Annotated in this window: 916 protein-coding genes, 18 tRNA genes, 6 rRNA genes, 1 other RNA gene, 9 pseudogenes, 3 CRISPR repeat arrays and 1 riboswitch (1 of these 954 only partly in view); of the genes and pseudogenes, 434 read left to right on the top strand and 516 right to left on the bottom strand. The window is 26.8% G+C overall.

The window, feature by feature from the left end; genetic code table 11:
• Window positions 1-13: 13 nt before the first annotated feature.
• Complete coding sequence (locus ATH_RS09890) at window positions 14-157, bottom strand: hypothetical protein (protein WP_165595953.1); 144 nt, start codon at window positions 155-157, stop codon at window positions 14-16.
• A 112-nt stretch (window positions 158-269) separates the two neighbouring features.
• Window positions 270-1,040, bottom strand: coding sequence for a SprT-like domain-containing protein (locus tag ATH_RS06255; protein ID WP_066184601.1), 771 nt, complete (start codon window positions 1,038-1,040; stop codon window positions 270-272).
• 437 nt (window positions 1,041-1,477) lie between these two features.
• Here ATH_RS06255 and ATH_RS06250 point away from each other — a divergent pair, with 437 nt between their 5' ends.
• From ATH_RS06250 to ATH_RS09885, 4 genes are all read left to right on the top strand, one after another.
• On the top strand, window positions 1,478-2,728 hold the full coding sequence (locus tag ATH_RS06250) for a type II toxin-antitoxin system HipA family toxin (RefSeq protein WP_066184599.1): 1,251 nt from the start codon (window positions 1,478-1,480) through the stop codon (window positions 2,726-2,728).
• Window positions 2,728-3,090 (top strand): helix-turn-helix domain-containing protein, encoded by a 363-nt coding sequence (locus ATH_RS06245; RefSeq protein WP_066184597.1) that lies wholly within the window; start codon window positions 2,728-2,730, stop codon window positions 3,088-3,090. The genes ATH_RS06250 and ATH_RS06245 overlap by 1 nt, the downstream gene beginning before the upstream one ends.
• Window positions 3,091-3,377: 287 nt before the next feature.
• Window positions 3,378-3,596, top strand: a complete 219-nt coding sequence (locus ATH_RS06240) for a cold-shock protein (RefSeq protein WP_066184594.1) — start codon at window positions 3,378-3,380, stop codon at window positions 3,594-3,596.
• A 68-nt stretch (window positions 3,597-3,664) separates the two neighbouring features.
• Window positions 3,665-3,805, top strand: coding sequence for a hypothetical protein (locus tag ATH_RS09885; protein WP_165595846.1), 141 nt, complete (start codon window positions 3,665-3,667; stop codon window positions 3,803-3,805).
• Between the two features lie 45 nt (window positions 3,806-3,850).
• Here ATH_RS09885 and ATH_RS06235 read toward each other — a convergent pair whose 3' ends face one another.
• The 3 genes from ATH_RS06235 to ATH_RS10020 form a co-directional block, all read right to left on the bottom strand.
• Entirely contained in the window at window positions 3,851-4,933 is a 1,083-nt protein-coding gene (locus ATH_RS06235) for a tyrosine-type recombinase/integrase (RefSeq protein WP_066184593.1), read from the bottom strand.
• A 204-nt stretch (window positions 4,934-5,137) separates the two neighbouring features.
• Window positions 5,138-5,404, bottom strand: coding sequence for a hypothetical protein (locus ATH_RS06230; protein ID WP_066184591.1), 267 nt, complete (start codon window positions 5,402-5,404; stop codon window positions 5,138-5,140).
• 180 nt (window positions 5,405-5,584) lie between these two features.
• Window positions 5,585-5,710 (bottom strand): hypothetical protein, encoded by a 126-nt coding sequence (locus ATH_RS10020; RefSeq protein ID WP_257122328.1) that lies wholly within the window; start codon window positions 5,708-5,710, stop codon window positions 5,585-5,587.
• A gap of 403 nt (window positions 5,711-6,113) precedes the next feature.
• On the opposite strand from ATH_RS10020, the gene ATH_RS06220 reads away from it, so the two are divergent.
• From ATH_RS06220 to ATH_RS06210, 3 genes are all read left to right on the top strand, one after another.
• Window positions 6,114-7,199, top strand: a complete 1,086-nt coding sequence (locus ATH_RS06220) for a tyrosine-type recombinase/integrase (protein WP_066390235.1) — start codon at window positions 6,114-6,116, stop codon at window positions 7,197-7,199.
• A gap of 67 nt (window positions 7,200-7,266) precedes the next feature.
• On the top strand, window positions 7,267-7,500 hold the full coding sequence (locus tag ATH_RS06215) for a type II toxin-antitoxin system RelB/DinJ family antitoxin (RefSeq protein WP_066390237.1): 234 nt from the start codon (window positions 7,267-7,269) through the stop codon (window positions 7,498-7,500).
• Between the two features lie 3 nt (window positions 7,501-7,503).
• Window positions 7,504-7,776 carry a type II toxin-antitoxin system RelE/ParE family toxin gene (locus ATH_RS06210; protein ID WP_066390238.1) on the top strand — a complete coding sequence of 91 codons (273 nt, stop codon included), beginning with the start codon at window positions 7,504-7,506 and terminating at the stop codon, window positions 7,774-7,776.
• A gap of 48 nt (window positions 7,777-7,824) precedes the next feature.
• On the opposite strand, the gene ATH_RS06205 is transcribed toward ATH_RS06210, so the two are convergent.
• The 4 genes from ATH_RS06205 to ATH_RS06190 all read right to left on the bottom strand — a co-directional run bounded on the left by ATH_RS06205 (window position 7,825) and on the right by ATH_RS06190 (window position 10,659).
• Window positions 7,825-8,010: a hypothetical protein gene (locus ATH_RS06205; protein WP_066390240.1), complete on the bottom strand. Its 186-nt coding sequence runs from the start codon at window positions 8,008-8,010 to the stop codon at window positions 7,825-7,827.
• A gap of 644 nt (window positions 8,011-8,654) precedes the next feature.
• Entirely contained in the window at window positions 8,655-9,305 is a 651-nt protein-coding gene (locus ATH_RS06200; protein ID WP_066390243.1) for a hypothetical protein, read from the bottom strand.
• Between the two features lie 11 nt (window positions 9,306-9,316).
• Window positions 9,317-9,634 carry a hypothetical protein gene (locus ATH_RS06195; protein WP_066390244.1) on the bottom strand — a complete coding sequence of 106 codons (318 nt, stop codon included), beginning with the start codon at window positions 9,632-9,634 and terminating at the stop codon, window positions 9,317-9,319.
• A 212-nt stretch (window positions 9,635-9,846) separates the two neighbouring features.
• Window positions 9,847-10,659 (bottom strand): hypothetical protein, encoded by an 813-nt coding sequence (locus ATH_RS06190; RefSeq protein WP_066390250.1) that lies wholly within the window; start codon window positions 10,657-10,659, stop codon window positions 9,847-9,849.
• A gap of 121 nt (window positions 10,660-10,780) precedes the next feature.
• Between ATH_RS06190 and ATH_RS10055 the strand changes: the two are divergent.
• Window positions 10,781-10,909: pseudogene (locus ATH_RS10055) on the top strand (IS3 family transposase); the annotation flags it as partial.
• A 22-nt stretch (window positions 10,910-10,931) separates the two neighbouring features.
• On the opposite strand, the gene ATH_RS06185 reads toward ATH_RS10055, so the two are convergent.
• Together ATH_RS06185 and ATH_RS06180 are read right to left on the bottom strand one after the other, a co-directional pair.
• Window positions 10,932-12,083: an ATP-binding protein gene (locus ATH_RS06185; protein WP_066390251.1), complete on the bottom strand. Its 1,152-nt coding sequence runs from the start codon at window positions 12,081-12,083 to the stop codon at window positions 10,932-10,934.
• A 224-nt stretch (window positions 12,084-12,307) separates the two neighbouring features.
• Complete coding sequence (locus ATH_RS06180) at window positions 12,308-15,514, bottom strand: hypothetical protein (protein WP_066390252.1); 3,207 nt, start codon at window positions 15,512-15,514, stop codon at window positions 12,308-12,310.
• Between the two features lie 348 nt (window positions 15,515-15,862).
• Here ATH_RS06180 and ATH_RS06175 point away from each other — a divergent pair.
• Window positions 15,863-17,031 (top strand): IS3 family transposase gene (locus ATH_RS06175; RefSeq protein WP_119184288.1). Its coding sequence is split into 2 segments (ribosomal slippage): window positions 15,863-16,130 and window positions 16,130-17,031, totalling 1,170 coding nucleotides; the frame shifts between segments, so codons are not numbered across the junction.
• Window positions 17,032-17,365: 334 nt separating this feature from the next.
• Here ATH_RS06175 and ATH_RS06170 read toward each other — a convergent pair.
• Window positions 17,366-17,584, bottom strand: a complete 219-nt coding sequence (locus ATH_RS06170) for a helix-turn-helix domain-containing protein (protein ID WP_066187763.1) — start codon at window positions 17,582-17,584, stop codon at window positions 17,366-17,368.
• Window positions 17,585-17,724: 140 nt separating this feature from the next.
• Here ATH_RS06170 and ATH_RS06165 point away from each other — a divergent pair, with 140 nt between their 5' ends.
• From ATH_RS06165 to ATH_RS06140, 7 genes are all read left to right on the top strand, one after another.
• Window positions 17,725-18,006, top strand: coding sequence for a hypothetical protein (locus tag ATH_RS06165; RefSeq protein WP_066179093.1), 282 nt, complete (start codon window positions 17,725-17,727; stop codon window positions 18,004-18,006).
• 15 nt (window positions 18,007-18,021) lie between these two features.
• Window positions 18,022-18,300: a hypothetical protein gene (locus tag ATH_RS06160; RefSeq protein ID WP_066390257.1), complete on the top strand. Its 279-nt coding sequence runs from the start codon at window positions 18,022-18,024 to the stop codon at window positions 18,298-18,300.
• A gap of 2 nt (window positions 18,301-18,302) precedes the next feature.
• Entirely contained in the window at window positions 18,303-18,587 is a 285-nt protein-coding gene (locus tag ATH_RS06155) for a hypothetical protein (protein ID WP_066390259.1), read from the top strand.
• Window positions 18,588-18,589: 2 nt separating this feature from the next.
• On the top strand, window positions 18,590-18,862 hold the full coding sequence (locus ATH_RS06150) for a hypothetical protein (protein WP_066179084.1): 273 nt from the start codon (window positions 18,590-18,592) through the stop codon (window positions 18,860-18,862).
• A 420-nt stretch (window positions 18,863-19,282) separates the two neighbouring features.
• Complete coding sequence (locus ATH_RS10015) at window positions 19,283-19,411, top strand: hypothetical protein (RefSeq protein ID WP_257122329.1); 129 nt, start codon at window positions 19,283-19,285, stop codon at window positions 19,409-19,411.
• Between the two features lie 282 nt (window positions 19,412-19,693).
• Entirely contained in the window at window positions 19,694-20,257 is a 564-nt protein-coding gene (locus ATH_RS06145) for a helix-turn-helix domain-containing protein (RefSeq protein ID WP_066187748.1), read from the top strand.
• Window positions 20,258-21,025: a nucleotidyl transferase AbiEii/AbiGii toxin family protein gene (locus ATH_RS06140; protein ID WP_066390261.1), complete on the top strand. Its 768-nt coding sequence runs from the start codon at window positions 20,258-20,260 to the stop codon at window positions 21,023-21,025.
• A 21-nt stretch (window positions 21,026-21,046) separates the two neighbouring features.
• Here the strand turns inward: ATH_RS06140 and ATH_RS06135 are convergent, their stop codons facing one another.
• From ATH_RS06135 to ATH_RS06120, 4 genes are all read right to left on the bottom strand, one after another.
• Entirely contained in the window at window positions 21,047-21,232 is a 186-nt protein-coding gene (locus ATH_RS06135) for a hypothetical protein (RefSeq protein ID WP_066390263.1), read from the bottom strand.
• 102 nt (window positions 21,233-21,334) lie between these two features.
• Window positions 21,335-21,907 (bottom strand): mobile mystery protein B, encoded by a 573-nt coding sequence (locus tag ATH_RS06130; RefSeq protein WP_228140845.1) that lies wholly within the window; start codon window positions 21,905-21,907, stop codon window positions 21,335-21,337.
• Window positions 21,908-21,950: 43 nt separating this feature from the next.
• Window positions 21,951-22,331 (bottom strand): helix-turn-helix domain-containing protein, encoded by a 381-nt coding sequence (locus ATH_RS06125; RefSeq protein WP_066390267.1) that lies wholly within the window; start codon window positions 22,329-22,331, stop codon window positions 21,951-21,953.
• Window positions 22,332-23,488: 1,157 nt separating this feature from the next.
• Complete coding sequence (locus ATH_RS06120) at window positions 23,489-24,781, bottom strand: DNA polymerase Y family protein (RefSeq protein ID WP_066390273.1); 1,293 nt, start codon at window positions 24,779-24,781, stop codon at window positions 23,489-23,491.
• A gap of 95 nt (window positions 24,782-24,876) precedes the next feature.
• Between ATH_RS06120 and ATH_RS06115 the strand changes: the two genes are divergently transcribed.
• Complete coding sequence (locus tag ATH_RS06115) at window positions 24,877-25,545, top strand: LexA family transcriptional regulator (RefSeq protein WP_066390274.1); 669 nt, start codon at window positions 24,877-24,879, stop codon at window positions 25,543-25,545.
• Window positions 25,546-25,596: 51 nt separating this feature from the next.
• Here the strand turns inward: ATH_RS06115 and ATH_RS06110 are convergent, their stop codons facing one another.
• On the bottom strand, window positions 25,597-25,878 hold the full coding sequence (locus ATH_RS06110) for an HU family DNA-binding protein (protein WP_066390276.1): 282 nt from the start codon (window positions 25,876-25,878) through the stop codon (window positions 25,597-25,599).
• Window positions 25,879-26,204: 326 nt separating this feature from the next.
• On the opposite strand from ATH_RS06110, the gene ATH_RS06105 reads away from it, so the two are divergent.
• Together ATH_RS06105 and ATH_RS06100 are read left to right on the top strand one after the other, a co-directional pair.
• Window positions 26,205-26,858 carry a zeta toxin family protein gene (locus ATH_RS06105; protein ID WP_066390277.1) on the top strand — a complete coding sequence of 218 codons (654 nt, stop codon included), beginning with the start codon at window positions 26,205-26,207 and terminating at the stop codon, window positions 26,856-26,858.
• Window positions 26,855-27,073: a hypothetical protein gene (locus tag ATH_RS06100; RefSeq protein ID WP_066390278.1), complete on the top strand. Its 219-nt coding sequence runs from the start codon at window positions 26,855-26,857 to the stop codon at window positions 27,071-27,073. Before ATH_RS06105 ends, ATH_RS06100 begins: the two co-directional genes overlap by 4 nt.
• A gap of 126 nt (window positions 27,074-27,199) precedes the next feature.
• Here ATH_RS06100 and ATH_RS06095 read toward each other — a convergent pair whose 3' ends face one another.
• Window positions 27,200-27,625, bottom strand: coding sequence for a hypothetical protein (locus tag ATH_RS06095; protein ID WP_066390280.1), 426 nt, complete (start codon window positions 27,623-27,625; stop codon window positions 27,200-27,202).
• A gap of 86 nt (window positions 27,626-27,711) precedes the next feature.
• Between ATH_RS06095 and ATH_RS06090 the strand changes: the two genes are divergently transcribed.
• The 6 genes and pseudogenes from ATH_RS06090 to ATH_RS06070 form a co-directional block, all read left to right on the top strand.
• Entirely contained in the window at window positions 27,712-28,407 is a 696-nt protein-coding gene (locus tag ATH_RS06090; protein WP_066390282.1) for an endonuclease, read from the top strand.
• A gap of 290 nt (window positions 28,408-28,697) precedes the next feature.
• A complete protein-coding gene (locus ATH_RS09880) occupies window positions 28,698-28,844 on the top strand; it encodes a hypothetical protein (RefSeq protein ID WP_170167570.1) in 147 nt (48 codons plus the stop codon).
• A gap of 106 nt (window positions 28,845-28,950) precedes the next feature.
• Window positions 28,951-31,500, top strand: coding sequence for a caspase family protein (locus ATH_RS06085; protein ID WP_066390283.1), 2,550 nt, complete (start codon window positions 28,951-28,953; stop codon window positions 31,498-31,500).
• Window positions 31,490-32,470 carry an LPP20 family lipoprotein gene (locus tag ATH_RS06080; RefSeq protein WP_066390284.1) on the top strand — a complete coding sequence of 327 codons (981 nt, stop codon included), beginning with the start codon at window positions 31,490-31,492 and terminating at the stop codon, window positions 32,468-32,470. Before ATH_RS06085 ends, ATH_RS06080 begins: the two co-directional genes overlap by 11 nt.
• A gap of 164 nt (window positions 32,471-32,634) precedes the next feature.
• Window positions 32,635-32,784, top strand: coding sequence for an IS3 family transposase (locus ATH_RS06075; protein WP_165595954.1), 150 nt, complete (start codon window positions 32,635-32,637; stop codon window positions 32,782-32,784).
• A gap of 121 nt (window positions 32,785-32,905) precedes the next feature.
• Window positions 32,906-33,046 (top strand): annotated as a pseudogene (locus ATH_RS06070) (ATP-binding protein); the annotation flags it as partial.
• A 390-nt stretch (window positions 33,047-33,436) separates the two neighbouring features.
• On the opposite strand, the gene ATH_RS06065 reads toward ATH_RS06070, so the two are convergent.
• The 7 genes from ATH_RS06065 to ATH_RS06035 all read right to left on the bottom strand — a co-directional run bounded on the left by ATH_RS06065 (window position 33,437) and on the right by ATH_RS06035 (window position 37,623).
• The gene (locus ATH_RS06065; RefSeq protein ID WP_066387200.1) at window positions 33,437-33,688 is read right to left on the bottom strand and encodes a hypothetical protein; all 252 of its coding nucleotides are present in this window, start codon (window positions 33,686-33,688) and stop codon (window positions 33,437-33,439) included.
• Entirely contained in the window at window positions 33,678-34,088 is a 411-nt protein-coding gene (locus ATH_RS06060) for a hypothetical protein (RefSeq protein WP_066390285.1), read from the bottom strand. Before ATH_RS06060 ends, ATH_RS06065 begins: the two co-directional genes overlap by 11 nt.
• A gap of 9 nt (window positions 34,089-34,097) precedes the next feature.
• On the bottom strand, window positions 34,098-34,412 hold the full coding sequence (locus ATH_RS06055; RefSeq protein ID WP_066390287.1) for a hypothetical protein: 315 nt from the start codon (window positions 34,410-34,412) through the stop codon (window positions 34,098-34,100).
• Window positions 34,413-34,581: 169 nt separating this feature from the next.
• Window positions 34,582-35,340, bottom strand: a complete 759-nt coding sequence (locus ATH_RS06050; RefSeq protein ID WP_066387205.1) for a zinc ribbon domain-containing protein — start codon at window positions 35,338-35,340, stop codon at window positions 34,582-34,584.
• On the bottom strand, window positions 35,340-36,053 hold the full coding sequence (locus tag ATH_RS09955) for an SHOCT domain-containing protein (RefSeq protein ID WP_066390288.1): 714 nt from the start codon (window positions 36,051-36,053) through the stop codon (window positions 35,340-35,342). Before ATH_RS09955 ends, ATH_RS06050 begins: the two co-directional genes overlap by 1 nt.
• Window positions 36,054-36,095: 42 nt before the next feature.
• A complete protein-coding gene (locus ATH_RS06040; RefSeq protein ID WP_066387212.1) occupies window positions 36,096-36,650 on the bottom strand; it encodes a hypothetical protein in 555 nt (184 codons plus the stop codon).
• Window positions 36,643-37,623: a hypothetical protein gene (locus tag ATH_RS06035; RefSeq protein WP_066390289.1), complete on the bottom strand. Its 981-nt coding sequence runs from the start codon at window positions 37,621-37,623 to the stop codon at window positions 36,643-36,645. Before ATH_RS06035 ends, ATH_RS06040 begins: the two co-directional genes overlap by 8 nt.
• Before the next feature lie 492 nt (window positions 37,624-38,115).
• Between ATH_RS06035 and ATH_RS06025 the strand changes: the two genes are divergently transcribed.
• The gene (locus ATH_RS06025) at window positions 38,116-38,322 is read left to right on the top strand and encodes a hypothetical protein (protein ID WP_066390292.1); all 207 of its coding nucleotides are present in this window, start codon (window positions 38,116-38,118) and stop codon (window positions 38,320-38,322) included.
• 837 nt (window positions 38,323-39,159) lie between these two features.
• Window positions 39,160-40,086, top strand: coding sequence for a site-specific integrase (locus tag ATH_RS06020; protein ID WP_066390294.1), 927 nt, complete (start codon window positions 39,160-39,162; stop codon window positions 40,084-40,086).
• A gap of 104 nt (window positions 40,087-40,190) precedes the next feature.
• Here ATH_RS06020 and ATH_RS06015 read toward each other — a convergent pair whose 3' ends face one another.
• The gene (locus ATH_RS06015) at window positions 40,191-40,700 is read right to left on the bottom strand and encodes a hypothetical protein (protein WP_066390296.1); all 510 of its coding nucleotides are present in this window, start codon (window positions 40,698-40,700) and stop codon (window positions 40,191-40,193) included.
• A 275-nt stretch (window positions 40,701-40,975) separates the two neighbouring features.
• On the opposite strand from ATH_RS06015, the gene ATH_RS06010 reads away from it, so the two are divergent.
• The 6 genes from ATH_RS06010 to ATH_RS05985 all read left to right on the top strand — a co-directional run bounded on the left by ATH_RS06010 (window position 40,976) and on the right by ATH_RS05985 (window position 49,857).
• On the top strand, window positions 40,976-42,925 hold the full coding sequence (locus ATH_RS06010; RefSeq protein ID WP_066390297.1) for a type I restriction-modification system subunit M: 1,950 nt from the start codon (window positions 40,976-40,978) through the stop codon (window positions 42,923-42,925).
• Window positions 42,915-44,288 carry a restriction endonuclease subunit S gene (locus tag ATH_RS06005; RefSeq protein ID WP_066390298.1) on the top strand — a complete coding sequence of 458 codons (1,374 nt, stop codon included), beginning with the start codon at window positions 42,915-42,917 and terminating at the stop codon, window positions 44,286-44,288. The genes ATH_RS06010 and ATH_RS06005 overlap by 11 nt, the downstream gene beginning before the upstream one ends.
• A complete protein-coding gene (locus ATH_RS06000) occupies window positions 44,285-45,358 on the top strand; it encodes an Abi family protein (protein WP_066390299.1) in 1,074 nt (357 codons plus the stop codon). The genes ATH_RS06005 and ATH_RS06000 overlap by 4 nt, the downstream gene beginning before the upstream one ends.
• 226 nt (window positions 45,359-45,584) lie before the next feature.
• Complete coding sequence (locus ATH_RS05995) at window positions 45,585-48,722, top strand: type I restriction endonuclease subunit R (protein ID WP_066390300.1); 3,138 nt, start codon at window positions 45,585-45,587, stop codon at window positions 48,720-48,722.
• 109 nt (window positions 48,723-48,831) lie between these two features.
• Window positions 48,832-49,494 carry an AAA family ATPase gene (locus ATH_RS05990; RefSeq protein ID WP_066390302.1) on the top strand — a complete coding sequence of 221 codons (663 nt, stop codon included), beginning with the start codon at window positions 48,832-48,834 and terminating at the stop codon, window positions 49,492-49,494.
• A 69-nt stretch (window positions 49,495-49,563) separates the two neighbouring features.
• Window positions 49,564-49,857, top strand: coding sequence for a plasmid mobilization protein (locus ATH_RS05985; protein ID WP_066390304.1), 294 nt, complete (start codon window positions 49,564-49,566; stop codon window positions 49,855-49,857).
• A 291-nt stretch (window positions 49,858-50,148) separates the two neighbouring features.
• Here the strand turns inward: ATH_RS05985 and ATH_RS05980 are convergent, their stop codons facing one another.
• The 3 genes from ATH_RS05980 to ATH_RS05970 form a co-directional block, all read right to left on the bottom strand.
• Entirely contained in the window at window positions 50,149-50,397 is a 249-nt protein-coding gene (locus ATH_RS05980) for a hypothetical protein (RefSeq protein ID WP_066390305.1), read from the bottom strand.
• A 98-nt stretch (window positions 50,398-50,495) separates the two neighbouring features.
• Window positions 50,496-51,047, bottom strand: coding sequence for a hypothetical protein (locus tag ATH_RS05975; protein WP_066390307.1), 552 nt, complete (start codon window positions 51,045-51,047; stop codon window positions 50,496-50,498).
• A complete protein-coding gene (locus tag ATH_RS05970; protein ID WP_066390312.1) occupies window positions 51,044-51,457 on the bottom strand; it encodes a helix-turn-helix domain-containing protein in 414 nt (137 codons plus the stop codon). The genes ATH_RS05975 and ATH_RS05970 overlap by 4 nt, the downstream gene beginning before the upstream one ends.
• A gap of 213 nt (window positions 51,458-51,670) precedes the next feature.
• Between ATH_RS05970 and ATH_RS05965 the strand changes: the two genes are divergently transcribed.
• Complete coding sequence (locus ATH_RS05965; protein WP_066390313.1) at window positions 51,671-51,913, top strand: helix-turn-helix transcriptional regulator; 243 nt, start codon at window positions 51,671-51,673, stop codon at window positions 51,911-51,913.
• A gap of 17 nt (window positions 51,914-51,930) precedes the next feature.
• Entirely contained in the window at window positions 51,931-52,917 is a 987-nt protein-coding gene (locus ATH_RS05960) for a replication initiation protein (protein WP_066390314.1), read from the top strand.
• A 283-nt stretch (window positions 52,918-53,200) separates the two neighbouring features.
• Here ATH_RS05960 and ATH_RS05955 read toward each other — a convergent pair.
• From ATH_RS05955 to ribH, 5 genes are all read right to left on the bottom strand, one after another.
• Window positions 53,201-53,277: transfer RNA gene (locus ATH_RS05955), tRNA-Ile, on the bottom strand.
• A gap of 5 nt (window positions 53,278-53,282) precedes the next feature.
• Window positions 53,283-53,372: transfer RNA gene (locus tag ATH_RS05950), tRNA-Ser, on the bottom strand.
• 105 nt (window positions 53,373-53,477) lie between these two features.
• Window positions 53,478-54,176 (bottom strand): orotidine-5'-phosphate decarboxylase, encoded by a 699-nt coding sequence (gene pyrF / locus ATH_RS05945; protein ID WP_083190961.1) that lies wholly within the window; start codon window positions 54,174-54,176, stop codon window positions 53,478-53,480.
• A 1-nt stretch (window position 54,177) separates the two neighbouring features.
• A complete protein-coding gene (nusB, locus tag ATH_RS05940; protein WP_066184552.1) occupies window positions 54,178-54,573 on the bottom strand; it encodes a transcription antitermination factor NusB in 396 nt (131 codons plus the stop codon).
• A 1-nt stretch (window position 54,574) separates the two neighbouring features.
• Window positions 54,575-55,045, bottom strand: a complete 471-nt coding sequence (gene ribH / locus ATH_RS05935; RefSeq protein WP_066184550.1) for a 6,7-dimethyl-8-ribityllumazine synthase — start codon at window positions 55,043-55,045, stop codon at window positions 54,575-54,577.
• Between the two features lie 148 nt (window positions 55,046-55,193).
• Here ribH and cas9 point away from each other — a divergent pair, with 148 nt between their 5' ends.
• The 3 genes from cas9 (at window position 55,194) to cas2 (ATH_RS05920) (ending at window position 60,072) form a co-directional block, all read left to right on the top strand.
• Window positions 55,194-58,742 carry a type II CRISPR RNA-guided endonuclease Cas9 gene (gene cas9 / locus ATH_RS05930; protein WP_066390315.1) on the top strand — a complete coding sequence of 1,183 codons (3,549 nt, stop codon included), beginning with the start codon at window positions 55,194-55,196 and terminating at the stop codon, window positions 58,740-58,742.
• Window positions 58,743-58,846: 104 nt separating this feature from the next.
• Window positions 58,847-59,719, top strand: coding sequence for a type II CRISPR-associated endonuclease Cas1 (cas1, locus tag ATH_RS05925; protein WP_066184547.1), 873 nt, complete (start codon window positions 58,847-58,849; stop codon window positions 59,717-59,719).
• On the top strand, window positions 59,716-60,072 hold the full coding sequence (gene cas2, locus ATH_RS05920; RefSeq protein ID WP_066184546.1) for a CRISPR-associated endonuclease Cas2: 357 nt from the start codon (window positions 59,716-59,718) through the stop codon (window positions 60,070-60,072). The genes cas1 (ATH_RS05925) and cas2 (ATH_RS05920) overlap by 4 nt, the downstream gene beginning before the upstream one ends.
• Window positions 60,073-60,119: 47 nt before the next feature.
• A CRISPR array of direct repeats spans window positions 60,120-61,998; the repeat unit is 36 nt; unit sequence ATTATATCAAATGGGGATTTGAGAGTAGATTAAAAC.
• Between the two features lie 6 nt (window positions 61,999-62,004).
• Here cas2 (ATH_RS05920) and kdsA read toward each other — a convergent pair.
• Both kdsA and ATH_RS05910 read right to left on the bottom strand, forming a co-directional pair.
• Window positions 62,005-62,805, bottom strand: a complete 801-nt coding sequence (gene kdsA / locus ATH_RS05915) for a 3-deoxy-8-phosphooctulonate synthase (protein ID WP_066184544.1) — start codon at window positions 62,803-62,805, stop codon at window positions 62,005-62,007.
• 140 nt (window positions 62,806-62,945) lie between these two features.
• Window positions 62,946-63,824, bottom strand: coding sequence for a DMT family transporter (locus ATH_RS05910; protein WP_066186830.1), 879 nt, complete (start codon window positions 63,822-63,824; stop codon window positions 62,946-62,948).
• A 114-nt stretch (window positions 63,825-63,938) separates the two neighbouring features.
• Here ATH_RS05910 and murA point away from each other — a divergent pair, with 114 nt between their 5' ends.
• Together murA and ATH_RS05900 are read left to right on the top strand one after the other, a co-directional pair.
• Window positions 63,939-65,204, top strand: a complete 1,266-nt coding sequence (murA, locus tag ATH_RS05905; RefSeq protein ID WP_066184540.1) for a UDP-N-acetylglucosamine 1-carboxyvinyltransferase — start codon at window positions 63,939-63,941, stop codon at window positions 65,202-65,204.
• Between the two features lie 2 nt (window positions 65,205-65,206).
• The gene (locus tag ATH_RS05900) at window positions 65,207-65,779 is read left to right on the top strand and encodes an HNH endonuclease (protein WP_066186835.1); all 573 of its coding nucleotides are present in this window, start codon (window positions 65,207-65,209) and stop codon (window positions 65,777-65,779) included.
• Here ATH_RS05900 and ATH_RS05895 read toward each other — a convergent pair.
• From ATH_RS05895 to tlyA, 7 genes are read right to left on the bottom strand one after another with little or no spacing between them, the layout of a single operon-like run.
• Window positions 65,776-66,546, bottom strand: a complete 771-nt coding sequence (locus tag ATH_RS05895; protein WP_171017461.1) for a YihY/virulence factor BrkB family protein — start codon at window positions 66,544-66,546, stop codon at window positions 65,776-65,778. The genes ATH_RS05900 and ATH_RS05895 overlap by 4 nt on opposite strands.
• Window positions 66,547-66,548: 2 nt before the next feature.
• A complete protein-coding gene (locus ATH_RS05890; RefSeq protein ID WP_066184534.1) occupies window positions 66,549-67,937 on the bottom strand; it encodes an FAD-binding oxidoreductase in 1,389 nt (462 codons plus the stop codon).
• On the bottom strand, window positions 67,934-68,677 hold the full coding sequence (locus ATH_RS05885) for a plasminogen-binding N-terminal domain-containing protein (RefSeq protein WP_066186842.1): 744 nt from the start codon (window positions 68,675-68,677) through the stop codon (window positions 67,934-67,936). Before ATH_RS05885 ends, ATH_RS05890 begins: the two co-directional genes overlap by 4 nt.
• Window positions 68,664-69,176, bottom strand: coding sequence for a thioredoxin-dependent thiol peroxidase (bcp, locus tag ATH_RS05880; RefSeq protein WP_066184530.1), 513 nt, complete (start codon window positions 69,174-69,176; stop codon window positions 68,664-68,666). The genes ATH_RS05885 and bcp overlap by 14 nt, the downstream gene beginning before the upstream one ends.
• A gap of 11 nt (window positions 69,177-69,187) precedes the next feature.
• A complete protein-coding gene (gene cmoA, locus ATH_RS05875) occupies window positions 69,188-69,901 on the bottom strand; it encodes a carboxy-S-adenosyl-L-methionine synthase CmoA (RefSeq protein ID WP_066186845.1) in 714 nt (237 codons plus the stop codon).
• The gene (locus tag ATH_RS05870; protein ID WP_083202019.1) at window positions 69,894-70,775 is read right to left on the bottom strand and encodes a bifunctional riboflavin kinase/FAD synthetase; all 882 of its coding nucleotides are present in this window, start codon (window positions 70,773-70,775) and stop codon (window positions 69,894-69,896) included. Before ATH_RS05870 ends, cmoA begins: the two co-directional genes overlap by 8 nt.
• Complete coding sequence (tlyA, locus tag ATH_RS05865) at window positions 70,735-71,454, bottom strand: 23S rRNA (cytidine-2'-O)-methyltransferase TlyA (protein WP_066174404.1); 720 nt, start codon at window positions 71,452-71,454, stop codon at window positions 70,735-70,737. The genes ATH_RS05870 and tlyA overlap by 41 nt, the downstream gene beginning before the upstream one ends.
• A gap of 14 nt (window positions 71,455-71,468) precedes the next feature.
• Between tlyA and ATH_RS05860 the strand changes: the two genes are divergently transcribed.
• The 3 genes from ATH_RS05860 to ATH_RS05850 all read left to right on the top strand — a co-directional run bounded on the left by ATH_RS05860 (window position 71,469) and on the right by ATH_RS05850 (window position 73,875).
• Window positions 71,469-72,041, top strand: coding sequence for an IMPACT family protein (locus tag ATH_RS05860; protein WP_066174399.1), 573 nt, complete (start codon window positions 71,469-71,471; stop codon window positions 72,039-72,041).
• A gap of 73 nt (window positions 72,042-72,114) precedes the next feature.
• Window positions 72,115-73,374: a putative Na+/H+ antiporter gene (locus tag ATH_RS05855; RefSeq protein WP_066174394.1), complete on the top strand. Its 1,260-nt coding sequence runs from the start codon at window positions 72,115-72,117 to the stop codon at window positions 73,372-73,374.
• 9 nt (window positions 73,375-73,383) lie between these two features.
• Window positions 73,384-73,875 (top strand): hypothetical protein, encoded by a 492-nt coding sequence (locus ATH_RS05850; protein WP_066174390.1) that lies wholly within the window; start codon window positions 73,384-73,386, stop codon window positions 73,873-73,875.
• Window positions 73,876-73,877: 2 nt separating this feature from the next.
• Here ATH_RS05850 and ATH_RS05845 read toward each other — a convergent pair whose 3' ends face one another.
• Window positions 73,878-74,141, bottom strand: a complete 264-nt coding sequence (locus ATH_RS05845; RefSeq protein WP_066174389.1) for a hypothetical protein — start codon at window positions 74,139-74,141, stop codon at window positions 73,878-73,880.
• 86 nt (window positions 74,142-74,227) lie between these two features.
• Here ATH_RS05845 and thiI point away from each other — a divergent pair, with 86 nt between their 5' ends.
• Together thiI and ATH_RS05835 are read left to right on the top strand one after the other, a co-directional pair.
• Window positions 74,228-75,688: a tRNA uracil 4-sulfurtransferase ThiI gene (gene thiI, locus ATH_RS05840; protein WP_066390316.1), complete on the top strand. Its 1,461-nt coding sequence runs from the start codon at window positions 74,228-74,230 to the stop codon at window positions 75,686-75,688.
• A gap of 19 nt (window positions 75,689-75,707) precedes the next feature.
• A complete protein-coding gene (locus tag ATH_RS05835) occupies window positions 75,708-77,054 on the top strand; it encodes a hypothetical protein (RefSeq protein ID WP_066179371.1) in 1,347 nt (448 codons plus the stop codon).
• Between the two features lie 17 nt (window positions 77,055-77,071).
• On the opposite strand, the gene ATH_RS05830 is transcribed toward ATH_RS05835, so the two are convergent.
• Window positions 77,072-77,371, bottom strand: a complete 300-nt coding sequence (locus ATH_RS05830) for a DUF3817 domain-containing protein (protein ID WP_066174380.1) — start codon at window positions 77,369-77,371, stop codon at window positions 77,072-77,074.
• Window positions 77,372-77,581: 210 nt separating this feature from the next.
• Here ATH_RS05830 and csx20 point away from each other — a divergent pair, with 210 nt between their 5' ends.
• The 21 genes from csx20 to ATH_RS05735 all read left to right on the top strand — a co-directional run bounded on the left by csx20 (window position 77,582) and on the right by ATH_RS05735 (window position 98,720).
• Window positions 77,582-77,965 carry a CRISPR-associated protein Csx20 gene (csx20, locus tag ATH_RS05825; protein WP_066177156.1) on the top strand — a complete coding sequence of 128 codons (384 nt, stop codon included), beginning with the start codon at window positions 77,582-77,584 and terminating at the stop codon, window positions 77,963-77,965.
• A 23-nt stretch (window positions 77,966-77,988) separates the two neighbouring features.
• The gene (locus ATH_RS05820) at window positions 77,989-78,357 is read left to right on the top strand and encodes a hypothetical protein (RefSeq protein ID WP_066390317.1); all 369 of its coding nucleotides are present in this window, start codon (window positions 77,989-77,991) and stop codon (window positions 78,355-78,357) included.
• Window positions 78,332-79,114 carry a CRISPR system precrRNA processing endoribonuclease RAMP protein Cas6 gene (gene cas6, locus ATH_RS05815; protein WP_083202020.1) on the top strand — a complete coding sequence of 261 codons (783 nt, stop codon included), beginning with the start codon at window positions 78,332-78,334 and terminating at the stop codon, window positions 79,112-79,114. Before ATH_RS05820 ends, cas6 begins: the two co-directional genes overlap by 26 nt.
• Window positions 79,115-80,515 (top strand): Cas10/Cmr2 second palm domain-containing protein, encoded by a 1,401-nt coding sequence (locus ATH_RS05810; RefSeq protein ID WP_225351851.1) that lies wholly within the window; start codon window positions 79,115-79,117, stop codon window positions 80,513-80,515. It abuts the gene before it with no gap.
• Complete coding sequence (locus ATH_RS05805) at window positions 80,505-81,026, top strand: RAMP superfamily CRISPR-associated protein (protein ID WP_066177150.1); 522 nt, start codon at window positions 80,505-80,507, stop codon at window positions 81,024-81,026. The genes ATH_RS05810 and ATH_RS05805 overlap by 11 nt, the downstream gene beginning before the upstream one ends.
• On the top strand, window positions 81,023-82,414 hold the full coding sequence (locus ATH_RS05800; RefSeq protein WP_066177147.1) for a hypothetical protein: 1,392 nt from the start codon (window positions 81,023-81,025) through the stop codon (window positions 82,412-82,414). Before ATH_RS05805 ends, ATH_RS05800 begins: the two co-directional genes overlap by 4 nt.
• Window positions 82,404-83,693: an RAMP superfamily CRISPR-associated protein gene (locus tag ATH_RS05795; protein ID WP_066390320.1), complete on the top strand. Its 1,290-nt coding sequence runs from the start codon at window positions 82,404-82,406 to the stop codon at window positions 83,691-83,693. Before ATH_RS05800 ends, ATH_RS05795 begins: the two co-directional genes overlap by 11 nt.
• Window positions 83,690-84,112, top strand: a complete 423-nt coding sequence (locus tag ATH_RS05790) for a TIGR04423 family type III CRISPR-associated protein (protein WP_066177140.1) — start codon at window positions 83,690-83,692, stop codon at window positions 84,110-84,112. The genes ATH_RS05795 and ATH_RS05790 overlap by 4 nt, the downstream gene beginning before the upstream one ends.
• Window positions 84,109-86,496, top strand: a complete 2,388-nt coding sequence (locus ATH_RS05785) for a TIGR03986 family type III CRISPR-associated RAMP protein (RefSeq protein WP_066390322.1) — start codon at window positions 84,109-84,111, stop codon at window positions 86,494-86,496. Before ATH_RS05790 ends, ATH_RS05785 begins: the two co-directional genes overlap by 4 nt.
• 16 nt (window positions 86,497-86,512) lie before the next feature.
• Complete coding sequence (locus tag ATH_RS05780; RefSeq protein WP_066177135.1) at window positions 86,513-87,757, top strand: TM1812 family CRISPR-associated protein; 1,245 nt, start codon at window positions 86,513-86,515, stop codon at window positions 87,755-87,757.
• 59 nt (window positions 87,758-87,816) lie between these two features.
• Window positions 87,817-87,945 carry a hypothetical protein gene (locus ATH_RS10010; protein ID WP_257122330.1) on the top strand — a complete coding sequence of 43 codons (129 nt, stop codon included), beginning with the start codon at window positions 87,817-87,819 and terminating at the stop codon, window positions 87,943-87,945.
• Window positions 87,935-90,169, top strand: coding sequence for a CRISPR-associated endonuclease Cas1 (gene cas1, locus ATH_RS05775; RefSeq protein ID WP_066177132.1), 2,235 nt, complete (start codon window positions 87,935-87,937; stop codon window positions 90,167-90,169). The genes ATH_RS10010 and cas1 (ATH_RS05775) overlap by 11 nt, the downstream gene beginning before the upstream one ends.
• Before the next feature lie 32 nt (window positions 90,170-90,201).
• On the top strand, window positions 90,202-90,477 hold the full coding sequence (gene cas2, locus ATH_RS05770) for a CRISPR-associated endonuclease Cas2 (protein WP_066177130.1): 276 nt from the start codon (window positions 90,202-90,204) through the stop codon (window positions 90,475-90,477).
• 403 nt (window positions 90,478-90,880) lie between these two features.
• A CRISPR array of direct repeats spans window positions 90,881-91,222; the repeat unit is 37 nt; unit sequence ATTCAATAACAATGACCCGATTTAAGGGGATTAAGAC.
• A 102-nt stretch (window positions 91,223-91,324) separates the two neighbouring features.
• Window positions 91,325-93,280: a CRISPR direct-repeat array (repeat unit 37 nt; unit sequence ATTCAATAACAATGACCCGATTTAAGGGGATTAAGAC).
• A gap of 364 nt (window positions 93,281-93,644) precedes the next feature.
• Window positions 93,645-94,028: a hypothetical protein gene (locus ATH_RS05765; RefSeq protein WP_066177127.1), complete on the top strand. Its 384-nt coding sequence runs from the start codon at window positions 93,645-93,647 to the stop codon at window positions 94,026-94,028.
• A gap of 12 nt (window positions 94,029-94,040) precedes the next feature.
• The gene (locus ATH_RS09875) at window positions 94,041-94,208 is read left to right on the top strand and encodes a hypothetical protein (RefSeq protein ID WP_165595722.1); all 168 of its coding nucleotides are present in this window, start codon (window positions 94,041-94,043) and stop codon (window positions 94,206-94,208) included.
• A gap of 47 nt (window positions 94,209-94,255) precedes the next feature.
• The gene (locus ATH_RS05760; protein ID WP_066177124.1) at window positions 94,256-94,627 is read left to right on the top strand and encodes a hypothetical protein; all 372 of its coding nucleotides are present in this window, start codon (window positions 94,256-94,258) and stop codon (window positions 94,625-94,627) included.
• A gap of 76 nt (window positions 94,628-94,703) precedes the next feature.
• The gene (locus tag ATH_RS05755) at window positions 94,704-95,225 is read left to right on the top strand and encodes a porin family protein (RefSeq protein WP_066174358.1); all 522 of its coding nucleotides are present in this window, start codon (window positions 94,704-94,706) and stop codon (window positions 95,223-95,225) included.
• Window positions 95,226-95,350: 125 nt separating this feature from the next.
• Window positions 95,351-95,533 (top strand): hypothetical protein, encoded by a 183-nt coding sequence (locus ATH_RS05750; RefSeq protein ID WP_066179358.1) that lies wholly within the window; start codon window positions 95,351-95,353, stop codon window positions 95,531-95,533.
• A 49-nt stretch (window positions 95,534-95,582) separates the two neighbouring features.
• Entirely contained in the window at window positions 95,583-96,506 is a 924-nt protein-coding gene (locus ATH_RS05745; RefSeq protein WP_066390329.1) for a WYL domain-containing protein, read from the top strand.
• The gene (locus tag ATH_RS05740) at window positions 96,503-98,029 is read left to right on the top strand and encodes a B12-binding domain-containing radical SAM protein (RefSeq protein ID WP_225351808.1); all 1,527 of its coding nucleotides are present in this window, start codon (window positions 96,503-96,505) and stop codon (window positions 98,027-98,029) included. The genes ATH_RS05745 and ATH_RS05740 overlap by 4 nt, the downstream gene beginning before the upstream one ends.
• A complete protein-coding gene (locus ATH_RS05735; RefSeq protein WP_167543000.1) occupies window positions 98,022-98,720 on the top strand; it encodes a DUF481 domain-containing protein in 699 nt (232 codons plus the stop codon). The genes ATH_RS05740 and ATH_RS05735 overlap by 8 nt, the downstream gene beginning before the upstream one ends.
• 43 nt (window positions 98,721-98,763) lie before the next feature.
• Here the strand turns inward: ATH_RS05735 and ATH_RS05730 are convergent, their stop codons facing one another.
• The gene (locus ATH_RS05730) at window positions 98,764-99,423 is read right to left on the bottom strand and encodes a hypothetical protein (protein WP_066390331.1); all 660 of its coding nucleotides are present in this window, start codon (window positions 99,421-99,423) and stop codon (window positions 98,764-98,766) included.
• Window positions 99,424-99,714: 291 nt separating this feature from the next.
• On the opposite strand from ATH_RS05730, the gene ATH_RS05725 reads away from it, so the two are divergent.
• The 9 genes and pseudogenes from ATH_RS05725 to ATH_RS05690 all read left to right on the top strand — a co-directional run bounded on the left by ATH_RS05725 (window position 99,715) and on the right by ATH_RS05690 (window position 106,741).
• Window positions 99,715-100,944: a BaiN/RdsA family NAD(P)/FAD-dependent oxidoreductase gene (locus ATH_RS05725; protein WP_066184506.1), complete on the top strand. Its 1,230-nt coding sequence runs from the start codon at window positions 99,715-99,717 to the stop codon at window positions 100,942-100,944.
• Window positions 100,945-101,028: 84 nt separating this feature from the next.
• Complete coding sequence (locus ATH_RS05720) at window positions 101,029-101,454, top strand: hypothetical protein (RefSeq protein WP_066184504.1); 426 nt, start codon at window positions 101,029-101,031, stop codon at window positions 101,452-101,454.
• 1 nt (window position 101,455) lies between these two features.
• On the top strand, window positions 101,456-101,656 hold the full coding sequence (locus tag ATH_RS05715) for a hypothetical protein (RefSeq protein WP_066184502.1): 201 nt from the start codon (window positions 101,456-101,458) through the stop codon (window positions 101,654-101,656).
• Complete coding sequence (locus ATH_RS05710) at window positions 101,643-101,870, top strand: hypothetical protein (RefSeq protein ID WP_066184500.1); 228 nt, start codon at window positions 101,643-101,645, stop codon at window positions 101,868-101,870. Before ATH_RS05715 ends, ATH_RS05710 begins: the two co-directional genes overlap by 14 nt.
• Window positions 101,866-101,934: pseudogene (locus tag ATH_RS10080) on the top strand (prepilin-type N-terminal cleavage/methylation domain-containing protein); the annotation flags it as partial. The gene ATH_RS05710 and the pseudogene ATH_RS10080, both read left to right, overlap by 5 nt.
• Window positions 101,935-101,949: 15 nt before the next feature.
• Window positions 101,950-102,300, top strand: coding sequence for a hypothetical protein (locus tag ATH_RS05705; RefSeq protein WP_066184498.1), 351 nt, complete (start codon window positions 101,950-101,952; stop codon window positions 102,298-102,300).
• Window positions 102,297-104,144 carry a primosomal protein N' gene (locus ATH_RS05700; RefSeq protein WP_066184495.1) on the top strand — a complete coding sequence of 616 codons (1,848 nt, stop codon included), beginning with the start codon at window positions 102,297-102,299 and terminating at the stop codon, window positions 104,142-104,144. The genes ATH_RS05705 and ATH_RS05700 overlap by 4 nt, the downstream gene beginning before the upstream one ends.
• 36 nt (window positions 104,145-104,180) lie before the next feature.
• Window positions 104,181-104,873 carry a tetrahydrodipicolinate N-succinyltransferase N-terminal domain-containing protein gene (locus ATH_RS05695; RefSeq protein WP_066184492.1) on the top strand — a complete coding sequence of 231 codons (693 nt, stop codon included), beginning with the start codon at window positions 104,181-104,183 and terminating at the stop codon, window positions 104,871-104,873.
• A 101-nt stretch (window positions 104,874-104,974) separates the two neighbouring features.
• Window positions 104,975-106,741: an ABC-F family ATP-binding cassette domain-containing protein gene (locus tag ATH_RS05690; RefSeq protein WP_066390332.1), complete on the top strand. Its 1,767-nt coding sequence runs from the start codon at window positions 104,975-104,977 to the stop codon at window positions 106,739-106,741.
• A 16-nt stretch (window positions 106,742-106,757) separates the two neighbouring features.
• Here the strand turns inward: ATH_RS05690 and ATH_RS05685 are convergent, their stop codons facing one another.
• The 18 genes from ATH_RS05685 to ATH_RS05600 form a co-directional block, all read right to left on the bottom strand.
• Entirely contained in the window at window positions 106,758-107,834 is a 1,077-nt protein-coding gene (locus ATH_RS05685) for a hypothetical protein (RefSeq protein ID WP_066186894.1), read from the bottom strand.
• 8 nt (window positions 107,835-107,842) lie between these two features.
• The gene (locus tag ATH_RS05680) at window positions 107,843-108,880 is read right to left on the bottom strand and encodes a hypothetical protein (protein WP_066186896.1); all 1,038 of its coding nucleotides are present in this window, start codon (window positions 108,878-108,880) and stop codon (window positions 107,843-107,845) included.
• Between the two features lie 27 nt (window positions 108,881-108,907).
• Window positions 108,908-111,211, bottom strand: coding sequence for an RCC1 domain-containing protein (locus ATH_RS05675; RefSeq protein WP_066390334.1), 2,304 nt, complete (start codon window positions 111,209-111,211; stop codon window positions 108,908-108,910).
• Window positions 111,212-111,216: 5 nt separating this feature from the next.
• The gene (locus tag ATH_RS05670) at window positions 111,217-111,699 is read right to left on the bottom strand and encodes a hypothetical protein (protein WP_066184479.1); all 483 of its coding nucleotides are present in this window, start codon (window positions 111,697-111,699) and stop codon (window positions 111,217-111,219) included.
• Window positions 111,696-112,445 (bottom strand): hypothetical protein, encoded by a 750-nt coding sequence (locus ATH_RS05665; protein ID WP_066184476.1) that lies wholly within the window; start codon window positions 112,443-112,445, stop codon window positions 111,696-111,698. The genes ATH_RS05670 and ATH_RS05665 overlap by 4 nt, the downstream gene beginning before the upstream one ends.
• On the bottom strand, window positions 112,433-114,124 hold the full coding sequence (locus ATH_RS05660) for a GspE/PulE family protein (RefSeq protein ID WP_066390335.1): 1,692 nt from the start codon (window positions 114,122-114,124) through the stop codon (window positions 112,433-112,435). The genes ATH_RS05665 and ATH_RS05660 overlap by 13 nt, the downstream gene beginning before the upstream one ends.
• Before the next feature lie 11 nt (window positions 114,125-114,135).
• A complete protein-coding gene (locus ATH_RS05655; RefSeq protein ID WP_066184470.1) occupies window positions 114,136-115,152 on the bottom strand; it encodes a hypothetical protein in 1,017 nt (338 codons plus the stop codon).
• Window positions 115,153-115,157: 5 nt separating this feature from the next.
• Complete coding sequence (locus tag ATH_RS05650) at window positions 115,158-116,819, bottom strand: hypothetical protein (protein ID WP_066390336.1); 1,662 nt, start codon at window positions 116,817-116,819, stop codon at window positions 115,158-115,160.
• 8 nt (window positions 116,820-116,827) lie between these two features.
• Complete coding sequence (locus ATH_RS05645) at window positions 116,828-119,620, bottom strand: hypothetical protein (RefSeq protein WP_130234642.1); 2,793 nt, start codon at window positions 119,618-119,620, stop codon at window positions 116,828-116,830.
• Window positions 119,620-120,372 (bottom strand): hypothetical protein, encoded by a 753-nt coding sequence (locus ATH_RS05640; protein ID WP_066390338.1) that lies wholly within the window; start codon window positions 120,370-120,372, stop codon window positions 119,620-119,622. Before ATH_RS05640 ends, ATH_RS05645 begins: the two co-directional genes overlap by 1 nt.
• A 2-nt stretch (window positions 120,373-120,374) precedes the next feature.
• Window positions 120,375-121,115, bottom strand: coding sequence for a hypothetical protein (locus ATH_RS05635; protein ID WP_066390339.1), 741 nt, complete (start codon window positions 121,113-121,115; stop codon window positions 120,375-120,377).
• Window positions 121,112-121,834 (bottom strand): hypothetical protein, encoded by a 723-nt coding sequence (locus tag ATH_RS05630; RefSeq protein WP_066390341.1) that lies wholly within the window; start codon window positions 121,832-121,834, stop codon window positions 121,112-121,114. The genes ATH_RS05635 and ATH_RS05630 overlap by 4 nt, the downstream gene beginning before the upstream one ends.
• A 107-nt stretch (window positions 121,835-121,941) precedes the next feature.
• The gene (locus tag ATH_RS05625) at window positions 121,942-122,646 is read right to left on the bottom strand and encodes a hypothetical protein (RefSeq protein WP_066390342.1); all 705 of its coding nucleotides are present in this window, start codon (window positions 122,644-122,646) and stop codon (window positions 121,942-121,944) included.
• Between the two features lie 122 nt (window positions 122,647-122,768).
• Complete coding sequence (locus ATH_RS05620; RefSeq protein WP_066184453.1) at window positions 122,769-123,431, bottom strand: hypothetical protein; 663 nt, start codon at window positions 123,429-123,431, stop codon at window positions 122,769-122,771.
• A 14-nt stretch (window positions 123,432-123,445) separates the two neighbouring features.
• The gene (lptB, locus tag ATH_RS05615) at window positions 123,446-124,171 is read right to left on the bottom strand and encodes an LPS export ABC transporter ATP-binding protein (RefSeq protein WP_066184763.1); all 726 of its coding nucleotides are present in this window, start codon (window positions 124,169-124,171) and stop codon (window positions 123,446-123,448) included.
• Window positions 124,164-124,583: a tRNA (adenosine(37)-N6)-threonylcarbamoyltransferase complex ATPase subunit type 1 TsaE gene (gene tsaE / locus ATH_RS05610; protein WP_306457610.1), complete on the bottom strand. Its 420-nt coding sequence runs from the start codon at window positions 124,581-124,583 to the stop codon at window positions 124,164-124,166. The genes lptB and tsaE overlap by 8 nt, the downstream gene beginning before the upstream one ends.
• Window positions 124,580-125,566 carry an anthranilate phosphoribosyltransferase gene (gene trpD / locus ATH_RS05605; RefSeq protein ID WP_066184451.1) on the bottom strand — a complete coding sequence of 329 codons (987 nt, stop codon included), beginning with the start codon at window positions 125,564-125,566 and terminating at the stop codon, window positions 124,580-124,582. The genes tsaE and trpD overlap by 4 nt, the downstream gene beginning before the upstream one ends.
• A 1-nt stretch (window position 125,567) precedes the next feature.
• Window positions 125,568-125,816, bottom strand: coding sequence for a S4 domain-containing protein (locus tag ATH_RS05600; RefSeq protein WP_066184448.1), 249 nt, complete (start codon window positions 125,814-125,816; stop codon window positions 125,568-125,570).
• Window positions 125,817-125,916: 100 nt separating this feature from the next.
• Here ATH_RS05600 and ATH_RS05595 point away from each other — a divergent pair, with 100 nt between their 5' ends.
• The 5 genes from ATH_RS05595 to ATH_RS05575 all read left to right on the top strand — a co-directional run bounded on the left by ATH_RS05595 (window position 125,917) and on the right by ATH_RS05575 (window position 130,958).
• Complete coding sequence (locus ATH_RS05595) at window positions 125,917-127,152, top strand: argininosuccinate synthase (RefSeq protein WP_066184443.1); 1,236 nt, start codon at window positions 125,917-125,919, stop codon at window positions 127,150-127,152.
• A 111-nt stretch (window positions 127,153-127,263) separates the two neighbouring features.
• A complete protein-coding gene (locus tag ATH_RS05590; protein WP_066184440.1) occupies window positions 127,264-127,770 on the top strand; it encodes a gamma carbonic anhydrase family protein in 507 nt (168 codons plus the stop codon).
• 49 nt (window positions 127,771-127,819) lie between these two features.
• Window positions 127,820-127,903: transfer RNA gene (locus ATH_RS05585), tRNA-Leu, on the top strand.
• A 71-nt stretch (window positions 127,904-127,974) separates the two neighbouring features.
• Window positions 127,975-130,074 (top strand): helix-hairpin-helix domain-containing protein, encoded by a 2,100-nt coding sequence (locus tag ATH_RS05580; RefSeq protein WP_083190957.1) that lies wholly within the window; start codon window positions 127,975-127,977, stop codon window positions 130,072-130,074.
• Window positions 130,071-130,958 carry a DMT family transporter gene (locus tag ATH_RS05575; RefSeq protein ID WP_066184434.1) on the top strand — a complete coding sequence of 296 codons (888 nt, stop codon included), beginning with the start codon at window positions 130,071-130,073 and terminating at the stop codon, window positions 130,956-130,958. Before ATH_RS05580 ends, ATH_RS05575 begins: the two co-directional genes overlap by 4 nt.
• A 25-nt stretch (window positions 130,959-130,983) precedes the next feature.
• On the opposite strand, the gene xth is transcribed toward ATH_RS05575, so the two are convergent.
• Entirely contained in the window at window positions 130,984-131,772 is a 789-nt protein-coding gene (gene xth / locus ATH_RS05570; protein ID WP_066184429.1) for an exodeoxyribonuclease III, read from the bottom strand.
• A complete protein-coding gene (locus ATH_RS05565) occupies window positions 131,769-132,011 on the bottom strand; it encodes a hypothetical protein (RefSeq protein WP_066184426.1) in 243 nt (80 codons plus the stop codon). Before ATH_RS05565 ends, xth begins: the two co-directional genes overlap by 4 nt.
• 97 nt (window positions 132,012-132,108) lie before the next feature.
• On the opposite strand from ATH_RS05565, the gene ATH_RS05560 reads away from it, so the two are divergent.
• The gene (locus ATH_RS05560) at window positions 132,109-132,837 is read left to right on the top strand and encodes a sulfite exporter TauE/SafE family protein (RefSeq protein WP_066184423.1); all 729 of its coding nucleotides are present in this window, start codon (window positions 132,109-132,111) and stop codon (window positions 132,835-132,837) included.
• On the opposite strand, the gene ATH_RS05555 is transcribed toward ATH_RS05560, so the two are convergent.
• The 4 genes from ATH_RS05555 to ATH_RS05540 are packed head-to-tail and all read right to left on the bottom strand — an operon-like array spanning window position 132,834 to window position 137,250.
• On the bottom strand, window positions 132,834-133,745 hold the full coding sequence (locus tag ATH_RS05555; RefSeq protein WP_066390344.1) for an AEC family transporter: 912 nt from the start codon (window positions 133,743-133,745) through the stop codon (window positions 132,834-132,836). The genes ATH_RS05560 and ATH_RS05555 overlap by 4 nt on opposite strands.
• Before the next feature lie 10 nt (window positions 133,746-133,755).
• Window positions 133,756-134,988 (bottom strand): glucose-6-phosphate isomerase, encoded by a 1,233-nt coding sequence (locus ATH_RS05550; RefSeq protein ID WP_066390345.1) that lies wholly within the window; start codon window positions 134,986-134,988, stop codon window positions 133,756-133,758.
• Complete coding sequence (galU, locus tag ATH_RS05545; RefSeq protein WP_066390346.1) at window positions 134,988-135,845, bottom strand: UTP--glucose-1-phosphate uridylyltransferase GalU; 858 nt, start codon at window positions 135,843-135,845, stop codon at window positions 134,988-134,990. The genes ATH_RS05550 and galU overlap by 1 nt, the downstream gene beginning before the upstream one ends.
• A 13-nt stretch (window positions 135,846-135,858) precedes the next feature.
• Entirely contained in the window at window positions 135,859-137,250 is a 1,392-nt protein-coding gene (locus ATH_RS05540) for a phosphomannomutase/phosphoglucomutase (RefSeq protein ID WP_066390348.1), read from the bottom strand.
• A 433-nt stretch (window positions 137,251-137,683) separates the two neighbouring features.
• Here ATH_RS05540 and ATH_RS05535 point away from each other — a divergent pair.
• The 6 genes from ATH_RS05535 to ligA all read left to right on the top strand — a co-directional run bounded on the left by ATH_RS05535 (window position 137,684) and on the right by ligA (window position 145,037).
• Window positions 137,684-139,201: ribosomal RNA gene (locus ATH_RS05535) — 16S ribosomal RNA — on the top strand.
• A gap of 98 nt (window positions 139,202-139,299) precedes the next feature.
• A tRNA-Ile gene (locus ATH_RS05530) sits at window positions 139,300-139,376 on the top strand.
• Window positions 139,377-139,390: 14 nt separating this feature from the next.
• A tRNA-Ala gene (locus ATH_RS05525) sits at window positions 139,391-139,466 on the top strand.
• A gap of 270 nt (window positions 139,467-139,736) precedes the next feature.
• Window positions 139,737-142,650 (top strand): 23S ribosomal RNA (locus ATH_RS05520).
• 146 nt (window positions 142,651-142,796) lie between these two features.
• A 5S ribosomal RNA gene (gene rrf, locus ATH_RS05515) occupies window positions 142,797-142,913 on the top strand.
• 174 nt (window positions 142,914-143,087) lie between these two features.
• On the top strand, window positions 143,088-145,037 hold the full coding sequence (gene ligA, locus ATH_RS05510; RefSeq protein WP_066184348.1) for an NAD-dependent DNA ligase LigA: 1,950 nt from the start codon (window positions 143,088-143,090) through the stop codon (window positions 145,035-145,037).
• A gap of 141 nt (window positions 145,038-145,178) precedes the next feature.
• Here the strand turns inward: ligA and ATH_RS05505 are convergent.
• The 3 genes from ATH_RS05505 to ATH_RS05495 form a co-directional block, all read right to left on the bottom strand.
• Window positions 145,179-145,262, bottom strand: a tRNA-Leu gene (locus tag ATH_RS05505).
• Window positions 145,263-145,331: 69 nt separating this feature from the next.
• A complete protein-coding gene (locus ATH_RS05500) occupies window positions 145,332-145,607 on the bottom strand; it encodes an HU family DNA-binding protein (protein WP_066184339.1) in 276 nt (91 codons plus the stop codon).
• 185 nt (window positions 145,608-145,792) lie between these two features.
• Window positions 145,793-146,371: a class II aldolase and adducin N-terminal domain-containing protein gene (locus ATH_RS05495; RefSeq protein WP_066184337.1), complete on the bottom strand. Its 579-nt coding sequence runs from the start codon at window positions 146,369-146,371 to the stop codon at window positions 145,793-145,795.
• Window positions 146,372-146,432: 61 nt separating this feature from the next.
• On the opposite strand from ATH_RS05495, the gene rsmH reads away from it, so the two are divergent.
• Window positions 146,433-147,338, top strand: a complete 906-nt coding sequence (gene rsmH / locus ATH_RS05490; protein ID WP_066184335.1) for a 16S rRNA (cytosine(1402)-N(4))-methyltransferase RsmH — start codon at window positions 146,433-146,435, stop codon at window positions 147,336-147,338.
• On the top strand, window positions 147,331-147,582 hold the full coding sequence (locus tag ATH_RS05485; protein WP_066173713.1) for a hypothetical protein: 252 nt from the start codon (window positions 147,331-147,333) through the stop codon (window positions 147,580-147,582). The genes rsmH and ATH_RS05485 overlap by 8 nt, the downstream gene beginning before the upstream one ends.
• Before the next feature lie 15 nt (window positions 147,583-147,597).
• Here the strand turns inward: ATH_RS05485 and ATH_RS05480 are convergent, their stop codons facing one another.
• Window positions 147,598-148,887, bottom strand: coding sequence for a C40 family peptidase (locus tag ATH_RS05480; protein ID WP_066184332.1), 1,290 nt, complete (start codon window positions 148,885-148,887; stop codon window positions 147,598-147,600).
• Window positions 148,888-148,965: 78 nt separating this feature from the next.
• Here ATH_RS05480 and ATH_RS05475 point away from each other — a divergent pair, with 78 nt between their 5' ends.
• Window positions 148,966-149,355 (top strand): hypothetical protein, encoded by a 390-nt coding sequence (locus tag ATH_RS05475; RefSeq protein WP_066184329.1) that lies wholly within the window; start codon window positions 148,966-148,968, stop codon window positions 149,353-149,355.
• A 31-nt stretch (window positions 149,356-149,386) separates the two neighbouring features.
• On the opposite strand, the gene ATH_RS05470 is transcribed toward ATH_RS05475, so the two are convergent.
• The 4 genes from ATH_RS05470 to mltG all read right to left on the bottom strand — a co-directional run bounded on the left by ATH_RS05470 (window position 149,387) and on the right by mltG (window position 154,217).
• The gene (locus ATH_RS05470) at window positions 149,387-149,665 is read right to left on the bottom strand and encodes a c-type cytochrome (protein WP_066184327.1); all 279 of its coding nucleotides are present in this window, start codon (window positions 149,663-149,665) and stop codon (window positions 149,387-149,389) included.
• 76 nt (window positions 149,666-149,741) lie between these two features.
• Window positions 149,742-150,677, bottom strand: a complete 936-nt coding sequence (locus ATH_RS05465) for a malate dehydrogenase (protein ID WP_165595955.1) — start codon at window positions 150,675-150,677, stop codon at window positions 149,742-149,744.
• A gap of 103 nt (window positions 150,678-150,780) precedes the next feature.
• Window positions 150,781-152,973: an NADP-dependent isocitrate dehydrogenase gene (locus tag ATH_RS05460; RefSeq protein ID WP_066184322.1), complete on the bottom strand. Its 2,193-nt coding sequence runs from the start codon at window positions 152,971-152,973 to the stop codon at window positions 150,781-150,783.
• A gap of 119 nt (window positions 152,974-153,092) precedes the next feature.
• Complete coding sequence (mltG, locus tag ATH_RS05455) at window positions 153,093-154,217, bottom strand: endolytic transglycosylase MltG (RefSeq protein WP_066184405.1); 1,125 nt, start codon at window positions 154,215-154,217, stop codon at window positions 153,093-153,095.
• On the opposite strand from mltG, the gene ATH_RS05450 reads away from it, so the two are divergent.
• Entirely contained in the window at window positions 154,210-157,059 is a 2,850-nt protein-coding gene (locus ATH_RS05450) for a YhdP family protein (RefSeq protein ID WP_066184320.1), read from the top strand. The genes mltG and ATH_RS05450 overlap by 8 nt on opposite strands.
• A gap of 20 nt (window positions 157,060-157,079) precedes the next feature.
• On the opposite strand, the gene ATH_RS05445 is transcribed toward ATH_RS05450, so the two are convergent.
• Window positions 157,080-158,288 carry an ABC transporter permease gene (locus tag ATH_RS05445; protein WP_066184314.1) on the bottom strand — a complete coding sequence of 403 codons (1,209 nt, stop codon included), beginning with the start codon at window positions 158,286-158,288 and terminating at the stop codon, window positions 157,080-157,082.
• A 1-nt stretch (window position 158,289) separates the two neighbouring features.
• A complete protein-coding gene (gene secA, locus ATH_RS05440) occupies window positions 158,290-160,908 on the bottom strand; it encodes a preprotein translocase subunit SecA (protein ID WP_066184311.1) in 2,619 nt (872 codons plus the stop codon).
• Window positions 160,909-160,966: 58 nt separating this feature from the next.
• Between secA and lolA the strand changes: the two genes are divergently transcribed.
• The 3 genes from lolA (at window position 160,967) to ATH_RS05425 (ending at window position 162,549) form a co-directional block, all read left to right on the top strand.
• Window positions 160,967-161,497: a LolA-like outer membrane lipoprotein chaperone gene (lolA, locus tag ATH_RS05435; RefSeq protein WP_066186961.1), complete on the top strand. Its 531-nt coding sequence runs from the start codon at window positions 160,967-160,969 to the stop codon at window positions 161,495-161,497.
• A 13-nt stretch (window positions 161,498-161,510) separates the two neighbouring features.
• Window positions 161,511-161,832, top strand: an RNA gene (rnpB, locus tag ATH_RS05430) — RNase P RNA component class A.
• A 147-nt stretch (window positions 161,833-161,979) separates the two neighbouring features.
• The gene (locus ATH_RS05425) at window positions 161,980-162,549 is read left to right on the top strand and encodes a hypothetical protein (RefSeq protein WP_066390354.1); all 570 of its coding nucleotides are present in this window, start codon (window positions 161,980-161,982) and stop codon (window positions 162,547-162,549) included.
• Between the two features lie 230 nt (window positions 162,550-162,779).
• Here the strand turns inward: ATH_RS05425 and ATH_RS05420 are convergent, their stop codons facing one another.
• Genes ATH_RS05420 through ATH_RS05405 form a run of 4 tightly spaced genes read right to left on the bottom strand, consistent with a single transcriptional unit; the run spans window position 162,780 to window position 165,659 of the window.
• Window positions 162,780-163,352: a 2-oxoacid:acceptor oxidoreductase family protein gene (locus tag ATH_RS05420; RefSeq protein ID WP_066186964.1), complete on the bottom strand. Its 573-nt coding sequence runs from the start codon at window positions 163,350-163,352 to the stop codon at window positions 162,780-162,782.
• A gap of 9 nt (window positions 163,353-163,361) precedes the next feature.
• A complete protein-coding gene (locus tag ATH_RS05415) occupies window positions 163,362-164,195 on the bottom strand; it encodes a 2-oxoglutarate ferredoxin oxidoreductase subunit beta (protein ID WP_066184299.1) in 834 nt (277 codons plus the stop codon).
• A gap of 1 nt (window position 164,196) precedes the next feature.
• The gene (locus tag ATH_RS05410) at window positions 164,197-165,327 is read right to left on the bottom strand and encodes a 2-oxoglutarate synthase subunit alpha (protein WP_066390355.1); all 1,131 of its coding nucleotides are present in this window, start codon (window positions 165,325-165,327) and stop codon (window positions 164,197-164,199) included.
• A gap of 2 nt (window positions 165,328-165,329) precedes the next feature.
• A complete protein-coding gene (locus ATH_RS05405; RefSeq protein ID WP_066184293.1) occupies window positions 165,330-165,659 on the bottom strand; it encodes a 4Fe-4S dicluster domain-containing protein in 330 nt (109 codons plus the stop codon).
• Window positions 165,660-165,805: 146 nt separating this feature from the next.
• Between ATH_RS05405 and ATH_RS05400 the strand changes: the two genes are divergently transcribed.
• From ATH_RS05400 to ATH_RS05380, 5 genes are read left to right on the top strand one after another with little or no spacing between them, the layout of a single operon-like run.
• Entirely contained in the window at window positions 165,806-166,522 is a 717-nt protein-coding gene (locus ATH_RS05400) for a tRNA1(Val) (adenine(37)-N6)-methyltransferase (protein WP_066390356.1), read from the top strand.
• Window positions 166,515-166,898: a YkgJ family cysteine cluster protein gene (locus ATH_RS05395; RefSeq protein ID WP_066184286.1), complete on the top strand. Its 384-nt coding sequence runs from the start codon at window positions 166,515-166,517 to the stop codon at window positions 166,896-166,898. The genes ATH_RS05400 and ATH_RS05395 overlap by 8 nt, the downstream gene beginning before the upstream one ends.
• Window positions 166,874-168,238 carry a tetratricopeptide repeat protein gene (locus ATH_RS05390; protein WP_083202021.1) on the top strand — a complete coding sequence of 455 codons (1,365 nt, stop codon included), beginning with the start codon at window positions 166,874-166,876 and terminating at the stop codon, window positions 168,236-168,238. Before ATH_RS05395 ends, ATH_RS05390 begins: the two co-directional genes overlap by 25 nt.
• Window positions 168,225-169,016, top strand: coding sequence for an indole-3-glycerol phosphate synthase TrpC (trpC, locus tag ATH_RS05385; RefSeq protein ID WP_066184284.1), 792 nt, complete (start codon window positions 168,225-168,227; stop codon window positions 169,014-169,016). Before ATH_RS05390 ends, trpC begins: the two co-directional genes overlap by 14 nt.
• 60 nt (window positions 169,017-169,076) lie before the next feature.
• Window positions 169,077-170,168, top strand: a complete 1,092-nt coding sequence (locus ATH_RS05380; RefSeq protein WP_066184281.1) for a DUF475 domain-containing protein — start codon at window positions 169,077-169,079, stop codon at window positions 170,166-170,168.
• A 31-nt stretch (window positions 170,169-170,199) separates the two neighbouring features.
• Here ATH_RS05380 and radA read toward each other — a convergent pair whose 3' ends face one another.
• The 4 genes from radA to ATH_RS05360 form a co-directional block, all read right to left on the bottom strand.
• Entirely contained in the window at window positions 170,200-171,549 is a 1,350-nt protein-coding gene (radA, locus tag ATH_RS05375; RefSeq protein ID WP_066184279.1) for a DNA repair protein RadA, read from the bottom strand.
• Between the two features lie 81 nt (window positions 171,550-171,630).
• Window positions 171,631-172,425, bottom strand: coding sequence for a hypothetical protein (locus tag ATH_RS05370; protein WP_066390357.1), 795 nt, complete (start codon window positions 172,423-172,425; stop codon window positions 171,631-171,633).
• A 3-nt stretch (window positions 172,426-172,428) separates the two neighbouring features.
• Window positions 172,429-173,361: a signal recognition particle-docking protein FtsY gene (ftsY, locus tag ATH_RS05365; RefSeq protein WP_066184272.1), complete on the bottom strand. Its 933-nt coding sequence runs from the start codon at window positions 173,359-173,361 to the stop codon at window positions 172,429-172,431.
• 3 nt (window positions 173,362-173,364) lie between these two features.
• Window positions 173,365-173,922, bottom strand: coding sequence for a TlpA family protein disulfide reductase (locus tag ATH_RS05360; protein ID WP_066184270.1), 558 nt, complete (start codon window positions 173,920-173,922; stop codon window positions 173,365-173,367).
• A 59-nt stretch (window positions 173,923-173,981) separates the two neighbouring features.
• Between ATH_RS05360 and ATH_RS05355 the strand changes: the two genes are divergently transcribed.
• From ATH_RS05355 to ATH_RS05340, 4 genes are read left to right on the top strand one after another with little or no spacing between them, the layout of a single operon-like run.
• On the top strand, window positions 173,982-174,518 hold the full coding sequence (locus ATH_RS05355; RefSeq protein ID WP_066184266.1) for a 5-formyltetrahydrofolate cyclo-ligase: 537 nt from the start codon (window positions 173,982-173,984) through the stop codon (window positions 174,516-174,518).
• Window positions 174,519-174,527: 9 nt separating this feature from the next.
• Window positions 174,528-176,072, top strand: a complete 1,545-nt coding sequence (gene rny / locus ATH_RS05350; RefSeq protein WP_066184263.1) for a ribonuclease Y — start codon at window positions 174,528-174,530, stop codon at window positions 176,070-176,072.
• A gap of 19 nt (window positions 176,073-176,091) precedes the next feature.
• Window positions 176,092-176,685 (top strand): 16S rRNA (guanine(966)-N(2))-methyltransferase RsmD, encoded by a 594-nt coding sequence (gene rsmD / locus ATH_RS05345; protein WP_066184260.1) that lies wholly within the window; start codon window positions 176,092-176,094, stop codon window positions 176,683-176,685.
• Between the two features lie 2 nt (window positions 176,686-176,687).
• Entirely contained in the window at window positions 176,688-177,476 is a 789-nt protein-coding gene (locus ATH_RS05340) for an ABC transporter permease (protein WP_066184257.1), read from the top strand.
• Here ATH_RS05340 and ATH_RS05335 read toward each other — a convergent pair.
• Complete coding sequence (locus ATH_RS05335) at window positions 177,473-178,294, bottom strand: SDR family NAD(P)-dependent oxidoreductase (RefSeq protein ID WP_066390359.1); 822 nt, start codon at window positions 178,292-178,294, stop codon at window positions 177,473-177,475. The genes ATH_RS05340 and ATH_RS05335 overlap by 4 nt on opposite strands.
• Window positions 178,295-178,349: 55 nt before the next feature.
• Here ATH_RS05335 and ATH_RS05330 point away from each other — a divergent pair, with 55 nt between their 5' ends.
• Complete coding sequence (locus ATH_RS05330; protein ID WP_066184247.1) at window positions 178,350-179,126, top strand: TIGR02757 family protein; 777 nt, start codon at window positions 178,350-178,352, stop codon at window positions 179,124-179,126.
• Window positions 179,127-179,128: 2 nt separating this feature from the next.
• Here the strand turns inward: ATH_RS05330 and ATH_RS05325 are convergent, their stop codons facing one another.
• From ATH_RS05325 to pgp3, 6 genes are all read right to left on the bottom strand, one after another.
• Window positions 179,129-180,073, bottom strand: a complete 945-nt coding sequence (locus ATH_RS05325; RefSeq protein ID WP_066390361.1) for a hypothetical protein — start codon at window positions 180,071-180,073, stop codon at window positions 179,129-179,131.
• Window positions 180,070-180,354 carry an EscU/YscU/HrcU family type III secretion system export apparatus switch protein gene (locus tag ATH_RS05320; protein WP_066184241.1) on the bottom strand — a complete coding sequence of 95 codons (285 nt, stop codon included), beginning with the start codon at window positions 180,352-180,354 and terminating at the stop codon, window positions 180,070-180,072. The genes ATH_RS05325 and ATH_RS05320 overlap by 4 nt, the downstream gene beginning before the upstream one ends.
• Before the next feature lies 1 nt (window position 180,355).
• Window positions 180,356-181,315: a flagellar hook-length control protein FliK gene (fliK, locus tag ATH_RS05315; protein ID WP_066186991.1), complete on the bottom strand. Its 960-nt coding sequence runs from the start codon at window positions 181,313-181,315 to the stop codon at window positions 180,356-180,358.
• 167 nt (window positions 181,316-181,482) lie between these two features.
• On the bottom strand, window positions 181,483-182,046 hold the full coding sequence (locus ATH_RS05310) for an LOG family protein (RefSeq protein WP_066184236.1): 564 nt from the start codon (window positions 182,044-182,046) through the stop codon (window positions 181,483-181,485).
• A gap of 1 nt (window position 182,047) precedes the next feature.
• Complete coding sequence (locus tag ATH_RS05305) at window positions 182,048-182,821, bottom strand: MlaA family lipoprotein (RefSeq protein WP_066184234.1); 774 nt, start codon at window positions 182,819-182,821, stop codon at window positions 182,048-182,050.
• Between the two features lie 16 nt (window positions 182,822-182,837).
• The gene (pgp3, locus tag ATH_RS05300; RefSeq protein ID WP_066390363.1) at window positions 182,838-183,683 is read right to left on the bottom strand and encodes a peptidoglycan metallopeptidase Pgp3; all 846 of its coding nucleotides are present in this window, start codon (window positions 183,681-183,683) and stop codon (window positions 182,838-182,840) included.
• Window positions 183,684-183,783: 100 nt separating this feature from the next.
• On the opposite strand from pgp3, the gene ATH_RS05295 reads away from it, so the two are divergent.
• Window positions 183,784-184,494, top strand: coding sequence for a YebC/PmpR family DNA-binding transcriptional regulator (locus ATH_RS05295; RefSeq protein ID WP_066184227.1), 711 nt, complete (start codon window positions 183,784-183,786; stop codon window positions 184,492-184,494).
• 196 nt (window positions 184,495-184,690) lie between these two features.
• Window positions 184,691-187,267 (top strand): bifunctional aconitate hydratase 2/2-methylisocitrate dehydratase, encoded by a 2,577-nt coding sequence (locus ATH_RS05290; protein ID WP_066390365.1) that lies wholly within the window; start codon window positions 184,691-184,693, stop codon window positions 187,265-187,267.
• Between the two features lie 58 nt (window positions 187,268-187,325).
• Here ATH_RS05290 and ATH_RS05285 read toward each other — a convergent pair whose 3' ends face one another.
• The 3 genes from ATH_RS05285 to hemB are packed head-to-tail and all read right to left on the bottom strand — an operon-like array spanning window position 187,326 to window position 190,038.
• Window positions 187,326-187,982, bottom strand: coding sequence for a response regulator transcription factor (locus tag ATH_RS05285; protein ID WP_066184223.1), 657 nt, complete (start codon window positions 187,980-187,982; stop codon window positions 187,326-187,328).
• Window positions 187,979-189,052 (bottom strand): PAS domain-containing sensor histidine kinase, encoded by a 1,074-nt coding sequence (locus ATH_RS05280; protein ID WP_066390366.1) that lies wholly within the window; start codon window positions 189,050-189,052, stop codon window positions 187,979-187,981. The genes ATH_RS05285 and ATH_RS05280 overlap by 4 nt, the downstream gene beginning before the upstream one ends.
• Before the next feature lie 11 nt (window positions 189,053-189,063).
• Window positions 189,064-190,038 carry a porphobilinogen synthase gene (gene hemB / locus ATH_RS05275; RefSeq protein WP_066390367.1) on the bottom strand — a complete coding sequence of 325 codons (975 nt, stop codon included), beginning with the start codon at window positions 190,036-190,038 and terminating at the stop codon, window positions 189,064-189,066.
• A 59-nt stretch (window positions 190,039-190,097) separates the two neighbouring features.
• On the opposite strand from hemB, the gene ribA reads away from it, so the two are divergent.
• The 28 genes and pseudogenes from ribA (at window position 190,098) to ATH_RS05140 (ending at window position 215,255) form a co-directional block, all read left to right on the top strand.
• Entirely contained in the window at window positions 190,098-190,673 is a 576-nt protein-coding gene (gene ribA / locus ATH_RS05270; protein WP_066184205.1) for a GTP cyclohydrolase II, read from the top strand.
• Complete coding sequence (rsmG, locus tag ATH_RS05265) at window positions 190,670-191,251, top strand: 16S rRNA (guanine(527)-N(7))-methyltransferase RsmG (protein ID WP_066390368.1); 582 nt, start codon at window positions 190,670-190,672, stop codon at window positions 191,249-191,251. Before ribA ends, rsmG begins: the two co-directional genes overlap by 4 nt.
• A gap of 2 nt (window positions 191,252-191,253) precedes the next feature.
• Window positions 191,254-191,478 (top strand): PP0621 family protein, encoded by a 225-nt coding sequence (locus ATH_RS05260; protein WP_066184199.1) that lies wholly within the window; start codon window positions 191,254-191,256, stop codon window positions 191,476-191,478.
• 2 nt (window positions 191,479-191,480) lie between these two features.
• Window positions 191,481-191,861: a hypothetical protein gene (locus tag ATH_RS05255; RefSeq protein ID WP_066390369.1), complete on the top strand. Its 381-nt coding sequence runs from the start codon at window positions 191,481-191,483 to the stop codon at window positions 191,859-191,861.
• The gene (locus ATH_RS09870; protein ID WP_165595842.1) at window positions 191,858-192,016 is read left to right on the top strand and encodes a hypothetical protein; all 159 of its coding nucleotides are present in this window, start codon (window positions 191,858-191,860) and stop codon (window positions 192,014-192,016) included. The genes ATH_RS05255 and ATH_RS09870 overlap by 4 nt, the downstream gene beginning before the upstream one ends.
• A complete protein-coding gene (gene glyS, locus ATH_RS05250; protein ID WP_066390371.1) occupies window positions 192,009-194,024 on the top strand; it encodes a glycine--tRNA ligase subunit beta in 2,016 nt (671 codons plus the stop codon). The genes ATH_RS09870 and glyS overlap by 8 nt, the downstream gene beginning before the upstream one ends.
• A 59-nt stretch (window positions 194,025-194,083) precedes the next feature.
• Window positions 194,084-194,974: pseudogene (gene rfbA / locus ATH_RS05245) on the top strand (glucose-1-phosphate thymidylyltransferase RfbA).
• 1 nt (window position 194,975) lies between these two features.
• On the top strand, window positions 194,976-195,551 hold the full coding sequence (gene rfbC / locus ATH_RS05240) for a dTDP-4-dehydrorhamnose 3,5-epimerase (protein WP_066390372.1): 576 nt from the start codon (window positions 194,976-194,978) through the stop codon (window positions 195,549-195,551).
• Window positions 195,544-196,410 (top strand): dTDP-4-dehydrorhamnose reductase, encoded by an 867-nt coding sequence (gene rfbD / locus ATH_RS05235; protein ID WP_066390374.1) that lies wholly within the window; start codon window positions 195,544-195,546, stop codon window positions 196,408-196,410. The genes rfbC and rfbD overlap by 8 nt, the downstream gene beginning before the upstream one ends.
• Window positions 196,407-197,228, top strand: a complete 822-nt coding sequence (locus tag ATH_RS05230; RefSeq protein ID WP_066390378.1) for a KilA-N domain-containing protein — start codon at window positions 196,407-196,409, stop codon at window positions 197,226-197,228. Before rfbD ends, ATH_RS05230 begins: the two co-directional genes overlap by 4 nt.
• Before the next feature lies 1 nt (window position 197,229).
• Window positions 197,230-198,330: a dTDP-glucose 4,6-dehydratase gene (gene rfbB, locus ATH_RS05225; protein ID WP_066390379.1), complete on the top strand. Its 1,101-nt coding sequence runs from the start codon at window positions 197,230-197,232 to the stop codon at window positions 198,328-198,330.
• An 82-nt stretch (window positions 198,331-198,412) separates the two neighbouring features.
• Window positions 198,413-198,721, top strand: coding sequence for a MarR family EPS-associated transcriptional regulator (locus ATH_RS05220; RefSeq protein ID WP_066390380.1), 309 nt, complete (start codon window positions 198,413-198,415; stop codon window positions 198,719-198,721).
• Complete coding sequence (locus ATH_RS05215; RefSeq protein WP_083202022.1) at window positions 198,715-199,671, top strand: glycerophosphodiester phosphodiesterase family protein; 957 nt, start codon at window positions 198,715-198,717, stop codon at window positions 199,669-199,671. Before ATH_RS05220 ends, ATH_RS05215 begins: the two co-directional genes overlap by 7 nt.
• Window positions 199,672-199,681: 10 nt before the next feature.
• Window positions 199,682-201,049, top strand: a complete 1,368-nt coding sequence (ispD, locus tag ATH_RS05210; protein WP_066390382.1) for a 2-C-methyl-D-erythritol 4-phosphate cytidylyltransferase — start codon at window positions 199,682-199,684, stop codon at window positions 201,047-201,049.
• On the top strand, window positions 201,046-202,272 hold the full coding sequence (locus tag ATH_RS05205) for an oligosaccharide flippase family protein (protein ID WP_066390383.1): 1,227 nt from the start codon (window positions 201,046-201,048) through the stop codon (window positions 202,270-202,272). The genes ispD and ATH_RS05205 overlap by 4 nt, the downstream gene beginning before the upstream one ends.
• Window positions 202,269-203,408 (top strand): EpsG family protein, encoded by a 1,140-nt coding sequence (locus ATH_RS05200; protein WP_066390385.1) that lies wholly within the window; start codon window positions 202,269-202,271, stop codon window positions 203,406-203,408. The genes ATH_RS05205 and ATH_RS05200 overlap by 4 nt, the downstream gene beginning before the upstream one ends.
• Before the next feature lie 19 nt (window positions 203,409-203,427).
• Window positions 203,428-204,255 carry a LicD family protein gene (locus tag ATH_RS05195; RefSeq protein ID WP_066390390.1) on the top strand — a complete coding sequence of 276 codons (828 nt, stop codon included), beginning with the start codon at window positions 203,428-203,430 and terminating at the stop codon, window positions 204,253-204,255.
• Window positions 204,256-204,266: 11 nt separating this feature from the next.
• Entirely contained in the window at window positions 204,267-205,775 is a 1,509-nt protein-coding gene (locus ATH_RS05190; RefSeq protein WP_066390392.1) for a GMC oxidoreductase, read from the top strand.
• A complete protein-coding gene (locus ATH_RS05185) occupies window positions 205,772-206,809 on the top strand; it encodes an NAD-dependent epimerase/dehydratase family protein (protein ID WP_066390394.1) in 1,038 nt (345 codons plus the stop codon). Before ATH_RS05190 ends, ATH_RS05185 begins: the two co-directional genes overlap by 4 nt.
• Complete coding sequence (locus ATH_RS05180) at window positions 206,809-208,260, top strand: ATP-dependent nuclease (protein WP_066390395.1); 1,452 nt, start codon at window positions 206,809-206,811, stop codon at window positions 208,258-208,260. Before ATH_RS05185 ends, ATH_RS05180 begins: the two co-directional genes overlap by 1 nt.
• A 12-nt stretch (window positions 208,261-208,272) precedes the next feature.
• Complete coding sequence (locus ATH_RS05175) at window positions 208,273-209,088, top strand: glycosyltransferase (protein ID WP_066390396.1); 816 nt, start codon at window positions 208,273-208,275, stop codon at window positions 209,086-209,088.
• A gap of 63 nt (window positions 209,089-209,151) precedes the next feature.
• Entirely contained in the window at window positions 209,152-210,075 is a 924-nt protein-coding gene (locus tag ATH_RS05170; protein WP_066390397.1) for a sugar transferase, read from the top strand.
• 65 nt (window positions 210,076-210,140) lie between these two features.
• Window positions 210,141-210,383, top strand: a complete 243-nt coding sequence (locus tag ATH_RS05165) for a hypothetical protein (protein WP_066172770.1) — start codon at window positions 210,141-210,143, stop codon at window positions 210,381-210,383.
• Window positions 210,384-210,716: a type II toxin-antitoxin system PemK/MazF family toxin gene (locus ATH_RS05160; protein WP_066390398.1), complete on the top strand. Its 333-nt coding sequence runs from the start codon at window positions 210,384-210,386 to the stop codon at window positions 210,714-210,716. It abuts the gene before it with no gap.
• Between the two features lie 11 nt (window positions 210,717-210,727).
• Window positions 210,728-212,206, top strand: a complete 1,479-nt coding sequence (locus ATH_RS05155) for an RNA-binding domain-containing protein (protein WP_083196670.1) — start codon at window positions 210,728-210,730, stop codon at window positions 212,204-212,206.
• Window positions 212,203-213,228, top strand: a complete 1,026-nt coding sequence (galE, locus tag ATH_RS05150) for a UDP-glucose 4-epimerase GalE (RefSeq protein ID WP_066390399.1) — start codon at window positions 212,203-212,205, stop codon at window positions 213,226-213,228. The genes ATH_RS05155 and galE overlap by 4 nt, the downstream gene beginning before the upstream one ends.
• Before the next feature lie 12 nt (window positions 213,229-213,240).
• Window positions 213,241-214,197, top strand: a complete 957-nt coding sequence (locus ATH_RS05145; protein WP_066390400.1) for a Wzz/FepE/Etk N-terminal domain-containing protein — start codon at window positions 213,241-213,243, stop codon at window positions 214,195-214,197.
• A gap of 77 nt (window positions 214,198-214,274) precedes the next feature.
• Window positions 214,275-215,255 (top strand): diaminopimelate dehydrogenase, encoded by a 981-nt coding sequence (locus ATH_RS05140; RefSeq protein ID WP_066390402.1) that lies wholly within the window; start codon window positions 214,275-214,277, stop codon window positions 215,253-215,255.
• 44 nt (window positions 215,256-215,299) lie between these two features.
• Here ATH_RS05140 and ATH_RS05135 read toward each other — a convergent pair whose 3' ends face one another.
• The 3 genes from ATH_RS05135 to argF all read right to left on the bottom strand — a co-directional run bounded on the left by ATH_RS05135 (window position 215,300) and on the right by argF (window position 218,705).
• Window positions 215,300-216,328 carry a hypothetical protein gene (locus ATH_RS05135; RefSeq protein ID WP_066390404.1) on the bottom strand — a complete coding sequence of 343 codons (1,029 nt, stop codon included), beginning with the start codon at window positions 216,326-216,328 and terminating at the stop codon, window positions 215,300-215,302.
• Window positions 216,329-216,411: 83 nt separating this feature from the next.
• On the bottom strand, window positions 216,412-217,779 hold the full coding sequence (gene hemN / locus ATH_RS05130; RefSeq protein WP_066390406.1) for an oxygen-independent coproporphyrinogen III oxidase: 1,368 nt from the start codon (window positions 217,777-217,779) through the stop codon (window positions 216,412-216,414).
• The gene (gene argF / locus ATH_RS05125; RefSeq protein ID WP_066390408.1) at window positions 217,779-218,705 is read right to left on the bottom strand and encodes an ornithine carbamoyltransferase; all 927 of its coding nucleotides are present in this window, start codon (window positions 218,703-218,705) and stop codon (window positions 217,779-217,781) included. The genes hemN and argF overlap by 1 nt, the downstream gene beginning before the upstream one ends.
• A 182-nt stretch (window positions 218,706-218,887) precedes the next feature.
• On the opposite strand from argF, the gene ATH_RS05120 reads away from it, so the two are divergent.
• The 11 genes from ATH_RS05120 (at window position 218,888) to ATH_RS05070 (ending at window position 227,910) form a co-directional block, all read left to right on the top strand.
• Window positions 218,888-221,002 carry a ribonucleoside triphosphate reductase gene (locus tag ATH_RS05120; protein WP_066390410.1) on the top strand — a complete coding sequence of 705 codons (2,115 nt, stop codon included), beginning with the start codon at window positions 218,888-218,890 and terminating at the stop codon, window positions 221,000-221,002.
• Entirely contained in the window at window positions 220,980-221,144 is a 165-nt protein-coding gene (nrdD, locus tag ATH_RS10005; protein WP_119184154.1) for an anaerobic ribonucleoside-triphosphate reductase, read from the top strand. The genes ATH_RS05120 and nrdD overlap by 23 nt, the downstream gene beginning before the upstream one ends.
• Entirely contained in the window at window positions 221,122-221,802 is a 681-nt protein-coding gene (locus ATH_RS05110) for an anaerobic ribonucleoside-triphosphate reductase activating protein (RefSeq protein ID WP_066184083.1), read from the top strand. Before nrdD ends, ATH_RS05110 begins: the two co-directional genes overlap by 23 nt.
• A 71-nt stretch (window positions 221,803-221,873) precedes the next feature.
• Window positions 221,874-222,323, top strand: a complete 450-nt coding sequence (locus ATH_RS05105) for a phosphoribosyltransferase (RefSeq protein WP_083190949.1) — start codon at window positions 221,874-221,876, stop codon at window positions 222,321-222,323.
• A 13-nt stretch (window positions 222,324-222,336) separates the two neighbouring features.
• Window positions 222,337-222,729 (top strand): DUF423 domain-containing protein, encoded by a 393-nt coding sequence (locus ATH_RS05100; protein WP_066184081.1) that lies wholly within the window; start codon window positions 222,337-222,339, stop codon window positions 222,727-222,729.
• A 110-nt stretch (window positions 222,730-222,839) separates the two neighbouring features.
• Window positions 222,840-223,340: a YajQ family cyclic di-GMP-binding protein gene (locus tag ATH_RS05095; protein ID WP_066184079.1), complete on the top strand. Its 501-nt coding sequence runs from the start codon at window positions 222,840-222,842 to the stop codon at window positions 223,338-223,340.
• 9 nt (window positions 223,341-223,349) lie between these two features.
• Complete coding sequence (locus ATH_RS05090) at window positions 223,350-223,931, top strand: NUDIX hydrolase (RefSeq protein ID WP_066186100.1); 582 nt, start codon at window positions 223,350-223,352, stop codon at window positions 223,929-223,931.
• A complete protein-coding gene (locus tag ATH_RS05085) occupies window positions 223,932-224,345 on the top strand; it encodes a c-type cytochrome (RefSeq protein ID WP_066186103.1) in 414 nt (137 codons plus the stop codon).
• 64 nt (window positions 224,346-224,409) lie between these two features.
• Window positions 224,410-226,947, top strand: coding sequence for a methyl-accepting chemotaxis protein (locus ATH_RS05080; protein ID WP_066390412.1), 2,538 nt, complete (start codon window positions 224,410-224,412; stop codon window positions 226,945-226,947).
• Between the two features lie 64 nt (window positions 226,948-227,011).
• Complete coding sequence (locus ATH_RS05075) at window positions 227,012-227,695, top strand: response regulator transcription factor (protein ID WP_066184065.1); 684 nt, start codon at window positions 227,012-227,014, stop codon at window positions 227,693-227,695.
• Window positions 227,696-227,718: 23 nt separating this feature from the next.
• Window positions 227,719-227,910, top strand: a complete 192-nt coding sequence (locus ATH_RS05070; RefSeq protein WP_228140846.1) for a hypothetical protein — start codon at window positions 227,719-227,721, stop codon at window positions 227,908-227,910.
• An 11-nt stretch (window positions 227,911-227,921) separates the two neighbouring features.
• On the opposite strand, the gene lgt is transcribed toward ATH_RS05070, so the two are convergent.
• Together lgt and ATH_RS05060 are read right to left on the bottom strand one after the other, a co-directional pair.
• The gene (gene lgt, locus ATH_RS05065) at window positions 227,922-228,743 is read right to left on the bottom strand and encodes a prolipoprotein diacylglyceryl transferase (RefSeq protein ID WP_066184058.1); all 822 of its coding nucleotides are present in this window, start codon (window positions 228,741-228,743) and stop codon (window positions 227,922-227,924) included.
• Between the two features lie 9 nt (window positions 228,744-228,752).
• Window positions 228,753-230,033, bottom strand: coding sequence for a (Fe-S)-binding protein (locus ATH_RS05060; RefSeq protein ID WP_066186107.1), 1,281 nt, complete (start codon window positions 230,031-230,033; stop codon window positions 228,753-228,755).
• Window positions 230,034-230,153: 120 nt separating this feature from the next.
• Here ATH_RS05060 and ATH_RS05055 point away from each other — a divergent pair, with 120 nt between their 5' ends.
• On the top strand, window positions 230,154-231,395 hold the full coding sequence (locus ATH_RS05055) for a ComEC/Rec2 family competence protein (protein WP_066390413.1): 1,242 nt from the start codon (window positions 230,154-230,156) through the stop codon (window positions 231,393-231,395).
• A 34-nt stretch (window positions 231,396-231,429) separates the two neighbouring features.
• Here ATH_RS05055 and ATH_RS05050 read toward each other — a convergent pair whose 3' ends face one another.
• From ATH_RS05050 to ATH_RS05020, 7 genes are all read right to left on the bottom strand, one after another.
• Window positions 231,430-233,418 carry a BCCT family transporter gene (locus ATH_RS05050; RefSeq protein WP_066390414.1) on the bottom strand — a complete coding sequence of 663 codons (1,989 nt, stop codon included), beginning with the start codon at window positions 233,416-233,418 and terminating at the stop codon, window positions 231,430-231,432.
• A 66-nt stretch (window positions 233,419-233,484) separates the two neighbouring features.
• Window positions 233,485-234,447: a tetraacyldisaccharide 4'-kinase gene (locus ATH_RS05045; RefSeq protein WP_066186118.1), complete on the bottom strand. Its 963-nt coding sequence runs from the start codon at window positions 234,445-234,447 to the stop codon at window positions 233,485-233,487.
• A 3-nt stretch (window positions 234,448-234,450) separates the two neighbouring features.
• Window positions 234,451-235,587, bottom strand: coding sequence for a DegT/DnrJ/EryC1/StrS family aminotransferase (locus ATH_RS05040; RefSeq protein WP_066186120.1), 1,137 nt, complete (start codon window positions 235,585-235,587; stop codon window positions 234,451-234,453).
• A 9-nt stretch (window positions 235,588-235,596) separates the two neighbouring features.
• Window positions 235,597-236,349 carry an NAD+ synthase gene (locus tag ATH_RS05035; RefSeq protein ID WP_066186123.1) on the bottom strand — a complete coding sequence of 251 codons (753 nt, stop codon included), beginning with the start codon at window positions 236,347-236,349 and terminating at the stop codon, window positions 235,597-235,599.
• A gap of 20 nt (window positions 236,350-236,369) precedes the next feature.
• Window positions 236,370-236,591, bottom strand: coding sequence for a hypothetical protein (locus ATH_RS05030; RefSeq protein WP_167543001.1), 222 nt, complete (start codon window positions 236,589-236,591; stop codon window positions 236,370-236,372).
• A complete protein-coding gene (locus tag ATH_RS05025; protein ID WP_066390416.1) occupies window positions 236,591-236,824 on the bottom strand; it encodes a (2Fe-2S)-binding protein in 234 nt (77 codons plus the stop codon). Before ATH_RS05025 ends, ATH_RS05030 begins: the two co-directional genes overlap by 1 nt.
• Window positions 236,825-237,580, bottom strand: a complete 756-nt coding sequence (locus tag ATH_RS05020) for a TerB family tellurite resistance protein (RefSeq protein WP_066184034.1) — start codon at window positions 237,578-237,580, stop codon at window positions 236,825-236,827.
• 163 nt (window positions 237,581-237,743) lie between these two features.
• On the opposite strand from ATH_RS05020, the gene tatB reads away from it, so the two are divergent.
• Genes tatB through ATH_RS05000 form a run of 4 tightly spaced genes read left to right on the top strand, consistent with a single transcriptional unit; the run spans window position 237,744 to window position 240,654 of the window.
• Window positions 237,744-238,142 carry a Sec-independent protein translocase protein TatB gene (gene tatB / locus ATH_RS05015; protein ID WP_228260052.1) on the top strand — a complete coding sequence of 133 codons (399 nt, stop codon included), beginning with the start codon at window positions 237,744-237,746 and terminating at the stop codon, window positions 238,140-238,142.
• Window positions 238,142-238,870: a twin-arginine translocase subunit TatC gene (gene tatC / locus ATH_RS05010; protein WP_066390418.1), complete on the top strand. Its 729-nt coding sequence runs from the start codon at window positions 238,142-238,144 to the stop codon at window positions 238,868-238,870. The genes tatB and tatC overlap by 1 nt, the downstream gene beginning before the upstream one ends.
• 2 nt (window positions 238,871-238,872) lie before the next feature.
• Window positions 238,873-239,904, top strand: a complete 1,032-nt coding sequence (gene queA, locus ATH_RS05005; protein ID WP_066390425.1) for a tRNA preQ1(34) S-adenosylmethionine ribosyltransferase-isomerase QueA — start codon at window positions 238,873-238,875, stop codon at window positions 239,902-239,904.
• Between the two features lie 9 nt (window positions 239,905-239,913).
• Window positions 239,914-240,654 (top strand): exonuclease domain-containing protein, encoded by a 741-nt coding sequence (locus tag ATH_RS05000; RefSeq protein WP_066390426.1) that lies wholly within the window; start codon window positions 239,914-239,916, stop codon window positions 240,652-240,654.
• Window positions 240,655-240,657: 3 nt separating this feature from the next.
• On the opposite strand, the gene ATH_RS04995 is transcribed toward ATH_RS05000, so the two are convergent.
• Window positions 240,658-241,470 (bottom strand): shikimate dehydrogenase, encoded by an 813-nt coding sequence (locus ATH_RS04995; protein WP_066390427.1) that lies wholly within the window; start codon window positions 241,468-241,470, stop codon window positions 240,658-240,660.
• A gap of 1 nt (window position 241,471) precedes the next feature.
• Window positions 241,472-242,083 (bottom strand): class I SAM-dependent methyltransferase, encoded by a 612-nt coding sequence (locus ATH_RS04990; RefSeq protein ID WP_066390428.1) that lies wholly within the window; start codon window positions 242,081-242,083, stop codon window positions 241,472-241,474.
• A 60-nt stretch (window positions 242,084-242,143) separates the two neighbouring features.
• Here ATH_RS04990 and pgeF point away from each other — a divergent pair, with 60 nt between their 5' ends.
• The 5 genes from pgeF (at window position 242,144) to brnQ (ending at window position 246,754) form a co-directional block, all read left to right on the top strand.
• Window positions 242,144-242,812: a peptidoglycan editing factor PgeF gene (pgeF, locus tag ATH_RS04985; protein ID WP_066186155.1), complete on the top strand. Its 669-nt coding sequence runs from the start codon at window positions 242,144-242,146 to the stop codon at window positions 242,810-242,812.
• A gap of 79 nt (window positions 242,813-242,891) precedes the next feature.
• Window positions 242,892-244,148, top strand: coding sequence for a malic enzyme-like NAD(P)-binding protein (locus tag ATH_RS04980; protein ID WP_066390433.1), 1,257 nt, complete (start codon window positions 242,892-242,894; stop codon window positions 244,146-244,148).
• Window positions 244,149-244,155: 7 nt separating this feature from the next.
• Window positions 244,156-244,989 carry a formyltetrahydrofolate deformylase gene (gene purU, locus ATH_RS04975; protein ID WP_066184005.1) on the top strand — a complete coding sequence of 278 codons (834 nt, stop codon included), beginning with the start codon at window positions 244,156-244,158 and terminating at the stop codon, window positions 244,987-244,989.
• Window positions 244,989-245,462: a tRNA (cytidine(34)-2'-O)-methyltransferase gene (locus tag ATH_RS04970; protein ID WP_066390436.1), complete on the top strand. Its 474-nt coding sequence runs from the start codon at window positions 244,989-244,991 to the stop codon at window positions 245,460-245,462. Before purU ends, ATH_RS04970 begins: the two co-directional genes overlap by 1 nt.
• Window positions 245,459-246,754 carry a branched-chain amino acid transport system II carrier protein gene (brnQ, locus tag ATH_RS04965; protein WP_066186164.1) on the top strand — a complete coding sequence of 432 codons (1,296 nt, stop codon included), beginning with the start codon at window positions 245,459-245,461 and terminating at the stop codon, window positions 246,752-246,754. Before ATH_RS04970 ends, brnQ begins: the two co-directional genes overlap by 4 nt.
• Here the strand turns inward: brnQ and ATH_RS04960 are convergent.
• Together ATH_RS04960 and ATH_RS04955 are read right to left on the bottom strand one after the other, a co-directional pair.
• Window positions 246,747-246,971 carry a hypothetical protein gene (locus ATH_RS04960; protein ID WP_066390438.1) on the bottom strand — a complete coding sequence of 75 codons (225 nt, stop codon included), beginning with the start codon at window positions 246,969-246,971 and terminating at the stop codon, window positions 246,747-246,749. The genes brnQ and ATH_RS04960 overlap by 8 nt on opposite strands.
• A complete protein-coding gene (locus ATH_RS04955; RefSeq protein WP_066390440.1) occupies window positions 246,958-248,721 on the bottom strand; it encodes a Na/Pi cotransporter family protein in 1,764 nt (587 codons plus the stop codon). Before ATH_RS04955 ends, ATH_RS04960 begins: the two co-directional genes overlap by 14 nt.
• A gap of 161 nt (window positions 248,722-248,882) precedes the next feature.
• Here ATH_RS04955 and ATH_RS04950 point away from each other — a divergent pair, with 161 nt between their 5' ends.
• The 3 genes from ATH_RS04950 to ATH_RS04940 all read left to right on the top strand — a co-directional run bounded on the left by ATH_RS04950 (window position 248,883) and on the right by ATH_RS04940 (window position 250,702).
• Window positions 248,883-249,215, top strand: a complete 333-nt coding sequence (locus ATH_RS04950) for a hypothetical protein (protein ID WP_170167569.1) — start codon at window positions 248,883-248,885, stop codon at window positions 249,213-249,215.
• Entirely contained in the window at window positions 249,208-249,870 is a 663-nt protein-coding gene (locus tag ATH_RS04945; protein ID WP_066183988.1) for a response regulator transcription factor, read from the top strand. Before ATH_RS04950 ends, ATH_RS04945 begins: the two co-directional genes overlap by 8 nt.
• 190 nt (window positions 249,871-250,060) lie before the next feature.
• On the top strand, window positions 250,061-250,702 hold the full coding sequence (locus tag ATH_RS04940) for a sensor histidine kinase (protein ID WP_228140847.1): 642 nt from the start codon (window positions 250,061-250,063) through the stop codon (window positions 250,700-250,702).
• A gap of 18 nt (window positions 250,703-250,720) precedes the next feature.
• Here the strand turns inward: ATH_RS04940 and ATH_RS04935 are convergent, their stop codons facing one another.
• Window positions 250,721-252,691, bottom strand: coding sequence for a TonB-dependent receptor (locus ATH_RS04935; protein ID WP_066186173.1), 1,971 nt, complete (start codon window positions 252,689-252,691; stop codon window positions 250,721-250,723).
• A 118-nt stretch (window positions 252,692-252,809) separates the two neighbouring features.
• Between ATH_RS04935 and ATH_RS04930 the strand changes: the two genes are divergently transcribed.
• Complete coding sequence (locus ATH_RS04930) at window positions 252,810-253,739, top strand: SPFH domain-containing protein (protein WP_066183980.1); 930 nt, start codon at window positions 252,810-252,812, stop codon at window positions 253,737-253,739.
• Between the two features lie 3 nt (window positions 253,740-253,742).
• Window positions 253,743-254,156 carry an NfeD family protein gene (locus ATH_RS04925; RefSeq protein WP_066183977.1) on the top strand — a complete coding sequence of 138 codons (414 nt, stop codon included), beginning with the start codon at window positions 253,743-253,745 and terminating at the stop codon, window positions 254,154-254,156.
• A 28-nt stretch (window positions 254,157-254,184) separates the two neighbouring features.
• Here the strand turns inward: ATH_RS04925 and ATH_RS04920 are convergent, their stop codons facing one another.
• The gene (locus ATH_RS04920; protein WP_066390442.1) at window positions 254,185-255,342 is read right to left on the bottom strand and encodes a TsoY family (seleno)protein; all 1,158 of its coding nucleotides are present in this window, start codon (window positions 255,340-255,342) and stop codon (window positions 254,185-254,187) included.
• Between the two features lie 93 nt (window positions 255,343-255,435).
• On the opposite strand from ATH_RS04920, the gene ATH_RS04915 reads away from it, so the two are divergent.
• Window positions 255,436-255,807, top strand: coding sequence for a DCC1-like thiol-disulfide oxidoreductase family protein (locus ATH_RS04915; RefSeq protein WP_066390444.1), 372 nt, complete (start codon window positions 255,436-255,438; stop codon window positions 255,805-255,807).
• Here ATH_RS04915 and aat read toward each other — a convergent pair.
• Window positions 255,804-256,472, bottom strand: a complete 669-nt coding sequence (gene aat / locus ATH_RS04910; protein ID WP_066390447.1) for a leucyl/phenylalanyl-tRNA--protein transferase — start codon at window positions 256,470-256,472, stop codon at window positions 255,804-255,806. The two genes, ATH_RS04915 and aat, sit on opposite strands and share 4 nt — an antisense overlap.
• 55 nt (window positions 256,473-256,527) lie before the next feature.
• Here aat and ATH_RS04905 point away from each other — a divergent pair, with 55 nt between their 5' ends.
• The gene (locus ATH_RS04905) at window positions 256,528-257,223 is read left to right on the top strand and encodes a pseudouridine synthase (protein ID WP_083202023.1); all 696 of its coding nucleotides are present in this window, start codon (window positions 256,528-256,530) and stop codon (window positions 257,221-257,223) included.
• Here the strand turns inward: ATH_RS04905 and ATH_RS04900 are convergent.
• The gene (locus tag ATH_RS04900; protein WP_066183956.1) at window positions 257,203-257,832 is read right to left on the bottom strand and encodes an HAD family hydrolase; all 630 of its coding nucleotides are present in this window, start codon (window positions 257,830-257,832) and stop codon (window positions 257,203-257,205) included. The two genes, ATH_RS04905 and ATH_RS04900, sit on opposite strands and share 21 nt — an antisense overlap.
• Before the next feature lie 291 nt (window positions 257,833-258,123).
• On the opposite strand from ATH_RS04900, the gene ATH_RS04895 reads away from it, so the two are divergent.
• The 19 genes from ATH_RS04895 (at window position 258,124) to ATH_RS04810 (ending at window position 278,102) form a co-directional block, all read left to right on the top strand.
• Window positions 258,124-258,837 carry a sulfite exporter TauE/SafE family protein gene (locus ATH_RS04895; RefSeq protein ID WP_066390451.1) on the top strand — a complete coding sequence of 238 codons (714 nt, stop codon included), beginning with the start codon at window positions 258,124-258,126 and terminating at the stop codon, window positions 258,835-258,837.
• Between the two features lie 32 nt (window positions 258,838-258,869).
• Complete coding sequence (locus tag ATH_RS09865) at window positions 258,870-259,046, top strand: hypothetical protein (protein WP_165595958.1); 177 nt, start codon at window positions 258,870-258,872, stop codon at window positions 259,044-259,046.
• A gap of 12 nt (window positions 259,047-259,058) precedes the next feature.
• Window positions 259,059-260,879, top strand: a complete 1,821-nt coding sequence (locus ATH_RS04890) for a TonB-dependent receptor plug domain-containing protein (protein ID WP_066390453.1) — start codon at window positions 259,059-259,061, stop codon at window positions 260,877-260,879.
• Window position 260,880: 1 nt separating this feature from the next.
• Entirely contained in the window at window positions 260,881-261,729 is an 849-nt protein-coding gene (locus ATH_RS04885) for an ABC transporter substrate-binding protein (RefSeq protein ID WP_066390456.1), read from the top strand.
• Window positions 261,704-262,405: an ATP-binding cassette domain-containing protein gene (locus ATH_RS04880; RefSeq protein WP_066390459.1), complete on the top strand. Its 702-nt coding sequence runs from the start codon at window positions 261,704-261,706 to the stop codon at window positions 262,403-262,405. The genes ATH_RS04885 and ATH_RS04880 overlap by 26 nt, the downstream gene beginning before the upstream one ends.
• Window positions 262,402-263,355 carry a FecCD family ABC transporter permease gene (locus ATH_RS04875; protein WP_066183937.1) on the top strand — a complete coding sequence of 318 codons (954 nt, stop codon included), beginning with the start codon at window positions 262,402-262,404 and terminating at the stop codon, window positions 263,353-263,355. Before ATH_RS04880 ends, ATH_RS04875 begins: the two co-directional genes overlap by 4 nt.
• Before the next feature lie 63 nt (window positions 263,356-263,418).
• Entirely contained in the window at window positions 263,419-263,955 is a 537-nt protein-coding gene (hpf, locus tag ATH_RS04870) for a ribosome hibernation-promoting factor, HPF/YfiA family (RefSeq protein ID WP_066183934.1), read from the top strand.
• A 76-nt stretch (window positions 263,956-264,031) separates the two neighbouring features.
• A complete protein-coding gene (der, locus tag ATH_RS04865) occupies window positions 264,032-265,504 on the top strand; it encodes a ribosome biogenesis GTPase Der (RefSeq protein ID WP_066183931.1) in 1,473 nt (490 codons plus the stop codon).
• Window positions 265,505-266,146 (top strand): uroporphyrinogen-III synthase, encoded by a 642-nt coding sequence (locus ATH_RS04860; RefSeq protein ID WP_066183928.1) that lies wholly within the window; start codon window positions 265,505-265,507, stop codon window positions 266,144-266,146.
• Between the two features lie 226 nt (window positions 266,147-266,372).
• Window positions 266,373-267,641 (top strand): phosphoribosylamine--glycine ligase, encoded by a 1,269-nt coding sequence (purD, locus tag ATH_RS04855; RefSeq protein ID WP_066183925.1) that lies wholly within the window; start codon window positions 266,373-266,375, stop codon window positions 267,639-267,641.
• A gap of 4 nt (window positions 267,642-267,645) precedes the next feature.
• Window positions 267,646-268,089 carry an RDD family protein gene (locus ATH_RS04850; RefSeq protein WP_066183922.1) on the top strand — a complete coding sequence of 148 codons (444 nt, stop codon included), beginning with the start codon at window positions 267,646-267,648 and terminating at the stop codon, window positions 268,087-268,089.
• On the top strand, window positions 268,082-270,244 hold the full coding sequence (locus ATH_RS04845) for an LPS-assembly protein LptD (protein WP_066183920.1): 2,163 nt from the start codon (window positions 268,082-268,084) through the stop codon (window positions 270,242-270,244). The genes ATH_RS04850 and ATH_RS04845 overlap by 8 nt, the downstream gene beginning before the upstream one ends.
• On the top strand, window positions 270,225-270,884 hold the full coding sequence (locus ATH_RS04840) for a phosphoribosyltransferase family protein (protein WP_228140848.1): 660 nt from the start codon (window positions 270,225-270,227) through the stop codon (window positions 270,882-270,884). The genes ATH_RS04845 and ATH_RS04840 overlap by 20 nt, the downstream gene beginning before the upstream one ends.
• 2 nt (window positions 270,885-270,886) lie before the next feature.
• The gene (locus ATH_RS04835) at window positions 270,887-273,034 is read left to right on the top strand and encodes a polyribonucleotide nucleotidyltransferase (protein WP_066183914.1); all 2,148 of its coding nucleotides are present in this window, start codon (window positions 270,887-270,889) and stop codon (window positions 273,032-273,034) included.
• A 79-nt stretch (window positions 273,035-273,113) separates the two neighbouring features.
• A complete protein-coding gene (locus ATH_RS04830) occupies window positions 273,114-273,482 on the top strand; it encodes a response regulator (protein ID WP_066183911.1) in 369 nt (122 codons plus the stop codon).
• Window positions 273,483-273,491: 9 nt separating this feature from the next.
• On the top strand, window positions 273,492-275,483 hold the full coding sequence (locus tag ATH_RS04825; protein ID WP_066183909.1) for a chemotaxis protein CheA: 1,992 nt from the start codon (window positions 273,492-273,494) through the stop codon (window positions 275,481-275,483).
• A 6-nt stretch (window positions 275,484-275,489) separates the two neighbouring features.
• On the top strand, window positions 275,490-276,332 hold the full coding sequence (locus ATH_RS04820; protein WP_066183907.1) for a CheR family methyltransferase: 843 nt from the start codon (window positions 275,490-275,492) through the stop codon (window positions 276,330-276,332).
• Window positions 276,332-277,006: a chemotaxis protein CheD gene (locus ATH_RS04815; RefSeq protein WP_066183905.1), complete on the top strand. Its 675-nt coding sequence runs from the start codon at window positions 276,332-276,334 to the stop codon at window positions 277,004-277,006. Before ATH_RS04820 ends, ATH_RS04815 begins: the two co-directional genes overlap by 1 nt.
• Before the next feature lie 22 nt (window positions 277,007-277,028).
• On the top strand, window positions 277,029-278,102 hold the full coding sequence (locus tag ATH_RS04810) for a protein-glutamate methylesterase/protein-glutamine glutaminase (RefSeq protein WP_066183902.1): 1,074 nt from the start codon (window positions 277,029-277,031) through the stop codon (window positions 278,100-278,102).
• A 1-nt stretch (window position 278,103) separates the two neighbouring features.
• Here ATH_RS04810 and ATH_RS04805 read toward each other — a convergent pair whose 3' ends face one another.
• A complete protein-coding gene (locus ATH_RS04805; RefSeq protein ID WP_066183899.1) occupies window positions 278,104-278,679 on the bottom strand; it encodes a hypothetical protein in 576 nt (191 codons plus the stop codon).
• 131 nt (window positions 278,680-278,810) lie between these two features.
• On the opposite strand from ATH_RS04805, the gene ATH_RS04800 reads away from it, so the two are divergent.
• A complete protein-coding gene (locus tag ATH_RS04800) occupies window positions 278,811-279,863 on the top strand; it encodes a tyrosine-type recombinase/integrase (protein WP_066183896.1) in 1,053 nt (350 codons plus the stop codon).
• Here ATH_RS04800 and ATH_RS04795 read toward each other — a convergent pair.
• The 5 genes from ATH_RS04795 to hemW are packed head-to-tail and all read right to left on the bottom strand — an operon-like array spanning window position 279,860 to window position 284,606.
• The gene (locus tag ATH_RS04795) at window positions 279,860-280,144 is read right to left on the bottom strand and encodes a hypothetical protein (RefSeq protein WP_066183893.1); all 285 of its coding nucleotides are present in this window, start codon (window positions 280,142-280,144) and stop codon (window positions 279,860-279,862) included. The two genes, ATH_RS04800 and ATH_RS04795, sit on opposite strands and share 4 nt — an antisense overlap.
• On the bottom strand, window positions 280,144-280,614 hold the full coding sequence (locus tag ATH_RS04790; RefSeq protein WP_066183890.1) for a hypothetical protein: 471 nt from the start codon (window positions 280,612-280,614) through the stop codon (window positions 280,144-280,146). Before ATH_RS04790 ends, ATH_RS04795 begins: the two co-directional genes overlap by 1 nt.
• A 56-nt stretch (window positions 280,615-280,670) precedes the next feature.
• Window positions 280,671-282,641: a M3 family metallopeptidase gene (locus tag ATH_RS04785; RefSeq protein WP_066183888.1), complete on the bottom strand. Its 1,971-nt coding sequence runs from the start codon at window positions 282,639-282,641 to the stop codon at window positions 280,671-280,673.
• Window positions 282,638-283,504, bottom strand: a complete 867-nt coding sequence (prmC, locus tag ATH_RS04780; RefSeq protein WP_066183885.1) for a peptide chain release factor N(5)-glutamine methyltransferase — start codon at window positions 283,502-283,504, stop codon at window positions 282,638-282,640. Before prmC ends, ATH_RS04785 begins: the two co-directional genes overlap by 4 nt.
• Before the next feature lie 10 nt (window positions 283,505-283,514).
• The gene (gene hemW / locus ATH_RS04775) at window positions 283,515-284,606 is read right to left on the bottom strand and encodes a radical SAM family heme chaperone HemW (RefSeq protein WP_083190946.1); all 1,092 of its coding nucleotides are present in this window, start codon (window positions 284,604-284,606) and stop codon (window positions 283,515-283,517) included.
• 55 nt (window positions 284,607-284,661) lie between these two features.
• Between hemW and ATH_RS04770 the strand changes: the two genes are divergently transcribed.
• From ATH_RS04770 to folP, 5 genes are read left to right on the top strand one after another with little or no spacing between them, the layout of a single operon-like run.
• Entirely contained in the window at window positions 284,662-285,153 is a 492-nt protein-coding gene (locus ATH_RS04770) for an RNA pyrophosphohydrolase (protein WP_066183882.1), read from the top strand.
• A 15-nt stretch (window positions 285,154-285,168) separates the two neighbouring features.
• Window positions 285,169-286,380 (top strand): aspartate kinase, encoded by a 1,212-nt coding sequence (locus ATH_RS04765; RefSeq protein WP_066172911.1) that lies wholly within the window; start codon window positions 285,169-285,171, stop codon window positions 286,378-286,380.
• Between the two features lie 2 nt (window positions 286,381-286,382).
• Window positions 286,383-286,934 (top strand): HobA family DNA replication regulator, encoded by a 552-nt coding sequence (locus ATH_RS04760; protein WP_066172913.1) that lies wholly within the window; start codon window positions 286,383-286,385, stop codon window positions 286,932-286,934.
• 3 nt (window positions 286,935-286,937) lie between these two features.
• Window positions 286,938-287,561: a DNA polymerase III subunit delta' gene (locus ATH_RS04755; protein ID WP_083190945.1), complete on the top strand. Its 624-nt coding sequence runs from the start codon at window positions 286,938-286,940 to the stop codon at window positions 287,559-287,561.
• Window positions 287,558-288,697 carry a dihydropteroate synthase gene (folP, locus tag ATH_RS04750; RefSeq protein ID WP_066183880.1) on the top strand — a complete coding sequence of 380 codons (1,140 nt, stop codon included), beginning with the start codon at window positions 287,558-287,560 and terminating at the stop codon, window positions 288,695-288,697. The genes ATH_RS04755 and folP overlap by 4 nt, the downstream gene beginning before the upstream one ends.
• A gap of 10 nt (window positions 288,698-288,707) precedes the next feature.
• Here the strand turns inward: folP and ATH_RS04745 are convergent, their stop codons facing one another.
• Entirely contained in the window at window positions 288,708-289,538 is an 831-nt protein-coding gene (locus ATH_RS04745; protein ID WP_066183877.1) for a prephenate dehydrogenase, read from the bottom strand.
• Window positions 289,539-289,641: 103 nt separating this feature from the next.
• On the opposite strand from ATH_RS04745, the gene bamA reads away from it, so the two are divergent.
• The 6 genes from bamA (at window position 289,642) to ATH_RS04715 (ending at window position 297,511) form a co-directional block, all read left to right on the top strand.
• Window positions 289,642-291,897 (top strand): outer membrane protein assembly factor BamA, encoded by a 2,256-nt coding sequence (gene bamA / locus ATH_RS04740; RefSeq protein ID WP_207501251.1) that lies wholly within the window; start codon window positions 289,642-289,644, stop codon window positions 291,895-291,897.
• Between the two features lies 1 nt (window position 291,898).
• A complete protein-coding gene (locus ATH_RS04735; protein WP_066184386.1) occupies window positions 291,899-292,960 on the top strand; it encodes a dehypoxanthine futalosine cyclase in 1,062 nt (353 codons plus the stop codon).
• A gap of 61 nt (window positions 292,961-293,021) precedes the next feature.
• Window positions 293,022-294,260: a M16 family metallopeptidase gene (locus ATH_RS04730; protein ID WP_083190943.1), complete on the top strand. Its 1,239-nt coding sequence runs from the start codon at window positions 293,022-293,024 to the stop codon at window positions 294,258-294,260.
• Window positions 294,261-294,264: 4 nt separating this feature from the next.
• On the top strand, window positions 294,265-295,566 hold the full coding sequence (gltX, locus tag ATH_RS04725; RefSeq protein WP_066183869.1) for a glutamate--tRNA ligase: 1,302 nt from the start codon (window positions 294,265-294,267) through the stop codon (window positions 295,564-295,566).
• Window positions 295,563-295,832, top strand: a complete 270-nt coding sequence (locus ATH_RS04720; RefSeq protein ID WP_066183867.1) for a YggT family protein — start codon at window positions 295,563-295,565, stop codon at window positions 295,830-295,832. The genes gltX and ATH_RS04720 overlap by 4 nt, the downstream gene beginning before the upstream one ends.
• A gap of 5 nt (window positions 295,833-295,837) precedes the next feature.
• Window positions 295,838-297,511 (top strand): lytic transglycosylase domain-containing protein, encoded by a 1,674-nt coding sequence (locus ATH_RS04715; RefSeq protein WP_119184226.1) that lies wholly within the window; start codon window positions 295,838-295,840, stop codon window positions 297,509-297,511.
• Here ATH_RS04715 and ATH_RS04710 read toward each other — a convergent pair.
• Entirely contained in the window at window positions 297,480-297,956 is a 477-nt protein-coding gene (locus tag ATH_RS04710; protein ID WP_066183861.1) for a hypothetical protein, read from the bottom strand. The two genes, ATH_RS04715 and ATH_RS04710, sit on opposite strands and share 32 nt — an antisense overlap.
• A gap of 102 nt (window positions 297,957-298,058) precedes the next feature.
• Between ATH_RS04710 and mobB the strand changes: the two genes are divergently transcribed.
• Genes mobB through ATH_RS04685 form a run of 5 tightly spaced genes read left to right on the top strand, consistent with a single transcriptional unit; the run spans window position 298,059 to window position 302,580 of the window.
• Window positions 298,059-298,556 (top strand): molybdopterin-guanine dinucleotide biosynthesis protein B, encoded by a 498-nt coding sequence (mobB, locus tag ATH_RS04705; protein WP_066183858.1) that lies wholly within the window; start codon window positions 298,059-298,061, stop codon window positions 298,554-298,556.
• 5 nt (window positions 298,557-298,561) lie between these two features.
• Window positions 298,562-299,404: a class 1 fructose-bisphosphatase gene (locus tag ATH_RS04700; RefSeq protein ID WP_066183854.1), complete on the top strand. Its 843-nt coding sequence runs from the start codon at window positions 298,562-298,564 to the stop codon at window positions 299,402-299,404.
• Window positions 299,397-299,597, top strand: coding sequence for a hypothetical protein (locus ATH_RS04695; RefSeq protein WP_066183851.1), 201 nt, complete (start codon window positions 299,397-299,399; stop codon window positions 299,595-299,597). Before ATH_RS04700 ends, ATH_RS04695 begins: the two co-directional genes overlap by 8 nt.
• A gap of 14 nt (window positions 299,598-299,611) precedes the next feature.
• Window positions 299,612-301,579 carry a methionine--tRNA ligase gene (gene metG / locus ATH_RS04690; protein ID WP_066183848.1) on the top strand — a complete coding sequence of 656 codons (1,968 nt, stop codon included), beginning with the start codon at window positions 299,612-299,614 and terminating at the stop codon, window positions 301,577-301,579.
• Window positions 301,579-302,580 carry a peptidoglycan synthetase gene (locus ATH_RS04685; protein ID WP_066183842.1) on the top strand — a complete coding sequence of 334 codons (1,002 nt, stop codon included), beginning with the start codon at window positions 301,579-301,581 and terminating at the stop codon, window positions 302,578-302,580. Before metG ends, ATH_RS04685 begins: the two co-directional genes overlap by 1 nt.
• A 2-nt stretch (window positions 302,581-302,582) precedes the next feature.
• Here ATH_RS04685 and ATH_RS04680 read toward each other — a convergent pair whose 3' ends face one another.
• A complete protein-coding gene (locus ATH_RS04680) occupies window positions 302,583-303,239 on the bottom strand; it encodes a S24 family peptidase (RefSeq protein WP_066183839.1) in 657 nt (218 codons plus the stop codon).
• A gap of 167 nt (window positions 303,240-303,406) precedes the next feature.
• On the opposite strand from ATH_RS04680, the gene ATH_RS04675 reads away from it, so the two are divergent.
• The 3 genes from ATH_RS04675 to pckA all read left to right on the top strand — a co-directional run bounded on the left by ATH_RS04675 (window position 303,407) and on the right by pckA (window position 307,116).
• Window positions 303,407-303,652 carry a hypothetical protein gene (locus tag ATH_RS04675; RefSeq protein WP_170167568.1) on the top strand — a complete coding sequence of 82 codons (246 nt, stop codon included), beginning with the start codon at window positions 303,407-303,409 and terminating at the stop codon, window positions 303,650-303,652.
• Window positions 303,652-305,472 (top strand): biotin/lipoyl-containing protein, encoded by a 1,821-nt coding sequence (locus ATH_RS04670; RefSeq protein WP_066183829.1) that lies wholly within the window; start codon window positions 303,652-303,654, stop codon window positions 305,470-305,472. The genes ATH_RS04675 and ATH_RS04670 overlap by 1 nt, the downstream gene beginning before the upstream one ends.
• Window positions 305,473-305,538: 66 nt before the next feature.
• On the top strand, window positions 305,539-307,116 hold the full coding sequence (pckA, locus tag ATH_RS04665; protein ID WP_066183825.1) for a phosphoenolpyruvate carboxykinase (ATP): 1,578 nt from the start codon (window positions 305,539-305,541) through the stop codon (window positions 307,114-307,116).
• A gap of 44 nt (window positions 307,117-307,160) precedes the next feature.
• Here the strand turns inward: pckA and ATH_RS04660 are convergent, their stop codons facing one another.
• Window positions 307,161-308,192: a bifunctional 3,4-dihydroxy-2-butanone 4-phosphate synthase/GTP cyclohydrolase II gene (locus tag ATH_RS04660; RefSeq protein WP_066183822.1), complete on the bottom strand. Its 1,032-nt coding sequence runs from the start codon at window positions 308,190-308,192 to the stop codon at window positions 307,161-307,163.
• Window positions 308,193-308,300: 108 nt separating this feature from the next.
• Here ATH_RS04660 and ATH_RS04655 point away from each other — a divergent pair.
• Together ATH_RS04655 and ATH_RS04650 are read left to right on the top strand one after the other, a co-directional pair.
• Window positions 308,301-308,375: transfer RNA gene (locus tag ATH_RS04655), tRNA-Gln, on the top strand.
• A gap of 9 nt (window positions 308,376-308,384) precedes the next feature.
• Window positions 308,385-308,461 (top strand) — tRNA-Met (locus ATH_RS04650).
• A gap of 6 nt (window positions 308,462-308,467) precedes the next feature.
• Here ATH_RS04650 and ATH_RS04645 read toward each other — a convergent pair.
• The 5 genes from ATH_RS04645 to ATH_RS04625 all read right to left on the bottom strand — a co-directional run bounded on the left by ATH_RS04645 (window position 308,468) and on the right by ATH_RS04625 (window position 313,192).
• Window positions 308,468-309,421 carry an LPP20 family lipoprotein gene (locus tag ATH_RS04645; RefSeq protein WP_066183818.1) on the bottom strand — a complete coding sequence of 318 codons (954 nt, stop codon included), beginning with the start codon at window positions 309,419-309,421 and terminating at the stop codon, window positions 308,468-308,470.
• The gene (locus tag ATH_RS04640; RefSeq protein ID WP_083190942.1) at window positions 309,418-310,476 is read right to left on the bottom strand and encodes a CsgG/HfaB family protein; all 1,059 of its coding nucleotides are present in this window, start codon (window positions 310,474-310,476) and stop codon (window positions 309,418-309,420) included. Before ATH_RS04640 ends, ATH_RS04645 begins: the two co-directional genes overlap by 4 nt.
• Window positions 310,477-310,486: 10 nt before the next feature.
• Window positions 310,487-310,996, bottom strand: coding sequence for an LPP20 family lipoprotein (locus ATH_RS04635; protein WP_066183811.1), 510 nt, complete (start codon window positions 310,994-310,996; stop codon window positions 310,487-310,489).
• Window positions 310,997-311,138: 142 nt separating this feature from the next.
• Complete coding sequence (locus tag ATH_RS04630) at window positions 311,139-312,158, bottom strand: aldo/keto reductase (RefSeq protein ID WP_066183805.1); 1,020 nt, start codon at window positions 312,156-312,158, stop codon at window positions 311,139-311,141.
• Window positions 312,159-312,217: 59 nt separating this feature from the next.
• Window positions 312,218-313,192 carry an SLAC1 anion channel family protein gene (locus ATH_RS04625; protein ID WP_066183803.1) on the bottom strand — a complete coding sequence of 325 codons (975 nt, stop codon included), beginning with the start codon at window positions 313,190-313,192 and terminating at the stop codon, window positions 312,218-312,220.
• A gap of 51 nt (window positions 313,193-313,243) precedes the next feature.
• Here ATH_RS04625 and ATH_RS04620 point away from each other — a divergent pair, with 51 nt between their 5' ends.
• Window positions 313,244-313,450, top strand: a complete 207-nt coding sequence (locus ATH_RS04620) for a malate dehydrogenase (protein ID WP_066183800.1) — start codon at window positions 313,244-313,246, stop codon at window positions 313,448-313,450.
• Between the two features lie 65 nt (window positions 313,451-313,515).
• Here ATH_RS04620 and ATH_RS04615 read toward each other — a convergent pair whose 3' ends face one another.
• The 3 genes from ATH_RS04615 to recR are packed head-to-tail and all read right to left on the bottom strand — an operon-like array spanning window position 313,516 to window position 315,198.
• Window positions 313,516-314,439 carry a dUTP diphosphatase gene (locus ATH_RS04615; protein WP_066183796.1) on the bottom strand — a complete coding sequence of 308 codons (924 nt, stop codon included), beginning with the start codon at window positions 314,437-314,439 and terminating at the stop codon, window positions 313,516-313,518.
• Between the two features lie 2 nt (window positions 314,440-314,441).
• Window positions 314,442-314,624 (bottom strand): uracil-DNA glycosylase, encoded by a 183-nt coding sequence (locus tag ATH_RS04610; protein ID WP_066172964.1) that lies wholly within the window; start codon window positions 314,622-314,624, stop codon window positions 314,442-314,444.
• Between the two features lies 1 nt (window position 314,625).
• Window positions 314,626-315,198 (bottom strand): recombination mediator RecR, encoded by a 573-nt coding sequence (gene recR, locus ATH_RS04605; RefSeq protein WP_066183794.1) that lies wholly within the window; start codon window positions 315,196-315,198, stop codon window positions 314,626-314,628.
• Window positions 315,199-315,310: 112 nt separating this feature from the next.
• Between recR and dnaJ the strand changes: the two genes are divergently transcribed.
• Window positions 315,311-316,426 carry a molecular chaperone DnaJ gene (dnaJ, locus tag ATH_RS04600; protein WP_066186250.1) on the top strand — a complete coding sequence of 372 codons (1,116 nt, stop codon included), beginning with the start codon at window positions 315,311-315,313 and terminating at the stop codon, window positions 316,424-316,426.
• Window positions 316,427-316,451: 25 nt separating this feature from the next.
• A complete protein-coding gene (locus ATH_RS04595) occupies window positions 316,452-317,042 on the top strand; it encodes a hypothetical protein (protein WP_066183789.1) in 591 nt (196 codons plus the stop codon).
• Between the two features lie 3 nt (window positions 317,043-317,045).
• Here the strand turns inward: ATH_RS04595 and ATH_RS04590 are convergent, their stop codons facing one another.
• Entirely contained in the window at window positions 317,046-317,864 is an 819-nt protein-coding gene (locus ATH_RS04590) for a ferritin-like domain-containing protein (protein WP_066186253.1), read from the bottom strand.
• A gap of 51 nt (window positions 317,865-317,915) precedes the next feature.
• Between ATH_RS04590 and ATH_RS04585 the strand changes: the two genes are divergently transcribed.
• A complete protein-coding gene (locus ATH_RS04585; protein WP_066183783.1) occupies window positions 317,916-318,509 on the top strand; it encodes an MBL fold metallo-hydrolase in 594 nt (197 codons plus the stop codon).
• Window positions 318,506-319,411: a GGDEF domain-containing protein gene (locus ATH_RS04580; protein ID WP_066183781.1), complete on the top strand. Its 906-nt coding sequence runs from the start codon at window positions 318,506-318,508 to the stop codon at window positions 319,409-319,411. The genes ATH_RS04585 and ATH_RS04580 overlap by 4 nt, the downstream gene beginning before the upstream one ends.
• 2 nt (window positions 319,412-319,413) lie before the next feature.
• Here ATH_RS04580 and cmoB read toward each other — a convergent pair whose 3' ends face one another.
• The 6 genes from cmoB to rpe form a co-directional block, all read right to left on the bottom strand.
• Complete coding sequence (cmoB, locus tag ATH_RS04575) at window positions 319,414-320,328, bottom strand: tRNA 5-methoxyuridine(34)/uridine 5-oxyacetic acid(34) synthase CmoB (protein WP_066183777.1); 915 nt, start codon at window positions 320,326-320,328, stop codon at window positions 319,414-319,416.
• Window positions 320,328-321,614, bottom strand: a complete 1,287-nt coding sequence (locus ATH_RS04570; RefSeq protein ID WP_066183774.1) for a M20/M25/M40 family metallo-hydrolase — start codon at window positions 321,612-321,614, stop codon at window positions 320,328-320,330. The genes cmoB and ATH_RS04570 overlap by 1 nt, the downstream gene beginning before the upstream one ends.
• A 4-nt stretch (window positions 321,615-321,618) precedes the next feature.
• Window positions 321,619-324,363, bottom strand: a complete 2,745-nt coding sequence (gene ccsA, locus ATH_RS04565) for a cytochrome c biogenesis protein CcsA (RefSeq protein ID WP_228140849.1) — start codon at window positions 324,361-324,363, stop codon at window positions 321,619-321,621.
• A 195-nt stretch (window positions 324,364-324,558) separates the two neighbouring features.
• Complete coding sequence (locus ATH_RS04560; protein WP_066183767.1) at window positions 324,559-325,374, bottom strand: 3'-5' exonuclease; 816 nt, start codon at window positions 325,372-325,374, stop codon at window positions 324,559-324,561.
• Window positions 325,361-325,954 (bottom strand): phosphoribosylanthranilate isomerase, encoded by a 594-nt coding sequence (locus tag ATH_RS04555; RefSeq protein WP_066183764.1) that lies wholly within the window; start codon window positions 325,952-325,954, stop codon window positions 325,361-325,363. Before ATH_RS04555 ends, ATH_RS04560 begins: the two co-directional genes overlap by 14 nt.
• A 10-nt stretch (window positions 325,955-325,964) precedes the next feature.
• Window positions 325,965-326,606 (bottom strand): ribulose-phosphate 3-epimerase, encoded by a 642-nt coding sequence (gene rpe, locus ATH_RS04550; protein ID WP_066183761.1) that lies wholly within the window; start codon window positions 326,604-326,606, stop codon window positions 325,965-325,967.
• 118 nt (window positions 326,607-326,724) lie between these two features.
• Here rpe and ATH_RS04545 point away from each other — a divergent pair, with 118 nt between their 5' ends.
• Both ATH_RS04545 and ATH_RS04540 read left to right on the top strand, forming a co-directional pair.
• Window positions 326,725-327,582: a phospholipase A gene (locus ATH_RS04545; RefSeq protein WP_066183758.1), complete on the top strand. Its 858-nt coding sequence runs from the start codon at window positions 326,725-326,727 to the stop codon at window positions 327,580-327,582.
• 116 nt (window positions 327,583-327,698) lie between these two features.
• On the top strand, window positions 327,699-329,003 hold the full coding sequence (locus ATH_RS04540; RefSeq protein WP_083190941.1) for a hemolysin family protein: 1,305 nt from the start codon (window positions 327,699-327,701) through the stop codon (window positions 329,001-329,003).
• Here ATH_RS04540 and ATH_RS04535 read toward each other — a convergent pair.
• Genes ATH_RS04535 through ATH_RS04515 form a run of 5 tightly spaced genes read right to left on the bottom strand, consistent with a single transcriptional unit; the run spans window position 329,000 to window position 334,192 of the window.
• Window positions 329,000-331,201: an endonuclease MutS2 gene (locus tag ATH_RS04535; protein ID WP_066183755.1), complete on the bottom strand. Its 2,202-nt coding sequence runs from the start codon at window positions 331,199-331,201 to the stop codon at window positions 329,000-329,002. The genes ATH_RS04540 and ATH_RS04535 overlap by 4 nt on opposite strands.
• An 8-nt stretch (window positions 331,202-331,209) precedes the next feature.
• On the bottom strand, window positions 331,210-332,562 hold the full coding sequence (locus ATH_RS04530) for a cryptochrome/photolyase family protein (RefSeq protein ID WP_066183753.1): 1,353 nt from the start codon (window positions 332,560-332,562) through the stop codon (window positions 331,210-331,212).
• Entirely contained in the window at window positions 332,559-333,410 is an 852-nt protein-coding gene (locus tag ATH_RS04525) for a TIGR01777 family oxidoreductase (protein WP_066390461.1), read from the bottom strand. The genes ATH_RS04530 and ATH_RS04525 overlap by 4 nt, the downstream gene beginning before the upstream one ends.
• Before the next feature lie 2 nt (window positions 333,411-333,412).
• Window positions 333,413-333,649 (bottom strand): Pathogenicity locus, encoded by a 237-nt coding sequence (locus ATH_RS04520; RefSeq protein WP_066390462.1) that lies wholly within the window; start codon window positions 333,647-333,649, stop codon window positions 333,413-333,415.
• Window positions 333,650-333,652: 3 nt separating this feature from the next.
• Window positions 333,653-334,192: a GNAT family N-acetyltransferase gene (locus ATH_RS04515; protein WP_066183744.1), complete on the bottom strand. Its 540-nt coding sequence runs from the start codon at window positions 334,190-334,192 to the stop codon at window positions 333,653-333,655.
• 182 nt (window positions 334,193-334,374) lie between these two features.
• A riboswitch (FMN riboswitch) is annotated at window positions 334,375-334,515 on the top strand.
• Between the two features lie 74 nt (window positions 334,516-334,589).
• On the opposite strand from ATH_RS04515, the gene ribB reads away from it, so the two are divergent.
• Together ribB and ATH_RS04505 are read left to right on the top strand one after the other, a co-directional pair.
• Window positions 334,590-335,219: a 3,4-dihydroxy-2-butanone-4-phosphate synthase gene (ribB, locus tag ATH_RS04510; protein ID WP_066186281.1), complete on the top strand. Its 630-nt coding sequence runs from the start codon at window positions 334,590-334,592 to the stop codon at window positions 335,217-335,219.
• Window positions 335,219-336,007: an ABC transporter ATP-binding protein gene (locus ATH_RS04505; protein WP_066183736.1), complete on the top strand. Its 789-nt coding sequence runs from the start codon at window positions 335,219-335,221 to the stop codon at window positions 336,005-336,007. The genes ribB and ATH_RS04505 overlap by 1 nt, the downstream gene beginning before the upstream one ends.
• 14 nt (window positions 336,008-336,021) lie before the next feature.
• On the opposite strand, the gene mog is transcribed toward ATH_RS04505, so the two are convergent.
• From mog to aroB, 6 genes are read right to left on the bottom strand one after another with little or no spacing between them, the layout of a single operon-like run.
• The gene (gene mog / locus ATH_RS04500; protein ID WP_066183733.1) at window positions 336,022-336,549 is read right to left on the bottom strand and encodes a molybdopterin adenylyltransferase; all 528 of its coding nucleotides are present in this window, start codon (window positions 336,547-336,549) and stop codon (window positions 336,022-336,024) included.
• Window positions 336,546-337,061, bottom strand: coding sequence for a pimelyl-ACP methyl ester esterase BioV (gene bioV / locus ATH_RS04495; RefSeq protein ID WP_066183730.1), 516 nt, complete (start codon window positions 337,059-337,061; stop codon window positions 336,546-336,548). Before bioV ends, mog begins: the two co-directional genes overlap by 4 nt.
• Window positions 337,051-338,520, bottom strand: a complete 1,470-nt coding sequence (locus ATH_RS04490; RefSeq protein WP_066183727.1) for an AAA family ATPase — start codon at window positions 338,518-338,520, stop codon at window positions 337,051-337,053. The genes bioV and ATH_RS04490 overlap by 11 nt, the downstream gene beginning before the upstream one ends.
• Entirely contained in the window at window positions 338,501-339,769 is a 1,269-nt protein-coding gene (gene mtaB, locus ATH_RS04485; protein WP_066186283.1) for a tRNA (N(6)-L-threonylcarbamoyladenosine(37)-C(2))-methylthiotransferase MtaB, read from the bottom strand. The genes ATH_RS04490 and mtaB overlap by 20 nt, the downstream gene beginning before the upstream one ends.
• A gap of 1 nt (window position 339,770) precedes the next feature.
• The gene (locus ATH_RS04480; protein WP_083190940.1) at window positions 339,771-341,402 is read right to left on the bottom strand and encodes a mechanosensitive ion channel family protein; all 1,632 of its coding nucleotides are present in this window, start codon (window positions 341,400-341,402) and stop codon (window positions 339,771-339,773) included.
• Window positions 341,399-342,436, bottom strand: a complete 1,038-nt coding sequence (gene aroB, locus ATH_RS04475) for a 3-dehydroquinate synthase (protein ID WP_066390464.1) — start codon at window positions 342,434-342,436, stop codon at window positions 341,399-341,401. Before aroB ends, ATH_RS04480 begins: the two co-directional genes overlap by 4 nt.
• 109 nt (window positions 342,437-342,545) lie before the next feature.
• Here aroB and ATH_RS04470 point away from each other — a divergent pair, with 109 nt between their 5' ends.
• Window positions 342,546-343,034 (top strand): SixA phosphatase family protein, encoded by a 489-nt coding sequence (locus ATH_RS04470; protein ID WP_066183718.1) that lies wholly within the window; start codon window positions 342,546-342,548, stop codon window positions 343,032-343,034.
• A 132-nt stretch (window positions 343,035-343,166) separates the two neighbouring features.
• Here the strand turns inward: ATH_RS04470 and ATH_RS04465 are convergent, their stop codons facing one another.
• The 9 genes from ATH_RS04465 to ATH_RS04425 form a co-directional block, all read right to left on the bottom strand.
• Window positions 343,167-343,457 (bottom strand): type II toxin-antitoxin system RelE/ParE family toxin, encoded by a 291-nt coding sequence (locus tag ATH_RS04465; RefSeq protein WP_228140850.1) that lies wholly within the window; start codon window positions 343,455-343,457, stop codon window positions 343,167-343,169.
• A 14-nt stretch (window positions 343,458-343,471) separates the two neighbouring features.
• Window positions 343,472-343,726 (bottom strand): hypothetical protein, encoded by a 255-nt coding sequence (locus tag ATH_RS04460; protein ID WP_066183714.1) that lies wholly within the window; start codon window positions 343,724-343,726, stop codon window positions 343,472-343,474.
• Between the two features lie 162 nt (window positions 343,727-343,888).
• A complete protein-coding gene (locus ATH_RS04455) occupies window positions 343,889-344,875 on the bottom strand; it encodes a hypothetical protein (protein WP_066390470.1) in 987 nt (328 codons plus the stop codon).
• Window positions 344,862-345,845: a DUF6602 domain-containing protein gene (locus ATH_RS04450; protein ID WP_066390473.1), complete on the bottom strand. Its 984-nt coding sequence runs from the start codon at window positions 345,843-345,845 to the stop codon at window positions 344,862-344,864. Before ATH_RS04450 ends, ATH_RS04455 begins: the two co-directional genes overlap by 14 nt.
• The gene (locus ATH_RS04445; protein WP_066390476.1) at window positions 345,842-348,733 is read right to left on the bottom strand and encodes an Eco57I restriction-modification methylase domain-containing protein; all 2,892 of its coding nucleotides are present in this window, start codon (window positions 348,731-348,733) and stop codon (window positions 345,842-345,844) included. Before ATH_RS04445 ends, ATH_RS04450 begins: the two co-directional genes overlap by 4 nt.
• 27 nt (window positions 348,734-348,760) lie before the next feature.
• A complete protein-coding gene (locus tag ATH_RS04440; protein ID WP_066390484.1) occupies window positions 348,761-350,917 on the bottom strand; it encodes a DNA translocase FtsK in 2,157 nt (718 codons plus the stop codon).
• A gap of 49 nt (window positions 350,918-350,966) precedes the next feature.
• On the bottom strand, window positions 350,967-351,917 hold the full coding sequence (gene lpxD, locus ATH_RS04435; protein WP_066390485.1) for a UDP-3-O-(3-hydroxymyristoyl)glucosamine N-acyltransferase: 951 nt from the start codon (window positions 351,915-351,917) through the stop codon (window positions 350,967-350,969).
• A gap of 1 nt (window position 351,918) precedes the next feature.
• Window positions 351,919-352,416: an acetolactate synthase small subunit gene (gene ilvN / locus ATH_RS04430; protein ID WP_066173527.1), complete on the bottom strand. Its 498-nt coding sequence runs from the start codon at window positions 352,414-352,416 to the stop codon at window positions 351,919-351,921.
• The gene (locus ATH_RS04425; RefSeq protein WP_066183697.1) at window positions 352,416-354,113 is read right to left on the bottom strand and encodes an acetolactate synthase large subunit; all 1,698 of its coding nucleotides are present in this window, start codon (window positions 354,111-354,113) and stop codon (window positions 352,416-352,418) included. Before ATH_RS04425 ends, ilvN begins: the two co-directional genes overlap by 1 nt.
• Before the next feature lie 27 nt (window positions 354,114-354,140).
• Here ATH_RS04425 and ATH_RS04420 point away from each other — a divergent pair, with 27 nt between their 5' ends.
• Entirely contained in the window at window positions 354,141-355,064 is a 924-nt protein-coding gene (locus tag ATH_RS04420) for a hypothetical protein (RefSeq protein WP_083190939.1), read from the top strand.
• Here the strand turns inward: ATH_RS04420 and ATH_RS04415 are convergent.
• Both ATH_RS04415 and ATH_RS04410 read right to left on the bottom strand, forming a co-directional pair.
• On the bottom strand, window positions 355,061-355,981 hold the full coding sequence (locus ATH_RS04415) for a Ppx/GppA phosphatase family protein (protein ID WP_066390491.1): 921 nt from the start codon (window positions 355,979-355,981) through the stop codon (window positions 355,061-355,063). The two genes, ATH_RS04420 and ATH_RS04415, sit on opposite strands and share 4 nt — an antisense overlap.
• Window positions 355,981-356,538, bottom strand: coding sequence for a CDP-alcohol phosphatidyltransferase family protein (locus tag ATH_RS04410; RefSeq protein WP_066183691.1), 558 nt, complete (start codon window positions 356,536-356,538; stop codon window positions 355,981-355,983). Before ATH_RS04410 ends, ATH_RS04415 begins: the two co-directional genes overlap by 1 nt.
• A gap of 129 nt (window positions 356,539-356,667) precedes the next feature.
• Between ATH_RS04410 and ATH_RS04405 the strand changes: the two genes are divergently transcribed.
• Both ATH_RS04405 and ATH_RS04400 read left to right on the top strand, forming a co-directional pair.
• Window positions 356,668-357,156, top strand: a complete 489-nt coding sequence (locus ATH_RS04405; RefSeq protein WP_066183689.1) for a putative metalloprotease CJM1_0395 family protein — start codon at window positions 356,668-356,670, stop codon at window positions 357,154-357,156.
• Window positions 357,146-357,385: a hypothetical protein gene (locus ATH_RS04400; RefSeq protein WP_066390494.1), complete on the top strand. Its 240-nt coding sequence runs from the start codon at window positions 357,146-357,148 to the stop codon at window positions 357,383-357,385. Before ATH_RS04405 ends, ATH_RS04400 begins: the two co-directional genes overlap by 11 nt.
• Window positions 357,386-357,395: 10 nt before the next feature.
• Here the strand turns inward: ATH_RS04400 and ATH_RS04395 are convergent, their stop codons facing one another.
• From ATH_RS04395 to ATH_RS04370, 6 genes are all read right to left on the bottom strand, one after another.
• Complete coding sequence (locus tag ATH_RS04395; RefSeq protein ID WP_066183679.1) at window positions 357,396-357,890, bottom strand: DUF523 domain-containing protein; 495 nt, start codon at window positions 357,888-357,890, stop codon at window positions 357,396-357,398.
• A gap of 61 nt (window positions 357,891-357,951) precedes the next feature.
• On the bottom strand, window positions 357,952-359,625 hold the full coding sequence (locus ATH_RS04390) for a sensor histidine kinase (RefSeq protein ID WP_083202024.1): 1,674 nt from the start codon (window positions 359,623-359,625) through the stop codon (window positions 357,952-357,954).
• The gene (locus tag ATH_RS04385) at window positions 359,622-361,271 is read right to left on the bottom strand and encodes an ABC transporter substrate-binding protein (RefSeq protein WP_066183676.1); all 1,650 of its coding nucleotides are present in this window, start codon (window positions 361,269-361,271) and stop codon (window positions 359,622-359,624) included. The genes ATH_RS04390 and ATH_RS04385 overlap by 4 nt, the downstream gene beginning before the upstream one ends.
• Window positions 361,264-361,950, bottom strand: a complete 687-nt coding sequence (locus tag ATH_RS04380; protein ID WP_066183674.1) for a response regulator transcription factor — start codon at window positions 361,948-361,950, stop codon at window positions 361,264-361,266. Before ATH_RS04380 ends, ATH_RS04385 begins: the two co-directional genes overlap by 8 nt.
• Before the next feature lie 8 nt (window positions 361,951-361,958).
• On the bottom strand, window positions 361,959-362,507 hold the full coding sequence (locus ATH_RS04375; RefSeq protein WP_066183671.1) for a hypothetical protein: 549 nt from the start codon (window positions 362,505-362,507) through the stop codon (window positions 361,959-361,961).
• A gap of 1 nt (window position 362,508) precedes the next feature.
• Window positions 362,509-364,947 (bottom strand): molybdopterin-dependent oxidoreductase, encoded by a 2,439-nt coding sequence (locus tag ATH_RS04370; RefSeq protein ID WP_066183668.1) that lies wholly within the window; start codon window positions 364,945-364,947, stop codon window positions 362,509-362,511.
• Window positions 364,948-365,062: 115 nt separating this feature from the next.
• Here ATH_RS04370 and ATH_RS04365 point away from each other — a divergent pair, with 115 nt between their 5' ends.
• Window positions 365,063-366,262, top strand: coding sequence for an Opr family porin (locus ATH_RS04365; RefSeq protein ID WP_066186324.1), 1,200 nt, complete (start codon window positions 365,063-365,065; stop codon window positions 366,260-366,262).
• A gap of 23 nt (window positions 366,263-366,285) precedes the next feature.
• Here the strand turns inward: ATH_RS04365 and ATH_RS04360 are convergent, their stop codons facing one another.
• Window positions 366,286-367,059: a tRNA 2-thiocytidine biosynthesis TtcA family protein gene (locus tag ATH_RS04360; protein ID WP_066390496.1), complete on the bottom strand. Its 774-nt coding sequence runs from the start codon at window positions 367,057-367,059 to the stop codon at window positions 366,286-366,288.
• 111 nt (window positions 367,060-367,170) lie between these two features.
• Between ATH_RS04360 and ATH_RS04355 the strand changes: the two genes are divergently transcribed.
• Genes ATH_RS04355 through ATH_RS04345 form a run of 3 tightly spaced genes read left to right on the top strand, consistent with a single transcriptional unit; the run spans window position 367,171 to window position 369,498 of the window.
• Complete coding sequence (locus tag ATH_RS04355; protein ID WP_066183661.1) at window positions 367,171-367,365, top strand: hypothetical protein; 195 nt, start codon at window positions 367,171-367,173, stop codon at window positions 367,363-367,365.
• Window positions 367,366-367,369: 4 nt separating this feature from the next.
• Window positions 367,370-368,584, top strand: coding sequence for a molybdopterin molybdotransferase MoeA (locus ATH_RS04350; protein WP_066390499.1), 1,215 nt, complete (start codon window positions 367,370-367,372; stop codon window positions 368,582-368,584).
• Between the two features lie 26 nt (window positions 368,585-368,610).
• A complete protein-coding gene (locus tag ATH_RS04345) occupies window positions 368,611-369,498 on the top strand; it encodes a DMT family transporter (protein ID WP_235664936.1) in 888 nt (295 codons plus the stop codon).
• 12 nt (window positions 369,499-369,510) lie between these two features.
• Here ATH_RS04345 and ATH_RS04340 read toward each other — a convergent pair whose 3' ends face one another.
• The 18 genes from ATH_RS04340 to ATH_RS09855 form a co-directional block, all read right to left on the bottom strand.
• On the bottom strand, window positions 369,511-370,686 hold the full coding sequence (locus ATH_RS04340) for a M48 family metallopeptidase (protein WP_119184159.1): 1,176 nt from the start codon (window positions 370,684-370,686) through the stop codon (window positions 369,511-369,513).
• 56 nt (window positions 370,687-370,742) lie between these two features.
• Window positions 370,743-371,213 (bottom strand): phospholipase D-like domain-containing protein, encoded by a 471-nt coding sequence (locus ATH_RS04335; protein ID WP_066183650.1) that lies wholly within the window; start codon window positions 371,211-371,213, stop codon window positions 370,743-370,745.
• Window positions 371,214-371,579: a YbgC/FadM family acyl-CoA thioesterase gene (locus ATH_RS04330; protein ID WP_066184364.1), complete on the bottom strand. Its 366-nt coding sequence runs from the start codon at window positions 371,577-371,579 to the stop codon at window positions 371,214-371,216.
• Between the two features lie 2 nt (window positions 371,580-371,581).
• Complete coding sequence (locus tag ATH_RS04325; RefSeq protein ID WP_066186335.1) at window positions 371,582-372,787, bottom strand: tyrosine-type recombinase/integrase; 1,206 nt, start codon at window positions 372,785-372,787, stop codon at window positions 371,582-371,584.
• Window positions 372,787-373,137, bottom strand: a complete 351-nt coding sequence (locus tag ATH_RS04320; RefSeq protein ID WP_066186338.1) for a hypothetical protein — start codon at window positions 373,135-373,137, stop codon at window positions 372,787-372,789. The genes ATH_RS04325 and ATH_RS04320 overlap by 1 nt, the downstream gene beginning before the upstream one ends.
• On the bottom strand, window positions 373,128-374,327 hold the full coding sequence (locus ATH_RS04315) for an AAA family ATPase (RefSeq protein WP_066390501.1): 1,200 nt from the start codon (window positions 374,325-374,327) through the stop codon (window positions 373,128-373,130). The genes ATH_RS04320 and ATH_RS04315 overlap by 10 nt, the downstream gene beginning before the upstream one ends.
• Window positions 374,324-374,515, bottom strand: coding sequence for a helix-turn-helix domain-containing protein (locus tag ATH_RS10075; protein WP_371317586.1), 192 nt, complete (start codon window positions 374,513-374,515; stop codon window positions 374,324-374,326). Before ATH_RS10075 ends, ATH_RS04315 begins: the two co-directional genes overlap by 4 nt.
• Window positions 374,516-374,983: 468 nt before the next feature.
• Window positions 374,984-377,029, bottom strand: a complete 2,046-nt coding sequence (locus tag ATH_RS04305; RefSeq protein WP_066186344.1) for an AIPR family protein — start codon at window positions 377,027-377,029, stop codon at window positions 374,984-374,986.
• Window positions 377,030-377,031: 2 nt separating this feature from the next.
• Window positions 377,032-377,943 carry a PD-(D/E)XK motif protein gene (locus ATH_RS04300; RefSeq protein ID WP_165595959.1) on the bottom strand — a complete coding sequence of 304 codons (912 nt, stop codon included), beginning with the start codon at window positions 377,941-377,943 and terminating at the stop codon, window positions 377,032-377,034.
• A gap of 13 nt (window positions 377,944-377,956) precedes the next feature.
• Entirely contained in the window at window positions 377,957-380,656 is a 2,700-nt protein-coding gene (locus tag ATH_RS04295) for a Z1 domain-containing protein (RefSeq protein WP_066390503.1), read from the bottom strand.
• Window positions 380,646-382,064 (bottom strand): ATP-binding protein, encoded by a 1,419-nt coding sequence (locus tag ATH_RS04290; RefSeq protein ID WP_066186352.1) that lies wholly within the window; start codon window positions 382,062-382,064, stop codon window positions 380,646-380,648. The genes ATH_RS04295 and ATH_RS04290 overlap by 11 nt, the downstream gene beginning before the upstream one ends.
• Window positions 382,045-383,070, bottom strand: coding sequence for a DNA (cytosine-5-)-methyltransferase (gene dcm, locus ATH_RS04285; RefSeq protein WP_066186354.1), 1,026 nt, complete (start codon window positions 383,068-383,070; stop codon window positions 382,045-382,047). Before dcm ends, ATH_RS04290 begins: the two co-directional genes overlap by 20 nt.
• A gap of 85 nt (window positions 383,071-383,155) precedes the next feature.
• Complete coding sequence (locus tag ATH_RS04280) at window positions 383,156-383,383, bottom strand: hypothetical protein (RefSeq protein WP_066186356.1); 228 nt, start codon at window positions 383,381-383,383, stop codon at window positions 383,156-383,158.
• A 15-nt stretch (window positions 383,384-383,398) separates the two neighbouring features.
• A complete protein-coding gene (locus tag ATH_RS04275) occupies window positions 383,399-384,319 on the bottom strand; it encodes a nucleotidyl transferase AbiEii/AbiGii toxin family protein (protein ID WP_066186359.1) in 921 nt (306 codons plus the stop codon).
• A complete protein-coding gene (locus ATH_RS04270; RefSeq protein WP_066186362.1) occupies window positions 384,309-385,079 on the bottom strand; it encodes a type IV toxin-antitoxin system AbiEi family antitoxin domain-containing protein in 771 nt (256 codons plus the stop codon). The genes ATH_RS04275 and ATH_RS04270 overlap by 11 nt, the downstream gene beginning before the upstream one ends.
• Window positions 385,080-385,184: 105 nt before the next feature.
• A complete protein-coding gene (locus ATH_RS09860) occupies window positions 385,185-385,337 on the bottom strand; it encodes a hypothetical protein (protein ID WP_165595960.1) in 153 nt (50 codons plus the stop codon).
• Between the two features lie 80 nt (window positions 385,338-385,417).
• Window positions 385,418-385,699 carry a hypothetical protein gene (locus ATH_RS04265; RefSeq protein WP_066186368.1) on the bottom strand — a complete coding sequence of 94 codons (282 nt, stop codon included), beginning with the start codon at window positions 385,697-385,699 and terminating at the stop codon, window positions 385,418-385,420.
• Complete coding sequence (locus ATH_RS09855; protein ID WP_165595961.1) at window positions 385,699-385,869, bottom strand: hypothetical protein; 171 nt, start codon at window positions 385,867-385,869, stop codon at window positions 385,699-385,701. Before ATH_RS09855 ends, ATH_RS04265 begins: the two co-directional genes overlap by 1 nt.
• A 241-nt stretch (window positions 385,870-386,110) precedes the next feature.
• Here ATH_RS09855 and ATH_RS04255 point away from each other — a divergent pair, with 241 nt between their 5' ends.
• The gene (locus tag ATH_RS04255; protein WP_066390505.1) at window positions 386,111-386,359 is read left to right on the top strand and encodes a helix-turn-helix transcriptional regulator; all 249 of its coding nucleotides are present in this window, start codon (window positions 386,111-386,113) and stop codon (window positions 386,357-386,359) included.
• Window positions 386,360-386,558: 199 nt separating this feature from the next.
• Here ATH_RS04255 and ATH_RS04250 read toward each other — a convergent pair whose 3' ends face one another.
• From ATH_RS04250 to ATH_RS04240, 3 genes are all read right to left on the bottom strand, one after another.
• A complete protein-coding gene (locus ATH_RS04250) occupies window positions 386,559-387,167 on the bottom strand; it encodes a hypothetical protein (protein ID WP_066186377.1) in 609 nt (202 codons plus the stop codon).
• Between the two features lie 160 nt (window positions 387,168-387,327).
• Window positions 387,328-388,710, bottom strand: coding sequence for a hypothetical protein (locus tag ATH_RS04245; protein WP_066186380.1), 1,383 nt, complete (start codon window positions 388,708-388,710; stop codon window positions 387,328-387,330).
• 82 nt (window positions 388,711-388,792) lie between these two features.
• Window positions 388,793-392,626, bottom strand: coding sequence for a tetratricopeptide repeat protein (locus tag ATH_RS04240; protein ID WP_066390508.1), 3,834 nt, complete (start codon window positions 392,624-392,626; stop codon window positions 388,793-388,795).
• Window positions 392,627-393,459: 833 nt separating this feature from the next.
• On the opposite strand from ATH_RS04240, the gene ATH_RS04235 reads away from it, so the two are divergent.
• Window positions 393,460-393,756, top strand: coding sequence for a c-type cytochrome (locus tag ATH_RS04235; RefSeq protein WP_083190935.1), 297 nt, complete (start codon window positions 393,460-393,462; stop codon window positions 393,754-393,756).
• Between the two features lie 14 nt (window positions 393,757-393,770).
• Window positions 393,771-395,060, top strand: coding sequence for an NAD(P)/FAD-dependent oxidoreductase (locus ATH_RS04230; RefSeq protein WP_066390513.1), 1,290 nt, complete (start codon window positions 393,771-393,773; stop codon window positions 395,058-395,060).
• A gap of 25 nt (window positions 395,061-395,085) precedes the next feature.
• Here the strand turns inward: ATH_RS04230 and ATH_RS04225 are convergent, their stop codons facing one another.
• Window positions 395,086-395,769: a response regulator transcription factor gene (locus ATH_RS04225; protein ID WP_066183645.1), complete on the bottom strand. Its 684-nt coding sequence runs from the start codon at window positions 395,767-395,769 to the stop codon at window positions 395,086-395,088.
• A gap of 66 nt (window positions 395,770-395,835) precedes the next feature.
• Between ATH_RS04225 and ATH_RS04220 the strand changes: the two genes are divergently transcribed.
• Window positions 395,836-397,317 (top strand): cache domain-containing protein, encoded by a 1,482-nt coding sequence (locus tag ATH_RS04220; RefSeq protein ID WP_066183641.1) that lies wholly within the window; start codon window positions 395,836-395,838, stop codon window positions 397,315-397,317.
• Between the two features lie 31 nt (window positions 397,318-397,348).
• On the opposite strand, the gene ATH_RS04215 is transcribed toward ATH_RS04220, so the two are convergent.
• Genes ATH_RS04215 through ATH_RS04205 form a run of 3 tightly spaced genes read right to left on the bottom strand, consistent with a single transcriptional unit; the run spans window position 397,349 to window position 400,182 of the window.
• A complete protein-coding gene (locus tag ATH_RS04215; protein WP_066183638.1) occupies window positions 397,349-398,632 on the bottom strand; it encodes a TRAP transporter large permease in 1,284 nt (427 codons plus the stop codon).
• Window positions 398,632-399,177: a TRAP transporter small permease gene (locus ATH_RS04210; RefSeq protein WP_066183636.1), complete on the bottom strand. Its 546-nt coding sequence runs from the start codon at window positions 399,175-399,177 to the stop codon at window positions 398,632-398,634. Before ATH_RS04210 ends, ATH_RS04215 begins: the two co-directional genes overlap by 1 nt.
• Before the next feature lie 12 nt (window positions 399,178-399,189).
• Entirely contained in the window at window positions 399,190-400,182 is a 993-nt protein-coding gene (locus ATH_RS04205; RefSeq protein ID WP_066173588.1) for a DctP family TRAP transporter solute-binding subunit, read from the bottom strand.
• A gap of 109 nt (window positions 400,183-400,291) precedes the next feature.
• On the opposite strand from ATH_RS04205, the gene ATH_RS04200 reads away from it, so the two are divergent.
• Complete coding sequence (locus ATH_RS04200) at window positions 400,292-401,074, top strand: hypothetical protein (RefSeq protein ID WP_066183634.1); 783 nt, start codon at window positions 400,292-400,294, stop codon at window positions 401,072-401,074.
• 4 nt (window positions 401,075-401,078) lie between these two features.
• On the opposite strand, the gene ATH_RS04195 is transcribed toward ATH_RS04200, so the two are convergent.
• From ATH_RS04195 to ATH_RS04155, 9 genes are all read right to left on the bottom strand, one after another.
• Window positions 401,079-402,323: a molybdopterin molybdotransferase MoeA gene (locus ATH_RS04195; RefSeq protein WP_066183632.1), complete on the bottom strand. Its 1,245-nt coding sequence runs from the start codon at window positions 402,321-402,323 to the stop codon at window positions 401,079-401,081.
• Window positions 402,324-402,334: 11 nt separating this feature from the next.
• Window positions 402,335-403,306 (bottom strand): cysteine desulfurase, encoded by a 972-nt coding sequence (locus ATH_RS04190; RefSeq protein WP_066390515.1) that lies wholly within the window; start codon window positions 403,304-403,306, stop codon window positions 402,335-402,337.
• The gene (gene fdhD / locus ATH_RS04185; protein ID WP_083196678.1) at window positions 403,299-404,132 is read right to left on the bottom strand and encodes a formate dehydrogenase accessory sulfurtransferase FdhD; all 834 of its coding nucleotides are present in this window, start codon (window positions 404,130-404,132) and stop codon (window positions 403,299-403,301) included. The genes ATH_RS04190 and fdhD overlap by 8 nt, the downstream gene beginning before the upstream one ends.
• A complete protein-coding gene (locus ATH_RS04180; protein ID WP_066183627.1) occupies window positions 404,129-405,085 on the bottom strand; it encodes a cytochrome b/b6 domain-containing protein in 957 nt (318 codons plus the stop codon). The genes fdhD and ATH_RS04180 overlap by 4 nt, the downstream gene beginning before the upstream one ends.
• 9 nt (window positions 405,086-405,094) lie before the next feature.
• Window positions 405,095-405,688, bottom strand: coding sequence for a formate dehydrogenase FDH3 subunit beta (gene fdh3B / locus ATH_RS04175; protein WP_066183623.1), 594 nt, complete (start codon window positions 405,686-405,688; stop codon window positions 405,095-405,097).
• A 10-nt stretch (window positions 405,689-405,698) separates the two neighbouring features.
• Window positions 405,699-408,500 (bottom strand): molybdopterin-dependent oxidoreductase, encoded by a 2,802-nt coding sequence (locus tag ATH_RS04170; protein ID WP_083190933.1) that lies wholly within the window; start codon window positions 408,498-408,500, stop codon window positions 405,699-405,701.
• Window positions 408,501-408,528: 28 nt separating this feature from the next.
• Window positions 408,529-408,753 (bottom strand): formate dehydrogenase, encoded by a 225-nt coding sequence (locus ATH_RS04165; RefSeq protein WP_066173607.1) that lies wholly within the window; start codon window positions 408,751-408,753, stop codon window positions 408,529-408,531.
• Between the two features lie 79 nt (window positions 408,754-408,832).
• A complete protein-coding gene (locus ATH_RS04160) occupies window positions 408,833-409,429 on the bottom strand; it encodes a TorD/DmsD family molecular chaperone (RefSeq protein ID WP_066183617.1) in 597 nt (198 codons plus the stop codon).
• Window positions 409,416-411,095 carry a 4Fe-4S dicluster domain-containing protein gene (locus tag ATH_RS04155; protein WP_066183614.1) on the bottom strand — a complete coding sequence of 560 codons (1,680 nt, stop codon included), beginning with the start codon at window positions 411,093-411,095 and terminating at the stop codon, window positions 409,416-409,418. Before ATH_RS04155 ends, ATH_RS04160 begins: the two co-directional genes overlap by 14 nt.
• Before the next feature lie 152 nt (window positions 411,096-411,247).
• Between ATH_RS04155 and ATH_RS04150 the strand changes: the two genes are divergently transcribed.
• Genes ATH_RS04150 through ATH_RS04135 form a run of 4 tightly spaced genes read left to right on the top strand, consistent with a single transcriptional unit; the run spans window position 411,248 to window position 415,834 of the window.
• The gene (locus tag ATH_RS04150; RefSeq protein ID WP_066186403.1) at window positions 411,248-412,357 is read left to right on the top strand and encodes an ABC transporter substrate-binding protein; all 1,110 of its coding nucleotides are present in this window, start codon (window positions 411,248-411,250) and stop codon (window positions 412,355-412,357) included.
• The gene (locus tag ATH_RS04145; protein ID WP_066390517.1) at window positions 412,358-413,941 is read left to right on the top strand and encodes a sensor histidine kinase; all 1,584 of its coding nucleotides are present in this window, start codon (window positions 412,358-412,360) and stop codon (window positions 413,939-413,941) included.
• Window positions 413,926-414,582 carry a response regulator transcription factor gene (locus ATH_RS04140; RefSeq protein WP_066183607.1) on the top strand — a complete coding sequence of 219 codons (657 nt, stop codon included), beginning with the start codon at window positions 413,926-413,928 and terminating at the stop codon, window positions 414,580-414,582. Before ATH_RS04145 ends, ATH_RS04140 begins: the two co-directional genes overlap by 16 nt.
• Window positions 414,575-415,834 carry an NRAMP family divalent metal transporter gene (locus ATH_RS04135; RefSeq protein WP_066183605.1) on the top strand — a complete coding sequence of 420 codons (1,260 nt, stop codon included), beginning with the start codon at window positions 414,575-414,577 and terminating at the stop codon, window positions 415,832-415,834. The genes ATH_RS04140 and ATH_RS04135 overlap by 8 nt, the downstream gene beginning before the upstream one ends.
• 40 nt (window positions 415,835-415,874) lie before the next feature.
• Here ATH_RS04135 and ATH_RS04130 read toward each other — a convergent pair whose 3' ends face one another.
• From ATH_RS04130 to ATH_RS04120, 3 genes are read right to left on the bottom strand one after another with little or no spacing between them, the layout of a single operon-like run.
• Window positions 415,875-416,633, bottom strand: a complete 759-nt coding sequence (locus tag ATH_RS04130; RefSeq protein WP_066183602.1) for a DUF4198 domain-containing protein — start codon at window positions 416,631-416,633, stop codon at window positions 415,875-415,877.
• A gap of 16 nt (window positions 416,634-416,649) precedes the next feature.
• Window positions 416,650-418,395: a TonB-dependent receptor gene (locus ATH_RS04125; protein ID WP_083202025.1), complete on the bottom strand. Its 1,746-nt coding sequence runs from the start codon at window positions 418,393-418,395 to the stop codon at window positions 416,650-416,652.
• Between the two features lie 8 nt (window positions 418,396-418,403).
• Window positions 418,404-418,748, bottom strand: coding sequence for a hypothetical protein (locus ATH_RS04120; RefSeq protein ID WP_066390521.1), 345 nt, complete (start codon window positions 418,746-418,748; stop codon window positions 418,404-418,406).
• Window positions 418,749-418,946: 198 nt separating this feature from the next.
• On the opposite strand from ATH_RS04120, the gene ATH_RS04115 reads away from it, so the two are divergent.
• Window positions 418,947-419,210, top strand: a complete 264-nt coding sequence (locus ATH_RS04115; RefSeq protein WP_066186413.1) for a helix-turn-helix domain-containing protein — start codon at window positions 418,947-418,949, stop codon at window positions 419,208-419,210.
• A gap of 4 nt (window positions 419,211-419,214) precedes the next feature.
• On the opposite strand, the gene ATH_RS04110 is transcribed toward ATH_RS04115, so the two are convergent.
• From ATH_RS04110 to ATH_RS04100, 3 genes are read right to left on the bottom strand one after another with little or no spacing between them, the layout of a single operon-like run.
• Entirely contained in the window at window positions 419,215-419,493 is a 279-nt protein-coding gene (locus ATH_RS04110) for a heavy-metal-associated domain-containing protein (RefSeq protein ID WP_066186420.1), read from the bottom strand.
• A 2-nt stretch (window positions 419,494-419,495) separates the two neighbouring features.
• Window positions 419,496-419,822 carry a transporter gene (locus tag ATH_RS04105; protein ID WP_066186423.1) on the bottom strand — a complete coding sequence of 109 codons (327 nt, stop codon included), beginning with the start codon at window positions 419,820-419,822 and terminating at the stop codon, window positions 419,496-419,498.
• Window positions 419,819-420,913: a transglutaminase-like domain-containing protein gene (locus ATH_RS04100; protein ID WP_066186425.1), complete on the bottom strand. Its 1,095-nt coding sequence runs from the start codon at window positions 420,911-420,913 to the stop codon at window positions 419,819-419,821. The genes ATH_RS04105 and ATH_RS04100 overlap by 4 nt, the downstream gene beginning before the upstream one ends.
• Window positions 420,914-421,137: 224 nt before the next feature.
• Between ATH_RS04100 and selD the strand changes: the two genes are divergently transcribed.
• Window positions 421,138-422,172, top strand: coding sequence for a selenide, water dikinase SelD (gene selD, locus ATH_RS04095; protein ID WP_066390525.1), 1,035 nt, complete (start codon window positions 421,138-421,140; stop codon window positions 422,170-422,172).
• A gap of 59 nt (window positions 422,173-422,231) precedes the next feature.
• Here selD and ATH_RS04090 read toward each other — a convergent pair whose 3' ends face one another.
• Genes ATH_RS04090 through ATH_RS04080 form a run of 3 tightly spaced genes read right to left on the bottom strand, consistent with a single transcriptional unit; the run spans window position 422,232 to window position 423,888 of the window.
• Window positions 422,232-422,801: a TlpA family protein disulfide reductase gene (locus tag ATH_RS04090; protein ID WP_066183592.1), complete on the bottom strand. Its 570-nt coding sequence runs from the start codon at window positions 422,799-422,801 to the stop codon at window positions 422,232-422,234.
• Window positions 422,802-423,461, bottom strand: a complete 660-nt coding sequence (locus ATH_RS04085) for a DsbA family protein (protein ID WP_066390526.1) — start codon at window positions 423,459-423,461, stop codon at window positions 422,802-422,804.
• Window positions 423,451-423,888, bottom strand: coding sequence for a disulfide oxidoreductase (locus tag ATH_RS04080; protein ID WP_066183584.1), 438 nt, complete (start codon window positions 423,886-423,888; stop codon window positions 423,451-423,453). Before ATH_RS04080 ends, ATH_RS04085 begins: the two co-directional genes overlap by 11 nt.
• An 80-nt stretch (window positions 423,889-423,968) precedes the next feature.
• Here ATH_RS04080 and ATH_RS04075 point away from each other — a divergent pair, with 80 nt between their 5' ends.
• Window positions 423,969-426,500, top strand: coding sequence for a glycosyltransferase family 2 protein (locus ATH_RS04075; RefSeq protein WP_066390527.1), 2,532 nt, complete (start codon window positions 423,969-423,971; stop codon window positions 426,498-426,500).
• A 14-nt stretch (window positions 426,501-426,514) separates the two neighbouring features.
• On the opposite strand, the gene ATH_RS04070 is transcribed toward ATH_RS04075, so the two are convergent.
• From ATH_RS04070 to ATH_RS04055, 4 genes are all read right to left on the bottom strand, one after another.
• Window positions 426,515-428,140, bottom strand: a complete 1,626-nt coding sequence (locus ATH_RS04070; RefSeq protein WP_066183579.1) for a cation:proton antiporter domain-containing protein — start codon at window positions 428,138-428,140, stop codon at window positions 426,515-426,517.
• Window positions 428,141-428,179: 39 nt separating this feature from the next.
• On the bottom strand, window positions 428,180-429,085 hold the full coding sequence (locus tag ATH_RS04065; protein WP_066183576.1) for a class I SAM-dependent methyltransferase: 906 nt from the start codon (window positions 429,083-429,085) through the stop codon (window positions 428,180-428,182).
• 12 nt (window positions 429,086-429,097) lie between these two features.
• The gene (locus tag ATH_RS04060) at window positions 429,098-430,261 is read right to left on the bottom strand and encodes an acyltransferase family protein (protein WP_066183573.1); all 1,164 of its coding nucleotides are present in this window, start codon (window positions 430,259-430,261) and stop codon (window positions 429,098-429,100) included.
• A gap of 76 nt (window positions 430,262-430,337) precedes the next feature.
• The gene (locus ATH_RS04055) at window positions 430,338-431,504 is read right to left on the bottom strand and encodes a pyridoxal phosphate-dependent aminotransferase (RefSeq protein WP_066183570.1); all 1,167 of its coding nucleotides are present in this window, start codon (window positions 431,502-431,504) and stop codon (window positions 430,338-430,340) included.
• 78 nt (window positions 431,505-431,582) lie between these two features.
• Between ATH_RS04055 and ATH_RS04050 the strand changes: the two genes are divergently transcribed.
• Window positions 431,583-432,176 (top strand): M48 family metallopeptidase, encoded by a 594-nt coding sequence (locus ATH_RS04050; protein WP_066183567.1) that lies wholly within the window; start codon window positions 431,583-431,585, stop codon window positions 432,174-432,176.
• Here ATH_RS04050 and ATH_RS04045 read toward each other — a convergent pair.
• Window positions 432,160-432,579: a hypothetical protein gene (locus tag ATH_RS04045; protein WP_066183564.1), complete on the bottom strand. Its 420-nt coding sequence runs from the start codon at window positions 432,577-432,579 to the stop codon at window positions 432,160-432,162. The genes ATH_RS04050 and ATH_RS04045 overlap by 17 nt on opposite strands.
• Before the next feature lie 83 nt (window positions 432,580-432,662).
• On the opposite strand from ATH_RS04045, the gene ATH_RS04040 reads away from it, so the two are divergent.
• The 5 genes from ATH_RS04040 (at window position 432,663) to ATH_RS04020 (ending at window position 437,251) form a co-directional block, all read left to right on the top strand.
• Window positions 432,663-434,111, top strand: a complete 1,449-nt coding sequence (locus ATH_RS04040; protein ID WP_066183561.1) for an L-aspartate oxidase — start codon at window positions 432,663-432,665, stop codon at window positions 434,109-434,111.
• Window positions 434,112-434,173: 62 nt separating this feature from the next.
• Complete coding sequence (gene guaA, locus ATH_RS04035) at window positions 434,174-435,709, top strand: glutamine-hydrolyzing GMP synthase (RefSeq protein ID WP_066183560.1); 1,536 nt, start codon at window positions 434,174-434,176, stop codon at window positions 435,707-435,709.
• Window positions 435,710-435,832: 123 nt separating this feature from the next.
• Window positions 435,833-436,537: an abortive infection system antitoxin AbiGi family protein gene (locus tag ATH_RS04030; protein WP_066183559.1), complete on the top strand. Its 705-nt coding sequence runs from the start codon at window positions 435,833-435,835 to the stop codon at window positions 436,535-436,537.
• Between the two features lie 208 nt (window positions 436,538-436,745).
• A complete protein-coding gene (locus tag ATH_RS04025) occupies window positions 436,746-436,991 on the top strand; it encodes a type II toxin-antitoxin system Phd/YefM family antitoxin (RefSeq protein ID WP_066157209.1) in 246 nt (81 codons plus the stop codon).
• Window positions 436,985-437,251 (top strand): Txe/YoeB family addiction module toxin, encoded by a 267-nt coding sequence (locus ATH_RS04020; RefSeq protein WP_066157207.1) that lies wholly within the window; start codon window positions 436,985-436,987, stop codon window positions 437,249-437,251. Before ATH_RS04025 ends, ATH_RS04020 begins: the two co-directional genes overlap by 7 nt.
• 9 nt (window positions 437,252-437,260) lie before the next feature.
• Here the strand turns inward: ATH_RS04020 and ATH_RS04015 are convergent, their stop codons facing one another.
• Window positions 437,261-438,961: a protein adenylyltransferase SelO gene (locus ATH_RS04015; RefSeq protein ID WP_066390528.1), complete on the bottom strand. Its 1,701-nt coding sequence runs from the start codon at window positions 438,959-438,961 to the stop codon at window positions 437,261-437,263.
• Between the two features lie 164 nt (window positions 438,962-439,125).
• Between ATH_RS04015 and ATH_RS04010 the strand changes: the two genes are divergently transcribed.
• Window positions 439,126-440,427: a M99 family carboxypeptidase catalytic domain-containing protein gene (locus tag ATH_RS04010; RefSeq protein ID WP_066183554.1), complete on the top strand. Its 1,302-nt coding sequence runs from the start codon at window positions 439,126-439,128 to the stop codon at window positions 440,425-440,427.
• Window positions 440,428-440,436: 9 nt separating this feature from the next.
• Here the strand turns inward: ATH_RS04010 and ATH_RS04005 are convergent, their stop codons facing one another.
• Window positions 440,437-440,634, bottom strand: coding sequence for a YgaP family membrane protein (locus ATH_RS04005; protein WP_066183551.1), 198 nt, complete (start codon window positions 440,632-440,634; stop codon window positions 440,437-440,439).
• Between the two features lie 134 nt (window positions 440,635-440,768).
• Between ATH_RS04005 and ATH_RS04000 the strand changes: the two genes are divergently transcribed.
• From ATH_RS04000 to ATH_RS03970, 7 genes are read left to right on the top strand one after another with little or no spacing between them, the layout of a single operon-like run.
• Window positions 440,769-441,467 (top strand): alpha/beta fold hydrolase, encoded by a 699-nt coding sequence (locus tag ATH_RS04000; RefSeq protein ID WP_066183547.1) that lies wholly within the window; start codon window positions 440,769-440,771, stop codon window positions 441,465-441,467.
• Window positions 441,468-441,485: 18 nt separating this feature from the next.
• Complete coding sequence (locus ATH_RS03995; protein ID WP_066183545.1) at window positions 441,486-442,079, top strand: FAD-dependent oxidoreductase; 594 nt, start codon at window positions 441,486-441,488, stop codon at window positions 442,077-442,079.
• A gap of 50 nt (window positions 442,080-442,129) precedes the next feature.
• Window positions 442,130-443,896 carry an ABC transporter ATP-binding protein gene (locus tag ATH_RS03990; RefSeq protein ID WP_066183543.1) on the top strand — a complete coding sequence of 589 codons (1,767 nt, stop codon included), beginning with the start codon at window positions 442,130-442,132 and terminating at the stop codon, window positions 443,894-443,896.
• 52 nt (window positions 443,897-443,948) lie between these two features.
• Window positions 443,949-444,326: a DUF302 domain-containing protein gene (locus ATH_RS03985; RefSeq protein WP_066183541.1), complete on the top strand. Its 378-nt coding sequence runs from the start codon at window positions 443,949-443,951 to the stop codon at window positions 444,324-444,326.
• Complete coding sequence (locus ATH_RS03980; RefSeq protein ID WP_066183539.1) at window positions 444,327-444,797, top strand: DUF2721 domain-containing protein; 471 nt, start codon at window positions 444,327-444,329, stop codon at window positions 444,795-444,797. It begins immediately after the preceding gene.
• Between the two features lie 26 nt (window positions 444,798-444,823).
• A complete protein-coding gene (locus tag ATH_RS03975) occupies window positions 444,824-445,345 on the top strand; it encodes a ribonuclease H family protein (RefSeq protein ID WP_066183536.1) in 522 nt (173 codons plus the stop codon).
• Window positions 445,346-445,388: 43 nt separating this feature from the next.
• Entirely contained in the window at window positions 445,389-446,360 is a 972-nt protein-coding gene (locus ATH_RS03970; RefSeq protein WP_066183534.1) for an aldolase catalytic domain-containing protein, read from the top strand.
• Between the two features lie 31 nt (window positions 446,361-446,391).
• On the opposite strand, the gene ATH_RS03965 is transcribed toward ATH_RS03970, so the two are convergent.
• From ATH_RS03965 to ATH_RS03930, 7 genes are all read right to left on the bottom strand, one after another.
• Window positions 446,392-446,760, bottom strand: coding sequence for a hypothetical protein (locus tag ATH_RS03965; protein WP_066183531.1), 369 nt, complete (start codon window positions 446,758-446,760; stop codon window positions 446,392-446,394).
• 15 nt (window positions 446,761-446,775) lie between these two features.
• Complete coding sequence (locus ATH_RS03960) at window positions 446,776-447,180, bottom strand: OmpA family protein (protein WP_066183525.1); 405 nt, start codon at window positions 447,178-447,180, stop codon at window positions 446,776-446,778.
• 13 nt (window positions 447,181-447,193) lie between these two features.
• The gene (locus ATH_RS03955; protein ID WP_066183522.1) at window positions 447,194-447,706 is read right to left on the bottom strand and encodes an OmpA family protein; all 513 of its coding nucleotides are present in this window, start codon (window positions 447,704-447,706) and stop codon (window positions 447,194-447,196) included.
• A gap of 9 nt (window positions 447,707-447,715) precedes the next feature.
• On the bottom strand, window positions 447,716-449,446 hold the full coding sequence (locus ATH_RS03950; RefSeq protein WP_066183519.1) for a ShlB/FhaC/HecB family hemolysin secretion/activation protein: 1,731 nt from the start codon (window positions 449,444-449,446) through the stop codon (window positions 447,716-447,718).
• 11 nt (window positions 449,447-449,457) lie between these two features.
• A complete protein-coding gene (locus tag ATH_RS03945) occupies window positions 449,458-466,254 on the bottom strand; it encodes an MBG domain-containing protein (protein ID WP_066390537.1) in 16,797 nt (5,598 codons plus the stop codon).
• A 103-nt stretch (window positions 466,255-466,357) separates the two neighbouring features.
• Window positions 466,358-466,639 (bottom strand): winged helix-turn-helix domain-containing protein, encoded by a 282-nt coding sequence (locus ATH_RS03940; protein WP_066390540.1) that lies wholly within the window; start codon window positions 466,637-466,639, stop codon window positions 466,358-466,360.
• A gap of 181 nt (window positions 466,640-466,820) precedes the next feature.
• A complete protein-coding gene (locus tag ATH_RS03930) occupies window positions 466,821-467,084 on the bottom strand; it encodes a response regulator transcription factor (protein WP_066390543.1) in 264 nt (87 codons plus the stop codon).
• A 136-nt stretch (window positions 467,085-467,220) separates the two neighbouring features.
• On the opposite strand from ATH_RS03930, the gene ATH_RS03925 reads away from it, so the two are divergent.
• The 5 genes from ATH_RS03925 (at window position 467,221) to ATH_RS03905 (ending at window position 472,466) form a co-directional block, all read left to right on the top strand.
• Window positions 467,221-468,567 (top strand): sensor histidine kinase, encoded by a 1,347-nt coding sequence (locus ATH_RS03925; RefSeq protein WP_066390546.1) that lies wholly within the window; start codon window positions 467,221-467,223, stop codon window positions 468,565-468,567.
• Window positions 468,568-468,645: 78 nt separating this feature from the next.
• Window positions 468,646-470,598 (top strand): ribosomal protection-like ABC-F family protein, encoded by a 1,953-nt coding sequence (gene abc-f, locus ATH_RS03920; RefSeq protein WP_066183504.1) that lies wholly within the window; start codon window positions 468,646-468,648, stop codon window positions 470,596-470,598.
• A gap of 33 nt (window positions 470,599-470,631) precedes the next feature.
• Complete coding sequence (locus ATH_RS03915; protein WP_066183501.1) at window positions 470,632-471,075, top strand: GatB/YqeY domain-containing protein; 444 nt, start codon at window positions 470,632-470,634, stop codon at window positions 471,073-471,075.
• Between the two features lie 63 nt (window positions 471,076-471,138).
• Window positions 471,139-472,083 (top strand): M23 family metallopeptidase, encoded by a 945-nt coding sequence (locus tag ATH_RS03910; protein WP_066183498.1) that lies wholly within the window; start codon window positions 471,139-471,141, stop codon window positions 472,081-472,083.
• Complete coding sequence (locus tag ATH_RS03905) at window positions 471,996-472,466, top strand: bactofilin family protein (RefSeq protein WP_066183495.1); 471 nt, start codon at window positions 471,996-471,998, stop codon at window positions 472,464-472,466. Before ATH_RS03910 ends, ATH_RS03905 begins: the two co-directional genes overlap by 88 nt.
• Window positions 472,467-472,509: 43 nt before the next feature.
• On the opposite strand, the gene ATH_RS03900 is transcribed toward ATH_RS03905, so the two are convergent.
• Window positions 472,510-472,722 (bottom strand): tautomerase family protein, encoded by a 213-nt coding sequence (locus tag ATH_RS03900; protein ID WP_066183493.1) that lies wholly within the window; start codon window positions 472,720-472,722, stop codon window positions 472,510-472,512.
• 90 nt (window positions 472,723-472,812) lie between these two features.
• On the opposite strand from ATH_RS03900, the gene ATH_RS03895 reads away from it, so the two are divergent.
• The gene (locus tag ATH_RS03895; protein WP_066183491.1) at window positions 472,813-473,640 is read left to right on the top strand and encodes a LysR family transcriptional regulator; all 828 of its coding nucleotides are present in this window, start codon (window positions 472,813-472,815) and stop codon (window positions 473,638-473,640) included.
• 38 nt (window positions 473,641-473,678) lie between these two features.
• Here ATH_RS03895 and ATH_RS03890 read toward each other — a convergent pair whose 3' ends face one another.
• From ATH_RS03890 to apt, 4 genes are read right to left on the bottom strand one after another with little or no spacing between them, the layout of a single operon-like run.
• Entirely contained in the window at window positions 473,679-475,097 is a 1,419-nt protein-coding gene (locus ATH_RS03890; protein WP_066183489.1) for a leucyl aminopeptidase, read from the bottom strand.
• Complete coding sequence (locus ATH_RS03885) at window positions 475,087-475,788, bottom strand: DedA family protein (protein WP_066183486.1); 702 nt, start codon at window positions 475,786-475,788, stop codon at window positions 475,087-475,089. The genes ATH_RS03890 and ATH_RS03885 overlap by 11 nt, the downstream gene beginning before the upstream one ends.
• A gap of 1 nt (window position 475,789) precedes the next feature.
• The gene (gene trpB / locus ATH_RS03880; RefSeq protein WP_066183484.1) at window positions 475,790-477,007 is read right to left on the bottom strand and encodes a tryptophan synthase subunit beta; all 1,218 of its coding nucleotides are present in this window, start codon (window positions 477,005-477,007) and stop codon (window positions 475,790-475,792) included.
• A gap of 14 nt (window positions 477,008-477,021) precedes the next feature.
• Complete coding sequence (apt, locus tag ATH_RS03875; protein ID WP_066183479.1) at window positions 477,022-477,576, bottom strand: adenine phosphoribosyltransferase; 555 nt, start codon at window positions 477,574-477,576, stop codon at window positions 477,022-477,024.
• Window positions 477,577-477,662: 86 nt separating this feature from the next.
• Between apt and ATH_RS03870 the strand changes: the two genes are divergently transcribed.
• The 3 genes from ATH_RS03870 to ATH_RS03860 all read left to right on the top strand — a co-directional run bounded on the left by ATH_RS03870 (window position 477,663) and on the right by ATH_RS03860 (window position 481,271).
• Complete coding sequence (locus ATH_RS03870) at window positions 477,663-478,469, top strand: DNA ligase (RefSeq protein ID WP_066183477.1); 807 nt, start codon at window positions 477,663-477,665, stop codon at window positions 478,467-478,469.
• 160 nt (window positions 478,470-478,629) lie between these two features.
• On the top strand, window positions 478,630-479,781 hold the full coding sequence (locus ATH_RS03865) for a trans-sulfuration enzyme family protein (protein WP_066183473.1): 1,152 nt from the start codon (window positions 478,630-478,632) through the stop codon (window positions 479,779-479,781).
• The gene (locus tag ATH_RS03860) at window positions 479,778-481,271 is read left to right on the top strand and encodes an aminotransferase class I/II-fold pyridoxal phosphate-dependent enzyme (protein WP_066183471.1); all 1,494 of its coding nucleotides are present in this window, start codon (window positions 479,778-479,780) and stop codon (window positions 481,269-481,271) included. Before ATH_RS03865 ends, ATH_RS03860 begins: the two co-directional genes overlap by 4 nt.
• A 9-nt stretch (window positions 481,272-481,280) precedes the next feature.
• Here ATH_RS03860 and ATH_RS03855 read toward each other — a convergent pair whose 3' ends face one another.
• From ATH_RS03855 to ATH_RS03840, 4 genes are all read right to left on the bottom strand, one after another.
• Complete coding sequence (locus tag ATH_RS03855) at window positions 481,281-481,829, bottom strand: C39 family peptidase (RefSeq protein WP_066183469.1); 549 nt, start codon at window positions 481,827-481,829, stop codon at window positions 481,281-481,283.
• On the bottom strand, window positions 481,814-482,560 hold the full coding sequence (locus ATH_RS03850; protein ID WP_066183466.1) for a hypothetical protein: 747 nt from the start codon (window positions 482,558-482,560) through the stop codon (window positions 481,814-481,816). The genes ATH_RS03855 and ATH_RS03850 overlap by 16 nt, the downstream gene beginning before the upstream one ends.
• Before the next feature lie 126 nt (window positions 482,561-482,686).
• A complete protein-coding gene (locus ATH_RS03845; protein WP_066183464.1) occupies window positions 482,687-483,700 on the bottom strand; it encodes a hypothetical protein in 1,014 nt (337 codons plus the stop codon).
• Between the two features lie 104 nt (window positions 483,701-483,804).
• On the bottom strand, window positions 483,805-484,050 hold the full coding sequence (locus tag ATH_RS03840) for a helix-turn-helix domain-containing protein (RefSeq protein WP_066183462.1): 246 nt from the start codon (window positions 484,048-484,050) through the stop codon (window positions 483,805-483,807).
• A gap of 90 nt (window positions 484,051-484,140) precedes the next feature.
• On the opposite strand from ATH_RS03840, the gene ATH_RS03835 reads away from it, so the two are divergent.
• The 5 genes from ATH_RS03835 (at window position 484,141) to ATH_RS03815 (ending at window position 490,357) form a co-directional block, all read left to right on the top strand.
• A complete protein-coding gene (locus ATH_RS03835; protein ID WP_066183458.1) occupies window positions 484,141-484,533 on the top strand; it encodes a PAS domain-containing protein in 393 nt (130 codons plus the stop codon).
• 14 nt (window positions 484,534-484,547) lie between these two features.
• The gene (locus tag ATH_RS03830; RefSeq protein ID WP_228140851.1) at window positions 484,548-485,783 is read left to right on the top strand and encodes a methyl-accepting chemotaxis protein; all 1,236 of its coding nucleotides are present in this window, start codon (window positions 484,548-484,550) and stop codon (window positions 485,781-485,783) included.
• A gap of 230 nt (window positions 485,784-486,013) precedes the next feature.
• Window positions 486,014-488,827, top strand: coding sequence for an excinuclease ABC subunit UvrA (gene uvrA, locus ATH_RS03825; protein WP_083190931.1), 2,814 nt, complete (start codon window positions 486,014-486,016; stop codon window positions 488,825-488,827).
• An 11-nt stretch (window positions 488,828-488,838) separates the two neighbouring features.
• The gene (locus ATH_RS03820) at window positions 488,839-489,723 is read left to right on the top strand and encodes a DUF234 domain-containing protein (RefSeq protein ID WP_066183455.1); all 885 of its coding nucleotides are present in this window, start codon (window positions 488,839-488,841) and stop codon (window positions 489,721-489,723) included.
• Between the two features lie 79 nt (window positions 489,724-489,802).
• Window positions 489,803-490,357, top strand: a complete 555-nt coding sequence (locus ATH_RS03815; RefSeq protein WP_066178841.1) for a GNAT family N-acetyltransferase — start codon at window positions 489,803-489,805, stop codon at window positions 490,355-490,357.
• A 1-nt stretch (window position 490,358) separates the two neighbouring features.
• Here ATH_RS03815 and ATH_RS03810 read toward each other — a convergent pair whose 3' ends face one another.
• Window positions 490,359-491,855, bottom strand: a complete 1,497-nt coding sequence (locus tag ATH_RS03810) for a HoxN/HupN/NixA family nickel/cobalt transporter (RefSeq protein WP_066183452.1) — start codon at window positions 491,853-491,855, stop codon at window positions 490,359-490,361.
• Window positions 491,852-492,739: a metal ABC transporter solute-binding protein, Zn/Mn family gene (locus tag ATH_RS03805; RefSeq protein WP_066178847.1), complete on the bottom strand. Its 888-nt coding sequence runs from the start codon at window positions 492,737-492,739 to the stop codon at window positions 491,852-491,854. Before ATH_RS03805 ends, ATH_RS03810 begins: the two co-directional genes overlap by 4 nt.
• Window positions 492,740-492,822: 83 nt before the next feature.
• Between ATH_RS03805 and ATH_RS03800 the strand changes: the two genes are divergently transcribed.
• From ATH_RS03800 to ATH_RS03730, 16 genes are all read left to right on the top strand, one after another.
• Complete coding sequence (locus tag ATH_RS03800; protein WP_228260054.1) at window positions 492,823-493,233, top strand: Fur family transcriptional regulator; 411 nt, start codon at window positions 492,823-492,825, stop codon at window positions 493,231-493,233.
• On the top strand, window positions 493,226-494,473 hold the full coding sequence (nhaA, locus tag ATH_RS03795) for a Na+/H+ antiporter NhaA (RefSeq protein ID WP_083190930.1): 1,248 nt from the start codon (window positions 493,226-493,228) through the stop codon (window positions 494,471-494,473). Before ATH_RS03800 ends, nhaA begins: the two co-directional genes overlap by 8 nt.
• 2 nt (window positions 494,474-494,475) lie before the next feature.
• Window positions 494,476-494,787 (top strand): hypothetical protein, encoded by a 312-nt coding sequence (locus ATH_RS03790; protein ID WP_083190929.1) that lies wholly within the window; start codon window positions 494,476-494,478, stop codon window positions 494,785-494,787.
• Complete coding sequence (locus ATH_RS03785) at window positions 494,787-495,473, top strand: ferritin-like domain-containing protein (RefSeq protein ID WP_066178857.1); 687 nt, start codon at window positions 494,787-494,789, stop codon at window positions 495,471-495,473. The genes ATH_RS03790 and ATH_RS03785 overlap by 1 nt, the downstream gene beginning before the upstream one ends.
• A 3-nt stretch (window positions 495,474-495,476) precedes the next feature.
• The gene (locus ATH_RS03780; protein ID WP_066178860.1) at window positions 495,477-495,728 is read left to right on the top strand and encodes a hypothetical protein; all 252 of its coding nucleotides are present in this window, start codon (window positions 495,477-495,479) and stop codon (window positions 495,726-495,728) included.
• The gene (locus tag ATH_RS03775; protein ID WP_066178864.1) at window positions 495,725-496,075 is read left to right on the top strand and encodes a hypothetical protein; all 351 of its coding nucleotides are present in this window, start codon (window positions 495,725-495,727) and stop codon (window positions 496,073-496,075) included. Before ATH_RS03780 ends, ATH_RS03775 begins: the two co-directional genes overlap by 4 nt.
• On the top strand, window positions 496,068-496,394 hold the full coding sequence (locus tag ATH_RS03770; protein ID WP_066178867.1) for a hypothetical protein: 327 nt from the start codon (window positions 496,068-496,070) through the stop codon (window positions 496,392-496,394). Before ATH_RS03775 ends, ATH_RS03770 begins: the two co-directional genes overlap by 8 nt.
• 12 nt (window positions 496,395-496,406) lie before the next feature.
• Window positions 496,407-498,524 (top strand): heavy metal translocating P-type ATPase, encoded by a 2,118-nt coding sequence (locus tag ATH_RS03765; RefSeq protein ID WP_066183449.1) that lies wholly within the window; start codon window positions 496,407-496,409, stop codon window positions 498,522-498,524.
• A gap of 76 nt (window positions 498,525-498,600) precedes the next feature.
• Entirely contained in the window at window positions 498,601-498,723 is a 123-nt protein-coding gene (locus ATH_RS10000; RefSeq protein ID WP_257122324.1) for a hypothetical protein, read from the top strand.
• Entirely contained in the window at window positions 498,680-498,928 is a 249-nt protein-coding gene (locus ATH_RS03760; RefSeq protein WP_228140852.1) for a hypothetical protein, read from the top strand. Before ATH_RS10000 ends, ATH_RS03760 begins: the two co-directional genes overlap by 44 nt.
• Window positions 498,929-499,000: 72 nt before the next feature.
• On the top strand, window positions 499,001-499,708 hold the full coding sequence (gene pyrH / locus ATH_RS03755) for a UMP kinase (protein WP_066183440.1): 708 nt from the start codon (window positions 499,001-499,003) through the stop codon (window positions 499,706-499,708).
• Window positions 499,709-499,735: 27 nt separating this feature from the next.
• Entirely contained in the window at window positions 499,736-499,954 is a 219-nt protein-coding gene (locus ATH_RS03750) for a DNA-directed RNA polymerase subunit omega (protein WP_066183438.1), read from the top strand.
• A 16-nt stretch (window positions 499,955-499,970) separates the two neighbouring features.
• Entirely contained in the window at window positions 499,971-502,130 is a 2,160-nt protein-coding gene (locus tag ATH_RS03745) for a RelA/SpoT family protein (RefSeq protein WP_066183436.1), read from the top strand.
• 8 nt (window positions 502,131-502,138) lie between these two features.
• Window positions 502,139-503,347, top strand: a complete 1,209-nt coding sequence (gene tyrS, locus ATH_RS03740) for a tyrosine--tRNA ligase (protein WP_066183434.1) — start codon at window positions 502,139-502,141, stop codon at window positions 503,345-503,347.
• A gap of 9 nt (window positions 503,348-503,356) precedes the next feature.
• Window positions 503,357-504,436, top strand: coding sequence for a nitronate monooxygenase (locus ATH_RS03735; protein ID WP_066183431.1), 1,080 nt, complete (start codon window positions 503,357-503,359; stop codon window positions 504,434-504,436).
• Between the two features lie 110 nt (window positions 504,437-504,546).
• Window positions 504,547-506,247: an N-acetylmuramoyl-L-alanine amidase family protein gene (locus ATH_RS03730; RefSeq protein WP_167543002.1), complete on the top strand. Its 1,701-nt coding sequence runs from the start codon at window positions 504,547-504,549 to the stop codon at window positions 506,245-506,247.
• Here the strand turns inward: ATH_RS03730 and ATH_RS03725 are convergent.
• From ATH_RS03725 to ATH_RS03710, 4 genes are read right to left on the bottom strand one after another with little or no spacing between them, the layout of a single operon-like run.
• Window positions 506,210-506,656 carry an NUDIX domain-containing protein gene (locus ATH_RS03725; RefSeq protein ID WP_066183429.1) on the bottom strand — a complete coding sequence of 149 codons (447 nt, stop codon included), beginning with the start codon at window positions 506,654-506,656 and terminating at the stop codon, window positions 506,210-506,212. The two genes, ATH_RS03730 and ATH_RS03725, sit on opposite strands and share 38 nt — an antisense overlap.
• 8 nt (window positions 506,657-506,664) lie before the next feature.
• Window positions 506,665-507,729, bottom strand: coding sequence for an LptF/LptG family permease (locus tag ATH_RS03720; RefSeq protein ID WP_066183426.1), 1,065 nt, complete (start codon window positions 507,727-507,729; stop codon window positions 506,665-506,667).
• 2 nt (window positions 507,730-507,731) lie between these two features.
• Entirely contained in the window at window positions 507,732-508,289 is a 558-nt protein-coding gene (gene pth / locus ATH_RS03715) for an aminoacyl-tRNA hydrolase (RefSeq protein ID WP_066183424.1), read from the bottom strand.
• Window positions 508,290-508,297: 8 nt separating this feature from the next.
• Entirely contained in the window at window positions 508,298-508,834 is a 537-nt protein-coding gene (locus tag ATH_RS03710; RefSeq protein ID WP_066183422.1) for a 50S ribosomal protein L25/general stress protein Ctc, read from the bottom strand.
• 152 nt (window positions 508,835-508,986) lie between these two features.
• Here ATH_RS03710 and folD point away from each other — a divergent pair, with 152 nt between their 5' ends.
• The 6 genes from folD (at window position 508,987) to nth (ending at window position 513,535) form a co-directional block, all read left to right on the top strand.
• The gene (folD, locus tag ATH_RS03705) at window positions 508,987-509,847 is read left to right on the top strand and encodes a bifunctional methylenetetrahydrofolate dehydrogenase/methenyltetrahydrofolate cyclohydrolase FolD (RefSeq protein WP_066183420.1); all 861 of its coding nucleotides are present in this window, start codon (window positions 508,987-508,989) and stop codon (window positions 509,845-509,847) included.
• Window positions 509,848-510,636 carry a signal peptidase I gene (lepB, locus tag ATH_RS03700; protein ID WP_066183418.1) on the top strand — a complete coding sequence of 263 codons (789 nt, stop codon included), beginning with the start codon at window positions 509,848-509,850 and terminating at the stop codon, window positions 510,634-510,636. It abuts the gene before it with no gap.
• A gap of 1 nt (window position 510,637) precedes the next feature.
• Window positions 510,638-511,084 (top strand): ribose 5-phosphate isomerase B, encoded by a 447-nt coding sequence (rpiB, locus tag ATH_RS03695; protein ID WP_066183415.1) that lies wholly within the window; start codon window positions 510,638-510,640, stop codon window positions 511,082-511,084.
• A gap of 137 nt (window positions 511,085-511,221) precedes the next feature.
• Window positions 511,222-512,451 (top strand): HD domain-containing protein, encoded by a 1,230-nt coding sequence (locus tag ATH_RS03690; protein ID WP_066183412.1) that lies wholly within the window; start codon window positions 511,222-511,224, stop codon window positions 512,449-512,451.
• A gap of 29 nt (window positions 512,452-512,480) precedes the next feature.
• Window positions 512,481-512,891, top strand: coding sequence for a hypothetical protein (locus ATH_RS03685; RefSeq protein WP_066183403.1), 411 nt, complete (start codon window positions 512,481-512,483; stop codon window positions 512,889-512,891).
• Window positions 512,888-513,535 (top strand): endonuclease III, encoded by a 648-nt coding sequence (gene nth / locus ATH_RS03680; protein WP_066183400.1) that lies wholly within the window; start codon window positions 512,888-512,890, stop codon window positions 513,533-513,535. Before ATH_RS03685 ends, nth begins: the two co-directional genes overlap by 4 nt.
• A 5-nt stretch (window positions 513,536-513,540) precedes the next feature.
• Here nth and ATH_RS03675 read toward each other — a convergent pair whose 3' ends face one another.
• From ATH_RS03675 to greA, 6 genes are all read right to left on the bottom strand, one after another.
• Entirely contained in the window at window positions 513,541-515,643 is a 2,103-nt protein-coding gene (locus ATH_RS03675) for a response regulator (protein ID WP_066183398.1), read from the bottom strand.
• 12 nt (window positions 515,644-515,655) lie between these two features.
• Complete coding sequence (locus ATH_RS03670) at window positions 515,656-516,567, bottom strand: diguanylate cyclase domain-containing protein (protein ID WP_066183395.1); 912 nt, start codon at window positions 516,565-516,567, stop codon at window positions 515,656-515,658.
• A gap of 149 nt (window positions 516,568-516,716) precedes the next feature.
• Window positions 516,717-517,421, bottom strand: a complete 705-nt coding sequence (locus tag ATH_RS03665; RefSeq protein ID WP_066183394.1) for an HD-GYP domain-containing protein — start codon at window positions 517,419-517,421, stop codon at window positions 516,717-516,719.
• 23 nt (window positions 517,422-517,444) lie between these two features.
• The gene (uvrB, locus tag ATH_RS03660; RefSeq protein ID WP_066183388.1) at window positions 517,445-519,418 is read right to left on the bottom strand and encodes an excinuclease ABC subunit UvrB; all 1,974 of its coding nucleotides are present in this window, start codon (window positions 519,416-519,418) and stop codon (window positions 517,445-517,447) included.
• A 3-nt stretch (window positions 519,419-519,421) separates the two neighbouring features.
• Window positions 519,422-520,126, bottom strand: a complete 705-nt coding sequence (locus tag ATH_RS03655; RefSeq protein WP_066183385.1) for a UDP-2,3-diacylglucosamine diphosphatase — start codon at window positions 520,124-520,126, stop codon at window positions 519,422-519,424.
• A 1-nt stretch (window position 520,127) separates the two neighbouring features.
• Window positions 520,128-520,613 carry a transcription elongation factor GreA gene (greA, locus tag ATH_RS03650; protein ID WP_066183382.1) on the bottom strand — a complete coding sequence of 162 codons (486 nt, stop codon included), beginning with the start codon at window positions 520,611-520,613 and terminating at the stop codon, window positions 520,128-520,130.
• A gap of 61 nt (window positions 520,614-520,674) precedes the next feature.
• On the opposite strand from greA, the gene ATH_RS03645 reads away from it, so the two are divergent.
• Together ATH_RS03645 and ATH_RS03640 are read left to right on the top strand one after the other, a co-directional pair.
• Window positions 520,675-521,343, top strand: a complete 669-nt coding sequence (locus tag ATH_RS03645) for a tRNA threonylcarbamoyladenosine dehydratase (RefSeq protein ID WP_066183378.1) — start codon at window positions 520,675-520,677, stop codon at window positions 521,341-521,343.
• 40 nt (window positions 521,344-521,383) lie between these two features.
• Window positions 521,384-522,292 (top strand): chemotaxis protein CheV, encoded by a 909-nt coding sequence (locus ATH_RS03640; protein ID WP_066183376.1) that lies wholly within the window; start codon window positions 521,384-521,386, stop codon window positions 522,290-522,292.
• 54 nt (window positions 522,293-522,346) lie between these two features.
• On the opposite strand, the gene argH is transcribed toward ATH_RS03640, so the two are convergent.
• A complete protein-coding gene (gene argH, locus ATH_RS03635; RefSeq protein ID WP_066183373.1) occupies window positions 522,347-523,735 on the bottom strand; it encodes an argininosuccinate lyase in 1,389 nt (462 codons plus the stop codon).
• A gap of 62 nt (window positions 523,736-523,797) precedes the next feature.
• Between argH and ATH_RS03630 the strand changes: the two genes are divergently transcribed.
• Window positions 523,798-525,066 carry a GGDEF domain-containing protein gene (locus tag ATH_RS03630; RefSeq protein ID WP_170167567.1) on the top strand — a complete coding sequence of 423 codons (1,269 nt, stop codon included), beginning with the start codon at window positions 523,798-523,800 and terminating at the stop codon, window positions 525,064-525,066.
• A gap of 29 nt (window positions 525,067-525,095) precedes the next feature.
• On the opposite strand, the gene ATH_RS03625 is transcribed toward ATH_RS03630, so the two are convergent.
• The gene (locus tag ATH_RS03625; RefSeq protein ID WP_066183369.1) at window positions 525,096-525,716 is read right to left on the bottom strand and encodes a CBS domain-containing protein; all 621 of its coding nucleotides are present in this window, start codon (window positions 525,714-525,716) and stop codon (window positions 525,096-525,098) included.
• Between the two features lie 44 nt (window positions 525,717-525,760).
• Window positions 525,761-526,684: a NifU family protein gene (locus ATH_RS03620; protein WP_066183366.1), complete on the bottom strand. Its 924-nt coding sequence runs from the start codon at window positions 526,682-526,684 to the stop codon at window positions 525,761-525,763.
• A 227-nt stretch (window positions 526,685-526,911) separates the two neighbouring features.
• Between ATH_RS03620 and sufB the strand changes: the two genes are divergently transcribed.
• The 6 genes from sufB to ATH_RS03590 all read left to right on the top strand — a co-directional run bounded on the left by sufB (window position 526,912) and on the right by ATH_RS03590 (window position 532,196).
• A complete protein-coding gene (gene sufB, locus ATH_RS03615; RefSeq protein ID WP_066183363.1) occupies window positions 526,912-528,348 on the top strand; it encodes a Fe-S cluster assembly protein SufB in 1,437 nt (478 codons plus the stop codon).
• A gap of 102 nt (window positions 528,349-528,450) precedes the next feature.
• A complete protein-coding gene (gene sufC / locus ATH_RS03610; protein WP_066183360.1) occupies window positions 528,451-529,209 on the top strand; it encodes a Fe-S cluster assembly ATPase SufC in 759 nt (252 codons plus the stop codon).
• The gene (locus tag ATH_RS03605; RefSeq protein WP_066183357.1) at window positions 529,196-530,236 is read left to right on the top strand and encodes a SufD family Fe-S cluster assembly protein; all 1,041 of its coding nucleotides are present in this window, start codon (window positions 529,196-529,198) and stop codon (window positions 530,234-530,236) included. Before sufC ends, ATH_RS03605 begins: the two co-directional genes overlap by 14 nt.
• Window positions 530,237-531,424 (top strand): aminotransferase class V-fold PLP-dependent enzyme, encoded by a 1,188-nt coding sequence (locus ATH_RS03600; protein WP_066183354.1) that lies wholly within the window; start codon window positions 530,237-530,239, stop codon window positions 531,422-531,424.
• Between the two features lie 4 nt (window positions 531,425-531,428).
• A complete protein-coding gene (locus ATH_RS03595; protein WP_066183351.1) occupies window positions 531,429-531,836 on the top strand; it encodes a SufE family protein in 408 nt (135 codons plus the stop codon).
• 9 nt (window positions 531,837-531,845) lie between these two features.
• Entirely contained in the window at window positions 531,846-532,196 is a 351-nt protein-coding gene (locus ATH_RS03590; RefSeq protein ID WP_066183348.1) for a metal-sulfur cluster assembly factor, read from the top strand.
• A gap of 24 nt (window positions 532,197-532,220) precedes the next feature.
• Here the strand turns inward: ATH_RS03590 and ATH_RS03585 are convergent, their stop codons facing one another.
• From ATH_RS03585 to ATH_RS03575, 3 genes are read right to left on the bottom strand one after another with little or no spacing between them, the layout of a single operon-like run.
• Complete coding sequence (locus ATH_RS03585; RefSeq protein ID WP_066183346.1) at window positions 532,221-532,841, bottom strand: hypothetical protein; 621 nt, start codon at window positions 532,839-532,841, stop codon at window positions 532,221-532,223.
• Window positions 532,831-533,871 carry a CNNM domain-containing protein gene (locus tag ATH_RS03580; RefSeq protein WP_066183343.1) on the bottom strand — a complete coding sequence of 347 codons (1,041 nt, stop codon included), beginning with the start codon at window positions 533,869-533,871 and terminating at the stop codon, window positions 532,831-532,833. Before ATH_RS03580 ends, ATH_RS03585 begins: the two co-directional genes overlap by 11 nt.
• Window positions 533,868-535,004 (bottom strand): hypothetical protein, encoded by a 1,137-nt coding sequence (locus tag ATH_RS03575; RefSeq protein WP_066183340.1) that lies wholly within the window; start codon window positions 535,002-535,004, stop codon window positions 533,868-533,870. The genes ATH_RS03580 and ATH_RS03575 overlap by 4 nt, the downstream gene beginning before the upstream one ends.
• Before the next feature lie 89 nt (window positions 535,005-535,093).
• Here ATH_RS03575 and ATH_RS03570 point away from each other — a divergent pair, with 89 nt between their 5' ends.
• The 3 genes from ATH_RS03570 to ATH_RS03560 all read left to right on the top strand — a co-directional run bounded on the left by ATH_RS03570 (window position 535,094) and on the right by ATH_RS03560 (window position 537,596).
• A complete protein-coding gene (locus ATH_RS03570; RefSeq protein WP_066183299.1) occupies window positions 535,094-535,408 on the top strand; it encodes a DUF6172 family protein in 315 nt (104 codons plus the stop codon).
• A 76-nt stretch (window positions 535,409-535,484) separates the two neighbouring features.
• Entirely contained in the window at window positions 535,485-536,747 is a 1,263-nt protein-coding gene (locus ATH_RS03565) for a serine hydroxymethyltransferase (protein WP_066390547.1), read from the top strand.
• A gap of 18 nt (window positions 536,748-536,765) precedes the next feature.
• Window positions 536,766-537,596, top strand: a complete 831-nt coding sequence (locus ATH_RS03560) for a bifunctional transcriptional activator/DNA repair enzyme AdaA (protein WP_066184917.1) — start codon at window positions 536,766-536,768, stop codon at window positions 537,594-537,596.
• Between the two features lie 193 nt (window positions 537,597-537,789).
• Here the strand turns inward: ATH_RS03560 and ATH_RS03550 are convergent, their stop codons facing one another.
• Together ATH_RS03550 and ATH_RS03545 are read right to left on the bottom strand one after the other, a co-directional pair.
• On the bottom strand, window positions 537,790-538,608 hold the full coding sequence (locus ATH_RS03550; protein WP_066184916.1) for a tetratricopeptide repeat protein: 819 nt from the start codon (window positions 538,606-538,608) through the stop codon (window positions 537,790-537,792).
• Window positions 538,609-538,716: 108 nt separating this feature from the next.
• On the bottom strand, window positions 538,717-539,199 hold the full coding sequence (locus ATH_RS03545; protein ID WP_066184915.1) for a ribonuclease HI: 483 nt from the start codon (window positions 539,197-539,199) through the stop codon (window positions 538,717-538,719).
• A 208-nt stretch (window positions 539,200-539,407) separates the two neighbouring features.
• Between ATH_RS03545 and ATH_RS03540 the strand changes: the two genes are divergently transcribed.
• Window positions 539,408-540,580 (top strand): benzoate/H(+) symporter BenE family transporter, encoded by a 1,173-nt coding sequence (locus tag ATH_RS03540; protein ID WP_066390548.1) that lies wholly within the window; start codon window positions 539,408-539,410, stop codon window positions 540,578-540,580.
• An 81-nt stretch (window positions 540,581-540,661) separates the two neighbouring features.
• Here ATH_RS03540 and ATH_RS03535 read toward each other — a convergent pair whose 3' ends face one another.
• Window positions 540,662-541,027, bottom strand: a complete 366-nt coding sequence (locus ATH_RS03535) for an FMN-binding protein (RefSeq protein WP_066184913.1) — start codon at window positions 541,025-541,027, stop codon at window positions 540,662-540,664.
• A 90-nt stretch (window positions 541,028-541,117) separates the two neighbouring features.
• Here ATH_RS03535 and pdxR point away from each other — a divergent pair, with 90 nt between their 5' ends.
• On the top strand, window positions 541,118-542,485 hold the full coding sequence (pdxR, locus tag ATH_RS03530; protein WP_066390549.1) for a MocR-like pyridoxine biosynthesis transcription factor PdxR: 1,368 nt from the start codon (window positions 541,118-541,120) through the stop codon (window positions 542,483-542,485).
• A 35-nt stretch (window positions 542,486-542,520) separates the two neighbouring features.
• Here the strand turns inward: pdxR and ATH_RS03525 are convergent, their stop codons facing one another.
• Window positions 542,521-543,693 carry an acetylornithine transaminase gene (locus tag ATH_RS03525; protein ID WP_066184912.1) on the bottom strand — a complete coding sequence of 391 codons (1,173 nt, stop codon included), beginning with the start codon at window positions 543,691-543,693 and terminating at the stop codon, window positions 542,521-542,523.
• 11 nt (window positions 543,694-543,704) lie between these two features.
• Window positions 543,705-544,406, bottom strand: a complete 702-nt coding sequence (locus tag ATH_RS03520; protein ID WP_066184911.1) for an MOSC domain-containing protein — start codon at window positions 544,404-544,406, stop codon at window positions 543,705-543,707.
• A 140-nt stretch (window positions 544,407-544,546) separates the two neighbouring features.
• Between ATH_RS03520 and ATH_RS03515 the strand changes: the two genes are divergently transcribed.
• On the top strand, window positions 544,547-546,151 hold the full coding sequence (locus ATH_RS03515; protein WP_066184910.1) for a YcaO-like family protein: 1,605 nt from the start codon (window positions 544,547-544,549) through the stop codon (window positions 546,149-546,151).
• 31 nt (window positions 546,152-546,182) lie between these two features.
• Here ATH_RS03515 and lipA read toward each other — a convergent pair whose 3' ends face one another.
• Window positions 546,183-547,094, bottom strand: a complete 912-nt coding sequence (gene lipA / locus ATH_RS03510) for a lipoyl synthase (protein WP_066184909.1) — start codon at window positions 547,092-547,094, stop codon at window positions 546,183-546,185.
• Between the two features lie 2 nt (window positions 547,095-547,096).
• The gene (locus ATH_RS03505; RefSeq protein ID WP_066390552.1) at window positions 547,097-547,813 is read right to left on the bottom strand and encodes a lipoate--protein ligase family protein; all 717 of its coding nucleotides are present in this window, start codon (window positions 547,811-547,813) and stop codon (window positions 547,097-547,099) included.
• A gap of 104 nt (window positions 547,814-547,917) precedes the next feature.
• On the opposite strand from ATH_RS03505, the gene aceE reads away from it, so the two are divergent.
• The 3 genes from aceE to lpdA are packed head-to-tail and all read left to right on the top strand — an operon-like array spanning window position 547,918 to window position 553,696.
• Window positions 547,918-550,590: a pyruvate dehydrogenase (acetyl-transferring), homodimeric type gene (aceE, locus tag ATH_RS03500; protein ID WP_066184907.1), complete on the top strand. Its 2,673-nt coding sequence runs from the start codon at window positions 547,918-547,920 to the stop codon at window positions 550,588-550,590.
• Window positions 550,591-550,600: 10 nt separating this feature from the next.
• Window positions 550,601-552,256: a dihydrolipoyllysine-residue acetyltransferase gene (locus tag ATH_RS03495; protein WP_066390554.1), complete on the top strand. Its 1,656-nt coding sequence runs from the start codon at window positions 550,601-550,603 to the stop codon at window positions 552,254-552,256.
• A gap of 9 nt (window positions 552,257-552,265) precedes the next feature.
• Window positions 552,266-553,696: a dihydrolipoyl dehydrogenase gene (lpdA, locus tag ATH_RS03490; protein WP_066390556.1), complete on the top strand. Its 1,431-nt coding sequence runs from the start codon at window positions 552,266-552,268 to the stop codon at window positions 553,694-553,696.
• Between the two features lie 7 nt (window positions 553,697-553,703).
• On the opposite strand, the gene ATH_RS09950 is transcribed toward lpdA, so the two are convergent.
• Both ATH_RS09950 and ATH_RS09945 read right to left on the bottom strand, forming a co-directional pair.
• Window positions 553,704-553,892, bottom strand: coding sequence for a hypothetical protein (locus ATH_RS09950; RefSeq protein WP_208854819.1), 189 nt, complete (start codon window positions 553,890-553,892; stop codon window positions 553,704-553,706).
• 2 nt (window positions 553,893-553,894) lie between these two features.
• Window positions 553,895-554,077 (bottom strand): BRO-N domain-containing protein, encoded by a 183-nt coding sequence (locus ATH_RS09945; RefSeq protein ID WP_235630001.1) that lies wholly within the window; start codon window positions 554,075-554,077, stop codon window positions 553,895-553,897.
• 399 nt (window positions 554,078-554,476) lie between these two features.
• Here ATH_RS09945 and ATH_RS03480 point away from each other — a divergent pair, with 399 nt between their 5' ends.
• Window positions 554,477-555,931 carry a hypothetical protein gene (locus tag ATH_RS03480; RefSeq protein WP_131798758.1) on the top strand — a complete coding sequence of 485 codons (1,455 nt, stop codon included), beginning with the start codon at window positions 554,477-554,479 and terminating at the stop codon, window positions 555,929-555,931.
• Between the two features lie 13 nt (window positions 555,932-555,944).
• Here ATH_RS03480 and ATH_RS03475 read toward each other — a convergent pair whose 3' ends face one another.
• Together ATH_RS03475 and ATH_RS03470 are read right to left on the bottom strand one after the other, a co-directional pair.
• Entirely contained in the window at window positions 555,945-557,081 is a 1,137-nt protein-coding gene (locus tag ATH_RS03475) for a hypothetical protein (protein ID WP_066390559.1), read from the bottom strand.
• Window positions 557,082-557,090: 9 nt separating this feature from the next.
• Window positions 557,091-558,515 (bottom strand): MBOAT family O-acyltransferase, encoded by a 1,425-nt coding sequence (locus ATH_RS03470; RefSeq protein WP_066390561.1) that lies wholly within the window; start codon window positions 558,513-558,515, stop codon window positions 557,091-557,093.
• Between the two features lie 198 nt (window positions 558,516-558,713).
• On the opposite strand from ATH_RS03470, the gene ATH_RS03465 reads away from it, so the two are divergent.
• Window positions 558,714-559,166 (top strand): hypothetical protein, encoded by a 453-nt coding sequence (locus ATH_RS03465; RefSeq protein WP_066390562.1) that lies wholly within the window; start codon window positions 558,714-558,716, stop codon window positions 559,164-559,166.
• Window positions 559,167-559,178: 12 nt separating this feature from the next.
• On the opposite strand, the gene ATH_RS03460 is transcribed toward ATH_RS03465, so the two are convergent.
• From ATH_RS03460 to ATH_RS03440, 5 genes are all read right to left on the bottom strand, one after another.
• Entirely contained in the window at window positions 559,179-560,069 is an 891-nt protein-coding gene (locus ATH_RS03460; RefSeq protein WP_066184899.1) for a cation diffusion facilitator family transporter, read from the bottom strand.
• A gap of 13 nt (window positions 560,070-560,082) precedes the next feature.
• Window positions 560,083-562,164 (bottom strand): heavy metal translocating P-type ATPase, encoded by a 2,082-nt coding sequence (locus tag ATH_RS03455; RefSeq protein ID WP_066390563.1) that lies wholly within the window; start codon window positions 562,162-562,164, stop codon window positions 560,083-560,085.
• Window positions 562,165-562,166: 2 nt separating this feature from the next.
• Entirely contained in the window at window positions 562,167-562,511 is a 345-nt protein-coding gene (locus ATH_RS03450; RefSeq protein ID WP_066184897.1) for an ArsR/SmtB family transcription factor, read from the bottom strand.
• 104 nt (window positions 562,512-562,615) lie between these two features.
• Window positions 562,616-563,695 carry a glycoside hydrolase family 3 N-terminal domain-containing protein gene (locus ATH_RS03445; protein WP_066390566.1) on the bottom strand — a complete coding sequence of 360 codons (1,080 nt, stop codon included), beginning with the start codon at window positions 563,693-563,695 and terminating at the stop codon, window positions 562,616-562,618.
• Window positions 563,696-563,714: 19 nt separating this feature from the next.
• Window positions 563,715-563,981 carry a DnaJ domain-containing protein gene (locus ATH_RS03440; RefSeq protein WP_066184895.1) on the bottom strand — a complete coding sequence of 89 codons (267 nt, stop codon included), beginning with the start codon at window positions 563,979-563,981 and terminating at the stop codon, window positions 563,715-563,717.
• A gap of 95 nt (window positions 563,982-564,076) precedes the next feature.
• Here ATH_RS03440 and ATH_RS03435 point away from each other — a divergent pair, with 95 nt between their 5' ends.
• The 4 genes and pseudogenes from ATH_RS03435 to ATH_RS10070 all read left to right on the top strand — a co-directional run.
• Complete coding sequence (locus tag ATH_RS03435; protein WP_066184894.1) at window positions 564,077-564,562, top strand: J domain-containing protein; 486 nt, start codon at window positions 564,077-564,079, stop codon at window positions 564,560-564,562.
• Between the two features lies 1 nt (window position 564,563).
• Window positions 564,564-565,061, top strand: a complete 498-nt coding sequence (locus tag ATH_RS03430) for a type II toxin-antitoxin system antitoxin SocA domain-containing protein (RefSeq protein WP_083190981.1) — start codon at window positions 564,564-564,566, stop codon at window positions 565,059-565,061.
• Window positions 565,058-566,428, top strand: coding sequence for a DNA recombination protein RmuC (locus tag ATH_RS03425; RefSeq protein ID WP_066184893.1), 1,371 nt, complete (start codon window positions 565,058-565,060; stop codon window positions 566,426-566,428). The genes ATH_RS03430 and ATH_RS03425 overlap by 4 nt, the downstream gene beginning before the upstream one ends.
• 1,504 nt (window positions 566,429-567,932) lie before the next feature.
• A pseudogene (locus ATH_RS10070) lies at window positions 567,933-568,598 on the top strand (methyl-accepting chemotaxis protein); the annotation flags it as partial.
• Window positions 568,599-568,644: 46 nt separating this feature from the next.
• Here the strand turns inward: ATH_RS10070 and guaB are convergent.
• The 8 genes from guaB to rpmJ form a co-directional block, all read right to left on the bottom strand.
• A complete protein-coding gene (gene guaB, locus ATH_RS03415) occupies window positions 568,645-570,090 on the bottom strand; it encodes an IMP dehydrogenase (protein ID WP_066184891.1) in 1,446 nt (481 codons plus the stop codon).
• Between the two features lie 17 nt (window positions 570,091-570,107).
• Entirely contained in the window at window positions 570,108-571,481 is a 1,374-nt protein-coding gene (gene gatA / locus ATH_RS03410) for an Asp-tRNA(Asn)/Glu-tRNA(Gln) amidotransferase subunit GatA (RefSeq protein WP_257122323.1), read from the bottom strand.
• 130 nt (window positions 571,482-571,611) lie between these two features.
• The gene (gene rplQ, locus ATH_RS03405; RefSeq protein ID WP_066184889.1) at window positions 571,612-571,962 is read right to left on the bottom strand and encodes a 50S ribosomal protein L17; all 351 of its coding nucleotides are present in this window, start codon (window positions 571,960-571,962) and stop codon (window positions 571,612-571,614) included.
• Window positions 571,963-571,974: 12 nt separating this feature from the next.
• A complete protein-coding gene (locus ATH_RS03400) occupies window positions 571,975-572,973 on the bottom strand; it encodes a DNA-directed RNA polymerase subunit alpha (RefSeq protein ID WP_066184888.1) in 999 nt (332 codons plus the stop codon).
• Between the two features lie 18 nt (window positions 572,974-572,991).
• Window positions 572,992-573,618, bottom strand: a complete 627-nt coding sequence (gene rpsD, locus ATH_RS03395; RefSeq protein ID WP_066184887.1) for a 30S ribosomal protein S4 — start codon at window positions 573,616-573,618, stop codon at window positions 572,992-572,994.
• A gap of 10 nt (window positions 573,619-573,628) precedes the next feature.
• A complete protein-coding gene (gene rpsK / locus ATH_RS03390) occupies window positions 573,629-574,021 on the bottom strand; it encodes a 30S ribosomal protein S11 (RefSeq protein ID WP_066173407.1) in 393 nt (130 codons plus the stop codon).
• A gap of 9 nt (window positions 574,022-574,030) precedes the next feature.
• Window positions 574,031-574,399, bottom strand: a complete 369-nt coding sequence (gene rpsM, locus ATH_RS03385) for a 30S ribosomal protein S13 (RefSeq protein WP_066173404.1) — start codon at window positions 574,397-574,399, stop codon at window positions 574,031-574,033.
• Between the two features lie 5 nt (window positions 574,400-574,404).
• Window positions 574,405-574,518 (bottom strand): 50S ribosomal protein L36, encoded by a 114-nt coding sequence (rpmJ, locus tag ATH_RS03380; protein WP_004509205.1) that lies wholly within the window; start codon window positions 574,516-574,518, stop codon window positions 574,405-574,407.
• A gap of 212 nt (window positions 574,519-574,730) precedes the next feature.
• On the opposite strand from rpmJ, the gene ATH_RS03375 reads away from it, so the two are divergent.
• Window positions 574,731-575,090 (top strand): HIT family protein, encoded by a 360-nt coding sequence (locus ATH_RS03375; RefSeq protein WP_066184886.1) that lies wholly within the window; start codon window positions 574,731-574,733, stop codon window positions 575,088-575,090.
• Window positions 575,091-575,097: 7 nt separating this feature from the next.
• Here ATH_RS03375 and ATH_RS03370 read toward each other — a convergent pair whose 3' ends face one another.
• From ATH_RS03370 to ATH_RS03360, 3 genes are read right to left on the bottom strand one after another with little or no spacing between them, the layout of a single operon-like run.
• Window positions 575,098-576,027, bottom strand: a complete 930-nt coding sequence (locus ATH_RS03370) for a DHH family phosphoesterase (RefSeq protein ID WP_066184885.1) — start codon at window positions 576,025-576,027, stop codon at window positions 575,098-575,100.
• A 9-nt stretch (window positions 576,028-576,036) separates the two neighbouring features.
• Window positions 576,037-577,104: a 3-isopropylmalate dehydrogenase gene (gene leuB / locus ATH_RS03365; protein WP_066184884.1), complete on the bottom strand. Its 1,068-nt coding sequence runs from the start codon at window positions 577,102-577,104 to the stop codon at window positions 576,037-576,039.
• A complete protein-coding gene (locus ATH_RS03360; RefSeq protein ID WP_066184883.1) occupies window positions 577,104-577,601 on the bottom strand; it encodes a 3-isopropylmalate dehydratase small subunit in 498 nt (165 codons plus the stop codon). The genes leuB and ATH_RS03360 overlap by 1 nt, the downstream gene beginning before the upstream one ends.
• Window positions 577,602-577,762: 161 nt before the next feature.
• Here ATH_RS03360 and rpoD point away from each other — a divergent pair, with 161 nt between their 5' ends.
• Together rpoD and ATH_RS03350 are read left to right on the top strand one after the other, a co-directional pair.
• A complete protein-coding gene (gene rpoD / locus ATH_RS03355) occupies window positions 577,763-579,637 on the top strand; it encodes an RNA polymerase sigma factor RpoD (RefSeq protein WP_066184882.1) in 1,875 nt (624 codons plus the stop codon).
• Window positions 579,638-579,748: 111 nt separating this feature from the next.
• Window positions 579,749-581,125: a methyl-accepting chemotaxis protein gene (locus ATH_RS03350; protein ID WP_066184881.1), complete on the top strand. Its 1,377-nt coding sequence runs from the start codon at window positions 579,749-579,751 to the stop codon at window positions 581,123-581,125.
• 22 nt (window positions 581,126-581,147) lie between these two features.
• On the opposite strand, the gene ATH_RS03345 is transcribed toward ATH_RS03350, so the two are convergent.
• The 7 genes from ATH_RS03345 to ATH_RS03315 form a co-directional block, all read right to left on the bottom strand.
• Window positions 581,148-581,720 carry a hypothetical protein gene (locus tag ATH_RS03345; protein WP_228140853.1) on the bottom strand — a complete coding sequence of 191 codons (573 nt, stop codon included), beginning with the start codon at window positions 581,718-581,720 and terminating at the stop codon, window positions 581,148-581,150.
• Window positions 581,686-582,006: an AtpZ/AtpI family protein gene (locus ATH_RS03340; RefSeq protein WP_066184879.1), complete on the bottom strand. Its 321-nt coding sequence runs from the start codon at window positions 582,004-582,006 to the stop codon at window positions 581,686-581,688. The genes ATH_RS03345 and ATH_RS03340 overlap by 35 nt, the downstream gene beginning before the upstream one ends.
• 6 nt (window positions 582,007-582,012) lie before the next feature.
• Window positions 582,013-582,327, bottom strand: a complete 315-nt coding sequence (gene ppnP / locus ATH_RS03335) for a pyrimidine/purine nucleoside phosphorylase (protein WP_066184878.1) — start codon at window positions 582,325-582,327, stop codon at window positions 582,013-582,015.
• A gap of 8 nt (window positions 582,328-582,335) precedes the next feature.
• Window positions 582,336-583,619 carry a glutamate-1-semialdehyde 2,1-aminomutase gene (gene hemL, locus ATH_RS03330; RefSeq protein WP_066390569.1) on the bottom strand — a complete coding sequence of 428 codons (1,284 nt, stop codon included), beginning with the start codon at window positions 583,617-583,619 and terminating at the stop codon, window positions 582,336-582,338.
• Between the two features lie 71 nt (window positions 583,620-583,690).
• Window positions 583,691-584,029, bottom strand: a complete 339-nt coding sequence (locus ATH_RS03325; RefSeq protein WP_066184876.1) for a branched-chain amino acid transporter permease — start codon at window positions 584,027-584,029, stop codon at window positions 583,691-583,693.
• On the bottom strand, window positions 584,026-584,694 hold the full coding sequence (locus ATH_RS03320; protein WP_066184875.1) for an AzlC family ABC transporter permease: 669 nt from the start codon (window positions 584,692-584,694) through the stop codon (window positions 584,026-584,028). Before ATH_RS03320 ends, ATH_RS03325 begins: the two co-directional genes overlap by 4 nt.
• A gap of 15 nt (window positions 584,695-584,709) precedes the next feature.
• On the bottom strand, window positions 584,710-585,303 hold the full coding sequence (locus ATH_RS03315) for a cytochrome b/b6 domain-containing protein (protein ID WP_066184874.1): 594 nt from the start codon (window positions 585,301-585,303) through the stop codon (window positions 584,710-584,712).
• Between the two features lie 103 nt (window positions 585,304-585,406).
• On the opposite strand from ATH_RS03315, the gene ATH_RS03310 reads away from it, so the two are divergent.
• Window positions 585,407-586,156 carry an energy transducer TonB gene (locus tag ATH_RS03310; RefSeq protein ID WP_066184873.1) on the top strand — a complete coding sequence of 250 codons (750 nt, stop codon included), beginning with the start codon at window positions 585,407-585,409 and terminating at the stop codon, window positions 586,154-586,156.
• Between the two features lie 2 nt (window positions 586,157-586,158).
• Here ATH_RS03310 and ATH_RS03305 read toward each other — a convergent pair whose 3' ends face one another.
• On the bottom strand, window positions 586,159-587,274 hold the full coding sequence (locus ATH_RS03305; protein WP_066390573.1) for an FtsW/RodA/SpoVE family cell cycle protein: 1,116 nt from the start codon (window positions 587,272-587,274) through the stop codon (window positions 586,159-586,161).
• Between the two features lie 19 nt (window positions 587,275-587,293).
• Between ATH_RS03305 and ATH_RS03300 the strand changes: the two genes are divergently transcribed.
• The 14 genes from ATH_RS03300 (at window position 587,294) to ATH_RS09990 (ending at window position 603,734) form a co-directional block, all read left to right on the top strand.
• Window positions 587,294-588,277 (top strand): RluA family pseudouridine synthase, encoded by a 984-nt coding sequence (locus tag ATH_RS03300; protein ID WP_066390576.1) that lies wholly within the window; start codon window positions 587,294-587,296, stop codon window positions 588,275-588,277.
• Window positions 588,225-589,490: a fibronectin type III domain-containing protein gene (locus ATH_RS03295; RefSeq protein WP_228140854.1), complete on the top strand. Its 1,266-nt coding sequence runs from the start codon at window positions 588,225-588,227 to the stop codon at window positions 589,488-589,490. Before ATH_RS03300 ends, ATH_RS03295 begins: the two co-directional genes overlap by 53 nt.
• Window position 589,491: 1 nt before the next feature.
• The gene (trmB, locus tag ATH_RS03290; RefSeq protein WP_066184870.1) at window positions 589,492-590,682 is read left to right on the top strand and encodes a tRNA (guanosine(46)-N7)-methyltransferase TrmB; all 1,191 of its coding nucleotides are present in this window, start codon (window positions 589,492-589,494) and stop codon (window positions 590,680-590,682) included.
• Window positions 590,679-591,341, top strand: a complete 663-nt coding sequence (locus tag ATH_RS03285; RefSeq protein ID WP_066173330.1) for a cell division ATP-binding protein FtsE — start codon at window positions 590,679-590,681, stop codon at window positions 591,339-591,341. The genes trmB and ATH_RS03285 overlap by 4 nt, the downstream gene beginning before the upstream one ends.
• Entirely contained in the window at window positions 591,328-592,146 is an 819-nt protein-coding gene (locus ATH_RS03280) for an FtsX-like permease family protein (RefSeq protein WP_066184869.1), read from the top strand. Before ATH_RS03285 ends, ATH_RS03280 begins: the two co-directional genes overlap by 14 nt.
• Window positions 592,139-593,395, top strand: a complete 1,257-nt coding sequence (locus tag ATH_RS03275) for a murein hydrolase activator EnvC family protein (protein ID WP_066184868.1) — start codon at window positions 592,139-592,141, stop codon at window positions 593,393-593,395. Before ATH_RS03280 ends, ATH_RS03275 begins: the two co-directional genes overlap by 8 nt.
• 10 nt (window positions 593,396-593,405) lie before the next feature.
• Complete coding sequence (locus ATH_RS03270) at window positions 593,406-593,834, top strand: hypothetical protein (RefSeq protein WP_066184867.1); 429 nt, start codon at window positions 593,406-593,408, stop codon at window positions 593,832-593,834.
• Window positions 593,831-595,609 carry a penicillin-binding protein 2 gene (gene mrdA / locus ATH_RS03265; protein ID WP_066184866.1) on the top strand — a complete coding sequence of 593 codons (1,779 nt, stop codon included), beginning with the start codon at window positions 593,831-593,833 and terminating at the stop codon, window positions 595,607-595,609. Before ATH_RS03270 ends, mrdA begins: the two co-directional genes overlap by 4 nt.
• A 55-nt stretch (window positions 595,610-595,664) precedes the next feature.
• Window positions 595,665-596,393: a flagellar type III secretion system pore protein FliP gene (gene fliP, locus ATH_RS03260; RefSeq protein WP_066184865.1), complete on the top strand. Its 729-nt coding sequence runs from the start codon at window positions 595,665-595,667 to the stop codon at window positions 596,391-596,393.
• A 21-nt stretch (window positions 596,394-596,414) separates the two neighbouring features.
• Window positions 596,415-598,364, top strand: a complete 1,950-nt coding sequence (locus ATH_RS03255; RefSeq protein ID WP_066184864.1) for an HD domain-containing phosphohydrolase — start codon at window positions 596,415-596,417, stop codon at window positions 598,362-598,364.
• A 79-nt stretch (window positions 598,365-598,443) separates the two neighbouring features.
• Window positions 598,444-599,802, top strand: coding sequence for a TolC family protein (locus ATH_RS03250; RefSeq protein WP_066390578.1), 1,359 nt, complete (start codon window positions 598,444-598,446; stop codon window positions 599,800-599,802).
• Window positions 599,799-600,533 (top strand): efflux RND transporter periplasmic adaptor subunit, encoded by a 735-nt coding sequence (locus ATH_RS03245; RefSeq protein WP_066184862.1) that lies wholly within the window; start codon window positions 599,799-599,801, stop codon window positions 600,531-600,533. Before ATH_RS03250 ends, ATH_RS03245 begins: the two co-directional genes overlap by 4 nt.
• The gene (locus tag ATH_RS09995; RefSeq protein ID WP_268878096.1) at window positions 600,505-602,085 is read left to right on the top strand and encodes an efflux RND transporter permease subunit; all 1,581 of its coding nucleotides are present in this window, start codon (window positions 600,505-600,507) and stop codon (window positions 602,083-602,085) included. Before ATH_RS03245 ends, ATH_RS09995 begins: the two co-directional genes overlap by 29 nt.
• Window positions 602,082-603,734, top strand: coding sequence for an efflux RND transporter permease subunit (locus ATH_RS09990; RefSeq protein ID WP_066184860.1), 1,653 nt, complete (start codon window positions 602,082-602,084; stop codon window positions 603,732-603,734). The genes ATH_RS09995 and ATH_RS09990 overlap by 4 nt, the downstream gene beginning before the upstream one ends.
• Before the next feature lie 41 nt (window positions 603,735-603,775).
• Here the strand turns inward: ATH_RS09990 and ATH_RS03230 are convergent, their stop codons facing one another.
• The 3 genes from ATH_RS03230 to ATH_RS03220 all read right to left on the bottom strand — a co-directional run bounded on the left by ATH_RS03230 (window position 603,776) and on the right by ATH_RS03220 (window position 608,200).
• A complete protein-coding gene (locus tag ATH_RS03230; protein WP_066184859.1) occupies window positions 603,776-604,252 on the bottom strand; it encodes an ankyrin repeat domain-containing protein in 477 nt (158 codons plus the stop codon).
• Between the two features lies 1 nt (window position 604,253).
• Window positions 604,254-605,681, bottom strand: coding sequence for a catalase (locus tag ATH_RS03225; RefSeq protein WP_066184858.1), 1,428 nt, complete (start codon window positions 605,679-605,681; stop codon window positions 604,254-604,256).
• A gap of 110 nt (window positions 605,682-605,791) precedes the next feature.
• Window positions 605,792-608,200, bottom strand: a complete 2,409-nt coding sequence (locus tag ATH_RS03220; protein WP_066187613.1) for a methyl-accepting chemotaxis protein — start codon at window positions 608,198-608,200, stop codon at window positions 605,792-605,794.
• Window positions 608,201-608,350: 150 nt separating this feature from the next.
• Here ATH_RS03220 and uvrC point away from each other — a divergent pair, with 150 nt between their 5' ends.
• From uvrC to ATH_RS03200, 4 genes are all read left to right on the top strand, one after another.
• On the top strand, window positions 608,351-610,207 hold the full coding sequence (uvrC, locus tag ATH_RS03215) for an excinuclease ABC subunit UvrC (RefSeq protein WP_066184856.1): 1,857 nt from the start codon (window positions 608,351-608,353) through the stop codon (window positions 610,205-610,207).
• Window positions 610,185-611,210, top strand: coding sequence for an alanine racemase (locus ATH_RS03210; protein WP_066184855.1), 1,026 nt, complete (start codon window positions 610,185-610,187; stop codon window positions 611,208-611,210). Before uvrC ends, ATH_RS03210 begins: the two co-directional genes overlap by 23 nt.
• Window positions 611,211-611,292: 82 nt before the next feature.
• Complete coding sequence (locus ATH_RS03205) at window positions 611,293-613,542, top strand: methyl-accepting chemotaxis protein (RefSeq protein ID WP_066184854.1); 2,250 nt, start codon at window positions 611,293-611,295, stop codon at window positions 613,540-613,542.
• Window positions 613,543-613,555: 13 nt separating this feature from the next.
• A complete protein-coding gene (locus ATH_RS03200; RefSeq protein ID WP_066184853.1) occupies window positions 613,556-614,716 on the top strand; it encodes a MalY/PatB family protein in 1,161 nt (386 codons plus the stop codon).
• Here the strand turns inward: ATH_RS03200 and ATH_RS03195 are convergent.
• The 6 genes from ATH_RS03195 to ATH_RS03175 form a co-directional block, all read right to left on the bottom strand.
• Window positions 614,711-615,355: a CatA-like O-acetyltransferase gene (locus ATH_RS03195; RefSeq protein ID WP_066184852.1), complete on the bottom strand. Its 645-nt coding sequence runs from the start codon at window positions 615,353-615,355 to the stop codon at window positions 614,711-614,713. The genes ATH_RS03200 and ATH_RS03195 overlap by 6 nt on opposite strands.
• 122 nt (window positions 615,356-615,477) lie before the next feature.
• Window positions 615,478-615,600: a hypothetical protein gene (locus ATH_RS09985; protein WP_257122322.1), complete on the bottom strand. Its 123-nt coding sequence runs from the start codon at window positions 615,598-615,600 to the stop codon at window positions 615,478-615,480.
• Between the two features lie 23 nt (window positions 615,601-615,623).
• A complete protein-coding gene (locus ATH_RS03190; RefSeq protein ID WP_066184851.1) occupies window positions 615,624-615,929 on the bottom strand; it encodes a CcdB family protein in 306 nt (101 codons plus the stop codon).
• Entirely contained in the window at window positions 615,929-616,174 is a 246-nt protein-coding gene (locus ATH_RS03185) for a type II toxin-antitoxin system CcdA family antitoxin (protein WP_066184850.1), read from the bottom strand. Before ATH_RS03185 ends, ATH_RS03190 begins: the two co-directional genes overlap by 1 nt.
• A gap of 47 nt (window positions 616,175-616,221) precedes the next feature.
• Complete coding sequence (locus ATH_RS03180) at window positions 616,222-616,977, bottom strand: competence/damage-inducible protein A (protein WP_066184849.1); 756 nt, start codon at window positions 616,975-616,977, stop codon at window positions 616,222-616,224.
• Window positions 616,978-616,996: 19 nt separating this feature from the next.
• A complete protein-coding gene (locus tag ATH_RS03175) occupies window positions 616,997-617,566 on the bottom strand; it encodes an adenylate kinase (RefSeq protein WP_066184848.1) in 570 nt (189 codons plus the stop codon).
• Between the two features lie 115 nt (window positions 617,567-617,681).
• On the opposite strand from ATH_RS03175, the gene ATH_RS03170 reads away from it, so the two are divergent.
• Window positions 617,682-618,323, top strand: coding sequence for an adenylate kinase (locus ATH_RS03170; RefSeq protein WP_066184847.1), 642 nt, complete (start codon window positions 617,682-617,684; stop codon window positions 618,321-618,323).
• 29 nt (window positions 618,324-618,352) lie between these two features.
• Here the strand turns inward: ATH_RS03170 and ATH_RS03165 are convergent, their stop codons facing one another.
• From ATH_RS03165 to ATH_RS02965, 41 genes are all read right to left on the bottom strand, one after another.
• The gene (locus ATH_RS03165; RefSeq protein WP_083190979.1) at window positions 618,353-620,101 is read right to left on the bottom strand and encodes a YgiQ family radical SAM protein; all 1,749 of its coding nucleotides are present in this window, start codon (window positions 620,099-620,101) and stop codon (window positions 618,353-618,355) included.
• A gap of 112 nt (window positions 620,102-620,213) precedes the next feature.
• Entirely contained in the window at window positions 620,214-621,962 is a 1,749-nt protein-coding gene (aspS, locus tag ATH_RS03160; RefSeq protein ID WP_066184846.1) for an aspartate--tRNA ligase, read from the bottom strand.
• Window positions 621,963-622,007: 45 nt separating this feature from the next.
• Window positions 622,008-623,090 carry a hypothetical protein gene (locus ATH_RS03155; RefSeq protein WP_066184845.1) on the bottom strand — a complete coding sequence of 361 codons (1,083 nt, stop codon included), beginning with the start codon at window positions 623,088-623,090 and terminating at the stop codon, window positions 622,008-622,010.
• Window positions 623,087-623,755, bottom strand: a complete 669-nt coding sequence (locus ATH_RS03150; protein ID WP_066184844.1) for a uracil-DNA glycosylase — start codon at window positions 623,753-623,755, stop codon at window positions 623,087-623,089. The genes ATH_RS03155 and ATH_RS03150 overlap by 4 nt, the downstream gene beginning before the upstream one ends.
• Window positions 623,756-623,823: 68 nt before the next feature.
• Complete coding sequence (gene infA / locus ATH_RS03145; RefSeq protein ID WP_066173237.1) at window positions 623,824-624,042, bottom strand: translation initiation factor IF-1; 219 nt, start codon at window positions 624,040-624,042, stop codon at window positions 623,824-623,826.
• A 9-nt stretch (window positions 624,043-624,051) separates the two neighbouring features.
• Window positions 624,052-624,813: a type I methionyl aminopeptidase gene (gene map, locus ATH_RS03140; protein WP_066184843.1), complete on the bottom strand. Its 762-nt coding sequence runs from the start codon at window positions 624,811-624,813 to the stop codon at window positions 624,052-624,054.
• A 1-nt stretch (window position 624,814) separates the two neighbouring features.
• The gene (gene secY, locus ATH_RS03135; protein ID WP_066184842.1) at window positions 624,815-626,077 is read right to left on the bottom strand and encodes a preprotein translocase subunit SecY; all 1,263 of its coding nucleotides are present in this window, start codon (window positions 626,075-626,077) and stop codon (window positions 624,815-624,817) included.
• 2 nt (window positions 626,078-626,079) lie between these two features.
• Window positions 626,080-626,478, bottom strand: coding sequence for a 50S ribosomal protein L15 (gene rplO / locus ATH_RS03130; RefSeq protein ID WP_066184841.1), 399 nt, complete (start codon window positions 626,476-626,478; stop codon window positions 626,080-626,082).
• 3 nt (window positions 626,479-626,481) lie between these two features.
• On the bottom strand, window positions 626,482-626,922 hold the full coding sequence (gene rpsE, locus ATH_RS03125) for a 30S ribosomal protein S5 (protein ID WP_076605212.1): 441 nt from the start codon (window positions 626,920-626,922) through the stop codon (window positions 626,482-626,484).
• Window positions 626,923-626,931: 9 nt separating this feature from the next.
• Window positions 626,932-627,291: a 50S ribosomal protein L18 gene (gene rplR, locus ATH_RS03120; protein ID WP_066173221.1), complete on the bottom strand. Its 360-nt coding sequence runs from the start codon at window positions 627,289-627,291 to the stop codon at window positions 626,932-626,934.
• A gap of 9 nt (window positions 627,292-627,300) precedes the next feature.
• The gene (gene rplF, locus ATH_RS03115; RefSeq protein WP_066184840.1) at window positions 627,301-627,837 is read right to left on the bottom strand and encodes a 50S ribosomal protein L6; all 537 of its coding nucleotides are present in this window, start codon (window positions 627,835-627,837) and stop codon (window positions 627,301-627,303) included.
• A gap of 9 nt (window positions 627,838-627,846) precedes the next feature.
• A complete protein-coding gene (gene rpsH / locus ATH_RS03110) occupies window positions 627,847-628,245 on the bottom strand; it encodes a 30S ribosomal protein S8 (protein ID WP_066184839.1) in 399 nt (132 codons plus the stop codon).
• 12 nt (window positions 628,246-628,257) lie between these two features.
• Window positions 628,258-628,443 carry a type Z 30S ribosomal protein S14 gene (locus ATH_RS03105; RefSeq protein WP_024776091.1) on the bottom strand — a complete coding sequence of 62 codons (186 nt, stop codon included), beginning with the start codon at window positions 628,441-628,443 and terminating at the stop codon, window positions 628,258-628,260.
• On the bottom strand, window positions 628,443-628,991 hold the full coding sequence (rplE, locus tag ATH_RS03100; RefSeq protein ID WP_066184838.1) for a 50S ribosomal protein L5: 549 nt from the start codon (window positions 628,989-628,991) through the stop codon (window positions 628,443-628,445). The genes ATH_RS03105 and rplE overlap by 1 nt, the downstream gene beginning before the upstream one ends.
• Window positions 628,992-628,994: 3 nt before the next feature.
• Window positions 628,995-629,231: a 50S ribosomal protein L24 gene (gene rplX, locus ATH_RS03095; protein WP_066187585.1), complete on the bottom strand. Its 237-nt coding sequence runs from the start codon at window positions 629,229-629,231 to the stop codon at window positions 628,995-628,997.
• Window positions 629,231-629,599 carry a 50S ribosomal protein L14 gene (gene rplN, locus ATH_RS03090; protein ID WP_066184836.1) on the bottom strand — a complete coding sequence of 123 codons (369 nt, stop codon included), beginning with the start codon at window positions 629,597-629,599 and terminating at the stop codon, window positions 629,231-629,233. Before rplN ends, rplX begins: the two co-directional genes overlap by 1 nt.
• Window positions 629,599-629,850 carry a 30S ribosomal protein S17 gene (gene rpsQ, locus ATH_RS03085; protein WP_066184835.1) on the bottom strand — a complete coding sequence of 84 codons (252 nt, stop codon included), beginning with the start codon at window positions 629,848-629,850 and terminating at the stop codon, window positions 629,599-629,601. Before rpsQ ends, rplN begins: the two co-directional genes overlap by 1 nt.
• Window positions 629,851-629,860: 10 nt before the next feature.
• Window positions 629,861-630,052: a 50S ribosomal protein L29 gene (rpmC, locus tag ATH_RS03080; RefSeq protein WP_066173203.1), complete on the bottom strand. Its 192-nt coding sequence runs from the start codon at window positions 630,050-630,052 to the stop codon at window positions 629,861-629,863.
• Complete coding sequence (gene rplP, locus ATH_RS03075; protein WP_066173200.1) at window positions 630,039-630,464, bottom strand: 50S ribosomal protein L16; 426 nt, start codon at window positions 630,462-630,464, stop codon at window positions 630,039-630,041. The genes rpmC and rplP overlap by 14 nt, the downstream gene beginning before the upstream one ends.
• A gap of 2 nt (window positions 630,465-630,466) precedes the next feature.
• On the bottom strand, window positions 630,467-631,171 hold the full coding sequence (rpsC, locus tag ATH_RS03070; protein WP_066184834.1) for a 30S ribosomal protein S3: 705 nt from the start codon (window positions 631,169-631,171) through the stop codon (window positions 630,467-630,469).
• Window positions 631,171-631,503 carry a 50S ribosomal protein L22 gene (gene rplV, locus ATH_RS03065; RefSeq protein WP_066173195.1) on the bottom strand — a complete coding sequence of 111 codons (333 nt, stop codon included), beginning with the start codon at window positions 631,501-631,503 and terminating at the stop codon, window positions 631,171-631,173. Before rplV ends, rpsC begins: the two co-directional genes overlap by 1 nt.
• A 2-nt stretch (window positions 631,504-631,505) precedes the next feature.
• Window positions 631,506-631,781 carry a 30S ribosomal protein S19 gene (rpsS, locus tag ATH_RS03060; RefSeq protein WP_066173192.1) on the bottom strand — a complete coding sequence of 92 codons (276 nt, stop codon included), beginning with the start codon at window positions 631,779-631,781 and terminating at the stop codon, window positions 631,506-631,508.
• Between the two features lie 9 nt (window positions 631,782-631,790).
• Window positions 631,791-632,618 carry a 50S ribosomal protein L2 gene (rplB, locus tag ATH_RS03055; protein WP_066173190.1) on the bottom strand — a complete coding sequence of 276 codons (828 nt, stop codon included), beginning with the start codon at window positions 632,616-632,618 and terminating at the stop codon, window positions 631,791-631,793.
• A 9-nt stretch (window positions 632,619-632,627) separates the two neighbouring features.
• Window positions 632,628-632,909, bottom strand: coding sequence for a 50S ribosomal protein L23 (locus tag ATH_RS03050; RefSeq protein WP_066161694.1), 282 nt, complete (start codon window positions 632,907-632,909; stop codon window positions 632,628-632,630).
• A gap of 1 nt (window position 632,910) precedes the next feature.
• Window positions 632,911-633,522, bottom strand: coding sequence for a 50S ribosomal protein L4 (rplD, locus tag ATH_RS03045; protein ID WP_066173187.1), 612 nt, complete (start codon window positions 633,520-633,522; stop codon window positions 632,911-632,913).
• Entirely contained in the window at window positions 633,519-634,094 is a 576-nt protein-coding gene (gene rplC / locus ATH_RS03040) for a 50S ribosomal protein L3 (protein ID WP_066184833.1), read from the bottom strand. Before rplC ends, rplD begins: the two co-directional genes overlap by 4 nt.
• A 19-nt stretch (window positions 634,095-634,113) precedes the next feature.
• Window positions 634,114-634,428, bottom strand: coding sequence for a 30S ribosomal protein S10 (gene rpsJ, locus ATH_RS03035; protein ID WP_066173180.1), 315 nt, complete (start codon window positions 634,426-634,428; stop codon window positions 634,114-634,116).
• Between the two features lie 204 nt (window positions 634,429-634,632).
• Window positions 634,633-635,859: a hypothetical protein gene (locus ATH_RS03030; RefSeq protein WP_066184832.1), complete on the bottom strand. Its 1,227-nt coding sequence runs from the start codon at window positions 635,857-635,859 to the stop codon at window positions 634,633-634,635.
• A 6-nt stretch (window positions 635,860-635,865) separates the two neighbouring features.
• On the bottom strand, window positions 635,866-636,330 hold the full coding sequence (locus tag ATH_RS03025) for an N-acetyltransferase (protein ID WP_066184831.1): 465 nt from the start codon (window positions 636,328-636,330) through the stop codon (window positions 635,866-635,868).
• Window positions 636,320-636,922, bottom strand: coding sequence for a ribosome biogenesis GTP-binding protein YihA/YsxC (yihA, locus tag ATH_RS03020; protein ID WP_066184830.1), 603 nt, complete (start codon window positions 636,920-636,922; stop codon window positions 636,320-636,322). Before yihA ends, ATH_RS03025 begins: the two co-directional genes overlap by 11 nt.
• Window position 636,923: 1 nt before the next feature.
• Window positions 636,924-637,406, bottom strand: a complete 483-nt coding sequence (locus ATH_RS03015) for an LptA/OstA family protein (protein ID WP_066184829.1) — start codon at window positions 637,404-637,406, stop codon at window positions 636,924-636,926.
• The gene (gene lptC, locus ATH_RS03010) at window positions 637,403-637,942 is read right to left on the bottom strand and encodes an LPS export ABC transporter periplasmic protein LptC (protein WP_066184828.1); all 540 of its coding nucleotides are present in this window, start codon (window positions 637,940-637,942) and stop codon (window positions 637,403-637,405) included. The genes ATH_RS03015 and lptC overlap by 4 nt, the downstream gene beginning before the upstream one ends.
• Window positions 637,933-638,430: a KdsC family phosphatase gene (locus ATH_RS03005; RefSeq protein WP_066184827.1), complete on the bottom strand. Its 498-nt coding sequence runs from the start codon at window positions 638,428-638,430 to the stop codon at window positions 637,933-637,935. The genes lptC and ATH_RS03005 overlap by 10 nt, the downstream gene beginning before the upstream one ends.
• Window positions 638,427-638,999 (bottom strand): imidazoleglycerol-phosphate dehydratase HisB, encoded by a 573-nt coding sequence (gene hisB / locus ATH_RS03000; protein WP_066184826.1) that lies wholly within the window; start codon window positions 638,997-638,999, stop codon window positions 638,427-638,429. Before hisB ends, ATH_RS03005 begins: the two co-directional genes overlap by 4 nt.
• A gap of 10 nt (window positions 639,000-639,009) precedes the next feature.
• Entirely contained in the window at window positions 639,010-639,858 is an 849-nt protein-coding gene (locus ATH_RS02995; protein ID WP_066184825.1) for a septal ring lytic transglycosylase RlpA family protein, read from the bottom strand.
• A gap of 36 nt (window positions 639,859-639,894) precedes the next feature.
• Entirely contained in the window at window positions 639,895-640,680 is a 786-nt protein-coding gene (locus ATH_RS02990; RefSeq protein WP_322853012.1) for a TatD family hydrolase, read from the bottom strand.
• A 15-nt stretch (window positions 640,681-640,695) separates the two neighbouring features.
• Window positions 640,696-641,007: a hypothetical protein gene (locus ATH_RS02985; protein WP_066184823.1), complete on the bottom strand. Its 312-nt coding sequence runs from the start codon at window positions 641,005-641,007 to the stop codon at window positions 640,696-640,698.
• A gap of 54 nt (window positions 641,008-641,061) precedes the next feature.
• Window positions 641,062-642,390, bottom strand: coding sequence for an ATP-dependent protease ATPase subunit HslU (gene hslU, locus ATH_RS02980; protein ID WP_066184822.1), 1,329 nt, complete (start codon window positions 642,388-642,390; stop codon window positions 641,062-641,064).
• 6 nt (window positions 642,391-642,396) lie between these two features.
• Entirely contained in the window at window positions 642,397-642,933 is a 537-nt protein-coding gene (hslV, locus tag ATH_RS02975) for an ATP-dependent protease subunit HslV (RefSeq protein WP_066173152.1), read from the bottom strand.
• 2 nt (window positions 642,934-642,935) lie between these two features.
• Entirely contained in the window at window positions 642,936-643,382 is a 447-nt protein-coding gene (rplI, locus tag ATH_RS02970) for a 50S ribosomal protein L9 (RefSeq protein ID WP_066184821.1), read from the bottom strand.
• Window positions 643,383-643,446: 64 nt separating this feature from the next.
• Window positions 643,447-644,085 (bottom strand): recombinase family protein, encoded by a 639-nt coding sequence (locus tag ATH_RS02965; protein WP_066184820.1) that lies wholly within the window; start codon window positions 644,083-644,085, stop codon window positions 643,447-643,449.
• A gap of 164 nt (window positions 644,086-644,249) precedes the next feature.
• Here ATH_RS02965 and ATH_RS02960 point away from each other — a divergent pair, with 164 nt between their 5' ends.
• From ATH_RS02960 to ATH_RS02920, 8 genes are all read left to right on the top strand, one after another.
• The gene (locus tag ATH_RS02960) at window positions 644,250-644,804 is read left to right on the top strand and encodes a UbiX family flavin prenyltransferase (RefSeq protein WP_066184819.1); all 555 of its coding nucleotides are present in this window, start codon (window positions 644,250-644,252) and stop codon (window positions 644,802-644,804) included.
• A 2-nt stretch (window positions 644,805-644,806) separates the two neighbouring features.
• On the top strand, window positions 644,807-645,301 hold the full coding sequence (gene coaD / locus ATH_RS02955) for a pantetheine-phosphate adenylyltransferase (RefSeq protein ID WP_066184818.1): 495 nt from the start codon (window positions 644,807-644,809) through the stop codon (window positions 645,299-645,301).
• Window positions 645,302-646,079: 778 nt separating this feature from the next.
• A complete protein-coding gene (locus tag ATH_RS02945) occupies window positions 646,080-646,865 on the top strand; it encodes a hypothetical protein (protein WP_066184816.1) in 786 nt (261 codons plus the stop codon).
• Window position 646,866: 1 nt separating this feature from the next.
• The gene (gene tmk / locus ATH_RS02940; RefSeq protein ID WP_066184815.1) at window positions 646,867-647,556 is read left to right on the top strand and encodes a dTMP kinase; all 690 of its coding nucleotides are present in this window, start codon (window positions 646,867-646,869) and stop codon (window positions 647,554-647,556) included.
• Window positions 647,549-648,769: a histidine--tRNA ligase gene (gene hisS / locus ATH_RS02935; RefSeq protein WP_066184814.1), complete on the top strand. Its 1,221-nt coding sequence runs from the start codon at window positions 647,549-647,551 to the stop codon at window positions 648,767-648,769. The genes tmk and hisS overlap by 8 nt, the downstream gene beginning before the upstream one ends.
• A gap of 2 nt (window positions 648,770-648,771) precedes the next feature.
• Window positions 648,772-650,583, top strand: a complete 1,812-nt coding sequence (gene speA / locus ATH_RS02930) for a biosynthetic arginine decarboxylase (RefSeq protein WP_066184813.1) — start codon at window positions 648,772-648,774, stop codon at window positions 650,581-650,583.
• A complete protein-coding gene (gene cysE, locus ATH_RS02925; RefSeq protein ID WP_066184812.1) occupies window positions 650,573-651,310 on the top strand; it encodes a serine O-acetyltransferase in 738 nt (245 codons plus the stop codon). Before speA ends, cysE begins: the two co-directional genes overlap by 11 nt.
• A gap of 4 nt (window positions 651,311-651,314) precedes the next feature.
• Window positions 651,315-652,055, top strand: a complete 741-nt coding sequence (locus tag ATH_RS02920) for a sulfite exporter TauE/SafE family protein (RefSeq protein WP_066184811.1) — start codon at window positions 651,315-651,317, stop codon at window positions 652,053-652,055.
• Between the two features lie 14 nt (window positions 652,056-652,069).
• Here the strand turns inward: ATH_RS02920 and ATH_RS02915 are convergent, their stop codons facing one another.
• On the bottom strand, window positions 652,070-652,303 hold the full coding sequence (locus ATH_RS02915) for a hypothetical protein (RefSeq protein ID WP_066184810.1): 234 nt from the start codon (window positions 652,301-652,303) through the stop codon (window positions 652,070-652,072).
• A gap of 95 nt (window positions 652,304-652,398) precedes the next feature.
• Here ATH_RS02915 and ATH_RS02910 point away from each other — a divergent pair, with 95 nt between their 5' ends.
• Together ATH_RS02910 and argC are read left to right on the top strand one after the other, a co-directional pair.
• A complete protein-coding gene (locus tag ATH_RS02910; RefSeq protein WP_066184809.1) occupies window positions 652,399-652,893 on the top strand; it encodes a redoxin domain-containing protein in 495 nt (164 codons plus the stop codon).
• A gap of 40 nt (window positions 652,894-652,933) precedes the next feature.
• On the top strand, window positions 652,934-653,908 hold the full coding sequence (gene argC, locus ATH_RS02905) for an N-acetyl-gamma-glutamyl-phosphate reductase (RefSeq protein ID WP_371317585.1): 975 nt from the start codon (window positions 652,934-652,936) through the stop codon (window positions 653,906-653,908).
• A 19-nt stretch (window positions 653,909-653,927) separates the two neighbouring features.
• Here argC and ATH_RS02900 read toward each other — a convergent pair.
• The 4 genes and pseudogenes from ATH_RS02900 to polA form a co-directional block, all read right to left on the bottom strand.
• Window positions 653,928-654,974 (bottom strand): annotated as a pseudogene (locus ATH_RS02900) (linear amide C-N hydrolase).
• Between the two features lie 71 nt (window positions 654,975-655,045).
• Window positions 655,046-655,891: a ModD protein gene (gene modD, locus ATH_RS02895; protein WP_066184807.1), complete on the bottom strand. Its 846-nt coding sequence runs from the start codon at window positions 655,889-655,891 to the stop codon at window positions 655,046-655,048.
• Complete coding sequence (locus ATH_RS02890; protein ID WP_066184806.1) at window positions 655,892-656,398, bottom strand: hypothetical protein; 507 nt, start codon at window positions 656,396-656,398, stop codon at window positions 655,892-655,894.
• Window positions 656,399-656,461: 63 nt separating this feature from the next.
• Window positions 656,462-659,152: a DNA polymerase I gene (gene polA, locus ATH_RS02885; RefSeq protein ID WP_066184805.1), complete on the bottom strand. Its 2,691-nt coding sequence runs from the start codon at window positions 659,150-659,152 to the stop codon at window positions 656,462-656,464.
• A 69-nt stretch (window positions 659,153-659,221) separates the two neighbouring features.
• Here polA and kdsB point away from each other — a divergent pair, with 69 nt between their 5' ends.
• Window positions 659,222-659,944 (top strand): 3-deoxy-manno-octulosonate cytidylyltransferase, encoded by a 723-nt coding sequence (gene kdsB, locus ATH_RS02880; RefSeq protein WP_066184804.1) that lies wholly within the window; start codon window positions 659,222-659,224, stop codon window positions 659,942-659,944.
• On the opposite strand, the gene ATH_RS02875 is transcribed toward kdsB, so the two are convergent.
• Window positions 659,941-660,423, bottom strand: a complete 483-nt coding sequence (locus ATH_RS02875; protein ID WP_066184803.1) for a MarR family winged helix-turn-helix transcriptional regulator — start codon at window positions 660,421-660,423, stop codon at window positions 659,941-659,943. The two genes, kdsB and ATH_RS02875, sit on opposite strands and share 4 nt — an antisense overlap.
• Before the next feature lie 99 nt (window positions 660,424-660,522).
• On the opposite strand from ATH_RS02875, the gene ATH_RS02870 reads away from it, so the two are divergent.
• From ATH_RS02870 to ATH_RS02850, 5 genes are read left to right on the top strand one after another with little or no spacing between them, the layout of a single operon-like run.
• A complete protein-coding gene (locus tag ATH_RS02870) occupies window positions 660,523-661,758 on the top strand; it encodes a TolC family protein (protein WP_066184802.1) in 1,236 nt (411 codons plus the stop codon).
• Entirely contained in the window at window positions 661,755-662,792 is a 1,038-nt protein-coding gene (locus ATH_RS02865) for an efflux RND transporter periplasmic adaptor subunit (protein ID WP_066184801.1), read from the top strand. The genes ATH_RS02870 and ATH_RS02865 overlap by 4 nt, the downstream gene beginning before the upstream one ends.
• 2 nt (window positions 662,793-662,794) lie before the next feature.
• The gene (locus ATH_RS02860; RefSeq protein ID WP_066186782.1) at window positions 662,795-665,950 is read left to right on the top strand and encodes an efflux RND transporter permease subunit; all 3,156 of its coding nucleotides are present in this window, start codon (window positions 662,795-662,797) and stop codon (window positions 665,948-665,950) included.
• 23 nt (window positions 665,951-665,973) lie between these two features.
• The gene (gene pnuC / locus ATH_RS02855; RefSeq protein ID WP_066186780.1) at window positions 665,974-666,582 is read left to right on the top strand and encodes a nicotinamide riboside transporter PnuC; all 609 of its coding nucleotides are present in this window, start codon (window positions 665,974-665,976) and stop codon (window positions 666,580-666,582) included.
• Window positions 666,579-667,337 carry a choline kinase family protein gene (locus ATH_RS02850; RefSeq protein WP_066186777.1) on the top strand — a complete coding sequence of 253 codons (759 nt, stop codon included), beginning with the start codon at window positions 666,579-666,581 and terminating at the stop codon, window positions 667,335-667,337. The genes pnuC and ATH_RS02850 overlap by 4 nt, the downstream gene beginning before the upstream one ends.
• Here the strand turns inward: ATH_RS02850 and ATH_RS02845 are convergent.
• From ATH_RS02845 to ruvA, 5 genes are read right to left on the bottom strand one after another with little or no spacing between them, the layout of a single operon-like run.
• Window positions 667,332-667,820, bottom strand: coding sequence for an HIT family protein (locus ATH_RS02845; protein ID WP_066186821.1), 489 nt, complete (start codon window positions 667,818-667,820; stop codon window positions 667,332-667,334). The genes ATH_RS02850 and ATH_RS02845 overlap by 6 nt on opposite strands.
• Window positions 667,821-667,830: 10 nt before the next feature.
• A complete protein-coding gene (locus ATH_RS02840; protein ID WP_066186769.1) occupies window positions 667,831-669,246 on the bottom strand; it encodes a Mur ligase family protein in 1,416 nt (471 codons plus the stop codon).
• Entirely contained in the window at window positions 669,233-669,952 is a 720-nt protein-coding gene (locus ATH_RS02835; protein ID WP_066184796.1) for an alpha/beta fold hydrolase, read from the bottom strand. Before ATH_RS02835 ends, ATH_RS02840 begins: the two co-directional genes overlap by 14 nt.
• Window positions 669,953-670,993 carry a D-alanine--D-alanine ligase gene (locus ATH_RS02830; RefSeq protein WP_066186766.1) on the bottom strand — a complete coding sequence of 347 codons (1,041 nt, stop codon included), beginning with the start codon at window positions 670,991-670,993 and terminating at the stop codon, window positions 669,953-669,955.
• Window positions 670,994-671,016: 23 nt separating this feature from the next.
• Window positions 671,017-671,574 (bottom strand): Holliday junction branch migration protein RuvA, encoded by a 558-nt coding sequence (ruvA, locus tag ATH_RS02825; protein ID WP_066184794.1) that lies wholly within the window; start codon window positions 671,572-671,574, stop codon window positions 671,017-671,019.
• Window positions 671,575-671,702: 128 nt separating this feature from the next.
• Here ruvA and ATH_RS02820 point away from each other — a divergent pair, with 128 nt between their 5' ends.
• Entirely contained in the window at window positions 671,703-673,874 is a 2,172-nt protein-coding gene (locus ATH_RS02820; RefSeq protein WP_066186763.1) for a methyl-accepting chemotaxis protein, read from the top strand.
• Window positions 673,875-673,941: 67 nt separating this feature from the next.
• Here the strand turns inward: ATH_RS02820 and ATH_RS02815 are convergent, their stop codons facing one another.
• From ATH_RS02815 to ppnP (ATH_RS02800), 4 genes are all read right to left on the bottom strand, one after another.
• Complete coding sequence (locus tag ATH_RS02815) at window positions 673,942-674,304, bottom strand: hypothetical protein (protein WP_066186760.1); 363 nt, start codon at window positions 674,302-674,304, stop codon at window positions 673,942-673,944.
• Between the two features lie 50 nt (window positions 674,305-674,354).
• Window positions 674,355-675,416 (bottom strand): tRNA pseudouridine(13) synthase TruD, encoded by a 1,062-nt coding sequence (gene truD, locus ATH_RS02810; RefSeq protein WP_228140855.1) that lies wholly within the window; start codon window positions 675,414-675,416, stop codon window positions 674,355-674,357.
• 9 nt (window positions 675,417-675,425) lie between these two features.
• A complete protein-coding gene (locus ATH_RS02805) occupies window positions 675,426-676,268 on the bottom strand; it encodes a thiamine-phosphate kinase (protein ID WP_066186758.1) in 843 nt (280 codons plus the stop codon).
• Between the two features lie 96 nt (window positions 676,269-676,364).
• Window positions 676,365-676,679 carry a pyrimidine/purine nucleoside phosphorylase gene (gene ppnP, locus ATH_RS02800; RefSeq protein ID WP_066184790.1) on the bottom strand — a complete coding sequence of 105 codons (315 nt, stop codon included), beginning with the start codon at window positions 676,677-676,679 and terminating at the stop codon, window positions 676,365-676,367.
• A 113-nt stretch (window positions 676,680-676,792) separates the two neighbouring features.
• Here ppnP (ATH_RS02800) and ATH_RS02795 point away from each other — a divergent pair, with 113 nt between their 5' ends.
• Window positions 676,793-677,053, top strand: coding sequence for a hypothetical protein (locus tag ATH_RS02795; protein WP_066184789.1), 261 nt, complete (start codon window positions 676,793-676,795; stop codon window positions 677,051-677,053).
• A 4-nt stretch (window positions 677,054-677,057) separates the two neighbouring features.
• Window positions 677,058-677,672, top strand: coding sequence for a recombination protein RecO (recO, locus tag ATH_RS02790; protein ID WP_066186753.1), 615 nt, complete (start codon window positions 677,058-677,060; stop codon window positions 677,670-677,672).
• A gap of 5 nt (window positions 677,673-677,677) precedes the next feature.
• Here the strand turns inward: recO and ATH_RS02785 are convergent, their stop codons facing one another.
• The gene (locus ATH_RS02785) at window positions 677,678-678,499 is read right to left on the bottom strand and encodes an HDOD domain-containing protein (protein ID WP_066184787.1); all 822 of its coding nucleotides are present in this window, start codon (window positions 678,497-678,499) and stop codon (window positions 677,678-677,680) included.
• Window positions 678,500-678,525: 26 nt separating this feature from the next.
• The gene (ychF, locus tag ATH_RS02780) at window positions 678,526-679,629 is read right to left on the bottom strand and encodes a redox-regulated ATPase YchF (RefSeq protein ID WP_066184786.1); all 1,104 of its coding nucleotides are present in this window, start codon (window positions 679,627-679,629) and stop codon (window positions 678,526-678,528) included.
• Between the two features lie 147 nt (window positions 679,630-679,776).
• Here ychF and ATH_RS02775 point away from each other — a divergent pair, with 147 nt between their 5' ends.
• The gene (locus tag ATH_RS02775; protein WP_066184785.1) at window positions 679,777-681,876 is read left to right on the top strand and encodes a carbon starvation CstA family protein; all 2,100 of its coding nucleotides are present in this window, start codon (window positions 679,777-679,779) and stop codon (window positions 681,874-681,876) included.
• A gap of 1 nt (window position 681,877) precedes the next feature.
• Window positions 681,878-682,075: a KCU-star family selenoprotein gene (gene kcuS, locus ATH_RS02770; RefSeq protein ID WP_066184784.1), complete on the top strand. Its 198-nt coding sequence runs from the start codon at window positions 681,878-681,880 to the stop codon at window positions 682,073-682,075.
• Window positions 682,076-682,128: 53 nt separating this feature from the next.
• Here the strand turns inward: kcuS and ATH_RS02765 are convergent, their stop codons facing one another.
• The 8 genes from ATH_RS02765 to ispG all read right to left on the bottom strand — a co-directional run bounded on the left by ATH_RS02765 (window position 682,129) and on the right by ispG (window position 693,392).
• Complete coding sequence (locus ATH_RS02765) at window positions 682,129-683,322, bottom strand: MFS transporter (protein ID WP_066390580.1); 1,194 nt, start codon at window positions 683,320-683,322, stop codon at window positions 682,129-682,131.
• Window positions 683,323-683,436: 114 nt separating this feature from the next.
• Window positions 683,437-684,597: a PepSY-associated TM helix domain-containing protein gene (locus ATH_RS02760; RefSeq protein ID WP_066184782.1), complete on the bottom strand. Its 1,161-nt coding sequence runs from the start codon at window positions 684,595-684,597 to the stop codon at window positions 683,437-683,439.
• Window positions 684,598-684,724: 127 nt separating this feature from the next.
• Window positions 684,725-686,008: a class I SAM-dependent methyltransferase gene (locus tag ATH_RS02755; protein WP_066184781.1), complete on the bottom strand. Its 1,284-nt coding sequence runs from the start codon at window positions 686,006-686,008 to the stop codon at window positions 684,725-684,727.
• 25 nt (window positions 686,009-686,033) lie between these two features.
• Window positions 686,034-687,995 (bottom strand): TonB-dependent receptor domain-containing protein, encoded by a 1,962-nt coding sequence (locus tag ATH_RS02750; protein ID WP_066184780.1) that lies wholly within the window; start codon window positions 687,993-687,995, stop codon window positions 686,034-686,036.
• A gap of 229 nt (window positions 687,996-688,224) precedes the next feature.
• Window positions 688,225-690,258, bottom strand: a complete 2,034-nt coding sequence (locus ATH_RS02745) for a TonB-dependent receptor domain-containing protein (RefSeq protein WP_066390583.1) — start codon at window positions 690,256-690,258, stop codon at window positions 688,225-688,227.
• A gap of 156 nt (window positions 690,259-690,414) precedes the next feature.
• A complete protein-coding gene (locus ATH_RS02740) occupies window positions 690,415-690,819 on the bottom strand; it encodes a type II secretion system protein (protein ID WP_228140856.1) in 405 nt (134 codons plus the stop codon).
• 66 nt (window positions 690,820-690,885) lie between these two features.
• Window positions 690,886-692,331: a replicative DNA helicase gene (locus tag ATH_RS02735; protein WP_066184778.1), complete on the bottom strand. Its 1,446-nt coding sequence runs from the start codon at window positions 692,329-692,331 to the stop codon at window positions 690,886-690,888.
• Complete coding sequence (ispG, locus tag ATH_RS02730) at window positions 692,331-693,392, bottom strand: flavodoxin-dependent (E)-4-hydroxy-3-methylbut-2-enyl-diphosphate synthase (protein ID WP_066184777.1); 1,062 nt, start codon at window positions 693,390-693,392, stop codon at window positions 692,331-692,333. The genes ATH_RS02735 and ispG overlap by 1 nt, the downstream gene beginning before the upstream one ends.
• A 94-nt stretch (window positions 693,393-693,486) precedes the next feature.
• Between ispG and ATH_RS02725 the strand changes: the two genes are divergently transcribed.
• The 8 genes from ATH_RS02725 to ATH_RS02690 are packed head-to-tail and all read left to right on the top strand — an operon-like array spanning window position 693,487 to window position 702,252.
• Window positions 693,487-694,224 carry a CvpA family protein gene (locus ATH_RS02725; RefSeq protein ID WP_066186741.1) on the top strand — a complete coding sequence of 246 codons (738 nt, stop codon included), beginning with the start codon at window positions 693,487-693,489 and terminating at the stop codon, window positions 694,222-694,224.
• Between the two features lie 3 nt (window positions 694,225-694,227).
• The gene (gene lysS / locus ATH_RS02720; protein ID WP_066184775.1) at window positions 694,228-695,751 is read left to right on the top strand and encodes a lysine--tRNA ligase; all 1,524 of its coding nucleotides are present in this window, start codon (window positions 694,228-694,230) and stop codon (window positions 695,749-695,751) included.
• A 15-nt stretch (window positions 695,752-695,766) separates the two neighbouring features.
• A complete protein-coding gene (locus ATH_RS02715) occupies window positions 695,767-697,029 on the top strand; it encodes a serine hydroxymethyltransferase (RefSeq protein WP_066390585.1) in 1,263 nt (420 codons plus the stop codon).
• A gap of 32 nt (window positions 697,030-697,061) precedes the next feature.
• Window positions 697,062-698,036 carry an SPOR domain-containing protein gene (locus tag ATH_RS02710; RefSeq protein ID WP_066184924.1) on the top strand — a complete coding sequence of 325 codons (975 nt, stop codon included), beginning with the start codon at window positions 697,062-697,064 and terminating at the stop codon, window positions 698,034-698,036.
• Window positions 698,037-698,044: 8 nt separating this feature from the next.
• Window positions 698,045-699,457, top strand: coding sequence for an anthranilate synthase component I family protein (locus tag ATH_RS02705; protein WP_066184925.1), 1,413 nt, complete (start codon window positions 698,045-698,047; stop codon window positions 699,455-699,457).
• A 20-nt stretch (window positions 699,458-699,477) separates the two neighbouring features.
• The gene (locus ATH_RS02700) at window positions 699,478-700,260 is read left to right on the top strand and encodes a pyridoxine 5'-phosphate synthase (protein WP_066184926.1); all 783 of its coding nucleotides are present in this window, start codon (window positions 699,478-699,480) and stop codon (window positions 700,258-700,260) included.
• Window positions 700,253-701,185, top strand: a complete 933-nt coding sequence (pdxA, locus tag ATH_RS02695) for a 4-hydroxythreonine-4-phosphate dehydrogenase (RefSeq protein ID WP_066184927.1) — start codon at window positions 700,253-700,255, stop codon at window positions 701,183-701,185. Before ATH_RS02700 ends, pdxA begins: the two co-directional genes overlap by 8 nt.
• Window positions 701,182-702,252, top strand: a complete 1,071-nt coding sequence (locus tag ATH_RS02690) for an AAA family ATPase (RefSeq protein ID WP_066179897.1) — start codon at window positions 701,182-701,184, stop codon at window positions 702,250-702,252. Before pdxA ends, ATH_RS02690 begins: the two co-directional genes overlap by 4 nt.
• Window positions 702,253-702,257: 5 nt before the next feature.
• Here the strand turns inward: ATH_RS02690 and htpX are convergent, their stop codons facing one another.
• Window positions 702,258-703,103 (bottom strand): zinc metalloprotease HtpX, encoded by an 846-nt coding sequence (gene htpX / locus ATH_RS02685; RefSeq protein WP_066184928.1) that lies wholly within the window; start codon window positions 703,101-703,103, stop codon window positions 702,258-702,260.
• Between the two features lie 139 nt (window positions 703,104-703,242).
• Here htpX and ATH_RS02680 point away from each other — a divergent pair, with 139 nt between their 5' ends.
• Window positions 703,243-704,454 (top strand): sensor domain-containing diguanylate cyclase, encoded by a 1,212-nt coding sequence (locus tag ATH_RS02680; protein ID WP_066184929.1) that lies wholly within the window; start codon window positions 703,243-703,245, stop codon window positions 704,452-704,454.
• Window positions 704,455-704,536: 82 nt separating this feature from the next.
• Window positions 704,537-705,022 carry a SixA phosphatase family protein gene (locus ATH_RS02675; protein ID WP_066184930.1) on the top strand — a complete coding sequence of 162 codons (486 nt, stop codon included), beginning with the start codon at window positions 704,537-704,539 and terminating at the stop codon, window positions 705,020-705,022.
• A gap of 1 nt (window position 705,023) precedes the next feature.
• Here the strand turns inward: ATH_RS02675 and mnmE are convergent, their stop codons facing one another.
• From mnmE to ATH_RS02620, 11 genes are all read right to left on the bottom strand, one after another.
• Window positions 705,024-706,367, bottom strand: coding sequence for a tRNA uridine-5-carboxymethylaminomethyl(34) synthesis GTPase MnmE (gene mnmE, locus ATH_RS02670; RefSeq protein ID WP_066184931.1), 1,344 nt, complete (start codon window positions 706,365-706,367; stop codon window positions 705,024-705,026).
• A 3-nt stretch (window positions 706,368-706,370) separates the two neighbouring features.
• Window positions 706,371-707,237, bottom strand: a complete 867-nt coding sequence (locus ATH_RS02665; protein ID WP_066390589.1) for a Jag N-terminal domain-containing protein — start codon at window positions 707,235-707,237, stop codon at window positions 706,371-706,373.
• A 12-nt stretch (window positions 707,238-707,249) separates the two neighbouring features.
• Entirely contained in the window at window positions 707,250-708,845 is a 1,596-nt protein-coding gene (yidC, locus tag ATH_RS02660; protein ID WP_066390593.1) for a membrane protein insertase YidC, read from the bottom strand.
• On the bottom strand, window positions 708,838-709,173 hold the full coding sequence (yidD, locus tag ATH_RS02655; protein WP_066184934.1) for a membrane protein insertion efficiency factor YidD: 336 nt from the start codon (window positions 709,171-709,173) through the stop codon (window positions 708,838-708,840). Before yidD ends, yidC begins: the two co-directional genes overlap by 8 nt.
• Window positions 709,170-709,505 (bottom strand): ribonuclease P protein component, encoded by a 336-nt coding sequence (rnpA, locus tag ATH_RS02650; protein WP_083202027.1) that lies wholly within the window; start codon window positions 709,503-709,505, stop codon window positions 709,170-709,172. The genes yidD and rnpA overlap by 4 nt, the downstream gene beginning before the upstream one ends.
• The gene (gene rpmH, locus ATH_RS02645) at window positions 709,493-709,627 is read right to left on the bottom strand and encodes a 50S ribosomal protein L34 (protein WP_066171877.1); all 135 of its coding nucleotides are present in this window, start codon (window positions 709,625-709,627) and stop codon (window positions 709,493-709,495) included. Before rpmH ends, rnpA begins: the two co-directional genes overlap by 13 nt.
• An 81-nt stretch (window positions 709,628-709,708) precedes the next feature.
• Window positions 709,709-712,288 carry an ATP-dependent Clp protease ATP-binding subunit gene (locus ATH_RS02640; protein ID WP_066390596.1) on the bottom strand — a complete coding sequence of 860 codons (2,580 nt, stop codon included), beginning with the start codon at window positions 712,286-712,288 and terminating at the stop codon, window positions 709,709-709,711.
• Between the two features lie 116 nt (window positions 712,289-712,404).
• Window positions 712,405-712,662 (bottom strand): hypothetical protein, encoded by a 258-nt coding sequence (locus tag ATH_RS02635; RefSeq protein WP_066184937.1) that lies wholly within the window; start codon window positions 712,660-712,662, stop codon window positions 712,405-712,407.
• A gap of 224 nt (window positions 712,663-712,886) precedes the next feature.
• Entirely contained in the window at window positions 712,887-713,162 is a 276-nt protein-coding gene (locus tag ATH_RS02630) for a type II toxin-antitoxin system YafQ family toxin (protein WP_066390598.1), read from the bottom strand.
• Window positions 713,159-713,359 carry a hypothetical protein gene (locus ATH_RS02625; RefSeq protein ID WP_066390601.1) on the bottom strand — a complete coding sequence of 67 codons (201 nt, stop codon included), beginning with the start codon at window positions 713,357-713,359 and terminating at the stop codon, window positions 713,159-713,161. Before ATH_RS02625 ends, ATH_RS02630 begins: the two co-directional genes overlap by 4 nt.
• Window positions 713,360-713,477: 118 nt before the next feature.
• Window positions 713,478-714,689, bottom strand: coding sequence for a porin (locus ATH_RS02620; RefSeq protein ID WP_066390604.1), 1,212 nt, complete (start codon window positions 714,687-714,689; stop codon window positions 713,478-713,480).
• Window positions 714,690-714,955: 266 nt separating this feature from the next.
• Here ATH_RS02620 and ATH_RS02615 point away from each other — a divergent pair, with 266 nt between their 5' ends.
• On the top strand, window positions 714,956-716,407 hold the full coding sequence (locus tag ATH_RS02615) for an acetyl-CoA carboxylase biotin carboxylase subunit (protein ID WP_066177395.1): 1,452 nt from the start codon (window positions 714,956-714,958) through the stop codon (window positions 716,405-716,407).
• Between the two features lie 115 nt (window positions 716,408-716,522).
• On the top strand, window positions 716,523-717,446 hold the full coding sequence (locus ATH_RS02610) for an AEC family transporter (RefSeq protein WP_066390606.1): 924 nt from the start codon (window positions 716,523-716,525) through the stop codon (window positions 717,444-717,446).
• A 40-nt stretch (window positions 717,447-717,486) separates the two neighbouring features.
• Here the strand turns inward: ATH_RS02610 and ATH_RS02605 are convergent, their stop codons facing one another.
• From ATH_RS02605 to exbB, 3 genes are read right to left on the bottom strand one after another with little or no spacing between them, the layout of a single operon-like run.
• A complete protein-coding gene (locus tag ATH_RS02605) occupies window positions 717,487-718,152 on the bottom strand; it encodes an energy transducer TonB (protein WP_066390608.1) in 666 nt (221 codons plus the stop codon).
• A 3-nt stretch (window positions 718,153-718,155) separates the two neighbouring features.
• Complete coding sequence (gene exbD, locus ATH_RS02600; protein ID WP_066186695.1) at window positions 718,156-718,533, bottom strand: TonB system transport protein ExbD; 378 nt, start codon at window positions 718,531-718,533, stop codon at window positions 718,156-718,158.
• Window positions 718,514-718,945, bottom strand: coding sequence for a TonB-system energizer ExbB (gene exbB / locus ATH_RS02595; RefSeq protein WP_066177379.1), 432 nt, complete (start codon window positions 718,943-718,945; stop codon window positions 718,514-718,516). The genes exbD and exbB overlap by 20 nt, the downstream gene beginning before the upstream one ends.
• Before the next feature lie 150 nt (window positions 718,946-719,095).
• Here exbB and ATH_RS02590 point away from each other — a divergent pair, with 150 nt between their 5' ends.
• Genes ATH_RS02590 through ATH_RS02575 form a run of 4 tightly spaced genes read left to right on the top strand, consistent with a single transcriptional unit; the run spans window position 719,096 to window position 723,464 of the window.
• Window positions 719,096-720,307: a TolC family protein gene (locus ATH_RS02590; protein ID WP_066390610.1), complete on the top strand. Its 1,212-nt coding sequence runs from the start codon at window positions 719,096-719,098 to the stop codon at window positions 720,305-720,307.
• A 4-nt stretch (window positions 720,308-720,311) separates the two neighbouring features.
• Complete coding sequence (locus tag ATH_RS02585) at window positions 720,312-721,562, top strand: efflux RND transporter periplasmic adaptor subunit (protein ID WP_066390617.1); 1,251 nt, start codon at window positions 720,312-720,314, stop codon at window positions 721,560-721,562.
• Window positions 721,552-722,253 carry an ABC transporter ATP-binding protein gene (locus ATH_RS02580; protein WP_066177366.1) on the top strand — a complete coding sequence of 234 codons (702 nt, stop codon included), beginning with the start codon at window positions 721,552-721,554 and terminating at the stop codon, window positions 722,251-722,253. Before ATH_RS02585 ends, ATH_RS02580 begins: the two co-directional genes overlap by 11 nt.
• Complete coding sequence (locus ATH_RS02575; protein ID WP_066177363.1) at window positions 722,253-723,464, top strand: ABC transporter permease; 1,212 nt, start codon at window positions 722,253-722,255, stop codon at window positions 723,462-723,464. Before ATH_RS02580 ends, ATH_RS02575 begins: the two co-directional genes overlap by 1 nt.
• A gap of 1 nt (window position 723,465) precedes the next feature.
• On the opposite strand, the gene ATH_RS02570 is transcribed toward ATH_RS02575, so the two are convergent.
• From ATH_RS02570 to bamD, 4 genes are read right to left on the bottom strand one after another with little or no spacing between them, the layout of a single operon-like run.
• Window positions 723,466-724,053, bottom strand: coding sequence for a ribonuclease HII (locus ATH_RS02570; RefSeq protein WP_066390620.1), 588 nt, complete (start codon window positions 724,051-724,053; stop codon window positions 723,466-723,468).
• Window positions 724,054-724,055: 2 nt separating this feature from the next.
• Complete coding sequence (locus ATH_RS02565; protein ID WP_066184946.1) at window positions 724,056-724,613, bottom strand: rhomboid family intramembrane serine protease; 558 nt, start codon at window positions 724,611-724,613, stop codon at window positions 724,056-724,058.
• A gap of 1 nt (window position 724,614) precedes the next feature.
• A complete protein-coding gene (gene lon, locus ATH_RS02560; protein ID WP_066186689.1) occupies window positions 724,615-727,029 on the bottom strand; it encodes an endopeptidase La in 2,415 nt (804 codons plus the stop codon).
• 31 nt (window positions 727,030-727,060) lie between these two features.
• On the bottom strand, window positions 727,061-727,711 hold the full coding sequence (gene bamD, locus ATH_RS02555) for an outer membrane protein assembly factor BamD (RefSeq protein WP_066184948.1): 651 nt from the start codon (window positions 727,709-727,711) through the stop codon (window positions 727,061-727,063).
• 172 nt (window positions 727,712-727,883) lie between these two features.
• Between bamD and ATH_RS02550 the strand changes: the two genes are divergently transcribed.
• Genes ATH_RS02550 through ATH_RS02535 form a run of 4 tightly spaced genes read left to right on the top strand, consistent with a single transcriptional unit; the run spans window position 727,884 to window position 729,570 of the window.
• Complete coding sequence (locus tag ATH_RS02550; protein WP_066184949.1) at window positions 727,884-728,648, top strand: pyrroline-5-carboxylate reductase; 765 nt, start codon at window positions 727,884-727,886, stop codon at window positions 728,646-728,648.
• Window positions 728,635-728,919 (top strand): hypothetical protein, encoded by a 285-nt coding sequence (locus ATH_RS02545; RefSeq protein ID WP_130234641.1) that lies wholly within the window; start codon window positions 728,635-728,637, stop codon window positions 728,917-728,919. Before ATH_RS02550 ends, ATH_RS02545 begins: the two co-directional genes overlap by 14 nt.
• Window positions 728,909-729,250 carry a hypothetical protein gene (locus ATH_RS02540; protein WP_066186683.1) on the top strand — a complete coding sequence of 114 codons (342 nt, stop codon included), beginning with the start codon at window positions 728,909-728,911 and terminating at the stop codon, window positions 729,248-729,250. The genes ATH_RS02545 and ATH_RS02540 overlap by 11 nt, the downstream gene beginning before the upstream one ends.
• Window positions 729,232-729,570, top strand: a complete 339-nt coding sequence (locus ATH_RS02535; protein WP_066186681.1) for a hypothetical protein — start codon at window positions 729,232-729,234, stop codon at window positions 729,568-729,570. Before ATH_RS02540 ends, ATH_RS02535 begins: the two co-directional genes overlap by 19 nt.
• Here ATH_RS02535 and ATH_RS02530 read toward each other — a convergent pair.
• On the bottom strand, window positions 729,565-730,164 hold the full coding sequence (locus tag ATH_RS02530) for a non-canonical purine NTP pyrophosphatase (RefSeq protein ID WP_066390625.1): 600 nt from the start codon (window positions 730,162-730,164) through the stop codon (window positions 729,565-729,567). The genes ATH_RS02535 and ATH_RS02530 overlap by 6 nt on opposite strands.
• Window positions 730,165-730,245: 81 nt before the next feature.
• On the opposite strand from ATH_RS02530, the gene ATH_RS02525 reads away from it, so the two are divergent.
• Complete coding sequence (locus tag ATH_RS02525; RefSeq protein ID WP_066390626.1) at window positions 730,246-731,568, top strand: MFS transporter; 1,323 nt, start codon at window positions 730,246-730,248, stop codon at window positions 731,566-731,568.
• Between the two features lie 84 nt (window positions 731,569-731,652).
• Here ATH_RS02525 and ATH_RS02520 read toward each other — a convergent pair whose 3' ends face one another.
• Entirely contained in the window at window positions 731,653-734,268 is a 2,616-nt protein-coding gene (locus tag ATH_RS02520) for a valine--tRNA ligase (RefSeq protein WP_066184955.1), read from the bottom strand.
• A 125-nt stretch (window positions 734,269-734,393) separates the two neighbouring features.
• On the opposite strand from ATH_RS02520, the gene ATH_RS02515 reads away from it, so the two are divergent.
• Complete coding sequence (locus ATH_RS02515) at window positions 734,394-735,059, top strand: rhodanese-like domain-containing protein (RefSeq protein ID WP_066184956.1); 666 nt, start codon at window positions 734,394-734,396, stop codon at window positions 735,057-735,059.
• Between the two features lie 42 nt (window positions 735,060-735,101).
• Here ATH_RS02515 and ATH_RS02510 read toward each other — a convergent pair whose 3' ends face one another.
• Window positions 735,102-736,061, bottom strand: coding sequence for an HD domain-containing phosphohydrolase (locus ATH_RS02510; protein ID WP_066390629.1), 960 nt, complete (start codon window positions 736,059-736,061; stop codon window positions 735,102-735,104).
• An 87-nt stretch (window positions 736,062-736,148) separates the two neighbouring features.
• Here ATH_RS02510 and ATH_RS02505 point away from each other — a divergent pair, with 87 nt between their 5' ends.
• Together ATH_RS02505 and ATH_RS02500 are read left to right on the top strand one after the other, a co-directional pair.
• On the top strand, window positions 736,149-737,057 hold the full coding sequence (locus tag ATH_RS02505; protein ID WP_066390632.1) for an MBL fold metallo-hydrolase: 909 nt from the start codon (window positions 736,149-736,151) through the stop codon (window positions 737,055-737,057).
• Window positions 737,058-737,077: 20 nt separating this feature from the next.
• Window positions 737,078-738,304 carry a hypothetical protein gene (locus ATH_RS02500; protein WP_066390641.1) on the top strand — a complete coding sequence of 409 codons (1,227 nt, stop codon included), beginning with the start codon at window positions 737,078-737,080 and terminating at the stop codon, window positions 738,302-738,304.
• A gap of 31 nt (window positions 738,305-738,335) precedes the next feature.
• Here ATH_RS02500 and glnA read toward each other — a convergent pair whose 3' ends face one another.
• From glnA to ATH_RS02480, 4 genes are read right to left on the bottom strand one after another with little or no spacing between them, the layout of a single operon-like run.
• Window positions 738,336-739,763 (bottom strand): type I glutamate--ammonia ligase, encoded by a 1,428-nt coding sequence (glnA, locus tag ATH_RS02495; RefSeq protein ID WP_066184960.1) that lies wholly within the window; start codon window positions 739,761-739,763, stop codon window positions 738,336-738,338.
• Window positions 739,764-739,797: 34 nt separating this feature from the next.
• A complete protein-coding gene (gene hisJ, locus ATH_RS02490) occupies window positions 739,798-740,610 on the bottom strand; it encodes a histidinol-phosphatase HisJ (RefSeq protein WP_066390643.1) in 813 nt (270 codons plus the stop codon).
• Window positions 740,607-741,056 carry a molybdopterin synthase catalytic subunit gene (locus tag ATH_RS02485; protein ID WP_066184962.1) on the bottom strand — a complete coding sequence of 150 codons (450 nt, stop codon included), beginning with the start codon at window positions 741,054-741,056 and terminating at the stop codon, window positions 740,607-740,609. The genes hisJ and ATH_RS02485 overlap by 4 nt, the downstream gene beginning before the upstream one ends.
• A gap of 3 nt (window positions 741,057-741,059) precedes the next feature.
• Window positions 741,060-741,281: a MoaD/ThiS family protein gene (locus ATH_RS02480; RefSeq protein WP_066184963.1), complete on the bottom strand. Its 222-nt coding sequence runs from the start codon at window positions 741,279-741,281 to the stop codon at window positions 741,060-741,062.
• 70 nt (window positions 741,282-741,351) lie between these two features.
• Between ATH_RS02480 and ATH_RS02475 the strand changes: the two genes are divergently transcribed.
• A complete protein-coding gene (locus tag ATH_RS02475; protein ID WP_066390645.1) occupies window positions 741,352-742,026 on the top strand; it encodes an MqnA/MqnD/SBP family protein in 675 nt (224 codons plus the stop codon).
• Entirely contained in the window at window positions 742,026-742,793 is a 768-nt protein-coding gene (locus ATH_RS02470; protein ID WP_066390647.1) for an undecaprenyl-diphosphate phosphatase, read from the top strand. The genes ATH_RS02475 and ATH_RS02470 overlap by 1 nt, the downstream gene beginning before the upstream one ends.
• Before the next feature lie 12 nt (window positions 742,794-742,805).
• Here the strand turns inward: ATH_RS02470 and ATH_RS02465 are convergent, their stop codons facing one another.
• The 11 genes and pseudogenes from ATH_RS02465 to ATH_RS02420 form a co-directional block, all read right to left on the bottom strand.
• Window positions 742,806-743,528 (bottom strand): RloB family protein, encoded by a 723-nt coding sequence (locus ATH_RS02465; protein ID WP_066390651.1) that lies wholly within the window; start codon window positions 743,526-743,528, stop codon window positions 742,806-742,808.
• The gene (locus ATH_RS02460) at window positions 743,529-744,806 is read right to left on the bottom strand and encodes an AAA family ATPase (RefSeq protein ID WP_066390652.1); all 1,278 of its coding nucleotides are present in this window, start codon (window positions 744,804-744,806) and stop codon (window positions 743,529-743,531) included.
• A gap of 118 nt (window positions 744,807-744,924) precedes the next feature.
• Entirely contained in the window at window positions 744,925-745,845 is a 921-nt protein-coding gene (locus ATH_RS02455; RefSeq protein ID WP_066184968.1) for a hypothetical protein, read from the bottom strand.
• Window positions 745,842-746,180 carry a hypothetical protein gene (locus ATH_RS02450; RefSeq protein ID WP_066184969.1) on the bottom strand — a complete coding sequence of 113 codons (339 nt, stop codon included), beginning with the start codon at window positions 746,178-746,180 and terminating at the stop codon, window positions 745,842-745,844. Before ATH_RS02450 ends, ATH_RS02455 begins: the two co-directional genes overlap by 4 nt.
• A gap of 98 nt (window positions 746,181-746,278) precedes the next feature.
• Window positions 746,279-747,010: a hypothetical protein gene (locus tag ATH_RS02445; protein ID WP_066184970.1), complete on the bottom strand. Its 732-nt coding sequence runs from the start codon at window positions 747,008-747,010 to the stop codon at window positions 746,279-746,281.
• Window positions 747,007-747,378, bottom strand: coding sequence for a hypothetical protein (locus ATH_RS02440; protein ID WP_066184971.1), 372 nt, complete (start codon window positions 747,376-747,378; stop codon window positions 747,007-747,009). Before ATH_RS02440 ends, ATH_RS02445 begins: the two co-directional genes overlap by 4 nt.
• 44 nt (window positions 747,379-747,422) lie before the next feature.
• Window positions 747,423-747,731: a hypothetical protein gene (locus ATH_RS02435; RefSeq protein ID WP_066184972.1), complete on the bottom strand. Its 309-nt coding sequence runs from the start codon at window positions 747,729-747,731 to the stop codon at window positions 747,423-747,425.
• A gap of 44 nt (window positions 747,732-747,775) precedes the next feature.
• Window positions 747,776-749,110 carry a deoxyguanosinetriphosphate triphosphohydrolase gene (locus ATH_RS02430; RefSeq protein ID WP_066184973.1) on the bottom strand — a complete coding sequence of 445 codons (1,335 nt, stop codon included), beginning with the start codon at window positions 749,108-749,110 and terminating at the stop codon, window positions 747,776-747,778.
• 464 nt (window positions 749,111-749,574) lie between these two features.
• Window positions 749,575-749,727: a hypothetical protein gene (locus ATH_RS09845; protein WP_165595962.1), complete on the bottom strand. Its 153-nt coding sequence runs from the start codon at window positions 749,725-749,727 to the stop codon at window positions 749,575-749,577.
• Window positions 749,728-749,800: 73 nt separating this feature from the next.
• Window positions 749,801-750,442, bottom strand: a pseudogene (locus tag ATH_RS02425) (FkbM family methyltransferase); the annotation flags it as partial.
• 408 nt (window positions 750,443-750,850) lie between these two features.
• On the bottom strand, window positions 750,851-751,954 hold the full coding sequence (locus ATH_RS02420) for a Wzz/FepE/Etk N-terminal domain-containing protein (protein ID WP_066186666.1): 1,104 nt from the start codon (window positions 751,952-751,954) through the stop codon (window positions 750,851-750,853).
• 255 nt (window positions 751,955-752,209) lie between these two features.
• Between ATH_RS02420 and ATH_RS02415 the strand changes: the two genes are divergently transcribed.
• Window positions 752,210-752,671, top strand: coding sequence for a helix-turn-helix domain-containing protein (locus tag ATH_RS02415; protein ID WP_066390654.1), 462 nt, complete (start codon window positions 752,210-752,212; stop codon window positions 752,669-752,671).
• A gap of 88 nt (window positions 752,672-752,759) precedes the next feature.
• Here the strand turns inward: ATH_RS02415 and ATH_RS02410 are convergent, their stop codons facing one another.
• Entirely contained in the window at window positions 752,760-753,785 is a 1,026-nt protein-coding gene (locus tag ATH_RS02410) for a UDP-N-acetylglucosamine--N-acetylmuramyl-(pentapeptide) pyrophosphoryl-undecaprenol N-acetylglucosamine transferase (protein ID WP_066390656.1), read from the bottom strand.
• Window positions 753,782-755,023, bottom strand: a complete 1,242-nt coding sequence (locus ATH_RS02405) for an FtsW/RodA/SpoVE family cell cycle protein (protein ID WP_083190988.1) — start codon at window positions 755,021-755,023, stop codon at window positions 753,782-753,784. Before ATH_RS02405 ends, ATH_RS02410 begins: the two co-directional genes overlap by 4 nt.
• Window positions 755,024-755,051: 28 nt before the next feature.
• Between ATH_RS02405 and ATH_RS02400 the strand changes: the two genes are divergently transcribed.
• Together ATH_RS02400 and ATH_RS02395 are read left to right on the top strand one after the other, a co-directional pair.
• Window positions 755,052-756,917: a peptidoglycan D,D-transpeptidase FtsI family protein gene (locus tag ATH_RS02400; protein ID WP_083196687.1), complete on the top strand. Its 1,866-nt coding sequence runs from the start codon at window positions 755,052-755,054 to the stop codon at window positions 756,915-756,917.
• A gap of 12 nt (window positions 756,918-756,929) precedes the next feature.
• A complete protein-coding gene (locus tag ATH_RS02395; RefSeq protein WP_066184978.1) occupies window positions 756,930-757,442 on the top strand; it encodes a peptidylprolyl isomerase in 513 nt (170 codons plus the stop codon).
• Between the two features lie 30 nt (window positions 757,443-757,472).
• On the opposite strand, the gene ATH_RS02390 is transcribed toward ATH_RS02395, so the two are convergent.
• The 9 genes from ATH_RS02390 to ATH_RS02350 all read right to left on the bottom strand — a co-directional run bounded on the left by ATH_RS02390 (window position 757,473) and on the right by ATH_RS02350 (window position 766,502).
• Window positions 757,473-757,718 carry a ComEA family DNA-binding protein gene (locus tag ATH_RS02390; protein ID WP_130234640.1) on the bottom strand — a complete coding sequence of 82 codons (246 nt, stop codon included), beginning with the start codon at window positions 757,716-757,718 and terminating at the stop codon, window positions 757,473-757,475.
• A 217-nt stretch (window positions 757,719-757,935) separates the two neighbouring features.
• Window positions 757,936-758,052: ribosomal RNA gene (gene rrf / locus ATH_RS02385) — 5S ribosomal RNA — on the bottom strand.
• A gap of 146 nt (window positions 758,053-758,198) precedes the next feature.
• Window positions 758,199-761,112: ribosomal RNA gene (locus tag ATH_RS02380) — 23S ribosomal RNA — on the bottom strand.
• 270 nt (window positions 761,113-761,382) lie between these two features.
• A tRNA-Ala gene (locus ATH_RS02375) sits at window positions 761,383-761,458 on the bottom strand.
• Window positions 761,459-761,472: 14 nt separating this feature from the next.
• Window positions 761,473-761,549: transfer RNA gene (locus ATH_RS02370), tRNA-Ile, on the bottom strand.
• 98 nt (window positions 761,550-761,647) lie between these two features.
• Window positions 761,648-763,165: ribosomal RNA gene (locus tag ATH_RS02365) — 16S ribosomal RNA — on the bottom strand.
• Between the two features lie 384 nt (window positions 763,166-763,549).
• The gene (locus ATH_RS02360) at window positions 763,550-763,972 is read right to left on the bottom strand and encodes a c-type cytochrome (protein ID WP_066183218.1); all 423 of its coding nucleotides are present in this window, start codon (window positions 763,970-763,972) and stop codon (window positions 763,550-763,552) included.
• A gap of 12 nt (window positions 763,973-763,984) precedes the next feature.
• On the bottom strand, window positions 763,985-766,201 hold the full coding sequence (clpA, locus tag ATH_RS02355) for an ATP-dependent Clp protease ATP-binding subunit ClpA (protein ID WP_066183214.1): 2,217 nt from the start codon (window positions 766,199-766,201) through the stop codon (window positions 763,985-763,987).
• Window position 766,202: 1 nt separating this feature from the next.
• Complete coding sequence (locus ATH_RS02350) at window positions 766,203-766,502, bottom strand: ATP-dependent Clp protease adaptor ClpS (protein WP_066183212.1); 300 nt, start codon at window positions 766,500-766,502, stop codon at window positions 766,203-766,205.
• A 75-nt stretch (window positions 766,503-766,577) separates the two neighbouring features.
• On the opposite strand from ATH_RS02350, the gene bioD reads away from it, so the two are divergent.
• From bioD to ATH_RS02315, 7 genes are all read left to right on the top strand, one after another.
• Entirely contained in the window at window positions 766,578-767,210 is a 633-nt protein-coding gene (gene bioD / locus ATH_RS02345; RefSeq protein ID WP_066183207.1) for a dethiobiotin synthase, read from the top strand.
• Window positions 767,211-767,402: 192 nt separating this feature from the next.
• Complete coding sequence (locus tag ATH_RS02340) at window positions 767,403-768,536, top strand: HpcH/HpaI aldolase/citrate lyase family protein (RefSeq protein ID WP_066183204.1); 1,134 nt, start codon at window positions 767,403-767,405, stop codon at window positions 768,534-768,536.
• A 15-nt stretch (window positions 768,537-768,551) separates the two neighbouring features.
• Window positions 768,552-771,074, top strand: a complete 2,523-nt coding sequence (locus ATH_RS02335) for an aldolase/citrate lyase family protein (protein ID WP_066183201.1) — start codon at window positions 768,552-768,554, stop codon at window positions 771,072-771,074.
• Window positions 771,075-771,084: 10 nt separating this feature from the next.
• Complete coding sequence (locus tag ATH_RS02330) at window positions 771,085-772,155, top strand: MaoC family dehydratase (protein ID WP_165595839.1); 1,071 nt, start codon at window positions 771,085-771,087, stop codon at window positions 772,153-772,155.
• 30 nt (window positions 772,156-772,185) lie between these two features.
• Complete coding sequence (locus tag ATH_RS02325; RefSeq protein ID WP_066183198.1) at window positions 772,186-773,169, top strand: HpcH/HpaI aldolase/citrate lyase family protein; 984 nt, start codon at window positions 772,186-772,188, stop codon at window positions 773,167-773,169.
• A 161-nt stretch (window positions 773,170-773,330) separates the two neighbouring features.
• Complete coding sequence (locus ATH_RS02320; protein WP_066183196.1) at window positions 773,331-774,830, top strand: fumarate hydratase; 1,500 nt, start codon at window positions 773,331-773,333, stop codon at window positions 774,828-774,830.
• A 139-nt stretch (window positions 774,831-774,969) separates the two neighbouring features.
• The gene (locus tag ATH_RS02315; RefSeq protein ID WP_066183193.1) at window positions 774,970-775,806 is read left to right on the top strand and encodes a DUF5718 family protein; all 837 of its coding nucleotides are present in this window, start codon (window positions 774,970-774,972) and stop codon (window positions 775,804-775,806) included.
• Between the two features lie 18 nt (window positions 775,807-775,824).
• Here ATH_RS02315 and ATH_RS02310 read toward each other — a convergent pair whose 3' ends face one another.
• Entirely contained in the window at window positions 775,825-776,985 is a 1,161-nt protein-coding gene (locus tag ATH_RS02310; RefSeq protein ID WP_066183190.1) for an Opr family porin, read from the bottom strand.
• A 176-nt stretch (window positions 776,986-777,161) separates the two neighbouring features.
• Here ATH_RS02310 and ATH_RS02305 point away from each other — a divergent pair, with 176 nt between their 5' ends.
• Window positions 777,162-778,094, top strand: a complete 933-nt coding sequence (locus ATH_RS02305) for a ribose-phosphate pyrophosphokinase (RefSeq protein ID WP_066183187.1) — start codon at window positions 777,162-777,164, stop codon at window positions 778,092-778,094.
• A 38-nt stretch (window positions 778,095-778,132) separates the two neighbouring features.
• Here ATH_RS02305 and ATH_RS02300 read toward each other — a convergent pair whose 3' ends face one another.
• Both ATH_RS02300 and ATH_RS02295 read right to left on the bottom strand, forming a co-directional pair.
• Window positions 778,133-780,649 (bottom strand): heavy metal translocating P-type ATPase, encoded by a 2,517-nt coding sequence (locus ATH_RS02300; protein WP_066183184.1) that lies wholly within the window; start codon window positions 780,647-780,649, stop codon window positions 778,133-778,135.
• A gap of 9 nt (window positions 780,650-780,658) precedes the next feature.
• Window positions 780,659-780,925, bottom strand: coding sequence for a metal-sensing transcriptional repressor (locus tag ATH_RS02295; protein WP_066183181.1), 267 nt, complete (start codon window positions 780,923-780,925; stop codon window positions 780,659-780,661).
• 172 nt (window positions 780,926-781,097) lie between these two features.
• On the opposite strand from ATH_RS02295, the gene lepA reads away from it, so the two are divergent.
• Window positions 781,098-782,885 carry a translation elongation factor 4 gene (gene lepA, locus ATH_RS02290; RefSeq protein ID WP_066183178.1) on the top strand — a complete coding sequence of 596 codons (1,788 nt, stop codon included), beginning with the start codon at window positions 781,098-781,100 and terminating at the stop codon, window positions 782,883-782,885.
• Between the two features lie 17 nt (window positions 782,886-782,902).
• Here lepA and ATH_RS02285 read toward each other — a convergent pair whose 3' ends face one another.
• Entirely contained in the window at window positions 782,903-783,490 is a 588-nt protein-coding gene (locus tag ATH_RS02285; RefSeq protein WP_066183175.1) for a hypothetical protein, read from the bottom strand.
• Window positions 783,483-784,286 (bottom strand): hypothetical protein, encoded by an 804-nt coding sequence (locus ATH_RS02280; RefSeq protein WP_066183170.1) that lies wholly within the window; start codon window positions 784,284-784,286, stop codon window positions 783,483-783,485. Before ATH_RS02280 ends, ATH_RS02285 begins: the two co-directional genes overlap by 8 nt.
• Window positions 784,287-784,378: 92 nt before the next feature.
• On the opposite strand from ATH_RS02280, the gene ATH_RS02275 reads away from it, so the two are divergent.
• Window positions 784,379-784,966 carry a hypothetical protein gene (locus tag ATH_RS02275; RefSeq protein ID WP_066183167.1) on the top strand — a complete coding sequence of 196 codons (588 nt, stop codon included), beginning with the start codon at window positions 784,379-784,381 and terminating at the stop codon, window positions 784,964-784,966.
• 54 nt (window positions 784,967-785,020) lie between these two features.
• On the opposite strand, the gene ATH_RS02270 is transcribed toward ATH_RS02275, so the two are convergent.
• The gene (locus ATH_RS02270; protein WP_066183162.1) at window positions 785,021-785,791 is read right to left on the bottom strand and encodes a hypothetical protein; all 771 of its coding nucleotides are present in this window, start codon (window positions 785,789-785,791) and stop codon (window positions 785,021-785,023) included.
• Between the two features lie 105 nt (window positions 785,792-785,896).
• On the opposite strand from ATH_RS02270, the gene ATH_RS02265 reads away from it, so the two are divergent.
• Genes ATH_RS02265 through ATH_RS02255 form a run of 3 tightly spaced genes read left to right on the top strand, consistent with a single transcriptional unit; the run spans window position 785,897 to window position 788,492 of the window.
• Window positions 785,897-786,868 (top strand): fibrobacter succinogenes major paralogous domain-containing protein, encoded by a 972-nt coding sequence (locus ATH_RS02265; protein ID WP_066183158.1) that lies wholly within the window; start codon window positions 785,897-785,899, stop codon window positions 786,866-786,868.
• A gap of 49 nt (window positions 786,869-786,917) precedes the next feature.
• Window positions 786,918-787,886 carry a hypothetical protein gene (locus ATH_RS02260; RefSeq protein ID WP_066183156.1) on the top strand — a complete coding sequence of 323 codons (969 nt, stop codon included), beginning with the start codon at window positions 786,918-786,920 and terminating at the stop codon, window positions 787,884-787,886.
• A 33-nt stretch (window positions 787,887-787,919) separates the two neighbouring features.
• Entirely contained in the window at window positions 787,920-788,492 is a 573-nt protein-coding gene (locus tag ATH_RS02255; RefSeq protein ID WP_066183153.1) for a ComF family protein, read from the top strand.
• On the opposite strand, the gene ATH_RS02250 is transcribed toward ATH_RS02255, so the two are convergent.
• Together ATH_RS02250 and ATH_RS02245 are read right to left on the bottom strand one after the other, a co-directional pair.
• Entirely contained in the window at window positions 788,467-788,718 is a 252-nt protein-coding gene (locus ATH_RS02250) for a hypothetical protein (protein ID WP_066183150.1), read from the bottom strand. The two genes, ATH_RS02255 and ATH_RS02250, sit on opposite strands and share 26 nt — an antisense overlap.
• The gene (locus ATH_RS02245) at window positions 788,708-790,450 is read right to left on the bottom strand and encodes a Na/Pi cotransporter family protein (RefSeq protein ID WP_066183146.1); all 1,743 of its coding nucleotides are present in this window, start codon (window positions 790,448-790,450) and stop codon (window positions 788,708-788,710) included. The genes ATH_RS02250 and ATH_RS02245 overlap by 11 nt, the downstream gene beginning before the upstream one ends.
• Window positions 790,451-790,573: 123 nt before the next feature.
• Between ATH_RS02245 and hisH the strand changes: the two genes are divergently transcribed.
• Together hisH and hisA are read left to right on the top strand one after the other, a co-directional pair.
• The gene (gene hisH / locus ATH_RS02240; RefSeq protein WP_066183143.1) at window positions 790,574-791,176 is read left to right on the top strand and encodes an imidazole glycerol phosphate synthase subunit HisH; all 603 of its coding nucleotides are present in this window, start codon (window positions 790,574-790,576) and stop codon (window positions 791,174-791,176) included.
• Window positions 791,177-791,194: 18 nt separating this feature from the next.
• A complete protein-coding gene (gene hisA / locus ATH_RS02235) occupies window positions 791,195-791,902 on the top strand; it encodes a 1-(5-phosphoribosyl)-5-[(5-phosphoribosylamino)methylideneamino]imidazole-4-carboxamide isomerase (protein ID WP_066183140.1) in 708 nt (235 codons plus the stop codon).
• Window positions 791,903-791,925: 23 nt separating this feature from the next.
• Here hisA and ATH_RS02230 read toward each other — a convergent pair whose 3' ends face one another.
• The 17 genes and pseudogenes from ATH_RS02230 to ATH_RS02150 form a co-directional block, all read right to left on the bottom strand.
• Window positions 791,926-792,426: a tetratricopeptide repeat protein gene (locus ATH_RS02230; RefSeq protein WP_066183137.1), complete on the bottom strand. Its 501-nt coding sequence runs from the start codon at window positions 792,424-792,426 to the stop codon at window positions 791,926-791,928.
• A gap of 23 nt (window positions 792,427-792,449) precedes the next feature.
• On the bottom strand, window positions 792,450-792,836 hold the full coding sequence (locus ATH_RS02225) for a hypothetical protein (RefSeq protein WP_066183133.1): 387 nt from the start codon (window positions 792,834-792,836) through the stop codon (window positions 792,450-792,452).
• A gap of 2 nt (window positions 792,837-792,838) precedes the next feature.
• Entirely contained in the window at window positions 792,839-793,402 is a 564-nt protein-coding gene (locus ATH_RS02220) for a precorrin-2 dehydrogenase/sirohydrochlorin ferrochelatase family protein (protein ID WP_066183130.1), read from the bottom strand.
• A gap of 62 nt (window positions 793,403-793,464) precedes the next feature.
• Window positions 793,465-796,430 (bottom strand): annotated as a pseudogene (locus ATH_RS10065) (MutS-related protein).
• Complete coding sequence (locus tag ATH_RS02210) at window positions 796,427-796,849, bottom strand: heme-binding domain-containing protein (RefSeq protein WP_066176695.1); 423 nt, start codon at window positions 796,847-796,849, stop codon at window positions 796,427-796,429. The pseudogene ATH_RS10065 and the gene ATH_RS02210 overlap by 4 nt, the downstream one beginning before the upstream one ends.
• Window positions 796,850-797,170, bottom strand: coding sequence for a thioredoxin family protein (locus ATH_RS02205; protein ID WP_066176694.1), 321 nt, complete (start codon window positions 797,168-797,170; stop codon window positions 796,850-796,852).
• Between the two features lie 16 nt (window positions 797,171-797,186).
• A complete protein-coding gene (locus tag ATH_RS02200) occupies window positions 797,187-798,740 on the bottom strand; it encodes a 2-isopropylmalate synthase (protein WP_066169701.1) in 1,554 nt (517 codons plus the stop codon).
• Window positions 798,741-799,018: 278 nt separating this feature from the next.
• Window positions 799,019-801,037 carry an ATP-dependent zinc metalloprotease FtsH gene (gene ftsH, locus ATH_RS02195; protein WP_066389958.1) on the bottom strand — a complete coding sequence of 673 codons (2,019 nt, stop codon included), beginning with the start codon at window positions 801,035-801,037 and terminating at the stop codon, window positions 799,019-799,021.
• A gap of 4 nt (window positions 801,038-801,041) precedes the next feature.
• Window positions 801,042-801,863 (bottom strand): 50S ribosomal protein L11 methyltransferase, encoded by an 822-nt coding sequence (locus ATH_RS02190; RefSeq protein ID WP_066183114.1) that lies wholly within the window; start codon window positions 801,861-801,863, stop codon window positions 801,042-801,044.
• Between the two features lie 72 nt (window positions 801,864-801,935).
• Window positions 801,936-802,868 (bottom strand): tRNA dihydrouridine synthase, encoded by a 933-nt coding sequence (locus ATH_RS02185; RefSeq protein WP_066183111.1) that lies wholly within the window; start codon window positions 802,866-802,868, stop codon window positions 801,936-801,938.
• Complete coding sequence (locus ATH_RS02180; protein ID WP_066183109.1) at window positions 802,868-803,875, bottom strand: hypothetical protein; 1,008 nt, start codon at window positions 803,873-803,875, stop codon at window positions 802,868-802,870. The genes ATH_RS02185 and ATH_RS02180 overlap by 1 nt, the downstream gene beginning before the upstream one ends.
• A gap of 59 nt (window positions 803,876-803,934) precedes the next feature.
• The gene (locus ATH_RS02175) at window positions 803,935-804,390 is read right to left on the bottom strand and encodes a 23S rRNA (pseudouridine(1915)-N(3))-methyltransferase RlmH (RefSeq protein ID WP_066183104.1); all 456 of its coding nucleotides are present in this window, start codon (window positions 804,388-804,390) and stop codon (window positions 803,935-803,937) included.
• Window positions 804,387-804,992: a thiamine phosphate synthase gene (locus ATH_RS02170; RefSeq protein WP_066183102.1), complete on the bottom strand. Its 606-nt coding sequence runs from the start codon at window positions 804,990-804,992 to the stop codon at window positions 804,387-804,389. Before ATH_RS02170 ends, ATH_RS02175 begins: the two co-directional genes overlap by 4 nt.
• Window position 804,993: 1 nt before the next feature.
• Window positions 804,994-805,860, bottom strand: a complete 867-nt coding sequence (accD, locus tag ATH_RS02165; RefSeq protein ID WP_066183099.1) for an acetyl-CoA carboxylase, carboxyltransferase subunit beta — start codon at window positions 805,858-805,860, stop codon at window positions 804,994-804,996.
• Window positions 805,861-805,907: 47 nt separating this feature from the next.
• Entirely contained in the window at window positions 805,908-807,116 is a 1,209-nt protein-coding gene (gene metK / locus ATH_RS02160; protein WP_119184223.1) for a methionine adenosyltransferase, read from the bottom strand.
• A 187-nt stretch (window positions 807,117-807,303) separates the two neighbouring features.
• Window positions 807,304-809,106 (bottom strand): glutamine--fructose-6-phosphate transaminase (isomerizing), encoded by a 1,803-nt coding sequence (gene glmS / locus ATH_RS02155; RefSeq protein WP_066183091.1) that lies wholly within the window; start codon window positions 809,104-809,106, stop codon window positions 807,304-807,306.
• A gap of 71 nt (window positions 809,107-809,177) precedes the next feature.
• Window positions 809,178-809,951: an inositol monophosphatase family protein gene (locus ATH_RS02150; protein ID WP_066183088.1), complete on the bottom strand. Its 774-nt coding sequence runs from the start codon at window positions 809,949-809,951 to the stop codon at window positions 809,178-809,180.
• Between the two features lie 64 nt (window positions 809,952-810,015).
• Here ATH_RS02150 and ATH_RS02145 point away from each other — a divergent pair, with 64 nt between their 5' ends.
• Window positions 810,016-810,582, top strand: a complete 567-nt coding sequence (locus ATH_RS02145) for a YkgJ family cysteine cluster protein (RefSeq protein WP_066183085.1) — start codon at window positions 810,016-810,018, stop codon at window positions 810,580-810,582.
• A gap of 1 nt (window position 810,583) precedes the next feature.
• Here the strand turns inward: ATH_RS02145 and hemH are convergent, their stop codons facing one another.
• Window positions 810,584-811,519 carry a ferrochelatase gene (gene hemH, locus ATH_RS02140; protein WP_066183083.1) on the bottom strand — a complete coding sequence of 312 codons (936 nt, stop codon included), beginning with the start codon at window positions 811,517-811,519 and terminating at the stop codon, window positions 810,584-810,586.
• Window positions 811,509-812,102: an ATP-binding cassette domain-containing protein gene (locus ATH_RS02135; protein ID WP_066183080.1), complete on the bottom strand. Its 594-nt coding sequence runs from the start codon at window positions 812,100-812,102 to the stop codon at window positions 811,509-811,511. The genes hemH and ATH_RS02135 overlap by 11 nt, the downstream gene beginning before the upstream one ends.
• 168 nt (window positions 812,103-812,270) lie before the next feature.
• On the opposite strand from ATH_RS02135, the gene ATH_RS02130 reads away from it, so the two are divergent.
• Window positions 812,271-812,561: a c-type cytochrome gene (locus ATH_RS02130; RefSeq protein ID WP_066183078.1), complete on the top strand. Its 291-nt coding sequence runs from the start codon at window positions 812,271-812,273 to the stop codon at window positions 812,559-812,561.
• A 39-nt stretch (window positions 812,562-812,600) separates the two neighbouring features.
• Here the strand turns inward: ATH_RS02130 and ccoS are convergent, their stop codons facing one another.
• Together ccoS and ATH_RS02120 are read right to left on the bottom strand one after the other, a co-directional pair.
• A complete protein-coding gene (gene ccoS / locus ATH_RS02125) occupies window positions 812,601-812,825 on the bottom strand; it encodes a cbb3-type cytochrome oxidase assembly protein CcoS (protein ID WP_066183075.1) in 225 nt (74 codons plus the stop codon).
• Window positions 812,826-812,835: 10 nt separating this feature from the next.
• Window positions 812,836-815,262 (bottom strand): heavy metal translocating P-type ATPase, encoded by a 2,427-nt coding sequence (locus ATH_RS02120; protein WP_066389959.1) that lies wholly within the window; start codon window positions 815,260-815,262, stop codon window positions 812,836-812,838.
• A gap of 82 nt (window positions 815,263-815,344) precedes the next feature.
• On the opposite strand from ATH_RS02120, the gene ATH_RS02115 reads away from it, so the two are divergent.
• A complete protein-coding gene (locus ATH_RS02115; protein ID WP_066389963.1) occupies window positions 815,345-816,964 on the top strand; it encodes an EAL domain-containing response regulator in 1,620 nt (539 codons plus the stop codon).
• Between the two features lie 30 nt (window positions 816,965-816,994).
• On the opposite strand, the gene gmk is transcribed toward ATH_RS02115, so the two are convergent.
• From gmk to ileS, 11 genes are all read right to left on the bottom strand, one after another.
• The gene (gmk, locus tag ATH_RS02110) at window positions 816,995-817,615 is read right to left on the bottom strand and encodes a guanylate kinase (protein ID WP_066183066.1); all 621 of its coding nucleotides are present in this window, start codon (window positions 817,613-817,615) and stop codon (window positions 816,995-816,997) included.
• Between the two features lies 1 nt (window position 817,616).
• Window positions 817,617-818,456: a hypothetical protein gene (locus ATH_RS02105; RefSeq protein WP_066389964.1), complete on the bottom strand. Its 840-nt coding sequence runs from the start codon at window positions 818,454-818,456 to the stop codon at window positions 817,617-817,619.
• Window positions 818,453-819,136: an ABC transporter ATP-binding protein gene (locus ATH_RS02100; protein ID WP_083196651.1), complete on the bottom strand. Its 684-nt coding sequence runs from the start codon at window positions 819,134-819,136 to the stop codon at window positions 818,453-818,455. Before ATH_RS02100 ends, ATH_RS02105 begins: the two co-directional genes overlap by 4 nt.
• A 35-nt stretch (window positions 819,137-819,171) precedes the next feature.
• Window positions 819,172-820,218, bottom strand: a complete 1,047-nt coding sequence (gene tsf, locus ATH_RS02095) for a translation elongation factor Ts (protein WP_066389965.1) — start codon at window positions 820,216-820,218, stop codon at window positions 819,172-819,174.
• Complete coding sequence (rpsB, locus tag ATH_RS02090) at window positions 820,218-821,018, bottom strand: 30S ribosomal protein S2 (RefSeq protein ID WP_066183054.1); 801 nt, start codon at window positions 821,016-821,018, stop codon at window positions 820,218-820,220. Before rpsB ends, tsf begins: the two co-directional genes overlap by 1 nt.
• A 240-nt stretch (window positions 821,019-821,258) precedes the next feature.
• Complete coding sequence (locus ATH_RS02085; RefSeq protein WP_066389966.1) at window positions 821,259-822,497, bottom strand: methyl-accepting chemotaxis protein; 1,239 nt, start codon at window positions 822,495-822,497, stop codon at window positions 821,259-821,261.
• A gap of 13 nt (window positions 822,498-822,510) precedes the next feature.
• Window positions 822,511-822,885, bottom strand: a complete 375-nt coding sequence (locus tag ATH_RS02080; protein ID WP_066183048.1) for a PAS domain-containing protein — start codon at window positions 822,883-822,885, stop codon at window positions 822,511-822,513.
• Between the two features lie 216 nt (window positions 822,886-823,101).
• On the bottom strand, window positions 823,102-824,382 hold the full coding sequence (locus tag ATH_RS02075) for a UDP-N-acetylmuramoyl-L-alanyl-D-glutamate--2,6-diaminopimelate ligase (RefSeq protein ID WP_066183044.1): 1,281 nt from the start codon (window positions 824,380-824,382) through the stop codon (window positions 823,102-823,104).
• Window positions 824,360-824,956, bottom strand: a complete 597-nt coding sequence (locus tag ATH_RS02070) for a hypothetical protein (RefSeq protein ID WP_066183042.1) — start codon at window positions 824,954-824,956, stop codon at window positions 824,360-824,362. The genes ATH_RS02075 and ATH_RS02070 overlap by 23 nt, the downstream gene beginning before the upstream one ends.
• A 1-nt stretch (window position 824,957) precedes the next feature.
• Window positions 824,958-825,233 (bottom strand): NifU family protein, encoded by a 276-nt coding sequence (locus ATH_RS02065; protein WP_066183039.1) that lies wholly within the window; start codon window positions 825,231-825,233, stop codon window positions 824,958-824,960.
• Window positions 825,234-825,348: 115 nt separating this feature from the next.
• Window positions 825,349-828,078 carry an isoleucine--tRNA ligase gene (ileS, locus tag ATH_RS02060; RefSeq protein ID WP_066183035.1) on the bottom strand — a complete coding sequence of 910 codons (2,730 nt, stop codon included), beginning with the start codon at window positions 828,076-828,078 and terminating at the stop codon, window positions 825,349-825,351.
• 181 nt (window positions 828,079-828,259) lie between these two features.
• Here ileS and ATH_RS02055 point away from each other — a divergent pair, with 181 nt between their 5' ends.
• The 24 genes and pseudogenes from ATH_RS02055 to ATH_RS01940 all read left to right on the top strand — a co-directional run bounded on the left by ATH_RS02055 (window position 828,260) and on the right by ATH_RS01940 (window position 847,887).
• On the top strand, window positions 828,260-829,618 hold the full coding sequence (locus ATH_RS02055) for an FAD-dependent oxidoreductase (RefSeq protein WP_066389967.1): 1,359 nt from the start codon (window positions 828,260-828,262) through the stop codon (window positions 829,616-829,618).
• A gap of 102 nt (window positions 829,619-829,720) precedes the next feature.
• Complete coding sequence (locus tag ATH_RS02050) at window positions 829,721-830,227, top strand: CinA family protein (protein ID WP_066183030.1); 507 nt, start codon at window positions 829,721-829,723, stop codon at window positions 830,225-830,227.
• Between the two features lie 72 nt (window positions 830,228-830,299).
• Window positions 830,300-830,375, top strand: a tRNA-Lys gene (locus ATH_RS02045).
• 13 nt (window positions 830,376-830,388) lie between these two features.
• Window positions 830,389-830,463: transfer RNA gene (locus ATH_RS02040), tRNA-Glu, on the top strand.
• Window positions 830,464-830,481: 18 nt separating this feature from the next.
• Window positions 830,482-830,557: transfer RNA gene (locus tag ATH_RS02035), tRNA-Val, on the top strand.
• 12 nt (window positions 830,558-830,569) lie between these two features.
• Window positions 830,570-830,646 (top strand) — tRNA-Asp (locus ATH_RS02030).
• An 11-nt stretch (window positions 830,647-830,657) separates the two neighbouring features.
• Window positions 830,658-830,733 (top strand) — tRNA-Lys (locus tag ATH_RS02025).
• Between the two features lie 21 nt (window positions 830,734-830,754).
• Window positions 830,755-830,829 (top strand) — tRNA-Glu (locus ATH_RS02020).
• 30 nt (window positions 830,830-830,859) lie between these two features.
• Window positions 830,860-830,935 (top strand) — tRNA-Val (locus tag ATH_RS02015).
• Window positions 830,936-830,947: 12 nt separating this feature from the next.
• Window positions 830,948-831,024 (top strand) — tRNA-Asp (locus ATH_RS02010).
• Between the two features lie 69 nt (window positions 831,025-831,093).
• Complete coding sequence (locus ATH_RS02005) at window positions 831,094-832,677, top strand: sensor histidine kinase (protein ID WP_066183027.1); 1,584 nt, start codon at window positions 831,094-831,096, stop codon at window positions 832,675-832,677.
• Complete coding sequence (locus ATH_RS02000) at window positions 832,658-833,320, top strand: response regulator transcription factor (RefSeq protein WP_066183024.1); 663 nt, start codon at window positions 832,658-832,660, stop codon at window positions 833,318-833,320. The genes ATH_RS02005 and ATH_RS02000 overlap by 20 nt, the downstream gene beginning before the upstream one ends.
• A 92-nt stretch (window positions 833,321-833,412) precedes the next feature.
• Entirely contained in the window at window positions 833,413-834,996 is a 1,584-nt protein-coding gene (locus ATH_RS01995) for a sodium:solute symporter family transporter (RefSeq protein ID WP_066183022.1), read from the top strand.
• A 19-nt stretch (window positions 834,997-835,015) separates the two neighbouring features.
• Window positions 835,016-836,836, top strand: coding sequence for a DUF294 nucleotidyltransferase-like domain-containing protein (locus tag ATH_RS01990; RefSeq protein WP_066183019.1), 1,821 nt, complete (start codon window positions 835,016-835,018; stop codon window positions 836,834-836,836).
• A gap of 18 nt (window positions 836,837-836,854) precedes the next feature.
• Window positions 836,855-837,442: pseudogene (locus ATH_RS01985) on the top strand (3'-5' exonuclease); the annotation flags it as partial.
• A gap of 153 nt (window positions 837,443-837,595) precedes the next feature.
• A complete protein-coding gene (locus ATH_RS01980; RefSeq protein ID WP_066183013.1) occupies window positions 837,596-837,910 on the top strand; it encodes a DUF485 domain-containing protein in 315 nt (104 codons plus the stop codon).
• On the top strand, window positions 837,910-839,547 hold the full coding sequence (locus ATH_RS01975) for a cation acetate symporter (protein WP_066389968.1): 1,638 nt from the start codon (window positions 837,910-837,912) through the stop codon (window positions 839,545-839,547). Before ATH_RS01980 ends, ATH_RS01975 begins: the two co-directional genes overlap by 1 nt.
• Window positions 839,548-839,790: 243 nt before the next feature.
• Complete coding sequence (locus tag ATH_RS01970; RefSeq protein ID WP_066183008.1) at window positions 839,791-840,108, top strand: DUF485 domain-containing protein; 318 nt, start codon at window positions 839,791-839,793, stop codon at window positions 840,106-840,108.
• Complete coding sequence (locus ATH_RS01965) at window positions 840,108-841,775, top strand: cation acetate symporter (protein ID WP_066183006.1); 1,668 nt, start codon at window positions 840,108-840,110, stop codon at window positions 841,773-841,775. Before ATH_RS01970 ends, ATH_RS01965 begins: the two co-directional genes overlap by 1 nt.
• A gap of 48 nt (window positions 841,776-841,823) precedes the next feature.
• Complete coding sequence (locus tag ATH_RS01960) at window positions 841,824-843,659, top strand: putative nucleotidyltransferase substrate binding domain-containing protein (protein WP_167542990.1); 1,836 nt, start codon at window positions 841,824-841,826, stop codon at window positions 843,657-843,659.
• On the top strand, window positions 843,652-844,275 hold the full coding sequence (locus tag ATH_RS01955; protein WP_066183001.1) for a 3'-5' exonuclease: 624 nt from the start codon (window positions 843,652-843,654) through the stop codon (window positions 844,273-844,275). Before ATH_RS01960 ends, ATH_RS01955 begins: the two co-directional genes overlap by 8 nt.
• A 75-nt stretch (window positions 844,276-844,350) precedes the next feature.
• Window positions 844,351-845,544, top strand: coding sequence for an acetate/propionate family kinase (locus ATH_RS01950; RefSeq protein ID WP_066182998.1), 1,194 nt, complete (start codon window positions 844,351-844,353; stop codon window positions 845,542-845,544).
• Window positions 845,545-845,667: 123 nt separating this feature from the next.
• On the top strand, window positions 845,668-846,663 hold the full coding sequence (gene pta / locus ATH_RS01945; RefSeq protein ID WP_066182994.1) for a phosphate acetyltransferase: 996 nt from the start codon (window positions 845,668-845,670) through the stop codon (window positions 846,661-846,663).
• A gap of 15 nt (window positions 846,664-846,678) precedes the next feature.
• The gene (locus tag ATH_RS01940) at window positions 846,679-847,887 is read left to right on the top strand and encodes an acetate/propionate family kinase (protein ID WP_066182991.1); all 1,209 of its coding nucleotides are present in this window, start codon (window positions 846,679-846,681) and stop codon (window positions 847,885-847,887) included.
• A gap of 29 nt (window positions 847,888-847,916) precedes the next feature.
• Here ATH_RS01940 and sppA read toward each other — a convergent pair whose 3' ends face one another.
• Genes sppA through aroQ form a run of 3 tightly spaced genes read right to left on the bottom strand, consistent with a single transcriptional unit; the run spans window position 847,917 to window position 850,505 of the window.
• Entirely contained in the window at window positions 847,917-848,762 is an 846-nt protein-coding gene (gene sppA / locus ATH_RS01935; protein WP_083190925.1) for a signal peptide peptidase SppA, read from the bottom strand.
• A 22-nt stretch (window positions 848,763-848,784) separates the two neighbouring features.
• Window positions 848,785-850,023: an aminofutalosine deaminase family hydrolase gene (gene mqnF, locus ATH_RS01930; protein ID WP_066182985.1), complete on the bottom strand. Its 1,239-nt coding sequence runs from the start codon at window positions 850,021-850,023 to the stop codon at window positions 848,785-848,787.
• A 5-nt stretch (window positions 850,024-850,028) separates the two neighbouring features.
• Window positions 850,029-850,505 (bottom strand): type II 3-dehydroquinate dehydratase, encoded by a 477-nt coding sequence (gene aroQ, locus ATH_RS01925; protein WP_066182981.1) that lies wholly within the window; start codon window positions 850,503-850,505, stop codon window positions 850,029-850,031.
• Window positions 850,506-850,579: 74 nt separating this feature from the next.
• Between aroQ and ATH_RS01920 the strand changes: the two genes are divergently transcribed.
• The 4 genes from ATH_RS01920 (at window position 850,580) to mnmA (ATH_RS01905) (ending at window position 854,355) form a co-directional block, all read left to right on the top strand.
• Window positions 850,580-851,602, top strand: coding sequence for a M24 family metallopeptidase (locus ATH_RS01920; protein ID WP_066389970.1), 1,023 nt, complete (start codon window positions 850,580-850,582; stop codon window positions 851,600-851,602).
• Between the two features lie 85 nt (window positions 851,603-851,687).
• Window positions 851,688-852,170, top strand: coding sequence for a 2-amino-4-hydroxy-6-hydroxymethyldihydropteridine diphosphokinase (gene folK / locus ATH_RS01915; RefSeq protein WP_066182975.1), 483 nt, complete (start codon window positions 851,688-851,690; stop codon window positions 852,168-852,170).
• 32 nt (window positions 852,171-852,202) lie between these two features.
• Window positions 852,203-853,306 carry a tRNA 2-thiouridine(34) synthase MnmA gene (gene mnmA / locus ATH_RS01910; RefSeq protein WP_066182972.1) on the top strand — a complete coding sequence of 368 codons (1,104 nt, stop codon included), beginning with the start codon at window positions 852,203-852,205 and terminating at the stop codon, window positions 853,304-853,306.
• Between the two features lie 14 nt (window positions 853,307-853,320).
• Complete coding sequence (gene mnmA / locus ATH_RS01905; RefSeq protein WP_066182969.1) at window positions 853,321-854,355, top strand: tRNA 2-thiouridine(34) synthase MnmA; 1,035 nt, start codon at window positions 853,321-853,323, stop codon at window positions 854,353-854,355.
• A gap of 37 nt (window positions 854,356-854,392) precedes the next feature.
• Here the strand turns inward: mnmA (ATH_RS01905) and ATH_RS01900 are convergent, their stop codons facing one another.
• The 31 genes from ATH_RS01900 to ATH_RS01745 all read right to left on the bottom strand — a co-directional run bounded on the left by ATH_RS01900 (window position 854,393) and on the right by ATH_RS01745 (window position 886,251).
• Window positions 854,393-854,956: a flavin reductase family protein gene (locus ATH_RS01900; protein ID WP_066182966.1), complete on the bottom strand. Its 564-nt coding sequence runs from the start codon at window positions 854,954-854,956 to the stop codon at window positions 854,393-854,395.
• Window positions 854,957-855,001: 45 nt separating this feature from the next.
• The gene (locus ATH_RS01895; RefSeq protein WP_066182964.1) at window positions 855,002-856,186 is read right to left on the bottom strand and encodes an MFS transporter; all 1,185 of its coding nucleotides are present in this window, start codon (window positions 856,184-856,186) and stop codon (window positions 855,002-855,004) included.
• 49 nt (window positions 856,187-856,235) lie between these two features.
• Window positions 856,236-858,347, bottom strand: coding sequence for a flagellar biosynthesis protein FlhA (gene flhA / locus ATH_RS01890; protein ID WP_066182960.1), 2,112 nt, complete (start codon window positions 858,345-858,347; stop codon window positions 856,236-856,238).
• Between the two features lie 20 nt (window positions 858,348-858,367).
• Entirely contained in the window at window positions 858,368-859,513 is a 1,146-nt protein-coding gene (locus tag ATH_RS01885; protein ID WP_066182959.1) for a flagellar biosynthesis protein FlgL, read from the bottom strand.
• Window positions 859,510-860,814 (bottom strand): flagellar protein export ATPase FliI, encoded by a 1,305-nt coding sequence (gene fliI, locus ATH_RS01880; protein ID WP_371317587.1) that lies wholly within the window; start codon window positions 860,812-860,814, stop codon window positions 859,510-859,512. Before fliI ends, ATH_RS01885 begins: the two co-directional genes overlap by 4 nt.
• Window positions 860,814-862,811 carry a tetratricopeptide repeat protein gene (locus tag ATH_RS01875; protein WP_066182953.1) on the bottom strand — a complete coding sequence of 666 codons (1,998 nt, stop codon included), beginning with the start codon at window positions 862,809-862,811 and terminating at the stop codon, window positions 860,814-860,816. The genes fliI and ATH_RS01875 overlap by 1 nt, the downstream gene beginning before the upstream one ends.
• Before the next feature lie 3 nt (window positions 862,812-862,814).
• Window positions 862,815-863,861 carry a flagellar biosynthesis protein FlhB gene (gene flhB, locus ATH_RS01870; RefSeq protein WP_066182951.1) on the bottom strand — a complete coding sequence of 349 codons (1,047 nt, stop codon included), beginning with the start codon at window positions 863,859-863,861 and terminating at the stop codon, window positions 862,815-862,817.
• Window positions 863,862-863,871: 10 nt separating this feature from the next.
• Window positions 863,872-864,621 (bottom strand): flagellar biosynthetic protein FliR, encoded by a 750-nt coding sequence (locus ATH_RS01865; RefSeq protein ID WP_066182948.1) that lies wholly within the window; start codon window positions 864,619-864,621, stop codon window positions 863,872-863,874.
• The gene (locus ATH_RS01860; RefSeq protein ID WP_066185204.1) at window positions 864,621-866,495 is read right to left on the bottom strand and encodes a flagellar hook-length control protein FliK; all 1,875 of its coding nucleotides are present in this window, start codon (window positions 866,493-866,495) and stop codon (window positions 864,621-864,623) included. Before ATH_RS01860 ends, ATH_RS01865 begins: the two co-directional genes overlap by 1 nt.
• Window positions 866,496-866,500: 5 nt before the next feature.
• Window positions 866,501-866,971, bottom strand: a complete 471-nt coding sequence (gene flgC, locus ATH_RS01855; protein ID WP_066169857.1) for a flagellar basal body rod protein FlgC — start codon at window positions 866,969-866,971, stop codon at window positions 866,501-866,503.
• A 21-nt stretch (window positions 866,972-866,992) separates the two neighbouring features.
• Window positions 866,993-867,313 (bottom strand): flagellar hook-basal body complex protein FliE, encoded by a 321-nt coding sequence (gene fliE / locus ATH_RS01850; RefSeq protein WP_066182944.1) that lies wholly within the window; start codon window positions 867,311-867,313, stop codon window positions 866,993-866,995.
• Between the two features lie 10 nt (window positions 867,314-867,323).
• Complete coding sequence (locus tag ATH_RS01845; RefSeq protein ID WP_066182941.1) at window positions 867,324-867,728, bottom strand: hypothetical protein; 405 nt, start codon at window positions 867,726-867,728, stop codon at window positions 867,324-867,326.
• 10 nt (window positions 867,729-867,738) lie between these two features.
• Window positions 867,739-868,557, bottom strand: a complete 819-nt coding sequence (locus ATH_RS01840; protein WP_066182938.1) for an AAA family ATPase — start codon at window positions 868,555-868,557, stop codon at window positions 867,739-867,741.
• A 2-nt stretch (window positions 868,558-868,559) separates the two neighbouring features.
• Window positions 868,560-869,714 (bottom strand): flagellar biosynthesis protein FlhF, encoded by a 1,155-nt coding sequence (flhF, locus tag ATH_RS01835; protein WP_066182935.1) that lies wholly within the window; start codon window positions 869,712-869,714, stop codon window positions 868,560-868,562.
• Window positions 869,711-870,106 carry a hypothetical protein gene (locus ATH_RS01830; protein WP_066183285.1) on the bottom strand — a complete coding sequence of 132 codons (396 nt, stop codon included), beginning with the start codon at window positions 870,104-870,106 and terminating at the stop codon, window positions 869,711-869,713. The genes flhF and ATH_RS01830 overlap by 4 nt, the downstream gene beginning before the upstream one ends.
• Window positions 870,090-870,467: a hypothetical protein gene (locus ATH_RS01825; protein ID WP_066182933.1), complete on the bottom strand. Its 378-nt coding sequence runs from the start codon at window positions 870,465-870,467 to the stop codon at window positions 870,090-870,092. Before ATH_RS01825 ends, ATH_RS01830 begins: the two co-directional genes overlap by 17 nt.
• A gap of 8 nt (window positions 870,468-870,475) precedes the next feature.
• Window positions 870,476-870,790 (bottom strand): rod-binding protein, encoded by a 315-nt coding sequence (locus tag ATH_RS01820; RefSeq protein ID WP_066182931.1) that lies wholly within the window; start codon window positions 870,788-870,790, stop codon window positions 870,476-870,478.
• A 1-nt stretch (window position 870,791) separates the two neighbouring features.
• Window positions 870,792-871,652, bottom strand: a complete 861-nt coding sequence (locus tag ATH_RS01815; RefSeq protein WP_066389971.1) for a FliM/FliN family flagellar motor switch protein — start codon at window positions 871,650-871,652, stop codon at window positions 870,792-870,794.
• A 63-nt stretch (window positions 871,653-871,715) separates the two neighbouring features.
• Window positions 871,716-873,731, bottom strand: a complete 2,016-nt coding sequence (locus ATH_RS01810; protein WP_066389972.1) for a tetratricopeptide repeat protein — start codon at window positions 873,729-873,731, stop codon at window positions 871,716-871,718.
• A gap of 9 nt (window positions 873,732-873,740) precedes the next feature.
• On the bottom strand, window positions 873,741-874,067 hold the full coding sequence (locus tag ATH_RS01805; RefSeq protein WP_083190919.1) for a hypothetical protein: 327 nt from the start codon (window positions 874,065-874,067) through the stop codon (window positions 873,741-873,743).
• A gap of 56 nt (window positions 874,068-874,123) precedes the next feature.
• On the bottom strand, window positions 874,124-877,219 hold the full coding sequence (locus ATH_RS09840) for a flagellar hook-basal body complex protein (RefSeq protein ID WP_066389973.1): 3,096 nt from the start codon (window positions 877,217-877,219) through the stop codon (window positions 874,124-874,126).
• Window positions 877,220-877,309: 90 nt separating this feature from the next.
• Window positions 877,310-879,385 (bottom strand): flagellar hook-basal body complex protein, encoded by a 2,076-nt coding sequence (locus ATH_RS01790; RefSeq protein WP_066389975.1) that lies wholly within the window; start codon window positions 879,383-879,385, stop codon window positions 877,310-877,312.
• Window positions 879,386-879,400: 15 nt separating this feature from the next.
• Entirely contained in the window at window positions 879,401-880,078 is a 678-nt protein-coding gene (locus ATH_RS01785; RefSeq protein WP_066182914.1) for a flagellar hook capping FlgD N-terminal domain-containing protein, read from the bottom strand.
• A 9-nt stretch (window positions 880,079-880,087) separates the two neighbouring features.
• A complete protein-coding gene (locus ATH_RS01780) occupies window positions 880,088-880,375 on the bottom strand; it encodes a FliM/FliN family flagellar motor switch protein (protein WP_066182911.1) in 288 nt (95 codons plus the stop codon).
• A gap of 49 nt (window positions 880,376-880,424) precedes the next feature.
• Window positions 880,425-881,159: a FliH/SctL family protein gene (locus tag ATH_RS01775; RefSeq protein WP_066182908.1), complete on the bottom strand. Its 735-nt coding sequence runs from the start codon at window positions 881,157-881,159 to the stop codon at window positions 880,425-880,427.
• Window positions 881,159-882,169, bottom strand: coding sequence for a flagellar motor switch protein FliG (gene fliG, locus ATH_RS01770; RefSeq protein WP_066182904.1), 1,011 nt, complete (start codon window positions 882,167-882,169; stop codon window positions 881,159-881,161). Before fliG ends, ATH_RS01775 begins: the two co-directional genes overlap by 1 nt.
• 9 nt (window positions 882,170-882,178) lie before the next feature.
• The gene (fliF, locus tag ATH_RS01765; RefSeq protein WP_066182902.1) at window positions 882,179-883,897 is read right to left on the bottom strand and encodes a flagellar basal-body MS-ring/collar protein FliF; all 1,719 of its coding nucleotides are present in this window, start codon (window positions 883,895-883,897) and stop codon (window positions 882,179-882,181) included.
• A 12-nt stretch (window positions 883,898-883,909) separates the two neighbouring features.
• On the bottom strand, window positions 883,910-884,305 hold the full coding sequence (gene flgB / locus ATH_RS01760) for a flagellar basal body rod protein FlgB (RefSeq protein ID WP_066182899.1): 396 nt from the start codon (window positions 884,303-884,305) through the stop codon (window positions 883,910-883,912).
• Complete coding sequence (locus ATH_RS01755; protein ID WP_066182896.1) at window positions 884,305-885,021, bottom strand: flagellar hook-basal body protein; 717 nt, start codon at window positions 885,019-885,021, stop codon at window positions 884,305-884,307. Before ATH_RS01755 ends, flgB begins: the two co-directional genes overlap by 1 nt.
• 15 nt (window positions 885,022-885,036) lie before the next feature.
• Window positions 885,037-885,861 (bottom strand): hypothetical protein, encoded by an 825-nt coding sequence (locus tag ATH_RS01750; RefSeq protein ID WP_066182893.1) that lies wholly within the window; start codon window positions 885,859-885,861, stop codon window positions 885,037-885,039.
• An 18-nt stretch (window positions 885,862-885,879) separates the two neighbouring features.
• Complete coding sequence (locus ATH_RS01745; RefSeq protein ID WP_066182891.1) at window positions 885,880-886,251, bottom strand: response regulator; 372 nt, start codon at window positions 886,249-886,251, stop codon at window positions 885,880-885,882.
• Between the two features lie 151 nt (window positions 886,252-886,402).
• Between ATH_RS01745 and flgG the strand changes: the two genes are divergently transcribed.
• Genes flgG through ATH_RS01730 form a run of 3 tightly spaced genes read left to right on the top strand, consistent with a single transcriptional unit; the run spans window position 886,403 to window position 888,559 of the window.
• Window positions 886,403-887,191, top strand: a complete 789-nt coding sequence (flgG, locus tag ATH_RS01740; protein ID WP_066182886.1) for a flagellar basal-body rod protein FlgG — start codon at window positions 886,403-886,405, stop codon at window positions 887,189-887,191.
• A 15-nt stretch (window positions 887,192-887,206) separates the two neighbouring features.
• Window positions 887,207-887,578 carry a hypothetical protein gene (locus tag ATH_RS01735; protein ID WP_066182883.1) on the top strand — a complete coding sequence of 124 codons (372 nt, stop codon included), beginning with the start codon at window positions 887,207-887,209 and terminating at the stop codon, window positions 887,576-887,578.
• Complete coding sequence (locus ATH_RS01730; protein WP_066182880.1) at window positions 887,579-888,559, top strand: hypothetical protein; 981 nt, start codon at window positions 887,579-887,581, stop codon at window positions 888,557-888,559.
• Between the two features lie 13 nt (window positions 888,560-888,572).
• On the opposite strand, the gene rimM is transcribed toward ATH_RS01730, so the two are convergent.
• The 19 genes from rimM to rpsL form a co-directional block, all read right to left on the bottom strand.
• Window positions 888,573-889,103, bottom strand: a complete 531-nt coding sequence (rimM, locus tag ATH_RS01725) for a ribosome maturation factor RimM (protein ID WP_066182877.1) — start codon at window positions 889,101-889,103, stop codon at window positions 888,573-888,575.
• A 3-nt stretch (window positions 889,104-889,106) separates the two neighbouring features.
• Complete coding sequence (locus ATH_RS01720) at window positions 889,107-889,346, bottom strand: KH domain-containing protein (RefSeq protein ID WP_066182874.1); 240 nt, start codon at window positions 889,344-889,346, stop codon at window positions 889,107-889,109.
• A gap of 4 nt (window positions 889,347-889,350) precedes the next feature.
• Window positions 889,351-889,578 (bottom strand): 30S ribosomal protein S16, encoded by a 228-nt coding sequence (rpsP, locus tag ATH_RS01715; protein ID WP_066182870.1) that lies wholly within the window; start codon window positions 889,576-889,578, stop codon window positions 889,351-889,353.
• Between the two features lie 78 nt (window positions 889,579-889,656).
• The gene (gene ffh, locus ATH_RS01710) at window positions 889,657-891,009 is read right to left on the bottom strand and encodes a signal recognition particle protein (RefSeq protein WP_066182868.1); all 1,353 of its coding nucleotides are present in this window, start codon (window positions 891,007-891,009) and stop codon (window positions 889,657-889,659) included.
• A 146-nt stretch (window positions 891,010-891,155) separates the two neighbouring features.
• Window positions 891,156-891,908, bottom strand: a complete 753-nt coding sequence (locus tag ATH_RS01705) for a pseudouridine synthase family protein (RefSeq protein WP_066182865.1) — start codon at window positions 891,906-891,908, stop codon at window positions 891,156-891,158.
• Window positions 891,899-892,990 carry a lipid IV(A) 3-deoxy-D-manno-octulosonic acid transferase gene (gene waaA / locus ATH_RS01700; protein ID WP_235664935.1) on the bottom strand — a complete coding sequence of 364 codons (1,092 nt, stop codon included), beginning with the start codon at window positions 892,988-892,990 and terminating at the stop codon, window positions 891,899-891,901. Before waaA ends, ATH_RS01705 begins: the two co-directional genes overlap by 10 nt.
• A gap of 59 nt (window positions 892,991-893,049) precedes the next feature.
• The gene (locus ATH_RS01695; protein WP_066182860.1) at window positions 893,050-893,778 is read right to left on the bottom strand and encodes a zinc ribbon domain-containing protein; all 729 of its coding nucleotides are present in this window, start codon (window positions 893,776-893,778) and stop codon (window positions 893,050-893,052) included.
• On the bottom strand, window positions 893,771-894,523 hold the full coding sequence (locus ATH_RS01690; RefSeq protein ID WP_066182857.1) for a Nif3-like dinuclear metal center hexameric protein: 753 nt from the start codon (window positions 894,521-894,523) through the stop codon (window positions 893,771-893,773). The genes ATH_RS01695 and ATH_RS01690 overlap by 8 nt, the downstream gene beginning before the upstream one ends.
• Window positions 894,523-895,404: a glycine--tRNA ligase subunit alpha gene (gene glyQ / locus ATH_RS01685; protein ID WP_066182854.1), complete on the bottom strand. Its 882-nt coding sequence runs from the start codon at window positions 895,402-895,404 to the stop codon at window positions 894,523-894,525. Before glyQ ends, ATH_RS01690 begins: the two co-directional genes overlap by 1 nt.
• A gap of 1 nt (window position 895,405) precedes the next feature.
• The gene (locus ATH_RS01680; protein WP_066182849.1) at window positions 895,406-895,636 is read right to left on the bottom strand and encodes a glutaredoxin family protein; all 231 of its coding nucleotides are present in this window, start codon (window positions 895,634-895,636) and stop codon (window positions 895,406-895,408) included.
• Window positions 895,637-896,131, bottom strand: coding sequence for a 5-(carboxyamino)imidazole ribonucleotide mutase (gene purE, locus ATH_RS01675; protein ID WP_066169951.1), 495 nt, complete (start codon window positions 896,129-896,131; stop codon window positions 895,637-895,639).
• A 38-nt stretch (window positions 896,132-896,169) separates the two neighbouring features.
• A complete protein-coding gene (locus tag ATH_RS01670) occupies window positions 896,170-897,423 on the bottom strand; it encodes a glycosyltransferase family 9 protein (protein WP_066182846.1) in 1,254 nt (417 codons plus the stop codon).
• A gap of 2 nt (window positions 897,424-897,425) precedes the next feature.
• Complete coding sequence (locus ATH_RS01665) at window positions 897,426-898,715, bottom strand: peptidase U32 family protein (RefSeq protein WP_066182843.1); 1,290 nt, start codon at window positions 898,713-898,715, stop codon at window positions 897,426-897,428.
• Window positions 898,716-898,824: 109 nt separating this feature from the next.
• Window positions 898,825-901,740: a methyl-accepting chemotaxis protein gene (locus ATH_RS01660; RefSeq protein WP_066389978.1), complete on the bottom strand. Its 2,916-nt coding sequence runs from the start codon at window positions 901,738-901,740 to the stop codon at window positions 898,825-898,827.
• 63 nt (window positions 901,741-901,803) lie between these two features.
• Window positions 901,804-903,336: an AAA family ATPase gene (locus ATH_RS01655; RefSeq protein WP_066182839.1), complete on the bottom strand. Its 1,533-nt coding sequence runs from the start codon at window positions 903,334-903,336 to the stop codon at window positions 901,804-901,806.
• A complete protein-coding gene (locus ATH_RS01650) occupies window positions 903,333-904,202 on the bottom strand; it encodes an NAD(+)/NADH kinase (RefSeq protein ID WP_066185214.1) in 870 nt (289 codons plus the stop codon). Before ATH_RS01650 ends, ATH_RS01655 begins: the two co-directional genes overlap by 4 nt.
• Window positions 904,203-904,319: 117 nt before the next feature.
• Window positions 904,320-906,428 carry an elongation factor G gene (gene fusA, locus ATH_RS01645; protein WP_066182834.1) on the bottom strand — a complete coding sequence of 703 codons (2,109 nt, stop codon included), beginning with the start codon at window positions 906,426-906,428 and terminating at the stop codon, window positions 904,320-904,322.
• 11 nt (window positions 906,429-906,439) lie between these two features.
• A complete protein-coding gene (gene rpsG / locus ATH_RS01640) occupies window positions 906,440-906,907 on the bottom strand; it encodes a 30S ribosomal protein S7 (RefSeq protein ID WP_066182832.1) in 468 nt (155 codons plus the stop codon).
• A 15-nt stretch (window positions 906,908-906,922) separates the two neighbouring features.
• Complete coding sequence (gene rpsL / locus ATH_RS01635; protein WP_066182828.1) at window positions 906,923-907,306, bottom strand: 30S ribosomal protein S12; 384 nt, start codon at window positions 907,304-907,306, stop codon at window positions 906,923-906,925.
• 206 nt (window positions 907,307-907,512) lie between these two features.
• Between rpsL and ATH_RS01630 the strand changes: the two genes are divergently transcribed.
• Window positions 907,513-908,271: an alpha/beta fold hydrolase gene (locus ATH_RS01630; protein ID WP_066182825.1), complete on the top strand. Its 759-nt coding sequence runs from the start codon at window positions 907,513-907,515 to the stop codon at window positions 908,269-908,271.
• Window positions 908,272-908,306: 35 nt separating this feature from the next.
• Here ATH_RS01630 and ATH_RS01625 read toward each other — a convergent pair whose 3' ends face one another.
• The 9 genes from ATH_RS01625 to ATH_RS01585 form a co-directional block, all read right to left on the bottom strand.
• On the bottom strand, window positions 908,307-908,708 hold the full coding sequence (locus ATH_RS01625) for a hypothetical protein (RefSeq protein WP_066182824.1): 402 nt from the start codon (window positions 908,706-908,708) through the stop codon (window positions 908,307-908,309).
• A gap of 8 nt (window positions 908,709-908,716) precedes the next feature.
• Window positions 908,717-910,780 carry a TonB-dependent receptor plug domain-containing protein gene (locus ATH_RS01620; protein WP_066182822.1) on the bottom strand — a complete coding sequence of 688 codons (2,064 nt, stop codon included), beginning with the start codon at window positions 910,778-910,780 and terminating at the stop codon, window positions 908,717-908,719.
• 91 nt (window positions 910,781-910,871) lie between these two features.
• The gene (locus ATH_RS01615) at window positions 910,872-911,840 is read right to left on the bottom strand and encodes an ABC transporter substrate-binding protein (protein ID WP_066182820.1); all 969 of its coding nucleotides are present in this window, start codon (window positions 911,838-911,840) and stop codon (window positions 910,872-910,874) included.
• Between the two features lie 19 nt (window positions 911,841-911,859).
• Window positions 911,860-913,092: an NnrS family protein gene (locus tag ATH_RS01610; protein WP_066182815.1), complete on the bottom strand. Its 1,233-nt coding sequence runs from the start codon at window positions 913,090-913,092 to the stop codon at window positions 911,860-911,862.
• Window positions 913,089-913,829 (bottom strand): ABC transporter ATP-binding protein, encoded by a 741-nt coding sequence (locus ATH_RS01605; RefSeq protein ID WP_066182813.1) that lies wholly within the window; start codon window positions 913,827-913,829, stop codon window positions 913,089-913,091. Before ATH_RS01605 ends, ATH_RS01610 begins: the two co-directional genes overlap by 4 nt.
• Window positions 913,817-914,599: an ABC transporter permease gene (locus tag ATH_RS01600; protein ID WP_066182811.1), complete on the bottom strand. Its 783-nt coding sequence runs from the start codon at window positions 914,597-914,599 to the stop codon at window positions 913,817-913,819. Before ATH_RS01600 ends, ATH_RS01605 begins: the two co-directional genes overlap by 13 nt.
• Window positions 914,600-914,666: 67 nt before the next feature.
• Window positions 914,667-915,296, bottom strand: coding sequence for a hypothetical protein (locus tag ATH_RS01595; protein WP_066182808.1), 630 nt, complete (start codon window positions 915,294-915,296; stop codon window positions 914,667-914,669).
• Window positions 915,293-916,489, bottom strand: a complete 1,197-nt coding sequence (locus tag ATH_RS01590; protein ID WP_066182806.1) for a glycosyltransferase family 39 protein — start codon at window positions 916,487-916,489, stop codon at window positions 915,293-915,295. The genes ATH_RS01595 and ATH_RS01590 overlap by 4 nt, the downstream gene beginning before the upstream one ends.
• 1 nt (window position 916,490) lies before the next feature.
• Complete coding sequence (locus ATH_RS01585) at window positions 916,491-917,060, bottom strand: anthranilate synthase component II (protein WP_066182804.1); 570 nt, start codon at window positions 917,058-917,060, stop codon at window positions 916,491-916,493.
• Between the two features lie 209 nt (window positions 917,061-917,269).
• Here ATH_RS01585 and ATH_RS01580 point away from each other — a divergent pair, with 209 nt between their 5' ends.
• The 5 genes from ATH_RS01580 to ATH_RS01560 form a co-directional block, all read left to right on the top strand.
• Window positions 917,270-918,277, top strand: a complete 1,008-nt coding sequence (locus ATH_RS01580) for a Fe(3+) ABC transporter substrate-binding protein (protein ID WP_066182801.1) — start codon at window positions 917,270-917,272, stop codon at window positions 918,275-918,277.
• Window positions 918,268-919,830 carry an ABC transporter permease gene (locus ATH_RS01575; protein ID WP_066182798.1) on the top strand — a complete coding sequence of 521 codons (1,563 nt, stop codon included), beginning with the start codon at window positions 918,268-918,270 and terminating at the stop codon, window positions 919,828-919,830. Before ATH_RS01580 ends, ATH_RS01575 begins: the two co-directional genes overlap by 10 nt.
• Window positions 919,830-920,765, top strand: a complete 936-nt coding sequence (locus ATH_RS01570; protein ID WP_066182795.1) for an ABC transporter ATP-binding protein — start codon at window positions 919,830-919,832, stop codon at window positions 920,763-920,765. Before ATH_RS01575 ends, ATH_RS01570 begins: the two co-directional genes overlap by 1 nt.
• An 8-nt stretch (window positions 920,766-920,773) precedes the next feature.
• Complete coding sequence (locus tag ATH_RS01565; protein WP_066182792.1) at window positions 920,774-921,751, top strand: helix-turn-helix domain-containing protein; 978 nt, start codon at window positions 920,774-920,776, stop codon at window positions 921,749-921,751.
• Between the two features lie 104 nt (window positions 921,752-921,855).
• Window positions 921,856-922,746: the beginning of a TonB-dependent siderophore receptor gene (locus tag ATH_RS01560; protein ID WP_066182789.1), read on the top strand. It continues 1,173 nt past the right edge of the window; 891 of the gene's 2,064 nt are visible here — the first part of the coding sequence; its start codon is at window positions 921,856-921,858; the stop codon falls past the right edge of the window.

Below are 922,746 nucleotides of genomic sequence, written 5' to 3'. Positions count from 1 at the left end.
TCAATTTTCTCTTTTAATTTTTAACCATAAATTGGCTACAATTTAATCTTAAGAATTCACCAAATTCTTTCATTGTTCCAATTCCATTCTCTAACGCCAATTTTAGAATGTTTTGGAACTCTTCATAACTTTCAAACATATATTTCCCAAATTTCATTTTTACTCCTTTTATTTTAATAGTATTTATAATAGTTTAAAATACTATTAAATACTTTATAATGTTACAATTTAGAATATTAAAGGATACTTAATAAATATATTAAATACTTTTAAATACTAATATAAATAAAATCATTTCCACATATATTGCAAGTAATATCTAAATTTTTTTTACTCCAAACATTACAACCACATTCACAACAATATTTACTTTTATTTTTACTCTCTTCCAGGACAACTTCTTCAATATGTAAAGTATCTTTTACTATAGATCCAATAGTTGTATATAAAGATGTTAATATCTCTTCTTCATTGTTTGTATCAATCATCTCTTTTATATCTTCTTCATTAAGCTCTTCATCATTTATGATAAATGTTGATTTATTTGAATATCTATCAAAACATTTTAAAAATAAACCTTGTTTAAATATCTCAATACATACTTTTTCAAATATTCCGTTTTTTAGAGGATAATCATTCATCTTTTGACCAGTTTTTTTACCACCAGGTTTACCAGTTGAAGATGGAATTAATCCTAAGCTTTCCATTTTGTCAGCCCATTCTTTATTGTGATAACTTCTTTGTGAAGGAGTACTAAATTCATATTGCCAAAGATGTACCATCTCATGTACTATTGTTTGAAATATCTCTATAAAGTTAGAACTTGAGAAATAAGAAGGATTTAATGCTAGTTCATGGTTTTGTTTACCTTTACTACTAATCCATCTATTTGGACTAAAATATCCCATAACTCTTTTTTGTCTAGTTATAGTAATAATACAATTAGGAAGTTCATTTGAAAAAAGTTCTTTATTAAAAATATTAAATATCTCTTGGAAATATTCATAATATTCTAAAGTTGTAGATTTATTCTTTTTCATTCATTTCCTTTTATATCGTACTATATAAACGAAATCTTAGAGGAATTTAGAAATAAAAAAAAGAAGTATAAAAATTTTATATTGGGTGGTATAAAAAATTTATACTACTTAGCAGTTGAAAGCATTATATGAAGATAGATAGAAAAATACTTTTGCTACAAATACAGAGTAACAAATACAAAGTTTCATATAAAAGTAACAGTTACAATATTAAAGATAGAATTTAATTTTAAATATAAATATTTTATGAATGTCTGTTTTCGTTACAATTCACAAAACTATATTATAAAAAAGTTTTAAAATTATCTAAATAGTTGACTAGAAGTAGTTATTAATTATGATTATAATTTATTAGCAAAATATTTTAGACATATATATCTGTAATTAGACTAAATATTATGCTATAATTACAAACTAGTATGAATTAGGATTAAAAAATGCAGAAAATTTCAATATATATATTCGATAAACATATAGCAGATATGTATCAAGATGGAGATAGAGTATATCTCAAACAAATTGATGATTTATGTCATAAAGTAAGTCCTTTAATGCTAAGTTCTAATCAAAAAGAGATAGATACAACACATTTAGTACATCTTGAAAGAGTTGCTGGATTCATTAGTGATTCTTTACCAGGACATTTTGGTAATGAAATATTAAACAATTTCTTTTTACAAAATAAGAATATTTATCCAACAGTAAGTGATAAATTACTGTTTATTGGGAATAGGGGACTGGGAGCAATTACATACGAACCTGTAATGGAAAAATCAAATGGCTTTATAGAAACTTTAGAATTAAAAAGCATGTTTGAGAAAGCTAAGGAATTAAAAAAAGGAAGAGATTATCACTCTTTACAAGATGCTTTTTTGATAAGTGCACATTCATTTGTAGGTGGTGCAAGAAGTAAAGCAGTTGGAGCAATAAATCTTGATACAAAAGAGGTTTTTTTAGGAGATCGTACAAAACAATTAAGTGAAGGTTTTATGCACGCAATTATAAAGTATGATGATACATCAAATGATGATGAGAATAAATCAACATACTCAAAAGTAGAATATATTTATCATTTAATTGCTAAAAAAAGTGGTATAGATATGTCAGATTGTTATTTAGTTCAAACTGATGATAAACATCATTTTGTAACAAAAAGATTTGATATAGAACCAAATGGAAAAAGATATCATGTTCATTCATTTGCTGGATTACTTCACTTAGATTATAATATCCCAAGAACAGTAGGATATGAAGATTTACTTAGAACAGCAGTAAAATTAGGAGCGATAGGAAGTCTAAAACAGTTGTTTTTACAAATGCTTTTTAATTATATGTTTGTAAATCAAGATGACCATAGTAGAAACTTCTCTTTTATGTGTGATAGTGATTTTAAATATAAAGCTACACCAGCTTATGATTTAACATTTGCCAAAGGAGAAAAACAAACTGTAGAGCATCAATTATCTTTATATGGTAAAGCTTTATCAAAAATTAATATCGAAGATATTACTACATTAGCTACAGAATTTTCAATTGATTTAGAGTTTGTTGCAAGTTCTTTAGAAAAAATGAAAAACCTAAGAGATAATGAACTTCCACAACTACTTAAAGATTATGAAGTTGCATCTTTAAAACAAAAACAAATTTTAGAAAACACAAATAAAAGAACATTACAAGGAGTACTATAATGAGTAGTGATTTATTAAAAAAACTTCAAGATTTACAAACAAAGGTTAAGAAAAAACTTAAAAACAATCTTAATATAAATAGTGCTTTTGGAACTCTTACAGATGAAGAAATAGCAATGGTATTAGCTCTTAGAGCAAAGCAATTGAGACTTTCTCAAAATAAAAAACAGAGTGATTTTGCAAAAGAAGCAGAATTAAGTTCTGCTTCAACATATTCTAACTATGAACAAAAAGGAAGTATCTCAATGATAAATTTCATTAAAGTAATGAGAACATTTGGAAGACTTGAAGAGCTAGAAAAACTTTTACTTTTAACTACAAAAGAGAAGATTGAAAAAATAGAGAAGCAAAGAATTAAATGATATAAATAAACATTTATTTAATTTATAATATTGTGTCAAAGTATCAAAAACCTTTTTCAATCTTTAAGTTATTATATCAATTAATATAATAGTGAATTTGCAATTATTTATTTTTTCAGATATAGTGTATGTGTTAAAGATGATTTTGAGTTTAATCACATCTTTCGTTTGCTTTTATTGATATCTACAAAAATTAATACTAACTAACTTAAATAGTAACATATAACTCCACATTACACTTTATTCATAGCTTTAATTTAGAGCAAATAAATAAATAAGGATTGCACATGGCAAATCAAAATATTGGAATCGTAAAATGGTTCAATAATGAAAAAGGTTTTGGATTTATCCAATTAGAAAATGAAAGCAATGAGTTTTTTGTTCATCATAGTGAAATTAATTCATCAAGTTATGGAAGATCATCTTTAGATGAAAGACAAAGAGTATCTTTTGAAATTGGTAAAAATGAAAAAGGTCCTCAAGCAAAGAATGTTAGAGTAATCTAATAATAAAATGAGCATAGATTATAAATATTAAACTATGCTCTAAAATAAAATTATAAAGGAGAAGATTAATGTCAATAACAAATATTAGTATAAGAATTAAGAAATTAGTTTTATTAAGACTTATTAATGATGGTGAAAATATAATAGATGCAAGTTCAAAATCTGGATTATGTATCAAAGTTGCAAAAAAATATATAGAAAATAAATAACTTTACTCTTATTATATAAAACAGATAATATTAAAATATAAAAAATTACTTCAAAGTATCAAAAACCTTTTTTAATCCTTGAGCTGCTACTTTTTGTTGAACTTTTGCATATCTACGAGTAGGGCGAGTAGAACTATGTCCTAAAATAGCAGCAACTACTTCCATACTATTATCTGTTTCATTTAAAGATATTTCACCAATTAAATGTCTTAAATCATGTATTCTTATAGGTTTTGTAATTTCAGCAGCTTCCAATATTCTTTTCCAAGCCCATCTTAGATTTTTAACTTTATCTCCAGTAACTAAAGATTTAAAAACATAACCAGCTTTATCTTCTTTATTTGCTAAAATTTCATAAAGTTCATCTGTAATCTCATAACTCATATTTTTTTTAGCTTTATTTATTTCAAACCCTATGTAATAAACTCTTTTTTCTAAATCAATCATATCCCAAGTTAAACTAAGAACTTCATCTTTTCTTCTACCATGAAGTAAAAATGTAAATATCTCTTTGTATAATGGTTCTTTAAAATCTATAATAGCTCTAAATAACCTTTTTGATTCATCTATGTTTAATGGATAATCTCTTAAATTGTCATATTTTGGTTTATCAACTAATAAAACTGGATTATTAGTTATATATTTATTCTTCATTGCATATTTAAAAATTGCAGATAAGTCAGCTAATAAATTATCAACAGTTTTAGGAGCTTTTGATTTTAATAAAGTATTAACTAGATTTTGAATTTGAAAAGATTGAATATTATTAATAAATAAATTATCAAATATAGATTTGAAATGAGCATTATAATTACTTTTCTTTGCTAAAATTGTTCTACTAACTACTGATCTAGAATTTTCTAAATGTTCTATATATATTTTAAATAGTTCTTTAAAAGTTAAATCTTTTTTTATATAGTTGTTATTTATAATATCACTTTTTAACTCTTCTTTTTTCAAAAATGCAATTTTTGCATTTGTTTTGAATTGATCATTTTCATAACCAATAATTTTTCTATATTTTTTAGAATTTATCGTAAAGGTTGCAACAAATACTTTACCTTTAAAGTTATCTTGATAATATCCTATTCCAGGATAAATAGTTTTCGTAGTTTTTGGTATTGCCAAAGGTATCCTTTAAGGTGTCAAATATTCGTGTAAATATCTGTAAATATATAAAATGAATATTAATATAAAACCTTAAAACCCTTATAAGATGGTTTAATTAATCAGAATTGTAAATAAATGGATATATAAGACTTCAAAATTTCCTCTTGATGACGAAAGTTCGAATCTTTCTGGGGTCGCCAAAATATCATAATACCTAATAATTTAATCTTCAGAATGATATTCAAGCATATGTATGATTTTTTCATAAATATCTGCTGCTTCTTCATCTGTTATATCATCTTTATTTATAGCACTTAGTATAGTTTCAAGTTCAGATAAAAATACTAGCATCTCTTTTTTTGCTTCTACATCATCTTTTGTAGCTTTGTTGTTATTTATTAAATCATTTAATTCTTCTATAAAATCTTTTGATTCTGGAATCATAGTCTTTTCAATTAAATTTTTTAATTCTAGTTTTATATTAATCACTTTTTGCCTTTTTTTATAATTTTGTATTGTACATAAAAGCGCATAAATGTATCTGTTAAAATATTAATAGCTTATAATGATTTTAAATAGATATTTAAAATCTTGCACTATATAAAGTAATATTGGATAACTTTTAAAAGTAGTTTCTTTTCTTCTACCATTAAATTTATAATAAAATTCTCAAATTTTATTTCCATTAGAAGCAATTTTTATCCTAAGACCTCCACCATCATTTAAAGAATAGTTTTTTGCTTTAGGTTTTGCTTGTTTTGTTTGAATATCTTTAAGTACAATAATAACAGCCATATAGTAGTCCTTGTAAAGAAAATCTTGGGGGTATCTTTTTGTAAAAATAGGGTTTTTTATTTTACCCCTACATTATAGTTGTATTTATATGAATTATTATAGATAGTGCTAGATTAAAGTAATCTTTAGAAGTTCGATTTTATAGTGGTTTTTAGTCTTTTTTGGATTGTATTGAATTGAAAAGTGGTGGGTCGTGAAGGACTCGAACCTTCGACCACTCGGTTATGAGCCGATTTCAACATATTTCATAGTAAACCTTTAAAAAACAATTTAAACATAAATAAGCCTTGAAAAGCCTTAAAATAAGCATTTTTAAATAATTCATAAATTTTAATAAACATTAATAGACATTGTTATAAACTGTTAAAAATATTACAAGGGTATAAATAGGGTAGAAAAAAGAATGACTAAAACAAGATTAACTGGAATATATTTTAGGGAAATTATTACTAATGATAAAACTGATAAAGTTTATTATATCACATACAAAGATGAAAATAATAAAAAGATATGGATAAAGATTGGTAAATATAGTGAAGGTATTAGGGAAACATATTGTAATCAAAAAAGAAATGAGATTTTAACAAAACAAAGAAATGGAGAAGAGGCACCCGTAATAGCAGCTAGAAAAAAGAAACAAAAAATATTGATAGAAACTTTAGCTGATGCTTACTTTAAAGAGAAAAATATTAGTGGCTCTACTCTAAATCATTATAAGGTGCATATATTACCTTACTTTAAAACATTCGATATTGATTTGTTATCAAAAAAAGATATTGAAAATTTTAAACATTTTTTAGAACAAAAGATTACAATTAATACTAAAAAGCCTTTAGCTCCGAAAACAATCAATAACATATTAAATATTTTAAAAACAATTGGTAAATACTCTTTGAAAAATGATTTACTGAAAAATGATTTCACAAAATATATTACTACTTGTAATATAGATAATGCAAGAGAGAGATTTTTAACAAAAGATGAGATACAAATTTTATATAATGAAACAAAAGAAGATAATATCATTTATTTATTTTTTAAATTGGCTTTAAATACTGGAGCTAGACTTGCAACTATTTTGAATATACATAAAAAAGATATAGATTTTGCTCATAATCTTATTACTTTAAAGGATTTTAAAAACAATTCAACCTATAAGTCATTTTTAACAGATGATTTAAAGCATTTGCTAGAGCTTAGAACAGCAAATTTATCTTTAAATGATAAAATCTTTACAACTAATCCAGAAAAGAGATTAAGAGCAATTTTAGATGAACTTTTTAATGAAGGCATTGATAATAGTGATAGAAAAAACAAAGTTGTAATCCATACATTAAGACACACATTCGCAAGTCACTTAGCTATTAATGGAACACCAATATTTACTATTCAAAAACTAATGAACCATAAAGATATAAAAATGACTATGAGATATGCAAAACTAGCTCCTGATAGTGGAAGAGAAGCAGTTATTAATTTAGGATTATAATAAAAAAATTTATTATATATTGACTTTGTAGCACAAATAGGCTACAATAAACAAAAAGGATTTAAAAATGATGGATTCAACAGTTAGAGCTAGAGTTGATAGTGATTTAAAACAAGAAGCAGAAGCTATTTTTAAAAAGTTAGGACTTAGTACATCTCAAGCAATAGTGATGTTTTTAAATATGGTAAAACTTAATAATGGTATTCCATTTGAGGTAAAAATTCCAAATAAAGATACTCTAAAAGCTATGCAAGAAGCTAAAGAGTTTAAGGGTGAAGAAATCACTTTAAAAGATTTATAAAATATGTATAAACTATTTAGAACAAAACAGTTTATAAAAGATTATGGTAAAACAAAGCTGTCTGATAAACACTATGAAAAATATATAAAGTTTGTTAGTTTATTATTGGAAAATAAGAAACTACCATCAGAAGCTTTAGATCATGAACTTGTTGGAAATTATCTTGGCTTTAGAGAGTGTCATATTAGTGGTGATATGCTTTTAATTTATATAATAGAAGATGGTTATTTAAAATTAACAAGAATAGGTACACATAATCAATTATTTAATAGCTAGTAAAATATTATCTCAATAAAAAAAAGGTAAATATTTAACGGTCTAAAATTAAAAGAAATTATTTATAAATTTCTTTACTCTATAATCTTCTTTTTTCCAAATTAAAAATACAACAACAGTTCCAATAATTAATAGTCCAAAAAGAGTATTTTTTAATCCTTCTAAATATATAGCTAGTATAAAAATTAGAGTAATATTTATAAATGCTAAGATTCTTAAGAAATCAATTTTCATAGTTTATCCTTTGTGTTAATTCTTGATATAAAATTATATAGTAGATATTTCATTTTGGCAAGTTTTTAATTTTCTCTAAATTGTTATTTTAATTAACTGAATAAATTTCTTATTGGTGGGCTAGTTGCTGTAATTGCAGCCATAATTAGTTGGATAGTAAATGGAACTTTGATAATGAATAGTATCTTGCTACAAATATCTATAGGCTTATTTTTATTTGCTTTAGTTTATTGTATAATTTACTTACATATAAAAGTTCAAAAAACACTAAACAAATTGGAGGCTGAAAATGATTGAATATATCCTAAGTGCCATAATGCTAACAGGTGCTATTTTAGTTTTCTTATTAATAAGAAGCTACAGCAAAGAAGAGTTTACAAAAACTACAAAATAAAAACAACACCTGAATAGGGGTATGAATAACATTTCCCTATGGGTTTTTTTGTTTGTTATTCAAATACTCCTACTTTTTTAGAATCTCAAAAAATCAATATTATAAATGCTTACATTATTAATTTATAAAAATATTAATATTAAATAGTGTTTTAAACGCATTTAAATACTCTAAAACGAACGAAACTGGATAACTTAATGCTAAGGTATGGTTATTGTTTTAAGCTCGTTAATGAGCTTATTTTGATGATTTAGCATATTAAAGAAAAAATATTTGTTTCTTTTTTATTTTCAGCTTTTACTGATTCTTCTTTTGCTTTCTCTATATCTTCTTTTGTTTTTACATCAATAATTTCCCACGGACCTTTCTTTTTTAATTGAAGTCCATTGGAATAAATTATTTCAGTTACACCACCTTCAAGATTAGTTACTTTGTTTTCTCTTTTAAATTCTTCTGTCATTTCTCTAAAAGTATTTGTTAAATCTCTTTCTTCTGGACTGCTTATTCCCAAAGCTCTTTTAGATTCTATTTCATCATCTTCTTTAAATTCTTTAAGAGTAACTTTAATTTTATTATCTTTAATTATATTCTCTTCGGCTTCTAAATCAATAACAATCTTTTCATTTTTTCTTGTTAAAAATTGAAAGAATATTGAGTTATCTGAAATTCTATCTAGTCCAAAATTTTTAGCATTTTTCATAATAAAAAATAATCTCTTTGCATCTATCTCAATCTCTTTATTTAAATTAATTAAATTAGCTTTTATTTGCTCAACTTTTTTCTTTGTTTGAACATCGTAAACTTTTTCTAACAAAGTTTTAATTCCAAACGAATGAACATAATAATTTCCATTCTCGCTTATTGATATTTGATCAGATGAATCTTCTAATAAAAAAAGCATCTCTATAACATTTAAATGAATATATTTATTTTCTTCAAACTCTTTTTTAATTCTTTTAATCTTTTAATTGCTCTTCCCTGTTCTTCCCAAATATCTAATCCTAGAAATTTTAACTCATTGAGATTTACTTCATCTTTATAAACATCCCAATCAAACATTTCATTTCGTTTATAAATAACTTCTTTGTTTTCTTTTAAAAAAACATGTTCTTTGTTTTTTCTGATATGTTTTGGTTTTGCGTGTCGCTTATTGTAAAAATAAACAATTACTAAAAAAACAATCGAAATTGATAGTAAAATTAAATACAACAAATATTCTAAATTACTCATAAGTTCTTCTTTTAAAAAAATCAAATTTTCTACTACTAATAGTATTAAATATATATATAGTAAAAAATACTCTAAGTCTTTCCATCTGATGAAAAAAGACTATTAATATATTAAATATATATATAGGCGAAAATAGATACTGCTTATTCAAGCAAAAAGAGTAAAAAAGCCTTGTTTTGCTATATATATTATTAAATATATATATAGGCAAATTAATCTTCATCATCTTCACTATGTTCTTGAGTTGCTATTTTTTGAATATCAATACGAATTAAGTCTTCAAGATAATTAATTCTTGAAATTTCATCGTACTTAATATACCTATTAGATTCTTTAATTTGTACAGTATTAATTACAAAATAGTTGAACTTTTTAACATCATTTTCTTTCAAAAAAGTATCAATGTTTCTCTGTAAAAAAGCTACTTGTTTCATATTATTTTCATCAAAATTATGCTTAAATCTTTCTCTAAAAGCAACCCATTTTTCTTCTCCAATATACAAAGGAATACCAAATAAATTACTAGTAGTGTTAAAAGTACCAAGCATAGAAATTACTTTATATTGAAAATAATTTCCTTTAAATTCATATAAAATAGCAGTAGAATTTTGAATAGAAGTAGTCTTATTATTCTGATTGTTACAACTAAATAATCCAGTAACATACTCCAATAAAAAGATTAAATATGCTCTTCTTCTTTGCTTAAAAACATTCTTATCATTCTTGCCAGTTCTAATACCAAATATGTTTAAAATGCTTAAATAAATATCAATGCTAACATTAATAGAAGCAAAATATTTAGCAATACAATGTATTAAGAAATTGTAATCAGTTTGATACACAAAACCCTTGTCACTATATATAATTGGATATGGAATTTGATTGCCATTCTTGTCAATTTCATTAGCAAATGAGGTAGCTTCATCCATAAAAAAATTAAGAAACTTTTTTATGTGTTCTTCACTACTAAAAGCCCTAGTTATATCTAAAGCATATTTGTATCTTAGCTCTTCATTTAATGACATTATTCAACCTCTTTTGCATTATTTTCAATAGTTAAATTATTAATATTCTCTATACTATATTCTATAATGCCACTAAATATTAAGACAATATATTAGATTAATTAATTCCTAAAAAGATAAAATATTTGAATATATAGAAATGTTTTATAACTCAAAAAGAAGACATAGTTTTTTAGATTTTATAAATCCAAATGAATTTGAGAAAAGATACAATGATAGTGTTACTCAACCCAAGGTGTTAACTGAATAAAAAAGTGTCTACCATCTTGGGGTCATTCCATTTCGATAAGCTTCTCGTTCGCTGTTTTGGCTTCTTGTTCAGCCACACTTTTTATATATGCCCAATAACTGTTTATCAGATTTTTAGGTATATCATCGCTGATTGATTGATGGCATAATAAGCAGTTGTCTCCAATTTTGGGATACTCATTTTCACCTTGGGTTGAGGCAAAAGTTTCAGCCGCTTGTATGAATTGTTTCCATTCAGTAGAACCGACATTTTGAACTTTATCAGTTTTGAATTTTTCAACGCCTTCTTTTTGAGCAGTGTCTTCTTTTATTTTGCAATTAATGATAGCTGATATTACCTTGCCTAACTGTGTTTGAGTAAACCATAAATTTTGTGTTTCTAAATTCTTTTTTCGATCCACTAATTGCGTTTTTATGTTTTTTAATTCTTTGAGTGATTTATCTTTTTGAGCGAGGGCAACTTTTAAGTCATCATATTCTTTATCCAATTGAGTTTTTTTTGCTTTTTCCTCATCAGTATAAGGCAAGTGAGCTCTTAATTCTTCCAACTTTGAATTATGCGAAAGCTGAGTTAGAAAAGTTTTGATTTCAGATTCTCCCTGAAAAATATCATCATCTACATACGGATTTGCAATACTTTTTGTTTGAATATCACTGAGTAACTTTGCGTTTAACTTTTCTAAAGCGGAGTTTAATTCATTGAATAACTGTAAACCAGCAGGACGGAAATGAAAATTATTTCTTACGCTAAGGTGCTTTTTACCAATGTCTCCATCAAAAATGGCAAATTGATTAAATATACCATTTCCAATATCACCAGGATATCTTAGTGAAATGTCAGTTCTATCTGAAGAAAAATTAAATGTTGCAGTAGTTGGTTTGTGCCCTGATTTAATATTGATATTTGGAAGAATATCTTCTTTATCTTTCGAATAAAAAACATTTTTCAAAAGTCGAACATACCCAGACTTTCCTGCACCATTACCTCCATAAATTATAGTAAGGTTTGGTGTTAATTCAATGGTTTGATTTTCAGTAAGTGCATTAACTCCTTCAACATTTGTCAGAGATACAAAGGTTAAATTTTCTTTAAAATCATCAGAGGCATTAGGGTTGTAGGAAATGAAAAGTTCTGGTTTGTAGGTTTCTTCTTTAAGATCTAATTTTTCAAGCAAATAAGAATACGAAGTATCAATAATAGTATCTGTAATTTCATTGCCTGCTAAGACTTCAGAACACAGATATTTTGCCCAATATGGTTGAGAATTAGCAAACTCCTTAATTTCTGTTTCAAGCGTTTTTATCTCTTCTGTATTATTTTCAATATTTTAATTCCTTTTTGTATAACGACTGACTTCACCGACAGTTTTCTGTTCGGTGCTAGGTTTTGTTGTATCTTTCATCTATTTGCTTTTAATATAACTAAAATTGGAGCATTATCCTTATGTTCATCTGGAATAATAGGATTGTCATCCTTTTGAATAACAGCTCTTTCTAAATCATTTTCTCCAATTTCCCAAGCATCTTTTATTTTCAATGATGTTTTTAATATCCCTTTATCAAAAAAAGGATCAACTCTACCACTCCCATCCATTGAAGCAGGAAAGAGGCTATATTTTTTGAAGCTTTTAAATCCATAAATTAAGTTATTTAAATTTTCAGGAGTTTTTGGAGTCATTTGAAGAAATCTTGATGGGATTTGAAAAAATTTATCAGTTGTAGATACTTGTATTACTTTTTCATTTATACTTACAGCAACTTTGTACCAATATGGATGTTCTTTATTTATTCCTTTGATAATTGTAATACTTATAAGTTCTTCTTTATCAACAGTTCCAACTTTGTTTATCCATTCATCAAATATTTTTTTTGCATTATTAGCATTCTCAAATGCTAAAAATACGCCCATTCCATTTTGAGAATCAAATGTAAAACCAAACCCTTTCCATTTAGCTTTATCCCATAATGCCATATTGATAATAGTATGTGTTTTAATTTTATTATGACTAATTTTTTCTATATCTTCTTTTGTATATTTTTGATGATTTTCATCTTGTACTTTTTCATATACGAATGAAATAGGTTCTTTCCACTTCATAGTATATTGTTTTGGTTTATAGTAAGTAATCCAATCATCTAAAAATAGTTTTGGATTATCTCCTAAAATATTTAAAACACTATTTCTATGCCCAAAGATAAGAGCTAATCGTTCGTGAACTTCATCTTTTTCAAAAAGTTTTTTAAAATGATTTTCTGCATCATTTACTATAAAATTCTTCAATAAAATATCAACAGTAAATTCAATCATTTTATTCCAAACTAAACTATGTTCCTTTTCTTGTGTATTGAAATTTTTGATATAAAAGTTATATTCATAAGTGTCCTTATTATATATGAAATATATATCAGTGCTCTCTGTATTATCTAAAACATTAATTATGATTTTTTCTCTATGTGCATGAATATTTGATAAAGAAGTTCCAACAAAGCTTTCAAGATAAGCAAGTAAAGTTTCTGATACTAAAAGCATTTCAATATCTTTAGAAAAATTAATTTGAAATTGGCAACCTAACATATTAGAATATAAAGATAACTTATCTTCTGACATATAATTTGTATCATATAATATTTGTTCTACAAAAGGTTGATTTGCCACCATTTTATAATATTCATCAAGTTCTTTTTCTTTTTTAATATCTTCACGTTCTTGCATACATATTTCTATATATCCTTGTTTATACAAAGCTGTGTCTTGAGATAACCATAATTCTTGTCTTGCAAGCATATCGGGTAGATATTTCAATTCATCATTAGTAGTACTTTTAGTATGAATTAGTCTAACCGCAAATGTACCATCACATAAAGAATCGAATGCAATTTCATCTTTATTTTCATCTATTGTTAAAGTTCTTTGAAAAATTAAAAACATTTCATGCCAAGTTAAAAGATAAGGTATTCTTCCTATAAAAAGTTCATTTGTTAAAATTTCTTTTACTGCTCTATATGTTTTCTCTGAAATAGTACCTTTCTCATCAGATAGTTTAAATGAAAAATTACATGCCGTTATATAGCAATTATTAGAAGCCCAAATTAAACCTAAATTTTTATATGCAATAGCTAATCCAATTAATGCAAAATACATTTCATTTTGAGTTTCTTCTTTTGCTAATTTTTTTATTGACTTACCAAAATATATAATACTGTCTTTATAATTTTCTGATTGAAGTTTTTTTGTTGCTCTTCTTAAAAATATTTGTCCAGCTTCTAATTCTGAATTTCTTTCAGATGATATTGAAGCTAATACATCAATTAAATTATCAAATTCATCATTATCGAAAAATATTTCACTAAATATCTCTTCTATAATTTTACGTGTTGAATCAAAAGGATAGTCTAAATGACTTTTGCTTTGTTCAATAATTGTTGATAACTCATTGAAAATTTGAGATATATCCGTTTTTTGTTGTAATAATTTAAAAAATAGCAACTGTGTTTTAGCAAATAATGAGGATGTTGGTCTGTTAGAATCACTAACAATATTTTCTAATAATTTAGTTATTTTTTTTTCTTCAAGTTCTAAATTAATATTTAAATTTTCAAGTTCTTTTTTTTCTAACCTTTTCAAACTATATAATGATGTGAATAAAGTACAATAATCTTCAATTTCAGATAAATTTGATTCTTTTGAAATAAAAGATTTATAGTTATTAAAATTTTCTACAAACAAAGCATAGTCATCATACCAATTCATATAAGTCCATGCTTTCTGATAATATATTCTCATTAACTGTCTTTTATTTTTTAATTTATTACAAAATCGTAATGCTCTATCAAACTTACCTTCAATTTCATCTCTAGGTTTTTCTAACATCCTTGATAATATTGCACTTCTTATAGCATCTTCTGTTAATTGAAAATCATATTCAGAGTATCTATTTGGATTATTAATATTTTCTTCTAGTGCTTCAAGTTCCTCTAGTCTTCTCGTATCATTGCTACCTAATTTGGTTTCTTTATTTTTATAAATAGAAGATAAGTTTAAAGAGTCAACGACTAAATCAATTAAATTGTTGTTATATATTTTTTCTAAAATCCACTCACCATCAAGAATAACTACATCTATTTCAAATTCTTTAATAAATTCATCTTGTGCATCTTTTTTCTTTTTACTTGAGATTAATTGATTTGACATAAAGTAAACACGAGTATATCCTCGATTAGTTTCAACAATCTTTATCACATCACCCTTTGCTTTTCCTTTCCATTCTTCCTTAGCACTAATTGCAAAAGCCCAGTTTTCATCTTTATCCCAACCATTTTCAGGAGTAAACCACCTATTGGATATAGTTTCAGATACTGGATAAGTTTCTGAGTCTGTTTTACCATCTCCTCCACCGGTAGGACCAACTTGAGGAATTAAATTTGGTGAAATATATTTTTCGGCTAAACGTCTACATAGCGTTTCAAATTCGTCTTGTTTCTGATTAGTAGAAATTTTACTTAGTTCATAAGCTAATACTTCTCTTGGTAATGTGGTTTGAGTAATTATTTTTGAGTCTGAGAATAATTCAGGTCTTCTTTGTTTGTAAAACTCTGATGGTGTCATTAATTGCTCCTATTAGTTCATATTCTCATCTGCATACAACTCTTTATTGAACATACATTATATATAAAACACCCTAAAAATCAACAAATAACATGCACTAAAAGTGTCGTATATCAAAATCACCTTAAATAAGGCATTTTTATAGATATTACTATAAAAAACATTGGAAATAGAGATGCTTCTTAAATAAACTTTTAGTTTATGATATGCTTTTTATGTATGTTTATTGTCGATATTTAGATGATAATAGTAGTACATAATGTATGTATATTAAGGTGATTGATCTGGCTACACTAAATAGGACATAGAAAATAACTATGTTAAAATTAGTGAAATCGGAGAATAAAAATGAGAAAAAGTAATTACTCACAAGAGTTTAGAGAATCAACAATAAAGTTTTGTATTGATAATAGTGATAGATCAATTTCAAGTATAGCAAGAGATTTAGGACTAAATAAAGGAACTTTAGCTTTATGGGTAAATGAGTACAAAGCTAAAAATAATTTACTACCTGTAAATGATTTAAAAAATGAGACTCTAGAGCAAGAGAATAAAAGACTAAAAAAAGAACTTGCAATTTTAAAACAAGAAAAAGAGATATTAAAAAAGGCAGCAGCATACTTTGCAAAAGAAACTCTGTAAAGTATGCATGGATAAAAGAACACTCAAAGAGTTTTAATGTACAACTTATGTGTAAACTATTTAAAGTTAGTAGAAGTTGTTACTACAACTGGATTGACAAAGGTTGTATTGTAAATAAAATTGATAAAGAGCTAAATGAACTTGTAAAAAACATTTTTGAACAAGCAAGAGCAACTTATGGAACAAGAAGATTGAAAGAGGTTTTAAAACAAAGATATGGTCTTATAGTTTCAAGAAGGAAACTTCAAAGAACTCTGAAATATTTAAATCTAAAAGTAAAAATGAAACGAAGATTTAAAGTAATTACAACAACATCAAATCATACTCTACCAATTGCACCAAATCATCTAAATAGAGATTTTTATAGCTCACAAATAGATAAAGTTTATGTTGGAGACATTACATATATTCCAACAAATGAGGGATGGTTATATTTGGCTGTTGTAATCGATATTTACTCAAGAAAAGTTGTTGGATGGTCTATGAATTATAGTTTAAAAACTTCACTTGTTAATGATGCACTATTAATGGCATTAAAAAGAAGAAATCCTTCTAAAGGACTAATTTATCATACTGATAGAGGAAGTCAGTATGCCTCTTATGAACATAAAAATCTTTTAGAAAAATATGGGATAGTTCAAAGTATGAGTAGAAAAGGAGATTGCTGGGATAATGCAGTTGCAGAGAGTTTTTTTCATTCTCTAAAAACTGAATTAATTCATCATGAAAAGTTTTTAACACGCTCACAAGCAAATGAAAAAATATTTGAATATATAGAGATTTTTTACAATAGACAAAGATTACATTCATCAAATGGATATATGTCTCCAAGTGAATTTGAAGATAAAATGTTACGTTTTGAAATGGTTAGTTAAATTATAAATTTTTTGTCCTATAAAGTGTTGACAGATCAAACTATTCACCTGTACACATTTGTCAAGTCAAAAAAAATTTCAACACTTAAAAATGGGAGTTTCTTTATTTATACCTGTACACATTTGTCAAATTATCTAATGAATAATTATTATTATGCTAATGGTACTTAGCTTATAATAAAATGTTTGGTAATTCTAAAGATAAAGCTTTACTTAAAGATTCTTCTAATAAGGTTCATACTACTATGCCAAATGAAACTAACAATGTAAATAGCAACCCAAATAATCCCGCCCAACATCAAGCTAGTCAAAATAGTTCCCATAATAGTCCTCCTTATAAAACTTCCTTTGAATCTAATATCATCTTCTTAATTGCATCATACTTCTTTGCTTTTTCATAATGTTCTATAAATGGTCCTACCCATTTTGGAACTTGTATATCATGAAATCCCCAATTGTTTAGTGTAGAGTAAGGAACATGAGTTATCTCTGAAAACTCTTTTTGTGTAAGATTAATATCCTTTAATCTTTTACAAAACTCTTCTTTTGTCATAAATTATCCTATTTATTATCTAATATAGTTTTAATTGTATCATAAATTTATCTATTATAGGTTATATTTCTTGACATATTATCCTTAATAGAATATAATATATAAAATAATATCTATTTTAGATAATATAAGGAGACAAAATGGAAACAGAAATTGATTGTAAAAAAGAGAAAGAACTGTTTTTCTCATATATGTGGATTTTTGCTGTTGGTGCAATATTCCTACTATTTATATGGTGGTTATACTATGATAATAAATCTGATAAAAAAAAGATTGAAGACGCATTTAAAAATAATCAAGAATTAATATGCAAGAACAATATTGTTTCAAAAGAACTAGGTTATGAATTTGATAAAAAAAGAACTTATCAAATAACTAATGGTGTAAATATATTTACAATTTATCATTGTAGAATAAAATAAAAAAGGAAAATAGCTATGTGTAATTTTTATAAGAGTATGAATAAATATATTTCTCAACTAGGTGAACTTCTTTTTGTAATATCTATTTTAGTTTTATTAGGTTCACTTTTATTTGTTATGGTTTATGCACTTTTCTTTAATAATGAATATGAATATTTTGATTTTAATAATGGACTTTTATATATTGGATTTTGGGTAGTGTTATTAGCTATTGGAGTAAAAATAATTGATAAAAGCCCTAATAGCTTTTTAAAATCAGATAGTAAAGATGATATAACTAAGAAAGAAGAATAACCATGAATGAAAAAAGATTAAAAAAATATGAATATCTATCAAGTAAAATAAGAACACAATTTTTTATAATATTAGTTGTATTTTCATTACCATTTATAGTTTTATATTTTCATCTAAATGAAAGAGCTAATTTAATAGATGACTTTAATAACAATAAAGAGCTTATTTGTAATATAGGTTCTTTAAAAATTGATGTCTCAAAAGCTGATAACTGGAGTGTAGATAAAAATAGTTTTTTTAAAGGTTCAACTAATATTCCAGTTACAATATGTGAAATAAAGGATTAAAAATGTTACCAATAAATAGATTAGATAAATTTTTATTTATTTGTTTATATAATTTTGCAAATTCATTTAAATTATATATTTATATTTTAGCTATCTATATTGCAACAAATATATATTTTGGAATAAATGATGGACAAATAGATATAGCTTTTGTATTGTGGTTGATTATGTTAATACTTCTAGCAATTGACATAAATGATAAATTTAAACGAGAATTTAAAAGATATAAAAAATATCTAAGAATTAAAAGAATAAGATCATATAAAGGAAGATAAAATGGTTAATGAAACTCAAGGACTAATAGCATTAGGAACATTTACTACAATTGTAGCTTTAATTCCAATATTAATGAATATCTTTATGAAAGCTCCAAAGAAAAAGGATAAAAAATGAAAAGCTTAATATTAGATGGAGTATTTCTTTTTTCGCCAATGGTATTGGCCCTATTTGGAATAATATACCTGAGCATAAAAGAAAAAAATAAAAAATAAAAAAAAGAAACATGATAGATCTTTAAAAAATAATTTAAAATCATAAAGAGTATAAATATATTATTAAAATTATTAACTGTTGCCTGAGATACGATAGTATTAAATGCTGAAACAATTTGGTTCCTTGGAATATATGGTATAATCATATCAACATTGTTTAGATACATAAAAGAGAAAATAAAATAAAATCAAAAAGGAAAATCTATGACAACTTTCATTACAGGAGCAATTATTGCATTGCCTTTGGTAATTGGATTACTTGGAGTAGCATTGTTTTCAGCTAAAAAGCGAAACACAAATCAACATTTTAAAATAAAATCTACGAATAAATAAAAATCCTGCTAAACCATTAGCAAACTAATCAAATAATATATTGTTGTTGATTTAGTTTCCAGTTAATTCTGGAGGATTTTTTGTTGCCTACTGTTGCTCTTTTTACTATTTATGCTAAACACCAAAAAGAGTGTAAAAACTTTTCTTCAATTAAGTTTATTTAAAAAAATATATCTATTAAGTATAAATGATATAATAATATCAATTAGTATAATATATTTGCAATTTCATATATCAATTGATATAATAGTATCAATTAAAATAAATACTTAAGGTATGTATATGCTAAATAAAAATTTAGACAAATTGATTGCTTTATCAAAAGTAAAAATAAGAGCAGAAAGAATTGCTTTAGACTTAACTCAAGAAGAGTTTGCCGATTTTGTTGATATAAAATATGCAACTTATAAAACTTTTGAGCAAAGTGGAAAAATATCTTTTGAAAATTATCTGAAAATATTAATTAAACTAAATAAAGATGATCAATTTCTAAAGTTTTTAAATAGTTTTGAATTTGATGAGCAAAAACAAAGAACAAGTAAAAAAACAGATGAAAAATATTTACAAAATGATTTAATAAAACCAATTATTGAAGTATCTCAAAAACAGATTGTTTTAGATAAAAAGATTTTTGGAGAAGAGCTATTTTATAGTGTAGAAAATGGTCATATATATGACATACCAAATTTTATAAATATTGTTTTATCATCATGGAATGATAAGAGATTAATGCTTCTTATTAAATATTTTGGAGAAGATAGATTAAAGCCTTATATCATTAAACAAAAGGATATCAAACTTTTAAAATCATTTAATACTCATTTAAAATATATAAGGAAAATATAGATGCTAGAAAAAACAAAAGAAGTTTTAGAGATTATTTGTAATGATGATTTATTTAAAAACTTTGATATTAGATTTGTTGGTGGAACAGCTTTAAGTTATAGAATAAATCATAGATTATCTGAGGATTTAGATTTTGCAACTTTAAATTTATCTCCAAAAGAGATTAGTAATATGATTTTTAAATATGGTGGAACAATAATAGAACATGATAAAACAATGGAAGATTATGTTTCAAATGATGGTGCAGATATAAATTATAGCTATATGAAATTTTTGTTAAGTGGTGTAAAAGTTGAATTTTTTACACCTCCATTTAATTTATTTGAAGAAGAAATTTGGAAAAATGACAAATTTACATATTATGAAAATAGTGACTTAAAAGTTTCTTCTCTTGAAACTCTTATCTATATGAAAACAATGGCTTTTTGGAATAGAAAAAAGTATAGAGATTTATTTGATATTTATTATGTTTTAGAAAAAGAATTTATTACTCCTAAAAAATTCGTAAATGATTATTTAAAAAACCATATAACATCAAATACAGAGCATCTTTATAGAAATATACAATCAAAAGATCTATTTTATGAAAAAGATAATGATGAGGGAATAAATACTTTAGTTAAAAATCCAAAACCATATGATTGGTATAGAAATGAAATTGAAAAATTTATTCATAAAGTTTTATTGGATGAGATTTATGAAAAAGATGAAGAACTAAAATCTTGGATAGATTTTGAAGATGATATAAATGATTGTTGTATAAAATAGAAGTTTAAATATTTTAATTATTTAAAAGAAATCATCAACTATTTTTTTAATAATTGGATGATCTTGTTTCCAAATAACAAATATAGATGCCATTCCAGTAAAAAGAATAATTAGTGCATCAGTTTGAGCATTTTCATAATCAGCATGAAATATACCAACAGCTAAAAGATTTGTAAAAATCATAATAGTTAAATATCCAATTTTCATTTTTATATCCTTGTGTAATTTTTAAAGAATTATACAAGTGATATTTGATTTTGGCAAGTTTTTAAAATATTAAATAAAAAATAGCAAGATTATTTTATAAAATTAATATGTAATTTTATGCATCTCGATTAAACCAGTATAATCTCTATTATCAGCTTTTTTCAAAGCTTGAATATATTCACTTCTTTTTGGATTTTCACTTGCAAGTAAATCTTCTTGCCATTTTACAGGCATTAAACCTTTTTGTCTAAGATAGATATTTGTAAGCATCCTACTCCATCTGCCATTTCCATTTTGAAAAGGATGAATTTGAACTGCTCTATGATGCAATCTTGAAGCTATTTCATATACATCAAAAGATTTATTTTTATCCCAAAATAAAAAATCATCACTTAGTTTTTTTAATTCCATTGGAACAAGATATGCTTTTATTCCAATTGACAGTTCTATTTGTCTTGGCTTTCCTGCCCAATCCCAAACATTTCCAAACATCTCAGTATGAAGTTTTAAAAACCAAACGTATGTAAAAGGAGCTTCTTTTTTTGTTGGAATTGCAGACAAATACTTAATTGTTGCATCTGCAATATTTTCAGCTTCTTTTATATAAATCTCTTTTAATGTATAAGATTTATTTTTAGGAAGTTTGGAGTGGTAACTTAAATCCAGATGTATCATTAAGTGGTGTTGCATCATCTATAGGTTTTGTGCTATCAATCATTTATGCAACCCACAATCTATTTTTATATTGCCCTTGTAAAAACTCTTTTTCAAATTTATCAATTATTTTATTTAAAGAGTCAGTTTCAAGTCCTTGAACTTCTAAAGCTGATGTGCTTTGAACTAAAGAAGCCATAAATATAGCTTTTTCTTTTGCTCTTTGTTTTTCTAACTCTTTTAGTGGTACTACTTCATTTCCTGCAAAATCAAGACCTAGTAAGTTTGTAATTTTCTCTATAGTACTAAGTTTTACATCTTCACCTGCAAAAAATCTATTTACAGTTCTAACTCCTAAATGACTCAATCTTGCGAGATTTTCTATACTGATATTAATTTGTTTTTTTCTATGTTCAATTTTTTGTATTAATTCTAATCTAGTCATATCAAATCCTTTTGATTATTATGCCATAAATGGCATAATAATACTATAAAATATTGTTAGTTTAATCAGTTTTATACTTTGATTCTATTAAATCTCTGTAAACTAAACTGTAAAATCTTGTAAATTTGATTGTAAAATCAAAGCTTTTATATATTGTAAATTATTTCTTTAAAAGCTTTAAATAGTAATGCTTTGAGATAGTTTTATAAAAATAAGGAAACAGTGGCAAATAAATTTGCAACTATAAAATATAAACTAATAGCAACTGCATTTTACAAAATATCAACTATAATTTCATCATAATTTTCTTATTAAAAATTAACTTGTATTCACAAGCATTGAGTTGGAACAATGATCTAAAGCCAAGCTAGATATTTAAAGTTTACTAGAATCTTTTATAACTAGACTAATTAAAAACTATGAAGCATATTTTGTTATATGTAAAGTTCACAGTCTTTATAAAACTGTTTAGCTACTTATTTGTTTAAGTAGTAAGAGAGAAAAGCTCTTTTGAAGTGATATTAGCAGCTACATTGCAAATGCTAATCTTGATTTGATGTTTTTACAAGTAAAAATAAAAATAGATGGACTTAACACAAACCTATGATTTAGAGATAGGAAAACAAAAAAATAGAAATTATGGTATTAAATAAATTTTGATATAATTTTGTATTAATTAGAGATATTCAAAAAAGGATAATATATGGAAATTTTTATAATATTAGGGATTATTGCTTTTATAGGAATAACATATACCCTTGGACATAATGAATATTTAAAAAGTAAAAAAGATAAAAAGTCTCATTAGTTTTTTAACATATTCAAGCCTTTTTATATAGACCTGTACTTAAAAAAAACATAAACAAAAAATATACTCAAAACAAATTATGAATACCTTTTAAAAAAGGAGTAAGTAATATGAGAGGAAGTGTATATTACCAAAGTGCAGAATTAACAAAAACTTTTAAATCTTCCATAATATTTTTAAGATTTGACAAAAAGCTTAACCTGTACACATTTGTCAAATTGACAAAACTATTTTGGTGTACACATTTGTCAAATTTTATCTTTGTATTTAAGTGGTTATTGTCTTTTACTTATTGTAAATTTTATCAATGATTCATTAAATATCCCAATTGATGCTATGACAAACAAACTCACACCTGATTCTCCCTTGCATACCTAACTATATCAACACCATATTTGTCTCTTATCTTTATTAGCTTTTCATTTAGTGCTTTATATTTTAGATCTTTTTCATACTCTATTACTGAGAAGGTTTTTATATTATGGTTTGTTGCAAAGTTTGATGCACTAATTGCTAGATAGTGTATTTTATAGTTTTTTCTAGTATCTAGTTTTTGAAACATTTTTAGTGCTAAATCTATTAAAAACTTTTCATTAAATAGTCTATTCTCACTAATTGATTGATGGTTTTTAACTCCATACTCATATCTTATTTTAAAATAAAATGTTGTTGGATTTAATTTTAGTTTTGAAATTGTATAACTAAGATATCTAGCAAGTATCATTACTCTTCTATATATTTCATTTCTGTCTATAGTGGCTTTAAAGTTTCTACTAATTCCAATACCTCTTCTATCATTATATGGTATTACTTTGTCGTTATCAGTTCCACAAATTCTTTCATATAATTCAACTCCTGTTTTACCATATAAGTATAATAAATTTGGTCTAGCTCTTAATTCTCCTAATGTTTTAACTCTATAATCAGCTAACTTTTTACTAATTGCTCTTCCAATACCTGGAAAATCATTTACACTAATATGATTTGTATATTCATATACTTTTTCTTGCTCTAAAGCAATTACTCCAAATGGTTTTACACAATCAGTTAAGAGTTTTGCTATCCATTTACTTTTACTTCCTGCAATTGTAATTGGTAAATCAAATTTATCTTTTATATCATCTCTTAGATCTTTGATAAATTCTAATGTATCATTATTTTTAACCCAACCATTTAAATCTCCAAAGAACTCATCAATTGAGTATTGTTCAAGTACTGGTATTTTAAACTCTAAATAGGTTTTTAGCTTTTGAGAAAGTTGTTGATAAAACAGATGATCACTAGGAATTATAATTAAGTTTGGACACATGTGTATAGCTTCTCTTAAGGGTGTGCCTGTTTTTATGCCATAAGGTTTACATTCATAACTTTTTGCAATTACTATTCCATGAATTTCACCATTTTCATCTAAAAACTCATCTCTCCATGCTTTTAATATATTATTAGTGTCATAAGAGTTTTTAAACTCTAAAACACTATTAAAGGCTCCTGTATCACCTAATAAAACACTTTGCTTTTTCTCATTTGAAAATATTTTTTTATCACTACTTTTTGCAACAACAACATTCTTTCCTTTTAGAAAAGGGTATCTAGTTCTTTCTGCACTTACAAAGTAACAATCTAAATCTAAATGTATCTTCATATTTAATTCCATAATAATATTAATTAAAGAAATTATAATTATAATTGCACAGATGAATTAAAAAGTTAAATAATATTTAACTAAAAAGGTAAGATATGCATATTAATGAGATTATTGATAAATTAAAAGATATATTATCAAATGAATTAGATAATAAAAAAGTATTTGATAAAGATGTAGCAGCTTCTTTAAATATATCTAAAGAGTCATTATCTATTATGAAAAAGAAAAATTCTATTCCTTATGAACAAATTGCAAAGTTTTGTGCAAAAAGAAAAATTTCTATTAATTGGGTTTTATTTGATCAACTTCCAAAATCACTAGAAGAACAAACAGAAAAATATATAAGAGTAAAACACTTTATAAATATAAATGCAAGTGCTGGAGGAGGGGGATTTAATTATGATGAGAATTTTGAGTATCTAAATATTGATAAAAATATATTAAACTCTTTATATAAATCAAACTCTAGTAAAACTGAATCTATTATTGCTTTAAATGTAACTGGTGATTCAATGGAGCCAACACTAAATGATAAAGAGATAATTTTATTTGATAAAGATAATACAGATATCTCAAAAGGTGGAATATTTATAGTATCTACAAATATAGGATTGTTTGTAAAAAGAGTATCTTTAAAAATTGATGGTTCAATAGAGTTAATAAGTGATAACAAAAACTATAATAGTGAAATAATACAAAAAAGTGAACTTGATACTATTCAAATCTTAGGTAAAGTTGTTGGTAAAGTTGGGCTTGTTTAATAATTAAAACCACTTCATCTCTGAAGTGGCTAAATAGATTTAATTATCTAATTATTTAGAACTAGCAACTGCTTCTTTTAAAGCTTTTCCAACTTTAAATTTAGCAACAGTTGTAGCAGGTACATTTACAGTTTTTCCAGTTCCTGGAACTTGTGCAACTCTAGCAGCTCTTTGTCCTACTAAGAATGTTCCAAATCCAACAAATGCAACCGAATCTTTTTTAACTAAAGCTTCTGTAATAGTTTCCAATACAGCATCAACAGCAGCTTTTGAGTCTTTTTTTGTTAAACCACTTTTTTCTGCAACTGCATCAATAAATTCATTTTTATTCATTTAAAATCTCCATATTAAAATATAATTTTGCATTTTATCAGAAAAAGTATGATTTTTAAGTACTTGAAGTGCATAATTTATAAAAATCTTGGAAAATATATCTTAATTTAATAAAAAATGTAATGAATTTATAGAACTAAAAATACCATTTTAAAACTATTTAAACATAAGCAACTACTTATGATTTAGATAGCTTTAAAAAATATTTTCAAATAAATTCTAAAAATATAGATATTATCTTGCCAACCTTACTAGAATCTATAATTTTAAATTTTATAATAAAACATTATAATTAAATCAATCAATAAAAGGTAAAGATTTAAATTATGAATAAAACAGAAGATCAGGCTTTAAAATATTTAAAAGAAAACAAAAAAGATTTTTTAGAAAAATATTTATGTGGTTATGAAGTCCACGATATAAAAACTGCAATTTTTACAGCAGGTGCAAGCGGAGCAGGTAAAACAGAATATGCAATAAGTAGAAAAGAGAAAGAACCTTTTTTATTACACATGGATATTGATTATATTAGAGAGTTCTTCTCACCTATTGGATATAATGGCACAAATTCAAGTGATTATCAAAAACCAGCTTCAAAAGGTGTAAATTGGTTATTTGATAGAGCAACTAAAAAAGGTTATTCTTTTATATTAGATTCAAATTTTGCTGAAGCTACTATTGCTCAAAGTAATATTCAAAGACTTTTAGACAAAGGTTATGTAGTTGAAATAAACTATATTTTTAGAGATATTCAAAAAAGTTTTGAATTTGCTAAACAAAGAGAATCAATTACAAAAAGGAAAGTTCCTTTAGATGTTGTCAAAAGTAGTTTTAAAAATTCATTCGATACAACATTACTTATTAAATCTATTTTTCAAGATGCTATCATTTTAAATATTTTTGATAGAGAAAATGATATAATTCACGAAGATGTAGATGAAAAACAATTTTATATTTTATTGGCAGGAGAAATTTTATGAGTTTAGAAGATTATTTAAAACAAAATATTAAACCAGATATATTAAAAAAAGTATCTGAATTTAAGAATTCTTCAAATTATCAAGCTATTAAAACTTATACTGCATCTGATAAATATCTAGCTGCAAAAATATCTCTAAAGAATAGAGATAGAAGTGTTCATAAAACTACACTAGCAGACATTGAAAGACTTCAGAATAAAATCTTAGCAGTTTAATTTTTCATTGAATAGATTTTATAAAGTAGTCAGAATTAATTGGCTATTTTTTAGTAAAAAACCAACAAACAACATTATACAATTTTCAATTTTATAAGAAAAATCGCTCAAAAATATTTATAATTTTTATTCTATTAAAATTTTAATAGGTTTTATTCTTTCAATAATATTCATTCCATTTGTTAAAAATGTGCCATATGTATCAAATTTACTTCTATCTGGAAAAGTAATACTAACTTTTGGAAGATATATTGTTGTACTTGATTTTTCTTCTTTTAAATAGAAGTAGCTTTTACATGAACTATTACTATTTTTACATAAATCAAACTCTTGTTTATATGGAAATTTATCTATGTAAAAAACAATTTGTTTATTTAAACCATAAAAAAATGTAAGTTTTTTAATATAATCACTTTTATTTCCAAAATAGTATAACTCAGTATTTATTTTACTACTATTTACATTACTATTTTTAACTGATTGATTTTTATTTGTACAACCTAAGAGTATAATTGATACACAAATTATTAGAATTTGAATTACTTTTTTCATCAATATCCTTTTAGTTTAAAATTAATTTAGTACACTATACAAAATATTAAATAAATTAAACTATATTTCACAAGGTAAAATCAAATATGAATAAAATTATAATACTACTTATAACTATTTCAATTTCACTATTTGCTAATAATTTTAGTAAATCAAAAAAGATACTATTAAAACAGATATATCATGATAATAAAGTAAGCTTTTATTGCTCTAACCCTTATGAGATAACTAGAGTTAAAAATAAAGAAGTTACTTTAATTATTCAAAATGATAGATATTATACTCCCAGAAATGCTTTCACAAAAAAAGGTAATGAAAATGTTAGAGCAAAAAGAGTAGAGTGGGAGCATGTATTTCCTGCTGAAAACTTTGGAAGACATTTACCTTGTTGGAAAGAGGGTGGAAGAAAAGCTTGTAGCAAAGATAAACTATTTAATCAAATGGAAGCTGATATGCATAACTTAGTTCCTGCTATTGGTGAAGTAAATGCAGATAGAAGTAATTATAGATATGGTGCTGATTTACCAAAAAAAGGAATGTATGGTAACTGTGAGTTTGAAGTAAACTTTAAAGATAGAAGAGCATACCCAAGAAAAGAGATAAGAGGTGATATTGCTAGGATTTATCTTTATATGAGCGATAAATATAATATAAAACTTTCAAACCAAGAAAGAAAACTAATGGAAGCTTGGAATAAACAAGACCCAATAAGTGAATGGGAAATTGAAAAAAATAAAAGGGTCGCTAAAATTCAAGGTAACTTTAATCCATATATAAAATAAAAATAGATTAAGATTAAAATATTATAATAATTTTACTTGAGTTAGTTTATTTTCTATTCCCCCCTAATAATAGACAAAATAGCAACAGGTCTAACTCAGGTGCTTAAAAACCTTAAATACTATAATTCTCAAAATTTTGTCTAATTTAATCTTTTATTTAAAAAAATATTAATGAAATTTGAATCCACAATGTTAAAATTAATAAAATAAATAAAAAAGGGAGTGTTAGAAATTCCGTGTCAATCTAATAAAATAATATCAAGGATTGATAATAGAACAAGAGATAAACTTTGATTTTAATAGAAAATAATTTAGAGCAAAAAGACATTAAAAAAATAGAAAAACTATCTAAAAAACTAGATATTTTTGATAAACCTCTAACAAGGAAAAGAGTTAATAGCTTTGGGTTTTACTTTAAAATTACAAATATAAAATAATTTTAATAAAAGAGAAATAATGGAAAAGATAAAAATTGAATATTTCAAACAAATTTAAGAACAATTTGCTAAAATCTACGATTAAAAATGGACTAGGAGAAAGCTTTTGAAAAAAATATTACTAATAATATCTATTATATTTTTATTTATTGGATGTTCTACAACTGAGCCAAAGCCAGAAATAATTGAGCCAAAGCCAGAAATAATTGAGCCAAAGCCAGAAATAATTGAGCCAAAGCCAGAAATAAAAAATGAAGAAAAATTATCAAATTTTGATATTAAATGGAATGGCAATTCAGATTTCTATAAAACTTTAAATGGTCATTCAAATAGTGTTTATTCTGTTGTTATAAGTAGTGATAATAGATATATAGTTTCTGGAAGTCGGGATAATACAGTTAAACTTTGGGATGTAAATAGTGGGAAACTTTTAAAAACTTTTTATGGACATTCAGAAAGTGTTGAATCTGTTGCTATAAGTAGAGATAATAAGTATATAGTCTCTGGAAGTGGGGATTATACTATTAAACTTTGGGATGTAAATAGTGGGAAACTTTTAAAAACTTTTAGTGGACATTTAGGTAGGGTTAATTCAGTTGCTATAAGTAGTGATAGTAGATATATAGTCTCTACTGGAGGTTATGATAGTACTATTAAACTTTGGGAAATAAAAAGTGGAAAGCTTTTAAAAACATTTAGTGGACATTCAAACCGTATTGATTCAGTTGCTATAAGTAGAGATGATAAGTATATAGTCTCTGGAAGTGGGGATTATACTATTAAACTTTGGGATGTAAATAGTGGGAAACTTTTAAAAACTTTTAGTGGACATTTAGAAAGGGTTAATTCAGTTGTTATAAGTAGTGATAATAAGTATATAGTCTCTGGAAGTGGTGATAGTACTATTAAACTTTGGGATGTAAATAGTGGAAAACTTTTAAAAACATTTAGTGGATATTCATATAAAGTTAATTCTGTTGCAATAAGTAACGACAGTAGATATGTAGTTTCTGGAGATCGGAATAATACAGTTAAACTTTGGGATGTAAATAGTGGAAAACTTTTAAAAACTTTTAGAGGCTATAATTATTATAGCACTACATATTCTGTAGCAATAAGTAATGATAATAACTATATAGTCTCTGGAAGTGATGATGAAACAATAAAAATTTTTAATTTTAAAAAAATTTACAATAATAAATATAATTTTAAAGATATCTCAAATATAGTTCAAAAATCTTTAGATGATTATCTAACACTTCCTTTAGTTCCAACTCCAACTTTACCACCACAAGAAGATTTAGTAAAGAGTCAATTTGAAACAAAAAAAGAGTTTGAACAAAGAGTTGAAAACACAAGAGCAAAAAGAGAGAAAGAGATTGAACAGTTACAAGATAAATATAGAAAAGATGTTGAGCTTAGAAATAAAAAGTTAGAAGAAAGAAGAGCAAATGTTGAAAATATGCGATTAGAACTTATGCAAGAGTATATTAATACTCTTTTTGGGAAACCTCTTTTAAAATCACTCACTTATGATGCAGAAACACAAACTGCTCATGGTGAGGTTTATGGAGCAAGAAGTGATTTTAAACAAAATATTAGTTTTAAAATAGATCCAAATAGTGCTAAAAAACTTTTTGAAAATCCAAATATGTCAAACCACTCTATAATTTTTAGTTTTAATGCCTCTGGTGAACTATATGTAAAAGAAATCAATATCTTTGGTGGAGTATTTAGTACATATAGTGCTACTTTAACAGATAAATCATTTAAACCAGAAGTTGTTAAAGTTGCTCTTAGTGATAAAAAACTTGAAAGTATTCCTCAAAACCCAAACTTAATAGATAGATATGAAACAAAAATAATTGAGTTTAAAGGTGATAGAAAAGATGATTTAGCTTCAATGGTAGCAAAAATGAAACAAGCACCAATTGATAATAAAAAGTGGTTATTTGTTTTTGCAGTTGAGAATTATGATGAAACAGATAGTGTTTTATATGCGAAAAACTCTGCTGAGATATTTACACAAGCTATGCAAAAAAGATTGGGTATTAGCCAAAGAAATAGTTATGTATATATAGATAGCAAAGCAACAACAACAGCTTTAAATGATCATTTAGATAGATTTTTAAAAAATGTAAAACAAGGTGACAGTGTATACTTCTATTACTCAGGTCATGGTATTCCTGACCCAAAATCAGGAGAAGCATACTTGCTTCCAAAAGATAAAATAGTTGATTATGTTACAAAAGAGGATAACTTAAAAGCTAGAAATATATATTATAAATTATCAAATAGTAATGCCTCACAAGTTGTTGCATTTGTGGATTCTTGTTTTAGTGGTAAAACAGATAATATAGCAAACTATAAAGGTGTAGCTGCTGGACTTTTTAGAACAAAAAAAATAGATTTTAATCAAAATAAAATGACAGTTTTAACAGCTGGTACAAATAATCAGTTTAGTAATGCACACCCCCAAAAACCTCATAGGCTATTTAGTTACTATTTAGTTGAAACTATGGCAAAAGAAGATAAATTAGATTTAGATTTACTATATAGTAAAGTTTACACAAAAGTAAAAGATGTATCTTGGAATATGGGAGATGTTTATCAACAAGAACCAACAAAAGAGGGAAAAATAAATCTTGAGTTTTAAAAATATATTTATGGTTTTATTACTAGCTTCATTTGTAAATGCAAATGCAACTTGGTTTTATAAAATTCCTTCAAAAGATTATGAGATAATTGGTTATGGAGTAGGAAAAAGTTATGAAGAAGCAATAACTTTAGCAAAAGCTGATATTTCTAGCTATATTCAATCAGAGATTAAATCAGAACTAAAAATTGATACAAAAGAGTCAAATGATGACTTCTCTCATAGTGCAAAAAGTAGTATAAAAAGTGTAAGCAATACAGTTTTAGCTGGTGTTGAAGTAATCAAAACAGAACAGATAAAAGATAGATACTATGCTGCTGTTAAATATGATACAAGACCATTTGGAGTTAAGTTTATTGAAAAAATTGGTAATAAAAAACTATGTACAAATAAAATATCTTTTTTAAATAAAACACCATTTGGTGAAAACTTAAAAAAACTAGCTTCTTGTGATTTAGATTTAAAACTATATAAAAACAATAATATCTTTTTTATAGAGAATAATGGCATATCTATGGTATGGAGTGAAGATAATATTGATGCACTATTTGTAGAACAACAAAATGTAGATTTAAACTTAAAGCCGAGTAAAACAAACCTTAAACATAATGAAGCTTTTTATCTCTCTTTAAAATCAAATAAAATGGGTGGATATGTAAGCTTCTTTAATCTTTATAATGAAGGTGAAGTTGTTTTAATGGTAGATAATATTCCAAATAATTTTGGTAAAACTATTAAAATACCACAGTTTTTAGATGAAAATTTAGAGTTAGTTGCATCTACAAATGGTAAAGATGATACAAAGGATTTGTATATAGTAATTTGGCATAAAGATAAATTACAATTTCCAACATTTGATATTATAAGTGATAAAACAGTTGATAATAGCTCTAATGATAATTTCTCAAAATTAATAGATATATTAGATAAAAATGTTTGGAGTTCAGCTTTGGTTAGGGTTAAAAAATAAATGATAGAGAAATAATATTGTGTTAAATATAAGTACTAATGAGTAAAAAATAGACATATTATTCTTTTTAGATAAAATATTTAGAAAAATATGGAATAGTTCAAAGTATGTGTAAAAAAGGAGATTACTAGGAACTTGTGTTTGCACTCTCTTTGAGAATGCTGTTGCAGAAAGTTTTTTTTCATTCTCTAAAAACTGAATTAATTCATCATGAAAAATTTGTATCAAGAAAACAAGCAAATGAAAAAATATTTGAATATATAAAAATGTTTATAATCGACAAAGATTTATTGAAAATATCAAATGAATTTTAACTCTGTCTCAACTAGCCATCCACTTTGAAGGACGGCTTGATGATAGTTTAAATTTATGATATAATTTTAGGAATTATCTAATGCTGACACAGAATATTGAACACTACCTCCAGTTAAAGATTGGTATGGATATTTGCAAAATAATACTGTTGCAGATGCAATACTTGATAGAGTAGTACACTCATCTCATAGAATTGAAATTGAAGGTGATTCTTTAAGACCAAAATACTCAAATTTAAATCAAAAATTTGAAGAAAATTAATTCTACCGAACACAATATGTTATAATTACACCCTAGAAAATCTCATTGCAAAAGTGTCCGGTATAACTCCAGCATCACTGTCAGGTAGCTCCGATATATGCAATGGGTCGTACTTACAACCACAATAAAAAGTTATTTGATTATCTTTATAGATATTCCTTAATATCTTTCTAGATTCACCATAAATAGATGATACTATTAGTGCTAAAAATAAAAAAAATTTTTCATATTCCTTTCTCTTTAATGAATATATTTTAAACAAATATTTTAATAAATTTATAATTATTCGTTCATATTTAATAATTTATATAATTTTATATTTTTCAAAAAACATTACCTTTTTAGTAAATAAAACTCCAATCATCTCTTTTAAAGTAAAAATTTCTTCATTCATTTAAAATAATATAATTTTTCAACATAATAGTTATACATTTTTTTAGCACCATATGTTTTCAAATTGACTTTATCATCTAACATGTATTTACAGACTTTTTTATCATAAATATTATCAATTTTATTATATACCTTATCTTTACAACCTTTATATATTTTCCAATCTTCTTTTGAATATGTTTTAGCGAATAAAGGTATTGAAATCAATATTAATGTAATAATTACTTTTAAATGATTATTAAAAGCCATATATAGTCTGTCCTATTGAATTTTTTCCTATTACTTTTATATTTAAATTCATTGAAGGACATTTAGCTTTTAACATTAATCCGGAATCTATAAATCCAAAATATAAGTAATTATCATTAAAAATATCTAAAAATTTCCCTTCATTTTCATAACTTACACCAATAGATTTTATATTTTCTGTAGGGGGTATAAAACTTTTATAATTATAGTGAGATTGTCCATTTTGAGTTTTAAAAACTAAAATATTTTTATCATCACTAAATCTTATCATAAACTTTTTCATATTATCTGGAGGACTATATCTTTTTCCTTCATGAATAATAAATTCTGTGAAACAAGAAAAAACCATTGAGGCATTTAAATTTACAAATAAAAAAATTAGAATTGCTATATATTTCATAATTATTCTTTATCTAATTTCTGAACAACTACCCACATATGGGTTTCTCATAGTTTTATTTATAATTTCATTCATATCCCAAATATTTAATGTAAAATTACCACTTGGAGATTTAAAGAAAATTGCTGCATCTTTTTTATTTTCATTTATAAAAATATCTGAGTTATTATTAGTCTGTTGATAATTAAATGTACTGTTACCAATATACAAATTATTATTATCTATAGTAACTTGCTGTTTTTCATTACAAACATAAGTACCTTTATAAACACTTTTTGAAAAAGCAAATAAAGGTATAATTGATATAATTAATAGTCTTTTCAATTTTTATCCTTATTTCTTACCTAATTTTTCTAACCAATGGTTATAACTACTTTCTGCATCATATTTTATCTAACAAATGTTATAATGCCACTAAAAGTCAATACTAGCTATTTCTAAATATAAAAATAGCTAGTATTGTAAAAAATATATATTTTAGTTTTTTCATGTTTTATTTACATATATTTTTAGATAATTCAACTTCACCAATAATTTGATAACTTTTATCCAAATATTTCATATTAAGATTATAATTATGGTTCATTACTTCAATAAAAAGTTGTTCTTTACAAAGTTCTGTTTTTACAGTTTTCTCAAAATTATTTTTTACTTCTTTTGTCATATTATCTATATTTACATTGTCTATATAATATATAAACTCAACATTCATTCCATCTATATTTACACTTAAAAGAGTTGTATTTTCATCTAATTTTTTAGGAGTTGTAATTTTTAAATAACTTAACTCATCTGCAATAAATGTATCATTTCCTTTAATCTCATATCTTACAGAAATAAATACTAAAAATATAGATATTATCACAAACCAAATTCCCATATTCTTTGAAGATTTTATTTTTAAAGAATAGCCAACTACTATTTTATAAATTGCAAGAAAAACAAACATACTTGTTAGTGTAGTTTCTCCAAAGGATATACCTTTAGGAACTAGTGCAACTTTTACTGCTACAAATCCAAAATAGGCTAGAATAATAGCAATTATCCTAAAAACAATACTTTTTAACTTTGAATTTGTATTAATTTCTAACTCTTTGTCTTTAGACAACAAATCTTTTTCAATATTATTAGAAATATTTTCTTCTGATTTATGAATCTCTACTTCTTCACTCTTTTTTTCTATTTTATATCCACAAAAAGAACAAAACTTTGCATCATCATCTATCTGTTTATCACATTTTTCACAAATCATTATAATTTGCCTTCTAATATTTTTTCTTTAGCTTTTTGAAACTCTTCATCTGTTATTAAACCTTTTTCTTTAAGTTCAGCCCATTTTAGAAGTTCATCAGTTGTATTTAATGGTTCTTTTTTTATGGTTTGTATTTTTTCAGTTGTTTTCTCGATAAAAGATTTTTCACCTTTATAGTCAGTAAATAGCCCATAAGATGAAATCCATTGTGAATGTCTTTTCAAGATATTAAAAAATAAAATATTTGATATAAAATAAATCAAATAAGTTCCTAATGGAACAACTATTAATCCAGTTGCTAAAAATATAGGCGATTGTTGTTTATATCTATCATACTCTCTCAAATAGTACATATCATTAGTTTTTTGATATTTATCATAGTATTCTTTTGTAGATTCATAAAAGGTAGCTCGTTCTTTCAAAACAATGATACTTAATATTAATCCTAAAATCACTAAATAACCTAAAAAAACTTTTTTTGCAGTTTCTAAAGATTTTATACTTTTATCTTTTTTAATTATATAAATAAGTCCTAAACATATTATTATTGGAATAATTCCAAAAAATATTGTTGCAGCTAATCCAACAAAAAACCCAATTATCATAACTCTTTCAGTTCCATCTAGTGGAAGATTTGAGTTTATTATTATTTTACATTTTTTGCACTCAACTTCAATATCTAAATTTTCTGTTCCACATTCTTTACAAAACATTTATTCCCCTTTTTTATATTTAATTTTTACGAAATCCACTTTTTATGAGTCTATCAATAATTTTATTTTTCTTATATATTCTTTTTCAGTTCTATAATGCAAAATTAATAAAAATATTGCTATTAATAGTGGTATAAAAATAAAGTACAAAGAAATATCCACCTTTTCGATATATTTATACCAACTATTTATTAGTGTTAAAATAAAAAAAGCTCCTGATAAAGTCCATCTAAAATAAGTTAATTGATTTTGTCTTTCTATAAAATAATCATAAGTATTTTGATTTTTTTTAAATATTTTCACTTCATCTTTAAAATTAATATTTTTTAATTTAAATAACTTATATATACAAGGCTCAATAAAATCTACTATTTGCATTAAACTCATAATTACATGTCCTATTACATAAGATAAAATAAAAATAATTAAAGATATATATTCTAATTTGTCAATTAATCCAAAATATATACCACCCAAATAGAACTTATCTATTATAAAAAAATTCACTATTACAACAAATCCTGATATTGCATAAATCATTATATCTCTAGATATATGTTTAAATAAATCTAAAAGTTTTGCTATTGTATTATCCATTTAACTTCTCCACTAAAAACCCAAACCATATTTCATTATCAAAACTTATACTATCATCATCTAAATTTATGTTTTTTGATAACTCTTTTAATTCTTGCGAATAATTTTTATTTGTTACTTTTTGGATATTATAAATAGTTTCATATTTTATAGCATCATTATAAAATTTATCTATTGATATAAAAATAGATTCTATTACTTTATCTATATCATCTTTATAAAAATCTACTATTTGAAGTATTACTTTAGCTTTTATAAAATCTAAATCATCTATTTCTTCTATGTATTTAGGAATATTTGTAAAATCATCTTTTGATTTTTTTACAGCTATTAAAACTTGTAAGTCTAAAATATCACTAGGAACTTCTAAACTATTTTTAAATCTATCTAAAATATTTTGTAAAATATCTGGATATTTTTCAAATGACTCAAATGCTATTTTCAATAAACTCTCTACATAAGTATCTTTTCTTATTTTTATTTGTTCTTTTGCTATATCTAAATCTTTTATTAGCTCTTCTATCTCATCTTTATCAAAATTTTTATATATCAAAGTAAAAACTAAGTAAGCATAATAAAAAGATAAATTATCTATCTCATCTATTAAAACTTGTGCTTTGGTAAAATCTTTTTTTGCTATCTCTTTTGCTACTAGATATTTGATTTCATCATCTTTTGAATATTCCAAAGCTTTTTCATAATCTATTGGAATATATAATTTAGCAATTTTATATGCTAAAAAATGTTTTTGGTTTTCGGGAATTGTATCACTGTCATAATATTTAATTAAAAGTTCTAAATTGTTTGATTCTTCTAAGAAGTATATTAATTCTCTTAAATAATTATGTTTTATATGAGATTGTGTTTGAGTAAGATTTAGATATTCATCTCTTACTTCTAAAGCTTTTTTATGATTTTGATTAGATAAAGCTTCTTGAAACTCTAAATTTTTTTGATTTATTTTTTCTATCATTTTTATCTTCTTATTATGTTAATTAAAAACTTATAATTCAACTCTATCTTGCCAATAGTTAGGTTTTCTACTATTATGCATAACAGATATTATCATTATCTGATTATTTATAATTTTATAGATTATAGAAAATGGGAATTTATTTAAAATATATCTTATAATGCCACTAAAAGTCAAGACAAATATTTCTAAATATTAATTCCAACTAGCTTTGTAACATTAAGGCAAGTTTTTAACTAGCACAAAAAATGATTTTTATGTGCTAGTACTTACACTACTATAATTATAATAAATCCTTTTTTGTGTTAGTTATTTAAAAATTGTTTCTAAGGAAACAAACTAACATCAAAGGAGGTGTTTATGGTATATTTAACATATACATTTTTTTTCTTTTTATATATTGTTATTTTTAGCAATAAAGTTAGAAAAAAAATAAAAAAAGTTCTTATCAGTAGAGCCTTTAAAGAATATTTAATTTTCTTATGATCTATAATGATAGGAGCTTCTGCAGGAGTTATAACAATATTCCTTGTTGCTCTATCAGTAGTTTTTGCTACAGAATTAGGGCTAAATCCAAAGCTATCAGAAACAGATATTTTAACATCTAATGCTGAAACAATTTGGTTCCTTGGAATATATGGTATAATTATTGCAAGTATGTTCAAGTACATACAAGACTTATTAAGAAAGGAGAGATAATGTTGTTAAGTTCAGCTTTGGGATTATTCCTTCCCCCAATAATCTTGTTATGTCTTGCTTTAATTATAAATAAACTAAATAAAAAAAATAAAAAATCTTGCTAAATCTAGCAAACCAACCTAAAACAATAAAATATTGTTAAAAATTAGTTTCCAGATAGTCTATGCAAAACAATATTGATAATTCTATAAATCTTCATTCAGACAATCTAAAAAACATCATCAAAAAACAATAAAATTTCTATAAACTAATTAAAAATCTCTGTAAACTCAACTGTAAAATCTTGTAAATTTGATTGTAAAATCAAAGCTTTTATATATTGTAAATTATTTCTTTAAAAGCTTTAAATAGTAATGCTTTGAGATAGTTTTATAAAAATAAGGAAACAGTGGCAAATAAATTTGCAACTATAAAATATAAACTAATAGCAACTGCATTTTACAAAATATCAACTATAATTTCATCATAATTTTCTTATTAAAAATTAACTTGTATTCACAAGCATTGAGTTGGAACAATGATCTAAAGCCAAGCTAGATATTTAAAGTTTACTAGAATCTTTTATAACTAGACTATCTAAAAACTATGAAGCATATTTTGTTATATGTAAAGTTCACAGCCTTTATAAAACTGTTTAGCTACTTATTTGTTTAAGTAGTAAGAGAGAAAAGCTCTTTTGAAGTGATATTAGCAGCTATATTGCAAATGCTAATCTTGATTTGATGTTTTTACAAGTAAAAATAAAAATAGATGGACTTAACACAAACCTATGATTTAGAGATAGGAAAACAAACAAAAACAGAAATTATGAATACCTTTTAAAAAGGATAAATAAAAATGCGAGGAAGTGTATATTATCAAAGTGCAGAATTAACAAAAACAATCTTCTTTGAAGGTGCAAAAAAACATAATAGAATTGATCCTAACCATATTCACTATAACTGTGTTAGCTCGTTTAACACTATGAAAAGCTACAGAAATATCTGGAATAACCTCTTTAACTATTTATTAGAACACTTTAAACTAAAAAACTTTGAACTAATAAATGAAGATCATATAAAAGCATATGTTGAATATAAAATAGAATATTATCCCTCAAAACAATACTTAGAAAAAATAATATCTGCTTTAGGTAAACTAGAGTTTGCACTAAATCGTTACTCAAAACTAAAATATGAAACTAATCCTATAACTTATGATTTTAATATTAGACAATATCTTCTATGTAATGCAAAAGATTTAAACCTAGTTGCAAATAATTATAACAATAGAGTTTACTCAAACCCACAACTAATTATTGATAATCTACAAAACCCTAAACATAAACTTGCAGCTTCAATTCAACTAGAAGGTGGTGCTAGAGCTGAAGGTGTAACACTAATTAAAGAAGAACAACTAAGAGGTATGAAAATTGATGATATTACAAATAATAGTGTTGGTGTAATTGAAACAAAAGAGAAAGGTGGAAAAGTAGGGGATATATTAATATCTACTAAAACTTATAAAGAACTAGAAAACTACTTCATAGATAATCATACAAAAGTATTTAAAATCAAATACCAAGATTATGTAAATGATATAAAATCTACTTGCATAAAACTAAATCAAACTCATCATGGAACACATGGATTTAGATGGACATTTGCTCAAAATAGAGTAAGAGAGTATCAAAAACATAACTACAGCTATGAACAAGCATTACAAGGTGTTAGTTGGGAGATGAAACATTTTAGAGCTAGTATTACTGAACATTATTTGGGGTGAATTAAAATTAAGAATAATTTATCAAATTGACGTAGAATTTTTAACACTCCCTTTGATTATTTTTATAATAAGTACATATTAAATTAATTCATAATCAACTTATTTTAAAGTTCTCCATTTTTATCTATATTTTCAATAATAAGAAAAAAACTACCTTGGTTCATTAAGTTAGATACTTTTAATTCAATTTTGTATTTTTCTTTATAATAAATAACACAAGATTCTCCTACTTTTCCAAAAAAAGGAATAGAATTTTGAACACAAGTTGGTTGCCCATATTTTTGGCTTATTATTTGTAATAAAGGACTTGCTAAACTATATGGGTCTTCAAACTGATTTAATTCTTTACTGACTGCTGTTATTCGTTGAACTTTGTTTTCTTTATTAGTAAACAGCCATACTCTTACTAAATTTTCATAAGAAATATTTTTTTCATAATATTTTTCATCATTTTCAATTCTAGTTAATGTAAAACCTTCTTCATTAAAAGGCTCTTCAAGAGAAACACCAAAAAACTTTTCTGTTTCTTTTTTTACTGAATTAGATGTATTACTACTGCAAGCATTAAAAAACAATATTAAGGTTAAAATAAATAAAGTATTAAATATGTTCATTTGTATAGTTCCTCATTTTAATTTATAATAGTATCATAATTATATGAAATCTTAATTCTTTTATATTTAACTTTTCTCCATAGAACGAGTAATTTATTTTTACTTTCAATCTTCTATTTTTATGGCTTTAACTTTATCTCCTAAAAAATGATTTTTAGTTTATAGTACATTATTTGGGAGGGTAGAATAAAAAAATGAAATATTAGGCTGAATCAAAATTTAACCTTCAACTAGCTAAAATAAAAACTTACATAAATACACAATATAGGAACAATATGAGCATTTCAGCATTAATATGGAGTACAGCAGACCTTTTAAGAGGAGATTATAAACAATCAGATTATGGAAAGATTATTCTTCCGTTTACTCTTTTAAGAAGATTAGAATGTGTACTTGAACCCACAAGAGATGCTGTTTTAGAAGAGTATGAAGCTAGAAAAAGTCTAAATGTACCATTAGAGCAATTTTTAGTTAGAAAATCAAACAATAGCTTTTACAATATCTCAAAATATACTCTATCAAAGCTTATGGCAGATTCTAACAACATAAGAGAAAATCTTGAAAGCTATATTACAAGCTTTAGTGCAAATGCAAGAGAAGTTTTTGAAAAGTATGAGTTTGATAAGCAACTTGATAAATTAAATGAAAACAATCTTTTATATATGATTGTTGAGAAATTCTCTAGCTTTGATTTAAGCCCTGAAAAAGTATCAAATCATGAAATGGGGTTAATGTTTGAAGAGCTTATTAGAAAGTTTGCTGAAGCATCAAATGAGACAGCTGGAGAACACTTTACACCAAGAGATATTGTAAGACTTACTACATCTTTAGTTTTTGCTTTAGATGATGAAGTTCTAACAAAAAATGCAGTTGTAAGAAGCTTATACGATCCAACAGCAGGAACAGGAGGATTTTTAAGTAGTGGAAGTGAATATATCTATGAATTAAATCCAAATGCTACATTAGTTACTTTTGGGCAAGAGTTAAATCCTGAATCATACGCTATTTGTAAAGCTGATATGATGATTAAAGGTCAAGATGTTTCAAATATAAAACATGGAAACACTCTAAGTGATGATCAACTAGCAAATAAAAAGTTTGATTATATGCTTTCAAATCCTCCTTTTGGGGTAGAGTGGAAAAAAGTTCAAAAAATAGTTACAGATGAACATACTCAAAAAGGTTATGCAGGAAGATTTGGAGCAGGACTTCCAAGAGTTAGTGATGGTTCACTTCTATTTTTACTTCACCTTATTTCAAAAATGAATCCAAAAGAAGAAGGTGGAAGCAGAATTGGTATTATTCTAAATGGTTCACCTCTATTTACAGGTGGTGCTGGAAGTGGTGAGAGTGAAATTAGAAGATATATTTTAGAAAATGACTTACTAGAAGCTATTATTGCAATGCCAACAGATATGTTCTTTAATACTGGAATTTCTACATATATTTGGATTTTATCAAATCATAAAGAAGAACATAGAAAAAATAAAGTGCAACTAATCAATGCTTCTTCTATGGGTGAAGCTATGAGAAAATCCCTTGGAAGTAAAAGAAAACAGCTAAATGATATTCAAATTGACGAGATTGTAAGAACATATGGTGATTTTATAAGCTCAAAAGAGTCAAAGATATTTAATACAAGAGATTTTGGATATAGAAGAATCACAGTTGAAAGACCATTACAGTTAAGCTATTTTACAAAAGATGAAATTAAAATAGAAGCTCTAAAAAATGATAGTGCATTTGAGAAGATAGATGCAGAAACTCAAAAAGAGATTTTTGAAGCTTTAAAAACTATGGATGAAAAAATACCTAGTCAAAAACTATTTGAAAAAGAGATTTCAAAAAAAGTTACTTCAAAATTAACAGCATCAAATCTAAAACTTTTACAAAAACACCTAAGCGAACATGATGAAGAAGCAGAACTTGTTAAAGATTCAAAAGGTAAACTTGTAGCAAATCCTGATTTAAGAGATTATGAAAATGTACCATTAAATCAAGATATAAATGAATACTTCCAAAGAGAGGTAATCCCACATGTGCCACTAGCTTGGATTGATGAAACTAAAACAGATGCTAAAGATGGTTTAGTTGGAATTGTAGGATATGAAATACCATTTAATAGACACTTTTATGAGTATGTACCACCAAGAGAACTAGCTGTAATAGATGAAGAGTTAGAAACACTTACAAAAGAGATTTTGGAGATACTTCATGAAGTATAAGAAGTATCCTAGCTACAAAGATAGTGGGGTTGAATGGTTGGGCGAGATTCCAAGTGACTGGAATGAAAGTAGATTGAAATTTATAGGTTATACCTATGGTGGCTTATCAGGAAAAGCAGGAAAAGACTTTGGAGATGAAGAAAATTTAAAAAGTAAAAGATTCATACCATTTACAAATATAGCTAATAATACTTTTATAAAATCTGATAATTTAGGTTATGTAATTGTTGATGAAAAAGAAGAGCAAAATAGAGTAAAAGCTAATGATTTATTTTTTTTAATGAGTTCTGAAAATTATGATGATTTAGGTAAAGCTTCATTATTAGAAGAAGATTTAAAAGATACATATTTAAATAGTTTTTGTAAAGGTTTTAGGCTAACTAATAAATTAATTAATCCAAAATTCTTAAATTATTTACTTTCTGGAAATATTTATAGAAAATTACTAAGTATTCAAGGAAATGGATTTACTAGAATTAATCTTAGACTTGAAAAATTAAATGAATTAAAATTACTGCTACCAAATTTACGAGAACAACAACAAATAGCAAATTTTTTAGATAAAGCAACAGCTAAAATTGATACTTTGATAGAAAAACAAACAAAACAAATAGAACTACTAAAAGAGAAACGACAAGCAGTTATATCTCATGCAGTTACAAAAGGTATAAATCCAAATGTACCTATGAAAGATAGTGGAGTTGAGTGGTTGGGCGAGATTCCTGAGCATTGGGAAGTTAGTAAGTTAAGATTTCTATTTTCTTTTTCTACTGGGTTAAATATTACAAAAGCAAATTTGATTGATGAAGATGGAATCCCTTGTGTTAATTATGGTGAAATTCATTCTAAATATGGATTTCAAGTTAATGCAAATAAAGATAGTTTAAAATATGTAGATAAAGAATATTTAATAACTTCTAAAAGATCACTTTTAAGTGAAGGTGATTTTGTTTTTGCTGATACATCAGAAGATGTTAAAGGTTCTGGTAATTTTACGCATGTTGTTGGAGATAGTAAAATTTTTGCAGGATATCATACCGTAATAGCAAGATTAATCAACAATTATAATTCAAGATTTTTTGCTTATATATTTGATTCAAATATTTTTAGAACTCAGATTCAATTATCTATAAAAGGTGTTAAAGTATTTAGTATTACCCAAGCAATTTTGAAAAATTGTTTGATTTGGTTTCCAGTAATTGAAGAACAACAACAAATTGCAAATTATCTTGATGAAAAAACCTCAAAAATAGATGCTTTAATAGAAAAATCAAATAAATCAATAGAACTATTAAAAGAAAAAAGAACAGCTCTTATAAGTGCGGCTGTTACAGGTAAAATTGATGTTAGGGAATTTGAATGAGTAAATATACTCATAAAATTGGAAGTATAAAAAATTATATTCAACAAATTTATGTTGATGGATTAAAAAAAAGCAATTATTTTAGTAATATTGAAATAGAAGAGTTAGTTTCAAATATTGGACTTTTTAAATTTAAAGGGTATGTTAGAGCATTTAAAAACAATATGAATGATTACTATATTGATGATGTTTTGATAGTCTATTTTTTTGATAAATATTTAATACGAGTTGTTATGGATTTAACTTTGAGTATTGAAACAAAACTAAAAACTATATTAGTTGAACTTTGTTACAAGCAAATAAAAACATTACCAGCAAACCATCCACAAAAAAACAATCCATTTTTTTATTTAATCCAAGATAATTATAAACCTATAAAAATATTACAAAATAACGAAATTGAAAAATTCTCATTAAATAAAGGTGCTGTTAATAACTGGAAAAATATTGAATTTAATTCAAATTTATCTGAAACGTATCTTCATTATGGGCTTTACTATAAAAATAAATATGATTATACAGTCAATTATCAATCTTTTTTAAATAATCAAACCTTGATGAAAACCCATAGTGATATAAATTATCCACCTTTTCATTATCTAGTTGAAAGTTCAACTTTAGGAACAATAAATAAAATAATCAAGCATTTAAAAATAGAAAATTTTGATATTTTGCAAAAAGTTGCAGCTAAATTTAGAGTAACAAATACAAATATAGATTTTGAACCATATTTAGATCGTTTAGCTGAAATAAGAAATAGAGCAGCACATGGGGAAAGAGTTTTTAATAGAAGTTATAGAAGTATAAATAGAACTAGTCATTTCAATAAGATTAGTAAAGAAATCAATAATCATAAATTTATAGATGTATATTTATTTTTATATTTTATGTTAGATAGAATAGATAACTTTACTAGTATTGAAATGTTTAAAGAAAAAGAAATAAATAGATTGTTTGATAATTTTAAAGAAGATTATTTTGTTGCAAATGATTCTAAAATGTTAAATATAAAGATGGAAAATAGTGAATATGAAAATATAAAGAGATTTATTTTAAAAGGAATGTTATAAAAAAACCAAACGTAAAACGGCAGTGCAATACTTCCGAACAGAGGTTTGGCGTTTGTTAGGTTGTTATTATATCGATATAATTTGTAAATGCAACTTAAAGCTGTTTTTGATATAAACAAAAATAGTTTATAAAGCTAGGGGGATTACAAGCTCGAGCTAGGGGTATTAATTAAGTAAGCTAGGGGGATTAAATGATTAAAATACTATATTTAGAAGGGGAAATAAAATGAGCATACATGATAAACACAAAGAATCAAAGTTTGAAACTGAAATAGTAGAATATCTAACTTCTAAAGATTGGATAGAAGGTACGAGTAGTGGATATGATAAGAAATTAGCTTTATATACAGAAGATTTAATATCATATATAAAAAATACTCAAAGTGATGCTTATGAAAAGATGGCTAAAAGAGAAGGTGTAAAAACTGATGAAGTTTTAGCTAATTATGTAGCAAAAGAACTTGATAAAGAAGGAAGTTTATATTTTTTAAGAAGAGAGATAAAATATATAGGCTCAAAATTTAAACTTTGTCAGTTTAAACCTGAACTTGATAATCCTGATTTACAAAAAAGATATGATGCAAATATACTTAGAGTTGTAAGACAAGTCTATTACTCAAAAGAAGATAAAAGCTCTATAGATTTAGTTCTATTTTTAAATGGTATTCCACTTGCTACACTTGAACTTAAAACAGATTTCACTCAAAATGTTCATGATGCAATTAAGCAATATAAAACAGATAGACTCCCAAAAGGTGAACCCCTTTTAGAGTTTAAAAAAAGATGTTTAGTTCATTTTGCTGTTAGTTGTGATGAAGTTTATATGACTACAAAACTTGATGGAGTAAAAACTTTCTTTTTACCTTTTAATAAAGGAAAAGCCGATGGAAGTGCTGGAAATGAACATAATCCAAATGGATTTGCTACTTCATACCTTTGGGAAGAGATATTACAAAAAGAGACTTTATTAAATATTATTGCTAGATATATTCATCTTGAAGTAAAAGATAAAGAGGATTTTAAAGGTAGAATTTATAAAAGTGAAACTATGATTTTTCCAAGATATCATCAGTTAAATGTTGTTAGTAAACTTCTATATGATTGTAAAATAAATGGAGCTGGTAAAAATTATCTAATTCAACATAGTGCAGGAAGTGGAAAATCAAACTCAATTGCTTGGCTTTCTCATCAGCTATCATCTTTACATAATAGTATTGGTGAACCTGTTTTTAACTCTGTTATAGTAATTACTGATAGAACAGTTTTAGATAATCAATTACAAGAGACAATTTCAAGCTTTGAGCATAAAGATGGAGTAGTTGTAGGAATTAGTAGGGAAGGTTCAAATGAATCAAAATCTATTCAACTAACAAATGCCCTTGAAAGAGGTGCAAAAATAATTATTACAACTATACAAACTTTTCCATTTGTATTAGACGCAATTCAACAAACAACAACTTTAAAAGATAATAAATATGCAATTATCGCAGATGAAGCACATTCAAGTCAAAGTGGAAGCACAGCTAAAAAATTAAAAGAGGTTTTAAACTCTGAACAAATAGAGGAGGGTGTTGAGCTTAGTGCAGAAGATGTAATAACAGCATCTCTAGAGGCAAAAGGAAATAATAAAAACCTTAGTTTCTTTGCATTTACAGCCACTCCAAAACCAAAAACTCTTGAAATGTTTGGAGTATTACCAGATTGTACAAAAGCACCTTCAACAGATAATAAACCAAAAGCATTTCATTTATATACAATGAGACAAGCTATTGAAGAAGGGTTTATTTTAGATGTACTTAAAGGTTATACAACTTATAAAATGTACTATAAACTAGAACATGCAAATAAAAACAAAGATGAAGAAGTAGAGAGTAAAAAAGCTAAAATAAAAATATCTAAATGGATGAATATTCATCCTCATAATATTGCTCAAAAAACAGAGATTATAATAGAACATTTTAGACACAAAGTTGCTCATTTGCTAGATAATCAAGCAAAAGCTATGGTTGTAACTTCAAGTAGACAAAGTGCAATTAGATATAAAGATGCTTTTGATAAATATATAAAACAAAATAATTTAGAAAATATACAAGCTATGGTTGCTTTTTCAGGAACTGTAAAAGATGATTTTGAAGGTATTGAAAAAGAGTACACAGAATCTAATACAAATCCTAATTTAAAAGGTAGAGATATGCGAAAAGCATTTGATACAAATGAGTATCAAGTGATGATTGTAGCAAATAAATTTCAAACAGGGTTTGATCAACCAAAACTTTGTGCTATGTATGTAGATAAAAAACTAGGTGGTGTTGATTGCGTTCAAACACTATCAAGACTAAATAGAACTTATGCAGGAAAAGATCAAACATTTGTAATTGATTTTGTAAATGAAATTGAAGATATAAAAGCTGCATTTGAACCATATTATAAATCAACAAGTATTGATGATGTAACAGATCCAAATCATATATATACTTTGCAAGCTAAAATTGAATCAAATACTATTTTTACAAATAGTAATGTAGAAAACTATGCTCAAGCATTTTTTAACCCAAAAGGTACACAAGCTGCGATGAGTAGTGCTTTAAAACCTGCTGTTGATAAATTTAAAACAAAATACCTTGAAAGTGTAAAACAAATAGCTTATTTGCAAGAAGCACTGCAAATAGCTAAAGATAACAAAGATGAAAGAGGTATTCATAATTTAGAATTAGAGTTAAAAGATGAAAATGAGACAAAAGCAACTTTAGATTTATTTAAAAAAGATTTAGTGACTTTTACAAGATTATATGAGTTCTTATCTCAAATTGTTGATTATGATGATGTTGAATTAGAAAAATTATGGGCATTTGTAAAAGGGTTAATTCCAAATCTAAAAACACTTGAAATTAGTAAAAATGATATTGATATTTCACAAATAGAACTAACACACTATAAGCTACATAAACAAAAAGAAGTATCTATAAAGCTTGAAGGTGAAGAAGAACTAAAAAATGGTGGAGAGCAGGGAACAGCCGTTGCAAGAGATCCAGAAAAAGAGTTTTTATCAAAAGTTGTAGAGAAAATGAACTCATTATTTGAGGGTGATTTTACACAAGATGATGTTTTAGGTTATGCCAGAACAATATCAAATAAGATGAAAGAAAATGACAAGGTAGTTCAACAAGTTATTAATAACACAAAAGAACAAGCAATGCTTGGTGGTTTTGAAATAGCTTTAAATGATGCAGTTATTGAGAGTTTAGATGTTCATCAAAATATGGCAACTCAAGTTCTAAGTAAAGACAAAGTTAGAGAAGGATTAGCTGATATTGTTTATGGATTATTGATGAAAGGCTTAAGTACTAGTAGCGTAAGTAGATAACATATGTACGATTATTATAGTATAAATCTACTAATAAATAACTATTAATCTAATAGTAAATTAATATCATTTTATATATAATTTAATATTAAAATATTAAGGAATTAAAATGATAATTTCAGTTTGTAATGAAAAAGGTGGTAGTGGAAAAACTACAATTGCTTTAAACATTGCAGTAAAACTTGGACTCTTAAAAGAAGATACTTTACTGATTGATGCAGATCCTCAAAGAAGTATTGAAGTATTTACAAACATTAGAGCTAATGAAAATATTGATCTTATTTTTAATACTGTTTCTAAATTTGGAAGTAGTTTAGGTAAAGAAGTAAAAAGTTTACAAAATAAATACTCTTCTATTGTGATTGATACAGGAGGAAGAGATAGTGAAGAGATGAGACAAGCTTTAGCAATTAGTGATTTAGTAATTATTCCAACACTTCCAAGTGATTTAGATATTGCTGTTTTAAATAAAATGATAAATCTATTTAATCAAGCTAAAGCTTTTAATCCAAATGCTAAAGCACTTATTACTATTTCAAAAGCTAGTCCAAATCCATTTTTAAATAAAAAGATAGAAGATTTAAAACAATATATAAAAGATAAAAATCTTGAAGATATAAAACTTTGTGAAAGTGTAATTTATGAAAGAGAAGCATATAAAAACTCTTTTTCTAATGGTTTAGGTATTTTAGAATTCCTTGATGAAAAATCAAAAGCTTATCAAGATTTTAATAGTTTCTTTGATGAATTAGTTGAATATGTAAATAGTTAATTAGTATTTATTTACTAATAAATTAATATTAATATAATTGTATATTACAAATAGAATAAAGGTTGTAAAATGAAAGAATCAATATTTAAGAAAAATGAAAAAAAGTCTTTCGCTTTTGTAGAAGATAAAAATACTCAAAATAGTGTAAATGAGTTAGATGAATTTGTAAACTCTGGTAGAGGTCAAACTAAAAAAGTTTTAAACCCAAAAGGTAGACCAAAACTACAGAAAGATGAACTAAAACAAGAACAAATTGTAATATATCTTACAAAAGAGCAAAAAGATGAAATTACAAAAAAAGCAAAACTCTCATCTCTTAGTGTTTCAAAGTATGTAATGCTTAAAGTGTTTGGAATAAATTAAATGAAATTATAAACTCATAAAAATTAATAGTTGAGTGGTATTTTAATTATTTCAAGCATAAAAAATTAGACCGTTCAAAATTTTATATTTGTACTTTTTTGAGGTGTAGTTTTCTACATTTAAAGTTAAAACAATTAAAAAATGATTTAGCAAATAGAACTATTGATAAATTCAATGAACTCAAAAATGACCTAAATGTCTTTGATAATAATGATTTATTAAAATTGTGTGATGAAAATACAAAACTTACAGAAGCTTTTTTATTTATATTTTACATTAAAATTATAAAATTTAAACGTTATTTTTTGAGTCTTTGAAGTCTTTTACAACATACAAAATATAAATAACAGCAACAAACTCTAGAATGTTATTTTTTAATAAAGTATCTATATAATTAGGAATTTGAAAATCTCTTATACCATTCATAGTAGACTCATCTATTGATATTATAAATATACCAAATAAGCCAAACCAAAATATAACTGGTAAAAATGACTCAGTTAAAATATATACTACTTTTTGTGTAAATTCTTTTTTCATATGATGCATTTCCCTTATATAGTACCTAAAATGATATCTAAATTAAAATTTAAATACTCTTATTTATAGTTTGAATAGAGAAAATATTTAAGTTTTTATTATTTTTCAATACTTTCCATAATTTTATACTTTAATAATTCTTCTATCGCTAAAGCAGTATGAATATCAGTAGTTTTAAATTGAGTTTTAGGTTTTATAGCATCTTCTAAATATATGAAAAATTGATAACCATACATAGTTTTTTCTAGTAAAAAAGATCTAATTTCTGTAAATTTTAGTTCAATATTTTCACATTTTTTATCAAAATTAACTATTATTGATTTATCTTTGATTTCTAAATATCCTGAATTATTATTTTTTGCTTTTTTATATAAAAGATAATATATAAAAGATGAAATAATTGTAATAAAAATAGTTAGTATAGATCCTAAAAAAGTATAAAAATAAGCTATTAATAATAAAAATGAAATCAATAAGGCAGTATGATTTATTAAATTTTCTTTATTTATAAAATATATTTTTATTACAGGTATTTGTTCTTTAAAGTTTTTTAAAGGCTTATTAAAAGTATTATAGCTGTAATAATTATTGTTTTGAGTTCTAATCTGAGTTGAATTGGGTCCATTTTGAGTATATTTTTCTTTACTCATAAAATAGGTAACTTTGATATTAAATCTTTAAGTTTTTCTTTTAGCTGCTCTTTTTTATTTAATGCAATTGCTACACTTGATAAAGCTTGAAATAAAGGTAAGAACTCATCATCAATATTTATATTTATATTTTTATTTATAGAACTGCTATTAAATACATCTTTTTGATTATTTTGAGTTTTAATTTGAGTTGAATTTGCTCCATTTTGAGAAAAAGAAATATAACTATCTCCAAATATTTGATTATAAATACCAAGTTCACGGCATTTCTTTTTTATTGCATTTATTGAATTTCTTTGTTTCCATTTTGAAATTGTTGATTCACTTATATTTATTTTTTCGCTTAATTCTCTTATGGTTGAGACATTAAAATAGTTAAATAATTTTTCAAAAATATAATTAATTTCCATTAAAAACCTTTATCGATATTTAATAAGACATTTTAAGCATAGAATAAGATATAATAGCCTATTATTTTATCAATAGGACATTTTAGCCTAAGTTATGTACCTATTTGTTCTTTTAAATCACATTGTTAAAACAAAATAATCAATGATTAGTATATCAAATGTTACATAAACTTACATTTACTTGCATAAATTAATAAAAAAGGAGAAATAAAAATGAATATTGAAGAGATAAAACAACAAATTTTAAAAGAGCTTGACGAGCTTGAAACAAAAAATAAAACTTGGTTAAATACAAGAGAGTTAGAAAAATATTTAAATATTACAAAAGCTCAGTTAGAAGCGTGGAGAAGGGAGGGCTTTGGACCCTCTTATTTAATACTAGGTAAAAGAAGGATTTTGTATCCAAAATCTTCTATTGCTGATTTTATAGTTTCAAATGAAGTAAAAACTATGTAGAGATATAAGATTTTAAAATGGAAATAGTGTATATAAGCGAAAAAGAGAGTAAAGATTTGATATACAAATCAAACAATCTAATAAATAGTAAATATAATATTACTTTAATTCAATCTAGATTTTTAGCATTTTTAAGTAGTCTTATAAATGTTTATGATGATGACTTTTTTACTTATAGTATAAGAGTTCCAACTCTTCTAAACTTTTTAGAAATTGAGAGAACTAATTTAAAATGGTTAAGTGAGAGTTTAAAACAACTTCTTACAACAATAATTTGCTTAGAAAATAGTGAAAAAGTAGAAGAGTACACCACTTTTTTAAGTCATTTTAGACTTGATAAAGCAAATGATATTTTAGAGTTTAGTTTTCATAGCTCTTTAAAGCCACACTATTTACAACTTAAAAACAATTTTACAAAGCTCAAGCTAGAGCAATATAACAAATTTGAGAGTGTTTATACGCTTAAATTTTATGAGTGGATAGAGTACAATATTAGTCTTTACGATACTTATAAAAACTCAAAATTTAGGATTATTGAAATAAATTTAGATGAGTTATTAGAAAAGTTTACAAGTGTTTATAACTACAAGAAGAAAAAATTTGAGATACAAAAAAGTTATAAAATTTATAATCGTTTTAAAGAGAAAGTTTTAGAAGTGGCTAAAAACGAATTAAAAGAAAAATCTGATATCTACTTTGAATATGAAGAGATTAAAGTAAATAGAGCTGTTAAAAGCTTAGTAATCACTATAACTAAAAATAGCGAGAGAATAAAAAAAGATTTTACAGATTTAAAGAAAAAAAATCTTCAAAGTTCTACTAAGCATAGACAAATAGCTCAAGTGCAAATAAAAAGAATCCTTACTAGAACTAAAAATATAAAAGATCGTTTGAAATATGAACAAAAGCTTTATCAAAAATATCTACAAGGCACTTTAAATTTTGATAGTGATCTACAAGAGATAAACAAAGAGCTAGATAAGAAAATATTTGACTCAATTTAGCTTATAAAAAAGTTGCATTATCTTATAAAAAAGTTGCATTTGGAGTAAAAAAGCTTATAAAAAAGTTGCATTATCTTATAAAAAAGTTGCAGATAGAACTCTGTAGCCACCATAAAATGGCACTTTTTACCCTGCTAAATAAGTAAATACTATTATGTAAAATAAAGAAATACAGAAGAGCTAATAAATATATTGTAAACATAAAATATTATATGGGTAGAAATGGGGTATAAAGATATAAAAAAATGAAAGCTTAAATCAAGCAAGAAGCTCGATAAAATCGTGGTGGGTCGTGAAGGACTCGAACCTTCGACCACTCGGTTATGAGCCGAGTGCTCTAACCAGCTGAGCTAACGACCCACAAGTGGCGGACAGTGAGGGATTTGAACCCTCGGTACCGTTGCCAGTACGTCTCCTTAGCAGGGAGGTGGTTTCAGCCACTCACCCAACTGTCCGTTTACAATTAGTTAGTTACCAGTTAAATTGGACGGAAATTATAGTTTCTTAAGCCTTAAATAAGGCTTAAGAAAGCCTTGAGTTAAGCATTTATATTTAAAATTCTATAAATTATCTATAATTTTCTTAACAATATTTTGAGGAAAATCATTTTTATAAATAGGTCTTCCTACAACAATAAAATCAACCAAGTTTTCTTTTGAAAAATTTATATCAGCAACTCTTTTTTGATCGCCACTATCTTCTCCAAAAGGACGAATACCTGGACAAAGAGTTATAAACTCTTTTGAAGTATTGTTTTTAATGTCTAAACTTTCAAAAGCAGAGCAAACAACACCATCAAGACCAGCCTCAAAAGTTGTTTTAGCAAACTCTCTTGCTTTTAAATCAATATTTTCTCCATAGATTTTTTTAAAACTTTCATTATCGAATGAAGTAAGAGCAGTAACTGCTAAAACTAAAGGTCTATTTGGGATATCTTTGATTCTATTCATAACTGTTTGCATAGCTTCAAAACCAGCACTTGCATGAACATTAAACATATCAACTAAACCAAATTTAGAAATGTCTTCTGCAGCATCTGCCATTGTATTTGGAATATCATATAATTTTAAATCAAGAAAAATTTTAAAGTTTGGATTTATTGCTTTTATATCTTCTAAAAACTTTTTACCATCTCTTAAATAAGTTCTAAAACCAACTTTAATCCATACATCAAAATCTTTTATTTTTTCAACTAAAGCTAGATTTTCACTAGAACTTTCTAAATCCAAAGATACACAAAGTTTCATATTATTACTCATCTTAACTCTTTTTTATTTGGTCTAAAATCGCATTTATAAACTTTGGTGCACCATCACTTGCAAGTTTCTTTGCAAGTTCTATTGCTTCATTTATAACAATTGCTTTTGATAGATTCTCAAATAAAATTTCATTAATAGCAAGTCTTAAAATAGATTTTTCAACACTTCCTACATCTTCCAAAGTACCTTGAGTAAGATATTTTATAATCTCTTCATCAATTGTAGCTATATTTCTTATAGTTCCATTAAAAAGGTTTAATGCAAACTCTTTTTGTTTATTTCTAATCTTTTTTTCTTCTAAAATATCATCAACAAATTTTACAATCTCTTCATTACCTAAATCATATGCATATAGAAGACCAATTACTGACTCTCTTGCTTGTGTTCTTGTTGCCAAATTATTTTTCCATTTCGCTATATAAATCTAGCATTTCAATGATTGTAACCATTGCTTCAGCACCTTTGTTTCCAACTTTTGAACCAGCTCTTTCTATTGCTTGTTCTATTGTATCTGTTGTTAAAACACCATTTGAAACAGGTTTTCCATATTTTAAAGCAACTGTTGCAATACCTTTTGTAGCTTCTGCACTAATATAATCAAAATGAGGTGTCGCACCTCTTATAACTGCACCAACACAACAAATAGCATCGTATTTTCCACTTGCAAGTGCTTTTTCAAGAGCAAAAGGAATCTCAAATGCTCCTGGAACTAAGATTAAATCTAAATTTGAAGCAATACCACCGTGTCTTACAAAGGCATCTTTTGCACCTTCTACTAATCTATCAGTTATTATATGGTTAAATCTTCCATTTATTATTGCTACTTTTTCGTTTCCTCTTAGCCTTAAAGCTCCCTCTATTATTCTCATATTGTTCTCCAAATCTTATTTAAAATAAGGGTTATTATACAAAAAAAGGGCTTAATAGTTAGTTTGAGATTTATTTAGGATTAAAATTACAAATAAGTTTTAATATTGTAAACTTAAAGATATTTAAAATTTTACAAAGGCAAGGAACATGGAAAAAGTTTTAGGTTTGGATTTAGGAACAAATAGCATAGGTTTTGCATTAAACGAAATAGAAGAAAAGGATGGAATTGTAATTTTTAATGAACTATCTTCAAATAGTATAATTTTTAGTGAGTATATGAATGCTGAAGATAGAAGAAATTTTAGAAGTGGTAGAAGAAGAAACGAAAGAACGAGTAGAAGAAAAGAGAACACTAGAAAGCTGTTAGTAAGTTTTAATTTAGCTACAAAAGAAATAATAAAGAATCCTATAGAGTATTTTAATAATCTTACTAAACTTTGTAAAGAACCATATACTATAAGAGAAGAAGCCGTAAAAGGTAAAAAATTAACAAAAGAAGAATTTACTTTTTCTCTTTATACAATAGTTTCAAGAAGAGGATACACAAATCTTTTTGCTACACAAGATGATGATAAAGAAGCAAAAGAGAGCGAAAAGATAAATAGTGCAATACAAAACAATAAAAATATTTATAAAAATAGTAACTTTGTTTTACCATCAAAAGTTTTAACAGCAAAAAAAGAGAATTTAGAAAAAGATGGTTTTATAAATGTTGCTATAAGAAATAAAAAAGACAATTACAATAACTCATTAGATAGAAAACTTTGGCAAGAAGAGTTAGAAAAACTTTGTGATAGTCAAAAAAACAACAAAGAGTTATTTAAAGATTTAGAAACTTTTGAAAAGTTTAAAGATAAGCTTCTAAATGGTGTAAATGAAAATTCTTTAGGAGTATTTGAGCAAAGAGATTTAAAAAGTGTTGAGGATATGGTTGGTTATTGTAGTTTTTATAATTTATATCACGAGAATAAACAAAAAAGAGTTGTAAATGCACATATAAAAGCTATTGAATTTATTTTAAGACAAAGAATCGAAAACTCTATTTTAGGAAATTTGATAATAAATAAAGAAACAGGTGAATTTGTTTCTCTTTTAAAAGAAGATATTGAAACTACTATAAAATTTTGGCTAGAAACTCCAAATGTTCAAAAAATTACTACAAAAAATATATTTAAAAATGCAGGACTTAAAGATTTAGAGATAAAAACTTCAGATAAACAAGATGATACAGTTCAGGATATAACAACATATAAAGCTATTTTAGAAATAATTAGCTATGAAATGATTGTAAAAAATGAAGATTTTTATTCAAAATTACTTGAAGTTTTACACTACTATGTAAGTAAAGAACAAATTATAACAGAGATTATAAAAATAGATAAAGAAAAAATATTAACAAATGAACAAATAGAAAAAATTGCAAACATAAACAAGAATTCTAGTTCTTATATCTCTTTTTCATTAAAGTTTATAAATGAAATTTTAGAAAAGATGATAAAAGGTATTAGCTATCAAGATAGTCTCACAGAACTTGGATATTTTAAAAAATATACAAATATTAAAGCTTATGATTATCTTCCACCATTAAATCCAAATAATGAAGATATTAAATTTCTCAAAAATAAAATTCCAAATTTTAATCCTCAAGAGCTATTTTATCAACCACTTGTTAGTCCTAATGTAAAAAGAGTAATATCTATTTTAAGAAGATTAATAAATGAATTAATAAAAAGATATGGAAAAATAGATAAGATTGTTATTGAAACAGCAAGAGAGTTAAACTCAAAAAAAGATGAAGAAAAAATTAAAAAATCACAAGAACAGAGCAATAAAGATAAAAAAGAAGCAGAAAAATTACTTGAAAGTATGAATAAAGAGATTAGTTCAAAAAATATTTTAAGAGCAAGACTTTTAAAAGAACAAAAATCAAGATGTCTTTATAGTGGAGAAAATTTAACTTTAGAAGATGCCTTGGATGAAAATATTACAGAAATAGAGCATTTTATTCCAAGAAGTAAAATTTGGATAGATAGCTATAAAAATAAGATTTTAGTTCTAAAAAAATTTAATCAAAACAAATCAAATCAAAATCCAGTTTTATTCTTAAAATCTATTGGAGAGTGGGAAAATTTTCAAGGTCGTGTAAATGAATACATAATAAGCAAAGACAAAAAAAATTGGTTGATTGATGAATCGAATATTGAAAAAATTTATAATGATGAAAAATTAGAAGATAGATTTTTAAATGATACTAGAAGTGCTACTAAAATTGTTGCAAATTATCTTGAACACTATTTATTTCCAAAACAAAATGAACATGGAAAGGGTGAATCAAATGATAAAGTAATAAGAGTTACAGGAAAAGCAATAAGTGAACTAAAAAAACTTTGGGGAATACACGAAGCACAGCCTACAAATGAAGATGGTAAAAAAGATAGACAAACAAACTATCATCATACAATAGATGCTATTGTAATATCACTTTTAAACAACTCTTCAAAAAAAGCTTTAAATGATTTTTTCAAACAAAAAGAGAATCATTTTAAAACAAAAGCTATTTTAGAAAAATTAAAAACAAGATTCCCTATTTCAAAAGATGGTAAATCTTTATTTGAATTTGTAAAAGATAAAGTTGAAAAATATGAAAAAAATGAATTATATATTTGTCCTTTTATGAAAAAAAGAGAAAATATAAGAGGGTTCAAAGATGGAAATATTAAACTTATTTGGGATGAAGAATTAAATAACTTTGCTCAAATAGATAAAATAGATATAAATAAAAATTTATTACTAAATAATTTTGGAAAAGATTTAAAAGATGATGAAGTAAAAAAAATATTTGAAACTATAAAAAATAGACTAGAATTTCCAAAACAAAATAATATAAAAAAAGCTTTAGAAGATTATGAAAAAAGATTATTGGAAACAAGAGCTAGAATAAATGTAATAAAAGATGAGATAAAACAAGAGGAAAATAAGCTTCCGAGAGATAAAAAAGCTATTGATATGCAAGAGAGTTTAGCAATAAAAGAAAAAATAGAAACTCTTAAAATAAATCAAAAAGAACTTTTAAAAGAGATGGAAACGCCTTGTTATTTTTTAACAAAAGATGCCAAAAAACAAATAGTAAGAAGTCTAAAATTAAAAACAAACTCTGTAACAAAAGCTGATAGTATAATAATAACAGATAAAAAACAAAATAATAGAGTACAAAGGCTTGATAAAGAAGTTTATGAAAGTTTAAAAGAGAGTAAAACTCCATTTGTAGCAAAACTAAATGACAATACTCTAAGTGTAGATTTATACAACACAGAAAAAGGGCAAGTAATTGGACTAAACTATTTTTCATCTATTAAAAGCAATATATTGCCAAAAATAAATGAAAAAAAAGTATCACTTATAAAAAACTTTGAAGATAAAATTACTATTTCAAAAAATGATATTTTAGAGGTAAGTGATTTAAAAAATCGTACAAAAGAGTATTTTGTTTTTAATGGTGGTGGAGATGTTACTGCAACAAATCATACAGTAGTTTTAGAATTTATAAATTTAAAGTCTGTAACAAAAGTTAATAAAAAAGGAAAAGAAGAAAAAATTTCTACAAAAAAGGTTACAATAAATGAAACTACTATTGTAAAACTAGTAAAAATAAATTTCTTTGGGGAGATTTCTTATGAAGAGTTTAAGAAAAACTAAGCTAAAATTTCTCCATATCAAATGGGGATTTGATAGTCTGATTAAAACAAGGGACGATTTAGTCCCGCAAAAATTTTATAAACTCTTTTTTAGGAGTTTATAAAATGTCTTTTCAAAAACTCTATATAAAAAATAAAGCCTACTTAAGCTACACAAACAATTTAATCAAAATAAAAACAGAAGATAGTGAAAATACAGCTTGTCTAGATGATATAGATACCATTTTAGTAGAAAATTATCATACAACTATTACAACAGCCCTTTTAGCTCAGCTTTCAAAATCAGATATTAGTGTGATATTTTGTGATGAAAAATTTATGCCTAGTTCAATTTTATTAGGAATAAATAAAAATAGCCGAACAACAAAAATACAAAAAGCACAAGTTCTTTTAAGTAAACCAAAACTAAATCAAATTTGGCAAAAGATAGTTTACTCAAAAGTAGAAAACCAATCAAAAGTTTTAAAAATATTTAGTATAAAAGAGAATTATCTTGATAGTTTACTTCCAAGAGTAAAATCAAATGATAAAGAGCATATAGAAGCAGTAGCAGCTGCATACTATTTTAAAGAACTTTTTGATAGTGATTTTTCAAGAAATAGTTTATTAGATGGAAGAAATTCAGCTTTAAATTTTGGATATACAGTTTTTAGAAGTTCTATTTGCAGGTATTTAATAGCCTATGGATTAAATCCAGCTTTTGGAATACATCATAGTAGTGAACTAAATGCTTTTAATCTTGCAGATGATTTAATAGAACCATTTAGACCAATAATAGACCTTTTTGTAAAAAGAAAGATAAACAAAGATACAGAACTAACAAGTGCTATAAAAGTTGAACTTTTAAAACTTTTAGATGAGATAGTAATATATGATAATCAACGAGTTCAAATATCATATTGCATGAAACAAATAGTTGCAAACTATCAAAGTATATGTTTGGGTAAAGTTGAAGATTTAAAGCTTTTTAGATTATGAAAAAGCAAAAAAAAGAAGAGATAAGTAGGTATAGAAAAATGGTACTCTTTGCAATGTTTGATATGCCAACAGATACAAAAGGTGATATTAAAAAATATACAAAATTTAGAAAAAAACTTCTAGAGATGGGGTTTATAATGTTTCAATTCTCTATTTATGTGAGATTTTGTAACAGTTTAGAAACAGCACAAAAATATGAGAGAAAAATCAAAGAAATTGCACCAACAAAAGGTTCAATAAGAGTATTAAAAGTAACAGAAGCACAATATAAAAATATGATTATTATAGAAAATTATCGCAAAAAACCTGAAAAAAAAGTAGAAAAACAGACTCAAACAGTGCTTATTTTTTAGTGTAAAAACTTTATAAAACCCTGTATTACAGGGTTTTTGCCTACTCTATTATATCAAATGGGGATTTGAGAGTAGATTAAAACTCTGTTCAAGATGCACTAAGATTAAAGAGTATTATATCAAATGGGGATTTGAGAGTAGATTAAAACACTTTTGGTTTTATAATGCTTTTCACCTTTATTATATCAAATGGGGATTTGAGAGTAGATTAAAACTAGATGATGTGCGACAAGGTCAAGAGCTTAATTATATCAAATGGGGATTTGAGAGTAGATTAAAACATGAAGATGATGGAACAGAAAAAGAATACGATTATATCAAATGGGGATTTGAGAGTAGATTAAAACATACCTAGTTTATAACCCACCTAGAGACCAATTATATCAAATGGGGATTTGAGAGTAGATTAAAACATTATATAATTCAACTCCAATTCCCCATCTATTATATCAAATGGGGATTTGAGAGTAGATTAAAACAGAGTTTTTAGAATTAGTTAGTACAGAAGAATTATATCAAATGGGGATTTGAGAGTAGATTAAAACATGACTCATATATCCATTTTTTACAAAACTATTATATCAAATGGGGATTTGAGAGTAGATTAAAACAGAGCCTGTTCATAGTGGAGCAGATATTAAATTATATCAAATGGGGATTTGAGAGTAGATTAAAACCATTGTCGAGAGGGGAACAACCCAGACTAAATTATATCAAATGGGGATTTGAGAGTAGATTAAAACTTGGTTAAAAAAGGAATATTAGTAACTGTATTATATCAAATGGGGATTTGAGAGTAGATTAAAACCAGGAGCAGTTGAAATAATTACTTCAAGAAATTATATCAAATGGGGATTTGAGAGTAGATTAAAACTTGTTTATTTGTGAATTTCACGGCTAATTATTATATCAAATGGGGATTTGAGAGTAGATTAAAACTTACTATATAGGCGAACCAATAAGACCGAATTATATCAAATGGGGATTTGAGAGTAGATTAAAACTAGATGGAGAAATTATAAATCTTGAAAAATATTATATCAAATGGGGATTTGAGAGTAGATTAAAACTCATAGTTATATTGGAAACCCGACTCGCTATTATATCAAATGGGGATTTGAGAGTAGATTAAAACATAGACAATATCATCTTCGTACCTTGGATTATTATATCAAATGGGGATTTGAGAGTAGATTAAAACATTATAAAATTGAAGATGTAGAGCAAATAAATTATATCAAATGGGGATTTGAGAGTAGATTAAAACAGAAACTAATCCTGAAAAATCAATCCATTTATTATATCAAATGGGGATTTGAGAGTAGATTAAAACCTGTTTGTAGTTCTATTGTATCATCAATCTATTATATCAAATGGGGATTTGAGAGTAGATTAAAACAGAGTTTTATCTTGATAATTCACTTATAGTATTATATCAAATGGGGATTTGAGAGTAGATTAAAACTGGTTGCCATCTAACTATGGATATGCTGAAATTATATCAAATGGGGATTTGAGAGTAGATTAAAACTTTATTCTTTAGCTCATATATTTCAAGTCAATTATATCAAATGGGGATTTGAGAGTAGATTAAAACGTACGAGTGCAGTTATAACAGCTTATATACATTATATCAAATGGGGATTTGAGAGTAGATTAAAACACTAAATGCAATGTATACAAGTGTAAAAATATTATATCAAATGGGGATTTGAGAGTAGATTAAAACTAGGATATGAGTCAAATACTAGAATTATCAATTATATCAAATGGGGATTTGAGAGTAGATTAAAACGCTTCAATTTATTCAAATATTAAAAATTTATTATATCAAATGGGGATTTGAGAGTAGATTAAAACTAAGATGGATAAATTAACGGCAAAATCAATATTATATCAAATGGGGATTTGAGAGTAGATTGTAAAGAAGCTTTAGTTTCCTAAAGCCTCTTTAATAGCAAAAATTTCATTCATTGTTTTATAAAGTTGATCAATATGAAGCATATTTGGACCATCACTTTTTGCAACTTTTGGGTCAATATGCGTTTCAAAGAAAAATCCATCAACTCCAACACTAGCAGCCGCTCTTGCCATATATGGTACAAAAGAGCTATTTCCCCCAGTTGTTCCACCAGTGCTTGGAATTTGAACACTATGTGTTGCATCAAAAATCACAGGAGCATATTGTTTAAGAAGTAGTAAGTTTCTCATATCTACAACCAAAGCACCATATCCAAAAGTATTTCCTCTTTCACAAAGCCAAACACCAGCTTCTTTACTGCTTTCATAACTTACTTCATTTACTCCTCTTGTGTTTAATACTTTTTCAACAGGATGTTTCATAGCATCAGCTGCTAAAAATTGACCTTTTTTTATATTTATTTTTGCAGGAGTTTTAGCAGCAGCTACAAGTAAATCGGTTTGTCTACATAAAAAAGCAGGAATTTGTAAAATATCCATAATCTCTCCAGCAGGAGCTGCTTGATATGATTCGTGAATATCTGTAACTACTTTGTACCCAAACTCTTTTTTGATTTTTTCAAATATTTTTAAACCTTCATCAAGCCCTGGACCTCGAAATGAGCTTAGGCTTGTTCTATTTGCTTTGTCAAAACTAGCTTTAAAATAAAAATCAACTCTTTTATCTTCACTCAAAGGTCTTAACTTCTCTGCAATCTTTAAAACTGTATCCATATCTTCTAAAACACAAGGTCCTGTCATAACTGTTAGCATAATATATCTTCCTTTTATTTAATTGGTTCCAATTAAATAAAAGGAACCATATTGTGTGAAACTACTTTTTATTGAAATTTATAAAAAATCCTAAAAGTAGCAAAATCTAAATGGCTTTGAGAACAAAGCCTTGAACTAATCTATTTTTTACTTACCATTAATCCACTAAGAATAATCAAGATTATACCAAAAAGTACTATAAAAGATGGAAAAGCATCACCCATTAATAATCCTAAAAAGATTGAAAAGATTATATTACTATATGAAACTGTTCCTACAATTCCAGCTTTTGCACTAGCATATGCTTTTGTCATATAAATTTGTGCATAAGTTGAAAATAGTCCAAGTAAAATTATTATAATCCACTCATCTGGATTTGGCATAATAAATTTTCCTAACATAAAATCTAAATTAGGATTTGAGTAGAACTCACTAATTATCATAAAAATAAGTGGAAATATTGTACCAACTGCCATAAATGATAAAACTATTGCTCTTCCATCATAAAATTTTCTTAGCTCTCTTATTGAAGTATATGCAAGTGCTGCTCCAACTCCTGATAAAATACCTAAATAATCGGTTTTTTTAAGTGTGCTTCCATCAAATTCAGCAATAAACAAAATACCAATAAATCCTATAAATACTCCAATCCAGCCTTTAAATCCTATATGCTCTTTTAAAAAAAAGTAAGCCAATAAAGCAGTGAAAATTGTAGAAGTTTTTGAAAAAGTCATAGCTTCTCCCAAAGGAATATTTGCAATATTATAAAAAAAGAAAAGTAAAGCTGCAAAACCAACAGTTCCTCTAAAAATAAGTAGCCAAAACTTTCCACCAATCTGATTTAAAGGAGATTTGTAAATAGAAAAAAGTATGATAAAAACTCCAAAAACATTCCTAAAAAAAACTATTTCAATTGTGCTTAAATGGTCACTAAGCTCTTTTGCTGCAATTCCCATTAGTGCAAATAAAAAAGATGCAATAAGCATATATTGTACACCTTTTTTTACATTTTCTTCCAAAAATAAAATCCTTATTAATTAATATTTATAATCCAAAAGTATATCAAAATAGTAATTTAAAGTAAGTTTTAGATAAAATAGTTGTTATTTTAGTAAAAGTTAGTTAGGAAATTTATGGATTATTTAAAAATTATTGGAAACAAAGAATTAAGTGGTGAAATATCAATTTCAGGAGCAAAAAATGCAGCATTGCCTTTAATTGCTAGTACAATTTTGGCAAAAAATGAAACTATTATAAATAATCTTCCAAATGTTGCAGATATTAATACTTTTTTGAAACTTATAAAAATGTTAGGTGGAAGTTTTGAAAAAAATAGCTATTGTGTGAAAATAGATACAAGCACTATAAATAATACAAAAGCAACTTATGATATTGTAAAAACTATGAGAGCATCTATTTTAGTTTTAGGACCACTTCTTGCTAGATTTGGTCATTGTGAAGTTTCACTTCCAGGTGGTTGTGCTATTGGGCAAAGACCAGTTGATTTACATTTAAAAGCTATGGAAGCTTTAGGTGCAGAAATAGAAATTTGTCAAGGTTATATAAAAGCAAGTGCACCAAATGGATTAAAAGGTGCAAAAATTGTTTTTGATAAAGTAACTGTTGGTGGTACAGAAAATACAGTTATGGCAGCTGCTTTAGCAAGTGGAATAACTACAATAATAAATGCAGCAAAAGAGCCTGAAATAGTACAACTTTGCGAAGTAATTCAAAGTGCTGGTGTGAAGATTGAAGGAATAGGGAGCTCAAAAATAGTAATAGAGGGAACAGGAGGAAAGCTTTTAGATATAAAGGAGTTTTCTGTAATACCAGATAGAATAGAAGCTGGAACATATATGTGTGCAGCAGCTATTACAAATCAAAAATTGACTATTAAAAATATTATTCCAGCTCATATCGAAGCTGTTATTTCAAAACTTGAAGAGATGAATTTTGAGATTGAGATAAAAGAAGATGAATTAACAATTTTTCCAACATCAAAAATCTTACCAGTGAATATTATTACAACAGAATATCCAGGTTTTCCAACAGATATGCAAGCACAATTTATGGCACTTGCAACTCAAGCAGAAGGAACAAGTACAATTGATGAAAGACTATTTGAAAATAGATTTATGCATGTTAGTGAACTTTTAAGAATGGGAGCTGATATTCAATTAAATGGGAATATTGCTACAATAAATGGTAAAAGTGGAGGATTGAGTGGAACTGATGTTATGGCAACGGATTTAAGAGCATCATCAGCACTTGTATTAGCTGCACTTGTTACAAAAGGGGAAACAAATATACATAGAATTTATCATCTTGATAGAGGATATGAAGATTTAGAAGGAAAATTACAAAAAATAGGTGCTGATATATCTCGACATAAGGAGTAAATATGTTGAATTTTTTTAAAGAACTTTTTAGTAATAAAGATAAATTAGATGAAAAATCTTTAAAAAATTTAGGTGCATTTATTGGTCTTGTTGATGTTCATTTAAAAAGAGAGCATCCTTATATGAAGTTTGATTGTTCAGCATGTAAGGATATTGATAAAACAGAAGATATTAAACTTATGAAATCAATAATAATAGAAGAATCAATAAAGCAGTTTGTAAATTTTGAATATATAAAAACTACTCAAAAAGAGGTAAAAAAAGAGATATTATGGAGTGATTATGCAGTAAACTCTTTACCAAGCCAAAAAAAACCTATTGATTTTTTAAGAAGAAAAGAGATTATATTTCTAAGAGATAAACAGATTTGTAATAGATGTGGAAATAGTATTGAAAAACTAAATCAAGCTTACACAACATTTATAAAAGATATAGAGCTTGGTGGTGGGTATAATGTTGAAAACTTGGCATTACTTTGTGTAAATTGCAATCAAGTTATTTCAAATCAAGATAAGAAGTCATATAAAGATATTTTATTGCCTTTGAGGGATAAACTTTATAATCTTTTAGATTAATAAAAAGTATTTATTCTATGACACATTTTAATTCCATATAAATATATAATCCAAGATATATAAATCCAAAAAAATGTAAAAAGCAAGGTTGCTAAAGAGCCATAGATAGTTGTATAAGTTTTATTATAAATTACATAATATACAAATAGATTTTTCGTTATTGAAAGAGTTGCTAGAGTTATAAAAGATGAAATAGCAGATGCCTTTAAAGATATCTTTTTATTTACACTAAGTTTGAAAAGAGAGAAAAACATAAGCCAAGTAAATAAAAATAGAATAAGTTTTTTAAACTCATTTCCATCATTTAATGATATAAAAATATTAAAAAACATAAAAACAGTTGGAAAAACTATAAAAAAGATTGAGTATATAAAAAATGATTTATAAATAGCTCTTCTTTTTGTTTTATGTATTTTATTTACAATATAGTCATAATCTTTGAAAAACATTATATATACAAAAAGCATATATAAAATCCCAATAGTTCCAAGTTCTCCTGAATTTGAAATATATTTTTTTAGAGTTTCAACAATCTCAGCAGAGTGAGTTGGATTTAAAAAATTTAATAAAAAGTTTGTAAATGTATCAATATATGAGTTGAATTCAGGGATATTTGAAACTATAGCAATAGCAAGAGCAATGATAGGTAAAATAGAGAAGATAGTAAAAAAACTAAGACTAGCTGCAAAATATGTTGTGTCATCATTAAAAAATGAATTAACTCCTGCAATAATCTTTTTTATAAATGTTTTTTTACTATATATCAATATTAAAGACCCATTTTAAATGGATTTAAAATATTATTTGGGTCAAAGGCCTTTTTAATACTTCTAAATAGATTCATCTCAGCATCTGTAAAAGCAATATTCATAAAAGGAGCTTTTGATAATCCAATTCCGTGTTCTCCACTTAAAGTTCCTCCCATATCAACAACTAATTGAAAAATTTCTTCAATAGCTTTGTGTCCATCAGCCATCTCTTTTTCGTTTGTTTTATCTTTTACCATGACATTTACGTGAATATTTCCATCTCCAGCATGTCCAAAACAAGGAACTTGGAAACCATATTTATCTCCAATTTTATAAATTTCGTCTAGTGCTTCTGGCAACTTACTTCTTGGAACACTAATATCTTCATTTAGTTTTTTTGTTCCATAAACCATAGTTGCTGGACTTGCATTTCTTCTAGCAAACCATAGTTTTTTACCTTCTTCTTCATCTTTTGCAACAATAAAATCTATTGAACCATTCTGTTTAAATGACTCTTTTAAAATATTTAATTGATCTTCTATTTCAGCTTGGCTTGAAGCATCTACATCACCAATTAATATTCCACCAGCATTTTCAGGTAAGTTTACTTGAGGAAATTTTTGTTTTAAAGCTTTTATTACAAGAGCATCTAAAAACTCCATAGCCACAGGATTTGCACCACTTGCAAGTGATTTAAAAACTGCTGTCATTGCTGTATTTACATTTGGGAAAACACCCATATATGTTTTTTTGTATTTTGGTTTAGGAATTAATTTTAATGTAATTTCTGTAATTACAGCTAATGTACCTTCACTTGCTATTAAAATTCCAGCAACATTGTATCCAGCAACATCTTTTATTGTTTTTTTACCAGCAACAATAATATCTCCATTTGGTAAAACAGCTCTTAATGCAACAACATAATCTTTTGTAATACCATATTTAGCAGCTCTCATTCCACCAGCATTTTCACTTACATTTCCACCAAGAGTTGAATACTCTTCACTTGCTGGATCTGGAGGATAAAATAATCCAACTTCTTCTACTGCTTTTTGAAACTGCATATTTATAAGTCCAGGTTGAACAACTCCAACCATATTTTGCATATCAATTTCAAGTAGTTTATTCATATGTCTTTCTAAGCTTAATATTATTCCACCATTTGAAGGTAGTGCACCACCTGTAAATCCACTTCCAGCTCCTCTTGGAACTATTACAATTTTGTGTTCATTACAGTATTTTAAAATCTTGCTTATATCTTCTTCATTTCTTGGAAAAACAATAGCATCTGGCTCAAATCTACTTCTTGTAGCGTCATAACAAAAAGCTATTAGATGAGCTTTATCTGTTTTAATATTTTCATCTGTAACAATAGAAGCAATATAATCTAAATGTTTTTTTTCTATCATTTTTTTATTCCTAAAATTTTAATATAGTGTGAATCATAATCATCTTTTTTCTTAAACCAAGAAGAGAAGCTTATAAAACTATCTTTTATCTCTTCAACTCTTGTAAAAAAAGGTAATTTCTTTTCTAAATCATCTTTTTGTAAATAATCAAATTTATCTAAAATTGAAAAAGTTTTGCTATCTAAAATATAAAGATTATCCAAAACTACAATAAAAATAGTACCTAAATTTTGTTCAATTGTAAAATCTTGAATCTCTTTTTTTGTAGGATATAAAGAGTTCGTGAATTTAAGTTTTGCACCTAGAATATCAGGATGAATAAAGTTGAAATTAGGAAATTTTTTTGAAATATCATCAAAACTTTCAAAATTTGGAGCAATCAAAAGAGAGTTTTGATAAAGATAATTTAAAATTAATTTATCATTTATTTCAACTTTTCTCTTTGTTGTAGCAATTGCATCTTGCTTTAAATCATCAAAGGCAAAAAACTCTACAACACTTCCAAAATCATCAGAGCTGATAACTTTTACATTTGATACAATTGTGCTAAATTTATCATCATATGTATGAATTACTATACCTGTTTGACCAATTTTAAGGTTTGCAATATCAATTTTACTTCTATTTTTTTCAATATTTGTAATATCTACATTTATAGTTTCAAAATTACTATTTGCAAAAGTAAAAAATGGTACAAAAAAGCAAAATATTGCTAAAAATTTAAATCTATTTATAAACACTTTGCAACTCTTCTAGTTTATTTTTTACTTCATCTACATGCAAAATTTCTATTTGCTTTCCATCTTTTTTAACTTTTTTTCTTACACTTACTTTATCCCAGATATGAGCAATTTCACCTTTTGGGTTAATTATAAAAGTAGTTCTAACTATTCCCATAAATTCTTTTCCCATAAATTTCTTAAGTTGCCAAACACCATAATCTTGACACATTTTTTTATCTTCATCTGCTAGTAAAGATATAGATAAATCATATTTCTCTATAAATTTTCTATGTCTTTCGCTACTATCAGCACTTACTCCAATTATACTTGCTTTTAATGAATCAAATAGATATAAATTTGATGAAAAATCACAAGCTTGTGTTGTACAACCTGGTGTCATATCTTTTGGATAAAAGTATAAAACTATCCAATTTCCTTTTATGTCTCTTAAACATATTTCTGTGTCATCTTGATTAAAAGCACAAAAATCTGGTGCTACTTTTCCAATTTCTAACATAATTTAATCCTTTATTTAATAGCTATAAACAAAGCAAAGTTTACCCATTTGAAAACCATTTCACAATGAGAAAAACCAGCTTCTTTTATCATTTTTTCATTCTCTTTTTGAGTATATGGAATTAAAACATTTTCCAAAGCTTCTCTTTTTTGAGATATCTCAAACTCACTATAACCTTGGTTTTTTTTATAATTATAATACTCATCTATTAGTTGTTTATTTAGCAAATTTGATTCTGCTAAAATTTTTTCACAAAATATAAAAACTCCACCTTTTTCTAAACTATCAAAAATCTTTGATATAAGTTTTTCTCTTAAAAGTGGTCTTATAAACTGCAAAGTATAATTTGCAAAAATTACATTTGAGTTTGAAAAATCTACATTAAAAATATCATCACAAATAAAATTTATTTCAACTCCATATGCATTTGCTTTTTTTGAAGCAAAATCAAGCATAGCTTCAGAACTATCAACTCCAAAAAGATTTAGATTATTTATCTCTTTACTAGATTTTGCAAGTTCTATTAAAGTTGAAGCAGTTGAACAACCTAAATCCACAATCTTTGCATCATCTTTTAGAAAATTATTAGCCAAAGCAATACTTAGCCTTTGCATCTCTTTGTAATAAGGGATTGATCTTTCTAACATATCATCAAAAACACTTGCAACTTCTTCATCAAACTCAAATTGTTTTTTTATTTTTTTATTAAATACTTTATCAGTCATTCTTTATTTTATCCAACTTTTCATAAAAATATTTTTTTGCAAAGTTTACATCACAAATTATTTCATCTTTTAACTCTAAAAAAGAGTTAAATTTTTTATTATCTCTTATCTTTTCTATAAATTCTATTGCTACATTTTCAACAATTACTTCTATATCTTCATCCAAAATATGAGTTTCTATAGCAAAAACATTATCTGTACTATTTCTATGTCCTAAAAAACTCACAGATGGATAAGTTTTATTATCAAAACTTGTTTTTGTGATATAAACTCCACTTTTAGGAAGTAAAAAATCAATTACTTCAAGATTTATAGTTGCTACGAACTCTTTTTTACCTAAACCCTGACCTTTTATATGCTTTCCATATATTTTATAATTTTTTCCAAGAAATTTGTTTGCCAATTTTATATTGCCACTTAATAAAAACTCTCGAATATATCTTGAATGAATAGCAGAATCATCTAAACAAACTTCATCAATAATAACAACATTGCCTTTAAAATGATTTTTTAAATCATTAGTGTTGCAAGATCTATCTTTACCAAAAGCAAAATCAAAACCTACAACAATTTTTTCTAAATTAGGAAATTCAAACTTAAGAAGATTTATAAACTCAACTCCATCTAAGCCTTTTATTTTATCTAAATCATAAAAAAATATTGGATATTTTGAATACTCTTGTCTATAAAATTTTGGAGTTAAAGATGCATGACCTGTTTCAATACAAATTATTGCTCCATTTTCATCTAAATTTGAAAAAAGTTTTTGATGAGCTAAATGCATTCCATCAAAACCACCAATAGCTATTGATTTTATACTATTTTTATCAATTTTATTTTCTACAAAAGTAGAAAAACTCTTCACTGTTTCCATCTTTTCCTTCAAGTTTGCTAATACTGTTTTTCTCTAATATCCAATTTAGTTCTAAAGTTTTTGCCAAAAATCTATCTCTTGCAAGTTTTTTGGCTTTTTCATCTTTTACAACACCTTTTTTATCTCTTTTAACACCTGTTCCAACTTCAAATTGTGGTTTAAAAAGAATTATTATTTTTTGAAATTTTAGGCTATTTATAGCATCAATTATATTTAAAATTGATATAAAAGAGACATCACAAGTCACAATATCAAAATATATTTCACTTTTAAAATCTCTAATGTCACAATTTTCAAAAAATTCTATTTTTTCACTTTTTTTCACTCTTTCGTGAAGTTGATTACTTCCAACATCTACACAAAAAACCTTTTTTATATTATTTTCTAATAAAATTTGTGTAAATCCACCTGTGCTACTTCCTATATCTAAAGCTACTTTATCTTTTAAATCAAATTTATCATCTTTTAAATCTTCTAAAAAATATTTTAGTTTATAAGCAGCTCTACTTACATAAAAATCTTCTTCTAAAAGTTCAATTTTCATACTTTCATCAACTAGAAATGAAGCTTTTGATACAATTTTGTCATCAATTTTTACTTTATTTGACTTTATTAGTTCAAGTGCTTTATTTCTACTTTGAATATTAAAATGTTTTGTAAGGTATAAATCTAATCTCATAAGGAGAATTATAATTGAAATTTGTTCAAAAAGAGTTTACAGCAACACTAGATGAAAAAAAATCAAAATTTTTAGCTTTTTTAGTACCATATAAAGATTTTGACAAAACAATGCAAAGATTAAAAGCTGAACACCCAAAAGCTGTTCATCATGTATATGCTTATAGATTTTTAAATGAATTTGATCAAATTGTAGAAAATTGTAGTGATGATGGAGAACCAAGAGGAACAAGTGGAAGACCATCTTTGGCTGTTTTAGCTGGAGCAAATATTATAAATAGTGCAGCTATTATTGTAAGATATTTTGGTGGAATAAAACTAGGAACTGGTGGACTTGTAAGAGCTTATAGCAATAGTGTAAATGAAGTTATAAAAGTATCAGAGTTTGAGCTTTATAAAAAATTAATAAATAAAATATTAGAGTGTGAGTATAGTTTTTTATCACAACTTGAATATATATTAAAAGAAGCAAAGATAAATATCGTTTCTCAAGAGTTTCTTATGAGTGTAAAAGTAAAAATAGAGCTTACAAAAGAAGAGTTTGATATATTAAAAGAAAAACTGCCAATAGAGGTAAAGATTTTATAAAATAATTAATTGGTTAAAAAACTATTAATAAATTTTAAATAAAATCGGACAAATTTAAGAGTTAGGAAAGAGAATGCAACCAACAACACTGCAAATTATTGCTGCTATAATATTTGCATTAGCAATAATACATATATTTTCAGTTAAATATTTTGAACATTTAGCACATAGAAGTGAAAGGCATTCAGGACTATTTCATCTTTTAGGAGAGATTGAAGTGGTTTTTGGAATTTGGGCCATGATTTTAGTTATTTTTATGTTTGCTTTTATGGGAAAAACAAAAACTATGGATTATGTAAATAGTAGAAACTATGTAGAAACAATGTTTGTTTTTGTAATTATGGTAATTGCAGCAACAAGACCAATTTTACATTCAGTTGTTTGGCTTGTAAAAAAACTTTCAAATATGTTACCAAGAAAAGGAGCAACTGGGTTTTACTTTGTTGTTATGTGTGTTGTTCCACTTTTGGGTTCACTAATCACAGAACCAGCTGCAATGACTCTTGCTGCACTTATTTTAAGTGATAAACTTTTTTCACAAGGAATATCAAATAAACTAAAATATTTAACATTAGGTGCTTTATTTATAAATATATCTGTTGGTGGAACTTTGACAAATTTTGCTGCTCCTCCAATTTTGATGGTTGCTGGTACTTGGGATTGGAGTAGTACTTTTATGCTTACAACTTTTGGATGGAAAGCTATGATTGCAATAGTTATAAATACAAGTTTAATAATAATTGTATTTTATAAAGAGTTATCAAATATAAATATAAGAACAACCGTTAGTGAAAAAGAGAAAATACCAAAAGCAATTGTAATTACACACTTTGTATTTCTTTTTTTAGTAATCTATTTTGGACATTATCCAGCGTTTTTCTTAAGTATATTTCTTCTATTTTTAGGAGTTACTTATGCTTACCAAGAGTATCAAGATAGATTAATGTTAAGAGAAGGGCTTTTAGTTGCATTTTTCCTTGGAGGACTTGTAATTTTAGGTGGACAACAAGAGTGGTGGCTAAAAGATATAATTTCAAATATGAGTAATGCAGAAGCATTTGTTGGAGCTATTACTTTAGGAGCATTTACAGATAATGCAGCTATTACTTATCTTGCTTCAATCGTAGAAGGCTTAAGTGATGATTTCAAATATTATATAGTTGCAGGAGCAGTTGCAGGTGGTGGACTTACAGTTATTGCAAATGCACCAAATCCAGCAGGTGCAGCTATTTTAAAAAGTCATTTTCAAGATGGTTCAATAGATCCAAGATATCTATTTTTAGGTGCACTTATTCCAACAATAATTGCAGCTATTTGTTTTATTATTTTATAAGGAATTTTAATGGTTACCAATTTTGCGAAATTTGCAAGAACTAATAAAAGTTTAGTAGTTTTCTCAAACTCTTTTGATCATATTGAGCTTTTTAAAAGATTTTATAAAGATAGAGTAAAACCAAATGAGTTTGGTTTTATTAAAATAAATGGAAATAAAATTTGTCTTTTACACGAAGATTTGAAGTGTGATTTAATACAAGGAAAAACAAATGAGTTAAAAAGAGAGGCTTTGCTTGATAGTTTTATGCAAGAGTCAAAATATATTATAACTTCATCAAAATTTATAATTTTTCCTAAAAAATTTACATATAAAAGAGTTGCACAAAGATTGTTTAGAGATTATATAATACAAGGTGCTGGTGAAGTGATTTTTGAAAAAACACAAAATGGGGTAGAAGTTAGTTGTTTTGGAGAATCTATATATTTAAATGTAAAATCAAGAGCAATTGATTCCCTAATTATTAAAGATGAATTAGAATCATTATTTGATGAAGATTAGGATTAAAACTCCTCATCTTCATCATCACTATCAAAGCAGTAAATACACTCTTCATCAAAGAATGAATACTCTTCATAAGTAAAAAACCTTTCACAGCTATCACATCTAAAACAATCATGCTCTTTTGAAAGTTTTTGTTCTAGCACCTCACTATCAAGTTTATGTTTTAATGCATAATCATCAAAGATTTGGTAAACATTTTTGTTTTTTTCATCTTTTAACTCTTTTGCAAGTTCTTGCAGTGAATCAATACTATCTATATCCATTTTTAACCTTAAATTTTTAATGTAAAACCCATATTATCTCAAAAAATGTTATAATCGAAACTTAAAAAAAATAGTGGATAAGAAATATGGATGAAAAGAGTATAAAAACACAAAAATTTATAATAAAATTTTTTACAGAGATTATGATAAAAGGGGATAGAGCAAAAAAACAGATGATAAATCAGCTTTTTGTAAATCTTACAAAAATATCAGATGATATATCAAAACAGATAGTTTTAAAAAAGTTTTTTGACAAAATAGAGCTAGTTTGCCCTTTAGAATTTGTAGATATTTTAAGAGAAAAACTACTTTGCACTTCAGGAATAGAACAAGTTTTAGAAGCAATACAGATAGATAATATGCATACTTTAGATTATATAAAAGTTGAAGTAAATAAATATATGGGGCATTTAATAAAAGATAAAACATTTGTTGTAAGAGCAAAAAGAGTTGGAACTCAAGATTTTAAATCAACAAATATTGAACAAACTGTTGGTGGGTATATCTTAGCAAATAATCCAAGTAATGGAGTTGATTTAAGAAATGCAGATATTACAATTAATCTGGAACTTGAACATAGTAAATTAAATATTATTACAAAAAAATATTATGGAATGGGTGGTTTTCCTTTGGGAACACAAGGAGAAATACTATCTTTAATGTCTGGTGGATTTGATTCAACAGTGGCTTCATACTTATCAATGAAAAGAGGATTAAAAACACACTTTATATTTTTTAATTTAGGTGGAACTGCTCACGAAATTGGAGTTAAACAAGTTGCTTGGTATTTATGGAATAAATTCTCTAGTTCACATAAATTAAATTTTATTACAATTTCATTTGAAAATGTTGTAGAACAGATATTTAAAGATGTAAGTCCTTCGTACATGGGAGTTATGTTAAAAAGATTGATGATACAAGCAGCACAAAAAGTTGCAAGTGAATTAAAAATAGATGCAATAATTACAGGTGAAAGTGTAGCACAGGTTTCAAGTCAAACTTTAAGAAACTTAAGATTAATAGATGATGCTAGTGAAACTTTGATTTTAAGACCATTAGCTTTTATGAGTAAACCAGAGATTATGGATATAGCAACAAAAATTGGAACAAAAAAGTTTGCAGAAGCTATGCCTGAATATTGTGGAGTTATCTCTCAAAATCCAGTAACAGCTGGAAGTTTTGATAGAGTAGAAAAAGAAGCAAGAGCATTTGATTATTCTGTTTTAGATGAAGCTGTTAAAAATATGAAATTAAAAAGTATTGATGAAGTTTTAGATGATGTTTGTGAAGTTGGAACTTTGGAAGTTGTAAATAATCTTTTAAAAAATGATATTGTAATTGATATAAGACAAAGTGATGATATTATAAAACTTGATTGTGAAGTTTTAAAAATACCATTTTATAGTTTAAAAAAGGAGTTTAAAAAATTAGATAAAGAAAAAACTTATCTTTTATATTGTGATAAAGGGGTGCTTAGCCAGTTACATGGACAATACTTAAAAGATGAAGCAGGATATACAAATATAAAAGTGTATAGACCAAATTAAATTAAAAAAAAGGCGAAAAATGAATAAAAAAATAATCATATCATTGATTGTTGTTGTAGCTATTTTAGCTGCAAGTTGTTTTGCACTTAAAAAAAGTGTAAATAGTAAAATAGAGGCAAAAATAGAAGAGATAAGAAGTAGTGGTTTTAATATAAGCTACAATGAAAGATTTTCTATTTTTAGTGTTAAAGCTGATGGTAAATTAGAAATTACTAACTCTAAAGAAGCTTTAAATTATATTGTTTCTCTTCAAGAATATGAAGAACAAAGAGAAGATTTACAAAGAGTTGTTGAGTCAATTGATGAATATACATTAATGGATATTTTTGAAGGTATGGTTTATGACTATGATTTTAGTGTTAATTTAATAAGTTCTGGAGTTGATTTAAATTTATATTTAACAAAGCTTTCAAGCTCTTTAATGGAAGAGATAGAAAATGCAAGAGATCAACAAAAAGTACAAATTCTTGTAGATATGCTAGAAAATAGAGATATTCATTTTAATATTGATGAAAAATTAAATTATAAATTTAAAGATATTGATCTTTCAAATGAAGATTTTCAAATTGTTCTAAAAGGTTTATATGGTACAAAAAATAGTACAAATATTGATTTATATGAGTTTAATGTACCAGAAGAAGGATTGAATTTAAAACTTGAGAAGATAAAAGTTTATTATGAAGAAAATAGCAAAAAAGAGATGATATCTAAATTTAGCGTAGAAAAAATAAACTTTTTTGCAGAGAGATTTGATTTTGAATTAAATAAGTTAAATCTTGACTCTTATTCAAAAACTTTAGAAAACCTTTTAGCTAGTAAAACTAATATCTCATTTGATAAATTTAGTTTAAATAGAGTAAATTATTATGCAGAAGAAGAGCTAAAAACAGAGCTAAATAATATTAATTTAAATATTGATTTAAATCAATTTCCATTTCAAGAGTATAAAGATTTTCTAAATGCTTATGCAACTATGAATATTGATATGTATAATTTCTTTGAAAAAGGACAAATACTTTTACAAGCTATTTCAGAAGCAAAAAGTAATATAAATATAAAAGCTAGTTCAAAAGATTTTATCTTAGAAAATTTAAATATATTTAAAGAACTAGGAATAGATGGTGATATTTTAGTTAGTCCAAATCTAGCAGAGATGAATTTTTCAACTCCTAATAATCTTTTTGATAAATTATATTTTGAGATTAAAGTAGATAAAGAGTCTGTACAAAATGCTATAAATAATGGTAATTTTAATAGAAATGATGAAATAAGAATAATTGAAACAGAAGATAAAAAATATAATCTATTTAAAATAGAGTTAAAAGAAAAAGGTGTTTTTGTAAACGATAGTTTTCAATTAAGATAGAGAAAAAAGAGGAGTATTTAGATACTCTCTTTTTTTTTCATAATCTCTTTTTCTATTAAAATAAATAGAAATGGAATTAAAGAGTAGATAAATAACTTCAAAGAGAAAATAAAATTCCATTTATACTTCTTCATAGCTCCATATAAAGCAATACAAAAAATTATAAAAAATATTCCGTGAATCATTCCAAATATTTTTGTAGTCATTGGTTCATCAAAATAATATTTCATAGGCATTGCAAAAAAAACAAGTACCAAATAAGATATTCCTTCAACAATAGATATAGTTCTAAATTGAGAAAATTTCGTTCTAAACATATATAAGCCTTAAATTTTTTTAGAAAATTATAGTGAAGTAAACTATATACTAACTTATGATTACAAATAAGACTCAAAATATAGGGATAATATTAAGAATAAAATAGATATCATTATTGCCAAAAATAACAAAAAAATATTTTTTTAAAACGACATCTTTTGTCAAATTATTATTATAATATTGCTTAAAATTATAGGGGAAATAACAATATGAAAAATATGTTTTTATTTTTTTCGCATCAGCTTACAGAAGAGCAAAAAAAAGATGCAGAAAAACATTTTGATATAGATAATTTTATCAATCTTCCACAAAACTTACAAGAAATTTTTAGTAATGTTCCAAATGATTTAGAAAACTTAGATAACTATATAAAACCAATTAAAGAGTTTTTAAAAGAAAATGCGAAAAAAGATGATTTGGTTTTAATTCAAGGTGATTTTGGAGTTACATATATTTTGGTAAATTTTGCAAAAAGTTTATATCTAAATCCAGTGTATTCAACTACAAGTAGAGTTGTCCAAGAGTTTGAAGAAGGAGGGAAACTTATAAAAAAATCAATATTTAAACATCAAATGTTTAGAAAATATGAGTAGAAAATTAAAAAATAAGGAAAAAAATGTTTGATTATATATTTAAATTAATTACGGATGCTACAGTTTGGTTTACTTTTTTTACTATGTTATTAATGATTTTTAATACATATCGATTGAAAAAAAGAATGAATAAAATAGAAATCTATTTTAATGATATAAAATTGCCAATCCCAATATTAAGAAAAGAGTGCACAAGAAGTGAAGTTCAAGGTGTTCTAGGAGTTTTTAGAAAAGATATGAGCAAACAATATCACATTGAATTTATGGGAACAATAGAGTATTTAAATAGACTTACAAGTGTTCAAAATAATAAGTCAAATAAATTAGTGATTGAAATAAGAGAAAAAGAGTTGGAACAGTTTAAAGATGAACTATACAAAACTAACAATTAAAATAAATAGTAGTGATAAACCACCATATTTTGTGGGTTCACAACTTCGTGGTGCTTTTGGCTATGCACTTAAAAATATAAATAGTGAACTATTTAATATATTTTTCGAGCAAAAAAACACTACTCACAAATATAGATTTGATATTCGTTTGGGACTTAATGTTTATGAGTTTTCATTTTATCTTTTTGAAGATGATGAGAACTATATTTTTGATTGTATTACTGCTTTTCATGAGATGTTTACAAATGTAGGATTAGGTAGAAACAATCAAAAATTCTATGATTTTGATATCTTTTTAAATAAAAAAGAGATTTGTAGAAATGGTAAATTAAACAAAATTGTAGCAAAGCAAAAAGAGTTTAAAACTTCAAAATACAAAAAAGAGATTATATTAAGATTTGATACTCCACTTAGAATTAAAAAAGATAATAAATTTGTAAGTGATGAAAATATTGAATTGGATTCTATTTTAAACTCTATTTATCAAAGAAGTTTAGCTTTACAAAATAAAGAGTTTAAAAGATTATCTTTCAAGCCAAAATATAAAATAAAATCAAAAGATATTTTTTTTAATGATTTAAAAAGGTTTAGCAATATTCAAAATAGTTCAATGCAATTTGGAGGAATAATGGGAGAGATGTGGATTTCTGATTTAGATGAGAGAAGTTATGAACTTTTAAAATTAGGTGAACTTATAGGAGTTGGGAAACAGACTGTTTTTGGTTTAGGAAAAATAACTATACAAGGAGTAAAATAGATGAGTGAATATTTATATGGAGCGTCGGTTCAAGGTATTCAAGAGTTTATATTTAAGACAAATAAACTAAAAGAGATAATAGGTGCGAGTAAGATTGTAAAAAACTTTGAAAAGATTATAGAAGAATTTGATGGATTAAAAGATAAACCAACTTTAATATTAAATGCAGCAGGAAATATTAGATTAAAAATTAAAAATAAAGAAGATTTAGAAAAAATAGTAAAATATCTTCCACAAAAAATCATGCTAGATGCATATGGAATTACAGTTTCTCAAGCAGTTGTAAAAATTGAAAATGACTATAAAAAGTCTTCAAGCAAGTTAGAAAAAAGATTAAAAATTCAAAGAAACAAAGCTTCAATACCTCTTGATTTAAATTTAAGTATCTTAAAGCTAAATCCAAAAACAGCCTTGCCACTTGTAAATAAAGAGTTTGATCAGGCATCATTTTTAAAAGATGAAGCTTTTGAAAAGTATAAGAAATCTAAAGAAGCAAAACAAGAAAACAATATCTATGATATAGAAAAACTGGCAAATAAAGATAATAAAGTAGCAATTATTCATATAGATGGAAATGGTTTAGGGAATATTGTAAAAGAGTTAAATGAAAAGGAAATGGTTGAATTTTCAGAAAAATTAGATAATGCTACAAAAGAAGCTTATAATGTAGCAAAAGAGTGTGTAGTAAAAAATGAAAAAGATGTTTTAAAAATAAGAAAAGTAATCCTAGATGGAGATGATTTAGCTGTTATTTGTGATGCTTCATCTGCACTTGATTTTACTATAAAGTTTTTAGAAGAGTTCGAAAATAAAACAAAAAAAATATATAAAGATTATGATTTAACAGCTTGTGCTGGAATTACTTTTTGTAACTCAAAATACCCATTTCACTATGCTATAAAATTAGCAGAAGATTTATGTTCATATGCTAAAAAAGATTCAAAAGCTGTTAATTCAAAACTTCCACCATCTTCACTTATGTTTCATAATATCCAAAGTTCAAATGTAGATAGCTTTTCAAAGTTTATTGAAGATGAGCTAAATATTGGAGATATTAGAATGGATTTTGGAGCATACTATTTACAAGGTATAGAGAATAAACCAAATATTAAAATACTACAAGAGATAGTAAAAGAGTTAAAAAAAGAGAACTCTCCAAAAGGAAAATTAAGAGATTGGCTAAGTACACTTAGTTTTGACAAAAAATTGGCAGAATCTGAACTAAAAAGAGTTGTAAAAATGGCAGAAGATAAAAAATGGAGGAGTGAAAATCTATCAAAATTATATAGTGGTTTAAGTTTAGAAAAGTTAATAGTACAAAAAGATGGAGTAGATAAATCTCCAATATATGATATTTTGCAAATAGAAAAAATATTAAAAGGAAATAAAGATGATATATAAGATTACATTTTTAGATTTTTGGCATTTAAGTAGTGGTCTTAGTGCTGGTGCAAAGTTTGATAGTATGGTTGTAAAAGACAAAAATAATCTTCCTTTTGTTCCTGCAAAAACTATGAAAGGACTTTTAAGAGAAATTGCTGAAGAATTAAGTAATCAAGCTTTTGTAAATATCTGTTTTGGAAATGAAGGGGTGAATTCTGGAGTTTGTTATTTTGGAAATGCAACACTTGAAAGTAAAACAAATGAAGAGATAGTAAAAAACAATCTTCAAAATGAGCTATATAAAGAGATAGCCTCTACTAAAATAGGAAAAAATGGTATAGCAGAAGATGGTAGTTTAAGAGAGATAGAGGTTGTAATACCTATTTCTTTATATGGAAAAATAGAAAATATCCCAAGTGAATTTGAAGAAGATATGAAAAATTCTCTAAAGCAGATAAAAAAAGTAGGGTTAAATAGAAATAGAGGATTAGGAAGATGTAAAATTGAAATTTTAGGAGATGTAAAATGAGAGAACAAAACTTTAAACTCACTTTTTTAACAGATATAGTCTTAAATAAAAGTTCAAATAGTGAAGGTAAAATAGATAGTTTAGATTATATAACAGGCTCTTCAATTTTGGGAATTTTGGCAAAAAACTATGATAGTTTTGAAAATCCAATAGATGTTTTTCATAGCAAAAAAGTCAGATTCATGGAAGCTATTCCACTATTTGATAATCAAATTACGTACAAAGTTCCTTTTTGTTTTTTTGCTCCAAAACTAGACTTTGAAAAAAAAGAGATAAAAAACAACCATTTTATAGATTATGAAAAACAAGATGTACTAGACAAGCAATATAAACAGCTAAGAACAGGATATATTACAAAAGAATTAGACTATTTCCACATAGATTATAACTATTCGCAAAAATCAGCATATGATAGTAAAAATAGAAAATCACAAGACACTACTATGTTTGGACACAGAGCTATAAAAGAGGGTGCAGTTTGGAAATTTTCTATAAAATTTGAAGATGATGTTACAAAAGATATTGAAGATAAAATCATAAACTTTATCTTAGGTGAAAAATATCTAGGTAAATCAAAAACAGCACAATATGGAAAAGTTTTAATAGAAAAGATAGATAGAAAAGATGAAAACATAGAAGATTTAAACATAAAAGAGATTACATATTTATATCTTAACTCATCAATGGCACTTTTAAATAAAAATAATATGCCAACATTTAATCCTACTATAGAAAATTTAGGACTAAGCTCTGGAGAGATAGATTGGGAAAAAACTCAAATAAGAACTTCAAGAGTAAACTACTTTAATAAAAAAAGAGAAAGCTTTGATTACACAAGACTAATTTTAGAAAAAGGAAGTGTAATAGCTATAAAAAGCTTTTCAAAAGATGATATAAAAACTATAAAAAATGGAGTTGGATTATATCTAAATGAAGGATATGGGGATATTTTAATAAATCCAAAATTTGTCTTAAATGAAAATGAATTTAGTTTAGTAAAAAAAGATTTTATATATGAAAACATTAAAAAATATGAAGATAAAGAAGATGAAACTTTACTAAGTTTTCTAAAAGAGAGACAAATAGAAAAAAAATCAAACTTAAGTGTTGGAGAAAAAGTTCAAAATTTTATAGATGAAAATTTGAAAAAGTTTGAAAAAATTTCAAACTCTCAATGGGGACAAATAAGAATGATAGTTCAGTTTCATCAAAATAGTAATAGCTATAAAGATAAGATTAAAGAGTTTATTACAAAGGGAACTTCAAAAAAACAGTGGGAGAGTGTAGAAAAGCTATTTTTTGAAACTTTAGATAAAGAGAGTATTGAGTTTATAAAAATATTATCAATGTTAATGCCAAAATCAAAAGGAACAAAAGATGAAAAATAGATTTATAGCACATATAGTAATAGAAGCAAAAACAGCTTTAAAAATCGGTTCAAATGGAAATAGCTATACTTTAGATAGTCCTATACAAAAAGATTGGAATGGCTTACCTATGATTTTAGGAACTTCTTTGGCTGGAGTTTTAAGAAAAGAGTTTGATGAAGTTTTGGCAAATAAGTTTTTTGGAACAGGAGATTTGGGTTCAAAAATAATTATTTCAAATGCACTACTTTTGAATGAAAAGCTTGAAGTAAATGAAACTTTACTTTTAGAATCACAAAAATCAGAGTTTTTACAAAATTTTATTGTTTTACCAATTCGTGAACATAATGCTATGAATGATAAAGGTGTTACAAAGAAAAATCATAAATTTGATGAAGAGGTAGTTTATAAAGGTAGTAGATTTAAATTTTCTATTGAGATGATAAAAGAAGATGATAAAGACGAAGAGAATTTTAAAAATATTTTAAAAGAGCTATATAAAAATAGTTTTAGAATAGGTTCTGGAAGTACAAAAGGTTTTGGACAAATAGAGATTAAATCCATTTTTTGGGATGAATTTGAAATAAATAGTGACAAGTATATCAACTTTTCAAGTAGTTTAAATGAAAAATTAGAAAAAGAGCTAAAGATAGAAGAGTATGAAGATAAGAACTATACAAAATATCAACTAAGCTTAATTCCTGATGATTTCTTTATGTTTGGAAGTGGATTTGGAGATGATGAAGCTGATATGACTCCTGTTTTTGAAAAAGTTGTTGATTATAAAAACGAAAAACTTAGCGAAAATAGAGTTTTAATCCCAGCTAGTAGTGTAAAAGGTGCAATTTCACATAGAACAACATATCACTATAATTTATCAAACGATTTTTTTATAGAAAATGAAGATGAGACTAAAAAACCAGTAGAAATAGTAGAAGCTATTTTTGGAGCAAAAAAAGATAAAGAAATAGATGGCTTCAAAGGAAATATACTTATTTCAGATATTTATTTAAATCAAACTAAGGAAAGAGACAATAAAGTTTTTGAGCATGTAAGTATTGATAGATTTACAGGTGGTGCAATAGATAGTGCACTGTTTCAAGAAAAAACAGTAGCTAGTAAAGAAGAGTTTATTTTAGAAATTTTACTAAACAATAAAGTAGAAGACAAAATAAGCATAGAAGCTTTTGAAAAAGCTTTAAAAGATATTACAACAGGTATGTTAAGTCTAGGTGGAGCCACTACAAAAGGGCATGGTGTTTTTAGTGGGAAAGTCTTAAAAAATGGAGTAGAAATATGAAAACATTAGAAGAGTTACAAAAGTTTTATGAAGAACTAAAAGATGAGTTTGTAGGATATATTCAAATGTCAGATAAAAAACTAGATGATATTTTTTCTACAAAACAAACTTTACCATCTTGGGATAGTTTGCATAGTGGTAAAAACTTTATATTAGAAGCTTGTTTATTCGATGGAGATAGAAGTATAATGATTAGGCAAATAGATGGAAGCTTTGTAGTAATAGATGAAAAAATCTCAAGTTATGAAAATATCACTTATGAGAGTTTTGTAGCAAAATCAAATGAAGAAAAGATTAATCTAAAAGCAAATATAGCACAAATATGGGAAGAAGAGGAAGATGAACTTTGTGAAGGTTTGAAAGTATTAAAACCAACAATTCAGCTCTTCTCTGGATTTGAAAAAGGAGAAAACAAATGATAACAGCACCATATAACTTTGTACCATTAAACAAAGAAGTTTATACTCCATATTGGGCAGATCTTGTAAGCCATGATGCACCATTTAAAGATGGTGAAAGCGGAGAGATAGATATAACTATTACTGCAAAAAGTCCTATATTTATAAAAGATAGTAAAGATGAAGAGCAGTTTTGTAATCACAATGGACAATACTATATTCCTAGTTCATCTATAAAAGGAATGGTAAGAAATGTTTTAGAGATTATGAGTTTTTCTAAACTAAGAGAAGAAGTATTTGATGATAATACATATGCTGTAAGGGATTTATCAAAATCTAATAATTTTTATATGACAGAGATGAGTCAGCAAAACAATACAACATATTGTGGTTGGTTAAAAAAAGTAGATAGTGGATATATCATAGAAGATTGTGGAGTTCCTGGAAGAATTCATCATAATCAAATAGATTATGCTTTAAAAGTTGAATTTTCAAAATATTTTTCAAAATCAGATAATATATTCAAAGCTAATGATGGAAATCAAAAAACAGCTAAGTATAAGTATAAATTAGTTGGAGATAAATTCCATGAGATAACTCTATCGGAAAAATATTTTTCTGAAACAAATAAAAAATACGATAAAAGGGAGTTTTATAAATATGATAAAAATGGTAAAAATAAAGCCACTTTAGTTTTAACAGGACAACCAACACCAAGAGAAAATACAGGAAAAATGGGTGATGGAAAAGGCTTTGAATTTCTGTTTTTTGCACCTAAAGGAGAGCTTGAAGTTTCAAAAAAACTTATGGAAAAATTCAAATTTGCTTATTTTGATAAAAGAAAAACAGAACCAAAAGAGTCTCCAGATTGGACATACTGGAAAGAAAAATTAGAAAATGGAGAAAAAGTACCAGTATTTTTTCAAATAAATGAACAAAAAAGAGTTGAACACTTTGGTTTATCATATTTATATAAACTCTTTTATAATTTTAGTGTAAAAGATGGTATAGAAAATATCCATTATGAAGATAATTTAGATTTGACTCAAGCTATCTTTGGTTATATAAATAAAAGAAAAAATCTTGCTTTAAAAGGTAGAGTTATTTTTAGTCATTTTAAAGCAGTTGAAAACATAAAAGAGCTTAATAATAGAACTGAAGTTTTAGGGACTCCAAGAGCTTCATACTATCCAAACTATATAAGACAAAATAGAGATGACAAATATTCAACTTATATGGATGGAGATTTTAAAATATCAGGAAGAAAAAGATATCCAATTCATAAAAATGGAGTTAAATCAACAAAAGATACTGGAAATGAAAATATAGGAACTAATTTTAAACCCCTTGATAGAGGAGTTGTTTTTAAGGGTAAATTAAAATATCATAATATTAAAAAATTAGAGTTAGGAGCTATTTTATCGGCATTAACTTTTCATAATTCAAAAGATTGTTATCACAATATCGGTATGGCAAAATCTTTAGGATATGGGAAAATATCTTTGGACTTAGATAATTTTGAAAACATAGATGAATATTTAAGAGAGTTTGAATTAAATATCTCAAGTCAAATAGAAAATTGGTCTGAAAAAGATGAGATAAAAGAACTTTTAACAATGGCAAGTGAACAGGATAATAAAGGAAATTCAAAATTAGAGCATATGGAACTTGAAAATTTTGCAAAAGTTAAAAATGCTATAGAAAGTTTGAAGCAATATAGTAAGCTAGATGGTATTAAAATAAAAACTTTAGAAACAAAACTAAAAAGTGAAGATAAAGAGCTTGTAAACAAAATTTTTGAAGAAGATAGATTAAAAATAGAGCAAATAAAAGAGACTGAGAAACAAAAAGCACAACTTGAAAAAGATTGGAATATTGTAATATCTTCAACAAATATTGATACACTAAAAAAATTTATAGAGAAATATCCAAACGAACTAGAAAAAATAGGCAAGATAGATCAAGCAATATCTAAACTAGAAGATAAAGAGAAGCAAGAAAAAGAAGAAAAAAGGCAAAAAGAAGCCAATGAAAAATGGCTTTCTATAAAAAAACTTGAAAGTAAGTTTATGCAAAAAGCCTTAGAAGACTTTATCTCAAATTATCCATATTTTAAAGATATTGCAATAGTACAAAAAGAGCTTGAAAACTTTTCAAAATCTTCAAAATCATCAAGTTCAAATATAAGCTTAGATGATTTGAAAAAAGCAAAAGATGGAAAAAGAGTAAAGACTATTTTAGAGAAACTTAAAAACATAGATGATAATCAAAAAAATGAGATTGTAGAGATTGTTAAAGAACTTTATTCAACTTTAGGGAAAGAGCAAAAAAACTTCTTCAAAGATGCACAAATAGGAAGATTTTTAGGTAAAGAATTAGAAGAAAAATTAAAAAATAGTATATAGAGACTAAAGGGTAAAAATGGGATTAAAAATTGTTAAAAAATTAAATTCACAAAATAAGATAGAAAAAACAAAAGCTGTTATTACTATTTTAGGATTAATTGGTGGAGATGACCGACATGAAAAAGCAAATTACTATTATGAGGATAGAAAAGAACTAATAAAAGAGGATTTTAGTACTTTCCCTCTTCTTATAAAAGAGTATTCAAAAAACTTTGATATAGTTCCCATTTTTACAAAAGAGGCAAAAGAAGAAAATATTAAAGTTTTAAAAAAAGAGGCTTTGTCTTTTAATAATTTTAAAGAATCTTGCTTTATAGAAGATGATAAGAATTTTGAAGATGTTTTTAAAATCATTAATGAATCTATAAGCTTTTATGATGAGGTAATAGTAGATGTTTCACACGGTTTTAGACACTTACCTATTTTGATGATTGTAGATTTAATAATCCAAAATTTCCAAGATACCTCTAAAATATCTAAAATACTTTTTGCAAAAGAGATAAAAAAGTTTAAAGAGTATGAGATAATAGATTTGAAAAAATATCTAGACCTAGCAAATATCTCTTTTGTACTTACAACATTTGAAAAAAACTACACCGTTGCAAGTCATATAAAATCAAAAGATTATGAAAAGCTTTTAAAAGAGTTAAATGACTTTTCAAATGATTTAATGGCATTAAATGTTGGAAATCTTTTTAAAACTTCAAAAAAACTAATAGATGAGTTGGACAAAATAGAAGATATTTCAATTAAAACTCAATCTAAAAAACTAAAAAAAGTTATAGAAAGGCTTATGAAATTTGATGAAAATAAAATGTATGAGTTCTATTATAATTTATCAAAAGATCTATTTGAAAAAAACTATATTCTTCTAAGTCTATCTCTTTTATATGAAAGTACAGTTTTATATATTATTTATGATATTCAAACAAAAAATAGAGATATTTATAAAAAACTAGAAGAGGATTTTAAAAAAACAAAAAAAGATAGTTATATATATCATTTGGGAAATTTATTAAAGAATTTATATAAAAACTATGAAGATAATAAACAAGTTAATAGATATATAATAAATCAAAATGAATATAAATTACTTCAGAATACACATAAAAATTTAAATATAAAAACATTGCTACAAGAAATAAACAATAAAAGAAATGATCTAGCACATGCAAACTCTGTCAAATCTTTTCAAGATATAAATAAAGAAGTAAAAAATCTTATATTTAAATATGAAACTCAAGTTATAAATAAAAGATAAAACGACATATATTGTCAAGAATTTCATATATAATCCTCAAAAATAAAAAGGAATTATCTATGAAAACAACTTTAACAATAAAAACAAATGAAATAAAAACAAGAATTGTTTGGGGTTTTAAACCAACAACTAGAATCAAACCTAGTAAAAAAGTATATAGTAGGAAAAAAAAGGATTATGTTTATTAAACATTTAGAAGAGATATTTACAAAAGAGAATTTAAAATCTTCATATTTACAAATTTCTTCAACTACAAAGGGAATAGATGAAGTTTCATATGAAGAATTTAATAAAGAACTTACAAAAAATCTTCAAAATATTATAGAACTTATTTTTAATAATAAATACTCTCCAGAACCACTCAAAAAAATAGAAATTGAAAAAGAAAACAGCTCTAAAAAAAGACCAATAGCATTGAGTAGTTTGAAAGATAAGATTATTCAAAAAACTTTATACATATCTTTAAACGACTATTTTGATAATACATTTAGTGATAAATCATATGCTTATAGAAAAGGAAAATCTACATTAAAAGCTGTAAATAGAGTTGTGAATTTGATTCAAGAAAAAAATCATTGGATTTTAAAAACAGATATAAAAGATTTTTTTGAAAATATAAATCATGAAAAACTATTAAAAATATTAGAAAGACAAATTGAAGATAAAAGAATTATTAGATTGATTGCACTTTTTATACAAACAGGATCATTTAAAAAACATGATTTTATAGAGCATAATTTAGGAGTTCATCAAGGAGATATTTTATCCCCATTATTATCAAATATATATTTAGATCTTATGGATAGATTTTTAGAGAAACAAAATATAGCTTTTGTAAGGTTTGCAGATGATTTTGTAATACTTACAGAAGATGAAAAAAAAGCTATAGAGTATCAAGAACAGCTTGAATTGTTTTTAAAAAGTATTGATTTGTCTTTGAATTTAGATAAAACATATATCTCTCATATAAAAGATGGATTTAGTTTTTTAGGAGTGGAGTTTGTAGGTAAAAATAGATTTGTAGATAATGAACGACTTCAAAAAACTATCTCAAATATAATACAGATGTCAAAAAGAAGAACAACTTTAAAAGAGTTTATAGAAGAGTTAAATATTTATCTATATACTTTAAAAAACTACTATTTGAAAATTATAATACCAAATTCTACTCAACATCAACTATTAAAAGATGCAGTTATAGAATCAACTTCACATAAAGTATATATAAATAAAGAAAATAAGATTATTATTACTAAAAAACAATTTAGGATCTTTTTAGAACATCTTAAATTAGATCTATTATTTGATGATGTAGAGATAAAAGACAAAATAGATTTAATAATAGCAAAAGCCTTTGAACAATATCTAGCAAATAAATCATATAAAGAGACAAAAACTTTAGTAGATAAAAAAAAGAATACTTATGCAAAAAAATTTGCAAATGATTCTACTATACATATAGCTCAACAAGGCTTGTTCCTAGGTATCTCAAAAAACAAGTTTGTTGTAAAAGAGTATGGAAAAATTCAAAATAGTTTTGCCATTGACAAAGTAAATAGGATTATTTTAGAAGGAGAAGGAATACTTTTATCTACTAACATTATAAAAAGATGTACACAAAATAAAATCACAATAGATTTTATAAATCGTGATTCAATCTCTTATGCCTCTTTAATTACTAATAAAACAGCTGTTGCTCAAAATATAAATAAACAATCAAAAATTTTAAATACAGATTTTCAAATAGAATTAGCAAAACAGTTTATTTTTGGAAAAGCAAAAAATCAATTAAATTATATAAAATACTTAAATAAATATCATAAAATATTGACTGATAATATCATTAAAATTGAAAGAATAGTAAATTTAAAAATAAAACATTCAAAAACAGTTCAAGAGCTTATGGGATATGAAGGATCAATATCGGCTATATATTGGCAAAGTTTAAGAGCAATTATTCAAATACCTTTTGAAAAAAGAGTTACTTATGGAGCAAAAGATATTGTAAATAGCTCTTTAAATTATGCATATGCAATACTATATGGTAAAGTTCAGCACTATTTAGTTCATGCAGGACTTAGTCTAAATATCTCTTTTCTTCACTCAATAGATGTAAATAAACCAACTCTTACATTTGATATGATAGAAGAGTTTAGAACTTTTATTGTAGATAGAACAATAATCTCCATGTTAAACAAAGATATAGAAATAAAGCTAGATAAAGATGGACTTCTTACAAAAGCTTCCAGACAATTAATATCTAAAAATATAAAAGAGAAATTAGGAAGTTATACTATGTGGAAAAAAGAGTCTATAAAAGTAGAAAATATCATTCAAATACAATGTTATAGCCTAGCTAAAACAATAGATGATAATAAAATTCCATATAAACCATTTATAGGAAAATTTTAAAATCTATTTTAATTTTAATAAGAAAGAAAAAAATGAAATATTTAATAACTTATGATATAGAAAATAATAAACGAAGAAAAAAAGTTTCAGATGAATTAGAAGCCTTTGGATATAGAGTAAATTATTCAGTTTTTGAGTGTGAATTAAATAAAACAAAATTTAATAAATTAGTTAAAACTTTAGAAGAAATAATAGACAAAAAATCAGATAGTTTACGACTATATCATCTTTGTGAGAGTTGTATTCCAAAATCTTTTGAGCTTTGTAATAGGGAGGAAATTTTTGAAAAAAAAGAGTATTTTATATAAAAAATAGTTTGCGAACTTTTTTTGACTGATTTAAGGGCTTTTAAGCTAAACTTCAAGATAAAAAGTTCGCAAACCTATGTTTTATAAAAGTTAATATATAGGTTTGCGAGCTTTTAGTTTTGTTTAAGATTTAAAATGCCATTTTATGGTACTTCTGAAACTTAAATAAAGCTAAAAAATAGAAAATCTCTATTTTTGAGTTTTTTATCTTTTGGTTTGCGAACTTTTTTTATAAGAAAAAGTCCATAAAATCGAGTTTTTTAACAATTTATTGTCAAAACACTAGAGTTGCTTTTTTAAAAATGGTATATATTTGCGAACTTTTTTGATACATTATGAGTATATAGTAATTTTAAGTAAAGATTAAATACTATTTTAGCTGTGAAAAATGGATTTAATGGCTATTCAATAACAATGACCCGATTTAAGGGGATTAAGACTTTAAATAAACAGATTTTAACATTAACAGGGATATAGGAAATTCAATAACAATGACCCGATTTAAGGGGATTAAGACATCTATGCTATTATAACTAGCAAAGTTGCTTCTATCAATTCAATAACAATGACCCGATTTAAGGGGATTAAGACAATATTCTGTTCCCAAAAAAGCCCCAACTATTACAGGTAATTCAATAACAATGACCCGATTTAAGGGGATTAAGACGTTGGATTTTATTTAAAATATTAGGGTTGCACAAAGTACAAATTCAATAACAATGACCCGATTTAAGGGGATTAAGACTTGAATCTTCATGATTCAACTCTTTGAGTTTAATGCCTGGCACTAAAATCACCCACTTTCATTAAGACTTGAATCTTCATGATTCAACTCTTTGAGACATAGGATTCAATAACAATGACCCGATTTAAGGGGATTAAGACCTACATATAGGCTAAAAAACTTTTCGTTTGTATGTCATTCAATAACAATGACCCGATTTAAGGGGATTAAGACTTTTTCCATGAATAAAATGGAAAACCATAACTGCTTTCATTCAATAACAATGACCCGATTTAAGGGGATTAAGACTCTCTTTTTAGAGACCCTAAATTTTCTAAACCAATTCAATAACAATGACCCGATTTAAGGGGATTAAGACTTTGAACACAGCCTGCAAACCGTTTGCTAGGTTTGCTCCATTCAATAACAATGACCCGATTTAAGGGGATTAAGACAAAAGGAACAACCACAGAACAGTGGTTTCCTTTTAAATTCAATAACAATGACCCGATTTAAGGGGATTAAGACATGTCCCTTCGCTCTCAGGAGCTAATTTCCAATCAAATTCAATAACAATGACCCGATTTAAGGGGATTAAGACATTTCCCTCCACAATCTCAGAAGATATAGGGAAGCCAGAAAATTCAATAACAATGACCCGATTTAAGGGGATTAAGACACATCTGTTCCATAAAAGAAGTTTGCTTCTTTTACGATTCAATAACAATGACCCGATTTAAGGGGATTAAGACAAGATATAAATCCTCTTTTATTTCTTTTAGTTCTATTCAATAACAATGACCCGATTTAAGGGGATTAAGACTTCATCCAGCAGTTTTAAAAGAAGATATAAATCTTATTCAATAACAATGACCCGATTTAAGGGGATTAAGACAAGAGAATAAATCCTCATCTTTAACACTTTTTGAATTCAATAACAATGACCCGATTTAAGGGGATTAAGACAACTATGAAAAAGATAATGCGTAAGCTATTTGCTTATTCAATAACAATGACCCGATTTAAGGGGATTAAGACTACTTTTATAGAATTTATCCTATGTTTTTGTGGATTCAATAACAATGACCCGATTTAAGGGGATTAAGACGAAGAATCCTTTTTGATATGCAAGTTGTTGCATACATTCAATAACAATGACCCGATTTAAGGGGATTAAGACTTTGTATCAGGGGCAATGCAATCTGTTCTTCCCAATTCTATTCAATAACAATGACCCGATTTAAGGGGATTAAGACATGCTTAAATTAATTTTAGCTATTTGCTCTAATACATTCAATAACAATGACCCGATTTAAGGGGATTAAGACGTTCTGAACTTTGCCTCAAAAGTTTTTCTATCAAACTTATTCAATAACAATGACCCGATTTAAGGGGATTAAGACTTTGCTCGTAAGCATCCTCGTTAATTATATTTGAGAAAAAATTCAATAACAATGACCCGATTTAAGGGGATTAAGACTCAAATTTTTCTTCAAGCCTTATTGTCTCTTCTCTAGATTCAATAACAATGACCCGATTTAAGGGGATTAAGACAATGTATCAAAAAAATTTTTTGATGTCGAAGATGCGTTAATAAATTCAATAACAATGACCCGATTTAAGGGGATTAAGACTTCGTAGATTTCTACGACATACTGAGTATCATTTAGAAGATTCAATAACAATGACCCGATTTAAGGGGATTAAGACGATAATAACCAAATTATATCTAACATTTCACAAACTGATTCAATAACAATGACCCGATTTAAGGGGATTAAGACTTTAACTTTGGCTTGAAGCCAAATATCTCTTCCAACCACATTCAATAACAATGACCCGATTTAAGGGGATTAAGACTTGAAGCCAAATGTCGTTACCAACTATCATAAAGTTATTCAATAACAATGACCCGATTTAAGGGGATTAAGACCATCCTCGTTGTTAGCATATGAGCCAAAGTTTATATATTCAATAACAATGACCCGATTTAAGGGGATTAAGACCTATTTCAAAAAGCTTATTATAGATTGTGTCTATAAATTCAATAACAATGACCCGATTTAAGGGGATTAAGACGCTTTTCGCGAAATAATCTGCAACCTTTAAGACTATTCAATAACAATGACCCGATTATTTTTGCCTTTGGCAAATTCAGTCATCACTAAAAATTACGAAAAGCTAAAGCTTATTCTATTTTTAGGACTCAGAAGAGGGGATTTATAGAAATGGAATTTTTATCAATACTTGCTTTGCAATATTTCCTTCTAAGCTATTCTATCAATAAAGCAGGTGGTGAAATTAAAATAAAGATTTGACTAAAGTCTAATTTCGAAACTAAGAATTAATTTTTTTCTTGAGGTAAAATTATATAAAATAAATTTAACGACAGTTTCTGTCAAAAAGATATATTAGAATTCTTCCAAATTAAAAGGGAGAAAAAATGAAAAAATCAATTATCTTATCACTCGTTTTAATAGGAAGTTCAAATCTATTATTTGCAAGTAATAAAGTATATAGTACTAATTTAGAGTATCACTATAATTATGGTAATAAAAAATGTTTAAAAACAGATTTCTCAGCAAAAAGAGAGATTATGAATATGCTTAATGAGGGTGAAGCATATAAAGAAGATGAATTCTTTACAGATGCAGGAGATATTATAGAAATAACAACAAGCAAAAATTCATATTTTTCAATGATGACTTCTTATGGTGCTTGTAGATTATTTGAAGATATTGTTATAAAAAAAATGGATGCAAAAAAGCTTGATGCAAAAACATATAAAGATCTTAAAGATCCAGCACTTAAAGATAAAAAGAAATAAAAAGGTAAAAAGATGGAAATACTTATAATAGGTAGTTTTATATGCTTTGCTATATTTGTTGTTTACAGAATAATATCAAATATAATTTCTGGAAACAGTGATGATTCTGATGATGATTATTGGATATGGTATATGATGGAAGAAGAAAGAAGAAGACAAGAAGATGATAACTCTTTTTAAATAATAGGGATTTAAATTAATAAAATAAAACACACAAAAGGAAAAATATGAAAAAAATTATCTCAACACTACTACTTACAACAACACTATCTACAACTTTGTTTGCAGATTGTGAAGTTTTAAATTTTGGAGAACCAAACCAAAATCCTATAAAATTACTTGGAACAAATGAAGTACCAAAAGTTGTGAACTACAATGCTTATAGTGCTTCAAAGCCTATTGCATACTATGATTCAAAAAACAAAATGCAGATAAAATCATTTACAGATGCATATGGTGAATTTTTTAGATATGTAAGAGATAGTGCTATAGAAGATTGTAAAGAGGGTGGTTATAAAGAGATTGCAAATGTAGATATTAAGTTTCAAATAGATGAAAGATATTACTATTTTGCAGCAACATTAAATTATATTAAATAAATATAAAACGACAAATTTTGTCAAGAAAATAAAATATAATTCTTTACAAAAAAATTAAACACAAAAAGGAAAAAATATGAAAATAATTACAAAAGTAGCTTTAGCATCTATGCTTTTTGCAGGTTCTTTAAGTGCAAATTCAGTTGCACACTTTGGTATTACAGCAGTGAATTCAGATGTAAAATTGGAAAATGGAGATAAATTTACAGAGTATGGATTTACTTTTGGTGCTACAAAATATTTTGATTCAAATATTTTACTTGGAGTTGATGCTTCAGTTACATTTGGTAGTATGGATTTCACTTCAGGTGGAGAGACTAAATCTATATTAATGACAGGATTATCAGCAGAAGCAAGAGCTGGTTATTCTTTTTTTGATAGAAAACTTGATCTTTATGCTGCTATTGGTTACGGTGGACAAGGATTTGACAATGGTGAATCAAATGCTGCTGGTTTAGGTTATGGTGCTGGGATTCAATATAACTTTGCTGAGCATTGGGCAGTAGCAGCTGATTATAGAAAATATGATATGGATTTCGAAGGTTTAGTTGATTATGATTTAAACAGAGTTGGATTTTCACTTAAATATAGATATTAAAATTAGTCAAACAAAAGTTTGACTAATTAAAAAAATAATAATAACTGACAAATAAAAAGATAAAACGACAAATTTGTCAAACTTTTTGTATTTGGTTTTATATTTATATAGTTGTTCGTTTAGAGATGAAGCTTTTATCAAAGTTTTTTTATGATTTTGTAAGAAAACACTATTTCAAAATAGTTTATATTCAAACAATTCCTCTTGCATTTATTATATCTTCATACAAAACAGAAGAGTTTGAACCAATTTTCTCTATGACAATTTCAATATTGATTGAGTTACTTTTTAAATGGCTATTTACATAATTTAGTCTCAAATAGGTATAATACAAACTTTTAAAAAAGAGGTAAAAACTTGCAAACAAAAAAATCAATACTTCAACTACAACTTTTAAAAGAGCTTTTAGAGGGAAAAAAGATCTCTCTTAAAGTTTTCTCTTCAAAATATGATTTAAGTATTAGAACAGCTCAAAGATATATTGAAGATATAATTGAAATTTTTGAAGAAAATCTTATAAAAGATAGTGAATATTATAGTTTTATTTCAAATTCAATATTAGAGACAAATATTTTAAATTTCAATAAAAAAGAGCTAGAAAATTTTGTAGATTTATACTCTTTACTTGATTTTGATTTTTCAAGAAATTTAGATGAAAAAGATAAAACTATACTTCAAAAGATGGAGAAAAAGTATTCTCAAGTTTATATGATAAAGCAAAATCCATTTGAACAATTTACACAAAAAAAAGATTTGTTGTTTGATATTAAAGATGCAATAAAAAATAGAAGATATACAAAAATAGAGTACACAAGTGATAAAAAATATATTTATGAACAAGCAAAGATTTTAAAAATAGTATTTGCTGAAGGAAATTTCTATTTAGCTATTTTGACAAATGAAGATATAAATAATGGTTTTAAATTTTTAAGATTAAGCTTTTTGGATAAAATTATTTTATATCCAAATAGTTTTAAAAAAGATTATGAAGCAGAAGATTTTTTAAAGAATTTTCAAACACTATTTTCAAACTATAAAAAAGAGCCATTTGAGGTAGTTTTAAAAGTAGATAATAAAATTAAAAGATTTTTTATAAATAAGAAGTTTCTATCTTCACAAAAAATAGTAGAAAATAAAGAAGATTTGATTTTGAGTTTTAAAGTTACAAATAGTATGGAAATATTACCTCTTGTTAAAAAATGGTTACCAAATATAAAAATAATATCTCCAAAAAATTTAAAAGATCAGTTGGAAAATGAATTAAGAGAGTATTTAAATTGAATATAGAAAAGAAAATAATATTAACAACACTAAACTCAAGATTTTCGCACTCAAGTCTATCTTTACGATATCTATTTGCAAACTTAAAAGAGCTAAAAGATGAAGCAAAGATATTGGAGTTTGTAATAAATAGTCAAAATCAAACTTTGGTTGAAGAGATTTTGGCATATAAACCAAAAATTGTATTAATCTCAACATATATTTGGAATGCAAATGATGTAGCAGAACTCGTAAAATATATAAAACTAATAAGCCCACAAACAATAGTTGCTTTGGGTGGTCCAGAAATTAGCCATTTACCACATAGAGTTGATTTTGAAAAAGCAGATTATTTTATGTTTGGAGAGGGTGAAGTAAGTGTTTATAACTTATGTAAAAATATTTTAGGTGGAATTAGACCAAAGGATAAAATAATAAGTGCAAAACCTGTTGAGTTTGACAAAATTGCTTTGCCTTATGATTATTATACAGATTTTGATATACAAAATAGACATATTTATATAGAAAGTAGCCGAGGATGTCCATTTACTTGTGAGTTTTGTCTTTCTAGTATTGATTCATCAATGAGATATTTGCCTATTGATGTTTTTTTAAATGAGATTGATAAGCTTTGGAATAGGGGAGCAAGAAATTATAAGTTTATAGATAGAACTTTTAATCTTAAAATATCTTTTGCAAAAGCTATTTTGGACTATTTTTTGGCAAAAGATGAGGACTATTTTTTACACTTTGAAGTAATTCCTGATAATTTTCCTCTTGAGTTAAGGGAGAGATTAAAACAGTTTAAAGCTGGGAGTTTACAGCTTGAAGTAGGAATACAAACTCTAAACTTAGATGTTGCAAAAAATATAAATAGAAATCTTAGAATTGAAAAAATAAAAGATAATCTAAAATTCCTAAGCCAAGAGACAAAAGCTCATATGCATATAGATTTGATTGTAGGACTTCCTAGTGAAACTATTGAGAGTTTTAGAGAAAATCTTGATTTATTGTACACTTTAAGTTCTGGAGAAATACAAATTGGAATATTAAAAAAACTTTCTGGAACGACCTTAAATAGGCATGATGAACTGCATGGAATGGTATATAATCCAAATCCGCCTTATGATATTTTAAAAAATAATTTGATAAATTTTGATTTAATGCAAGATATGAAACGCTTTGCAAGATTTTGGGATATAGTTTACAATAGTGGGAATTTTATAAAAACATCTAAACTATTATTCAAAGATGGCAAGGTTTTTGATGGTTTTTTTGCTTTTTCAAAATGGATTTACAAAAGAAGTGAAAGTACATTTAAAATCTCGCTTGATAGAGTTGCAGAGTATCTATTTGAATACTTAAGCCGTGATTATGAAGAGGAAATTTTGGTAAATACAATATTAGAAGATGTTATGGCAGTTGATGGAAGAAAAGTACCGCCATTTTTGAAGAAATTTAAAAAATATGAAAAAGAGTTTATACAAGTTGAATTAAAAAGAGCAAATAAAAGACAAGTTTTGAGGCTTGATGCCAGTGAGTAATTATAAAAAGTTGTTATTTATAACAATTTTTATCAACTCCTTATATGCAGAAAATCTTACAACAAAACTAGAACTCTCTTTCATAGAAACAAGTGGTAACACAAATACAAGCTCTCTTTCAGGAAAAATTGAGACAAATAAAAAGATAAACAAAGCTGAAATAAAAGCAAAAGCTTCTATCTTAAGAAGCAAAGATAATAATGAAAAATCAGCAAATAAATATGATGCCGAATTAAAATATGATCTTATGCTAGGTGAAAAATTTTATATATATTTAGGAACAAATTTTGTAAAAGATGAGTTTTCTGATTATGATTCAAGATTAAATATTGGTCCAGGAGTTGGATATAAGTTTATAAATACAGATAGACATCTTTTAGATATTCAAAGTGGTTTTGACTACTCTATTGATAAATTTAAAGATAAAGAACAAGAGGAGTATTTTGCTTCAAGAAGTGAATTAAACTATAAATATAAGATAAAAGATGATATTGAGTTTAAACAGATGATTAGCTATTTAAAATCATTAAAAGTAAAAGAGAGATACTTTATCACAAGTGAAACAGAGATAAATATTGAGATTATTGATAAGTTATCTTTGGGACTATCTTATAAAATAGATTATGTAAATCAAACAGAAAAAGAGAAAACAGATAAGAAGTTTTTAACATCTATAAAATACGAATTTTGATTTTATAAAGTAAAAGAGAAAAATCTCTTTTACTTAAAACTAATTAGTTTTTCCAATCTAAACCTTTGTCTATATTTAAGTTAAGAGTTAAGAAATGAACAGTTTTATCAAAAGCTTTACCATTTGATTCGCCTTTTGTATCATCCTCATATTTTGCTTGGATTAAATATCCACCTTTCCAAGGAGTGTTTATTGTAAATTCACCTTTATCATCTGTCATAAATTTTTTTGTCCAAGATGATGGAGAGATTACATTTATCTCCTTTTTTGCCAATGCTTTACCATCTAAAACTAGTTTAAAAATATTTTTATTAGCATCAACAGCTACAATATCAAATTTTGTAATAGCTTTTTTGCTTGAAATACCAGCTTTTGAATAAATTACTCTTTTTGTAGTAATATTTGTAGCTTTACTTAATCTTGGTTCTCCTTCTTGAACTACAACAATATCACTGTTTTTTGTTAAAGAATATGTTATGTTATTGTCATTTCTTTTTGTACTTTTTACAAACTCTTTAGGATAAGCAATACCTTCTTGAATTCTTTCAAAGTCTTTACCACTCTCTTTTTCATTTTCTGCATAATGACCAAAATATAATTTTGCTTCTTTTTTATTTTGATCTAGCTCTAGCCAGATTTCATGAGCATTTGCACCTAAAACTACTGCTGATGATAGCATCATGCTATAAACAAATTTTTTCATATAAACTCCTTTAAAATTAGAGATGAATATTACTATCATAATCTTAATATTATATTAATGATAATTACTATTAAAATTAATTATTAATGAGTTTCTATAAGTAAATGAAGATGGTAAATTTAAGTTTTTAGTTTTTATTAGTTGAATTGATAAATTAATATTAATAGATATTTCTTAAATAAAACATTTTAGATTACTTAGTTAAAATACTTTTATGAGTTACAGAAATATAATTTTTGCACTTTTAGTGCTTTATATCTTAGCAGATATCTTCAATACATATTTTATAAAATGATATATGATTTAATAGTAGTTGGTGCAGGACCATCTGGAATAATGGCAAGTATAAGTGCTGCAAATGATGGAAAAAGAGTTCTACTTTTAGAAAAAATGCCACAAATTGCACTAAAACTAAAAGCAACAGGTGGAGGAAAATGTAATCTTACAAATACTCTTGAAAAAGATGAATTTTGTGAGAAGTTTGGAAAAAGTGGAAGATTTATAAAAGATGCTTTAGATACATTTTCAAGAGATGATTTGCTTGGTTTTTTTGCTTCAATTGGAGTAGAAACTATTGCAAGAGATGGATTTAGGATATTCCCTATAAATCACAGTTCAACTCTTATTTTAGAAGCACTAAATAGTGAGTTGGTTAGAGTAAAAGTTGAAGTAAAAACTTCAATAAAAATAAAAAGTATAAAAAAAGAAGAAGAAATTTTTTTTATAAATACAGATATTGAAATAATTAAATCAAAAAATATTATTCTTGCATGTGGAGGAAAAGGTTATCCAACTTTAGGTGCAACAGGAGATGGATATATTTTTGCAGAATCTTTAGGACATAGTGTTACAAAAACACATCCAGCTATGATGCCACTTTTTACAAAAGAGAAAAACTTTGCATCTTGCAAAGCTGATACAATTGCAAAAGCTATTTTAAAAGTTGATATAAAAAAGTATAAGAATCTTAAACTAATAGGAGATTTAATTTTCACAAAAGATGGATTAAGAGGACCTGTGATTTTAGATTTTGCAAGAGAAATTACTCCTATTTTAGAAAAATATGATGAAGTTCCTTTGTTGATTAGTTTTTTAAAAGGAAGAAATGAAGATGAAATTTATAAAACTTTAAAAGATGAAATAGCTAAAAATCCTGAAGATAATATTTTACAAAATTTAGAAAAACTTTTGGCAAATTCAGTTGCAAATGAGATTTTAAATATTTGTGAAATTAAAAATAGTTTAAGATTTAAACAAATTGATGGAATCAAAAGAGAAAAACTTGTGAAAACTTTAGCTTGGACACCATTTACAATTATTGGGCACGATGGTTTTAGACAAGCTATGATTACAAGAGGTGGAATAAGTTTAAAAGAGATTGATTCAAAAACAATGCAAAGTAAAGTTTTAAATGGATTATATTTTTGTGGAGAAATTGTAGATATAGATGGACCTTGTGGTGGATACAATCTTCAATGGTCTTTTTCAAGTGGATATTTAGCAGGAAAGTTAAGAGTTTAAAATTATTATATTAAAATATAGATTTTCAAATAAAGAGAAATTATAATATAATACAGATTGATTAAAAAAATAGGAATGTAAATTATGTTATTAATGAAACTAGAAGCAAGAGAAAAATTCGCCTTTTTACAACTGGCTCACTATTTAGCTAGAGCTGATAATAATTTTGGAAAAGATGAAGAAGATATTATCTTAGATTATTGCTTAGAAATGGGAGTTGAAAATATTGACTCTTTTGATGTATCAAAATGTGATTTAGAAGCTATTTTAAGAAATTTCAAGAGTATAAGAAGTAGAAAAATTGTTATTTTAGAGCTAATGATACTTGTTCATATAGATAAAGTATTTAATATAAATGAACAAGTTTTAATAGAAAAAATAGCACAATATTTTGAAATTTCTGAAAAAGATATGCAAGATTTCTCTGCTTGGGGAAAATCTGTTGCAGTATTAAATGAAGTTGCAAAAGTTTATATAAATGATAATTATAGCCAAGAGATGATTTCATAAAATGAAAATAGTAGAAACAATAAGCAAACAAGTTGATAAACTTCTTTTGGATTATAAAAATCTAAAAGCTGAAAAATTTGCTTTGGAAGAAAAAATAAAAGAGCTAGTAAATGAAAATGATAAACTAGAAAGAAACAACCAAGATATGATTTTAAAAATAGATACTCTTTTGAAAAAGGAGAAGTTAAATGAGCAATCATAAAGAGATAACAGTTCATATAAATAATATGGCATATACTTTTACTTTAGATGAAGAGATGCAAGAAGAGTTTAAAAACAATTTTGATTTAACAAAAAACAATGATACAAAAGTACTTATAAAAGCTTATATCACAGCATTACAACATAATAAAGAGTTAAAAAGAAGATTAGAAGAAGAACTTTTAGAGATATCAAATAAACTTATAGGATATTAAAATAAAAGCTTTTTCTCTATTAGAAGTTTTAATTGTAATAATAATCCTAGCAGTAGTTTTTGCATTTTTCTCTCCAAAGATGATTCAATTTATAAATTTTGGAGAAAAAAGTCAATTAAAAGTTGATTTTGCACTTATAAATTCTGCTTTATCACAAAATAGAGCAAAAAATAATTTATTACAAAATAGTATAGATTTAAACCAACTTGATAGTGCAAGAGTAAATATAAAAAATGAAAAACTCTTTTCAAATATTTTAAAAAAAGATATAAAATCTACAACAACAGTAGAAAAACAAAGTGGTTCTTGGGCAAAGATTGGAAACAAAGATTATATTTTCTTTACAAAAACACAAGAGTATAAGTTTTCATTAAATGATGGTTTTTTTGAATGTATTAGTCAAAAAGAGATATGTGAGAATTTAGATTGAAATATTATGAACTTGCTATTTTAAAATCCCCTTTAAAAAACTTAACATATCAAAGTGAACTAGAACTTGAAATTGGAAATATTGTTGAAGTAGCTTTAGCAAAAATAAAAAATAGTGTTGAAGCAGTTGTTGTAAAAGAGGTAGATAAACCAGATTTTAAATGTAGTGATATATTAGTAAATACAAATAGAAACTTTGATTCATTTATGATGGAAATAGCTCTATTTATAAGTAAATATTATGTTTGTTCATTTGGGCAAAGTATATCTTTGTTTCAATCTTTTAATAAAGAATTTGAGCATAAAAATTCTAAAATAGAGTTCAAAAAAGAGATAAAACTATCAGACTATCAAGAGAAGGCAAAAACTTTTTTAGATAGTAAAAAACAGGCACTTTTATTTGCAAGAACAGGTGCTGGAAAAACAGAAATATATATTAAAACTATAAAAGAGATTTTAAAACAGAATAAAGAGGCTGTATTATTGATGCCTGAAATCTCTTTAACTCCACAAATGCAAAAAAGACTTGAAGAAGTTTTTGGAAATAGTGTTGCAATATGGCACTCAAAAGTTACACCAAAAAAAAGAGCAGATATTTTAGAAAAGTTACAAAAAGGAGAGATAAAGTTAATTGCAGGTGCAAGATCTGCTCTTTTTTTACCTTTTAATAATTTGGGATTAATTGTTGTAGATGAAGAGCATGATGACTCTTATAAAAGTGATAGTACTCCTAGATATAGTGCAAAAGATTTAGCTATATTTATAGCAAAAAAGTTTGATATTAGACTGATTTTAGGAAGTGCAACACCATCTATAAATAGCTTTGATAAAATTCCATATTTTATTTTGGACAAAACTTTTTATGAAACAAAAAAAGATTATATATATGAAAATTCTAGTTTAAAAATCTCTTCTAGTTCACTTGAAAAAATATCAAAAAATCTTGAAAATAAAAATCAAGTTATAGTTTTTTTGCCTACAAGAGCAAACTTTAAGCACCAGATTTGTTCAGATTGTGGAAAAAGTGTTGAGTGCCCATTTTGTAGTGTTTCTATGAGTTTACATAGAAATGATTTGGCTTTAAAGTGCCATTATTGTGGATTTGCTCAGAAAATACCTGAAACTTGTCCATCTTGTAATAGTGGAATTATAAAAAATCATAGAGTTGGAACTGCTGAGATTGAAGAACTTTTAAAAGAGTGTTTTCCAAATAATATTATAAAAAGATTTGATAAAGATAGTATAAAAACAGAAAGTGCTTTGAAAAAAACACTTGAAGAGTTTAATAAAAATAAAATTGATATCTTAGTTGGAACACAAATGCTTTCAAAAGGTCATGATTATCATAATGTTAAACTAGCAGTTGTTTTAGGAATTGATAGTTTATTAAATATGAATTCATATAAAGCAAGAGAAAATGCCTTAAGTCTTCTTATTCAAATCTCTGGAAGAAGTGGAAGAAATGGTTTTGGTGAAGTTGTAATTGAGACAAAAAATGAAGAGTTTTTTAAGTATTATTTAGAAAAAAGCAACTATTTAGAGTTTTTAAAAGATGAACTTGAATTTAGAAAAGAGCTTTATCCACCTTTTGTGAAACTTGCAAGAGTTATTTTTGCTCATAAAAATGGTATTAAAGTTCAAGAAGAGTTAAGAGGATATATTGAAATATTTAAAACAATCAAAGAGCTTGAAATTGTAGGGTTTGGAGAATGTGGAGTTTTTAGAATTGCAAATAAGTATAGATATGAGATAGTTTTAAGATCAAAAAATACAAAAGCACTCTTAAATGCACTTCATACCATAAATAGCCCAAATGCTACTATTGATATGGACACTATTTATTAAAAATTATGTACAATCTTGAAATTAAAAGGAGATAAAATGATTAAGACAAAAGAGGACTTTGATAATCTTGTAGAGAGCATAAAAAATGAAAAATGGTATAGAAAACCTTTGGCTTTTGGAATTGCAAGAATAACTAGAGGAGTTTTAAATCCTAATCTTACTTTAGATGCTACTTTTCCTTATATAAACTGGGATGAAAATGAGAAAAGTGCATCTGTTTTTTTAGCAGCATTAAAGCAAAATGGACAAAATGTTGATTGTTTTCAAAGTGAAGGAATTTATACTATAACAGATGGTTTTCTAGGGTTTTGTATAGAAGCATATAAGCCATTTTATGATGAAAAAGAGAAGCATAAAAATCTTCAAGTAGTTTCAACTTTATCATCTTTACCAATAAATAGTGGTCTTGAAGCAGATGATTTTAGAGTTGTATTTATCTTTGAAGATGAAAAACCAAAGAGTGTTGAGAGTGCATATTTAAAACTATATGCAAAATATAGTAAAAAAATTAAAAATTTAAATCTTGAAAATATAGATGAATTACTTACAAATTGTGCTTGGATAGATGGAACTCCAATGGAACTAGATCTTTTAAGAGAAAATGAAATTATGTTAAAAATTGCAAATAAATTTCCACAAATTGAGTATGTAGGGAAATATTCAAAAGTTTTAAGACATATAATTCCAAATAAAGATGAGAGTATTTGTGAAAAAGAGTTGTTAAAGTAGCTTTTTGCTACTTTGATACTTGATTTTGAATAATTTATGAAAATATAACTCTTAATATAATATACTTTTGCCCTAAAATTCTAAAAAACTAAAGAGAAACAATGATAGAACTAATAAATATTCAGAAAACCTACCCAACACAAACCCTATATCAAGATTTAAATCTAAGATTAAATAAAGGTGATAAAGTAGGGCTTGTAGGAAGAAATGGTACTGGAAAATCAACACTTTTTAAACTTATTTTAGGTGAAGAACAAGCTGATAGTGGAGAGATATCAACACCAAAAAATTATAAAATAGGTGCACTAAAACAATATTTTGATTTTACAGAGAAAACACTTTTAGATGAAACAGCTTTAGCTTTGAGTGAAGATGATAAATATAATATTTATAAAGCAGAAAAGATACTATTTGGACTTGGATTTAGTGAAGAAGATTTACAAAAAGAGCCAAAGAGTTTTTCAGGTGGTTACCAAATAAGAATAAATCTTGCAAAACTTCTTTTAACAGAACCAAATATGCTACTTCTTGATGAACCTACAAACTATCTTGATATTCTTTCAATTAGATGGCTTAGAGAGTTTTTAAAATCTTTTGATGGAGAAGTTATACTTATTACTCACGATAGAGATTTTATGAATAGTGTTTGTACTCATACAATGGGAATTGTAAGAAAAAATGCATTTATAATTGCTGGAAGTACAGAAAAGTTTTTTGAACAATTAGCTTCAAATGAAGAGCATTATGAAAAACAAAAGATTGCTCAAGAGAAAAAGATAAAAGATCTTGAAGAGTTTATTGCAAAAAATAAAGCAAGGGCTGCAACTGCAAATTTAGCACAATCAAAAGTAAAAATATTAGAAAAAATGGAAATTATGGATGATTTGGTTTTTGAAAAAGATTTAAAATTTGATTTCAACTATAAAGATACAAGTGCAAAATATCTGCTTGAAGTAAAAGATGTAAGTTTTGGATATGAAAAAGATAATTTACTGTTTAAAGATATTACTTTTGCTCTTAGTCGTGGAGAAACTCTTGGAATTATAGGAAAAAATGGTAAAGGAAAATCAACACTTTTAAATGTGATTGCTGAAGAGTTAAAAACTCTTAGTGGAGATGTGAATTTTCATCCAAGTACAGTTTTTGGGCATTTTGGGCAAACAAATATAAATCATTTAAATCAAAACAATACAATTATTGAAGAGATACAAAGTGTAAATAACAAAATTCCAGAATCTGTTATAAGAAATATATGTGGAATTATGATGTTTAGTGGAGATAATGCAAAGAAAAAAATCTCACTACTTTCAGGTGGAGAAAAATCAAGAGTAATGCTTGGAAAAATTATGGCAAAAGATGTAAACCTTCTTTTCCTTGATGAACCTACAAATCACCTTGATATTGAATCAATAGAAGCACTTACAAATGCTATAAAAGAGTTTTCAGGTTCAAGTATTATAGTAACTCACAGTGAAGAACTTTTAAGAGCTGTTTGTGATAGATTAATTGTATTTACAAATGATGGAGCAGATTATTTTAATGGAACTTATGATGAGTTTTTAGAGAAAATAGGTTGGGGTGATGATATTGATGATAAGAAACCTACAAAAACAGATAATAAAACTAAAGAGAATAAAGATAAACCAAAAATAAATAAAAAAGAGAGTAAAAGATTAAGAGCTGAATTAGTAGCTAAAAAGAGTCAAGATTTAAAACCTTTAAAAGCAAAAATTGAAGAGCTTGAAAAAGAAGCTTCATCTTTATTTGGAGTTGATAAAACTAAAGTTGAAAACTCTATTTTGGAACTTATGCAAAAAATTGAAAATATAAATCAAGAGTTTGAAGAGAAAATGAGTGAACTTTCTTAACTTTTGGAGCTATAAATTAGTTTAAATTTAAACTAAAATTATAGCTCATTCCTTCATTCTCTTTCGATTCAATAAAAAGTTCTTGATTAAATATATTTAATAGGTTTATTGTATCAATTATAAGTTTATTTTCACTATTTAAAACAACAATATCATCTATATTTCCTACTTCAAAACCATTATTAGAAATAACTACTTCTAATAAATCTTTTCTTAAATTGAAAGATATTTGAATCTGTTTTTGGATTTTACCTTTTTTAATATCTTTTTTTATAGTATCTAAACAAGATTGTTCTATAAGATTAAAAATTATATTCTCAATAATAGAAGATTCTAGATTAATATCTTTTTTTGTATCAAAATTTAAATCATAATCAAGAGATATTTTATATCTATTGTCAAGATAATAGTAAGTATCAGCTCTTTTATTTAATACTTCTAAAAGTTTTTCAATATTTTTAAAAATATGATTAGAATTTGAAGAATTCTCTTCTATATAACTTAAAATCTCTTCTTCAAATTTTATTAATTGTTCATATAAAAGTGCATAAGAGTTTATAGTTTCAAATATTAAAGAGCTATTTATAAGCTCTTCAGGAGTATATTTATCTAAATTTTTATTTAAGCTTGAAGTATCAAAAATATTTAAATAGAACTCAAGATTATTTAATTTATTTTTTAAATCAATTGTTTCTTGTATAGAACTTATAATCTCATCAATTTTCTTATTTGGTATTTTTATATCACTAAGATGAGAAGATAAATCATTTATTAATATTTTATCATCTATAAAAAACTCATTTAATTTTAAACTATCAAAAAGATTTAGATTTGATAAAATAGATTTAAATTCATCAAAACAAAGCATATTTGATTCAACAAATATTTTTCTTAAATCAGAAATATCTGTTTGAATTTTTTGATTATATTGATTAAATAAATCTCTATTTAATCTAGATTTTCCACCAGCTTCATTTGAAAAAATATTATCAATATTGAATAAATAGGTAAAATCACTTTTTAATTTCATAATCTTATCTAAAGAATTTACTATTTTATTATCTACTAGCTCTTTAAAATTAATATTTTCCAAATTTATTCCTATTTACACTTTGTTGGAACAAGATTATTATTCAAATTTTGTATCCAATTGTTTTGATTTTTAACCTTTATTTCTCTTTTACTATCTTTATAATAAATAGTATCAAGATTTACCCAAGGCTTTTTTTCAAATGATACTTTTACAATATCACCTTGTTCTAAGATTTTAAGAACTCTAGATTTTAAATTTGAGTTAGATCTTACATTTAATCTATTTTTATTTACTTTATAACATTTTAGACTCTCTTTTTTAGCTATGTTTTGAGATTTCTTCTCTATTATTTCTTTTATTGGAGTTTTTTCTTCATTCTTTTTTACTTTTTCTAACTCTTTATCTTTTGCTACTGATACTACTTTTTTAATCTCTTTTTCACCTGTAATCTGAAAATATCTAGGATGATTTTTATCTATCTTTTCAAGATTACTTAAAGTTATTCCATAATTACTTAAATAAACTGTATAACCGACGCTTTTATCTAAATCTTTAAATAATTCAACACTTTTTGTTCTAGTGTTTATATTTACTATTTTATGACCTAGGATTTTATCTCCTAAAATATATCTTCCTTCAATATTTCCACTAAGTTCTGTTGTCTGTTTTGCTCTTAATGACTCATCATCTAAAAGTAAAACAACATAAGATGTATCATTGAAGTTGTACATACCTTTGATTTTTAGGTCTTTTAGTTTTTTTGTTCTTGTAAAATCAGTTGTAATTCTAGCAAGTTCATTTTGATGATTGAAAAGATTTTTTTCTTGTTCTTCTTTAGTTATGAATATACCTTGAGCATTTGTATTTTTTTGTTTATTTAAACCATCTTTTTCATTTTGCTCTTTTGTTTTATTTAATTGCTCTTCTAAATACTCTTTTTCTAAACCAGTAACTGCCATATAAAAATCTTTTGATTGCTTATCAAGCATATCAAGTTTATCTATCTCTTCTTGTTTATTTTGAGTATTTTCATCTTTTGTAGTCTCATTTGCGAAAATATTTACTACAAAAAGTAGTAAAAAAGCTAATAATTTAAATCTTTTCATCTCTATTTTTTTCCTCTTCCTATTGATTTATTTAAATTCGTATTCATAGTTAAAACCTCCAATATATGTTGGGTATTTCATAAAAAAGGCATCTTTGTGCTCTTTACCACCATCTGCACCTTTTACATTATCTACCCATTCTCCTGATGATATAGCTGTAAGATAATCACTTGCTCCTTCAAGAACTAAAAAATCTTTATTTAAATCATATAAATTTGTATTAAAAACTGGGATCATATAAGTATTTCCCCAGCTAGTGCTTCCACTTGAATTTCTATAATAAGCTTGAATTCCCCAACAATACATCTGATGATTTACATCTATTCCACAAATACCATTTTCCTCTTGAATTACCTTTACTTGTGTCCATTTTATTTTTTTTATAGATTCATTAAAGTGTTTATCATTTTTGTGAGTATTATTAAAAAATATATCACCTTTTAGTTCATTGTGTTCATTTACCCAAACAACACCCGAACTAAATCTTGAAGGATTATTTAAATCATCTATTGTTCTTGCTATATCTGCTGAAATAATTCTATTATCTTTTTTTGGATCATATTTTCTAATAGAATTTGTGTCATTATAAGACTTTATTTTCTCTTTTATTGATTCTAATTCTATTTTATCATTTGTATTATTGCCTTGTTTGATTTTATAAAAATCACCATTTACATCTTGAGCTATAAAGGCATCAACTCCACCTCTTAATGATACAAATTTTGGGATATTACTCATATTTGAATTTCCACTTACAACCTTTTGAGCAGAACAAAAATTATAAGATTTACCATTAAAATTTCTAGTACAACTATTACCATTTACACCTTCAGCACCCCAAATGAAAATATCGCCATTTTTATCTATTGCACCAATTCTCCTAAAACCAATAGTCAAAATATATGTAATATCATCTATATTTGAAAGATTATCAATAGATGAATAATTACTAAATGACTTGTAGAAGGAATCATTTCCTGCAAATCCACTTGAAGGTGTTCCCCATCTATAAACTTTTCCATCTTCGCTTAAAAAATGCCATATTTGATTATTTGCAAAAACTTTTTTTAATCTTTTGCTTTCAGTACTTCCATCAAAACGATTACTTCTATAAAGTAACTCTCCTTGTCTATTAACTCCATCTAAGTCACTATACCAAGAACTACTACTTCCTCCTGTTGTTCCATTACAATAAAGTTCACCTTTTGTGCTAATTCCACAAGCACCATGATAAACAGAAATAAAAAAATCAATAAATTTTGGTCTTTTTGGTGAATTAAAATAGTTTTGTACATAATATTTATTATTTTCATTTGAACTTACATCATTTATATTTGTATATAATTTTGCTCTTAAAGGCATAATAGCATTTATTACAGGTTCAGAATTGGTTTTTACTTTTCCTGTAAAACTTTTATTACCTTCTATTCCTGTAATTCCTTTACCATTGTTTCCCCAAGCATATATATCTCCATTTACTAACATTCCACCAGCTCTTCTATAAAACTGAATTACAGTTTTTCCTACATTTACTTCATCTGGATTCACTCTTACAAAGTTATTTGGACCAATAGCTATTGACTCTTTTACAGTTCTACACTCAGTTTTATTTACATCTCCATAAACACAATCGAAAACAGATACTCCAAGAGTCATAAATTCAGAAGGAATATTTAAATCTTTTACCTCTTTTGTTACTTGTAAATTATCATCTTGGAAGCTAATTCCAGAAGCAAAAGTTATTCCAAAAAGAGGACTATATGAATATTTTGATTTTCCATCACTTCCAAAATATTCAAGAGATACATTATTTAAAAGATTATCATTTGTTTTTTTGTTCTCTTCATCTTCTTTATTTAATTTAACTCTAAATTTACTAGATTCTCTATTTTGATTATATTTAACTATTTTAGAAGAGTTGTTTTGAATAAAATTTTCAATATTATTTAACTCTATAATTACATTATTTTTTGTATCTAATGGAGCTAAAGTATTATTTCTATTTTTATTTGAATAATAGTGAAGAATCATACTATTTAAAATAGTCTCATTTCTTGGTTTGAAACTTACTATTTGTCCATTTTCAAAATCTAAATTCATTTTTATTCCAAAAGGGTTTATAAAATCAAATCCATCCACTAAATAATCTTTCAAATCTTCAATTCTTGTGGCTTTTTTTGCTTCTACTACAAGATATTTTCTATAAGCAATAGCTAGTTGTTCTTCTTTTTGAATAAGTTTTTCTATTTTCTTCTCATTTAGTGATTCAATACTACTATTTGCAAACAAATTTAAAGATATTATTAAAATAAAAATAGATACTTTTTTCAAAATTATTACCTCGCTTTTTGAATATAATCAACAAAATAAAGAGTATCAAAACCCTTTTTTCTTTGGACTTTACCTAAATATCCAAGTATTCTTTCTCCAGCTTGTATTCCCTCTTTTGAACTAGCATCCAAATTAACTATTAGCATAAATCTATCTACACAAATCATTTTACTATCTACAAGACTTAATCTATAATCAGCCAAAGAGTAGTTTTTAAATACAGATTTTAGTTTTTTATCTAACTCTTCTTTATTTAAAAATCTTGCTTTTAGTTGAGATTTTTTATTATCAATATCTTTTATATTATCTTTTATTTGCTCTGTTTGTAGCTTTTTTATATCTAATTCTTTTAATAATTCATTTTTTTCTTGCATAGTTTGATAATATTCAAAACCAGAGTATAGGAAAAAAATAGATGAATATATAGCCAAAACAATAATCGAAATCTTTGTAATATTTTTTACTTTTTTTCTGCTAAAACTAATCATTTTATATCTTCTTTATTTGAAATACATGAAATTAAATCATCATACTCTTTTTGAACATTAATCAAAGTTTTATCTTGTCTAGTTATAAATCTATTTTCAAATTCTAACTCTTGTTTTATAGGTTCCAAACTAGGATGTGTCAGATAATCTTCTTTTAAATCATTGAGTCCAAAAAACATACCGTAAAAAATTGCAAAAGCTAATATAAAAAGAATAGATATCTTTGAGTAAAAACTATTTGTTGTATCAAGCTCATTTAAATTTTCTACTAAATCTTTTGAATCTCCTAGTTTAAAACATATTATCTCTTTAATATCATTTTTTATATTTTCTTGAAGTAAAACTTCAATAGCAGCTCTAAATTTTGAATCAATAATATAGTTTATTTTATTTATCTTTCCACCACTACTAAGCATTGTTATATGATTTGTCATAAGAATTGACTTTATAATATCATCTGTTATAAAGTTTAAATTTAATTTTACACTATATATTGTTTTATGATTAAAAAGTAATACAAACTCTTCATCTGCAATATATATTAAAAATTCATTTCCATCTAAATACTCTTTTGATAATAAATTTAAAGAGTAGAAATCATATACACTGTTTTTTGAAACATATACTTCATTTTTTTTGAAAGAGTTATAAGTAAATAATCTTTTTGAATTCTCAAGATCATTATCTAAATAAAAATGTTCACTCTCTTCTTGTGAAGAAAAATCAGTTATTGCTAGTCGTACCATACTTCTTCTCCTCTTACAATAGCTTGTGCATCTTCATATGTTATGAAACCAGCATAATATTGAGACATAGTTGCTTTTTCAACAGTCATATATTCAGCAGGATTTTCAAAATCTCCACCAGAACCAATTTTAAATCTTACAACTTCTGCAATTGGAACCCTACCTTTAAATCCACTATTTGCACAATGCTCACAACCAACTTTTTTATTTCCACCTTTTCCATCTGGAACACAACAACTAGTACATAGCTTTCTAACTAATCTTTGAGATACTATTCCTCTTAAGTTATCTACAACATCTCCTTCATTTATTCCAAGTGAACTTGTCATCCTTGAAACTGTTGCAGGAGCAGAGTTTGTATGCATTGTAGAAAATACAAGTTGTCCTAAGTTTGAAGCATTTACAAGTTGTGAAGCTGTTTGTGGTTCTCTTGTTTCCCCAATTAATATAATATTTGAATCTTGTCTTAAAATATCAACAACAGCTTCAGGATAACCATATTTAAACTCTTCACTAGCTGTTGAGAATTCAGATAAATCAATTTGGAAGAAAGATTCATCAACATATTCAACAGGATCTTCAATAGTTACAACATATTGTTGTTGTTTTGCAAGTTTTTGAAGTAGGGCATACATTAAGTGAGTTTTACCACTTCCAACTTGACCTGTTATTAATATCATTCCATTTGCATATTTTGTAAGATTGTTTAGAATATCTATTGTCTCTTTTGGATAGTTTAATCCACCTAAATCATGAGAAACAACACCTTTACCACCAATCATCCTCATAACCAAAGAGAAATTTTGTTTTGAGTTTATTAAACCAATTCTAAATTTAATAGGTTTCTTTGCATACTCATAACTAATAACACCATTAATAGATTCAAAATCTGAATCCTCTTGATCAGCCATTGTAACAAGTCTTCTTTTTAAAGTTTTAGCAATAGGAATTGGCATAGAACCCATATCTACTTTTATACCATCAATTCTAAACCATAAAAAAGCACTTCTTGATGTTTTTTGAATGTGAATATCACTAGCACCAAGTAAAATAGCTTGACCCATTAGCTTTTCAAAATATTTATCAATCTCTTCATCACTTTCTGTATCAGCTTTTTGACTAAATATAATCTCTCTATCTTCTCCAAAAATTGCAGATAAAACACCTTCACCTAAAACTATGATTTTTGTAAAGTAAAATTTACTTAAAACTTCAAAATCTAAATTTACAACATCTCTTATTCCAATAACTTTATTTTTATTTTTTATATCTTCAAGAGTTATCATATACATAGATGAACACAGTTCTTGTTTCTTATCATCTAAAAAACCAGTTGTATCAATATAGTGTTTTTGCAACTCTTTATAGCTATCAAAATATTCATAACCCATATTCTTTACAAAGTTTGCATATTTCTCTTCATTTACAATTAAATCAGAAAATCCACCTTTTAAATTGTATTTATCTTTAATCATATTTTCAATTATTGATTGAAGATTAGCTTGGTTATTTTCATCATTATTTAAAATATTTTCAACTTTTTCTTTGTTTTTTTTAATAAAATCTTCTAGATTAAACTCTTTTAATTTTTTAAATTTCTTAAAATCAAATATATTTTTTAAAGAGCTAAACTTTGTTTTTTTTATTTTATATTTTCTTAATGAGAATTTTTTTAACATTTTTCCTCTCTTTATTGATATAGTGTTTTAAATGTAAATGTACTAATAACTAAATTTATAATATCAGAACCAATTACAACAGTTACAAGCATAGCTAATAGCCAAAATAAAAATTTCCATTGTAAAACAACATAATCTATGTTTTTCTCAAACATAGTATCGCAAGTTAAATATAGTGCTTTTGTAAGCTCTGGGAAATTTGATTTACTAAGTTCAGCTAGTTTTATTTCAGCAGTTATTAATGGTGGAAAATTGTATTTTTCAAACATTACATATAGTTTTTTGTTTTTTTCAATCATAATACTTAGGCTTTTGAAAAAAGGTCTTAGACCTAATTTAAAATACTCATTTGCTAAAATAGCAGATGTTTTATGAAAAGATATTCCAGCACTTAACATACCATTTAATATTCTAAACATATATCTTCCATCACTATAAGCTTGAGTTTTGAATATTTTATAAATCCAAGAAGGTTTATACTTTTCACTATACATATAAAAAACAAAAATAAAAATAGTGATAAATATAGAAATTGCAAGACCACTATATGCAAATGGATATGTAAAATAACTTGGAATTCCTAAAAACTGCTCTACATCAGGGTTTAGTTTTTTAAGATAAATTATATCTTTATCCAAATACTCCATATATAAAATCAAACTATAAAAAGAACCAATAATTATTGATAGAGGTATAAATATAGGATTTATCATTCTTGCAATTAAATTTGGATTACCTTTTGTAAAAGATAAAACAAGTTTTAAACCTTCAACTGTACTTGTACTATTTGCAATAATACTATATTGAAAAGTATTTAAGAATTTGTGTTTAAAAAGTACTTCTTCAAGCCTTTGTTTTCCACTTTCAAGATCTTTTATTGCTGCAAGAAGTCTTTTTTTAAATCTAGTCTTTTTTGTGATTTGATCGCTATATAAAACTAAAGCTCTTCTTGTATTTGAACCAGTTTCAAGTTTTGTTACAAGATAATCTAGTAAAAACATCTCATATGGATCTTTAAATAGTGTCATTTTTCTTAAAATCCTTTAATTTCTCTTAGAGTTACAACATAAACAATTTCTCTTCTTATATAAGATTTAGAATCGCTACCACCAACTGCAAAACCATCTATTGGTATAATTCCTTGATACTCTTTTGCATCATCATGAACAATAATAGATCCAACAATTGAAGTCTCTCCAAGTCTAATCTCTTTTGATACATTATAACCTTGGTCATTATATTTTGGAAGTTGAATTGTACTTCCATCTATTGTTTTTTCATCAAGAGCAAGAAGTTTTTTTATACTTGGATTAATATTTAGAAATATCTTATCTCTTGATATTTTTGCAAGAGCTGTTATGCTTGTACCTTCTTTAATTGTATTAACTGTAACATCAGAAGTTCTTACTTTTGTATCTGTGTCTATTGTTACTTCAATCTTCTCTACATAATCAGTATTTTCTGTAATTGCTTGAACTGTTGGAAGATTATTTTTAAGAATTAACATATTTTTACTATAATTTAAAACTCTTCCTATATTATTGTTTGATTGAGCTAATACTTGAAGATTTCTAGTAATACTATTAATAGCTATATCACTTGTCATTTCAGGAACAATATTTCCTATATTTGCACCTGTTCCTCTACCTCCATCTATACTTGCAAAATTTGCACCTAGAATTCCAAATTTTCTATCTTTATTTAAAATTAGTTCTATTCTTTCAAACTCAATTATTGCTTCTTTTGCAAAACTTGCTTCATAAGCTTTTGCAAGAGTTCTTACAGCACTTTCAATATTTTTTGTAGATTTTAAAAATACTAAACCACTTGCTTTATCTATATGATAAGTTGATATTTTGTCATTTGATATTATGTTTTTTAGCATTTTATCAAGCTCTTCATATAAAACTATTTGTTGTTTATTCTCAATTTTACTTTCGCCTGTATTTTCTTGATTTGATGTTTTACTAGATGAACTCATATCAAGAAGTGGAATATTAAGCTCAATTACAACATCTTTATATCTACTTATATTTATAGACTCTTTTTCATAATCAATATCTACATAAACATTTTTTGCACTTGCAAGTTGATTTAGAGCATCTTTTAAGATATTAGATTTAATAGTAATAATACTATTTTGAAAATCATTTCTATTTTCAATATATGATCCAATATTTACTTGATAAGAAGTTGTTTTTGTGATTAATTTAAGTAACTCTTCAACACTTAATTGACCATCTAAATTAAATTTCTTATTATTTATAGATAATTTTTTACTTTCACTTGTACTTAAAATTGATACTAAATTTAAAGATGAACTCTTTTCTAAAACCAATGTTTTATCTAAAACAGCATTTAAATAGTTGTTTAAATCATTAAAGTTTTTAATCTTTAATCTACTTTTAGGAATTAAAATATCGCTAGATTTTAAAAAATATATTTTTCCATCAATATTTTCTAGCTCTTTTAAAACATCGCTTAGAGATTTATCTTCTAAAATAGATACATATTTTTGTTTTACAGTTTTTGTATCAATCAATGATTCAGAATAAGAGTCTTTAATTTGATTAAAATCATCTTTATTTAATGCCTCTTTTTGCTTTTCTAACATTTCATTATGATAACTCTTTGGAGTACATCCTTGAAATAATAAAAAAGATAGACCAATTGATATTAGGATATTTTTTTTCATTTTCTTCCTTATTTAAATTTAAATGGATAGTCGAAACTATTTATATATGTTGGATATTGTAAAAACAAGCTTCCATCTTTATTGAATTTATCAAAAGCCATCTGCTTTTCAAAATCTTCTTTTGGAGTTACAAACAATCTATTAACAGATGAAATTTTATTTATATCATAAAGTCCTGTATTTATTATTGGTAAACTTCTTCCTGTATTTCCCCAACAATACATTTGATCCAATCCTTTTACACCTGTAATTGTACATAAAAATGGTTCAGATGAATCTTTTTCATAATTAAACTCAATCGAAGCTATACCAAAACCTTGATTTTTGGCATCACTATTTAATACAGCTCCAAAGCCTAATTTTAGATTTCCATTCTCATCAAATTGAGTTTTTATATCAATAATATGCTCTTTTAAATTCATAGTATGACTACTATCATAAGAGATTTGTTCAGAATTTGAACTATTATTAAAATCTTGTGATAAAACTTTATTATCATTTATATATATATTAAAATCACTATTATTCCAAATTCCAAGTTCATATATTTTGATTTTTATGTTTGTTCTACTGTTTTTTGCATCTACAAAAGAGTAGTTCTTGCTTATGCTTTGAGAACCATCTAAAATAGAGATATTTAGATTTGGATTATTATGATTTTTTCCAAAAATCCCTAAAAATGGAGAAACAATATTTTGAGAATTTAATCTTCCATTATGAAAATCACCTTTCCAAGAGTTTAAAACTCTATTTTCAAAATTCTCTTTTTTATTTTTGAATACATTTGGACTAAAATAACTAAGATTTTTAAACCAAGCATAATATTTATTACCAACTGCAATAGAAGGCTCATTTAAGCTATTTAAAGAGTCTTCAAAAATAGTTTTATCAACTCCTGTACAAGAACTAGCATCTTTATTTTTACAAGAAAGTGCAACTGAATTGCTCTCTTTAGATACTAAAACACCTTCATTGTTCACATAAGCTATTTTCCAACTGTTTCCTGCTTTATAAACTGTTGCTGAAGTCATTTTTTCATCAGTTTTTGTTGGAATTAAAATCAAGTTATTCTCTTCATTTAAGTAGTAAAATCTTCCTTTATTATCTCTTACTACAAAAGTTTCTGATTGTGGTAAAAGATAGTTTTCAGATAGTTTTATTGAGCTTGAAATAATTGTTGGTTTTGTAAAGTTACCTTTAAAAGTTTCTCCCCAAATATAAAAATTGTCACTTTCATCAATAGCAGCAAAAATATTTTTATCTCTTGTTGCAGCTATTGATACAAATTTAACTTTTGCTAGATTATCAATATTTATTTTTGCCTTTTTACTATAAAAGTTGAAATCATCACTATTAATTCCTAAAACTCCATTTGTATTTGTACCAATAGTAAATAAATCACCTTTATCACTTAAAAGTAAAATTGCATCTTCAATCATTGCAATATCTTTTAGAAATATTGCATCTTTATTTTGATTTAAATCATTTTTATTTAAATCAAATTCAATATTCTTTCTAAGTATAGATTCTGCTGTTGTTTCATTTTCTATTAAAAATTCACTTCTATTTATATCTCCATTGCAATATAAGTTCCCAGCAGATTTTACTATCTTTTTATCTTTATCATTTGTATCTTGTTTTGGTTTTGATATATTTCCACAAATTTCATCTTCAAGTTCATCTTCATTTAAAGTAAAATTTGTTTCAAATATAGGAGAAATTCCACAAACCATCTTGCTATTCATAGCCATTTTTTCGAACTTTACTCTATATGGAGAGTTGTACCACTTTTTATCTTTTACTTTTATATCGCCTAAGTTTTCTAAATCTGATTTAAGCATTATTGGAATATTTACATAATCAGGATTTATATTTTTATCCAATTGTCCATGATTTTCAATTCCAGCTTTTTTAAAACTATTATCTCCCCAGCAAAATATATCACCATTTGCCAACATACATCCACCATCTTTTCTTATAAGTAAATCTTTTGATTCAGGAATATAGTTTAAAATTCTCTCTTCAAGACACATATCACTATTTTTTTTATCATTTCTTCTACTTACATTACTCCAACCATCATTATCAACACCAAAAAAGAACTCTCCCCATAAACCATCTTTTGTATATATCTTATCTCCAATTTCAGCTTTTAGATAATCTCTTTGTTTTGCATCTTCAAGATATAAAGGATATTTTTGATAAACAGTAATAGTTTTATTTAAGTTGTTGCAATATTTATATATTAAATCATTGTTTACTAATTGCCAAAAATAACCATTGCTTTTACATTCAGAACTTTTTTGAATTCTTTCACCTTTTAAATATAAATCCATAATTCTTTTTTGGAGATTATTATATTTTATAAAAGTTCCTTTGCTCATATCATCTTCGTTATTAGTTAAAGGTGCTTGAGTATTTACTCTATAATTTGGATCTATATAGAAATTATAAGCAAACTTATTTTTATCATTGTATTTAGAATCTTCATTTATCATTGAATTTATCACAAATCTTCCATTTTTTAAATACTCAATTTGTAGATTTTTATTTGTTATAGGATTTTTGAAAATTTCAAAACTATTTCCCAAAAGCTTTTTAAACTCTTCATCTTCATAATTTATTTTAGAATCACTTGTAATTGGTGGTTTTAGATTTTCTAAAATATATCTATTTATAGTTAAAGCCAATCTCTCTTCTTTTGTGATTAAAATTTTAACATCATTTATAATTGACTCTTTTGAACTATTAGAAAATAAAATAGAGATAAAACTTAGTGAAATAAAAATATATTTAAACATCATTCAACTCCATAAATACCATTATCAAGTTTTATATATTTCTTACTATCAGAAAAAATAATAGTGCCAATATTTAATTTATTAAACTCCATTTCAATATAAATTGGGTCATTCTGTTTTAAAGGTGGATTGTTTATTTTTTTACTAATATATATATTTCCTTTTTCCAAATCTTTTATATTGTATATCAAGTAAGCATCACTTGCTGTATATTTTCTAATTGTTTTTATATTATCACTTGGATTTATACAATATTTATTTGTCTTACAATCAGCATACTTTTCTACTTTTACTATCTCATTTCCAGAACTTAATATTTTAAATATATTTTGAGCTTCTTTAGTTTTTAAAACTATTTGAACATATTTTAGTTTTCCATTTTCTTCATAAACAGAAGTTCTATCTCTATATAAATCTCTTTTATAATATAGTTTTAAATACTCATTTGAAAATTTATTTTCATCAAAAGAGCTATTTAATCTAGCATTTGTATCATAAAAAGACAAGCTTTTGCCAAAGATATTTTTTCTTGAAAAATTACTGCCTAAATAGTAAGAATCACTATTTTCTATATCTTCTTTGATTAAATCTTCCATAGTAGGAAGCTTGTATTCATTTAAAATATATTTTTCATAGTTTTTTGCAATCTCTTCTTCTCTTTCTATAATATTTGAAAGAGCTAAAATAGTTTTATTATCTATTGCAAATAGATTTAAATTTAGTATAAATATAATAAAAACTAAATATCTCAAAACTACTCCTCATTTGTTAGATTAACAAATTTTTTATCTTTAGCACCTTCATCGCCAACTTTTACAAATTTTATTCCATCTTTATCAAAAAAATGAGTTCCATTTGAAAAAAAGTTTAAAATTGGCTCATCTTCATCAATTTTATCTACAATAATTGGACCTTTTTCATATGAATTTAGGTTAAATGCTAGTAAAAATTCACTTGGTTTTTTTTCTGAACTAGAATCTTCAAATAAATTCCCATATTTTTTAATATCAACATAAATACTATTCTCGAAAGTACAAATATCAATTTTTGATGAAAAACTACTTGGACAAACTTTTATTTCATCGGTTTTTTTATAAATCATAAGAGTATAAAGTAGTTTTGCTAGAGAATTTTCTATATTAAAATATATCTTATCATCATTAAAATAGCTTCTTTGTCTAAAAGTATTGCTTTTATATAGTTCATTTAAAAAACTATCATCTTTAAAATCTTTATTTAAATTAGAATTAAAATATAACTCTTTATTATTTAAACCAGATATATTTATATCTGCTGGAATTAATCCACTACTATTTATATAATTTGCATCTACAATTTTAAAGTTTTGTAAGATATTATTTTCAAAAGCATTTATAAATCGTTCTTCAGCTTCTACGATTTTCTTAACTTCTTTACCTTTTCTTTGAATATCATCAAAACTATTGCTATATAGAAGAGTTGTTAAAAACATAAAAATAGTAATATTTTTTATCATAAATTCTCCTCTAATACTTTATAAACTCTTGCTTCATAACCACTTGAATAAGAGTTTAAACTATCTTTTAATAATAAAATAAAATTATCTTTTAGTGTTTGTTTCTCACTATCTTTAGTTTTTTCATAATTTGGTATAAAATCTATTACTTTATTATCTTTAAAATCTTTTATAGTTGCTTTTATTTCATTATTGTTTATATCTTTTGAACTATCCATAATATCTTTCATAATTAAAGAGTATAAAAAAGTTCTTGCATTTTGTAGAGCTTTTTTATAATCTTTTTGTATATCATAATTGCTGGTTGCTTCTTTACCAAGAGTTATTTTATAATTTTCTCCATCTGAAACAAACTCCTCTTTTGATATTTTTGCTTTAAGAGCAAATATTTTTAATCTCTCTTCTTTACTTATATCAATATTTACATCTTTATCTATAAAGCTATTGTTTGATAGGTTTTTATCATTATCTCTATTTAAAAGCATAGATTTCTCATAGTTTCCATTTGGTAAGAAAGTTATAATATCTTCTCTTTTGATATCGTTTATATCTTCAATATTATATGTTTTTATATATTCTTCTTTTGCTTTACTTACTATTTCATAGTTTTCTTGAATATGTCTTACCTGTCTTGAAGTGTTTAGTGCATGGTATAAGCTAGATATAGTAAAAATCGTGGCTATTATAAAGGCTGATTTTATAAAGATATTACTAAACAAAGCTACTCCCTATATTGTGGTAAAAGCAAAGCAAAATTTTAGATATAAAACTTTGCTTTAATTTTAATATTTAAAGGGGAAAACCCTTTAAATATTTTTAAATAAACTTAATTAAGTTTTTCTTTTACAGATTCAGCTGAAGAAAAATCACCAAAATATATTATGAATTTTCCATCTTTATTTTTGTCTGCATCTGTTGCTGTTTTACCAGGTATTTTGTTAGCAAATGCCTCACCAATTGCTTTTTTATCATCAGCAGTTAATGCAACAGCTCCAGCAGTATCACTAGTAGCTCCTCTATCAATAAATGCAATCGCTTTTAAATCATTTGCTAGTTGATTCTCTAAAAAACCAGCATTATCTTTTAAAGAACCTTTACTTAAATCAACAAATATACCAGGTGTTTTATCTTTAACTTTTACAAGTGAAAGTTCCATAGCACCTTTTGAATCTATTAAATTAGCTTCTGTAATAACTCCACCACCAAAAGATATAGCATTATAAACATTAGGTTGTTTATTATTTGGGTCAGCAAGTTGTCCATTTATTTGGTCTGCAAAATAAGCCATTTTTGCTAAATCTTGAAGATTTAAAGCATAATCTACACCTTGAGTTGCAGTTGCATCAATAGCAGATAGAATAACTCCATCTCTTGCTGCAAATTGTAATCCACTTTTTATATTGTTAATCTCAGTAATAACACTTGTTTTTTGAGCAACACCTGTAATTTTATCTCCAGTTCCACCAAATGTTTGGAACATATAAATCATAGCTCCAACAACAATAATAATCATAGCTATCAATTGTGGCATAATAAACCCCTCATAATTTTAAATTATAGTTTTTAAACTATTTGGTGGAATTATAAAGAATTTATTCTTATATTTTAATTAAATTAAATAATAAAAAAATTATTTTAAAAGAAAAAATCAAATTATTTATATACTATACAAGCGATTTTTCCATCACTTTTCGATCCACCTAAAACTAAGTTAAAATTTTGGTTTATAGAAGAGTAATCTGCAAAGAAATCCCCAAAAAGCTCATTTTGGCATATCTCTTTATATCTATTTTCAGTAAAAGCAGATTTATTTAAAAGTGTTTTATCTAAACTAAAATCTACAATAATTTTATAACCAGTTCCTGAAGAAGCTGTTATATCTAAACCTTGTCTGCTTTTATCTCCTGAAACAATAGGAAGAAGCTGATATCTTATATCTCTTTGATTTGGTAAAATAAGTATTGTTGTAGTGTATTTATCTATTTCAGTTTTATTTTCTTCTTGAAAAGCTTTTAAGATATTTGCTTTTATATCTTTTTCAACACTTCCATAAGAAGCACCATTACTTGAAACAATATTTGCATTATTTCCAACTGCACTTATATTTGCTGGTAAATTGTCATTTGCATAAAGTGTTGCAAAATTCATTGTTGTAAAGTCATTATACAAAGGAGTATAATTATCATTTATTATTTTAAAACTTTTTTCTGCTAACTCTAATTTTGTTAAAAATGTACTATCGTCTGCATCATATTTTGTAAGAAAAATAATAATTGCTGCTGCAATAGCTATAAGTGATGATAAAATATATGCCATGTTTTCTCCTAATATTAACTAAATCTAAAATCTTCGCCTAAATAGTGCTCTTTTACTCTTTGATCATTTTTTATCTCTTCAGAAGTTCCACTTGCAAGTAAAGCACCACTTTTCATAACATAAGCTCTATCACAAATTTGTAGAGTTTCTCTTACATTATGGTCTGTTATTAAAACTCCAATATTAAAAGAAGTTAGCTCTTTTACTAAATCTTGAATATCTTTTACAGCTATTGGATCAACTCCTGCAAATGGTTCATCTAGTAAAAGAAATTTTGGATTTGAAACCAAAGCTCTTGCTATTTCAGTTCTTCTTCTTTCTCCACCTGATAAAGATACACCTTTTCTTTGTCTAATTGGTTCAATATTTAGTAGTTGTAAAAGTTCTTCTACTCTTTTTTCTTGAGTCTCTTTATCTTTATAAGCAATTTCAGCTGCCAATAAAAGATTGTCTTCAACACTTAACTCTTTAAAAATTGATGACTCTTGAGGTAAATAACCAATTCCTTTTAATGCTCTTTTATGAAGAGGAAGAGCTGTTATATCTTCATTGTCGAAAAAAACATTTCCACTACTTGGTTTTACAAGACCACAAACTGTATAAAAAGTTGTTGTTTTTCCAGCACCATTTGGTCCTAAAAGACCAACTATTTCACCTGTATTTACTTCAAGACTTATTCCGTGTAGTATTTGTGTTTTTTTAATATTTTTTTTGATATTTTCTATTCTTAGATTATTCATAAACTTTATACAACCTTTTATTATCTTTTTTTTCAATCTCTATTTTTAAAAATGAAAATCCATAATCACTTAAAATATTTTCTAAACTTTCATCTGCCCACTCTATAAAATGTAAACCATCTTTTTCAAACTCTTCAAGCATTCCTAAGGCTATAAAATCTTGTAAAGTTTTATTATATAAATCATAGTGAAAAATATTGTCTGAATAAACTACTTGAAGTGAAAAAGTAGGGGAGTTTACATAATCTTCTATATCTAAAGATTTTACAAAGTTTCTTACAAGAGTTGTTTTTCCACTTGCTAAATCACCTTTTAAAAGAATAATTTTATCTTGATTTTCTAGAATAGATTTTAAGTAATCTATTAAATCTAATATTTCATCTTCTTTTAGTAAAAACTCTTTTATTTTCAAGAGTTTAGCCTTTTTGAAAATGATATTATCTCTTCTAGTTTTTTCTTTGATTTTCCACTAGAAATTGCATCTCTTGCTATTTCTATACCTTCTTTTATATCTCTTGCTTTTTCATCAACAAAAAGAGCAGCAGCAGCATTTAGTAAAACAATATCAAGTTTAGCCCCAAATTCTTTTCCTTCTAAAATATTTTTTGTAATTAGAGCATTCTCTTTTGGACCTTCTCCTACAATATCATCTTTTGAAGCTAATTTTAAACCATAGTTTTCAGGGTTTATCTCAAATTCATTTAGCTTACCATTATTTAAAGTACTTGCATATGTAATATCAGATATTGAAATCTCATCCATACCATCTTTTGAAGCTACAACCATAGCTCTTTTGCAATCAAGCATATCAAGAGCACTTGCTATTTTATTGATAAACTCTTTACTATATACACCTAAAACTATCTTTTCAACTCCAGCTGGACTACAAAGTGGACCAATTATATTCATAATTGTTCTATGATCAATAGTTTTTCTAACAGGAGTTATATATTTCATAGCTGGATGATGATTAGCTGCAAACATAAAAGCAAAACCAGTATCTTTTAACATTTTTGCACTATTTTCTAAACTAATATTTAAATTTATACCCAAAGCTTCTAGCATATCAGCACTTCCACTTTTACTTGTAACACTTCTATTTCCATGTTTTGCTACATAGCACCCAGCTGAAGCTAAAAGAATTGAAACTGTTGTTGATATATTAAAACTATAACTTTTATCTCCACCAGTTCCAACAATATCAATAGATTTTTTTCTTAACTCTTCATCTATTGGAAGTGGAATTAGATAATCTCTCATAGAACTTGCAGCTCCTGCAAATTCAGAAGCAGTTTCTCCTCTATTGTATAACTCTAAAAAATACTCTCTTATATCTTCAGATTGTAATTTATTTTGGAAAATCTCATCAAATTTTGCTTTTGTTTCTAAAAACATACTAATTTATCCTTTGTACATATTCATCTATTTTTGATTTTGGTGTTGATTTTGTTGTTGGGATTTGTAAAATCTTGAATTTTTCACTATTTTCAAGATATTTTATCTCTATAATATCTCCAACTTTTACCTCTTTAGCTTTTTTAACTGCAATATTATTTAAAAAAACAACTTTATGCTCCAACATATCTTCAGCTATTGCTCTTCTTTTTGTGATATTTACACTATTTAAAAATTTATCTATTCTCATAGGCAAGATTATAACAAAATAAAATTAAATTTGTTTAAATGGTTTTATAGTAAAACTTTGGTATTATCCGCACCAATATTTACCAAAATTAGGAAAGATTATGAGCAAAAAAGATATAAAAAAAGTAGTACTTGCATATAGTGGTGGACTTGATACATCTATTATTTTAAAATGGCTTCAAGATGAATATAGTGCTGAAGTTATTACATTTACAGCTGATTTAGGACAAGGTGAAGAGGTTGAACCAGCTAGAAAAAAAGCAATAGCTTGTGGAATAAAACCTGAAAATGTATATATTTTAGATTTAAAAGAAGAGTTTGTAAAAGATTATGTTTTCCCAATGTTTAGAGCAAATGCTATTTATGAGGGAGAGTATCTTTTAGGAACATCAATAGCTAGACCATTAATTGCAAAAAAACTTGTTGAAATTGCAAATGAGAAAGGTGCACAAGCTGTATCTCATGGAGCAACAGGAAAAGGAAATGACCAAGTAAGATTTGAGCTTGGAGCTTTGGCTTTAAATCCAGATTTAAAAGTTATTGCACCTTGGAGAGAGTGGGAATTAAACTCAAGAGAGAGCTTACTTGAATATGCTAGAAAAAATGGAATAGAAATTTCTCAAAAACATGTTGATGAAAATGGAAATCCAAAAATAAGCCCATATTCAATGGATGCCAATCTTTTACATATCTCTTATGAAGGTTTACATTTAGAAAATCCTGCAAATGAACCTGAAGAATCAATGTGGCTTTGGACAACAAGTCCTGAAAATGCTCCAAATAAGGCTGAATATATTGAAATAGAGTATAAAAATGGAGATCCAATTGCACTAAATGGTGAAAAATTATCTCCAGCAAATTTACTTTTAGCTTTAAATGAACTTGGAAATAAACATGGTATTGGAAGAGTAGATATTGTTGAAAATAGATATGTTGGTATGAAGGCAAGAGGTTGTTATGAAACTCCAGGTGGAACAATTATGCTAAAAGCTCACAGAGCTATTGAATCATTGACTTTAGATAGAGAAGCTGCACATTTAAAAGATGAATTAATGCCAAAATATGCAAAACTTATCTATCAAGGATATTGGTTCAGTCCAGAAAGAGAGATGTTACAAGCATCTATTGATGCAACACAAAAGAATGTAGAAGGTAAAGTAAAATTAAAACTTTACAAAGGAAATATAATGGTTGTAGGAAGAGAATCTAGCAAATCACTATATGATGATGCTTATTCTACATTTGAAAAAGATGAAGTATATAATCAAAAAGATGCAGAAGGGTTTATTAGACTAAATGCATTAAGACTTGTTATTGCAGGTAAAAAACAGAAATAATACTACATAAAAATGTATATTCTAGGAATTTTCCTAGAATTGCAACTTATTTGCTACTTACTTTTATTAAAATCATCTCTTAAAATTTGTTAATAACAAAAAGGAGAAGATATGATACTAAATTATAAAGAGTTTTATCCAGAAATTCATACAAAAGCTTGGATTGCACCAAGTGCTGATGTAATAGGAAGAGTTAAACTTGCAGAAGATGTTTCTGTATGGTTTGGTTGTGTTATTAGAGCAGATGTAAATGAAGTTATAATAGGTAAAAATTCAAATATTCAAGATTTATCATGTATTCACACAGATAAAGATTCTAAAACAATTATTGGAGAAAATGTTACAGTAGGGCATAAAGTTATACTTCATGGTTGTAAAATAGAAGATAATTGCTTAATAGGAATGGGAGCCACTATTTTAGATAATGCAGTTATAGGAGAAGGAAGTATTGTTGGAGCAAATTCACTTGTAACTTATGGAAAAGTTTTTCCACCTAAAAGTTTAATTATGGGAAGTCCTGCTAAAGTTGTAAGAGAATTAAGTGATGATGAAGTAAAAGGTCTTAAAGAACATGCTTTGCACTATGTTGAATATAAAAATGATTATAAATATATATAAATAAGCTTTAAGAAAAAATAGATATAATCACAATCTTAATTTTCTTAAAGCAGATGTGGTGGAACGGTAGACACGCTATCTTGAGGTGGTAGTGGCAACAGCTGTGAGGGTTCAAATCCCTCCATCTGCACCATATTTAAACTAACATAAGCTCTTTATTCACAATTATCATCTACAATTTCAAAAAACTAAGAAGAAGATATAATGAACTTAATTAAAATATTAGAAGAAAAAACAAAACTAGAAAAAACTATTATAGAAAATATAATAAAACTACTTGAAGATGGATGTACTATCCCTTTTATTGCAAGATATAGAAAAGATTATACAAATAGTGCAACAGATGAACAGCTTAGAAAATTTGAAGATATTTATGAGTATTCAAAAAAACTTTTAAATAGAAAAGAAGAGATAAAAGATATTTTAAAAGAAAGAGGTTTTTTAGATGAGAAAACTTTAAAAGATATAGAATTATCTGAAACTTTGACAAATTTAGAAGATATATATTCAGTATTTAAAGAGAAAAAATCTTCAAGAACTTTAAAAGCTATTGAAAATGGACTTGAACCAATGGCAAATATTATACAAAGTATGAAATATACAAAAGATGAGTGTTTTAATAAAGCAAAACAGTTTTTAAATAAAGATGTACTAACAGAAGATGATGTTATAAATGGTGCAAAAGATATAATTGCACAAAGATATGCTGATGATGTAAAGTCAAAAGAGATAATAAGAAATTCTATAAACAATTGGGCAAGTTTAGAAATAAGTGCTGGAAAAGAGTTCAAAAAAGATGGACTTTATAGCTCTTTTGAAAATACAAATGAAAAATTAAGATATATAAAATCTCATAGAATTTTAGCTATTTTAAGAGCTGTAAATGAAAATGAATTAAAGATAAAAATAGAAATAGATGAAAAGAATATTTTAGAAAATATAAAAAAATACAAAATACCAAGCTTTGCACAAAATTCAAGTGAGTTTGTCTTTGATGCATATAAAGATGGATTAAAAAGGCTATTACTTCCTTCTTTGAAAAAAGAGGCAATATCTGATTTGAAACAAAGAGCAGAGAGTGAAGCTATTGAACTTTTTGGTAAGAATTTAAAAGAGCTTTTACAAACAGCACCTTTGGTTAATCAAGTTATTTTAGGAGTTGATCCTGGATATAAAACAGGTTGTAAACTGGCTGTAATTGATGAAAATGGACTATATTTGGATAGTGGAATTATATATCCTACAAAACCAAGAGAGGATTTTATAAACTCAAAAAAAATTATTTTGGAAGTTATAAATAAATATAAAATTACAGCAATTGCAATAGGAAATGGAACAGCTTCAAGAGAAGCAGCAATATTTATTGATAATTTAATAAAAGAAGAAAAACTAGATATATCTTATGCAATAGTTAGTGAAATAGGAGCTAGTGTATATTCAGCTTCAAAAATAGCTTCGCAAGAGTATCCAAATATTGATGTTACAATAAGAGGTGCAATTTCTATTGCTCAAAGACTTCGTGACCCAATGGCTGCACTTGTAAAAATCGATCCTAAATCATTAGGAATTGGGCAGTATCAACATGATGTAAATCAAAAAGAGTTAGCAAAAAAATTAGAGAATACTACAATAGATTTAGTAAATAAAGTTGGTGTGGATTTAAACTCAGCTTCATATAAACTTCTATCTTTTGTATCAGGAATTAGTGAAAAACTTGCACAAAATATAGTTGAATATAGAGAAAAGATTAAGAACTTTAAAACAAAATCACAACTTCTTAAAGTAAAAGGACTTGGAACAAAATCTTATGAACAAAGCGTGGGTTTTTTAAGAATAAAAGATGGAGATACTATTTTAGATAATACAGCAATTCATCCAGAAGATTATGAAATAAGCTTAAAACTTCAAAAAGATTACAAAATTGAAGAAATTAAAGATTTTGAAGAAGTGGCAAATGATTTAAATACAACAAGTATAAAAGTAAAAGATATAGTAAATGAACTTTTAAAACCTGGATATGATGTAAGATTGGAGTTTAATCAAATAAAGTTTGCAAATGATATTTTAGATATAAATGATTTAAAAGAGGGATTTATCTTGAGTGGAATTGTAAGAAATATTACAGATTTTGGTGCATTTGTAGATATTGGATTAAAAAATGATGCTCTTTTACATATTTCACAAATTTCACAAAAAAGGTTATCTCATCCAAGTGAGGTTTTAAGTATAAATCAAAATTTAGAAAACTTAAAAGTATTGAGTATAGATTTGGAAAAACAAAGAGTAGGGCTTAGTTTAAAATGATTATTTCACAAACAAAACTAGGAGTCATATATATAGCTTTATGTATTTTTCTTTGGTCTTTACTTGGGATTTTTGTAAAATTAGCTCAATCAAATTTGGATCATTATCAATATATGTTTTATTCATCTTTATTCTCTTTTTTATCTTTATTATTTGTAGCACTTGTAAATAAAAATTTAAAAGAGATTTTAAGCTACACAAAAAAGATTTTTTTTGTTTTATTTGCTTTAGGTTTTTTAGATTTTATGTTTTACCTTCTTTTATATTTTGGTTACCATAGTGCAAATTCTATTGAAGTTTTGGTTATTCAATATACTTGGCCAATATTTATAGTTGTTTTATCTTTGTTTATTTTAAAAGAGAAGTTTACAAAAAGAAAGCTTTTCGCTGTAACTTTCGGTTTTATAGGAGTTTTTTTAGTTATAAGTAAAGGAGATATTTCAAATCTGAATTTTGAAAATATTGATGTATTGCTTGTAGTTTTGTTATCTGCTTTTTGTTTTGCTCTTTTTTCAGTTTTAAGTAAAAAAGTAAGAATTGATGCTGTAAATGCAGTTATGATTTATTTTCTTAGTGCAACAATATATTCATTTTTTACAATGCAAACTTTCTCAAGTTTTGTAATCCCGGAATCAAAAGATTGGATTGCTATTTTAGTAAATGGAGTTTTTATAAATGGAATTTCATATCTATTTTGGATAAAAGGACTTCAGATTTTTGATGCTTCAAAAGTGGCACCATTTACATTTTTAATACCAATTTTATCAGCATTTTTTTTAGTAATAGTTTTTGATGAAGCAATATTAATGATATATTTTGTAGGACTTTTATTTGTAGTATTAGCAGGATTAATAAATAGTTTTAAAACACTAAAAGAAGTATAAATAAATTTTACTTCTTTTATAAATTTTAGAACTCCATTGTTAAGGCAACAGGGCAGTGATCACTTCCAAAAATATCATCCATAATATAAGCATCTTTTACAAAAGTTTCTAAATCTTTACTTACAAAAAAGTAATCAATTCTCCAGCCAACATTATTTTCTCTTGCATTTGCTCTATAACTCCACCAAGAGTATTTATCTTTTAAATCACCATTTATAAGTCTAAAAGTATCTAAAAAACCTTCATCTATAAATTTACTTATCCAATCTCTTTCCATTTGTAAAAATCCACTTGTGTTTTCATTTGCTTTTGGTCTTGCTAAATCTATTGGCTCGTGAGCTGTATTTACATCACCACAAACAATTATAGAAAAACCATCATTTCTAAGCTCTTTGCAATATTCTAAAAATCTATCATAAAATTCCATTTTATAATTTAATCTATCTTCATTGCTTTGTCCATTTGGAAAATATATATTAAAATATGCAATCTTTTTATCTTTTATATTAAAATGAATTTCGTTTATTCTTCCTTCGTCTAAAATATCTATTTTTTGACAAGTTGATTCAAAAAATGGTTCAATATCACTAAAAAGTGCAGTTCCACTTCTGCCTTTTATAGCAGATTGACTAGCTAATTTGAAGTTAAACTCTTTTGTAAATATTGATTTTGGAATTTGATCTATTTGTGATTTTGTCTCTTGTACTCCTAAAATATCAATATTATCATCATCTATCCATTTTAGAGCATCTTTTTTATCAACAGCTCTTATTCCATTTACATTCCATGATATAAATTTATAAGTTTTTTTCATTTTTTATTATCCTTTTTTTCATCTATTAAACTATTTGGTTTTTTTGGTTCTTCTGGATTCTTTGGTTTTGCTATTCCAATATTATTTAGGTTTTTATTTCCAAAAGAGTTTGAACCTTCTATAAAACTATTATTTTTCTTTCCATGCATATCAATTTTTCCACTATTTTGACCAGTGTAATTGTAGTTTGCTAGTAAAAAATTTGATAAAAATATAGTAAGTATTAAAAATATTCTCATTTGTTTTTCCTTTTAATTAAAGGATATATTTTATCTTGATTTGTATAATAAAGCTATTATTGGGTATTTTTCTATAATTTTTTAATTAGGATTAGTTTTGGAAGAGTTATTTTTAGGTTTTCTTACTTTTTTTACATCTGTTGTTGCTGCTATTGTTGGAATTGGTGGTGGAATGATGCTTATAGCCATTTTACCTTCATTTTTACCAACAAATGCACTAATACCTGTGCATGGACTTACTCAAGTTTCAAGTAATTTAAGTCGTGCTTTTTTTGGAAGAAAAGATATAGAATATAGTGTTGTTCCAAAGTTCTTAATAGGTTCTTTTGTTGGAATATCATTTTTTGCTGGAATTTTAACTCTAATCTCTTTAGAATATGTTCCTTTATTTATTGGTATTTATATTTTGCTTTCATTATGGAGTCAAAAATTTAATGAAAAGATAAAAAGATATGAAAACTATTATATTGCTGGATTTTTCCAAACAGGACTTTCTATGGTTGTGGGAGCAACAGGACCACTTACAATGACACTTTTATTAAAAGATTTTAAAGATAAAGATAAAGTTGTTGCAACAGGTGCTTTACTTATGAGTTTAACTCATTTCCTTAAAGTTTTAGTTTTTATATATTTTGGCTTTGTCTTTTTTGATTATATTTGGATAATTATCTCTATGATTTGTGGAGCAGTTTTAGGAAGTTATGTGGGAACAAAAGCTAGAAATTTAATTGATGGAAAAAGATTTTCAATAATTTTAAAAATATTATTAACAATTTTAGCAGTAAAACTAATAATAGAAGTTGTTTTAAAATCTTCTATTATTTAGTTAAAGTAGTTTAAAAAAACTATTAAAAAAAGTGCAGATATTATTGTTTGCACTGTAATAATAGTTGTCATTAAAGATAAATCTCCTCCAAGTTGCCTTGCAAGTATAAATGCACTTGGTGCTGTTGGCATAATTGCAAATAGAACTAAAATAGATATCATTATTTCATCTAAATGAAAAGCTTTTGCTAGAAAAAACATAAATAAAGGTAAAACTATAAATTTTGCAAACATAGTTATAGTCAAATCTTTTTTTGCACTTGTTATATCTTTTAAAACTAATGTATAACCTATTGATAAAAGACCTAAAGGAAGAGCTGCACTACTTAAAATTTTTAATAAGTTTTCTATACTAATAGGAAGAGAAACGCCTACAAAGTTTATTCCTGCTCCAATAATACAAGATATTATCAAAGGATTTTTGAAAATAGATTTTACTAAATACACAAAATCAATTTTATTGTTTTGTGAATATAAAGCAAAAGTAGAAATAGATAAAACATTTAAAAAAGGTATTGCAAAAGTTATTATAATTGCTGCCAAAACTAAACCATCTTTTCCAAATATAGAGCCACTTAAAGCTAAAAACACATAAGTATTAAATCTTATTCCACCTTGAACTATTGAAGTAAAAGAGCTATTTGATGTAGAACTTATTTTATTAAAAATCATAAGAGATATCATTGTTAATAAAATAGCAAGAAGTGAAACAAAAATTAAAGTTATACTATTTGCTTCAAATTTAGCTTTTGAAAGAGTAATTATTAATAAAGATGGCATTAAAATATAGTATGTAAGCTTATCAGCCATTGGCCAAAAATCATTTGAAGGGAAACTTATTTTTTTAAATAAGTAACCAATCATTATTAGAGAGAAAATTGGTATTAAACTTGTAAATATATGTTCCATAAATTATTCTTTATTTTTTTGATTTTAATAACTCTTTTAAAATAATTTTACCACCTTCAACTCCTGGTTGATTATAAGTGTCAATTCTTAAGAATTGTCCAACAACAGATGTTAAAAGTTCATAATAAAATAGAAGTTTACCTATTTCATATTCGCTTATTTCTTCAATTTCAATAATATCAATAGGAATATCTTTTTGATACTCTTTAACTGAAGCAATAGTTGCATCTGCTTGAAGATTTATAAGCTCTTTGAAATCAATATTATTTATATAATCAAGTTCTTCCAAAGCTTCTAAAGATATTGATGATATTTTCGTATCATCTTTAAAATCTTTAATTTTTATAAATGTTACACTTTTATCTCTTTTACCTTCTACAATTAGTTGTAAAAAAGAGTGTTGGTCAACAGGACCAAGAAGTCCAATTGGAGTTAAACCTTGGTTTGCATTATTTATATCAATTTTACCAAGGCTTTCTCCCCAAAGTTGCACATACCATTTATTAAAGCCTTCAAGAAGTTGAGAATATGAGAAAACAGCATTTATATTATAAATATCTTTATACTCATAATATGTTCTTGCTTTTTTTAAAATTGTGTCATATAAAGAGTTTTGTTCAAAAAATGAAGTAGATATATATCTTGCACCTCTTAAAAGTTCATCAATATCAAAACCAGCTAAATATAAAGGAACTAAACCAACATTTGATAAAACAGAAAATCTTCCACCTACATTTTTTGGTATTTCAAATGTAATAAGATTGTTTGTTTTTGCAAAGCTATTTAATTTACTATCATATTCTGTAATTACTAAAAGATTATCTTTATTCATATCCACAATAGAACTAAGATACTTAAAAATAGAAATAGTCTCAATTGTAGTTCCAGATTTAGAGATTATTATAAAAAGAGTATCTTCTAAATCTAGTTGTGAAATTGTTCCATTTAAATTTACAGGATCTGTACTTTCAAAAAATAGAATCTCTTTTTTTAAAGTTTGATTATTTTGCTTATGGTATTTTAGAAAATTATAAATAGCATATGTTCCTAAAGTACTTCCACCAATTCCAATAATAGCAATCTTATTTTGTTTAAAATTTAAAGAATCAAGTTTTGATTTCAACTCTTGAGTTTCACAAAAAGCTAAAGAGTAATATCCAATGCTATCTCTTTCTTGTTTTATTGCATTAAAAATATCTTCATCTTTTAAAGATACCTTTGGATAATAAAGAGTGTTTTGCATTATTTCTTCGCCTTCTCTTTTTTCTCATCTTTTATAGATTTATCATAAAAATAGTTTGTAGCTTTTACAAAACCATCAATACTTCCACAATCAAATCTTTGACCTTTAAATTTAAATGCTAAAACCATTCCTTTTTTTGCTTGAGTAAGTAGAGCATCTGTAATTTGAATCTCTCCACCTTTGCCTGGTTTTGTCTCTCTTAAGATATCAAAGATATCAGGAGTTAAAATATATCTTCCAATAATTGCTAAATTAGATGGTGCATCTTGTGGTTCTGGTTTTTCAACCATGTCTTTTACCATAAAAATTCCAGGTTCAATCTCATTTCCAGCAATTACTCCATATTTATTTGTATCTTCTTTTGGGATTTCTTCTATTGCAACTATTGAACAAGTATATTTTTTATAAAGTTCAACCATTTGAGATAAAACACCATTATCAGGTGCATCACATAAATCATCTGCAAGTAAAACAGCAAAAGGTTGATTTCCTATAAGATTTTCACCAGATAAAATAGCATGACCTAATCCTTTCATCTCAATTTGTCTTGTGTAAGAGAAAGTGCATTTTGTAATAACATTTCTAATTTCATTTAAATAGTGCTCTTTACTTGTACCTTTTATTTGATGTTCAAGTTCATAAGATATATCAAAGTGATCTTCAATTGCTCTTTTACCACGACCAGTTACTATTGCCATATTTTCAATTCCAGCTGATAAAGCTTCTTCAACCCCATATTGAATTAAAGGTTTAGTTAAAATTGGTAACATCTCTTTTGGTGTTGCTTTTGTTGCTGGTAAAAATCTTGTACCATAACCAGCAGCTGGGAATAGGCATTTCTTTATTGGGTTTTTCATATTGTTTTTCCTTTTACTTGTTTTTTATCTCATTAAATAGTTTAATTAATGCATCTTCATATATCTTTGCATTCTCTTTTGTATCTGCTTCAAATCTTGTTACTAGTTTTGGAGTTGTATTACTAGCTCTTACTAAGCCCCAACCTTTTTCAAAAATAACTCTTACTCCATCAATTGTTATAATTTCTCTTATTTTTGGAAAAGTAGAATCTGTATTTTGTAAAGCAAGTTTTAAATCCTCAATAATTTTAAACTTTGTATCTTCTGTTACTGTAATATTAATTTCAGGTGTTGAATATACTTTTGGTAAGTCTTCATACTCTTTATCAAAATCAAAATCTTTATCAATTAATTCAAGAGTTCTAAATGTAGCGTATATAGCATCATCATAACCAAAGTACCTATCATTAAAAAATAGATGACCAGATACTTCAGCTGCAAAATCTGCATTTGTCTCTTTTATTTTTACTTTTAAATTTGAGTGACCAGTTTTATACATAATAGCTTTACCATAAGAGTTTATTGTGTCATACATAACTTGTGAACATTTTACTTCACCAATTATTGTAGGATTTTGCATAAATTTAGAGAAAAATATTGCAAGAATATCACCTTTGAAATTATATTTCTTAGAAAGTAATGCTATTCTGTCTGCATCGCCATCATAAGCAAAACCAAAATCAAACTCATTTGAATCTAGCTCTTTTTTTATATCTTCTAAATTTTTTTCATCACTTGGATCAGGATGGTGATTTGGGAAGTTTCCATCAGGAGTTTCAAATAATATTTTATGTTTAATATTTAATTTTGTTAATATATCACTTAATACAACTCCTGCAACACCATTTCCACAATCAAAAACAAACTTTTTGTTTTCTAGTTTTAGATGTTTAAAATGTTCTACTATATAGTCAATATATCTTTTTTTTGCATCTATTTTAATTGAATTGAAATTATCTTCTATTAAAGATTGATCATTTAAAATATCTCTACCTAAAGCATAAATATCTTCACCAAAAAAAGGTTCCTTATTTAAAGTAATTTTAAATCCATTATACTCAGGCGGATTATGTGAACCTGTGATCATAATAGAACCATCAGCTTGAAATATTTCATTTTTATCATTATACGAATTAGAAAAGTTTGTAAAATAGTTTGTTGGAGTTGGTACAAGACCCATATCCAAAACTTTTATTCCAGCTTTGTTTATTCCAGAGCTTAACCAATCTTTTAAAATAGGTGAATGAAGTCTTGCATCATAACCAACAGATATATATTTTGCATTTGGAATTCTTACTAGTAGTTTTTTTGCTAAATGAAATCCAATCTTTTTAACTATATCCTCATTTAATTCTTTATTAAATACTCCTCTAATATCATACTCTCTAAATATAGATAAACTCATAACTATTATCACTCCTAAAACATATGTAAATTTGAATTAATATTCTATCAAATAAATACTTTATAAGTATTACATTTAGAGAGTCCTTGATTTAAGGGCAATTAGGGGTAATATTTATGGGTAGAGGGACGAATTTTCAAATTTAAGCTTCAATTAAGCGTTAAGCTCTTGACAAAGGAGAATTTTCCTATTATAATTCCCGTCCAATTTGACCAGAGCGGTTAAATAAGTTCTTTAAAATCTGATAGGTTTTTTTTAGAGAGTAATCTTTATAAACCGAATATATAATTGTTAAAAAAATAAAAATTTGTACAAGTTAGTATTTATAGAGATATAAATATGATAGAAACTTGTCTATAAACTTTTGAGTGATAATTTTGTAATTAAGTAATTAAAAACAAAAAAGTCAGATTCAGACATCAATAAATAAAAATTTATGGAGAGTTTGATCCTGGCTCAGAGTGAACGCTGGCGGCGTGCTTAACACATGCAAGTCGAACGAGAACGGGCTATAGCTTGCTATAGTTGTCAGCTAAGTGGCGCACGGGTGAGTAATGTATAGGTAATATGCCTTTTACTAAGGGATAACAGTTGGAAACGACTGCTAATACCTTATATTCCTAATATGCAGAAGTATATTAGGGAAAGATTTATCGGTAAGAGATTGGCCTGTATTGTATCAGTTAGTTGGTGGGGTAATGGCCTACCAAGACTATGACGCATAACTGGTTTGAGAGGATGATCAGTCACACTGGAACTGAGACACGGTCCAGACTCCTACGGGAGGCAGCAGTGGGGAATATTGCACAATGGACGGAAGTCTGATGCAGCAACGCCGCGTGGAGGATGACACATTTCGGTGCGTAAACTCCTTTTATATAAGAAGATAATGACGGTATTATATGAATAAGCACCGGCTAACTCCGTGCCAGCAGCCGCGGTAATACGGGGGGTGCAAGCGTTACTCGGAATCACTGGGCGTAAAGAGCATGTAGGCGGATTGATAAGTTTGAAGTGAAATCCTATAGCTTAACTATAGAACTGCTTTGAAAACTGTTAATCTAGAATGTGGGAGAGGTAGATGGAATTTCTGGTGTAGGGGTAAAATCCGTAGAGATCAGAAGGAATACCGATTGCGAAGGCGATCTACTGGAACACTATTGACGCTGAGATGCGAAAGCGTGGGGAGCAAACAGGATTAGATACCCTGGTAGTCCACGCCCTAAACGATGTACACTAGTTGTTGTGAGACTTGATCTTGCAGTAATGCAGTTAACACATTAAGTGTACCGCCTGGGGAGTACGGTCGCAAGATTAAAACTCAAAGGAATAGACGGGGACCCGCACAAGCGGTGGAGCATGTGGTTTAATTCGACGATACGCGAAGAACCTTACCTGGACTTGACATAGTAAGAACTTTCAAGAGATTGATTGGTGTCTGCTTGCAGAAACTTATATACAGGTGCTGCACGGCTGTCGTCAGCTCGTGTCGTGAGATGTTGGGTTAAGTCCCGCAACGAGCGCAACCCTCGTGTTTAGTTGCTAACAGTTTGGCTGAGAACTCTAAACAGACTGCCTACGCAAGTAGGAGGAAGGTGAGGACGACGTCAAGTCATCATGGCCCTTACGTCCAGGGCTACACACGTGCTACAATGGGATATACAGTGAGCTGCGATACAGTGATGTGGAGCAAATCTTATAAAATATCTCCCAGTTCGGATTGTAGTCTGCAACTCGACTACATGAAGTTGGAATCGCTAGTAATCGTAGATCAGCTATGCTACGGTGAATACGTTCCCGGGTCTTGTACTCACCGCCCGTCACACCATGGGAGTCGAACTCATTCGAAGCGGGGATGCTAAAGTAGCTACCTTCCACAGTGGATTTGGCGACTGGGGTGAAGTCGTAACAAGGTAACCGTAGGAGAACCTGCGGTTGGATCACCTCCTTTCAAAGAAAAACTATTAATATTTGCTTATTAATAGATAAACAATTAACAATATATGTTCGGTTTATAAAGGTTATTTAGAGAAACACATGTAGGTGAAGGGGCCTATAGCTCAGCTGGCTAGAGCGCTCGACTGATAATCGTGAGGTCTCAGGTTCAAGTCCTGATAGGCCCACCATTAAATAATCTTTTGGGGAATTAGCTCAGCTGGGAGAGCGCCTGCTTTGCACGCAGGAGGTCAGCGGTTCGATCCCGCTATTCTCCACCATATATGTGAAAAAGAGATTAGATATAAGTTTTTAAGAGAGATTAAGAATTTATATCTGGTTTCATAACTAGAGTGATATTTAAAAATATAATGTTAAAGTCTTTAAAATTTTTTCGTAAATTTAAATAGAGATATTTGAGTTTAAAAATAAATTTCATATCAATAATGATATAACACAACTAGATTATTAGATGTATGTTTAATAAGATAGTAGCCAAAGAATATTATCAAATTATAAATATATATTAAGTATATATATTTATAGGCAAAAAATAAGCTATTAAGGGCTAATGGTGGATGCCTTGACTGTAAGAGGCGATGAAAGACGTATTAGGCTGCGATAAGCCTCGGGGAGCTGCCAAAGAGCTTTGATCCGGGGATTTCTGAATGGGGCAACCCAATATATAGAGATATATATTACCCTGCGGGGAGCGAACCTGGTGAAGTGAAACATCTCAGTAGCCAGAGGAAGAGAAATCAATTGAGATTCCCATAGTAGCGGCGAGCGAACTGGGATTAGGACAAACCCTATACTTGTATAGGGGGTTGTAGGACTATAATGTGTAATTAAAGAGAATAGAAGAATTAGTTGGAAAGCTAAAGCATAGAAGGTGATACTCCTGTAATTAAAATTCTCAATAATACTAATAGTATCCTGAGTAGGTCGGAACACGTGATATTTTGACTGAAGCTGGGGGGACCACCCTCCAATCCTAAATACTACTTACAGATCGATAGTGAACAAGTACCGTGAGGGAAAGGTGAAAAGTACTGCAGCGAGCAGAGTGAAATAGAACCTGAAACCATTAGCTTACAATCATTCAGAGCCCTATGATTTATCAGGGTGATGGACTGCCTTTTGCATAATGAGCCTGCGAGTTGTGGTGTCTGGCAAGGTTAAGCCGAGTGCGAAGCCGTAGCGAAAGCGAGTCTTAATAGGGCGACATAGTCAGATGCTGCAGACCCGAAACGAAGTGATCTATCCATGAGCAGGTTGAAGCTGGTGTAAGAGCCAGTGGAGGACCGAACCCGCTGACGTTGAAAAGTCTTGGGATGACTTGTGGATAGGGGTGAAAGGCCAATCAAACTTCGTGATAGCTGGTTCTCTCCGAAATATATTTAGGTATAGCCTTGTGTAGTAGCATATAGGGGTAGAGCACTGAATGGGCTAGGGCTGCTTACCGCGGTACCAAACCCTATCAAACTATGAATACTATATGTGTAATCACAGGAGTCAGGCGGTGGGTGATAAAATCCATTGTCGAGAGGGGAACAACCCAGACTAACAGCTAAGGTCCCTAAGTTACATCTAAGTGGAAAACGATGTGGAGTTACTGTGACAACCAGGAGGTTGGCTTAGAAGCAGCCATCCTTTAAAGAAAGCGTAACAGCTCACTGGTCTAGTGATTCTGCGCGGAAAATATAACGGGGCTAAGATGTACACCGAAGCTTTAGATTCAATTTTTAATTGAGTGGTAGGAGAGCGTTCTATTCAGCGTTGAAGGTATACCGGTAAGGAGTGCTGGAGCGGATAGAAGTGAGCATGCAGGCATGAGTAGCGATAATTAAGGTGAGAATCCTTAACGCCGAAAACCCAAGGTTTCCTACGCGATGCTCGTCATCGTAGGGTTAGTCGGGTCCTAAGTCGAGTCTGAAAAGAGTAGACGATGGCAAATTGGTTAATATTCCAATACCAACATATAAGCGCGATGTGGGGACGCATAGAGTTAATCGAGCACACTGATGGAATAGTGGGTCGAAGGAAGTAGGTTGTTAAGTAGGAAAATCCGCTTAACATTAGACCGAGATCTTACAGGCTCTTGACACTCTTCGGAGGAGATGGAGAATCGATGATACTGTCGTGCCAAGAAAAGCCACTAAGTATATTATATGTTGCCCGTACCGTAAACCGACACAGGTGGGTGGGATGAGTATTCTAAGGCGCGTGGAAGAACCCTCTTTAAGGAACTCTGCAAAATAGCACCGTATCTTCGGTATAAGGTGTGCCTACTATGGTATAGAAACTTGCTTTCGAAAGCCAAAGAGGTTGCAACAAAGAGTCCCTCCCGACTGTTTACCAAAAACACAGCACTTTGCTAACACGTAAGTGGATGTATAAGGTGTGACGCCTGCCCGGTGCTCGAAGGTTAATTGATGATGTCAGCGTAAGCGAAGCATTTGATCGAAGCCCGAGTAAACGGCGGCCGTAACTATAACGGTCCTAAGGTAGCGAAATTCCTTGTCAGTTAAATACTGACCTGCATGAATGGCGTAACGAGATGGGAGCTGTCTCAAAGAGGGATCCAGTGAAATTGTAGTGGAGGTGAAAATTCCTCCTACCCGCGGAAAGACGGAAAGACCCCGTGCACCTTTACTACAGCTTGACACTGTAGCTTGGATATTCATGTGCAGGATAGGTGGGAGGCTATGATGACTAGACGCAAGTAGAGTCGGAGCCATCCTTGAGATACCACCCTTGAATATTCGAGTTACTAACTGCGATGAGTTATCCTCATTCAGGACAATGTCTGGTGGGTAGTTTGACTGGGGCGGTCGCCTCCTAAATAGTAACGGAGGCTTACAAAGGTTAGTTCAAAGCGGATGGAAATCGCTTGTTGAGTATAATGGCATAAACTAGCTTGACTGTGAGACCTACAAGTCGAACAGAGACGAAAGTCGGTCATAGTGATCCGGTGGTTCTGTGTGGAAGGGCCATCGCTCAAAGGATAAAAGGTACGCCGGGGATAACAGGCTGATCTCCCCCAAGAGCTCACATCGACGGGGAGGTTTGGCACCTCGATGTCGGCTCATCGCATCCTGGGGCTGTAGTCGGTCCCAAGGGTATGGCTGTTCGCCATTTAAAGCGGTACGCGAGCTGGGTTCAGAACGTCGTGAGACAGTTCGGTCCCTATCTTCCGTGGGCGTAGGAAAGTTGAAGAGATTTGTCCCTAGTACGAGAGGACCGGGATGAACCAACCACTGGTGTACCAATTGTTCTGCCAAGAGCATCGTTGGGTAGCCACGTTGGGATGTGATAAGAGCTGAAAGCATCTAAGCTCGAAGCCAACTCTAAGATGAACTTTCCCTGAAGTTCCCAGCAAGACTAGCTGGTTGATAGGCTGGATGTGTAATGGGTGTAAGCCCTTTAGCTGACCAGTACTAATAGAACGTTTGGCTTTTTTTATGAATTCTTTGGTTTTACTATCTTATTAAGTGTATACTTAGTAGTTTGTTTTAGACAATATTATATGAAGAAGACTTTAGCATTAGATTTAACTCAATCTGATTTGAGTATTAAGAGTTTGATATAAGCTTTTACTACTCAAATTTGTTGGTGGTTAAAGAGAAGTGGAAATACCCAGACCCCATTCCGAACCTGGTAGTCAAGCACTTCATCGCCGATAATACTGCAGGGTCCCCCTGTGGAAACGTAGGTCACTGCCAACTCTTGAGTATTTATTTTATATTTTACAAAAGCTTAGCTTTCTTTATATGTCTTTTTATAAAGCAAGCTAAGCTTTTTTTATACCCATACCCCAACAACTTCCCCTAATCTCTTTTATTTAATTAACTACCAAAGAATGATATAATCTAGAAAATAAAATGTAAAAGAAATGATTTATGACAAAGAACGAATATGATATAAATATAAATAAATTAATTTTATGGGCTAAGGCTTATTATGTAGATGATGAGCCAATAGCTAGTGATGATGAGTATGATAAACTTTCAAGAAAATGTTTAAAATTTGAAGAAACTAACCCTAGCTTAGTACATCCAAATTCTCCAAATAACAGAATTGGTGGACATGTATTAGATAACTTTAAAAAAGCTTCACATTTAAGTCGTATGTGGAGTCAAGAAGATATATTTAATAATAGAGAACTTGAAGATTGGATAACAAGAGCTTCAAAGGTTGAAAGAGAGTTTAGTTTTTTTATTCAACCAAAGTTTGATGGAGCTAGTTTAAATCTTATTTATGAAAATGGATTATTACAACAAGCTATTACAAGAGGTGATGGTAGTGTAGGAGAAGATGTTACACATAATGTTTTAACAATACACTCTATACCTTTAGAGATTTCTGAAAAATCGCTTATTGAAATAAGAGGCGAAATTGTAATAAAAAAAGATGATTTTATTAAGATAAATGAAGATAGACTAAAAAATGAAGAACAAACATTTGCTAATCCAAGAAATGCAGCTGCAGGTAGTTTAAGACAACTTGATTCGAAAATTACAGCAAAAAGAAAACTCTTTTTTAATGTTTGGGGAGTTGGAAAAAATAATTTGGAATTTAAAAAAACTAGTGATATGATGGAATATATATTTTCATTAGGTTTTGAAAGATCACCTATGCAAATAAGAGTTAAAAATATCAATGAAATAATTGAAACATATAAAGAGATGTTAGCAAAAAGAGATGACTTCTCTATGCTTCTTGATGGAATGATTATAAAAATAGATGATATAAATATTCAAAATATTTTAGGATATACACAAAAATTTCCAAGATGGTCATGTGCATATAAATTTCCAGCTATTGAAAAAACTACAAAATTAAAAGATATTATACTTCAAGTAGGTAGAACAGGAGTCGTTACTCCTGTTGCTAAAGTAGAAGCTGTTGAAATTGATGGAGCTATTGTTGAAAGAGCTACATTACATAATTTTGATGAAATAAAAAGATTAGATTTAAAAATAAATGATGAGATAATTATTATAAGAAGTGGAGATGTAATTCCAAAAATTACAAAAGTTTTAATTGAGAGAAGAGATGGAACACAAATTGATATTATAAAACCAGTTAATTGTCCAAATTGTCAAAGAGAACTTTTAGTTGAAGATATTATGATTAAATGTCAAAACCTTGATTGTTCTTCAAGAGTTGTAAATTCTATTATATATTTTGCAAGTAAAAATTGTATGAATATTGATGGTTTAGGTGAGAAAATAGTTGAACTTTTAGTTCGTGAAAAAAAGATTTATGATATTTTGGATATATATTCTTTAAGGTATGAAGATTTAGAAAATCTTGAAGGATTTAAAGAAAAAAAGATAAATAATTTATTAAGGGCAATTGATAATTCAAAAAATAGTGAATTATATAGAGTAATAACAGCTTTAGGGATAGAGCATATTGGAGAAGTTGCATCAAAAGCAATTTGTAATAAGTTTGCTTTAAATTTAGTAGAAGCTAAATATGAAGAGTTAATAAGCATTGATGGAATAGGTGAGCAAATGGCAAACTCTTTTTTAGAGTTTATGAGAGTAAATAAGGATATAGTTTTAAAGTTATTTGAAATTTTAGAACCCAAATTTATTATAAAAGAAGAAGCTAAGAATAATCCTTTTAAATCAAAGACAGTTGTAATAACTGGAACTATGAGTAAAAGTAGGGATGAAATGAAAAGTTTTTTTGAGGACTTAGGAGCTAAAGTATCTTCAAGTGTGTCTAAAAAAACTGATTTCTTGATTTATGGAGAAGATTCTGGAAGTAAATATGATAAAGCAATAGAGTTAGGAATAAGAACTTTAGATGAAGAAGAAGTAAATAGATTATTAGATTAATTTTAATAGAGAGTTATATATTAATCTTATAAGATAATAAAGATTTGAGTAGAGAATAAGAAATATAATTTTAATTTAGTGAAATATTGAGCCAAATTATAAGTAATAAAAGATTAATTGATTATATAATTAATTAAGTAATGGTAGCCCTGGCCGGAATCGAACCGGCACTCCAGTGGAATACGATTTTGAATCGCACGCGTCTACCAATTCCGCCACAGAGCCATTATAGTTTAGGGAATAAAAAAAGAGCCCATCGTAAGATAAGGCTCTTTAGTACTAAAATAAGTTAAATTATTTTGCTACTGCTTCTTTTAAAGCTTTACCAACTTTAAATTTAGCAACAGTAGTTGCAGGTACATTAACAGTTTTGTCTGTTCCTGGAACTTTTGCAACTCTAGCCGCTCTAGGAGCAGTAGAGAATGTTCCAAACCCTATAAAGCTTACAGAATCTCTTTTTACTAGTGCCTCTGTAATTGTTTCTAAAACTGCATCAACTGCACCTTTAGCATCTTTTTTAGATAAACCTGCTTTTGCAGCAACTGCGTCAATAAATTCAGCTTTGTTCATGGATAACTCCTCATATAAAATAAATTGAGAAAACTTTATTATAGTTAAACTTTAAGTTTCCTAAATTCTATACGTTTTCATAATAATTTATCTTAAAATCTTCAAAAAATGAGTTAAATGAGTAAATAAGTAGAATTTTTAAGCTAATATTTATATATCTAGTAGAATTTTTTAAAGAGTTTTAATTATAAAAATGTACTTTTTATACTAAGTAATCTGCATGAATTTTCTAAAATAGCAATTTTTTTTACAAGTTCATGAATGTTTCTATCATAAATATAAGTGCCTACACCTTTTATTACCATTAAATTATGGTCAGTATATTTTATTTCTCTTGTAATTTCTAGCGCTGATCTTTTTTTCCAAGTTTTTAAATCTCCTGGATTATATATTGAGATTTCTCCAAATATTGTTTTTCCTAAGTAATCTTCAAAAACTATATTATCATGAACTAAAGTATAAGCAGTTGTATATATTGGCATGGCAAAAGCTATATATTTTGCTTCATGAATATTTGTATATATCGTTGAATGTGTTATTGCATCATAACTTGCAATATTCCATCTATAATCTTGTTTATTCATATTTAAAGTACAAAAAGATTTTTCATCAAGATTATCAAATACGGCATCTTTTGAATTTATTATAAAATGTTCTTGATCTAATTTTGCAGATATTGCACCTTGGTATATTCCAAAAAAGTTTTTTGTAAACATTGATAAAGATAGTTCAGATAGAAGTTTTACTGTATCTTGATTTAACATATAATTTATGCCTTAAATTGTTTTTTGGTATTATATTGCAATTTAAATTAAAAGGCTTATATTGCAAGAAATACCACATATTCCAGTTTTATACAATGAAGTTTTAGAATCATTTAAAAATGTAGAAAATGGATATATAATTGATTGTACAACAGGTTATGCAGGACATAGTAGTGGATTACTAAAACAAAATGACAAAGTAAATTTAATTTGTAATGATCAAGATCTTGAAGCTTTGGATTTTAGTAAAAATAGATTAAAAGAGTTTGAACAAAGAGTTACTTTCTCTTTTGGTAACTTTGAAAATATTATTGATAAATATAAAGAATTACCAATAAAAGGGATTTTAGCCGATATTGGGGTATCTTCCTTACAATTAGATAAGCAAAGTAGGGGTTTTTCATTTAATTCAGAAACACTAGATATGAGAATGAATCAAACTCAAAGTTTAGATGCTGCACAAGTTATCAATACATATTCAGAATATGATTTAGAAAAGATTTTGAAAGATTATGGAGAGATAAGAGAGTATAAAAAAGTTGCTTCATTAATTGTAAAAAATAGACCTTTTTATAGTTCAAAAGAGTTAGCAGAATTTTTTTATAATAAACTTCCTAAAGGAAAGATTCATCCAGCTACACTGATTTTTCAAGCAATAAGAATAGAAGTAAATAATGAAATAGGTGTTTTAGAATCACTTTTTAAGTCTATTGAAAATAGTAAGATAGAAGATTGTTTAATTGCAATAATCTCATTTCACTCTTTAGAAGATAGAGTTGTAAAAAACTATTTTAAGAAGTGGAGTCAAAAATGTATTTGTCCACAAAATGTATTTAGATGTGAATGTGGAAATAATCACTCCTTAGGAAAAATACTTACAAAGAAACCATTAATTGCTACAAATGAAGAGATAAGACAAAATCCAAGAAGCAGAAGTGCAAAATTAAGGTTATTTAAATTTGATTAAATTAAATAGTAAAAACTCATTATTTATAGCTTATATTATATTTTTTACAGCTATTTTTATCTTTTTACCAAGAATATATGTAAAAAATAATATCTACTATGTGAGTAAAGATATTAATAGATTATATTCGCAATATATCTCTTTAAATGAAGAGAACATTTTTTTAGCTAAACAGCTAGAAGAGATAAAATTTAAGAATCAAGTTCTTGATTCAATGATAGTAAATCCACTTTTTGAAGATTAAAAGTGGATTTATTTACTAAAATATAGAGATTCCTGATACTTTATTTAGAATAGAATTCTCTTCATCGTATTCTTCAAGTTCTTTTCCTATATCTAAAGTGGATATTATAGTTTTTCCTACAATTTTTCTTTTTTCATTATTATTTTTATCTTTTAGTTTTATACTCCAAAGATTATGAGCAATTATTGGTTCTCCTTCATATTGTCCTAAATAAAGAACTATATGACCAGGAAGATAAATTAAACTTGAAAAAGGTTTTGCATATTTTTTAATATATTTCTTTTTATCTTCAAGTGATTTATCGCTTATATCATGATAAGTTCCAATAGAAGTTTGTGCTTTTGAGTTTCTAGGTAATGATTTTGCAAAAATTGAGAAATAATCTTGAGTAAAACTTGAACAATCTCTATGAAAAAAAGCTCCACCCCAACCATAAGGCTCATTTAAAAATTCTTTTAATATTTTTGCTCTATTCTCTAAATTGTTTTTTAAAGGGAAATTAGTAATATTTTCTTTTTCGATATTTACAAAATCTATTTTTGCATTTTGATTTTTATCTTTTCTTGCAATAATAAATTTATCATCTTTTTTAGGAAAGATTGTACTTGATTTTATATGTTCTACAAAGAATGGATTGTAAATTGCAAATTTCTCTTTTATTGCAATATAATAGTTGTTATTTCTAAAATCTTTTATAAATTCATCATCTACAAAAGCTATATAATCAACTTGAATCCATCCATAAACATAACTTGATTCAATGTAAGCCCAAGCTTTATCTTTTGAGTAATGAGATATAAAGATTGGAGTATTTATTTTCAAAAGAGAATTTTGATTGTAATCAAAAGGAAAACCTTCACCCGGAATTTCAGGGTTCTTAAATAGAGGTGAAATAGTTGGAAATACTCTTAAGTTTGCATTTTTTATTGTGATTGCTTTTTTATTAACTGTATTAAAGCTTTCAAAATCAGAATAAAAATACATATATTCTATCCAATCAGGTGTAAAACTATTTAAGTTTTCTAAATATCTTGTGACATCTTTTACAGAGAATCCCCACATAGCATCTTCTTTTGAAATAGATAATTTATTTTGATTCCATACTTTAAAATAATTATCTAAAAACTCTTTTGAAGATTTTTCTTGATCAAAACTACTATCATCCGCTTTCTTTGAAAGAGATAGAAGCTCGATATCTTCAAACTCAAATACTGTTTTTATAGCTTTATTTTCGCTAAAAATAAAATATAAAATGAATATTGAGAATAAAGATATAAGTATGATTTTAACTCTTTTTTTAGACATGAAAACCTCTTTTTTATTACTATTCTACCATTTATAAAATTATTTCAATATAATAGAGCTTTTAAAAGAGGTACTATCTTGTATAAATTATCTATTACTAAAGAGCTTTTTGAAAATATTTTTTTAAAAAAAGAAAAAAATATAGAAAAACCAGCAACAAAATATTGGAAAAAAGAGTTGTTCTTTCCAAAAATAATCGATGATAATATTTTCTATGATTTGAGAAAAATTGAAAAGATTATTTTAACTAATGGATTAGAAAAATCTGGACCACAAATGGTTTTAGAGTGTTTAAACCTAGAATATAAAAAAGATAAAAATATTTTTGTTTTTCATTTGGGTAAAATTTTAGAACAAAAAAATATTGAAGATATAAATGATGAAAAAGATTTAATTATAAAACAGTTATTAGATGAGAAAGAGGAGTTAAAAAAAGTTCTACTTGAATTAAAAATGATGAAGAAGTAGTTAGAATATATATCTAGCTACTTCTTTGAAATTATTTTACGATTAAATCAGCTAATTCTTTCATAGTAGCTTCACTCATACCTTTTACTTGACCTGTCATCATAGCTTTCATTGGTCCACCATAAGTTCCATCTTGATAACCTTTTAAAGAAGCAATAAAATCCTCTTTGCTCATATCTTTAATGATTTTTGATTTACCTAAAGCAACTTTTTCTCCATTTGCTCCATGGCACACAACACATGATGCATAAGGATTTGCAAAAGCAAAAGATGCTGCTAAAATTGTACATGATAAAACTATTTTTTTCATATTTTTCCCTTTAATTGAAATTAAATAATTATAGATTAAAACAAGTTAAATATACTTGATATTAATCAAATAAGATTTATTTAATGAGTAAATCAATACTTTTTATACTTTCTGAAATGGATATAGCAGATTTTTTAAGAGCTATAAGTTCGTTTTCTGATATGTTTTCTTCTATTATCTTTTCAACACCATATTTACCCACAATTATAGATGTTCCTAATATTGCATCTTCTAAATAGTACTGATTTGATAGTTTTACACTACAAATAAACTTCTCTTTTGTATCATTTAATATTGCATTACAAATTCTTGAACAAGCAGTTGCAGGAGCAAAATAAGCAGAACCAGTTTTTAAAAGTTCTACAATATTAGCCCCACCATTTTTTGTATTTTCAATAATCTTTTCTAGTTGGGCTTTGTTCAAGAAATCATTTGCTTTTTTACCATTGATTCTTATACTTGAAACAAGTGGAACCATAAAGTTTGAGTGTGCTCCAATAACTTTAGCCTCAATATTATTTACTTTAAAATCTAAAGCTTTTTTTATATAATATTTAAATCTTGCACTATCTAGTTCTCCAGCCATTCCTAAAACTTGATTATTTTTTAGATTTGAGTATTTTAGTGTTGTATAAACCATTGCATCAAGTGGATTTGATACTATAATATATATTGCATTTTGATTATATTTTATAATATCATTTAGAATATTTTTTAAAATATTTGCATTTTTTATAATTAAATCTTCTCTTGACATAGATGGAGTTCGTGCTATTCCAGCTGTTATAATTATTATATTACAATCTTTGAACACATCGTTTTCTAAAATAGCTTTTGTAACTGTTTTTGAATTGTTTGAAATACTAGCTTGTGTGATGTCTAAACTAAGTGCTTTTATGAAATCTTCTCTTATATCTTTTAATAAAATTTCATCACAACTGTTATTTAAAGCTAAATTATAAGCTAATATAGAACCAACATTACCAACTCCGATTATTCCAACTCTTTTCAAAATAAATCCTTTTAAATAGTTTAGAATTATATCATTTTAGCTCTTATATGAGATATTGTATTAGTAGAAATAAATAGAGAAGTAAAAACTTCTCTATTTAAAATTAAGCAAGAATTTTATTTAGTGTTGTAGATGGTCTCATAACTTTTGAAGTTAATTCATCATCAAATAAGTAGTATCCACCAGTGTTTGCTACTTTACCTTGACATTCTGTAAGCTCTTTTAGAATTTGAGTTTCATTTTCATTTAGAGCTTTAGAAATTGGAATAAATTCAGCTTTTAAAGATGTATCTTCATCCTGTTTTGCTAATTCATCTGCCCAGTACATTGCTAAATAGAAGTGACTTCCTCTATTATCAATACTTCCTATTTTTCTAGCTGGAGATTTATCATTAATTAAGAATGTTCCAGTTGCTGCATCTAGAGTTTTTGCTAAAATAGCAGCTTTTTTATTGTTTTGAGTATTAGCTAAGTGATCAAATGAAGCAGCCAGTGCCATAAACTCACCTAAAGAATCCCATCTTAAATAGTTCTCTTCTTGAAGTTGTTGTACGTGTTTAGGTGCACTTCCTCCAGCACCAGTTTCAAATAATCCACCACCTTGCATCAATGGAACAATAGAAAGCATTTTTGCAGATGTTCCAAGCTCTAAAATTGGGAATAAATCAGTATTGTAATCTCTAAATACATTTCCTGTAACAGAAATTGTATCAAGACCTTTTCTCATTCTATCAAGTGAGTATTGCATTGCATCATCAGGAGATTTAATAGAGATTTCAAGACCTGATAAATCATAATCTTTTAAGTATTTTTCAACTTTAGAAATCATTTGTGCATCATGACCTCTATTTTTATCCAACCAAAATACTGCTGGAGTATTTGATAATTTTGCTCTATTAACAGCAAGTTTTACCCAGTCTTTAATTGGTTCATCTTTTGTTTGGCACATTCTAAAAATATCACCATTATCAACATCAAAGCTAAATATAGTTTCTCCAGCTTTGTTTGTTACAACAATTTTTCCATCAGCACTTGCTTGGAAAGTTTTATCGTGGCTTCCATACTCTTCAGCTTTTTTAGCCATTAAACCAACATTTGGAACAGAACCCATAGTTTTTGGATCTAGAGCACCATGTTTTTTACAATCTTCAATTGCAATTTGGTAAGTTGTAGCATAACATCTATCTGGAATCATTGCTAAAGTATCTTCTTCTTTATCCTCTTTATTCCACATTTTACCACCACCTTTTATCATGGCAGGCATAGAAGCATCAATAATAACATCAGATGGAACATGTAAGTTTGTAATACCTTTTGCAGAGTTTACCATAGCAAGTCTTGGTTGAGTTGAGTAAACAGCATCAATATCAGCTAAAATTTCAGCTCTTTTTGCATCATCTACTTGATCTAGTTTTGAATATAAATCACCTAAACCATTGTTGAAATTTACACCAATTTTTGTAAATGTATCATTGTGTTTTGCAAGTAAGTCTTTGAAATATACTTTAACAGCAAATCCAAACATAATTGGATCTGATACTTTCATCATTGTCGCTTTTAAGTGCAAAGATAGCAGTACATCTCTTTTTTTAGCTTCATCAATTGATTTTTGATAAAACTCTTGAAGAGATTTTGAAGACATTTTAGTAGCATCTACTACTTCACCATTTTCTAAAGGTAAAGAAGCTTTTAATACAGTCTCTTTACCATCTTTTCCTATGAAAGATATTTTGAAATTATCTTCTTTATTTAAAGTTGTAGAAAGTTCTGTTCCGAAGAAGTCATTTTCATCCATATAAACAACATCTGTTTTAGAATCTTTTTTCCATTCACCCATTTTATGAGGATTGTTTTTTGCATAGTTTTTAACAGCACCAGGTGCTCTTCTATCTGAATTTCCCTCTCTTAATACAGGATTAACTGCACTTCCTAAAATTTTTGAATATCTAGCACTTATTTCTTCACTTTCATCATAATTTGGTACATTATAACCTTTAGATTGTAATTCAGAAATTGCAGCTTTTAACTGAGGGATTGAAGCAGAAATATTAGGTAATTTTATAATATTTGCATTTGGATCTTGAGTCATTGCTCCAAGTTCAGCTAAAGCATCACCGATTTTTTGATCAGCTTTTAGATTTTCTGGGAAAGTAGATATTATTCTTCCCGCTAAAGATATATCTTTTTGTACCATTTCAATTCCAGAGCTTTTTGTGAAAGCTTTGATTATTGGTAGAAAAGAGTAAGTTGCTAAAGCAGGTGCTTCATCAACTTTTGTGTAAATGATTTGTGCCATTTTGTCTTCCTATAAATTTAAATTTGATATGGGAAGATTCTATCTATACTTTGATTTAAAGCTATTGAAAGTAGGGTTTTTAGTATAAATGGAATATTTGATTGTTTCAAATATTCACATTAATTTATATTATTAAACAAATCTTTTATTGAAGGTACGGTTTGTTTACTAATATCATTTTTCATTATATTTTTTGCTTCATCATCAATTTTACTAGGATTATCATTTATTTTAGAGTAATTTTTTATAACTCCAATATTTGAGTTAATATTTCCTTTATGTTCAATATAAGAAGATGAAAATTTATGAAGACCATTATTGTTATCTCTTACAAAATATAAATAATCACTTTTTACAGGAAAAATTGCTGCTTTTATTGCATTTAAGCTAACTGCACAAACAGGATTTTTAGGAATTCCTCTATTTTTATAAGTATTATATGAACTATTGTCTTCTTTTATTCTCATAGCTGTTATTTTTGTATTTGAATATGCTCCATAATTTAAAGTTCCATCCATTTGTAAGGGCATTTTTTTCTTCAATCTATTATAAATAACACTTGAAACAATAGGCATTTCATCTATGGTTGCTGCTTCTTTTTGAATAATTGAAGCTAAAGTTACATATTTATACCATTGCTCTTTATCATAAAAACCAAATATTTTATTTGAGTACTCTTCATATTTTTTATTAGTATGAGAAAAAAGATAAAATAAAAGATGCTCTTCGCTCATACCTATTGGTAAAGAGTATGTTTCTGCTAATATATTTCCATCTAATTTATAAGCATATTTATCATAAATATTATTTAATTTATTTTCATCTAAAGAGAATTCAAGAGCGAGTTTTTTTAGGAAGAAATGAGCTGTTTCTCCAGGAATTAAAGTTATAGATTTTAAAGCTGCTTTTGATTTTAAAAGTTTTAATAAAAAATCCATTTTTGTAAGTTTGTTTACTTTTATATCAATCCAACCACTTTGAACAAAACCAAAATTATCTAAAATTAGCTCATCTATCTTATTTACTTCGTAATAGTTTTTGTTTAAGTGTGTTACAATAGATTTTGTACTACCTTTAGGGATAAATAATACCTTTGAAGTAACAACAGGCATTGTAAGGTAATAAAGTAAAAAAATTGACGCAATAAGGACTAAATTAATAGTGTTAATAAATATTAAAAGAGCATCCTTCTTATTTATAGTTTTTCCATTTTTATTAATGTTTATACTTTTGTTTATGGGTATCAAAATAGACTCTTTCTCTTTATTTGGTATTAAAATTTCACAATTCTATATTAAACTAGATAAAAAGTTGATTTTGAGAGTTGACAATATTGAATATAAATATATACAAAGTGAAGTAGAAGATTCTGTTGAAGCATCAAAAAATGACTTAACAATACTTCCAAAAGTTTTAAGACTATTTGAAGAAATTGATATAAAAAACCTATCTATAAATGAAAATAATTTTAAAATATTTATAAAAGATGGAAAAATTGAATTAGAAAATAAATTTGTATCAATAGATGCAAAGTTAAGTGGAAACTATAATCAAATATTTTTAGATATAGAAGAGCTATATTTAAAAGATTTTAAAATAAAAGCTTCTGGACGAGCAAAGTTAGATTATTTTAATTCAGAGATAAATTATATTGGAAAAATATATTATGAGAATTTAATATTATCATCAAATATTGGTTTTAAAAACAACTTAATGAAATTTTTTATAAGTAGTGAAACATTTGACAATTTACACTTTTTAAAAAAGAGTCTAAACCTCCCTGAAATAGCTGAAACTTGGATATATGACAATATAAAAGGTGAGATGAGATTAGAAGGATTTTATGGAGAATTTGATCTTAATAATTATACTTTGGATTTAAGTTCACTAGAAGGTCATGCAAGTATTAAAAATGCAGAGATTGAGTTTCAAAAAGATATTGAAAAAATTAAATCAAGAGAGTTAAAAATAAAATTTGAAGATAACTCTTTAAAAATAGATTTAGAAGATGCATTCTTTAAAAATAAAGAGTTAAAAAATAGTTTTGTAAAAATTAATCAAATTTCAGATAGTGAAAGAGGAGAAGTTTTAATAAATATTGAGACTAAAAGTGCTTTAGACAAAGATATAATTAAAATTTTATCTTCATATGGAGTTGATATTCCACTTGAACAAACTAAAGGAAAAACAGAAGCTAAAGTTTTTTTAACAATTCCATATAGTAGTGATAAAGCAATGCAAACAAAAGGAGAGTTTATTATAGAACCTTCTTCAATAGCAATTGGTAATTTTGTATTTGATTCTAAAAAAGCAGAACTTTTTTTAAACAATAGTGAATTAAATATAAAAAATGCGAATTTTATTTTTCAAGATATGATTGAAGCAAATGGAGATATGAAATTTGATTTATCAACTTTAAAAGTAAATGGAAATGTAGATATAAAAAGAGTTTATTTAAAAAGTGGAAATGATTCAATAATAGATCTAAAAAATCAAAAAAGTAAGATAAATATGGATTTTCAAAATAGTACTTCTATCTCTTTAGATGATTTAAATATAGATATAAGTTATGATACAAAATTAAATATCTATATAAAAGATTTAAAGAAAATCTATCCACATTCAAATCTTTTACAGGCTAATTCTATAAAAGATGGAGAAATTTATCTAATTATTTATGATGAAAATAATATTACTCTATATGCAACAGTTAGTGGGCTTGAACTTCCTATAAAAAGAGATGGGAAAATAGTAAATTCACTAGATATATATGGAGATATTAAAAATAATATTGTGAATATATCAACTTTAGACGATAGTTTAAAATTAAAAGTAGATGATACAATAAATATATTTTTAGATAAATATGAAGTTACTATTGTAAATAGTGAAGAAAAAAAAGAGACAGAACTTCCTAAAAATCTTAGAGTTGAACTTAATAACTCTATTTTAGATCTTTTTGGAACAAAGATTAGATTAAAGGAAGCAGATGTAAATTTTGATGAAGAATCAAATATATACTTTAATGCAAATGCTAGAATTCCTAAAAAAGTACCAGTTGTAATAAAAAAAGATAATAAAGAGATTAGATATCTTGATTTAACTGGAAGTTATATAAATAATAAAGTAAAAATAGAGACAAAAAATGGCGATTTGAAGGCTAAAATTGATGGAAATAATTATACTTTATTTACAAAAGATTATGAGATTTATTATACTCTTCCAAAAGATGATAATAAAGCAAAAAAAGCATCAAGTAAGTGGGATATTAAATTAAATTTAAGTGGTGAAAATACAACTGTTGTATTAAATAATGAACATAAATTAAGAGCTTCAAAATATAATGCAAATATCACTGAAAATAGAAAGTTTATATATATAGAAGATGATGAAACAAAATTTACATATAGTGAAAATGATAAAAAATATTTTGACATTTATTTATCAAAAGCTAGTAGCAAATTTGTAAATAATTTATCAAATAAAGAGGCAATTGATGGTGGTTATTTAGATTTCTATGCAAATGGAACAATGAAAAATCTAAAAGGGCAACTATTTATAAAAGATACAAAAGTAAAAGAGTTATCAACAATAAACAATATATTATTTTTCATACAAACTTCTCCTGCTCTTATTAATCCTCTTTTTGCTATTCCAGCTGCTTTAAATATAGATGATATTGGTCATTATGAGATTGAAAAAGGAAGTATTAAACTTTTATATAGTGATAATATGAATGTTCTGTACTTAAATGATATAAACTTAATTGGAAATGGAATGGATCTTGAAGGAAATGCTTATGTAAATTTGAATAACAATAATATATATGCTGATTTAAATCTAATTTTTATGAAAACATATACAAATGTTGTAAATGTATTGCCAATTGTAAACTATATTTTATTAGGTGAAGATAGAAGAGTTGATAGTAGAATAAAAGTAAGTGGAGATATAAAAGATCCAAAAATAGAATCAAATCTTTTAGGAGATAGTTTAAGTGCTCCTGTGAATATATTAAAAAGAACTATAACAGCACCTATTGATATCTTTAATAACTTTATAAAAAATAGTAGTGAAGAGAATTAAAAAATTAAGAAAGAGTAATTTTACTCATTTCTTAATACATCAATAACATCAATATTTGTAGCTTTTTTTGCTGGATAATATGAAGATAAAAATACTATTATAATAGCTCCAACAATAATTGAAATAAAATCACTCATAGCTAAATCCAAAGGTAGTTTTGCACTTCCATAAACATCAGCTGGAAGAGAAACTATATCAAAAGTATTAAGTAAGAAATAACCAATAAATCCCAAAATAATACCTAAAATAATACCACCAAAACCAATAGAAATTCCAACTCTTAAGAAAATAGATTTAATCTCTTTAGAACTAGCACCCATTGATAAAAGTAATGCTATCTCTTTTCTTCTGCTCATAACAGTCATTAATAAAGAAGATATAATATTTAGTGAAGCTACAAGTATAATTAGCATTAAAACTATAAAAAGTGCTGTTTTTTCCATTTTCATTGCTGCAAAGAAATTACCATTTTGTTGCCACCAACCAACAACTCCCGCATCACTAAAATGTCCTAAAAAATTCTTTATTTTTTCTATATCTTTAAAAGCATCATTTGAATAAATATGAATACCATCATAAATATTTTTATCTTTGTTTAATAGTGTTTGTAAAGCTTCAATTGATGTGTACATATAAGCTTTATCATAAGCACTTAATCCTGAACTAAAAGAGCTAATATATTCAAATCTTTTCATTTTTGGCATCATTGAAAAACCAGCTGCGTTTAATTCTGTAAAATACATAGTGACTTTACTATCTTCAAATAGATATAACTTATCTTTTATTCCAATACCTGTGATTAAATCATATTTATTGGGATTCAAATCTTTTAATGCATCTTTATAAATAGGATTAATCTCCTTTTCTAAATTTGCATCAACTCCAAAAACAACTCCACCGCTTATATTATCACTACTTTGAACGATAGCTTGTGTTGAAATAAATGGTGAAAACTTTAAATCTTTAAACTCTTTTTGTAAAGATATTAATAGATTTTTATCAACAGCATTTGAGGTTTTACCATAAATTGTAAGTGGATAATTCATTGTAAAAAGTTTTTTTTCAAACTCTTTTGATGTTCCATTCATAATTGCCATTGATAAAATAAGTACCATAACACCAATAGCAACACCAAAAAATGCCAAAATAGCACTTATTGATATAAATGGATTTTTTTTATCAAATTTAAGATATTTTCTTACAATAAAGTTTATAAGTTTTTTATTCAAATTAGTTTCCTACTACTAATCCTCTTTTAGGACCACTTTTCCCACAACATTGTTTGTATTTTAAACCACTTCCACAAGGACAAGGTTCATTTCTAGCAATCTTTTTATCACTTGTTCTAACTGCTTCTTGTGCTAGATTTGTAGTTTGATTACTATTTGCTTTTTCCATAGAAGCTTTCATTCTTTCAATTGCTTCTTTCTCTTTTTGTGCATCTTCTTTGCTTTGTAATTGAATAGTAAATAAAATCTTAATTATTTCAATTTTTATGTTTGAAACTAAATCAACAAACATATTATAAGACTCTTTTTTATACTCAACAAGTGGATCTTTTTGGTTGTATCCTCTAAGTCCAATTCCAGTTTTTAAAGTATCCATTGCATATAAATGCTCTCTATATGCTTTATCTAAAATTTGAAGATATAAGATTCTTTCTATTTCACTTCTTTGCTTTTCATCTGCAATACTCATTTTTTCATTATATACTTTATTCAAAATTTCAAGCATATTTGATTTTAAAGATATATAATCTTCGCTTTCTATATTTTCTTTACTTAAAATGATATGAAGGTCTTCTTTTAAATTTGCAAGTAAAAAATCATAATCAAAATCTTCTGAAGATATATTTTCAAATATATTTGCTTCTTGAAGAATATAGTTTACATAATCTTCTCTATTTTCAGTGATTTTACTTGTAATATCATAATCTTCTCTTAAAAGTTCATTTCTGAATTTGTATATTACTTTTCTTTGTTCATTTGCAACATCATCATATTCTAAAAGGTGTTTTCTACTTTCAAAATGCATAGATTCAACTTTCTTTTGTGCATTTTCAACAGCTCTTGTAACCATTCTTGATTCTATAAATTCACCTTCTTTAATACCAAGTCTTTCCATAATAGAACGAATTTTATCACTTCCAAAAATTCTTAGAAGATTATCTTCTAAAGATAGATAGAATTGAGATTCTCCAACATCTCCTTGTCTTCCACTTCTTCCTCTTAACTGATTGTCAATTCTTCTACTTTCATGTCTTTCAGTTCCAATAATAGCTAAACCACCAAGAGCTAAAATTTCTTCTGTAAGTTTAATATCAACTCCACGTCCTGCCATATTTGTTGCAATTGTAACTGCACCTTTTTGTCCAGCATCAGCAATAATTTTTCCCTCTTTTTCGTGTTGTTTTGCATTTAAAACTGTATGAGGGATCTTTTTATTAGCTAAAATAGTATGTAGCTTTTCACTTTTTTCGATACTTGCAGTTCCCACAAGAACAGGTTGTCCTTTTTCATGATAATATTTTATCTTTTCACAAACTGCTTCAAATTTCTCTCTTTCAGTTTTGTAGATTAAATCGCTTTTATCAATTCTTTTAATTGGAACATTTGTAGGAATAGAAACAACATCAAGATTATAAATTTGTGCAAATTCAGTCGCTTCTGTTTGTGCTGTTCCTGTCATTCCTGAAAGTTTTTTATACATTCTAAAATAATTTTGATAAGTTGTATCTGCTAAAGTTTGGCTCTCATCTTGAATAGCAACTTTCTCTTTAGCTTCAAGAGCTTGATGAAGACCTTCACTAAATCTTCTACCTTCACTTAATCTTCCTGTAAATTCATCAACAATTATAATTTGATCATCTTTTACAACATAATCAACATCTTTTACAAAAATATAGTTTGCTTTTAATGCTTGATCAAGTGAGTGAGAAAGCATAGCATTTTCAATAGAGTATAAATTTCCAACACCAAAAAGCTCTTCTGCTCTTATGTGACCAGCTTCAGTTAAACTAACAGCTCTGTTTTTCTCATCTACTATAAAATCACCTGTTGTAATGGCTTTTTCAGCTGGACTTTTAGCTTCTGTTAGAGTTCCTCTCTCAAGTTTTAAAGCAATCTCATTTGCTTTTACATAGTTTTGGTTTTTATTATTTGTTGGACCACTAATAATTAAAGGAGTTCTAGCTTCATCAATTAAAATTGAGTCAACTTCATCAACAATTACAAAATTATGACCTCTTTGCACTTTTTCATTTAAGTCATAAACCATATTGTCTCTTAAAAAATCAAATCCAAAAGAGCTGTTTGTACCATAAGTTATATCGAAAGAGTATTGTAATCTTCTCTCTTCATCATCTTTTATACTATCAACAATCGCACCAACTTTGAAACCTAAAAATTCAAATAGTGGTTTTAATTCCATAGCATCTCTTTGTGCTAGATAATCATTTACAGTTACAACATGAACTCCAAGACCTGAAAGTGCATTTAAACAAACTGCAATTGCTCCAACAAGAGTTTTTCCTTCTCCTGTTTTCATCTCTGCAATATCACCATGATTTAAAACCATAGCACCTATTAGCTGTACATCATATGGTCTCATATTTAAGCTTCTATAACTAGCTTCTCTAATAATGGCAAAAGCATTTTCTAAAATATCATCCAAAGATTTTTCATCGTTTTGAACAAGAGATTTTAACTTTTCCCACTCTTTTTTTAACTCATCATCACTTAGCTTTTTAAAAGACTCTTCTAAGTTAGAGATATTTAGAGCTCTTTTTTTATAGTTTTTTACAACTCTATCATTTCTTGTACCAAAAACTTTTGAAAAAACATTTAGCATATAATTTAGTTCCTTTTTGTTATAATAAAGCTAGATTATATATAAAAAAAGGTTAAAAATGTTTTATAGAACTTTAATAATTATGCTATTTATCATAAACTTTTCACAAGCTTCTGTAAATGAGTTAAAAAACTTGAAAACTTTACAGGCAAATTTCATACAAACAATAGATTCTTCAAATGGAACAAAGATTGAATATAGAGGTTATTTATATATAAAAAATAGTGGTAAAATTTTATGGAGCTACAAAGAACCAATATTAAAAAATGTTTTTGTAGATGGAAAAATAGTAATAATTGATGAACCAGAACTCGAACAAGCTATCTATACAAACTTAGAAAATCAAGTTGATATTTTAAAATTATTAAATGATGCAAAACATATAAAAGATAATTTATATAAAACTACTATTGAAAATATAGAGTATGATATTATTTTAAATAATAAAAAAATAGATAAAATATCGTATAAAGATGAATTAGAAAATAATATTGAAATAAGATTAGAAAATACGATTTATGATGAAGATATAAATGATAATATCTTTATTTTTATTCTTCCAAGTAATTATGATTTAATAAGGAAATAGATATAATAAAAACTTAGGTAGATAGATAATAGCTTGATTTCAAGAGGAAAGTCCGTGCTACAGTGAAGCAAAGTTCCATCTAACGGATGGCTAGAGTAATCTAAGGGATAGTGCAACAGAGAGAAGACAGCCAATTTATTGGTGATGGTGAAAGGGTAGGGTAAGAGCCTACCAGTTTTTAGAGCAATCTATTAAGCTATGTAAACCCAACTTGTAGCAAGAAGACCTGGTATTAAGCTTCACACTTATTGGTCTTCGCATGAATATTAAAGTGATTTAATATCTAGATAAATTATTATCAAATACAGAACACGGCTTATAATCTACCTAATTTTTTAGCTTCCTTTCAAACCATTTGCTGTAATTCATTTAATTTTTCCATAATTATTTACCTTTTATTCATATGAACAATATGGTAAATATTGACAAAATATCAATAAATGCTATACTTCTTGTCAAATTTAATACAAAGGGAAAGAAGAATGAATCTTTTAAAATTATTAGGGGCTACTGTACTATTTGTGTTTTTATTAACTGGATGTACAGCAAAGTATGGAACAATAATTGATTATAAAGAAGAATCAAAAGTTGCATTTATTTCTATGGATCAAGATTCTACAGTGCTATGGTTAGTTAATGGAGGAGTAGTTTTGAAAAATAATTATAAATACTCTTTTGGTGCAGCAGCTACTACAACAATAAACAATGGATACACTCATTTTAGTATTCTTGTGCCTGATGAATTAATAAAACATTATAAAGAAAGAAAAGTAATGACAATAGAAGATGCTTATGAAGCTTGTGAGTCGGGAGAAAATAGTTTCAAATGGGCTATTACTTTAAACACGAAAAGAAAAGGATGTAATTCAATAATATTTCAAAGAGAAGAAGTAACTTTCTATGGAAATGTGAGTCATTCCTTTACAGAATATTATATTGAACTTCACAATGAAGACAGAAAAGATAATATCACTTTTAATGCAAAAGAAGTTTTAGAATCGGACCTTTTAAGAGGACTAAATAAAGATTATTTTGTTCCAAACAAAAGATAAATAAGAGGGAAATTCCTCTTATTTTGCTTCTCTTAAATACCAAATCATTTTTTTTGTTTCTTTATCTCTAAATGATTGGATAGAAATCTTTGCATTATATCTTTTTTGGTTTTTTACATCAAGAAGATCTGTTTCTATATAAATAATATTATTTTTATTTGAATTTCTACAATAGTCTTATAAAACTATATATTGTGAGATATTTTTTAGTAAATAAGCAGATTTAAAATCTACTTATTATTTTCTTTTGCTTCTTTAGCATACTTATAACCTAAATCATAAGCTTTATTATTCATATCGTGAAGTTTTGCAGGAATTTTTGAAAGCATTGCTTCTCTTAAAACCTCTTTTGGAATAGTTTCTCCTGTAAAGTAGTTTGCAATTGCAAGTGCCAGAATTGATTGAGTAATAACATTTCCAACTTCTTCTTTTGCAATTGTAATAATAGGAATTTCAACTATATTCCATCTTTTTTTATCTTCATCACTTGCTCTTACAAGATTTGGTTCTACAACTATTGTTGCTCCATCTTTTACACCTTTTTTAAATAAATCAAAAGATATTTGAGCAACAGATAGCATAAAATCTATCTCTCCATCATTTGCATAAGGATAAATAATCTCTTCATCTTGTAAAGTAATATCAACAACAGTTGGACCACCTCTTACTTGAGATGTATAAGTTGCTGTTTTAAGACCAAAACCACCATTGTTTATTTTTGCAATAGCAAAAATTTCACCAGCTAGAAGTACACCTTGTCCACCAACTCCTGTAAATCTCATTAAAGTTCTATTTGATGACATAATTACTCCTTATAACTCAACCATAGTTTTATTTTTGTGAGCATCTTTTACTTTATCATAAGCTTCACAGTATTCAATCATATTTTCATCTTGTTTTAAAACACCAGTTGCAAACTTTCCAACTTTATCATTTTCTTCAAGCATTTCAAATTTTGTTTTTGCAATAGAAATTGAGTCAATCCACTCTAAATTTGCAGTTGCACTTGCCATTTTATTTTTTCTACCTAAGTTTACATGGCAGTTTGAAAACACTTCAACATATGAGAAACCTTTGTGTTCAAGAGCTTTAACTAAAGATCTTTCAAGTTTTTTTGGCTCAATCATTGTTTCTCTTGCCACAAAACTAGCTCCTGCTGCTTCAACTAATTTACAAGAATCAAAACTAGGATCTATATTTCCTCTTTCCATCGTTGCTGTCCACATTCCTTTTGGAGTTGTTGGGCTTGTTTGAGAGTTTGTAAGACCATAAATAAAGTTATTTATTAAAATATATGTTAAGTCTATATTTCTTCTAGCTGCATGAATTGTATGATTTCCACCAATTGCAAGACCATCACCATCACCACCAACAACAATTACTTTTTTATCTGGATTTGCCATTTTTATTCCAGTTGCATAAGCTAAAGTTCTTCCATGAGTTGTATGAACAGTATTACAGTTTATATATGAAGAGAATCTTCCAGAACAACCAATTCCAGAAACAACACAAACATCATCCATATTCCAACCAAGTTTATCAATAGCTCTTACTAAAGACTTTAATATAACTCCATCACCACATCCCCAACACCAAAGTGTTGGCATTTTATCTGTTCTTAAATAATTATCATAGTTAAAAGCCATATTACATTCCTTTTACTTTTTCTATAATTTCAAGTGGAGAGATTGGTCTTCCATTTGCTTTTAAAAGCGTTGTAAACTCTTTTTTCCCACTTACTCTTTCTATTTCACCTAAATATTGACCCATATTTAATTCTGCAACTAAAATTTTGTCAAATTTATTTACAAGTTCATTTAATCTTTTTGCAGGGCTTGGCCAAAGAGTTTTTGGTCTAAACATACCAATTTTAACTCCTTCTTTTCTCAATCTTCTAATAGCCTCTTTTGCTCCTAAAGATACTGAACCATAAGCAATAATCATAATTTCGGCATCATCTAGCATAAACTCTTCATTTGATTCTAATTCATTTGTATGAGCTTCTACTTTTTTGAATAGTCTTTTCATTAAATTATCACAAACAACAGCATCTTCCGTTGGATGACCTGTTGGTCCATGGTGAAGACCAGTAAAGTGATATCTATATCCTTCAAACATAGGATTTAAAACAGCAGCTTCATCATCTTTTACACCATAAGGAAGATAATCTTTTTTATCTCCATCAAATCTTTTTCTAGTTATTTGAATCTTTTTCACTTCATCTAAACTAGGGATTGATACTTTTCCAGCCATATGACCAATAGTTTCATCTAGTAGTACAAAAATAGGTTGCATAAATCTATCTGCTAAATTAAAAGCACGAACAACTTCAGTGTAACACTCTTCTAAATTTCCAGGCATTAAAGTAATAGATTTTACATCTCCGTGAGTTGGATTCTTTGCTTGTAAAATATCACCTTGAGAAACTCTTGTAGGAAGACCAGTTGATGGACCACCTCTCATAACATTTATAATAACTAAAGGAACTTCAGCAATATAACCAAGTCCAATATTTTCAGCTTTTAATGATATTCCAGGACCTGAAGTTGCTGTCAAAGCTCTTTTCCCACTCATAGCAGCACCTAAAGCAGAACAAACTCCTGCAATTTCATCTTCCATTTGCATACAAGCACCACCAATAGCAGGTAGCTTTGATGATAATACATGCATGATTTCACTAGATGGAGTTATAGGATAACCTCCAAAAAATTGACAATTTGAGTCAATTGCAGCTAATGCTGCTAATTCATTTCCAGTTGATATTAGTTCTCTTGACATATTTAAACCTTTTTATCTTCATCTAATAGTTTATAAGAATTTTTTATAATTTTTTCTTGTCTTTCTTTTGATTCAGGCGTTAATTTAGAAAATTTATACTCTTTTTTATCAGCAACAAAAATAGCAAAATCAGGACATGAAAGTTCACAATCATTACAACCAATACAAGCTTCTGGGTGTACAACTGTTGCCATTGCACCAAGTGTTGAATGTATCTCTTGTCTCATAGATAAAACACCAGCTGGACAAACAGCAACACATCTATCACAAGCTTTACATCTACTTTCATCAACCCATACAGGGGTATTTAAAGGAGCTTCTATACTTGACATATTTTTCCTTAATTTAAATATAATTAAAATTTATGAAATTTATAATTTACTAAGTGAATAGTATCTAAACTAAGCTTATTTTATTAAAAGTAAAACTATAAATAGTTTAGATATAATTTACTTAATTAATTCAAAGGATTGTTTTTTTGGTACTTTATCAGCCTATTGATGGATATTGTTATAATAGTGATACTCATTTCTTATATGACTTTATTTGTAAAAACTTAGAAAAATTTAAAAATGTAAAAGGTGAACTTCTTGATATTGGAAGTGGAAGTGGAATTCTTGGATTGTTAGTGGCAAAAAAGTTTGAAAAATTGGAACTAAACCAAGCTGAGATTCAAAAAAGCTTTCAGTTTTTTTCACAAAAAAACTCAGAAATAAATAAAATATCATCAAATATGTTTTTTGGCTCATTTTTAGAAGTAGATTTTAGAAAAGAGTTTGATATTTGTGTATCAAATCCACCTTTTTATCATTCAAATGTAATAAAAAGTGAAAATGAGAGTTTAAAAATAGCTAGATATAACTCATCAATGCCACTTTTTGATTTTATAAAAAAGAGTTCAGAAATTTTAACAAAAGATGGTAAACTATTTTTTTGTTATGATGCCAAACAACTAGATATGATAATTCTATATCTAAAAGAGTTTAAATTAAATATTGAAGCAATACAATTTGTTCATCCTAAAAAAACAAGTGATGCTAGTTTGATTATGATTTATGCAAGAAAGAATTCGAAATCTCTTTTAAAAGTTATGTCTCCATTGGTAGTTTTTTCAAAGAATTCAAAATTTAAAAAAGAGATAAAAAATATATATAAAGATATAAATACTTATAGTATAAAGGCAAAATTTGAGTGATTTAATAAAAAAAGATGGATACTCTTTCTCTTTTAATCCAAAAGCATGTGAATCTTGTGGAGGTAAGTGCTGTACAGGGGAAAGTGGTTATATTTGGATAAATATTTCTGAAATTGAAGCTTTAGCAAAACATTTAAAAATGACTTTAGATGATTTTAGACAGAAATATCTTTTTAAAGAATCATATAAATATAGTTTAAAAGAGGTAAAATATCAAGATGGAAACTTTGCTTGTTGTTTTTTTGACAATATAAAAAAACAGTGTAGTATTTATGAATATAGACCACATCAATGTAGAACATTTCCATTTTGGTCATATTTTAAAGATAATTTTAAAGAGGTAGAAAAAGAGTGTATTGGTATAAAAAAACTTTAATTTTTCCTTTTATATTACTTCTTTTTACATCATGTTCAATTGATTTTTTTAATCAAGAAGTTATAAGTGAACAAAAAAGTAAAGATATAAAGAGTGCTCAAAAAAATAGATTTAAAGAGATAGAGCATAAAGATATTTTTTTAGAAGAAGTGTTTGCTTATAATGCTTATATGCTTCAAACAGAAGGAAGATTTATTGAAGCAAATGAGATTTTATTTAAACTATATCTTGCTACAAATAAGTACAAATATCTTCTTGAAAATTTTGGAAATCTTATAGTACTAGAGAGATACAAAGAGATTATTTTTAAAACTGAAAAATATTTTGTCTATGATATTAAAGAAGAGGAAGAGTTTTTAAGATATTATAGTTTTTCACTATTAAAAGAGAATAATATTGATGAATCATTAAAAATTGCTTTGAAACTTACAAAAAAATATAAAAATATAAAAAATTTTGAACTTTTAGGAAATATATATTTAGTAAAACAAGAGTATCAAAATGCATATAACTCTTATTTAAAAGCATTGACTTTTAATAGTTACAGTGTTGCATCAATACATGCTCTATCTGGTTTAGATTTTTTTAATTTTGATAAAAAAGAAGAAGCTATTTTTAGAGTAGAAGATAGTTTAAAAAATACAAACTATAACTATAACTTAGTTCTTCAACTATATACATTTTTAAATATTTTAAAAGATGATAAAAAAACAGAAGATTTTTTAAAAGATACTTATGAGTTTTATAGTAAAAATGGATTTATAATAGAGAGAGATGCTTTAATAAATCTAATTTTTAATAGATTTAAAAATCAAGATAATACAATACTATTTTTTGAAAGAAATAAGATTGAAGATGAAGTTTTAGTTGAACTTTATACTACAAAAGGCGATAAAGAAAAAGCATTGTCTTTGGCAAATAAAATTTATTCAAAAAATAAAAGTATTATAGTTTTATCTCAAAAAGCAACACTTACTTATGAACTTGCTTTAGAGAAAAAAGAGTTAAATCAAACAAAAATTAATAGTGTTATTGATATGCTTGAAGATATATTAAAAGCTAATAACAAAGCATACTATTTGAACTATTTAGCATATCTTTTAATTGATCACGATATTGATTATGAAAGAGGAATAGAACTTGTAAGAGAGGCTTTACTTCAAGAACCAAGTAATTTAGTATATATTGATACTTTGGCTTGGGGAGAGTATAAAGTTAAAAATTGTAAAGAAGCATATAGTTTTATGAAATATATTGTTGATCAAATAGGCTTTGAAAACGAAGAGATAAAATTACATTTTGATAAGATTAAGGAGTGTTTAGAAAATGATATTAGATGAAATAAATAAAATAACAATGGAAGATGTAAAGAAAAGAGAAGAAAAAATATCTTTGGAAGATTTAGAGAATGTGATAGAAGAAGGTAGCTTTTATACAAAAGATGTGAAAAGCTTTTTAAAAAGTACAAAAGATGAAGCTATAAGAATAATAGCTGAAGTAAAAAAAGCAAGTCCAAGTAAGGGAGTTATAAAAGAGGATTTTGATCCTATTTTTATAGCTAAAGAGTACAACAAATATGGTGCAAATGCTATATCTGTATTGACAGAACCACACTATTTTAAAGGTGATTTAAACTATTTGAAAAATATTAGAAATGTTACAGATATTCCACTTCTTAGAAAAGACTTTATATTGACTAAATATCAAATTGCTGAAGCATTAGTTTATGGTGCAGATTTTATTTTACTTATAGCAAAATCTCTTTCTCAAGAGTTATTAAATGAACTTTATAAATATGCAATAGGATTAAATCTTGAAGTTCTTGTTGAAATTCATGATGAAGAAGATTTGCAAAAAGCACTAAATAGTGGAGCTAATATCATAGGAATAAATCATAGAGATTTAAAAACATTTAAAATGGATATGGAACTTTGTGAGAAATTAATTCCAAAAATACCAAAAGATAAAATTATAGTTGCTGAATCAGGTGTTAGCGATATAAATATAATTAAAAAACTTCATAAAATTGGTGCAGACGCATTTTTAATTGGAGAACATTTTATGAGAGTTCCTTCAATAAAAGATGAGATTATTAGTTTTAAAAATTCATTAAATTAGGGCTCTATAACAACTTTTTATTTTTTTTTGGTACAATTGCGAAAAAATTAAGGAAAAAATTTGAGTCAAAGATCAATTTTATCATATTTTTATGGTTTTTTTGTAGTATTATTTATTGCATGTATTTTACTTTTTGCTTATGGTGGTTTTTTTGCACTTTATCAAGGTTTGATTTTATCTGTTTTAGAATTGAGTTTATCATTTGATAATGCTGTTATAAATGCAACTATTCTTGCAACAATGGCACTTGTTTGGAGAAGAAGATTTTTACTTTGGGGAATGCTTATTGCTGTTTTTGGAGTAAGATTTGTTTTCCCTATTTTAATAGTATATTTCTCTACTTCTATGGGATTTATTGATTCTTTTAATTTAGCAATTAACAATCCTGATAAATATGAAAAAATTATTGAAAGTTCTCATCATATAATTATGTCATTTGGTGGAATGTTCCTTCTTATGCTATTTCTAAAATTCATTTTCGATGAACAAAAAGATACTCACTGGGTAAAATATATAGAAGATTTTGCTACAAAGCTATCTAAAGTAGGAGATATTAAAGCTTTATTTGTAATGTTTTTAATGCTTGCTATTACATATATTGCTCCAAATGAAGTTGTAATGGGCGATGAAATGGTTAAAATTAATAAATTAGAGATTTTAGTTCCTATGATTATTGGTGTTATTGCTTTTTATTTGTTAGAACTTTTAAAAGGAGCTATTGAACTAAGTAAGCCTAATGAAATGGAGCAAGAAAAATCTTCAAATAGTTTAGGGAAAGCAACAGTTGCAACAGGTGGAATTATTTCATTTTTATATCTTGAAGTAATTGATATGAGTTTCTCTTTAGATGGTGTTTTAGGAGCTTTTGCTATTACTCAAAATATTGTTATTATTATGATTGGACTTGGAATTGGTGCAATGGCTGTAAGAAGTCTTACAATTTATATGGTTGAAAAAGAGATGGTTTCAAAATATATTTACCTTGAGCATGGTGCTATGTGGTCTATTGGGCTTTTATCTTTATCTATGCTTGTACAAATTTTTTACCATCTTCCACCAATGCTTATAACAACTTTTGCTATTGTTCCTATTGCATTAGCTTTTGTTCACTCAATTTATAAAAATAGAGCATTTATTTTAGATAAAGAGTAATGAAGAGTTTTACTCTTCTTACTTTAATAAATTAGAATAGTTCAATTACTTTTGATACTTCATCAACTGCAAAAGTTTTAATATCTAGTTTTAAATTTGTTTTTTGAGCTATGATAGCTTTTTTTATACCTTGAGCTTGAGCCTCTTTTAATCTTAAATCAATAGAATAAACATCTTTTATTTCACCAGTTAAACTAACTTCGCCTATGAAAACAGATTCTTTAGAAATAGGGCGATTTCTAAATGAACTAATAATAGCTGCTATTACAGCTAAATCAGCACTACTTTCTTTTATTTTAATTCCACCACTAATATTTATAAAAACATCATAGTGATTAAAAGGAAGGTCTAGTTTTTTTTCTAAAAGAGCTAGAAGCATAGTTAATCTATTTGTATCAAAGCCTGTTGCACTTCTTTTTGGATTAGGTAAAGTTGACTCAGATACCAAAGCTTGGACTTCTAAGATTATTGCTCGACTACCTTCCATGGAAACAGTTAAACTAGAACCACTTTGAGATTTTGTTTTATCAAAAAACTTTGATGCTATATCTTTTGCACTAATTAATCCCTCTTGAGTCATTTCAAAAATACCTATTTCACTTGTGCTTCCAAAACGATTTTTAAAACCTCTTAGCATTCTAATTTCTCTACTTGCTTCTCCTTCAAAATATAAAACAGTATCAACCATATGCTCTAAAACTCTAGGACCTGCAATACTTCCGTCTTTTGTGATATGACCAATAATAAACATAGCAATATTTGACTCTTTTGCTTTTCTCATAAGCTCAAAAGTTATCTCTCTTACTTGAGATACACTTCCAGGAGCTGAGTTTAAATGGCTTGAATATATTGTTTGAATGGAGTCAATTACACAAACTTCATACTCATCTCTTAAAAGTTCATCTAAAATATCTTCAAGTTTTATCTCACTTAATAAAAATAGTTCATCATGATTTGCATCAAGTCTATTTGCTCTTAGTTTTATCTGTCCAGCACTCTCTTCTCCTGATACATAAAGAACTTTTTTACCTGATTTTGCAATACTTCCAGCTACTTTTAGAAGTAGAGTAGATTTTCCAACTCCTGGGCTTCCTCCAATTAAAGTAAGACTTCCAGGAACAACTCCACCACCTAAAACTAAATCAAATTCATCATTAAAAGATGAAAATCTTACTACATCATCATGTTCAATTTGAGTAATAGGTCTTGCTTTTGAAGTTGAGTTTGAGGCTATAACACTTTGCTTTAATACTTCTTGTTGCTCATTACTAAGTTCTATAAAACTATCCCAAGAGTCACAAGATGGGCATTTTCCAAGCCATTTACTAGATTGTTCACCACAATGTTGGCACTCAAAAAGAGTGTTTTTCTTTTTTGCCATAATTAGCCTTTTTATAAAAATATATGGATTTTATCAAAAGAGTTTTAAAAGAGATAGAAATATAACAATTTGTAATATTTCTTAAAAGTTTATTTTCATTCTATAATATCTAGGAAATATTTCTTCTATACTTTTATCAATTTCTAAAGGAAAAATTGCTTCAATTTGGTCTTTAATCATTCCATAATTATAAATACTCCCATCAACAAATATTAACTCTTCATACCCGCCATTTTTTAAGATAGTAACTCTAATATTTACATCTTTTCCTTTTTCTAGACTACTTGCAGGAATATTATTTTTAATATTTTGATATACTTTTTTCCTAAAATTAGCAAAAAATTCACTTGCTTTTTTTGTATTTAAGCTATTTTCATCCTTTTTATAATTAGAAGAAACTTTCTTTTTCTCTTCATTCTCTTCAACAATAATATTTAACTCTTCTTGCTCTTTTTCTTTAAATTTATTTTGGATTTCTACAAAATCATTATTTTCTTCATCTAAATTTTCTTCATTTAAGATAAGCTCTTCTTTATTTTGATTTGTATTTTGAGCTTCATCTTTTATAGATAAGAAATCCTCTCTAGAATAATTAAGATGAGTACTAGAAGAGTCGTTTTCTAACTCATTTTTTGATCTTAAAATAAATTTTTCTAATCTATCATCTTTTTCTAAATTACTAAAGAAATACTCTTTTAATTCTGAATAAAGATTGCTTAAAAATCTATTCTCTTTCGTAACTGCTGATGTAGTTTGTGGTTCACTTGTTTCATCATTTGAGAAAACAAAAAAATAAATAGCAAAAGATATAGCTAAAATCCCAAATATAAGCAAAAAATCTTCTAAAAATCCCTTTCTTCTTTTTCTCCTAATCATAAGCTACTCCTTAGTATTCTTTATATAAATCTCATCAAGTAAAGCATCAACAAAGTTATCAGGAGAAAACTCTATTAAATCATTCTCTTTTTCTCCCACTCCAATATAAAATATTGGAAGTTCAAGTTGGTTTGATATTGAAAATAAAGCACCACCTTTTGCTGTACCATCTAGTTTTGTAACAATTATCCCATCTATTTCTATAAGCTCATTAAAAGCTTTTGCTTGTGCAATTGCACTGTTTCCTTGAGTTCCATCTAAAACCATAAGTTTTAAAAATGCTTTATCATTTAATGCTTTTTGACAAATTTTTACTATTTTTTTCAACTCATTATTTAGATTTGTTTGAGTTTGTAATCTTCCTGCTGTATCAATAATAACATTATCAACACCTCTAGCAATAGCAGAACTAATAGTATCAAAAGCAACAGCACTTGAGTCATGACCTTGTTTTGTTTTAATAATAGGAATATTTAACTTTTCTGCCCAAGTGCTTAGTTGTTCTATTGCAGCTGCTCTAAAAGTATCACCAGCACCTAAAATCACACTTTGACCATCTTTTTTTAACATATTTGCCAATTTTGCAATAGTAGTAGTTTTCCCAGCTCCATTAACACCTATAATCAGTCTTACAAATGGTTTTTCAAATTTATCAAAATCAACTTTTGGAGCATGTTCAAAAAGCATTACAAGTCTATGTCTTAACTCTTTTCTTGTAATCATATTTGGTAAACCATTCATAGCTTTTTCTATAATTTCATACTCAACATCAGCTTCTATTAGAAGTTCTTCTATATCATCAAAACTTATTTTCTCTTTTTTTTGAGGAACAACGGTTTTAATCGATGAAAAAGTTTTATCAAAGGCTTTTGATAAAAAACTTTGACTCTCTATATTTTCCTCTTTATTCTTATCTTTTTTTAAAAATCCAAACATATATTATCTCTCTAAAAGTTTTTTTATATCAATATCTAGCATTTCAGCTGGTGCTAATCCAGTTATTTTCTTAAAAGTATTTCCCTCTTTATCAAGTATATATAGAGTTGGAATAGCTTTAATTCCACCTAAAGCTTTTGCAAAATCAAAAGTTCTACTAGAATTTGTAATAGTATAATTTATATCAAAACTTTGTGCAAAATTTAAAATCTCTTCATCAGTTTTGTAATCTTCTAAAAGTAAACCAACAACTATAATATCATTTTTGTATGTTTCTTGTAGTTTTACAAGGCTTGGAATTTCAGCTTTACAAGGAGGACACCAAGTTGCAAAGAAATTTAATAGAACTATTTTATTATCACTGTTTTCAAGAAGAATTTTATCATCTTCAATAGAGATATTTATTTGAGCTTTATCAATTGTATTCATAGTAAATTTATTATTTTTAACAAATTTAGGAGTTTCATCTATTGTTTTATTGTCATTTTTCTCTTTTTTTTCACAAGCTGTAAAGAATAATGATATAAAAATTAATAAAATAGATAAAGCTTTAAACTTCATTTTAATTCCTTTAGGTAAAATTGTTATTTAGGTAGTTATTCTATCTAAGAGAGGCTTAAATGATAACAAATCAAAAAAGCAGTTTTAGAAAATTATGTTTAAAAAGGCTTAAAGAAGTTTCACTTCAATCAAAGTATATAAAAAATAAGATAGTTATTGATAATTTAAACAAAGTTATAAAAGAGAAAAAAGCTAATAATATTTTGCTCTATATACCACTTAAACTAGAGGTTGATGTCCAACCATTAATAAACAGTTTAAGAAAAGCTAAAAAAAATGTTTATGTGCCTTTTATACAAGGAGATAGTTTTAAAGCTGTAAAATATAGGTTACCTTTAAAACAAAAAAAATTTGGAATAAAAGAGCCAGAAAATTCTTTTTTAAAGACAAAAAAAATAGATTTAGCAATAGTTCCAATCATTGGAATTGATAAATTAGGAAAAAGAATTGGCTTTGGAAAAGGTATGTATGACAGATTCTTTTATAGATTAAATTATAAACCAACAACTATTTTTGTTCAATTAATTCTTTGTAAAAGTGAAGAGATTTTAAGTGATGATTACGATATTGAAGCAGATTATATAATTACAGGTTAGGAAATAAAAATGGAGAGTATATTAATAGCAGTTGTGGCTGCAACATTTAGCTCAGCTCTTACTATTTTTGTAGTTAGGAAAATAAATAAAGCAAAATTTGAAGTATTTATTGAACAAGCAAAAGCAAAAGCAAAAATAATAGAGCATGAAGCAGAAGTTGCATTAAAAGATGCACAAATAAGAGCAAAAATAGAGTGTGATAGAGAGTTCAGAAATGCAAAAAAAGATTATGAACAGATGTTTTTAAAGATTGAAAGAAAAGAGCAAGAGTTAAATGAACATCTTGAATGTGAGCTAAGACAAATAAAAAGGGAAAAAGAGCAAATAGAAGATAATAATAGGAAGATAAAAGGTCTAAAAGAGGGAATTGAAGAGCAAAAAAGATCTTATGAACAGAAAAAACTAGAAGCTATAAAAATCTTAGAAAATGGTTCAGGTCTTACAAAAGAAGAGGCAAAAGAGTTATTACTTAAAAAAGTAGAAGAGGATTCAAGAGCTACAATTTCATCTATGTTTAGAAGAAAATATAAAATAGCAGAACAAAATTCAAAACAAGAAGTAAATAATATTTTATCTCAAGCAGTTACAAGATATGCAGGTGAATTCGCAGCTGAGCGACTTATAAATAATATTCCTTTAAATGATGAAGAGACAAAAGGTAAAATTATTGGTAAAGAAGGAAGAAATATTAAAACTCTTGAGATGCTTTTAGGAGTTGATATTATTATTGATGATACACCAAATACTATTACAATTTCATCTTTTAATCTTTATAGAAGAGCAATAGCAACAAAAACTATTCAAGAGCTTTTAGAAGATGGAAGAATACAACCAGCAAGAATTGAAGAGATTTATAAAAAAGTTCAAGCAGAATTTGATAAAAATATTCAAAAAGAGGGTGAAGATGTTGTTATGGAACTTGGAATAAAATCTATGCATCCAGAACTTATAAAACTTGTTGGAAGATTAAGATATAGAGCATCTTATGGGCAAAATGCTTTAGCACATACTTTAGAAGTTTCTCATTTAGCTGGATTAATTGCTGCTCAAATGGGTGGAGATGCAATACTTGCACGTCGTGCTGGAATTATGCATGATATTGGGAAAGCTTTAACTCATGAAGCACCAGGTAGTCATGTTGATTTGGGTGCTGATATTTGTAAAAGATATGGAGAGTGTGAAACTGTTATAAATGCAATTTATGCACATCACGGACATGAAGAGCCAATAAATGTTGAAAGTGCAGCTGTTTGTGCAGCTGATGCTTTAAGTGCAGCAAGACCAGGAGCTAGAAGAGAAGTTTTAGAGAGTTTTTTAAAAAGAGTAGAAGAGATTGAAAATATAACTACAAGTAAAGTTGGAGTTACAAATGCTTATGCAATAAATGCTGGACGAGAAGTAAGAGTTATTGTAAATGCAGAGCTTGTAAATGATGATGAAGCAGTTTTATTAGCAACAGAAATAGCCAAAGAGATTGAAGAAAAAGTACAATATCCTGGTGAAATTAAAATAAATGTAATAAGAGAGCTAAGAGCAGAAAGTTATGCTAGATAAGCTAAAAAAAAGGTAAAAAATGAAAGAGCAAAAACCAAGTACAAAAATCATAGCAGGAGCATACAAAGGTAAAGTTTTAGAACTTCCTAGTTTAGAAGTTACTAGAAGTTCTAAATCTGTTTTAAAAGAGTCTGTATTTAATGTTTTACAATTTGATATTATAGATAAGATTTTTATAGAATCTTTTGCAGGAAGTGGTTCTATTGGACTTGAAGCAATAAGTAGAGGAGCAAAGAGATCATATTTTATAGAACTTGATAAAAAATCTTATTCAATTTTAGTAAGAAATTGTAAAAATATTGATATTGAAAAATGTCAAACAATTCAAGGAAATGCTTTTGTTCAAACTCCACTTATTTTAGATTTTATGAAAAATTCAAAAGATGAGATAATATTATATGTTGATCCACCTTTTGATTATAGAGATGGAATGGAAGATATTTATGAAAAATCTTTTAGAATGATTTCAGATATTAAAGCTGATAATATATTTAAAATAATAGTTGAACATGTATCAAAGCTTGAAATTCCAGAAAAATTAGGTAAGTTTACTTTAGAAAAAACTAGAAAATTTGGTAAAAGTTCGCTTTCATATTATAGTTGCAATGAATAAAAATGTTTAAATTTTCTTTGTTAATACTTATATTAATTTCATTATTAATGTTTGTATTACCAATTTTTTATACTATCTCACCATATGAATTAAATCCAAGTAAAATCTTACTTTCTCCTTCAATTGAGCATATATTCGGAACAGATATTTTAGGAAGAGATGTTTTTGCAAGGATTTTACAAGGTGGACAAACTTCACTGATTATTGGATTTTTGGCAGCTAGTTTCTCTTCTTTTTTAGGATTGATTATTGGAATTACGGCTGGATATTTTAAAGGAAATGTTGATAGAACTATTACTGTTATAATAGATTTATTTTTGACTTTTCCTACATTTTTCTTACTACTTGCTTTGGTTTCCTACATTGAAGCAAATTTACTTGTTTTAATAGTTGTTATATCTATTACAAGCTGGATGGGAATGTCAAGAATGATAAGAAGTGAAAGTTTTGCTTTATCAAATAAGGCATTTATAAAAATTCTAAAAATATCGAATGTTAGTAAAAAAAAGATAATCTTAAAATATTTTGCTCCACTATTAGCACCTATTTTTTTAATTTCTTTCTCTTTTGGAGTTGCAGGTGCTATATTAGCAGAATCAGGATTGTCATTTTTAGGGCTAGGAATTAATCCACCAAATATGAGTTGGGGGAGTTTGTTAAGTGATGGAAGAAGTGTTATTGATATAGCTTGGTGGTTAAGCTTCTTCCCTGGACTTATGATATTTATAATCACTTTTTGTTTAATCCAAATAAGTGATTATTTACAGAATTTAGCTAATAAAAAAGATTAAATCTTAAAAAGAAGCTTATCAAGCCAAGATGTACTTAAAACTCTTTTTGCAAAAGCTAAGATATAAGTAGCTTTTGTTATATAATATCTTGGTTTTGGTTTTTTACTTTTTAATATTTTTAAAACAATATTTGCAACACTGCTTGGAGGAAGAGTAAAAGATCCTTTATCATCACTACTTTCAAGTCTTTTTTTGATTTCACTATTATAAGTATTTTTCCAAAAACTATTTTCTATATCTATGTTTTTTATAAAATTATTTAAAGAGTTTTTTCTAAACTTTGAAGTTACAGGTCCTGTATTAATTGTACTTATAAATATATTACTATTTAATGTTTCAAGTCTTAAAGTATCACAAAGACCTTCAATAGCATATTTACTTATATTATAAGCTCCTCTAAATCTTAAAGATATTATTCCTAAAACAGAGCTATGTTGAATTATCTTTCCATAACCTTGAGTTCTAAATATTTTCATAGCTTGATTTGTAAGCTCTAAAAGACCATGAAGATTTGTATCTAGTTGCTCTTTTAAAACTTCAACACTTAAATCTTCAATGGCTCCTGGTTGTCCAAAACCAGCATTATTAAAAACTGCATCGAGTTTTAAATCATTTTTTAAAATTGTATTTAATGCATAAGATATATCTTGTTTATTTCTAACATCAATTTGAAATGTTTCAAAACCTAAATTCTTAAGCATTTTTACATCTTTTTCATCTCTTGCACTTGCATAAACTTTTATTCCATTATTTTTTAATATTTTTGCTGTTTCAAGTCCAATTCCACTTGAGCAACCTGTAATTAATATATTTATCATCATTAGCCTAATTTGTTTTTTGGTATTATATCTAAAAGTAAATTTTAGGTTAAAAATGCAGAAAAAAGATATAGAATTAAAAGAGCTTTTAGATATTGAAGTAAACTCTAGAAATAGTGAATTTGAACTAAGTTATGATAAACCAGATCCACTTTTAGTAGCTAAAAGACAAAAAGATGATTATGCTATTTTACTTTGTGCTTTGTTTGCTTATGGAAATGCAAAATTAATAGTTAAATTTTTAGATAGTTTAGATTTTTCACTATTAGATAAAAGTGAAGAGGAGATAGAAAATAGACTTAATAAACACTATTATAGATTTCAAAATAGTAAAGATATTGTAGAAGTCTTTAAAGCATTTAGAAAATTAAAACTGGAGAATAGTTTAGAAAATCTATTTTTAGAAGCTTATAAAAAAGAAAAAAATGTTTTAGAAGGAGTAGATTTTTTAATAGAAAAAATCAAAGAAAAGGCAAATTATAGTTCCCAAGGTTTTGATTTTCTAGTAGGAAATGCTTTAAAAAGAGATAAACAAGGGAAAATTAAACTCACTAATGCTCCATATAAAAGATGGAATATGTTTTTAAGATGGATGGTTAGAAAAGATAGTTTAGATTTAGGATTTTGGCAAAATATATCAAAAAGTGATTTGATTTTACCACTTGATACTCATACTTTTAAGGTTTCTCAGAAGCTTGGACTTTTACAAAATAAAACATATAATTTAAAATCAGCACTTGAAATAACAGAAAAATTAAAAGAGTTTGATAAAAATGACCCTATAAAATATGATTTTGCAATTTATAGGTTGGGGCAAGAGAAGATTATATAAAATCAATTCCTAGCTTCAACAACTCTTTTAAATAATTCATCTTTTGAAAATATTTTAGATAGTTTTGCACTACTTATTCCATCTGTTAAAGTAATTTGAAAATATCCTTTTTCTATCTCTTTTGCAAATTTTATTACTCTTTTTACACTATTTCCAAAACCATCAATAGTATATATTTTTCTTCCAATAAAAAGTTCACTAATTGTTGGTTCTTTATATACTCCAACAAGATTCTTGTTGTTATATAAATATTTCCAAACTTTTATCTCTTGTTCGTAAGTTAAAAAATAGTTTGTATAGTTTGAGAAAATTCTATCACCTTTTATATAGAATTTTGTTTCAGGAAAAAAATCAGGTATGCAGTTGCATAAAAACATATCTTGTTGTTTTTCATTTATTTTTGCAATACAAAAATATTTAAATTTTTTAATCTTATCAAGATATAGTAAATCCTCGCTACTTTGGTTTTGTAAAATTGCAAAGATATTAAATAAATCTTTAAAATCATCACTATTTGAAGCTAAAACTTCTAAAGTAAAGAGTGCAAGATTAAATCTATCAAGGCTATTTCTAGGTATTTTATAGCTTTTTAAAATATCTTTTTTCAAATCAATAATTAGTAATTTATTTTTTATTTTATTCAATAAATATATCTTTTCATTTGTTTTCTTATCAACAATAAAAATATTATTTGTATCAATTTGTAAGCTAGAATAAGAAGCACTTATCTGTTTTTTGAAATCTTTTATAATAACTTCTTCTATTTTATAAGTAAAATCATTATTCTTTAGAAATTCTATAATTTCAAATTCAATATTAAAATCAAGAAATGAACTATTCGAATATATCTTTTTATAACTATCATATTCTAAATTTAAATTCAAAAGATAGTTTTTATGCCTATAAAGTTCTTTTTGATCTTCAATAATAATCTTTTTTAAAATCATTTTTCTCTACCTTTTTTCTCATTTGATAAGTCATAAATAAATGCAAAAACTTCAGCAACAGCTTTGTACATAGAACTTGGAATCTCTTTATCTATATCTATTTGACTTAAAAGTTCTACTAAATCTTCATCTTTTTTTATTGGAATTTGATTTTCATTTGCTATTTTTATAATATTTTTTGCAGCTTCACCTTTTGCTTTTGCTATAACTTTTGGAGCAATATCTACTCCTTTTTCATATTCAAGAGCAACAGCTTTTTTTATTTTACTATTTTCTTGCAAATTAAACCCTAATATTAATCTTATTTGATAAAGTAAATTCAGATTCAATATTTTCAAAGTTTTTAAAAATATTATCACTTTTTATTTTCAAATCTAATATTTTAATATTTATTGGAACTAAATCAATATTCTTAAAAGCTTCTTTTAGTTTGCTTATATTTTTTCTTATTAGACTCTTTGAATCTTTATTTTCAGCATAAATTGTAATATCAAGTCTATTTTTTTCATATAAAAACAACATTAATTCTAATTTCCCAAACTCTTTTAAATTTAAGTTTATTTGGCAAAAAAACTTATTTTCTTCTTTTTGTTTCATCTGTATAAAACCATCTTCTAGTAAATCCCATAAAAAAGGAATTACAATAAAATTTGAGTTCAAAGCAATAGAAGCTATTTGGCTTAGTTCAATTTGTGATAAAAGATTATTTATGACTTTTAAGTTTTCATTTGAATTTGCATCATTTTTATTTATAAAAAACTCTTGAATTTTTAGTAGATTTGCTTTTAAATCAAAATCTAAATTAAATTTTGAACTATTTAGTAGCTTATTTTCTAAAAATATTCCACTATTGCTTATCATATCTTTTATATTTAAGTTATTTATATCTTTTAAAGTTTTTAAAAAAGGTTCAAATGATATTTTTAGATTAGAAAGATTTTTATTTTCATCAAGCATTTTTAAAAGTTGAGATAAATTTGAAGCTAAAGTTCCTAAATTTTTAAAAATATCACTATTTTTAAATAAGTTTTCTAAATTTATATTTGATTTAGAACCATCTTTTATGGAGTTTATAAGCTCTTTTAATAGCTTTGATATATCTTTTAAAGATGAAAAATTTTCACTATCCAAATCAATCATATTTGAGATATTATTAATATTTGTTTGAGATAATAACTCTTTTAATTGTGAACTGTTATTGGCTAAAAATATATTTAATGTTGAATTATTTGATACTAACATAGTGAGATTATAACATATATGTAGATAAAAAAAGGAAGCTCATTGTGGCTTCCTTTTATTTTTATAGGAGGAGAAAAAGTTAAAATTAATTAACTTACAAATCAAATTATAATAGCTCTTAATTAATACTATTTTAATAAAAAATTAACAAATAGTAAATCTATATATTATTTCTCCCATTTAGGTTTTGGGGCTTTATAAGTTTTTATTTTTTCAATGATTTCATCTATATCATCACTTACAATTAACATATCAATAAATCTCTTATCCATAAAACCATTTGCTGCACATGAATAAAAAAACTCTATTAATTTGTTGTAATATCCATCAATATTTATAAAAGCACAAGGTTTTGAATGATACCCAATTTGAGCAGAAGCTATTACATCAATAATCTCTTCTAAAGTACCATAAGCACCAGGAAGAGCAATAAAAGCATCACTTAACTCTTCCATTTTTGCTTTTCTTTCTTTCATACTATCTACTTTGTAAATTTTTGTAATATCTGTATTTTCAAGCTCTTTATTTACTAAATCATAAGTTATAACACCTGTTACACTATTGTTTAGTTTTAAAGATTCATTTGAAATTATTCCCATCAATCCTTGCTTTGAACCACCATAAACTATTTTTATATTGTTTAAGGCTAATTTCTGAGCCAATTCAATAGTTTTTGTTTTATAAATCTCATTATTTCCAAAACTTGATCCACAATATATTGCTACATTCATTTTATTCCCCCGTTTCAAATGTTTTTCTAAGTTCTTCATCTCTTTTTTGATTATAATAATATTTTAGAACTTCGTACAAATCTACTCTTCTTTCACTTAATTTATCCAAAGAATCAGGATCAAAAGATACTAGGTTTACACTATAAGTTGTTGCTATTGCATAACCGTGATCTATTTTTTGAGGTATTTTATATGGAATTGTATTGTGTCCTGTGTATTGAGTTGGTGATAATACTACATCAAAAATTGAACCAAAAGCATCTCTTAAATTTGATGGACCAAAAAATGGTAAAACAATATGAACTCCTTCTCCAACACCCCAATATGCAAGTGTACTTCCAAAGTTTTCTCTATAAATATCCATTCCAACTGTATGAGTAGCTTGATCCATAAAACCACCAAAGCCCCAAATAGTATTAATTAAAAATCTTCCTAACTCTTTACTTGCATTTTTAAATTTTAATTGAAGTAAATTATTTACAAATCTTACTGGAAAAAGTAAATTTGTAAAAAAATTATCAATTCCAACTCTCGCTGGTGCTGGCATAACATAAGCATAACCTTTAGCAATTGGTTTTGTAACATATGAATAAAAACCATAGTTAAATTGGGTCATTGCTCTATTATATCCACTTAAAGGATCATATTTTCTACTCTCATATAAAATCTCTTCTTGAGTTAAGTTATTGTTGTTATTCAAACTTTCTTGTATTTTTTCATCATTTGCTAGTAAAATTAAACTAGAAATGCAAAATATAAATAAAAATCTTTTCAAAAATTACCCTTTTGATTTATTCTTTTAAAGAGTTTAAAATATCCATTGCTTGAAGAGGATCTACAAGAATATTGTTTATTCTAAAAACAAAGTGTAAATGAGGACCTGTAACTCTTCCTGTGCTACCACTTAAAGCGATTACTTGACCTTTTTTAACATATTCCATCTCTTTTACTTTAAAAGAACTAAGATGAAAATATCCACTAAATATACCATGACCATGATCTATTATTAAAGTATTCCCACCATAAAATCTATCTTTTGTAACTCTAACTATTCCACTATTACTTGCAATAATTTCTGTTCCATTAGGAGCTCTAAAATCTGTTCCACTATGATAAGATTTCAAAGAACCGTTAAAAATCCTACTATTACCAAAATCACTTGTAATTTTTGAATTTAAAGGCAAAATAAAATTATCTTTAAAAAGTAAGTTTGGATGTTTTTTTGTATAAACTTCTTTTGCTTCTTTAAACTCTTTTTCAACTCTTATTTTATCTTCAGGACTTAAATCAATTTTTGAAGGATTTACTTTTAAAACTTCGCTTTTGTAGTTTCCATCTATAATATCCAATCTTTTTGTTTTAAAAATCTTTTTTCCATCTTTTATATAAGAAATGATAACTTTTTCTTTTTTTGGTTTTTCATAATATGAAGTAGGCAATAAAACATAGTAAGAGTTTTTCTTAAATGGATTAATATAAAAATCATAATGATTCTTTCCAAAACTCAATCTAGGTTTTTCAATATTTTCTAATTCAAGTGTAGCAAGAACTAAATTTGCATTTTTTACCTCTTTGTGACTGAGTTTAAATGCAAAGATATTTGTAATTAATAATGTTATAAATATAATTTTTTTCATTAGTAATGGTAACTTAAATTTTATTAAAAACTCTTTTTTATAGTTTTATTACAAACTTGCTATAATACTGCCCAAAATTAAATAGTTTATGGAGTTATCTATGGGTAGAGCCTTTGAATATAGAAAAGCAGCAAAAATGAAAAGATGGGGAAATATGAGTAGAATATTTCCAAAACTTGCTCGTGCTATTGAAGTTGCAGCAAAAAGTGGAGTTCCAGATCCTGAGATGAACTCAGCACTTAGAACAGCTATTTTAAATGCAAAAGCAGAAAATATGCCAAAAACAAATATTGATGCAGCAATTAAAAGAGCAACAGGAAAAGATGCAGCAAATTTTACAGAAGTAAATTTTGAAGGAAAAGGTCCACATGGTGTTTTAGTTTTTGTTGAAACAGCAACAGATAATAATACAAGAACAGTTGCAAATATTAAAATGTATTTTAATAAAACACAAGGGCAAGTAGTACCTACTGGTTCTTTAGAATTTTTCTTTGATAGAAAAGCAATTTTTGAATTTAATAAACCAAGTAAATATGAGCTTGATGAATTAGAGCTAGAGCTAATTGATGCAGGACTTGAAGAACTTGAAGAAGAAGAAGGTCTTTGTTTAGCTTATGCAAACTATACAGATTTTGGAAATATGAATAATAAATTTGAAGAGTTAGGAATTGAACTTACAAAGGCAGAATTAAAAAGAATTCCAAATAATCCACAAGAGTTTACAGAAGAGCAACAAGAAGATATAGGAAAACTAATTGAAAAGCTTGAAGATGATGATGATGTTCAAGCTGTATATACAAATATTGCTTAATATGTACAGTTATTGTACATATTGAAAATATATAAAATTATTGAAAATAATAAAGGTCGAAATAACAATAAGTATAAATAGTGTAACTTTTATTTACAAAAAATAAAAATCTATTAGAATATACAATAATTGTACAAGTATATTTATAACTTTGTGCTATAATTTAGCCAAATTCTTAAAAATGATAGGAGATAATATGAGTTTATTACAAGATTATAAAGCACATGAAAAGCAAAGAGAAAGTGAAGGTGGATTACCAGGACTTGCTCTTACAGCTGCTCAAACTGCTGAATTAGTTGAGCTTTTAAAAGCTAGTAAAGTAGAAGATGCAGAGTATGCATTAAATCTATTTAAAAATAAAATTAACCCAGGTGTTGATGATGCTGCTTATGTTAAAGCTGCTTTTTTAAATGATATTGTTCAAGGTAAAGTTTCATGTTCAGTGATTTCAAAAGTTGAAGCTATTGAAATTTTAGGAACAATGATGGGTGGATTTAACGTACCACCATTAGTTGAAGCTCTTAAAATAGCTGAAATAGCTGATGCTGCAGCAAAAGAATTAAAAAATACAATCTTAGTATATAACTCATTTAATGATGTAAAAACTTTAATGGATGCAGGAAATGCAAAAGCTAAAGAAGTTATTGAGTCTTGGGCAAAAGCTGAATGGTTTACAAATAAACCAGAATTAGAAAAAGAGATTACTTTAACTGTATATAAAATTCCAGGTGAGACAAATACAGATGATTTATCTCCTGCAACTGTTGCATTTACAAGAGCAGATATTCCATTACACGCAACTGCAATGTTACAATCAAGAATGGAAAAACCACTTGATAAGATGATTGAATTAAAAGCAAAAGGACATCCTTTAGCATATGTTGGAGATGTTGTAGGAACTGGTTCATCAAGAAAATCAGGTATTAACTCTGTTCAATGGCATATGGGAAGAGATATTCCAGGTGTTCCAAATAAAAGAACAGGTGGAGTTGTAATTGGTTCAATTATTGCACCAATTTTCTTTAACACAGCAGAGGATTCAGGTTGTTTACCTATTGAAGCAAATGTTGATAGTATTGAAACTGGTGATGTAATTACATTAAAACCATATGCAGGTGAAATTGTAAAAGATGGAAAAGTTGTTTCTACATTTAAATTAAATCCAAATACTTTAACAGATGAGATGAGAGCAGGTGGAAGAATCCCTTTAATTATTGGAAAAGGATTAACTGCAAAAGCTAGAGAAGCATTAAAACTTGGTGCATCTGATATGTTTATTGCTCCTGAACAACCAGCTGATAATGGAAAAGGATTTACTCAAGCACAAAAAATGGTAGGAAGAGCTTGTGGTGTTGAAGGTATCAAACCAGGAATGTATGTTGAGCCAATTGCTACAACAGTTGGAAGCCAAGATACAACAGGACCAATGACAAGAGATGAGATTAAAGAACTTGCAGCATTAAGTTTTGGTGCTGATATGGTTATGCAATCATTTTGTCACACAGCTGCTTATCCAAAACCAGCAGATATAAAACTAAGACATACTTTACCAGATTTTATAAATTCAAGAGGTGGAGTTACTCTTAAGCCAGGTGATGGTGTTATTCACTCATGGTTAAATAGACTTTGTTTACCTGATACTGTAGGAACTGGTGGAGATTCACATACAAGATTCCCAATTGGTATCTCATTCCCAGCTGGATCAGGACTTATTGCATTTGCTGGTGTTACAGGAATGATGCCTTTAACTATGCCTGAATCAGTTTTAGTTAAATTTACTGGAACAATGCAAACAGGAATTACACTAAGAGATTTAGTAAATGCTATTCCTTATTATGCAATTAAACAAGGACTTTTAACTGTTCCTAAGAAAAATAAGAAAAATATTTTTGCTGGAACAATTATTGAAATTCAAGGTTTACCAGATTTAAAAGTTGAACAAGCATTTGAATTATCTGATGCAAGTGCTGAAAGAAGTGCTGCAGCTTGTTCTGTTCAATTAAACAAAGAGCCAATTATTGAATATTTATCTTCAAATATTGCTTTAATCGAAAAAATGATTGAAGAGGGATATGAAGATGCAAAAACTCTTCAAAGAAGAGCTGATAAAATGAAAGAGTGGATTAAAAACCCTCAATTATTAGAGCCAGATGCAGATGCTGAATATTTAGCAACTATTGAAATTAATCTTGATGAGATTAAAGAACCAATTTTAGCTTGTCCAAACGATCCAGATGATGTTGCTACTTTAGGTGAAATTTTAGCTGATGATTCAAGACCAAAAAATATTGATGAAGTATTTGTTGGATCTTGTATGACAAATATTGGATTATTTAGAGCTTTAGGTGAAGTACTTAAAGGTGAGGGTGTTGCTAAAGCAAAATTATGGGTTGCTCCTCCAACAAAAATGGATGAAGCACAATTAACAGAAGAGGGATACTATGCAGCATTTGCAGCAGCAGGTGCAAGAATTGAGATTCCAGGATGCTCATTATGTATGGGTAACCAAGCACAAGTTGCAGAAGGTTCAACTGTATTCTCAACTTCGACAAGAAACTTTGATAATAGACTTGGTAAAAATTCAAAAGTTTATTTAGGTTCAGCAGAAGTTGCAGCGGTTGCAGCACTTTTAGGAAGAATTCCAACAGTTAAAGAGTATTTAGATATTGTTGCTCAAAAAATTAATGCAAGTAACAAAGATAATGTTTATAAATACTTAAACTTCCACCAAGTAAGTGGTGAACATTTAACTACACTTTTAACTTCAAGATAATATCTTGAAGTTTTTTACAAAGAGTTATTACTCTTTGTAAAACTATTTTTTAGATATATTATGAAATCATATAACCACTAGAAGATACATTTTCTATTAAATCTTTTGATGTTTTTACTCTTAATCTTTTTATAAAAGTTCTAACTCTTTCATCACTTATATTTTTTTCATCCCATAGTTTTTCTTTTATTAATTCAAGTTTTACAAGAGAATTTATGTTTTTTACTAAAAGATTTATAAAATCTTTTTCTCTTTTTGTTAGTTTCACTAAAATATCATCTTTATATAGATTTAAAGTAGAGTTTGAGAATATGAAACCATCTTTTAGTTCTATATTTTTATCTTTATTTATTTTTATTGATAACTCTTTTAAATAAGATACAAATTCATCTGGATCAAATGGTTTTATAAAATATTTATTTATTCCTATATCTATTGCTTTTAGAAGTTTTTCTTGCTGACTATATGCACTTAAAATTATTATTGAAGTTTTATCATTTTCTTCTTTTATTTTTTTACACATCTCTAAACCATCTAAAATAGGCATTGTAATATCACTTATTACAATATCTGGTTTAAAGCTATTATACTTTTCTAGACCAGTTTTTCCATCATTTGCAATTATGACTCTAAAAAAATAGTCTTTTATTGAAGTTCTTATTAGTTTTGCTAAATCACCTTCATCTTCTACAATTAAAACTCTTAGATTTTTCATTTTTTTATAGGGAATTTTATAATAAATTTAAGACCATCTTTTGTATTTTCATACATAATATCTCCTTCAAAACTATTTTCTACTATAATTTTAGATATAAAAAGTCCAAGTCCTGTACCGCTACTTTGATGTTTTGTTGTAAAATAAGGTTCAAAAATTTTATCAAAGTTTTCTTTTTCTAATCCTTTTGCATTGTCACTATATTCTAAAAATATAGAATCATCTTTTTTATAAGATTCTATAAAAATCTCTTTTTTTTCAATCTTTTTTTGAATAAAAGCATCTTTAGAGTTATTTATAAAGTTTAATAAAATTTGAGTAAGTTCATTTTTTACTCCAAATATTTCTAGCTCTTTTTTTAAATTAAATTTTATAGATATATTCTCATTTTCTATAAATCTTGATAAAATTTTCAGAGCCTCTTTTATGCTTAAGTTTAGTAAAAATATCTCTTTTTGTTTTTGAGGAGAAAAAAAGTTCGTAAAATCTTCAATAGTATTTGACATAGCATGAATTAAGCTTTTACTATTTTGATATAGATTTTCAAACTCTTTTTCATCTTTTTTAAGAAAAGCTTTTTTGATATTAAAAAGAGTTAAATTTAGTTCTGTTAATGGTTGTCTCCATTGATGAGCAATATTTGCAAGCATTTGACCAAGACTTGCCATCCTTGATTGTAAAAATATAATTTTTTGGTTTTTTTCAAGCTCTTTTTGAAGCATTACTTCATTTGTAATATCATATCTTATAGCAATAAACTCAGAAATTTCATCAAATTCATCTAAAATAGGAATAATTGTTGTATTTAAATAGATTGTTTTTCCACTTTTAGATAGATTTTTTACAGTTGCTTTATGAACTTTTTTATTTAAAATAGTTTCCCAAAGAGTTTTAAAACTCTCTTTTGGAGTATCTGGATGTCTTATAATATTGTGATTTTTGCCTATAAGTTCATCTTTTTCATACTCAAAAAGCTTTACAAACTCATCATTTACAAAAGTGATAATTCCATTTATATCTGTTTTTGAAACAATATTTGAGTTTTCTATAGCTTTTTGGTAGTTATTCATTTTTAATTAAATTAATTTCTATTTAAAATCTCACAAACTTCTTTAGCATGATAAGAGATAATAATATTTGCACCAGCTCTTTTAAATGCAATCATAGTTTCCATAACAACTCTTTTATAATCAATTAAACCAGCAATTCCAGCATGTTTTACCATAGCATATTCTCCACTTACATTATAAACACAAAGCGGAAGTTTTGTTTCATTTCTTATATCTCTTACAATATCTAAAAATGCTAAAGCTGGTTTTACCATAAGTATATCTGCACCTTCTTTTTCATCTTCAATAGATTCATTTATAGCTTCAAGTCTATTTGCAACATCCATTTGATAAGTTCTTCTATCTCCAAAACTTGGAGTTGATTCTGCTACATCTCTAAAAGGACCATAATATCCACTAGCAAACTTAGTTGAATATGCCATAATTGGTAAATCTTGAAAACCGTTTTTATCTAAAGTTTTTCTAAGAGTTGTAATAATTCCATCCATCATTCCAGATGGTGCAATCATATCAGCTCCTGCTTTTGCATGAACTAGTGCTTGAAGAGCTGATATTTCAAGAGTTTTATCATTGTGAACACTTTGTGTTTTTGGATCAAGAATTCCACAATGTCCGTGATCTGTATATTCACAAAAACATAAATCAGTAACTATAAAGATATTTGGAAATTTTTGTTTTATTGCTTTAATTGTTCTTGCAATAATACTTTCATCATCTAAACATTCGCTCCCAACAGAATCTTTTAATTCTGGAATTGCAAAAAGAATAATAGAGTTTAATCCTATTTCTTGAAGGTATTCACACTCTTTTAAAATCTCATCAATACTCATTTGAAAAACACCTGGCATAGATGAAACTTCTATTTTAATACCTTTTCCCTCTTTTACAAAAAGTGGATATATAAAATCATTTTTACTTAATGTTGTTTCTTGTACTAAATTTCTTAATGTATCATTTAATCTTAATCTTCTAAATCGCTTAAACATAATATTTACCTCTTTTTGATATAATCTTGCGATTTTAACAGTTTAAGGTTTAAAAACAAATGAGTATAGAAGAATCAAATATAGCAAACTTACCCACAAAATATGGAGAGTTTAGAATAAAAGCGTATAAAGATGGAAATCAAGAGCATTTAGCAATTATGAGCCAAGATTTCAAAGAGATAGAAGCTCCTTATGTAAGAATTCACTCAGAGTGCCTTACAGGAGATACTTTAGGAAGTTTAAAATGTGATTGTAGAAATCAGCTTGAGCTATCTTTACAGTTTATTGCAAAAAATGGTGGCTTAGTTATTTACCACAGACAAGAAGGAAGAAATATAGGTTTGCTAAATAAAGTAAATGCTTATGCTTTACAAGATTTAGGTAGAAATACTATTGAAGCAAATATTGAACTAGGATTTGCAGAAGATGAGAGAGATTATAGAGTTGTTAAATATATTTTTGAGAATCTTGAGTTAAAAAAACTTAAACTTATTACAAATAATCCAGCAAAATTAAAATATGTAGAATCTTTAGGAATAGAAATAGTTGAGAGAATTCCAGCTATTATAAAAGCAAATAAATATAATGAACTATATTTATCTACAAAAAAAGAGAAAATGGGGCATCTAATTTGAGTTTAAAAAACTTATTAGGAAAAAATGATTTAAAACTTGAAGATAGTTTTTATAAAGATATTCAAGTATTTATAGAATTGCTCCAAAAATGGGGTAAAGTTCATAATCTTAGTGGAAGATTGGATAAAGAGAGTATAGAAGAAAATATTATGGATTCTTTATTTCCACTTAATTTTATAGATGCTTTTGAAAGTTTTGCAGATGTTGGAACAGGAGCTGGTTATCCTGGGCTTATAATTGCCATTGCAAAAAGAGATATAAAAGCATATTTAATAGAACCAAGAGCAAAAAGGGTTTCTTTTTTGAATTTTGTGAAAGCTAGTTTAGGACTTAATAATCTTATAATTTTACAAAATAGAGTAGAAAATGTAAAAGATATAAAAGTTGAATTAATTACAAGTAGAGCTGTAACAAACACAAAACTTTTAATAGATTTAACAAAAAATATAAAACAAGATAGTAGTTCATATCTTTTTTATAAAGGAAGCTTACTTGAAAATGAGCTAGAAGATGCAAAAATAAATAACTATAAAGTAGTTTCAAGAAGTGATAGAAACTATTTGTACATAAAAGGATAAAAATGATTTTAAAAATAATATTTGTAGTTGTGGTACTTTTCTTAATATATTTAATATTTTTCAAAAAAACAAGAGATAAAAATAGTTCAAATAAAAATGACAGAATGATTAGTGATGAGATGCTTGAATGTCCAAGCTGTGGAACTTTTATCTCTCAAAAAGAAGCTATTTTAAGTAATGGAAGATTTTTCTGCTCTAAAGAGTGTTTAAATAATAAAAAGGCTTAAAAATGAAAATAATAGGAGATAGTTTAATACCTTTTGAAGAGTTTTATATAGTTAATAATATTGAAGATATTTCTAAAACAAGAGCAAATTCACAAATATTTTTTAATTTTGATGAGAAGTTATTAAAATACTCTTTTGAACAAAGTTTAAACTTCTTTGTAGAGGTAAAATCAGTAAAAGAGGCTATATATTCAAATAGCTTAAATGCAAGATATATTGTTTGTGATAAGATTTTAGCTAGAAAACTGCAAAAAATAGCAGATAATTATATCTTTGATAGTAAAATTTTAGCTCTTATTTCAAGCAATGAAGAGTTTGAAGATATTGCAGAAGCTGAGATAGATGGTGTGATTTATGAAAAAACTATTAAGGAGAGAATATGAAAGAGATTTTAGATTTTGTAATATTAGCTCTTTTTATATTTATGCTTGCAATGTTTGTGATAAATTTTAATAGACAACAGATAAAAAAGCATACAGATAGACTAGAAGAGAATGAGAAAAAAGAAAACCAAAATAAGGAAGAAAAAGATGCTTAAACCACTTTTAATAGAGATTGGAGTTGAAGAGTTACCAGCTATTCCATTTTTACAAGAGTTAAAAAATATTGAAAAAAAATGGAGTGATATTTTAGAAAAAAATAGATTGCTTTGTGGTTTTGAACTATTTTATACTCCAAGAAGATTGGTTTTATGGCATAGAGAATTTCAAGTAAAGCAAGAAGATAGTGAGATTGAGAATATTGGAGCTCCAAAGGCTATTGCTTTTAAAGATGGAAAGTTTACACCAGCTGCAAATGGATTTGCAAAAAAATGTGGTGTAGAAGTAGAAGATTTAGAGTTCAAAGATTTTGGAAAAGGCGAAGTTTTATATTATAAAAATAGAGTTGAAGGAGTTTTTTCTAAAGAACTTTTAAATGATATGGTAAATGAGTTTATAGCTTCACTAAATTTTGGAAAATCTATGAGATGGGGAAGTAGAACGGATAGCTTTATAAGACCTATTAGATTTTTTTCTATGATGCTTGATAATGAGCTTATAGATGGAGAACTTTTTGGAGTAAAATCAGAAAATATCTCTTTTGGACATAGAATGGAGAGTTATGAGCCGTTTTCTTTTTCAAATTGTGGAGATTATTTTTGTAAACTTGATAAATATGGTGTTGTTTTATATCAAGATGAGAGAAGAAAAAAGATTTTAGAACAAATCAAAAATATTGAAGCTAAACATAGTATTCAAGTGGAGTTGGATTTAGCTTTATTAGATGAAGTTGTAGCGATTACAGAGTATCCAACGGCACTTTTAGGAAAATTTGATGAAGAGTTTTTGGAGCTTCCAAGTGAAGTAATAGTAACTTCTATGAAAGAAAACCAAAGATATTTTGCAGTTTATAAAGATAATAAGCTTTTAAACAATTTTGTAGTTGTTTCAAATGCTTTGACAGATGATTTTGGATATATAATAGCTGGAAATGAAAAAGTTTTAAGACCAAGATTGGCTGATGCAATGTTTTTTTATAAAAATGATATAAAAAATGGTTTAAAAAATGATGGATTAAAAAATCTTTTATTCGTTGAAGGTTTAGGAACAGTTTATGATAAATGCCAAAGAGAAGCAAAAATAGCATCATATTTAGCAGATAAGTTAAATATAGATGAAAAAGAGCTTTTAGAAAAAGCAGTTATGCTTTCAAAAGCTGACTTGATGAGTGAAATGGTTTATGAGTTTACAGAACTTCAAGGACTTATGGGATATTACTACTCAAAAATAGAGAAATATGATTATAAAATATCTTTGGCTTTAAAAGAGCAATATTTGCCAAGTGGTGAAAATAGTGAACTTCCAAGTACAATTTTCTCAAGTATTGTTGCAATGTCAAATAAAATAGATAATCTTATGGCACTTTTTTCTGCTGGAAAAATTCCAACAGGTTCAAAAGATCCTTTTGCTCTAAGAAGAGCAGCACTTGGAATTGTGAAAATTGCAATAGAACATAAGCTAAATATAGATTACAAAGAGATTTTTGAAGATTTAGGAAACTTATATAAAAACTTAGATTTAAAAGTCTTAAATGATTTTATAGAAGAGAGATTTTATAAAATTTTTGATGTAAATCCAAGTGTACTAAAAGCAGTTTTAGCTAGTGATGAATCAAATATATATAAAATGTATCAAAAAGTAACAGCACTAAACCCAATAGTTGAAAGTGATAGTTTCAAAGAGTATAGTGCAACATTTAAAAGAGTTGCAAATATTGTAAAAGATGTAGAACTTTGTAACACTTTAGAAATAGATGAAAAACTTTTTTTACAAGATGAAGAGAGAGAGTTATATAATTCATTTATAAAAATAAATGATAAAGAGTTTAAATCTTTTGAAGAAGAGATAGATGAACTATTTGCCTTGAAACCAAAACTAGATGAGTTTTTTGAGAAAGTTTTTGTAAATCATGAAGATGAAAAAATAAAACAAAATAGAAAGAATCTTATTGCAAAAGTATATTTAGGATTTAGGAATATTGCTGATATTAGGGAAATAACGATATAAGTTTAAGTTATTATCTAATATAATTCAGGTTTTGATTAATACATGGGGGAAAAGGTAAAATGAAAGGCATAATATTAGCAGGAGGAAGCGGAACAAGGCTTTATCCAATCACAAAAGGTGTAAGTAAATAATTAGTTCCAATATATGATAAACCTATGATATATTATCCACTTTCCGTTTTAATGCTAGCAGGAATTAAAGAAGTTCTTATTATAACAACACCACAAGATCAACAAAGTTTTATAAATCTTTTAGGAGATGGAAGTGAACTTGGAATGAGATTTGAATATGTTGTTCAAGCAAATCCAGATGGATTAGCACAAGCATTTATTCTAGGAGAAGAGTTTTTAGATGGAGATGATGCTTGTTTGGTTTTAGGTGATAATATATTTTATGGTCATGGATTAACAAAGCTTTTATCTCAAAGTATAAAAAATATTAAAGATGAAAACAAAGCAACAGTATTTGGATATTATGTAAAAGATCCTGAAAGATATGGGGTTGCAGAGTTTAATGAAAATGGTGATGTAATATCTATTGAAGAGAAACCAAAAAATCCTAAATCAAATTATGCTGTTGTAGGATTGTATTTTTATCCAAATGATGTAGTTAAAAAAGCTAAAAATGTAAAACCAAGTGATCGTGGTGAACTTGAAATCACTACTTTAAATCAAGATTATCTAAATGAAAATAGATTAAAAGTAGAACTAATGGGAAGAGGATATGCTTGGCTTGATACAGGAACTCATGAAAGTTTACTTGAAGCATCATCATTTATTCAAACAATTGAAAATAGACAATCTTTAAAAGTAGCTTGTCTTGAAGAGATAGCATATGAAATGGGATATATAACAAAAGAAAAACTTCTTGAACTAGCTGAACCTTTAAAGAAAAATCAATATGGTCAATATTTAATATCAAGAGCAAATCAAGCAAAAAAGATGAAATAATATGCAGTTTACAAGAACAGATATTCCAGATGTAGTAATTATTGAACCAAAAGTTCATGGAGATTCTAGAGGGTATTTTGTAGAAACATTTGTGAGTAATAAACTTGAAGAGTTTTTAGGATATAAAATAAATTTTTGCCAAGATAATGAAAGTAAATCTTCTAAAGGAGTTTTAAGAGGATTACACTATCAACTTCCACCTCATGCACAAACAAAACTTGTAAGAGTAATTCATGGAAAAGTTCTAGATGTTGCAGTTGATATTAGAAAAGGTTCTCCAACATTTGGGAAATATGTTGCAGTTCTTTTAAGTGCAGAGAATAAAAAACAACTTCTAGTTCCAAGAGGCTTTGCACATGGATTTGTAGTTCTTGAAGATAACACAATATTTGCATATAAAGTAGATAGTTATTATAGTCCTGAATGTGATAGAGGGATAGCTTTTGATGATGAAGCTTTAAATATAGATTGGATATTAAAAAAAGAAGAGTTAAATTTATCTGTAAAAGATACAAAACAAGCAAAACTAAATGAAACAAATGATTTGTTTGAATATGGAATAAATTATTATGCTTAATATCTTAGTAACTGGTTCAAATGGACAAGTAGGAAGTGAAATAAAAGAGCTTTCTACAAATTACTCTTATAATTTCTATTTTACATCAAGAGATGATTTTGATATTACAAATAAAGAAAATATAAGAAATTTTTGTAATGAAAATAATATAAATGTGATTATTAATTGTGCAGCATATACAGCAGTGGATAAAGCTGAGAGTGATATAGATAATGCAGATTTAGTAAATAGAAAAGCAGTTAAAAAGCTATCAATTGTATCTAAAGAGTTAAATATAAAACTAATTCATATAAGTACAGATTATGTATTTGATGGGAAAAACCATAAACCATATATTGAAGAGTTTCAAACAAATCCACAAGGAGTTTATGGTAAAACAAAACTTGATGGTGATCTTGAACTCTTAAATATAAATCCATTAAATTCTATTATTATAAGAACTTCATGGGTTTATTCATACTATGGAAATAATTTTGTAAAAACAATGTTAAGACTAGGACATGATAAAAAAGAGTTAGGTGTAATATTTGATCAAGTAGGAACTCCAACTTATGCAAAAGATTTAGCACTTACAATTTTAAATATTATTCCTAAAATAGAAAATTCTAAAGTAGAAATTTATAACTATTCAAATGAAGGAGTTTTATCTTGGTATGACTTTGCAAAAGAGATTATGAGAATGGCAAAATTAGATTGTAAAATAAATCCAATAGAAACATTTGAGTATCCAACTCCTGCAAAAAGACCACATTTCTCACTTTTAAATAAAAGTAAGATAAAATCAAGATTTAATATAGAAATACCATATTGGAAAGATGGATTGGACGATTGTTTAGTAAGATTAGGTGAAAGAAGATGAATAACAAACTCATTGTTCAAGAAACTTTAATCTCTATTCGTCAACACGAAAAAGAGGATTTTATATCTCTTACAGATATTGCAAAAGCAAAAAATGTAGATGAACCTAAAGATGTTGTGAAAAATTGGTTAAGAAATAAAAATACTATAGAGTTTTTAGGGCTTTGGGAACAAATAAATAATCCAGATTTTAAAGGGGTCGAATTCGACGGGTTTAAAAATTCTGCAGGTCTTAATAGTTTTACAATGTCACCTGTGAAATGGATTGAAACAACAAATGCAATAGGAATTATAAGTAAATCAGGAAGATATGGTGGAACTTTTGCTCATAAAGATATAGCGTTTGAGTTTGCTAGTTGGATTAGTGCTGAATTTAAACTATTTTTAATCAAAGAGTTTCAAAGACTCAAAAATGAAGAGATAGAAAATAAATCATTAGAATGGAACTTGAGCAGAAGCCTTTCTAAAATAAATTATAAAATCCACACAGATGCTATAAAAGAGCATCTTGTACCAAATATACTTTCAAAACCAAAAGATGGATTTGTATATGCAACTGAAGCTGATGTATTAAATATTGCACTATTTGGACAAACAGCAAAAGAGTGGCGAGAAAATAATCCAAAGCAAGATGGAAATATAAGAGATTATGCAAGTGTAGAACAGCTTATCGTGCTTTCAAATATGGAAAGTGTAAATGCAGAACTTATAAAGCAAGGTATCCAACAAGCTGATAGATTGCTAGTGCTAAATAGTATGGCAATATCTCAGATGAAATCTTTAATAAATAATCCAACTATAAAAAAATTAGGAAAATAAAATGTTCAACAATAATAATAAAACAATACTTGTAACAGGAACAGCAGGATTTATAGGTTCAAACTTTGTGCCATATTTTTTAGATAAATATCCAAACTATAATCTTGTAAACCTAGACCTTTTAACATATGCAGGAGATTTAGAAAATCTAAAAGAGTGTGAAACAAATCCTCGCTATAAATTTATAAAAGGTGATATCTGTAATAGAGAATTAGTTGAATTTATATTTAATGAATATGATATAAAAGGTGTTATTCACTTTGCAGCTGAATCTCATGTAGATAATAGTATTAAAAATCCAGGAGTGTTTGTGCAAACAAATGTAAATGGAACATTTACTTTGATTGATGTTGCTTATAAATATTGGATGGAGAAACCATTTACTTATAAAAAAGAATATAAAGATTGTAGATTTCATCATATAAGTACAGATGAAGTATATGGAACACTTAGTCTTGATCCAAATGATCTGTTTACTGAAAAAACACCATATGCTCCAAACTCTCCATACTCAGCTTCTAAAGCTTCAAGTGATATGATAATAAGGGCATATAATGAAACATATGGATTAAATACAGTTATTACAAACTGCTCAAATAACTATGGTCCAAAACAACATGATGAAAAATTAATTCCTACAATTATTAGAAATGCTCTTTTAGGAAATCCAATTCCAATTTATGGGGATGGAAAAAATATAAGAGATTGGTTGTATGTACTTGACCATTGTAAAGGTATAGATCTGGTTTTCCATAATGGAAAAACTGGAGATACATATAATATTGGTGGAAGAAATGAGAGAACAAATCTTCAAATAGTAAATAGAATTTGTGAGATATTGGATAAAGAAGTACCACTTGGAACAGGGACTTCAGTCCCTGCAAATCAAAAAGCTGAGGATAAATCCTCAGTTCCAAATATAAAAAGCTATAAAGAATTAATCACATTCGTAGAAGACCGAGCAGGGCATGATAGAAGATATGCAATAGATGCTACAAAACTAGAACAAGAGTTAGGTTGGAAAGCAGATGAAAACTTTGATAGTGGGATAGTTAAAACTATTGAGTGGTATTTGAATAAGTATAATATTAAGAAAAATTAAAAAATTAAGATTAAATTTTAAGAGTGTTCAAAGATTAAACACTGTATATTTCAAACTCAATTTTTAAAGGGGAATTAAGATTTTGAATCAAGAAGAGATAGAACTAAAGATTCTAAGAAGTGTAGATAAAGTCACAAGCCAAAGAACAATAGCAGATGAGATAGGCTATAGCTTGGGAAAAATGAATTATGTACTTAAAAACTTAATTGATAAAGGTCTTATAAAAACTCAAAGATTTGTAAACTCAGAAAATAAAATCCAATATAAATATCTACTTACGCCAAAAGGTATCAAAGAGAAAATAGAGATTACAGAGAAGTTTATTGCTATAAAAAAAGCTGAGTATGATGAGCTAGTAAGTGAGATGGAAGAGGATAAGCTAAAGTGCTAAAAAATATAAAGTTTAAGATATTAAATCGAAATATAGCTTTACTGTTTTTTATAGCTATTTTTATCGTAATAATGGCTTTATTTTGGAAAAGTGATTTAAATACTATTGATTTTAAAAATCAAGAAGAAATTGAGGATTTTTTTACCTATAAAAATGATAATTTTTTTGTAATCAGTGGGCATAGGGGGGGTGAGATGAAAAATTATCCAGAAAATAGTATCTACACCATAAAAAAAGTACTTGAAAAAAATCCAGCTATATTTGAAGTGGATGCACACCTTACAAAAGACAATATTCCAGTAATGATTCACGATGCTACACTAGATAGAACAACAACATGTATTGGAAAAATAAAAGATTTCACTTTAAACGAGATAAAAAAATGTAAATTAAAAGACAAAAAAGGAAATATTACTAACTATAATATAGATACTTTAGAAGATATGATTGTTTGGGCAAAAGGTAAAACAATTATTAACTTAGATGTAAAAGATGTATCAGCAAAACAAAAAATAGACTTAGTAAATAAACACAATGCTTTTACAAGTACTATTTTTACAGTACATAATGCAAAACAAGCTTTAGAGTTTTATAACTTAGATAAAAGAACTATATTTAGTGCTTGGATATTAGACGAAAAATCTTTTCTTGAGTATAAATCTTCAGGTATCCCTTGGAAAAATATTGCAATAGCTTATGTTGGCTATAAAATAACAGATGAAAATAAAAAATTAAAAGATTTATTACATAATGAAGATGTAATGACCATGATAGCAGCAGCTCCAATTTACGACAAGATAAAAGATAAAAAAGATAGATATACTTCATATCAAAATATCATAAAAGAAGGGTTTGATATTCTTGAAACAGACTATCCAATAGATGTTGCAAAAGCACTAAAAAGCTTAGAACAAACAAACACTACTAAACAACAATACATAAATAGATAAAAGGAAATAAATGAAAAATATAGCAATAATTTTGGCATCTGGGACAGGTTCAAGATTTGGTTCAAAACAACCAAAACAGTTTGTAAGATTGGCTGGAAAACCTGTAGTTCAATACACTATAGAAGCTTTTGAAAATTCAAAAACTATAGATGAGATTATTGTTGTTACAAAAGAAGATTATATAGATTATGTTTATGAAATTTTAAATGCAAAATTATTTAAAAAAGTTTCAAAAGTTATTGCTGGAGGAGCTGAAAGATATGATTCAACTCTTAGTGCAATAAATAGTATAAAAGAAGATGAAGTAAATATGATAATACATGATGCTGTAAGACCTTTTGTAAATGAAAGAATTATAAATGATTGTATAGAAGCTTTAAAAACATATAAAGCAGTAGATGTAGTTGTTGATGCAACTGACACTATAGTAAGAGTTAAAGATAATATTATAAAAGATATCCCTGATAGAAGATATTTAAAAAGAGGACAAACACCACAATGCTTTAAAAAATCAGTATTAAAAAAAGCTTACGAACTTTTTATGAAAGATGAAAATAAAATAGCTAGTGATGATTGTGGAATTGTACTTAAATATCTTCCAGATGAAGCGATATTTACAGTAAAAGGTGAAGAATCTAACTTTAAAATTACGCATCAACAAGATATATATTTAGCTGATAATCTAATAAAAGATGGGCTTATAGGTAGGATGTCGCATAATTATAATGAAATAAAAAAGGTATTAAAAGATAAAGTAATTGTGGTTTTTGGCGGAAGTAGTGGAATAGGAGAAGATATAGTAAAAGAATCTTTAAAGTGTGAAGCTTTTGTAGATGGATATAGTAGAAGATTAAATGGCATTGATATAAGACAAATAGATGATATAAAAAAAGCACTAAAACAAACTTTTGATAAATATGGAAAAATAGATTATATTATAAATACTACTGGACTTTTAAACAAAAAACCACTTATGACCATGAGTGAAGATGAGATTTATGATAGTTATATGATAAATTATGTCGGAGTTTTAAATGTATCAAGAGCTAGTTTTGAATATCTAAAAGATTCACAAGGAATGCTTGTGAATTTTACATCGAGTTCATATACAAGAGGAAGACCAAACTATAGTCTATATTCATCAACAAAAGCAGCTATTGTAAACTTTACACAAGCCTTATCAGAAGAATGGATAAGTCATAAAATAAAAGTAAATGTGATAAATCCAGAAAGAACAGCAACACCAATGCGAGTCGAGAATTTTGGATTTGAACCAGCAGATACTCTTCTTTCTTCAAAAGAAGTTGCAATATTTACACTATCTGCTATGAGTTTTAATCATACTGGACAAGTTTATAGCATAAAGAATGATATATGAATCTTAGGAAGAATATTTTAAATCTATTTGTATCAAATAGTGTAAGCTATTTGATACCACTCTTACAATTCCCATATCTTACTAGAGTTTTAGGAATTGAAGAGTTTGGGTTGTTTGTATTTTCATATAGTATTATGCTTTTTTTAATGATTATTACAAATTATGGATTTGAACTATATCTTCCAAAAGAGATTATTGAAAAAAATAGCAGTAAAAAAGAGATAAATGAAATATTTACTCAAACTGTTTTGATAAGAGTTGGATTATTTATTTTGTCTTTATTTATTCTTTTTATAGTTTATTTTTATACTGATTATTATAAAGACAGAGAAAATATACTTTTTATACTTACCATTGCTGTATTTTTCAATAGTTTTACAATTCTTTGGGTATACCAAGTAAAAGAGATGATATATCTGTTTAGTAGAATTACTGTTATTATAAGGTTTGTATCACTTGCTTTTGTATTTTTATTTGTAAATACTAAAAACGATTTAGATATATTAATCTTTATCTTGGCTATTACAAATGCTGTTATACTTTTTATTACATATTATATAGCAAAAAATAAATTTGAACTATCTTTTGGAAAAATTTATGTGAGTAAATCAATAGAATTATTAAAAAATTCTTTTGAATATTTTATTTCAAGGCTTGGAGTTTCTGTTTATGCTACTTTAGGTGGCTTTGTAATAGGTGCATTTTCAGGTTCTTTAAAGCAAGTTGCTTACTATGGAGTAGCACATCAGCTTTATACAGCTGGACTTTTTGCTATGAGTTCTATTAGCACTCCTCTTTTACCATATATGACAAGGACAAAAAACTATAAACTATTTTTTAAAATAGTTTTAATAGCACTTTTTCTTACTATTTGTGGCTCTTTTGTAGGATACTATTTTGGAGAAGAGATTTTAGTATTGATATATGGTTCTGAAATGATAGATGCAAAAAGTGTATTGAATATATTTATGATTACTATTATTTTGAGTGTGATTGGAGTGATGTTTGGTTATCCTGCTTTGGTACCTCTTGGAAAATCAAGAGTAGCAAACTTAAGTGTGATATATGCTGGTATTGCACAGTTAATCATGATATGTGTTTTATATGTATTTAAACTACCTTTTACAGCAGTTAGTATAGCTATTACCTATTTTTTTTGTGATTTAGTTATGAGTTCATATAGAGGGTATGTTTTTGCAAAAACTTATAGGAATGCAAAATGATAGGAACATATTTTATATATAACTCTATTTTGATTTTTAGTACACTATTTGTTTGGTTAAGTGAAAAAGCAAAAAATGGAAATAGTAGATTTATACTTTTGAGTATTGCATTTTTGATTATTTTTATACCTGCAGCGATAAGGTACAACATAGGTAGTGATTACTGGAGCTATACTGAACTTTTTTATGAATATAAAATAACTTCAGTTACACATTTGGAATTAGCTTACAAAACCTTACTTGATATAATTAATTTTTTTAATTTAGATAGCCATTCTTTTTTTGCAATTTCTAGTTTCTTAATTTATTTTATATTATTTTTATCTTATCCTAAAAAAGGTGCTTGGATTTTTCATTTTGCATATATGTCTATATTTTATTTGCAAAGTTTTAATTTAATAAGAAGCTCAATTGTATTAAGTCTATGTATGTTATTTTTTAAGCTTTATGTAGAAAAAAGACATATACTATTTCAGGTTATTTTATTAGTAGTTGCATTTTTATTTCATAAAACAACTATTTTAATATTGCTCCCCATGTTATTACTTTGGATTAGTTTTGATATATTATTTAATAAGAAATTTTTTATATTTATTATGATTACCTTTCTCTTATTATTATTCATATTTAAAAAAGATATTGTATTTATAATAATAAATAGTGGTATTGCTGAAACAATAGGATATAGGCACTATCTTACCTCAAAATTATTTATTGAAACAAGTGTTGAATGGATTGGTTTTAGTTTAAAAATTTTACTACTTGTTCCAGTGATATTATTTTATAAACATATTAATAATCAATACAAAAGAGTTGCACTTATTAGCTCTATTCTGTTGGTGTCATTTATTATTTTTACAACTTACATAGAATTATTTTCTAGAATACAAAGATTTTATTTTTTTGGATATTTTTATTCAATTTTATGTTTTTATTTTATAAAGAATAGCTTAATTAGAATACCCATGATAGTATATTCACTTATATTTTGTTTTTTGTTATTCCAAAATTATATTTTTACTAATCAATCTAATATATGTGGAGGAGCTAGAATTGCACCATATGTATCAATTTTCAATCAAGAAGATGATAAAAGTTGGTCAGGTATTCCTCATAATAAGTGTATAAACTGGTAATTTAAATTAAAGGAATAAGATGAATATTAAAGAGATAGATAATAAAGTTATTAAAAAAACTTTATTAGAAACGATGGAACAATTTCACAACTTTTGTGAGCAAAATAATCTGAAATATTTTATGGTCGGTGGAACTTTGCTTGGAGCCGTAAGACATAAAGGTTTTATCCCTTGGGATGATGATATTGATGTATCTATGCCAAAATGTGATTATGAAAAACTTCTTAAAATGTCTGATAAATTTAATTACCCTTTTCTTTTAAAACATTTTAAAATTGATGGTAAGCATATTTATCCAAATATTCAACTAATTAATAATAATATTATTATTGAAGAAGATTTTTATAAATCATTCCCTAATGGCTTGTGGATAGATGTTTTTCCACTTGATTATAGCTTTGAAAGTAATATAGCAAAAAAAATCCAATATGGAATTTTAAGATTTCTAAGAAATTTATTAATAATTAGAGTTGGTTCTTTTAAAAAGAAAAATAAAGGTGCTTTTACTTACAACTTTATTAAATTTAATCACTATTTATTTAGAATTATTCCAATATCATTTTTTAATAATATTAGATATCTTTTTGAAAAACTATTTAATACTATTTCTAAAAAAGAATATATTACAAATACATATGGAGCTTATGGAATTAGAGAAGTTTCACCTAAATATATATTTTCAGATAGAATCTTGTTGGAATTTGAAAATAGAAAATATTGGGCACCAAAAGAGTATGATTTATATTTAAAAAAAATATATGGAGACTATATGGTTTTACCAGATGAATCTAAACGAATAGGAAATCATATTCACAAAATAATTTCAATTAATGATGAAAGTTTATAAAGGAAATATAAATGATATTTAATTGTTTAAATAAAAATATAAAAACAAAAATTTGTATCATCGGAAGTGGTATGGGTGGTGGAACACTTGCCCAAAAACTAGCTGAACAAAACAAAGAGTTTATTCTCATAGAAGCTGGTGAATGGAGTGGTGATAGTGATAATGTATCTTATGAAAATATTGGTCTTGACTTTGGAGTGAGAAGTACTACAACTGTTCAAATAGGTGGTACAAGTAATCTTTGGCATGGAGTACTCGCTCCTCTTGATAAGATTGATTTTGAAAAAAGAGATTGGATACCTAAAAGTGGTTGGGCTATAAGTCTAGAAGAGTTGGACCAATACTATAAAAAAGCAAGTGAAGTTTTAAAAGTAGAAAAATATGATTTTTTTGAAAAAGATAGCTTAACTGAGGAGTTAAATACACAACTTGATAATCTTATTTATAACAGAGAGTATCTCAAAAATAAACTTTTTCAACAATCAGTTCCACATGTCAACTTCAAAGATGTAGTAAAAAAGATATGTGAACATAGTGAAAAACAACATCTTTACTACAATACTACAGCACTAGAGTTAATTAAAGAAAATGGAAAGGTCACTAAGTTAAAAGTAGGAAATAGTGATGGAAGTTTCTCTTATGTTGAAGCTGAACAATTTATAGTGTGTATTGGTGCACTTGAGACTCCTAGGCTACTTTTAAATTCTCAGATAAAAAACGAGAATATAGGTAAGTACCTTATGGATCATCCTATGGGAAATCTTTGCCAATTAGAGTTTTTAACTCCTTCTAAATACCCTATATATTCAGACACAAAATACAGCTCAAACATGAAGATAAAAACAGGACTAGAACTAACCGATGAAAAACAAAAAGAGCTAAAACTACCAAATCATAACTTTTATTTAAGACCTTCATTTGTAAAAGGCATCGATGATGAATCTGAAAAAGTGAAGCTTTCACTGCTAGCTTTTAAAGATGGTGGAGTAAGTGTAAAAGATGTATGGAAAGTGCTTACTAATTTAAATGTAATAAAACAGATAGTAGCTTATAAGTTTTCACTTGATGTGACTTATAAATATGCAGATCTGTTTTTTGTAACCGAACAGATACCTACAGAAAACAGCTATGTAGGACTGTCAGACAAAAAAGATAAATGGGGATATAGAAAGTCACTAGTTAATTGGCAAATATCTGATGAAGATATAAATAGTATGAAAGTATGGTTTGAATTACTTCTAACAGAGCTTTTTCCAAAAGAGTATTATAAATTTACACACACATTGGAAGATTTTAACTGGAAAGAGATATTTACAAGTGCCATCCACCATGTGGGAACTTGTAGAATGGGACATGATGAAAATGAAGGGGTAGTGAATAAAAATCTTAAAGTATTTGGGATAGATAATCTCTATGTATGTGATGGTTCTATCTTTACAACAGCTGGAAATGTGAATAATGGATTAACTATATCTGCTTTTGCTTGCAGATTGGCAGAGCATTTAGGAAGTGATAAATGAGAGTATCAGTCACAGGTGGAAGTGGATTTATAGGAAGTAAGTTTATAGAACTATTTGCTGATAAATTTGAGGGTATTAAATCGTTAAATAGTAAGAGTTGCCCATTGGACAATTATGAAAAGATTTTAGAAGTTACAAAAGATATAGATGTATTAGTACATACAGCATTTGACCATAGCTATAAAAACAATATATCAGGGATAAGAAATATTTTAAAAGCTTGCGAGCAAAATGGTGTCAAAAAACTGATACATATAAGTACAGTTTCTGTCTATGAACCAGATGCTAAAGGAGTACTTAATGAAAACTCGCCTTACTCAAAACTCAACGACCCATATTCAAAAGAAAAAAGAAAAATCGAGCAAGAGATAGAAAAGTATAAAAACAGAGCTTTTGATATAATCATTCTCCAACCAACGATTGTATATGGATTAGGAGGCAGCTGGACAAAATATGCTCTTCATGTATGTAAAGCTAAAGAAGTACGATTGCCTGATACTGGAGATAAAATCTGTAATGCTGTGCATGTAGATGATGTAGCAAATGCTATATATCAATCATGTGTAAGCGATGTGAAGTTTGATAAGTTTTTGATAAGTGGTAGTGAGCCGATTACTTGGAAAGAGTTTTATTCAAAACATTGTCAAGTATTAAAAGAACTAAAATTACCTTCAAGCTGTAATATACAAAATAGTCCAAATGAAAATGAATTTCATAAAAAAAAGATAGTTGATATAGTATTTCAATTATGGTTTAAAACACCTATTGGAAATGTGTTGGATATGCTAGTTGGAATACTTAAAAAACTTAGAGCTAAAAGTTATTCAAGTACTAACAATAAAAGCGATTTAAAAATATTTTTACAAAGTGAAGTGAATGAAAATATCCTTGAACCTTTGGCTATTACTAAAAAAGTACATAATTGTAATTTTTCAGTTGATAGTCAAAAGGCTAAAGAAAAGCTTAGTTACGAAGGTTTGGTTTCTTTTGATGTTGGTATGAAGAAGTTGAGAGATGAAATTTTAGGTTTATAATGAAAGAAATCAAGATAACTATTGAAAATCTAAAGAAGATAAAAAAATTAGAGTTCACACTTTCTCTTGAACAGGGTTTATATGCAATTATAGGAAATAATGGAAACGGCAAGTCTTCTTTAATAACATCCATAGCTAAACTTGTAAGACCTTCTATTCTTAAAGAAGAATTTGCAGGGAGTACAAATAATTTTTCTAATGCAAAGATTACTTACACAAATGCATATGGATTTGATGTAACATGGCAAAAAAATCCAAATTGGCATGCATTGGAAAATTATGACATGATGCCAAGATATAAAGGATTTTTTGAATCGTCTATTATTACAGGGACGAGATTTCATCATCTTCATAACAAACAGTTTGTTTTGAAAGCAAAAGATGTAGATAACTCAAAAGAAGCTTCTATTTTTATCAAAGAAAACTTAGATTATATTATCAATGGCACTGCAACTACTCATTTTGAAAATCTCTATTATGTAGATCTCGAAAAAGATAAAAGAGTTTATTACCTTAAGTTTGATGAAGATAATTATATAAATGAATTCAATTTAAGTACTGGTGAATATTTCTTGCTTTCTGTACTAAAAATCATTCAAACATTTTCAAATAGACGACAAAAAGATGAATTAAGAATACTCATAATTGATGAAATCGACATCGCCTTACATCCTATGGCACAAAGAAGATTTATAGAAAAACTGAAAGAATGGATGGTTGATTACAATCTTTTAGTTGTGTTTGCAACCCATTCTCTACAGATTATTAATAGTTTAGAGTCTAAAGATATTTACTATATTGAAAATAATGAGATTTTTAATCCTATTTATCCTTTATATTTAACATCAAAACTTTTTGAACATACATCATATGATAAAGTAATTTTAGTAGAAGATGATTTAGCTATAAGATTTATCAATAAAATGTTAGGTGATATAAAATATGAAAGGCTTCTTTTAAAACTAATTCCAATAGGTGGATGGGAGAAAGTACTTGAAATATATAGTCAAAATGAAAAGTTTAAGTATTTTGGTAAAGCTGATACATTAGTAATACTAGATGGGGATGTAATTAGTGAAGCTAATAAAAAACCATATAAAATAATACCTAAAACATTTTTGCCATTTAGAAATATTGAGAGATTTTGTGTAGAAAAGTTATTTGAGAAAAGAAGTAATTTTATTGATTTTTTAGAAGGTATTATTTATCCTACAAAAGTAATCAATTTGAATATTATAGAACTAACAGATATTGAATTTAAAATATCTGATGCAAATACAGATAAAATCAAAAAAATATTTAAAAAACTTGTTGACGAACTTGTAATATATTCTGAGAAATCAAATACGGACATCTTAAACGAATTAATAAATTATATATATGATGAAGTATCTTGTATAGAAAAATATAAAAAACTTTTACAAGAGTTAGAAGATTATTTAAATAAATAAGTTGGAGTAAAAATGAAATTTTCAGTATTAATGTCAATTTATCACAAAGAAAAAGTAGAATATTTTAATAGAGCTATGAAAAGTATTTGGGATGAGCAAACTATAAAACCAAATGAAATAGTTCTAGTTCAAGATGGAAAATTAACACAAGAACTTTATGAAGAAATAAGTAAATGGGAAGATAAGTTAAAAGATATTTTGGTGATTGTTCCTTTGGAACAAAATGTAGGTTTGGGAGACGCTTTAAATATTGGTATGCAACATTGCACTTATGAACTTATAGCTAGAATGGATACAGATGATATATCTTTACCTCATAGATTTGAAAAACAATTAGAAGTTTTTAAGAATCAAGATATTGATATTTGTGGTGCTTGGATAAGTGAATTTGATAAAGATGAAAAAGAGATTTTAGGACATAGAAAACTTCCTGAATTTCAAGAAGAAATAATAAAATATGCAAAATATAGATGCCCTATAAATCATCCAGCTGTTATGTACAAAAAATCACAAGTTTTAAGTGCAGGTGGATATAAAAAAATGTTTTGGTTTGAAGACTATTATCTTTGGGCTAGAATGATTTTAAATGGTACAAAATTTTATAATATTCAAGAAGTATTGGTGAATATGAGAGCAGGTTATGGTCAACTTGAAAGAAGAAGTGGATTAAAATATGCAAAAAATGAATTAAACTTTTTAAATACTCTTAAAAAAGAAGGTTTTTTAAATAATTTTGAATATATCAAAAATATATTTATTAAAATACCAATAAGACTATTGCCAAAAAGTATTATAAAAATAGTATATAAAACTTTAAGAAGAAAATAGAGTTTTAATAAATATTCGATAAAATCATAATTTATTATTAAGATAAAGATAGGGAAAAGCAAAATGATAGTTTTAGGTAGGAAATACAAATTTACAGAATTTGAGAAAGCTAGTTTAAATAAGAAGTTTAAACAACAGCTTATCTTAAGATATACAAACAAAGACCCAATGGAAGTACTAGAAGAGCTTAAAACTCTTATAAAATCAGATGTTAAGCTAATAGTTCTAAACACAAAAGCAAAAGTTCCAGATGAGCTTATATCTTTTCTTACAAGCTTACAGTTTGAAAAGAATATTAAGCTTATAACAATAGAGCAATTTATGGAGAAATATCTTCATAAGTGTTATATCCCAGAAGATCATACCGATTTAAACTATCTTCAAAATATAAAACCATTTAATATATTTGAATACTCTATCAAAAGAATTATGGATATTTTAGGAGTTTTACTTCTTTATCTTATCTCTTTTCCTGTTATGTTTTATTCAAGAAGAAGAATCAAACAAGAATCACCAGGTACAAGTATGTTTAAACAATTAAGAGTAGGTCTAAACAATAAAGAGTTTAAATGTATAAAATATAGAAGTATGCGATTAGATGCAGAAGCCTCTGGAGCTCAATTCGCGTGTGAAGATGATCCTAGAATATTTCCTTGGGGAGATATTATGAGAAAAACTAGAATAGATGAACTTCCTCAGATGTTAAATGTATTAAAAGGAGATATGCATTTAATAGGTCCAAGACCTGAAAGAAAAGTTTGGATAGATAAATTTGAGAAAGAGATTCCATATTACAATGAAAGACATTTAGTACGACCAGGGATTACAGGTTGGGCTCAAGTTATGTATCCATATGGAGCAGGTGTAGAAGATGCAAAACAGAAGCTTATGTATGATTTGTACTATATAAAACACTACAGCATTTGGTTGGATATAAAGATTATTTACAAAACTATTTTGGTGGTTTTAGGTAAAAAAGGTTTGTAGAATTTAATTCGATTCTTACTTTAGTATGATAAAATGTATGACTATAAATAATAAAGGAGATAAATATGTTAAGAAAAACAGTAACGATAAATGATAATTTGTATAATACTCTTATTTCATCTAAGCTTACAGAAAAATATAGCTCTTTTTCTGAATTAGTATCTACTTCTTTGGAACTACTTATAGAAAAGAGTAAGAAAGAACAATATAAAAAAGATATGATAGAAGCTTCAAAAGATAGATTATATATCCAAGATATGGAAGAGATTTCAAATGATTTTAAATATATTGATTTTGAAGAAAAATAGATGAAACAATATGATATTTATTTAGCAGATTTAAATCCTACCATAGGAAGAGAGCAAAAAGGTACAAGACCAGTTTTAATAATATCAAATGAATATGAAAATATTTTAGATATTTTAACTATTATTCCAATAACTTCATTGAAAAATGGAAGAAAAATATATCCAAATGAACTTTTTTTAGAACATGAATTAGAAAAACCATCAATTCTTTTATGCCAACAAATAAGAACTATTTCTAAAGAAAGATTGGTAAAAAAACTGACAACTATCTCTAGTTTAAAAACACAAGAAAAAATTTTACAAATACTTTGTAATAGATTTGAGAAGATATAAACTAATAAAAAATGGTGAAAGAAAAAATGACACAACAAGAGCTACAAAATAGACTTCAAGATATAGAGTGGGAAGATTTTGAAGTAAAACTTGCAATTGGTGGAGTACCAAAAAGTGCTTGGGAGAGTGTGAGTGCTTTTTCAAATACTGCTGGTGGTTGGCTTATATTTGGAATAGAAGAAAAAAATGGTATTTTTAATATATTTGGAGTTTCTAATCCTTCCAAAATTGAACATGAGTTTTTAAATAGTTTAAATGGAGAAAAGTTCAATATAAAAATAAGAGTAAATTCTTATAAATACAATTTTGATGATAAAATAGTTTTAGCTTTTTATATACCTATTTCAAAACAAAAACCAGTCTATTTTAATAGTTTATCAAATAGTTTTATAAGAAGTGGAAGTGCAGATAGAAGAGCTACAAAAGAAGAGATAGATACTATGTTTAGAGACCAAAGTTTTGGAACAAAAACTTCTGAAACTATAGAAAACTATTCTATTGAAAATCTATCATCAATTTCTCTAAACCAATATAAAGAGTATTTACAAATATCAAATCCAACTTCAAACTACAATAAACTAAATATGGAAGAGTTTTTACATAAAGTTTTAGTTCTAATCGATGGTAAACCAACATATGCGGGACTTCTTTTTTTTGGAACAAGAGATAGTATTCAAAGATATTTTGTAGATTTCAGAATAGATTTGTTTGAAATTCCAGGAAATAGTATATCTGATGCTAAAACTAGATACACATATAGACTTCCAGAGCAAGAAAATCTTTGGGATTATTATTTCATACTTTTTGAGAGAATAACTATGAGAATAGATAAACCTTTTAAACTCGATAATATGGGTTTTGCTAAAGAAAACTATCCTTATATTGATGCACTAAGAGAAGCTCTTGTAAATATGCTTATGCATGCTGATTATTTTTCACCTATAAAATCAAGAATAAGAGTTTTTAGCGATAAAATAGAGTTTTTTAACGCTGGAAGTTATCCAAAACCAATAGAGTATTTTCTTCATAGTGATACTTCAATGCCACGAAATCCAATTTTAGCAAAGCTTTTCCGTGTAGTAAAACTTGCTGAAAATGCTGGATATGGATTTGATAAAATGATAGATGGATGGAAAACATATACAGATATACCAATAGACTTTAAGACAGATATGGATACAAGCTTAACTACTTTTTATTTGGAAAAAAAAGAAGCCCAAGTAGAAGCCCAAGTAGAAGCCCAAGTAGAAGCCCAAGTATATTTGAATGATACAGAAAAAAAAGTTTTAGAATTTTTAAGTATTGAAAATCTCTCATCGGCACAATTGGTTCAAAAATTAGGCTTGAAAAGTTTATCAGGTAGCTTGAAAAATGCCATTAGACATCTTTTGGAGATTAAATTAATTGAATTAACTATTCCAGATAGACCAAAAAGCCCAAATCAGAAATATAAAACTAAACAAGATAATATAAAAAAGGAAACAAAATGATACTTATCACAGGTGGGGCAGGTTATATAGCAACTCATACTTTAGTAGAACTAAAAAAAGCAAACTTTGATTTTGTAGTTTATGACAATTTGTCAAACTCTTCAAAAGAGGCTCTAAAAAGAGTTAAAAAGATAACAGGAGCAAAAATTAAATTTGTAAAAGGTGATATACGAGATAAAAAAGCTTTGAGAAAAGTTTTTAAAACATATAGTATAGACTCTGTTATTCACTTTGCTGGACTTAAAGCTGTAGGAGAGAGTGTTGCAAAACCACTAAAATATTATGATAACAATGTTGTAGGAACTATTAAACTGCTTGAAGTGATGCGTGAATTTGATTGTAAAAAGATAGTATTTTCTTCTAGTGCAACAGTATATGGAAATCCAAAAAGCTGTCCAATAGATGAGAGCTTTGATGTTGGAGCTACTACAAATCCATATGGAACTAGTAAATATATGATTGAAAGAATATTAGAGGATTTATATATAAGTGATAATAGCTTTAAAATTGCTATTTTAAGATATTTTAATCCAGTAGGTGCACATGAAAGTGGACTTATAGGTGAAAATCCAAATGGAATACCAAATAATCTTATGCCATATATCTCTCAAGTTGCTGTTGGTAAATTAAAAGAGCTAAGTGTATTTGGAAGTGATTATGAAACAAAAGATGGTACGGGAGTAAGAGATTATATCCATGTAGTTGATTTGGCAAATGCTCATGTAAAAGCTATAGAGTATTTAAATAGTAGTAACTATAGCTTTGAAAACTCAAAAATCAATATAGGAACAGGCACTGGATATAGTGTACTTGATATGATAAAAGCTTTTGAAAGAGCAAGTGGTAAAAAAGTATCATATAAAATTGTAGATAGACGTGCAGGTGATATTGCAAGTTGTTATGCAAATCCAAAGAAAGCAAAAGAGATTTTAGACTGGGAAGCAAAATTTAATCTTGAAGATATGTGTAAATCTAGCTGGAATTGGCAAAATAAAAATCCAAATGGATATAAAAATAAATAAAAAAGGAAAAAAATGCAAGAAAATAATAGAAACATTATCCAAGAAGATGAAATAGATTTAAGAGAGTTGTTTCTAACTCTTTGGAAAAACAAGGTTTTTATAGTTGTATTTACAGCTATAGTTACAATTTTGGCTGGAATTTATGCATATACAAAAACACCAATATATGAAGCAAAAGCTTTGATAGAAATTGGAGAGTATAGATTAAATAATACAAGTAAAATTTCAGTAGATGATGCAGTTATATTAGAAAAGAAATTATCTACAATTTTTATTGATATGGAAGAAAATCAAAAAGATAGAATTTCAAAAATCACTTCTACAAAAAGCGTAAAAGGTGTAAAAGATTTTTTAGAAATAAAAAGTGAAGCTATTTCAAATGAAGAAGCAGTAAAAGAGATATTAAGAGTTTTAAGCTATGTACAAAATGAACATGAAAAAATATTAGATGATATAAAGAAACAAAAAGAGTTAGAGTTAAAGAATATTGATTTAAAGATTTCAGATATAAAATCAAAATCAGTTGCATTAATAGATAAGAAACTTGAAAATAATTTAAAACTATTAGAAGATTTACAAAAACAATTAAAATTAGTAGATGATAATTTAAAAAAAATTGATTCACTAGATCCATCTTTAGCTGCTTTAAAACTTATGGAAAAGAAAGATATATCATCATCTATAAATAATATAACTATTCAAAATTTTGAATTAGAAAATAGAAAAGATGAGTTATTGACAACTACTTTGTATAAACTAGATGAAAATAAAAAAATTGTAGAGCTTCTTCTTTTACCACACAACTATAAAAATACGAAAATAGTTGGAGATATTATATTAAATGATTTTCCTGTAAAACCAAAAAAATCATTAATTGTAGCAGTTGCATTTGTTACAGGATTTATACTATCAATCTTCTTAGTTTTCTTTAGAGAGTTTATTAGAGGATTTAAAGAACAAAATAATTAGTTAAGTTTTATAAAATAAAAAAAAATGTAGAATAATCACTTGAAAATTTGATTAAATTTAAAAAAGGAGTAAAACCTATGAGTAACAAAATTAAAGTTGCAATTTTAGGATATGGAAATTTAGGAAAAGGTGTAGAATTGTCTATTCTAAAAAATCCTGATATGAGCTTAGAAGCAGTATTCTCAAGAAGAGATCCAAAAAGTGTAAAAACAATAAATACTCCTGTATATAGTGTAGAAAATATATTAGATTTTAAAGACAAAATAGATGTTTTGATTCTTTGTGGTGGTTCAAAAGATGATTTACCTGTACAAACTCCAGAGTTTGCACAATATTTTAATACAGTTGATAGCTATGATAACCATGCACAAATACCTGAATATTTTGCAAGTGTAGATGCAGTTGCACAAAAAAGTAAAAAAATAGCTATGATTTCTGTTGGTTGGGATCCTGGAATGTTTTCAATAAATAGACTTTTTGGAGAAGCTCTTTTACCAGATGGAGAAACTTATACATTTTGGGGAAAAGGCTTAAGTCAAGGGCATTCTGATGCTATTAGAAGAGTTGAAGGAGTAAAAGCAGGAGTTCAATATACTCTTCCATCAACAAAAGCAATAGAAGAAGTAAGAAGTGGAGTAAGACCAAGTTTAAGTACAAAAGATAAACACACAAGAGAGTGTTTTATAGTTTTAAAAGATGGAGCTGATGCTTCAAAAATTGAAAATGAGATTAAAACTATGCCAAACTACTTTGAACCTTATGATACAAGTGTAAACTTTATAAGCCAAGAAGAGTTTGATAAAAATCACAACACAATGCCTCACGGTGGGTTTGTAATAAGAAGTGGAAATAGTAGTGAGAATATAAATCAAGTTATTGAATACTCTTTAAAACTTGATAGCAATCCAGAATTTACAGCAAGTGTAATTGTGGCTTATACAAGAGCTGTTTATAAAATGGCTTTAAAAGGTGAATTTGGAGCTAAATCTGTTTTAGATGTTGCACCAGCACTTTTATCTATAAAATCAAATGAAACACTAAGAAAAGAGCTTTTATAAGCTTTTAGAAGATGAGGCTTTTGCTTCATCTTTTTTTATTTTTTTTAAATACTTTTTAGATGATTTGCTGATTCTATCTCTTGTTTTAACTCTTCTAAAATAAACTCTTTCTCTTTTATTTTTACATCTAGTACAGAGATATCTGAGTTTTTTTCTGTTATTTTATTTTGTAAATTATCTATTTCATCTTCTTTTGTGAGAATTAGTGTAATTAAATCTTCAAATTCTCTATTTTTTAAAGAAATTTTATCAGCCAAAGAGTTGAATTTTGTTTTTTTAAGAGTTACTTTTTGGACTAATTCATCTAAAATATACTCTTTTTCTGCAATAGAGTTATTTATTCTAAATAGCTCTTTATTCCTAGCTTCTATTTTAAACTCCAATGATTTTAACTCTTGCTCTTTTACTCCTGTAATATCAATATTACTATCAAGAATTTTATAGATTTTTTGTGGAGCATACTCTAGTTTTAAAATATCAGCTACAAGTTTTAATCTCTCAACCATATCTTTTTTTTGCATTCGGGCATTTCTTCCAAGTTTAAAATCAAACATAGAAAAAATAGCATGAGCATGAGGATTTGAAACTTTTGTAAAAGATGATATATCTACTTTTAAAGAGAAGTTTTCAGCCTTTATCTCTTTCTTTTCATCAGCACTTATATACCAAGCTTCATCTCTTTTTATAATATTTTTATATGGTTTATAGTTTATTCCATCTTTTACAAAGTAGCCTTCATCTTTATGAATTGTAAGATTTATTAATTCATGTCCACCAAATCTTTGCTTTAAATCAAAAAATAGATCAACCAAGTCATTTTGTGTATGAGTTTCATCAATTGAAATAATAGCTTCTTGAAACATATTTGCTATTGCACTTTTTTGCATTCTTTGTTTGATTGTTTGTTGATATTTCTCTTTGGCAGATTCTAGGAATTTATCATAAACATAGTAACTTTTAAAGTAATTAAAACTACTATTTTCAAAAATAGCACTATTGTGACCATTTAATCTTTGTGTGTGTATATCTGTTTGTTCAGTTCTTCTTTCAACTGAAAAAGATGCTTTTCTCATATTTTTCTCCCCTTTAAGGTGCTAAATAGTACCTTTAAAGGGGTAATTTTATATATTTTTTTCTTAAGGAAAGTTTAAAATTATTAAATGGTTTTAGAGAATCTTCTTTTCTCTTCAGGTATATTGTTTAAATAAGCATCAAAAGGCATACAAATATTTCTTATGAGCATTGTTCCTGTTTGATAAACTTCAATTTTATCATCAAATATTTTTAGCAGTTCTGCATCTTCAAACTCTTTTAAAGCATTTAAAGCATCAGCAAAATAATCTTTGAAAACTATTTTAAATTCATCTTCTACTTTTTTAATATTTAAAGAGAAATTACTCATAAGTTCCATAATTACATATTGTCTTAAAATATCATCATCTGATAGTTTATAGCCTTTAAATACAGGAAGTTCTCCTTTATCTATTGCATTTTCCCACTCTTCAAGATTTTTAAAGTTTTGTGCATAATAATCAACTCCATTTCCAATAGAAGTAACACCAATTCCTATTAAATCAGCTCCACCTTTTGTGGTATATCCTTGGAAATTTCTATGAAGCTCACCTTTTTCAATAGCTTTAAAAAGTTCATCTTCTGGTTTTGCAAAGTGATCCATTCCTACCATTTTATAGCCATTTGTTGTAAAGAAATCTATTGTAGATTTAAGCATCTCTAGCTTTTCATGTGGAGTTGGGAAAGTTGATTCATCAAACTTTCTCATAGTTTTCATAAGCCAAGGAACATGAGCATAATTAAATACTGCAAATCTATCTGGACTTAAAGTAAGCATTTTTTCTAAAGTATCTTGAAAACTCTCTTTTGTTTGGTGTGGTAAACCATAAATTAAATCTGTATTTATAGATTTAATTCCAGCTTCTCTAGCTATTTTTATAACATTTTTTGTAAGCTCAAATGGTTGAACTCTATGAATTGTTTTTTGTACAGTTTCATTTAAGTCTTGAACTCCAAAGCTTACACGATTACAACCACCAGCTTTTAAAACATCCATATGCTCTTTTGTAAAAAACCTTGGATCAATTTCACAAGATATTTCAGCATCATTTGAAAAGTTTGGAAAAACTTCTTTTATTTTAGAAATTAAATCCTCAAGTTGAGAAGGAGAGAAAAAAGTTGGAGTTCCACCACCAAAGTGCATTTGACTCACAACTCTTGAAGTATCAATATGATTTTTTAAAATATCAAGTTCTCTTTTTATATAGTCAATATATCTTGTTTTTTTATCTTCTTTTGATGTAAAAATTGTATTACATCCACAAAAATAACAGGCACTTCTACAAAAAGGTAGATGAAAATATAGAGATAGATTTCTTTTTCTATCTTGTTTTTTGAAGTAGTTTTTTAAATCTTCTTTTGTAAAACTTTCACTAAACTCAGGAGCCGTTGGATATGAAGTATATCTTGGTCCTGGTTTAGAATATTTTACAAACTTGGCAAAATCTATCATTATTTATCTCTTCTTTGATCAAGCCAAACCATAATACCTTTTTGAGCATGAAGTCTATTTTCTGCTTCTTGGAAAACTCTACTTTGAGCTCCTTCAAGTACATCTTCACTAACTTCATAATCTCTATAAGCTGGTAAACAGTGTAAAAATATAGCTTTTTTTGAAGCTAGTTTCATAAGCTCTTCATTTACAATGAATCCTCTAAAATCTTTGATTCTCATATTTTTTTCAGCTTCTTGACCCATTGAAATCCAAGTATCTGTTGTAACAACTGTTGCATCTTTTACGGCTTCTTGAGGATCAAAACCAAGAGTTATTTTCGCACCAGATTTTTTAGCTTCTTCTAAAGCTAATTTTAAAACTTCTCTATCTACTTGATAGTTTTTTGGAGTTGCAATTCTTAGTTCAAAACCTAGTTTTGCCGCCATATTTAGCCAAGAGTGAGCCATATTGTTTCCATCTCCAATATATGCAACAACTAAATCTTTGTCTAAACCTTCTTCCATAATCGTAAGATAATCAGCCATTAGTTGTATTGGGTGAAGTTTATCTGTAAGTCCATTTATAACAGGAACTTTAGAATATCTAGCAAACTCTTCAAGTTTTTCTTGCTCAAATGTTCTAATCATAACCATATCAACCATTCTTGAAATTACTCTTGAAGTATCTTTCATAGGTTCACCACGACCAAGTTGAATATCATTTGATGATAAAAATAGTCCTACTCCACCTAATTCATAAATTCCAGCTTCAAATGAAACTCTTGTTCTTGTAGAACTTTTTTCAAAAATCATTCCTAGAATTTTTTTTGGCATATAATCTTTATGTTTACCGGCTTTTGCATCATCTTTTATTTTTTTAGCTAAAGCTAAAATATCTAAAATCTCTTCTTTTGAGAAGTCCATTAAACTTAAAAAGTGTTTCATTTGTTTTCCTCATAATTTATTAAAAGTGAATATTTTAGTTAATTAATCTTTATAAACAGTTAAAAAAAGATTAAAAATATTTTTTGGAATATCATAAAATGACACTTTTGTGACAAAATCTCTTACAACTTACTAAGAACTTCTTCTCTAAAATTTCAAGGATTAGATGAAGGGAAAAAGCTATGCAAAAAAAAATTATAAAAAGAGATGGAAGCAGAGTTGATTTTAAAGCTTTTAAAATAGAAGATGCTATAAAGAAAGCCTTTAAAAGTGTAGAAAACACATACGATAAAACTATATTTAACACTGTTTTATCAAAAGTTAAATTAGAAAATATAAATACAGTTGAAGATATTCAAGATTGTATTGAAAAAGAGCTTTTTGAAAGTAAATATTTTGAAGTTTTAAAAAGTTTTATGCTTTATAGACATCTTCATAAAATACAAAGAGAACAGATATTTGGACTAAATGAAGATACAACTTATATAAATTCAACACAAACTATACAAGAGTATATAAATGGCGAAGATTGGAGAATAAAAGCAAATTCAAATACAGGTTATTCTCATGCTGGACTTATAAATAATAGTGCAGGAAAAGTCATTGCAAATTATTGGTTGGATAAAGTCTATACAAAAGAGCAAGGATATGCACATAGAAGTGCAGATATTCATATTCATGATTTGGATTGTTTAAGTGCTTATTGTGCAGGTTGGAGTTTGAGAGTTTTACTTGATGAAGGATTTAATGAAGTAAGAGGAAGAGTAGAAAGTAAAGCACCAAATCATTTTAGAGAAGCTTTAGGACAGATGGCAAATTTCTTAGGAATTCTTCAAAGTGAATGGGCAGGAGCTCAAGCTTTTAGCTCGTTTGATACCTATTTAGCACCTTATGTTTTTAAAGATAAGCTTGAGTATAAAGATATAAAAAAAGCTATTAGAAGTTTTATTTATAATTTAAATGTTCCTGCACGTTGGGGACAAAGCCCTTTTACAAATATTACAATAGATTGGACAGTTCCAGAAGATTTAAAAGATCAAATTCCTACAAGAAACCAAAGACATCTATTTAAAGATTTAAAAGATGAAGAACTTTTAAAAGAGGCAAGAAATAGGGGAGTTTCAAGCTTTGAAGAGCTTACTTATAAAGATTTCCAAAAAGAGATGAATAATATAAATAGAGCTTATTATGAAGTTATGACAGAAGGAGATAAAACAGCTCAACCTTTTACTTTTCCAATTCCAACTGTAAATATAAGTGAAGATTTTGATTGGGATGGAGAAAATACAGATATATTATTTGAAAATACAGCAAAAATAGGTAGTTCATATTTCCAAAACTTTATAGGAAGTCAATATATAAAAGATGAAAAAGGAAATTTAATCAAAAATGAAAAAGCCTACAAAGTAGGCGATGTACGAAGTATGTGTTGTAGATTGCAATTAGATTTAAGAGAACTTTTAAAAAGAGGAGGTGGACTTTTTGGAAGTGCTGAAATGACTGGAAGTATAGGAGTTGTTACAATAAATATGGCAAGGCTTGGGTATTTATATAAAAATGATATCAAAGCATTGTTTTTAAGACTTGAGGAGCTTATGGATTTATCAAAAGATATTTTAGAAAGAAAAAGAGTATTTGTACAAGAGATGTATGATAGAGGTCTATATCCATATACAAAAAGGTATTTAAAAAATTTCAATAATCACTTCTCAACTATTGGAGTAAATGGAATAAATGAAATGCTAAAAAATCTATATGGAGAAAATATAGATATAAGTACAGATGAAGGGAATGAATTAAGTTTAGAAATACTTGATTTTATGAGAAAAAAAATGCTTGAATATCAAGAAATTACAGGAAATCTATATAATCTTGAAGCAACTCCAGCTGAAGGAACTACTTATAGATTCGCTAAAGAGGATAAAAAAAGATACAAAGATATTATTCAAGCTGGGTTTGATGAAAATATATATTATACAAATTCATCTCAACTTCCAGTTGATTTTACAGATGATCCTTTTGAAGCATTAAATTTACAAGATGAATTACAGTGTAAATACACAGGTGGAACAGTGATGCACCTATATATGAAAGAGAGAATTTCAAGTGCAGAAGCTTGTAAAAAACTACTAAAAAATGTAATCTCAAATTTTAGATTACCATATATTACAATCACACCACTTTTTTCAGTTTGTCCAAAGCATGGATACTTGAATGGAGAGCATGAATATTGCCCAAAATGTGATGATGAAATTATAAAAGAGGAGTTGAAAAATGCAAAAAAACAAAGTGCTTGAAAAAAATAGTGAAAAAAGAACAAAATGTATAGTTTATACTAGAGTTATGGGATATCACAGACCAGTTGAAAGTTTTAATATAGGAAAAAAAGGTGAACATAAACAAAGAGAGCAATTTATTGAATCAAAAAATTGTTTATGATTTTACAAAGTTTACTACAAAAGATTATACAGGTGAATTAGCTTGTATAATCTGGCATATATCTTGCAATTTAAGGTGTGTTTATTGCTACAACGATAATATAGTTTTTGCAAAAAAAGCAAAATATTCTCACAATGATATTTTAAAATTTTTAAAAACAAGAAAAAATCTTCTAAGTGGAGTTGTTTTAAGTGGTGGAGAAGCTTTAATTCACAATTTAAAACCATTATGTAAAGAGATAAAGAAACTAGAATTTAAAATAAAACTTGACACAAATGGAATAAATACAAAAAAAATAAAAGAGCTTATTGAAGAAAATTTAATAGATTTTATCTCTTTAGATTTTAAAGCTACAAAAGATAAATTTGAAATAATAACTCAAAAGAAATCATCTTTGTATGATGATTTTATAGAAACTCTTAAGTATTTAATTCAAATAAACTTTTTATTTGAATTAAGAACTACTTTCAATGGAACACTACTAAATGAAAATGATATAAATAAGATGATAAAAATAGCTTATAATTTAGGATATAAAAATAGCTTTTATATTCAAAACTTTTTACAAACAGATTCAAATATTGGAAATATAAATAAAAATATTGAGATAAATAGAGATAAAATAGTAAAGAATCTCTTAAAAATAGAATATAGATGATATAAAAGTAAAACCACAAAATAAGTAATAACTTGTTAATATGCTATTTCTAAAAATTTTAAGGAACTATTTTGAATAAACTTTATTACTCTTACGAAATGTGTAAAGAAGATACAAAAAAATTAACAAATATTATAAAAACTTTTGAAAGTGATGCACTTTTGGGTGTTGCAAGAGGTGGTTTGACTCTTACTCATCTTATATCTCAAGCTCTAAATCAAAGAGATGTTTTCACAATTAATTCAATATCTTATGAAAGAAAATCTCAAAAAAACAGTGTTGATATTTTTAATATTCCTGATTTGAGTGAATATAAAAGAGTTTTAATTTTAGATGATATTGTTGATAGTGGAAAAACTATGAAAGCTATTTTAGAACTTTTAAAAGAAAAATATCCAAATACAGAATTTAAATTGGCAACTTTGTTTTACAAGCCAACAGCTCTAATCAAACCTGATTTTTATATACATAAAACAGATGTTTGGATTGAGTTTTTTTGGGAAGTTGATATTCAAATATAATAAAGGATAGATAATGATTTATGATAAAAGAGCTAGAAATTTTCTAGCAATTTCTAGTTTAATGATGGCAAGTGCAATAATTTTAGGTGCTTTTGGTGCTCATGGATTAAAAAGAATAATAAGTCCAGAAATGCTAGTTGTTTTTCATACAGGAGTTGAATATCAGTTTTATAACACTTTTGGTCTATTTTTTGTAACTTTTTTATCAATGATAAGACCAAATAACAATAAACTAAAAGTTGTTCAATATCTTATTTTGATAGGAACTTTTATTTTTTCTTTTTCATTGTATTTTCTTACAATTTTAAATATGCCAGTTTTAGGAGCGATAACTCCTATTGGTGGAACTTTACAAATAATTGCATATTTTCTTTTGACATATACAATATTAAAAGATAATAAATAATCAAAGCTTCATTGTGAAGCTTTTTTTTGGTTTTCCTACTTTTAAAAAGTAGGAATATATAAAACTGTTTCTATTTAAAAAGGAACTATTTAAAAAGGAGAAAATAAAATATGGCAGTAAAAGAACATTCATTAGATATTTCAGCAAAACTAGATCTTCAAGAGATGAAAAATGCTGTAATTCAAGCTCAAAAAGAGATTGATAATAGGTATGATTTTAAAGGGATACCAAAAGATATTGATTTAAATATTGGTGCAAAAACTCTTACAATGATTAGTTCAAGTGATAATAAAGTTGATGCAATGCTAGATATAATGATTGCAAAAATGAATAAAAGAGGAATTAGTATAAATTCTCTTGAAGAGATAAGAAAAGAAGATAGCAGTGGTGGAAATAGAAAATATAGCTATAAAATCATTGATAGTATAGAAAAAGATGAAGCAAAAAGAATACAAACAGAGATTAAAAGTCTGAAAATTAAAGTAAGTGCTGTAAATCAAGGAGATAGTATAAGAGTTACAGGAAAAAATATTGATGATTTACAAACAGTTATGAAGCATTTAAGATCTTTAGATTTAAAAGCACCATTGGTTTTTGATAATTTTAAATAAGGAAAAACTTTGCAAAATATCATAAGTGATATAAAAACAGAAGAGTTAAAAGAGTCAAACTATATAAAACCTATAAAAGTAAAATTCACTCAAAATGGAATAAAAAAAACTTGGGAAGCTGTAAGAAGTCATGATAGTGTATCAATTCTTATTTATCATACTGAAAAGAATGCTTTTGTGCTTGTAAAACAGTTTAGAGTTCCTGTTTATTTAAATGATAAGAATGTAACTTTTACTTATGAGCTTTGTGCAGGACTTGTAGATAAAAATATAAGTTTAGAACAGATTGCATCTGAAGAGATTGACGAAGAGTGTGGATATAAAGTAGATGCAAATAAGCTTATAAAAATTACATCATTTTTCACAAATGTTGGGATAAGTGGAGCAAAACAGCATTTATATTTTGCAAAAGTTGATGAAAGTATGAAAATCCACAGTGGTGGTGGAATAAATGATGAGCAAATAGAGACATATTTTTTGGAAAAAAACAATATTGATAAGTTCATTTTTGATGAAAAGAAAGCAAAGACTCCAGGACTTATGTTTAGCCTTTATTGGTTTTTGAAAAAAGAGAAAGAGCTTAATATATAGATGAAATATCTCTTTATTTTTTTATTTTTTAATATATTTTTAATTGCAAATGAACAAGATAACTTACTATTTATTACAAAACCTGAATATGGAAAGATGTTATATGAAAATCCAAGAGGAATAGGGTGTAATACTTGTCATGGAGATAAAGCTGAAGGTAAAAAAATAGTTCAATTTAAGCATATTCTTAAAGAAGATAAATATCTTTGTACTTTATATACTCCAAGTATAAAAGATGTGAGTTATGAAGTTTTTAAAGATAAAGTAAATCAAAGAAAAAATAAGAAAAAAATTTTCAAAGATGATGAAATTTGTGAGAAACTCATTTATAATTCAAATATAATGCCTACATATCACCTAACAGAAGAAGAAATAGAATCAATATATTACTACATAAAAAGTATAAGGAAATGATTTTTATTGATAATTTAGAGATAACTTAATATAATATAGCATTTTATTTAGGGGATTACAAAGTATGAAAAAAACAACTATAAATTTACGATTTACACTTATAAATCTATTCTTCACATTATTAGCATTAGTTATTGGATATTTAATACTAAATAGCTATAAAAATAGTTTAGAAAATAATATTTATGAAGGTGTAGTAAAAGATTTAAGAAACTTAAATGATATAAGAGTAGGTTCAAAACTTGATGTTGGAATATCAAATGCTGTTTCAATAGTAAATGATTCAAATATACAAGATGCCTTACTTTACAAAGATAGAAAGCTTGCAATAAAAGCTTTGGAATCTTTAAGTCTTAATATGAGAGAAAATACACCTTTTAAGAATATAAAAATCCATCTTCACACTAGAGATAATAACTCTTTTTTAAGATCATGGAATATAGATAGTTTTGGTGATGATTTAAGCTCATTTAGAGCAAGTGTTGTTGAAGTAAATAAAAATAAAAAAGTTTTAAATGGTTTTGAAATTGGAAATGCTGGATTAGAGTTAAGAGCAGTTGTTCCTGTATTTAAAGGTTCAACTCATGTAGGTTCAATAGAATTTATGCAAGGATTAAACTCTATTGCAAAAGATTTTAAAGATGACAATAGAGCATATCTAGTTTTAATGGACTCAAAATTAGCAAGAGCAAGTTATGATAAAAATAATTTATTAAATGAATATATTATCTCTCAAAAATTTATAGATGAAGAGTTTTTAAAAGATGCAAAAAATATTAATTTTAAGAAACTTTTAAATGATAATTATTTAATTTCAAAAAACTATTTTTATACTTACAAAAATATAGTTGATTTTCAAGGTAAAGAACTTGGAATTACTTTACTTGCTGAACCTATAAAAGATGTAGAACAGGCTATAAATCAAGCATCAAAGATAGTATATGTAGCTTTAACTATACTTGTATTAGCTCTTATTGGAACTATGATTGTTTCATTAATTTCTATGAAAAGAAGTATTATAAAACCAATATTAAATCTTAAGAAGTCAATTGATTCTATTAAAGATAATTCAAAAAATGCAACAAGAATAGAAATAGATTCAGAAGATGAAATAGGGGAAGTTGTGAATAGTTTTAATAGCTATTTAGACTCAATTGAAGCAGGGATTAGAAAAGACCAAATTGTTATTGATGAGACTAAAGATATTATTGAAAAGGTTAATGCAGGACTATATAATGATAGTGTAAAAGGAAAAGCAAACTCTTCAAGAGTAAATTCACTTGTAAGTGAAATAAATACAATGATAGAAAAAACACAATCGAATCTAACTCAAGTAAGTGATGCTTTAGTTGCTTTATCTCATGCAAAGTTTGATTATAAAGTTCCAGAGATAAAAGATACAACAGGAATCATAGCTTCACTTTTGAGTGGAATTAGAGTTACACAATCAAGTATAAATGAAGTTATGTGTTTAATTGATAAATCAACTATTGAGCTTACTCAAAGCTCATCACAACTTGAAGATGCATCAAAAACTTTAAGTCAATCTTCAAATATTCAAGCAGCATCATTAGAAGAGACGGCTGCTGCAATTGAAGAGATTAGTGCAACAATAACAAGAAGCAGTCAAAATGCTTCAAATATGGCAAAACAAGCAACAAATGTTACAGAATCAACAAATCAAGGATTAGCTCTTGCAGAACAAACGGCTATTTCAATGGATGAGATTAATAAAGAGGTTTCAGAGATAAATGAAGCAATAAGCGTAATAGATAATATAGCATTTCAAACAAATATCTTAAGTTTAAATGCAGCAGTAGAAGCAGCAACAGCTGGAGAAGCTGGAAAAGGATTTGCAGTTGTAGCACAAGAAGTAAGAAATCTTGCAAATAGAAGTGCAGAAGCTGCAAATGAAATTAAGCTAATTGTAGAAAAAGCTACTTTGAAAGCAAGAGAAGGTAAAAATACTACAAATAGAATGATTGAAGGATTTAATGAACTTCATGAAAGTATTAATATTACAATAGGATTAATTGAAGATGTTTCAACGGCAAGTAAAGAGCAACAGCAAGCTATGGAGCAAATTACTTCTACTGTAAATAGTTTAGATCAAGCAACACAGAAGAATGCAAGTTTAGCTTCAAATATAAGTGAAATGGCAATTCAATCTTCTAAATTAGCTATAAATCTAAATGAAACAATAAATCAAACATCTTTTGATAAAAATGCATATAAAAGAATTTGTGATACAAGTATGATTATTGATATAAATAAATTAAAATCAGATCATATTGTATTTAAAAATAATAATTTTGCAGCTTGTAAAGAGGGACATATTTGCACAGTTACAAGTTCAAAAGATTGTAATTTAGGAAAATGGATACTTGCAAATAGCAATAGAAATTTTGCAAAGACTTCTGAGTGGGAAGAGTTAAACAAAGCCCATGATTTAGTACATAGTTTAGTTCAAGAAACTATTGTTTTATATTCGAACTCAAGACCTAATAGTGAAATATTTAAAGTAACTAATGAGATAGAAAAAAATACACAAATTGTATTTGAAATGTTGAATAAAGTAAGAGAGATTAATTGTAATAACTAAATCATTATAATTTTTAAAGGTTAATTTGTTATTATTATTTTCAAATTTACAAAAAAGAGTTATTATGAAAAAAGTATTAAGAAAAAATATAAATGCAAAAGCACTTTTTATAAGCGATGATAAGAGTATAGAGAGTGAATTTCAGAATGAATTTAAAGAATTAATTGTATTAAATAATAAATTATTTTCATCATTAAATGATATTGAGAATAGTGATATAATTATTTTAGATTTTGATTTGAAAAAAGACTTTATAAATGAAATAATGGAACTTATAGCTAAGAAACTAGCTTTTGTTCCAATTATTGCAATTGGTAGCAAACAAAGTGAAGAGTATTTAGAAAAAGCTATAAACCTAAAAGCATATACTTTTCTTGCAAAACCATATACTAAAAATCAATTAGGACTTTCTATTTTAATGTGTTTAAATCAAACACAAAGATCTGATAAATTTAAACTAAGCGAAGGTGTTTATTATGATAAATACAAAGATCAGTTTTTTGATAAAACAAATAGTATGATTGAGTTTACAAGACTTGAAAAAGGATTTTTAAAACTATTAATTGATAGATTAGATGAAATGACTGATTATGATATGATTCAAGAAGAGGTTTGGAAAGGTAAAAAAATGTCAATTTTTACTATGAGAAATATTGTAAATAAGATTAGAATAAAAACTTATTATGATATTATTAGAAACCATTCAGGAAGAGGTTATACAATAGACCTTAGTAACTATTCAAAATAAATATTTCAAAATAAGGGATCATAATGTTGGAAGAGTTTATTTTGAGTAAAAAAGAGCTTATTAAACTTTTTGAAGAAGGGACATTAAAAGATAAAGAAAAAATCTGGCTTTATGAAGATAAAGAGGTAAAAATTGTGGCTTTGCATAAAGTGGAGCCACGATTTCTACAAGATTTAACAAATGCTGAATATTTCAAAATAGTTTTTGTAAAGTAGTTTTTATTGGATTACTTTTTTATTCTTAGGTTTTTAAACTTTATAAAATAAATATATAAACATATAAATAATATAAAAGATGATTGTAATATTCCCATAGTTAGCCAATTTCCTACTAAAAATCCTAATTGAGAGTCAGGTTCTCTAAAGAACTCTGCAATAATTCTAGCAATTGCATATAAAATTCCGTATAGTAAAGCTAATTCTCCATCAAATCTCTTTTTATTTCTAAAATATAATAGTATTAAAAATACAAAAAGTCCTTCTAAAATAGCTTCATATAGTTGAGATGGATGTCTTAAAACTCCATCTACATAAATTCCCCAAGGAAGTTCTGTAACTCTTCCTACAAGTTCTTGATTTATAAAATTCCCAATTCTTCCAAAAATATATGCAGCACTAACTCCCAGAACTGCAATATCTGTTAAAAACCAAAAAGAGATATTTTTTCTTCTTGCAAAAAGAAAACTAGCTATTATAAATCCTAAAAATGCTCCATGATAACTCATTCCAGCAATTCCAACATAAACACCATTTATATAAGGATTAAAAATCTGCCAAGGGTTTGTTAAATAGTAGCTAGTATTTGGATCATAAAATAGTATATATCCAAATCTTGCACCTAAAATAACTCCAATTTCTGCCCACCAAATATATGAATCAAAAATATCTTGTTTTATATTGATTTTATCATATTGTATAAACCACTTTGCTATAAGAATAGCACTTAAAAGTGCTAAAGCATACATAATTCCATACCAATGAACAGAAATTTCACCTAATTTAAATGCAACGGGATCAAACTTTGAGTATATATTTTGCCAAAATTCCATATTTTCTTCTTAATCTTCCAAAGCTTCAGCTATTAATTCAATTGGATTTTTAAATACAACATCAACTTTTGCATTATATAAACTATCTGTAATTTGCATTCTACAAGCACTACATTCAGCACTTACAATTTGTGCTTTTGTATCTTTTATCATCGCTGCTTTTGGAGCACCTGCTGCTCTTGCAAAACTAAATTTTTCTGTTTGCATAGTAACTCCACCAAAACCACAGCATCTATTTGAATCACTCATCTCTTTTAAAACATAGTTTTGTTTTAAAAGTTCTCTTGGTTCTTTCCAAACACCTTGCATTTTCTTAGCATGACAAGGATCATGATAAGTTACCATTTGATCAAATTTTTTACCATTTTTTGATAAAATTTCTTTTAATTCTGTACTGTTTTCAAGCCATTTTGTAGCTAAAAATATCTTTTTTGATAGTTTTATAGCTCTCTCTTTCCATAGAGGTTGATCATGTAAAAAATGTTCCCAATCTTTGTTTATCATAGCACTACAAGTAGCTTCAGGGATAATAACTGCTTCAACATCATCTATCCAAGATTCAAAATACTCAATATTTTTTTTAGTTAGATAATCAACTGTATCAAAAGCTCCTGTAAAATATGCAGGTGCTCCACAGCATAGTTGTTTTTTTGGGATAAAGATATCATATTCTAGTTTTTTAAGTATTTTTACTAAACTATCTCCTGTATTTGTGTAAGTATAGTTACTCATACAACCAATAAAAATAGCAATCTTTCCTTTTTTCTCAACTTTACTGAATTTCATATTTTCAGGATATTTATTTAAAAAGCTAATACTATCTGCATATGGTAAAGCTCTATCTTTTTTTACTATTGGAAGAGTAAATCTAGGAGTTGCACTCTGTTTTTCAGCATCAATTTTAATTCCACATGTCTGAAACATATATCCAAGTTTTGACATAAAATCCATAATTTTTCTATGTCTTAATAAAAAGAAAAACAATCTTTTATACCAAGCTATTCCAAATTTTTTTGCAATATCACTTCTTACTTGTTCTATTATCATATCTGTTGGAAGTGAATTTGGACAAACTTCAACACAGTTTGTACATAAAAAACAGGATTCAAAAATCTCTTTAGCAGTTTTATCAAGTTCAAGTTCATCTCTTTTATATGCACCAAGAAGATCAATAAATCCTCTAGGACTTGTTGCTTCGTCTTGATTTATATTAAAAATAGTACAAACAGGTTTACATTTTCCACATTTTACACAATCATCAGAAATCTTTGTATAATCAAATTTATTCATCTAAAAAAGCCTTATAAAATATATAAATAAAGTGTTTAATATACAAGAAAAAAGGTTAAAATAAGTTAAATGAAATATGATAATAACAATATAGTAGTAAAATAAATATAGGTTAATTATATGTACAAAATCAAAGAGTATAAAAAAGAGTTTTTTTTAATATTGTTTTTGATTATATGTTTTATATTAAACACTATTTTTGAATACTATGCCTATAAAAACTTTAAAAATGAAAATATTTTTGAGACAGAAGCTAAAATTATTAATATCTATGAAAAAGATGATTATGATATTTTAAGATTAAAAAGTAAGTCATTTGATTTTTTTTCATCAATAAATAAAAATGAAGATTTAAATAAATTTGACTATATAAAAGTAGCAATAGATACAAGAAAAGTTGAATTTATTGATTATTTAAAAGGTTTTTATACAAAAATAATATATTTTGATAAAGTTTTTCATGATAAACAAGAAGACTCTTATATAAAAATAAAAATCATAGAGAATATAAAACAAAATCATACAAATAGTCAAATAGTGGAACTTTTTAATACACTTTTTCTAGCAATTCCAGCAAATAAAGAATTAAGAACTATTTTTGTAAATCTATCAATTAGTCATATTATTGCACTCTCTGGATTTCATCTTGTTGTTTTATCAATTGTTATATATTGGATTTTATATTTTCCTTATAGCTATTTTCATACAAAATATTTTCCATTTAGAAATAAAAAATTTGATATTTTAATAGTAACAATCTCTATTTTATTTTATTATCTTATTCTAACAGATATTGTCCCATCACTTTTAAGAGCTTTTGTACTATTTTGTTTGGGTGTTTTTTTACTTAGATCAAATATAAAAATAGTTTCATATATGACTCTATTATTTACTTTTTTAATAGTTATTGCATTTTTTCCTCGATATCTTTTTTCTATTGGATTTTGGTTCTCTACAAGTGCAGTTTTTTATATCTATCTTTTTGTTCAATATTTTAAAAATCTTAAAAAATGGCAAATTTTAATATTTTTTAATACTTGGATGTTTTTGATTTTCAATCCAATAGTTCACTACTTTTTCTATCAAACTGCTCTTGAACAGTTCTATTCAATCTTTTTAACAATAGCTTTTACAGTTTTTTATCCATTTGAAATAGTGGCTCATATTTTTAATTTTGCAGAATACTTTGATTGGATTTTAATCTATATTTTTAATTTTAGATTTGAAGTTTATGATACAGTTACACCTTTATGGTTTTTTGTGTTATATATAATAGCTTCTTTTGCTTCCATATATAGTAAAAAAGCTTTTTATATATTAAATATTATGATGTTAGGATTTAATTTTTATATTTACTTTTAAAATAGCCAAGAGTAAAACTCTTAACTATTTGTAATTAATCAACAGGAACAACAGGATTTAAACTAGAAGTATTATTTAAAAAGTGCCTATGTTTTTCAAACTGATCTATAATATCATTTACAATTACTTCAATATCATAACCGTAAATATCATAAGCTTTATTTCCATCTTGTAAAAAAACTTCAGCTCTAGCATACTTTTTCTGCTCTTTTTGAGGATTTATATTTTCAGGATAAGCATAAGGTGGAGTATCATAACTTCTTAATCTTACTTCATAAATAAAGTCAAAATCTCCTGAGTGTTCAACTCTTAAAGTTGAAATAGATTTTTTTTCATTATTTGTAACTTCAACTATCCAAGCATATTTTTCTAGCTCTTTTTTTACTATATTCATAGCTTCAATAATCTCTTTATCAATAAATTTTCTAGTTTCATCAGGTTTTGGAAACTCTATAATTCTATTTAATCTATTTTGCCAAGTACCACATATTTCTCCATGTCTTCCAGCATTCATATGATGTTGTAAGCTTTCACTTCTAATATATTCTAGATTTAAAGCTTTATAAATTCCCCAGCAAGATATTAACAAAATAATAGCAAATGGAAGACCAATAATAATAGATGCTGATTGTAAAGCTTCAAATCCTCCTGCAATAAGCATAGCAATAGCTACAATACCTTGAGAAGATGCCCAAAAAGCTCTTTGCCAAACTGGATTATTGGATTTTCCTCCACTTGCAATTGTATCAACAACTAAAGAACCACTATCAGAAGATGTAATAAAGAATATTGCAACTAAAATTACAACCAAAATTGAAGTTACACTTGAAAAAGGGAAAAACTCTAAGAATTTAAAAATAGCTATTGAAACATCATTTGAAATAGCTTGAGATAAAGCAGTATATCCTTCATTAATAATTAAATATAAAGCACTATTTCCAAAAACAGTCATCCATATAAATGTAAATCCAACAGGAACAAATAAAACTCCAATAATAAACTCTCTTATAGTTCTTCCTCTTGAAACTCTTGCTATGAACATTCCTACAAATGGCGCCCAAGATATCCACCAAGCCCAATAAAATAGTGTCCAAGAAGATAACCAAGATGATTTTCCTTCATAGGAATACATATTAAAAGTTTGCTTTACAATATTTGATAAATAAACTCCAATATTTTGTACAAAAGAGTCTAAAATATAAAAACTAGGTCCAACTATTATTACAAAAACAAGTAAGGCAAATGCCAAAAATAGGTTTAAAATGGATAGTCTTTTAATACCAGAATCAAGTCCTAAAACTACTGAAACCATAGCTATTGCACAAATAAGAACAATTAAAATAATTTGATTTACTAAACTAATATCTATATCAAAAACATAATTAAGACCAGAATTTATCTGTAAAACACCAAGTCCTAAAGATGTAGCAATACCAAATATTGTTCCTAAAACTGCAATAGTATCAACCGTATGACCTATCTTTCCATATATTTTATCTCCAATTAATGGATATAAAGCAGATCTAATAGATAAAGGTAATCCGTGTCTAAAAGAGAAATATGCTAAAACTAATCCAACAATAGCATAAATAGCCCATGCATTTAATCCCCAGTGGAAAAATACAATATTCATAGCATTTCTAGCAGATTCAACACTCTCTTTTGCTCCTATTGGAGGATTTGTATAGTGAATTACTGGTTCAGCTATTCCCCAGAAAACTATTCCTATTCCCATTCCTGTTGAAAATAACATTGCAAACCAAGAGAAATTTGAGAAAGATGGTTTTGACTGGTCTGGACCCAATTTAAACTTGCCAAATTTTGAAAGTGCAAGGAAAAAAGCAAAGAAGGTAAAAATTGCGATACTTAGCATATATAACCAAGCAAATTTTTGTGAGATGAAATTTTTAGTACTTATGAAAATTTCGTTTGCCAAAGATGGATTTATAAAAGTAAATATTACTAATATAGATATAAAAAGCACTGATGGCACAAAGACGGGTTTTAAAATGGTCGAATTCATTCTTATCCTTTAAATTTTTTAATCATATAAAATAACATAAAAATCTTAAATCAAGTTTATTAAGGATTATTCAAACTCTTTTATATAGCTATTAATTGTGTTAAAAGTTGATTCATTTGTAAATACTATATCAAGATGCATTAAGTAAAAAACACTTAAATCTAGCTCTTTATCAAATTCTTTTATCTTTACAAAATCTTTTAAAGTTGTAATAATTTTATAAGCTCTATTATCTTCTAAAATATTTATTAATTCATCTTTTGTAAAGTTATGATGATCAGCAAAAGAGATCATTTTTGTATCTTTTTCTAAAAATTCTAAGAGTCTTTTTGGCTTTGAAATTGCTGTTAAAAGAAGAGTTTTTGAATTAGATTCTAAGGAAGAGTTGTTTAAAGCATTTTTAATAGTTACAACTCTTTTAAAATCTATACCTTCTTTTAATATTAAATCAGCTTTATTGTAAAAATATTTAGGCTCTCTATATGCACCACTTGGAATACAAAAAGAGTTTTCTGGTTCATTTTTTGCTTTTAATAAAATATCAAATTTTTTAATACTATATTTAGAAAAAGCATCATCCAAAAATATAATCTTTGCTCCAAGCTCTTTTGCTTTATTTATTCCTAAAACTCTATCTTCACTCACTATTACACTTGCATTTTTTAAACTTTTAGCTAAGAGCATCGCTTCATCACCACTTGTTTTTACATCTACTAATATATTTCCATTTTGCGAAACTAAAAAAAATCCTTTTGATTCTCTTCCATAACCTCTTAAAATAATAAAAACATTTTTATAGTTTGAAGCTAGTTTTATAGTAATTGGAGTTTTTCCACTTCCACCAACAATTAAGTTTCCAACTGAGATAATAGCTAAAGAAAAATCAATTTTTTTCGCAAAAAGTCGTTTTGATAAAATTACAATAATATATAAAAATGATAGTGGAAGAAGTAAAAAAGAGATAAGTTTTTGAAAACTATTTGGATAAAAGAGATAGTTTTCAAACCATATAATAAGTTTTTGTTTCAAAAATTATATCCACTCTTTTGCAACATCGATAACTTGTTTACAAACATAATCAACCTCTTCATCTAAAAGTCCAGCATAAATAGGTAAAGATAATATTTGTTGATAATTGTTTAAAGCATTTGGAAATGCTGTAATCTTAATAGAATATTTATTTTTATAGTATGTTAAAAGATGAAGAGGAATATAGTTTAAAGCTGTTGAAACTCCTCTTTCTTTTAATGCTCTTGCAAAAGCATCTCTATTTCTATTTATTTTTATAATATATTGAGTATAAATATGTCCCTCTTTAAAAGGTAAAATAGTAATATGTTTTACATCTTTTAAATTTTCTTCATACATTTTTGCAATATTTTGTCTTCTTTTAATAAAACTATCTGTTTTTTTGAGTTGAGCAATTGCATAAGCAGCATCTAGTTCTGAAATATCAAACTTATGACCAATATCATCAACATCATAAACATAATCAAGGTTTCCAAAACTATCATAAGTTGTTGTAATAGCATGGTTTCTTAAAAGTCTTGCTCTTGAAGCTAATTCTTCATTGTTTGTAACTAAAACTCCTGAACGGCTTATTGCATATTTTGAAGGTGAAGGATTTGTAGAAAAAATTGTCATATCTGCACTTAGATTTCCTACTTTTTTGCCTTTATATGAAGAGCCTAAAGCAGCTCTACAATCCTCTATTATTAAGATATTGTGTTTTTTGGCAATTGTATAAAGTCTATCTAAATCAGGAGCTAAACCACCAATGAATGTAATAATAGCTGCTCTTAGTTTTTTTGATCTATTTGCTATTAAAATCTCTTCAAATTTATCAATATCAATATTCATATCTTCAGGATTTATATCCACAAAAATAGGCTCAGCATCAAAGTGTCTTACTGTTTCAGGAAGATTCACAAAAGAGTTTACAGACATTAAAATCTTATCTCCTCTTTTTAACTTCATAGAACTTAGAGCCAAATGTAAAGCAGCAGTAGAAGTTGCAGTTGCAATAGAGTATTTTGAACCTATATATTTAGAAATTCCATCTTCAAACTCCAATACTTTTGACAAGTCATTTTTTGCCTCAAGTACAGATTTTATTTGGTTTATCTCCTCATTATCTAAAGTTGCTTTATATATTGCAATGTTTCTCAATTTTCTCTCCTATATTTTTGCTATTTTTGCTAATTCTGTTTTAAATCTATTTTTTTCAACTCTTTTAGAGATTTCATCTATAAAAGCTTTATCAAATCCATTTTTAATAAGTTCTTCAAAACTTTGTTTTTCATCATACATAGCCTTTAACAAAGAGTCAATTTTGTCATAACTATGTCCTAAATCATCTTCATCACTTTGATTTTCATAAAAATCAGCACTTGGTTTTTTATTTAAAATCTTATCTGATACACCCAAAAATCTTGCAAAATCAAAAAGGTCACTTTTATAAATATTTCCAATAGGATTTATAGCATAAGCTGTATCACCAAAAATAGTACTATATCCTAAAAGAATCTCACTTCTATTTGATGTACCTACAACCAAAGAGTTTTTTTCAAAAGATTTATCATATAAAACACTCATTCTAAGTCTTGCACTAAAATTTCCAATTCTTAAAGTGTTGTTGTTCATGCTATTTAAATAGGCACTTAGTATAGGCTCAATAGATATGGTTTCATAATTTATATTAAATTTTTCACAAAGTTCAATAGAATCATCCACTGAAGATTTTGATGAAAATTGCGATGGCATTAAAATACAAGTTAAATTTTTATCAAAAGCTTCTTTACATAATACTGCTACAACAGCTGAATCAAGACCACCTGAAAGTCCTACAACAACACTATTCAAAGCTCTATTTTTCACTTCATTTTGTAGAAAATTTATTAAATTTTGCTTAATATTTTTATATTCTTTCATTTTTAAATCCTAATTTAAGATTATATATCATTTTTCTTTGCTTTCAGATAAATCTCATCTAAATAAGTAGAGTTTCCTTTTTTATGCTCGACTTTTTTATCAATAAGCCTGAAAACTATATCTTTTAACTCATCTTCATCAAAATAGTTTAAATAATTTGGATTTATATCTATTTTCTCATTTGAAGATATCTTAAGCAACTCTTTTATCTCTTCAATTAACTCTTTTTTTATATCAATCATCATTTCTCATTTTCAAATTTTTTTAAAATATCAACTAAATAAAGCTCCATTTTTTCAACTCCAACATCATCTTCTTTGCATCTACAAGATCCACAAGAACTTCCAGCATCTGTTAAATTCTCAATCTCTTCTAGTGTTTTTGCACCTTTTTCTTTAATTGCATGAACTATTTCACCAAGGCTTACTTGCTTACAATCACAAACTATAAAAGAGTGAGGAAAGTTTTTTGCCATCTATATTCCTCTATCTTTTTTAATTATTTCATAAGCTTCATTTATCTCTTGAAGTTTTTTTGTAGCTTCATCAATAATACTTTGTGTAGCACCTTGACCTGTAATAATATCTGGATGATTGTTTTTAACAAGCTCTCTATAATTCTTTTTAATTATTGAAAATTCATCATTTGGATTAGAATTTAAGATTTCATAAGACTTTTCAAGAGATAGTTTTTTCTCATTTTTAATATTTGAATAAAAACTTTCAAAAGAGTAGATTAATCTATTGTAATCACTTTTTGCTATTTTTAATGCATTTGCAATATCTTCTGTTATCTCTTGTTCTTCTTTTGAAAAATCACCATCAATAAAAGCAAGATTTAATAAATATTCCATATATTTTAATCTTAAATTATAATTCTTGGCAGTTAATCTATAAAGCCTATCACAAATCACAATAAGATTTGAAAAATTATCTTTTTCTTCATTATAAAGCTCTTTTAATCTTCCTCTTAAATCTTCACTATTTTGAAAATGGCTTGAGATATCTGATAAAGTATGTTTTATTAATTCTGCTTCAAGCTCTCCAACTTTACCATCTGCTTTTGCAACTTTTGATAATAGTGCAACCAAAAGACCAGCTTCATGATTTAATATATCACCTCTAAAAACTTCTTTTTTTGTTAAATTTATATTTTTAAACTCTTCTGTTTTATAGTTTTTCCCTATAAAAAAAAGAACAGCTATAACAATTATTAATACTAAAAATTCCATTATTTTATTTTACCTTTTAAAAAATTAGGTGATTTTATCAAATATATACTGAGAATAGAAAATTAAATAATTATAAAGTAAGGGATACTTGAAAATCATTACTTAATATAAGTTTTGATAAAATCTCAACCTTATATAGAATTTGGAGCAAAATATGTTTGGAATGGGAATAACAGAAATTTTATTAATAGCAATAGTTGCAGTAATAGCTCTTGGTCCTGAGAAACTACCAGATGCAATGGTAAAGATAGCAAGACTTTTTAATAGTGTAAAAAAAGGTTTAAATGATGCTAAAACTACGCTAGATAAAGAGTTGAATATTAGTGAATTAAAAGAAGAAGCAAACAAATTTAAAGCCCAAATTGAAGAAACAAAAGCTTCTTTAAATGTTGAATCAAATTTTGATTTAGGACTAGATGATATTTTAAAAGATGATTTAGAAGTTAAAAAAGATAGTCTAAAAGTAGAAGACTCTAAAAAAGAATTAGAAAATAGATTTGCAAAAGCAAATGAAAATAAAACTAAAAATGAGAAAAACTCACTAGATTCTAAGGAAATATAATGTTTGATGATTTAAAACCACATATTGCTGATTTAAGAAAAAGATTAACAATCTCAGCTTTAACTGTTGTTGCAATGTTTTTTATATGTTTTGCATTTTATGAGCCAATTTTAGAGTGGATGATGGCTCCTGTTAAACATGCTCTTCCTGTTGGTAAAACTATGATTGCCGTTGAAATTCAAGAAACATTTTTTACAGCTATGAAAGTTGCCTTTTTTGCAGGTTTTATACTATCTTTACCAGTGATTTTTTGGCAATTATGGCTTTTTTTAGCTCCTGGACTTTATGATCATGAAAAAAAACTTGTTGTTCCTTTTGTATTTTTTGCAACTTTAATGTTTTTAATGGGAGCTTCTTTTGCTTATTATATAGTTGTTCCTATTGGTTTTGATTTTTTGATTGCTTTTGGTAATAGTGTTGTTGATGTTACACCAAGTATTGGAAAGTATGTTGGATTTTTTACAAAACTAATGATAGGTTTTGGTATAGCTTTTGAGCTTCCTGTTATTACATTTTTCCTTGCAAAAATAGGATTAGTTGATGATGCTATGCTAAAAGGCTTTTTTAGATATGCAGTTGTTTTAATTTTTATTGTTGCTGCAATTTTAACTCCACCAGATGTTATAAGTCAAGTATTAATGGCTGTTCCATTGATTTTACTTTATGGTGTATCAATTTATATTGCAAAAGTATTTAATCCAGCTCAAAAAGAAGATGAAGAAGAGTAGAAGTGAGTGATAATTTAAAAACATCGAGTTATGACTTTTATCTTCCTACTTCTCAAATAGCCTCAAAAGCTGTAAATCCAGCTGATAGTGCAAAGCTTTTAGTTTATAATAGAGCTACAAATGAAATTACTCATGCGATTTTTAAAGATATTATGAATTTTTTACCAGAAGATTTAACTATATTTTTAAATGATACAAAAGTAATAAAAGCAAGAATTTTTGGAAAAAAACTAACAGGTGCTAATATAGAACTACTATTAAATAAAGCACTTTTTATGAATAGATTTTTAGTTTATATTAAAGGAAAAGTAAATCTTGGCACAAAACTTTTTTTTGATAAAAACCTTTGTGCAAATATCATTGAAATAAATGAAGATGGCTCAAGAGTTGTTGAGTTTTATAAAAAAGATTATGAAAAAATTAAATTAGATTTTTCTTCTTTAGTTGAAATTTTAAACGAAATAGGGCACATTCCACTTCCTCCATATATAAATAGAGCTGATACAAAAGAAGATGAAAAAGATTATCAAACTTTGTTTTCTAAAAAATATGGAGCAGTTGCAGCACCAACAGCATCGCTACATTTTACGCCTGAATTATTACAAAAAATAGAAGATAAATATGGATTAAATTATCTTACATTGCATGTTGGAGCTGGAACTTTTAAGCCAGTTGATGTTGAAGATATTTTATCTCATCCAATGCATAGTGAATATTTTGAAATAAGTAGCCAATGTAAAGATAAAATAGACAAAGCAAAAAATATTTTAGCAGTTGGAACAACGGTTACTAGAACTTTGGAATATTATGCAAGAAAAAATATGATTTGTGGAGAGTGTGATTTGTTTTTAAATCCAGCAAACAAACCAATAATTGTAAATCATCTTTTAACAAACTTCCATCTTCCAAAATCTACATTAATTATGCTTGTTGCATCTTTTATTGGTTTAGAAAAAACTTTAGAGCTTTATGAAATTGCTATAAAAAACAATTATAGATTTTACTCATATGGCGATGCTATGTTGATAATTTAAAGGATTTTTATGGTTTATTATATTTTATTTGATACAGAAACAACAGGGGCTTTGGAAGAAGATAGAGTTATACAATTTGGTGGAATGATTTTAGATCAAAAAGGCAAAATGGAAGTTTATGATGAACTTTGTAAAAGTGAAGTTCCAATTAAAATTGAAGCAATGGAAGTTCATAATATAACTCCTATGATGCTTGAAAATAAGCCAAGTGCAAAAGAAACAAATTTTTATAGAAGATTAGAAGAGTTAAATAATAGTTCAAACTTTTTAATTGCACATAATATAAATTTTGATTTAGAGATGATCAAAAAAGATGGTTTTGTAAATAATTTACAATTAATAGATACTTTAAGATGTGCTAGGCATTTATTTCCTGAATTAGCTTTTCATAGATTACAATATTTAAGATATGCACTTAATTTATATAAAAATGAGCAAGAGGAAGCACAAAAATTAAATATCACTATAAAAGCTCACGATGCAATAGGTGATGTACTTGTAATGAAACTTTTTTTAAGAGAGCTTGTAGCTAAAACAAGAGAGGTTTATCCAAACTATAATCCTATGAAAAAACTAGTAGAACTTAGTTCAACTCCTGTTTTTGTGCAAACTTTTAAATTTGGAAAATATAAAGGTGAAAAAATAGTAGATGTTGCACAAAAAGATGCAAACTATTTAAACTGGATGCTTAATAATATGGAAGATATGGATGAAGATTTAAAATATACTTTAACAAAAGTCCTATCTTAAACTTTAAGATAAGTACTTTTCTTTTAATCCCTTTCTCATAGTTTCAATTAAAATCTCATCTGCTTTTGTATTCGTAAATAGTTCAAAAGCTAAAACTCCTTGATAAAGAAGCATATCTTCACCATCTTTTGTAAGATTATCCAACTTTTCAGCCAAAGCCAAAAATGGAGTTATTTTTCCATAAATACAATCAAAAGTAAATGATGATTTTCTTAAAACTTTCTCTAAAATCTCTTTTGAAGCTGGAAGTAAATCATCTTTTAAACCAGCACTTGTTGAGTTTACAACTAAATCAAAAGTAGGAATATTTTCAAGTTCTTCAAACTCTTCCCAAGAGTAAGTTTTTATACCATTTTCTATAAAAAAATCTAATCTATTTTTTGATCTATTTAAAACAACTGTATCAATATTTTTCTCTTTTAATGCAAGACAAATTGCTTTTGAAGTTCCACCAGCTCCAAGAACTAAAACTTTTTTAATTTTGCCAAAACTCTCAATTGCTTTTATAAAACCAGGTGCATCTGTGTTGTAAGCAAATACTTTGTCATCTTTTAAAATATATGTATTTACAGCTTTAATCTCTTTTGCAATTCCAACAACTTCATCTGCTTGTAAAAATGCAGCTTCTTTATGTGGAACAGTAATATTTGCTCCTAAAAAACTATTTTTTATAAACTCATTTTTTAGCTCTTTTCCATCTTCTAAGTGAAATTTTTCATAGATTGCATCAAATTTTAAATATTTAAATCCAGCATTTTGCATTTGTGGTGATTTTGAGTGAACAACTGGATTTCCAAATATTACAAATTTTTTCATTTTAAGCCTTTACTGCATAGAAATTAAATAGTGGAAAATCTCCATAATCTCTTTTAAAAACAAAAACTCTCTCATATTTAAACTTTTTTAAACCTTGCTTTGAAGATATATTTTCAAGCTCTTCTTGTGAAAAACCAAAGTGAAAAACACCTTCATTGTTATATTTTTTATGAAAAGAGCCATCTTCTTTTTCTAAATCATTTATACAAAGAATTCCACCTTTTTTTAAAGCTTTGTAAGCTTTTTTAAAAAAAATATCCAAATCTTCTATATGATGAAGTGACATAGAAATTATAATTAAATCAAAACAATTTTCACTTAATTCATCATTTTGTATATCGTGTTTAAAAGCTTTAATATTTGTTAGATTTTGTTCTTTTGCTTTATTATTAAACTCTTCAACCATTCCAATTGAGCTATCAAGTCCTAAAACTTCATTTGAATCATTTTTTAAAGAAAATGATAAAAGACCAGTTCCACAACCATACTCTAAAATATTTCTTATTTTATTTAAATCAATATTTTTCTTAATATTTTCTATACAAGCTTCTGTTCTATCAAGAGTTGTTCTTTTTTTATCCCAATCTTTTGCTCTTTCATCAAATTTATTCAAAACATATCCTTAAACTATTTTTAGGCAAGATTATAACCAAAAGTGAATTAAGAGAGTAAAATGAGCATAAAATATTTTATTAGTGATAAAAATGATGGGAATCTAGCTTTTCATGTAGGTGATATTATAGAAAATGTAGAAAAAAATAGAGAAAATCTAGCAAAAAAGTACTCATATAAAAATGAAGATATGGTTTATATGAATCAAATACATAGCGATAATATTGTAATAGTTGATGAAAAAAGTGATAAATTAATTGATAATTGTGATGCAATTATTACAAACAGCAAAAATCTTCCACTTATGGTAATGGTTGCTGATTGTATTCCAATACTACTTTTTGATGAGAAAAAATCTGTGATTTCAGCTATTCATGCTGGAAGAAACTCCACTTTTCTAGAAATAACAAAAAAAACTGCTCAAATTTTTATAGATAAATTTAACTCAAATCCAAAAGATATAAGAGCAGTTTTAGGTGCTAGTATCCAAAAATGTTGTTATGAAGTAAGTCTTGAAATGGCAAAAATAGTTGAATCTTCTTTTGGAAAAGAGTTTGTAGAAGGTAGAAACATAGATTTACAAAATATAAATAGAAAACAACTAAATGATTTAGGGATTAAAAATATAGAAATTTCAGATATTTGTACAAAGTGTGGAACTAGTAATTATTTTTCATATAGAAAAAATAGTAGAACTGGAAGATTCGCAGCTATTATTACTCTTCATTAACTATTTAAGTCTTTCTTAGATAAAATACACGATATTTTATAAAAAATACTTATAATAAATGTCTTAGAAGGGAATAAATATGAGCTTTAAAGTTACAAAAGAGTTGGCATTGGATTATCATAAAAATCCAAAAGCAGGAAAAATAAGAGTAGAGACTTCAAAAAGCTTTAAAGATAAAAATGATTTAAGTTTGGCTTACACTCCAGGTGTTGCTTATCCTTGTGAAGAGATTAAAAACAATCCAAATGATGCTTTTTTATATACATCTAAAAGAAATCTTGTAGGAGTTATTTCAAATGGAACAGCTGTTTTAGGTCTTGGAAATATTGGAGCACTTGCATCAAAACCAGTTATGGAAGGGAAGGCAGTTTTATTTAAAGAGTTTGCAAAAGTTGATGCTTTTGATATTGAAGTAGATGAAAAAGATGTTGATAAATTTTGTAATATTGTAAAAGCAATTAGCCCAACTTTTGGTGGAATAAATCTTGAAGATATAAAAGCTCCAGAATGTTTTGCAATTGAAGAGAGATTAAAACAAGAACTTAATATTCCTGTTATGCATGATGATCAGCACGGAACAGCGATAATTACAGCAGCGGCAATTATAAATGCAAGTGAACTTTTAAATAAAAATATTGAAGATTTAAAAGTTGTAGTTATTGGAGCAGGAGCTGCTGCTATTGCTTGTTCTAAAATGTATAAAGAACAACTAGGAATTAAAAATTTAATAATGAGTGATTCAAAAGGTATTTTAAATAAAAATAGAGATGATTTAAATGCTTATAAAAGAGATTTTATAAGTGATTGTGAATCTTTAGAAGATGCATTTACAGATGCTGATATGGTTTTAGGACTTTCAAAACCAAATAGTTTTACTCTAAAACATATTGAACTAATGTGTGAAGAACCAATAATCTTTACTCTAGCAAATCCAACACCTGAAGTTTTTCCAGAAGATGTGAAAAAGATAAAACCAAATGCAATTATAGCAACAGGAAGATCAGATTACCCAAATCAAGTAAACAATGTTTTAGGTTTTCCTTATATTTTTAGAGGTGCTTTGGATGTTCAAGCTAGACAAATAACTGACTCTATGAAATTAGCTGCTGCAAAAGCTATTGCAAACTTAGCAAAAGAGCCAATAACAGAAGATATTAAAGCTCTATTTGGAGATTTACAATATGGAAAAAATTATATTATTCCTACACCTTTTGATAAAAGATTACAAGTAGAAGTTTCAAGTGCTGTTGCTTTTGAGGCATTTAATCAAGGAATGGCAAGAGTAAAAGAGTTTGATTTAGAAGCTTATAAAAAAGAGTTAGAGGAATTAAAATAGTAAACATATGGAACAGTATATATTAAAAATAGCTACAAATGATGCCAAAGGACTTATATATAATATCTCAAAAGTTCTTTTTGCAAATAATTTAAATATAGATACAAATGCTGAATATGTAGATCCAGATACAAAAAACTTTTTTATGAGAAGTTTAATATCTGGAAAAATATCTTCAAATATTTTAGAAAAAGAGTTAAAAGAGGTTTTACCTGAGGGCTCAATTATAAGCTTAAATAAAAAAGCAAAAAAAGATGTTGTGATTTTGGTTACAAAAGAGGCTCATGTTTTAGGTGATTTATTGATTAAATATATCTCAAATGAACTAAATGCAAATATAAAAGCAGTAATAGGAAATCATGAGGATTTAAGAGAATTAGTTGAAAAATTCAATATTCCATACTTTTTTATTAGTACAAAAGATATTTCAAAAGATGAACATGAAAGATTAATTTCAGAAAAAATTGATGAATTTAATCCAGAAATTATAGTTTTAGCAAAATATATGAGAATTTTATCTTCAAATTTTGTAAGCAGATATGAGGGAAAAGTTTTAAATATTCATCACTCATTTTTACCAGCATTTATAGGTGCTAATCCTTATAAACAAGCTCATGATAGAGGAGTTAAAATTATTGGTGCAACTGCACATTATGTTACAAATGATTTAGATGAAGGACCAATAGTTTATCAAGATGTTGTGAGAGTTGATCACTCTTATTCATGGGAAGATATGAGAAATGCTGGAAGAAATGTAGAAAAAGTAGTTCTTTCAAATGCATTTGAACTTCTTTTAGCAGATAGGGTTTTTGTATTCAAAAATAAAACGGTAATTCTATAATGTATAATATAGTTTTACTAGAACCAAGAATTGCTGGAAATGTTGGAACAATAGGAAGATTGGCTTTTGCTTTAAATGCTAAACTTCATTTAATAAAACCATATGGTTTTGGAGAGATTACAGAAAAAGAGGTAAGAAGAGCAGGGCTTGATTATTGGTATAGTCTTGAAGTTTTTGAATATGAAAATATAGAAGATTTTTGGAATAAGAATCCTTTTTCTTCAAGACATTTTTTTGCTACAACTAAAACAAAAAAAACTTATTTTGAACAAAAATATGAAAAGAATGACTATTTTTACTTTGGAAGAGAAGATGCAGGTCTTCCACAAAATATTTTAGAACTAAATCCATCTTCAAATATTACAATTCCTATGGCAAATTATGCAAGGAGTTTAAATCTTGCAAATAGTGTATCAATAGTTTGTTATGAGGCAATTAGACAAAATTATGAACAATTTAAGGTAGAAATATGATAGAAAATAGACCTAGAGTAATAAGAGATACATTAATTTTAGGATTTGCTATTTTTTCTATGTATTTTGGTGCTGGAAATGTAATCTTTCCACCTTATTTAGGATTAATTAGTTCAAGTGATTGGATAATATCATTTATAGCTTATTTTATAACTGATATAGGTTTTGCAACAATTGCTATGTTTGCAATACTTAAAGCTGGTGGAAATGTAGATAATCTTACTTCTAAATTGGGAATTGTAAACGGTAAAATCTTAATGTCAATTGTGATTTTATGTATTGGACCACTTATTGCACTTCCTAGAACTGGTGCAGTAACATATGAAATGCTTATTGTTCCATATTTTGGGGATAATATTTATAACTCAATTATAACTTCATCATTATATTTTTCTCTTATTCTATTATTTACATTGAAACCAAATAGTATGATAGAGATTTTAGGAAAAGTTTTATCTCCTTTGCTTTTTATATCTTTAATAGTTTTAATAATAAAAGGGATTTTCTTTCCTTTAGGAGATATTCAAGAAAATGATCTAAAAGATACAATATTCTTTGATGGATTAATTTTAGGATATCAAACTTTAGATCTTCTTGCAGCGATAGCTTTTGGTATTATTATTGTAAATTTATTGAAATCAAAAGGATATAAAGAGGGAAAAACAACTTTTAAAATAGTTGGATATGCTTCTTTAATAGCTGCTTTTGTGATTATGATTGTATATTTAGGACTTACATATCTTGGAGCAACTACTAGTAGTTTTTATACAGCAGATATAGAAAAAGTATCTCTTTTACATAATATAATATTTAAATTATTTGGAAAAGATGGTGCAATAGTTTTAGCTTTTGTTGTTTTTCTAGCTTGTTTCACAACAGGAGCTGCACTTGTAAGTGTTACTTCACAGTTCTTTTCTAAATTAAGTAAAGGTAAATTATCTTATAGAAAACTAGTGGTAATTACATCATTATTTGCAACAGTAATTACAAATTTTGGTCTTGAAAGCATTATAAACTTTGCTGTTCCAATACTTTTTACAGTTTATCCAGCAGCTATTATTTTAGTATTTTTAATATTTTTTGATAAATACTATAAAAGTCAAAATGTATATAAATATGCAAGTTTTTCAGCCGTTATTTACTCTATTATTGAATTTATATCAAATAATTATTATAAGATTGAATTCATATCAAATATGCCTTTATATAAAGAGGGATTGTCTTGGATTTTAATAGCAGTTATTTTTGGATTTATTGGTAATTTTGTGAAAGAAAAGAAAACTCTTATATAAGAGTTTTGCTTTTTCTAATAAGTTTATGAATAGCTTTTAGCTCTTTTTTAAGAGTCTCTTTTTTTCTTTTATTGGCTTTTCTTAGCTCTTGTTTTACTTTTACTCTTTTCTTTTTAAGCTCTTTAATAATCTTTAAAACTTTCTCTTCTTGAGAATCTTTTAGCTTATCTTTTTTAAGAAATTTTTTAATCTTATCTATAATTTTATTTAGTTTCATTTTTTACCTCACTTATTTTCTGAATTAAATCACTATTTAAAAACAGAATATTTGCAATTTCTACTAGTTTCTTTTGAATAGAATAACCAGTTGCACTATCATTCATATAAGATGTAGCCATAGTTGCTTTAATCTTATCTTCTCTAATTAAAGCATCAATCTCTTCACTACTTGCTAAATCATTTTGTGCTAATTCAGATTTTATAACTTCTAATTGAGTTAATTGATCAACTTCATCTTCTAAACCAGCTAGAATATTAATATTTATTAAAATCTCTGCAAGTTCTTTTCTTAAAATATTATATTCTTCTTTAATATAACTATTCTTACTTTTTAAATATAAGTTTAGATTTTTTTGAATATCTCTTGTATCTTTTAATATTTCAACAATCAAAGATGCTGCTCTTTTAAATTCACCAGCTTTTATATGTTGGAAATCAAACATATGTTCTTGTGCAAAAGATGAATATTCAATAATTGAACTATATAAAGATTTTAAATTTGTTTGATAAATTTCATCTAAATTAGTATCAATTATAGATAGCTCTTTTTTTAATTGTTGATTCAAATTATCTTGTGTTAATCCTGTTGTATGAAGGCTAAGAGCATGTAAAATTGCTTTTTGACAATTTTCATAAAGATTTATAACCTCTTTTCTAATAGCAACAATAGATGCATCAGGGTTTGTTAAAACAATAGGAGATAAATATTTTGGTTTTGATGCCAAAGCTGCTTTTTGAGGAATAACTCTTTCTAAAAATCTAGCAATACTTGGAATAAATGCAAAAAGTAAAACAATACCAAATGCACTATATAAAGTATGAAAAAGTGCCAGCTTCATACCATTATTTGTTTCACTAATTCCTAAATAAGGAGCAATAAAATCAACAAAATCTTTAAATTGATATATAAAAATAGTTATAAAGATAGCTGTTACAAAGTTAAAAATCACGTGTGAACCAGCTACTCGTTTTGCATCTTGAGTAGAAGTTAATGATGCAACAACAGCTGTTAAAACTGTTCCAACATTCGCTCCAATTGCTAAAGATAAAGCATTTATATAACTTATACTATCTGCATTTAAAGCTGTAATAATAATTGCAAGAGTTGCTGCACTTGATTGAATAACAACAGTTATAACTAATCCAATCAATATATATAATAAAATTCCAGGATATCCATCCATAGAGTAACTAGCAAGGTCAATTTGATCTTTTATAACATCAAAACCATCTTTCATATATGCAATTCCAAGAAATATAAAACCTAGACCTAAAAGAACATTTCCTGTACCTTTTAAAGAGTTCGTTTTAAGAAATCTTAAAATAACTCCAAAAACAATCATAGGAAAAGCATAAGCAGAAATTTTTACATCAATTCCTAAACTTGAAACTATCCAAGCTGTTGTTGTACTTCCTAAGTTTGCTCCAAAAATAACTCCAATACCTTGAATTAAAGTAATTAATCCAGCTCCAACAAATGATATTGTAAGTAGAGTTGTAATAGTTGAACTTTGTACAATAGAAGTTGATATAAAACCTGTAACTACAGATAAAAAATTATTTTTTGTGAACTTTTGTAGTAAATCTTCTAAAAGTCCACCAGATAGTTGTTTGAACCCATCTTGCATAAAAAACATTCCTATTATAAAGATGGCAATACCACTTAATATAACAGTAAAGTTTTCATCAGAAATTACTATATAGCCTAAAACTATTAGACCCAAAGCAATAGCAATATTTTTTGTCAATTCATTCCCCCGAATATTTTAATAAATAGGCAGAATTGTAGCTAAAAATTAATTAATAAGGAGTTTTTTGATAGTATAAATAAATTAATCTTACATAACAATATTTGGGAAAAACAATGAGCAGTTCTGATATTTATATACTTATATTTCTTATATTTTTAATGCTGTATATATTAAAAAAATTCAATGTATTTGCTATTTTATCTTATGGTGGAAAAATAGATAGTGATTTTAAAGAGTGTTATATAATTAAGTATCCAAAAAAAGCTGAATTACATAATAAAGGTTCAATATTTGAAATAGATGTTGATGAATTTTTTAGATTAAATCCAAAACTAAAAGGAAAAATCCCAGTTGAAAAAAGAGAAGGACTCCAATCAGCTGATGAATATGAGATAAGAAAAGAGATAAAAGAGAGAAAAATAATTCAAGAAAAATATAAAAAGCTATCAAGACAAAAACCAAAGAAAAAAAGAACTAACGAAAATGCCTAGAATTCTAATTTTAGAAGATGATTTACTTTTTGCAAATACTTTAGAAGATATATTAAAAGAGGAAAACTATAATATTGATTTAGCAAAAAATACAGAAGAAGCTCTTAATTTAAACTATGAAAACAGATATGATTTATATCTATTTGATATAAATCTTACAGGACAAAATGGAATAGATTTTTTAAAAACATTAAGAGATAGTGATGATTTAACTCCAACAATATTTATTAGTTCGTATAAAGATAAAGATACTATAAAAGATGCATATATAAATGGTTGTGATGATTATATAAAAAAGCCTGTTGAGTTAGATGAGCTACTTTTTAAAATAAAAGCTATTTTTAAAAGATTAAACAAAAAATTACAAATTATAAATTTAAAAAATAATATAAGTGTAGATCCATTGGAAAAAAGAGTATATAAAGATAATATTGATTTAAATATTCCTCAAAAAACTGTTGAACTCCTTCTCCTTTTCTTAGAATTTGAAGGTAAAATTGTGAGTAAAGAGCTTATTATTGAACGACTTTGGAACTCATCTTGTGAATATAGTGAAGGTTCTATAAGAGTTTATGTAAGTAAAATTAAGAAAGTTTTAGACTCAAAAGATTGTATAAAAAATATAAAAGCTGTTGGTTATAGATTTGAACTTTAAAAAAATATATTTTTTCTTATCTTTAGGTATTATTTTTCTTCTTATTCAAATTATAAGTTTTTTATTCTTTTATTTTTCACTATTTAATATAGATAATTTATGGATATACTTTTTTTTAATAGTTTTTGAGTTCGCTCTTTTTATATATTTATCAAAAAAGATTTTAAATCCTATTTTTAAAAGTGATGAAATGATAGAAAGCAGTATAAAAAATACTCTTCATGAGTTAAATATACCAGTTTCAACAATTAAATTAAATATAGATTTAATAAAAACAACAATAAAAGATGAAAAAACTTTAGCAAGAATTGAAAGAGTAAGACAAGCAAATGAGAACTTAATAAAACTATATAAAAATATGGAGTATCAACTTAAGAAAGAGCTTGAAAAAATAGAACTTGAAGAGTTTTATTTAGAAAATGTACTAAATGAATCTCTTTTAAAATTTGAAGAGCAAAAAGAACTTATAAAATTTGATATAAATATTATAAATATTAACTTATATGCTGATTATCATGGATTTATAATTGTCTTAGATAATCTTATTTCAAATGCAATAAAATATAACTCTAAAGATAATCCATATATAAAAATAGTACAAAAAGATACTATTTTTTCTATATATAATAGAGGAAAGTCAATAATTCCAGAAAACATCATGCTTGTTTTTGAAAGATATTTCCAAGAAAACTCTTTAAATAAAGGTTATGGAATAGGTCTTGCTATAATAAAAGAGTATTGTGATAAATATAAAATAGCAATTAATATTGAAGCCTTAGAAGATGGAACAAAAGTAAGTCTAAATCTAAAAAATATCATTAAACAAGCTTAAAAAAGCTTGTTTAAAATCTTAGAAACTATATTTTAGATTTATATAGCTATATCTTCCAGGGTCATTAAATAGAATCTGTTCTCCTCCAACAGTTACATATCTAATATCTTTATAAGTGTTTGTAGAGTTATAAACTTTATCAAATAGATTATCAACTCCTAAAGTTAATTCAAAGTTTTTAAATAGCTCTTGAGAATATTTTAAATTTACAAGTGCATATCCAGCAATTTCCTGCTCTTTAGCACTTGCATCAAATTTCTTCCATCTATCAACAGCTATTACTTCTGCTTTAAATTTTGCTTTTTTATACTCATAATTTAAAGCTAAGTTTGTTTTTAGAGGTGAAATTTCTGCTAAATCTTTATCTGTATAGTTGCCATCTTTTTTCCCTCTTAAATATGAAACTCCTAAATCAAGAGATAATTCATCTGTAAAGTAATAATAAGCACTTAAATCTACTCCATAAATTTTTGCATCTATATTTTCAAATCCATTTTGAGCATTGTAAATATAGTTTTTTAACTCTGAGTAGAAGATTTTTGGCTTAATATTAAAGCTTCCAATAGTTTTTTCAAATCCTAAATCTATCTCATAGTTTTTTGTTTGATCTAAGTTTGAATTTCCCATATAAAGTTCTCGTGCATCTGGAACTCTTGAAGATTTTCCAATACCTGCAAAAACTTTACTTTGCTCATCAAAATTATATGCTGTAAATAGATATCCATTTATTCCTGTATATTTTTTATCATTTGCATTTGGTTTTTGTGTTTCAATATTTGTGTAGTCATATCTTAAACCTGATTCAATCTCTAAGTTTCCAATAGATTTTTCAAATTTTGTAAAAATTGCTTTGTTTTTAGTATCGGTATCATACATTCTATTCATTGTAGCATTTGGAGTAATAACACCTGTAACTATATTTGTAGAGTGCATTTGCCCTCTCCAGTTTCTAACACTTGTATCAATACCAAGAGTAATTAAACTATCACTAAGTTCTAAAGAGTTTTTAACTGTTGCTCCCCAAACTGAAGTTTTTAAGTGGTTTGTCATATATGAAGTACCATTTCCATTTCTTAATTTTCCACTCATAGGATGATCTACTTTTGAGTAGTAATAGTCTAAATTTAACTCTTTAGAAAAACTTCCTAACTCTCTTATTGTATATCCCAAAGTGTAAATATCGCTATCATCATAATCAGCATCCATAGGACCAGCTGGATATAAAATACCATCACTTCTATTTGCATTATAAGATAGTTTTAAATCTTGATTATCTGAAATATTAAATTGTAGTTTCGAAAAAACAGTTTTTTTCTCAAATGCATCTATATCTGAATCTTTATATTGATTTGAAAGAGGAACACCTCTTTTTTTCTGTTGCTCTAAAAAGTTATCACCATTTCCATCTTTATAAGCTTTTCCTTTTTCATTTGAAGCTGAGATTAAAGCTTTTACAAACTCATTTCCACCTTCAATTGTAGCACTTGCTTTTTTATAATTGAAACTTCCAGTATTTAAATTTACTTCACCATGAAAGCCATCTTTTGGCTCTTTCATCTCTACTTTTACAAGCCCACTTAGAGTTCCAAAATTTTCAACATCATAAGGACCTTCAATAATCTTTACATTTTTAATATTATTTGTAGCAATATGAGAAGTTGGTGGATCCATTCTATTTGGACAAGCTCCATAGATTTTTGCACCATCAATTAAGATATTAATATTGTCTTTTTTTTGCCCTCTTAATATAATATCATTTGCGATACCATTTCTTCTTACAATTGAAATATTTGCTGAATTTTTCATCAAAGCTTCAGCTAAATCAGCACTTTTTAACTCTTCACTATTTATATCTTTTATAAGTTTTGAGTTTGATTTTTCTACTATATTTATTGTTTCTAAACTAGTAATTTCATTTGCACTTAAAAAAGCTGTTGTAACAAAAGATAAAGTAATTATCTTTTTTGCTAAATTTCTCTTTTTTTCCATAATATTTTCCCTTCCTAAAAAAATTTAGTAATTCTTACAAGAAAGTGTTAATTAACTATAAAATAGAAGTTTTAAAGTAATTAAACTATAATTACATATCTTAAAAAAAAGGGCAAATATGACAGAAACTATGATATTTATGATTGCAGTTGTGTTTTTCGCAATAGTGATTATTTCAAAAGGGGTAAAGGTTGTATCACAATCTGATTTATATGTTGTAGAAAGACTGGGTAAATTTCACAAGGTTTTAGATGGAGGTTTTCATATTATTATTCCAATAATTGATAAAGTAAGAGCTATTTTAACTTCAAGAGAACAACTTGTTGATATTGAAAGACAATCAGTTATTACAAAAGATAACGTAAATATTTCAATAGATGGAATAGTTTTTTGTAAAGTTGAAGAAGCAACAATGGCTACATATAATGTTATGAATTTTAGAGTTGCAATTGCAAATCTTGCAATGACAACTTTAAGATCTGAAATTGGTGCTATGGTTTTAGATGATACATTATCAAATAGAGAAACTTTAAATGCAAAACTTCAAACAGAAATCGGAAGTGCAGCTACAAACTGGGGAATTAAAGTAACTAGAGTTGAAATAGCTGATATTTCTGTTCCACCTTCAATAGAAAAAGCTATGAATATGCAAATGGAAGCTGAAAGAGAAAAAAGAGCTATTCAAACAAAAGCAGAAGCTCAAAAAGAGGCTCAAATTAGAGAAGCAGAAGCATTTAAACAAAGTGAAATATTAAAAGCAGAAGCAATAGAAAGAATGGCAGATGCTAAGAAATATGAACAAGAAAAAGTTGCAGCTGGTCAGCAAGAAGCTATGAATTTAATAAATGAAGCAATGATGAAAAATGAAAAAGCAGCTGAATTCTTACTTGCAAAAGATAGAGTTGCTGCATTTAAAGCTATGGCTGAAAGTTCGAGTACAGATAAAATGATATTACCTTATGATGTAACACAAATGATTGGAAGCACTTCGGTTTTAGGAGATGCTTTCTTTAAAGGTGTAAGTAATAATCAAACTAATAATGGATAAAGAATGGATTTTTATATTCTTTTTGCCATTGGGCTTACTTTAATCACAATTGAGATTTTTTTATTCTCATTTGTGGTTGTTTGGTTTGGATTAGGATTTTTACTTATCTCATTTTTAAACTATTTTTATCCAATTGATAGTGTAATTTGGCAACTATGTTTAGTAGCACTATTTTCACTAATATTTTTAGTTTTATTTAGAAAAAAACTATTAAAAAAGTTTTCTAAATCTCAAAAAGAGATAAGAGATGATTTTTTAAATGATAGTGGATATGCAGAAATTAAAAGTGGAAAGATATTTTTCAAAGGAACTTTCTGGGAATTTGATAAAAGTATAGATATAGAAAATTTTAAAGATGGTGAAAAGGTTTTTGTAGAATATACAAAAAATAATACTGCTTATATTAAAGTAAAATAGCTTGTAATTTACAAGCTATTTTATACTTTTAAGACTCGAATCTCTTTTTCAATTTAAAAAACGAAATAATAGCTTTAAACTGAGCTAAAACAAATGGAATCATAAGTACAAAATAGCTTGTACTATATTTTTCTACAATTTCATTATTTACAATACCAATATTTATAAAAAACATCCCAAAAATGAAAAAAGCAATAGCAGGGAAAATAAGTATAAAACTCAAAGCACTTTTTATATTTTCATTTATGAATTTTTCAAGAGTTCCAAGCTTTTTTACAAGAATAGATGAAAAAATCCCAAATATTATCTGTAAAGTAAGAATAATAGAACCCAATATAAAAATAGCAATACTATTTGTTTCTTTATCAAAATTATGTTCTAAGCCAAAAGTAATTCTTATAAAAGTAATACCAAGAAGAGTTAAAATTGGTATTATAAAAGATAGCGATAAAGCAGATTCAATATTCATACCTTTTTTTATATTCCTAAAACCAAAAGTAAATTTTAAAATAGTTAACACAGATGCTAATGTTGCAAAAAATAGTGAAGCAAAAACTCCAATACTACTTAAAGTGATATTTGTACTCATAGCTCCTAAAGATGCAAATCCAACAGCAGTCATTGAAAAAGCAAAAATAGTTATTATTTGAAGCAATTGATCTTTTTTTCCAAAATTAAACTCTCCTGTAAGAAGAATTCTTGCAAAATAATTAAAAAATATTTTAAGAGTATAAATACCATTTATAGCAAATCCAACAAATACCAATGGAAATATATATTGAACAATGCTCCAAAAACCAGGAATAAGAATAACTGCCAGAATAAATGTCAACAATATACTTGTAGTAAAAGTAAGAGGAATAACTATCAGTAATACTTGCTTGTTTGTAGCAAAAAGATTTTTATATGATTCTGTTTTTCTATAAATTAAAAACTCTTTACTATTTAAAAGAAGTAATTTATAGTGAATTACAGCAAAAGCTATTACAAAAACCAAAGAAAATGTAGTAATAAAAGTAATATAATCACTTTTTTTTAAAACTTCTAATATATCCCAAAATGTTATAATTGGACTATTTTCGTGAGGAGCTAAAAACATTAAATAGATAAAAAATGAAATACTTAGAACTCCTGAAGCTAAAGATTTCAAATAAAATGAAGGAGAAAAATTTTCTCTTAAGACCATAAACAACCCTTTTTAAAAAATTGAAAAATTGTATCAAATAAATAATTAATAAGTAGAAGTAATAATAAATTTAAAATCTGTTAAAATCTATTTATGAATAAAAAACTAATAGAAATATATTATGATAAAGATTGTCCATTTTGTAAGAGATATACTGAATTTTTAAAATTAAAAGATAATTATGAATTAAAAATGATAAATGCTAGAGAAAACAAGAGAGAGTTAAAGGAAATTTGTAGCAAATTAGATATAAATGATGGTTTCATTGTTGTTTTTGAAAATAGTTTTTTTCAAGGCACAAAAGCTTTGGAGTTTTTAAATAGAGCAGTTGATAAAAATACACTATTGGGAAAATTACATTTTTTATTTAAATATAATAATCTTTTTTCTAAAGCTTTATATAAAATTATTCTTCAGTTTAGAAAGCTGATTCTTATTTTATTTGGTAAAAATAGTAAAATTTAGCTTTCTTTTAGAAGCTTAAAATAATCTTCTCTACTTATCTCATAAGCTCCAAGTGAGGCTAAATGAGGATTATAAACTTGGCAATCTATAAGTTTAATTTCATTCTGTTTTGCCCACTCACAAAGATAAAAGAATGCAACTTTTGAAGCATCACTTTCAAATGAAAACATACTTTCTCCACAAAAAATATCATTTATAAGAATTCCATAAAGTCCACCAACAAGTTTTTTGTCTAAATAAACTTCAATAGAGTTTGCAAATTCTAAATTATGCATCAAAGTATAAGCTTGAATAAAATTATCATCAATCCATGTATCATCTTCATGTTTTCTTTTAATTTTTGAGCAATTTTTTATAACTTCAATAAAATTTGTATTTGATTTTATTTCAAAACCTCTATTTTTTATAGATTTTTTAAGACTTTTTGATACTTTCATCTCATCTGGTTTCAAAACCATTCTTTTTTGTGGGCAGAACCAATGAATATATCCTAATTCATCAATAAACCAAGGGAAAAGCCCATTTGAATAGGCATTTATCAATCTTTGTGGATGAAAATCTCCACCAATAGCGACCAAATCATCACTAATCATATCTTGGCTTGGGAAATCAAAATTATCATCATCCAAAAGCCAAATTTTATTTTCTTTATCTAATAGTTTCATTTTGGAATTTTAGTCAAAAATATGTTAATATCCAAATTTTAGAATAAGAGGTAAAATGAAAAGAGTAGATGCATATTTATCAAGTTTGGGATATTGTAGTAGAAGTGAAGCCAAAAGATTTTTAAAACAAAATGAAGTTTGTATAAATAAAAATAGGGTTTATAATACTTCAATAAAAGCAAAACATAGTGAAATAACTGTAAATGGTGAAAAGCTAGATGATGAAAAACTACTTATTTTATTAAATAAACCAGAAGATTATATCTGCTCACATAATGATGCAGGAAAGCTTATTTATTCGCTTCTTCCACAAAGATATCAAAATAGAAATCCAAAAATATCAACTATTGGAAGATTGGATATTGATACAACAGGAGCTATTTTATTTACAGATGATGGAGATTTAAATCATAGGCTAACAAGTCCAAAAAAAGATATTAAAAAAATTTATGAAGTAAGTTTAGAAAAACCATTAAAAGGTGATGAAAAAGAGCTTTTTGCAAGTGGAGAAATAGTTTTAAATAATGAAACAAAAGCTTTAAAACCAGCTATTTTAAAAGTAATTAATCCAAATTTAGTTCATCTTGAAATAGTTGAAGGAAAATATCATCAAGTTAAAAGGATGTTCGCATATACAGGCAATAAAGTTATAAAACTTCATCGCCTAGATTTTTCTGGATTTAAAGTAGAAGATTTAGAAATAGGGGAGTTTAAACTCTTAGATTTTGATTTAGTTAATAGAAGTTTTTAGAATTTCTCTTAACTCTTCAACACTATTTAAAACATTTTTATTTTTTTCATAATTTGAGAATCCCCAGTTTACTAAAATCCCATTTACACCAGCTCCTAAAGCTGCTGTTGTGTCTTTTATAGAATCTCCAATTACTTTTACATTCTCTTTTTTTGCTCCATATTTATCCAAAATTATATTTATCATTTCTGGATTTGGTTTTGGTTCTTTAACATCGTTATAACCCAAAATTGTAGAAAAGTATTTTTGGATATCAAGATAATCCAACATTTTTCTTGCATAATCAGAATGAGCATTTGTTGCAACACAAAACTTAAAGTCATTTTTAAAATCATCTAAAATATCTTTAATTCCATCATAAATATGAAGATCAATTAAGCAATTTTTTGCATAAAAGTCTTCAAATAAAGATGTAATATGTGGAGTAAATGTTTTGCTATTATAAAAAAATTCTGAACTATTTATATTTATATCATTTACATTTTCTAAAATATAACTTTTGTCCATAGTTTGTAAACCTATATTTTCTCTTACATGATTTACACAGTTTGCAATCGTTGAACCACTATTAATTAGGGTTCCATCCATATCAAATATAATCATTTTCATAAAATATCACCTCAGTTAAATTGGATTTGTATTATATAGTTTTAATATTAGTAAAAGATTTATTTCAAATAGGACAACTTTTATCTTATTTTAATATTTCTTCTACTATAATTCTTTTCATAGGATATTAGTATTTATCCTCCTACTAAATAATACAATTTTTAGTATCCTATACTTTTTTTGAAATGAATTGAATATATTATACAGGCTTTACAGTTTTTCCCTCTGTAAAGCCTTTTTTTATGCCAAAATCAATATAATCTTATCCTTTAACAAAATCTTAGGAAAAATATGGAAACTATAAGCTTACTTACTGTTATTGGAATTGCTTTTTTTGGATCTTTTGGTCACTGTATTGGAATGTGTGGAGGAATAGTTCTTGCGTATTCAAGTGCAAAAATAGGAGTAGAACAAAGTAAATCAAAACAAATTTTAGTTCATTTACTTTACTCATTTGGAAGAGTTTCATCTTATACATTTTTAGGATTTATCTTTGGATTTATCGGTTCTGTTGTGGCTTTTTCAAATAGCTCAAAAGGAATTTTATTTTTTATTACAGGTTTAATTATGATTTTAATTGGTTTTTCTTTAATGGGAAAAATAAAATTTCTTACAATAATTGAACAATCTTGTTCAAAAACACCTTTTTATCAAAAAATGTTTAGAAAGGTTTTAGGAAACAACTCTTTATTTAGCTTCTATTTTATAGGAGTTTTAAATGGTTTTTTACCTTGTGGATTTGTATATATGTTTGCAATAATGGCAGCTAGCACAGCAAGTGCTTTAAATGGAGCTCTTATTATGTTTATTTTTGGTATTTCTACAATTCCAGCACTATTTTTGGTTGGTTTTTTTGTAGGATTATTTAAACAATCAAGCTTAAAAGATATATTTATGAAAATTTCAGCAATTTTAGTAATAGTTTTTGGACTTTATACAGCATATAAAGGCTATATAGTTATAAAACATACACAAGATTCTATTCATAATAATATGAATCACTAAAAAATAAATTTAACAAAAGAAAGGAGGATAAAATGAAAAAATACTTTAGCTTTTTTGGTATATTAATGGCAACTTCATGTGCAAAAATAAATAGATTTTACTCAAAGATTGAAAACTATTTAGAAAAACTACCAGATATAAGACTTAGCTTGATAAAAGCAGAGCTAAAACCAATAAAAACATATTCAACAAATAATTTAAAAAAATAAAAAAGGTCAAAAATGAAGAACAAAATATCTATAAGCTTAGTTGCAAGCTTTTTAATAGCAACAAATCTTTACTCGCAAGAAACTACAAAGCTAAGTGAAATCACAGTTACAAGTGCTACAAAATCAGAGCAAAAATTAAAAGATGTTACAGCCAATGTTGATGTTATAACAGCTGAAGATATTGAGTCAAGAAAGTTTAAAACAGTTGCTGAAGCTTTGAACTCTTTAGCAGGAGTTTCTATTTCAAGTAATGGTGGAATTGGACAAACAAGTCCTGTGTATTTAAGAGGAATGAAAAGTGAAAATACTTTAGTTTTAATAGACGGAATTAGATATAACGACCCAAGTGGATTTGGTGCTAATTTTGAACATTTAATGATAAATGATATAGAAAGAATAGAAGTTATAAAAGGTGCTCAAAGTAGTATTTGGGGAGCAGAAGCTAGTGCTGGAGTTATAAATATTATCACAAAATCAGCTCAAAGTGGAACTCACGGAAATGCAAGTGTTGAGTATGGAAGATATGATACAACAATAGCAAAAGCAAATATTTCTCACAAAAATGAGAATTTTGATGCAAAATTAGGTATTACAAGAGTTGATACAAATGGATTTTCAGCAATGTCACCCAAAAGTAGCGAAGCTAAAAAGTATGAAAAAGATGGATATGAAAATACAACAGTAAATTTAAAATTAGGATATAACTTTAATGATAGTAATAGAGTCTCAACTTCATATGAAATAATAGATACAAAAGTTGATATTGATGGAGATTTTGGAGCTCCAACATATGCTAATGACCCAAATAATTTAGATATAGCCAAAACAAAAGCTCATTTAGCAAATATCACTTATGAAAACAGAAATGATATAGCTTTAACAAAAGTTTATACAAATTATTCTGATTTTAAAAGAGAATATACAAGTGGTCAAGCAAAATATAAAGGTACTATAAAAGAATATGGAGTAAATACGAGTATTGATTATATTAATTCTTCAAATATAACTTTGGGGGTAGATTATAAAGAATTTGAGAATAAAGCTAATATAGATAAAGATTATAATAGTAAAGCAATATTTATTTCAAATACAAATAAATTCTTTGATGACAAAACAATATTTAGTCAAGCTTTAAGATATGATAGATACAGTGACTTTGACAATAAAGCTACTGGAAAAATTGGAATTAAACAATATATAATAGATGATTTAAATATTAGTGCAAATTATGGAACAGGATATAACATACCTAGCACTTTTCAATTATATGATACTTCTTATGGTATGGGAAACCCAAATTTAGACCCTGAAAAAACAAAATCTTATGATATTGGAATAGAATATAAAGGTTTTTCTATAACTTACTTTAATACAAAAGTTAATAATTTAATAGATGCTCCAATTACTGTGTATGAAAACATTAAAGGAAATAGTATATTTAAAGGTACTGAAATTGCCTATAAAAATGAAGTTATAGAAGATACATTTTTAAATCTTTCATATACAAACTTAAGCGCAAAAGATAAGGATGGAAATAAACTTCTAAATAGACCAACAAATAAGTTTAATTTTGGAGTTGATTATTATGGTTTAAAAGATTTTCACTTTAATGTAAATGGCGAATATATAGGAGCTAGATATAGTTGGGGAAGCCCTAATAGTGTAAAAACTGGAAACTATACAATCTGGAATGCAGTAGTTGATTATGATATTAGTAAAAACTTCTCTACATATCTTAAACTTGATAATATTTTCAACAAAGATTATCAAATAGTTGATGGATATGCTACAAGTCAAAGAGCAGCATATTTAGGTATAAAGGCTAGTTTCTAAGATGAAAAAACTACTATATCTTCTACTTTTTTTTAATATCTCTTTTTTAAATATTTTAAGTGCAAATGAAAAAATTATTACTCTAAGTCCTGCTGTAAATGAGATAGTTTTTGCTTTGGGTATGGGTGATAATGTTGTTGCGAATACGCAGTTTTGTGATTATCCAGAAATATCTAAAAGTATTGAGAAAGTAGGGGGATATGGTAGTGTTAGTTTAGAAAAAGTTATAAAATTAAATCCAAGTGTAGTTGTAAATCAGAGTTATGATACAAAACTGAACCAAAATTTACAAAAGCTTGGGTTTAAAACTTTAATCTATAAAAGCGATAATATCGAAGATATAAAATATACAATCAAAAGTTTAGGAGATGAATTCTCAAGACAAATGGAAGCAGAAAAACTAAATAATGATATAGATAAAAGTTTAGAAAGTTTGAAAAATATTATAGAGAATCAAAAAATTCTAATTGTAATAAGCCCACAAAATACTCTATCAAGCCAAATATATGTAGCAGGAAATTTTGTATATTTTGAAGATATTATAAAAAAGAGTAAAAATATAAATGCTTATCAAAGTAGTTTAAAATCTCAACCTATTGTAAATAGTGAAAAAATCATCACTATGAATCCAGATATTATAATTTTATTGGCACCTTATTTGGAAAAAGAGAAAAATGCACAAGAAAAGATGCTAAAAATGTGGAAAAAGCTTCCTGTAAATGCTAGTAAAAATTCCAATATTTATATAATAGATAAAGAGTATTCAGGAATTCCAAGCCATAGAGTTAAAAACTTAATAGATGATTTTAAGGATATATTAGAAGATGTTAAAACTAAAAAATTATTCTAACTATATTTTAAAAGATATATCTTTTTCTTTAAAAGAAAATGAAAATCTATTGATTTTAGGTGAAAATGGAGCTGGAAAATCAACTTTAGCAAGAGTTTTATCAAATCTCTTAAAAGCTTCAAATCTTTTTTTGAATAATCAAAATATTAATCTTTTAAAATTAGAAGAAAAAGCAAAGATTATAAACTATATTCCAAGTCAATTTGAGATATTTGATGAATATATGACACTTTTTGAGTATCTAAAGCTATCTGTTATTGAAGAAAAAAGTGATGAAGATATTGAAAAAGTGATAAATTTTTTAAATATAGAAAAACTCAAAGATAGTTTTTGTATAAATTTAAGTTCTGGAGAGAAACAATTGTTACTTCTTGCAAGTGCTATTTTACACAATGCACAAATAACAATTTTCGATGAACTTACTGCAAATTTAGATTTAAATAAAGTAAAAGAAGTTTTTAATATTTTAAATTCAGATTTATTAAAACAAAAAATTATAATAACTCATAATCTTGATTTAGCATATGCTTTAAAAGATTTTAAAGTATTGTTTTTAGAAAAAGGTTCTTTAAAGTTTTTTGGTACACATCAAGATTTTTTTAATAAAAATAGTTTAAATGATTTTTATGGTGAAAGCTTAAAGCTTTTAGATTCTCATTTGGTACTTAATTTATGAAAATTTTATTATATATTTGTTCAATGTTTATTATATTTTTTGCTCCATTTTTAGGAGAAACTGTAATAGATTTTAAAACTATATTTGATTTTGAAAATAGTTTATCAACAATTTTTTGGGATTTAAGAGTTCCTAGAGTTTTTTTAGCTTTTTTTGTTGGTTCTATTTTGGCTATAAGTGGACTTATTTTTCAAATAATTTTCAAAAATGCTTTAATAACTCCATATACTTTGGGAATTGCAAGTGGTACAACACTTTTTTCTAGTTTATCAATAGTTTTTTTACCACTTTTGCCACTCTTTTTTGCATCTATTTTTGGCTCTTTACTTACAGTTTTAGTTCTGTTTGTAATTTCAAGAAATTTAAATTCTAAGAAACTAGTAAATTCTACAAACTCTATACTTCTAATAGGAATTGCCTTATCTTATTTTTATAGTTCTGCTTTAATGTTGGTATTTTTTCTTAGTAATTTACAAGAAAATTACTCAATAGTTAGATTTACATTAGGAACTCTTGATACAGTTGGTTTGATTCCTGCTTCTGTTTTAGGTATTACAGCAATATTTTTAATTTTATTTATATATAAATTTAAAAACAAAATAAATTTACTTTTAATCTCAAATGATACAGCATTTTTAAAAGGATTAAATGTAAATAAAACAATATTAACACTTCTTATATTTATTACAATTTGTGTTGGGATTTGTATTAGTTTTACAGGACCTATTGGCTTTGTAGGATTAGTAATTCCACATATTGTAAAACTTATTTATAAGAAAAGTGCAATAAATATAATCTTTCCAACACTATTTTTTGGTGGAGTTTTCTTGGTGTTTTGTGATCTTGTTGCAAGATTGATTCCAACAGCTTCATCTTTACCAATAGGTGTTGTAACTGCATTTATAGGAGCTCCATTTTTTGTATATTTGCTTATAAAGAAACAAAAATAGAGTTAATTTTAAATTTCAAAGTAAATTTATGGTAATATTTATAAATCATTTTAAGGAGTAGTTATGAATACAAGTATAGTTGGAAGACATATAAAACTTACAGATGCGATAAAAGATTATGTAAATAGTTCTATTGAAACATTTGAAAAATATAATTTAGATATTATTTCAGTTACTTCAACAATAACTGCAGATGAAAAACAAGGTAAAGCTTTTACTTTTGAATTTACTTTAAATATTGCAAATATTGATACTGTTGTTGTAAGACAAAAAGATAAAGACCTATATTCTGCTATTGATATAGCTGTTGATAGAGTTTCAAAAGTTTTAAGAAGACACAATGATAAAATTACAGCTCATAAAGCTACTAAATTTAGTGAAGCTAATGTTGAAGTAGAAGATTTGGTTGCAAAAGAGCTTGAAAAATTTGAAGATGAAATTATTCCTCAAAGACTAGTTTCTTATAAACCAATTGATATAGAAGAAGCTTTAGAAGAGTTAAAAAACTCAAGTGCCCAATTCAAAGTATTTTATGATAAAGATGATAATCTAAGAGTATTATACAAAGCAAATGTTGCTGGAAAATTTGGGCTTTATTAAAAGTTTTTAACTCGCACAAAGGTATTAGCTTTTTGCTAATACCTTTTTTTAATTTTTATTAGGATTTAAGATAAATATGCAAAATAATTTAAAAAAAGTTGCTTTAATAGGGCAACCAAATGTTGGAAAGTCATCACTTTTTAATAGACTTTCAAATAGAAGAATAGCTATTGTTTCTAATATTGCAGGAACAACTAGAGATATTAGAAAAAATGAAATTCAAATAATAGATAGAAGTGCTTTACTATTAGATACAGGTGGAATTGATGAAACAAATGATGAAATCTTTATAAATGTAAAAGCACAAGCAATAAGAACTGCAAAAGATGCAGATATTATTCTATTTTTAGTAGATGGAAAAAATATACCTGATGATAAAGATAAAGAACTTTTTTATGAGCTTTTAAGACTAGGAAAAGAGCTTGCTTTAGTTGTAAATAAAATTGATAATGATAAAGAACTAGAAAGACTTTGGGAGTTTTTTGAGTTTGGAATTGGAGATGAAAATCTTTTTGGTATATCAGTTTCTCATAATCGTGGGACAAAAAAACTTTATGAATGGATTTATGATAAATTACCTGAAAATGAAGAGACTGTAAAAGCTCAAGAAGAGCAAAAAAGAGTTGAAGCACTAAAAGAAGAGTTTGGAGAATTTTACGAAGAAGATGATGATGAAGATTTTTCTACAGATGATATTGAAAAAATTGAAGATGAAGATATAGTTTTAGATGATACTTCTATAAATGTTGCGATTATTGGAAGAGTAAATGTTGGAAAGTCATCAATTCTAAACTCTCTTGTAGGTGAAAAAAGATCAGTTGTTTCAAGTATTGCAGGTACTACTATAGATCCTGTTGATGAAACTTACTTTTATAAAGATAAGAAAATCACTTTTGTTGATACAGCTGGATTAAGAAGAAGAGGAAGCATTGAAGGAATTGAAAAATTTGCTTTAATGAGAACTAAAGAGATGCTTGAAAAAGCAAATATGGCTTTAGTTGTTCTAGATGCTTCAAGAGAACTTACAGATTTAGATGAAAAAATTGCTGGACTTGTAGATGAATATGGATTAGGTACTATTATTGTTCTTAATAAATGGGATGAAAATATGGATAGTTTCCAAAAAATAGAAGAAGAGATAAGAAGAAGATTTAGATTTTTAGCTTATGCTCCAATTATTGCAGTTTCAGCAAAAACAGGAAGAAGTATTGATAGATTAAAAGACAAAATTGTTGATATTTTTGAAAATTATACACAAAGAATTTCTACTTCAAAACTGAATAAAGTTATAGAAGAAGCAGTTATTAGACATGCACTTCCAAGTCCAAATGGAGCAAGATTAAGAATATATTACTCTACGCAATTCAGTACAAGACCACCTAGAATAGCAGTTGTTATGAATAAACCACAACTTCTTCACTATTCATATAAAAGATATTTAATTAACTTTTTAAGAGAGCAATTTAATTTTGAAGGAACACCAATTCATATTGTTTCTAGAGGGAAAAATAGCAATATAGATGATGAAGGATATTTGGAGCAAGAATAGATGGCAAAAATATATCTACTAAATAATCAAAAATATGAAGGTATTATAAATCTTGAAGTATTTAAAGTAAAAAGTACAAAATATTTAGTAGATTGTTCAAAATATGATGCACTTGTATTTACTTCTAAAAATGCAATTTATTCCTTAGAAGAAAATTCTATTAATTGGAAGAATACTCCTTCATATTTAATAGCTTCAAAAACAGCAAAAGTAGCAAAAGATTATGGTGCAAACATAGCTTTTGTTGGTGCAAATGGTCATGGAAATGAATTTGCAAAAGAGCTTATACCTCTTTTAAAAAATAAAAAAGTATTATATGTAAAAGCTTTAAAAACAGTATCAAATCTTGTTGAAATATTAAAAGAAAATGAGATAGACTTAGATGAAATAGTTTCATACCAAACTGTATGCAATAATTTTTTAGAAAAAGTAGAATTAGAAAAGAACTCTACAATAATTTTTACTTCTCCATCTAGTGTTGAGTGTTTTTTTAATAATTTCAAATGGGATAAAAGCTTTAAAGCTGTATTAATTGGAAAAACAACAGAGAAGTTTTTACCAAAAGAAGTTAATGATTATGTAATAAGTAAAACAACTGATGTTACAGAGTGTGTTAATATTGCTAAAAGAAGCTTCTCTTAAACTCAATTTCAATCTTTTTTAGATAAAATCCTGAACTCTGAGTGGTACGGGATTTTCATTACTGCGGGTCCGATAATTTTATTTTTATACATCTTTGTAGTTATACAGTGTGTAGCGATTCATTATGTTTTTGCTCCTAAAGTATACTCTTGTATATATATTTGGCTTTTAGGGCCACCTTATGATTAACGACTACTTGGGATTTATAATTTAAAAGGGATTTTATATGAATATTTTAATACTTGGAAGTGGTGGTAGAGAGTACTCTATTGGACTTGCACTAAAAAAAGAAAATGCACACAAACTATATTTTATGCCAGGAAATGGAGCTACTTCTGATTTAGGTGAAAATATTGATATAAAAGACTATCATAAATTAGCTAGTTTTGCTAAAGAAAATAAAATAGATTTAACAATAGTTGGTCCTGAATCTCCTTTGGTTGATGGAGTTGTTGATATATTTAAAAAAGAAAATCTAGTAATTTTTGGTCCAAGTAAGGCAGCTGCTCAGCTTGAAGGTTCAAAAGCATATATGAAAAATATTCTAAAAAAATATAATATTCCAACAGCAGGATTTATAGAAACAAGTAATAAAAATGAAGCTTATAAATTTATTGATAGTATGAATAATCTTCCAATAGTTGTAAAAGCTGATGGTCTTTGTGCTGGAAAAGGTGTAATAATAGCTCAAAGCAAAGAAGAAGCAAAACAAACTGTTGAAGATATGTTAAGTGGAGAAAGTTTTGGAGAAGCTGGGGCAAAAGTAGTTGTTGAAGAGTTTTTAGATGGATATGAGTTATCTGTTTTTGCTATTTGTGATGGAGAAAACTATAAAGTATTACCAGCAGCTCAAGATCATAAAAGAGTAGGGGATGGAGATACTGGACCAAATACAGGTGGAATGGGTGCTTATGCTCCAACACCTTTAGTTGATGAAACTATTTATAAAAAAATTGAAGAGAGAGTTATAAAACCAACTTTAAAAGGAATGCAAGAAGAGAAAGCTCCTTTTGAAGGAGTTCTATTTATCGGAGTTATGGTTGTAAAAGGTGAACCAATAGTTTTAGAATATAATGTAAGATTTGGTGATCCTGAATGTGAAATTTTAATGCCTTTAATTGATTCAAAAGTTTCAGAACTATTTTATTATGGAGCTACAAAACAACTTGATAAATTAGATATTAAAATAAAAAACAAATATGCAGTTGGTGTTGTTATGGCAAGTGAAAACTATCCATATAGTTCAAGTGCACCTACAATTATATCTTTATCAAATATTGTTGATGAAGAGCTATTAAATAACTCTCATATTAGTTTTGCTGGTGTTTCAAGAAAAGATAATAAACTTATGGCAAATGGTGGAAGAATTGCTGTTTGTGTTGGTTTAGGAAATAGTATTAAAGAAGCTAGAGATAGAGCATATCTATTATCATCAGAGATAAATTTTGATGGTAAAAAATTTAGAAATGATATTGCTTACCAAGCATTAAAGTAAATATATGCAAAAAACAGTTGATCCATCTAATTTACAATTAGCATCAATGAGAAGTAGAGCTTTTGCTTTTGTTATTGATGATATAATTATTACACTTTTGATTACTTTTATTTTTTGGGATAATATTATGGCTGTAAGTCATGATTCAGAGGCAATGATACTTTTAATGCAAACTACTTTTGTAATGCCTTTAATAGTATTAAAAGTATTTTATCATACATTTTTTATTTGGTTATATGGTCAAACTCTAGGTAAAAAAATAGCTAAAATTAGAATAATTGATGCTAATAATTGGGGAAGAGTTAATTTCTTATCATCATTTTTAAGAGCCGTTGGAAGAATATTTTCAGAAATGTTTTTTTATATTGGTTTTGCTATTGGTTTTTTTAATGAAGGAAGAAAAACTTTTCATGATTTTACAGGTAAAACGCTGGTTGTAAATGCGTAAACTTTCTTATTTTTTGTTATCTATTAGTCTATTATCTATTAATCTTTTAGCAAAAGAGAATAGTAGTGAAAAACTACAATTAGTAGCAAAAAATATAGAAGCAAAAGATAATGTAATTATTGCAAAAGATGATGTGATAGCTTATTCTCCATCTTATTATATAAGTGCAGATAAGTTAATTTTTGATAGAGAAAAAGAGAGTTTAGAACTCTTTGGTAATGTTTTAATAATAAAAGATAATAAACTTCAAACTCAAAGCAAATATGCTTTTTTAGATATGAAAAATGATTTAGGAACACAAGATCCTATTTTTTTGATTGATAGTAGTTCAAATATTTGGACAAATGCTAAAGAACTTACAAAAGAGCAAGAAAAACTTGAGCTTGTAGATTCAATAATATCTTCTTGTGATTGTTTTGATCCAGCTTGGAGTATTAGAGCAAGTAGTAGTAACTATGACACAAAAGATATGTGGGTAAATACTTTTAATACAAGATTGTATATAAAAGATATACCTATTTTTTATCTTCCATATTTTGGTTTTCCAACTGATACGACAAGAAGGACTGGTTTATTGTTTCCAACTATGGGTTATGGAAAAAGTGAAGGTTTTTTATATTCTCAATCTTTATTTATAGCACCTAAAGATAACTATGATTTTGAAATAACTCCTCAAGTAAGAACACAAAGAGGATATGGAGTTTATGGTAGCTTTAGATATGCAGCTACTCCTGATAGTATTCTAAATATAAAAAGTGGTTATTTTAAAGAAAAAAACTCTTATTTAAAAGATAGAGATTTATTAAATGATGATAAATACAACAATCAGCATTATGGAATAAGTTTAGATTACGAACAAAAAAATATTTTAACAACTAAAAATAGCTCTTATGAAGATGGTTTTTTTACATCTTTAAATTATTTAAATGATATTGAATATCTTGAATTAAGTAATCTTAATGGAAATGTTCAATCTGATAGAAATGTGGAATCAAAGCTAAATTATTATTTTAATACTCCAAATTATTTTACAGGAACATATCTTAAATATTATATAGATACTCAAGCAAAAAGCAATAAACAAACAATGCAGGAATTACCTCAAATTCAGCTTCATTCATATAATAAATCTATTTTATTTGAGAATCTTATCTACTCAGCAGATTTTAAATACCAAAATCTTACAAGAGAAGATGGTATTACAGCTGAAGTTTATAATTTTAATGTTCCTATATCTTATTCAAGAAATATTTTTAATGATCATATATTTTTAGGTGCTGAATCAAAAACAATGTTTACAAATTATATATATGATAATTATTCAAATGATAAAAGTTTTGATAATGGAACTTTGGTACAAAATTTAACCACTTTATTCATTGGTACAGATTTAATAAAACCTTATCAAAATATTATTCATACAGTAAATTTAAGCTTGAATCATGAAATTCCAAATAATTGGTATAAAGATGGTGATTTACATAATGTAACAGTTTTAGAAAAAGAAAATAAAAAAAAATATAATGACTTAAAACCATTCCCAACTCTTCAAAATAAGAAAAGAACAATAGCAAAATTAAATCAATCTTTTTATAATAAAGAGAACTCAAAACAGTTAATAAATCATCAAATTTCACAAAGTATATATTATGATGACGATGATACTGCAAAGCTTCAAGATTTAGAAAATTATTTGAGACTCTATTATAAAAACAGTACATTTTCTGGAAGAGTTGTTTATAATGTTGCAGATGAAAAAATTGTAGAAACAAGTTTAGATGCTAAATTAGATTTAGAAAATTTTTCTTTAAATACAGGTTATTATAACTCTATAAAAACTTATAATGAATTTTTTAGTAGAGATGATTTAGAGTCTTATAGAATTGAGGCAAAATATAAGCTAAATTCATCATATGCACTAAGATATTATGAAAATTATGATTTAGAAGAAAAAATTAGAAATAGACAAGGTTTTGGTTTTGAAATAGACGATAGTTGTTGGAGTTTAGATTTAAAATATGAAAAAGAGATTGTTCCATCTTCAAGTAGTAAATATTCTAATAGAAGACAAAATATAGTATATGCAACTCTTGTATTAAAACCAATTGGTGGAATTAAACAAAACTATAAGGTATATGATAGTGAGTCTAGATAATATTTATTTTAAAAATAGAGAAGTAGCTGCTTACAAGCTTTTAGATGTACTTCCTTTAGATAGTATGAAGCTTGAAAAATGGATTGTAGTTGCTTGTTCTTATGGTGGATATGAAATAGCTAAAATCGTTGCAGAAGCTTTAAACTCAGAATATGACTTACTATTTAATGAAAAAATCTATGCTCCAAACAATGAAGAGTGCGAAATAGCTGTTGTAACAGAACTAGAAGAGGTTTTAATACATGAAGAGCTTGTAAAATCTTTTGATATAGAGCTAGATTTAATATATTTAAAATCTAAAGATATTTTTGAAACAACAATAAAACCAAAAATTCATAAATTCAGAGCAGGGGAAAAACTAACATATTTAAAGGGTAAGAATGTTTTAATAGTAGATGAAGATATAAATGTTGGATTAGTTATGATGGCTTGTATAAAAACTATTATCAATCAAGGAGTAAAATCAATAAGTGTTGCAACTCCTTTATTATCAACAGCTAGTATTCAGGCAATCGATGCAATTACAGATGATTTATATTATGTTAAAAAGTTAGATCACTATATAGAAGCAGATTTTTATTATGATAGTTTAGAAAAATTAAGTTTTGAAGATATAGAAGAATTAAAAAAAGAAGGATAATTATGGCAATAATATGCGAAATAGATTTAAATAATCAAAAAGAGATTTTTGAGTTTGATAAGGTTGCTAAACAAGCAAATGGTTCTGTGTTAGCAAAAGTTGGAGATTGTGTAGTTTTAGCAGCTGTTGCTTGTGAATTTGATAATCCTGTAAGTGAAGATTTTACTCCTTTAACTGTACAATATATTGAAAAAACTTATGCATCTGCAAAGTTACCAGGTGGTTTTATAAAAAGAGAAGCTAAACCAAGTGATTTTGAAACTTTAACTTCAAGAGTTATTGATAGAAGCTTAAGACCTCTATTTCCAAAAGGTTTTGTATATCCAACAACAATAACTGTAATGGTTTTAAGTGCTGATAAAGATGTTGATTTACAAACTATTGCTTTAAATGCTGCAAATGCTGCACTATATACTTCAAATCTACCAATTAAGAAATCAGTTTGTGGAGTAAGAGTAGGAAAAATAGATGATAAATTAGTTTTAAATCCAAATCAAGAAGATTTAACTAATTCAACACTAGATTTATATATTGCTGGTTCTAAAGATGAACTTTTAATGATTGAGATGAAAAGCTCATCTTCATTAAAAGATAAAGAGCATTGTGCAAATGAGATGAATGAAGAAGATTTAGTAAAGGCAATCTCTTTTGCTCAAGAAGCTTTAAAAAAAGCAAATATTAAATATGAAGAAAATTTTGAAAAAGCATCTAAAGAGAGAGTAAATATTGAACTTATTGAATTTACAATAGATGAGAAAATAATATCTTATGTAAGAGATAATTTCTCAAATGATGTAAAAGATGCAATTAAAAAATTAGCAAAAAGTGAAAGAGCAACAGAACTAAAAGAATTAGCAAAAAAAATTAGTCAAAATGAATATTGTACTTCAAATGAAATTGAAAATTCTACAATATATGAAGCTGTAAATATTGTAAAAAGAGAGCTTGTAAGAGCTATGATTGTTGATGATAAAGTAAGAGCAGATGGTAGAGGTTTAAAAGATGTTAGACCAATTAGTATTGAGACAAATATTTTACCAAAAGCTCACTCATCTTGCTTGTTTACAAGAGGGGAAACTCAAGCTTTAGTTGTAGGAACAATTGCTGGTGCTAAAGATGGTCAGATGTATGAAGTTCTAACAGATAAAGCAACTTCAATGGAAAACTTTATGGTACATTATAACTTTCCAGGATTTAGTGTTGGTGAAGCAAAACCAATTTTTGGTGTAGGAAGAAGAGAGTTAGGTCATGGAAATTTAGCAAAAAAAGCTCTAGAGGCAACAATTAGTAAAAACTATAATGAAACAGTTAGATTAGTTTCTGAAATACTTGAATCAAATGGTTCTTCATCTATGGCAACAGTTTGTGGTGGTTCATTGGCTTTAAAAGCTGCAAAAATACCAATATCTGATCTTGTTGCAGGAGTTGCTATGGGAATGGTTGTTGAAGATGATAAATACTCTATATTAACTGATATTATGGGTCTAGAAGATCATGATGGTGATATGGATTTTAAAGTTGCTGGTACAAAAAATGGTATTACAGCTTTACAAATGGATATTAAACTTGGTGGAATAGAGTTATCTGTTTTAACAGAGGCATTAAATCAAGCAAAAGAGGGTAGATTACATATTTTAAATATTATGGAAGATGCAAGTAAAGATATAGTTTCTAGCAAAGCTTTACCTAAATGTGAAGAGTTTGAAATAGATTCTTCTAAAATGATGATAGTTATTGGTAAAGGTGGTTCAACTATTAAAGAAATTATTGAAAAGTATTCAGTAAATATTGATTTAGATAGAGATAATGGTATTGTTAAAGTAAGTGGAGAAGATGAAAATAAGATTTTTGATGCTTGTGAATTTATCAAAAATCTAGTTAATAATTCTAGCTCTTCAAAGCCACAAGTTAAAAATATAGATTTTGAAAAACTATACTCTATTGATGAAAAAGTAAGTGGAAAAGTTGAAAGAGTTGTTGATTTTGGTGCATTTATTTCATTGGAAAAGGGTGGAGAAGGACTTCTTCATATATCAAAAATTTCAAAAGATAGAATAGAAAAAGCAAGTGATGTATTAAGTGTAGGTCAAGAACTTGAAGTAAAAGTGCTAAAAGTACAAAAAGATCGAATAGAATTAGGTTTAAATTAGTATAGAAATAATATTATATTAATATTTCTTTTGGTACGATAGTAAAATTTTATAAAATGAAGACGATTAAGGGGTTTATATGGCCAAGCTTTTAATAGTGGATGATTCTACAATGTTAAGAGACATGCTAAACTATGCTCTAAATGAGGGTGGATATACACAAGTAGTAGAAGCAGTAGATGGAATTGATGGTTTAGCAAAAGCACAAAGTACAAATTTTGATTTAATTATAACAGATATTAATATGCCAAACATGGATGGTATAGCTTTAGTTGGAGAACTTAGAAAAATTCCTCAATATGCAAAAACTCCTATTTTAGTTTTAACAACAGAAAGAAGTGATGAGATGAAAGCAAAAGGTAAAGTAGCTGGTGCTACAGGATGGATTGTAAAGCCTTTTGTTCCTGACCAGCTATTAAAAGCTGTTAATATAGTACTAAGTAGATAAGGAGCTAGTATGTCATTTGATATTTCAAAATATAGAGAGATGTTTTTAGAAGAGGCTGTTGAACTTTTTGAATCAGCTGATAATGTTCTTTTAGAAGCTGAAAATAATGGTACTTTAACTGATGATGAGATGGGGCAACTGTTTAGGGATGTACATACATTAAAAGGTAGTGGAGCATCTGTTGAATTGGCATTTTTTGCTGAATTTACTCATGATGTTGAAAATCTTATGGATAAGCTAAGAAGTCATAAAATAGAGTATAAATCTGAAATGGCTGAAACTTTAATTGATGGTCTTGATGTAATGAAAGAGATTTTAGAGCTGGAAGTTGCTGAAGAGATGACTAGAGAAAAGTTTGTTGAAATGACAACTGATCTACTTGAAGAAATAAGAGCTTACTCAAATGAAGACTCATCAAAAAATATTTCTCAAAATGCAGAAAAAACTGATGAGAAGGTAATTACTACAAAAGTAGTTCAAAACAATATACCAAAAGATGAAAATATTGATTTTAAGAAAAAAGCTTTTGGTATATTTAAAGATGAAAAAAATGACTCTTCATATGAAGGTTTTGGTTTCTTTGATGATGATTTAAATGAGAAAAACAGTAGTAAAGCTGATTTTTTCGAAGATGCACCAAAAATAACTCCAGATTCTGTTATGAAAACAAATGATATAGAAGAAAATAAAAAAAATAATCAAGATAAAGTTACTGAAACTCCTAGAAAACAAAGAGATAGAAGTAAAGATGATAGTAAAAATGAAAATAAGAAAACTATATCAAACAATAATAATAGTATAAGAGTAAACTTAGATAAAATTGATCTTCTAATGACTAATGTAGGAGATTTAGTAATAACAAATGCTATGCTTACACAATTTTCTTCAACAATTGAAGAATCAAAAATAAGAGGACCTGTTTTAGAAAGATTAGAACTTCTAGAAAGACATATAAGAGATATGCAAGATAGTATTATGAGTATTAGAATGGTTCCGATGGATTCAATTTACTCTAAATTTCCGAAAGTAGTAAGAGATATTTCTAAAAAACTTAATAAAAAAGTTGAGTTTAAACACTTTGGAGACAATGTTGAAATAGATAAAGCTATGATTGAAGGTTTAACAGATCCTTTAATGCATATTATTAGAAACTCTTTAGATCATGGAATTGAAATGCCAGAAGATAGAATAAACTCAGGTAAAAATGATACTGGAGTTATTAGTATATCAGCAGAACAAGCAAATGGTCAAATGATTATTACTGTTAGTGATGATGGTAAAGGTATTGATAGTGAGAAAGTTGCTCAAAAAGCATTAGAAAAAGGACAAATTGACGAAAATCAATATAATAGCATGTCTCATAATGAAAAAGCTCTTTTAGTATTTGGAGCTGGTGTTTCAACAGCGGATGAAGTTACTGATATTTCTGGTAGAGGTGTTGGTATGGATGTTGTAAGAACAAATATTCATAAACTTGGTGGAGCTATTAAATTAGATACAGAAATTGGAAGAGGTACAGTTATAACAATTATGCTTCCTTTAACTCTTGCTATCCTTGATGGGCTTGATATAAGAGTAGGAGAATATAAATATATTTTACCACTTAGTTCTATTGTTGAGTCTCTTCAGCCATCTGCTGATATGATTAAAAAAATTGGAGATGGAACACAAGATCTTTTAATGCTAAGAGAAGAGTTTATCCCAGTTGTTAAGCTTCATAAATTATTTGGAATTAAGAAAAGCTTTGAGAATTTGGAAGATGGTATGTTAATTGTTGTAAGATCAGGAAACACAAAAGTTGCATTATCTATTGATGAATTCCTAAATCAGCATCAAGTAGTTGTTAAGCCTTTAGATAAAAACTTTAGAAGTGTACAAGGAATAGGGGCTGCAACAGTAAGAGGAGATGGAAGTATTGGATTAATTCTTGATGTTGTTGGAATTATTGATGCTCAAATCAAAATAGAAAGAAAAATGAATTCTTCAAAGAAGGCATCTTAAAAAAATATGAAGTATTCTACAGAGGATGTTCATAACAGAATTAAAAAGCTTCTTTATTCTCTAACAGGTATAACTTTAACAGAGAATAAAGATATTATGATATCAAATAGAATTGATAAGTTAAAAAGAAATTGCAATAACTATGGCGATATCATGGAGCTTTTAGACTCTATTGAAAAAGGTGTTTTTGTTACAGAATTCATAAATACTTTTACAACAAATAAGACTCACTTCTTTAGAGAGGATTTTCATTTTGAAGATTTAAGAGATAGAGTTTTACCTAATTTTTCTTCTTCAGTTTCTCCAATCTCTATTTGGTGTTCAGCTGCATCAACAGGAGAAGAACCTTATTCAATAGCAATGACTATCATAGAAACTAATAATAATTTAAATTCTCATCTAAAAGCAAATATTATTGCAACGGATATTGATACAGGTGTATTGCAATATGCAGCAGATGGAATATATAGATTTAGTAAAGCAGAGAAAGAGTTTCCAGATTGGATAAAACCTCAGAAATATTTTAGAAGAAGAGTTCAAAGCACTTTAACAGGAGAAGAAATTTTAATTAAAGCAAATGATGATTTAAAAAGAATGATAAGTTTTAGCCAAATGAACTTAAATGATAATTCATACCCATTTCCTAAAAATAATTTTGATGTAATTTTTTGTAGAAATGTTCTAATATATTTTTCTGTTGAAGATCAAAATAAGATATTAAAAAAACTGTTTAATCACCTAAAAATAGGAGGAACTCTATATTTAGGTCACTCTGAAAATCCTCAAGATTTGATACATTATGTACAAAGAGTAGGGCAAAATATATTTATAAAAGAGAAAGATTTATAATGATTATTGTTGGAAGAAAAGATGGACGAATAGAAAAAACTCCAGCTTCATCAGTTTCACAAAAAATAAAAGGATACAATACTCATACTGTTTTAGGTGGAGAGTTTGCAGTTGTATCTGATAGTGAAGATATAGCATTAAAAACACTTTTAGGTTCTTGTGTAGCTTTAATGTTTTATGATAGAGTTAATAAAATAAAAAGTATGAATCACTTCTTATTACCAACAACAAGCGATAATACAAATGATATGAAATATGGATTATATTCAGTTGAAGCCATGCTAAATGAGATGTTTAAAATGGGCTCTTTAAAATCAAATATTTTTGCAAAAATTTCTGGTGGTGCAGATATTATGAACTTAAATTTAAAAACATCAATTGGTGAAAGAAATGTTGAATTTGCAAAAGAGTTTTGTCAGAAAGAGGGTATTCGAATTATTTCTGAACATACAAGAGGAACAAATGGAAGATTGATTCTTCTTGCAAATAATTTTGAAACATTTATAAAATCTACACAAAAAAGTGAAACAGTTAGTAAAATTGCTTCTAATGAGAAATCTTTACAAATTGAGATTTCTAAAGCACCTGTTATTAAAGAGTACTCAGGAGCTATTGAGCTTTTTGGTAAAAATAAAGATAAACTTGATGAAAAAATGGAAATAGAACTTTTTTAAAATATTTTAGGATAAGAATTAAATGTATACAGTATTAATAATAGATGATTCTGCTTCAATGAGAAGGATATTAAAAGATATCATAAATTCAATTGATGATTTTGAAGTTGTTGATGTTGCAAATGATGCTTACGAAGCAAGAGAAAAAATAAAAGAGTATGAACCAGATTTGGTTACAATAGATATAAATATGCCAAAAATGGATGGAGTTACTTTTTTAAGAAATTTAATGAGACTTCACCCTATGCCAGCAGTTATTGTATCAGGTGAAAGTGTTAGAGGAAATGATATTTTTGATGATGGAGCAGTTGGTTTTATACCAAAACCAAGTACTGGAGAAAGTATAAAATCTTTTGAAGAAAGAATAAAAGACACTTTAATGAATCTTACTTTTTTGCTTAAAAGATATTCTATAAAAAAACCAAAAGCACTTAAAAAAGATTATAAACCTTCTATCTCTCCAAATTATAAGGTTCATCCTGATGAAGTAATTCCATTAAAACCTGCTGTTTTTGGTGGGCAAAGACTAATAGCAATTGGATCATCAACAGGTGGAGTTGAAAGTTTATTAAGAGTTTTTAAAAAGCTACCAAATGATTTACCTCCAATATTAATAACACAACATATACCTTATGGTTTTTCTAATTCATTTGCCCAAAGATTAAATGATCATTCAGATGTAAATGTTTGTGAAGCAACAGATGGTTTAACACTAGAATATGGTCATGCTTATTTAGCACCTGGGAATATGCATTTAACTATTGAAAAAGTTGGAAATAGTTTAAAAACAAAACTATTAGATTCTAAAAAAGTAAGCCAACATAAACCAAGTGTTGATGTTCTTTTTAGATCTGTGAATAATTGTGTTGGTGGCTCTGCAATGGCTGTTATGATGACTGGAATGGGTGATGATGGAACTATTGCTATGAAAGAATTATTTGATAATGGTGCTTATACAATTGCACAAAATGAAGCTAGTTGTGTTGTTTTTGGAATGCCTATGAAGGCAATTGCAGCTGGAGCAGTAAAAGAAATTGTACATTTAGATGAAATTGCTGATTATATAATAGCTTTTTCTAGAGGTAAGCTTAGATAAATTAGATAAAGAAAAAAAGATAAACATTTTCTAAAAATTTATCAATATCTTTTCTTAAAAAAGTAGGGCGAGAATATTTAAGTTTTAAATCTTCATCTTTAGATATAAAATCAATTATTTCTTTTATTTTTTTATAAGATATTCTTAAGTTATAATGAATGTAATCTATTGCTTTAAAATTATCAGTTTTATTTATTTTTCTATTTGTAGGAATTTTTTCAAAAAAATAGTTATATAACTCATTTGCATTATTTAGAGTTGTATCTATCGTATTATTATAGTTATTATGTAAATACAACTTTTTTGTATTTATATAATAGTTATAAGGACTAATATTAAATTTGTTTCTTTGATTAGTTTTTTCTTTAATTACATAATTTAAATTCATAAGTTTTTTTAAGTTTTTACAAATTATATTTATTGAAGATATTGAAATATCTTTTTGAAGTTGTTTTATAGTAAAAGCATTATTATTTGCTATGTAAACTAATATTCTAAACTCTGAATGAGTTAAAGATTTATCTTTTGAAGCAAATGCTAAAAGATTGAATGTAGTTTCTAATTTTAAATTTTCCATTATATTTCCTTTTTTCCTTAAACCATAACTTTAATAACTTATTCAAAACTTTAGTATTGAAAACTATAATTTTCAAACTAATATTAACATTATAATAGATATACTTCTTTCTATTAATTTAAAGGCTTTTTATGAGATATGATTTAGATTTTAAAAACAATTTTGAATCTACACTTCTTTTTTGGATTGAGAGATTCGTTAGATATAAACTTACTAGTTTATCAAATAGAAATGTATTAGATAAAGATAGATTAGCTTCTATTATTCAATTATTAGTAAAAGGTACAAAATCTATTGAAGAATTAGAAATAATTGTAAAAAATGCAAGGAATATAGGTTTAGCTGGAATTAATACATACTTTATCCCTCTTTTAAAGCTGTATAAATATACATTAAATCTAGGATTAGCATCTATGAAAGAGATAGATGAAGAGTTTCTTAGTGATTTTCTAGCTAGTCAAACTAGCTCTTTATCAGATGCAAGTAAAAAAAATCATAGAATTGCTTTACTTGCACTATTTTCATATATAGATAAACAAAATGAGAATGAAGATGGAACTTCTTATTTATTCAAAATTGAGTTGAAAAACTGGGGTGGACTAAGTGGAAATAGTGGTACAAAGCTACCCTCTTTTATGAATAAAGTTGAAGTAAGTAGATTCTTAGAGGCAATTGATAATTTTGAGTTTTCAGAAAACACAGGATATAGAAATAGACTTATTATTAAAATAATAATTTATACAGGAATAAGAGTTAGCGAAATGCTAAATCTAAAAATAAAAGAAATTTTCAATGAAAATGATGTTTATATGTTACAAATTAGAGGAAAAGGTAATAAGCCAAGAGTTGTTATGATAAAAAAAGAGATAATTGAGCATGATTTACAAAATTGGTTAACACAAAGAGTTTGCAATAGTGATATATTGGTTTGTAATCAAAAAGGAGATAGATTAACTCAGGCATATATAAGTCGAGTTGTTGAAAATATTCTAATAAGTGCTGGAATAAGAAAAGAGAAAAATGGTGCTCATATGTTAAGACATAGTTTTGCAACCCTACTTTATTCAAAACATAAAGATTTGATATTAGTTCAAGAAGCTTTAGGTCATGCAGATATAAATACTAGCCGTATTTATACCCACTTTGATAAAGATAGATTAAGAAAAACTACTGAAATATTCTAAAATAAAGAAGAAGTTTGATAAGAATCTATAAGATTATCTTTTATAGATTCTAAATAGATATTATCATCATAATCAAGATAAATAGAATAATCTCCAATATTAAAACTATTTTGTATCTCTCTTTTATTTAAAAAACTCTCTTCATCAATATTTGAAAAAAAATTTTCTAAATGATATTGTGCCAAGGATGGAGAATATTCATCTAATATCTGTTCTAAATGAATAAAATTATCTATATTAAATAGCGAAAATATACCATTTTTCTCTATTTGTTTAATCATTATTGCATAATTCCTAAAAGAGATGATAATCTTTCATCATTTGGATCTAGTTTATTGATGTTCTCTTTTTCTTTTTTCTCAGGTGCAAAAGCAAGTAAATCATTACTCTCTTTAATATCTTCATTTTTTATAGTTTCAATTTTACTTATATTATCATTTAAATTTTCTTCAACAATATTTACCTTATTATCTTCTACAATAATATTATCATCTTGAGCATTTTTATTTAATATATTTTCAATTTGACCCAACATAGAATATATTGTTGTTTTATCATCTTCTGTATTATTTTTAAGTTCATTAACATTTATTGTTAATGAACTATTTTCTTCTTCTAAAGAACTTATCTTTTTATTTTTAGATTCAAGAGTCTGTTTTAGTTCATTATTCTCTATTTGAAGCTCTTGATAAGCACCCATTAGTCTTGTTAATGCATCATTTAATTTTGAAATTGTTTCTGAATTTGTCATACTCTTAAATCCTTTATCACTTATATAATTTTACTGAATTTGTATTATTACAAAATTTAGCTAATAATTCCATCAATTTTTAACAATGATTCAACTTTTGCTTCTCTTTGTGCAAAATTATAGAATAATTTATCCATATCAATACTTCCACCTTTACTTAATATTTCATTTTTATATTTAATTCCAAGCTCTTTATTAAATATATTTCCAGACTCTATAAACATATGAAAAGCATCTGCACTTAGTACTTCTGCCCATTTATAAGAGTAATATCCAGCACTATATCCTCCTGCAAAAATATGAGAAAATCCATTTTGGAATTTATTATAAATAGGAGGGATCATTGCAGAAAAATCTTTTCTAATAGAATCTAATAGATTTTGTACTTCATTTTCATTTTTGTATAACTTTTGATGTAGTTTAAAATCAAACATAGCAAATTCTATTTGTCTTACAGTCGCCATTGATGATTGAAAATTTCTTGCTTTTATTAGTTTATCAATAGCTTCATCACTTAAAGTCTCTTTTGTTTTATAATGTTTTGCAAAAAGCTTTAAAACCTCTTTATCATATGAAAAGTATTCTAAAAATTGTGATGGAAATTCTACTACATCCCAAGCAACTCCAGAAATTCCACTTACATTTACCTCTTCTACTTTACTTAATAAATGGTGTAGTGCATGTCCCATTTCATGAAATAGAGTTACAACATCACTATGTCTAAGAAGTGATGGAATTTCATCTGAAGATGGTGGAAAATTACAAACTATATAAGCTGTTGGAAGGTTTATTTCACCTTTACTAGTTTTATAGTGTGAATGCCAGTTGTTCATCCAAGCACCACCTCTTTTATCTTTTCTAGATTCTAAATCTATAAAAATTCTAGCACTAATAACTCCATTTTCAATTAAATCATAAACCTGTACTTTATCATCCCAAGCTTTTGCATCTGTCTTTGTAAATTTAACTTCAAACATAGCTTCCATAAAATCAAAAAAACCTTTTAATACTGAATTTTGCTCAAAATATGGTCTGTAATACTCTTCATCAATATCATATTGAGCTTTTTTAAGCTTCTGACTATAATAACTCATATCACTTGATTTAAAATCTTTAATTCCATCTTTTAATGCAAGCTCTTTTAACTCTTCAAGCTCTTTTTTTGCATTAGGTTTAGCAAGGTTTCCAATTTTTTCTAAAAAGTTTACAACTTCTTGTTCTGTTTTTACCATTTTTGTAGCCAAAGAGAAAGAAGCATAATTTTCAAAACCTAAAATCTTAACTTTTTCATCTTTTAGTTTAAGTATTTGTTCAATAATTAGTCCGTTTTCTGGTGCTCTTGTAGTATAAGCTTTATAAAGTTCTTCTCTTTTTTCTCTTGATGTACCATAAGTCATATATGCTAAATAAGAAGGCATTTGTAATGTAAATCTATATTTCACTTTTCCATTTACTTCAAATTTTGCTAATTCTAAATCTGATTTGGGAATCTCTTTTACATCTTCAAGGTTTTCAACTATTAATTCAAAATCATTTGTAGCTTTTAAAAGGTTTTGAGAAAACTTATGAGAAAGTTCTGCTAAAGTCAAATCAATCTCTTCAAGTCTTTTCTTATTCTCTTTTTCAAGCTGACATCCTGATAATTCAAAGTCTCTTATTTCATTTTCAAGCACTTTATTTTGTATAATATTTAAATATGTATATTCCTTAGACTGTATATCTTTTAAAGCACTATAAATATTTTCATTTTGGCTTAGCTCACTTTCATATTTTGATATTAAAGGAAGGCACTCTTCATATACTTTTGAAGTTAGTTCAGAGTTTTTTACTGAATCAATATGAAATATAGGAGTAAGAAATATATTAATATTCTCCCCTATTTCTTGAAATGGTACAACAAAGTTTTTATATGTTTTATTCTCTATTTCTAAAAGTTCTTTAATCTCTTCTCTACTATTATTTAATATATCTTCCAATAAATCTCTTGATTTTTCTAAATTATCTAAATTAAACTCTTTAAACATCATTTATTCTCCTTTTTTTCTTTAAATTTTAGAGTAAACCCTCTATCAAACTTCTCATAATCTTTATAAAAACTATGAAATTCTACATTAAACTCTTTAAAATACTCTTCTAGACTAAGCTTTTGATCATAACCCATTTCACAAAGTAAATAAGGAATATCTCTTTTATTTGTCTCTTTTATAATATTTTTAATAAGTTCATCTCCTATAAGACCTCCAAAAAGTGCATTTTTGGGTTCAAACTCTACATTTTTAGGTAATTTATATGAATCTTTTATATATGGTGGATTTGAAACTACCATAAACACATCTTCTGTTTTAATATTTGTAAATAAATTACTGTTTATAAACTCTATTTTATTGCTTACAGAAAATTTATCTGCATTTTTTTGTGCAAGTTCCAAGGCTTTTGGATTAATATCAACAGCTACTATCTCAATATTTTCAATTAATAGTGCCAACATAGTAGATATTATTCCACTTCCTGTACCAATTTCTACTATCTTTAAAGTTTTTTCTTTATATTTTTCACTATTTTCTAGCTCTTTTTCAATAATTTCTTTTGCATTTTCTACTAATATCTCAGTTTCTGGTCTTGGAATTAGAACACCATCTTGAACAATAAAACTTTCACCATAAAAACTAGCTCTTTTTATAATATATTCTAAAGGATATCCACTAGCTCTTTTTTTTATCAATTCTTGAAGTTCTTTCTCTTTTGTATATGGCTTATCATAGTTAAGATGTAGCCAAATAACATTTTTTTCCAATAAATACATAATCAATATCTCAACTTCTTTAGCTGGAATATGTGTAACTTCTTTTAATTCTGATGTGTATTTTCTTACACAATCCTTTATTGTCATTTTTAACCTTTTAATCTAAAATATAGAGAGATATTTCATCTGCTAATAGAAAATTATTATTATAAACCCTATTATCTACTATACAAACTCTGTTTTCTTCTATTAGTTCATCTATTTTATTTAATTCTGTTTTTGTAAATAAACTCATATCAACACCAAACTTACACCTAAAACCCAATAAAACTTTTTCTGCTTTTATATCTTCATTTTCAAGATTTTCAAAGCTTTTATATAAAGGATTTTCAATATATTTTTCTATACTTTTATTTGTATATTCTCTTTTACCATCAATAAAAGCAACAGCACCAGCACCAAGACCCAAATACTCTTTATGGCTCCAATAACCATAATTATGTTTTGACTCAAACTCTTCTTTTAAAGAAAAATTTGCTATTTCATACTGTTTATAACCTAAATCATTTAAGTATTTAAAAAGTTCATAACTAAGATCTTCATCATCTATTTTTAAACTTTTTTTACTTTTTCTTAACTCTTTTTCATATAAAAAGAATTTTGTATCTTCTTCGATAATTAAACTATATGCACTTATGTGTTCAACTTCTAAACTTTTTATTGTATCAAAATCTTCTTTTAAACTCTTAAATGTATCATCTTGAACACCATAGATTATATCGCAATTAATACTATTAAAACCTATACATTTTGCATTTTGTATTGCCTTAATAGCATTAAGTCTATTGTGATTTCTTCCTAAAAATTTTAGTTTTTTATCATTAAAGCTTTGTACACCAAAGCTAACTCTATTTACTCCAAAATCAAACATTGTTTCTAGCCACTCTTTTGTTGCACTATTTGGATTTGCTTCTGTTGTAATTTCACAATCTTTTTCTAAATATGGTTTTAAAAGTTTAAAAATATTTTTATATAAATGTGCATCTATTGTTGAAGGTGTTCCTCCTCCTATAAATACTGTTTCTAATCTCATATTTTTATCTTTTAAATATCTATCAATACTGTCTTCTAAGCCTATTTCCAAGGCTTTCATATAATTTATCTTTTGGCTATTTTTATTTGTGTAAGAGTTAAATGCACAGTAAAAACATTTACTATCACAAAAAGGTATATGTATGTATAAAAGCAATTTTTAATCCTATATTATATAAAATATCGAGCTAATTATAAGGAAAAATATATTTATGACTAATAAAGAAGAGAATGAAACAGAGAAAAAAAATTTAAGACCAAATGTAGCAGCAATTATTTTGTCATCAAGATATCCAGAAAAATGTGAGATTTTTATAGCTTCAAGAGTAGATGTTTCAAATGCTTGGCAATTTCCTCAAGGTGGAATTGACGATGGTGAAAGTTCAAAAGAAGCTCTATTTAGAGAACTTGAAGAAGAAATAGGAACAAAAGATGTAGAAATAATTGCTGAATATCCAGATTGGGTATCTTATTTATTTCCTCCTGTTATTGCCAAAAAGATGTATCCATATGATGGGCAAAAACAAAAGTATTATTTAGTTAAATTAAAACAAGGAGCAAAAATAGATATAAATACTGATATTCCAGAGTTTAGTGAATATAAATTTGTATCTATAAAAGATATTTATGAACATATAACATTTTTTAAAAGAACTGTTTATAAGCAGGTGTTAAAGTATTTTAAACAAGAGGGATATATTTAAAAAGGAAAAGGATAAATGTTAAAGGTATTAAAATTTGGTGGTACAAGTGTTGGAACATTGGAAAGAATTTCAAATGTTGCTCAAATTATTAAAAAAATAAAAGATGAAGGTCATGATGTTATAGCTATTGTTTCAGCTATGAGTGGAGAGACTAATAAATTAATAGAATATGCAGAATATTATAGTAAAACTCCAGAACCAAGAGAAATTGATATGCTATTAAGTTCTGGTGAAAGAGTTACTTCAGCCCTACTTTCTATTGCATTAAATAGTTTAGGTTATAAAACAACTTCTATGACTGGTCGTGAAGCTGGAATCTTAACAACAGATTCTCACACTAAAGCAAAAATTGAAGATATTGATACAAGAAAAATGAAAAATGCCTTAAATGAAGGTAATATAATAATTGTTGCTGGTTTTCAAGGAGTTACAAAAGATGGTTCAAGAGTTACTACTTTAGGTAGAGGTGGAAGTGATTTATCTGCTGTGGCAATTGCAGGTGCAATAAAAGCAGATGTTTGTGAAATTTATACAGATGTTGATGGTATCTATACAACAGATCCAAGAATTGAGCCAAAAGCAAAAAAACTTGACAAAATATCTTATGATGAGATGTTAGAACTTGCAAGTTTAGGTGCAAAAGTTTTACAAAATAGATCAGTAGAAATGGCAAAAAAACTAAATGTAAATCTAGTATCAAGAAGTAGCTTCACTCCAGAAGTTGAAGGTACATTAATAACAAATGAAGAGGAAATAATGGAAAAACCAATTGTAAGTGGAATAGCTTTAGATAGAAATCAAGTTAGAGTAGGAATGTATGGTGTTATTGATAAACCAGGTGTTGCAAGTAAAATATTTACAGCTCTTGCTGATGCAAATATAAATGTTGATATGATAGTTCAAACAAGAGGACTTGATGGAACTACTGATTTAGATTTTACTGTTCCAACAAATGAATTAGAAATTTGTAAAAAAGTTATGGAACAATTTAAAGCTGAAGCTAAAAATATTGATTATAATGAAGCAATTTGTAAAGTTTCAATTGTTGGTGTTGGTATGAAATCAAATACAGGAGTTGCTTCAAAAGCATTTACAGCTTTAGCAAACGAAAATATTAATATTAGAATAATCTCTACAAGTGAAATAAAAATATCTATGATTATAGATGAGAAATATGCAGAATTAGCTGTAAGATCACTTCATGATGCTTATAATTTGGATAAATAAAAGTGCAAGAATTCTTAAATTGGACTGTTGATTTAATTAGACAAGATAAAGTTATATCTCCTTGGTTAGAGGAAAAAAAGTTTGAATGGACTCCTTTGGTTTCAAAGAATATAACTAATATTTTAGATAAAAACTACTCTGTTCTTATTGTTACAGATAACGATAGAGAGTGGTTTTTAAACTATGTTTTATCTAATATTAATTTAGCAAAATATAACAGACCTTATCTTCCTTTTTATGATTTTAGAGCATTTTTTAAAAACATAAATAGTGTAAGGTCTGAAGATGATATCCAAAATATAAAAGATATGTTAAAAATATCTTTTCCATCTGGTTATTGTTTTTGGTATATTGGTAAGTCTCAAGATCCAAAAGCAACTTTTGCAAAAATCACAAAAAGCTCATTTTTATGGATTTTTGATGAAGAAAGACAAGGTGCAATAAATTTAAAATCAAATGATGATGAGTTAGATATAAAGCTTTTACAAATGTTTAGGCTATATAATAAAACTTTAAGTGCTGCACTTTTTGCTCAAATAAATGTGGAGAATTAAGTTTTGCATCCTTTAAAAAGATCATCTATATTAGTTGTAAACAGTATTGATACAGCATTAGATGAAATTTTAAAATTCTATCCAAGTCACTATACAAGAGTTATAAAAAATAGTGAGAAAAGTGAATTCCAGATTTTAGATGCTCAAAATGCTCTAAAAGAGGCTTATATTGCTACAAATGAAACAAAATATATTTTTTTGTGTGGTTCAACTTTTAGAATAGAAGCACAAAACTCTTTATTAAAGGTTCTTGAAGAGCCACCTTTAAATATTGTTTTTATTCTATTAGTTGAGTCAAAAAGTTCAATTTTGCCTACAATACACTCAAGACTTCTATATAAAAATTTAAAAACAACTCATATAGAAAATAATTTAGATTTAAATATAAAACATTTAGATTTAAAGACTTTATATAACTTTATTAAAGAAAATCAAAGAATTTCAAAAGAAGATGCTATAAAACTTGTATCTAAAATACTTTTAAAAGCAAATGAAGATAAAGTATCTTTAGGAAAAAAAGAACTTGATAATTTTAATAAATCTATATCTCTTTTAGAATTAAATTCAAGACCAATAAATGTTCTAACTCATTTACTTCTATCTATTTTAGAAAAAGATCAAAAATGAATATCTATAAATTAAATTTAGAGAAAGTCGATGATTTTTTAAAAAATTTAGATTGTGATATTGGTGGAGTTAAAATTATGTCTAAAAAGACAAAAATACATACTCTTTTTATAAAAAACCTACATGTTGGTGCTGCAAATATTTTAAAGCAAGATGCATTATCTATTGGGGCTGATTTGGCAGTTCCAGAAGGAGTTGTAGTTGCAAAAGAGAAATATGTAGATGCTTTATTAATTGCTTCAAGTAAGCATCTTGAAATTTTAAGTAAAAAAGAGTTAGCACAGCCTTTTGGGCTAAAAGATTTAGCAAAGAATCTAAAAAAGTTTATACAAAAAGAGAATTATGAAACTAAAATAATGGGTATTTTAAACCTAAACAGTGACTCTTTTTTTGATAAGAGTAGAACAAAAGAGAGTGAAGTTTTAGATAAAATTTTATCTCAAATAGATGATGGTGCAAATATAATTGATATTGGTGCTGTTTCAAGTCGTCCTGGAAGTATTTACACAGGAGAAGATGAAGAGTTAAAAAGAGTTAAAAATACAGCTGATTTAATTTATAAACATAAACTTTATGAAAAAGTAGATTTTTCAATAGATTCTTATTCACCAAAAACAATAGATTATGTATTAAATTGTGGATTTAAAATTGTAAATGATATTACAGGCTTACAAAATGATGAAGTTTGTAAAATTATTGCAAAATATGATGCAAAAGCTGTTATTATGCATATGCAAAATGATCCAACAAATATGCAAAACAATCCAAAATATGATGATTTAATTATAGAAATTGATAGTTTTTTTGAAGAAAGAGTTAAAAAAGCAGAAAATTTTGGAATAAAAGATTTAATATTAGATGTAGGTATTGGTTTTGGAAAAAATTTAGAACATAATCTACTTTTACTCAAAAACCTAGAGCATTTTAAACATTTTGGCTATGAACTCTTAATTGGTGCTAGTAGAAAATCTATGATTAATATGATAAGCCCTAGTTCTATTGAAAATAGACTTAGCGGAACATTGGCAATTCATCTTGAATCACTTAGAAATGGTGCTTCTATTATAAGATGTCATGATGTTAAAGAGCATTTTCAAGCAATTAAAGTCTTTGAAGCAATAAATAGTATAAATTAACTTATACTATTTATAAAATTTCATGTAGAGTATTTGCCTTTTTCATCCACTCTTCAAGTTCATCATATCTTTCATCTTCAATCATTTTTTTTGCTCTACTCATCTGTTCTTCAAATGATTTTATAGATTCAAGCATATTTTCTCTATTTTGTTTAAAAATATCTCCCCACATTCTTGGACTTGATTTTGCAATTCTACTCATATCTTTAAATCCACCTGCTGCAAGAGCAATAATCTCTTTAGGATTTTGATAACTCATAACAGTATTTGCCAATGAAAACGAGATTAGATGAGGAAGATGCGATATATAACAAGCATTAATATCATGCTCTTTACTATCCATAACAACAATTCTCATACCTATTTCTTGGAAAATCTTAAATGCTCTATTTACATGTTTATTTTCATTATCTTCTAAATCACATAAAACTACTGTTTTACCTTCATATAAATTATCTATTGATGCTCTTGGTCCAGATTTTTCTGTTCCTGTCATTGGGTGAGCTGCTATAAAGTTTTTTCTAATTTTTTCTGGAATATTTTTAACAATATACTCTTTTGTTGAACCCATATCAATAATTGTTTTATCACTTTCTATATCTAAAAAGTCTGGAAACATCGATATAATAGCATCAACCGGAATAGAAAGTATTATAATATCACAAACTTTTTTTAAAGTTTGAAGATCAACTAATTCATCAACTAAAGCCAATTCTTCTATCTCTTTTTTATTTTTTCCACTATTTGTAAAACCATATACTTTACTTGCAATTCCATATCTTTTTACAGCTTTTGCGAAAGATCCACCCATTAGTCCTAAACCAACTATTCCAATATTCAAAATTATTCCTTAATCTTTTTAAAATGAGCGAAAGTATAGCCTATTTTAGATTTATGTAAACTATTTTTGGATATATTATTGCTTTATTTTTTAAAGGATTTTTTTGAAGAAATTTATTATTTTATTTATTTTTATAGCATCTTCACTTAATGCAACAGTGGTAAAAGCTATCGAGTATGTAGGTTCAAGCAGAATATCTGAACAAAGTCTTTCGGAGATGGTTGATATTAAAGTTGATGAAGTTTTAGATGAAAATAAATTAAATGATGCTTTAAAAAAGTTTTTTAGTTTTGATTACTTTGAAGATATTTATATAGAACATGAAAATGGAAATATTAAATTCATATTCAAAGAAAAACCATCTATTGCAAATGTTGATATTAAAGGTTATAAAACGAGAACTGAAGAGAAAGATGCAATAAAAAAGATTATTAAATTAAACAAAGGTTCAATGTATAGCCCAAAAAAAATTAAAGAAGCAAAAAAAATTCTTCTTGAAATTTTAGAACAAGAGGGATATATAAACTCTGTGGTAGAAGTTGATATTGAAAATTTAAATGATAACTCAATTAGTATTATTATAAATGTTAATAAGGGTGATGAAATAATCATAAAAGAACAAAACTTTTATGGTGCTAAAAATTTAAATGTAGAACATTTTAATACTGTTTTAGCAAATAGAGAACAACAATGGTTTTCTTGGTGGTTTGGAAGAAGTAATGGTGAATTAAAGATTGATCAATTAAAATATGATTCAAGAAGAGTAAATGACTTATATTTTGAAAAAGGCTTCCTTGATGCTGTTGTGAAAGAACCTTATATGAGTATAGATTTTGCGTCAAATCAAGCTAAAATGAGCCTTTTTATAAGTGAAGGTGAAGCATACACTGTAAATGACATAAGAATATTTGCTGATGCTTCAATTGTTGATATAGATAAACTTCATGCAAATTTGAAAATAGAAAAAGATGATATTTTTAATATTGCTAAACTAAGAAAAGATCAAGAGTATATAAAAACTCAAATTGCAAATAAAGGTTATGCTTATGCTGAAGTTATGTTTGATCTAAAAAAAGATGAACAAACTCATAAAGTTGATGTAATATTTAATGCAATTCCAGGAAAAAAAGTATATATAAATGATGTAAAAATTTCTGGAAACAGTAGAACTCTTGATAGAGTTATTAGAAGAAATGTTCTTTTAGCACCTGAAGATTTATATAGCCTTACAGATATTAATGATTCTAAAAATAGGTTAAGAAGAACTAGTTTTTTTGAAAATGTTATTTTAGAAGAAAAAAGAGTTAGTGAAGATAAGATGGACTTACTTGTAAAAGTACAAGAAGCACCAACAGGAAGCTTAATGCTTGGTGGTGGATATGGTTCATATGATAAATTTATGATTAATGGTTCAATTAGTGATTCAAATATTTTTGGAAGTGGTTTAAGACTTGCTTTAAGTGCTGATATATCAAAAAGATCAAATGTTTATGAATTAAGTCTTTCAAACCCAGCTATTAATGATAGTGATTATAATGGAAGTATTACAGCATTTAGAAGAGATTATGAGATTAGAAAAAGAATGTATGATGAAGAACTTAAAAGTAAAGGTTTCTCTTTGGGTATCGGAAAAGAGATTTTTAGGAATACTTATCTAGGTGCTACTTATAGCCTTGATTTTATTGAAGAATCATATAAATATAATCAAGGAGAAAAAGATAAGATTATAGCATCTGAAAGATTACCTTATGAAGATCAAGATTATACAAATAGTTCTATAACTCCTTATATAAACTTTGATAATACGAATGACTACTATTTTCCTACAAGTGGTTTTAGAGCAAACTTTTCTGTCGAATATGCTGGAGTTGGTGGAGATTCAAAATATATAAAACCAAGTGCAAATATTAGATATTTTTACTCTTTAGAAGATTTAACAGATCTTGATTGGGTATTTAGATTTAAAACTCAAGCAAGAGTTATTATTGATAATGGACAAATTAATCAAGGAGATTCATTATATCTTGGAGGTCCTAGAACTTTAAGAGGTTATAAATCTTATGCCTTTCCTAAAAATGAAGATGGAATTAGACAAAATCCTTATAAAAAGATGTGGTCAAATAGTGCAGAGATAAGTTTTCCCCTAGTTCCAAGTGCTAAAATGAGATGGGGAGCTTTTATTGATTATGCTATGATAGGTCAAAATAATTTTGATGATGTTACAAGAGCTGGTACAGGAATTTTACTTGAGTGGATCTCTCCTATGGGTCCACTTCAATTGATTTTTGCTAAACCACTTATGAAAGAAGATGGTGATGAAACATCTTCTTTTGAATTTTCAATTGGAGCAACTTTTTAATATGAAAATAGATTTTACAAAAAGATTAACAAATGAAGAAGCAGTTTACTTGATAAAAAATGCTCCTTTATTAGAACTTGCACAATTAGCAAGTGCTAAAAAACTTGAATTACACCCTGAAAAACTAACAACTTTTATAGTAGATAGAAATATAAACTATACAAATGTATGCTGGGTAGATTGTAAGTTTTGTGCTTTTTACAGGCATAAAAAAGATGATGATTCTTATGTTTTAAAATTTGATGAAATAGATAAAAAAATTGATGAACTTCTTGCTATTGGTGGGACTCAAATACTTTTTCAAGGTGGAGTTCATCCAAATTTAAAGATTGACTATTATGAAGATTTGGTAAGTCATATTAATACAAAATATCCACAAATCACTATTCATGGTTTCTCATCTATTGAGATTGATTTTATAGCAAGAGTATCAAGAATAACAAAAAAAGAGGTTTTACAAAGACTTCAAGCAAAAGGTTTAAGCTCTGTTCCAGGTGCTGGAGCTGAAATTTTAAGTGATAGAGTAAGAGATATAATTGCTCCAAAAAAACTAGACTCAAAAGAGTGGTTACAAGTTCATGAAGATGCACACTCTATAGGTATGAAAACAACTGCAACAATGATGTTTGGAACCGTTGAAACAGATGAAGAGATAGTAAAGCATTTTGAATACATTAGAGATTTACAAGATAAAACAGGTGGATTTAGAGCTTTTATTATGTGGAGTTTTCAAGGAGAAAATACAGAACTTATAAAAGAACATCCAGAGATAAAACCACAATCATCAAATAGATATTTAAGACTTCTAGCAGTTGCTAGACTTTACTTGGATAATTTCCAAAATCTACAAAGTTCTTGGGTGACTCAAGGCTCATATATTGGGCAAATGGCTCTAAAATTTGGTGCAAATGATTTAGGAAGTACAATGATGGAAGAGAATGTTGTAAAAGCTGCAGGTGCTGCAAATAGAATGAATCAAGACGAAATGATAAGATTAATAAAAGATATTGGAGAAATTCCAGCTAAAAGAGATACAGCTTATAATGTTTTAGAGAGATTTTAGTACAATGCGAAAATTATTTTATATATTCTTTTCATTTTTTTTTATTTTACAAGGAAGTTTAATGGCATCAACAAAAAAAGAGCTAGTAGTTAATGGTATAAAAATACCTGTTATTTTTGAAGAACAAAAATCTTTACCTATATTAAATATTCAATTTATATTTAAAAATAGTGGTTTTATAAAAGATGAAAACAAACAAGGATTGGCATATTTATCTTCAAAAATATTAAATGAAGGTTCAAGTAATTTAAAAGCTACAAAGTTTGCAGAAAAACTTGATGAAAATGCCATAACACTATATTCTTCAATAGGTTTTGAAACTCTTATTTTAGAACTATCTTCTTTAAATGAAAAAAGAGATATTGCTATAAATATGTTTCAAAAACTTATTAAATCTCCAAATTTCAGTGAAGATGCACTAAAAAAAGTAAAAACTTTGGCAATTGGGAATTTAAAAAGAAAAGAGAACGATTTTGATGATATGGCAAGTAAAGGATTAAATGCCCTACTTTATAAAAACACTCCTTTGGCAAATCCTGCAAGTGGAACTGTTGAATCTATATCTAATATAAATCTAAAAGATATAGAAAACTTTATAAAAAATGCTTTTACTTTAAATAATCTTACAATAGTTGCAGGTGGAGATATTAGTTTTGAAGAGTTAAAAGATATTTTAACTCCAATATTAACCTCTTTAAATATTGGTAAAATTGAAAAAGATAAAAGAATTGATTTTACTTCAAAAAAAGATTTAAAAATCATTAAAAAAGATACAGAACAAGCATATATTTATTTTGGAAGCTCTTTTAATGCTCAAAAAAGAGAAGAAGATAATTATAAAGCAAAAGTTGCTTCATTTATTCTTGGTGGAAGTGGTTTTGGAAGCAGATTAATGGAAGAGATAAGAGTAAAAAGAGGTTTAGCTTATAGTGCTTATGCATCTATAAATATTAATAAATCTTATTCAAGCTTCACAGGATATTTACAAACAAAAAATGAAAGTAGTGATGAAGCAAAAGAGTTAGTAATCTCTTTAGTAGAAGAGTTTGTAAAAAATGGTGTTACAAAAGAGGAGCTAGAAGCTGCTAAAAACTTCTTAAGTGGAAGTGAACCTTTAAGAACTGAAACTTTAGCCCAGCGATTAAATAGAGCTTTTATTTTAGATTTTAAAGGATTAGCTCAAGATTATCCAAAAAATGAGCTTGAGAAAATCCAAAATCTAAAACTTGAAGATTTAAATAACTATATAAAAACTCATACAGAGTTAAATAATTTAACATTTTTTATTGTAAGGAATTAATTATATGCTAAGATTTGCACCAAGCCCAACAGGAGATATGCACATAGGTAATCTAAGAGTTGCTATTTTTAACTATATTGTATCAAAACAGTTAAATGAAGGGCTTATTATTAGAATTGAAGATACTGATAAAGCAAGAAATATTGAAGGTAAAGATAAAGAAATTTTAGAAATTTTAGCTCTTTTTTCTATTGATTATAAAACTGTTTTTTATCAAAGTGAAAATATAAAACATCATCAGAAGATGGCACTACAATTAATGACTCAGAAAAAAGCTTTTGCTTGTTTTTGTAGTGATGATAAACTTGAAGAGTTAAAAGAAGAGAGTATAAAAAAAGCCATTCCTTTTAGATATGATAATTTTTGTGAAAACTTAAGTGATGAAACTGTTTTAAATACAAATGCTCCTTTTACAGTAAGACTTAAAAAGCCAGATCATAATATTAAATTCAAAGATTTATTAAAAGGTGAATTTGATTATGCACCATTTGATATAGATAGTTTTATTATTTTAAGACAAGATAAATCTCCAACATATAATTATGCTTGTAGTGTTGATGATATGCTAATGGATATTTCAATAGTAATTAGAGGAGAAGATCATATTTCAAATACTCCAAAACAGATTCATATTAGAGAATCTTTGGGATATACAAAAGAGATTAAGTATGTTCATCTTCCAATAATTTTAAATGCTCAAACAGGTAAGAAAATGAGTAAAAGAGATGATGCAAGTAGTGTAAAATGGTTAATTGAACAAGGTTTCCTACCAAGTGCTATTGCAAACTATTTAGTTCTAATGGGAAATAAAACTCCAAAAGAGATTTTTACACTTGAAGAAGCTATTTCATGGTTTGATATTGAAAGCATTTCAAAAAGTGGAGCTAAATTTGATATTGATAAACTAAGATTTATAAATAGAAAGCATATTGAAATTCTTGATGAAATGAGATTATCAAAAATATTAGGTTTTGCTGATGAAAGTATTGGAAAATTAGCAAAACTATATTTAGAAGAAGCAAGTACAATAAAAGATATAAAAGAAAAACTTGATAATATTTTTAGCATAAAAACAACTCTTGAAGGTTTTGAAAATGAATCAACTTTAATAAAAGAACTTTTACAAAAAGCACCTTATTTTGAAGAGTATGAAGATTTAAAGAATTATATAGTTGAACAAACTCAATTAAAAGGTAAAAATTTGTTTAAACCTTTAAGATATATATTAACAGGTGTTGAAAATGGACCAAATATTACTGATATTTATCCATTCATTAAAAATTACATAGGAGAAATCACAAGATGATAGATGCACTTATTAGCTCTTTTTTAACTGTTTTATTTAGTATTATATTTCTATACAAATGGGTTGTTATAATCTCAGCAATTTTAAGCTGGGTTAGACCTGACCCTTATAATCCAATAGTTCAAATGCTTTATAGATTAACAGAACCTGTTTATGCAAAAATCAGATCTATTATTCCAACAACTTTTGGAGGAATGGATTTAGCTCCACTTATATTGATTTTTGCATTAATATTTTTAGAAACATTTTTAAAGAGTTTATTCTAATAATTATGTTTAATAAAATAAAGCTCTTTATAGTTTTTACTCTATTTTCATCATCTTTTTATTTATATGCAAATATAAAAGATGTTGATTTTATGCAAAAAGAGTTTAAGGTAACACTTTCTTGGTTACAAGATAAGCCAAAATCTAGTGAAAGAGATTTCTTTATTGTTGAATTTTTGAATTATGATTCTACTACAAAAGAAGAAGCAGATATTGCTTATGAACTAAGAAGAGGTTCATATAATGCTAGTTTAGAAAGAGTTTATCTACAAAAATTTCCAAAAGAAATAAATAAAGAGGAAGAGTTTTGTAAAAATGCTTCATTTGATATTTTATTATCTCAAAATAGTGATTGTATAAATTTATCCCTAGATTCTATATCTAAACTTTTTAAACTATCAAGAAAAGAGCTTCATCTTCTTATTTCAAAGCTAGAAAATGGAGAATTAAGAGAAAATTTACAAATAATATCTTCTAGTAGTATTCATAATGAACTTTTAAAAAACCCAAAGAAATTTCTGGATTTTTTCTTTGATTTAAATAATGACTTAAAACTTAAATATTTTAATAAATCATATAAAAAAGAGTTTTTGGATAAATTAGTTTTAGAAAAAGATTTTGATAAATTTGTAAGAGCTATTGTTTTTAATAATAATTTTAAAACTATTCAAAAATCTTTTCATCACTTATCTCAAAATAATAATTTATCTGCTAGTTCTTCTTTTTTATTAGGAATAAATGAAATTAATTTAAATAATAAAAGATACGCAAATAATTTTTTTAATATCTCAAATAAAAAATCATTTTTAAGAAGTCAAAAAGACAATGCCCTATTTTGGTTATATCTTACAACAAATGATAAAACATATTTAGAAGAGTTAGGAAAAAGTTATGATACAAATTTGTACTCTTTATATGCTAAAGAGCTTTTAAATATAAACTATTCAAATATTATTTACTCTTTGGATAATCTAAAAAAAGATAAAAATAGAGATTATAGTATTTATGATAGTTTTGCTTGGCTAAATATAGCAAGAGATATTAGAACAGATTTTAATGAAGATAAATTCAATAAATATCAAGATATATTTAATAATCAACATACAAAAGCTCATTTAGCATATATTTTAGAAAGATTTAATAACTATAAAACACAATATTTTTTAACTCCTTATAGTGATATTATAAAAAAAGAGGGAATTTTTAAAGAAGTTTTAATATATTCAATAGCAAGACAAGAAAGTAGATTCATACCTTCTGCTATATCTATTTCAGGAGCTCAAGGTCTTATGCAAATAATGCCTTTTTTATCAAAAGATATAGCAAGAAAGTTAAAAGAGCCTTATAGTATTTATGAACAATTTATTCCAAAAGTAAATTTAAAATATGCAAGTTTTCATTTAGATTATTTAATAGAACAATTTAATGGAAACCCTTTATTTATAGCTTATGCTTATAATGGTGGAGCTGGATATACAAAAAGTCAATTAAAAAAAGGCTTATTTAAAGATAAAAATATGTTTGAACCATTTTTGAGTATGGAGTCAATATCTTATGAAGAGACAAGAGAGTATGGGAAAAGAGTCTTAGCAAATTTCTATATATATAATAATCATCTAAATAGTAAGAATAAAATCTCACTATCTACTATTTTTCAAAATTTAAAACAGCATCATTAGACTTTGGTCTTAAAACTATTTTTAAATCTTTAACTTTTTGTGGATTATCAAAAGTTACAATATAGTAATTTCCCCAAGAGTTCTTTAACATAATATCTTTGTATCTTTTACTGCTTTTATCTACACTTTCAATCTGTTTAGCAGATTTACCATTTAGTAAAAGTTCATATGAGTTTTTTCTAAAATCTTGCTCTTCAAGATTTGCAAAAAAAGTATATATTAAAAACTTTTCATCTTTGCTACTTATATCTGAATCAATCTTATTTAAGTATGTTGCCATAAGAATAACATCAACTTCATTTTTCTTTACAATATCTATTTTTTTTGTATTTCTAATAGCATTTATTTCTGTTTCTTCTTTGTCAAAATATCTAAAAGCATTATTTTTTGTGCCACAAGCTACAAAAAGAAATGGAATTAAAGTTATTAATATTGTTTTTTTCATAATCTTTTCCTAAATATTTAAAGCAAAAATTATACTAAAAATAGACTTTAGTATCTATTTTTATAAATAGAGTTTAACAATTCTTTGGATAGAATCCACCTTATGAATAGAAAAAGATTAATAGTGGCATTTTCTGGCCCGTCAAATAGTGGAAAAACTACAGTTATTGTAAAAATTGCAAGTATTTTACAAGATAGTGATTTTAAAGTATGTATCATAAAACATGATCCAAAAGATAAAGCTATGTTTGATAGAGAAGGAAAAGACTCTTTTAAATTCTCACAAACAGGTGCTGATGTTGCTGTTGTAAGTCCAAATAAAACAACAATATTTAAAAAAGGTACTTCAAGCATAAATGAGCTTATCTCTATTTTTGAAGATTTTGATTATCTTTTTGTTGAAGGATTAAAAACATTGGAACTTCCTAGAATATCTATATTTAGAAATAAACTTGATGAGAGTTATTTTGCTGTTTCAAATGCTCTGGCTATTGACGAAACTATTGATAAAAAATCAATTCCAAAAAGTTTGGATGTTCTAAATTTAAATAATCCAGAAGAGATAATAAACTGGATAGATAAAAATGCTAAAAAGGTATAAAGTTTATGCAAGAAATAATTAATGCAATAGAAGAATCAGCTATAAAGATAAAATATCTGATTGAATCAGGTGATACAGGTAAAAGTGAGAGTGAAAATAGCACAGGAGATACTCAATTAAAACTTGATATTCAAAGTGATCAAATAATTGAAGATATCTTTAAAAAAGTTCCAAGTATTAAAGCAATAGTAAGTGAAGAACAAGATGAAATTAAAAATATAAATACAAATGGTAAATATCTAATTGCTTATGACCCTTTAGATGGTTCATCTTTAGTTGATGTAAATTTATCAGTTGGTTCAATTTTTGGAATATATGAAAATGAATTTAATGCAAAAAATATAATAGCTTCTGTCTATGTTGTTTTTGGACCAAGAGTAGAAATGGTTGTAACAACAAATGATGTAAAAATGTATAGATTATTAGATGGAAAATTTAAATTTATTCAAAATATTAATTTAAATGAAAAAGGTAAGCTAAATGCACCTGGTTCAACACAAAATTGTTGGGCACCATTTCATAAACAATTAATAGATGATATTTTTACAGATGGATATAGATTAAGATATAGTGGTGGAATGGTTCCTGATTTACATCAAATTTTGTTAAAAGGTGGTGGGCTATTTTCATATCCAGAAACAAGTGATAGACCAAAAGGAAAACTAAGACAACTTTTTGAAGTTTTTCCTTTTGCTTTAACATATGAAAAAGCTGGTGGTATGGCGGTTGATGGGAGAAAAAGAGTTTTAGAAGTAGAGACTTCACATATTCATGATACAACTCCTTGTTTTTTTGGCTCAAAAATTGAAATAAATAGAGTTTTAGAAGTTTATAAAAAAAATGTCTGAAGATAAAAACTTAAATATTTGGGAAGAAAAACTAGAAAATATATTAGAAGAGTTAAAATCTTGTCAAATTAAAAATAGTTTATCTTCTTGTAAGCCTTGCAAAGAGTTCTTTGATTGTGAGCTTAGAAAAAAATATGTTATTGCTGTTTATGAATCTATGAACAAAGGTTCAGGCGGTGGATTTGAATTTTAGAAAAAAGGGAAAAGATGCAAAAATCTTGTAAAAATGTTTATATTACAACTCCAATATATTATGTAAATGATATAGCTCATATAGGTCATGCTTATACAACAATTATCGCTGATATGTTAGCAAGATACTCAAGACTTGTTGGACATAATACTTATTTATTAACAGGAACTGATGAACACGGACAAAAAATAGCTCAAAGTGCTGAAGCTAGAGGAAAAACTCCAAAAGAGTATGCAGATGAAATATCTGGTAAATTTAGAGCTTTATGGGATGATTTTGATATATCTTACGATCAATTCATAAGAACAACAGATGAAAATCATAAAGTTGGTGTTCAAAAAGCTTTTTCTAAAATGTTTGAAAAAGGTGATATTTACAAAGGTGAGTATGAAGGTTTTTATTGTGTTCCTTGCGAAACTTTTTATCCAGAATCTCAACTTGTGGATGAACAATTTTGTCCAGAGTGTGCAAGAGCTACGATATTAGTAAAAGAAGAGAGTTATTTTTTCAAATTATCAAAATATGAAGATAAACTTTTAAAATGGTATGAAGATAATCCTGATTGTATTTTACCAAGAGCGAAGAAAAATGAGATTGTAAATTTTGTAAAAAATGAACTAAAAGATCTTTCTATTTCAAGAACTTCTTTTGATTGGGGGGTTAAACTTCCTGAATCTATGAATGAACCAAGACATGTTATGTATGTTTGGCTCGATGCACTTTTAAATTATACAACTGCTTTAGGTTATGGAACAGATGAAAAAAATATGGATTTTTGGCCAGCTAATATTCATTTAGTTGGAAAAGATATTTTAAGATTCCATGCTATTTATTGGCCTGCTTTTTTAATGAGTCTTGATTTACCACTTCCAAAACATATTGCTGCTCATGGTTGGTGGACAAGAGATGGTGAAAAGATGAGTAAATCAAAAGGAAATGTTGTAAATCCTAAAGAAGTAGCAGATGCCTATGGATTAGATGCGTTTAGATATTTTCTTTTAAGAGAAGTACCTTTTGGTCAAGATGGGGATTTTTCACAAAAAGCCTTAATAAATAGAATTAACTCTGATTTAGGTAATGATTTAGGTAATTTACTAAATAGAATTATTGGAATGAGTGGAAAATATTTTAACTTTAATGTAAGTTCGAAAGATGTAGAAAAATTTCATAAAAAAGAGCTTGATGAAGTAAATACAATAATTGACTCTTTAGAATCATATATTTACAATATGCAAATAAATAAATACCTTGAAGAAATTTGGAAAACTCTTTCAATTGCAAATAAAGCAATTACAGATTATGAGCCTTGGAATTTAATGAAAGAGAACAAAGAAGATGAAGCCATGGCTCTTGTTGCTTTAATTACAAATATAATGTCAAAAGCTTCTTTACTTTTAGATTCTGTAATGCCTCATAAAATAAAGGATATTGCATCATCTTTAGGAATTGAGATATCAACTGAAAATTATAATAAACTAATTATTGAGAAAAAACTAATTGATGATATAAAAATCACAAAAGTAGATGCCCTATTCCCAAGAATTGAAGAAGTTTTACTTTCTCAACCAGAAGTTTCAGATGTTACAGTTTTACAAAAAGATGTTTCTAAATATGAATCTAAAGAAGAGTTAGAACCACTTGAATTAGATGGTTTAAATCTTATAACAATAGATAATTTTTTTGAAACAACAATAAAAATTGGAACAATAGTTGAAGCAAATGAAGTTCCAAAATCTAGTAAACTTCTAATTTTAAAAGTAGATTTAGGAGAAAATAGAACTAGACAAATTCTTGCTGGAATAAAAGAGTTTTACTCAGCTTCTGAATTAATAGGAACTCAAGCTTGTGTTGTTGCAAACTTAAAACCAGTAAAACTAATGGGCTATTTAAGTGAAGGAATGCTTCTTGCAGCAAAAGATGAAGATGGTTTATCTTTAATTAGACCTGAAAAGCCAAAGAAAATTGGCACAAAAATTAGCTAGTGAAAATCTCTTCAATAGTTGATATTATTGATGGAGAGTTATTAAGTACTCCATCAATTACATCTATAAATAGTATAAAAACTGAATCTGAAAAAGTAAAAACTGCTGATTTGTTTATTGCAAGAAATATAGATGATTTGAATATTGCCATAAAAAATGGTGCTTATGCTGTTATATTTGAAGAAGATTTCTCTGTAAGTGACACTGAAGTTGCATTTATAAAAGTAAGAAATATAGAAAAAGCTCTTCTTTCTATTTTTAGATTTAAATTAGCAAATAAAAATATTAAAGCATATTTATCTACTGATATTAGTTATGATCTACTAAAATCTCTATTTTCAAACAATCATAAAGATATTTTCATTCTTCCAAAAAACATAGAAAAAATATTTAGATTTATAGATAACATAGAAGACAATAGTATTATAATTTCAAATAACAAAGAGGTGCTAAATAGCATCTTTTCAAGTTATGAGATTTTTGATAAAGAAATAGATAAACACTCTATAAGGAATCTTACTATTCACTCTTTATTTGAATTGAGTTTTTCTTATAAAAATAGATTTTATAACCGTATTAAAATAGCTGCTTTATATATAAAAAGCTTAATTAATTGCTTAGAATTCTTCAAAGATTATGATATTGATTTAACAAAACTAAATAGATTTAAGAACTTAAAAGCAATATTTTTAGATAAAAACTTAAATATTGTAGATTTTGGTAAAAGTGATAAATTTTTAATAAGTCAAAATAATTTAGATTTAGTTGAATTTGAAATAAAATTTATAAAAGAGTATTACAAATATGCAAAAGCTATTTTTATTACAAACTCTTATTTAGATTATTTAAACAAAGATGAACAAATTATAATAAAAAATATAGAGGATTTAAAAAATATTTTAGATAATATTGAGTTTAACTCTATTTATCTTGTAGGATTTGATTACTTGACAGTTTTAGACTATTTTTCAAAGCCTAAAAACTTGCCAACTCTTTTTTAAAATTAATATACTTTTCCAAAAGAACTAATAACTTTTCCTAAAATACTAAGATCTTGTTTATCTAAAACTTGTATTGGATAATCCTTATTATCTGAAATAATATCTAGTTTTCCATCAACCCTTTTTTGAACTCTTTTTACAAAAAGTCCATGAAGAGTTGTAAAAGCATATATTCCATCTCTTGATAAATCATTTTTTGTTTTATCTATAAATATTATATTATTTGAATTTAATGTAGGTTCCATAGAATCACCTGTTACATTAATAGCATCTATATTTTTTAAATTATCTTTTCCACCTAAAATATTTAAAAAATAACTTGGTAACTCTAAACTTTCATAAAAATCTTCATCTTCATAAGCTCCACCACCAGCACTTACATTTATACTTGGATAATATTTAATCCAATATCTATCTGTACTATCAATCAGTGAATTTGGATTTTGATTATATAAAAGCCAATTTATTGAAATTTTCTTTTTTGCACAAAAATTTAAAATGTTTGAATAAGGTATTTTACCTCTATTTTTCATTGTTGCAAAATTTGCTTGTGTTATATCTAAAGCTTCTGCTAAATCTTTATCAAATATCCTTTTATCTTTAAAGTCAGAACTTAATACAACTTTTAATTTTGCCAAAATTTCATCAATAATTATCATTAGCAACTCCTTTATGAAATATTTTTATATTATATTACATTTTGTTATATTTTTCAAGATATTTTATATAATATATTGCAAATTATTCGTAACTAGTTATAAAGGTAAATTTCTATATTATTTCATTTAAATTTCAAAATTAATTTGGAGAGAGTATGCAAGCCGTATTGGAAAGCTTTTTTTTAATTATGGGAGTGATTTCTACAATATTATTCATTGTTGGATTTTTACTAAAAGCAAGAGGTGTTACATTTATTGAGTTTTTTCCAAAAAAAGAAAATGAAACTTCTCAAAATATAGTTTATAACAATGTTATATCTCAAGTTCCACTCAACTCTTTTGGAGTTGAACATAAAAAAGTAGCTGCAATTATAGCTGCAATTAAATATCACAATGAGAAGGTAAATGTTTAATGGCAAAGAAATATATAGATATTATGGATACTAGTTTCAGAGATGGATTTCAATCTGTTTTTGGAGGAAGAGTTTTGATGAACGACTTTTTTGCAGCTGTTGAAGCTGCAAAATATGCTGGAATAAATCACTTTGAATTTGGTGGAGGAGCTAGATTTCAAAGTTTATTTTTCTATTTAAATGAAAATGCATTTGATATGATGGACAAATTTAGACAAATAGTTGGTCCTGATGCAAATCTTCAAACTTTAGCAAGAGGAATAAACACTGTTATGCTTGATACTGGAAGTAGAGAGTTAATAGATCTTCATGCAAAACTTTTTGCAAAACATGGAACTACAACAATAAGAAACTTTGATGCTTTAAATGATGTTCAAAACCTTGAATATTCTGCTTCTTGTATAAAAAAATATGGTTTAAAGCATGAAGCTGTTGTAACTCTTATGGATTTACCTCCAAAATGTACAGGTGCACATGATGTTCCTTTTTATGAAAAAACACTAAGAAGTATTCTTGATAGTGGTTTACCATTTGATTCAATCTGTTTTAAAGATGCTAGTGGAACAAGTAGTCCAAATAAAATTTTCGAAACAATAAAAATGGCTAGAAAACTTTTAGGAGAAGATAGACATATAAGGCTTCATACTCATGAAACAGCTGGAGTTTCAGTAGCTTGTTATTTAGCTGCTTTAGAAGCTGGAGCTGATGGAATTGATTTAGCTGCAAGTCCTGTTAGTGGTGGAACATCTCAACCAGATATTTTAACTATGCTTCATGCAACAAAAGGTATGAATTATGATTTGGGTGGACTAGAAGTTGATAAAGTTTTAAAATATGAAGAAGTATTAGCTGATTGTTTAAAAGATTATTTCCTTCCACCAGAAGCTACACAAGTATCTCCACTTATTCCTTTTTCTCCAATGCCAGGTGGAGCACTTACAGCAAATACTCAAATGATGAGAGATAATGGAACTTTAGATAAATTCCCTGAAGTTATAAAAGCTATGCAAGAAGTAGTTGTTAAAGGTGGTTTTGGTACAAGTGTAACTCCTGTATCGCAATTTTATTGGCAACAAGCATACGCAAATGTAATGTTTGGTCCTTGGAAACAAATTGCTCCTGGATATGGAAGAATGGTTTTAGGATATTTTGGAAAGACTCCTGTTGAACCAGATGCAGAAATAGTTAAACTTGCAAGTGAAAAATTAAAGCTTGAACCAACAACACAAAATCCTCTTGATATTGCAGATGCTGATCCAAAGAAAAAAATTAGTGTTTGGAAACAAAGATTAGAGATTGAAGGATTAGAAACAAGTGAGGAAAATATTTTTATTGCTGCTGCTTGTGATGAAAAAGGTATAACATTTCTAAAAGGTGAAGCACCTTTGAATGTTAGAAAGAACTCTAAAGAAGAAGAAAAAATAAGTAAAGGAGGTAATATGTCAAATGGAAACTATACAGTTGTAGTAGATGGTCAAAGATTTAATGTATCTGTTTTTGATGGAAATGTTCAAAATATTCAAGTAGCTCCTACTACTGTTCAATCAACTTCTATCAAAAATGAAGTTCAAAAAACAGTATTAGAACCTACAAAGCCAAAACTTACAGGAAATGAAGCTACTGCACCAGTAAATGGAAATGTATGGAAAATTCTTGTAAAAGAAGGAGATAAAGTACAAAAAGATCAACAAATTATGATACTTGAAGCTATGAAGATGGAGATAGATGTTGTTGCACCTATTTCAGGAATTGTTAGTAAAATACTAACAGAAACGAATAAAGCTGTTGAAGATGGAGAAGTTTTAGCAATTATTGCTTAATTTAAAGAAATTTTATACTTTTTTGGATAAAATTTCTCATTAAAAAATAGAATAGGAATTTGAATTATGTCTACTATTAAAGACTCGTTAGGTTTAGAAAATATTGGTACTATTTATAGGAATTCAGATGTTGATTTTTTAATCGACTTCGCAGTTAAAAATGAAAAAGCCAGAGTATCTTCGACTGGTGCTCTTATGATTGATACAGGTATTTTTACAGGTAGGAGTCCCAAAGATAAATTTTTCGTTAATCAAGATCCATCAAATAAATATATATCTTGGGGAGATATAAATAAAAAAGTCTCAAAAGAGGTTTATAATGACCTTTTAGCTAACTCAAAAAAACAATTAAGCAACAAAGATATTTTTGTAACAGATGTTTTCTGTGGTTCTTCTTTAGATTCAAGAAGAGCAGTAAGAATTATTACTGAAGTTGCTTGGCAAGCTCACTTCGTACAAAATATGTTTATTTTACCTACTGCTGAAGAACTTGAAAATTTCAAACCAGAATTTACTATTTATAACTCTTGTAAAACAGTAAATATGTCTTATGCAAGTCATGGTTTACATTCAGAAGTTTATGTTATTTTTAATGTGGAAGAAAACCAAGCTATAATTGGTGGTACTTGGTATGCTGGTGAGATGAAAAAAGGTGTTTTCTCTATGATGAATTATTGGCTACCTCTTGAAGGAAAACTTCCTATGCATTGTTCTGCTAACATAGGAAAAGATGGTGACACAGCCCTATTTTTTGGTCTTTCTGGAACAGGTAAAACAACTCTATCAACTGATCCAAATAGAGCTTTAATTGGAGATGATGAACATGGTTGGGATGATAATGGGGTATTCAACTTTGAAGGTGGATGCTATGCAAAAGTAATCAACCTTGATAAAGATAGTGAACCTGAAATCTATAATGCTATTAAAAAAGGAGCTATTTTAGAAAATGTAGTTGCTGATGAAAATGGTGTAGTAGATTTTGCTGATAAATCAAAAACAGAAAATACAAGGGTATCTTATCCAATTGAGCATATTGAAAACCATACACCATCTATGAGAGGTGGTCATCCAAAAAATATCATATTCTTATGTGCTGATGCATTTGGTGTTTTACCTCCTATTGCAAAACTTGATAAACAACAAGCAATGTACTATTTTTTAAGCGGTTATACTGCAAAAGTTGCAGGAACAGAAAGAGGAATTACAGAGCCAGTAGCAACATTTTCTTCTTGTTTTGGAGAAGCATTTTTACCTTTAAATCCAACAGTTTATGCTGAACTTCTTGGTAAAAAAATAGATTTACATAATGTAAATGTTTATTTAGTAAACACTGGTTGGACTGGTGGTCCCTATGGTGTTGGTAAAAGAATGAGTATAAAAAACACTAGAGCTTGTATTAATGCTATATTAGATGGTTCAATAAATGATTCAGAATTCCAAAATATGACTATTTTTAATCTTCAAATTCCTAGAACTCTAAAAGGTGTAGATACACATGTTTTAACTCCTAGATATACTTGGAACAACCCACTTGAATATGATGAAGCAAAAAGAAAACTAGCTGAAATGTATATAGAAAACTTTAGAAAATATTTAACTCTTGAAAGTGAATATGATTTTACAGCAGCTGGTCCACAACTGTAAAAATAAGCTAATTATTTAGTTTATTTTATAATAAATAGATGGTTTTAACCATCTATTTGTATCTCTTCTAGTATTTCTAATCCAAATCCTTGTAATCCTACAAATGAATGTTTCCCTCCACTTGTCATAAGTTTTATTTTCTTGATACTTAATGTATTTAGTATTTGAGCACCTATTCCATAATTTTTATCCGTCTCACTATTTTTCTTATCATTATTTAAAAATATCAAAACTCCACCTTTTGATTGAAGAAAATTTATAGTTTTTAACATTGAATTTAACTTATTATCATTTAAAAATACTTTTATATCTGGTCTAATTGTATGAAATTTAATATGTGTTAATTCTGTTATTTCACCTAGAATAATAGCTGTATGAATATTGTCTAAATGATCTTTAAACTCTTTTTTTATAGCACTCTTTCCAAAAAAGTTAATATTTGAGCTTGATATCTCTTTTACTAAGGTTTCATTTGCTAATCTATATTCCACTAAATCTGATATATATATCTGTTTCAAATTATGTTTTTCTGCAAATATATCTAAATCATCTCTTCTTGCCATTGTTCCATCTTCTTTTAAAATTTCACAAATAACGGCTTCTCCTTTTAAACCAGCTAATTTACATAAATCAACACTTCCTTCTGTATGCCCTGTTCTAACTAAAACTCCTCCATTCTTTGCTATAAGAGGAAAAATATGCCCTGGTCTTACAAGTTCATCAGCTTTAGCTATTGGATTTGCTAAAATTTTAATAGTATCATCTCTTTCTATTGCACTAATTCCTGTTAAAGCATCTTTAGCATCAACAGATACTGTAAAAGCTGTCTCATACGATGATGTATTATCTTTTACCATTGGATTTAAATCTAATCTTTTTGCTGTTTCAAAAGGAACACTTACACAAACTAAACCTTTTGCATGTGTTACCATAAAATTTACTAAATCAGGTGTACTTAATGCTGCTGAATATACTAAATCACCTTCATTTTCTCTATCTTCATCATCAAGCATAATAACCATATTACCTTTTTTTATCTCTTCAATTGCTTCTTTTACTCTTTGTATTGCATTCATTATTAATCTCTTTTTTATAAAATTTTGAAAAATTATATCTAAATAAGTAAAAACTAATCTAAAAACTTGACAAAGTAAAACTTATTTGGTATAGTACGGGTCGATTTTTGGGGTATCGCCAAGTGGTAAGGCAATGGTTTTTGGTACCATCATTCGAAGGTTCGAATCCTTCTACCCCATCCACTTTATTATCGCGGAATAGAGCAGCTAGGTAGCTCGTCGGGCTCATAACCCGAAGGTCATAGGTTCAAATCCTATTTCCGCAACCAACGAACTTAAAATGGTAAAATATTAGCTTCTTCTTGTTCTTCTATTAAATCTTTTATAGAATTCAATCCTGCATCTTCATAATTTCTAGATGAAACACCTTTTAATTCAATAATATCTGATTTTATCTCATTTTTAGAGCTATCTAAAACTGTTACAGTTAATATATTTTCATAAATAAAGAAACCTTGTGGAGATTTTCTTGAAATTTCTGAACTCAAATTCAACTCATATGGAGCAGCACTATTGACTACCTTAAACCCTCTTTTCAATAAAGTATTTTTGTATATATTTTTATATTTTGAAGATTCACTATCTGTTGAAATATAAAAAGTTGCCATACTTTTTAGAATATTTAATTCATTTCTTAATAAATTTGTTTTTTGAATAAATTTACTATCATATCCTAAAGAATCAAGGATTTGTGCTTTATTTGAACTATTATAAAATTTATTTAATAGCTCTTGCTCTTTTAAATAAAGAGTCAAATTATCATATTGCTGTTTTTTTACAAATTCCAATTCACTATAAAGTGTATCAATATCACTTTTTAGAGTATGAATTAAATCATCTTTTTTTATACTTACTTGCACTATATTCTTACCTGAAAAATATATACTCTCATCTATTTTATAGTTTTTAAATCCTAACTCTGCTGTTTTACTACTTATTTCAGAATTTGTTGTACTTGTAGCATACTCTCTAAAATCTCTGTAAGATTTTTCAGTAATTGTAATATTTGATTGAACAGTTACAAGAAGTTTTGAAGATAAATTATCTAAAGCACTATTTGTAGCTTCAGTTAATGTTCTACCTTCTCCTACTCCATAAAGAGTTGTTAATGTATTTTGTGTTGGATTTAAATACCAATTTGGATAGCTCAGAGCTTGTGGCTCTGGCTTATTATTTGAACAAGATATTAGAAATAGTGCAATTATTAAAAAAATAATTGTTTTTTTCATCTATTTCTTCCTTTTTTATTACTTGTTTGTGATTGTTTATTTAATTTTTTATTATCAATAATAGCTTGATCAATTCTATTTAATGCTTCAATAATAGTTTTATTTGGTTTTAAAGTTTGTCTATCAGCGATACTATAAAGTTGTTTTGCAAATTCTAGTTCACCTTTTGCTTCCTTTACTACTCCTAAATTATATGCAGCTACATAGCATTTATCATTCGTAGAACTTAATAAATCACTTAAAATCTCTTCAGCTCTATCAATCTTTTTATGTTTTAAATATTCCAAAGCACCTTCAAGTTGTGATTTTTGATGCTTGTTATAGTTTATCTCTGGACTATCTAAAAGTTGTACATAAAATCTTGTAGTTGTAGGAGATATATTTGGTAGAAATTCACTAACAATATCATTTGCCATTTCATCATAAATAATATTCTTCTCTGGTTTTTTATCTCCAAGTAGATTTAAAGTTGTTCCCAAAAGATCATTAGCATCATTTGGACACTCTTTGAAATCTTTAGATTTAATATAGTTATTTGTATATATTAAATCACCTCTTTCAACATCTATCATTCTTAGGTTTGCAGTTAAAGAGTATTTTGAAACTGTACAATATATATAATAAGATTGCATTCTTGTACACTTTTGGTCAAGACATCTATTTCTAATTTCTGTTTCTGTTCTTTGTTCTTCTCCTGTATTTACTTTTCCTAAGATAAGAGCTTGTGCACCTAATAATTCCCCTACTTTTACGCTATCTTTATTGTTTGTAAGTCCTGAATATTGAAATTTTTGCTCTTTTAAGATCTCATCAATAGCAGTTCTATTTACTATTGTATAAAATTGTTTATCTTCAATATTTACACTATTTAAAGCTGCTTCTATTTTTCCACCTAAATGTACAGAATCTCGTTCAAAATCCATAACTGCAATTTTTTTCTTTGATGCGGCTCTATCAACTTTTGCAGGTTTTATGCTCTCAATTAATACTTTTTGACTACATCCTGCAAAAATAAATATAAAAGCTACTGGTATTAAAACTAATATATTTCTCACTTATATAACCTTAGTTAGCACTATTAAATGCTTTTTCTATCTCTGTATCAATATTAGATTTTGGAATAGATATTAATACATATAACTCTTTTCCTACTTTATCTTCCCATGAACTAGCTTGTGAAGTACCTTTTAATGTTAAAGCTGCAATCTGTTTTGTAACTTGTTCAGAAACTCTATTTACAGTCACTGTATCATCAATTTGTCTTTCAGCTGCTTCTTCTTGAACTTGACTAATAACATCTGATTTTAAATCTTCTGCCATATTCGCTCTAGCTTTTGATAAAGCTTGTTTTCTAGAAAATTCTCTTCCAAGTTTTGACATAGGAGCAGATGCAGATGCATATTTTTTATCACCTTTACTAATACTATCTAAATTTCCACAAACCCAAAGTGGAGCATCAACTCCTGAGATTTCACATTTTTCAGGTGCTAAATTTGCCTCTGGATCCTTTGTTCCACATCCAACAAATAAAACTGCTGCAGCAGCTACTGGTAATATTATTTTTGTAAGTTTCATAACTCTTCCTTTTATAAAATTTGACTTACATTATCTTTAAGTTTATATTAGACTCTTATTAAAAATTAAATATTTATAAAAATAATAAAATATAAAGCACTAGTAAAATAGTTAAGAAGCATTAACAATGCTTCTTATAAAATCAACCCATAGGGTACAAAATCTCTTTTTGAATATTTTCAATTTTTCTTAATAATTCATCATCTATTTTGAAATCAAATGCTTTAAAACTATCTTCTAATTGCTCAGCTTTTCTAGCTCCTATAATAGTTGATGCAACAAAATCAAAGTGTTTTGAGTAAGAAACAGCTAAAGTAATAGGAGAAATTCCATAATTTTTTGATAATTCAATATATTTTTTTGTAGCTTCTAAAGTTTTATTATTTACAAATCTATTTGCCATAGCCTGAACTCTTTTACTTTTATCTTTTAAGTATATTGCAAATCTAACTTCATCTGGTATAAATTCATTATTATATTTTCCCGAAATAACTCCTCCAGCCATAGGAGAATACGGAAGTAATGATATTTTTTCTTTTCTACATACATTTGCTAATTCATCATGAAATCTTGGATTTAATAGCGAAAAATTATTTTGAATAGATTCAAATCTTGATAATCCTTTATTATTTGAAGTTTCATTAGCTTTTGTAAGACCATAAGCACTATCATTTGAAGTTCCAATATATCTTACTTTACCCTCTTTTATAAGTTCATTAAAAGCTTTTAAACTCTCTTCAATAGGAACAATAGTATCAGGCCAGTGCATTTGATATAAATCTATATATTCAGTATTTAATCTTTTTAAACTTCCTTCAATTGCTCTTTTTATATGAAAACTATCAATTGCAGTTAATCCATGTCTTACAGGTGGAACAAACCAACCATTTGCAGCTCCAGCAATCTTCGTAGCCATAATTATGCTATCTCTTGCTTTTGTTTTCATCCATTTACCAACAATAGTTTCAGTTATTCCTACTGTCTCTTTTTTTGGACTAACTGGATATAGTTCTGCTGTATCATAGAAATTTATCCCTCTATCATATGCTTTATCTAATATTTTAAAAGCTTCTTTTTCATCTGTTGTTGAACCAAAAGTCATAGTTCCCATACAAATAGAACTAACTCTTAATCCACTTTTTCCTATATATCTGTATTCCATATTAAAATCCTAATTTAAAATTTTATAAGATTTATTATAACAAAAGAGTATAAAAGAAACTATTCCATAATACAAATCTCTTTTTTGGCTATATGTTTTAAAGTTGAAATTGCAACTAAAACTACAACAAAACTTGTAATAATTGATAAAAAATATGATAAATATTTATATATATCAATATTTGTTAATTCATACATCAACAATATACTTAAAGTAACAGCTGCCATAGGAAAAGTAAATGCCCACCAAGAGATAAAAAATCTTATTTTTAAAAAGTTTTTATACATAAAAGCTACTAAAATAGTAAAAAATATACCTAAGCTAAATAATATTTGAGCAAAAAAGTCTAAACTATTTGTAAGTTTTATATATGAAATAAAACCAATTGCAGGTGGAGCTATTAAAATAAACATTGTTGGTAAAAACTTTGCTGCAAAAGGTTGATGAAACATAATTCTATTTAGAATTATTGAAAATAAAACTATCCAAAAAAAGATTCCTATTGAAAAATAAAATATTAAAACTTGATTACTTAAAAAATCAATTCCTGAAATAGGAATAATAAGATTTCCAACTATTGGAATAAACCAAGCTGGATTTGAATGCACTATTTCCAAACTATTATTTATCCAAAACCTGATTGTATAAAAAGTAAAATATATATGAAAAATAGCTCCAAAATAGAATAATATTTTAGAAATATTGATATCATAATCTCTAAATGATGCTGATAAAATCAATATTGATATTGAAAAAGCAGCAAAAAAATTTATTCTTATTGGATGATTTAACTCTTTTTTGACCTCTTCTTTATAAAATATAATTTTAAGCAGATAACTTATAGCTATAAAGAAAAAAAGAATAGTAGTTATAAGTAAACTAATTTTTGGAATATAACTAGGAAAATTTGATATTAATCTAAGTTTTTGGAAAACTAAAGTTAATCCACCCATTCCCATAACTATTGCAAACATCATTATTGGAAAAAACTGTAATCTATTTGAAGGAATAGACTTTATACTCTCTTGTTGCATTTATAAATCCTATTTTTGATAATATTCTTTTATTTTAATTGGAGTTTAGTTTTGATAAAAAGTAAAAAAATGATAAATTTAAAAGATAATAATATTTCATATATTTTAAATAATGAAACAATTAAGCTATTAAATTTTAATCCAAACAGTATGATTTTAGAAGTTGCAATATTTAATAAAGATACTTTTATAAGAAATAGTAAAGTACCATTTGCACACTTACCAAAAAAGTTAAAAGCGAAACTAAATCCTAAATGACGATTATATCATTTAAGATTTAAAAATAATATAAAATTACATAAGAATATCTTATATAATATAGATTATATTTTTTTATATTTAATATTCAATTCTTTATATAAATTATCAAAATTTACACTTTCCATATTTTTTAGAAGTTCAAGCATAACAACATTGTCTTCATCTCCATTCCAGATTTTTATATAAGTTCCTTCTTTATAACCATTATCTTGTCTAAATTGATTTAAACAATTTTTTCCAATATATAGTTTTTGTAACCATGAAAAAGATAATCCAGATCTCTTACAAACTATAAAAAACTGCTCTAAAAATCTCTCTATTCCACTAAAACTTGGCATATTTTTTGTACTTATTGCAAGAGCTAAATAAGATAATTTTTCAACCTCTTTTATAAGAATTTTTACATCAATTTCTTGGTTTGCTTCATATATACAATGTGAACTTGCCAATGATACAGCCTTAGGAACATTTGTTTCTTGAAGAATATATGACATTAAAAAATGCCAAATATCAACTAATTCAACTTGAATATTATTATAATCAGGTTCAGCATTTATACTTTTCCAGTGTTTCCATGGAGTAGAATCAATCAACTCAGCTGCTTCCATATGAATACATCTAAGCCAATCTATCTCTTTATTAAATTTATTTACTCCTAACTCCCAATTATTTCCATTTGTTGAATCATTTAATTTTTTTTGCAATAAAAACATCTCTTCTAACTTTGAAGGAAAAGATGAAGCTTCTTCTAATAATGAAGCTAAAGGAATACAATCATCTATTAAACTGTTTAAAATACTATCAGAAGAAACTCCATTTTCATAAGTTTTTAAAGTATGTAGAATTAAAGTTACATAATATGGAACTTCATCTTTACTCTCCCATGTTAAGGCATCATCATTATTTATTTTTGTAAAATTCAAAAACTCCTCAATTGATGAAAAACCAATACTTTTTATAGCTATTTTAAACTCTCTAAATGACAAAATCAACTCCTACTTTCAAAATTCTTTTTTACAAACAGATTACAATCATCTTGACTACTATTTTTTACAACAATACTTGGAAGAACCTGAGATTTAAACCCATAAGCTTTACATCCATGTGGTTTATTTTGCTCCCAAGTTACAAAATAATGAATACATTTTTGACAAACAACTCTTTTTTGCAAATCAAACCTCTACTTTACTCTGTATTGCTTTTGAAAGTGATAATAAATCTACATTTTCAAGACTAACTCCTGTTGGAACACCTTGAGCTATTTTTGTAAATCTTATATCAAATCCTTTTAATTTATCTTCAATATAAAGAATAAAAGCATCATTTGCAATAGATGGTGTTATAGCAAAAAGTATATTTTTTACATCATTATTTTTAATAAATTCATGAAGTTTCAAAATAGCACTCTGTTCTAGTTCATCAATTACAAAATATTTTCCATCAAACTCTTTTGAGTCTTCAATCACAAAAATATCTTTTGCACTTTGAACAATACAAAGTTTTGTAGAATCTCTACTATCATCTAAACAATATTCACAAATCTCATTTTCACTAATACTTGAGCATTTTTTACACTTTTTTATAGTTCGTAAAGCATTCTCTATACTATGTGAAAGTTTAATACCACAATAATTATCATTCATAACAATATGATATGCAAGCCTTAATGCTGATTTTTTACCAATAGTTGGCAAAGATTCAAAAGCTTCTACTAGTTCATAAAATTTTTCTAATCCTCTGTTCATTTTGCGATTATATCAAATTTATAATAAATCTTAATAGATAAACTTCTCTTTATTCACTTTTAGGTAAAATATTTGCTTTAAAAAAATATACATATTTTATGGAGATTTAAAATTGATTGAAATTGATTATTATGAACTACTAGAAGTTGAGAAATCATCAGATAAAACAACTATAAAAAAAGCATATAGAAAACTAGCTATGCAATATCATCCTGATAAAAATCCAGACAATAAAGAAGCTGAAGAAAAATTTAAAGCTATTAATGAAGCTTACCAAGTTCTAAGTGATGATGAAAAAAGATCTATTTATGATAGATATGGGAAAGCTGGACTTGAAGGTCAAGGTTCAAGAGCTGGTGGATTTGGTGGATTTGATGATTTAGGTTCAATATTTGAAGAGATGTTTGGTTTTGGTGGAAGATCTCATAGTAAAAAAGAGAGAAAAACATATAACTACAATCTTGATACAGCAATTGAAGTAAAACTAGAGTTTAATGAAGCAATTTTTGGTTGTAATAAAGAGATAAAATATAAATATAAAACTGCTTGTAAACCTTGTAAAGGTACAGGTGCGAAAGATGGAAAACTAGAAAATTGTAAAACTTGTGCTGGAGTTGGTCAAGTTCACTCAAGACAAGGTTTTATGACATTTGCACAAACTTGTCCACATTGTGAAGGAAGTGGAAAAGCAGCTGCTAGTTCTTGTAATTCTTGTAGAGGTTTAGGTTTTGAAGAGATTCAAGATAGCTTTAAAGTTGATATTCCTGAAGGTGTAAATGATGGAATGAGAATTAGAGTTAGCAATAAAGGTAATATTTCACCAAACGGTGAAAGAGGAGATTTATATCTTCAAACAAAAGTTAAAGAAGATAGTCATTTTGTAAGACATGATGATGATATCTATTATGAAGCACCAATATTTTTCACTCAAGTGGCTCTTGGAGCTAAAATTAAAATTCCTAGCTTAAGAGGTGAATTAGAGCTTGAAATACCAAAAAATGTTCAAGATAAACAGCATTTTACTTTTAGAAGTGAAGGTGTAAAAAATGTTCAAGGTTATGGAAAAGGAGATTTAATTGTTCAAATAAAAATTGAATATCCAAAATCTTTAAATAGTGAACAAAAAGAACTTTTAGCAAAACTTCAAGAGAGTTTTGGAGTAGAAAGTACTCCTCATACAACTAAATTTGAAGGAATGTTTGATAAAATCAAAAATTGGTTTAATTAAATTTTAAAACAACAAGGAGCATAAAATGAAATTTGAATACGTTGGATTTAAAGCACAAATAAGTCATCAAGGGGTTTCTTTTAAAAAAGGAAAAGATGATAAATATATATATTTACCTTTTGTTTATGAGATATTAGAATCTATAAACCATAATTATGATTCAAATAAAAGTCATTCATCAAATATAAAAATAGATTCATCAAATATAGATAAACTTTATAATAAAGCATTAAATTACTATCCAAATTTAGCTGGTGATATAAATAAAAAACTTGAAGAGTTTAAAGTTAAGCTAGATGAAGAGATAGAAGAGATAAAAAACAATAAGTTTTTAAATGAATTAGATAAGAAAGCATATATCTCAAATTTAGATATTATGAGAAATTATAAAATAAAAAGAGCAAAAAATAAGATTTTTTACTATTATTGTATTTATGCTATTGCAAATAATATTAAAGATAAAAAGTTAAAAGAGTTAGATATTCCTTTTAATGAGAAGTTCTGGCATGTTTTAAAAACATTACAAGGTGTTTTAAGTAGAGAAAAAATAAACAGTGATATAAAAGCTATTTATAATGATAATAATTTAAGATTAAAGCTTACAACTTCTTTGTAAGCTTTAACTACAATCATCTTTTTTAGATAAAAACTTCAACTCATCACAAGAAAAACCAGCTTCTTTCCGCATTTCAAAATTTATATCCATTTTTCTTTTTGTACTTCCAGGGAAAACTCTTTCAATAGCTTCAAAATATGATTTTTCTGGTTCTAAAGACAATCTTTCACATTCATATTTAAACCAATTATCACCTTTTTTTACATGTTCAACTTCTTCTTCTAAAATTATTTCCAAAGCTTTAATGATTTTTTTATTAAAAATATCATTATTTGAATTGAGTTTTTGCATAATTTTTGGATTTTGATCAAGTCCATTTGCTTCAAGATATCTTGGCACACAAGCCATTCTGCTTAAAAAATCTGGAGTTTTTTCCATAGCTTCAAATAAATTTTTATGAACTTCAAACTCTCCATAAAATCCTCCTATCTCTTTTAAAAGTTCTTCAAGCATTAAAAAATGTCTTATCTCATCATCTGCAACTTCTAACCAATCTTTATAATAATTATGTGGAAGATTTTTAAATCTATATGCTGCATCTAAAGCTAAATCAATAGCACTATACTCAATATGTAAAATTGTATGAAGTAGGTATTTTTTTCCTAAATCTGTATTAAAATTCTTTATTTCTGGAAGTTCTGTTGGTTTTTTTACATTTAAAAAAGATATATAAGATGGAACTTTGAGCTCTTTTGCTTCATGATTTTCTTCAAATATTATTTTATTGCTATTAAAATTATTATAAAAAATTCTAAACTTCTCCATCTTATTAGTGGGGTTTGTACAGAATAATATAGCTTCTAAACTTTTAAAAAATAACATTTTAAACCTTTTTTTGATATAATGGACAAATTTTATCTATTAAGGATTAAAATGCAGGTTAAACATCATCCTATGGGAGACTATGGAACAAATTGTTATATAGTTACTATTGATAATAAAGATATAATTATAGATCCAGGTGTTGGAGCAAGTGCTTGGGTAAAACAAAATGTTACAAATCCTATTGCAATTTTAAATACTCATGGACATTTTGATCATATTTGGTCAAATCAAGAGCTAAAAGAGTTTTTTAATATCAAATTATATACTCCAAAAGATGATGAATTTATGCTTACTTTAAATCCTTATAACTTAGGACTTCCACCATCATATGCTGATATTTTAGTTAATCCTGATGAAGAGATTGAAATATCAAAAATTAAAATAAAATTTCACCATTTTCCAGGGCATACTCCAGGATGTAGTGTTATTGAAATAAATAAAACATTATTTAGTGGAGATTTTATTTTTAAAGGGACTATTGGAAGATATGATTTTCCTATGTCAAATGCTAAAGATATGAAAAATAGTATTAAAAAAATCTTATCTTGGAAAGATAATTTTGTAATTTATCCAGGACATGGAGATAAAACTAGCTTAATGAGTGAAATTCATACATTAGTAAAATGGGAACAGCACATATGACGAATGAAACAATAAAAAGTCTTTTATCTTTAAATTATACAATTTTAAATAGTAATAATAAAAATATATTTAATAGTTTTTTTGATTTTTTAAAAGAGAACTTTTTTATTGATGCAGTTAAAATCTTGGTTAAAAATAGTGGGAATTCAGATATAGTATTTGATAATTCAGATAAAAACACTCAGCTATTTTATACAAAAAAAGTAAGATCAAATGGTGAATTTGAGATAATCTTTGGTTTAATTTTTAAAGATCAATCGAAACTACAAGAGGTAAAATCAAAATATTCATTACAAATTGATTTGGTTTTAAATAATTTATCAAATATTTTATATATTAAATATCTAGAAAAAGAGTTATTAAATGCTACAATAATTGATAAATTAACTGGATGTTATACTAGAGCTTATTTAAATAATATTATAAAACCAATATTTTCTTTAGCTACTAGAGAAAATAAAAAAGTTGCTTTTCTTAAAATTGGTATTGACCATTTCAAAGCTGTTCTTGATGAATTTAATTATAATATTGGGGATAAAGTTATAAAAAAACTATCTTTAGTTATTAAAAATTGCATAAGAGAATCTGATTTTGTAATAAGAATGTCAAATGATGCATTTTTAGTAATTCTACAAAATATAAAAGATGAAGATAATGCAATTTTAGTTGCAAATAAAATAATAAATAAATTTAAAGATGAAAAAGTTGTTGTAAATGAAACAACTGGTCAAGTTTTAATGAAAACAATTTGTGCTGGAATCGCATATTTTCCAAAAGATGGAAAAGATATTAATACGATTATTAAAAAAGCTGATATAGCTGTTAGAGAAGCTAAGAACAATGGAAGAAGCAGAGCATTTGTTTTTAGTGAAGAAGAGACATCAAAAATTGAGCTCTTCTAATATTATAATACTTTTCTAGCCTTTATATAAACTCTTTTAGGAGCAGGATAACCTTCAACTGTTTTACTATTATCCTTTGAATCTAAGAAGTCTTCTAAACTCTCATCAAAACTCCATATCGTAGCTCTTTGTTCATCTTTTGTTGTAACAATAGTTTCTAAAACTTCAATATTCTCAAAACCTGCTCTTATAAGCCAATTTTTCAATGCAGGAATTGTAGGAATAAAATATATATTTGGTATTTTCGAGTATCTTTGATTTGGAGTTAAACAAATTTCATCAACTCCATCTATCATAAAGGTATCAATTATAATCTCTCCTTTACTATTTAATCCTCTATTCAAAGATTTTAAAGTTCCAATAGGATCTGCTCTATGGTATAAAACACCCAGCATAAATATAAGATCAAATTTATGATTATAAGCTTCTAAATGTTCAACTCCTAGCATCTCATAAACAATATCTGATTTAACAAAATGGTTTATAAATTCAAATTGATGTAATGTCAAAGGCGATGGATCAAAACCAACTAATCTTTTTGGTTTATCTTCAAGCATTCTAAACATATAATAACCATTATTACATCCAATATCTGCAACAACTTTATCTTTTAAATTAAAATGAGGTCTTAGTAGATTATATTTTAAATTACTTTGCCATTCACTATCAATTTCTAAATCAAATATCTTAAAAGGTCCTTTTCTCCAAGGAATAAGAGCCTTTGCAGTTTTTAATATGATTTCATACTCTTCATCATTTAAATCTTTTTTAGAACCTATACTAAACCAATCACCATAATCTATATTTAAATCTTTTTTTTCTATCTTTTCTACTTCTTTTAGTTGCATATACCAAGGTTCAACATTTTTCCAAGCTCTGCAATCATCTTTTTTCTTTTTTAGTTCTTCAATATTCACTAAACACTCTTTATTATATCTTTTACTATTTTATAAACATTTTTTATAGATTCTTTGTAAACTATTTCATTTTTTGAGTGAGGAAATTTAATAGTCGGTCCAATAGAAGCTATTTTAATATTTGGAAATTTTTCTTTAAAAACTGCACACTCCAAACCTGCATGAATAGCTCTTAGTGATGCATTTTTATTATATTTTTTATAAGATTCTAAAACAATATTTGTAAATTCATTTATATCTGGCTTCCAAGGAGAGTACTTACCATAAGTTGTAAATTCAAAACCATTATTTGATAAATCATTACAAGTTTCATTTTTTATCTTTTCTAAATCTTCTTTGCTCATAGCTCTTGCACTAAATTCAACTTTTATATTATCTATATTTGTATCAATTAGTGCCAAATTTATTGAAGTTTGAACAACCCCTAGCTCACTATTATATCTTCTTATTCCATTTTCAAAACTATTTAAAAAGTTCAATAAATTATCATCATAAATAGATAAATGTTCACTTTTTGTATCAATTTTATCTATTATCATATTTTCATGTGTTTTATTTGGTTTATTTTTAGAAGCAATTATAGCTCTTGCATTTGCAGGAATAGAGTTTATTCTCTCCCCTCCACTAATATCAAGTATTTTTCCATCACACTCTTTTATACTTTGTATTAAAAGTTTTATAGCATTTGGTATATCTTTATCAATATCAACACCACTATGCCCACCTTTTAAAGAGTTCAATCTTATTTCATATAAATCAAGATTATCAATATTTTGAACTATCCTTTTATCTTCAAAAATAGCTTTAATATCAACTCCACCTGCACAACCAATGCAAATTTCACCCTCTTCTTCACTATCAAGATTTAACATATATTTTGAGTTTATAGATAGATTTAAATTATTTGCACCAATTAATCCTATCTCTTCATCACTTGTAAAAAGAAATTCTCCATCATAAGATTCATACATTAAAGCAATCATATATGAACAACCTATTCCATTATCAGCACCCAAAGTTGAATCTTTTGCACTTAAACTATCTTCATCTTCAACAAGTTCTATTTTTTTATTCTCACTTAAACAAACAATATCATAGTGTGATTGGAAAACAATTTTAGAATTACTATTATCTTTTTTACATAAAATATTTTTTGCTTCATCTACAAAACAGTTATAATTTAACTGTTTTGATAATTTCTGCATATAAGCTATAAAATCTTCATGCCTATTTGAACATCTTGGGATATCAACTAATTCTTTAAAAATATCTAAAACTTTTGACATATATTTATAAACTCTCTTTTAAATCTCTATTTCTATATGCTAAAACAACAGTCATTATTGCAACAATAGTTGTAAAATATGCCCACATAGGAATTGGAACAGGATCTCCTGTTGCATATGAGTGCATTCCTGATAGATAGAAATTAACTCCTAAGTATGTCATTAAAATTGTACTAAATGCAAGCATTGAAGAAGCTGCTAAAGTAAATGGATTATTTAATGATTTAACAAATCTTAAATGAAGAACAATAGCATAAACTATAATTGAAACATAAGACCAAGTCTCTTTTGGATCCCAACCCCAATATCTTCCCCAAGATTCATTTGCCCAAACTCCTCCAAGAAAATTTCCAATTGTAATAAATGCTAATCCAATAATTAATGATATCTCATTTATTGCACTAATGTGTTTTATAATATCATCAACATGTGGTTTTCTTTTTCTAACAATAAACATAATCAGTGTTAAAAAACCTAAAATTGCACTAAGTCCAAAAAATCCATAAGAAGCTGTCAATATTGATACATGAATTGTAAGCCAATAAGATTTTAGAACAGGTACTAAATTTGTAATTTGTGGGTCAATTTCTGTTAAATGTGCTGTAAACATAAAAATTGCAGCCATGATAACAGCTGAACTAAGTGCTAAAAGAGATCTTCTAAAGAAAATTACTCCTGCAAAAATAGCTGACCAAGATATATATAACATTGATTCATAAGTATCACTCCAAGGAGCATGACCTGATACATACCATCTAAATCCCATTGCAAATGTTTGAATAGAGAATAAAATAGCTAAAATTACAAATAATGTTTTTGTAGTTTTTTCTGCTTTAAAGTTAGGATTAAAAATTAATACAAATGAAATTATTAGCATTATAAAACCTAATAATAAATAAACAAGAGTTAAATTAAAAAATAGATCTAGTTTATTAAATAATATTTCAGCATCTATTTTTGTTTTGCTAGGCATTACTTCATTTCCAGCTTTTTCTTGATAACTTTTTGCTAAATCTAAATACTTATTTGTCTCTTCCCAATTATAATCAACTACTGAATTTAAAAGTCCTCTTATTAAAGTGCTTATTGCAACTTGATTTTGACCTTGAAATATATCAATAGCTTCAAGTGGTGAGTACCATTTATAGTTATCATCAATTTTTTCACTATTATAAAATTTTGGGAAAATATTTAGTAAAGAACCATTAAATACACTATAAATAATATTTAATTTTTCATCTAACTTAATAATATCTTTTTCATAAGTTCCTCTTTCAATAGGTTTTGTAAGAAGTGCTTTTTCAGCTTCTTCAACTATTAAATATTTTCCTTTTTCATCAAAAACTTCAGAAAAAGAGATATATTTTTCACTCTCATCAATATTTAGAAGTTTTTTAAGTTTTGGAGTTTGTATTTTTAGGATTTTAACATCTTTCCATATATCAGGTCTTGTTAGCATTCCAAAAACAATCTGATTTGCATCCATTCCTAAAAAGTTACTTCTTCCACTTAGTTTTTGAACAATTTGCTTATTTAAAGTTGATAATGGTTGCATTCTTCCACCATTTCCTTGAACAACTAAATTACCAAATTTTTCTGATACTTGTTTTGATTCATCTTTATACTTGTTTAAATAATCAACTGCTAACTCTACTTTATTTACCTCTAATTCTGGTTGTAAATCATCATTTGCATATACATTTGTACAGGCAAATAGAGTTAAAACTAATGCAAAACTTGCAATATTTTTGCTAGAAACATATTTTATAAGTTTCATAAATCTTGATTTTTTATCAAAGAAATTTAATAAAAGTCCAAGTGTAAGTAAAAAATATCCTAAATATGTTGGCCATTTTCCAGGGTCATTATTTACAGAAAGTACAGTTCCTGTTTCATCAGGGAAATATGAACTTTGGAAAAATAAGAAATTTCCTTCACTTAAAGTTCTATTCATAAATATTCTATAATCATAAGCTTTATCATCTTTTATAACAGTTACTTCACTAGCATATGATGATGGAGCCATACTTCCTGGATATCTATCTAATTGAAATTCATTTAATCTAATAGCAAAAGGTAGTTCCATATATTTTGAACCATATATTAAAGTAACTTTATAATCTCCAATTATAAGCTCTTTTGGAACTCCTAATTGTCCTCTTAATCCAGCTAATCTTGTCTCTTCATTTTTTCCATCAAAATTTATATTTACAGTTAAAAGTCCCATACTACTTTGATCTTTTTTTGCAAACATAAAATCAAGATATGAAACTTCTAAAACTTTATCTTCAACTTTTATTTTATGATTAAAATTATTTAAGGATTTAAAAAGTGATGTAAAATCTTCTTGATACATCTCTTGAGCAATAATATTATTATCTTTTTCAACTGTTACTTGTAAATATGGTTCTAAAGATATCATTTCATTTGTTGTAACTCCTTCAGGAATTTGAACTATTCCTTCATAGCCAACATATCTTGTAATACCTGCTCCAATTAATATGACAACAAAAGATGAGTGAAAAAGAAACCTTGCAGTATTTTTCCACATTTTAAATTTATATATAACAGATATTAAATTAATAGTTGTAAGAACTAAAAGTGCTTCATACCAAAAGCTGTTATAAACCAAAAAGAGTGCAGATGTTGTACCAAAATCATTTTCTATAAATGTTGCAACACCAGCTGAAATTGCTAAAATCGACAATAGTATAACTGTCGTTTTCAAAGAGAATAATATTTTTTTCAAATACAAGTTAAATCCTTTTATAATTAATAGAAAAATTCTACATTTTTGCTATTAATGTTTAGTTAATGAATTGGCATTTTTTGATATATTATTTTATCACAAATGCCCTATTTTTCAATATTTTATATTCTTATTATTTTTCTAAGATAGTAAAATTCATGAATATTATCTTATTTTTTTACAAATTTGACACATTTACTTTAAAATATTATTTGATTTACTAAAACTTATCAAATCTTCAACTGTTTTTACAATATTTTTATCAATATTTAAAATAGATTTCTCAAATATTTTACTAGTTGTTAAAGCATCAAAATATGCTCTATGATGATTATTAACATCTATATTTAAAAGTTCTTTTAATGTACTTAATCCATATTTTTCTGATTTTATAGTTCTTTTTGCTAAATCAATAGTGCAAATTTTACGGTTTAAAAGTTTTCCTAGATTATATATTTCAAAAGAGTCTGATATAAAGTTATAATCAAATTTTATATCATGTGCCACAAAAACATCATCTGCTAAAAATAGTTTAAACTCTTGCAAAACTTTATCCAATCGTGGAGCATTTTTTAACATATCAACAGTTATATTTGTAACTTCTTGAACAAAAATAGGAATATCTTTTGCAAAAACCAAAGAGTTAAACTTATCTATAATTTCTCCATTTTTATACTTTACAGCACCTAATTCAATAATTTGATGCCCTTTTTTAGGAGTTCCTCCATTTGTTTCAATATCAACAATACAAAAAGTTTGCTCTTCTATTTTTGTATTTGTCGTTTTTAAATATACAAAATTATCAATAATATCAAGAGGAAAACCATTTATTAATAGAAGTTCAAACTCTAATTGAGAATCTTCAAAAGATTTATCTGTACACTTTTCTAATAATTTTAAAAACTCTTCATACTCTATGGGCTCTTTTTTTAATCTTCTTATAAGATCAATAAATGTTATTTTATTTGATTGAGAATTTGGTGATGGAACTAATCTTTTATAAGATTTCATAAGCTTCTTTCAAAAACTCTTCCATCTTTTCTTTATCTTTTTTGCCTTTCTCTTTTTCAACAGCACTACTTACATCAATAGCAAAAAACCCAAAACCATTTAGCTCTTTTAAATTATCTTTGCTTAATCCTCCAGCAAGAATAAATTTTGAGCAATCTATATTTTTAAAGAAATCTAAATCTATTCTTTTCCCAGCTCCACCAAAACTATCAACAAAAGCATCAACCAAATAGTAAATGTTTTCAAGTTTTTCTAAATCTTCTTTTTCCTTAACTCTTACAACTTTTATAGCTTTTATATTTAATTTTGAATAATCAACTATATTTTTATCATCAATTATTTGAGCTACTTGCATTTTTGATTCTAAAGATATTTTATTTATATTTTCAGTAGTTTCATTTACAAAAAGTCCAACAATTTGTACAAAAGGTGGTAATTTTTCAACTATAAGTAGAGCATTTTGTGGTTTTATATATCTAGGAGATTTTTCATAAAAAACAAAGCCCAAAGCACTTGCACCAGCATTTACTGCATTTATTGCATCTTCATAGTTTGTAATTCCACAAATTTTAACTCTCATTTTTGCTTCTTTATATTTTTAAGCTTTTAATCGCTTCTTCATAATTAGAACTTCCAAAAACATAAGAACCAGCAACAACAATATCAACTCCTGATTCTTTTAACTCTTTTATGTTTTTATTACTAACTCCACCATCAACTTCTATTAGACAAGATGGATTTCTTTTGATTATAAGTTCTTTTAATTTTTTTGCTTTTTCAATAACTATTGGTATGAATTTTTGTCCACCAAAACCAGGGTTCACTGACATTAATAAAACCATATCTAAATCTTCTAATAAATATTCAATATCCTCAACTCTCGTATGAGGATTCAAAACAATAGCTGGACTAATTCCTAAACTTCTAATCTTTTGAATTAATCTATGTGGATGTTTCTCACTTTCAATATGAAAAGACAAATATTTTGGTTTTAATGGAGCAAAAAGATCAACAAAAAAGTTGTTATTTTCAACCATTAAATGAATATCAAGTGGTTTTGTAGCAACTTTTGCAACAGCTTCAACAACAACAGGTCCAATAGTTAAATTTGGTACATAATGTCCATCCATAACATCAACATGAACTAAATCACATCCAGCATCACAAATAGCTTTTATATCTTTTTCTAAATTTCCAAAATCTGCTGACAATATAGATGGAGCAACTAACATTTCTTATCTTACCTTTGTTTTATAAAATTAGAAAAAAGTATATCACTTTATCGCTTTTATAATCTATAAACCAATTTTTATGTAATATTAAGCCAAAATTTTAATACAAAGATTGTTTATGAGAATATTTTTATACTTTTTATTTATTTCAATAAGTTTTGCAAATGATAATTTAGAAGAAAAACTTGAAAACTATTTTGAGAAAAATATAAATAAAATAGAAGAAAAAGATACAAATTATTCAATAAAACAATATTCAACAAAAAATTTTGGCTTATTACCTTTTAAATCAAATTATATTTTACCTGCTTCTTATTATTTTAATGATTTTGAAGGTGAGAGAAAAGATATTGAAACAATATTTCAATTTAGTTTACAAAAGAATCTAGCTAGTAATCTTTTTTCAGATAATGATACTTTAAATGTTGCATATACTCAAAAATCTTTTTGGCAAACAACAGCTGATTCTGCACCATTTAGAGAAACAGTTTATGAACCAGAACTTTTTTTAGATTTTTATAAAGATTATAAATATTTAAAACTACTTAGATTATCTTTATACCATATGTCAAATGGAAAAGATAAAGAAGAATCAAGATCATCAAATAGATTTTATATAGAAAGTACATTTCAATTTGATAATCTTTTTATAATTCCTAGAGTTTGGTATAGAATTCTTGAAAGAAATAATATTGATGATAATCCTGATTTTTACAAATATTATGGTTATGGAGATTTAAAATTAATCTATTTTTATAAAAAACATAGTTTTGAATTGCTTTTAAGAAATAACTTAAGATTTAATAGCCAAAATAAAGGATATGCTGAATTAAATTGGAATATTCCTTTTCCTAAATTTCTAAACAACGATAATACTTTTTTTCTATTTCAAGTAAGTCATGGATATGGTCATAGTTTTATTGATTATGATAGAGAAGTTACAAATATTGGTTTTGGGATTAGCATTACAAGATAATTACTTATATTTCAATTAAAAAAAGCATAAATTAAGTCAATATTGTTTATATTTCTTACTCAAAAAATAATTTAACTTAAAGGAAAAAATTGGATCCCGATATACAGTCCATTTTAATGCTTTTATTAGCAGTGTTTTTAGTTTTTTTAAATGGTTTCTTCGTTCTCTCAGAGTTTGCAATTGTTAAAGTTAGGCGAACAAAATTGGAAGAATTTGTTAAACAAGGAAAAGGTGGTGCTGTTTTAGCACTAAAAATGTCAAACTCTCTTGATACTTATTTAAGTGCAACTCAACTTGGTATTACATTTTCATCACTAGCCCTTGGTTGGATAGGTGAACCTACTTTGGCAAAACTAATAGAAGCAAACTTTTCATTTCTTGCAAATAATCCTGTATTACTTCATACAGTTAGTTTTATCATTGCATTTTCTATGATTACTTTTTTACATGTTGTTTTTGGAGAGATTGTTCCAAAATCTATTGCTATTGCAAAAGCTGAAGTTATGGTTTTATATATTGCAAGACCACTTTATATATTTTGGATAGTTTTTTATCCACTTATTAGATTTTTTGATATTGTTGCTGCTTTTGTTATAAGAGCTTTAGGTATAAAACCAGCAACAGAGCATGAACTATCTCACTCAGAAGAAGAGCTTAGAATCATTGTAAATGAAAGTTTCAGAGGTGGACATATTGATTCAGTTGAGAGTGAAATTATTAAAAATGCTGTTGATTTTTCTGAAACAGTTGCAAAAGAAATTATGACTCCTAGAAAAGATATGATTTGTTTAAACTCTGAAAAGAGTTATGAAGAAAACATAAGAAGAGTAACAAGCACTCAACACACAAGATATCCTTACTGCATAGGTGGTAAAGATAATATTGTAGGAATGGTTCATACAAGAGATATCTTAAATAGTGCTTTAACAAATAAAGAGATTAATATCTCTTCTTTAGTAAGACCGATTATTATGGTTCCTGAAAATACTTCTATTTCTATAATTCTAACAAGGATGAATAAAAGTAGAATTCACTTAGCTTTAGTTGTAGATGAATATGGTGGAACTTCTGGTTTAATTACTATGGATGATATTTTAGAAGAGATTATTGGTGAAACAACAGATGAGCATGATCCAAATGATAAATTAATTCAAGAAATAGATGAAAATATCTATGAATTCGATGGAATTGTAAATATTGAAAAAGTTGAAGAACTTTTAGAAATTCATTTTGATAAAAATGAAATATCTGTAACAATAGGTGGAAGAATTTTAAACCTAATAGGAAGACTTCCTACTGTTGGAGAGATAATAGAAGATAAAGATTGTAGCTATGAAATTTTAGAAGTACAAGATAATAGAATTAAAAAGATATTATGTACTAAAAAAGTGATTTCAGATGATATAAATACTGGAGATTAAAGTTTTATAACTTTAGCTCCAAAACCTCCACTACTAGGATGAGCATCTTCAAAACCTTTTACTCTTGGATGCTTTTTCAAAAACTCTTTTACTGCAAATGCTAATTTTCCTGTACCAATTCCGTGATAAACTAAAACCTCTTCAAATCCAGCCAAAAGTGCATCACTTAAAAACTTATCCAAGTTATCAATAGCTTCTTCTGCTCTTTGTCCATGTAAATCTAATTTTATATTTCCACTTTCTGGTTTAGCAATATTTACAATAGCTTTTTTTGTAGGAATCTTTGGTGGAGGATTTCCACTTCTACTTAAATCACTAATCATAACTTGAACTTTAATTCCCATATCATTTTCAATAAATGCTTTTGCACCTTTAATTGATACAATAGTTCCTTTTGTAGTTCTATATTTAACTCTATCCCCTACTTTAAACTCTATTTGCTCTTGAACTTTCTCAATTTCAATATCTTTTGCCATTTTATGAGATATATTTAGGTGCTGATGTGATTCTTTTATAAGTTTTGCTTTTATAGCTTTTTTTGCTTCATCTCTAGCATCTTTGTACTCTTTATGAAGTTTAGATTTCTCACTATAAATATGTTCATCTAAGCTCTCTTTTTGCTCTTTTAAATTGCTTGTCAATCTCTTATAATTTTCAATTTCATTATCAAGATTTGCTATTTTCTGCCTATATTCTCTTTCAAGTTCACTACTTCTTTCAATAAGTTCATTTAATCTATCTTTGTCTTCTCCATAAACCTCTTTTGCTCTTTTTACAACACCTAAAGGGATTTTATATCTTAGTGCTGTTTCAAAAGCATATGACTTACCAATAGTTCCTTGTAAAAACTCATAAGTTGGTCTTTGATTCTCTTCATCATAAAGTGCAGCAATAAGCTCAACATCTGGATTTGCTGCCATAAGAGCAGCTAATCTTTTATGGTGTGTTGTTATTATGATTTTAATATCATTTTTTATTAAATCTTCAATTATTACTTTAAATAAACTAGCTGCTTCATCAGAGTCTGTTCCTAGTTCAATCTCATCAACACCAATTATTGCATTTTTAACTTCAAATAATTTAGAAAATTCTAACATTCTTCCAGCAAAAGTAGATATATCATTTTTTACACTTTGTGGATCATCTAAAATAGCGTTTATTGATTTAAAATTACTTACAACTGTACTTTTATGTGTTTTATAAGGAAGTAAATATTTAGATAAAAAAATAGCACTTAAAATAGATTTTAGCATCATTGTTTTTCCACCAGCATTTACTCCTGTTAGCATAATTACTTTTTTAGAAAAATCTACACTAATTGGTTTTGCATTTACTAAAGCTGGATGAGAAAACTCTACAAGTTTATTTATTCCATCTTTTGTAGGTAAAATAAAGTTTTTGTCATCTATTTTTGAGAAAAATATTCTAGCTTGATAATGATCAAACTTATCAAACTCTTTATTTATAAACTTTAAAAATAGAAGATTTTTTTCAAAGATATGAGATATCTCTTTACAAATCTTAAATAAAATCTCTTCTTGTTTATTTTCTAAATCACTTCTTTTTTGTTTTAACTCACTAATACTATGAGGAACAACATAAAAGAACCCAGAGTTTGATCTATCAATTACACTTGCATTTAAAGCATGATTAAATCCACCTCGAACCAATAAACACTCTTCACTATTTATAAAATGAACTTGCATATCTACAAGATAAGTTCTTAGTTTTGGAGAGTTTACAAGCTTATATAAACTTTGTTTTATCTCTTCTTTGTTTCTATTTATTGCTTCTTTTATATTGTCTAAATCTTCATTTATTCCATTTTTTAATTTTGATTTATCATCAAAAAAATTACAAATATTTAATATCTCATTTGGAATAACAATTTTTTCCATCCATTCAAGAAGTTTTCCTTCAAAATTAAATCTTTTTAAATATAAAAAATAGTTAATAATTTTTACAAATTCATATATTTCATATATTTTTAATACACCTTGCTTTTGAAGATGAATAAGTTCTGAATCAAGGTTTTCAACACTCTTAGGAGCATTAAAATTATATTTTGAAAGCTCTTCTATAATCTTAAAGTGAATATTTATATCACCTTCCAAAATAATAGATTTTTCTCTAGCAAAAAGTTTTTTAAAATTTTCTATATAATCATTTAGATCAAGTTTAGTTATAAGTTTTTCCATAGCGAAGATTATATCTTAAAGGGCTTTAATTTTTTAAATTCAAAGATAGCCCTATTTCTTGAATAAGATATCCCAACAATTTGCCTTGGATAGTTCAAAAATATATTTTCTTGAATACCATTTTCTATATGTATTATTTTTGGTGATATATCTTTAAGTTCTTCTAAGACACTTTTTATAAAAACAGCATCTTTATCAAATTTTTTTGATTGTAAGTAAGGATTAAAAACTCTAAAATAAGGTACACTATCAACTCCTGTACTAGCAGCCCACTGCCACGAACCAATATTTGAACTTGCTTCATAATCCAAAAGTTTCAAAGCAAAATATTTTTCTCCTTTCTTCCAATCAATGAGTAAATTTTTTGTTAGATATGAAGAAACTATCATTCTTAATCTATTATGCATAAGTCCTGTTTGATTTAAATATTTCATACTAGCATCAATAATAGGAACTCCTGTTTCTCCTTTGCACCATTTTATAAAATCTTCTTCATTTTCATTCCAGTTTATTTCTATACCATTTAAATTTTCAAATTGTGATTTTGGAAAATAGTATAAAATATAGTTATAAAATTCTCTCCAAAACAGCTCTCTAATATAAAAAGCTATCTCTTCTTTTGGTGAATTTAATTTTTTGATTCTATTAAATAAAGTTCTAGGAGAAATAAGTCCAAATCTTAAATGAACAGATAAATTTGAACTAGCATCTAAATAAAAATAATCTCTATCTTTTTGATAATTTTGGATTTTTTTTGAAAAAATATCTATTAACTCATCTGCACTTCTATATAAAAAATTTGGTAATTTTTGTTTTATAAATCCTAAGTCTTCAAGAGTTGGAATAAAGTTATAATTAAAATCTATTTTTTTTAATTTTTTAGGAATTTCAAACTCTTTTATACTATTTGAATCATGTAAGAACTCTAAAGAGTTATAAAAAGCTGTAAAGAGTTTATATGGTGTTTTATTTGGTTTCAAAATATCTTTTGGATCAATTAAAAATGAATCAATAAATCTTTTTATAGGTAAGATATTTGAAATCTCATCATCTCTTTTTTTTGCGTAGTCATCAAAATCTATTGAAGTTAAAATTTCATCAAAACCATCTTTTTTTAGTTTTGTAAAAACATCTTTTGGTGTTTCATAAAATATTGCTAAATCAAGCCCTATTTTTTGTAAGTTCTTTTTTAATTCTAAAACACTTTGATATATAAAAGTAACTCTTTTATCATCTTTTTCTAGCTTATTTAGAATATTCTTATCAAATATAAATATTGCTAAAACTTCATCTTTTGCATTTGATAATATAGCATTATCATCTACTCTTAAATCTCTTCTAAACCATAGTATTTGTTTCATTTTACTAAATTTTTCAAAGTTTCATATATATTTTTATACTTGAATTCAAAACCTAAATCTATTAATCTTTTAGGAACTACATTTTGTCCATCGCTTAAAACTTTTGCACCTTCACTAAATATTATTTTTAATATAAATTCTGGAATTGGAAATATAGTAGGTCTATTTAAAACTTTTCCTAAAGTTTTTGTAAATTCATAGTTTGTAGTAATATTTGGAGCAAGTAAATTAAAAGTTCCATCAAACTTATTTTGTATTACAAATTTATAAGCACTTAGTAAATCTTCTATATGAATATATGGAAAATATTGTTTTCCACTTCCAATAACTCCACCTAATCCAAATTTAAAAGGAGTTATCATTTTTTTAAATGCTCCACCATCTTCTCCTAAAACAATTGCTAATCTAAAAATAGCTACTTTTGTAATATTATTTTTTGCCTTTTGTACCTCTTTTTCCCAATCTTGGCAAAGCTTTGATAAAAAATCATTTGAAAAAGAGCCATTTTCATCATATTTAGCTTTATTATCATAAATTCCAACAGCCGAAGTGGATATAAATAATTTTGGCTTATTTTCAACTCTTTTTATAGATTCTACCAAAGTTTTTGTTGTATTAATTCTACTTTTGTAAAGTATTTCTTTATACTTTTTACTCCATCTATTTATAATATTTGCACCACTTAGATTTATTATTACTTCACTTTTTTCTATAATTTCATCTAATTTTTCAATATCATTTAAAGTTTCTCTACTTAAAATATTTACTTTATAATTATGATTTTCAAAAAATTGAAGCAAACTTTGTCCAACAAAACCACTTCCACCTGATATTAAAATTGTTTTCATATTTATTTATTCTCTTTTGCAAACAAAATAGCATTAAAAACAGCTTTTTTTGCTTGTGGAGAGTTTTTCCAGCAAGAACTTCCTAAAATATCTGAAACAATTTCTGTAATCTCTTCTACACTACTATTTGAAAGCTTTTCTAAAGAGTCAATTCCTATTTCTTCAAATCTTTGGATTACAGTTTCGCCTACAAATTTTAGCTTTAAAAGCTCATCTTTTTCTTCTTTTGAAAATGCCATATATTATCCTTTGTTTTTATATTTTAAATCAGAAATTAACATTCCATAAATAAAACTATCTGTCCACTCACCTTTACTATAAAAATCTTTTATAAAATAAGCTTCTCTTCTCATTCCTATTTTTTCACAAAGTTTAGCTGATACTAAATTTCTTGCATCCATATTTGCTTGTATTCTATGAATATTTTTATTTATAAAAAGATATTCTACAACAGCTTTTAAAGCTTCCGTTGCATAAGCTTTATTGCCATACTTAGGATTAAAGCAATAACCTATTTCAACACAATCTTTCATCTGTGTATTCCAAATATTTATCTCACCAATTACTACATCATCTAAAATACAAGCTAAATTTATAGCAAAATCTTTTTCAAGACTTTGTTTTGATAATTTTTCTTTAAACTCTTCATTTTTATTTTTTTCATTCCATGAATTATGTAGTAAATATTTACATGTTTCTTCATCTTTATAAATATCAAAAAAATCATTTAAATCACTATCTTGAAGAGTTCTTATTTTTAGTCTTTCTGTTTTTATTTGCATTTTAATTCCATACTAAAATTTATTAAATTAATATTTTCTCTTTATGAACTGTATTTGTAAACAATTCAACTATTTGTTTTAATTATTTTTTATCATAATTTCTAATGTTTAAAAGATTTTAACAAGTATTTACTAAATAAAACACTATGTTCTAAGTATCTCTTAGTTACAATTCCACAAATTTATTTTCTCAGGGCAAGGTGAAATTCCTTACTGGTGGTAACTATTTTATAGAAGTCCACGAGCGCCTTATTTATAAGGGTCAAGCAGATTTGGTGTGAATCCAAAACCAACAGTTATAGTCTGGATGAAAGAGAAGATTAAACTTTATTATTTATTAAAAAATTAGGTTTATTGCCCTGATTCAATAAGTTTACTTTAAATAAAAGGAAAACTAATGAATCAACAAATGTCAAATTCACAAAAAAATATTAACAAAGCTATAAAAGCACTTCAAAATGGAACTGGAATTATCATAACTGATGATAAAAACAGAGAAAATGAAGCTGATATTATATTTCATGCAAATACAATTACAGATTCTCAAATGGCACTTCTTATAAGAGAATGTAGTGGAATTGTATGTTTATGTTTAACTCCACAAAAAGTAAAAGAGTTAAATCTTCCTATGATGGTAAAATCAAATAATTCAAGATTTCAAACACCTTTTACAATCTCAATTGAATCAAAAGAAGGTATAACAACGGGAGTTAGTGCAAAAGATAGAGTAAAAACTATAAAATCCGCATTAAAAAAAGATGGTATAAATCATATAATATCTCCAGGACATATTTTTCCTCTTTGTGCTAAGCAAGGAGGTGTTTTAGAAAGAAATGGTCATACAGAAGCTAGTATTGATATGATGAAGTTAGCAAACTTAGAACCAAATGCTGTTTTATGTGAAATTACAAATGAAGATGGAACAATGGCAAAAGGTGAACAAATAACTAATTTTGCCAAAAAACATTCAATGCCAATTATTAGTATAGAAGAGATTATAGAATATAGATTAAATAAAGGAGAGTAATGAATATAATAGATTTTGAAAATATAAATGTAGGATATGATGAAAGAGTTGTTTTAAAAAATATCAATTTAAAAATTGAAGCTGGTGAACATTGGGCTATTTTAGGAGCAAATGGGAGTGGAAAATCTACATTAATGAAACTAATTCAATCAGAAATTCATCCAAGACATACAAATGAATTTAAAAAAGAGATTTTAGGGAAAAGTCATTATTCAATATTTGAACTAAAAAAAGAGCTAGGAATCATCACAAATGATCTTCATAACTATTTTGCTAAAGAAGCTTCTTATATGAATGGATTTGAAGTTGTGTTAAGTGGACATTATAGCTCAGTTGGTATTTTTACTCATCAAGACTTCTCAAAAGAGCAAATAAAAAGAGTAAAAGAAGTTATGAATTTTTTAGAAATATCTGATTTAAAAGATTTAAAAGTTGCTCAAATGAGTACAGGTCAGCTAAGAAAATGTATAGTTGCAAGAGCTTTAATTCATAAACCTAAAGCATTTATTTTAGATGAACCAACTGTTGGTCTTGATATAAAAGCACAGATAAATTTTATAAAAATGTTAAAAAAAATAGCAAAGGACTCTTCAATAATTCTTGTAACTCATCATCTTGAAGAGATTTTTGAAGAGATAGAAAATATTGCTTTAGTTTACAATCAAACTATATATAAAAGTGGCAAAAAAAAGGATATTTTAACTAGTGAAAATCTATCAAAGATTTTTGATACAAAAATAAGTATAAAAGAGAAAAATGATAGATATTTTGTAGAAGAGATTTTATAATCTTTTCTACTATTTTATTTTTTTGGTCTAAAAGCTTTTATAACTTCTTCATCTGTTTCTAAATATGGACCTTCCATAATATCTATACAGTATGGAATTGCTGGGAAAACTGCATCCAAACACTCTTTTATTGATTTTGGTTTTCCTGGAAGATTTACTATTAATGAACTTCCTCTAAGACCTGCTGTTTGTCTTGATAAAATCGCAGTTGGAACATATTGTAAGCTTATACTTCTCATAAGCTCTCCAAAACCTGGCATCATTCTATCACAAACTGCTTCTGTGGCTTCTGGAGTTACATCTCTTAATGCTGGTCCTGTTCCACCTGTTGTTACAACTAAAGAGCATTTTTCATTATCAATTAAATCGATTAAAGTATTTTCAATAATTTTTCTATCATCACTAATACATCTATAAACTGGTTCCCAAGGAGTTTTTAGATAACTATTTAAAGTATCAATAATAGCTTTTCCTGATAAATCTTCATAAACTCCTGAACTTGCTCTATCGCTTGTTGTGATTATTCCAATTTTTGCAATCATAATATATGTCCTTTATCTTTAAAATAGTAAACAGTAGCAAAATCTTTAAAAAACTCTTTTGCTTCTAAACTATCAATAATTTTATCATTTTGCCCTAAAAAAACCTCTATTTTAAGACCTTTTCCTAATAACTCTTCTAAATCTTCTTTGCTCCATTTAAAGTTTATAAGCTCTTCTAGCTCTTCATAGTTTCCTTTTTTAAAAAACTTTTCTATATCTTTTGAAGAGTTAGCTTTGACATTTTTCAAAAAAGTTTTTATATATGATTCTTCATCTTTTTTGAAAAACATAACTTGCATTCTTTTAAACTTTTCATCTTTATTTTGAAAAAAAGCTGGAGAAAAGAGTTGTAATTTATCAACTCTTTTTTTACTATTTCTTACTTCTAAAAAAGCTTTTATAGCTCCATAAGAGAATCCACTTACTACAAATTCTCCTTTTTCTATATACTCTTCAAAAAGTTCACTCTCATTTATAAAGCAAAAACCACTAAAAAAACTCTTAGAAATCATTTAGAGTTATTACCTCATTTTTAAGCATAATCTCTTTTAATCTATTAAGTTCATCAATGTTTTGAGAAAGTGTTGCTCTTAAATCATTCTTTATAGAGTTTATAAGCTCATTTTCATCTGTTGCCATTTTATAATCTAAAACCATTTTTAAAGCTAAATCATAAGCTCTTTTTATATCAGATTCATTTACAAAAAACTTCTCTTTTTTTATAAGTTCAAGTCCAATAACACCAGCTAAATCAATCTTAATACTCATAACTAACTCACTAAAAGATGGATATACGGAATCTGTTTTATATATATTTTCATCCAAAAGTGCTATTTTTGTTTTTGAAATAAATGCTTTACAAGTTTGATAAGTAGCTAAAATATCTTTTTGTTCATTATCAAGTATTTTTATCTGTTTTTTACCAAATTCTAATTTATTTTTTGCCACTTCAATATCACTATAATCAAGTACTTGTCTATTGTTTTTTATCATATTTAAAAGTGCTTCATTTACCAAGGTTGAAAGTGCTGCTGAGTTAAATCCTGCTGTTTCATTTACAAGTTTATCAATATTTATTTCATTGTTTGTTTCTTTTAAATATAGCTCCAAAATTTTCTTTCTATCATCTATATTTGGTAAACTCAAATGAACTCTTCTATCAAATCTTCCAGCTCTTAAAAGTGCATCATCTAAAACTTCAATTTTATTTGTAGCAGCAATTACAATAACTCCACTATCTCCTTCAAATCCATCCATCTGAGTTAGAAGTTCATTTAATGTTGATTCTCTTTCATCATTTGATTTTCCACTTCTTGCTTTACCAACTGCATCAATTTCATCTATAAAAACAATAGATGGAGCATTTATCTTTGCACTATTAAAAAGTTCTCTTACTTTTTTTGCTCCCATTCCCACATAAATATGAACAAAACTAGCTCCACTTTGATAAAAAAATGGAACTTGTGCTTCTCCTGCAACTGCTCTTGCAATCAAAGTTTTTCCAACTCCTGGAGGACCAACTAGTAAAACACCTTTTGGAAGTTTTACACCAAACTTTTGGTATTTTTTTGGATTATTTAAAAAATCAACTATCTCTTCAAGCTCTTCTTTAATCTCTTTTATTCCTGCAACATCTTTAAAAGTAATATTTGATTTTACAGATTGAACACCTTGCTCAATAGCAACATTTTGTTCATAGTTCTTTTTGAGTTCTTTATCAAAATTCGAAGGCTCTTCTTTTGTTTTTCCTATTTTAAAATACTCTCTTATTTTCTCTTGTTTAGCTCTTAAGATAAAAGATAAAATAAGTAATATAATTAAAAATACAATTCCAATATAATATCCTGTCCCTTCAATATTTGAACTACTTTTATAAAGTGTATAAGTAAATAAAACTATCAATGCAATAGCTGATAGAAGCATTAGCTTAAAGTTCTTATCCATATTTTTATTATTTGAATTTTGCTTCATTTTTAACATCCTTTACTAAATAAGAATCAAGATTTACCCAATCTCCAAGTAAATCTTCACTTGATTCAATCTCAACTTGATTAAAAAACTGATCAAATCCAAGATATTTTCCATTTTTTTCTTGTTCTACTAAAACTTCAAGATTTACTTGATTGTTTTTCCTAAACTCATAGTTTTTTTGTTTTATTATCTCTACAAGTTCAATATATCTATCTTTTGCAATATCGCCTTTTACTATATCTTTCATAGAAGCACTTGGAGTTCCATCTCTTTTTGAGTATGTAAATGCATGAATATGTGTTAAAGGAAAATTATGAAGATTTTTCATAGCTTCTTCCCAAAGCTCTTTTGTTTCCCCTGGATGCCCAACTATAAAATCAGTTCCAAGGGCATATCCATTTTGGCTTAAAAATTCAAAAAGTTCTAAATCACTTAAAACTTTATTTCTTCTATTCATTATTTTTAACATATCTTTTGATGTATGTTGAAGTGCAATATGAAGATGTTTTGCCATAAAAGGTTCGTTTATAAGTTCTCTAAACTCATCATCAATTTGAATAGGTTCAATACTTCCCATTCTAATTCGTTTAACACCTTTTATAAGTGCCATTTTTTTAAGAAGTTTTGCTAAAGAAGTGTGCATTTTTTTACCATAACTTCCTACATTTGTTCCTGTTAAAATAAACTCAGAAAAACCATTTTGTGCCAAAGTTTCTACTTGATTTAAAATAACACTCTCTTCATAGCTTCTAGCATCTCCTCTTACATGAGGAATTATGCAATATGAACATCTAAAATCACAACCTTCTTGGATTTTTATAAATGCCCTACTTTTCCCTACAAACTCTTCTACAACAGTTTTATCAAGACTTTTAAGATCTCCAAGTTTAAAAAACTTCTCATCTATTTTTAGAAGTTCATTTATGTTCTCTTTTTCACTTGCTCCAAAAAGTCCATCAATCTTATCTTCACCAAATAGTTTCTCGCCTTTTGTTCTTGTTCCACAGCCTGTAAAAATCACTTTTGGACTATTTCCTAATTTTTTAAGTCCATTTATATAACTTCTTGCAGTTGTATCAGCACTATTTGTAACTGTACAAGAGTTAATTATCACTATATTTGCATCTTTTTCATTTTGTGTTACTTCAAAATCTTTTAAATTACTCATCATAACTTGAGTATCAAAGATATTTGTTCTACATCCAAAAGTTTTAAAAAATACTTTTGGTTTATTTGTACTAAAATTCATACTATCTTCTCATCATAATATCATCTATATCAGAGTTTGAAAACTCTTTTGCTCTTGATGAACCATAAGCATTTTTTGTTTCGTTTATATTTAGTTGTTGAGTTGGATAAGCTATACTAATATCTTCTTCTTTCATAAGTGCATCTAAAATCTCTGTACTAACTGTACTTCTTAAAACAAGTGCAGCAAAAGAGTTTGTAAGATACCATCCAGAAATCACAACTCCATATGGTTCAATAAATGTAAATACTCTTGGTTCAACTCCTGTTGCTCTTAATTGATATTTATTTCTCATTTTTGATAACTGTTTTCTTGTAATATCACTATAACCTTTTGAATAATGTTTTAAAATTTCTCTTATAATCTTTTGTGCTTTTTTATGATTTGAATCAAAAGTAATTGTAATATCAATTCCATCCCAAATAGTTTTTAATTCACTATGACTATAATTTGAGATTAATTCAGAAAATATATAGTTGTTTGGTACAAAAAATATTCTTCCTGCTCTTCTATTTTTATAGTAAGAAACCATAGTAATATCTTCTTTAATAGTTATTTTAAATAGTGAAATATCTAAAACATCTCCAACAGTTTCAACTTCTCCTTTTGTAACTCTTATTCTATCTCCAACTTGAATAAAACCAGAAGTTACAATAACCATCCATCCAAATAAAGACATAAACCAATCTTTTAAAGCAATAGCAATACCAGCTGATGCAAATCCAAGGATTGTAACAAGATAAGCAACATTATCAATATATGAAAAAAGTAAAACCATCAAAATCAAAAAAGCTAAAGAGAAATTTAAGATTTTATTTACCATATAGTAGTTTTCATTTTGAATATAATATTTCTTTAAAACCATTTTTACTAAGAAAGTAACTCCAAAGAAAATCATAATAATAAATGAGATATTTAACATTTTTTGAAATTGTGCTGTTATCTCATTTTTTGTTTCTAATATTACTTGTTCTGTTTTTTTCCTAAATACCTCTGATGTTGTACTTACGATATCTAAAACAATCTCAAAATCTCTTCTTTGTTTATCAAGATATAATATTTTCTCACTTATCTCTATTCTTTGTTCTAAAGCATTAATCTCGCTATAAATATCTAGCTCTTCTTTTAATATTTTCAACAACTCTTCAAGCTGTCTTTCCAAATCTAAAAACTGTTGTCTATTTTGCTCTAATTTTTTTATATTAGAAAATGCACCAATTATCTCAAATGGATTAGTAAGTGTTTCTATTTTATCAATTTCAGGTGGGTTTATTAATCCTCCAATAGGAGAACCTTTATATTCTCCTATTAGTTCCAACTCATTTTCTTTAACTCTTATCTTATTTAGTAGTTGATACTCTTGCTCATCAGATAGCTTTCTTTTATTTTTTAAACTCTGTTTCAAAACTTCAAGATCATTTGCTATTTTGCTGTATGAAAGATAGTTTAAATACCTTTTTATCAAGATATTTTCTTTGTATGTATTTTCTATTTGATTAACTTTATCTAGAAGTATATTTATCTCTGTTCGGTTTGAAAAATCCAAAGATTCATCAACTGTGTTTTCTTCTGCTTTTATAAAACTTATTGTTAGTAAAAATACAAAAGAGAGTTTTATAATCTTTTGTATCATCTAAACTCCCTTAAAATTACACAAACATCATCTTTATTTATCTCATCAGTTATTTTGCAATCTCCTATTCCAAGTGGTAAAATAAACTTTATTTTACTATTGCTTGATTTTTTATCTAAGAAAAAATGCTCATAGAAATCTTCTACATCTTCGATTTTATAACTTGTAGGAATATTATATTTTTCTAGTAAAGTTTTAACTCTTTTCTCTTCTTCTTTGCTCATAATTCCAAGTTTAACTGCAAGTGCATTTGCCATACAAATACCAATTCCTACTGCTTCTCCGTGAAGATATGTTTTATAGTTTGTAAGATTTTCTATAACATGTCCAAAAGTATGTCCATAGTTTAAAGCAGCTCTTAATCCTTGCTCTTTTTCATCTTGTGAAACTACCCAAGCTTTTGTTTCAACAGATTTTAAAATAGCTATATCTATATTTTTTTTATCATTTAAATCATTGTTTTCAAGCCAAGAAAAAAACTCTTTATTGAAACAAACAGCCATTTTAACTATCTCAGCAATTCCTGCTCCAAACTCTCTTTTTGGCAAAGTTTCTAAAAAACTAGAATCTATATAAACAGCTTTTGGTTGATGAAAAGTTCCTATTAGGTTTTTACCGTATTTGTTGTTTATTCCTGTTTTCCCACCAACACTTGCATCTACTTGAGAAAGCAAAGTTGTAGGAATTTGAATAAAATCTATTCCTCTTTGGTAAATAGATGCTGCAAAACCTGTCATATCGCCTACAACTCCGCCACCAAATGCTATTAAAAGTGATTTTCTATCTAATTTTGCTTCAAAGCAAGTTGTAAGAATATTTTGTAAAGAGTCAAAGTTTTTATACTCTTCTCCATCTTCCAAAATACAAATACTAAGCTCTTTTGCACTAATTTTTATCTTTAGATATTCTAAATGTAGATTTGCTATTGTTGAATTTGTTACAATCACAACTTTTCTATCAAAGCTTAATTGCTGAAGTTTTTCTATAAATATTTCATATGAGTTATCATTTTGTAGCTCTATTTTTACTCTCATTTTGTTTTTTCCATCGTTTAAATAAGTGTTGATAATAGCTAATTTTTACTAAAAAAAGGCTTTTTTGATAGTTTATAAGATAATATATGAGAAATTTTTAGGAGTAAAAATGAGAGAGATAATTTTAATAAGACATGCAAAATCTTCTTGGAAAGATATAAGTTTAGATGATTTTTCAAGACCTTTAAATAAAAGAGGAGAAAAAGATGCACCATTTATGGCAAAAAAATTAAAATCTCTTATACAAACTCCTGATTTGATAATCTCTTCTCCATCTCTTAGAACAAAACTAACTTTAAAAAGTTTTTTAGATGAGTTTAAATACAAAAAAGATGTAGTTTTTGAAAAAAACATATATGAAGCACCTTTAGAAAATCTTTTAGATGTACTTAAAAATATAGAAAATAAACATAATACAATATTTTTTATAGGTCATAATCCAGGATTTAATCTTTTGGCTGATTATTTACTTGGTGGTTTTACTGAAAATATTCCTACAAGTGGGATTTTAAAAATGAGTTTAGATATAAACTCTTGGAGTGAATTAAAAGAAGATTGTGCTAGTTTGGAGTTTTTTATATATCCAAAGATGTTTTAAATCTTAGCAAAAAAGGGTAAAAGGGGAAAGAAATATTACAATTTGTAATTAAATTTGATTTTTATATTTTAAGCTTTTTCAAATAGCTATTTTCTAGCTTCAAATCCTTTTGTGTCGTTTGCTAAAAACTTTTTAAGATGATTCATTTTCATTTTCTTTTTTTATATTTATTGGCAAGTTTTTATTAAAAATATGAAATACAAAAATCTCTTTTTTATCAAAATCTACTTCATAAACTATTGTATATCCTTTAAAAGTCAAATCTCTTATATTTTCATCATCAAAATAGTATGATTTTCTATATTTTAGAGGAAAATCTGATAATGCTTTAATAGTTTTTAAAAGTTCTTTTTTGAAATTTTGTGCAGCAGATAATTTATCTTTTGATATAAATTCATAAATAATATATAAAATTTTTTTCAAAATTATTTGAAAGTTTAATTTGCATATTTTTTATCTATTTCTTTTTCAAATAAATCAAATCTTTTCTCAAACTCATCTATTGAATAAAGCTTTTCTTTGCCATCTTTTATATCTTCTCTTATTTTTTGAAGTTGTTTTTTTCTATCATCAAAATATATATCTTCATAATCGCTACTATTTCGAACTAATATTTTATTTTGACTTTTTTGTACAAAGTTTAGAAACTCTTTCAAAAAACTATCTTGAATATCTATTGTTAAAGTTTTCATAAAAAATCCTTTTTAAATCAAGTTTTAGATTATATCATATTTGATTTTTATATTTTAAGCTTTTTCAAATAGCTCTTTTCTAGCTTCAAATCCTTTTGTGTCGTTTGCTAAAAATTTTTCAATATAATTCATTTTGATTTTGATGCTTCTATTAGTTTTAAGCTAATTTTTTTCATTTTCAGATAAAAAATTTAATGACGCGTAATACTCGGCATCATTATAAAAATTTAATTCCATATTTTTTAACTCTTTTAATACAACCTCATTATCTTTATATTTTTTAGTATAAAAATCTATTGTAAAAACTTTATCTTTCTTTTGAAGTTGTTCACGGTCATATATTTCTATTAATGAGTAATATTTAGTTTTGTCTTCTTCATTTTTTATTACAGATTTTAAAGCTCTTTTATATTGCTTCAAACAATACAAATATCTTCTATGTTTTCTCATATTTTGATAATAATATTTTAAACTATCTTTTTCAAAAATATAACTTATACTTGACAATAATTCTTTGTCAGTTTTATCTATGTAATCAAATTGTTTTAAAAGTGGAATTTCAAATACTTTTTTTATTTGTTTTTGATACTCTTTTATATCTTTTTCTATTTTGTTTAAAATTTTGTCCAAATATTTATTTAAAAAAATTTTATGATTTTCTATTATTTCTTGAACACTATATTTTTTTAATTCTGATTCTTTCATTGAATATTTTGCATAAGAGATATAATTTTCATCTTCATTTCTGATATCAAAAAGAATAGATGATTTTAATTTATTATTATCTCTTTTATCTCTACTTATAGGATGTCCTATTAGTTCATTTCTTATATCTCTATTTGGATTTTTATCTTCGTTTGTAGATTTTTGAAGTTTAAATATATATAGTAATTCATCTATTAAATCTTGTTGAGTATAAATAACTTGTAATAAAACTATTATTTGAGATATATAATTTTTTTCAGATTTAATTTTTTTAAATGGTTTAACTAAATCTAATGTGTCATGAAGATAGTTATTCAAATCTCCATAATAATTTGTTTTAACTTCATCAGTAAAATTTATTTTTTTTTGAAAAAACTCTTTTATAAAATAATAGTCATTCCAATAGGAGTTTATTTTTGATAGTTTAGATTTAATTATTTTCATATACTATTATTTTATTGTTTTTATTGTCTTGATTTAATGTTAGGCTTAATCCTAAATTTAATTCAGTATCAACAAAACCATTAAAATCAACTTTTTTAAAAGATTCATTTCCCCACATATCCTTTACGCAAGAAGAGTATGATTTAAATAATTCATTACAATTTTCTAATAAATACTTACCAAAATTTTCAATTGATAAAGTATTTGATAATCCTGAAAGTAAACCTAATATTTCACAATTATGCATACCATTAAATTCGATTCCTTTCCAAGAATATATGATATAGTATATTTCATCATAATTTATATCATTAACAATAAATTTTCTATCATCTTGTTTATCTATATTTACAGATATTTTATTATCAAAATTATCTTTTAAAAATCGTTGCATGAATTCATCTTTTGGAATAACATCTTTTATGAACCTTTTAGATATATTAAAAAAATAATAACCTTTATTTGAAATAGTAAAAACTCCTATAGATGGATTAAAGAAAAAATTATTATCATATTTTTCTAATCTTTCAAGCTCAGACTTATTTTTTAAATTACTATCAAAACTAAAAAGAGAAGTTCTACCTTTAAAACCTTCTAGTTTTTTACAATTATTAAACTTTTTTATAGTTGTTTTTAATTCATTTGCATTTAGTGTACTCTTTATTTCAAATACGTAATCAACTGCTTCTACTGGAACAAAACTCAAACTACTTCCAAATAATATTGATGGTAAAACTTCTGGATTATAAATTATTAAATCAGATTCGTTTGATTGTATACCTTTGAAATCTTGAATTATTCCTTTTGTAATTTTATATTTTTTTGGAATAATATTTTTAATTAACTCTTCTAGTAATATTTCATTTAATGAGCCTTTAATTCCTTGATGATTAACTGTTTTATTAGTTTTATAAGAATGCTTCAAAAAATCGATTTTTTGATTTATTATTTCATATATAAAATTACTCATAAATTGCCCTCTACAATTTTAATTTCATCAGGAGTTAAATCATAGAGTTTATAAACCATTTGGTCGATTGTTTTTTCATTTGTTGTGCAGATATTTTCTAGGTTTTCAAGCTCTTTTTTAAGTGCGATTTCTCTATCAAAGTTGTTATTTTTTATAGCTTCATCTAAAAGAGGTTTATAATCTTTTATTTTTTGTTTAGCTTCCAAAATCTCATCTACAAGTTTTATAAATGGTTTTTGTGATTCTTCATCTATTTTTGGGATTGGAAAAACTTCAACAAATATTTTTGATAATTGATAACCTTGTCCTACTTGTCTTATAGATTGTTTCATATAATGTAACAAAGATTTAGAATTAAGAATAGAAATAATATATTTTAAATTATTTCCTTCAATTAAAAAAGCTGTTTTGTCTAAATAATAACCATTTTTATCATACTCAAAAGCATTTGGATTACTTGCTATTTCTGGATATATGATTTTATCTTTTTCAAAGCTACTTAAATAAGCACAACTTCTTAGATTATAAGAAGTAATACCTTTATCACTTCTTTTTTCTAATTTGTCATAATATTGGTCTAAATGTTCTTTAATAGCTTGATAATTTTCTATATTAACTGGTGGATTATTATGTGAATTGATAAGCCATTTATTTGCGAAGATTACAGAATATTTTTTAATATCTTTTCCTCTTAAAAGTGGTTTAATAATTTCTAAACTTTTAGAGTCTTTTTTTATTAATTCATTTTTAATATTTTCATCTATAATAAATGCTTCATTAAATCCAGTTTTTATTCCATAATTTATCTTTATATCCCACTCTTTTAAAGGAATACCTATTTTTTCTATTTTTTGTTTTATTGCTAGTTCTTTTGGATTTGAGAAGCTAAAGCTAGTTTTTGTTAAATCACTTTGTTTCATATCATAGCTATTAATTAAATCTACATCTACAACTTTAAAAGTAGAATTATTATCTGATTTTGTTTTTTGAAATATTGTAATTGCACTATCAACTGTTGCATCTTCAAAGATTTTTACACCATTAAAATCTGCTATCTGGAAAATTGTAGTATTTTGTAAAATATACTCTCTTAAATTTTCTCCATATTTTGCACGAAAGAATTTATTACTACAAATAAAGCCTTTTAAACCATTTGGTTTTAACATATTTAAAGCTAATTCATAAAAATATACATATAAATCAGCTGTTCCATTTGCTACTTTGTAGATTTTACTCAAAGCTTCTTTTTGCTCTTTTATCGCTTCTTGTCTTACATAAGGTGGATTTCCAATCACTATATCAAAACTATTTTCACTAAATGGCATCTCTAAAAGTGAGTTTGCACAAACTATCTTGTCTGCTAGTTTGGTAAGTGGTCTACCTCTTTTTGCAGTTCGTAGCCACAAACTTAGCTTTGCAATTTCTACGGCATCTTCATTTATATCCACTCCATAAAGATTGTGTTCAAGGATTTCTTCCTCTACCATATATGAAGCAAACAAATCGCCCATCAAAGCCAAATCATTTTGTAGATTTTTGTGTTCAGATATTAAGTATTCCAAAGCTTGATTTAAAAATGCACCACTTCCACAAGCTGGGTCTAGGATTTTTAGATTTAGAAGCCAGTTTTTATACTCTTGCAGGTTTTCTTTTGTTTGTTGCTCTTGTTTTGTTAGTTTTTTTGGGTTAGATGGAGGTGTTATCTCAACAATTTTTAGCTCTTCTCTTTTCTCACTACACATTTTTCCTAAAGTGTTTTCTACAATATATCTTGTGATATATTCAGGAGTATAAAATACACCATCTTTTTTTCTTTTTGATTTTGTTTTATCAAAGTTTACATTGTCTATATTTGCTTGAAGCTCTTCAAGGTCTGTTAAACTCTGTTCAAAAATATGTCCCAAAATATTTACAGATATTTCACTTGCAAAATCGTAGTTAGATAGTATTTGAACATTTTCATCTAAAATAAAATCATCTATAATCAAACTATCAAGAAGTTCATCAACAGCAAAAAGTCCACCATTGTACTCTGGAATATCTAATCTTGCATCTCCTTTGTTTATAGCATCAAAATAGAATTTATAAATATCATACAAAGAGTAGTTTGTAAACTTCTGATTTATAAACTCCTCTCTTATCTCTTTTATAGTATTTGCACGAAGCAAAGTTCTATCTTCTGCAAATAGTATAAAAATAATTCGGTCGCATAGTTTTTGTGTGAGCCTTAGAAGTACAGATTTTTCTATACTTAAATTGTTTTTTACTAAATTATCAAAAAGAAGTATCCTAAAGTTTGAAAAATCTTTATATAACTCTTTTGAGATATTTTGTTCAAATTTATTTGATTTTTCTCTTATTTTTAATGCTTTTTCTTCTTTGATATTTTCATAAGCTAAAAGAAGATGAAGCTTACAAAACTCATCATAAGATAGATTAAACAGAGAAAAACTCTCATAAGCTGTACTTTTTTCTATATAAAATCTTAATTCATCAAAATTTGAGATTATCACATATTTTGCTTTTGAGTGTTGAGATAGGTAGTAAAATGCTTGTTGCTGAACTTTATCAAGATTTCTTGTATCTTGAGCTTTTAGCTCTATTACTCCAATTATTTCACTATTTAAATAAAAAACTCCATCAGCTTTTTTGCTATCTGTTTCGTTTTTCTTCTCTCTTTCAAGATTAAAAAAGCTTGGATTTGTAGTTTTTAGAGTATATCCAAGACAAGATTCAAAAATATCTTTCAAGAATCCATCTTGATACTCTTCTTCTTTGAAATCTTTTATAGCTTCTACTTTTGATTTGTAGTTTTGGTAAGATGCCCATCTAGTTGCAACTAACTTTTCATCATCATTAAAAGTTTTTAAAACACTATTTTGAAACAATTTTAAATCCCCTATTAAATATTATTTTTAGATTAAAATCTCCCTATTTCCTCTTCCATCAACTTGGCTTAAAACACCTGTTTGTTCTAGTTGTTCAATTAAACTTGCAGCTCTGTTGTATCCAATTTTTAATCTTCTTTGAAGATAAGAGATTGAAGTTTTTTTATCTGTAATTATCACTTCTTTTGCATCTTCATATAGTTCATCTAGTTCTATACTTTCATTGTTGCTACTACTAGCACCTTTAGATGAATTTGAATTAGAGCCTAAGTTTTTATCTTTTATAAAGTTCATATCATACTCTACTTCTCTTTGAGATTTTAAAAACTCTACAACTTTTTCTATCTCTGTTTCTGTACTCCAAGGAGCATGAATTCTTACAATTCCAGGAGTTCCTGGAGGTGTAAATAGCATATCTCCTCTTCCAAGTAAAGATTCAGCTCCCATAGAATCTAAAATAATTTTTGAATCTACTTTTTGCCCTACTTTATATGATAATCTACTAGGTAAATTTGCTTTAATTAATCCAGTAACTACATCAACAGATGGTCTTTGTGTTGCTACTATTAAGTGAATTCCACTTGCTCTTGCCATTTGAGCTAGTCTTGCAATAGAGTACTCAACATCTTTTCCACTTGTCATCATCAAATCAGCTAATTCATCTATTACTACAACAATATAAGGCATAGTTGGAAGCCCCTCTTTTTCTGCTTTTTCATTGAAGTTTTCAATATTTTTTGTCTTTGTTTTTGCCATCAAAGAGTATCTTCTTTCCATCTCTGCTACCATATTTGCCAAAGCATTTATAGCATCAACTGCTTTTGTAATAACAGGTGTTAAAAGATGTGGAATATCATTGTACATAGAAAACTCTAGCATTTTTGGGTCAATCATCACAAGTCTTAGATTATCTGGTGAATTTTTATATAACAAAGATAAAATCATAGAGTTTATTCCAACAGATTTTCCACTTCCAGTTGTTCCAGCTATTAATAGATGAGGAAGCTTTTTAAGATCTGTTACAAATGGTTTTCCTACAATATCTTTTCCTAAAATCATAGTAAGTGGAGATTTAGAGTTTTGGAAAATATCACTATCTAACATCTCTTTTAAATATATTGTTTGTGTATCTTCGTTTGGAACTTCAATTCCTACAACATCTTTTCCAGGAATTGGAGCTTGAATTCTTATTGTTTGTGCTTTTAAAGCCATTGCTAAATCATCTTGAAGACTTAAAATCTTTGAAACTTTTACATTTGGTGCTGGTTTAAACTCAAAAGTTGTAACAACAGGTCCTGTGTAAGTTCTTACTACATCTCCATCTATTTTAAACATTGAAAGTTTATCAAGTAAATCTGCAATCTTTTTATCAATAAATGCTTCATTTACTTTTGTTTTATTCTCTTTTGGAGCATCTTGAAAAAAGTTTGTTGGAGGTAATATAAAATCTTTTGGGTTTTCAGTTTTACCAAACTCTAATTCACTTAAAAGCTTTGCATTTTCTTCAAGTTCATCTACTATTACACTATTTGAATTTGCACTATTTTTTATCTCTTTTTCTTCATTTTCTATAATATCTGCATCTAAAATATCTTCAATACTTTTAACTCTATTTTCTTCTATCTTTTGTTCATTTTGTATATTTTGTTTAGAAGAAGTTTTTGGAACTGGTAGATTTTTTGAGCTTGTAGTTTGCTCTTTTTGTCTAGTTATATTCTGTTTTGTTGCAATATTTGTTTTCTCTTTAAATTTAATTTTAGGAATAATATTTTTAATCTTTATTAAATCTTTAAAAGTCATATCACTTGTTTCAAAAAGTATTAATATAGAGATAAATAATCCAACAGCAACTAAAAAATACAATCCTAAATGTCCAATAAATGGAGCAAAAGCATCTACAAATATATTTCCTAATTCTCCTCTTTCATAAGGATTTTCTATGATTAATGCTTGAAATATTAAAGCTGTAAATAGAAATATTAAAATAGCTAAAATATTTAAATATAGATCATTTTTATCTAAGTTCTTTTTGAAATTTACTAAATATAAAGGATATAGTAAAAATAGTAAATAAATATAAGATAAATATGAAAAATATTTAAATGAGAAATCTGCAAAAACTGCTCCAATATTTCCAATACTATGTTTTGAGCTTAAAAGTGTTGTAAACTCAAAATATAAAATAACTGATAATAATATTATTGAAATAAGCTTTTTAACTATGGGTTTTCCTTTATTTATATATTAGTTGTGAAATTCTTCCTTGAAGTCTTAACCACTCTTTATGTTCAAATAAAGGGAATCCAGCCCAAGACTTCTTAGGTGTTTTTATACTTTTTGAAACTCCACCACGAGCAGCTATTGTTGTAAAAGCTGCTACTTCAAGATGCCCAGCAGTAGCACTTTGTCCACCCATTGTAACATATGCTTGAAGTGTTGTAGAACCAGCAAGACCAACCTGTCCTACAAGAACTGAACCTCTTCCTATTTTACAATTATGTGCAATATGTACAAGATTATCAACTCTTACTCCATCTTCAATAATTGTTGATTTAAATACAGCTCTATCTATTGCACAATTTGAACCAATTTCAACATCATTTCCAATTACTACATTTCCATTTTGATATATTTTGATATATTTACCATCTTTTGTATGTGCAAAACCAAAACCATCACTTCCTATTACTGTTCCAGAATGAATGATACAATCACTTCCTATTTTACACTCTTTATAGATTGTAACATTTGGATATATTATTGTGTTATCTCCTATTGTTACATTATCTCCTACAAATGAATTTGCCATTATTGTACAGTTATTTCCAATTAAACTATTTTTTCCCAAATATACATTTGGCATAATTATTGTATTTTCTCCAACAATAGCATCTTTTCCATCAGTTTCAATAAGTTTTGTAGCAAAAAGTTTACTAGTTTTTGCCAAATTTAGATAAGGTTCATCACAAACTAAAGCAATAACTCCTTCTGGAACTTCATTTACAAAAGCTTTATTTATTAAAATAGCTCCAGCTTTTGTATCTTTTAATTTATCTATATATTTTTTATTTTCTAAAAAAGTAATCTCATTTTCATTTGCATCTTGTAAGCTATTTAAACCTACAATTTCAATATCACTATCACAAGTTATTTCTAAATATTTTGCAATATCTTTTAATTTCATTTTATCTCTCCATAGCAACAATCCCGCTTCTAACAACTTCAAGTGGATTAAATTTTTCCATAACTTTTATAAAATTCATAATTCTATCACTTGAATCTGTTGCAGAAACAATAATTGCTTCATTTGTAACATTTTGAATTGACCCATGATAAGCACGAGCAATCACATCTATATCTGATAAATCATTTTCAATAGAAAACTTCATCAAAACTGTATCTTTTTCTATCACATCTTTGTGTTCATTTACTTTTAAAACAGGAATTAATTTATTTAATTGTTTTACAATTTGATCAATTACTCTTTTATCTCCTGTTGTTACTATTGTCATTCTTGAATATTGACTTTCTGCCATTGGTGCAACTGTTAAAGAGTCAATATTATATCCTCTAGCTGAAAAAAGTCCTACAATTCTTGATAATACGTTATGTTCGTTTAATACAACAACAGAGATAACTTGTCTTATTGTTTCAGTGTTATAGTAGCTATTAAAGTTACTCATTATTTATCTCCTTTTAATAAAGTCATCTCATTTAATGAATGCCCATTTGGAACCATTGGTAATACCTCTTCATTTCTTGCTACAATTACTTCTATCATAGCTGGTTTTCTTTTTTCTACGGCATCTTTAAATGCAATATCAAACTCCTCTTTTGTGCTTACAGTGTATCCTAAACAGTGAAATGCTTCTGCTAAAGCCTTGAATTTAGGTTGATTTGTTAAATCTGTTTGGGCTAATCTATTTTCATAAAACATTGTTTGCCATTGTCTTACCATTCCTAAATAGTTATTATTTAGAATTATATTTATTACAGGCAATTCATACTCACTACAAGTCATAAGTTCTTGAATATTCATTAAAATAGAACCATCTCCTGTGAAGTTTACAACAACTCTATTTGTACCTTTAAAAGCTCTTGCAGCTCCAAGTGCAGCTGGAAGACCAAATCCCATAGTTCCTAATCCACCACTTGTTATAAATTGTCTTGGATGAGTAAATGGGAAAAATTGTGCTGTCCACATTTGGTGTTGTCCAACATCTGTTGAGATTATTGCATTATCTCCAAGAATTTTTCCAACTCTTTGAATTGGCCATTGAGGTTTGATTAAATCATCTGTATCAATATATCTTAAAGGCTCTTTTTCTCTATAATCTTTTAAAAGTTCAACCCAATTTGAAAAATCATTTATTTCAAACTCAGGAATACTCTCAATCATAGCTTTAACTGTAAGTTTTAAATCTCCAACTATTGGATAATCTGGAACTATTAGTTTTGCAATACTTGTTGGATCAATATCAATATGAATAACTTTTGCCTTACTAGCAAATTCATCTAATCTTCCAGTAACTCTATCATCAAATCTAGCTCCTAAAGATATTAGTAAATCTGTTTCGTGTGCAGCCATATTTGCAGCATATTCTCCGTGCATTCCTAACATTCCAAAGAAAAGTGGATTTGAATCTCCCATAACTCCTCTTGCCATAAGTGTTTCAACAGCAGGAATATTTAATTTTTTTGCAAATTCTCTAATATCTGATCCACAGTTTGATAAAATAGCTCCTCCACCAATATAAAGTAGTGGTTTTTTAGCACAGCTTATAGCTTCCATAGCTTTTTTTAACTGTCTTTTATTGTAGTTAATAGTTGGCTTATAAGTTGGCATATTTACCTCTTCTGGATAAATAAACTCAGCAATTTGGGCTGTAATATCTTTTGGTATATCAACATGAACAGGTCCTGGTCTTCCAGTATTTGCTAGATGAAAAGCCTCTTTTAAAATTTTTGGTAAATCTTCAATTTTATTTACCAAATAGTTGTGCTTTGTACAAGGTCTTGAAATTCCAACAGCATCTATTTCTTGAAATCCATCTGTTCCAATTATTGTTGTTGGAACTTGTCCTGAAATTATTACAAGTGGAATTGAATCCATATAAGCATCTGCAATTCCAGTTACAGCATTTGTAAACCCTGGACCTGAAGTTACTATTGCAACTCCCGTTTTCCCAGTACTTCTTGCATAGCCCTCAGCTGCAATAACACAAGCTTGTTCATGTCTATTTAAAATATGTTCAAAATAATTTTGTTTATAAATTTCATCGTAGACGTTCATAATAGCGCCTCCAGGATATCCGAATACAACTTCTACCCCTTCTTGATGTAATGATTCTATTACCATTTTTGCGCCAGTCATTTTCATAGCATACTCCATAATTTATAAAATTTAGTGTATATTTTACTCAAACTAGCATTAAACTATCCATATACAAAGCCTTTTATTAGAAGAAAAACAGCAAAAAGATATTTAATAATTTTTGTGATACAATACAAGAAATTTGCAAACTTTTGGGAGAATTTTATGGATATAAATGCAATAAATAGCACAAATAGTATTCAAAATCTTAATAATTTAAATAATAATCAAAACCAAGCATTACAAAAATCTCAACTAAAATATCAAGTAGAAGATTTTCAAAGTACTGAATCGACAGCTTTAACTGTAAGTAAAAGCTCAATAATAAGAAGTGAATTCTCTCAAGATTTACAATCTACAAATGAAACAATTGCAAAAACAAAAATTTCTGAAAATGCAATAAATAAGCTTCAAGAATATATAAACAATATAGATAATAAACTACAAAATAGTAACAATATGCAGAATAAAAATGATTTAAAACAAGAGATAAATCAAGAATTAAGAGATTTCAATCAACTTGCTTTTGATACAAAGTATAAAGGTGAGAATCTTATTGCAAATAGATTAAATGATGATCAAGATTCAATAAAACTTAGTGCAAATGGAAAATTATATTCACTTGACAAAGCAAATATTGCAAACTTTACAAATAATATTTTTGATGCTGTAAATAGCGGAGATTTAAACAATCCAGAACATTTACAAAAAGCTATAAAAACAGTAGAAAATACATCAAATCAGATGAATGAAATATCTCAAAATTTATCAGATTTTACAAAACTTCTTTTAAATGATGCAAAGACTAAAATAGCAGAGCAAAACTATAACAACTATATAGATTTTGGGAAAGAATCAAGTGATTTTTCTAAAGCAAATATAAATTTAAATGCTGGTTATCTAGCAGCTTCTCAAGCAAATGTAGTACAAGAACAAAGTGTAAGGCTTCTTTCTTAAGCCTTACTTCTTATTGCAAAATCTAGTGCAATACCTTCTCTAAGTCCATCATCTAGAACTATCGATTCTTTTTTATCTAAAAGTTCAAAAAACATTCTGTAAATATATGTTCCAACTTCTAAATACTCTATTCTTCCTTTTCCAGCAATTTTTATTAAAGACTCAAATGATGTTTCTCTTAATAAATTTAAACTATTCTCTAAATCTTGAATACTTAAAACTGTTCCATTTACCACATTTTTATCATAATTAAAATAGCTATATCCAAGTTTTATAGCAGCTATTGTTGTAGGAGTTCCTGCTGTTGCAATGAAAATAAAATCTTCTATTGAAAATTTAAGAGTATTTAAAAACTCTTTTATCTCTTTTTTATATAAATCTAACTCTTCAAATAATTTATTTTTATCTTTTAAAGAGTTTTGAGTAAGCGTTACTATTCCAAAATCAAAACTTTTACTAAAAAAATCATCATCTTTTGAAACAATAAGTTCAGTAGAACCACCACCAATATCTAAAAGAATAAAATTTTTAGAATCTATTTTTTCTCTTTTTAATGCATATTTTATTGCAAGTAAAGTAAGTCTTGACTCCTCATTTGAATCAATTATTTTAAACTCTGCTCCACTATTTTCTTTAATATATTCTAAAATTTCTTTAGAATTTGATGCTTTTCTTGCTGCTGCTGTTGTTATACAAACAGCATCTTTTGGATCAAAACTTAACTTCTCTGATGCAACTTTTAAAGCATCAACAACTCTTTTAGAAGCTTCAATACTAATCTTTCCACTATTTACTAAACCGTCAGCAAGTCCTACAACTTGATGATATTCATCAATAATTTTATAATTAATACAATCAAACTTTAAAACTCTAAATGAGTTTGAACCCAAATCTATTGTTATAACTTCTTTTTTCATTATAAATGCTTTATTTTAATTTTTGAATTTAATAAATATCCAACTAAAACCATAAAAAATAGTACAAAATACTCATTTATATATCCAGTTAAAAAAACAAGATAAACAATCCAAAGTAAAATTGCACCAAGTGGAGTTGGAATACCAGTAAAATATTTTTCAACTTCTCCCTCATTTGCATTTAGGTTAAATTGAATTAATCTTCTAAGTCCTGAAATCACATAATATACAAAAACAGCTGCAATAAAAGTCATACTAAAAAACTGCTCTTTTCCATCAAATATTGCAAAATATATAAACATAGCAGGAACAATAACAAAAGATAAAAAATCAGCATATGAATCAAGTTGTATTCCAAATTCTGTTGATAGATTAAATTTTCTAGCTATTTTTCCATCAAAAATATCAAAAGCTCCAGCAAGCCAAGCAAATAAAGCAGCTCCTAAAAACTCATCGTGTGTTAAAAAGTATATTGCAAATATCCCACAAGTAATATTGAAAAATGTAACAATATTTGCCAAATTAAAATGATTATACTTATTAAATAAAAAATTCATTCTTTGCCCTTAATATATATTTTAAAAAAACTTTGAAATATTACTATATTCTTGCTCAATTTATGATTTACTATTATTTATAAAACTTATGATAAAATATTTTTTAACTATTCCAAATAAGGAGTATTTTTGGAAATTCAAACTGATATTTTAAATACATCATCTATTTATGCAGAACTTGCACTAAAAAAAAGTCAATTAGCAAACATTGATAAACAAGATCTTTTTAAATCTACTTTTGAAAAAAATGATAGTGCTAATCCTATCTCAAAATATGATGAAAAAGATTATGAAAGAGTTTTAGATAAATTCAAAAGCAAAGACGCAGAAGTAAAAGCTCATGAACAAACTCATGCTAGTCTAGGAACTACAACTACTCCAATAAGTTATAACTATCAAGTAGGTCCAGATGGAAAATTATATGCAGTAGGTGGAAGTGTAAGATTTGATACTTCTATCCCTAAGGATAAAGAAGAAGCTAGTTTAAAAATAGATAAATTACAAAAAGCTTCAAGTTCTGTTGATGATTTAAGTAGAGCTGATATGGCAATTTCATCAGCTGCAAATTTAAATAAAATTTTACTAAATTCAATGCAAGGATTTGAAAATGAGAATTGATAATAACTTAAATGCAATGTTAAGTGCTAGTTTACAAATTCAAGAACAAGCTTCAAATATAGCTCAAGTTGCAAATGTAACAGCTCAACCAGAGTTTCAAGAAGCAGATAGTGACATTGTTTCAAGTATGATTGAACAAATTCCAGAAGTAATTGCTTATAGTGCAAATGCAAAAAGTATTGAAGTTCAAAAAGTTTTCATGCAAAGACTTCTTGATTTAAAAGCCTAGTTTTAGGCTTTTAATCATTTTCTTTTATATATTTATTTAAATCTTTTAACTCTAATTCATTAAAAACTTTTATTCCATTTTCTTCTAACAATCTAGCACTCAATCCTTTTGCTTTAATTAAAGTTTGAGAAAATGTTCCATCATAAACTTCATTGTTACCACATGATGGAGATTTTGATTTAAATAAAGCAACTTTTATATCATTTTTCAAACATATATCTAAAGAGTTTTTTGCTCCCATTAAAAAATTTATTGTAATATCTTCACTATTTTCATCAAGAACTTTTATTGGTTTTTCATGACTAATTATTTCAGCTTTAGCTCTTGGAATAGTTAATCCAGCAGATACTTCAGGACAGATAGAATATATCTCATTTTCACACATAATATCCATAAAAAGCTCTTTGTCTGAGAATCTAAATTTTGGATTTAAAGCTATATTTGAATTTTCACCATCATATCTTGTATTCTCGCCTAAAAGACAAGAGGATACTAAGATTTTCATATATAATATTCCTTAATATTTTAATTTTGCGAATTGTAGCAAGTTATATATTTAATTTTTATTAGTTTGTTTTAGCGATCTTAACAGTAAAAACAGCACCAATATCACTATTTTTTACATTTATAAAGCCATTCATATTTCTTTCAATAATATTTTTTGCCATATAAAGACCTATTCCTGTACCTTGTGTTTGATATCTTGTTGTAAAGTATGGATCAAAAATCTTATCAATATTATTTTTATCAATTCCTCCTGCATTATCTTTTATTTTAACAATTGCATATTTTTTACCATTTTTAATCTCTATCCTAATTTTTGGATTTTTTATATCTCTTTCTATAAGAATATCTTTTGCATTATTTATTAAATTTAATATGACTTGAGAAAATTCATTCTTATAAGCTAAAATATTATTATCTTCATTTATATCAAAGATTGTTTCAATATTATTATATTTTAGTGTTGATTCAACTATAAAATATGTATCTCTACAAGCTTTTTCTATTGAAAATAACTCTTTTTCTCCTTGTGGTTTAAAGAAGTTCCTGAAATCATCTATCGTTTGTGACATATATTGAGTTAATTTATTTGCTTCATCTATTTTATTTTCTAAATATTCTTTAGTAAATTTATCAAAATTATATGTTACTTTCATATTCATATGAATTGCTGAAATTTGTGAAAGAGGTTGTCTCCATTGATGAGCAATATTCCCTATCATTTCACCCATAGCAGCTAATTTACTTTGTTGTATTAGGATTTGTTCTTGCTTTAATCTATGTTTTATCTCTTTTTGTATTCTATTCTCAAGATTTCCAATAACATTATTGATTTTATTCTTAAGTTCATTTAATGATGTATCATTTGTATTTTGTGTTAATCTTGTACCTAAATTCCCACTCTCTATATTTTCTAAAACTTTTGTAGCATTTTTAATTAAAGCTTCATTTTGTTCAATATTTACTCTTATAAAAGAGATATTCTGATTTATCATTTTAGCCATTTGACTAAACTCATCTTTTCCTTCAATATTTATATCTAAAACTTCTGTTTTTTTATCATTTAAATAATAAAAGAAATTGGTAAGAGAACTTTTTACTTTATAAATTGATTGTAAAATATTATTAACTATGAATAATCCAATAAGAATAGAAAATGATAGAATTAAAACTATACTTATAATTACTTCCATTTTTACTTCATTAAACTTTGTTGAAGCATCTTGATAAACTCTTGACACATTATATAAAGCATCTTTTTGTAAAAACAATATCTCACTTACTAAAAAATCAAATTGTGTTTTACTAACAGTTGTTACATTTATATAAGCTCCTTCCTCAAAATCATCTTCTAAATATTTTTTTGTTTGAATTATATAATATTTGTATTTTTCAAATTTTTCATAAAGACTTTCATTACAAACCTCTTTATTATTGAAATTTTTATCTAATCTATTTAAAACAAAATTTAATTCATTTGTTATTTTAGCTCTTATCTCGTTATTTGGAGCAATAACCAAAGATTGATGAAGTTGCCTTAAGTTATACAAAGGAGTTATAATTTCATTTTGTAAAAATAGAACAACTTCTGATTTACTATGAACTACTTTCATCGTCTCTTTATTATCTTCACTAATTTCAATAGTTTTATATCCTAAAAGAAAAATTGAACTACATAACAAAATAAATAGTATTGCCAATTTTGTTCTAATTTTCATATTATTTATTATATTCATTTTATTCTCTTTGGTTTAATAGGTTTCTCTAGTTCTTTATCATATTTCTCATCATCTCTTATAGACCAATGATTTATACTAATTCCCATCTCCCATAATGGAATAACACCACCTCTATAAGGTTTAAAAATTAGCTCTTTATTCAAGGCAAAAACATTATTTAAAGATGGAACTCTTAAAGTATAAGCTTTCTCTCTTTCTCTATGTAAAATATTTTTAACAATATTTTTATACTCTTTTGTATGTGTCTTAGTAATAAAAAAATTATTAATATTATTTTGCATGAATTCATCTTTTGGGATAGTTGACCATGCACTTCCATATTTATATATAAAAAATACACTCCAAGGATTTTGTCCATACCAATCATCATCTCCCCAAACTAATAAATCCCAATCTTTTTTATTTTCATTTTTACTTGTTGTCAAAAGTTCTTGATAAATATCTTTTTCACTTCTTGTAATTGTATAATTAAACTCTACTCCATATTTACTTAATTGAAATTCTATTCCTTTTAATAAAAATAGAAACCTATCTTGAGTAAAAATATTTAATTTTAAACCATTCAATAAAGTCTTTAAATCTTCTTGTGGAATTTTTTCTTCTTCTATTTTAAAATCTTTTGCCACTTGTTCAACGATATCATAATTAATAGAAGCAGTAAATGGGGATATTCTACCTTCATTTTTATATACAAAATTTAGTAAATTCTCTTGATTTAAAGCTTGATTTAATGCAACTCTTACTCTATCTTCTTTAAGTTTTTTATTTCCATTTATTAAATTAAAAAATACAATAAAATTATCTGTTGATTTTGAAATAGTAAGTTTTGAATACTTTGATAAAATCACTTCAAACTTCTTATTAAAAGGTATTGGCATAAAATCTAATTTACCTTCATTTTTAGTAATATCTTCTATTGCTTTATTTACATCAAGCTGAGTATATACTGTGATTCTTTTTATTTTAGGATATCTTTTATCCCAATAGTATGGATTTGCTATAAGTTCTAACTTTTCTGTATGTTTATCCCCTATTGCAAATCCATCTTTCAAAATATAAGGTCCCATACTAAAAGCACCTGCTATTTTATTTGCTGTTCCTGTATATTTCCCAACTGGATTATATTTCTTTATATACTCTTTTTTATAAAAATATATTGCAGCCAAATCATTTAGAAATAATTCATATTTACTTTTTAAAACTATTTTTACTCTTTTACTATCTAGTTTAAAAATATCAAAATCCACTTTATCTATATTTGTATATAAATATGGATTATTTCTAAAAAATTTTAAATTATATATCACATCATCTACACTAAAGTCTGTTCCATCTTGAAACTTTAGATTATCTCTTAAAGTAAAGATATAGGTAAAATCATCTAATCTTTCATGTGATTCTGCAAGATCATAAATCCAGCCATCTTTATTGTCATAAGTTCTTAAAAGACCTGAATTTGTAGCTTTTGCAACATAAGAATATGGTAAAGATGGAAGGAATATTTTAATATGAGACTTAGGATGAAGTTTACTAGCTTTATTTTGATTACTAGTATCTTCTCTAAAATCTAATTTATCTTCAAAACTTTCATAAGAAAACAAAGAAATAGATATAATATATATTAAAAAAAAAGTTCTAAACAAAGCGATAACCTATTCCAGAAAGATTTAATATAATATCACTTGGAAGTTTTTTTCTTAAATTTCTTACTAATGAGCGTAAAGCACTATCTGTCATAACATCATCTTGCCAAACTTTATTCTGAAGTTCTGCATAAGTAGTTACTCTATTTTTATTTGAAATTAAAACCTCAAAAAATAGCATCTCTTTTTTATTCAAATATATAATATCATCTTTATATCTTAATTCTTTCATATCATAATCAAAGTTATAATTTTCATCAGTTTCTAATAATATTATATTATTTATATCAAGATTTACTAAACACTTCTCTAAAGAATCTAGTAATTCATCTAATTCTATTGGTTTTACAATATATTTTTCCATATGTAATTCAACAGCTTCTAAAAGATATTTTTTATCTGTAAAAGCTGTGATCATTATAATTGGAATATTTCTATTATTTTGTCTTACTTTTTTGACAAAATCAATACCATTTAGAATAGGCATATGTATATCACTAAGAATAATATCTGGTTTCTTTATTTCATAAAGTTTGAAAGCTTCTTCACCATTTGAAGCTTCTATAACCTCTTTTACATAATAACTCAAACTATCTGCTATATTTTTTCTTATCCCTTCTTCATCCTCTGCATAAAGTATTGTCAAGTTTTTTAACTTTTCAATATTTTCATTTTTCATAATTTTACCTATTTATTGTTTTTATAAAAACCATCTTTTGCATTTGCTTTCAAGAATCTTAGCATATATAATTCTTCATTATCATCAAGCTGTGCAAAACCTTTCATAGTTTGTAATATTGCTTCCCATTCTAACATAGTATGAGTTACAGCTCTATGTCCAGCATGGCAAGATGAGCACATATCATAATAAAATTCTTCATGCTCTTCCCAAGAATCTTTTACTTTTGAAGTCAAATAAGATTTTTCAATTTTTGCCTCTATTTTTATTGCTTGAAGTTCATCTGAATTTACAAAAAAATTATCTCTACTTGTTGTTGCCATTAATAAAAGTTTTGATTTATTTGAATAAAATTGATTCTTTGTAGCGAAACCATCAATCTCAACTAATGATATTTCATCATCTAAGTCTTTTATTATTTTCACAGGTGTTCCAATTAGGATTTCACCTTTTTTTCCATTAAATTCGACTTTTGCATTCTCTAAAAGATACATTTCATTTGAATAAGAAAAACTTGCCATAAAAAATAAACTTAATACTATTTTTATAATTCTCATTTTAAGCTCCTACTATTTTTGGTGGATTATAAGCTAAATTAGGTGTAAGAATTTTAACTTTTCTTATACTTACAAGAGTTGAATTAACAGAAGTTGCATTTGCCATCTTTGATGTTCCTTTAGATGTTGTTAACACATTTACTTGCCCTGAATTACATCTTACTTTTCTTTGATCATTTCCAGAAAATAAAGAATCACCAGCATTTGCATCTTCAGGAGAATACCAAGCCCCCTCTTCAATAGCAACAACTCCATCTCTAATTGTATTTGTAACTACAACACCTGCTAAAACACTTCCTCTTTCATTATAAACTTCAACAACTTCACCATCTTTAATTCCAAATTTATTTGCATCATTTGGAGATATTCTTATTGGTTCTCTACCTTGAACTTTTATTGCATTTTGTACCCAAGTATTATCTAATTGTGTATGAATTCTATTTGTTGGATGTGGACTTAAAAGATGTAAAGGATATTTTTTAGTTAATTCTTCATTACCTAACCATTCTGTTGGTTCAAACCACATTGGATGTCCTTTAAAATCATCATATCCATATGAAGCTAATTTTTCAGAGTAAATCTGTATTTTACCAGTTTCTGTTTTTAGTGCATTTGCAATAGGATCTTTTCTAAATGCTTCATGTCTTACATATTTTTTTGCACTTTCTGGAATATCATAAGCAATAACACCTTTTTCCCAAAATTCTTCAAAAGATATTTTCATATTCCTTTTTGCTGAAGAGATATTATAAATTCTTTCTAACCAATCTTTAGGAGTTCTATCTCTTGTATAAGCTTTTTCTTTTCCAAATCTTTTTGCTAATTCTGTAAAAATTTCATAATCATCTTTTGCTTCATATCTTGCATCAACTATCTTTTTCATAGCATAAATTCTATCATTTGAATATGACATTGCACTTGCAATATCATCTCTTTCCATCGTTGTAGTTGCTGGTAAAACAATATCAGCCATTTTAGCTGTTGGAGTCCACCAAGGTTCAATTACAACAAAAGTATCTAATTTTCTTAAAGCATCAATTAACTCATTTGTATTTGGTTGATGTCCAATAGGCGAAGCTCCTGCACTTAACATAAAATGAACTTTTGGATAAATAATTTCACTCCCTTTATAAGTAACCTTTTCACCCGGATTATTTATTAAATCACTCATTCTTGAAGCTGGAATAGATATATTAACTTCATCTCCACTACCTTGACTAATTCCACCAACCGTTCTTTGTCCAGATGCAGCATCTCCTCCACCTTCATAATGCATAGAAAATCCAAAACCTCCTCCTGCTAAGCCAACTTGACCTATCATAGAAGCTAAAGTTATTAATGCCCAATCTACTTGTTCTCCATATTCTGCTCTTTGCATAGCCCAGTTTCCTGCTATAAAAGTTCTGTTTGAAATCATAATATCAGCAAGTTTTTCAATAGTTTCAGATGGAATTTCAGTTAACTTTTCTGCCCATTTTGTATTCTTTTCTATACCATCACTTTCTCCAAGTAAATAAGGTAGAAATTTATCAAATCCATATGTATATTTTTCAATAAACTCTTTATCATATTTTTTACTTTTATATAAATAATTCATCATAGCTAACATCAAAGCAACATCAGAACCTGGTCTAATTTTTATCCAATCAGCTTTAAATTCTTTCGCTGAAGTTGTATATATTGGATCAATTGATATTACTTTTATTCCTGCTTTCTTATACTCTTCATATGCATCATAACATCTATGATTTGGAACAGAATAACCTGCTCTATTTGTTTTATAAAGGTCTGCTCCCCATAAAACTAGAATTTTTGTATTTTCAATTATTTGCTCATGTGCTGTTTGTATAGAGTAAACTTCCATATCACCTACAATTGACGGATTTACAGCACCTGCTGCTCCATTTGAGTATTCACCAAAAGTTCCAACTGCACCACCAATTTGATTAAAAAATCTTCCAGCTAAAACATTTGGTTTAAATGCACCAGGATGTGACCAACCACCATAAGAAGCATTATAAAGTGATTCATTTCCACCTTTTTCTTGTGCTTTTCTAATAGAATCAGCAACTAAATCAAGTGCTTTTTCCCAAGAAACTCTAACAAACTCTTCTTTTCCCCTAAGATTTCCTTTTACTTTTCCCTCTAAATAACTTTTTCTTACAACTGGATATTTAACCCTTGAATCAGAACTATTTCTATCAGCTAAAGCCTTAACCAAAACAGTAGGATTCGCATCAGAATCAAGCTGAGAAGTAATATCAACAATTTCTCCATCCATAACATGTGCATAAAATGCACCAAAATGAGATGCACTCGGGATTTTTATAGTTCTTTTTGCAAACTCTTTTGCAAAAGCACCACTTAAAGTACCACTTCCTACTAAAACTGCTGAAGTAGCAGCTGAAACTTTAAGAAAATTTCTTCTAGATTTAATCATTATTTATCCTTTATAATAAACTAAAATGATTGTAATGTAAAAAAAGAGCAAAAAAATCGATTATTTTTCTATTTTATTTTTTTATAATACACTATCTTAAAAAAAGGGAAAGAGAATGAAAAAATTAAATTTAAGTTTAATCACTGCTTTAGCTATATCATCAGCTTCAGTATTAAATGCTTCAACATTTCAAGAAGCACTACAAAATGGTAAAGTTAGTGGAGAAATTACACTTACAACAGAAGAGAGATACTTCAAAAAAGATATAAACGATTATTATAGAGATAGTGCTTATGGAGTTGGTTCTTTTGCATTAAAATATGAAACTGCTGTTTGGAATAATCTAAGTTTAACTAGTAAAACAAGAGCATATAAAAATATTTGGGAAAAAAGTAAGACAAAACCAACAGGAACAGGAACAGGTGATGCAAGTGGAAGATTTTATGAAAAAAATGGAGTAAAACAGACTATTGATATAGAATCTCTATTTTTAGAATATACTCCAAGTTCAAATATAAATATAAAAGCTGGTAGACAAGATTTATATTCAGATTGGATGAATAAAGTTCATGACGCTGTAAAAATTGAAGCAAATTTTGAAAACACTTCTATTGAAGCAATTTGGTCAATAAGAGATGGTAGAGTTTATTCTAGAGATTATAGACCATTAGAAAAAATGAATGAAAATAAAGGTGTTTATAAACTAGGTATTACTCAAAAATTCAATGATAATATTTCTGCAACAGCATATGGTTTAATCTTTCCAGATGCAAAAGAAATTTATGGAGCTAGAGTGAATTTATCTTATGATGATACAAAAGCAAGATTTCACTATGCATATAGTGATGAAGGAAAATCTTTAGATAAAAACTCTGAAAAAGATGTAAAATCTGACATTATAGATATTATGATTAAAACATCTTTATTTGGTTTTTCTCCTTATTTAGGATATACAAAAGTTAGTGATGATTTAGCATTTCCTGGATATACAACAAATGAAAAAAGTAGAGAATCTGGAGAAATTATTGTTCCTTTTGAAGAAGGAGATTACTTTTATAGTAGAGGAGCTAGTACAATTTATGCAGGTATTAGTAAAGTTATAGGTGATTTTGATGCAACAGTTCTTTATGGAAATACAAAATACTATGCAGATAATACAAACAAAAAGAATAATGTTGATGAATTAACACTTTGGTTGGGATACAAGATAAACTCGGATTTAAAATCTAATCTAGGTTATACATATGTAAATGAAAAAGATACAAATATAGGTGAATATAATCAAGTAAACCTTACTTTTACATACTCTTTCTAAAATACTAGGATTTATTCCTAGTATTACTCTTCAAAATTTAAATCTATATCTTTTAAATCTTTATAAAAGAATGTTGGAAGTTGAATATTGCTAAAAGCAGCTTTCATAGATACAAATATTTTTGGATTTTGTTCTTCAAGTTTTGCTAAAAGCTCTTTTGTAGAAGCTCTTGCATGAGGCATTTTTATATCAAATCTAAGTCCTGGACAAGCTTCATCACCAATAACTCTAATTTCATTTGAAGATGCAAAAGCTCTTAATTGTCTCTCTCTTGTAAAAATTAAAGGTCTAATTACTTCTAAGCCATTATTTGCTTTATATATTGGTGGCATTGTTCTCATTGTTCCATTATAAAACAGATTCATAAAATATGACTCCATTGCATCATCTAGATGGTGCCCTAAAGCCACTTTATTATATCCTTGTTCAAGTGCAGTTGTGTATAAATACCCTCTTCTCATTCTTGAAAAAAATGAACAAAAAGATGAATTTTTTCTTATTTTTTCACCTGCTAAATCAAAAATTTGTGTATCAATTATCTCATGATCTATTCCATGCTCTTTACAATGATTACTTAAAAATTCAACTTGCTCACCCATTCCATAAGTGATTGTTACAGATTTAAAATCAAACTTAAAAGGTGCTTTTTTCTTCATTCTATTTAGAGTATGGATTAGAGTCAAAGAGTCTTTTCCTCCACTAAAACCAACCATTACTCTATCATTTTCTTTTATTAGATTGTAAGTTGCATTTACTCTTGCTACATTTGATGTTATTTTCTTACTTATTTCTATCAATTCTTATTATCCTAAATATTTTTTACGATTATATCAAAAAAGCTTTAATATACTATTTTAGGAAAAGATTATATAATCTTGCTTTAAATTTAAAATAACAAAGACAATAATATGACACTAGAAGAACAAAATATATTTATAGAAAAAATCAAAGAATCTATTTTACCTGTAGCAATGTATATGGATGATCAAAAGATTTTTTTACTTTTAGAAGAAGTTCAAGCATCAAATGATTCACTTCCTGAAGGATTTGCAAAAATGCTTTTTGAACAAATTATTATCTTGAAATATAATAGATTAGGTTAGGTAAATGAGAGATTTTATAACTTACGAAGAGTCATTAAAAATAATAAATAATATAAAAGTTTCAAATTCAACAGAAAAACTATTTTTAACAAATGCTCTTGGAAGAATTTTAGCAAAAGATATTATTGCAGATCATAATAGTCCTACTTTTCCAACTTCAGGAATGGATGGATATGCAATTAAATTTGAAGATATTGAAAAAGAGTTAATAATAGTTGATAAAAACCCAGCTGGATTTGTAGTTGAAAAAAGTGTTGAAGAAGGAACTTGTATAAAGACTTTTACAGGTTCATTAATGCCTGAAGGAAGTGATACTTTAGTTCCTATTGAAAATGTGGAAGTAATTGAAAATAAAATAAGAATTTTTAAAACTGTTCCAAAAGGTTTTGCTGTTAGAAATATTGGAGAAAACTACAAAAAAGATGAAGTTTTAATAAAAGCTGGGACAAAAATAGGATTTAGTGAAATTGGTGTAATGGCATCTTTAAATATTCCACAAATTGAAGTATTTATAAATCCTCTTATTGCAGTTGCTAGTACAGGAAGTGAAATACTGGATTTAGGAGTTGCACAAACAAATGACTCTCAAATAAGAAGTTCAAATCATCTTACTTTAGAAGCACTATTTAGAAGCAATGGAGCAGATGTTTTACAAGCTGGTCCAATAGTTGATGATATGGATTCTATCACTAGATTCTTTGAAAAATCACTAAAAAAAGCTGTTATTGTTGTAACAACTGGTGGAGTTAGTGTTGGAGACTATGATTTTGTACAAGATGTAATTAAAGATAGATTAAAAGCCGAAGTATTGTTTCACGGAGTTTTAATAAAACCTGGAATGCATATTTTACTAGCTATTAAAGATGGAAAAATAATAGTAGCACTTCCAGGTTTTGCATATTCATCTACAATTACAGCAATTTTATATATTTTACCTTTAATTTATAAGTTTAGAAATTCAAAAGAAACTTTACCATTTGTAAAAGCTAAAATAAATCAAGACTTCACAAGAACTCAAGAAAAAACAATATTTACTGCTTGTAATGTAAACTATATAAATGGTGAATATATAATAGATTTTCTAGGTAAAAAAAGTGGTACAAGTGCAATTTTAACAAATATGCTTGAGAATCCTGCTTTATTAATTCAAAACCAAAATAGTAAAGATATTAAAAGTGGTGATTTAGTAGATATTATCTTACTTAACAATTTAAAATAGTGGAAAATAAAAATATATTCTATCTTTTGATAGTAATTTCTATGATTCTTTGGGGTGCTTCTTGGATTAGTACAAAAGCTCTTACTCCTTATATTAATGCTTATGAAATGGTATTTTTAAGAATGGGAATATGTTTTATAACAATGTTTCCTATAATATTTTTCTCAAAAATGAAATTCAAGCTTGATTTAAAAACTCTTATTTTGGTTCTTCTTGCATCACTTTTTTTGGTTTTATATAGTATTTTTATGTTTTTTGGAGTTGAGCACGGAACAGGAAGTTTAGGTGGAGCGATGGTTCCTTCTATGATTCCAATTATTACTTATATCTTTGTGGCAATATTAAGTAAAAAAACAATAAGTTTTAAACACTCTTTTGCACTTATTTTAGGCGTTTTTGGTGTTTTAAATATGATTGATATTTGGAAGTTTGATATAAAAGTAATATTTAGTGAAGATAATATATATTTTATTATTGCTTCAACTCTTTGGGCAATTATTACAATAATCACTGCAAAATCAACAAAAATAAATGCTTTTGTTTTCACAACTTACACATATTTAATATCAAGTACAGCTCTATATATTTTTTATATTGATAACTCAATTTTTGCAAGAGTTATAGAATTTGATACAATTTTTTGGTTTAATATTTTTGTAATAACTGTACTAAGCACGACTTTCGCAACATCAATTTACTTTTTTGGAGCAGCTAAATATGGGGCAAAAGAGGTTTCATCTTTTGTATTCTTAGTTCCAGCAAGTGCAATAATTATTGGAAGTATTTTCTTAGGTGAAAAAATAGAATTTACAACTATTATTGGAGTTATTTTTGCAATGATTGCAATATATATTTTAAATAATTTAAGCTTTATTAGAATATTTAAAAACAAGAAGAGTAAGAAAAACTCTTAATCTTCTTAAAATTTATATAAACCGCTCTCTTTCAACATCATAACCCAACTCTTTAAATCTTTCAACAAGTGGTGGATGAGAGTAGTAAAAAAATACAAATATTTTATGAGAAAGTGGAAAAGATTTATTCTCATTTGCTAGTTTTAATAGTGCATTTACAAGATCTTCTTTATTTGTAAGATTTGATCCAAAGCTATCTGCATTGTACTCATTATGTCTTGAAATAAGTGAGATTAAAGGCATTAGGAAAAAGCTTAAAACTCCTGAAAACATCATAAATAGAGTTATAATTGCATATGATTCATTGTTTAATCCAAGAGATAAAAATAAACTATCACTTAAATTCCCAAAAATTGCAAAGAATACAAACATTACAAATCCAATAATTCCTATATTTTTAAGAATATCTCCATTTTTAAAATGTCCTAATTCATGTCCTAAAACTGCTAAAAGTTCATTATGACTTAATTTCTCAATTAAAGTATCAAAAAGAACAACTCTTTTTGTAGCACCTAATCCACCAAAATATGCATTTAATCTGCTATCTCTTTTACTTGCATCAACACTAAAAACTCCACTACTTTTAAACCCAACATCTTTTAAAAGTTTCTCTATTTTTGATTCTAGTTCTATGTCTTTTAGCTTCTCAAATTTATCAAACATCTTATCTCTAATAACTGGATAAAGCATATTAATCAAAATAATAACAGCAAAAATAAATATAAATCCAAATATCCACCAAGTTGGTAAAGTTTCAATAATATAAGCAATTCCTGCAACAACAAGTGAACCAAAAATTAAAAATAGAATTCCACTTTTAATTGTATCTTTTATATATAAAGCCTTTGTCATATTTGAAAAACCATATTTTTTATCCAATTTAAAAGTTTTATATAAATCAAATGGTAATCCTAAAAACCAATTAACTAAAATAAAAATATCTACAAATAAAACTGCTTTTAGAATATTTGATTCAATATTTAAAATAGAATCCAGAAACTTAAGCCCAAAACCAAGCCAAACTATAAAAATAACAAAATCATAAAACTGAGATACTAAAGCTATTTTCTCTTTTTCAATAGCATAATTTGCTGCTTCTTGATAAGTTTTTGTATCTAAAATTATTGCTCTTTTTCTTTTTGAATCATTTACAAAACCAATTTGCATAAATGATGTATATGTTTGCATTACAAAATATATACAAAGTAATGCTATAAAAAATGTTAACAAAATCCAATCCTTTTTTATTTAAAATATTTTCTAAACTCTTTTAATCTATTTACTAAACTCTCTTCACTACTTATATAAAGTAGCTCGAAATTCTCTTCAAAACTCTTTTTTGTGTAATTTGCACTTCCAATAAGTACAATATTTTCATCTATTAGCATTGATTTTATATGCATTTTTATTTTATCATCTAATATTTTAGTCTCTACTTTATTCTTTTTAAGCATTTTATATATTTTATCATCTTCTTCTACTTTTGTTTTATCAAAAATGACAAAAACTTCAACACCTCTTTTTTTTGCATTTATAATCTCTTTTGCAAGTTTTTTACTTGAAAAATTATATATGCTTATAAAAATTGATTTTTTTGCATTTGAAATCAAATTCTCAAGCTTTTTTTCAAAAACATCTTTATCTTTTGGTAAAATAAAAGTTTCACTTGCAAAAATATTTATAACAAATATTAAGATTATTAGTAGTTTTTTCATCTATTTCTCCAATATTTCAAAGATATCACTTGGTATTTTAGATGGCTTTCCCTCTTTTAAAAACACAAGTTTAAACTCTGCACTAAAAATAAGTTCTTCACCTTTTAAAATCTCTTGTTTCATAATTATTGAAGCAGCTTTTTTTTCTATAAGCTCTGTTTTTATATCTAAAATATCAGCAAACTTTGCAGATTTTATCCAATTTGCTTTACACTCTTTTACCACAAAAAAATGTGAATTTGAGTGTGGAAGTAATCCTTTTTTAAAAAATAATTCACTTCTAGCTCTTTCACAAAAATTTAAATAGTTTGAATGATAAACCATATCTCCACAATCAGTATCTTCATAATAGACTCTTATTTTCACCGTTATCCCCCTATTTTTTGGGACTTTTGGAATGTTAAATTATTCACTGTGCCCAAACTGTGCCTTTTTTCAAGAAATAAAGCTCTTTTTTTGCGTTGTTCTTTATTTCTTGAGATCTTATATGCTTTTGCATATGCCTTGAGGGTAATGTCGGAACTTTTATGTCCCAACATTTTACTTACCCATAAAATATCTTCTCCCTCGCTAATCATCATTGTTGCAAATGAATGTCTCAGCTGATAGAGATACCTTCTATCATCCTTAGATAATAAATCTTTAAATTGTTTTGCTATAAAATCGTGACTGTAAAATGGCAATTTTGAACTATTCAAAAATATATTACCACTTGGGTCACCACCTGTTATAGCAAATTGAGATTTGAAAAACTCTTTGACACCTGAGATCATTTCAATATCTCTTATAGAAGCTTTTTTCTTGGGAGGGCCATTTTCTCCCTGAATTCTTGTTCTTCTTATCTTAATAATCTCATTGTCAAAATCAACATCACTCCAGCGTAAAGCAACTAACTCTCCAGGTCTCATCCCTGTTCTTGACATGATCCCAATGAAATTTCTCAAATATCCATCTGACCTAGACATCAAATCTTCAATTTCATCTAATGAAAATGGATGTATCTGATTGTCAAAAAACTCACTGTCATCCTCGTCGCAATCCACAAAGACCTCTCTGTCCTTTGGGACATCAACATCTCTAAACGGATTTTCTGAAATCATTTTTTTACCGTTTATCAACTCTTTACGGGCATCTTCTAGTATAGTGTTGAACACCGTTCGATATTTTTTTACAGAAGATGCTTGAAAGGTCTCTAACAGTTTATTTTGCCAATCCAACAATTTCATCGCAGAGATGTGTTGTATGAGCATATCTCCAAACTCAGGAACAATCTTACTTTCAAAATGTTGTAAATAAGCCCTATGGACATGCTTGCGTCTCTTGTTCTTATGACGCATCAAGCTTTTATATCCATACTCCCTTACAGTGTTAGGAATAACTTCTTGCTTCGCTTTTGGGTCATACTCACCATTTAAAATTTGAACTTCCAAATGAGGAATAATCTTTTTCGCAATCAACTGCCTATTTTTAGCAGTATCTTTAAGTTTTGTTGATGCTCTTACCCTCTCACCATCTCCATACCGTATATCTAAACACAGAATGTTGTAATTGTTTGTATAAACTCTTACACTCATCACATTTCCTCCATCGAAGGAATGCCTGCACGAGGTATTATACCTAGCTTCTTATTTAGAAAATCTAAGGTGTCTTGTTGAGTTATGTTTTTTCTCTTCCCTTTTACTCCCATTCGTTTTAATTTAATAATCTCCCTAGGAACAAATACTTTCGATTTTCCTTCTTTTATATAATGAATTCCCTCTACAAAAATACCGTTTTCCATATAATTATTGAATGTATTTTTGGTGATTTCTAAAAAATGGATAACACCTTTTTCTGTTGTAAGATCTGGCAAAAATAGTTGAACCATCTCTATAAGCTCATTTTGTTTGGTGCGTAGATCATCTATCTTTTCTTCTAAATACATGATGACACCTCGGCAGTCTGAGCTGTTTTGCAGTTTTTCAAGTTCTGCAAGTTTTCCACTTTTTCAGGCTCTGGTTGTTCTATCCAAAAATAGATGGCATTTTTTTGATCTGGTCGTCGTTCATAGCTCCATTTTCCCTTATCACCCCAAGCTGTAAGCCATCTTGTAGCCTTTTTCTGTCCGACTTTATACTCACTGAAAAATCGCATTTTCTCCAAGTGGGAGATGAACTCACTTTGGTTCATCTCTCCATCTTCAAGAGCTTCTAGTACATAAGAGACGAATTTTGACTCCCGAGGTTGGATGTTAACCGCTTCATACTCAACCTCTTTAACTATTTTTCTATCTTTGGTTAGAAATGCTTTGCCCTCTATCGCGTATCTACTAGCCTTTTGTGGGTGCAAGAGAATGGTAGAGTTGAAGTCATTTCTCGTGATAGAAAACGAATAATCCGCATAGCTGATGATCTGCTGAGAGTCTGCAAAGTTTCCGTCTTTGTTTAGATGATGGATAAAAAGCGTACTCCCTCCCACACTTCGCAGTATCTTTTCATAAAAGTAAAGCTTTTGTGTATCCACAAAACCCCGTTTTTTAGGGACAGTGAGCATCAGTGAGTCTTGGATGACAAAATACTCTCTATCTGGATGCTTGATCTGCTCTTCAACTATCTCGGCTAAGAGTTCTTGAACCGACTCTGAAAAATCACCGCCTGTTTGTTTCCCTACATAGAAAAATCTCTCAGAAAACTTTCTAAGCAGAGGGTATGCTTCACTCTCTTTGATCTTGGTTTGGTTCATATCACCATCGATCATAAAGATATACACATTTGCTTTGGTAGTCAAAATAGTCGTGCATACATGTAATATGACAGTTGTTTTACCGACACCGCTATCTCCTATCATCACGCCGATTGAACTTGATGGAATCAGGTCTTGCACCAGCCATCTTGTAGCTGGTGCATTTTTGATCTCTTCATAAGTATAGAAGTGACTTTTAAAACGCTCTTGAAGAGGTTTTTTAGATGTCAGTTTAATGTTTTGAGCTTCTTGGATCTCTTGAGCAATCTCAGTTTTTTCATCTTCACTCAAAAACTCGCCAAACTTCTCTAAAAATGCCTTAGCTTCTATAACAAGATAAGGAAGACCTTTTAGCTGTTGTATCCTTGTTTTTGCTTTTTGGAGGGACTTCAAAGTTCACCTCCTGCAACTGCAAGTTGACAATTACTCACATGAGTAAGAAATACTGCTACACCCTCCGTCGGGAACAAAACTCTGTTGCCAATGTTTGTGTGAGGTGGTAGTTTACCGTTTTTAAGCCTTCTGTTTATCGTTGAAAGGCTCACCTTAAGAACTTCTGCCAAGTCATTTTTACTCAACATATAGCCGTAATCGAGGTAAAGAGACTTATAAATATTGTTAGACATGGATAACTCCTAAATTTAATTAGGAGCTGAAAAAACTTACATTTTCATTTTTTCATTTTCTACATTAGTCTTTGATTGAACTTGAAGGGTTTAAAATAATTTATCAAAGCGGGAACTCCATTACCGTCCCGAGGTATTTTCATCATCTTAATTTTAATTTTGCGCGCACATTGTAGATCTTGTGATCTACATATATTAATTTATCTTCATTATACATCATCGTATTTATTCATGGTCTGACAAAAGGCAACCCTTACGAAACCTAGTGTCTTTAATAGTCTAGCTTTTTCAGCTCGTGTTTGTGATGCCCTATAAAGGTCATCAACGGTCAAATTTTAAAGTATGTTTTTTTAGATTTTGCTTAAGTAAATACTGCTTGTCAACAACTGTTATTGACAAACTTTTAAAAATTTTTTGCATATATCATAATACAACACCTTCATTAATTGCATTTTCATATAGTTGGTACAATATTTTAGATTGTTTAGGAGATGGTAATATCATCAACCCATTAGTGTATTTTGTTAAAATATCTAATTGCATCATAGAAATGTGAAGCTTCATTTCATCCTTTTGATAATACTCTAATAATTGTTTCCACTTTTCTTTTTCTAAATTGATTACAAATGATTCAATTTCTATACTTGAATCTAACTTCTTTCCTTTTTTAGCTTCTCTATTATTATATTTTTCTTCTTCTCTATCAGTTAGCAATTCATCATTTATTTCAATTTTTAAATCTAACTTTTTTACCCTATCCCAACATTTTGTTTTTTTACACCATTGTCCAACATTTGTGTTACCTTCTGGAGGATTTGTAATGTTTTTAAATACTGCTTCAGCTATTATTGCAAGTATGTTGTACAATGAGTTTGGTAGTTTCTGTGATTCCCAAATTAAATTAAAATTTAAATATTGTTTTTTTTCTTGAATATGATTAGCTAAATATGCAATTGTGTATGCAACAGTTTGTGCTCTATAAGCTTTATGTAATTGATACCATTCTGATTTTGAGATTAATTTTTCAACTTCTTTAAACATAATAACACGAGATATACTATCTTTAAAATATTGTTCAGTTATTGCTAAATTGTCTTCTTCTAATTTATCCGTTATTGTTTTTGCAAAATCTGCAAAGCTATACTGTGCACCCTTAGATACTATATCTGGTTTTTGTAACCATACATTTTCACTTTTTGATAAAAATGTTTTATCTATTAATTGGAGTTTTGGATTTTCTAATTGAAATTGTTTTTTTTGTGACTTTGTTAGGTATGCTTGTTCATTTAAATATTCTCCCCTAACTCTTTCATAAAACCAATGTGTTCTCCTTTGTGAACCACCAACTGCTGCAACCCATATTCTTTTAGAATAGTTTTTAAACTCTTTGTGAAAAGGACTATTAGAAAAAAAGTCTGATTTATTAATTTTATTTTGAGTGTTTGCATACTCTGAAACATTTGATACGAACTCATTTTGTTTTTCTTTATCCTGAACTACAGATAATTTCATCTGAACATAAATACTTGAAACATCTAAGTTTGAGTTTTTATTTGCTGCATAAATTGCTGATGTAGTTTGTCCACCATTTACAATTTGAAAATTAATTATTTTTGTAATGTTATTTTTATCATCAACATGAACATCAGTAGCAGTTGCAGTGATACCATTATTATAAGCAAAAAACATTTCTGGGGTATATTCTATTGTATTTCTTAACCCTTTGTTTACATTACCTCTAAACTGTAAAAAAGTTCTTACATTTTGTTCAAGAAGTTTTTGCCCATACTTATCGTAAATATCAACCAGTTTATTACCATCTAATATTGTTAAAAATGATTTATACTCATTTGAAACTGAATCAACTTGTAAAGTTGGAATATTAACATCTATTTCAAAATCACCACCTGTATTTTCAGATAAATACACTTTATACAAATATTCTATATCAATAACTCTAAATTCAATTTCTAAATTAGTATCTAAATATTCATTATCTATATCGAGTAAATTTCTTGTAGCTTTGCCATCAGAAATTAACATAAGTCTAACTTTTTTTATTGCATTTTTATTTAAATAGTTATATATATTAAATGCCATAGAATAATGTTCAAATCCTTGCTCCATATTTTCATAAAGAGCTTGACTTGATTTTATAAAAAAAGTTTTTAATCTTTTAAACTTTGTATCAATATGACTTTTTGTTAATGTTTGAATTTCTTCTTCTTGAAAAAATTGATGTGCAAGTAAAGTTAATATTTCTCTTTCTTCATCATAATCATATCCATAAACTTCCATACCTTTTTTTGTATATTCAGCTTCTGTATAATTATTCGATAGGTCACCAGTTATTATAAGTTCTTCACATACATTTTCAAAAAAAGCTTGAGGTTTTGGAATTCCTCTGCTTTGTGTATCTGATAAAATTGATTGTAAAAAATCTTGATGAAACTCTTGTAGTGTAATCATTATCAACCTTTAAATTGAATTCTTTCTATTTCAAATTCTTTACACTGTAGTAAATCAATAGAATAGTTCAAATTTAAAATTCTACTATCAATATCTAATGGTGTAATTTTTGGGAATGATGTACTAACATGGAATATCCTGTTTTTATCTATAATAAATTTATATTTTTTTATATCTAAATCTATCATATATCCATATTCAAAAAGTTTATTATGAAATATCTCAAAAAATTCAAAAGATTCATTTTCTATTTGTTTTTCAATGTCTAAAATTAAATCATCAATAGAAATTCCATTATCTGTAGGAGTTAATCCATAAGAAATTAAATATATAGGTTGTTTATCACTATACAGTTGTGCAGCAGAAGATATTGATACTATTGGTGTTTTTGATGTTTTATATGATTTTACTTCAATAATCATATCTTCTAATAAAAAGTCTTGTTTATCAAAATCAGCACCGACCCATGAAAAAATTGCATTTTTAATGCCAATATTATTAGCAATTATCTCTTTTAAACACATTAGTTCACTAAATAAGCCCATTTGCTTATGTAGTGGAAAGTCTATACTTTTATTTTTTAAGAGAAATTGTTGCCACCTTTTTAATCGATTTTCTATTGCAGTAAACATAGTACTATCATCACTATATTTTTTTGCTATTAATATTAAATCTTTACACAGTGTTAAAAACATTTCCCAATCTTGATTACTATTTAAAGCTATAAAGAGTTCTGTAGTATTTTCTTCATTTCTTTTTAATATCGATAAACCTTTTAACTTTAATATATCTATGTTGTTATCGCATATCGATTTTATTTTAATATATAATCCATATTTACCTTCTAAATCAACAATCCAAAATATGTCATGTTTAATATTTTCTTTTACCCTTCTTTGAGTACTTTTTTTCATATCTTTCCAAGGATTAATCATCATATTCCTCTTCATATCTCATTTGTTCTTCAAGTTCTTTAATATATACACTATTTATAATATATTCTACTGTTTGAGAATGTCCTAAACCATTATCAGGAAAACAAACTCCAAAAGCAGGTAATGTTTTACAAAATTCTGGAATATCCAATATGTGAAGCATTAATACTGGATTTTTTAATCTTTGTCTGATATACTTTGACTTTTCACCTTTTTGAAAATCTTTAGCATTTATCTCTTTTTGTAAGTCTTTATCTAATAATATTAGCTCAGGAGTACCAGATGAAGCTTTTCTTCTAGCAAGTTCAATATAATCACCTTTGTCATTAGGATTATTTCTTAATTGGGCTTGTGTGATAATTGATCCAATAGTTATTTCTTGTTGTTTACCACTATATAATACTATATCCCATTTTGTGTCTATATTTTTAACATATTCTTGAATAAACTTAATAGGCATTAAATTATCAATTACACTTCTCTTATAAATAATAAAATCATTTAAAAACTTTTCTATAGTTTCTCTTTCAATTTCTCTAAAAATAAAAGGAGATTTGTTATCTGATAACTTGCTATCTAAACCATTAACCAAATCAACAAGCACACTTAAATTTTGTGCGTGGACTTTTTGATCTTTAGAAAATCTAACCGTTTCTTTTAATACTCCATTTAAATTCATTTTATGAGGTAATACTTGAGTATTTTTTCTTTTATTTTTTGCAGTAACTTGCAATAAACTATCTGGATGCTGTTTAACAGCTAAACCAAAATCCAGAGGAGTTTTCTTTTCTTTTGCAATCTCTTTAAAGTCTAACATTAACTCCTCAGTTGCTTCAATTATTTGTCTAAAATAATTTTCAACTTCTAAAGGCATATATATTTTACATAAATCTTCATAGCCTGTTCTGTATCCAAACCATCTACCCATTTGCATTAATGTATCATAAAAAATTGTACTTCTTATAAAATAGCTTACACTCAAACCTTCAAGTGTAAAACCTCTTGCCAAACTCATTCCCCCAATTGCTATAATATTTGAGGTTATATCTTTACGATATTCTATTCTTAATTTGCTTTTTTGATGCTCTTCTCTCACCACAACAGTATCTATAATATCCACTAATTGACTAAGAACATTTTCCCACTCAAATTCAATAAAACTGAGCTTTTCAAGAAATAAATCATAGAATTTTTGAATTATAAAACTTTGATTTTTTGCATTTGCTAATTTTCCATAAGATTTTATATCTGCTTTAACAATTTGTAAATGACTATTTACTAAAAAAGCAATTTTAGAATGCATATCTGAAAATCTACTAATATGAATGAGCATACTATTGTGTTTATTCTTTTGTTTTCTTAAATATCTAATTGCTATATTTAAAATATATAAGTTAATTGCTTCATACAAAGATTCTGGTAGAGTTGTTAAGTCATCATCTTTTTTATGGTTCGTCGGCAAAATTTTCAAATCATCATATTTAATATTAATAATGTATTTTTCAGTATCTTCAATAAATATTTTTCTTGCACCAAAATAATTTGTAGGAGCATCAAGAGCATAAATAAAATCTCTTGGAAACAAATCTTTAGCTATATCACTTTCTTTGTTCTTATTATCAAGATAAATATTCTTTGTTTCTTCTACTTCATGGTCTATAAAAATATTTGCATATGGTGTTGCAGTATATGCAACATAGCTACTTTTATGAAATAAACCAAGTAATGCCCTGATTTTTTTGTTTATTGTTGTTGGGTCTTCTTGTTCTTTGGTATTGATTGAAGCATAGTCAGACTCGTCATCAATTACAAGCATTGAATGCTTGTATATTTTGTTTTTATATTGATTTTTTATCCAAGAGATAACACTTGTTAATGTTGATGTATTTTTTTTAATTACTAATAAAATTGGCGTATTAATATTATCAAAATTTGTACCTTGTGAATTTTTATCTGCATCTCTTGCATTAAAGTCTTTTTCAATAGTTGTTAAACTAATTGGTAATTTATCTTTTTTAGAATCTATTAATCCTACCCCAACTAACTTTGAAGTATTTTTTCCTAAAAATGCTTCGTTGATTCTTTCTTGAGTTTGATCTCTTAAATTATTTTTATCTCCAGCAATAACTACTATAAATCTATACCCAGCATCGGCTGCTTTACAAAGAAGTGATGAATAATTTGCAGTTTTTCCAGATTGAACATGACCAACGACCATTCCATATATATCAAATTCTTCTAAATTAGGATTGCCAATATTATCCATTACCATATCAGTATCTTCATCTATTGTTTTTATTACTTCTGGAGGTAAAGATTTCTCATGGTATTTTTTTAATCTATTCCAATAATAATTGTTATTGCTTTTTTCTTGTTCTAGTTTAGTTTTATTACTCCACCATGTTGTATCTCTTTTTTGTTGCTCCTCGCCTTTGATTATTATCCCTTCTTCCATTTTAACATCAAAATGTTTCTCAATTTCGATTCTTAGCTGGATAAAATCTTTATCTGTTAAATTTTCTATAAAATTAATAAAGAAGTGACTTTTCATATCAGAGGAAAGTATTGTTTTTATATTATTGATTTCCCTTTCTATATCAGACGATTCTAAATTATCTTCTTGAAGCTCATATTGTTTATTTAGTTTATTTAATAAAAATTCTTTAACCTCTTCATATAGATTAATCAGCATCAAGTAACTCCTCATGGTTTTTATATAATTCTGTCTTTAATAAACTTTCTATATATTCTTTATCAAAACCTAAATTTTTCAATTTTATAAATAACTCTTTTTTATCATTATCTGTAAGTAAATCTTCTTGTTTAATGTGATGAGGATTTTGTTGTAATTGATGTTGTATTGATTCTAAAGGAAGATAAGCTTGCAAGCCTTTAAGATAACTATTAAATAGGTCTTTATTTTCTTCTGGTAATGATTCAATAAGTTTAATATAAATTGGATGCTCTTTATTCACTCCAAAATGAAATCCATCTTGATCGGGAACTATAGTCCAAAACCTTGTAGTTGTTTTATCATTTATTTTTCTACCTCTTGTAGAAAAAGGTTTAAATCCATCTTTAGTTACTTTTTGTATGATTCTTTTTAAATCTTTTTTTAATTCTGGTAATGGATTTGCAGTTGATTTTTTAATATCGATTCCCCAATAACCATCTTGATTATTTGATATATCGATTTTAATTCTTACTAATTTATGTGCATCACTCGCTTTATGTAAACCCCACCAAGTACCATATATCAATAATCTATTAGCTCTATAAAGATAAAATCCTTGTGATTTTATATAACCATCTTCTGTTCCAAATCTATCCCATTCTTCTCGAGATAGATTTTTATGATGCGGAAGTATAAACGATGTAATTTTTATATTTGAACCATAAAAGTTTATAATCTCAGGAGATTGTTCAAATGTTGCATCGTGATTGGCATTAAAAGGATCAAAGGGTTTTAAATAATTACCATTTACAGAAATTTTTAGTCTTGTAAAACTATCAGCTCCTTCTAAAAATCTGTGAAATACTAAAGACAAATGACTATTTAACTTTTCAACCTTATGTGAAAACGTATCCTGTTTGTATTTATCAATTTTCTCCCAAATAACTAATGTACCACTTTTACTATTTGAAAGTTCATTAAAAAAAGGAATATCTTGATATGTATTTAATTCTGGAGTAATTAATTCCCATTCATTTACTTCTGAAATATAATCTAAATCCCACTGTTTTATTGATAGCTGATTGTCTTTTTTAGAAATTACAGTAAGTTTTTTACATTGAGAAAAAGATGCTGTTTTTAATCCTAAGCCAAATCTTCCTAAATCTCTTTTATCTCTTTCATCATCAGGATTTTTTGTTGCAAGCCTCATAGCTTCTAATAATTCATTATCATACATACCACTACCATTATCAAGCATATAAAATACTAACTCAGGTTTTGGTACAGTATAAATTTTAACTTCAGTAGCATTTGCTGAAATACTATTGTCTAAAATATCTGCTACGGCAATTTCAAATGTATATCCCACATCTCTTAAAGATTTTATGAAGTTTTTTAGATTAGGTTTAACTAATTTGGTTTCCATTAAGAACTCGTACCATTTCCTCTGCAATTTGTTGAACCATTGGAACCACTACTGAATTTCCCGCTTGTTTATATAATTGTCCTCTGGCAATATTATCAGGTAATTTAAAAGTTTTAGGAAAGCCTTGTAAATTAAAACATTCTTTTGGAGTCAACCTTCTAGGCATGTTATTATCTAAAATAATAGGTATATTATGTCCACCACCACCCATATTAGCTGTTAATGTTGGACAGACACTTGATTTATTTTCTCTTACATAATATCGTCTATATTGATATACCGTATCTGTATCTTTTACTGCCTCTATTACTCTTTGATGTATCTTATTATCGAAATTATTATAAATATCATTTGCTAAAACTGTGGATTTATCTAAAAATTCTTTTACTTTTTTAGGACTTTTATCTAATTTTGGGGGTATTTTAAACAATTTTGACAATAATTGTTGTTCTATATCATCTATTTTATTAATTTTTATCGGCTTATCAAAAGTATATTCACATTCATCTTTAAAACCAACTATATAAATACGTTCTCTCCCTTGAGGTATATAGGTATGTTCTGCTGCATTTAAAATAAAAGGGATAAATGAATATCCTGCTTTTTTTAATTCTTTTTTTACAACTTTAAAAGTTTCACCATCATTATGTGATGCTAATGTTTTTACATTTTCAAGAAAATAAGCTTTAGGCTTTAAATCTTTTAGTAGTCTTACAACATCAAAAAACAACTGCCCTCTCTCATCTTCAAATCCTTTACCATGTCCAGCTTGAGAAAATGGTTGGCAAGGAAATCCTGCTGTCAAAATATCTATTTTTTCCAAATTTTCTTTCGAAAGTTTTTTTATATCACCTTTTATTAGTTCTGTATCTTTATGGTTTAATTGGTAAGTTGTACACGCCTTTTCATCAATTTCATTAGCCCAAACAACCTGACATCCTGAATTTTTAAAAGCTTGACATACTCCTCCAACTCCAGCGAACAAGCTTCCTACTTTATATGACATACCTAGCCTTAATATATATTAATTATAATCAACTTATAATATCATAATTAATATTTATAAAAAATTATTCATTGATTTATTACTTTTAAAACCCTTGTCTTTTGAGTTCTTTAGCAAACTCACTAAGCCCTTGCTCGATCTTTTCCATAGCTGTATGATTGCTCACTGGGACTAGTTGAACCATACCGTTGATGAAATTAGTTTTAAAGATCTGTTCTGTCTCCTTGTGGATTACCATATCATCATAATCTTTGTAAAAATCGTAGTTTTTTGTAAACTCTTCCGACATCACACTAAATACTTTTTGTTCCATTACTACCTCTCCATTTCAGATTTTAAGTGCATCTTTTAATTTTTCTATAGCTTCCGCTCTTTTTGCTTTTGGCATTTTCTCAAGGTTGAGCATTTTCCACTTTACAGATGGAAGCTCTTCTATGTTCTCAAACGGAAGCAAACTCCAGTCTGGATGTCCCTCTTTAAAACCTATCAAAAAATCACGATGATTTTGAGTAAGTTTAGAACGGATTGTGCTAATTAGCTCTATTCTCGTTGCTTCTAAAACTTCCAAAGGCATTGGCTCTATCGGCATCCCGACAAACTGTTCAGAGTAGATTCTCTCAATGTCTATCAAGTTTGGTTGCAGTAGTTTTGATATAGGTTGATTACTGCTTATCAAGTACACTATAAAAACATCCATGAGAGTATCGCTTATACCCTCATTGTCAAGGAGTCCTCTGACATCAAAAAAGTCTCTAGGGTGTTGTCTGTCAAGTGCAGCGCAGAGTTTTCCAGCATACAGATCATCCAAGTGAACTACGCTAGTCTCTGCAAAACCAAACTCCTCTTCCACTCTTGCCGATACATTGAGCACACTTGGTTCTCTTACCGTTCCTCTTGTTACTGGCGATGCTTCTATTTTGATACGGACACCGTTTTTTTCAACTTGAAGTTTAGAGAGTATTCCATCTCCTTGTTGATCTAGCCTATATACTTTTGCACCTCTTATTGAAGACTCTATAGAGTTAGCAATTCTTTGAAACGACTCAGCAATGTTTTGAAGGCTGGTTTGTCGATCTTCTACTGGAAGATACATAAGGTCTATATCTACGGAGAGTCGTGGCATATCTCTGACAAACATATTGATAGCCGTACCGCCTTTAAGAGCAAAACACTCCTCTTGTGACACATAAGGTAATACTTCCAAAAGTAGCTGTACTTGTTTGTAATAGATAGAATTTTTATCTAGCATGGTACTCCTTTGGTACTGTTATTAAAAACTCGTTGTCAAAGACACCGTTTTTTACGATCTGCATCCTGCCAGTTCCGAGTTCCAACTCATCTTTTTTTACATGCTTTGCCCAAGGGTGGTTAAAGTAACTTGTCAGAAAAAGAAATAAGCGTTTGACTCTTATGTTTTCACACACACCTAAAAGTTTATTGACTAAAGATGGGCGAAGTGTTGTGAGTCCCTCAAATATCTCTGCTGCAAACTCAAAACTTAGTCCATCTGGCTTTACTTGATAAAGAAGCTCTAACATAGCTCTTTCAGGAGAGGAAACTACCATCTCCCAATCTTTTATATTTGATGGTATGCTTTTGAGACCTATTTTCTCAAAACAGGGCTTTTTCATCACATTAAACTTTTGTTCAAGCTCTATGTTTTTAAACCATGCTGGAAGTTTTTGAGTACCATACAAATATATAGTTTGTGAGTTATTCAGTGGCAGATAATGCGCATAACCTTGAAGATTGAGTGATGTTACGCCACCTATGTGAAATGGCTCATGGCTAAGTTTTTGCAGTCCTAAAACAGCACCCTGCCAAGATGGCTTCGCATCACCTCTTATGCATGAGCCTCTTGAGGTTTTTTTGAGCCAACCGCTTTTGGTGTACTGGTAAAGCAGCTGCATAGAGTAGCCTTGTTCTGCAAGCCAAGAAGCAGGAGCTATAACTCCCTCTGGTAACATTTGATATAGTTGTTTTATTTTTATACCATTTTGTAAATTCATAATTTATATTTTAGCTATTTTTAAAAACAAAAGCAAGAGATTTGTTTCTTTATTTTATATTTTTATAAAATATTAGTTTATAAAAGTTGCTATTTTAAAAACAAACTAAAAAAACTCTCTCAAAGAGTCTCGAAATGATTTATTGTATGTAGCAAAAAGTGCTGCGACGATCATAATCAATATTACTAAAGCACTACTGCTTTCCCCTTTATACAAAGCAAAAACAAACAGTGCAAAAAGTAAGGCTAAAAATGGCATACGAATTTCCTAAACGAAGTAATTTAATACTTCTATTTTACTATATAACTTATAAACATCCCTATATTTAAACAGTTTCGTTACTTATCTTCCTTTTCCATTACAAGATAAGTATATTCTTTAATTACCTTAGTGCCTCTATATTGTCCACCTGCTTCATACATATTAGTTCTGTAACTACCTTTAAACTTCCATCCATCAGCATACATATCTTTTATTGTGGTAACTTTTTCAAAAGATCCTGGACAAGTCATCTTATCTTCTGCAAAACCAGAATATTCTGTCTTAAATTGACATATAGCCACCTCTGTAGCACTTGCAATCCCAGCTAACACTAAAAAAGCTAAAAATATTTTTATCATTACCATCTTCCTCCCGTAGTATCATGCATTGCCCAAAAATTTGCTTGTCTGTGGTAGTAAGCATTTGCATTACCATTTTTACTAGGTTTGAACCATGCAAATATTAATGGCATCCACAAAACGATATGTGCAAAAGTATTGTCACTTATGTATTTGATAAACTCTACCATAGCATTGTAATCTTCGATGATCCAGTAGCCTACCAAAATCGCTAATGATATTACCACTAAAGTCGAATAGCTAACAATCAGTCTTGCTAGTACATTTGTAAAATACTCTGCCATTTTTTGCTCCTGAGATATAAATTCATATAATAAATATTAACTCAAAAATGCTTATTAAACACTTATAAGTGTTTGTTAGATTTTGACCATATAGCTATTATCTTTCAAAACTTATAGGTGTTTATTATTGGAAGAAAATATAGATAAATTTTTAGATGAAATTGTTCTAAAAGTAAAAGAAGAAAGAGTAAAAAGAAATATTAGTCAACTAATGCTCGCACAAATTTTAGGACACAAATCTCCCAACTATGTAGCAAAGATTGAAACCAGAAAACATGATGTAAGCTATAACCTTTCCCACCTGTATAAAATTGCTTACGAATTTGGTATCGAAGTAACTGATCTTATCCCTCACATACAAGACTCTCAAAAATAATTCAGTCCGTTGCTATTCACTGTCGTTCATATATAGGCTGATTTCATCCTTGAAAAAGGACAAAAAGAAGTATTTATATACTTGTTTTTATCCCCTAAAATAAAATGCTTACACAAGCTAACACAGAAAACCCCTATATTAAGAAGTTTCTTGCATTGTGTCTAAAAAAATCGTTACTAGGTTAAACTTTTCGTCCCTTTTACTCACTTGTAGACTTTAAGAGGGCGACAATATTCTCAAACTCGATAAGATCATCCTCTTTGATTTTCAATTTTTCAGTAATTAGTGCATAAGCATATGCATCCAAAATATTAAACTCTGGATACCTTTCTTGCAAATCATTTAACCGAATATTTTCATAAGCTCTTTTGATCTTTTTTTTGTTTTTATCGTTGTATTTATCAAAATGATAGATGGCTGCTCGTTTGATATTTTCATCATAATTTTGATATATTGTTTTTACAAACTTTAGTAAAAAAGAGCGATGAATTACATAACCCTTTTGAAGTTTCAAATTGTACGCTTTTTTTAGCCAAGTATCTACGATCTTCTCAAGTCGTGACCTTGTTTTCTCTGAGCGGATGCCAACCATCTTATCCATAGTAGAGATAATCTCCGTAATCTCTGGTTCACCTTGTGTAATATCCCAAATAATACCTGTTACGGCATTGATTGGCTTATCTTTTATGATATATCTTCTTTTAAAATTTTCATCAGTCAGCTTATCGTAAAGATATTGAAAAGCATCCTTTGAATATGGATATATATCTAAAAGTGAAGATTTTTCTTTTGATTTAACTCTAGGCATTTTTTCTCCTTAATAACCTTTGTTTTGATAGGACAAAATCGCTATCTATAAAGAGTATATTTGAAAATACATGCCAATTCTAGGGCTAAATTTTGATTGATACATAGTGATATACAGTGATACAGTAAATATTTTTCTATGTTTCGAAAAGGTACAACCATTATAGATAGTTCAACTTTAACTCACTTTTCATTTGCTCACAAAAAAGTAATGCAATTTGATATGGATACTTTTTGAATAAATTAAAATTTTTATTTTTTACAACTTGAATTTTGTTTACATTTTGCATATTATATTCGTCTAAAATTGCTTCAACTTTTTCTGTTGTCAAGGAAGGCGAATTAATAACATCATGTGTATTTCCAAACTTTGATTTTTTAATTAAAAATATTTTTCTATCATAGCCACTAATATATGACTTAAAAAGAGGTGTATCTTTTGTAACAAATTGCCCTATTCCAAAATCTGCTTGAATTTTTTCAAATCTTTTTCGTGGACTTGATATAAAATGTAAACTAATACTATATAAAAATATGTCCCAACTTATATTATGAGTTCGTTGTATTATATTATCATATGTCATTTTTTTATCATATTTAAAAAAGTCACTATAAATGTGATTATTATCAAAATATCTATATGCAAACTCTAGTAAATGCTTAAAGACTCTACCTTTCATAACCATCGAATCGTATAAATTATTTAGTTTATTTTCAATTGAAATATTTTTCCAGTTTTCGATTATTATCTTAATTACAAAACCAAATATAAGATAGTAATCTGCTAACACCTGATTAATATCTACTTCTTTAAAGTTTTCATCAAAATAATATTTAATCGTGTTTTCATTTATAATTTGAGTCTGTAATTGTAGATTATATTTATGTTTATCGATAAAATGTGTAAAGTAGGATTTTCGATCTTCTACAAGCATATCAACAGTTTGAAATCCATGCGATTGAATTCTTTTGATATCAATTAAAACTTCTCCTGTATTGCTAAATATTTCTTTATTTAAGTGGTTAATGACATCTAACTTATAAATCTTTTCAAAGGTCATATTAGGCTTAAAATTACGATGATGTGGATTTACATAATCTTCCAAAACATATAACAGATAATTTAAATCAAGACCATATTTAATTTGTGTATCAACAAAGTCATTTTGAATTTTTTTATCAAAAAACCTAACAAACATATTTACAGCTTGGTTGTCTAAGAATATTGTATGATCTACATAAGGTTCTTTTTTGAAATGTTCTGAAATATATAAAAGGTTTTTATAATCAGCGAATGGATTTACTAAATAGATTTCTTTGCCATCTTTTGTAAAGCTATCAAAATATTTTTTTGTATGAATTTGTCCAATAATTGATTTATAAAAATTTGAATGTTCTAATTCATTAGTACCAATCAACAGAGAGTAATTTTTAATGAAGTCATATTTAACTTTATATTTATTATATATATCAACATATGCTATGTCATCACCTATAATCATTGCTTCGTATAACATTTCTCTTAAAACATCTTTTTCATACATTTCAACACCTATATAAATTATTCAATTAGCTACAAAACTTAACGAACTCGCAAAACATAATTACGTTTATTTAAACCAGCTATTAATTCTTCCATACTTCAATACCAGCCCAAAATACTGGATGAATATTTTTGTTTTTCTCTATGTACTCTCTAATTGATATTGTTAAAGCTTCTTCAAGATTACTATCAAATTCGAGTATTTTTTCAAATATCTCCAATGATTGTTCCAAAAATACATCCCATCTACATAAAATTGCACTATTGATATTTTTTGAAAGAATACTACTAATTATTGTATTGCTTGTTTCATGCTCTCCCATTGACAATGAACCTCCACTACAACTTAAAAAAGCTACACATTCCTCCAGTCCAGCAATAAATTGAAAATCATCTATAGTGTAAGTTTTTTTCTCACCCTCAATAGATAAGGCACCTGTTAATATATTTTGATTACTTCCTTGAATACCATGACTGATAATTAAAAGTGAGTTTGTTTTATTACATGCCATCGTGCTAGTTATACTAGAAAAATTATCTTCAAAATTTTCAATATTTTTTTGTCTTCTAGTTTGACTTCCATTGATCCATTGATTTGTTTTAACAAATTGTGGATCAGATTTTTTTCCTAGATTTGCAATACTAAACACATTTGTAGTGTTTGATTTTTTATCAAAAAAATAGTGTCTATTCGTTAAATTAACAATAGAATCAACTTCTTCAACTAACCACTTATCAGACAAGCGAATCAAATTGGAAGAAATAAAAGGCAAAGACAAGTCATGATTTATATAAATTTTTTTATATTTGTTGTTCGTTATATGTACCAGTAAAGGCTCAAAATAGTACAAAGATAATTTATAATATGACTCTTCTATTTCTTTTATATCATATTGTGTACTTGTTGTAAAAGTTTGAATTTGACGAGCTAAATTATCAACATCTTTTTTATCAAATTCACTTTTATTGTTGATAAAGCCAAAATCAATAAAATCATTTGTAATGACTAAATAGCATACAAATATTTTTGTATCAATATATTGATAATATATTTCATCTATCTCCATTTTCGATTGAATTATCGTAATCGGAACTTCGTCATAAAGTGAATCATTCATATATACAGGATGGTTTTCTTCCAAAATTCTTCTCAATTTAGCATACTGTTTACTTTTTTCTTCATACTCTACACTTAAAAAAGCTTCCTTAAAATTTTTAATACTATATTGTGAAAGTTCCTCAATCAATTGTAAATATTCTTTTTCAATCTTTTCTAATTCTTCGGTTACTTTTGCACCTGATTTATTAATCTTTTTTTCTTTTTGGGTTCTCAATGATAAATAATCAAATCCATTTAAAATATTTTGAATTATTTTGAATTTTTCAATGTCATTTGAATACATTTTACCTTTAAACAATATAATATTTACTCTCAGATGTAGTTCATATATAATCCTATTTTCATCTGCTATAAAAGCTCTTTCATAAGTATTTTTGAGATTTTTTCTTTTTTCTTCTAAATCCTCAATAGAAATAGTCAGAAGTTTTAATGATGTTTTCCACCGTTCTACTGGCGAATATTTGTTATCTGAATCCATAAAAATCAATTCAGCAAACCAGTTTAATAGCTTAGCTCTTTGATCTTTTCTCATTACAAGCGCACATATAAGATTTTCTATATTGTCCATTATCAGATCAAAATCAATATGTAACTGTTCTGATTTTGCAGTCGCAAGTGTATAGTGATAAAAATCTAAAGCCCATTGAGGATTATATTCTTGCGTATTATAAATTTTATATCCAAGTAAATTATAAATAGCATTCCAATCTTCTTTAGCGATATACTCATAAACCTCATTTTGATTTGCATTTTGGGGCGTTAATCTTTTAAAAAAGTGGATAAAAAAGTCAAACTCAGTAGTAGAAAATAAAAATTTATTATTTTGAATCCAGATATTAAGAATTCCCAGACCATCTTCAAGAAATGGAATAATTTCTTCTGTTTCTATAAAATGTTCTATTGTACTAACTATACAAGTTATACCTTCAATTTCTTTGCCATTTTTATATTGTGCTACACCCCATGAAAGTGTTCCAAGTAGTCTTGCTATTTTTGATTCTTCTTGATTATTAATTCGATTAGCAAGATACCATAATGTTATTGAGTGATTATTTGCAAGTTGCATTTCTCCAATGTAAATAAAGAAGTTAGCTATATAGTATCGAAGCCATATTTCTTCCATTTTATTTTCAGCTTGAGCAATAAAAGATTCTGATGCTTCTTTTATCGTTTGTATTTGCTCATCTGATAAAGAAAGACTTTTATACATAGTAACCATTTTGATTAATTCATTATCCTTAAATCTATTTGCCATTATAGATTTGTCAATATCACTAATCTCAATTTTACTATTAATGCTTTGTAGAACATCGATGGTTTTTTTACTTAAGTACTTTTTCCAAGTCTGTTGATTTTGTGAATCATCAATAAAATCTTGCCAAGTTAGATAGCCTTTATCATCATGCGTAAGAATTAATAAACTGTTAAATAGCTCATCAACTCTCATTGTTGGAAGTCTATCGGGATACTTCCTTTGGTATCCAATCTTAATTATTTTGTTGGCATGTCCATGATTGCCAAGTATTTTCATACGATATTTTGCAGCATCTACAGAATGTATATTGTTACAAATTTTCAAAACATTTTTAAAATGACAATAAGCTTTATAAGGACTATTATAAACTTCAAACCATATTCTTCCTATTCTATAACTCTTTTCAACATCTAAAACTTCATCATTATAATCCACTATTATATTTGAGATTTGTTGTTCCGCTATATGACCATTGATTGGTTTATCTTTTTCAATTTTAAGAATCTCTGATAATAATAAATGATAGGGTTCATTTGTCAAGGCGAAAAGCTTATTTCTATATTCTATAGCGGTATTAAAAGTTCCTTCTTTTGTAAAATAATTAGCACATATTTCTAGGACTTTTACATCTTTTGAGTCCACTTCAAGCACCTGCTCATATATTTCTTCAAACTTGCCTAACTTTATTGCCGTATTTAGAAAAAGAGTATTCAAGCCAATGGTTAAAGGATTTTCTTTAAATATTGCACTGCTGATAGTATAAGCTTCATAATATTTTTCAGCAAAATAATATAAATTTGCTAACTGTTTTTTTTCACTGTTATGTAGTATTTCAAAATTTTCTTGCAAAAATTCAATAGCCTTATTTTGAAGACCATGTTGTTGCCATATCATAATTTGTAAATTTCTAATTGAATGTTCATCTAGTGAGGCTTTATATTCTTCCAATACTGTTAATGCTTCTTTATATGTTGCATTTTCTAGTGCTTTAAAGATATCTTTTTGTATGTCTTTAGAATCATCATTTTCGTATTTAATACTTAATATTTCTATATCGTATGCCTCTAACTCAGTTGTTATTCTTTCGCTAACTTCTATATTTGCTTGAAGTAAAAAAAGAAAATGATATTTATATTGTTCGTATAAATCTTCAATAAATGATATAAGCTGTATGGAATCTATATTTTCATAAGAATGATAATTGAATTGTTTTGTTCCACTTTTTATTTGAAAATTACTTTGAGCAGTGTTTAAAAATATTTTTTCGAGACCTAATATTAAAACTATACTCTCTTCTTTTAAAGCTAATAATTTTGATTTCATTTCATCTACATTTTTTGTTTTAGGCAAATAACAATCAAAACTATTAAAATAATATTTTTTTGAAAGTTCTACTAATTGAGACATATTTAATTTATCATTTTCATAGGATATTATTTGTATATCATAATGTTTAGCATCTTTAATCAAATTAATAATTAGTTGTTCAGATATACTTGTAGCATTTAATATCAATGTCTTCATAAATTTTATTTTATTCACTTTAATTCTTTATATATTAAATTGTTGTTTTTTATTATTATAGCCAATATTGATGTTAAGACATGTAATTTAATTTTATCTATAAAACGAATCAAATAAAACAATTTCTATATATTAATGAAGTTTATTTTATATGCTTGATTTAGAATTGAATAAGGTTTTAAAGATCTATGAAAAAATTAAAAAAACATCAACACAAGTTGTCACAGAGTGTGCCCAAACTGTGCCTCAAGTTTTACATTTTTTCGCTAAAAATAGAAATTAAAATGTGCAGACATTCCCATTTTTAAGTATTTTGTTTAAAAATTAAAGCCTACTTTATAATCATAATAAACCCGTATTTTCATCTTACTAAACTCCATTAAATCTTTTATTAATATTTTTTTATCTTCTTTAATAAACTTTACATAAATATTCAAAATAATATTTAATTTTTTATGTCCTAAGCATTTTGAAACCCAAAATTATACAAATGTCTAACTTGTATCCATCTTTTAATTAATTTATATTTAAATATCTATACTTTATTTGTTTTTTATTAATTTTTTATTGTGTTATTATTAACTTTTTACTATTAAAATTATTTTGTAGCTTAATTAAATTTAACTACATTCTCCCCTAACTGAAGCGTCAATCATTTTGATTGACTCTTCTTTTTATTTATATTATTAAATTAATTAATATTTTTTATAACTTATACAAATAAAATATTTGTGTATTTATTACTCATTTTTATATTTAATTTCACTATTAATCATTTAATATTATTAGTTAAATCACTATTAAGCTTATAATAATTATTATTTAATCTTATTACTTACTAAGGAGAAAAAATGAAAAAAATATTGTTTTTACTGTTTTGTATTGCAAGTTTATCATTTGCTGCAAAATATGACTCAGTTAGAGCTGAAATGTTATCACTTTCATGTGTAAATTGTCATGGAAATAATACGAGCTACTCAACAGCTATTCCTTCTATTGTTGGTAAAGATAAATCTTATCTTTATAAAACTCTTTTAGAGTATAAATCAGGGAAAAGAGTTGATTCTTATATGATGCAAAAGCATACAAAAGGTTTTTCAAATGAAGAACTAGAACAACTTGCATATTACTTCTCAAAAATAAAATAAGCAAAGGGGATAAAATGTTAAATAGAAGAGATTTTGGAAAAATAGTTCTAAGTGCAAGTGCTTTATCTTTTGCAGCTTGTAATAGTTTAGTAAGTCCTGAACTTACAACTTTAAATGAAAATAAACAAAGAGTTGTAATAGTAGGTGGTGGTTTTGGTGGTGCAACTGCTGCTAAATATTTAAGAAAATATGATAAAGATGTAGAAATTGTTTTAATTGAACAAAATAAAGAGTATTACACTTGTCCATTTTCAAATGCTGTAATTTCTGGTATAGAAAAAATGGATTTTATAAAACAAGATTTAAATGCTCTACAAAAAAATCATAAGGTAAAAGTAATTTATGCTTCTGTAAGAAAAATTGATGGAGAAAACAATTCAGTTATCTTAGAAAATGGAGAAGTTATAAAATATACAAAAGCAATTGTAAGTCCTGGAATTGATTTTAAATTTGAAAAAGGTTATACAAAAGATAACCAAAAATATGCTCCTCACGCAGTACAAGCAGGAGAGCAAACATTATTACTTCAAAAACAACTAGAATCTATGAAAGATGGTGGAACATTTGTTCTTGTTTCTCCTGCTGATCCTTTTAGATGTCCTCCTGGTCCATATGAAAGAGTATCTTTGATTGCTTATTATTTAAAAAACAATAAGCCAAATTCAAAAATTATAATTTTAGATCAAAAAGAGAGTTTTTCTAAACAAGGTTTATTTTTACAAGGATGGAAAGAACTTTATGGAGATATGATTGAGTGGAGAGCTGGTTCTTTTGGTGGAAAAGTTATAAGTGTTGATCCAAAAAACAAAAAAATTGTAACAGATGAAGAAGAGATAGAAGCTGATGTTTTAAACTATATTCCAAATCAAAAAGCAGCTAAAATTGCATTTGATTCTGGTTTAGTTGAAAATGATTGGTGCCATGTTCATCCAAAAACATTTGAATCTAAACTTGTAAAAAATGTGCATGTAATTGGAGATGCAAGTATCGCTACACCTATGCCTAAATCAGCATTTAGTGCTAGTACACAAGCAAAAGTTACTGCTTTACAAATTTCAAGATTATTAAAAAAACAAGCTATTATTAATCCTCCAAAATTAGCAAATACTTGTTATAGTCTTTTAAATCCAAATTATGGTATTTCTGTTGCAGCTGTTTATAGTGCAGAAGATAAATCAATAGTTGCTATTGAAGGTGCTGGTGGAGTAAGTCCATTAAAAGATCCAGATGGTCATATTAGAGTTTTAGAAGCTAAGTATGCATATGCTTGGTATGAAACTCAAACAAAAGATATATTTAAATAAGATTTAGGAGTAAATCTCCTATTTCTTACATTTTATTTATAAAATATCCAACACCTTGACTATTTTTTAGAAAATCTTTTGGTATTTTTTTTCTTAAGTTTTTTATAAAAAGTCTAAGTGCATTTTGACTCATTATTGTATCATCTTCACAAAAATAATTTTGAATCTCTTCATATGGAATCACCCTATTCTTATCTATTAATAGCTTTAAAAACATTGTCTCTTTTTTTGTTAGAACTATCTCTTCATTATTATTAATTACTATTGATTTATCAAAATTTATTGAAAAATCTTCATTTATATAATAAAGATTTATATCTTCAAATGATTTCAAAAATAGTTCAAAAGCTTCTAATAGCTTCTCATTATTTATTGGTTTTACAATATATTTTGTAAGATTAAGTTCTGTTGCTTCTAGTAAATAATCAAGATTTGTATATGCTGAAGTTATGATTACTCTAATGTTTTTATCATTTTGCCTTACTTTTTTTATAAAATCTATACCATTATCATTTTCTAATTTTATATCTGTAATTATAAGATCTAAATATTCATCTTCATATTTGTTTGTAGCTTCAAATATATTAGAAGCTACAAAAACTTCTCTAAAATAATATTCAAGTATCTCTTTTATGTTTTTTTGAATTCCTAAATCATCTTCAATATATAAAACTTTATATTTTTTTAGATTAATTAAATTGTTTTTCATAGTAAAAAGTCCAATTAGTTAAAGATGTGATATTATATCAGACGATTTTTAAGAAAAGGATAGTTATTGAATAACAAAATAGAAAAAAATCTATTAAAAGCGATAATGTTAAGTTTTATTTTCACGATGAGTGCAATAGTTTTAACAATATCTCTATTTTACTACATAAACACAAAAGAGAGTTTTGATAGACAAATGGTTCTTTATGAAAATGAATTTTATGAAAAAGTAAAAGCAAATCTCAAAACAAAAGCTATGATGGTAAAAGATATTTTAAATTACAATATTACAAATTCAAATTTAAGTAAAGAAGAACAAAGAGAGTATGCTATAAAGCTTTTTAGTACTTTTACATTTGAACAAAATAGAAGTAATTATATATTCATATATGAAGTTTTAAACTATGAAGGTGGAGATGATTTTGCAATTATGATGGTAAATCCAAATAGACCTGATCTATTTGGAAGATTAATATCAACAAATGATACAGATGTAAATGGTAAAAGATTTAGAGAGATTTTTTTAAAAGATATTAATGAAAAAAAAGAGTCTTTTGTAACTTACTCTTATAAGAAACCTGATGCAGATGGCTTTATAGAAAAATTATCTTATTTTGAACTATTTCCTGAGTTTGATTGGATTATATCTGTTGGAATCTATATTGATGATGTTCAAGAAGCTATAAATATAAAAAGAAAAGGGCTTGAAGAAGAGATAAAAAAACAGATTTTCCAAAATATTATACTATTTGTTTTAGCTTTATTAATAGCAATTTTAATATCAACAGCAATATCAAATGAAATTTATAAAATACTAAAAAATTATAGAAAACAAGTTGATGAAAATGAAAAAGAGTTAAAAATACTCAATAAATCTCTTGAAGAGATGATGTTAAATATTGCTCATCAATGGAGACAACCTTTAGCTGAACTATCTTCAATATTAATGGTAATAAAATTAAAGTATGACACAAATAAACTTGATGCAATAACAATGGAGCAAAAAGGAAGAGAAGCCAATATGGTTTTAGAGTATATGTCAAATACTATTGATGATTTTAGAGGTTTCTTTTCATCAAATAAAGAAAAAGAAAATTTCATTCTTCTGGAATTAATTTCAAGTGTAATTAGTATAAATAAAAATGTTTTTTATTTAAATGAGATAATAGTTGATGTAAATATTGATAAAAATATAAAGATTTATAATATTTTAAATGAATATCAACAAGTTGTTTTAAATATTTTAAAAAATGCAAAAGATGTTTTACTAGAAAAGAATATTAAAAATCCCCAAATTAAAATATATGCTGATGATAATGAAAATAGTACAATATTATATATAGAAGATAATGCTGGAGGAATATTAATCTCTCCTATAAATAAAATTTTTGAGGCTTATTTTTCTACAAAGAATGATAAAAATGGTGTAGGAATTGGGCTTTATATGTCTAAAATAATTGTAGAAAAGAGTTTAAAAGGAAAAATTCTTGTAGAAAATAGTTCTTTAGGAGCTAAATTTTCTATTGTAATTTTTAAAGATAAGATATAAATCTTATCTTTAATTTTAATAATTATCTTTTTTAGTATCCGTACATTAAGTTTGGAAGCCATAATGATATAGCTGGAATATATGTAACTAAAGCTAATCCAAAAAGAAGAACTAAAGTCATAGGTAAAGATGCTTTTATTACTTGTCCCATTGTAAGTCCGGTAATCCCACTTGCAACAAAGAGATTCAGACCAACAGGTGGAGTAAGCATTCCTATTTCCATATTTACAACAATTATAACTCCAAGATGAATTGGATCAATTCCAAGAGCCATTCCTATTGGAAGTAATAAAGGAACAGTAATCATAACAACTGAACTAGGTTCCATAAATTGTCCCATAATTAAAAGTAAGATATTTACAATTAATAAGAACATTAATGGGCTAACATTTGCTTCTATAATCATTTGAGTAATTTGATGAGGAATTCTTTCATCTGTTAAGAAATGTGCAAAAAGCATAGCATTTGCAATAATAAAGAATATCATAGAACTTGTTTGTGCAGAATCAAGAATTATTTTATGTAAATCTTTTAACTTAACATCTTTATATACAAAATAAGAGATAAAAAATGCATAAATAACACTCACAGCTCCTGCTTCAGTTGGAGTAAATAATCCTCCATAGATTCCACCAATAACAATAAATATAATAAGTAGTGCCCAAAATGCTTCTTTAAATGAAACAACAATCTCTTTAAAACTTGCCATTTTTTTAGATTTAAATCCACTTCTTCTAGCTAATACATATGTTGCAAACATCATCATAGCACCAATCATTATTCCTGGCATAACACCTGCCATAAATAATTTACCAATAGATTGTTCAGCAATAACACCATAAACAATAAATACAACAGAAGGTGGAATTAAAATTCCTAATGTTCCAGATGTTGCAATTGTTCCAATAGCAAATTGCTCATTATATCCAGCTTGTTTAATAGCACCATACATTACTGAACCAATAGCAGCAACAGTTGCAGGAGAACTTCCACTAATAGCAGCAAATATAATAGATGCCAAAATTGCAGCAATTGGAAGACCACCTGGAAGATGTCCAACTAAACTTTTAGCAAAATTAATAATTCTTCCAGCAGCACTTCCTCTTGCAAGTAGTGATCCAGCTAAAACGAACATTGGAATTGCCATCAGAGTATAGTGATTTAATCCATCAAAAATTTTTGATGAAATTCCCATTAAATCCATATCAGTAAATAAATATGCAGAAGCTAATGTACTAGTTCCTAAAGCAACAGCAACAGGAACTCCTACAAGCATTAAACCAAAAAGTAGAATAAAAAGTGTTGCAATAACCATTATTTTTCTCCTTTTATTTCTTCTAGAATGGCTTCATGTTCGCTAAATAATTTAATATCTTTAGCATCAGTTCTATATAACTCAACTAATTTTTCAGCAACTCTATATGCAGCTGTTAAAAAAGCAAGTGGAATAACAAGTTGTGGAATCCACATTGGTACATGTAAATCAACACTCATTTCACCAAAGTCCATAAGCATTAATATTAATTGATACCCAAAATATGAAATTAAAAGTAAATAAGCAATAGATAAAAGATTTGCAAATATTAAAAAGAATTTCATAGCAATTGCAGGTAGCCTTTCAATTATAAGTGTAATTGAAATATGTGCACCCTGTTTAAATCCATAAGCTGCACCAAATAATGCAGACCATATAAATAAATAGTTAGTTAACTCACCAGCCCAAGGAAGACTCATATCAAAGGCGTATCTTAGTACTACATTAATAAAAGCCAATATAACCCCCAATGCCAGTCCAAAGACTGCCATTGTTTGGTTTATAGTTCCAACTATTACATCGATAACTTTAAAGAAATTATTCATACTTTTACTTCATTACTTTGTATTAATAGCTTTTTTGATTAGATCTTCACCAATAACTTTGTAGAATTGTGGATAAACTTTTTCCATCACTTTTCTCCAATTAGCCACTTGTGCATCACTTAACTCATAAATCTCTAATCTTCCTGATTCCTCAGCATATTTTTTTAGAGCTTCTCTAATTTTTTGATCTTCAATAGCTGTTTCTTTTCTCTCTAGTTCAGTTGCTTCTTTCATAGCAATTGCAACTTTCTCTTGTAGATCTTTTGGTAATTTATCCCAGAATTGTTGGTTCATTACAACTAAATATCCTAAGTAACCATGATTACTCATTGTTACACTTGATTGAACTTCATAGAATTTTTTTGTATAAAGATTTGAAAGTGGATTTTCAGTAGCATCAACTACACCTTGTTGTAATGCTGAATAAACTTCTGAAAATGGTAAAATTTGTGGATTTCCACCAATTGCTTTAAATTGAGCTTCAAGAACTTTTGAAGATTGAATTCTATATTTTAAACCTTTTCCATCTTCTGGGTTTAAAATAGCTTGTTTTGAACTAGATAGTTGTTTAAATCCTGCATCCCAGTAATCAAATGCAAGCATCTGTTTTTTTGCATTAATAAATGATTTTAGTTTATCTCCAACTTCTCCATCCATAACTTTGTATAAATGATCTTTATCTCTAAAAAGAAATGGTAAATCAAATAGTTGCATTTGTGGTGCAATACTTGTAAACTTAGATAAGCTTGGCATGATTAATTGAACATTATTCATAGCAAGTGCTTTCATCTCATCAGCATCTCCATAAAGTTGTGAATTTGGGAAAACTTGTACTTCAATTTTTCCTGCTGTTAATTCTTCAATTCTTTTTTTTAGGTAATCTGAAGCTATACCTTTTGGTGTGCTTGAACTAACAACGTGACTAATTTTCATAGTATAATCAGCTGCTAATCCAGAAGTTGCTAATAAAGCCGTAGCTGTAAGCATTAATAAACTTCTTTTCATCTTTTCTCCTTTTTTTAATTTGAAATTTATTGTAGCTAAAAGATATGTAACTATTATGTAAATATAGCTATAATCAACTTATTTTATATTTTTTAATAAAAGAGCTAAAATGAGACTAAAAAACACCTTTATTTCTGTATTTCTGATTTTAATTATTTTTATATCTTGGAATACTTATTTCGATACATATGCAATTGAGTTAAATTCAAACTCTCTTTTGGAAACAACTATTGCTTTTGGTAGTTTAAAATTTCTAGAAGCACTTTTAAGCCTCGCTTCAAACACACCATTTCTAGGTGCTTTATTTGAACCTATAATAAGTTTCTTATCATATATTTCAAATCTGTTTTTTCTATCTTTATTATCTCTATCTTTACAAAAAGTTATACTAATTTTTATGCAATCATACATATTAAATTCTATACTTACAATTATTATTTTTGTATATATTATAAATAAATTTCTAAATTTTTTAAGTGTAGAAAATAGTAACAAACTAGGATATATTGTATCAATAGTTATATTTTTTAGATTTTCTATTATTATTATGACTTTTTTAACAATATCTTTTGAAAATGGAATAAAATCTTATCAAAAACAAATAGCAGAAGAGAAGATAGTATATCTAGCTTCAAAGATAGAAAGTTACGAAAAGCTATTATTAGAAAACAATCAAACAATTGAAGATAAAGAGAAAAATAGTTTTTGGTTTGGATCTTTAAAAAATAAATCAGAATTAGCTCTAAAAAATTTAAAAACATATACAAAAGACTTATTAGAAGCTTATACTTTACTGGTTGCCTTGTTTTTATTTAGGAATTTAATTTTACCACTTATATTTCTATGGATATTTTATAAGTTTATTACTTCTATGTTTAGAAATCCCAAATAAAAGTTTAATTTATAAAATTAGTTTTTTTAGAAGAAAAATTACAGTTAAACTCTATAACTTTAATCTCTTCTTCTTTTTTAATATTAGAAGTGTTTCCACCACTTATAAATAAGGCATTGCTATCTTTTAATAAGCTAATCATCCCTGAACCATATTTATTATTTTTTGTTGCAAAAAATTCCCCATTTATTATTTTTCCTAAAACTGCTTCAACTCTTCTCTCTTTTACAAAAAACTCTTCTTTATTTATTACTTTTATATAGTCTTGATAAATTTCATTTGAATTTTGCATCTTATTTAGTATTGGTTTTAAAAATATATATGCGTTGATAATTGCAGCAAGTGGATTCCCTGGTAAACTTAAAAGTAAGCTATTATCTAATTTTCCAAATAACATTGCACGACCAGGCTTTAAATTAACTCCGTGATAAATTATTTCTAATCCATTTTCTAAAAAAGCTTTTGCCAAAAAATCAGCTTCTCCCATAGAAATTCCACCACTTGTTATTATCAAATCGAAATTCTTTAAATCTTTTATATACTCTATTTGTTTTTCTAAATTATCAGGAATTACACCTAAATATTTTGAATTTAAACCTTGCTCTTTTAAAAAACTTGAGATAGAAAGTGCATTTACATTATAAATTTCATCTTCTTTTGCATTTTCCCAAGGCTCTTTTAATTCATTTCCAGTTGAAATAATTGCTATTTCTATATTTGAATAAACTTCAACCATAGTAATCCCTTGAGAAGCTAAAAGTGCTATATGAGAAGAGTTGAGTTTTTGACCTTTTATTAAAATAGTTTCATCTTCTTTTATCTCTTCACCTTTTAATCTAAGATTTGAGTGTTTTTTATAATCTTTTGGAATCTCTATTCTTTTATCATCAGAATATATAGTTCTTTCAAAAGCAATTATACTATCAGCACAATTTGGAACTTTTGCTCCCGTCATTATTTTATAACACTCATTATCTTTTAACTCTTGAAAATCTTTTTTATCTCCAGCAAAAATAGTATCTAAAATCTTAAACTCAAAAATATTTTGATTATATTTAAATGCATATCCATCCATAGCTGAGTTATTAAATGATGGCAAGTTTTTGTTTGCTTTTATATCTTTTGACAAAACTCTATCTAAAGATTCAAAGATAGATATTATCTCTTTTTTATTACTCTTTTTTAAAGAGTCTATTGTAGTAAAAGTTTTTTCACAAGCTTCTTCAAAATCTAAATAATTTAATTTCATATTTTCCCCTACTAATAGCTTTTAATTTGTATATATTTTTTATACAAAATATCAACTATTTTATCTATATTTTCATCACTTATATCAAAATTAAATGAAAAACTCAAAGCATTTCTACTAATTGTCTCTTCATATCCCATATTTTGTATAACTCTTGATGGTTTAGAAAGTCCTAAACTACAACCTTCTCCATTTGATAAAAAAATTTCATCAAAAACTAATGTACGAATTAAATCCCTAGCTTTTATATCTCTTAATCCTATGTGAAAAGAGTTTTCTAAACTATTTTTATTATCTATAAAATAGTATAAATCATCTTTAAATTTATCTTCAAGTTTTTTAATAAATACATTTTTCATACTTGTTTTGTCTCTTCTTTTTAATGCTTCTAAACAAAACTTTATAGATAAAGTATCAGTAAAACCAATATTTTCCTGAGAGATATTTTCATCATTAAAACATAAAATTCCTGATATGAAATATCCACTTAATTTATAATTATCAAAATATATAAGATCACTATATGAAGAGAAATCAGCACTTGCATTTGATATGATTTTTGCTTTTGTAAGTTTTTTAATCTTATTTATATCTACTTTTAAAAAAGTATCCATAATATAAGAAGATAAAAAGATATAATCAAAATCCATATTCTTTATCTTTTCTAAATCAATATTTCCATCTTTTGCAAGTTCAATAAATTCTATTTCAAATCCTAAATTCCTATAAGTTTTAGCAGCTTCAATTAAAGCTAAACTTTCACCTTGACTTACAGCAATTTTTCCTTTTAACTCTATAAATAGTGATAAAAAGCCATCTTTTGAAAAAGAGAATGTTTTTAATTTCTTAAAATTATATATATTTAAAAACTCTTTTGTAATATTCTCAAATTCATCATTTTGTACTAAAGAATCTAAAGAATAAGAGTTTATATCAAAATTTATATCTAATTTATTGTATTGTAAATAGTTTAATTTAATCAACTTTCACTCTTCCACTATGAGTATATACATTCATTTTATGCTCTCTTGCAAAACCAATTAATGTAACTCCATGTTCATTTGCAGCTTTAATTCCTTCATAAGTAACAGCTGCTTTTGAAACAACTATTGGAATTTTATGCATAACACATTTTACAACCATCTCATTTGATAATCTTCCAGTTACATACAAAATTGATTTTTTTAAATCTTTCCTTGCAATAGTTGCAAGACCAATTACTTTGTCAATTGCATTGTGCCTTCCTATATCTTCAGCTTCATAAATAGTTTCATCTTCTAAAACTATTCTTGCTTTATGAACACAACCTGTTTGGTCAAAGAGCTTTGAAGATTTATTAAATTCACTCATTTGTTCCAAAATTTTTATAGATTTTAATTTAAAATTTGTACTTATAAATGAGCAGTCAAAAACTTTATCAGCATTTCCTGTAACTCCAACACAACAGCCTGAAGTCAAAGTTTTTTGTTTAAATAAGTTTTCATATGCCAAATTTGATATATCGGCTTCTACAAAAACGCTTAAACCATCTTCACTGATTTTTAATGATTTTATATCATTAATATTAGAAATCACTGCTTCACTTAATAAAAAACCAATAATATGTGCATCTTGATGCTCTTTTATTGTCATTACAGATATTAATTTTTCACCATTTAAATAAAAATCTATTTTTTCATCTTTTATAACAAAATCTTCAAAACTCTCAAAACTATTTTCAAGAAATTTTTCTACAATAATTGTCTTTGAATTATTATCTTTTTTAAAAAAGGTTGAGGCAAATGCCTCTGAACCTAAAAAATTATTCATTTTTTTGCTTCTTTTGTAGAAATATCTTCTAAAATATCAGGAGCAATTTGCTCTAAATATTCTCTTGGATATTTTCCTGTAATTAAACCTTTAAAATTACCTTTTACAGCAACTAAACTTGAATATACAAAATCAAGTAAAAAGAACATAATTAGTACACTAGCTCCAAAATGCAGATATAAAAGTGCTCTTTTAAATTGAATAAATTGAGCATTTGTATATGCATCTGGATGAATAAACCATATTAAAAATCCACTAAGAAGTAATCCACCACCCATAGCAACAAAAACTATAAAGATAATTCTTTTCATAGGTGTATGTTTTCCAGCTAAAACTATTTTATGAATAAGGCTATTTTTTGATAATATTTTTAAATCCTTAAAAGCTATTATACTCATCATTAACCAAAATGGAAACCATAGTATTCCTGTAACTTCATGTGTTCCTCTTAATATATATGGAATATATCCACCTTCACTTCTCAAACTCCAAGTTATATTAAACCCTGTAATAATTAAAGCAATAATAATAATTACATTTAACCAAATTATAGCTCTATGAACAAGTGAAAATACTTCCACTTGATCATTTGGATTTGTAACAATAGCTTCTTTTCTTCCATAGAAAGCATACATAAAGCAGAAAATCGCAATTTCAGCTACAAAAACCCACCATATATAAAGTTGTCTTTCATTACTAGCTCTAATAATTTCAGGTGCTATTGCTCCATAATTTGGTCCAAAAGCTCTATTTACCATCTCTTGGTAGTGTGTTTCTGCTGGAACTAATATACCATCAATATTTCCACCTGTTAGTATATGAAAAGTATATTTAATTAGATATTCCCAATCAATTACCATTAAAAATCCAACAAAAACTCCACCAACAACTGATAGTCCTAAAAGGGTATAAATATAGGCTTTATTTTTTTCAAAAAATGAGCTATTTTTCATAAATTATCCTTACCAACCATATGAAGGCGTTGCTATACCTTTACCTTTATTTATTGCTCTATATGTTTTAATTAAAGCAACTTCATTCGCATCACCTACAAGAAGAGCTTTTGTTGAACACATAGAAGCACACATAGGAACTTTACCTTCACTAATTCTATTTTGTCCATATTTATGGAACTCTTCTGGTGAATTTGTCTCTTCAGGACCTCCTGCACACATTGTACATTTGTCCATTTTACCTTTTGTACCAAATGCTCCATCTTGTGGAAATTGTGGTGCTCCAAATGGACAAGCAAATAAGCAATATCCACAACCTATACACTTATCTTTATCATGTAAAACAATTCCATCTGTTCTAATATAAAAACAATCTGTTGGACATACTTGTTGGCAAGGTGCATCATCACAATGCATACAAGCCATAGATATTGAATATTCTTGTCCAATAACACCTTCATTTATTGTAACTACTTTTCTTCTATTAACTCCAACTGGTACTTCGTGTGCTTCTTTACAAGCAACTACACACCCATTACAATTAATACAAAGATTTTCATCACAATAAAACTTCATACTTGAAAAATCTACTTTATTACTCATAGTTAACTCCTTATGCTTTCTCTATTCGTACAAGCGAACATTTTGTTTCTGGACAAGCTGTTTGTTGATCAAATCCATAACTTGTAACTTGAGTTGAGTTTTCACCCATTGCATATGGTTGTGTTCCTTCTGGGTATCTATACAGTAGATTTTCTCCACTCCACCATCCAGAGAAGTTTTGAGGTAAAAATACTGAAGTTTCATCAACTCTTAAACTTATTTTACATTTAATCTTGATTTTTCCACCATTTGTACCATATACCCACATCATTTCACCATTTTTAATTCCTAGTTTAGCAGCTAAATTTGGATGAAGCTCACCATACATTTCAGGACTTAACTCAGCTAAGTATTTACTAGATCTAGTTTCAGTTCCTGTTCCCATATGCTCAACAACTCTTCCTGAAACAATATTAATTGGATAATCATTTACCCAAGTTTGTTGTATTTGTCTACTTCTATAAGGAAGATTTACTCTAAAATGATTTTTCTTATCAGCACTTGCTGGATATTTATCAATTAAATCTGGTCTAAATGAGTGTAAAGGTTCTCTATGTTTTGGTATTGGATCAATAAATCCTGACCAAACAACAGTTCTAGCTCTTGCATTTCCATAAGGAACAAGTCCAGCTTCAAGTGCATATTTTACTAAAATTCCACTATCATCAGTTTTCCAGTTTGTACCTTTTACTAACTCTTTTTCTTTTGCTGTTAATTTAATTCCAGCTAAAGCTTCAATATTTTCTGATGTGATTTCTGCATATCCACCTTTAATTTTTGAACCTTTTGGATAACTTCCATCTGCTGCTAATAAACTAACTCCTTCTCTTTCTAATCCAAAGTTTGCTCTAAATCCCATACCACCTTGACTTACAGGTAAATCTGTATTATACAATACTGGACTTCCTGGGTGAGTTACACTCCAACAAGGCCATGGTAAACCATAGTATTCTTTACTGAATTCACCTGCTCCTAAAAGTGTAGTAGGATTAAATAAATGCCAATTCTCTTGTTGTTTTTTAATTCTTTCTGCAGTTACACCTGTCATACCAATAGTTTTTAGTGCTCTTGCAATTTCATCTGTTGCATCTTCTGGCCATTTGAATTCATTTCCTTTACCCATACCTGCAACTAATTCATTATAAAATCCCATTCTTTTTGCAAAATCAAATAATATTTCATGATCTGTTCTTGCTTCAAAAAGTGGTTCAACAACTTTTGATCTCCATTGTGCACTTCTTCCTGTATTTACAACTGTTCCACTAGTTTCAACTTGTGAAGCTGCTGGAAGTAAAAATAAATTATCTGTTCTTGAAGTTATAACAGCAGCATCATTTACATAAGGATCAATAAATACAACTAAATCTAATTTATCTAATGCATCTTTAATTCTTTTAACATCTGTAACTGTTGATATACCATTTCCAATACAAACTAGAGCTTTAATTGATGTTCCACCATTGTATTGAGCATTTTCTTCTTTTAAAACTCCATCAGCAAATAATGAAAGAGAGTTCCCTTTTGCTTCCATCATCTCTTTTGTTTTAAATCTTCCTTTTAACCATTCATAGTCAACTTTCCATTGTCTAGCAAAATATTTCCATGAACCTTCAGCAAGACCATAATATCCTGGTAATGTATCAGATAAACAACCAATATCAGTTCCACCTTGAACATTATCGTGTCCTCTTAAAATATTACATCCACCACCAGCTTTTCCAACATTTCCAAGGATTAATTGCATAATTGACCCAAGTCTTGTATTAGATGATCCAATAGTGTGTTGTGTCCAACCTTGATTCCAAATTAAACATCCAGGTTCTGCACTTGCATAAAGTGTTGCAGCTTGAATTAAAGTCTCTTTTGGAAGACCTGTAATATGTTCAACATGCTCAGGAGTATATTGTTCACACTCTTTAAATATCTCTTCAACACCATAAACTCTATCTTTTAAATATTTTTTATCGTACCAATTATTTACTTTTATAAGTCTAATCATTCCATATAAAAATGCAATATCAGTTCCTGTTCTAATTCTACAATATAGATCAGATTTAGCAGCAGTTTTTGTATATCTTGGATCAACAACAATGATTTTTGCACCATTTTGTTCTTTACCTTTTAAGATATGTTGCATAGCAACTGGATGATTATCAGCTGGATTTGCTCCAATAATAATAATAGCCTTAGATTTGTGCATATCACCTAAGTGATTTGTCATAGCACCATATCCAAATGTATTTGCCACACCGGCAACTGTTGGGCTATGTCAGATTCTTGCTTGATGATCTATATTATTTGTTCCAAACATTGAAACAAATTTTTTAATATAATATCCTTGCTCATTACTAGTTTTTGCTGATCCTAGGAACATTACAGAATCTGGTCCAAATTTTTCCCTTAATTCAAGCAACTTATCAGAAATTTTTGACATTGCATCATCCCAAGATACTCTGTTCCATTTTCCAGCAATTTTTTCTGTTGGGTATTGTAATCTATTTGTTGATCTGATTTTATCAATCATATCAGCACCCTTACAACAGTGACCTCCTCTACTAATTGGGTGATCCTGAGCTACCTCTTGTCTTACCCATACACCATTTTGAACTTCAGCAATAACTCCACATCCTACTGAGCAGTGTGTACAAATTGATTTTACTAATTTTGAACCAGGAAAAGGATTTCTTACTTCCTCTTCTGTTGCATCTCTTAGTACTTTATTTGTATTTGCAAAAGCAGATGTAGCAGTAAAAGCTGTTGCTAGTGAAGCCATTTTAAGAAATGTTCTTCTACCAAAGCTATTTGCTCCCATACTATCCTCCTTTGTAATATTTCAACTATTAATTAGCTGAGTTATAAAATTCATTCCAAGCTAAACTTTTTTTGTATAAGATCTCTTTTTTATTAGATCTTCCTACAACTACACCGTTACCTTTATCACTGTTAGCACCTCTATCTTGTCTTTCAGTAGTTGCAGCAGTTGCAACAACACTTCCAGCTAAAACAGTAGCAGCTATACCAGCTCTTTTGATAAATTGTCTTCGTTGTTCTAATTCATCAGCCATGATAACTCCTTTATTGAATTTGGGTTAAAAGCCCCTTTAAAAACTCCTATAAGCTTTTAGAGCGACTTTTAACAAAAGATCAACTCTCTAAATATGCCTTTTCAAATCCATAAAAACTCTCTAAAATTAGAGCAAGTTTTGAATATATAGGGAAATTACTCCCCATTAATTTAAAGAAAAATTTATCTAAATGAAGTTTTATAACTTCATCAAAAAGCTCTTTTTGTAAATTCTCTTCAAGTTCACCAACAATTTGTTTTTCTATTAAATAAGCACTTAAAGTAAATATAAAACCTAAATGATCCTCTTGTGCTGTAAAAGTTTTTTCATCTCTTCTTATTTTTGTTTTACCTAAAACATCTTTTACTTTTAACTGCATAATCCCACCTTCTCTTTGTTCGTGATACCACGAAACACTAAGTGGAATAAAAGTTCCAAAAGGTATTAAAAAAAGTTCTTGATACTCTTTATAAACTTCTTCTTTGCCTTTTTCTTTTATTACTTTTAAGATTTCTAAAGATGCTTCTTCCACGATAGGACTAAAAGAATTTTTACTTAAAACCTCTAAACTTGAAATAATCTCATCAACTTTTGTTTTAGAATACTCTTCAACAAACATAAGTGATAAAAGATTGTATATGAACATTCTAGCTTTGTCTATCTCAATATTTTGCATTTTTACTCATCTCCTCTTTTATCATAATTTTCGGCTTACAATCAGCACAGCAATACAAACTTCTCACTTTTGCAGCACTTTGTGTTTTAAAAATTGGTTCCATCATAAGAGCTATTTTCTCAATAGCTTTTGTTGTTGCAAACTCTTTACCACACTCAAGACATGCAAATAGCTTATCTTGAGCTAAAATTGTCTCTTTAAACCAATTTGGATTTAACTCAATTTCATCTTGTTTTATAGTTAAACAGTCATTTTCAGGACATACTATTTCACAATATCCACATGCTGTACATAAACTAGGATTTATTCTAAGAGAAAAATCAGCTTCATTTGCAAAAAGTGCATCAACATTACATGCTCCAACACATGACAAACATAATGTACAATTTGATTCGTTTACAAGAACTCTTCCATAATGAATATTTTCTCCTGTTTTAACAATACCTAAATCATCATTTGCAACAAGTTTTTGTAATCTTTGAGAGAAAATCTCTCTTTTTCTCATTCCACTTTGATTAAAATTATAATAAGAGTTTTCTATAAATTCTTGTTTTTCCAATGCTTCTTTTAACTCTTTTTCATTTGAAACCAAATAAACAGCAAGTTTTCCATATTTTTTCATATAAATATCATTTACAATCTCTATACTCTCTTTTGTACCTTTTGATATATCATTTGAAAAATATACTATTTGAGAAGAGCTTATTTGAAGGTATGTTAAAAAAACTGATTCATCAAAAATATCACCAACTATACAAAGTGGTAAAACTCCCTCTTTTATATCTATATTTAGATTCTTAATATCTGATTTTGAAGATATTATAAGAGGTTTTGTATTTTTATAAAATGATGAAAGCTCATATAAACTATCTTTTGTAAAAGCTCCACTATTTAATGAACCACTTGGACAGGCACTTACACACTCTCCACATGTAATACAATTTACTAAATCAAAAACTAATCTTCTATTATCTTCATCTTTTGTTATAGTATTTGTTGGGCAAACTTCAACACATTTAGAACATATCTCATCTTTTCTTTCATGATATTGACAAATTGATTTATCATATAATATAGTTTTTCTAAAATTATACCCATTTAGATTTTTTCTAATAGTTTTTAGAGTTTCTTCTATACTAGAGATGTTTGGATCATAAATTCCTGCTCTTTTTTTATCTAATTTTTCATCAAACCAAACTATTTGAGATACTTTTAAAACTATATCTTTATCTCCAGCATCAACAATAACATCAAAATTTCCAACACTATTTTTAATCTTTTTTATAAGTTTTGATTCAACTTTATATAAATCAAATTCATTCGCATTTATATCTTTTGTAAAATCTTTAAAATCTTCTAAATTGTCATAAACAATCATAAGTGAGTTTGAAATATTTATACTTTGATCTAAATCTTGTGCAAAATCAAATTTTGTAGCATTTATTTCATAAAGTTTTAGTACATTTTCAATTTTTGAAGATAAATTATCTTTTGAATTTTTAATATAAAAATCTATCTCATTTGCGATAGCTTCGCTTTTAACTTCATTAGTATTTGAAATTAGAAAATTATTATCTTTTAATTCCTCAAGAGTTGTAGCAACTTGGATTTTTTCACTCAATGGGAAATCCAACCCAGCTTTATTAAAATATATATATTCTTGCATAAACTATGCCCTTAATTTGTCTTTAGTAAAAAATATTTTACCATATTTTATATACAATAAGATTAATTGAAACTTAATATCTAAAATTCTCATACTATAATGTCTCGTTTTTACACTATTTTATTTTAATAGCTATTTGAGTAATATTTCAAATGCTAAAAAAATCTATAATATCAATTTTTATTTTATTTATACTATTTATCTACTTATCTCAAAATAGATATACAAATGAGAGTATTGTTATTTCATCTTCAATGCCTTTAAGTGGTATTATGAAACCTTGGGGAGAAGGAGCAAAAAATAGTATTGATGCCTACTTTTCTTATATAAATCAAAATAATTTATTAAATAATAGAAAATTAGAATTTGTAACTTTAGATGATAAATATGAACCTGATTTAACAGAAGAGAATATCTCTTTACTTCTTTCAAATCCTGATACATTTCTTCTTTTTGCAATGGTTGGTACTCCAACTGTTAAAAGAGCAATTCCAATAATAAATGAAAATAATTCATTTTTATTTGCTCCATTTTCTGGTGCATCATTTTTAAGAGATAATAATTTTTCTACAATTTTAAATTTTAGAACTTCATATGAAGATGAGATAAATAGTTTAGTTAATTATATTGTAAAAGAAAAAAAGCATCAAAATATTGCTATTTTTTATCAAAATGATGAGTATGGAGAAGAAGGTTATATATCATTTTTAAAAGCTTTAAATAAGAATAAATTAAATCCATCTAGCTTTGGTACATACACCAGAAATACTTTAGCAATAAATTTAGCATTTAATAAGATAAAAGAAGAAAGACCTCAAACAGTTTTTTTAATAGGTTCATACAAAGCAAATGCTCTATTTATACAAAAAGCAAAAAATAGTGAAGAATTTAAAGATACAATATTTTGTAATATCTCTTTTAGTGACGCTAATTCAATAGTAAAAGAGTTAAAAGATAAAGATATTGATACTTCAAATCTAATTTTCTCTCAAGTTGTTCCAAACTATTTAGATGAGAATATTGAACTAGCAAAAGAGTATCAAAATATAATAAAAAATTATGCTATAAATAAAGAGTTAAGTTTCTTATCTTTTGAAGCATTTCTAGCTTCAAAAGCTTTAGTAAATGCAATTAAAGAGAATATAAATCATCTTTCATTGAAAAAAATATATAAATCTTTAAAAAACAGAGATTGCAATGGTTTAGAAAAGAAAGTATATCTTTTCAAGTATTTAGATAATAATTTTATTGAAATTAATTAAATGAAAAGATATTTTAATATTCTTTTAGACTACTTTTCAAGTTTAAAATATAGTTATAAAGCAAATTTTTTAGTATTTATTATTGCAGGTGGAATGTTTTGTATTATATTTTTATCTCAATTATCTCTATTTGTTTTAAAAGATGATTTTGATACTTTATTTGATATTAGAACAAAAAGTTTAAGTAAATTAGAAACAATAAAAGATACTTTTAGAATAAATATTCAAAGTACTCTTCAAGATTTTCAAGATAAAGATTTAGAATATGAACAATCTTTAGAAGTTTTAGTTTTAGCAAAAGAGATTATAGAAAAAAACTACTCAGAGTATAAAATTGGCTTTAGAAATAAAAATAGATTTTTTGTAATTACTTTTATAAAAGATTTTATAATAAGCGAACAAGCTTATTATAAAAATGAAATTCTAAAAAATAGTTTAATTGTAAATATAGATAATCTTTATCTATCAATTTTTAAGAAAATAGATATGCTTGAAGCAAATAGTGATAAAGATTATTTCAAAAATATCAATTTTGATATAAATGAGATAGATATTTTTTTATCAAGTTTAATTAATTATGATTTAATTTTAGCAATAAATGAAAAAAGAGATACAGATAAAATATTTAATACTATTTTGATATTTTCATTTATATCTATATTTTTAGTTCTATTTTTTACAATTTTATTATCATTTTTTATTACAAGGCATTTTAAAAATGTTAATACTGTTCAAGAAAAAATTGTTGAAGATAAAACAAAAGAGTTAAAAGAGTTAAACAGTTCTTTGGAGTTAAAAATATCTCAAGAAGTTGCTAAAAATAGAAAAAAAGATATTATTATGTTTCAACAAGCAAGGTTGGCAAGTCTTGGTGAAATGTTAAACAATATTGCACACCAATGGAGACAACCTTTGGGAAGTATATCTATGATTATTCAAAGTTTTAGAACAAAACAAAAATTAAATAAATTAACAGATGATTTTATAGAACAAAAAACAAAAGATGCCCTACTTTTAGCACAAAATATGTCAAATACTCTTGATGATTTTAAAAACTTTTTTGATCCAAATAGACAAAAAATAAGATTTTTTATAGAAGATTGTATTTTACAATCTATTGAACTTTCAAAATACTCTTTATATAAAGAAAATATCAAAATTGAGTTAAATATAAAACAAAATATTGAGTTGTATAGCTATTATAATGAACTTTCTCATGTAATTTTAAATATTTTGTCAAATTCTAAAGATGCTTTAGCTAGCTTAGAAAATAAAGATGATAGAATAATCAAAATTATTACAAAAGCTTATAAAAAATACCTAATAATCAATATTTTAGACAATGGTGGTGGCGTTCCAAAAGAAGTTTTACCAAAAATTTTTGAACCTTATTTTACTACAAAATATAAAAGTGCAGGTACAGGAATTGGACTTTATATGTCAAAAATGATTGTTGATAAACATTTAAAAGGTAAGATAATTTGTAAGAATATTAATCGATTTTATAAAGAAAATGAGTACATTTTTACTTCATTTACAATAAAACTACCAATAGAAGAGGAGAAAAGTTGGAAAGAGATTTAGAGATATTAAAGAATTTTAATATTTTATATTTAGAAGATGATGAAGATTTATTAAGACATACAAAAGATATTTTAGAAGATTTTGTAGATAATATTTATGCTGTTCAAAATAGTGTTGATGCTATGAAAATAGTATTAGAAAAAAAAGTTGATGTTATAATAAGTGATATTCTACTCAAAAATGAAAATGGTATAAATTTTCTAAAATATCTTAAAAATAAAAACATATTTATACCTACAATATTAACAACTGCTCATACAGATACGGTTTATTTGCTTGAAGCAATTAAACTAAAAGTTGAAAACTATATTATAAAACCAATAGAAATTGATGAACTTTTAAATACTTTACATGATTTACTTCTTCCAAAGATTCAAGAAGATGAGATAAAAAGAAACCAAAATATAATAAAAACAATTGGTATAATTTGTGATAATAAACAAGTTGAAATAGTAAAATATATATTTAATAACTTAGATGAAAATAATCATTTTTGTGCTTCATATACTGAAATCATGGAACAATTTTCTATCTCAAAACCAACATTAATAAAACTATTTAAAGATTTAGCAGATAAAAATATATTAACAAAAATCGCACACAAAACTTATAAATTTGATGAAAAGAGCTTAAATGATTAATCGTATAAAAAATACTTATAAAATATTTGGACCTGGAATTTTGATGGCAACTGCTGCAATTGGTGGTTCACATTTAGTAGCTTCAACTCAAGCAGGAGCTTTATTTGGTTGGAGTTTAGCAATATTTATACTTGCTGTAAATTTCTTAAAATATCCATTCTTTTTGGCAAATGTTCAATATACAATGGCTACAAAAAAGAGTTTAATTGAAGGTTATGCTTCTTTAGGAAATGCTTGGTTATGGTTATTTACCGTTTTAGCTGTAATTGCTGCTGTTGTAAATACAGCAGCTGTTTCTATGTTTGCTGCAAGTTTACTTGGATATTTTATTCCTATACAATTAACTATAAAGCTTTTAAGTTTAATAATAATTGTTGCTTGTCTATTAATTTTAATTGCAGGAAAATATAATCTTTTAAATAATGTTTCAAAAATAATTATGATCTCTTTGAGTTTAGCAACAATAATTGCTGTTTCAATGGCTGTTGTTCAAGAAGCAAATTCAAATATAGTTGATGATTTTATATCTCCATCTCCTTGGACACTTGCTAGTTTAGGATTTATTGTTATTCTAACTGGTTGGATGCCAGCACCTATTGAGATATCAAGTATTAGCTCTATTTGGTTAAAAAATCAGATAAAAGAGACAAATATAAACTCAAAAAATGCTATTTTGGATTTTAATGTTGGATTTATAGGAACTGCTATTTTAGCAATATTCTTTTTGGCTCTTGGTACATTAGTTTTACATGGTAGTGCTTATGAGTTTAAAGATGGAATAGCATTTTCTCATCAACTTGTAACTATGTACACAAGTGTTATTGGTGATTGGTCAAGACTTTTAATAGCATTTATTGCTTTTGCTTGTATGTTTGGAACTTCAATAACTGTTATTGATGGATATGGAAGAGCAGTTGCTGAAGCTTTCTCTTTAATAAAAAGTAAAAAATCTGCTAGTAATAAAAGTGTTGCTATTTGGACACTATTTATTAGTATTATTGGTTGTTTAATAATATTCTTCTTTACAAGTTCTATGAGAGCTATGCTAGATTTTGCAATGATATTATCATTTTCAACAACACCAATTTTTGCATTTCTAAATTATAAACTTGTAAGAAGCACAAAACTTCCAAAAGAGCTTCAAACTGGTAAATTCATAAATATATTATCTATTTTAGGTCTATTGTTTTTATTTGGATTTTTGATTTTATTTATTATTTATAGATGGTTTCCATCTATTTTAGGTATTTAATTTATACTATCTAGCAAAATATTTTTGCTAGATAAGTTATTTATTTTATTATAAAAGTCAAACTAGAAGAGTAAACTACTTCATCACAACTATCATTTTTATATAGCTCTTTATTTTTTACCATCAAAATCCATTTTCCAGATTTTAAAGCAGTAATTTCAATCTCTCCTTTTAAATCAGTTGTTCCATAAAAAGCAAATTTATTTTCTCCAAAACCATCAAAAGTACCTTTTACATCTATTTTCTTAGCTGGTTTTCCATCAAGTAAAACTTTTACTTTAAAAGGAGTACCTACTTTAAAAGTAGATGGATTTTCTAAAAGTAATATTTCTAATTTTTGACCTATTATATTTGTTGAAATTTCACTATTATCATCTCCAATATTTATAATATTTTTTGCAAAACTTGAATACTCTTCACAATATTGAGAGTTTTCTAAATCTTTTTTTGTTTTCCCCATATGCCATTTATTATCTTTTGTTTTTGTCCAAAAAGTTGGTTTATATGTTCCTTTTAAAATATATGTTCCATCATCTAATGCTTTGTTATAAACATATTGATAATTTTCACCAGATTGTTTTAAAGTATTAGATTTCATATTTTTATCTATTAAAACTAAAGCTTCAAAATTATTTAATTTATCTTTTGATATTTTTTCTGGATATGGAAATTCATGCCCGTATCCTAAAATTGCTTTAAATGTTGAACTATTGTATCCATCAACCCAAAAATCATGAGCAAAACTTTTTACTACTAAAACTGTACTTGCCACTAATACTAAACTTAATTTTTTAATCATTTATTATCCTTTTATTTTAAAATTTATAATTTACACCAAATTCAAAACTTCTAGCATCACCTAAAAATACTTCTGCTCTATTTTTACTACTTGTTGCATATAGTTCATTAGTAATATTTTTTACAATAAAGTTAAATCTTGTATTTTTATTATATGTATAATCTAAAGTTAAATCAGCAACAGTATATGAAGGAAGTTTTATACTATTTTTATCATCTGCATAAATTGAATCAACATATCTAAGCCATGTTCCAATACCTAAATTTGAAATAGGCATATATCTAATTCCTAAATTTGCTATATATTTTGGTACTGAGTTAGGAGTTTTTCCAGTAAGATTATTTGTTCCATCAATAAATTCATCATATTTTGCATCTGTATATGCTAAATTTGCATCTATTTTCAATTCTTCAATAGGATTAAATCCAAAACTTAGTTCAAAACCTTTTGATGACATTTTACCAACAGGTAATGTATTATTTGCATTATTTGGGTCAACTACATACATATTATTTTTCTCTATTTTATATGCACTTAAAGCTAATTCTGCCTTATTTTCAAGAAATGATGATTTTATACCAACTTCATACTGCTTTGCTTCTGTTAAATCTAAATCTGTATATTTTGAATTCAAATTAGCTAAACCACTACCACCATTTTCAAATGATTCTGAATAAGTAGCATATAAAGTTGTTGAAGAAGTCAAATCATAAACTAAAGCAGTTCTATATGAAAACTCATTATAAGTTCTATCTTTTTTTTGATTCTCTTGAAAATAATTCCATTTTACATCAATAGTATCGTGTCTTAATCCAGCTACAAGTTTTAACTTATCACTTATACTAAACTGATCTTCTAAATAAATAGCATATTGATTTATATCTGCTTCGATATTTTTTGTTCTATAAATACCGCCTGTATCTCCAAATATAACCTTATTTGGATTATAGATATCTATAAGATAATTACTTGTTGCCCAGCTACTTGTCATATCTCTTTTAGAATTTATAGTTGAAATATCAAATCCTACTAAAAATCTATTCTCAAATCCAAAAAGCTTAGCTTTATTTAAAACATCAAATCTATTTCCTAAGACTTTTTGAGTATCAAGTAAATCAGTACCATTTATTTGAACATTATTTCCAACTTGAACAGCTCTATATGGTCTTATAGCTTCTGCTTTATGATTTTGATAATATAGTAAATTTTTTATTTCTAAATTTGTTGTAGGAAAATACTCCAACTCATATTTTATATTAGTACTATCTCCTTTATCCAAATTATCTTCATATACATTATAATTTACTTTTCTTACTCTCTTATCTAATTTACCATCAATTAAAGGTGTACCTATATATACATTTTTGCCATCATCAACTACTCTATCAAATGAAATAGTAGTTAATAAATCATCATTTATTTTATAAAGTATTGAAGTGCTAATTGAATCTATGTCTCTTTTTTCACCTTCAATATTTGAAGCTTTTTTTCTACTACTTACATCTAATCTATATGCCAATTTGTCTTCAATTGCAATTTGACCAACACCAAGTTTAAATCTATAATTATCATAAGTTCCAATATTTAAACCAAACTCCGTATCTTCTTCTATAAAGCTTGGTTTTTTTGTAATTAAATTTACACTTCCTCCAATACTACTTTCTCCATTTAAAATAGAACTAACTCCTTTTATAATCTCTATTCTGTCTAAGTTTGCAATATCAAGTCCTCTATTTAAAAATACCGAACTATTTGTTTTTATACCATCATTTAAAAAAGTAAGCCCAGGATAACCAACAAATCCTCTTGATGCATATTACCACTAGAACCATGTCCAGACTCTCCTCCTTGTATTCCAACTGCCTTTGAAACAGCTTGTATAACTGTACTATCCCCTCTTTCTTCCATAGATTTAGATGATATTACTTCTACACTTGCAGGTGTTTCTTTGATAGTTAATCCAAGTTTTGAACCAACTGTTAGCTCTTTTCCTAATTGAGATTCAACTTCAAGTTTCTCCATTACATTTATTTCATCCAATTTTGTAATCTCTTCTGCACTTAATAGATTCCCAAAAAATAAGATAGCAACACTTATTGCCAACTTTATATCCATTTTTTCTCCTTATATATTTAAATGCAACCTAGTTGCATTTGTTGAAATTATAATAATCATTATCTTTAATGCAACTTAGTTGCAATTAATACAATAATTATTCCAATACAATACAAGCAACAATAATGTTCCTAGGAACATTGAAAGCAAATATTATCTTTTATAGAATTAAATTAAACTTATACCTATGGAACATTATTGAAAATTTATAATAACGATGAAAAAATAGAACTTTTTTATAAAAAAATTGGTGAAAATATTAAAAATGCTAGAATGAAAAAAGGCTTTAGTCAATTAAAACTTGCAAATGCTATGGGATATGACTCAGTAGGTCATATAGCAAAAGCTGAAATTTATAAATATGGTAAAAAATTCAATTTAGAACATATTTTTAAAATTTGTTCTATTTTAGAAGTATCAATAAATGATATTTTTGAAGATACTGATGAAATAATAAAATAGCTTTTTACTCTTCATATTTATGAGTACTTAGTTCAACTCCTTCATATGAAGTTGTTTTAATTGCTTTTAATATATCTTCTATTTTTACTTTTTCATTATAAATAACGCTCACTTTTTTAGTGTTAAGTCTAGCACTTACTTTTTTAACTCCCTCAAGTTTTAAAATAGCTTGTTTAACAGCTGTCGTACACAAAGGGCAATGCATTCCTTCAACTTTAAAAACTGTTATTTGTGAAGAAAAAACAATATTTAAAAACATAAAAAATAGAAATAAAACTCTCATATTTACTCCATAAAAAGTGGTAAAATCTCTGGATAAAAAAGTAATAATAAGATTAATATAAGAAATATTAAAACTAATATATAACTTTTGAATCTAGCTCTTTTATTACAACTACATGATATTTTTTTATTAAAATGATAAATTGATATCAAAAAAAATATAATTGATAAAATAGCAAATGGAATTCTAGTATATTCTAAAGTTGTAAAAAAACTTAAAAATCCACTTGATACTCCAAAAAATATAAATATTAATGCTGGAAGACAACAAAGTGTTGATAAAAGAGCAGTTAAAACTGCTCCAATTATCACTAAACTATCTTTTCTCATAAAATCTCTTGAGAAGTATAAATATATTTAAAAGTTTTAGGATTATAATAATCTTTTGCATCCTCTCCAATTTCAGCATATGGATAACCTAGCATATTTAATGGATATTGCGTTGGTTTTGGATTTAATATAAAATCTCTTGCACTATTAAATGCTACCCAATTCATCTCCCAAGAACCAAAAAAATACTCTTTTACATCTTTTAGTTTTTTACTATCATTAGTTAAATTTTCAGCTAATTTTACCTTTGTAACATCTGCTGGATCACAAGGAACCCATCCCAGTCCATCTATATAAAACTCTGCTCTACAATGTTGAGCTCCTGTAATATTTGCAAAACCTTTTTCATCTGCTTTTCCACAAGCATTTGAGATTTTTGATTGCCCTACTCTAATTCCAAAAGTCTCCCTTGCTGGGATTTTTGCATTTCTTAATAAACATACAAATACAGAGCTTATATCTGTACATTTTCCACCATAAATTTTCTCTTCAATTGATTTTTGTGCATCACCAATTCCACAACCAATAACACTCTCATCTCTATACATAGTTGAAACTGTCCAATCATAAATAGCTTGAGCTTTTTGAAGTGGTGTTTTAGAATCTTTTGTAATATCATCTACATAGTTTGTTAATTTCTTTGTAACAGGAATATGTTTTGTACCTTCAAGATATACTTTTACATCTTTTGGATAATTAGTTTTTGATGTAGCTTTTGAAAAATCTGTTGTTCTTCTTTGCATAATAACTGAAAATTCTAAATCAAGCTTTGGTTTTATATCTTTATTATTCCATTTTGCATATAAAACATCTGTATTGTAAAGATTCTTTACAATTTTAGCATCTATATAATTTCCTTTATAATCAATATCTAATACCTCATGATAACTCTCATTCTTTGGAAGTGGAATCCAAACTTGTATTATCTCTTTACTTTGTTCAAACTCATATTTATTTGTTACAGTAAATTTTCTAGGAGTTTGTGTAATACCAAATGGATTTCTATCTTCTTTTGCGAAAACAAAATTTGGAGACAGAGCTATTGCACTTGAAAATAGTGCTGTCGTTTTTAAAAACGATCTTCTTTTCATAATATATTCTTTGTAGTATTTTGTTCTATTAAGAGATAAAAGAAAGGTAAAAGCTCTCTTTATGTCAAACCATAACCTATGGTCTATGAACTAATTAGATTTTTATAATATATAATATTTTGTAAAGTTAAACTTAAATAGTAAAATTTTATTTACTTTAACTTAACTAAATTTTTAAATATGCTTAAGTATAATTAAGACTATTTTTAAAGAAAGACTAATAAATGAATAACGAATATAAATTAACAAAATTCGTTCAAGCTGCTGGTTGTGCTGCAAAGATGGGTCCGGGGGATCTAAAACAAGCTCTTTGTAACTTAGAATCAAAAAGTGAACAAATTTTAGTAGGATTTGATACAAGTGATGATGCAGGAATTTATCAATTAAATGAAGACTTAGCAATAGTTCAAACAGTTGATTTTATAACACCTGTTGTTGATGATCCATATATTTATGGACAAATTGCAGCTGCAAACTCTTTAAGTGATGTTTTTGCTATGGGTGCAGATGTAAAAACAGCATTAAATGTAGTAGGTTTTGATGCCACTAATGTTTCAAAAGAGGCTCTTGGAGAGATTTTAAAAGGTGGAAATGATAAGATAAAAGAGTGTGGTGGTTCACTTCTTGGAGGTCATACTATTCAAACACCTGAAATGTATTATGGTTTGAGTGTAACAGGTATTATAAATCCAAAAAAAATCATAAGAAATAATAGTGCAAAAATTGGAGATATATTAATTTTAACAAAACCACTTGGAATGGGTATTTTAACAACTGCAATAAAAAGAGATTTAATACCTTTAAATTTAATCAAACATTGTGCAGATATTATGGCTAGTTTAAACTATATTCCATCAAATATTATGAAGAAATATAAAGTTAGTTCATGTACAGATATTACAGGTTTTGGTCTTTTAGGTCATGCATTTGAATGTATAAATGAAAATATTAGTTTCAAAATAGACTCTTCAAGTGTTCCTTATGTAAAAGAGGCTTTTGAATTTTGTAAAAATGGAGTCATTCCAGGTGGTTCAAAAAGAAATATAAAATTTATTGAAGATAAATCAAGTTTTATTAATATTGATGAATCACTAAAAACAATTCTTTGTGATGCACAAACTTCAGGTGGTCTTTTACTAGCAATAGATAAAAATGATGCAAAAGAGTTTTTAAAAGAGATAGAAGATTATAGTTTTGGATACGCAAAAATTATTGGTGAAGTTATTCCAAAAGATGAAAAAGAGATATTAATTTATTAAATTACTAAAGTAGGAATAATTCAAAATTACCCTACTTTATATAATATTTAAATTATTAATTAGTTTTCAATAGCTATTTTTAAATATTTTTCAAGTTCATCTTCTGGAACTTTTCCTACAAATTTATGAACAAACTTTCCACTTTTTGAAAATAAAAACATTTCAGGAACTCTTCTTACATTTAATTCATCTGCTAAAGCTTGATTCTCTTCTCCCATTGTTATTGGATAGTTTATTTTATGCTCTTCTATAAAATCATTTATCTCTTCAACACTTTTTTCATCTTGAAAAAGTACAGATATAATTTGTAAATCATCTTTATTTTTTTCTTGAATTGCTTTTAACATTGGTAAACTCTCTATACAAGGTGGACACCAAGTTGCAAAAATATCAATAATCACTACTTTTTTATCTTTAAAGTCTTTAAAATCTGCTCCAATTTCTGTTGTAGAGAATTCAATCTTTTTATTATCTGAACTTGTTAATACAAAGCTTTTAGACTCAAACTCTGCTTCAATCTCATTTATTTTATTTTTTGCTAAAGAGTTTGAATTTATACTTCCTCCACTATCACAAGCTACAAATAAAGAAACTATAAACACAAATAATATATATTTTAAACTTTTCATCTATTTCTCCTCTTTTATAATATTCTTAAATACTATATCAAATAGCTCTTCACTTGATAATCTTTTTAATAGTTCACCATTTATAAATAGTGTTGGTGTTCCTAATACACCTAAAGATAGTGCATCATTTTTATCTTGTTTTATAATATTTAATATATTTTCATCTTCCATATCAATTTTTAATTTTTTCATATCAATATTTGGTATTTGTGATAAAAATCCGTATAAAAGTTCTGGTTTTTCGAAATTGTGTTTCGCCCATAAATCTTGAGTAGAAAATATAATATCTAATGACTCTTCATATAATCCTTGATTTCTTGATGCTTCTAAAAGCTTAATTGCAAATGCTGAATTTTTATGATTTGGAATATATTTTGTAATAATCTCTATTTCATTGTAATAATCTTTATAAAGTTTTTTTACAAACTCATGAAAAATTGCACATGATTCACACTCTGGATCAATAAATTGAACTACTGTTATATTTTTAGAATTATCACCGATTTTATATGAATAATCTCTTTTTAAAATCAACTCTTTATCTTCTTTACTTATTGAATAACTCTCTTCTGTTTTTGAATTCTTATAAAAAAATGAAAGCCCAATAAATAATCCTATTACTAAAAGTACAGAGATAATAACTTTTAATTTATTCTGCATGATTCTCCCTTAAATTTTTTGAAACTTTAACCAATGAAAGATAATGAAGCATTAAGCAAATTAAAATTATAAAAAATGCTAATAATGATAATAGAGGAATTGTTATAAATCCTAAGATATTTAGATAATCTACACTACAAGGAACTCCTCCTATGCAAGGAGATAAATCTTCTGGAATTATTTTATAAACTAATAAATTATGATAAATAGAAATTAAAAATCCAACAAAAGCTAGTGGACTTGCATTTAAAATTACTTTACTATCTTTATAAAGTAAAGAAATAGCCAAAATAAATAGAAGAGGATACATAAATATTCTTTGGTACCAACACAAAGAACAAGGAATAAAATTCATAATTTCAGAAAAAAACAAACTCCCAAAAGTTGCTATTAATGCAATAAAAAATGCTATAAAAAGTGAATTCACAAAAGTCCTTAAGTTAATTATTAAGATTTATTCTATCAAAATGATGATAATATCTAGCTTTTTATATAAGGAGCTCAAGATTGAGATATTTGATATTTGCACTAAGTTTATCTGGACTATTTTTACTATTTTATTGGCTTACAAATGCTAACTTTATAAACTTAAAAGAGGATTCTTTTGATAAAGTACAGTCTGTTTCATATTCACCATTTGAAGGTTTTGAAAGAAATTTATTAAAAGATGAAGATATTAGAAAAGATATTATTTTATTAAATGATTATACATATAAAATAAGAACTTATGGTACAAAAGAAGCTGAAAAAATTTTAGAAGCTATTAGTGGTTTAGAAAACTCAAATTTAAGAATAGATTTGGGTCTTTGGCTAGGTAAAGATAAGGAAGAGAATAATATTGAAATTATTAGAGCTTCCTCTTTACTTGAAAACTATCCATCATTAATAGATAGTATAATTGTTGGAAATGAAGTTTTATTAAGAAAAGATTTAGATCCTATTGAACTTTTTACTTATCTTACTTTAGTAAAAGATTTTACTACAAAACCAGTAACAATTGCTGAAACTTGGGATATTTGGGAGAAAAATCCTGAATTATCATCTTATGTTGATTATGTGATGATTCATATATTACCTTATTGGGAAAAGGTTCCAATAAAACAATATAATAGCTTCCTTGTAGAAAAATTCACTCTAATTCAAAATCTTTTTCCATATAAAAAGATTGTAATAGGAGAAACAGGTTGGCCAAGCCTTGGATACAACAATAATAGTGCAGTTCCTAGTATTAAAAATCAAGCAAGAGCAATAAGAGGTTTTCTAAATTTAGCAAAAGAAAAAGGATACACTTATAATATTATTGAAGCTTTTGACCAACCTTGGAAAGGTTATGATGAAGGAAATGTAGGTCAATATTGGGGACTTTTTGACACAAATAGAGAAGCAAAATTTACTCTTCATGGAGAGTTTCAAGCAAATAAATATTGGGCTTATCAAATATTTTCTGCTCTATTTTTAGGAGTATTTCTTACTTTTATAGGAATTAGAAATCAAAAAATAAATGCAAGTCATTTTTTTGCATATAGTATTGCATCTTTTGGTATGGCATTTGGTATTGTTATGGCAATTTTCTATCCACTTTTAAACTATATGAATTTTGGAATGTGGATTATGTGGGGAATGGGAAGTTTTCTAATGATTCCACTTGTAATTATTACTTTAGCTAAAGCAAATGAACTTTTTAGAAGCTCAATTGGAATAGCTCCATCAAGACTTATTCCACTTGATTTAAAATCAAAAAATATCCCAAAAGTATCAATTCATGTTCCAGCATATAAAGAGGAGCCTCATGTTTTATCTGAAACTTTAAAAAGTCTTTCAAAACTTACTTATCCAAATTATGAAGTTTTAGTAATTATAAATAACACTCCTGAGGATTATTATAAATCTCCTATAAAAGAATTATGCAAAGATTTAGGAGAAAGATTCAAATATCTTGATATAACTTGTACAGGTTTTAAAGCAGGAGCTTTAAATATGGCACTTGATTATACAGACAAAGATGCTGAGATTATTGCTGTTATTGATGCTGATTATAAAGTTGAATCATCTTGGCTTGTAGACTTAGTTCCTCTTTTTGATGATCCAAAAGTAGCAATTGTTCAAGCACCACAAGATCATAGAGATGGAGATGAAAGTATAATAAAATCTGCTATGAATGCTGAATATGCTGGTTTTTTTGATATTGGTATGGTTGATAGAAATGAAGAAAATGCAATTGTTGTTCATGGAACAATGGTTATGGTAAGACTTAGTGCTATGATAGAAGTTGGTGGTTGGGGAACTGATACTATTGTTGAAGATAGTGAATTAGGTCTTAGACTTTTTGAAGCTGGATATATAGCTCATTACACAAATAGAAGATATGGTTTTGGTTTACTTCCTGATAGTGTTGAAGCTTTTAAAACTCAAAGACATAGATGGGCATATGGTGCTATTCAGATTTTAAAAAAGCATTGGAGAGAATTTAAACCTAGCTCAACAAAATTAAGCCCTGCTCAAAAAAATAAATTTGTAACTGGATGGTTTTTTTGGTTAAGTGATGCTATGGGTCCTGTGATGGCAATTATGAATATTATTTGGGTTCCTGTTATTATTTTTGTTGGTGTTACAATTCCTACAATTCCTCTTACAATCCCGATTATAACAGCATTTTTAGTAAACATTTTGCATACATTTATTTTATATAGAACAAAAGTAAAAGCTACATTTAAAGAAATATTTTTAAGTTCAATTGCATCTATGAGTCTTCAATTAATTATTTTTAAAGCTGTTTTTGATGGATTTATTAAAGATGGATTACCTTTTAAAAGAACCCAAAAAGGTGGAAAAGCAAAGAAAGGTTCAAGCCCTATAAAATATGAAACAATATTTGCAGTTTTACTCTTAAGTGCATTTTTCTCACTTTTATATACAAATAATTCAGGAATATTCGAAATATATCTATTTGCTAGTACAATTTTAATTCAAGCTATCCCATATATTAGTGCGATTATTTTAAGAGCTTTAGAACTATATTCTATAAAAAATAACAAGTAGTATAAAGCTACTTGTTAATCATATTTATAATGTTTTATATCACAACAATTTGTTGCTTCTTCAACTAAAAGTCTTCCTACTTCTGCATGAGCATGAACAAATTTTTTAATATTTAAATCTAGAAAATGGTGCTTCTCTTCCAAAGATTCATACTTTAAAATAATATTAGTTTCAGGTGCATATTTCAAAATTGCATCACAAACTAAAACTTTCTCATAAGTTTCAGTTGTAGTTATTAATACACTTGAACTCTTTTCTACTTTTAATGCTTCTAGTACTGATCTTTTATTAAGATGTCCAAAATATGCTGTATATCCTAATTTAGTAGCTATTTGAACCTGTCTTATATCATTTGAAACTATTATAAAAGGAAGATTTCTATCTGCTAAATCTTTTGCTACAACTCTTCCTAAAATAGAGAAACCAGATACTATTATATGCTTATCTTTATCACCTATTTCTATCTCATCTGATTCATATAAATCAACAGAAAACAAAGATGATATTTTATAAATATTATTTAATAAAAAAGGAGTTAAAATCATAGAAAGAACAGATATCAACATTAAAAAACTTGCTACATTATCTTCAATTAATCCTTTATTTGAAGCCAAAGTAAATATTGCAAAGGAAAACTCTCCAACTTGACAAAGAGCTATTGCACTTTTTACAGAGGTGTTTTTATCTGCTTTTCTTCTAATAATAATGTATATAACTATTGCTTTTATAAGCATTACAAGGAAAAATAGTCCAAAAACAATATGAATATTCTCTATAAAGTATAAAATATCAATTTTCGTTCCAACTGTAAAAAAGAATGTTCCTAAAAGTAAATCTTTTGAATTTGAAATATCTGATTCTACTTTTATTCTAAATTTTGTATCAGCTATTATCATACCAGCTAAAAATGCTCCTAAAGAGTATGTAAAACCAAGGTATTCAGCTAAAAGAGAAGCTCCAAGAACTATTGAAAAAACAGCTCCAAAAAATAACTCTTCTAATCTAGTTTTTGATGAAAATCTTAATAACCAATCAATTATCTTTTTTCCAAAAATAAACATAAAAAGTGTAATAATAGTAGCAGAAATAAAAGTTTTTATAAATACTTCTGTAATACTTAAATCTTTATTTGTCAAAAAAGAGATTAAAAGTAAAATTGGAATTACTGCTAAATCTTGATAAATCAAAATTGCTGTACTTTTTTCTCCATATGGAGTATAAATATCTTTTGATGATTTAAAATATGGAAGAACAATTGCTGTTGAAGATAAAGAGTAAGCAAAAGCGACTATTAAAGATATTTCAATACTTAAATGAAATAAAAGATATGCAATAGCAAAAATTATTGCTGCACTTATATGAACTTGCAAAAATCCATTTACAAGAAGAATCTCTTTCATTTTTTTAATTTTATCAACACTTATTTCAAGCCCTATTGTAAACATTAAAAAAACTATACCAAACTCTGCAATGGCATCTAAAGATTGTATATCAGCACCCTTAAAATGAAAACCATATGAGATTATGGCTCCTGTTAAAATATAACCAATAATAGGAGATACTTCAAACTTTTTTAATATTATATTTATAACAGTTGCTAAAAAGATAGCCAAGAATAGTGTCAATAAAAGATTTTCCACCTGATTTCTCTTTTCAATTTTTTTTGTGTGAAGTATACTCTAATTTTTTATAAAAACTAGAGATTTTAAGCCTTTTTCTTCATCATTTATTACAAATTCTTTATTTTGTGGAATTCTTTTTAAATATTTAAAATTTATTAAATATTTATTAAAAAGTTCTTTTATAAATTCTGATTCTATAAAAGGATCATTTAAACAAGCAAGAATTATAGCTCCACTATTTGTATATTCATCAAGCCTTTTTATGACTTTTTCATAATCTTTATTTAAAATAAATGAACCTTTTTGAAATGATGGTGGATCAATAATTATAATATCATATGGAGAAAGTTTCTTAATTTTTCCAAATGATTTTAAAATATCATAAGAGAAAAACTTTACTTTTTTTGTATCAAGATTATTTATATTATGATTTTCTCTTCCAATATTTAAACTATTACTGCTCATATCAATATTTATTACACTTTTAGCACCACCTGCAATAGAAGAAACACTAAAAGCACAAGTATATGAAAAAAGATTTAATACTGTTTTATTTTTTGAAATAGATTTTATATAAGCTCTTGCATCTTTAATATCAAAAAACAATCCAAGATTTCTATTTTTAAAATTTATTTTATATTTTAATGAGTTTTCAAGTACATAGAAATTTTCAGGAATCTCTCCAAATATTAATTCATAAAATTCACTATCTTTATATTTTCTTTGAATTATAAAATTTTCAAAGTTAAAACTTTTTGCTATATTTTTCAATAGTTCTAAAATCTTTTCTTCAGCTATATTCTCTTCATAAAAAGTTACAAAAAATACATTATTAAAGCTATCAACCGTAAGATAAGAGAAGTTTTCATAGAACTTCCCTCGTCCATGAAAAACTCTTTTTGCTTCAGCTGTTTTATTTTCTAAATTGTTTTTTATAATATCTTTTAAATTTTCTAAATTCATCTTTATCTTTAATTATTTAACAAATTTATCAATATAAGTTCCAGCAAAATTTGTAACTCTTTGTAAAAGCATACTTACAAGAATAAATACAACAAGCCAAACTAAAACTGCTGCCCATGTTGGTAAATATACAAAAAAGATATCATATTTTGCCATCAATGGCCAATGTATTAAATATACTTCATATGAGAAACTTCCATAAAGTGCTAAAAACTTACTCTCAACTTTTTTAAGTACAAATATAACAATAAATGCAAGCATAATAACTATTGAAGCCATTTGTTCTATATAAAAGTTAGGTATAGATAAGGATTGAAGTCTTGGCCAAAAATCTCCTACTTGTCTTTGGGCAAAATAGAAAATAATAACAAACATTAAAAATATAATTATATATTTAAAATCTTTTGAATTATCTCTAAAGTTTTTTACATAAGTTACAAATTTATTATCAATTCCATCTTTAGAGTATAAAATCCAAGCTCCTAAAATACCCAAAGAAAATGCTAAAGTATGAAGTCTGTGAAGCCAATTTGAAGCCAAATCAAATATATTAAAAGTTCCTATTAATGTAGCAATTACTGCTATTAATATGGCACTAAGCCAAACTCTATTTTTAAAAAACAAAATTGGAAACAATAAATAAAACATTATCATCCATGTAATATACCAAAAAGGAGAATTTACATCAGCAAATCCATCTGCTGTTGGGAAAAATCCGAAAAGTGATTTTACAATATATGAAAATGAGTAATATTTATCCATAAAAATTGCATCTGCAACAAAAAGAAGAACTAATGCTATCCAAAATGGAATAAAAATTTTTATAACTCTTTTTTTATAAAAATCTAATATTTTCATTGGTCTTTTTAACATTCCAACTGTAAGTCCAAAACCTGACATAAATAAAAACAGATCAACTCCAACTCCAGCTATTGTTGAAAGAGGAAATAAAAACTCCCAAGTACCACTTATTTTCATAAATGCAAAGTGTGCAAAAACAACAGTTAAAATACCTAAACCTTTTAACTCATTTGTAACAACTATTGGAAAAACATCATTATGAGTTGATGGTTTTAAAGAAGTAAAAAGAATCAAAACCATTGAAGCAATTACAATATAAGTCGATAATTGTATATAGGAAAAAGAGGCTAGTTCATTTGTAAGCTCTATTGTCATATAAAACCCCTAAGTAAAATTTAGGGATTTTAACGAAAAGATATTTATAAGTAGATTATTCTAAAATAACTAAAAATTAGTTTTCTACAAACTCTTTAATTCTATTTATTCCATCAATTATAGCTTCCATTGATGTTGCAAAAGATAATCTAACATATCCTTCCATTCCAAAAGCAAGTCCAGGAACCAAAGCAACACCTTTTTGTTCTAATAAATCTGCACAAAATTTCATAGAATCGTTTGAAAAATCTTTAATATTTACAAAAAGATAAAAAGCACCATCAGGATCATAGCAAGATAGATTTTTAATATCATTTATAGCTTTTACAGCATAATCTTTTCTTCTTTCAAACTCCATTCTCATAGCTTCAATATCTTTATCAGCTTTTCCATCTAAAGCAACAATAGCTGCATATTGTGTCATAGAATTAATATTTGAAGTAGCTTGTCCTTGAAGTTTAGATACAGCTTTTGCAAGTTTTTTATCAGCTGTTGCAAAATATCCAAATCTCCATCCAGTCATTGCAACTGATTTACTTAATCCATTTATAGTAATAGTTCTATTATACATATCAGAACTAACTTCGGCACTTGCAGTAAATTTTTTACCTTTATAGTTTAGTTTTTCATACATTTCATCAGATAAAACTATAATATCTGTTCCTTTTAAAACTTCTCCAATAGCCAATAATTCTTCTTTTGTATAGATAGAACCAGTTGGATTTGAAGGTGAATTCAGCATCAAAATCTTTGTTTTTGGAGTTATTGCATCTTTTAGTTGTTTTGCAGAAATTTTAAACTCACAACTTTCATCTGTTTCAATAAAAACTGGTACTCCACCACTATAAATAACAAGTTCAGGATATGTAACCCAATATGGACTTGGAATAATAACTTCATCACCTTCATCAATTAAAGCTTGAGTTAAATTAAATAAAGAGTGTTTTGCTCCATTACTTACAACAATACCATCTAAACTATATTCTAAATTATGATCTCTTTTTAACTTATTTACAATTGCTTGTTTAAGCTCTTTTATACCTTCAACTGCTGTATATTTTGTTTTACCATTAGTAATAGCTTTTATAGCCTCATCTTTTATAATCTGTGGTGTATCAAAATCAGGTTCTCCTGCACTAAAGCTTAATATATCTTTACCTTGAGCTTTTAATTCATTTGCTAAGGCTGTTATTGACAAAGTAATAGAAGGAGAAAGTTTATCTATCCTACTTGCTATTTTCATAATAGTTCCTTTTTTTAGTATCATTATAAGTATGTTATAATCTGGCAATTTTAACAAAATTTAACTTAAAGGTTTTATGTGATTTTTACACTATTTTTAAATGATAATCTTGTAAATGTTGAGCTTTTAAATAAAAATCATATAAAGCATTGCTATTTAAGAGTAATAAAAAAAGATTTAATTCAAATCAAAGCAAACAAATATTTTACTTTAAGTGATGCAAAAAATTTGATTGAAGATAAAAAAGATTGGATAAATAAAAGTATAGAAAATAGATTAAAAAAAGAGTTGAATGAAGATGAATTTTTACTTTTAGGTGAAAAAAAACTAAAAGAAGATTATACAATAAAGAATATTGATACTTTTTATAAAGATATTTGCAAAACTTATATTCCAAAATTTATTGAAAAATATCAAGTTTTGATGAATTTATATCCTACAAAAATATCATATAGAAAAAATAGAAGAACTTGGGGTTCTTGCAACTATAAAAATGAATTAAATTTCAACATAAACCTAGCAAAATATCCACTAAATATAATGGAATATATTGTAATTCATGAGTTATCTCATATAAAACATAAAAATCATTCAAAAGATTTTTGGACTTTAGTAAAAGAGTTTTCTCCAAATTATAAAGAGATAGAAAAAGAGTTTAAATCTCTTTTATAATAGTTCTAATATCTTCAAATTTTTTATATATTTCTTTATCTTTTGCTTTATTTTCAAAAATTGCAAAACTTCTTTCAATATATTTTTCTTCTATATACTCTTTTTCTTGTACAGCTTTTTCAATCACATTTGTTACAAAAAAGGCAAAAGAGTTTACATTTTCTATTTTTGCCATCTTTAAAAGTGCTTCTAATGTTTGCTTATTATGTTCAAATTCAACTTTAAAAAGCTGATGTTTTAGAACAAAATGCATAGTTTGATTTTTTATATATACAAATTTTATTCCACTTTTTAATTTTAAAGGTAGTATATTTACAAATCTTTTTATATCTAAGAAGATATTTATTTTATTAAAATTAGGATTGAGTGCAATATGAGCAAGAATTTCATTAATATTTTTCATGGTGTGATTATAGCTATTTTTATATTTAGTTTTAGTGCTTGTGGATACAAAGCAGATCCAGTTTATACAAAAACTGAACAAAGATGATTTATGATTATATAATAATTGGTTCAGGGGTAGCTGGATTAAATGCTTCAAGATTAATTCCAAAAGATAAAAAAGTACTTATTTTATCAAAAATGCTTCCTTGGAACTCAAATACATTTTGGGCTCAAGGTGGAATTGCTAGTGCAAAAGATGAAAATGACATAACTTTACATATAGAAGATACTATTAAAGCTGGTGCTTTTTATAACAATATAAAAGCCGTAGAGATTTTAAGTAAAGAGTCAATAAATGCTATAAAAGATTTAATTGACAATGGTATGGTTTTTGATAAAAACAGTGATGGAAGTTTAAACTACACAAAAGAAGCAGCTCATAGTACAAATAGAATTTTACATACAGGCGATGCAACAGGAAGAGAACTTCATCATTTCTTACTTCAAAACATAAGAGCTGAATTAGTTTGTGAAGCTAGTGTTTGTGATCTACTTTTAGATGATGGCATTTGCTATGGAGTATCTTATTTTACAAAAGAAAAGAAGCAAAAAACAGTTTATGCACATAATACAATAATAGCAAGTGGCGGTTTTGGCTCTATTTATCAATATCATACAAATTCTACTGCTGTTTGTGGCGAGATGCAAGGTTTAGCAAAATTAAAAGCTATTAAACTAAAAGATATGAATTTTACACAATTTCATCCAACAGTTTTAAAAGGTACTTCTTTTGCAAGAAAACCTTTACTTTCAGAATCATTAAGAGGTGAAGGTGCTTATATAGTTGATGAAAACAATAAAAGGTTTTTATTTGATTATCATAAAGATGGAGAATTAGCTCCAAGAGATGTTGTAAGCCGTTCAATTTATGATTACAGCAAAAAAACAGGACTTGAAATTTATCTATCTTTTGATAATTTTGAAAAAAATGCTTTTAAAAAGAGATTTCCAAATATATATTTAAATCTTAAAGAACTAGGTTATAGTTTACCTTTTGAGAAAGTCCCAATAAGTCCAGCTTTTCATTATAGTATGGGTGGAATAGAAGTAGATTTAGATACAAGAGTTTTAGGGTATAGAAATCTTTTTGCTATTGGAGAAGTTTCTTGTATGGGACTTCACGGAGCAAACAGATTAGCTTCAAACTCTTTACTAGAAGGTTTAGTTTTTTCTAAAATATCTATTTATAACTCTTTAAAAGAGAATTTTAAAATAGATATAAATAATTATAAAAAAGATATAGAACAATTTATAAAAACTAAAGAGATTGATAAAGAGATTAAAAATAGTTTAAGAGAAATTATGTGGAACAGTGCTGGAATTATAAGAGATAAAAATGAATTACAAGATGCAATTTCAAAAATTGACAACTTTTTAATACAAGATATTGGAAGAATGTTACAATTAAGATTGCTTTGTGCTAAAGAGGTTTTACTTGAAGCTAAGAGTATGGAAAAATCTTTAGGTGCACATTTTATAAAAGAAAATTAAAAAGAGTTTAGATAGAATATCGGATTAAAAATTAGCGTGATTAGAAAGAAAGGTTAAATTAGATGAAACATGTACCAATAGTTGTATTAGATTTTGGTAGTCAATATACACAAATTATAGCTAGAAAGCTAAGAGAAAATGGAGTATATTCTGAAATTGTTCCTTATAATGAATCAATTGAAGATATTATGGCAAGAACACCAAAAGGAATAATTCTTTCAGGTGGACCAGCTTCTGTTTATGCAAGTGATGCCTATCATCCAGATAGTACAATCTTTGACTTGGGTCTTCCAATTTTAGGAATTTGTTATGGAATGCAACTTATTTCTCAACATTTTGGAGGAAGTGTAATTCCAGCAACAAGCCATGAATATGGAAAAGCTAAATTAGATTTTGTAGTTGAAAATGATATTTTCAAAGATACTCCAAATGGTCAAACAGTTTGGATGAGTCATGGAGATAAAGTTGAAGAAATTCCAAATGGATTTTCAAAAATTGCGACAAGCGAAAATTCTCCATTTGCAGCAATTGCAGATATGAATAGAAATATATATGCTTTTCAATTTCACCCTGAAGTTTATCACTCTGAGCATGGTTCAAAACTTCTTAAGAACTTTGCAAAATATATTTGTGGATGTGAAAGTACTTGGAATATGGGAAGTTTTGCAAAAGAACAAATGGCAAAAATAAAAAACCAAGTAGGAAATAAAAAAGTTTTATGTGCTGTTTCTGGTGGAGTTGATAGCTCTGTTGTTGCAACACTTCTATTTGAAGCAATTGGAAGCCAAGTTATTCCAGTTTTTGTAGATAATGGACTTTTAAGAGCAAATGAAAGAGAACAAGTTGAAACTATTTTTAGATCAAGAGGAATTGATTTAATAACTGTTGATGCAAGTGAAAAGTTTTTAACAAAACTAAAAGGTGTAACTGATCCTGAAACAAAAAGAAAGATTATTGGGGAAACATTTATTGAAGTTTTTGATGTTGAAGCAAAAAAACACGAAGGTGTTGAATTTTTAGCTCAAGGAACACTTTATACAGATGTTATTGAATCTGTTTCAGTTAAAGGTCCTTCAAAAACTATAAAATCTCACCACAATGTTGGTGGACTTCCTGATTGGATGAAGTTTGAACTTGTTGAACCTTTAAGAGAGATTTTTAAAGATGAAGTAAGAGAGCTTGGACTTGAACTTGGACTTCCAAGAAATATGATAAATAGACATCCATTCCCTGGACCTGGACTTGCTATTAGAGTTATGGGAGATGTAAATAAACCTGATTTAGATCTTTTAAGAAAAGCAGATGTTATCTTACTAGATGTTTTACACTCAACTGGATACTATGAAAAAACTTGGCAAGCATTTACAGTTTTACTAAATGTAAAATCTGTTGGAGTTATGGGTGATAATAGAACTTATGACAACACTGTTTGTGTAAGAATTGTTGATGCAACAGATGGTATGACTGCAACATTCTCTCATATTCCTCACGAAATTTTAGAAACAATTAGTAGAAGAATTATAAATGAAGTGAATGGAATAAACAGAGTAGTTTATGATATTTCATCAAAACCACCAGCAACTATCGAGTGGGAATAATTTCTAATAAGTTTCACACATCTTTCACCAAAGTTTGGCTCGATGTACTTGTAGTACACCTTCGCCAAACTTTGGCAAAATCTACATAAAACTTTTTAGAAGTCTTCTTAATAGGAGTAATAGTTGTTAAATCATTTTACAAAAGAATTAAATACGTTAATTAGTATTTTAAAAGATAGTTCTTTTAGATTATCTTATTGTAGTGAAGAATTTAGAGATGAAAATGAAAAAATTATTTCAGATGCAGCACATCCAATGGTTTGTTTCAGTGAATATAATGAAGAAGAAATTGCCTCTAAAAACATTACTTATGGTAGCTATTGTATTTCAATGAAAAAAAAATGGGCTATTTCTAATAAGCTTAACCCTGTTTTATATATTGATAAAAATTCACATGTCGCAATTGGATTAAAAACTTTATTATTAAGAAGAAAAAAAACTCAAAAAGGTAGCTCTTTTCCTAGGTTAGCAGTGATGCAAATAAAATGTTTTACAAAAGACGTAAAAGGATATAATAGCCATTTCGATGAAAAAGACTTTGATTTTAAATATGAAAATGAATGGAGATATGTACCAGAGAAAAAAGATATTGGAAATTATTATATTTCAATAGATAATTCTAGATATAAACAAGTCCTTGAAAAAGCAAAAAGAGATTCAATTAAAGATAAATATAACAAAAGATTGGAATCTTTTCCTTTAAAGTTTAATGAAAATGATATTGAATTTGTATTTGTAGAAAATGAAATCAGAATTTTAGAACAATCATTTCCTTTTTTAAATGGTAAAGTAAGAAAATATACTTGGAAATATACTCCTAAAAAATAGAGCTTCTTTTGTTCCCAAGTTCCAAACTTGGGAATGTATAAGTTAAATCTTTTTTACGACGAGCAACTAACATGCGATATCCCATCTATTCAAAAAAATCTGTTGGCTTTTTAATATAATATTTCTCTTCAATTTTTATTAAATAAAGCGACTTGACAAAAGCGTACGTTATTATGTACAATAAATAAAATAAAAACAAAGGCATGATATGACGAAAGTTATGACAGTTAGTCAAGTTCGAGCAGATATTTATAATATTATTGATGAAACAGCATTAACACATGAACCAATACTTATAACTGGTAAAAGAACAAATGCTGTTATGTTATCTCAAGAAGATTGGAATGCCATCCAAGAGACTTTATATCTAACATCAATTCCAAATATGAGAGAATCTATAATTAAAGGATTAAATACATCTATTGAAGATTGTGATAAAGAGTTAGAATGGTAAACTATAAACTTGTTTATACTAAACAAGCTGGAAAAGATGCCAAGAAATTATCTAATTCAGGCTTAAAATCAAAGGCTTTGGAATTATTAGAGATAATTTCTTTAAATCCATATCAAAATCCTCCACCTTATGAAAAACTAATTGGTGATTTAAATAGTGCAATATCAAGAAGAATAAATATTCAACACAGATTAGTTTATGAAGTTTTAGAAGATATTAAAACTATAAAAGTGATACGAATGTGGTCACATTATGAGTAAAATTCATCTTTACGATGAACAACTAACATGTGATATTCCAGCTATTCCAAAAAAATCTGAGGGTTTTTTAGTATAGTATTTCTCTTCAATCTCTTTTGTTTGCTCTTCATATGGTTTTGTCATTATCTCTTGCAACTCATTTACTGGTTCATAATTTCCCTTTTCTGCCTCTTTATATGCCCAAACAAGATGCCACTCTCTTAAAATATATTTTGGATTAGTTAGTTTCATTTGATTTGATAGTTTTTGTCTTGACTCTTCATCATTTACATCTATTTTAGATTTCCAACTCTCAAGCCATTTTTGCCATCTACTTTTTAAGTTTTCATTATTTAAATTATCATAAAAACTTTTTTCAAGAGTACTTATATCATCAGGAATATTTGATAACTCTCTAAAAAATATTGTAAAATCAACTTTTGTATCAATCATAAGATTTATAAGCTCATCAAATAACTCATAATCAAACTTTTCCAATCCCAACTTACTAGCCCACATATTCTGCATTTTATCTTGCATAACATTTGCAAAATCATTTTCTATCTCTTCAAGCTTTTCTAAATAATATTTATTTGAAACAATTAATGGCTTTAAAGAATTACAAAATGATTTAAAGTTTTTTTGTGCAGCTCTTGGCTGATTTAAAAATGAAAAATGTACTCCACCACCTGTCCAAGATTGATATTTTGGCTCAAATAACTCAATAAATCCAAAAGGTCCATAATCAAGAGTAAAACCACCAACTGCACAGTTATCACTATTGAAATTTCCTTGACAAAATCCAACTCTTATCCAGTTTGCTACTAAAGAAGTAAGTCTATCTTGAAAACTTTGTGCTAATAAAAGAATTTTCTCTTCCAAAGCTAAATCATCATTTATCTCTTTTTTGTATTCTCTAGCTATTGAGTGTAAAACAATCATTTCTAACTCTTTTAAAGCATCTTTATGCTCATTTTTTCTGGCTCGTCTAGCAAAAAGTTCAATCTGCCCTACTCTTAAAAATGAAGATGCAACTCTAGTAGTGATTGCAACATCCTCTTTTATCATAACTTCAGGCTCATAAGATGATGATTTTTCTTTAAACCAAGGTCTTCTTACTTGTTCTTTTTTAGAAGTAAATAGAGTTAAAGACCTTGAAGTAGGAATTCCAAGTGAGTGCATATGTTCTTGAGCCAAAAACTCTCTAACACTTGATCTTAAAACTGCTCTTCCATCTGCACCTCTACAATATGGAGTTTTTCCTGCTCCTTTTAGTTGAAATTCCCATCTTTTTTCATTTATCAAAGCTTCAAAAATAGACATTGCTCTTCCATCTCCATATCCATTTCCACTTTGAAAAGGACATTGTGCATAATACTCTGTTCCATAAATTGATAAAGCATATCCAGTTGCCCAAGTCTTTATCTTATTTTTATTTTTAATATTTGCAATATCTGCTGAAAACATTTTTATAAAATCATCTTCTTTTATTAATTTGTCATCAAATCCTAACTCTTCAAAAAGAATTTTACTATGAGAAATATATATTGGTTCTTTTATAGCTGTTGGTTCTACTTCTACATAATGCCCTGAAAAAACCTCTCTTGAGAATTTATTATCATAATTATTTTGACTATCTGGATCTTGATTTAAACCATTTACAAAGGAATAATCACTCAATTCTAAAAATTCTTCAAATGTTTCTATATTTTTTTTATATTTATTTTTCATTATTATTTATATCCATTTTTAATTATTTTAAAATATTTTAACATAAAATAAAAAATTTAATTTGAATAATATTTTTATAATATATGCTATTTTTTAACCCTCATCTAAATAAGCTTTAGCTATTATTAAAACCATTTTTTATAATTTTAAATCATAGGACAAATATGAGAGCTCTTCTTATTATTACATTTTTACTAACAAATCTTTTTTCAGAAAATAAAGAGTTTACTCTATACAAAAAAGGTCCAGAAATAAATGATGGAAATACTTTACTAATAATTGGTGGAATTCATGGTGATGAACCTGGTGGTTATTTCTCTCCATCGTTTTTTATAGAACACTATAAAATCACAAAAGGCAATGTGTGGGTATCTCCTAGTGTAAATATTGATAGTATGGTTGCAAATGTTCGTGGAAGATATAAAGATATGAATAGAAAATTCAGCACAATTTCTAAAAATGACCCTGATTTAAAAAATGTAAATAAAATAAAAGAGCTAATTTTAGACCCAAAAGTTGATTTAGTTTTAAATCTTCATGATGGACATGGTTTTTATAGAAATACTTATGAAAATGCAATTTTCAATCCTAGAGCTTGGGGACAAGCAACAATTATTGACCAAAAAAAGATCCACTCTTTAGAAAAATTTGGAAATCTTGATGAAATTGCAAGTAAAGTAAGAGATAATCTAAATGGAGATAAACTATTTAAAGAGTATCACTATTTTGGAGTAAAAAACACTGAAACAAAAGCAAAAGATGAACAACAACAACTATCTTTAACTTTTTTCTCAGTTACAAACAATAAACCTGCTTTTGCAATAGAAACTAGTAAAAATATCACAGATTTGACTCATAAAGTTATTTATCAGCTTAAATCTATTGAAGAGTTTATGAAAATTATGAATATAGAATATGAAAGAGATTTTGATATTAACTCTTATGAAGATGTTAAGAAATTACTTTTTGATTATAAATATGTAACAATAAATGAGAATATAAAATTAAATTTAAATAATATAAGACCAATTTTAAGATATGTTCCTTTGAAGAAAAGTGGAAATAATTTTGAATTTAACTATCCAATTGGTGAAGTAAAGTTTCAAAATGGTGCATATAGATTATTTATTGGAAATAAATTAATAAGCTCTTTTATCCCACAATATTTTGATTTAAATGATATTGAAGAGAAAATTAAATTTGAGGTTGATGGAGAAATAGTAGAAGCAGTTTTTGGAGACAATATAAAAGTTAAAGAAAATTTTAAAGTTTTAAAATCTGTGTCAAGAGTAAATGTTATAGGTTTTCATATTGATGGTTTAGAAAGTGAAGATGATATTTTATTATCTAGAAAAGATATTGTAAAAAGTTTTTCAATAGATAGATCTCAAAATAGTTATAGAGTCGAATTTTATAATGATAAAAACAACTTTGAAGGTATGATTACAGTAGAGTTTATAGATTAGGAATATATCCTAATCTTTTTTATTTTTAAGCTCACATTTTTTTGTAAATAGACATAATGGACAGAAATTAACTATTCCAACAATAAGTGGAATAATCCCTAAATAAAACCATACAATTCCTGTATAAATTCCAATTGCTATTAAAACTAATCCTAAAACTATTCTAAATGGTCTACAAAAAGCTTTTATTTTATCAAATGTACTCATAATTAAACTCCTAAATTTTTGAAATTATATATAAGATTTCTTAATGTAAAATAAATAAGATAAACTTATATTGATAGACTCTTTGTTTATCTTAAGAAACTATTGCCTAAAATAAATCAAACAAAGGAGAGATTTTGAAAGAGAAAATTTATTTTATTCCAGGTCTTATGACTGATAACAGGCTTTGGCAAAGAGCATTGCCTTTCTTAGAAGATTATTTTACTATTGTTCATACAAAAATACCAAACTCTACAAATTTTGATGAGATTATAGAAATTTTGGATAAAGAGTTTATAGAAGAGAGAATTAATATTTTAGGATTTTCTTTGGGTGGATATATAGCATCATATTTTACTTGTAAAAAGCCAAATAGAGTTAAAAAACTTTTTACAGTTAGTGCAACACCTGGAACTACTTCAAAAATTGAACTTGAAAGAAGAGAAAAAAAATTAAATGATTTTCAAAATTCAAAAGAGTTTGGTTTGGAGTTTGAAAAAGCAGTAATGCTTTTAGAAGAGCAAAATCAAAATGATTTAGAACTTGTGAATATTATTGTAAATATGTTTAATGATTTAGGAAGAGATACTTTTATAAGCCAATTAAAAAGCACTTTTAATAGAGTAGATTTATTTGATTGTTTAAAAGACAAAGTGATTCCAATTCATATGTTATTTAGTACAAATGATAGATTACTTGATAATCAAGCATTAAATAAACTTTTTAATCAAAAACATAATATAAAACTAATTAGTAGAGAAGGAACAAGTCATAATATTCCTCTTGAATTTCCAGAACTATTTGCAAATAGTGTAAAAAACTGGATGAAAATTTAAAATTTATTAGGAGAAAAGATGAAATATGATGTAATAATTATTGGTGCTGGAGCTGCTGGTTTTGGATGTGCTTTAACTTTAGGAAGTGCAAATAATAAATTTGAATGGGCAAAAGATAGGAAATATCTTATTTTAGATGACAATAAAAGTGATTTAAATGTTGGAAAATATTTTAATGTTGCTGGAATAGAAAGTGGAATAAATGGTGTTGATTTACTTGAAAAGATGAAAATTCAATTAAAAAACTATCCAAGTGTTGAGTTAAAAAACTCTAAGGTTATTAAAATAGAAAAAGATGGTGAATTATTTAAAGTAATCTCTGAAAATGAAACTTATGTAGCACAAATTGTTGTTTTAGCAACTGGTCTGCATAAGTTTGAAATAGAGTGTGAAGATGTGAAAATTTTAGATAATATTTTTGTACCAAAACCAAATAATATCTACCTTGAGCACAAAGATAATATTATTGCTCCAAATTTATATGTAGCTGGACTTGCAAGTGGAGTTCCTACAATGTTCTCTTGTGCAAGTGGTGATGGAGTTAAAGTTGCTTGTGATATATTTAAAAAATATGCTGGAAAAATTGCAGTTGTTCACGATATAAAATCTTAATGAATTTGGAAGTTTACACTTCCTTATTCTTTTTTAGATAAACTTCTTTTATGAATGAAAAAATATCTTTAAAATCAATTCTAAAACTACTTTTAAAAAATAAAAAAACTCTAGTTTTTGGACAAATATTTACACTAATCGCAATACTTTTATCTGTTCCAATTCCTTTATTACTTCCTATGCTTGTAGATGAAGTTTTATTGGATAAACCAGCTTTTTTTGTAAATAATATAAATAGTTTATTTGGAAGTGGTGATATTTTTTATTATGTTGCTATTGTAACTTCGGTTGTTATATTTTTACGACTTTTTCATTTTGTTTTTACTGTTATAAATACAAAAATATTTACAAAAATCTCAAAGCTAATTATTTTTGAAATAAGAGAAAAACTTTTAATTCATCTTCAAAAAGTCACTACAAATGAATATGAAAGCCTTGGAAGTGGAAAAATTGCTGCAAATTTAGTAACAGATGTTAATACTTTAGATAATTTTATTGTAAATATTTCAAGTAAATTTTTAACTTCTACTTTAACATTAATCGCTGTTTCAATTGTTATGATAAATATAAATTTTGTTTTAGGACTTATGATTTTACTAACACAACCAACAATTGCAATAATTTCAAGAAAAATAGCTAGAAGAACAGGAGAGCTAAAAAAAGAAGAAAATGCTTCAATAGAGGCTTTTCAAAATAATATAAGCGAAACATTGGAGCTATTTTCACAAATAAGAGCAAGTAATAAGGAAAAAGAATTTTTCAAAACTTCAATAAATAAAGCAAAAAATATTCAAAAAACTTCAAATGAATATAGCTATAAAAGTGTTGCATTTGAAAAACTATCTTACACAATGTTTTTATTTGCTTTTGAAATTTTTAGAGCAAGTGGTCTTTTACTTGTAGCTTACAGTGATTTATCTATTGGTCTTATGTTTGCAATGTTTGGCTATATTTGGTTCGTAATGTCACCAATTCAAGAGATTTTATCAATTCAGTACTCACTTGCTAGTGCAAAAGCTGCTATAAGTAGAATTAATAAAATTTTAGAACTTCCTTGCGAAAAAGATGATGGAATAGATTTAAAAGAAGAAGATAAATTAGATATTAGTATCAAAAATCTATCTTTTTCATACTCAAAAGAGAAAGCAAATTTAGAAAATATTAGTTTTGATATTAAAAGTGGAGAAAAAATTGCAATTATTGGTGCAAGTGGAAGTGGGAAAACAACTCTTTGTCAAATTATTTCAGGGTTTTATGAAAAAGATAGTGGAGATATTTTATACAACAATATTAGTGTAGATAAAATAAGTAAGAAATCTATTAGAGAAAATATATTTTTAGTTTTACAAATGCCTATTTTATTTAATAATACTCTTAGATTTAATATAACAATGGGAGAAGAGTTCTCTGATTGTAAGATAAAAGAAGCTTTAAAAATAGCTCAAATGCTTGATATTGTAGAAAAAATGCCAAATGGTCTTGATACAATTGTTGGTAAAATGGGAATAAGATTAAGTGGTGGACAAAGGCAAAGATTGTCTATTGCAAGAATGATTTTAGCAAATCCAAAACTTATAATTTTTGATGAATCAACTTCAGCTTTAGATGTTCAAACAGAAACAAATCTTTTTAATGATCTTAAAGAATTTTTAAAAGACAAAACTCTCATTACAATAGCTCATAGATTAAGTACAGTTAAAAATGCATCAAAAATATATGTTTTAAATGATGGAAAACTTGTACAAAGTGGTTCTCATAAAGAGTTAGAAACAAAAGAAGGAGAGTATTTGGAGTTTATAAAAAATCAACTCATCTAAACTCTATTTTGATATAATTAAAAAATATAAAATAATTAATTAAAGGTTTAAAATGCAATACATAAATGTTTCAAATAAAAGTGTACAAGAGATAGTTGATGGAATTAAAGAAATTGCATCAAAATATAGTTTTGGTGTTCAACATGTTTATAATCTAAAAGAGACTCTAAACTCAAAAGGTAAAAACTTAGAGAATGAGTGTCAAGTTGTTGATATTTGTAATCCAAGTTATGCTGAAAAATTTTTAAATGAAGATATTTCATTAGCTTGTATTTTACCTTGTAAAATAGCAGTTTACACAAAAGATGGTGAGACTAATATTACTTTAAACTCTTTAGCTCAGTTAGTTGATGATATTAATCCTGATTTAACTGATACAGCTGTTGAAGTTCAAGAACTACTTTTAAAAATTATTGATGAAGTAAAATAGATGCTAGATGCTGTTGTTGAAATAAACTCTATTCCAAGTATGATTCAACTATCTGTTGCTCCTGTTTTTTTACTTGCAGGAGTTGCAGGACTTTTAAATGTTTTTACAGGAAGATTGGTAAGAATTATTGATAAAGTTGATAAATTAGATAAGTTTGAATATGACAAAGAAGCTGAAGGTAAAATCGATAATGATTTAAAACAATTAATAAAAGATAGAAGAAAATTCTTAACTATGAGAATGGATAATACAAATAGAGCAATATTTTTTGGAACAACAACTGGACTTTTTATTGCACTTGTTATTATTACTATTTTTTTTAGCTCTTTTTTCCATTTTAAATATACTATTTTAATAGCAATTTTATTTATTTTAGGAATGAGTACTTTAGTAATATCTTTAATCCTTTTTCTAAGAGAACTATTTTATACAACTAAATTTATTAACAATAAAAGAAGTTATATTCCTTAAGAATAACTCTAAATAAGAAAGAAAAGATGATAGAAAATAATATTATAGAAAAAATATATTGTGATGGTGCTTGTAGTGGAAACCCTGGAAATGCTGGAACAGGAGTTATTCTTTTTTATGAAAATAAAAAAGTTGAACTTTATTATGGTGCTTTTATAGAGCATGGTACAAATAATATTGCTGAACTAAATGGTATTTATAAGGCTCTTTTATTTGTAAAGTTAGATAAAAATAATAATCAAATAAAAATATTGGCTGATTCCAAATATGCAATAGATTGTATAAGCAAATGGGCTTTTTCTTGGAGTGCAAATGGCTGGAAGAAAAAAGGTGGAGAGATAAAAAACCTTGAACTAATTCAAGCTATTTTCAAACTCTACTTAGCTTTAAAACATAGAGTTGTTTTTGAACATGTAAAAGGGCATAGTGGAGATTTTGGAAATGAACTTGCTGATGTTATGGCAAGAAAAGCAATAAAAATGGGTAATTATAGATTTGAAAGATATGATTATAACTCTTTAGATAGTGTTTTAAAAGAGAAATATTAATTTTTTTGCTACTATATTTAATGCTAAATTTTAAGGATGAGAAATGTTTGAGAAAAAAGGAACTATACTTAGTGTAAGAGAAGATTTAAAAGTTTTTGACTGTACTATTCGAGATGGTGGTCTTGTAAATAATTTTTATTTTAGTGATGAATTTGTAAAAGCTCACTATGAAATGTGTTTAAAATCTGGTGTTGATTATATGGAAATAGGAAAAAATGTTTCTCCTACACTTATGAGTGAAAATGAATATGGTCCTTGGAATTTCTGTAAAGAAGAAGATATTAGAAGAATTGTTGGTGAAAATAAAACCGATTTAAAGATTGCTGTTATGAGTGATATTGGAAGATCTTTAAAAGAAGAACTTAAACCAAAAGAACAAAGTGTTGTTGATATGATAAGAGTTGCAACATATATTCACCAAATTCCTGCTGCAATAGAATTAATAGAAGATGCTCACAATAAAGGGTATGAAACTACTGTAAATATTATGGCTATTTCAAAATCATTTGATAAAGAACTTGATGAAGTTTTAGAACTTTTAGCAAAGACTCCTGTTGATGTAATCTATATTGCTGATAGTTTTGGTTCATTTTATCCTGAACAAATAAGATCTTTAACTGAAAAATATCTTAGTTTTACACAAAGAACAGGTAAAAAAGTGGGAATACATGCTCATAATAATCTTCAACTTGCATACGCAAATACTTTAGAAGCTATGATTTATGGGGCTAGTTTTCTTGATGTTACTGTTTCAGGCTTAGGTCGTGGAGCTGGAAATTGTGCTTTAGAACTTCTTTTAGGTTTTCTAAAAAATCCAAAATATAATCAAATGCCTGTATTTGAATTTATAGAAAACCATATTGTAGAGTTAGAAAAAAACTTAGATTGGGGATATAGTATTCCTTATATGATAACTGGTCAATTAAACGAACACCCAAGATCTGCTATAAAAGCAAGAGATGAAAAAGATACAAAATATAGAGAGTTTTTTAAAAATCTCTCTAATATGGAATAAATAAAAAGTAGCAATTTTTTGCTACTTTTATCTATTTAAAATAATTTAATGTAGCAGTAAAATAATAAGTTTTATCATCTGTTGAAAATTTAATATCTAAATTTGATATTCCTTTATATCCGTTTGTTTCACAAGTTTTTATGGAAATATCCCTTATATAGATAAAAAACTCATTATATGAATCAATAAATGTTTTAAATTGATACTCTCCTTTATTATCTTTAACTAATCTTGGTTTAGCAGAGGAATAAGCCTGATAATCAACAATTTTTGGTATTTCATCTTTAAAAAAACCTTTAGAACTCTTTTGTACTTCTCCAAAATTTAAAATTTTACAATCTGCAAATAAATTTGTAATAAATATTAAATTTATTATAAATAAAATCTTTATATTTTTCATTTATTTCCTTATTTTTTAATAGTAGTATATAAATTCTACTTTTCTATCTCTTATTTCATTTCTTGTTGATTTACTAGCACCAAAAGTAGTTATACTTATTCTACTCGCATCAACACCATATTTTACTAAAGTCTCTTTACATGCTTTTGCATAATCAAGTGCCATCCAATTATTTACTTCTCTATCTCCTACATTATCAGTATAAGCTTCTAGAAGTAACTTTATATCTTTTGTTTTTATCATATACTCTGCATGTTTTTTCAATCTTATATTTTGATTAGAATTTGTTTTTTTTGCTCCTCTTGAAAAGTATATAATTTTATTTAAATTATGTACTTTTTCTTTATCATCTTCAAGTGTAATTTGATTTGCATTTAATCCTAAAATTAAAAATATTATTAAAATTAATAATTTATTCATATCTTAATCCTTTTTAATAGTAGATAAAATCTACTCTTCTATTCTTTTCCCAAGCTTCTTCACTATTTCCTAAAATAATTGGATTATCACTACTATTTGTAGAAATTATTATTCTGTTTTCATCTATATCGTATTTTACTAATTGATCTTTTACATTTTTTGCTCTATTTAAAGCCAACCAAGTATGAGCAGCTTTTTGTCCACCTATATCTGCATTCCCTTGAAGAATTAACTTTAAATCTAAGTGCTGTTTCATGAAAATTGCATGTTTTTTTATAATTTTTCTATATTTAATATCAAAAAAAGCAGTTCCATAATCAAAATATACTTTTTTTAAATCATTCTTTGATATTTCTTCTTTATCTTTTATTGGTAATATAATATTTTGAGCAACTTTTGAATAGTTACTCTCTTCAATAAACTCTTTTTTAGTCATATAATATTCATCTTTATTTGTAATATTGTATTTATTACTACAAGATGTAAAAAGTATTAAAAATATTAAAGGATTAATGTAATACCTCATATAAGTTCCTTAAAATTGGTAAATAGCTTGAAATAAAAATTTCTCAGCTTTTTTACTAAATTCTTTTTCAACTGTTGGTTCTTTTTCACTACCAAACCCAAATCCATATGTAGTTTTAAAATTAAAATCTTTATAACTAAAAGCATATCCTAATCCATATGCTCCTAATCTTCTACTATTTTTATCATCATTAAATGTTTTTGTATTTCTTTTAACTTCTGCAAAGTCTGTAAAAATTGAAATATTATGAAAATAATTACTAAAGTTTGGCAAAGAATAAATCAAATCCAAAGATGCTGAATATCCACTATCTCCACTTAGTTCACTATCTTCATATGCTCTTACTCCATTACTTCCAGCAACACTTATTCTTTGTCCACCATCCAAGTTTCGTCCCAAGTTTTTCTGAATTTTTATACTTGTTTGTAAAGTTATTTTAGGAACTATATATTGTTGATGTCCTAAATAAGCCACTATTTTATGATAAAAACCTTCACTATTTAATAAAAGATCTGTATCTTTTGCTATATCGTTATCCATAGATAAATTTCCAAAAGAGTAGCCTATATAAGCATTTAAGGTTCCTGGTCTTGAAAGAATTGATGTAGGTCTTTTTTCATTTAATTTTATCATTAAATTACTATCTTGTTTTTTTGCTATCTCCGTATATGATTTTGGTCCTGATTCATCATCCATTTTACTTATAGTTGAATTTATTTGTATAGCTCTTAATGTAGAATGAGTTTTAACAAGAGGATAAGAAAGGAATAAATTAAGATTTAGTGAACTTCCTAAAACTTCAAAATCTCCCATTTTATCCATCTCATAGTCAGTCTTTGATAATCCTATTCCACCATTTAATCCACTATAAGCAATATGTCTAGAATAAGTAAGTCCATAATTTAATAAATTTGTATTTTCTGAAATAAGTGTATTAAAACTTAAAATATCACCTATTCCTGTAATACTATTTATATTTGCTCCAAGATTTAATCTATGTTCACCTGTATATTTTGTACCATAATTATCTATCATAGCATATGCACTATATTTTGCACTTTTATCCAAGCTTACTAGAAAATCACTTTCTCCTATTTCTGCTCCTGGGTAAACATCAGAGTTTATTACTCTTGCACCGCTTAATTCATCTATTATAAGTAACTCTCTTTCAAGTTTATTATCTAAAACATAATCTCCTTTTTTTATATTATTTAAGTAGTTCAAGATTACCTCATCTTTTACTAATGAACTATTTTTTAATTTAAATTCTCCATGTTTTCCTTCAATTACTGCAATTTCTAAAATATTATTTTCTAACTCTTGTGCAGGAATATATGCTCTTGCTACAAAATATCCTTTTTCTCTATAATATTTTGTAATAATTGTTGTAAGTTCTTGCATTGAATATAAATTTAATTCTTTATTTTCATAATCTTTCACAAGTTTTATAAGTTTTTCACTACTTATTGCACTATTATGAGAAAATCTAAAAGTTTTTATAAAAACTTTTGCTTTATCATCTATTCTTGCATTTGGTTTATTTATATCACTTGGTTCTAAAATAGGTTTTTCTGGTGCTTTATAAAGTTCTCCTCTTTTTTCCAGAAATTCATCTGGGTCTATTGACTTTAAAACATCTCCCATGTTTGTTCCAGCAGGTCTATCAAGTTTCGCTGATTGTAAATTTGTTAATACAATTAACAAAAAAACAAAATATTTTAATATTAGTTTTCTTTCCAACTTTTCTCCTTTTATATTCTATTTCTTGAATCTAAAATATCTCTAATAGCTTCATTAATATCTTCATCTGGTTTTAATTCTAAATAAAACTCTTGATTTAAAGATAATGGAAGTTTTACTCCTCCATCTACTAAATCTATCTTACTATTTCTTCCAAGAGGAATTCTTATATCGTTTAAACCTTTTGATGATTTTTTTATAGTTTGTAAATCTACAACTACTGTTTCTACTCCTTCACTCATACTCATAAGTCTTGTAGATGATTTTTCTAAAGGCATATCAAAACTCATAGCTTTATTTTCAGTGGCACTTCCATTTTTTATACTTGAAATTATTGAATCCATCCATACTTCAATTTTATTCTCTATTTTTAGTAATCCACTTTCAAAGATTAAATTATAATTATGTGAAGATAAGTTTGAACTATCTATTGAAATTATATATTCCCCAACATTTATAGCATTAATAGCATTTCCTACATAGTGTATATTTCCATTTATAGCATCATAAATAGTATCATTTCCTTGTAGTCCTTTATAATTTACACTATATGAACCACTAAATACTTTTCCATCTCTATATTTTTCTTTATTGTCTGCTTTTATTACTAAATCAGCTTTTTCAATAGTTACATCTCCAGCACTTGAGTTTTTAATAATATAGTTTGCATTATCCACTCCAATAACTGTTAGTACTCCACTATATGTACCTACATTTTTATTATGATGTTGATATATAAAAGTATCTATATTATCATAAGCAGCTCCACCACCATTTGATAAAGTAACAGTAGCTCCACCACTTTGTGTAAATATTGTCCCTCCATTATAGATTGTATTAACACTTGAAACTACAACATCAAGTTCTGCAGGAGTTATTTTTAAAGTTCCATCTTCATAAATAATATTATAATTATTTGAGTTCAATCCACTCGTTTTAATAGTATATTCACCAACATTTATAGCAGTTTTACTATCTCCTATATAATTTAGATTTCCAGCTAAAACTAAATTTGTTTCTCCATTTACAAAACCATCATAACTTACACTATATCCACCATTGTAAATATCTTTTTTATACATCATAGTTTTATCATCAACACTTACTATTAAATCTTTTTTATTTATAGTAAATTTACCATCTTTAAATCTTACAAATTCATAATTAGGATTATCACTAACTCCATTTACTTTAATATCATAAATCCCCGCATCTTTAGCATTTACATTTCCATCATAAGATAAATTCCAACCACCTAAAGTATCATTTCCATATAGTCCAGTCCCAGCTTTTCCATCTACTTGGTAAACTACTCCTGCACTACTTGTTTGTCCCATTCCATTATAAATAGTTTGATCATTATTTACACTAACTGCTACTTTTGCTTTATCAATATTTAAATTTCCATCAATAAAAGATATAGTATAGTTGTTTGAACTAAGTCCAACAGGTGTAATAGTATATGTTCCAGCATTTATTGCATTTTGACTATCTCCAACAAAAGCTAAAGTTCCACCTAAATTATTTCTATTTTCTCCAGCAACAAAACCATTATAACTTACACTATATCCATTAGTATAAATAGAATTATCATAAGATTTATTTTTATTATCTGCTCTTATTGTAAGAGTTTTAGGAGTAATTACAAAATGCCCATCATTTGTTCCTATTATTTCATAGTTAGAATTTGAACTTACTCCATTTACACTTATAATATAAGATCCAGCATCTTTAACATATACATTTCCATCATAAGATAAACTCCAACCACCTAAACTATCATTTCCATATAGTCCAGTCCCAACTTTTCCATCTACTTTATAAATAACACCAGTAGATGAACTTTGATTTGTTCCACTATATACTTTGCTATCATCATTTGCACTAATTATAACTTTTGCTTTTTCAATAATTAAATTAGAATCTATATAAGATATATTGTAATTATTAGAACTATATCCACTTGGAGTTATAGTATATGTTCCACTATTTATTGCATTTTTACTATTTCCACCAAAATCTAAATTTCCATTTAATACACTTTGATTTTCATTTCCTACAAAACCACTATAAACTACACTATATCCACCAGTATAAATAGAATTATCATAAACTTTTGACTTATCTTCTGCACTAATAATTAAATCTGCTTTAGAAACATATAGTTCTCCATTTATATAAGTTATATTGTAGTTATCAGAATTTAAACCATTTGCAATTATTGTATATGTTCCAGCATTTAATGCACTAGTATCTCCATTAAATGTAAAGTTTAATAATGAGCTATCTATTGTAGTTTCATTATCATTTCCTTTAAATCCTGTATATGTTAAAGTAGAATTTGTAACATTATTACTATCATAAACTTTTGATTTATTATCTACTTTTACACTTAGTTCTGCTTTATTTACTATTAGTTTAGCATCTTTATTATAGATAAAATCATAATTATATGATTCTAATCCACTTGCATATATATTATATTCTCCTACATTTATAGCACCTTGACTATCTCCTGTAAACACAAGATTACTTTGGTTTATATTATTAATATTTTCTCCATTTACATAACCACTTACAACAATGCTACCTCCATAATAAGCATTTGCATCATACTCTTTATTATCATTTTGTACAGATACATTAAGCTTTGCTTTATCAATAACTAATGTTCCACCATAGAAATGAAGATTATAATTATCTGAGTACAATCCATCTACTTGAATATCATATATTCCAGCATTCTTTGCATAAGAGTTACCATTAAATGTGAAATTAATATCTCCTTGTAAATTAGAGAAGTTTTCTCCTACTACAAATCCATTTGCACTTAAACTATTGTTCCCATTTCCTTTATACTCTTGTCCTGTATAAATAAAATTATCATTATTTACTCTAATATCTAACTCTGCTTTATTTATTTTTAAAACTCCAGGAGCAAAATGTATTTCATAATCTCCTGAAAGCATTACACTTCCATTTGCATTTGGTGTAAATGTAGTACCAGTAGCATCCCAATCCCCCATAACAAATCCACTTGTTGCTTCAAGGTTTACTTCATACTCTCCTGCATTTTTCCAATTTGTTAACACTACTTGACCATTATCTTTTATTACAAATTTCATATTAAAGTTATTTAATTTTGTATTACTTGTATCATTGTTCAAATATTCACCTAAGCTTGTCCAACTGTCATTTTCTTGCCATCCAACTGCACTAAAATTATTTGGATTAGAAAAATCAATACTGAAAATATGATTTTCTCCATCATATACTTTTGTAACATCTGTTGCAGTAATTACCAATGGATTATTTCCAATTGCAAGAATTCCATCTACATAGTTTATATTATAGTTTTGATTTTCAAGCCCATCAATTTTAATTAAATAAACTCCAGCATTATTTGGTGCATTTGACTCTGTATATAGTTCATTACCTTTTACAATAAAATAAGATTTATTTGTTTCATCAAGAGTATCACTCCCTTTTAATCCTTCTACTTTATAACTATATCCACCATTATAAATAGCTCCATCATATTTCTTTGATTTACTATCTGCTGTTATTGTTAATTGAGCAGGAGTTATTTTTAAAGTACCATCTACATATACAAAATCATAATTACTTGCACTTATACCATTTGGACTTATATTATACTCTCCAACATTTATTGCATTTTGACTATTTCCAATAAAGTTTAAACCTGTTAATCCAGCTATTGTCTCATTTTCTCCATTTACAAAGCCACTATATTGAACACCATTTCCACCACTATATGTAGTTGCATCATACTCTTTTGTTTGACTATTTGCACTAACTATAACTTTTGCCTTATTTATAGTTAATGTTCCTTTTTGAGTATCAGATATAAATGTATAATTTAATGTATCTGCATGACTTACATCAATATCATAAGTCCCAGCATTTATTGCATTTGTAGCATCTCCTAAAAAACTTATATTTGTATTTAATCCCAAACCTGAAGCTGTTTCTGATCCTTGAAGTCCACTATATATTGCAGTAAATTTTCTATCATCATTTGTGTATGTTTTTCCATCATATGTTTTACTTGTATTATCAGCTTTTATAGTAACTACTGCTTTGTCTATAATTAAATTACCATCTTCATATATAAAATCATAATTTGCTGATGATAAATTATCAATAGATATTGTATAAGTTCCTGCATTTTTTGCACCTATTGCACTATTTTTATAAATAATTTCACTATCTATAACTCCAGCAATATTTGCATTTTCACCATTGACAAATCCACTTAATGTATATCCAGCTCCTCCAATATATCCTAAAGTATCATATGTTTTATTATCATCATTTGCCTTTGCTGTAAGTTGTGCTTTATTTATAGTTAAATTACCATCTTCAAATCTTATATTGTAGTTATCACTTGTATATCCACTAGGAGTTATTTTATAAGTCCCAGCATTTATTGCATTATTTAAACTATAAGAGATTAATCCATTTAGTATAGTTTCACTATCATTGCCTTTAAATCCATTAAAATCAACTCCATATCCATTTGTATAACTATTTCCACTATAAATTTCTACCCCATCTTTTGCTTTTACAATTAAATCTGCTTTACTTGTTTGTAAAGTTCCATTTTCATATATAAATTCATAGTTTTTTGAATTTATTCCTGATATTTCAATATCATAAATTCCAGAATTTATACTATTAAAAGAGTCTCCTCCATATACAAATCCTGAATTATCTATTCCAATAGTTTCTAAAGTATCACTTCCTAAAAGTTGATTGACATCTATTGTATATCCTGCACCACCTTTATATTGTGTCGCATCATAAACTCTACTATCATCATTTGCTTTTGCAATAATTTGTGCTTTGTTTGTAGTTAAATTCCCGTTTATATAGTTAAAATCATAATTTTCTGAACTCAATCCACCTATTGAAATAGTATAATTCCCTACATCTTTACTATTAAATGAATTTCCACTATATACAAGATTATCACTATCTACTATTACACCATTTGGATTTGATATATCATCTCCCACAAAACCACTTAATGTATATCCAGCTCCACCTAAATAAGCTTGTGCATCATAAGTTTTACTATCATCATTTGCTTTTGCTGTAAGTTGTGCTTTATTTATAGTTAATATTCCATCTTCATAAATAAAATCATAATTTATAGCATCTATTCCACTTGGAGTTATTGAATAAGTTCCAGCATTTTTTGCACCATGTAAATCAAATGTAAGTCCAGAAAGATCAATTAAAGAATTTGTTTCATCTTCACCATTTACAAATCCACTATAAGTAAGTCCTGTTTTATTTGTATCTTCATATTTATATTCTAAACCTTTATAGCCTACATTATCATTATTTGCTGTTACTACTACACTTACTTTATCAATATCTAAAACCCCAGTTTCATAAGAAATATCATAGTTTGAAGATGTATATCCTTTTGGTGAAATAGTATAAACTCCTGCATTTACAACATTTGTATCACTTCCTAAAAAATCAAAATCTAATACCCCAATTAATACACTCTTATCTTCATTCCCTACAAAACCATCATAACTTACGCTATGCTCTGTTGTATTTTTATGAGATTGTCCATTGTATTTTATATGATGGCTATCTGCTTTTACTATTAGATTTGCTTTGCTTACAATTAGTTCACCATTTTGATAATCAAAAATATAATTACCATTATTTGCTATAAGTCCACTTGGAGTTATAGTATAAGTTCCAGAATTGATTGCTTGATTACTAGAACCTGAATTATAATTAAGCCCTAAAACATTTAAAGAGTTTGCAAAAGTATCATCTCCAACAAACCCACTATAAGTAAGACCATTTCCTCCACTATATGCTAAAGAGTTATAAACTTTATTATCATCATTTGCTTTTACTATTAATGTAGCTGGTGTAATATTTAATACTCCATCTTGGAAAATTATATTATAGTTATCTGCTGTATATCCAGTAGCAGTAATTATATAATCTCCTACATTTTTAGCATTTTGACTATTTCCACCATAAATTAAATCACCTTTTATAATTCCAGTATATGTATCACTTCCTTGAAGACCATTAACATAAGAAACTCCATTCCCATCATGGAATAAAGAACCATCATAAGTCTTACTTAAGTCATCAGCTTTTACAGTTAAATCTGCTTTATTTATTTTTAATGAACCATCTAAAATTGTAATATCATAATTTGATAAGTTAAAATCACTATTTGTTGTAAAGAAAGATGAATCTAAATTTACACTATATAATCCAGCATTTTTTGGATCTACTATATTACTACCTTGTTTAAATGTAAAACTACCATTTCCTAGACTTATTAATTCATCTAAAAGTTCTTGGTTTAATGGATTTCCATGATTATATGTCAAGTCATTTTGTGCATCATAATTTTGATTTACTCCATTATAAGTTCTTTCTTCATTATTTACTTCAACTGTTAAATCTGCTTTATTGATAATAAGCATTCCTGGAGCAAAAAATACATCAACAATATTATTTCCACTACCATCTTGTTTTACATAGAAATTTCCATTATTTGGATCTACTACAAAATCTCCATTTGCATCATAATTTCCTCTAATTAATCCAGTAGATTTAAATCCTATTTCATATCCTACTATATTACCATTATCAAATTTTACATCTTTTGCACCAACAGCTTCTCCATCAAATTCCCAAGAGAAACTTAAATTTTCTCCTGTATTTGAATCATTAAAATTCATAGTATAATTATTAGCACCTGTATAATCTCCTCCTTGCTGCATTCCATTTGCATTAAAATGCTTTGCAACAAAATCAGAGACTGTATAGTATTTACCATTATATGAGACAACTTTATCTTGTGCTCTAAGAAGTACTGGATTTGGACTAATTATTAAATGTCCTGAAGTATAAGTAATATTATAGTTCTCAGAATTTACACCTTCTACTTCTACTAAATATCCTCCTGAATTAAAAGGCTTATTTCCATTTGAATCTTTATGTGCAGTATATTCTATACCGTGATTTGTAACTTTAAAGTGTTGATTTAAATCTGAATTAAATTGTAGTACAGATTTATCTTCACCATTTACAAATCCACTAGCTTTGAAAGAGTAATTATCTTTACCATCATATCCATCATATCCACCTCCTGTAACATATTGAAAAATCTTATCATCAGCAGATATAGTAAGGTTTGCTTTTTTAATAGTTAGTTGTGCATCATCATATACGATTAGATAATTCCCATTTGAACTTAATCCTCCTAAAGATATATCATAAGTTCCTGCATTTATACATCCACCTTTATCTTCACAATTTACTCCATAATTTGGATGTCCTGTATCTCCATTTTTTGTATAAGTATATGTTAAATCCCCACTTATTCCTGAAGTAGATAAATCTTCATTTCCAACAAAACCACTATAAATAGCATGTTCTTGAAGTTTATCATAAACTTTACCATCATATGTTTTTGAAGCATCATCTGCTCTTACATGAAGCTCTGCTGGATTTATTTTTAATTTTCCATCTACAAAACTAATATTATAATTTCCTATTGTAGAAGATAATCCACTAGGAGTTATAATATATTCTCCACTACCTACATCTTTTTGCCCTTGACTTGAACCACCATATACAAGTGTTCCACCTAAAATATCATTTCCATATAAACCGCTAGCAACTTTTCCTTCAACTTGATAATGAACTCCTGCTCCACCATTAAATGCAATTCCATCATATGTCTTTGTATAATCATTTGCAATTACTTCTACATTTACTGGAGTAACTTCATATGAACCATATGTATGATTTGCATTTGCTCTATGATCAACCATATATTCATCTGTATTTATAAATAATTTAATACCAGTTTTACTATCATTTACATTTATAATACTATCAATTTTATTTCCTAAACTATCTGTATACCAATAATCTGTTCCATAAATCCAATTTGATATTGTATTTGTATCAAAGTTACCATCTGTTGTTATAGTTAATTTACCAGCAAGAGTTAAATCCCAAGCTGTTGGTAAATAATCTGTTTTAGAATAGTTATCTGTTTTATCACTTAACTCATATTCAATTAAGTCTTTACCAAATCCAATAACCCAAATAGTGTTTTTACCATCTGTTGGAGTAGCTCCCTTGCAAAACTCTACACCACCTGTACAAGTCCATCTTAATTGAGGTAATAGTTTTACAGGTAAATTTTCATCAACTACAATATTCCACCCCATATCTTTAAAGAACTCTCCATTCCTCATCTCAAGAATAGTTTTTGAAATATTATTTGAATCCGTATTTAAACTCTCATTTCCTACTAAAAGATAATAACTTTTTACAGGTGCTTTTGTAGATTGTCCTACTAATCCTCTTGTTGTACCACTTACAACTCCTGTAACTTTTCCAGCTGAATAACTATTTCCTATATTAAATGTACCTAAAGCATATCCAACTAAACCTCCAACTTGTGCATTAGCGTTTACTGCTCCTAAAGAGTAAACATTTAAAATAGTTCCTCCATTTAATTGTCCTACAAAACCTCCAACCATATCTTTAGCACTTACATCACCTAAAGAGTAGCTAGAACTTATATTTCCACCACTTACAACTTGTCCAGCAAAACCACCAACCATATCTCCTGTTGCTTCAACTTTAGAGTTTGAACCAGAATTAGTAATTGGTTTATTTGTATATCCAACAACTCCACCTACTTGGTTTCTTCCTTTTACTGTATCACCATTGACAAAAACTCCATTCATTGAAGTTGCAGAAAACAAACCAACAATTCCACCTACATAATCTAAGCCTTCTACACTACTATTTATTAAACTAGAATTATTTATAACTCCAGTTCCTGTCATTGAACCAACTATTCCACCTATATTATTTCCATCCCCAAATACACTAATGTTATTTAAATTTGCATCTGTAATATTTAATCCACCTTCAGATAATCCGATTAATCCTCCAACATTTGCTAAGCCTTTTATTCCTGCTAAACTAACTTTATTATTATCTAACACCTTTGAACTATTTGTTCTAGCTTTACCGATAAGTCCACCAACTTGGCTTTGAGTACTTTCTAGTGTTTTTACATTGATATGATTATTACTTAATATTCCAGCACTATATAATCCAATAAGTCCACCTAAATTTTGACCATTAGATATAATTTCACTTGAAGGGTTTGAACTAGCACTCCCATCTGCTTCAAACTCTCCTATAAAACTATCTTTTATATTTACAGTTCCCATTGCAGTTCCTACTATACCACCTGCTCCATGGCTAGCATGATTAGCTCTTTGAAGTAAGTATCCACTAAATTTAATGTTTTCTATATTTAAAATAGCTCCACTATTTTCTTGATATGCTATAACTCCTCCAACTGGATAATTTGCACTTATTTCACCTACATTTATATCTATATTTTTAAATAGATGTGTTCCATTTGGTGTAAAGTCTCCTACAACTCCACCTGCTGTTGTTGTCCCTGACATTATCTCATCTACTTTTATAAAAGCACCATTTATATTAAATAAACCATTTCCATATCCAACCATACCAGCTGTATCTGTACCAAATGAATATATTTTTTTAGATATTATTTCACTATTTATTGCATTAAATATTGATGTATGTCCAGCAACTCCTCCTGCTCTTGTAGAAGCTTCTACTGAATTTACATAAACTTTTATTCCATTTGTTGTTAAATTATATTGAACATATCCAGCAACTCCTCCTGCATAAGAACCATTAGCTTTAATATTTGTTGTATTTAAAACATTATTTGAAGCATCTAAAGTTCCAACTTTTGTATTATTAATAGTTAAATAACCAACATTACCAAACAATCCACCAACATTTGAACCACCTGAAACAATACCTACAAAGCTTGAATTTTCAACTAAATATTTAGAAGTATGAGCAGCATCTCCTATAAAACCACCTGTTCCAATATTTGTATTTAAATTAGTTGATTTTACCTCTGTAAGTTTTATATCTGTATTTAATATCTTATTATTAATATTAGAACTTGTAGTATCTCCTATTAATCCACCAACTCGTTCACTAGCTTGAATTGTTCCACCTTTAATAGTTACTCTATCAATGTCAATAAGCCCATTTCCTACATATCCTACTAATCCTGCATTTCTATTACTTGTCCCTAAAATATCTAGAAATTCAATATTACTATTATGTACTTTTAAATTTCCATGATTTACCATACCTGCTAAACCTGATAAATGATATGTACCTGTAAGATTACTTGTAATTTTTACACTACTATTTATAACTTCTAAATTACCAACAGTTCCAAAGAAACCTGCTGAATAACTATTATTTCCTCTAATATCTCCTTCAAAGCTACTTTCTTCTACATTATAACTTCCACTTGCATTTCCTATAAAACCAGCTACATAAGCCCCACTTGCTGTAAGAGATAAATCTCCATTTACACTTACATTTTTTATTGAGTTATTTGCATTTGTACTAGAATCAACTGCTATAAGCCCTGCTACACTGTTATTTTTTGCTTCTATTTTATTAAAATTAACATTTATATTTTCTAGCTCTACAATATAGTTACCAGATTGCCAAGCAATAAGCCCAGCAGCAACTCTTCCATTTGATGCTAAGATATTGTCAAACTCTACATCTGTATTTGTGATTTTAATAGCACCTCCACTAGTTTTTCCTATTAAACCACCAACATTTGTTTCGCTAGACTCTGTTGCTATTATATTTCCATTTATTGTTACTTTTACACCATTTGCGGTAAATGCTCCTCTAATCTCTCCTATAAATCCACCAATATATCTATATCCACTAATAGAGTCAAAATTTACCTCTACATTGTTTGCAGTCAAAGCAGAACTAGTATAACCAATAGCACCTCCTACATAAGAGCTATTTCCACTATCTATTGTATAGTTTGAAGAACTATTTACACTAGCACTATCTATTGAACCATCAGCATTTTTTGTAATAATGAAATTTCCAGCATATACATTTGTAAGGTTTGTAATAGAATGTAAAGTACCTACTAAACCACCTATTTCAGCTTTTCCTTTGATACCACCCACGAAGCTAGAGTTAGATATATTTACAGCTATCGCCCCACTAGAGTTTCCTATTAAACCACCTACATAGTTTCCAGTTCCATGTACCAAGTTCACATTTGCATGAGAGTTAGCAATAGTTCTAGTCCCAACAGTATTGTTTGCATATCCAAGTAGTCCACCTACACCAGTACCACCATAAATAAGTGGAGCTGTAACACTAGCATTTTCTATACTATATCCAGTAGCTACACTCATATAACCAACTAATCCACCTACATTGTTTCCGCTATTTGCTCTTATTTGTGTAGTAGCAACTACATCAGAATTTTTGATAAACACCACAGCATTTGCATAACCAACCAGCCCACCTAGTCCATTACTTGCATTTGCAGTGGCTATTATTTCAGCTGTATTTACTCTAGCTCCAAAAGAACTACCACTTTCCATACCAATATGAGTAGTATTGTTTGCTCTTCCTACAAGTCCAGATACATCATAAGTTCCTTGAATTTTATTTATATTTACTGTTGTTTCATCTACTTTTAATGCACCTGCTACATATCCAGCAACTCCACCTACTCTATAAGAAGTTCCTGTAATATCTGCAAAATTTATCTCCACATCTTCTAAAGATAAAGTTCCATTTACATAACCAGCAACTCCACCCAAACCATAAGAACCTCTTATATAGTTTGATTTATCTGCTTTTCCAATTATTGTATTTTTTACAATTAAATTTCCAGAGCTACCAACAAGTCCACCAATATAGTATCCTGTACTAACACTTCCCTCATAAAGTGAATTTTCTATAAGAAGAGTTGAGTTATTGTGAATATTTGAAATAAAACCACCAATATAACCACTATTTGCCACTATACCATTTGTTAGTTTTACACTTGCATCTTTTATACTATTTGTTGCTTGTATATTTTCTTGACTTCTTCCTATTAAACCACTCAAAAAGTTAGAACCTTTGATTTGATTTATATTTACCTCTACATCTTCAATATTAAAAGCATAGTTTCCATACTGTCTTCCTATAAGCCCACCAATACTCCTAGCTCCACTATTTACACCATAAAAATCTCTAGCATTTATCACAACATTTGAAATAGCGGCACTTCCATTGTTCAACCAACCAACAAGCCCACCAACAAAAGAGTCATAATAGTAGGTATTTGTGTTAGAAGTTGTATAAACACTTGTAGTATAAATATCATTTTCTATATTTACTTGCACATCTTGTGCTACAAAACTTCCATCTACTTTTCCAGCTACTCCACCTACACTATGAGTTGCTATCAAACTTCCTTTTAGGTTTACTCCAGAGTTTGTAACACTCAAATTTCCAACAATCCCAAACATTCCACCTATATATGTACCAACAGTAGGGAAAGTAAATGAGTAGTTTTCGCTGTTTTTTGTAGCACTTGTGATACTGTTTGTAGAGCTATCTATAACAAAAGTATAGTTTCCAACCCAAGCGTTGTTTACTTCATAAGTACCTGTTGTGTATCCATAACCTACTAATCCACCTGTATATCCCCTTCTTGATACAATATCTCCTTTGTAGTAAACAGAGTCTATGATTGTCTTAGAACTTGCGTTATTTCCACCTCGTCCTATAAGCCCACCTATATTAAACCCCTCTAATCTTGAGTTTACATAGGCATTTGTTATTGAGTTGTTTGCATTTGTGCTATTTGTTGTACCTATTAATCCACCTATATTTGCATAGCCTTTGATACCTATTGTTCCAGTAGTTGTTACTTCTACATCACTTATAATATATTGATTTGTGCTATTTTGGTAACCAACCAAACCACCTATAAATTGAACCGAAGCATGGCTGTTGTAGATATTTTGGGCTGTTACTTTGGCATTTTTTATAATCAAAGTATTATTTACTTGTCCTACAAGTCCACCTACTGCTCCATTGTTACTTGTATGACTAGTACCTAAAATATTGTTTGCAACGGTTACTTTTATGCCATCTATTGAAGTAGCCCCAGTAACCACACCAGCTACACCACCTACATAATAAGTACCTTGAATTTGATTTGCTCTTACTTCATTTGCACCTGCAAGAGTTAATCCACCATTCCCTACTCCTCCAGCAAAACCACCTACATAAGAAGAACTACCTAAAATAGTGTCAATTGTTACTTTTGTATCACTTATATTTGCACCAACAACATAACCAAAAAGTCCACCCAAATAGCTTGAACCTCTGATAGTTCCTACAAGCACTTCACTGTTTTGTACTTCATAAATTGAGTTTGCATAACCAATTAAACCACCTACATAAGAAGCATTGTTTGCATTATTTCCTATAAATCCAGCTGTTGGATTTAGTAGCACTTTTGTATTTTTTATAGTTCCAGCACCACTACTTGAATCATGACCTATCAATCCACCTATATAATTACTCGCATTTGTTTTGATTGAGTGAGCTTTTACTATTACATTTTCAATATTTACAGTACCACTTCCTTGTAAATACCCTATCAAACCACCTACATAGCTTGTAGTTCCATCTACTAAATTTTCATCATCAGGTTCAGGATTTGGATTTGGGTTTGGATTTGGATCAAGTTCAACTTCAGCTTCTAAAGCTTGATTACCCAAATCAACTTGAGTATTTTTTATACTTACATTTCCACCAGCAATTTGCCCAAAAAGTCCACCTAGATATTGTCCACCTTTTAAATCATTTCGCAAAGTTAGGTTTACATTTTCTACTTTTACATTACCAATATTTCTATATTTATATCCAACTAACCCTGCTACATGCTGATGATTTCCAATAGAATAGATTCTATTTATATCTATATTTGTATCACTTATTTCAAAATTATCCCACACTAATCCAGAAATTCCACCTACTCTTCCTACACTATTATTTAATCCATGGATATCTGTTTTAACATAAATATATCCTAATTTATTAGATAAATTTTCAGTACTTGTTTCTATTCCTTTTTTAACATACAAAGAAGTATTTGCTGCTGTTTCTCCGACTAAACCTCCAACACTTCTTAATCCATATATAGTATCAACAGATAAATAAGCACCATTAATAGAAGTATCATTATTTGCCCACCCTATATATCCACCTACTCCATAATTATTTGAATATATTTTTGAATTAATATTTAAAGATTTTATTGGCTTCCCTAATGCATCAAACTGTAATCTATTATTACTATCTAGTTCAAAATCTCCAAACCAAGAGTTATTTATATTTGTTATATTACTATATCCTATAAGTCCTCCAGTTCCAATTCCAGTAGATGATATAACTCCTTGTGCACTTGAATTACTAATAGTAAGAGTTCCTATAGAATGTCCTATTAATCCACCAACATTATTTGTTCCACTTACATTTGGAGAAATAGTAGTGCCTATATTTTGAGGTAAATAATGATTATCTTCAAAATTAGTTCCTCCACTAACAAATCCTGCAAATCCTCCAACAGAAGTGTTATATCCTTTTACATTACCTCTAGATATGTTACCTTTAAGAACAGAGTTATTATCTACATAACCAGCAAACCCTCCTATCCAATAAGCTGCTGTATTATTTCCACCTTCTACATTTGCACTAGATGATGAGTTTGTAATAGTTCCTCCATTCAAATACCCAACAAAACCTCCAATATCTCTACCACTTTTTATATTTGTAATATAAACATGACTATTATCTATTAAAGTTCCAGAAGATATAGTTGATATAAATCCAGCTCCTCTAGGTTCACTATTCCCAGCATAAGCTTTATCAATAGTCTCTACTATATTTCCATTTACCTTAGAATTATGTATTTGTGCTGTTCCATATAAAGCAGATGCAAATCCTCCAGCTGACTTATAGGCACTTACATCAGACCAAGTATAAGTATCATAGATTCTAGAGTTACCATATATTTTACTAGCTATTCCTCCTGCATTACTTCCTGTTGCATCAACTCTACCTGATTTAAAACTATGTATTATTTGTGCATTATCATAGATATTAGCTACTAATCCTCCAACATCATTTGTTCCCTTAATACTTCCACTTGCATAAACATTATCTAACTTTCCATTACCATATAAATGTCCAGCATAGAATCCAATATTTGAACTATTTCCTGAAATAGTCCCATTTAATCCCATATTAGTAATTTTCCCACCATTTATATTTTGAAAAAGCCCTTGAGTTGTACTTCCTAAACCAGTTATAAGGTGTCCAAATCCTTCAATACTTCCTGTAAGAGTTCCTAGATTTATCCATCCTGTACTTAATACAATATCATTTGCAAGATAATATTTTCCACTTGCATTTATTAATGCTTTAAATTCTGCAGAATTTGTAATAGCTGTATATGTTTCTCCATTTATTTTTACCCCTCCACTTCCTGAGAAATTAATTTTTCCAGCAAAACCTTCTCCACCATTATTTCTTGTTCCATCTAAAGGATCAAATCTACCATTTTTATCAGCATTCATTTGAGTATAAAACTTACCATTTACAGCATTATATTTTAAAGATAATCCAGCAGTTCCACTACCATTTAAAACTGAATTAATATATATACTATTTAAAGCATCTAATTCTAAATTACTTTGTGTCCAAGAAAATCCTTGATTTACATATATATTATTTGTAGCTTGTATTGTAATATCTGTACCACTATTTAATGCATTTGCAATAATACTTGCTCCAACACTACTCCCACCTAAAGCACCTGTTCCATTATCAATAGTTACATCAACGGGATCTATAAGCCATTTTTTTGCTTTAATAGTTGCACCATTTTCTATATTTAATGTTTTTCCACTTGTTTCCACAAAATCAGCTTTTAAAATAGCACTATTTTTAATATTAGTTTTTAAATCATTTATAGAACCAGCAAAAATTTGTGTAGCATCAATAGTTCCATCTACATTTATATTATCTCCAGCTAATAATACTTTTCCTTTATCTTGTTCTATACTTTTAGCTTCAATAATTCCATCATTGTTTGTAACACCTTTTATTATCTCATCTAAAGCTTTTGAAGTTAGATATACATTCGAACCATCTGCTTGTATTAATCCTTTATTTGATACAAGTGAGTTATATGTACCTTTATCTATAGTTAAATTTGTAAGAGAGTTTCCATTTAGATTTAAAGTAAATCTATCTCCACTTGCTAAAACTACACTTCCTAGTTTTGCAGCAATCACACCTTCATTTATTACATTTTGTCCTAAAAGTGCAACTAAAGAGCTATCAGCAGATATAATTTTACCTTGATTTAATATTCCACTACTAGAAGAACCTTCAAAAACATAATTCCCACTTAAAAAGTTTTCATTTGTTATATCTCTTGTTGAAGCAACTAATCCACCTACATTTATAACAGCATCTTTTGAAAAAACCACTCCATTTGGATTTACTAAAAAGACTTTTCCATTTGAGTTAATAGCTCCATCTATAAATGATTTATCAAATCCGACAACCCTATTTAATATACTTGAATTTATATTTGGTTGATTAAAATTTACTACTTCATTTTTACCTACACTAAAACTTTGCCAATTTACAATTGCTTTATTTGTAGTTTGATTAACATTTGTAATATTTCCTATTTGATTTATATTTACATTACCAGAAACTACATTTGCCCCTTGTGGTGCAGCATATAAAGTAGATATATTTATAATTAAAAATAAAATTATAATATATATTTTTTTCTTCATTATCTCTCCCCTCTATATTTATATTCTTAAATATTATAAATTTAGAGAAGATTCTAACAATGAAAAGTCTTATTAAGGTCTCAATTTTATAATTATTTCATAATTATCTATCTATTTGTAAAAGTATCCCCAATCCTCTTACTGTTTTAATAATATCAATTGTAAGTTTTTTTCTAAGTCTAAGTAGTAAATTTTTCAAGCTTGAGTCTGTCATAATAGAATCTGAAAAAACACTATTTTCAATAACTTCAAAAGATACCAAATTATTTCTATTTTCAAGTAGCAACTCAAATAATAAAGTCTCATTTTGAGTCAAAGCTTTCTCTTTTTTATTATTAAAAATAAACTTCTTGTTTATATAATCATAAACAATTTCTTCTGTCAAATTAAACTCTTCTATATTATTAGTACTTTTTATTCTAATTATTGATTCATCAATAACATTTATTAAATTATTCTTAGTAATTTCAAAAGGTTTAACAATATATCTAACTAAATTTAAAGGTATTGCTTCTAATAAGCTTTTTTTATCACTTTGTGCAGTTATTATTATAATAGGTATTTTATTATCTTTTTTTCTTATCTCTTTTTCTTATCTCTTTTATTAAATCAATTCCTGTTAATTTTGGCATACTTATATCCGTAATTATAATATCAACTATTTTTTTATTATATATTTCTAAAGCATCTATCCCATCTGATGCTAAATAAATATTTTCAAATTTATCTTTAATAAAATAAACAACTTTATCTCTTAATTCTAAATCATCTTCTGCATATAATAAATTTAATTTCTTATTTTTAAGTAATTCTGTTCCTTGTTTAAACATTTATTTCCCTTGATAATATTTATCCATTTTTTAAAAAGAGTATCTAACTAAAGTCTCAATAAAGTCTCAATTTTATTTATTTTATAATAAATTTTAAATAATAATTAATTAAGTAAAAAAATATATAATTCTTACTATGAAAAAAATATGGAAAAATCTTATTACATCAAACTATGCTTTTATAGGTAATTCTAATAATCAAAGAAGAGGTATTATTTTAAATATTACTCTTTTAATCATGATTATTTTATTTTTACCTTTATCAATCTATAATTTCTTTAATAGAGATATAGTTACATATGCTATTATAGAATTTTCAACAAGTATTTTATTGATTTGTATCATATTTTATATAAGATATTCAAAAAACTTAACTATTGCTTCAAATATTGTTGCAGCAATTGTAATATTAAATATTACATCTTATATTTATACAGAAAATGGTCAAAATAATAGTTTTATTTGGATTTCTTCTTTCATAGCTTTTATTTTTTATTTAAAAGGTTTAAAAAAAGGATTATTTATCTCATTTATTTTTGCTATTTGTTTATTTTTATTTATGTTTAGTTTAATATTAAATAGTGATAGTTATTTTAATATTGTCTCTTTTATAAATGTTGGAACATCTTTTTTTGTATTTTTAGGAATACTTTTTTTCTATCATTATTTACTTGATGTTGCAGAAAAAAAGCTTTTAAAACTAAATAAAAACTTATCAAAAAGAGTCAAAATAGAGTTAGAAAAAAAAGAAAAACAAAATATACTTTTAATACAAAAATCAAAACTAGAAGAATTGGGAGAAACTTTTGCCATGCTTACACATCAATGGCAGCAACCTCTTTCTATAATATTTTTAGAAACAAATATTTTATTAGATAAATTAGAGAATTCTGAAAACATTCCTAATGAAAATAAAAAAGATATAGAAATCATTTTAAATAATATTTCTAATAAAACAAAATTTATGTTTGAAACTTTAAATGATTTTAATAGTTTTTTATCTCCTTATAGTCAAGAAAATACTTTTTCTCCTTACTCTTCAATTAAAAAAATGTGTTCCTTTATAGAACCTTCATTTATTATAAAAAATATAAAAATAATCTTTTCTCAAGAATCAAATAAAAACTCTTTAGTATTTGGAAAAGAGAATGAATTTAAGCAAGTAATTCTAAATATCTTAACAAATGCTGCTCAAAGTATAGAAGAAAAACAAAAAAACAATAAAGATTTTATTGGTAATATTTTTATTGATATAAAAAAAGAAGAAAATATATTAATAATTTCAATAAAAGATAATGGTATTGGAGTTTTAATAGACAACTACTTTGAACCATATATTACATCAAAAAAAGATTGTACAGGAATTGGTCTTTATTTGGGTAAATTAATTATAAATAAAATGAATGGGAAAATAGATTTAAAGAATCATGAAAATGGATGTGAAGTTGTTATAGAACTTAGTATTGTATATAATCACCAATAAACTATTAATATAAAGAAAAGCCATATATAACACAATTTTAGATAAAATGTGATTTTTAAAAATTAAAGGTTTTTTTATATGGCATTAATCGACTTACAAAACATCTCAAAACAATATGATATTAAAGTTATTTTAAAAGATGCAAACTTCACTCTTCAACAAGGGCAAAGAGTTGCAGTGATTGGACAAAATGGACAAGGAAAATCAACACTTTTTAAAATAATTATGAAATCAGTAGAGCCAGATAGTGGGGAGATGGCTATTGATAAAAGTATAAAAATAGAGATGCTAGACCAGCAACCAAAGTTTGAAGCAAACTTAAATGTACGAAATGCAATTGAAAACCAACTTGTAGAGTTAAAAGAAGCAAAATCAGAATATGAAAAAATAACAAATCGTTTAGTAACAGAGTACGAAAATGAAGATTTACTAAGAAAACAAAGTGAACTCTCATCTTTTTTAGATTTCCATAATGCTTGGGATTTAGAGAATATGATTGAAAGGGTTTTAGAAGAGTTTCAATTAAAACAATATGAATTTAAAGATGTAAATCTTCTAAGTGGTGGAGAGCAAAGAAGAGTTAGCTTAGCTGGTTTAATCCTAAAAAAACCTGATGTTTTACTTCTTGATGAACCTACGAATCATTTAGATGTTTATATGGTTGAGTTTTTAGAAGAGCTACTTTTGAAAAATAACTTTACTCTACTTTTCATATCTCACGATAGATATTTTATTGATAATATTGCAACAAGTGTTATTGAAGTTGATGGTGGAGAACTTAGAAAATTCAATGGTGGTTATTCATCTTATCTTGAACAAAAATCTCAAATATTATCGAATATGCAAAAAGAGCATGAAAATCTTTTAAGACTTGTAAAGCAAGAAGCACATTGGATGCAACACGGAGTTACAGCCAGAAGAAAAAGAAATGAAAGAAGGAAATCAGAATATTTTGATTTAAAACAAAAAGCAAAATCAAATCCAGCAGCTATTAAAAAAATGAGTTTAGAACTTCAAAGAGAACAAAAATCATTTAATAGTGATGATAAACAACAAAATAGAAAAAAAATGCTTTATGAGCTTGATAATGTTTACAAATCTTTAGGAGAAAAAAATCTAATCAAAGATTTTACAACTAGAATTTTACAAAAAGATACTATTGCAATTGTTGGTCCAAACGGAAGTGGAAAATCAACTCTTCTAAAAATATTTATGGAAAAATTAAAAATTGATAAAGGAAGCTTTAAAAAAGGCGATTTTGAAATAGGATATTTTGATCAACAGCGAGAAATGCTTGATGAAGATAAAACAATCATAGAAATATTTTGTCCAAATGGTGGAGATAGAGTAATTTTAGATGATGGAAGAAATATGCATGTTTATGGATATTTAAAAAACTTTTTATTTCCAAAAGAGTATTTAGATAAAAAAGTTGGTGTTTTAAGTGGTGGAGAGAAAAACAGAGTTGCTCTTGCTCTTCTTTTTACAAAAAGAGTTGATTGTATGATTCTTGATGAGCCTACAAACGATTTAGATATTCCTACAATAAATATTTTAGAAGAGTACTTACAAAACTTTCAAGGAGCTTTAATATTTGTATCTCATGATAGATATTTTGTAGATAAAATTGCAAAAAAACTTTTTGTATTTACTGGAAATGGTTATATTATGGAGAGTTTCCAAGCATATAGTGAATATTTACAAATTGAAAAAGAAATAAAAGAACTTGATAATTTAGAACTGGAGATCCAAAAAGAGAAGAGTGTTTCTATTTCAAATAAAAAAGAACCTAAAAAACAGACAAAACTATCTTTTAATGAACAAAGAGCTTATGATAATTTACCTAAAGAGATAGAAGAACTTGAAAATAAAATTGAAGAGTTAAATAAGTTCTTAGCAGATCCAAAATACTATGAAGAGATGGGAATAATAACTCTTTCAAATGAGCTTGAAGAGCTAAAAATAGTTTATGAAGAAAAGGTAGAACAGTTTTTAGAACTAGAAGAGAAAATTGAAAACTTTAATTCATAAAATATTATAATTTATTAATAAAAAGGAGCAAAAATGAGTTTAAAAGAAAAACTAAGTGAAGATTTAAAACAAGCAATGAGAGATAAAGAAGTAGTCAAAAGAGACTCTATTAGAGCTATTAATACTATGATAAAACAAATTGAAGTAGATGAAAGAAGAGTTTTAGATGATGCTGAAGTAATAAAACTTGTTCAAAGAGGAATTAAACAAAGAGAAGAAGCTATTTCTCAGTATAGTGCTGCAAGAAGAGATGATTTAGTAGAAAAAGAGCAAAGCCAAATTGATATATTTATTCAATATTTACCAAAGCAACTAAGTGATGAAGAGCTTGAATCTGGTATGAAAAAAATTATTGCAGAAGTAAATGCATCTAGCCTAAAAGACATGGGAAAAGTTATGGGAAGTGCATCAAAAGTATTTGCAGGTGTTGCAGTTGGTAAAAGAATTAATGAAATGGTTAAAAAATTATTGGCTTAAATATAATTTAAGATTTTTTTCTAAATATTTTAGCTAAAATATTGCACTAATGTAGGAGGAAATATGGAAAAGGTAAAGAAAAGTTACTTTAATATAACCATTCATCATGAAAGAGGAATGTATCAATTAAGGGTTCCCCAAAAACCGTTTTTATATACAATAGTATCAATATTTTCAATCTTCTTAATCTCACTTACAACAGCTTTTATCTTAAACTTCACTCTAAATAAAACAGATAATGAAAAGATAAATATTGAGTATGAATTAGCTGAAATTCAAAGATTAAATGAAGATTTAAATGCATTAATTGGGCAAACTCAATTAGAATTAAATGAAAAAAATGAAGAGATAACAGAAGCTTCAAAATATCTATCAAAAATAGAAAATTTGATTGGTATTTCTACTACTGAAGAAAATAATTCATTAAAAGAAAGAGTAAACATTGCAAAACTAGACTCTGAACAAAGAGCAACTTTATTGCAATTAGTTCCAAATGGTTTTCCTGTTGAATTTAATGGTGTTACAAGTCCATATGGATACAGACAGCATCCAATTTTAGATAAAAAACTTCTTCATATGGGAGTTGATTTAAGAGCTCCAATAGGAACTGAAGTTTATGCAACAGCTGATGGAGTTGTTCATCATTCAGCTTATGATAAATTTAATGGAAACCTAGTTGTTGTACAACATATATATGGATTTAAGACCTATTATGCACATTTAAACAAAGCTATGGTAAAATCTGGCGACTTCGTTAAAAAAGGCGACCTTATTGCATACACTGGAAACACAGGTAGAAGTAGTGGTCCTCATTTACATTATGAGGTTCGTTTTTTAACAAGAACTTTAGATCCTATGACTTTTGCAAGATGGGATATAAAAAACTATACAGAAATTTTTGAAAAGGAAAATGAAATATCATGGCATTCTTTAATAACAGCGATAAGCAACTTACGAGTTCAGGAGCCGACTCCTCAACTACAATTATCACTTCAGGAACTAAAATAACTGGTGATATAAGATTATCTTGTAATTTATATATAGATGGTTTTTTTGAAGGAAATATTTACTCTCAAAAAGAGGTTAATATTGGTGTTAATGGGCAAGTAAAAGGTGAAATAAATGCTCATAGAGTTGTTATTCAAGGTTTAGCAGAAGGTTCTTTAAATGCAAACAAAGTTGATATAAAACCAGAAGGTAAAGTAAAAGGTACTGTTGAATCTGAAGAATTCATTATTGAAGCTAAAGGTATTTTTGAAGGTAATAGCTTAATCAAAAAAGCTGAAACAGCAACTAAAGAAGATAAAACTTCAAATATGTTTGACAAAAAAGAAACTAATTCGACTTCTTCATCAACAAATACTACAAATCAAAATTCTGATAAAAAATAATCTATAAGCACTAGCTAAAAGCTAGAGCTTATAACTAATATACTTACTTCTTATTATTCTCTCTAATCTCTTTTACAGACTTTGTACCAATAAAATAATTATTCATATCAATTTCCTCAATTAAGACAACAGCATTTGAAGCTGATCTATTAAATACTTCACTAAATAAATCTGTTATTCCTTTTACCAATTTATCTTTTTGTTCTTGTCTTGCACCACCATCTTCTTTTGTCATTTTTATACTTATTACAGGCATTTACTCTCCTTTTAATTTTAATTATAATATCATTAAAAGTGATTTTATGTCAAATATAAAATCATTATTAATGATATAAGGAAAAGTGATATGGACTCAAATCTATTAAAAATATTTATAGAAGTAGCAAATGAGAAAAGTATATCAAAGGCTGCAAATAAGCTTGGTTTTGCTCAATCAAATGTAACTTCAAGAATAAAACAATTAGAAAACTCTATTGATACTATTTTATTTCATAGAGTACCTTCTGGCATTATCTTGACAAAAGAAGGAGAAAAACTATATTCATATGCATTAGATATTGTAAAAAAGATAGATTTTGCAAAGTATGAAATGCAAAATATGAAAACCCAAATAAATTTAACTATTGGCTCAACTGAATCTTATGCTAGTACGAAATTAATAAACTTTTTAATTCAATTAAACAATGACTTTCCAAATATAAATTTAGAACTTATTACAAATACTACTAAAGAAACAATAAAAAACCTTCTTGAATATAGAGTTGATATCGCATTTATAAGTGGAAATCCTAATAATAATGATTTATTAATTCTAAATAAAATTGATGAAGAGATTGTATTAGCAGAATCAAAAGAGAAAACTCCTCCAAATGTATTAATAACTTTTAAAAATGGTTGTGCTTATAACGATTTTTCTAAAAATTATTTAAAAAATATCTCTAATAATGATTTTAAACACTTTCAATTTGGTAATTATGAAACAATATTAGCTTGTATAAAAGCTGGAATGGGAAAAAGTTTTCTTCCTATTAGTATAATAGAAAAATTAAATTATAAAGATAAACTAAAGCTTACAAAATTAGAAGGAAATTCTAATATTCCTACTTATTTAGTTTGTAGAAAAAATTTCATTCCTAAGATTAAAGAGTATTTAGAAAAATTTGATTTCAATTAAGCAAGGCAATAAAATTTAATTTATTGCCTTAAAAAGATTTATATTAAAGTTTTAACAAGTTCAACTGCAAGTCTTACACCTGTTCCACTTGCACCATAAGGATTATATCCCCAAGCTTTTTCAACAAAGGCTGGACCAGCAATATCAAAATGCACCCATTTTTCTTTATTTTCTTCATAAATAAAGTTATCTAAAAATATTCCAGCTGTAATTGCTCCACCATATCTTGTATTTGATATATTACAAACATCAGCTATTTCTGATTTAATACATTTTTTAAGATATCTATTAAAATCTAATTTTGTAGCATATTCACCAGATTTTTCACAAGCTTCTAAAGCTTTTTGTTTAAGTTCTGAATTATTTCCCATAATTCCTGTTGTATATTCCCCAAGTCCAACAACACAAGCTCCTGTTAATGTTGCAAAATCAAAAATATAATCAATATTTTTAATCTCATCTTGTGCATAACATAAACAATCTGCTAAAACCAATCTTCCTTCAGCATCTGTATTTCTTACTTCAATAGTTTTTCCATTTTTTGCTCTTAAGATATCATCTGGTTTGTAAGCATTTCCACCAAGCATATTTTCAACAGCACCTATAATAGCATGAACTTCTATTGGTAATTTAAGCTTAGCAATAGCTTTAATAGTATTTAAAACAGCAACTCCACCACTTTTATCGGCTTTCATTGTAATCATAAAATCTGCTGGTTTTAAAGATAATCCACCACTATCATAAGTTAAACCTTTTCCTACAAGAACTATTTTTGTTTTTGATTTTTTTGGTTTATATTTTAAGTGAATTAATTGAGATTCATAAATTGATGCTCTTCCTACACTATGCATTGACATCATTTTTTCTTTTTCAAGATACTTTTCTCCAAAAACTTGACACTCTAGTTCAAACTCTTTTGCAATCTTTTCAGCCTCTTTTACAAAAGTTAAGGGAGTAAAATCAGCTGGTGCAGTATTTACCATATCTCTTGAAATATTTACAGCGTTTGCAATAATCAAACTCTCTTTAAAAATAGTTTCTAATTCTTTAGTTTTACTATCTATTTCAAAATAAAACTCTTGATTTGATTTTGTTTTACTACTTTTATATAAATCAAATTCATAACTTCCTAGTGTAGCACCTTCAACTAAAGCTTTAAAACTAATCTCTAGTTTTTTATTTAAAACTAATTTTGCACTTTTAAATTTTGTACTTTTGAATTTTTTGATTGCACCTGAAATTGCAATAGCCAAAGAGTCATAAGTAAACTCCTCAAAAGCAGAATATATTTTTCTACTTTCAAGAAGAAGAGCCACATTTTCATCTTTAAATTTAAAATCTAAACTTTCAAGAAGTTCTAAGTCAATAGAAGTTCCAAGCTCTTTTTTACTATTTACTAAAATAATCTCTATATCATTTTGTCTATTTTTTGAGTTTTCAATAATATTAATTTTCATCCATTACCTTTCTTTCAATTTTTCTAGTTGCTTTATTAAACATATATATAATCCCTCCACCAAATAAAATTGCTATTGGAATAGCCATATACCAGTGTTCTTTTGCCCAATGAAGCACAACCATAATCTCATTTCCAAAGTACCAAACAGGCAATATAGTAATACTTGCCCAAGCCCAAGCTGAAATAAGATTTATAAATGCAAATTTTCTTGCATCATATCTTGTAATTCCTATTGACATTGGAATTATTGTTCTCATTCCATACATATATCTTTGAGTAAAAATTATTGGCCAACCATGTTTCTTAAGAAGTAAATGAGCAAAAGCAAATTTTCTTCTTTGGCTTATTAGTTTTTTCAAAACAGCTTTTTTATTAAATCTTCCTATATAAAAATATACTTGATCTCCTGCAAAACCACCTAGTCCTGCTACAAATATTGCTAGAAAAAGATTCATAGCACCTTCATGTGCCATAAGACCAGCCATTATTAATCCCATTTCACCTTCAAGCATACTCCAAACAAAAAGTATTATATATCCATAAGTTTTTAATAAATTTATAAATTTATCTTCAATACCAACACCAGGTGCTTGATATAAACTGTAAGCTAAAAAAGCTATGAATACTACAAGAGAAATTGCAAATATTTTTCCTGTATATGGTTGTATTTTTCTAAAAAGTTTTTTCATTTTATTCCTTATCAAAACTCAACAAGCTTTTTGCTTGTATCATATCTTTATCACCTCGTCCAGATAAACAAACAATTACTGTTTTTCCTTTTATTTTATCTTTTGCTTTTTTTAAATAAGCAATAGCATGAGATGATTCAAAAGCTGGAATTATTCCCTCTTTTTGACTTAACCAAACAAAAGCATCTAAAGCTTCTTTATCAGTTATATTGTCATATTCGATTGTTTTATTATCTTTATGAAAAGAGTGTTCAGGTCCAATTCCTGGATAATCAAGCCCAGCACTTATACTATGTGCTTCTAAAACTTGACCATCATCATCTTGAAGTAGATATGAACATTGACCATGAAGCATTCCTGGTGTTCCTTTTGCTAAACAAGATCCATGTTTTGAAGTTTCAATTCCTAAACCACCAGCTTCAATTCCAACACATTTTACATCTTTATCCTCTAAAAAGTGTGAAAACATTCCAATTGCATTTGAACCACCACCAATACAAGCAACTACATAATCTGGTAATTTATTATCTTTTTCTAAAATCTGTTTTCTAGCTTCATAACCAATAATTGCTTGAAAATCTCTCACCATCATTGGATATGGATGAGGACCTGCAACTGTTCCTATTATATAAAATGTATCTCTTGCATTTGTAACCCAATATCTAATTGCATCATTCATAGCATCTTTTAAAGTCTGGCTTCCACTTTGAACTGAAATAACTTTTGCACCTAAAAGTTTCATTCTAAATACATTTAGCTCTTGTCTTTGTACATCTTTTGCACCCATAAAAACTGTACATTCAAGCCCTAGTAAAGCTGCAATTGTTGCAGTTGCAACTCCGTGTTGCCCTGCTCCTGTTTCAGCTATTACTTTTGTTTTTCCCATTTTTTTAGCCAAAATTCCTTGAGCTATTACATTATTTACTTTATGTGCTCCTGTATGATTTAAATCTTCTCTTTTTAAATAAATTTTAGATTCAAGTTCTTGACTAATATTTTTTGCAAAATATAGAGGGTTTTCTCTTCCTACATAATCTTTTAACAGATAGTTTACTTCACCCCAAAATTCTTTATCAAATCTATATTTACTATAAGATTTTTCTAAATCTTTTAAAATTGGCATCAAAGTTTCAGGAACATATTGTCCACCAAAAAACTCTCCAAAAACTCCATTTTCATTTGGATCAAATATACTTTTTTTTGGGATATAATTACTCATTTTTTATCCTATTTCTAAATTTCTAATACTGTATAAACAGGAGCTAGTTTACTTAGTTTTTCTTTTCCATCAAGAATTGAAAAATTTAATATAAAACAACTTTCCACTAAATTTGCATTTAGTTTTTTGATTAAACTAGCAGATGCAAAAGCAGTTCCACCACTTACAACTAAATCATCTATTAATAAAACCCTTGCTTCTTTTTTATTATTAAAAGCATCTAAATGTATCTCTACTTCGTCAAAACCATACTCTAGCTCATATTTTTCGCAAACAGTTGTACTTGGAAGTTTTCCTTTTTTTCGCACAGGAACAAAACCTATATTAAGCCTACTTGCTAAAGCTGAAGCGAAGATGAATCCTCTTGCTTCAATTCCTGCTATAAAATCTAAATTATATGATTTATATCTATTTTCTAAATGATTCATCAGAAGTTCAAAGGCATCTTTATTATTCAATAAAGTTGTAATATCTTTAAAACTAATTCCTGGTTTTGGGAAATCTTCTATACTTCTTATTGAGTCTATTAGAAAACATTTCTCTTCATCTGTTAAATTATTATTTTTCAATGTTTTCCCTTTTATTTTCAAAAGTGTGTAATTTTAGCTAAAATTAAATTATTTTATAGTTTAAAATATCTATTTAGGAGTAATTTATGAGATTTATTATCACTTTTCTTTTAGCTTTTAATTTTTTATTCTCTTTAGAACTTCAAAAACCTATGATTTATCAAGACTACAAAAAAGAGTATGATTTTTGGCTTATGAGTGAAAAACTTGATGGAATAAGAGCTTACTGGAATGGAAAAGAACTTCTAAGTAAAAATCAAAATAAAATTTATGTTCCATCTTGGTTTACAAAAGATTTTCCACCATTCTCTTTAGATGGAGAATTATGGACAAAAAGAGATGATTTTGAGAATATTCAAAGTATTGTTTTAAGTCAAAAAGAGGATAAAGGCTGGGAAAATATCACTTATAATATTTTTGAAGTTCCAAATCAAAGTGGAGATTTTTATGAAAGACTAGCTTTCTTAGAACTTTATTTAAAAAATAATCCAAATAACTATTTAAAAATTATTCCTCAAAATCTTATTAAAAATAGTAAAAATTTAAATGACTTTTTAAATAAAATTATACAAAAAAAAGGAGAAGGAGTAATAATAAAAAATCCAAAATTAAACTATTTTACAGGGAGAGATTCTAATATTTTAAAAGTAAAAAAGTTTTTTGATGATGAAGCAGAAGTTATAGCTTTAAACTTAAGAGAAGATGGAACTTTAAAAAGTTTAGAAGTGAAGCTTAAAAATGGAATTATTTTCAATCTTGGTGGCGGTTTTACAAATAAAGAGAGATTAAATCCACCAAAGATAGGAGATATTGTAACATTTAAATATTATGGGTTTACAAAAAACAATAAACCAAAGTTTGCTTCTTTTTTAAGGATTAGAGAAGAAGAGTAAAATATATTTTATAAGAAAATCAAATATAAACAGTTTTACTTATACTTATTAAAATAATTACTTATTATTTATACATAGTTTTAATCATTAAAGATTAATGATATTTAGGTACAATTTCCTAAAAATTAGCAAAAATATTTACAATTCTTCAAGGATATTTATGAATAAAAATTTAGATACTATGATTTGTCATCTAAAAGATTTTGCACCATTTAAAGATATTGCAAACTCTTCTCATTTCCCAATTTATAACACTGCAACTTTTGATTTAAGAGATCAAAATTCAAATAAAACTTATGATTATACAAGAAGTGATAATCCTACAAGAGAGAGTTTAGAAAACTTTTTTGCTTTTGCAGAAAATGGTGCTGGAGCTGTTTGTACTCATACAGGAATAGCGAGTGTTGCCCTACTTTTCGAAACAGTTTTAAAAGCAAACTCTACAATTTTAGTAGAAGCAGATTGTTATGGTGGAACTTTTAGACTTTTAAAAGTTTATAAAGAGAAATACAATTTAAATATAATTTTTACAAATTTCAATGATTTAAATATGATAGAACATATATTAAAATCAAATAGTGTTGATTTAGCTTTATGTGAAAGCCCTACAAATCCTGGACTTAAAATGATTGATTTAGAAAAAGTTGCAAAACTATGTAAAGAAAATGATACTTTATTTGCAGTTGATAACTCTCTTGCAACATTTATAAGCCAAAAACCTTTAGATTTAGGGGCTGATTTTAGTTTATTTTCAACAACAAAATTTATAAGTGGTCATGGAAGTGTAATCGCTGGAGCTATTGTTGCTAAAACAGAAAAACTCTCTAATAAACTTCATTTTTATTCAAATGCTTTTGGAAGAAATCAAAATCCAATGGATGTATTTTTGATATCTTTAGGAGTTTCAAGTTTAAAAGTTAGAATGAAGGCTAGTGAAAAATCTGCTAAAAAATTAGCAAAATGGCTTGAAAAACAAAATTTTATAAAAAAAGTTACTTTTCCTGCACTTAAATCTTATCCACAAAGAACTTTAGCAAAAAAACAACTAAGAATTATTCCTAGTGTTTTTTGTGCAGATTTTAAAGATGAAAAACTAGCAGAAAAGTTTATAAAAAATGCAAACATTTTTGGAGAAAAATGCTCTTTTGGGAGTGCAGATAGTAGAGTTGAGATTCCAGCAAAAATATCTCATGCAAGTTTTTCAATAGATGAGTTAAAAGCAATTGGGATTACAAATAGTACTGTTAGATTTTCAATAGGTTTTGAAAGTATAAAAGATTTAAAAAATGATATTTTACAAGCGATAAAATGATAAAAAAGCCTACTTTTAAACATATTCCTTGTGGAGAAACTCTTCCACAAAACAATATTCATGCAGTTTCTACATCTATGCCAACACTTCAAGATGTAATTGATTATGAAGAACAAACTCCTCAAATATTAGAAAAAATTAAAGTTGCATATCCAAGGTTTTTGATACATCCTTATTTAAAACTTCTAGCAAAATATTTAAAAGAAAAATATAGTGTAGAAAATGAATATGAATTAATTTTATTAAGTAGTAAAAAAGCTGTTGAAGCTGTGAGTAATAGATATTTTATTCATAATAAATTTGAATTTAATGAAAGTTTTGGAATTATAAAAGTTATAAAAGGAAGACAATATGAAAAAGTTTTAAAATTTATTCAACATATTGGCTACAATTTATCTTCACGATTTGCTGAAGATTATCTATATAATTTAAATCTTATCCCTTATTTACAAAATGAAGAACTAGAAGAAAAAGAACTATCTGAAGATATTGTTATATCAACTTTAGCAAAAGCATATAAAGAAGATAAGAAAAATATTAAACTTTGTACTTCTGGAATGAATGCAATTCATAGTGTTTTAAAAGGCTTGAAAAACATTCAAGCCAGAAATGGAAAATCTATTTTAATACAATTTGGTTGGCTCTACTTAGATACTACAAATATTGTAAACAGATATTTTGAAGAGAGCAAAGTTTTTTTTGATATTAATAACTTAAAAGAGTTTGAAGATTTTTTAGAAACAAACAAAAATAGAGTATTAGGAATAATTACTGAAATTCCTACAAACCCTTTAGTAAAAACTGCAAATTTGAAAAGAATAAGAGAACTTTGTGATAAATATAATATTGTTTTAGTAATAGATTCAACATTTGCAACTCCTTACAATCTTGATTTAAAACCATATGCTGATATTTTTGTTGAATCTTTAACAAAGTTTGCTTGTGGAAATGCAGATGTTTTAATGGGTACAATTATTTTAAATAGTAATTTTAAAATCTCTCATATTAAAAACGAATTATTTAAACATAGTGATAATCCATATATAAAAGATATCCAAAGGATGGCTATTGAAATAGTAGATTATAAGAAAAGAGTTAAAAAAATCTCAGAAAATACAAAAGAACTTATAGTTTTTCTACAAAAACTACCATATGTCTCAAGAGTTTATTCTTGTTTAGATGAAGATAGTTTTTCTAACTATAAGGATCTAATGATAGATGAAAATAGTATTTGTGGAATAGTTTCAATAGTTATAGAAAAAGATTTTGAAAAAATTTACAATGCTCTAAATTTTGCAAAAGGTCCAAGTCTTGGAACAGAATTCACACTTCTAATGCCATATACATATCTTGCTCACTACGATTTAATAGTAAATAAAAATAATTTTCTAAATATAATAGAACTACCTATAAATTTAATTCGAATATCTGTTGGAATTGAAGATATAGAAGAGATTAAAAGAGAATTTGAGCGAATCAAAGAGATTTAATATAATACTTTAGAAAAGATATTTAACTAAAAAACTATCCAATTCCTTAAACTCTTTTCTCTTATCTTTTGGTAAAGCTACTAATATAAAATTTGATTCTTTATCTATCCAATATGAATAAAACTCTTTTTTTGATATTATAAATTTACCTGCATTTGGATCTAAAATTATCACAGAATTCTTATCTAAATTGTAAACTACTACAAAATGGGGATAATCCATTTTCCTTACAATTCTAGCAATAACTGGTACAGTTATATCATCAAAAATCTCTTTTGAGATTTTATATCCTTTAGAATTAAACTCAAAATCTAAAGCTAATTTTTGTAAATCATTAAATGTAACCAAATCTGTAGTTTCTAGTTTATCAATAAGCTCTTTTTCATCTATACTAAACCCATATAAATTAAATAAAGTTGCAAGTGCAGAAGCTCCACAACTTTCCTCATAAGTCTGTTTCACAACATCATTATACTTTATCTCTAAAAAAGATTTTACCTTAAATTCAGCAAATAAACTTATTTGTAAAATAAATAAAGAAATTAAAATTTGTGCCATAAAGAGAAAGATAATCTACTATCAGGTGCATTTGTACTTGTACCTACACTTGAATTTATAGTAATTACATTTTTTTCACTAAGATTATATGTTAAACCAAAACCTATGGTTGATAAAATTGTTGAATTATTTACTTTTACTCCATCTTCTTTCATTGAAGTTTGATAACTATGTTCTGTATTTAGATTTAATGAAATATTTGGATTTAATATTAAAAAGAGATTTAATTCTACAAAATAAGAGTTTGGCAAATTAATATTATTGTTACTTATATCTCTTTTTAAAGTTTGGTTTGTTCCTAAAGATAAAATAGTTACTAATGGATCTGAAAAACTTTTAACACTATACTTTAAATTATAATCTTTAAAAGAGTAATCTTTATCTGCATTTTGATACTTTATATTTTGTAAAACTGCAGTTTGAAAAATAATCGATTGTTGAAATTCATCAATCAATAAGCTATCAAAAGTATAATTTCCACCAATATATAAGCTATTGAAGTTTATACTATTATCACTTTTTGTTGATTGTGAACCAAAATCTAGATATTTTATTCTATCGTTTAAAATATTATAAGATAAGAATAAATCAAGATTATTACTAAACCCATACATCAAAGTTTGCCCAAAAACTAATTGTTGAGTTTCTGTTACTAAAGTTCCATCATCATAACTTACTAATATTGGGTAAGATGAGAATGTCCTTGTACCATTTGCATTTATTATATCCACATTTGTAGAAAGTCTAAAATCTTGCTTCTCTTTTTTAATATAAACTATCTATTGATATAACATCAGACACAAACCCCAGATGCTATACTAAATGTAATCAGAAAAAAGAGTTTTTTATAACCATTATTAACCATAGATTTTTATTTCCTTATTTATCATATTTGTTCTATTTAAGAACTCTTGTGTTGTTTCATTTTTATTTGATAAATTACTATTATTTAAAAGAGAGTTTGAACTATTTTCAAAGCTTTGCAAAAGTTTTTTTAATAACTCTTCATCAAGAGTAGATACTAACTCCATATCAAGTCTTAGAAAATTACCATCTAGTTTCAAATAGTTATCTTTTCTTATTTGATCCCACTTATCTTTATCTAAAGTTTCACCTTTATCCATAATCTCTAAAATATAATTTAAGGCTTGATTAAAATAATTTCCAAAATATCCGTCATTTTTAAAGAAATCACTATCTATAAAAAGCTTTTGCATATCATATTTAACTTTGTCATTAACAGATGATTCTCCTTCATAAGCTTCTTGCAAAGTTATGTTTCCATCAAAATCTTTATCAAGATTTAAAGTATAATTTAACTCATCATCAATGGAACCTTCTTTCTTTTCAGTTCTGTAACTAATATATTCAAAATCTGTTCTTTTTGAATAATTTTCAATAGTGTTTTCTTCAGCAACAAAAGTATCGTTATTAAATCTTATCTTTAGAGAGATATTTGTATCATTTCTTGTATTTCCATACTCTTCTTCGCTTAAAATTCCATCATTATTCACATCTGCTTTTAAAAATCCTCTAGTATAAGCAATATCTGCAAACCAACCAGCTACAAACTCTTGTGCTTTATCTTTTAATTCCACATCTCCTGCCTCATTTCTTACTACACTTTTCTCTCCAAATCTATTTTGTAGTTTCTCAAGCGTACTATTTTCTAAACTTACAGATACTTTTTGATTACTTAATGGGTCTATAAATGTTGTCTTAGAACTAGTTTGTGAAAGTTGATTATTTGTTTGATAGGATTGTTGATTTTGTTTTTGTAAAGTTTCTTCAAAAGAATTCTCATTTTTTGAACTATTTTTAGTCTTTACATCATATGATGTAAAGACATTTCCACTTAATGTTATTTGCATTTTTTTTCTTTATGTATTAATGTATATAAAGCTTACAAATTAAATACTTAGTTAAATCTTAAATTTCTTAAAAATAATTTTTAATATCTATTATTCCTATATTTTTATTTGAAGAATTCATTAATATCAACTTCTAAAACTGAAGATATTTTATATATATGCTCTAAATTAAAATGTTTATTATCTGCTAATAATTCAGCTTTCCCAAAAAATGTAGCATTTTGGTGTCCAATTGCATTTGCTAGTTTTAGTTGTGATATCTTTTTCTCCTTTCTTATTCTTTTTATATTTTTGCTAATAGAACTATAAAATTCTATTAACATTTCATCTGAAAAATCGATTTCTCTCATCAATACACCTATAAGGTTTATTTTATATTAATAATATATAATGCTTTTACAACACCCCAAGGGGTGCTAATAAATACACAAGAGAAAAACATGAGAAAAGAGACTATTTTAGAAGAAAATACTTTCTTGGTAAGTGAAACTGATGAGAAAGGTATAATTAAGTTCGCAAACAGCGATTTTTGCACCATTGCAGAGTATTCTTTAAATGAACTAATAGGTAAACCACATAATATTGTAAGAGATAAAGATATGCCAAAAGTAGCTTTCAAATCTTTATGGGATACAGTTCAAAAAGATGAAATTTGGACAGGATATGTAAAAAATGCAACAAAATCTGGTGGATTTTATTGGGTTTTTGCAACTGTTTATCCTTTTATCTCTTGTGATGGTTCTAAAGGCTATCTTTCTTGTAGAAGAAAAGCTTCAAAAGAAGAGATTAAGCAATATGAAAAAATTTATGCAAAACTTTTATCAGAAGAATAAATCAAGGAATCAAAATGTTTAATTATCTTAGTAAAAAAGAGTTAGAATTAATTGACAAATATTTCGAGCAGTATATCGAATTTACACAATATAAACAAAATAGTTTTAGGTATATTGAGAAAACAGGAAATAAAAAATTAGATAAATTATTTAATAGATGGAACACAAAAATAAAAGAGACTGATAACTCTATAAAACAAGATATAAAACTAATTGGTGAGCTAGTTTTAACAACAGATAAGTTAAGTCAAGGAATTTTTATGTGTAGAATTAAATCAACTACAAATAATCCTATGATTTCTACTTTGGCAAATACTATAAATCAAATGCTTGATTCTTTAGAAAAAAATATGGAACAACTAGAATCAACATTAAAATCTTATGCAAATGATGATTTTAGAATAAATATAAAAATAGATGAAATATTAAAATCTAGAATGCTTTCTGTTATGCAGAGTATAAATCATCTAGGTATTTCTTTAAATAACAATGCAAAAGAGAATTTAAAAAATGGAGATAGTTTAAAAGAAAAAACAACTAATATGAATAAACTTATGAATTCTTTAGCAAAAGAAGCAAATATTCAAGCTAGTTCTTTGGAAGAGATTTCAGCTTCTGTTGAAGATATAACTTCAATAGCAAGAAACAATGTTAAAAGTGCTTTACAAATGGTAGAACTTGGAAAAGATGTAAAAAACTCTGTTTTAAATGGTCAAGATTTAGCACAAAAAACTGTATATTCTATGGAAGAGATAGATAATAAAGTAAAAGCTATAAATAGTGCAATAACTATTATTGATCAAATATCATTTCAGACAAATATTCTAAGCCTAAATGCAGCTGTTGAAGCTGCAACAGCGGGAGAAGCTGGAAAAGGATTTGCAGTTGTAGCACAAGAAGTAAGAAATCTTGCAAATAAAAGTGCAGATGCTGCAAAAGAGATAAAAACATTGGTAGAAGATGCAAATATAAAAGCAAGTGAAGGTAAAAATATATCAGAAACTATGATTGAAGATTATAATAAACTGAACAATATAATATCTGAAACTATAAAAATAATTGAAGATGTAAACAAAACTTCACAAGAACAAGTTTTAGGAATGGAACAAATAAATAGCAATATCTCTCTTTTAGATAAGACCACTCAGGAAAATGCAGAGAAATCAAATTTAACTTTGAAGTTTACAAAAGAGATAGAAAAATTGTCTAACAGTCTTGTAGAGAGTGCTAATAACAAAAAGTTTATTTAAATTATTTTATATTTATCTTTAGATTTAAAACTTTAAAATCATATCATATTGTTAAATCTTATAAAACTAAAAATATATTTTATTTGTATATTATGAAGATCTTAAATATAGAAAAAGAAATTTTGGGATTATAATTTATTACTAATATTAATATTTATTGGTTTTAATTATATACAAACTATTAACATAATTACTATATAATATATGCTTTAAATTTTTAAGGGTAATAAATGAGTGACATAATAAAAATATTTAATGCAAAAGAGAATAATCTAAAAAATATAAATCTAGAAATACCAAAAAACAAACTTGTAGTTTTTACAGGACTTAGTGGAAGTGGGAAATCAACACTTGCTTTTGATACACTTTATGCAGAAGGTCAAAGAAGATATATAGAATCTTTATCTTCATATGCTAGACAATTTTTAGATAAAGTTGGTAAACCAGATGTTGAAAGAATTGAGGGTTTAACACCTGCAATCGCAATAGATCAAAAAACAACTTCAAAAAACCCTCGTTCTACTGTTGGAACAATTACAGAAGTTTATGACTATTTTAGACTTCTATTTTCTAGAGTTGGAGCTCAACATTGTCATAAATGCTCAAAACCAATTTCAAAAATGAGTGCAAGTGATATTATTGATCAGGTATTATCTTTGCCTAAAGAGTCAAAACTTATTATTTTAGCACCATTAATAAATAGAAAAAAAGGTAGCTTTGCTGATTTACTTGAATCTCTTAGAACTAAGGGGTATGTAAGAGCAATGATTGATGGAGTTATGGTAAGACTTGATGAAGATATCGAGCTAGAAAAAACAAAAATGCACACAATTAAAGTAATTATCGATAGAGTTGTTGTAAATGATGATAATAATGAAAGAATTGCACAAGATGTTGAAAAAGGTTTAAAAGAGAGTTTTGGAGAGCTTGAAGTTGAGATTATAAACCATGAAGAGTTAGGTATTGAAAAAAGTATTCATTATTCTGAGCATATGGCTTGTTTTGATTGTAAAATCTCATTTGAACCACTTGAGCCAATATCTTTTTCATTTAACTCACCAAAAGGTGCTTGTAGCTCTTGTGATGGTCTTGGAATAAGATATGCACTTGATATGAAAAAAATAATAGATGAAGATTTAACAATAGAAGATGGTGCAATAAAAATTATATATGGATTTAATAAAGGTTACTATTTTAAAATGCTTATTGCTTTTTGTGAAAGCCAAAAAATTGATATTAAAAAACCATTTAGAGATTTAGATGAGCATCATCAAAAAGCAATTTTACATGGAACTATTGATGAGTTTGAGTTTTTTTGGAAAAGACATAAACTTAAAAGAAAATGGGATGGAATTATCAAATTAGCTTACGATATGATAAAAGATGAAAAAGAAATTTCTGAATATATGACTGAAAAGAGATGTGATGATTGTAATGGAAATAGATTAAAACCATCAAGTCAATCTGTTTATGTTGCGAATAAAACAATTCAAGATATTTTAAATGTACCAATAGAAGAAGCTCATAGCTTTTTTCAAGATGATAAAAACTTTACTTATTTAAGTGAACAAAATAAAATGATTGCAGCTCCTATTTTAAAAGAGATAAAAGAGAGAGTTTTCTTTTTATACGATGTTGGGCTTGGTTATATAACTTTAGGAAGAGATGCAAGAACAATAAGTGGTGGAGAAGCACAAAGAATTAGAATTGCTTCTCAAATAGGAAGTGGTTTAACAGGTGTTATGTATGTTCTTGATGAACCATCTATTGGTCTTCATGAAAGAGATACTAGTAAATTAATTAAAACATTAAGAGCTTTACAAGAAAAAGGCAATAGTGTTATTGTTGTTGAACATGATAAAGAGACTATAAATGCTGCTGATTTTATCGTTGATATTGGTCCAAACGCTGGAAAATTTGGTGGAGAAGTTGTATTTGCTGGAACATTGAAAGAGTTAAAAAAAGCAAAAACACTAACTGCTTTATATATGAATGATAAGAAAAAAGTAGATTATCCACATAATAGACCACAAGAAGAGTTCATAGAGATTAAAAATGTAAATATAAATAATATAAAAAATCTTGATGTAAAAATCCCTCTTAAAAACCTTGTAAGTATAACAGGAGTTAGTGGAAGTGGAAAGTCATCACTAATATTGCAAACCCTACTTCCTGTTGCTCAAGAGCTTTTAAATCGTGCTAGAAAAGTAAAAAAAGTAGATGGTGTTGAAATAGAAGGTCTAGAAAAGCTTGATAAAGTTATATATCTTGATCAAAGCCCAATAGGAAGAACTCCAAGAAGTAATCCAGCAACTTATACAGGTCTTATGGATGAGATAAGAGATCTATTTTCAAAAACAAAAGAAGCAAGTCTTAGAGGTTATAAAATAGGAAGATTTTCTTTTAATGTTAAAGGTGGAAGATGTGAAAAATGTCAAGGAGAAGGTGAAATCAAAATTGAAATGCACTTTTTACCAGACATAATGGTTAAGTGTGATACTTGCTTTGGACATAGATATAATGCTCAAACTCTAGAGATATTATATAGAGGAAAAAATATATCTGATGTTTTAAATATGAGTGTTGATGAAGCTTTAGAATTTTTTGCAAAAGTTCCAAAACTATATGCAAAATTGAAAACATTGAGTGATGTTGGACTTGGATATATTACTTTAGGTCAAAATGCTATTACTTTAAGTGGTGGAGAAGCTCAAAGAATAAAATTAAGTAAAGAGTTAAGTAAAAAAGATACAGGAAAAACTCTTTATGTTTTAGATGAGCCAACAACAGGTCTTCATTTTGCAGATGTTGATAGACTTACAAAAGTTCTTCATCATTTAGTTGAACTAGGAAACTCTGTACTTGTAATTGAACATAATCTTGATGTTATAAAAAATTCAGATTATATTATTGATATTGGTCCAGAAGGTGGAGATAAAGGTGGAAAAGTTGTAGATATGGGTACAGTTGAAGAACTTGTAAATAATCATAAAAAATCTGGTTCATATACTGGATATTATTTAAATAAAGAGCTAAAAGGATAATAATAGTTTAAATGATAATAATAAATAAAACAATAAAAGAACAATTTATACTATTTTGTAAAAAAAACAATTTTAGTGATATGAAAAAAGCTGTTGAGTATTTTACAATATTTGGTGGATTAGATATTGATATTGATACAAATAAAGATATTTTAGAATTAATAGAAAAACACATTTTAAATAATTATATATCTATAAAAAGTGATATAAATTATTTAGTAGGTGCTTATAGTATTGATAGTGCTATTTTATCTGGTATTGCTTTAGGAGATAGAAAAGAGACAAATGCTTTTAAAAGAGCTTTTGTAAGTTTTGAAGAGGGTTCTAAAAGTGTAGAATCACTATATAATAAGGGTATTATTGATATTGATTCATCTGTAAACTATATTTTAAAAAAAAGAAATGATTCTAAAATATCAAGAAAACTACTATTTACAAATCCATTTATAAGATTTTGGTTTGCCTTTGTTTCTCCTATTTATAAAGGGATTAAAGATGGAAATTATGAAGAGTTTAAAACAAAATTTAAAAATAGAGAAGCTGATTTTAGTGATTTTATTTTTGAAGAGTTAGCTTTATCTTATGTAAAAAATTGTTTTATAGAAGAAAAAATAAAAGATCATGGTCAATATTGGAATGAAAAAGTAAGTATTCCTATTATTGCAAGAACTCAATCAGAACTTTTAATAGCTGGTATAGTAAAAAATACAAATAATAAAATAAAAAAGAGTGATTTAAATAAGTTTATAGAAGATTGTAAAGAAGAAGATATAAATCCAGATATTATAGTTATATTTTCTAAAAATGGTTTTTCAAGTGAAGTAAAAGCTTTAAAAAACAACTCTTTAAAGCTTTTTGATATAAAAAGTTTAAAAGCTTTATTACTTAAATTCTAGATAGTTTCTTTATTATATATCATTAATTTATTATTAGTTAATATAATATAAAATTATACTCTTAAAAAAGGATATATTTATGATAAAACAAGCAAATAAAAACAATATAGAAAATATTTCAACTCTTATTCATGATGCAATTCACGATATAGCAATTACTTTAACTGGTGAAAATGAAAATGAAAAGATATTAGAAACTTTAGATTACTATATAAAAATGGATATAAATAGACTTAGTTATAACAATATTTATACTTATGAAATACAAAATCAAACTGTTGGAATTTTGGTTGCATATAGTTCAAATGATGTTGAAAAATTAGATTCTCCAATTTTAGAACATATAAATCAAAAGAATATAGCTTTGGATCGTTTTGAAAAAGAGTGTTTTCCTGATGAATTTTATATAGATACTGTAAGTGTTAGTTCTTCATTTCAAGGAAGAGGAATAGCAAAAGAACTTTTCTCGTTTGCAGAACAAAGAGCAAAAGAGTTAAACTTTAAAAAACTTTCACTTTTGGTTGATTTTGAAAATCCAAAAGCAAAAGCTCTATATGAGAAACTAGGTTTTACAGATAATGATGTTTTAGAAGTATCAGGAAGCCAATTTTCTCATATGATTAAAAAACTATAATCTAAATCAAAACACCCAAAAGCATTAATAAAGCTAACATAAACATAAAAATTGGAGCAAGGATTTCTAAACTATTTACAAGTTTTTTTGAATTTGAAGATAGTTTATGTAAACTTACTCCTAAAAATGATGATAAGAATATCACCAAAGCCATACCAAAACTTACACTAATACTTGCCAAAATCACAGCAAAATAAGTCTTTAAATAAAAAGCATAAACAAAAAGTAAAACTGTTCCAGGACAAGGTATAATTCCAGCTGTTAAAACAAATACCAAATCTTGTTTTTTACTTCTTTTTTGAAATCTTATTGGCTTATTTATTGTAGCTTTTACAAAATTCATATTTTGTGGTTTTATACTAAATTGTGAACACTTTAACTCTTCATTACTTCCACAAGTTCCACAAACACAAGATTTTTTGGTAATTTTTCTATATAAAATAAAAATTGCTAAAAGCATAATTATAAGTGCACTAAAAGCTGTAATATAGGTAATTGAATTTTCTAAGAAATTACTCATAAGTGTATTTAAAATAAGTATTGAAAAAACAACTATTATCAATGCTCCTATAATATGTATAAAAGCTGTTAAAAAAGATATTGTAAATGCTTCAAGATATGTACTTTTTTGTGTTGAAAAATATGAAAATGCCAAAGCTTTTCCATGACCTGGTCCTAAAGCATGAAATAATCCATATAAAAAAGATGCTAAAATAAGAAAAAATAGAGCAAATTTATCTCCATTTTCAATATCTACAAGATATTTTTTCATACTATTTGTAAATTTTTCTGTAAAACTTATCTCTTGTTTTTCTACTCTTTTTACTTTATTATCAAATCTCTCTTTATCTTCTACTTTTTGATTATTCTCTATCCAAATATCTTCTAAACTCTGTTTTTCTTCTTTTTTGCTATTTACAACAATATTAAACTTTTGGCTTGATAAATTTGAAGCAGATATTTTGTAGTTTACTTCATTTATTTTTGTTGTTTTACTTACTTCATAAGGTATATTTATCTCTTGATTTTTATCTTCAAATATAAAGAAAAAGTAGTTCTCATCATCAAATATTCTAAGATTTAGACTGTTTTTATCATATATTTCTAAATCTAAAATAACTCTATAATCAAAAAATAAAGTATTGTTTGTAAAGCTCATTTTATAACTTTCTACACGAAAAGGAATACTATTTTTTGAATCATTGCTATAAGATATTGTTGTTAAGAAATCTTTTGAAACTAAATAAGAGATTAAAGAGTCTTCTATAAGAGCTAACTCTTTTTCATCAAAATTATTATCTAAATTTAAATCATAAATTTTCATAAGTTCTTCTGAAAACTCTTTTACAAATTCCCATTTTATATCAACAGATTTTATATTTTTATCATCTGCTTCAATTTTTGTTGTTACATATGTTTTTGGTGTTAGAACTGCACATAAAGAGCAGCCAAAGATAAAACTTTGGCTTAAAACTAAAAAAAGTATTAATCTAATCATTTATAACTTTTTGCTATCTCTTTTGCAACAAGTAGCATATTATTGTGCCAATCATCACTTAAAGGATCAATAGAAATAACATTTGCACCAATACTTTTTGATATTGTTTTTGCATTTTTTTGTGAGAATTGTGGAGAAACAAATACTATTTTTATCTTATGTAATTTTGCTTCTTCTATTAACTTTATCATATCATTTGGTTTTGGCTCTTTTCCTTCAATTTCAATAGATATCTGCTCTATTTCATATCTTTTAGAAAAATATCCCCAAGATGGATGAAATACCATAAATGCCATATCTTTATATGGTTTTAGAATCTCTTTTATCTCATTATCTAATAAATCTAACTCTTTTATAAACTCTTCATAATTTTCTTTATAAAACTTACTATTTTTTTCATCTATTTTTACCATTGTTTCAAAAATAGTTTTTACTTGAGATTTTACTGATATTGGGTCAAGCCAAACATGTGGATCTAATCCATCTTCTCCATGTTCATGATGTGAGTGATGATGATCATCTTCATCTTCATCTTCATCTTCATTATGAGAGTGTTCCATCATAGCAATTTTTTCTATCTCTTTTGTTGTATCAACAAAAAGTGTATTTTTTGCATTTGTTTTAAATTTTTCTATCCAAGCTTTCTCACTTGGTTCATTAATCATAAAATATATTTTTGAAGAAAAAAGAGCTTTCATAGTCGATGGTTTTGGTTCAAAATTATGAGGAGAACTTCCAGGAGAAACCATTACATTTATATTAAACTTATCTTTTACTATTTTCTCAACAAAATATTTTTGCGGTAGGATTGTCACAGAAATTATATCTTTTTGTGCAAATAATGTTACTACAAAAAATATACTTATAAGCAATATCTTTCTCATTTTTTATCCTTAACTTAGAGTTATGCAACTGAGTTGCAAAGTATAATTGGAATATTAAACTTTTTAAACTTTAATACAACTTAGTGGCACTTAATAAAGTTTTTGGTAATATTTTCCCTATGAATAATTTAGAAAATAAAAAATTCTTTTCAAATATAAAGCTTACAAATGCTAGGAAAAGTATCTTAGACCTTTTATTAGATTCGAAAAGACCTCTGTCTTATGAAGATATTAAAAATGACATAGTAATGGATAAAGCTACTTTTTATAGAAATATTACATTTTTTGAAGAGCATAAACTTATTAACTCTTTTGAATCAAACGATAAAAAAAGATATTTTGAAATAAAAGATAAAGAACATCTTCATTTTATTTGTGATATTTGTTCAAATATAGAGTGTATATTTGAAAAACCAAATTTTTCTCTAAAAAATTATAAAATTGAAAATATTATCCTAAAAGGACAATGTAAGGACTGTAACAAAAATGGCTAATCTACTCCCAAGAAAATATCTAAGAACAATAGTAAATATAAAAAATCAATATAAATTTATAACAAGTTTTATATCAACTGCAACTCTAAGTGGTTTTAAACTTTTTTTAGTAACTGTTTTAGCAGTTTATATAGCAAACTCAACTTTTGCTCCTCAATATTTTGAAATACTTGAAACTCATTTTAGTTTTTCATTTGGTACTCATACTTTTTCTATGTCTTTACAACACTGGATAAATGATGTTTTAATGGCTATTTTCTTCCTTGTTGTTGGTTTAGAAATAAAAAGAGATATGCTAATAGGAGAGTTATCAAGCTTAAAAAAAGCATCTTTTCCCATAATTGCTGCTCTTGGTGGAATGATTGTTCCTGCTCTTGTTTATCTATTTATAGATCAATCTCACCCAACTGGATTTGGTGTACCAATGGCAACAGATATTGCTTTTGCACTTGGAATTTTAATGCTTTTAGGAAAAAGAGTTAGTTTATCTATTAAAGTATTTTTAGTTACATTAGCTGTTGTAGATGATTTAGGAGCAATTTTAGTTGTTGCAATATTCTATACAAATGAACTTCACTATGATTTCCTAATATACTCAGCTCTTACATATTTTGTTTTAATGTTATTTAACTACTTTAATTTAACAAGAGTTATGCCTTATTTATTTGTTGGTATATTTTTATGGATTTTTGTGCATAGTTCAGGGATTCACTCTACAATTGCTGGTATATTACTTGCTTTTGTAATTCCTTTAAAGGCGAATAAAACATCTGTAGAAGAGATAGAAGAGCACAACTCAAAAAGTCCACTTTTAAAGCTAGAACATGCTTTACATAACTTTAGTGCATTTTTAATAATGCCTTTATTTGCTTTTGCAAATGCTGGTGTTGCATTAGAGTTTGAAAGTGTTATTGAAAATAGCACAATTGTTTTAGGAGTATTTTTTGGTTTAGTTATAGGAAAACCTATTGGTATTTTATTATTTACATATCTTGCAACTTTATTTAAAATTAGTGAAAAGCCATCAAATGTATCTTGGAGAGAGATTGTAGCTGTTGGTTTCTTAGCAGGAATTGGATTTACTATGTCAATATTTATATCTCATTTAGCATTTAGTGATCCACATGTAGTAAGTGCTGTAAAAATTGCAGTATTCGCAAGTTCAATAACAGCAGCTGTTATTGGAGTTTGTTTACTACTTTTTTTAAGCAGAAAAAACAGTGATATAAAAGAGGAATAATATTGATTGATAATGATACAATAATAAAAATAGCAAGTTACTTTTCAATTATTGCTCATACTCCTGGAAGATTAAGAGTTAGAGTAAACCCTAAAATAGTAAAAGAGAGTGAAAATATCTCCTTAGGAGATATTGAATCTTTACCCACAAAAATATCTGGAATTAAAGATATAAAGATAAATAAAATCATAGCTTCTGTTACAATTATTTACGATCCAGATATTTTTAGTCCATCATTATGGGAAGATTTAATAAAAAAAGAAAATATTTCAGAAATTAGAGATATTATTAACAATCTTATAAAGGAGATTTAATGGCAGTTGATTACAATATTTTAACTAGTAAAAAAATAGATGAAAATTCAAATATTCCTATTCGTGATCAAATTTTACAAATTGCTGTATATGATGAGTTTAAAGCTTATGAAATATATACAAAAGTAATAGAAAAATTTGGAAATATAAACCCTTTTTTAAATATAAAAGAGGCAGAAGCTATACATTATTCAGTACTTATACAACTTATGCAAAAATATAATATTGAAGTTCCTATTAATGATTTAGAAAATAAGATTTCAATTCCTGAGTCTTTAATTGAATGTTATGAATTAGGTGTTGCAGGAGAAATAAACAATATTGCTTTATATAATTATCTTCTTTCTTATGCACAAGATAGTGATATAATTGATACTCTTTACCAACTCCAAGCTGCATCATACAACAATCATTTACCAGCTTTTCGTTCTCATGTACAAAACTACTATAATAATTCATCTATTAATGGATTTAATCAAGAAAAGCTAATGCAAGATTTAGCCCAATATCAAGAGATTTATTCACAATTTTCTTCAGGGAATTTAGATGAAAATTCTATATCAAATCTACTTTCAAAATTAAATTTTAATTTTATAGGTGGTGCTCTTAGTGGAGGAGCTTTAATAGCTATAATAAATCAGCTATTAAGTTCATATAATAAACAAAACCAAGATGATAAGGAGTAAATTATGGCATTACCTTTTATAGCAGGGATTTTTGTAGGAGCTACTACTGTTATGGCTTATAAAAATAGAGATTTATTAAAAAGTAAATCAAAAGAAATTATAGATATTGCAAAAGAAAAAGTTGTATCTACTAAAAGAATAGTTGATAGTAAATTAAAAAAAGAAGAGATAAAAACTGACTTACAAGAAATTAAAGAAAAACCAAAAAGAAAATATACTAAAAAAATAGTTTCAAATAAAGAGGTAGTAAAATGAAAAAAATAGATACAGGAGCACCAAGAAATGTTTTAGGACATGTAATTAGTGGTGCTATTGCTAGTGCTGTAATTAGTGGTGCTATTAACTATAAAAAGACTCAAAATGGATCTTTAAATAAGAATTGTGCAATAAAAGATACAGTAAAAAGAGCTTCTCAAGGAGCTATAGTAACAGGAAGTGCTATTGCAACTACAAACTATATTGGAGAAGGAAATTATCTTAGAGCTTTTACAGCTTTAAGTATTGGTTTAGCAGGTATTTATGCACTTGAAGTAATAGAAGAAAAATTAGAAGAAAAGTATTTAACAAACCAAAATATAAAATTAGGAGAAGATAATGAATAATCAATACAACAATGATATTAACTCAACAAGAAATGCTACTAACAATAGTAGTAATTTAAATCAAAACCCTTATATAAATCAAGGTTTAAACCAAAACAACAATACGCAAAATCAATCAAACTCTTTATTAAATGGAGATTTTATAAAAGGTGCATTAATAGGTGCAATAGCAACTTATGTTTTAACAAATAAAAATGCTCAAGAAACTATCTTTAAAACATTTGAAAAAGCAAAAGGTTTTGTAAGTGCTGGTGTAGAAGAGTTAAAAGAGAGAATTGAAGATGCAAAAGCTGCTTCTTCACATCATACAAAAGATTAAAAAGTATCTAAAATGAATTCAAAGTTTATAAAAGTTCACCAGATAAAAAATAGAGCAAGATATAAGCTTCAAATTTTAAAAGAAAAATTTATTGATGAAGATATCTTAAAGAGTTATTTTAAAGATATTAAAGAGATAAATGATATAAGAATAAATAAAAAAGCCTACTCTATAATTTTTGATGTAAGTAATGATATTTTTAATAAAATTGAAGAAAAATTAGAAAATATAAGTTTAGATAATCTTTTAAAATCTGTTACAAGCAATTCAAATAGTGTTTGTGTTTCTTGTATTGGTGAGGAAAAACCATCTATAAAAGGTACTTTAATAGCTAGTTCTGCTCTTGCATTAGAAAGAGTTACTACAAATAATACTTTAAAAGCTGGTTTAACTACACTTGCTTGTACTCCTTTATTAATTGATGGAACAAAAGAGCTATTTAAAGAAGGTTTAACATCTCATGTTTTAGAAGCTGGAGCAGTTGCAATTTCTATATTTAGAAAAGATTATCTTGCTGCAAACTCTACAAATGCAATGCTTGAACTAGGTGAATATATTGAAGAAACAACCGTTCATAAAAGTGATGATTTACTAAAAGAACTTGCAAAACCAAATATCGAAGAAGCATGGATTGAAAAAAGAGTTGATGGAAAAGTAAGCGAAGTTCTTGTGAAAACTGAAGATATAAAAATTGGTGATATTGTAATTGTTGGAGCTGGAAACACTGTTGCTATAGATGGACATATTATTGATGGAGCTGGAACTATAAATCAAGTTTCAATGACGGGAGAAGCAACACCAATTGCAAAATATAGAGGAGATAAAGTTCTTTCTGGAACAATAGTTGAAGAAGGAAGATTTAGAATTTGGGCTGAACATGTTGGTGCAAACACAGCAACACAAAGAATAAAACACTATATAGAAAACTCTTTAAATGAAAAATCATCTGCTCAATTAAAAGCAAATAAACTAGCTGATAAACTAGTTCCTGTAACTCTAGGTTTAGCAAGTGCAGCTTATATCTTTACAAAAGATTTTGAAAGAGTTGCTTCAGTTTTACAAGCTGATTATTCTTGTGCATTAAAACTTGCAACTCCTGTTGCTTTTAAATCAACTATTTCAAAAGCTGGTCATAGTGGAATTATGATAAAAGGTGCAAAATCTATTGAATCATTGGCAAGTGCAGATACTTTTGTTTTTGATAAAACAGGTACATTAACAAGTGGAGAACTAGAAGTTATAAGTGTTGATTCATATGATAAAAACTGGACTGAAGAGAAACTATTAAATCTAACTGCTTCAACTGAAGAACACTATTTCCATCCTGTTGCAGAAGCTGTTGTAAAAGCTGCAAAAGAGCGTGGTTTTGTGCATATGCACCATGAAGAAGTAGAATTTATTGTAGCACATGGAGTAAAAACAGAAATAAAAGGGAAAGCTGTTATTATTGGTAGTAGACACTTCTTAGAAGATGATGAAAAAATAGATTTTAAGCCTTATAAAAAAGAGATTGAAGAGTCTTTAAAAAAATGTGATACTCTACTTTATGTAGCTTATGATGGAAAACTTCTTGGAACAATTGGTTTAAGTGATGAATTAAGATTAAATACAAAAGATGCTATTAAAAAATTAAAATCTCTTGGAGTAAAAAATATTGTAATGCTCACAGGAGATATTAAAGAGAAAGCTTTAAAAGTAGCAGAAGAGCTAGGAATAGATGAAGTAAGAGCAGAATTACTTCCTCAAGAAAAAGCTGATATTGTAAAAGAGCTTATGAATGAAGGTAGAAAAGTTGCTTTTATTGGAGATGGAATAAATGATGCTCCAGCTTTAATATCTTCTCATGTTGGAATATCAATGAGTAAAGGTGCTGATATAGCAAAAGCAACTGCTGATATTAGTTTATTAAAAGATGATATCATGGCTGTAGTTGAAGCAAAAGAGTATGCAAACAAAACTATGAGTTTAATAAATACTAATTTCAATGCAACAGTTGGAATAAATAGTGGAATACTTGCAGGTGCAACATTTGGACTATTTTCACCAATTACAACAGCAATTTTACACAATGGAACAACTATTGCTTTACTTTTTAATTCAATCAAGGGTGTGAATTTAGCAAGAAAATAGATTTTAATAATAGTTATCAGTTTTATTTAAGCAATTAAATATTAAAATTCAATAACTATTATCAAAAGGATTTCATATGCCATTTTTATTACCTCTTGCAACACTAATTACAGGTGTTTTAACAGTTAAAACAGTAAATAAAAGTTTAAAAACTTATGAAAGAAGAAAAAAAAGAGATGAAAGAAAACAAAACATTTGATTTAGAAATTCAAAGAGAAGTTGCAAAAATTGGAATGACTGCAACTCTAGGTGCTACTGTTGTTACTTCAATGTTTATGAAAAATAAACTTGCTAAAAATACTCACGTAATTGCTGGTGTCGCTTTTTGTGGCTTTGCTCTTTGGCACCATATGCTTTATCAAACAAAAAACAATAAAAAAACAGATAAATTAGTTTCAAAATAAGCTTACTCTTTAGCTAAGATATTGTTAATCATTTTTTAGTTAGAATCCAAAAATTATTTAAGGATAGAATAGATGAATAAAAGAGTTCTTGTAAAGTTTTCAGGTGAAGCACTAGCTGGAGCTGAAGGTTATGGAATAGATACTAAAATTTTAGATTATATAGCTGAAGAGATTAAATCTCTTGTAGAAAATAGTATTGAAGTTGCAATCGTAATTGGTGGTGGAAATATAATAAGAGGTGTTACTGCTGCTGCTGATGGTGTTATAAAAAGAACAAGTGCTGATTATATGGGAATGTTAGGAACTGTTATAAATGGTGTTGCCATGCAAGAAGCTTTAGAATACAAAGGTTTAAATGCAAGACTTCAAACTGCTATTAAGATGGAAGAGATAGCTGAACCTTTTATTGTAAGAAAAGCTTTAAGACATTTTGAAAAAGGAAGAGTTGTGATTTTTGGTGCTGGAACAGGTAATCCATATTTTACAACAGATACAGGAGCAACATTAAGAGCGACTGAAATTGGTGCTTGTATGCTAATTAAAGCAACAAAAGTAAATGGTGTTTATGATAAAGATCCAATGAAATACTCAGATGCAAAAAAACTAGATATTTTAAGCTATGATAGAGCTTTAGAAGATCAAATTAAAGTAATGGATGATACTGCTATTGCTTTAGCAAAAGACAATAAACTTCCAATTGCTGTTACAAATATGAATGAAAAAGGAAATCTTTTACGAATAGTTCAAGGTGACTATAGTAAATGTTCAATAGTAAAATAGATTAGATTTTAATTTAAAGGAAAAAGAATGGAAAGATTAGAAGAGAGAATTTCAAAAGCTTTAAAAAAAGTTGATAATGATAGATATATTTTAGCAATTGCTGTTGGTCAAAGAGCAGATGAATTAAGTAAAGGTGCAAAACCACTTTTAACACAAAATACTCAAAAAATGAAATATACAGACATAGCGATTGACGAAATTGCAAGTGGTCTTTTAAAAATCGATGGTCTTGTAGATAAAAAATAGGAATCTATAAATCCATATGAATCAGTTTTTTAGTAACATTCAAAAAATAAACTCTATTGAAGAAGCTATAAAAGAGCTTGAAAAACAAATACCAATATCTAAAAAACTAGAAGATATTATTCAATTTGTAATAAAAGCTCATGAAGACCAATTTAGAAAAAGTGGTGAGCCTTATTGTGTTCATCCTATTTTGGTTGCAACAATTACTGCTAGTTTTTCAAAAGATGAAGATGTTATAGCAACTGCTCTTCTACACGATGTTGTAGAAGACACTCCATATACTTTAGAATTTGTTGAAGAAAACTGGGGAAAAAATGTTTCTAATATGGTAAAAGGACTTACTAAAGTTTCTGATATTAGAGAAGAAAACTTTGTAACTTCAAAAGATTCAAGTGATTCAAAAATTGTACAAGCAGCTCTTACATTTAGAAAAATGCTAATTGCATCTGTTGATGATCCAAGAGTTTTAATAGTTAAACTTTGTGACAGGCTTCACAATATGCTAACTCTTGCAGTTTTACCTCCTCATAAACAAAAAAGAATAGCTGAAGAAACTTTAGTTGTTTATGTTCCAATAGCAAATAGATTAGGTATTTCAACACTTAAAAATGAGTTAGAAGATTTAGCATTTTTCTATATATATCCTGATGAATACAAAAAAATTGATGACTTTTTAAAAGAGAATGAACAAGCAATGCAACTTGGGTTTAATAACTTCATAACTATTACAAAAGAGCTTCTAGAAAAAAATGGTTTTGAAAGTGAAAATATAAAAATTTACTCAAGAATAAAACATCATTATTCAATATATTTAAAAATGCAAAGAAAAGGTATAACTATTGAAGAAGTTTTAGATCTTTTTGCTATTAGAATTTTAGTTAAAGAAGATATTGACTGCTATAAAGCCTTAGGACATATTCACTTAGAATTTAAACCTTTGGTTTCAAGATTCAAAGATTATGTAGCAACTCCAAAAGAGAATGGTTATAAAACAATTCATACAACAGTGTTTTATAATTCAAAAATTTATGAGATTCAAATTCGTACTTTTGATATGCATAGCATTGCTGAATATGGTATAGCAGCTCACTGGGCATATAAGAATGGAGAAAAAAACACTTCATCAAGTTCAAATACAAACTTGAACTGGCTTAAATCATTAGAGTTTTCAAATGATAATATAGAAGAATTTTATAAAGAGACAAAAGAAAATCTATTTAGTGATGAAATAATTGTTTACTCTCCAAAAGGAGAAGTTTTCATTCTTCCTATTGGTTCAACTGCTTATGATTATGCTTTTGCTGTTCATACAAATATAGGTAAAAGAGCTGTTTCTTGTCATATTAATAAGGTTAAAAAACCTCTTCTTACTGTTTTAAAAAGTACTGATATTATACAAATTGAACTAAGTGATGAACCTATTATTAGATGTTCTTGGATAGATATGGTAAAAACATCTAGGGCAAAAAAACAATTAAAATTTCTATGTGCACAAAAACAAAGAGAGATTGATAATTTAAGTGGTAAAAATATTATAAATACTATTTTCTCAAGATACTATGATGATATTTTAGAACATTATCCTGTAAGAGCATTATATAAAGTAACAACTAATCTTTCTTATATGAAAAATGCAAAAGAACTTGTTGAAAAAAAAGTATTAAAAGAGAAAGGAATAATGGGAAGATTTAAAATCTTAACAAGTAAAATAAAAGAGTTTAAATTTGACAATATGTTGGTATATTCAAATTTCAGTATAAATTCTTTATCTTTTGATCACTGTTGCCACCCAAAATTTGGTGATGATATCATTGCTTTTAGAAATAATCACTCAGCTACTATTCATCATAAAATGTGTGATAAAGCTTATTTAAAAATTAAACAAAATGAACAAATGATATTTTGTCAATGGGAAAAAAATAGTGTTTATAAATATAAAATGCTCATTAGTATTCCAAACACTAAAGGTGAACTAGCAAAAGTTATGTCATACCTATCAAAAAGTGATTTTTATATTTTAGGTGTAGCATTTGGAAGACAAAAACACTCTTATATTCAATATTGTGATATTGAATTTGAAACAAATATTTCAAATACAGAAGATGTAAAACAAATTGTTGAGAAAAATATAAAAGTAATAGAATTTACATCAAAAAAAGACGCATATAATAAATAAGGTAAAAAATGGAAAATAGATTAGAAGAAGCATTAGAAGAGATCAAAAGAGGAACAGCTGAAATTATTGATATTGAAGCAATTACTAAAGTAGTTACTAGATATTTTGAAACTGGTGAGAATTTTTTTGTAAAAGTTGGATTTGACCCAACTGCTCCTGATATTCATTTAGGACATACTGTTTTACTACAAAAGATGGCAACTTTCCAAAAATATGGTGCTATTATTCAATTTCTAATTGGAGATTTTACAGCTGCTATTGGTGATCCAACTGGAAAAAGTGAAACTAGAAAAGTTTTAAGTAAAGATGATGTTTTAAGAAATGCAGAAACATATAAAGAACAAGTATTTAAAGTACTTGATCCTACTAAAACAAAAGTTGTTTTTAATAGCGAATGGTTAAATAAGCTTGGAACTTCTGGACTTATTCAGTTAGCTTCAAATTTAACTGTAGCAAGAATGCTAGAAAGAGATGATTTTTCAAAAAGATATAGTTCAAATACTCCAATTGCTGTTAGTGAGTTTATATATCCCCTACTTCAAGGTTATGACTCTATTGAACTTAAAAGTGATATTGAAATGGGTGGAACAGACCAAAAATTCAATCTTTTAATGGGAAGAACTTTACAAAAAGCTTATGATTGCAAAAAGCAACAAGCTGTTTTAATGATGCCTATTTTAGAAGGATTAGATGGTGTACAAAAAATGTCTAAATCTTTAGGTAACTATATTGGTGTGACAGATGAACCATTTGATATGTTTGGAAAAATATTATCAATTTCAGATGAATTAATGTGGAGATACTTTGAACTACTTTCAAGTAAAAGTTTAAAAGAGATTGAAGAACTAAAAAATGGTATTAATAATGGTTCTTTGCATCCTAAAAAAGTAAAAGAAGAATTAGCAAGTGAAATTGTTGATAGATTTCATGGAGCTGGTTCTGGTGTAAAAGCAAAAGAAGAGTTTGAAAAAGTATTCTCAAATAAAGACATTCCTACTGATATTCCTGAATTTATATTTGAAGGTGAATTATGGATTTGTCAAGCTATGTTAGATAGTAAGTTGGTTGATTCAACTTCACAAGCAAGAAGAGATATTAAAGCAAATGCAGTCTCTATAAATCAAGAGAAAATAAGCGATGATAAGTTAAACTTGAAAGTTGGAGAATATATTCTTCAAAAAGGTAAAAAAAGTTTCGCAAAAATAATTATAAAATAAAGGGCTAATTTGAAAATAGGAAAATATGAGATAAAACACCCCATCATTCAAGGTGGTATGGGTGTTGGAATTAGTTGGGATCAATTAGCTGGACATGTTAGTTTAGAAGGCGGTTTAGGAGTTATTTCAGCTGTTGGAACTGGTTATTATAAAAAACTAAGTCCAAAAGTTAATATTGTAATGAGAAAAGATAAACCAAAAGAGGTTTTAAATTTTTATAACAAAGATGCTCTAAAAGAGATTTTTGATAATGCTAGAAAAATTTGTGGTAAATTACCTATTGCTTGTAATATATTATATGCAATTAATGATTATGGAAGAGTAGTTAAAGATGCTTGTGAAGCTGGTGCTAATATAATTATTACAGGTGCTGGAATTCCTACAAATATGCCAGAATTCACAAAAAACTTTCCAGATGTAGCCCTTGTTCCTATTGTTTCAAGTGCTAGAGCTTTAAAACTTATTTGTAAAAAATGGAAAAGATATAATAAAATTCCAGATGCAGTAATTGTAGAAGGTCCTTTAAGTGGTGGTCATCAAGGTTTTAAATATGATGATTGTTTCAAAGATGAATTTCAACTTGAGAGCATAGTTCCTCCTGTTATTGAAGAAGCAAAAAACTGGGGAGATATTCCAGTAATCGCAGCTGGTGGAGTTTGGAATAAAGATGATATTGATAAGTTTTTGAATATGGGCTGTTCTGGTGTTCAAATGGGAACAAGATTTATTGGGACATTTGAGTGTGATGCTGATGAAAAATTTAAAAATGTTTTAATCAATGCAAAAGAAGAAGATATAGTTTTAATGAGTTCTCCTGTTGGTCTTCCTGCAAGGGGAGTTAAAACAAACTTACAGTTTTCTATTGAAAATAAAACAGCTCCAAAAGTACAATGTATATCAAACTGTGTTTCTCCTTGTAATAGAGGTACAGAAGCTAGAATCGTAGGTTATTGTATTGCAGATAGATTAGGTGCAGCTTATCAAGGAGATGTTGATACTGGATTATTTTTCTCTGGTTCAAATGGATATAAAATTGATAAGTTAATATCTGTAAAAGAGTTAATGGAAAAATTAACAAAAGGAGAATAGCTATTATTCTTAGGCTTCTTTTAATATCAATATTAATTTTTAATTTTGCATATTCAAATAACTACGAACAAGAGTATAGAGAAGCAAGAATAGAGTATTTAAAATCATCTTTGAGAAAAGATGATCCTCAAAAAATTGAAGATTTAAAAAAGATAATAGAACTTGGTAAGAAGCTAAATAAAAATGTAAAGTCTGATGAAAAAAAGCTTCAAGCTTTACAAAGAAAAGTTCAAAGAGAAAGAACTTTTCATAATAATATAAATAATATTCCAGATAAAAAACCTGTATTAAATAAGAAAATAAATACAAGTAATCAAAAAGTTACAGATAAAAATGACATTATATTCTCTATTAAAAATGTATTTACAGAAGATGATAAAATAATTATAGAATTTAATAAAAATATTTCACAAAAAGATATAAACTTCTTTAAACTCAATCAGAAAAACTATTATAGAGAAATTTATGATATAGGTGGATATTTTAAAGATGCTCTTGCTACAAAACTATCAGTAAATAGTGATAGTAAAATAACTATTGCACAATTTAAACCTACTATTTTAAGAATTGTAATTACAAATAGTAGTGAACCTAAAACAACTTACTCTTTAATTTCTAGTAAAAAGCTAATTATAAAAGTTCCATCAAATAATATAATAAAGAAAAAAGATGAAATTAATAAAAATATACAAAAGAGTCAAAAAGAGAGTTCATTAGTAGGAACACATATTGATACAAAAAATAATATTAGAGAAATTTTTACAAAAGACAATGCAGTATTTATTCACTTCAATAAAAACTTTACAAAAAAAGATTTAAAATATCTATCTTATAAAAAAGATTCTACTTTTGAAGATGTTTTTGAATTAAAAGGTAGCTATAAATATGCTAATCCTATAAAATTATCTATAGAAAATAGTGATAAAATTGTAACAACTCAAGAAAAAGGTTTTGTAAGATTAAAATTTCAAAATAAAGAGAAATCAAAAATAGTTTACTCATTTATAAATAGTAAAACACTAAAAATTTCTCATTTAAATGATACAAAAGTAGTTGAAAAAAAAGATATTATAGAAACAATACCAAAAACTACTCCTGTAACACAAAAAATAACACAAAATAAAGACAATAATAAAAAGATTATTGTAATAGATGCAGGACATGGTGGAGATGATGTTGGGGCTGTTGGTCCAAATAAAAGATATGAAAAAGTAATAAATCTTGCTGTTTCAAAATATTTAGAAAAAATATTAAAACAAAGAGGATACAAAGTGTATCTTACTCGTACAAATGATAAATTTATAAAAGTTATGGATAGAACAATATTAGCAAACCAAAAACAAGCTAATCTATTTTTATCTATTCATACAAATTCTATTGTAAAATCAAAAGCATCTAAAACAAATGGAATTGAAACATTCTTCTTAAGTCCTGCTAGAAGTCAAAGAGCAAAAGATGTTGCTGCTCTTGAAAATAAAAGTGATATAAGAGAGATGAACAATGCTTCAAAAGATGTATTTTTGGAAAGTTTAAATCGTCCTAGAATTACAGCTTCTCATAAATTTGCGATAGATGTTCAAGCTGGTCTTTTACAAGCTGCTAGAACAAAATATAAAGATGTAAATGACTCAGGAGTAAGGGAAGGACCATTTTGGGTACTTGTAGGAGCACAAATGCCTTCTATTCTTGTAGAATTAGGTTATGTTTCACATCCTGAAGAGAGTAGAAGACTTTATGAAAGTTCTTATCAAGAAGCTTTAGCAAATGGAATTGCTAATGGAATAGACTCTTACTTTCTAAAAAATCCTTAACATTTTTAATTAACTCTTTTTGCATATCTTTTATTTTTGGAAGTTTTTTTAAGGAAAAGTATTTTACTTTTGTATTTTCCCAAGACAAATACTCTTTAAGTAAACTATCTTTTTCAAAAAACCTATCAATATTCTCTATATTTGAAGCATTTACAAGCCAAATACCTATATCTTTATCTGGATTAATTTGTTCAAAATACTCTTCAAAAAGTGCGATATCAACTCTTATAGAACTCTCTTCAAAAAACTCTCTTTTTGCACATATAAATGCACTCTCATCTTTATTTTTACTACCTTTTAAACAGCCCCATTTATCATCACTTGAAACTCCTAAACAAAGAAGAATTTTAATATCTTTCTTCTCAACTTTATATAAAATAATTCCATAAGCTTTTTTATGCAATCCCATCTCTTACCTTATTTTAAACTTTTACTTCTATAAATATAATATGCAATTAATACCCAAAGAACAAGTGGTATCAATAGAGAAATTTCAGGCATTAAAACTCCTGAACTTGTAATTTTATATAATAAAAAGAAATTTCCCCATATTACTAAAGTTCCAAAAACACCACTTGCTACAAAACTTCCTAAATGAAAAAATCTACTATTTAATGAAGTATATATAAATATTAAAAATAGTATTGGAATTATAAAGAAAGGAACAAAAGCTATATTATAAATTATTGCTCTTACTTTTCTTGTATTTATTCCTTGTTTTTCTAGTAAAGTATATGCACTAATAGCATCTGCTAAAGAGTACTCACTTTTTGCTTCATATACATTATTTAGAATCTTTGGTAGAAATCCTTCTAATGTACTCACAGATTCTTGATAATCTACTTCTAATTTTGAATTTTCATCAATTTTTATTGGTTTCTTTACTACTTTTGCATCTAAAGCATACCAACTATTATTTTGGAAATAAGCCTCTTTTGCTATTATAGTTTCAACTATATCATCATTTTGAATCTTATAAATATGTATATCTTCGGCTTTCTTTTCCAAAGGAAGAAGTTTTTTGAAATAAACAAAATAGTCATCATATTTCAAAAAGATATCACTTTTTGTATTTGTAAAGTATTCATTATTTACAATTTTTCTTTTTTGTTCATATGAGTAAGCCAATGAAGTTGATTGTAAAATAATTAAAGATAATATAAAAAATAGTGCTGTATAAACTACTGGCAATATTATCATCTTTTTTGAAGCACCTAATGAGTGAAAGGCTACAAATTCATTGTTTCTTACAAATGTTATTAAAGTTATTATTAATGCAAAAACAAGTGATAAAGGAAGAGTTAAAGTCAAAGTAAAAATAGTATTATAAAAAATATATAAAAGCTGTAAATTTGCTGATGATGGTAAAGATTTGAAATTCTGTAAAAAATCAATTCCTGTAAAAAATATCTCTAAAGAGAGTAAAACTATTATGAAATTTTTCAGATATTTAAAAAAAATATATTTTGTTAAAGTACTCATATTTATATCTTTAAACTAAATTTTGATTTCACTTCATCTATATTTAACTCTTTTAAAGCATCAATTGAAGAAGCAACATGAGGAATTATTTTACTATATAAAACTTCAAACTCGCTTTTTGAGAAATCACTTAAAACATAGTTTGCAACTTGTTCTTTATCTTCTGGTTTACCAATTCCAATTCTAACTCTTATATACTCTTTTGTAATATTACTATCTAAAGATTTAAGTCCGTTGTGTCCACCATGTCCACCACCTATTTTATACTTTACTGTTCCAAAAGGTAGATCTAAATCATCATGAATAATAATGACATTTTCTAAATCAATTTTATAATAATCCATAATAGCTCTTACAGCTGTTCCTGAATTATTCATATATGTTTTTGGCTTAGAAAATAGATTATATCCTGATTTTAATAGTTCAGATTGAAAATTTGGATTGTTTATATTTGAAGTATTCAGATTTTTAGTTATAAAATCTATAACTAAAAATCCAATATTGTGTCTTGTTTTTTGATATTTATCACCAATATTTCCAAGACCAACAAGTAAATGCATATTTTAAATTATTTAGCTTTAATTACACCAACAATTGGTACTCTTGGATCTAAATAACAATCAACATTTTCAGGAAGTGTTAAATCTCTTAATAAGATATTATCACCTGTATCTAAGTTTGTAACATCTAATGTAATATTATTTGGCATATTTTCAATTGCACATTTTACTGGAATTCTTCTAGTATGAATCATTAGAAGACCTTTATTTTTTAAACCTTTTGCTATTCCTGTTACAACAACTGGAATAAAATAAGAGCTTCTTACACCTTTTTGTGCAACCATTAAATCAACATGTATTAGATCTGAAGTAATTGGACATTTTTGGTACTCTTTTACAACAACATTTAAAACTTTTCCATCTACTTTTACATCAAATGATAGAGTTTTTTTATTTTTTAAATATTTAATATACTCATTTCTTTTGAATGCAGCACTGATATTTTCAACACCTTTTCCATAGATATTTGCAATTAAATATCCTTCTTTTCTTAAAGCTTTTACAGCTGGTTTAGTTATACTATCTCTTACGATACCCTCTAACATTTTAAGTCCTTTGTTTTAATTTTAATTAAGGACGGGATTATATATAAAAATTTCTAAAAATTAGGTTAATAGTATCAATATTGCTCTTTGTTATAATTAATATATTTTTAGATAAAATCTAATCTAAAATTAAAAAAGAGTAAGGTTAAAATATGATACTACTAGATGGAAAAGCACTATCAGCTAAAATTAAAGAGGAAGTAAAAGTTGAAGTATCTCAAATTGTTAAAGACAAAGAGATAACTCCTGGACTTGCAGTTATTCTTGTAGGAAATGATGCAGCAAGTGCAACTTATGTAGCAAGTAAGGCAAAAGCTTGTAAAGATGCTGGAATATATTCAGTTGTTCACGAAATGCCAGATACAATTACACAAGATGAACTACTACAAACTATAAATCTTATGAACAACAATTCAAAACTTGATGGTATTTTAGTTCAACTTCCATTACCAAAACATATAGATACAACTACTATTTTAGAAGCTATTAATCCACTTAAAGATGTAGATGGTTTCCATCCATACAATGTAGGAAGAATGGTTTCAAATCTTGATTCATTTTTAAGTGCAACTCCATTTGGTGTTATGAGAATGTTTGAAGAACATAATATTGAACTAAGTGGAAAAAATGTTGTTGTTATTGGAAGTAGTGATATTGTAGGAAAACCTATGGCTTCACTTTTAATTAATAAAAAAGCAACTGTAACTGTATGTAATAGTAGAACAAAAGATTTAAAATCTCATACTTTAAGAGCTGATATAGTAATTATTGCTGTTGGAGTTCCTTATTTACTAAAAGAAGATATGGTAAAAGACGGTGCTATTGTTATTGATGTTGGTATAAATAGATTAGAAAATGGCAAACTTGTAGGTGATGCTGATTTTGAAAACCTTAAAAATAAATGTTCACATTTAACTCCTGTTCCAGGTGGTGTTGGTCCTATGACTATTGCTATGCTTTTAAAAAATACAATCAAAGCAGCAAAATTTAGAGAGAAAAGAGAAGCAAAATAGATGTTTAAATTTTTAGAAAAGATTTATAACTGGGCAACGACTTGGACTGGAACTATAATTATAGTTTTAGGAATAATATTTTTTGGTGCTCAAGCTTTTATTATTCCAAGTGGAAGTATGAAAAATACTCTTTTAATAGGTGATTTTCTTTTTGTTAAAAAATTCTCTTATGGAATTCCAACTCCTACAATTCCTTGGCTAGAAGTAAAAGTTTTACCAGATTTTAAAGGAAATGGTCATTTAATAGAAGGTCAAAGACCCAAAAGAGGAGATATTGTAGTATTTAGATATCCTCATAATCCTGATATTCACTATGTAAAAAGAGCCGTAGCAACAAGTGGTGATACAATATTTTTACAAGACAAAAATCTATTTTTACACCCTAAAGAAGGAAATGCTTTTGTAATAAAAAATTATAAAGAGCATGAAATTATTGAAATAGATAATAAACTTTATGTAAAAAATCCTTATCAAAAAGATTATCCAGGTATCAATTATGATGATAGTGTAACAAGAGAAAATATGTATCAAGAACTTTTTGATAAAGCAAAAACTATAATTCCTGAAGATGAAACATTTATGATGGGAGATAATAGAGATCACTCAAATGATTCAAGATTTTGGGGAAGTGTTCACTATAAATATATTGTAGGAAAACCTTGGTTTGTGTATTTCTCTTGGGATAGTGATTATAAAATAAGATGGGATAGAGTATTTAAAACTGTCGATACTTTACAAAAAGAAGCAGCTAATGAAATAGAGTCTGAACACCTAAAAGGAATATATTAAGATGAAATATTTTATAGCAAGTGACCATGCAGGAACTATTTTAAAAGAGTTGATAAAAGATATTTTAAATAAAGAGAATATAGAGATTATAGATATGGGTCCTAATAGCAAAGATAGAGTAGATTATCCTGATTTTGCGAAATTAGTTTGTGAAGAAGTTCAAAAAGACAAGAGCCATTTTGGAATTTTAGTTTGTGGAAGTGGAATTGGAATGAGTATGGCTGCAAATAAATTTGATAAAATAAGAGCTGCTTTATGCCACAATATTTATAGTGCAAAAATGGCAAGAGAGCATAATGATGCAAATGTACTTTGCTTAGGTGAAAGAGTAAGTGGAGAAGGAATGATTGAAGAGATCATTAAAGCTTGGCTTAATTCATCTTTTGAAGGTGGAAGACATAAAGAAAGAGTTGAAAAAATAAATAATCTTTTTTCATGTAGAGTTTAATCTTATTAAAAGGAGTAATATATGGCTGATTGGCAAGTATATTTAATGATGACTATTATTGTAGGAGCTATGCTTTTAGGTCATAAGCTTATGCTTTTTGAGAAAAAAGACAATAATAAAGATGATAAGGAAAAATAGTGTTAAACCCAAAGATTATTGATTATATATTTTCAAGTGCATCTATTCAAAGATGGAATGATTACCCAAGAATGGTTGAACTTGTAGAACTTGATAAACAAGCTCATAAATTTGTAATTGCATATTTTATAGCAAAATTAGAAGATGATATTGATTTTACAAAACTTATAGAAGCTGGTATTTTTGAATTTTTAAGAAGAGTTGTTGTAACAGACATTAGACCCGATGTTTTTAGAAAAGCTTTACAAAAAAAATCAAAAGAGATAAATTCTTGGGTTATTGAGAAATTAAGAAGCTCATTAGAGGATATTGATGGTGGAAACTTTTTACAAAAATTTGAAGAGTATTTAAATGATTCATCAATGTATAAAAAAGAGAGATTTATTTTAAAAGCAGCTTCTTATTTATCAACTAGATGGGAATTTTCTATTGTTTATCAAACTAGCCAATTTTTAAATGATATTGATGAAGTAAAAAAACTAGTTGATGCTGAGCTTGAAGACTATTATGAATTAATTGGAGTAAGAAAAATTGCTCTAAATAAAAAACTAGCTAAAATAGTTGATTTAAGTGGGAGATTAAGATTCCAAAAAAGATGGGCTCAAACACCAAGAATTCCTGAAACTTCAGTTTTAGGACATATGCTAACTGTCGCATTTTTCTCATATTTTTACTCTTTAGAAGTAAAAGCTTGTGATAAAAGGCTACAAAATAACTTTTTTACTGCTTTATTTCATGATTTACCAGAAGCTTTAACAAGGGATATCATAAGTCCTGTTAAGTATAGTGTAGATGAGCTTTCAGATATTATTGCTGAGTATGAAGTTGCAAAAATTGAAGATGATATTTTGCCAAATATTCCTGAAACTATCAAAGAAGAGTTTTCATATATTTTAGGAATTAGTGATGGTAAAAAAGAGGAATTTGCAAATAAAGTAATAATTAATGAGCAAATTACTGAAGTAGAAGATATTAGCAAATATAATTTAGATAAATATGAAGCAATAGATGGAAAAGCACTAAAACAGTGTGATAAACTATCTGCTTTTGTTGAAGCTTCTTTGTCAATATCTCATGGAATAAAATCAAAAGAGCTTATAAGTGGTAAAAAAGAGATTTTAAAAGGATTAAAAGAGATAAATGGTATTGATTTTAAAAAACTAGCATTTGAAATTGATAAAGATTTTGGAAGTAATGGTCAAGTACAAACTACTTTGGATTTTGACTAAATATTTTAATAATTATAAAAAGGTTAAATATGCAAATAATAATAGGAATTTCACTATTCCTTATAATAGCAACTGTTATTATTTATAAAGTAAATGATAAATTTGAAAAAAAAGAGTTCATAATTCTTTTATTAACAATCTTTATAATAAGCTCAATATTTTTATACTTTGATTATAAAAATGAAAAAAAGTTACCAAACTTATTTACTGAGAAATATAACAAAGAGTACAATAATAAAATAATAAGCCTAAATTATGAATTACTTAATAATAAAGTTGTATCTAGCAAAAATGAGTTTATTTATAAATTCTCATATACAATTATAAAAGATGATAAAGAGCTTTTATGTTTTATGGATAATGTAAAAATAAATAAAATTGATAAAGAGTATATTTTTTCAAATTTCAATAATCTAAAAGAAGTATGTTTTAACAAATGAAAAAAGCAAGTAAAAGTGATATAGAAACTATCAAACAGGCATTTTTAGAAAACTATAAAGATGCTGTTACTGAATTAAATTATAATAATGACTATGAGCTTTTAATTGCAATCATTTTATCTGCTCAATGTACAGATAAAAGAGTAAATATTATTACTCCAGCACTTTTTGAAAAGTATCCAAATGTTTTTGAATTGAGTATTGCAAATCTTGAAGATGTCAAATCTTTAATAAACTCTTGCTCTTTTTTTAATAACAAAGCAAAAAATATAATAAAAATGGCTCAAAGTGTTATGGAAAACTATGATGGACAAATTCCTCATATTCAAAAAGAACTTATTAAACTTGCTGGTGTTGGAAATAAAACAGCAAATGTTTTTATGATTGAATATAAACAAGAAAATCTGATGGCTGTGGATACTCATGTTTTTAGAGTTTCTCATAGACTTGGTTTATCTTATGAAAAAACAGTTGAAAAAACAGAACTTGAACTTGTAAAGAAATTAAAAGGTGATGATTTACATATTTTTCATCAAGCTATGGTTTTATTTGGAAGATATATTTGCAAAGCTGTAAAACCTGATTGTGATAATTGCTATTTTCCACAAGTTTGTAAAACAAAACAGAGTTTTAAACCAGCTTAATTGTTTTATAAATCATCTAAATATTTCAACTCATTTTTAATATTTTCTATCTCATCTTTTAAAAGTTTTATATCTTCAAATTCTGGATTAATATCTCTTTTGTATTTATTTTCTATTCTTATACAAGCATTATATAAAGCATTTGCACCAATATTTCCACTCATTCCCTTTAAACTATAAAGCATATTTCTCGATTCTTCATCATTTTTAATAAGTTCTTCAATAATATTTATAAAATAGCTATTTATCTCTTCTATAAAACTTCTTAAAATATCAATTACAAGATCATTATTTGATAGTTTTGCTCTTAATACTTCAATATTTAGAATATCATTTATAAGGTTTGTCTTTGCACTTTTATAATCTATTTCATTAGTTCTTACTTTATTTATATATTTAAAAATTGTTTCAAATAGAGTTTTTGGTTCTACTGGTTTTGACAAAAAATCATCCATTTTTATTTCATTTGCTAACTCTTTATCAATTATTGAAGTTGATGCTGTAAGAGCAATAATTGGAATATTTGAATCAAATTCTCTTATTTTTAATGTTGTATCAAAACCATTTAATCCTGGCATTAAAATATCCATAAAAATTAAATCAAATTTATCTTTAGATTTTTTAAAAATTTCTAAGGCTTCTTCTCCACTATATGCTATTGTTACATTTACATTTGATTTCTCTAATATCTTTTTAGAAAGTTCACAATTAGCTTTATTATCATCTACAACTAAAATATTTATATCTTCAAAAATTGGATAGTTATAACTATTTTTTTTCTCTTCTTTTATTTTTTCAAGAGATAAAGAGAAACTAAAAACACTTCCTTTATCTGTTTCACTCTCTACTTCAATTTTTGTATTAAATGCATTTGCAATATTTTGTGCAATTGCTAATCCTAAACCTGTTCCTGAATAATCTTTATGATTTAAAATATCTACTTTAAAAAATTCATTAAAGATACTATTTATATGCTCTTTATCTATTCCTATTCCTGTATCTTTTACACTAAATAAAACTTCAATATTTTTATCTATTTCATTTAATAATCTAATTTCTAATTCTATATTACCATTTTGAGTAAATTTATAAGAGTTTGATAGTAGGATAGTTAGCAATTGAAGAATTCTTGCCTTATCACTTTTAACTTTATAAAAAATATCTATATTTTTATTTAATGTAAAAATATTTTTACTATTTATTGATAATTTTAGAATTATATCTTCTATATTTTTTATCAACTCATCAAAACTAAAATAGTTATTTTCTAGTTCTATGTTTTTTTGATCTATTTTTAATACATTTAATATATCATCAATAGTATTTATTAATATTCTTGATGAATTATCTATATTTTTCAATAAATTATATTGCTCTTTTTGAAGCTTTGTATCAAATAGTAAGTTTGAAAATCCAATTACTGAATTTAAAGGTGTCCTTAATTCATGGCTAATATTTGCTAAAAACTGTGCTTTTGAATTATTTGAATTTTGTAATATTGTTTTTTGTTCTCTTAACTCTTTATTTATTGCAAGTTCATTTGAAATATCTTCTAAAGTAACTACAAGTTTTGTATTTTCTATATCTTTACTCTCTTCTATTTTCTGAACAAATACCTTAAAAATATGTATTTTATTATCTCTTTTAATTTTTGCTAAATTATCATTTGGATTTAAATATACATATTTAGCCCAACTATCTGTTCCCATTTCTGCACTTAGATATCCTTTTTCTTCAATAAAATGATCACAAATACATTTATAATCTTTTTTAAAACCTTCCAAAGTTTTATATGAAAAATAATCCAAAAAAGCTCTATTTGCATCATTTATCTCTTTTCCATCTGTTATTAGCAAAATATTTTTTTGTGAATTAAATATTTTTGTACTCTCTTTTAAATGAAAATTTGCTATATCGTAAATTCTTTTAAAGATATACAAAATATAGATATATAATATTGGTACTAAAAGCAATATTATAATTTTAAAGAAATCTTTATCTTTTTTATGTGATTCATAAATATCAAAAAGTAAGAATGATAATATAAAAAAAGATAGTACAATAAGTATTAGTATAAGATTTCTTGTTTTTGACAAAATTTTATTCATATTTTTTAACCTTTAAAGAACTTTTACAATAGATTTATTTCTACCACTATTTTTTGCTTCATATAGAGCTTCATCAGCAAGTTTCATAATCTCTAAAGCATCTAGTTTTCTATCTGATTCATATAAAACTGCACCTAAACTTATAGTAATATTTTGTGATACTTTTGAAAACTCATGTTCTATATTTTCATTTCTAACAGCTTCTACTAATATGTTTGAAATATGTTCTAATCCTGCTAAATCTATACTCTTTAATAGTACAACAAACTCTTCCCCACCATATCTTGCAACTAAATCATTAGCTCTGTTTAAACTCTTTTCTAAAATTTTTGCAACTTTTCTTAAAGCTTCATCACCTTTTCCATGACCATAATTATCATTATATAATTTAAAAAAATCTATATCTATCATCATAAGAGCTAAATTTGTATTTTCTCTTTTTATATCACTATATGCTTGTTTAAAAACCTCATCAAAATATCTTCTATTTTTAATATTTGTAAGAGCATCATACATTGATAATTTTTCCAAAAGTTCTGTTTGCTCTTTTAAGACAATTTGATTTCTTATCCTAGCTTTTAATATAACCTTGCTATATGGTTGAATTATGTAATCAATAGCTCCAAGATTTAAACCAAATTCTTCATCATCTTCACTATTTTTTGATGATAAAAAAATTATAGGAATTCTTTTTGTTTTTGGTTCTTCTTTTATCTTTTTACATAATTCATAAGCTATTTCATCTCTCATTTGAACATCAATTAAAACTAAATCGATATCATTTATTTTAATCTTCTTTAATGCTTCTTCTTTAGTTCTAGCCTCTTCTATTTTGTAATCATCTTTTAATATATTATTTAAAATTAGTATATTTGTATTTTTGTCATCTACTATTAGAATAGTAGACCTCTCATCTTCTAGCATATTTCTCCACCATTTAACACTATTTAGGAATTATTTTGAATTAAAGCCTAACTTATAATTTATTAAGTTAATCTTACTTTATAGTTTTTTATTCAAATATTCTTAATTTATTACAAAAAGTATCATTGTAATATTATTTTATAATTATCCTAATCTTCTAATTCTTTTCTAATTTCTAAAAATTTATCTTTATTATTTATAAGAAGTTCTATAAGTTTTGGTTCAAATAATTTACCACTCTCTTTTTTCATAAACTCAAATATCTTATCATCTTCCCATTTTGATTTATAAGATCTTTGACTTCCTAATACATCAAATACATCTGCAACAGTAGTAATTCTTGAAAATATATGAATATCTTCTTTACTTATTCCTCTTGGATATCCACCACCTTCCCATCTTTCATGGTGCTCATATGCAATAGTTTTTGCCAAATTAAAAAGTGGTTTATCTATATCATTTAATATATCAAATCCAATTCTTGTATGAGTTTTCATAAGTTCAAACTCTTCATCATTTAATTTTCCTGGTTTATTTAATATATTATCAGGAATAGATACTTTTCCTATATCATGCATAGGAGAAACCAATTTTAGAAGTTCTGATTCTTCTTCACTTAGTCCATATAAACTTGCTAAAAGTTTAGAAAACTCAGCAACTCTTTTTATATGATTTCCTGTATCCTTTGTTCTATTCTCTCCTATTGCACCCATTTTAAAAATAATCTCTTTTTGGCTATTTTCAATATCTTCATATTTTTCTACAAGTTTAAAAAATATACTATTTAACTCTTCTTTATTATTCTCTTCTAAAGCTTTACTAAAATCTTTTTTTAATTTATTAATATCTTTCACTATCTTCTCTTTTAGCTTTTTATTTACATATCTTTATATTTTGCAATTTCATCTCTTAATCTTATTGCTTCTTCAAAGTTCAAATCACTTGCTGCTTTTTTCATCTGCTTATTTAACTCTATTAAAATCTTCTTTCTTTCACTTGCTGGCATTTTTTCAAGCCTTTGTTTCTTAAGTGCAACTGTATCATACTCTTCTAGTCTAAGACTTTCATCTAGCTTTCTTGTTGTAGATTTTGGAGTAATATTAAATTTAATATTATGCTCTTCTTGAAGTTTTCTTCTTCTATTTGTTTCATCAATTGCAAACTGCATAGAAGCTGTAATTTTCTTTGCAAAAAGAATTACTCTTCCATTCTCATTTCTAGCAGCTCTTCCTATTGTTTGTATTAGTGAAGTTTTACTTCTTAAAAAACCTTCTTTATCTGCATCAAGTATTGCTACTAGAGAAGTTTCTGGAATATCAAGTCCTTCTCTTAGAAGATTAATTCCAATTAATACATCAAATGTACCAAGCCTTAACTCTCTTATTATTTGATTTCTCTGTATTGCATCTATTTCACTATGCATATATTTTACTTTTATCCCTAAATCAGCATAATATTTTGCAAGTTCTTCTGCCATTTTCTTTGTAAGAACTGTTACTAAAACTCTTTGATTCTTTGCTACTACTTTTTTTATCTCATCATGGAGTTTTTCTACTTGGAATTCACTATCAACAATATCTATTATTGGGTCAAGTAATCCTGTTGGTCTAATTATTTGCTCAGCAACGGTTGCACTTAATTCTATTTCAAGTTCATTTGGTGTTGCACTTACGAAAATATAATTTGGAGCTTTATTTATAAACTCATCAAACTTAAGAGGTCTATTATCCAATGCACTTGGTAATCTAAAACCATACTCAACTAAAACCTCTTTTCTACTTCTATCAGCTGCATGCATTCCTCTAAACTGACTTAAAGAGACATGTGATTCATCAACTACAAGTAAAAAATCTTTATCCATTTGAGAAAAATAATCAAGCAATGAATATGGAGTCTCTTCTGGTTTTAATCCTGTTAAATGTCTTGCATAATTTTCAATACCTTTACACATTCCAGTAGCTTCAATCATCTCTAAATCAAATTCAACTCTTTGTTTAAGTCTTTGATGTTCTACAAGTTTATCTTCTTGTTTATAGTAGTTTAATCTATCTTCCAATTCATCTTCTATTTGTTTAACTGCTCTACTTAAATTATCTTTTGTTACAACAAAAGGATTAACTGAATATATTATTACTTCTTTCAAATCTTCTATTTTTTCATTTGTCAAATACTCATGCTTTGTAATACTTTCAACTTCATCACCAAAAAATTCAACTCTTATAAATTCATCCTCATAATAAGCTGGAAATATATCTATTACATCTCCATTTACTCTAAAATCTGATCTATCAAAAAAGCTATCATTTCTTTTATATCCCATCTCTATTAGTTTTAATAAAAACTCTCTTTGGCTATATTCAAACCCTACTTCAATTCTCTGAACCATAGCTTTATATTCACTTGGATTTCCTAATCCATAGTTTGCTGATACTGAAGCTATTACAATTACATCATCAAAAGACAGTAGTGAAGCTGTTGTACTAAGTCTTAATCTTTCCAACTCTTCATTTATAGAGCTATCTTTTTCTATAAACAGATCAGATCTTGGAATATAAGCTTCTGGTTGATAATAATCATAATAAGAGATAAAATACTCAACATGATTATTTGGAAAAAACTGTTTAAATTCACTATAAAGCTGAGCTGCTAAAGTTTTGTTATGAGTCATTATTAAAGTTGGTTTCTGAACTTTTTCTATAACCTTAGCAATAGTATAAGTTTTACCACTTCCAGTAACTCCTAAAAGCGTATTATATTTATTTCCTGCTTCTATACTAGAGCTAAGTGCTTCAATTGCTTTTGGCTGATCTCCATTTGGAGAATAATCACTTACAACTTCAAATTTTGCCAAATTCTAATCCTTCAAACTCTCAATAATAAATCTTCCATCCTTAAATCTTGTAAAATCTTTTTGACAATAAAGAGATGGAATATTTATATATTCTTGATTTCCAATTACAAAACTTTTTCCTTGATGGAAATGTCCTTCTATAATAATATCTTCTTTATAGTTTTTTACTCTTTTTCTAGCTAAACTCTCAAAATCATCCATTTTATGACAAATATTCTTTTTAAGAAGAGCTTTTTCAATTCTTTTTGAGATAAAATTATTTATATCTATAAAATTTAGAAAATATAATAAATAGCTATTTCTTATAATCTTACAATATAAATTATAATCCCAAGATGTAAAATTATCACCATGAGAAATAGCAATAGTTTTATCTTTATATTTTAATACTAAAGCTTGTTCTTCCCTTTTAAAAACTTTTACTTTGGGAAAAAGCTTTTGTAAATTATAATCATGATTTCCTTCTAAATAAAAGATTTCATATTTTAAAGATAAGCTATTTATAATATTTATCAACTCTTTATTTTGTTTTATAAAATATTTTGACTCACCTGAAATAAAATCAAAATTATCCCCTAAAAAAAATATCTGACTAAACTCAATTTCATTTTGTTCTAATTTATTTAAAATTTCTTTAAACTCTGGATTATTTATATTATAGTGCGAATCTGCTATAAAAATAGCATTATCTTTTAATACAAAACTCAAACTATATCTCTATCTCTTTATAAAATATTGCAAAAACTTCAAATACTTTTTCTCCACCTGGAAGTTTAGCTGTAAACTCATCACCTTCAACTTTTCCCATTAATTGTTTTGCTAAAGGTGAGTTAAAAGATATAAAACCTTTCTCTACATTTGATTCAACTCCACCAACTATTGTATAAGTAAACTCTTCATCTGTTTCTACATCTATTAATGAAACTGTTGAACCAAAACTCACTCTATCATGAGGAAGAACTTCTGGATTTACTATTACTGCTTTTGATATAATATTGCTTATTTCAGCCATTTGAACATCTATAAACTTTAATTTCTCTTTTGCACTGTGATATTCAGCATTCTCTTTTAAATCACCTAATTGCCTTGCTTCATCTAGTGCAATTACTGTTTCAGGTCTCTCTTTATTTTTTAAATAATCTAACTCTGCTGTTACTTTATTATAACCAGCTAGTGTCATTGGTTCTTTATCCATAATTTCTCCAATAAATATTTTGTGTTATAATAACCAAAAATTTGTAAAGAAGATTTAAAACATGCAATATAGTAGAATTAATATGCTTTTTGGTGAAGAAGCTTTAAAAAAATTTCAAGATACAAAAATAATTCTTTTTGGTGTTGGAGGAATTGGAAGTTTTGCCCTTGATGCTTTATACAACTCTGGAATAACAAACATAACAATAGTTGATTTTGACACTTATGAACCTTCAAATCAAAATAGACAATTAGGAAGTCATGGAAATATTGGAAGAATAAAAGTTGATGTTATGAAAGAAAGATATCCAAATGTTACTCCAATTTGTGTAAAAATAACTCCTGAATGGATAGATAATTTTGACTTCTCATCATTTGATTATATTTTAGATGCAATAGATGATGTAAAACCAAAAATACACTTAATAAAAAAACATTTTACAAAAGTTATAAGTACAGGTGGTGGAGCAAAAAGAATGGATCCTCTTAAGATAACTTATGGTTCTATTTGGGATAGCTATAATGATAAATTTATTAAAAAAGTAAGAGATGAATTAAAAAAGCAAGGATTCAAAAAGAAGTTTAAAGTAATATATTCAACTGAAGTTCCACTTTGCATAGATAAAGGAAGTTTTGAAGGAGTAACAGCTAGTTTTGGTTTAATGATAGCCTCTGTTACGGTACAAAAGATTATAAGAAAATTAAGTTTAGTTAAAGATATTCAAAGTTAATTACTTATATAATAATCAATATTCTAAAAAAAGGATTTACATGAGCGGTATTGGTGGTAGTGTTGAACAAATGACACAAGGACATCTTCGAAATGTTCAACAATTAGCAGTTTTTTACACTGGTCATAATAATATTTATGCAATAAATATAGCAAAAGTTAAAGCTTTTATAATTACAGATGAAGTGAAAATCAACGATACTCCAAAAGAAACAAATGTTATAGCAGGGATAGCAACAATTAGAGGAGAACCTGTAACTTTAATAAATCTTGATGCTTGGTTAGGGTTAAAACCTTTTGAAACGCATGAATATAAACTAATTATTTTTTGTGAATTTAATCATAAAAAAATAGGTTTTTTAGTTAAAGACATGCTAGATATTGTAGAAAAAACTACTCAAGAGCTAAGACATACAGAAGAAACAAATAGTAAAATTACTTATACAACTTATGTAAAAGTAAACAATAAAGAAGAGCTTTGTACTGTTTTTAATGCTGAGCAACTTTTAAGAGATATCAAGTGGACTGATGATGGTGGAAGAGATATTAAGAAATATGTAGAAAATAAAATTAGTTCTAGTAAAAAAATTCTTGCAGCTGAAGATTCAGCAGTAGCTAGAGAAGTTCTACATAAATTCTTCACTCAAATAGAAGTTGATTATGAAATATATCCAAATGGTGGTGATTTACTTGATAGAATTGAAGAGATAGATGCATCAAAAATTGGTATGATATTAACAGATATTGAGATGCCTGGAACTGATGGTTATCAAGTAGCTTCTTTTATAAAAAGTAACTCTAAATATTCTCACATTCCAGTTATTGTAAACTCATCAATGACAACAGATGCTGTAAAAGGAAAAATGGATAGAATCGGAATTGAAGCTTTTGTAGGTAAAACAGATATAAATAGTTTATATAATCTTACAAATAAGTTTTTAATTAGATAATCTTTATTTTCTATTTTATTTAAAGCCCAAATTTAATATTTGGGCTTTTTTATTTTAAATATTTTTTAACCAATCTTGAAAAGTTTCAATAGCTAGTTTTGTTTGTTTTGTAGAAGTACCCCCAAAAGAGTTTCTACTATTCATAGAATTTTCTAAATTAAGATAAGAAACTATATCCTCATTAACATTTTCTAAATCTTTTGATGATTTTCTAATTTCATCTATATTTAATTCACTAATATCTTTATTTAAAGCATTTGCAAAAGCTACAACTTCTTTTGTAATATAATAAGCTGTTCTAAAAGGAATATTTTGTTTAGAAACTAAATAATCAGCTAAATCTGTTGCTGTTAAATGCCCTACTTTACAAGCTTCTATCATTTTTTCTTTATTTATTATCATAGTTTTAATTACTTCATTTAAAATACTTAATGATATTTCAATAGTAGAAACTGAATCAAAAACTCCCTCTTTATCTTCTTGTGTATCTTTATTATATGCAAGTGGAAGAGATTTCATAACTGTGAGTAAAGATATTAAGTTTCCATACACACGACCTGTTTTTCCTCTTAATAATTCAGGAACGTCAGGATTTTTCTTTTGTGGCATTATTGAACTAGTAGTTGCATACATATCGCTCATTTTAACAAAACCAAACTCATAAGATGACCATAAAATAAGCTCTTCTGAAATTCTACTTATATGCATCATACAAGTAGAAATATTAAATAATATCTCTAAAGCAAAATCTCTATTTGAAACACTATCCATAGCATTTTGTGTTGGAGCAGTAAATCCTAGTAATTCAGCTGTTTTAAACCTATCAATATTGTGTGGAGTTCCAGCAAGTGCTGCACTTCCAAGAGGAGAGAAATTGTTTCTTTCATAAGAAGATTTAAATCTTTCAAAATCTCTTTTAAACATATTTGCATATGCCATCATATGAAAACCAAAGCTAATTGGTTGTGCATGTTGTAGATGTGTCATTCCTGGCATTAAAGTATCTGTATGCTTATTTGCAAGTTCAACAAAAGTTTCAATAAGAGTTTTAATCTGTTTTTTTATACTTACTGTTTTCTCTTGTACATAAAGAGTGAAATCTGTACAAACTTGATCATTTCTACTTCTTGCTGTATGAACTCTTTTTCCAGAATCACCAATAATCTCAATAAGCCTACTTTCAACTGCCATATGAATATCTTCAAATTCGAGTGAAAATTTAAATTCTCCTTTTTCTATCTCTTTTAATACTTGTAAAAGACCTTTTTCTATCTCAAGCTGTTCATCATTTGTTATAATATTTTGTAAAGCTAACATTTTTGAATGAGCTATTGAACCTTTTATATCTTGAGAATAAAGTTCTTTGTCAAACATTATAGAAGCATTAAATTCATCTAAAATTTGTGCATTTGTATTTTTTAAAATCTGAGTACTTTGTTTCATTTCTCTCTTCTTTATCTATTTAATTAACTATTTATTATATCATAAGTGATATAATTTTACTTATGAAACTTAAGGCTAAACAAATGTTGGATATAAAAGAGATTACAAAGAATACATTAGAAGGTTTAAAAGACAAAAGACTTGCAGCAACTCCTGAAAATTATTTTCTTGAGTTTTTAAATCAAGTAAAAGATGGTGAAGAGTATTTTAAAGAAATAGAGATATTTGAAAATAGTCTATTTAGCTTAACAAAAGATGAAAAAAAGAGTTTACATAAAAACTCTATTTTTGGTATGCTAAAAATACTATCAAATAGAACTTCAAATGATGATTTAAAGAAACTTATTGAAACTTTTAGTGATACTTTAGCTCCTTCAATCAATTATGATATTACTTATGAAGTAGAAGACTTTATCCTTTATTTATTAAAGAATCCAAAAGATGCATTAAAAAATGAATCTCTACATCAAATTAAAAAATTTGCAAAATTAAGAGTTGAAAAAGATAGGTTAGTTTTAAGAGATAAAACACAAGATATCATAAAACTTACATCTTTAATGAGTAGATACTATGATAAAACATTACAAGATAGTACAAATCAACAAGAAGACATTAAGAAAATAAAAGATGATTTAGTAACTTTGGATATATCAGATTCATCTAAAAGAGAGATTCTTATTGTTCAGAAAAAGCTTATTAATAGTATTGAAAAGATGGAAAGCTCTTTACTTGAAAGTAATAAAATATTATCTACAAATATTGATAAAGTAAAACTTTTAAATAGACAAATACAAGATTTAGAGAATGAATTAAAAATTGCAAAAGAAGAGTATTTATATGATTTTCTAACAAATGTTTATAATAGAAGAGCTTATGATAGTGAAATTAAGAAAATGGAAAAACAGTACTATTTATTTAATACAAACTATGCAATAATATTTTTTGATATAGATCATTTCAAAAAAATAAATGATAAATATGGTCACTCTTGTGGAGATGAAATCTTAAAATCTTTTGCAAGTATTATAAAAAATCTTACAAGAAAAGAAGATGTAATAGCTCGTTATGGTGGAGAAGAGTTTGTTGCTTTGATTAATTTTATGGATAAAATTGAAATAAGCAGATATATAAAAAGAGTAAAAAATGCTTTCTTAAATAGCACTTTTGTATATAAAAACAGTAAAATAAATATAACTTTTTCAGCTGGAGTCTCTTTTAGAAGTAAATATGATTCACTAGATAAAGCTCACGAGAAAGCTGATTCTCTTTTATATGATGCAAAAAGAGCTGGTAGAAATAAAATATTTTTTGATGATGGAAATCAACTTTAAATATTAAATAAGCTAATTAGCTTATTTAATTAGCTCCATAACTGCAGCTTTGGTAAATTTGCAACTGCTTTTAATATATCTGTTTTCGAAACTATTCCAACTAATATATCATTGTCATCAACTATTGGAACAGCATCTAATCTCAAATCCAACATAACCTGAACAACTTTTCTAACATCTGCTTCTGGATCAGCTGTTAAAACTTCTGGTATATAAATATCATTCATTGTCTTCTTTAAAGTAGATTCTATATCATCAATATGTTTCATAATAAGGTTTAAAATAACTTTTTTATCAATAATCCCAACTATTTTTTTACCAAAATCTGTAATAGGTATTGAAGATACTCTTTTATCATTTATAAAATAGTAAATATCTTCAACTGTGGTATTTAATGATGCATGAAATACATCTTCTGTCATAATATCTTTGATTTTATATACAGGTTCAAGAGTATCAATTTCTGCCATTTTTCTATAAGAGTTTATAAACTCTTGCTTTTTTCTCTCTTGATCTTCTGTATAATCATGTATAAAACCCTCTTTTGGACTAAATCTAATAGGTTCTATTTGTTCAATATTTTTTAAGTCATACAGATTATCACTCGTACTTCTAAAACCAACTGTTCCATTATTATATATAGCAAACATAAATATCCCCTTCTTATTTTTTAGTTATATTATCAAAAAATTCGTTAAATTGGTAATACTCTTAAATTTTCATCTACTTTATTTTGTAGAATTGATTCAATAGCATATAATGTTCCCATACTACCTGCACTACATCCACTACATGCTCCTAAATATCTAATATATAGATCATAATGTGGTTTTGATTCAACCAAATCTAATATCTCCATATTTCCACCATCCATAATAAGCATTGGTCTTATATCATCATCCAAAACATCTTCTATAAGTTCAAGTTTTTGTTCTTTTGTCATATCATTAAAAGAGCTATTCATATAAGAAGGAGCTTGACTGTTATCTAATTCTTTTAGTGTTTGTTCTAAAATATCACTTAAATAGATCTCTTTTTCTTCCAATCCACCTTCGTTTCTACATGATTTACAAAATATTCCTGCTTTTGTTTTCTCACCTATTTCTTCAATAGTTTTAAGATTAAACTCTTTTATTGCATCTTTAATTGTTTTTAAATTTACTCTTGCACATTCACAAATGATATAATCATCGGCAAAGTCTTCCATATTTCTTTCATCAAATTTTAGTGCAACTTTTTTTAATATTACAAAATTTAAAAAACTATTATGTAACTCTTCAATACTTAATGCTGGAATTTGTGGCTCATCTCTTAATGCGAATTCAACATCTGTTTTAAACATACTTGAAACTTTTTCTATACTTTTTCCAATACAAAGTTCTATCATCATATCATTTAAAGCAACTATTAATCCACTTGAAAATGATTTAAACTTTGCTGTAAAAACATTTCTATCTTTTGTTATTGCAAAATAGACTCTAATAGTATCATTAGCATTTCCTTCATAATCAACTACAACTAATTTACAACCCAAAGCTTCTGCTTCAATTTTACTAATCTCTCCAAAGTGTTTTGGATTGTCTACTCTTTCATTTATCTTTTTTGAATATTCTTTCATTATTTTTCCATTTTTTATATACTTATTAAAATTCCCATATTTTATTTAAAATAGGATAATATTTATCTTAATTTTAATATGCCATAGTAAAGGTGTTTATTTATAGAATTAACAAATACTTATTTGCTTTATTAGTATTTATGCCTTTACATTATATACTTATTTTGATATTATTCCAATTAGGATAAAACTTGTCCTATTTAAAATAAATTTTTTATGGAGAAGTCATGAGTGATAACCAACAAATACATGACATTATAAACACTGATTACAAACTAGGCTTTGAAACATTAGTTCAAAGTGATACTTTTGAAAAAGGTTTAAATGAAGATGTAATAAGAGCTATTAGTGCAAAAAAAGAAGAACCAGAATTTTTATTAGATTTTAGACTAAAAGCTTATGAAAAATGGCTTAAAATGGAAGAGCCAGATTGGACATTTTTAAAATATTCAAAAATAGATTATCAAGATTATGCTTACTATTCAGCACCAAAAAAAGCACTTGGTTCTTTGGATGAAGTAGATCCAGAGATATTAAAAACTTATGAAAAATTAGGAATTCCACTTGAAGAGCAAAAAATGCTTGCAGGTGTTGCTGTTGATGCAGTATTTGATTCAGTTTCAATAAAAACTACATATCAAGATGAACTTGAAAAGTTAGGAATTATATTTTGTTCTATTAGTGAAGCTGCTCACAGATTCCCTGATTTAGTAAAAACCTATTTAGCAAGTGTAGTTCCTGTAACGGATAACTATTTTGCTGCTTTAAATAGTGCAGTTTTTACAGATGGAAGTTTTGTATATATTCCAAAAAACACAAGATGTCCAATGGAACTTTCTACTTATTTTAGAATAAATGCTTTAAATACAGGTCAGTTTGAAAGAACATTAATCATTTGTGATGAAGGTTCTTATGTATCTTATAATGAAGGTTGTTCTGCTCCTAGTAGAGATGATAGACAACTTCACGCAGCAGTTGTTGAGTTAGTTGCACTTGAAAATGGACATATAAAATATTCAACTATTCAAAACTGGTTCCCAGGTGATGATGAAGGAAAAGGTGGAATACTTAACTTTGTTACAAAAAGAGCTTTATGTAAAGGTGATAATTCAAAAGTATCTTGGACACAAGTTGAAACTGGTTCAAGTATTACTTGGAAATATCCTTCATGTGTTTTACAAGGAGATAATAGTGTTGGAGAGTTTTACTCTGTTGCTATTACTTCAAGAGCTCAACAAGCTGATACTGGTACAAAAATGATTCATTTAGGTAAAAATACAAAATCTACAATTATCTCAAAAGGTATATCTGCTATGAAAGGTATAAATGCTTATCGAGGACTTGTAAGAGTTGGAAAAAATGCTGATAATGCAAGAAATATATCTGAATGTGATTCTTTGTTGATTGGTCACAAATGCCAAGCACATACTTATCCTTATCATGAAATAAGAAATAGTAGTGCAAATATTGAACATGAAGCAACAACTTCAAAAATTTCTGATGAACAACTTTTTTATCTTAATCAAAGAGGAATAGATGAAGAAGATGCTATTGCTATGATTGTAAATGGTTTTTGTAAAGAGGTTTTAAAAGAGTTACCAATGGAATTTGCTGCTGAAGCAAAAGAGTTGTTAAGTATCTCTTTAGAAGGAAGTGTTGGTTAAATAAGAAGTAATAAATTGCTTTTTATAAAGTTTTATCACTTTTTATAAAAGTGTTATATTATATAAATTTCCAAAAGATGGAAAATTTTTTAAGGATAATAGATGTTATTAAAAATTGAAGATTTAAAAGTAAGTATAAATAATAATGAAATTTTAAAAGGTTTAAACCTAGAGATAAATCCAGGTGAAGTTCATGTTTTAATGGGTGTGAATGGAGCTGGAAAATCAACTTTAGTTAAAACTTTAGCAGCACACTATGACTGTGAAGTAAATGGTGGAAAGATTACATTTAAAAATAAAGATTTATTAGAAATGGATGCAGCAGATAGAGCAAATGAGGGAATTTTCATGAGTTTTCAAAGTCCTGTTGAAGTTTCTGGAGTAAACAATAGCTATTTTTTAAGAACTGCTATGAATGCAAAAAGAGCTTATGAAGGTAAAGAAGAGCTTGATGCAATGCAATTTTTAAAACTTGTAAAAGAAGAAACAAATAAATATGATATTGATAGAAAACTTTTACAAAGAGATTTAAACGATGGTTTTAGTGGTGGAGAAAAAAAGAGAAATGAACTAATTCAACTTTTAATGCTAAATCCTGATTTAATAATGCTTGATGAAATTGATAGTGGTCTTGATGTTGATGCAATTAAAATTGTTGCAAATGTTATAAATTCTATGCTTGATGGGAAAAAATCAATTCTTATGATTACTCACTATGATAGACTTTTAGAACTTATAAAACCTGATTTTGTACATATTTTAAGTAATGGAAAGATTGCTAAAACAGGAGATTATAACTTAGCTTTAGAACTTGATGAGAAAGGGTTTGAAGCATTAGGAATAAACAATGCAGATAATTAATTTAAACAATAATTTACCTCATAAGAAAGAGGAAGAGTTTTTAAAAATTGACTTCTCAAATCTATTTGATTTTGATTTTAAAGATAAAAAGATTTTAGATTTTAAAACAGATTCAAATATCTCTTTTTTAAACCAAGAAGATAAAGAAAATTATGAATCAAAGCTTTTTTATATTACAAATAGTTTAGATAAAAATCAAAAAATTCTAAAAATAGAAAAAGATACTCTTGAACCAATTATTTTAATAAATAGCTTAAAAGAGAATTCGACTTTATTCTCAAATAATCTTTTAATAGAGATTAAAGATGGAGTAAAAGCCTCTATTATTGAAGTTTTTGTCTCTTCATCTAAGGATTCAGCAGTTTTTGCAAATAGAGTTATAAAACTTGGTAAAAATGCATCTTTGGAATATATAAAAAATCAAGATATTTCAAGCTCAAACTCTTTAGTTTTTGCTTGTAAATCTATTCAAAATGATAAATCAAATTTAGAAATTTCAAACTTTGAATTAGGTGATGGATTTATTGTAAATAGTTTTGAAAATAAAATTGATTCTTTAAATGTAAACTATGAACTAAATGGTTTAAATAAGCTAAGAGATAAAGCAAACACTTCAACTCTTGTAAGAACAACTCATAATAATGAAAATTCAAGAAGTAATATAAACTATAAAAACTCTTTACTTGATAATTCAAGAGCTGTTGTAAAAATCAAATCAATAGTTACAGAAACAGGACTTTATTCGAAAGCTTTCCAAAATTGTAACTCAATTTTATTAAGTAATGATGCAGTTGTTTTTGCTCAACCATTTTTAGAAATATTCATTGATGAACTTGAAGCAAGTCATGGAACAACAACAGGAACTTTAGATAAAGATCAATTATATTATCTTCAATCAAGAGGAATAAAAAAAGATGAAGCTTATAAAATTTTACTTGAAGCATTTGAAAGTTCAATTAAAGATAATTTAAAAGATGAAAAATTACAAGAGTTTGTAGAAAACTATAAAAAAGAGAGTTTTATATAGATGTATAAAAAAGATTTTCCATTTTTTAGTAAGTCAAAAACAGTTTATCTAGATAATGGAGCAACAACTCAAAAACCAAAAAGTGTAATTGATTCTACTTTAAAATATTACAATGAATATTGTTCAAATACTCATAGAAGTGGATTTGGAGATGCAGCAATTGCTACAACAGAATTTGAGAAAACAAGAGAAGTTTTACAGAAATTTATAAATGCAAATAAAAAAGAGGAGATTATTTTTACAAGTGGTGTTACACAAAGTATAAATTTCATAGCTTCTTCATTTGCAAAAAAATTTAAAACGGTAATAATCTCTAGCCTTGAACATCATGCAAATATTGTTCCTTGGCATATGCAAAATAGAACTTTAGGAAATGGTCTTCTAGTTGTAAATTGTGATTCAAATTTAGACTTTGATTACAATCATTTTGAAGAACTTTTAAAAGAAAATCCAAACTCTTTTGTAAGTGTTGCTCATGTTACAAATGCTTTTGGTGTAGTTTATGATATTAAAAGAATTGTATCTTTGGCTCACAAATATCAAAGTGTAGTTTTAATAGATGGAGCTCAAAGTTTAAGTAGTTTCAAAATAGATGTTCAAGATATAAATTGTGATTTTTTTGCAATTTCTGCACATAAAACTTTTGGTCCAACAGGAGTTGGAGCTATTTATATAAAAGAGAAGTTCTTTGATGAAGTTGAGCCTTATATTACAGGTGGGGCATCTATTCATACAGTTGATTTTGAAAAAGGTACAAGCTTTTTATCAAGTCCATATAAATTTGAAGCAGGAACTCAAAATATTGCTGGAGTTATAGCTTTTAAAGAGTCTTTAAATTATATAGAAAACATTACTTATGAAAATATTAAAAAAAGAAAAGATGAGCTTTTAATTTATTTAAATGATGAGTTAAAAAAACTTCCTGATATTATTTTTTATAATGATATAAAAAACTGTAATGGAAGTAGAAGTTTTAACTTCAAAGGAATTATGCATGATGATATCTCTATTTTACTTGATAAAATGGGAATTGCTCTAAGAGTTGGTCATCATTGTGCAATGCCAATAATGAATAAATTAAATATAAAAGGAACAATTAGAGTTAGTTTAGCTTTTTACAATGATTTTGAAGATATTGATAAATTAATTGTAGCTTTAAAACGAGCTTTAAGTATGTTAAAGGATTAAAATAATGAGTATTAAACAAAGAATTGAGGATATTAAAGAAGATTTAGATTTTTTTGAAGAAGAGTTAGCAAAATATGAATATATTATTGATTTGGGTAAAAAACTTCCAGATTTTGAAGATAGTTATAAAATTCCTGAAAATTTAGTTCATGGTTGTACTTCACAAGTTTGGTTAATTTGTGAACAAAAAGAGAATAAACTGTTTTTTTATGGAACAAGTGATGCTATTATTGTAAAAGGTTTAGTATATATTATTTTAAGTATTTTCTCAAATTCAACAATAGATGAGTTAAAACAAATTGATATGGATGTTGTAAAAGAGTTAGGTCTTAGCGAAGTGATTACTCCAAATAGACAAAGTGGAGTAATTGGAATGATTAAAAAAATAAAAGAGTATGCTTTAAAAAGTTAAGGAAATAAAATGAGTAATATTTTTAATAAAGAAGAGATAAAAGAGAAAATCATAGAGAATATAAAAAAAGTTTATGATCCTGAAATACCTGTGGATATCTATAATTTAGGTTTAATTTATAGTATAGAACTAGAAGAGAGAGATAACTATCTATTTTGTGAGATAGAGATGACTCTTACAAGTCCTGCTTGTCCTGTTGCTGATAGTTTACTTGAACAAGTTAGATATGTATCTATGGCTGTTGATGAAGTTGATGAAACAAAAGTTAATTTAGTATTTGAACCTGTTTGGGAACCTCATATGATGAGTGAAGATGCCAAAGAGATTATGGGAGCAAGTGGAGCTGCTATCTCTTGGTAATTATTTTAGAAACTATTAAAGTTTCTAAAATATTAATCTTTCAAGATCTGTAAAATCTAGTTCAAACTGCTTATTTAATTTCTCATTTTCTAAAATACTTTTTATACTTATTATATTTAAACCATAAAAGTTATATATATATTTATATAAATTTTCATCATAAAGATTTTGAAATATAGAGTTTATAAATTTTGTATTATATAGTTCTTTACTGTCTAAATTCCAAAAATAATCATATTTAATCTTGCTATTTTTAATCTCTTCTAAATATGTAAAAAGCTTTGAATCATCAATTTGCTTTTCATATCTATATACAGATAAATTTGTAGCAAAATATACATATTTTTTTAGAGCTACTATTTCTAATAATTCACCAGTTTCTTTTAAATCATAATTTGCAACATAATATTGTGAATCGATTTTTAAAACTACTCCAATATCACTAAATTTTGATTCATCAATTTGACTTAAGAATTCACTTTGAGGGTTATCCTCTTTTTTTACTATAATATCACCTGTTTTTAGAATCAACTCTTTTCTTATATTTTCTCTTTTTAATTCAACTGCTTTTTTTTGAATAAATTTTTTTGATTCTGTATATGAAAATATTAGAAGAACAATAATAGCTACTAATCTAATTATCATTATGTTCTGATTTTAATTTTTGTTTAGCAAACTCTTGCATATCTTCAAATTTATCTTTCTCATCTACTATTTCAACTCCCAATAAAGTTTCAATTGTATCTTCTAAAGTAACTATTCCACTTGTTTGTCCATAACTATCTTGCACTACAAAAAGGTGTGATTTTTTTCTTAAAAATGAGTCAATAAGGCTAGAAACTTCTGTATCTTCTGCAACTTTATGAACAGGTATCATAATCTCTTCTAGTCTCTTATTCTTATTCTTTTTTATTCTTTGTTCTAAAATAGTTTGTGCAAATACAATTCCTACAATATTATCAATCGTTTCACAATAAACTGGAATTCTTGTATGAATATATAATTTATCATCTTCTAATGCTTCTTTGACTGTTGTCTTTGTAGATAGTGCAAAAACAACACTTCTTGGAGTCATTATATCTTCTGTTCTTATACTTTTTAATTTAAATAAATTTTCAATAAAACTACTCTCTTTTGATTGAATAGTTCCCTCTTTTTCACTTAAATTAACTAAAGCAATTATCTCATCTTTTGAAAAACTAGCTTCATCTTTTTTATCTTTTTTAATATAATTTGTAATCTTTGTTCCAAACCAAATAAATGGATATGTCACTTTTATTAAAAATGAGATTATATACGCTGTTGGAACTAAAAACTTTTTCCAATACAAAGCAGCATATGTTTTTGGATAAATCTCAGTTATATATAAAACCAATAAAGTAAGAATAAATGCAACCAAACTTTGCCATTTATCACCAAATACAATTGCAGCTTGAGCTCCAACTCCTGCTGCTCCCATTGTATGTGCAAAAGTATTTAGAGTCAAAATAGAAGAGATTGATTTATCAATATCATCTTTCATATTTTTTACAAGCTTTATACTCTTTTTACTGTAATTATCTTCATCCATACTTTCTATATATGATGGAGTTGATGAAAGAACAGTTGCTTCAAGAATAGAACAAAGAGTAGAAAAAAATAGTGCCAAAAACAGATATAAAAATAGTAATGTCATTTTTTAAATCCAATCATAGATATATGTTTTAATATGTGCTTTATATCATCAAACTTTAAAATATGTTTCTCTTCAAAAACTTTTGAAAAAAATCTCACTTCTGCATTTGTAAAACCATCTTGTTCTTTCTCTTTTATGCTTACAATTTCTTCTAATCTTATTCTAAATAGTTTTCTATTTTTTAATTTTGCATAATAAACGATATCTATCTCATTTTGATTTATTTTTTCTAAAGTTACAATTACTTTATCATCAACTAAATCCATATCAAATTCGCTATAAAGCCTTTTAAAATCATCTTTACTTAAATATCCAATATATAATTTTGTATAAATATCAAAATATAGATCCATTTTAGGATTTCTAAAAAATCTTAAATCTACAACAAATTTCGGATTTTTTCTACTACTCTCTAAAATCCATTGTAAAGTAGGAAAATATGCAAACTTCTTATACTTTATTCTGAAAGCTTCAGTGAATTTTTTAATATTTGGAACTTCTAATGTTTGTAAATCATTTTTAACTTTTTTTGCAAAAATTATCTTGTTTATTAACTCTTCATCTTCCAAATCATCAGTTAGCCAAATTGTTGCATAAGATGGAAAGTTTTTAAGTCCTGAAGAACCTTTTGTAAGAACTATTAAAGCATTTATCTCTAAAAATGGGAAAATCAATTTTAATAAAGCTTGTTTTTTTGCTAATCTTTTATTTAAATTTGATGTTTTTTTAGATGTACTCATCTCCACAAAATATAGTTTATCTTTTGTAAAAAATATTGCATCAAATTCACTTATATCTTTATATGCTGATTTAAATACTATTTGTGAAGTTTTACTAATTAAAAGTCCACTTTTTAAATATACATTCTCTTTTGCTTGATATGGTCCTTTTAAAATAAAACTCTCAATATCTTCACAGTTTTGTGCATATTTTAATAATAGTTCATAAATGATATTTTCATAAATCTCACCTTTGAAACTACTATAAGCTGTTATATAAGACAAATCATCTTTTGAAATATCTTTTTTAATTAGTGATTTTAAATTCTTATTATCATATGAATAATGAAAAAGATTCTCTTTTATCTCTTTTGTATCCAAATGTTTTATATTTTCTGGTATTTTAATTTTCAATTTTTCTCTTTAGCTAAAAAATAGCTTAGATTATATCAGAATTATCTTATAATATTGGTATAATCATTTTTCAAAAAAAAGGACAGAAAATGAAAAAACAATTTTTAATAGATGTAGTTAATAAAACAAGAGATAGACAAGTTGATAGCATAAAAAATGAGATTAGAAAATATATAAAAAGAGAAAAAAGTAAAAAACTACCTGAAAGCTTTAATACATGGTTTTTTGATTGTAAATTTGGAAAATCAATAGAAGAGGCAATTGAGATAAGCTTTGCAGATATTATAAAATCTGTTGATTTTGCAAATAAAGAGAACTATTCAAGTTTTTATTTAGAGATTATTGCAAGTGCGATTTTTAAAGAAAAGAAACAATCTATTGATGATGAAATTATAGAAGATTAGGTATAGCAATTTTTGGATTGTTATCTTATTTGATTTTTAGTAGTATTTCAAAATAAAATTACTTTAAGGAAAAGATATGAAGTACATAACAAGCGATAGTTTAGAGATAGCTGATAAAGAGGTATTTGATATAGTAGAGGCTGAGCTAGTAAGACAGACGAATCATCTAGAGATGATAGCAAGTGAGAATTTTACAAGTCCAGCAGTAATGCAAGTAATGGGTTCAGTTTTTACAAACAAATATGCAGAGGGTTATCCATATAAAAGATATTATGGTGGGTGTGAACAAGCTGATAAAGTTGAACAATTAGCTATTGATAGAGTTTGTAAAATATTTGATTGTAAATTTGCAAATGTTCAACCACATAGTGGATCTCAAGCAAATGGTGCAGTTTATGCAGCATTACTTAAAGCAGGAGATAGAATTTTAGGAATGGATTTATCTCATGGTGGGCATTTAACTCATGGAAGTAAACCAAGTTTTTCTGGTCAAAACTACTCAGCATTTTATTATGGAGTTGAACTTGATGGAAGAATCAATTATGATAAATTAGAAGAGATTGCAAAAACTGTTATGCCAAAAATAATTGTATGTGGAGCAAGTGCTTATGCAAGAGAGATTGATTTTAAAAGATTTAAAGAAGTAGCAAATAAAGTTGGTGCTATTTTATTTGCTGATATTGCACATATTGCTGGATTAGTTGCAGCAGGTGAGCATATGAGTCCATTTCCTTATGCTGATGTTGTAACAACAACAACTCATAAAACTCTAAGAGGACCAAGAGGTGGAGTTATTATGACAAATGATGAAGATATTGCTAAAAAAGTAAATAGTGCAATATTCCCAGGACTTCAAGGTGGACCACTTATGCATGTAATTGCTGCAAAAGCTGTTGCATTTAAAGAAGTTTTAGATCCAAAATGGAAAGATTATGCAAAACAAGTAAAAGCAAATGCTAAAGTATTAGCTGATGTTCTTATTAAAAGAGGATATGATATAGTAAGTGATGGAACAGATAATCACTTGGTTTTAGTATCATTTTTAAATAAACCTTTCTCAGGTAAAGATGCAGATGCTGCTTTAGGTAATGCTGGAATTACTGTAAATAAAAATACAGTTCCAGGAGAAACAAGAAGCCCATTTGTAACTTCAGGTATTAGAATTGGTAGTCCAGCATTAACTGCTCGTGGAATGAAAGAGAAAGAGTTTGAGTTTATTGCAAATAAAATTTGTGATGTTTTAGATAATATTGAAGATTCTTCTTTACAAGCTAAAATTAGTAAAGAACTTGAATCTCTAGCTAATCAATTCATTATCTACTCTAAATCAACTTATTAGAAAAGAAAAGGAGTATTGATGGATACATTAAATACTACTTATAAACAGATTGAAAAAGCTATAAGATACATAGATGAGAATTTTAAATCTCATCCAAGTGTCGATGAAGTAGCAAAAAATGTAGGTATGAGTAAATACCATTTTATAAGAGTATTTAAAGAGTATGTAGGTCTTACTCCTCAACAATTTTTGCATAGTGTTACTTTAAACTATGCAAAAGAACATATAAAAGAGTCTAAATCTATTCTTGATAGTAGTTTAGATATTGGACTTTCTAGCTCTAGCCGTCTTCATGAACTTTTTGTAAATCTAATTGGTGTTACTCCAAAAGAGTGGAAAGAAAAAGGTAAAGATGTACAAATAACTTATGGATTTGGAAAAACTCCTTTTGGTGAGGCTTTAATTGGTTTTACATCTAAAGGAATTTGTTATTTAGGTTTTTATGACCACAACAAAAAAGATATTTTTCAAAGATTTAATGAACTTTGGGAAAATGCAAATTTAGTTTTTGATGAAAAACTAGCAAATGAATATTTGGAAAATATCTTTATAAAAAATAAAAAATACCCTCTTTTTGTAAAAGGAACAAATCTTCAAATAAATGTTTGGAAAGCTTTAATAAATATTCCAAATGGAGAGATTGCAACTTATAGTGATATTGCAAATATTTTAGAAAAACCAAAAGCTGTAAGAGCTGTTGCAAATGCAATTGGTCAAAATCATATTGGATATTTAATCCCTTGTCATAGAGTAATAGCAAAAAGTGGTGCAATGAGTGGATATAGATGGGGAATTGAGAGAAAAGAAAATTTACTTGAATTTGAAGCTTCAAAAAAAAAGTTAATATAAATAAAATATTTACAATTTATAATAAACTATATGAAACTTATGGAAAATAATCTAAAAGAAGAGATAAAAGATGAAAAAGAGTTACTTATAGTTTATCAAGAATATCACGCTTTGATAGTTTGTCATTCAAAATTATAATATTCAAAACAACATTATGGAAATGGTTGTTTTTTGTGTAAAATTTTCTAAAAATTCAATAACCAGCATCATCAAGCATTTTATAATTATTACAACCACCTTCTATATCTCCGCTATCACAAGCTTTTTTAAACCACTCTTTTGCTTTTTTATAATTTTGCTTAATTCCATATCCATGATAGTACATTACACCAAGATTAGTTTGAGCAGATGGAAATCCTTGTTTTGCAGATTTTTCATACCATTCAATAGCTTTATTAAAATCTTGTGATATTCCAAATCCATTTTTAAACATAACTCCAAAATCAAATTGTGCTGGTGCATAAGATTGATTTGCAGATTTTTCAATCCAATATACTGCTTTCTCATAATCTCTTTTTTGATTATACATACTACCTAAGTAATGCTGAGCCATCATTTGTCCCTGATTTGCTGATTTTTCAAATAATATCAAAGCTTTTTCGTGATTTTTTTCTACACCAACTCCATTTTCATAAATACTAGCTAAATTATACTGTGCATTCATATCTCCATTATTAGACGCCTTTTCAAATAAATTTATAGCATTTTTATAATCATTTTTATTTAAATATATAATTCCTAAATTAAATTGAGATGCTACAAAATTCTGATTAGATGATTTTTCGTACCATTCAATAGCTTTATCAAAATTTTGTACTACAACTTCTCCTTTTTGATACATAAGTGCAATATTATACTGAGAACCTGCATCTCCATTATTTGCTAACTCATACCAAATATCAAATGCTTTTTTATAATTACCATTTTTGTATTCTTCAAAGCCATCTTCTAAAGTATTTCCAAAACTAAATCCAATGAATAAAACCAAACTTACAAATACTTTTCTAAACATTTTATTTTCCTTTTTATAACTTAGCTATTTATTCTATTTCAAATATTTTCTTTGCTTATTCAAATCTATCTGATGCCTATTTAATTCTTTAATATTTTTGAAATATAATCATATATTTTTTCTTAAAGCATTTCTTGAAGCTCTATCTACAAGATTAAATACTTTATCAATTTCATCTTTTAAACTACTTTTTTTATGTCCTTTTACCTTTATAAATTCAATATTTATTTCATCTGTTTTTTCAAAAAATAGTTTATATAATTCATAATTATTTATAGTTTTTCCAGTTGAAGTTTTATAGTCATTTATTTCAAACTTTTCTCTTCTATTTTGTAAACTTATTATATTTTGACAGTCTGTATAAACTTCTATTTGACTATTTTCATCTATTACAGAAATCTCATCTAAAGCCCAAATCAAAGTCTCTAATTCAAGTTTTGTTGAACTTGTATCTTCAAATTTTTTTATTTTTATATTTTTTCTTAAAACATCAAAAATTAGATTTTCATCAGAAACTTCTAAAAAAGCTCCAAATCCTATCTTTTTTTGTGGATTTACACTTGAATCTGTAAATAGTTTGATTTTTCTCATATTTATTATATTCCTATTTTTTAGATTAATTTATCATAAATGATTTTACAAATTTAATAATTAATATATATTTATACTAAAAACTATTGTTAGCTTACTTCATTTTTATATTAAGATGATTATAATTCCAGCAAAAATAGCAATTTTTGGATTGTTAATTCTTACTAAAATAATTATACTTGTAAGATTTTCGAAAAGGAGTATTTAAATGGGCAAAAAAGCATCAGTTGTTCCCCCAATAATGGCTGGTCTAATTTCAGTTATTGTTAATTATGGTGGAACATTTATTTTAATCTTTCAAGCAGCACAAATGGCTGGACTTAGTCCAGAGCAGACAGCTTCTTGGGTTTGGTCAATTTCTATTGGTGTAGGAATTACTGGAATACTTCTTAGTTGGTATACAAAAGAGCCTATTATTACAGCTTGGAGTACTCCAGCAGCAGCATTTTTAATTACGGCTCTTGTTACAGTTTCATACTCTGAAGCAATTGGAGCATATATTATTTCAGCATTGGCATTTGTTATTTTAGGACTTTCAGGATATTTTGAGAAGTTAATTAAACTTATTCCACCTGGAATTGCATCTGGTTTATTAGCTGGTATTTTATTACAATTTGGTATTGCTGCATTTTTAAATATGTCAATTACTCCTGTTTTAGCAATATCTCTATTTATTATCTATCTTCTTACAAAAAGATTTTCTCCAAGATATGCAATTGTTTCTGTTTTGGTTTTTGGATTTATTATTTTAACTTTACAATCTCAAGTAAATTTTGCTGGGTTTGAATTTAAATTAGCTTATCCATTGTTTACTGAACCTACATTTTCAATGAATGCTACATTAAGTGTTGCATTACCACTATTTTTAATCACTTTAACAGGTCAATATATGCCTGGATTAATAATTTTAAAAAATGATGGATTTAAAACTAAAGCAAAACCAATTTTAGCAATTACAGGAGTTGGTTCTATAATTATGGCTCCTTTTGGTTCTCATGCTTTTAACTTATCTTCAATAGCTTCAGCAATTTGTACAGGAAAAGAAGCGCACGAAGATCCGTCTAAAAGATGGATAGCAGGAGTTACAGCTGGTATATTTTATATTATTGTTGGTCTTTTTGGAGTTACTCTTGCTGCTATATTTGCAGCTTTCCCAGCAACATTTATTAGCTCTTTAGCAGGTCTTGCTCTTTTAAGTACAATTACAGGAAGTCTTTCAAGCGCTATGAGTGAAGAAAATACTAGAGAAGCAGCTGTTATTACATTTTTAGCAACTGCTGCAAATATAAATATATTTGGTATTAGTGGAGCTTTCTGGGGATTAGTTCTTGGAATAACTGCTTATTTCATTTTAAATCTAAAACTTAAAAAAGCTAAATAATTTTTATAAACCATAAAGAGTAAAACTCTCTATGGTTTTATTGGTTTTTTATAAAACTCTTCTCTTCTCATTTTTATCCTTTTAAGTTGTTTGATAAGCTTCCACAATTTCTATTTTCATAACTGCTCTTGCCCACTCATATTTATCTTTTATTATTTCACTCTCTTTTATATCTTGTGATATTATAGCTTTTCCGATTATTTTAATACCCATACCCATTCCATGAAGTCCCATAAGTTCTCTTGTTCCAATAACAACAATTACTCTATTGTCTTTTTCTAATATCTCTTCCATTTTATTCATTTCTCCAACTGGAACAAATAAATTATTATCTTTAAAAATAACAAAACTATTCCAAGTATTTACAATATGTGGAAAATCATTACCTTTTGCTACAATACTAAAAACTCCTTCGTAATTTAAAATAGATTCTATTTTATTATTCATATTTTTCCTTTTTAAGTATTTCAATCATATAATATCAATATTCTGTATCTTTAAAAAGATACACTTTTTATTTTTCTAAGAAGGACACTTTTGTATAAATTTGATAATAATTCACCTCTTTATATGCAACTTTATAAACAATTAAAAAATGATATAGAAAGTAAATTACAAGCAGGAGCAAAACTGCCTTCTATTAGAAAACTATCAAATGAATATAATTTGAGTAAAACAACAGTACAAAATGCATATAATCAACTCTATGCAGAAGGTTATATAGAAAGTAAAAAAAACATTGGCTATTTTATTTGTGAAGATATTATTCAAAACTTTCAAGTAAATTTAAATGAAAAGAAGTTCAATAAAGAAAAAAGCAATAATTACAAAATAGATTTTTTTCCTGCAAGTCTTGATAAAAACTCTTTTCCTAAAAAAACTTGGTTAAAACTTTATAATAAAGCTTTAAAAAATGATATAAACTATGGAATTTATCATGATATTCAAGGAGAAGTAGAACTTAGAGAAGAGTTAGCTAAATATCTTTTAGCTTCAAGAAATGTTATTTGTAAATCTGAACAAATCATTCTTACAAGTGGATTTACTGATAGTTTATTTCTTTTATCAACTATTTTAAAAAAATTTACAGAAAAAATTGCTATTGAATCTCCTTCTTATAAAACAGCAAGAAAAGTATTTGAATTGGCAAACTTTAAAATAGAAGATATTTTAATAAACCAAAACGGATTAGATTTATCACTTTTACAAAGAATATCTTCAAAAGCCTTATATCTAACTCCATCTCATCAATTTCCAACTGGTGTTACTATACCGATTTCAAATAGAATAAAAATCTTAAATTGGGCAAAAGAAAATGATGTTTTTATTTTAGAAGATGACTACGATAGTGAACTAAGTTACTATAACCGTCCTATTCCTTCGATGCAAGGGTTAGATAGTTTTGGAAATGTTATTTATCTTGGAACTTTTTCAAAGGCTTTATCTCCAGCTTTAAGAATCTCCTATATAGTTTTACCTACAAAACTTCTTGAAATTTATAAAAAAACATTTGACTTTATATTTTCACAAGTTTCTATTGATATTCAAAAAACTTTAACACTTTTTTTAAAAGATGGACACTGGGAAAGACACTTAAGAAAAATAAGAAATATAAATAGGAAAAAACATAATCTTATGAAAGAATCTCTAAAAAAATTTTTATGTGATGATGTAAAAATTTTAAGAGAAGGAAGTGGATTAAATTTATTGATAAAACCACTTATTGATATTAATTTAGAAAAGCTTGAAAAAATTGCTCAACAAAAAAATGTCAAAATTTATTTCAAAGAATTTTTCAATCTTGAGAAAGTAATAGCTTTAGGATTTGGTGGATTTGAAGAGTTTGAAATAGAAAATGCAATAAAAACTTTTAGTGAAATTTGGATTGAAGCTAAAAATAACTAAGAGAACGAAATATATTATCATTCTCTTAGTATATATTATTTAATATCAAAAAGAATATCTTCAAATCTCTGAAAACCTTCAGTTATCTCGCTTTTAGTAATAATAATTGGTGGTAAAAATCTAATAATATTATTCCCAGATTTTAAAACTAAAACACCATTTTTTAGTGCAAGATTTATAATATCATTTAAAAGATTCTCATCTTTTAAAACCAAACCTTGCATAAAACCAAAACCACTCTTTTTTATAAATATATTTGGATATTTGTTTATTATATATTGTAAACAACTATTAAAATATTTAATATTTTCATTTAGCTCCCCACTATTTGAATATTTTTCTAAAATATTAAGAACTTTACTGCAAACTGTTGTTGATAAATGATTCCCACCAAAAGTAGAACCATGGTCACCAAAAGTAAAAATATTTTTTAAACTTGTCATCATAAGACCTATTGGAATACCACTTGCTAAACCTTTTGCTAAAGTTACAATATCAGGTTTTATTCCAAAATATTGAGAAAGTAAAAAGTTACCACTTCTATAAACTCCTGTTTGAACTTCATCTATAATCAAAAGTAATTTTTTTTCTTTTAAAACTTTTTCTAGCTCTTTTACTTGATGTATATCTTGCATTAAAATACCACCCTCACCTAAAATAAGCTCTAACATTACAGCTACTGTGCTATCATCAATCATATTTATAGCTTCATTTATATCATTTGCATAAACAAAACCATCAGGATATGGAGCAAAATATTTATGTTTGTCCTCTTGTGCTGTTGCTTTTAATGTTGCAATTGTTCTTCCATGAAAAGAGTTTTTTATAGTAATAATTTTATATTTAGGAGTTTTGAACTTTATATTTCCATATTTTCTTGCAAGTTTTATAGCACTCTCATTTGCTTCTGCTCCACTATTACAAAAAAAACATTTCATATCGTAAGAGCTTAATTCAACAATCTTTTTAGCACATTTTTCTTGAGATTTTATTTGATATATATTTGAACTATGTACAATTTTATTTGCCTGTTTTTTTATAGTTTTTACAACTTTTTTATTTGCATATCCTAAACTATTTACACCAACTCCTGAAGCAAAATCTACATAGTTTTTACCTTTTTCATCATATAAAATTGATTTTTTACCTTTTACAAAGCCTACTTCTAATCTATTATATAAAGGCAATATATAAGAGTTTTTATTCATAATTTTTCCTTTTATGTATGATAAAAGCTAAATTGATTATCCAAATCTCCTAGTTCATATCTTTTTTTTAAAGAGTTTTTAAATTGATATCCTAAATCTTCACAATTTATTGCTTCTTCTGTAAGATTTAAATCAATTTTTGGATCAACAATAATTTTATTTAACTTTTCTATTGTTAGATTGTGGTTTTCTCTGCTTTCCAAAATCACATCATCATTTTGACAAATATTTCCCTCTATTAAAACTTTTGCATAAAATCCTGTATATCCATTTTGGAAAATTAAATTTGTCATCTCTTTTTTTTGTGTATTTGCACTAAGTTTCCAACAGGGTTGCCTTGGTTGAGTTATTTGTACTTTGGTTTCACCTATTTTTAAAATATCTCCTATACAAATATCTTTTTCAGAAACTTTATCAAGTATTAGATTCTCTCCAAAATATGCCATATTTGTCATATCAAAAGCATCTTTAAAATGTTTATTTATATTTTCATATGTTTGTTTTGTAAGAAGAAAAAGTGCTTTATTTTCTCCTCCGTGATGTGCTAAATCTGCTTGAAAATCATCTACAAAACCTGTTTTTGTAAGATATGATTTTGAAACTGGATATTTTTTTATACCAGAAACCAACTCTTGCCTTTTTTGGTTTTCAAGTTTTGTAACACTTACATCTCCAACTTTTAAATATAAAACAGTAGATATTTTTGTATTCATCTTAGCTCCTAAATATTTAATATTTGAAAGTATATGTCATTATATTTTTTTAAACAATCCATTAATTGCTAATTCTAAAATAAAAATTCTATACTTTTTTGCTATACTTCAAAAAATTTAGAAAAATAGAAAGAATAAATATGAATTTAATATCAAAAGATGCACCATTAGAAGTTTCATTAAAAAAAATGCGAGAAATACTAGATAATTTAGATATAAAAATAAAATTATCTTCTCCAAAAAATCCAGTTAAAAATAGTTTTTCAGTAAATTTAAGTTATGAAGGAGCAAACAACTTTATATTTTCAAATGGAAAAGGAAGTAGTGCTGATTCATCATTAGCTAGTGCTTATGGAGAATTTATAGAGAGATTTCAAACAAATTTATATTTTAATGATTTTTATATTGAAAATAGGAAATTCTTTTTTGATCAAAAAGAGTTTCCTATAAATGAAGAGTTTTTAAGTGATGAACTTAAAAAATTTTATACTTTAGAAGATTTAGAAAAAGAGGATTTTTTAGATTTTAATTCAAACTGCTTTGACAAAATTATATCTTTACCATTTATAAATCAAAGTACAAATAAAAGTGAGTATTTTCCTACAAATTTACTATCAAATTTATATGCAAGTAACGGTTTATCTACTGGAAACAGTGCAAATGAAGCAAAAGTTCAAGCACTTTGTGAGATATTTGAAAGAAATGTAAAACTAAAAGTTATAAAAGATGGAATTGCTCTTCCAGAATTTCCAAAAGATATTATAAATAGTTTTCCTAAAATTAGTTCAGATATTAAAACTTTAGAGGAAAATGGATTCAAATTAAAAGTTTTTGATGCAAGTTTGGGTGGAATTTTTCCTGTAACTGCAATATCTTTTATAAATCCAAAAAACAATACACTTTTTTTATCTTTTGGAAGTCATCCTATTTTAGAAATTTCAATAGAAAGAACATTAACTGAACTTCTTCAAGGAAGAGAATTAAATGAACTAAATAGTTTTGAAAGACCTAGTTTTGATATGGAAGAGATAAGTTCTTCTTCAAATTTAGAATCACATTTTGTAGATTCAAATGCAAAAGTAGGAATACAATTTTTAAACAAAAATAAAGATTTTATTTATACTCCTTGGAAATTCGAACTTCTAAAAAGTGAGGAACAATATAATTCTTTAAAATCTATTTTAGATAATCTAGGAAAGACAATATATTTAAGAGAGTATGATTATTTAGGTTTTTACTCTTGCCAGATGATTGTACCTGAGTTTTCAGAGATTTATCCACTTGAAGATTTGATTTATAATAATAAAAATCAAGGAAAACTAATAAGAGATTTTATTTTAAACAAAGATAATTATGATTTTGAAACTCTTCTTGAAGAACTAAATGGTTTTGATGATTTTGTAAATGTAGGTGCTTTTATAGGAGTTATTTTTAAAAATGATTTCTCTTTAGCTGAATTCAAAGCTGATATTTTAATAAAACAAAAAGAGTATGAAGAAGCTATCTTTTATCTTGAACACTCAAAAAAACCTTTATCATTTCTTATTATCCAAATTTTAAAAGCAAAATTAGATGATATAGATTTACTTGATTATAAAGATGCTTTAAATGATATTTTTACAAAAGAGCTTGTAATTAAAGCTTTTAATATTGTTGAAAATGATATTTCAATGATTAATTTAGAGTTTGCAAATGAGTATGAAAATATATTAAAACTTTTTGAAAAAAAATATGGAAAAAGATAATAAATAAGAAGTTTTTGCTTCTTATTTATTTTTATAATGCACTAGCCATATTTAAATAGTGATGTGCCATATAAGAACTTCTAGCATATGGACTTGCTTTTACAAACTCAAATCCTAAACCATAGGCCAAATCTTCATATCTTTTAAACTGTTCAGGTTTTACATATTCAATAACTTTCTCAAAATCTCCACTAGGTGCTAAATATTGACCTATACTTAAAAACTTACAGCCAACTTCTAATAAATCTTTAAAAACTTGAATCATCTCTTCTTCTGTTTCTCCAAGCCCAACCATTAAAGCACTTTTTGTTTTGATTTTTTCACCACCAAGCTCTTTTAGTTTTCTTAAAACTTCAATACTTCTTTCATATGTACCATTTCTTCTTATTCTATAAAGGCTTGGAACTGTTTCAACATTGTGTCCAATAATTGTAGCTCCTGAATCTATAACTCTTTTTAAGCTAGTTTCATCTCCTTTAAAATCAGGTATAAGTATTTCAACTTTTGTATCTGGAGATTTTTCTATAATATCTTTTGTAACTTTATAAAACTGCTCTGCTCCACCATCTTTTAAGTCATCTCTAGCTGGACTTGTGATTACAACGAATTTAAGTCCTAAACTTAAAACAGAAGTAGTTACTTTTTTTATCTCACTTTCATCAACACTATTTGGCTTTCCTGTTGTAACATTACAATATGTACATCTTCTTGTACATATATTTCCCAAAATTAAAAATGTAGCATTTTTATTTGCAAAACATTCACTTATATTTGGACATTTTGCCTCTTGACAAATAGTATGTAATCCACCAACATCTTTAAGTAGGTTCTCCATCTCAACTTGAGTATGTGGAGTTAATTTTTTTCTAAGCCATTCAGGTTTTTTAAATTTTGCTTCGCTTGTTTTCTCTAATTTATTATTATCATAAAATTTTTGTGTCATTTTTACTCATCCTTAATTAATTTCTCTAAAATATTTTTTTCATCTTTATTTAAACTATCTTCTATAAATTCTACTTCAAAAACTTCTTGAAAAGCTTTTTGTAAAGCATCTTTTGCAATATCAAAACTAATTTTTACTCCAAAATCTTCTAATGATGAACCAAAAATCTCATCATCTGATTTCTTGAATAATGGTATTGAACCGTGTTGAAGTATACAATTTTTTGATCTTTTTTGTGCATTACCACCGATTTTTTTGCCATCAATAATAATATCATATGCTTCAAAACCAACTTGACAAAATGGGCTTTTACTTAAACTTATTTCATTAATCTCTTTTGCAAACTTTGCTTTAAGCCCTAAATTCTCATAAAATTTAATCAAAAATTGACACAATAAAAAATATGTCTCTTTTACATCTTTGTTATTTATCATTTCTGGATCAATTACAATTGTATAAGATATATCGTGTCCGTGAAATAAAACACCACCACCCGTTACTCTTTTTGAAACATTATTATTGTAATCATCTTGTAACTTTTTGTAATCATCTAAATTTTGTCCTGCTCCAAAAGTGATACAATCTTCCCAAGAATAAAGCCTCAAAATAGGTAAATCATTTTTTTTGAAGTTTTTAAATAGTGTTTTATCTATATTTGAATTAATTATAGAACTAAGCTTTTGTGTTATAATCAATCTAAATTTATTTTTAAATTTCATCTAATTTTTCCTAAATTATTTGTTATAAGCGAATTATAATTCATCTTATATTAAAATTGCAAATTAATTTAAAAAATTAAGAAAACTTTTATAAAGGAAAATTTATGCCTAAGTTAAATTTAGAAGATATAAATCCACTAGAGACTAAAGAGTGGATGGAAGCTTTAGAAGCAGTTATAGAAGAAGAAGGAGTTGAGAGAGCTCATTTCTTACTAGAAAAACTAATTGATAAATCAAGAAGAAGTGGTGCACATCTACCTTATAGTGCAACTACTGCATATATAAATACTATTCCTACAAGTGAAGAAGAGAAAATGCCAGCTGATATGGATATGGAGAGAAAAATTAGATCTATTATCAGATGGAATGCACAAATAATGGTTCAAAGAGCTTCAAATAAACAACTTGAACTTGGTGGTCATATTGCATCTTTTCAATCATCAGCAACACTTTATGATGTAGCTTTTAATCACTTTTTTAGAGCACCAAATGAAAAAGATGGTGGAGATTTAATATTTTTCCAAGGACATATAAGTCCTGGTATTTATGCTAGAAGTTTTCTTGAAGGAAGATTTACTCAAGAGCAGATGGATAATTTTAGACAAGAAGCATTTAATGATGGACTTTCATCTTATCCACACCCAAAACTAATGCCATCATATTGGCAGTTTCCAACAGTTTCAATGGGACTTGGACCACTTCAAGCAATATATCAAGCAAGATTCTTAAAATATCTTACAAATAGAGGTTTAAAAGATTGTAGTGCTCAAAAAGTATATTGTTTTATGGGAGATGGTGAAACAGATGAACCTGAAAGTTTAGGAGCAATTGGAATGGCTGCAAGAGAAGGTTTAGATAATCTTATTTTTGTAATCAATTGTAATCTACAAAGACTTGATGGTCCAGTAAGAGGAAATGGAAAAATAATCCAAGAACTTGAAGGTGGATTTAGAGGAGCTGGTTGGGAAGTTATTAAAGTAATTTGGGGTGGACTATGGGACTCTTTACTTGAAAAAGATAAATCAGGTAAATTACTTGAATTAATGGAACAAACAGTTGATGGAGAGTATCAAAACTTTAAACAAAAAGGTGGAGCATATACAAGAGAGAATTTCTTTAATAAATTCCCTGAAACTGCAAAACTTGTTGAAAATTTAAGTGACAATGATATTTGGAAATTAAATAGAGGTGGACACGATCCTGTTAAAGTTTATGCTGCATTTAAAAGAGCAACACAGACAAAAGGAAGACCAACAGTTATTCTAGCAAAAACTGTAAAAGGTTATGGAATGGGAAGTGCTGCTGAAGGTATGAATATTGCTCACCAAGTTAAAAAAGTAGATGTAAATCATCTTAAAGCATTTAGAGATAGATTTGATTTACCAATTAGCGATGAAGCAGTTGAATCTTACTCTTATTATAAACCAGATGAAGATTCTGCTGAAATTAAATACTTAAAAGCAAAAAGAGAAGCTCTTGGTGGATTTGTACCTCAAAGATTAGAGAAATTTACAAATAAACTAAAAATGCCAACTTTAAATGATTTTGAATCTATCATTGCTGGAAGTGGAGATAGAGAAATTTCTACAACTATGGCATTTGTAAGAGTTTTAAATGTTCTATTAAAAGACAAAGAACTTGGTAAAAATATTGTTCCAATAGTTCCTGATGAAGCTAGAACTTTTGGTATGGAAGGTATGTTTAGACAGTATGGAATTTATTCAAGTGCTGGTCAAAAATATATTCCTCAAGATAAAGATCAAGTAGCATTTTATAAAGAAGATATAAAAGGTCAAGTTATTCAAGAAGGAATAAATGAACTTGGAGCTATGAGTTCATGGATTGCAGCTGCGACTTCATATTCAGTGAATAATCTTCCTATGATTCCATTTTACATCTTCTACTCAATGTTTGGTTTCCAAAGAACAGGAGATTTATGTTATGCAGCTGGAGATCAAAAAGCAAGAGGTTTCTTAGTTGGAGGTACATCTGGAAGAACTACTTTAAATGGTGAAGGTTTACAACACGAAGATGGTCACTCACATATTTTAGCAAATACAATTCCAAATTGTATAACTTATGATCCAACTTATGGTTATGAAGTTGCTGTAATTGTTAAAGATGGAATCCAAAGAATGTATGGAGATAATCAAGAAGATATTTTCTACTATATTACAACACTAAATGAAAACTATGCTCAACCTTCAATGCCTGAAGGTTCTGAAGATGGGATTATAAAAGGTATTTACAAAGTAAAAACTTTTGAAGCAAAAAATGATTTCAAAGTTAAGCTTTTGGGTTCTGGTTCAATATTCCAAGAAGCTATGAAAGCAGCTCTTATTTTATCAAATGAATATGATATAAAAGTTGATATTTACTCTGTTACTTCTTATAATGAATTAACAAGAGAAGCACAAGATATTGAAAGAAAAAATCTATTAAATATAGATAAAGCTCCTGAAATTTCTTATGTTGATCAAGTTTTAGGAAGTGATGAGGAGAATGTTGTAATTTCTGCAACAGATTATATTAAATCATATTCTGAGCAATTAAGACCTTATATTAAAGGAAGTTTCAAAGCTTTAGGAACAGATGGTTATGGAAGAAGTGATAGCAGAGCTAATTTAAGAAAATTCTTTGAAGTTGATACAAATTTTATTGTTTATACAACTCTTGCAGAACTTGCTAGAAAAGGTAAGTTAGATAAAAAAGTTGCTCTTGAAGCTATGAAAAAATATGAAATTGACTCTTCAAGAGTTAGTCCAAGAAATTCATAAGGAGTAGAAAATGGCAAATATAAAAGAGATTTTTATTCCTGATTTAGGTGCTGATAAAGATGTTGATTTAATTGATATTATGGTTAAAGTTGGAGATATTGTTGAAGTTGAAGATGGGCTTATTACTTTAGAAACAGAAAAAGCATCTATGGATGTTCCAACTCCATTTAAAGGTAAAATTACTGAAATATTAGTAAAAGTTGGAGATAAAGTAAATAGTGGAGATTTAATTGCAAAAGTTGAAGTTGTAGAAGAAAATAGTGTAGAAACTGTAAAAACTGAAACTACTTCTTCTATGCAAATTGAAGAAGAAAAAGTTGAAACTACAACTCAAACTGCTACACAATTTGTAAAAGAACAAAGTATAAAATCTGTTGTTGAAGAGGTAATAGTTCCTGATTTAGGTGCTGAAAAAGATGTTGATTTAATTGATATTATGATTAATGTTGGAGATATCATCGTAAAAGATTATAGTATTATCACACTTGAAACTGAAAAAGCTTCTATGGATGTTCCAGCACCATTTGGTGGAGAAGTTATAGAATTATTTGTAAAAAAAGGTCAAAAAATAAATAGTGGAGATTTAATTGCAAAAGTTATAAAAACTGTTGTAATTGAAGATAAAGTTCCAACTCCAGCACCTCAAACTTCTTCAAATAGTATAGAAAAAAATAGTAAAAAAGAGAATTCATCTCCAACTTTACAAGAACTTGCAGCAAGAAGTATTGATCAAGAAGAGAGCAAAGTTCTATCTAAAAAAGCAATTAAAGTTTATGCAAGTCCAAGTGTAAGAAAAGTTGCAAGAGAGTTTGGTGTTGATTTAGGTTTTGTAAAAGGTAGTGCAAAAAAAGGAAGAATTTTAGTTGAAGATATAAAAGCTTATGTTAAAGAGCAACTAAATAAACCAGCAAGTGCAACAGGTGTTGGATTTGGATTTAATCTTCCTGAAACAAAAGAGATTGATTTTTCAATATTTGGAAAAATAGAAAGAGTAGAATTAAGTAAAGTTCAAAAAGTTTCTGGACCATTTTTACATAAAAACTATCTTTCTGCTCCTCATGTTACACAATTTGATGAAGCTGATATTACAGAACTTGAAGAGTTTAGAAAGTCACAAAATGCAATAGCAAAAGATTTCAAACTTTCTCCTCTTGTATTTATTATAAAAGCTGTTGAAAAAGCTTTAAAAATTCATCCAAGATTCAACTCAAGTTTAAGTGCTGATGGTCAAGAACTAATTATGAAACAATATTTTAATATTGGAGTTGCAGTTGATACTCCAAATGGATTGTTAGTACCTGTTATTAAAGATGTAGATAAAAAAGGTTTCAAACAAATTGCAATTGAGTTAGCACAACTATCACAAAAAGCAAGAGATGGAAAATTAACGAGTGCTGATATGAGTGGAGGATGCTTTACTATTTCAAGCCTTGGTGGAATTGGTGGAACATTCTTTACACCAATTATAAACTCTCCAGAAGTTGCAATTTTAGGTGTTTCTAAATCATCTATAAAACCAATATATGATGGAGTTGAATTTAAACCAAAACTTATTTTACCTCTTAGTTTATCTTATGACCACAAAGTAATAGATGGGGCAGATGGTGCTAGATTTACAACAACTTTATCGCAACTATTAAGCGATATTAGATTGTTAAGTCTGTAAGGAGTTTTTATGGAAACTATCAAAACTCAAGTTTTAGTTATTGGTGCAGGACCTGGAGGTTATTCAGCAGCTTTTAGATGTGCTGATTTAGGATTAGATACAGTTATTGTTGAAAGATATCCTACTTTAGGTGGGGTTTGTTTAAATGTAGGTTGTATTCCTTCTAAAGCTTTACTTCATGTTGCAAAGGTTATTGAAGAGGCAAAACATATAAAAAATGCTGGAATATTTTATGAAGAGCCAAAAATTGATATAAAAAAAGTTGCAGAGTATAAAAGTGGTGTTGTAAAAAAACTAACTGGTGGTTTAGATGCAATGGCTAAAATGAGAAAAGTAAATCATATTCAAGGTTATGCTAAATTCTTAGATGAAAATAGTGTTGAAGTAGAGCTAAGTAATGGTGAAAAAACAAAAGTAAGTTTTGATTACTGTATTATTGCAGCTGGTAGCCAAAGTTCGAAAATGTCATTTATTCCACACGAAGACCCAAGAATTTGGGATTCAACTGATGCACTTGAAGTAAAAGAAATTCCAAAAAGACTTTTAATTCTTGGTGGTGGAATAATTGGTCTTGAAATGGGAACAGTTTACTCAACTTTAGGAAGCAATGTTGATGTTGCAATTAGAGGTGAACAACTTATGACTGGAACTGATCTTGATATTATAAAAGTTTATACAAAAGCAAATCAAGATAGATTTAATATCATGGCTAAAACTCAAACTCAAAGTATTATTCCAAAACAAGATGGAATTTATGTTGAGTTTACTGGTCTTAATGCACCTAAAGAGGGAATCTTATATGATGCAGTTTTAGTAGCTCTTGGAAGAAGTGCAAATGGAAATAAACTTGGACTTGAAAATACAAATGTAGAAGTAGATGAACAAGGCTTAATCAAAGTAGATTCTCAGCTTCGAACAAAAGTGCCACATATATTTGCTATTGGAGATATTATTGGTCAACCAATGCTTGCACACAAAGCTGTACATGAAGGGCATGTAGCTGCTGAAGTTATTGCTGGTCATAAAGTATATTTTGAACCAAAACAGATACCTTCTATTGCTTATACATTCCCAGAAATTGCATGGGCTGGAATGACTGAAATTGAGGCTAAGAAAGCTGGTATTAACTATGAAGTTAGCTCATTTCCTTGGAGTGCAAGTGGAAGAGCACTAGCAAGTGATGTTTCAAATACTGGGCTTACAAAACTAATTTTTAATAAAGATACAAACCAATTAATTGGTGGAGCAATTGTTGGAGAGAATGCTGGAGAGCTTTTGGGTGAAATTTCACTTGCTCTTGAGATGGATTGTGACGCAGAGGATATTGCACTTACAATTCATGCTCACCCAACTTTACATGAATCAATAGGTATGGCTGCTGAGATTTATGAAGGAACTATAACAGATTTACCAAATGCAAAAGCTGTAAAGAGAAAGTAATTTCTCTTTATGGTTTATTCTCTATAAACTTTTTCGCATTTTGATTTGTTACAACTTTTTTCCCTGTTTTTGCTTCAAGTTCAGCTCTTGCAACTTTTGCAACATTTCCACCCTGCTTTGCAACAAGTTTACTCTCTTCAAAATTTAATGGGTTTATAGCTTCACTTATATCTTTTGTTGAAGCTTCTGCCAACATATTTAAAATAAGTTCTGTTCATCTAATCGCTCTTTTGCTACTTTTGCTAACCAAAGCTTAAAAGGCTCTGCTTTTAATGATAGAATAGATTGAATAAGCCTAAAGAGTTGATCTGTATTGGTAACATCTGTAAGTTTCATTTTGCCATCACTTGCTTTCATTTTCAACTGGTGACAATTTGTCACCGTTTCATTTCCTTCTTCTTTTAATCTTTGCTTTAACTTATTCCAATATTTTCTAGCTATTTGAAAATCTTTACTTTTAGTTATAATCTATAAAATATCAACCATTGAGATATCCCACTTTTAAGTCTTAATACTAAAAATGCTACTTTTAGTGATTTTGGATAAAATATCTATTAAATTTTAAAACATTAAAGGTTTAATAAAATGTCATTTGATTTAAAAGATTTATATAATCTAAGAAATTATATTTTTACCATAAGATTTTTCCCACTTTTTATAAGCTTTTTATTATCGATGACAGTTTTTTCATTTTATGGCTTTTTTAATAAATATTTTTTTTACTCAATTATTTTGATTTTATCTAGTTTATTGTTTTCAATAATATGGGTAAGATTTGGATTGAAACTACAATTTGCACAAAATCTACATAAAGAATTTAAATTTAAGGAAGAATATATATTATATAATCAACTACTAAGTGAAACCTTACTAGAAAGTGAAAAAGTTGAATTAAAATTATACCAATCTCAATTGTTTTTTAGAGTTGGAAATTACAAAAGATTTTTGAAAAATATTGATGAGCTATCAGAAGAAATAATAAAATATCCTAAAAATGAGATTTTTTATAGACTATTGAAATCTTTTTATTATGAAATAAAAAATGATTTTATCAACTCAAAAAATGAATTAATATTTATAACTGAAAATTCAAACAAAGATAACTTAAAAATACAAGCTTATAATAATATTGCTAGTCTTGAAGAACTAGAAAATAAAAGTAGTAAAGAAGCTCAAATATTTTATGAAAAAGCTTTTAATATACTAAAAGGAAAAGCTTTACCTCATTTTTATCCTATAACTATACATAATTTAATAATTTGCTATTCAAAAAATAAAAATAAAGAAAAAGCAAAAAAAATACTTGAAGATTATTATAATCTCATAGATAAAAAATCTTCAAAACAGTTACTAGAGTATGCTAATGTTCTAACACATTTGGCAAGACAAATACATGACAATAAATTATTAGAAGAAAGCTATTTAATAGCCAATGAACAACTCCCTTATCTTTTGAAAGAAGAAGAAAAACTTGTTTTAGAAATTACACAATTAAGGATGAGATGTAATGATGATAAAGATTTTGACAAGCACTTTATATCTACATTTGATAAAATTAAATTAAATAAAGATAAGTTTTTATTAATTGAAAAATTAAACATAATTACAGAATTAAATCATGTTATTAAACAAAAAATAGAAACTTGCCATAATGTTAAAAAATGGTCAGATTATTTATTTTGGTGCATAGATTGGGAAATATCTTTAGAGGAAAATATTCAAAACAAATTAATGGAAATAGAATATCCATTATGTTCAGAAAAAGTATTTTGGCTTAATCAATTAGTTCGTATAAAAAAAGCGCTTTTAGTAAAAAATGGTAATTTGTATCATACATTTAAGATAAATGATTTTAATGAAATGATAAACATTATTGAAGAAATTATTGAAATATCGGAAAAAGCAGAAAATGAACCAGAATATATAAATGCAATTATACATTTAATAGATGAAATATATTCTTTTTATGATCAAACGAAGATTATACAAATTTTTACAGATTATAATAAGAAAATTATAAATTATTTAAATAGTGCTGATAATTTATTGGAAAAATATTACAAAAATCCTCATTATGCTCATTTTTTAATTTCAATATCTTTCTTTTCTTTAGTTATAAAAAAAGATAAAATATTAGCTAAAAAATGGATTGAAAAATTTGATAATTTAAATATATCTTTAAATCATTACGCTATTTATTTAAGAAATTGGTATAGTTTTGTAAGGATAAATTGAAATGAATTATAAACTATTCTTCGAAAACCTCTTTTCTATAAGCTTCTGTATCTATAAATTTAACTCTATCATCTCTTAATTTTTGTATATGGTTATCTATATTTTGAATATTTAATTCTACTCCAAAATCTTTGTATGGTGAAATATCCAAAAGTCTATCAAGAACAATATCTCCAAGTTCTTTTTTATAGTGACTTGCTTCCCAATGATATTTCATTTTTTCTTTTGGATTTGTTGGAACAGTTTCAGCTGTAAGTTCGTGATAAACTGAAAAATCCATAATCCTATAAGGAGTTTTTTGTTGTTCTTTTGCTATTTTTTCTACAAATAAAACTACATCTTTTTTCCACTTATACCAAGTTTCAATATCTTGATAATAATCGAAAGCTTCCCATTGTCGAATATGTGAAGGTCCAAAAACAATATCTAGTTTGATGTTATTTTGATAGCAAAGTTCTAATATTTTTCTAAAATCATCAAAGCTTGATTCTTTTGTATCTTGATAAATATTTGAATTGTATTTAAAATCACTTTTTTTATAATAACTCTCTTCATCTTTATTCATTACTTTAAGATGTCCACCTTTTTTATCTATATTTTCTTGATCAAAATACCAATCTCTTTGACCATTTTCCAAATAAGAACTTTTTGATTTTTGATTTATTATTGTTTTAAAACTACTTCTAAATAAATCTACACTAAATAACTGTTTATAAATATTTTCTATATTAAAAGAGTCTTCAAAATCATCTAATTTTCTCATTTTTGAGTCATTAAACATTCGCCAATCAGCTACAAGTATAACTTCTTTTAAATTTCCTTGCTTGATTGCGTGTTCAAGATATAATCTATTTTCATATAAACTTGCACCGCTTACAGCTAGATTATAAGATGGTTTAGAAAAATATTCATGATTTGGATCATATCCATACTCTGTTCTTGAAGTTCCCAAAGATATTGAAACTGGTTTTAACTCTTCTACTTTTACAACTTTTGCTAATCTTATATTTTTATCTTGCTCAGGTTTATTTTGGAATATATTTGTTTTATAAATTCCATACGGATCAACAACATAATTAACTCCACCAATTAATACAGCAACAAAAAAAGATAAACCTAAAACAATTTTTAAAAATTTTTTACTACTCATAACTCACCTTTAAAAATTGAAATATAAAAATTCAGATACTTTATTTAAAGATAAAATTGCAAAAATAAAGCAAAATGCTGTTAAAAAAGCCAGTTTATAGTTTGGTTTAAAACTATCTCTTTTTTCCATACTGTTTTTGAAAAATAGAACTAAAATAAAAGATACAAAAATCCATGCATATATTTCATCTTTCATAGAAACATTTATAAAAGGTCTGTTTATTATGATCTCATTAAACCCAAACATCCCACTTAAAACCTTAATAGCATCATCCCACTCTTTAGCTCTAAAAAATATCCATGCTATATTTACAAAGTTAAAAGTAATAAACCAAGCTAAGATTGTATTCATTTTAAATCCTAGGTTTGTCCAAACTCTATGAATTATCAAAGCAAGACCATGTAAAAATCCCCAAAATACAAATGTCCATCCAGCTCCATGCCAAAGCCCACCAATTACAAAAGTTGCTAATAGGTTTGAGTATGTTCTAAAGCTTCCTTTTTTATTTCCACCAAGAGGAATATATACATAATCTCTAAGGAATCTACTTAGAGTTATATGCCATCTTCTCCAAAAATCTTGTATATTTAAAGCTTTATATGGAGAGTTAAAGTTAATTGGAAGTTTTATATTAAACAATAGTGCTATTCCTATTGCCATATCTGTATAACCACTAAAATCAAAGTATAGTTGAAAAGTATAAGATAGACTTGTTGCCCATGCTTCTATTAGGTTTAAAGTGTCAGCTGTATCAAATCCAGCTGTTGCCCAAACGGCAAATGTATCTGCAATAACTACTTTTTTAAATAGACCTATTGAGAATATAAACAAACCAAGAGCTATATTTTTATACCTCTTTACCATATTCCATTTACTAGCAAACTGAGGCATCATCTCTTTATGATGAACGATAGGTCCTGCAATAAGTTGTGGGAAAAAGGTAACAAACAAAGCATAATTTAAAAAATCATACTCTTTTGTTTCACCTCTATAACTATCTACTAAATAAGCTATTTGTTGGAAGGTAAAAAAACTTATTGCCAAAGGTAAAACTAGATGTAAAAGATTTACATTTGAAGAGCTTACTAAGTTAAAGTTAGCAATAAAAAAATCAGCATATTTAAAGTATCCAAGTAAAGATAAATTTGCAACTATTCCAAATATTAAAATTGACTTTTTTGAAAAAGATTTATTTAATCCTTTTTTATTCTCAAAACTAGCTTTTGCTAAACTATTCCCAACTACATAGTTAAACAACATTGATATTAATATCAAAGGTAAATATGCAATATTCCACCAAGAGTAAAAAAACAAACTCGCAAATACTAAAAACCCTTTTGATGCAACTGTTAATCTTTTACTATTTAGATAAAAGTATATAAAAAATGTTATTGGCAAAAATGCAAATATAAATTCGTATGAGTTAAATAACAATGTTTCCCCTAAAATATCAAAATATTTTATATTTTTGATTTATTTATTTTATTATTATCAAACTATTTGATAAAGATTGAATTATAGTAAAAATAAACTTATAGCCTATAAAATAGATTGATATAATTATAAAAATATGTGATTTTTGTCTAATTATTTTACTTGTAATATTCAAAAAAATGAAAAAAGGCAAATAATTTGACATCGATAAAAGATATTATTAGTAAATATGAAGTTACAAGAACAACTCTGCATAACTGGAAAACTACAAAACCAAATCTTTATAATCTTTTATTAAATCCAGAAGATACAAATGAAAAATTAAGAGATATAAATATTGTTTTAGAAAAATATTCAAAAACTATAAAAAGTACATTTAGTGAAGATGATATTTTATTTATTTTAAATCTTAGTTTGGAAAATTTTGTAAATGAGATTGAAAAACTACACACAATTTATATAGAACAAACTGCAAAAGAGTTAAAAGAGAATAGTGAGTTTGTACTAGCTGTTTATCAAAAAATTCAAGATTTAAACCTAATAGAGAGATATATTTTTATTTTACGAATTAAAAGTTTAAGAAAAGAAAAAATTAAACAAACAGATATAAAAACAGCTATAAAGCACTATTTCAGAGAATTTCTGGAATAGTACTTATAGGTTTTATTTCTCTACACTATCATTTATATGTAAATCATCATAAGGATCCATATGAATATTTATAATCCAATCTCTACTTTTATCAAGTTCTTTAATTCTATCTTCAATATAATGACTTACTTTATGTGCTTCCATAAGTGTAATTAAACAATCAAAAACCAGATGAACCTCAACAAAAGTTTGATTTGCTGCTTCTCTTGTTTTTAGTAAATGAAAAGTATTTACTCTTTTTGATGATTTTATTATATCTTCAATCTTTAAAACTAACTCTTCACCTAAAGATTTATCTAAAAGAACTAAAACTCCTCTTTTTATCAAATCATACGCTGAATAAACAATATAAAAAGATATAGCAGCTCCTATTAAAACATCAAATATCTCATACTCTGTAACACTTACTAAAATTAAAGATATTAAAACAGCAATATTACTTAAAACATCTGTTTTATAATGAAGTGCATCTGCTTCAATAACCATTGATTTTGTTTTTTTAGCTACATAATTTAAATAAGTAACCAAAGATATTGTAACAATTAAAGATACAATCATCACATATATTGATATTTCTAAATATTGTGATGTTTCTCCTGTAACTGCTTTTTTAATTGCTTCATAAAAAAGGTATATTCCAGATATTGTAATAATTGTTCCCTCAATTACCAAAGCCAAAGCTTCAATTTTTCCTCTTCCATAATTAAAATTCTTATCAGCTGGTTTTTCTGAGTTTAATATAGCAAAATAGTTAAATATAGATACAAACATATCTAATATTGAATCAATAGCTGATGCTAAAACAGCAACAGAACCACTTGCAACTCCAACTACTAGTTTAATTAAAGTTAAAATTCCTGCAACACTTGAGGAGATTATAGTAGCTTTTCTTTGTTGTGTCATATATTTCCTTTTTCTATTTTATATCTTTTAAAATTCTCATTGAGTTAAATATTGCTAATAATGCAACTCCAACATCAGCAAAAATTGCCTCTTTCATTCCAATAACTGCTCCTGCTCCTAAAAATAAGAATCCAACTTTTATAGCCATAATGAAAACTATATTTTGATATAAAATTGTTTTTGTTTTTCTAGCAATTTTTATAGAATCACTAATAGAGTTTAAATTATCATTTAAAACTATAATATCAGCCGATCTTATAGCTAAATCACTCCCAACTCCACCCATTGCAAAACCAATATCAGCATTTGCCAAAGTTGGGGCATCATTTATTCCATCTCCTACAAAAGCCGTTGTTTTGGCTCTATTTATCTTTATTTCATTATATATTGTTAATTTATCTTGAGGAAGAAGTTCATATCTTACTTCATCTATTCCAATACTATTTGCTACACTTTGTGCAACTTCTTTTCTATCTCCACTTAGCATATATGTTTTTGTTATATTAAGATTTTTTAACTCTTGTATAAAATCTTTTGCTTCAGGTTTTATAATATCACTTATTACAATATATCCAGCAAACTGTCCATCTATTGCAATATAAACAAAACCTGATTCTTCTTTAATCTCATTTTTTATTTCTACATCAAATTTATTTAAAAGTTTTTTATTTCCTACTAAAATATCTTTTCCTAAAACTTTAGCTTTAATTCCAAAACCACTTATCTCTTCATTTTCTTCAACATTTTTTAGATTTATCTCACCTTTATAAGCTTTTACTATTGATTTTGCTATTGGATGAGTTGAAAAACTCTCAATATGTGCTGCATATTTCAATAATTCATCTTCACTTATATCAAATGCTTTTATTCTTGTAAGTTCAAAAACACCTTTTGTAAGAGTTCCTGTTTTATCAAATACTATACTATCAATTTCTGTTAATTTTTCTATATAGTTTGCACCTTTTACCAAAACACCTTTTTTTGAAACGGCACCTATTGCACTAAAAAATGATAAAGGAACAGACACAAGTAAAGCACAAGGACAAGATATAACTAAAAGAACTAAAGCTCTTTCAATCCAATCTGAAAACAATGCTCCTTCTATTAGAAGTGGTGGAATAAAAGCTAATAAAATGGCAAGTGCAACAACAATTGGTGTATAAACTGTTGCAAATTTTGTTATAAATTTTTCTGCATTTGCTTTTTTTAAACTTGCATTCTCTATTAGTTCAACTATTTTTGCTATTGTTGAGTTTTTATACTCAGAACTTGCTCTTATATATATAGCTTTTGATACATTTATAAATCCACTTAAAATTTCTGTATCTTTTTTTAAATTTCTTGGTTTAAATTCCCCTGTTATAGCACTTGTATCAAATGAACAATCATCACTTATTAAAACTCCATCAACAGGAACTTTCTCTCCAACTTTTACTAATATTTCATCACCTATTTTTACATCTTCAGGTGATTTTTCTACTATTTTATCACCCTCTTTTACAAAAGCAAACTCTGGTTTTATATCTATTAATGAGTTTATATTATCTCTTGAACGATTAACAGCAACTCCTTGAAACATCTCTCCTACTTGATAAAAAATCATAACTGATATCGCTTCTACAAAATCTGATAAAGCAAATGCTCCAATAGTTGCAATTGTCATTAAAAAATTTTCATCAAATACTTTTCCTCTAAAAATATTCCTAACAGCACTTGTTACAACACTCCATCCTACAAGTAAATATGCACTTAAATAAATTAAAATTTGTAAAACTCTATTCTCAATATAATTATATGAAATAAATGTCATTATAATTGAAATAAGTACTATATATAAAGCTTTTTTATCTAAGTTCTGCCAAAATGTTTTTTCTACTTTATTTTTCTCTTTTTCTATAAAAACATCTTTTTCTACTTTTTGTATCTCTTGTTCTACTTTATCTAAAATATCATCTTTTGTATTTTGTTCAAAACTTAAAGTTAAAGTTGAAAAGTTTACCTTTACATCTTTTAACTCTTCCATTTTTTCTAATGTTTTCTCTATTTTAATTGCACAAGATGCACAATCAAGATTTCCTAGCTTTACCTTTCTCATTTTCAACCTTTTACAATATGTTCTAATCCCATATCAAATATTTTTTTGATATGTTCATCATCTAATAAATAATAAATCTGTTTTCCTTCTCTTCTACTTTTTACTATTTTTGCATTTCTTAAAGCTCTTAACTGATGAGAAACAGCTGATTGACTAACATTTACAAGTTCACTTATTGCTCCAACACAAAGTTCATCATCTTTTAAAACTGATATTATTTTTATTCTTGTTGTATCTGCAAAAGCTTTGAAAAGTTCTGCTACATCATAAAGAGTTTCATCACAAACTATATCTTTTTTTACTCTTTCCACTTCGTTTGTATGGTCACAACACTCTTCTTTTTTCATTTGCACTCCTTATATGAACATATGAACAAGTAATCATATATAAAGAAAGTTTAAATTATGTTTAATTTTATATTTTTTTATCTACCCTAAATTAGGATAGATATTTATTTTAGAAGATTATTGATTTTTTGATTTGAATCTATAATTTTTTGAAGTGAGACATCACCTGTTTCTACTGCATTTACTACAATATCAACAATCTCTTGAAGTTCTATTGGTTTTGCCAATTGATTTGCAAATAGAAGAAGATTTACTCCACTATTTATTGCAGTTATTACTGTTTCTTTTGTTGTATAGTGTTTTGTTATAGCACTCATTTGTAAATCATCAGTAATTAATACTCCTTTAAATCCCAACTCTTCTCTTAAAAGATTTGTGTTTATATTGTATGAAAGTGTTGCTGGATAAAATTCATCTAATTTTGAATTAAATACATGAGCTGTCATTATAATATCTATCTTATTGTTTTTTATAAAATAGATATAAGGTTCTAGTTCTTTCTTACTCCAAGTTTTTGTAATATCTACAAAACCATGATGAGAATCAGCTAAAGATGAACCATGACCAGGAAAGTGTTTTAAACTTGAGGAAATTCCTTTATTTTTTAGCTCTTCTACAAATATAGAAGAATATTTTATAACCTCTTTTGTATCTTTACCAAAACTTCTTCCTCTTGTTACAATAACTCTATTTTTTTCATTTATAGCCAAATCAACAGATGGAGCAAAATTCAAATTTATTCCAACATAATTTAACTCATCAGCCATTGTTTTATAACTATTTCTTGCAAATTCTTCGCCATTTTTTGCTATTTCACTTGCTTTTAATGTATTAGAAAAACCATATTTATCATTTAATCTTTGTACAGCTCCACCTTCTTGATCAATACCTATTAAAAGTTTTTGTGTTCTTATATTTTGTAAACTATTGTTTAACTCTTTTAACTGCTCTTTATTTACAATATTTTTTGCTTTTGTTTTATCATTTGGATCTTTATCAAAAAGGATAACTCCACCAAGCCCTGCTTTTACATCTTTATATATTTGTGAATTTTCATCTATTTTTGTCCCATAAAAACCCAAAACAACCATTTTTGCAGCCATTTTCTCAAGCTCTTTTTTACTCAAATTATCATTTGAAAAAACTAGAACTGAAAAAAGTAAAGCTATAATTATTACTCTCAATCTTTTTCCTTTATACTTATTATTTAACCCAATTCTTATAATTCATAAAAGATGGAAATTGTTTTTTAAACTCATTTGTTTCAAAAGAGAAACTATAATTTTCCATATAATTTTGCAAAATATCATAAGATTCTTTAAGTTTTGTAAATTTTTCGTGACTACCTGTTTCCATATCTGGATGATATTTCTTTGATAGTTTCAAATATCTCTTTTTTATATCTTTTTTACTCATATTTGAGATGATCCCAAAAAGCTCAACAGCTTCTATAAACTCTTCATAATTCATAATCAAATCCTTAAAAAATTTGATTATACAAAAACTTTATGATTAATTAACTTATTGTATAATGCAAACCACTTAAAAATTTAAAAGGTTATTTTATGGGACAAATTATAAATTTGGCAATACTTATTTTGATTTTATATCTTATTTTTACAAATTTTGGAATATTTTTAATGATAATTGGTGGAATCGTTTTATTCATATTAATTGCAGGTTATTTTTTAAAAAAAGAGCTAAAAAGAAGAGCTAAAAATTTTGAATATCAATTCAAAAACTTTTCACAAAATCAAGATTTTGAATTTGAATTTAAAGAATTTAAAGGTTTCAATCAAAACTTTAATTTTAATGATTTTAATAGTTTCAATAACTCAAACTTTCAAAACTCTTTTTATACAAATAATTCAAAGCTAAAAGAAGCAAAAGATTTTTTTGGATTTAGTGATACATTTTCAAAAGATGATATAAAAAAAAGATATAAAGAGTTAGCAAAAAAATATCATCCTGATTTAAATGGTGGAGATGAAGAGAAAATGAAAAAACTAAATGATTTTAGAGATATTTTAATGAAAAGTATAGGAGAATAATTTGATAAATATTACAAAACTTGCAAATATAATTTTATATTTGATTCACAAACAAGTAAAATCTTTAAATCATAAGAAACTAGAATTATTATTATTTTTTATAGAAAAAAACCATATTGATTTTTGTGGAAAAAAGATTATAAATGAAACTTTTATAAAAACACCAAGAGGTGTAAAAGCTCTTGTTTTAGATGATTTATTCTCTATAATTTTAGAAGAAAAAGTTTTTAATGAAGATGAAGAAGATGATAGAATATTTTTCATTCAAGAACTTATGGACTTTTTGGATATTGAAATTGTAGAAAAAGAGTCTTATAAAGAGTTATTGTTTTATAAATTAGAAGAAGATTTTGATGAATCTCTTTTTTCACAAAGTGAAATGAGAACAATAACAAAAGTTTTAAATGAGTACAAAGATATAAGTGTAAGAAATCTTGCAAATGAGTCTTTTTCTTTAGAAATAGTAAGAAAAACAGATAAAGATGAAGTAGTATTATGATTGAATTTTTATCTTCAATAAACCCTATTTCTACAATTTTATTTTTTACTTTATTAATTTTCTTTCTAACAATATTTTTTATTTTTATTTTGAGAAATAGCTCAAAAATTCAAAATAGAGAACTTGAACTTCAAATAATAAAAACAGATGATCTTCTAAATAAAAATGATGAACTTTTAAAAGCTTACAAACTATTGGAAAATCAGAATATTGATTTAAAAATAGAGAACTCTTCTTTGAAAACAAATGTTGATTTAGAGATAAAAAACAAACAAACTATAAAAGATGACTTTGAAGAACAGAGCAAAAAACTTGAACTAAAACTAAATGAAATAATGCAAAATTCTTTAGAAAAAAGATTAGAGAAATTTGATGAGAATTCTGTAAAAACTCTTGATAATGTATTAAAACCATTTAAAGAAAATCTTGAAGGTTTTAAGAAAAAAGTAGAAGAAAATCAAGAAAGTAGTATAAAAAAATTTGCTGAACTTTCAAAAGAGATCGAGTTTGTTTCATTGGCTGGATTAAATATATCAAAAGAAGCTCAAAATCTTACACAAGCTTTAAAAGGTAAAAAACAGACTCAAGGAAGTTGGGGAGAGATGATTTTAGAGAGTGTTTTAGAGTATTCAGGACTTCTAAAAAACATTCATTACTTTACTCAAGAAAGCTATAAAGATGAACAAGGAAAAATAAAAAGACCTGATGTTATTATCAAACTTCCTCAAAATAGATCTATGATAATTGATTCTAAAGTATCTTTAGTTGATTATGATGAATATATAAGAGCTGAAACAAACGAACAAAGAGAGATATCTTTAAATAATATTGTAAACTCTTTTAAAAACCATATAGATACTCTTGATTCAAAAGATTATGCACACTATAAAATGGGAACTTTGCAATATGTATTTATGTTTATTCCTATTGAAGGTGCTTTCTCTTTAGCTGTTCAAAAAGACCCAACACTATATGAATATGCTTTAAAAAAACATATTGCAATAGTAAATCCATCAACCTTGACTATATCATTAAGAACAATTTATCTTTATTGGCAAAGTGAGCAATCAAGCACAATGGCAACAAAACTATTTGATGAAGCTGGAAAACTATATGATAAAATCTTAGGTTTTTCTGATAACTTTTATAAAATAAAAAATCAGTTATTAACACTTTCAAATACTTATGAAACTGCTTCAAAACAACTAAGTGAAGGAAATGGTAATATTTTAAATAGAGTAGAAAATCTAAAAAAACTTGGGGCTAAAACTACAAAAACTTTGAAAGATTCAAAAATTGAATTTGAGGATTTTGATGATGTTGAAGCTGAAGTTTACTTATTAAATCAAAACGAAAAAAAAGATTAAAAAGCTTATTTTGTAATTAAATTGTAATCAAATAATAATATTATAAAAGATTAGTCAATTTATAGGGGTAAAAATGAGTGTAAAAGCTAAATTAACTTTAGTTTTAAGTATGGTTGTTTTCAGTTTAGTTTGTTTTATGATTATTTTAAACATTCTTGTTTCAAATTTAAAAGATTTTTCCAAAATGGAACTATTTAATAAAAATCTATTAGTTGAACTTTTGGATTTAAGAAAAAATGAGAAAGACTTTTTTCTTCGTTTAGATACAAAATATATTGATTCTTTTAATGAGATAATTAATAGAGTTATCTATGATACAGAAGAGATAGCTAAACTATTTGAAGATTATAAAATTAGTACAAATCAACTAGAAGAATACAATGATTTAATAATAAAATATGCAGAAATATTTAATATTTATACTTTTAACCAAAAAGAGATTGGTTTAGATCATCAAAGTGGTTTATATGGTGACTTTAGAAAAAGTGTTCATAATGTTGAAAACTTTGCAAAAAACTCAGATGATTATAAACTTCTAGCTTCTGTTTATGATTTAAGAAAGCAAGAAAAAGATTTTATGTTAAGAAAAGATTTAAAATATGTTGAAAACTTTAAATCTATTATAAACAATCTAATTTTAAATATAGAAAATATTTCAAATAAAAATAGTCTAGAGAAATATAGAGATGATTTCTTACATTTAGTAAATAAAGAGATAGAACTTGGTTTAAATCATAAGGAAGGATTACAGTTTCAAATGAGAGATATTGTAATTCAAATAGAAAATATGAATGAAAAATTAACTATAAATTTAAATAAGATTATAGAAGAAAAAAACTCATATTTTAAAACTTTAATATTTTCATTTGTAGCGATCTTAATGTTTATTATCTCTTTAATTATCTATTTTACTTCTAGGCAAATTTCAAACTCTTTAATTAAATTTCAAACAGGATTAATATCTTTTTTCAAATTTTTAAATAAAGAGAGTAATAATATTTATAAAATTGATATTTATTCAAAAGATGAATTTGGACAAATGAGCAAAATAATTAATGAAAATATAGAAAAATCAGAAAAACTCTTACTTGAAGATTCTATTTTAATTGATGAAGTAAAAAAAGTTGTTGAAGATGTTAAATCTGGTTATTTAGATAAGAAAATAAGAAAAAGTAGTTCAAATACAAATCTTAATGAATTAAAAGATAGTTTTAATGATATGTTAGAAATTATGAAACAAAATGTTGCAAAAGATATAAATAAGATTTTAAATCTACTTGATAAATTTGCTAATTTAAATTTTAGAGCAAGTATTGATGATGATAATGGAAAAGTAGCACTTGGAATTAATCATTTAGCTCAAATTATAACTGATATGCTTATTGAAAATAGATCAAATGGTTTAGATTTAGCAAAAAGTTCAACAGAACTTTTACTAAATGTTGATAAATTAAATATTTCTTCAAATGAAGCTGCAAGCTCTTTAGAAGAAACAGCAGCAGCTCTTGAAGAGATTACTTCAAATATTAGAAACAATACAGAAAATATCGCAAAAATGGCACAATATTCAAACTATATTACAAAATCTTCACAAAATGGAGAAGAACTTGCAAATCAAACAAATAGTTCTATGGATGAGATAAATTCTCAAGTAACAACTATAAATGATGCAATAGCAATTATTGACCAAATTACATTTCAAACAAATATCTTAAGTTTAAATGCAGCCGTTGAAGCTGCAACAGCTGGAGAAGCTGGAAAAGGATTTGCAGTTGTAGCTCAAGAAGTAAGAAATCTTGCAAATAGAAGTGCAGAAGCTGCTAGAGAGATTAAAAGCTTAGTTGAAAATGCAACATCAAAAACAAATGAAGGTAAAAATATAGCCTCTAATATGATTGAAGGATATAAAGATTTAAACAATAATATAAATAAAACTTTACTTCTTATTTCAGATATAGAGATGTCAAGCAAAGAGCAACTTTTAGGAATAGAACAGATAAATGATGCTGTAAATGAACTAGATAGACAAACTCAACAAAATGCTATGATAGCAACTCAAACTCATGATATAGCATTATCAACAGATAAAATTGCTAAAATGATTGTAATTTCTGCAAATGATAAAGAGTTTATTGGTAAAAATGAAGTAAAGGCTAAAAAATCAATTTAAGATTGTTGTTTATAATAGTTAAAAAGAGAGTTTAAACTCTCTTTTTTTATATATGATAGTTTGGAGCTTCGTTTGTGATTGTTACATCATGAACATGAGATTCTTTTAATCCTGCACTTGTAATTTCCACAAATTCTGCTGTTTCTTGGAATATATTTATATCTTTTGAACCTAAATATCCCATAGAACTTCTTAATCCTCCAACAAATTGATGAATAATATCAGCAATACTTCCTCTATAAGCAACTTTACCTTCAATACCTTCTGGTACTAACTTATCAGTTGCTGTTCCTTCTTGAAAATATCTATCTGTACTACCTTTTGTCATAGCACCAATACTTCCCATTCCTCTATATGATTTGAATTTTCTTCCTTGATATAAAATCACTTCTCCAGGACACTCATCAGTTCCAGCTAAAGCACTTCCCATCATAACACAAGAAGATCCAACAGCTAAAGCTTTTGCAACATCTCCTGAATATCTAATTCCACCATCAGCAATTATTGGTGTTCCACTTTTTTTAGCTTCAATTGCACAATCATCAATTGCACTCATTTGAGGAACTCCAACACCTGCAACTATTCTAGTCGTACAAATACTTCCAGGTCCAATTCCAACCTTAACAGCATCAGCCCCAGCTGCTATTAAATCTCTTGTTGCTTCAGCTGTTGCAACATTTCCAGCTATTAGTTCTACTTTTAATTCTTTTTTAATAGCTCTTACTGTATCTAAAATTCCTTTACTATGTCCGTGAGCTGAATCTAAAACTAAAACATCAACTCCAACAGCAACTAAAGCTCTAGCTCTATCTAATTGATTTACACCAATAGCAGCTCCAACTCTTAATCTTCCAAACTCATCTTTACAAGCATTTGGATACTCTATTTTTTTATTTATATCTTTAATTGTAATTAATCCAATTAATCTATTATTATTATCAACAATTGGTAATTTCTCAATTTTATTTTGATGCATAATTTCAGCTGCTTGTTCTAAAGTTGTTCCTTCTTTAGCAGTTACAAGTGGCATTCTAGTCATTTTTTCACTAGCTTTAAATCTATAATCTTTTGTGAATCTCATATCTCTATTTGTTAAAATACCAACTAATATTTTATTTTCATCAACAACTGGAACTCCAGATATTTTATATGTAGCCATAATATCTTCAGCATCTTGTAGAGTTTGATCAGGACTTATTGTAATTGGATCAATTATCATACCTGATTCAGATTTTTTCACTTTTTGACATTGTAAAACTTGTGATTCTATATCCATATTTTTATGAATTATCCCTATTCCACCGAGTCTAGCCATAGCAATAGCAGCTTCATATTCAGTAACTGTATCCATAGCAGCACTTACAAATGGAATATTTAATTCTATATTTTTAGTCAATTTTGTTTTTAAACAAACCTCTTTTGGAAGCACTTCTGATTTTGCAGGTACTAGTAACACATCTTCAAAAGTTAAAGCTCTTTTTCTAATTTTCATCTTAATATCCTATTCAATTATTTAATATATTTTACTGCTTTTTCCATTGATAAAGCACCATCAAACAGAGTTTGTTCTTCAAAACTATTTGCAATTAATTGTAATCCTATTGGAAGATTATTGCTATCTTTTGCAACAGGAATACTAATTGCAGGAAGCCCTGCTAAATTTACACCTATTGTATATAAGTCAGCCAAGTACATATCTAAAGCACTTTTATATGAGTTAAATTCAGGAGCTGTTGTTGGAGCAACTGGACTTAATATTAAATCAGCATTTTCAAAAATTTTATTATATTCATTTTTTATAACCGCTCTTACTTTTTGAGCTTTTAAATAATATGCATCATAATAACCTGAACTTAACACAAAAGAACCTACCATTATTCTTTTTTTAACTTCATATCCAAAACCTTCTGTTTTTGAATTTACATACATATCTTTTAAGTTTTCACTTGAAGCCCTAAAACCATATCTAACTCCATCAAATCTAGCTAAGTTTGCACTAGCTTCAGCAGCAGATATTATGTAATATGTAGAGATTATTTTATCTGAGTCAAGCATATTTGTATAAATAATTTTATGACCTTGTTCTTCTAAAAGCTTAAGAGTTTTATTAAAAGCTTCTTTTACTTCATTACTTGCTTCATCTATATAATTATCAATTACAGCTATTGTAAATTTTTTATCACTATTTAAGTTTGGTGTAATTTTTGAGTAATCAATATTTGCACTTGTTGAATCTTTTGGATCATATCCTGAGATAACATCATATAATATTGCAGCATCTTTAACATTTTGTGTAATCACTCCACATTGGTCTAAAGATGATGAATAAGCAGCAATTCCATACCTACTTACTCTTCCATAAGTTGGCTTCATTCCAACAACACCACAATATGAAGCTGGTTGCCTAATACTTCCACCTGTATCTGTTCCAAGTGCAGCAATAGCCAATCCTGAAGCAACAGCAGCAGCACTTCCTCCACTACTTCCACCTGGTATTTTGTTATTATTATGAGGATTTAAAGTTTTACCATGAACAGAAGATTCAGTTGAACTTCCCATTGCAAACTCATCCATATTTGTAAGTCCAAAAGGACTAAAACCAGCATCTTCAAGTTTTTTAATAACAGTTGCATTAAAAGGAGCTAAATAATTCTTTAATATTTTACTAGAACATGTTAATTCCCAATCTTTTACATTTATATTATTTTTTATTGCTATTGGTATACCATTTCCAGATTCATTTAAATCTTTATTTTCTAATTGCTCTATGTATGCACCAATATTACTATTTTTAATATTTGATTTTAAATTATCTTTAAACTTTTTGATATCTTCACTATTTAATTTTAATGCTTCTTCTAGAGTCATATATTTATTCTCCATTATTATAAATTTATATGTTTTTATAAAAGGCTGATTATATCAAAAAAAAGTTTAAAAAAAGGGAAAGTAGTTTTTGTTGTAGTTTATTTAGAAAATAAAAAGAGAAAATCTCTTTTTATTAATTTATGTTTTAGATAAAAGATATAAATGCCATTGGAGTAGCATCACCTTTTCTAATTCTTGTTTTAATGATAGATGTATATCCACCATTTCTTCCTTCATACTTAGGAGCTATTTCGTTAATTAGTTTTTTAGTAGCTTCTTTATTTTGAAGTGCAGCAAATACAAATCTGTGAGTATTTAAATCAGCATTTCTAGCAGATGTTACTAATTTTTCTATATATCTTCTTAACTCTTTCGCTTTTGGAACAGTTGTTTCGATTTTTTCTCTCTCAATAATAGCTATTGCTAAATTTTTTAACAATGCTTTTCTATGAGCAGAAGTTCTATTTAACTTTCTATATCCGTGCTTATGTCTCATATTAAACCTTTATTATGCTTTTAATTGCTCTAATTTTCTTCTTAAAGAAGATGCAATATTTTCTGGAAGTGTATTTTCAATTGGATAACCTAATGATTCAAGCTTAACAGCAATCTCTTCATAAGATTTTGTACCAAGATTTTTTATACTTTTTACTTCAACTTCACTCATAAGAACTAACTCACCTAGGTATTTAAGACCTGATCTATCTAATGAATTAAAGCTTCTTGCACTTAGATTTAAATCTTCTATTTTAACAATTAGCTCTTTAACTTCTGCACTATCTTCATTTGTATCAGCAACAGAAACTTCAGATAAATCAAATACTTTATTAAATACTGACATTTGTGAGTACATAACACTAACTGCTTCTTTAAATGCATTTACAGGAGAAATTTGTCCATTTGTAATTACATTAAATACTGCTTTTTCATAGTTAGGATTGTCTTCAACTAACATTTTTTCAATATTATAAACCACTTTTTTAACTGGTGTAAAAAATGCATCAATTGGTATATAATCTGGTCCAACGATATCTCTAATATCTTCAGATGGCATATAACCAATACCTTTTTGAATAATAACAGTAAAAGTTAAATTACAATCACTATTAATAGTTGCTAAATGCTCATTATTAGATACTACATCAATCTCAGAGTTGATTAAATCTTCACCTTTTATATCTCTAGGACCATTAAAAGAGTACTCTACAGCTACTTGGTTTTTATCACCATTTATTTTAAATCTAATGTTTTTTAGATTTATAACAAACATAGCAACATCTTCAAGCATTCCTCTTAGTGAGTCAAACTCATGAGTAACACCCTCAATTTTAACAGCAATTGGTGCATAACCAACAGATGAACTTAAAAGTAATCTTCTTAACGGATGAGCTAAAGTTATAGCAAATCCATCTTCAAATGGATATGCTGTAATCTTTGCTTCATTAGCACTAATAGCCTCAATTTCAACTTCAGTTGGTAAAAACGGAGTTTCTGCAAACTTTTTCATTGGCTACCTTTTTATTTTTTATTTAGAATATAACTCTATAATTAATCTCTCTTCAACAGGAATAACTACTTCTTCTCTTTCAGGTATTCTTGTGAAAATTCCAAAAACTTTATCTTTATCTACATTTACCCAATCAACCATTCCTGTTTGATTTGTAAGCTCTAAAGCTCTTTGTACTTGTGGATTATTTTTAGTTTTTTCTCTAATCTCAATTTTTTGTCCAGGTTTTACTAGGTATGAAGGAATATCAACTTTTTTTCCATCTACTAAAACGTGTCCATGAGTTGTAATTTGTCTAGCAAATGCTCTTGTAGTAGCAAATCCCATTCTATACACAACATTATCTAATCTTTGTTCAATTAATGAAATAAGAACAGCTCCTGTATTTCCTTCTCTTCTAACTGCTTCTTTGAAGTAATTAGAGAATTGTCTTTCAGAAACACCATAAATATATTTAACTTTTTGTTTTTCTCTTAATTGTAAGCCATATTCAGAAACTTTTGATCTTCTTTGTCCATGTTGTCCTGGAGCAAATGGTCTTTTTTCTAAAGCACTTTTACCTGAAAGTCTTCTCTCACCTTTTAAACCAAGATCTGCTTCAAGTCTTCTTTCGATTTTTTCTACTGGTCCTCTATATCTTGCCATTATTTACTCCTTACACTCTTCTTCTTTTAGGAGGTCTACATCCATTGTGTGGTAATGGTGTAACATCTTTAAACCAAACAACTTTGATTCCATTCATTGATCCAACTGATTTAACTGCTGTATCTCTTCCTGAACCTGGTCCCTGGATTTTGATTCCTACATTTTTAATTCCATGTTCCATAGCTTTTGTTAAAGCATCTTCAACCGCAGCTTGAGCAGCAAATGGAGTTGATTTTTTAGAACCTTTAAAACCTAAGTTTCCAGCACTTGACCAAGCAATAGCGTTTCCTGCTTTATCTGTAACTGTAACCATAGTGTTGTTAAAACTTGCAGCAATATGTACGATACCGTCAGCAATATTTTTTCTTACAACTTTTTTTCTAGTAACTTTTCTTTTTGCCATTATCTATCCTTACTTGCTTGCCGCACTAATAGTTTTCTTTTTACCTTTTCTTGTTCTGGCATTTGTTTTTGTTTTTTGCCCTCTACAAGGTAAACCTTTTCTATGTCTTAATCCTCTGTATGAACCTAAATCCATTAAAGATTTAATATCCATAGCAACTTTTTTTCTAAGATCTCCCTCAACAAGGTAGTTTTCTTGAATCTCTTTTCTGATTAAAGCAGCTTCATCTTCTGTTAGTTCAAACGCTCTTTTATTGAAATCAATTCCAGTAGCATTTAAAATTAGTCTTGAATTATGTAAACCTATTCCAAAGATATAAGTTAATGCATATTCCATTCTTTTTTTGTTTGGTAAATCAACACCCGCGATTCTTGCCATGTGTCTTATCCTTGTCTTTGTTTATGTTTTTTGTTTTCGCAGATCACTCTTACGATACCTCTTCTTTTGATAACTTTACATTTATCACACATTTTTTTTACTGAAGCTCTTACTTTCATAAGTCTTATCCTTCTTATTTTGTGTTTTTCTATTCTTTCAACAGGAGAAGCCACAAAAAGCAACTCCAACTCTCTATAAAATAGCTATTTTTAAAACCAATTTTACAAAAACTTCTTCTATGGTTGAAAAAACGAAATTGCATTTTATTTAAACTTTACTTAAAGCTTGTTGAATATGGTATGATTCAGTAAAACATATAAAAGGTAATAATATGCAAATCTATAAAAATAGTTTAGTAAATATTCAAATAGAAAATAGTGAAGTTCCATGGCTTAAAATATTTGTAAATAGAGAAGTAAAAGAGTTCTCAGATTGTACATTTGAAGAAAAATTAGAAATTTTTAAAATATTAGAAATAATTGAGAAATTAATGATTAATTACTTTAATTGTGAAAAAATAAATATTGCATCTTTTGGTAACTATGTAGCACAAGTTCATTTTCATATAATGGCTAGATTTAAAGAAGATAGCTATTTTCCAGAGTCAATGTGGGGAGTTAAACAAAGAGAGGCTAAATTATCTTTGCCATCTTTTGAAGAGTTTTATGAATTGCTTAGAAAAAGTTTATAAACTTTTTCTAAGAATCCTTATTGATTTTTTCTATAATCTCTTTTAAAACTTTTCCTGCATCATCCTTATATATCTGACAAGCTCCAGCATTTACATGCCCTCCTCCACCATATTTAAGCATAAGTTCTCCAATATTTGTTTTTGAAGTTTTATTTAAAATAGACTTTCCTGTACTATAAACTACTTTTTCTTTATCTTTTGTATAAAATATATGTATTGATATATTTTGTTCAGGAAAAAGAGTATAAATCATAAATCTATTCCCAGGATAGATTATCTCTTCATGCCTATAATCAATAGTTACAAGATTTTTATAGACTTTAGCACATCTTTTTAATTGTTCTTTAAACTCTTTTTCATACTTAAAGTATATTTCAACTCTCTCTTTTACATCAATAAGTTCTAAAATTTGATCAATATTATGTCTTGCACAATAATCAATCAAATCCATCATTAAAGCATAGTTTGATATTCTAAAATTTTTAAATCTTCCAAGTCCAGTTCTACTGTCCATTAAAAAACTCAAAAGTGCCCATGCTCTTGGATTAACAATATCATCATAAGTAAAATCTGCACTATCAGCTTTATTTGCACCTTGAATCAATCCTGTAAAATATCCAGGAAAAACATTATCACCATCGTAATAGTCATATACAACTTGTGCTGCACTTGGTGCATCTGCATCAATTATATGATTTGCTCTTTTATCATTTCTTAATGTTTCAGAAAAATGATGATCAAAAGCTAGATGAACACCTTCTACATATGGAAGATTTGTTGTTATATCATTGTCTGTTATTTTTATAAGTCCATCTTGCATATCTTTTGGATGCACAAATGTAACTTCATCTACAATGTCTAAAAACTTTAAAAGTGTTCCACAAACAAGTCCATCCATATCACTTCGTGTTACTAATCTATATTTTTTTTCACTCATTTTAAAACCCTATTTATTTATATATTCTACTATTTTATCTCCAATTTTTGTACAGTTTAAAACTTCTTTAGCATCATATGAAGCTAAATCTTTAGTTCTATAACCATCTTTTAATGCATCTTTTATAGCTTTTTCTATCATATTTGAAGCTTCTTCTTCATTTAAAGTGTATTTTAACATCATTGCTGCACTTAAAATTGTAGCTATTGGATTTGCAATTCCAAGTCCTGCAATATCTGGAGCTGAACCATGAATTGGTTCATAAATTGCTGTTTTTTCTCCTGTTGAAGCTGATGGTAAAAGTCCAATAGAACCAACTACCATAGAAGCTGTATCAGATAAAATATCTCCAAAAATATTTCCAGTTACAATTACATCAAACTGTTTTGGATTTCTTACAAGTTGCATAGCTGCATTATCTACATACATATGAGAAACTTCAATTTCTGGATAAGATTTTGCGACTTCATTTACTGTATCTCTCCAAAGCTGTGAAACTTCTAAAACATTTGCTTTATCAACGCTACAAACTCTTTTATCTCTTTTCATAGCTAATTCAAATGCAACTTTTGAAATTCTTTCAATTTCAGGTTTTGTATAAACCATTGTGTTAAATGCTTTAAAACCATCATTTTCTCTAGGCTTTCCAAAATATATTCCACCAATAAGTTCTCTTACAACCATTATGTCGCAACCTTTAATAACTTCTGGTTTTAAAGTAGATGCATTTACAAGTTCATCATAAACAATAGCTGGTCTTAAGTTTGCAAAAACTCCCATCTCTTCTCTAAATTTCAAAAGTCCTGTTTCTGGTCTTAATTCTCTTGGTAAACTATCCCATTTTTCTCCACCAATTGCACCAAATAGACAAGCATCACTAGCCAAAACACCATCAATCGTATCTTGTGGAAGAGGAACACCTGTTGTATCAATAGCTATTCCGCCCATTAAATACTCTTTATAATTTAAAGTAAAATTACATCTTTTTGAAACAGCATCAAGAACTTTTATAGCCTCTGTTATTATTTCTGGACCTATTCCATCGCCTTTTATTATTGAAATATTATAGTTTTTCATTATTTTACCTTCATCTCTTCTTTTGCATAATTAATTAATCCACCACTTGCGATTAGCTCTTGCATAAATGGAGGAATTGCAATAAATTTATATGATTTTTTTGTGCTATTATTTACTATTGTACCACTATCTAAATCTATACTTATCTCTTCACCCTCTTTTATCTCCATAGATTCAGGAAGTTCAAAAATTGGCAATCCCATATTAAAAGCATTTCTATAAAAAATTCTAGCAAATGAAGGAGCTACAACAGCAGCAATTCCAGCAGCTTTTAAAGCTATTGGAGCATGTTCTCTACTCGAACCACAACCAAAGTTTTCACCAGCTACAATAATATCACCTTTTTTTAGTTTTTTTGAAAAATCAGGATCTGCATCTTCCATAACATATTTTGCTAAGTGATCTGGATCTGAACTATTTAAATATCTTGCAGCAATAATAACATCTGTATCAATGTTTGCTCCAAAATTCCAAACTTTACCCGTAATTTTACTCATTATTTCATCCTTAAATATTAAATGCTAATTTTATTGCCTTGGATTTTAGCCAAAGATACAAAAAACTTTGTTTAAATAGATAGAATTAACCCAAAGCTTAAACTATTTGGGTATAATACGCTCTTTATTAAGCAAATATATAAAAGAAGGATTTTTATAAAATGAGTGTAAAAGATATAAATAAGACCATTGAGCAACTGATTAAAGAGTATAAAGATTCAACTTTAACTTATGAAAAATTAATTAAGATTTTTCCTAAGACTCCAAATGCTGCAACTATTAAAAAAATTTTAGCACTACTTCAACTTTACAATGTAAAAGTTTTAAGTTCTCAAGAACAAGCAAAACATTTAAATGATGAAGAAGCAAAAAAAAGAAGAGAACAAAGAGAAAAACTAATTGAAGCAGAAGATGATGAATTTGACTTACTTAAAAATAAGGAACTTTTAGAGTGGTCAAGATCTGATTCCCCTGTAAGAATGTATTTAAGAGAGATGGGACAAATTCCTCTTTTAACAAAAGATGAAGAGGTAGAAATCTCTAAGAAAATAGAGATGGGAGAGGATATTATCCTTGATGCTATTTGTTATGTTCCTTATCTTATTGATTTTATTTTAGAGTACAAAGAACCTTTAGTAAATAGAGAAAGAAAAGTAAAAGAACTATTTAAAAATTTTGATGATGATACTGAAGAGGAAGAAGAGGAAGTAGATTTAGATACTGAAGAAGATGAATATTCAGACGATTTTGAGGATAGTGACAAAAAAACAACTGGAACAAAACAAAAAAAACTTGATAAAAGAGCTCAAACTATTGTTGATGCTTTTAAAAATTTAGAAAAACAGAAAAAAGAGTGGTTAAAGTTTCAAGCAAAAGAGACAGCTAAATCTGATGATGAAGTTGATCTGATGACTTTCAATTTAAATACTGCATTTAGAAAAAAACAAGTTAAAGAGGCTTTACTTGACCTTGGACCTACTTCAAAACTAATTACAGAAATTGTAAGAGCTATGGAAACAGCTCTAAAAAGTGATGATGGTTTTGAAACAGAATTAAAAAGATTAGAATATAAATTACCTCTTTTTAATGAAAACTTACAAAAAAACCACCAAAAGATTTTAGAAAATATTATTAATCTTTCTAAAGCTCAAATTACTGCAATGGTACCAGAAGCTACAATGGTTTCTACATATATGGAAATCAAAAAACTTTTTCAAACAGAAGAAGCTAGTAAAGATGGTTTTGATTTAACTCCTGAAGAGTTAAAAGCAGTTCTTGAACAGATAAAAAGAGGTAAAAGAATAACAGATACTTCAAAAGATAGAATGGCAAAATCAAATTTAAGATTGGTTGTTTCTATTGCAAAAAGATATACAAATAGAGGTTTGGCTTTCTTGGATTTAATTCAAGAAGGAAATATTGGTCTTATGAAAGCTGTTGATAAGTTTGAGTATAAAAAAGGTTATAAATTCTCAACTTATGCTACTTGGTGGATTAGACAAGCAATTTCAAGAGCAATTGCAGATCAAGCAAGAACTATTAGAATTCCAATTCATATGATAGAAACTATTAATAGAATTAATAAAATTATTAGAAAAGGTATTCAAGAAAATGGTAAAGAACCAGATGTTGAAGAGATTTCAAAAGAGGTTGGACTTCCTGTTGATAAAGTAAAACAAGTAATCAAAATCACAAAAGAGCCTGTATCTTTAGAGGCTCCTATTGGAAGTGATGATGATGGTAAATTTGGAGATTTTGTACCAGATGAAAAAGCACCAACGCCTATTGATAATATTATGAAAGAAGATTTACAAGGTCAAATTGATCAAATTCTTGGGCAATTAAATGAGAGAGAACAAGCAGTTATAAGAATGAGATTTGGTCTTATGGAAGATGCAAGTGATAGAACTCTTGAAGAGATTGGAAAAGAACTTTCAGTTACAAGAGAGAGAGTTAGACAAATTGAATCAAGTGCTATTAAAAAATTAAAACACCCAAAAGTTGGTAAAAACCTTAAAAACTATGTAGAGAGTTAATCTCTACATAAAATCAATTACTCCTTTTCATATTAAAAATATATTATTGACTACAATCAAGATAATTTTTATCCTATTTAACTAAAATAACCCTTTTATTAAAGGAAAAATATGAATAATTTTAAATCATTATATTTTAGAATGACTATCATTCACTACTTAGGAATAATTTTACTTCCATTAAATGCTATTTTATTTACAAACACTATCTCTTCTCAAATAATTCAATTTCTTATTACTTTTGCTTTAGTTATTCACGAATTAGATGAAAGAAAAAATGGAAAAATATTATCTAAGAAATTAATTGATTTTTTAAAGAATATGGATAATAAAGGTGTTAGTTTTGATGTTAATACCTCAATGTCAAGTGAATATACTAAAATAAAAGAAATTATATACCAAAGAGAAAAAGAGATATTAGAAAAAGAGAAGGAAGAATTGATTTTAATTAATGAAGCAAAATTTGTAATGAATCAAATCAAAGATGGTATTTATACAAAAACAATATCTTCTATATGTTCAAATAGTTCTTTAGAAGAGTTCAAAGATAGTGTAAACTTCATGATTATTGAAACAAAAAAACATTTTTTAAATATCAATTCTATCTTAGAAAAATATACAAACTATAACTATTCAGATAAATTAGACATTAGTATTTTTCCCAAAGAAGGTGAATTTAGGAATTTAGTTGATTCTATAAATAAACTAAGATATGCTATTAATCAAATGTTATTAGAAAATAGTTCAAATGGTCTTGCTCTTCAAAATTCATCTAAAATCTTATTATCAAATGTTGATAAACTTATTTCATCTTCAGAAAAAACAGAAATTAGTTTAAAAGAGGCATCAAATGTTTTAAATCAAATAACAAAGAATGTAAATTATACATCAAAACAAACGACTGAAATGTCGAATCTTTCAAACTTAGTAATAAAACATTCAAAAGATGGTTTAATTTTTGCAACAAAAACAACAAATGCAATGGAAGAGATTAATAAAAAAGTAATTGCTATTAATAATTCTGTTGATATTATAGAACAAATTGCTTTTCAAACAAATATTCTAAGTTTAAATGCAGCAGTTGAAGCTGCAAGTGCAGGAAAAGCTGGTTTAGGATTTGCTATTGTTGCTCAAGAAGTAAGAAACCTTGCAAACAAAAGTACTCAAGCTGCTGTTGAAATAAAATCTCTAATAGAAGAAGCGAATATAAAAACAAAAGAGGGAAATTTGATATCATCTGAAATGATTCAAGGATATAAAATTTTAAATACAAGTATTGATAAAACAATAAATTCAATAAATACTATTACTTCTATTTCTGAAGAACAACAATTAAATATTTTACAAATAAATAGTGTAATAGATATTTTAGGAAAACAAATAAATACAAATACAGAAGTTTCATCTCAAGCAAATGATGTAGCTATAAAAACACTAAATATGGCAAATACAATTGTTGAAACTACAAATAAAAAAGTATTTAAGTAAAATAATTTAAATTGTAGCTTTATTAAATCTTATTCTGAAAAAGTTTTATAAGTAAAACACCTAAAGGTACAATTCCAAGTCCTATAATAAATGAAAGTGGAATAAATAGATTATTGTTATTTAAAGCAAAAAAACCAAATATTAAAAAAACATATCCAAAAATTCTATATATAGATACAAATCCACCTGCACTAAAGATTGTATTTTTAATACTATTTTGTTTTACTTTTTTCTTCTCTTCATTTATAATCTCTTTTATTTTTTCACTTGTAAGCTCATTTTCTGGGATTTCTTCATATTCACTATAAAGGTCAAAAGGATCATCTATTTCATCAATTTTATCTCTAGTATCAATCGATTCTTTTTCTTTATTCTCAAAAGTTGATAATCTATTTTTAATGTTCTTTCTATAAGATAAAAAAGAAGCAAGTGTTACAAATAAAGATGAGAAAAATGCTACTTGAAGATTTAGAAGCCAAGTTGTATCTTGAAAAAGAATTGCATAAAAACTTAGACAAAGATTTAAAACAATAAAAACCTTTGCAAAGTTTAAAATATCCCTATTTATCTTCATCATCAACTGATTTATCACCATACTTTGCTCTATGAGAATATCTTGGATCGTTTTCCATACCTTCATAAACTTTTTGAGCTCTTTTATATGCTTTATATACATTTAAAACAGCTGCTGCAATTCCCCAAAAAACTCCTAGAAAAAGTGTCCATGTTTGACCTGTAAGATGTTTTAGTCCAAGTCCAATTAGAACTCCAATTACAATAGCAGCAACCATAGATATTCCAACAGATAAGCTATCCAAAGCTTGTATTTTATCTCTATGTTTTGGTTTACTATTTTCTAATTCATTTTTATTTTCACTCATCTTTACCTACTTTATATAAGAACAACAATAATCGCTTATTGTTTTTACTTTTATTTCAAAACTAGAGTTCTCTGGAATAGAAAAAGAGCTACCATCTGTATATCTTTTCCACTCATTTGAATCTTTTAATTTAACTTCAACATCTCCACTAATTATCTCCATTATTTCAGCCTCATTTGTACCAAAAGTATAAGTTCCAAGCATCATAATTCCAAGAGATTTTTTACTTCCGTCTGTATCTATAAAAGTTCTACTTGTAACATTTCCACCAAAATATATATTCGCTTTTTTTATTAGCTCTACATTTTTGAAGCTTCCCATTTTTTACCTTATTTTAAATTTTTCATAACAATATCAGCAGCTTTTATGCAATCATCAATCATTTTATTTGATATTTTTGTAGATATAAATCCAGCTTCATATTGACTACAAGCAAAATAGAAACCTTTTTTTAACATCTCGTTGTGAAATGTTGCAAATCTTTCAAAATTACAATTTCCTACATCTTTAAAGTTTTTTGGCTCTTTTTCACAAAAAAAGAATCCAAGCATACTTCCTCTTGAATTAATTTGAAAAGGAATAGCATTTTTGTCTGCAACTTTTTTAAGACCATTTATCAATCTTTTTGTTTTTTTACTTAATTCATCATAAATTTCTGGATTTTTCTTTAATTTTCTTAAACTTACAAGTCCAGCAGCCATAGCAACTGGATTTCCACTTAATGTTCCTGCTTGATAAATCTTTCCATCTGGAGATAGTTGATTCATAATCTCATTTCTTGATGCAAATGCACCAACAGGCATTCCAGCACCAATTACTTTTCCAAAAGTAATAATATCTGCTTTAATATCTAAAATACCACTTGCACCTTTTAAACTTGCTCTAAATCCACTCATAACTTCATCAAAAATTAGTAATGCACCGTGTTCATTACAAAGTTCTCTACAAACTTGTAAAAATTCAACATTTGCAGGAACCAATCCCATATTTCCAGCTATTGGTTCAATAATTATACAAGCAATATCACTACTTTCTTCAAAGCATTTTTTTAGTTGTTCTATATTGTTATATTCACATAAAAGAGTGTGTTTTGTTAAATCAGCTGGAACTCCTGGACTACTTGGGCTTCCAAAAGTTGCCATTCCTGAACCTGCTTGAACAAGTAAAGAGTCTGAGTGACCGTGATAACAACCTTCAAATTTTACAATATCATTTTTATTTGTAACTCCTCTTGCTAATCTAATAGCACTCATAGTTGCTTCAGTTCCAGAACTTACAAATCTTACTTTATCAATATTATCATACATTTCAACTATCTCTTGTGCTAGTTTTGTCTCAAGAGTTGTTGGAGCACCAAAACTTAAACCTAGTTTTGCAGTTTTTACAACAGCCTTTTCTATATCTTTATCACAATGTCCAAAAATAAGTGGTCCCCAACTTTGAACAAAGTCTAAATACCTATTTCCATCAATATCGTACAAATAAGCACCTTTTCCTTTTTTTATAAAAGGTGGTGTTCCCCCTACTCCTTTAAAGGCTCTAACTGGTGAATCAACTCCACCAGGTATTACTTCACAAGCTTCACTGTAAGCTTTGATAGATTTTTTAAACATTGCTTTTCCTATTTTTATAATAAGTAATTATTTTACAATAATTTATATAAGCAAAAGGTTATTTAAAGTTTCTATACTATTTTTGGAACTATAAACTGCACTAATATCATATAAAAAAATGTTGATAAAAAAATACTAAGAAATATATTTTTATATTTTAAATGTAGAATAATTGTAAGTAAAACAGCTATTATTTCAGCAATCCCAAAAGGGAATTCTATAAACTTTATATCTTTTAAAGTATAAAAAACCAAAATTATCATAATCATAAGTGGCATCACTTTTTCAAATAACAAAAACTGTTTTGAAGTTTTTTTACTCTTTTTAAAAATAATAAATGGTAAAAAACGAGTTAATATTGTCGCTAAACTTGCTGTGAGAATAATTATTACTATATCAAAAGAACTCATATTTTTATTCTCTCTTTATATATTATAAGTATAAATGCTGATATAAAAAGTGTTATTACAAGCATATATTTATCTGGTAAGAATAGTCCAAAACAAGCAATAAAAATTGAGATTATAACTATATTTTTTTGTTTTAATTTATTGTATAACTCTATTGATAAAACAATAAAAAGTGCTGTAAGTATAAAACTAAGCCCTTTTGAATCAAATTTCAAGAATTGTCCAAGATATGAACCCAAAAAAACACCAAAAACCCAATAAAAATGCCCTAAGGCTGTTATTATTGGATATATTTTTTGTTTTTCTTCTTTATCTATATCTACAAGTTTTAATAAAGCAAAAGTTTCATCTGTAAGTCCAAATATTGAATATATTTTAGAAAAACCTTTCAAGTTCTTGAAATCATTTAAAATAGATATTCCATAAAAGAAATGTCTTAAGTTTACCAAAAAGATTGCTATAAATACTTCTAAAACTGAAGCAAAAGAGATGATAAAAGCAACAATCAAAAACTCCGCACTTCCTGCATATACAACTAAGCTCATCAAAGTAGCAAAGTACCAAGGAATTTCATATGAAACTGCAAATATTCCAAAAGCAATTCCAAGTGGAATATATGCTAAAGCAATAGGAGTTGTGATTTTTAAAATATTTATAAACTTCAAAAAAAATTCTTTACTCTACTTATTTCCACTAAACATTTCACTTATTAAGCCTTTATCTGTACTATTTTCTGCTTTTACAACACCTATTATATGAGAAAATATAAAAAATAAATAGAACCAAAAAGAGTACTCATGTAAATCTTTAACTAAAGATAGACTAGATTTTGTTAATCCCAAATCTTCTCTAAAAAATATTAAAATTCCACTAATACAAACATAAATAGTAACTACATAAAATATTGCATGTGCTAGTTTTACAAATTTTATATGTGAATTATTTGTTGTTTTTATTTTTTGTATAGGATTCTTTTCCTTTAAAATAAAAAAAGCAAACAATCTAAATATAATTAAAAAGACCAATATAAATCCAAATATATAATGCCACTGCCACATATCTGCTCTTATTAATTTTGCTAATGATATTGCATCATCATTTGAAATTACTATATTAAAATCAGATAGTTTTGTAACTATTATATTTGCTAAATCATTTTTATCAAACCAAGAGAGCCTAAATATATATGTAAATAAAAGTCCAACAATAGTAATTGAACTCAACCAATGCCAAACTCTTAAATTTAAACTTTTATCACCCAAAAAACTACTCAAAATAAACTCCTTTATTATTTTTTGTAATTATATAAAAAGGATATTAATATAATTTTAATAAATCTAAATAGAATTTTTAAATATTTCTACTATAATCAGCACTATGAAAAGAATTTATATAGCATTTTTAATATCAATTTTAATACATTTATCTTTTTTTATAATATTAAATTATTCAAAGTTATTTGAAAAAAAGGAAGGAAAAGAGGAACAAAAACCTCATTCAACAAGTGAAATAAAATTTGTTAAATTAGCTCAAAAAGAGAGTTTTGAAGAGGATAAACAATCTTCTAAAACTGAAACAATTCCCTCTTCTAAAGAAAATAAGAAACAAGAACCTATAATAAAACCAAAGCCAAAAGAACAAAAAGAAAAAGAGTTTAAAAAAGATTTACAAGAAGCAAAAGAGAATCAAAAAAATATATTAGGAGAGAGTTCAGATTTACAAACTTCAACTCTAGAACAGTTTTTAAGTCAAAAAGATAATATTGGAAATAGTGAAGTCTTTAACGAGCTAAGAGAACTTTACGGAAAAGAGTATGATAACTTTACAAAAATACAAAAAGCATATTTAGAAAAAAATATAAATAACTTTCAAGTAATTACTCAAAGAGCCTTAAATAGGTTAGGATATCCAATTGAAGCTGCTAGATTAAAATTATCTGGTATAAATATTGTTGAATTCACATTTCATCCAAATGGTGATATAAGTAATCTTAGAATCATATCTTCAAGTGGATATACAATCTTTGATGAGCATACTTTAGAGTTAATAAGAATTGCTTACAAAGATTATCCAAGACCAGAAGAAGATACTATTTTAAGATTTAAAGTATTTTACAGGTTTTTCTAAATTTATAAGTTTCTTTCATAGTTATAACTATCTTTATATCTATATGAAACTAAGTTTTGTAAAATAGAAAATGTAACTATAAAATTTACAAATGAACTTCCACCATAAGAAAAAAATGGTAAAGGAATACCAACAACAGGTGCAAAACCAATAACCATTAAAATATTTACACTCATATTAAAAAATATTAATAGTGCTAATCCTGTGGCAAATACCTTGGTTATATAATCTTTTTTAAAAGCTATACTTAAGTTGTAACTAAGCAGATGAAAAACAAGCAATACATATATAATAATAACTCCAAAACCACAAACAAATCCAAATCTTTCAACTAAATAAGCAAAGATAAAATCACTTGTAGCAATAGGTAGAAATTTTAATTGAGTTTGAGTTGCTTCATCATTATTTTTTCCTGTAAGCCCTCCTGAACCAATAGCAATAATACTTTGCTGAACGTGGTAACTTGGTTTTTCAGCAACAATAAAATCATGAACTCTCTTTTTTTGATAATCTTTTAAGATATAACTATATGAAAATGGTATAAAAGTTAATACAAAGATAAATATTGCAAGCCATATTTTCCAATTAACTCCAATAACAAAAAGTATCCCATAACCAACTAAAAGCATAACAAGTGCTGTTCCTAAGTCAGGTTCAATTGCTATTAAAAAAAATGGTATTAAAATAAATATAGAAAAATAAGCAAAATCTTTAAATCCATAACCATCTTTTGATGGTGGTCTATCTTGTATCAAATAACCAAGCATCAAAATATATATTGGTTTTATTATCTCTGATGGCTGAATTGTTGAATCTGTAAATGGAATACTAATCCATCTTCTAGCTCCAAGTTTTGTAACCCCAATAAACTCAACTAAAATAAGTAATATAATAGCTAACCAATATAAAATAGGAATTATAAATAAACTCTTTCTAATTGGTAAAATAAAAACTAAAAAGAATATAAACAATGAAACGGTATAATAAAACAACTGTTTATTCGCCAAACTATCATTTACTCCTTCAATTAGGAAATAAGATAGTATTATTAGTGGTAAAACTAATATTATAGAAACAGAATCAAAGTGTGAGATAGTTCTTTTATCAAATAGTCGCATAGTGAAAGAGTAGCATAATATGTATAAAAATTTTATTGTAGAAAAAGAAGATAGATTAGATAAGTTTTTAACTCAAAGTTTAGATAGTTCAAGAAATCAAATCTTACAACTTATAAAAAAAGATTTTGTAAAAGTTGATGGAAAAATTATAAATAAAAATGGATTTAAATTAAAAGCTTTACAAAATATTGAAGTATTTTTACCTCAAATTGAAAGTAATTTTAAAGAAGATAGTCAAATTATTGAATTTTTTAAAGATTTTGATATCAAAATAATATATGAAGATGAAGATATATTAGTTTTAAATAAACCTGCAAACTTAACTGTTCATGAAGCAAGTAGCACAAAAGAGCCAACTTTAGTTGATTGGTTGAAGTTAAAAAACATATCACTTTCAACTATTAGTGGAGATTTAAGACATGGAATTGTGCATAGATTAGATAAAGGAACAAGTGGAATTTTAACTATTGCAAAAACAAATGAAGCTCATCAAAATTTAGCAAAACAGTTTGAAGAAAGAAGTGTTGGAAGATACTATATTGCTATTATTGATATGCCTTTAAAAGATAATTTAACAGTAGAAAAAGATATTGGAAGAAATCCAAATAATAGATTAAAAATGGCTGTAATTGATGGTGCAAGATATGCAAAAACATCTTTTTTGAAACTTGAAACTTCTTTTGATGAAAAGCTAGAGTTTATTGCTTGCAAACTTTTTACAGGAAGAACACACCAAATTAGAGTGCATCTAAACTCACTTAACCGTCATATTCTTGAAGATTCTTTATATGGATTTAAGGGTAACTTAAGTAAAATAAATCGTTTTTTTTTACATGCATATTTTTTAGAAATCATTCATCCTATAAAAAAAACAAAAGTATGTTTTAAAGCAGATATTCCACAAGATTTAGAAGATTTTATAAATAAGAATTTTTCCAAGGAGAAAATAGATGAGAAGATTGATACAAATAGGCTTATTGACACTTTTAATTCTACTTTTTAGTTCTTGTTCAAGTACACTATTTAATCAAAAAACAGAAGTAGATAAAACTTTTCAGACAGTTAATTATGATTCTATTATCTCAATTCCATCTATGACTTCAATTGGATTTGAGTGGAAAAGAGTTGATGATCCAAGAGTTGAAGGTTATAACTTTTATAGAGCAAATGCTGATAAAAATGAGACTAAATTAAAACTAATTTACTCAGGTAAAAATAGACTTGAATCTCATTTTGTAGATAAAAATCTTGAACCAAACACAAAATACATATATCAAATATCTTTAAAATTAAAAGATAATAAAGAATCAATTTCAACAAAAGCATACTTAGTACAAACACTTCCAAGACTTGAAGAGGTAAAATTTGCACAAGCAATATCAAATCTTCCAAGACAAGTAAAATTAATTTGGCAACCACATCCAGATAAAAGAGTTGCTTATTATGAAGTAGAAAGATTTAATCCTAGTTCGAAAGATTGGAATAGTGTTAGCTCAAAAATAAGAAATAGACTATCAGCTGAATTTATTGATTCAAGATTAAAAGATGGAACAACTTATAAATATAAAGTTATAGCTTATACTTTTGAAAATATTAATTCAAATCATAGTGAGATTTTAGAAGCAACAACAAAAAGTCTTCCTCTTCCTGTTTCTAATTTAAAAGCCTCTGATAATATTCCTAAAAAAATATATCTATCTTGGCAAGCGAGTAACTCTTCAGATGTGATTTATTATGATATTTATAGAAGCTCTTATGAGAAAATTGGTTTTAGTAAAATTGCTAGAGTAAAATCTGATATTGTTGAATATACAGATGAATTAAAAAAAGATAATCAATCTTTTTATTACAAAATAATATCTGTTGATAAAGATAAGCTTGAAAGCACTGAAGATGTAAGTTCTGTAAGAGGAAAATCTTTAATTGAACCTGCAAAACCTGTATTAACTCTTGCACAAATTCAGGATAAAAAAGCTATTTTAAATTGGAAAGAAGCAGATGATAGAGCAGAGGCTTATAATATAATTAAAAAAACGAAGAAAAATATATTTATATCTGATACTTTAATTATAAAAGGTATTAAAGGTTTTAGATTTGAAGATAAAGATGTTGTAAGTGGTGTTGAATACAATTATAGTGTTCAAGCAATAGATGAATTTGGTTTAGTATCTGAACCAAGTAATGAAGCAAAAATAATTTTACCAATAGCAGAGTAACATGCCCCATATAGTTTTCAATAAAAATATTTTAATAAATACTCCTACAAAAAAAGGAGAAAATGAGTTTTTATTTGTTGCAAAAAGTTTTTCTAAAGATGAATCAAGAAAAACTGAATATAAAGTTGCAGTAAAAAATTTAGATAAAGAGTTTTTACTTACAATAAAAGATAAAGATGATAATTTCTTAATTAAATCAGATAAAACAACTAGAATATCTCCTGTATCATTTATCAAATCTGCTCTTAACTCTTATGTAGAATTAACAAATAGTGATATCTTATTTGAAAATACAAAAAACTTAAAAGAGAAAAAAGAGCATGAACATAAATACTTAAAAGAGATTGACTATTTTGTAAATGACTTTAAAACAACAAAAGAACTTGTAATAGAAATAGGTTTTGGAAGTGGAAGACACTTACTTTATCAAGCAAAAAACAATCCGGATAAAGTTTTTATTGGACTTGAAATTCATTTTCCATCAATAGAACAACTTTTAACTCAATTAGAACTTCAAAATATTACAAATGTTTTAGTTGTAAATTATGATGCAAGACTTTTTATGGAGTTTATTGAATCAAATCAAGTTGGAAAAATATATGTCCATTTCCCTGTTCCTTGGGATAAGAAACCACATAGAAGAATATATTCAAATGAGTTTGTAAGTGAAGCTCTAAGAGTTTTAAAACTTGATGGAACTTTGGAATTAAGATCTGATAGTAGAAAATATTTTGATTTTTGTGTAGATTTACTAACAAATCTTCCTAAAGCAAAAATCTCTATTGATGTAAATAAAGAGCTTGAAGTTTCTAGTAAATATGAAGATAGATGGAAAAAACAAGGGAAAAACATCTATGATGTAATTCTTACTTCTCAAGTTGTAGATAAAGATATAAATTTGGATTTTGACTTTTCATTTGATTTTGAAATAAATGTAGATAATTTTTTTGAACATGCTTTCTTAAAAGCAATTATTATTAAAAAATATTTTGTACATATTGAGGAGCTTTATTATATTTTAAATCATAATAATTCTGCTTTAATAAAAGTGACTATGGGTAATTTTGATAGACCTGTTACAAAATATATACTTATTTTAAATGGAAAACTATCTTATTATCAAGGTGAGCCTCTTCCTACTAGTTCAAATATTGCTGCTCATAAAAAATTAAAAGAGATTTTAAAAAAATGATTATTGCTAAGAATTTATATCTTACTTATGATAATCATAAATATATTATAAAAAAAGGTGAATTCTCTATAAAAGAAGGTGAATTTATATTCATTGGAGGAAATAGTGGTAGCGGAAAATCTACACTTCTAAAATCTTTTTATGGTGAGCTTCCTATTCGTCATGGTGAACTAAATATTGCTAGACAAAGTGTAGTTGGAATAAGAGGAAATAGATTAAGAACTCTTAGAAAAGATATAGGAATTATTTTTCAAGATTATAAACTAATAAATGAATTTACAATTGAAGATAATATTATGGTTCCTTTAAAAATAAATAACTATATAGAAGAGACTTCAAGAAAACAAGCAGATGATCTTTTAAAACTTGTAAAGCTTTATCATAAAAAAGGTTCTTATCCAAATCAATTAAGTGGTGGGGAACAACAAAGAATAGCAGTTGCTAGAGCTTTGGCTCATAATCCAAAAATAATAATAGCAGATGAACCAACAGGAAATTTAGATGATACATCAGCTGATGTTGTTTGGAATTTATTAAAAAGTGCAAATGAAAGACTAGGAATTACTATTGTAGTTGTAACTCATAGAGTGCCTAGACATTTAGGAATAAAATATAGACAACTTTCAATAGTAGAAGGGGCTATTTGTGAAGTCTCTTAAAGCTACTTTTGCATTTTTCATACCTCTTTTATCTATGCTTATAGCATTTTGTATATATCTATTAATTACAAATATTGTAGATAATTACAAAAGTAAAATATCTAAAGATTACTCAATAGTTGTAGTTTCAAAAATAGAATTAAAAAAAGATGACTTTGGAAAACTTGCAGGTATTAATGTAAGTGATTTAAAGCTACTTTCAAATGAGAAGATAATAGAAAATATTAAATCTAATCTATCTTCTAGTTCAATTACACTTTTAAGAACAAAACTTCCATACTTTTATCAACTATATTTGGAGAATTTTCCTACAAGTACAGAGTTAGAAAAAATTAAAAAAACACTTCTTAGTAAAAATGGTGTAAAAACTGTTGAGATTTTCTATAAAAATCATAGTCAAGTTTATATTTTATTATTAATTTTAAGCACAATATCTTTCTCTTTATTTATTATTATTACAATCTTTGCTGTTATTATATTGGCAAAACAGATAAAACTTTGGTTTCACGAACATAGAGTTAAAATATCAATTTTAAGACTTCATGGTGCATCTATAATTTATAGTGCTTCATCAATTATAAAACAGGCTTTTCTTAGCTCTTTTTTAGCTTTTTTAGTATCATCTATATTTTTAATATATATATCAAATAATATTGAAGCTATTTTTCCTTTTGAATTGCAAGATATTGTAAATATAGAGATAAATCTTGAAATAGAGATATTAAAGATTTTTGCACTTGCTTTTATAATATCTTTATGCACAATATTTGGAACACTATTAAAATACAAGATAGATAATGACTAAAATAGTTTTTTTAATATTTACTATTTTTTTATCTTTTTTAAATGCTTCAAATATTGATAAAAAAATAGAACAGAATCAAGCACAATTGAGTTCAAATCAAAAAAAAGAAGCTAGTGCAAATGAAAATATGAAAATTCTTGCAAAAAATATTGAAGAGCAAAATAGAGATATTGCAACATTAGAAAAAGATATTTCAAATATTACTAAAGATATAAATACTCATCAAGGTCTACTTGAAAGCTCTGAAAAGAAATTAAACCAGCTACAAAATGATACAAAAAATTTAATTATCCAAAAAAAACAGAGTGAAGATGAAATTGTAAATATAATTATAGAAGAGTTTTCTGTATCAATGGCACTTAATCTAGCTTCAAAAGAGTCTTTACAAGAGATAATAGATAATGAAATTTTTTCACTTTTATCTGATTATTCAAAAGAGAAAATTATTAAAATAAACGAAAATTATAATAGATTATCAAAAAATACTCAGCAAAACCAAAAAGAGATAGATAGATTAAATAGTTATATTATTTCAAGAGAAAAAAAGAAAAATGAGTTTTTGTATTTAAAATCAACTCATACAAAATCTTTAGCAAATCTTCAAAAAGAGCATAATTCTTATCAAAATGAGTTAAAAAAAGTTTTAGATCAACAAGATGGATTAAACTCAATTCTTGCTGATTTAAAAATTTTAAAACAAGAAGAGCTAAAAAAAGCTGAACAACAAAGATTAAGTGAGGCTAAAAAAGCTGAATCTTTAGCTCAAACAAAAGATTCAAGAAATCAGGAATTTGCAAAAAGTTTAGACCTTGATGTTAGAAAAATTGGTTCTTCAACTGATGGAGTAAAAATTGTAAAATATAAAGGTCAAAAAACAATAGCTCCTTTAAAATCTTTTAAAGTAGAGAAACTATTTGGTACATATTATGATCCAGTTTACAAAATAAAACTTTTTAATGAATCTATTGTTTTAAGTGCAATAGAAAAAGACTCTAAAGTTTTTTCTGTATTAAATGGAAAAGTTGTTTATGCAAAGAAGAATGCTGGAATTCTTGATAATGTTGTTATTGTTCAACATTCAAATGGTCTTCACACTGTTTATTCTCATTTAGATGATATTGCTCCAAATATTGTAGTTGGAAAATGGATACAAAAAGGTAGTGTTGTAGGAAGAGTTAATTCAAATCTTACTTTTCAAGTTACAAAAAATAGTGCATATATAGATCCAAAAGATTTATTCAAGATTTAAAAGGTAATTTATGTCAACAAATAGTTTAGATAATCCATTTTTCTTAGTAGTATTTATCTCTACTTTAGTTTTCATATCTATTTTTGCATCATCTTTCTTTATAATTTTACCTTTTGCTGGTATTTTATCAATAGCTTTTTATAGAACTTTAAAACAAGAGTATTATTACTCATTTGCTTTTATTTTATTTGCTTTTTTAATAGTTGAATTAAATATGGGATTAAAGCCTTTTTCTCTTGCATTAATAGCATATTTCATTTACTTATTTATAATTCCTCAATATGAGCAAGATAAATTAAATAACTATTTATATATTCTATTTTTTTACATTGGAATGCTAATTTTATTTACACTTTTTTATAATATTTCAACATATATTATTCTATTTTTACTTTTAGCTTTTTTTCTTGACATAATTATATTTGGAATATTTTTATGAAAACTAGATTAAATATTATATTTATTATTATTATTGTTTTTGCTCTTATTTTAGTTACTAGAATATATTTTTTATCAATTAAATCAAATACTTATTATGAAGAATTATCAAAAAATAACTATATCAAAAAAACATTCAAAGCGCCTATAAGAGGTATTATAGAAGATAGAAACAATACTCCTATTGCTTTAAATCTTATTGGTTTTTCAATTAATATAAAACCTCATTTAAGTTCTTCTTCTAATAGAATAAAATTAGACTCAATTTTAGATGATATTATAAAATATCTACCTGAATATAATAAAGATATATTAAGAGAAGAGTACCTAAAAAACGACTCTCCTTATAATCATGAGTTTATAAAACTTATAGATTTCATATCTTATGAAGAGATGTTGTCAAAATTTACTTATTTACAAAGCAATGAAGATATCCAAGTTGAATTATCTTCAAAAAGGCATTACCCTTTTAATGAACTTGCAACTCATATAATTGGATATGTAGGAAAAGCTACAAAAAAAGAGATTGAAAATAATGAAGTTGCAAGATTTAATAAAATTACTGGGAAAAGTGGTATTGAAAAATATTATAATGAAAAACTTCAAGGAACTCTTGGTTATAAAGAGGTAAAAGTAAATGCCTACAATAAAGAGCTTGAAATAATTGATGAAAAAGAGGCTTCAACAGATAATAAAGTTAAAATTACAATCGATATACAACTTCAAAAATTTCTTCAAGAACAATTTAAAGATAAAAGTGGTTCAGTAATTATTATGGATTCGACAAATGGAGAGATTTTAGCAGCATCATCTTTCCCTGAATATAATAGTAATATATTTGTAAAAGGTATTTCTCAAAAAGAATGGGATGTTTTAAGAAATGATTTCAATCACCCTTTTACAAATAAAATTACAAATGGTCTTTATCCTCCTGGTTCTGTAATTAAAATGGGCGTTGCAATGTCATTTTTAGAAAATGCTATTCCTGAAAATTTTAATGTAACATGTACAGGAAGACTTGAAATTGGAAATAGAAACTTCAGATGCTGGAAATTATCAGGGCATGGACATATAGATTTTAAAAATTCTATTGTAAAAAGTTGTGATGATTTTTATTATAAAGGAAGCTTAAAAGTTGGTATTGATAAAATTTCTCAAACTTTAGATAAATTTGGCTTTGGTCAAAAAACAGGTATAGATTTAGACAATGAGTTCATAGGTATAAATCCAAATAAAGAGTGGAAAGAGAGAAGATTTAATGAACCTTGGTATATTGGAGAGACTGTAATTACTTCAATTGGTCAAGGAAATATGCTTACAACTCCTTTACAAATAGCAAGATTTACAGCTTATTTTGCAAATGGTAAATTACCAAAACCACATTTAAATAAAGAAGCTTATGAAGAACCTATTGAACTTGATTTTAAAAAAGAGCATTTAGATCTTATGAGAGAATCTATGTATGATGTTGTAAATTCATCATCTGGAACTGCTAGAAGATATATTAAATCAAAAGTAAAAATAGCTGCAAAAACTGGTACTGCACAAGTTTATACTATTCCTCAAGATGAGAAAGTAAGGATGAAAGAGAGTGAACTTGAATACTATCAAAGATCACACGCTTGGATAACTACTTTTGGTCCATATAAAAAACCAAAATATGTTGTTACAGTTATTGTTGAACATGGAGAAAGTGGTGGTAGAGCAACTGGTGGAATTGTAAGTAATATATATGATAAGCTTTATGAACTTGGCTATATTACAGAATTAGAGTAGTTTTTAATTTATATTTAGGTAGAATGATTTTCATTTTTTTTATTAGGAATTTTTATTGAGATTTTTATTTGGAATAGTATTACTATCTATTTATTCTTTAGCTGCTGATCCTGTTCCTATGATAAATCTTTCTGTATCTGCACTTGAAGAACCTGTTCAATTTGTAAAAACAATAAATATTGTAATAATTTTAGCTCTATTAGTTTTAGCACCTTCGTTATTACTAATGGTTACATCTTTTACAAGAATTATTATAGTTCTTGCTCTTTTAAGACAGTCTATGGGGCTTCAACAAACTCCACCTACTCAAATTATAATTTCACTTGCTCTTATTATGACAATTTTTATAATGGAGCCTTATGGGAAAAAAGCTTGGGATGAGAGTATTGTTCCTTATATGGATGAAAAAATATCTTATCAAGATGCCTTTTCAAAAGGAATTGCACCTTTCAAAGATTTTATGATAAAAAACACAAGAGAATCCGATTTAGCTCTATTTTATAGAATAAAAAAAGAACCAAACCCAAAAAATATTGATGATGTATCTTTAACTCTTCTAATGCCTGCATTTATTGTAAGTGAGCTTAGAACTGCTTTTGAAATAGGATTCCTAATATTTTTACCATTTTTGATTATAGATATTATTGTTGCTTCTATTTTGATGAGTTTAGGAATGATGATGCTTCCTCCTGTGATGATATCACTTCCTATTAAAATAATATTTTTTATAGTCGTTGATGGTTGGCCACTTATTATTGGAAATTTAGCTCAATCTTTTAAATAATAAATTTTTAGGTTTTAATTTATGAAAAAGATTTTATATTATTCAATAGGTTTCTTAGTTTTTTTACTACTTTTCTATTTTTTCTATTATAAACCAAATGTAGAAAAAATAAATGAAGATATTTATTTAGAAAAAAGTACACAAATTAGAGATCTTTTTGCAAATGAAATAAGAAGTAAACAATCAAGTATTGGAAATATGGTCTACTTGTTGAGCCAAAATAAAGAGTTAATAAAAGCACTAGAAAAAAATGATAAAAATATAATTGATTATAAAGATATTTTAGATTTTTTAAATAAAAATAGTGATTATAGAAACTTATGGCTACATATAATAGATAAAAATGGTAATAGTTTTTATAGGTCATGGACAGAAAAATCTGGAGAAAATCTTTTAGAAGTAAGAGAAGATTTAAAAGAACTTTTTAAAAATCCAAGACAAACACAAAATATTAGTTCTGGTCTATATGATTTAACTTTAAAAACAATTCAGCCAGTTTTTAATAAAAATGGTAAGTTTTTAGGATTTATTGAATTTATATCAAAATTTAACTCTATTGCAAAAAATTTAGAGAAAGAGAATATAAGCCCTATATTTTTACTAAGTCAGGATAAAAGTAAAAAGCTATTAGAACCTTTTTCAAAGATATTTGTAGATGGAAGATATGTTGCAAATATAGATGCGAATCGAGATTTACTTGATTTAATACAAAAAAATGGCATAAATTATTTCTTAAATATTTGGAAATATAAATTACTTGATAAATATTTAGTTACAAATATTATGATTAGAGATACAAGTGGTGATGAAATGGGACTATTCCTTATGTTCTATGAAAAAAGTAAACTAAATAAATCACAATTATCAGATTTTATAAATCAATATATAACTCTTATAATAATCTTCTCTTTACTATATTCTATAATATTTTTATATCTTTTAAAATCAATTTATGCAAAGAAGCTTGATGCTGAAATAAAAATAAAAACAGAAAGAATAAAATCTCAAAGTGAAAAATTGGAAAAACTAGTTGAGATTTATGACAAAAATGTAATATTTTCAAGAACTGATTTAAAAGGGATAATTACTCATGCAAGTAGTGCATTTTGTAAAATTAGTGGCTATACAAAATATGAACTTATTGGTGAACCTCATAGTATTGTAAGACATCCAGATACTCCAAAAGAGATATTTACTCAATTATGGAATGACTTAAAAGAAGAAAAAAAAGTTACACTTGAAATAAAAAATATGAAAAAAGATGGTTCATATTATTGGGTTATTGCAGATTTAGAGCCTGAATATGATGATAAAGGTAAGTTAATTGGTTATTACGCAGTTAGAGAAGATATTACAGCAAATAAAGATATAGAAGAGATTCAAAGAGAGATTATTTTTACTATGGGAAGTATTGCTGAATCAAGATCTAAAGAGACAGGAGAACATGTAAAAAGAGTATCTAAATATTCAAAAATTTTGGCTTTGGGTTATGGTTTACCAAAAGCAAGTGCAAAAGAGTTATCTCTTGCAAGTCCTATGCACGATATAGGTAAAATTGCTATTCCTGATAGTATTTTAAATAAACCAGCAAAACTTACAGCTGAAGAGTTTGAAGAGATGAAAACTCATGCACAAAAAGGTTTTGAGATGTTAAATGTATCAACAAGACCTCTATTGCAAACAGCTGCAAATATAGCTTTAACACATCATGAGAAATTTGATGGAACAGGTTATCCAAATGGTTTAAAAGGTGAAGAGATTCCTATCTTTGGAAGAATTACAGCTTTAGCAGATGTTTTTGATGCAATTAGTAGTGATAGATGTTATAAAAAAGCTTGGCCTTTAGATGAAGCATTAAACTATATAAAAGAGCAAAGTGGAAAACATTTTGATCCTAAACTAGTAGAAGTATTTTTCAATAATATTAATAAGATTTTAGAAGTAAAAGAGAAGCACAAGGATATAGAATAATAATTTTTTGTTATAATTCTTGTTGCTAAAATCATTTTTTTTAGTTATAATTCTCCTTTTTAAAAATTAAGGATTTTATATGAAGAAAATATTTACTTCTTTAGTTCTTTTTTTAGGAATATCTTATTCAGAAACTATCTCTTTTGAAGAGTTATTAAAACAATCAATTAATAATAGTAAAGAGCTTCAAAAAAGAGAGATTGATATCGATATTTCAAAGAAGAGCCAAGATGAGATTATTGGTATTGAAACAGGGAAACTATATATTTCAAGTGAAATAAGTCGTACAAATCACGCAGGTCATGTGTTTAACTCAAAGCTATCAAGTAGAGAAGCTACTTTTAGAGATTTTGGGTTTATAGAAATGCAAAATCAAAATGATATTGATGTAGCACCAAAAGATTTAAACTATCCAAATTCAAGAACAAATATTAATACAAAAATAGTTTATGATCTTCCACTTTTTACAGGTTTTGCCTTAAGTAACTATAAAGACATTACAAAACTTCAAGAAAAAGCAAATGAATATTTATATAATTTAGATGAGAAAAATCTTGAATATGAAGTTTTAAAAGCTTACAATAGTTCAGTTTTGGCAAAAGATTTTATACAAACTTTAGAAAAAGCTAGTCAAACAATTGATTTTATATATGAAGGTGCAAAGAAGTTTCATGAAAATGGTTTGGTAACAAAACTTGATGTAAATGAAGCAAAAGTATATAAACTATCACTTCAAGCTGAACTTTTAAAAGCAAAAAACAATTTCAAACTAGCTATTTCTTATCTTAGATTTTTAAGTGGAAACAATAATATAAACGATGTTCAATCTCTTAAAAATATATATTTTGATCTACAAAACTTTGATGAACTTTATGAAATGGCTCTTTTAAAAAGAGATGAAAAAGCTTTAGTAAATATAAGTATTGAAGCAAATAATAAAAATATAAAAGCAAATCAAGGTTCATACTATCCAAATATTTTCACAAGATTAGAGTATGGTTATAATGATAATAACTTTACAGCTTCAAATGACAAGGATTATTATCTTGCTTTTTTAGGAATTAATCTAACTTTATTTGATTATAGCAGATCTAGTAAACTTGAGAAATCTAGGCTTGAATTATTAAAATCAAAACTCGATATGCAAAAACTTGAAGATGGTATTAAATTAGAATTAGATGAAGCTTTATTGAATTTCAATTCAAAACAAGATGAACAAAAAGTATATTTTCAAGCTTTGAATTTAGCTTATGATGTTTTAGAACAAGCAAAATTACAATATAAAAATAGACTTATTTCTATGACAACCCTACTTTCACAAGAGACAAATTATAGAAAAAGTCAAACAATGCTTTTAAATGCTAGATATGAAACATCTTTAGCATTAGCAAAGTTAAAAAAAGTTTTAGGAATAAATTTAATTAAGGATAAGAAATGAGATATTTATTAGCAGTTTTTTTATTTTGTATTAGCTCTTTTGCTTCATATTTGGAGCTAGATGGAGTTGTTGAATCAGAAAATGAGAAAATCATTTCAAGTAGAATGATGGGATATATTACAAAAGTATATGTAAATGAAGGAGATATTGTAAAAAAAGGTCAACTGCTTTATGAGATTGATCCAACAGATATTGCTTATAATGAAAAAATAGTAAGAAGCCAAGTTTCAAACTTAGAGATAAATCTAAAAAGATATAAAGAGCTTTTAGCTCAAGATTTAGTTTCAAAATTTGATTATGAACAGCTTGAATTAAATCTTATTACAGCAAAAGCAAAGCTATCTGAACTTTTAGCAAATTACAACTATTTAAAAGTAAGAGCACCAAACAATGCAATGCTTATAAAAAAATCAATCAAAGAAGCTGAAATGGCAATCCCAGGAATGCCTCATCTTATTTTGACTGATTTAGATTCACTAATTATAAAAACAAATATCTCAGAATCAAACCTAAAAAATATAAGTGTAGGAAAAAAAGTTAAATTAGAGATAGCTTCTCAAAATTTTAAATCAAATGGTATTGTTAAAGCAGTTTATCCAAGTTATATGAATTCAACTCACTCTTTTGTAGTAAAAATATCTTTTGATAAAAAAGAGTTCAATATATATCCAGCTATGTATGCAAAAATTACTCTGTTTTTAGATGAAGATTTGGAAAAAACAGATGAATAGAAATTTAAATATTGCAGGAAGAATTGCACAAACTTTTATAAATCATCCTTTAACTTTCATTTTAGCTCTGTTTATTTTGATTTTAGGATATTTTTCACTTCTACTTATGCCAAAGGAGGAGAATCCTCAAATAAAAGTAAGTGGTGGAGTTGTAATAGTTGCTCTTCCTGATGCAAAAGCTAGTGAAATTCAAAAAGTTATTGTTGAACCACTTGAAAAAAAGATAAAAGAGATAAAAGGTGTTGAGCATATTTTCTCTTTTGCAAGAGATAGCGTGGGAATTGTTCAAGTTCAGTTTTTTATTGGAGAAGATAAAGAACAATCAAATTTAAAACTATATGACCAAGTTATGAGAAATATGGATTTAATGCCAAAAAATGCTATGCAACCAATTATAAAAACTATGGATATTGATACAGGAATTCCTATTGCTACAATAGCTTTTTATAGTGAAAAAAAAGATGGTATTGATATTTTGAATAAAGAGGAGCTATATGAAGAAGTTAGCCGTATTGCAAAAAAAATAAACAAAATTGAAGATGTTGCAATGGTTGATTTAAAAGGAGAAAAAAAAGAGCAATACAATATTGAAGTCGATATTAATAAATTAAACTCTTACAATATTGCTTTAGCATATGTTAAAAAACATATTGAAGCACTAAACTTTAATACTCCAAATATGAGTACAAATACAAGTGATAACTCTTTGGTTGTTATGCAAATAGATCAAGCAATAACAAGTGTAAAAGATTTGGAAAATCTTATAATATCTTATAATTTTTCAACTCCAATATATTTAAAAGATATTGCAAAAATCACAAAATCTTATGAAATTCAAAATAAAAAAGATGCATATTTATATACAAAAAAAGATGATGGAAGTTTTGAAGAGCATTCTCAAATCACTTTAATGGCATCAAAATTAAAAGGTGCGAATAGTGTAACTATAAATGAAAAAATATTTGAATATATGAATAGCATAAAAGAGCCTTTATTAAGTAAAAATATTAAATATATAATCACAAGAGATGATGGATATAGTGCAAATATTGCTGTAAACTCTTTGATAAAAGATTTAATTGTTTCAATCATCATAATCTTTATTTTACTTATTTTTACTCTTGGATTTAAAGAAGCTTTAATAGTATCTTTAACTGTTCCTATGATTTTATCTTTGACTTTATTTATAGGTTTTTTACTTGGAGAAACAGTAAATAGAATCACACTTTTTGCACTTATTGTATCTTTAGGAATGCTTGTTGATGCGGCTATTATTGTAATAGAAAATATTCATAGACATAAAGCACAAAACCCTCATTTAGATATTGAAAAAATAGCTATAAATGCTACAAATGAGATAGGAAATCCTACAAATATTGCAACAATAGCTATTGTTTTAGTTTTTGTTCCTATGTTTTTTGTTGGTGGAATGATGGGAGAATTTATGCATCCACTTCCTGTTTTTGTACCTATTTCTCTAATTGTTTCACTATTTGTTGCTTATGCATTTACACCTTATTTAGTAAGAAAAATTTTAAAGGCTAAGAGATGAAAATAGAAAAAATAATTTTAGATATTTTAAATAGTAAAAGAAAAACTTTTCTTGTACTATTTACTACTTTTTTACTTTTTATATTATCTGTTTTATCTCTTCCTAGTGAGATTTTAAAAGCAAAAATGCTTCCAGATAAAGATTCAGACTCTTTTTCTATTTATGTAGATTTAAAAGATGGTTCAAGTATTTATCAAACAAAAGAGCTTGTAAATTGTATTACAAACTCTTTACAAAAAGAGGAAAACATAACAAATATATCAGCATTTTTATCTCAAGGTCAGCCAATAGATTTTGCTGGTCTTGTAAAACAAAGTTCTTTGAAATACAAAGAGAGTCAAGCTGAACTTATGATAAATATAAAAAGATTTAAGGATAGAGATATTACAAGTTACAATCTTGTAAATAAGTTACGAAATGAAGTTTTAAACTCTTGCAGTAGTGAAGATGCTGTTATTAAATTTATTCAACTTCCAGCTGGTCCACCTGTTTTGGCATCTTTAGTTGCTGAAGTTTATGGAGGAGTAAATTTTCAAAGTAGAAGAGATTTTGCACAAAAAGTTGCAAATGTATTTAAAAATCAGAATACTTTAGTAGATATTGATATTCTTGCAGATGAAGATTATAGAGTTTTTAGTTTAAATATAAACAACAATAAAACAATAATGAGTGGAGTTGATTTAGAACATCTAAAAGCAACTTTATATATAGCTTTTGAAGGAATGAGTATAGCTGTTGTAAATAATAGATATAAAGAGAGTCAAATTCCTATTTTCTTAAGATTAAATAATAGTAAAAATCTATCAAGCAACTCAAAATCTGCTCTAAATTCAAAACTTAGTTCATTAAAGATAATGAATAACAAAGGTCAAATGATAAGTATTTCAGAACTTGTTTCAATAAATGAATCTATAAAAGAACCAGAGATTAGTTCAAAAAATATGAATCCACTAATAAATGTAATAGCAGAAACTTCAAACGATAGCCAAATATATCCTCTTTTAGATTCAAGAAATGAAATTATAAATAGTTTTAATAAAGATTATGATGTTATAAAAACCAATATGCTAAATCTAGCTTTTGTTGATAAATTAAATGGTGAAAAATTTGATTTGATTTTTGATGGTGAATTAAAAGTTACTATTGATACTTTTATAGATTTGGGTGGAGCATTTATTATTGCATTAGTTCTAATATTTTTACTAATGGTAATTTATTATAAAAGTTTTTCTTTAAGTGGAGCTATTGTTTTATCTAGTTTTGTATCAATTATTGGTGTAATTTTTGCCCATATTATTATGGATATTTTTACAGAAGATATTTTCTATTTAACTGCCACTAGCTTAATTGGATTTATTGCTTTAATTGGAATAAATTCTAGAAATTCAACACTTATCATAGATTTTGCAAAACAGTTAAAAAATGAACAAAATCTTAATACAAATGAAGCAATAGCAAAAGCAGCAGCTACAAGGTCAAAGCCTATTATTCTTACAGTTTTAGTTCTTGTATTTGCAAGTTCTTTAATAGCAAATGATGCTGTATTTGGTGGGCTGGGAGTTGCTCTTATTGGGGGAACTTTAATCTCTTATGTAGTTTCAATGTTTTTTGTACCTATTGTTATAAAAAATAGTTTAAATAAATATTGATTATTTAGGATTTATACTTTTTTGAGTATAAATCCTAATATCTATTTTCTTCTAAAAAATCTTATAATTTTAGATAAAGTAATATATATTTTATCTTTTAAAGTAGATTTCTTTCTTTTCTGAAGATATCTTACAATATCTGTATGTCCAAACATACTTGCAAAAAACATTGAAGTAGTTCCTAAACCATTATCTTCATCTATATTTGCTCCTGCTTCTACTAAAGCTTGAACAATTTCTAAATTTCCTTTAAAACAAACTCCTGCAAGTGGTGTTTGTCCTCTATCGTTTTTTTTATCAATTCTTGCATTTCTTGAAATTAACATTTTTGTAGTTTCTAAATTTCCATTATAAGTAGCTAACATTAATAAGCTATTTCCTTTATGGTCACTTAAATCTACACTAATTCCAGCTTCAATCATAGCTTTTAAATCTTGAGTTTTACCTCTTCTTGCAAAATCTAAAGCTATTACTTGAAGCTCTTCATATCTTTTTAACTCTTCTTCTGTAACTTGCAATTTATATTCCTAAAGCTTTTTTAACTCCATTTGCATAATCAGGATGAACTTTTTCAAAAAGTTCAAGTTGTCTATTTATAATATCTTGTGGAACACCATTCATAGCATCTTTTATATTATTAAATAGTTGATTCTTTTGATTATCATTCATAAGCAAAAATAGAGCTCTTGGCTGAGAGAAGTCATCATTTCCAACTCTATGATCATATCTTTGTGCAATATTCCCAACTTCTAAATCTGGCTCTGCATAACTTTTATCTTCAACTGCTCCATCAAAACTATTTGGCTCATAATAAGCTTTTGAAGGCTCTTTTATTTCGAAATTCATACTTCCATCAAGATTATATGTATTTACTTCTGAAATTGGTCTATTTACAGGCAACATTTCATAGTGAGTTCCAACTCTATATCTTTGTGCATCTGGATATGAGAATATTCTAGCTTGTAGCATTTTATCAGGTGAAAAACTAATTCCTGGAACAATATTTGATGGACTAAATGCAGCTTGTTCAACTTGTTGGAAATAATTTTTTGGATTCTCATTTAAAGTCATAGTTCCAACTTTAATCATTGGATAATCTTTATGTGGCCAAACTTTTGTTAAATCAAATGGATTAAAACTACATGTTTTTGCCTCTTCTTCTGTCATTATTTGAATTTCAAAACTCCATTTAGGGAAATTTCCTTTTTCAATATTTTCAAATAAATCTCTTTGATTTGACTCTCTATCTTTTCCTACAATAGCTTCTGCTTCTTGATTTGTAATAGTTTCAATTCCTTGAAGAGTTTTAAAGTGGAATTTAACCCAAAATCTCTCATTTTTTGAGTTGATTAAACTATATGTATGTGAACCATATCCATTTATATGTCTTAATGATTTTGGTAATCCTCTATCTGACATAAGAATTGTTACTTGGTGTAAACTTTCAGGGCTTAAAGACCAAAAATCCCACATTGCAGTGTTACTTCTTAAGTTTGATTGTGGATCTCTTTTTTGTGTATGTATAAAATCAGGGAATTTTATTGCATCTCTTACAAAGAATACTGGTGTATTATTTCCAACTAAATCCCAGTTACCTTCTTTTGTATAAAACTTAAGAGCAAAACCTCTTACATCTCTTTCAGCATCAGCTGCACCTTTTTCTCCTGCAACAGTTGAAATTCTTAATAAAAGTTTTGTTTTTTCACCTTTTTGTAGGACTTTTGCCTTTGTATATTTTGATATATCTTCATTTATTTCCAAAGTTCCAAAAGCTCCACTTCCCTTTGCATGAACTACTCTTTCTGGAATTCTTTCTCTATTTTGATGTGCTAGTTTTTGTATAAGTTGATAATCTTGTAATAATACTGGTCCTCTTTCACCAGCAGTTATTGAGTTTTGATTATCAGAAATTGGATTTCCACCAGTTGTTGTCATAATTTTTTTCATAATTTACCTCCATTTTTATTTAGATAATAAAAATTATCCTTTGGTAACTTATTCTATTAGTTTTTTGCTTAATTCTATTTTAAATTAATAAAAAGTGAGAGAAGCTTCTTTTAGAAGCTTTCCCATTCATCATCTGTTTTACTACTTACAAATTTTTCTACTTTTTCTACTTTCTTTATTTTTGTTGCTACTTCTTTCTTCTCTTCTTTTTTTATTATATTCTCTTGCTTTATTACTTTTATATCTGTTACTTTTGCTTTTACTTCATTCTTCCCTATAAACTCTTTATCATTTGCATCTTTTACTATTACTTTAGCCATCTCATCTACACTTAGTGCTATATTATTTGTTTGTGATGCTATTGATGCATTCTGTTGTGTTTGTTGATCTAATTGGTTTACTGCATCATTTATTTGCTCTATTCCACTTAGTTGTTCTTTACTTGACATCTCTACATCTGATATTAGGTTTATTGTTTGCTCTATTGATTCATTTAAACCTTTATATCCTTCTATCATATTTGAAGCTATATCTTTTCCTTCATTAGCTTTTACTGTTGCTTCTTCTACTATTCTTTTTATTTCACTTGCTGCTTCTGCACTTCTACTCGCAAGATTTCTTACTTCTTGAGCAACAACTGCAAATCCTTTTCCAGCTTCTCCAGCAGTTGCAGCTTCTACTGCTGCATTTAAGCTTAGGATATTTGTTTGGAATGCTATATTATCTATTACACTTATTGCTTCATTTACCATATTTACTTTTACATTTATCTCATCCATAGCTAGAGTTGTTTTATTTGCTAACTCTTCTCCTTTTTTAGATGAAACTGTTATTTCATTTGAGTATTTTGCCATTTGTGCAATACTATTTGTATTGTTTCTAATATTTGAAGTAATCTCTTCAAGAGCTGCTGCTGTTTCTTCTAAAGATGCTGCTGCTTCATTTGAAGATAAATTTAACTTATCTACATTTGCTAAAAGTGTTGTTGAACTATCTTCTAGTGTTAATCCATTTGATTTATTATCTTTTAGCATATCATTTATTATATGCGATAGTTCATTTATTCCTTGAGATATCTTTCCATTATCATTTTCTATTTGTTTTCTAAAGTCTAAATCTGAATAGTTATCTAATATCTCTACTACTTTATTTATATCTACACATACATTTGACTCTGTAACTTCTAGCATCTCATTAAAGCTTCTCTTTAGCTCCTCTAATGACTCATTCTGTGTAGATTTATTTATCCTTTTATTTAAATATCCCTCTTTTACTGACTCTACTACTCTTTTTACATCTTCTATTAATATATTATCTTGTTCTATTAATGCTTTTGTCTTTGTTATATTCTCATTTATAACTCTTGCCATTGTTCCAAATTCATCTTCTGATTTTAATTCTATTAATTTTGTATCTTTACTCTCTTTATTTAAAAAACTAAAAAATGAAAATAAACCAGCACTAATAAGAGATAAGTTTCTATTAAGAGCTCTCATACTTGTTAAAACTATTACAATTATTATTAAAGTTACAACAAAAGCAAAAGCCAAAGAGAAATTTCTTACATAGTTTGCATCTTCCATATATTCAGGTACAGAAACAGTTCCTGTCATCATCCAAAAATCATTAGTATCTAAGAATTCAAAAGGAAATGAATATATATATGAGATTGTTCCATCTCTTAAGCTTTTATTTACATAGCTATAACTTTTTCCTTCTCTACCTTCTGAAATAATTTTTAATACTCCTTCTTCTTTTGTTACATCAGATAATTTTTTCCCTATATTTGATGTTATAGGATGCGAAACGATTGTTCCTTCTTTATCATATAAAGATAAATAACCTGTTTCAAAAAGAGTTACTTCTGATATTATTTTATGTATATAATCAAGAGTAAAATCAACTCCAACAACAGCTATGATTTTATCTTTTACCATAACAGGTGCTGAAACAGTTAGCATAAGTACTTTTGTACCAAATAAGTTATATTCATATGGTTCTGATATAGAAACTCTTCTTGTTTCTATTGCTTTTTTTATATCACTATCATTTGCATCAAATTTTGGTAAAGAACCCTCAACTAATTTACCATTATCATTTCTAATATATGGTTGGAATATTCCCTCTTCTGTATAAAATATTTTATTATCACTTCCATCATATCTGCTAAACACATAACTATCATCAGCGAAGCTAACCCATGCTCCATATAAAAACTCATTATCGCTTACTACATTTTTTTGGAATTCAACCATTCCTTCTTTTGTAAGAAGTTCATTTTTTTCAATAGATACTTCTAATCTATTTTTTATTGATTGAACCACAATAGCAGATTTTTCAAAAATTGAATCTTTTTCATATGCATATTTTTCAACAGTTGTTCTTATAAGATTCTTTGCTTGTATTTCAGCATTTTCGTAAGAACTACTATTTGTAAAATATATCATTGTTCCTAATAATATAATCACTGAGCTAAGCAAAATTAATAATAATTTTGTACCAAAATTTAATTTCTTCATAAACTCCATCCTTTTGTACATTTTAAGTATTATATATTTTTAATTATAATTATTTCATTTAATAACTTTTATAAACTTATAATTTTTTGATTCTATAAAATTTAAAAATAAATAAAGTCATTAAAAGTCTATTTGGGATAATATTTCAAAATGAATTTAGAAGAAAAACTAAAACAACTTCCTAATCAAGCAGGAGTTTATCAATATTTTGATCAAAATGGACATCTTTTATATATTGGAAAAGCTAAGAATCTAAAAAATAGAGTTAAAAGCTATTTTAGGTTTACTCCTAAATTAGAAGCAAATATAGATTTAAGTCCAAGAATTTTTAAAATGATTAGTGAAACTATATCTTTAGAGTGGATTATTGTTCCAAATGAACACGATGCTTTAATTCTAGAGAATTCATTAATCAAACAACTAAAACCAAAATATAATGTTTTATTAAGAGATGATAAAACTTATCCTTATATATATGTTGATTTAAATGAAGATTTCCCAAGACTAGAAATCACTAGAAAGATTGAAAAAGGTAAAAATATAAAATATTTTGGTCCATATTCAAGTGGTGCAAAAGATATGCTTGATAGTATTTATGAAATTATACCTTTGGTTCAAAAAAAATCTTGTATAAAATCCAATAAAGCTTGTCTTTTTTTCCAAATTGGAAAATGTCTAGCTCCTTGTGAAGATAAAATTGATAAAAAAGATTATAAAAAATTACTTGATGATGCATTAACTTATATTTACAATAAATCAAAACTTATAAATAAACTAAAAGAGAAAATGGAGTTTTATTCAAATAATTTTAGATTTGAAGAAGCTTTAAATATACGAGATAGAATAAAAACTATTGAGAAATCTCAAATAAAAACAGCAATAGATTTAACAACAAATGATGATTTAGATATTTTTGCTATAAAATTTAGTTCAAGAAAAGCTGTATTAGTAAAAATGTTCATAAGAGATGGAAAACTTGCATCATCGAGTTATGATTTTATAAAAATGAGTTCAGATTTGGAGTTTGATTTAGAAGAAGCTTATAAAAGATCAATTATAAACTACTATTCAAATGAACTTCCTATTGTTCCAAAAGAGATTTTATTGGCAGATGAAATTTTAGAACTTGAAGATATAGAAGATTTTTTACAAAAAAAATTTAATAAAAAAATTAAAATTATAAATCCTAAAATAGATAAAAAAGCATCTATTATAAAAATTGCTTTAAATAATTGTGATGAACTATTAAGACTTGAAAATTTAAAAGATGAAAATAGTATTTATCGTGATATAAAAGAGCTTTTCTCTTTAAGTGTTGAACCAAATTATATTGAAGTATTTGACAATTCACATTTTATGGGTCAAGCAAGAGTTGGTGGAATGATTGTTTGGGATAAAGAGCTTGAGAGTTTTAATAAAAAAGAGTATAGAAATTATAATCTTGAAAGCCTTGATGAATATTCACAAATGAAAGAGGTTTTATATAGAAGAGTTGAAAGTTTTTCAAAAAGCAGTCCTCCTGATTTATGGATAATTGATGGTGGATCAACTTTATTAAAACTTGCTTTTGAAATAGTTTCTTCTATTGGGGTAAATTTAGATATTATTGCAATTTCTAAGCAAAAGGTTGATGCAAAAGCATATAGGGCTAAAGGAAATGCAAAAGATATTGTTCATTTTAAGCAAAACAAAGAGATAAAAAGCTTGGCTCTTCTTACTAGTGATAAAAGATTACAATTTATTCAAAGATTGAGAGATGAAGCACATAGATTTGCTATAAGTTTTCATAAAAAACAGAAAAGAAAAGAAGATAAAGAGATTTCACTTTTACAAATAAAAGGTATTGGTGAAGCAAAAATCAAAAAGCTTTTACTCTATTTTGGAGAGTTTCAAAAAATTAGAGATGCAAGTTTTGAAGATTTAAAATCAGTGTTAAATGAAAAAGATGCAGAAAATTTAATTGAATATTTTACAAAGGAAAAAAGTGGCGAAGATTCTACTAGATAAAAATAAGCTATTTTATAATTTAGAAGTAATAAGTAATAAAGCAAGAAGTAAAGATAAAGTGGCAATTGTTTTAAAAGACAATGCTTATGGTCACGGTTTAGTTGAAATTGCAAAACTAGTAAGTGAGTTTGGTATTAAAAAAGCAGTTGTAAGAACTATAAAAGATGCACAAAAAATAGAATCATTTTTCCCATATATTTTAGTTCTAGCTGATACATCTTTTCACAACTATTCACATACTTTTCACATAGCAATAAATAGTGTTGAAGATATAAAAAAAGTCCCATCAAAAGCCAATGTTCATCTAAAAATTGATACTGGTATGCATAGAAATGGAATATCTTATGATGAGATAGAAGATGCTATTTTCGGGCTTTTGAAGCAAAAAGCCAATATTGCAGGAGTTTTCACACATCATAGAGGAGCAGATAATTTAAGTACTGATTTTTTTTGGCAAAATGAAAATTTTAATAAAGCAAAAGCTAAGGTTAAAAAGGTATGTGAAAAACTTTTTTTACCTTTACCAGCTTTTCACTCTTGCAATTCTAGTGCTCTTTTTAGAAAGGAATTTTTCGATGAAGATTTTGCTAGAGTTGGTATTGCAACTTATGGATATTTAGATAATTCACAGATTTTAGATTTCCCAAAATTAAAACCTATTATGTCACTTTGGGCAAATAAAATGGCAACAAGAACTTTAGAAAAAGGGCAAAGTGTTGGTTATGGAGGAAACTTTACAGCTGATTCAAAGATGATTGTTTCAACTTATGATATTGGTTATGGAGATGGTTTTTTAAGATTAGATGGAAATACTCCATACCTTACTCCAAAAAATTATAATATTTTAGGAAGAGTATCAATGGACAATCTTTCTATAAATAGTGATGATGATGAAGTTTGTATTTTTGATGATGTTACAAAACTAGCAAAAATACATAATTCAATCTCTTATGAAATTACTTGCTCATTAAAAGAGAATATAAAAAGAGAGATAATAGAATAATATTATTTTTGTATTATTAGGCACTTTTAAATATTATTTATGGTAAAATATTATTTACTAATTTCTTCATAAGGTGCTTAAAATGGATTTCATAAAAAGATCTGTAACTGCAAAGGTAGTTTCTGTTTCAATTATTGCAATTATTATTTCAATGTCAGTTTTGACTTTTTTAATAGTTAAAAAAACTTTTGAAACAATGAAACAAAATAGTGAAATTACTATTTATAAAGAGATTTCTTTATTAGTTGAAAATATAAATACTTTCAATAAAGTATCTAAATCAGGTGCTGATGCTTTAGGCGAAGTATTTTTTAATATGGTAAAAGATATTAAACTTGATAAATCGATTTTAATAAAAATTGGTGATTTATCTACTCCAGCTTTAACTATAAATAATAAAATCATAAATCTAAATTTTGATATTGTTGATATTTTTGAACAAAATACAAAAGGTTCTATTGCTACTATTTTTGTAAAAGATAAAGATGATTTTATAAGAGTTTCAACAAGTTTAAAAAAAGAAGATGGAAGCAGAGCAATTGGTACAAAGCTTGATAAAACTCATCCAAGCTATCAAAAAGTTATAAAAGGTGAAGAGTATTTAGGAAGTGCCTTTTTGTTTGGTAAAAATTATATGTCAAAATATATTCCTATCAAAAAAGATGGTGAGATTATAGCAATAGCATTTATAGGATATGATATTGAAAATGATATAAAAGAGTTATTCAAAACAATTAGTGATAAAAAGATTGGAAATAGTGGTTATTACTATATTTTAAATTCAAACACTTCAAGCAAAGATTATGGTAATTTTATTCTTCATCCTTCTCTTAAAGGAAATGGTTTAGAAATAAGTGATAAAAATGGTTTTTTTATTATTAAAGAGATTTTAAATGCAAAAGAAGGAATGCTAAACTATTTTTGGGAAGGTTCAGAAAAATTTGTTATTTTTGAAATTTTTGAAGATTGGAACTGGACAATTGTAGGTGGTGTAAATTATGATGAAATTTTTGAAGATGCATATAAAACAATGTATCTTATAATATTAGCATCTATTATTACTATGCTTGTGATTTCTTTTTCAATTTTCTTTACTTTAAAAACATCTTTAAACTCTTTAAAAAGTATAAGAGATGGTCTTATTTCATTTTTCAAATATTTAAACAAAGAGATTTCAAGTACAGAAAAAATAAAAATAGACTCTATTGATGAATTTGGAGTAATAGCAAAGCAGATAAATCAAAACATTGAAATAACTGAAAAATCTATTGAAGAAGATAGAAAATTAATTGATGAAACAATTGCTGTTTTAAGCGAATTTGAGCAAGGTGATTTATGTCAAAGATTAAATATAAATGTATCAAACCCTGCATTAACTGAGCTAAAAAATGTTTTAAATAATATGGCTGATAATTTAGAAAATAATATTGACAATGTTTTAGTAATCTTAGAGCAATATGCAAATTATAACTATTTAAATAAAATAGATAAAAAAGGTTTAAAAGAACATCTTTTAAAACTAGCAAATGGAGTAAATAGTCTATCTGATTCTATAACTGAAATGTTAATTGATAATAGAAATATTGGAATGAATCTTGATAAAAGCTCAGATGTTTTATTAAAAAATGTTGATAGATTAAATATTTCTTCAAATGAAGCTGCAGCTTCTTTAGAGCAAACAGCAGCTTCGTTAGAGCAAATTACTTCAAATACAAGAAACAATACTCAAACCATAGAGAAAATTTCACAATCATCAAAAGAGCTTATTAAATCTTCTAATATTGGTGAAACTTTAGCAAATAAAACAACTCTTGCTATGGATGAAATAAACAAAGAAGTAAGTTTGATAAATGAAGCTATTGAAGTAATTGATCAAATAGCATTTCAAACAAATATATTAAGTTTAAATGCAGCAGTTGAAGCAGCAACAGCTGGAGAAGCTGGAAAAGGATTTGCAGTTGTAGCTCAAGAAGTAAGAAATCTTGCAAATAGAAGTGCCGAAGCTGCTAAAGAGATTAAAAATATTGTTGAGATTGCAACTTCTAAAGCAAATGAAGGAAAAGAGATAGCAGCAGATATGATTGAAGGATTTAAAAACCTAAGTCAAAATATATCTAACTCTTCAAATCTTATTTTAGATATAGAAAACTCTTCAAAAGAACAGCTAGTAGGAATTGAACAGATAAACAATGCTATAAATCAACTTGAAAGTCAAACTCAAGAAAATGCAAATATAGCTTCACAAACAAGACAAATTGCTGTTGAAACAGATAATATTGCACAGCTTGTTGTAGATAAAGTAAATGAAAAAGAGTTTTTAGGGAAAAATTAATTTAGGAATTTATATGAATTATAATTTTGATAAAATATGTGAAAGAAAAAATACAGATAGCTCAAAATGGGATACAACAAAAGATGGTGTAATCCCTATGTGGGTTGCTGATATGGATTTTGAAGTTGCTCCAAAAATTGTAGAAAGTATAATCAAGAAAGCAAATCATAAAATATTTGGATATACAATTATTTCTGATAAATATTATGAAGCTGAAATATCTTGGTCTAAAAAGAGATTTAATTTTGATCTACAAAAAGAGTGGATAGAAGCAACGACTGGTGTAATACCTAGCTTAAGCACAATTCTTCAAACATTTTGCAAAAAAGGAGATAAAGTTTTAATTCAATCTCCTGTTTATCACTATTTTAATATTGCAATAAAAAGAAATGAACTTGAAATATTAACAAATAATTTAGTCTATAAAAATAGTAACTATGAAATAAACTTTGAAGATTTTGAAAATAAATTAAAAAATGAAAAGCCAAAACTTTTTATTTTGTGTAATCCTCATAATCCAGTTGGAAGAGTTTGGAGAAAAGATGAACTTATAAAGATGGGGGAACTTTGCTTAAAATACAATGTTTTAGTAATAAGTGATGAAATTCATAGAGATTTGGTTTTTAAAGATTACTCTTTTATTCCATTTGCTTCTATTTGTGAAGATTTTTTACAAAACTCTATTACTTGTACTAGTGCTACAAAAACTTTTAATCTAGCAGGATTAAAAGCTTCAAATATTATTGTTGCAAATCAAGATTTAAGAGTAAAATTGAATGAAAACTTAGTTAAAAATGAGATAAAAAGTTTAAATATTTTTGGTATTGAATCAACAATAAGTGCCTATGAATATTGTGAAGATTGGCTTGAAGAACTCTTAATATATCTTGAAAAAAATAGAGATTTTTTGGAAAATTTTATAGCAAAAAATATCCCAAATATAAAAGTAATAAAAGCAGAAGCTACATATTTAATGTGGTTAGATATAAGTAATTTTGGTTTAGATTCAACAACATTTACAAAAAAACTTGAAGAGATTGGGAAGGTAAGAGTAATCTCTGGAAGCACTTTTGGAGAAAATGGAGATAATTTCATAAGAGTAAATATCGCTTGTCCTAAAAAGATTTTAGAACAAGCTTTAAATGCTTTAAAATTTACTATTGAAAATTTATAAATATTTCTCTGGATTGTTACAATACTCTTGTAAAGTATTTATAAACTTTGATATATGAAAACCATCACAAACAGCATGATGAATTTGCACTGTAACTGCTAATAAAGTTTTATTATTCTCATTTTTATATTTTCCAAGAGTAATAATTGGCTGAAAATAATCTTCAATGTTTTCTACATTTAGATTAAATCCACTATGACTTACCCAAGGAATCATAGAAATATTAAAATGATTTTTTGGCAAATTATATTTTGGAAAAAGCTGTTTTGAAGATTTATACTCATTTATATCATTTTCAATTAATTCTATAAAAGTATCTTTATCTTGATTATATTCACACCATATAGATGAAAAAGTTTCTTCTTTTTCATTAAATATTGTAAAACTTGGATTTAAAAAACCCCAAATTATAAAATCTTCATTCTCTTTCATAATTTTAAACTCTAAAGTTTCATTAACAATTTTAGAAATCATACAAATAATTGAAGAATAAAACTTATATCCATTTTGTTTTGTATATTCAAGAAATTTACTTATTTCTATCTCTGAAGTTAAATTAAAAGTGCATTGTAATTTTCTATAATGTTCAAAATGTTCTTTTCTATTCCAAGAATTTATATCAAAAAACTTATAACTCAAATCCAATCCTTTTCTATTTATTATATCTTTTGCTTCAATATATCCTATTGGAATATCTTTTTTTGTAATACTATAATCAGGAGCTCCAACATTTACTATTCTTGCTGGTTAGTTTGTTACAACTATATATCTTTATCATCTATGATTTTATTTAATAAATCTTGTAAATCCCCTCTATAACTATGCTCTCTTGCATTTCCAGTAATAAAAAGTCTATTTATATTTTCTATGTAGTTGTGTATCATTTTTATCTCTTAATTTTTATTTTTTAAAACCCAGTTATCAAAAAATCGATTGAGTTTATAATCTCTTCTCTTTCATCTTTCAAAGAGCAAACTTTATCTCCAAGATTCTCTATTGAAATTGTTGAAATTTCTTGAGTTGATAATATAACTTCTATACCATTTATATTAAACTTTGGATTTAAAATATTTATAGTTTTATTTGATTTTCTCATAGGAATTACAACTCTTGAAGATAAATTTTTTAAAATATTATTTTGTATATCAATAATATATGGGAAATTCTCTTTTGTCATCTCATTTTTATTTTCATAAACATCAAATTGAGCCATTAAAAACTCCTAAAATGGTCTGAAAAAAGACCCTCTTCTTTTACTCTTTTATTGTAATCATCTATTGCAACTCTATTTTGCTCTTCCCAATTTGCTTTTTCATACTCATATATTAAAGTTTCAAGAGTTTTTTCAACATTTGCAGATATATTTATTTTATATTGTTTTGCTTTTTCCAGCAAGTCAGAGTTTATTGAAATATTTGTAGCTTTTTTCTTTGCATTTTTATTATATATTGCAGTCATATACACATCCTTTATACATATAAATATTGTATAAATTATATCATAAATTACAAACCATCTTCCAAAACATACTCTTTTTTATTTTCAAGGCAAAAATCTAAAAAGAGTTGAAAAGCAAGATTTACCTCATCTTGATTATATCCAGCAACAGATATTACAACTTTTCTTTTATTTCCAATAATTTTTGGTAAAGATGAAAATTCAAGGTTCGTTGGAATTTTTTTCATAACTTCAATTAAATCATTTTCACTACTTACAATTGTTACTGTTTTTCTATATTTTTTTATATTTGAACAACAGTAGTGTTTATCCAAAGCTTCCAAAACCATACTTTGACTCATAGATGGAAATCCTGGTGTAAAAAAAAATCTATCTTCTAAATAAAATCCAGCTACATCATTTACAATATTTTTTAGAAGTTTTGCATCTATTGGAAGATAAGCCATATTTACTCTATGAGGATAGGCTTCATCTTTAAATCTATTTTCTATTCTTTTTTTAGCTTCTTCATTAAATTCCATTTGTGAGTTTGTAAAAGCATCTGCAGCTATTTGTCTTGTAAAATCATCTGGAGTTGCTCCAATTCCACCAAAACTGAACATCACACTATGTTCATCAGATTTTATAAGATTAAATATTTTTAGCATCAACTCTTTATCATCTTCTATTACAAAAGATGCTTTATGTTCCCAACCACGCTTTAAAAGCTCTTGATTTAAAAACTCAAAATGAGCATCTTTCCTTCTTCCATTTAAAAGTTCAGTTCCAATAATTACGCTATAAAAATTTACTCTTTTATTCACTGTTTAAAATCTTTTTTGACTATATTTTTGATAAAATGAAACTTTCCATCTCATCTACAATCTCTTCGATAGTTCGCTCACCATCTATTTTTTTTAAGATATTTTTTGATTCATAAAAATCTTGAATAACTTTTAAAGGTTCTATATATACATTCATTCTGTTGTTAAATACTTCAAGCTTATCATCATCTCCCCTATTTCTTCCAAGCACTCTATCTTTTGCAACTTCTTCGCTTACAACTACTTCTATACAAGATATTAATTCTAGCTCTTTCTCATTTTTCAAATACTCATCCAAAGCACTCATTTGCTCTAAACTTCTAGGATATCCATCTATTATTATTGTATTTGTTGGAGCATTTTTTATAGCATTTACTATCGTTTGTATAGCTATTTTAATTGGTACAATATTTCCAGTATTTACATATTTTGCTATCTCATTTCCTATAACACTTTTTTTCGCCATCTCAGCTCTTAACATATCGCCTGTACTATAGTGAGTTATATTTTCATGTCTTTTTGCTATAAGTTCGGCATCTGTTGTTTTTCCACTTCCTGGAGCTCCGATTATTAAAAATAGTTTTTTCATATCTTACCTTAGTCGATTTTTTAAGCTTTTATTATATCCCAAATCAAGTTAAATTCTTTAGGTCTTATTAAATGCTTTTTTTATACAATATAGGCAAAAAATTTAAGGATAAAATATGAATTTAATGCTATTTGGAGCACCAGGAGCTGGAAAAGGAACACAAGCAAAATTTCTAATCGAGAAATATAATATTCCTCAAATCTCAACAGGAGATATGTTCAGAGCTGCAATTGCAGAGAAAACAAAGATGGGAATGGAAGCAAAAAAGTTTATGGATAAGGGAAAATTAGTTCCAGATGAGACAACTATTGGTATTATCAAAGATAGATTAGCACAAAATGACTGTAAAAATGGATTCATTCTTGATGGTTTTCCAAGAACATTGGCTCAAGCTGAAGCATTAAATGGTTTATTAAAAGATTTAAATATCTCTTTAGATAAAGTTATCTCTTTAAATGTTCCAGATGAGTTAATTGTTGGAAGAATTACAGGTAGAAGAGTTTGTTCAAAATGTGGAGCATCATTTCATGTAGAATTTAATCCATCTAAAAAAGAAAATATCTGTGATTATTGCGAAAGTGATTTAATGATTAGAAAAGATGATAATGCCCAAACTGTAAAAAGCAGACTTGAAGCTTATCATACTCAAACAACACCTTTAATTAACTACTACAAAGAAAAAGGTATTTTTATAGAGCTTGATGGGACAAAAGATGTATCTATTGTAACAGAAGATATGTTTAAAGCTCTTTCATAAATATATAAAAGAAGATTTACCTTCTTCTTTTATCCTTGCATACCAAAGCTAACTTTTGATTTTGAAAAGCTATTTTTAGAAACAACTATCTCTTTTTGTTTTTCCTTTTTTCTTGGATCTTTCTCTACAAATATTTTTTTCTTTGTAAACGGGTCTAATTCTGTATAGTACATAAGAGCAGAGTAAGTTCCTGGAGTTGGAGTAAATACTTGAGCTTGTTCTGGATTTATTTTTAACTCATGAGTAGTAAATTGTTTAAGTTCATGCATATGGCTCTCTTTACATCCTGGATGAGCTGCAATTAAATAGTAAGTTAAAAATTGTTTTTTTCCACTTGTTTTATTTAAATCATCAAACATTTTTTTAAATTCAATTAATGTTTGTTTTCCTGGTTTTCCCATATGATGAAGAACTTCATCACTTGTATGCTCAGGAGCTATTTTCATCTGACCTGATATATGATTATCAATTATCTCTTTTAAGTACTCTTTTCCATATTTTTTATCAGCTGCAATAAAATCATATCTGATCCCTGAAGCTATAAAAGCTTTCTTTACCTTTGGGATAGCTCTTATATCTCTTAAAAGTTTTATATTTCTGCTATGATCTACTTTCATAGTTCTACAAAGTCTATGTGCATCTACACATCTTTTATTATCAATACAAGTTCCAAGATTCATCTTTTTCTTACATTCATAACCATACATATTTGCAGTTGGTCCACCAACATCAGAGATTATTCCTTTAAAATCTTTGAGTGTTGTAAAATGTTTTGCTTCACTTAAAATATTTTGTTCACTTCTTGTTCTTATTGTTCTTCCTTGATGAGCTGCTATTGCACAAAAATTACACTCTCCCCAACATCCATGATGAGTCATAATAGAAAACTTTATTGTCTCCAAAGCTTTAACTTTTCCATCTTTTGTATAAAAAGGATGGGCTTCTCTTTGATATGGATATGAAGCTATTTTATCCATTTCTATCTCTTCTAAATATCTACTTGGTGGATTTTGTATTAAATATCTTCCATCTACTTCTTGACATAATCCTTTTGAATACATTGGGTCATTGTTATCATAAAAAGCTCTAAATAGATCAATATATTTTTCTTTATTCTCTAAACACTCTTTATGTGATGGAATTTGAACATACTCTTTTACAGGCTCTTTTGATATATAACAAAGTCCAGCAATAGTTTTTACATCTTTTCCCTCATTTAGGTAATTGCCTAAATCTATGATTGCTTGTTCACCCATTCCATAAATCATATAATCAGCTTTTGAATCAAATAATATTGGTTTTCTTAAAGAATTTGACCAATAATCATAATGACTTAATCTTCTTAAACTAGCTTCTATTCCACCTAAAACTATTGGAACAGTATTTTTGAAATATCTTCTTATTAAATTTGTATAGACTAAAGTTGCTCTATCTGGTCTTTTATTATTTTTCCCACCAGCTGTATAATCATCATCATTTCTAAACTTTTTTGTAGCAGTATAGTTTGAAACCATAGAATCTATACTTCCACCACTAACTCCCCAAAATAGTTTTGGTTCACCTAATCTTTTAATATCAATATCACTATTAATATCTGGTTGTCCAATAATTCCAACTTTAAAACCAATATCCTCTAAAATTCTTCCAACAACAGCAATACCCATAAAAGGAGAATCTATATATGCATCACCTGTTATTAAAATAACATCTAGCTCATACCAGCCTCTTTCTTGCATCTCTTCTTTTGTTGTTGGTAAAAATTTGTTTTGTTTAATCATTTTTAATCTTTATTTTATTTTTATATTATCAAATTAGCAGTTAGTTTAAAGTTTAGGATTTTGAAGAGAAATTTTTATAAGAATTATTTGAGCAAGTAGCTAAAAGCTACTTTTATTGCTCAACTTTTCTTACTCTTATATGTAAATCTTTTAATTGTGCTTCATCAACTTCTGATGGAGCTTGAGTTAATAAGCATTGAGCTTTTTGAGTTTTAGGGAATGCTATAACATCTCTTATTGAATCAGTTCCAGCAAGTAACATTATCATTCTATCAAGTCCTAAAGCAAATCCACCGTGAGATGGTGCTCCATATTGTAAAGCATCAAGTAAAAACCCAAACTTCTCTTTTGCTTCATCTTCCCCTATTCCCATAAGTTCAAATACTTTTGATTGAATCTCCTCTTTGTGAATTCTTATACTTCCACCACCAAGTTCAGTTCCATTTAAAACAATATCATAAGCTATTGATTCAATCTCTTCTAAATCTTCTTTATTTAAATCTTTTGGCATAGTAAATGGATGATGAAGTGCTTTTGTCTTTCCATCTTCAACTTCAAACATAGGAAAATCAACAACCCATAAAAACTCATATTTATCACTAGGAATAATATTCATCTCATTTGCAAGGAAAAGTCTAAATCTTCCCATGTAATCCCATACAGTTTTTTTATCTCCAGCTCCAAAAAATACAACATCTCCTACTTCAAGATTTGTAACTTTTATAATCTCTTCCAAATCAGCTTCAGTAAAAAACTTTGTAAGCGGACCTTTAAGACCATCTTCTTTCATTTGAAAATATCCAAGTCCTTTTGCACCAAATTTTCTTACATAATCTTCAAAACCTTTCATCTGTCTTTTTGAGAAAACATTATCCCCATTTGGACATCTTAAAGCTTTTATTCTATTATTTTTTTTATCTTTTGCAATATCAGTGAAAATTTCATTTGAAGATTTTTCAAATATATCAATAACATCAATAAGTGGCATATCAAATCTTAAGTCTGGTTTATCACTTCCATAACTCTCCATTGCTTCAGAATATTTCATTCTTTTAAATGTTTTTGGAATATCTTTACCACATTTTGTAAATACATCATAGATTAGTTTTTCAGCAACTTTTATTACATCTTCTTGAGTACAAAAACTCATCTCAACATCTATTTGAGTAAATTCTGGTTGTCTATCTGCTCTTAAATCTTCATCTCTAAAACATTTTGCAATTTGAAAATATCTATCAAATCCTGCAACCATCAAAAGTTGTTTAAATAGTTGTGGAGATTGCGGAAGTGCATAAAATTCTCCAGGATGAACTCTACTTGGAACTAAATAATCTCTTGCACCTTCTGGAGTTGATTTTGTTAAAATTGGAGTTTCTACATCTAAGAATCCTAAGTCATCAAGTGTATTTCTAGCTTGAATAGTTGCTTTACTTCTTAGTTGAAATATATCAAATGATTTTTTACTTCTAAGTTCTAAAAATCTATTTCTTAATTTTATTTCATCATTTACTTTTTCATCTTCTATATCAAAAGGCATAGCTTTTGATCTATTTTCAATAACTAAACTTTCTAAGATAATCTCAATTTTTCCAGTTTCTAAATTTGGATTTTCTAATCCTTCACCTCTTGCTCTAACTTTTCCTTTTGCTATTAAAACAAACTCATCTCTTACAGTTTCAGCAATAGCTAAAGCATCTTTGCAATCTTGTGGATCAGCAACAAGTTGAACTAAACCACTTTTATCTCTTAAATCAATAAAAATAATTCCACCGTGATCTCTTCTACTATTTACCCAACCAGCAACAGTAACTGTTTCTCCGATTAAATTCTCTTTTACACTTGTATTATAATGTGTTCTCAAAATTAAACTCCATTTTTCTAAATAATTGGCGATTCTATCTAAACTCTACTTAATTTTAACAAATCCAAATGGCGTACTTATAAACAATTTTGTACCATATTTAACTTCATTATCTTCAATTTTTGAAGATATTAAATCATTATTTCCATTTATTAAATAGTTTATTCCAACTAAAGTTGAGTAATCTACCCATTCATAATTTATATTTCCACCAAAACTTATAATTGAATCTTCTAATTCATCAACAATTTTCTCTATTGAATTTGCAATAAGTAATCTTTCTCTATCTTTATATTGCGTTAAAGTTAATAAAACGGGGTCATATAAAACTTGAGTTGCAAATATTATTTTTGGTTCTTTTTCATTTGCAACCAGTTGTGATAAAATTAAAGAACTTTTAACTATATCAAGATTTAAAAATATAAAACTATTATTTAATCTCTCATCATCGACAAGATGTTTAAAGTTTATCTCATTTCTTCTAATGCTTTTTTCACTACTTGTAGGAAGTTCTAACTCTTCATAACTTATTTTTAATTTATTTCCTAAATATGTATCTTGGTAAAATAATATATTTTCACCTTCACTATAAAAACTCAATTTCTTTAGTTGTTCAGAATAAGAAATTGAACCAAAAATGAAGTTCTCTTTTTCACCAATAAAATCTTTTTTCTCTATCAAAGGGAAATATATTGTAAGTTCACTACTATCAATCTCTTTTAAAGTTAAAGTTGAGTTTGGAGTAAATAAAGCAATAACTTTATCAATCTTATTGTTTTTAACCTCTTCAATTGCATTATTAATATTTTCTAAACTTTCATCAATACTATCAATTACAAGTATATTATAATCTTTTTCTAAAAAGTTTAAGTATCCTGCGATTGTATTAATTGAACCTTTTGCATATTTTGAAACCAAATTTGATGGATAAATAAATGCAATATTTAATTTACTACTTTCAAGATTACTAATCTCTTCTTCAATTATTTTATCATCCAAAGGATAAATATCACTAGATTGTGACTCTTTAGCTTTTTTAATAGTTTCATCAGTTCTTAAATCTATCTGCTTATCGAAACAACCAGCAAATATAAATGCTAAAATTATTGCACTAATTATATATCTCAAATTAACTCCTCATAAACTGTTTTAATCTTTTTTAAATCTTCATAAGAATCTTTTTTATAAGATGGATTTTTTAGTAAGAATTGTGTAGAAAAAGTTGGTATAAAAGTAAAATTACCATATTTCAAAACATCACCTCTTTTTTGTAAAAATTCTCCATCATCTTTTATAAAATAGTTAAAAACTTTTTCTCCAAAACCTACAATTATTTTTGGTTTTACTAACTCAATTTGCTTAGATAAATAACAAAAACAACTATCATAGTTTTGAATACTTGCTTCAAATTTTGGTCTACATTTAAGCATAGTTGTTATATAAATATCATCTTTATTTAATTTTAAAACATTTTTAATCATATTTAAAAGCATTTCACCACTATTACCATGATAAAACTCTCCTAACTCATCTTCAGTTTTTGAAGGCTCATCACAAATAAACATAATTTTACTATTAATTCTTCCAGATGAAAAAAGTACATTTTTTCTATGTTTTGAAAGCTCACATAAGTGACAAGATTTTACCACTTCTCTAAGCTCAATATTATTTGAAGGTAAAGAGAAATCACAACTACTCTTTTCTTCTATAATAAACTCTTTTGAATAGTTATATCCAAACATCTTTAACATATTAAAATAGTTTAAAATTTGTATTTGTTTTATTTTTGTCATAAAGAGGATTCTACTAAAATTTTACTTTAGTATTGTTTGAAGTGTTAAATAGAGAATTCTCTATTTAACTATTTTTTTCTATGAACTATTCTACCTTTATCCAATGAATAAGGTGTAATTTCTACTGTTACAGTATCATTTGGTAATATTCTAATATAATGCATTCTCATTTTTCCTGAGATATGACATAGTACTATATGACCATTTTCTAGCTGTACTCTAAACATTGCATTTGGCAAGGCTTCTATAACCTTACCATCAACTACGATTACATCATCTTTTGCCACAATATTCCTTTATTCTCGATTGCTTAATATAACTGCTTTACCATCTACAACAGCAACTGTATGCTCGTAGTGGCTTCCTCTTAATCCATCTGCTGAAACAACATCCCATCCATTATCCAAAATAATAGGATTTCTATCTTTTTGACAGATCATCGGTTCAATACAAAAAACCATTCCATTTTTTATTTTTGGACCAGATTTTACACTTCCAAACTCTAAATAATTTGGAATTTCAGGATCTTCATGAGGTTTTCTTCCTATACCATGTCCACAGAATCTAACTAGTGGCTGATATCCTCTTGCAACAATAAAATCTTCAATAGCTTTTGAAAGCTCTTTAAATCTCATTCCTTCTTGAATAATATCAATTGCATAGTATAATGAATCTTTAGCACAAGCAATCAATTCCTCATCTTTTTTAGAAATTTTTCCAATTGGCATAGTAATAGCACTATCACCATACCAACCATCAACTTCTGTTCCAATATCAAGTCCAAGTATATCACCCTCTTTTAAAACAACATCAGATGGTATTCCATGAATAATAACTTCATTTAAAGATGTACAAATTGCATTTGGGAATCCATATAAACCTTTAAATGCAGGTCTTGCACCTAAACTATTTATAAATTTATCTCCCATAGCATCAACTTCTTTTAAAGTCATTCCTGCTTTTACATTCTCTTCTAAATATTTTAGAGTTTTTGCAACAGCTTGATTTGCAACAAGTAGTTTTTCAATCTCTTGTGGTTTTCTAATAGCAATAGACATCTTAAAGTCCAACCGCGCTTAGAGTTTGATATTTACTCGAATATTGTTGAGCTTCAATTTTTCTCATAGTATCAATAGCAACTTGAACTACAATTAAAACAGATACCCCACCAAAATAAAATGGTACACCCATAGCTTTTACAATTAACCAAGGTAAAGTTGAGATAAGCCCTAGATATATTGCTCCCCAAAAAGTTAATCTTCCAGCTACATCATTTAAATATCCAGCAGTGCTTTCTCCAGGTCTAACACCAGGAATAAAACCACCTTGTCTTTTTAAATTTTCACTAATATCTTTTGCATTAAATGTAATTGATGCATAAAAGAATGCAAAGAAAACTACAAATAAGAACATAAATAGATTAAAAGTATAAGAACTTGGATTTAAATAATCAGCAATTACTACTAGATATGGATTTTGACTACCCTGTAAAACAGTTGCTGGAAACATCAAAATTGCACTTGCAAAAATTGCTGGTATTACTCCACTTAAATTTACTTTAATTGGAATATAATTCATAACTCTTTTATGTTGATTTTGCATAATTACTTTTCTTGAATAAGAAACTGGAACTCTTCTTTCACCTAATTCAACATAAATAATAGCTCCAACAGTTGCAAGAATTATAAGTAAAATTCCAATAACTGCAAAAATACTCATTTGTCCATTATTAACTAAATCAACAGTTCCACCAATAGCGCTTGGAATTGCTGAAACAATACCTGCAAAGATAATTAATGAAATACCATTTCCTATACCTCTTTGAGTAATTTGCTCTCCAATCCACATTAAAAGCATTGTTCCTGTTAGCATAGAAATAGCTGAAACTGCTATAAATGTATTCATATCTATTGAAATTGCTGCTTGTCCACCTTGCCCTGTTAAAGAGTTTAGACCAATTGAAACACCAATAGATTGGATTAAAGTAATAACTATAGTTGTATATCTAATGATTTGCATATATTTTTGCATACCATCTCGCTCTTTTTTTAATTTTGCAAGAGCTGGAAAAGTTGCTGCTAGAAGTTCCATTATAATAGAAGCTGTGATGTAAGGCATAATACCTAGTGAGATAATACTCAGTCTTTCAACTGCATTTCCACTAAACATATTTACTAATCCTAATGCATTTCCTGCATTTGAATCAAAAAATTCTTTTACTACATCTATATTTACTCCAGGTACTGGCACATAAGCCAGTAACCTGTAAAGAAAAATAAAACCTAATGTAATAAAAATCTTATTTATTAGATCTTTACTCATAATTATTTACCAGTAGTTGTAACGTTTTCGTCTTTAATCTTAACACTTAAATTTTTAGCAGTAGCTCCAATAAGTTTAACTTTTTCAACACTTTTTGATAGTTTATATACAGTTTTAATACTCTCTAAAGTAATTTCATCTAAAGAAGCAATAGCTGTAATTTTATCAACATTTAGTGAATAAGGTTTAACTACTCTTGAAACAAATCCTACTTTTGGTAATCTTCTTGAAAGTGGTTGTTGTCCACCTTCAAAACCTCTTTTTACATTGTAACCAGCTCTAGCTCTTTGACCTTTATGTCCTTTACCAGCTGTTTTACCATTACCACTACCTTGACCTCTACCTTTTCTTTTAGCTTCTCTTGTACTTCCACAAGCAGCTTGTAAATTGTCTAATATCATCTTTTATCCTTTTATTCTTGCAAGTGCTTCAACTGTAGCTTGTACAAGGTTATTTGGATTATTTGAACCTAAAGATTTAGCAATAATATCTTTTAAACCAGAAAGCTCAAGAACAGGTCTAGCAGCTCCTCCAGCTATTAATCCAGTTCCTTCAGAAGCTGGTTTTAATAATATTTTACTTGAATTATATTTATGTTCAATATCATGTGCAATTGTAGTACCTTTAATTGAGATAGTTACTAAACTTTTAAATGCATCATCTAAAGCTTTTTTAATTGCATCAGGAACCTCTTTTGCTTTTCCTGTTCCAAATCCTACTGTTCCGTTTTTATCACCAACAACAACTAAAGCTGTAAATCTGAATCTTCTTCCACCTTTTACAACTTTTGTTACTCTTCCGATTTTAACGATTGCTTCTTGAAAGTCTTCTCTATTTACTGCCATCATTAATCCTTATAATTTAATACCATTTTCTCTTAATGCGTCAGCAAATGCTGCAACAACACCATGATAAAGATATCCGTTTCTATCGTATACTACTGTATCTATTCCAGCTGCTTTTAACTTAGAAGCAAACTCAGCTGCAACTTTAGAAGCGTTCTCTTTATTTCCATTTAATCCCATAGCTTGAGAGCTAATTGAAGCTAAAGTTCTACCTTCAGCATCATTAATAGCTTGTGCACTAATGAATTTATTAGATTTAAAAATAGTTACTCTTGGCTTTTCTGCTGTACCAAAAATATTAGCTCTAACTCTTTTCTTTCTTTTAATTCTTAAAGCAATTTTTTTTGCTAGATCTTTTACTCTACTCATAGTTACACCTTACTTCTTAGCCGTTTTTCCAGCTTTTCTGATGATTCTCTCATCAGTATACTTAACACCTTTACCTTTGTAAGGTTCTGGTTTTCTAAAGCCTCTAATAATTGCAGCAGCTTGACCAACTTGTTGTTTATCTGCACCTTTAACAGTAATTATATTTTTCTCAACCGAGATTTCTAAACCTTTTTGAATTTCAAAATTAATTGGGTGAGAATATCCTAAGATTAACTCTAAAACATTACCTTTTACAGCTGCTTTATACCCAACTCCATTGATTTCTAAAGTTTTAGTAAAACCTTCGTGAAGTCCATTGATAGCATTTGCTGATAAAGCTCTATATGTTCCCCAGAAAGCTGCTGATTCTTTTGTATCACCAACCTTTGAAAGAACTAATTGTTTATCTTCAACTTTTGCATCAACTCTTCCATGAGTCTCAACTACTGAAACATTGTTTCCCTTTTTAACACTAATTTGTGTTCCATCTATTGTTACTTCAATTCCTGCAGGAATTGCGATAGGTCTTTTTCCAATTCTAGACATTATACTCTCCTACCAAACAGTACAAAGTACTTCTCCACCAACATTAGCTGCATATGCTTCATCATTTGCAATAACACCTTTGTTAGTTGAAAGAATAATAGTACCGTAACCATTTTTAAAGTTTTTAATTTCAGAAGCTGGTTTATAAACTCTTCTTCCTGGTTTTGAAACTCTTACAATTTCGTTAATTGCTGATTTTTCTTTATCATCATATTTTAATTCAACTTGAATCGTCTTTTTATTATTTGTACCTTCGATAACTTTAAAACCAGAAATATACTCTTTTTGTAAAAGGACATTAACCACACCAGCCACTGTGTTAGAGTGTATTAGTGTTGTAACTTCTAATCTTCTCATAGAAGCATTTCTTATTCTAGTTAAAGCATCTGCGATTAAATCATTCATCATAGCTTTTTTCTCCTACCAACTAGCTTTTCTAACACCAGGTAATAAACCTTCGTTAGCCATTTTTCTTAAACAAACTCTACATAGACCAAAATCTTTATATACTGAGTGAGGTCTTCCACAAACAGAACATCTTGTGTATGCTCTTACAGCAAACTTAGGTGTTCTTTGTTGTTTAGCGATCATAGATTTTTTTGCCATTACGCTCTTCCTTTTGAAAATGGAATTCCAATTAACTCTAATAGTCTATATGCTTCAGCATCGCTTGTTGCACTTGTAGATATTGAAATATTCATTCCATGTGTTTTAATGATGTTATCATAAACTACTTCTGGGAACATTAATTGTTCATCAAGTCCGAAGTTAAAGTTTCCTCTACCATCAAATCCATTCTTATTAACACCTCTAAAGTCTTTTACTCTTGGTAATGCAATTGAGCAAAGTTTATCTAAGAAGTAATACATATTTTGACCTCTTAATGTTACTTTAACACCAACAGGCATTCCTTCTCTAACTTTAAATCCAGCAACAGATTTTTTAGCAATAACTTTAACTGCTTTTTGACCTGCAATTAAAGAGATTGTATCTTGGATGTTTTGGATTAGCTTTGTATCTTTCATAGCTTCACCAGCACCAACAGAGATAACAATTTTATCAACTTTAGCTGTTAAAGTTTTGTTTTTAGGAAACTCTGTTTCAAGAACTGGTTTAATTTCAGCTTTATATCTTTCTAATAGTCTTGATGCCATATTTTACCCTTCCACTTTTGCCACATTTGAAATATCAATTGGCATCTCTTTATTTATAAATCCACCATCTGGATTTCTTTCTTGGTCTGGTTTAACTGTTTTTTTAGCAACTTTACAATCTTTTACGATTACTTGGTTTGATTTTGGTAATACTTGTAAAACTTCTCCAGTTTTTCCTTTATCATCACCAGCAATGATTTTAACTGTATCACCTTTTTTAATTTTCAACTTAATAGACATTATAATACCTCCGGTGCAAGTGAAACGATTTTCATAAATCCTGAATATCTAACTTCTCTGGCAACTGGTCCAAAAATTCTTGTTCCAATAGGCTCTCTTTTAGTATCTAAAATAACAGCTGCGTTGTCATCAAATCTAATTAATGAACCATTTTCTCTTTGAACTTCTTTATGAGTTCTAACGATAACTGCTTTAACAACTTGCCCTTTTTTGATTTTTCCAGTTGGAAGAGCTTTTTTAACAGAAGCTACAATTACATCTCCAACAGTTGCATATCTTCTTTTAGAACCACCTAAAACTTTGATACACATAATCTCTTTTGCACCTGTATTATCAGCTACATTTAATCTTGTAAAACTTTGAATCATTATTTAACTCCTGTAGCAACTACTGTCTTTAATCTAAAAGATTTAGTTTTTGACAATGGTCTACATTCAACTGCGATCACAGTATCACCTTCATTTAACTCATTTTTTTCATCATGAATTAAATATTTTTTAAATCTTTTAACAGTTTTATGATATTTTGGGTGTAAAACTGATCTTGTAACTAAAACAGAAGCTGTTTTATCACCAGATTTTTTAACAACTACACCTTGAATCTCTCTTTTGTGTGACATCTATAGATCCTTAGTTAGCTTTAACAGCTGTAATAGCAGTCTGAATTCTAGCAATATCTTTTTTTGCTACATTCAACTCAGATGTATTAGTTAACTGCATAGTTTTTAGCTTAGCTTTTAATTCAAAAAGTAGCACCTTTTTCTCTTTTAATAACGCTTGTAATTCTACCAAGCTTTTGTCTTTAATCTCAGTATAGTTCATTTTCGCTATCTCTTGTTATAAATTTAGTTTTAAATGGTAATTTGTGCATAGCTAAAGCCAAAGCTTCTCTTGCTAATTCTTCATCAACACCAGCCATTTCAAAACATACTCTTCCTGGCTTAATGTTCATAACCCATTTGTCTACTGAACCTTTACCTTTACCCATTCTTGTTTCAAGTGGTTTAGCTGTAAGAGGTTTGTCAGGGAATACCATAATCCATACTTTTGCTTGTCTTTTAACTTTTCTAGTCATTGCAACCCTAGAAGCTTCGATTTGTCTTGAATCTACTCTTCCGTGTTCAACTGCTTTAATTCCGAAATCTCCATAAGCTAAAGAGTTACCTCTATGAGCTTCACCTCGATTTCTTCCTTTCATCATCTTTCTAAATTTTGTTCTTTTAGGCATTAACATAATTATTTACCTCTTTTCTTTGCTGGTCTTCTTTTTGGTTTAGACTCAGTATTCTCAGATTTCTCAGTTGGGATTCCTTTTGCAAGAACTTCACCTTTGAATATCCAAACTTTAATACCAATACAACCATAAGCTGTATGAGCTTCAGCAAAACCATAATCAATTCTAGCTCTTAAAGTATGTAATGGAACTCTTCCTTCTAAATACCACTCAGTTCTAGCCATTTCAGCTCCACCAAGTCTTCCAGAAACAGATACTTTAATACCTTTTGCTCCACCTTTTAGTGCATTTTGCATAACTCTTTTCATAGCTCTTCTAAATGCAACTCTTCTTTCTAATTGTTGAGCAACATTTTCAGCAGATAATTGAGCAGATACTTGTGGTTTTCTCTCCTCTTTAATATTTACTGCTATCTCTTTTCCTACAAGTTTAGATAGAGAATCTTTTAGTTTTTCTACGTCAGCACCTTTTTTACCAATGATAATTCCAGGTCTTGCAGCAACTACTGTTACTCTAACTTTTTTTGCAGTTCTTTCAATAACTGTTTGAGCAATTCCAGCATAATATAACTCTTTTTTAACAAATTTTCTAATTTTGTCATCTTCAGCTACATTAGCAGGCATTGTTTCAAATTTTGGAAACCATCTTGATTCCCAGTTTCTATTAATACCTAATCTTAAACCTATTGGATTAACTTTTTGACCCATTACTTGTCTCCTTTTGTAGATGCTGCAACTTCAATCATAATATGCGCTGTTGGTTTATGCTTTGGAGAAGCTGAACCTCTTGCTCTTGGAGTAAATCTTTTAAGAACTGGTCCTTTATCTACCCTAGCACTTGTAATTACTGCATCTGCTGGATCTAATCCTGAGTTTGCTACTGCTGAAGCTATTACTTTTGAAATTAATGCCGCAGCTTTATTTGGAGTAAATTGTAAAGATGCAATTGCATACTCTGCATTCATTCCTTGAACTTCTCTTGCAATAAGTCTAGCTTTAATTGGAGAAACTCTAATAAATTTTAATATCGCTCTTGCCATTATTACGCCTTTCTTTGAACAGAACCTTTATGGCCCTTAAACGTTCTAGTTGGTGCAAACTCACCTAATTTATATCCAACATGGTTTTCTGTAACTACCACAGGAACAAAATTTCTACCATTATGTACATTAAATGTTATACCAATCATATCTGGAAGAATTGTTGATCTTCTTGACCATGTTTTAATTGGTTTTTTATCTTTTGAACTATTAGCAGCCACTACTTTTTTTAATAAGTGTGAATCTACAAAAGGTCCTTTTTTTATTGATCTTGCCATCTTAAACCCTTACTTCTTTCTTCTTGAAATGATTAGTTTATCACTAGCTTTTTTCTTTCTAGTTTTATAACCTTTAGTTGGCATACCCCATGGAGTAACTGGATGTCTACCTGAATTTGTTTTACCTTCTCCTCCACCGTGTGGGTGATCGATTGGGTTCATTGCAGATCCTCTTGTTTGAGGTCTAATTCCAAGGTGTCTGTTTCTTCCAGCTTTACCAACAACCATATTAATATACTCTTCGTTTCCAACTACACCAATTGTAGCCATACAAACTCCAAGAATTTTTCTCATTTCACCTGATGGTAATCTTAGAATAACATACTTGTCTTCTCTACCCATAATTTGTGCATATCCACCAGCAGATCTAGCAAATTGAGCACCTTTTCCAGGCTTTAGTTCAATATTGTGAACCATAGTACCAACTGGAATACTTACTAATTGCATAGCATTTCCTGGTAAAATATCAAGTCCACTTAAAGCAGATTGAACTTTGTCTCCAACTTTCATTCCCGATGGTTGAATAATATATCTTTTTTCTCCATCAGCATATGAAACTAAACAAATTCTACAATTTCTGTATGGGTCATACTCAACAGTTGAAATTGTTCCTTCTATTCCAAATTTATTTCTTTTGAAATCAATAATTCTATAAAGTTTTTTTGCACCTGCTTCTTTGTGTCTTGAAGTAATTCTACCGTTATTATTTCTACCAGCACTTGCTTTTACTCTTACAAGTAAAGATCTAACTGTTGGTTTTGAAGTAATATCAGAACTTTCAATAACTGACATAAATCTTCTAGCAGGAGTTATTGGTCTAAATTTTTTAATTGACATTTTTACTCCTTATGCTGATAGGTTCGCAATAGCTGCGCCCTCAGGTAATGTTACATAGAATTTTTTAAAGTCAACTCTTTTTCCAAGTTTTCCTCTAAATCTTTTAACTTTACCATCTTGTCTTAAAGAGTTAATTTTTGTTGGAGTTACTCCGAAATACTCTTTAAACACTTCTTTTAAGCTTGTTTTTGTCATTCTTGGACTTGTTTGTACAACAATAACACCATTTTCTTGAAGCTCAATTGTTTTTTCTGTATATAATATTGATTTAATATCTGTAATATCTGCCATCTTAAGCCTCTTTTGTTAATGCTTCAAGTACTGATTTTTCAATTAGTACAGAGTGATATACAGCAAGTAAATAAGCGTTTACTTCTTGCTTTTCAATCATATAACAGTTTTTAAGGTTTCTAAATGATAAATAAGTTTTTTCATCAATTGAATCAACGATAATTAATGTATCTCTCTTATTTAATTTACTTAAAACTGCAACTGCATCTTTTGTTTTTCCTGACTCAACAGCTAATGAATCAACAACAAAAAGTGAACCATTGTTTGCTTGTGCATTTAAAGCATATTTAAGTGCTAAAGCTTTTTGTTTTTTGTTTACCTTTTGCTCATAGTTTCTTTTAGTTGGTCCGAATATAACTCCACCACCTACAAACAATGGTGATCTTTTAGAACCCCATCTAGCTCCACCTGAACCTTTTTGAGCTTTTGGTTTTTTACCACCACCGCTTACTTCTGCTCTAGTTTTAACAGCTGATGTATTTGATCTTAAAGCTGATAAATATGACTTAACATATAAATATAAATTATGTTTATTTATCTCATCAAAACTAGCTGGTAAAACTACTTCACCACTATTTTCAAATTTTGCATTTAATACTATTGCTTTACTCATTTAGCAACCTTTATTTTTCCTAATGTTCCATTTGCACCAGAAACTGAACCTTTTAATACTAAAATTCCAGACTCAGCATCAAATGATAGAACTTCATTTTTTACAGATACATTTGTATTTCCGTATTGTCCTGGCATTTTTTTACCTGGTTGAACTCTTCCTGGGAATTCACAGTTACCAATTGAACCTGTTCTTTTACCCATTCTGTGCCCGTGAGCATTTCTTCCACCAGCAAAATTCCATCTTTTAACAACTCCAGAGAAACCTCTACCTTTTGTTTTAAAAGTAGTTTTTACAACTTTAGCTTCACCTAATCCAGAAACTTCTAAGTCTCCAGCTTCAGTATTAGCTACTGTTAAAGTTACAAATCTATTAAACTCTTTACTTAAGTTATATTTTTTTTGTTGTCCCTCGATAGCCTTGTTAATTTTTTTACCATTGCTATAAGATACTAGTGCAACACCATCAGTTACTTGACATACTTTTGCATCAAGAACTTTTAAAAGTGTAACAGCAGTACTTGGAACAGTAACTGTTCTACTCATACCGATTTTTTGAACTATAAATTCCATCTTGTATTACCCTTTCTTCTTATTCTTGACCCATTGATCTTACTTCAACATCAACTTCTGGAGCTAAATCTAATTTCATTAATGAATCAACTGTATCAGCTGTTGCTGAAATAATATCAATCATTCTTGTATGAACTCTGATTTCAAATTGCTCTCTTGAATCTTTGTTTACGTGAGGACCTTTGATAACTGTATATCTTCTGATTTTTGTTGGTAGAGGGATTGGACCTCTTAAATCAGCACCAGTTCTTTTAACAGCTTCAACTATTGAAGCAACACTTCTATCCAAAACTCTATGATCATAAGCTTTAAGCTTTAATCTGATTTTTTCCATATATTTTTTCCTTTAAAGAACTCGTTAGATACCAATAAAATGGCTCTAACCACATTAAGTGGACGCGGATTATATCTCATTAATAATTAGAAGTCAATACTTATGGGGGTTTGCCAAAAGAATGATTGGAATTTATTTCCTTATTTAAAGGAAGATAATATCACTTTATCTTAGTTAATAAGCTTATATTAATATTAGAAGAATTTAAATATTTTCTCCACAATTTTGGCAATTATATAAAAAAGTTATTGTAGTTTTACCACAATTATTACAATTTTTTCTTAAATTATTTTTACAACAAGGACAATAATTCATAGATGTATAATCTACTTTATTACCACAATTATTACATTTATCACTATTATAAGATTTAATCATACTTATTTTATTTTTCTTAAGCTTTTCATTTTGTTCTTTAAATTTTTTTTGTATTTTGCTTATAAATATAATAAAAATAACAACAACAAGTATAATCATTAAATAGTAAACTAAAAATGGTATATCTAAATTATAGAAAAATAAAATAACTTGTTCTAAATATAATTTAGGTAAAAGTTTATAAATTAGAGCAAATATATTTATTATAGTTGGTATGAGTGTAATATATAAAAGATTCTTAAATATTACATATAAAATATATCTCTCTTTCTTTATAAAATATTTAACAAACAGAAAAAATATAATCACAAGAGGAAGTAAAAATAAAATAGTTAAAAAATCTATCTTATAATAGTAATATTTATAAGCATCATTTTCATCGTTTTTATAACTATCTTTTACACTATTTATATATTCTACTAAGTCTACAACTGCTTTAGTATTTTTAAAACTATCTTTTATTTCGTCTCTTTGTCTATGTAAAGTTTCTAAAGTTTTTTTATTATCTTCATATTTTTGTTTGATATTTTCAATATTTAGTTGTTCTGCTAGTATTGATTTTTGTTCTGAATGATTTGCTATTTCTTGAACTAAAACTGTATTGTAGTTTTTTTCTATATATGAAATCTTTTTTTCTATTTCCTCAATATTTTTTATCAGTGCTTTATCATTTAATATTAACTTATCTATATCAATATTTTTATATATATTTTTTAAAAAAGTTTCAATACTTAAACATCTTTCATCTAAATTTCTATAATCTTTCTCTTTTAAATTAAATCTACTTAAATACTCTTCTTTTAAATTATAACTCTTTTTATAATAATATGATGTAAATAGACTCAAGTCAGAATCAATTATATTAAGACAAGAGTTTGCATAGATTTTCTTTGGATGATTTACAATATTATTTTGAAAATCAATTCCATCAATTAAAATATTTAATACAATTAAATCCAATACAACAATTAAAAAAATTGTTATTTTTGATAATTTCTCTTTAGCTAAATAAAGTAAATTATTTTTATAAAAATTTTTAATTGTATTTTTCATATTTTTTTAATTAATATCTTTTACCATTGCAATTTCATTACAAATAGGAAAAAGCTTACATCTTATACAATCAGCCCAAATCTTTTGTTCAGGAATATCCTCTTTTTGAATTTCATAAAATCCACATGATAAAAAGAAATCTTTTTCATATGTTAAAGATAGTATTTGGCTAAGTCCATAAAACTTTGCTTCTTCGGCACACTCTTCTACAAGCTTTTTCCCTAATCCTAATCCTCTAAATTTCTCATTTACTATTAAACTTCTAACTTCTGCCATTCTTGAAGAGTGTATATGTGTTGCAACAAAACCTGCCATTTCACCATTTACTTTTACAACAATATATGACCTAATAGTTGTTGCCATCTCATCTTCAGTTCTTAAAAGAATTATTCCTTTATCAACTTCAGGTTTTACAAGTTCTTGCATTTTTGGGATATCAAGAACAGTTGGTTTGTAAAATTCAATTTCCAAATAAATGCTCCGTTATTTTATTTTGTAAATCAATTATACCTTTTTTCTTAAGGTTTGAAACAAATATTCCAAGAGGATAATCTCTCTTTAATTTTCCTAATTCACTACTATTTAATTTATCAATTTTTGTAAAAGCATTTATTATGATTTGATCACCTCTTTTTATATGTTTTACAAAATCATCTACTTCTTTATCTATTTCTAATGTAGGATGTCTTGAATCAATTAAATGAACAAAAATTTGTAAATTTGGTCTTTTTTCTAAATATCCTGTAAGATTTTTATTCCATGCAGCTTTTAGGCTTTTAGAAACTTTTGCATAACCAAAACCTGGTAAATCCACAAATCTAGCATATACATATGGGTTTTCCAAATCTTCTGTTTTGAATTTAATATCAAAATAGTTTATTAATTGTGTTTTTCCAGGTGTTGATGACGATTTTGCTAAACCCTTTTGTTTTGTTAATGAGTTTAATATTGATGACTTTCCAACATTTGATCTTCCTAAAAAAGCCACTTCAGCAACTTGTGGCGCTGGGGAATCTTCCAGACTTTGTGCAGATTGTAAAAATTTTGCATCTATTAAATTCATATTATTTATTCACCTTATCTATATTTAAAATAAACTTCACAGGTTTATTTTCATTTCCTTTTACTCTTGCTTCTCCACTTAATTGATTTATATAAATATGATTTCCATATACTTTTCTATCTTCAGTAACATCATGTAAAAAAGCATTTCCTATTATATTGTATTCATCTTTCTTTGGTTCATATATAATTTTATCTCCACTTCCTTTGTAGTGTTTATCTTTTGTAAAAATCTCAAAATCAGCTTTTTTTGTAGCTTCATACTTTGATACTTCTTTTTTATTTGTATCTTTATTTAATACAAAAAAAACTTCAACTTTCTGTGCATTTAATTTATCTTGTCCCATTGCTATTTTTACATCTATTTCAAAAGTAGCAATTCCTCTTTGATCCTCTGCTTCAAAATAGATTGAATTTATTGTCAAAGTGTCTTTTTGAGCTAATAATGAAGTCAATGTTAAAAATATTATTAAAAAAATTCTCATTTTTTATCCTTTTTTTCAGGTTCAATTATAAAATGTGTTCTTCTTGATTTAATATAATTAGTATTCATATCAAAATATAAGTTTGTTCCACTATAAAAATTATCATAATACATAGCATCAAAAAACTGTGTATTTCTAGCTATTTTTTTAGTATTATCAAAGAAAAGTTCATTTGTATTAAATTTAATATATTCATCTCTTTTATATTTTACTCTGTTTGACAAATAGTATTTCTCACCTTTTTTTTCTATAAATTCGGCTTTTAAATTCTCTTTATTAAACTCTTTTTTTATATCTTTATTATAAATATTTATATCTGCAAAATATAGCTCATCTCGTGTTTTATATTTAACAGCTTGTTTTGAAACTATTTTTTTACTTAAGCTTTCTTCATCTAAAGTATACATAGTTGGGTTTTCAAAAATAAATATTGCTCTATCCTCTTTTTTCATACTATCTTTTAAACTTTCTATTGGTAAAAAATAAAAAATTATACTTAAAAATAAAGATATGTAAAAAAAGATTTTTAAAGCCATTTATTTATAAATTCCTCTTCTAAATTGTACTCTTTTAAAATATACTCTATCATCTCTCTTGCAGCTCCACTACCACCACTTTTTTCACAAATTATATTTACATTTTCTTTTACAAGTTTCATAGCATTTTGTGGAGCAAATGAAAGAGCAACTTTTTTTAACATTTTTAAATCGTTTAAATCATCTCCAATAGCAGCAACTTGAGAATAAGACAAATTCTCTTTTTCCAAAATCTTATCAAGTATTGCTAATTTATCTTTTACATTTTGATGGATATGCTCTATTTTTAACTCATTTGCTCTATATTCAACAATTTTTGACTCTCGTCCTGTAATTATTGCAGCTTTTTTCCCTAAATGTTTTGTCCAAAAAACAATTGCAAAGCCATCATTTACATTAAATGTTTTAAACTCTTCACCACTACTTGAATAAGTTATATCACCATTTGTTAAAGTTCCATCTACATCAAAAACTAAAAGTTCTATCATAATACACCTTTTGTACTAGGAATTCCTAATTTCTCATTTTTAACTAAAGCTCTTCTTAATGCAACTGCAAAAGCTTTAAATGTTGCTTCAATTATATGGTGTTTGTTTCTTCCTCTTTCAGATATTAAATGTAAAGTGATTCCAGCATTAGAACTTAAAGCATGAAAGAACTCCTCTACAAGTTCAACATCAAACTCTCCAACTTTTCCACTTATATTAACTTCATAAACTAAAAACGGTCGATTTGATAAATCTAAAGCACATGTAGTTGATGCTTCGTCCATCACAACTGTTGCATTTCCATATCTTTCAACTGCTTGTATAGGAAAAATTGCTTTTTTAAGTGCTTGTCCTAAAACGATCCCACAATCTTCAACTGTATGATGAGCATCTATATGTAAATCTCCATTACATTCAAGATTTATATCTATTCCACTATGTTTTGATAAAGCTTCTAACATATGATCAAAAAATCCAACACCTGTATTTATAGAAAATTTTCCACAACCATTTAATTCTAAGCTACATTTAATTTGAGTCTCTTTTGTTTCTCTACTTATCTCTACCATTTTTTATCCTTTATTCAATAATTACTGCATTATTTAAAGAGTTAAGATTTTTAAAATTTTCAGCCTCATTTCTATTTTTAAAACCTTTTATATATACTCTATAAATTCCACCATTTTCAATATACTCTATTTTTCTATTTGAAAATCTATTTTGATAGTTTTCTTGTGTTGTTATTGCACCTTCTATTAAACTAAATGCTCCAACTTGTAATTTTACATTTCCACTACTTTTTATTTGAGAACTAGTAATACTTTTTGGTTCTACATAATCAATACCTTGTTTAGCTGGTGGAATATATCCTTTGCTAAAATCTGGATTTGGGGCATTTTTATTCCCTACTTTACCATTAAATCCTAATACTGTTACTCTTACTTTTGCTGTACCTTTTTTTACCATATCAATACCATGAGCTGCTTTATTTGATAAATCTATAATTCTATCTTTAACAAAAGGTCCTCTATCATTTATTCGTACAATTATACTTTTACCATTTTCAAGGTTTTCAACTTTTACAACTGTATTCATAGGAAGAGTTTTATGAGCAGCTGTCATATCATACATATTATATATCTCACCATTTGATGTCTTCTTTGCATGAAAATCTGGTCCATACCAAGAAGCAACTCCTGTATACTTATCATTTAGGTTTGGAACAAAAGGATGGTATCTAACTCCCATAACAACATATGGTCTAAGTGTAGCTCTATGCATTGCATCACTATTACTAATATTTTTACTACTTGTTGTTTTATTATATGAACCATAATTAACATTTCTTGATTTACTACAAGAGCTTAACAATAATGAAATTAATAGAGTTAAAAGTATTGTTTTTTTATAAGTTTTAAAAAAATACATTTTTTGTCTCCTTTTTTAAAAAACCAGAGATTTTATCTAAATAATACTACTAAACTCTTTAAATAGTTTCTTTGAATTTTGTGTTGTAATACTCTTAACTTCACTCTCACTAATATCTAATATTTCAGCCATTTTTGAAGCTACAAAAGTAGTATAATAAGGCTCATTTCTAACTCCTCTATGTGGATGAGGAGTTAAATATGGAGCATCTGTTTCTATTAGAAGTTTATCTTTTGGAATTTGTGGCAAAATTTCTACAAGCTTTCTAGCATTTTTAAATGTAAGAACGCCACCTATTCCAAAAAAGAAATTCATATTTGCTAAAGGAAGCAAATGTGGACTTGCATTATAACAATGTAAAACTCCACCAAATTCACTATTTGCATATTCTTCTATAATCTGTCTTGAATCAGAAGAAGCTTCTCGTACATGTATTATTAGGGGTTTTTTATACTTTGAAGCTAATTTTATTTGAGATATAAAAACTTCTTTTTGTTTTTTTATATTTTCTATTTTTTCTACTTCATCTTCTGGTAATCTATAGTAATCCAATCCACATTCACCAATAGCAACACATTTTGGATGATTCACATATTTTTCTATGATTTCCTCACTATATTTTTCTATATCATAAGGATGTGTTCCAACAGCAAAATATACCTCATCATATTTTTCTGAAAGTTCAATTGCTCTTGGAAGAGTATCAAAATCTGCACCAGGAATTATAAAAAGATTAACTCCAACTTCTTTTGCATTTTTAATAACTCCATCAATATCACTTAAATATGCTTCGTTGTCTAAATGACAATGTGTATCTACTATAATCCTATTTTCCTTTTAAGATAAAAATCTATCTTTTAACTGAATTATTAAGTTATTTATTTGAGCTAACTCTTCACTTCTAATCCAAGCATCTATCCCAAAGTTTTTAAAAGCTTCATAATCATCATCATCTTCTAAAACTGCGATTGAAACAAACTTATCTTTACAAGCATCATGTTTATTCTCTTCATACTCAAAAATAGTCTCTATGTCTAATATAGCGATATCTGCTTTAGCTTTACTTTCACCTTTTGAATGAAAATACTCAACAGAGAAATCTGGATTAAAAAGCGACTCATCTATTTGACAAAATGTAACAATATTCATTAAAATCCCCCTTAATATTTAAAATAAACTATATTCTACCAAAATTTATTTAAACTATAATATATATCTTGTAATATCTTCGTTTTCAACAATTTTTTCTAATTTTTGTGCTACTAATTTACTATCAACGACTACTTTTGAGCCTTTATTAATATCTGCATCAAAAGAGATATCTTCAATAACTTTTTCAATCACTGTATGTAATCTTCTAGCACCTATATCTTCTGTTTTATTATTTGCTTGAACACTATATTTTGCAAATGCTTTTATAGCTTCATCATCAAACTCTAACTCTACATCTTCAATAGCAAGAAGTGCTTTATATTGTCTAAGAAGTGAATTTTTAGTATTTGTCAAAATTTTATATAGTGAATCTTCATCTAAAGATTCTAATTCAACTCTTAATGGGAACCTTCCTTGAAGCTCTGGAATTAAATCACTTGGTTTTGAGACATGAAAAGCACCAGCTGCAATAAATAGAATATGATCTGTTTTTATCTGACCAAATTTTGTTTGAACTGAACTTCCCTCAACTATTGGAAGCAAATCTCTTTGAACACCCTCTTTTGATGGATCATTTCCTTGATTCTTTTTACCACTTGCAATTTTATCAATCTCATCAATAAAAATTATTCCACCATTTTCACATCTTTTAAGTGCTTCAATTTTTATAGCTTCTGTATCGAGTAATCCATCACTTGCAACACTTCTTAAAAGAACTTTTGCATCTTTTATTGCTACTTCTTTTTTAATTTTCTCTTTATTAAAACTTCCAAGCATTTTATTAAGACTCTCTTGCATAGAACTCATATCAAAAGGAATATTTGAATCAAGTATCTCAACATGTGCTTTTTTTGGTATTTCAATCTCAATTAACTTATCATCTAAATCACCATTTAAAAGCTTTTTTTCCATGATATTATATGTTTTTATAAAAGACTCTTTTGCACTATCACTTGCACTATCTGGCAAAGGAGGTACAAGTTTTTCAATAATCTTTTTCGTAACTTCATCATCAATTTTATCTTTTATTTTATCTTCATACTCTTTTGTTACAAGATTAATACCTTCATATACCAAATCTCGAATCATTGATTCAACATCTCGTCCTACAAATCCTACTTCAGTATATTTACTAGCTTCAACTTTTACAAAAGGAAGACCCATTATTTTTGCCATTCTTCTTGCTATTTCTGTTTTACCAACTCCTGTATTTCCAATCATTAAAATATTTTTTGGCATAATCTCTTCTTGAAGTTTTGGTTCAACTCTCATTCTTCTGTATCTATTTCTAAGAGCCAATGCTATTGTTTTTTTTGCATCATTTTGACCAATTATATAATCATCTAAATATGCAACAATTTGCCTAGGTGTCATATCCATAATTTTCTAATCCTCTAGTTTTAATATCTTTATATTTTGGTTTGTATATATACAAAGTTCTCCAGCTATCATTAAAGACTCTCGCACTAACTCTTCTTCACTTAAGTTTGAGTGTTTTGCTAAAGCTCTTGCTGCACTAATTGCATAATTCCCACCACTTCCAATACTTGCAATCGCACCATCTTCAGGTTCAACCACATCACCATTTCCACTTAAAATATATATTTTTTCTTTATTTAAAACTATCATCATAGCTTCAAGTCTTCTCAAGTATTTATCTTTTCTCCACTCTTTAGAAAATGCAATAACTGATTTCAATAAATCACCTTTACAAGCTTCTAAATGAGCTTCAAACATATCAAAAAGGTTAAAAGCATCTGCTGTACTTCCAGCAAAACCAGCTAAAATTTTACCTTGATATAGTGTTCTGATTTTTGTAGCATTCCCTTTTAAAACAGTGTGTCCAAATGAGACTTGTCCATCTCCACCAATTACTGCACTATTTTTTCCTTTATATGCTAATATAGTTGTTGCGTGAAACATAATTAACCTGCAATAATATCAATTTTTAAATTTGCATTAATTCCAAATCCTAGCTTACAAGTTACTTCAAAAATACCAATATGTTTCATTTTTGTATCAATAGAGATATTTTTTCTATCTATAATAATAGAGAATTGGTTTTCCAACTCTTCACTTATCTCTTTATTTGTAACACTTCCAATTAATTGGTCGTTCGCACCTACTTTATGTTTAATTGTTAATTTTGTTGAATTCAGCTTTTCTGCTAACTCTTTTGCATTTTTAATATCTTCTTCTTCTTTTGCTGCTGCTCTTTTTTGTTCTGCTTTATGTCTTGCTAAAACTTCATTTGTTGCATGAAGAGCTAAACCTTTTGCTATTAAAAAATTCTTTCCATACCCATCAGCTACTTCTTTTATCTCTCCTATTTTTCCTAAACTTTTTACATCTTTAATTAATAATACTTTCATTTATAAAACTCCCATTTTTTTAAGTCAATATTTTACTATAATTTTGTTAAAGGCTAATAAATTGCTATATTAACTCTTGTTTCTTTAATACTTGCTCTTTTATATCTCTTTTCTTTACATAATTATTAAGCCCTATATGATTGTTATAACCCAAAAGTTTTGCAATTTTTCTTACACTCATTCCCATAGCTAAAAGTTCTTCAATTTTATCTCTATGTTCATCGAATTTTGATTTTTGGATAGTTCCAACTGGTTTACCAAGTGCTATTCCATCAAGTTTTTTTGCATTTAAAGCCTCTTTTGTTCTTAAACTTTGAAGCTCTTTTTCTAAATTAACTGCAACATTAATTATATTTAAAACCATAATTGCAAGTGGATCTTTCTCATCTAATAAATCTAAATTTTGTTCAACAATAACTATTCTAATATTATTTGATAATAGATATTTTACAATTTTTAAAATTGCATTAATTGTTCTTCCAAATACATTTAAATTTGCAACAATTAGTGTTGAGTTTTTTTCACAATTTTCTATGAGTTTTAAAAGATTTCTCTCTTCTTGAGGTCTATTTATTTCAATTATTATCTCTTTATATACTTCTATTCTTTTTTTAGAAACATAATTTTCAATAGATTTTTTTTGATTTTGTGCATAATCTTGTTGAGCTTCACTAGCTCTTATATAGGTAAAAACTTTTGACATATTTTTCCTTTATTGTAATAGTTTTAAACTAAAAAATTTATACAAAATGTTATTTAATAATAAATTAACAAATGCTTATACAGAAAAAACAATAAAAATATATTTTAAAGTTTTTTTAGGATATTATTTAAACTTTTATAAATATTGATTATTTAAGGATTTCTTTGAAGATAACAGTTGCAGTTAGTGGGGCTAGTGGAGTCTCTTTAGCTTTAAAATTTATTAATCAAATTCCAAAAGATATTGAGCTATTTTTAGTATTTTCAAAAAGCTCAAAAAAAGCTTTAAAGCTTGAAAATGGACTAAAGATAAAAGATATGTTTAAAAATAGAGAAAATATAACTATTTTTAAAGATAAAAATATTGGTGCAAGTATTGCTTCTGGATCATTTAAGGTTGATAAGATGATTATTATTCCTTGTAGCCAGAATACCTTAGCAAAATGTGCAGTTGGAATTGCTGATAGTTTAATAACAAGGGCATTTTCTGTAATGTTAAAAGAGAATAAAGAGATAGTTTTATCTCCTAGAGAACTACCTTTTAACTCTATATCTTTAGAAAATATGCTAAAGCTTTCAAAGCTTGGAGTTACAATTGCACCTCCAATTTTGGGATATTATAGCTCTCAACAAAAATTAGAGGATATGGAAAATTTCCTAATAGGAAAATGGATGGATTTATTAAAAATTGAAAATAACTTATACAAAAGGTGGAAATAGTAGTGCAAAAAGATATTTACAACTATTCAGGTTCATATAAAAAAGCAATTTATAGTGGTACTTTTGACCCAATTACTATTGGGCATTTAGATATTATCAAAAGAGCTTCTAATATATTTGAAGAGGTTATTATTAGTGTTGCAAAAAGTGAATTAAAGAAACCTATGTATGATCATGACAAAAGAGTAGAGTTTGTAAAAGCAGTTACAAAAAATATGGAAAATGTAAAAGTAATTGGTTTTGATACTTTACTTGTAGATTTAGCAAAAGATTTAAAAATAAATACAATTATAAGAGGGCTTAGAGCTGTTAGTGATTTTGAATTTGAACTTCAAATGGGATATGCCAACTCATCTTTAAATAAAAATCTTGAAACAGTTTATTTAATGCCAACTTTAGAACATGCTTTTGTAAGCTCAACAATTGTTAGAGAGATTATAAGATTTAAAGGTAAATTTGAGCACTTAGTTCCAAAAGAGGTTTTAGAATGTATGTAGTTCTTTTATTGGTTCTTTAAAATGAATGATTTATATCTATATGGAAGTAATGAAAGAATATTTCTAAACATAAACTTAGGTTGTTCAAGTAACTGTTCATATTGTTATTTATCAGATTTATCAATTAGTAAAAATGGCTACAATAATCAAAAAATTTCGATTGAAGATTTAATAAGTAGATTAAAAAATAATCCTAATTTTATAAGAGGAAAAAATGGCACAATATTATCAATTGGATGTTATTCTGAATGCTGGGATACTAACAATAAATTAGATACCATTAAATTAATTAATGATTTATTAGAATTTAATAATCCTATCCAACTTTCAACAAAGAGAAGAATAACAAAAAAAGATTTAGAACTAATCAATTTATCACAAATAAAGTATAAAGGACAATTATCAATATATATCAGTAACAGTTCAATCACTATGTATAAAGAATATGAAGATAAAACAACTAAACCATCAATTAGATTTAAAAGTTTTGATTTAATTAATGAATTTCCGTTAATCAACTTTTATTTATATATTAAGCCTGTTATAAAAGATATAACTATCAAAGATGAACTAAAATATATTAATTTAATAAAAAAATATAATTTAGATGTGATTGTAGGAGAATATTTTGAAATTAATCAGGATGTAAATGCACCTATTGGAAATGGTATTCTTGGTTATTCAAAAAAAGAAAATGATACAGAAATTTTAAAAAATATTTTTTTAAAGTTTTGTAATGTTTACAAATACAGTATAGAACCTATAAAAAAGGAACAAAATGGATTTATTTGATAATATTATTTTAAATATCATTGTTATAATAACCTCTATTTCAGGAGTTATTTTAGTTATTGAATCAACTGGTTTTTTACCTTATAAATTTACAAAATGGCTAACTAGAAATAAAATTGATACAACTATTGAAGTTTTAAAAAATTTAGGATTTGATGTTAAAGAAAATAAAGAAAAAGTTCATAAATGCTTATATGATGAGAAAAATATAAAAAGAATAGAAGAAAAACTTGATAAATGTAAAATAAATAAACAAGTAGAAATTGGTAAAAGTACCAGTGGTCATTTTTTTTCTGGTTACATTGATTTAATGGGAGCTTGTTGTAATGAAAGAACTGCACAAGATTTTGCAAGAGAACTTCACACATTTAGTAAAAAATTAAATCTTGACTATGATTTTATTGTTACTTCTAAATTGGGAACACCTATTCTAGCTTATGAATATTCAAAACTTGTAAAAAAACCTTTTGTGTTACATTCAGAAGAAGAAAAATTTAGATTAAAAAATGCAAATAAAAAAGAAGTAAAAAGTAAATTTGATTTTGGAATTTTAAAACCCAAAAAACTAAAAAAAGCATTAATTGTTGATGACAGTACTACTGGAGGAAGAAAAGTTCTTGACATTATTGATGACTTAAGAAAATATAACTATGAAATTACTGATTGCTTAGTTGTATTCGTACCCATAGGTAAAAATGTGGAAAATAAATTAAAAGAAAAAAATGTAAATTTACATAAAATTATAGAAATAAAAACAAAAATAGAGGAATGATATGCAACATAAAGGTAAATTAATAGTTTTTGAAGGAATTGATGGAAGTGGTAAAGGAACTCAAACAAAAAAATTGTTTAATTTTTTGAAAGATAAAGGTATTAAAACTGAACTATTTGAATTTCCTTTTTATAGTGAAACTTTTTTTGGAAAAGAAGTAGGTAATTATTTAAATGGTGAATTTGGAGGACTTAACGAAATTCATCCAAAATTTTCGGCAATGTTATATGCAGGAGATAGATATGAAAAAAGAGATGAATTAATTGAAAAATTAAATCAAGGTTATCTAATAATTTGTGACAGATATGTACCATCTAATATTGCTCATCAAACAGCTAAATATCAAAATGAAAGAGAAAAAGAAACCTTAAAGAAATGGATTGAAGAGTTAGAGTACGGAGTATATAAGCTACCAAAACCTGATTTAATATTTTTTTTAAATATGAATCCTGATATTTCTGATAAATTAATTCTAAATAAATCTAAAAGAGACTACACCGATAAGAAAAAAGATTTACATGAGAATGACAATTCTTATTTAAAAAATGTATATCACACTTTTTGTGAAATGGTTTCAAATGATAACTGGGAAAATATTATGTCTAATGAAAATGACAATTTAAAAACTATAGAAGAAATCCAACATGATATTATAGATACTTTAGTAAAAAAAGGATTTATAAATGAGTAATACAATTCAAAGTTTAAGAGGAATGAAAGATATCGTAGGAAGTGAGAGTGAACTTTTTACATATTTTGTTGAAAATGCCTCAAAAATCGCACAAAAATATGGTTTTTCTTATATAGAGACTCCACTTTTAGAAGAGACAGCACTTTTTAAAAGAAGTGTTGGTGAAAGTAGTGATATTGTAAATAAAGAGATGTACCAATTTATTGACAAAGGTCAAAATGATGTGTGTCTGCGACCTGAAGGTACAGCTGGAGTTGTAAGACATTTTGTAGAGAAAAAACTCGACCGTGCTGGTGGAACTTACAAGTGGTACTATTTTGGACCAATGTTTAGATATGAAAGACCTCAGAAAGGAAGATTAAGAGAGTTTCACCAATTTGGTTGCGAAGTTTTTGGAATAGATAATGTTTATGAAGATGCCAATATTATTATGCTAATTAAAGAGATTTTAGACTTTTTTGAAATAAATTTTACACTAAAACTAAACTCTCTTGGTTGTAATGATTGTATGCCAAGATATAAAGAAAACTTAGTTAATAATCTAAATAGTTTTAAATCTGAACTTTGTGAAGATTGTAATAGAAGAATATCTACAAATCCTATTAGAGTTTTAGATTGTAAAAATGAAAAATGTCAATCTTTATTAAGTAATTCTCCAAAAATTACAGATAATCTTTGTAACTCTTGTAATAGTGATTTTGAAAAACTAAAAGAGATTTTAGATTTTAATGGTGTAAATTATGAAATTGACTCAAATTTAGTTCGTGGGCTTGATTATTATAATAAAACAGCTTTTGAATTTGTAAGTACAGAAATTGGTGCTCAAAGTGCAATAGCTGGTGGTGGAAGATATGATAGACTTGTTGAATATCTAGGTGGAAGAAGCACAGCTGGAATTGGCTTTGCTATTGGGATAGAAAGACTTTTAGAATTAATTGTTAAAAAAGAAGAAAAAGATGATGCTATTTATATTGGTGCTTTAGATGAAAACTCTTTAAATAGTGCTTTTAAGCTTGTAAACAAAAAAAGAAAAGAGTGCAAAACTTATTTTGATTATACTCCAAGAACATTTGCTAAACATTTCACAAATGCAGAAAAGCAAGGATGCAATATTGTTGCACTTATTGGAGAAAATGAGTTAAAAAACAATCAAGTTTTTGTGAAAAACATAGAAACAAAAGAAGAAAAAAACATTAATATAGAGGAATTTTAAATATGAAAAGTAAATATGGAATTGATATTTGGGGAAATGATAATTTCTTTGTTGAAGATGGTCTTGTAAAAGTAAATTATAAACCTTACCCTTCACTAATTTCTATAACTAAAGATATTAGAAAACAAGGTTTTAAAGGTCCTTTATTATTAAGATTCCCACATATTACAAAAAAACAAATTAAAACACTTTTTAATGCATTTAATGCAAGTATAAAGGAATACGACTATAAAGGTACTTTTAATGCTGTTTTTCCATTAAAAGTAAATCAACTACCAAATTTTACTCACCCTTTAATAGCTGCTGGTAAAAAATATAATTATGGTCTTGAAGCTGGAAGTAAAGCTGAACTAATTATTGCTATGACTTATAACAATATGGGAAGCCCAATTACTGTAAATGGTTTTAAAGATAAAGAGATGATTCATCTTTGTTTTATTGCAAAAAGTATGGGTCATGATATTACAGTTATTATAGAAGGCTTAAATGAACTTGAAATGATAATTGAAGTATTTAATGAAACAAAACTTGAAGCACCAAATGTGGGTATTAGAGTTAGACTTCATAGTGGAGGAAGTGGTGTTTGGGCAAAAAGTGGTGGAATTGACTCAAAATTTGGTCTTACATCAACTGAAATTTTAGAAGCTTATGAACTTATGAAAGAGAATGATTTAGAAAATCTTCTTACTATGATTCATTTCCATATTGGTTCAGCTATGAATACAATTAAACCTTTAAAAAAGGCTCTTAGAGAATCAGGTCATATTTATGCCGAGCTTAAAAACCTAGGTGCAAAAAATCTAAATTCTATCAATATTGGTGGTGGGTTAAGTGTTGAATATAGCTCTTATGAAAGAACAATTTTTTACTCTTTAAATGAATTTGCAAGTGATGTTGTATTTACATTAAAAGAGATTGCAAGACAAAAAGGTGTTGAAGAACCAAATATTTTTACAGAATCAGGAAGGTTTATAAGTGCTGCTTCAACTGTTTTAATAGCTCCTGTTTTAGAACTATTTTCAGCAGAATATGAGTTGGATCATCTAAAACTAAAAGAGGTAAATCCACCTTTAATTCAAGAACTTTATGAACTATTTAAAGATATGACAAAGAAAAAAGCTTATGAATTTATGCACGATAGTATTGATCACCTTGAATCTCTTTTAACTCTTTTTGATTTAGGTTATATAGATTTACAAGATAGATCAAATGCTGAAATTTTAACTCACCAAATTATAAAAAAAGCTACTTCTTTATTAGAGATTGAAGATTATGAAGAGTTAAAAAGATTTGATAAAAATATTCAAGAAAAGTATCTTCTTAACTTCTCTCTTTTTCAATCACTTCCAGATTATTGGGGTATAAATCAAGAGTTTCCTATTATGCCAATAACTCATTTGGATAAAAAACCAACAAGAAGAGCATCTTTATGGGATATAACTTGCGATAGTGATGGAGAAATTCCTTTTGATATGAAAAAACCTCTATACTTACATGATGTAAATCTAAATAAAGAGGATTATTTCTTGGCATTTTTCAATGTTGGAGCTTATCAAGATACATTAGGAATGAAGCACAATCTTTTCTCTCATCCAACAGAGATAAATATTGTATTTAAAGATGAAGAAGTTATTTTAGAAAAGCTACTTGAATCACAAAAAATCATAGATATTTTAGATGATATAGATTATGATACACAAGAAATACAAACAATTTTAAGTAGAAGTTTACCACTTGAAACATATGAAATAATGAAAAAATATTTAAATGACAATAGTTATTTAAAAACAATTTGGAGTTATTATGACGAATGAAAATAATAAAGAAAGATCTTTATGGCAATTAATCAAAGAGGATTTTTATGTACCAAAATTAAATGATCCTGTTCTTGATTCAAACTTTGAACTATTTTTTAATTATCCTGGTGTTTGGGCGATTATAAATTATAGAATAGCAAATAAACTTTATAAAAAGGGTTTTAAAAAAATTGCTCGTGCAATATCTGGAATATCAACTTTTTTGACAAAGACTGATATTCACCCAGCTTGTACAATTGGAAGAAGAGTTTTTATAGATCACGCAATTGGAGTTGTAATTGGAGCAACTGCTATTGTTGAAGATGATGTATTAATTTATCAAGGTGTAACTTTGGGTGGAGTAAGTCTAAACAAAGGTAAAAGGCATCCAACAATTAAATCAAATGTTGTTTTAGGAAGTGGAGCTAAGATTCTAGGTAATATTACTATTGGTGCAAACTCTAAAATTGGTGCAAACTCTGTTGTGGTAGTTGATGTTCCTGAAAATTCAACTGCAGTTGGAGTTCCTGCAAGAATTATTAAAAAAGATCAAAGAAAAGATAAATTAGCACACAATGAGCTACCTGATGTTAGTAAAGAGATGTTTAGATATCTAATCAATAGAATTTCAAATCTTGAACACTCTATAAAAAAAGAACCAAATTGTACTTTGGCTGAAAAAAATGAAGCTTTGGAGAAAGAGTACGATAACTTTCTAGAAGCTTTAAATACAAATAAGAAGTGATATTGTGGATATTAATTTAATAATTTTTGGTTTACTAACTGGTTTTTCTTCAGGTTTTTTTGGTATTGGAGGAGGAAGTATTTTAATTCCCCTACTTCTTCTTGCAAACTATGGGATGAAGGAAGCTGTATCAATATCAATTATGCAAATGGTTTTTTCTTCAATTTATGGATCTTATTTAAACTTTCAAAAAATTAAAAACTTTCTAAGAGATGGTATTATTTTAGGAATTGGATCAAGTTTTGGTGGACTCACTAGTGGTTATTTTTTACCAAAAATTCCTGATATTTATCTTCAATATCTTTTTATAGCAGTTTTATTTTATACAATTTATACACTTTTTAAAGCTCCAGCATCAACACAAATTGTAGCTCCAAGAAAAAATGTTATTACTTTAATATTTATTGGTTATCTTGTAGGAATATTTGCTATGAGCATAGGAATTGGTGGCTCTTTAATATTACTTCCTATTTTAGTTGGCTTTTTAAAATATGATTTAAAAGTAGCAACTGCTCTTGGACTATTTTTTGTAATATTCTCATCTTTTGGTGGTTTTATTTCTACATCTTTATTTGGAAATATGCTTTTTTATGAAGGATTAATTATTGGAGTTGGTTCTCTTATTGGAGTATATTTTGGTATAAAAATAAAAGAAAAAACAAAATCTACTTCTTATAAGAATTTTGTTTTAATTCTTAATCTCTTAGTTTTAATTGTAACTATTTACAAAACTTTCTTTGATTAGAAACTAAGTTTTTCTTAGTTTCTTTTTGTAGGAACTAAATACTCATTTGTATTAATTCTCTCTTTTAGTTCCATTTGATTGGTTTTACCACATTTTGGACAAGGATTATTGATATTTGAATGACAAGAATAACAAAACATTGAAGTGCAATTATTACAAGTAAGTTTACAATGTTTACAAACAAAAGTTTTTTCTCTTTTTATCTTTTGTTTATTTTTAGAGAATATTTTTATTATAAAATCAAACATATTTATCCTAAATATTAATATATTTTAAAAATCATATATTAAAAAGAGTTAGTTTAACTTAAAATGTTATGATTATAAAATTATAAAGGAAAATTATGAGTAATAAATTAAAAAAAATTATAAAAGAACTTCTAAAATACTCAATTATTTTTATTTTAGTATTAAATATAGTTAGTTATTTTAAATCTCAAGATTTAAATAATAGTAGTTTAGATTTAAATAGCTTTAATTTAATTGATGGTTCTACTTATAAAACTATTTCAAACAAACCTCTTATGATACATTTTTGGGCAACTTGGTGTCCAATTTGTGCTCTTGAGGAGCAAAATATTGAAAAAATCTCTAAAAACTTTGAAGTTATTACAATAGCAAGTCAATCAGGAAGCGATGAAGAGATTAAAAGTTATTTAGAAAAAAACAATTTATCATTTAAAGTTGTAAATGATGAAGATGGAGATTTATCAAAGCATTTTAAAGTAAATGCTTTTCCAACAACTTTTATATATGATGATAAAAAGAATCTAAAATTTAGTGAAGTTGGATACACATCAACTTTTGGTCTATATTTAAGAATGTGGTGGAGTAATTAAAAAGTTCAAAAAAAGATAGTTTTGGATAAAATTCTAAAAAATTATATTATATTTAAGGCAAAAAATGAAATTCAAAATATTTGTGGATGGACAACATGGAACAACAGGTTTAAAAATCCATGATATGTTAAAAAATAGAGATGAGTTAGAACTTTTAACAATCGATGAAAAAGATAAAAAAGATATTAAAAAAAGAAAAGAGCTTTTAAATAGTGCTGATTTAGTCTTTTTATGTCTTCCAGATGAAGCATCAAAAGAATCTGTAAGTTTAATTACAAATGAAAATGTAAAAGTAATTGATGCAAGTACAGCATTTAGAACTAATCCATCTTGGGTTTATGGAATACCTGAACTTACAAAAAATCAAAGAAATAAAATAAAAAATTCAAAAAGAGTTTGTGTTCCAGGTTGTCATGCAAGTGGTTTAATCGTAGCTATGAAACCTCTTTTTAGAAATAAAATCTTAAGTAAAAATTTTAAACTAATTTGTCATTCAATTACTGGTTATAGTGGTGGTGGAACTTCTATGATAAATGATTATGAAAATGGAGTTTTTGATGTAATTGGTGGACAAAGACCTTATGCATTAGCTTTAAATCACAAGCATCTTCCAGAGATGAAATATGTTCTTAAAACAAATAAAGCTCCAATATTTACTCCAAGTGTTGGTAATTTCAAACAAGGTATGCTAGTAATTTCATATATTGAAAAATCAAAGATGAAGAAACAATTAAGCCGTAAAGAATTAATTAATATTTATAAAAAGTATTATAACAATGAACTTTTTATAAGAACTATTGAAGATAATGATAACTATTTAGAAAATGGTTTACTAAATCCTATGTCTTGTAACAATACAAATTCTTTAGAAATTTCAGTTTATGATAATAAAACTGATTTAGTAATAATTTCAAGATTAGACAATCTTGGAAAAGGTGCAAGTGGAGCTGCTGTTCAATGTATGAATATAATGCTTGGTCTTGAAGAGAAAAAAGGTTTAGAGATAAAGATCTAAACTTTTATCTCTAAAAAAACTATTTAACTCCTAAAAACTCAAATGCTTTCTCTTTTTTAAAGCTAGAACTTACATCTCCTGAATATATATTTTCTTGATTTTCGCCCAAATATAATTTTTTGATATCTGTTTTTCTGAAATCAATTGCTTTAATATCTACCCAAAATATATTTGGAGAAACTGCTGATTCAAAAAAATACAATCCTCTTTTATGGTCAAAAACTGTTCTCCATCTTGTTGAAGAGATATTTGGTTCTTCTTCTGTATTTAATCCAAAAGGTACAGAAACATTTCTAATTACACTAAAAACACTAGCTAAAGTATGTTGTTTATTTGCATTCTTAGGTATTGCATTTATTTAAAAAGATGCTCTTGCAAAACGATCTGAAGCTCGATTTGTTCCTGGAAGCATTGTTGTTCCACCAATTTGTTGCCAATATGTGTTAAGTGCTAATTGTTTATCAAATATTGGAGAATTTGTCATAACTTGGTATTTTATATTATGATGTATTACTTGTTTTCCATCTATATACTCAATAATCGCACTATCACCTTTTTTATCTGAAATAGATAGATGTAAAGTTGCTAACCTTTTTTCTCCTGGAACTTGATCTGTAACTACAACAAAAGGCTCTTTTTTTAAAGCTTTTACAGCTTCTTCAACTGTTGCAAAATTATCTAAAATATATTGTGCCCATAAAGATATACTTAAAGTTGCTTTATTACTCTTTTCTACTTTTGGATACTCTGATTCAACAAGCCATAGTAAATTTGCCATTAAGCCTTTTTCATTTACTCCATCTGTTGTTGAAATATCATATCCTGTTGCAACGACACTTCCGTATTTTGAAGTCCATTTTATTGATTTTATTCCAGCTTTTCCATCTCTTTTTATATTATTAGGAAAAATCCAGAGGTTTGTTCCAACATCACTTTTCCAATCCATAGATCTTGCAGTCATAATCTCATTTTCACCGTGATACACAACTCTTGTACAAGCAAAAGATAAGCTTGTAGTTAGAAAAAAAACTATTAATAAGAATATTCTTTTTATTGCTCTATTCATATCTTTTTCCTTTTTATTTAGATATTTATAAATTATAATTTAAATATAGTAAAAATTTCTTAAATTAAATACTAAATAATAGTTATTTTACTTCCAAAATCTGCCATTCCACAAGAGTACATAGAGCTTGTAACAATAGCATCTATATTTAAACTTGCATAATCTTTTGCATTGTTTAAATTTATACCACCACTACAAATAATTTTAATATCTTTATATTTTTCATCTCTTAATTTTACAACTTTTCTTATATCTTCAATACTCATTTTATCGAGCTGTAAAACATCTGCACCAAATTCAAATAAGTTTTTACTATCTTCAAAAGTTGAACTCTCAATTACTATTTTCTTTTCAGGCATTTTTATTTTAAAAGTTTTTATCTCATTATAAAACTCAAAATCATCTTTATAAACTACTCTATGATTTGGAAAAAATAAAATAGTTTCACTAAGATTTAATCTATGAACATTTGCTCCACCATTTAGTATTGATTTTATACAAAGTTTTTTTGCAAATGGATAAGTTTTTCTAGTAGTTAAAAGTTGACAGTTTTTATTAATAGAGTCTATCGTTTCTTTCATATTTGCTGTATATGTTGCAATTTTAGAACTATATTCCAAGATTAGTTGAACAGTTCTCCAGATTTTATGAAGATTTTCATATTTTCCTTTTATGCTAAGAACTAAATCACCTTTTTTTGCTCTTACTTTTGAAGGTATATAACTTAAAATTTCACAATCAAAAAGTTTAGCAATTCTAGAAGATTCTTCACTACAAGAAACCATGATATCATCTCTTGTAAAAATATCAAGTTTTGCTTCTAAGCTATTTTTTTCTTGTAAAAATGTAGTCAAATCTAAATAAGGTAAATCATCTTTTAGAAGAGCTAAAAGCTCTTCATCTGTAAATCTTATCATTTATGCAATATTTGAAATAATAAAATCTGTTTTTTTAAGTTGTCCAGATTTTTTTGTAAATTCTAATTCTAGTTTTGCTCTATTTCTTGATATATATTCAAGCACAAGTGGTTCTTGCTTTTGAACTAAATTTAAGATTGCCAATTTCATTGAAGTAAAAAACATCTCTTCACTGTAAATATCTTCTGCAATCTTTTCTAATATAATTTTATTTTGATTAAGCATAAAACTATCTTCTATTATTTCTAAGGCTCTTTTTGCAACTTTATAATTTGTAATATGTCTTAGCAACTTATAAAATTTCATTGATAAATCAAGTAAATAGTTACCATTTATCATCTCTTCTACTTTAGATATTTTCTCTGTCTTTAGATATTCTATTAAATCATCATTTGAAAAAGCATAATCTAAAAGTTTTATAATCTTTCTTTTATCTTGATTTTTCCATTTGTAATATGTTGGAGCAGAAAATTCAAAAAGCTCCGTCATAATTTTTTCTTTTGTCATTTTTATTCCTAAAATAATAGCTTTTTTACATTATATTCTTAATTACATAATGCTTGGTTTAAACTATTTTAACTCTTGCCAAGATTTTCCTATATTTACACTAACTTTCAAAGGTACATTTAATATAAAAATATTCTCCATAATATCTTTTATCTCTTTTGTAAATTCATCAATTTTTTCATCTTTAACTTCAAAAATAAGTTCATCATGGATTTGTAAAAGCATTTTTATATCTTCATTTTCTTTATATTTTTGATCTATTTTTATCATAGATAGTTTTATTAAATCAGCTGCACTTCCTTGAAACTGTGTATTTACAGCTTCTCTTAAATATGCAGCTTTTAGCATAGGACTTGCCCCTTGAAAATCAAAAAATCTTTTTCTATTTAATAAAGTTTTCACAAATCCTTCTTGTGTAGCTCTTTCTTCAATAGATTTTAAATAATCCTTTACACTTTTAAATGCTTCAAAATATGAATCAATATAAGCTTTTGCTTCTTTTGAACTAATATGTAAAGTATCTCCTAGCTTTTTTGCTCCCATCCCATATAAAAGACCAAAGTTAATAGATTTTGCAACTGCCCTTTTATTTTTTGCTTCGACTTCACCAAAAATCTTAACAGCAGTTTGATAGTGAATATCTAAATTATTTCTAAAAGCTTCAACTAAAGCTTCATCTTGCGAAAAATGAGCCAACAATCTTAACTCTATTTGAGAATAATCAACTCCTACAAGCTTATATCCATCTTTTGCAATAAATGTTTTTCTAATATCAATATCATTTGCACTAAAAGTTGGAATATTTTGAAGATTTGGTGATTTTGAACTTAATCTTCCTGTTGTTGTACCTGTTTGTAAAAATGATGTGAAAATTCTATTTTGTTCATCTTTTAATCCTAATTCTAAAAGAGGTTCTATATAAGTTGAATGTAGTTTATCAGCTTCTCTAAAATCCAATAAAAGTGGAACAACTAAATGTAAATCAAATAGAGAATTTAAAACACTTTCATCTGTGCTATATCCTGTTTTTGTCTTTTTTGAAGGAGGAAGATTTAATTTCTCAAATAAAACTTCTCCAACTTGCTTTGGAGATCTTATATTAAACTCAAATCCAACACTTTGGAATATTTTTTCTTTTAGTTCATTTAAAAATATTTGACTCTTTTCTTTGTAATCTTGTAAAAGATTTACATCAACTTTTATTCCTCTTTGCTCCATTACTGCTAATACATAAATAAAATTAAATTCCAACTCAAATGCTATATTTAAAAGTTCTTCTTCGCCTTTCTCTTTAAAAATTTCTAATTGTTTGTTAAACAACTTTAAAGTCATTAAAGCATCTTCAGCTGCATATTGTGTAGCTTTTTCAAGTTCAACACTTGAAAAGTTCTCACCTTTTTTTACCATTTGATTAAAACTTAGCATATCAATATTAAAATATTTTTTTATCTGAAAATCAATTCCTACTTTGCTAGAAGTATCCAGAATCCAAGATAAAATCATAGTATCAGCATAAAGTTTTAAATCAATATCAAAGTTATTTTTTATAATTTGCCAATCATATTTAAAATTTTGAAGCACAAGTTTATATCTATTTAAAATCTCAATAGTTTTTTTAGCAACTTCAAGTGGAATCTGATTTTCAACTCCCAAATAATTATGAGCAATTGGAACATAATAAGCTCTATTCTCTTCATATGCAAATGAAAAACCAACTATTTTTGCCTTTGTTGTATCTATATCTGTTGTTTCTGTATCAAATGCAACAATACTATCTCTTGGTATTTTATTTATAGCTAAACTTAAACTTGCTTCATCATTTAATAATATATATTCAGCTTTCTTGCTTTCATTATTTTGTTCTTTTGGTATCTCTGTTTTATAACTTAATCCATTTTTATTTACTCTATCCAAAACTCTATGCATATCATAAGACTCTAAACTACTTGCAATTTTTAGAATTGGATTTTCTATTGGTAATATAAACTCTTCAAGATTATCAATAAAATGACAATCTGTTTTTAAAGTAACAAGCTCTTTTGATAAAAAAGCATTCTCTTTTGATTCAAGAAGTAACTTTTGTGTTCTTGGTTTTTCTACCTCTTCTATATTATTATATATGTTTTCAATATTTTTAAATTGATTTATTAAAGTTTCTGCTGTTTTTGCTCCAACTCCTTTTACTCCAGGAACATTATCAGCTGCATCTCCAACTAATGCTTGATAGTCAATAAAGTTTTCTGCTTTAACTCCATATTTCTCAAAACATCTTGCTTCATCTATTATTTGTCTTTTACTTGGATCAAATAGATAAACTCCATCTTTATCACTAATTAATTGATATAAATCTTTATCATGAGATACAACTCTTACTTCTAAACCTTTTAAAACAGCATCTTTTGCAATACTTGCAACCATATCATCAGCTTCATATCCAGTTTTTATAGCTATTTTAAATCCCATATCCTCAATAAATGATATTGCTATTGGAAGTTGAGCCAATAAATCTTCTGGAACATCTGGTCTTTGAGCTTTGTAAGCATCATAAATCTCTTTTCTAAAAGTATCACCTTTTGAATCAAGTGCAAAAACAATATAATCTGTTTTAAAATCTTTTCCAATACCTGCAATAAAGTTCATAAATCCTGTAAGTAATCCTGTGGGAAATCCACTTGAAGATCGTAATGGTGGAAGTGCATAATAGCTTCTAAATAAAAATCCAAATGTATCAATAATTGTAATAGTTTTTTTCATTGTAAGTCTTTCAATATGAGTTTATAGTTTTTATATTATAATAATATCTTTGAATAAAGGATAAAAAAGATGATAATAATTCCAGCAAGATTAAATTCAAGTCGTTTTCCAAATAAGATTTTATCAGATATTATGGGACTTCCAATGCTTATAAGAACTGCAAAACAAGTTAGCTCTTTAGATAAAGTAGTAATTGCAACAGATACAAAAGAGGTTTTTGATTTAGTAAAAGAGCATGGCTTTGAAGCAGTTATGACAAGTATTGAACATAATAGTGGAACAGATAGAATAAATGAAGCAGTAAATAATCTAAATTTAAATGATGATGAGATAATTATCAATGTTCAAGCAGATGAACCTTTTATTGAAGTTGATGTTATAAAAGCTGTTATAAAAAGAGTAAATGAAGTTAAAAATTGTGAAGATACTTTAATCACTTCTTGTTATAAAAAAATATCAAGTGAAGATGCAAATGATCCAAACTTAGTAAAAGTAGTTTTAAACAATAAGAATGAAGCTATCTACTTTTCAAGAGCAAAAGTTCCATTTCATAGAGAAAAAGATAAAGAAGAGAACTATTTTGGTCATTTAGGAATTTATGGTTTTACAAAAAAGTCTTTAAATAAATTTTGTAGTTTAAGCTCTTCAAAACTTGAAGATAGTGAAAAACTCGAGCAATTAAGAGCTATTGACAATGGATTTAAGATAGCTATGGTTGAAGTATCTTCAAAATCTTTTGGTATTGATACAAAAAATGATTTAGAAAAAGCTTTAAAGATTTTTAAAGCTTAAAGATTTGAGAAGATAAGTTTTTTTAAAATATCTTTTAAAAAAACTCTCTCTTTCTCATCTAATATTGAATATACATCTTCAAGCCTTTTAGCAGTAGTTTCAACACAGGATAAAACTACCTCTTCTCCATCTTTAGTAAGAGAAACTAAAACTTTTCTTTTATCTTTTTGACAACTTATTCTTTTTATTAATTTTCTCTCTTCTAGTTTTTTTAAAACTTTTGTCATTCCACCACTTGAAAATATTATTGCACTATAAAGTTCAGTAGGACTTAAAGTATGATCTTCACTATTAAAATACAAAGCAGCTAAAACATCAACTTCAGAATTTAATAAATCATAGTTTTCTTTATAATGTGATTCACCATTATAATAAGTCTGTTTAGTCAACAACAACATTGGTAAAAATAAAGAATAAATCTTACGACTATTCTCTTCTTCAACTCTTTTATAAAAATCTTCAATATATTTTCTATTCATTCCAAAATTATAGCAGAAAAAAATAAAAGTATCTTTCTAGCAAGATAGAATTAAGTAAAAGATTGATAAAATCTGCATTTATTTTTAAAAGGAGTAAATTTGAAAAAAATATATTTTGTTTTCTTGTTACCACTTTTTTTATATAGTCAAAACTTAGAAGAGCTAATTAATTTATCAGTAGAAAATAGATTAGTTGAATCTACAAAACAAAGAGTAGATGCTTTAAAAGAAGATTATAAAGGTACAAAAAGTGGATATTTACCACAGTTCAATGTTGGAGCCAAATATTATATAAATGATAATGAACATAGTTCTTTAGGTATTTCAAAAAAAGGATTCAACGCTTATGGTAGTGTTGATTTTATAGTTTATGATGGTGGAAAAAGAGGAGATACTTTTGATATTTATGAATCATCTATAAAAAGCCAAGAACAATCTTTGGAAGCTTTAAAAAACAACATATCTTTAAATGTTGTAAACTATTATTATAATTATTTATCTTTAGATGCAAGAAAAGATGCGAAGCAGAGAGAAATTGAGCAATTAACAGCTCAAAAAAATAGAATTGAAAAGTTTTATGAAGCTGGAACTGCAACTGAAGATGAATTTCAAAAAATTGTATCAAGACTTGAAATGGCAAATGTAGAGTTACAAGAAGTTGAGCTAAACCTTGTAACAATTTTACATAATTTAGAATATATAACTGGTTCAATTGTTACTATTTCTTCTGGTTCAACTGTAAAAGCACTTGAAGAAGATATAGAAACAAACGATAGATTTGATATTCAAGCTTTGCTTTATGATTCAGAAGCTAAATCTTACTCTACTAAAGCAGAGAAAAGTGGATATCTTCCAACAATATCATTAAATCATACAATGAATTATGATGATAAAGATTATAGAGATGATAATATGAGAAATGGTCCATATCATCAAAATATATCTAGTGCAAACTTGAATTGGAATATATTCTCTTTTGGAGAAACAAAATTTAAAAGTGAAGCAAAACATAAAGAGTATTTAGCAAGTAAATTAAACTATGATTATGAGAAAAATAGAGCAGATGTTGATTTAAAACTATCTCTAAAAGCCTATGATATCGCACTTGCTAAAATAAAATCAAGTGAAGCTTCTGTTATTGCAGCTCAAACTGCATATGAAGTTATTAAATCAAAATTTGAGAATGGTTTGATTGATAATGTTGCATATTTACAAAGTTTAACAGAAAAATATGATGCAATAAGCCAACATAAACAGTCACTAAATGATTTAGAAATAAAAAAAGCAACTATTATTTATAATAGTGGTGAAAAAATCAAGGAGTATATAAGATGATAAAAAAATCAATAATTTCACTATTTATAGGAAGTTTAGCTTTCTCAAGCCTTATGGCAAATGAAGCTCCAGCTCTTCCTGTTGAAATTTTTAAAGTAGAAAAAAAAGATTTCACAACTGTAAAAACATATCCAACAATTTTAAAAGCTGTTGAGCAAGTTGATATAATTGCAAGAGTTTCAGGAACACTAAAAGAGAAACACTTTACAGAAGGTTCATTTGTAAAAAAAGGAACTTTACTTTATAAAATTGAGCCTGATACTTATCTTGCAAATTTAAATATGAAAAAAGCTAATTTTATAAAAGCAGAAAAAGATTTTGAAAGAGCAAAATCACTAATAGAGTCAAAATCAATTAGTCCACAACAATTTGATGATTACACTTTTCAATTTGAGAGTTCTAAAGCAGCTTTTGAAGAAGCAAGAATACAATTCAACTATACATCTGTGAAAGCTCCTATTGATGGAATTGTAGGAATTAAGCAACAAGACATTGGAGATTTAGTAGGAACAACTCCTAATAATTCTCTTCTTGTTACAATTACAAACAATAACCCAATTCACGCAGAGTTTTCTCTTCCAAAAAATGATATGAGTAACTTTTTAAAACAGATTAAAGATAATAAAGCAAAAGTTTCTGTTTTAAGTGATGATAAAAAATATTCTGGAAAAATAGATTTTGTATCTCCAACAATTGATTCAAATACTGATACTCTTTTATTAAGAGCAAAAATAGATAATAAAAATGGAGAACTTTTAGTTGGAAACTTCTCACAAATTGAGATCTCTAATCTTGATTTAGGTGATGTTTTTGTTATTCCTGAAAAAGCTGTTTTAAAAACTGCTCAAGCAACAGTTGTAATGATTGCAGATGAAAACAATATCGCTAATCCAAGACCAATTATTGTTGGGAACCTTGTAAAAGAAGGAGTGATAGTTAAAGGTGGTTTAAAAGGTGGAGAGAAGATAATTATCTCTAATATTGCCAAACTAAGACCAAATACAAAAGTACAAATAGTAAATAAAGAGAAATAAATATGATTTCAGCATTTTTTATACGAAACCCAGTTTTTGCTGGTGTTTTAAGTATTGTTATATTTTTGGTTGGACTTGTTTCAATGTTCAGCCTTCCAATAGAACAATATCCTAGAGTTTTACCTCCTCAAATAGTTGTATCGACATCTTATCCAGGAGCAAGTGCAAATACAATTGCAAAAACAGTTGCTGCTCCACTTGAAGAGAAAATAAATGGTGCAAAAAATATGCTTTATATGAATTCACTTTCAGAAGATAGTGGAAGATTAAGTATAAATGTATTTTTTGAAACTGGAACAGATCCTGATCAAGCAAAAATTGATGTAAACAATAGAGTTCAAGCTGCTTTATCTTCAATGCCTGAACAAGTTCAAAGATTAGGTGTTGTTGTTTATGAGAGTTCTCCTAGTATTCTTCTTTTTGCAATGCTTCAATCTCCAAATGACACTTATGATTCAATATATTTATCAAACTATGCAGTTTTAAATATTATTGAAACATTAAAAAGGGTAAATGGAGTTGGAGATGCTATTGTTTTTGGAGCAAAAGATTACTCTATTAGAATTTGGTTAGATCCTGAGAAGTTAACTAAATTTAATTTAACTACAACAGATGTAATTTCAGTTGTAAAAGAGCAAAATAACCAATATGCTGCTGGTAAAATTGCAGCTGAACCAATTGCAAATAAACAAATGTATACATATACAATACAGACTCCTGAAAGATTTAATGATCCATCACAGTTTTCAAATATTATAATTAGATCAAATCCTGATGGAAGTAGTTTAAAATTAAAAGATATTGCAACTATTGAATTAGGAAGTGCTGATTATAGTATGCAAACTAAACTAAATGGTGCTGCATCTGTTCCTATGGGAGTTTTTCTTCAAAGTGAAGCTAATGCACTTGAAACTGCTGATGCTATAAAAGCAGCTTTAGAAGAAGCTAGTAAAAGTTTTCCTGATGATTTAAAATATTCAATTCCTTATGATAGTACAGATTTTATTACTGCATCAATTAGTGAAGTTATTAAAACTTTTATTGAAGCACTAATTTTAGTTATCTTAATTATATATTTATTTTTACAAAACTGGAGAGCAACTGTTATTCCTTTAATTGCTGTTCCAATATCTATTGTTGGTGCATTTGCAGGAATGTATATGTTAGGATTTAGTATAAATCTTCTTACACTTTTTGGTCTTGTTCTTGCTATTGGTATTGTTGTTGATGATGCTATTATTGTTATTGAAAATATTGAACGACATATGGATATGGGAAAAACCCCTAAAGAAGCTGCATTTATAGCAATGAGAGAAGTAACAGGGGCTTTAATTGCTATTATTTTAGTTCTTGGAGCTGTGTTTATTCCTGTTGCATTTATGGGTGGATTAAGTGGAGAGATGTATAGACAGTTTGCAGTTACTATTGTTATGTCCGTTACTATTTCTGGTTTTGTTGCATTAACATTAACTCCATCACTTTGTGTAAGAATATTAAAAAATAAAAAACATGAACCAAATGCATTTTTTAGATGGTTTAATAATATGTTTGAGAAAGCAACTGAAGGTTATTCTTTATTAGTTAAAAAAACAATTAGATTTTCATTAATCTCATTACTTTTATTTGGTGGATTAATCTTTATATCTTGGGATATGTTTAAAAATATGAAAACTGGTTTAGTTCCAGATGAAGATCAAGGAACAATCTTTATATTTGGATTCAACCCTCCTGGTTCATCTTTATCAAGAACAATTGGTCTTAGTGAAGAGATTAGTGCAATAGTTTCAAAAGATCCAAATGTTGAAAATGTTATTACTCTTGCTGGTTATGACTTTACAACAAGTGCACAAAGAACACATACAGTTGCAACTATTATTAAATTAAAAGATTGGAGCCAAAGACCAAATAGTGAACAACATGCTATGACTCTATTAGAGAAGTTTAGTGGACAATTGATGGGAACTAGTGAAGGTTTCTCTTTCGCTGTTGTACCTCCTGCTATTATGGGTATGAGTGTTACTGGTGGATTTGATATGTATGTTCAAGATAGAACAGGTGGAAGTATTGAAGATTTACAAGGTGTAGTAAATGAAATTATTGCCAAAGCAAATCAAAGACCTGAATTAATGGGTGTAAGAACTTCTTTATCTTCAAATATTCCTCAATATGATATGAAAATAGATATTGAGAAAGCAAAAGCAAAAGGTGTACAATTAAATGATATTTATAGTACAGTAAATGCGACTTATGGAAGTTACTATATAAATGATTTCTCTTTATATGGAAGAACTTATAGAGTAAACATGCAAGCTATTGATAAATTTAGAGATAATGCAGAAGATATCCAATATATATATGTAAGATCTGCAACAACAGGAGAACTATTTCCTTTAAACGCATTTGTAACTCTTACTCAAACAGTTGGTGCTGATATTGTTGAAAGATTTAACCTTTTCCAAGCAGCAAAAATATCAGGTCAACCAAAACCTGGATATAGTTCAGGAGATGCATTAAATGCTATTGAAGAGGTTGCAAATGAGATTTTACCTCAAGGTTATACAATTTCTTGGGTTGGAACTGCTTATCAAGAGAAACAAATTGGTGGAAGTTCTGCTAAAGCATTTATTTTTGGACTAATATTTTTATTCCTTATTCTAGCTGCATTGTACGAGAAATGGTTACTTCCATTATCTGTTGTATTAGCAGTTCCTTTTGCTGTATTTGGAGCAATTTTAGCAACAAATTTAAGAGGACTTGATAATAATATTTATTTCCAAATTGGACTTTTAGTTCTTGCTGGATTAGCTGCAAAAAATGCTATTTTAATTGTTGAGTTTGCTCTACAAAAACGAAGAGAAGGTTATAATTTAGTAGATTCAGCATTAGAAGCTGCAAAAGTTAGATTAAGACCAATTATTATGACTTCTTTAGCATTTACTATTGGAGTACTTCCACTTGCACTTGGAAGTGGAGCAGGAGCTGCGAGTAAACATGCTATTGGTACAGGAGTTGTTGGTGGAATGCTAACAGCAACTTTCTTAGCTATTTTATTTATTCCACTTTTCTATATATTAATCTCAAGATTAAGTAGAGAAAAAGAAGGTCCTATTGACCAAGATTTAAGAAAAGAAGAAGAAGAGAATAATAAAGAGTACTAAAAAGTACTCTTTTCTCTTTACTTATGGAAATTATTATAGATAGTTTTATTTCAAATTTCAAAAATGCTCTAGCTTTAGTAAGTTATTTTGAATTTATAGCAGTAATTTTATCTATAATATATTTACTTCTTGCAATTAAACAAAATGCTTGGGGATTTTTAGCTGCATTTATAAGCACACTTATTTATTCAATTATATTTTTTGATGCAACACTTTTTATGTCTTCACTCTTAAATGCTTACTATTTACTTATGGCAATTTATGGTTTTTATTCTTGGAAAAAAGGATTTAAAAATAGTGAAGAGTTAAAAGTCTCTTCTTTAAAAGTTAAAACACATTTTATATTGATTCTATCTCTTACTATTTTATCTATTATTATTGGCTATATTATGGACAACTATACAAATGCATCTTTTGCTTATTTAGATAGTTTTATAACAATTTTTGCTCTTTGTACAACATATTTATTAGCAAAGAAAATTTTAGAAAATTGGATATATTGGATAGTTATTGATAGCTCTTCAATATATTTATATTATCAAAAAGATCTATTTTTCACATCTTTTTTATTTTTAATTTATACTATTTTAGCTACTTTTGCATACTTTTCATGGAGAAAAAATAGTTTATGAATTTAAGCCAAACTATAAATTCACTTGATATTTTTAGGAATAAGAACTTTAGTCTAAATCTTTTAAAATCTCAAGGCTTAAATAATATCTCTTATTTACTAAAAATGGATAAGAAATCATATGTTATAAGAGTTTTTAAAAATCTTGATAGTGTAAATATTAGTAGAACTTTTGAGTTTAAGGTTCAAAGTAAAGCATATAAAAAACATATAGCTCCAAAAACTATTTTTATAAATAAAAACTTTATGATTTATGAATTTGTAAATGGAGCTCATAAATCTACTTTAAATAAGAAAGATATTAAAAGATTAGCTCTTGCAGTTAAAAAAATTCATCAAATTAAATTAAAAAGTAAAAAATATGACTTTTTAAAAGATTTCAATAGTTATAAAGATATTTTAAAAGATGAAGATAGTAAAGAAATATTATTAAAATTAGAGAAAAATATTCTAAAAGTAAAAGAGTTTAAAGAAGATTTAGCTTTAGTTCATCATGATTTAAATATAAAAAATATTCTTTTTAATCATAAAAAGATTAAAATAATAGATTGGGAATATGCTGGAACAAATGATATTTTTTTTGATATTGCAACTATTTGTATAGAGTTTAATTTAAGTAAAAAAGATGAAAAAATATTTTTAAAGAAATATTTTAAAACTATTCCAATATATACAAAGAAGAAATTAAAAATCTATAAAAATATTTATAAAAACATCTGTCTATTATGGTTTAAAAAAAATAGCTCTTCTTTATAAAAAGAAATCTTTACTAGAACTTTTGAGTTTTTTAAATATTTCTTCAAAATCTGCTGGATAAACTCTTGTTCCACCAAGTGTTGATATAAAATTTGTATCTCCTATCCATCTTGGAAGAAGATGATAATGAACATGTTCTTCAATCCCAGCACCAGCTGCTTTTCCTAAATTCATACCAATATTTACACCTTCACAAGGCATAATAGTTTTTAAAAGCTTAACACCTTGTTTTACTCTTTTTGAAACTCTTTGCCAAACTTCATCTTCAAGATCTTCTATATTTGCTGTATGAAAATTTGGAACAACCATAATATGACCTGGAGAATAAGGATATTTATTCATAACAACAAAACAAAGCTCATCTGAAAATAGAACTTCATATTTTTCATCATTTTTGTTTCTTAATATATGACAAAAAACACATGTATCTATCTTCTCATCTTTTACATATGTATATCTCCAAGGTGCATATAGATGTTCCATATTTAAGCTTTTATATAAAGTTTGGTGCATCGTTTGCAAAAAGTATTAAATCTCCACTTTTTGTACTACTTGCCAAAATATCTTGCATTTTTGATTTGTCTTTTAAAACAAAAACTTTATCTTTATTAATATTTTTTTCTAATATTTCAAGATTTAATTCACCTGTGATTATCACAAAATCAAAAACTTCATCAATCTTCTTTGCTATTTTTATATTTGATTCATCATTTGATTCTACAAGTCCAGGAGTTATAACAACTCTTCTTCCCTTATGATTCTTAGATATATTAAAAGCTTCCATCATACCTTCGTAATTCCCATTAAATGAATCATCAATAATTAATTTTCCACCAGCTTCTATTTTTTGTAATCTATGTTCAACTTGTGGTAAAGTTTTTAAAGTTTTTCTAATCTCTTCAAGACTTAAACCAAATTCTAAAGCAAGTAAAATAACAGCAGATAAATTTATAGCATTAAAACTTCCAAGTATTGGTGCAAAAAAATCTTCTTCTTTTTTATTAATTAAAAAAGAAAAATGTAAACCATCTAAATCACTTTTTAATATTTTAAGTTCTTTTGGAAAAACTTCAATAAAATTTCTATCTTCTAAATCTGTACTTTTATGAACAAAAGCTTTTTTTACTCTTTTTGATAGAAGTAACTCTTTTTTAGTATTTTTTATATTTTCTAAACTTTTAAAATACTCGATATGCTGTTCACCAACACTTCCTATTATTACATATTGTGGATCTAAAAAGTTTGCAATAGTTTTTATATCACCTTTTACTCTAGCTCCTGCTTCTGCTATATAAATATCTGTATTTTTAGGTAAATCTTTATTTACATCTAAAACTAAACCAGCTATTGTATTTACACTTCTTGGAGTTTTATATGTATTAAAACTATTTTTTAAGATATGATATAAAAAGTTTTTTATAGATGTTTTTCCAAAAGAGGCTGTAATAGCAACTATCTTTAAATCTTTTATACTATCAAGTTTTTTTCTAGCATCTTTTTTATATTTAAAAAACAGTAGCTTTTCTGTAATATTTGAAACTATCAAAGTAATAATCAAAGATGCAAAAGAATAATATTTGTTATCTGTAAAATATGTAAAAATAAGCAAAAAAGTTATTATTATAAAAAATCTATTTACTCTTTTTGTATAAACCAAAGTTTTATCTAACTTTTTATTCCATAAAAAAAGTGCAAAAACATAAACTATTAAGGCTATTGAGAAATATTTTTCTTCAAGATTTATCCACAAAACAAGTGGCAAAACAAAGTATAAAATATGCCATGATCTTTTATGATGATTTAAAATAACTCTTTTTAATTTATAGTTATACCATTGCAGATTTAAAATTACATACCAAGATAATGCAAGTATTGTTAAAAAATTTATAGTAAAATTAAAATAGTTCATCTTCAATTATTCCAGCAATTTGTTTTGAATGTTTTAGGAAAAAATAGTGATCTCCACTTAATTTATATAAAATAGAACTATCAATTATCTCTGATATTTTTTCTCCACTTTTCATTGATGTTGCTTTATCTTCCATCCCCCAAAAAATCAATGTTTTGTTTTTTATTTTTTCAAACTCTTGAGTAAAATCTTCATCTACAACATTTTTAAAAGTTTTATACATATTTTCACTCATTTTTGATACATCTTTACTTCTAAAAATCTTTGAAACAAATCCTAAACCTAAGCTATTTAAAGTTTTTGCTAGAAAAATCTTAAATCTAACTTTACAAGGTTTTTTTTCTAAAATACCTGCACTACTAAATAAAATTAGATTTTGTGGATTTATCAAAGTTGCAACTTTTCCACCAAAAGAGTGCCCAGCAACTGCGTATAAATCTGAATTCAGCTCTTTTAAAAACTCTTTTATTATATTTGAATAATCAAATGTTGTAAGTTCATAAATATTTTCACTTTTACCAAAACCTGGCATATCTATATATATATGTCTATAATCTTTTAAAAACTTATCAAAGCCTTGTTTCATAATCTCTTTGTTTGAACCCCAACCATGCAAAAAAACTATATCTCTTTTTGCTTCACTATTTTTTATATCATAAATAATATCAAATATTTTTCCATCTACATTTATACTTTTTAGTGCCAACTATTTTCCTTTTGCAACTTGTATTTTATTTACATAATCATAATTTATTGGAATAAATTTCTTTTTTGGTAAATTCTTTACTATTTTTTCAAAAGTTGTTTGAAAATCTTCAAAAAGATAATTTGCCATAGAACCAGGAATTGAATTAATTTCATTTAAATAAACTTCATTATCTACTACAAAAAAATCACATCTTATTAATGAACCTTCAAAAAGTGTATTATAAAGATTTTTAAAACTATTTTTTATCTCTTTATTTAGCTTCTCTCCTAAATCTACCTCTTGTGCTTTTGAAGTTCTTGAAAAATCTAAATACTTTTTATCAAAATCTAAAAAATCAGCTTTTTGTGGTTCTTCAATGATAGAAAATACAAACTCTCCAGCTATTTTTGTACCAGCTAAATTGTACTCTTTAACTCCACTTATAAATGGTTCAACAATAATAGCATCATCAAATTCAAAAGCAACATCAAGTGCATAAGATAACTCTTCTTTTGTTTTAACAATTGCAACCCCAATTGAGCTTCCCAATTTTACTGGTTTTATAATTGCTGGGAATTCATTAATTTCTATTTTGTCATTTTTAGTAAAATATTTATATGGAAGAGTTTTTACCTCTACACTTTGTGCATAACCTTTTGTTATAAATTTATTTGAACTAACAACACAAGCTTCAGTTCTAGGACCAACAAATGAAATATTATAAAAATCAAACATTGAAGCTAAAATACCATCTTCTCCATCTCCACCATGAGAAAGGTTTAAAACAACATCAAAATCGATATTTTGCTCTTTTTTGAATAATCCTGTTATTTTATAAAATCCATCTTTTTTAAAATAAACTCTATCAAACTTACTATATTCTCCACTTGAAAATAGTTTTGAATTTATTTTTGAACTTGGTATTTCATAAAGTTCTCTATTTTTATCAATAAATATATATATTAACTCATTTTTCAAAACATCTTTCATAGCAATTGAACTAACTATTGAAATCTCATGCTCAAAACTTATTCCACCAAAAACAACTGCTACTTTCATACTATTATCCTTATTTTATTTATCTATTTTTGTAATTTTTTTAAAGCTTCTCTTACAAGCTCACTAGTACTCGTACTTGTACAAGTTTTTAATATTTTTGAAACTATCTCTTTTTTGAAACCTAAACTTTCAAGAGCTAAAGAAGCTTCTAGATTTATATTAGAAACTTCATTATCATTTTCTACATCTATTATAAACCCACTAAGTTCAACAAGTATTCTACTAGCTCCTTTTGGTCCAATGCCAGGAACTCTTTTTAACATATCAACATCATTTGAGCTTATAATTTGTGCAAAAGAACTTGGTGTAAATGTTGAACAAATAGCAAGTCCAACTTTTGGTCCAATTCCATTTATTTTTATTACAGTTTCAAATAGCTTTTTTTCATTACTATCAATAAAACCATATAAATTATGAGCATCTTCTCTTATAATTTCACTTATTTCAAAACTTACTTCATCTTTTGTTATTTTTGAACTACAATTTAAAGATACAAAAACTTCATATACAACTCCGTTTACATTTAAATGTACAACTGTTGGCTCTTTTTTTATAATTTTTCCTATTAGTCCTACTATCAATTCTACTCTCTTTATTTTGTTATATTATTACTTTTTATTTATGTAATTTATAATTTTTATAAGTTTATTACAATCTTTTAAACTTTTTAAGTATATAATAAATCGACTTAAAAAAATTGGAGAGTTGTATGCTTAAATTTATTACAAAAAAAGTTAGCAATAAAATCATTTTTGCTCTGTTTGTTCTTATGTTTATAAGTAGTTCTTTCATTGTCTATTCAACAACAACGAAAGTTACTGAAGATTCAATAGCAAATGCTAGAGATAATTTATCAATGTTAAATGCATCCATATTTCAAACTTTAAGAAATACAATGAATACAGGAGATAGAGATCTAATAGCAAAAGCAGAAGAAGATGCTAGAGATATAAAAGGAGTTAAGCAGTTAACTGTTGCGAAAAGTAAAGAACTTATTGAACTTTATGGTTTAGACACTCCTTTTACAAAAGATCCACAGATTTTAGATAGCTTTGCTACAAAAGAGAATCAAATTATTCAGAAAAATGATGAAAATGGGCATACAATTAGAATGATTAAGCCAATGATAGCAACAAATGAGTGTATGGCTTGTCACCCAAATCAATCAGTTGGAGATGTTATTGGTGTAATGGATTTAACTTTCTCTTTAGATGAAACTGATAAAAAAATAAAATCTCTTTTAAAAGAAATTTCTCTATCTTCAACAATTTTAGGATTATTTACTATTATTTTAATATTCTTCATTGTTAGAAAAGCTACAAGTCCAATAGAAGACCTTAAGTCAGGTTTTGATGATTTACTTCACTCAAATGATACAAATATCACTTTAAAAGTAAAAACAGAAGATGAAATAGGAGAAGTTGCTCATCTATTCAATTCTTATATGGAAAAAGTAAGAGAAGGTTTAGCTCAAGACGAAAAAGTTATTGAAGAAGCAAATGATGTAATAGAAAAAACAGCAAATGGTTTCTTCGTATATAGAGTAAATAATACAGCTGCAAATCCACATGTTGAAGATTTAAAAAATAAATTAAACCAAATGATTGAAAGAACAAAAGAGACTCTTGATAAAATCAATGAAGCATTAAGATACTATGCTGAATCAAAATATGACTTTATTTTAAAAGACCAAAATATATATGGAAATTTAGCTTCTCTTACAAATGGAATAAATCTTGTAGGGAACAATACTTCTGAGCTTCTTGCTATTGTTATGAATACAGGTAATTCATTAAAAGATAGTACACAAACTCTTTCGGAAACTTCTTTAAATTTGAAAAATTCTTCTAGTGAACAAGCTGCATCTTTAGAAGAAACAGCTGCTGCTTTAGATGAAATCACTGCAACAATTCAAGCTAATACTCAATCAACGATTGAGATGTCAAAACTTACTCATGATTTAAATAATTCTGCAAAAAAAGGTCAAACTTTAGCAGAAGAAACAGCAAAATCTATGGATGCAATTAATTCTCAAGTAAACTCTATAAATGAAGCAATTGAAGTTATTGACCAAATTGCATTCCAAACAAATATTTTAAGTTTAAACGCAGCTGTTGAAGCTGCAACTGCTGGAGAAGCTGGAAAAGGATTTGCAGTTGTAGCTCAAGAAGTAAGAAATCTTGCTGCAAGAAGTGCAGAAGCAGCTAGAGAGATTAAAGATATTGTTGAAAGAGCAAGTATTAAAGCGAATGAAGGTAAGAATATTGCTAATAATATGATTGAGGGTTATTCAGAATTAAATAATAATATATCAAACACTCTTGTTACAATAGAAAATGTAGCTGCTGCTTCAAAAGAGCAAGAAACTGGAATATTACAAATAAATGATGTAATTGGGACTTTAGATCTATCTACACAAAAAAATGCTCAAGTAGCTGATCAAATATCTGTTATGGCATCTTCTATTGCTGCTACATCAAGTTATCTTGTAACTGCTGCTTCAAGAACTACTTTCATAGAAGATAGTTTAAATAAAGTGAGCAATGTCGATTTAGTATATGATACAGCATTATTAAAAACTGATATTATTAAGAAAAAAGATGCTGTTTATTCAAAACTTGGTAATTATAAAAAATTTAAAGTTGATGAATCTAGTACAATTTTAGAATGGTTAAATAAGAATGAAGTTTCTTCTACGATTAATGATCATGAGTTAATAAATGATATTAGAAAAATTGATTCTGATTTAAATAAGAACTTACAAAATTTAGTTGATTCAAATGCAAATAAAGATAAAGCTGAACAACTAAATATAAAAGCAAATATTGTAGAGAAAACTACTTTAGAATTCTTTAAAAAGATTGATGAAATTAAATCTTAAAAAAGTATAGATAGAAATCTATCTATACTTAAATTATAAAATTAGAAGATAATTGTATATTATACTTTTAGCCTTGCATACTTCTTATAAGTAATTCTAACTCTTCTGAACTCATATTTTCATCACAACATGGAGAATAACTTATATTCTTTGCAATAGGAGCTAAATTATATTGTGTTTTATCAATATCATTTTTATCACAAACAAAATTCACAACTCTTTCAATCTTTTGTCTATGTAAATCTTGTCTTTGTAAAAAACCATAAATATTTGAAATAGCTTCAATAAGTTTATCTTTTTTTCTCTTTGGAAGATGCATACTTTCAAGTATTTGTTCCATATTTTCACTATTATCAAGAATACCTTGTGCATCATTTTCAGTCTCTTTTATAACTTCACAAAGTTCTGTAATAAGCTCTTCGTATCTCATTTATTTTCCTTGTATATTTAAACATTGATACTATCTTAAAAGTTCTTAAGCTAGTGTAAAATCTCTGCTATAAGTTCTGTTGCGTATGAACCTTTTGGAAGATAAAAATTAAGTTCCATATGATTTTTGTCTTCTTTATAATTACTTTCAATATTTTCAGGAAAAATAAATGCAAACCTTCTTGCTCCATCTTCACTCATTTCTACATCAAATTCTTTTTCAATATTTTGTGCAAAAGCTTCACTTTTTTTAACTCTCTTTCCAGATAAAAGACCTGTTGGAACTCTATCTTTATCAAAAAACTTTTGACTCTCTATCTCTAAATCATCAATAATAAAAATTCTTCCAAATGGATAATGACTTAATAAATCTCCTGTAAAAATTTTAAAAGGATGTGGCTGTTTTTTTGCTCTTTTTACTTCTTCTAGTGGTAAATTTAATTTTTCATAAATTTCTTTTGCATCAAAAGAGTCAATAAGTTTTGAAATCTCTATTCTTTTTGAAAGCCAAGAGTTAAAAAGATAACTTTGATAAGCATTTATAAACATCTGTTTTAAATTTCTATTTCTCTCTTTTAAATCTCCTTCAACTATCGCTTTACCTTTTTTATAATTTTCACCATCAATTCCAAATCTTTGAAAACCAAAATAATTTGGCATTCCAAAAGTAGCAATTTTTCCTAAAGCTTCTTCTATTTTCTGTTTTTCTACAAGACCAACTCTTTTTAATCTAATAAAAAAATTATTTCCTTTTAAATGCCCTATTTTTATCTTATTGTTATGATATGTTGTCTCAAGAATTTTTATATTTTCATGACTAAACTCTTTTAAAGCTTCTTCATATTTTCTATGTATTGAAATATGTTGAACTGTCATTGCATTTTTATCTTTTAATCCAGCATATCCAAACTCTCTTGGACTACATTTTAAAAAATTTGCCAAAATCTCTATTGCATCCCAAGTTGCTAAGTCTTTTTTTCTTAGCTTTAAAATAAGATGTTCTCCTTCTTTACTAAATTCATAAAGTGGTACTTCATGAACAACAAAATCATCTTTACTCTGTTTAAAATAGACATCAATATTTGAATGATTTAAATACCTTTGAATTTGCAAGTTTTTTCCTTAATTTTTAAAATGGTGATTAGGAAAGCTACTTTTATAGCTTCCTTTTACTGCTTTTGCAAAATAATTTAGTTTTACTTTATATTTTTTTGCAATATCTTCTATTTTCTTTAAATTTTTTTGAGAAACAGAAAATAATATCTCATACTCTTCTCCTGAAGTTCCAACTTCTTCTTTTATCTCTTTAAAAAAATCAAAACCAATTTTTGAAGCTTTTGATAGTTTTTCTAAATCTAAAAAAAGTCCATCACTTATATCCATACTTGAATTTATAAATTTTGATGCTTCATAAAAAAAATCTGCTTTTAGTTTTGGTTTTATAAATTTTGAATTTTTCTTAATCTTTTGCCCTTTTAGTAAAGCTTCTAATCCTTTTTTACTATCTCCTAACTTTCCAGTATAACAAATAAAATCCCCTATTTTTACATCTTTCCTATATATAGGATTTTCTGTTTTTGAGATAATTGTAATACTAATATCTAATTTATGATTTTCAATAGTATCTCCACCTATTATCTCAAATCCGAAATCATGAGCTGCTTTTTTAAATCCATTTGCTAATTCTTTTAATTCATATTGAGTATAGGTTTTAGGAATTGCAATAGTTATAAGTGCATATTTGGGTTTTGCATTCATAGCAATTGCATCAGAAATATTTACAAGCATTGATTTATAAGCTATTTGTTTTAAAGATATATTTCCTTCTTTTATCCACTCTTTTTTAAAATGTACATCTTCAAAAAAAGCATCCATTGAATAAACATATCCATCAATAAAAGCTCCATCATCGCCATTATATTTACTATTTTGTATCTGTTTTATAAAAAAATCTTCTTTATTCATAGAACGAAGCTTAGCAAAAAAATATTTAAATGTTTGTTTTTTGTAGGTATATAATTATTTTAGAGTTTAAACAGTGCTTTTGCACTATTTAAAGTTTTAGTTTTTTATAAAAGAACAACAATAATCAACTAATGAGTGTACTTTTAATCTAAATTTTGTATTTTCTGGAACTTCAAAAGAAGCTGGTCCTTCAAAAGTTTTCCACTCTGAAGCTGGTAAAAGTAACTCTAAAGTTCCTCTTTGAATATCAATTATTTCTTTATTTACTGTATTTAATTCATATTCACCTTCTAACATAATTCCTAAAGTCTTTTTAGAACCATCTTGGAATGTAATTGATCTACTAGTGATGTTCCCATCATATAAAATATTTGCTGCTTTTGCTATTGAAACACCTTGAAAATAGTCCATATTATCTCCTTAAATTTTGTTTTAAAATTATATCCAAAAGTTTATATAAATTTCATAGAAAACAAATTAGCTATTTTTGATATAATACAAAAAAATTTCAAAAGGTTACAAAAATGAGTAAACAATTAGAGTTAAAAGCATTAATAGAAAATGTTGTTTTAGATGATATTGATGACTATATAGATGAGTTATTAGAGTTAATTGCTTCAAAAAAAGATGATGCTGATACTAAAGAAGAGTTAGAAAACATGCAAGAAATGAAAAAAGAGTTTAAACAACTTTTAGAAGATATCGAAAATGATGAAGTTGATGATGAGGAAGCTATTGAATTAATAGAAGAGATAAATGAGATGATCGAGGAAGCAAACTCATAATCTTATGCAAGGTTATATAATTGATGTAAAGCCTGTAAAAGATGATGATTTAATTGTCACAATTTTATGTGAAAATGAGCTTATTAGTTCTTATAGGTTTTATGGAGCTAGGCACTCAAATATAAATATTGGTTATAAAATTGATTTTGAATTAGAAAATACAAAAGCAAATATTCCAAGATTAAAAGATGTTATGCAATTAGGTTTTCCTTGGATATTAAATAGCCAGAAAATGTATGCTTGGCAAAGGTTTCTAAAACTCTTCTATTCTCATTTAAAAGATATAGAAGAGTTAGATTCATTTTATTTTACTAATCTTGAAGAACTTGTAAGAAAAATTGATAAACAAAATGTTTTAAGAGCAATAATTGAATCTTATTTAAATATTTTAGATTTTGAAGGAAGATTACATATTGATTTTGAGTGTTTAATTTGTGAGATTACTATTGATTTTAATTTATCATTAGTTAGAGGTTTTATTCCTGTTCATAACTCTTGTATAAGAGCAAAAAGATTTGATATTAATAAGATAAAAGAACTTTTTATTAATAAATCAGCAATATCACTTGAAGATAATGAGATAGAAAAACTTTGGGATATTATTTTGCTTGGACTTTAAAATATCTATTTTTCTATTCTATTTTTTAATTTCTTTATAGCTTCTTCTAAACTTTTATAATTTAAATTATACTCTTTTGCTTTATCTATTGCTTTATTTATTGATCCTTGACTCAATGGATTTCTTATATCTGTTGCTGTTTTTATAACATCCAAAATCATAGATTTCTTTTTATAATCTTCTGGTGCAATTTTTGGGTTATCAATAAACTCTATACTATTTATTAAATTTGAACTCAAATTCCAATGTTTAAATATTTGTGCAGTTATATAAGAGCTAGAAAAACCAAAAAAATCTTTTTCAATCTCTTCTATTGTTATTGATCTATCTTCTAGCTTTTTTAAAAAATCTTTTGCTTTATCATTTGAAATTAGAACATCACTAATTATAAATTTCCCAATATCTTGAAGTAAAGTTGCTAAAAGTAAACTATCTTTTAATTCTGGATCAAGTTTATTTAACCATAAACTTGTAAGAGCAAGTGATAAACTTGAAGAGTTTTTAAAATCATCATTTGAAAGTCCATAAGCACTTAAACTGGAAATTATTATTCTTTGACTAGCTGTTGATATAGCAACTGATATTACAAAGTTTATTCCTAAAAGGCTAATTGCTCTTTTAGGTGTTTCAACTTTACTTCTAAATCCAAACATAGCTGAATTTGCTATTTTCAAAATAGTTGTAACTAAAAGAGCATCTTTATTGATAATCTCATTTAATTCATCAATCTCTTTTTCATCTTTTCTTTTATATTTTTCTATTTCTACAATAGTTTCAGGTAATGGTGATAGATTTTCAATTTTTTTTAATATTTCATGTAAATTCAATATAATCCCTATTTTAAATACTATTTTTACACATTAAATCTAAAATGCATAACATCTCCATTTTGCACTATATAGTCTTTTCCTTCTAATCTTAATTTACCAGCATCTTTACATTTTGTTTCTCCACCATATTTGATAAAATCTTCATATGATATAACTTCTGCTTTAATAAATCCTTTTTCAAAATCATTGTGAATAACAGCGGCTGCTTGTGGTGCTTTTGTATTTTTCTTGATTGTCCAAGCTCTAACTTCCACTTTTCCAGCTGTAAAATAACTTTGAAGACCAAGTTTATCAAATGCTTTTTGAATAATTTGCTCTAAACCAGACTCTTTAACTCCCAATTCAGTTAAAAACTCATTTGCTTCTTCATCTGAAAGCCCAACTAACTCTTCTTCTATTTTTGCACAAAGAACTATAACATCTGCATCTACATTTAAAGCGTGTTCTTTTAGCATATCTACATATTTATTTGTACCTGTGCTAAGTGTATCTTCATCTACATTTGCCCCATAGATTACATCTTTATTTGATAAAAATCTAAGCTCTTTATCTAAATTAACAAAGGCTTCATCTTCTAACTTTTCAAATGTTTTAACAGGTTGTAATTCTCCTATATGAGAATATAACTCTTCAGCGATTACAAGTTGTGATGCTGCTTCTTTACTTCCTTTTGCTTGTTTTTTAAGTCTTTCTATCTTTTTCTCTAGTTGAGAAATATCTGCATAAATAAGCTCTGTTTCAATAATCTCAATATCTCTTAAAGGATTTACATCTCCTTCAACATGTGTAATATTTCCATCTTCAAAACATCTTACCATGTGTAAAATAACTTCTACTTCTCTAATATTTGATAAAAATTGGTTTCCTAAACCTTCACCTTTACTAGCTCCTCTAACAAGTCCAGCAATATCAACAAAATCAATTGTTGAGTGTTGAATTTTGTCTGGATTAACAATTTTTGCTAATTCATCAAGTCTTACATCTGGAACTGGAACTATTGCTTTATTTGGTTCAATAGTACAAAATGGGTAATTTTCCGCCTGTGCATTTTGTGCTTTTGTTAAAGCATTAAAAGTTGTACTTTTCCCTACATTTGGAAGTCCTACTATTCCTACTCCTAATCCCATTTTTGTCCTTTATTTTTAAAATCATATATTATACTTTATTCTCATATAGAAATAGATAAAAAACTAATTTTAATTATTTTTTAAGTTCTTTTTTTAAATTATCTTGGATATACTTTTCTTTTATTATTTAACATAAAGGAAAAGGATATGAATAAACTCTTATGGATTGCAATCGCAACCTTAGGTGCTCTTTGTTTTGGGTATTTAGCTCTTCAACAAGGTGAAACTGTTTCAGCTATGTATTTAGTTGTAGCTGCTGTTTGTATCTATATGATTGCATATAGATTCTATGGAAGATTTGTTGCTTATAAAGTATTAGGTCTTGACAAAAATAGAGCAACACCTGCTCAAATAAATGATGATGGAAGAGATTTTGTTCCAACAAATAGATCTGTTTTATTTGGTCATCACTTTGCAGCAATTGCTGGTGCTGGTCCTTTAGTTGGTCCAATTCTAGCTGCTCAAATGGGTTATTTACCTTCAATGCTTTGGATTCTTGTAGGTGGAGTTTTTGCTGGGGCTGTACATGATTTTGTAGTTTTATTCATATCTTCAAGAAGAAATGGTAAATCATTAGGTGAAATTATCAAAGATGAATTAGGTTCATTTGTTGGTGGAATAACTATGTTTGCTATTTTTGGAATTATGCTAATAATTATTGCAATTTTAGCTATGGTTGTTGTAAAAGCACTTGCTGTTTCTCCATGGGGATTATTTACTATTGCAATGACTATTCCAATAGCTATTTTCATGGGTATTTATATGAGATTTATAAGACCTGGTAAAGTTGGAGAGGCTTCAGTTATAGGATTTATTTTACTGATTTTTTCTATTCATTATGGAAGTGTTATTGCAGCTGATCCAGTTTGGGCAGCTAGATTTACTTTTGATGCTGTAACTTTATCATTTATTATGATGGCATATGGTTTTATTGCTGCAATTTTACCTGTTTGGTTTTTACTTGCACCAAGAGATTATTTATCAACTTTCTTAAAAATTGGTGTTATCGTTCTTATGGCTATTGCTATTGTTATTGTTGCCCCTGAAATTCAAATGCCAAAAATGAACTCTCAATATTTTGATGGTTCAGGTCCAGTATTTGCAGGAGCTATTTTTCCATTTTTATTTATTACTATTGCTTGTGGAGCTATTAGTGGATTCCATGCTCTAATTTCAAGTGGTACAACTCCAAAAATGTTAGAGAATGAAACTCATGCTCTTCCTGTTGGATATGGTTCTATGTTAATGGAAAGTGCAGTTGCTATTATGGCTTTAATTTGTGCAACTATTTTACATCCTGGATTATATTTTGCAATTAACTCACCAGCAGCATTTATAGGAACAGATATTGTTCAAGTTGCTCAAACTGTTTCTAGCTGGGGATTCTCTGTAAGTCCTGAAGAAATCATTGGTCTGACAAAAAATATTGGAGAAGAGACAATTTTATCAAGAACAGGAGGAGCACCAACTTTTGCTATTGGGGTTGCACTTGTACTTCATGAATTATTTGGTGGAATTGATATGATGGGATTCTGGTACCATTTTGCTATTTTATTTGAAGCTTTATTTATTTTAACTGCTGTTGATGCAGGAACTAGAGCTTGTAGATTTATGGTTCAAGATATTTTAGGAAATGTTTATAAACCTTTAGGAAACACAAATAACTATTTAGCTGGTTTAATTGCAACATTTTTAAGTGTTGCTGGTTGGGGTTATTTCTTATATCAAGGAGCTATTGACCCAAGAGGTGGAATTTATTCACTTTGGCCACTATTTGGAGTAAGTAACCAAATGTTAGCTGGAATGGCTTTATTACTTGCAACTGCTATACTATTTAAAATGGGAAAAGCAAAATATACTTGGGTTACACTTATTCCAGCTATTTTTGTTTTAACTGCAACGCTTTATGGTGGAATTTTAAAAGTACTTCCATACAAAGAAGGAGATAGAGTTCATAATGCTGTAAGTCATATTGCTACTGCTCAAATTCAATCAAAAAACATTGAAAATCTTGAAGCTAAACTATTAATTACTACAAATGAATTAGAAAGAGAAAAAATTGAATCTAGTATAAGTATTGCTAGTCAAATTAAATCTTCAAATATAGTAAATGCTATATTGGCTATTTTCTTTATGTTTGCAACTTCTTTAGTAATTATTGCAACAATTGGTATTTGTATAGGAAGAGTAAAAATTCCTTTAAAAGAGTCGCCTTATATAAAGCTTGATAGTTTAAAAAAGCTTTGATATGTTTAAACATATCAAGAATTTATATGAAAAATCTGAAAAGTTTTTTCATCCCCTTGTGGGACTATCTAGTTATGAAAAATATCTTGAGCATATGAAAAGAAATCATCCAGATAAAGAGGTTCTAAGTAGAGGAGATTTCTTTAAAGAGAGCCTAGATAGAAGATATAATAGTGGTGGTTTTAAAAAATGCTGTTAAATATTTTTAGAGTAGAGTTCTACTAAACATCTTATAGGAAACTATTTTGTTTCCTATATCTTATCTTCTTTTATAGGAAGATTTATAATAGCAGCCAATAAAGCTAAAGCAATATCAATATACCACATCCATAAGAAACTCCCATAAGTATCTACAAAAATTCCCCCTAAATATGCCCCAAAAAAACCACCAATTTGATGAAACAATAGTGTTAATCCAAAAAGAGTAGCTAAATATTTTGTTCCAAAAAGTTTCCCTACAATTCCAGCTGTTGGAGGAACAGTTGCTAACCATGTAAAACCAATAGCAATTGAAAATATATAAAAAGTAAGTTCAGTTTTTGGAGATAAAATATATATAACTATCATTAAAGCTCTTGAAAAATATATTGCAGCTAAAATATATTTCATTTTATATTTTGTTCCTAAATATCCTGCATATAAACTGCCAAATATATTAAAAAAACCTATTAGTGCTAAAGAGTAAGCAGATACATTTGCATTAAGTCCACACATTGCAACCTCATAAGGAAGATGTGTAACTAAAAAAGCAACATGAAATCCACAAGTAAAGAATCCTATATGTAAAAATATATAACTTCTATCTTTTAAAGCATTTTTTAACTGCTCTTTTAATTTAGTATCACTATTTTCTACAAGCTTTTCTTCAACTATCTCTTTTTTTGTTAATATTTTTGCTAATGGGATAGTAAAAAGTGTACTAATAGCAAGTACAAACATTGCATAAATCCAACCAAAAAGGTTTATGATATATTGTACTAAAGGAGCAAAAACAAATTGCCCAAAAGAACCACCAGCATTTATAAATCCACCTGCAAAAGATCGTTTATTGCTAGGTAGATTCTTTGCTGTTGCTCCAATAAGTATTGAAAAGCTTCCAGCTCCTGCTCCTGCAGCTACTAAAATTCCCAAGCTTAATATCAATGAAAATTCTGATTCTATAAATGGTGTTATTATAAGTCCTAAACTCATAATTAAAGCTCCAAAAGTCAAAACTCCAAAAGAACCTTTTTTATCAGCAATTGCTCCAAATATTGGTTGGGCAACTCCCCAAACTAATTGACCAATAGCTAAAGCTAAACTAATAGATACGATATCTAAATATTTTGATGAATTTATAGGAGATACAAAAAGTCCTAAAGATTGTCTAACTCCCATTGTAATAGCTAAAATAAGAGATGATGAAATTATTAGAATCCAAATTGCTCTATTTTGAGTCTGTGTCATATTATCTCTTTTTATTTTTTATTAGTGTTGATTTTACCAATCTAATTATGAAAAAGTCTTAAAGTTTTGGTAGATTTTAAAGTTTTTTTTAGTAAGAGTTAGACTCTTACTAAATTAGTTTTGTGATTTTAATTTTTGAGCTTTTGCTTTTTTCTTTTTCCATCTATCATAATAAAGCATATATCCAGTTATTACAAATAGTGCCATAAGAGCTGAAGAAATAAACATGGCTAATTGTCCAAACCATCCAAAAAACTCTCCACTATGAAGAGGAAGCATACTACTCATCATCTTTTCATTTAGTTTTTTATCAGCATATTTTGTCTCTTTTATTATCTCTTGTGTTAGTGGATTTATTTCCATACTATTCGTTTCTCTATAATGATAAGCATCTTCATATAAATAAGATATAGTATAAATTCCATCCTTATTTGGGATAACTCTTAAACCTGCATTTCTATAATCTCTTGAAACATTCTCTTTAAATATATTAACTACTTTTTCTATATTTTCATAGTTAATTCCCTGTGCTTGTAAAGCTTTTTGCTCTGCTTGTTGTTCTTTTGTAAGAGGAACTCTTTTTACTTGCTCAACTTGCATTACAGTGAACATTGCACTTCTATACCAGTCATATGACCAATATAATCCTGTTAAACATAGAAGTAAGAAAAATGGTACAACCCACATACCAACTGCACTATGCATTGTTGATAAAAATGCTCTTTTCTTATGTTTAAAACTAAAAGTAAAACTTTTTAGAAAATTACTTTTTACTCTTGGCCAATAAACTATTATTCCACCAATAGTTAATAATATTGCAACTATTGTTCCAATTGCGACAGCATTTTTACCAATTGTTCTATAATCTCCATCAAATGCCAACCATCTATGAAGAGTAAAGAAAAACATAAAAAAATCTTTTCCTACAATTTCTGGTAAAACCTCAGCAGTATAAGGATTTAAATATACACTTACACCTTTTCTTTCACCCTCTTTTGCAATATTTAATCTAATAGAACTATTCTCTTTGCTAGAAAAATATATATTATTTATCTTTGCTTCTGGATTAGTATCTTGAAAAATCTTTAGAATTTCTGGTTCATTTAGTCTTACTTGATTCTCTTTTGCTTTTACAAAATATGTATCTTTATTTAACATTTGTAGAATCTCTTTTTCATAAGACAACACAGCTCCACTAACTCCAATTATTAGAAGAAGTGCACCAAAAATAAAACCTAAAAACCAGTGTATTTGAAACCAAACCGACTTATGCATTCTCTTTCCTTATTATTTTACAATAAGCCATTTTCTTCATAAAAGCTCCTCTTATTTTTTAATTTTGAATACTATCAAATTAATTTTAACACTATCTTAACAAACTGATAATTAGTATTAAAATTCATTAGATAGCTGTATTACATTCTGAAAGAATTTCTAAATTTATATTTTCATTCATCATTTTTTTATTAAATTTTTCAACTAATCTAGTGTTAACTTCTTTATAATTATTAGAAACTATTTGTAAATAACCTTCATTCATTAAAAGAAAGATTGTTTCTATTAGAAAAATTGGATTATTTTTAAAGCTTTCTAATTTTAATAACTCTTCAAAACTCATAATTTGTTTAGATAATTTTTCTAATAAAGGAGATATTATCTCTTTTGATGCTTTAATCTCCCCAATTTGTGTTTTAAAAATTATTTCACCAGTTTTAGGAGAATTTGGAAGAAGTTTAAATCTCATTTTATTTATAGTCTTTATATGTTCATCACTCTTTAATATTTTTGGATTTCTTTGGAACATATCAACTCTTTGTTTAGAATTTCTTGCTAAATCCTTTACATACTCTTTTAAAGCTGGGACTTTAATCTCTTTAATTAAAGCTTGTATTCTTGATGGAACACTTATATTATCTATATTTTCATATGGATTTGCACTACCAATATATGTAGTTTTAGAAATATCATAAACCATTTTATGCACATCACTTGAAAAAAGAGGATTCCAGTTATCTGTCAAAAATTCGTGTGCTAAATATTCATCACTATTATCTAAAGTTTTTACAATTGATTCTATTTTTTCATTATCTATAAAAGCTCCTGATTTTTCTAAATCATAAAATAACTGTTTGCTTATTTGAACACTTTTTATTGAATCCTCTTTTATACTATTATCTACAATATTAAACAGTTTTTGAATTGGTATTAAAGATGTTGAAGCAGGAAAACACATATAATGAAGATAAAATATTCCTAAATCATTTAATAATTTATAAACAATTTCTAAAATACTTTCTTGATTTTCTTTTGATATCCAAGAATATGTTCCATGACAAACTATATAATCAAATTTCATATCATTTGTTTTAAGAAAACTATCAAAATTACAATTAATAAATTTTATATTGTTCAATTCCAACTCTTTTGCCATATTTTTGGCAATATCAATATGAGTTTTATTAAAATCTACTCCTATAAAACTAGCATCTGGATTGTTTATTGCAGAAACTATCAAGTTAATTCCTGTTGCACATCCTAACTCTAGATAAGAAAACTTCTTACCTAGAGCTCTTGTTTCAAATCCAAGAAAATTTATAACACTATTTAACCAAAGTGGTGACATCTCTTTATAAAAGAATATCGGATATGCTGTATCTACTACATATCCTTTTTCTCTTTTCTTCATATTTATCCTTTTATTTAAAGTTATATTAAAAATCTAACTTCATTCCAATATTATATCTTCTTCCATCAAGTGTCTTACCATATTCAGATTTATCTATTTGTTTATCAAATAGATTATACACTCCTGCATAAAAACTTGAATATTTTGATGATTTATAATTTATTCCTAAATCAACTAAAGTATAAGCTGAAATTTGCTTATCTCCATCTTCAACTGTTTTACCTTTATACTTAACTTTTGCCCAAGAGTTTATATATTTATTTATTGTATAATCCACACCTAAATTAACCATATGTTTTGGAAGATTATTTAAAGCTTTACCTTTATTTTTACCTGATTTTTGCTCACTGTCAGAATAAGTATGATTTAAATTTACTTTAAAAATATCATTTTTGTATCCAATTGATGTTTCTAAACCTTGTAGATCTGCTGAACTTACATTTGTGTACTCATTTATACCTTGCCACATTTGTCCATTATACTCACACTCATCTATTCCAGTCTTACCTCCTTGAGTACTTTCACAAATCCTTTGCTTCTCTATTTTATCTTTAAATCTTGTGTGATATGCTGTAATTCCTGCATCAAAACCACTTTCATGGTTATATAATAAAGCTAATTCATAATTTATACTAGATTCTGGTTTTAAATCATAGTTTCCTATATCAAGTCTTTGTCTTGGAGTATTTCCCATAGATTGTTCTGCAATACTAGGATCTGCTTGTTTTAATTCAGGAGCTACATATCCTTTACTTACTCCTCCTTTTAAAGTAAATTGCTCATTTATTTTATATACATTATATAATCTAGGAATAAACTCTCCTCCATAATGTTCATTTTCATCATATCTAAACCCTGTTGTAATAGACCAATCATTTGTTACAAACCACTCATCTTCTAAAAATGCAGCTCCTTGCCATCTTTCTAAATTTGCATTTGCTTTTCCATGAAATCTATTTTTAGCATGTTTTGTCTCTTCTTTTTTATAGTCTAATCCAAAAGTAACAGTATTATTATCTAAAATAGGCATAACAGTCTTTGTATTAAAAGTATCTCTTATATATTCTGAATGATTCATTCCATTATCAATCTTTACATCTTCTCTTGTGTAATATGTAGTTGTATTATTATTTAACCAATCTACTTCATGTGTTAAAGAGATATTATCTCTTTCATTATCTAAATGTGTAGCACCACTTTTATCTATTGTTCCCAAATTCTTTTGTTTTGCTTTTCCATAAATAAGCTCTAAGCTATTTGAATCATTTACTTTCCAATTTAGTTTTGCACTATTATCATATTTTTCTTTTTTTCTAAATCCATCTTTAAAATTATCTTCATCTCTTTTAAACATTGATCCATAAACAGATAATCCTAATTTATCTTTAATAATAGGTCCGCTTAAATAATATCTATATTGTCTACTATCTCCTGCATCTTGATTTTCTTGTAAAACAGTATCTAAAGATAAGCTTCCAGTCCACTCATTATTTACTTTTTTTGTAATAATATTTATTACTCCACCAACAGCACTTGAACCATAAAGTGAAGACATTGGTCCTTTTATAACCTCTATTCTTTCAATCGAAGATAGTGGTGGCATCCAACCTATCTCATTTGAATTTCCAAATCCATTATAGTATGCTTGAGAAGAACCTTGTGGTTTTCCATCTACCATAAAAAGTGTATATTTTTCAGACATTCCTCTTATATATATTTGTGTTGATTCAGGTCTTCCACCACCTCCACCTTCAACTGTAATTCCTGGAATATCTTGTAATGCATCTGAAACATCTCTATATGATTTTCCTTCTAAATCTTTTGCTGTAATTACATTAATTGATGCTGGAGCATCAACTATATCTTGAGCATATCCAGAAGCAGTTGTTACAACTTGTACATTATCTAATTTTGTAGTTTCATTAGCTAATATTAAATTTTGAGCCAATAATAAACTTGCAACACTTGTTGCTATTTTTATATTCATTTCTTTCCTTTATTCGACTAATTTCTAATAGATTCTAGGGATTATCTATTTATAATTATATTAATAATTATTATTAATATTAATATAAAGTGAATGGAATATTAACAAGTATAACTTAATTATAGTTTAATTTGATAATGATTATTGATTATTAATTGAAAGTTTTTTATTTAGTTATTTTTATTTTAAAGATAAGTGAACCCCCCCACTTATCTTTTATTATTTTGTTTTAGAATTTCATATTCATGGCAAAACTATATCTTCTTCCATCAAGAACATTTGTATTACCATCTTCTAATACATTTTTATTTCCTACATTATACATACCAGCATTAAAACTTAAGTTTTTATCATATTTATAAACAGCACCTAAATCAACAAATGTATAAGAAGGAGTTTTTGTTAAAACAGTATTATTTCTATTCCAACTTCCAGCTGTTTCACCTCTATAATTTACTTGAGTCCATAATAAAAATTTACTTGTAACATCCCAATCCAATCCAGCATTAAACATATGTTTTGAAATATTATTTAAAGTCTTTCCTTTATTATTACCTGTTTTTTGTTCACTATATGTATATGTATATGAGTGTCTATATTTTAGATTTTCTAAAATATTATAGTCTGTTGTAAGTTCAATCCCTCTAATTTCAGCTTTATCAACATTCTCATAAAATTTAACTCCACCAGCATAAGTTTCACCTTTATAAACTGTTTGTTTAGTTCCATCTGGATTCACTCCATCTCTAGTTTGGACTTTATTTTTATAATCTGTTTGGAAAACAATTAAACTTCCTGCTAATCCTAAATAAGAGTTATCATATGCAAACCCCATTTCATAGTTTACACTTTTTTCAGGTTTTAAATCAGGATTACCAACCATAGCAATAGCTGGTCCACCTCCTCCAGAAATTCCAGCAAAATCAGGTGCTGCTTGTCTTAAACTTGGAGCCTTATATCCTGTTGTAATTCCACCTTTTAAATTTAAATTATCAGTTAAGCTATAAACAGCATATGCTTTTGGAGAAAAATTACTACCAAAATCTTCATTATAATCATATCTTCCACTCAATGTAATCGCTAAATCATCTGTTGCACTCCAAGTATCTTCTGCAAACAATGCTAACTGATATCTTTCCATTTTTGTAATTGATTCATCTTTAACACCACCAACAGTAATTGCATTTGTAGCGCCATCTTCAAGATTCTCTTTTTTATAGTTTGCACCAATAGTTAAAGAGTTTGTATCAAAGAAATATGTTCCTTGAGAGTTTAAAGTAATTGTATCCATCTCAATACCATTTCCAGTATTAGCATTTTTTCTTGTTGGATTTTGTGATTTCTCATAATTTAAATATGAATTAATTAAATACTTATCATATTTTGCTTCATGATTTAGAAAATAATCATAATTTATAGATTTCTGATAAGATTGTTTACTTGTTGAAGCTAAACTTTTACCTGGATTTGAAGTCCTTTCTTGAACTTTATAATTGTATCCAGCTGTAATTGTATTATTAATATCGGGTGTAAATATAAGTTTAGTTCCTATGTTTTGTCTTTTATAATCTGGATCTGAACCAGCTTTTAAAGCACCTCCTGCTGCATAATCACTTTCATCTGTATCTAATAATCCAGCAGTAAGCTCTACTGATAGTGTATCTTTTATCATAGGAACACTCACATACATAGTAGTATTTCTAGAATCATTGTTTACTTTATTTGAATTATCTGCTTTTAAATATTCAACACTAATATTTGCAGAAACTTTATCTTGATGTTTTTTTGTAATAATATTAATTACTCCACCCATTGCATTACTTCCATATAAAGCTGATGCAGGTCCTCTTATTACTTCAATTCTTTCAATAGCTTCTAATGGAGGTAAAAAATTTATAGGGTTTCCAGCATGGCTTCCATTTGGAGAAAATGCTTGATTATCTTGCATAGGTCTTCCATCAATTAAATATAAAGTATAATCTGAACTCATACCTCTTATAGAAATTGATTGATTAGAACCTCCACCATTTACATAAACACCTGGTACATTTTTTAATACATCCGTTACATCTGTAAAAGATTTTTTTTCTATTTCCTCAGCAGTTATAACTGAAATTGATGCTGCAGCATCAGCAATATTTTGTTCAAATCCTGAAGCAGATGTTACAACTTTTACATCATCTAATTTAGTTGTTTCATTTGCCAAAACCATATTTTGTGTAAGCAATAATGCAGCTGCACTTATAGCCATTTTAATCTTCATTTCTCTTCCTTTTTTAACTTTAATTTCAGAATAGATATCTAGGAGAATATCTATTCTAATAATTATTATCAAGTAGATAAAAATTAAATGAAATATTAACGAGCTTAACTTAAAATATATTTAATTTGATAATGATTATCATAGATATATTAAATTTTAATATACATCATATGTTTTTGATTCCAGTCCATTTTCTCTAATTTTCTTACAAATTGGTAAATCTTTTATTGGATCAACTATTAATTCTAGCTTTACACCATTTAAACTATTTATTACATTTATTCTAATACAAGAGTTTTTATCTTTCATTGATAGTTTTTCAATATCCCAATTTGTTGTACCAATCGTTAAAACATCTTCAAGACTATCAATTTTTTGATTTAATAAATAGTAGCTTTGAACAGCATTTATAGTTGTAGTTATATCTCTTTTTAGTGTAGAAACCAAAGCACTATCTTTAGTATCCATAAGTTTTGGAGCAGCAAATGAGACTATAATTCCTAGAATTACAATTACAAATATAATCTCTATTAAAGAAAAAGCTCTTTTCATATTTTTCATAAATACTCCAAAATAATTTTAGTAATTTTGATTATTACATAAAAATTATTTTAAAGCTAGTATTTTTTAAAATATATTTGGAAAATCTACTTTTGTCTCTTTATTTGTATCAGCAATAGATTCAAAAACAACTTCAATAGGTGCTGAACCTGAATATTCATTATCCTTATCCACAAATTTAGTTAAAGATTTATGAAAATCAAGTTTAACAGTTCCTATTGGTCCATTTCTTTGTTTTCCTATTATTATTTCAGCTTCTTCTACTTCTTTATCTTGAAACTTAGATTTATAATCTTCACCTTTATCTTTCGCTTCTTTCTCTTTTCTTGCTTCATCTCTTTGTTTATATACATCATCTCTATAAACAAAAAGAATGATATCGGCATCTTGTTCTATTGCTCCTGATTCTCTTAAATCACTAAGCATTGGTCTTTTATCTGGTCTACTTTCAAGCCCTCTATTTAACTGTGAAAGTGCAACAATAGGGATTTTTAGCTCCCTTGCAAGCATTTTTAAACCTCTACTAATATCAGAAACTTCTTGGTGCCTATCTTTATTTCCTATTCCTTGCATAAGTTGAAGATAATCAATAATTACAAGTCCTATATTATTTTCTGCATTTTGAGCAATTTTTCTAACTCTTGCACGAAGTTGATTAATATTTATACTTCCACCATCATCTACAAAAAGTTTTTTATTGTTTAAATCATCAAAAGCAGAACTTAATCTTGACCATTCATTATCATCCATATCACCTTTTCTTAGGTTTTGTAAAGGAATTGAAGTCTTTGCTGCAATCATTCTAAGCATTAGTTGTTCTGCTGGCATCTCTAGTGAGAAAAAGATTACACCTTTATTTCTTTCAATATTTTGAAGTGCCATATTTAGAACAATAGCTGTTTTCCCCATAGCTGGTCTGGCTGCAATTATTACTAAATCTCCTTCATTAAAACCTGTTGTTCTTTTATCTAAAGAATCAAAACCTGTTGTTTGCCCTATTAAATACTTGTTTCCAAGTTTTTTCATCTTTTCTATATATGCTAAAGTATCACTTGTAACCGTTTGCATATCTTTTAATTCACTTGTAGCACTATTTGTAGAGATTTTATAAAGTTCACCTTGAATAGTGTCAAGTGCTTCATTTGCACTTACTTCATCTTCAATAGCAACTTTTTTTATAGTAGTTGCAAGAGTTGCTAACTCTCTTTTTACAGAACTATCTTTTATCTCTTTTACATAAGCATTTGTATTTGTAATTGGATTTGCACTTAATATTTCTAAAAGAACATTATCATCAGCTTGTTTTTTATCTACTTTATTTCTTATGAAGTCTTCATCAATTGGCATATCTTCTTCATGAAGTTTTATCATTGCTTCAAAAATTGCTTTATGAGCAGGTAGATAGAAATCTTTTGGTTTTAAAACTCCTAAAACATCTTCAAGCTCTTCAGGGTTAAAAAATATTGAGCTTAAAACTGCTCTTTCAATGTTTATGCTATAAATACTATCCATTATATTTTTCTTTTTGCCTCAAACTCAACTTCTTCAACAAACTTATTTATTAAAGCTTCTCCACTTAGTTTTGCAATAATTTCACCTTTTTTCATAACAAGCCCACTTCCTTTTCCAAAAGCAATAGCAACGTCAGCACTTTTTGCTTCTCCAATAGCATTTACAACACATCCCATAACTGAAACATCTAAAGGAGTTTTTATATGTGCTGTTCTTTTTTCTATTTGGGCAACTGCACTTACTAAATCAGCTTCAATTCTTCCACAAGTTGGACAAGAAATAATATTTAAACCATCTTTTACAAGTCCAACATCTTTTAAAATTCCTCGCCCTACTTTTATCTCTTCTTCAAGTTCTCCTGTCATTGAAACTCTTAAAGTATCTCCAATTCCATCAAGTAATAAACTTCCTAAAGCTATTGAAGATTTTATTGTAGAGTGAAATTGTGTTCCAGCTTCAGTTACACCTAAATGAAATGGATAGTTATTTTTTGGTCTTAAAAGTCTATATGATTGCACAGTTCTTTGTACATCACTTGCTTTTAAAGATACTTTTATATCTGTAAAACCCAAATCTTCAAGATATTTTATATTGTACTCAGCACTTGCAACCATTCCTTCAGGAGTTTGCCCATATTTATCTTCAAATTGTTTTTCTAAACTTCCACAATTTACTCCAATTCTTATTGGAATATTTCTAGCTTGACAAGCTTTTACCACTTCTGCTACTCTTTTTTTATCTCCTATATTTCCTGGATTAATTCTTATACAATCCACAACTTCAGCAGCTATTAAAGCTAATTTATAGTGAAAATGTATATCAGCAACTATTGGTAAACTAACCTGTTTTTTAATCTCTTTTAAAGCATTTGCATCTTCAATATGTGGAACTGCAACTCTTACAATATCAGCTCCTGCAAAATGAAGTCTATTTATTTGCTCAACTGTCTCTTTTATATTTGATGTTTTAGTATATGTCATTGATTGTACGGAAACTGGTGCATCACCACCTATTTTTACATTTCCTACACTTATTTGTTTTGTTGGGTATCTTTTTATCATTTTGGGATTTTATCAAAATCTATATTTATTTTGCTTAAACTTTTATTTTAACTTTTTTAGATATTATGCACGAATTATTAAAAAAGGAATTAATATGCAAGATCTTGCAATGTTTGATGTGATAATAATCCTTATCACTCTTTTCCTAGGTTTAAAAGGTTTCTTTAAAGGTTTTATAAAAGAGTTTTTTGCTCTTTTAGGAATAATTGGAGCAATCTTTGTTGCATCAAGGATATCTTTTGATGTAGGACAAATAGTGGCACCTATTTTAGCTATTGAAAATAGTTCTACTATTAAACTTATAGGTTTTATAATATCTGTTATTACTGTTTGGTTTGTAGTTTATGTAGCTGGAATTATTGTAAGCAAGATATTTAGTTTAAGTGGTCTTGGAATTGTTGATAGAATATTTGGTCTTATTTTTGGAGCAGCTAAAATTTTTCTAATTTTCTCAGTTATAGCTTCTGCTTTATACTCAATTGAATCATTTAAAAAATCAATTGATGAAAATTTTAAGAATTCTATTGTAATGCCTCATTTACTTAGCGTAGGTGAGTTTATTATGAAAATAGATACAAGTGCTATTAGTGAAAAATTTGATGCTCCTACAAAAGAGATTTTAGATCAAACTTCAAAGTCTATTGATTCAATAACTGGTGCTGTTAATGATGGTGCAAAAGAGATTACAGAATCTGCAAAAGAGAAAATCTATGAAGAGATAGAAAAAGAAGTTTCAAGACAAGCTCAACAACTAGAAGATGAAATTAATGTTCAAAAAAATAGATTAGATGATATTTATATTGATGATAATAAAGAGGGAAAAAAGGAATAAGAATTGTTTGAAAATAGATTTATACAACAAAGAATAGAAAAAGCAGAAGCACTAAAAGGTTTAGGAATTAACCCTTACTCAAATGATAGTAAAAGAGAGTTAAGTATTCAAGATTATTTAAATAAAAATGAAGATGTTTTTAATCTTGAAACAAAAAGAGATGAAAGCAGATCTTTTACAATTGCAGGAAGAATTAAACTATTCAGACTTATGGGAAAAGCTAGTTTCCTAAAAATAGAAGATGAAAGTGGAATGCTTCAAGTTTATGTAGCTAGAGATAATTTAGAAGAGAATTTTTATAATGATATTTTCAAAAAATATGTAGAAGTTGGTGATATTATTGAAGTAAAAGGTTACCCTTTTATTACAGGACATGGGGAGTTATCTCTACTTGTTCAAGAATTAAAGATTCTTACAAAAGCGATATCTCCACTTCCTGAAAAATATCATGGAATTCAAGATAAAGAGTTAAGATATAGACAAAGATATTTAGACCTAATTATGAATAGTGATGTTAAATCAACTTTTCAAACAAGAAGTAAAATTATCTCTCTTACAAGAAGATTTTTTGAAGATAAAGGTTTCTTAGAAGTAGAAACTCCTATGATGCATCCAATAGCTGGTGGAGCAAATGCAAAACCTTTTGTTACTCATTTTAATGCTTTAGGAGTTGATAGATTTCTAAGAATTGCACCAGAATTATATTTAAAAAGATTAATTGTTGGTGGATTTGAAGCTGTTTTTGAAATAAATAGAAACTTTAGAAATGAAGGTATGGATGCAACTCATAATCCAGAATTCACATCAATAGAATTTTACTGGGCATATAAAACATATAAAGATTTAATTGCACTTACAAAAGAGTATTTTGCATATTTATTTAAAAATTTAAATCTTTCTACAAAACTTCCTTATGGAGATTTAGAGATTGATTTTAGTGATTTCAAAGAAATTCCTTTGATTGAATCTTTAATAAAAATTGGTGGAGTTCCAGCTGATATTGTTGAAGATAAAGAAAAAATATTACAATTTCTAAAAGATAACAAATTAGAAGCAAAAAAAGAGATGAATTTAGGTCAACTTCAAGGAGAACTTTTTGATGAGTTTGTTGAAGCAAAACTTATAAATCCAACATTTATTACAGAATATCCAGTTGATATCTCTCCTCTTGCTAGAAGAAGTGATGAAAAGCCACATCTTACAGATAGATTTGAACTATTTATTGCAGGAAAAGAGATTGCAAATGCATTTAGTGAGTTAAATGACCCAATTGATCAACTAGGAAGATTTGAAGGTCAAATGGCTGCAAAAGACAATGGAGATGATGAAGCTCATGAAATGGATGAAGATTTTGTAAATGCTTTATCTTATGGTATGGCTCCAACAGCTGGACAAGGAATTGGTATAGATAGACTTGTAATGATGCTTACAAACCAGCACTCAATAAGAGATGTTTTACTATTCCCAGCTATGAAACCAATCAAGCAAGAGATTGATTTACACGAAGATATTGAAGAAGAAAAATAGAGATAAGGAAAAGATATGAAGTACATAACGAGCGATAGTTTAGAGATAGCTGATAAAGAGGTATTTGATATAGTAGAGGCTGAGCTAGTAAGACAGACGAATCATCTAGAGATGATAGCAAGTGAGAATTTTACAAGTCCAGCAGTAATGCAAGTAATGGGTTCAGTTTTTACAAACAAATATGCAGAGGGTTATCCATATAAAAGATATTATGGTGGATGTGAACAAGCTGATAAAGTTGAACAATTAGCTATTGATAGAGTTTGTAAAATATTTGATTGTAAATTTGCAAATGTTCAACCACATAGTGGATCTCAAGCAAATGGTGCAGTTTATGCAGCATTACTTAAAGCAGGAGATAGAATTTTAGGAATGGATTTATCTCATGGTGGGCATTTAACTCATGGAAGTAAACCAAGTTTTTCTGGTCAAAACTACTCAGCATTTTATTATGGAGTTGAACTTGATGGAAGAATCAATTATGATAAATTAGAAGAGATTGCAAAAACTGTTATGCCAAAAATAATTGTATGTGGAGCAAGTGCTTATGCAAGAGAGATTGATTTTAAAAGATTTAAAGAAGTAGCAAATAAAGTTGGTGCTATTTTATTTGCTGATATTGCACATATTGCTGGATTAGTTGCAGCAGGTGAGCATATGAGTCCATTTCCTTATGCTGATGTTGTAACAACAACAACTCATAAAACTCTAAGAGGACCAAGAGGTGGAGTTATTATGACAAATGATGAAGATATTGCTAAAAAAGTAAATAGTGCAATATTCCCAGGACTTCAAGGTGGACCACTTATGCATGTAATTGCTGCAAAAGCTATTGCATTTAAAGAAGTTTTAGATCCAAAATGGAAAGATTATGCAAAACAAGTAAAAGCAAATGCTAAAGTATTAGCTGATGTTCTTATTAAAAGAGGATATGATATAGTGAGTGATGGAACAGATAATCACTTGGTTTTAGTATCATTTTTAAATAAACCTTTCTCAGGTAAAGATGCAGATGCTGCTTTAGGTAATGCTGGAATTACTGTAAATAAAAATACAGTTCCAGGAGAAACAAGAAGCCCATTTGTAACTTCAGGTATTAGAATTGGTAGTCCAGCATTAACTGCTCGTGGAATGAAAGAGAAAGAGTTTGAGTTTATTGCAAATAAAATTTGTGATGTTTTAGATAATATTGAAGATTCTTCTTTACAAGCTAAAATTAGTAAAGAACTTGAATCTCTAGCTAATCAATTCATTATCTACTCTAAATCAACTTATTAGAAGAAGATAAAAACTTAAAAAAAGGATAGACTATGCAAATAAATGGTGATGATTTTTTAAAAAAAGTACAACTTAAACAAGAAGGTGAGGAGTTACAAAGAAAATTAAATGAGCTAAATCAAGCTGAATCAAACATGCAAAATTTAAACCTATCAAACAATCTAAATAGTGCTTATAATAGTAATTCAAATAGTAGTTATGAAGAGATTCAAAGACTTCAAAATAATATTAAAATAGATAGTGAAGATGAGTTTGATAGTCTAATCCTAGAAAAAAGATCAAACAGAAGCAGTAATAAGAAAAAATATATTCTTCTTGGAGCTGTTTTATTAGTTCTATTTTTTCTTACAATTATGCTTTTTGGTCTTCTTTCAAATAACAATAAAAAAGCAGATCCTTTTACTGACTCTACAAATGAAGTAATTGAGAAAAATGATTCAAGTAATATTGAAGAAGATTATAAAAGAATTTTAGATGAAACAAATAGAAAAAGTGCAACTGAAACTTTAGAAAAATCTAATACTACAAATAGTTTAGATGATATTATTCAAGTAGAAGAAAATGTTAATGTAATGGAACAAGAGCCTGAAATTACAATTTCTGATGAACTTATAAATAATACAATAAAAAAAGTTGAAGAGAAAAAAGCACCTGTTCCTGCTCCAAAAGTTATTGAAACTAAACCTACTAAAGTAGAAGCAAAAACTTCTATAAAAGATTTAGTTGAAGGTAAGAACAATCAAGGAACTCAAGCAACAACACCAAAAGCTACAAATTCTACTGCAAAAGCTTACTATGTTCAAATTGGTGCTTTCTCAAAACAACCAAATAGTGCCTACTTACAAAAGATAAAACAAAATGGCTTTGAATACAAAGTTTTAAATGAAAAGAATTTAAATAAAGTCCTAATTGGTCCATTTAAAGATAGAGCGGAAGCAAATACAAAAGTGCCGTCTATAAAAGAGAAACTAAATATAAATGGTAATCCATTTATAGTTTATAATTAAGTATTTCTATGAATTTCTTTAGTAAGACACTTTTTTTAGACCAATTCACTCCCGTTTCAATTTATGAGAAAGCTAAAGTTCTTTATCCAAAAGAGCTTAGCTTTCTATTTGAAAGTACAATAAGTTCAAAAAATGATGGAAATTTTTCTTATATAATTATTGGTGCTAGAGAAAGAATTTGGTATAAAAACAATGAATGTTTTTTTAAAGATGAAAACAATAAGATAACTAAAGTAGATAATAACCCTTTATTGTTTTTAAAAAAATATTATAAAAATTTTGATAAACAGATATACAAAGATAAAGCAAAAGAGTTGGGAATTAGCCTAATTGATGGCTTCATTGGAAATGTTGCTTATGATATAGCAAAAGAGTTTGAAAAAAAGTTAAAACCATCTATGAACTCTTTAAAAGATGAGTTAAATATTCCTGATTTTGATTTAATTAGACCAAAAATCATTTTAGCTTTTTCTCATAAAACTTCTAAACTTACAATTTTAACTTCTATGAAGTCCTTAAAAGATGAGATAGAAAATATTGAGAATGAGCTTTTAAAACCATATATTTATACTCCTTTAAAAAAAGCAGAAATCATAGATGAAGGAAAATTCCAATTCTCAAAAGATGAGTTTTTTTCTATGATAGAAAAAGCTAAAGAAAAGATATTATGTGGAGATGTTTTTCAACTTTTAATGTCAAATAGATTTACTCAAAAAGCTATTGTAGATCATCTTAGTTTTTATAGAGCATTAAGAAGTAAAAATCCTAGCCCTTATCTTTATTTACTAGAGTTTGAAGATTTTTCTATTGCTGGAAGTAGTCCTGAAGTAATGGTAAGACTTGTCGATGGTCATCTTCTTTTAAGACCAATTGCAGGAACAAGAAAAAGAGGCTCTACTTTAGAAAAAGACTTAGAGATGGAAAATGAGCTAATCAATGATAAAAAAGAGAGAGCCGAACACCTTATGCTTGTAGATTTAGGAAGAAATGATATTGGAAGAGTTGCACGGGCTGGGACTGTAAAAGTAAGTGATCTTATGCGAATAGAAAGATATTCCCATGTGATGCATATTGTAAGTGATGTAGAAGCTATATTAGATGATAAATATGATATGTTTGATCTTTTTATGGCTGTATTTACAGCTGGAACAATGACAGGAGCTCCAAAAATAAGAGCTATGGAATTAATTGCAGAGTTTGAAGGAGTAAAAAGAAACTTCTACTCTGGAAGTGTTGCATATTTTGGTTTCGATGGAAATATGGATAGTGCAATTACTATTAGAACTTCATTTATAACAAAAGATAAAATTATTTTCCAAGCAGGAGCTGGAATTGTTGCTGATTCAAATAATGAAGATGAGTACTTAGAAGTTCAAAATAAACTTGCAGCAAATATTGCAACATTAAAAGATTTATCTTAAAAATTAAAAGGAGAAAGAATATGTTACTTGGTGTAAATATTGATCACATAGCAACTTTGAGAGAAGCTAGAAAAATAAATGATCCAAATCCACTTGATGCTGTAAGTATTTGTAAACTTGCAGGTGCAGATCAAATTACTATTCATTTAAGAGAAGATAGAAGACATATTCACGATATTGATGCAAAAGCTATAATAGAACAATCAGCTCTTCCTGTTAATCTTGAGTGCTCAATAAATGAAGATATTATTGATATTGTTTGTTCATTAAAACCTTATAGAGTTACTTTAGTTCCAGAAAATAGAGATGAAGTTACAACAGAAGGTGGACTTGATTTAGAAAATCACTTTGATAAAATTAATAAAACAATAGAAAAATTAAAAGAAAATGATATAGAAGTTTCACTTTTTATTGATCCTTCACATAAAGCAATAGAGTTATCAAATATGTTAGAAACAGATTTTGTGGAGCTTCATACAGGAACTTATGCAAATATTTATGCAATGCTCTACTCAAACCTAAGAAATACTCAACACTCAATAAAAGAACTTGAACTTAGTAAAGAAGAACTAAAATCTATGCTTGATAAAAGTTTAGAAGATATAAAAGCATCTTCAAATTTTGCTTCTAATTTAGGTATAAAAGTTGCAGCTGGTCATGGATTAAACTATCAAAATGTTAAAAATATCTGTGAAATTAAAGATATTATAGAGTTAAATATTGGGCAAAGTATTATTGCAAGATCTGTTTTTACAGGTCTAGAAAATGCTATAAAAGAGATGAAAAGCTTAATAAATGAGTAAAAATATTCCTAAAATTGCTATTAGTATTGGCGATTTAAATGGAATTGGATTAGAAATTGCTCTAAATTCACATAATGAAATTAAGAAAATTTGTTCTCCAATTTATTGCATAAATAAAAATTTATTAGAGAAAGCTTCAAAACTTTTAAAAATTAAAATTCCAAAAGATTTCTCTATTTTTGAAACTAAAGGATATTTTGAAATAACTCCTTCAAAAGTTTCAAAAAATGCAGGTTTATACTCGTTTCACTCATTTATTGATGCTATAAATTTAGCAAAAAAGAAAGAAGTAGATGCTATTTGTACACTTCCTATAAACAAAGAATCATGGAACAAAGCTAAGATATCTTATAAAGGTCATACAGAAGTTTTAAGAGATATATTTAAAAAAGATGCAATTATGATGCTTGGTTGTTCTAAAATGTATGTAGCTTTATTTACTGAACATATTGCATTGAAAGATATTGTAAAAAATATAAGTACAAAAAAACTTACAAAATTTTTCTTGGATTTTCACTCTTGTACCAATGCTTCAAAAGTAGCTGTATTAGCTCTAAATCCACATGCTGGAGATGGTGGTGTTTTAGGTAATGATGAGAAAAAGATAGTAAAAGCAATAAAAAAAGCTAACTCTATTTTAGAAAAAGATATTTTTTCTAATCCCTTAGTTCCTGATACTGCTTTTAGTCCTAATTCAAGAAAAAACTATAAATATTTTATAGCTATGTATCATGATCAAGGTTTAATACCATTAAAAGCTCTATATTTTGATGAAAGCATAAATGTAAGTTTAAATCTTCCTATAATTAGAACAAGTGTTGATCACGGAACTGCTTTTGATATAGCTTACAAGAATAAACAACCAAATAAGACAAGCTATATAAATGCAGTAAAAGAAGCTATTAGCTTAAGTAAAAACCGATGAAACTTCTAAGTGAAAACTATGAGCAAAATTTTGTAAAGATAAATTTTCTAGAACGAAAAAAGAAAATTGAAAATAAAAAAACTTTAATAATAGGTGCATATAAAGTAGGAAAAAGCTATCTTATTATGGATTTCATATCAAATTTTGAGAAAAAAGAGCTTTTGTATATTGATTTTTCTGATCTTAGAAATATAGATATTGAAGATGAATTAGCACATTTACAAGATTTTATAGACAAACATAATATATCTATTTTAGTTTTAGATAATTTTCCTTATAAATATTTTCCATTAAATTGTGAAAATATTGTAATTTCATCTCATAAAGATATAAATATTGAAGGATTTTCTAAAATTTATTTAGGAAATTTAGATTTTGAAGAGTATTTACTTTTTGATAATAAACAATTAAATATAACTTCTAGTTTTAATAGCTTTCTAAAATTTGGGAATTTTGCAGAAACTATCTTTTTAGAAGAGAATAAAAGAGTTCAAAGAGTTCAAGAAATTATAAAACAAGAATTAAAAGATAATACAGAATTTATGGCTTTTAAACTTCTTCTAGAAAATATTGATGAGAAAAAATCAATATTTCAACTATTTAATAGTTTAAAATCTAAAATAAAAATATCCAAAGATAGATTTTATGAGCTTTGCAAAAACTTTGAAGAGCAAAACATATTCTTTTTTGTAGAAAAGTTTAATCAAAAAAACTCTTCAAAAAAGATTTACTCTTATAATCATGCATTGCAAAGTTCTTTCTCTTTCCAAAAAAGATTTAAACAAGAGTTTTCAAATATGATTTTTTTAGAATTAAATGATAGATTTAAAACAATTTATTATATAGATTTTATTGATTTTTATATACCTGAAATATCAACGGCTATTTTAGTTATTCCATTTTTCAATGAGGCTACAACACAAAATCTCATGAAAAAAGTGATAAAAACTTGTCAAGAATTTAATATAAAAGAGCTAGAAATTGTAACTATCTCAAATAGTGGAAAAATCAAAAATAGCTCTATAAAAATAGAGATATTTTCTTTTTTTGAGTGGGCATTAAGCTAAGAATTTTAAATTTCTCTTTTTAAACTTTCTAGTCTAGCTATTCTATCAGCTGTTTTTGGGTGCGTTCTAAATAGATTAGCAAAATTTGATTTAACTCCACTAAATGGATTTACTATAAACATATGAGCTGTTTCTTCATTGGCATTATTTAGAACAACTCCTCTTGAAGCATAGTTTTCTAATTTTCTTAATGCATTTTGAAGTCCACTTAGATTTTTTGTCATCCTAGCAGCCCCTTCATCTGCCATAAACTCCCTACTTCTACTTACACTCATTTGTATAATAGAAGCAGCAAGAGGAAGTAAAATAGCCATAATTATCATAATAATTGGATTTTGATTTTGCCTATTATTTCCAGTCATTGAACTAAATTGCATCATATTTGCAATCATAGCAATAGCTCCTGCAAAAACTGCTGCGATAGTTCCTATTAAAATATCATGATGTTTTATATGAGATAATTCATGAGCAATTACACCTTCTAGTTCATCTTCATTTAATAAGTCATAAAGTCCAATAGTAACTGCAATTGCCGAATTCTCATAATTTCTTCCAGTTGCAAAAGCATTTGGGATATTATCTTCTATTATATAAACTTTTGGCATAGGAAGATTTGCTTTTTGAACAAGCTTTTTAGTAATTTTATAAACAGGGTGCCTTGAATCTTCAATCTGTATTGCATTAAACCTTTTTAATACATGTTTATCTGAAAAATAATAAGCATAAAGATTCATTGCTAAAGCTATTAAAAATGCTATTAGCATTCCATTTGTTCCACCAAAGCTAAATCCAATAAACACAAAAAGAACTGTAAGAAGTGTAAGAAAAAAGACTGTTTTTATCTGTTCCATTTCATCTCCTAATTTTTTTAGTGATTTTAACAAAAATTGATTAATAGTTCTTTATGATTTTTTAATTATTTAAAAACAAATATTTATATAAAAAACTGTACAATCAAGTTTAGATACAAAATAGGATTTTAGGCTTAATATGGAAAGAAATATTATATTTTTTATAAGATATGCTCCTCTTACAATTTTACCTCTAATAGTTGCTGGGATTTTTTATATTATTATCTCTGGATACAAAATATATATTGAGAATAGCCAATTAGCATACAAAGAATCTCTTATAGAAAGAGAAAAAGCTCAAGTTAAAACAAATGTAAATTTAGCAGTTCAGATTTATAAAAATCAGATATTCTTAACAGCAAAAAAAGAACAACATAATAAAACTTTTTTAAATCTTTTAAAATCACTTAATAACAAAACAAATGACTACTATTTTATTTTTGATACAAACGGTAATGTAATTATTCACTCTTTTTTAACACATTTAGAAGGTGAAAATCTTTTTATATTTGAAGATGAAAACTACAATAAAGTAATAAAACAAATTACAACAGATTATCAAAAAGATAGATTTTTGGAATATCTTTGGCTAAATCCAAAAACAAATAGACTAGAAGATAAAATATCTTTTGTAAAACAAATACCAGAAACAAATTATATTTTAGGTAGTGGTTTTTATATAAGTGATATAGAAAGACAATCAAGAATTAAAGATATTCAAGATAGTTCAATCTATGAAGAAAATATTTATATTACTTTAGTTATTGCTCTTATTTTTATAATACTTGCAATAATTTTAGCATTTATAATCTCTAATATTTTATTAAGAAAATTTAACTTTTTAGTAAAACAAAAAAATGACTTAGAAAAAGAGTCTTTAATAGATCCCTTAACAAAACTAAACAATAGAGTTTATTTTTCTAAAACACTAGATAAATATCTAAATAATATTGAAGAAGAGGTGTTTTCTTTAATAATATTTGATATTGATGATTTTAAAGATATAAATAGAGATTTTTCATACGATTTTGGTGATAATATTTTAAAAGAGATATCAATACTTACAAAAAATTCTCTTCCAAATAATGTAGAAATTTTCAGAATTGGTGGAGATAGATTTGCAATAATCTTGCCAAACACAAATCTAAATGAAAGCTATATTTTAGCAAAAAGATTAAAAAACAATTGTGAAGGTAAGATATTTGACAAAGTAGAAAAAGTAACTATAAGTCTAGGTATTATTGAAGCTTCAGTAGAAAACAGTAGTCATGAAATATTAAGAAAAATAGAATTAGCTATATTTAAAGCAAAAAAAGATGGAAAAAATAGAGTTATAGCATACAAAAATTAGACTTTAATATTTTCTTTATTGTTGATTAATCAAAAGATAGATATGATTAAAAAAATTATATTATTTAAGAGAAACTTAAAAAATGAAAAAACTATTTATTACAGTACATTCAAGTTCAAAAGAAGAAAATCCACAAGATTATGACTATGATACAGATTTAAGCCAAAAAGGCTTAGAAGATACATTAAAAATGGCTAAGCACTTCTCTTCATTAAATCAAAATATAGATTTAATAGTTGCTAGTCCTGCTATAAGAACAAGAAAAACTGCTGATATTTTCGCAGAGAACTTAAATTATAAAAAAACTATAATGCTAAATGAAGTTCTATATATGGCTTTTGTAAATGAATTAATAGAAACTATCACTTATACTTATGATAGTGTTGATAATCTTCTTGTAATTGGACATAATCCATCATTAACTGCACTTGCAGTAACTCTTTTAGGTTTCAAAGAAAGAGTTGAAAATGGAGCTATATTACAAATAAACTTTGATTGTGATTCATGGATTGATATTGATAAGTCAAATGCAAAACTTGTAAAATATATAAAAATTGGTGATATTTAGTCTATTTTCCTAAACAAAATTCACCAAACATTACATCTAACATCTGATCATTATCATATGGTCTTGTGATATTTGATATTTCAAGTAAAGCTTCATTTATATAATGAGCAAAAAATTCAAGCTCACCACTTTGAAGTGGGTTTTTAGCAGAATTTATATTTTCTAAAGTATTTTCAACACTTTGAATTTGTCTTTTGGATACCAATGTTAACTCATCTTCTCCAATAGAATCGTTTAAAATATTTTCTAACTTTTGACTTAATTCATCTATACTATTTTGAGCACTTAAAGAGATGAAGTCTTTTAAAAGTTCTTTAGAAAATCTATTTTCTAAATCACATTTATTTAAAATTTTTATTATCTTTTTATCTCTATTCTCTTCCAAAATATCAAGTATCTTTAAATCTTCTTTACTTTGTTTTTCACTATTATCAAATAAAGCTAAAACAATATTTGCATCTTCTATACTTTTGATAGATTTTTCGATACCAATTTTCTCAATAAAATCATCTGTATCTTCTCTAATTCCAGCCGTATCAACAATTTTTATAATATGTGATCCTATTTTTATGCTCTCTTCAATCGTATCTCTTGTAGTTCCAGCTATATTTGAAATAATTGCTCTATCATAGTTTAAAAGTTTATTCAAAAGACTAGATTTCCCAACATTTGGCTTACCAATAATTGCTATTTTAAAACCTTCAATAAGCCCTTCTCTTCTTTTACTTGCACTCAAACTATTTTCAAGTTTTATTACAATTTTTGATATTTTCTCTTCAATCTTTTCAAAAATATCTGTGGGTAAATCTTCTTCTGCATAATCAATAGAAACTTCTGTATATGCAAGCATAAAAAGTAGATCTTCTCTAATATCTTCAACAAACTCTTTAAGTTCGCCTTTAAGTTGTCTAGCAAGAAGTTTTACAGCATTTTGACTCTTTGCTTCAATTATTTTTGAAATAGCTTCTGCTTTACTTAAATCAATTTTCCCATTTAAAAAAGCTCTTTTTGAAAACTCTCCAGCATTTGCAATTCTAGCACCATAAGATAATATTAGATTAAATATCATATCTGTTATAGCAACTCCACCGTGAAGTTGAAACTCAACAATATCTTCTCCTGTAAAAGAGTTTGGATTTGGAAAATATATAACAATAGCTTCATCTATTGGATTATTTTTTTCATCATAAAGATATGATAAAGTAGCATATCTAGGAAGTAATTCTTCTTTTTTAGAGATTTTTTTTGCAATATTAAGAGCCTCTTTACCAGAAACTCTAATAATACTTATAGAGCCAAGACCTAAAGGTGTAGCAATAGCTATAATTGTATCATCTAAATACAATATTTAATCCTCTTTACTCTTGTACTCATTTACAAGAACATATTTTTCACCTTTTATATTTGTTTTTACTGCAACATATTTTAAAGGAAACTCTTCTCTTAGCTTTTTAAGAGCAATATGTACTAAAATTCCATCAAGAGGTTTAGTTTTAAAACTACCTTTCTCTTTTATTAATTCAATAATTGGTTCTAAATATAGATAAATTGCTGCTTCTTGGTTCTTTAAAAACTCTGCAACCTCTAATCTTAGCATTAATCCATATTTTTCATTTATCCAATTAAATAAAATATATGATAAAGCTTTATATCTATATCCTTCTTTACCAATTAATAAAGCTGAATCTTCTCCATAAAATTCTATAAATATTGTTTCTTCATCATAATATCCAACTTTTATCTCATCAATTTTAAAACAAGTTTTTGCAAAAAGAAGCTCAACTCCATCTTTTACCTCTTTTACAATCTCTTCTTTACTCTTTTTCATAATAATTTTTGAAATCTCTAAATCTGCATCACTATTATAAAAATTGTCAAATATTTTCTCTTTTTTTTCTACACTTGGAGCTTGATACTCATAGCTAATTTTATCTTCTTCTATTTTCTCTTTATCATTTGAGTAAGACTCTTTTATCTTTTTATTTGTGTCTTCTATTTTTATATCTTTTGTTTTATAAGTTCTTTGTCTATTTGAACTATCATTAGAGTTCTCTTTACAATATGCACAAATAATAGCTTTTTTCTTTCCAAAACCTAAAAAACCTTTAGTTGGTTGTTGAATAACTTCAATAACCAACTCAGTAATAGAGCATTTAAACTCTTGTTTAGCTAAATCATAAACTTCTTCTAAACTATTTGCCTCAAACTTTTTCATGTCTCTTCTACTTTAGATTTTACTTATAGCTTTTTTCTTCTCAAATATTCTATTTATAGTATATTGTTGAGCGATAGTAAATACATTATTTACAAACCAATAAAGTGTTAATCCTGCTGGGAACCATAAGAAGAAGAATGTAAATATAATTGGTAACAATTGGAAAATCTTCTTTTGCATCTCATCTTGCATTGTATTTGGTGTAATTTTTTGTTGGATATACATTGTAAGTCCCATTAATATTGGTAATACAAAGAAAGGGTCTTTTAATGCTAAGTCATCAATCCATAAAATCCACTCTGAACCTTTTAATTCAATAGAGTTAATTAAAACCCTATATATAGCAAAAAATACTGGAATTTGTAAAAGTAGAGGTAAACATCCTCCCATTGGATTTGCACCATGTTTTTTATAAAGTTCCATCATAGCCATAGATTGTTTTTGTTTATCATCTTTATGTTTAGCTTGAATCTCTTTCATTTTTGGAGCAAGTTCTTTAAGTTTTTGCATACTCATCATACCTTTGTATGATAAAGGATAAAGAACAAGTTTAATTAAAATCGTAAGAACAACAATAGTCCATCCCCAATTTCCAATATATCCTTGTAAAAATTGAAGTAATATAAACATAGGTTTTGCAATAAATGTAAACCATCCATAATCAATAACATCTACAAGCTCAGGATCTAATGCTGCTAGTTCTTTATGGTTTTTTGGTCCCATCCATCCACTAAACTCTATATTTGTTCCAGCATGAATAAATGCTTGTGGGTTTTTATCATTATCAGGCATAAGTGTAACTTGCATTGAATTTTTGAAGTTATAAATTACTGTTGCATAATATCTATCAAAATTTGATATAAACTTTGCTCCTGTAATAGTTTTTTGAGCTTTAATATCTCCATCTTCAATAGTTTCTAAACTATCATCATTTAATTTTGCCATAAATCCATGAACAGCATACATATCAACTATAACTTCAGGTCTATATCCATTTGTTATAAAAAATTGTTTATCATTTGTAGAGCTTACTTCTAAATCATAATGCCCATCTGGATAAAAAGTAAATTTCTTTGTAAGAGTTGTACTACTTAATTTTTGAGTTAAAGTAAGTTCTTGTGCTTCTGTACTTGCATCAATTGAAGACAAACTTGCAACTACATCAACATTAAAAGCCTCTTGATTTAAGTTTGCATCTTGAAATCTAACTTCAAGAGGTTTTAATTGATTTGCCAAAAATAGAGTAAGATTTTTTCCATATTCATCTTTGTATTTGCTTTCAAGAAGTGTTACTTGTGCAACTCTTCCTAAATTATCTATTTCAATAATGTTTTTATCACTTGTTATTTTTGTAACTATTTTTGAATTATCAATAACAGCTGGTGCAATAGCTGTATTACTATTTACACTATTATCAACACTTTGTACAGTTTGAACATCTGGAGCACTATTTGCCTTTTGTTCTTGTTCTGTTTGTGCTTGTAAAGCTCTCTCTTCTTGTTTTGGCTTTAAAACCAAAAATTCATATGCTATAAAAAATACAAAAACTAAAACTGTCATAACGATCATTCGTCTTTGCATACCACTATTTTGATTGTAATTACTCATTATCTCTCTTCCACTCCCTGTTTTTTACTACTAAATATCTATTGTTTTTCAAAGGTACATACCAATATATTACTTTTATTTTTTTATACTTGATATTTTTAAATTTAAGAGCACCTTTTACTACTGGATAATCAAATCCTCCATCAAAAAGTTGATTACACTTTAAAATTCGTAATATTGTATAAAAAATAGACTTAAAAAAACCATTATTATCTAATTGCCATAATGCATATTGCGAACAAGTTGGATAGTATCTACACGAACCATATGATAAAATTGAAATGTATTTTTGATAAAATCTGATAAAAGCCTTTGATATAGCTTTCATTTAAGAACTTCTAGTCTTTTTAATGCGAAGTTAAAATCTTTTTTTAGTTCAAGAAACTTTTTATTTTCTATCTCTTTTTTTGCTACAAAAATATAGCTTCCCTCTTTTAAACTTTTTTCATATCCAAGCAATGTGGCTCTTAATCTTCTTTTTGCACTATTTCTAGCTACTGCATTTCCTATCTTTTTTGATGCAACAAAAGCTAATTTGAATTTATTATTTGGAATAAAAAAAGCGACAAAGCTTAGCGTATGCCAACTTTTGCCGCTTTTATAGAGTTTGTTAAACTCTTTTTGAGTATTTAATCTATACTCTTTGCTTAAACAGCTAATCTTTTTCTTCCTTTAGCTCTTCTAGCGTTAATTACTCTTCTACCATTTTTAGTAGACATTCTTACTCTGAACCCGTGAGTTCTTTTCTTTGGAGTATTATGTGGTTGATATGTTCTTTTCATCTTAGTTTTTCCTCAAAATTGCTAAATAAGTTGTGGATTGTATATAATCCTTACTTAAAACTCTCTTTAGAAAAAGATTTTTTATGATATTTTTGTAATTATTTCATCATCTTTTAAATCAAATTCTACTTTGCTATTTTCACTGATTTTATCTTCAAGTATTAAAATAGCCAATCTATCTTCAATCTCTTCATATATTGCTCTTTTTAAAGGTCTTGCTCCATAAACTGGATCAAATCCAACTTTTGCAATATACTCTTTTGCCTCTTTTGTTAAACTTATCTCTATACCTTTATCTACAAGTTTTTTCTTAATAGATTCAAACAATATATCAACAATATTTGTAATAGCTTCAAGATTTAACTGCTCAAAAATTATAATATCATCAAGTCTATTTAAAAACTCTGGTCTAAAATGAGATTTTAAATCATCCATCACAGCTTTTTTTCTATCTTCTTTATCTTTTATCTCTATTATTTTACTACTTCCAATATTTGAAGTAAGTATTATAATAGTGTTTTTGAAATCAACTGTAACACCTTTATTATCTGTTAATCTTCCATCATCTAAAACTTGTAATAAGATATTAAATACATCATTGTGTGCTTTTTCTACTTCATCAAAAAGTATCACACTATATGGTTTTCTTCTCACAGCTTCTGTTAATTGTCCACCCTCTTCATATCCAACATAGCCAGGAGCAGCCCCAACAAGTCTGCTTACAGAGTGTTTTTCCATATATTCACTCATATCAAATCTTATAAGTGATTTACTATCATCAAATAAAAACTTAGCTAAAGTTTTTGCACTTTCAGTTTTTCCAACTCCTGTTGGTCCTAAAAATAGAAAACTTCCTATTGGTCTATTTTCTTGGCTAAGTCCAGCTTTATTTCTTTTTATTGCTCTACTTATTGCTTTTATAGCCTCATCTTGACCTATTACATCTTGTTTTAAAACTTCTTCTACTTTTAATATCTTTTGTTTTTCACTATCAAGCATTTTATTTACAGCAATTCCTGTCCATCTTGAAACAATAGATGCAATACTTTCTTCATCTACACTATTTCTTAAAAGAGTTCCCTCTTTTTGCATAGATTCCCATTTTTTAGAGTTTTCTTCAATTTGTTTTTCTAATTCTGGAATATCTCCATATTCAATCTTTGCTGCTTCTTCAAATTTTGACTCTCTTTTTGCTATATTTGCTTTTGTTTTTAGTTCATCTATTTTTGATTTTAAGATACTTTCTTTATTAAAAGTCTCTTTCTCATTTTCAAATCTTGACTCAAGATTTTGTTTCTCCTCTTTTTTATTTGCAAGCTCTTTTTCTATCTCTTTTAATCTAGCTTCATTTTTTTGATTTTTCTCCATTTTTAAAGCTTCTTTTTCTACTTGCAAAGTTTGAATCTCTCTTTTAATTGTAGATAGAACTGTTGGCTCACTTTCAATTTGCATCTTAAGTTCTGCTGCTGCTTCATCTATTAAATCTATTGCTTTATCTGGTAAAAATCTATCACTTATATATCTATTTGATAGTTTTGCAGCTGCAACTAAAGCACTATCATTTATAGTTACATTATGGTGAGTTTCTAGTTTCTCTTTTATTCCTCGCAAAATTTGTAAAGCTTCATTAACGCTAGGTTCATTTACATTTACAGGCTGAAATCTTCTTTGCATAGCTTGGTCTTTTTCAAAGTATTTTCTATACTCTTTTAAAGTTGTTGCACCAATTGTATGAAGCTCTCCTCTTGCAAGGCTTGGTTTTAAGATATTTGCTGCATCCATACTTCCTTCACTTGCACCTGCACCAATTATTGTATGTATTTCATCTATAAAAAGTATTATATTTCCATCTTTTTTAACTTCATCAATAACTGATTTTAATCTATCTTCAAACTCTCCTCTATATTTTGCACCAGCAATAAGTGAACTCATATCAAGAGCTACTACTTTTTTATTTTGTAAACTTAAAGGAACATCTTTATTTACTATTCTTTGAGCTAATCCTTCAGCAATAGCTGTTTTACCAGTACCTGGTTCTCCTAGTAAGATTGGGTTATTTTTTGTTTTTCGTATTAAGATTTGCATCATACGATTTATCTGTTCATCTCTTCCAATAACTGGATCAAGCTTTCCATCTATTGCTTGTTTGTTTAAATCTATTCCATATTTACTCAAAGCTTCTAGATTATCATCTGCACTTTGATTATCTATTGTTTTTCCAGCTCGCATTGCTTCAAGCTCTTTTTTTGCCTCTTTTAAATCTATATATTTTCCTAAAATATCTTTAAAAGTTTGATTATCAAAGTTTGCTATAAGCCATGAATCAATAGCTATATAACTATCTCCTAAGCTGCTCATCATACCAGCTGCTTTTTGAAAACTTTCATATAGGTTTCTTGATATTTTTATACTATCTTTTGTAACACTACTTACACTTGCTAGTTTTTCTGTTTTTGATTTTGCTTCTAGTTCTATTGCTTTTTTGTTTATATTCATCTTATTTAAAAGTTGATTTAATACAGAATTTGTATTTGTAAGTAATGCCCAAATAAGATGAGATATCTCTACTTCTTGGTTTTTATTGTGTAAAGCTAGATTTAGACTTGAGTCTATTGCTTCTCTTAATTGATTTGTCATTTGTTCAAATATATTACTATTCATTTAGCACTCCTTGTATTTAACTGCTAAAGAAATAATACAACTTTAGTCAAAGTTTGTCAAGTATTATTTTATTAATATTTAATTTATTTTATGATTTAAATTTAAAGAATCCAAACTCATCTTTGAAAAGGCAAAGCACTTTTTACTAATCTATTTCCTTCTTTTCGAACTACCGAGAAAAACTCGGTAGTTAAATTCTCATTTAACTCTTTTTCTAAATATATATTCTTTAAGTGCAAGCCTACATTATCTGTGCTTGTATCAAATAACTGAGACATTTGTAATTGTGTTAGCCAAATTGTTTCGCTATCAACCGAAACTTTTAGTTCTAGTTCCCCATCATTGTAAACCACTAAATTTGATAAATTTTGCATTCTGTTTCCTTGAAAATTTAATTCTAGATTTTATCAAAAAAAGATAGCAAGAGGAAGAAATATTACATTTTGTAATTAAAAAGGGATAGGGAAACCCCTATCCCTTCAGCTTTTATCTAGTAGGTAGTCACTCCTACAAGAATATAAAATGCTAAGTTCAAATTGGAATAATTATATCAAAGTATAAATTTTATATCAACATAAAGTTGATTTTTTATGTACTTTTATTTTTTAAATAAATTGCTATGAGAACCAACTGCTACACAAGTAAAAACTAAAATACTATTCTCTTTTTTGTATATTAAAAGTAAATCAGGTTTTACATGACACTCTCTAAACTCCTTTAAATTACCTTTTAGTTGATGGTCTTTATGTTTTTTATCTAAAATTTGATTATTTGCCAACATAAAAACTATATTATCAACTAAATCTTTATCATCTTGTTTTAATCTTTTTCTTTGTTTCTTGAATTTTAGAGTTGTTACTATTTCAAACACTATTTATCTTCCATAGCTTTTTTATAAGTTTGGAAATCTTTAAAACTTTCAACTTTTCCATTTTTAAGCTCTTCTATAGCTTCTAGTAGTTCATTTGTTGGTTCTTTTTCAATTTTTAAATTAGCATTTGGTGTAAGTTTTATAATACTTTTAATAACATCTAAAAGTTTTTTATCTGCATTCTCTATAGTTATAAGCATTTTATTCCTTTATAAATATTTTAGAGAAGATTATATCAAATTTATAAGTAAAAAGGCAAAAAAAAAGCTTGAGCCGAAGCCCAAGCTTTGTAAGAAAAAGTTTTATACTCTAAAAAAATTAGAATGTATATGCAACTTGTAATCTTCCTCTATTTTGATCCATTTCTTTTGTACCACCTTGTTTTTGCTCAAGAGTACCATATCTTACATATGTAGTTAAGTTTTTAGACATTTTATATGTTAATTGTCCATAAACTTCTTCCATTTTTAATTTTCCATTATTAGTATAACTATAAGCTAGACCATCTGCTTTAGACTCTAATGTTCCATAATTTACAGTAAAGTTTAAGTTATCTAAAATGTCTAATCCAACTGCTGCTTGAATGTGTGTAGCTTTTGCTAAACCGTTTATAGAAATTCCCCATCCAAGAGTTGTATTTTGTCCATCTTGGTCAAGTGAAGTTAATCCACCTTTTTTATCTGTTTGAGCATATCCTAATTTTGCATTAACAATTCCAAATTTACCATCAACAGCTAGTTTAATAAGTGAACTATCATCTTCTACATTTGATTGATTTAAATTTACATATCTTGCATCAAAACCAACTTTTGCATCTTCTGCTAAATTATAGTTACCATTTACAGCAACTGTATATGTAGCAAGAGTATTAGCAATATTTAATCCCCATAATTCAACTTTAACTACATCAAAATCAGCTTGAGCAGTAACAACACCAATATCTTTTCCACCGTCAACTATTCCATTATTTACAGTAGTAGTTTTAAATCCCATAGTTCCGTTAATCTCAGTTGATTTATTTAAGTTAGAGTTATTAAAGTAACCAGCTCCAACAGTAAACATTCCAAGAGATGAGATAGCTAAAATACCTGTACCTGTTTGCTCATTTCCATTAATATCAAGAGCTTTTGTATATGGAGTAGCTAAACCTTGTTTACCAATATTAACTGTTGTATTAGGAATAACATTTAATCCAAAGTATGCATTTGATACAGAAACATCAGCTTGTCCATCAGCTCCCCCATCTTTTGCACTTAAAGCTGCAAATCCACCATGATCTTTTGATCCTACAATTGTTCTTGCATTAAATTTAACATAATCATTTACTTTTGAAGATAAGTTTACTCCAATTTTATAGTTGTTATTATCTGTTCTTGAAGCTTTTGAATCATCGAAGTTATCATATCTATATACAACAGATCCTGATACATCTACATTTTTGATAGCTTCTTCAAGTGGTTTCGCGCTTGCACTTGTAAGACCTGCAACTGCAACAGCTGCTACTAAACTTAATTTTGTAATTTTTTTCATCGTTTTCTCCTAGAATTTCGAAATTAAAGTCGATTTACAAAAACTATTAACTTTTTGTTTACCGTGCGGTCATTGTATATGAGTTAATTTTAAAGTTTTCTTAAAAGTTTGTAATTATACTGTTATTTTTGTTCTGATTAAGCTTTGCTAAAGTTATAGCATAGATATTTTAGCAATATTAGACAATTTTCTTTGCAATAATTAAGAAGAAAAAATAAATAAATAAAACTAAAATCATATTCAAATATTTTAATGAGGTGAGTATTATGAAAAAGATAAATAAGGTACTTATTGCAAATAGAGGAGAGATTGCACTAAGAGTTATAAGAGCTTGTAAAGAGTTAGAGATAAAAAGTGTTGCTATATTTTCAGAAGTTGATATAGAAGGAATTTGGGTAAAAAAAGCTGATGAGTGCTATCCAATACTTGGAGATGTGGTTCAAGCTTATCTTGATTATGACAGAATTATATCTATTGCAAAAAAAGCTGAGTGTGATGCTATTCACCCTGGATATGGATTTTTAAGTGAGAATGCGGATTTTGCAAGAGCTTGTGAAGAGAATGGAATTATATTTATTGGTCCAAAAGCTGAACATATTGAGCTTTTTGGAGATAAAATGGCTTCAAAAGTTGCTATGAAAAAAGTTGGGGTACCTGTACTTGAAGGAACTGATGAACCAATTGAAGATCCTAAAGAAGCTGCAAAAATTGCAAAAGAGATTGGATTTCCTGTTATTATAAAAGCTGCTTTTGGTGGTGGTGGAAGAGGAATGAGAATTGTAAAAAAAGAGGAAGATTTTAAAGAACTATTTGAAGCTGCTACAAATGAATCAAAAAAATATTTTGGTAGAGGTGAAACATTTATAGAAAAATATGTAGAAAACCCAAGACATATTGAGATACAGATTATTGCAGATAAATATGGAAATGTTTTACACCTTGGAGAAAGAGATTGTTCTATTCAAAGAAGACACCAAAAAGTTATTGAAATTGCACCATCGCCACTATTAAATGATGATGCAAGAAGAGAGTTATATAGAATTGCGACAAAAGCTATGTTTAAACTAGGTTATGAAAGTGTAGGAACTGTTGAGTTTTTACTAGATCCTGAAGATAATATCTATTTTATTGAGATGAATACAAGAGTTCAAGTTGAACACCCTGTAACTGAAACAATAACTGGGATTGATATTATTCAAAGAATGATTCAAATAGCTGAAGGGGATAAGATGATATTCCTTCAAGAGGAGATTAATTTTAGAGGTTATAGTATTGAATTTAGAATAAATGCTGAAAATCCACTAAAAGGTTTTTTACCATCTGTTGGAACTGTTGAAAAATATTTAACTCCAGGAGGTCCAGGAGTAAGACTTGATACAAGTATTTATACAGGATATAAAATTCCTGCAAACTATGACTCAATGTTTGGAAAGCTTATTGTTTGGGCAATTGATTGGGAAGGTTGTGTAAAAAAAGCAAAAAGAGCTTTAGATGAGTTCTATATTGAAGGTTTCCCTACAAATATTCCACTTCATAGAGAGATTGTAAGAGATGAAGATTTCAAAGCTGGAAGATTTACTACAAACTATCTTGATACAAAAATGGATGTATTTACACTAAATAGTGAAGATAATATAAAAGAAGAAGAAGAGAAAGTTGAAAATCTTAGAAAGCTTATTGATACTATTAAGAGTAAAAATATTTCGATTAGACATTAAAAACTTATTTAATTAAAAATATTTTAAGGCTAGAGTTTACTTTAGCCTTTTTTTGTGATAATTTTATTTGCTTATAGATATAATTCATCTTTATTATTTTAATTAAAGGTTTATAGTGTCACTTTTTCTAACTCTTTTTATAAAAATTATTCCTATGTATTTTAGTATTGTTCTTGGATTTTTTTCTACATATTTTTTAAAATGTGATAAAGAGAGTATTGCTAAAATACTTTTATATATTTTATCTCCATTAATTGTTTTTAATGCAACACTTAATGTAAAGCTTAGTTTAGAAGTTGCATTTATTCCTATGTTTTTCTTTATTTTTAGCACAATTTTGAGTTTTGTTCTTCTATATATCTTTACAAAAGTATTTAAAGATAATAGAGCAAATTTACTTGCTTTTAGTGCAAGTACTGGAAATACTGGAAATATTGGTATTCCTTTAGCTATTATATTTTTACCAAATGATTTGGTCGATGTTTTTATATTTTCAATATTAGCTTCTATTTTGTATCAAAATTCTGTTGGGTATTATATTACAGCAAAAGGGAATTTCAGTGCTAAAGAGAGTTTAAAAAAAGTTTTAAGACTTCCCGTTTTACATGCTTTTTTACTAGCTTTAGTTTTAAATATTTTTGGAGCAAGTATCCCTGATATTTTTCTTTCTTATGAATCATATTTAAAAGGTGCTTACTCGATTTTAGGAGTTATGATTGTAGGAATGGGATTAGAAAAATTAAAAGGAAACAATGCCTTTGATTGGTCTTTTATATCTTATTCTATGTTTATTAAATTTGTTATTTGGCCAAGTAGTGTTTTACTATTTATATTTTTAGATAAAAACTACTTTATGTTTTTAAATGAAGGATATTATTTACTTATGTTTCTATTTTCAATAGTTCCTCTTGCTGGAAATACTGTAATTGTGGCAACAGTTTTAAAAGTAAAACCTGAGATGATGAGTATAACTTTGTTTATCTCTATTTTAATAGGAGTTGTTTATATCCCTTTTGTAATGTGGCTTTATGGAGTTTAAATCTTTAGCAAAAGTTCTTTAAAAGAACTTTGCTAATTTTTTAATGCATTTCGTAGTTTACAGGTACTTGGATATTGTTCCAAACTGTTTTATTAAGCTCTTTTGGAATTGCATCAAAGAAAGCTATATTTTCTAGTAATTCCATCGTTGCTTTATCAAGAGTTTTGTATTTTGAATTTTCAATAATTCTTATATTTACAATTTTTCCATCTGCTAAGATATCAAAAGATATTGTAACTTTTCCTTCATGTTTTAATCTTTTTGCAACTCTTGGGTATTTTTTATTTTTTTCTATAATATGTTTTATTTTACCTAAATAAAGATCTTCCATTTCAGCTGCTTTTACCTGATTTACAGTATCTTGAGTAATTACTTGATCTTTAATTACTTCTTCTTTTTGAACTACTTTTTTCTCTGGTTTTTTCTTTGGTTTCTCTTTTTTAGGTTTTTTTACCTCTTTTTTCACAACTTTTTGTGCAGGTTTTTCAATAACTTTTTCTATAATCTCTTCTTCTACAACTTCTTCTTCTACTGGTTTTTTCTGAACTTCTACACTACTTAATGATATTTTTGTAACTGTATGTACATCTTTTTTCATATCAACAGTTTTTGTTGTATTTGCTAAAGATATAACCAAAGGTGCAGCTATTACAAAATAGATGCTAAAGCTTATAAGAAAAGATTTTAGATATCTATTGTTTTTCATAATTTACTTCTTAGTCACAATCGATACATTGTTGAATTCATTTTTCTTTAACATATCTAATATATTTACAAAATTTTCAAATTTTGTATCTTTATCTGTATTTAGATGAATTGGCGTCTCTTTTGGTTTTCCTAAAAGTTCAAACTCTATATTTTCTATTGCCATATCTATATCATCTAAATAGAATTTACCTGAATTATCTATTACTATTACTATCTCTTTATCACTTTTTAGCTTACTAGCATTTTTACTATCTGGTAAAGCTACTGGGATAAGCCCTTTTGTAATAAATGTTGATGTAAGTAAAACAATTGCTAAAAGTACAAGTAATACATCAATAAAAGGTATTACATTTATTGAATCAAACTTCTGTAACTTCATATTCGCTTTCCAAAACTTCTGCTGATCTACTTAGGATATTATAAAAAACCATAGATAAAATCGCAACAACAAGCCCAACTGCAGTTACTTTAAGTGCAAGAGCCAAACTCTCCATTATTTTACCAGCATCAATATCGTTTGCATTTCCCATATTCATAAATGTAAGCATAATTGCCAAAACTGTACCTAAAAGTCCAATATAAGGTGCATTTGATGCGATTGTTCCAATTATGTTTAGATGTTTTGTAAGTGCAACTTCTAAAGCTCTTTTTGTTTTGTATGATTTTATTTCAACTTTTCTATAAAAAATTATTCTTTCTATAAAGAAAAATAGAGCAACAAAGTTCATAAGTACTAAAAGTGCTATAACTCCATAATCTACAAGATGTTTTAGTGTCTCAATATCATTCATAAAAATACCCTTTTTTTAAAAATATTTGAAATTATATATCAATATTGATAATAGTTATCTTAATATTAATATAAAATTAAAATTTTGTTAAAGTAGCATTAAAAATTATTACATATAATTGCTTTCAAATTTGATAAATAAGGATTTTCTTTGAAAAGAATACTGTTTTTCATACTATTTATAGATATTTTAAGTGCGAATCCTAAAGAAAATATGGATCTACTTTTAAAAGATAAAAAAGAGTATAGAAATCTTGATTTAGAATCTATTGAAGCTAGATATAAAAGTTTGAAATATAGTTTTATTTCAAATATTGAGCTTAGCTCTAGTTTAGGTATAGATCACTATTTTGATGAAAATAAAAATAGAAACTATACAAAACGTGCAAGTATTGGAATTAACCAAACTTTATTTGAATCAGGTGCAATTATTTTTAAAATGGATTACGCAAATAGTAAATATGATTATGAGACTTTATCTTGGCAAAATCAGAATCAGCAATTAATCTTCTCAATTTATAGCACTTTGCTTGATATAAAAAAATTAAAGCTTGAACACAAACAAAATGGATATAAAATAGTTAATAAAAACATAGAACTTGAGATGAAAAAGCTTGAATATGATGTTGGAAAAAGTGATATTATTGATTTAAATAATGCAATAATGAGTAAGAATACAGCTTTAAATGAAAGAATAAGTTTAGAAAATAGTATAAAAGAGAAAGAGCAAGAATTAGCTAAATATACAGAACTTAAATATGAAGAGATAGAAATCTTGGATTTTAAAGAGACAAAAAAAGAGGAGTTTTTGGATTCAAACTTTGAATTACTTCAAGAAGAGGCAAAAGTTAAGATGCTTGATAGTGATTATAAAAAACAAAGAGGAGAAAATCTTATGAAGCTTAGCTTAAATGCAAAAGCTACATACTCAAATAGTGATGAAAAATTCAATCCTTTGATGAAAGACAATAGTAGAAACGATGCACAATCAAGTGCGAGTTTGAATCTATCTATTCCTTTATTTGATTACTCAAAAAGCAAAAATGTACAAGAATCAAAAATTGAATCTATGAAACAGAGATTTTATTTGGCTGATTTGAAAAATGAAAAAGCTTTTGAATATGATCAATATTTTACAAAAATTGATACATTTTTCAAACAAAATGAGATTTTAAAAGATAATATCTTGCTTTATGATGATTTAATAGAAGCAAATAGTATCTCAAGTAGTGCTGGAATGACTTCAAAATATGATTTAGAAATTTTAGAGAATCAAAAAGCTATAAATAGCTTTGATATTTTGATAAACAATATAAATGTTATGCAATATTACGCAAAAATTTACTTCATGACAAAAGGTTAAAAAGATGAATAATAGTTTACTAAAAGATTTGAATAGCTACAAAGGTGGTAAAAAATCTTATAAATATTGGATTTTATCTATTGTTATTATTTTTATTGCTTTGATGGTTTATATTTTTTTACCACAAAATGAAGATTTAAAACCAAAATATAATACTCAAAAAGCACAAATTGGGGATTTAAAAGTGATTGTTAGTGCAAGTGGAAACTTAAGTCCTACAAATAGTGTTGAGATTGGAATTGAAGTTTCTGGAACAATAAAAGAGATTTTTGTAGATTATAATGATGAAGTAACAATTGGTCAAGTTTTGGCAAAAATTGATACTACAAAACTTGAAGCAAGTGTTGAAAGCTCAAAAGCTAGTTTGGCTATTTCAAAAGCAAATCTAAATGAAAGTGAAGTAAATCTTAAAAATAAAAAACTAATTTTTGATAGAACAAAAAAGATGTTTGAAAGTTCAGGTGGAAAATTTCCATCTCAAAATGAGTATGATGATACTCTATTTGCTTATGAAGTAGCACTTGCTTCTGTAAAAGCTTCAAAAGCAAAAGTTTTACAATCTGAATCTGATTTAAAAAACAATCTTCAGAATTTGGATAAAGCTAGTGTAAAATCAAGTATAAATGGAATTGTTTTAAATAGAGAAGTTGAAGTTGGTCAAACTTTAGCAGCAACAATGTCAGCACCAAAACTTTTTACTCTTGCTAAAGATTTATCAAATATGGATTTAATAGTAAATATCGATGAAGCCGATGTTGCTGATATAAAAGATGGTTTAGATGTATTATTTACAGTTGATGCTTATGCAAATAAAGAGTTCAAAGGAAAGATTAAACAAGTAAGATTGAATCCTATTACAACAAATGGAGTTGTAACTTATGAAACTGTTGTAAGTGTTACAAATGATGATTTACTTTTAAAACCTGGAATGACTGCAAATGCAAAAATTGTTACAAAAAATCTTGAAAACCAACTTTTAGTTCCAAATAGTGCATTTAGATTTAAACCTATTGTTCAAGTGGATAAAAAAGCACCTAATCTTGGTTCTCCATCAAGATTTAGACCAAGTTCAAAAAGTGAATCTTCAAAATCAAATGATGGAATGATGAGCTTATATATTTTAGAAAACAATGAGCCAAAAGAGATAAAAGTAAAAATAATTTCAAGTAATACTCAACAAACAGCTGTATCTTCAAAAAGTTTAAAACAAGATGATGAAATAATTACTTCAATGAAGAGCAAAAATGCAAAATAAAGTTTTATTAGAATTTAGAAATATCAAAAAAAGTTATGGAAAAGGTGCAAACCAAACTTTTGCTTTAAATGGTGTTGATCTAAAAATCTATAAAGGTGAATTTGTAGCTATTATGGGTGCAAGTGGAAGTGGAAAATCCACTTCTATGAATATAATTGGTTGTTTGGATAAACCAAGTAGTGGAGAGTATCTATTTGATGGAGTAAATGTTGAAAACTTAAATTTAAATCAAATGGCTATTTTAAGAAGAAATTATATTGGTTTTGTATTTCAAGGATTTAATCTTTTAGGAAGAACTAGTGCTTTAGAGAATGTTGAATTGCCTTTAATTTATAGAAAAGTTCCAAAAGAAGAGAGATTTGAACTATCGATTGAAGCTTTAAAAAAAGTTGGTCTTGAAAGTGTTAAAAAAAATACACCAGCTGAACTTAGTGGTGGACAGCAACAAAGAGTTGCTATTGCAAGAGCTATTGTTACAAATCCTTTACTACTTTTAGCAGATGAACCAACTGGAAATCTTGATAGTATAAAAAGTGTTGAAGTAATGCAACTTCTAAAATCTTTAAATGAAGAGCTTGGAATTACTATTGTAATGGTAACTCACGAAGAAGAAATGGCTGCATATGCTTCAAGAGTTATATATTTTAGAGATGGAAATATTGAAGACTCTTTGAAAAAAGGATTTAAATAATGTTTTTAAATACATTTATAATAGCAATCAAAGAGATTAGAAGAAATATTTTAAGATCTATTCTTACAATTTTAGGAATAGTAATCGGTGTTGCTTCTGTTATTGCTATGGTTATGATTGGAGATGGAACAACAGCAAATGTAACAGCAAATATAGAAAAACTTGGAAGTAATATTTTAAATATTAGAGTTGGACAAGAAAGAAGAGGTCCACTAAGAGATGATAATAGTTCAAAACCTTTTAAGAATGAAGATATTGATGCAATAAAAAATAGTGTTGCAAACTTAAAAGGAGTTACTGCTGAAAACTCTTCTATGGTAAATGTGGTTTTTGGAAATAAAAGTAATTCATCTTCTGTTGTTGGAACTACAAATGATTATTTTATAATAAAAGATTGGAATGTAAGTTCAGGAAGAGTTTTTGAAGAATCAGAGTTAATTAGTGGTAAAAGTGTTTGCCTAATAGGAACAACTATTGTAAAAAATCTTTTTGGAAATGATAATCCAGTTGGTGCAACAATTAGACTTAAAAATTTTCCTTGTAGTGTTATTGGTGTTTTAGAATCAAAAGGGGCTAGTAGTTTTGGAAGAGATCAAGATGAGATAGTTGTAACTCCTTTAAAAATGTTTCAAAGAAAAATTCAAGGAAATTTAGATGTTTCAAATATAGTTGTTTCAGTTAAAGAGAAACAATATATTGATGATGCTAAAACAGAAATAACTTCTTTAATGCAAGATAGAAGAGCCGTAAAAATTGGCGAAGCTGACAACTTTTATATTCGTGATATGAAAGATATTCTTGATTCCATGACAAGTACTACAAAGATGCTTACATATCTTTTGGGTTCAATCGCAGCAATTTCTTTACTTGTTGGTGGGATTGGAATTATGAATATTATGCTTGTTTCTGTAACTGAAAGAACAAGAGAGATTGGAATAAGACTTGCCATTGGAGCTATGCAGAATGAAGTTTTAATGCAATTTTTGGTTGAAGCTATTGTTTTATCAACTTGGGGTGGAATTATTGGAATTTTACTTGGACTTGGAGTTGGTTATGGAGTTGTACAAATATTTGAATTACCTTATATTATAAACACTCAAATAATTTTAATATCTTTTATTTTTTCAACTTTGATTGGAGTTGTTTTTGGATATTTTCCTGCAAGAAAAGCTGCAAGATTAAATCCTATTGAAGCTTTAAGATATGAGTAGTTTAGAATTTAAGTAGATTTTGAGTGCCAAAATCTACTTCACCTAAAGCTTTTAGCTTAAAACTAATTCTATGGATATCACTTCTACCAAACTTCTTTATAGCTTCAATATGAGCTTTTGTACCATATCCTTTGTGTTTAGCAAAATTATAGTTTGGATAGCTACTTGAAATTTCATTCATAAATCTATCACGACTAACTTTTGCTAAAATTGAAGCTGCACTAACACTTGGATATTTTGCATCTGCTTTTATCTCTTTTTGAAGATTTTGTATTCCAAAATTTGTATTTCCATCCATCAAAAAAGAGTTTGTAAAACCTTTTAATTTTTCTATTATCTCTTCTATTGAACTTTTTAGACAATATGAAATTCCAAACTCATCTATTTGCTTTGCACTTTTAAAAACTATATGATATTTTGATTTATTCTTTATCTCTTCAAACAGAGCTTCTCTTTTCTTTTCACTTAATACTTTTGAATCATTTAATCCAAGTATTTCTTCTAAAAGAATAGTTCCAGCAACTACCAAAGGACCAGCAAGTGGTCCTCGCCCTGCTTCATCAATACCACATAATCCTAAGTTTTGCATACTTATCTTTTTGGAAGAAAAGATTTAAAAACTATTGCATATATAAATCCTACAATAAGTCCTATAAAGTGAGCATACCAAGCTATTGGAAGCCCTATTAAAAGTGGAGCAACAGAGATTAGTAAAATCCAAGTAACAATAGCACTTCTTTCTTCTTTTACAAAATATGCATAAAAGCCTAAAATAGCACAAATAGCACCACTTGCTCCTACGAGATTTACACTAAAATCAAAATAGTATATATATAAAAATGAGAAAAGTGAAGTCAAAATTCCAGTTATAAAATATAATAGTATAAAACTTTTTACACCTATAAATCTCTCTATCATATTTCCAAATTGCCATAAAACAAACATATTCATCCCAAGATGAGCTAATCCACCATGAGAAAATACACTTGTCAATGGTTGCCAGTAAAACTCACCAAGTAAAAAATAGATATTTAAACCCATTAGTAAGTTTCCATCTTTAATATTTATCTGAATAATATAAGCAAAAATTGTAATTGCTATTAAAATATTTGTTGCTGTGAACTCATTTTTACTTTTTGAAAAAGTCATTTTAAACCAATGCCTCTTTTAATACATCTTCAATTGTATTTACAACTTTTATTTCAATAGCATTTTTTACCTCTTCAGGAAGTTCATCTAAATCTCTTTCAAAATTCTTTTTAGGAATTAATACTTTTTTGATTTTTGCTTTATATGCTGCTATTAATTTCTCTTTTAATCCACCAATAGGAAGAACTTTTCCACTTAATGTAAGCTCTCCTGTCATTGCTACATCTGCTTTTATTTTTCTATTTGATAAAATTGAAGCAATTGCAAGTGCCATAGTAATACCTGCACTTGGTCCATCTTTTGGAGTTGCACCTTCAGGAATATGTAGATGAATATCATATCTTTTATAAATTTCACTAATCTCTAATTTTGTATTTTCTTCTTCCTCTTTAAAAGTTTTTGGAATTAATTTTTCATCTATTTTTAAAATATTATTATCTATTAAATGTTTAACAACAGAGTAAGAGATTGTTGAAGACTCTTTCATAACTTCACCTAAGTTTCCAGTTACTTTTAGCCCACCTTTTCCTTTTAATTTAATAGCCTCTATTTTTAAAATATCTCCACCAACAGCTGTCCATGCAAGTCCATTTGAAACTCCAACCATATCAACTTTATCTGCTAATTCTATTTCAAATATTGGATTATCTAAATACTCTTTTAAATCTTTTGTTCCAATAGTAACTTTTTCTAAAGTTTCATCTTGAAGTAATTTCTTAACAACTTTTCTAAATATTTTTGAGAAAACTCTTCTTAGATTTCTAACTCCTGCTTCTCTTGTATATTTTGAAATTATAAGTTCAATAGTTGCTTTACTTAAGCTCACCTCATCTTTTTTAAGTCCGTGTTTTTCAAGCTCTTGAGGTATTAAATAATCTTTAGCAATATGATATTTTTCATTTGGAGTATATGAATTAATCTCTATAAACTCCATTCTATCTCTTAAAGGAGCTGGAATTCTTCTTATATCATTTGCTGTTGATACAAATATAACTTGTGATAAATCAACTGGAAAATTAAGATATAAATCTCTAAATTCATGATTTTGCTCTGGATCTAAAATCTCAAGCATCACAGCAGATGGATCTCCTCTATGATTTGCTCCTAATTTATCAATTTCATCTAAAACAACAACTGGATTCATCTTTTTTGCATCAATTAAACCTTTGATTAATCTTCCAGGCATTGCTCCTACATAAGTTCTTCTATGTCCTCTTAACTCATTTACATCTTCCATTCCACCTAAAGCAACTCTTACAAGTGGTCTATCAAGAGCTTTTGAAATAGAGTTTGCTAAAGAAGTTTTACCAACACCTGGAGGTCCTACAAAACAAAGAACTGTACCTTTTGATTGCATATCTTCAAGTTTTCTTTGCTCTAAAAGTTGCTTAACTGCAAAATACTCTGTGATTCTCTCTTTTGCTTTTTCTAGTGAAAAGTGATCTTTATTTAGTTGTTTTTCAACACTTGCAATAGATATTTTAGAGTTTGAATACTCTCCAAATGGAATATCTAAAACCATCTCTACATAGGTTTGTAAAAGTGAAGCATCTGGAGAATCTTGATTCATTCTACTTAATTTATCAAGCTGTTTTTTTGTCTCTTTATATGCTTCTTTTCCCATAAAAACTCTTTTTGTTTTTAAAATCTTTTTAAATGATTTTAACTCTTCTTCTTTTTGACTATCAGCTCCAAGCTCTTTTTGAATAGCTTTTATCTGCTCTTTTAAGAAATAATCTTTATGAGTTTTCTCTATTTTTGAATTTACTTTTTGTGTAATCTCTTTTTGTATTTTATAAGATTCTATCTCATTTTTAACATATTCAATTATATCAATCAATCTTTGTTCTATGCTAGTTTGAGAATATATTTTATAAGCTTCATCTTTTTTTAATTTTAAAACAGAAGATATTAAATCAGCAACTCTTGAAGCATCTTCATTCTCTTCTATTGCTTTTATTAAATCAGCTGGAAATTTATTATTTAATCTTGAGAGTTTTTTTACATTATCAAGTAAAATATTACTTAATGATTTTAATTCTAATTCACTTTCATAAGAATCTTGTACCAATTCAACAGTAGCAAAAAGATTATTACTTGGAACAAAATCAATAATCTTTGCTTTTGCAACACCTTGAAATAATACTTTTACTTTACCATCTGGAAGTGATACTTTTCTCATCACATTTCCTACAACTCCAATATCATAAAAAGAGTCTTCTTCTCTTTTTTGCTCTTTTGTAGGTTTTGAAACTGTAACCATAATAAGTCTATTAAACTCTATTGCATTTTCAACAGCTTTTATATTTTCGTCATTTGTCAAAAATAGTGGTGTAATCATAAATGGGTATAAAAAAACCTCATCTTCTACTATAAATGGTATAGTTTGTGGAAAATTATCATAATTTGATAACATATTCTCATATCTCCTTAAATTCTATTATTTTTTATTCAAATACTCTTCTAATTATTGGAACATACGGTTTTTCTACCTCATCTGTATATTCCCAAGACTCTTTAGATTTTTCTAAATAATACTCTTGTGCTTTTGGTTTATCTCTTCTTTTATAAAGTTCTGATATATCTTTATCCATAAGTGATTTTGAAATCATTAATCTTGTTTTAATTGTTTGTACCAAAGGCATATATTTTGAATTTGAATATCTTTTTTCAAAATCATCAATTTGAACTAAAGTATCATCAATTAAGACTTGATCTCTATTTTGTCTTTTAAAACCTTTAAAATTTGATTTTATTTTTAAATATCTTATATAATCAACATCTTTACTTAGTGCAAATCTTTTTAAATATTCATCTAAATAAAAGTTTGCCAAAACATACTCTTCATTTTGCATATGTGCTTCTACTAAAATTAGAATAGCTGATGGAATTAAAGGTGAATTTCTATGTTCGCTTTCAAGTGATATAAAAGTATCATCCGCTTCTTCAAGTTCTGCCATTGAAATATGTTTTAATATTTTGTTGTACCAGTAAAGTGCTGGTTTGTTATACTCTTCTGTTTTAGAAGAACAAGCATTTAAAATAAATATTAGTATAAAAATAGTTAATATATTTTTTATATTATTTGCTCTTATCATCAATAAATCCTTATTTTTAAAGTAAATATATTATCCAAACTTGGATTAAAATATATATAGAGTATTAGTTTCATTTTGTATCACTTATCTTTTGTTGTATAAAATGGAAGCTCTTTTTTAGTTTTATATACTATTTTCGTTATAATTAAAAAAACTTTTAGAAGGCAAAACTATGAAATTAACACTAATTGGAAATGGAATAATGGCACAATCTCTTGCTATTGGTTTAGTAAAGAAATATGAAGTAGAGATGATTGGAAGAGAGTATGAAAAACTAAAACTAATAAAACAAAAGATACCAAAGATTGAGATAAAAGAGTTAGAAGATAAAGAAGATATAAGTGGTAAAAACATCATTATGTGTGTAAAACCTTATGCTTTAGAGAGTGTATCTGTAAGATTAAATGGAGAAGCAAATAGTTTGATATCTATTTTAGCTGGAACAAAATTAGATTATTTAAGAAAATTAATAAAAGCAAAAAACTATGTAAGATCTATGCCAAATGTTGCAGCAAGTGTTCAAAACTCTATGACTGCACTTACAGGAGATATTGCATTAAAAGATATAACAACTGATATTTTTAAAACTATTGGTGAAGCTGTTTGGGTAAATAGTGAAACTCATCTTGATATTGCAAGTGCTGTTTGTGGTTCTGGACCTGCATTTTTAGCTTTGGTTGCTGAAGCTATTGCTGATGGTGCTGTTAAAGTTGGTTTAGAAAGAAACTTAGCTCATCTTATGGTACAAGGTCTTTTTTCAAGTTCAGCTTCACTTCTAAAACACTCTCATCCTGCAATCATAAAAGATTCTGTTATGAGTCCAGCTGGAACAACAGCTGCAGGATATGCAAAACTTGAAGAAGGAAATGTAAGAGATGCTTTCATAAAAGCTATTGAAGGCTCATTTAAGAAATCTAAAAAAATTGCTGAAAAGTAGTTTTATCTTAATAGAGATTTTAATCTCTATTTTGATTTTAAGTTTTATATTCATCTCTTTTGCAAATAGTAATTTTCTATTTTCAAGAACAAATTCAAACTTTATAAATCTATTAGAACTCGAAAATAGTATAGAAAAGAATGATTTAAGAAATTTTTATAAATCATCATCAAGTTATGAAGTTTTAATTAATGATGAAAAAACAACTATAACTCTTTTTAAATACAGTTATAAAGATGAAAACATAAAATTGGTTTATTATGAAAAGTAGTTTTGTTTTATTTGAATTAATCATTGCAACTATACTTTCAGCTATTATTTTTACTTTAGTAAGCTTTTTATACAAAGATACTGTTTTACAAAATAGATTAAATCAAGAGCTATCTTTAGAGAATTTAAGTTTAAACTCACTTAGAGTTTTTTTAGAAAAAAATATAAATAATTTTGATGATTTAAGCTTTAGAAATAAAAATTTATATTTTCAAAATGAGCCACTTTATTTAGGGCTTTTATACTTCAATATAGAAAAAAGTTCTAATTTCTATAAAGTATCTTTACAAAAAGAGAATTCAAAAGAGATTATATGGTTTATAAAAAAATGAAAAAAGCATATATTTTACTTTCAACTCTATTTTTTGTTCTTCTATTCTCTTTTATTGCAAAACAAAGCTTAGAAAAAAATGCTCTAAATAGTAGGGTTTATAGTGAAAAATTATATTTTATTCAAGCAAAAGCACATATATATTTTCTTGAACAATATCTTTTGCGCTTAAATGAAAATGAGTTATTAAATTTCATAAGTCTTGAATTTATGCCAGATAATTTTATTTTAAAGATATCAAAAAAAGATGAAAAAGAGTATTTTTTATCTGTAAAAAATGAAGAATTTGGAGTAAAAATCTCCAAATTATTAAAACTATAATATAACTTCTAAAACTTTCATAGCCAATTTTAAAGCTTTGTTTCTATGAGAAAACTCTTGTTTTATTTCAAAATCTAACTCACCTAAAGTTTTTGTAAAATCTTTTGGAATAAAAAGTGGATCATATCCAAAGCCATTTGTTCCTTTTTCTTGATTAATTGCCATTCCATACATAAATCCATGAACTGTATATACAAAATCTTTGTATATTATAGTTATACAAGCTGTATAAAAAGCTTCTGTTTTTTCAAGATTTAATCTATTTAATTCACTTATTAGTTTTTCATTATTACTTTTATCACTTGCATTAATTCCTGAATATCTTGCACTATAAACTCCTGGAGCATTATTTAATATAGGTAAAGATATTCCTGAATCATCAGAAATCACTATAAAATGTTTTTCATTTTGTTCTTTTAGTCTTCTATTTATCTCACTTGCTTTTATAATTGCATTTTCTTTAAAAGTTGTTCCTGTTTCAGGAATATCAAATTTTCCTAAAATGTCACTATATGCTATAACTTCATAATTTGGTAAAAGTTTTTTAAACTCTTCAATCTTCCCTTTATTTGCACTTGCTAATATTATTCTCAATAAAAATCCTTTGTCTTTTTCTCTTTTAAAGAAAGCTTACTATATAATCAATCTTTAATTATAATATATTTAGGATTATGTATGTTTAAATCAGTTTTACCTTTAAGTTTTATAGTAGCTCTAAGATTCTTTGGGCTTTTTATAGTTTTACCTGTTATTTCCGTTTATGCACTTAGCTTAGAAGGAGCAAATGCAACTTTAGTTGGAATTGTTGTTGGTGGTTATGCTTTGACACAAGTTATTTTTCAAACTCCATTTGGAATTATGAGTGATAAACTTGGAAGAAAAGGAACAATAATAACTGGTCTTCTGCTTTTTGCTATTGGTTCATTTATTTGTGCAATTGCTAGTGATATTTTTACTTTAATGCTAGGAAGACTTTTACAAGGAGCTGGTGCTATTGGTGCAGTTGTTACAGCTATGATTAGTGATATTGTAAAAGAAGAGCAAAGATCAAAAGCCATGGCTATAATGGGTGGTTTTATTGGAATATCTTTTGCACTTGCTATGATGTTTGGTCCAATTATTGGTGGATATGCTGGTGTTCCAATTTTATTTTATATAACAATGGTTCTATCTTTAGTAGCAATTTATATTTTAGTAAAAAAAGTTCCTAATCCACCTGTTATTACTCATACATACAATGAAAAACTAAAATTAAAAGATATTTTAGGAAATTCAAATATAAACAGAATGCACATTACAAATTTTTTGCAAAAAGCTTTGATGACTTTTGCATTTTTAGTTATTCCTATTATTCTTACAAAAACATATAATTGGGATATAAAAGATTTATGGCAAGTTTATATTCCTTCAATGATTTTAGGACTTCTTGCAATGGGTCCTGCTGCAATACTAGCTGAAAAGAAAGGAAAATATAGAGAAGTTTTAGTTATTGGAATTCTATTTTTTATAATCTCTTATTTAATTATTGGTTTTAGTTCTAGTGCTTTAGTTTTTTCTATTGGTGTTGTAATATTTTTTATTGGATTTAATATGCACGAACCAATCATGCAATCACTTACTTCAAAATTTGCAAAAGTTCATCAAAGAGGTAGTGTTTTAGGAGTATTTAACTCTTTTGGATATTTAGGTACATTTTTTGGTGGTATTTTTGGAGGAATATTTTTAGATAAACTAAGTGCTTATGAGCTAGAAAACTTCACAACAATTATAGCTTCAATCTGTGTTTTATGGATTTTATTAATTGCTATTATGAAAAATCCTTCTAAAACTAAAAATATTTATCTTAATTTAGATGAATATAAATCAAATAATTTAAATAAATTAAGTGAAAATTCAAATATAGAAGAGTGGTATATAAATAATACAGAAAATATTGCTGTAATAAAATTTAGTGAAGAAAAAATAAGTGAAGATGAGATAAAGGCAATTTTAAAATAGATAAATCTTTGTGGAAAATAGTATAAATTTTCACGCTCTTCTTTGAACTTAAAAAAATTCTCTTTGGTATTAAAAAGCTTGAGTTTAACTCAAACTTTTTAATTCAGCTTCTATTTTTTCTAACCTTGTTTTTACCTCATCAAGAGCTTTTTTATTCTCTTCTATTACATTTGCTGGAGCATTTGCTACAAATCTTTCATTTGAAAGCATTCCGTTTAATTTATCAAACTCTTTTTGTGCTTTCTCTTTTTGTTTCTCTAGCTTATCAATAATTGGTTTCATATCAATCTCTTTTGTTGGTAAATAAACCTCTAAATGATTTGAAACATCAGTTATACTATTTTCAACTTTTTTATCTACAAACTCAATATCTTCAACTTTTGCAAGTTTTTCAATAAATGGTTTTGCTATATTTGTATCTATTAGTTTATCAAGTTTTATATATGCTTTTGAAATTTTTGAATTTCCCATATCTATAATAACTTTTGCTCTTCTTATAGAAATAATAGCTTCTTCAATTATTGCAAACATCTCTTCAATTTTTTCATCTTTTTTTATATCTTTTGGGAAATTCATAATCATTAGTGAATCACCATTTTCAAGAGTTGTTCCACTTAATTTATGATATAAATAATCACTAATAAATGGCATAAATGGACTTACCATTTTTAAAGTCTCTTTAAAAATTGCTCCAAGTTCTACAATACTATCTTTACTAGCTTTTGAGTATTCAATTCCCCAATCACAAAACTCCATCCAAACAAATCTATAAAGAGTACTTGCAGCTTCATTAAATTTATAGCTTTCAAGAGTAGTTCTAACCTCTTCAACTGCTTTGCTTAATTTGCTTTGCATATATAATCCAAGAGGAGTTTCAATATTTATATCTTTTAAATCAGGGAAAGTATCCACATTTAAAGTTAAAAAGTTTGAAGCATTATAAAGCTTATTTGTAAAGTTTCTAAATTGTTCTAAATTTTTTGCACCTAGCTTTATATCTCTTCCTTGAACAGCTAAATATGCTAAAGTAAATCTTATAATATCAGCACTATGTTCTTCAACCATATCAAGTGGATCAATTACATTTCCTTTTGATTTAGACATTTTTGCACCTGTTTCATCTCGTACTAGTGCATGCATATAAATATCTTTAAATGGTAGTTCTCCTAATAGATACTCTCCCATCATCATCATTCTAGCAACCCAGAAAAACATAATATCAAAACCTGTAATTAACAAAGAGTTTGGATAGAAGTTTTTCATATCTTCTTTGAAATTATATAGTTCTGATGATTTCTCATTATTTCCCCATCCAAGTGGTGAAAAAGCCCAAAGTGCAGAAGAGAACCATGTATCTAATACATCAGGGTCTTGTACATAATTCTTATTATTACATTTTGGACAAGCTTCTGGAACATCGTTTTTATCTGCCCATTCATGATTACAAGAGTTACAAGTAAATACAGGAATTCTATGTCCCCACCAAAGTTGTCTTGAAATACACCAAGGTCTTAACTCATCCATCCAAGCTGTATATGAATTTATCCAGTGTGCTGGATGAAAATTATTATGTGCTTTAGTTTTTTCAATCGATTTTTTTGCTACTTTTTCAGACAAAAACCACTGTTTAGATATAAATGGTTCAACAATGTTTTTACATCTGTAACAGTGCCCTACTTGATGTTTATGCTCTTCAATTTTAGTTATAATCCCATCTTCTTGAAGTTTTTTTACGATAATTGCTCTAGCTTCTAATCTTTCAAGCCCAGCAAATTCTCCACATTCATTGTTTAAAATACCTTTTTCATCAAAACATTTTATAAACTCTAAATTGTGTCTAAGTCCTACTTCATAATCATTTGTATCATGAGCAGGAGTTACTTTTACAATACCTGTTCCAAACTCCATATCAACATGAGAATCAGCAATTATTTTTATTTTTCTATTAATTAGTGGTAAAACTAACTCTTTTCCTATTATTGATTTATATCTCTCATCATCAGGATGAACCATAACAGCACTATCTCCAAAATATGTTTCAGGTCTTGTTGTAGCAAGAGTTACAAATCCACTTCCATCTGCAAAATTATAATTCATATGATAAAAATTACCATTTATCTCTTCATGTTCAACTTCTATATCACTTAATGCACCATCATGTGTACACCAATTTACCATATAGTTATTTTGAGTAATTAAACCATCATTATAAAGTTTTATAAAAGCTTCTTTTACAGCTTCTTTAAGTCCTTCATCCATAGTAAATCGCTCTCTACTCCAAGCTGGACTTACTCCTAATTTTCTCATTTGATGAACAATATTTCCACTTGAACTCTTTTTCTGAATCCAAGCTCTTTCTAAAAATTTTTCTCTTCCTATTTTCTCTTTTGTTGTACCCTCTGCTAATAGTTGTTTTTCAACAATATTTTGAGTTGCAATTCCAGCATGGTCAGTTCCTGGTTGCCAAAGAGTTTTAAATCCATCCATTCTTTTATATCTAGTTATAATATCTTGTAAAGTAAAAGTTAATGCATGTCCTATATGTAAGCTTCCTGTTACATTTGGAGGTGGCATCATAATAGAGAAGTTTTTACCATCTTTTTGTATAGATTTATTTCCATCTATTTCAAAATATCCTCTTTCTTCCCAAATCTTATAAAAACTATCTTCTACCTTTGACGGTTCATATTTATCGCTCATTCAAATTCCTAATTATGTTACTAAAATAGCTTAGATTTTATCCAAATATCTCTTAATGATTAATTTTGTTTGCTTTTAAAACTCTTTTGGATAAAATTTAATATTCTAACTTAAAGGAGAGTAAAATGTTTAAATTTTTTATTGGTATTTTATTTGCAAGTGCTACATTATTCGCAAATGATTTACAAACTACTGGTGTTGAAGTTACTTTAGAAAATGGTAAGAAAGTAACTATAAAAAGAGAAAACAAACCAAAAGAGTGTGAAAATATTGCTTTTGATCCAAGAGAAGTTTTTGGTGGAGAGCATCAAGCAAGTAACAATGTAAATGAGAAATGTAAAAGAGCCTATGTCACATATTTTGGAAAAATTGCACCTATGAAAGCAGCTCCAAATATTGAAACATATGGAGAACTTGAAGTTTTAGAGTTTATTTTAAAAGCTAAAAGAGATAAAAATTTACTTCTAATAGATAGCAGAACAGAAAACTGGTTTTACCATGAAACGATTCCAAGTGCTGTAAATGTACCTTATGTTTATACAAAAAAATCTCAATATCCAGATGAGTTTAAAGAAGCTTTAGAAATTTTTGGAGTTATTGAAAAAAATGGAAAATATGATTTTTCTAATGCAAAAACCCTTCTAATGTTTTGTAATGCTACTTGGTGTGGACAATCTCCTGAAGCTATGAAAGAGCTTATGGCTATTGGTTATCCCCAAGAGAAAATGAAATGGTATAGAGGTGGAATGCAGTCTTGGCTTAGTTTAGGACTTACAACTATTAGACCTTAATATAATATATTCTCAAGCTTTTGCTTGAGAATATCTGTTTACTTAATTTATAAATAATTTATCAAATATATCCACAATACTTTCATCGATTTTCCCAAGTTTAGCTTCTTTTTTCATATTACTTATTATTTCTTCATGATTTAAATCCTCTTTTAAAAGATTATTATAAAAAACTAAAGAGATTAATAACCTATCTTTAAAACTCAAATCCTTTGCTTCAAGATTGAATAATCCACTCCCATCCAATCTTTCTTCAACATTTTTACAAAGCTTTACAATATCATCAAACTGCATTATTTGGCTTAGTGCTATTTTTGTATAGTAAGGATATATATTAAAATTATTCTTATTTTTATCATTACAAAGTGCAAGTTTTCCAATATTTTGTAAGCTTGAAGCAATTTTAAAAAGCTCTTTATCTTTATGTTCAAACTCAAAATAGTTTGCTAAAAGTTCTGCTTTTTCTACAATTTTTGAATCTTTTTCTACAAAAGAGTTGAATTTCATACTCATTTTTAAGATATCTTCAAATTTTAAAACTATTGTAAAATCATTTAATTTTGAATATATGAAAAGTACTATTTCATTTGAGTTTTCTAAATCTAAATGAAATGAAACCTTAGATATCAACTCTATTAATACATCTTTTATATCTTCATTACATGAACTTTTATCTATAAATTCTAAAATCACTTTTTTATTATTTATGCTATTTTTATTAAACTCATTATTTAATACTAACTTATTTGAGAAATCTACTATTTCTAAAACATCTTTATCTTTTAAAATATTTTTATCTAAAAAAGAAAAATTTTCCAAAGCTTCAAGTCCTAAATCATAAGCCAATGCTAGGGCTGTAATATCAGCTAGTTTTCTATCATCATAATTTAATTCAATTGCAATATTTAAAGATATATATGCTCTTTTTTTACTATCAAAAAAATCAGCAAATGCCAATAAAAAATTATTTAAATTAAATACCATCTCTTTTTTCTTATCCATAATTTACCTTTTATCATTTTTATTACTTATTTAAAAGAGATATTACAATATAATTTTTGATTATAAAATTAAGGAGAATTTTTAAATATGAGAATAGTTGTTTCTATATTTTTATTATCTGGTTTTCTTTTTGCTTTTGATTACAATTTAAAACCAATCAAAGTTTCATCTGATGTTTGGTGCTTTTTTGGAAAAACTGAAGTTCCATCAAAAGAAAATGGTGGTTTTATGGCAAATTCATGTTATGTTAAAACAGATAAATCATATGTTTTAATAGATAGTGGAACTAGTTATAATTTTGCTTCTCAAGCATATAATGCTATGAAAAAAATCGAAGAGTTACCTGTAAGTAATATTATAATTACTCATGAACACGATGATCATTGGCTTGGTAACAGTTTTTATAAAGATAATTTTAACTCTAAAATCTATGCTCCAAAATCTATAAATACAAACTATACTAGTTCTTCAAAACCAAGAATTTTTAAGATTTTAGATAAGAAAGAACTAGAAAATACAAAAATTATAAAAGCTGATATTATTGTTGAAAAAGATTTGACTTTAGAAATTGATAATAAAGTTTTCAAAATTTTACATATTCCATATAAAGCTCATACAAACAATGATTTAATGGTATATTTAGAAAATAGCAAAACAATGTTTACAGGTGATATTGTAATGAACGAAAGAATCACTTCAAATCGTGATGGCTCAATAATTGGAACACTCAAAGTTCTTGATTTATTATCTACTTATCCTTGGCAAACTCTTGTAGCTGGTCATGGAACTATTGTTGATAAAAATGCTATAAAACATACAGAAAATTATTTTAATAAACTAAAAAAAGATATTTTACAAGCAATTGAAGATGGTATTGAAGCTGATGAGATTACAAATATTGTAACTATGGATGAATTTAAAAATATTGATATGTTTGATGAGTTAAATAGCAGAAATGTTTTTGATGGATTTACTGAATTAGAGTTTTACGAATAATATAATTTTAGGGGTTAAAAATGTATATTGTAGAGAACTTAGTCTTCTATACTTGTGCTAAATTAGATTTAACAAATCTAAAATCAGTAGAGGAATTAAACTCTTTAAAGAGTAATAGTTTTTCTACTATTTCATTAGAAAACTACTGGTTTACTAGATTCTTTCTAAAATCTAATAGTTATTTAAAATTTGAGATTAAAAACTTCAAAAATATATTTAATCAAGATTTTGAACTAGATAAATATATAGATAGTTTATCTTTAAAAGTTCATTCAGATGGTATTACATCACTTGAGATATATTTCAAAATAGATGAGTTAAAAATCATATCTTTTGATGAATTATTAGATAAATTCACAATAATTTATCTAAATAGATTTTTTGAACTTGTTCATAAAATAAATATTGATTTAGAAGCACAAAAACTTCTTAGCTTTTCTTCTAATTATATGTATGCAACTTTATTAGATAGAGAAAAAAATAAAGATATAAATATAAAAGAGCTAAATAAAAACTCTTTCTCATTTAGAGTGCATTGTTTTTTATCAGATACAAACTCTTGTCAAAATATCAAAGATTTCTACTCAAATGAAAATATTAACTCAAAATCAACTATTGTTGCTTTTGAAAATAGTAATTATGAAGCAACTATTTATAACTCTTCAGTTCTTTGGTATAGCCATATTTTGGATAAAGAACATATATCTTCTTTATTAGATTTAGACTCCTTAACTCTAAAAGAGAGTGTAATTTATAAAAAATCAACTCAAATATATACAAATCAACTCTTCCATATTGATATTGAATCTCCAACTATCATTGAGTCTATAAAATTATTTGAAATGCATAGAGTAAATAGATATTTTTTACAAAAATCTAGGCTTGAAGAGCTAAATTATAGTGAAAATATAAATAGCTTTACATCTATTCAAAGAGAGATTGAAGATTTTGAAGTACAAAAAGATATATTTGAGAAATCTGAGGAGAATTTCTTAGAAATTCATGAAGTAATTGAAAATAAAGAGAAATCAGATGCTAGTAAAGTAATTCAATATATTCTTCTATTTTTAACTCTATTTACTATTTTTTCTATGGGAATCGATATTGTAGAATTTATGGAAGTAGAATTTGAATCAAAAACAAAAATAAATATTGATGTTATTTCAAAAGTTGAGATTACAATATTTTTAATATCTCTTGTTTTATTTGCATTTTATAAAGCTAGTAAATATATTAAAAAGAGTTAGTTTTTAAAAGGTAGAAAACTACCTTTTAAAATTAGCAAGAATACATTGTTTTAAATTCAAAAGGTGTAGGTCTAGCTTCATAAGGCCAAACTTGTGTTTCAAATTTAAAGTTTTGATATGTATCTATCATTTTTTTAGTAAATGCTGGTCTTAAAAATTCATTATCTCTAATTAAAGCTTCTAATGAACCTCTTAAAGTATGTGGCATTTGAGGAATATCTCTTTCTCTTATCTCATCTAAAGTCAATTCAAATAAATCATCATCCATAGGTCCTATTGGTTCATATCTATTTTTTATTCCATCAAGTCCAGCCATAAGCATAGCAGCAAACGCTAAATATGGACAAGCAGTTGAATCAGGGAATCTCATCTCAACTCTTGTTGATTTTTCACCAGCTCCATAAGGAATTCTACAAGATGCACTTCTATTTTGAGAAGAGTAAGTTAAAATTGATGGTGCTTCAAATCCTGGAATCAATCTTTTATACGAATTTGTAGATGGATTTGTAAACGCTGCAACAGCTCGTGCGTGTTTAAATACTCCACCAATATACCATCTTGCCATATCACTTAATTTACCGTATTCTCCCTCTTTATAGAAAAGGTTTTTACCATTTTTCCAAATAGATTGATGTACATGCATTCCACTTCCATTGTCTCCATAAAGTGGTTTTGGCATAAATGTTGCTGATTTTCCATTTAAATGTGCAACCATTTTTACAACATATTTAAGTTTTTGAACATTATCACTAGCTTCTATTAAATCACCATAAACAATACCTATTTCGTGTTGTCCTTGTGCTACTTCGTGATGACCTAATACAACTTCTAGTCCAACTTGTTCTAAAATTTGCATCATTTCAGCTCTTAAATCAACACCATTATCAATTGGAGCTACTGGAAAATATCCACCTTTTAGTCTACTTCTATGCCCAATATTTCCACCTTCATAACTTCTATCATCATTCCATTCACCATCTTCACTATCAACTTTATAGTGTGATTCATTTACTGTATCTTTTATTTTTACATCTTCAAAAATGAAAAACTCATTTTCTGGTCCAAAATATGCTACATCTCCAACATTTGATTCTTCAAGAGCTTTTACAGCTCTTTTAGCAATAGATCTTGGACATTTTTCATACATTTGATTTTCATAAATATCATAAACATCACAAATAACAATAACTGTGCTATCAGCAGTAAATGGATCCAAAAATGCTGTTTCAACATCTGGTTTTAAAATCATATCTGATTTATGAATTGGTTGCCAAGCTTCAATAGAAGCTCCATCAAAAGGCATTCCATTTTCTAATAAATCATTATTTATTACTTTGAAATTATATGTTACATGGTGCCAAGTACCTTTTAAATCTGTAAATCTAAAGTCAACAAATTTAACTTCATTTTCACTACAAAAACTAAAAAACTCTTCTACATTATTTACAAATTTTGCCATAAAACACTCCAAAAATTTTAAGCTAAGATTTTATCTAAAATTCAATTAATCTTCTATCTTTTTTCTCAAAACTTACACATTTAGTATATCCTATACTTTTTGCAAGTTTTGTAACATCTTCATACCCAAAACCTATATGTTCAACCTTATGAGCATCTGAACCAAAAGTTATATCAATTCCCAAAGAGAATGCCTCTTCTAAAAGTGGTATTGAAGGATAAGCTTCTTCAACTGGTTTTCTAAGTCCTGCTGGATTTATTTCTAAAACCATATTTGATTTTTTTATCTCTTTTAATGCATCTTTTGCTATTAATCTTACATCTTTCTTTGGTAAATATTTAAATACTTTTATCAAATCTAAATGCCCAACAATATCAAAATATTGAGTTTTTGCCATCTCTTTAATTGCATCAAAATATTCTGTCCAAATAGAATCTATATCTTTTGACTTATAAACACCTATAAACTCAGGATTATCAAAGCCCCACATATCATTCTTATTTTGTAAGAAATGCACTGAACCTATTAAATAATCAACTTTTGCATTTATAATTTCATCAAGCATAAAACCTTTTAAATAATCAACTTCATAGGCCAAAAGAACTTTTATATCTTTTTTATATTTCTCTTTTACTTCATTTACCCAAGATTCATATAAAGCTCTCTCTTCTAATTTCATTCTATATTTTGGATCATAATTCATAGGAGCGTGACAAGCAAAGCCATATTCAGTAATTCCAAGTTCTATTGCTCTTTTTATATACTCTTCAACAGTTCCTTCAGCATGATTACACAAAACTGTGTGATTGTGAAGATCTACTCTTTGTTTTTTTATTTTATTATTCATGCTAAAATACCTGCACCATCGATTTTCTGGCTTCTATCTTTTGCATAAATTCTATCGTTATTTAATAAATCATACTTCCAAATTGGAGCATTTTTCTTAAAATCTTCAACATATTCATCTATTAACTCTAAAGCAACTCTTCTTTGTGGACTACAAACTCCTGCTATATATGAGCTTTTATGATTTAAAACATCTCCAACACTATGAGCCATAAAAACTATTGCTCCTTTTTGCTTTGCTTTTTCTTGCCAAGAAGTAAACCATTTTCTTAAAATTGGTTCATAAACATCAAATGAAAGTCCACTTATCCCACCTTCATCTCTTATTATTCCTACAAAAGTAATAAATGCTCCATAATTTAAATTCTTATATTTTTCATACCAAGCATTATGTATTTTTTCTATTTCTAAATCATTTTTATGCAGTTGTAAATCTTCACTAAACAAAATTTATCCTCCACAAACTGGTGGTAATAAACTTATTTTATCTCCACTTTTTAATTCAAAATCTCTATTTGATACAAGAGTATCATTTACAGCAACAGCACATGTTTCGAGCCAAGACAATATTTCATCATCTTTTTTTAAAATATCACTAAGTTCTTTTAAATTTCTTATTTCAATATTCATATCATCTTTATTAATAGGACCTAAAAATTCAACTTTTACCATATTTAACCCTCTCTTATTAATTTTATACTATTATATCTACTTTAGTTTAAAGAAATTAAAGGCATTTTTTATGATTTTTTCAAAGATAGATTTTATTAACTTACTTCCCTTTCATATTTATATAAAAAAAAATATAAAATCAAATCAATTAAGAGCTAGTATTGAGTATAAAAAATCATATCCATCTATAATCACAAATAATTTCAAAAAAAGAAAAGTTCATAGTGCTTTTATCTCTTCAATTGGTTCAAGAAATGAAAATTTTTTAGATTTTGGAATAATTGCTAGAGATTATGTTGATTCTGTTTTTATTTTACCAAATAGAAAAGCAAAAGATGATTTTCAATCAAAAACATCAAATGCTCTCGCAAAAGTTTTGGGTCTTGAAGGAGAAGTAATTATTGGTGATAAAGCTCTGAAATTTCACTTAGCAAATAAGAAAAAAGAAAATCCTGAAGAGATAATAGATTTAGCAAAAGCTTGGCAAAACAAATTTAATCTTCCTTTTGTATTTGCAACTTTATGCTATAACAAATATGAGAAAAGATTAAAAAATATTACAAAAAACTTTGATAAAAGAAGAGTAAAAATTCCTCAATATATTTTAGAAATATATTCACAAAGAAGTGGAATTGCAAAAAATGATATTTTAAACTATCTTCAAAGAATAGATTATGATATTACTTACAAAGAAAAAAGAGCATTAAAACTCTTTTTAAAATTAACTACAGAAAAGAGAATCTAATGACAATATTCGATGCCATATTTTTGGGAATAATTGAAGGTATTACAGAATTTATCCCCGTATCTTCAACAGGTCACTTAATATTTTTAAGTGAAGTTCTAGGTTTAGAACAAAATAATGCAAATAAAGCATTTGAAATTATTATTCAATTTGCAGCGATTATGGCTTTAGTATTTGTTTATCCTTCTAAATTTACTTTTAAACATATTAATTTATGGACAAAAATCTTTTTAGCTTTTATTCCTATTGGTATTGTTGGTTTTATATTTTCTAATCAAATAAAAGCCCTATTTTCAATTCAAATTGTAGCTTGGATGTTTATAATTGGTGGTATTATATTTTTAATAGTTGAAAAATTTTATGATGAGAAAAAGAGTCATATAAATGATGTAGAAGATGTATCTTTAAAACAAGCAATGTGGATTGGTTTTGCACAAATTTTTGCTTTAATTCCAGGAACAAGTAGAGCAGGAGCTAGTATTATTGGAGCTATGATTGTAGGATTAAACAGAAAAGCAAGTGCTGAATTTTCATTTTTACTTGCTGTTCCTGTTATGTGTGCTACAACTTTTTATGATGTGCTAAAGCATTACGAAGAGATACTTCAAACTGGAAACTTACTTCCTTTAATAATTGGTTTTATAGTATCTTTTTTAGTTGCTTTTATTGTAATTAAACTATTCCTAAAATTTTTAGAAAAATTTACTTTTGTAGCTTTTGGTATTTATAGAATTATTTTTGGGATTTTGATACTAGTTTTGTTTTGAAAAATTTATTTATTATAAAATTTTGTTACTCAAAATTTCTACTAGTTCAAATACTCTAGTTGAGGGATTGTCAAGTTCTGGATTGTGTAAATCTGCATAATTTTTAAGTAGTTTTTTTGCATTTTTTATAGCTGTTTTTTGTAATTCTAAAAGTTCATTAAAAATAAGTTCTGTCATGGCTTCTGTTTTTATATTTTCTTTATTTAGTTTTGAAAAAGTTGCAAAGTTTTTATCTTTGAGTTTTTTGATAACTTCTTTTATAACATCATCTCTGCTTATAGCCGTATCTCTATAAACAAAATGTAACAAATACCAAATCTCAAAACAATCATTTGAATATGCAACTTCAACTCTTTTGCTTTTTGCCTCACTTAGAGCTGTCAAAAAATCATCTTTTGGATGTCCTCCTCCATTTACTCTAGCAATATCTCTATCAATTACAATCCATCTATGTTCAAAATCTTTGTAAGTTTTATCATCTTTTTTATGATTTAATAAATCTTGTAAAACACCCTTAGGATTTACATGTTCATGCTTTGCTATTACCAAAGAGTCTTGAGTAATTTTTTTATCTTCTATTAATTTTTTAATAATCATTTTAAAATAGTTTGGAGAAGATATTTTATCTTCACAAGCTATTAATACACTTTTTACTTGCTCTTTGATTTGCTTTTTTCTTTTAAAATCATCTTTAGATTTTTCTTTATTATTTGTATATAGTTTTTTTCTAGCCATTTAAAACTCAAATTCCCCAATATATGGAACTGCTCCATATTTACCTTGGATGTAGTGCTTTTCAAAATCATCACTTGCTCTTACCCCTTTAATTTCTAGCATAGAATATAAATTTGTAGAACCATATTTATCTTTTTGTGTAAACCAAATTTGCTCTCTTTTAAATATAGTTGGTTTTAAAAGATTTGTATCGTGAGTTGTAAATATTAGTTGAGCGTTGTTTTTATTTATTTTTTCATCATTAAAAAGTTTGATTAAATGCTTTGTTAAAATTGGATGTAAACTACTATCTAACTCATCTATTAAAAGTATTTTTCCATTTTTTAAAGTATCTATTACAGGGGCAGAGATTTTAAAAAATTTTTTTGTACCAAATGATTCATCTTTTTCTAATTCAAAAGTCTCATGTGTAATAAAATTGTTTTCATCATCAAAAACTTTATGAGAAGTATTTATACTAATAGATTTTACACCACCATTTTTTAGTATCTCTTCTTTTATAAATTCTGGTAATTGTACTTTTGAAACATCGTCAAAATGAATGTCATCTTCTTGTAAATCGATATTTTCTATCCCTATATCTGCTGTTTTTACTAGATTTACTATCTCTTTTTTGAACTCTTCATCTTCCATTTTTCTAAGTGTAAAGTTCATATAGCCGTTGCTATCTGTACCGTCTAGCATATTAAAATTTGAAAACCATTTTAAAATAGATTTTGATATAGTTGAATTTGCTAATCTATCACAAACCCACAAAAAAAGCTGATTTTGTGCAATATTTATTTTTTTGTTTGATTTATCAAAAAAGCTATAACCCTCTTTGAATTTTTGATTGTTTACATAATCTTCTTCATCTATATCTCTATAAAAAAGTTTTGCTTCTTTGCCTTTTTCATCTTCAAATAACCACTCACTATATATTGTTGTGCTATCTAGTTCAAAACCATATCTATATTTTTTTTCATCTATAAAAAAAACCATCTCAAAACTACTAGAAGACTCTTTTGTGCTAGTGTTAAGTCTAAAAGGTGAGTATGGCAATATATCTGTAGATTGGATAATCTTATATTTATTTAAAACTAAAGTTCTCATAAAACTCATGGCTTTTAAAATATTTGTTTTTCCACTTGCATTTGCACCATATATCACAGATGTTCTAAGTAGGTTGTAATCTCTAATAGAAAAAGAGTTTTTATCTTCTTTTGAATTATCTAGCATACTAAAAGTTGCTTTTTCTTTGATAGATAAAAAATTATTCACTGTAAATTGTAAAAACATATTATAAATCCTAATTAAATTTTAGAATTGTAGCAAAATAAACTTTATATTTGTAATTTTTTTACAAATATATGATTTATTATTTTAAAAATAATCAAAAAGAGATTTTTAAACTAGTTCATACATAAATATTTGCAGCCATTATTTTATTTAATAAAAAAGGTTGTTGAATTAGTATCCTCTCCTTAAAAGAAAGCACTATTACTTCATTTTCTACTTTTTCTAAATCTTTTTTAGAAATATATATTTCTCGTTTACCAGATTTTGATAAATAATCCAATGTACTAGCCGCTGTATATTTGAAGATATTAATAAAATGCTTTTTTTCACTATTTATAAGAGTTTCTTTTTGAGAAAGTACATAAAAAAGTGAAAATATAAAAGGGTTAATAGGTATATTTTCTTTAAATGTAAATCCATCTATAAACTCTCTATGCTTTAAAATTGTACAATCTAACATACTTTTTAAATTTAAACTAACAGAACTTTGATAATCAGAAGCACCCATAACACAAATATTCTTTCTTGTATCAAGATGATGAAAAGCTGCAGCTTGGCATTGTGACATTATTAAAATTGTTTTATTTTTATTGCTTGAAATATTTTCAAAATAGTCAGAAGATAGAGCTTTCCTTTGGCTGTCTCCAATTTCTAAACCACTTATAGAACCATGTCCACTTGCGATAAAGACCAAATCTTTATCATCTCTTTTATAGTTTTCTTCAAAATCAAATATATCTATTATATTTTCTTTTGGAATCCACTCTTTTATTACTTCTTTAAAAGTTTTGTTAGCACTTTCAAAATATTTAAATTTCTTATTGCTAGTAACCTCATCTAAATCTTCGAGTATTTGTGTATCAATAGATAAAAATACATTCTCTCTTGGAATAGAATTTTTGTTGATTAAATATAAAATTATAAATAAGTCATTTAGATGTCTTATTGGTCCATTCCCATTTTTAGGTGTACCTGAAAACAATACATAGTGAGTATTATTGTTAAAAAAATTTGTTCGCTTTTCTCTTATTTCATTCAAAAAGCAAACTCATTGAAAGTTTTTGAAAAAGGGTGATTGTAAGTGTATTCTTTGATTGAATATTCAAAATCTAAAGGTTCATTTACAAGAGAATTTGCAAAAAAATCAGCTTCCAACAGCAAAAGTCCATCTTTTTTTAAAAATACGCTACCTTTTGCATCATTGAAATTTGGATTAACTATATATGCCGCCTCTTTTAAAAGCTCATTTTGCTCTACTAAATCCAAAAAAGATTTGCTATCTTGTTTTATTTTGAAAATAGATAAATAAGAACTTTTTATATCTGCTAACATTTGCTTATCCATATTTACCAATACTTCATTAATATTTTTCAATTTTTACCCTTTTTAAGTCTAAAATTATTGAATTTTATCTAAAAAAATATAAATTTTGAGTTATCTGTATTACTTTTATCCAAATAAATTTTATTATTTTAAAAACTACCAAAAAGAGAATTGTTTTTAAAAAGTTCTAAAATATTTGCTTTGTATTTTATATTTTCATTTCCTCTATAATTTTCTACTATAAAATAGTTTTTATATTTTTGATTTATAGATAGTTTGTCATTGTAGATTTTTAAAATATCATTATCAATTAACCATTTTTTAATCTCATTTGCTTTATTTATATTTGTATATATTTTTGACTCTTTTATTTTATTATAAATCTCTGTTTGTGTGTAGCCTGTATTTTGTTTATAAATATTTGTAATATTTTCTATATTCAACAACTCTTTTTCTAAAAACCTATTTTCTAAAGTATAAAAAACTTTTAATTTTTTATTATTTGTTATTGCTCTTTTAATATTCTCAAAACTCCCTTTGCTTTTTCCATCCCAAATCACAAAAGAATAATTACTATTCAAAGTCATAAACTCATCTTTATAGGTCTGCTTTTCTCTTTCTCCAAAAAGATTTTTATCATAATCTACTTGTATGATTTTAAATTTATTGGAAGCTAAATATCTAGGAGTTTCATAAATAGTGCAAATATTTATATTTGTATAGTTTCTTTTATAAAAGTATTGTTGAATCAAAGTATCAACTCCTTTTGCATCTCCAACAAAGATTTCAAACCCTTTATCTATAATATTTTTCAAACTTTTTATAACATCGTTTGGTAAATCTTTTATAGAACTTGAACCACTTATGAAAACACTACTCATCTTTTTACATCCTTTGCAACTATTAAAAAGAAATTTAATTTATTTGTTTTATCATATAATTTCTTTAATATTGTAGCAATAGAGCTACCATTTCCCATAACATCATCTATAACTATATATTGATGACTCAATGATAACAAACTTTCATTTAATGTATATTTTAAAATAGAATTTTCTACTCCATCTTTAAAAGTAGTTATACTTTTACTATCTTGTCCACTATTTTTTATAATAATATTTTCTACTTCCAAAGATGATAAATCTTTTATCTTTTCTACTATCTCATCTGGAACAAGTGAACTAGATGAAATATAAGATAGTTTTATATCTTTGTATTTTTTCGCTATTACTTCAACATAAGCATTCATCTCATTTGCAAAAATTTCAATATACTTTTTTCTTTCCTCTTCTTCTATTGGAGGCTTTTAAGATATTTGAGTTTATAAATCTTTTGTCCATAGTTTGTAAAACTTTCATGGGTTTTACCATTTGAAGAAAAAGTTTTTATCTTTGTTGCAATATTTCCATTTTCTTCTATATTTTCAAATTCTTTATAAAAATCTAAAATAATACCTCGTCCTATTTCTATTTTATCGTAATAAATTTTTACAAATAAATCATCTCTTGTTTCATCTTTTATGTAAGTTAGATTTGTATTGTCCGTGATAGGAGTTTCTTTATTTGTATAAATCTCTACTTTGAATTTTCTAAAATCAAGCATAAAACTTCCTTGTGTTGAAATGATTTTATTATATAAAAGATAGTTTAATATCCCATTCCACTAAATTGATGAGCTAAATACGTTGCATGGTTATCTGTCATTCCAACAATATAATCAATAACTCTTTGATATTTATTGTATAAACTTTGTTCTGTTTTTGGTGAATTCTCTTCTCCCATAAGTTGTAAAATTCTTCTATTTTTAAAATTCATCTGTTTTATATCTTTTTTTTCATGTAATTCATAAGTAGCTTTTATCATATTATCTAATAAAACACCCAATATATTATAAGCTCCAAGTTCTAATTCTATTTTTCTTGTTTCATTAAATACTTTTTTAGATGAAAGCTCTTTAGCAAGTTTTAATCCTGATTTTAAATTTTCATCTGTAAATAAAAATATTAAATCTTTCACATTTTCTTTTAGTAATCTTTCATAATTCTTTTCAAAAATATTCGAAGTATGATTTGCTAAATTATTTATTCCTTTAGCTATTAATTTTGAAAGCTTTTGTATTTCAGTTAAATTTTTATCATTTAAAACTTCTTCCCAAAAAAGTTTAGAAGTTAAATCTATAAATATCTTTTCTAATTCTTCAAGTCTTAATATTTTCAATTCAACAGCATCTTGAATATCAAGAAGCCCATAACATATATCATCAGCCGCTTCCATAAGATAAGAAAAAGGGTGTCTTAATATAATATCATCTTGTATTAAATTAAACTGTTCAAAAATATTAATAATATTGCTTTTTTCACTTTGAAAAAAACTAAACTTATCTTTATTGTTTTTACCATCACATGAACTCCAAGGATATTTTATCATAGTAGCAATAGTTGAAAATGTTAAACTCATTCCAACTTCAAAATTGTGTTCTATTTTAGAAACTATTCTAATGCTTTGAGCATTTCCATCAAAAGATATAAAATCTTTCTTTTCTTGTTCACTCAAATTGATTAAATATTTTTGATTTTCATCTTTTTTAAACCACTCTTTTATAACTTCTTCACCAGCATGCCCAAAGGGTGGATTTCCTATATCGTGTGCTAAACAAGCAGTCTGAACTATGTAAGCAACATCATAGGGATTTATATCTTTATCAAATTTATTTTTTAATATCTCACCAGCTTTTAATCCCAAACTTCTTCCTACACTTGCAACCTCTAAACTATGAGTTAATCTATTATGAATATGGTCATTTTTTGCCAGTGGATGTACTTGAGTTTTTTTAGAAAGTCTTCTAAAAGAGTTTGAAAATATAACTCTATCATAATCTCTATGATAGGGTGTTCTATACTCATTTTCTAAGTTATCTTCTTCTATTTGCACAGTTCCATCTTTTATTTTATATCTTTTAGTAGATAAAAGTTGTTTTTGCATTTTGTTTCCTTGTAAATTAAATTTATGTTAGATTATACAAATTTTTTATAAATATATTATGATATATTGTGGTAAAGTTATATTTTATTCTCATATAAATAAAATATTATAATTTTATTTTATTTATATGGGATATATTGGCTTGTATTTATACTGAAGTAGCTCTTTTTTGTAATTTTATAATTTGTCTAAACATAAAAATTGATTTATCAATTTCTATAAATATTAAAGTACAAGGAGTAATTATGACATTATTAGAGTTTCAATGGGGTGTGTTGTGTGGGGGAATGGTTTCCAATCCACGTTGAATAACTACTTCGATAGTATAAATCTTGCTAATTTTTTCCAGTAACGACACACAGAGAAGTTCAATTCTTCTCACCCACACCAAAATTTTATTTATTTTAAGATATTTGTTTTTGCCAAAGTTAATTAATCTTTGACAAAAACTTTATTTTAAATAATTATCCTCTACTTAACACTTTTTCTGCTTCAATAATTTTCTTCTCTTCATTAGCAATTTCTCTTTGTGCTCTTGTTTGGATATCAATTATCTTTTTTCGTGCTTGAGTAATTTTATCCAAGTACATTTTCTTTTGACTATCTGATAATGCCATTATTTTTACCTCCTTTCATTAAGATATAATTATTTTATCTAAATTATAATTGAATGATATCACTTATAACTTTTCAAACCAAATCCAAATATCCCTTTAAAATTCCATTTGAAACAACATCTCTTTTAACCAATTCATCTAATATCAAAATAGCTAAATCTTTACTATCAAACACAAAGTGAGCAAGAAGTAAAAATTTCTTTAGCATATCTGTATCATATTGAGTTAATTTTCTTGGATCTCTTATATAAACTGCATCGCCATCTATTAGTTGATTTTTAATACCATTTATTTTTCTATTACTAGATAAAGAACCGTGTAAATGTACTTGTTTTTGAAACATAAACTTATGAAATAAAAATCCTTGATTAATAAGCTCATTATGTACATCTGCAAAGTCTGGTGCATTCTCATAAAGAGGAAAAAATCCAACTTCTGGTATTACACAAATAGCTGGTTTTAATACTTGTTTTACATTTTTAAAAACATTCAATTCTCCACATTGTATATCAATTTTTAATAAATCGAATTTTGGTAAATTAGGTATTCTATCTAAGGCTAAACATTCCATAGAGATAGTTTCTGTTAATCTAGTTCCATCATACCATCTTGGATTATTTATAAATTTAATAGTATTTTCATCAATTTTATAAGTTGATGTAAAATCACTCTCCTTGTAAATGTTTAAATTTGTTGTACCTGTTTTTCCAATAGCATATGGGAAATATACCTCTTTTTCGGGGTTTCTATCTTTTTAATTTTCATATGCTTGTGGCTGTGGCTCAAATCCTACAATTTTACATAATCCCATTTTATTTAAGATATTATATGGAGGTACTGATATAGGATTTGCTCCAACATCTACAACTACAATTTTTTCACTAAAATTTAATTTATTTATAAATTGTTCGGTAGTTAATTTATCAAAATATTCTAAAATGGTCTTAAACTCTGAACTAATATTTTTGTTTATACTGCTAATTATAATTTTCTCTGTAGCTTTTAGTATTTATAGAATTGTTTTTGGAGTTTTGATACTTTTGTTGTTTTAAAAAATTTATTTATTATAAAACCATTGTTACGATAACTTAGGTTTTTATAATAAATATTAATAAACTAACATTTAATAAGTTGCTTCATTTCTATATTGTTTAATAAAATTAAATAAAAACACCAAAAATATTGAAATAATAAATCCTGTTACAAAAGCAACTGCAACTATTAGTTTTTTCTTAGGTTTTACTGGAAAATCGTTTGTGATTATCTCTCCAATAATATTACTATTTTTCACTCTATCATTTGTAAGTTTCAATTTTTCTAAAACTAAACTATTATTTAAATCTTCTAGTTTTTTTTCAAAATTTATATTTAATTCTATTTCAGCATTTTTTATTTCATCATTTAATATATTTTCTTTATTTTTCTCTAAATCTTTCAATTTTAAATTTGTTAAATTTTCTCTTTCTTTTATCAAATTCTCAATTGTATTTTGAATATTCAATATTAGATTTTGTGTATTTAATAACTGTATAGACATAAGCATATTTTGCGTATTATCGTTTGATATTTGTTTTGATATTCTATTGGCATCATTCTGATACTCTTTTAATTTTTGCTGATTGAATTCTAATTTTTTATTAATTGCTTTAAGCTCGACATTTTTTAATAAATCTATCTCTTTTTCAACTCTTACTAATTTTTGCTCTTTAATTTTATTTATATTTTTTTGAAGATCAATTTTTTCTACATCTAAAGCATATTTTATTTTGTCTTCGATATTTTTTATATTAATATTTGTTTTTAATATAAATTCATCAATTTTATGTTTATATTCTTTTTGAAGAAATTCAATAACTTCTTTATTTTTATTAATAGCTTGTTCATTTGAAAATGATTCGGTTGAAATTTCAATAAAATTTTGAACATTTTTTACTACAGCAATTTTAGTAACTATTGCTTCTTCACTATCTTGTGGGTTATCAACATTAAAAATAATTTTTAATTTTTGTTCAATAATATTACTAGGTTCAACAATTTGTTCTCCTATATAACCTATTCTAACTATAGATTTTGCTTCATAAATTGGAGTTTTGCTGTAAGCATAAATTCCAGCTAGAATTGTAACTACCAAAGTAAATAAAATTATAAAATTTTTTTTGTCCCAAATAATTTTAAATAACTCTCTTAAATCTATCTCATCTTCTTGTATATATCTATTCTCTTGCATCTATTTTGCCACCATAATTAAAATATATAAAGCTGATGCAAAAATTGTAAATGTTACAACCGAAGCATAAAAATAAAGTTTTTGTTTTTTGTGCATATAATTTCCCCTATTTTCTTTAAAAATTAGAATAAATTTATAATTTATTGTTTAAATTCTTGAAATATTATAATTTTCTTGCTTTATTATCCATTATTTATGGAATTTTCTTGTTTTGATAGAAAATTGACTGTTAATATTCTTCTCAAAAGGTAAAAAATGGAAATGCACGAAAGAATAAATTTATTATTAAAAGAGAAAAATCTATCAAAAAAAGAATTTGCTCTAAAACTAAGAAATTTAGAACCAAAATTAAATAATACTTTAGAAATTCCATCTGAAAAATCAATTTATGCTTATTTAAATGGAAGAGTAAGTATTAGAATAGAACTAATCCCTTACATAGCAGAAGTTTTAGAGATACCTGAGCAATTTTTATTTGATGATAGTAGTCGTGCTAGAAAAATAGTTTTAAAACATATATTAAAAGATATTTCAAATGAAGAAAAAGAGTTGTTAAAATCAAAAATATGTCCAGAACAAAATCAAAAAATCAATATTGCAAAAGATAGATTCCATACTATAAATGATTTGTTGGTATATGCTCCAGATATTTTTTTGGAAAACTTAGAAAATACTTTAAAAAACTACAAAGATTTGACTTTGAAGTTTACGAAATAAATATATTCTTGCGAACTAATAAATGAACTAGAAAATAGCAAATATTTACCAGTATAGGGCTAATATTTTACCACCAACTAGGTAAATTCTAATATTTCAAAATATCATCAACAATTTTCTCAATAGCATTAGCTTTTATACTATTTTTTAAACCTAGACTCATTTTTTCTAGGTTTATATTTTTTAAAATTTCAAAAAAATCATCTTTATTTAATTCATCTTCCGTTTGCAAAAAACATAATTCTTTATCTAAAATTGATTTTGCATTAAAATACTGATGATTTTTTGCAGCAAGTTTAAATGGTATAAAAAATGCTGGAAGATTATTTGCACAAAGTTCAAAAAGGGTTGAAGCTCCAGCCCTGCTTACACAAAAATCAGCTTCATTCATTTTTTTTACTATATCTTTTGTAAAATCAAAAACATCAACTTCTATATTTAATTTCTTATACTCTTTTTGTATTCGTTCAAAATCATTTTTTCCTGTTTGATGAATTATTTTAATTCCTAATTCATCTAATTTAGGTGCAAGTTCTATTGCAAACTTATTTATAATACTTGCACCCTGCGAACCACCAAAAAAAGCAATAGTTTTAATCTCTTTTCTTATCCTTGACTTTTCAAAAAACTCATTTTTTACTGGGTAATCTTTTATTGGTGAATTATCATGAAAAGATGAATAAAAAGCACTTGCAAATTTCATTGTTTTTTTATTTAAAGTCCCAATAACAGAGTTTTGTTCATGAATAAAAAACTTACAATCTCTTTTCAAAATAGCAGCAAAAGATGCAGGAGCAGCAGAAAATCCACCAACACTCACAACAATATTTATATTATATTTATATAAAAATTTTAAAGAAAAAAGAGATTTTTTAAACATATTAAACAAAGACTTTACTTTATTTAATCCACTTTTATTTACAACTCCACTTGTTTCTAAAAAAATGCTCTCTTTTATCCTACTATCATTTTCAAACCAAGATTTATCTTGTCCAGAAGTTGAACCAATATAAACTACTTCAAAACCTCTTTTTATAAATTCATCTATAAAAACATCTGCTATTTTTAGATGTCCACCTGTTCCACCACCCGTTATTGCTACAACTTTTTTCAAGAAACTCCTTTTTCACTTTTTACTGTTCTACTAATACAAAGTACCATTCCTATTGCAAAAGCATTTGCAAGTAAAGATGAACCACCATAAGAAACCATTGGAACTGCCATTCCTTTAATTGGTATTAAACCTGAAATTCCAAAAGAGTTTATAAAAAATGATAATATTATCATTAAAGCAATACTTGTACAAAATAGATAAAAAATCTTATTTTCAACAAGTTTTGCTATTTTAAAAATTCTCCAAATAATTGAGAAAAAAAGTATTATAATAAAGATAAAACCAATCCAACCAATCTCTTCAGTTATTCCAGCTAAGACAAAATCTGTATGAACTTCTGATAAAAATCCCATTTTTATCTCTCCAAACCCAACTCCTTTACCAAAAAAACCACCATTGTGAATTGCATTTAAAGATTGAGAAACTTGATATGGTTCAGGAAGATTTTCTACTCTAAATATCTTTTGCCAATCTGATGGAAGAAAAGCCAAAAAAGTATCTTGTGACATTGACCACCAAGAGTGAAATCTATTTATCCTATGAGGAGCAACAATTATTAAAGCAATAAGCCCAAATATACATAAAGCACACAAAGTTAATAATATTTTAATTGTTCTATTCGCAAATACTGTTAAAACTATCATTACAACTGCCAATAAAAAAACTTGTCCTAAATCTTTTTGGAAAAAAGCTACAAATATTACAACTAATACAAATACCCCAAAATATGGAAATAACATTTTAAATTCACCAAATAGATTTACTTTTGGTCTATGTATTATTTTTCTATAAAATGACCAAGATAAAAAATATACAAATCCTACTTTGAAAAATTCAACAGGAGATAAAGAAAAACCAGGAAGTCTTATCCATCTATTTGCTCCACCTGATGCAGTTACAAATGAAGATGGTAAAAATGGCATTATAAACATCAATAAAAATCCAATAGCAAAAAGGCTCATTCCAACTTTACTTATTACATAATATGGATTAAGTTTTGTAAATATCCATATTATACTTATTGATAAAAATGCTACAAGTCCTTGTCTTAATATAAAATGAAACTGATTATAAGAGAAAATTTCAACTGTATAAACAGATAAAGAATATGAAAATATTACACCAATAGTAATAAGTAAACTAACTAATATAAATAAAATATGATCAGCTTCGCTTAATTCTTTATTATCAAATAATTTGTAAATTGGGCTTTTAATATAATTTTGGATAAAATTCATACTCTATTATATAATATTATGGATAAAAATGACTTCAAATAACGACTCAATAGATAATAAATTAGATGAACAAAAAAGTAGATCAAGAAAATTCAGTTTTCTTATATTGGCTATTATATTTTTTATATTAGTTGTTAGCTTTTCTACTTATTCAACTATGAATAATTATAGAAAAACTCCAAAGATTGAATCTAGTAGAAGCGAATTAGCTGTTAGAGGAAATATTATTAGTCAAGATGGATTTAATCTTGTTACAAGTAAAAAACTTTATAAAGCGATAATTGATACTAGATATCTTGATTTCGAAAAATTAGACCTTTTTGTTAGCCTTTTTTCTATTTATAGTGGTTTAGACTACAAAGAGATAAGAGAAAAAATTGAATCTACAAAAAATAAAAAATCTAGCTTAGTTTTATCTTACAATATAGATTCTAAAACTGCAAAAAACTTAAAAGAACTTGATATTAAATTAAATTCATTAAAAGTATTCATTCCTTTAAAAAATGATAGTTCAAATCTTATTAGACTTGATATTATTGAAAGTGGAGAAAAAAGAGATTTTCTTTATGATGATTCCTTAAGTCCAATTTTAGGATATTTAAAAAAATCTGAAGGAGAAGATGGAAGAACTAAAGTATTTGGTGTAAAAGGTTTAGAAAGATTTTATGATTCTACTTTGAGTAATATGAAGAACGGTATATTAGAAGGTTTTAGAGATGTTTCTGGTTATTTATATTTTGATAAGGATTCAAAAACAATAAGAGCAATTGATGGTGACAGTTTACAGCTAAATATTCCATTAAAATTACAAAAAAACAATGAAGCAAGTTTAGATAAACATAAAGAAAGAACAAAAAGTGAAGAGATACTTCTTGCAATAGTTGAAAATAAATCAGGAAAAGTAATAACTTTGGCTTCTTCAAATAGATTTGATCCTGATAATATAAAACAAGATGAAATTAATTATTTAAATGTAAACGCTATTGAATATCAATTTGAACCAGGTTCTGTTATAAAACCTATATCTATTTCATTGGCTATTGATAAAAATAGAGTAAAAAAAGATGATATTTTTCCAACTTCTAATATTGAAAATAAAAAAGGAAAATATCGTATTGGAAGATATACAATTAGTGACTCACTAAAAAATTTTGATACTATTTCACTTGAAGATACAATAATCTATTCTTCTAATATTGCAACTTTGCAAATTGCACAAAAGATTCCTGCAATAGACTTTTATAATGGAATGATAAATTTTGGATTTACAAAAAAAACTGGCATTGATTTACCTTTTGAAAAAACTGGAGAACTTCCTGAATTAAGAAGATTTCAAGCTGGAGAAAAAGAAAATATTGATAATGTTTTTAAAGCAACTGTTGCATATGGACATGGTATGACTTCTACTTTTATGCAACTAATTAAAGCATTTACAGTTTTTAATAATGATGGATATATTACAACTCCAAAAATTGTTAATAAAATTATAAATAGAAATAAAAATTTAAATCCATTTGAGAATGATGATAAAATACAAATAATTTCAAAAGATACTGCACTATTTATGAAAAATATTTTGATAAAAACTGTAGAACAAGGTACAGGAAGAGGTGCAAAAGTTGAAGGAATTGAAGTTGGTGGAAAAACTGGAACAGGTAAAATTGCTGGTGGTTCTTCTGGTTACTTAAACGAATATATATCTTCTTTTATAGGTTTTGCAAATGATCATAAAGGAAATTCATATACTATTGGCGTAACTGTTATTAAACCTCAAGTTAATACTTCAAGCTACTATGCTGCAAGAACTGCTGTGCCAATCTTTAAAGAAGCTGTTTTAAATTTAGTCAAATTAAACTACTTAACACCTAAAAAAGATATAATTTCACAAAAATAACAAAGGATTGATATGAGCAAAAATAGATATGGGCAAGAATTAAAAGAATATAATTTTACAAAAGAAGAACTTTCAAAATTCAACTACGCAAAATTTACAACTTCTAAAGGTGAAATAATCTTAAATTTATTTAATCAAGAAACTCCAAATACAGTTTCAAATTTCGTAAGCTTAGTAAATGATGGTTTTTATAATGGTTTAAATTTTCATAGAGTAATTCCAGGTTTTATGGCTCAAGGTGGTTGCCCAAATGGAACTGGTACAGGTGGTCCTGATTGGTCAATAGCTTGTGAAGTTAATGCAGAAAAACAAATTCATAATAAAGGAAGCCTTTCAATGGCACATGCAGGTAGAGATACAGGTGGAAGCCAATTTTTTATATGTTTTGTTCCTTGCCCTCATTTAGATAGAAATCATACAGTTTTTGGTGAAATCACTAAAGATGATACAAAAAGTTTTCAAACACTAGATTCAATAAATCAAGGTGACAAAATAATTTCTGTGGAGATTTTAGAAAATTTATAACTTTAAGAAAGAGATAATCTCTTTCTTATTCTAATTATTATTATTTTCTGTATAATTTTTAATATTGTTAATAATAGAGTCACCGAAGCCTTTAATATTTCTAAGATCATCAGGTTTAGAGATAGTATTAGATTTTCTATATTCAATAATAGAATCAGCTTTTTTATCACCAATACCTTTAATAGACATTAGTTCTGATTTAGAAGCAGTTTGTAGATCAATAGCTCCTAAAAACAAAGCACCAAACAACATAATAAGTACAACAATTTTTCTCATAATTTCTCCTTTGTATGAATGTAAAAAATTATAACATAAATAATCGTTAAATAATAGATTTAATATTTATTATGATTTACTACAAATCTTAATTTTTTAATTATTAAGAGATTAGGGGAAGTTGTTGGGGTATGGGTATAAAAAAAGCTTAGCTTGCTTTATAAAAAGACATATAAAGAAAGCTAAGCTTTTGTAAAATATAAAATAAATACTCAAGAGTTGGCAGTGACCTACGTTTCCACAGGGGGACCCTGCAGTATTATCGGCGATGAAGTGCTTGACTACCAGGTTCGGAATGGGGTCTGGGTATTTCCACTTCTCTTTAACCACCAACAAATTTGAGTAGTAAAAGCTTATATCAAACTCTTAATACTCAAATCAGATTGAGTTAAATCTAATGCTAAAGTCTTCTTCATATAATATTGTCTAAAACAAACTACTAAGTATACACTTAATAAGATAGTAAAACCAAAGAATTCATAAAAAAAGCCAAACGTTCTATTAGTACTGGTCAGCTAAAGGGCTTACACCCATTACACATCCAGCCTATCAACCAGCTAGTCTTGCTGGGAACTTCAGGGAAAGTTCATCTTAGAGTTGGCTTCGAGCTTAGATGCTTTCAGCTCTTATCACATCCCAACGTGGCTACCCAACGATGCTCTTGGCAGAACAATTGGTACACCAGTGGTTGGTTCATCCCGGTCCTCTCGTACTAGGGACAAATCTCTTCAACTTTCCTACGCCCACGGAAGATAGGGACCGAACTGTCTCACGACGTTCTGAACCCAGCTCGCGTACCGCTTTAAATGGCGAACAGCCATACCCTTGGGACCGACTACAGCCCCAGGATGCGATGAGCCGACATCGAGGTGCCAAACCTCCCCGTCGATGTGAGCTCTTGGGGGAGATCAGCCTGTTATCCCCGGCGTACCTTTTATCCTTTGAGCGATGGCCCTTCCACACAGAACCACCGGATCACTATGACCGACTTTCGTCTCTGTTCGACTTGTAGGTCTCACAGTCAAGCTAGTTTATGCCATTATACTCAACAAGCGATTTCCATCCGCTTTGAACTAACCTTTGTAAGCCTCCGTTACTATTTAGGAGGCGACCGCCCCAGTCAAACTACCCACCAGACATTGTCCTGAATGAGGATAACTCATCGCAGTTAGTAACTCGAATATTCAAGGGTGGTATCTCAAGGATGGCTCCGACTCTACTTGCGTCTAGTCATCATAGCCTCCCACCTATCCTGCACATGAATATCCAAGCTACAGTGTCAAGCTGTAGTAAAGGTGCACGGGGTCTTTCCGTCTTTCCGCGGGTAGGAGGAATTTTCACCTCCACTACAATTTCACTGGATCCCTCTTTGAGACAGCTCCCATCTCGTTACGCCATTCATGCAGGTCAGTATTTAACTGACAAGGAATTTCGCTACCTTAGGACCGTTATAGTTACGGCCGCCGTTTACTCGGGCTTCGATCAAATGCTTCGCTTACGCTGACATCATCAATTAACCTTCGAGCACCGGGCAGGCGTCACACCTTATACATCCACTTACGTGTTAGCAAAGTGCTGTGTTTTTGGTAAACAGTCGGGAGGGACTCTTTGTTGCAACCTCTTTGGCTTTCGAAAGCAAGTTTCTATACCATAGTAGGCACACCTTATACCGAAGATACGGTGCTATTTTGCAGAGTTCCTTAAAGAGGGTTCTTCCACGCGCCTTAGAATACTCATCCCACCCACCTGTGTCGGTTTACGGTACGGGCAACATATAATATACTTAGTGGCTTTTCTTGGCACGACAGTATCATCGATTCTCCATCTCCTCCGAAGAGTGTCAAGAGCCTGTAAGATCTCGGTCTAATGTTAAGCGGATTTTCCTACTTAACAACCTACTTCCTTCGACCCACTATTCCATCAGTGTGCTCGATTAACTCTATGCGTCCCCACATCGCGCTTATATGTTGGTATTGGAATATTAACCAATTTGCCATCGTCTACTCTTTTCAGACTCGACTTAGGACCCGACTAACCCTACGATGACGAGCATCGCGTAGGAAACCTTGGGTTTTCGGCGTTAAGGATTCTCACCTTAATTATCGCTACTCATGCCTGCATGCTCACTTCTATCCGCTCCAGCACTCCTTACCGGTATACCTTCAACGCTGAATAGAACGCTCTCCTACCACTCAATTAAAAATTGAATCTAAAGCTTCGGTGTACATCTTAGCCCCGTTATATTTTCCGCGCAGAATCACTAGACCAGTGAGCTGTTACGCTTTCTTTAAAGGATGGCTGCTTCTAAGCCAACCTCCTGGTTGTCACAGTAACTCCACATCGTTTTCCACTTAGATGTAACTTAGGGACCTTAGCTGTTAGTCTGGGTTGTTCCCCTCTCGACAATGGATTTTATCACCCACCGCCTGACTCCTGTGATTACACATATAGTATTCATAGTTTGATAGGGTTTGGTACCGCGGTAAGCAGCCCTAGCCCATTCAGTGCTCTACCCCTATATGCTACTACACAAGGCTATACCTAAATATATTTCGGAGAGAACCAGCTATCACGAAGTTTGATTGGCCTTTCACCCCTATCCACAAGTCATCCCAAGACTTTTCAACGTCAGCGGGTTCGGTCCTCCACTGGCTCTTACACCAGCTTCAACCTGCTCATGGATAGATCACTTCGTTTCGGGTCTGCAGCATCTGACTATGTCGCCCTATTAAGACTCGCTTTCGCTACGGCTTCGCACTCGGCTTAACCTTGCCAGACACCACAACTCGCAGGCTCATTATGCAAAAGGCAGTCCATCACCCTGATAAATCATAGGGCTCTGAATGATTGTAAGCTAATGGTTTCAGGTTCTATTTCACTCTGCTCGCTGCAGTACTTTTCACCTTTCCCTCACGGTACTTGTTCACTATCGATCTGTAAGTAGTATTTAGGATTGGAGGGTGGTCCCCCCAGCTTCAGTCAAAATATCACGTGTTCCGACCTACTCAGGATACTATTAGTATTATTGAGAATTTTAATTACAGGAGTATCACCTTCTATGCTTTAGCTTTCCAACTAATTCTTCTATTCTCTTTAATTACACATTATAGTCCTACAACCCCCTATACAAGTATAGGGTTTGTCCTAATCCCAGTTCGCTCGCCGCTACTATGGGAATCTCAATTGATTTCTCTTCCTCTGGCTACTGAGATGTTTCACTTCACCAGGTTCGCTCCCCGCAGGGTAATATATATCTCTATATATTGGGTTGCCCCATTCAGAAATCCCCGGATCAAAGCTCTTTGGCAGCTCCCCGAGGCTTATCGCAGCCTAATACGTCTTTCATCGCCTCTTACAGTCAAGGCATCCACCATTAGCCCTTAATAGCTTATTTTTTGCCTATAAATATATATACTTAATATATATTTATAATTTGATAATATTCTTTGGCTACTATCTTATTAAACATACATCTAATAATCTAGTTGTGTTATATCATTATTGATATGAAATTTATTTTTAAACTCAAATATCTCTATTTAAATTTACGAAAAAATTTTAAAGACTTTAACATTATATTTTTAAATATCACTCTAGTTATGAAACCAGATATAAATTCTTAATCTCTCTTAAAAACTTATATCTAATCTCTTTTTCACATATATGGTGGAGAATAGCGGGATCGAACCGCTGACCTCCTGCGTGCAAAGCAGGCGCTCTCCCAGCTGAGCTAATTCCCCAAAAGATTATTTAATGGTGGGCCTATCAGGACTTGAACCTGAGACCTCACGATTATCAGTCGAGCGCTCTAGCCAGCTGAGCTATAGGCCCCTTCACCTACATGTGTTTCTCTAAATAACCTTTATAAACCGAACATATATTGTTAATTGTTTATCTATTAATAAGCAAATATTAATAGTTTTTCTTTGAAAGGAGGTGATCCAACCGCAGGTTCTCCTACGGTTACCTTGTTACGACTTCACCCCAGTCGCCAAATCCACTGTGGAAGGTAGCTACTTTAGCATCCCCGCTTCGAATGAGTTCGACTCCCATGGTGTGACGGGCGGTGAGTACAAGACCCGGGAACGTATTCACCGTAGCATAGCTGATCTACGATTACTAGCGATTCCAACTTCATGTAGTCGAGTTGCAGACTACAATCCGAACTGGGAGATATTTTATAAGATTTGCTCCACATCACTGTATCGCAGCTCACTGTATATCCCATTGTAGCACGTGTGTAGCCCTGGACGTAAGGGCCATGATGACTTGACGTCGTCCTCACCTTCCTCCTACTTGCGTAGGCAGTCTGTTTAGAGTTCTCAGCCAAACTGTTAGCAACTAAACACGAGGGTTGCGCTCGTTGCGGGACTTAACCCAACATCTCACGACACGAGCTGACGACAGCCGTGCAGCACCTGTATATAAGTTTCTGCAAGCAGACACCAATCAATCTCTTGAAAGTTCTTACTATGTCAAGTCCAGGTAAGGTTCTTCGCGTATCGTCGAATTAAACCACATGCTCCACCGCTTGTGCGGGTCCCCGTCTATTCCTTTGAGTTTTAATCTTGCGACCGTACTCCCCAGGCGGTACACTTAATGTGTTAACTGCATTACTGCAAGATCAAGTCTCACAACAACTAGTGTACATCGTTTAGGGCGTGGACTACCAGGGTATCTAATCCTGTTTGCTCCCCACGCTTTCGCATCTCAGCGTCAATAGTGTTCCAGTAGATCGCCTTCGCAATCGGTATTCCTTCTGATCTCTACGGATTTTACCCCTACACCAGAAATTCCATCTACCTCTCCCACATTCTAGATTAACAGTTTTCAAAGCAGTTCTATAGTTAAGCTATAGGATTTCACTTCAAACTTATCAATCCGCCTACATGCTCTTTACGCCCAGTGATTCCGAGTAACGCTTGCACCCCCCGTATTACCGCGGCTGCTGGCACGGAGTTAGCCGGTGCTTATTCATATAATACCGTCATTATCTTCTTATATAAAAGGAGTTTACGCACCGAAATGTGTCATCCTCCACGCGGCGTTGCTGCATCAGACTTCCGTCCATTGTGCAATATTCCCCACTGCTGCCTCCCGTAGGAGTCTGGACCGTGTCTCAGTTCCAGTGTGACTGATCATCCTCTCAAACCAGTTATGCGTCATAGTCTTGGTAGGCCATTACCCCACCAACTAACTGATACAATACAGGCCAATCTCTTACCGATAAATCTTTCCCTAATATACTTCTGCATATTAGGAATATAAGGTATTAGCAGTCGTTTCCAACTGTTATCCCTTAGTAAAAGGCATATTACCTATACATTACTCACCCGTGCGCCACTTAGCTGACAACTATAGCAAGCTATAGCCCGTTCTCGTTCGACTTGCATGTGTTAAGCACGCCGCCAGCGTTCACTCTGAGCCAGGATCAAACTCTCCATAAATTTTTATTTATTGATGTCTGAATCTGACTTTTTTGTTTTTAATTACTTAATTACAAAATTATCACTCAAAAGTTTATAGACAAGTTTCTATCATATTTATATCTCTATAAATACTAACTTGTACAAATTTTTATTTTTTTAACAATTATATATTCGGTTTATAAAGATTACTCTCTAAAAAAACCTATCAGATTTTAAAGAACTTATTTAACCGCTCTGGTCAAATTGGACGGGAATTATAATAGGAAAATTCTCCTTTGTCAAGAGCTTAACGCTTAATTGAAGCTTAAATTTGAAAATTCGTCCCCCTACACATAAAAATCACCTCTAATCGCCCTTAATATAAGGACTTCTCCTCTATTGGTTTTTGTAAATTTTATTTATTTATTTTAAATCAACAATATAATCTGCTAAAATTTCTAACTCTTCTTTGCTTTTTGTTTCTAAATGAGGTTTCATTATATTTTTAAATGCTCCTCCATAACTTCCATCTATATATCCATAAAATGAGAATAACAATTCTTCTTTTGAAAAGTCAATAATCGGTTTTGATACTCCAAGAGCAGAAAACTCTCCTTTTTCTCCATGACAAGAGCTACACGCTTTATATAAGTTTTTTGCATCTATCTCTTTTTCCATAAACTCATCTTCAATCATATCAGAATTAACTATTGCATCTTTAAATACATCTTCATTTTTAATCTCTTCTATATTATCAGAATTTATATTCTCTTTTTTTATACTTTTATCTTCACTTGAACAAGCTGAAAACAATACTATTAGGCTTATTAATAAAAAAATTCTCATATATTTATTCCTTTAACTTATATAATCAAATAAAAATTCATTTTTAAAATCAATTTTTACAAGACCACCTTTTTTTAATTTACCAAATAATATTTCATCTGTTAAAATATTTTTTATTTTTTCAGAGATAACTCTATTTAAAGGTCTAGCTCCCATAGATTTGTCATATCCTAATATTGCTAATTCATCTTTTGCTTTTTTACTTATCTCAATTTTAATCTTTTTACTTTCAAGTTGTTTTTCTAAATCTTCAATAAATTTTCCTACTATCTTAGAAACAACATCTATACTTAAGCTTTCAAAACTAATAACACTATCAAGTCTGTTTCTAAACTCAGGAGCAAAAAATCTATTTATTGCTCTATTTTCATTTAATTTATCATTTTTTGCAAATCCCATAACATTTGCTTCACTAACTCCAAGATTTGAAGTCATTATTAGAATTACATTTTGGAAATCAGCTTTATTCCCTGCATTATCTGTTAATTCTGCATTATCCATAACTTGAAGTAAAATTGACATCAAATCAGGATGTGCTTTTTCTATTTCATCAAGTAAAAGTACACTATGTGGATGTTTTCTTATACTTTCTGTTAAAAGTCCACCTTTCTCATATCCTATATATCCAGCTGGAGCACCAATAAGTCTTGAAATAGCATGAGCTTCCATATATTCACTCATATCAAATCTTTCAAAATGTATTCCCATTTGAAGTGATAACTCTTTTGCTACTTCCGTTTTTCCAACTCCTGTTGGTCCAGTAAATAAAAAACTTCCTATTGGTTTTTTATCAACTCCTAATCCTGCTTTATTTATTTTTATTGCTTGAATTATTTTAATAATAGCTTCATCTTGTCCAAAAACTCTTTTTTGCATATTTTTTTCTAAACTCTTTAATAGAGTTAAATCATTTTTAGTTGCACTTCTTGATGGAATATGAGCCATTTTTGCTATTGTATCTTCTACATCTTTTTGTGTAATTGTAATATTTGATTCATTTGATGTTTTTAATGTAGATTGCATAGATATTTTCTTAGATGCTCCAACCTCATCGATTACATCAATAGCACAATCTGGTAAAAACCTATCATTTATATACTTTTTACTCAATTCTACTGCACTAATTATTGAAGCTTTTGAATATTTCACTTTATGAAACTCTTCATATTTTGATTTTAAACCTTCAAGAATTATTATTGAATCCTCTATTGATGGCTCATTTATATCAACTTTTGCAAATCTTCTACTAAGTGCTTTATCTTTTTCAAAATCATTTCTATATTCACTAAAAGTTGTTGCTCCAATGCATCTTAGTTTTCCATTTGCTAAAAGTGGTTTTAAAATATTTGAAGCATCCATAGCACTTCCTCCAACACTTCCTGCTCCTACAATTGTATGTATTTCATCTATAAATAAAATTGCATTTGGTATTTTTGCTATCTCTTTTAAAAGAGATTTTAATTTTTTTTCGAAATCTCCTCTATATTTTGTACCTGCAAGCATTGAAGCCATATCAAGTGAAAATATTTTTGCATCTTCTAAAAATGATGGAACTTCCTTTTTAGCAATTTTTAGAGCTAATCCTTCAGCAATTGCTGTTTTACCAACACCTGGTTCTCCTACTAAAAGTGGATTATTTTTCTTTCTTCTACTCAAAATCTCAATTACTCTTGCTATCTCTTTATCTCTTCCAATTACTGGATCTATTTGTGATTTCTCTGCAAAAGCAACTAACTCACTTGAGTTTTCTTCTAATATTTTTTCACTTTGTTCTTCTTTTTTACTATCTTCATTATGTTCATCAATCTCTTTATGAGATATCTCTTCTAAAATATCTACTCTTTGAATTCCTAGTTTTTTTAATAAATATGTTGAATATGATTTCTCATCTTTTAATATGGCTACAAACATATCTTCAACATTTGCTTGAGTTTTTCCACTTCCTTGAGTATGCGCAACCATATATTCAATAGTTGATGATAAAGCAACAGTTTCTATTGGTTCATCAATTATTCCATCTGGAAGTTTTGGAGTATTTGAAGTTATATACTCTTTTAAATCTTCAAATAAAGCTTTACTATCAACTCCTAAATCATTAAACATATCTTTTATTGTATTGCTATTTATAAGCATTAAAAAAACATGTTCTAGTGTTAAATACTCATGTTGATTTCTTTTGGCAAAGTTAATTGCTAGTGAGAATACTTCTCTTAACTCTTTGCTTATCATTTTACTCTTCTTCCATTATAGCTTTTAAAGGAAAACCTTGCTCTCTTGCAAGTGTTTTTACCTGTGCAACTTTTGTTGAAGCAATTTCAAAACTATATATTCCACAAAGTCCTTTACCATTATTATGTACATTTAACATAATAGCTTCTGCTTCACTTATATTTTTTCTAAATACTTTTGTTAAAACATCTATTACAAAATCCATAGTTGAATAATCATCATTTAATAAAAAAACACTATATTTTTTTGGTTCTTCAACTTCTAAATCTTCATTTAACTCTATTTCTATCTCATTACTCACATAAAACCCTTATAAAAATTATGTTACTATCGTTTAAATTAAAACGAAAAAGATTATAACAAAAAAGAGATTATTATGAATATAAATTCAAAACAGTATATTGGAAAAGCTATTTTTGTAACTGCAACAAATACAGATGTAGGAAAAACTTATGCTTGTGAAAAACTATTAAACTTTTTTGCAAAAGAGGGTTTAAAAGTTGGTTATTTTAAACCAATTGAAACTGGTGTTATAGATAATCAACCATTTGATGGAACTAAATTATTTAGTTTAGCTTGTAGTTTAAATAATAATTATAATAAGCTATCTATTAAAGATGTTGTTCCATATCAATTTACTCTTCCTGCTTCTCCTTATGTAGCAAAAGGGAACACTATTATAGATATTGATTTTTTAAAAAAACAAAAAGATTATCTACTTGATTTTTGTGATGTTTTAATTATTGAGGGAGCTGGTGGATTAATGGTACCAATAGAGATTGATTTTTTTATGATTGATTTAATTAAAGAGTTTAATACAAAAGCTTTTTTGATAACTCCATCAAAACTAGGTTCTATAAATGACACCATACTTTCAATTGAAGCTTTAAAAAATAAAGATATAGAGTTTGAATTCTTTATAAATCTTTATAAAGATAAAGATAGCTTTGATAAAGTCTCAAAACCATTTTTAGAAGATTATTTTGCTAATTTGAAATTCTTGAAATAAATAAAATCAAATAAACTATCTAAATCTATTATAATTTATTAATCCCAATTATTATAATAAGCTTAAAAATATTTTGTATATTAAAAGATATAAATTGAATTCATTTTAATATTGGTATAACTTCATCATAAGTTTTTTATGTATAATCATTTTCATAAAAAATAAAAGAAAATTCAAAGAAAGGTTGAAAATATGATGACTTCTTCAATAGATTTATCTAAATTAACAGCGAAAGATGATTTGACTCCAGTTCTTGGTGGTTATTGGCCAGGGATTCAAATCTATTATCCTCCAATAAAGTTTAATCCCCTTGATGGATCTTACGAAAGTATGGAACAAGCAAAACTAAGACTACAAAAACATGCTTATAATACAAGAGCTCATACAGTTTTATTTGACTTAGAAGATGGTTGTAGACAAAAAGCTCAAAGTAGAGAACTTTTAATACAAGAGCTACCAAAATTTCCAGAAAGAGATTTTCAAATAGCTATTAGAATAAATCAATTTAGAACTGAAGAGTACGAAGAAGATTTAAAAATGTTAAAACAAATTCATCAATATGTTGATGTGATTGTATTGGCAAAAGCAGGTGAAGTATATGGAAGTGCAGAGATTAGAGATCTATCTTCATGGTTAATTTCTATTGGAAGTAATCTTACAATTCAACCAATTATAGAACACCCTAAATCTTTAAAGATTGCAGATAGACTTATGGAATATGCAACTGTAAAACATATTGTTTTTGGAATTCATGACTTTTCAAAAGCTATGGCTTATAAAATCACTCCAAAAGGATGGATGGATGAGCTTGAAACTTACTTTGATATGCTAACTTTAGAAGCAAGAATCAAAGGAAAAGGAGTGATTGGAGGAGTTGAAGTTCTTCTTACACCTCACTCTTTACCAAGTAATTGTGTAGAGAAAAAAGATATTAGAAGATGGCTAGATTTACATGGAGATGAAGCAAGTAAATATGTATATTCTCATGCACTAAGAGAGAGTGCAATGGGATTAACAGGGAAGCAAGTTATTACTCCAAATCATATAAACATCTGTAAAGTTGCATTTACTCCTAGTCCAAATGAGATTGCAAAAGATGTTTCAATATTAAAAGCTGCTATTGAAGCAGATGCACTTTTAAGTGGTGCAATTAGATATGAAGGAGAAATGTTAGATCCTCCAATGTTTGGAAAGTCATTACAAAATATTTTAAGAGCTTACGCACTTAAAAGCCTTACAAAAGAAGATGAGCTTTTTGCTCTTAGTGTTTTAAATAAAATGCCATTAAATACATTTAAAGAAAATTGGCCTTATGGTCAACTGTAATTTTAGGAGAATAAAATGAGCCAAACAGTAAAAATAGATATACCAGAATTTTTAAATATAGGTGTTGCTTGTACATCACTTCATGTTGGAACTCCAAAAGAGAACAATATTGCTATGATTATTGAAGATGATAAACTTGGAACTGATAAAATTTCATATAAAGATTTAGCAACAAAATCTGATCAAGTTGCAAACTTTTTCACACAAGAGATAGGACTAAAAGCAAGAGATAGAGTTTTAGTTTGTTTAAAAAACTCTTTAGCTTATCCTATTTCGTTTTTTGGTGTTATGAAAGGTGGAATGATTGCAGTTCCTACTTCAACACTTTTAAGTGGTAGCGAAGTTAAATATCTTGCAGAAGATTCTCAAGCAAAAGCTATTGTTTTATCTGCTTCAATGTATGAAAATCTTGTTCCTTATTTAGAAAACCTTGATAATCTAAAAACAATAATTATAGCTGGAGTTGATAGTGTTGAGAACTTCAAAAAACCAAAAGATATTGAAGTTTTTGCATTAAATTCGATATTTGATAAAAGTGATAAAACAGCAAATCACTATAATTCAAAATCAGGAGAACCTGCATATTTAGTTTATACTTCAGGAACAACAGGTTATCCAAAAGGTGTTTTACACTCACACAGATCTCTTGTTGGAAGAAAACCAGCAACTGATTTTTGGTTTGATTTCAAAGAGAATGACAGAATAATGCACTCAGGGAAATTCAACTGGACTTATGTTTTAGGTTCTGCACTTATGGATCCACTTTACAATGGTCATACAGTTATTGCATATGAAGGAGCTAATGATGCTTCAACATGGATTAATTTAATAAAAAAACATGAATGTACTATATTTATTGGAGTTCCAACAATTTATAGACAAATTATTCAAAAAACAGATTTTACTCTTGAAAATTGCCCTAGCCTAAGATATTGTATGAGTGCTGGAGAGCATTTAAGTGATGAAATGCTTGGACTTTGGAGAGATAGATTCAAACAAGATATATTTGAAGCTATTGGAATGAGTGAGTGTTCATACTATATTTCTCACTCAAAAAACAATCCAATAAGACCAGGAAGTGCTGGTTTCCCACAACCAGGACATATTGTAAAACTTATAAATCCTGAAACTTTAGAAGAAGTTGGAGTTGAAGAAGAGGGGATGATTTGCATTGGAGAAGATGATCCAGGATTATTTTTAGAGTATTGGCAACTTGAAGAAGAGACAGCCAAAGCAAGACATGATGGATATTTCTTCACAGGTGATTATGCTAGAAAAGACAAAGATGGTTATATTTGGTTTATTGGAAGAAAAGATGACATTATAAATACATTTGGATTTAGAGTAAGTCCACACGAAATAGAAAGAGTTGTAAAAACTCATCCAGATGTTGCTGATTGTGTAGCTTTTGGACTTGATATTGAAAAAGATAAAACATTAGTTGCTATTGCTGTTGTTGGTCATAGCACTTTAAGTAAAGAAAAAGAACAAGAGATTTTAAAATTTTCTCAAAATAATTTAGCTAAATATAAAGCTCCTAAAGAGATATTTTCTATGAGTGATTATCCTAGAACAAAAAATGGAAAAGTTCTTAGAAAACAACTTGTAAAAGATCTTCACGAACAATATTTTGCAATAGAAAAAGGTGAAGAAATTGTTGAATATAAAGCAAGAAGATCAATGCTTTTAGTACCACCATATGATTTACATAAAATGGAAAAAGCAAGAACTGTTTTAGCAGATACAGTTATTTTTGATCTTGAAGCTATTTTAGAAGAGCAAAGAGAAGCTGGAAGAACAGTTATTAGAGAAACATTTAAAAAAGATGGTCCTTTGTTTGGAGAGAGTGAAAGAGTAATAAGAGTAAATAATCTTGGAAGCGAAGATCTTAAAAGAGATTTAGAATTAGCAAAAGAGATTGAAATAGATGCTTTACTGTTTTCTAAAATTGATACAAAAGAGGATGTTTTAAAAGCAGCTAAACTAATAGAAGAAGTTAATCCAAATCTTACTCTTATGATTATGATAGAAACTCCTTTATCTGTTTTAAATATACATGAGATTTGTGCAGCAAGTCCAAAAGTTGAAGTTGTTGTTGTTGGTTCAAATAAACTTGCAAATAGACTTCAAATAGATATAAAAAGAGGTTCAAAAGCAATTGTTACATATTTAGCACAAATTGCACTTGCTTCAAAAGCGTACAATAAGATGGTAATAGATGGACCTCACTTTGATGTTCAAGATGAATTTGCTTGTGAAGATTCAACAAAAGATGCATTTAATTTAGGATTTGATGGGAAATCTTTAATTCATCCAATTCAAATTGATTATATCAATGATATTTTTACTCCAAAACAGAGTGAAGTTGAAGATTATGAAGATATGATAGAAAAATATGAAGAAGCTACAAAGCAAGGAAAAGAAGTAATATTACATAATAATAGATTAGTAGATTCTTCAAGAATTGTTTGGGCTAGAAAAATGATAAAGCTTTACGAAACATATAAAGCTTTAGGTCAAAATTTATTTGGAAAATAAGGAGTTTTACTTGTCAAAAATAAGCAATAAAATTAATTTTGGGAACTATTTTGAAGATTTTAAAATTGGTCAAAAAATAGTTCATCCACTTCCAAGAACAATTAGTGAAGGTGATGTATCTTTATACATTGCTTTTACAGGTTCTAGATTCTCTTTACACTCAAGTGATATTGTAGCAAAAGAGTTTGGTTATAAAAAAAGACCTTTAGATGATCTTTTAATGTTTCACTTAACATTTGGAAAATCTGTTCAAGATATATCTTTAAATGCAATTGCAAACTTAGGATATGCAGAGATATCTTTTCCTAATCCAGTTTATATAGGAGATACAGTTTCTATGACTTCATCTGTTATTGGATTAAAAGAGAATTCAAATGGAAAAAGTGGAGTTGTTTATGTTCATTCAATTGGAATGAATCAAAATAATGAAGAGGTTTTAAATCTAAAAAGATGGGTAATGGTTCATAAAAAAAATCACTCTATTAAAAGTGATATAAATGAAGTTCCATCATTTGAAAAAGCAACAAAAATTTTAGATGAAATTAATATTCCAAAAATTTCTTGTGTAGATACAGATGCAAGTGGTGGAAAATATTTCTTTGAAGATTATGAGCTAGGAGAAAGACTTAATCATCCTGAGGGAATAACTGTTGATGATAGTGACCATACTTTAGCAACAAAACTTTACCAAAACAATGCAAAAGTACATTTCAATGACCATATGATGCAAAGCACTCCAATGAAACAAAGATTAATGTATGGTGGAGTTGTGATTTCAATGGCAAGAACAGCTTCATATAATGGTTTACAAAATGCTCAATGGATTTATAGCATAAACAGTGGAACTCATAGTAATCCTACTTATGCAGGAGATACAATTTATGCTTATACTGAGATTTTAGAGAAAATAGATCATAAAAGAGAAGATATTGGTCTTTTAAGATTAAGAACTATTGCTCTAAAGAATATATCTTCAAATGAGATAGAAGATGCAAAAGGTGAAGATGGTAAATATCTTCCAAATGTAGTTTTGGATTTAGATTACACAGTAATTATTCCAAAAAAATCAACAAAAAAATAAATAATTTAATTTAAAATAAAGGAAAAAACGATGACACACCCAAATCAAGCACTATTTGAAGCTGGTAAATCTTTACCAATTATCCCAACTTGTGAGCACTTTGCAGGAAGCGAAAAGCTAATCCTAAAAGGTTTTGAAATGCAAAAAAAACTAGGTCCTGTTTTTGATATCACTTGTGATTGTGAAGATGGAGCAGAAACTGGTAAAGAAGTTGAACATGCACAAATGATAGTAAGAGTTGTAAATTCTGATGCTAACCCATTTAAAATGGCTGGAACAAGAATTCATGACCATTCACATAAAGACTGGAGACAAGATGTTGATATATTAGTTGCAGGAGCTGGAGAAACTCTTGCATATATTACTCTACCAAAATCAACTTGTTATGAAGATGCTAAAACACAAATAGAGTATATTCAAAAAGTAGCAAAAGAAAATGGAATTAAAAGAGAGATTCCAATTCATGTATTAATTGAAACTCATGGAGCTTTAAATGATGTTGAAAAGATTGCAACTCTTCCTTGGCTACAAGTTTTAGATTTTGGTTTAATGGATTTTGTTTCTGGTTATCAAGGAGCGATTCCAGCAATTAATATGAGAAGTCCTGGACAATTTGAACATAGATTGATTTCTGCTGCAAAAGCTAGAGTTGCACAAGCAGCTATTCAAAACTATGTAATACCTTGTCATAATGTTACTCTTGATCTTAAAAATCCTTATCAAACATATAAAGATGCTGAAAGAGCAAGAAATGAATTTGGATTTATGAGAATGTGGTCAATTTACCCAACACAAGTACAAGCTATTGTTGATGCTATGAAACCAGACTTTACAGAACTTGTAGCTGCTCAGAATATTTTAATTAAAGCTCAAGATGCTGAGTGGGGACCAATTCAATATGATGGAGAACTACACGATAGAGCAACTTATAGATATTTTTGGGAATTAGTTCAAAGAGCAAAATTCTCAGGAGTTGCACTTCTTCCAGAAGCAGAAAAAAGGTTTTTTGCTTAATTCTTATAAAGCTACTCTTTTTCAAGGGTAGCTTTTTTTATAAAATATTTCAAAACTAAACAATATATTAAATTTAAAGATAAAATTAGTCTCATAAAAGCAATTTTTATAAAGTGCATTGCTATAATCTAGAGATTTCAAATAATAAAGAAGGAAAATTTATGAGTAAAAAAATTACAGAACAAGATATTATAGATTCAGTTGCATCTGCATGTCAATTCATCTCTTTTTATCATCCAGAAGACTTTGTAAAAGGTATGGTAGAAGCTTATGAAAATGAAAAAAGTGATTCTGCAAAAAATGCTTTAGGTCAAATTTTAATAAACTCAAAAATGTGTGCAATGGGACATAGACCTCTTTGCCAAGATACAGGTAGTGTAAATATTTTTGTAAAAGTTGGTTTAAAAGCAAATCTTGATATTACAAAAAATCTTGAAGATTTACTAAATGAAGGTGTTGCAAAAGGTTATACTGATCCAGATAATACTCTTAGATTTTCTGTTGTAAGTGATCCTGCTGGAAAAAGAACAAATACAAAAAACAATACTCCAGCTGTTATTCATGTAAGTGTTGATAACTCTGATAAATTAGATATCACTGTTGCAGCAAAAGGTGGAGGAAGTGAAAACAAATCAAAATTTGCTGTTTTAAATCCAAGTGATAGTATTTATGATTGGGTTATGGCAAATGTAAAAGATATGGGTGCTGGTTGGTGTCCTCCTGGTATTTTAGGTATAGGAATTGGTGGAAACCCAGAAAAATCTATGCTTTTAGCAAAAGAGTCTTTAATGGGTCATGTTGATATTCATGAATTAAAAGCTAGAGGGGCACAAACTCCTCTTGAAGAGTTAAGGCTAAAACTTTACGAAGATATAAATAAACTTGGAATTGGTGCTCAAGGTCTTGGTGGATTAACAACTGTTTTAGATGTTAAAATCTTAGATTATCCTTGTCATGCTGCATCACTACCTGTTGCTATGATTCCAAACTGTGCTGCAACTAGACATATTCATTTTGAATTAGATGGAAATGGTTCTGCAAAATTTGAAAAACCAGATTTAAGTATTTGGCCAGATCTTGAACTTCCAATGGATACTATTAAAAGAGTAAATATTGAAGATTTAACAAAAGAGAATCTTTCTCAATTTAAATCAGGGGATACTCTACTTTTATCAGGAAAGATTTTAACTGCACGTGATGCTGCTCATAAAAAAATAGTTGAGTATAAAAATGCAGGAAAACCTCTTCCAAATGGAGTTGAGCTAAAAGATAAATTCATCTACTATGTAGGACCTGTTGATCCTGTAAAAGGTGAAGTTGTAGGACCTGCTGGACCAACTACAGCTACAAGAATGGATAAATTTACAAAAGATATGATGGAAATTGGGATTATGGGAATGATTGGTAAAGGTGAAAGAAAACAACCTACAATCGATTTAATAAAAGAGTACAAATCTATCTATTTAATTGCAACTGGTGGAGCTGCATATTTAATTTCTCAATCAATCAAAGGTGCAAAAACTCTTGCATTTGAAGAGATGGGAATGGAAGCTATTTATGAATTTGAAGTTAAAGATATGCCTGTTACTGTTGCAGTTGATACAGAAGGTAACTCTATTCACACAACTGGTCCTGCTAAATGGAGAACTATAAATAAATAGTTTATTACAAAGAGTTTTTTACTCTTTGTAATCACTTTATCTTAAATTTAACTTAAAAAGTCAGATTATATTGCTTTTTTGACATTCTCAATACTATTTTTTGGTACTATTTTGCTTTTATTTGTTAGGAATTATATTTATGAATTTATTAGAAGATTTAAAAGATTACTTAGGTTTTGCAGTTGCTGGAAACTTTGCAAACCATTTAGGAGAAGCTGGAGAAGCTGACGGTTTTGCACTTATTAAAACAGAAGAAGAAAATGCTCCAAAAGGTATGTTTCCTTTTTATATAAAAGGTCATGATAGTTTTTTAGGAACTTATCCTATTTGCGACGAAATTGTCTTAACTCATGGAAGAGAAGATGATAAACTACAAGTTGAGGCTGAAGTTGCACTTATTTGTGATTTTGTATATGAAAATGAAAAAGTTGTTGATATTGTTCCTAAGTATTTTAGTGCTTTTAATGATTGTTCATTAAGATTTCAAGATGGAAGTAAACTTAGTACTAAAAAAAATTGGGGAGAGAAAACAAAAGGAATATCTCAAGATATAATTCCTATTGATAACTTCACAGAAAAAGGGATTTTAAGTAAATATCATATCTCTTCTTTTATAAAAAGAGATGGAATTGTATATGATTATGGGACAACAAGCTCTGTAAAATCATATAGCTACTTTTTTGAAAAATTAAAAAATTGGATGATTGATATTTTAAATTGTCAAGAGGATTGTGGTCCGCTAGAAGAGTTGGGTCAATTTTTACAAAATGCACATAAAGCTAAAGGAATAGTAATAGCAGCAGGTGCAACAGCATATACAGATTTTGGTAAAAAGAATTTTCTAAAAAAAGATGATGAAATTTTTGTATATCTTTACAATGCCCACGCTCATAGTTTTCAAGATATTATGAATGATATGTGTGGAATGGATACATATTTAGGTCAGTGTTCAAAACTTCATCAAATAGTTAAATAAAAGAGTTTACTCTTTTATTTAAAATTTATACTCAATACTAGCTATATATTTATCATAATCTCCATATAAAGTCTGTTTAGAATCAGCTTTTACATTTACATATTTAAATTCAGCACTTAACTCTTCCATAAAATTATATTTCAATCCTAAATTAAGCTCTCTTTCTTCTAGTCCAGATTTTGTATCAGTATCATATCTTGTGTATCCATATAGAGCATTAAATATAAATCTCTCTTCAATATTTATATTTATAGAACCATAAAGAGTTCTAGCATCTTTAGAATATGATTGATTTGCATCTACAAATGGTGTTATTGTATCTCCAAAATACCACATACTTGTAGCACCACCTTTATCACTAGTTACAATTCCACCTGCTGTAAGTTTTAAAACCTCAACTTTTCCAAATATCTCTGCATGAGCTATATATCCATTTGATTGATTTGTAGCATCTCTATATTTACTTGTAAGATTACTTCTTGCATATTCAAGCTTTAATCCACCATGTTCTAAATCAAATCCTGTTTTAAGACCATAGAATTTTATTGCATCTGGAACTTGATAAAAATATGGATTAAAATCAAATCCTTCTATTGCTCTATCCTTTATATCAATTGTATAGATACCTTTATTAAATCCCTGTTCTTTATAGTTACTATGAAAATCTTCGCTTACATCTATTCCTGATTCTGCTTGTCTATCTGAATATGCTACTGTTAATAATACATCTGGAATAGCACTAACTTCAATCATTGCACCTTGTTGATAATTTTTAAACCATGCTAAATCAGCTTCATATCTTCCTGCTTTAAAAATAAATCCCTCTTGTAACTCATATTTTAAATATGCTTGAGTCATTAAAAGATTGTTTCCATGTAAACCTAAACCGTTTGGTTCAGCACCATTTTTCCAATCATCTCTATTCTTTTCAGCTAATTTAAGATTTCCTTTTCCTTCTATTCCTAAACTAAAGTTATACACATCTGCTGTATTATAAAACAGTGATACATGTGCATTTAAATAAGATTTGTCTTTACTTTTATCATTATTTTGTGACTGCATATAAGCAGCTGCACTTCCTTCATAAACTCCATGAGTTAAAGCATCTGTTAGCATATCAGCATTTAAACTACTTAATAATAAAGATGCACTGATTAATGATAGACCTATTTTTTTCATCTTTTTCCTTGTTTTAAACTTTATTTAAAAGCTTTTTTATAGATTTTTAGCTAACACTTTACTTAAAAATAGTTTAAATTAAAATTAATAGCAAAAATATTGCTTTATATTTCTTTACTTAAGAGCTTTTTTGATAATATTTGAAAAATAAATTTAGATTATATTAAGGAATATTTATGTCAACTTTTAAGCTCTTTAGCGGTAGTGCCAATCCAGCCTTTGCAAAAAAGGTCGCTGATTATTTAGGAATGAAGGTTTCAGATGCAACTTTAACAAAATTTAGTGATGGAGAGATGTCTGTACAAATTACACAAAGTGTAAGAGGTCAAGATGTTTTTATAATACAACCAACATGTTCTCCAGCAAATGACAATTTAATGGAACTTTTAATTATGATTGATGCTCTAAAAAGATCAAGTGCAAAATCAATAAATGCTGTTATACCATATTATGGATATGCAAGACAAGATAGAAAAGCAGCTCCAAGAGTTCCAATTTCTGCAAAATTAGTAGCTGATTTACTTGAAGCAGCTGGAATACATAGAATAGTAACAATAGATCTTCACGCAGCACAAATTCAAGGTTTTTTCAATATTCCTGCTGATAATCTTTTTGGTTCAATTTTATTTGTAAACTACATAAAAAGTAAAAACCTAAAAAATCCAATTATTGCAAGTCCAGATATTGGTGGAGTTGCTAGAGCTAGAATGTATGCTGATAAGCTTGGATATGATTTAGTAATAGTTGATAAAAAAAGAGAAAAAGCAAATGAATCTCAAGTTATGAATATAATTGGTGATGTTGAAGGTAAAGATGTTATTTTAGTTGATGATATGGTTGATACAGCTGGAACTTTAGTAAAAGCAGCTGAAGTTTTAAAACAAAAAGGTGCTACAAGTGTTATGGCATGTTGTACACACGGTGTTTTAAGTGGTCCTGCTTATGAAAGGATTGCAAATGGTGTTTTAGATGAACTTGTAATCTCTGATACTATTCCTACAAAAGATAATGCAAAAAATATTACAGTTTTAACAGCTTCTTCAATAATTGGTGAAGCTATTAGAAGAATTTATAATAATGAATCTGTAAACTCAATTTTTAATGTTTAATTAATCTATAAAGTTAGAAGTAAATTACTTCTAACTTTTTATTTTATTACTTCGTATCCAGCTTCTTTTATACTATTTTCTAAAACTTCTGTTGATACTTCTTCTTTACAATTAATAGTAACCTCTTTTGTTGCTAAATCAACTTTTACATCACTAACTTGTTCTAAAGCATTAAGAGCTTTCTCAACTCTTCCACTACAATGTCCACAACTCATACCATCAACTTTTAAAACTTTTGTCATATTAACTCCTTTTATATTTTTATTTTCTACTAATTTAAGATTTTCATCTATTGTTGATTTAAAAAAGCTTAATCTTAAAGCATTTAAAACCACAGAAACACTACTTAAACTCATAGCAGCACCTGCAAACATTGGATTTAATTTCCATCCTAATAAAGAGTAAAAAACTCCTGCTGCTAATGGAATACCAATAATATTGTAAATAAATGCCCAAAATAGATTTTGCTTTATATTTTTAAGTGTTGCACTACTAAGTTCTATCGCCCTTACAACATCTAATAAATCATTTCTTACTAAAACAATATTTGCAGATTCTATTGCTATATCAGTTCCAGCACCGATTGCAATTGCTACATCTGCTCTTGCTAAAGCTGGTGCATCATTTATTCCATCTCCAACCATAGCAACTTTTTTACCATTTTCTTGAAGTTGTTTGATTACTTTATCTTTATCTTCTGGTAAAACTTCAGATATAAAGTTTTGTATATTCAACTCATTTGCTATTGCTTTTGCTGTTTTATGATTATCTCCTGTTAGCATTATTACTTCTAAATTCATCTTATAAAACTCTTCTATTGCTCTTTTACTTGTTGTTTTTACAACATCAGCAACAGCTATAAGTCCTAAGATTTTTTTATTATTAGAGATAAATATCGGTGTTTTACCACTACTTGCAAGTTTTTCACTTTTTTCAAAAAACTCTTCAAGCAAGATATTATTATTTTCAAGGAATTTTTTATTTCCTATAAATATAGTTTCATTTTCTATTTTGGCTTCAACTCCTAAACCATTTTGTGCTTTAAAATCTTCTACTTTTAAAAGCTCAATCTTTTCATCTTCTGCTTTTTTTATAATTGCATCAGCTAAAGGATGCTCTGAATTATTTTCAAGAGAATATGCTATTTGAAGAAGTCTTTTCTCATTTATTCCACTATTTACAATAATATCTGTAACTTTTGGTTTTCCTTCTGTTATTGTTCCTGTTTTATCTAAAACTATAGTATCTATTTTTTCTGCTATTTCTAAAGCTTCTGCATTTTTAATTAGAATACCATTTTGTGCACCTTTTCCAGTTCCTACCATAATTGCTGTTGGAGTTGCTAATCCTAAAGCACAAGGACAAGAGATAACCAAAATTGCAATTCCTATTCCAAGTGCAAACTCAAAATCATATCCAAGAAGCATCCAAGTAATAGTTGCTATTATTGAAATTAAAATAACAGTTGGTACAAAAATAGAGCTTATTTTATCTGCAAGTTTAGATATAGCTGCTTTTGATGAACTAGCCCCTTCTACTAGTTTTATAATTTGTGCTAAAACTGTATCTGAACCAATTTTGGTAACTTCAAATTTTATAGAACCATATTTATTTATACTAGCTCCAATAACTCTATCTCCTAGTTTTTTTGATACAGCTAAGCTCTCACCTGTAAGCATTGATTCATCTATTGATGTATTTCCAGATATAATAACTCCATCAGCAGGAATACTAGCTCCTGGCTTTACAATTACTATATCTTTTAATTTTAATTCATCAACTGATATTTCAACTTCTATATTATCTCTTAACACTAAAGCTTTTTTAGGAGCTAAATCCATAAGTTTATTTATAGCTTCAGAAGTTTTACCTTTTGCTTTTGCCTCAAGATATTTTCCAAAAGTTATCAAAGTTAAAACAATAGCTGCACTTTCAAAATATAGATCCATTGAATATTTATGAAGCATATTTAAATCATTAATTCCTAAAGCAAAGCCTATTTTATATATTGCAAAAATTCCATAAAGCATAGCTGCACCTGTTCCAATCGCTATTAACGAGTCCATATTAGGAGAAGCTTTAAAAAGTGTTTTAAATCCTACTTTATAATACTTTATATTTATAAAAACAATTGGAATAGCCAATAAAAACTGAGTAAATGCAAATGTTATTGCATTTTTCTCTCCAAGAAAATATGATGGTAGTGACCAATTTAACATATGCCCCATTGCTATATAAAAAAGTGGAACAGCAAAAATCAAAGATATAATTAATCTATTTTTCAATTCATCCATTTCATTTTGTGCAATACTATCTTTTTTTTCTATTTTTTTATTTTCAATTTGAGCTAATATAGCTTCATATCCAGCATCTTCTACTGTTTTAATAATTTTCTCATCATTTAATTTTGTATCATCATATTTAACAATCATACTATTAGAAAGTAAATTTACATTAACTTCACTTATTCCATCAAGCTTTTTAATACTTCTATCAACAGCATTTGAACAAGCGCTACAAGTCATACCTCTAATATCAAATTTTTGTGATTTCATTTTTAGCCTTTATTTATCAAGAATTTTTGATAATATTTTTGTGATCTCATCAATCTTTTCACTACTATTTCCACTATTTACAGCTTCTAAAACACAGCTATTCATATGTTGCTTTAAAATTAACATATTTGATTTTTTTACCAAAGATGAAACTGCTAAAATTTGGTTTGAGATATCAATACAATATCTTCCATCTTCGAGCATTTTTATGACAGCTTCAATTTGCCCTTTTGCAATTTTTAATGTCTGTAAAGCTTTCTTTTTATCTTCATTCACTTAAGACTCCTAGACTATTTTTGTAATCCCCCTCTAGGGGATAAGGATTGTAAATATTAGCAAAGATAAGTTTAATCAAAAATAAAAGAGAAAAAACTTTAAACAAAAATTACATTTTTTTAGATATAATCGCAATATTTTAGAAAAAAGATTAAATTATTAGGAAAAAAAATTGCAAAAAAATATTAGAAACTTTAGTATTATTGCACATATTGATCATGGAAAATCAACTTTAGCAGATAGAATTATTCAAGAGTGTGGAGGAATTAGCGATAGAGAAATGACTTCACAAGTTATGGATAATATGGATATAGAAAAAGAAAGAGGAATTACAATAAAAGCTCAAAGTGTAAGATTAAATTACAATCTTAATGGGCAAAAATATGTTTTAAACCTTATTGATACTCCAGGTCACGTGGATTTTTCTTATGAAGTTAGTCGTTCTTTGGCATCTTCTGAAGGAGCATTACTGATTGTTGATTCAACTCAAGGTGTTGAAGCACAAACTATTGCAAATGTTTATATAGCTATGGATAATGATTTAGAACTTCTTCCTGTTGTAAATAAAATAGATTTACCTAGTGCTGATCCAATGCGTGTTTTAGGAGAAGTTGAAGATGCTATTGGACTTGATTGTACAGAACACAATTTAATAAGTGCAAAAACTGGTCTTGGTGTAAAAGATCTGATTGAATCAATTATAAAAAGAATCCCTGCTCCAACTGGAGATGAAGAAGCCCCTACAAAAGCACTGATTTATGACTCTTGGTTTGATAACTACTTAGGAGCTTTGGCTCTTGTAAGAGTATATGAAGGAAGTATAAAAAAAGGGCAACTTCTTCGTATGATGAATACAAAGGTTGAGCATCCTGTTCTAAATCTTATGTATCCTCATCCACTAAAAAGAGAAGATACAAATGAGATAAAAACAGGTGAAATTGGAATTGTTGTTTTAGGTCTTAAAACTTTAGATGGAATAGCTGTTGGAGATACAATGACTGATGCAAAGGTTCCAACAAAAGAAGCTATTGATGGATTTGAACCAGCAAAACCATTTGTTTTTGCTGGACTTTATCCAATAGAAACTGATAAGTTTGAAGATTTAAGAGAGGCTTTGAATAAACTAAAATTAAATGACTCTTCAATCTCTTTTGAACCAGAAAGTTCAATGGCACTTGGAAGTGGATTTAGAACAGGTTTTTTAGGAATGCTTCATATGGAAGTAATAAAAGAGAGATTAGAGCGAGAGTTTGATTTAGATTTAATAGCAACTGCTCCAACTGTTGTTTATGAAGTTTTAAAAAAAGATGGAGAAAAATTAGTTATTCAAAATCCAAGCGAACTTCCTGAACCAAACTATATAGAGACAATTTTTGAACCTTATGTAAAGTCTACAATTTTAGTTCCTGATGAGTTTTTGGGAAATGTTATAAAACTTTTAAATGACAAAAGAGGAATTCAATTAAAAATGGATTATATAGGTGCTAGAGTTCTTTTAGAGTATGATATTCCTATGAATGAAATTGTTATGGATTTTTATGATAAATTAAAATCAACTACAAAAGGTTATGCATCTTTTGATTATGAACCAATTGGATTTAGAGAAGGTGATTTAAAGAAACTGGATGTAAGAGTTGCTGGAGAAGTTGTTGATGCACTTTCTATTATTGTTCCTGAAGATAGATCTGTTTCAAGAGGAAGAGAGTTTGTAAAAGCTTTAAAAGAGTTAATTCCTAGACAACTTTTTGAAGTTGCAGTTCAAGCTAGTATTGGAAATACAATAATTGCTAGAGAAACTGTAAAATCTATGGGGAAAAATGTAACTGCAAAGTGTTATGGTGGAGATATTACAAGAAAAAGAAAACTTCTTGAAAAACAAAAAGCTGGTAAAAAAAGAATGAAATCTATTGGAAAAGTAAATGTTCCTCAAGAGGCTTTTATGGCTGTTTTAAAAATATAAAAGAGTAGTTTAAAAAACTACTCTTTATTTGGATTTTCTATTCTTTTAAATTTTTTTAACTCTTTTTCATCTATTAGTGATTTATCTTTAATCTTAATACTTTTATCATCTATTTTATTTAAACCTTTACTGTCAAGTTTTGTTGAACTATTTAGTTTATTTTTAGATTTCAAGTAACAATTAGCAGATTTATTGCTTATATCAACTTGAATATGATAAGAGTAATCTGGAGAAACTTTATCTAAAAAACTTGCTTCACAACTGTATATACCTTTTGTTTTTAAATCTTCAATTTTTATACTCAAATCATTTAAGCTAGTTATATATTTTTCATCTAAAGATAGAGAAAATCTATCCAAATCATTATTTTTTGAAGATATATCTCCTGTTATTACTACATAGTTTATTGTAGATTTTTTATCTCTTATCTCTTTTTTACTTACTATTTTTGCAAAATAGTTACTGTTTTCAGATATATTTGAAAAAATTTTTACAAAACTATCTTTTGTAGAATTTGCCAACATAGGATAAATAAACCCTAATCCTATTAAAATAACAATTTTAAAAGTTAAAGAACTTCTGTTTTTTTTGAATAAATTAAGCATATTTTGTCTCCTTTTGTATTTGATTGTAATTTTCTTCTAAAGTAAGAGTATTTTGATAAAAAATTTGATACATAGCTCTTGTTTCAATAGATAAAGCAGAGTTTACACTAGCATTTTTATAACTATTCTTTAAATTATCAATAAAATTTTTATAATCCTTTATCTCCCAATTATTATAATCTTTTATAAGATTTTCTGGATTTTCAAAATCTTTATATTTCTCTTTTTCTAGTTTATTTAACTCTTTTATCATATTGTCAATTATATGCTTAGGAAGTTGTCCATAGCCTTGATTATCATTGAAACCTAAAGCACTATTTATTGCATCTAAATATGCCATTCTATCTTTATCATTTTGAATATTTTTAACTGTTTCATATAGTGCTTTATTAAAACTATGATTATTTGTTTTTTCAGATGACAAATAAGTACCAATGCTAGAAAGCAAATAAGGTGGGAAATCATCTTTTGAAGTTGGATTGTCTTCATTGTAGTTTTTAGCAAAATTTACCATATCTGAAAAAACTTGAATTTGCTCATAGCTTAATCTTTTCATCTCATTCGCAGAAAATACTCCATCTTCTAAAATATTTTTAAAAAGTGCTTCATCTTCTTCTGATAAAGATGAAAATTTACCTTTTCTCTCTAAATACTCTATCATTTTTGAAGTAGGTTTTTTTGTATTTTCTTCATTTTCAAGATTTATATCAAAAGAGTTTGAGCTACTATTTTTATTTACACTATTTGAATTTTGATTATAGCAATAATATGTAGTTTGGTTATTTTGTATTTGCATATTTTCCCCTAAAAATAAAATATTTTTTATATTACACAATTTTAAGTTAATTAAATATAAAATAAAACTTAAATTCAACACAAGGAAATGGTATGAAAAGATTATTTTTAATTTTCTTAGTTTTTACAACATTTAATTCAATTTTAAATGCAGCCCAGTATGAACACTATACAAAATGTCCATACTGGGAATATGGTCAAATTGTATATTATAATGGTGTTCAACAAAATGTAAATGGTTCTACTCCACCACTTGAATTTTGTTGGGATGCTACAAGAATTGAAGGTCTAGGTCTAGTTTCTATAGATGGGGTTCTTTATGAAAGTCCTTATGAAAATCTAATAACAAATGAAACACTCTTTTTTTGGTTTGGTAATAAAGTATATTATACATATGGAGAAGATTATGTAGGTTTAGTAGTAAAAATTGTAGTTATGGGATATGAACAAAAAGCTCCTATCGTATGGTTAAATTCAGTATCTGGAACTCTTGTATCTCAAAAAGATTTCACAAGTCCTAGTGGAAATGTTTTTAATGGAAGAGAATATACATTTTTTATAAGAAAAATGCCTCTTAGTCAATATACAGGAGATATTTTTGAACTAAAAATGGATGGTGAATTAAAAGTATATAGTGGAAGCAATACAAGCATTTTAAAAGATTCTGTTTACATAAACTAAACTTTAATTTGTACAATATATATAAGAAAGAATAGTTTTAAATTACTCTTTCTTTTAAAAGTCAAATATTTTTTGTATTTGATTATAATTTCTTTGCAAATCTTCATAATATGGCAACTGTTTTAAAAGATTATATCTTCCATCTTGCGATATAGCTGGATTTGAAATATCTTTTCTTAGTTGAAATAGAGTTTTATCAATAAAACTTCCATAGTCAATTATTTCCCAATTTTTAAGCTCTTTTATCAAGTTTTCCATTATCTCATCTTTATTTGGAAAATCTTTATATTTCTCTTTTTCAAAAGCAATTCTCTCTGCTATCTCTTCATCTATTGATTTTTCAAAAGGAAGCCTAGGTCTGTTGTATCCTAGTTTTGCTTTTAAATCAAGTGAAAAAAGAGTTCTTTGTGTTTCATCATCTTTGTTTTTAAGAGTTTCAAAAATAGCTTTATTAAGATTTTTATCATTTGATACATTTGCTTTATGAAAAACATCAAAACCTTTTATAAAAAAAGTTTCACTATTTAAATCTTTAAAAAGTTGATTTAGCTTTGCCATTTGTTCATAGCTAAGATTTTTCGCTTCACTTGTTGAAATCTTATCATCTTCAAGAATAGCTCGAAAAAATGCCTCATCTTCTTTTGTTAAAGATGAAAAACCACCTTGCTTATCTATAAAATTTATTAAATCTTTAGTTAAAAAAACTGCATCTTCTTTTGCTGTTTTTGTATCTACTACAAAATTACTATAAGAGTTTTCTTCTTCTAGCTTTTTATTTTTATTTTGGTATAGAAGATTTTGATTTTGGTTATTTTGTATTTGCATATTTTCCCCTAAAATTTATTAAATGCCTTAATTATAAACAGATTTATCTAAAAATAATCTTTATTTGATAGAATGTTTATGCAAACTTTACACAAAGGAAACAAAATGAAAAAAAGATTTTTATCTTTATTACAAGGCTTATTCTTATTTTTAGGAATTAATCTAAATGCCTTTACATATAATATTGTAAATGGCGACCAAATGCTAGGAGCTGTTGAGAATATCTCAGATTTTACACCTTTTCAAAATAAGTGTGTAAATTTTATCTATTATATAGATTTTCCAAATGGTGAACAATACTATGTCCGTAATATAAATGCTGTTGTTTCAGGTTATCCACTTTTAACTCAACTAAATAAAGGGCAAGGATTTATTTTAAATGCAAGTGGAAGTTGTAGTGTAACTTTAAGTACTCAAGATGAGATAATATTTAAGGGACTTACATATAAAACAATAACTTCTCAACAAACAGGAAGAATTTGGCTAGATAGAAATCTAGGAGCTACCAAAGTTTGTGATAAATATAGATATGAATTTTCTTCCAACTTAGATTATGCAAATTCACAAAGAGCTTGTTTTGGAGATTATTATCAGTGGGGAAGAAAAACAGATGGACATCAAATAGTTACAAGTACTACAACAGCTACTCTACAAAATCTTACAAATACAAATAGTCTATTTTCTTATAATGATAACCCTAGATATGATTGGGTTCCAAATACATCTGATACTTATGGAAATAATAGGCGTAGTTTTTGGAATTTAGATACAGGAGCAAATGATGCTATTTGCCCACCTAATTTTAGAGTTCCAACAGTTAGTGAGTGGGCAGATGAAGCCTTAGACTACTATACAGTAACTAATATAATGAAAATTCCATATAGTGGATATAGGATTTGGAATAATGGCTCTCTTATAGTAGAGGGGGATTATACAAAACTTTGGACACAAACTCCTTATGATAATTTAGGGGCAAAAGCTCTTACGTATTCAAATTCATATTTAGGAGTAGGAAATTCTGAAAGCTATGAAAGAAGAGCTACTGGAATGCCTGTAAGATGTATAAAAAAACAATAAAGGAATACTAATGTTTATTAGTATTAATAATTTATTTTAAGGAAAAAATATGGAAATACAAAACAATCAAAATCTATACAATACCTACCATAAAAATAGAGAAAAACTAGATGTTTTACCAATAGAAGCTTTTAAAATAGATAAAAATAATATTGCAGGAAACAAAGACAACCCAAATAATATAGAAACAAAACCATATGTAACTGCATCAAATAGTAGATTTGCTTATGTAATAAAAAGTGGTATAGATAAAGACACACCAGTATATGACCATTTTATCAATCTAGGAGAACAGCAAATAGAGTTTATTGAAACCAAAGGTAAATATTTAGACCCAAATGGCTATTCTTGGTATCAAAGTAGCAAAATAGCAACCTATGGAAACTTATATGAAGAAGCAAAAGGTTTTGAGAATTTTGTAGATAACTTAATGAAACAAGGTTATGGAGAGTGGGACGCTTTAGGTAGAGCAGCAACTTATGCAAAGGCTGGGTTGCTTGATTATGGAAAACAAAAAGCAATTCCAATTTATCCTTTGGCTTATGATGATAAAAAACAGCACGGCTTCCATCTAATAGATAATCCACCACTTAAAAAAGCTTTTTTAGAAACTTTAAATAGTTTAGATAATGTTACAGCTGCACAATTAGTAGATAGTTTCTTTGAAGATTTTCCAAATAAAGTTCCAACAGCTTTTCAAGAGTTGCTAAGTCAATTTGGAATAAAACTTGAAGAACTAAAAGAAACTCAACCAGAAGAAGAACGAAGTAAATTTACTTTTACAGGTGATATAAATATCAATGACAAAATGTCTTTAGAGTATCAAAATTTTATTTTTGATACTTTGATAGGTTTTTTTAAAGATAGAGTAGTATTTTTAGAAGAATTTGAAGAAAAAGAACCAGATGCAAGACTAGAAAATCTAAGAAATGCTTACGATATTTTGATAGAAAATTTCAAGAAAAATACAAAAGAGTACAACGAAACTAAAAATATTTTAAATCAGTATATGAGATAGTTAGCTTATCATATTATTCAAAAGGAGTAGAAAATGAAATGCACCTCTTGTGATAAACTATCTTTTTATATTATTTGCAAAACTTGTCAAAAACAACTTCTTGCTCCAAACTTTTATAAAAAAGAGTTAGTTAAAGATTTTTTTGTCTACTCTTTTTATGATTACAAAGATTTGGAAGATTTAATCCAAAGTAAATATCACTTTTATGGAGATAGAGTTTTTAATATCTTAGGAAAACTTAGCTTTGCTAAATTTGCTTCAAACTTTACTTTTACCCACCCTATTTTGGCTATTCCAATAGATGATCACACAAGACACGATTTTTCTCAAACTGCAATTTTGGCAAAACATTTAAAAAGTTCTTTTATAAAACCCGTTTTCAACACTTTAAAAGCCACAAATATTGTAAAATATGCTGGAAAGAATCTAGAATTTAGACAAAAAAATCCAAGAAAATTTACTTATAGTGGAGTAAAAAATTGTGATGTAATTTTAGTTGATGATGTTATTACAACTGGAACAACTATTTTGGAAGCAAAAAAAATACTAAAAAAACAAGGGATAAATGTGCTTTTTGCTATTACTCTTTGTTGTTTTTTATCTTAAGTTTATTTTGTTTTTTTATAATCTTTTCAATTAAATCATCAACAATTTTTATCTTATTCTTCAAAGACTCTTTATCCTCTTTTACAAACTCTTTATTTGATATATTCTCTTTTATTTCAGCTCTTTTTACTCTTAATTTTTCTAAAGCTTCTTCCAAAGCTCTCTCTTCATTTTTATTCTCTTGAAAAAACTCTTTGACATTTTTCAGAAATTTTTTAAGCTTCATCTTCATCTTCCTCTATTAAAATACTATCTTCTACATATAAAGATATAGTTAATTTTATTAATTCTTGAGATAATAGTATAGCAAAAGAAATATCTTTTATTATCTTTGTAGATACATTTGCATCAATTTTTTTCTCATCTATTAACTTTTTTACTCTTTGAGTTGTCAAACTATCCAAAGAATTAAGTTTTTGTTGAAGTGTTTTTATTTTAAAAATTTTATCTAAATCATCAAAAGTTTTATTACTTATAATATTTTCTATCTCTTTTATACAAATTGTCAATATTTCTCTTAAATATATGTACTCATTTTTTATAGCTTCTCTATAAAAATTTGATTCATCTATTTTCTTATTTATATTTCTAATATTTTTTAATAAAGAGTATATTTTTTTTGTAATTATTTTTTGCTTATCAATTATTTTTAAATCATTTTCACTTATTCCTTTATTTGCAAAACTTAAAAAATCTAAAATCTCATCATGCAATACCCTTAATCTATCTTTATAAATTTTATCAATCTTATGGTTTTGCGGAGATTTTGATTTATTATTATTCTTGTACCAATATAAATCTTCATCATTTATTTGAAGTAAATGCTTAGAAGCTTTTAAGAAATTCTCATACAAAATTATATTCTCTTTTTTAACTCCAACAACAATAGACTTTGAACTCTCTAGAGATGAAGAGTCAAGGAATTCAAGTTTTGACCATGATTTTACTTTTGGAATAAACATTTTCTGAATCTTTTTTACAATCAATTTTAAAAATGGAATCATAATAATAACAGCACTCAAATTTAATATTGTAATAAATATTGATAATTTTATAGCATCACTTGTAATCTCAAAATAATTTGAAATTATCTCTATAAAATTAACTATTGGATAAAATAAAATTAGCCCAAAAAGTGTTGCAATAAGGTTTAATAAAAATTGTGCATAAGCCAATCTTTTTCCATTTGCATTTGAATTCAAAGCTCCTAAAACAGTTGTTGTTGTACTTCCGATTTTTCCACCAATAATTGCAGCAATAGCATTCAAATAAAATATCTGCCCACTTGCAAGAGCCACTAATACAATTGCAGTACTTGCAGAACTTGATTGAACAACAAAAGTCATAAGTGCACCAATTATAAAAAATATAAAAAGCCCTAAAAAACCATCAAATGAATATAAAGTTAAATCAACACTATCTTTTAATTCATAAAATCCATTTACCATATATGATATTCCTAAGAAAATGAATCCCAATCCTAAAAGAACATGACCTAAACCTTTAAATCTCTCTTTCTTTGAAAATCTGAAAAATATTCCAAAAACAATTATAGGCATAGCATAGTGAGAAATCTTAATTTTCAATCCAAACAAGGCAATAATCCATGCTGTTGTTGATGAACCTAAACTAGATCCTAAAAGTACATAAACTGCACTTTCTAAAGCTATTAAAGAAGCTCCTAAAAATGATATTATAATAACACTTGTCAAAGATGAACTTTGAACTATGGAACTTATTAAAAAACCATTTAAAATTGCTTTTGGCATACTATTTGTAAATTTTTCAAGAATTTTTTCTAAAAAACCACCAGAAAATAGTTTAAAACCATCTTCCATAAAAAACATTCCAACTAAAAATATAGATATTCCAGCAATAATCTCTTTTGCACTTTCATAACTAAGTACAAAATACGCTAATACCAAAAAAAGCAGAGGAAATAAAACTTTTTTTATCATACTTTTTTCCCTTAAAAATTTTATATATTATATTCTATCTATCCTAATTTCTTTAAACAATTAAAAAATTTTAACTAAATCAAATATCATATAGGATATACTTATATCTTTAAAAGGAAGTTAATGTTAGGAATAATTGACTACAATATGGGCAATCTAGCAAGTGTTTATAATGCTTGTTCAAAATTTACAAATGATTTAAAAATAGTAAAAAATCCAGATGAAATACAACAATTTGATAAACTCATTCTTCCAGGAGTTGGAGCTTTTAAAGATGCCATTGAGCATTTAGAAAAAAGTGGTTTAAAAGAAGAGATTATAAAATTTGCAAATAGTAAAAAACCTCTTCTTGGAATTTGTCTTGGAATGCAACTCTTGTTTGAAAGTAGTGAAGAGTTTGGAAATACAAATGGCTTAGCTTTGATTGAAGGTAAAGTTATTCAATTTGATAAAACTAAAATGAATAATTTAAAAGTTCCTCATATGGGATGGAATAAAGCAATAAATAAAAACAACCCTTTATTTAAAGATTTAGAAAATCCTTACTTATATTTTGTTCACTCTTTCCATGTTGTTACAAAAGATGATTATAGTATTTCAAAGACAAATTATGGATATAGTTTTACAAGTGCTGTAAATAAAGAGAATATTTTTGGTTTTCAAGCACATCCAGAAAAATCACATAAAAATGGTTTAAAAATTTTAGAAAATTTTATAAATTTATAGTTTAATTAAGGAGAAAATATGGATATTTTACCAGCAATAGATCTAAAAGATGGGAAAGCTGTAAGATTGAGTAAAGGGCTTATGGATAGTGCAAAAATCTATTCTGATGAACCTTGGATGGTAGCAAAAAGATTTGAAGAACTTGGAAGTAAATGGGTTCATATAGTTGATTTAAATGGAGCTTTTGAAGGAAAACCAGCAAATTTAGAACAGATAAAAAAGATTAGAGAAAATTGTAACTTAAAAATTGAGCTTGGTGGTGGAATTAGAGATGAAGAAACTATCAAAATGTATCTTGAACTTGGTGTTGATAGATTAATTCTTGGCTCTATTGCTGTAAAAGATCCTCAATTTGTGAAAGATATGGCAAAAAAGTATCCAATAGCTGTGGGAATTGATGCAATAAATGGAATGGTTGCTGTTGAAGGTTGGGCTGAAGTATCAAAAATGAAAGCAACTACTTTAGCAAAAGAGTTTGCAAATGCAGGTGTTGAAGCTATTATTTGTACAGATATTAGTAAAGATGGAATGCTTTGTGGTGTGAATGTAGAATTTACTGAAGAGATAGCTCTTTCAAGTAAATTATATACAATAGCAAGTGGTGGAGTAAAAGATATAAGTGATATTAAAGCTTGTAAAGAAAATGGAAACATTGGTGGGGTTATTGTAGGAAAAGCTTTTTATGAAGGATCTTTAGATTTAGAAGAGGCTTTTAAGATTTTATAAAACTAAATCAAAGATAAGTTAGATTAATCTAATTTATCTCTTTCTATACAAGCTTTTTCATATCCATTGTCACAAGACTTCTCAAACATATCTTTTGCTTTTTTGATATTCACTTTTACTCCTAGCCCTAGAAGATAGAATTTAGCAAGATAATATTGAGCAATAGAGTCTTCTTGAGCACTTGCTTTTTCATACCAATATAAAGCTTTTTTATAATTTTGTAAAGATTTATTTCCTTCATAATATATAAAAGCTAAAATATTTTGTGCTTCTAAATTACCTCGATTTGCTGAATTTGTAAAATAAAAAATAGCTTTCTTTAAATCTTTTTTTACCCATAATCCTTCATAATACATAAGTCCAAGATTATATTCAGCAAAAGAGTTTTTATATTTAGCATATTTAGAAAATATCTGAAATGCACTTTTATAATCTTTATCATTTAAAGCATAAACTCCATCATCTACACCTTTTGAAAAAGAGATTGTAATAAAAAATAAAAGTAAAAGAACTATTTTTTTCATATATCTCCTAAACTATTTATCATCTATATTCCAAAATATTCTTTTATCCAGTTTGTCTCTTCTTCATTTAACTGTATTCGTCTTTTTTCTTGTTTATAATCATCTAAAATAACTAATACTGTACCATCAAGTATTAGATATTTATCTGCCCAATCTTTTTCAATTTGATCAATTATATGAAATAGTTGAGAATTTGAACTCTCTTCAATCTCTCTTCCATCTTTAAAAACTATCTCAGAGTTATCTTCATCTATTTTTTTTATAGTATATGGAAAATGCTCTTGTAATATTTTATAAAGATTTTGATTTCTATTATCTTCTATTTTAATCTCTTTTTCTTCATTAATCAATAAAAATCCAATAATAATAACAATAAATATAGGTGCTAATACTAATAGAGTTTTTCTCATATTTATCCTTTATTCTTAAAAAAATCTTTTACTTTCTCTTCAAAAAACATCATTCTTTCTTTTCCTTTTGGCATAGTTTGCCTAAGCTCTTTTAACTCTTTTAAAAAGATATCTATTCCTTTTGGAAGAAGACTTTTTACATACTCTTTTAAACTCTTTGCAAAAGCTGGTGAACTACCATTTGTAGATATTGCAATAGTTAAATCTCCATCTTTTATATATGATGGAAATATAAAATCACAATATTGTTTTAAATCTACACAATTACAAAGTATTTTATAATCTCTTGTCTCAAAATAAATATCTGATTGTAAAGCAAAATCATCAATTGCTGCAATTACTATATCAAAATCTTTTATATCTCCTTTTTCGTACTCTTTTATAAAAAATTTTAGATTATTTTTATCTATTTCACTATTTATCTCTTCAGAAAATTCTTTTGCTATTAAAGTAATATTATTTGAAAAATTCAAAAGATGTTTTAGCTTTTCGAAAGCAACTTTTCCACCACCAACTATTAAAATTCTTTTATCATCAAACTTAAGAAAAGCAGGGAAATATGCCAAAATGTATCCTTTGAAAATATATATTATATTCTAACTAATTATTATTTATAGCTTCTTAATTTTTAAATGTAGTTCTCTTCATCAACTATTGTATAATGTAGCTCAAGTCCTTTAGAAGTAGCAACGAAACCATTTATATTTATTTTTCCATCATGTACCATTTTATGATGAAGCTTACAAAGTGGAATTAAATTATATTTATGATTAGCATTTATATGTCCAATAAATCCTTTTTCATCTGCTTTTGCTTGTTCTTTTATATGATGAACTTCATCACAAGCCCTTCCACAAATAGTACAAGTGCTTGTGTATAAATTGCTATTATATTTTGAACTTGTTTTTTGAGTAATTCTTTCTACTTTTGTATAATCATCTGATAATCTTTTCCTAATACTATTTGCAATATTTAAAAACTCATTATCCATATGCAATGATTTTGCAAACTCTAAGCCATATACAGATGAACCACTTCCAAAAGCTAGTTTTCTATTAAATATTAATTTATCCTCTTCATCTTGATAAAATACGGCTAGATGTAAACATATAATATTTTTTAACTCTTCAATCTCTTTTAATTTTGGTAGCTGGTGCAAATGTGTTGCAAATACGAAAAGAGCTTCAAGCTTTGCTAATTTTAAAATAGCACTTGCAACTATACTTAATCCACTTAATGTTTCTGTGCTATGACTTATTTCATCTCCTAAAATAAGTGATTTCTTATCTGCTCTATTAAAAATATTTTTTAAATCCATCATCTCAACAGCAAAACTTGATAAACCTTTAGCAATATTATCAGCTCCACTAATTCTTGTAAAAATAGAATCAAATATTGAAAATCTCATACTTTTACAAGGAACAAAAAAACCAGCTTGAGCTAAAATTACACTTATTCCAATTGCTTTCATAAGTGAAGATTTACCTGAACTGTTTATTCCAAAAAGTAAAACTCCATGCATTTTATTGCTTTGCAAAGTTATAGGATTTGAATTTTTAATTATAATATTATCTTTATACTCTTTTGAAGCATAAGACAATTCGCCCAAAATAATATCATTTGGAACATATATTCCCTTTTCTTCATTTGATTCTATAATTGGATGCCTTAGTTCAATAAGTTCTAAGAAGTTTTCATTCTCTTCAGTTTTTACTATTTTTGGGCAAGAGAAATTATATTTTTTTGATGTTTTAATATTTGAAACAGTAAGGTCAATCTCTGCAATAAAAAGAACTAATTCTTGAAGTAAATTTGCAAACTTATGTTCAAATTCTGCTATTTTTTCTTTAAATACAAGTTTATTTAATTCAACTATTTTTTTAAGATTATGTATATATTTATCAGAAACATCACTTGTCAAATCACAAAATATCTTTACATTATTTGTTTGTGTTTTTATAATAAAATCTTTAAATAGTAAAAGTTTATCATCTACAATCAAATGAGATTTTAGAAGTTCATCTTTTATTAAATTAAATCTATTTTTTGTAATTGAGATAAAAAATCCCTCTTTATCCAATCTATTTATTGTTACAAAACTATTTTCATCTGTTTTAAAAAAACTTGAAATATGCTCTTTTAAAATCTCTAATTTTGTAAAAAGTTCAATATTCTTTCTATTTAATTCATCTATCTTATGATTTATTCCACCTGATATCATATTTGTATCAATATCTTTTAACATAAATCTAGCACTTGTACTTAAATCAAAAGTAGAGTTTATAGATTCTATAAAAACCTCTATCTCTTTGCTACTGCAAGGAGGAGTTATAAACTTATAGTTTTCCATAAATTTTACAAGCTCTTTAATACTTAATAATGAATCAAAAAGGTAATTAAGCTCAAAAGGGTGAAGTCTATTTAGCTTTATTCTTCTTGTAAGTCTTTCAATATCATAGATATTTGCTAATTCATTTTCTATTGGATTGTGATAATCATAAAGCTCTTTTGAAAGATTATATCTTCTTAAAAGTTCTTTACTATCTTTTACAGGATTTGTAAGTCTCTCTTTTAAAAGTCTTTTCCCATTGCTGTTGCTGTATTGTTTATTAGTTTAATTAAACTTGGATTATGAGAACTATCAATTATATTTAACTGCTCTAAAGCATTATTCCCAAGATAGATATATTTACTTATATCAAGTCTATTTGGAGCTGATAGCTTTTGAATGATATTAGAATCATGTGCTATTATAAAATCTATCAAAATAGCTAAAGATTCACTACAAAGTGGTGTTCTTTCCATATCAAGATGCTCTATTGGAGTTAAAAGTGATTCTATATTAAATATATTTTTAAAAAGTTCATTTTGATATGAGATTTTTGGTCTATATGTTCTTATATGATAACTTTTCATAGATAGCTCTAAATAATCAACTATCTCTTTTGTATCAATATTTTTATCTGCAATAGTCAATATAACTTCACTTGTTTTATGTATATTCATATAGTTAAATACTTCATCTAAAGCAAAAAATTTATCTTCTAAAGTTCCAAAAATTTCGTTGTAATAGCATTTTCCAGTTGTTACATCAACAGCACTATATCCTAGAAAGTAGTTTCCTCTTATTTGATCAACTACCAAAGAAGTTATAAAATTTTCATCTTGATCAACTACAAAATCGAAATTTGTTCCTGGACTTACAACAACATCAAGATACCTGCTTACATTTGGTGGAACACCTTTTTGTCTTACTATTGCAATTGTATATTTTTGTTCAGCAATAATCCTTGCTAAATGTTTCTCAAATGAGATTGAAGGAACACCAGCCATTATTGGATTTTCTTTTGAATTTTCTAAGATATTTTTATTTTTTCTAGTGAGTTGTATATTTAGTAATTCAGCAATCTCTTTTGCTTTTCCTATTTGTTCTTTATCATTATTTACTTCATAAACTTCAAAAAAAGTTCCTATTTCCATCAGGACAAGTGCATTTTCACCATATCTTTCTTCAAATAACTTTTGAAGTTTAAAGTAAGTGATTGTTAGAAGTTCATTTCTATTTTTTAATAACTCTTCAAACTCTATTCTCACCTAGAACGAACTCCCGTCCAATCTCTTATTTTCTCTCTTTGCTCTTTTGTAAGTTGAGCATCTTTATGTGCCCACATATACGAAGGTAAAGGCATTGATGCATAAACTGTTCTATATATTGATTTTAATTTATCACTCTTTTCACTTGCTGTATAATCTTCCCATAAAGAGAAATTCAAAGCTTTTACACCTTCATTTGTATGATTTGCAATAACCCAAGAAAAAGGTGCAATATGCGAATACCAAGGGTAATTTATACTATTTGAATGACAATCATAACAAGCTTGTTTCAAAACTTGCATTGTCTCTAAATCAGTTTTTAACTCTTTTTTACTATTCTCAATATACTCAACTTTTTCAGGTCTAATAAACTGCATTAATCCAAATATTACTATTATAATTATAATTGCTCTTATCATTTAATACACCATATCATATAATCTTTTAATTTCACTATTGAAGATATTTAAAGATATATTTCTTCCATATCTTTTAAACTCTTTTTTATCAATCATTAAGATAATTGTAGGATTTGAAAATACTCCAAACTCTACATTTATATCTATTAAATTTTCTATAAATAGTGATTTTATTTTAGGAAAATTCTCTTTTAAACTATCTTCAATTTTTGGTCTTAAAACTTCACAAACTGAACAATTTTCTGCACCAAAATAGAGTAATATAAATCTATTTTCTTCTAAAAGAATTTTAATATCCTCTAATTTATTAACTCTAGTCATTTTATATCACAAATATCTATATTTGATGACCACAATTTTTTGTAAGTCTATCTTTTTGTGATAAATATGAGTTTAATGCACCTAAATATGCTTTTGCAGTTGCTAACATTGTATCAATACTTAATCCATGCCCAACAAATGTTTGGCTATTTTCTTCAAAACTAACTCTTGTTGTTACTTTTGCTAAAGAGTCTTTTCCTTCACTAACAGATACAACTTTATAATCTTTTAATTGTCCTGAGTAACCTGTTAATCTATCAATTGTTTTAAATATAGCATCCATAGTTCCATCACCTAAAGCTGCATCTTTTAAAATCTCATTATTGTGTTTAATTGTTACAGCTGCCATTGGTAAACCATTTGAACAATCACTAATTTGTAATCCAACTAAATCAAAAATTTTATCATGATTTAAAGCTTCATCAGTTATTAACATTCTTACATCATCATCTGTTATATCTTTTTTCTTATCAGCTAAAACTTTAAATCTTTCAAATGCATTATTTAACTCTTCTTCACTTACATTATCAAAACCTAATTGTGCAATTTTATCTTTAAATGCAGCTCTTCCACTATGTTTTCCTAAAATCAAAGTGCTATCTTTAATAACACCAACATCTTCAGGTCTCATAATTTCATATGTTTCTTGATGTTTTAAAACACCATCTTGGTGTATTCCACTTTCGTGAGCAAAAGCATTTTTACCAACAATCGCTTTATTTTGTTGTGGTTCAACACCTGTAATTGTTGCAACTAATCTTGAAGTAGCATATAATTCAGGAGTATTAATATTTGTATATAAATCACCAAAAATATCTTTTCTAACTTTTATTGCCATAACAGCTTCTTCTAAAGCAGAGTTTCCAGCTCTTTCACCTAATCCATTTATTGTAACTTCAATTTGTCTAGCTCCATTTAATACTGAAGCTAAAGTATTTGCTGTTGCTAATCCTAAATCATTATGATTATGTACAGAGATTATTGCTCTATCTCCTGTATAAGCACTTAACTCTTTTATCATTGAAGCTAATTCTGTTGGTAATCTATATCCTACTGTATCTGGTAAATTTATTGTTTTTGCACCTGCTTCAATAACCGCATCAATAACCTCTTTTAAAAATGGTATTTCACTTCTTCCTGCATCTTCACAAGAAAATTCAACATCATCTACAAAAGTTTTAGCATATTGTACAGCTTTAACAGCTCTTTTAATAACTTCATCTGGAGTCATTTTTAATTTATATTGCATATGAATTGGACTCGTTGCAATAAAAGTATGAATTCTATGTTTTGAAGCATGAGAAACAGCTAATCCTGCTTGTTTTATATCATTATCTATTGCTCTACTTAATGAACAGATTGTTGAGTTTTTTATAATTTTTGCAATTTGACTAACTGCATCAAAATCACCTGGACTTGCAGCTGCGAATCCAGCTTCAATAACATCAACACCTAATTTCTCTAACTGTAATGCTACTTTTATCTTCTCATCAGTATTCATAGAGCATCCAGGACTTTGCTCACCATCTCTTAAAGTTGTATCAAATACAATAATTTTATTTTTATCCATAATATTTACCTTTTAAATTAACAATTGATTATATCTTTTTTTCTATAAAAAAAGAAAAACTAAAGCTGAAACGAAATAATTAAAATTAAATTTTAGAGAAGTTTTAAGAGGAGTAGAGAGTTAGCACTTTGAATGAAATTGTTTTGTGAAATATTAAATATTTTCATATTACTCTCCTTTTTTATATAAGTCCGAAAGTATATTTATTTTTATCTTTTTTGTCAAGGATAAATTTTATTATTTAGAGGTTTTAGAATTTTTATTCTAAAACCTATTTTTCACTCTTTATCTTGTGATTTACTATCTTCTTTATTTTCAGAACTACTTTTTTCATTCTCTTTTTCTTTTATAGCTTCACTATGTAAATCTTCATCTTCAAAAACAGTTCCACCATTTTCTTTTATGATTTCTCTTACTCTTTCACCTGATATTACTTCAATATCAAGTAGCTCAGCTGTCATTTGTTCAATTGATTCACTATTATCTCTTAAAGATTGAAGAACTACTTTATATCTTTCGTTTAAAGTATCTTTAACATGATCATCAAGCTCTTTTGCCATTGAATCTGAAAAATCTTTTTGAGTTTGTCCACCTAAAAATTGATTTGTTCTTCTTTCAAGTACCATTAATCCAGCAATATCACTCATTCCATATATTGTTGCCATAGATTTAATAATATTTGTTGCTCTTTCTAAATCATTTCCAGCTCCTGTACTTATTTCACCAATAAATACCTCTTCAGCTGCTCTTCCACCAAGTAAAACATCAACTTCAGCTATAAGTTCATGTTTTTGCATTAAATATTTATTCTCTTCTGGTGTATTTAAAGTATAACCTAAAGCTGCTAGTCCTCTTGGAACGATTGAAACTTTATTTACTCTTTTTGCACCTTTTGTAATTTCAGCCATTAAAGCATGACCACTTTCATGATATGCAACGATTTTTCTCTCTTTTGGAGATATTCTTCTTGATTTTTTCTCAAGTCCAGCAATTTGTCTTTCAACTGCTTCTTTAAAATCACTTGCTTCTACATAGTTTTTATTAGCTCTTCCTGCAAGTAAAGCAGCTTCATTTATAATATTTGCTAAATCAGCCCCAGCAAGTCCTGCTGTCATCTTTGCAACTTCCTTTAAATCTACATCTTTAGCAATTTTAACACCTTTAATATGTACATTTAAAATCTCTATTCTTCCTTCATAATCAGGTTTATCAACTAAAACTTGTCTGTCAAATCTTCCTGGTCTTAAAAGAGCTGGATCTAAAACTTCTGGTCTATTTGTAGCAGCAAGTACAATTACAGGTGCAGTTTCTGTTGAGAATCCATCCATTTCAGCCAAAAGTTGATTTAAAGTCTGTTCTCTTTCATCATTTCCACCCATTGGACCACCACTTGCTCTACTTTTACCAATAGCATCAATCTCATCAATAAAAATAATAGCAGGAGCTACTTTTTTTGCTTGTTCAAACAGATCTCTAACTCTACTTGCACCAACTCCAACAAACATCTCAATAAAAGCAGAACCTGAAACTGATAAAAATTGAACATCAGCTTCACCAGCAACTGCTTTTGCTAAAAGAGTTTTACCTGTACCTGGAGGACCTACAAGTAATACACCTTTTGGAATCTGTGCTCCAAGTCTTACATATCTATCTGGATCTCTAAGGAAATCAACAACTTCTCTTACTTCCTCTTTTGCTTCTTTATTTCCAGCCATATCATCAAATTTTACATTTGGTTTTTCAGAATTAATCATTTTTTTAGATGAGCCAATTCCAAGAATTCCTCCTGATCCACCACCCATAGATTTTTGCATTCTTTTAACCAAAAACATCCAAATAGCAAAAAATAAAAATATTGGAAGAACCCATCCAAAAAGAATATCAGATAAAACATTCTCTTCATTTATTCCACCATAAGCTATACCATTAGATTCTAACTCTTTTATTAAAGTTTCATCAGGAACAACTCTTCTTGCATTATATGTAACTCTTTGCATACCATCATGTTTGCTAATTGCTTTAATAATAGTATTACCAATTCCAACATACTCAATTTTTCCACTTGGAATCAGCTTTTTAAGTTCAGAATATGGAACAGTTTTATTTGTGCTACTTCCAAATGCTTGAATTTGTGAATTTGTTCCAGTTTCATTGTTATCAGGGAAAATTGCTTTAAATGCAAAAATTGTAACCAGTGAAAAAATTACAAATATCAAAATTGGGTTATTATTAAAAAAATTATTGTTATTATTATTGTTGTTTTGATTATTTGAATTATTATTTTGTTGTTTGTTCATAAATCTATATCTCCTTAGTTTTTTTAAATATAAGTGTTAGCCACTCATTTTTTTGGATTCTCTCTTTTAATACTAAATCATTAAAAGAGTTTTTTACTCTATTTTCATATTTATCTAAAATTCCAGATAAAATAAGTGTTCCATCTTCTTTTATACTAGTTTTTAAATCATTTGAAATCATAACTAAAATATCTGCAATAATATTTGCAATTACCACATCATACTTATTTTTTGCATTATTTACTGAACCAATCCAAAAGTTATTTACTCTTTCATTATTTATTTTAAAATTTGAAATAGAACTATCTATACAAATTGAATCAGTATCACAAATATCTACTTTTGCACCTTTTTTTGAAGATGCTATTGCTAAAATTCCACTTCCTGTACCAACATCTAAAAGTTCATCATCTTTTTTTACATATTTATCAATAGCTTCTATACAAGAAGATGTTGTTTCATGATGTCCTGAACCAAAAGCTAAAGCAGGATCAATTAATATATTTATCTTATCATCAATACTTTTTTCCCAAGATGGTCTTATATAAAAACTACCTATAAGTACAGGTTTTATTGAATCTTGATAGTTTTTTATCCAATCTACACTATCTTTTTTCTCATATGATATTTCACACTCAATATTAAGTGCTTCACTAAATTTAACAATAGCACTTTTTATATCATCTAAACTCTCTTCGCTTCTAATTATTATTGATTTTTCTTCACTCTCTTCTATTGTATCATCAATAATTGATTCTATTAAGTCTAAAAAAACCTCATAATCTTTCTTTGGTTTTATTTCCAATTCAAAATATTCTTTTGTCAAAAAAAAATTCCTTTTATATCTTTTTATAAAATTTGGATATTTTATCTAAAAATCTTTTTACTAATATTAAAATTAAAAAAAGCTATCTATTAAATCCCTCATAATATCTACATCGCTTACTTGATTTACCAAATCTCTAAATTCATTTGCTCCTGTATAACCTTTTGAATATGCATGAAGAAGTTTTCTAAAAATTATTGCACCATACGGTCCATGAAATTCTAACATTTTGTCATAATGCTCTAAAATAATCTCTTTTTTAATACTATTATCAATATCTTCAAGTTGATGCTTTAATTGATAAAAAACCCAAGGTTTTCCAATAGCTCCACGACCTATCATAACTCCATCAGCTTTTGTATATTCTAAAACTTCTTTTGCTTTTTTATAATCTTTTATATCTCCATTTGCAATAACAGGTATAGAAATAGCATCTTTCATCTGCTTTATTGCATCATAATCAACAGGAGCTTTATATTTTCCTGCTCTTGTTCTTCCATGAACAGATACAAAATCAACTCCACAATTTTCAACTGCTTTTCCAATTTCTACTGGAATTTTATCATTTACTCCAAGCCTTACTTTTGCACTTGTATATTGTTTTTTAGAATATTTTTTTACTGTACTTAATATCTCTTCAAGTTTATTTAAATCTCCTAAAAGGTTTGATCCTGAACCATGATTAAAAACTTTTGGTGCTGGGCAACCACAGTTTAAATCAATCCCATCTATTCCCTCAACATCATTTAATATTAATACAGCTTCTTTGACTAAATCAACACTATTTCCAGCAATTTGTACAAAATATGGATCTTCACTTGGAGATTTTTCTACCATTTTTAATGTTCTTGCACTTTTATATACCAGTGCATTTGAACTTATCATTTCAGAAATAGTTAAATCAGCACCAAATTTTTTTACTACACTTCTAAAAGGTAAATCTGTATAACCAGCAAGTGGTGCTAAAACCACAAGTGGTTTTGAAAAATCAAGTTTTTTTTGCATTATTTATAACTTATACTTTCCAAACTATATAATTTTCCAGCATCTTTTAAATCTAAAAGTGCTTTAAATGCAACATATTCATCATCAGCTGAACCGATTAAAAACTCTCTTAATTTATCTTTCATCTCAAATTTATTTAATACATATAAATAAGCATCCGTTGCATCTTCATTTTCACTTGAAAGTTTTTCAAAAAGTAAAATCAAAATATCTGGTTTTTCACTATCTTCATATAGTTTTGCAAACTCCACAAAATCTTCTTTTGAAAGTTTTAAATCTTTTAATATTCTAATTACTTCTTCATATCCTAAAGAGAAATCATCTGTTTCTATATCTTTTTTAAGTATAGCTGTAACTAGTTCTTTATCAAGTTTTACATAAGCATAAGCCTTTTTAACCGTTGTTAAACTCTTATCTTCAATAACTTTTAAAAGTGCAGTTTTTTGTAAATCATAAGAATATTTATCTGCTCTTTTTACAACTTCAACAGCAAAATCAGCATCATCTTTTATTCTATTTTTTATATTTTTCTCATAAAGCTTTGTGCCCTGTTTGCTTTTTAAATCTTTTATATAAGCTCCAGCATTTATATCATTTATAGTTCTAATAGCAATATTTAAATCTTCATTTGAGAAATTTGCAATAGTAGATTTTAAATCAAATTTTATATTAGATACAACTTTTGATAACTCTTTAAACTCTTTTGTTTTAAATACTACTTTTTTATCATCTTCTATTAGTTTTGTTCTAATTAAATCAAAGATATTCTTAATATCCTGTTTCAAAAATCTACTTTTAAACCCTTCAACCAGTGTATAAAAAGCCATATGTAAATATGTCAAAAGAACTAAGAAAAGCATTGGAACTAAAATCCAAAGTTCAGCTGGCATTGTCCAAGAGTTTCCTAATAAAGTAAGAGTGTAAGCACTTAATTGTAGGCTATGTACAAATGCATATACAATAACCATCAACAAAATTGTAGCAATGATATAATTTTTAAGACCCATTGTCTTTATTCCTTTTATTGTTTTTTTTAGTCAATTTATTATACTTAAATATTTATAAATTACTTATGATACGGATGATTATTTAAAATACTTAAAGACCTAAATATCTGCTCACCCAATACCAAAGTAGCAATTTTATGTGCAAAAGTTAGATTACTTAATGATATTACTTCATCACAAGCTTGTAAAAATTCTCTTTGAAAACCATATGCTCCACCTATAAAAAAATTAACTTCATTCTTATCTTCTAAAAATTTAGAAAAAGCAAAAGTATCAACTTTCTTTCCTAAAACATCAAGTGCTATGTTAAATCCTTTTAAATAAGGTGTATAAACTTTTGTATAAACTTTTTGAGCTTCTACTTCATTTATATTTTGAGCTTTTGATATCTCATTATTAAATAGATAATGTATAGATATATTTGCAAATTTACTAGACATCTTTATAAAATCATTTATTAATTTATCATAAGTATCATTTGATTTTTTTGCAATTATATAGATATTTATTTTCAATTTAAAAAATCGCTTCCAACACAATTAAATCTTGCATTTTCTATCTTATCATCAATTTTTACTCCACCAATTGCACAAACAGGATGTTTTGATATTTTTGCTAGATAAGATAACTTTTCACCTAAAATATTAGAAATATCTTTTGTACTTGTATTTTTATATGCTCCAAGTCCTATCATATCAATATCTAAAGAGTTTGCTTCAAGTATTTCTATCTCATTATGAGTTGATATTCCAAGAAGTTTATTTCTTATTTTTGTTCTTAAAAGTTTTATCGCTATTTTTTTATCTTTATGTATTTTATGAATATCTTCTTGTCCTAAATGAAGTCCATCTGCAAAATCAATTAATTCTAATCTATCATTTATAATTATAGGAATATTTAAATTTTCTTTAAGATATTTAAGATTATTTATAATCATATTTTCATCTGAAATTTTATCTCTATATTGAACTATTTTCGCATTACTGTTTTGAACTTTTTTAACAAAGTCTTTTAAAGTTATATCTCTTTTTTGAAGTGTTTCGTAGTCACATAAAATATATAAGTAGTTAAAATCATTGAGCAAAAAGCCCAAAGATTTTTCTAAGTTTGAAAGCATTTTAGCTAATTTTCTTTTGTCCAAAAATACTTAGTAAATCACTAATTGTTTTTTTCATATCTCTTCTATTTACAACCATATCAATAGAACCTTTTTCTAATAAAAATTCTGCTCTTTGGAAGTTCTCTGGTAAATCAGCTCCAATAGTCTGTTTAATAACTCTTTGTCCAGCAAAGCCAATTAAAGCTCCTGGTTCAGCCATAATTATATCTCCTAATAAAGCAAAAGATGCAGAAACCCCACCAAATGTTGGGTCAGTTAATATTGAGATATATGGTAATTTTTCATCATCAAGTTTTTTTAATGCTGCACTTGTTTTTGCCATCTGCATTAAAGCAAAAGTTGATTCTTGCATTCTAGCTCCACCTGAAGCTGATACAATAATAACTGCTTCTCTTTTTTCAATAGCTCTATTTACAGCTCTTACAATTTTTTCACCTTCAACAGAACCTAAACTTCCACCCATAAAAGCAAAATCAAAAACTACAAGTTGAACTGGGATACTATTTATTGTGCATTCACCACTAATAACACTTGAAACTCTTCCTGTTTTTGCAAGAGCATCTTCGACTTTCTTTTTATATGATAATTTATCCACAAATTTTAAAGGGTCATTTGGTTTTAGATTTGTATCAAACTCAGCAAAAGTGTTCTCATCTGCTAATATCTCTATTCTTCTTTTTGCACCAATTCTTAAGTGATATCCACATTTTGGACATACATTATCTTGATTTTCAATCTCTTTAATGAACATTAAAGAGCTACAACTAGTACATTTAATCCAGTGGCTTGGAGCTTCACTTTTTTTAGCTTGCTCTTTACTTGTATTATCAAATGAAATTTTACTAAATAGATTTTTTAAATCCACGACCTATTCTCCTTCTTTTTCTAAAGTGTTATTATATATAAATATTACTAAATGTTTTTAAACTTATCCAATTCATCTAATTTTTCCCAAGGATATGAAGCTTGACCAACTTGTCCTCTTGCAGCTACATCAGCATATAAAAATGTATCAATACTTGGTTTATCCAGTTTAAATTTATCTGTAATCCATTTTGGTGTTAAAGAAAAACTGTTCATTACAAACTCAGATAAAACATCATCATTGTGTTTTGTAAATGTTCCCATTGTATCAACTGCTACTGATGTTGGTTTAGCAACACCAATTGCATAAGATATTTGTACAATAGCTTTTTTTGCTAAGCCTGAAGCTACAATATGTTTTGCGATCCATCTTGCTACATATAATCCACTTCTATCAACTTTTGTATAATCTTTACTACTTTGTGCTCCACCACCAATTGGTGCATATCCACCAAAACTATCAACTATTAGTTTTCTTCCTGTTAATCCACTATCATGTAAAGATGAGTGATTTACATATCTTCCTGTTGGATTTATATGTATTATTGTATTATTTTTATTATATAGATTTTCTGGTAAGCCTGATTTATCTATTAAATCTTGAATAATAGCTCTAACTTCCTCTATTTTCATACTTTCAACGCTTGGTGCTGATACAACTATTGTATGAATTCTTTTTGGAATTCCATTTTCAAAATTCTCTTTCGTTCCATAATCTATTGTAACCTGAGTCTTAATATCAACTCCAAATTTATCTTTATTTTTAAGTGCATAGTCATAAACTGTATCACTTAATTTTCTAGCATAAACAATTGCTGCTGGCATATATTCATCTGCTTCATTTGAAGCAAAACCAAACATAATACCTTGATCTCCTGCACCAATCTCTCCCGTTGTTTGATCAACACCTTGGCTTATATCTGGACTTTGTTGGTTTAATAATACTTGAACTTTTACATCATCAGGATGAAGTGCTTGTTCTTTTGAAAAAGCACCTTTTCCATCATAACCAATTTTTGCTAAAGCATCTTTAACAATTTTCTCATAATCACTTTGTGATAAATTTGCCTTAGATTTAACTTCTCCACCAATAACAACATGTCTTCCAGCAACAAAAACTTCACTAGCAACTCTGCTATTACTATCTTCTATTATTAGCCTATCAACTATTGAGTCTGCAATTATATCTGCACACTTATCTGGATGACCAGGGCTTACTACTTCACTTGTAAATAAATATTGTGATTTTTTTTCCATTTTGTTTTCCATCCTTTGTTTTCCACAAGCTTTTGCTTGAATTGTTTTCCATCCTTTGTTTTCCATTTAAAAAGTTCTTTTATTAAGAAACTAAAATAAAATATAAAGAATTATTTTTTCTAAAAATATTAAAATTTAAAGAAAAAGTTTGTAACTTTAACAAACTTTTTCTTTGATATAGATTTTATTATTCAACAGTTACTGATTTTGCTAAATTTCTTGGCATATCAACATCATTTTCAAGTCTAATTGAAATTTCCATTGATAAAAGCTGTAAAGCAATAAGCATTTCAAAAAACTCTAGCATATAATGTTCACAATCATTAATTTTTATAAAATCATCTGCTAATTCAAAATCAAGTGGAGAGATTGCACAAATTGTACTATCTCTTGCACTTAGTTCTTCAACATTTGATTTGATTTTATCATACAACATAGTTTTTGGCATTAAAGCAATTGTAAATAGTTCTGGATCAGCAAGAGCAATTGGACCATGTTTCATCTCACCAGCTGGATAACCTTCAGCATGTAAATAAGATATCTCTTTTAATTTTAAAGCTCCTTCAAGTGCTAAAGGATAAAACACATCTCTTCCTATAAAGAAGAACCCATGTCCATGAAGATATCTTTTTGATAATCTTTTTGCTTTTTCATGAATACTTTCATAAACTTTTAAAGCTTTTGGAACTTCTCTTAAAGTTTGAATCTCTTTTTCTAAAAACTCTTTAGAAATACTATTTTTAAGTTTTGCAAAATAAAGACTTAACATCCATAAAACAACAGTCTGAGTAGAAAATGCTTTAGTCGAAGCCACACCTTTTTCAATACCTGCTCTTGTTAAAATTGTATGTTCTGCAACTCTTGTCATTGATGAGTTATCAACATTACAAATTACTAATGTTTTAAGTCCAGCCTCTTTTGCCATTTTTAAAGCTTCAAGAGTATCGGCTGTTTCACCACTTTGCGAAATTACTATAAAAAGTGTATTTTTTGTTAAAAGAGGTTCTTTATATCTAAATTCACTTGCAACCTCAACAGAACATTTTAATTTTGCAACTCTTTCAAAAAGATATGAAGATACTAAACCAGCATGATATGAAGTACCACAAGCACAAATTTTAATCTCTGTAATTCCTTCAAGAATAGTTGAATTTATCTCATCAAAATTTATTTCACTATCTTTTACTCGACCTAACATTGTATCGCTTACAACGACACTTTGCTCATAAATCTCTTTCTCCATAAAATATCTAAAACCATTTTTCTGAGCAGTTTGTTTTGAACTTGGAAGTTTTGACCAAAGAATATTTTGTGAAAAAAACTCAATATTGTTTTTTGTAGCAATTCCACCAACTCTATCATCAAGATATACAACATCACTTGCAAGTCCGATTAAAGCTGAATCTGATGAAGCAAATAACACTTCATTTTCTTCTAATCCTCGAGCTACAATCATAGGACTTCCTAGCTTATAGAAAAATATCTTTTCTGGTTCATCTTTTGTAATTAAAAGTATTGCAAAAGCACCTTCAAGCCTTTTTATAGTCTCTTGAAAAGCTTTCTTTGAATCTTTTAAACTGTTATTATAGTGTTCAAAAAGATGAACTATAACTTCTGTATCAGTTTGAGATATAAACTTATGTCCAAAAGATAAAAGCTCGTCTTTTAGCTCTTTATAATTTTCAATGATTCCATTATGTACAACATAAGAGTATTCGCCTAGGTGTGGATGAGCATTCACTTCTGTTGGTTTACCATGAGTTGCCCATCTTGTATGCCCTATTCCAAGATTATAAATACCATTTTTAGATTCATTAACTTTATCTTCAAGATTTACAAGTTTACCAACTGCTTTAAATACATCTATCCCTTTATCATTTAAAGCTGCAATTCCTGCACTATCATATCCTCTATATTCTAGCTCTTTTAATCCATCAAGTAGAATTTTACAACTATCTTGTTTACCAATATATCCAACAATTCCACACATATTTATTTCCCTTACATATATTTTTATTAAGAATTTTATTTATTAAAAGCTAAGATAATAGCTAAAAATTACTAAATATCAAGTTTATTTAGTAGTTTTTCATGAATATATGAATTTGTAGCAACTATATATTTATCTTCAAAAAGTTTATACTCTTCTGAATTTATATTTGTAACTTTTCCACCAGCTTCACTTAAAATTAAAATTCCAGCACTTACATCCCAAGCTTTTAAATTCATCTCATAATATCCTTCAAAAACACCTTTTGCAACCATACAAAGATCTATTGAAGCACTTCCTAGTCTTCTTATATCTTGACAATGGGGTAAAACATTTTTTATTTTTCCTACAACATCATTTAAATCATCTACATTTTCTCCACTACTATATGGAAAACCTGTTGCTAGAAGTGATTTTTGTAAATCATCTTCTTTACTTACACTTATTCTTTTTCCATTTAAAAAAGCTCCATGATCTTTTTTTGCATAATAAAGTTCATTTAAAATAGGATTATAAACAATAGCCATATAAGGTTTTTTATCTTTATAAACTCCTACACTTATTGCAGTATGTGGAACTTTATTTACGAAGTTTGTAGTTCCATCTATTGGATCTATTATTATTGAATTTCCAAACTCTATGTTATTGTTGTTTGATTCTTCTGCTATTATATTAAACTCTTTAAAATATTTACTAAACTCTTTTTTTAAATATTTTTCCACAGCTAAATCATAAATTGTTACTAAATCTTTTTTTGCTTTAAATCTTACAGACTTATCAGAGTAATAGCCTTTTTTTAAAATTTTTCCAGCTTTTTTTACTATTTTGATTAATCTTTTTTTCATAATTTTCCCTTATAAGTTTTATCTATTTTATCTAATTCAAGCAAAAAATATGTAATATTTCAAAATGAAAAACTTTATTCAAATAGATAATAATTCCATAAATTTTGGTTCTTGTGAAAATTGTGATGCAAAATGTTGCAAAGGAGAAAACGGAACAATATTTTCACAAATACTTAAAGAAGAGTTTGAAACTTTATATGAAATTTTCCCTATTCTTTTTATTTTTGGAAATTTAAATTTTTTAAAACCTGTTATTTTATTATCAGATGGTTTTAACTCTTGTTTCTATCTTAAAAACAATATTTGTAGTATTTATAAAAATAGACCAAAGGTATGTAAAAACTACCCATTTAGTCCAAATATAGACAATAAAATATATATTGATAACTCTTGTCCTGAAGTTTATAAAGGAGAGAATAAAATAACACTTTTAAATTATGATTTTAAAAATTATCAAGATAAATATATTGAAACTCACTATTTATTTGAAAACTTAAATAAAAATGATTTTAAAAAAGTATTTACAATAAAAGCTATTGATTTTTATAAATATATTGGAAAAGATTCTTCACGATATTTGACTTATCATAAAAAATCTTTAAAAAATTTAAAAAACTATAAGATATTATAATCTATTTTATAATATCTTTTATAGCTTCTATAAAAGCCTTACTATCATTCACACACTTACAAACTTTATACTCTTTTATTCCTAAATTATCTGCAATATGTTTGTATTCAATAGCTAATTCAAAATCTGTTTCAGAGTTATCAACTATAAAAGAGAGTGGATAGATTAAAACTTTTTCATTTTTAAACTCTTTTAGCTTTTCATCTAAAGATGGTTCAAGCCATTTCATTGGTCCTACTTTTGATTGATATGCAAGATTAATTGATTTAAAGTTCAATCCTTTTTCTTTAAGCATTTGTGATAATATCGCTACATGCTCTTTCATTTGTTCCTCATAAGGATCATCTTTATCAACTATCTTTTGTGGTAAACCGTGAGCTGAAAATATTAAACTATAATCTTCATTTTCTTCTATATTTCTTTTAATCTCATTTACAATACATAAATTAAAAACTTCATTTTTATAAAAATTATCTATATATCTTATATTTTGTCCAAAACTATATGGTAAATAATCTATAAAATCTTCAACAGATGATTTTGTAGTTGTTGTTGAAAACTGTGGATAAAGTGGAAGTAAAACTATCTCTTCTATTCCATCTTCTAATATCTCTTTTATAACATCTTTTGCAAAAGGTGGAGTGTATCTCATAGCTTGATAAGTTTTAAAATCTTTTATCTCTTCATTACATTTTGATACAAGTTTTTCTGTCAAAGGATTTATAGGAGATTGATTTCCAATTAATTCATAGTTTTTCCAAGCTTCATTTAATCTTCTTTTTGTGATTATAAAAGCTATTAACTTTCTTAAAAAATTTGAATTTATTGTTAAAATATTTTTATCATTAAACATATTTTTAAGAAACATCTTTAACTCATCTTTATTTCTTGCTCCACCCATATTTAGTAGAACCAAAGCTTTTTTCTTATTTTCCATTTTCTAACCTTATAATATTATCACTACACCAAGAAGCCAGATCTAAATCATGAGTTACCAATAAAATTGCACAACTATCAAGCAAAGTTAAAATCAACTTCATTGTTTCATAAGCTGTTATATTATCAAGTGCAGAAGTCGGCTCATCAAGTAAAATCAAATCTGGCTTTTGTAAAATTGCTCTTAAGATTGAACATCTTTGCAGTTGTCCACCACTTAGTTCAAACGGTTTTTTATATAAAAAACTATCTTCTAGTTTTAATTTTGGCAAAATAGTATCAACTTCGTCTTTAAAATCTCTTTTTAATACATCTTTTATCTGTTCATAAATTGTATATGTTGGATGAAATGATGAAAATGGATCTTGAAAAATAATTGATACAGATTTTTTATTTATCTCTCCACTTTGTGCTTTTAAATTTCCTAAAATAAGTTCAAAAAGTGTAGATTTTCCACTTCCACTTTTTCCTAAAATTGTTTTTAATTCACCTTTTTTTATATTTAAATTAAAATTCTCAAATATTAGATGATTTTTTTTATAAGCAAAGTTAAGATTTTTTATATCTAAAACAAAATCATTCAAAGAAATTTCCTTTTTATTTTATTTTGTAATATATTAAATATAGGCTTTATTCCTAATATATATAAGATAGCTAAATTAAGATTTTCTTATATATTATCTTATCTTTATTAAGATAAATAAAAAGAAAAATAAGTTAAGATACGGCTTATTAAAAATTAAGGATGAAAAATGAAAAAAATCGTTTTAGCTACAGTTGCTTTAGCAGGTTTTGCATTTGCTGCTGCCCCAGCTGCATATAATGCGTGTAAAGCATGTCATGGTGTTAAAGGTGAAACAAATATCACTACTCAAAATAAATCTCATATTCCAGCTAACCAAACAAAAGCGGAAATCGTAAAAGCTTTAAATGGTTATAAAGATGGTTCTTATGGTGGTCCTTTAAAAGGTCTTATGAAAGGTCAAGTTGCTAGATTATCAGATGCTGATATCCAAGCTTTAGCTGACTATATGGGTAAATAATTTAAAGATTATTTATCTTTATTAAAAGGGGAGAGAGTTTTACTCTTTCCCCTTTTTATTTATTTGAGATTTTGCTTCTTTTATAGAGTTCTCTTTTTTTACGGCATCATTTAAATCATCTTCACTATCAAAAAGTAAACCTTGAGTAACTTTACTTGAATCATCAAACTGTCCTGATTTTGCAGCCCAAATAAAAAGTAAAAGCATCAGTCCAGAAACTGCTAAACCTACCATTAACATAAAAAATAGTGTATCATCAATCATTATTGTTTCCTTATTTTAATCTTATTCTTAGTGAATTAAATACTACCACCAAAGAGCTTAAACTCATTGAAAGTGCTGCAAACAGTGGGATTATATATCCACTCATTGCTATTGGGATTGTAAGTGCATTATAAATCAAAGAGAAAGATAAATTTTGTTTTATATGCTTATATGTCTTTTTAGAGATTATAAATGCATCTTTTAGAGATTTTAATTTTGAACTTAATAAAACAATATCTGAAACCATCATTGAAACATCTGCTCCATTTCCCATAGCTATTGCAACATCACTAAAACTAAGAGCAACACTATCATTTACTCCATCACCAACCATAACAACAATTTTTCCACTATCTTTTTGTAATTTTATAAATTCTGCTTTATCTTTTGGACTTAAATGTGCTTTATAGTTTTTTATCTCTAAACTATTTGCAACATTTTTTGCTACAAAATCATTATCTCCTGTAAGCATCATAATATCAATATTTTGTGATTTTAAATAATCTATTAACTCTTTTGCATCATCTTTTATCTCATCTTTTAATTCAAAATTTGCAATAACTTTATTACCAATAGCAAAAATATATTGTGTAGTTTTTGTTTCACTATTAAAATCTATATTAAAATCATCTATTAAAGCTTGATTTCCACCTAAAACTTCAATATCCTCATATTTTGCTTTTAATCCTTTTGCTTCAACATTTTGAATCTCTTCTAATAAAACTTGAGTTTTTATTTCAAAATTATCTTCAATATATCTTTTAACTGCAAGACTAACTGGATGAGTTGAACTATCAAGTAAAGAGTAAAGAATATCAATGTTTTTTTGCTCTTTAGAGAAAAAATCTACATGGCTTACTTCTAGTTCTCCTTTTGTGAGAGTTCCTGTTTTATCAAAAACTACAAGATTTGCATTTGCCAAAGTTTCAATATATTTTGCCTCTTTAAAAAGTAAAGATTTCTTTGCTAATTCACTAATTCCAACTAAACTTGCCATTGGAGTTGCAAGAGCTAAAGCACAAGGACACGCAATAACAACTACTGAAACAGCTGTTATAAATGATCTTTCAAATTGATTTGTATTTTCAAAATAGAATCCTAAATCAAGACCAAAATAGTACCAAACTAAAAATGTAGCAAATGCAATAGATAGAATAATTAGACTAAATCCTCTTGAAAGTTGATTTGCCAAAGTTTGAATTTTTGGTTTTGAATTTAATGAATCTTCTAAAAGTGTAACAATAGATGAAAAAGTTGAATTTTTAAAATCTTTTGTAACTTCATAATGAACTAAAGAGTCTAAAATAATTGTTCCACTATATAAAGTATCTCCAGTTTTTTTATAAACTGGAATAGATTCTCCTGTTAAACTTGATTCATCAAAAGATGATGAACCAAAAACTATTTTTCCATCAACTGGTACTTTTTCTCCAATCTTAATCTCAACAATATCACCTATTTCTATCTCATTTAAAGCTTTTATCTCTTTTATTCCATCTTTTACAACTGTTGTTTCAAGTGGTAATGTTGATTTTATTTTATCTAAAGTATCAATTGCTGATTTTTTACCAATTACTTCAAGATATTTTCCAATTAATACAAAAGTAATAATCATAGCCACAGAATCAAAATAGCTCTCTCCTTTTGCTCCAAATAAAACACTCAAAGAATAAAGATAAGTTAAACTAGCACCAGTACTTACAAGTAAATCCATATTTACTATACGATTTTTTATTCCATAGTATGCACCTTTATAGAATACAAATCCACTATAAAATAGTACAGGTGTTGTAAGAATAAACTCTGCAAAATGTATCATATCTTTTACATCATTACTCATTCCAGTAAAAAATCCTGTATATTTACCAACACTAAGCATCATAATATTCATAGTACAAACAACTGCAACCATAATTTTTACGAAGAAGTCTTGTTTTGCTTTATTTGCTTGTTCATTTGCAAGAGTTGAATCATAAGCATAAGCGTTGTAACCTATACTTCTAATCTTTTTTATAATTTGGCTTAAATTTATTAAATCTCTATTAAAAATAACCCTAGCTTTATTTGTTGTAAAATTTATATCTGCTTCTACAACACCTTTTGTATCATATAAAATCTTTTCATTTAGCCATACACAGGCTGCACAGTGAATACCTTCAAGAATAAGGTCAATTTGAGTAAATCCATCTTTTGTTTTTGTTGTATAGTTATTTAGGAAATTTTGTGAATCAAACTTTTCTAAATCTCTATTTGATACTTGTAAAGGTGCTTTTATACTTTTATTTCCTAACTTTTCATAAAAAGAGTCAAGATTTTCTTCTTTTAATATATGAAAAACAGTTTGACAGCCACCACAACAAAAATTCATATCACCATCTTTTATCATAACACTTTCTTCAAATGATAAATGACAGTGATTACATACTATTTTTGACAAAAATATATCTCCTATATAATAATTCAACTTGCTATAAAAAACTTTTAGTATTATATCTTATTAATTTTCAAAGAGTGGTTTAATGAATAAAGAGATAGAAACACTAAAAAATATTACAGTTTTATATGCTGAAGATGAAAAAGAGTTAAGAGATATTACTGCTGGTTTTTTAAAATCATTTACAAAAGCACAATATATAGCTTCAAATGGTGAAGAAGCTTTTAATCTATTTTTGGAACATCAAGATAATATTGATTTAATAATAACTGATATAAATATGCCTCATTTAAATGGTATGGATATGATCAAAAAAATTAAAAAGATAAATAAGAAGATTCCTATTATTATCACAACTGCTTTTTCAAATAAAGAGTATTTACTTGAAGCTATAAATATTGGTGTAGATAAATATGTTTTAAAACCTGTTGATATTTCAAAACTTATTCAAGCTATGAATCAATCATTAAATTATCATGAATTAAAAGATTTATATACAGACAATCTTACAAATCTTGCAAATAAGAATAAACTTCTAAGAGATTTTAATAATACAAATAGTGATCTTATGGCTTTAGTTGATTTAGATGAATTTGTAGCGACAAATGATCTTTTTGGTGAAGCAATTGGAGATAAAATCTTAATTTTATTTTCTCAAAAAATGAGAGAATTTTTTTCTCAAAGTAAATTCTTATTATATAGAATTGAATCAGATAAATTCGCAATTGTTCCAAAAGACTATTTAGAAATAGAGACTTTTTTTGCTATTTGTAAAGAGTTTTTAGAAAAAATAGAAAATGATGTTTTTTTAATTGATGACAATGAAATTGATGTAAACATAACAATAGGTTTAGCAAATGGAAAAGGCGAACAAGCATATAAATATACAAAAAGAATTATAAACTATGCTAGAAAAAAATTCCAAAAGATTATGATTTATGATGATTCTTATAATATTCATAAATCATTTGAAGATAATATTACTTGGATAAAGCAGTTAAAAATAGGATTTAAAGAGAATCTTTTAAAAGCTTATTTTCAACCTATTGTAGATACAAAATCAAAAGAAGTTTTGAAATATGAAGCACTAATCAGATATATCGCTCCTTGTGGTAAAGTTCATGGTCCATTTGAGTTTTTAGAAGTTGCAAAAAAAACAAAAATGTATCCAAATATAATAAAAGTAATTCTTGATGATTCATTAAAACTTATAAAAGAGAAAAATAAAAAAGTATCTGTAAATATATCTTATATTGATTTAATTGATGAAAAAACTACAAAATATATTTATGATTTTTTAGAGACAAATAAAAAATATGCAAATAGTTTTGAATTTGAAGTTTTAGAATCTGAAGAGATATCTGATTTTAATCTTATTAAAAATTTTATATCTAATGTTTATAAATATGGTTGCATAGTAGGAATTGATGATTTTGGTGCTGGTTACTCAAATTTCCATATATTATCAAAACTAGCAATAGACTTTGTAAAAATTGATGGTTCTTTAATAAAAGATGTTCATAATTCAAAAGATTTAGAGGTAATTGTAAAAACAATTGTAAGTATTGCTAAGAACTTTGGCATAAAAACAGTAGCAGAATTTGTGGCAACTGAAAGTATTTATCATAAAGTAAATGAGCTAAATATAGATTGTTCTCAAGGATATTTTTTCGATATGCCTTTAACTTTTGAAGAGATAATTTAAGTTATTAGTTTAAATTATCTTCTTCTCTTTTTATAAATCCAACCAACTATTTAAAATTTCATCTTTTTCAAATAATTTTGATTTAATTCTAGCAACTCTGGCTATTGAAACTAACTCATTTGAAGCTTTATCAAGTTTTTCATTTATAATTAAATAATCATAATCCAAAAATTCTTCTACTTCATTTTTTGCATTTTTAATTCTTTTTTCAATAATATCTTGGCTATCTGTATCTCTTGAAGTTAATCTTTGCTCTAATATTTTTAGTGTTGGTGTTGTTATAAAAACAGAAGTCACTACATTATGTAGTTTTTTTCTAATAATCTTATGACCTTGAACATCTATATCAAAAACAACTAGTTTTCCTTCATTTAATGCTTCAATAACAGGCTTTAAAGAAGTTCCATAATAATTATCATGAACTTTTGCATACTCTAAAAAATTTGCATTTTTGATATCTTTTTCAAACTCTTCTTTGCTTACAAAAAAGTAATCAATACCATTTATTTCTCCATCTCTTGGGGCTCTTGTTGTTGTTGAAATAGAAAAATAGCTATTTGGAATATTTTTGAAAACATCTCTTAAAAGAGTTGATTTTCCACATCCACTTGGTCCTGAAACAATTAAAATAGCACCTTTTATTTCATACATTTTAAGACTCCTTTAAAGATATTTTCAAATTTATTGTTTCATTTCTTGTTAATCTATCAATTAAGTCTTGATTTAATTTTAATAAAAGTGGTTTTATATCATCCATTTTATGTCTATTTAATATTAAATGATAATCCTCTTTACTTATTTCAAATTCAAACTCTTTTACCTCTTCTAAAGCATCATCTATTATTTCAGATATATCTTTCCAATCTGAATCATCTATAACTTTTACTTCAACTTCTTCAGTACTTTCAGAATCTTCATTTAAAACATTATTTATCTTTTTAATTTCATTCGCATCTAAAACTCCACCTTGTCTAATGCTATCAAGTGAAATTATACTCTCATCATCGCTATTTTTATCATCACTAAAAAAACTACTATCGAAATCATCATCAATTAAAGTTTCAAAAAAATCTTCACTTAATGTTTCATCTTCTTTATCTTCTACTATTTCACTATTCTTAGAATCCAAATTAACTTTAGTTTCTTCTACAAAATCTACTAGATTATGATTATTTTCTATTTTTTGTTTTAATATTTCAATTTGTTCTTTTAAAATTGCTTCAAGTTTTGTTGGTAAAAAAGGTCTTGGAATTAAGTAATCTTTTTGCAAGTTATAATCTATCTCTTCTGAGCTAATAAACAATAACATTTTTGCAAGTTTTCTTAAACTTGCTGAGTCATTTCCAATAAAAGGTTGATCCACTACTATAAAATCATATTTATCTTTTATTTTAGTATTTTTTTCAATAATTAAATCTATACTTAATCTTTTACAAACTAGATTAAAAATATGCTCTATAATTGCTGTATTACAAATCAAAAGCAGTTTCACTCTTTTATCTCCTTTAAATTAAACTCTTCAAGTTTTAAAACTCTATCGCACATAAAAGCTAAACTCTCTTCGTGAGTTACAAGTACTAAAGCAGCATCTTGTTCTTTTACATATTTAAATAGAGCATTCATAACCAAAAGTGCTGTATCTTTATCCAAATTTCCTGTTGGTTCATCTGCAAAAATAATTTTTGGTTTTTTTAAAAGAATTCTTGCGATAGATAATCTTTGTTGTTGTCCACCACTAAGCTCTCCAACTCCTTGATTCAAAACATGAGCTATATCAAGCTCTTTTAAAAAATTATAGTCTATCTCTTTATTGCTTAAATATTTTGCAACTTCCAAATTTTCTTCTGCACTAAATCCTCTAAATAGATAATGTGCTTGAAAAATAATTCCAAAATCTTCTCTTCTTATATTTAATATCTCATTTTGTTTTAGTGAATATATATCTTTACTTTTAAAAACAACATTTCCAGTTGTTGGCTTTAAAAGTGAAGACAAAATATTTAAAAATGTAGATTTTCCACTTCCACTAGTACCAATAATTGCAATTGATTCTTTAGAATTTACTTTTAAATTTATATCTTTAAAAAGTTCATAATCAAAATTGTGTGATATGTTTTTTGCTTCAAGTAGTAAAGATGCAGGAGTTTCACTATTTTTCAAATTTTCACTCACTGCATCCCCTTTTTTATAGTTAAGTAACTATAAGATTATTTTCCCATTTGTTTTGCAACTTCAGCTGCAAAATCTTCTTCTTTTTTCTCAATACCTTCACCAAGTTCAAATCTGATGTAAGATGTAATTTCAATAGAAGCATCAACTTCAGCAATTGCTTGTTCTACTGTTTGTTTATCATTCATTACATAAGCTTGTGATAAAAGAGCAAATCTTGTATCTAATTGAGTATTATCAGTGATAAATCTCTCAATTTGTCCTGGTATAATATTTGCCCAGATTTTTTCAGGTTTCCCTTGAGCTTTTAACTCTTCTTCAAATCTAGCTTTTGCACTTGCAATTGCTTCATCTGTTAATTGTGATTTAGAAACAAAGTCTGGAATTTTCTTTTGAGGTTTTCCAAGTCTTCTTAACTCATCGTTTTCAGCTTCAATCTCTGCTCTAATAGCTCTATTTTCAGACTCAACAAATGCAGGATCTAAATCTTTATATGAAATAACTGTTGGTTTCATAGCAGATGCATGCATTGCAATGTTTCTTAAAAGAGCAGCTGTTTTTTCTTTTGCAGCTTCATCACATTTAGCAGCTAAGATAACTCCTGTTCTTCCTGTAACATGTACATAACCATTTACAACATTACCTTCAACTGAATCCAATTTTCTAGCAACTAAGTTTTCACCAATAGTTGCAATTTTTTCTGCTAAATATGTTTGAAACTCTTGCCCTGCAATAGTTGAATTATTTAATGATTCAGCATCAGAAATATTTGAGTTTAAAGCATGAGCTGTAATCTCTTTTGTAATATTAATAAAGTTATCATTTTTTGCAACAAAATCTGTTTGCGAGTTTAACTCTAAAATAACAGCTTTTGTATTATTGTTATTGATTTCAATAGCAATAAGTCCTTCAGCAGCTACATTTCCAGCTTTCTTAGCAGCTTTTCCAAGTCCTGCTTCTCTTAAAGCCTGAACAGCTTTTTCAATATCTCCACCAGTCTCATTTAATGCATTTTTACAATCCATCATACCAGCACCAGTAAGTTCTCTTAACTCCTTGATTAGTTGTGGTGTTGCTCCTGCCATTATGCTTCTTCTCCTTCTACATTAATTCCTTCAGCTTCACCTTCTGCAACAGCTTCAGCTAAAACTTCATCTTGCTCAGCTTGAGATACTGGTTCAACTACTTCTTCACCATTATTCTCAGCTAAAATTGCTTTACCTTCATTCATAGCAGCAGACATTTCGTTGCAGAATAAGTGAATTGATCTAATAGCATCATCATTTCCTGGAATTGGTAAATCAACAACATCTGGATCACAGTTTGTATCTAATGGTGCAATAACTGTAATTCCTAATCTTCTAGCTTCTGCAATAGCAATTTTTTCTTTAACAGCATCAAGAACAAACATCATATCTGGAAGTTTATGCATCTCTTTGATTCCACCAAGATATAGCTCTAGTTTCTCTTCTTTTCTTGTAAGCATTAAAGCTTCTTTTTTAGTTAAAAGGTCTAATTGCCCTTCTTCTCTCATTTTTTTAATAATTTCTAATTTTCTAATTGATTTTTTAATTGTTCCAAAGTTTGTAAGCATCCCACCTAACCATCTATGGTTTACATATGGCATTCCACAAGCTTCAGCAGCTTTTTTTATTGTTTCACTAGCTTGTTTTTTAGTACCAACAAAAATCATTGTTTGACCTTCAGCAGCTCTATCTTTTACAACATTGTATGTATATCTAAAATATCTTAGAGTTTTTTGTAAATCTATAATATAGATGTTTTTTCTAACTCCGAAAATGAATTTTTTCATTTTTGGATTCCATCTTCTTGTTTGGTGTCCGAAATGTACTCCACATTCTAATAGGTCTTTCATTGTAACCATGGTAATTCTCCTTGAATTATGTTTGTTTTTATTTTTTTCTAGGGTTTAGCCTCTGTATCCCTTAATATTAAGAAAATCTTAATACAACCCGAGCAAGGATTGACACATGTGAGGTTTCTAAATTTAATTTTAAAAATAGAACCGTGATTCTATCTAAAATAATTTTAAGATTTGTTTAATTTTTACTGAATGATAAATGAGAGTTGTAATCTATCTTAAATTTAAGATAGATTACATTTATTACAATACTTTTTTCTTTCCTGTAAACTCTTTTGAATTTACACTATTTACAATTAATTTTGAGATATTATCAGTTGTAATAGCAACTTCTTTTGATTGAGAAGCAACACTAGCATTCTTTTGAGTTTGTTCATCAAGTACAGACACAGAATCATTTATCTGCTCTATTCTTAAAAGTTGTTCTTTTGAAACTGCTTGAATCTCTTCTATTAGTTCTATTGTTTGAATAATATTTTTATTCAACTCTTTATATCCAATAATCATATTATTAGCTATGTTCTTTCCATTTTGTGCTTTTTTATTTGCAGTTTCTACTATACTTTTTATCTTTTTAGTAGCTTCTGCACTCCTAATTGCAAGATTTCTTACTTCACTTGCAACAACTGCAAAACCTTTTCCATTTTCACCTGCTGTTGCAGCTTCTACTGCTGCATTTAATGAAAGAATATTTGTCTGAAATGCAATATTATCTATTATACTAATTGCTTCATTTACTAAAGCAACTTGATTATTAATCTCTTCCATAGATAATACTGTTTGATTTGCAAAATTTTCTCCATCACTTGAAGATTTTCTAACATTTTTTGATAAATTTGAAACTTTCAAAATATTATCCGTACTATTTCTTACTTGACTTGTAATCTCATCTAAGGCTGCTGATGTTTCTTCTAAATTTAAAGCTGCTTCTTTTGAAGACGAATTTAAAATATCAACATTATATAGAAGAATTCTAGAGTTATTTTCTAGAATAGTTCCATTTGAACTACTTTCAAGTAACATTTCTGTAATAGTTTGTCCAAGGATATTTATACCTTCAAATAACTTTTTAAAATCATTATTTTCTATATCTGAATTTAAACTATTAATATAGTTATATTTACTGTATTCACAAAGAATACTTATGATTTTATCAATCTTATCTTGAAGAGTTAAGACCAAATTATTTATAGTTTTAGCTATATAATTTAGCTTTATATTAGAAGTATTTGTATGGAAAATTTTATCTCCTATAATACCTTTGCCAATTTTTTCTGAAATAAGCATGATTTCACCATATATTAAAAGCTCATCATCATGTTTTTTATTTAATATATTTAGTATTGAATCTATCTTATTTTTTATCTCTTTGTCACAAGTTTCATTTTCATCAATCGTTAAAGAATTTGTTTCATTCTTTAAATATAATTCAATTTCACTTAATTTTTGTAAAACATATCTTTTTTCTCTACCAAAAAACATCTTATCTCCTTTATTATAAATATAATTTATTAGCTTCTAATATCTCTTGATCAGTTGGTTTTACCCTAACAGAAACATATCTTACCCCTCCATTTATACTTTTTGAAGAATATACTGTAGCATTGACCCAATAATAATCTCCATTCTTTGTTTTATTTTTAACTATTCCTTTCCATATTTTTCCACTTTTTATTGTTTTCCACAAGTTAGCAAAAACATCTTTAGGCATATCTTCGTGCCTAACAATATTGTGTGGATTGCCAACTAACTCATTTAATAAATAACCAGATACTTTGCAAAAATCATCATTTGCAAAGATAATAATGCCTTTTTCATCTGTCTCTGTTACAAAGATTATATCTTTACCAAATTTAACTTCTTTCGACACTTTATCCTCCCTTATATCTAATCTACCTACGAAGAAAATTGTATCAGAAATTTTAACTTTTAGTTATATATCTTATAATTTTTTATTATTTGAATATTTTTATTTATTTTATATTAAGAAGTTTTTCTTTTTAAAGAAATTGTAGTTTTACCAAGAACTAAAAAGATATCCTAAGGAAATCTAGATAGGATTATTAAAAAAATGTGAAAATATCTTTTATTTATTTAAAATATTTAATATCTCCTCTTTATCTGAGAAATGTATCTTCTCATTCCCAATAATTTGTGTTGCTTCATCACCTTTTCCTAAAACTAATACAACACTATTTTCATTTGCCAAAGATATAGCTTTTTTTATAGCTTCTTTTCTATTTTCTTCTACTAAAACATTTATTTTATTTTTGATTCCTGATAAAATATTTTTTATGATATCTTTGGGGTCTTCAAATCTTGGATTATCACTTGTTACAACTATGTGTTTAGAATACTTCTCTGCAATTTCTCCCATAAGTGGTCTTTTTGCACTATCTCGGTTTCCACCTGCACCAAAAACACAAATAATATCTTTATTTGGAAAGCTTTTTAAAACCTCTTCCATTCCATCTGGAGTATGAGCAAAATCTAAAATTACAAGTGGATTTAAAGATACAATTTCTACTCTTCCACTAACTCCACCATAGTTTTTTAAAGTTTCACAAATTTCTTCAAAACTATTTTTTGTAAGTATTTTTACAGCAGAAATTGATGCCATAAGATTATAGATATTAAAAACACCTAACATTTTTGATGAAAAATTATATTTCTTGTTTTCATTTATAAATTCAACTTTCATCATATTTTCAAGATTGTATGAATCTACTTTAAAATTTGAACTACTAATTATTGAATAAGTATAAGCATTTTTAGGATTATATTTTAGAACTTTATCATCTATATTTACAAGTTTCAAAGATTCATCACTTAAAAAGAGATTTTTTATATTTATATACTCTTCTACTGTTTTGTGATAATCAAGATGATCTCTTGTTATATTTGTATGAATTTTTAATGCAAATTTTAAACCTTCAATTCTATTTTGTTCAATTGCATGAGAACTTACTTCCATAATGAAAAATTCACAAGATTTGTTTATTGCTTTTTGAATATTAAGAAAATTTCCAATTTGCACAGGAGTTGTTAAAGAATATTCTTCTTCTTGCACTCCATTGATAAAAAATCCTCTAGTCCCTTGTAATGCAACTTTACATCCAAGAGCTAAAAATATATTATATATTGTAGTAGCTGTTGTTGTTTTACCATTTGTTCCAGTTACTCCAATGATTTTTATACTACTCATATCTAAATAGTTTTTTAGTTCATTAGAAGATATAGTTTTAAATCCACCATCTTTTGCAATATTTTCGAACTTTGAATTTTGTTTTGAAACAACAAATATACTATCTTTTTCTAAGTCATTTGTATTATCTGTAAATATTTTATCTTTTATGATTAACTTCATTTTGTCTCTTTTCAAGTTTTTTAAATAGTTCTTCTATCTCTTTGTCAAAAGAAAAATACTCGTTAAATCCCTCTAAATATGTATAAGCAGTTGTATCAAACCCATTGTCTATTAGATTGTTTACAAAATCATAAAAATCTACTTTACTATTTATTGCTACTTTTGTTGAAAACATAATATCTTCAAAGGCTCTTTTAAAAGAACCTCTTTTTTCAATTATTTTTTTAAACTCTTCATATTTTATAGCATCAAGTTGTTCAACTGTTGAATCACTTATGTCTTTTAAAATATTCATCATTTTTTCTATATTTCCATCATATGCATCAATTGTATCTTCTACATATTTTATAGCTTCTTCTTTATTTTCTTCTTTTAAAATTGAAAAATAATCATATAAAGAGACTGCTTTATTAACATCTTCAAAAGCTATATCACAAAGCAAAGCATAGATTCTATATTCATCTTTTTGTGGAAAATGAAAACATAATTCAGAATATAAAACTAAAGCTTCTTTAAACTTTTTTTGGAAAAATAGTGAGTTAGCATCATTAAATAATCTATTTTCGTTTAGCAATTTAATCCTCTAAATAATCAGATTTTCCAATAGGAACATTAATTATTTTTAAATCAGGATGAATAGCACTTTTCAACTCTTTTTCAACTACATATTTTAAAGTGCTTCCACTTGCACTACATCCTACACAGGCACCTTGTAGCTGTATATAAACTTTTGCATTTTTTATATTTAATAACTCAATTGCTCCACCATCTCTTGCAAGCATTGGTGAAATTTTATTTGTAATTATATTTTTTACTGGCTCTTGTAAATCTTCATCTGTAAATGGAAACATCTCTATTTTTCCTTTTTTTCATATCTCTTTACAAAATATATTCCAATAGCTGATAGTATTAAAACTACTGCTATTGTTTGAAATATAAATGTAAGTGTTGGTGGATTCTCAAACATTATTTAACCACTTCTTCACATCTTGAACACAATGAATCAATAGATTTTGAAGTAAATTTCCAACATCTTGGGCATTTGTGTCCACTTGCTTTAAATACTTTAAACTCATTTTCTTCAAGTTTAAAGCTCCCTACAAGTTCACTATTTGAACTAGAGTTTGAAAGCTTACTAACTAAAAACCAATCACTAGCCTCAACTTCATCTAAAGATAAGAACTCTTTACTATTTGTAAATATTTCTAATTCTAAAGTAGATTTTATAAGTTTCTCTTTGCTTAAAGCATCTTTTATCTCAGAAAACTTCTCTTTCGCTTCAATAAATAACTCATCATTTATATCTGATTTAACTTCTGGTAAATCAAATTTTTCAAAATCATATATATCTTTTGCATCTCCTTTAATAATTGTTGGTGCAAAATCTAATAATTCATCCATTGTATAAGTTAAAATACAAGCTAATGTACTAATTAGTTTTTTAGTAATCATTGCCATAGCACTTTGAGATGCAACTCTATGAATATCATTTTTATCATCACAATATAATCTATCTTTACAAACATCAAGATAAATTCCTGAAAGATCTGCAACTAAGAAATTATTTAATTTATTTAAACCTTTTGAAAATTCATAAACCTTAAATGAAGATTCTATCTCATCAAAAACTCTTTTTGCTTTTGATAAAATCCATTTATCTAAAACTCCCATTTTATCAACATCAACTACTGTTTCAAGTCCATCAATATTTGCAAGTAAAAATCTTATTGTATTTCTAATTTTTCTATATAGTTCAGCATTTTGTTTTAAAATATTATCAGAAATTTTAAGATCTCCTTGATAGTCACTCATAGCAACCCAAACTCTTAGTATTTCACTTCCATACTCTTTTAAAACTTTATCAGGAGCAACAACATTACCTTTTGATTTACTCATTTTTTCACCTTTTTCATCAACAGTGAATCCATGAGTTAAAATAGCTTTATATGGTGCAACTTCACTTGAAGCAAGTGTTGTTAGAAGTGAAGATTGGAACCAACCTCTATGTTGATCACTTCCTTCAAGATACATATCAGCAGGAAAAGTTCCAGCATCATAGTTTCCACTTCTTAAAACAGCATTTTGTGTACTTCCACTATCAAACCAAACATCTAAAATATCTAAAGTTTTCTCTAAATCATTAGGATTTAATCCACTTCCTGGATATAGTAAATCTTTAATCTCCATATCATACCAAGCATCACAACCATGTTGTTCAAAAATCATAGCTGTAAAATTTAAAACTTTTTCATCAAAAATTATCTCATCTGTTTTTTTATTTCTGAAAAATGCTATTGGAACTCCCCAATCTCTCTGTCTTGAAATACACCAATCAGGTCTTCCATCAAGCATTGATCTTAATCTATTTCTTCCCCACTCTGGATAGAATGTAAGATTTTCAATAGTTTCAAGTGCATTTTGTCTTAATGTTTTATCTTGTTTTCCATATTTATCATCAATAGAGATAAACCACTGCTTTGTAGCTCTAAAAATAATTGGAGTATGTGTTCTCCAACAGTGTGGGTAAGAGTGTTTTATATCTACCTTTTTAAGTAGTGCACTTCCTAAATCTTCAAGAATTAAATCATTTGCTTTTAAAACATTCATTCCAAGATATTTATCTGTATCTTTAAATAGTTTTTCTCTAATAATTGTTTCATCATATTTTCCATATGAATCAACAGGCATAATAACTTCAATTCCATATTCTAATGATACTTTATAATCATCTTCTCCGTGTCCTGGTGCTGTATGAACTGCACCAGAACCTGAACTCATTTCCACGTGTTCACCAAAAATAATTAAAGAATCTCTTCCATTAAGTGGATTTATTGCTTTTGTTTTTTCTAAAGATTTAATATCAATAGTTTTTTCAATATTTCCAGAGATAATCTCTTGCTCTATTAAAGAGTTATATAATTTTTTTGCAACAATAAATTTATCACTAGTTATTACATACTCTTCTTCACTATTTAAAGCTATTGCTTGATTTGCTGGTAAAGTCCAAGGAGTTGTTGTCCAAATAATAACACTTGCATCAATATCTTGAAGTTTAAATGCGACATAAATAGATGGAGATATTTTATCTTCATATTCAACTTCTGCTTCTGCTAAAGCTGTTTGAGCAGCCCACGACCAATATACAGGCTTACTTCTTTGAACTAGTAATCCTTGTTTTGCAATTTCACAAAGTTCCCTATATATATTTGCTTCAAATTTAAAATCCATTGTTAAATATGGGTTTTCCCAATCAGCAATTACTCCTAATTGTTTAAACTCCCCTTTTTGTATATCAATAAATTTTGTAGCATGTTCTCTACAAAGTTCTCTTAATTTTGATTTTGGAAGCTCTTTTTTCTTTTGGCTTCCTATTTTTTCTTCAACTTTTTGTTCTATTGGAAGCCCGTGACAATCCCATCCTGGAGTATATCTTATACTTTTTCCATTAAAATAGTGATACTTATTTATAATATCTTTTAAAACTTTATTTAGTGCATGACCTATGTGAATATTTCCATTTGCATAAGGTGGTCCATCGTGAAGTGTGAAACTCTCACATCCAACTCTATTTGATTTCATTTTCTCATATATTTTTTCTTCATCCCATTTTTTGTACCTTATTGGTTCATTGTTAGGAAGATTTCCTCTCATTGGAAAATCTGTCTTTGGAAGAAGTAAACTCTCTTTATAATCCATAATTCATACCTTAAAATATTATTTACTAAATCGAAGATTATATCCAAAAAGTTTTAAAATTAAATTTATAAGGAGTATTGCTTTCTTAAATTTATAATTTTATTTTATACTTTATCTTAATTAAAAAGTTTATATGTTAGAATCTTTGCAAAATTTTTTTACATTAATATAGGATAGGAAAATGAGTGCAAAACACTATGAAGTAATTGTTGTAGGTGGTGGAATTTCTGGAGCAGCTCTATTTTTTGAGTTAGCAAAATATTCAGATATTAACAATATTTGTCTATTAGAAAAATATGAAGATTTGGCAACTTTGAATTCAAAAGGAACAAGCAACTCTCAAACAATCCACGTTGGAGATATTGAGACAAACTATACTTTTGAAAAAGCTAAAATCACAAAAAGAACAGCAAAAATGATTGAGAAGTTTAACTTAATGTATAATCTTCAAGATAAAATTATGTTCAAACATCAAAAAATGGCTTTAGGTGTTGGTGAAAAAGAAGTTGAATTTATAACAAATAGATATAATCAATTTAAAGAAATTTTCCCATATTTAGAACTTTGGGATAAAGAAGCTTTAAAAGAAAAAGAACCTCTTTTAGTATATTCAGATAAAAATAGAACTGTAGAAAGACCTGAACCAATTATCGCAATGGGAACAAATGACCAATATACAACTGTTGATTTTGGTGCTATGACTAAAGAACTTGTAAAAGCTGCTACTGAAGCTGATTCAAATAAAACTACTGATGTCTTTTTTAACTCAGAAGTTGATGAAATTGAAAAAATTGATAATAAATTTAAAATAACTACTAAAAATGGTACAGTTTATACAGCTGATTTTGTTGTTGTAAATGCTGGTGCTCACTCATTATATTTAGCTCACAAAATGGGTCATGGAAAACATATGGGTTCACTATCTATGGCTGGTTCATTTTATATTACAAATGGAACATATTTAAATGGTAAAGTTTATATGGTACAAAATGATAAATTACCATTTGCTGCTCTTCATGGTGATCCAGATATTTTATGTGATGGAAAAACAAGATTTGGACCAACAGCTCTAGCTCTTCTTGTTTTAGAAAGATATAAAGGTGGAAAATCTTTCTTCCAATGCTTAAAAACTTTAAATTTTGATGGAAGTATTTTAAAAATATTCTGGGATCTGTTAAAAGATAGCGATATTAGAAACTATATTTTCAAAAACTTCTTATTTGAAATTCCAGGAATAAACAAAAAATTATTTGTAAAAGATGCACAAAAAATAGTTCCTTCATTAAGTGCTGATGATATTGAGTATGCAAAAAACTTTGGTGGAGTAAGACCACAAGTTTTAAATAAAAATGAGAAAAAACTAATGCTAGGAGAAGCTTCAATTACTGAAGAAGCTGGAATTATTTATAATATGACTCCCTCTCCTGGTGCTACTTCTTGTTTAGGAAATGCAGAAAGAGATATAAAGTTAGTTACGCAATATCTTGGAAAAACTTTCTATGAAGATAAGTTCTTAGCTGATTTTACAGATAATAAATAGTATATATTTTAATATCTATAAACTATGAATAAGAAATTTATTCATAGTTTACATTAAAACTTAAATCGTATTTACCTAGTATTATATAACTAAGGAACAATCATGCAAAAAAAAATATTTACAAAAAAAAACATGTTAAATCTTCAAAATATTCTAAAAAAATCAAAAAAAACTATAACTTGTGCTGAATCTTGTACAGGTGGCTTAGTAGCTAGTATGATAACAAAGATATCTGGTTCAAGTGAAATTTTTAATGGAAGTTTAGTAAGTTACTCAAATGAAATAAAACATAAAGAGCTAAATGTTTCGTATGATACTTTAAATAACTTTGGTGCAGTTAGTATTGAAACTGTAAAAGAGATGCTAGATGGTGTAATCTATAAATTTGATGCAGATTATGCAATAGCAATTTCAGGAATTGCTGGTCCAAACGGTGGAACAAAAAATAAACCTGTGGGAACAGTTGTAATTGGTATTTCAAATAAATTTGGTAAAAATAATATAAAAACATATATGTTTAAAGGTTGTAGAGAAACTATTCAAAAAAAGGCTGCAAAAACATCTTTAAAAAAAATTCTTAAATTTATCAATAAAACTCTTGACAATTAATTTTAATTGCACTATAATTCCAGTCCATTTTGAGTTTATGAATTTTTATTTGTAAATTTAAAGATATAAAATGACTTGTTAGCTCAGTCGGTAGAGCATCTCACTTTTAATGAGGAGGCCGATGGTTCGAATCCATCACAGGTCACCATTTTGTATATCTTGGCCCCTTCATCTAACGGTTAGGATTCATGGTTTTCATCCATGCCACAGGGGTTCGAATCCCCTAGGGGTCACCAAGGCTAAAATATACAAACGGTCGATTAGCTCAGTTGGTAGAGCGCTACCCTTACAAGGTAGATGTCAAAAGTTCGAGTCTTTTATCGACCACCATCATTTTCTGGTGCGGCCATAGTTTAGTTGGTTAGAATGCCTGCCTGTCACGCAGGAGGTCGCGAGTTCGAGTCTCGTTGGCCGCGCCATTTTATTTTTTGACTTGTTAGCTCAGTCGGTAGAGCATCTCACTTTTAATGAGGAGGCCGATGGTTCGAATCCATCACAGGTCACCACTTTTATTGTTATTTAATCTTGGCCCCTTCATCTAACGGTTAGGATTCATGGTTTTCATCCATGCCACAGGGGTTCGAATCCCCTAGGGGTCACCAAGATAAATTTACAATATTTTCTCCCTATTTGGTCGATTAGCTCAGTTGGTAGAGCGCTACCCTTACAAGGTAGATGTCAAAAGTTCGAGTCTTTTATCGACCACCATCATTTTCTGGTGCGGCCATAGTTTAGTTGGTTAGAATGCCTGCCTGTCACGCAGGAGGTCGCGAGTTCGAGTCTCGTTGGCCGCGCCATTTTATTTTAACTCTTTATTATATAAATATAGCTACTATTAAATTATTTTAAATCAAGGTTTTATTTTTATGTTAAAAGCAAAAAGTTTATATCATCTAATAGTTTATAGTATATTTTTCATTATTATACTTATATCTTTTTTTACATTTATTATAATAAATAATGCTCACGATGAATTACAAGAAAAAATAGTAAATTTGAAAGAAGACTATTCAAACAATCAAAAAACCTTTTTAGAAAATGAAATAAGAAGTACTATTAAACTAATTGATTATTTTTATTTAGAAAATAAGGATAAAAAATCAATAAGTGAGATTAAAAAAGAGATAATATATGCTCTTAATAAAATAAACCTAAATTCAAGTAATAATGATTATATTTTTATTTATGACTTTAATGGAAATTTAGTTGATAATTCACATGATAAAAGTAGAATTGGTCAAAATTTCTTAAATTTTAAAGACTTTAATAAAAAAGAGGTAATAAAAGAACTTATTGATGTATCAAAAGAGAAAAATGGTGGTTTCGTAAACTATTTTTGGACAAAACCAGAAATTACAAAAGAGACAAATAAAATATCTTTTGTAGCTTCATATGAAGCTCTTTCATGGACTATTGGAAAAGGTGTATATCTTGATGAAATAGATAGACTTATTAAAGAAAAAGAGGAAGAGTATATTGAAAAAATATCAAATTATACACTTCAAATAACTTCTCTTACAATTTTACTAATTCTTTACTCTGTTTTTATATATAAAAATGCAACTATTTTAATTGTAAAAGATGTTAAAGAAATAGGTAAATATTTTAAAGAAGCTCAAGAAAAGAATGATCCTATAAATCAAAGTAGATTTATGTTTGGAGAATTTAAAGTTATTGCAAATTATGCTTTTGATGCTATGACTAATATGAATTTAAGATCAAATGTTCTGATTGGATTAAATAAAAATCTAGAAGAAAAAGTTGAATCAAAAACAAAAGAGCTTTCAGAACTACTTGAATCTCAAAAACAATTTATTAAAAACTCTGTTCACGAAATAAATACTCCTTTAGCTATTATTCGTACAAATTTAGATTTACTAAAAACAAAAATTGAGCACAATAATTACATTACAAATATTGAAGCTGGTTCAAAAATCATTCAATATATTTATGATGATTTATCATTCTTAATAAAAAAAGATAGAGTAAATTATGAGAAAGAGTATTTAAATATTAGTGATTTTTTAGAAAAAAGATTAAATTTCTTCGAAGAAATAGTAAAATCAAATAATCTTTATATTATAAAAAATATTGAAGAAGATGTTTATATTAAATTTAATTCTCTAGAACTTCAAAGAGTTATAGACAATAACCTTTCAAATGCTGTTAAATACTCTTTTGCTAAATCTCCAATTTTCATCAAATTGTTTTATGTAGATGATAATGAAGTTGAACTTTCAATCTCAACTCACTCTAAAAAAATTGATTATATTGATAAAATATTTGAAGATTTTTATAGAGAAAATAGTGCAAGAGGTGGCTTTGGACTAGGTTTAAAAATAGTAAAAGAGATTTGTGATAAAAACTTAGTTATAATAAAAGTCTTGTCAGATAATAAAGATACAAAATTTATTTATAGGTTTAAATTAAATGAAGATACTACTACTTGAAGATGAAATAATGCTAAACAGTACTATTACAGAGTACTTAAAAGGCATTGGTCATATGGTTGATAGCTTTTTTGATGGTAAAGAAGTTTTAAATAATATTGAAAATAAATATGATTTATTAATACTTGATGTAAATGTCCCTACTATCGATGGTTTTGGAATTCTAGATGAATTAAATAATAGAAAAATTCATATCCCTACAATATTTATATCTGCTCAAAGTGATATTGATGATATTACAAAAGCTTACTCTTTAGGTGCAAGAGAATATCTAAAAAAACCATTTCATCTTGAAGAGTTAGGTATAAAAATAAATTTAATTTTAAAAAAAGAACAAAGAGACACTTCTCACATAAAATTTTCAGAAAACTACTCATATTCTAAAGATAAACAAGTTTTATACTTTAATGGAGAACCACAAAATCTTACAAAAAAACAGTTAGAAATTATTCATATTTTAGCTTTAAATATAAATATGATTGTAGATTTTGAACATTTTAGAATGGATGTTTGGGATGGAGAAAATATTGATAATCCAACAATTAGGGCAGAAATTTCAAGATTAAAAAAATCTTTAAAAGAAGATTTTATAAAAAATATAAGAGGTCTTGGCTATAAAATAGATAGATATTATTCTATCTAAGTCCTAATGCTACTTCCTTGCTATAAATTTCTAATATAATCTCCAAATTTTTAGTGCTTTTATTTTGCATAAATTAAAAGGTTTTTTTATACATGGAACTACAATCATTAATCTATCTTTTTGTTTCTATATCATTTACAATTTATTTTAGTATAGCTTTATGGACAAAAGCTAGTTCAACAAAAGATTTTTATATTGTAAAAGATTTAAATCATCCTAGTTTAAATGGGATATCTATTGCTATTGATTTTATTAGTGCAGCAACTTTTTTATCTTTTGCTGGTTTATTTTTATACTCTTACTCTATTGTAAATTATTTTATCTTTGGTGTTATTTTTGGTTTTTTACTTTTATCATTTTTAATTGTTCCAAAACTAAGAAAAGAGGCTGAGTTCTCTATTCCTACGTATTTTAATAAGAAATATAAAAGTCCAATTTTAACTAATCTTACAGCTATAATAGTTTTATTAATTACTTTCTTATATTTAAATGCTCAATTAAAAGCAAGTGGAATAATCTTATCAAGAATTTTCCAAATCACTTTTGATAAAGCTCTTTTTATTGCCCTTTTTATTGCCCTTTTTTATGCAAGTGTTTCTGGAAGAAGAAATATTAGTTATGCATTCATATTTCAATATATTATTGTATTTATATCAATTGCAACACCAATAATATTTTTAACTCTTAACTTAACAAACAGTTATTTTCCTCAACTCTTAATATTTTCATCTTTAGAAAATAATCAAGAGTTCCTAGTAGCAATTAAAGATAGCTTTTTAGAATTTAATATTATTGAAGAAAATAGTTTAATAAACAATATTTTACTTGCTATTACTGTTGCATTTGGAGTTGCTACTTTACCTCATATCTTAATAAAATTCTTTGTAACATCAAATATAGAAAATAGTAAAAAAAGTGCTCTTTGGGGACTATTTTTTGTAACTATTATTTACTCTTTTATTGTTAGTTTACCTGGATTATCAGCTATTAATTTTTCTAAAAATATTTCAAATACTAATTATGAAACTTATATTCAAGATAATTATATAGATGAAAACAGTATCCATAAAAATGGTAAGTGGCTTAAAACTTGGGAAGATACTTCTCTTGTGTTATTTAAAGATTTAAATAATGATAAAAATATTGCTTTAAATGAATTAGATTTTAACCCTGATACTATTTTTTTAATAAATAGTGAAATAGCGAATATGCCTAATTGGATTATTGCTCTTGTAATTTCTGGTGCTCTTGCAGCAACTTTATCAACAATGACTGCACTAATAATTCTTTTGAAATCTACTTTAGCAAATGAATTTATTTTTAAAGATAAAAAGCCAAATAAATTTATATTGAATTTTCTTTTGGCAATAATTATAATATTTGCTACATTCTTTAATTTTAAAGATTTCACAATTTTAAAGATTGTTATATTATCTTTTAGCATAAGTGCAGCAACTATTTTTCCAATTTTATTTTTAACAATGTTTAAGAAGATTGATAAAAATTCTATCTATTATGCTTTATTAATCTCTTTAATTTTAATTATCTCTTATACTTTTATTTATGATTATTTTAATTTTTTTATAAGACCTGAAGCAATAGGAGTTATTATAGGAGTTTTAAGTATTTTAATATCATTTTTTTGTTCAAAATTTATATTTAATAAAAGAGTTTAGTTTATCACAAGGAAAAAATATGAGTATTCAAGATCAAGAGGTTTTTTTATCAAAGATTCATCCATTTGAACTATTAAGCCCAAGCCAAATGGCAAGATGTTTAGAAAGTATGGACATAGCTTATTATCCTAAAGGGACAGTGTTAATAAGCCCAGACAATATTCCAAAGAGTTTTTTTATTATCATAAAAGGTTCTGTTTTTGAATACAATAATGAAAATATTGTTGTTATGGATTATCAAAGTGAAGATACATTTGATTCTAATTCACTTATTTATGATAAATGTGAAAATAGTTTTAAAGTAAATGAAGAGCTAATTTGTTATGAAATTGATAAAAAGATATTTCTAGAATTAATTGAAAAAAATCAAGCTTTTAAAGATTTCTTCTTAAAAGATTTAGTAAATAAGTTAAGAACTCTTAAAGAGAAAGAGAATGCTTCACAACTTTCATCTTTTATGATTGCAAAAGTTGAAGATACTTTAATCCGAGAAGCTTGTATTGTGCAAAAAGATACAAAACTTATTGAAGCAATAGATAAATCTATGAAATTTAAAACCTCAACAATTATCGTAGAAGGAGAAGATAATGAGTATGGAATAATCACTGATTCTTTACTAAAAGTCAAAGTCCTTTTAGAAGGTAGAGATTTATCTATTCCTGTAAAAGATATTGCTATTTTCCCTCTTCTAACAATTAAAAATGATGATTATTTATTTGAAGCACTTACAATATTGGTTAAAAAAAATATAAAAAGAGTTGGTGTTGTAAATAATAGTGGCGAAATGCTTGGTATTTTAGAACAAATAGATATCTTATCTCACTTTGCAAATCATACTTATGTAATAGAATCAAAAATAAGTAAAGCAAAAAATATAGAAGATTTAAAAGATGCTAGTAAAGATTTTATGGATATTATTACTAGTCTTCAAGCAAAAGGTGTAAAAATTCATCATATTTCAAATTTAATTGGTCAATTAAATACAAAAGTTTATCAAAAAGTTTACTCACTAATTTTGCCAAAAGAGTTACAAGATAATGCTTGTTTATTTGTAATGGGAAGTGAAGGAAGAAATGAACAAATTATAAAAAATGATCAAGATAATGCTTTAATAGTAAAAGATGGTATTGATATAAACTTATATACAAATTATATGCAAAAAATCACAGATTCTTTAATATTTTTAGGTTATCCACCTTGTAAAGGAAATATCATGGTTTCAAATCCTACATGGTGTAAATCTTTTAGCCAATTTAGAAGAGATATAAACTCTTGGTTAGAAAATACTTCTGATATGAAAACTTTTTTAGATTTAGCAATTTTCATAGACTCTTTTGCTGTTGCAGGAGATAAAAATATGTTAATAGAACTTAAAAATATTTTATACAATAAACAGCATAATGATATATTTTTAGCATACTTTGCAAAATCTATAACATCTTTTGAAACTCCAGCTACATTATCAAGCTTTATGAATAAAAACGATCTAATAAATATAAAAAAAGCTGCAATATTTCCAATAGTTCATGGAATTAGAAGCTTAGCATTAAAATATGGAATAAAAGAGACAACTACTGTTAAAAGAATTGAAATATTAAAACAAAAGAATATATTAGATAGTCAAATAAGTGCTGAGTTGGTTGAAGCTTTTGAGATAGCAAATAATATTAGATTAAAGCATCAAATAGAACTTTTACAACAAAATAGTATGCTAAATAATAATATTGATATGCAAAACTTAGGAAAAATAGAGAGAGATTTACTAAAAGAGAGTTTTAAAATTGTAAATGAGTTTAAAAATAATATTAGCTATATCTTCAAGCTAAATAAGTTCTATTAATATGTTTAGAAATATAAAAAAACTTGGCAAAGAAAAAAACTATTAGATAAAAGATTTGATTTTTTATTTGATGAGTCGCCACAAGATGAGTATGTAAGTTTGGATTGTGAAACTAGTGGTTTAAATCCAAAAAAAGATGAAATTTTATCAATTGGTGCAGTAATTATAAAAGGAAATAAAGTATTAGCAAGAAATACTTTTAGTATTTATATTAAACCATCAAAAAGTATTAATATTGAATCCATAAAAATTCATCATTTAAGAGAGATTGATTTAAAAAATGCTTTAGATGCTGATGAAGCTATTTATAAGCTTTTAAATTTTATAGGTTCACGACCAATTGTTGGTTATTATATAGATTTTGATATATCAATAATTTCAAGATATACAAAAAAACTAATTGGAATAAGCTTACCAAACAAAAAATTTGAAGTATCTTCTATTTACTATGATAGTAAAAAAACTATTGATAATTATGGTTTTATAGATCTCAAATTTGACACTATTATGAAGAATTTAAATATTCCAACTCTTGGAAAACATGATGCTTTAAATGATGCAATTATGACTGCAATGATATTTTTAAAGTTAAAAAAACATATTTAAATATAAAATCTTATAAATTTAAACTATCAAAAGCACCTAAGAATTAGGGCTTTTGTACAAATAATCACAATTTATCTATATCTTTATTCAAATGCTATCTTTTTGCAACTAAAATACTTTAAGATTTCAGTTAATCTTATTTTAGGAGAAAAAATGGATCAAAAATTAGTAGAACGGATTAAAAATAATCCAAAGTATCAAGAGTTAATTTCTAAAAGAAGTTCTTTTGCTATTAAACTAGCTATTTTTATGCTGGTAGTTTATTATAGTTTTATTTTAACTATAGCTTTTAATAAAGAAGTTTTTGCAAATACTATTGGTGATAGTATTATTACAATTGCTATTCCTATTGGTGCTACAATTATTGTATTAGCATTTATAACAACTGTTATTTATGTTATAAGAGCAAATGGAGAGTTTGAAGACTTAGAAATGTCTATTAAAAATGATGTAAAGGATATTCTATAATGATTAAAATAGCTACTTTATTAGGATTATCATCTTTAGCACTATTAGCAGAAGATGGAAGCGGTGTAAATATAAATGCCGTTATTATGTTCTTCGTATTTATTGCTGGAACTATGGGTATCACAAAGTGGGCAGCTAGTAAAACAAAATCTGCTTCAGATTTTTATACAGCTGGTGGAGGAATTACAGGATTCCAAAATGGTTTAGCAATTGCTGGAGATTATATTTCTGCTGCTTCATTCCTTGGTATTTCAGGTATGATTTATCTTCAAGGGTATGATGGTATCATCTATGCTATTGGATTTTTAGTTGGTTGGCCAATTATTCTATTTTTAATGGCTGAAAGACTAAGAAACTTAGGTAAATTTAACTTTACAGATATTGCTGCTTATAGACTTGATGAACAAAAAATTAGAATTTTAGCTGCATTTGGTTCTTTAACTGTTGTTACATTCTACTTAATTGCTCAAATGGTTGGTGCTGGAAAACTTATTGAAGTTCTATTCCATATTCCTTACGGTTGGGCTGTTGCTTTAGTTGGTGCATTAATGATTATTTATGTAACTTTTGGTGGTATGCTTGCAACTACTTGGGTACAAATTATTAAAGCTTGTTTAATTTTAGCTGGAGTTACATTTATAGCACTTATGGTTATGGCTCATTCTGGTTTCTCACTTACTGCATTAGTAACAGAAGCTACAAGTTTACATAAATCAGGTATTGATATCTTAAAACCAGGTCCATTCGTATCTGATCCAGTTTCAGCTATATCTTTGGGATTAGCTTTAATGCTTGGAACTGCTGGTTTACCTCATATTCTAATGAGATTCTTTACAGTTGGTAATGCTAAAGAAGCTAGAAAATCTGTTGTTTATGCAACTGGATTCATTGGTTACTTCTATTTATTAATTGGTATTGTTGGTTTAGGAGCTATTGTATTTTTAAATAGTGATATTGGAAAAGAGTTATATCTTACTGCTGAAGGTGGTGTTATTGGTGGAGTAAATATGGTTGCTGTTCACTTATCACAAGCTGTTGGTGGAGATATATTCTTAGGATTTATTGCAGCTGTTTCATTTGCTACAATTCTAGCAGTTGTTTCAGGACTTACTCTTGCAGCTTCTAACTCAATTGCACACGATTTATATGCAATTGTTATTAGAAAAGGAAATATTACTGATGCTGAAGAGATGAAAGTTTCTAAAAGAACTGTTCTTGTAATTGGTTTCGTTGCTGTTCTTCTAGGATTTGCATTTGAAAATATGAACGTTGCATTTATGGTTGGTTTAGCATTTGCTATTGCAGCATCAGCTAACTTCCCAATATTAATTTTATCAATCTATTGGTCGAAATTAACAACAAGAGGTGCATTTATTGGTGGTTTTGTAGGATTAATTACAGCTATTACTTTAGTTGTTTTAAGTAAAACTATTTGGGTTGATATTTTACATTTTGAAAAAGCAATTTTCCCTTATGTTCACCCTGCATTATTCTCTGTAACTGCAGCATTTGTTGCAATATGGTTCTTCTCTATAACTGATAAATCAGCTAGAGCAGAAGAAGATAAAGCTGGATTTGAAGCTCAAAATATTAGAGCTCAAACTGGAATTGGTGCAGAAGGAGCAGTTTCTCACTAATTTACTAATACTAAAGAGTTTTTCTCTTTAGTATTTTTTCAATATAATTAAATCCTACTTAACTTTTAACACTAATTTTAATAATTTATTTATAAGTTTTTTGTTACTTTTTTACATCTATATCTTTTAATATACCCTATTTATTTACTCTGGATTCATAAAAAACTCTTTTCTTTGTATAATTAACTCATTGTCAAAAATTAAAATATTTTTGATTAAAAATAAAAGGTCAAGGAGAGATTGATGGAAGATAAGTTAGTTGAGAGAATTGAAAACCATCCAAAATATAAAGAATTAGTTTCAAAAAGAAATAGTTTTTCTTTAAAACTAGGAATTTTTATACTTGTAATGTTTTACTCTTATATTACACTAGTTGCTTTTAATAAAGATTTATTTGCTACAAAAGTTTGGGAAGATGGTGTTACAACTATTGGCTTTCCTATTGCATTTGCTATTTTAGTAATTAGTTTTTTTACAACTTTAATTTATGCAAAAAGAGCAAATGGAGAGTTTGAAGATTTAACAAATGATATTAAAAAAGATGTGAGGGATTTACTATAATGTTAAGATTATTATTTTTTATTTCACTTACATTTATCTCATTATTTGCAGCAGGTGATGCTACTTTTGAAGGTAAAAGAGATTTAAATATTTCAGCAATTGCTATGTTCTTAGTTTTTATTGCTGGAACATTAGGAATAACTTATTGGGCAGCAAAAAAAACAAGATCTGCAAATGACTTTTATACAGCTGGTGGAGGAATTACTGGTTTCCAAAATGGTTTAGCAATCGCTGGAGACTATATGAGTGCAGCAGCATTTCTTGGTGTTTCAGGTCTTATTTATATGAATGGATATGATGGAGTTATTTATGCTGTTTCATTCTTGGTTGGTTGGCCAATAATTCTATTTTTTATGGCAGAAAAATTAAGAAACTTAGGTAAATTTACTTTCGCTGATATTGCAGCATATAGATTAGGTCAAAAAGAGATTAGAACTTTAACTGCATTTGGTTCTTTATCTGTTGTTATTTTATATTTAATTGCACAAATGGTTGGTGCTGGAAAACTTATACAAATTTTATTTGGTATGGATTATGAATATGCTGTATTTATGGTTGGTGCACTTATGATAATTTATGTAACTTTTGGTGGTATGCTTGCAACTACTTGGGTACAAATTATTAAAGCTGTTTTACTTTTATCAGGTGTATCTTTTATGGCATTTATGGTTTTATGGCATTTTGGTTTTAATTTCGAATCTTTAGCATCACAAGCTGTTGAACACCACAATAAAGGTGAAGATATTTTAAAACCAGGTGGATTTTTAGAAGATCCTATTTCTGCTATTTCATTAGGAATGGCTTTAATGCTTGGAACGGCTGGACTTCCTCATGTTTTAATGAGATTTTTTACAGTTGGAAATGCAAAGGAGGCTAGAAAATCTGTTGTTTATGCAACTGGATTTGTAGCATATTTTTGGATTATTATTTCTATTGTTGGTTTAGGTGCAATTGCATTTTTAAATACAGCAGAAGGTGCACAATATATGATTGATGCAAAAGCATATCTTGATGGTGGATCATTATTTGGTGGTTCAAATATGGCTTCAGTTCATCTTTCACATATGCTAGGTGGGAATGCATTTTTAGGATTTATTTCAGCTGTTGCATTTGCTACAATTTTGGCTGTTGTTTCTGGGCTTACTCTAGCAGGTGCATCGGCTATTTCTCACGATATTTATGCAAATGTGATAAATCCAAAAGCAAGTGACGAACAAGTAGTAAAAATTTCAAAAATAACTGTTATAATTGTAGGAATTGTTGGAGTAAGCTTGGGAATTGCTTTTGAATCTCAAAATATAGCATATATGGTTGGACTTGCCTTTGGTATAGCTGCAAGTGCAAACTTTCCAATACTATTTTTATCAATTTATTGGTCAAAACTTACAACAAGAGGTGCATTTATTGGTGGTTTTATGGGATTAATTACAGCAGTTGCTTTAGTAATTTTAGGACCTAATGTTTGGGTTCAAATTCTAGGAAATGAAAAAGCAATTTTCCCTTACGCTCACCCTGCACTATTCTCTGTGAGTGTTGCATTTATTGGAATCTGGTTCTTCTCTATTATTGATAATTCAAAAAGAGCAAAAGAAGATAGATCTAAATTTAAAGCTCAAAATATTAGAGCGAATACTGGAATTGGTTCATCAGGAGCAGTTTCACACTAAGATAAAGAGAGTTTTCTCTCTTTATCTATAATTTTTAGGGGAATAATTATGCAAGAACAAAAAAAATTCATATCATCAATTCATCCTTTTGGAAATCTTACTTCATATGAACTTGATGATTTAGTTGACTCTTTAGATATTATTTATTTTAAAGCAAACAGTATAATCCAAGAAACTGATTCAAATCCAAATTTTTTGTACTTTATTGTAAAAGGCTTAGTTCAAGAAAAAAATGAAGATGAAGTAATAAGTATTTATACAAAAGGTGAAATATTTGATTCTATTTCTCTTATAAAGAATTTTAGTAAAAATAGTTTTGTAGCTGTTGAAGAGACAATATGTTATGTATTAAAAAAAGAGATTTTTATGCAAACTTTAAGTCTAAATGCAGAGTTAGAAAACTATTTTTTTCAAAGCATATCAGAAAAATTAAACAACAATATTTTACATGAAAAAAATAAAGATATGGCAAATATTATGATTGCAAAAGTTAAAGATGCGAAAATCCATAAAGCTGTAATCACTGATACAAATAAAACTATTTTTGAAGCTGCAACAATTATAAAAGATGAAAAAATTCCTACTCTTTTATTAAAAGATGAAGAAGGTGAACTATTTATTGTAACAGATTCTGATTTTAGACAAAAAGTTATTTTAAATAGAATGGATTATGATGATTTAGTTGTGAAAATTGCAAGTAAAGGCTTAATATATATAAATGAAGATGATTTTTTATTTGATGCACAACTTCAAATGGCAAAATATGGTTTAAAAAGAGTTGTAGTAGAAAATGATAAAAAAGAGATTGTTGGAATTTTAGATCAAATTTCATTATCATCATTTTTTGCTACAAATACTTTTGCTGTATCAAATCAAATAATAAATGCAAATACTATTGAAGAGCTAAAAGAGGCATCTCACAATTTTATAAAAATAATAAAATCTTTAAATGCAAAAGGCGTTAAAATAGAGTTTATCTCAAAACTTATAAATCAATTAAATAAAAAACTTCTGGATAAATTATATAAACTTTTAGCTCCTAAAGAACTTATTGGAAAATCTTGTTTACTTGTAATGGGAAGTGAAGGAAGAGCTGAACAGATTTTAAGAACAGATCAAGATAATGCCTTAATTGTATCAAATGATTGTGATATTAGTGAAGAAGAGTTAAGAACTTTCACAAATAAGTTTACAGAAACATTGGTTGATTTTGGTTTTCCAAGATGTGAAGGAAATATTATGGTTTCAAATCCTTATTGGTGTAGAAGAACTGATGATTTTAGAGATTTAATATTTACTTGGATAAATGAACCAAGTGGTGATAATTTTATGAATATTGCAATATTTTATGATGCTCTTTGTGTATCTGGTGATATAAATATTATAAAAGACTTAAAAGAATATATGTTTAAAATATCTTCTCATTCTCAAAGTTTTTATACAAATTTCGCAAAAATCATATCTAGCTTCGATGTTCCACTTGGTTTTTTCGATGGATTTGTATTCAATAGCAAAGATGAAAAACATAAAAATGAGATTGATATAAAAAGAGGTGGAATTTTTATTTTAGTTCAAGGAGTAAGATCTTTAAGTATTCAAAATAAAGTTCTAAATACAAATACTATAAAAAGAATTCAGGCTCTTAAAAAATTAAATATATTTGATGATGAAAATGCAAAAGAACTTATAACTGCTTTTAATTTTTTAAATAACCTAAGATTAAAAATTAGTTTAGAGAAACTTGATAAAAATGAGAAAATTGATAATTTTGTAAATCCAAACTCTTTAAGCAATATGGAAAAAGACTTATTAAAAGACTCTTTTAAAATAGTTAATAAACTAAAAAAGAGATTAGAACATCATTTTAAGCTAAACTATGTTTAATTCAATCAAAAATCATTTTTACAAAAAGAGATTAAAAGATAAAAGATTTAATTTTTTATTTGATAAACCATCAAATGATGAATATATTTGTTTTGATTGCGAAACAACAGGATTGGATCCTTTAATTGATGATATTATTTCAATTGGTGCAGTAATCATAAAGAATAATACTATTATTGCAAGTAAGAAGTTCATAAGATATGTAAAACCAAAATCAAATCAATTAAAAGAAAACTCTATAAAAATCCATCACTTAAGAAAATGTGATTTAGAAAATGCTTGTAATATTGATGATGTTATTCTAGAATTCTTATATTTTATTGGAAATAGAAAAATTGTAGGATACTTTTTGGATTTTGATTTAAAAATGATAAATAAATATTTAAAACCTATTATTGGTATAAATTTACCAAATAAAAAATATGAAGTTTCAGAAATTTATCACGATTTTAAAATTGATTTAATTCCACAAAGTTTTGTTGATTTAAGATTTAAATCAATATTAAATGAACTTAATCTACCAAATTTTGGAACTCATGATTCATACAATGATGCATTAATGACTGCTTTAATTTTCATAAAATTAAAGAATTCTGCTAGTGTAAAAATTAATTAATCTCTTAAGTAATAATTAGCTATTATTTTAAAACTAATTAAAATTTTTAATATTAAATTAAGATAAAGGATTTAAATGTTGGTTTTTGTATTAAATGCAGGCTCTTCATCTTTAAAGTATCAATTAATTGATACTAAATCTAAAGAGTTAAAAGCAAGTGGTTTAGTTGAAAGAATAGGAATTGATGGTATTTTGAAACATGAAATTGGAGAAGATAAAAAAATAACTTTTGAACTTCCTATTCCAACTCATAAAGAAGCTATCGAACTAGTTCTTAGAATTCTTACAAATGATGAAACAAAAGTTATAAACTCAATAGATGAAATAAAAGCAATTGGTCATAGAGTTGTGCATGGTGGAGAATACTTCAAAGAGTCTGTTATTGTTGATGAAGAAGTTATTAAGAAAATTGAAGAGCTAATTCCTCTAGCTCCTTTACATAATCCTGCAAATATTATGGGAGTAAAAATTTGTAAAGAATTAATGCCAAAAGTTCCAAATGTTGTAACATTTGATACAGCATTTCACCAAACAATGCCAATGGAAAACTTCTTATATGCAGTTCCTTATGCTGATTATTCAGAACACCATTTAAGAAAATATGGATTTCATGGAACAAGTCACTATTATGTTTCAAATGAAGCAGTTAATATTTTAAAGAAAAAAGATAGCAAAATTATTGTTTGTCATCTTGGAAATGGTTCTTCTGTTTGTGCAGTTAAGGATGGAAAATCAATTAGTACTTCTATGGGATTAACTCCTCTTGAAGGTTTAGTAATGGGTACAAGAAGTGGAGATATTGATGCTGGTGTTATTCCATATTTAATGAAAAGAAAGAACTTAACTCCTGACCAAATAGTTGATTACTTAAATAAAAAATCAGGTATTCTAGGAGTTTCAGGAGTTAGTTCTGATTTAAGAGAAGTTATAAAAGCTTCTAATGATGGAGATAAAAGATCTAAAATAGCCATAACAATGCTTTGTGAAAGAATTAAAAAATATCTATGCTCTTATGCTGGTTTAATGCATGGAGTTGATGCTATTTGCTTTACAGCTGGAATTGGAGAAAACTCTGATTTAATTAGAGAAAAAGTTTGTGAAGGCTTAGAATTTATGGGTATTGAAATTGATAAAGAAAAAAACTCTAAAAGAGAAAAAGGTAATAGAGAAATCAATACTAAAAACTCTAAAACTAAAATTTATATAATTCCTACAAATGAGGAATTAGTCATTGCAAATGATACATATAATCTTGTAAAGAATAAATAAAACTACTACAAAAACTAGCTTTTTATAAATTATCATATTCTTTTTAGAATATGATAATTTGCTACTCTCTTGCTATATTTTTGAATTATAATCTTCCTTAAAGTTCATTTCAAAAGGATAGATATGGGATTAATAGACCAAATAAAAAATAAGGCTAAACAAAAGTTAAGAACAATTGTTCTTCCTGAAACAGAAGACGAAAGAGTTTTAAGAGCTACTGCTCAAGTTTTAGAAGCAAAAACTGCAAATATTATTTTAATTGGAGATGAAAATAATATAAATGCAGATGCTAAAAAATACGGAGTAGATATTTCTGGTGCAAAAATTGTAAATCCAAAAAATTTTGACAAATTAGAATCATATATTGATGAGTTAGTTGAGCTTAGAAAAAGTAAAAATCTTTCAAAAGAAGATGCTACAAATCTAATGCTAAATGAATCTAGATTTTTTGGTTGTATGATGGTAAGACTTGGAGATGCAGACGGTTTAGTTGCTGGTTCAAATTCAACAACAGCTGATGTATTAAAAGCTGCTATTCAAGTAATCAAAACAGCTCCTGGTATAAATACTGTTTCATCTTCATTTGTTATGGAAACGGCTGATGGAAAGTTTGGAGACAATGGTTTAATTTTATTTGCAGATTGTGCAGTTATTCCAGATCCAACAAGTGAGCAATTAGCAGATATTGCAAGTGCAACAGCAGCAACTGCTGAAAATGTTGTAGGCTTAACTCCAAGAGTTGCTATGTTATCGTTTTCTACAAAAGGAAGTGCAAATCATCAAATGGTTGACAAAGTAACAAATGCTTGTAAAATTTTAGAAGAGAGAAAAGTAAATTTTGCATTTGATGGAGAACTTCAAGCTGATGCTGCAATAGTTGAATCTGTTGGTATAAAAAAAGCTCCTAATTCAAAAGTAGCTGGTACTGCAAATGTTTTAGTTTTCCCTGATTTACAATCTGGAAATATAGGATATAAACTTGTTCAAAGATTTGCTAATGCTGAAGCACATGGTCCGATTATTCAAGGTTTAGCAAAACCTGTAAATGATTTATCAAGAGGTTGTTCTGTAGAAGACATATCAAACTTAGTTGCTATAACTGCAACACAAGTTAAATAATTATAGGAGTTAAAAATGTTAGTTTTTGTATTAAATGCTGGAAGTTCTTCAGTTAAATATCAGTTGATGAATCCAGTAATCAAAAAAGTTTTTGCTTCTGGTCTTTGTGAAAGAATTGGTATTGATGGTATATTAAAACATGAATATGGTGATGGAAAAAAACTTGTAATGAATATTCCTATGCCATCTCATAAAGAAGCGATTGAAGCAATTCTTACTACTCTTACAAGTGGTGAAGGAAAAGTTATTGATTCTATAAATGATATTGAAGCTATTGGACATAGAACAGTTCATGGTGGAGAAGAGTTTGCAAGTTCAGTTCTTATTACACCTGAAGTAATTGATGCTATGAAAAGATTATCTCCTCTAGCTCCTTTACATAATCCTGCAAATATTACAGGTATTGAAATTTGTCAAAAACTGATGCCAGGTAAACCAAATGTTGGTGTATTTGATACAGCTTTCCATCAAACAATGCCTGATTATGCCTATATGTATGCTCTTCCTTATGATCAATATGTAAAACATGGAATTAGAAAATATGGTTTCCACGGAACAAGTCACTATTTTGTTTCAAATGAAGCAAGAGCAATGCTTGAGAAAAAACACAATACTAGAATTATTGTTTGTCATTTAGGAAATGGTTCTTCTGTATCAGCTGTTTTTGATGGGAAATGTATAGATACTTCAATGGGATTAACTCCTGTTCAAGGTTTAATGATGGGAACAAGAGTTGGAGATATAGGTGCTGGTGCAATTCAGTTTATGATGAAACAAGAAGATATTACTATTGATGATGCTCTTGATATTATGAATAAAAAGTCTGGGATTTTAGGTATTTCTGGAAAATCATCTGATTTAAGAGAAGTTTTAGATGGTATGAATCAAGGCGATGATAGATGTAGACTTGCTGTTGATATGGTTGCTTATAAAATAAAATCTTATGTTGGTTCATATGTTGCTGCATTAAATGGTATAGATGCTTTATGTTTTACAGGTGGAATTGGAGAAAATGCTTCTTTGATTAGAGAAAAAGTTTGTGCTGGTCTTGATGCTATGGGTCTTGTTATGGATCCAACTAAAAATAATGTAAGATCAAGTGAAGCTAGAGATATTTCCACAAATGCATCTCCTGCAAGAATATTTGTAATTCCAACTCAAGAAGAGTATGTAATTGCAAATGATACATTTAATATAGTTTCTGGTGGTTCTAGAAGAAAATAGTTATTAATAAAGAGGATTTTACCTCTTTATTAATATGCTTTTAAAGTAGAAGAAAAATTCATTAATATTTTTGATACAGTTTCACTTAAAACTTTATCCATAAATTTATCAAACTTATCCTCTTTTTTCCAAACAGCTTTTTCAACTTTTGAAATATCTTGTAAATATTTTTTTGCATAAGTTATATTTGTAACTTCATCTACTAAACCAACTTCTTTTGCCATAAATGCTGTAAATATTTTTGCATCTGCAAAGATATCATGATTTTGTGGATTTAAATTTCTTGCATTTGAAACATCACTTACAAACATATTATATGTACTATTTATGACTTTTTGTAACTCTTCTTCTTCATCTTTAGTCCATTTTCTAGCAAATGTTCCAGATTCTTTATATTTACCAGCTTTTATAGTTTGTGTAGAAACTCCAATATTATCTAAAAGTTTACTTGCTTCAAAACCTTGCATTATAACTCCAATAGAACCAACAATACTTCCTGGATTTGCAAATATTCTTTCTGCCCAAATTGAAGCATAATAACTTCCACTTGCTATTGTTCCACTTGCATATACAACAACAGGTTTTATATTATTTAACTCTTTTATAGCATAAGCAATCTCAACTGAAGGTGCAACTGAACCACCTGGACTATCTACAAAAAGAAGAACTCCTTTTATATTATTGTCTTTTTTTGCTTTTTCTATATTTTCAAGAACTTTTGATGGATCAATAATTTGTCCTACTAAATCTATTTTTTGTAAATTAGCAAAAGCATTATTTGAATATTCATCTTTACTAGAACTTGAAAATAATATAAATAGAATTGTTAAAAAAACAATAGTTTTGAAATATTTTGTAATGAAATCTAACACCATAATAATTGGTGAAAAAAGTTTTTTAAGAAATGTCAATTATTTTTCCTTTTATAATAGTTTTATTTACATTCTTTGTATGTAAAATTATATGCATATATATATCTTCTATTTCTACAATATCATTTGGCAAAGAAAAAGCGATCATATCAGCATCATAATCAATCTCAATCTTCCCTTTTTTACCTTCATATCCAAGAGCTTTAGCTCCTCCATTTGTTGCAGCATTTAACAAAGTTCTTGAGAATTTTACAATATCTTTTTCAAAATGTATATTTAAAGCAGCTCTTAATTCATCAAACATAGACAATGAACTATTTGAGCTAAGCCCATCTGTTCCAATAGAAAAATTAATATCTTCAATTTTATCAATTTCTAATCTACTGTTATTTAAAAACCTATTAGAAACTGAACAATGATTTATTGTCGCATTTAGCTCTTTTATTTTTTCTAGTTCATCTTTTTTTGTTTCAACACAATGTGTAAAAGATACTTTTTGTACTCCTTTAAAAAGTTCTAAAAACTCTAAAGGTCTATTTATTGCTTTTGTTTGATTTAAGAAATTTTTAAAAAAATCAAGAAAACTTCCTTTGTCTTTTCTAAGCCATTTTTTCTCCTCTTTTGATTCAAGAAAATGTGAACTTACAACAAGATTATCTCTTTTTGCAATATTTAAAACTTCTCTTGTTAAAAATGGATGCACTGAATATGGTGAATGAATAGCAATTCCAGCTTCAAAGTTTTTACTATTATGCTTTTTTGCTTCTTCTAATCTTGATTTAAAGTCAGCAAACAAAGTATCAATCATATCAGGTTTTGAGCCAATAACTTCACAAAAGAATAGTTTATTTATAGGACTTTTTACTAAAGCTTCTAAATCAAAAGAGTAAGAAGATATTGCACCAATTGTTGTTGTTCCTGTTTTTATAAGATTATCTATCTCTTTTTTAATTAAAGGTGTTTTAGCCTTGTTTATTAGATTTTCTCTAAACTTTATAACTGAGTTTAACCAAGAATAAAAATTACCATATTTTAATGTAGTTTTATTTGCAGAAAACTCCAGGTGAATATGTGAATTTATTAAGCCTGGCATTAATACTGAATTTTTTTCAAGAGAAATAGCTTCCAAATGTGGATATTTTCTTCTAATAAAATTATAAGTTGCTACTTCAATAATCTTATCATCAAAAACAACTGCTCCATCTTTTATTATTCTAAAATCATTATCAAAAGTTAAAAGATATTTTACTCTTATAATTTTCATAAAAACTATTTATTCTCTTCTTTTGCTCTTGCTTCATTTATAGCTTTAACTTCATTTACAATTTGAATTAAAGAGATTAATCCTAAGTGGTAACCAAATGTTCCAAATCCTGAAATAATTCCTGCACTTGAACTTGCTGTAATACTTTTTTGTCTAAACTCTTCTCTTCTATAAATATTTGAAATATGTACTTCTACAACAGGCATATTTACAGCACTTAAAGCATCTTTTATTGCTATTGAAGTATGAGAATATGCAGCTGGATTTATCATAATAGCATCAACAGTTCCTAAACATTCTTGAATTCTATCAACTATTTCACCTTCTAGATTAGATTGAAAAAACTCCAATTCTACACCATTTTGTTTTGCTGCTGTATCTAAATTATTATGAACTTGTTCTAAAGTCATAGCACCATAAATATGTTGTTCTCTAACACCCAACATATTTAAGTTTGGTCCTTGTATAACTGCTATTTTCATATTATTTTCCTTTTATTAATTTTAGGTAAGATTATATTTAAATTTTTGTTAAAGCTACTATAAAGGGAAGTTCTATGAATTATATTTTAAAAAATGAAAATGCAATATATTATGAAGCAAAATTTTCTTGTGATAATGCAATTTTTTTAAATCTTGGAAGTGAAAAATTTTTTATTACAGATGCAAGATATACAATTGAAGCAAAAGAGTATAGTAAAAATTGTGAAGTTATTGAAAGTAATGATTTAATAAGTTGTGCTAGTAGTATTTTAAAAAAGAATAATATAAAAAGTCTTATTTTAGATCCAATTGATTTTACAATTTTAGAGTATAGAAAACTTTTAGAAAATCTTGATATAAATATTGAAGAAAAGATAAATTTCTCTAAAGAAAAAAGAGTAATAAAAACTGATTATGAATTAAAACTTTTAAAAAAAGCTTCTCAATTAGGAAGAGATGGATTCAACTCATTTGCAAAATATATAGCTAAGAATGGCATAAATAAAAGTGAACAAGCACTTAGCTTTGAGTGCTATAAAGCAATGAGTAAAAAAGCAAAATATGATACTTCTTTTGATGCAATTGTTGCAATAAATGAAAACGCAGCAAAACCTCATGCACTTCCTACAAAAAAGAGTTTAAAAAAGAATGATATTTTATTAGTTGATGCTGGAATAAAATTTAGAAGATATTGTACTGATAGAACTTGTACAAGTAATATGAATTCATCAAATTTCTCTTTTAAAAGAGAACAAAAGTTTAAAAATAGTAAATATCAGAAAATATACGATATTGTACTTTCTGCTCAAGAGAAAGCTATAAAAGAGACAAAATCTGGAATGAAAGCTTTTGAAGTTGATAAAATTGCTAGAGATTATATTAGTCAAGCTGGTTATGGTAAATATTTTGTTCATAGCACAGGTCATGGTGTTGGTCTTGATATTCATGAATTCCCAAATATAAATAGTAGAAATGAACAAATAATAGAAGAGAATATGGTATTTACGATAGAACCTGGTATTTATTTGCCAAATGAATTTGGAGTTAGAATAGAAGATACAGTTTGCATACAAAATGGTAAAGCAAAAATATTATAAAATATGAGGATATTTAAAATTTGCAAAAAAATAATTCCATACTATTTTACTAGATTTTAGTTTTTTTGCGAAAAAAGAGAGAAATTTGAAAAAAACTTTGAGTCCTGAATTAACACTTTTTTATAATTCTAATTTTCCAAAAAAATTCAATAATAGTTCTTTGATGAAACATCTTGTAACTATTGGAATTGGGGGAAATATTGGAAATACAAAACTTATTTTTGATAAATTAATCTTATGTCTGAAAAAGGATACAAGATTTACTTTACTTATGACATCACCCATTTTAAAAAACCCTCCATTTGGTTTTTTACAACAAAGTGATTTTTTAAATGGTATAATTTTACTCAAAACTAATCTTTGCCCTAATGACTTTCTAAAAGCGATGCAAAGATATGAAAATAAATTTGGAAGAAAGCGATCCTTTCAAGATGCGCCTAGAACCTTAGATATAGATATTATATTTTTTGATGATAAGAAAATAAATACAAAAAATCTTATTATTCCTCACAAAAATTGGGCAAATAGAGAATCCGTGATTATTCCTTTAAAATATATGAAAAAATAAAGTTCTGAAAATGAACTTTTTAAAGGTAAGAAATGAATAAAAATAAAAAAATTGTAGTAGGAATGTCAGGTGGAGTTGATTCATCTGTGACTGCTTTATTGCTAAAACAGCAAGGTTATGATGTTGTTGGACTATTCATGCGAAATTGGGAGTATGGAATAAAAGGTAGTCAATGTCCTAATCGTATAGAATTTGAAGATGCCAAAAGAGTTGGTGAATTAATAGGTATTGAAGTAATTGGAAAAGATTTTGTTAAAGAGTATAAAGATAGAGTTTTTGATATATTTTTAGAAGGTTTAAATCAAGGTCTAACACCAAATCCAGATATCTTGTGCAACAAAGAGATAAAATTTAATGTATTTTTAAATGAAGCAAAGAATATGGGTGCAGATATGATTGCAACTGGTCATTATGCAAAAATTGCTAAGTACAAAGAACATTTTGTACTTGATACTCCAAAAGATAATTCAAAAGATCAAAGTTATTTTTTACATGCATTATCAAGTGAACAATTATCACAAGCTATGTTTCCTCTTGGAGATTTAACAAAGAAAGAGGTTAGAGAAATTGCTAGACTTCATAATCTACCTGTTAGTGATAAAAAAGATAGTACAGGGATTTGCTTTATTGGTAATCAAAAATTTGATGAATTCATTACACAACATTTAAAAGCTATTCCAGGAGATATTATTGATGAAAATGGAATAGTTTTAGGAAAACACAAAGGTTTAGTTTGTTATACATTAGGACAAAGAAAAGGGATTGGTCTAGGTGGGATTAAGGATAATGAAAGTGAAAACAATACACATAAACCTTGGTATGTTGCAGCAAAAGATGTAGTAAATAATACTTTAACAATTGTTCAAGATACAAATCATCCTTTACTTATGAGTAAAATTGTAGAGGCAAAAGATATGCACTGGGTATTAGAAGAATTACCGAAAATTGGTGATAAATTAATAGCACAAGTTAGATATAGACAACAAAAACAAACTTGTACAGTAATTGACTTAAATAATGAAAAAGTAGTTGTGGAATTTGATAATCCACAAAGAGCTGTAACACTAGGTCAAAGTCTTGTTTTATATTCTGGTAACTATTGTCTTGGTGGTGGTTTTATAAGTTTTTACAAATAAAAAAGGAATAGATAATGTCAAAAAAAATTATGCTTGGAATGAGTGGTGGAATTGACTCTTCTGTTACCGCATATATATTACAAAAAGAGGGTTATGAAGTAGAAGGAATTTATTTAAAACTACATAATAGAACAGATGGTTACCATGAATCAAATCTAAAAGATATTGATGATGTAGCAAAATTCCTTGGTATAAAATATCATATATTAGATCTATCAAAACAATTTAATGAAGAAGTTTATAACTATTTTATAAACTCTTATTTAGAAGGGAATACTCCAAACCCATGTGTTAAGTGTAATAGAAATATAAAATTTGGTGCAATGCTTGATTTTGCGAAAGAACAAGGAGCTTCATTTTTAGCAACTGGTCACTATGCAAAAACAGATGGTAACTTTTTCTATCTTGCTGATGATTTATCAAAAGATCAAAGCTATTTTTTATCACAAATTCCAAAAGAAGCTCTTCCTTTTATGTTATTTCCTTTAAATTCATATAAGAAAGAAGATATTGTAAAAATGGGTGCACAAATTGATCTTGCTTATAAAAGAATAACAGAAAAAAATGAATCTCAAGAGATATGTTTTGTAGAAACAGTTTATACAGATATTATAAAAAAACACGCAAAAATAGATATTGAAGGTGATGTTTTAGATGAAGCTGGAAATGTTGTAGGAAAACATAAAGGTTATGCTCACTATACAATAGGAAAAAGAAAAGGCTTCACTGTAAAAGGTGCTCAAGAGCCACATTTTGTAACAAAATTAAATCCAAATAACAATACTATCGTTGTTGGTAAAAGACCTGCTTTAGAGGTAAATAAAGTTTTATGTGAAAGTTTGAATATGTATATTGATGAGACAAAATTTTCATGTGCTGTGAAATTAAGATATAGAAGTAATTCTACTCCTTGTGATGTTGAAATTATTGATAATCAAGCAATCATTAATCTAAAAGAACCAGCATTTGGAGTTGCAAGTGGTCAACTAGCTGTATTTTATGATAATAATAAAGTATTAGGAAGTGCTTTTATAAAAAGTACATACTAGATAAAAATCTACTTTTTAGCAGATTTTTATCTTAAAACTATAAATCTACCATGGCTTTAAAAGTAATTCCAACTCTTCCTAAACTCTCAATTTTTGTGTGATTTCTTTCATTTATTCTATCATCTTCAATATATTGATAATTTATTTTTAAAACAACAGGAGTTGTATCTCCATCAATTTTATATGTATCAAAATATTCACAAAAAAGTGCTGTTTGTGTTGAAGATATCATTGCTGGATAATCATCTAGCTCTTTTCTAACTTCAATCTCATATTTTTCTATTTCACTCTCATTTTTACAAAGTTGTGTAGCACATTTTTGAACTTCTTCATAATTTTCTTTATTTGGAAAACAAATAGTTGCTTTTTTATTTTTTAAAATATTTGCTAAACTATCTTTAGGTGTTCCATCATCTTTTTTTCCAATTGCTACAATTACAAGTGCTGGATTAGTAGAAATTGGTATAAAATAAGAAAATGGTGCTGCATTTAAAACTCCATCATCTTCTGTTACAATCCATGCAATTGGTCTTGGAACAATAGTTCCTGACATAATTTTATATCTGTTTAAATCATTTACCTCTTCATAATTTAAAATCATCTCTCTCCTTTTATTTAAAAGCTTGATTGTACCATAAAGCTTTTTTTATATATCTTTATATATTCGTATATAATAAATGGCATAAAATATAAATGCTATTCCTAAACAAATTGTAATTATTGTTGTTGTAGTAATATGTGCCATAGAACCAATAAAGAAAGTTGTTAAAACATTTGCCATCATAAAAACCATATCATTATATGAAATAACTCTTCCTATATATTTATTATCACATCTTTCTTGTAATAAAGAGTAAGTATATGACCATAAAAATGCTGTACTAAATCCTACAAAAAATAGTGCTACTAGTGATAAATAAAAATTAAATTGTGTAAATGCCCAGAAGATTATTGTAAGTCCTTGGAAAAATAATAGATAATGTAAATTACTCTTTTTAATAATTTTATTTAAAAATATTGGACCAATCATAAGTGCAAGAGCTCGAACTGCATTTGATAATCCAATAGCTAATGGAACAGCAATAAGCTCCTTATATTCATTCTTAGCCAAAATTGTAATAAGTGCATCATAAGATGTAAGTCCAACACTAGCATGAAGTATTATAAGATGTATAATAATCTTATTATTTTTTATATATCTTAATCCATCTATCATAAGCTCAAATATTTTTTCTTCAACTTTTTTATATTCAATATTAATTTGTATTCTAGAAAATATTATAAATGCTACAATAAAAATAACAACATCAATCATAATTGCAGTCTTTGGATCATAAATATTTACAATAATTCCACTTGTTGCCATTCCAACTGCATATGAAAATGACCATATAATTGATTGAATTTCATTTGCAGTTTGAAGATCTTTTCCACTTAAAAGCTTAGCTAAAAGTGACATTTCACTTGAAAAGAATATTGAAGCTGCACTCATTCTTATAAATATAAGTATTAATAGTAACCACATATCAGAAGATGATGATATAAGTAAGAAACAAGCTGTCATTAAAAGTTCAATAAAAAGAACTGAAACCATAAGTGTTTTTATTTTAGTTCTATCAATCAAACTACCACTAAATGGAGCAATAATAATAGCTGGTATAAAGTGCATTGCTGTAACCAATGCAATAACTAATTCATTTGAACCGAAATCAACAACCATAGTATAAATAGCAACAGTAGAAAACCATGCACCAAAAGATGCAATAAGATTTACTAGAGACAATACTCTAATAGTTGGATTTCCTTTTAGAAAATTATAATAATATTTCAAAAAAATCCTTAAAAAATGTATAAAAATAAAGTGTTAAATAATTTAAAAATTAAAACTCTAAAGTACCTTCAATAGCAAAGTTTGCTTTTGAATCTAGTTCTGCGTGAGATAAAACAGGAATAATCATACCAAATTTTTCATAAATTTCCGATATCCTTTTTCTTAAAACAGGATCAACAACCATAGCTATTTTTGAAAATCCTTTTTTCTCAACTGTATCAATTAGTTGTTTTGTTTTTGTTACAAGATTATTAATTTCTGCAATACTTAGCATTAATTGACTAGCTCCATGATTATCTTGAAGTTTACTAATAAAATGTTGTTCTAATTCTGGTTTAATTGTAACAATATGTAAAATACCATCACTATCTTTATATTTTTGAGTTATAAGTCTATAAAGTTTAGCTCTTACATGTTCAAGTAATATCTCAGGTGCTTTTGTAAACTCAGCAATATCAGCAATTGCTTCAATTATTGTTAGCATATCAATAATTGGAATTTTTTCATGTAATAAATCTTTACATACTTTTAATAAACTTCCATAAGAAGCAACTTTCATAGCTTCTTCTACAACAATAGGGAAATCTTTTTTCAATCTATCAATAATATCAACAATGTCTTGTCTAGTTATAATATCTTCAGCATGTCTTCTTATAATTTCTGAAATATGTGTTGATATAATTGTTGGTGCATCAACAACTGTAAAACCTTTCATTAATGCTTCTTCTCTTAACTCTTTTGTTATCCAAATTGCATCAAGATTAAAAACTGGTTCTTTAACTTTTAACCCAACTAATTTTTCACTAGATAATCCACCCATAGCAAGATATTTATCTACTTCGATTCTTCCTTTTACAAGTGGAATTCTTTTTAAATAAAATTGATACTCATTTGGAGCTAAACTAGTATCATCTGAAATTCTAATTTGTGGAATTATAAATCCTAACTCTGCTGCTATATTCTTTCTAATAGCTTTAATTTTATCAAGTAGTTCTGAATTTCCTTGAACTAGCTGTAAAAGTCTAATTCCAAGTTTTAACTCAAGAACTTCGAGTTTCATTACTGTTTCTATACTTTGATTTTCATCAACTGCAGCTTCTTTTCTTTTTTGTTCTTTTAATTCACTTGGTTTTTCTATTTTTTTAACAACTGGTGGCTTAAACATTCTTGTTACAAAGTTATCATCACCTCTTTCAATCATAACAATAGTATAACCTAATCCAATAAGTAAAATACCCATAGAAGATAATATTCCAGTAGGAAAACCTGGAACAAATGCAAATAAAACAAGCCCTATTCCAACTAAAATAAGTGATTTACTATCTTTTATTAATTGATTTACAGCTCTTGTTGCAAATCTCTCTTCATCTGTATTTGAACGAGTTATTATAATTGCTGTTGCAGTTGATGTTAAAAGTGCTGGAATTTGTGTAACAAGTCCATCACCAATTGTTAAAATTGTATAGATATTTGCAGCTTCTCCTGCACTTAAACCATGTTGGAAAATACCAACTAAAAGTCCACCAATTATATTTACAACTGTAATTATAATTCCGGCAATAGCATCACCTTTTACAAACTTTGATGATCCATCCATTGCTCCATAGAAGTTTGCTTCAGTTATAAGTGCTTTTCTTCTTTCTTGTGCTTCTTTATCATCTATAAATCCAGCATTTAGATCAGCATCAATAGCCATCTGTTTTCCAGGCATTGAATCAAGTGTAAATCTTGCAGTTACTTCAGCAACTCTTGTCGCACCTTTAGTTACAACCATAAAGTTAATTAAAACTAAAATTATGAAAATAACAACTCCAATAACCATATTCCCACCAACAACAAACTCTCCAAAAGAAGTTATGATTGTACTTACAGCATCTGGTCCATTATGTCCTTCACTTAGAATTGATCTTGTTGTTGCGATACTTAAAGCAAGTCTAAATATTACTAAAATCAAAAGCAATGTTGGAAATGTTGTTAAATCAGCTGGTTTTTGTATATATAATGAAATTAACAGTATTAAAAAAGAGAGTGCTAAAGATATTGATATAAAAAAATCTATTGCAGTTTGATTTAAAGGGATTATAATAATAGCTAACATAGCTAAAAATAAAGCTACTGCTATTAAATCCCTTGAAAAAATATCTTTAAAACTAAATTTCATATATTTCTAAATAAATTAAATTATCTCATAAAATTAACTAATGATAATTCAAAAGTTTTATTAATAGTAAAAGATATTGCAGCAAAAGAGATCTCTAATGCTTTTAAATTCGTAGTAACTTGCGTAGGATCAGCTGAAGCTAATTCTCTATCTAAAATATCTAATTGAGTAACTTTCGCATTTAATCTTTCATAAGTTACTTCAAATGTTTTATTTCTTCCACCAAGATCTGCATGAGCAATAACAGCTGCATCATAAACTTTCTTAATATCATCAACTGCTTGAGATATTCCTTCTCTTCTAAAATTATAGTTTGCAGCATCATCTCCTGGAAAAGCTGGATTTCCAAACTCATCAAGCCCTCTTAAACTTCTAATTGCATCATCTAGCATATCAAAAGTATTTCTTCTTGCTTCAAATTTTATTCCATCTGTATTTGGTAATGCTGCTGTATAATTATTATCAGGAGCAATTGGAGGAACAACAGCAATAATATCTTTTGAACCATCCCAATTTGTTTTTTCTAATTCATTTGTTGCTGTATTTAAAACCCACTCATTTCCATCTTGGTCTGTAATTTTATCTCCAACTTGAAAATTCAATGTTCCACCTTTATATGCTGATTCAGCAACAAATGTTAAAACATCAATTCCATTTACTCCTCTTTCTCTATAAGAACCATCATCAACTGCAATCTTTCTTAAACTTGAATCTCCATTATATGTAACTTTTCCATCTGAATCCATAGAAAATGGTTTTACAGAAGCATCACTTCCTGCAAAAACAAATTGTCCTTCTGTTTGTGTATTTCCTAAATCAAAAAGATTTTGTTTTAATCCTTCAAGTTGCTGAGCAATAGCAACTAAACCTTCTACTCCTGTTGTTGAAGTATTTGCTTGGATAAGTTGTTGAGTAATTGTATCCATTATTTTTTTCATCTCATTAATAGCAGCATCAGATGATTTATTTAACACATTTGCTCTATCAATTTGAGAAACTATACCTTGGTTTAATCTCATTTGATCTTCTGTATGAACTATTCTTCCAAATGTAACTGAATCATCACTTCCATACTGCAATTTACTTCCACCCATTTGAAAGCTTAACTTTGCTTGATAATTATTTAAGTTTCCTAATCTATACATTGTACTATCTAGAGATATCATTGTAACACCTTTTTTAAATTTGCGACAATCTCATCAAAATTATACTTTTCTAAAGTTCCTTGAGTAAGAAATGCTCTTGCTTTCTCTCTTTTTGATATAGCATTGTCAAGTTCTAAATCTGCACCTTTTTTATATGCACCAACTCTTATTAAAACTTCATTCTCTTTTATTAGTGATAATATCCTTTTTAACTTTAAAAAATCATTATAATGTTCTTTTGTAACTACCTTATCTATTACCCTTGAAGCTGATTTCAATACATTTATTGGAGGATAAAAACCTTGTTCTGTTAAATCCCTTGTTAATACAATATGTCCATCAAGAATAGATCTACTTTGATCTGCAATTGGGTCATTCATATCATCTCCATCGACCAAAACTGTAAAAAAAGCTGTAATTGAACCCTTTTTACTATTTCCAGCTCTTTCCATTAGCTGTGGTAATAGTGAGAAAACTGATGGTGGATAACCACGGCTAACTGGTGGTTCTCCTGTACTTAATCCTATCTCTCTTTGTGCCATTGCAAATCTTGTTACACTATCCATCATAAGAAGTACATCATGCCCTTTATCTCTAAAATATTCAGCAATAGCCATAGCTGTAAATGCACCATATTTTCTCATCAAAGCTGATTCATCTGAAGTTGCAGTTACAATAACAGTATTTTCTAAATCATTATCTAAATTATAATGAATAAATTCAGGTATCTCTCTACCTCTTTCTCCAATAAGTGCAATTACCTTTATTGTAGCTTGACAACCTTTTACAATCATTCCCATAAGTGTAGATTTTCCAACTCCACTTCCAGCAAAAATACCAACTTTTTGACCTTTCCCAGAAGTTAGCATTGAATCAATTGCTTTTACCCCTGTTGAAAATCTTTGGTCTATAATCCCTCTTTCAAGTGGAGAAATAGACTCTTTATTGATTGTGCAATTTGCATCAATATCTCTTATTTTTCCTTTATCATCAATTGGTTCTCCTAAAGCATTGACAACTCTTCCAAGAAGCCCATCTCCACACTTTATAGTTAATCCATCTCTTTGTAAATATACTTTATCATTAATTTTAAAGCCTTCAATAAAGGAAAATGGAACTATTATAAAAGAGTCATTATTTAAAACTGTAACCATTCCTAAAACACTATATAATTTCTGTTCTGATTCAATTCTTACTATATCCCCAACAGCTACATCAAGCCCCGTTGCACTTAAAGTAATTGCTGATATGTTTTTTATTCTTCCAAAAGCTACATTTAAATTTGAAGAGTCAAGAGTATTTAAAACTTCATCTAAATCTATCACTTAATACTCTCGCACATTGTCTTATATAAATTATCTTCAATTTTAACTTCCTTACACTTTTGTAAATATTCAGATTTTTTATCTTTATTATCTGTTTGTATATATAAATTCACAAGTTCATAATAGATTTTAACCTCATCTGAGCTCTTTATATTTCTTGTGTTTTTTATAGCATTTAATAAATTTTCTATAGCCTTATTGTACTCTTTTGCTTCTTTGTTGATTTTTGATAATTCAAATTCAACTAAAGGAGAATATATAAATACTTTAAAATTATTTTGAAACATATCTAAATCTTTCATAGTTTGTTTAGCATTTGGTTCATCTTCATTTTTTACAAAATACATATATAAATCATAATAAAAATCTATAATCATTGGATGATTACTATTATTTAAAATAATATCTTTATCTGTAAAACTATTTTTTAAGAATCTATCAAAAAGTACACTATCATTTTTCTGTTTTAATACTTGATATTTAAGTAAAAATTCTTCTTCTAATAGTTTTTTATTTTTACTTCCTGTAATTTTTGAAGAGTAATAAACAGCATCATCAATATTATCTATTCCAAAAGCAATATTTTCCAAAACTAAATATATGTTTTCATCTTTAGTATCTTTTAAAATCTCTCTTAATTGTTCATAATTATCTTTACTTGGTTCTTCTTTAATACAAGATATCAATCCATCTTTTAGTATCTCTTCTTCAAGTATATTTTCTAAGATTTTTTGTTTTACATCTTTTAATAAAGCTCTTAATTTTAGACAGTCATTCTCTTTTATATAGTATTTTATAAGTTCATAAAAAGAGTTATCTATATAAAATTCTGTATTTTCTATATTAAATCTATTTAATGTTTTTCTTGGTATTTTCTCATATATTTTTCTTAATTTTACTATATCTTCGTATTTTAAATCTGTATAGTTATTTAAAAGTTCTTGCAAAACCGCCTTATTTTGCATATCTTCATCTTCTATATAATCTTCAGAAACTTTAGAAGGTGTAATCTCTTTTTGTCTCATTCTAATCTCATCATAATACATTTTAGAATCATTAAAAAGTTCACTATTTGGATAATTATCCATTATATTTTTATAAAGAATTTTAGCATTCATTAAATACTCTTTTTCACCTTTATAAAGATTCATATATATATTTGCTAGTTTAAACTTACTTTTTGAAGATAAATCAGCTTTCTTTGATTGAAGAATCAAATCTTTTAATATACTTATTGCTAAATTATTTATATTTAATTTTAAAAGAGTATCAACTTTTTTATTTGCTAATAAAAAATCATTTGAATAAAATGATGGTGTAAGAAAAAGAATCTGAGTCATAACATCTTTTGCTTCTTCTTTTCTACCTTCTAATAAATATACATCAAAAAGTTCATTTGCAATATTTGATGCTTCATTCCTATCATTTGTTAAAGCTAGTGCTTCATATAATACTTTGATAGAAGCACTATAGTTCTTTTGATATCTATATATTTTTGATAAAGATATTTTACCTCTAATCTTTGCTTTCTCTCCTTCAAAAATATTAATTAAAGTTTCAGAATAGTACTTTGCTTCATCAATTTTATTTATTGATAATTTTAATTCAACCAAAAGTAAATATGCTTGTAATAAATCCTCTTGATTTATAAAACCTTCATTTACAGCTTGTTCAAGCTCATTTGTTACATCAAATAATAATTTCTTTGTATGAAATTTAAGAGTTAATTCTGCATATAAAAGTAATATCTCTGATTTTAATATAGATAATTTATTATTATTTTTAATCTCTTCTATCTTTTCAAATGCTTCTTTTGGATAACCCTCATAGTAAAGCTCTCTTACACTATCAATATCTTGTAAAGTTTCAATTATCTGCTTTTGAGTTTTTTCAGGTATCTGTTTCCCCTCAGAACCCATAAAACTATAATAAAACTCTTTTGTTTGTGCATTTAGAAAAGAGATTAATATTAAACAAATAAAAATAGTTCTCAAAGCTTACCTTTTTTTCTTAAGTTCATAAATATATGTAAATATCTCTGCAATAGCTTTATAAAACTCTGATGGAACTTCTTTATCTAACTCTATTTGTTCATATAAAGCTCTTGCTAAAGCTGGATTTTCAACTATTGTAATATTATTTTCCTTTGCTACTTCTTTAATTCTTGTAGCAAGAAAATCTATTCCTTTTGCAATTACAATTGGAGCTTGATTTACTGAACTATCATATTTTAAAGCTACTGCATAGTGTGTTGGATTTGTTATTACAACATCTGCTTCAGGAACACTACTCATCATTCTTTTTTGTGCCATTTGCATCTGAATTCTTCTAATTCTTCCTTTTACTAAAGGATCTCCTTCCATATTTTTATACTCATCTTTTATATCTTGTTTACTCATTCTTAAAGATTTAATATAATAGTGTTTTGAAAAATAGAAATCAAAAATAGCAAAAACTATAATTATAAAAAGTATTGTAAAAATAAATATAACTACTAATTCATACATTGTATAAAGTGTTGCAGGAAGCTCCTTATCCATCATTTCCAAATAATCATTAAAAGTAAGAGAGAATATAACAAACATAACAATAACAATAACCGTAAGCTTTGCCGTTAATTTCAATGCTTCAATAGCTTTCTTTATGCTAAAAATATTTTTAAAACCTTTTATAGGATCTATTTTCTGTAAATCAATTTTTAAAGGTACGGATACAAAACCAAACTGCAACCAATTTGTTGCAAGTGCCATCACAAATACCAAAATGAAAAGTGGTAACAATGCTGTAATTAAAGTCATTGAAACTGTATAACTTATTGAATAATATGCTGCACCATTTAGCTCATGCCCAATAAATCCATATATAAATAGTATAGATTTCTTTATCTCCATAAGAGTAAAACCAGAAAAAAAGAGTATATAAATTGACCCAAAAGTTAAAACAGCAGCTCCAACTACTTCTACACTTTTACCAACATTACCTTCATTTTTGGCATCTTCTAGTTTCTTGGATGTAGGTTCTTCTGTTTTTTCATCATCAGCCATATTTATTTCCTTACATAAAACTATTTATAAAATAATTAACAAGAGCTTCATTTAAAACTTCTAAACCAAAAATTAAGAATACAAAAATCAATATAATCTTTAATTGAAAAGTGATTATAAATGGTGAAAATGCTGGCATTGATTTTGTACCATATCCATAATAAACATCCATTATAAATCCTATAAAGAATAGCGGTAAAGCAAATGTAAATGCAAATGCAAACATTCGATTTACTTCACCTATTGCCATTCTTATTCCATCAAAACTAAATAGATCAAAAGCTCCTAAATGAACCATTGAAAAACTTTTTGCAAGCATTACTAATGTTGTTTCATATAATCCTGATTGAAAAAATAGAACTATTGCTATCCAATATAAAAGTTTTGATATCAAACCTTGTTGAGAACCAGTTGCAGGATCAAACATCATTGCCATTGACAAAGCTGTTGAATACTCTATTAACTCTCCAATAACTCTAACGCTTGATAAAATTACATTAAAAAGCATTGCAGCAATAAGTCCTAAACTTAGCTCAGCTAAAATTGATTTTAAGAAATGAACATCGCTTACATATTCTACATCTTCAACAAAAGGGAAAAGAAAAATAACTAAATAAAATGCAAAAGCAACTCTGATTGTAGCACTTATTCCTGCATGCCCAAAAACTGGCATAAAAGCTACAAAAGACGCAACTCTAGCAAAAAGTAAAGAGAACTTCAGAACTACATCTGAATTTAAAAGAGATAAAAATGCTTCCATTACATATAGTCGTTTTTATCTTCTAATTCTCTATTTGTCTCTTGTATTTTTAAGATATCTTCACTACTTTTATAAGCTCTTTTATTCTGCTCTTTTGATGAGTGACTATTCTGTGAATTACTATCTCCACCTTGTTTAAAATCTAAATTAAAAGATGAAGAATCATTGAAAGTCTTTGACAAAGAATTTCTTAAAATATTTTGATTTTCCATTAATAATTCTAAAGTTGCTAAACTTGATACACTAAGACTAATAGTAAGTCCACTTGACCTATCACTCTTCATTAATACAGAAATACTTCCTAAATTTTCAGGATTTATATTCATCCTAAATGCTGTCACTGGAGGTTTATAGTTTTCATACATCTGTCTTGCAATATCTGACATCATAGAATTCACTTGCTGTTTTGCTGCAACAATTTTTGTTGCAAAATGGTTTGTAATATTATGAGTAAAATCTATTGTTGTATCATCTTTAAAATTTAAGCTTCCTTCTATAAGTGCTTTTGATGCTTCAATAGAATTCGTAATTAAATTTCTTACATCTATACTTCTAATGTTTCTTTCATTTAAAAAAGTCTCTAGAATAGATTTTCTATCCAAATTCTCTTTTTCTAATATAAGTGTTTTAAGACTATTTTTTTCTATCTCTTTTGAAATATTAATCTCATTTGCATCTAAATCCAAAATTGTTGCACTATGCTTAATATCTTCAATACTTTTTGCATTTTCTAAAATACTCATAGCCTCATTTTTATTAAATAATAGCTGTTTATTTACTCTTGATTCTTGCTCATTTAGGAATGAACTTGTTTTAAGCTTAGAACTATTTTCATCAACTTTATTTTCTTCAATATCTTCAATCTCTTCACTATTATTTAAGCTTTGAGAAATCAAACTATCCATCAAACTTTGTTTTTTTGCTTCATTACTTGAATCTACTTTTTGTAAATTATTAATCAAACTCTCATCTTGTTTTGAAGTAAAAATATCAGTTTTATTTTGTACAAACTCTTCTTTTACAATTTCTTTATTTATTATATTTTCATTTTTATTACTATTTTTCTGGATTAATCTATCCATAAGAGATACTTCTTTATCTAATTTACTATTATCATTTATCTTTTTATCAAATTTAATTTCTTCACTATTTTCTTCTAAACTATTTATAAATTCATTTTTATCAACAGATATTTCTATATTCTCTAAATTATTATCTTTATTTTCTATTTTTATATTATTACTATCATAAATAGTATCATTTATAATTTTCTTTAAATCTTTGTTATCATTATCTTCTGTTTTTATAATATTTTTTATTAATTCTTCACTATTATTAGAACTTATTTCTATTTTATCACTATCTTTTATCTCTAAATTATTTTCAATACTCTTTTCTTTAAGAGAGTTATTTTTAATTTCAAAAATTATTTTATCTAAGAAATTTCCTTTATTTTTATAAGTACTATCTTTATTTAGCTCTTTTTCATTATTTATTTCAGTTTTTTTATATTTTAAACTAGTATCTTCTTCATTTTCAATTTTTAACAAACTTTCTTCATCTAGATTCATATTTCCTTTTTCAGTTTTTAAATCTATATTACTCTCTAAATCAAGATTATCTAGTTTTTGTTTACTCTCATCTAAGTTTAATTCAACTTTTGTTTGATCTGATTGGTTTTTATAACTATCTTGTTTTATATCTTGTGAATCAAATTTTGTATCTATATTATTTTCTACTTCACTATTACTAACTGATTGTAAAATAGAATCAAATAAACTAGGGAATATTTTTTCAGTTCCACTAGAAAGTATAGTTTTTGTTTTACTAGCTTTGTCTTGTGTTTGTGCTGATATATCCAGTAAAGTTTCCATTTAGATTAGTTTCCTGATAAAATATCCAATGTTTTGTTATCTATTCCTTTATGAGTATTAAAAGAAGTAACATTTGCCTCATATGATCTCATAGCTTCAATTAAATCAACCATTTCAATAACAGGATTAATATCTGGATAAGCTACATAACCTTTTTCATTTGCATCTGGATGAGTTGGATCATATCTTAAAACTGGTGGTGCATCAGATTTTATAATTTTTTTAACTCCAACTGCTCTTAATGATAAATCTGATGAACTATTTGGATTTGCTTGTTCAATATCACTTGCATTTGTTTTTTTCTTATTGTTTGCTAACAAAACATCTTCAAAGAGTACAACTTGCTTCTTATACGGTCCACCTTCTGCTGTGTGAGTAGTTTTTGCATTTGCAATATTTGCACTTGTTACATTTATTCTAGTTCTTTGAGCACTCATCCCTGAAGTTGCTACATTATATCCATCAAAAAATCCCATAATAAACTCCTAAACCTTACACTAAATTTGCATTCTCATGATTTCTCTATATGCATTTATTGCTTTATTTTTAACTTCTAATCCTAGTTTTAAACTAAGTTCAGCTTCTTCAATTCTCTGAACAGCTTCTTGAAGATTCTCTACTTTTCCAGTTGCAATATCTTTCATAGAGTTATATCCAGTAATTTGAGCATCATTTACATCATTTACAGCACTATTTAACATATCTTTAAACGATTTATTTGCATAATTACTCTCATCAATTTTTTGTGTACTATTTTGTACTTTATCACCTTTTATTTGCTCTAAAGAGTCTAAAAAGTTTATAGAACCAATTTGCATCTCTTATCCTTTATGCCGTTTTCTCTTCTTGAGAAACTTCTATTTCTTTATTTACAGCTAACTCTTCTTGTGAAATATCTTCACCTAAGTTTTTTTCTACTTCTTCTTCCTCATCAATATAATCTTCACTTTTAAATTGATTTAAAAGAAAACTAACTTTTTCCTCATTATATTTATGATTAAATTCATCTACTCTTTTATCCAAACTAAAATGTTTCATGATAAATGAAAAAACAACATTACTTGTACCTTTTAAAATCATTGTAACAAATACTGCTCCAAAAACCATCTCAAGAGGTGAAAAAATATCGCTATTTAAAACAAAGAAAATTAAAGTAGCACAAAATCCAATAGCAACATAAAGTTTAAAAATACCACTATTTATTAAATTTTGTGAAAATTTTTCAACTATCAAAACAGTCTCCTTATTTTAAATTTCTTAATATATTTTTTCCAACTTCTATGAACCTTTGACTAACTTCATCATTTGGAAACTCTCTTAAAAATAGTTTTCTAGCTCTTGCAACTGATGAAACTCTAATACTATTTGGAATACTTCCTATATATTTTATCATAAAATTCTCTTTTAGTCTATTTTTCTTAGCAAGTTTTGTTAGCGAATCAGTTACTTTTTCTCCTATAAGATTTGTTCTTGTATGGTTAAAACATAACATTAGTTCATTTTTTTCAAGCGAAAGAAGCTTAAGTAATGAATAAACATCAGTAAGAGCACTTGGATCCGTTGATGTTATTGCTACAATATTTGGTGAAATAGTTAGAAACTCTTTTACATAATCATTTAGCCCAGCTCCTGTATCAATTATTAGGATATCAAATTCATCTTTTAAAAGAATTTCATTTACTAATCTTGAAAATAAAAAACTACCTGTTTTACTATATTGGTAACCACTTTTACCAGCTATTAAATAAAGATTAGGATATGCTGTATCTAAAATTATTTCATCAAGATTCTTTTTACCATTTATATAATCAAAAAGTGTATAACTAGGTCTTATATCAAGTAAAACCTGCATATTTGCAAGTCCAATATCAGCATCCAATACAATAGTTTTATATCCATTCATTGCATAAAAATAAGCTAAATTTGCACTAAAAGTACTTTTTCCTACTCCACCTTTTCCAGAAGTTATTGTCAAAAGTTTTGTTTTTGTAATTATTTCATCATCAATATTTCTTGTAAGGTTAATAAGATCTCTTGCTTGTGAAATTTTTTCATCTAGCATTTTTAACTCCTATTAATAGATTGATTCATAAAACAATCTATTAAAAACGATGAATCCGCAGCCATCAAATCATCTGGAACATTTTGCCCTATTGAAAAATATGTTATAGGCTTCTTTGTTTTGTGTGCAAAAGTTATAATATTTCCAAAACTTCTCGTTTCATCTAATTTTGTAAATATTAGATTATCAATATCTAAGATAGAGTAGTTTTTATAAATTTCTAATAAATCACTACTTTTTACATTTGAAGGAAGAACAAGAGTTTTTTCAATAGGTAGATCATTTACTTGCTTTCTATACTCATTTACAAGTTCTATTTTATCTATATCATATTGGCTTGAACCTGCTGTATCTATAAAAATATAGCTACAATTTTTTAGTCTAAACAAAGCCTCACTCAAATCTTCTGGTCTTTTTACAACTTCAAATGGTATTCTCATAATATTTGTATAAGCTTGTAATTGCTCTATTGCTCCAACTCTAAATGTATCTAAAGTTATAATTCCTACTTTATAGTTTTGCTCCATTTTATAAGCAAATCTAGCTGCTAATTTAGAAATTGTTGTAGTTTTCCCAACTCCTGTTGGACCAACCATCATAATTATTTTTCTTTGCTCTTTTCTTAAAGGAACTTCCATTTTTATAGGAATTACTTTTCTTAAAATAAGCCTAAAAAAATCATTTACTTTTTTATAATTTACTTTTAATGAAACTGGTAACTCTTTAATAGTTTTTTTCATAATTGAATATGTCATTTCACTATCAAATTCATTTTTCTCAAAAATTGTATAAATATCGATAAATTCAGGTGGTATTGTTAGGTCAAACAATTGACTTTTTGGATTCCAAAGAGTTTTTTGTACTTGTTCTAATAAAGATTGCATTTTTAAAATCTCTTCTTTATAGTCATATACTTGTGCTACAATTGGGCTTTTATCTTCACTACTTGCTTTTGTTATTGCTACTTTTGTAAACTCTTTATTTTTAGCAAGTTCATCATCTTCAACCATTACAACAACTTCATACATTCCTTTATCATAAGCAGTTTTTCCAGCAACTTTTTTTGTAGAAATTACAATAGCATCTTCTCCACACTGTTTTTGAGCTTCTCTTAATGCTTCTGCAGGAGTTTCTCCTAAAAATGAGTATTTTTTCATCTTATTCTTCCATCTTTATAAATCTTTTCAACATCTCCATCTAAATTCTTAAATCTTATAAACTCATCATTTTCATAGATTATTTTGCCTTTTTTAACAACTTTTAATCCACCAAAATTAAATACTATTGTATGATCATCAAAAAGCTTAACACTTTTCTCACAAAGGATAGTTCCTCTATTTATGTGATGATTCGCTATATATTCATTATTTAAAATATCATCTTTTTTAAGTGGCTTACAATTTCTAGCAACACTATTTGCATCTTGTTCTTCAAGTTTTGATATACTTATCTTTTCTTCAAGTTTTATTGCTTCTTTTGTTACTAAAACAGTTATAGAAAATAGTGGAGAAAATAGTATAAAACTTATAAAACTAAGCCTTAATATCAAAAACATGTCCTCCAACTTTTTCACTAACTTCGTCAACAAGTTCTTTATACATCTGCTTAATTGGTAAAACAATATTCGCTAATTTCTTATTTAGTTCATATAATTCTTTTAAATTTTGTTCTAAATAATCAACTTTTTCTCTATATACATTTACATCTATATTATTTTTTAAAAGCTTTGCTAATTCATTGTTTAATTGAGTTTTCTTTTCCATGATAGAGTTTATATTCTCATATTTCATATCATTTCTTTGAAAAAGTTCTTCATTTCTACCAGCTTTTATATCTAGGATATCTAAGTTTATTGCTTCTTTTAAAGTCTCTATTTCAGTGTTCATGCTATTTAAAATATTATCTATCATATCATTACCTACTCTTTTTTATTATTTTGTGATAAAAAATTATAAAGCATATCACTTATTCCAAATGTTCCACTACTGTGATTTGCTATTGATTCTAAATACATTGATTTAATAATATCACTTCCAGCTCCTGTTCCAGCGACAGTGCTATTTGATTCCAAAGAAGTTGATAATATCTGATTAATAAAAAATGATTCAAAATCATTACTAACTTCTCTTAACTTTTTATCTTCTAGTTTTGATAGATTATTAGCATCAATCTTATCAAATTTATCTGTTTGTAATATATCTTTATTATAAAGACTTGAACTATTAATTTCCATCTTATAATCCTATTTTATCTAATTGTAAATCTTCATTTATAATTCTTCTAATTTTTATTCCAAATTTACCTTCAACAATAACAGCTTCACCTTCTCCAATTTTAACACCATTTATTAAAATCTCTAATGGTTCGTTTACCATCTGTTCAAGTTCTATTATTTCACCAACATCCCATCTTAAAATATCTTTTAATAAAACAATTTTAGAACCTAATCTAACACTTAATTTTAATTTCACATGATATAAAAGTTCAAGGTTTTTTGAAGGATTAGCAACTCCTTGTATACTTTTATTAGAACTTTGTGCTGGTAAATTATTCTCTGTTGCTACTTGTTTTGTTACTTCTTTATATCCAGTAATTGAAGAGAAAAAAGGTTCTATTGCTTTACCAAAATATAAAACGACTGGATTTTCTTCACTATCTAGTAGTAGATCAAATTTAAACATATCTCCAGTTTTTATCTTGGCTTTTTCAATTATATTTACACTCTTAACTTCTGTTTTAACTCCATTAACATCTGCTAATCCTTGAGCATTTACTGATGTAGAAAAAGCTCCACATATATTTGAAACAATCTCATTTATTGCATCAGTTGTTTCATCATCTATATCTTCTTTAATATCACCCATTCCACCAAGCATTAGATATTCAAAGTTTACAGCACTTTTTGTTGGTATTAAAAATATAAAATTACTTTTTATATTTTTGAACTCAATTTTTACATCACACTCTATGAATTTTTCTGATTCAAAAGCATTTTCTAGTTTCTTTACATCTTTTACTTGTGACTTTTTCCCTAATAGTTGTTCTAATGTATTTGCAAGCTCATTTTTAAATAGTTGTGATAAATCTGATACCAATTTTATGCCTTTTAATTTATTATATAAAACTGTAAATATTATAACAAAAAAAGTTGAATAGTACTATAAAGAGAGCATAAATTCATCAAAATCTATGATATCAAAGCTAATATATGGATTATCATAAGCTCTATCTAAAAACTGTTTTGCTGCATTAATATTTAATTGTTGAATCAATTGAATTGCTGTTAAGAAATCTGTATCTGTATCTTTATAGAAAGCTTTAATTAATGAAATTTGAATAGATGCTTCTTCTCTTCTTCCTGATTCCAAATATGATGATACAAAAAGATACATAGTAAATCTATTTTCAAATTTATAATTATTCTTTAATATATTTAGTATTTTTATTGACTCTTCTGTTTTTCCTAAATATAAATTTGCATATGCTTTTGTAAGAAGATAAATAGGAGATTCATCCCCGTATATCTGGTAATTTATCTTATTAAAAATACCTAGAGACTTTAAGATATCTATATAATACATAGAAGTTAAAATTGAGCTATTTAAAAAATTATTATTTGTATTTGTTGGTATTGTATCTTGCATTCTTGAGAAATATTCATAATCACTTTCACTCTTTTTTTGCTGAACTAATTTTAACAAATATACAAAAGGGTCTTTATCCCACTCTTTTAATAAAATATGATTTGCCATATATTCATTGTTCTCTAAGTTCTTTAAAAAATCTATTGCTTTAAAAAAGATTGTATCTTCTAAATATGATTCTTCATCATTTTCGAAAGAGATATCAACATATAAAGAGTATAACTCTTTTGCAAAATAACTATACATACCTTTTTCATTTTTTATTCTATTTTTGATTAATTCTTTTTGTTTATTATCGATACCTTGTTTTATTTTATTAGAAGTAATAAGATACATAATAGCATATAGCTTATTTCCTGGACTTAACTTATATGCTTTTTCAAAATTCTTATATGCATTTGTAAAATCTTGAACTTGTCCATAAGCTAAAGCTAAATTATAAAAAGTATATGCCTTTGAATTTTCATTTATCTCTTTTTTTAACTCTTTAATTCTTAAAATAGGATCTAATCTTATAGCTTTTATAAACTTTATATTGTAATTAAACATTGCTTCTAAATTTTCAAGACTGCTTCTATCTTTTGTGACCATTCCTTTTACTGTATCATACATTAGCTCTTTTGTATCAGAAAAAATAAAAGGTACAAAATAGTAAAGATAGTCTATTTTTCTATTATCATCAAACTTTAAAACTGATTTCAAATAATCACTTTCAGAATATAAATCTTTTTTAAAATATATTTCAAAAGGAAGTTTTAAATGAGTTTTGTAATTCTCTTTTCTTTTTGAAATTAGTTCTAAAGTCTCTTTTGCATCATCTAACTTATTTAACTTTAAATCAACAAAAAGTGATATCCAATAAATATCATCTAAAATATCTTCTTCAAAATCTTCTTTTATTAATTTGTTTAAAACTTTATCTGCTCTTAAAAAATTATTTTGTTTTATATATATCATTGCTTTTTTCAAATCAAGTGAATAGCTCATAGCATTTAAAGCACCTAAAGCATTATCATAATCTTTTATTATTAGATATCTGTTTGATAACTCTTTTAATATAATATCTTTGATATTTTTTATTATTTCACTTTGATTTTTTAATTTATCACTATTTTGGAAAATAGTTACTAAATCTATCATATATTTATCATCTGAAGTAAGTGAAAATAGATAATAACATGAGGCAATAAAAGCATATGGTTCATTTAATAAATTTGATTTCTTTGAATATATTTTTGAAAATAACTCAATAGCCTTCTCTTTTTGATTTTCATTTAATAATATAATTGCCATATTCAATAAAGATGGAGCTTCATAAGCTATTTTTGTTTTATTAAATATTTTATAAGCTTCTAAATATCTCTCTTTATTAAATAATAATACTGCTTTATTAAACTCATTTGATATCTCTAACTCATCAAACTTGTCTAATTCAAAAATAATTTGAGGTTGTGATTTTAGTATATCATTTGCATATGAAATAGTGTTAATTAATAAAAAAATCGATACTATTTTATATATAAACTTCAACTCAAACCTTTATATAATAGCATTTACTTGAGCATATAACTCTTCATTTCTTCTTTGAAGGTCATTTATTCTATTTTTTAATGTAATATTTTCCATTCTTAATTGTTGTAAATCATCTCTTGCAATTTGAAGGTTACCTTGATTATTTTGTAAACTTTTAGTACCAATCTTTACCTGTTTTTCATATCTCTTAATTAATGCTTCCAATTTCAAAATTTCATCTTCACTTAAAGTTTTCTCTTCTTTAATTTTGAAGTACATAACTTTATATGTGTGAGAAGTAGTTAAAAAATATAACAAAACAATTATTAAAACAGCAATTATAATTAAACTCACAATTTCTTCCTATTTATAATTTTAAGCTAAGAGTTACTCTTAGCTTAAATATTTATCTATCTTTTTAAATTAATTAATGTACTTAAAAGCTCATCAGAAGTTGTAATTGACTTTGCATTTGCTTCAAACGCTCTTTGAAATACCATTAGATTTACTAAGCTTTCACTTAAATCTGCTTTACTAAGCTCAAGAGCTTGTCCTTTTACTCCATTTGTATTGTTATTATTTGTACTATAAATAACATTTCCAGAATCTTGAGTTGCTCTAAAGTTATTATTTCCAACAGCTTCAAGTCCTCTATTGTTTGTAAATCTTGCAATTGAAACTTGTCCTACTGCATATTCAACTCCACCTTCAGTGATTGTTACAAGTCCAGTATCATCAACTTTAAATCCTCCAAATTTACTATCTGAAATATTTAAAACATCTAATCTTAATTGTAGACTAGCCTGAGTAGAAGATTGATCAACTCTAGTTGTAATTTCCATAAATTCACCACCTGCTCCTCTTCTTCCAGAATATTCACTATTTACTTCTACAAAACCTTCTTTTAAATCCCAAACTGGAACTTCAAGGTCCTTAAATGTAATACTTGGAACATTTCCACCAAATCCTGTATATCCTGTAACTCCTGCTTTTTCTCTAACTTCAATATCTGCACCATTTACAACTACCTCATATCTATTTCTTAGATTTGGATTTTTGTTTATTTCATCTTGAAGTTTTGTAGCAGCTGTTGCTGGAGTCTCATTCTCTTCTGTTTTTATTGAAATATTTGAACCTGCAAGAGTTAAAATTATTTCAGATCTAGAAGCACCTGTAAAATCAACTGTAAACACTTGAACTTCTGGATTACCTTCATTATATGCTTGAGTTTGATTATATGCTCCACCTGTTTGTGTTATATTTAAAGATTTTGCTGTATTACTACTATCAACCACTCTTGTTTGATTTATACTAATTCCACCTGTTCCATTTGCAGTTGCATTTACTATATCTTTTAAAGCTGGATCATTTTTGATTTGAGCTAAAATATTATTTCTAACATCAGATTCTGTTCCTGTATATCCAGTACCTGTTGTAAATGAATAAGTTGTTCCATTTATAGTAACACCATAAGTTGTATTATCTGTAACTGGTGCAGTAATAGTATAAACACCTTGTTCCATAACTGTACTTGTTACAGCATTATTTGCATTATTTGCTAAATTTGGCTGAGTTGGAGCAACATTTATTCTTAAATCTCCTTCGATTCTCTCACCATCTGCTGAGTTAATTGTGAATACTCCATTATTTATTGGACTTACAACTAATTCTCTTCCTGGATTTGCCGCATTATATGCTGAAACATTTGTAGATATTGCTGTATATATTGCATTTTTATCAACTGGAGTTGTTGTTGCAAATGTAGTAGAAATAGTGTTACTCCCTACTTTTATATCATATGTATATCCTGCATTATTTACTAACTCATTTAAATCTACTGTTGGATCTGTTTCAAGTTTTGCATCAAACTCTATATCATAATTTGCTTCATTTGTTTCAAGAACCAGATTTCCATTTATATTTTTTGCAACAATATAATCTCCAAGTTGTGGTCCTGAAGAAGTTCTTGTATTGTTAATAGCATCAACTATTGTATTAATATCTCCTGTATTTACATTTCCAATTTCAATTGGTACTGCTTTTGGAGGAACTGCACCATCATTTGGAACAGGAATCACATATCCTAAATCTTTATCAAATACATTTATACTAAATGAGAAAGTTTTATTATTTGCTGCACCATATAGATCTTGAGTTGTATAAACACTTCTTTGGTTACCATTTACTAATCTTGATAATGCATCTCTTGCTTCTTCAAGAGCTTGTTTTCCAGATCCTAAACTTGCTACTGCTGTTGATTGGAATGTTCCTTTTACAGAGAATTTTTCATTTTCTCCTGAATATTCAGCAACTTGAGTAATTTTAAACTCTTTTCCTGGAACTAATGATTTAATTTGAATAACACCTCTTAACATATCAGCAAGATTTGTTGTTTGTTCATACATTCCATTTGGATTTAATACATCACTTGTAGGATTTGTTCTATCCTTTGCCATATATGCAACAACTCCTGCTTCCTTATTAGAAATAGTATCTGCTAATGCTTTATATGTATTTATCTTTCCTGCTAATTTATCATATTTTGCTATTTCTTGATCTTTAAGAGATCTTTCTGCTTCAGTTGAAGTTGGCATAATCTCTATTAATGCTGGATCTTTTAAATTATATAAAGCTCTTTCATCAACAGGTGTCATTGGTAGTGCATCCCAAAGTTCATCTCTCCATGCAGGAGTTGTTTTTGTAACAACAAACTTTTGAGTATAGCTGTTTCCATTTACAACCATTTCAATAGAGTCACCCTCTTTTCCAATAATTGAAGTTGGTGGAACTCCTGTTTTAAAGTTTGCTTGTGAAACTTGAGAAGTTGATCCTTTTGATGGAAGACTTGGATCATCTTTATATTTTTGTAACCACTCATTATAGTTTGATAAAGCTAAATCAATATCTTTTAATTTCGCTGCTTTTGTTTTTCCACCAGCTCCACTAAATACACTAACTGGATCTGATTTTGCAGTTTCATTATAATTTGTAGCTTTTGCTGCAATTGTTTCAATATAATCTTTATGTCTTATAATTCCATTACCAAGATTTTTAACATATACATCTGTAAATCTACTTGCATTTTGGTTTGTTGTTTTTACATCATTTTTTTGATCAATTGAACTCATTGCCCAACCTTGAACTTCATAACCATCTGCATTTTGTAATGTTCCACTTTGTCCCATTCTAAGATTTCCAGCTCTTGTATAAAAAGTTTCAGCTGTTCCTAGAGTGTTTTTATTAATAACAGTAAAAAATCCATCACCTTGAAGTGCCACATCATATTCTACACCTGTGATTTTTGAACCACCAGTTACAAATACTTTCTCTGCATCTTGAACATATGATCCTTTACCAATCTTTCCTTGGTAAATTTGATCTGCAAATGAGATTCTACTAGCTTTATATCCAATCGTATTTACGTTTGCAATATTATTTGACTCATTGTCTAAAGCAGTTTGATGTGCTGATAATCCTGATATTCCAGTCCATAATGCACCTATCATATCCTATCCTTTGTTTTAAGGTAAATGAACATAAATGTTCATACTTCTATACAATTTTTTGTACAAAAGTATAAACAATTTGTTTATACTCTATCTTTTCATCTCAATTGCTGTTTGTAAAAACTCATCTGATGTTGTAATAGATTTTGAACTAGCCTCAAAAGCTTTTTGATAAACCATAAGTTGAGTTAAAGCTGTACCATAATCGATATTTGCTCTTTCAAGAGAACCACCTCTTATTGTATTCATACTATCTGCATTAAAAGCTTCTCCGCTATACTCTGTTTTTTTATAAAGATTTCCACCGATTGCTTCAAGCCCTTGTTCATTCCTAAAACCAACTGTGCTTAATCTTCCAACTAAAAATTTATTCGTACCACTTGTAACATATACAAAACCATCATCACTAATAGTAACATCTGCTAAACTTTTATCAGCTATTCCTAAAACATCTAATCTTATATTTATATCACTCTCTCCATAAGTTCCTAAATCACTATAATCTAAGATATTTGTAATCTCTAAGAACTCAGCTTCTGCTGCTTCAACTGCACTTTTTAAAGCATCTCTTGCAGCATAAACTGTATCTATTCCCCAACCTTTATTTGCACTTATAGTATCTATATTAAAAACTTGCTCTTTATTTACACTAACTTCAGAAACACTAAACTCTTTTCCAGGAATTAAACTTGATACATCCAAAACACCATCTTTAACACTTGCTGTAAATCCAGCAGAATTTGATACTTTATCGCTTAAGTCTTTTAATGCTGAAACTATAGTATCTGCTTTTAAATAATTTAAAGTTTGTTCTTCTTTTCTATTTCTTGCTTCATTATATGCCAACTCTTTTGAATCTTTATCTGCTTGAGCTTGATTTTTTGCTGCAATTTCAGCAGCAGTTGTTGTTGGCATAGCATCAATTGTAGCTTGAGATGGAATATTTGCTAAGATATTATCTAACTCATCTTGTGTAGCAATTGTAGAAGGAAGAGCTAAACCATATTTAGCTCTTCCTTCTTCAGATAAAAACTCATAAAGTTTATTCATATCATCTTCACTAATTCCTGTTTTAGCATCAAACTCTACACTAAAAGTTTTTCCATCTATTGTAATAGTTAATTTATTTCCTTCACTATTTATATTGTCAAATTTTTTAGAAAAATCTATCTTACTATTTTGTGATGTTGGAACTGGATTATCACTATTTATTATTTCATAATCATTTGAAGTAAATTCAAGATTTGAATTATTTAGTTTAATCTCTTCTACTTTAAATTCATTTCCTAAAGCTTCACTTTGTTCAATTGTTAATATTCCATCTTTATAAGTTGATGAAAAACCACTTGCCTGAGAAATTTTATAACTAAGTTCTTTTAATGCATCTTCTTTATCTGCTTCATCAAAAGTAACAGTGTAATTTCTACCATCAAGATTTATACTTATTTCATTTCCTATTGGATTTAGATTATTTAAGTTTGTACTTAAATCTATTTCAGAAATTTGTCTTTTTTGAGATGGTTTGTCTTTATTATTGATATAATCTTGTACTATATTTTGATAATTATTTTGTAGTTTATCTACATCATTTCCCTTTGAAACAGAAGTTTTATAGTTATCACCTTTTTTATCATCACTATCTGTTTTTGAACTATATCTATAATCAGTAGTTTTTGTATTAATATTATGAACAACTCCATCAATTATAATAGAAGTAGATAACATATTTTTAGAGAAATCATCTGTAAAAATTTGTTTTGTTGGATCTGAAGAATCTATAACAATATTTTGTGGAACTAATCCTTGAATTTTAAAATTATCTTGAGTTACCAAAAATCCATCTTTTGCTTGAACTAAATTTCCAGCTCTTGTATAAGCAATAGAGTCATCTTCCCTATTTCTTACTATAAAAAATCCTTTACCTTCAAGTGCTACATCAATCCCTGAACCAGTTCCTACAATTTGTCCTTGAGTAAAAACTTTAGATACACTTTGAGTTTGAACCCCTTTTCCAATACCTGCTTGTGAATACATCAAATCTGAAAAATGTATTTCATCTTTTTTGTGTCCTACAGTACTTGAATTACTTATATTATTAGCTTCTGTTGAGATTCCTTTATCTTGTTGATAAATTCCAGATACTCCATTCCATAAAGCTCCTATCATATTAATCCTTTTTAATTAGAAAATTCTCGTAATTGAAGAGAATGGCATAGATACTTTCTCTTGTGAAAGTATAATTGTATTTTTACCACTTGGCACATAGTTATGGTTTACAACTTCATTTCCATCAGCATCTTTTATAACTAATTTTCCATCTTTAACAGCTGGTGTTCCTAAACCATCTAAAACAATTGTTTGTCCAGTTTTTTCACCTTTTTCATCATAAAGATTTCCAGCTTCATCATATTGTGCTGATTTATAGCCACCTTCCCCATCTTCAAGAGCAATTCCTTGGTATAAATATTGCCATTCTCTACCAATAGCCATAATTTCACCATCTACCATTTCAATAGATTCTATTGTAAATGCTTTTAGTGCACCTTCAGCATTTGTAGAACCATTTTCAACATCTTTTCCAATAATTCCCACAGCAGTTGAAAGAGAAGATTGTGTAAATGCGGTTTGAATAGCTTGTAAAGATTTTATCATCTCCATATTTGCATTTAATGTACTCATTTGCATTTGAGTTGAAAGCATTTTTGCAGAATCCATAGGTTTTGTTGGATCCTGAAGTTTTAACTCTTCAATCATTAGTTTTAAAAAGTCATTTGTTGTTAGTTGATCATTACTTATACTTTGCGTATATTGGTTTCCATATTTATCTGTTCCTGTATTTATTGATAATCCGTCAGCCATTTTTGCTCCTTAAATCATATGTTCATCGAAAAAGTATCTTACAACATTATCTGAATCCATAGCATCTTGAACTCTAACTGCTAGTTTTTCATCAATAACAATAATATCTCCTGTTCCAATGATCCTAGAGTTTACATAAATTTCTCCACCACTACCTGCTGGTTTGTGAAGTGATATAATATCTCCTTCGTTTAGTTTTAAAAACTCACCAATTGAGATATTGGTATATCCTAGCATTACATCAACAACAATCTCTGTATCTACTAATAAATCATAAACTCTTTCACTAATTTCCATTTTTATTCTTTGTTAAAAAATTTCAAATTATTATATCACAAAAACTTTTTTATATAATTAAATCCAAAGATTCAAGCATTGTTGATATTTTTGCCTCAATATTACCATCATAATTTCCAATATTACTTGCAATTACAACACCACCAGCAACAACATTTATATCTTCAATTAGTTCAATGTGATTTTCTAATTCTAGCTCTTTTTTTAAAATTACATAATCTTTTGGATTTAAATGAATTTTTACTTTTGTTGCATTTTTAACTTTTTCTAAAAGCTGTTTTATAGTCTGTTTAGCAATTTTTGTAGAGTTTTCTCCAAGCTCAATAGCAATAATCTTTTTTGCTATTCCTATTGCTGTTTTTAGCATTTTGTTCTCTACTTGATTCACCGTTTTTTCAAAAAACTCTGCACTTTGTTGTAAATCTTTTATTGCTTTTACAACCTGAGAATCTAGCTCTTTATTTTTTGAAACAATATCACCCTCTATTGATAATATTTTTTGAGAAATTTGTTCCATTTTTATAGCTAAACTTGAAAATTCTGAGAATATTGGCTCAATTTTATTTAGAACTTCACTATTATCTATTATTGGAGTTGGTGGAACAACTATCTCTTTAGTTTTTATATCTTCTTTTAGTTCTTTTATCTCTTCGAAATCGTCAATATTATCTTCAAGTTTTTTATCTTCTTGCTTAAGTTTCTTAGAGAAATCACTAAGTTCATATTTTGAAACATTATCACTATTACTTAAAATTCTAGCACTAGCAAAAATACTTTCTGCCATTAACCATTCTCCCTTTCAATAACACCATCATCTATTAATTTCTGAGCAACAGCCAACATTCTTCTTTGAGCAGCTTCAATATCTTTAATTTTAACTTTAGTAAGCATTTCAGACTCTTCATTAAATCTATCTCTAACCCTTTGAGACATAGCACTCGTAACCTTATCAATTTGTTCTTCAGTTGAATTTTTTAAAGCAACAACAATATCAGCTGATTCAACACCTTGAATAATCTTCATAATATACTCTGTATCTAATTCTAATAAATCTTCAAATACAAACATATTATCTTTTATTCTATTAGCAAGTGAAGTATCTATACCATTAATGTTTTTCAGAATATCAATAGCTTTTGGTCCCATTTTATTAAGCATATCAGCAACAACTTTAACTCCACCAACATCAACAATAGATGATAATAACGATTCTAACTTTCTTTCTAAAACTGCTGATATAGTTCTTACAACATCAGGAGAAACATCTTTTATTGTAGCAATTTGAATACTTACTTTTACTCTAGTTTCTTCATCTAATTCCATTAAAACATCTGCTGATTTTGAAGGATCCATATGAGATAAAATAACTGCTATTGTATGTGGTGATTCATCTTTGATAAAGTCACTTAACTGCTTTGGATTTACACCATCAAGATAAGAAAATGCTTGATTTGCAAGTTTCATTCTTGAAAGTTTTTCTAGAACTTCATCAGCAGCTTCTTGACCAATAGATTTATATAAAATCTCTTTAGCAAAATCATACCCACCTGAACTAATAAATCCTTTTGTTCTTGTATATAAGTGAAACTCTTCTAAAATTGCTAAAGAAACCTCTTTATTTATTGATTGTATTTGTGTGATAGCTGTTGAAATTTGTTCAACATAATCTTGTTCTAAATATTGGAAAATTTTTACTGTTGACTCTTCTCCAATAAGGACAAAGAATCTAGCAACTTTTTCTATCATTGACATACCTTTTAATATATCAATATCATTATATGCATTTATTGCCATACCTTATCCTTATTTAAAATTAACATTTCCCTCACTCAATAATAGCTCAATCATTCTTGCTATATCGGCTGGGTTGTTATTTATTTCTCTATCTAGCTCTTCAATGAATACTTCATATTTTGCTGCTGATTCTTCATCTAATCCATCAATATTATTTAGAATTTGACTTTTTACTTTAGTTTTTAATCTCCCTTGAGCAGTATTTTGATCCAATTCATTTTCAAGTCCTGCTAACATATCTTTAACTAAATCATCATCATCAACTGTTAATTCCTCTTTTTTACCCTCTCCTAAAATTACTAATTCACTATTAGAAACAAATCGTCTATAAAATATAAACAATATTAATCCAACAATCAAATATTGTATATAATCTTTATATTCATCTAAAACTTCTTTAATATTTGATGCACTTAAATATGTTTTTGAAGCATCAGTAATAACATTTCCAAATTCATCAACTAGTTCACCATTTTCATTATATGATTTTAATCCAACAAATTTAAAATCTTTTACAGAAACTTTATCTCCTCTATTTTTATCATAACCTATTGCATCTTCGACCAATGATTCAAGACTTGACAAAAACTCTTCTTTATTTGGGTGATCTTTTAAGACCATAGAATCAAATGAAACAGATGCTGTAACTCTTCTTATATTAGTAAAGTTTGCATCTTTTTGAGATATTAATTTTCTTGATATCTCATAGTTTGTAACTGTATTAGAACTTTCACCTTCTGAAGATACTTTATTTCCTTCATTTGCAACTTGAGGTGGTTGAATATTATTATCAACGCCTACAACTTCTATTTCATCTGGCATACCTGTTGCACTATTTGAACTTTCAATAACTTGCTGAGATCTTACTGTTCCTTGAGGTGCAAAAATCTCTTCTTCTATATCTTTTCTTACAAAGTCTAAATTTACATTTACTTTTGCAACAACTCTTCCATAACCAACAACAGGTTCAAGTAGAGTTATAATCTTTTTTTCATAATCCTCTTCAAATTTTTCTTTATATTTTGTTTGAATTGTTGATCTTTGATTATTTATATCATCTGCATTTAATTCTAATAAGTTACCATCACTATCTATTAGTTGAATATTTTCAACTTTTAATTCAGAAACAGCTGATGCTATAAAATTTTTAATACCATCAATTTGTTTTTGTGTTAAGTATAAACCTTGTCTTAATGTAATAACAGCAGATGCAGTAGTATCAGCTTTTTTTTCTGTAAAAATAGTCTCTTTTGGAATAGCAATTTTAACATTCGCTTTTAAAACACTAGAAAGTGCCTCCAAACTTTTACTAAGTTCTCCTTCTAATGCTCTTAAATATTTAACTTTGTTTTCGAAATTTGTTGTTCCAATAGTAGATTTCTCAAAAATCTCCCAACCAACATGTTTGTTTGTAGATGCTTCACTAGTTACAAGTTTTATTTTTGCAATATTAACAAACTCTTGCGAAGTTTTAAGTGTAAGATTGCTTCCACTTCCTGTAATAATAAATTCTATTCCAGCAGCTTCTAATTCTTCACTAGCTCTCATAACATCAGCTTGTGTAAGATTTGAAGCTATTATAAAATTCAACTTCTTATCTTCACTTTTTAAAGTTGTAAAAAGTAAAAAACCTATTATAATTGCTGCTAGTAATCCTATTCCACCAAAAACTGCAATTTTCTGAACTTTATTTAAATTATTTATGAATTTTGTTATCTGTTCTAGCAATATTTATCCTAATTAATTTTTACCAGATGCATCAATAACTGATCTGAATAGTTTTGAATCTCTTTTAATAGATGTTTGAATAGCATCAAATATAACTTTATTTTTTGCTTGTTCACTCATTTGACTATCTAAATTAACATTATTCCCATCATTTTGTTCTATAAGATTTGGAACTTTAATTAATTTTGGATTATTACTTGATCTGTAATCAATATTATGCATATGTGATGATGTTGTTCTCGTCATTTGTAAAATTTGTTCTTGCTTTAACTCTTGTTCAAAAACCAAATCTTTTGTTTTGTATTTAGGAGTATTTATATTTGCAATATTGCTCGATATTACTTTTTGTCTTTCACCTCTAAAATTCAATTGTTCAAAAAGTGTTTGTGAAACTTTGCTTGCATTCATTATCTAGTATTTCCTATTTTTTCTATAAGACCAGCATTTAACTCATCTATTGTTTTAATTGCTTTTTGTGATTGATCAAATCTTCTATGTGCATCAATTAGCTCAACCATTGTTGTTACTCTATTTACATTAGATTGTTCAACTGCTCCAAGAATAATTTGATTATCATTGTTTTCAAGATTTTCAACTAAATCAAGGTTTAATGCCCTGTAATTATTATCTCCAACTTTTTCTAAGTTTTTAAAACCAGTTTGAGCAATACCAATTTCTAATTGAAAATTATCTTCAATAATTATTGCTTCATTATCTTGATTTAATACATTATTCCCATTTCCATCTACTAAAAAACCATCTTGATTTTTAAATGCACCATTTCTTGTATATAAAATATCACCGTTTTCATCTTGTATCTTAAAAAATGTATCATAAGCATTTAATGCAAAATCTAAATCATTTCCAGTTGTTCTAATAGCTCCCATATGTGGATCTGTATATCTTGTATCAATCTTTGGTATATTATTTATTGTAATTGATTCTACAAATTTCTTTTTAGGACTATTTTCCATTTTTTGTAAGTACCAATTAAAAGTAGTTTCAGCTGTTCCCTCTTGTTTAAATCCTATTGTATCAGCATTTGCAAGATTATTACTTATTTGATCCAATCTATTAATTTGATTAACCATAGAAGCAGCTAATGGATATACACCTTGATTCATATTAATTCCCTTCTTCTAGTTATTAAACTCTGCAATTAATTTGTCCAAATCATCTCCAACTAAATCTTCTGTATCCTTATCTCCATGAATATGTTTTGCCATAGGAATATCATTTGAAGAATCATCTTCAAAAAGATTATTTAAATATTTTGATAATTTTCTAATAACAGACATAACTCTTTCAATTTTTTGTCTATTTATATCATTAAATTGCATAAGCTCCATACCTTGGAAAATATGTACATCTTCGTTATCTAAAACTATTTTTAAATCTTTTAAAGAGTTTTCAAACTCATTTGATTTCTCAAGTTGTTCTTTAAATTGAACTATATTTGGAAATTTGTCACAAAGCTGATTTAATAAAGCTTTTTGAGAAACAACATAATCATCATATGCTTTAATTCTATTTCTTATTTCTCCATTATTATCAAGTGCCAAACTTAAAACATCAAATATTTGTGATACTTTTTCTTCAGAATCATTTGCAACTTGACTTAGTTGACTCACAACCTTTGTATCATTCTCAGCTGGAAAAGGGAAAATACCTTCATTTATTTTTGATGAAGACCATTCTTTACCAATTTCATCCTTATCAATAGATACTTTTTGAGTTTTATCACTATTTTCAATCTCTTCTAGTAATGTTCCTATTTCTTCAATTTTACTATCTTTTGAAGATGGCATAATATTTTTCTCTTCATCTAGAGCACTATTTAATAAAGCTTCGATATCATCTGTATCAACTTGCTTATTTATATCTTCTATTTCTTGCTTTGATTCATCCTGAGGAAGTTCAATTCCTCCCATCAAGGCTTCAATATCTTCTTGACTCATTCCCATAATAAAAACCCTTTTATATTATTTTTTAAGAACACCGTCTAATTTCTCTTTTAAAACCTCTGCATTAAATGGTTTAACAATATAGTTATTAACTCCTGCTTTTAAAGCTGTAATAACTTCACTTTTACCACCTTCAGTTGTAATCATAATAATTGGTGTTTTTTGATGAGTTCCCTCACTTCGTATTTTCTTAACAAGTTCTAAACCATTCATATTTGGCATGTTCCAATCTGTTAGAATAATGTCATAATTCCCTTCTGTAAGAAGTTTCCAAGCTTTCAGACCATCTTCAGCCTCGTCAAAACTCTCTTTGCTAAATCCTAGTTGCATTACAACATTTCCAATAATTCTTCTCATTGTTGAACTATCATCAACTATTAGAATTCTCATATTTATGCCCTCTTTAAATTAAAATATTTCAATAATTATTGCATTATAATAGAAATGATTTAAATTTTTACTTAAAATATTCTATTATCTTTATCTAAAATTAATACATTTTTACATATAATAATTTTTAATTCAAAAATATGGAGAAGCTATGATTAGAGGACTATACACAGCAGCAACAGGAATGAATGCTATGCAACATCAAATTGATGTTACGTCTAATAATATTGCAAACGTAAATACAACTGGTTTTAAACAAGATAGAGCAGAATTTCAAGATTTAATTTATGAAAATCTAAATTATACAGCTGGACAAACAAGTCAAGACACTTTAAATCCAACGGGAATTGATGTAGGACTTGGAGTTAGACTTGGAAATATTCAGAAAAATTTTACAGAAGGTGATATAAAACCAACAGGAAATCCTCTTGATGTAGCAATAACAGGAAGAGGATTCTTTCAAATAACTATGCCAAATGGAGAAATTGCATACTCAAGAAACGGTAATTTCAAACTTGATGCTGATGGAACAATAGTAAATGGAAATGGATATGCACTTGAACCACAAATAGTTGTTCCAGAAAATGCAAAAGATATATCAATAGCAAAGGATGGATATGTAACTGCAAGAGATCCACAAACTAATGATACTATAGAACTTGGTCAAATTATCTTAGCCGATTTTATAAATCCTGCTGGTTTATCTCCACTTGGTGACTCTTTATTTTTACAAACAGATGCTAGTGGTGATGTGCAAGAAGGTAATCCAACAACTGATCAATTTGGTGGGCTTAGTCAAGCTATGCTTGAAACTTCTAACGTTAAACTAGTAAATGAAATGGTTGATTTGATTACTGCTCAAAGAGCTTATGAAGCAAACTCAAAAGCAATTACAACTGCTGATAGTATGCTAGATACTGTAAATAGACTAAAGAATTAATAGTAATTATTAGTTATGGATTTTGAAGAGTTAAAAAAAAGAAGAGAAAGAAATTTAAGTAAGCATAAATTAAAAAAAAGAGCTTACTATTTAAAAAGCAAACTCAATAAAGAGATAGACTATGATGATGAATTAAAAGATGAAATTTTTTTAGAAAAAATAAAGTCTATCGTTAAAAGTCAAAAAGAGCATATAGATAATCGACAAGATATTATAAAAAATAAAATATTAGAATATCAAGAGAAGAAAAAGAATTATTATGAAAAGAATAAAGAAAAAAGACTTGATTATGATAAAGAATATAGAGAAAGAAAAAAAGAAGAGTTAAAAGAATATAGACGAAAATATTATGAAAAGATGAAAGAATCTAAAGAAAAAGAGGAATAAATGGCTGAAGATAAAACAAAAACTGAAAATAACACTGGAAGTTCAGAGATTTTAAATGATGCTGATGCAAATGATAAAACTACTCATAAAATTTCTGATAAACAAACTTTAGTCAAAAAGATTTTAATTGTTGCTATTGCACTACTTACTATTTTCCTAATTTTAATAATAATTTTACTCTCAAATAGAACTCAAACTGATGAAACTATTCCTAATAATGATGTTCCAGTTCAAATAGAAGAACAAAATAAAGAGATAATAGTTGAAGAAGAATTGGATTTTAAATTTGATTTTAAAAAATTAGATCCTGAAAAACTAAATGAGCAACTAGAACTTTTAACAAATAAAGGATTAGAACTAGAGGCGATGCAAGAGAATCAAAATATTGAAAATTCTGATAAGAAAAGGGCTGATGCATCTGGTATATTTTTAGATAATGATAAATTAAATAATTTTGAAGAAAATCAAGAAAATATTCTTAATGATAATAATCTCCAAGAAAATCAAAATATTAACTTGGAACAAAACAATGAAAATGAAAATGATGAAAATAATCTAAACCTATCTAAGAATGAAAATAAAGTAATTAATAAAGAGAATAAAACCCCTACGATAACTGTAAACAATGGTCTTATCTTAATACTTAATAAAAATGAAGAGAATATTAATAAAGCACCTGAAACAACGGATAATTCTGAAGCTAAAGAAGAAAAAGTAGATAATATAGACTTGCTAAGTTTAATAAATGTTGCAAAAATAAAAGGTAAACTTCAAAAGAAATATTACGACAAAATCAACAATATAGATAGTTCTTTGCTTTTATGTAGAGACAATCAAGATAATATAGAGATTTATTTTGGTCCTTTTACAAACAATGAACTACAAAAAGAGTTACTTTCTAAACTTTTAAATGCTGGTTTTACAGAGTCATATTCTCTTGAAATGAGTGAAGAAGAATTTAATAAAAGATGTAAATATTAAAATATAAAGATTCTTATGAGTTTTCTAAAATATCATAAGCATCTTTAACAAAGATTCTTTTACTTTCTATATCTACTTTTAATATAAAGTTATCAAAGATATGTGGAATTAGAAAAGTTTTAGGAAGTTCTTTTTCAACAAGTTCCTTACTTGTTTCCACTTGCAAATAGTCATTTAAAGGAAATCTATGAATATCACTAACTTTTCCTAAAAGTAAATCATCTTCATAAACTTCACAATTCATTAAATCAAACCAAAAGTGTTCATTTTCTTCTAATATACAAGACTCTTTGCTATCTTCAATTGTTGAAAAAAGTTCTATATTCGTAAGTTTCTTTGCAGAATCTATATCTTCAAAACCTTCAAATCTTATTAGTTCTTTATTTAAATTATACTCTAATACTTTAAGTGTGATTTTTTTATTTGTGAAGAAAACTTTATCTTTCTTAAACTGATTAGGAAAATCAGAATCTATAAAAAGTCTTAAATAACCTTGAAGTCCAACTGTTTTTCCTAATTTAGCAACATAAACTTTATTATTCATAAACTACTTTGATACAATCTGAATTTTGTAAGAAACACCATCTTTTGCTTTACAACCATTTGCAATAGTTTTAAGAGCATTTATCATATTTCCATTTTTACCTATTAATTTTCCTATATCAAGATTATTTACTTTTAAAGTAATTAAAGTAAAATTATCTTCAATCTTTTCTTCAAAAGCTTCTACATCTTCAGGAATAGAAACAATTAATTTGGCATAGTTTTCTATAAAGCTTATTATCATTTTACTATTTTGTAGTTAATTTTTTAACTTTTTCAGATGGTTTAGCACCAACACTAATCCAATAGTTATATCTTTCTTCATCAATTTTGAAAACATTTGGTTCAACAACTGGGTTATAATATCCAATTGATTCAATCCATCCTGAATCTCTTCTTTTTCTTGAATCTGTTACAACTATTCTATAAAATGGTTTTTTATTTCTTCCCATTCTTGTTAATCTAATTACTGTCATTGTTTTGTCCTTTTTTTATTTATAGTATTGAACTCTAAACTCTATTAAGTTCACAACTCAATACTATTTGAATTTTAATTATCTAGGAATTTTAGGCATTCCATTTGCTTGCATTTGAGAAAGCAAATTAGAAAAACCTTTCATTCCACCTTTACTCGATAGCTGTTTAGCCATCTTTGATGCACTTTTAAACTGTTTCAAAATTTTATTTACTTGAACTTCACTAAGCCCTGCTCCACTTGAAATTCTTTTTCTTCTACTTGGATTTAATAAATCTGGGTTTTCTCTCTCTTTTGGCGTCATTGAAGCTATTAAAGCTTTTATTCTTACAATCTCTTTTGAATTATCAAAGTCCATATCTTTTAGTCCTGGCATCATATTTGATAAGCCTGGAATCATTCCCATAATAGACTTTAATGAACCTAATTTGCTTAGCATTTGAAGTTGTTCTAAAAAGTCATTAAAATTAAATTCACCTTTTTTAATCTTTCTGCTTACTTCTTTTGCTTTTTTCTCATCAATAATAGTTGCAGTTTTCTCAGCTAATCCAGCAATGTCTCCAAGTCCTAAAAGTCTTGAAACAATTCTATCAGGTATAAATACTTCAAGATCTGGCATTTTTTCACCAGTACCTATGAATCTAAGTGGAACACCTACTTGATTTGCAATACTTAAAGCAACTCCACCTTTTGTATCTCCATCATATTTTGATAATATAACTCCATCTATTCCTATTTTTTCTTTAAATGTACTAGCCGTTTTTGTAGCATCATGCCCAGTTAAAGAGTCTGCAACATAGAAAATTTCACTTGGATTTATAGCACTTTTTACATCTTTAAGCTCATCCATAAGCTCTTCATCAATAGCTAATCTTCCTGCTGTATCTATTAAAACAACATCATAATGCTCTTTTTTAGCTTTTTCAACTGCTGCTTTTGCAATTTTTACAGGATTTTTTTCTATATCATCAAAATATATCTCAACATCAATTTGTTTTGCAATTTGTTTTAATTGCTCAACAGCTGCAAGTCTTTGTAAGTCACAAGCTGCAACTAAAACTTTTTTATTTCTAAGCTTTAAATAATTTGCAAGTTTTCCAGTTGTCGTTGTTTTACCACTTCCTTGAAGTCCTGTCATTAAAATAATAGTAGGAGGTGTATTTGCAAAAACAAAACCTTGATTACCATTTGCAGTTAAAACTTTTTCTAACTCTTCTTTTAATACTTTTATGAAGTTATCTTGTCCAATTCCAATATTTTTTACACCAAACTCTATTGAACTCAAAAGATCTTTTGTAGTTTTATGGTGAACATCTGCTTTTAGAAAAGCTTTTTTTAATTCACCTATTGCTCTAGATAATGATGCAGCATCATCATGATGTCTAATTTTATTTATTACACTTTTTAACGAACCTGTAATTGAATCAAACAAAATACTTCCTTATTTTTAATTTTGTAATATTACTTTTTTTTTGCTTTAATATAGTTTAAACTTTATGAATAATTTAAGTATATATTTAGTTTCATATTTCACATAAAGCCTTTGTTAAGGGCTTGTGTATTTTAACAAACTTAAATTTAGCTAAAATCATACACTTTAAATTCTTTTGGTTCATTTGAAATAAACTCATAATCAAATATTCTTGTAATTTTTGAATGAAGTAAAACTCTATTTACATTTGAAGCAACTCTTCCATATAAACTATCTCCAATTATTGGAAACCCAACAGAGCTTAAATGAACTCTAATTTGATGAGTTCTTCCACTTTCAATAACAAGTTTAACCTTTGACTTATTTCCTTCAACTAACATTGGATAAAGAGTTGTTTTAGCACTTTTACCATGCTTATCTATTTTAGATTTTGCTGTTCCTCTATCTTTTGTAGTTAAAATTGGTTTATCAATTACAAGTTCATCAATAACTTTTCCTTCAACAATAGCAACATACTCTTTATATACATTATTTTGTGCAAACTCTTTAATAGCTCTTTTTTGGAACTCTTCATTCTTTGCAAACATCATAACACCACTTGTCTCTTTGTCAAGTCTATTTAATAAAATTGCATTTGGGAATTTTCTTGAAACTTCATCTGCTGTTAAAAATGCTGGTTTATCAACAACTAAAATATCATCATCTTCAAAAATTACTCTAATTTTTGCAATATCTTTTACACTAAATTTAGTATCAACTCTTATTTCACCTCTAGCAATTAGAAGTTTCTTACCTCCAACACTTACTAAACCCTTATCTATAAGCTCTTTTGCCTTAGAATTAGAAACTCTTTCTTGTGCTGCTAGAAGTTTATAGGCTTTATCATAATCTATAGCCATTTTTTTATCTCCTTAAAAATCTCATCAAAGCTTCCAGCTTCTGTAAGCTCTGGTTTTAAAAGAGTATCTGATTTTTTTAAATAATCTTCTAACTCTTCTTCCTCAATTAAATAGTAGTTTTTTATACAAGAAAATAGTGATTTTTGATTAAAAATATTCTTTCCACTTATAATCTTACTTCCAAAGAAAGCTGGTTCTATTGGATTATGTCCACCTACTTTTGCAAATGCTCCACCTAATATTGTAATATCACTAATTGCATAAATATCATTTAATATTCCCATTTTATCTACAAGAATAATATCACTTGAAAAATCATCTTTTTGACTAAACTTGTGATAAGTTAAATCTTTATTTTTAATAAATTCACTTATCATAATATCAACTTTTGGAAACCTTTCAGGATGCCTTGGAACAACTATTAGTTTTCCATACTTTTTTTTATATGCATTTAATATAAGTTTTTCTTCACCTTCATGTGTACTCGCTGCAACTATTGTTTGAATATCTGGTTTTATAAAATCAATATTCTTTTTTGGAAGTTGAGCTAGTTTTATATTTCCAATTACCTCAACATTTTTAGCTCCAAGTTCAATAAGCCTTTTTTTATCAATTTCACTTTGAGCAAAAACTTTATCAATATTTTCAAATATTTTTATATATAAAAATCTAAAATTTAAATAAGATTTATATGATCTATCTGAAATTCTTGCATTTATAAGTATTGTTTTTGTTCCTTTTCTTTTTGCCATAAAAAAAAGCATATACCAAAGTTCAGCTTCCATAACTACTAGAACTTTTTGTCTATTTACCCAAAATGGTAAAAAGATTTCATATGGTAAAAATCTTACATTTTTTGTATATAGCTTTGCTTCCTCATAACCCGTATTAGTTATAACACTTATATTTGCTTTATCTTGGAACTCATCAATCAAAGGCTTTATTGCTTTTACCTCTCCCATTGAGCAAGAGTGAAACCAAACACCAGTAAAATCAAACTTTGGATTATTTTTCAAAAAGAATTTTGCAGGAATTGCCTCTTTATACTTTTTATTTCTAAGCTTTAAAAGTAAAAAAGGCAAAATTAGTATATATACAAAAAGTAATAATATGTTGTAAAATATACTAAATATGTTCAAGATTAGTCCTCAAGTGCTTGGGCTTCTTCTTCACCTTTATATAATATTCTTCCACAATGAAGACAATTTACTATCTCTTCACCTTTTATAACTTCAGCATAAGTTTTGTCATTTATTTTCATAAAACATCCAAAACAAGCCTGTTGTTTAACTGGAACAACCGCTGTATCTTTTGCCCATCTTTTAATTTTTTCATAGAAAGTTAAAATCTTTTTATCAAAATTTCCTAAAAGTTCATTTCTTTGTGCATAAACAACATTTCTATTTTCGTTAATTGAATTTATTTCATTATCAACTACTACTTTTACCTCTTTAATATCTTCTTCTTCTGTTGCTAGTTTTTCTTTTAATTCTTTTAAATTTTCTTCTTTTGCAACTGTAAGCTTATCTAATCTTTCAATCTCTTCATTTGCAAATGAAACTTGCTCTTTTGCTATCTCTTCTTCAAGTTGTAAAGCTTTCAGCTCTTTTTCATTTGATACATCTTTATTCTTCTTAGCTATATTATCTAGTTTAGATTTTAAATCACTTAGATGTATATTATTTTTTGTTCTTTTTGATTTTAATTCATCAATATCTCTATATGTACTATCTATTGAAGCTTTTAATACTTCTGCTGTTTCAACAAAAACTGCTAATTTTGCTTTTTGTTTCTCTATTTCTGGGTCAAATTGACTAATACTTCTATCATATTTTGATAAAGTAATTAAGTCCTGTAAATATTTATTCAACGGTTTCTCCTTTAAAAAACTCAAATGGATTTTTTGAAGCTAATATTATAGCTTTAAATTGATTTTTTTTCAAATAATCTTTTAGTAACTCTTCTAAAAGAAGACTAAAAGCATTTTCGCTCTCATAATGCCTTATATCTATTAGAGATATTCCTCTTGCTTTTGCTTCCATTGCATCGTGATATTTAATATCGCCTGTCAAAAAACAATCAGCATCAACTTCATCTATTAAACTCATTGCTGATCCTGTACAAATAGCAACTTTCCTAATTTTTTCTTTTGTTTTTACATATTTAATATTTTTTAGATTTAATTTTTTATTTAAATGCTTTAAAAGATCATCAAAACTAAAATCAACACTACAATTTGCTATAAATTCATTTTGATTATCTACTTTAAACTCTAGAATTCGTTCTATTACAAATCTATTTAGATGTGTTTTATCAATATTTGTGTGCATCGATATTAGACTAATATCTTTTTTTATAAGTTCTCTTACTATTTTTGTAGAGTAAGTATTATAATTTACTCTTTTTAATCCAGAAAAAATAAGTGGATGATGAGTAATTACTAAAGAGTTTGGTTTTAAAGTTTCAACTAACTCTAAATCCAAATCCATACTTAAATATAAGTTTTCAAAACTATCTTCCATATTTCCAACAATAAGTCCTGAGTTATCCCATTTTTCTTGTAATTCAAAAGGACTTAGAATATTTAAATACTCATAAATATCTTTAACTTTCATTAAGATTTTACTCTTTTTATTCTTTCTTCTTCTTGCTCTTTGTACATAACAGCACAAGCTTGAGATAACTCTCTTACTTTTAAAATATAATTTTGTCTTTGAGTAACACTTATTGCTTTTCTAGCATCTAAAGTATTAAAAGTATGACTTGCTAACATACAATAATCATATGCAGGAAGTGGTAATTGCGCATTTAAACAAGCTTTACACTCAAGAAAATACTCTTCAAAATGTTTAAATAAAATTTCAGTGTTTGCTACTTCAAAATTATATTTTGAGAATTGATATTCACTCTCTTTATGAACATCTGCATAAGTTGTTTTCCCAAATTTATTTTCATTCCAAATGATATCAAAAATAGAATCAACTCCTTGAAGATACATAGCAAGTCTTTCTGTTCCATAAGTTATCTCAACAGCAACAGGCTCACAAGAAATTCCCCCAACTTGTTGAAAATATGTAAACTGAGTAACTTCCATACCATCAAGCCAAACTTCCCATCCTAATCCCCAAGCACCCAAAGTTGGTGATTCCCAATTGTCTTCAACAAATCTAATATCATGTTTTGATAAATCTAAACCTAAATATTCTAAAGATTTTAAATATAGATCTTGAATATTTTCAGGACTTGGTTTTATTAAAACTTGAAACTGATAATAACTTCCTAATCTATTTGGATTTTCTCCATATCTTCCATCAGTTGGTCTTCTACTTGGTGCAACATAAGCTACACTCCAAGGAGTGCTATCTAAACTTCTAAGTAGTGTTGCTGGATGAAAAGTTCCTGCACCTGCTGGAATATCATATGGTTGAACAATATTACAACCCTCATTTGCCCAATATTCTTGAAGTTTTAATAACATTTGTGAAAAAGTAAGCATCTTATTTTATTCCTAGTTCTTTATTTATTCTTTTTTTGTCAAAACCACAAATCCAAGAGTTTCCAATCAAAATAACTGGAGCACCCTTGCATCTTTTTTGACAATCTTTTAAAGCATTTTTATCTTTTATTAAATCTATTTGATTGTATTTTATTTTTTTACTTTTTAAGTAGTTAATAGCCTCATTGCACAATTTACAATTTGGAAGTGTAAAAAGTGCAACTGGTTTCAATTATAGAATTACCTCTATATCTTTTGAGTCACTTTCAACAATTTTTGCTTTTACAACTCTATCTTCTTTTAGTTTTGCTGCTAAATCTTTATCGTTTATAGCTAAAATTTGCATTGCTAAATAAGCTGCATTTATAGCACCTGCTTTTCCTAAAGCAACAGTAGCAACAGGCATTCCAGCTGGCATTTGAACAGTAGAAAGCATAGCATCCATACCATCCATAGCTCCACCTTTCATAGGTACTCCAATAATCGGTTTTGTTGTAGTAGCAGCTAAAGCTCCAGCTAAGTGTGCAGCCATTCCAGCAGCAGCAATAAATGCAATAGCACCTTTTTCTTCAGCTTCTTTTACATACTCTTTTGTTCTTTCAGGACTTCTGTGAGCTGAAGAGATAATTAATTCATATTTTACATTAAATTGTTCAAAAGTATCAGCACAATTTTTCATAATATCATAATCTGATTTGCTACCCATTATTATTGATACAAATTTCATTTTTTTTCCTATTTATTAAAATTTAAAGTTTTATTGTATCAAAAACTTTCTAATATTTTTATAATATCTTCTATCTTAAGCTTTTTCCACTCTTCAAATTTATTGATAGTTAAAAGATCATTTTCATAAATAAATTTAGATAAATTTTTTGAACTATCTTTTACAAATATACTCTTTGTATTTTTATAATACTTCATAATATTTTCATCATCATTTGTTGATATACAAAGAGTTGGAATCATAAATGAATCTGCAATATGAAGTGCTGAAGTTTCTGCTGTTAAAACTTTATCCATTGATGATACAATATATATAAAATCCTCAATTGTTTTTGAATAAGATGATAAATCTACAAAATTATCTGATTTTATTTTTGGATCAATCAATAGTGTTGAAACAATTATATAATCATCTAGTTTATCAATTAATGCTTTTAATATCTCAATAGCAAAGTTTTGTGGTATTGATTTATTTATACTTGCACTATATGGATGAAATAATAGTAGTTTACCTCTTTTCTTTGCTTTCTCTATTTGATTCTTCAAATCTTTTGTTAATTCAAAATTATCAATATTTATCTCAGAATATTTATTTAGATTATTAACTTTTTTATAATCTATTCCAAACTTATAAAGCCATGCATCAACAATATTTATATCTAAATTTTTACTTATATCAATACTATTATCCACAAAATAATCATATTGACAAAAAGCTTTTGTATTTGTTGAAAGTGGATAGATATTATTTATATATTTTTGTGTTTGGTAAATACTTTTATCTCTATTAAAATAGCTATTATTTGAAGCTTTTATAAAAATATCTAAATCAACATTTTTATAAATCTCTTTTAGCTTTTCATAAAAAATTCTAAGTGCTGCCATTGAAGATATCATTTTACTAATAGTATCTCCCAAACTTCCTATTACTGCAACTTTTATACTAGATTTATGAAAACTTTTAAGATTATTTAATAGTTCTTGCTCTTTTAATTCTAAAAAACTAATATCTCCTATTTCATATCTTAATTTTTGTTCACCTTTAAAACTAACTCCTAATTCAATAGGAAAGCTTTGAATATCTCTTACACTATCCTCATTTACAACTTTTGCACTATATCTATTTTTATCTACTTTTGCAAAAATCTCTTTTAAATCTTGGAAATCATCATAAGTTGTAATATATACTGTTTCATTTTCAATATTTACAGGTGCTTTAAATCTATCATATTTTAAAATAGAACCATCTGTTATTTTTATATTTATACTATTTGTAACTCTAAAAAAAATCATTTTTATTCTATATTTACTTCTTCATTTTTTATTCTAAACATTGTTAAATATGGTAATTTACAAGGAAGTTGTATTTTATTTATATTTCCACTATGAACACTTTCAAGCTCTTTATTTGTATCAGTTAAAATCTTTTTGAAATTTATATAATACAATCCATCATCTTTTTTAAATATTTTCCCGATTTCATTATCACAAGTATCTAAAACTGTATTATGAGGAGTAAATATTTCAATATCTTCATTTGGATAAACTTTGTATTTGCAGTAAAAATGCTCTTCATCTTCACTCACAAGTCCTGTTACTTCATAACTTCCTTTACTTAAAGCATATGCATGGTTTTGAGAATCTGTTTTTTCAAATGGTCTATGAACCAAATAAGCATCTGTAAATCCTCTATTTTTTGTAGTGTGTAACTCTCTTTGATATTTTTCTGCATCAAAATTATCTGCAAAATAGTCATCAATAGCTTCTCTATATGCTTTTGCAGTTACCGCTGCATAATATGGTGATTTTGTTCTTCCTTCTATTTTTAAACTATCAACAGCTCCTGTATCTAAAATCTCTTTTATATGACTTGCAAGATTCATATCTTTTGAATTAAAAATATATGTTCCAACTCCTGGTTCCTCTTCAAGTCTAAACAGACTTCCATGCTCTTCATTTCCAGCATAAAGTGTATATTCAAATCTACAATCATTTGCACATGAACCTCTATTTGGAACTCTTCCCATTTGAACAGCACTTATTAAACATCTTCCACTATATGCAAAACACATAGAACCATGAACAAAAATTTCAATCTCCATTTCAGGTAAATGCTTTTTTATCTCTTTTATATCTTTTAATGATATTTCTCTAGCTGCAATTATTCTTTTTACTCCCATATCCCAATAAACTTGTGCATCAAGATAGTTTAAAACATTTGCTTGAGTTGATACATGAATTGGTATTTGTGGAGCTAATTCTCTACAAAGTTTAATAACTCCAGGTGCTGCAACTATAAATGCATCTGGTTTTACTTCTGCCATATTTATAATATGTTTTTTTAAAAGTTCTATTTGAGAATTAAAAGGGAAGCCATTTATTGTTGCATATACTTTTTTACCTCTTGCATGTGCATATTCAATACCTTCTTTAAATGTTTCAAATGTAAACTCTTTTCCTGCTCTAATTCTTAAACTAAAGTGGCTAACTCCACCATAAACAGCATCTGCACCATAATTTATAGCAATTTTTAATTTTTCTAAATTCCCAGCTGGGCTAAGCAACTCTACTTTTTGCTTATTCATATAAGATTCCTTTGATTATTTTTATAGCATATTAATTTATTTTAAGGGGATATTGTATCTTGTTTTTGATAAAGATTAAGTTTGTAAGTTTTTTAAGTCAAGAGAGCTTTTAAAAGCTCTCCCATTCATCATCATTTGAATTTGATTTAAACTCTTGTTTTTTTTCAGTTTTCTCAAGAATCTTTACATCTTTTACATCTATTTTTATAGTTTCTAAATCTTGTTTTTCTTTATTTATTTCAGGCTTTTCTATCTGTTTTTGAGCCTGTTTTGTATTTAAAACTTCATCTTTTCCTATATTATCAACTTTAACTCTATCCAAAGCTTTAAAAACTTCAACAGTTGAATTATCTAATTCAATAGAATATGATTTTAATTTTTGGCTATCTGGTTCTTGTTTACAATCTTCATTTATATACTCTTGAACATTTTTATGAACTAATTCATGATGTTTTTTTAGCTCTTTCCAATAATCTTTTTTAACAAAATTCATAGATTTTTGTTCTTGTTCTGCAATCCATTTACCTAAATCACACTCTAAATCATTTTCAACTTGCCAAGCTACTTTTGTTTGACCTACTTTATCAAAATTTTCTAACTTAAATTTAATATGATCATTCTTTAATTTAGAGATCTTAAAAACTAAATCAATATCATCTATACTTTTTGGGTCAACTTGTTTGAACTTTGCTCTATCTGCAATTTTTAGTAAATTATCAGATAAACTTGAAGCTTCTCTTGCTAAAGTACTTATTGTTCTTGCAGAACCAGCATTTACTTGAGTAACTCTATCTAGTACATTTATAGTGTCATTAATTTGAAGAATTCCTATCTCTTCTTCTTTAGTTCCTCTTGAAACATCTTCTATTAATACTATTGTTTCATCTATCCTTTTATTAAGTTCTGAATATCCAAGCTTCATACTACTTGCAATATTTTTTCCTTCATTTGCTTTAGAAGTTGCAATCTCAACAATATTTTTAATCTCTTTAGCAGCCTCTGCACTTCTATTTGCAAGGTTTCTTACTTCTTGGGCTACAACTGCAAATCCTTTTCCAGCTTCTCCAGCTGTTGCTGCTTCTACTGCTGCATTTAAACTTAAGATATTTGTTTGAAATGCTATTTGATCAATTACTTCAATAGCTTCATTTATAGAACTAACTTCTTTATTTATTTGATCCATAGCTTCATTTGTCTGATTAGCCAAAGTTTCTCCACTTTTTGAAGATTTTTGAAGCTCATTTGCTAAAATAGACATTTGAGATGTTTTTTGAACACTCTGTTTAATAATTGCCGTTATCTCTTCAATAGCTGCTGCTGTTTGCTCCAGCGATGTTGCTTGTTCATTTGCAGAAGTTGATAGTTCTTGAGCTGATTTTGATAACACTGCTGTATCATTATTTAATTTTGTACCAGTTGAAATAATCATAGATAAAAATTCTGAAACCGTATGTCCTATTAAAAGTGTGCTTGTTGCTAAAGATGACATAACTCCATTTACTTTTGTAGTATCAATTTTAGAATCATTTTGTACAAATCTTGAGTTTCCATACTCTATTAAAATATTATTTAGATTTACTAAGTTCTCATTTGTTCTTTCAATCATTTGATTTATAGAATCTCTTAATCTTCTAATTTGTGGATTAGATGATGTTTGTTCAATTTTATAAACATAAAATCCTTGTGAAACTTTCTCTATTACTTCATCAACATTTTGAATAACTTTTCCATCTTCAATATATGCTTCTTTTAATTTATCTATATAGGTATTAAAACTATTTACAATTTTTCCTATCTCATCATCAGACTTATTTACTATTCTATCAGTATTTCCATCTCCACTTATTACATCTTTAATTGCATCATCTAATTCACCTAAAGGTCTAATTATTGCTAAATTAATAAAGTAATTAAAAATTGCAATTGCAATTATCATTGCAATAAAAGCAAAAATAGTAATACTAAATATAACACTATTTATTTTACTATTTGTATTTTCTTGCATTAAAGTAACTTCATCTTCAATATCATCTACATATGCACCTGTTCCAATAATCCAATCCCAAGGTGCAAATCTTTGAACATAAGAGAATTTTGCTTTTGGATCATTTGGAATATTTGGTTTATCCCAATAATATTTTACAAGTCCACCCTCTTTTTTCTCATTAGTAACTTTTGACATCTCAACAAAAAGTTTTGTACCAAATGGATCTTTATATGTATTTAAATCTGTTCCATTTAGCTTTGTATTTGGATGATGAATCATATATGGATGAGAATCATTTATCCAAAAATAGTCATCATTTGCATATCTCATATCTGAGATTGTTTTTAGTGCTTCTTTTTGGATTCTTTCTGTTGCATTTTCTATATATTCACCTGTTCCAATTACCCAATTATATGGTTTAAATAATTTTACAAAAGATGCCTTTGCTTGTGGTTTATCAAATCCTGGTTTGGGCCATACATAATCTATATATCCTTCACCTTTTTTCTTTGCAATCTCTGCAAACTCTTTAAAGATCTGTTTACCGTTTGGATCTTTGTAATTATGCATATTTTGATTATTTAAAGATGGGCTAATTGGATGTATTATCACTTTTGCATCTAAATCATTTATCCAAAAATATCCTGTCTTTCCATATCTTGTAGAGTTTACAATATTCTTTAATCTCTCTTCTAAATCACTATTTGACAAAGAGTTTTTATACTTTTCATACTCCCCTTCTAAAATAGAGAATAAAAACATTGTTTGCTGATATAAATCATCTTCTAACTCTAATTTAATTTTTTCTATATTTGTTCGCTCATAATAAGCTTCAACAGTTTTCATAGCAAGTGAAACATAGTTTTTTAATTCCTGCTCTTTTCTATCATAAGCCTCTTTTTTATAGTTCTCAATATTCTCATTTGAGTACTCTTTCATAGAGTTTATAGAATCAAAAGCAACGGCAATTGATATTAATACTATAGTTAAAATAGATAAAATTAATATTTTAACTTTAATTGATAATTTCTTTGACATATTCTCTCTCCTTAATCAAACGAAGATTAATTATATCATTTTAAAATAGGATAAAAATAGTTTTTATTCTTTTATTAAATTTTTAGCAAAACTCAATGCCTCTTTTGTAACATTTTCACCACTTATCATTCTTGCTATTTCAATTATCTTTTCATCTTTTTTCAACTCTCTTACAGTTGATATATCATTATTCTTTTCTACTAAAAAATGCTGATCTGCACTTGAAGTTAGCTGTATTTGATGAGATATTGCAAATATTTGGTAATTTTTACTTAAACTTATTAAAACTTTTGCTATTGCTTCACTCTCTTTTCCACTTAAATTTGCATCTATCTCATCTAAGAAAAGTATTCCATTTTCATCAATATCTAGTTTTGCTATTGCACTTAAAAGTGCTAATCTTAATCTATTATATTCACCTGAGCTAATCGTTTGCAAAGATACACCATTTAATTTAAAATCTATATAATCTAATCCTTGAGAATCCAAGTCTTTTATTCCTAAATCAATAGTTGCACTATTTAAATATAAAAATTCCAAATACTCATTTACACCTTTTTCAAGTGTAATTCTACTTTGATTTCTAAATTTTGTAAGCATATTAGCTAGATTACTTACATATTCAAAAAGTTCTTTATATCTTTTTTCTAAATCATCTTTTTCAAAACTAATATTATTGTATGAATCTAACTCTTTTTGTTTTTGTTCTTTATATAAAATAGTCTCTTCTATTGAACCAAACTTTTTAATCAAAAAAGATATTTGCTCTATTCTTGTTAAAGTTTCTTCTATATTTATATCTTCTAATTCGCTTAAAGTATCATTTGATTTCTCTAAAATATTATTTAATTCATTAATTGCTTCATCAAAAAAACTACTATCTTGCTCTAAAACTTCCAACAACTCATTTACAGCACTTGTACTTTCAAAAATTTGTGATGCTTTTTTACTTGCTTGTTCAATTTTTTCTTTTTTTGCAAGAGATTTTTTCAAATTATTTAACTCTTCATATTCGCCAAGTTTTGGATTTACTTCTTCTATCTTAGAAATTTCAAATTTTGCAAACTCTTTTAAATCTTCAAGATTTTTTTCATCTTCTCTTAACTTTTCTAATTTTTTTCTCACTTCTACAAATTCTTTATATTTTGCATCAAAGTCATTTTTTAAACTAGTAAATCCTGTAAAATTCTTACTTGCATATCTATCCATAAATTCTATTAATACTTCACTTTTGAAATCACTTGTATCTTTTAAACTTAAGTATTTTATAAGAGAAACTGAAATATCTGCTAAAGATCTTTTTGATATTGTTTGACTATTTAAAAAATATCTTGTTTTATCTTTTTTAATACTTTTTAAAGTAATGTCCTCTTCAAAACTAATATCAAACTCTTCATTCTTTATTTTTGAATTATTAATTGTTAGTTCAGCCATCTCACTTTTTATCTCATTTAATCCAAAAAGTGCTAAAAATTCTTGCATCAAAATAGATTTACCAGCTCCACTTGGACCTGTAAAAATATTTAATCCTCTATTAAACTCTAGTTCAACTTCTTTAAAACTCAAACAATTCTTAATATATATTCTATTTATCAAATTAAATTACCCCATCTTAATTTTTCGCTTAATACTTCAAAAAAATCTCTACTTGTTCTATGAAGCATTTTTGCCTGTTTTTTTGCAATTTTTATACTTATATATTCACCTTTTTTTAATTCATAAAACTCTTGTCCATCAACTATAATTGTTGCTTCATCAAAAGGTACTTTAAACTCTATTTCAAAATCAGCTGGTACAACTATTGGTCTTTGTGTTAAAGAGTGTGGAGCTATTGGAGTTATTATAAAAGCATTTGTAAGAGGATAAACTATTGGTCCACCAACAGATAAATTATATGCAGTTGAACCACTTGGAGTACAAACAATTAATCCATCTCCAAAATACTTATTAAATGGTTTTTTATCTATTTTTGCACTTATTTCAAGCATACTTGAAAGATTTTTTCTTGAAATTACAATGTCATTAAAAGCTATAAAGTTCTTATTTTCTATCTTACCTTCAATAATCATCCTTGGACTTATCTTATAATCTTTTGTCAATAAATCTTTAATAAAATCTTCCAAATCATCAATATTTAAATCTGTTAAAAATCCTAAAGTACCTAAATTTATACCTAAAACTGGTAAATCATATAAAAATGCTTTTCTTGCAACTCCTAAAAGTGTACCATCTCCACCAACACTTATTAAAAAATCAGCTTCCTTACATAAATCATCAAAATCTCTTCCAAATTCACCTATCATATTTGCAGATTTTTCTTCTAATATAATATTTATATTGTTTTTTAAGAATAGTTTCTTTATATCCAAAAAAGTATTCTTTAATTCTGGACTATTAGGTTTTAATACTATTCCTATGTTTTTGATTTTTTCTAGTTGTTTGCAATTTTTTTCTACTCTCAATTGTCCTCTTTTTGTAAACTTATATAAAATATATTGTATATAATCTCTTATATAAATCTAATAAAAAAAGGGAACATGCAAAGCACATCCCCTTTTTTAAAGAATTAAATAATAAAATTATCCGTTTCTTTTTTTCATAATCTCTTCAGATACATTTCTTGGAACCTCTTGGTAAGCATCAAATAACATTGAATATGTTGCTCTACCTTGCGACATAGATCTTAAATCTGTTGAGTATCCAAATAGTTCAGAAAGTGGAATCATAGCAGTTACTAATTTGATACCTGCTCTATCATCCATAGATTGAACTTGTCCTCTTCTTTTATTACAATCACCAATAACATCTCCCATGTACTCTTCTGGAGTTTCAATTTCAACTTTCATAATAGGCTCAAGTAATACTGCACCTGCAGCTGCACTTCTACAACCTTGTTTGAACCCCATTGAAGCAGCTAATTTAAATGCCATTTCAGATGAATCCACTTCGTGGTAACTTCCATCATAAAGTGTAACTTCAATATCAACCATTGGATAACCAGCTAGAATACCACCTTGCATTGCTTCAAAACAACCTTTTTCAACAGCAGGTACATACTCTTTTGGAACAACCCCTCCTTTGATTTCGTTTTTGAATTTGAATGTAGGCTCACTTCCAGCTTCCATTGGTTTAATCTCTAAGTAAACGTGACCATATTGTCCTTTACCTCCAGATTGTTTTGCATATTTGTACTCTTGTTTAACAGCATTTCTAATAGTTTCTCTATAAGCAACTTGTGGAGCACCAACTTCTGCTTCAACTTTGAATTCTCTTTTCATTCTATCTACAAGAATTTCAAGGTGTAATTCACCCATTCCTGAAATAATAGTTTGTCCAGACTCTTCATCTGTTGCAACTCTAAATGATGGATCTTCTTCTGCTAATTTTCCTAAAGCAATTCCCATTTTTTCTTGGTCAGCTTTTGTTTTTGGCTCAACTGCAACAGAAATAACTGGATCTGGGAAATCCATTCTTTCTAGAATAACTGGATCTTTTTCACTTGCTAATGTATCACCTGTAATTGTATCTTTAAGACCAACAACAGCTCCAATTTCTCCTGCATAAAGCTCTTTAATCTCTTCTCTTGAGTTTGCATGCATTTTAAGAAGTCTTCCAATTCTCTCTTTTTTCATTTTTGTAGAGTTCATAACATAAGTTCCAGATTCTAAAACTCCTCTATATACTCTTGTAAATGTTAATTGTCCAACAAATGGGTCAGTCATTACTTTAAATGCTAAAGCTGCAACTTCACCTTTATCACTTGAAGCAACTGTTACAGAATCTCCATCTTGAGTTTCACCATTCATATCAGCAACTTCAGTTGGAGCTGGTAAATACATAGCAACAGCATCAAGAAGTGGTTGAATACCTTTGTTTTTAAATGATGTTCCACAAACCATTGGAGTAATTTCCATTGCTAAACATCTTTTTTTAATTCCAGATGTAATCTCTTCTTCGCTTAGCTCTTCACCACCAAGATATTTATCCATTAACTCTTCACTTGACTCAGCAGCAGCTTCAACAAGTTTCTCTCTATATTCAGCAGCAATATCAACTAAATCAGCTGGAATTTCTTCAACTTTATACATTTCACCAGCTTGTGCATCAAGAGTGTATGTATAAGCTTTCATTTTTACTAAATCAACCATTCCTCTAAATTGATCTTCTGCTCCAATTGGAATTTGAAGTGGAACTGGATTAGCTTTTAATCTATCTCTTACTTGGTTCATAACATTTAAAAAGTTTGCACCTGTTCTATCCATTTTATTTACATAGATAATTCTAGGTACTCCATATTTGTTTGCTTGTCTCCAAACAGTTTCAGATTGAGGTTGAACTCCACCAACTGAACAGAACACCGCAACAGCACCATCAAGAACTCTCATTGATCTTTCAACTTCAATAGTAAAGTCAACGTGCCCTGGAGTATCAATAATATTTATTTGTAATTGCTCATTAGTTTTTGGGTGATTCCAGAAACAAGTTGTAGCAGCAGAAGTAATTGTAATACCTCTTTCTTGCTCTTGCTCCATCCAGTCCATTGTTGCTGTACCTTCGTGAGTTTCACCTATTTTATGAGAAATTCCTGTATAGAAAAGAATTCTTTCTGTACTTGTTGTTTTTCCTGCATCAATATGAGCAGCAATTCCTATATTTCTAACTCTATTTAGTGGTATTTTTCTTGCCATAATTTATTTTCCTACCATCTGTAGTGTGCAAATGCTTTATTAGCCTCTGCCATTCTATGTACATCTTCTTTTTTCTTAAAAGATGCTCCTCTTTCGTTTGCTGCTTCGAATAATTCGTTAGCAAGTCTTTCTACCATAGTTCTTTCATTTCTTTTTCTTGAAGCTTCAATAATCCATCTTAGAGCTAATGTTTGTCTTCTTACTGCTCTTACTTCAACCGGAACTTGATATGTAGCTCCACCAACTCTTCTAGATCTAACTTCTAAAAGTGGTTTAACATTTTCTATAGCTTTTTCAAAAAGTTCAATACCTTTATCTTCACCTCTTTTATCAAGGTTATCAATTGCACCATATAATATTTTCTCTGCAACTGATTTTTTACCATCAAGCATAACTGCATTTACAAATTTCGTAATAACTTTACTATTATAGATAGGATCAGCCATTACCTCTCTAACTGGAGCTTTTCTTCTTCTCATTTTTTATCCTTCTACTTATTTTTTTGCTGCTTTTGGTCTTTTTGTACCATATTTAGATCTAGATACTGTTCTGTTATTTACTCCAGCACTATCTAAAGCACCTCTTACAATGTGGTATTTAACCCCAGGTAAATCCTTAACTCTTCCCCCTCTTACAAGCACGATTGAGTGCTCTTGAAGGTTATGTCCTTCTCCACCGATGTATGAAATAACTTCGATTCCAGTAGTTAATCTAACTTTTGCAACTTTTCTTAAAGCCGAGTTAGGTTTTTTTGGAGTTGTTGTATAAACTCTAGTACATACTCCTCTTCTTTGAGGACAATTTTTAAGTGCTGGTGATTTAGAATTTTCAATCACTTTTTTTCGCTCTTTTCTAATAAGCTGATTAATTGTAGGCATTTCTTTCCTTTATTAAATTTGGTTTGAGTAGCTATAGCCCTACCCATGCTTCTCGTAATCTCCAAAATATTTTGAAGCGATACTACCATTCTAGGAAACCTTGTAGTGTTTTCTAAAAAAGTTTTGCATTATACAGAAATATCTTTAAAGCTTACTTTAGTTTAATATTCTTTTATTAAGATTTCATAAAAAAATCTAGGAGAAATATGAAGTTTTTATCTTACAAAAAATTTGGTTCAGGCAAAAAAAATATTATATTTTTACATGAGTTGATGGGCGATTGCTCAAATTATGATAATTGTTTACAATATTTTAATCAAGAAGAGTTTAGCTGTTTTATGGTTGATTTAAGAGGATATGGTTTATCAAAAGAGATAAATGGCAATTATACTTTAGATGAAGCTGTAAATGATATTATTAATTTAGTATCAAATTTAGGAATAAATAGTTATATCCTACTTGCACACTCTATGTCAACGATGATTGCTCAACATATAACAAATAAAGATTTAAGAGTAAAAAAACTTATCTTAATAAACCCAATTTCCTATATAGGTGTAAAAAGTACAATCAAAGCAAAAGAGAATTTAATATTTCAAATGAGAAACAATAGTGGGAAAATTGAAGAAATTGTAGAACAATCTAGTCAAAGATATAATGAATCTTGGAAAAAATATCGTATAAAACAAGCTTACAATTCATCTAAACTTGAAGCAAGAGTTTCTTATATGGATATGTATTTAAACATATATTTTGATTCATCTTTAAATGATTTTTCAACAAATGCTCCAATAAAGATAATTACAGGGAAACATGATTTTAAAGTTTTCTCAAAAAATGAAGTATTAAAATATTTTGAAAATAATTTTAATATAGAGATATTAGAGTTTGAAGATTCTGGTCACTATCCAATGATTGAATCTCCTGTACTTTTCGCTTCTACAATTGAGAATTGGTGTAAATAAATTTTATTATCTAAGAGTAAGATATTTTCTTACTCTTAGATATATTGTGAAAATATAATTACTAAAATTAATAATAAAAAATATATATAGTGTAAAGATAGAGAAACTCTTAAATTTGCACCAATTTTTTCCAATATTTTTGGAAGCATATAAAAAATAATTACTAAAATTAATCCTAAAATCATTTTAGACTTTAAAACTATTGAAGCACTTTGTAAATAAAATGTATAAAATAGATAAAATCCAGTTAGAATCAATATTATATTGTTGATTCCAATAATTCTTCGTGCTTCTTTCCCTAAAATCTTTTGTATATTTAAACTCTGCTTACTTTCAAAATATTTATTTAATTTAAACAAAACAAAAGTTCTAAAAAACACTGTTCCTACAAATAAAATAACTGTAAGCAAATGTATAGTTTTTATAAATTCATACATATAAAACCTTAGAATTTTGCTTTAATACCAGCAAAATAATATGAACCTACATTTACATCAACTCTTTCATCAACTTTTTTGTTGAATATATTATCAATTCCACCATAAAGTGTAAATATTTTATTTATCTCATAATTTAAAGCTAAATCAACTATCATATAATCATCTAATTTCTCTTTGTTTTCTTTATCATCATACTGTTTTCCAATATATCTTAGAATAATATTTGAAGATAAATTATCTAAAACCTTGTAGTTTAAATTTAAACTTGCTGATAAATTTGGAGTATACACTAGCTCTTTATTTGTACTTTTATCTTCTGTATCAAGATAAGTAAAGTTAAGAGAAGTATCAAAAGTATTATTAAATTTATAATCTAAATTTACTTCAACACCATTAATATTTACTTTCTCTAAATTCTCAGAAGTATAATATTTACCTGCTCCTGCACCATAAGATACTATTTCAATTTTATCTTTTACTACTGTTTTAAATAATACTATTTCAGAATTAAAGTTATTAAAATTATTTGCAAGTGCTATTTCAAATGTATCTGATTTTTCTGGTTTTAAATCATAAGAGCTTGTTTTAAAATTATTCATAACCCCAGCTCCATATCTTTTTCCATCTTTAAATAGTGGTGCAACAACATAAAGCTCTGCTACATCAGGTGCTCTATATCCACTTGCATAATTTGCTCTTACTCTTGTATTTTCACCTAGTTTTTGTACAAGTCCTGCTTGAAATGTAGTTTTACTATCTGCATTTGAAATATCATCATATCTTGCCCCAATTGTTGCATTTAAACTATCATTTAACTCTATTTCATCTTGTAAATATATAGATTTGTACTCTATAACCTTTTCAATAAATTCGCTTGATTGTGGATTTGGATTTATTGCTGCACTATCTCTTGTCTCTTTTCTATAATTTAAACCAAAAGTAAATAAATTTGCATTATTTAAAGCATAAGTTGTAGTTGATTCTACATCTTCAATTTTTACATTTGCACTAAATTTTTTATTTATAGGTCCTGCAAAGTTTATTGGTTTTGTTTCATTTCGTTTCTTATAATATGATTCATAATATCTTAAATTTGTAGATAATTCATCACTAAAATTATATTTTGCAAATGCTTGAAAATCAACTCTTCTATTATCATCTTTAGACTCAACAGGAGTATTTAAAACCATTCCAGAGATACCATTTGCTTGTGAGCCACCTAAGTATTTTCCACTTCTATCTTCTTTAAAATAGTTTAAATCTATTCCAAATGTAAGATTATCTTTAAGATTTTTCTCAAGTCCAAGTCCAAAACTATTTATTGTCGATTCATCTCCATAAGTAGTAGCCAAAACTCCACTCTTACCGTTTTGTGGATGAGTTTGAATAGGTGTTCCATTTTGTGGATTTATAGCTTTTTGAGTATATTTTTTATCTTTTTTATATGAAGATGTTTCAATACTTGAAGCAAAAGCTTTATATTTAAATCCATTTATATTTCCCAAAGTTAAAAGATTTATATTTTTTTCTCTAGCTTCATTATAAGCATTTGAGCCATATTTCATATCTAAAGTAGTTTGATTTATATCTTCTGAATCTTTTTTTGTAATTATATTTATTACTCCACCAATAGCATCACTTCCATAAAGTGTACTCATAGAACCTTTTACTATTTCTATTCTTTCAATCATAGAAGCTGGTATTCTTGTCATTTCATATGGAGATTCTGTTTCACCACTTAATCTTTTTCCATCTAATAAAATCAAAGTTCCATTTACTCCAACTCCACGAATAGATATAGCAGATTTTGATACAGAGCTAGGATGTGGGAATCTTCCAAATTGTGAATTTATTGATGGGACTTTATCTAAAATATCTTTTAGATTTGAAGCAGATATCTTTTCAATATCTTCTTTTGTAATTACTATAACAGATGCACTAACACCATCTATATTTTTTTCAGTTTTTGTTGCAGTTGTGATTTTAACCTCTTCTATTTTTGTATCATTTGCACTTAGATTTTGTATTAAGATTGATGCAATAACAGAAACTATGATTCTTTTTTTCAATTTTCTTCCTTTATAAAAATGATAATTATAATCATAATATATATAAAAGATAATAGTATTGACTTATATCAATACTATTAAAAAAAATTATCTATTTATAGTAAAAACCTTCATCTGGCAACTTTCCACCAATAAGCTTTGGATCATTTTCTAATAATACTTTAAAAAAGAACTCCAAATCATTTTTACTATTTTCAGAATCTATATATTCAAATCTTACAAAATCTATTGAATCTTCTAATCCATCTTTATCTAGCATTGTTAATCTTTTTGATACAAGTAAACTTGCATCTTTTTTATTTGTTTTATACCAATAAATGGCTTTTTCATACTCTTTTAGAACTTTATTTATAAGTTCTTCTTTCCCTTTTGTATCTCCAATATATGCTAATCCAGCTTGTGGTATTTTTGATTCAATATTATATAGTCTTCCCCACTCTTCTTGAAGATTTATACTTCTAAAAATATCAGGTGCAAGAATTTTTACAGGGAAAGAAATTGATTTTCTCAAAGCTATTGATACAGCAGGTTCTGCTAATAAAACATGTTCTGCTCTTCTTAATATCATCATTTGCATAGCATCAACAGGAGTAGCTAGATATTTTAATTTAAAATCTTTTTTTGGATCAAAACCAGCTTTTCTTATCAAAGCTTGAAGAATAATATCAGGCATATCAGCTCTAAAAGGTACGATTATCTCTTTATTTTTAAAATCTTCTATTGTTTTTAAGTTTTTATCTCTACTAAGCAGTTCTAAAATTCCCCAAATAGAAACAGATAATAACTTTAAATCTACTCCTTTATTGTACAAATTTGCCGCAACATTTGTAGGAAGTGCTATAAAATCAGCCTCTTTTTTTAGAATTATTGCTCTTAATTCATCTGGATTATTCCATAGTTTAAACTCTAACTCTTTTCCAAACTCTTTTAAAACATTTTCTTGAACCATATGTAAAATTGGGTGTGAAACACTTGCTATTGGTCCAGCTATTATAATTTTGCTTTCATCTTTTGCAAAAACATTTGCACAAAATAATATTATTAATAAAAAATATTTCATCTACTATCCTTTGTTTAATTTAACCTTTTAAGCCATCTACTCTAACATTTAATAAAAATGGGAAAAATATTTTCATATATATTACAAATGGAATAGCCCATAATATTGAAGATAATATATAAGCTAAAATCATATATTCATAATAATATGGAATAAATGCTCTTATAAATGTTGATAAAACTATTAAAAAAAGTCCTAAGTTTAATGCCCAATTTGTGAAAATATCTCTTCCTGTGTGTATTGTTGAAACTATTATCATAATTACATAAAATACCATTCCAAAACTTCCTGTTGTTAAAAAGTGTCTAAAGTGATTTGTAAATCCAAGTTCAAAAAGATAATTAAATCCTAAAAAGAAAAATCCAAGAGCTGTAAGTATCATAATTGATATAATATATAGCACAAAAGGCTTAAATATAATTCTATTATCTTTTAATAAAAAATCATTTATTATCCCTAAAATAGATGCTCCACAAGCAAAAGAAATATAAGCTAAAACACTATTTTCTGGAAATAAGAACTCTACAAAACCATATAAAAGTAAGCAAAATATAGCAAGGTTATATCTAAAAGATTTTGCTAAAAATATATCATCTATCTTTTCTTGTTCAAGTAGCTGATTTATTGATTCCATACTTACTCGTCTTAAAGCGAGTAAAATAAGTACTAAGAAAAATACCAAAGATAGAAGTAATATTTTATATGAATCAATTTTTATAAGTTCTGCAACACTCAAAAAGAAAGCTATTTGTGAGAAAACAATCAATGCCATTGCATAAACTAAAGAAATATGCTTTTTGTTTGGGTCTTTAAAAGCTGGAATGACCGCAAGATATGAGATATAAATTAGCAAAGAGATATTTAAAATTGCTACAATAAAAACTCCTAAATAATCCATAAACCAAAAAGATATTCGTCCTAAAATCCACAATATTATAATATATGCTAATTTTCTTCCAACAATTGGAGTAGTTGATGGAAACAATTCAGGCAAACCTGTAAGAAAGAAAGCAACAATCATTGCACTTCCAACTCCAAAAATCATCTCATATATATGCCAATTTAAGATATTATCTATTGGTAAATTAATATATCCAGCAAATAAAAATGCCCAAAGTATAATATTTATTACAATATATGGTGCTAAAATCAAAAAAATAGCTCTAAATCCATAAGCTAAATATATAGGAAACTCACCTTTTGGATAATAAGAGTAATGTCTTGAGCTATATTGCTTTTCTTGTTCTATCATTTTATCTCCAATTCAAAACTACTAATAATTTCTCTATCTTTTAGGAATTTTGCAGTTTCATTATAAACAAATTCATCATCTCTTGTTAATCTAGGTCTATTTATTGTAAATATAGTTGAAATATGCCCAACTGGTTCTGCTTTTAATACAATTATTTTATTACTTAGTTTTATTGCTTCCATTAAATCATGAGTTATAAATAAAACTGTTAAATTTTTTTCTTCTATCTCTTTTATAAGAAGATTTTGTAACTCTTTTTTTAAACCAATATCAAGAGCTGAAAATGGTTCATCTAAAAAAAGCAAACTTGGATTTACAACTAAAGCTCTAGCAAAAGATACTCTTTGTTTCATTCCACCACTTAAATCTTTTGGAAATTTCTCAAAATCTTCTTCATCTAATCCAAATTCTAAAGCTATATTCTTTGATCTATTTATTGACTCTTTATATGAAATATTTTTTGCACGAAGTCCTAAAGCTATATTATCAATAACATTTTTCCAAGGAAGGAGCCTTGGTTCTTGAAAAGCAAATGAGCTAGATTTAAAACTATTTTTAATAAATCCATCATCAACTTTAAGAAGCTTAGAACAAATATGAAGAAGTGTTGTTTTCCCTCCACCACTTGGTCCAACTATCGATACAACTTCTCCTTTTTCTAAACTAAAATTTATATCTTTTAATATCTCTTTAAAGCCAAAAGAAAAATTTAACTCTTTTACTTCTAATCTCTCCATGCTTCAATCTCCCTTTTTATTGGTTCAAAAATCAAATATTCAATAAGCAATAAACTTGCAATCATTATTGTTACAAGTGCTAAAGCTGTTGAAGTTTCAAGCTGACTTCTTGCAACTGCTAAAGAAGCTCCTAATCCATCACTTGTAGATAATAGTTCAGCCATAACAACTATTTTCCAAGACATTCCTAAAGCACTTATAAATGCTGGAAAAATATATGAAAAAATATGTGGAAGATATAGGTCAAAAAGTTTCATTGAAAAAGGTAAATAAAAACTATCTGCCATCTCTTTTAGTTTTCCTTCTAAAGTTCTCGTTCCTTCTAAAGCTCCAACAAAAACAATAGGAAAAGATGCTATAAAAACTGTGAAAATAACTGTTGTATCACTCATTCCAAACCAAATCATTGCTAAAACAATCCATGCAATTGGTGGCATACCAAAAAGAATTGTAACTATTGGTCTACTCATAACTGATGCTGTTATAAAAAGTCCTGCTAAAAGCCCTAAAAAGGATCCTATTAAAATAGATATTCCAAATCCTATTAATGCTCTTTTTATTGTTATTAATATTTCACTTTGCATATTTTGATCTTGCAAAATAGCAATTAATGAAGTAAATGTATCTTTTGGGCTTGGAAGAATTAAATCACCATAGATTTGATGACCAAAATCCCAAAAAGCCAAAAACAAAAATATAGATGCAATAGAACCCCAAGAACTCCAAAGATAAGAGGGGAAGTCTTTAACTATTTTTAAAAAAAGTTTCATATTGTTTTCCAATTTTAAATATTTTCTGAATTATATTTAAAATGATTATAATTATCATTGAGTTAAATCAATCTCTTTTAATTAATTTTATATATCCAGTTTTGGGATAAATTTCTATCTCTCTTTTATAAGACTCTTTTGTAGTAAAACTCATTTTACAAACTTTTGTAATTTCATAAGAAAAATAATCTTCTTCTAAATTTGATAATCTTGAATAAATTCTTCCATTTTCTCCAAAAGAGATCTGTCCTAAAGAGCTTGTACTATTACAAGATAGTTTAACATTTTGTATATCATAGTTTTTTAAAATTGAAAAAGGAGAGTTTTTTGGATTATTTTTACAAAAATTAGAACTTGTGATTAATCTATTTGTTAAAGGATCTTTTAGTGCTTCTTCAAAATTTGTATGTCCTAAAGCATTATTATCGCTATAAATTGACATATAAATTCCACCACCTTCATTTTCTCTACATCTTAAAAATTTTATACTCCATCTTTGTTTATGCCAAAATCTATTTTCAAAATCTATTTTATCATCAATTAAAGCTTTATATCTTAAAAAATTTAAATAAAGCTCTAATTTTTCTACAAAAAGGTCTATCTTTTCATTACTATTTTTTAAAAAGAACTGTGAATAAACTATTGAAACTAATATAAGTGCAACTACTATTTCTATTAATAAAAATGAGCGTTTCATAACTTTTTAACATAAATATCAACTATATCTTTGTTGTAATATTTAATTGTTATTTTTTCATCATAATTATAAAAAGCTTCTTGTGAAATAAAATAATCTGGATACTCTTGTATTTTATAAAATCTAAGTCTTAAAAGAAGTTGTTTATCTGGACTTACAATATTTGTAATTTCTCTTTTTTTAAGCTCTTCTGCTATCTCTTTTGCAAAGTGATATTCATATACAAAATGTTTATTTCCTTTATCTAAAAATAGATACATTGGTTTATTTACAAATGTTAATAAAATATTTAAGAATAAGAAAAAAAGTACAATATATATAAAAATATTATAATTTTTCCTAAACTCTTTTAATCTTACCCTATATGCATGAAGAAATATTTTCATCATTGTTGGTATAAAAATAACAACAAAAGGTGCAAAATCTTCAATATAAATCTTTTGTCTAAAAGATGCTACGATAGAAAGCAGTAATGCCGTCGCACTAATATACCAAATCAAATCAATATTTTTTATAATAGCAGATCTATATATTGCATATAGAAAATATAAAAATAAAACAGGTGAAAATATAGCTGCATATATTCCAAAAGTATCAAGTAAGAATCCTTGAGGTCTTCCATCAACTCTAAACTCATATATGAAAAAAGAGATTATAAAAAGTGCCAAAGAGATATAAAATAATTTCCTATCTTTATCTTTAAATGAGTAGAAAAATAGAGCAAGAAATAAAATAGTAAATGAGTTATCAACTATTAGAAAAAAAGGTAAAGCATAATATAAATGTTTTTTATAAGTCTTATAATAATATATATAAAATATTGTTAGAAATGTTACTACTATTGCACTATTTACTAGAATTGAAGCACTTAAAAGACCAGGTAAAAGCATAAAAATAAATATTGAAATAAATCTATCTTTTGCTGTTTTAAAATAATCATCAATTATTTTATACATAAAAATAACACTCAAACAGTAAAAAAGAACAAATGGAAATCTAAGTGCTAAATCATTTTGCCCAAAAAGGGTAGTTGATATTCTTGTTAGAATTGTAAGTAATGAGATGTTTTCAAAGTAGTTTAAAGCCTCTTTATATGAGATACTTAATACATTATTCGCTTGAATAAAAAGCAAATATAGTATAATTGCTAATACAATATAAAAAAGAGTATTATAAACTACTTTTGAATACAAGTTATATCCTTAAAAAGTTTTCAAAGATTTTATGTCCATATTCACTCATAATTGATTCAGGATGAAATTGTACACCAAAAATATTTTTATCTTTTATCTCTAAAGACATAATTTCATCATCATCTAAACTTCTTGAAGTAATTATAAGTTCTTCTGGTAAATCTTTATTTTCAACACTTAGTGAATGATATCTTGTTTGTGTGAACTCTTTTGGTAAAGTTTCAAAAATTTTTGTATTTTCTAAAACTTTTATTCTTGATGTTTTTCCATGCATTAGGTTTTTTGCACGAACTACTTTTGCTCCAAAACTTTGTGCTATTGCTTGATGTCCTAAACATATTCCAAAAATTGGTATTTTTCCTGAGAAATAATCTATAACTTCTAAACAAATCCCTGCTTCATTTGGAGTTGCAGGTCCTGGAGATATTATAATTTTATTTGGATTTAAAGATATAATCTCTTCAAGAGTAAGCTCATCATTTCTTATTATCTTTAAATCAGCTCCTAGTTCTAAGCAATATTGAACAATATTATATGTGAAGCTATCATAATTATCAATCATTAAAATCATCTTATATTTTTTCCTTAACTTATAGATTTTAAAATTTATATGAAATGATTATATCTATTCTTTAATTCTATTAAAATTAAAAAACAAAATAGGGATTGAAATATCAATACTCTTGATAATCATTCTTAATATTAAGATATTATAAAGTATTAAAAGAATAGAATTTCATCTAAGTTTATAATTTAAAATTAATTAATAAAGGAAATAATTTGAAAAAGATACTATTAAGTTTAACAATTCTTTTCTCATCAGTTATTTTTGCTTCAAGTGAAGTTAATGTTTATTCACAAAGACATTATGATTCTGATAAAAAACTTTTTAAAGAGTTTGAAGCTAAAACAGGAATCAAAGTAAATCTTGTAAGTGCAAAAGCTGAAGAGCTAGTTTCTAGACTATCTATTGAAGGAGCAAACTCTCCTGCTGATATTTTAATAACTGCTGATATAGGAAATTTATATCTAGCAAAACAAAGAGGTTTGGTTCAAAATATTAAATCAGATATCTTAAATAAAAATATTCCATCTCACTTAAGAGATGAAGATGGTGCTTGGTTCGCTCTTACAAAAAGAGCTAGAATTGTAGTTTATAACCCAAAAACAGTTGATCCAAAAGATTTAGAAGATTATTTTTCTTTAATCAATCCAAAATTTAAAGGAAAAATTGTAACAAGAACTTCAACTCATCCATATAACAAATCTCTAATTGCTTCAATTATCGCTCACCATGGAGAAGAAAAAGCTTTAGAATTTACTAAAGGTATAGCAAATAACTTTGCAAGAAATCCAAAAGGTGGAGATAAAGATCAAGTAAGAGCAGTTGCAAGTGGTGAAGCTGATTTAGCAATTGTAAACTCTTATTATCTTGGTGTTATGGCAAATAGTAAAGATAAAGTAGATGAAGAGATTGCAAAAGAGGTAAAAATATTTTTCCCTGCACAAAATACAACTGGAACTCATATAAATATTTCAGGAGCAAGTATTACAAAGTTTTCTCCAAATAAACAGAATGCTATAAAACTAATTGAATTTTTAACAAGTGTTGAGGCTCAAGGAGAATTAGCAGAAGGGAATTATGAATATCCAGTTAATCCAAAAGTAAAACCAGCTGGAATTGTTGCTTCTTGGGGGGAGTTCAAAGAAGATCAAATTCCTTTAAATGAAGTTGGAAAATATACGAAAGAAGCTGTTGAAATAGCTACAAAGGGAAGATGGAAATAAATAATTTAAAAAGATATATAGCTCCAATTTTTGGAGTTTGTATATCTTTTCCTATTTTAATATTACTTTTTTATTTTTTAATAAATAGCTCTTTTTTAGATGATTTTTTAAGAAATGACTATATATATGATTATACTTTAGATACCATTATTTTGGTAGCTGGAACAATGCTTGGTGTTTTAGTTTTAGGTACAATTACATCTTATTTAAGTGCAAGATTTAAATATACAGGAAGCACTTTTTTCTCTATCTGTTTTGTTTTACCACTTGCTTATCCTGCTTATATTTTCGGTTATACTTATGTTGGTTTTTTTGAATTTCGTGGACTTTTATCTCAAGTTTTTTCAGACAACTCTTTAAAACTTGATATTTTAAATATGTCTGGAGCTATTTTTATATTTACAATAGCAATGTTTCCTTATGTTTATATATTAGCTAGAGTATCTTTTTCTAATATTTCTAAAACAATTTTTGAACTTGTATCTTTACAAAATTTAAGTCATACAAAAGCCTTTTTCAAAGTTTATCTACCTTTGGCTTATCCTAGTTTATTTGCTGGTGCAATTTTAGCTGTTATGGAAACTCTAAGCGATTATGGAACAGTTTTATATTTTGGAATAGAGACTTTTAGTGTTGGAATATTTAAAAGCTGGTATGGATATGAAAATTTACTTGAAGCTATAAATGTAGCAGTGGTTTTACTTATTTTTGTATTTTCTATACTTTTAGTTGAGCATAATATTAGAAAAAAACTCAGATTCTCTAGTTCTACAAATAGTAGCCAAAAAGCAGAAAAAATAGTTTTAAAAGGCAAACAAAATTTTATAGCATTTTTAATCTCATTTGTTATTGCTTCATTTACACTATTTATTCCAAGTTCTATTTTAATATATTGGACTTTTTTAGATATATTTACACTTGATTTAAGTGCTTTTGAATATTTGTTAAATACATTAACTCTAAATATATTTTCAAGTGCATTTATTGTTATGTTAGCATTTGTTATAGTTTATTTTTTAAGATTTTATCCAACAAAAATTTCAAATGTAACTCACAAATTGTCAATGCTTGGATATTCGATTCCAGGTGCTGTTGTTGCAGTTGGTTTACTTATTATTTCAAATTTTGTTGATAAAAGTTTAGGAATAATGTTTTTTGGTGGTTCATTTATAGTTCTTATTTTTGCATATACTACAAGATATTTTGCAGCAAGTATAGGAAGTGTTGAAAATGGTTTTAGTAAAATTCCTTCAAATATTGATGATGTTTCTAAAATCTTTTGCAAAAGTTCAAAAGAATCAATTTTTAAAATATATCTACCACTTTTAAAACCTTATTTACTAAGTGGTTTTTTAATTTTATATATAGATATTGCAAAAGAGTTACCAGCAACACTTATTTTAAGACCATTTAATTTTGATACTTTAGCAGTAAGAATATATGAACTTGCAAGTAATGAAATGCTTTATAAAACAGGATTTCCATCATTAATATTAGTTATTACAACTGCGACTGCTGTCATATTTTTAAATAAAAAACCAAAGAAGAGATAATGAAAAAGATTGTAGAAATAAATAATTTAACAAAAACATTTTGTAAAGGTAATATTTGTGTTGCAAATAGATTAAATTTAAATATAAATGAAGGTGAAATTTTTACAATATTAGGAACAAGTGGAAGTGGTAAAACAACATTTTTAAGAATGATTGCTGGTTTAGAAGATCCTGATTCTGGTGAAATTAAGATTGATGATAAAATAGTTTTTTCTTCAAATAAAAATATTGATCCAAAACATAGAGAAATAGCAATTGTTTTTCAAAACTATGCTTTATTACCTCATCTTAATGTTTCATCAAATATATTATTTGGAAGTAATGCTTCAAAAAAAGATTTGGAATATATTTTAGAGAAAACTAAACTAAAAGGTCATGAAGACAAATATCCTCACGAATTAAGTGGTGGTCAACAACAAAGAGTTGCACTAGCTAGAGCAATTATTAATAAACCAAAGATATTACTTCTTGATGAGCCTTTAAGTAATATTGATACAGAACTTAGAAATATTTTAAGACTTGAACTAAAAGAGATGATTAAAGATTTAAACATAACAGCTCTTTTTATAACTCATGATAAAGAAGATGCATTTTTTCTATCTGATAGAATTGCTATTATGAATGATGGAGAGATTTTACAAGTTGGTACTGCTCAAGAGCTATATTTCAATCCAAAAGATATATATTGTGCAAATTTTCTAGGGAAAATAACACAAATAGATGAGAATTCATATATAAGACCTGAACATATAAAAATATCTAAAGAAGGAGATATAAAAGCAAAAGTTTTAGATAACATCTTTTATGGTAATTTTAGTGAAATAGTTGCTCTTGCAAATGGAAGAGCTCTAATATTAAATAGTTTTTATGAAAATCCTAAAATAGGTGATATTATAAATATAAGCTTTGAGAATAAATTATTACACTTTAATTAAGAATCAAAATGAGCATCATTCCAGAAATTAATTTTCATAATTTTTTAGATTTAGAAAAAGAGATTATAAATCCTTTTGGAAGGCTTATTCATATAAGAAATATTAATAAGAATTTAGGAGAAGGTGCTTATTTTTGGTATGACATGGGTAATGGCATAGGCATATTAATTAAGAAATTCAAACTTTACAAAGATATAACACTTATTGAACAAAGTGGTGGTATTTCAGGAGCCACATTTATATTCAACCTAGCAGAGGATTTAAATTACTCTTTTTTAGAAAATGATTTCACATTAAAAAAGAATAACTTTTTTGTAGAATTAATATCAGATACTTTTAATGCAAAAAATAATCTAAAAAAGAATAAGAATTATCATTCAATTATGATAGCAATAAAAGAAGAGCTATTTTTAGAACTAGCTTATCCTATAAAAGATATTAAAAACAATATGGATAGTGCCTATAAAAATATGAGATATCATATTTATAATGGATTGATAGATTTAGAACAATTTGAATTACTAAATAACTTAATTGATAACTATATAAATCAAGATTCATTAAAAAATCTATATTTAGAATCAAAAAATATGAATCTTTTACATTATACGATTAAGAAGATTGCATCAAATGAAAATAAAGATTTTACTATTTGTCAAAATAGACTTAATAGTTTAAATAGAGCAAAAGAGATAATTATGAAAGATTATAATCAGAATCTTTCAATAAAAGATATTGCTTATAAATCTGCAATAAATGAATGCTATTTAAAAAAAGATTTTAAAGAATATTTTGGAATAACTATTGCTGAAATGATTCAAAAAAGAAGGCTAGAAGTTGCTAAAAAGATTTTAAAAAATGGATTAAGTGTAAAAGAAGTTTCTTTAAGAGTCGGTTATAAGCACTCTGGTAATTTTAGTAAACTATTTTATAATAGTTTTAAAATATCTCCAAATGATTATAAAAAACAGATAGAACTTTTATAATTTCCTTTTTTTAGTTTACAATTTCCTTTATATGACTTTTGCATATTGATAATAAGTATTATTTTCTTTATTATTGCTCATATTTTTTATATGAAGGAAGAAAAATGAAAATTAAACTAGCACTCTCTGTTACTACTATTTTAGCTATGGGTGTAACTTTAAATGCAAATGATACAACAAGATTAGATGAAATTACAGTTAAAGAATCTAAAGATAACTCAAGTTTTCAAAGCAATGAAATATCAAGTATAAATAGAAATGGTTTAACAAAAGAAGATATGGCAAAATCTATTCAAATTTTTAATAAAAGTTTTATAGAGGATGCTGCTCTTCAAAATATCGATGATATTATAACTAATTCATCAAATACTGTATATACAAATAGTAGCCATGGAAGAACAAATGAGATCTCAATGAGAGGATTTTCAGGAGTACCTATTTTATATGATGGAATAAAACTTACAAATAAAATAGCTAGACCTGAAGTTTTTGGACTTGATTCAATTGAAGTTTTGAAAGGTCCTGATAGTTTACAATATGGTCAATCAAGCCCTGGGGGATTAGTTAATCTTGTAAAGAAAAAACCTACAAAGAATTCTTTAGCTTCAATAGAATTTGAAACAACAGACAATCCATCTTATAGTCCAAAACTTGATATTGGTGGAGCATTAAATGAAAATAAATCTTTATATTTTAGATTAAATTCTGTTTTAAAATATGATGAAGGTTGGACAAATAGTAATACAGATACAAATAAGGTATTTATAGCTCCTAGTTTAGCTTATGATATAAACGATAATAATACTTTTACTTTTATAAGTGAATATACAGATGAAACAACTCCATCTGATTTTGGAACTTATGTAAATAGTAAAGGAAAACTTGTAGCACCTATAAAAAACACAAGTTCTCACCCTGATGAAAAATTTGAAAAAACACAAAAAATTGCTGGTTTCGATTTTGATAGTGTATTTGAAACTTGGAATTCAAACTTT

Source organism: Aliarcobacter thereius LMG 24486, assembly GCF_004214815.1.
Classification (GTDB): Bacteria; Campylobacterota; Campylobacteria; order Campylobacterales; family Arcobacteraceae; genus Aliarcobacter; species Aliarcobacter thereius.
This window is presented reverse-complemented; position numbering and strand designations above follow the sequence as displayed.

What these genes read in the sequence shown, in the direction of transcription:
- ATH_RS09890 (WP_165595953.1), bottom strand. Translation starts at nt 157, where the DNA reads ATGAAATTTGGGAAATATATGTTTGAAAGTTATGAAGAGTTCCAAAAC.
- ATH_RS06255 (WP_066184601.1), bottom strand. Translation starts at nt 1,040, where the DNA reads ATGAAAAAGAATAAATCTACAACTTTAGAATATTATGAATATTTCCAA.
- ATH_RS06250 (WP_066184599.1), top strand. Translation starts at nt 1,478, where the DNA reads ATGCAGAAAATTTCAATATATATATTCGATAAACATATAGCAGATATG.
- ATH_RS06245 (WP_066184597.1), top strand. Translation starts at nt 2,728, where the DNA reads ATGAGTAGTGATTTATTAAAAAAACTTCAAGATTTACAAACAAAGGTT.
- ATH_RS06240 (WP_066184594.1), top strand. Translation starts at nt 3,378, where the DNA reads ATGGCAAATCAAAATATTGGAATCGTAAAATGGTTCAATAATGAAAAA.
- ATH_RS09885 (WP_165595846.1), top strand. Translation starts at nt 3,665, where the DNA reads ATGTCAATAACAAATATTAGTATAAGAATTAAGAAATTAGTTTTATTA.
- ATH_RS10020 (WP_257122328.1), bottom strand. Translation starts at nt 5,710, where the DNA reads ATGGCTGTTATTATTGTACTTAAAGATATTCAAACAAAACAAGCAAAA.
- ATH_RS06220 (WP_066390235.1), top strand. Translation starts at nt 6,114, where the DNA reads ATGACTAAAACAAGATTAACTGGAATATATTTTAGGGAAATTATTACT.
- ATH_RS06215 (WP_066390237.1), top strand. Translation starts at nt 7,267, where the DNA reads ATGATGGATTCAACAGTTAGAGCTAGAGTTGATAGTGATTTAAAACAA.
- ATH_RS06210 (WP_066390238.1), top strand. Translation starts at nt 7,504, where the DNA reads ATGTATAAACTATTTAGAACAAAACAGTTTATAAAAGATTATGGTAAA.
- ATH_RS06205 (WP_066390240.1), bottom strand. Translation starts at nt 8,010, where the DNA reads ATGAAAATTGATTTCTTAAGAATCTTAGCATTTATAAATATTACTCTA.
- ATH_RS06200 (WP_066390243.1), bottom strand. Translation starts at nt 9,305, where the DNA reads ATGCTTTTTTTATTAGAAGATTCATCTGATCAAATATCAATAAGCGAG.
- ATH_RS06195 (WP_066390244.1), bottom strand. Translation starts at nt 9,634, where the DNA reads ATGAGTAATTTAGAATATTTGTTGTATTTAATTTTACTATCAATTTCG.
- ATH_RS06190 (WP_066390250.1), bottom strand. Translation starts at nt 10,659, where the DNA reads ATGTCATTAAATGAAGAGCTAAGATACAAATATGCTTTAGATATAACT.
- ATH_RS06180 (WP_066390252.1), bottom strand. Translation starts at nt 15,514, where the DNA reads ATGACACCATCAGAGTTTTACAAACAAAGAAGACCTGAATTATTCTCA.
- ATH_RS06170 (WP_066187763.1), bottom strand. Translation starts at nt 17,584, where the DNA reads ATGACAAAAGAAGAGTTTTGTAAAAGATTAAAGGATATTAATCTTACA.
- ATH_RS06165 (WP_066179093.1), top strand. Translation starts at nt 17,725, where the DNA reads ATGGAAACAGAAATTGATTGTAAAAAAGAGAAAGAACTGTTTTTCTCA.
- ATH_RS06160 (WP_066390257.1), top strand. Translation starts at nt 18,022, where the DNA reads ATGTGTAATTTTTATAAGAGTATGAATAAATATATTTCTCAACTAGGT.
- ATH_RS06155 (WP_066390259.1), top strand. Translation starts at nt 18,303, where the DNA reads ATGAATGAAAAAAGATTAAAAAAATATGAATATCTATCAAGTAAAATA.
- ATH_RS06150 (WP_066179084.1), top strand. Translation starts at nt 18,590, where the DNA reads ATGTTACCAATAAATAGATTAGATAAATTTTTATTTATTTGTTTATAT.
- ATH_RS10015 (WP_257122329.1), top strand. Translation starts at nt 19,283, where the DNA reads ATGACAACTTTCATTACAGGAGCAATTATTGCATTGCCTTTGGTAATT.
- ATH_RS06145 (WP_066187748.1), top strand. Translation starts at nt 19,694, where the DNA reads ATGCTAAATAAAAATTTAGACAAATTGATTGCTTTATCAAAAGTAAAA.
- ATH_RS06140 (WP_066390261.1), top strand. Translation starts at nt 20,258, where the DNA reads ATGCTAGAAAAAACAAAAGAAGTTTTAGAGATTATTTGTAATGATGAT.
- ATH_RS06135 (WP_066390263.1), bottom strand. Translation starts at nt 21,232, where the DNA reads ATGAAAATTGGATATTTAACTATTATGATTTTTACAAATCTTTTAGCT.
- ATH_RS06130 (WP_228140845.1), bottom strand. Translation starts at nt 21,907, where the DNA reads ATGATACATCTGGATTTAAGTTACCACTCCAAACTTCCTAAAAATAAA.
- ATH_RS06125 (WP_066390267.1), bottom strand. Translation starts at nt 22,331, where the DNA reads ATGACTAGATTAGAATTAATACAAAAAATTGAACATAGAAAAAAACAA.
- ATH_RS06120 (WP_066390273.1), bottom strand. Translation starts at nt 24,781, where the DNA reads ATGAAGATACATTTAGATTTAGATTGTTACTTTGTAAGTGCAGAAAGA.
- ATH_RS06115 (WP_066390274.1), top strand. Translation starts at nt 24,877, where the DNA reads ATGCATATTAATGAGATTATTGATAAATTAAAAGATATATTATCAAAT.
- ATH_RS06110 (WP_066390276.1), bottom strand. Translation starts at nt 25,878, where the DNA reads ATGAATAAAAATGAATTTATTGATGCAGTTGCAGAAAAAAGTGGTTTA.
- ATH_RS06105 (WP_066390277.1), top strand. Translation starts at nt 26,205, where the DNA reads ATGAATAAAACAGAAGATCAGGCTTTAAAATATTTAAAAGAAAACAAA.
- ATH_RS06100 (WP_066390278.1), top strand. Translation starts at nt 26,855, where the DNA reads ATGAGTTTAGAAGATTATTTAAAACAAAATATTAAACCAGATATATTA.
- ATH_RS06095 (WP_066390280.1), bottom strand. Translation starts at nt 27,625, where the DNA reads ATGAAAAAAGTAATTCAAATTCTAATAATTTGTGTATCAATTATACTC.
- ATH_RS06090 (WP_066390282.1), top strand. Translation starts at nt 27,712, where the DNA reads ATGAATAAAATTATAATACTACTTATAACTATTTCAATTTCACTATTT.
- ATH_RS06065 (WP_066387200.1), bottom strand. Translation starts at nt 33,688, where the DNA reads ATGGCTTTTAATAATCATTTAAAAGTAATTATTACATTAATATTGATT.
- ATH_RS06060 (WP_066390285.1), bottom strand. Translation starts at nt 34,088, where the DNA reads ATGAAATATATAGCAATTCTAATTTTTTTATTTGTAAATTTAAATGCC.
- ATH_RS06050 (WP_066387205.1), bottom strand. Translation starts at nt 35,340, where the DNA reads ATGATTTGTGAAAAATGTGATAAACAGATAGATGATGATGCAAAGTTT.
- ATH_RS09955 (WP_066390288.1), bottom strand. Translation starts at nt 36,053, where the DNA reads ATGTTTTGTAAAGAATGTGGAACAGAAAATTTAGATATTGAAGTTGAG.
- ATH_RS06040 (WP_066387212.1), bottom strand. Translation starts at nt 36,650, where the DNA reads ATGGATAATACAATAGCAAAACTTTTAGATTTATTTAAACATATATCT.
- ATH_RS06035 (WP_066390289.1), bottom strand. Translation starts at nt 37,623, where the DNA reads ATGATAGAAAAAATAAATCAAAAAAATTTAGAGTTTCAAGAAGCTTTA.
- ATH_RS06025 (WP_066390292.1), top strand. Translation starts at nt 38,116, where the DNA reads ATGATAGGAGCTTCTGCAGGAGTTATAACAATATTCCTTGTTGCTCTA.
- ATH_RS06020 (WP_066390294.1), top strand. Translation starts at nt 39,160, where the DNA reads ATGCGAGGAAGTGTATATTATCAAAGTGCAGAATTAACAAAAACAATC.
- ATH_RS06015 (WP_066390296.1), bottom strand. Translation starts at nt 40,700, where the DNA reads ATGAACATATTTAATACTTTATTTATTTTAACCTTAATATTGTTTTTT.
- ATH_RS06010 (WP_066390297.1), top strand. Translation starts at nt 40,976, where the DNA reads ATGAGCATTTCAGCATTAATATGGAGTACAGCAGACCTTTTAAGAGGA.
- ATH_RS06005 (WP_066390298.1), top strand. Translation starts at nt 42,915, where the DNA reads ATGAAGTATAAGAAGTATCCTAGCTACAAAGATAGTGGGGTTGAATGG.
- ATH_RS06000 (WP_066390299.1), top strand. Translation starts at nt 44,285, where the DNA reads ATGAGTAAATATACTCATAAAATTGGAAGTATAAAAAATTATATTCAA.
- ATH_RS05995 (WP_066390300.1), top strand. Translation starts at nt 45,585, where the DNA reads ATGAGCATACATGATAAACACAAAGAATCAAAGTTTGAAACTGAAATA.
- ATH_RS05990 (WP_066390302.1), top strand. Translation starts at nt 48,832, where the DNA reads ATGATAATTTCAGTTTGTAATGAAAAAGGTGGTAGTGGAAAAACTACA.
- ATH_RS05985 (WP_066390304.1), top strand. Translation starts at nt 49,564, where the DNA reads ATGAAAGAATCAATATTTAAGAAAAATGAAAAAAAGTCTTTCGCTTTT.
- ATH_RS05980 (WP_066390305.1), bottom strand. Translation starts at nt 50,397, where the DNA reads ATGAAAAAAGAATTTACACAAAAAGTAGTATATATTTTAACTGAGTCA.
- ATH_RS05975 (WP_066390307.1), bottom strand. Translation starts at nt 51,047, where the DNA reads ATGAGTAAAGAAAAATATACTCAAAATGGACCCAATTCAACTCAGATT.
- ATH_RS05970 (WP_066390312.1), bottom strand. Translation starts at nt 51,457, where the DNA reads ATGGAAATTAATTATATTTTTGAAAAATTATTTAACTATTTTAATGTC.
- ATH_RS05965 (WP_066390313.1), top strand. Translation starts at nt 51,671, where the DNA reads ATGAATATTGAAGAGATAAAACAACAAATTTTAAAAGAGCTTGACGAG.
- ATH_RS05960 (WP_066390314.1), top strand. Translation starts at nt 51,931, where the DNA reads ATGGAAATAGTGTATATAAGCGAAAAAGAGAGTAAAGATTTGATATAC.
- pyrF (WP_083190961.1), bottom strand. Translation starts at nt 54,176, where the DNA reads ATGAGTAATAATATGAAACTTTGTGTATCTTTGGATTTAGAAAGTTCT.
- ribH (WP_066184550.1), bottom strand. Translation starts at nt 55,045, where the DNA reads ATGAGAATAATAGAGGGAGCTTTAAGGCTAAGAGGAAACGAAAAAGTA.
- cas9 (WP_066390315.1), top strand. Translation starts at nt 55,194, where the DNA reads ATGGAAAAAGTTTTAGGTTTGGATTTAGGAACAAATAGCATAGGTTTT.
- cas1 (WP_066184547.1), top strand. Translation starts at nt 58,847, where the DNA reads ATGTCTTTTCAAAAACTCTATATAAAAAATAAAGCCTACTTAAGCTAC.
- cas2 (WP_066184546.1), top strand. Translation starts at nt 59,716, where the DNA reads ATGAAAAAGCAAAAAAAAGAAGAGATAAGTAGGTATAGAAAAATGGTA.
- kdsA (WP_066184544.1), bottom strand. Translation starts at nt 62,805, where the DNA reads ATGCTAACAGTTATGACAGGACCTTGTGTTTTAGAAGATATGGATACA.
- murA (WP_066184540.1), top strand. Translation starts at nt 63,939, where the DNA reads ATGGATTATTTAAAAATTATTGGAAACAAAGAATTAAGTGGTGAAATA.
- ATH_RS05900 (WP_066186835.1), top strand. Translation starts at nt 65,207, where the DNA reads ATGTTGAATTTTTTTAAAGAACTTTTTAGTAATAAAGATAAATTAGAT.
- ATH_RS05890 (WP_066184534.1), bottom strand. Translation starts at nt 67,937, where the DNA reads ATGATAGAAAAAAAACATTTAGATTATATTGCTTCTATTGTTACAGAT.
- bcp (WP_066184530.1), bottom strand. Translation starts at nt 69,176, where the DNA reads ATGTTAGAAATTGGAAAAGTAGCACCAGATTTTTGTGCTTTTAATCAA.
- cmoA (WP_066186845.1), bottom strand. Translation starts at nt 69,901, where the DNA reads ATGACTGATAAAGTATTTAATAAAAAAATAAAAAAACAATTTGAGTTT.
- ATH_RS05870 (WP_083202019.1), bottom strand. Translation starts at nt 70,775, where the DNA reads ATGGAAACAGTGAAGAGTTTTTCTACTTTTGTAGAAAATAAAATTGAT.
- tlyA (WP_066174404.1), bottom strand. Translation starts at nt 71,454, where the DNA reads ATGAGATTAGATTTATACCTTACAAAACATTTTAATATTCAAAGTAGA.
- ATH_RS05855 (WP_066174394.1), top strand. Translation starts at nt 72,115, where the DNA reads ATGCAACCAACAACACTGCAAATTATTGCTGCTATAATATTTGCATTA.
- ATH_RS05850 (WP_066174390.1), top strand. Translation starts at nt 73,384, where the DNA reads ATGGTTACCAATTTTGCGAAATTTGCAAGAACTAATAAAAGTTTAGTA.
- ATH_RS05845 (WP_066174389.1), bottom strand. Translation starts at nt 74,141, where the DNA reads ATGGATATAGATAGTATTGATTCACTGCAAGAACTTGCAAAAGAGTTA.
- thiI (WP_066390316.1), top strand. Translation starts at nt 74,228, where the DNA reads ATGGATGAAAAGAGTATAAAAACACAAAAATTTATAATAAAATTTTTT.
- ATH_RS05835 (WP_066179371.1), top strand. Translation starts at nt 75,708, where the DNA reads ATGAATAAAAAAATAATCATATCATTGATTGTTGTTGTAGCTATTTTA.
- ATH_RS05830 (WP_066174380.1), bottom strand. Translation starts at nt 77,371, where the DNA reads ATGTTTAGAACGAAATTTTCTCAATTTAGAACTATATCTATTGTTGAA.
- csx20 (WP_066177156.1), top strand. Translation starts at nt 77,582, where the DNA reads ATGAAAAATATGTTTTTATTTTTTTCGCATCAGCTTACAGAAGAGCAA.
- ATH_RS05820 (WP_066390317.1), top strand. Translation starts at nt 77,989, where the DNA reads ATGTTTGATTATATATTTAAATTAATTACGGATGCTACAGTTTGGTTT.
- cas6 (WP_083202020.1), top strand. Translation starts at nt 78,332, where the DNA reads ATGAACTATACAAAACTAACAATTAAAATAAATAGTAGTGATAAACCA.
- ATH_RS05810 (WP_225351851.1), top strand. Translation starts at nt 79,115, where the DNA reads ATGAGTGAATATTTATATGGAGCGTCGGTTCAAGGTATTCAAGAGTTT.
- ATH_RS05805 (WP_066177150.1), top strand. Translation starts at nt 80,505, where the DNA reads ATGATATATAAGATTACATTTTTAGATTTTTGGCATTTAAGTAGTGGT.
- ATH_RS05800 (WP_066177147.1), top strand. Translation starts at nt 81,023, where the DNA reads ATGAGAGAACAAAACTTTAAACTCACTTTTTTAACAGATATAGTCTTA.
- ATH_RS05795 (WP_066390320.1), top strand. Translation starts at nt 82,404, where the DNA reads ATGAAAAATAGATTTATAGCACATATAGTAATAGAAGCAAAAACAGCT.
- ATH_RS05790 (WP_066177140.1), top strand. Translation starts at nt 83,690, where the DNA reads ATGAAAACATTAGAAGAGTTACAAAAGTTTTATGAAGAACTAAAAGAT.
- ATH_RS05785 (WP_066390322.1), top strand. Translation starts at nt 84,109, where the DNA reads ATGATAACAGCACCATATAACTTTGTACCATTAAACAAAGAAGTTTAT.
- ATH_RS05780 (WP_066177135.1), top strand. Translation starts at nt 86,513, where the DNA reads ATGGGATTAAAAATTGTTAAAAAATTAAATTCACAAAATAAGATAGAA.
- ATH_RS10010 (WP_257122330.1), top strand. Translation starts at nt 87,817, where the DNA reads ATGAAAACAACTTTAACAATAAAAACAAATGAAATAAAAACAAGAATT.
- cas1 (WP_066177132.1), top strand. Translation starts at nt 87,935, where the DNA reads ATGTTTATTAAACATTTAGAAGAGATATTTACAAAAGAGAATTTAAAA.
- cas2 (WP_066177130.1), top strand. Translation starts at nt 90,202, where the DNA reads ATGAAATATTTAATAACTTATGATATAGAAAATAATAAACGAAGAAAA.
- ATH_RS05765 (WP_066177127.1), top strand. Translation starts at nt 93,645, where the DNA reads ATGAAAAAATCAATTATCTTATCACTCGTTTTAATAGGAAGTTCAAAT.
- ATH_RS09875 (WP_165595722.1), top strand. Translation starts at nt 94,041, where the DNA reads ATGGAAATACTTATAATAGGTAGTTTTATATGCTTTGCTATATTTGTT.
- ATH_RS05760 (WP_066177124.1), top strand. Translation starts at nt 94,256, where the DNA reads ATGAAAAAAATTATCTCAACACTACTACTTACAACAACACTATCTACA.
- ATH_RS05755 (WP_066174358.1), top strand. Translation starts at nt 94,704, where the DNA reads ATGAAAATAATTACAAAAGTAGCTTTAGCATCTATGCTTTTTGCAGGT.
- ATH_RS05750 (WP_066179358.1), top strand. Translation starts at nt 95,351, where the DNA reads ATGAAGCTTTTATCAAAGTTTTTTTATGATTTTGTAAGAAAACACTAT.
- ATH_RS05730 (WP_066390331.1), bottom strand. Translation starts at nt 99,423, where the DNA reads ATGAAAAAATTTGTTTATAGCATGATGCTATCATCAGCAGTAGTTTTA.
- ATH_RS05725 (WP_066184506.1), top strand. Translation starts at nt 99,715, where the DNA reads ATGATATATGATTTAATAGTAGTTGGTGCAGGACCATCTGGAATAATG.
- ATH_RS05720 (WP_066184504.1), top strand. Translation starts at nt 101,029, where the DNA reads ATGTTATTAATGAAACTAGAAGCAAGAGAAAAATTCGCCTTTTTACAA.
- ATH_RS05715 (WP_066184502.1), top strand. Translation starts at nt 101,456, where the DNA reads ATGAAAATAGTAGAAACAATAAGCAAACAAGTTGATAAACTTCTTTTG.
- ATH_RS05710 (WP_066184500.1), top strand. Translation starts at nt 101,643, where the DNA reads ATGAGCAATCATAAAGAGATAACAGTTCATATAAATAATATGGCATAT.
- ATH_RS05705 (WP_066184498.1), top strand. Translation starts at nt 101,950, where the DNA reads ATGATTCAATTTATAAATTTTGGAGAAAAAAGTCAATTAAAAGTTGAT.
- ATH_RS05695 (WP_066184492.1), top strand. Translation starts at nt 104,181, where the DNA reads ATGATTAAGACAAAAGAGGACTTTGATAATCTTGTAGAGAGCATAAAA.
- ATH_RS05690 (WP_066390332.1), top strand. Translation starts at nt 104,975, where the DNA reads ATGATAGAACTAATAAATATTCAGAAAACCTACCCAACACAAACCCTA.
- ATH_RS05680 (WP_066186896.1), bottom strand. Translation starts at nt 108,880, where the DNA reads ATGAAAAGATTTAAATTATTAGCTTTTTTACTACTTTTTGTAGTAAAT.
- ATH_RS05670 (WP_066184479.1), bottom strand. Translation starts at nt 111,699, where the DNA reads ATGATTAGTTTTAGCAGAAAAAAAGTAAAAAATATTACAAAGATTTCG.
- ATH_RS05665 (WP_066184476.1), bottom strand. Translation starts at nt 112,445, where the DNA reads ATGGTACGACTAGCAATAACTGATTTTTCTTCACAAGAAGAGAGTGAA.
- ATH_RS05660 (WP_066390335.1), bottom strand. Translation starts at nt 114,124, where the DNA reads ATGTTAAAAAAATTCTCATTAAGAAAATATAAAATAAAAAAAACAAAG.
- ATH_RS05655 (WP_066184470.1), bottom strand. Translation starts at nt 115,152, where the DNA reads ATGACACTATTTAAAGATCCATATGAGATGTTTTTACTAGATTATCTT.
- ATH_RS05650 (WP_066390336.1), bottom strand. Translation starts at nt 116,819, where the DNA reads ATGAAAAAAAATATCCTAATATCAATTGGTCTATCTTTTTTATTATTT.
- ATH_RS05645 (WP_130234642.1), bottom strand. Translation starts at nt 119,620, where the DNA reads ATGTTTAAATATATTTTTATTTCACTAAGTTTTATCTCTATTTTATTT.
- ATH_RS05635 (WP_066390339.1), bottom strand. Translation starts at nt 121,115, where the DNA reads ATGATAAAAAATATTACTATTTTTATGTTTTTAACAACTCTTCTATAT.
- ATH_RS05625 (WP_066390342.1), bottom strand. Translation starts at nt 122,646, where the DNA reads ATGCCACAATTGATAGCTATGATTATTATTGTTGTTGGAGCTATGATT.
- ATH_RS05620 (WP_066184453.1), bottom strand. Translation starts at nt 123,431, where the DNA reads ATGGCATATATTTTATCATCACTTATAGCTATTGCAGCAGCAATTATT.
- lptB (WP_066184763.1), bottom strand. Translation starts at nt 124,171, where the DNA reads ATGAATAATCTAAGAATAGAAAATATCAAAAAAAATATTAAAAAAACA.
- trpD (WP_066184451.1), bottom strand. Translation starts at nt 125,566, where the DNA reads ATGTTTTTAGAAACAAAAGCAAAATTTGATGAGATTTTCCAAAATAAA.
- ATH_RS05600 (WP_066184448.1), bottom strand. Translation starts at nt 125,816, where the DNA reads ATGAGAATAGATAAATTTTTAAATAGTGTAAATATCACAAAAAGAAGA.
- ATH_RS05595 (WP_066184443.1), top strand. Translation starts at nt 125,917, where the DNA reads ATGAGCAAAAAAGATATAAAAAAAGTAGTACTTGCATATAGTGGTGGA.
- ATH_RS05590 (WP_066184440.1), top strand. Translation starts at nt 127,264, where the DNA reads ATGATACTAAATTATAAAGAGTTTTATCCAGAAATTCATACAAAAGCT.
- ATH_RS05580 (WP_083190957.1), top strand. Translation starts at nt 127,975, where the DNA reads ATGAACTTAATTAAAATATTAGAAGAAAAAACAAAACTAGAAAAAACT.
- ATH_RS05575 (WP_066184434.1), top strand. Translation starts at nt 130,071, where the DNA reads ATGATTATTTCACAAACAAAACTAGGAGTCATATATATAGCTTTATGT.
- xth (WP_066184429.1), bottom strand. Translation starts at nt 131,772, where the DNA reads ATGAAAAAAACTTATAAATTTATATCATGGAATGTAAATGGAATAAGA.
- ATH_RS05565 (WP_066184426.1), bottom strand. Translation starts at nt 132,011, where the DNA reads ATGAGAATATTTTTAATACTTACTATATTTTTATCAAATTTTTTACTA.
- ATH_RS05555 (WP_066390344.1), bottom strand. Translation starts at nt 133,745, where the DNA reads ATGGAACATATATTTACAAGTTTAATACCAATTTTCTCTCTAATAATG.
- ATH_RS05550 (WP_066390345.1), bottom strand. Translation starts at nt 134,988, where the DNA reads ATGCAAAACACTCTTTATTATCCAAAGGTATCTTTAAAAGATGAAGAT.
- galU (WP_066390346.1), bottom strand. Translation starts at nt 135,845, where the DNA reads ATGAAAAACCCAATAAAGAAATGCCTATTCCCAGCTGCTGGTTATGGT.
- ATH_RS05540 (WP_066390348.1), bottom strand. Translation starts at nt 137,250, where the DNA reads ATGAGTTTATCTATATTTAGAGAGTATGATATTAGAGGAGTATTTAAT.
- ligA (WP_066184348.1), top strand. Translation starts at nt 143,088, where the DNA reads ATGACAAAGAACGAATATGATATAAATATAAATAAATTAATTTTATGG.
- ATH_RS05500 (WP_066184339.1), bottom strand. Translation starts at nt 145,607, where the DNA reads ATGAACAAAGCTGAATTTATTGACGCAGTTGCTGCAAAAGCAGGTTTA.
- ATH_RS05495 (WP_066184337.1), bottom strand. Translation starts at nt 146,371, where the DNA reads ATGTTAAATCAAGATACAGTAAAACTTCTATCTGAACTATCTTTATCA.
- ATH_RS05480 (WP_066184332.1), bottom strand. Translation starts at nt 148,887, where the DNA reads ATGTCTAAAAAAAGAGTTAAAATCATACTTATATCTTTATTCTCAATA.
- ATH_RS05470 (WP_066184327.1), bottom strand. Translation starts at nt 149,665, where the DNA reads ATGAAAAAAATAGTTTTATCATGTACAATTTTAGCAGCATCTTTTGCT.
- ATH_RS05460 (WP_066184322.1), bottom strand. Translation starts at nt 152,973, where the DNA reads ATGGCACAAATCATTTACACAAAAGTTGATGAAGCACCTGCTTTAGCA.
- ATH_RS05450 (WP_066184320.1), top strand. Translation starts at nt 154,210, where the DNA reads ATGGGTATCAAAATAGACTCTTTCTCTTTATTTGGTATTAAAATTTCA.
- secA (WP_066184311.1), bottom strand. Translation starts at nt 160,908, where the DNA reads ATGCTAAATGTTTTTTCAAAAGTTTTTGGTACAAGAAATGATAGAGTT.
- lolA (WP_066186961.1), top strand. Translation starts at nt 160,967, where the DNA reads ATGTTTTATAGAACTTTAATAATTATGCTATTTATCATAAACTTTTCA.
- ATH_RS05425 (WP_066390354.1), top strand. Translation starts at nt 161,980, where the DNA reads ATGAATCTTTTAAAATTATTAGGGGCTACTGTACTATTTGTGTTTTTA.
- ATH_RS05420 (WP_066186964.1), bottom strand. Translation starts at nt 163,352, where the DNA reads ATGTCATCAAATAGAACTTTAATGAGATTTACAGGAGTTGGTGGACAA.
- ATH_RS05415 (WP_066184299.1), bottom strand. Translation starts at nt 164,195, where the DNA reads ATGGCTTTTAACTATGATAATTATTTAAGAACAGATAAAATGCCAACA.
- ATH_RS05410 (WP_066390355.1), bottom strand. Translation starts at nt 165,327, where the DNA reads ATGTCAAGAGAACTAATATCAACTGGAAATGAATTAGCAGCATTAGCT.
- ATH_RS05405 (WP_066184293.1), bottom strand. Translation starts at nt 165,659, where the DNA reads ATGTCAAGTATAGAAGCTCCTTTAAATACCCCTGTATGGGTTGATGAA.
- trpC (WP_066184284.1), top strand. Translation starts at nt 168,225, where the DNA reads ATGATATTAGATGAAATAAATAAAATAACAATGGAAGATGTAAAGAAA.
- radA (WP_066184279.1), bottom strand. Translation starts at nt 171,549, where the DNA reads ATGGCAAAAAAGAAAAACACTCTTTTTGAGTGCCAACATTGTGGTGAA.
- ATH_RS05370 (WP_066390357.1), bottom strand. Translation starts at nt 172,425, where the DNA reads ATGATTAGGAGAAAAAGAAGAAAGGGATTTTTAGAAGATTTTTTGCTT.
- ftsY (WP_066184272.1), bottom strand. Translation starts at nt 173,361, where the DNA reads ATGTTTGGATTTTTAAAAAAAGATAAGAATAAAGAGGAAAATATAGAG.
- ATH_RS05360 (WP_066184270.1), bottom strand. Translation starts at nt 173,922, where the DNA reads ATGAAGTTTAAAGCTTTATCTATTTTATTAATTTTTATATCATTATTC.
- ATH_RS05355 (WP_066184266.1), top strand. Translation starts at nt 173,982, where the DNA reads ATGATAACAAATCAAAAAAGCAGTTTTAGAAAATTATGTTTAAAAAGG.
- rny (WP_066184263.1), top strand. Translation starts at nt 174,528, where the DNA reads ATGGAGAGTATATTAATAGCAGTTGTGGCTGCAACATTTAGCTCAGCT.
- rsmD (WP_066184260.1), top strand. Translation starts at nt 176,092, where the DNA reads ATGAAAGAGCAAAAACCAAGTACAAAAATCATAGCAGGAGCATACAAA.
- ATH_RS05340 (WP_066184257.1), top strand. Translation starts at nt 176,688, where the DNA reads ATGTTTAAATTTTCTTTGTTAATACTTATATTAATTTCATTATTAATG.
- ATH_RS05335 (WP_066390359.1), bottom strand. Translation starts at nt 178,294, where the DNA reads ATGATAAATATATTAATTACAGGTTGCTCAAGTGGAATTGGACTTGAA.
- ATH_RS05330 (WP_066184247.1), top strand. Translation starts at nt 178,350, where the DNA reads ATGCAGAAAAAAGATATAGAATTAAAAGAGCTTTTAGATATTGAAGTA.
- ATH_RS05325 (WP_066390361.1), bottom strand. Translation starts at nt 180,073, where the DNA reads ATGATTTTAAAAAAGATTATTATTGAAGATCAAAAAGAACTTTATAGG.
- fliK (WP_066186991.1), bottom strand. Translation starts at nt 181,315, where the DNA reads ATGTTAGTATCAAATAATTCAACATTAAATATATTTTTAGCCAATAAC.
- ATH_RS05310 (WP_066184236.1), bottom strand. Translation starts at nt 182,046, where the DNA reads ATGAATGTAGCAATATATTGTGGATCAAGTTTTGGAAATAATGAGATT.
- pgp3 (WP_066390363.1), bottom strand. Translation starts at nt 183,683, where the DNA reads ATGAAAAAAATTATATTTATAACATTATTAATTACAAATATCTTTGCA.
- ATH_RS05295 (WP_066184227.1), top strand. Translation starts at nt 183,784, where the DNA reads ATGGGTAGAGCCTTTGAATATAGAAAAGCAGCAAAAATGAAAAGATGG.
- ATH_RS05290 (WP_066390365.1), top strand. Translation starts at nt 184,691, where the DNA reads ATGAGTTTATTACAAGATTATAAAGCACATGAAAAGCAAAGAGAAAGT.
- ATH_RS05285 (WP_066184223.1), bottom strand. Translation starts at nt 187,982, where the DNA reads ATGAAAAATCTAAGAGTTTTAATTGTAGAAGATGAAGGTGATTTAGCA.
- ATH_RS05280 (WP_066390366.1), bottom strand. Translation starts at nt 189,052, where the DNA reads ATGAATAACTACCAAAAAGCTATAGAAAACTCAAATATTGTTTCAAAA.
- hemB (WP_066390367.1), bottom strand. Translation starts at nt 190,038, where the DNA reads ATGTTTAAGCGATTTAGAAGATTAAGATTAAATGATACATTAAGAAAT.
- ribA (WP_066184205.1), top strand. Translation starts at nt 190,098, where the DNA reads ATGAGTATAGAAGAATCAAATATAGCAAACTTACCCACAAAATATGGA.
- ATH_RS05260 (WP_066184199.1), top strand. Translation starts at nt 191,254, where the DNA reads ATGATTTTAAAAATAATATTTGTAGTTGTGGTACTTTTCTTAATATAT.
- ATH_RS05255 (WP_066390369.1), top strand. Translation starts at nt 191,481, where the DNA reads ATGAAAATAATAGGAGATAGTTTAATACCTTTTGAAGAGTTTTATATA.
- ATH_RS09870 (WP_165595842.1), top strand. Translation starts at nt 191,858, where the DNA reads ATGAAAGAGATTTTAGATTTTGTAATATTAGCTCTTTTTATATTTATG.
- glyS (WP_066390371.1), top strand. Translation starts at nt 192,009, where the DNA reads ATGCTTAAACCACTTTTAATAGAGATTGGAGTTGAAGAGTTACCAGCT.
- rfbC (WP_066390372.1), top strand. Translation starts at nt 194,976, where the DNA reads ATGCAGTTTACAAGAACAGATATTCCAGATGTAGTAATTATTGAACCA.
- rfbD (WP_066390374.1), top strand. Translation starts at nt 195,544, where the DNA reads ATGCTTAATATCTTAGTAACTGGTTCAAATGGACAAGTAGGAAGTGAA.
- ATH_RS05230 (WP_066390378.1), top strand. Translation starts at nt 196,407, where the DNA reads ATGAATAACAAACTCATTGTTCAAGAAACTTTAATCTCTATTCGTCAA.
- rfbB (WP_066390379.1), top strand. Translation starts at nt 197,230, where the DNA reads ATGTTCAACAATAATAATAAAACAATACTTGTAACAGGAACAGCAGGA.
- ispD (WP_066390382.1), top strand. Translation starts at nt 199,682, where the DNA reads ATGAAAAATATAGCAATAATTTTGGCATCTGGGACAGGTTCAAGATTT.
- ATH_RS05205 (WP_066390383.1), top strand. Translation starts at nt 201,046, where the DNA reads ATGAATCTTAGGAAGAATATTTTAAATCTATTTGTATCAAATAGTGTA.
- ATH_RS05200 (WP_066390385.1), top strand. Translation starts at nt 202,269, where the DNA reads ATGATAGGAACATATTTTATATATAACTCTATTTTGATTTTTAGTACA.
- ATH_RS05195 (WP_066390390.1), top strand. Translation starts at nt 203,428, where the DNA reads ATGAATATTAAAGAGATAGATAATAAAGTTATTAAAAAAACTTTATTA.
- ATH_RS05190 (WP_066390392.1), top strand. Translation starts at nt 204,267, where the DNA reads ATGATATTTAATTGTTTAAATAAAAATATAAAAACAAAAATTTGTATC.
- ATH_RS05185 (WP_066390394.1), top strand. Translation starts at nt 205,772, where the DNA reads ATGAGAGTATCAGTCACAGGTGGAAGTGGATTTATAGGAAGTAAGTTT.
- ATH_RS05180 (WP_066390395.1), top strand. Translation starts at nt 206,809, where the DNA reads ATGAAAGAAATCAAGATAACTATTGAAAATCTAAAGAAGATAAAAAAA.
- ATH_RS05175 (WP_066390396.1), top strand. Translation starts at nt 208,273, where the DNA reads ATGAAATTTTCAGTATTAATGTCAATTTATCACAAAGAAAAAGTAGAA.
- ATH_RS05170 (WP_066390397.1), top strand. Translation starts at nt 209,152, where the DNA reads ATGATAGTTTTAGGTAGGAAATACAAATTTACAGAATTTGAGAAAGCT.
- ATH_RS05165 (WP_066172770.1), top strand. Translation starts at nt 210,141, where the DNA reads ATGTTAAGAAAAACAGTAACGATAAATGATAATTTGTATAATACTCTT.
- ATH_RS05160 (WP_066390398.1), top strand. Translation starts at nt 210,384, where the DNA reads ATGAAACAATATGATATTTATTTAGCAGATTTAAATCCTACCATAGGA.
- ATH_RS05155 (WP_083196670.1), top strand. Translation starts at nt 210,728, where the DNA reads ATGGTGAAAGAAAAAATGACACAACAAGAGCTACAAAATAGACTTCAA.
- galE (WP_066390399.1), top strand. Translation starts at nt 212,203, where the DNA reads ATGATACTTATCACAGGTGGGGCAGGTTATATAGCAACTCATACTTTA.
- ATH_RS05145 (WP_066390400.1), top strand. Translation starts at nt 213,241, where the DNA reads ATGCAAGAAAATAATAGAAACATTATCCAAGAAGATGAAATAGATTTA.
- ATH_RS05140 (WP_066390402.1), top strand. Translation starts at nt 214,275, where the DNA reads ATGAGTAACAAAATTAAAGTTGCAATTTTAGGATATGGAAATTTAGGA.
- ATH_RS05135 (WP_066390404.1), bottom strand. Translation starts at nt 216,328, where the DNA reads ATGAGAAAAGCATCTTTTTCAGTTGAAAGAAGAACTGAACAAACAGAT.
- hemN (WP_066390406.1), bottom strand. Translation starts at nt 217,779, where the DNA reads ATGATAGATTTTGCCAAGTTTGTAAAATATTCTAAACCAGGACCAAGA.
- argF (WP_066390408.1), bottom strand. Translation starts at nt 218,705, where the DNA reads ATGAAACACTTTTTAAGTTTAATGGACTTCTCAAAAGAAGAGATTTTA.
- ATH_RS05120 (WP_066390410.1), top strand. Translation starts at nt 218,888, where the DNA reads ATGCAAAAAAAAATTATAAAAAGAGATGGAAGCAGAGTTGATTTTAAA.
- nrdD (WP_119184154.1), top strand. Translation starts at nt 220,980, where the DNA reads ATGCAAAAAAACAAAGTGCTTGAAAAAAATAGTGAAAAAAGAACAAAA.
- ATH_RS05100 (WP_066184081.1), top strand. Translation starts at nt 222,337, where the DNA reads ATGATTTATGATAAAAGAGCTAGAAATTTTCTAGCAATTTCTAGTTTA.
- ATH_RS05095 (WP_066184079.1), top strand. Translation starts at nt 222,840, where the DNA reads ATGGCAGTAAAAGAACATTCATTAGATATTTCAGCAAAACTAGATCTT.
- ATH_RS05085 (WP_066186103.1), top strand. Translation starts at nt 223,932, where the DNA reads ATGAAATATCTCTTTATTTTTTTATTTTTTAATATATTTTTAATTGCA.
- ATH_RS05080 (WP_066390412.1), top strand. Translation starts at nt 224,410, where the DNA reads ATGAAAAAAACAACTATAAATTTACGATTTACACTTATAAATCTATTC.
- ATH_RS05075 (WP_066184065.1), top strand. Translation starts at nt 227,012, where the DNA reads ATGAAAAAAGTATTAAGAAAAAATATAAATGCAAAAGCACTTTTTATA.
- ATH_RS05070 (WP_228140846.1), top strand. Translation starts at nt 227,719, where the DNA reads ATGTTGGAAGAGTTTATTTTGAGTAAAAAAGAGCTTATTAAACTTTTT.
- lgt (WP_066184058.1), bottom strand. Translation starts at nt 228,743, where the DNA reads ATGGAATTTTGGCAAAATATATACTCAAAGTTTGATCCCGTTGCATTT.
- ATH_RS05060 (WP_066186107.1), bottom strand. Translation starts at nt 230,033, where the DNA reads ATGAATAAATTTGATTATACAAAGATTTCTGATGATTGTGTAAAATGT.
- ATH_RS05055 (WP_066390413.1), top strand. Translation starts at nt 230,154, where the DNA reads ATGTACAAAATCAAAGAGTATAAAAAAGAGTTTTTTTTAATATTGTTT.
- ATH_RS05050 (WP_066390414.1), bottom strand. Translation starts at nt 233,418, where the DNA reads ATGAATTCGACCATTTTAAAACCCGTCTTTGTGCCATCAGTGCTTTTT.
- ATH_RS05035 (WP_066186123.1), bottom strand. Translation starts at nt 236,349, where the DNA reads ATGAAAGAATATAAAAATATTAAGCAAAATTTAATAAATTTTCTACAA.
- ATH_RS05030 (WP_167543001.1), bottom strand. Translation starts at nt 236,591, where the DNA reads ATGATTGATATAAAAAAAGAGTTAATTGAAGAGATAAAAGAGTTGCTT.
- ATH_RS05025 (WP_066390416.1), bottom strand. Translation starts at nt 236,824, where the DNA reads ATGGCAAAAAACTTTCCTCACTCTTTTATAGTTTGTGATTGTAAGCAA.
- ATH_RS05020 (WP_066184034.1), bottom strand. Translation starts at nt 237,580, where the DNA reads ATGGAATTTTTAGTATTAATAATTGTTATAGCTGTTCTTTTTTTTATA.
- tatB (WP_228260052.1), top strand. Translation starts at nt 237,744, where the DNA reads ATGGGAATAACAGAAATTTTATTAATAGCAATAGTTGCAGTAATAGCT.
- tatC (WP_066390418.1), top strand. Translation starts at nt 238,142, where the DNA reads ATGTTTGATGATTTAAAACCACATATTGCTGATTTAAGAAAAAGATTA.
- ATH_RS05000 (WP_066390426.1), top strand. Translation starts at nt 239,914, where the DNA reads ATGGTTTATTATATTTTATTTGATACAGAAACAACAGGGGCTTTGGAA.
- ATH_RS04995 (WP_066390427.1), bottom strand. Translation starts at nt 241,470, where the DNA reads ATGAAAAAATTTGTAATATTTGGAAATCCAGTTGTTCACTCAAAATCA.
- pgeF (WP_066186155.1), top strand. Translation starts at nt 242,144, where the DNA reads ATGAGCATAAAATATTTTATTAGTGATAAAAATGATGGGAATCTAGCT.
- ATH_RS04980 (WP_066390433.1), top strand. Translation starts at nt 242,892, where the DNA reads ATGAGCTTTAAAGTTACAAAAGAGTTGGCATTGGATTATCATAAAAAT.
- purU (WP_066184005.1), top strand. Translation starts at nt 244,156, where the DNA reads ATGGAACAGTATATATTAAAAATAGCTACAAATGATGCCAAAGGACTT.
- ATH_RS04970 (WP_066390436.1), top strand. Translation starts at nt 244,989, where the DNA reads ATGTATAATATAGTTTTACTAGAACCAAGAATTGCTGGAAATGTTGGA.
- brnQ (WP_066186164.1), top strand. Translation starts at nt 245,459, where the DNA reads ATGATAGAAAATAGACCTAGAGTAATAAGAGATACATTAATTTTAGGA.
- ATH_RS04960 (WP_066390438.1), bottom strand. Translation starts at nt 246,971, where the DNA reads ATGAAACTAAATAAAATTATAGATAAGATTAAAAAATTTCTTAAAAAA.
- ATH_RS04950 (WP_170167569.1), top strand. Translation starts at nt 248,883, where the DNA reads ATGCTGTATATATTAAAAAAATTCAATGTATTTGCTATTTTATCTTAT.
- ATH_RS04945 (WP_066183988.1), top strand. Translation starts at nt 249,208, where the DNA reads ATGCCTAGAATTCTAATTTTAGAAGATGATTTACTTTTTGCAAATACT.
- ATH_RS04940 (WP_228140847.1), top strand. Translation starts at nt 250,061, where the DNA reads ATGATAGAAAGCAGTATAAAAAATACTCTTCATGAGTTAAATATACCA.
- ATH_RS04935 (WP_066186173.1), bottom strand. Translation starts at nt 252,691, where the DNA reads ATGGAAAAAAAGAGAAATTTAGCAAAAAAGATAATTACTTTATCTTTT.
- ATH_RS04930 (WP_066183980.1), top strand. Translation starts at nt 252,810, where the DNA reads ATGACAGAAACTATGATATTTATGATTGCAGTTGTGTTTTTCGCAATA.
- ATH_RS04925 (WP_066183977.1), top strand. Translation starts at nt 253,743, where the DNA reads ATGGATTTTTATATTCTTTTTGCCATTGGGCTTACTTTAATCACAATT.
- ATH_RS04920 (WP_066390442.1), bottom strand. Translation starts at nt 255,342, where the DNA reads ATGGTCTTAAGAGAAAATTTTTCTCCTTCATTTTATTTGAAATCTTTA.
- ATH_RS04915 (WP_066390444.1), top strand. Translation starts at nt 255,436, where the DNA reads ATGAATAAAAAACTAATAGAAATATATTATGATAAAGATTGTCCATTT.
- aat (WP_066390447.1), bottom strand. Translation starts at nt 256,472, where the DNA reads ATGAAACTATTAGATAAAGAAAATAAAATTTGGCTTTTGGATGATGAT.
- ATH_RS04905 (WP_083202023.1), top strand. Translation starts at nt 256,528, where the DNA reads ATGAAAAGAGTAGATGCATATTTATCAAGTTTGGGATATTGTAGTAGA.
- ATH_RS04900 (WP_066183956.1), bottom strand. Translation starts at nt 257,832, where the DNA reads ATGAAAATGATTATATTTGATATGGATGGAACCCTAATTAATAGTGGT.
- ATH_RS04895 (WP_066390451.1), top strand. Translation starts at nt 258,124, where the DNA reads ATGGAAACTATAAGCTTACTTACTGTTATTGGAATTGCTTTTTTTGGA.
- ATH_RS09865 (WP_165595958.1), top strand. Translation starts at nt 258,870, where the DNA reads ATGAAAAAATACTTTAGCTTTTTTGGTATATTAATGGCAACTTCATGT.
- ATH_RS04890 (WP_066390453.1), top strand. Translation starts at nt 259,059, where the DNA reads ATGAAGAACAAAATATCTATAAGCTTAGTTGCAAGCTTTTTAATAGCA.
- ATH_RS04885 (WP_066390456.1), top strand. Translation starts at nt 260,881, where the DNA reads ATGAAAAAACTACTATATCTTCTACTTTTTTTTAATATCTCTTTTTTA.
- ATH_RS04880 (WP_066390459.1), top strand. Translation starts at nt 261,704, where the DNA reads ATGTTAAAACTAAAAAATTATTCTAACTATATTTTAAAAGATATATCT.
- ATH_RS04875 (WP_066183937.1), top strand. Translation starts at nt 262,402, where the DNA reads ATGAAAATTTTATTATATATTTGTTCAATGTTTATTATATTTTTTGCT.
- hpf (WP_066183934.1), top strand. Translation starts at nt 263,419, where the DNA reads ATGAATACAAGTATAGTTGGAAGACATATAAAACTTACAGATGCGATA.
- der (WP_066183931.1), top strand. Translation starts at nt 264,032, where the DNA reads ATGCAAAATAATTTAAAAAAAGTTGCTTTAATAGGGCAACCAAATGTT.
- ATH_RS04860 (WP_066183928.1), top strand. Translation starts at nt 265,505, where the DNA reads ATGGCAAAAATATATCTACTAAATAATCAAAAATATGAAGGTATTATA.
- purD (WP_066183925.1), top strand. Translation starts at nt 266,373, where the DNA reads ATGAATATTTTAATACTTGGAAGTGGTGGTAGAGAGTACTCTATTGGA.
- ATH_RS04850 (WP_066183922.1), top strand. Translation starts at nt 267,646, where the DNA reads ATGCAAAAAACAGTTGATCCATCTAATTTACAATTAGCATCAATGAGA.
- ATH_RS04845 (WP_066183920.1), top strand. Translation starts at nt 268,082, where the DNA reads ATGCGTAAACTTTCTTATTTTTTGTTATCTATTAGTCTATTATCTATT.
- ATH_RS04840 (WP_228140848.1), top strand. Translation starts at nt 270,225, where the DNA reads ATGATAGTGAGTCTAGATAATATTTATTTTAAAAATAGAGAAGTAGCT.
- ATH_RS04835 (WP_066183914.1), top strand. Translation starts at nt 270,887, where the DNA reads ATGGCAATAATATGCGAAATAGATTTAAATAATCAAAAAGAGATTTTT.
- ATH_RS04830 (WP_066183911.1), top strand. Translation starts at nt 273,114, where the DNA reads ATGGCCAAGCTTTTAATAGTGGATGATTCTACAATGTTAAGAGACATG.
- ATH_RS04825 (WP_066183909.1), top strand. Translation starts at nt 273,492, where the DNA reads ATGTCATTTGATATTTCAAAATATAGAGAGATGTTTTTAGAAGAGGCT.
- ATH_RS04820 (WP_066183907.1), top strand. Translation starts at nt 275,490, where the DNA reads ATGAAGTATTCTACAGAGGATGTTCATAACAGAATTAAAAAGCTTCTT.
- ATH_RS04815 (WP_066183905.1), top strand. Translation starts at nt 276,332, where the DNA reads ATGATTATTGTTGGAAGAAAAGATGGACGAATAGAAAAAACTCCAGCT.
- ATH_RS04810 (WP_066183902.1), top strand. Translation starts at nt 277,029, where the DNA reads ATGTATACAGTATTAATAATAGATGATTCTGCTTCAATGAGAAGGATA.
- ATH_RS04805 (WP_066183899.1), bottom strand. Translation starts at nt 278,679, where the DNA reads ATGGAAAATTTAAAATTAGAAACTACATTCAATCTTTTAGCATTTGCT.
- ATH_RS04800 (WP_066183896.1), top strand. Translation starts at nt 278,811, where the DNA reads ATGAGATATGATTTAGATTTTAAAAACAATTTTGAATCTACACTTCTT.
- ATH_RS04795 (WP_066183893.1), bottom strand. Translation starts at nt 280,144, where the DNA reads ATGATTAAACAAATAGAGAAAAATGGTATATTTTCGCTATTTAATATA.
- ATH_RS04790 (WP_066183890.1), bottom strand. Translation starts at nt 280,614, where the DNA reads ATGACAAATTCAGAAACAATTTCAAAATTAAATGATGCATTAACAAGA.
- ATH_RS04785 (WP_066183888.1), bottom strand. Translation starts at nt 282,641, where the DNA reads ATGATGTTTAAAGAGTTTAATTTAGATAATTTAGAAAAATCAAGAGAT.
- prmC (WP_066183885.1), bottom strand. Translation starts at nt 283,504, where the DNA reads ATGACAATAAAGGATTGTGTAAGAAAATACACATCAGAATTAAAAGAA.
- ATH_RS04770 (WP_066183882.1), top strand. Translation starts at nt 284,662, where the DNA reads ATGACTAATAAAGAAGAGAATGAAACAGAGAAAAAAAATTTAAGACCA.
- ATH_RS04765 (WP_066172911.1), top strand. Translation starts at nt 285,169, where the DNA reads ATGTTAAAGGTATTAAAATTTGGTGGTACAAGTGTTGGAACATTGGAA.
- folP (WP_066183880.1), top strand. Translation starts at nt 287,558, where the DNA reads ATGAATATCTATAAATTAAATTTAGAGAAAGTCGATGATTTTTTAAAA.
- ATH_RS04735 (WP_066184386.1), top strand. Translation starts at nt 291,899, where the DNA reads ATGAAAATAGATTTTACAAAAAGATTAACAAATGAAGAAGCAGTTTAC.
- ATH_RS04730 (WP_083190943.1), top strand. Translation starts at nt 293,022, where the DNA reads ATGGCATCAACAAAAAAAGAGCTAGTAGTTAATGGTATAAAAATACCT.
- gltX (WP_066183869.1), top strand. Translation starts at nt 294,265, where the DNA reads ATGCTAAGATTTGCACCAAGCCCAACAGGAGATATGCACATAGGTAAT.
- ATH_RS04720 (WP_066183867.1), top strand. Translation starts at nt 295,563, where the DNA reads ATGATAGATGCACTTATTAGCTCTTTTTTAACTGTTTTATTTAGTATT.
- ATH_RS04715 (WP_119184226.1), top strand. Translation starts at nt 295,838, where the DNA reads ATGTTTAATAAAATAAAGCTCTTTATAGTTTTTACTCTATTTTCATCA.
- ATH_RS04710 (WP_066183861.1), bottom strand. Translation starts at nt 297,956, where the DNA reads ATGAAAAAAACAATATTAATAACTTTAATTCCATTTCTTTTTGTAGCT.
- mobB (WP_066183858.1), top strand. Translation starts at nt 298,059, where the DNA reads ATGAATAGAAAAAGATTAATAGTGGCATTTTCTGGCCCGTCAAATAGT.
- ATH_RS04700 (WP_066183854.1), top strand. Translation starts at nt 298,562, where the DNA reads ATGCAAGAAATAATTAATGCAATAGAAGAATCAGCTATAAAGATAAAA.
- ATH_RS04695 (WP_066183851.1), top strand. Translation starts at nt 299,397, where the DNA reads ATGTCTGAAGATAAAAACTTAAATATTTGGGAAGAAAAACTAGAAAAT.
- metG (WP_066183848.1), top strand. Translation starts at nt 299,612, where the DNA reads ATGCAAAAATCTTGTAAAAATGTTTATATTACAACTCCAATATATTAT.
- ATH_RS04680 (WP_066183839.1), bottom strand. Translation starts at nt 303,239, where the DNA reads ATGATAATTATTGATGAAATTTTGGCAAAATTAAAAGTTGTATTAAGT.
- ATH_RS04670 (WP_066183829.1), top strand. Translation starts at nt 303,652, where the DNA reads ATGGCAAAGAAATATATAGATATTATGGATACTAGTTTCAGAGATGGA.
- pckA (WP_066183825.1), top strand. Translation starts at nt 305,539, where the DNA reads ATGTCTACTATTAAAGACTCGTTAGGTTTAGAAAATATTGGTACTATT.
- ATH_RS04660 (WP_066183822.1), bottom strand. Translation starts at nt 308,192, where the DNA reads ATGAATGCAATACAAAGAGTAAAAGAAGCAATTGAAGAGATAAAAAAA.
- ATH_RS04645 (WP_066183818.1), bottom strand. Translation starts at nt 309,421, where the DNA reads ATGAAAAAAACAATTATTTTTTTAATAATTGCACTATTTCTAATATCT.
- ATH_RS04635 (WP_066183811.1), bottom strand. Translation starts at nt 310,996, where the DNA reads ATGAAACTTACAAAAATAATATTACCAGTAGCTGCTGCAGCAGTTTTA.
- ATH_RS04630 (WP_066183805.1), bottom strand. Translation starts at nt 312,158, where the DNA reads ATGGAATACAGATATATAGGAAAAAGTGGATTAAGAGTTAGTTCTATT.
- ATH_RS04625 (WP_066183803.1), bottom strand. Translation starts at nt 313,192, where the DNA reads ATGCAACAAGAGAGTATAAAGTCTATTCCTTCAAATAGATTACAGTTT.
- recR (WP_066183794.1), bottom strand. Translation starts at nt 315,198, where the DNA reads ATGAACAGAGGATTAGAAAAATTTTATGAACTAGTAGAAGCTTTTGAA.
- ATH_RS04595 (WP_066183789.1), top strand. Translation starts at nt 316,452, where the DNA reads ATGAAATTTGAATACGTTGGATTTAAAGCACAAATAAGTCATCAAGGG.
- ATH_RS04590 (WP_066186253.1), bottom strand. Translation starts at nt 317,864, where the DNA reads ATGTTATTTTTTAAAAGTTTAGAAGCTATATTATTCTGTACAAACCCC.
- ATH_RS04585 (WP_066183783.1), top strand. Translation starts at nt 317,916, where the DNA reads ATGCAGGTTAAACATCATCCTATGGGAGACTATGGAACAAATTGTTAT.
- ATH_RS04580 (WP_066183781.1), top strand. Translation starts at nt 318,506, where the DNA reads ATGACGAATGAAACAATAAAAAGTCTTTTATCTTTAAATTATACAATT.
- ATH_RS04570 (WP_066183774.1), bottom strand. Translation starts at nt 321,614, where the DNA reads ATGTCAAAAGTTTTAGATATTTTTAAAGAATTAGTTGATATCCCAAGA.
- ATH_RS04560 (WP_066183767.1), bottom strand. Translation starts at nt 325,374, where the DNA reads ATGAAATCTTATAAAAGATTAGTTCCATCACCAAATTCTCAATCAAAT.
- ATH_RS04555 (WP_066183764.1), bottom strand. Translation starts at nt 325,954, where the DNA reads ATGAGAGTTAAAATTTGTGGAATTACAAACTATGAAGATGCAATAAAT.
- rpe (WP_066183761.1), bottom strand. Translation starts at nt 326,606, where the DNA reads ATGTTAGTTGCTCCATCTATATTGTCAGCAGATTTTGGAAATTTAGAA.
- ATH_RS04545 (WP_066183758.1), top strand. Translation starts at nt 326,725, where the DNA reads ATGAGAATATTTTTATACTTTTTATTTATTTCAATAAGTTTTGCAAAT.
- ATH_RS04540 (WP_083190941.1), top strand. Translation starts at nt 327,699, where the DNA reads ATGCTTTTATTAGCAGTGTTTTTAGTTTTTTTAAATGGTTTCTTCGTT.
- ATH_RS04535 (WP_066183755.1), bottom strand. Translation starts at nt 331,201, where the DNA reads ATGGAAAAACTTATAACTAAACTTGATCTAAATGATTATATAGAAAAT.
- ATH_RS04530 (WP_066183753.1), bottom strand. Translation starts at nt 332,562, where the DNA reads ATGAAACAAATACTATGGTTTAGAAGAGATTTAAGAGTAGATGATAAT.
- ATH_RS04525 (WP_066390461.1), bottom strand. Translation starts at nt 333,410, where the DNA reads ATGAAAACAATTTTAATATCAGGTGGAAGTGGTTTTGTTGGACAAAGT.
- ATH_RS04520 (WP_066390462.1), bottom strand. Translation starts at nt 333,649, where the DNA reads ATGGCATTTTCAAAAGAAGAAAAAGATGAGCTTTTAAAGCTAAAATTT.
- ATH_RS04515 (WP_066183744.1), bottom strand. Translation starts at nt 334,192, where the DNA reads ATGCAAATAAAAACAGAAAGACTAAAAATAAGAACTCTTCAAGATAGT.
- ribB (WP_066186281.1), top strand. Translation starts at nt 334,590, where the DNA reads ATGAATCAACAAATGTCAAATTCACAAAAAAATATTAACAAAGCTATA.
- ATH_RS04505 (WP_066183736.1), top strand. Translation starts at nt 335,219, where the DNA reads ATGAATATAATAGATTTTGAAAATATAAATGTAGGATATGATGAAAGA.
- mog (WP_066183733.1), bottom strand. Translation starts at nt 336,549, where the DNA reads ATGATTGCAAAAATTGGAATAATCACAACAAGCGATAGAGCAAGTTCA.
- bioV (WP_066183730.1), bottom strand. Translation starts at nt 337,061, where the DNA reads ATGATTTCTAAGAGTTTTTTTAGTGGTTTTTGCTTTATAAATGAGAGT.
- ATH_RS04490 (WP_066183727.1), bottom strand. Translation starts at nt 338,520, where the DNA reads ATGAAGCAAAATTCAAATAATAAAAATATGGATAAGAACTTTAAGCTA.
- mtaB (WP_066186283.1), bottom strand. Translation starts at nt 339,769, where the DNA reads ATGAATTTTAGTACAAATAAACCAAAAGTATTTTTTAAAACTTTTGGA.
- ATH_RS04480 (WP_083190940.1), bottom strand. Translation starts at nt 341,402, where the DNA reads ATGATACAAAAGATTATAAAACTCTCTTTTGTATTTTTACTAACAATA.
- aroB (WP_066390464.1), bottom strand. Translation starts at nt 342,436, where the DNA reads ATGAGAGTAAAAATAGAGCTACAAAATGATAACTCATATGAAATATTT.
- ATH_RS04470 (WP_066183718.1), top strand. Translation starts at nt 342,546, where the DNA reads ATGAGAGAGATAATTTTAATAAGACATGCAAAATCTTCTTGGAAAGAT.
- ATH_RS04460 (WP_066183714.1), bottom strand. Translation starts at nt 343,726, where the DNA reads ATGAAAACTTTAACAATAGATATTCAAGATAGTTTTTTGAAAGAGTTT.
- ATH_RS04455 (WP_066390470.1), bottom strand. Translation starts at nt 344,875, where the DNA reads ATGAAAATAATTAAATCTAAACTATCAAAAATAAACTCCTATTGGAAT.
- ATH_RS04450 (WP_066390473.1), bottom strand. Translation starts at nt 345,845, where the DNA reads ATGAGTAATTTTATATATGAAATAATAAATCAAAAAATCGATTTTTTG.
- lpxD (WP_066390485.1), bottom strand. Translation starts at nt 351,917, where the DNA reads ATGAAATTAAAAGATATTGCAAAATATTTAGAAATAACTTGTGATAGT.
- ilvN (WP_066173527.1), bottom strand. Translation starts at nt 352,416, where the DNA reads ATGAGTAACTTTAATAGCTACTATAACACTGAAACAATAAGACAAGTT.
- ATH_RS04425 (WP_066183697.1), bottom strand. Translation starts at nt 354,113, where the DNA reads ATGAAAATGACTGGCGCAAAAATGGTAATAGAATCATTACATCAAGAA.
- ATH_RS04415 (WP_066390491.1), bottom strand. Translation starts at nt 355,981, where the DNA reads ATGAAAAAAGAAGTTATAACAATAGATTTGGGTTCAAACTCATTTAGA.
- ATH_RS04410 (WP_066183691.1), bottom strand. Translation starts at nt 356,538, where the DNA reads ATGAATTTTTTATTTAATAAGTATAATCATTTTAATTTGGCAAATATT.
- ATH_RS04400 (WP_066390494.1), top strand. Translation starts at nt 357,146, where the DNA reads ATGAGAATTGATAATAACTTAAATGCAATGTTAAGTGCTAGTTTACAA.
- ATH_RS04395 (WP_066183679.1), bottom strand. Translation starts at nt 357,890, where the DNA reads ATGAAAATCTTAGTATCCTCTTGTCTTTTAGGCGAGAATACAAGATAT.
- ATH_RS04390 (WP_083202024.1), bottom strand. Translation starts at nt 359,625, where the DNA reads ATGAATATAATAAATAATATGAAAATTAGAACAAAATTGGCAATACTA.
- ATH_RS04380 (WP_066183674.1), bottom strand. Translation starts at nt 361,950, where the DNA reads ATGAAAAATGAAAATATTGAAAAGTTAAAAAACTTGACAATACTTTAT.
- ATH_RS04375 (WP_066183671.1), bottom strand. Translation starts at nt 362,507, where the DNA reads ATGAGAATTATAAAAATAGTATTAAGTTTATTTTTTATGGCAAGTTTT.
- ATH_RS04370 (WP_066183668.1), bottom strand. Translation starts at nt 364,947, where the DNA reads ATGATTAAATCTAGAAGAAATTTTCTTAAAGTTTCAGCTGCTACTTCA.
- ATH_RS04365 (WP_066186324.1), top strand. Translation starts at nt 365,063, where the DNA reads ATGAAAAAATTAAATTTAAGTTTAATCACTGCTTTAGCTATATCATCA.
- ATH_RS04355 (WP_066183661.1), top strand. Translation starts at nt 367,171, where the DNA reads ATGACACTAGAAGAACAAAATATATTTATAGAAAAAATCAAAGAATCT.
- ATH_RS04350 (WP_066390499.1), top strand. Translation starts at nt 367,370, where the DNA reads ATGAGAGATTTTATAACTTACGAAGAGTCATTAAAAATAATAAATAAT.
- ATH_RS04340 (WP_119184159.1), bottom strand. Translation starts at nt 370,686, where the DNA reads ATGCAAACATATACATCATTTATGCAAATTGGTTTTGTAAATGATTCA.
- ATH_RS04335 (WP_066183650.1), bottom strand. Translation starts at nt 371,213, where the DNA reads ATGAAAAAACTACTAATAATCTTAATATTTGTTATAAATATTTTTGCA.
- ATH_RS04325 (WP_066186335.1), bottom strand. Translation starts at nt 372,787, where the DNA reads ATGAGTGTAAGAGTTTATACAAACAATTACAACATTCTGTGTTTAGAT.
- ATH_RS04320 (WP_066186338.1), bottom strand. Translation starts at nt 373,137, where the DNA reads ATGTATTTAGAAGAAAAGATAGATGATCTACGCACCAAACAAAATGAG.
- ATH_RS10075 (WP_371317586.1), bottom strand. Translation starts at nt 374,515, where the DNA reads ATGTTGAGTAAAAATGACTTGGCAGAAGTTCTTAAGGTGAGCCTTTCA.
- ATH_RS04305 (WP_066186344.1), bottom strand. Translation starts at nt 377,029, where the DNA reads ATGATTACACTACAAGAGTTTCATCAAGATTTTTTACAATCAATTTTA.
- ATH_RS04300 (WP_165595959.1), bottom strand. Translation starts at nt 377,943, where the DNA reads ATGAAAAAAAGTACTCAAAGAAGGGTAAAAGAAAATATTAAACATGAC.
- ATH_RS04295 (WP_066390503.1), bottom strand. Translation starts at nt 380,656, where the DNA reads ATGCTGATTAATCTATATGAAGAGGTTAAAGAATTTTTATTAAATAAA.
- ATH_RS04290 (WP_066186352.1), bottom strand. Translation starts at nt 382,064, where the DNA reads ATGGAAACCAAATTAGTTAAACCTAATCTAAAAAACTTCATAAAATCT.
- dcm (WP_066186354.1), bottom strand. Translation starts at nt 383,070, where the DNA reads ATGTCATATAAAGTAGGAAGCTTGTTCGCTGGAGTTGGAGGAGTATGT.
- ATH_RS04280 (WP_066186356.1), bottom strand. Translation starts at nt 383,383, where the DNA reads ATGGAACAAAAAGTATTTAGTGTGATGTCGGAAGAGTTTACAAAAAAC.
- ATH_RS04275 (WP_066186359.1), bottom strand. Translation starts at nt 384,319, where the DNA reads ATGCTAGATAAAAATTCTATCTATTACAAACAAGTACAGCTACTTTTG.
- ATH_RS04270 (WP_066186362.1), bottom strand. Translation starts at nt 385,079, where the DNA reads ATGAATTTACAAAATGGTATAAAAATAAAACAACTATATCAAATGTTA.
- ATH_RS09860 (WP_165595960.1), bottom strand. Translation starts at nt 385,337, where the DNA reads ATGCCATTTTTAGCCTTACTTTTTGCACTGTTTGTTTTTGCTTTGTAT.
- ATH_RS04265 (WP_066186368.1), bottom strand. Translation starts at nt 385,699, where the DNA reads ATGATAAAAATATTTTTAGCTTTTTTAGTGTTAGCTGGGATTGCAAGT.
- ATH_RS09855 (WP_165595961.1), bottom strand. Translation starts at nt 385,869, where the DNA reads ATGGTAGAGTTTATCAAATACATAAGTGACAATACTTTTGCACATATC.
- ATH_RS04250 (WP_066186377.1), bottom strand. Translation starts at nt 387,167, where the DNA reads ATGCCTAGAGTTAAATCAAAAGAAAAATCTTCACTTTTAGATATATAT.
- ATH_RS04245 (WP_066186380.1), bottom strand. Translation starts at nt 388,710, where the DNA reads ATGTATGAAAAAGATGTTTTAAGAGAAATGTTATACGAAGCAATGATT.
- ATH_RS04235 (WP_083190935.1), top strand. Translation starts at nt 393,460, where the DNA reads ATGAAAAAAATATTGTTTTTACTGTTTTGTATTGCAAGTTTATCATTT.
- ATH_RS04230 (WP_066390513.1), top strand. Translation starts at nt 393,771, where the DNA reads ATGTTAAATAGAAGAGATTTTGGAAAAATAGTTCTAAGTGCAAGTGCT.
- ATH_RS04225 (WP_066183645.1), bottom strand. Translation starts at nt 395,769, where the DNA reads ATGAAAAACAATTTAATTAATCTAAAAAAATATAAAGTTTTATATATT.
- ATH_RS04215 (WP_066183638.1), bottom strand. Translation starts at nt 398,632, where the DNA reads ATGGTTATTGCAACACTTTTTATTCTACTTTTTGGTTTAATGCTTGTA.
- ATH_RS04210 (WP_066183636.1), bottom strand. Translation starts at nt 399,177, where the DNA reads ATGAATAATTTCTTTAAAGTTATCGATGTAATAGTTGGAACTATAAAC.
- ATH_RS04205 (WP_066173588.1), bottom strand. Translation starts at nt 400,182, where the DNA reads ATGAAAAGAAGTTTATTAATGCTTACAGCTACGGCTTTATTAGCAACT.
- ATH_RS04200 (WP_066183634.1), top strand. Translation starts at nt 400,292, where the DNA reads ATGAGACTAAAAAACACCTTTATTTCTGTATTTCTGATTTTAATTATT.
- ATH_RS04195 (WP_066183632.1), bottom strand. Translation starts at nt 402,323, where the DNA reads ATGAAATTAAATTATTTAGATTTTGAAGAAGCTTGTGAAAAAACTTTT.
- fdhD (WP_083196678.1), bottom strand. Translation starts at nt 404,132, where the DNA reads ATGAATAATTTTTTAGGTTCAGAGGCATTTGCCTCAACCTTTTTTAAA.
- ATH_RS04180 (WP_066183627.1), bottom strand. Translation starts at nt 405,085, where the DNA reads ATGAAAAATAGCTCATTTTTTGAAAAAAATAAAGCCTATATTTATACC.
- fdh3B (WP_066183623.1), bottom strand. Translation starts at nt 405,688, where the DNA reads ATGAGTAATAAAGTAGATTTTTCAAGTATGAAGTTTTATTGTGATGAA.
- ATH_RS04165 (WP_066173607.1), bottom strand. Translation starts at nt 408,753, where the DNA reads ATGGCTGATGAATTAGAACAACGAAGACAATTTATCAAAAGAGCTGGT.
- ATH_RS04160 (WP_066183617.1), bottom strand. Translation starts at nt 409,429, where the DNA reads ATGCAAAATATTGAGATAGACAAAGCTAGAATGTTCATATACAATCTT.
- ATH_RS04155 (WP_066183614.1), bottom strand. Translation starts at nt 411,095, where the DNA reads ATGCAAGAATATATATATTTTAATAAAGCTGGGTTGGATTTCCCATTG.
- ATH_RS04150 (WP_066186403.1), top strand. Translation starts at nt 411,248, where the DNA reads ATGCTAAAAAAATCTATAATATCAATTTTTATTTTATTTATACTATTT.
- ATH_RS04145 (WP_066390517.1), top strand. Translation starts at nt 412,358, where the DNA reads ATGAAAAGATATTTTAATATTCTTTTAGACTACTTTTCAAGTTTAAAA.
- ATH_RS04135 (WP_066183605.1), top strand. Translation starts at nt 414,575, where the DNA reads ATGATTAATCGTATAAAAAATACTTATAAAATATTTGGACCTGGAATT.
- ATH_RS04130 (WP_066183602.1), bottom strand. Translation starts at nt 416,633, where the DNA reads ATGATTAAAAAATTAAGTTTAGTATTAGTGGCAAGTACAGTTTTAGTA.
- ATH_RS04120 (WP_066390521.1), bottom strand. Translation starts at nt 418,748, where the DNA reads ATGGATATAAAGTTGGCAATAAGTGTTGCTATCTTATTTTTTGGGAAT.
- ATH_RS04110 (WP_066186420.1), bottom strand. Translation starts at nt 419,493, where the DNA reads ATGAGAGTTTTATTTCTATTTTTTATGTTTTTAAATATTGTTTTTTCT.
- ATH_RS04105 (WP_066186423.1), bottom strand. Translation starts at nt 419,822, where the DNA reads ATGAGAAAAGATAGTTTAGTGATAATTGGAGCAGTTTTAACTGCTCTT.
- ATH_RS04100 (WP_066186425.1), bottom strand. Translation starts at nt 420,913, where the DNA reads ATGAAAAGAAGATCGTTTTTAAAAACGACAGCACTATTTTCAAGTGCA.
- selD (WP_066390525.1), top strand. Translation starts at nt 421,138, where the DNA reads ATGAATAACGAATATAAATTAACAAAATTCGTTCAAGCTGCTGGTTGT.
- ATH_RS04090 (WP_066183592.1), bottom strand. Translation starts at nt 422,801, where the DNA reads ATGAAAAGTTTAAAATATATATTATTTGTGTTTATAGTTTCTTTATTT.
- ATH_RS04085 (WP_066390526.1), bottom strand. Translation starts at nt 423,461, where the DNA reads ATGCAGAATAAATTAAAAGTTATTATCTCTGTACTTTTAGTAATAGGA.
- ATH_RS04065 (WP_066183576.1), bottom strand. Translation starts at nt 429,085, where the DNA reads ATGAATTTAGAAAATTTAAAAGATATTATAAAAAACAATTTAGAAAAT.
- ATH_RS04060 (WP_066183573.1), bottom strand. Translation starts at nt 430,261, where the DNA reads ATGACAATAGAGCTTACAAATGAACTAGCCTCTTTTTCCTATATACAA.
- ATH_RS04055 (WP_066183570.1), bottom strand. Translation starts at nt 431,504, where the DNA reads ATGAAAATAGCAAGTAGGATAGATAAACTTTCTCCTTCTATTACTTTG.
- ATH_RS04045 (WP_066183564.1), bottom strand. Translation starts at nt 432,579, where the DNA reads ATGAAAAATATTAATGAAATTCTTGCTCATATTGCACTCAATCCTAAT.
- ATH_RS04040 (WP_066183561.1), top strand. Translation starts at nt 432,663, where the DNA reads ATGATTTATGATTATATAATAATTGGTTCAGGGGTAGCTGGATTAAAT.
- guaA (WP_066183560.1), top strand. Translation starts at nt 434,174, where the DNA reads ATGAAACATGTACCAATAGTTGTATTAGATTTTGGTAGTCAATATACA.
- ATH_RS04025 (WP_066157209.1), top strand. Translation starts at nt 436,746, where the DNA reads ATGACGAAAGTTATGACAGTTAGTCAAGTTCGAGCAGATATTTATAAT.
- ATH_RS04020 (WP_066157207.1), top strand. Translation starts at nt 436,985, where the DNA reads ATGGTAAACTATAAACTTGTTTATACTAAACAAGCTGGAAAAGATGCC.
- ATH_RS04015 (WP_066390528.1), bottom strand. Translation starts at nt 438,961, where the DNA reads ATGAAAAATAAATATAAAAAAAATATAGAAACATTTGAAGAATTTTTA.
- ATH_RS04010 (WP_066183554.1), top strand. Translation starts at nt 439,126, where the DNA reads ATGAGAGCTCTTCTTATTATTACATTTTTACTAACAAATCTTTTTTCA.
- ATH_RS04005 (WP_066183551.1), bottom strand. Translation starts at nt 440,634, where the DNA reads ATGAGTACATTTGATAAAATAAAAGCTTTTTGTAGACCATTTAGAATA.
- ATH_RS03995 (WP_066183545.1), top strand. Translation starts at nt 441,486, where the DNA reads ATGAAATATGATGTAATAATTATTGGTGCTGGAGCTGCTGGTTTTGGA.
- ATH_RS03990 (WP_066183543.1), top strand. Translation starts at nt 442,130, where the DNA reads ATGAATGAAAAAATATCTTTAAAATCAATTCTAAAACTACTTTTAAAA.
- ATH_RS03985 (WP_066183541.1), top strand. Translation starts at nt 443,949, where the DNA reads ATGCAATACATAAATGTTTCAAATAAAAGTGTACAAGAGATAGTTGAT.
- ATH_RS03980 (WP_066183539.1), top strand. Translation starts at nt 444,327, where the DNA reads ATGCTAGATGCTGTTGTTGAAATAAACTCTATTCCAAGTATGATTCAA.
- ATH_RS03975 (WP_066183536.1), top strand. Translation starts at nt 444,824, where the DNA reads ATGATAGAAAATAATATTATAGAAAAAATATATTGTGATGGTGCTTGT.
- ATH_RS03970 (WP_066183534.1), top strand. Translation starts at nt 445,389, where the DNA reads ATGTTTGAGAAAAAAGGAACTATACTTAGTGTAAGAGAAGATTTAAAA.
- ATH_RS03965 (WP_066183531.1), bottom strand. Translation starts at nt 446,760, where the DNA reads ATGAAAAATATAAAGATTTTATTTATAATAAATTTAATATTTATTACA.
- ATH_RS03960 (WP_066183525.1), bottom strand. Translation starts at nt 447,180, where the DNA reads ATGAATAAATTATTAATTTTAATAATATTTTTAATTTTAGGATTAAAT.
- ATH_RS03955 (WP_066183522.1), bottom strand. Translation starts at nt 447,706, where the DNA reads ATGAGGTATTACATTAATCCTTTAATATTTTTAATACTTTTTACATCT.
- ATH_RS03945 (WP_066390537.1), bottom strand. Translation starts at nt 466,254, where the DNA reads ATGAAGAAAAAAATATATATTATAATTTTATTTTTAATTATAAATATA.
- ATH_RS03930 (WP_066390543.1), bottom strand. Translation starts at nt 467,084, where the DNA reads ATGTTTAAACAAGGAACAGAATTACTTAAAAATAAGAAATTAAATTTA.
- ATH_RS03925 (WP_066390546.1), top strand. Translation starts at nt 467,221, where the DNA reads ATGAAAAAAATATGGAAAAATCTTATTACATCAAACTATGCTTTTATA.
- abc-f (WP_066183504.1), top strand. Translation starts at nt 468,646, where the DNA reads ATGGCATTAATCGACTTACAAAACATCTCAAAACAATATGATATTAAA.
- ATH_RS03915 (WP_066183501.1), top strand. Translation starts at nt 470,632, where the DNA reads ATGAGTTTAAAAGAAAAACTAAGTGAAGATTTAAAACAAGCAATGAGA.
- ATH_RS03910 (WP_066183498.1), top strand. Translation starts at nt 471,139, where the DNA reads ATGGAAAAGGTAAAGAAAAGTTACTTTAATATAACCATTCATCATGAA.
- ATH_RS03905 (WP_066183495.1), top strand. Translation starts at nt 471,996, where the DNA reads ATGGCATTCTTTAATAACAGCGATAAGCAACTTACGAGTTCAGGAGCC.
- ATH_RS03900 (WP_066183493.1), bottom strand. Translation starts at nt 472,722, where the DNA reads ATGCCTGTAATAAGTATAAAAATGACAAAAGAAGATGGTGGTGCAAGA.
- ATH_RS03895 (WP_066183491.1), top strand. Translation starts at nt 472,813, where the DNA reads ATGGACTCAAATCTATTAAAAATATTTATAGAAGTAGCAAATGAGAAA.
- ATH_RS03890 (WP_066183489.1), bottom strand. Translation starts at nt 475,097, where the DNA reads ATGAAAATTAATATTATTGAAAACTCAAAAAATAGACAAAATGATATA.
- ATH_RS03885 (WP_066183486.1), bottom strand. Translation starts at nt 475,788, where the DNA reads ATGAAAAAACTTTTTAGAAAAATACAACCATATACAGGAAAAATATTT.
- trpB (WP_066183484.1), bottom strand. Translation starts at nt 477,007, where the DNA reads ATGAGTAATTATATCCCAAAAAAAAGTATATTTGATCCAAATGAAAAT.
- ATH_RS03870 (WP_066183477.1), top strand. Translation starts at nt 477,663, where the DNA reads ATGAGATTTATTATCACTTTTCTTTTAGCTTTTAATTTTTTATTCTCT.
- ATH_RS03865 (WP_066183473.1), top strand. Translation starts at nt 478,630, where the DNA reads ATGAATAAAAATTTAGATACTATGATTTGTCATCTAAAAGATTTTGCA.
- ATH_RS03860 (WP_066183471.1), top strand. Translation starts at nt 479,778, where the DNA reads ATGATAAAAAAGCCTACTTTTAAACATATTCCTTGTGGAGAAACTCTT.
- ATH_RS03855 (WP_066183469.1), bottom strand. Translation starts at nt 481,829, where the DNA reads ATGGCACAAATTTTAATTTCTTTATTTATTTTACAAATAAGTTTATTT.
- ATH_RS03845 (WP_066183464.1), bottom strand. Translation starts at nt 483,700, where the DNA reads ATGCAAATAACATTAAGTGGAAATGTCTTTACATCATATGATGTAAAG.
- ATH_RS03840 (WP_066183462.1), bottom strand. Translation starts at nt 484,050, where the DNA reads ATGAGAGAAATCGATTTTTCAGATGAAATGTTAATAGAATTTTATAGT.
- ATH_RS03835 (WP_066183458.1), top strand. Translation starts at nt 484,141, where the DNA reads ATGAGAAAAGAGACTATTTTAGAAGAAAATACTTTCTTGGTAAGTGAA.
- ATH_RS03830 (WP_228140851.1), top strand. Translation starts at nt 484,548, where the DNA reads ATGTTTAATTATCTTAGTAAAAAAGAGTTAGAATTAATTGACAAATAT.
- uvrA (WP_083190931.1), top strand. Translation starts at nt 486,014, where the DNA reads ATGAGTGACATAATAAAAATATTTAATGCAAAAGAGAATAATCTAAAA.
- ATH_RS03820 (WP_066183455.1), top strand. Translation starts at nt 488,839, where the DNA reads ATGATAATAATAAATAAAACAATAAAAGAACAATTTATACTATTTTGT.
- ATH_RS03815 (WP_066178841.1), top strand. Translation starts at nt 489,803, where the DNA reads ATGATAAAACAAGCAAATAAAAACAATATAGAAAATATTTCAACTCTT.
- ATH_RS03810 (WP_066183452.1), bottom strand. Translation starts at nt 491,855, where the DNA reads ATGATTAGATTAATACTTTTTTTAGTTTTAAGCCAAAGTTTTATCTTT.
- ATH_RS03805 (WP_066178847.1), bottom strand. Translation starts at nt 492,739, where the DNA reads ATGAGAAAGATATTGCTTATAAGTATATTTTTTGTAGTAACATTATTT.
- nhaA (WP_083190930.1), top strand. Translation starts at nt 493,226, where the DNA reads ATGGCTAATCTACTCCCAAGAAAATATCTAAGAACAATAGTAAATATA.
- ATH_RS03785 (WP_066178857.1), top strand. Translation starts at nt 494,787, where the DNA reads ATGGCAGTTGATTACAATATTTTAACTAGTAAAAAAATAGATGAAAAT.
- ATH_RS03780 (WP_066178860.1), top strand. Translation starts at nt 495,477, where the DNA reads ATGGCATTACCTTTTATAGCAGGGATTTTTGTAGGAGCTACTACTGTT.
- ATH_RS03775 (WP_066178864.1), top strand. Translation starts at nt 495,725, where the DNA reads ATGAAAAAAATAGATACAGGAGCACCAAGAAATGTTTTAGGACATGTA.
- ATH_RS03770 (WP_066178867.1), top strand. Translation starts at nt 496,068, where the DNA reads ATGAATAATCAATACAACAATGATATTAACTCAACAAGAAATGCTACT.
- ATH_RS03765 (WP_066183449.1), top strand. Translation starts at nt 496,407, where the DNA reads ATGAATTCAAAGTTTATAAAAGTTCACCAGATAAAAAATAGAGCAAGA.
- ATH_RS10000 (WP_257122324.1), top strand. Translation starts at nt 498,601, where the DNA reads ATGCCATTTTTATTACCTCTTGCAACACTAATTACAGGTGTTTTAACA.
- ATH_RS03760 (WP_228140852.1), top strand. Translation starts at nt 498,680, where the DNA reads ATGAAAGAAGAAAAAAAAGAGATGAAAGAAAACAAAACATTTGATTTA.
- pyrH (WP_066183440.1), top strand. Translation starts at nt 499,001, where the DNA reads ATGAATAAAAGAGTTCTTGTAAAGTTTTCAGGTGAAGCACTAGCTGGA.
- ATH_RS03750 (WP_066183438.1), top strand. Translation starts at nt 499,736, where the DNA reads ATGGAAAGATTAGAAGAGAGAATTTCAAAAGCTTTAAAAAAAGTTGAT.
- ATH_RS03745 (WP_066183436.1), top strand. Translation starts at nt 499,971, where the DNA reads ATGAATCAGTTTTTTAGTAACATTCAAAAAATAAACTCTATTGAAGAA.
- tyrS (WP_066183434.1), top strand. Translation starts at nt 502,139, where the DNA reads ATGGAAAATAGATTAGAAGAAGCATTAGAAGAGATCAAAAGAGGAACA.
- ATH_RS03725 (WP_066183429.1), bottom strand. Translation starts at nt 506,656, where the DNA reads ATGGGATTGCATAAAAAAGCTTATGGAATTATTTTATATAAAGTTGAG.
- ATH_RS03720 (WP_066183426.1), bottom strand. Translation starts at nt 507,729, where the DNA reads ATGAGTACTTTAACAAAATATATTTTTTTTAAATATCTGAAAAATTTC.
- pth (WP_066183424.1), bottom strand. Translation starts at nt 508,289, where the DNA reads ATGCATTTACTTGTTGGTCTTGGAAATATTGGTGATAAATATCAAAAA.
- ATH_RS03710 (WP_066183422.1), bottom strand. Translation starts at nt 508,834, where the DNA reads ATGTTAGAGGGTATCGTAAGAGATAGTATAACTAAACCAGCTGTAAAA.
- folD (WP_066183420.1), top strand. Translation starts at nt 508,987, where the DNA reads ATGATACTACTAGATGGAAAAGCACTATCAGCTAAAATTAAAGAGGAA.
- lepB (WP_066183418.1), top strand. Translation starts at nt 509,848, where the DNA reads ATGTTTAAATTTTTAGAAAAGATTTATAACTGGGCAACGACTTGGACT.
- rpiB (WP_066183415.1), top strand. Translation starts at nt 510,638, where the DNA reads ATGAAATATTTTATAGCAAGTGACCATGCAGGAACTATTTTAAAAGAG.
- ATH_RS03685 (WP_066183403.1), top strand. Translation starts at nt 512,481, where the DNA reads ATGCAAATAATAATAGGAATTTCACTATTCCTTATAATAGCAACTGTT.
- nth (WP_066183400.1), top strand. Translation starts at nt 512,888, where the DNA reads ATGAAAAAAGCAAGTAAAAGTGATATAGAAACTATCAAACAGGCATTT.
- ATH_RS03675 (WP_066183398.1), bottom strand. Translation starts at nt 515,643, where the DNA reads ATGAATAAAATTTTGTCAAAAACAAGAAATCTTATACTAATACTTATT.
- ATH_RS03670 (WP_066183395.1), bottom strand. Translation starts at nt 516,567, where the DNA reads ATGCTAGAAGATGAGAGGTCTACTATTCTAATAGTAGATGACAAAAAT.
- greA (WP_066183382.1), bottom strand. Translation starts at nt 520,613, where the DNA reads ATGGATAAAGAACCAATGACACTAGCTGGTTATAATAAAGTAACAGCA.
- ATH_RS03645 (WP_066183378.1), top strand. Translation starts at nt 520,675, where the DNA reads ATGCAATATAGTAGAATTAATATGCTTTTTGGTGAAGAAGCTTTAAAA.
- ATH_RS03640 (WP_066183376.1), top strand. Translation starts at nt 521,384, where the DNA reads ATGAGCGGTATTGGTGGTAGTGTTGAACAAATGACACAAGGACATCTT.
- argH (WP_066183373.1), bottom strand. Translation starts at nt 523,735, where the DNA reads ATGAAACAAAGTACTCAGATTTTAAAAAATACAAATGCACAAATTTTA.
- ATH_RS03630 (WP_170167567.1), top strand. Translation starts at nt 523,798, where the DNA reads ATGAAACTTAAGGCTAAACAAATGTTGGATATAAAAGAGATTACAAAG.
- ATH_RS03625 (WP_066183369.1), bottom strand. Translation starts at nt 525,716, where the DNA reads ATGTTTGCTATATATAATAATGGAACAGTTGGTTTTAGAAGTACGAGT.
- ATH_RS03620 (WP_066183366.1), bottom strand. Translation starts at nt 526,684, where the DNA reads ATGAAAGAATATTCAAAAAAGATAAATGAAAGAGTAGACAATCCAAAA.
- sufB (WP_066183363.1), top strand. Translation starts at nt 526,912, where the DNA reads ATGAGTGATAACCAACAAATACATGACATTATAAACACTGATTACAAA.
- sufC (WP_066183360.1), top strand. Translation starts at nt 528,451, where the DNA reads ATGTTATTAAAAATTGAAGATTTAAAAGTAAGTATAAATAATAATGAA.
- ATH_RS03605 (WP_066183357.1), top strand. Translation starts at nt 529,196, where the DNA reads ATGCAGATAATTAATTTAAACAATAATTTACCTCATAAGAAAGAGGAA.
- ATH_RS03600 (WP_066183354.1), top strand. Translation starts at nt 530,237, where the DNA reads ATGTATAAAAAAGATTTTCCATTTTTTAGTAAGTCAAAAACAGTTTAT.
- ATH_RS03595 (WP_066183351.1), top strand. Translation starts at nt 531,429, where the DNA reads ATGAGTATTAAACAAAGAATTGAGGATATTAAAGAAGATTTAGATTTT.
- ATH_RS03590 (WP_066183348.1), top strand. Translation starts at nt 531,846, where the DNA reads ATGAGTAATATTTTTAATAAAGAAGAGATAAAAGAGAAAATCATAGAG.
- ATH_RS03585 (WP_066183346.1), bottom strand. Translation starts at nt 532,841, where the DNA reads ATGATAATTAGATTAGTAGCTATTATTGTTCTTCTAATATTTTCATAT.
- ATH_RS03580 (WP_066183343.1), bottom strand. Translation starts at nt 533,871, where the DNA reads ATGACATTACTATTTTTATATCTGTTTTTGGCACTATTTTTTTCTACT.
- ATH_RS03570 (WP_066183299.1), top strand. Translation starts at nt 535,094, where the DNA reads ATGAAAAAACAATTTTTAATAGATGTAGTTAATAAAACAAGAGATAGA.
- ATH_RS03565 (WP_066390547.1), top strand. Translation starts at nt 535,485, where the DNA reads ATGAAGTACATAACAAGCGATAGTTTAGAGATAGCTGATAAAGAGGTA.
- ATH_RS03560 (WP_066184917.1), top strand. Translation starts at nt 536,766, where the DNA reads ATGGATACATTAAATACTACTTATAAACAGATTGAAAAAGCTATAAGA.
- ATH_RS03550 (WP_066184916.1), bottom strand. Translation starts at nt 538,608, where the DNA reads ATGTTTAGAAAAGTATTTGTAAGTTTGGTTTTATTCATTGGATTTAGT.
- ATH_RS03545 (WP_066184915.1), bottom strand. Translation starts at nt 539,199, where the DNA reads ATGAGAAAAATCAAACTATTTACAGATTCAAGTGTAAATCCACAAAAA.
- ATH_RS03540 (WP_066390548.1), top strand. Translation starts at nt 539,408, where the DNA reads ATGGGCAAAAAAGCATCAGTTGTTCCCCCAATAATGGCTGGTCTAATT.
- ATH_RS03535 (WP_066184913.1), bottom strand. Translation starts at nt 541,027, where the DNA reads ATGAATAATAAAATAGAATCTATTTTAAATTACGAAGGAGTTTTTAGT.
- ATH_RS03525 (WP_066184912.1), bottom strand. Translation starts at nt 543,693, where the DNA reads ATGAATAAAAACTCTTATATATTGCCTTTATATAATAGATTAGAAGTA.
- ATH_RS03520 (WP_066184911.1), bottom strand. Translation starts at nt 544,406, where the DNA reads ATGAATACAAAAATATCTACTGTTTTATATTTAAAAGTTGGAGATGTA.
- ATH_RS03515 (WP_066184910.1), top strand. Translation starts at nt 544,547, where the DNA reads ATGAATTTAATATCAAAAGATGCACCATTAGAAGTTTCATTAAAAAAA.
- lipA (WP_066184909.1), bottom strand. Translation starts at nt 547,094, where the DNA reads ATGACACAAAAATTTTATGATAATAATAAATTAGAGAAAACAAGCGAA.
- ATH_RS03505 (WP_066390552.1), bottom strand. Translation starts at nt 547,813, where the DNA reads ATGAAATTTAAAAATAAATTTAGATTGATTATAACACAAAAGCTTAGT.
- aceE (WP_066184907.1), top strand. Translation starts at nt 547,918, where the DNA reads ATGCCTAAGTTAAATTTAGAAGATATAAATCCACTAGAGACTAAAGAG.
- ATH_RS03495 (WP_066390554.1), top strand. Translation starts at nt 550,601, where the DNA reads ATGGCAAATATAAAAGAGATTTTTATTCCTGATTTAGGTGCTGATAAA.
- lpdA (WP_066390556.1), top strand. Translation starts at nt 552,266, where the DNA reads ATGGAAACTATCAAAACTCAAGTTTTAGTTATTGGTGCAGGACCTGGA.
- ATH_RS09950 (WP_208854819.1), bottom strand. Translation starts at nt 553,892, where the DNA reads ATGTTGGCAGAAGCTTCAACAAAAGATATAAGTGAAGCTATAAACCCA.
- ATH_RS03475 (WP_066390559.1), bottom strand. Translation starts at nt 557,081, where the DNA reads ATGAGTAGTAAAAAATTTTTAAAAATTGTTTTAGGTTTATCTTTTTTT.
- ATH_RS03460 (WP_066184899.1), bottom strand. Translation starts at nt 560,069, where the DNA reads ATGACACAACAAAGAAAAGCTACTATAATCTCCTCAAGTGTTGCAGGA.
- ATH_RS03455 (WP_066390563.1), bottom strand. Translation starts at nt 562,164, where the DNA reads ATGAGAAAGGTAAAGCTAGGAAATCTTGATTGTGCATCTTGTGCAATT.
- ATH_RS03450 (WP_066184897.1), bottom strand. Translation starts at nt 562,511, where the DNA reads ATGAAAAAAGAAGAGTGTTGTGACCATACAAACGAAGTGGAAAGAGTA.
- ATH_RS03440 (WP_066184895.1), bottom strand. Translation starts at nt 563,981, where the DNA reads ATGAATTATGAAGAGTTTATAGAAGCTGTTGAGCTTTTTGGGATCATC.
- ATH_RS03435 (WP_066184894.1), top strand. Translation starts at nt 564,077, where the DNA reads ATGGGACAAATTATAAATTTGGCAATACTTATTTTGATTTTATATCTT.
- ATH_RS03425 (WP_066184893.1), top strand. Translation starts at nt 565,058, where the DNA reads ATGATTGAATTTTTATCTTCAATAAACCCTATTTCTACAATTTTATTT.
- guaB (WP_066184891.1), bottom strand. Translation starts at nt 570,090, where the DNA reads ATGAAAATTAGAAAAAGAGCTTTAACTTTTGAAGATGTGTTACTAGTA.
- gatA (WP_257122323.1), bottom strand. Translation starts at nt 571,481, where the DNA reads ATGGAGAATAAATATATGACTCTAGAAGAAGCATTAAAATTAAATAGT.
- rplQ (WP_066184889.1), bottom strand. Translation starts at nt 571,962, where the DNA reads ATGAGACATAAGCACGGATATAGAAAGTTAAATAGAACTTCTGCTCAT.
- ATH_RS03400 (WP_066184888.1), bottom strand. Translation starts at nt 572,973, where the DNA reads ATGAAAAAGTTTGCAGAAACTCCGTTTTTACCAACTGAAGTTGAAATT.
- rpsD (WP_066184887.1), bottom strand. Translation starts at nt 573,618, where the DNA reads ATGGCAAGATATAGAGGACCAGTAGAAAAAATCGAAAGAAGACTTGAA.
- rpsK (WP_066173407.1), bottom strand. Translation starts at nt 574,021, where the DNA reads ATGGCAAAAAGAAAAGTTACTAGAAAAAAAGTTGTAAGAAAAAATATT.
- rpsM (WP_066173404.1), bottom strand. Translation starts at nt 574,399, where the DNA reads ATGGCAAGAATCGCGGGTGTTGATTTACCAAACAAAAAAAGAATGGAA.
- rpmJ (WP_004509205.1), bottom strand. Translation starts at nt 574,518, where the DNA reads ATGAAAGTAAGAGCTTCAGTAAAAAAAATGTGTGATAAATGTAAAGTT.
- ATH_RS03375 (WP_066184886.1), top strand. Translation starts at nt 574,731, where the DNA reads ATGCAAATCTATAAAAATAGTTTAGTAAATATTCAAATAGAAAATAGT.
- ATH_RS03370 (WP_066184885.1), bottom strand. Translation starts at nt 576,027, where the DNA reads ATGAGTGAAAAAAAATATAGATTAGTAACACGAAGTGATATGGATGGA.
- leuB (WP_066184884.1), bottom strand. Translation starts at nt 577,104, where the DNA reads ATGAAAAACTATAATATTTCAATAATAAAAGGCGATGGAATAGGTCCA.
- ATH_RS03360 (WP_066184883.1), bottom strand. Translation starts at nt 577,601, where the DNA reads ATGAGTAAAATTACGGGTAAAGTTTGGAATTTTGGAGCAAACATTGAT.
- rpoD (WP_066184882.1), top strand. Translation starts at nt 577,763, where the DNA reads ATGAGTGTAAAAGATATAAATAAGACCATTGAGCAACTGATTAAAGAG.
- ATH_RS03350 (WP_066184881.1), top strand. Translation starts at nt 579,749, where the DNA reads ATGAATAATTTTAAATCATTATATTTTAGAATGACTATCATTCACTAC.
- ATH_RS03345 (WP_228140853.1), bottom strand. Translation starts at nt 581,720, where the DNA reads ATGGTGATAAATCAGTTGATGATGAAGATAAATAGGGATATTTTAAAC.
- ATH_RS03340 (WP_066184879.1), bottom strand. Translation starts at nt 582,006, where the DNA reads ATGAGTGAAAATAAAAATGAATTAGAAAATAGTAAACCAAAACATAGA.
- ppnP (WP_066184878.1), bottom strand. Translation starts at nt 582,327, where the DNA reads ATGGGAAGCTTCAAAAATGTAGAGCTAATAAAAAAAGCGAATATATAT.
- hemL (WP_066390569.1), bottom strand. Translation starts at nt 583,619, where the DNA reads ATGTTTAAAAAATCTATCAAAGCTTACAGTGAAGCTTGTGAAGTAATA.
- ATH_RS03325 (WP_066184876.1), bottom strand. Translation starts at nt 584,029, where the DNA reads ATGAGTTCTTTTGATATAGTAATAATTATTCTCACAGCAAGTTTAGCG.
- ATH_RS03310 (WP_066184873.1), top strand. Translation starts at nt 585,407, where the DNA reads ATGAAAAGAATTTATATAGCATTTTTAATATCAATTTTAATACATTTA.
- ATH_RS03305 (WP_066390573.1), bottom strand. Translation starts at nt 587,274, where the DNA reads ATGCGACTATTTGATAAAAGAACTATCTCACACTTTGATTCTGTTTCT.
- ATH_RS03300 (WP_066390576.1), top strand. Translation starts at nt 587,294, where the DNA reads ATGTATAAAAATTTTATTGTAGAAAAAGAAGATAGATTAGATAAGTTT.
- ATH_RS03295 (WP_228140854.1), top strand. Translation starts at nt 588,225, where the DNA reads ATGAGAAGATTGATACAAATAGGCTTATTGACACTTTTAATTCTACTT.
- trmB (WP_066184870.1), top strand. Translation starts at nt 589,492, where the DNA reads ATGCCCCATATAGTTTTCAATAAAAATATTTTAATAAATACTCCTACA.
- ATH_RS03285 (WP_066173330.1), top strand. Translation starts at nt 590,679, where the DNA reads ATGATTATTGCTAAGAATTTATATCTTACTTATGATAATCATAAATAT.
- ATH_RS03275 (WP_066184868.1), top strand. Translation starts at nt 592,139, where the DNA reads ATGACTAAAATAGTTTTTTTAATATTTACTATTTTTTTATCTTTTTTA.
- ATH_RS03270 (WP_066184867.1), top strand. Translation starts at nt 593,406, where the DNA reads ATGTCAACAAATAGTTTAGATAATCCATTTTTCTTAGTAGTATTTATC.
- mrdA (WP_066184866.1), top strand. Translation starts at nt 593,831, where the DNA reads ATGAAAACTAGATTAAATATTATATTTATTATTATTATTGTTTTTGCT.
- ATH_RS03255 (WP_066184864.1), top strand. Translation starts at nt 596,415, where the DNA reads ATGAAAAAGATTTTATATTATTCAATAGGTTTCTTAGTTTTTTTACTA.
- ATH_RS03250 (WP_066390578.1), top strand. Translation starts at nt 598,444, where the DNA reads ATGAAGAAAATATTTACTTCTTTAGTTCTTTTTTTAGGAATATCTTAT.
- ATH_RS03245 (WP_066184862.1), top strand. Translation starts at nt 599,799, where the DNA reads ATGAGATATTTATTAGCAGTTTTTTTATTTTGTATTAGCTCTTTTGCT.
- ATH_RS09995 (WP_268878096.1), top strand. Translation starts at nt 600,505, where the DNA reads ATGAAGATTTGGAAAAAACAGATGAATAGAAATTTAAATATTGCAGGA.
- ATH_RS09990 (WP_066184860.1), top strand. Translation starts at nt 602,082, where the DNA reads ATGAAAATAGAAAAAATAATTTTAGATATTTTAAATAGTAAAAGAAAA.
- ATH_RS03225 (WP_066184858.1), bottom strand. Translation starts at nt 605,681, where the DNA reads ATGAAAAAAATTATGACAACAACTGGTGGAAATCCAATTTCTGATAAT.
- ATH_RS03220 (WP_066187613.1), bottom strand. Translation starts at nt 608,200, where the DNA reads ATGAAGAAATTAAATTTTGGTACAAAATTATTATTAATTTTGCTTAGC.
- uvrC (WP_066184856.1), top strand. Translation starts at nt 608,351, where the DNA reads ATGAATTTAGAAGAAAAACTAAAACAACTTCCTAATCAAGCAGGAGTT.
- ATH_RS03205 (WP_066184854.1), top strand. Translation starts at nt 611,293, where the DNA reads ATGGATTTCATAAAAAGATCTGTAACTGCAAAGGTAGTTTCTGTTTCA.
- ATH_RS03200 (WP_066184853.1), top strand. Translation starts at nt 613,556, where the DNA reads ATGAATTATAATTTTGATAAAATATGTGAAAGAAAAAATACAGATAGC.
- ATH_RS09985 (WP_257122322.1), bottom strand. Translation starts at nt 615,600, where the DNA reads ATGATACACAACTACATAGAAAATATAAATAGACTTTTTATTACTGGA.
- ATH_RS03190 (WP_066184851.1), bottom strand. Translation starts at nt 615,929, where the DNA reads ATGGCTCAATTTGATGTTTATGAAAATAAAAATGAGATGACAAAAGAG.
- ATH_RS03185 (WP_066184850.1), bottom strand. Translation starts at nt 616,174, where the DNA reads ATGACTGCAATATATAATAAAAATGCAAAGAAAAAAGCTACAAATATT.
- ATH_RS03175 (WP_066184848.1), bottom strand. Translation starts at nt 617,566, where the DNA reads ATGAAAAAACTATTTTTAATAATCGGAGCTCCAGGAAGTGGAAAAACA.
- ATH_RS03170 (WP_066184847.1), top strand. Translation starts at nt 617,682, where the DNA reads ATGAATTTAATGCTATTTGGAGCACCAGGAGCTGGAAAAGGAACACAA.
- ATH_RS03165 (WP_083190979.1), bottom strand. Translation starts at nt 620,101, where the DNA reads ATGATTAAACAAAACAAATTTTTACCAACAACAAAAGAAGAGATGCAA.
- ATH_RS03150 (WP_066184844.1), bottom strand. Translation starts at nt 623,755, where the DNA reads ATGACAAAAATAAAACAAATACAAATTTTAAACTATTTTAATATGTTA.
- map (WP_066184843.1), bottom strand. Translation starts at nt 624,813, where the DNA reads ATGTCTATTGCTATTAGAAAACCACAAGAGATTGAAAAACTACTTGTT.
- secY (WP_066184842.1), bottom strand. Translation starts at nt 626,077, where the DNA reads ATGAGTAAAGATCTAATAAATAAGATTTTTATTACATTAGGTTTTATT.
- rplO (WP_066184841.1), bottom strand. Translation starts at nt 626,478, where the DNA reads ATGATATTAGACAATTTACAAGCTGCTTGTGGAAGTACAAGAGAAGCT.
- rpsE (WP_076605212.1), bottom strand. Translation starts at nt 626,922, where the DNA reads ATGGCAGTAAATAGAGAAGACTTTCAAGAAGCAATCGTTAAAATCGGA.
- rplR (WP_066173221.1), bottom strand. Translation starts at nt 627,291, where the DNA reads ATGAGTAGAGTAAAAGATCTAGCAAAAAAAATTGCTTTAAGAATTAAA.
- rplF (WP_066184840.1), bottom strand. Translation starts at nt 627,837, where the DNA reads ATGTCTAGAATTGGAAAAAGACCTATCGCAATTCCTGCAGGAATTGAA.
- rpsH (WP_066184839.1), bottom strand. Translation starts at nt 628,245, where the DNA reads ATGATGAATGATTTAATCGCAGATGCTTTAACTAGAATAAGAAATGCT.
- ATH_RS03105 (WP_024776091.1), bottom strand. Translation starts at nt 628,443, where the DNA reads ATGGCAAAAAAATCTATGATCGCTAAACAACAAAGAACACCTAAGTTT.
- rplE (WP_066184838.1), bottom strand. Translation starts at nt 628,991, where the DNA reads ATGGCATCAAGACTATTAGAAAGATATAAAGCTGAAATTAAACCAGTT.
- rplX (WP_066187585.1), bottom strand. Translation starts at nt 629,231, where the DNA reads ATGTCTATTAAGTTGAAAATTAAAAAAGGTGATACAGTTAAAATCATT.
- rplN (WP_066184836.1), bottom strand. Translation starts at nt 629,599, where the DNA reads ATGATTCAAAGTTTTACAAGATTAAATGTAGCTGATAATACAGGTGCA.
- rpsQ (WP_066184835.1), bottom strand. Translation starts at nt 629,850, where the DNA reads ATGTCACACAAAAGAGAGATTCAAGGTGTAGTTGTTAAAAAATCTGGT.
- rpmC (WP_066173203.1), bottom strand. Translation starts at nt 630,052, where the DNA reads ATGAACTATACTGAGATTAAAGACAAAAGCTTGGTAGAATTACAAGCG.
- rplP (WP_066173200.1), bottom strand. Translation starts at nt 630,464, where the DNA reads ATGTTAATGCCTAAAAGAACAAAATTTAGAAAGATGATGAAAGGAAGA.
- rpsC (WP_066184834.1), bottom strand. Translation starts at nt 631,171, where the DNA reads ATGGGTCAAAAAGTTAATCCAATAGGTTTAAGATTAGGTATTAATAGA.
- rplV (WP_066173195.1), bottom strand. Translation starts at nt 631,503, where the DNA reads ATGGCAAGAGCGATATTAAAATTTATTAGAGTTTCTCCAATTAAAGCT.
- rpsS (WP_066173192.1), bottom strand. Translation starts at nt 631,781, where the DNA reads ATGGCAAGATCAATAAAAAAAGGACCTTTTGTAGATTCACACTTATTA.
- rplB (WP_066173190.1), bottom strand. Translation starts at nt 632,618, where the DNA reads ATGTCAATTAAAAAATTTAGACCAATAACTCCTGCTAGAAGATTTATG.
- ATH_RS03050 (WP_066161694.1), bottom strand. Translation starts at nt 632,909, where the DNA reads ATGGCAGATATTACAGATATTAAATCAATATTATATACAGAAAAAACA.
- rplD (WP_066173187.1), bottom strand. Translation starts at nt 633,522, where the DNA reads ATGAGTAAAGCAATAGTATTAAATGCAAAATTTGAAAATAGTGGTGAA.
- rplC (WP_066184833.1), bottom strand. Translation starts at nt 634,094, where the DNA reads ATGGAATTTATAGTTCAAAAAATCGGTATGAGTAGAACAGTTACTGTT.
- rpsJ (WP_066173180.1), bottom strand. Translation starts at nt 634,428, where the DNA reads ATGGAAAAAATCAGATTAAAGCTTAAAGCTTATGATCATAGAGTTTTG.
- ATH_RS03030 (WP_066184832.1), bottom strand. Translation starts at nt 635,859, where the DNA reads ATGAAAAATACAATTAAAAATTTTTATAAAAATAATTTACTTTATTTA.
- yihA (WP_066184830.1), bottom strand. Translation starts at nt 636,922, where the DNA reads ATGAATTTAATAGATGCAAAATTTTTACAATCTGCACAAAGTCTGGAA.
- ATH_RS03015 (WP_066184829.1), bottom strand. Translation starts at nt 637,406, where the DNA reads ATGAGAATTTTTTTAATAATATTTTTAACATTGACTTCATTATTAGCT.
- lptC (WP_066184828.1), bottom strand. Translation starts at nt 637,942, where the DNA reads ATGGCTTTAAAAATCTTTTTTTACATATCTTTATTTTTAAGTATAATT.
- ATH_RS03005 (WP_066184827.1), bottom strand. Translation starts at nt 638,430, where the DNA reads ATGATAGAACTTTTAGTTTTTGATGTAGATGGAACTTTAACAAATGGT.
- hisB (WP_066184826.1), bottom strand. Translation starts at nt 638,999, where the DNA reads ATGGTAGAGATAAGTAGAGAAACAAAAGAGACTCAAATTAAATGTAGC.
- ATH_RS02995 (WP_066184825.1), bottom strand. Translation starts at nt 639,858, where the DNA reads ATGTATTTTTTTAAAACTTATAAAAAAACAATACTTTTAACTCTATTA.
- ATH_RS02985 (WP_066184823.1), bottom strand. Translation starts at nt 641,007, where the DNA reads ATGAATATTGTTACATTTTGTCAAATAGATGAGTCGCTTTTTAATCCA.
- hslU (WP_066184822.1), bottom strand. Translation starts at nt 642,390, where the DNA reads ATGGATATGACACCTAGGCAAATTGTTGCATATTTAGATGATTATATA.
- hslV (WP_066173152.1), bottom strand. Translation starts at nt 642,933, where the DNA reads ATGTTTCACGCAACAACTATATTAGCATATAAAGGAAAAAATAGTGCA.
- rplI (WP_066184821.1), bottom strand. Translation starts at nt 643,382, where the DNA reads ATGAAAGTATTATTAATTAAAGATGTAAAAAGTTTAGGAAAAATAGGA.
- ATH_RS02965 (WP_066184820.1), bottom strand. Translation starts at nt 644,085, where the DNA reads ATGTCAAAAGTTTTTACCTATATAAGAGCTAGTGAAGCTCAACAAGAT.
- ATH_RS02945 (WP_066184816.1), top strand. Translation starts at nt 646,080, where the DNA reads ATGGATTTATTTGATAATATTATTTTAAATATCATTGTTATAATAACC.
- tmk (WP_066184815.1), top strand. Translation starts at nt 646,867, where the DNA reads ATGCAACATAAAGGTAAATTAATAGTTTTTGAAGGAATTGATGGAAGT.
- hisS (WP_066184814.1), top strand. Translation starts at nt 647,549, where the DNA reads ATGAGTAATACAATTCAAAGTTTAAGAGGAATGAAAGATATCGTAGGA.
- speA (WP_066184813.1), top strand. Translation starts at nt 648,772, where the DNA reads ATGAAAAGTAAATATGGAATTGATATTTGGGGAAATGATAATTTCTTT.
- cysE (WP_066184812.1), top strand. Translation starts at nt 650,573, where the DNA reads ATGACGAATGAAAATAATAAAGAAAGATCTTTATGGCAATTAATCAAA.
- ATH_RS02915 (WP_066184810.1), bottom strand. Translation starts at nt 652,303, where the DNA reads ATGTTTGATTTTATAATAAAAATATTCTCTAAAAATAAACAAAAGATA.
- ATH_RS02910 (WP_066184809.1), top strand. Translation starts at nt 652,399, where the DNA reads ATGAGTAATAAATTAAAAAAAATTATAAAAGAACTTCTAAAATACTCA.
- modD (WP_066184807.1), bottom strand. Translation starts at nt 655,891, where the DNA reads ATGATAAGATTTACAGATGAAGAGCTTTTAGCTCTTCTAAAAGATGAT.
- ATH_RS02890 (WP_066184806.1), bottom strand. Translation starts at nt 656,398, where the DNA reads ATGACAAAAGAAAAAATTATGACGGAGCTTTTTGAATTTTCTGCTCCA.
- polA (WP_066184805.1), bottom strand. Translation starts at nt 659,152, where the DNA reads ATGAAAAAAACTATTACAATTATTGATACATTTGGATTTTTATTTAGA.
- kdsB (WP_066184804.1), top strand. Translation starts at nt 659,222, where the DNA reads ATGATAATAATTCCAGCAAGATTAAATTCAAGTCGTTTTCCAAATAAG.
- ATH_RS02875 (WP_066184803.1), bottom strand. Translation starts at nt 660,423, where the DNA reads ATGAATAGAAAATATATTGAAGATTTTTATAAAAGAGTTGAAGAAGAG.
- ATH_RS02865 (WP_066184801.1), top strand. Translation starts at nt 661,755, where the DNA reads ATGATAAAAAAATCAATAATTTCACTATTTATAGGAAGTTTAGCTTTC.
- ATH_RS02860 (WP_066186782.1), top strand. Translation starts at nt 662,795, where the DNA reads ATGATTTCAGCATTTTTTATACGAAACCCAGTTTTTGCTGGTGTTTTA.
- pnuC (WP_066186780.1), top strand. Translation starts at nt 665,974, where the DNA reads ATGGAAATTATTATAGATAGTTTTATTTCAAATTTCAAAAATGCTCTA.
- ATH_RS02850 (WP_066186777.1), top strand. Translation starts at nt 666,579, where the DNA reads ATGAATTTAAGCCAAACTATAAATTCACTTGATATTTTTAGGAATAAG.
- ATH_RS02845 (WP_066186821.1), bottom strand. Translation starts at nt 667,820, where the DNA reads ATGGAACATCTATATGCACCTTGGAGATATACATATGTAAAAGATGAG.
- ATH_RS02840 (WP_066186769.1), bottom strand. Translation starts at nt 669,246, where the DNA reads ATGAACTATTTTAATTTTACTATAAATTTTTTAACAATACTTGCATTA.
- ATH_RS02830 (WP_066186766.1), bottom strand. Translation starts at nt 670,993, where the DNA reads ATGAAAGTAGCAGTTGTTTTTGGTGGAATAAGTTTTGAGCATGAGATT.
- ATH_RS02820 (WP_066186763.1), top strand. Translation starts at nt 671,703, where the DNA reads ATGCTTAAATTTATTACAAAAAAAGTTAGCAATAAAATCATTTTTGCT.
- ATH_RS02815 (WP_066186760.1), bottom strand. Translation starts at nt 674,304, where the DNA reads ATGAGATACGAAGAGCTTATTACAGAACTTTGTGAAGTTATAAAAGAG.
- ATH_RS02805 (WP_066186758.1), bottom strand. Translation starts at nt 676,268, where the DNA reads ATGAATAAAGAAGATTTTTTTATAAAACAGATACAAAATAGTAAATAT.
- ppnP (WP_066184790.1), bottom strand. Translation starts at nt 676,679, where the DNA reads ATGGACTATTTTCAAGGTGTTTCAATAGCAAAAGCAGCAAATATTTTA.
- ATH_RS02795 (WP_066184789.1), top strand. Translation starts at nt 676,793, where the DNA reads ATGAGTAAACAATTAGAGTTAAAAGCATTAATAGAAAATGTTGTTTTA.
- recO (WP_066186753.1), top strand. Translation starts at nt 677,058, where the DNA reads ATGCAAGGTTATATAATTGATGTAAAGCCTGTAAAAGATGATGATTTA.
- ychF (WP_066184786.1), bottom strand. Translation starts at nt 679,629, where the DNA reads ATGGGATTAGGAGTAGGAATAGTAGGACTTCCAAATGTAGGGAAAAGT.
- ATH_RS02775 (WP_066184785.1), top strand. Translation starts at nt 679,777, where the DNA reads ATGAATAAACTCTTATGGATTGCAATCGCAACCTTAGGTGCTCTTTGT.
- kcuS (WP_066184784.1), top strand. Translation starts at nt 681,878, where the DNA reads ATGTTTAAACATATCAAGAATTTATATGAAAAATCTGAAAAGTTTTTT.
- ATH_RS02765 (WP_066390580.1), bottom strand. Translation starts at nt 683,322, where the DNA reads ATGACACAGACTCAAAATAGAGCAATTTGGATTCTAATAATTTCATCA.
- ATH_RS02760 (WP_066184782.1), bottom strand. Translation starts at nt 684,597, where the DNA reads ATGCATAAGTCGGTTTGGTTTCAAATACACTGGTTTTTAGGTTTTATT.
- ATH_RS02755 (WP_066184781.1), bottom strand. Translation starts at nt 686,008, where the DNA reads ATGAAGAAAAGAGAAAAAGGATATGTAGTAGATACAGCATATCCGATA.
- ATH_RS02750 (WP_066184780.1), bottom strand. Translation starts at nt 687,995, where the DNA reads ATGAATATAAAAATAGCAACAAGTGTTGCAAGTTTATTATTGGCTCAA.
- ATH_RS02745 (WP_066390583.1), bottom strand. Translation starts at nt 690,258, where the DNA reads ATGAAGATTAAAATGGCTATAAGTGCAGCTGCATTATTGCTTACACAA.
- ATH_RS02740 (WP_228140856.1), bottom strand. Translation starts at nt 690,819, where the DNA reads ATGAAAAATATGAAAAGAGCTTTTTCTTTAATAGAGATTATATTTGTA.
- ATH_RS02735 (WP_066184778.1), bottom strand. Translation starts at nt 692,331, where the DNA reads ATGGATAGTATTTATAGCATAAACATTGAAAGAGCAGTTTTAAGCTCA.
- ispG (WP_066184777.1), bottom strand. Translation starts at nt 693,392, where the DNA reads ATGATAAAAAGATACCCAACAAAACAAATAAGTGTAGGAAATGTAAAA.
- ATH_RS02725 (WP_066186741.1), top strand. Translation starts at nt 693,487, where the DNA reads ATGCAAGATCTTGCAATGTTTGATGTGATAATAATCCTTATCACTCTT.
- ATH_RS02715 (WP_066390585.1), top strand. Translation starts at nt 695,767, where the DNA reads ATGAAGTACATAACGAGCGATAGTTTAGAGATAGCTGATAAAGAGGTA.
- ATH_RS02710 (WP_066184924.1), top strand. Translation starts at nt 697,062, where the DNA reads ATGCAAATAAATGGTGATGATTTTTTAAAAAAAGTACAACTTAAACAA.
- ATH_RS02705 (WP_066184925.1), top strand. Translation starts at nt 698,045, where the DNA reads ATGAATTTCTTTAGTAAGACACTTTTTTTAGACCAATTCACTCCCGTT.
- ATH_RS02700 (WP_066184926.1), top strand. Translation starts at nt 699,478, where the DNA reads ATGTTACTTGGTGTAAATATTGATCACATAGCAACTTTGAGAGAAGCT.
- pdxA (WP_066184927.1), top strand. Translation starts at nt 700,253, where the DNA reads ATGAGTAAAAATATTCCTAAAATTGCTATTAGTATTGGCGATTTAAAT.
- ATH_RS02690 (WP_066179897.1), top strand. Translation starts at nt 701,182, where the DNA reads ATGAAACTTCTAAGTGAAAACTATGAGCAAAATTTTGTAAAGATAAAT.
- htpX (WP_066184928.1), bottom strand. Translation starts at nt 703,103, where the DNA reads ATGGAACAGATAAAAACAGTCTTTTTTCTTACACTTCTTACAGTTCTT.
- ATH_RS02680 (WP_066184929.1), top strand. Translation starts at nt 703,243, where the DNA reads ATGGAAAGAAATATTATATTTTTTATAAGATATGCTCCTCTTACAATT.
- ATH_RS02675 (WP_066184930.1), top strand. Translation starts at nt 704,537, where the DNA reads ATGAAAAAACTATTTATTACAGTACATTCAAGTTCAAAAGAAGAAAAT.
- ATH_RS02665 (WP_066390589.1), bottom strand. Translation starts at nt 707,237, where the DNA reads ATGAAAAAGTTTGAGGCAAATAGTTTAGAAGAAGTTTATGATTTAGCT.
- yidC (WP_066390593.1), bottom strand. Translation starts at nt 708,845, where the DNA reads ATGAGTAATTACAATCAAAATAGTGGTATGCAAAGACGAATGATCGTT.
- yidD (WP_066184934.1), bottom strand. Translation starts at nt 709,173, where the DNA reads ATGAAAGCTATATCAAAGGCTTTTATCAGATTTTATCAAAAATACATT.
- rpmH (WP_066171877.1), bottom strand. Translation starts at nt 709,627, where the DNA reads ATGAAAAGAACATATCAACCACATAATACTCCAAAGAAAAGAACTCAC.
- ATH_RS02640 (WP_066390596.1), bottom strand. Translation starts at nt 712,288, where the DNA reads ATGAATAGTAATATATTTGAACAAATGACAAATCAATTAAGAGAAGCA.
- ATH_RS02635 (WP_066184937.1), bottom strand. Translation starts at nt 712,662, where the DNA reads ATGCAAAATTTATCAAATTTAGTGGTTTACAATGATGGGGAACTAGAA.
- ATH_RS02625 (WP_066390601.1), bottom strand. Translation starts at nt 713,359, where the DNA reads ATGCTTATAACTATAGAGAATGCAGATAAAAAACTTTTAGATGTTATT.
- ATH_RS02620 (WP_066390604.1), bottom strand. Translation starts at nt 714,689, where the DNA reads ATGAAAAAAATTACAAAATTAAGTTTAGTAGCAGCTGTTGCAGTTGCA.
- ATH_RS02615 (WP_066177395.1), top strand. Translation starts at nt 714,956, where the DNA reads ATGAAAAAGATAAATAAGGTACTTATTGCAAATAGAGGAGAGATTGCA.
- ATH_RS02605 (WP_066390608.1), bottom strand. Translation starts at nt 718,152, where the DNA reads ATGAAAAACAATAGATATCTAAAATCTTTTCTTATAAGCTTTAGCATC.
- exbD (WP_066186695.1), bottom strand. Translation starts at nt 718,533, where the DNA reads ATGAAGTTACAGAAGTTTGATTCAATAAATGTAATACCTTTTATTGAT.
- exbB (WP_066177379.1), bottom strand. Translation starts at nt 718,945, where the DNA reads ATGAATGATATTGAGACACTAAAACATCTTGTAGATTATGGAGTTATA.
- ATH_RS02585 (WP_066390617.1), top strand. Translation starts at nt 720,312, where the DNA reads ATGAATAATAGTTTACTAAAAGATTTGAATAGCTACAAAGGTGGTAAA.
- ATH_RS02580 (WP_066177366.1), top strand. Translation starts at nt 721,552, where the DNA reads ATGCAAAATAAAGTTTTATTAGAATTTAGAAATATCAAAAAAAGTTAT.
- ATH_RS02575 (WP_066177363.1), top strand. Translation starts at nt 722,253, where the DNA reads ATGTTTTTAAATACATTTATAATAGCAATCAAAGAGATTAGAAGAAAT.
- ATH_RS02570 (WP_066390620.1), bottom strand. Translation starts at nt 724,053, where the DNA reads ATGCAAAACTTAGGATTATGTGGTATTGATGAAGCAGGGCGAGGACCA.
- ATH_RS02565 (WP_066184946.1), bottom strand. Translation starts at nt 724,613, where the DNA reads ATGACTTTTTCAAAAAGTAAAAATGAGTTCACAGCAACAAATATTTTA.
- lon (WP_066186689.1), bottom strand. Translation starts at nt 727,029, where the DNA reads ATGTTATCAAATTATGATAATTTTCCACAAACTATACCATTTATAGTA.
- bamD (WP_066184948.1), bottom strand. Translation starts at nt 727,711, where the DNA reads ATGATAAGAGCAAATAATATAAAAAATATATTAACTATTTTTATACTA.
- ATH_RS02550 (WP_066184949.1), top strand. Translation starts at nt 727,884, where the DNA reads ATGAAATTAACACTAATTGGAAATGGAATAATGGCACAATCTCTTGCT.
- ATH_RS02540 (WP_066186683.1), top strand. Translation starts at nt 728,909, where the DNA reads ATGAAAAGTAGTTTTGTTTTATTTGAATTAATCATTGCAACTATACTT.
- ATH_RS02535 (WP_066186681.1), top strand. Translation starts at nt 729,232, where the DNA reads ATGGTTTATAAAAAAATGAAAAAAGCATATATTTTACTTTCAACTCTA.
- ATH_RS02525 (WP_066390626.1), top strand. Translation starts at nt 730,246, where the DNA reads ATGTTTAAATCAGTTTTACCTTTAAGTTTTATAGTAGCTCTAAGATTC.
- ATH_RS02520 (WP_066184955.1), bottom strand. Translation starts at nt 734,268, where the DNA reads ATGAGCGATAAATATGAACCGTCAAAGGTAGAAGATAGTTTTTATAAG.
- ATH_RS02515 (WP_066184956.1), top strand. Translation starts at nt 734,394, where the DNA reads ATGTTTAAATTTTTTATTGGTATTTTATTTGCAAGTGCTACATTATTC.
- ATH_RS02510 (WP_066390629.1), bottom strand. Translation starts at nt 736,061, where the DNA reads ATGGATAAGAAAAAAGAGATGGTATTTAATTTAAATAATTTTTTATTG.
- ATH_RS02505 (WP_066390632.1), top strand. Translation starts at nt 736,149, where the DNA reads ATGAGAATAGTTGTTTCTATATTTTTATTATCTGGTTTTCTTTTTGCT.
- ATH_RS02500 (WP_066390641.1), top strand. Translation starts at nt 737,078, where the DNA reads ATGTATATTGTAGAGAACTTAGTCTTCTATACTTGTGCTAAATTAGAT.
- glnA (WP_066184960.1), bottom strand. Translation starts at nt 739,763, where the DNA reads ATGGCAAAATTTGTAAATAATGTAGAAGAGTTTTTTAGTTTTTGTAGT.
- hisJ (WP_066390643.1), bottom strand. Translation starts at nt 740,610, where the DNA reads ATGAATAATAAAATAAAAAAACAAAGAGTAGATCTTCACAATCACACA.
- ATH_RS02480 (WP_066184963.1), bottom strand. Translation starts at nt 741,281, where the DNA reads ATGGTAAAAGTTGAATTTTTAGGTCCTATTAATAAAGATGATATGAAT.
- ATH_RS02475 (WP_066390645.1), top strand. Translation starts at nt 741,352, where the DNA reads ATGATTTTTTCAAAGATAGATTTTATTAACTTACTTCCCTTTCATATT.
- ATH_RS02470 (WP_066390647.1), top strand. Translation starts at nt 742,026, where the DNA reads ATGACAATATTCGATGCCATATTTTTGGGAATAATTGAAGGTATTACA.
- ATH_RS02465 (WP_066390651.1), bottom strand. Translation starts at nt 743,528, where the DNA reads ATGGCTAGAAAAAAACTATATACAAATAATAAAGAAAAATCTAAAGAT.
- ATH_RS02460 (WP_066390652.1), bottom strand. Translation starts at nt 744,806, where the DNA reads ATGTTTTTACAATTTACAGTGAATAATTTTTTATCTATCAAAGAAAAA.
- ATH_RS02445 (WP_066184970.1), bottom strand. Translation starts at nt 747,010, where the DNA reads ATGAGTAGTGTTTTCATAAGTGGTTCAAGTTCTATAAAAGATTTACCA.
- ATH_RS02440 (WP_066184971.1), bottom strand. Translation starts at nt 747,378, where the DNA reads ATGAATGCTTATGTTGAAGTAATAGCGAAAAAATACAAAGATATAAAA.
- ATH_RS02435 (WP_066184972.1), bottom strand. Translation starts at nt 747,731, where the DNA reads ATGCTTGATTTTAGAAAATTCAAAGTAGAGATTTATACAAATAAAGAA.
- ATH_RS02430 (WP_066184973.1), bottom strand. Translation starts at nt 749,110, where the DNA reads ATGCAAAAACAACTTTTATCTACTAAAAGATATAAAATAAAAGATGGA.
- ATH_RS09845 (WP_165595962.1), bottom strand. Translation starts at nt 749,727, where the DNA reads ATGGCATTATCAGATAGTCAAAAGAAAATGTACTTGGATAAAATTACT.
- ATH_RS02420 (WP_066186666.1), bottom strand. Translation starts at nt 751,954, where the DNA reads ATGCAAGAGAATAGATATATACAAGAAGATGAGATAGATTTAAGAGAG.
- ATH_RS02415 (WP_066390654.1), top strand. Translation starts at nt 752,210, where the DNA reads ATGGAAATGCACGAAAGAATAAATTTATTATTAAAAGAGAAAAATCTA.
- ATH_RS02405 (WP_083190988.1), bottom strand. Translation starts at nt 755,023, where the DNA reads ATGAATTTTATCCAAAATTATATTAAAAGCCCAATTTACAAATTATTT.
- ATH_RS02400 (WP_083196687.1), top strand. Translation starts at nt 755,052, where the DNA reads ATGACTTCAAATAACGACTCAATAGATAATAAATTAGATGAACAAAAA.
- ATH_RS02395 (WP_066184978.1), top strand. Translation starts at nt 756,930, where the DNA reads ATGAGCAAAAATAGATATGGGCAAGAATTAAAAGAATATAATTTTACA.
- ATH_RS02390 (WP_130234640.1), bottom strand. Translation starts at nt 757,718, where the DNA reads ATGAGAAAAATTGTTGTACTTATTATGTTGTTTGGTGCTTTGTTTTTA.
- ATH_RS02360 (WP_066183218.1), bottom strand. Translation starts at nt 763,972, where the DNA reads ATGAGAATTTTTTTATTAATAAGCCTAATAGTATTGTTTTCAGCTTGT.
- clpA (WP_066183214.1), bottom strand. Translation starts at nt 766,201, where the DNA reads ATGATAAGCAAAGAGTTAAGAGAAGTATTCTCACTAGCAATTAACTTT.
- bioD (WP_066183207.1), top strand. Translation starts at nt 766,578, where the DNA reads ATGAATATAAATTCAAAACAGTATATTGGAAAAGCTATTTTTGTAACT.
- ATH_RS02340 (WP_066183204.1), top strand. Translation starts at nt 767,403, where the DNA reads ATGATGACTTCTTCAATAGATTTATCTAAATTAACAGCGAAAGATGAT.
- ATH_RS02335 (WP_066183201.1), top strand. Translation starts at nt 768,552, where the DNA reads ATGAGCCAAACAGTAAAAATAGATATACCAGAATTTTTAAATATAGGT.
- ATH_RS02325 (WP_066183198.1), top strand. Translation starts at nt 772,186, where the DNA reads ATGACACACCCAAATCAAGCACTATTTGAAGCTGGTAAATCTTTACCA.
- ATH_RS02320 (WP_066183196.1), top strand. Translation starts at nt 773,331, where the DNA reads ATGAGTAAAAAAATTACAGAACAAGATATTATAGATTCAGTTGCATCT.
- ATH_RS02315 (WP_066183193.1), top strand. Translation starts at nt 774,970, where the DNA reads ATGAATTTATTAGAAGATTTAAAAGATTACTTAGGTTTTGCAGTTGCT.
- ATH_RS02310 (WP_066183190.1), bottom strand. Translation starts at nt 776,985, where the DNA reads ATGAAAAAAATAGGTCTATCATTAATCAGTGCATCTTTATTATTAAGT.
- ATH_RS02305 (WP_066183187.1), top strand. Translation starts at nt 777,162, where the DNA reads ATGTCAACTTTTAAGCTCTTTAGCGGTAGTGCCAATCCAGCCTTTGCA.
- ATH_RS02300 (WP_066183184.1), bottom strand. Translation starts at nt 780,649, where the DNA reads ATGAAATCACAAAAATTTGATATTAGAGGTATGACTTGTAGCGCTTGT.
- ATH_RS02285 (WP_066183175.1), bottom strand. Translation starts at nt 783,490, where the DNA reads ATGCTTAATTTATTCAAAAAAAACAGAAGTTCTTTAACTTTTAAAATT.
- ATH_RS02280 (WP_066183170.1), bottom strand. Translation starts at nt 784,286, where the DNA reads ATGCAAATACAAAATAACCAAACTACATATTATTGCTATAATCAAAAT.
- ATH_RS02275 (WP_066183167.1), top strand. Translation starts at nt 784,379, where the DNA reads ATGAAAAGATTATTTTTAATTTTCTTAGTTTTTACAACATTTAATTCA.
- ATH_RS02270 (WP_066183162.1), bottom strand. Translation starts at nt 785,791, where the DNA reads ATGCAAATACAAAATAACCAAAATCAAAATCTTCTATACCAAAATAAA.
- ATH_RS02265 (WP_066183158.1), top strand. Translation starts at nt 785,897, where the DNA reads ATGAAAAAAAGATTTTTATCTTTATTACAAGGCTTATTCTTATTTTTA.
- ATH_RS02260 (WP_066183156.1), top strand. Translation starts at nt 786,918, where the DNA reads ATGGAAATACAAAACAATCAAAATCTATACAATACCTACCATAAAAAT.
- ATH_RS02255 (WP_066183153.1), top strand. Translation starts at nt 787,920, where the DNA reads ATGAAATGCACCTCTTGTGATAAACTATCTTTTTATATTATTTGCAAA.
- ATH_RS02250 (WP_066183150.1), bottom strand. Translation starts at nt 788,718, where the DNA reads ATGAAGCTTAAAAAATTTCTGAAAAATGTCAAAGAGTTTTTTCAAGAG.
- ATH_RS02245 (WP_066183146.1), bottom strand. Translation starts at nt 790,450, where the DNA reads ATGATAAAAAAAGTTTTATTTCCTCTGCTTTTTTTGGTATTAGCGTAT.
- hisH (WP_066183143.1), top strand. Translation starts at nt 790,574, where the DNA reads ATGTTAGGAATAATTGACTACAATATGGGCAATCTAGCAAGTGTTTAT.
- hisA (WP_066183140.1), top strand. Translation starts at nt 791,195, where the DNA reads ATGGATATTTTACCAGCAATAGATCTAAAAGATGGGAAAGCTGTAAGA.
- ATH_RS02230 (WP_066183137.1), bottom strand. Translation starts at nt 792,426, where the DNA reads ATGAAAAAAATAGTTCTTTTACTTTTATTTTTTATTACAATCTCTTTT.
- ATH_RS02225 (WP_066183133.1), bottom strand. Translation starts at nt 792,836, where the DNA reads ATGAGAAAAACTCTATTAGTATTAGCACCTATATTTATTGTTATTATT.
- ATH_RS02210 (WP_066176695.1), bottom strand. Translation starts at nt 796,849, where the DNA reads ATGATAAGAGCAATTATAATTATAATAGTAATATTTGGATTAATGCAG.
- ATH_RS02205 (WP_066176694.1), bottom strand. Translation starts at nt 797,170, where the DNA reads ATGACTAGAGTTAATAAATTAGAGGATATTAAAATTCTTTTAGAAGAA.
- ATH_RS02200 (WP_066169701.1), bottom strand. Translation starts at nt 798,740, where the DNA reads ATGGATAAAAATAAAATTATTGTATTTGATACAACTTTAAGAGATGGT.
- ftsH (WP_066389958.1), bottom strand. Translation starts at nt 801,037, where the DNA reads ATGAACAAACAACAAAATAATAATTCAAATAATCAAAACAACAATAAT.
- ATH_RS02185 (WP_066183111.1), bottom strand. Translation starts at nt 802,868, where the DNA reads ATGCAAAAAAAACTTGATTTTTCAAAACCACTTGTGGTTTTAGCACCA.
- ATH_RS02180 (WP_066183109.1), bottom strand. Translation starts at nt 803,875, where the DNA reads ATGGGTCTTAAAAATTATATCATTGCTACAATTTTGTTGATGGTTATT.
- ATH_RS02170 (WP_066183102.1), bottom strand. Translation starts at nt 804,992, where the DNA reads ATGCTTTCAAACTTAGAAAAATCTTTGGGCTTTTTGCTCAATGATTTT.
- metK (WP_119184223.1), bottom strand. Translation starts at nt 807,116, where the DNA reads ATGGAAAAAAAATCACAATATTTATTTACAAGTGAAGTAGTAAGCCCT.
- glmS (WP_066183091.1), bottom strand. Translation starts at nt 809,106, where the DNA reads ATGTGTGGAATTGTTGGATATATTGGTAAACAAGATAGTTGTAAAATT.
- ATH_RS02150 (WP_066183088.1), bottom strand. Translation starts at nt 809,951, where the DNA reads ATGAAAAAAAGATTAATCAAAATAGTAAAAAAAGCTGGAAAAATTTTA.
- ATH_RS02145 (WP_066183085.1), top strand. Translation starts at nt 810,016, where the DNA reads ATGAAAAACTTTATTCAAATAGATAATAATTCCATAAATTTTGGTTCT.
- hemH (WP_066183083.1), bottom strand. Translation starts at nt 811,519, where the DNA reads ATGGAAAATAAGAAAAAAGCTTTGGTTCTACTAAATATGGGTGGAGCA.
- ATH_RS02130 (WP_066183078.1), top strand. Translation starts at nt 812,271, where the DNA reads ATGAAAAAAATCGTTTTAGCTACAGTTGCTTTAGCAGGTTTTGCATTT.
- ccoS (WP_066183075.1), bottom strand. Translation starts at nt 812,825, where the DNA reads ATGATTGATGATACACTATTTTTTATGTTAATGGTAGGTTTAGCAGTT.
- ATH_RS02115 (WP_066389963.1), top strand. Translation starts at nt 815,345, where the DNA reads ATGAATAAAGAGATAGAAACACTAAAAAATATTACAGTTTTATATGCT.
- gmk (WP_066183066.1), bottom strand. Translation starts at nt 817,615, where the DNA reads ATGTATGAAATAAAAGGTGCTATTTTAATTGTTTCAGGACCAAGTGGA.
- tsf (WP_066389965.1), bottom strand. Translation starts at nt 820,218, where the DNA reads ATGGCAGGAGCAACACCACAACTAATCAAGGAGTTAAGAGAACTTACT.
- rpsB (WP_066183054.1), bottom strand. Translation starts at nt 821,018, where the DNA reads ATGGTTACAATGAAAGACCTATTAGAATGTGGAGTACATTTCGGACAC.
- ATH_RS02085 (WP_066389966.1), bottom strand. Translation starts at nt 822,497, where the DNA reads ATGTTTTTTGGTAGAGAAAAAAGATATGTTTTACAAAAATTAAGTGAA.
- ATH_RS02075 (WP_066183044.1), bottom strand. Translation starts at nt 824,382, where the DNA reads ATGAAGTTAATCATAAAAGATAAAATATTTACAGATAATACAAATGAC.
- ATH_RS02065 (WP_066183039.1), bottom strand. Translation starts at nt 825,233, where the DNA reads ATGTTTCCATTTACAGATGAAGATTTACAAGAGCCAGTAAAAAATATA.
- ileS (WP_066183035.1), bottom strand. Translation starts at nt 828,078, where the DNA reads ATGGATTATAAAGAGAGTTTACTTCTTCCAAAGACAGATTTTCCAATG.
- ATH_RS02055 (WP_066389967.1), top strand. Translation starts at nt 828,260, where the DNA reads ATGAGTGCAAAACACTATGAAGTAATTGTTGTAGGTGGTGGAATTTCT.
- ATH_RS02050 (WP_066183030.1), top strand. Translation starts at nt 829,721, where the DNA reads ATGCAAAAAAAAATATTTACAAAAAAAAACATGTTAAATCTTCAAAAT.
- ATH_RS02005 (WP_066183027.1), top strand. Translation starts at nt 831,094, where the DNA reads ATGTTAAAAGCAAAAAGTTTATATCATCTAATAGTTTATAGTATATTT.
- ATH_RS02000 (WP_066183024.1), top strand. Translation starts at nt 832,658, where the DNA reads ATGAAGATACTACTACTTGAAGATGAAATAATGCTAAACAGTACTATT.
- ATH_RS01995 (WP_066183022.1), top strand. Translation starts at nt 833,413, where the DNA reads ATGGAACTACAATCATTAATCTATCTTTTTGTTTCTATATCATTTACA.
- ATH_RS01990 (WP_066183019.1), top strand. Translation starts at nt 835,016, where the DNA reads ATGAGTATTCAAGATCAAGAGGTTTTTTTATCAAAGATTCATCCATTT.
- ATH_RS01980 (WP_066183013.1), top strand. Translation starts at nt 837,596, where the DNA reads ATGGATCAAAAATTAGTAGAACGGATTAAAAATAATCCAAAGTATCAA.
- ATH_RS01975 (WP_066389968.1), top strand. Translation starts at nt 837,910, where the DNA reads ATGATTAAAATAGCTACTTTATTAGGATTATCATCTTTAGCACTATTA.
- ATH_RS01970 (WP_066183008.1), top strand. Translation starts at nt 839,791, where the DNA reads ATGGAAGATAAGTTAGTTGAGAGAATTGAAAACCATCCAAAATATAAA.
- ATH_RS01965 (WP_066183006.1), top strand. Translation starts at nt 840,108, where the DNA reads ATGTTAAGATTATTATTTTTTATTTCACTTACATTTATCTCATTATTT.
- ATH_RS01960 (WP_167542990.1), top strand. Translation starts at nt 841,824, where the DNA reads ATGCAAGAACAAAAAAAATTCATATCATCAATTCATCCTTTTGGAAAT.
- ATH_RS01955 (WP_066183001.1), top strand. Translation starts at nt 843,652, where the DNA reads ATGTTTAATTCAATCAAAAATCATTTTTACAAAAAGAGATTAAAAGAT.
- ATH_RS01950 (WP_066182998.1), top strand. Translation starts at nt 844,351, where the DNA reads ATGTTGGTTTTTGTATTAAATGCAGGCTCTTCATCTTTAAAGTATCAA.
- pta (WP_066182994.1), top strand. Translation starts at nt 845,668, where the DNA reads ATGGGATTAATAGACCAAATAAAAAATAAGGCTAAACAAAAGTTAAGA.
- ATH_RS01940 (WP_066182991.1), top strand. Translation starts at nt 846,679, where the DNA reads ATGTTAGTTTTTGTATTAAATGCTGGAAGTTCTTCAGTTAAATATCAG.
- sppA (WP_083190925.1), bottom strand. Translation starts at nt 848,762, where the DNA reads ATGGTGTTAGATTTCATTACAAAATATTTCAAAACTATTGTTTTTTTA.
- mqnF (WP_066182985.1), bottom strand. Translation starts at nt 850,023, where the DNA reads ATGAAAATTATAAGAGTAAAATATCTTTTAACTTTTGATAATGATTTT.
- aroQ (WP_066182981.1), bottom strand. Translation starts at nt 850,505, where the DNA reads ATGAAAATAGCAGTTATACAAGGACCAAACTTAAATATGTTGGGTGTT.
- ATH_RS01920 (WP_066389970.1), top strand. Translation starts at nt 850,580, where the DNA reads ATGAATTATATTTTAAAAAATGAAAATGCAATATATTATGAAGCAAAA.
- mnmA (WP_066182972.1), top strand. Translation starts at nt 852,203, where the DNA reads ATGAATAAAAATAAAAAAATTGTAGTAGGAATGTCAGGTGGAGTTGAT.
- mnmA (WP_066182969.1), top strand. Translation starts at nt 853,321, where the DNA reads ATGTCAAAAAAAATTATGCTTGGAATGAGTGGTGGAATTGACTCTTCT.
- ATH_RS01900 (WP_066182966.1), bottom strand. Translation starts at nt 854,956, where the DNA reads ATGATTTTAAATTATGAAGAGGTAAATGATTTAAACAGATATAAAATT.
- flhA (WP_066182960.1), bottom strand. Translation starts at nt 858,347, where the DNA reads ATGAAATTTAGTTTTAAAGATATTTTTTCAAGGGATTTAATAGCAGTA.
- ATH_RS01885 (WP_066182959.1), bottom strand. Translation starts at nt 859,513, where the DNA reads ATGATATCTCTAGATAGTACAATGTATAGATTAGGAAACTTAAATAAT.
- flhB (WP_066182951.1), bottom strand. Translation starts at nt 863,861, where the DNA reads ATGGCTGATGATGAAAAAACAGAAGAACCTACATCCAAGAAACTAGAA.
- ATH_RS01865 (WP_066182948.1), bottom strand. Translation starts at nt 864,621, where the DNA reads ATGGAAGCATTTTTATCTCTTTTAAATTCAGATGTAGTTCTGAAGTTC.
- ATH_RS01860 (WP_066185204.1), bottom strand. Translation starts at nt 866,495, where the DNA reads ATGGAAACTTTACTGGATATATCAGCACAAACACAAGACAAAGCTAGT.
- flgC (WP_066169857.1), bottom strand. Translation starts at nt 866,971, where the DNA reads ATGGGATTTTTTGATGGATATAATGTAGCAACTTCAGGGATGAGTGCT.
- fliE (WP_066182944.1), bottom strand. Translation starts at nt 867,313, where the DNA reads ATGCAAATTGGTTCTATAAACTTTTTAGACTCTTTAGAGCAAATAAAA.
- ATH_RS01840 (WP_066182938.1), bottom strand. Translation starts at nt 868,557, where the DNA reads ATGCTAGATGAAAAAATTTCACAAGCAAGAGATCTTATTAACCTTACA.
- flhF (WP_066182935.1), bottom strand. Translation starts at nt 869,714, where the DNA reads ATGAAAAAATACTCATTTTTAGGAGAAACTCCTGCAGAAGCATTAAGA.
- ATH_RS01825 (WP_066182933.1), bottom strand. Translation starts at nt 870,467, where the DNA reads ATGATAGATAATATTTTAAATAGCATGAACACTGAAATAGAGACTTTA.
- ATH_RS01820 (WP_066182931.1), bottom strand. Translation starts at nt 870,790, where the DNA reads ATGGAAATTAATAGTTCAAGTCTTTATAATAAAGATATATTACAAACA.
- ATH_RS09840 (WP_066389973.1), bottom strand. Translation starts at nt 877,219, where the DNA reads ATGATAGGTGCATTATGGACTGGAATATCAGGATTATCAGCACATCAA.
- ATH_RS01790 (WP_066389975.1), bottom strand. Translation starts at nt 879,385, where the DNA reads ATGATAGGAGCTTTATGGAATGGAGTATCTGGAATTTATCAACAAGAT.
- ATH_RS01785 (WP_066182914.1), bottom strand. Translation starts at nt 880,078, where the DNA reads ATGGCTGACGGATTATCAATAAATACAGGAACAGATAAATATGGAAAC.
- ATH_RS01780 (WP_066182911.1), bottom strand. Translation starts at nt 880,375, where the DNA reads ATGGAAATTAGTGAAAGAGTTTATGATTTATTAGTAGATACAGAGATT.
- ATH_RS01775 (WP_066182908.1), bottom strand. Translation starts at nt 881,159, where the DNA reads ATGGCAGAAAGTATTTTTGCTAGTGCTAGAATTTTAAGTAATAGTGAT.
- fliG (WP_066182904.1), bottom strand. Translation starts at nt 882,169, where the DNA reads ATGGCAATAAATGCATATAATGATATTGATATATTAAAAGGTATGTCA.
- flgB (WP_066182899.1), bottom strand. Translation starts at nt 884,305, where the DNA reads ATGAATGCAAGCAAAGTTTCACAAACACTTTTTGAACAATTGAATTTT.
- ATH_RS01755 (WP_066182896.1), bottom strand. Translation starts at nt 885,021, where the DNA reads ATGAATCAAGGTGTATATCCATTAGCTGCTTCTATGGTTAATCAAATT.
- ATH_RS01750 (WP_066182893.1), bottom strand. Translation starts at nt 885,861, where the DNA reads ATGGGAATGAGTCAAGAAGATATTGAAGCCTTGATGGGAGGAATTGAA.
- ATH_RS01745 (WP_066182891.1), bottom strand. Translation starts at nt 886,251, where the DNA reads ATGAGAATTCTAATAGTTGATGATAGTTCAACAATGAGAAGAATTATT.
- flgG (WP_066182886.1), top strand. Translation starts at nt 886,403, where the DNA reads ATGATTAGAGGACTATACACAGCAGCAACAGGAATGAATGCTATGCAA.
- ATH_RS01735 (WP_066182883.1), top strand. Translation starts at nt 887,207, where the DNA reads ATGGATTTTGAAGAGTTAAAAAAAAGAAGAGAAAGAAATTTAAGTAAG.
- ATH_RS01730 (WP_066182880.1), top strand. Translation starts at nt 887,579, where the DNA reads ATGGCTGAAGATAAAACAAAAACTGAAAATAACACTGGAAGTTCAGAG.
- rimM (WP_066182877.1), bottom strand. Translation starts at nt 889,103, where the DNA reads ATGAATAATAAAGTTTATGTTGCTAAATTAGGAAAAACAGTTGGACTT.
- ATH_RS01720 (WP_066182874.1), bottom strand. Translation starts at nt 889,346, where the DNA reads ATGATAATAAGCTTTATAGAAAACTATGCCAAATTAATTGTTTCTATT.
- rpsP (WP_066182870.1), bottom strand. Translation starts at nt 889,578, where the DNA reads ATGACAGTAATTAGATTAACAAGAATGGGAAGAAATAAAAAACCATTT.
- ATH_RS01705 (WP_066182865.1), bottom strand. Translation starts at nt 891,908, where the DNA reads ATGGCTATAGATTATGATAAAGCCTATAAACTTCTAGCAGCACAAGAA.
- ATH_RS01690 (WP_066182857.1), bottom strand. Translation starts at nt 894,523, where the DNA reads ATGAAAGTTAAAGATATTTATGAGTATTTAAATATTCTAAGTCCTTTT.
- glyQ (WP_066182854.1), bottom strand. Translation starts at nt 895,404, where the DNA reads ATGCTTACTTTTTCACAAATGTTATTAAAACTTCAAGAATATTGGGCA.
- purE (WP_066169951.1), bottom strand. Translation starts at nt 896,131, where the DNA reads ATGAAATTTGTATCAATAATAATGGGTAGCAAATCAGATTATGATATT.
- ATH_RS01670 (WP_066182846.1), bottom strand. Translation starts at nt 897,423, where the DNA reads ATGATTTTTTTTAGAGTTACAAATAGTATAAATATAAAAATAACAGAT.
- ATH_RS01665 (WP_066182843.1), bottom strand. Translation starts at nt 898,715, where the DNA reads ATGAATAAGCAAAAAGTAGAGTTGCTTAGCCCAGCTGGGAATTTAGAA.
- ATH_RS01660 (WP_066389978.1), bottom strand. Translation starts at nt 901,740, where the DNA reads ATGTCAAAGAAATTATCAATTAAAGTTAAAATATTAATTTTATCTATT.
- fusA (WP_066182834.1), bottom strand. Translation starts at nt 906,428, where the DNA reads ATGGCAAGAAAAATACCACTAAATAGAGTTAGAAATATAGGAATTGCT.
- rpsG (WP_066182832.1), bottom strand. Translation starts at nt 906,907, where the DNA reads ATGAGAAGAAGAAAAGCTCCAGTTAGAGAGGTAATGGCTGATCCTATC.
- rpsL (WP_066182828.1), bottom strand. Translation starts at nt 907,306, where the DNA reads ATGCCTACAATTAATCAGCTTATTAGAAAAGAGCGAAAAAAAGTGATT.
- ATH_RS01630 (WP_066182825.1), top strand. Translation starts at nt 907,513, where the DNA reads ATGAAGTTTTTATCTTACAAAAAATTTGGTTCAGGCAAAAAAAATATT.
- ATH_RS01625 (WP_066182824.1), bottom strand. Translation starts at nt 908,708, where the DNA reads ATGTATGAATTTATAAAAACTATACATTTGCTTACAGTTATTTTATTT.
- ATH_RS01615 (WP_066182820.1), bottom strand. Translation starts at nt 911,840, where the DNA reads ATGAAATATTTTTTATTAATAATATTATTTTGTGCAAATGTTTTTGCA.
- ATH_RS01610 (WP_066182815.1), bottom strand. Translation starts at nt 913,092, where the DNA reads ATGATAGAACAAGAAAAGCAATATAGCTCAAGACATTACTCTTATTAT.
- ATH_RS01605 (WP_066182813.1), bottom strand. Translation starts at nt 913,829, where the DNA reads ATGGAGAGATTAGAAGTAAAAGAGTTAAATTTTTCTTTTGGCTTTAAA.
- ATH_RS01600 (WP_066182811.1), bottom strand. Translation starts at nt 914,599, where the DNA reads ATGAAACTTTTTTTAAAAATAGTTAAAGACTTCCCCTCTTATCTTTGG.
- ATH_RS01595 (WP_066182808.1), bottom strand. Translation starts at nt 915,296, where the DNA reads ATGAAACGCTCATTTTTATTAATAGAAATAGTAGTTGCACTTATATTA.
- ATH_RS01585 (WP_066182804.1), bottom strand. Translation starts at nt 917,060, where the DNA reads ATGATTTTAATGATTGATAATTATGATAGCTTCACATATAATATTGTT.
- ATH_RS01575 (WP_066182798.1), top strand. Translation starts at nt 918,268, where the DNA reads ATGGAAATAAATAATTTAAAAAGATATATAGCTCCAATTTTTGGAGTT.
- ATH_RS01570 (WP_066182795.1), top strand. Translation starts at nt 919,830, where the DNA reads ATGAAAAAGATTGTAGAAATAAATAATTTAACAAAAACATTTTGTAAA.
- ATH_RS01565 (WP_066182792.1), top strand. Translation starts at nt 920,774, where the DNA reads ATGAGCATCATTCCAGAAATTAATTTTCATAATTTTTTAGATTTAGAA.